General features: G+C 75.0%; 836 protein-coding genes, 7 tRNA genes, 8 pseudogenes and 1 riboswitch (2 of these 852 cut by a window edge). Of the genes and pseudogenes, 373 read left to right on the forward strand and 478 right to left on the reverse strand.

The window, feature by feature from the left end:
• Positions 1-140, reverse strand: the start of a protein-coding gene (gene pgm, locus DMP17_RS31910) for a phosphoglucomutase (alpha-D-glucose-1,6-bisphosphate-dependent) (RefSeq protein ID WP_226357050.1). The gene continues 1516 nt to the left of window position 1, outside the view; the window shows 140 of its 1656 coding nt (coding positions 1-140); the start codon lies at positions 138-140; the stop codon falls past the left edge of the window.
• Positions 141-194: 54 nt separating this feature from the next.
• Here pgm and DMP17_RS31915 point away from each other — a divergent pair, with 54 nt between their 5' ends.
• The gene (locus DMP17_RS31915; RefSeq protein WP_226365201.1) at positions 195-1076 is read left to right on the forward strand and encodes an ABC transporter substrate-binding protein; all 882 of its coding nucleotides are present in this window, start codon (positions 195-197) and stop codon (positions 1074-1076) included.
• A gap of 7 nt (positions 1077-1083) precedes the next feature.
• Here DMP17_RS31915 and DMP17_RS31920 read toward each other — a convergent pair whose 3' ends face one another.
• A complete protein-coding gene (locus DMP17_RS31920) occupies positions 1084-2163 on the reverse strand; it encodes an AbrB family transcriptional regulator (protein ID WP_226357052.1) in 1080 nt (359 codons plus the stop codon).
• A 144-nt stretch (positions 2164-2307) separates the two neighbouring features.
• On the opposite strand from DMP17_RS31920, the gene DMP17_RS31925 reads away from it, so the two are divergent.
• Positions 2308-4005 (forward strand): class I adenylate-forming enzyme family protein, encoded by a 1698-nt coding sequence (locus tag DMP17_RS31925; RefSeq protein WP_337831482.1) that lies wholly within the window; start codon positions 2308-2310, stop codon positions 4003-4005.
• Here DMP17_RS31925 and DMP17_RS31930 read toward each other — a convergent pair.
• From DMP17_RS31930 to DMP17_RS31945, 4 genes are all read right to left on the reverse strand, one after another.
• Complete coding sequence (locus DMP17_RS31930) at positions 3989-4771, reverse strand: LLM class flavin-dependent oxidoreductase (RefSeq protein ID WP_337831483.1); 783 nt, start codon at positions 4769-4771, stop codon at positions 3989-3991. The genes DMP17_RS31925 and DMP17_RS31930 overlap by 17 nt on opposite strands.
• Before the next feature lie 40 nt (positions 4772-4811).
• Positions 4812-5279, reverse strand: a complete 468-nt coding sequence (locus tag DMP17_RS31935) for a nitroreductase/quinone reductase family protein (protein ID WP_226357055.1) — start codon at positions 5277-5279, stop codon at positions 4812-4814.
• Between the two features lie 75 nt (positions 5280-5354).
• Positions 5355-6332, reverse strand: a complete 978-nt coding sequence (locus DMP17_RS31940; RefSeq protein ID WP_226357056.1) for a hypothetical protein — start codon at positions 6330-6332, stop codon at positions 5355-5357.
• Between the two features lie 11 nt (positions 6333-6343).
• Positions 6344-6877 (reverse strand): YbhB/YbcL family Raf kinase inhibitor-like protein, encoded by a 534-nt coding sequence (locus tag DMP17_RS31945; protein WP_226357057.1) that lies wholly within the window; start codon positions 6875-6877, stop codon positions 6344-6346.
• A 105-nt stretch (positions 6878-6982) separates the two neighbouring features.
• Here DMP17_RS31945 and DMP17_RS31950 point away from each other — a divergent pair, with 105 nt between their 5' ends.
• From DMP17_RS31950 to DMP17_RS31965, 4 genes are all read left to right on the forward strand, one after another.
• Positions 6983-8572, forward strand: coding sequence for a Na+/H+ antiporter (locus DMP17_RS31950; RefSeq protein ID WP_337832762.1), 1590 nt, complete (start codon positions 6983-6985; stop codon positions 8570-8572).
• 111 nt (positions 8573-8683) lie between these two features.
• Entirely contained in the window at positions 8684-9718 is a 1035-nt protein-coding gene (locus DMP17_RS31955) for a FecCD family ABC transporter permease (protein WP_337831484.1), read from the forward strand.
• Positions 9715-10482, forward strand: coding sequence for an ABC transporter ATP-binding protein (locus DMP17_RS31960; RefSeq protein ID WP_226365198.1), 768 nt, complete (start codon positions 9715-9717; stop codon positions 10480-10482). Before DMP17_RS31955 ends, DMP17_RS31960 begins: the two co-directional genes overlap by 4 nt.
• Complete coding sequence (locus DMP17_RS31965) at positions 10479-11531, forward strand: ABC transporter substrate-binding protein (RefSeq protein ID WP_337831485.1); 1053 nt, start codon at positions 10479-10481, stop codon at positions 11529-11531. Before DMP17_RS31960 ends, DMP17_RS31965 begins: the two co-directional genes overlap by 4 nt.
• 52 nt (positions 11532-11583) lie before the next feature.
• Here the strand turns inward: DMP17_RS31965 and DMP17_RS31970 are convergent, their stop codons facing one another.
• The 3 genes from DMP17_RS31970 to DMP17_RS31980 form a co-directional block, all read right to left on the reverse strand.
• A complete protein-coding gene (locus DMP17_RS31970; protein ID WP_226357061.1) occupies positions 11584-12345 on the reverse strand; it encodes an SDR family NAD(P)-dependent oxidoreductase in 762 nt (253 codons plus the stop codon).
• 19 nt (positions 12346-12364) lie between these two features.
• The gene (locus DMP17_RS31975) at positions 12365-13174 is read right to left on the reverse strand and encodes an ABC transporter substrate-binding protein (RefSeq protein WP_374203880.1); all 810 of its coding nucleotides are present in this window, start codon (positions 13172-13174) and stop codon (positions 12365-12367) included.
• A gap of 283 nt (positions 13175-13457) precedes the next feature.
• The gene (locus DMP17_RS31980) at positions 13458-14216 is read right to left on the reverse strand and encodes a class I SAM-dependent DNA methyltransferase (RefSeq protein WP_226357063.1); all 759 of its coding nucleotides are present in this window, start codon (positions 14214-14216) and stop codon (positions 13458-13460) included.
• A 166-nt stretch (positions 14217-14382) separates the two neighbouring features.
• On the opposite strand from DMP17_RS31980, the gene fabG (DMP17_RS31985) reads away from it, so the two are divergent.
• Positions 14383-15141 (forward strand): 3-oxoacyl-ACP reductase FabG, encoded by a 759-nt coding sequence (gene fabG / locus DMP17_RS31985; RefSeq protein WP_226357064.1) that lies wholly within the window; start codon positions 14383-14385, stop codon positions 15139-15141.
• A gap of 67 nt (positions 15142-15208) precedes the next feature.
• Here fabG (DMP17_RS31985) and DMP17_RS31990 read toward each other — a convergent pair whose 3' ends face one another.
• From DMP17_RS31990 to DMP17_RS32050, 13 genes and pseudogenes are all read right to left on the reverse strand, one after another.
• A complete protein-coding gene (locus tag DMP17_RS31990) occupies positions 15209-16657 on the reverse strand; it encodes a GH39 family glycosyl hydrolase (RefSeq protein ID WP_337831487.1) in 1449 nt (482 codons plus the stop codon).
• Between the two features lie 188 nt (positions 16658-16845).
• Positions 16846-18549, reverse strand: a complete 1704-nt coding sequence (gene cydC, locus DMP17_RS31995; protein WP_337831488.1) for a thiol reductant ABC exporter subunit CydC — start codon at positions 18547-18549, stop codon at positions 16846-16848.
• Positions 18546-20327: a thiol reductant ABC exporter subunit CydD gene (gene cydD, locus DMP17_RS32000; RefSeq protein ID WP_337831489.1), complete on the reverse strand. Its 1782-nt coding sequence runs from the start codon at positions 20325-20327 to the stop codon at positions 18546-18548. Before cydD ends, cydC begins: the two co-directional genes overlap by 4 nt.
• Positions 20324-21388: a cytochrome d ubiquinol oxidase subunit II gene (gene cydB, locus DMP17_RS32005; RefSeq protein WP_337831490.1), complete on the reverse strand. Its 1065-nt coding sequence runs from the start codon at positions 21386-21388 to the stop codon at positions 20324-20326. The genes cydD and cydB overlap by 4 nt, the downstream gene beginning before the upstream one ends.
• Before the next feature lie 16 nt (positions 21389-21404).
• Entirely contained in the window at positions 21405-22910 is a 1506-nt protein-coding gene (locus tag DMP17_RS32010; protein ID WP_337831491.1) for a cytochrome ubiquinol oxidase subunit I, read from the reverse strand.
• A gap of 109 nt (positions 22911-23019) precedes the next feature.
• Complete coding sequence (locus tag DMP17_RS32015; protein WP_337831492.1) at positions 23020-24471, reverse strand: M1 family aminopeptidase; 1452 nt, start codon at positions 24469-24471, stop codon at positions 23020-23022.
• A gap of 57 nt (positions 24472-24528) precedes the next feature.
• Positions 24529-26271 carry a heparan-alpha-glucosaminide N-acetyltransferase domain-containing protein gene (locus DMP17_RS32020; RefSeq protein ID WP_337831493.1) on the reverse strand — a complete coding sequence of 581 codons (1743 nt, stop codon included), beginning with the start codon at positions 26269-26271 and terminating at the stop codon, positions 24529-24531.
• Positions 26268-26969, reverse strand: coding sequence for a BPL-N domain-containing protein (locus DMP17_RS32025; RefSeq protein ID WP_226365187.1), 702 nt, complete (start codon positions 26967-26969; stop codon positions 26268-26270). Before DMP17_RS32025 ends, DMP17_RS32020 begins: the two co-directional genes overlap by 4 nt.
• Positions 26966-31651 carry a Pls/PosA family non-ribosomal peptide synthetase gene (locus DMP17_RS32030; protein ID WP_337832763.1) on the reverse strand — a complete coding sequence of 1562 codons (4686 nt, stop codon included), beginning with the start codon at positions 31649-31651 and terminating at the stop codon, positions 26966-26968. Before DMP17_RS32030 ends, DMP17_RS32025 begins: the two co-directional genes overlap by 4 nt.
• 242 nt (positions 31652-31893) lie before the next feature.
• Entirely contained in the window at positions 31894-32823 is a 930-nt protein-coding gene (locus tag DMP17_RS32035; protein WP_226357073.1) for an alpha/beta hydrolase, read from the reverse strand.
• A gap of 67 nt (positions 32824-32890) precedes the next feature.
• A complete protein-coding gene (locus DMP17_RS32040) occupies positions 32891-33607 on the reverse strand; it encodes an FAD-binding oxidoreductase (protein ID WP_226357074.1) in 717 nt (238 codons plus the stop codon).
• Positions 33608-33609: 2 nt separating this feature from the next.
• A pseudogene (locus tag DMP17_RS32045) lies at positions 33610-34214 on the reverse strand (sulfite oxidase-like oxidoreductase).
• 43 nt (positions 34215-34257) lie between these two features.
• Entirely contained in the window at positions 34258-34752 is a 495-nt protein-coding gene (locus tag DMP17_RS32050; RefSeq protein WP_337831494.1) for a DUF3237 domain-containing protein, read from the reverse strand.
• Between the two features lie 259 nt (positions 34753-35011).
• Between DMP17_RS32050 and DMP17_RS32055 the strand changes: the two genes are divergently transcribed.
• The 4 genes from DMP17_RS32055 to DMP17_RS32070 all read left to right on the forward strand — a co-directional run bounded on the left by DMP17_RS32055 (position 35012) and on the right by DMP17_RS32070 (position 41447).
• The gene (locus DMP17_RS32055) at positions 35012-36943 is read left to right on the forward strand and encodes a methylmalonyl-CoA mutase family protein (RefSeq protein WP_337831495.1); all 1932 of its coding nucleotides are present in this window, start codon (positions 35012-35014) and stop codon (positions 36941-36943) included.
• Positions 36940-39150, forward strand: coding sequence for a methylmalonyl-CoA mutase (scpA, locus tag DMP17_RS32060; protein ID WP_374203881.1), 2211 nt, complete (start codon positions 36940-36942; stop codon positions 39148-39150). The genes DMP17_RS32055 and scpA overlap by 4 nt, the downstream gene beginning before the upstream one ends.
• Positions 39151-39245: 95 nt before the next feature.
• Positions 39246-40229 carry a methylmalonyl Co-A mutase-associated GTPase MeaB gene (gene meaB / locus DMP17_RS32065; protein WP_226357078.1) on the forward strand — a complete coding sequence of 328 codons (984 nt, stop codon included), beginning with the start codon at positions 39246-39248 and terminating at the stop codon, positions 40227-40229.
• A 54-nt stretch (positions 40230-40283) separates the two neighbouring features.
• Positions 40284-41447: a VanZ family protein gene (locus DMP17_RS32070; protein ID WP_337831496.1), complete on the forward strand. Its 1164-nt coding sequence runs from the start codon at positions 40284-40286 to the stop codon at positions 41445-41447.
• Positions 41448-41451: 4 nt separating this feature from the next.
• On the opposite strand, the gene DMP17_RS32075 is transcribed toward DMP17_RS32070, so the two are convergent.
• A complete protein-coding gene (locus DMP17_RS32075; protein ID WP_337831497.1) occupies positions 41452-42192 on the reverse strand; it encodes an HpcH/HpaI aldolase family protein in 741 nt (246 codons plus the stop codon).
• 89 nt (positions 42193-42281) lie between these two features.
• On the opposite strand from DMP17_RS32075, the gene DMP17_RS32080 reads away from it, so the two are divergent.
• Complete coding sequence (locus DMP17_RS32080; protein WP_337831498.1) at positions 42282-43304, forward strand: iron-siderophore ABC transporter substrate-binding protein; 1023 nt, start codon at positions 42282-42284, stop codon at positions 43302-43304.
• 40 nt (positions 43305-43344) lie between these two features.
• Positions 43345-44187 (forward strand): DUF1932 domain-containing protein, encoded by an 843-nt coding sequence (locus DMP17_RS32085; RefSeq protein ID WP_337831499.1) that lies wholly within the window; start codon positions 43345-43347, stop codon positions 44185-44187.
• 43 nt (positions 44188-44230) lie between these two features.
• Here the strand turns inward: DMP17_RS32085 and fdhA are convergent, their stop codons facing one another.
• Positions 44231-45445 (reverse strand): formaldehyde dehydrogenase, glutathione-independent, encoded by a 1215-nt coding sequence (fdhA, locus tag DMP17_RS32090; protein WP_226357083.1) that lies wholly within the window; start codon positions 45443-45445, stop codon positions 44231-44233.
• Positions 45446-45670: 225 nt separating this feature from the next.
• Here fdhA and DMP17_RS32095 point away from each other — a divergent pair, with 225 nt between their 5' ends.
• A complete protein-coding gene (locus DMP17_RS32095; RefSeq protein WP_226357084.1) occupies positions 45671-46879 on the forward strand; it encodes an acyl-CoA dehydrogenase family protein in 1209 nt (402 codons plus the stop codon).
• Between the two features lie 16 nt (positions 46880-46895).
• On the opposite strand, the gene DMP17_RS32100 is transcribed toward DMP17_RS32095, so the two are convergent.
• Together DMP17_RS32100 and DMP17_RS32105 are read right to left on the reverse strand one after the other, a co-directional pair.
• Positions 46896-47249, reverse strand: a complete 354-nt coding sequence (locus tag DMP17_RS32100; RefSeq protein WP_062394920.1) for a GntR family transcriptional regulator — start codon at positions 47247-47249, stop codon at positions 46896-46898.
• A complete protein-coding gene (locus DMP17_RS32105) occupies positions 47243-48172 on the reverse strand; it encodes a hypothetical protein (protein ID WP_337831500.1) in 930 nt (309 codons plus the stop codon). The genes DMP17_RS32100 and DMP17_RS32105 overlap by 7 nt, the downstream gene beginning before the upstream one ends.
• Positions 48173-48265: 93 nt before the next feature.
• On the opposite strand from DMP17_RS32105, the gene DMP17_RS32110 reads away from it, so the two are divergent.
• The 3 genes from DMP17_RS32110 (at position 48266) to DMP17_RS32120 (ending at position 51122) form a co-directional block, all read left to right on the forward strand.
• Positions 48266-49204 (forward strand): alpha/beta hydrolase, encoded by a 939-nt coding sequence (locus DMP17_RS32110; RefSeq protein ID WP_337831501.1) that lies wholly within the window; start codon positions 48266-48268, stop codon positions 49202-49204.
• 203 nt (positions 49205-49407) lie between these two features.
• Positions 49408-50280: a DUF742 domain-containing protein gene (locus tag DMP17_RS32115; RefSeq protein WP_337831502.1), complete on the forward strand. Its 873-nt coding sequence runs from the start codon at positions 49408-49410 to the stop codon at positions 50278-50280.
• Positions 50281-50336: 56 nt separating this feature from the next.
• Positions 50337-51122, forward strand: a complete 786-nt coding sequence (locus DMP17_RS32120; RefSeq protein ID WP_226357088.1) for an LLM class F420-dependent oxidoreductase — start codon at positions 50337-50339, stop codon at positions 51120-51122.
• A gap of 2 nt (positions 51123-51124) precedes the next feature.
• Here the strand turns inward: DMP17_RS32120 and DMP17_RS32125 are convergent, their stop codons facing one another.
• Complete coding sequence (locus DMP17_RS32125; protein WP_337831503.1) at positions 51125-53269, reverse strand: putative bifunctional diguanylate cyclase/phosphodiesterase; 2145 nt, start codon at positions 53267-53269, stop codon at positions 51125-51127.
• Positions 53270-53401: 132 nt separating this feature from the next.
• Positions 53402-55951, reverse strand: coding sequence for a DEAD/DEAH box helicase (locus DMP17_RS32130; RefSeq protein WP_226357090.1), 2550 nt, complete (start codon positions 55949-55951; stop codon positions 53402-53404).
• On the opposite strand from DMP17_RS32130, the gene DMP17_RS32135 reads away from it, so the two are divergent.
• The 5 genes from DMP17_RS32135 (at position 55950) to DMP17_RS32155 (ending at position 64350) form a co-directional block, all read left to right on the forward strand.
• Positions 55950-57941, forward strand: coding sequence for an ATP-dependent DNA ligase (locus DMP17_RS32135; protein WP_337831504.1), 1992 nt, complete (start codon positions 55950-55952; stop codon positions 57939-57941). The genes DMP17_RS32130 and DMP17_RS32135 overlap by 2 nt on opposite strands.
• Positions 57942-58014: 73 nt before the next feature.
• Positions 58015-58749 carry a beta-phosphoglucomutase family hydrolase gene (locus DMP17_RS32140; RefSeq protein WP_226357092.1) on the forward strand — a complete coding sequence of 245 codons (735 nt, stop codon included), beginning with the start codon at positions 58015-58017 and terminating at the stop codon, positions 58747-58749.
• A complete protein-coding gene (locus DMP17_RS32145; protein WP_226357093.1) occupies positions 58746-61130 on the forward strand; it encodes a glycoside hydrolase family 65 protein in 2385 nt (794 codons plus the stop codon). Before DMP17_RS32140 ends, DMP17_RS32145 begins: the two co-directional genes overlap by 4 nt.
• An 89-nt stretch (positions 61131-61219) precedes the next feature.
• A complete protein-coding gene (locus DMP17_RS32150) occupies positions 61220-61831 on the forward strand; it encodes a hypothetical protein (protein ID WP_337831505.1) in 612 nt (203 codons plus the stop codon).
• A 230-nt stretch (positions 61832-62061) separates the two neighbouring features.
• Entirely contained in the window at positions 62062-64350 is a 2289-nt protein-coding gene (locus DMP17_RS32155) for a HelD family protein (RefSeq protein WP_226366040.1), read from the forward strand.
• Positions 64351-64369: 19 nt separating this feature from the next.
• Here DMP17_RS32155 and DMP17_RS32160 read toward each other — a convergent pair whose 3' ends face one another.
• The 3 genes from DMP17_RS32160 to recQ all read right to left on the reverse strand — a co-directional run bounded on the left by DMP17_RS32160 (position 64370) and on the right by recQ (position 67605).
• Positions 64370-64939, reverse strand: coding sequence for a DinB family protein (locus DMP17_RS32160; protein ID WP_337831506.1), 570 nt, complete (start codon positions 64937-64939; stop codon positions 64370-64372).
• A gap of 70 nt (positions 64940-65009) precedes the next feature.
• Positions 65010-65771: a gamma-glutamyl-gamma-aminobutyrate hydrolase family protein gene (locus DMP17_RS32165; protein WP_226365177.1), complete on the reverse strand. Its 762-nt coding sequence runs from the start codon at positions 65769-65771 to the stop codon at positions 65010-65012.
• 7 nt (positions 65772-65778) lie between these two features.
• Positions 65779-67605, reverse strand: a complete 1827-nt coding sequence (recQ, locus tag DMP17_RS32170; RefSeq protein ID WP_337832764.1) for a DNA helicase RecQ — start codon at positions 67603-67605, stop codon at positions 65779-65781.
• 369 nt (positions 67606-67974) lie between these two features.
• Here recQ and fgd point away from each other — a divergent pair, with 369 nt between their 5' ends.
• Together fgd and DMP17_RS32180 are read left to right on the forward strand one after the other, a co-directional pair.
• Positions 67975-68979 (forward strand): glucose-6-phosphate dehydrogenase (coenzyme-F420), encoded by a 1005-nt coding sequence (gene fgd, locus DMP17_RS32175; RefSeq protein ID WP_226365176.1) that lies wholly within the window; start codon positions 67975-67977, stop codon positions 68977-68979.
• The gene (locus DMP17_RS32180; RefSeq protein ID WP_226357098.1) at positions 68976-69755 is read left to right on the forward strand and encodes an enoyl-CoA hydratase/isomerase family protein; all 780 of its coding nucleotides are present in this window, start codon (positions 68976-68978) and stop codon (positions 69753-69755) included. The genes fgd and DMP17_RS32180 overlap by 4 nt, the downstream gene beginning before the upstream one ends.
• Positions 69756-69817: 62 nt before the next feature.
• On the opposite strand, the gene DMP17_RS32185 is transcribed toward DMP17_RS32180, so the two are convergent.
• From DMP17_RS32185 to DMP17_RS32200, 4 genes are all read right to left on the reverse strand, one after another.
• Positions 69818-70687 (reverse strand): AfsR/SARP family transcriptional regulator, encoded by an 870-nt coding sequence (locus tag DMP17_RS32185; protein WP_226357099.1) that lies wholly within the window; start codon positions 70685-70687, stop codon positions 69818-69820.
• 218 nt (positions 70688-70905) lie between these two features.
• Positions 70906-71856 (reverse strand): ATP-binding protein, encoded by a 951-nt coding sequence (locus DMP17_RS32190; protein WP_337831507.1) that lies wholly within the window; start codon positions 71854-71856, stop codon positions 70906-70908.
• A complete protein-coding gene (locus DMP17_RS32195; RefSeq protein WP_337831508.1) occupies positions 71853-72770 on the reverse strand; it encodes an MEDS domain-containing protein in 918 nt (305 codons plus the stop codon). Before DMP17_RS32195 ends, DMP17_RS32190 begins: the two co-directional genes overlap by 4 nt.
• 295 nt (positions 72771-73065) lie before the next feature.
• Positions 73066-73593: an OsmC family protein gene (locus DMP17_RS32200; protein ID WP_062394956.1), complete on the reverse strand. Its 528-nt coding sequence runs from the start codon at positions 73591-73593 to the stop codon at positions 73066-73068.
• Positions 73594-73782: 189 nt separating this feature from the next.
• Between DMP17_RS32200 and DMP17_RS32205 the strand changes: the two genes are divergently transcribed.
• The 5 genes from DMP17_RS32205 to DMP17_RS32225 all read left to right on the forward strand — a co-directional run bounded on the left by DMP17_RS32205 (position 73783) and on the right by DMP17_RS32225 (position 77169).
• Positions 73783-74421, forward strand: coding sequence for a CDP-alcohol phosphatidyltransferase family protein (locus tag DMP17_RS32205; RefSeq protein WP_337832765.1), 639 nt, complete (start codon positions 73783-73785; stop codon positions 74419-74421).
• Positions 74422-74431: 10 nt separating this feature from the next.
• Positions 74432-74824 carry a glycine cleavage system protein GcvH gene (gcvH, locus tag DMP17_RS32210; protein ID WP_224388041.1) on the forward strand — a complete coding sequence of 131 codons (393 nt, stop codon included), beginning with the start codon at positions 74432-74434 and terminating at the stop codon, positions 74822-74824.
• 183 nt (positions 74825-75007) lie between these two features.
• On the forward strand, positions 75008-75460 hold the full coding sequence (gene garA / locus DMP17_RS32215; protein WP_062394962.1) for a glycogen accumulation regulator GarA: 453 nt from the start codon (positions 75008-75010) through the stop codon (positions 75458-75460).
• A gap of 381 nt (positions 75461-75841) precedes the next feature.
• The gene (locus tag DMP17_RS32220; RefSeq protein ID WP_010224693.1) at positions 75842-76318 is read left to right on the forward strand and encodes a bifunctional nuclease family protein; all 477 of its coding nucleotides are present in this window, start codon (positions 75842-75844) and stop codon (positions 76316-76318) included.
• Positions 76319-76590: 272 nt separating this feature from the next.
• Complete coding sequence (locus DMP17_RS32225) at positions 76591-77169, forward strand: MerR family transcriptional regulator (RefSeq protein WP_208623102.1); 579 nt, start codon at positions 76591-76593, stop codon at positions 77167-77169.
• Between the two features lie 10 nt (positions 77170-77179).
• Here DMP17_RS32225 and DMP17_RS32230 read toward each other — a convergent pair whose 3' ends face one another.
• Positions 77180-77479 (reverse strand): YiaA/YiaB family inner membrane protein, encoded by a 300-nt coding sequence (locus DMP17_RS32230; RefSeq protein ID WP_062394965.1) that lies wholly within the window; start codon positions 77477-77479, stop codon positions 77180-77182.
• A 73-nt stretch (positions 77480-77552) separates the two neighbouring features.
• Positions 77553-77647, forward strand: a riboswitch (glycine riboswitch).
• 168 nt (positions 77648-77815) lie between these two features.
• Here DMP17_RS32230 and gcvP point away from each other — a divergent pair.
• Entirely contained in the window at positions 77816-80707 is a 2892-nt protein-coding gene (gene gcvP / locus DMP17_RS32235; RefSeq protein WP_337831509.1) for an aminomethyl-transferring glycine dehydrogenase, read from the forward strand.
• A 52-nt stretch (positions 80708-80759) separates the two neighbouring features.
• The gene (locus DMP17_RS32240; protein ID WP_337831510.1) at positions 80760-82145 is read left to right on the forward strand and encodes a chloride channel protein; all 1386 of its coding nucleotides are present in this window, start codon (positions 80760-80762) and stop codon (positions 82143-82145) included.
• Between the two features lie 6 nt (positions 82146-82151).
• Here DMP17_RS32240 and DMP17_RS32245 read toward each other — a convergent pair whose 3' ends face one another.
• From DMP17_RS32245 to DMP17_RS32255, 3 genes are read right to left on the reverse strand one after another with little or no spacing between them, the layout of a single operon-like run.
• On the reverse strand, positions 82152-82919 hold the full coding sequence (locus tag DMP17_RS32245; RefSeq protein WP_337831511.1) for a PrsW family glutamic-type intramembrane protease: 768 nt from the start codon (positions 82917-82919) through the stop codon (positions 82152-82154).
• Positions 82920-82965: 46 nt separating this feature from the next.
• On the reverse strand, positions 82966-84858 hold the full coding sequence (locus DMP17_RS32250) for a TIM barrel protein (RefSeq protein WP_443217929.1): 1893 nt from the start codon (positions 84856-84858) through the stop codon (positions 82966-82968).
• Positions 84848-85780 (reverse strand): shikimate dehydrogenase, encoded by a 933-nt coding sequence (locus tag DMP17_RS32255; RefSeq protein WP_337831512.1) that lies wholly within the window; start codon positions 85778-85780, stop codon positions 84848-84850. The genes DMP17_RS32250 and DMP17_RS32255 overlap by 11 nt, the downstream gene beginning before the upstream one ends.
• A gap of 142 nt (positions 85781-85922) precedes the next feature.
• Here DMP17_RS32255 and DMP17_RS32260 point away from each other — a divergent pair, with 142 nt between their 5' ends.
• From DMP17_RS32260 to DMP17_RS32270, 3 genes are all read left to right on the forward strand, one after another.
• Positions 85923-86579, forward strand: coding sequence for a TetR/AcrR family transcriptional regulator (locus DMP17_RS32260; RefSeq protein ID WP_226357107.1), 657 nt, complete (start codon positions 85923-85925; stop codon positions 86577-86579).
• A gap of 152 nt (positions 86580-86731) precedes the next feature.
• Positions 86732-88072, forward strand: a complete 1341-nt coding sequence (locus DMP17_RS32265) for an MFS transporter (RefSeq protein WP_226357108.1) — start codon at positions 86732-86734, stop codon at positions 88070-88072.
• The gene (locus DMP17_RS32270) at positions 88072-88887 is read left to right on the forward strand and encodes an N-acyl homoserine lactonase family protein (protein ID WP_226357109.1); all 816 of its coding nucleotides are present in this window, start codon (positions 88072-88074) and stop codon (positions 88885-88887) included. Before DMP17_RS32265 ends, DMP17_RS32270 begins: the two co-directional genes overlap by 1 nt.
• A gap of 34 nt (positions 88888-88921) precedes the next feature.
• Here the strand turns inward: DMP17_RS32270 and DMP17_RS32275 are convergent, their stop codons facing one another.
• Complete coding sequence (locus DMP17_RS32275; RefSeq protein ID WP_337831513.1) at positions 88922-89827, reverse strand: LysR family transcriptional regulator; 906 nt, start codon at positions 89825-89827, stop codon at positions 88922-88924.
• 81 nt (positions 89828-89908) lie between these two features.
• Between DMP17_RS32275 and DMP17_RS32280 the strand changes: the two genes are divergently transcribed.
• Complete coding sequence (locus DMP17_RS32280) at positions 89909-91657, forward strand: acyclic terpene utilization AtuA family protein (protein ID WP_337831514.1); 1749 nt, start codon at positions 89909-89911, stop codon at positions 91655-91657.
• Entirely contained in the window at positions 91654-93177 is a 1524-nt protein-coding gene (locus tag DMP17_RS32285; protein ID WP_337831515.1) for a CoA transferase, read from the forward strand. Before DMP17_RS32280 ends, DMP17_RS32285 begins: the two co-directional genes overlap by 4 nt.
• Before the next feature lie 37 nt (positions 93178-93214).
• On the opposite strand, the gene DMP17_RS32290 is transcribed toward DMP17_RS32285, so the two are convergent.
• Entirely contained in the window at positions 93215-94273 is a 1059-nt protein-coding gene (locus DMP17_RS32290; RefSeq protein WP_337831516.1) for a DUF368 domain-containing protein, read from the reverse strand.
• A 138-nt stretch (positions 94274-94411) separates the two neighbouring features.
• On the opposite strand from DMP17_RS32290, the gene DMP17_RS32295 reads away from it, so the two are divergent.
• The 4 genes from DMP17_RS32295 to DMP17_RS32310 all read left to right on the forward strand — a co-directional run bounded on the left by DMP17_RS32295 (position 94412) and on the right by DMP17_RS32310 (position 98120).
• A complete protein-coding gene (locus DMP17_RS32295; RefSeq protein WP_337831517.1) occupies positions 94412-95092 on the forward strand; it encodes a DUF4232 domain-containing protein in 681 nt (226 codons plus the stop codon).
• Between the two features lie 85 nt (positions 95093-95177).
• A complete protein-coding gene (locus DMP17_RS32300; RefSeq protein ID WP_226365164.1) occupies positions 95178-96881 on the forward strand; it encodes an ABC-ATPase domain-containing protein in 1704 nt (567 codons plus the stop codon).
• A gap of 54 nt (positions 96882-96935) precedes the next feature.
• The gene (locus tag DMP17_RS32305; protein ID WP_226365163.1) at positions 96936-97796 is read left to right on the forward strand and encodes an SDR family oxidoreductase; all 861 of its coding nucleotides are present in this window, start codon (positions 96936-96938) and stop codon (positions 97794-97796) included.
• Between the two features lie 126 nt (positions 97797-97922).
• Positions 97923-98120 carry a hypothetical protein gene (locus DMP17_RS32310; protein WP_226357117.1) on the forward strand — a complete coding sequence of 66 codons (198 nt, stop codon included), beginning with the start codon at positions 97923-97925 and terminating at the stop codon, positions 98118-98120.
• A 4-nt stretch (positions 98121-98124) separates the two neighbouring features.
• On the opposite strand, the gene DMP17_RS32315 is transcribed toward DMP17_RS32310, so the two are convergent.
• From DMP17_RS32315 to DMP17_RS32325, 3 genes are read right to left on the reverse strand one after another with little or no spacing between them, the layout of a single operon-like run.
• Positions 98125-99078 carry a 3-methyladenine DNA glycosylase gene (locus DMP17_RS32315; RefSeq protein WP_443217930.1) on the reverse strand — a complete coding sequence of 318 codons (954 nt, stop codon included), beginning with the start codon at positions 99076-99078 and terminating at the stop codon, positions 98125-98127.
• A gap of 27 nt (positions 99079-99105) precedes the next feature.
• On the reverse strand, positions 99106-100167 hold the full coding sequence (locus DMP17_RS32320) for a hemolysin family protein (protein WP_337831518.1): 1062 nt from the start codon (positions 100165-100167) through the stop codon (positions 99106-99108).
• Positions 100164-101525 carry a hemolysin family protein gene (locus DMP17_RS32325; protein ID WP_337832768.1) on the reverse strand — a complete coding sequence of 454 codons (1362 nt, stop codon included), beginning with the start codon at positions 101523-101525 and terminating at the stop codon, positions 100164-100166. The genes DMP17_RS32320 and DMP17_RS32325 overlap by 4 nt, the downstream gene beginning before the upstream one ends.
• A gap of 313 nt (positions 101526-101838) precedes the next feature.
• Here DMP17_RS32325 and coaA point away from each other — a divergent pair, with 313 nt between their 5' ends.
• Positions 101839-102768 carry a type I pantothenate kinase gene (coaA, locus tag DMP17_RS32330; RefSeq protein ID WP_226357499.1) on the forward strand — a complete coding sequence of 310 codons (930 nt, stop codon included), beginning with the start codon at positions 101839-101841 and terminating at the stop codon, positions 102766-102768.
• Here coaA and DMP17_RS32335 read toward each other — a convergent pair.
• Positions 102740-103855: a M20/M25/M40 family metallo-hydrolase gene (locus DMP17_RS32335; RefSeq protein ID WP_337831519.1), complete on the reverse strand. Its 1116-nt coding sequence runs from the start codon at positions 103853-103855 to the stop codon at positions 102740-102742. The two genes, coaA and DMP17_RS32335, sit on opposite strands and share 29 nt — an antisense overlap.
• A gap of 77 nt (positions 103856-103932) precedes the next feature.
• On the opposite strand from DMP17_RS32335, the gene DMP17_RS32340 reads away from it, so the two are divergent.
• The gene (locus DMP17_RS32340; protein WP_100877766.1) at positions 103933-104424 is read left to right on the forward strand and encodes a MarR family winged helix-turn-helix transcriptional regulator; all 492 of its coding nucleotides are present in this window, start codon (positions 103933-103935) and stop codon (positions 104422-104424) included.
• Positions 104425-104440: 16 nt separating this feature from the next.
• Here DMP17_RS32340 and DMP17_RS32345 read toward each other — a convergent pair whose 3' ends face one another.
• Positions 104441-105271 carry a DUF427 domain-containing protein gene (locus tag DMP17_RS32345; RefSeq protein ID WP_226365158.1) on the reverse strand — a complete coding sequence of 277 codons (831 nt, stop codon included), beginning with the start codon at positions 105269-105271 and terminating at the stop codon, positions 104441-104443.
• 73 nt (positions 105272-105344) lie between these two features.
• On the reverse strand, positions 105345-107216 hold the full coding sequence (asnB, locus tag DMP17_RS32350) for an asparagine synthase (glutamine-hydrolyzing) (protein ID WP_337831520.1): 1872 nt from the start codon (positions 107214-107216) through the stop codon (positions 105345-105347).
• A 272-nt stretch (positions 107217-107488) separates the two neighbouring features.
• On the opposite strand from asnB (DMP17_RS32350), the gene DMP17_RS32355 reads away from it, so the two are divergent.
• Positions 107489-107998, forward strand: a complete 510-nt coding sequence (locus tag DMP17_RS32355; RefSeq protein ID WP_308819161.1) for a MarR family winged helix-turn-helix transcriptional regulator — start codon at positions 107489-107491, stop codon at positions 107996-107998.
• Between the two features lie 125 nt (positions 107999-108123).
• Positions 108124-110187 carry a serine/threonine protein kinase gene (locus DMP17_RS32360; protein ID WP_337831521.1) on the forward strand — a complete coding sequence of 688 codons (2064 nt, stop codon included), beginning with the start codon at positions 108124-108126 and terminating at the stop codon, positions 110185-110187.
• Between the two features lie 45 nt (positions 110188-110232).
• Here DMP17_RS32360 and DMP17_RS32365 read toward each other — a convergent pair whose 3' ends face one another.
• Positions 110233-110973: a sulfite exporter TauE/SafE family protein gene (locus tag DMP17_RS32365; RefSeq protein ID WP_226365155.1), complete on the reverse strand. Its 741-nt coding sequence runs from the start codon at positions 110971-110973 to the stop codon at positions 110233-110235.
• 70 nt (positions 110974-111043) lie between these two features.
• Between DMP17_RS32365 and DMP17_RS32370 the strand changes: the two genes are divergently transcribed.
• Entirely contained in the window at positions 111044-111694 is a 651-nt protein-coding gene (locus DMP17_RS32370; RefSeq protein ID WP_337831522.1) for a DUF4232 domain-containing protein, read from the forward strand.
• A 7-nt stretch (positions 111695-111701) separates the two neighbouring features.
• On the opposite strand, the gene DMP17_RS32375 is transcribed toward DMP17_RS32370, so the two are convergent.
• Complete coding sequence (locus DMP17_RS32375) at positions 111702-113204, reverse strand: PucR family transcriptional regulator (protein WP_337831523.1); 1503 nt, start codon at positions 113202-113204, stop codon at positions 111702-111704.
• A 176-nt stretch (positions 113205-113380) separates the two neighbouring features.
• Between DMP17_RS32375 and DMP17_RS32380 the strand changes: the two genes are divergently transcribed.
• The 9 genes from DMP17_RS32380 (at position 113381) to DMP17_RS32420 (ending at position 122564) form a co-directional block, all read left to right on the forward strand.
• Positions 113381-115714: a xanthine dehydrogenase family protein molybdopterin-binding subunit gene (locus DMP17_RS32380; protein WP_337831524.1), complete on the forward strand. Its 2334-nt coding sequence runs from the start codon at positions 113381-113383 to the stop codon at positions 115712-115714.
• Positions 115715-115737: 23 nt separating this feature from the next.
• A complete protein-coding gene (gene pxpA / locus DMP17_RS32385; protein ID WP_337831525.1) occupies positions 115738-116463 on the forward strand; it encodes a 5-oxoprolinase subunit PxpA in 726 nt (241 codons plus the stop codon).
• 15 nt (positions 116464-116478) lie between these two features.
• On the forward strand, positions 116479-116724 hold the full coding sequence (locus DMP17_RS32390) for an acetyl-CoA carboxylase (protein ID WP_020625095.1): 246 nt from the start codon (positions 116479-116481) through the stop codon (positions 116722-116724).
• A complete protein-coding gene (locus tag DMP17_RS32395; RefSeq protein ID WP_226357130.1) occupies positions 116721-118073 on the forward strand; it encodes an acetyl-CoA carboxylase biotin carboxylase subunit in 1353 nt (450 codons plus the stop codon). Before DMP17_RS32390 ends, DMP17_RS32395 begins: the two co-directional genes overlap by 4 nt.
• Positions 118070-118942, forward strand: coding sequence for a 5-oxoprolinase subunit B family protein (locus tag DMP17_RS32400; RefSeq protein ID WP_337831526.1), 873 nt, complete (start codon positions 118070-118072; stop codon positions 118940-118942). The genes DMP17_RS32395 and DMP17_RS32400 overlap by 4 nt, the downstream gene beginning before the upstream one ends.
• On the forward strand, positions 118939-119910 hold the full coding sequence (locus DMP17_RS32405) for a biotin-dependent carboxyltransferase family protein (protein ID WP_226365149.1): 972 nt from the start codon (positions 118939-118941) through the stop codon (positions 119908-119910). The genes DMP17_RS32400 and DMP17_RS32405 overlap by 4 nt, the downstream gene beginning before the upstream one ends.
• Before the next feature lie 104 nt (positions 119911-120014).
• The gene (locus tag DMP17_RS32410) at positions 120015-120947 is read left to right on the forward strand and encodes a hypothetical protein (protein WP_337831527.1); all 933 of its coding nucleotides are present in this window, start codon (positions 120015-120017) and stop codon (positions 120945-120947) included.
• A 138-nt stretch (positions 120948-121085) separates the two neighbouring features.
• Positions 121086-121883 (forward strand): hypothetical protein, encoded by a 798-nt coding sequence (locus tag DMP17_RS32415; protein ID WP_337831528.1) that lies wholly within the window; start codon positions 121086-121088, stop codon positions 121881-121883.
• A 69-nt stretch (positions 121884-121952) separates the two neighbouring features.
• Complete coding sequence (locus DMP17_RS32420; RefSeq protein ID WP_337831529.1) at positions 121953-122564, forward strand: hypothetical protein; 612 nt, start codon at positions 121953-121955, stop codon at positions 122562-122564.
• A gap of 6 nt (positions 122565-122570) precedes the next feature.
• Here DMP17_RS32420 and DMP17_RS32425 read toward each other — a convergent pair whose 3' ends face one another.
• The 4 genes from DMP17_RS32425 to DMP17_RS32440 all read right to left on the reverse strand — a co-directional run bounded on the left by DMP17_RS32425 (position 122571) and on the right by DMP17_RS32440 (position 125702).
• A complete protein-coding gene (locus tag DMP17_RS32425) occupies positions 122571-123239 on the reverse strand; it encodes a pentapeptide repeat-containing protein (RefSeq protein ID WP_337831530.1) in 669 nt (222 codons plus the stop codon).
• Between the two features lie 19 nt (positions 123240-123258).
• On the reverse strand, positions 123259-124215 hold the full coding sequence (locus tag DMP17_RS32430; protein WP_337831531.1) for an esterase/lipase family protein: 957 nt from the start codon (positions 124213-124215) through the stop codon (positions 123259-123261).
• A gap of 98 nt (positions 124216-124313) precedes the next feature.
• Entirely contained in the window at positions 124314-124745 is a 432-nt protein-coding gene (locus tag DMP17_RS32435; protein WP_226357137.1) for a hypothetical protein, read from the reverse strand.
• A gap of 501 nt (positions 124746-125246) precedes the next feature.
• On the reverse strand, positions 125247-125702 hold the full coding sequence (locus tag DMP17_RS32440; RefSeq protein ID WP_226357138.1) for a GNAT family N-acetyltransferase: 456 nt from the start codon (positions 125700-125702) through the stop codon (positions 125247-125249).
• 112 nt (positions 125703-125814) lie between these two features.
• On the opposite strand from DMP17_RS32440, the gene DMP17_RS32445 reads away from it, so the two are divergent.
• A complete protein-coding gene (locus DMP17_RS32445) occupies positions 125815-126468 on the forward strand; it encodes an antibiotic biosynthesis monooxygenase (protein ID WP_226357139.1) in 654 nt (217 codons plus the stop codon).
• 53 nt (positions 126469-126521) lie between these two features.
• Positions 126522-129938: an arabinosyltransferase domain-containing protein gene (locus DMP17_RS32450; RefSeq protein WP_226357140.1), complete on the forward strand. Its 3417-nt coding sequence runs from the start codon at positions 126522-126524 to the stop codon at positions 129936-129938.
• A gap of 36 nt (positions 129939-129974) precedes the next feature.
• Here the strand turns inward: DMP17_RS32450 and DMP17_RS32455 are convergent, their stop codons facing one another.
• Both DMP17_RS32455 and DMP17_RS32460 read right to left on the reverse strand, forming a co-directional pair.
• Complete coding sequence (locus DMP17_RS32455; RefSeq protein ID WP_308253115.1) at positions 129975-130502, reverse strand: histone-like nucleoid-structuring protein Lsr2; 528 nt, start codon at positions 130500-130502, stop codon at positions 129975-129977.
• A 69-nt stretch (positions 130503-130571) separates the two neighbouring features.
• Entirely contained in the window at positions 130572-130721 is a 150-nt protein-coding gene (locus tag DMP17_RS32460) for a hypothetical protein (protein ID WP_224402494.1), read from the reverse strand.
• Positions 130722-130859: 138 nt separating this feature from the next.
• Here DMP17_RS32460 and DMP17_RS32465 point away from each other — a divergent pair, with 138 nt between their 5' ends.
• Together DMP17_RS32465 and DMP17_RS32470 are read left to right on the forward strand one after the other, a co-directional pair.
• Positions 130860-131345 (forward strand): GNAT family N-acetyltransferase, encoded by a 486-nt coding sequence (locus DMP17_RS32465; RefSeq protein WP_337831532.1) that lies wholly within the window; start codon positions 130860-130862, stop codon positions 131343-131345.
• Between the two features lie 188 nt (positions 131346-131533).
• Complete coding sequence (locus tag DMP17_RS32470) at positions 131534-132013, forward strand: hypothetical protein (RefSeq protein ID WP_226365142.1); 480 nt, start codon at positions 131534-131536, stop codon at positions 132011-132013.
• Between the two features lie 4 nt (positions 132014-132017).
• Here the strand turns inward: DMP17_RS32470 and serA are convergent, their stop codons facing one another.
• Positions 132018-133217, reverse strand: a complete 1200-nt coding sequence (gene serA / locus DMP17_RS32475) for a phosphoglycerate dehydrogenase (protein WP_226357142.1) — start codon at positions 133215-133217, stop codon at positions 132018-132020.
• A gap of 160 nt (positions 133218-133377) precedes the next feature.
• Between serA and DMP17_RS32480 the strand changes: the two genes are divergently transcribed.
• The gene (locus DMP17_RS32480; protein ID WP_226357143.1) at positions 133378-133770 is read left to right on the forward strand and encodes a VOC family protein; all 393 of its coding nucleotides are present in this window, start codon (positions 133378-133380) and stop codon (positions 133768-133770) included.
• Positions 133771-133780: 10 nt separating this feature from the next.
• Here DMP17_RS32480 and DMP17_RS32485 read toward each other — a convergent pair whose 3' ends face one another.
• The gene (locus DMP17_RS32485) at positions 133781-134008 is read right to left on the reverse strand and encodes a DUF3072 domain-containing protein (protein WP_226357144.1); all 228 of its coding nucleotides are present in this window, start codon (positions 134006-134008) and stop codon (positions 133781-133783) included.
• 113 nt (positions 134009-134121) lie between these two features.
• Here DMP17_RS32485 and ligD point away from each other — a divergent pair, with 113 nt between their 5' ends.
• From ligD to DMP17_RS32510, 5 genes are all read left to right on the forward strand, one after another.
• Positions 134122-136110 carry a non-homologous end-joining DNA ligase gene (ligD, locus tag DMP17_RS32490; protein WP_337831533.1) on the forward strand — a complete coding sequence of 663 codons (1989 nt, stop codon included), beginning with the start codon at positions 134122-134124 and terminating at the stop codon, positions 136108-136110.
• Positions 136111-136115: 5 nt separating this feature from the next.
• Positions 136116-136883, forward strand: a complete 768-nt coding sequence (locus DMP17_RS32495) for a glycerophosphodiester phosphodiesterase family protein (protein ID WP_337831534.1) — start codon at positions 136116-136118, stop codon at positions 136881-136883.
• 63 nt (positions 136884-136946) lie between these two features.
• A complete protein-coding gene (locus DMP17_RS32500) occupies positions 136947-138272 on the forward strand; it encodes an MFS transporter (protein WP_226357146.1) in 1326 nt (441 codons plus the stop codon).
• Between the two features lie 241 nt (positions 138273-138513).
• Complete coding sequence (locus tag DMP17_RS32505; protein WP_020627709.1) at positions 138514-138855, forward strand: RNA polymerase-binding protein RbpA; 342 nt, start codon at positions 138514-138516, stop codon at positions 138853-138855.
• Between the two features lie 105 nt (positions 138856-138960).
• On the forward strand, positions 138961-140730 hold the full coding sequence (locus DMP17_RS32510; RefSeq protein ID WP_337831535.1) for a DUF885 domain-containing protein: 1770 nt from the start codon (positions 138961-138963) through the stop codon (positions 140728-140730).
• Positions 140731-140754: 24 nt separating this feature from the next.
• Here the strand turns inward: DMP17_RS32510 and DMP17_RS32515 are convergent, their stop codons facing one another.
• From DMP17_RS32515 to DMP17_RS32535, 5 genes are all read right to left on the reverse strand, one after another.
• Positions 140755-141531, reverse strand: coding sequence for a polyprenol monophosphomannose synthase (locus DMP17_RS32515; RefSeq protein ID WP_226357148.1), 777 nt, complete (start codon positions 141529-141531; stop codon positions 140755-140757).
• A gap of 201 nt (positions 141532-141732) precedes the next feature.
• On the reverse strand, positions 141733-142539 hold the full coding sequence (locus tag DMP17_RS32520; RefSeq protein ID WP_337831536.1) for a PIG-L deacetylase family protein: 807 nt from the start codon (positions 142537-142539) through the stop codon (positions 141733-141735).
• A gap of 268 nt (positions 142540-142807) precedes the next feature.
• Complete coding sequence (locus DMP17_RS32525) at positions 142808-143002, reverse strand: PspC domain-containing protein (protein ID WP_226357501.1); 195 nt, start codon at positions 143000-143002, stop codon at positions 142808-142810.
• Positions 143003-143117: 115 nt separating this feature from the next.
• Positions 143118-144245, reverse strand: coding sequence for a M24 family metallopeptidase (locus tag DMP17_RS32530; RefSeq protein WP_337831537.1), 1128 nt, complete (start codon positions 144243-144245; stop codon positions 143118-143120).
• A 129-nt stretch (positions 144246-144374) separates the two neighbouring features.
• Positions 144375-145226, reverse strand: coding sequence for a GAF and ANTAR domain-containing protein (locus tag DMP17_RS32535; protein WP_226357151.1), 852 nt, complete (start codon positions 145224-145226; stop codon positions 144375-144377).
• Between the two features lie 71 nt (positions 145227-145297).
• On the opposite strand from DMP17_RS32535, the gene DMP17_RS32540 reads away from it, so the two are divergent.
• Positions 145298-146263: a 5'-3' exonuclease gene (locus DMP17_RS32540; protein ID WP_226357152.1), complete on the forward strand. Its 966-nt coding sequence runs from the start codon at positions 145298-145300 to the stop codon at positions 146261-146263.
• The gene (locus tag DMP17_RS32545) at positions 146260-147597 is read left to right on the forward strand and encodes a M20 family metallopeptidase (protein ID WP_337831538.1); all 1338 of its coding nucleotides are present in this window, start codon (positions 146260-146262) and stop codon (positions 147595-147597) included. The genes DMP17_RS32540 and DMP17_RS32545 overlap by 4 nt, the downstream gene beginning before the upstream one ends.
• Positions 147598-147600: 3 nt before the next feature.
• Here DMP17_RS32545 and DMP17_RS32550 read toward each other — a convergent pair whose 3' ends face one another.
• The gene (locus tag DMP17_RS32550; protein WP_374203897.1) at positions 147601-148191 is read right to left on the reverse strand and encodes a helix-turn-helix domain-containing protein; all 591 of its coding nucleotides are present in this window, start codon (positions 148189-148191) and stop codon (positions 147601-147603) included.
• A 79-nt stretch (positions 148192-148270) separates the two neighbouring features.
• On the opposite strand from DMP17_RS32550, the gene DMP17_RS32555 reads away from it, so the two are divergent.
• A complete protein-coding gene (locus DMP17_RS32555; RefSeq protein WP_337831539.1) occupies positions 148271-149050 on the forward strand; it encodes an SAM-dependent methyltransferase in 780 nt (259 codons plus the stop codon).
• A gap of 25 nt (positions 149051-149075) precedes the next feature.
• Here the strand turns inward: DMP17_RS32555 and DMP17_RS32560 are convergent, their stop codons facing one another.
• From DMP17_RS32560 to DMP17_RS32595, 8 genes are all read right to left on the reverse strand, one after another.
• On the reverse strand, positions 149076-150341 hold the full coding sequence (locus tag DMP17_RS32560; protein ID WP_337831540.1) for a GNAT family N-acetyltransferase: 1266 nt from the start codon (positions 150339-150341) through the stop codon (positions 149076-149078).
• 68 nt (positions 150342-150409) lie between these two features.
• Entirely contained in the window at positions 150410-151282 is an 873-nt protein-coding gene (locus DMP17_RS32565) for a DUF4333 domain-containing protein (RefSeq protein ID WP_226357157.1), read from the reverse strand.
• 63 nt (positions 151283-151345) lie between these two features.
• Positions 151346-154252, reverse strand: a complete 2907-nt coding sequence (locus DMP17_RS32570) for a DEAD/DEAH box helicase (protein WP_337831541.1) — start codon at positions 154250-154252, stop codon at positions 151346-151348.
• 73 nt (positions 154253-154325) lie between these two features.
• Positions 154326-155072 (reverse strand): UMP kinase, encoded by a 747-nt coding sequence (gene pyrH / locus DMP17_RS32575; protein ID WP_062395067.1) that lies wholly within the window; start codon positions 155070-155072, stop codon positions 154326-154328.
• 102 nt (positions 155073-155174) lie between these two features.
• Positions 155175-156185, reverse strand: a complete 1011-nt coding sequence (gene tatC / locus DMP17_RS32580; RefSeq protein ID WP_226357159.1) for a twin-arginine translocase subunit TatC — start codon at positions 156183-156185, stop codon at positions 155175-155177.
• Between the two features lie 61 nt (positions 156186-156246).
• Positions 156247-156540 (reverse strand): Sec-independent protein translocase subunit TatA, encoded by a 294-nt coding sequence (gene tatA / locus DMP17_RS32585; RefSeq protein WP_337831542.1) that lies wholly within the window; start codon positions 156538-156540, stop codon positions 156247-156249.
• Positions 156541-156700: 160 nt separating this feature from the next.
• Positions 156701-157732 carry a helix-turn-helix transcriptional regulator gene (locus DMP17_RS32590; protein ID WP_062395072.1) on the reverse strand — a complete coding sequence of 344 codons (1032 nt, stop codon included), beginning with the start codon at positions 157730-157732 and terminating at the stop codon, positions 156701-156703.
• Positions 157729-158721: a helix-turn-helix transcriptional regulator gene (locus DMP17_RS32595; RefSeq protein WP_337831543.1), complete on the reverse strand. Its 993-nt coding sequence runs from the start codon at positions 158719-158721 to the stop codon at positions 157729-157731. Before DMP17_RS32595 ends, DMP17_RS32590 begins: the two co-directional genes overlap by 4 nt.
• 174 nt (positions 158722-158895) lie before the next feature.
• On the opposite strand from DMP17_RS32595, the gene DMP17_RS32600 reads away from it, so the two are divergent.
• The 4 genes from DMP17_RS32600 (at position 158896) to glsA (DMP17_RS32615) (ending at position 162444) form a co-directional block, all read left to right on the forward strand.
• Entirely contained in the window at positions 158896-159135 is a 240-nt protein-coding gene (locus tag DMP17_RS32600) for a hypothetical protein (protein WP_073574845.1), read from the forward strand.
• Positions 159136-159198: 63 nt separating this feature from the next.
• A complete protein-coding gene (gene glsA, locus DMP17_RS32605) occupies positions 159199-160248 on the forward strand; it encodes a glutaminase A (protein WP_337831544.1) in 1050 nt (349 codons plus the stop codon).
• A 74-nt stretch (positions 160249-160322) separates the two neighbouring features.
• Positions 160323-161411 carry a sugar-transfer associated ATP-grasp domain-containing protein gene (locus DMP17_RS32610; protein WP_337831545.1) on the forward strand — a complete coding sequence of 363 codons (1089 nt, stop codon included), beginning with the start codon at positions 160323-160325 and terminating at the stop codon, positions 161409-161411.
• Positions 161412-161448: 37 nt separating this feature from the next.
• Positions 161449-162444 carry a glutaminase A gene (gene glsA / locus DMP17_RS32615; protein ID WP_337831546.1) on the forward strand — a complete coding sequence of 332 codons (996 nt, stop codon included), beginning with the start codon at positions 161449-161451 and terminating at the stop codon, positions 162442-162444.
• A gap of 42 nt (positions 162445-162486) precedes the next feature.
• Here glsA (DMP17_RS32615) and pafA read toward each other — a convergent pair whose 3' ends face one another.
• Positions 162487-163848, reverse strand: coding sequence for a Pup--protein ligase (pafA, locus tag DMP17_RS32620; RefSeq protein WP_226357165.1), 1362 nt, complete (start codon positions 163846-163848; stop codon positions 162487-162489).
• Positions 163849-163890: 42 nt separating this feature from the next.
• Between pafA and DMP17_RS32625 the strand changes: the two genes are divergently transcribed.
• The 4 genes from DMP17_RS32625 to DMP17_RS32640 all read left to right on the forward strand — a co-directional run bounded on the left by DMP17_RS32625 (position 163891) and on the right by DMP17_RS32640 (position 168912).
• Positions 163891-165468: a phosphatase PAP2 family protein gene (locus tag DMP17_RS32625; protein WP_226365125.1), complete on the forward strand. Its 1578-nt coding sequence runs from the start codon at positions 163891-163893 to the stop codon at positions 165466-165468.
• On the forward strand, positions 165465-166976 hold the full coding sequence (locus tag DMP17_RS32630) for an amidohydrolase (RefSeq protein WP_226357167.1): 1512 nt from the start codon (positions 165465-165467) through the stop codon (positions 166974-166976). The genes DMP17_RS32625 and DMP17_RS32630 overlap by 4 nt, the downstream gene beginning before the upstream one ends.
• A complete protein-coding gene (locus tag DMP17_RS32635; protein ID WP_337831547.1) occupies positions 166969-167604 on the forward strand; it encodes a class I SAM-dependent methyltransferase in 636 nt (211 codons plus the stop codon). The genes DMP17_RS32630 and DMP17_RS32635 overlap by 8 nt, the downstream gene beginning before the upstream one ends.
• A gap of 63 nt (positions 167605-167667) precedes the next feature.
• On the forward strand, positions 167668-168912 hold the full coding sequence (locus DMP17_RS32640; RefSeq protein ID WP_337831548.1) for an MFS transporter: 1245 nt from the start codon (positions 167668-167670) through the stop codon (positions 168910-168912).
• On the opposite strand, the gene DMP17_RS32645 is transcribed toward DMP17_RS32640, so the two are convergent.
• A complete protein-coding gene (locus DMP17_RS32645; protein WP_337831549.1) occupies positions 168903-169814 on the reverse strand; it encodes an SDR family oxidoreductase in 912 nt (303 codons plus the stop codon). The two genes, DMP17_RS32640 and DMP17_RS32645, sit on opposite strands and share 10 nt — an antisense overlap.
• A 49-nt stretch (positions 169815-169863) precedes the next feature.
• Here DMP17_RS32645 and DMP17_RS32650 point away from each other — a divergent pair, with 49 nt between their 5' ends.
• Together DMP17_RS32650 and DMP17_RS32655 are read left to right on the forward strand one after the other, a co-directional pair.
• Positions 169864-170451, forward strand: a complete 588-nt coding sequence (locus tag DMP17_RS32650; RefSeq protein WP_337831550.1) for a pyridoxamine 5'-phosphate oxidase family protein — start codon at positions 169864-169866, stop codon at positions 170449-170451.
• An 11-nt stretch (positions 170452-170462) separates the two neighbouring features.
• Complete coding sequence (locus DMP17_RS32655; RefSeq protein WP_226357171.1) at positions 170463-171065, forward strand: TetR/AcrR family transcriptional regulator; 603 nt, start codon at positions 170463-170465, stop codon at positions 171063-171065.
• Here DMP17_RS32655 and DMP17_RS32660 read toward each other — a convergent pair.
• From DMP17_RS32660 to mobA, 4 genes are all read right to left on the reverse strand, one after another.
• Complete coding sequence (locus DMP17_RS32660) at positions 171016-172209, reverse strand: 2Fe-2S iron-sulfur cluster-binding protein (protein ID WP_226365118.1); 1194 nt, start codon at positions 172207-172209, stop codon at positions 171016-171018. The genes DMP17_RS32655 and DMP17_RS32660 overlap by 50 nt on opposite strands.
• Positions 172206-174092 (reverse strand): NAD(P)H-dependent oxidoreductase subunit E, encoded by a 1887-nt coding sequence (locus tag DMP17_RS32665; protein ID WP_337831551.1) that lies wholly within the window; start codon positions 174090-174092, stop codon positions 172206-172208. Before DMP17_RS32665 ends, DMP17_RS32660 begins: the two co-directional genes overlap by 4 nt.
• Positions 174093-176018: a molybdopterin oxidoreductase family protein gene (locus tag DMP17_RS32670; protein ID WP_337831552.1), complete on the reverse strand. Its 1926-nt coding sequence runs from the start codon at positions 176016-176018 to the stop codon at positions 174093-174095.
• A 61-nt stretch (positions 176019-176079) separates the two neighbouring features.
• The gene (gene mobA, locus DMP17_RS32675) at positions 176080-176868 is read right to left on the reverse strand and encodes a molybdenum cofactor guanylyltransferase (protein ID WP_337831553.1); all 789 of its coding nucleotides are present in this window, start codon (positions 176866-176868) and stop codon (positions 176080-176082) included.
• A gap of 51 nt (positions 176869-176919) precedes the next feature.
• On the opposite strand from mobA, the gene fdhD reads away from it, so the two are divergent.
• Entirely contained in the window at positions 176920-177747 is an 828-nt protein-coding gene (fdhD, locus tag DMP17_RS32680; RefSeq protein WP_337831554.1) for a formate dehydrogenase accessory sulfurtransferase FdhD, read from the forward strand.
• A gap of 12 nt (positions 177748-177759) precedes the next feature.
• Here fdhD and DMP17_RS32685 read toward each other — a convergent pair whose 3' ends face one another.
• Positions 177760-178716, reverse strand: a complete 957-nt coding sequence (locus DMP17_RS32685; protein ID WP_337831555.1) for a DMT family transporter — start codon at positions 178714-178716, stop codon at positions 177760-177762.
• A 73-nt stretch (positions 178717-178789) separates the two neighbouring features.
• Here DMP17_RS32685 and DMP17_RS32690 point away from each other — a divergent pair, with 73 nt between their 5' ends.
• Positions 178790-179737 (forward strand): LysR family transcriptional regulator, encoded by a 948-nt coding sequence (locus tag DMP17_RS32690; RefSeq protein ID WP_226357181.1) that lies wholly within the window; start codon positions 178790-178792, stop codon positions 179735-179737.
• Positions 179738-179753: 16 nt separating this feature from the next.
• Here the strand turns inward: DMP17_RS32690 and DMP17_RS32695 are convergent, their stop codons facing one another.
• The 6 genes from DMP17_RS32695 to dop all read right to left on the reverse strand — a co-directional run bounded on the left by DMP17_RS32695 (position 179754) and on the right by dop (position 185138).
• Positions 179754-180779, reverse strand: a complete 1026-nt coding sequence (locus DMP17_RS32695; protein ID WP_337831556.1) for an LLM class flavin-dependent oxidoreductase — start codon at positions 180777-180779, stop codon at positions 179754-179756.
• Positions 180780-180902: 123 nt separating this feature from the next.
• The gene (locus DMP17_RS32700) at positions 180903-181421 is read right to left on the reverse strand and encodes an SRPBCC family protein (RefSeq protein ID WP_374203898.1); all 519 of its coding nucleotides are present in this window, start codon (positions 181419-181421) and stop codon (positions 180903-180905) included.
• Positions 181418-182233 (reverse strand): proteasome subunit alpha, encoded by an 816-nt coding sequence (gene prcA / locus DMP17_RS32705; RefSeq protein WP_226357186.1) that lies wholly within the window; start codon positions 182231-182233, stop codon positions 181418-181420. Before prcA ends, DMP17_RS32700 begins: the two co-directional genes overlap by 4 nt.
• 40 nt (positions 182234-182273) lie before the next feature.
• On the reverse strand, positions 182274-183161 hold the full coding sequence (prcB, locus tag DMP17_RS32710) for a proteasome subunit beta (RefSeq protein ID WP_226357187.1): 888 nt from the start codon (positions 183159-183161) through the stop codon (positions 182274-182276).
• A gap of 164 nt (positions 183162-183325) precedes the next feature.
• Positions 183326-183523: a ubiquitin-like protein Pup gene (locus tag DMP17_RS32715; protein WP_020626587.1), complete on the reverse strand. Its 198-nt coding sequence runs from the start codon at positions 183521-183523 to the stop codon at positions 183326-183328.
• Positions 183524-183629: 106 nt separating this feature from the next.
• Positions 183630-185138 (reverse strand): depupylase/deamidase Dop, encoded by a 1509-nt coding sequence (dop, locus tag DMP17_RS32720; RefSeq protein ID WP_178373948.1) that lies wholly within the window; start codon positions 185136-185138, stop codon positions 183630-183632.
• Between the two features lie 109 nt (positions 185139-185247).
• On the opposite strand from dop, the gene DMP17_RS32725 reads away from it, so the two are divergent.
• The gene (locus tag DMP17_RS32725; protein WP_226357188.1) at positions 185248-185805 is read left to right on the forward strand and encodes an NUDIX hydrolase; all 558 of its coding nucleotides are present in this window, start codon (positions 185248-185250) and stop codon (positions 185803-185805) included.
• Positions 185806-185972: 167 nt separating this feature from the next.
• The gene (locus DMP17_RS32730; protein WP_226357189.1) at positions 185973-186167 is read left to right on the forward strand and encodes a hypothetical protein; all 195 of its coding nucleotides are present in this window, start codon (positions 185973-185975) and stop codon (positions 186165-186167) included.
• A gap of 58 nt (positions 186168-186225) precedes the next feature.
• Here DMP17_RS32730 and lpdA (DMP17_RS32735) read toward each other — a convergent pair whose 3' ends face one another.
• The gene (gene lpdA / locus DMP17_RS32735) at positions 186226-187629 is read right to left on the reverse strand and encodes a dihydrolipoyl dehydrogenase (protein WP_337831557.1); all 1404 of its coding nucleotides are present in this window, start codon (positions 187627-187629) and stop codon (positions 186226-186228) included.
• 9 nt (positions 187630-187638) lie between these two features.
• A complete protein-coding gene (locus DMP17_RS32740; RefSeq protein ID WP_226365108.1) occupies positions 187639-188157 on the reverse strand; it encodes a MarR family winged helix-turn-helix transcriptional regulator in 519 nt (172 codons plus the stop codon).
• A 90-nt stretch (positions 188158-188247) separates the two neighbouring features.
• Here DMP17_RS32740 and DMP17_RS32745 point away from each other — a divergent pair, with 90 nt between their 5' ends.
• Positions 188248-188805: a YceI family protein gene (locus DMP17_RS32745; RefSeq protein ID WP_226357192.1), complete on the forward strand. Its 558-nt coding sequence runs from the start codon at positions 188248-188250 to the stop codon at positions 188803-188805.
• A gap of 74 nt (positions 188806-188879) precedes the next feature.
• The gene (locus tag DMP17_RS32750) at positions 188880-189728 is read left to right on the forward strand and encodes an AraC family transcriptional regulator (RefSeq protein ID WP_337831558.1); all 849 of its coding nucleotides are present in this window, start codon (positions 188880-188882) and stop codon (positions 189726-189728) included.
• On the opposite strand, the gene DMP17_RS32755 is transcribed toward DMP17_RS32750, so the two are convergent.
• The 4 genes from DMP17_RS32755 to DMP17_RS32770 form a co-directional block, all read right to left on the reverse strand.
• Positions 189671-190069, reverse strand: a complete 399-nt coding sequence (locus DMP17_RS32755) for a VOC family protein (protein WP_337831559.1) — start codon at positions 190067-190069, stop codon at positions 189671-189673. The genes DMP17_RS32750 and DMP17_RS32755 overlap by 58 nt on opposite strands.
• A gap of 55 nt (positions 190070-190124) precedes the next feature.
• Positions 190125-190271 carry a hypothetical protein gene (locus DMP17_RS32760; protein ID WP_337831560.1) on the reverse strand — a complete coding sequence of 49 codons (147 nt, stop codon included), beginning with the start codon at positions 190269-190271 and terminating at the stop codon, positions 190125-190127.
• 156 nt (positions 190272-190427) lie between these two features.
• A complete protein-coding gene (arc, locus tag DMP17_RS32765; protein WP_337831561.1) occupies positions 190428-192248 on the reverse strand; it encodes a proteasome ATPase in 1821 nt (606 codons plus the stop codon).
• A gap of 227 nt (positions 192249-192475) precedes the next feature.
• Entirely contained in the window at positions 192476-193306 is an 831-nt protein-coding gene (locus DMP17_RS32770; protein WP_073575314.1) for a tRNA (adenine-N1)-methyltransferase, read from the reverse strand.
• Between the two features lie 273 nt (positions 193307-193579).
• Here DMP17_RS32770 and DMP17_RS32775 point away from each other — a divergent pair, with 273 nt between their 5' ends.
• On the forward strand, positions 193580-194485 hold the full coding sequence (locus tag DMP17_RS32775; protein ID WP_337831562.1) for a RecB family exonuclease: 906 nt from the start codon (positions 193580-193582) through the stop codon (positions 194483-194485).
• Between the two features lie 7 nt (positions 194486-194492).
• Positions 194493-195338, forward strand: a complete 846-nt coding sequence (locus tag DMP17_RS32780) for a thioesterase family protein (RefSeq protein ID WP_337831563.1) — start codon at positions 194493-194495, stop codon at positions 195336-195338.
• A 99-nt stretch (positions 195339-195437) separates the two neighbouring features.
• Here DMP17_RS32780 and hisG read toward each other — a convergent pair whose 3' ends face one another.
• From hisG to metH, 4 genes are all read right to left on the reverse strand, one after another.
• Complete coding sequence (gene hisG, locus DMP17_RS32785) at positions 195438-196328, reverse strand: ATP phosphoribosyltransferase (protein WP_100877718.1); 891 nt, start codon at positions 196326-196328, stop codon at positions 195438-195440.
• A 53-nt stretch (positions 196329-196381) separates the two neighbouring features.
• On the reverse strand, positions 196382-196645 hold the full coding sequence (locus DMP17_RS32790) for a phosphoribosyl-ATP diphosphatase (protein WP_062395155.1): 264 nt from the start codon (positions 196643-196645) through the stop codon (positions 196382-196384).
• A 165-nt stretch (positions 196646-196810) separates the two neighbouring features.
• Positions 196811-197512 carry an HAD family hydrolase gene (locus DMP17_RS32795; RefSeq protein ID WP_337831564.1) on the reverse strand — a complete coding sequence of 234 codons (702 nt, stop codon included), beginning with the start codon at positions 197510-197512 and terminating at the stop codon, positions 196811-196813.
• Positions 197505-201197 carry a methionine synthase gene (metH, locus tag DMP17_RS32800; RefSeq protein ID WP_337831565.1) on the reverse strand — a complete coding sequence of 1231 codons (3693 nt, stop codon included), beginning with the start codon at positions 201195-201197 and terminating at the stop codon, positions 197505-197507. The genes DMP17_RS32795 and metH overlap by 8 nt, the downstream gene beginning before the upstream one ends.
• A gap of 99 nt (positions 201198-201296) precedes the next feature.
• On the opposite strand from metH, the gene DMP17_RS32805 reads away from it, so the two are divergent.
• The gene (locus DMP17_RS32805) at positions 201297-202187 is read left to right on the forward strand and encodes a PAC2 family protein (protein WP_226357200.1); all 891 of its coding nucleotides are present in this window, start codon (positions 201297-201299) and stop codon (positions 202185-202187) included.
• A 16-nt stretch (positions 202188-202203) separates the two neighbouring features.
• The gene (locus DMP17_RS32810; RefSeq protein ID WP_337831566.1) at positions 202204-203322 is read left to right on the forward strand and encodes an MFS transporter; all 1119 of its coding nucleotides are present in this window, start codon (positions 202204-202206) and stop codon (positions 203320-203322) included.
• A 4-nt stretch (positions 203323-203326) separates the two neighbouring features.
• On the opposite strand, the gene DMP17_RS32815 is transcribed toward DMP17_RS32810, so the two are convergent.
• The 4 genes from DMP17_RS32815 to DMP17_RS32830 form a co-directional block, all read right to left on the reverse strand.
• On the reverse strand, positions 203327-203686 hold the full coding sequence (locus DMP17_RS32815) for a DUF2237 family protein (protein ID WP_337831567.1): 360 nt from the start codon (positions 203684-203686) through the stop codon (positions 203327-203329).
• Positions 203687-203742: 56 nt separating this feature from the next.
• Entirely contained in the window at positions 203743-204981 is a 1239-nt protein-coding gene (gene mshC, locus DMP17_RS32820) for a cysteine--1-D-myo-inosityl 2-amino-2-deoxy-alpha-D-glucopyranoside ligase (RefSeq protein ID WP_337831568.1), read from the reverse strand.
• Positions 204982-205069: 88 nt separating this feature from the next.
• A complete protein-coding gene (locus tag DMP17_RS32825) occupies positions 205070-205249 on the reverse strand; it encodes a hypothetical protein (RefSeq protein WP_226357204.1) in 180 nt (59 codons plus the stop codon).
• Entirely contained in the window at positions 205246-206238 is a 993-nt protein-coding gene (locus DMP17_RS32830; protein WP_337831569.1) for a bile acid:sodium symporter family protein, read from the reverse strand. Before DMP17_RS32830 ends, DMP17_RS32825 begins: the two co-directional genes overlap by 4 nt.
• A 49-nt stretch (positions 206239-206287) precedes the next feature.
• Here DMP17_RS32830 and DMP17_RS32835 point away from each other — a divergent pair, with 49 nt between their 5' ends.
• Positions 206288-207193, forward strand: a complete 906-nt coding sequence (locus DMP17_RS32835) for a LysR family transcriptional regulator (RefSeq protein ID WP_337831570.1) — start codon at positions 206288-206290, stop codon at positions 207191-207193.
• 11 nt (positions 207194-207204) lie between these two features.
• Positions 207205-207984, forward strand: a complete 780-nt coding sequence (locus DMP17_RS32840) for a transporter substrate-binding domain-containing protein (protein WP_374203885.1) — start codon at positions 207205-207207, stop codon at positions 207982-207984.
• Positions 207985-208072: 88 nt separating this feature from the next.
• Here the strand turns inward: DMP17_RS32840 and DMP17_RS32845 are convergent, their stop codons facing one another.
• Complete coding sequence (locus DMP17_RS32845) at positions 208073-210031, reverse strand: vWA domain-containing protein (protein WP_337831571.1); 1959 nt, start codon at positions 210029-210031, stop codon at positions 208073-208075.
• A complete protein-coding gene (locus DMP17_RS32850) occupies positions 210024-211418 on the reverse strand; it encodes a sigma 54-interacting transcriptional regulator (protein ID WP_337831572.1) in 1395 nt (464 codons plus the stop codon). Before DMP17_RS32850 ends, DMP17_RS32845 begins: the two co-directional genes overlap by 8 nt.
• A gap of 104 nt (positions 211419-211522) precedes the next feature.
• Here DMP17_RS32850 and DMP17_RS32855 point away from each other — a divergent pair, with 104 nt between their 5' ends.
• Entirely contained in the window at positions 211523-212173 is a 651-nt protein-coding gene (locus DMP17_RS32855; RefSeq protein ID WP_226357209.1) for a TetR/AcrR family transcriptional regulator, read from the forward strand.
• Entirely contained in the window at positions 212170-213345 is a 1176-nt protein-coding gene (locus DMP17_RS32860) for an oxygenase MpaB family protein (protein ID WP_226357210.1), read from the forward strand. The genes DMP17_RS32855 and DMP17_RS32860 overlap by 4 nt, the downstream gene beginning before the upstream one ends.
• A gap of 2 nt (positions 213346-213347) precedes the next feature.
• Here the strand turns inward: DMP17_RS32860 and DMP17_RS32865 are convergent, their stop codons facing one another.
• From DMP17_RS32865 to DMP17_RS32905, 9 genes are all read right to left on the reverse strand, one after another.
• Positions 213348-214121 (reverse strand): DUF6885 family protein, encoded by a 774-nt coding sequence (locus tag DMP17_RS32865; protein ID WP_337831573.1) that lies wholly within the window; start codon positions 214119-214121, stop codon positions 213348-213350.
• Positions 214118-215023 carry a M56 family metallopeptidase gene (locus DMP17_RS32870; protein ID WP_337831574.1) on the reverse strand — a complete coding sequence of 302 codons (906 nt, stop codon included), beginning with the start codon at positions 215021-215023 and terminating at the stop codon, positions 214118-214120. Before DMP17_RS32870 ends, DMP17_RS32865 begins: the two co-directional genes overlap by 4 nt.
• Before the next feature lie 79 nt (positions 215024-215102).
• Positions 215103-215444 (reverse strand): BlaI/MecI/CopY family transcriptional regulator, encoded by a 342-nt coding sequence (locus tag DMP17_RS32875; protein WP_100880464.1) that lies wholly within the window; start codon positions 215442-215444, stop codon positions 215103-215105.
• A 73-nt stretch (positions 215445-215517) separates the two neighbouring features.
• Positions 215518-216027: a L,D-transpeptidase gene (locus tag DMP17_RS32880; protein WP_226365091.1), complete on the reverse strand. Its 510-nt coding sequence runs from the start codon at positions 216025-216027 to the stop codon at positions 215518-215520.
• 191 nt (positions 216028-216218) lie between these two features.
• Positions 216219-216959: an enoyl-CoA hydratase gene (locus DMP17_RS32885; RefSeq protein WP_226365090.1), complete on the reverse strand. Its 741-nt coding sequence runs from the start codon at positions 216957-216959 to the stop codon at positions 216219-216221.
• Positions 216960-216969: 10 nt separating this feature from the next.
• Entirely contained in the window at positions 216970-219297 is a 2328-nt protein-coding gene (locus tag DMP17_RS32890; protein WP_337831575.1) for an FUSC family protein, read from the reverse strand.
• Positions 219298-219338: 41 nt separating this feature from the next.
• Positions 219339-220322 carry an SGNH/GDSL hydrolase family protein gene (locus DMP17_RS32895; protein WP_226357216.1) on the reverse strand — a complete coding sequence of 328 codons (984 nt, stop codon included), beginning with the start codon at positions 220320-220322 and terminating at the stop codon, positions 219339-219341.
• A gap of 193 nt (positions 220323-220515) precedes the next feature.
• Positions 220516-221832, reverse strand: a complete 1317-nt coding sequence (gene speD / locus DMP17_RS32900; protein WP_226357217.1) for an adenosylmethionine decarboxylase — start codon at positions 221830-221832, stop codon at positions 220516-220518.
• A gap of 11 nt (positions 221833-221843) precedes the next feature.
• Positions 221844-223001 (reverse strand): type III PLP-dependent enzyme, encoded by a 1158-nt coding sequence (locus tag DMP17_RS32905; RefSeq protein WP_443217986.1) that lies wholly within the window; start codon positions 222999-223001, stop codon positions 221844-221846.
• 71 nt (positions 223002-223072) lie between these two features.
• Between DMP17_RS32905 and DMP17_RS32910 the strand changes: the two genes are divergently transcribed.
• On the forward strand, positions 223073-223531 hold the full coding sequence (locus DMP17_RS32910) for a pyridoxamine 5'-phosphate oxidase family protein (protein ID WP_337831577.1): 459 nt from the start codon (positions 223073-223075) through the stop codon (positions 223529-223531).
• Positions 223532-223609: 78 nt separating this feature from the next.
• Here DMP17_RS32910 and DMP17_RS32915 read toward each other — a convergent pair whose 3' ends face one another.
• Positions 223610-224671: an acyl-CoA dehydrogenase family protein gene (locus DMP17_RS32915; protein ID WP_337831578.1), complete on the reverse strand. Its 1062-nt coding sequence runs from the start codon at positions 224669-224671 to the stop codon at positions 223610-223612.
• Positions 224671-225870, reverse strand: coding sequence for an acyl-CoA dehydrogenase family protein (locus tag DMP17_RS32920; RefSeq protein ID WP_337832769.1), 1200 nt, complete (start codon positions 225868-225870; stop codon positions 224671-224673). The genes DMP17_RS32915 and DMP17_RS32920 overlap by 1 nt, the downstream gene beginning before the upstream one ends.
• Positions 225871-225934: 64 nt before the next feature.
• Between DMP17_RS32920 and DMP17_RS32925 the strand changes: the two genes are divergently transcribed.
• Positions 225935-227407 (forward strand): NAD-dependent succinate-semialdehyde dehydrogenase, encoded by a 1473-nt coding sequence (locus DMP17_RS32925; protein WP_226357221.1) that lies wholly within the window; start codon positions 225935-225937, stop codon positions 227405-227407.
• 64 nt (positions 227408-227471) lie between these two features.
• Here DMP17_RS32925 and DMP17_RS32930 read toward each other — a convergent pair whose 3' ends face one another.
• The 5 genes from DMP17_RS32930 to DMP17_RS32950 form a co-directional block, all read right to left on the reverse strand.
• The gene (locus tag DMP17_RS32930; RefSeq protein ID WP_226357222.1) at positions 227472-227795 is read right to left on the reverse strand and encodes a hypothetical protein; all 324 of its coding nucleotides are present in this window, start codon (positions 227793-227795) and stop codon (positions 227472-227474) included.
• On the reverse strand, positions 227792-229861 hold the full coding sequence (locus DMP17_RS32935) for a hypothetical protein (RefSeq protein WP_337831579.1): 2070 nt from the start codon (positions 229859-229861) through the stop codon (positions 227792-227794). The genes DMP17_RS32930 and DMP17_RS32935 overlap by 4 nt, the downstream gene beginning before the upstream one ends.
• The gene (locus DMP17_RS32940) at positions 229858-231414 is read right to left on the reverse strand and encodes a lipopolysaccharide biosynthesis protein (protein WP_226357224.1); all 1557 of its coding nucleotides are present in this window, start codon (positions 231412-231414) and stop codon (positions 229858-229860) included. The genes DMP17_RS32935 and DMP17_RS32940 overlap by 4 nt, the downstream gene beginning before the upstream one ends.
• Before the next feature lie 13 nt (positions 231415-231427).
• Entirely contained in the window at positions 231428-231805 is a 378-nt protein-coding gene (locus DMP17_RS32945) for a hypothetical protein (protein ID WP_062395221.1), read from the reverse strand.
• Positions 231806-231905: 100 nt separating this feature from the next.
• Positions 231906-232994, reverse strand: a complete 1089-nt coding sequence (locus DMP17_RS32950; protein ID WP_337831580.1) for a glycosyltransferase family 2 protein — start codon at positions 232992-232994, stop codon at positions 231906-231908.
• A gap of 558 nt (positions 232995-233552) precedes the next feature.
• On the opposite strand from DMP17_RS32950, the gene DMP17_RS32955 reads away from it, so the two are divergent.
• The 5 genes from DMP17_RS32955 to DMP17_RS32975 all read left to right on the forward strand — a co-directional run bounded on the left by DMP17_RS32955 (position 233553) and on the right by DMP17_RS32975 (position 237190).
• On the forward strand, positions 233553-234434 hold the full coding sequence (locus DMP17_RS32955) for a glycosyltransferase family 2 protein (RefSeq protein ID WP_337831581.1): 882 nt from the start codon (positions 233553-233555) through the stop codon (positions 234432-234434).
• Between the two features lie 188 nt (positions 234435-234622).
• Positions 234623-235336: an energy-coupling factor ABC transporter permease gene (locus DMP17_RS32960; protein ID WP_226357227.1), complete on the forward strand. Its 714-nt coding sequence runs from the start codon at positions 234623-234625 to the stop codon at positions 235334-235336.
• Complete coding sequence (locus tag DMP17_RS32965) at positions 235333-235683, forward strand: PDGLE domain-containing protein (RefSeq protein ID WP_337831582.1); 351 nt, start codon at positions 235333-235335, stop codon at positions 235681-235683. Before DMP17_RS32960 ends, DMP17_RS32965 begins: the two co-directional genes overlap by 4 nt.
• Positions 235683-236447, forward strand: coding sequence for a cobalt ECF transporter T component CbiQ (cbiQ, locus tag DMP17_RS32970; RefSeq protein ID WP_226357229.1), 765 nt, complete (start codon positions 235683-235685; stop codon positions 236445-236447). The genes DMP17_RS32965 and cbiQ overlap by 1 nt, the downstream gene beginning before the upstream one ends.
• Positions 236444-237190 carry an energy-coupling factor ABC transporter ATP-binding protein gene (locus DMP17_RS32975; protein ID WP_337831583.1) on the forward strand — a complete coding sequence of 249 codons (747 nt, stop codon included), beginning with the start codon at positions 236444-236446 and terminating at the stop codon, positions 237188-237190. The genes cbiQ and DMP17_RS32975 overlap by 4 nt, the downstream gene beginning before the upstream one ends.
• On the opposite strand, the gene DMP17_RS32980 is transcribed toward DMP17_RS32975, so the two are convergent.
• The 4 genes from DMP17_RS32980 to DMP17_RS32995 all read right to left on the reverse strand — a co-directional run bounded on the left by DMP17_RS32980 (position 237169) and on the right by DMP17_RS32995 (position 240866).
• Positions 237169-238008: a CPBP family intramembrane glutamic endopeptidase gene (locus tag DMP17_RS32980; RefSeq protein ID WP_337831584.1), complete on the reverse strand. Its 840-nt coding sequence runs from the start codon at positions 238006-238008 to the stop codon at positions 237169-237171. The two genes, DMP17_RS32975 and DMP17_RS32980, sit on opposite strands and share 22 nt — an antisense overlap.
• Before the next feature lie 114 nt (positions 238009-238122).
• Positions 238123-239376, reverse strand: coding sequence for an SPFH domain-containing protein (locus DMP17_RS32985; protein ID WP_226357232.1), 1254 nt, complete (start codon positions 239374-239376; stop codon positions 238123-238125).
• Positions 239377-239464: 88 nt separating this feature from the next.
• Positions 239465-239914: an NfeD family protein gene (locus tag DMP17_RS32990; RefSeq protein WP_226357233.1), complete on the reverse strand. Its 450-nt coding sequence runs from the start codon at positions 239912-239914 to the stop codon at positions 239465-239467.
• A 112-nt stretch (positions 239915-240026) separates the two neighbouring features.
• Positions 240027-240866: a DUF3097 domain-containing protein gene (locus tag DMP17_RS32995; protein ID WP_226365079.1), complete on the reverse strand. Its 840-nt coding sequence runs from the start codon at positions 240864-240866 to the stop codon at positions 240027-240029.
• Between the two features lie 145 nt (positions 240867-241011).
• On the opposite strand from DMP17_RS32995, the gene DMP17_RS33000 reads away from it, so the two are divergent.
• Positions 241012-241806 (forward strand): hypothetical protein, encoded by a 795-nt coding sequence (locus DMP17_RS33000; protein ID WP_073574789.1) that lies wholly within the window; start codon positions 241012-241014, stop codon positions 241804-241806.
• Positions 241807-241821: 15 nt separating this feature from the next.
• Here the strand turns inward: DMP17_RS33000 and DMP17_RS33005 are convergent, their stop codons facing one another.
• Entirely contained in the window at positions 241822-242706 is an 885-nt protein-coding gene (locus DMP17_RS33005; RefSeq protein WP_337831585.1) for a LysR family transcriptional regulator, read from the reverse strand.
• 71 nt (positions 242707-242777) lie between these two features.
• Here DMP17_RS33005 and DMP17_RS33010 point away from each other — a divergent pair, with 71 nt between their 5' ends.
• Positions 242778-243980, forward strand: coding sequence for an FAD-binding oxidoreductase (locus DMP17_RS33010; protein WP_226357236.1), 1203 nt, complete (start codon positions 242778-242780; stop codon positions 243978-243980).
• Between the two features lie 19 nt (positions 243981-243999).
• Here DMP17_RS33010 and DMP17_RS33015 read toward each other — a convergent pair whose 3' ends face one another.
• Entirely contained in the window at positions 244000-244674 is a 675-nt protein-coding gene (locus DMP17_RS33015) for a response regulator (protein WP_226357237.1), read from the reverse strand.
• Positions 244671-245822 carry a sensor histidine kinase gene (locus tag DMP17_RS33020; RefSeq protein ID WP_226357238.1) on the reverse strand — a complete coding sequence of 384 codons (1152 nt, stop codon included), beginning with the start codon at positions 245820-245822 and terminating at the stop codon, positions 244671-244673. The genes DMP17_RS33015 and DMP17_RS33020 overlap by 4 nt, the downstream gene beginning before the upstream one ends.
• Before the next feature lie 143 nt (positions 245823-245965).
• Here DMP17_RS33020 and DMP17_RS33025 point away from each other — a divergent pair, with 143 nt between their 5' ends.
• The gene (locus DMP17_RS33025; protein WP_337831586.1) at positions 245966-247546 is read left to right on the forward strand and encodes an alpha/beta hydrolase; all 1581 of its coding nucleotides are present in this window, start codon (positions 245966-245968) and stop codon (positions 247544-247546) included.
• Positions 247547-247548: 2 nt separating this feature from the next.
• Here DMP17_RS33025 and DMP17_RS33030 read toward each other — a convergent pair whose 3' ends face one another.
• Together DMP17_RS33030 and DMP17_RS33035 are read right to left on the reverse strand one after the other, a co-directional pair.
• Positions 247549-248082, reverse strand: a complete 534-nt coding sequence (locus DMP17_RS33030) for a hypothetical protein (RefSeq protein WP_226357240.1) — start codon at positions 248080-248082, stop codon at positions 247549-247551.
• Between the two features lie 214 nt (positions 248083-248296).
• On the reverse strand, positions 248297-248998 hold the full coding sequence (locus tag DMP17_RS33035) for a type 1 glutamine amidotransferase domain-containing protein (RefSeq protein ID WP_226357241.1): 702 nt from the start codon (positions 248996-248998) through the stop codon (positions 248297-248299).
• A gap of 208 nt (positions 248999-249206) precedes the next feature.
• On the opposite strand from DMP17_RS33035, the gene DMP17_RS33040 reads away from it, so the two are divergent.
• Positions 249207-250076 (forward strand): helix-turn-helix transcriptional regulator, encoded by an 870-nt coding sequence (locus DMP17_RS33040; RefSeq protein ID WP_337831587.1) that lies wholly within the window; start codon positions 249207-249209, stop codon positions 250074-250076.
• A gap of 10 nt (positions 250077-250086) precedes the next feature.
• Here the strand turns inward: DMP17_RS33040 and DMP17_RS33045 are convergent, their stop codons facing one another.
• The 6 genes from DMP17_RS33045 to DMP17_RS33070 all read right to left on the reverse strand — a co-directional run bounded on the left by DMP17_RS33045 (position 250087) and on the right by DMP17_RS33070 (position 256176).
• The gene (locus tag DMP17_RS33045) at positions 250087-251130 is read right to left on the reverse strand and encodes a response regulator receiver protein (RefSeq protein ID WP_337831588.1); all 1044 of its coding nucleotides are present in this window, start codon (positions 251128-251130) and stop codon (positions 250087-250089) included.
• A 211-nt stretch (positions 251131-251341) separates the two neighbouring features.
• On the reverse strand, positions 251342-252280 hold the full coding sequence (locus tag DMP17_RS33050; protein WP_337831589.1) for a hypothetical protein: 939 nt from the start codon (positions 252278-252280) through the stop codon (positions 251342-251344).
• Positions 252281-252347: 67 nt separating this feature from the next.
• Positions 252348-253661 carry an ABC transporter ATP-binding protein gene (locus DMP17_RS33055; RefSeq protein WP_337831590.1) on the reverse strand — a complete coding sequence of 438 codons (1314 nt, stop codon included), beginning with the start codon at positions 253659-253661 and terminating at the stop codon, positions 252348-252350.
• Positions 253662-253684: 23 nt separating this feature from the next.
• Positions 253685-254188 carry an ABC transporter permease subunit gene (locus DMP17_RS33060; protein ID WP_337832770.1) on the reverse strand — a complete coding sequence of 168 codons (504 nt, stop codon included), beginning with the start codon at positions 254186-254188 and terminating at the stop codon, positions 253685-253687.
• Positions 254083-255417 (reverse strand): ABC transporter permease subunit, encoded by a 1335-nt coding sequence (locus DMP17_RS33065; RefSeq protein WP_337831591.1) that lies wholly within the window; start codon positions 255415-255417, stop codon positions 254083-254085. The genes DMP17_RS33060 and DMP17_RS33065 overlap by 106 nt, the downstream gene beginning before the upstream one ends.
• 27 nt (positions 255418-255444) lie before the next feature.
• The gene (locus DMP17_RS33070; RefSeq protein WP_226365072.1) at positions 255445-256176 is read right to left on the reverse strand and encodes an MgtC/SapB family protein; all 732 of its coding nucleotides are present in this window, start codon (positions 256174-256176) and stop codon (positions 255445-255447) included.
• A 430-nt stretch (positions 256177-256606) separates the two neighbouring features.
• On the opposite strand from DMP17_RS33070, the gene DMP17_RS33075 reads away from it, so the two are divergent.
• The 6 genes from DMP17_RS33075 (at position 256607) to DMP17_RS33100 (ending at position 261518) form a co-directional block, all read left to right on the forward strand.
• The gene (locus DMP17_RS33075) at positions 256607-256969 is read left to right on the forward strand and encodes an ArsR/SmtB family transcription factor (protein ID WP_337831592.1); all 363 of its coding nucleotides are present in this window, start codon (positions 256607-256609) and stop codon (positions 256967-256969) included.
• 41 nt (positions 256970-257010) lie between these two features.
• Complete coding sequence (locus DMP17_RS33080) at positions 257011-257139, forward strand: hypothetical protein (protein WP_337831593.1); 129 nt, start codon at positions 257011-257013, stop codon at positions 257137-257139.
• 2 nt (positions 257140-257141) lie between these two features.
• A complete protein-coding gene (locus DMP17_RS33085) occupies positions 257142-257813 on the forward strand; it encodes a class I SAM-dependent DNA methyltransferase (protein WP_337831594.1) in 672 nt (223 codons plus the stop codon).
• A 4-nt stretch (positions 257814-257817) separates the two neighbouring features.
• The gene (locus tag DMP17_RS33090) at positions 257818-258837 is read left to right on the forward strand and encodes a site-specific integrase (protein WP_337831595.1); all 1020 of its coding nucleotides are present in this window, start codon (positions 257818-257820) and stop codon (positions 258835-258837) included.
• Positions 258838-258839: 2 nt separating this feature from the next.
• Positions 258840-259802 (forward strand): prolyl aminopeptidase, encoded by a 963-nt coding sequence (gene pip, locus DMP17_RS33095; protein WP_337831596.1) that lies wholly within the window; start codon positions 258840-258842, stop codon positions 259800-259802.
• 708 nt (positions 259803-260510) lie between these two features.
• Positions 260511-261518 carry an MsnO8 family LLM class oxidoreductase gene (locus DMP17_RS33100; RefSeq protein WP_337832771.1) on the forward strand — a complete coding sequence of 336 codons (1008 nt, stop codon included), beginning with the start codon at positions 260511-260513 and terminating at the stop codon, positions 261516-261518.
• Positions 261519-261536: 18 nt separating this feature from the next.
• Here DMP17_RS33100 and DMP17_RS33105 read toward each other — a convergent pair whose 3' ends face one another.
• The gene (locus DMP17_RS33105; RefSeq protein WP_337831597.1) at positions 261537-263102 is read right to left on the reverse strand and encodes an alanine/glycine:cation symporter family protein; all 1566 of its coding nucleotides are present in this window, start codon (positions 263100-263102) and stop codon (positions 261537-261539) included.
• Between the two features lie 141 nt (positions 263103-263243).
• On the opposite strand from DMP17_RS33105, the gene DMP17_RS33110 reads away from it, so the two are divergent.
• Positions 263244-263882 carry a class I SAM-dependent methyltransferase gene (locus DMP17_RS33110; protein ID WP_337831598.1) on the forward strand — a complete coding sequence of 213 codons (639 nt, stop codon included), beginning with the start codon at positions 263244-263246 and terminating at the stop codon, positions 263880-263882.
• Here the strand turns inward: DMP17_RS33110 and DMP17_RS33115 are convergent, their stop codons facing one another.
• From DMP17_RS33115 to DMP17_RS33150, 8 genes are all read right to left on the reverse strand, one after another.
• The gene (locus tag DMP17_RS33115; RefSeq protein WP_337831599.1) at positions 263883-264941 is read right to left on the reverse strand and encodes a ferrochelatase; all 1059 of its coding nucleotides are present in this window, start codon (positions 264939-264941) and stop codon (positions 263883-263885) included.
• 43 nt (positions 264942-264984) lie between these two features.
• Positions 264985-265761, reverse strand: a complete 777-nt coding sequence (fabI, locus tag DMP17_RS33120; RefSeq protein ID WP_337831600.1) for an enoyl-ACP reductase FabI — start codon at positions 265759-265761, stop codon at positions 264985-264987.
• Between the two features lie 71 nt (positions 265762-265832).
• Entirely contained in the window at positions 265833-266543 is a 711-nt protein-coding gene (gene fabG / locus DMP17_RS33125; RefSeq protein ID WP_208820828.1) for a 3-oxoacyl-ACP reductase FabG, read from the reverse strand.
• Between the two features lie 52 nt (positions 266544-266595).
• Positions 266596-267585, reverse strand: a complete 990-nt coding sequence (locus DMP17_RS33130) for a VWA domain-containing protein (protein ID WP_226357255.1) — start codon at positions 267583-267585, stop codon at positions 266596-266598.
• Positions 267582-268496 carry a DUF58 domain-containing protein gene (locus DMP17_RS33135; RefSeq protein WP_226357256.1) on the reverse strand — a complete coding sequence of 305 codons (915 nt, stop codon included), beginning with the start codon at positions 268494-268496 and terminating at the stop codon, positions 267582-267584. Before DMP17_RS33135 ends, DMP17_RS33130 begins: the two co-directional genes overlap by 4 nt.
• Positions 268493-269569: an AAA family ATPase gene (locus DMP17_RS33140; RefSeq protein ID WP_226357257.1), complete on the reverse strand. Its 1077-nt coding sequence runs from the start codon at positions 269567-269569 to the stop codon at positions 268493-268495. The genes DMP17_RS33135 and DMP17_RS33140 overlap by 4 nt, the downstream gene beginning before the upstream one ends.
• On the reverse strand, positions 269566-269859 hold the full coding sequence (locus tag DMP17_RS33145; RefSeq protein ID WP_226357258.1) for a hypothetical protein: 294 nt from the start codon (positions 269857-269859) through the stop codon (positions 269566-269568). The genes DMP17_RS33140 and DMP17_RS33145 overlap by 4 nt, the downstream gene beginning before the upstream one ends.
• 39 nt (positions 269860-269898) lie before the next feature.
• Positions 269899-270651, reverse strand: a complete 753-nt coding sequence (locus DMP17_RS33150) for a sulfite exporter TauE/SafE family protein (RefSeq protein ID WP_208820818.1) — start codon at positions 270649-270651, stop codon at positions 269899-269901.
• A gap of 95 nt (positions 270652-270746) precedes the next feature.
• On the opposite strand from DMP17_RS33150, the gene DMP17_RS33155 reads away from it, so the two are divergent.
• Positions 270747-271418, forward strand: coding sequence for a TetR/AcrR family transcriptional regulator (locus tag DMP17_RS33155; protein ID WP_337831601.1), 672 nt, complete (start codon positions 270747-270749; stop codon positions 271416-271418).
• Here DMP17_RS33155 and DMP17_RS33160 read toward each other — a convergent pair whose 3' ends face one another.
• Positions 271419-273029: an ABC-F family ATP-binding cassette domain-containing protein gene (locus DMP17_RS33160; RefSeq protein WP_337831602.1), complete on the reverse strand. Its 1611-nt coding sequence runs from the start codon at positions 273027-273029 to the stop codon at positions 271419-271421.
• Positions 273030-273272: 243 nt separating this feature from the next.
• Between DMP17_RS33160 and DMP17_RS33165 the strand changes: the two genes are divergently transcribed.
• Complete coding sequence (locus DMP17_RS33165; RefSeq protein WP_226357261.1) at positions 273273-273671, forward strand: VOC family protein; 399 nt, start codon at positions 273273-273275, stop codon at positions 273669-273671.
• A gap of 7 nt (positions 273672-273678) precedes the next feature.
• Here the strand turns inward: DMP17_RS33165 and DMP17_RS33170 are convergent, their stop codons facing one another.
• Positions 273679-275262, reverse strand: coding sequence for an HNH endonuclease signature motif containing protein (locus DMP17_RS33170; RefSeq protein ID WP_337831603.1), 1584 nt, complete (start codon positions 275260-275262; stop codon positions 273679-273681).
• Positions 275263-275585: 323 nt separating this feature from the next.
• Between DMP17_RS33170 and DMP17_RS33175 the strand changes: the two genes are divergently transcribed.
• A complete protein-coding gene (locus DMP17_RS33175; RefSeq protein ID WP_337831604.1) occupies positions 275586-276119 on the forward strand; it encodes a hypothetical protein in 534 nt (177 codons plus the stop codon).
• Between the two features lies 1 nt (position 276120).
• Here the strand turns inward: DMP17_RS33175 and DMP17_RS33180 are convergent, their stop codons facing one another.
• Positions 276121-276516: a VOC family protein gene (locus DMP17_RS33180; protein ID WP_226357264.1), complete on the reverse strand. Its 396-nt coding sequence runs from the start codon at positions 276514-276516 to the stop codon at positions 276121-276123.
• Positions 276513-277409, reverse strand: a complete 897-nt coding sequence (locus DMP17_RS33185) for an EamA family transporter (RefSeq protein WP_337831605.1) — start codon at positions 277407-277409, stop codon at positions 276513-276515. The genes DMP17_RS33180 and DMP17_RS33185 overlap by 4 nt, the downstream gene beginning before the upstream one ends.
• Before the next feature lie 72 nt (positions 277410-277481).
• Between DMP17_RS33185 and DMP17_RS33190 the strand changes: the two genes are divergently transcribed.
• Entirely contained in the window at positions 277482-278390 is a 909-nt protein-coding gene (locus tag DMP17_RS33190; protein WP_226357266.1) for a LysR family transcriptional regulator, read from the forward strand.
• On the opposite strand, the gene DMP17_RS33195 is transcribed toward DMP17_RS33190, so the two are convergent.
• Positions 278374-279741, reverse strand: coding sequence for a C40 family peptidase (locus DMP17_RS33195; protein WP_226357267.1), 1368 nt, complete (start codon positions 279739-279741; stop codon positions 278374-278376). The genes DMP17_RS33190 and DMP17_RS33195 overlap by 17 nt on opposite strands.
• Before the next feature lie 329 nt (positions 279742-280070).
• Between DMP17_RS33195 and DMP17_RS33200 the strand changes: the two genes are divergently transcribed.
• Positions 280071-282878, forward strand: a complete 2808-nt coding sequence (locus tag DMP17_RS33200; RefSeq protein WP_226365056.1) for an aconitate hydratase — start codon at positions 280071-280073, stop codon at positions 282876-282878.
• Between the two features lie 78 nt (positions 282879-282956).
• Here the strand turns inward: DMP17_RS33200 and DMP17_RS33205 are convergent, their stop codons facing one another.
• Entirely contained in the window at positions 282957-283706 is a 750-nt protein-coding gene (locus DMP17_RS33205) for an IclR family transcriptional regulator (protein WP_337831606.1), read from the reverse strand.
• 119 nt (positions 283707-283825) lie between these two features.
• Here DMP17_RS33205 and DMP17_RS33210 point away from each other — a divergent pair, with 119 nt between their 5' ends.
• The 8 genes from DMP17_RS33210 to DMP17_RS33245 all read left to right on the forward strand — a co-directional run bounded on the left by DMP17_RS33210 (position 283826) and on the right by DMP17_RS33245 (position 292146).
• Positions 283826-285106, forward strand: a complete 1281-nt coding sequence (locus DMP17_RS33210) for an SLC13 family permease (protein ID WP_226357270.1) — start codon at positions 283826-283828, stop codon at positions 285104-285106.
• 25 nt (positions 285107-285131) lie between these two features.
• Positions 285132-286523, forward strand: coding sequence for an acyl-CoA synthetase (locus DMP17_RS33215; protein ID WP_337831607.1), 1392 nt, complete (start codon positions 285132-285134; stop codon positions 286521-286523).
• Between the two features lie 33 nt (positions 286524-286556).
• On the forward strand, positions 286557-287951 hold the full coding sequence (locus tag DMP17_RS33220) for a glutamate decarboxylase (protein WP_337831608.1): 1395 nt from the start codon (positions 286557-286559) through the stop codon (positions 287949-287951).
• Positions 287948-288823, forward strand: coding sequence for a carbohydrate ABC transporter permease (locus DMP17_RS33225; RefSeq protein ID WP_337831609.1), 876 nt, complete (start codon positions 287948-287950; stop codon positions 288821-288823). Before DMP17_RS33220 ends, DMP17_RS33225 begins: the two co-directional genes overlap by 4 nt.
• Entirely contained in the window at positions 288820-289647 is an 828-nt protein-coding gene (locus tag DMP17_RS33230; protein ID WP_337831610.1) for a carbohydrate ABC transporter permease, read from the forward strand. The genes DMP17_RS33225 and DMP17_RS33230 overlap by 4 nt, the downstream gene beginning before the upstream one ends.
• Positions 289644-290954, forward strand: coding sequence for an extracellular solute-binding protein (locus tag DMP17_RS33235; protein WP_337831611.1), 1311 nt, complete (start codon positions 289644-289646; stop codon positions 290952-290954). Before DMP17_RS33230 ends, DMP17_RS33235 begins: the two co-directional genes overlap by 4 nt.
• 126 nt (positions 290955-291080) lie before the next feature.
• The gene (locus DMP17_RS33240; RefSeq protein ID WP_226357276.1) at positions 291081-291467 is read left to right on the forward strand and encodes a VOC family protein; all 387 of its coding nucleotides are present in this window, start codon (positions 291081-291083) and stop codon (positions 291465-291467) included.
• Positions 291460-292146, forward strand: a complete 687-nt coding sequence (locus tag DMP17_RS33245; protein WP_226357277.1) for an NUDIX hydrolase — start codon at positions 291460-291462, stop codon at positions 292144-292146. The genes DMP17_RS33240 and DMP17_RS33245 overlap by 8 nt, the downstream gene beginning before the upstream one ends.
• 22 nt (positions 292147-292168) lie before the next feature.
• Here the strand turns inward: DMP17_RS33245 and DMP17_RS33250 are convergent, their stop codons facing one another.
• Entirely contained in the window at positions 292169-293455 is a 1287-nt protein-coding gene (locus DMP17_RS33250) for an HNH endonuclease signature motif containing protein (RefSeq protein WP_337831612.1), read from the reverse strand.
• Positions 293456-293638: 183 nt separating this feature from the next.
• Between DMP17_RS33250 and add the strand changes: the two genes are divergently transcribed.
• Positions 293639-294640: an adenosine deaminase gene (add, locus tag DMP17_RS33255; RefSeq protein ID WP_337831613.1), complete on the forward strand. Its 1002-nt coding sequence runs from the start codon at positions 293639-293641 to the stop codon at positions 294638-294640.
• A 9-nt stretch (positions 294641-294649) separates the two neighbouring features.
• Here add and DMP17_RS33260 read toward each other — a convergent pair whose 3' ends face one another.
• A complete protein-coding gene (locus tag DMP17_RS33260; protein WP_337831614.1) occupies positions 294650-295828 on the reverse strand; it encodes a Cmx/CmrA family chloramphenicol efflux MFS transporter in 1179 nt (392 codons plus the stop codon).
• A 188-nt stretch (positions 295829-296016) separates the two neighbouring features.
• A complete protein-coding gene (locus tag DMP17_RS33265) occupies positions 296017-297288 on the reverse strand; it encodes a reverse transcriptase family protein (protein ID WP_337831615.1) in 1272 nt (423 codons plus the stop codon).
• 314 nt (positions 297289-297602) lie between these two features.
• Here DMP17_RS33265 and DMP17_RS33270 point away from each other — a divergent pair, with 314 nt between their 5' ends.
• Complete coding sequence (locus DMP17_RS33270) at positions 297603-298106, forward strand: hypothetical protein (RefSeq protein WP_337831616.1); 504 nt, start codon at positions 297603-297605, stop codon at positions 298104-298106.
• Here the strand turns inward: DMP17_RS33270 and DMP17_RS33275 are convergent.
• Both DMP17_RS33275 and DMP17_RS33280 read right to left on the reverse strand, forming a co-directional pair.
• A complete protein-coding gene (locus DMP17_RS33275) occupies positions 298045-298503 on the reverse strand; it encodes a cupin domain-containing protein (protein WP_337831617.1) in 459 nt (152 codons plus the stop codon). The two genes, DMP17_RS33270 and DMP17_RS33275, sit on opposite strands and share 62 nt — an antisense overlap.
• A gap of 9 nt (positions 298504-298512) precedes the next feature.
• On the reverse strand, positions 298513-299085 hold the full coding sequence (locus DMP17_RS33280; protein WP_308253122.1) for a class I SAM-dependent methyltransferase: 573 nt from the start codon (positions 299083-299085) through the stop codon (positions 298513-298515).
• Between the two features lie 55 nt (positions 299086-299140).
• Here DMP17_RS33280 and DMP17_RS33285 point away from each other — a divergent pair, with 55 nt between their 5' ends.
• Entirely contained in the window at positions 299141-299953 is an 813-nt protein-coding gene (locus tag DMP17_RS33285) for an AraC family transcriptional regulator (RefSeq protein ID WP_337831618.1), read from the forward strand.
• Here DMP17_RS33285 and egtD read toward each other — a convergent pair.
• From egtD to egtA, 4 genes are read right to left on the reverse strand one after another with little or no spacing between them, the layout of a single operon-like run.
• Positions 299940-300929, reverse strand: coding sequence for an L-histidine N(alpha)-methyltransferase (gene egtD, locus DMP17_RS33290; protein WP_443217931.1), 990 nt, complete (start codon positions 300927-300929; stop codon positions 299940-299942). The two genes, DMP17_RS33285 and egtD, sit on opposite strands and share 14 nt — an antisense overlap.
• Positions 300926-301675: an ergothioneine biosynthesis protein EgtC gene (gene egtC, locus DMP17_RS33295; RefSeq protein WP_337831619.1), complete on the reverse strand. Its 750-nt coding sequence runs from the start codon at positions 301673-301675 to the stop codon at positions 300926-300928. Before egtC ends, egtD begins: the two co-directional genes overlap by 4 nt.
• Positions 301668-303029: an ergothioneine biosynthesis protein EgtB gene (gene egtB / locus DMP17_RS33300; protein ID WP_337831620.1), complete on the reverse strand. Its 1362-nt coding sequence runs from the start codon at positions 303027-303029 to the stop codon at positions 301668-301670. Before egtB ends, egtC begins: the two co-directional genes overlap by 8 nt.
• Complete coding sequence (gene egtA / locus DMP17_RS33305) at positions 303026-304453, reverse strand: ergothioneine biosynthesis glutamate--cysteine ligase EgtA (RefSeq protein WP_226357287.1); 1428 nt, start codon at positions 304451-304453, stop codon at positions 303026-303028. Before egtA ends, egtB begins: the two co-directional genes overlap by 4 nt.
• A gap of 124 nt (positions 304454-304577) precedes the next feature.
• On the opposite strand from egtA, the gene DMP17_RS33310 reads away from it, so the two are divergent.
• The 4 genes and pseudogenes from DMP17_RS33310 to DMP17_RS33325 all read left to right on the forward strand — a co-directional run bounded on the left by DMP17_RS33310 (position 304578) and on the right by DMP17_RS33325 (position 308222).
• Positions 304578-305150, forward strand: coding sequence for a TetR/AcrR family transcriptional regulator (locus tag DMP17_RS33310; protein ID WP_226357288.1), 573 nt, complete (start codon positions 304578-304580; stop codon positions 305148-305150).
• A 27-nt stretch (positions 305151-305177) separates the two neighbouring features.
• A complete protein-coding gene (locus DMP17_RS33315) occupies positions 305178-306182 on the forward strand; it encodes a dihydroxyacetone kinase subunit DhaK (RefSeq protein ID WP_226365022.1) in 1005 nt (334 codons plus the stop codon).
• Entirely contained in the window at positions 306179-306805 is a 627-nt protein-coding gene (locus tag DMP17_RS33320) for a DAK2 domain-containing protein (protein ID WP_226365021.1), read from the forward strand. The genes DMP17_RS33315 and DMP17_RS33320 overlap by 4 nt, the downstream gene beginning before the upstream one ends.
• Positions 306806-307056: 251 nt before the next feature.
• Positions 307057-308222 (forward strand): annotated as a pseudogene (locus DMP17_RS33325) (PepSY-associated TM helix domain-containing protein).
• Position 308223: 1 nt separating this feature from the next.
• Here DMP17_RS33325 and DMP17_RS33330 read toward each other — a convergent pair.
• The 3 genes from DMP17_RS33330 to DMP17_RS33340 all read right to left on the reverse strand — a co-directional run bounded on the left by DMP17_RS33330 (position 308224) and on the right by DMP17_RS33340 (position 312417).
• Positions 308224-310095 carry an ABC transporter ATP-binding protein gene (locus tag DMP17_RS33330; protein WP_226366030.1) on the reverse strand — a complete coding sequence of 624 codons (1872 nt, stop codon included), beginning with the start codon at positions 310093-310095 and terminating at the stop codon, positions 308224-308226.
• A 186-nt stretch (positions 310096-310281) separates the two neighbouring features.
• The gene (locus tag DMP17_RS33335; RefSeq protein ID WP_010240451.1) at positions 310282-310491 is read right to left on the reverse strand and encodes a helix-turn-helix domain-containing protein; all 210 of its coding nucleotides are present in this window, start codon (positions 310489-310491) and stop codon (positions 310282-310284) included.
• Positions 310492-310794: 303 nt separating this feature from the next.
• Complete coding sequence (locus DMP17_RS33340) at positions 310795-312417, reverse strand: ABC-F family ATP-binding cassette domain-containing protein (protein WP_226357292.1); 1623 nt, start codon at positions 312415-312417, stop codon at positions 310795-310797.
• A 150-nt stretch (positions 312418-312567) separates the two neighbouring features.
• Between DMP17_RS33340 and DMP17_RS33345 the strand changes: the two genes are divergently transcribed.
• The 5 genes from DMP17_RS33345 (at position 312568) to DMP17_RS33365 (ending at position 317137) form a co-directional block, all read left to right on the forward strand.
• The gene (locus DMP17_RS33345) at positions 312568-313359 is read left to right on the forward strand and encodes an SDR family oxidoreductase (protein WP_337831621.1); all 792 of its coding nucleotides are present in this window, start codon (positions 312568-312570) and stop codon (positions 313357-313359) included.
• A complete protein-coding gene (locus tag DMP17_RS33350; protein WP_337831622.1) occupies positions 313356-314663 on the forward strand; it encodes a lycopene cyclase family protein in 1308 nt (435 codons plus the stop codon). The genes DMP17_RS33345 and DMP17_RS33350 overlap by 4 nt, the downstream gene beginning before the upstream one ends.
• 109 nt (positions 314664-314772) lie before the next feature.
• A complete protein-coding gene (locus DMP17_RS33355) occupies positions 314773-315222 on the forward strand; it encodes a universal stress protein (protein WP_062395375.1) in 450 nt (149 codons plus the stop codon).
• 34 nt (positions 315223-315256) lie between these two features.
• Complete coding sequence (locus DMP17_RS33360) at positions 315257-316267, forward strand: adenylate/guanylate cyclase domain-containing protein (RefSeq protein WP_337831623.1); 1011 nt, start codon at positions 315257-315259, stop codon at positions 316265-316267.
• A gap of 42 nt (positions 316268-316309) precedes the next feature.
• Positions 316310-317137: an arylamine N-acetyltransferase family protein gene (locus DMP17_RS33365; protein ID WP_337831624.1), complete on the forward strand. Its 828-nt coding sequence runs from the start codon at positions 316310-316312 to the stop codon at positions 317135-317137.
• A 58-nt stretch (positions 317138-317195) separates the two neighbouring features.
• Here DMP17_RS33365 and DMP17_RS33370 read toward each other — a convergent pair whose 3' ends face one another.
• From DMP17_RS33370 to DMP17_RS33400, 7 genes are read right to left on the reverse strand one after another with little or no spacing between them, the layout of a single operon-like run.
• Positions 317196-317609 (reverse strand): metal-sulfur cluster assembly factor, encoded by a 414-nt coding sequence (locus tag DMP17_RS33370; RefSeq protein ID WP_020624271.1) that lies wholly within the window; start codon positions 317607-317609, stop codon positions 317196-317198.
• Positions 317606-318070 carry a Fe-S cluster assembly sulfur transfer protein SufU gene (gene sufU / locus DMP17_RS33375; RefSeq protein ID WP_062395379.1) on the reverse strand — a complete coding sequence of 155 codons (465 nt, stop codon included), beginning with the start codon at positions 318068-318070 and terminating at the stop codon, positions 317606-317608. Before sufU ends, DMP17_RS33370 begins: the two co-directional genes overlap by 4 nt.
• Position 318071: 1 nt before the next feature.
• On the reverse strand, positions 318072-319376 hold the full coding sequence (locus tag DMP17_RS33380; protein WP_337831625.1) for a cysteine desulfurase: 1305 nt from the start codon (positions 319374-319376) through the stop codon (positions 318072-318074).
• A 2-nt stretch (positions 319377-319378) separates the two neighbouring features.
• Positions 319379-320164, reverse strand: a complete 786-nt coding sequence (gene sufC / locus DMP17_RS33385; RefSeq protein ID WP_226357297.1) for a Fe-S cluster assembly ATPase SufC — start codon at positions 320162-320164, stop codon at positions 319379-319381.
• A 55-nt stretch (positions 320165-320219) separates the two neighbouring features.
• A complete protein-coding gene (gene sufD / locus DMP17_RS33390) occupies positions 320220-321410 on the reverse strand; it encodes a Fe-S cluster assembly protein SufD (protein ID WP_226357298.1) in 1191 nt (396 codons plus the stop codon).
• Complete coding sequence (gene sufB, locus DMP17_RS33395; RefSeq protein ID WP_226365015.1) at positions 321407-322843, reverse strand: Fe-S cluster assembly protein SufB; 1437 nt, start codon at positions 322841-322843, stop codon at positions 321407-321409. The genes sufD and sufB overlap by 4 nt, the downstream gene beginning before the upstream one ends.
• On the reverse strand, positions 322827-323648 hold the full coding sequence (locus tag DMP17_RS33400) for a helix-turn-helix transcriptional regulator (protein WP_337832773.1): 822 nt from the start codon (positions 323646-323648) through the stop codon (positions 322827-322829). Before DMP17_RS33400 ends, sufB begins: the two co-directional genes overlap by 17 nt.
• 201 nt (positions 323649-323849) lie before the next feature.
• Between DMP17_RS33400 and mptB the strand changes: the two genes are divergently transcribed.
• The 9 genes from mptB to DMP17_RS33445 are packed head-to-tail and all read left to right on the forward strand — an operon-like array spanning position 323850 to position 334529.
• Positions 323850-325778 (forward strand): polyprenol phosphomannose-dependent alpha 1,6 mannosyltransferase MptB, encoded by a 1929-nt coding sequence (gene mptB, locus DMP17_RS33405; protein WP_337831626.1) that lies wholly within the window; start codon positions 323850-323852, stop codon positions 325776-325778.
• Complete coding sequence (locus DMP17_RS33410; protein ID WP_226357301.1) at positions 325775-326686, forward strand: ABC transporter ATP-binding protein; 912 nt, start codon at positions 325775-325777, stop codon at positions 326684-326686. The genes mptB and DMP17_RS33410 overlap by 4 nt, the downstream gene beginning before the upstream one ends.
• 35 nt (positions 326687-326721) lie before the next feature.
• A complete protein-coding gene (locus tag DMP17_RS33415) occupies positions 326722-327477 on the forward strand; it encodes an ABC transporter permease (protein ID WP_226357510.1) in 756 nt (251 codons plus the stop codon).
• Between the two features lie 15 nt (positions 327478-327492).
• Entirely contained in the window at positions 327493-328479 is a 987-nt protein-coding gene (locus tag DMP17_RS33420; protein WP_374228596.1) for a COX15/CtaA family protein, read from the forward strand.
• Positions 328480-328532: 53 nt separating this feature from the next.
• Complete coding sequence (locus DMP17_RS33425) at positions 328533-329624, forward strand: LolA family protein (protein WP_337831627.1); 1092 nt, start codon at positions 328533-328535, stop codon at positions 329622-329624.
• Complete coding sequence (locus tag DMP17_RS33430; RefSeq protein ID WP_443217932.1) at positions 329621-330589, forward strand: ABC transporter ATP-binding protein; 969 nt, start codon at positions 329621-329623, stop codon at positions 330587-330589. Before DMP17_RS33425 ends, DMP17_RS33430 begins: the two co-directional genes overlap by 4 nt.
• The gene (locus tag DMP17_RS33435; protein ID WP_337831628.1) at positions 330586-331434 is read left to right on the forward strand and encodes an ABC transporter permease subunit; all 849 of its coding nucleotides are present in this window, start codon (positions 330586-330588) and stop codon (positions 331432-331434) included. The genes DMP17_RS33430 and DMP17_RS33435 overlap by 4 nt, the downstream gene beginning before the upstream one ends.
• 46 nt (positions 331435-331480) lie before the next feature.
• Positions 331481-332452 (forward strand): quinone oxidoreductase family protein, encoded by a 972-nt coding sequence (locus DMP17_RS33440; protein WP_337831629.1) that lies wholly within the window; start codon positions 331481-331483, stop codon positions 332450-332452.
• Positions 332453-332504: 52 nt separating this feature from the next.
• On the forward strand, positions 332505-334529 hold the full coding sequence (locus DMP17_RS33445) for a prolyl oligopeptidase family serine peptidase (RefSeq protein WP_337831630.1): 2025 nt from the start codon (positions 332505-332507) through the stop codon (positions 334527-334529).
• A 10-nt stretch (positions 334530-334539) separates the two neighbouring features.
• On the opposite strand, the gene DMP17_RS33450 is transcribed toward DMP17_RS33445, so the two are convergent.
• Together DMP17_RS33450 and DMP17_RS33455 are read right to left on the reverse strand one after the other, a co-directional pair.
• Positions 334540-335490 (reverse strand): ABC transporter substrate-binding protein, encoded by a 951-nt coding sequence (locus DMP17_RS33450; RefSeq protein ID WP_337831631.1) that lies wholly within the window; start codon positions 335488-335490, stop codon positions 334540-334542.
• On the reverse strand, positions 335487-336389 hold the full coding sequence (locus tag DMP17_RS33455) for a sucrase ferredoxin (protein WP_337831632.1): 903 nt from the start codon (positions 336387-336389) through the stop codon (positions 335487-335489). The genes DMP17_RS33450 and DMP17_RS33455 overlap by 4 nt, the downstream gene beginning before the upstream one ends.
• Before the next feature lie 179 nt (positions 336390-336568).
• Between DMP17_RS33455 and DMP17_RS33460 the strand changes: the two genes are divergently transcribed.
• Entirely contained in the window at positions 336569-337249 is a 681-nt protein-coding gene (locus tag DMP17_RS33460) for a helix-turn-helix transcriptional regulator (RefSeq protein WP_337831633.1), read from the forward strand.
• A 16-nt stretch (positions 337250-337265) separates the two neighbouring features.
• On the opposite strand, the gene DMP17_RS33465 is transcribed toward DMP17_RS33460, so the two are convergent.
• Positions 337266-338186: a heme o synthase gene (locus DMP17_RS33465; protein WP_337832775.1), complete on the reverse strand. Its 921-nt coding sequence runs from the start codon at positions 338184-338186 to the stop codon at positions 337266-337268.
• 511 nt (positions 338187-338697) lie between these two features.
• Between DMP17_RS33465 and tkt the strand changes: the two genes are divergently transcribed.
• The 9 genes from tkt (at position 338698) to DMP17_RS33510 (ending at position 350063) form a co-directional block, all read left to right on the forward strand.
• On the forward strand, positions 338698-340824 hold the full coding sequence (tkt, locus tag DMP17_RS33470) for a transketolase (protein WP_226357310.1): 2127 nt from the start codon (positions 338698-338700) through the stop codon (positions 340822-340824).
• 31 nt (positions 340825-340855) lie between these two features.
• Positions 340856-341965 (forward strand): transaldolase, encoded by a 1110-nt coding sequence (gene tal / locus DMP17_RS33475; protein ID WP_337831634.1) that lies wholly within the window; start codon positions 340856-340858, stop codon positions 341963-341965.
• Positions 341966-343654 (forward strand): hypothetical protein, encoded by a 1689-nt coding sequence (locus DMP17_RS33480; protein ID WP_337831635.1) that lies wholly within the window; start codon positions 341966-341968, stop codon positions 343652-343654. It begins immediately after the preceding gene.
• 43 nt (positions 343655-343697) lie between these two features.
• On the forward strand, positions 343698-345242 hold the full coding sequence (zwf, locus tag DMP17_RS33485; RefSeq protein ID WP_226357313.1) for a glucose-6-phosphate dehydrogenase: 1545 nt from the start codon (positions 343698-343700) through the stop codon (positions 345240-345242).
• Between the two features lie 40 nt (positions 345243-345282).
• Positions 345283-346233: a glucose-6-phosphate dehydrogenase assembly protein OpcA gene (gene opcA, locus DMP17_RS33490; protein ID WP_226357314.1), complete on the forward strand. Its 951-nt coding sequence runs from the start codon at positions 345283-345285 to the stop codon at positions 346231-346233.
• Positions 346230-347021 (forward strand): 6-phosphogluconolactonase, encoded by a 792-nt coding sequence (gene pgl / locus DMP17_RS33495; RefSeq protein WP_337831636.1) that lies wholly within the window; start codon positions 346230-346232, stop codon positions 347019-347021. The genes opcA and pgl overlap by 4 nt, the downstream gene beginning before the upstream one ends.
• A 74-nt stretch (positions 347022-347095) precedes the next feature.
• Positions 347096-348280 (forward strand): formate-dependent phosphoribosylglycinamide formyltransferase, encoded by a 1185-nt coding sequence (gene purT / locus DMP17_RS33500; RefSeq protein ID WP_337831637.1) that lies wholly within the window; start codon positions 347096-347098, stop codon positions 348278-348280.
• A gap of 70 nt (positions 348281-348350) precedes the next feature.
• Positions 348351-348824 (forward strand): VOC family protein, encoded by a 474-nt coding sequence (locus DMP17_RS33505; RefSeq protein WP_337831638.1) that lies wholly within the window; start codon positions 348351-348353, stop codon positions 348822-348824.
• Between the two features lie 9 nt (positions 348825-348833).
• Complete coding sequence (locus tag DMP17_RS33510; RefSeq protein ID WP_226357318.1) at positions 348834-350063, forward strand: patatin-like phospholipase family protein; 1230 nt, start codon at positions 348834-348836, stop codon at positions 350061-350063.
• 4 nt (positions 350064-350067) lie between these two features.
• On the opposite strand, the gene DMP17_RS33515 is transcribed toward DMP17_RS33510, so the two are convergent.
• Together DMP17_RS33515 and DMP17_RS33520 are read right to left on the reverse strand one after the other, a co-directional pair.
• Positions 350068-350406, reverse strand: a complete 339-nt coding sequence (locus DMP17_RS33515) for a P-II family nitrogen regulator (RefSeq protein ID WP_226357319.1) — start codon at positions 350404-350406, stop codon at positions 350068-350070.
• Positions 350403-351722: an ammonium transporter gene (locus DMP17_RS33520; RefSeq protein ID WP_374203899.1), complete on the reverse strand. Its 1320-nt coding sequence runs from the start codon at positions 351720-351722 to the stop codon at positions 350403-350405. Before DMP17_RS33520 ends, DMP17_RS33515 begins: the two co-directional genes overlap by 4 nt.
• Positions 351723-352041: 319 nt before the next feature.
• Here DMP17_RS33520 and DMP17_RS33525 point away from each other — a divergent pair, with 319 nt between their 5' ends.
• On the forward strand, positions 352042-352467 hold the full coding sequence (locus DMP17_RS33525) for a DoxX family protein (protein ID WP_337831639.1): 426 nt from the start codon (positions 352042-352044) through the stop codon (positions 352465-352467).
• 91 nt (positions 352468-352558) lie between these two features.
• Here the strand turns inward: DMP17_RS33525 and DMP17_RS33530 are convergent, their stop codons facing one another.
• The 11 genes from DMP17_RS33530 to uvrC form a co-directional block, all read right to left on the reverse strand.
• Complete coding sequence (locus DMP17_RS33530) at positions 352559-353815, reverse strand: TrpB-like pyridoxal phosphate-dependent enzyme (protein ID WP_226365000.1); 1257 nt, start codon at positions 353813-353815, stop codon at positions 352559-352561.
• Between the two features lie 61 nt (positions 353816-353876).
• Entirely contained in the window at positions 353877-354218 is a 342-nt protein-coding gene (locus DMP17_RS33535) for an RNA polymerase-binding protein RbpA (protein WP_020627702.1), read from the reverse strand.
• A 28-nt stretch (positions 354219-354246) separates the two neighbouring features.
• Entirely contained in the window at positions 354247-354480 is a 234-nt protein-coding gene (gene secG / locus DMP17_RS33540) for a preprotein translocase subunit SecG (protein WP_020627703.1), read from the reverse strand.
• 110 nt (positions 354481-354590) lie between these two features.
• Positions 354591-355379 (reverse strand): triose-phosphate isomerase, encoded by a 789-nt coding sequence (gene tpiA / locus DMP17_RS33545; protein ID WP_062395591.1) that lies wholly within the window; start codon positions 355377-355379, stop codon positions 354591-354593.
• Entirely contained in the window at positions 355379-356560 is a 1182-nt protein-coding gene (locus DMP17_RS33550; RefSeq protein ID WP_226357322.1) for a phosphoglycerate kinase, read from the reverse strand. Before DMP17_RS33550 ends, tpiA begins: the two co-directional genes overlap by 1 nt.
• Positions 356557-357570, reverse strand: coding sequence for a type I glyceraldehyde-3-phosphate dehydrogenase (gene gap / locus DMP17_RS33555; RefSeq protein WP_226357323.1), 1014 nt, complete (start codon positions 357568-357570; stop codon positions 356557-356559). Before gap ends, DMP17_RS33550 begins: the two co-directional genes overlap by 4 nt.
• Before the next feature lie 312 nt (positions 357571-357882).
• Positions 357883-358626, reverse strand: a complete 744-nt coding sequence (locus tag DMP17_RS33560) for a hypothetical protein (RefSeq protein WP_337831640.1) — start codon at positions 358624-358626, stop codon at positions 357883-357885.
• A gap of 105 nt (positions 358627-358731) precedes the next feature.
• Positions 358732-359727 (reverse strand): DNA-binding protein WhiA, encoded by a 996-nt coding sequence (gene whiA, locus DMP17_RS33565; protein WP_062395598.1) that lies wholly within the window; start codon positions 359725-359727, stop codon positions 358732-358734.
• A complete protein-coding gene (locus tag DMP17_RS33570; protein WP_337832776.1) occupies positions 359718-360749 on the reverse strand; it encodes a gluconeogenesis factor YvcK family protein in 1032 nt (343 codons plus the stop codon). Before DMP17_RS33570 ends, whiA begins: the two co-directional genes overlap by 10 nt.
• Positions 360750-360778: 29 nt before the next feature.
• Entirely contained in the window at positions 360779-361678 is a 900-nt protein-coding gene (gene rapZ, locus DMP17_RS33575; RefSeq protein WP_208821208.1) for an RNase adapter RapZ, read from the reverse strand.
• Positions 361675-363654 (reverse strand): excinuclease ABC subunit UvrC, encoded by a 1980-nt coding sequence (gene uvrC / locus DMP17_RS33580; protein WP_226357326.1) that lies wholly within the window; start codon positions 363652-363654, stop codon positions 361675-361677. The genes rapZ and uvrC overlap by 4 nt, the downstream gene beginning before the upstream one ends.
• A gap of 190 nt (positions 363655-363844) precedes the next feature.
• Here uvrC and DMP17_RS33585 point away from each other — a divergent pair, with 190 nt between their 5' ends.
• Positions 363845-364645 carry a DUF2786 domain-containing protein gene (locus DMP17_RS33585; protein WP_308016651.1) on the forward strand — a complete coding sequence of 267 codons (801 nt, stop codon included), beginning with the start codon at positions 363845-363847 and terminating at the stop codon, positions 364643-364645.
• Positions 364646-364652: 7 nt separating this feature from the next.
• Here the strand turns inward: DMP17_RS33585 and DMP17_RS33590 are convergent, their stop codons facing one another.
• The 11 genes from DMP17_RS33590 to metK form a co-directional block, all read right to left on the reverse strand.
• Positions 364653-365165 carry a PH domain-containing protein gene (locus tag DMP17_RS33590; protein ID WP_443217933.1) on the reverse strand — a complete coding sequence of 171 codons (513 nt, stop codon included), beginning with the start codon at positions 365163-365165 and terminating at the stop codon, positions 364653-364655.
• Positions 365166-365196: 31 nt separating this feature from the next.
• Entirely contained in the window at positions 365197-365688 is a 492-nt protein-coding gene (gene ribH, locus DMP17_RS33595) for a 6,7-dimethyl-8-ribityllumazine synthase (RefSeq protein ID WP_337831641.1), read from the reverse strand.
• A gap of 69 nt (positions 365689-365757) precedes the next feature.
• Positions 365758-367026: a bifunctional 3,4-dihydroxy-2-butanone-4-phosphate synthase/GTP cyclohydrolase II gene (locus DMP17_RS33600; protein WP_226357516.1), complete on the reverse strand. Its 1269-nt coding sequence runs from the start codon at positions 367024-367026 to the stop codon at positions 365758-365760.
• A gap of 74 nt (positions 367027-367100) precedes the next feature.
• Complete coding sequence (locus DMP17_RS33605) at positions 367101-367733, reverse strand: riboflavin synthase (RefSeq protein ID WP_226357327.1); 633 nt, start codon at positions 367731-367733, stop codon at positions 367101-367103.
• A gap of 12 nt (positions 367734-367745) precedes the next feature.
• Complete coding sequence (gene ribD / locus DMP17_RS33610; protein ID WP_337832777.1) at positions 367746-368777, reverse strand: bifunctional diaminohydroxyphosphoribosylaminopyrimidine deaminase/5-amino-6-(5-phosphoribosylamino)uracil reductase RibD; 1032 nt, start codon at positions 368775-368777, stop codon at positions 367746-367748.
• Positions 368778-368856: 79 nt separating this feature from the next.
• On the reverse strand, positions 368857-369543 hold the full coding sequence (gene rpe, locus DMP17_RS33615; RefSeq protein ID WP_337832778.1) for a ribulose-phosphate 3-epimerase: 687 nt from the start codon (positions 369541-369543) through the stop codon (positions 368857-368859).
• Positions 369544-369620: 77 nt separating this feature from the next.
• The gene (locus DMP17_RS33620; protein ID WP_434092926.1) at positions 369621-370967 is read right to left on the reverse strand and encodes an RsmB/NOP family class I SAM-dependent RNA methyltransferase; all 1347 of its coding nucleotides are present in this window, start codon (positions 370965-370967) and stop codon (positions 369621-369623) included.
• 1104 nt (positions 370968-372071) lie between these two features.
• Positions 372072-373004 (reverse strand): methionyl-tRNA formyltransferase, encoded by a 933-nt coding sequence (gene fmt / locus DMP17_RS33625; RefSeq protein WP_337831642.1) that lies wholly within the window; start codon positions 373002-373004, stop codon positions 372072-372074.
• Positions 373001-373549 carry a peptide deformylase gene (gene def / locus DMP17_RS33630; RefSeq protein WP_062403164.1) on the reverse strand — a complete coding sequence of 183 codons (549 nt, stop codon included), beginning with the start codon at positions 373547-373549 and terminating at the stop codon, positions 373001-373003. The genes fmt and def overlap by 4 nt, the downstream gene beginning before the upstream one ends.
• A gap of 103 nt (positions 373550-373652) precedes the next feature.
• Positions 373653-375758, reverse strand: a complete 2106-nt coding sequence (locus DMP17_RS33635) for a primosomal protein N' (RefSeq protein ID WP_337831643.1) — start codon at positions 375756-375758, stop codon at positions 373653-373655.
• Between the two features lie 97 nt (positions 375759-375855).
• The gene (gene metK, locus DMP17_RS33640; RefSeq protein ID WP_226357330.1) at positions 375856-377058 is read right to left on the reverse strand and encodes a methionine adenosyltransferase; all 1203 of its coding nucleotides are present in this window, start codon (positions 377056-377058) and stop codon (positions 375856-375858) included.
• A gap of 347 nt (positions 377059-377405) precedes the next feature.
• On the opposite strand from metK, the gene DMP17_RS33645 reads away from it, so the two are divergent.
• Positions 377406-377948 carry an SH3 domain-containing protein gene (locus DMP17_RS33645; protein ID WP_337831644.1) on the forward strand — a complete coding sequence of 181 codons (543 nt, stop codon included), beginning with the start codon at positions 377406-377408 and terminating at the stop codon, positions 377946-377948.
• A 75-nt stretch (positions 377949-378023) separates the two neighbouring features.
• On the opposite strand, the gene coaBC is transcribed toward DMP17_RS33645, so the two are convergent.
• The 10 genes and pseudogenes from coaBC to pyrR form a co-directional block, all read right to left on the reverse strand.
• Positions 378024-379241 carry a bifunctional phosphopantothenoylcysteine decarboxylase/phosphopantothenate--cysteine ligase CoaBC gene (gene coaBC, locus DMP17_RS33650; protein WP_226357332.1) on the reverse strand — a complete coding sequence of 406 codons (1218 nt, stop codon included), beginning with the start codon at positions 379239-379241 and terminating at the stop codon, positions 378024-378026.
• Between the two features lie 9 nt (positions 379242-379250).
• Positions 379251-379520 (reverse strand): DNA-directed RNA polymerase subunit omega, encoded by a 270-nt coding sequence (rpoZ, locus tag DMP17_RS33655; protein ID WP_020627644.1) that lies wholly within the window; start codon positions 379518-379520, stop codon positions 379251-379253.
• Between the two features lie 38 nt (positions 379521-379558).
• A complete protein-coding gene (gmk, locus tag DMP17_RS33660; protein WP_443217934.1) occupies positions 379559-380170 on the reverse strand; it encodes a guanylate kinase in 612 nt (203 codons plus the stop codon).
• A 12-nt stretch (positions 380171-380182) separates the two neighbouring features.
• The gene (gene mihF / locus DMP17_RS33665) at positions 380183-380497 is read right to left on the reverse strand and encodes an integration host factor, actinobacterial type (RefSeq protein WP_226357333.1); all 315 of its coding nucleotides are present in this window, start codon (positions 380495-380497) and stop codon (positions 380183-380185) included.
• Between the two features lie 508 nt (positions 380498-381005).
• Positions 381006-381839, reverse strand: coding sequence for an orotidine-5'-phosphate decarboxylase (gene pyrF, locus DMP17_RS33670; protein ID WP_226357334.1), 834 nt, complete (start codon positions 381837-381839; stop codon positions 381006-381008).
• Positions 381836-385147: a carbamoyl-phosphate synthase large subunit gene (gene carB / locus DMP17_RS33675; RefSeq protein ID WP_226364992.1), complete on the reverse strand. Its 3312-nt coding sequence runs from the start codon at positions 385145-385147 to the stop codon at positions 381836-381838. Before carB ends, pyrF begins: the two co-directional genes overlap by 4 nt.
• Before the next feature lie 698 nt (positions 385148-385845).
• A pseudogene (gene carA, locus DMP17_RS33680) lies at positions 385846-386940 on the reverse strand (glutamine-hydrolyzing carbamoyl-phosphate synthase small subunit); the annotation flags it as partial.
• Positions 386937-388229: a dihydroorotase gene (locus DMP17_RS33685; RefSeq protein WP_226364991.1), complete on the reverse strand. Its 1293-nt coding sequence runs from the start codon at positions 388227-388229 to the stop codon at positions 386937-386939. The pseudogene carA and the gene DMP17_RS33685, both read right to left, overlap by 4 nt.
• Entirely contained in the window at positions 388226-389170 is a 945-nt protein-coding gene (locus DMP17_RS33690; RefSeq protein WP_337831645.1) for an aspartate carbamoyltransferase catalytic subunit, read from the reverse strand. The genes DMP17_RS33685 and DMP17_RS33690 overlap by 4 nt, the downstream gene beginning before the upstream one ends.
• Complete coding sequence (gene pyrR, locus DMP17_RS33695) at positions 389167-389760, reverse strand: bifunctional pyr operon transcriptional regulator/uracil phosphoribosyltransferase PyrR (RefSeq protein ID WP_062395627.1); 594 nt, start codon at positions 389758-389760, stop codon at positions 389167-389169. Before pyrR ends, DMP17_RS33690 begins: the two co-directional genes overlap by 4 nt.
• A 582-nt stretch (positions 389761-390342) precedes the next feature.
• Between pyrR and bldD the strand changes: the two genes are divergently transcribed.
• The gene (bldD, locus tag DMP17_RS33700) at positions 390343-390834 is read left to right on the forward strand and encodes a transcriptional regulator BldD (protein WP_020625790.1); all 492 of its coding nucleotides are present in this window, start codon (positions 390343-390345) and stop codon (positions 390832-390834) included.
• 107 nt (positions 390835-390941) lie between these two features.
• Here bldD and nusB read toward each other — a convergent pair whose 3' ends face one another.
• Positions 390942-391361: a transcription antitermination factor NusB gene (nusB, locus tag DMP17_RS33705; RefSeq protein ID WP_100877619.1), complete on the reverse strand. Its 420-nt coding sequence runs from the start codon at positions 391359-391361 to the stop codon at positions 390942-390944.
• 1 nt (position 391362) lies between these two features.
• Positions 391363-391923: an elongation factor P gene (gene efp / locus DMP17_RS33710; protein WP_073574689.1), complete on the reverse strand. Its 561-nt coding sequence runs from the start codon at positions 391921-391923 to the stop codon at positions 391363-391365.
• A gap of 105 nt (positions 391924-392028) precedes the next feature.
• Here efp and DMP17_RS33715 point away from each other — a divergent pair, with 105 nt between their 5' ends.
• The 4 genes from DMP17_RS33715 to DMP17_RS33730 are packed head-to-tail and all read left to right on the forward strand — an operon-like array spanning position 392029 to position 396950.
• Positions 392029-392694, forward strand: coding sequence for a response regulator (locus tag DMP17_RS33715; protein ID WP_073574688.1), 666 nt, complete (start codon positions 392029-392031; stop codon positions 392692-392694).
• On the forward strand, positions 392681-394783 hold the full coding sequence (locus DMP17_RS33720; protein ID WP_337831646.1) for a histidine kinase: 2103 nt from the start codon (positions 392681-392683) through the stop codon (positions 394781-394783). Before DMP17_RS33715 ends, DMP17_RS33720 begins: the two co-directional genes overlap by 14 nt.
• A 29-nt stretch (positions 394784-394812) precedes the next feature.
• Positions 394813-395751, forward strand: a complete 939-nt coding sequence (locus tag DMP17_RS33725; RefSeq protein WP_226357339.1) for an ABC transporter ATP-binding protein — start codon at positions 394813-394815, stop codon at positions 395749-395751.
• The gene (locus tag DMP17_RS33730) at positions 395748-396950 is read left to right on the forward strand and encodes an ABC transporter permease (RefSeq protein WP_337831647.1); all 1203 of its coding nucleotides are present in this window, start codon (positions 395748-395750) and stop codon (positions 396948-396950) included. The genes DMP17_RS33725 and DMP17_RS33730 overlap by 4 nt, the downstream gene beginning before the upstream one ends.
• Here DMP17_RS33730 and DMP17_RS33735 read toward each other — a convergent pair.
• Positions 396937-398016, reverse strand: coding sequence for a M24 family metallopeptidase (locus DMP17_RS33735; RefSeq protein WP_337831648.1), 1080 nt, complete (start codon positions 398014-398016; stop codon positions 396937-396939). The two genes, DMP17_RS33730 and DMP17_RS33735, sit on opposite strands and share 14 nt — an antisense overlap.
• A 30-nt stretch (positions 398017-398046) precedes the next feature.
• Between DMP17_RS33735 and DMP17_RS33740 the strand changes: the two genes are divergently transcribed.
• Both DMP17_RS33740 and DMP17_RS33745 read left to right on the forward strand, forming a co-directional pair.
• Positions 398047-398763 (forward strand): MBL fold metallo-hydrolase, encoded by a 717-nt coding sequence (locus DMP17_RS33740; protein WP_337831649.1) that lies wholly within the window; start codon positions 398047-398049, stop codon positions 398761-398763.
• A 24-nt stretch (positions 398764-398787) separates the two neighbouring features.
• Positions 398788-399303, forward strand: a complete 516-nt coding sequence (locus DMP17_RS33745; RefSeq protein ID WP_337831650.1) for a hypothetical protein — start codon at positions 398788-398790, stop codon at positions 399301-399303.
• Here DMP17_RS33745 and DMP17_RS33750 read toward each other — a convergent pair.
• The 5 genes from DMP17_RS33750 to DMP17_RS33770 are packed head-to-tail and all read right to left on the reverse strand — an operon-like array spanning position 399259 to position 403785.
• Positions 399259-400143 carry a YihY/virulence factor BrkB family protein gene (locus DMP17_RS33750; RefSeq protein WP_337831651.1) on the reverse strand — a complete coding sequence of 295 codons (885 nt, stop codon included), beginning with the start codon at positions 400141-400143 and terminating at the stop codon, positions 399259-399261. The two genes, DMP17_RS33745 and DMP17_RS33750, sit on opposite strands and share 45 nt — an antisense overlap.
• Before the next feature lies 1 nt (position 400144).
• Complete coding sequence (aroB, locus tag DMP17_RS33755; protein WP_226357344.1) at positions 400145-401254, reverse strand: 3-dehydroquinate synthase; 1110 nt, start codon at positions 401252-401254, stop codon at positions 400145-400147.
• Entirely contained in the window at positions 401251-401937 is a 687-nt protein-coding gene (locus DMP17_RS33760; protein WP_337831652.1) for a shikimate kinase, read from the reverse strand. The genes aroB and DMP17_RS33760 overlap by 4 nt, the downstream gene beginning before the upstream one ends.
• Positions 401934-403136 carry a chorismate synthase gene (aroC, locus tag DMP17_RS33765; RefSeq protein WP_337831653.1) on the reverse strand — a complete coding sequence of 401 codons (1203 nt, stop codon included), beginning with the start codon at positions 403134-403136 and terminating at the stop codon, positions 401934-401936. The genes DMP17_RS33760 and aroC overlap by 4 nt, the downstream gene beginning before the upstream one ends.
• 13 nt (positions 403137-403149) lie before the next feature.
• A complete protein-coding gene (locus DMP17_RS33770) occupies positions 403150-403785 on the reverse strand; it encodes a prepilin peptidase (RefSeq protein ID WP_337831654.1) in 636 nt (211 codons plus the stop codon).
• An 87-nt stretch (positions 403786-403872) separates the two neighbouring features.
• Here DMP17_RS33770 and DMP17_RS33775 point away from each other — a divergent pair, with 87 nt between their 5' ends.
• Complete coding sequence (locus DMP17_RS33775; protein ID WP_337831655.1) at positions 403873-404871, forward strand: spermidine synthase; 999 nt, start codon at positions 403873-403875, stop codon at positions 404869-404871.
• On the opposite strand, the gene DMP17_RS33780 is transcribed toward DMP17_RS33775, so the two are convergent.
• From DMP17_RS33780 to shbA, 5 genes and pseudogenes are all read right to left on the reverse strand, one after another.
• Positions 404754-405806 carry a 2,3-butanediol dehydrogenase gene (locus DMP17_RS33780; RefSeq protein WP_226357347.1) on the reverse strand — a complete coding sequence of 351 codons (1053 nt, stop codon included), beginning with the start codon at positions 405804-405806 and terminating at the stop codon, positions 404754-404756. The genes DMP17_RS33775 and DMP17_RS33780 overlap by 118 nt on opposite strands.
• Positions 405807-405910: 104 nt before the next feature.
• Positions 405911-407047 (reverse strand): endolytic transglycosylase MltG, encoded by a 1137-nt coding sequence (locus tag DMP17_RS33785; protein WP_337831656.1) that lies wholly within the window; start codon positions 407045-407047, stop codon positions 405911-405913.
• 99 nt (positions 407048-407146) lie between these two features.
• Positions 407147-407596 (reverse strand): Holliday junction resolvase RuvX, encoded by a 450-nt coding sequence (gene ruvX, locus DMP17_RS33790; protein ID WP_208826928.1) that lies wholly within the window; start codon positions 407594-407596, stop codon positions 407147-407149.
• Positions 407593-410265 carry an alanine--tRNA ligase gene (gene alaS / locus DMP17_RS33795; protein WP_337831657.1) on the reverse strand — a complete coding sequence of 891 codons (2673 nt, stop codon included), beginning with the start codon at positions 410263-410265 and terminating at the stop codon, positions 407593-407595. The genes ruvX and alaS overlap by 4 nt, the downstream gene beginning before the upstream one ends.
• Positions 410266-410659: 394 nt before the next feature.
• Positions 410660-411181, reverse strand: a pseudogene (gene shbA / locus DMP17_RS33800) (RNA polymerase sigma factor ShbA); the annotation flags it as partial.
• A 468-nt stretch (positions 411182-411649) separates the two neighbouring features.
• Here shbA and DMP17_RS33805 point away from each other — a divergent pair.
• Positions 411650-412702, forward strand: a complete 1053-nt coding sequence (locus tag DMP17_RS33805) for a S1 family peptidase (protein ID WP_226357351.1) — start codon at positions 411650-411652, stop codon at positions 412700-412702.
• 10 nt (positions 412703-412712) lie between these two features.
• Here DMP17_RS33805 and DMP17_RS33810 read toward each other — a convergent pair whose 3' ends face one another.
• Together DMP17_RS33810 and DMP17_RS33815 are read right to left on the reverse strand one after the other, a co-directional pair.
• Positions 412713-414083 carry a replication-associated recombination protein A gene (locus DMP17_RS33810; protein ID WP_226357352.1) on the reverse strand — a complete coding sequence of 457 codons (1371 nt, stop codon included), beginning with the start codon at positions 414081-414083 and terminating at the stop codon, positions 412713-412715.
• Positions 414084-414127: 44 nt separating this feature from the next.
• Positions 414128-415489, reverse strand: coding sequence for a hypothetical protein (locus DMP17_RS33815; RefSeq protein ID WP_337831658.1), 1362 nt, complete (start codon positions 415487-415489; stop codon positions 414128-414130).
• A gap of 179 nt (positions 415490-415668) precedes the next feature.
• Between DMP17_RS33815 and DMP17_RS33820 the strand changes: the two genes are divergently transcribed.
• The 3 genes from DMP17_RS33820 (at position 415669) to DMP17_RS33830 (ending at position 417631) form a co-directional block, all read left to right on the forward strand.
• Entirely contained in the window at positions 415669-415887 is a 219-nt protein-coding gene (locus tag DMP17_RS33820; protein ID WP_226364978.1) for a hypothetical protein, read from the forward strand.
• Between the two features lie 77 nt (positions 415888-415964).
• Positions 415965-416480, forward strand: coding sequence for an Lrp/AsnC family transcriptional regulator (locus DMP17_RS33825; protein ID WP_337831659.1), 516 nt, complete (start codon positions 415965-415967; stop codon positions 416478-416480).
• Positions 416477-417631: an aminotransferase class I/II-fold pyridoxal phosphate-dependent enzyme gene (locus DMP17_RS33830; RefSeq protein WP_100877600.1), complete on the forward strand. Its 1155-nt coding sequence runs from the start codon at positions 416477-416479 to the stop codon at positions 417629-417631. The genes DMP17_RS33825 and DMP17_RS33830 overlap by 4 nt, the downstream gene beginning before the upstream one ends.
• Positions 417632-417724: 93 nt before the next feature.
• On the opposite strand, the gene DMP17_RS33835 is transcribed toward DMP17_RS33830, so the two are convergent.
• The 6 genes from DMP17_RS33835 to DMP17_RS33860 form a co-directional block, all read right to left on the reverse strand.
• The gene (locus tag DMP17_RS33835; RefSeq protein ID WP_337831660.1) at positions 417725-418993 is read right to left on the reverse strand and encodes an HNH endonuclease; all 1269 of its coding nucleotides are present in this window, start codon (positions 418991-418993) and stop codon (positions 417725-417727) included.
• 233 nt (positions 418994-419226) lie between these two features.
• A complete protein-coding gene (locus tag DMP17_RS33840) occupies positions 419227-420102 on the reverse strand; it encodes a GDSL-type esterase/lipase family protein (protein WP_337832779.1) in 876 nt (291 codons plus the stop codon).
• A 95-nt stretch (positions 420103-420197) separates the two neighbouring features.
• A complete protein-coding gene (locus DMP17_RS33845) occupies positions 420198-421394 on the reverse strand; it encodes a hypothetical protein (protein ID WP_337831661.1) in 1197 nt (398 codons plus the stop codon).
• An 11-nt stretch (positions 421395-421405) separates the two neighbouring features.
• Positions 421406-422347, reverse strand: a complete 942-nt coding sequence (locus DMP17_RS33850; protein WP_337831662.1) for a DUF389 domain-containing protein — start codon at positions 422345-422347, stop codon at positions 421406-421408.
• Positions 422348-424141 (reverse strand): aspartate--tRNA ligase, encoded by a 1794-nt coding sequence (gene aspS / locus DMP17_RS33855; RefSeq protein WP_337831663.1) that lies wholly within the window; start codon positions 424139-424141, stop codon positions 422348-422350.
• A 58-nt stretch (positions 424142-424199) separates the two neighbouring features.
• Positions 424200-426200: an intein-containing Rv2578c family radical SAM protein gene (locus DMP17_RS33860; RefSeq protein WP_226364974.1), complete on the reverse strand. Its 2001-nt coding sequence runs from the start codon at positions 426198-426200 to the stop codon at positions 424200-424202.
• Between the two features lie 109 nt (positions 426201-426309).
• Here DMP17_RS33860 and DMP17_RS33865 point away from each other — a divergent pair, with 109 nt between their 5' ends.
• Positions 426310-427857 carry a YibE/F family protein gene (locus DMP17_RS33865; protein WP_337831664.1) on the forward strand — a complete coding sequence of 516 codons (1548 nt, stop codon included), beginning with the start codon at positions 426310-426312 and terminating at the stop codon, positions 427855-427857.
• 15 nt (positions 427858-427872) lie between these two features.
• On the opposite strand, the gene DMP17_RS33870 is transcribed toward DMP17_RS33865, so the two are convergent.
• From DMP17_RS33870 to DMP17_RS33885, 4 genes are all read right to left on the reverse strand, one after another.
• The gene (locus tag DMP17_RS33870; RefSeq protein WP_337831665.1) at positions 427873-428742 is read right to left on the reverse strand and encodes a dioxygenase family protein; all 870 of its coding nucleotides are present in this window, start codon (positions 428740-428742) and stop codon (positions 427873-427875) included.
• Positions 428739-429536 (reverse strand): citryl-CoA lyase, encoded by a 798-nt coding sequence (locus DMP17_RS33875; RefSeq protein WP_226357361.1) that lies wholly within the window; start codon positions 429534-429536, stop codon positions 428739-428741. The genes DMP17_RS33870 and DMP17_RS33875 overlap by 4 nt, the downstream gene beginning before the upstream one ends.
• Positions 429533-430684, reverse strand: a complete 1152-nt coding sequence (locus DMP17_RS33880) for a CaiB/BaiF CoA transferase family protein (RefSeq protein ID WP_337831666.1) — start codon at positions 430682-430684, stop codon at positions 429533-429535. Before DMP17_RS33880 ends, DMP17_RS33875 begins: the two co-directional genes overlap by 4 nt.
• A 74-nt stretch (positions 430685-430758) precedes the next feature.
• Positions 430759-431568, reverse strand: coding sequence for an IclR family transcriptional regulator domain-containing protein (locus DMP17_RS33885; protein ID WP_226364971.1), 810 nt, complete (start codon positions 431566-431568; stop codon positions 430759-430761).
• Positions 431569-431696: 128 nt separating this feature from the next.
• Between DMP17_RS33885 and DMP17_RS33890 the strand changes: the two genes are divergently transcribed.
• Positions 431697-433118 carry an amidohydrolase family protein gene (locus tag DMP17_RS33890; RefSeq protein WP_337831667.1) on the forward strand — a complete coding sequence of 474 codons (1422 nt, stop codon included), beginning with the start codon at positions 431697-431699 and terminating at the stop codon, positions 433116-433118.
• Here the strand turns inward: DMP17_RS33890 and DMP17_RS33895 are convergent, their stop codons facing one another.
• Positions 433119-433658: a class I SAM-dependent methyltransferase gene (locus DMP17_RS33895; RefSeq protein ID WP_337831668.1), complete on the reverse strand. Its 540-nt coding sequence runs from the start codon at positions 433656-433658 to the stop codon at positions 433119-433121. It abuts the gene before it with no gap.
• Between the two features lie 7 nt (positions 433659-433665).
• On the reverse strand, positions 433666-434967 hold the full coding sequence (gene hisS, locus DMP17_RS33900; protein ID WP_337831669.1) for a histidine--tRNA ligase: 1302 nt from the start codon (positions 434965-434967) through the stop codon (positions 433666-433668).
• A gap of 136 nt (positions 434968-435103) precedes the next feature.
• Here hisS and DMP17_RS33905 point away from each other — a divergent pair, with 136 nt between their 5' ends.
• A complete protein-coding gene (locus tag DMP17_RS33905) occupies positions 435104-435955 on the forward strand; it encodes a peptidylprolyl isomerase (RefSeq protein ID WP_226364967.1) in 852 nt (283 codons plus the stop codon).
• Positions 435956-435993: 38 nt separating this feature from the next.
• Here the strand turns inward: DMP17_RS33905 and DMP17_RS33910 are convergent, their stop codons facing one another.
• The 8 genes from DMP17_RS33910 to ruvC all read right to left on the reverse strand — a co-directional run bounded on the left by DMP17_RS33910 (position 435994) and on the right by ruvC (position 445178).
• On the reverse strand, positions 435994-438279 hold the full coding sequence (locus tag DMP17_RS33910; RefSeq protein WP_226357523.1) for a RelA/SpoT family protein: 2286 nt from the start codon (positions 438277-438279) through the stop codon (positions 435994-435996).
• A 122-nt stretch (positions 438280-438401) separates the two neighbouring features.
• Complete coding sequence (locus DMP17_RS33915) at positions 438402-438935, reverse strand: adenine phosphoribosyltransferase (RefSeq protein WP_337832780.1); 534 nt, start codon at positions 438933-438935, stop codon at positions 438402-438404.
• A gap of 38 nt (positions 438936-438973) precedes the next feature.
• Positions 438974-440128 carry a protein translocase subunit SecF gene (secF, locus tag DMP17_RS33920; RefSeq protein WP_226364966.1) on the reverse strand — a complete coding sequence of 385 codons (1155 nt, stop codon included), beginning with the start codon at positions 440126-440128 and terminating at the stop codon, positions 438974-438976.
• Entirely contained in the window at positions 440125-441870 is a 1746-nt protein-coding gene (secD, locus tag DMP17_RS33925; RefSeq protein ID WP_337831670.1) for a protein translocase subunit SecD, read from the reverse strand. Before secD ends, secF begins: the two co-directional genes overlap by 4 nt.
• Before the next feature lie 152 nt (positions 441871-442022).
• Entirely contained in the window at positions 442023-442397 is a 375-nt protein-coding gene (gene yajC / locus DMP17_RS33930; protein ID WP_226357370.1) for a preprotein translocase subunit YajC, read from the reverse strand.
• A 352-nt stretch (positions 442398-442749) separates the two neighbouring features.
• A complete protein-coding gene (gene ruvB / locus DMP17_RS33935) occupies positions 442750-443796 on the reverse strand; it encodes a Holliday junction branch migration DNA helicase RuvB (RefSeq protein ID WP_337832781.1) in 1047 nt (348 codons plus the stop codon).
• Between the two features lie 23 nt (positions 443797-443819).
• Positions 443820-444425: a Holliday junction branch migration protein RuvA gene (gene ruvA, locus DMP17_RS33940; RefSeq protein WP_062395706.1), complete on the reverse strand. Its 606-nt coding sequence runs from the start codon at positions 444423-444425 to the stop codon at positions 443820-443822.
• Positions 444426-444527: 102 nt separating this feature from the next.
• Positions 444528-445178: a crossover junction endodeoxyribonuclease RuvC gene (gene ruvC, locus DMP17_RS33945; RefSeq protein WP_226357526.1), complete on the reverse strand. Its 651-nt coding sequence runs from the start codon at positions 445176-445178 to the stop codon at positions 444528-444530.
• A gap of 130 nt (positions 445179-445308) precedes the next feature.
• Here ruvC and DMP17_RS33950 point away from each other — a divergent pair, with 130 nt between their 5' ends.
• Genes DMP17_RS33950 through DMP17_RS33960 form a run of 3 tightly spaced genes read left to right on the forward strand, consistent with a single transcriptional unit; the run spans position 445309 to position 447712 of the window.
• Complete coding sequence (locus DMP17_RS33950; protein WP_337831671.1) at positions 445309-446457, forward strand: alpha/beta hydrolase; 1149 nt, start codon at positions 445309-445311, stop codon at positions 446455-446457.
• Complete coding sequence (locus DMP17_RS33955; protein ID WP_226364963.1) at positions 446457-447056, forward strand: molybdenum cofactor biosysynthesis protein; 600 nt, start codon at positions 446457-446459, stop codon at positions 447054-447056. Before DMP17_RS33950 ends, DMP17_RS33955 begins: the two co-directional genes overlap by 1 nt.
• A gap of 56 nt (positions 447057-447112) precedes the next feature.
• Positions 447113-447712 (forward strand): hypothetical protein, encoded by a 600-nt coding sequence (locus tag DMP17_RS33960; RefSeq protein ID WP_337831672.1) that lies wholly within the window; start codon positions 447113-447115, stop codon positions 447710-447712.
• A gap of 27 nt (positions 447713-447739) precedes the next feature.
• Here the strand turns inward: DMP17_RS33960 and polA are convergent, their stop codons facing one another.
• The 4 genes from polA to DMP17_RS33980 all read right to left on the reverse strand — a co-directional run bounded on the left by polA (position 447740) and on the right by DMP17_RS33980 (position 453338).
• Positions 447740-450535: a DNA polymerase I gene (gene polA, locus DMP17_RS33965; RefSeq protein ID WP_337831673.1), complete on the reverse strand. Its 2796-nt coding sequence runs from the start codon at positions 450533-450535 to the stop codon at positions 447740-447742.
• A 47-nt stretch (positions 450536-450582) separates the two neighbouring features.
• Complete coding sequence (locus DMP17_RS33970) at positions 450583-451578, reverse strand: ABC transporter substrate-binding protein (protein ID WP_337831674.1); 996 nt, start codon at positions 451576-451578, stop codon at positions 450583-450585.
• A gap of 103 nt (positions 451579-451681) precedes the next feature.
• Positions 451682-452488, reverse strand: coding sequence for a helix-turn-helix domain-containing protein (locus DMP17_RS33975; protein WP_226364960.1), 807 nt, complete (start codon positions 452486-452488; stop codon positions 451682-451684).
• 100 nt (positions 452489-452588) lie between these two features.
• Positions 452589-453338: a YebC/PmpR family DNA-binding transcriptional regulator gene (locus tag DMP17_RS33980; RefSeq protein ID WP_208823674.1), complete on the reverse strand. Its 750-nt coding sequence runs from the start codon at positions 453336-453338 to the stop codon at positions 452589-452591.
• Positions 453339-453626: 288 nt separating this feature from the next.
• On the opposite strand from DMP17_RS33980, the gene DMP17_RS33985 reads away from it, so the two are divergent.
• Both DMP17_RS33985 and DMP17_RS33990 read left to right on the forward strand, forming a co-directional pair.
• On the forward strand, positions 453627-453905 hold the full coding sequence (locus DMP17_RS33985; protein ID WP_226357377.1) for a DUF1490 family protein: 279 nt from the start codon (positions 453627-453629) through the stop codon (positions 453903-453905).
• 40 nt (positions 453906-453945) lie between these two features.
• Positions 453946-456168: a heavy metal translocating P-type ATPase gene (locus DMP17_RS33990; RefSeq protein WP_337831675.1), complete on the forward strand. Its 2223-nt coding sequence runs from the start codon at positions 453946-453948 to the stop codon at positions 456166-456168.
• A gap of 25 nt (positions 456169-456193) precedes the next feature.
• Here DMP17_RS33990 and DMP17_RS33995 read toward each other — a convergent pair whose 3' ends face one another.
• From DMP17_RS33995 to pdxT, 3 genes are all read right to left on the reverse strand, one after another.
• Complete coding sequence (locus tag DMP17_RS33995) at positions 456194-456667, reverse strand: hypothetical protein (RefSeq protein WP_226357379.1); 474 nt, start codon at positions 456665-456667, stop codon at positions 456194-456196.
• Between the two features lie 101 nt (positions 456668-456768).
• Entirely contained in the window at positions 456769-456933 is a 165-nt protein-coding gene (locus tag DMP17_RS34000) for a hypothetical protein (protein ID WP_226357380.1), read from the reverse strand.
• Positions 456934-456992: 59 nt separating this feature from the next.
• Positions 456993-457622, reverse strand: coding sequence for a pyridoxal 5'-phosphate synthase glutaminase subunit PdxT (pdxT, locus tag DMP17_RS34005; RefSeq protein ID WP_337831676.1), 630 nt, complete (start codon positions 457620-457622; stop codon positions 456993-456995).
• A 157-nt stretch (positions 457623-457779) separates the two neighbouring features.
• Between pdxT and DMP17_RS34010 the strand changes: the two genes are divergently transcribed.
• Both DMP17_RS34010 and DMP17_RS34015 read left to right on the forward strand, forming a co-directional pair.
• Entirely contained in the window at positions 457780-457962 is a 183-nt protein-coding gene (locus tag DMP17_RS34010) for a hypothetical protein (protein WP_226357382.1), read from the forward strand.
• Complete coding sequence (locus DMP17_RS34015; RefSeq protein ID WP_337831677.1) at positions 457947-458672, forward strand: hypothetical protein; 726 nt, start codon at positions 457947-457949, stop codon at positions 458670-458672. Before DMP17_RS34010 ends, DMP17_RS34015 begins: the two co-directional genes overlap by 16 nt.
• A gap of 6 nt (positions 458673-458678) precedes the next feature.
• On the opposite strand, the gene DMP17_RS34020 is transcribed toward DMP17_RS34015, so the two are convergent.
• The 3 genes from DMP17_RS34020 to DMP17_RS34030 all read right to left on the reverse strand — a co-directional run bounded on the left by DMP17_RS34020 (position 458679) and on the right by DMP17_RS34030 (position 462447).
• On the reverse strand, positions 458679-460085 hold the full coding sequence (locus DMP17_RS34020) for an NAD-dependent malic enzyme (RefSeq protein WP_226364957.1): 1407 nt from the start codon (positions 460083-460085) through the stop codon (positions 458679-458681).
• Between the two features lie 61 nt (positions 460086-460146).
• The gene (locus DMP17_RS34025; protein ID WP_226357385.1) at positions 460147-461421 is read right to left on the reverse strand and encodes a DUF4032 domain-containing protein; all 1275 of its coding nucleotides are present in this window, start codon (positions 461419-461421) and stop codon (positions 460147-460149) included.
• On the reverse strand, positions 461422-462447 hold the full coding sequence (locus tag DMP17_RS34030; protein ID WP_337831678.1) for a LacI family DNA-binding transcriptional regulator: 1026 nt from the start codon (positions 462445-462447) through the stop codon (positions 461422-461424).
• A gap of 227 nt (positions 462448-462674) precedes the next feature.
• Between DMP17_RS34030 and DMP17_RS34035 the strand changes: the two genes are divergently transcribed.
• From DMP17_RS34035 to DMP17_RS34050, 4 genes are read left to right on the forward strand one after another with little or no spacing between them, the layout of a single operon-like run.
• Entirely contained in the window at positions 462675-463970 is a 1296-nt protein-coding gene (locus tag DMP17_RS34035) for an extracellular solute-binding protein (RefSeq protein WP_226357387.1), read from the forward strand.
• Positions 463967-464926: a carbohydrate ABC transporter permease gene (locus DMP17_RS34040; RefSeq protein ID WP_226357388.1), complete on the forward strand. Its 960-nt coding sequence runs from the start codon at positions 463967-463969 to the stop codon at positions 464924-464926. The genes DMP17_RS34035 and DMP17_RS34040 overlap by 4 nt, the downstream gene beginning before the upstream one ends.
• On the forward strand, positions 464926-465759 hold the full coding sequence (locus DMP17_RS34045; protein WP_226357389.1) for a carbohydrate ABC transporter permease: 834 nt from the start codon (positions 464926-464928) through the stop codon (positions 465757-465759). The genes DMP17_RS34040 and DMP17_RS34045 overlap by 1 nt, the downstream gene beginning before the upstream one ends.
• Before the next feature lie 34 nt (positions 465760-465793).
• A complete protein-coding gene (locus tag DMP17_RS34050) occupies positions 465794-467032 on the forward strand; it encodes an ABC transporter ATP-binding protein (protein ID WP_226357390.1) in 1239 nt (412 codons plus the stop codon).
• An 88-nt stretch (positions 467033-467120) separates the two neighbouring features.
• Here DMP17_RS34050 and DMP17_RS34055 read toward each other — a convergent pair whose 3' ends face one another.
• From DMP17_RS34055 to DMP17_RS34065, 3 genes are read right to left on the reverse strand one after another with little or no spacing between them, the layout of a single operon-like run.
• On the reverse strand, positions 467121-468584 hold the full coding sequence (locus DMP17_RS34055; protein WP_337831679.1) for a DUF2867 domain-containing protein: 1464 nt from the start codon (positions 468582-468584) through the stop codon (positions 467121-467123).
• 53 nt (positions 468585-468637) lie between these two features.
• A complete protein-coding gene (locus DMP17_RS34060) occupies positions 468638-468946 on the reverse strand; it encodes an AzlD domain-containing protein (RefSeq protein ID WP_226357392.1) in 309 nt (102 codons plus the stop codon).
• Positions 468943-469617, reverse strand: coding sequence for an AzlC family ABC transporter permease (locus DMP17_RS34065; RefSeq protein WP_226364952.1), 675 nt, complete (start codon positions 469615-469617; stop codon positions 468943-468945). The genes DMP17_RS34060 and DMP17_RS34065 overlap by 4 nt, the downstream gene beginning before the upstream one ends.
• Before the next feature lie 54 nt (positions 469618-469671).
• Between DMP17_RS34065 and DMP17_RS34070 the strand changes: the two genes are divergently transcribed.
• Complete coding sequence (locus DMP17_RS34070) at positions 469672-470232, forward strand: helix-turn-helix domain-containing protein (RefSeq protein WP_226364951.1); 561 nt, start codon at positions 469672-469674, stop codon at positions 470230-470232.
• On the opposite strand, the gene DMP17_RS34075 is transcribed toward DMP17_RS34070, so the two are convergent.
• The 13 genes from DMP17_RS34075 to DMP17_RS34135 form a co-directional block, all read right to left on the reverse strand.
• Positions 470233-472068, reverse strand: coding sequence for a glycoside hydrolase family 16 protein (locus tag DMP17_RS34075; protein WP_337831680.1), 1836 nt, complete (start codon positions 472066-472068; stop codon positions 470233-470235). It abuts the gene before it with no gap.
• A gap of 254 nt (positions 472069-472322) precedes the next feature.
• Positions 472323-473240, reverse strand: a complete 918-nt coding sequence (gene pdxS / locus DMP17_RS34080) for a pyridoxal 5'-phosphate synthase lyase subunit PdxS (protein WP_226357396.1) — start codon at positions 473238-473240, stop codon at positions 472323-472325.
• 16 nt (positions 473241-473256) lie between these two features.
• Positions 473257-473844 carry an NUDIX hydrolase gene (locus tag DMP17_RS34085; protein ID WP_226364949.1) on the reverse strand — a complete coding sequence of 196 codons (588 nt, stop codon included), beginning with the start codon at positions 473842-473844 and terminating at the stop codon, positions 473257-473259.
• The gene (locus DMP17_RS34090; protein ID WP_337831681.1) at positions 473841-474965 is read right to left on the reverse strand and encodes a glycosyltransferase family 4 protein; all 1125 of its coding nucleotides are present in this window, start codon (positions 474963-474965) and stop codon (positions 473841-473843) included. The genes DMP17_RS34085 and DMP17_RS34090 overlap by 4 nt, the downstream gene beginning before the upstream one ends.
• Positions 474962-475852 carry a phosphatidylinositol mannoside acyltransferase gene (locus DMP17_RS34095; RefSeq protein WP_226364947.1) on the reverse strand — a complete coding sequence of 297 codons (891 nt, stop codon included), beginning with the start codon at positions 475850-475852 and terminating at the stop codon, positions 474962-474964. Before DMP17_RS34095 ends, DMP17_RS34090 begins: the two co-directional genes overlap by 4 nt.
• Positions 475845-476459 carry a phosphatidylinositol phosphate synthase gene (gene pgsA / locus DMP17_RS34100; RefSeq protein WP_226357400.1) on the reverse strand — a complete coding sequence of 205 codons (615 nt, stop codon included), beginning with the start codon at positions 476457-476459 and terminating at the stop codon, positions 475845-475847. The genes DMP17_RS34095 and pgsA overlap by 8 nt, the downstream gene beginning before the upstream one ends.
• A gap of 94 nt (positions 476460-476553) precedes the next feature.
• Entirely contained in the window at positions 476554-477111 is a 558-nt protein-coding gene (locus tag DMP17_RS34105) for an HIT family protein (protein WP_226357401.1), read from the reverse strand.
• 50 nt (positions 477112-477161) lie between these two features.
• On the reverse strand, positions 477162-478904 hold the full coding sequence (locus DMP17_RS34110) for an acetyl/propionyl/methylcrotonyl-CoA carboxylase subunit alpha (RefSeq protein WP_337831682.1): 1743 nt from the start codon (positions 478902-478904) through the stop codon (positions 477162-477164).
• Between the two features lie 28 nt (positions 478905-478932).
• Positions 478933-479745, reverse strand: coding sequence for an HpcH/HpaI aldolase/citrate lyase family protein (locus tag DMP17_RS34115; protein WP_337831683.1), 813 nt, complete (start codon positions 479743-479745; stop codon positions 478933-478935).
• Positions 479742-480251 (reverse strand): MaoC family dehydratase, encoded by a 510-nt coding sequence (locus tag DMP17_RS34120; protein WP_337831684.1) that lies wholly within the window; start codon positions 480249-480251, stop codon positions 479742-479744. Before DMP17_RS34120 ends, DMP17_RS34115 begins: the two co-directional genes overlap by 4 nt.
• The gene (locus DMP17_RS34125; RefSeq protein WP_337831685.1) at positions 480248-482173 is read right to left on the reverse strand and encodes an AMP-binding protein; all 1926 of its coding nucleotides are present in this window, start codon (positions 482171-482173) and stop codon (positions 480248-480250) included. The genes DMP17_RS34120 and DMP17_RS34125 overlap by 4 nt, the downstream gene beginning before the upstream one ends.
• A gap of 18 nt (positions 482174-482191) precedes the next feature.
• Entirely contained in the window at positions 482192-483721 is a 1530-nt protein-coding gene (locus DMP17_RS34130) for an acyl-CoA carboxylase subunit beta (RefSeq protein ID WP_337831686.1), read from the reverse strand.
• Complete coding sequence (locus DMP17_RS34135) at positions 483718-484854, reverse strand: acyl-CoA dehydrogenase family protein (RefSeq protein WP_337831687.1); 1137 nt, start codon at positions 484852-484854, stop codon at positions 483718-483720. The genes DMP17_RS34130 and DMP17_RS34135 overlap by 4 nt, the downstream gene beginning before the upstream one ends.
• A 121-nt stretch (positions 484855-484975) precedes the next feature.
• On the opposite strand from DMP17_RS34135, the gene DMP17_RS34140 reads away from it, so the two are divergent.
• Positions 484976-485584: a TetR/AcrR family transcriptional regulator gene (locus tag DMP17_RS34140; protein WP_337831688.1), complete on the forward strand. Its 609-nt coding sequence runs from the start codon at positions 484976-484978 to the stop codon at positions 485582-485584.
• A gap of 36 nt (positions 485585-485620) precedes the next feature.
• Here DMP17_RS34140 and thrS read toward each other — a convergent pair whose 3' ends face one another.
• Complete coding sequence (gene thrS, locus DMP17_RS34145; protein WP_226364939.1) at positions 485621-487672, reverse strand: threonine--tRNA ligase; 2052 nt, start codon at positions 487670-487672, stop codon at positions 485621-485623.
• A 112-nt stretch (positions 487673-487784) separates the two neighbouring features.
• On the opposite strand from thrS, the gene DMP17_RS34150 reads away from it, so the two are divergent.
• From DMP17_RS34150 to DMP17_RS34165, 4 genes are all read left to right on the forward strand, one after another.
• Entirely contained in the window at positions 487785-488792 is a 1008-nt protein-coding gene (locus tag DMP17_RS34150; RefSeq protein ID WP_337831689.1) for an LLM class flavin-dependent oxidoreductase, read from the forward strand.
• A gap of 17 nt (positions 488793-488809) precedes the next feature.
• On the forward strand, positions 488810-489193 hold the full coding sequence (locus DMP17_RS34155; protein ID WP_226357404.1) for a nuclear transport factor 2 family protein: 384 nt from the start codon (positions 488810-488812) through the stop codon (positions 489191-489193).
• A 383-nt stretch (positions 489194-489576) separates the two neighbouring features.
• A complete protein-coding gene (locus DMP17_RS34160; protein ID WP_337831690.1) occupies positions 489577-493212 on the forward strand; it encodes a transglycosylase domain-containing protein in 3636 nt (1211 codons plus the stop codon).
• Between the two features lie 39 nt (positions 493213-493251).
• A complete protein-coding gene (locus tag DMP17_RS34165; RefSeq protein ID WP_073574628.1) occupies positions 493252-493464 on the forward strand; it encodes a hypothetical protein in 213 nt (70 codons plus the stop codon).
• A 10-nt stretch (positions 493465-493474) separates the two neighbouring features.
• Here the strand turns inward: DMP17_RS34165 and DMP17_RS34170 are convergent, their stop codons facing one another.
• A complete protein-coding gene (locus tag DMP17_RS34170) occupies positions 493475-494368 on the reverse strand; it encodes a LysR family transcriptional regulator ArgP (protein WP_337831691.1) in 894 nt (297 codons plus the stop codon).
• A 75-nt stretch (positions 494369-494443) separates the two neighbouring features.
• Here DMP17_RS34170 and DMP17_RS34175 point away from each other — a divergent pair, with 75 nt between their 5' ends.
• Genes DMP17_RS34175 through DMP17_RS34190 form a run of 4 tightly spaced genes read left to right on the forward strand, consistent with a single transcriptional unit; the run spans position 494444 to position 496666 of the window.
• Positions 494444-495040 carry a LysE/ArgO family amino acid transporter gene (locus DMP17_RS34175; protein ID WP_337831692.1) on the forward strand — a complete coding sequence of 199 codons (597 nt, stop codon included), beginning with the start codon at positions 494444-494446 and terminating at the stop codon, positions 495038-495040.
• A gap of 23 nt (positions 495041-495063) precedes the next feature.
• Positions 495064-495894, forward strand: coding sequence for a helix-turn-helix domain-containing protein (locus DMP17_RS34180; protein ID WP_226364934.1), 831 nt, complete (start codon positions 495064-495066; stop codon positions 495892-495894).
• A complete protein-coding gene (locus tag DMP17_RS34185) occupies positions 495891-496283 on the forward strand; it encodes a VOC family protein (protein ID WP_226357408.1) in 393 nt (130 codons plus the stop codon). Before DMP17_RS34180 ends, DMP17_RS34185 begins: the two co-directional genes overlap by 4 nt.
• Positions 496280-496666, forward strand: a complete 387-nt coding sequence (locus DMP17_RS34190) for an MmcQ/YjbR family DNA-binding protein (RefSeq protein ID WP_226357409.1) — start codon at positions 496280-496282, stop codon at positions 496664-496666. Before DMP17_RS34185 ends, DMP17_RS34190 begins: the two co-directional genes overlap by 4 nt.
• Position 496667: 1 nt before the next feature.
• Here DMP17_RS34190 and DMP17_RS34195 read toward each other — a convergent pair whose 3' ends face one another.
• Positions 496668-497846: a serine hydrolase domain-containing protein gene (locus DMP17_RS34195; RefSeq protein ID WP_337831693.1), complete on the reverse strand. Its 1179-nt coding sequence runs from the start codon at positions 497844-497846 to the stop codon at positions 496668-496670.
• A 99-nt stretch (positions 497847-497945) separates the two neighbouring features.
• Between DMP17_RS34195 and DMP17_RS34200 the strand changes: the two genes are divergently transcribed.
• Positions 497946-498542 (forward strand): TetR/AcrR family transcriptional regulator, encoded by a 597-nt coding sequence (locus DMP17_RS34200; RefSeq protein WP_337831694.1) that lies wholly within the window; start codon positions 497946-497948, stop codon positions 498540-498542.
• Between the two features lie 144 nt (positions 498543-498686).
• On the opposite strand, the gene DMP17_RS34205 is transcribed toward DMP17_RS34200, so the two are convergent.
• From DMP17_RS34205 to DMP17_RS34215, 3 genes are read right to left on the reverse strand one after another with little or no spacing between them, the layout of a single operon-like run.
• Positions 498687-499622, reverse strand: coding sequence for an ABC transporter permease (locus tag DMP17_RS34205; protein WP_337831695.1), 936 nt, complete (start codon positions 499620-499622; stop codon positions 498687-498689).
• Complete coding sequence (locus DMP17_RS34210) at positions 499622-500830, reverse strand: quaternary amine ABC transporter ATP-binding protein (protein ID WP_226357413.1); 1209 nt, start codon at positions 500828-500830, stop codon at positions 499622-499624. The genes DMP17_RS34205 and DMP17_RS34210 overlap by 1 nt, the downstream gene beginning before the upstream one ends.
• Complete coding sequence (locus DMP17_RS34215; protein WP_337831696.1) at positions 500827-501783, reverse strand: glycine betaine ABC transporter substrate-binding protein; 957 nt, start codon at positions 501781-501783, stop codon at positions 500827-500829. Before DMP17_RS34215 ends, DMP17_RS34210 begins: the two co-directional genes overlap by 4 nt.
• A 202-nt stretch (positions 501784-501985) precedes the next feature.
• Here DMP17_RS34215 and DMP17_RS34220 point away from each other — a divergent pair, with 202 nt between their 5' ends.
• Positions 501986-502750 carry an alpha/beta fold hydrolase gene (locus DMP17_RS34220; protein ID WP_337831697.1) on the forward strand — a complete coding sequence of 255 codons (765 nt, stop codon included), beginning with the start codon at positions 501986-501988 and terminating at the stop codon, positions 502748-502750.
• A gap of 78 nt (positions 502751-502828) precedes the next feature.
• Here DMP17_RS34220 and DMP17_RS34225 read toward each other — a convergent pair whose 3' ends face one another.
• Together DMP17_RS34225 and DMP17_RS34230 are read right to left on the reverse strand one after the other, a co-directional pair.
• On the reverse strand, positions 502829-503263 hold the full coding sequence (locus DMP17_RS34225) for a TIGR03668 family PPOX class F420-dependent oxidoreductase (protein WP_337831698.1): 435 nt from the start codon (positions 503261-503263) through the stop codon (positions 502829-502831).
• A gap of 4 nt (positions 503264-503267) precedes the next feature.
• The gene (locus tag DMP17_RS34230; RefSeq protein WP_337831699.1) at positions 503268-504152 is read right to left on the reverse strand and encodes an SMP-30/gluconolactonase/LRE family protein; all 885 of its coding nucleotides are present in this window, start codon (positions 504150-504152) and stop codon (positions 503268-503270) included.
• Positions 504153-504233: 81 nt separating this feature from the next.
• Between DMP17_RS34230 and DMP17_RS34235 the strand changes: the two genes are divergently transcribed.
• From DMP17_RS34235 to DMP17_RS34245, 3 genes are all read left to right on the forward strand, one after another.
• Positions 504234-505220 (forward strand): pirin family protein, encoded by a 987-nt coding sequence (locus DMP17_RS34235; RefSeq protein ID WP_337831700.1) that lies wholly within the window; start codon positions 504234-504236, stop codon positions 505218-505220.
• A gap of 66 nt (positions 505221-505286) precedes the next feature.
• A complete protein-coding gene (locus tag DMP17_RS34240) occupies positions 505287-505628 on the forward strand; it encodes an ArsR/SmtB family transcription factor (RefSeq protein WP_226357419.1) in 342 nt (113 codons plus the stop codon).
• The gene (locus tag DMP17_RS34245) at positions 505625-506122 is read left to right on the forward strand and encodes an SRPBCC family protein (protein WP_226357420.1); all 498 of its coding nucleotides are present in this window, start codon (positions 505625-505627) and stop codon (positions 506120-506122) included. Before DMP17_RS34240 ends, DMP17_RS34245 begins: the two co-directional genes overlap by 4 nt.
• Here DMP17_RS34245 and DMP17_RS34250 read toward each other — a convergent pair.
• Positions 506074-506907, reverse strand: coding sequence for a helix-turn-helix domain-containing protein (locus DMP17_RS34250; protein ID WP_337831701.1), 834 nt, complete (start codon positions 506905-506907; stop codon positions 506074-506076). The two genes, DMP17_RS34245 and DMP17_RS34250, sit on opposite strands and share 49 nt — an antisense overlap.
• Before the next feature lie 146 nt (positions 506908-507053).
• Between DMP17_RS34250 and DMP17_RS34255 the strand changes: the two genes are divergently transcribed.
• Genes DMP17_RS34255 through DMP17_RS34270 form a run of 4 tightly spaced genes read left to right on the forward strand, consistent with a single transcriptional unit; the run spans position 507054 to position 512540 of the window.
• Entirely contained in the window at positions 507054-508007 is a 954-nt protein-coding gene (locus DMP17_RS34255) for a VOC family protein (protein ID WP_226357422.1), read from the forward strand.
• The gene (locus DMP17_RS34260; protein WP_226357423.1) at positions 508007-508627 is read left to right on the forward strand and encodes an alpha/beta hydrolase; all 621 of its coding nucleotides are present in this window, start codon (positions 508007-508009) and stop codon (positions 508625-508627) included. The genes DMP17_RS34255 and DMP17_RS34260 overlap by 1 nt, the downstream gene beginning before the upstream one ends.
• Positions 508628-508636: 9 nt before the next feature.
• Entirely contained in the window at positions 508637-511720 is a 3084-nt protein-coding gene (locus tag DMP17_RS34265; protein ID WP_337831702.1) for a DEAD/DEAH box helicase, read from the forward strand.
• A complete protein-coding gene (locus tag DMP17_RS34270; RefSeq protein ID WP_337831703.1) occupies positions 511713-512540 on the forward strand; it encodes an SWIM zinc finger family protein in 828 nt (275 codons plus the stop codon). The genes DMP17_RS34265 and DMP17_RS34270 overlap by 8 nt, the downstream gene beginning before the upstream one ends.
• A gap of 356 nt (positions 512541-512896) precedes the next feature.
• Here the strand turns inward: DMP17_RS34270 and DMP17_RS34275 are convergent, their stop codons facing one another.
• Complete coding sequence (locus tag DMP17_RS34275) at positions 512897-513229, reverse strand: DUF3817 domain-containing protein (RefSeq protein WP_226357426.1); 333 nt, start codon at positions 513227-513229, stop codon at positions 512897-512899.
• Between the two features lie 174 nt (positions 513230-513403).
• Here DMP17_RS34275 and DMP17_RS34280 point away from each other — a divergent pair, with 174 nt between their 5' ends.
• The 3 genes from DMP17_RS34280 to DMP17_RS34290 are packed head-to-tail and all read left to right on the forward strand — an operon-like array spanning position 513404 to position 515887.
• Complete coding sequence (locus DMP17_RS34280; protein ID WP_337831704.1) at positions 513404-513982, forward strand: TIGR03086 family metal-binding protein; 579 nt, start codon at positions 513404-513406, stop codon at positions 513980-513982.
• A 21-nt stretch (positions 513983-514003) separates the two neighbouring features.
• The gene (locus DMP17_RS34285) at positions 514004-514930 is read left to right on the forward strand and encodes a TIGR03854 family LLM class F420-dependent oxidoreductase (RefSeq protein ID WP_337831705.1); all 927 of its coding nucleotides are present in this window, start codon (positions 514004-514006) and stop codon (positions 514928-514930) included.
• Between the two features lie 39 nt (positions 514931-514969).
• Complete coding sequence (locus DMP17_RS34290) at positions 514970-515887, forward strand: TIGR03854 family LLM class F420-dependent oxidoreductase (RefSeq protein ID WP_337831706.1); 918 nt, start codon at positions 514970-514972, stop codon at positions 515885-515887.
• A gap of 21 nt (positions 515888-515908) precedes the next feature.
• Here the strand turns inward: DMP17_RS34290 and DMP17_RS34295 are convergent, their stop codons facing one another.
• Entirely contained in the window at positions 515909-516670 is a 762-nt protein-coding gene (locus DMP17_RS34295; RefSeq protein ID WP_255655311.1) for an SDR family oxidoreductase, read from the reverse strand.
• Positions 516671-516707: 37 nt separating this feature from the next.
• On the opposite strand from DMP17_RS34295, the gene DMP17_RS46530 reads away from it, so the two are divergent.
• A complete protein-coding gene (locus DMP17_RS46530; protein WP_443217935.1) occupies positions 516708-518867 on the forward strand; it encodes a DUF309 domain-containing protein in 2160 nt (719 codons plus the stop codon).
• A 16-nt stretch (positions 518868-518883) separates the two neighbouring features.
• On the opposite strand, the gene DMP17_RS34310 is transcribed toward DMP17_RS46530, so the two are convergent.
• From DMP17_RS34310 to DMP17_RS34320, 3 genes are all read right to left on the reverse strand, one after another.
• Positions 518884-519963, reverse strand: coding sequence for a dipeptidase (locus DMP17_RS34310; protein ID WP_337831707.1), 1080 nt, complete (start codon positions 519961-519963; stop codon positions 518884-518886).
• 20 nt (positions 519964-519983) lie between these two features.
• On the reverse strand, positions 519984-521108 hold the full coding sequence (locus DMP17_RS34315) for an NDMA-dependent alcohol dehydrogenase (RefSeq protein ID WP_337831708.1): 1125 nt from the start codon (positions 521106-521108) through the stop codon (positions 519984-519986).
• A gap of 120 nt (positions 521109-521228) precedes the next feature.
• Entirely contained in the window at positions 521229-521984 is a 756-nt protein-coding gene (locus DMP17_RS34320; RefSeq protein WP_226357434.1) for an SDR family NAD(P)-dependent oxidoreductase, read from the reverse strand.
• 3 nt (positions 521985-521987) lie between these two features.
• Here DMP17_RS34320 and DMP17_RS34325 point away from each other — a divergent pair, with 3 nt between their 5' ends.
• From DMP17_RS34325 to DMP17_RS34345, 5 genes are all read left to right on the forward strand, one after another.
• Entirely contained in the window at positions 521988-523424 is a 1437-nt protein-coding gene (locus DMP17_RS34325) for a PLP-dependent cysteine synthase family protein (protein WP_337831709.1), read from the forward strand.
• A gap of 108 nt (positions 523425-523532) precedes the next feature.
• Positions 523533-524171: a nicotinamide mononucleotide transporter family protein gene (locus DMP17_RS34330; protein WP_226357436.1), complete on the forward strand. Its 639-nt coding sequence runs from the start codon at positions 523533-523535 to the stop codon at positions 524169-524171.
• A gap of 22 nt (positions 524172-524193) precedes the next feature.
• Positions 524194-525036, forward strand: a complete 843-nt coding sequence (locus DMP17_RS34335; RefSeq protein WP_062395769.1) for a shikimate dehydrogenase — start codon at positions 524194-524196, stop codon at positions 525034-525036.
• 49 nt (positions 525037-525085) lie between these two features.
• A complete protein-coding gene (locus DMP17_RS34340) occupies positions 525086-525499 on the forward strand; it encodes a DUF2256 and DUF3253 domain-containing protein (RefSeq protein ID WP_226364909.1) in 414 nt (137 codons plus the stop codon).
• A gap of 21 nt (positions 525500-525520) precedes the next feature.
• Positions 525521-526330: a methyltransferase domain-containing protein gene (locus tag DMP17_RS34345; protein ID WP_337831710.1), complete on the forward strand. Its 810-nt coding sequence runs from the start codon at positions 525521-525523 to the stop codon at positions 526328-526330.
• Between the two features lie 10 nt (positions 526331-526340).
• On the opposite strand, the gene DMP17_RS34350 is transcribed toward DMP17_RS34345, so the two are convergent.
• From DMP17_RS34350 to ilvD, 4 genes are all read right to left on the reverse strand, one after another.
• Positions 526341-526994 (reverse strand): class I SAM-dependent methyltransferase, encoded by a 654-nt coding sequence (locus DMP17_RS34350; protein WP_337831711.1) that lies wholly within the window; start codon positions 526992-526994, stop codon positions 526341-526343.
• A 9-nt stretch (positions 526995-527003) separates the two neighbouring features.
• Entirely contained in the window at positions 527004-528683 is a 1680-nt protein-coding gene (locus DMP17_RS34355; RefSeq protein ID WP_337831712.1) for a hypothetical protein, read from the reverse strand.
• A 195-nt stretch (positions 528684-528878) separates the two neighbouring features.
• Complete coding sequence (locus DMP17_RS34360; protein WP_226357442.1) at positions 528879-529430, reverse strand: ACT domain-containing protein; 552 nt, start codon at positions 529428-529430, stop codon at positions 528879-528881.
• 101 nt (positions 529431-529531) lie between these two features.
• Positions 529532-531214: a dihydroxy-acid dehydratase gene (gene ilvD / locus DMP17_RS34365; RefSeq protein ID WP_337831713.1), complete on the reverse strand. Its 1683-nt coding sequence runs from the start codon at positions 531212-531214 to the stop codon at positions 529532-529534.
• 218 nt (positions 531215-531432) lie between these two features.
• Between ilvD and DMP17_RS34370 the strand changes: the two genes are divergently transcribed.
• On the forward strand, positions 531433-531897 hold the full coding sequence (locus DMP17_RS34370; RefSeq protein WP_308253127.1) for a L,D-transpeptidase: 465 nt from the start codon (positions 531433-531435) through the stop codon (positions 531895-531897).
• A gap of 67 nt (positions 531898-531964) precedes the next feature.
• Here DMP17_RS34370 and DMP17_RS34375 read toward each other — a convergent pair whose 3' ends face one another.
• A complete protein-coding gene (locus tag DMP17_RS34375) occupies positions 531965-533917 on the reverse strand; it encodes a DEAD/DEAH box helicase (RefSeq protein ID WP_226357445.1) in 1953 nt (650 codons plus the stop codon).
• Between the two features lie 285 nt (positions 533918-534202).
• Between DMP17_RS34375 and DMP17_RS34380 the strand changes: the two genes are divergently transcribed.
• Positions 534203-534952 (forward strand): tyrosine-protein phosphatase, encoded by a 750-nt coding sequence (locus DMP17_RS34380; protein ID WP_337831714.1) that lies wholly within the window; start codon positions 534203-534205, stop codon positions 534950-534952.
• 60 nt (positions 534953-535012) lie between these two features.
• Here DMP17_RS34380 and DMP17_RS34385 read toward each other — a convergent pair whose 3' ends face one another.
• On the reverse strand, positions 535013-537550 hold the full coding sequence (locus DMP17_RS34385) for a Tex family protein (RefSeq protein ID WP_337831715.1): 2538 nt from the start codon (positions 537548-537550) through the stop codon (positions 535013-535015).
• 175 nt (positions 537551-537725) lie between these two features.
• Positions 537726-538328 carry a TetR/AcrR family transcriptional regulator gene (locus DMP17_RS34390; RefSeq protein WP_337831716.1) on the reverse strand — a complete coding sequence of 201 codons (603 nt, stop codon included), beginning with the start codon at positions 538326-538328 and terminating at the stop codon, positions 537726-537728.
• A gap of 91 nt (positions 538329-538419) precedes the next feature.
• Between DMP17_RS34390 and DMP17_RS34395 the strand changes: the two genes are divergently transcribed.
• Together DMP17_RS34395 and DMP17_RS34400 are read left to right on the forward strand one after the other, a co-directional pair.
• Positions 538420-538860, forward strand: coding sequence for a hypothetical protein (locus tag DMP17_RS34395; protein ID WP_337831717.1), 441 nt, complete (start codon positions 538420-538422; stop codon positions 538858-538860).
• 11 nt (positions 538861-538871) lie between these two features.
• Positions 538872-540530: a GMC oxidoreductase gene (locus tag DMP17_RS34400; protein ID WP_337831718.1), complete on the forward strand. Its 1659-nt coding sequence runs from the start codon at positions 538872-538874 to the stop codon at positions 540528-540530.
• Between the two features lie 84 nt (positions 540531-540614).
• Here the strand turns inward: DMP17_RS34400 and DMP17_RS34405 are convergent, their stop codons facing one another.
• A complete protein-coding gene (locus DMP17_RS34405; RefSeq protein WP_226357451.1) occupies positions 540615-541874 on the reverse strand; it encodes a cytochrome P450 in 1260 nt (419 codons plus the stop codon).
• An 80-nt stretch (positions 541875-541954) separates the two neighbouring features.
• On the opposite strand from DMP17_RS34405, the gene DMP17_RS34410 reads away from it, so the two are divergent.
• Positions 541955-543010 (forward strand): YncE family protein, encoded by a 1056-nt coding sequence (locus DMP17_RS34410; RefSeq protein WP_226364896.1) that lies wholly within the window; start codon positions 541955-541957, stop codon positions 543008-543010.
• 13 nt (positions 543011-543023) lie between these two features.
• On the opposite strand, the gene DMP17_RS34415 is transcribed toward DMP17_RS34410, so the two are convergent.
• From DMP17_RS34415 to DMP17_RS34430, 4 genes are all read right to left on the reverse strand, one after another.
• Complete coding sequence (locus DMP17_RS34415) at positions 543024-543599, reverse strand: TetR/AcrR family transcriptional regulator (RefSeq protein WP_226357453.1); 576 nt, start codon at positions 543597-543599, stop codon at positions 543024-543026.
• Complete coding sequence (locus DMP17_RS34420; protein ID WP_226357454.1) at positions 543596-544141, reverse strand: DUF4334 domain-containing protein; 546 nt, start codon at positions 544139-544141, stop codon at positions 543596-543598. Before DMP17_RS34420 ends, DMP17_RS34415 begins: the two co-directional genes overlap by 4 nt.
• Before the next feature lie 47 nt (positions 544142-544188).
• The gene (locus DMP17_RS34425) at positions 544189-545481 is read right to left on the reverse strand and encodes an MFS transporter (protein ID WP_226357455.1); all 1293 of its coding nucleotides are present in this window, start codon (positions 545479-545481) and stop codon (positions 544189-544191) included.
• A gap of 73 nt (positions 545482-545554) precedes the next feature.
• Complete coding sequence (locus tag DMP17_RS34430) at positions 545555-546085, reverse strand: hypothetical protein (RefSeq protein WP_226357456.1); 531 nt, start codon at positions 546083-546085, stop codon at positions 545555-545557.
• Positions 546086-546177: 92 nt separating this feature from the next.
• On the opposite strand from DMP17_RS34430, the gene DMP17_RS34435 reads away from it, so the two are divergent.
• From DMP17_RS34435 to DMP17_RS34455, 5 genes are all read left to right on the forward strand, one after another.
• Entirely contained in the window at positions 546178-547047 is an 870-nt protein-coding gene (locus DMP17_RS34435) for an alpha/beta fold hydrolase (RefSeq protein ID WP_226364894.1), read from the forward strand.
• A 31-nt stretch (positions 547048-547078) separates the two neighbouring features.
• On the forward strand, positions 547079-547612 hold the full coding sequence (locus tag DMP17_RS34440) for a hypothetical protein (protein ID WP_337831719.1): 534 nt from the start codon (positions 547079-547081) through the stop codon (positions 547610-547612).
• Entirely contained in the window at positions 547612-548355 is a 744-nt protein-coding gene (locus tag DMP17_RS34445) for an enoyl-CoA hydratase/isomerase family protein (protein ID WP_337831720.1), read from the forward strand. The genes DMP17_RS34440 and DMP17_RS34445 overlap by 1 nt, the downstream gene beginning before the upstream one ends.
• 10 nt (positions 548356-548365) lie before the next feature.
• Entirely contained in the window at positions 548366-549391 is a 1026-nt protein-coding gene (locus DMP17_RS34450) for a DUF4185 domain-containing protein (protein WP_337831721.1), read from the forward strand.
• Positions 549392-549473: 82 nt separating this feature from the next.
• Complete coding sequence (locus tag DMP17_RS34455; RefSeq protein ID WP_226357461.1) at positions 549474-549815, forward strand: hypothetical protein; 342 nt, start codon at positions 549474-549476, stop codon at positions 549813-549815.
• On the opposite strand, the gene DMP17_RS34460 is transcribed toward DMP17_RS34455, so the two are convergent.
• Complete coding sequence (locus DMP17_RS34460) at positions 549778-550173, reverse strand: hypothetical protein (RefSeq protein WP_226357462.1); 396 nt, start codon at positions 550171-550173, stop codon at positions 549778-549780. The two genes, DMP17_RS34455 and DMP17_RS34460, sit on opposite strands and share 38 nt — an antisense overlap.
• A gap of 130 nt (positions 550174-550303) precedes the next feature.
• Here DMP17_RS34460 and DMP17_RS34465 point away from each other — a divergent pair, with 130 nt between their 5' ends.
• Entirely contained in the window at positions 550304-550969 is a 666-nt protein-coding gene (locus DMP17_RS34465; RefSeq protein WP_337831722.1) for a TVP38/TMEM64 family protein, read from the forward strand.
• Positions 550970-551203: 234 nt separating this feature from the next.
• Here the strand turns inward: DMP17_RS34465 and DMP17_RS34470 are convergent.
• The 7 genes and pseudogenes from DMP17_RS34470 to DMP17_RS34500 all read right to left on the reverse strand — a co-directional run.
• A pseudogene (locus tag DMP17_RS34470) lies at positions 551204-551449 on the reverse strand (epoxide hydrolase N-terminal domain-containing protein); the annotation flags it as partial.
• 45 nt (positions 551450-551494) lie between these two features.
• Positions 551495-552292 (reverse strand): amino acid kinase family protein, encoded by a 798-nt coding sequence (locus DMP17_RS34475; protein WP_337831723.1) that lies wholly within the window; start codon positions 552290-552292, stop codon positions 551495-551497.
• A complete protein-coding gene (locus DMP17_RS34480) occupies positions 552289-553116 on the reverse strand; it encodes an amino acid kinase family protein (protein ID WP_226357465.1) in 828 nt (275 codons plus the stop codon). Before DMP17_RS34480 ends, DMP17_RS34475 begins: the two co-directional genes overlap by 4 nt.
• 469 nt (positions 553117-553585) lie before the next feature.
• A complete protein-coding gene (locus DMP17_RS34485) occupies positions 553586-554383 on the reverse strand; it encodes an ABC transporter ATP-binding protein (RefSeq protein ID WP_337831724.1) in 798 nt (265 codons plus the stop codon).
• Positions 554380-555501, reverse strand: a complete 1122-nt coding sequence (locus tag DMP17_RS34490) for a FecCD family ABC transporter permease (protein ID WP_337831725.1) — start codon at positions 555499-555501, stop codon at positions 554380-554382. Before DMP17_RS34490 ends, DMP17_RS34485 begins: the two co-directional genes overlap by 4 nt.
• A complete protein-coding gene (locus DMP17_RS34495) occupies positions 555498-556694 on the reverse strand; it encodes an ABC transporter substrate-binding protein (protein WP_337831726.1) in 1197 nt (398 codons plus the stop codon). Before DMP17_RS34495 ends, DMP17_RS34490 begins: the two co-directional genes overlap by 4 nt.
• Positions 556695-556717: 23 nt before the next feature.
• The gene (locus DMP17_RS34500) at positions 556718-557917 is read right to left on the reverse strand and encodes a cysteine desulfurase-like protein (RefSeq protein ID WP_337831727.1); all 1200 of its coding nucleotides are present in this window, start codon (positions 557915-557917) and stop codon (positions 556718-556720) included.
• Positions 557918-558025: 108 nt separating this feature from the next.
• Between DMP17_RS34500 and DMP17_RS34505 the strand changes: the two genes are divergently transcribed.
• From DMP17_RS34505 to DMP17_RS34515, 3 genes are all read left to right on the forward strand, one after another.
• A complete protein-coding gene (locus DMP17_RS34505; RefSeq protein ID WP_337831728.1) occupies positions 558026-559342 on the forward strand; it encodes a L,D-transpeptidase in 1317 nt (438 codons plus the stop codon).
• A gap of 97 nt (positions 559343-559439) precedes the next feature.
• Positions 559440-560024 (forward strand): TetR/AcrR family transcriptional regulator, encoded by a 585-nt coding sequence (locus DMP17_RS34510; RefSeq protein ID WP_337831729.1) that lies wholly within the window; start codon positions 559440-559442, stop codon positions 560022-560024.
• Positions 560025-560107: 83 nt separating this feature from the next.
• Positions 560108-561550, forward strand: coding sequence for an MFS transporter (locus DMP17_RS34515; RefSeq protein ID WP_337831730.1), 1443 nt, complete (start codon positions 560108-560110; stop codon positions 561548-561550).
• Positions 561551-561568: 18 nt separating this feature from the next.
• Here DMP17_RS34515 and DMP17_RS34520 read toward each other — a convergent pair whose 3' ends face one another.
• Positions 561569-563173 carry an AMP-binding protein gene (locus DMP17_RS34520; RefSeq protein ID WP_226364882.1) on the reverse strand — a complete coding sequence of 535 codons (1605 nt, stop codon included), beginning with the start codon at positions 563171-563173 and terminating at the stop codon, positions 561569-561571.
• A gap of 636 nt (positions 563174-563809) precedes the next feature.
• On the opposite strand from DMP17_RS34520, the gene DMP17_RS34525 reads away from it, so the two are divergent.
• Positions 563810-565096, forward strand: a complete 1287-nt coding sequence (locus DMP17_RS34525) for an acyl-CoA dehydrogenase family protein (RefSeq protein WP_226350676.1) — start codon at positions 563810-563812, stop codon at positions 565094-565096.
• Between the two features lie 4 nt (positions 565097-565100).
• Here the strand turns inward: DMP17_RS34525 and DMP17_RS34530 are convergent, their stop codons facing one another.
• Positions 565101-565592, reverse strand: a complete 492-nt coding sequence (locus tag DMP17_RS34530; protein ID WP_226350675.1) for a MarR family winged helix-turn-helix transcriptional regulator — start codon at positions 565590-565592, stop codon at positions 565101-565103.
• Positions 565593-565729: 137 nt separating this feature from the next.
• Complete coding sequence (locus DMP17_RS34535) at positions 565730-566500, reverse strand: enoyl-CoA hydratase-related protein (protein WP_226350674.1); 771 nt, start codon at positions 566498-566500, stop codon at positions 565730-565732.
• A gap of 51 nt (positions 566501-566551) precedes the next feature.
• Here DMP17_RS34535 and DMP17_RS34540 point away from each other — a divergent pair, with 51 nt between their 5' ends.
• The 3 genes from DMP17_RS34540 (at position 566552) to DMP17_RS34550 (ending at position 569887) form a co-directional block, all read left to right on the forward strand.
• A complete protein-coding gene (locus DMP17_RS34540; RefSeq protein WP_337831731.1) occupies positions 566552-567691 on the forward strand; it encodes an MBL fold metallo-hydrolase in 1140 nt (379 codons plus the stop codon).
• A 219-nt stretch (positions 567692-567910) separates the two neighbouring features.
• Positions 567911-568255 (forward strand): histone-like nucleoid-structuring protein Lsr2, encoded by a 345-nt coding sequence (locus tag DMP17_RS34545; RefSeq protein WP_337831732.1) that lies wholly within the window; start codon positions 567911-567913, stop codon positions 568253-568255.
• Positions 568256-568351: 96 nt separating this feature from the next.
• A complete protein-coding gene (locus DMP17_RS34550) occupies positions 568352-569887 on the forward strand; it encodes an acyl-CoA synthetase (RefSeq protein ID WP_337831733.1) in 1536 nt (511 codons plus the stop codon).
• A 39-nt stretch (positions 569888-569926) separates the two neighbouring features.
• On the opposite strand, the gene DMP17_RS34555 is transcribed toward DMP17_RS34550, so the two are convergent.
• Positions 569927-571138 carry an MFS transporter gene (locus tag DMP17_RS34555; RefSeq protein ID WP_337831734.1) on the reverse strand — a complete coding sequence of 404 codons (1212 nt, stop codon included), beginning with the start codon at positions 571136-571138 and terminating at the stop codon, positions 569927-569929.
• 115 nt (positions 571139-571253) lie between these two features.
• Between DMP17_RS34555 and DMP17_RS34560 the strand changes: the two genes are divergently transcribed.
• Together DMP17_RS34560 and DMP17_RS34565 are read left to right on the forward strand one after the other, a co-directional pair.
• Entirely contained in the window at positions 571254-572765 is a 1512-nt protein-coding gene (locus DMP17_RS34560) for a long-chain-fatty-acid--CoA ligase (protein ID WP_443217987.1), read from the forward strand.
• A gap of 48 nt (positions 572766-572813) precedes the next feature.
• Complete coding sequence (locus DMP17_RS34565) at positions 572814-573458, forward strand: MOSC domain-containing protein (RefSeq protein ID WP_226350669.1); 645 nt, start codon at positions 572814-572816, stop codon at positions 573456-573458.
• On the opposite strand, the gene trpS is transcribed toward DMP17_RS34565, so the two are convergent.
• Positions 573430-574497, reverse strand: a complete 1068-nt coding sequence (trpS, locus tag DMP17_RS34570) for a tryptophan--tRNA ligase (RefSeq protein WP_226350668.1) — start codon at positions 574495-574497, stop codon at positions 573430-573432. The two genes, DMP17_RS34565 and trpS, sit on opposite strands and share 29 nt — an antisense overlap.
• A gap of 185 nt (positions 574498-574682) precedes the next feature.
• Between trpS and DMP17_RS34575 the strand changes: the two genes are divergently transcribed.
• The 3 genes from DMP17_RS34575 to DMP17_RS34585 all read left to right on the forward strand — a co-directional run bounded on the left by DMP17_RS34575 (position 574683) and on the right by DMP17_RS34585 (position 578384).
• Positions 574683-575840, forward strand: a complete 1158-nt coding sequence (locus DMP17_RS34575) for a GTP-binding protein (protein ID WP_337831736.1) — start codon at positions 574683-574685, stop codon at positions 575838-575840.
• Positions 575841-575851: 11 nt separating this feature from the next.
• The gene (locus tag DMP17_RS34580) at positions 575852-577288 is read left to right on the forward strand and encodes a pyridoxal phosphate-dependent decarboxylase family protein (RefSeq protein ID WP_337831737.1); all 1437 of its coding nucleotides are present in this window, start codon (positions 575852-575854) and stop codon (positions 577286-577288) included.
• A gap of 106 nt (positions 577289-577394) precedes the next feature.
• Positions 577395-578384, forward strand: coding sequence for an ABC transporter substrate-binding protein (locus DMP17_RS34585; protein WP_337831738.1), 990 nt, complete (start codon positions 577395-577397; stop codon positions 578382-578384).
• A gap of 58 nt (positions 578385-578442) precedes the next feature.
• Here the strand turns inward: DMP17_RS34585 and DMP17_RS34590 are convergent, their stop codons facing one another.
• Entirely contained in the window at positions 578443-579381 is a 939-nt protein-coding gene (locus DMP17_RS34590) for a methionyl-tRNA formyltransferase (protein ID WP_226350664.1), read from the reverse strand.
• A gap of 125 nt (positions 579382-579506) precedes the next feature.
• On the opposite strand from DMP17_RS34590, the gene DMP17_RS34595 reads away from it, so the two are divergent.
• The 3 genes from DMP17_RS34595 to DMP17_RS34605 all read left to right on the forward strand — a co-directional run bounded on the left by DMP17_RS34595 (position 579507) and on the right by DMP17_RS34605 (position 584182).
• A complete protein-coding gene (locus DMP17_RS34595; RefSeq protein ID WP_337831739.1) occupies positions 579507-581237 on the forward strand; it encodes an ABC transporter ATP-binding protein in 1731 nt (576 codons plus the stop codon).
• Positions 581234-583030, forward strand: coding sequence for an ABC transporter ATP-binding protein (locus tag DMP17_RS34600; protein ID WP_226357530.1), 1797 nt, complete (start codon positions 581234-581236; stop codon positions 583028-583030). The genes DMP17_RS34595 and DMP17_RS34600 overlap by 4 nt, the downstream gene beginning before the upstream one ends.
• Positions 583031-583138: 108 nt before the next feature.
• Positions 583139-584182, forward strand: a complete 1044-nt coding sequence (locus DMP17_RS34605) for an iron-siderophore ABC transporter substrate-binding protein (RefSeq protein WP_337831740.1) — start codon at positions 583139-583141, stop codon at positions 584180-584182.
• Positions 584183-584261: 79 nt separating this feature from the next.
• On the opposite strand, the gene DMP17_RS34610 is transcribed toward DMP17_RS34605, so the two are convergent.
• From DMP17_RS34610 to DMP17_RS34620, 3 genes are read right to left on the reverse strand one after another with little or no spacing between them, the layout of a single operon-like run.
• Positions 584262-599306, reverse strand: a complete 15045-nt coding sequence (locus tag DMP17_RS34610) for an amino acid adenylation domain-containing protein (protein WP_337831741.1) — start codon at positions 599304-599306, stop codon at positions 584262-584264.
• Between the two features lie 49 nt (positions 599307-599355).
• Positions 599356-599568, reverse strand: coding sequence for an MbtH family protein (locus DMP17_RS34615; RefSeq protein WP_062395825.1), 213 nt, complete (start codon positions 599566-599568; stop codon positions 599356-599358).
• Between the two features lie 38 nt (positions 599569-599606).
• On the reverse strand, positions 599607-600989 hold the full coding sequence (locus DMP17_RS34620) for a lysine N(6)-hydroxylase/L-ornithine N(5)-oxygenase family protein (RefSeq protein WP_337831742.1): 1383 nt from the start codon (positions 600987-600989) through the stop codon (positions 599607-599609).
• A 690-nt stretch (positions 600990-601679) separates the two neighbouring features.
• Here DMP17_RS34620 and DMP17_RS34625 point away from each other — a divergent pair.
• Entirely contained in the window at positions 601680-603014 is a 1335-nt protein-coding gene (locus tag DMP17_RS34625; protein WP_337831743.1) for a GGDEF domain-containing protein, read from the forward strand.
• Positions 603015-603031: 17 nt separating this feature from the next.
• Here the strand turns inward: DMP17_RS34625 and DMP17_RS34630 are convergent, their stop codons facing one another.
• The 7 genes from DMP17_RS34630 to DMP17_RS34660 form a co-directional block, all read right to left on the reverse strand.
• Positions 603032-603661, reverse strand: coding sequence for a TetR/AcrR family transcriptional regulator (locus tag DMP17_RS34630; protein ID WP_337831744.1), 630 nt, complete (start codon positions 603659-603661; stop codon positions 603032-603034).
• A gap of 32 nt (positions 603662-603693) precedes the next feature.
• Positions 603694-604845, reverse strand: coding sequence for an acyl-CoA dehydrogenase family protein (locus DMP17_RS34635; protein ID WP_226357538.1), 1152 nt, complete (start codon positions 604843-604845; stop codon positions 603694-603696).
• Positions 604846-604873: 28 nt separating this feature from the next.
• The gene (locus DMP17_RS34640; RefSeq protein ID WP_226357539.1) at positions 604874-605635 is read right to left on the reverse strand and encodes a 3-hydroxyacyl-CoA dehydrogenase; all 762 of its coding nucleotides are present in this window, start codon (positions 605633-605635) and stop codon (positions 604874-604876) included.
• Between the two features lie 35 nt (positions 605636-605670).
• A complete protein-coding gene (locus tag DMP17_RS34645) occupies positions 605671-606819 on the reverse strand; it encodes a thiolase family protein (RefSeq protein WP_337831745.1) in 1149 nt (382 codons plus the stop codon).
• Positions 606820-607078: 259 nt separating this feature from the next.
• Positions 607079-608407, reverse strand: a complete 1329-nt coding sequence (locus DMP17_RS34650) for a dicarboxylate/amino acid:cation symporter (protein WP_443217988.1) — start codon at positions 608405-608407, stop codon at positions 607079-607081.
• A 250-nt stretch (positions 608408-608657) separates the two neighbouring features.
• Positions 608658-609983, reverse strand: coding sequence for an MFS transporter (locus DMP17_RS34655; RefSeq protein WP_226357542.1), 1326 nt, complete (start codon positions 609981-609983; stop codon positions 608658-608660).
• The gene (locus DMP17_RS34660; protein ID WP_337831746.1) at positions 609980-611200 is read right to left on the reverse strand and encodes a M20 metallopeptidase family protein; all 1221 of its coding nucleotides are present in this window, start codon (positions 611198-611200) and stop codon (positions 609980-609982) included. Before DMP17_RS34660 ends, DMP17_RS34655 begins: the two co-directional genes overlap by 4 nt.
• Positions 611201-611319: 119 nt before the next feature.
• Between DMP17_RS34660 and DMP17_RS34665 the strand changes: the two genes are divergently transcribed.
• Entirely contained in the window at positions 611320-612348 is a 1029-nt protein-coding gene (locus tag DMP17_RS34665) for an Lrp/AsnC family transcriptional regulator (RefSeq protein ID WP_337831747.1), read from the forward strand.
• A 12-nt stretch (positions 612349-612360) separates the two neighbouring features.
• On the opposite strand, the gene DMP17_RS34670 is transcribed toward DMP17_RS34665, so the two are convergent.
• Genes DMP17_RS34670 through DMP17_RS34705 form a run of 8 tightly spaced genes read right to left on the reverse strand, consistent with a single transcriptional unit; the run spans position 612361 to position 626289 of the window.
• On the reverse strand, positions 612361-614142 hold the full coding sequence (locus DMP17_RS34670) for an acyl-CoA dehydrogenase (protein WP_337831748.1): 1782 nt from the start codon (positions 614140-614142) through the stop codon (positions 612361-612363).
• Between the two features lie 46 nt (positions 614143-614188).
• On the reverse strand, positions 614189-615289 hold the full coding sequence (locus tag DMP17_RS34675) for an FAD-dependent oxidoreductase (RefSeq protein ID WP_226364503.1): 1101 nt from the start codon (positions 615287-615289) through the stop codon (positions 614189-614191).
• The gene (locus DMP17_RS34680) at positions 615286-617808 is read right to left on the reverse strand and encodes a hypothetical protein (RefSeq protein ID WP_337831749.1); all 2523 of its coding nucleotides are present in this window, start codon (positions 617806-617808) and stop codon (positions 615286-615288) included. Before DMP17_RS34680 ends, DMP17_RS34675 begins: the two co-directional genes overlap by 4 nt.
• Entirely contained in the window at positions 617808-618863 is a 1056-nt protein-coding gene (gene sbnA / locus DMP17_RS34685; protein WP_226357548.1) for a 2,3-diaminopropionate biosynthesis protein SbnA, read from the reverse strand. The genes DMP17_RS34680 and sbnA overlap by 1 nt, the downstream gene beginning before the upstream one ends.
• Positions 618864-618894: 31 nt before the next feature.
• Positions 618895-619938, reverse strand: a complete 1044-nt coding sequence (gene sbnB / locus DMP17_RS34690; RefSeq protein ID WP_337831750.1) for a 2,3-diaminopropionate biosynthesis protein SbnB — start codon at positions 619936-619938, stop codon at positions 618895-618897.
• A complete protein-coding gene (locus DMP17_RS34695) occupies positions 619935-620912 on the reverse strand; it encodes a TauD/TfdA family dioxygenase (RefSeq protein WP_337831751.1) in 978 nt (325 codons plus the stop codon). Before DMP17_RS34695 ends, sbnB begins: the two co-directional genes overlap by 4 nt.
• A gap of 17 nt (positions 620913-620929) precedes the next feature.
• Positions 620930-623470, reverse strand: coding sequence for a non-ribosomal peptide synthetase (locus tag DMP17_RS34700; protein ID WP_337831752.1), 2541 nt, complete (start codon positions 623468-623470; stop codon positions 620930-620932).
• Complete coding sequence (locus DMP17_RS34705; protein WP_337831753.1) at positions 623467-626289, reverse strand: Pls/PosA family non-ribosomal peptide synthetase; 2823 nt, start codon at positions 626287-626289, stop codon at positions 623467-623469. Before DMP17_RS34705 ends, DMP17_RS34700 begins: the two co-directional genes overlap by 4 nt.
• Before the next feature lie 357 nt (positions 626290-626646).
• On the opposite strand from DMP17_RS34705, the gene DMP17_RS34710 reads away from it, so the two are divergent.
• Positions 626647-628128 (forward strand): alkaline phosphatase D family protein, encoded by a 1482-nt coding sequence (locus DMP17_RS34710; protein ID WP_443217936.1) that lies wholly within the window; start codon positions 626647-626649, stop codon positions 628126-628128.
• Positions 628129-628143: 15 nt separating this feature from the next.
• Here the strand turns inward: DMP17_RS34710 and DMP17_RS34715 are convergent, their stop codons facing one another.
• Together DMP17_RS34715 and DMP17_RS34720 are read right to left on the reverse strand one after the other, a co-directional pair.
• Complete coding sequence (locus tag DMP17_RS34715) at positions 628144-629310, reverse strand: acyl-CoA dehydrogenase family protein (RefSeq protein ID WP_337831755.1); 1167 nt, start codon at positions 629308-629310, stop codon at positions 628144-628146.
• Positions 629303-630514, reverse strand: coding sequence for an acyl-CoA dehydrogenase family protein (locus DMP17_RS34720; RefSeq protein ID WP_337831756.1), 1212 nt, complete (start codon positions 630512-630514; stop codon positions 629303-629305). The genes DMP17_RS34715 and DMP17_RS34720 overlap by 8 nt, the downstream gene beginning before the upstream one ends.
• Positions 630515-630664: 150 nt before the next feature.
• On the opposite strand from DMP17_RS34720, the gene DMP17_RS34725 reads away from it, so the two are divergent.
• The gene (locus DMP17_RS34725) at positions 630665-630823 is read left to right on the forward strand and encodes a hypothetical protein (RefSeq protein WP_337831757.1); all 159 of its coding nucleotides are present in this window, start codon (positions 630665-630667) and stop codon (positions 630821-630823) included.
• 16 nt (positions 630824-630839) lie between these two features.
• Positions 630840-633488 carry an ATP-dependent RNA helicase gene (locus tag DMP17_RS34730; RefSeq protein ID WP_337831758.1) on the forward strand — a complete coding sequence of 883 codons (2649 nt, stop codon included), beginning with the start codon at positions 630840-630842 and terminating at the stop codon, positions 633486-633488.
• 125 nt (positions 633489-633613) lie between these two features.
• Here the strand turns inward: DMP17_RS34730 and DMP17_RS34735 are convergent, their stop codons facing one another.
• The gene (locus DMP17_RS34735; RefSeq protein ID WP_337831759.1) at positions 633614-634468 is read right to left on the reverse strand and encodes a class F sortase; all 855 of its coding nucleotides are present in this window, start codon (positions 634466-634468) and stop codon (positions 633614-633616) included.
• A gap of 10 nt (positions 634469-634478) precedes the next feature.
• Positions 634479-634877 carry an excalibur calcium-binding domain-containing protein gene (locus DMP17_RS34740; RefSeq protein ID WP_226364858.1) on the reverse strand — a complete coding sequence of 133 codons (399 nt, stop codon included), beginning with the start codon at positions 634875-634877 and terminating at the stop codon, positions 634479-634481.
• Between the two features lie 135 nt (positions 634878-635012).
• Here DMP17_RS34740 and DMP17_RS34745 point away from each other — a divergent pair, with 135 nt between their 5' ends.
• Positions 635013-635987 carry a threo-3-hydroxy-L-aspartate ammonia-lyase gene (locus DMP17_RS34745; RefSeq protein WP_226364857.1) on the forward strand — a complete coding sequence of 325 codons (975 nt, stop codon included), beginning with the start codon at positions 635013-635015 and terminating at the stop codon, positions 635985-635987.
• A gap of 78 nt (positions 635988-636065) precedes the next feature.
• Here the strand turns inward: DMP17_RS34745 and DMP17_RS34750 are convergent, their stop codons facing one another.
• Positions 636066-637373, reverse strand: coding sequence for an MFS transporter (locus DMP17_RS34750; protein WP_226357560.1), 1308 nt, complete (start codon positions 637371-637373; stop codon positions 636066-636068).
• 156 nt (positions 637374-637529) lie between these two features.
• Here DMP17_RS34750 and DMP17_RS34755 point away from each other — a divergent pair, with 156 nt between their 5' ends.
• A complete protein-coding gene (locus DMP17_RS34755) occupies positions 637530-637778 on the forward strand; it encodes a hypothetical protein (RefSeq protein WP_226357561.1) in 249 nt (82 codons plus the stop codon).
• Here the strand turns inward: DMP17_RS34755 and DMP17_RS34760 are convergent.
• Positions 637763-638779, reverse strand: coding sequence for an alcohol dehydrogenase catalytic domain-containing protein (locus DMP17_RS34760; RefSeq protein ID WP_337831760.1), 1017 nt, complete (start codon positions 638777-638779; stop codon positions 637763-637765). The genes DMP17_RS34755 and DMP17_RS34760 overlap by 16 nt on opposite strands.
• 70 nt (positions 638780-638849) lie before the next feature.
• Between DMP17_RS34760 and DMP17_RS34765 the strand changes: the two genes are divergently transcribed.
• The gene (locus DMP17_RS34765; RefSeq protein WP_226357563.1) at positions 638850-639497 is read left to right on the forward strand and encodes a TMEM175 family protein; all 648 of its coding nucleotides are present in this window, start codon (positions 638850-638852) and stop codon (positions 639495-639497) included.
• Between the two features lie 3 nt (positions 639498-639500).
• Here DMP17_RS34765 and DMP17_RS34770 read toward each other — a convergent pair whose 3' ends face one another.
• Entirely contained in the window at positions 639501-639881 is a 381-nt protein-coding gene (locus DMP17_RS34770; protein WP_226357564.1) for a VOC family protein, read from the reverse strand.
• On the opposite strand from DMP17_RS34770, the gene DMP17_RS34775 reads away from it, so the two are divergent.
• Both DMP17_RS34775 and DMP17_RS34780 read left to right on the forward strand, forming a co-directional pair.
• Positions 639867-640025: a hypothetical protein gene (locus DMP17_RS34775; RefSeq protein ID WP_337831761.1), complete on the forward strand. Its 159-nt coding sequence runs from the start codon at positions 639867-639869 to the stop codon at positions 640023-640025. The two genes, DMP17_RS34770 and DMP17_RS34775, sit on opposite strands and share 15 nt — an antisense overlap.
• Positions 640026-640076: 51 nt before the next feature.
• Entirely contained in the window at positions 640077-640463 is a 387-nt protein-coding gene (locus DMP17_RS34780; protein WP_308016635.1) for a DUF6319 family protein, read from the forward strand.
• Positions 640464-640490: 27 nt separating this feature from the next.
• Here the strand turns inward: DMP17_RS34780 and DMP17_RS34785 are convergent, their stop codons facing one another.
• Complete coding sequence (locus DMP17_RS34785) at positions 640491-641240, reverse strand: IclR family transcriptional regulator (RefSeq protein ID WP_226357565.1); 750 nt, start codon at positions 641238-641240, stop codon at positions 640491-640493.
• The gene (locus DMP17_RS34790; protein WP_337831762.1) at positions 641237-642640 is read right to left on the reverse strand and encodes an APC family permease; all 1404 of its coding nucleotides are present in this window, start codon (positions 642638-642640) and stop codon (positions 641237-641239) included. Before DMP17_RS34790 ends, DMP17_RS34785 begins: the two co-directional genes overlap by 4 nt.
• A 232-nt stretch (positions 642641-642872) precedes the next feature.
• Between DMP17_RS34790 and DMP17_RS34795 the strand changes: the two genes are divergently transcribed.
• Together DMP17_RS34795 and DMP17_RS34800 are read left to right on the forward strand one after the other, a co-directional pair.
• Positions 642873-644399, forward strand: coding sequence for an APC family permease (locus DMP17_RS34795; RefSeq protein ID WP_337831763.1), 1527 nt, complete (start codon positions 642873-642875; stop codon positions 644397-644399).
• Complete coding sequence (locus DMP17_RS34800; RefSeq protein ID WP_337831764.1) at positions 644396-646297, forward strand: primary-amine oxidase; 1902 nt, start codon at positions 644396-644398, stop codon at positions 646295-646297. The genes DMP17_RS34795 and DMP17_RS34800 overlap by 4 nt, the downstream gene beginning before the upstream one ends.
• Positions 646298-646397: 100 nt before the next feature.
• On the opposite strand, the gene DMP17_RS34805 is transcribed toward DMP17_RS34800, so the two are convergent.
• Positions 646398-647333, reverse strand: a complete 936-nt coding sequence (locus DMP17_RS34805; RefSeq protein ID WP_337831765.1) for a type IV toxin-antitoxin system AbiEi family antitoxin domain-containing protein — start codon at positions 647331-647333, stop codon at positions 646398-646400.
• A gap of 252 nt (positions 647334-647585) precedes the next feature.
• On the opposite strand from DMP17_RS34805, the gene DMP17_RS34810 reads away from it, so the two are divergent.
• From DMP17_RS34810 to DMP17_RS34820, 3 genes are all read left to right on the forward strand, one after another.
• Positions 647586-648071, forward strand: a complete 486-nt coding sequence (locus DMP17_RS34810; protein WP_062395851.1) for a peroxiredoxin — start codon at positions 647586-647588, stop codon at positions 648069-648071.
• 40 nt (positions 648072-648111) lie between these two features.
• Positions 648112-648711 (forward strand): TetR/AcrR family transcriptional regulator, encoded by a 600-nt coding sequence (locus DMP17_RS34815; RefSeq protein WP_226357570.1) that lies wholly within the window; start codon positions 648112-648114, stop codon positions 648709-648711.
• A gap of 100 nt (positions 648712-648811) precedes the next feature.
• Positions 648812-649471, forward strand: coding sequence for a biliverdin-producing heme oxygenase (locus DMP17_RS34820; protein WP_226364853.1), 660 nt, complete (start codon positions 648812-648814; stop codon positions 649469-649471).
• A 9-nt stretch (positions 649472-649480) separates the two neighbouring features.
• Here DMP17_RS34820 and DMP17_RS34825 read toward each other — a convergent pair whose 3' ends face one another.
• Complete coding sequence (locus DMP17_RS34825) at positions 649481-649891, reverse strand: VOC family protein (protein ID WP_226357572.1); 411 nt, start codon at positions 649889-649891, stop codon at positions 649481-649483.
• Positions 649892-649954: 63 nt separating this feature from the next.
• Between DMP17_RS34825 and DMP17_RS34830 the strand changes: the two genes are divergently transcribed.
• From DMP17_RS34830 to recD, 5 genes are read left to right on the forward strand one after another with little or no spacing between them, the layout of a single operon-like run.
• On the forward strand, positions 649955-650692 hold the full coding sequence (locus tag DMP17_RS34830) for an AraC family transcriptional regulator (protein ID WP_337831766.1): 738 nt from the start codon (positions 649955-649957) through the stop codon (positions 650690-650692).
• A 43-nt stretch (positions 650693-650735) separates the two neighbouring features.
• Positions 650736-652157: an SDR family NAD(P)-dependent oxidoreductase gene (locus DMP17_RS34835; RefSeq protein ID WP_226357574.1), complete on the forward strand. Its 1422-nt coding sequence runs from the start codon at positions 650736-650738 to the stop codon at positions 652155-652157.
• 46 nt (positions 652158-652203) lie between these two features.
• Positions 652204-655581, forward strand: a complete 3378-nt coding sequence (gene recC / locus DMP17_RS34840; protein ID WP_226357575.1) for an exodeoxyribonuclease V subunit gamma — start codon at positions 652204-652206, stop codon at positions 655579-655581.
• A complete protein-coding gene (locus DMP17_RS34845; RefSeq protein WP_337831767.1) occupies positions 655578-659063 on the forward strand; it encodes a UvrD-helicase domain-containing protein in 3486 nt (1161 codons plus the stop codon). Before recC ends, DMP17_RS34845 begins: the two co-directional genes overlap by 4 nt.
• Positions 659060-661069, forward strand: coding sequence for an exodeoxyribonuclease V subunit alpha (recD, locus tag DMP17_RS34850; RefSeq protein ID WP_337831768.1), 2010 nt, complete (start codon positions 659060-659062; stop codon positions 661067-661069). Before DMP17_RS34845 ends, recD begins: the two co-directional genes overlap by 4 nt.
• A 24-nt stretch (positions 661070-661093) precedes the next feature.
• On the opposite strand, the gene DMP17_RS34855 is transcribed toward recD, so the two are convergent.
• Positions 661094-661939, reverse strand: a complete 846-nt coding sequence (locus tag DMP17_RS34855) for a DedA family protein (RefSeq protein ID WP_226357578.1) — start codon at positions 661937-661939, stop codon at positions 661094-661096.
• Positions 661940-662105: 166 nt separating this feature from the next.
• Here DMP17_RS34855 and DMP17_RS34860 point away from each other — a divergent pair, with 166 nt between their 5' ends.
• The 6 genes from DMP17_RS34860 to DMP17_RS34885 are packed head-to-tail and all read left to right on the forward strand — an operon-like array spanning position 662106 to position 665265.
• Positions 662106-662696 carry a GNAT family N-acetyltransferase gene (locus DMP17_RS34860; protein ID WP_337831769.1) on the forward strand — a complete coding sequence of 197 codons (591 nt, stop codon included), beginning with the start codon at positions 662106-662108 and terminating at the stop codon, positions 662694-662696.
• 16 nt (positions 662697-662712) lie between these two features.
• A complete protein-coding gene (locus DMP17_RS34865; protein WP_374203913.1) occupies positions 662713-663189 on the forward strand; it encodes an NUDIX domain-containing protein in 477 nt (158 codons plus the stop codon).
• A 9-nt stretch (positions 663190-663198) separates the two neighbouring features.
• Positions 663199-663453, forward strand: coding sequence for a DUF7218 family protein (locus DMP17_RS34870; RefSeq protein WP_226357581.1), 255 nt, complete (start codon positions 663199-663201; stop codon positions 663451-663453).
• A gap of 12 nt (positions 663454-663465) precedes the next feature.
• A complete protein-coding gene (locus DMP17_RS34875; protein ID WP_337831770.1) occupies positions 663466-664239 on the forward strand; it encodes a 5-formyltetrahydrofolate cyclo-ligase in 774 nt (257 codons plus the stop codon).
• Positions 664236-664751, forward strand: a complete 516-nt coding sequence (locus tag DMP17_RS34880; RefSeq protein WP_226357583.1) for an O-acetyl-ADP-ribose deacetylase — start codon at positions 664236-664238, stop codon at positions 664749-664751. Before DMP17_RS34875 ends, DMP17_RS34880 begins: the two co-directional genes overlap by 4 nt.
• Before the next feature lie 4 nt (positions 664752-664755).
• Positions 664756-665265: a gamma carbonic anhydrase family protein gene (locus DMP17_RS34885; RefSeq protein WP_337831771.1), complete on the forward strand. Its 510-nt coding sequence runs from the start codon at positions 664756-664758 to the stop codon at positions 665263-665265.
• A gap of 223 nt (positions 665266-665488) precedes the next feature.
• Here the strand turns inward: DMP17_RS34885 and DMP17_RS34890 are convergent, their stop codons facing one another.
• Positions 665489-666145, reverse strand: a complete 657-nt coding sequence (locus DMP17_RS34890; protein ID WP_337831772.1) for a maleylpyruvate isomerase family mycothiol-dependent enzyme — start codon at positions 666143-666145, stop codon at positions 665489-665491.
• 10 nt (positions 666146-666155) lie between these two features.
• Entirely contained in the window at positions 666156-666851 is a 696-nt protein-coding gene (locus DMP17_RS34895; protein ID WP_337831773.1) for a FadR/GntR family transcriptional regulator, read from the reverse strand.
• A gap of 86 nt (positions 666852-666937) precedes the next feature.
• On the opposite strand from DMP17_RS34895, the gene DMP17_RS34900 reads away from it, so the two are divergent.
• Genes DMP17_RS34900 through DMP17_RS34910 form a run of 3 tightly spaced genes read left to right on the forward strand, consistent with a single transcriptional unit; the run spans position 666938 to position 669932 of the window.
• Entirely contained in the window at positions 666938-667765 is an 828-nt protein-coding gene (locus DMP17_RS34900) for a (Fe-S)-binding protein (RefSeq protein ID WP_337831774.1), read from the forward strand.
• A complete protein-coding gene (locus tag DMP17_RS34905) occupies positions 667762-669288 on the forward strand; it encodes a lactate utilization protein B (protein ID WP_337831775.1) in 1527 nt (508 codons plus the stop codon). The genes DMP17_RS34900 and DMP17_RS34905 overlap by 4 nt, the downstream gene beginning before the upstream one ends.
• Positions 669285-669932 (forward strand): LutC/YkgG family protein, encoded by a 648-nt coding sequence (locus tag DMP17_RS34910; RefSeq protein WP_226364841.1) that lies wholly within the window; start codon positions 669285-669287, stop codon positions 669930-669932. The genes DMP17_RS34905 and DMP17_RS34910 overlap by 4 nt, the downstream gene beginning before the upstream one ends.
• 14 nt (positions 669933-669946) lie before the next feature.
• Here the strand turns inward: DMP17_RS34910 and DMP17_RS34915 are convergent, their stop codons facing one another.
• Positions 669947-670837, reverse strand: coding sequence for a LysR family transcriptional regulator (locus tag DMP17_RS34915; protein WP_337831776.1), 891 nt, complete (start codon positions 670835-670837; stop codon positions 669947-669949).
• Between the two features lie 66 nt (positions 670838-670903).
• On the opposite strand from DMP17_RS34915, the gene DMP17_RS34920 reads away from it, so the two are divergent.
• A complete protein-coding gene (locus DMP17_RS34920) occupies positions 670904-672274 on the forward strand; it encodes an MFS transporter (protein ID WP_226364839.1) in 1371 nt (456 codons plus the stop codon).
• Here DMP17_RS34920 and DMP17_RS34925 read toward each other — a convergent pair.
• Positions 672271-672846: a TetR family transcriptional regulator gene (locus DMP17_RS34925; RefSeq protein ID WP_226357592.1), complete on the reverse strand. Its 576-nt coding sequence runs from the start codon at positions 672844-672846 to the stop codon at positions 672271-672273. The two genes, DMP17_RS34920 and DMP17_RS34925, sit on opposite strands and share 4 nt — an antisense overlap.
• A gap of 100 nt (positions 672847-672946) precedes the next feature.
• On the opposite strand from DMP17_RS34925, the gene DMP17_RS34930 reads away from it, so the two are divergent.
• Complete coding sequence (locus DMP17_RS34930) at positions 672947-674392, forward strand: cytochrome P450 (RefSeq protein ID WP_337831777.1); 1446 nt, start codon at positions 672947-672949, stop codon at positions 674390-674392.
• Here DMP17_RS34930 and DMP17_RS34935 read toward each other — a convergent pair.
• From DMP17_RS34935 to DMP17_RS34945, 3 genes are read right to left on the reverse strand one after another with little or no spacing between them, the layout of a single operon-like run.
• Positions 674379-675443 carry a phosphotransferase family protein gene (locus DMP17_RS34935; RefSeq protein ID WP_337831778.1) on the reverse strand — a complete coding sequence of 355 codons (1065 nt, stop codon included), beginning with the start codon at positions 675441-675443 and terminating at the stop codon, positions 674379-674381. The two genes, DMP17_RS34930 and DMP17_RS34935, sit on opposite strands and share 14 nt — an antisense overlap.
• Complete coding sequence (locus DMP17_RS34940) at positions 675431-676189, reverse strand: SDR family NAD(P)-dependent oxidoreductase (RefSeq protein WP_337831779.1); 759 nt, start codon at positions 676187-676189, stop codon at positions 675431-675433. Before DMP17_RS34940 ends, DMP17_RS34935 begins: the two co-directional genes overlap by 13 nt.
• A gap of 1 nt (position 676190) precedes the next feature.
• Complete coding sequence (locus DMP17_RS34945) at positions 676191-676388, reverse strand: hypothetical protein (RefSeq protein ID WP_073574504.1); 198 nt, start codon at positions 676386-676388, stop codon at positions 676191-676193.
• A 71-nt stretch (positions 676389-676459) separates the two neighbouring features.
• Between DMP17_RS34945 and DMP17_RS34950 the strand changes: the two genes are divergently transcribed.
• Together DMP17_RS34950 and DMP17_RS34955 are read left to right on the forward strand one after the other, a co-directional pair.
• Complete coding sequence (locus DMP17_RS34950; protein WP_337831780.1) at positions 676460-677866, forward strand: xylulokinase; 1407 nt, start codon at positions 676460-676462, stop codon at positions 677864-677866.
• Positions 677863-678630 (forward strand): IclR family transcriptional regulator, encoded by a 768-nt coding sequence (locus tag DMP17_RS34955; RefSeq protein ID WP_226357597.1) that lies wholly within the window; start codon positions 677863-677865, stop codon positions 678628-678630. Before DMP17_RS34950 ends, DMP17_RS34955 begins: the two co-directional genes overlap by 4 nt.
• A 24-nt stretch (positions 678631-678654) precedes the next feature.
• On the opposite strand, the gene DMP17_RS34960 is transcribed toward DMP17_RS34955, so the two are convergent.
• Genes DMP17_RS34960 through DMP17_RS34975 form a run of 4 tightly spaced genes read right to left on the reverse strand, consistent with a single transcriptional unit; the run spans position 678655 to position 682984 of the window.
• Positions 678655-679584 carry a hydroxymethylglutaryl-CoA lyase gene (locus DMP17_RS34960; RefSeq protein ID WP_337831781.1) on the reverse strand — a complete coding sequence of 310 codons (930 nt, stop codon included), beginning with the start codon at positions 679582-679584 and terminating at the stop codon, positions 678655-678657.
• The gene (locus DMP17_RS34965) at positions 679581-680798 is read right to left on the reverse strand and encodes a CaiB/BaiF CoA transferase family protein (RefSeq protein ID WP_337831782.1); all 1218 of its coding nucleotides are present in this window, start codon (positions 680796-680798) and stop codon (positions 679581-679583) included. Before DMP17_RS34965 ends, DMP17_RS34960 begins: the two co-directional genes overlap by 4 nt.
• 8 nt (positions 680799-680806) lie before the next feature.
• Positions 680807-682303 carry a GntP family permease gene (locus DMP17_RS34970; protein WP_337831783.1) on the reverse strand — a complete coding sequence of 499 codons (1497 nt, stop codon included), beginning with the start codon at positions 682301-682303 and terminating at the stop codon, positions 680807-680809.
• Between the two features lie 60 nt (positions 682304-682363).
• Positions 682364-682984, reverse strand: coding sequence for a LysE family translocator (locus tag DMP17_RS34975; protein WP_226357601.1), 621 nt, complete (start codon positions 682982-682984; stop codon positions 682364-682366).
• Positions 682985-683010: 26 nt separating this feature from the next.
• Here DMP17_RS34975 and DMP17_RS34980 point away from each other — a divergent pair, with 26 nt between their 5' ends.
• Positions 683011-683973 (forward strand): pseudouridine synthase, encoded by a 963-nt coding sequence (locus tag DMP17_RS34980; RefSeq protein ID WP_337831784.1) that lies wholly within the window; start codon positions 683011-683013, stop codon positions 683971-683973.
• Here the strand turns inward: DMP17_RS34980 and DMP17_RS34985 are convergent, their stop codons facing one another.
• Together DMP17_RS34985 and DMP17_RS34990 are read right to left on the reverse strand one after the other, a co-directional pair.
• A complete protein-coding gene (locus DMP17_RS34985) occupies positions 683974-685707 on the reverse strand; it encodes a hypothetical protein (RefSeq protein WP_337831785.1) in 1734 nt (577 codons plus the stop codon).
• A gap of 233 nt (positions 685708-685940) precedes the next feature.
• On the reverse strand, positions 685941-686561 hold the full coding sequence (locus DMP17_RS34990) for an L-threonylcarbamoyladenylate synthase (protein WP_226357604.1): 621 nt from the start codon (positions 686559-686561) through the stop codon (positions 685941-685943).
• 111 nt (positions 686562-686672) lie between these two features.
• Between DMP17_RS34990 and DMP17_RS34995 the strand changes: the two genes are divergently transcribed.
• The 5 genes from DMP17_RS34995 to ppk2 all read left to right on the forward strand — a co-directional run bounded on the left by DMP17_RS34995 (position 686673) and on the right by ppk2 (position 691321).
• Positions 686673-687674 (forward strand): acetamidase/formamidase family protein, encoded by a 1002-nt coding sequence (locus DMP17_RS34995; protein ID WP_062395873.1) that lies wholly within the window; start codon positions 686673-686675, stop codon positions 687672-687674.
• Between the two features lie 14 nt (positions 687675-687688).
• Entirely contained in the window at positions 687689-688453 is a 765-nt protein-coding gene (locus tag DMP17_RS35000; protein WP_226357605.1) for an SDR family NAD(P)-dependent oxidoreductase, read from the forward strand.
• A gap of 99 nt (positions 688454-688552) precedes the next feature.
• Positions 688553-689461, forward strand: a complete 909-nt coding sequence (locus tag DMP17_RS35005) for an iron-siderophore ABC transporter substrate-binding protein (RefSeq protein ID WP_337831786.1) — start codon at positions 688553-688555, stop codon at positions 689459-689461.
• Positions 689458-690291 (forward strand): siderophore-interacting protein, encoded by an 834-nt coding sequence (locus tag DMP17_RS35010; RefSeq protein ID WP_337831787.1) that lies wholly within the window; start codon positions 689458-689460, stop codon positions 690289-690291. The genes DMP17_RS35005 and DMP17_RS35010 overlap by 4 nt, the downstream gene beginning before the upstream one ends.
• Before the next feature lie 61 nt (positions 690292-690352).
• Positions 690353-691321 carry a polyphosphate kinase 2 gene (gene ppk2 / locus DMP17_RS35015; RefSeq protein WP_337831788.1) on the forward strand — a complete coding sequence of 323 codons (969 nt, stop codon included), beginning with the start codon at positions 690353-690355 and terminating at the stop codon, positions 691319-691321.
• 16 nt (positions 691322-691337) lie between these two features.
• On the opposite strand, the gene DMP17_RS35020 is transcribed toward ppk2, so the two are convergent.
• The 3 genes from DMP17_RS35020 to DMP17_RS35030 all read right to left on the reverse strand — a co-directional run bounded on the left by DMP17_RS35020 (position 691338) and on the right by DMP17_RS35030 (position 693815).
• Positions 691338-692384, reverse strand: a complete 1047-nt coding sequence (locus DMP17_RS35020; RefSeq protein ID WP_337831789.1) for a class I SAM-dependent methyltransferase — start codon at positions 692382-692384, stop codon at positions 691338-691340.
• A 90-nt stretch (positions 692385-692474) separates the two neighbouring features.
• Positions 692475-692705 carry a DUF397 domain-containing protein gene (locus DMP17_RS35025; protein WP_226357609.1) on the reverse strand — a complete coding sequence of 77 codons (231 nt, stop codon included), beginning with the start codon at positions 692703-692705 and terminating at the stop codon, positions 692475-692477.
• A 216-nt stretch (positions 692706-692921) separates the two neighbouring features.
• Positions 692922-693815 carry a helix-turn-helix domain-containing protein gene (locus DMP17_RS35030; RefSeq protein ID WP_226357610.1) on the reverse strand — a complete coding sequence of 298 codons (894 nt, stop codon included), beginning with the start codon at positions 693813-693815 and terminating at the stop codon, positions 692922-692924.
• A gap of 237 nt (positions 693816-694052) precedes the next feature.
• On the opposite strand from DMP17_RS35030, the gene DMP17_RS35035 reads away from it, so the two are divergent.
• From DMP17_RS35035 to DMP17_RS35060, 6 genes are all read left to right on the forward strand, one after another.
• Positions 694053-694877: an SAM-dependent methyltransferase gene (locus DMP17_RS35035; RefSeq protein ID WP_178373503.1), complete on the forward strand. Its 825-nt coding sequence runs from the start codon at positions 694053-694055 to the stop codon at positions 694875-694877.
• 57 nt (positions 694878-694934) lie between these two features.
• Positions 694935-696062 carry a serine hydrolase domain-containing protein gene (locus tag DMP17_RS35040; RefSeq protein ID WP_337831790.1) on the forward strand — a complete coding sequence of 376 codons (1128 nt, stop codon included), beginning with the start codon at positions 694935-694937 and terminating at the stop codon, positions 696060-696062.
• Between the two features lie 11 nt (positions 696063-696073).
• Entirely contained in the window at positions 696074-696502 is a 429-nt protein-coding gene (locus DMP17_RS35045) for a VOC family protein (RefSeq protein ID WP_337831791.1), read from the forward strand.
• Between the two features lie 86 nt (positions 696503-696588).
• Positions 696589-697851, forward strand: a complete 1263-nt coding sequence (locus tag DMP17_RS35050; protein ID WP_337831792.1) for an FAD-dependent oxidoreductase — start codon at positions 696589-696591, stop codon at positions 697849-697851.
• A gap of 20 nt (positions 697852-697871) precedes the next feature.
• Positions 697872-698372: an Lrp/AsnC family transcriptional regulator gene (locus tag DMP17_RS35055; RefSeq protein ID WP_226357614.1), complete on the forward strand. Its 501-nt coding sequence runs from the start codon at positions 697872-697874 to the stop codon at positions 698370-698372.
• Between the two features lie 55 nt (positions 698373-698427).
• Complete coding sequence (locus tag DMP17_RS35060) at positions 698428-699498, forward strand: hypothetical protein (protein WP_337831793.1); 1071 nt, start codon at positions 698428-698430, stop codon at positions 699496-699498.
• 13 nt (positions 699499-699511) lie between these two features.
• Here DMP17_RS35060 and DMP17_RS35065 read toward each other — a convergent pair whose 3' ends face one another.
• Positions 699512-700666 carry a DUF3500 domain-containing protein gene (locus DMP17_RS35065; RefSeq protein WP_226357616.1) on the reverse strand — a complete coding sequence of 385 codons (1155 nt, stop codon included), beginning with the start codon at positions 700664-700666 and terminating at the stop codon, positions 699512-699514.
• A gap of 87 nt (positions 700667-700753) precedes the next feature.
• Between DMP17_RS35065 and DMP17_RS35070 the strand changes: the two genes are divergently transcribed.
• Entirely contained in the window at positions 700754-701071 is a 318-nt protein-coding gene (locus DMP17_RS35070; RefSeq protein ID WP_073574481.1) for a putative quinol monooxygenase, read from the forward strand.
• 2 nt (positions 701072-701073) lie between these two features.
• Here the strand turns inward: DMP17_RS35070 and acs are convergent, their stop codons facing one another.
• The 4 genes from acs to DMP17_RS35090 are packed head-to-tail and all read right to left on the reverse strand — an operon-like array spanning position 701074 to position 705959.
• Complete coding sequence (gene acs, locus DMP17_RS35075; RefSeq protein WP_226357617.1) at positions 701074-702972, reverse strand: acetate--CoA ligase; 1899 nt, start codon at positions 702970-702972, stop codon at positions 701074-701076.
• 52 nt (positions 702973-703024) lie between these two features.
• Complete coding sequence (locus DMP17_RS35080) at positions 703025-704113, reverse strand: DUF3500 domain-containing protein (protein WP_337831794.1); 1089 nt, start codon at positions 704111-704113, stop codon at positions 703025-703027.
• Positions 704114-704139: 26 nt separating this feature from the next.
• A complete protein-coding gene (locus DMP17_RS35085; protein ID WP_226364822.1) occupies positions 704140-704835 on the reverse strand; it encodes a response regulator in 696 nt (231 codons plus the stop codon).
• Positions 704832-705959: a sensor histidine kinase gene (locus DMP17_RS35090; RefSeq protein WP_337831795.1), complete on the reverse strand. Its 1128-nt coding sequence runs from the start codon at positions 705957-705959 to the stop codon at positions 704832-704834. Before DMP17_RS35090 ends, DMP17_RS35085 begins: the two co-directional genes overlap by 4 nt.
• Positions 705960-706160: 201 nt before the next feature.
• Here DMP17_RS35090 and DMP17_RS35095 point away from each other — a divergent pair, with 201 nt between their 5' ends.
• The 3 genes from DMP17_RS35095 (at position 706161) to DMP17_RS35105 (ending at position 707956) form a co-directional block, all read left to right on the forward strand.
• The gene (locus tag DMP17_RS35095) at positions 706161-706430 is read left to right on the forward strand and encodes a hypothetical protein (protein ID WP_226357621.1); all 270 of its coding nucleotides are present in this window, start codon (positions 706161-706163) and stop codon (positions 706428-706430) included.
• A gap of 111 nt (positions 706431-706541) precedes the next feature.
• Positions 706542-707531 (forward strand): hypothetical protein, encoded by a 990-nt coding sequence (locus DMP17_RS35100; protein WP_337831796.1) that lies wholly within the window; start codon positions 706542-706544, stop codon positions 707529-707531.
• 77 nt (positions 707532-707608) lie between these two features.
• Positions 707609-707956 (forward strand): hypothetical protein, encoded by a 348-nt coding sequence (locus tag DMP17_RS35105; RefSeq protein WP_226366102.1) that lies wholly within the window; start codon positions 707609-707611, stop codon positions 707954-707956.
• Here the strand turns inward: DMP17_RS35105 and DMP17_RS35110 are convergent.
• Genes DMP17_RS35110 through DMP17_RS35130 form a run of 5 tightly spaced genes read right to left on the reverse strand, consistent with a single transcriptional unit; the run spans position 707929 to position 712898 of the window.
• Positions 707929-708909, reverse strand: coding sequence for a GlxA family transcriptional regulator (locus DMP17_RS35110; protein WP_337831797.1), 981 nt, complete (start codon positions 708907-708909; stop codon positions 707929-707931). The genes DMP17_RS35105 and DMP17_RS35110 overlap by 28 nt on opposite strands.
• Positions 708896-711247: an excinuclease ABC subunit UvrA gene (locus DMP17_RS35115; protein WP_337831798.1), complete on the reverse strand. Its 2352-nt coding sequence runs from the start codon at positions 711245-711247 to the stop codon at positions 708896-708898. Before DMP17_RS35115 ends, DMP17_RS35110 begins: the two co-directional genes overlap by 14 nt.
• A 24-nt stretch (positions 711248-711271) precedes the next feature.
• The gene (locus DMP17_RS35120) at positions 711272-711691 is read right to left on the reverse strand and encodes a VOC family protein (RefSeq protein WP_226357626.1); all 420 of its coding nucleotides are present in this window, start codon (positions 711689-711691) and stop codon (positions 711272-711274) included.
• A gap of 5 nt (positions 711692-711696) precedes the next feature.
• Positions 711697-712140, reverse strand: coding sequence for a helix-turn-helix transcriptional regulator (locus DMP17_RS35125; protein WP_226357627.1), 444 nt, complete (start codon positions 712138-712140; stop codon positions 711697-711699).
• Positions 712137-712898 (reverse strand): alpha/beta fold hydrolase, encoded by a 762-nt coding sequence (locus tag DMP17_RS35130; protein WP_226357628.1) that lies wholly within the window; start codon positions 712896-712898, stop codon positions 712137-712139. The genes DMP17_RS35125 and DMP17_RS35130 overlap by 4 nt, the downstream gene beginning before the upstream one ends.
• A 73-nt stretch (positions 712899-712971) precedes the next feature.
• On the opposite strand from DMP17_RS35130, the gene DMP17_RS35135 reads away from it, so the two are divergent.
• The 3 genes from DMP17_RS35135 (at position 712972) to DMP17_RS35145 (ending at position 715545) form a co-directional block, all read left to right on the forward strand.
• The gene (locus DMP17_RS35135; protein WP_337831799.1) at positions 712972-713916 is read left to right on the forward strand and encodes an NAD(P)/FAD-dependent oxidoreductase; all 945 of its coding nucleotides are present in this window, start codon (positions 712972-712974) and stop codon (positions 713914-713916) included.
• A 9-nt stretch (positions 713917-713925) separates the two neighbouring features.
• Positions 713926-714162, forward strand: coding sequence for a zinc ribbon domain-containing protein (locus DMP17_RS35140; RefSeq protein ID WP_226366106.1), 237 nt, complete (start codon positions 713926-713928; stop codon positions 714160-714162).
• Positions 714163-714282: 120 nt separating this feature from the next.
• The gene (locus DMP17_RS35145) at positions 714283-715545 is read left to right on the forward strand and encodes an HNH endonuclease (protein WP_337831800.1); all 1263 of its coding nucleotides are present in this window, start codon (positions 714283-714285) and stop codon (positions 715543-715545) included.
• 73 nt (positions 715546-715618) lie between these two features.
• Here DMP17_RS35145 and DMP17_RS35150 read toward each other — a convergent pair whose 3' ends face one another.
• The 7 genes from DMP17_RS35150 to DMP17_RS35180 form a co-directional block, all read right to left on the reverse strand.
• Positions 715619-716623: an ABC transporter ATP-binding protein gene (locus DMP17_RS35150; RefSeq protein ID WP_226357631.1), complete on the reverse strand. Its 1005-nt coding sequence runs from the start codon at positions 716621-716623 to the stop codon at positions 715619-715621.
• Positions 716620-717594 carry an ABC transporter ATP-binding protein gene (locus DMP17_RS35155; protein ID WP_062395892.1) on the reverse strand — a complete coding sequence of 325 codons (975 nt, stop codon included), beginning with the start codon at positions 717592-717594 and terminating at the stop codon, positions 716620-716622. Before DMP17_RS35155 ends, DMP17_RS35150 begins: the two co-directional genes overlap by 4 nt.
• Positions 717591-718529, reverse strand: a complete 939-nt coding sequence (locus DMP17_RS35160) for an ABC transporter permease (RefSeq protein WP_226357633.1) — start codon at positions 718527-718529, stop codon at positions 717591-717593. The genes DMP17_RS35155 and DMP17_RS35160 overlap by 4 nt, the downstream gene beginning before the upstream one ends.
• Complete coding sequence (locus DMP17_RS35165; protein WP_226357634.1) at positions 718522-719448, reverse strand: ABC transporter permease; 927 nt, start codon at positions 719446-719448, stop codon at positions 718522-718524. The genes DMP17_RS35160 and DMP17_RS35165 overlap by 8 nt, the downstream gene beginning before the upstream one ends.
• Before the next feature lie 99 nt (positions 719449-719547).
• The gene (locus DMP17_RS35170; RefSeq protein WP_226366109.1) at positions 719548-721158 is read right to left on the reverse strand and encodes a peptide ABC transporter substrate-binding protein; all 1611 of its coding nucleotides are present in this window, start codon (positions 721156-721158) and stop codon (positions 719548-719550) included.
• A gap of 774 nt (positions 721159-721932) precedes the next feature.
• A complete protein-coding gene (locus DMP17_RS35175) occupies positions 721933-723243 on the reverse strand; it encodes a dienelactone hydrolase family protein (RefSeq protein ID WP_226366110.1) in 1311 nt (436 codons plus the stop codon).
• A gap of 189 nt (positions 723244-723432) precedes the next feature.
• The gene (locus DMP17_RS35180; protein WP_337831801.1) at positions 723433-724278 is read right to left on the reverse strand and encodes a helix-turn-helix transcriptional regulator; all 846 of its coding nucleotides are present in this window, start codon (positions 724276-724278) and stop codon (positions 723433-723435) included.
• Positions 724279-724385: 107 nt separating this feature from the next.
• Here DMP17_RS35180 and DMP17_RS35185 point away from each other — a divergent pair, with 107 nt between their 5' ends.
• Both DMP17_RS35185 and DMP17_RS35190 read left to right on the forward strand, forming a co-directional pair.
• Entirely contained in the window at positions 724386-725333 is a 948-nt protein-coding gene (locus tag DMP17_RS35185) for an SDR family oxidoreductase (RefSeq protein WP_337831802.1), read from the forward strand.
• A gap of 101 nt (positions 725334-725434) precedes the next feature.
• On the forward strand, positions 725435-726355 hold the full coding sequence (locus DMP17_RS35190; protein WP_337831803.1) for an alpha/beta fold hydrolase: 921 nt from the start codon (positions 725435-725437) through the stop codon (positions 726353-726355).
• 14 nt (positions 726356-726369) lie between these two features.
• On the opposite strand, the gene DMP17_RS35195 is transcribed toward DMP17_RS35190, so the two are convergent.
• Positions 726370-727383: a pyridoxamine 5'-phosphate oxidase family protein gene (locus tag DMP17_RS35195; RefSeq protein WP_337831804.1), complete on the reverse strand. Its 1014-nt coding sequence runs from the start codon at positions 727381-727383 to the stop codon at positions 726370-726372.
• Between the two features lie 74 nt (positions 727384-727457).
• Here DMP17_RS35195 and DMP17_RS35200 point away from each other — a divergent pair, with 74 nt between their 5' ends.
• Positions 727458-728165 (forward strand): helix-turn-helix transcriptional regulator, encoded by a 708-nt coding sequence (locus DMP17_RS35200; protein WP_337831805.1) that lies wholly within the window; start codon positions 727458-727460, stop codon positions 728163-728165.
• A 9-nt stretch (positions 728166-728174) separates the two neighbouring features.
• Here DMP17_RS35200 and DMP17_RS35205 read toward each other — a convergent pair whose 3' ends face one another.
• The 3 genes from DMP17_RS35205 to DMP17_RS35215 all read right to left on the reverse strand — a co-directional run bounded on the left by DMP17_RS35205 (position 728175) and on the right by DMP17_RS35215 (position 730921).
• Complete coding sequence (locus tag DMP17_RS35205; protein ID WP_337831806.1) at positions 728175-728912, reverse strand: dienelactone hydrolase family protein; 738 nt, start codon at positions 728910-728912, stop codon at positions 728175-728177.
• Between the two features lie 182 nt (positions 728913-729094).
• Positions 729095-729835, reverse strand: a complete 741-nt coding sequence (locus DMP17_RS35210; RefSeq protein WP_226357643.1) for a DJ-1/PfpI family protein — start codon at positions 729833-729835, stop codon at positions 729095-729097.
• 105 nt (positions 729836-729940) lie between these two features.
• Positions 729941-730921 carry a GlxA family transcriptional regulator gene (locus DMP17_RS35215; RefSeq protein ID WP_337831807.1) on the reverse strand — a complete coding sequence of 327 codons (981 nt, stop codon included), beginning with the start codon at positions 730919-730921 and terminating at the stop codon, positions 729941-729943.
• Positions 730922-730973: 52 nt separating this feature from the next.
• Between DMP17_RS35215 and DMP17_RS35220 the strand changes: the two genes are divergently transcribed.
• Together DMP17_RS35220 and DMP17_RS35225 are read left to right on the forward strand one after the other, a co-directional pair.
• Positions 730974-731543, forward strand: a complete 570-nt coding sequence (locus tag DMP17_RS35220; protein ID WP_226357645.1) for an AAA family ATPase — start codon at positions 730974-730976, stop codon at positions 731541-731543.
• An 83-nt stretch (positions 731544-731626) separates the two neighbouring features.
• Positions 731627-732352 (forward strand): Ltp family lipoprotein, encoded by a 726-nt coding sequence (locus DMP17_RS35225; RefSeq protein WP_337831808.1) that lies wholly within the window; start codon positions 731627-731629, stop codon positions 732350-732352.
• Between the two features lie 1019 nt (positions 732353-733371).
• Here the strand turns inward: DMP17_RS35225 and DMP17_RS35230 are convergent.
• Entirely contained in the window at positions 733372-734388 is a 1017-nt protein-coding gene (locus DMP17_RS35230; RefSeq protein ID WP_337831809.1) for a hypothetical protein, read from the reverse strand.
• A gap of 442 nt (positions 734389-734830) precedes the next feature.
• On the opposite strand from DMP17_RS35230, the gene DMP17_RS35235 reads away from it, so the two are divergent.
• The gene (locus DMP17_RS35235) at positions 734831-736579 is read left to right on the forward strand and encodes a DUF262 domain-containing protein (RefSeq protein ID WP_337831810.1); all 1749 of its coding nucleotides are present in this window, start codon (positions 734831-734833) and stop codon (positions 736577-736579) included.
• A 362-nt stretch (positions 736580-736941) separates the two neighbouring features.
• On the forward strand, positions 736942-737187 hold the full coding sequence (locus tag DMP17_RS35240; protein WP_337831811.1) for a tyrosine-type recombinase/integrase: 246 nt from the start codon (positions 736942-736944) through the stop codon (positions 737185-737187).
• A gap of 84 nt (positions 737188-737271) precedes the next feature.
• Here DMP17_RS35240 and DMP17_RS35245 read toward each other — a convergent pair.
• The 4 genes from DMP17_RS35245 to DMP17_RS35260 all read right to left on the reverse strand — a co-directional run bounded on the left by DMP17_RS35245 (position 737272) and on the right by DMP17_RS35260 (position 739566).
• Positions 737272-737343 (reverse strand) — tRNA-Val (locus DMP17_RS35245).
• A gap of 62 nt (positions 737344-737405) precedes the next feature.
• Complete coding sequence (locus tag DMP17_RS35250; RefSeq protein WP_226357651.1) at positions 737406-737933, reverse strand: TIGR02611 family protein; 528 nt, start codon at positions 737931-737933, stop codon at positions 737406-737408.
• A gap of 26 nt (positions 737934-737959) precedes the next feature.
• A complete protein-coding gene (locus tag DMP17_RS35255) occupies positions 737960-738862 on the reverse strand; it encodes an anti-sigma factor (RefSeq protein ID WP_226357652.1) in 903 nt (300 codons plus the stop codon).
• Positions 738863-738888: 26 nt separating this feature from the next.
• A complete protein-coding gene (locus tag DMP17_RS35260; protein WP_226357653.1) occupies positions 738889-739566 on the reverse strand; it encodes an RNA polymerase sigma factor in 678 nt (225 codons plus the stop codon).
• A gap of 278 nt (positions 739567-739844) precedes the next feature.
• Between DMP17_RS35260 and DMP17_RS35265 the strand changes: the two genes are divergently transcribed.
• From DMP17_RS35265 to DMP17_RS35295, 7 genes are all read left to right on the forward strand, one after another.
• Positions 739845-740273 carry an SsgA family sporulation/cell division regulator gene (locus DMP17_RS35265; RefSeq protein WP_020624097.1) on the forward strand — a complete coding sequence of 143 codons (429 nt, stop codon included), beginning with the start codon at positions 739845-739847 and terminating at the stop codon, positions 740271-740273.
• 156 nt (positions 740274-740429) lie between these two features.
• Positions 740430-740502, forward strand: a tRNA-Gly gene (locus DMP17_RS35270).
• A 19-nt stretch (positions 740503-740521) separates the two neighbouring features.
• Positions 740522-740596, forward strand: a tRNA-Val gene (locus tag DMP17_RS35275).
• Positions 740597-740852: 256 nt separating this feature from the next.
• Positions 740853-740925, forward strand: a tRNA-Gly gene (locus tag DMP17_RS35280).
• Positions 740926-740955: 30 nt separating this feature from the next.
• Positions 740956-741027: transfer RNA gene (locus tag DMP17_RS35285), tRNA-Cys, on the forward strand.
• 1 nt (position 741028) lies between these two features.
• Positions 741029-741103 (forward strand) — tRNA-Val (locus DMP17_RS35290).
• Positions 741104-741246: 143 nt separating this feature from the next.
• Positions 741247-742101: a hypothetical protein gene (locus DMP17_RS35295; protein WP_226357654.1), complete on the forward strand. Its 855-nt coding sequence runs from the start codon at positions 741247-741249 to the stop codon at positions 742099-742101.
• A 4-nt stretch (positions 742102-742105) separates the two neighbouring features.
• On the opposite strand, the gene DMP17_RS35300 is transcribed toward DMP17_RS35295, so the two are convergent.
• Positions 742106-742852 (reverse strand): SDR family oxidoreductase, encoded by a 747-nt coding sequence (locus DMP17_RS35300; protein WP_226357655.1) that lies wholly within the window; start codon positions 742850-742852, stop codon positions 742106-742108.
• Positions 742853-742966: 114 nt separating this feature from the next.
• Between DMP17_RS35300 and DMP17_RS35305 the strand changes: the two genes are divergently transcribed.
• A tRNA-Gly gene (locus tag DMP17_RS35305) sits at positions 742967-743042 on the forward strand.
• 2 nt (positions 743043-743044) lie between these two features.
• Here the strand turns inward: DMP17_RS35305 and DMP17_RS35310 are convergent.
• Entirely contained in the window at positions 743045-743863 is an 819-nt protein-coding gene (locus DMP17_RS35310; protein ID WP_337831812.1) for an SDR family oxidoreductase, read from the reverse strand.
• 71 nt (positions 743864-743934) lie between these two features.
• On the opposite strand from DMP17_RS35310, the gene DMP17_RS35315 reads away from it, so the two are divergent.
• A complete protein-coding gene (locus DMP17_RS35315) occupies positions 743935-744426 on the forward strand; it encodes a pyridoxamine 5'-phosphate oxidase family protein (RefSeq protein WP_337831813.1) in 492 nt (163 codons plus the stop codon).
• Here the strand turns inward: DMP17_RS35315 and DMP17_RS35320 are convergent.
• Positions 744423-744830, reverse strand: a complete 408-nt coding sequence (locus tag DMP17_RS35320) for a hypothetical protein (protein ID WP_337831814.1) — start codon at positions 744828-744830, stop codon at positions 744423-744425. The genes DMP17_RS35315 and DMP17_RS35320 overlap by 4 nt on opposite strands.
• Before the next feature lie 75 nt (positions 744831-744905).
• Between DMP17_RS35320 and DMP17_RS35325 the strand changes: the two genes are divergently transcribed.
• Both DMP17_RS35325 and DMP17_RS35330 read left to right on the forward strand, forming a co-directional pair.
• A complete protein-coding gene (locus tag DMP17_RS35325) occupies positions 744906-745160 on the forward strand; it encodes a type B 50S ribosomal protein L31 (protein ID WP_226357659.1) in 255 nt (84 codons plus the stop codon).
• 21 nt (positions 745161-745181) lie between these two features.
• Entirely contained in the window at positions 745182-745484 is a 303-nt protein-coding gene (locus DMP17_RS35330) for a hypothetical protein (RefSeq protein WP_337831815.1), read from the forward strand.
• 65 nt (positions 745485-745549) lie between these two features.
• On the opposite strand, the gene DMP17_RS35335 is transcribed toward DMP17_RS35330, so the two are convergent.
• The gene (locus tag DMP17_RS35335; RefSeq protein ID WP_337831816.1) at positions 745550-746893 is read right to left on the reverse strand and encodes an FAD-dependent oxidoreductase; all 1344 of its coding nucleotides are present in this window, start codon (positions 746891-746893) and stop codon (positions 745550-745552) included.
• Positions 746894-746950: 57 nt separating this feature from the next.
• Positions 746951-747826 carry a metallophosphoesterase family protein gene (locus DMP17_RS35340; protein WP_337831817.1) on the reverse strand — a complete coding sequence of 292 codons (876 nt, stop codon included), beginning with the start codon at positions 747824-747826 and terminating at the stop codon, positions 746951-746953.
• Between the two features lie 122 nt (positions 747827-747948).
• On the opposite strand from DMP17_RS35340, the gene DMP17_RS35345 reads away from it, so the two are divergent.
• Positions 747949-749289 carry a cytochrome P450 gene (locus DMP17_RS35345; RefSeq protein WP_337831818.1) on the forward strand — a complete coding sequence of 447 codons (1341 nt, stop codon included), beginning with the start codon at positions 747949-747951 and terminating at the stop codon, positions 749287-749289.
• A 2-nt stretch (positions 749290-749291) separates the two neighbouring features.
• On the opposite strand, the gene DMP17_RS35350 is transcribed toward DMP17_RS35345, so the two are convergent.
• Together DMP17_RS35350 and DMP17_RS35355 are read right to left on the reverse strand one after the other, a co-directional pair.
• Entirely contained in the window at positions 749292-749777 is a 486-nt protein-coding gene (locus DMP17_RS35350; RefSeq protein ID WP_337831819.1) for a DUF6069 family protein, read from the reverse strand.
• 103 nt (positions 749778-749880) lie between these two features.
• Positions 749881-750954 (reverse strand): phosphotransferase family protein, encoded by a 1074-nt coding sequence (locus tag DMP17_RS35355; RefSeq protein WP_226357664.1) that lies wholly within the window; start codon positions 750952-750954, stop codon positions 749881-749883.
• Between the two features lie 141 nt (positions 750955-751095).
• Between DMP17_RS35355 and DMP17_RS35360 the strand changes: the two genes are divergently transcribed.
• Complete coding sequence (locus tag DMP17_RS35360; RefSeq protein ID WP_226357665.1) at positions 751096-751572, forward strand: SRPBCC family protein; 477 nt, start codon at positions 751096-751098, stop codon at positions 751570-751572.
• A 30-nt stretch (positions 751573-751602) separates the two neighbouring features.
• Here DMP17_RS35360 and DMP17_RS35365 read toward each other — a convergent pair whose 3' ends face one another.
• The 3 genes from DMP17_RS35365 to DMP17_RS35375 form a co-directional block, all read right to left on the reverse strand.
• On the reverse strand, positions 751603-752085 hold the full coding sequence (locus DMP17_RS35365) for a DUF3037 domain-containing protein (RefSeq protein ID WP_226357666.1): 483 nt from the start codon (positions 752083-752085) through the stop codon (positions 751603-751605).
• Positions 752082-752963, reverse strand: a complete 882-nt coding sequence (locus DMP17_RS35370) for a HipA family kinase (protein ID WP_226357667.1) — start codon at positions 752961-752963, stop codon at positions 752082-752084. Before DMP17_RS35370 ends, DMP17_RS35365 begins: the two co-directional genes overlap by 4 nt.
• Positions 752964-753107: 144 nt before the next feature.
• The gene (locus tag DMP17_RS35375; RefSeq protein ID WP_073574136.1) at positions 753108-753575 is read right to left on the reverse strand and encodes a DoxX family protein; all 468 of its coding nucleotides are present in this window, start codon (positions 753573-753575) and stop codon (positions 753108-753110) included.
• Between the two features lie 473 nt (positions 753576-754048).
• On the opposite strand from DMP17_RS35375, the gene pgi reads away from it, so the two are divergent.
• Together pgi and DMP17_RS35385 are read left to right on the forward strand one after the other, a co-directional pair.
• Positions 754049-755719 (forward strand): glucose-6-phosphate isomerase, encoded by a 1671-nt coding sequence (gene pgi / locus DMP17_RS35380; protein ID WP_374228675.1) that lies wholly within the window; start codon positions 754049-754051, stop codon positions 755717-755719.
• 47 nt (positions 755720-755766) lie between these two features.
• On the forward strand, positions 755767-756438 hold the full coding sequence (locus DMP17_RS35385) for a phosphatase PAP2 family protein (protein ID WP_226366143.1): 672 nt from the start codon (positions 755767-755769) through the stop codon (positions 756436-756438).
• A 27-nt stretch (positions 756439-756465) separates the two neighbouring features.
• Here DMP17_RS35385 and DMP17_RS35390 read toward each other — a convergent pair whose 3' ends face one another.
• On the reverse strand, positions 756466-757044 hold the full coding sequence (locus tag DMP17_RS35390; protein WP_337831820.1) for a hypothetical protein: 579 nt from the start codon (positions 757042-757044) through the stop codon (positions 756466-756468).
• A gap of 24 nt (positions 757045-757068) precedes the next feature.
• Entirely contained in the window at positions 757069-757875 is an 807-nt protein-coding gene (locus tag DMP17_RS35395) for an Fpg/Nei family DNA glycosylase (RefSeq protein WP_337831821.1), read from the reverse strand.
• Positions 757876-757952: 77 nt separating this feature from the next.
• On the opposite strand from DMP17_RS35395, the gene DMP17_RS35400 reads away from it, so the two are divergent.
• Complete coding sequence (locus DMP17_RS35400) at positions 757953-759728, forward strand: NHL domain-containing thioredoxin family protein (RefSeq protein ID WP_337831822.1); 1776 nt, start codon at positions 757953-757955, stop codon at positions 759726-759728.
• Here the strand turns inward: DMP17_RS35400 and DMP17_RS35405 are convergent.
• Positions 759725-760363 carry a response regulator transcription factor gene (locus DMP17_RS35405; RefSeq protein WP_226358027.1) on the reverse strand — a complete coding sequence of 213 codons (639 nt, stop codon included), beginning with the start codon at positions 760361-760363 and terminating at the stop codon, positions 759725-759727. The two genes, DMP17_RS35400 and DMP17_RS35405, sit on opposite strands and share 4 nt — an antisense overlap.
• Before the next feature lie 20 nt (positions 760364-760383).
• Positions 760384-761838, reverse strand: a complete 1455-nt coding sequence (locus tag DMP17_RS35410) for a sensor histidine kinase (RefSeq protein WP_337831823.1) — start codon at positions 761836-761838, stop codon at positions 760384-760386.
• A 138-nt stretch (positions 761839-761976) separates the two neighbouring features.
• Here DMP17_RS35410 and DMP17_RS35415 point away from each other — a divergent pair, with 138 nt between their 5' ends.
• Positions 761977-763134, forward strand: coding sequence for an acyl-CoA dehydrogenase family protein (locus DMP17_RS35415; RefSeq protein ID WP_226357674.1), 1158 nt, complete (start codon positions 761977-761979; stop codon positions 763132-763134).
• Between the two features lie 36 nt (positions 763135-763170).
• On the opposite strand, the gene DMP17_RS35420 is transcribed toward DMP17_RS35415, so the two are convergent.
• Positions 763171-763743: a TetR family transcriptional regulator gene (locus DMP17_RS35420; protein WP_337831824.1), complete on the reverse strand. Its 573-nt coding sequence runs from the start codon at positions 763741-763743 to the stop codon at positions 763171-763173.
• Positions 763744-763839: 96 nt separating this feature from the next.
• Here DMP17_RS35420 and DMP17_RS35425 point away from each other — a divergent pair, with 96 nt between their 5' ends.
• Positions 763840-764751, forward strand: a complete 912-nt coding sequence (locus DMP17_RS35425; RefSeq protein ID WP_337831825.1) for an SDR family oxidoreductase — start codon at positions 763840-763842, stop codon at positions 764749-764751.
• Between the two features lie 63 nt (positions 764752-764814).
• On the opposite strand, the gene DMP17_RS35430 is transcribed toward DMP17_RS35425, so the two are convergent.
• On the reverse strand, positions 764815-765213 hold the full coding sequence (locus DMP17_RS35430; protein WP_337831826.1) for a cytochrome c oxidase subunit 4: 399 nt from the start codon (positions 765211-765213) through the stop codon (positions 764815-764817).
• Between the two features lie 16 nt (positions 765214-765229).
• The gene (gene ctaC / locus DMP17_RS35435) at positions 765230-766180 is read right to left on the reverse strand and encodes an aa3-type cytochrome oxidase subunit II (RefSeq protein ID WP_226357677.1); all 951 of its coding nucleotides are present in this window, start codon (positions 766178-766180) and stop codon (positions 765230-765232) included.
• A 294-nt stretch (positions 766181-766474) separates the two neighbouring features.
• Here ctaC and asnB (DMP17_RS35440) point away from each other — a divergent pair, with 294 nt between their 5' ends.
• Positions 766475-768421 (forward strand): asparagine synthase (glutamine-hydrolyzing), encoded by a 1947-nt coding sequence (asnB, locus tag DMP17_RS35440; protein ID WP_043282739.1) that lies wholly within the window; start codon positions 766475-766477, stop codon positions 768419-768421.
• 67 nt (positions 768422-768488) lie between these two features.
• Here asnB (DMP17_RS35440) and DMP17_RS35445 read toward each other — a convergent pair whose 3' ends face one another.
• The 3 genes from DMP17_RS35445 to DMP17_RS35455 form a co-directional block, all read right to left on the reverse strand.
• Positions 768489-769424 (reverse strand): carbohydrate kinase family protein, encoded by a 936-nt coding sequence (locus DMP17_RS35445; RefSeq protein ID WP_337832784.1) that lies wholly within the window; start codon positions 769422-769424, stop codon positions 768489-768491.
• A gap of 124 nt (positions 769425-769548) precedes the next feature.
• The gene (locus tag DMP17_RS35450; RefSeq protein ID WP_062395963.1) at positions 769549-769920 is read right to left on the reverse strand and encodes a HesB/IscA family protein; all 372 of its coding nucleotides are present in this window, start codon (positions 769918-769920) and stop codon (positions 769549-769551) included.
• 125 nt (positions 769921-770045) lie between these two features.
• Positions 770046-771161 carry a glycerate kinase family protein gene (locus DMP17_RS35455; RefSeq protein WP_226357678.1) on the reverse strand — a complete coding sequence of 372 codons (1116 nt, stop codon included), beginning with the start codon at positions 771159-771161 and terminating at the stop codon, positions 770046-770048.
• Between the two features lie 38 nt (positions 771162-771199).
• Here DMP17_RS35455 and DMP17_RS35460 point away from each other — a divergent pair.
• A pseudogene (locus DMP17_RS35460) lies at positions 771200-771866 on the forward strand (DUF3043 domain-containing protein).
• A 24-nt stretch (positions 771867-771890) separates the two neighbouring features.
• Here DMP17_RS35460 and DMP17_RS35465 read toward each other — a convergent pair.
• Positions 771891-772505 carry a VOC family protein gene (locus DMP17_RS35465; protein WP_226357679.1) on the reverse strand — a complete coding sequence of 205 codons (615 nt, stop codon included), beginning with the start codon at positions 772503-772505 and terminating at the stop codon, positions 771891-771893.
• Between the two features lie 42 nt (positions 772506-772547).
• On the opposite strand from DMP17_RS35465, the gene DMP17_RS35470 reads away from it, so the two are divergent.
• The 4 genes and pseudogenes from DMP17_RS35470 to DMP17_RS35480 all read left to right on the forward strand — a co-directional run bounded on the left by DMP17_RS35470 (position 772548) and on the right by DMP17_RS35480 (position 776459).
• Positions 772548-774557 (forward strand): bifunctional adenosylcobinamide kinase/adenosylcobinamide-phosphate guanylyltransferase, encoded by a 2010-nt coding sequence (locus DMP17_RS35470; RefSeq protein WP_337831827.1) that lies wholly within the window; start codon positions 772548-772550, stop codon positions 774555-774557.
• Positions 774554-775381 (forward strand): adenosylcobinamide-GDP ribazoletransferase, encoded by an 828-nt coding sequence (locus DMP17_RS35475; RefSeq protein WP_226357681.1) that lies wholly within the window; start codon positions 774554-774556, stop codon positions 775379-775381. The genes DMP17_RS35470 and DMP17_RS35475 overlap by 4 nt, the downstream gene beginning before the upstream one ends.
• A 180-nt stretch (positions 775382-775561) precedes the next feature.
• Positions 775562-775717 (forward strand): annotated as a pseudogene (locus DMP17_RS46535) (type IV toxin-antitoxin system AbiEi family antitoxin domain-containing protein); the annotation flags it as partial.
• Positions 775718-775838: 121 nt separating this feature from the next.
• Positions 775839-776459, forward strand: a complete 621-nt coding sequence (locus DMP17_RS35480) for an endonuclease domain-containing protein (RefSeq protein ID WP_337831828.1) — start codon at positions 775839-775841, stop codon at positions 776457-776459.
• A gap of 112 nt (positions 776460-776571) precedes the next feature.
• Here the strand turns inward: DMP17_RS35480 and DMP17_RS35485 are convergent, their stop codons facing one another.
• From DMP17_RS35485 to DMP17_RS35495, 3 genes are all read right to left on the reverse strand, one after another.
• Positions 776572-777693 (reverse strand): branched-chain amino acid aminotransferase, encoded by a 1122-nt coding sequence (locus DMP17_RS35485; RefSeq protein ID WP_337831829.1) that lies wholly within the window; start codon positions 777691-777693, stop codon positions 776572-776574.
• Between the two features lie 62 nt (positions 777694-777755).
• Complete coding sequence (gene gcvT, locus DMP17_RS35490) at positions 777756-778883, reverse strand: glycine cleavage system aminomethyltransferase GcvT (protein ID WP_337831830.1); 1128 nt, start codon at positions 778881-778883, stop codon at positions 777756-777758.
• A gap of 19 nt (positions 778884-778902) precedes the next feature.
• Positions 778903-780261 (reverse strand): hypothetical protein, encoded by a 1359-nt coding sequence (locus tag DMP17_RS35495; protein WP_226357685.1) that lies wholly within the window; start codon positions 780259-780261, stop codon positions 778903-778905.
• 216 nt (positions 780262-780477) lie between these two features.
• On the opposite strand from DMP17_RS35495, the gene DMP17_RS35500 reads away from it, so the two are divergent.
• A complete protein-coding gene (locus tag DMP17_RS35500) occupies positions 780478-781986 on the forward strand; it encodes a leucyl aminopeptidase (RefSeq protein WP_443217989.1) in 1509 nt (502 codons plus the stop codon).
• Positions 781987-781993: 7 nt separating this feature from the next.
• Here DMP17_RS35500 and DMP17_RS35505 read toward each other — a convergent pair whose 3' ends face one another.
• A complete protein-coding gene (locus DMP17_RS35505) occupies positions 781994-782566 on the reverse strand; it encodes a hypothetical protein (RefSeq protein WP_337831832.1) in 573 nt (190 codons plus the stop codon).
• An 80-nt stretch (positions 782567-782646) separates the two neighbouring features.
• Between DMP17_RS35505 and DMP17_RS35510 the strand changes: the two genes are divergently transcribed.
• Positions 782647-783495 (forward strand): SDR family NAD(P)-dependent oxidoreductase, encoded by an 849-nt coding sequence (locus tag DMP17_RS35510; RefSeq protein ID WP_337831833.1) that lies wholly within the window; start codon positions 782647-782649, stop codon positions 783493-783495.
• 9 nt (positions 783496-783504) lie between these two features.
• Here the strand turns inward: DMP17_RS35510 and DMP17_RS35515 are convergent, their stop codons facing one another.
• Positions 783505-783912: an oxidoreductase gene (locus tag DMP17_RS35515; protein ID WP_073574153.1), complete on the reverse strand. Its 408-nt coding sequence runs from the start codon at positions 783910-783912 to the stop codon at positions 783505-783507.
• Between the two features lie 201 nt (positions 783913-784113).
• Here DMP17_RS35515 and lpdA (DMP17_RS35520) point away from each other — a divergent pair, with 201 nt between their 5' ends.
• From lpdA (DMP17_RS35520) to lipB, 5 genes are all read left to right on the forward strand, one after another.
• Positions 784114-785505, forward strand: coding sequence for a dihydrolipoyl dehydrogenase (gene lpdA, locus DMP17_RS35520; protein WP_337831834.1), 1392 nt, complete (start codon positions 784114-784116; stop codon positions 785503-785505).
• Positions 785506-785558: 53 nt separating this feature from the next.
• The gene (gene sucB / locus DMP17_RS35525; RefSeq protein WP_226357690.1) at positions 785559-787364 is read left to right on the forward strand and encodes a 2-oxoglutarate dehydrogenase, E2 component, dihydrolipoamide succinyltransferase; all 1806 of its coding nucleotides are present in this window, start codon (positions 785559-785561) and stop codon (positions 787362-787364) included.
• A gap of 139 nt (positions 787365-787503) precedes the next feature.
• Complete coding sequence (locus DMP17_RS35530) at positions 787504-788394, forward strand: TIGR01777 family oxidoreductase (RefSeq protein WP_062403285.1); 891 nt, start codon at positions 787504-787506, stop codon at positions 788392-788394.
• The gene (locus tag DMP17_RS35535; protein WP_226357692.1) at positions 788391-789656 is read left to right on the forward strand and encodes an NAD(P)/FAD-dependent oxidoreductase; all 1266 of its coding nucleotides are present in this window, start codon (positions 788391-788393) and stop codon (positions 789654-789656) included. The genes DMP17_RS35530 and DMP17_RS35535 overlap by 4 nt, the downstream gene beginning before the upstream one ends.
• A 10-nt stretch (positions 789657-789666) precedes the next feature.
• The gene (lipB, locus tag DMP17_RS35540; RefSeq protein ID WP_337831835.1) at positions 789667-790389 is read left to right on the forward strand and encodes a lipoyl(octanoyl) transferase LipB; all 723 of its coding nucleotides are present in this window, start codon (positions 789667-789669) and stop codon (positions 790387-790389) included.
• A 19-nt stretch (positions 790390-790408) separates the two neighbouring features.
• Here lipB and DMP17_RS35545 read toward each other — a convergent pair whose 3' ends face one another.
• Complete coding sequence (locus DMP17_RS35545; protein ID WP_226357693.1) at positions 790409-791341, reverse strand: LLM class F420-dependent oxidoreductase; 933 nt, start codon at positions 791339-791341, stop codon at positions 790409-790411.
• Between the two features lie 85 nt (positions 791342-791426).
• Here DMP17_RS35545 and DMP17_RS35550 point away from each other — a divergent pair, with 85 nt between their 5' ends.
• From DMP17_RS35550 to DMP17_RS35560, 3 genes are read left to right on the forward strand one after another with little or no spacing between them, the layout of a single operon-like run.
• A complete protein-coding gene (locus DMP17_RS35550) occupies positions 791427-792347 on the forward strand; it encodes an SDR family NAD(P)-dependent oxidoreductase (protein ID WP_226357694.1) in 921 nt (306 codons plus the stop codon).
• Complete coding sequence (lipA, locus tag DMP17_RS35555) at positions 792344-793348, forward strand: lipoyl synthase (RefSeq protein WP_178373444.1); 1005 nt, start codon at positions 792344-792346, stop codon at positions 793346-793348. Before DMP17_RS35550 ends, lipA begins: the two co-directional genes overlap by 4 nt.
• 45 nt (positions 793349-793393) lie before the next feature.
• Positions 793394-794131 carry a DUF4191 domain-containing protein gene (locus DMP17_RS35560; RefSeq protein WP_062395977.1) on the forward strand — a complete coding sequence of 246 codons (738 nt, stop codon included), beginning with the start codon at positions 793394-793396 and terminating at the stop codon, positions 794129-794131.
• Between the two features lie 64 nt (positions 794132-794195).
• Here DMP17_RS35560 and DMP17_RS35565 read toward each other — a convergent pair whose 3' ends face one another.
• From DMP17_RS35565 to DMP17_RS35610, 10 genes are all read right to left on the reverse strand, one after another.
• On the reverse strand, positions 794196-794984 hold the full coding sequence (locus DMP17_RS35565; protein ID WP_226366161.1) for a (2Fe-2S)-binding protein: 789 nt from the start codon (positions 794982-794984) through the stop codon (positions 794196-794198).
• On the reverse strand, positions 794981-795199 hold the full coding sequence (locus DMP17_RS35570) for a hypothetical protein (RefSeq protein WP_178373442.1): 219 nt from the start codon (positions 795197-795199) through the stop codon (positions 794981-794983). The genes DMP17_RS35565 and DMP17_RS35570 overlap by 4 nt, the downstream gene beginning before the upstream one ends.
• Positions 795196-795624: a glycerol dehydratase reactivase beta/small subunit family protein gene (locus DMP17_RS35575; protein WP_337831836.1), complete on the reverse strand. Its 429-nt coding sequence runs from the start codon at positions 795622-795624 to the stop codon at positions 795196-795198. The genes DMP17_RS35570 and DMP17_RS35575 overlap by 4 nt, the downstream gene beginning before the upstream one ends.
• The gene (locus DMP17_RS35580) at positions 795621-797489 is read right to left on the reverse strand and encodes a diol dehydratase reactivase subunit alpha (RefSeq protein ID WP_337831837.1); all 1869 of its coding nucleotides are present in this window, start codon (positions 797487-797489) and stop codon (positions 795621-795623) included. The genes DMP17_RS35575 and DMP17_RS35580 overlap by 4 nt, the downstream gene beginning before the upstream one ends.
• A gap of 11 nt (positions 797490-797500) precedes the next feature.
• A complete protein-coding gene (locus DMP17_RS35585) occupies positions 797501-798076 on the reverse strand; it encodes a propanediol/glycerol family dehydratase medium subunit (protein WP_226357700.1) in 576 nt (191 codons plus the stop codon).
• Entirely contained in the window at positions 798073-799794 is a 1722-nt protein-coding gene (locus DMP17_RS35590) for a propanediol/glycerol family dehydratase large subunit (RefSeq protein ID WP_226357701.1), read from the reverse strand. Before DMP17_RS35590 ends, DMP17_RS35585 begins: the two co-directional genes overlap by 4 nt.
• Before the next feature lie 3 nt (positions 799795-799797).
• Positions 799798-800223: a diol dehydratase small subunit gene (locus DMP17_RS35595; RefSeq protein WP_178373437.1), complete on the reverse strand. Its 426-nt coding sequence runs from the start codon at positions 800221-800223 to the stop codon at positions 799798-799800.
• On the reverse strand, positions 800220-801080 hold the full coding sequence (locus DMP17_RS35600; protein WP_337831838.1) for an MIP/aquaporin family protein: 861 nt from the start codon (positions 801078-801080) through the stop codon (positions 800220-800222). The genes DMP17_RS35595 and DMP17_RS35600 overlap by 4 nt, the downstream gene beginning before the upstream one ends.
• Positions 801077-801529, reverse strand: a complete 453-nt coding sequence (locus tag DMP17_RS35605; protein ID WP_226357702.1) for a GlcG/HbpS family heme-binding protein — start codon at positions 801527-801529, stop codon at positions 801077-801079. The genes DMP17_RS35600 and DMP17_RS35605 overlap by 4 nt, the downstream gene beginning before the upstream one ends.
• A 219-nt stretch (positions 801530-801748) precedes the next feature.
• A complete protein-coding gene (locus tag DMP17_RS35610) occupies positions 801749-802792 on the reverse strand; it encodes a LuxR C-terminal-related transcriptional regulator (RefSeq protein WP_308253129.1) in 1044 nt (347 codons plus the stop codon).
• 122 nt (positions 802793-802914) lie between these two features.
• On the opposite strand from DMP17_RS35610, the gene DMP17_RS35615 reads away from it, so the two are divergent.
• Positions 802915-803592: a GntR family transcriptional regulator gene (locus tag DMP17_RS35615; protein WP_226357704.1), complete on the forward strand. Its 678-nt coding sequence runs from the start codon at positions 802915-802917 to the stop codon at positions 803590-803592.
• Between the two features lie 11 nt (positions 803593-803603).
• Here DMP17_RS35615 and DMP17_RS35620 read toward each other — a convergent pair whose 3' ends face one another.
• On the reverse strand, positions 803604-804074 hold the full coding sequence (locus DMP17_RS35620) for an RDD family protein (protein ID WP_226357705.1): 471 nt from the start codon (positions 804072-804074) through the stop codon (positions 803604-803606).
• Positions 804075-804257: 183 nt separating this feature from the next.
• Here DMP17_RS35620 and glnA (DMP17_RS35625) point away from each other — a divergent pair, with 183 nt between their 5' ends.
• On the forward strand, positions 804258-805679 hold the full coding sequence (gene glnA, locus DMP17_RS35625) for a type I glutamate--ammonia ligase (RefSeq protein ID WP_062395988.1): 1422 nt from the start codon (positions 804258-804260) through the stop codon (positions 805677-805679).
• Between the two features lie 123 nt (positions 805680-805802).
• On the opposite strand, the gene DMP17_RS46540 is transcribed toward glnA (DMP17_RS35625), so the two are convergent.
• The 6 genes from DMP17_RS46540 to DMP17_RS35665 all read right to left on the reverse strand — a co-directional run bounded on the left by DMP17_RS46540 (position 805803) and on the right by DMP17_RS35665 (position 810591).
• Complete coding sequence (locus DMP17_RS46540) at positions 805803-806744, reverse strand: cold-shock protein (protein WP_443217990.1); 942 nt, start codon at positions 806742-806744, stop codon at positions 805803-805805.
• A 255-nt stretch (positions 806745-806999) separates the two neighbouring features.
• A complete protein-coding gene (locus DMP17_RS35645) occupies positions 807000-807281 on the reverse strand; it encodes a GlsB/YeaQ/YmgE family stress response membrane protein (protein WP_337831839.1) in 282 nt (93 codons plus the stop codon).
• A gap of 737 nt (positions 807282-808018) precedes the next feature.
• The gene (locus DMP17_RS35650) at positions 808019-808453 is read right to left on the reverse strand and encodes a GlcG/HbpS family heme-binding protein (protein WP_073574172.1); all 435 of its coding nucleotides are present in this window, start codon (positions 808451-808453) and stop codon (positions 808019-808021) included.
• 68 nt (positions 808454-808521) lie between these two features.
• Positions 808522-808944 carry a nitroreductase/quinone reductase family protein gene (locus DMP17_RS35655; protein ID WP_226366165.1) on the reverse strand — a complete coding sequence of 141 codons (423 nt, stop codon included), beginning with the start codon at positions 808942-808944 and terminating at the stop codon, positions 808522-808524.
• Between the two features lie 12 nt (positions 808945-808956).
• Entirely contained in the window at positions 808957-809670 is a 714-nt protein-coding gene (locus DMP17_RS35660) for a M50 family metallopeptidase (protein ID WP_226357707.1), read from the reverse strand.
• A 27-nt stretch (positions 809671-809697) separates the two neighbouring features.
• On the reverse strand, positions 809698-810591 hold the full coding sequence (locus DMP17_RS35665) for a TIGR03619 family F420-dependent LLM class oxidoreductase (protein WP_337831840.1): 894 nt from the start codon (positions 810589-810591) through the stop codon (positions 809698-809700).
• Between the two features lie 38 nt (positions 810592-810629).
• Here DMP17_RS35665 and DMP17_RS35670 point away from each other — a divergent pair, with 38 nt between their 5' ends.
• Positions 810630-811595 carry a MerR family transcriptional regulator gene (locus tag DMP17_RS35670; protein WP_337831841.1) on the forward strand — a complete coding sequence of 322 codons (966 nt, stop codon included), beginning with the start codon at positions 810630-810632 and terminating at the stop codon, positions 811593-811595.
• Here DMP17_RS35670 and DMP17_RS35675 read toward each other — a convergent pair.
• Positions 811574-814609, reverse strand: a complete 3036-nt coding sequence (locus DMP17_RS35675; RefSeq protein WP_337831842.1) for a bifunctional [glutamine synthetase] adenylyltransferase/[glutamine synthetase]-adenylyl-L-tyrosine phosphorylase — start codon at positions 814607-814609, stop codon at positions 811574-811576. The two genes, DMP17_RS35670 and DMP17_RS35675, sit on opposite strands and share 22 nt — an antisense overlap.
• 67 nt (positions 814610-814676) lie before the next feature.
• On the opposite strand from DMP17_RS35675, the gene DMP17_RS35680 reads away from it, so the two are divergent.
• Positions 814677-815891, forward strand: coding sequence for an FAD-dependent monooxygenase (locus DMP17_RS35680; protein WP_337831843.1), 1215 nt, complete (start codon positions 814677-814679; stop codon positions 815889-815891).
• Here the strand turns inward: DMP17_RS35680 and DMP17_RS35685 are convergent.
• From DMP17_RS35685 to DMP17_RS35695, 3 genes are all read right to left on the reverse strand, one after another.
• The gene (locus tag DMP17_RS35685; protein WP_226357711.1) at positions 815888-816373 is read right to left on the reverse strand and encodes a cupin domain-containing protein; all 486 of its coding nucleotides are present in this window, start codon (positions 816371-816373) and stop codon (positions 815888-815890) included. The genes DMP17_RS35680 and DMP17_RS35685 overlap by 4 nt on opposite strands.
• Positions 816370-817713, reverse strand: coding sequence for a type I glutamate--ammonia ligase (gene glnA, locus DMP17_RS35690; RefSeq protein WP_226357712.1), 1344 nt, complete (start codon positions 817711-817713; stop codon positions 816370-816372). The genes DMP17_RS35685 and glnA (DMP17_RS35690) overlap by 4 nt, the downstream gene beginning before the upstream one ends.
• A 93-nt stretch (positions 817714-817806) precedes the next feature.
• Positions 817807-819435 (reverse strand): alpha/beta hydrolase, encoded by a 1629-nt coding sequence (locus tag DMP17_RS35695; protein ID WP_226357713.1) that lies wholly within the window; start codon positions 819433-819435, stop codon positions 817807-817809.
• Between the two features lie 178 nt (positions 819436-819613).
• Here DMP17_RS35695 and panB point away from each other — a divergent pair, with 178 nt between their 5' ends.
• Complete coding sequence (gene panB, locus DMP17_RS35700) at positions 819614-820468, forward strand: 3-methyl-2-oxobutanoate hydroxymethyltransferase (RefSeq protein WP_224402110.1); 855 nt, start codon at positions 819614-819616, stop codon at positions 820466-820468.
• A gap of 42 nt (positions 820469-820510) precedes the next feature.
• Here panB and DMP17_RS35705 read toward each other — a convergent pair whose 3' ends face one another.
• A complete protein-coding gene (locus DMP17_RS35705) occupies positions 820511-821668 on the reverse strand; it encodes a glutamate-cysteine ligase family protein (protein ID WP_226366170.1) in 1158 nt (385 codons plus the stop codon).
• A gap of 183 nt (positions 821669-821851) precedes the next feature.
• Between DMP17_RS35705 and DMP17_RS35710 the strand changes: the two genes are divergently transcribed.
• Positions 821852-822019: a hypothetical protein gene (locus DMP17_RS35710; protein ID WP_208822403.1), complete on the forward strand. Its 168-nt coding sequence runs from the start codon at positions 821852-821854 to the stop codon at positions 822017-822019.
• A 4-nt stretch (positions 822020-822023) separates the two neighbouring features.
• Positions 822024-822827, forward strand: coding sequence for a hypothetical protein (locus tag DMP17_RS35715; RefSeq protein WP_337831844.1), 804 nt, complete (start codon positions 822024-822026; stop codon positions 822825-822827).
• On the opposite strand, the gene DMP17_RS35720 is transcribed toward DMP17_RS35715, so the two are convergent.
• The 3 genes from DMP17_RS35720 to DMP17_RS35730 all read right to left on the reverse strand — a co-directional run bounded on the left by DMP17_RS35720 (position 822810) and on the right by DMP17_RS35730 (position 827060).
• On the reverse strand, positions 822810-823595 hold the full coding sequence (locus DMP17_RS35720; RefSeq protein WP_226357717.1) for a maleylpyruvate isomerase family mycothiol-dependent enzyme: 786 nt from the start codon (positions 823593-823595) through the stop codon (positions 822810-822812). The two genes, DMP17_RS35715 and DMP17_RS35720, sit on opposite strands and share 18 nt — an antisense overlap.
• Positions 823592-824431, reverse strand: a complete 840-nt coding sequence (locus DMP17_RS35725) for a fumarylacetoacetate hydrolase family protein (RefSeq protein ID WP_226357718.1) — start codon at positions 824429-824431, stop codon at positions 823592-823594. The genes DMP17_RS35720 and DMP17_RS35725 overlap by 4 nt, the downstream gene beginning before the upstream one ends.
• Before the next feature lie 253 nt (positions 824432-824684).
• Positions 824685-827060 (reverse strand): xanthine dehydrogenase family protein molybdopterin-binding subunit, encoded by a 2376-nt coding sequence (locus tag DMP17_RS35730; protein ID WP_226357719.1) that lies wholly within the window; start codon positions 827058-827060, stop codon positions 824685-824687.
• Positions 827061-827171: 111 nt separating this feature from the next.
• Here DMP17_RS35730 and DMP17_RS35735 point away from each other — a divergent pair, with 111 nt between their 5' ends.
• Positions 827172-828821, forward strand: coding sequence for a fumarate hydratase (locus tag DMP17_RS35735; RefSeq protein ID WP_226357720.1), 1650 nt, complete (start codon positions 827172-827174; stop codon positions 828819-828821).
• Positions 828822-828869: 48 nt separating this feature from the next.
• Here the strand turns inward: DMP17_RS35735 and DMP17_RS35740 are convergent, their stop codons facing one another.
• Genes DMP17_RS35740 through DMP17_RS35750 form a run of 3 tightly spaced genes read right to left on the reverse strand, consistent with a single transcriptional unit; the run spans position 828870 to position 833750 of the window.
• The gene (locus DMP17_RS35740) at positions 828870-831596 is read right to left on the reverse strand and encodes a bifunctional acetate--CoA ligase family protein/GNAT family N-acetyltransferase (protein WP_337831845.1); all 2727 of its coding nucleotides are present in this window, start codon (positions 831594-831596) and stop codon (positions 828870-828872) included.
• Between the two features lie 8 nt (positions 831597-831604).
• Positions 831605-832777, reverse strand: a complete 1173-nt coding sequence (locus tag DMP17_RS35745; RefSeq protein WP_226366173.1) for an acetoin utilization protein AcuC — start codon at positions 832775-832777, stop codon at positions 831605-831607.
• Positions 832778-832811: 34 nt separating this feature from the next.
• Positions 832812-833750: a sulfurtransferase gene (locus DMP17_RS35750; RefSeq protein ID WP_443217937.1), complete on the reverse strand. Its 939-nt coding sequence runs from the start codon at positions 833748-833750 to the stop codon at positions 832812-832814.
• 72 nt (positions 833751-833822) lie between these two features.
• On the opposite strand from DMP17_RS35750, the gene DMP17_RS35755 reads away from it, so the two are divergent.
• From DMP17_RS35755 to DMP17_RS35765, 3 genes are read left to right on the forward strand one after another with little or no spacing between them, the layout of a single operon-like run.
• On the forward strand, positions 833823-834539 hold the full coding sequence (locus DMP17_RS35755) for a metal-dependent transcriptional regulator (protein ID WP_226357723.1): 717 nt from the start codon (positions 833823-833825) through the stop codon (positions 834537-834539).
• A gap of 15 nt (positions 834540-834554) precedes the next feature.
• Positions 834555-835523, forward strand: coding sequence for a UDP-glucose 4-epimerase GalE (gene galE / locus DMP17_RS35760; RefSeq protein WP_226357724.1), 969 nt, complete (start codon positions 834555-834557; stop codon positions 835521-835523).
• Complete coding sequence (locus DMP17_RS35765) at positions 835520-836437, forward strand: glycoside hydrolase family 26 protein (RefSeq protein WP_337831846.1); 918 nt, start codon at positions 835520-835522, stop codon at positions 836435-836437. The genes galE and DMP17_RS35765 overlap by 4 nt, the downstream gene beginning before the upstream one ends.
• A 29-nt stretch (positions 836438-836466) precedes the next feature.
• On the opposite strand, the gene DMP17_RS35770 is transcribed toward DMP17_RS35765, so the two are convergent.
• Together DMP17_RS35770 and DMP17_RS35775 are read right to left on the reverse strand one after the other, a co-directional pair.
• Complete coding sequence (locus tag DMP17_RS35770) at positions 836467-837615, reverse strand: DUF4192 domain-containing protein (RefSeq protein WP_337831847.1); 1149 nt, start codon at positions 837613-837615, stop codon at positions 836467-836469.
• A gap of 69 nt (positions 837616-837684) precedes the next feature.
• The gene (locus DMP17_RS35775; RefSeq protein ID WP_337831848.1) at positions 837685-838944 is read right to left on the reverse strand and encodes an FAD-binding domain-containing protein; all 1260 of its coding nucleotides are present in this window, start codon (positions 838942-838944) and stop codon (positions 837685-837687) included.
• Positions 838945-839047: 103 nt separating this feature from the next.
• Here DMP17_RS35775 and DMP17_RS35780 point away from each other — a divergent pair, with 103 nt between their 5' ends.
• The gene (locus DMP17_RS35780; protein WP_226366178.1) at positions 839048-840541 is read left to right on the forward strand and encodes an FGGY-family carbohydrate kinase; all 1494 of its coding nucleotides are present in this window, start codon (positions 839048-839050) and stop codon (positions 840539-840541) included.
• A 57-nt stretch (positions 840542-840598) separates the two neighbouring features.
• Complete coding sequence (gene sthA, locus DMP17_RS35785) at positions 840599-842029, forward strand: Si-specific NAD(P)(+) transhydrogenase (protein ID WP_226357729.1); 1431 nt, start codon at positions 840599-840601, stop codon at positions 842027-842029.
• Between the two features lies 1 nt (position 842030).
• Here sthA and DMP17_RS35790 read toward each other — a convergent pair whose 3' ends face one another.
• Positions 842031-843014, reverse strand: a complete 984-nt coding sequence (locus DMP17_RS35790) for a M23 family metallopeptidase (RefSeq protein ID WP_337831849.1) — start codon at positions 843012-843014, stop codon at positions 842031-842033.
• A 492-nt stretch (positions 843015-843506) separates the two neighbouring features.
• Between DMP17_RS35790 and DMP17_RS35795 the strand changes: the two genes are divergently transcribed.
• The 4 genes from DMP17_RS35795 (at position 843507) to DMP17_RS35810 (ending at position 846701) form a co-directional block, all read left to right on the forward strand.
• Positions 843507-844325 (forward strand): SGNH/GDSL hydrolase family protein, encoded by an 819-nt coding sequence (locus DMP17_RS35795; RefSeq protein WP_337831850.1) that lies wholly within the window; start codon positions 843507-843509, stop codon positions 844323-844325.
• Between the two features lie 111 nt (positions 844326-844436).
• A complete protein-coding gene (locus DMP17_RS35800; RefSeq protein WP_337831851.1) occupies positions 844437-845264 on the forward strand; it encodes a glycerophosphodiester phosphodiesterase in 828 nt (275 codons plus the stop codon).
• 71 nt (positions 845265-845335) lie between these two features.
• Positions 845336-846178 carry an LAGLIDADG family homing endonuclease gene (locus DMP17_RS35805; RefSeq protein WP_337831852.1) on the forward strand — a complete coding sequence of 281 codons (843 nt, stop codon included), beginning with the start codon at positions 845336-845338 and terminating at the stop codon, positions 846176-846178.
• A 52-nt stretch (positions 846179-846230) separates the two neighbouring features.
• The gene (locus DMP17_RS35810) at positions 846231-846701 is read left to right on the forward strand and encodes a hypothetical protein (protein ID WP_226357734.1); all 471 of its coding nucleotides are present in this window, start codon (positions 846231-846233) and stop codon (positions 846699-846701) included.
• Here DMP17_RS35810 and DMP17_RS35815 read toward each other — a convergent pair.
• Both DMP17_RS35815 and DMP17_RS35820 read right to left on the reverse strand, forming a co-directional pair.
• Positions 846677-847072: a YkvA family protein gene (locus tag DMP17_RS35815; RefSeq protein WP_337831853.1), complete on the reverse strand. Its 396-nt coding sequence runs from the start codon at positions 847070-847072 to the stop codon at positions 846677-846679. The genes DMP17_RS35810 and DMP17_RS35815 overlap by 25 nt on opposite strands.
• A 77-nt stretch (positions 847073-847149) precedes the next feature.
• Entirely contained in the window at positions 847150-847593 is a 444-nt protein-coding gene (locus tag DMP17_RS35820) for a CBS domain-containing protein (protein ID WP_226357735.1), read from the reverse strand.
• 119 nt (positions 847594-847712) lie between these two features.
• On the opposite strand from DMP17_RS35820, the gene DMP17_RS35825 reads away from it, so the two are divergent.
• Both DMP17_RS35825 and DMP17_RS35830 read left to right on the forward strand, forming a co-directional pair.
• Positions 847713-848177 carry a MarR family winged helix-turn-helix transcriptional regulator gene (locus DMP17_RS35825; RefSeq protein ID WP_226366182.1) on the forward strand — a complete coding sequence of 155 codons (465 nt, stop codon included), beginning with the start codon at positions 847713-847715 and terminating at the stop codon, positions 848175-848177.
• An 11-nt stretch (positions 848178-848188) separates the two neighbouring features.
• Positions 848189-848743 (forward strand): NADAR family protein, encoded by a 555-nt coding sequence (locus tag DMP17_RS35830; RefSeq protein ID WP_337831854.1) that lies wholly within the window; start codon positions 848189-848191, stop codon positions 848741-848743.
• 16 nt (positions 848744-848759) lie between these two features.
• Here the strand turns inward: DMP17_RS35830 and DMP17_RS35835 are convergent, their stop codons facing one another.
• Entirely contained in the window at positions 848760-849110 is a 351-nt protein-coding gene (locus DMP17_RS35835; RefSeq protein WP_337831855.1) for a hypothetical protein, read from the reverse strand.
• Positions 849111-849401: 291 nt separating this feature from the next.
• On the opposite strand from DMP17_RS35835, the gene DMP17_RS35840 reads away from it, so the two are divergent.
• Entirely contained in the window at positions 849402-850130 is a 729-nt protein-coding gene (locus DMP17_RS35840) for a PadR family transcriptional regulator (RefSeq protein WP_337831856.1), read from the forward strand.
• A 104-nt stretch (positions 850131-850234) separates the two neighbouring features.
• Here the strand turns inward: DMP17_RS35840 and DMP17_RS35845 are convergent, their stop codons facing one another.
• Positions 850235-851533: an MFS transporter gene (locus DMP17_RS35845; protein ID WP_226357740.1), complete on the reverse strand. Its 1299-nt coding sequence runs from the start codon at positions 851531-851533 to the stop codon at positions 850235-850237.
• Between the two features lie 147 nt (positions 851534-851680).
• Here DMP17_RS35845 and DMP17_RS35850 point away from each other — a divergent pair, with 147 nt between their 5' ends.
• Entirely contained in the window at positions 851681-852655 is a 975-nt protein-coding gene (locus DMP17_RS35850; protein ID WP_226357741.1) for a proteasome assembly chaperone family protein, read from the forward strand.
• Positions 852656-852674: 19 nt separating this feature from the next.
• Here DMP17_RS35850 and DMP17_RS35855 read toward each other — a convergent pair whose 3' ends face one another.
• From DMP17_RS35855 to amiA, 5 genes are all read right to left on the reverse strand, one after another.
• Positions 852675-853742 carry a hypothetical protein gene (locus DMP17_RS35855; protein WP_337831857.1) on the reverse strand — a complete coding sequence of 356 codons (1068 nt, stop codon included), beginning with the start codon at positions 853740-853742 and terminating at the stop codon, positions 852675-852677.
• Between the two features lie 53 nt (positions 853743-853795).
• Complete coding sequence (locus tag DMP17_RS35860) at positions 853796-855157, reverse strand: YcaO-like family protein (protein ID WP_337831858.1); 1362 nt, start codon at positions 855155-855157, stop codon at positions 853796-853798.
• Positions 855154-856734 (reverse strand): CocE/NonD family hydrolase, encoded by a 1581-nt coding sequence (locus tag DMP17_RS35865; protein ID WP_337831859.1) that lies wholly within the window; start codon positions 856732-856734, stop codon positions 855154-855156. The genes DMP17_RS35860 and DMP17_RS35865 overlap by 4 nt, the downstream gene beginning before the upstream one ends.
• Entirely contained in the window at positions 856731-857543 is an 813-nt protein-coding gene (locus DMP17_RS35870; protein ID WP_337831860.1) for a hypothetical protein, read from the reverse strand. Before DMP17_RS35870 ends, DMP17_RS35865 begins: the two co-directional genes overlap by 4 nt.
• Before the next feature lie 79 nt (positions 857544-857622).
• Entirely contained in the window at positions 857623-857742 is a 120-nt protein-coding gene (amiA, locus tag DMP17_RS35875) for a streptamidine family RiPP (RefSeq protein ID WP_020625778.1), read from the reverse strand.
• A 159-nt stretch (positions 857743-857901) separates the two neighbouring features.
• Here amiA and DMP17_RS35880 point away from each other — a divergent pair, with 159 nt between their 5' ends.
• Positions 857902-859143 (forward strand): MFS transporter, encoded by a 1242-nt coding sequence (locus tag DMP17_RS35880; RefSeq protein WP_226366189.1) that lies wholly within the window; start codon positions 857902-857904, stop codon positions 859141-859143.
• 166 nt (positions 859144-859309) lie between these two features.
• Here the strand turns inward: DMP17_RS35880 and DMP17_RS35885 are convergent, their stop codons facing one another.
• The 6 genes from DMP17_RS35885 to DMP17_RS35910 all read right to left on the reverse strand — a co-directional run bounded on the left by DMP17_RS35885 (position 859310) and on the right by DMP17_RS35910 (position 866426).
• A complete protein-coding gene (locus DMP17_RS35885) occupies positions 859310-860107 on the reverse strand; it encodes an ABC transporter ATP-binding protein (RefSeq protein WP_337831861.1) in 798 nt (265 codons plus the stop codon).
• Positions 860104-861168 carry a FecCD family ABC transporter permease gene (locus DMP17_RS35890; RefSeq protein ID WP_226357748.1) on the reverse strand — a complete coding sequence of 355 codons (1065 nt, stop codon included), beginning with the start codon at positions 861166-861168 and terminating at the stop codon, positions 860104-860106. The genes DMP17_RS35885 and DMP17_RS35890 overlap by 4 nt, the downstream gene beginning before the upstream one ends.
• Positions 861165-862196, reverse strand: coding sequence for an iron chelate uptake ABC transporter family permease subunit (locus DMP17_RS35895; RefSeq protein ID WP_337831862.1), 1032 nt, complete (start codon positions 862194-862196; stop codon positions 861165-861167). The genes DMP17_RS35890 and DMP17_RS35895 overlap by 4 nt, the downstream gene beginning before the upstream one ends.
• A complete protein-coding gene (locus tag DMP17_RS35900; RefSeq protein ID WP_337831863.1) occupies positions 862193-863272 on the reverse strand; it encodes an ABC transporter substrate-binding protein in 1080 nt (359 codons plus the stop codon). The genes DMP17_RS35895 and DMP17_RS35900 overlap by 4 nt, the downstream gene beginning before the upstream one ends.
• Entirely contained in the window at positions 863269-864057 is a 789-nt protein-coding gene (locus DMP17_RS35905) for a sugar phosphate isomerase/epimerase family protein (RefSeq protein ID WP_337831864.1), read from the reverse strand. The genes DMP17_RS35900 and DMP17_RS35905 overlap by 4 nt, the downstream gene beginning before the upstream one ends.
• Positions 864058-864125: 68 nt before the next feature.
• Positions 864126-866426, reverse strand: coding sequence for a transketolase-like TK C-terminal-containing protein (locus tag DMP17_RS35910; protein ID WP_337831865.1), 2301 nt, complete (start codon positions 866424-866426; stop codon positions 864126-864128).
• A 172-nt stretch (positions 866427-866598) separates the two neighbouring features.
• Here DMP17_RS35910 and DMP17_RS35915 point away from each other — a divergent pair, with 172 nt between their 5' ends.
• From DMP17_RS35915 to DMP17_RS35935, 5 genes are all read left to right on the forward strand, one after another.
• Positions 866599-867141: an Lrp/AsnC family transcriptional regulator gene (locus DMP17_RS35915; protein WP_226366196.1), complete on the forward strand. Its 543-nt coding sequence runs from the start codon at positions 866599-866601 to the stop codon at positions 867139-867141.
• Positions 867138-867959, forward strand: a complete 822-nt coding sequence (locus DMP17_RS35920; RefSeq protein WP_226352371.1) for a DNA/RNA non-specific endonuclease — start codon at positions 867138-867140, stop codon at positions 867957-867959. The genes DMP17_RS35915 and DMP17_RS35920 overlap by 4 nt, the downstream gene beginning before the upstream one ends.
• Before the next feature lie 10 nt (positions 867960-867969).
• Positions 867970-869319, forward strand: coding sequence for a serine hydrolase domain-containing protein (locus DMP17_RS35925; protein ID WP_226352372.1), 1350 nt, complete (start codon positions 867970-867972; stop codon positions 869317-869319).
• Between the two features lie 134 nt (positions 869320-869453).
• On the forward strand, positions 869454-871262 hold the full coding sequence (locus DMP17_RS35930; RefSeq protein WP_226352373.1) for a BCCT family transporter: 1809 nt from the start codon (positions 869454-869456) through the stop codon (positions 871260-871262).
• A gap of 285 nt (positions 871263-871547) precedes the next feature.
• Positions 871548-873290 carry a hypothetical protein gene (locus DMP17_RS35935; protein ID WP_226352374.1) on the forward strand — a complete coding sequence of 581 codons (1743 nt, stop codon included), beginning with the start codon at positions 871548-871550 and terminating at the stop codon, positions 873288-873290.
• A gap of 6 nt (positions 873291-873296) precedes the next feature.
• Here DMP17_RS35935 and DMP17_RS35940 read toward each other — a convergent pair whose 3' ends face one another.
• The 3 genes from DMP17_RS35940 to DMP17_RS35950 all read right to left on the reverse strand — a co-directional run bounded on the left by DMP17_RS35940 (position 873297) and on the right by DMP17_RS35950 (position 875284).
• Positions 873297-874262, reverse strand: a complete 966-nt coding sequence (locus tag DMP17_RS35940) for an NADPH:quinone oxidoreductase family protein (RefSeq protein ID WP_226352375.1) — start codon at positions 874260-874262, stop codon at positions 873297-873299.
• 86 nt (positions 874263-874348) lie between these two features.
• Complete coding sequence (locus DMP17_RS35945; RefSeq protein ID WP_073574211.1) at positions 874349-874657, reverse strand: hypothetical protein; 309 nt, start codon at positions 874655-874657, stop codon at positions 874349-874351.
• A 201-nt stretch (positions 874658-874858) separates the two neighbouring features.
• Entirely contained in the window at positions 874859-875284 is a 426-nt protein-coding gene (locus DMP17_RS35950; RefSeq protein ID WP_062396034.1) for a hypothetical protein, read from the reverse strand.
• A 285-nt stretch (positions 875285-875569) separates the two neighbouring features.
• On the opposite strand from DMP17_RS35950, the gene DMP17_RS35955 reads away from it, so the two are divergent.
• On the forward strand, positions 875570-876136 hold the full coding sequence (locus DMP17_RS35955) for a hypothetical protein (protein WP_226366199.1): 567 nt from the start codon (positions 875570-875572) through the stop codon (positions 876134-876136).
• 15 nt (positions 876137-876151) lie between these two features.
• Here the strand turns inward: DMP17_RS35955 and DMP17_RS35960 are convergent, their stop codons facing one another.
• Both DMP17_RS35960 and DMP17_RS35965 read right to left on the reverse strand, forming a co-directional pair.
• Complete coding sequence (locus tag DMP17_RS35960) at positions 876152-876670, reverse strand: ester cyclase (protein WP_337831866.1); 519 nt, start codon at positions 876668-876670, stop codon at positions 876152-876154.
• A gap of 71 nt (positions 876671-876741) precedes the next feature.
• Positions 876742-877230 (reverse strand): ester cyclase, encoded by a 489-nt coding sequence (locus DMP17_RS35965; protein ID WP_337831867.1) that lies wholly within the window; start codon positions 877228-877230, stop codon positions 876742-876744.
• Between the two features lie 77 nt (positions 877231-877307).
• Between DMP17_RS35965 and DMP17_RS35970 the strand changes: the two genes are divergently transcribed.
• The 4 genes from DMP17_RS35970 (at position 877308) to DMP17_RS35985 (ending at position 881308) form a co-directional block, all read left to right on the forward strand.
• Entirely contained in the window at positions 877308-878858 is a 1551-nt protein-coding gene (locus tag DMP17_RS35970; RefSeq protein ID WP_337831868.1) for an AMP-binding protein, read from the forward strand.
• A 26-nt stretch (positions 878859-878884) separates the two neighbouring features.
• Positions 878885-879499: a TetR/AcrR family transcriptional regulator gene (locus tag DMP17_RS35975; RefSeq protein ID WP_226357755.1), complete on the forward strand. Its 615-nt coding sequence runs from the start codon at positions 878885-878887 to the stop codon at positions 879497-879499.
• A 70-nt stretch (positions 879500-879569) separates the two neighbouring features.
• Entirely contained in the window at positions 879570-879926 is a 357-nt protein-coding gene (locus tag DMP17_RS35980) for a hypothetical protein (RefSeq protein ID WP_226357756.1), read from the forward strand.
• 26 nt (positions 879927-879952) lie between these two features.
• Positions 879953-881308: an MFS transporter gene (locus DMP17_RS35985; RefSeq protein ID WP_337831869.1), complete on the forward strand. Its 1356-nt coding sequence runs from the start codon at positions 879953-879955 to the stop codon at positions 881306-881308.
• Positions 881309-881328: 20 nt separating this feature from the next.
• On the opposite strand, the gene DMP17_RS35990 is transcribed toward DMP17_RS35985, so the two are convergent.
• The 4 genes from DMP17_RS35990 to DMP17_RS36005 are packed head-to-tail and all read right to left on the reverse strand — an operon-like array spanning position 881329 to position 883661.
• On the reverse strand, positions 881329-881697 hold the full coding sequence (locus tag DMP17_RS35990; RefSeq protein ID WP_337831870.1) for a hypothetical protein: 369 nt from the start codon (positions 881695-881697) through the stop codon (positions 881329-881331).
• 52 nt (positions 881698-881749) lie between these two features.
• A complete protein-coding gene (locus tag DMP17_RS35995) occupies positions 881750-882586 on the reverse strand; it encodes an Fpg/Nei family DNA glycosylase (protein ID WP_226357759.1) in 837 nt (278 codons plus the stop codon).
• A 29-nt stretch (positions 882587-882615) separates the two neighbouring features.
• Positions 882616-883071, reverse strand: coding sequence for a DoxX family protein (locus DMP17_RS36000; RefSeq protein ID WP_337831871.1), 456 nt, complete (start codon positions 883069-883071; stop codon positions 882616-882618).
• A 56-nt stretch (positions 883072-883127) separates the two neighbouring features.
• A complete protein-coding gene (locus DMP17_RS36005; protein WP_337831872.1) occupies positions 883128-883661 on the reverse strand; it encodes a hypothetical protein in 534 nt (177 codons plus the stop codon).
• A 107-nt stretch (positions 883662-883768) separates the two neighbouring features.
• Between DMP17_RS36005 and DMP17_RS36010 the strand changes: the two genes are divergently transcribed.
• The 3 genes from DMP17_RS36010 (at position 883769) to DMP17_RS36020 (ending at position 886378) form a co-directional block, all read left to right on the forward strand.
• Positions 883769-884995 (forward strand): threonine synthase, encoded by a 1227-nt coding sequence (locus DMP17_RS36010; protein WP_337831873.1) that lies wholly within the window; start codon positions 883769-883771, stop codon positions 884993-884995.
• Between the two features lie 40 nt (positions 884996-885035).
• Entirely contained in the window at positions 885036-885518 is a 483-nt protein-coding gene (locus DMP17_RS36015) for a hypothetical protein (protein WP_062396040.1), read from the forward strand.
• A 74-nt stretch (positions 885519-885592) separates the two neighbouring features.
• Positions 885593-886378: a TauD/TfdA dioxygenase family protein gene (locus DMP17_RS36020; RefSeq protein WP_337831874.1), complete on the forward strand. Its 786-nt coding sequence runs from the start codon at positions 885593-885595 to the stop codon at positions 886376-886378.
• Positions 886379-886506: 128 nt separating this feature from the next.
• On the opposite strand, the gene DMP17_RS36025 is transcribed toward DMP17_RS36020, so the two are convergent.
• From DMP17_RS36025 to DMP17_RS36055, 7 genes are all read right to left on the reverse strand, one after another.
• The gene (locus DMP17_RS36025; RefSeq protein WP_226357764.1) at positions 886507-887547 is read right to left on the reverse strand and encodes a D-alanine--D-alanine ligase family protein; all 1041 of its coding nucleotides are present in this window, start codon (positions 887545-887547) and stop codon (positions 886507-886509) included.
• Between the two features lie 3 nt (positions 887548-887550).
• Positions 887551-889023 carry an ATP-grasp enzyme gene (locus DMP17_RS36030; RefSeq protein ID WP_337831875.1) on the reverse strand — a complete coding sequence of 491 codons (1473 nt, stop codon included), beginning with the start codon at positions 889021-889023 and terminating at the stop codon, positions 887551-887553.
• Positions 889020-889796 (reverse strand): O-methyltransferase, encoded by a 777-nt coding sequence (locus DMP17_RS36035; protein ID WP_337831876.1) that lies wholly within the window; start codon positions 889794-889796, stop codon positions 889020-889022. Before DMP17_RS36035 ends, DMP17_RS36030 begins: the two co-directional genes overlap by 4 nt.
• A complete protein-coding gene (locus tag DMP17_RS36040) occupies positions 889793-890998 on the reverse strand; it encodes a sedoheptulose 7-phosphate cyclase (RefSeq protein ID WP_337831877.1) in 1206 nt (401 codons plus the stop codon). Before DMP17_RS36040 ends, DMP17_RS36035 begins: the two co-directional genes overlap by 4 nt.
• 120 nt (positions 890999-891118) lie before the next feature.
• The gene (locus DMP17_RS36045) at positions 891119-891784 is read right to left on the reverse strand and encodes an HAD family hydrolase (protein ID WP_337831878.1); all 666 of its coding nucleotides are present in this window, start codon (positions 891782-891784) and stop codon (positions 891119-891121) included.
• Between the two features lie 220 nt (positions 891785-892004).
• Positions 892005-892937 (reverse strand): TauD/TfdA dioxygenase family protein, encoded by a 933-nt coding sequence (locus DMP17_RS36050; protein WP_337831879.1) that lies wholly within the window; start codon positions 892935-892937, stop codon positions 892005-892007.
• Between the two features lie 68 nt (positions 892938-893005).
• Entirely contained in the window at positions 893006-893644 is a 639-nt protein-coding gene (locus DMP17_RS36055; RefSeq protein ID WP_337831880.1) for a hypothetical protein, read from the reverse strand.
• A gap of 150 nt (positions 893645-893794) precedes the next feature.
• On the opposite strand from DMP17_RS36055, the gene DMP17_RS36060 reads away from it, so the two are divergent.
• Entirely contained in the window at positions 893795-895777 is a 1983-nt protein-coding gene (locus tag DMP17_RS36060) for a M13 family metallopeptidase (RefSeq protein WP_337831881.1), read from the forward strand.
• Between the two features lie 49 nt (positions 895778-895826).
• On the forward strand, positions 895827-896045 hold the full coding sequence (locus DMP17_RS36065) for a DUF2945 domain-containing protein (RefSeq protein WP_062396049.1): 219 nt from the start codon (positions 895827-895829) through the stop codon (positions 896043-896045).
• On the opposite strand, the gene DMP17_RS36070 is transcribed toward DMP17_RS36065, so the two are convergent.
• On the reverse strand, positions 896014-896586 hold the full coding sequence (locus DMP17_RS36070; protein WP_337831882.1) for a GNAT family N-acetyltransferase: 573 nt from the start codon (positions 896584-896586) through the stop codon (positions 896014-896016). The two genes, DMP17_RS36065 and DMP17_RS36070, sit on opposite strands and share 32 nt — an antisense overlap.
• Positions 896587-896639: 53 nt before the next feature.
• On the opposite strand from DMP17_RS36070, the gene DMP17_RS36075 reads away from it, so the two are divergent.
• Both DMP17_RS36075 and DMP17_RS36080 read left to right on the forward strand, forming a co-directional pair.
• On the forward strand, positions 896640-897938 hold the full coding sequence (locus tag DMP17_RS36075) for an MFS transporter (protein ID WP_226357773.1): 1299 nt from the start codon (positions 896640-896642) through the stop codon (positions 897936-897938).
• Positions 897939-898060: 122 nt separating this feature from the next.
• On the forward strand, positions 898061-899428 hold the full coding sequence (locus DMP17_RS36080) for a ParB/Srx family N-terminal domain-containing protein (RefSeq protein WP_337831883.1): 1368 nt from the start codon (positions 898061-898063) through the stop codon (positions 899426-899428).
• A 5-nt stretch (positions 899429-899433) separates the two neighbouring features.
• On the opposite strand, the gene DMP17_RS36085 is transcribed toward DMP17_RS36080, so the two are convergent.
• The 6 genes and pseudogenes from DMP17_RS36085 to DMP17_RS46550 form a co-directional block, all read right to left on the reverse strand.
• Complete coding sequence (locus tag DMP17_RS36085; protein ID WP_337831884.1) at positions 899434-900453, reverse strand: hypothetical protein; 1020 nt, start codon at positions 900451-900453, stop codon at positions 899434-899436.
• 95 nt (positions 900454-900548) lie between these two features.
• A complete protein-coding gene (locus tag DMP17_RS36090; protein WP_226357776.1) occupies positions 900549-900977 on the reverse strand; it encodes a pyridoxamine 5'-phosphate oxidase family protein in 429 nt (142 codons plus the stop codon).
• 17 nt (positions 900978-900994) lie between these two features.
• Positions 900995-901387, reverse strand: a complete 393-nt coding sequence (locus DMP17_RS36095; RefSeq protein ID WP_226357777.1) for a transglycosylase family protein — start codon at positions 901385-901387, stop codon at positions 900995-900997.
• A gap of 200 nt (positions 901388-901587) precedes the next feature.
• Positions 901588-902808 carry an MFS transporter gene (locus DMP17_RS36100; RefSeq protein ID WP_337831885.1) on the reverse strand — a complete coding sequence of 407 codons (1221 nt, stop codon included), beginning with the start codon at positions 902806-902808 and terminating at the stop codon, positions 901588-901590.
• A gap of 104 nt (positions 902809-902912) precedes the next feature.
• The gene (locus tag DMP17_RS46545) at positions 902913-903788 is read right to left on the reverse strand and encodes an alpha/beta hydrolase (RefSeq protein ID WP_443217991.1); all 876 of its coding nucleotides are present in this window, start codon (positions 903786-903788) and stop codon (positions 902913-902915) included.
• 138 nt (positions 903789-903926) lie between these two features.
• Positions 903927-904646, reverse strand: a pseudogene (locus DMP17_RS46550) (DUF1275 family protein); the annotation flags it as partial.
• Here DMP17_RS46550 and DMP17_RS36110 point away from each other — a divergent pair.
• Positions 904536-905015, forward strand: coding sequence for a hypothetical protein (locus DMP17_RS36110; RefSeq protein ID WP_337831887.1), 480 nt, complete (start codon positions 904536-904538; stop codon positions 905013-905015). The pseudogene DMP17_RS46550 and the gene DMP17_RS36110 overlap by 111 nt on opposite strands.
• An 88-nt stretch (positions 905016-905103) precedes the next feature.
• Here the strand turns inward: DMP17_RS36110 and DMP17_RS36115 are convergent, their stop codons facing one another.
• Together DMP17_RS36115 and DMP17_RS36120 are read right to left on the reverse strand one after the other, a co-directional pair.
• Entirely contained in the window at positions 905104-905595 is a 492-nt protein-coding gene (locus DMP17_RS36115) for a Dps family protein (RefSeq protein WP_226357781.1), read from the reverse strand.
• A 127-nt stretch (positions 905596-905722) separates the two neighbouring features.
• Complete coding sequence (locus DMP17_RS36120) at positions 905723-906133, reverse strand: universal stress protein (RefSeq protein ID WP_337831888.1); 411 nt, start codon at positions 906131-906133, stop codon at positions 905723-905725.
• Positions 906134-906293: 160 nt separating this feature from the next.
• Here DMP17_RS36120 and DMP17_RS36125 point away from each other — a divergent pair, with 160 nt between their 5' ends.
• The 3 genes from DMP17_RS36125 to DMP17_RS36135 are packed head-to-tail and all read left to right on the forward strand — an operon-like array spanning position 906294 to position 909339.
• Positions 906294-907292 carry a Bug family tripartite tricarboxylate transporter substrate binding protein gene (locus DMP17_RS36125; protein ID WP_226357783.1) on the forward strand — a complete coding sequence of 333 codons (999 nt, stop codon included), beginning with the start codon at positions 906294-906296 and terminating at the stop codon, positions 907290-907292.
• Entirely contained in the window at positions 907289-907831 is a 543-nt protein-coding gene (locus DMP17_RS36130; protein ID WP_337831889.1) for a tripartite tricarboxylate transporter TctB family protein, read from the forward strand. The genes DMP17_RS36125 and DMP17_RS36130 overlap by 4 nt, the downstream gene beginning before the upstream one ends.
• A gap of 2 nt (positions 907832-907833) precedes the next feature.
• Positions 907834-909339, forward strand: a complete 1506-nt coding sequence (locus DMP17_RS36135; protein ID WP_226357785.1) for a tripartite tricarboxylate transporter permease — start codon at positions 907834-907836, stop codon at positions 909337-909339.
• Here DMP17_RS36135 and DMP17_RS36140 read toward each other — a convergent pair whose 3' ends face one another.
• From DMP17_RS36140 to DMP17_RS36160, 5 genes are all read right to left on the reverse strand, one after another.
• A complete protein-coding gene (locus tag DMP17_RS36140) occupies positions 909340-910383 on the reverse strand; it encodes an LLM class flavin-dependent oxidoreductase (RefSeq protein ID WP_226357786.1) in 1044 nt (347 codons plus the stop codon).
• Positions 910380-911270, reverse strand: coding sequence for an SCO6745 family protein (locus DMP17_RS36145; RefSeq protein ID WP_226357787.1), 891 nt, complete (start codon positions 911268-911270; stop codon positions 910380-910382). Before DMP17_RS36145 ends, DMP17_RS36140 begins: the two co-directional genes overlap by 4 nt.
• A 55-nt stretch (positions 911271-911325) precedes the next feature.
• Positions 911326-913131 carry an NAD(P)/FAD-dependent oxidoreductase gene (locus DMP17_RS36150; RefSeq protein ID WP_337831890.1) on the reverse strand — a complete coding sequence of 602 codons (1806 nt, stop codon included), beginning with the start codon at positions 913129-913131 and terminating at the stop codon, positions 911326-911328.
• A 157-nt stretch (positions 913132-913288) separates the two neighbouring features.
• Positions 913289-914092, reverse strand: coding sequence for a DUF1684 domain-containing protein (locus tag DMP17_RS36155; RefSeq protein ID WP_337831891.1), 804 nt, complete (start codon positions 914090-914092; stop codon positions 913289-913291).
• A 49-nt stretch (positions 914093-914141) separates the two neighbouring features.
• Entirely contained in the window at positions 914142-914969 is an 828-nt protein-coding gene (locus DMP17_RS36160; RefSeq protein ID WP_226357790.1) for a hypothetical protein, read from the reverse strand.
• Here DMP17_RS36160 and DMP17_RS36165 point away from each other — a divergent pair.
• Positions 914968-916754, forward strand: partial view of a hypothetical protein gene (locus tag DMP17_RS36165; RefSeq protein WP_226357791.1) — the 5' portion only. Its footprint extends 187 nt past the window's final position; only the first 1787 of its 1974 coding nucleotides appear in the window; the start codon lies at positions 914968-914970; the stop codon falls past the right edge of the window. The genes DMP17_RS36160 and DMP17_RS36165 overlap by 2 nt on opposite strands.

Raw genomic sequence — 916754 nt, forward strand, 5'->3', positions numbered from 1 at the left:
TGCCCGGACGTGCCGAACGCGACCCGCTGCACGTCGACCGACGGGTCGGGGTGGGTCGCGGCGTACGCGGCCAGCAGCGCGTCGACGTCGACGAGGTCCTCGGGGCGGGCCGGGGTCCCGGCGCGCTCGTGCACGGTCATGCCGCGATCCTTCCCCCTCGTCGCGGCCCACGCCACCGCCTACCGTTCCGCGGTGTGCGGATCGCGTCGTTGCTCCCGGCCGGGACCGAGATCGCCGGGCGGCTCGGCCTGGCCGCCGACCTGGTCGGCGTCACCTTCGAGTGCGACGACCCGGTGGGCGTCCGGGACCGGGTGCCGGTGGTCGTCGACACCGCGCTGCCGCCCGCCGCGTCGCCGGGGGAGATCGACGCCGTCGTCCGCGATCGGGCCGCGGCCGGGCTGCCGCTGTACGAGGTGCACCGCGCCCGGCTCGCCGCCGCCGACCCGGAGCTGATCCTCACCCAGGACCTGTGCGCGGTGTGCGCGCTGCCCGGCTCGACCGTCGCGCAGGTGCAGGACGAGCTGGGGACCCGGGCCCGGGTGCTGTCGCTGGACCCGCACCGGCTGGCCGACGTGCTCGACGCGGTGACCGCGGTCGGCGCCGCGGCCGGGGTGCCGGACCGGGCCGCCGCGCTGGTCGCGGGCCTGTCGGCGCGCCTCGACGCCGTCGCCGCCGCGGTGCGGGGCCGCCGGGCGCCGCGGGTGCTGGTGCTGGAGTGGACCGACCCGCCGTTCCTGCCCGGGCACTGGGTGCCCGACCTGGTCACCGCGGCCGGTGGCGTCCCGGTGGCGGCCGCCCCGGGCGGGCGCAGCACCGCCGTCGACCCGGCCGACCTGCCCCCGTGCGACGCCGTGCTGGTCGCGCCGTGCGGCTTCGGCCTCGACGACGCGCTCGCCCAGGCCCGCGCGGCGCTGCCGTGGCTGCCCGCCGGGGTCCCGGTGCACGCGATCGACTCGGCGTCGTTCGTGGTGCGGGCCGGTCCGCGCCTGGTCGACGGGGTCGAGGCGATCGCCGCCCTGCTGCACCCCGGTGCGGTCCCGGCGCCGCCGCCGGGGCGGGTCGCGCGGGTCCGCTGAGCGGGCCTCAGGCCGCGGGGCCCGGGCCGAGCCGCCGGCCGACCACCCGCGCGATCCACGGCGCGACCAGCAGCATCAGGATCACCCGCAGCACCTGCACCGCGACCACCGAGGTGACGTCCACCCCGGAGGAGATCGCCGTCGCCAGCACCGCGTACACCCCGCCCGGGGTGGTCGCGAGGTAGCCTTCCAGCGGGGTCATGCCGGTGAAGTACGACAGCAGCAGCCCCAGCCCGGCGCAGAGCGCGACGACGCCCAGGATCAGCCCGGTCGCCAGCGGCAGCACCCGCGCGACGGTGCCGAGCGCGGCCCGGGTGAAGCGCAGCCCGGCCTGCCAGCCGATGACGGCGTAGGCGACGTCGACGATCGGCAGCGGCACCGACGCGGCGAAGGAGAACCCGGCCAGGCTGACGACCAGCGCCACCACCATCGGCCCGAGCAGCGACCCGGCGGGGACCCGCGCGAGCTTCCCCAGCGGGACGCCGACGCCCACGCACACCGCGGTCACCGCGAGCCCGACCCACCACGGCGCGCCGGGGCCGGTGACCGCGGCGGCCGGTGCGCCGGGGGAGGCGCCGTAGACGACCGCGGCGACCACCGGCATCGTCGCGGTGACCAGCCCGACCCGCAGGTACTGGATGACGGCGACGGTGCGCTCGTCGCCGCCTAGCTCGCGGCTGATCGCGACCAGCCCGGACGCGCCGCCCGCGGTCTGCGCGAGCATCCCGGTGAGCGGGGTGACCCCGCGCTGCAGACCCATGAGCAGCCCGGACCCCATGCTGACCAGCAGCGTCGCGAGGCTGATCAGCAGCACCGGCAGCCACTCGGAGGCCACCGCGGCCAGGGTGTCCGGGCGGGCGAGCAGGCCGATGACGACGCCGATCACCGCCTGCGCACCCGACGTCGCCGGGCGGGCGACCCGGGCGGGACCGAGCCCGCACAGGGCGAGCACGGTCGCGACCAGCAGCCCGGCGAACAGGGCGGGGGAGGGCACGTCGACCGCGGCGAGCCCGGCGGTCACGACCACGGTCAGCGCGGCGAGCAGCAGCCAGCGCCACCATCCGGACAGCGACGGGCGGGACCTCACCGTGTGATCACGACCCGAGCCTAAATGGGACGGGCGTACTGGTGCGCGGTGAGTCGGGACACGATCGTTGTCGAGAGCGAACGATCACGGCTTCCGCCGGAGCGGCCGCCGGGGTAGGACGGACGGGCACGAGGAGGTGCGCCGATGCGAGACATCCCGGGAGACGACACCGCCGCGAGCACCGGGCTCGGCCCGGTGATCGCCGCACTGACCGCGCCCGGCGGGGAGTTCGAGCTGGTCGACCACGACGTGCGCGGCGTCGCGATGCGGGTCTACCGGCGTGGCCCGCACACCCTGGCCGAGCTGTGGGCGGCGACGGCGGCGTGGCCGGAGCGCACGTTCACCGTCCACCACGGCGGGCGTCGCACCTACGGCGAGCACCGGAGCCTGGTCGCCGACCTGGCCGGCGTGCTCACCGGACGGTTCGGGCTGCGCCCCGGCGACCGGGTCGCGATCGCGATGCGGAACCTGCCGGAGTGGCCGGCGGTCTTCTTCGCCGCACAGGTCGCGGGCCTGGTCGTCGTGCCGCTGAACGCCTGGTGGAGCGCATCCGAGCTGGCGTGGGCGGTGGCCGACTCCGGTGCCGGGGTGGTCGTGGCCGACCCGGAACGGTGCGCCGCCCTGTGCGGTGGGAGCGGCACCGGGGTGCCGGTCGTACGGGTCCGCGGGGGCGGCGCGCCCGCGCCCGGTCCGGTGACCGAGTGGGACGACCTCGGGCTGCGCACCGACGGCCCCGGTGACCCGGTCGGGGGCGCCGCGCCCGGCCCCGACGACGACGCGACGATCCTCTACACCTCCGGCACCACCGGCCGTCCGAAGGGCGCGGTCGGCACCCACCGCAACCACGTGACGAACCTGCTCAACGTCGCGCTGCAGGCCCGCGCCACCGCGCTGCACTCCGGGGTGGGACCGCCGCCGGGGCAGCAGGGGACGCTGCTGATGTACCCGATGTTCCACATCGCCGGGATCAACGGCCTCGTCGGCGCCGTGCTCGGCGGGGCGAAGCTCGCGACCCTGCACCGCTGGGACCCGGCCGCGGCGCGGGCCGTCGTCCGGTCCGAGCGGCTGACCCGCTCCAACGGTGTCCCGTCGACGACGGCGGAGCTGCTCGACGGCGCCGACCCCGCCGACCTCGCGTCGCTGCGGACGGTCGGGATGGGCGGGGCGCCCGTGCCGCCCGAGCTCGTCGCGCGGATCGGGCGCGACCTCGGCGCGGGGGCGGCGAACGGCTACGGCCTGACCGAGACGACCTCGGCGATCTGCGCGAACACCGGGTCCGAGTACCGGGCCCGTCCCGACTCGGTCGGCCGGCCCGCGCCGGGGGCCCGGCTGCGGGTCGCCGGCCCGGACGGGGAGGCACTGCGCGACGGCGAGGTCGGCGAGCTGTGGTTCCGCGGCCCGAACGTGGTCCGCGGCTACTGGAACCGGCCCGACGCCGACGCCGAGGCGTTCGTCGACGGCTGGTTCCGCACCGGCGACCTGGGGCACGTGACCGACGGCTGGGTGTACGTCGTGGACCGGCTGAAGGACGTCGTGCTGCGCGGTGGGGAGAACGTGTACTCCGCGCAGGTGGAGGCGGCGATCCACGAGGTCGACGGGGTGCTGGAGGTGGCGGTGCTCGGTGTGCCGCACCCGCGCCTGGGCGAGGAGGTCGCCGCACTGGTCCGGGCCCGCCCCGGAGCGGCCCGCGACGACGACGCCGTCCGCGCCGCCGTCGCCGCGCGGGTGGGGGAGTTCGCCGTGCCCGCGCACGTGCGGTGGACCGACGAGCCGCTGCCCAGGACGGCGACGGGGAAGGTCCGCAAGCGGGAGCTGCGCTCGGGGTTCACCGCTCCGGCGTGAGCGTCCTGCGGGCCGCGGACACGACGTCCAGCCAGGGACGCGGGTCCGGGGCGCCGGCCGGCGGGACCAGGACGACGGTGTCCAGCCCGGCCGCGGCGTGGGTCCGGACGACCGCCTCCACCTCGGCCCGGTGCTCCGGCAGCGCGACGTAGCCGATGCGCCGGAACCCGTCCGCGGCGCCGCCCGGGCCGCACGCGTCGAGCGAGGACCGGACGTCGGCGGGGGACAGGCCCGAGTCGAGCAGGACCCCGTCGGCGAGGTCCCCGGCCAGCCGCAGGGTGCGCGGCCCGCGCCCGCCGACCAGCACCGGTGGGACGGTCGTCGGCGGGTGGTCGAGCCGGACCCGGTCCAGGGAGACGTAGCGCCCGGAGCGGGTGACCTCGTGGCCGGCGAGCAGGTCCCGCACCGCGGTCGTGTGCTCGGCGAGCAGGGTCAGCGGCGAGGAGACCCGGTTGCCGACCTGGCCCATCCAGTCGAGCACGCCGTGCCCGAGGACCGGCAGGTACCGGCCGGGGAACAGCCGGGCGAGCGAGGCGGTCTCCATGGCGACGACCGCCGGGTTCCGCAGCGGCACCGGGAACAGCCCGACGCCGACGGTCAGGGCGTCGGTGCGGGCCAGCGCGACGGCCGCGGTGGCGGTCCCGCCGTGCAGGAAGCAGTCCTCCCACAGCCAGAGCCGGTCCAGCCCCGCGGCCTCGACGTCACGGGCCACACCCGGCAGCTCCTCGGGGGGCAGCTCGGGCCGGAAGACGATGCCGATGTCCATACCGGTCACCGTGCCACGCGCGGCCGCCGGCGTCGTACGGCTACCGGGCCGGGTCGATGCGGAACACCGGGCAGATGCCGGTCAGGGCGCCCAGCGCCGCGGGCGTCGGCTCGGCGACGACCCCGTTCTCCACCATGATCCCGACGCCCTCCGGGGTGACCTGTGGCCACGCCTCCAGCACCGGGCGCGCCTGCTCCGGCGGCACCTCCACCAGCACCACGGGCTCCGGGTCGGTGTCGGGACCCGTGCTCAGCGTGGCCAGCCCGCCCGCGGCCCGGACGTTGACGATCCAGTCCGCGCCCGGGAACCCGCCGACGACGAACCGCTGCCCGCCGGTCGCGTACACCGTCAGAGGGGTGTGCCGGGGCGTGCCGCTGCGCCGGCCGGGGACGGTCAGGACGGGCAGCTCGAACGGCAGCTCGCCACGGTCGCGCCGGGCGAGCAGGTCGTCGTTCAGGTGCTTGATCTGCTGCGGGGCACGGATGTGACGGCGGGGATCGTCGGACACGGGGACTCCTCGTTCTCGGATCCGGGCCAGGATGCCACGGGCCGGCGGGCGGGTGCGGGGCGTCGGAAAGGGGACTCAGTCCGGCCGCAGCCCGTCCAGCGCCTCCTCGGCCCGGGCCAGGTCCGCCTCGGCCCGCTCGGCCCGGCCCGCGGCGTCCCGGGCGGCGCGGCCGGCCTCGTCGCGGGCACGGTCGGCGTCCTCGGCGGCGGAGCGGGCGCGGTCCAGCTCGGCGGTCAGCTCGTCCACCCGGCGGTGCGCGTCGTCGCGACGCCCGTCGGCCCGGTCGGCGCGGTCGCGGGCGTCGTCGCGTTCCCGGCCGGCGTCGTGGGCGGCCAGCCGAGCGGTCTCGACGGCCTTCTCCGCCTCGGCGAGCGCCCACGCGTGCTGCTCGGTCTCGTGTCGCTCCCGCTCCTCGGCGGCGCGGCGCTCGGCCTCCCGCCGCCGGGCGTCGCGCCGGCGCCCGGCCAGCTCCCCGTCGCCGTCCCGTTCCTCGCCGCCCCCGTCCGGCTGCGGGGACCCGGCGCCACGCGGAGCGTCCGCGTCCGCCGTGGACCCCGCTGCCCCGGAATCCGCCTCCCCGAGCGGCCCGAAGCCGCTGTGCCGCTCGTAGCGCTCCAGCCGCCCCGACCGCACCCGGTCGGCCAGGTCCGGGTCGGCCAGCGCCGACTCCAGCACCCACCGCACGTCGCGCTCCACACCGGAGCCCACCCGGGCCCCCGCGGCGCGACCGAGGGCCGCGGCCCGTCGGGCCAGCGCCCCGACCAGCCGGTTGCGCTGCGCGGACACCTCCCGCAGGGCCGCGCCGTCGAGGGAGCGCTGGGCGTGGGCCAGTACCGGGGCCAGGGCCAGGAGCCCCTCGACCTCGTCGCGGGCGTCGTCGACCAGCAGGTTCGCCAGCCACGCGGCCCGGGTCGGCCGCCGGGCGGCGGCGATCTCCCGGGCCGCGTTCTTGTCCGCATCGGCGCGGGCACGGGCGGCGGCGTCGTCGCGTGCGGCGACGAAGTCCTCCGGCGGGACCCGGTACAGCCGGTCCAGCTCCGCATCCGTGTCCACGCCGGCGGGCCTCAGCTCAGGTTCGCGTGCGTCCCGACCAGGACGGCGCGGCCGACGGTGTGGCTGAACAGGTTGAAGGCCAGGAACGTGGGCGTCGCGGTGGCGGGCACGTCCAGCGTGGGCACGTCGACGGCGTGCACCACGAAGTAGTACCGGTGCGGGCCGTGCCCGGGCGGCGGCGCGGCGCCCAGGTAGCGGGTCAGGCTCGCGTCGTTGGGCAGCTGGACCGCGCCCTCGGGGAGGCCGGACCCGCTGTCGTCACCGGCGCCGGACGGCAGCGACGTCACCGAGGCCGGCACGTCGAACACCGCCCAGTGCCAGAACCCGGCGACGGTCGGTGCGTCCGGGTCGTAGCAGGTGACGGCGTAGGACTGCGTCCCCTCCGGCGCACCGGACCAGGACAGCTGCGGCGAGACGTCCTCGCCGCCCGCGCCGAAGATGCCGGACAGCTGGGGGGTGGCGAGCGCGGCGCCGTCGTTCACGTCGGTGCTGGTCAGGGTGAACGACGGGACCGGGGGCAGCTCGTCGTAGGGGTTGCGGGGCACGGGGCGGACCTCCTCGGATCGGTGGCGGTGGGTCTCGCCGTGATCCTGGCACGGCGCGTCGGCTGCCGTGGGACGGCGAGGAGGGCAGGGTGTCGGTCCGTGGAGATGCTGCTCGTGCTCGTCGGGCTGATGGTGGCCGCGGTCGTCCTGGTCGGGGTGGGGGACCGGCTGCGGCTGCCCTGGCCCGCGCTGATGGTGGTCCTCGGCGTGGTCGTCGCGCTGCTGCCCGGGCTGCCCGACGCGTTCGTCATCGACCCCGAGCTGATCCTGCCGCTGTTCCTGCCGCCGCTGCTGTTCGCCACGGCGCAGCGCACGTCGTGGGCGCTGTTCCGGGCGCGCAGGCGGACGATCGCGCTGCTCGCCGTCGGCCTGGTGCTGGTCACCGCCACCGCGGTCGCCGGGACGGTCTGGCTGCTCGTGCCGGGGCTCGCGCTCACCGCCGCCGTCGCGCTCGGGGCGATGGTCGCCCCACCGGACCCGGTCGCCGTCGAGGCCGTCGCCGGGCAGGTCCCGATCCCGCGCCGCGTGGTGGCGGTGCTGCAGAGCGAGGGCCTGTTCAACGACGCCACCGCGCTGGTCGTGTTCCAGGCCGCGGTGCTGGCGACCGTCTCCGGCGACGAGCTGAGCCCCCTCGGGCTGGGCCTGCGGTTCGTGCTCGGCGCCGCCGGCGCGGTCCTGATCGGACTGGGGGTGGCCTGGCTGGCGCGCCGGGTGCTCGGCAGGCTCACCGACGCCACCGGGCGCAGCGCGCTCACCCTGGTCCTGCCGTTCGCCACCTACCTGGCCGCCGACGAGCTCGGCGCCTCCGGGGTGATCGCCGTCGTCGTGCTCGCGCTGCAGCTGCGCGCCGGGGCCGACGCCGACGAGGCCGCCGAGCGGCTCACCCAGTCCTCGCTGTGGAACGTCGTCGAGCTGCTGGTCACCGGGCTCGCGTTCGGCCTGATCGGGCTCGACCTGCGCCAGGTCGTGCTCGCCGCGGGCGACGAGCTGCCGACGATGCTCGCGCACGCGGCGGTCGTGTGCGTGGTCGTCGTCGCGGTGCGGGTGCTGTGGATGGTCGTCGCCTGGCGGCTGCTGTCCCGCAGCGCCGACGACGCCGCCGCGGCCGGCGCCGCGCCGCTCACCGGACGCGAGGCGGTGCTGCTGTCCTGGTGCGGCATGCGCGGCCTCGCCACGCTCGCCCTCGCGCTGTCGCTGCCGCTGCAGACCGCGTCCGGGGCGCCGTTCCCCGCCCGCGACCAGCTCGTCCTCATCGCGGTGTCGGTGCTGTTCGTGACGCTGCTCGTGCCCGGCTTCACCCTCGGCATGCTGGTCCGCGCCCTCGACATCGACGACGAGGCCGACGCCGAGGAGCGCGCCGAACGCGAGATCGTGCTGCGGGCGCGCCGCGCCGCCGTCGCCACCCTGGAGTTCGAACGCACGGTGCGGGGCCTGCCCGAGGAGGTCGGCACCGCGATGCGCGAGCGGGTCGAGCGGCTGGAGCGGGTGCTGTCGGGGGAGACGCCCTCGGAGGAGGAACGGTCCCGGATCGCGGCGGTGAAGAAGTCCCGGCGCGCGTTCGCCGAGGCCCAGGCCTCGGCGCTGGCCGCGGCCCGGACCGAGGTGCTCGCCGCCCGGCGCGAGCCCGGCGTCGACCCGCACGCCGTCGACCGGGTGCTGCGCCGCCTCGACCTGCGCACGGTGCTGCTCGACTGAGGACCGGAGCCGTCGGTCCGGTCGGGGCGCGGCCCGCCGCGTTACGGGTACGGCTGCGACCCGGTCGGTGATCTTCCCCGCAGCCGTGGCCGTGCCTCCACATGATGAACTGTGCAGGTGTGGGAACGACGGGCGGTGCGGTCCGCGACGGTGACCGCGGCACTCGCCGTGCTGCTGGCGGTCGCGCTGGTGGGCTCGCTCGCGTTCGGCGCCGAGGTCCTCCCCGTCGCGAAGGTCGTCGACGCGGTGCTGCACGACCGTCCCGGCCCGGTCTCGACGATCGTCTGGGACCTGCGGATGCCGCGCTCGCTGCTCGCCGCGATCGTCGGCGCGGGCCTCGCGCTCGCCGGCGCCGGGGTGCAGACCCTCGTGCGCAACCCACTCGCCGACCCCTACCTGCTCGGGGTGTCCTCCGGCGCGAGCGTCGGCGCCACGGCCGTCATCACCACCGGGGTGCTGGGTGCGCTCGGCACCTGGGCGCTGTTCACGGGCGCGCTCCTCGGGGCCCTCGCGGCCGGGGCGCTGGTCGGGGCGATCGCCGTCGCCCAGGGCGGGATCACCCCGATCCGGCTGATCCTCACCGGCACCGTGCTCGGCTCGGCGTTCTCGGCGACGGCGAGCTACCTGGTGTTCCGCTCCGGCGACCCGGCCGCCGCCCAGTCCGTGCTGTTCTGGCTGCTGGGGAGCCTGTCCGGGGCGCAGTGGGACCGGGTCGCGGTGCCCGCGGTGACCGTGGGGCTCCTGCTGGTGCTGCTCGTGGCGTTCAGCGGCTGGCTCGACGCGCTCACCGCGGGCCCCGACACCGCGGCCGCACTCGGCGTGCCGGTGACCGCCGCCCGGACCGCGCTGTTCACCGTGTGCGCGGTCGCGGTCGGCGTGCTCGTCGCGGTGTCCGGGGCGATCGGCTTCGTCGGCCTGGTCGTGCCGCACCTGGCGCGGCTGCTCGTCGGGTCCCGGCACCGGGTGCTGCTGCCGGTGACCGCGCTGGGCGGCGCGCTGTTCCTGCTCGTCGTCGACGTCGCCGCCCGGATCGCGGTGCGGCCCACCGAGATGCCGCTGAGCGTGGTCACCGGGCTGATCGGCGCCCCGGTGTTCCTGATCCTGATGGGACGCCGCCGCTACCGGACCGCCGGGAGCATGGCGTGAGCCTGCGTGTCGAGGGGCTCACCTGCGTGCTCGGCGGCCGCACCGTCCTGACCGGGGTCGACCTCGCCGTCGAGCCGGGGGAGGTGCTCGGCGTCGTCGGGCCCAACGGCAGCGGCAAGTCCACCCTGCTGCGCGCCCTCGCCGGGATCCGCAGGCCCGCCGCGGGGCGCGTGCTGCTCGACGGCACCCCGCTGACCGCGCTGCGGGCCCGGCAGCGGGCCCGGCGGATCGCGTTCGTCGGCCAGGAGGAGGACCTGCCACCCGACCTGTGCGCCGGGGAGGTCGTCGCGCTCGGCCTGGTCCCGCACCGGCCGCCGTGGGCGGGCGGCGACGCGGTCGAGCGGGCCGCGGTCACCGCGGCGCTGGCCGCGGTCGAGCTCGACGGTCTCGCCGACCGCCCGGTCGACCGGCTCTCCGGCGGTGAACGGCGCCGGGTGCTGCTCGCCCGCGGCCTCGCCCAGGACGCCGGTGTCCTGCTGCTCGACGAGCCCACCAACCACCTCGACGTCCGGCACGCACTGGGCCTGCTGGAGCTGGTCCGGTCACTGCGCCGGACCGTCGTGGTGAGCCTGCACGACCTCGACCTGGCCGACCGCTGGTGCGACCGCCTCGTCGTCCTGCACGACGGCCGGGCCCTCCCGGCCGTGTCCGACCTCGACCCCGACACCGTCTCACGGGTCTTCGGGGTCGCCGCCGCCCGTGTCACGCATCCGGTGACCGGGCGGTCCCGCCTCGTGTTCGACTCGCTCAGGGAGAGCTCGTGACCCGTCCGCTACGCCTGTCCGCCGTCCTCGCCGCGGGGGTGGTCGCCCTCGCCGCCTGCTCGGCGCCCGCCCCGGCACCCGCCGCCGCCGGTGACCCCGCCGGCACGGTCACCGTGCAGAACTGCGGTGCTCCCGCGCAGTTCCCGGCGCCCGCGCAGCGCATGTTCGTCAACGACGGCAACATGATCTCGATGGTCCTGGCGCTCGGCGCCCAGGACCGGGTCACCGCGGTGTCGAGCATGCAGCGCGACGCCGACACGCTGCGCCGCCACTACGGCGCCGCCGTCGACGGCCTGGCGCAGGCGGCGCCGGAGTACCCGACCCTGGAGACCGTCCTGGCTCGCGACCCCGACGTGATGGTCGCCGGCTGGAACTACGGCTACAGCGAGGAGAAGAACCTCACCCCGGCCCGGCTGCGCGAGCAGGGCATCGCCCCGTACGTGCTGACCGAGTCCTGCCGCCAGGCCGACGGGCAGAGCGCCCGCGGCATCGTCGACCCCTGGACGGCGCTGCGCGACGACCTGCACAACCTCGGCACCATCACCGGGCACACCGCCGACGCCGACCGCGTCGTCGCCGACATCGACACCCGGCTCGACGCGCTGGGGAAGGCACCGAAGGCCGCGACCCCGCCGACGGTGTTCCTGTTCGACAGCGGCACCGACACGCCCTTCTCCAGCGGACGGTTCGGCGCCCCGCAGGCGATCATGGAGGCGGCCGGGGCGCGCAACGCGCTCTCCGACGTCGACGACACCTGGACCAAGGTCTCGTGGGAGCGGGTCGCGACGGCACAGCCCGCCGCGTTCCTGTTCGTCGACTACCCGCCGCAGACCTTCGCCGAGAAGGTCGCGGTCCTCAAGAGCCGTCCCGACACGCGCGACCTGCCCGCGGTGAAGGAGAACCGGTTCCTGAACCTGCCCTACGCCCTGTGGACCTCGGGCCCGCTCAACGTCGACGCGGCCGAGCAGGTCCGGGCGGCACTGGAGCGCTGGAACCTCGTGCCCGCCTCCGGCCTGACCCCGAAGTCCGACGACGTGCCCCGCAGCTGAGCGCGGAGGTCCCGGGGGCGCCGTACGGCGCCCCCGGGACCGGGCCGGCCGGTCAGGTGATCGTGATGCCGCCGTCGACGGCCCAGGTCTGGCCGGTGACGTAGCCACCGGCGTCGGAGGCGAGGAACAGCACGGCCGCCGTCAGCTCCTCCGGGTCGCCCTTGCGGCCCATCGGGATCCGCTCGGTCATCCGCTCCAGGTAGCCGTCCTGGTACTGGTCGGTCATCTCCGAGGCGAAGAACCCGGGCGCGACCGCGTTGACCCGGATGCCCCGGCGGCCGGTCCACTGCTGGGCCAGGTCCCGGGTGAGGCCGACGATGGCGGCCTTCGACGCCGAGTACGCCGCCTGCGGCAGCGACGCGGTGGTCAGGCCCAGCACCGAGGAGATGTTGACGATGCTGGACCCGGCGCCCATGTGCGCCGCGCAGGCCTGCGCCATCCAGTAGGAGCCGTTGAGGTTGACGTCGACGACCCCGGTGAACTGCTCCGGGCTCTCCTTCAGGGCGGGCACCGCGGTGCCGATCCCGGCGTTGTTGACCAGCACGTCGAGCCGGCCGAACTCGTCGACGGCGGCCTGTGCCAGCGCCCGGCAGTCCTCGGGCTTCGCCACGTCGGTGGCGACGGCGACCGCGCGCCGCCCCGCCGCCTCCACCAGTGCCACCGTCTCGGCCAGCCTGTCGACCCGTCGTGCACCCAGCACGAGGTCCGCGCCGGCCTCGGCGAGGCCCTTCGCGAAGGCCACACCGAGCCCGGACGACGCACCGGTGACGACGGCGACCCGGCCGTCCAGTCGGAACCGCTCCATCACAGTCACGCCGCGACCCTAACCCGGATCAGCCGCCGAGCTTCCCGGCGAGCTGCGGGACGAGCCGCTCCAGGGCGTAGGGGGCGGACAGCACGCTGTTGTAGGTCATACCCGCCCGCACGTCGGCGTCCGGGATGATCATGTCGCCGCGGGCGACGACCGGGACCTGCGCCAGGACCGGGTCGGTGTCGACCTGCCTCCGGGCCGGTCCCTCGTCGGCCAAGACGACCAGCGCGTCGCCGTCGAGCAGCCCCGCCTGCTCGGAGGAGAGCTCGACGTAGAAGCTCGTGCCGTCGTCGAGCGCCGCGATCCGCTCGGGGAGGGCGAACCCGAGCCCGGACATGAACTGGCCGCGCGCGTCGGCCGGGGTGAAGGCGCCGTACTTGCCGTCGTAGGGCAGCACTGCCGGGGCGACCGCGCCGCGGAACTCCGGATGTGCGGCGACGGCCTCGGCGAACGCGGCGTCCGCGGTCCGGACGAGCTCCTCGCCACGCGCCGGCTCACCGAGCGCCGCGGCGACGGTGCGGGTCTGGTCGCTGCGGGGCACGCCGTAGGCGATGGTGCCGGCCGGGCGGGCGACGACCGGGGCGATCGCGGAGAGCCGATCGTAGGTGGCCTGGTCGATACCCGAGGTGACGGCGATGATCACGTCCGGCGCGAGCGCGGCGAGCCGCTCCAGGCTCGGGGTGGCGTCGGGCTCGGCCAGCACCTGGGGCGGGGTGCCGCGCACCAGGTCACGGCCCCACGGTCCGACCCCGTCGGTGTCCCGGAACGCGGGGTAGGACGTCGTGGCCACCGGCGTCACGCCGAGCGCGAGAACCGGGTCGATGTCGGTCACGCCGAGGGTGACGATCCGCTCCGGACGGGCCGGGATCTCGGTGGTGCCGTAGAGGTGGTCGATGCGGACCGGGAACGCGCCGTCGGACCCGGACGGCGCGGCGGCCGGGCCGGGGTCGGAGGCGCAGGCGGTGAGCAGGCCCGCGAGGGCCAGCAGGACGATCAGTCGACGGAGCACGCCGGGACGATAACCGAGCCTTGCCTTACCTGGAATGTCCGGATCGTCTCAGAACGCGCGTTCGCACCGGCGGCCGGCTGTCGCGCACCGGTGCGAACGCGCCGGGTCAGCCGCGCGGGCGGCGCTTGCGGGCCACGACGGCCCGGTAGAGCAGCGGGTCGCGGCTGGTCGCGAGCCGGTGCCGGTAGACGGTCGCGCCGAGCTCCTCGAGCTCGCCGGACGCCAGCAGCGAGGAGATGAGGCCGGCGAACCCGGAGGTGTCGCCGTCGGTCAGGAAGTCGTCCCGCAGGGTGATCGCGACGAAGCCGTCGACCGCGACCATGTCGAACGCGGCACGGAACGCCGCGGGCGGGATGTCGCCGAAACCCAGCGCGGCGACGCAGGTCAGGGCGTCGAAACCGCCCGCGGAGATGTTCTCGGTGGTCTCGTCGTCGAGGTCGGTGAGGTCCACGACGTGGTAGTCGTCGTAGACCCCCGGGCGGTCCCGTTCGGCGGCGTCGCGGGCCTCGGGGAGGATGTCGATCCCCACCACCTTGCCGACGCCGCGGGCACGCAGCTCCTCGGCGACGATGCCGTTGCCGGCGCCGACGTCGAGGACCCGCAGCCCGGACGGGTCGACGCCGACGGCGTCGAGCTGCTCGGCCAGCGCGCCGGCCACCACGGCCGGGGACTGGCACTGCAGGATGTCGTAGAACAGCTTCTCGTAGAGGCCCGGGATCTTGAAGAGCTCGTCGTAGTCGTGGAAGCGGTACTCGGTCCACCCGTGTCCGAGGTCCAGGACGCAGTACTCCGCGTCCTGCTCGAACGAGGTCGTGGGTTCCGGCAGAGCAAGCCGGTAGGTCGGTTCGGAACGCTCGACGGCCATGAAAATCCTTCCTGGTCGGGAACGGACACCTCGACGCTAGTGCACCCGACGCCTCCGATCGGGGGTGAGCGACGTCGCACGGGCCGCGATGTGACTCGGCGGTAGGTGGTGACACGATCGGCTGCGGGAGACACCCGGAGATCACCGTCGATCAGCGAGGAGAGACATGACCCAGCAGCAGAGGACCGCCGTCGTGACCGGTGGGGCGCGCGGCATCGGGGCCGCCACCGCGATCCGGCTCGCCGCCGACGGACATAAGGTCGCGGTGCTGGACCTGGAGGAGTCGGCCGCGAAGGCCACCGTCGAGGCCATCGAGTCCGCCGGCGGGACCGCGGCCGCGTTCGGTGCGAACGTCGCCGACGAGCAGGCCGTCGCCGCGGCCGTCGACGCGGTCACCGAGCGCCTCGGCGCACCGACCGTGCTGATCAACAACGCCGGCATCACCAAGGACAACCTGCTGTTCAAGATGACCGTCGACGACTGGGACGCCGTCATGGGCGTGCACCTGCGCGGTGCGTTCCTGATGACCCGCGCGGTGCAGAAGCACATGGTCGACGCCGCCTGGGGCCGGGTCGTGAACCTCTCCTCGACCTCGGCGCTGGGCAACCGCGGCCAGGCGAACTACTCCGCGGCGAAGGCCGGCATGCAGGGCTTCACCAAGACCCTCGCGATCGAGCTCGGCAAGTTCGGCGTCACCGCGAACTGCATCGCCCCCGGATTCATCGCCTCGGAGATGACCAAGGCGACCGCCGAGCGCATCGGCGTGGACTGGGAGGAGTTCAAGGCCGCCCGGGCCAAGGAGATCCCGGTGCAGCGCCCCGGCTCGCCCGAGGACATCGCCCAGACCGTGTCGTTCTTCGTCGACGAGCGCTCGTCGTTCGTCAGCGGCCAGGTCATCTACGTGGCCGGCGGCCCGAAGGCCTGACCCACCCACGACGAACGGGCCGGCTCCGCTGCTGCGGTGCCGGCCCGTCCGTCGTCGCGGGAGGGTGTCAGGAACTGCTGTTCATCGGCACGATCGCCCAGCCGGGGATGTCGTCCTGGCCGGAGACCGGCACCGCGTTCGCGGAGAAGTTGACGAGCAGCACCGACCCGTCCGCCGCGCGGAAACCACCCAGCGACGAGCCGTCGGTCGCCCGGCCCAGCTCGACGGTGCCCTCACGGAGCCGGGGCACCAGCCAGCGCCACGCCTCGGTCAGCGGGGTCGGCTGGCCGCCGTTCTCGTCGGTCGCGGGGGTCCACAGCGAGGAGTACTCGAGCGAGTTGCTGCCCTCGGGTCCCCACAGCAGCGAGCCCTGGGTGCCCGAGCGGGCCATCGCCTGCAGGGCGGCGATCGTCGAGACCGCGCTGGCGGGGGAGGCGAAACCGGCCTGGGCGTCGGCGGGGACGTTGGCGTAGAACTCGGCCCACCAGATCGGCAGCCTGGTCCGCTCCTGGATCCAGCGGTCGATCACCGAGAACTTCTCGGCGCCGACGTCGACCGGGGAGATCGCGTCCTGCTGGCCGCGGTTGGTGGTGGAGCCGTCGACGACGATGAAGTCCGCCCCGACGTTGTTCTTCAGCCAGTAGTCCAGGACGTCCAGCGGCCGCTGGTCGAGCGCGCCCCAGGGGCCGCGGATGTCCGAGGCGTCGCCCGAGTCGACCGGGACGCTGCTCATCACCACGTACGGGCCGCCGACCTGCACGTCGGGCCGGACCGACTTCACCGCGCGGTACACGTCGTTGTACATCGTGGTGTAGCCCTCGTAGTCCCAGCGGTTCTCGGCCTGGTTGTAGAAGCCCTTGAGCTCGTTCCACACCAGGACGCGGTCGACCTGCGGGTAGCGCTGCACGGCCTCCTTGGCCAGGTTGGCGAAGTCGGCGAAGTGCTCGGGCAGCGGCGCCTTCTCGAGCCGGTCCCAGCGGGTGTCGCCGCTGTCGCGCGGCGCGCCCTTCATCCAGTCCGGGGAGCAGCACAGGGTCAGCATCGCCTTGCCGCCGGTCTCCTCGGTGAGCTGCATCCGGCGGTCCAGCGAGCCCCACTCGAACTCGCCGGGCCGGGGCTCGGGGTTCAGCGTGCCGAAGCCCATGAGGTGGTGGTTCTGGTACTCCTGCCCGAGGCTCGACAGGATGTCGACGCCGCGCTGGCGGGCCTGCGCGGGCTCGGTGTCGTCGAGGCTGTCCTGGGTGTGGGTCACCCCGATCTCCATCGGGCCCGGCTGCTTGTCCCAGCGCCAGCCGTTCAGGTCGACGGCCTTCGCGGAGGCCTCCAGCGCCGACGACGGCACGGTGTCACCGGTGCCGCCACCGCCGGTCCCCGAGGTGCAGGCGGCGAGGGCCAGGACCCCCGCGAGCAGCAGGGCCAGGGCCGGGGTCCGGCGCAGGCCGGGCCGGAACCGGGGGGCCCGCGACGGGGACCTCGGTCCTGACGTCGTCGGGGAGGGACGGCGTGACGCTCGCACGGGGTGGTGACCTCACGTTCTGACCGGACGCGGCGCCGGGCGGATGCCGTGGCGCGCGCGGGCTCGTACTGACTCCTGCACTCCTGCGCGGGACGGTGTCCCGGCGAGGTGCTCCCAGCGTGTCAGGGGCCTCCTGTGACCCGACTGAGAGAACCTCGCGAACGCCCGGAGCCGGCCGGGGCCCGCTCTCAGACGTTCGGAGCAGAGTAGGGCCGCGGTTCGCGAGGACCGCACGCAGCCCCGCTGCGCAGGTGAACCCTCTTGTCGCGCAGCGTGTACACCCGGTCGGCCCGCGGCAGCACCGCCGGGTCGTGGGTGATGACCAGCACGGCCCGGCCCGCCGCGGCGGCGAGCAGGTCGTCGAGGACGGCGTCACGGGTGTCCGGGTCGAGGTGCGCGGTGGGCTCGTCGAGCACCAGCACCGCGGGGTCGACGAGCAGCGCGCGGGCCAGCGCGAGCCGTCGGCGCATCCCGCCCGAGAGCCGGGCGCCGTGCGCGCCGACCTCGTCGTCGAGGGCCAGGCCGGCGAGCCCGACCCGGCGCAGGACGTCGCCGAGGTCGGTGTCGTCGGCGTCGGGGGCGGCCAGGCGCAGGTTCTCCCGGACCGTGGAGTCGAACACGTGCGGGTCGGCCGGCACCCCGGAGACCACCGCACGGACCTCGTCGGGCGGGCGCAGGGCCAGGTCGTGCCCGTCGAGCCGGACCGTCCCCGCGCGCGGGTCGAGGAACCGGAACAGCACCGCGGCCAGCGTCGACTTGCCCGACCCGCTGGCACCGACCAGCGCCACGACCTCCCCGCGGCCGACGTCGAGGTCCACCCCGTGCAGGACGGTGCGGCCGCGCCCGTCCGGTCCCGGCCCGGGCCAGGCGGCGGTGAGCCCGCGGACCCGCAGGTCACCGCGGCGCGGCAGCGGCTCCGGCCCCGGAGCGCGGTGTACGACGGCGGGTGCGGCGTCGAGCACCGGCACCAGCCGGGCCAGCCCGGCGCGGACCGCGGCGAGCCGGGCCGCGGCGGCCGGCACCGGCGCGACGATCTCGAACGCGGCCAGCGCGGTCAGCACCAGCACGGCCAGCGGGACCGCACCCAGCGCACCGGCGTCGACGGCGGCGACGCCCAGCAGCAGCGTCCCGGCCAGGGTGAGCCCGGCGACCAGGGCACCGGACCCGGCGCCGAGGCCGAGCAGCGCGGCGTCGCGGCGGGCGGTGCGGGTCAGCTCGGCGTCGGCGCGGGCGACCGCGTCGACCGCGTGACCGGTCGCGCCGTGGGCCAGCAGCTCCGGGCCGCCGTCGAGCAGGTCGACCAGGGCGGTCGCGAGCCTGTCCCGTGCGACGCCGGCGCGCTCGGCGGGCCGCCGCGACAGCGCCGCGGCCAGCGCGGGCACCGCGACCCCGGCGAGCAGCAGCCCGGCGGCGAGCAGCGCCCCGCCGGGGACGTACAGCGCGGTGGCGAGCAGCACCGCCCCGGACCCGGCGACCGCGGCCGCGACGACCGGCAGCACCCCGCGCACCACCAGGTCCTGCACCGAGTCGGTGTCGCCGACCAGCCGGGCGACCAGCTCGCCGGACCGGAACCGGCGCACCGGCTCGGTGGCGGCGAGCCGGGCGTAGACGCGGCCGCGCATGTCCGACAGCGCGCGCAGCGCGGCGTCGTGCCCGACCAGCCGCTCGGCGTAGCGGGCCACCCCGCGTCCGACGCCGAGGGCACGGGTCAGCACGACGGCGACCGACAGCGCCGTCACCGACGGGTGCTGGGCGGCGGTGGCGAGCAGCCAGGCGGCCAGCGACAGCAGCCCGGCGCCACAGGCAGTGGCGAGCGCGCCGAGCAGCGCGCCGCCGACGACGCCGCGCAGCCGGGGCGCCAGCACGCTGCGGGCGAGCGACCAGGGGCTCATCGCGGACTCCCGGCGGGTGCGGTCGCGACCGGGGTGATCGTGACGGTGCGGTCGGTGTGCTCGGCCCAGCCCGCGTCGTGCGCGACGACGACCGCGGTGCGCCCGCGCAGCAGCTCGGCGGCCGCGGTGCGGACCGCGTCGGCGGAGTCGGGGTCGAGGTGCGCGGTCGGCTCGTCGAGCAGGACCAGCGGGGCGTCGCGCAGGAACGCCCTGGCCAGCGCGACCCGCTGGCGCTCGCCCGACGACAGCTGCGCGCCGCCCTCGCCGAGCACGGTGTCCCAGCCGTGCGGCAGCCGGGCGACGACGGCGTCGAGCCCGGCGCGGCGTGCGGCCGCGCGCACGGCGTCGTCGGTGACGCCCGCGTGGTCGCGTCCGGCGCCGAGCCGGACGTTGGCGGCGACGGTGTCGGCGAACAGGTGCGGCTGCTGCGGCACCCAGGCCACCCCGCGGCGCCAGGCGTCGAGGTCCAGGTCCGCGAGGTCGGCGCCCGTGCGGTCGCGCCCGTGCACGGTGACGGTGCCGCCGGTCGGGGCGACCATGCCGAGCAGCACGCCGAGCAGGGTGGACTTGCCGGCCCCGGACGGGCCCCGTAGCAGCACCGTCTCCCCGGGGGCGAGGCCCAGCGACAGCCCGGCGACGGCGTCGGCGTCCGCGCCGGGGTAGCGCACCCGCAGCCCGTCGACGGTCAGGCCGCGCCCGGCCGGGTCGGCCGTCGGCACCGGCGCGGTCCCGCCGGTCGCCCCGCCGGCCGGGCGGTCCAGCTCGGCGAACACCTGCCGGGCCGCGGCGACGCCCTCCATGCTGGCGTGGAACCGGGCACCGACCTCGCGCAGCGGCAGGTAGGCCTCCGGGGCCAGGACCAGCACGAACAGCGCGGTGGCGTAGTCGAGGTTCCCGTAGAGCAGCCGCAGCCCGACCTCGACCGCGACCAGGGCGACGGCGAGCGTCGCGAGGACCTCCAGCACGAACGCGGACAGGAACGCGACCCGCAGGGTGCCGGTCATGGCGTGTCGGTGCTCGTCGGTGGTCTCCCGGACCTTGCCCGCGACGACCTGCGCGCGGCGGAACAGCGCGAGCGTCGGCAGCCCCTGTACGACGTCGAGGAAGTGCCCGCCTAGACGCGACAGCAGCCGCCACTGGCGGTCGGTGCGGGCCCGGGTGTGCATCCCGACCAGGGCCATGAACAGCGGGATCAGCGGCAGCGTGACCGCGATGACGACCGCGGAGATCCAGTCGGCGCTGCCGACGACGACCAGCACCGCGACCGGGACCAGCACCGCGAGCACCAGCTGGGGCAGGTAGCGGGCGAAGTAGTCGTCGAGGGCGTCGAGGCCGCGGGTGGCCAGGGTGACGATCTCGCCGGAGGACCGCTGCGGGTCCGGTGCGGCGAGCACGAGCCGGCGCACGAGCTGCATCCGCAGCTGGGACTTGGCGCGGGCGGCGCTGCGCAGCGCCGCGGACTCCGCGCCGTAGGACAGCAGCGCCCGCGCCACCGCGACGACGGCGACGCCCCCCACCAGCCAGGCCAGGGTGTCGAGCCCGGCGCCCGGCCCGGTGCGCGCGCCGTCGAGGGTGAACGAGGGCGTCGCCCCGGCCACCACCCGCGACACCAGCCAGGCCTGGGCCAGGATCAGCCCGGTCGCGGCGACCCCGCAGACCGCGGCGACGGCCAGGTGCACCCGGACCGCGCTCGCCGTGCGCAGCAGCCGGGGGTCGACCGGCGGGCCGCCCGCGGGCGGCGCCCCGGCGGTGGTGGACGGGGTGGACACGGTCGTCATCGTGGGGCCGGTACCGCGGTGTCACCAGGGCCGGAGGTCCCGGCCGGGGCGACCCGCGCCCCGCCGAGACGGCGGCGGAACACCCAGTAGCTCCAGGACTGGTAGCCGAGCACCAGCGGCAGGAACACGGCCGCGATCCAGGACATGACGCCGAGCGTGTACGGCGCGGACGCCGCGTTCGCGACGGTCAGGGTGTGCGCGGGGTCGGTCGTCGAGGGCAGCAGCGTCGGGTACAGCTGCCCGAACAGCACGACCGACAGCCCACCGATCGCGAGCGCGGTGGCGGTGAACGCCCACCCCTCGCGGCCGGCCAGCAGCGCCACCCCGGCGGCGGCGATGCCCGCGCCGGAGACCCAGGCGACCGTGGTGGTCCAGGACGGCTCGCGCAGCGCGAGCGTCGCGGCCAGGAACGCGACGGTCACCAGCAGCACCGGGACCACCGCGCGCAGCGCGAACCGCCGCGCCCGGTACCGCACCGGCCCGTCGGTCTTCAATGCCAGGAACACCGCGCCGTGCAGCAGGAACAGCGCCGTGGTGACGACGCCGCCGAGCAGGGCGTAGCCGTTCAGCAGGTCCCCGAGCGACGCGGTGACCACGGTGTTCTGCCCGCTGCCCGGGGCGCTGAGGACGGTGGGCAGGCCACGGACCAGGTTCGCGAGGACCATGCCCCACACGAACGCAGGCACCAGCGACCCGAGACCGATCATCAGGTCCCAGCGGGCCTTCCACGGCGCGTCGGAGCGCTTGTGCCGGTACTCCAGCCCGACCCCGCGCACGATCAGGCCCAGCAGGACCAGCAGCACCGGCAGGTAGAGGCCCGACAGCATGGCGGCGTACCAGGCGGGGAACGCGGCGAACATCGCGCCGACGGCGGCGATCAGCCACACCTCGTTGCCGTCCCACACCGGGCCGATCGCGCCGAGGGCGGCCTCGCGGTCCTCCTCGTCGTCGCGGCCCAGGACGCGGACCAGCATCCCGACGCCGAAGTCGAACCCCTCGAGCACCAGGTAGCCGGTCCACAGCACGGCCACGGCCAGGAACCAGATCGTGGGCAGGTCCATCGTCGTCCCTCCGGGGTCAGTAGCTGAAGGCCGCGGGGCGGCGCTCGTCGGAGCCGGCATCGGCACCGGCGTCGGCACCCTCGGCGGGGTCGTCGGGGTAGGGGAGGGCGGCGCCGGGGCCCGCCTGCACGTAGCGGAACAGCAGCCGCACCTCGACGACGGCGAGCACCCCGTAGAGCGCGGTGAACGCGGCCAGGGAGAACGCCACCTGGCTCAGGCTCACGCCGGGGGACACGCTCTGCGCGGTGAGCAGCTCGCCGTGCACCGTCCAGGGCTGGCGGCCCATCTCGGTCAGCACCCAGCCGGCGATGTTCCCCGCCAGCGCGGCGGGCAGCGCGGCGACCACACCCCGGTAGGCCCACCGCTGGAGCCGCCCGGCCGGAGCCGGTGCGCCGTCGCGGGTGAACCCGGGCAGCCGGCCGCCGCGGGTCAGCCAGAGCCCGGCCGTCGCGACCGCGACCCCGGCCAGGCCGAGGCCCATCATCAGCCGGAACGCCCAGTAGAGGACGGCGATGTTGGGCCGGTAGTCCCCGGGCCCGTAGAGCGCCTCGTACTGCGCCTGCACGTTCTCGATGCCCTGCACCGGGCCCCACGGGCTGCCGGTGGCCAGGAAGCTCAGGACGCCGGGGATCTGCACGTTGATGTGGTTGCGGCTGCCCTGGACGTCGCCGACGGCGAACAGCGAGAACCCGGCCGAGTCCTCGGTCTGCCACAGCGCCTCGGCCGAGGCGAGCTTCATCGGCTCGTAGGTGGCGGCGAGCTTGGCCTGGTGGTCACCGGAGGCGATGACCAGCACCCCGGCGACGAGAGTGACGAGGAACCCGGTGCGCAGGGTCTTCCGGAACAGCGCGTGCTCGCTCGGGTGCGGCGCCGCGTCGCCGGGACGGCCCCAGCGTTCGCGCATCAGCTTCCAGGAGCTCACCGCGGCGACGAACAGCCCCGCGATCAGGAACGCCGCGGCGACGACGTGCAGGTAGGTCGACCAGGCCTGCGGGTTGGTCAGCACGGCGCCGATGTCGGTGAGCCGGGCCCGGCCGGTGGCGCGGTCGACCTCGTAGCCGACCGGGTTCCGCATCCACGCGTTCGCCGCGAGGATGAAGTACGCCGACAGGTTGGACCCGATCGCGGCGGCCCAGATGCAGGCCAGGTGCACGCCCTTCCGCAGCCGGTCCCATCCGAAGATCCACAGCCCGATGAAGGTGGACTCCAGGAAGAACGCGATCAGCGCCTCCATCGCCAGCGGTGCGCCGAACACGTCGCCGACGAAGGTGGAGTAGGCGCTCCAGTTCATCCCGAACTGGAACTCCTGCACGATCCCGGTGACCACGCCCATCGCGAAGTTGATCAGGAACAGCTTCCCGAAGAACTTGGTGGCGCGCAGGTACTCCTCCCGGCCCGTGCGGAACCAGGCGGTCTGCAGCGACGCGACGATCACCGACAGGCCGATGGTCAGCGGCACGAACAGGAAGTGGTAGATCGTGGTGATCCCGAACTGCCAGCGGGCCAGGTCGAGCGCGTCCATCCGGACCTCCCGAGCGAAGTTCTACGTCCAGTAGTAGTTCTACCGGAAGTAGAAGATCGGTGGGGAACCGGGCCCGGTGGCCCTGGACACGCGGGTCGTGGCGGGGTGCTCAGCCGCCGGTGCGGGGGTCGAAGGCGCCGTGGCGACGCAGCACGTCGAGCACCTGCGGCAGGTCGGCGAAGGCCCGTTCGACGTCGGCCGGGGCGGCGACGCGGTGTGCGTTCGCCTCGACGTAGGCGCGGACCGCGGCGTCGAACCGCTGCGCGCCGACGGCGTCGCGGCCCGCGAACAGGGCGGCGGCACCCTGGTCGTAGACGCCGTCGACGAGGTCGGTGAACCCGCCGCGGGAGTCCCAGAACGACATGGGGGCGCCGATCGGGCCCGCGACGTCGCCGGGCCCGAAGCTGCCGATCCGGTACAGGTCGCGCTGGCCGGCGACCAGGGCCTGGGCCCAGGTCGTGAACGCCTCGTCCAGCCACGGGTCGCGCGCCTGGTCGTTGCCGACCAGCGCGTAGAACCAGGAGTGGGCGATCTCGTGCGCGGCCAGCGACGGGCGGGTGGCGTCGTCGACGTCGCCGAACTGCAGGTGGGTCGGGAACTCGACGCCGTCGCTCTGGGTGGGCACGACCGTCAGCCACAGGTCCGGGTACGGGTAGGGCCCCAGCAGCCGTTCCAGGGCGGGCAGGAAGCGGGCGACCTCGCCCTGCCAGTCCTGCGCGGAGCCGCGGAGGTCCCCGCCGCGCCGGGCGCCGGCGCGGCCCGCGGTGGGCAGCGCGACGTGCACCCGGGTGGCGCCGACCGTGGATTCGGTGACCTCGTAGGCGCCGACGGCGACCGCGACGTCGCGGACCGCGTCGGCGGCGAAGGTGCGGGTGAGCCGCCCGCCGCCGGCGTCGCGGGTGCCGGTGGCCTCCCCGACCCCGACGACCTGCTGGTCCGCCGCCGCGGTGACGGCGAGCGAGGCGAGCCGGTAGTCCTCGGCGACGACGGTCTCGCCGGACATCCGCACCGCGGGGGTGCGGACCCAGCCGCGGCCGCGGACCCAGTCCAGCACCGGCAGCGGGCTGCCGAGCCAGGCGGTGCCCGCCGACGGGGAGTGCCCGATGCGTTCGGTGGAGTCCTCGCCGAGGGTGAGGGTGAACCCGAGCTGCGCGGTGACGGTGGTGCCCGCGTCGACGCAGGACGGCAGCGGCAGCTCGACGAGCGTGCCGGGCGCGCCGTCCGGGGCGCCCGCCTGCTCGGTGCGCGGGGTGACCGGGGTGCCGTCGACGCTCGCGTCGGTGACCCGGGACGAGCCGCCGTCGGAGACGACGGTCGGCCGGTTGGTCCAGAGCCGGAAGACCAGCTCGCAGATCCGGGCGTCGGGGGTGAAGCGGACGGTCTGGCGGCCGGTGGCCGAGGACAGGTCCGGCGCGAGGTCCAGCGACGCGTCGACGACCGGGCGCTGCGGCCACGGTGCGGCGCGCTCGACCTGCGGCACGCCGGCCGCGCAGCCCCCCAGCACGGCCAGGACGACGGCGACGCCGACGAGGGCCCGGCGCCGCCGGGTCAGGTCGATCATGACGGCGAGGCTATCCGCGGTGCCCGTGGGCGGCGACCGGCGTGCGGCGCCGCCCGGCTACGCCACCCGATCGCGGACCCGGCCGCGCAGCCGGTCGCGGACGGCGTGTGCGGGCGCCGACACGGCGGTCTCCAGGGGTCCGCGCCCGACGGCGCGCCGCCACGCCAGCCCGATCCCGACCGCGACGGCGATCTGCCACAGGTAGCCCTCCCAGGGGCCCAGGTCGTCGAGCGGGGAGTTCATGAACAGGATCGAGCCGACGTAGAGGGTCAGCGTCATCGACCCGGCGGCGGCGAGCGGGCGCAGCAGGTGCCCCAGCAGCGGGCCGGCGCCGCGGACGGTGACCGAGGCGAGGAGCAGGACCGCGCCGAGCACGGCGAGCGCGGACCCGGTGGTCTGGACGACGTCGAGCGGCGTGCCCGAGTGCGGCGCGACGGTCGCGAGCCACCACCACGTCGAGGTGGGGGTGACGCCGTCGGGGTAGCCGGTGACGACGTCGGCGATCGTCGGGGCGCTGTCGAGGATCTCCGGCGGGCTTACCGCGGCGATCGCGGCGTACCCGCCGCCCGGGCCGAGCAGCCACATCGACAGCCCGGTGGCCGCCGTCGCCGCGACGACGCCGCCGCCCAGCAGCGCCGCCGCCGTGCGCCGGTCCGAGAGCCGCAGGCGTCCGACGACGATCCCGACCGCCATGTAGGCGAGCCAGACCACCGCCGGGTAGGCGCCGGTCAGGGTCAGCTCCGACAGCAGCGCGCCGGGGTCGGTGACGAGGTCGAGCACCGAGGGGTTGCCGAGGTCGGGCACCGGCAGGAACGGGCGCACCAGGTGCGAGAGGACCGGCACCCCGAGACACAGCAGCACCGCGAGCGGCGCGAGGACCCGGGTCGGCAGCGCGACCAGCGGTATCGCGAGCAGGAACGCGATCGCGTAGTAGGGGAGGATGAGCGCCGCGATCGACGGGTCGGTCCAGCTCAGGGCCAGTGCCAGCACCATGAGGACACCGGCGCGGGTGGCGAGCATCGCCGCCGCGGCGCGCAGGTCCGGGCCGGTGCGGACCCGGGCGCGTCCGGTCATGAACGCGAACGAGACCCCGGCGAGGACGGCGAACAGCGCCGCGGAGCGGCCGCCGAACACGAGGTAGCTGGGCGTGGGGGTGCCGTCGTCGGTGGCCTCGACGAGGGCGTGCACGGCGATGATGCCGAGCAGCGCGACGCCGCGGGTGGCGTCGACGCCGAGCAGGCGCGAGCCGCGCTCACGGGGTGGCGCGGGCTCCGGCGCGGCCGGGGGAGCCGCGGGCGGGGCGGGCGTGGCCCGGGTGGTGGCCGGGAGCACGGTGGTGGTCTCCGTGGCGTCCGGTGGCGCGGCCGCGGCGCGCAGGGTCCGCGCGGGTACCGACGGGCCCTGCGGAGGACCCGGTGTGCGGGGGGCCGGGACGGCGACGGTCCTCCCGGGCGCGGCACCGGGCGGACCGGACGGCCGGCGCGGCCGGCTCGCGGTCCGGGTGGCGGCGGCGTCCGGGTGTCCCTCCGGGGCCCGGTGGGTGCCGGTGCCGCTGCGCCGGGGCGCGTCCGTCCGGAGTGCCGCGCTCGACGGGGCCGCGTTCGACGGGGCCGTGTTCGACGGGGCTGCGGTGTGCCGCTCCGCCGACGAGGCCGCGGTGTGCGGCGAGGCGGTGTGCGGCCGCGGTGGGGTGGTCGACGGCGCGCCCGGTGCGGGGACGAGGGCGGGCACCGGCGGGCGGGGCGGCGCGGGGCGGTCGGCGCCGCGGCGGTGGCTGCCGGGCGGCTGCGGTCGGGTCATGTCAGAACCTCGTCGATCAGCTGGTGCCCGAGGTCGCGGGCGTCGGCCGGATGCAGCCCGGCGTCGGCGAACCAGTCGGGTCCGGCCTCGGGATGCGGGCCGACGACGCCGACCCGGCCGTGCCCGAACGGGGTCACGGCGGCGGCGACGAGCCCGTCGGGGTAGCGGGCGAGGACGGTGCCGGAGTCGAGCAGGAAGTGCGGGCCGTCCTGGAAGAACAGGGTGCGGTCGCGGCCGCGCCAGTCGAGTCGGACCAGGGCGTCGCCGTCGTGGCCGACGGTGGCGCCGGGGGAGTCGATCCAGCGGTCGGTGTCGCCGGGCAGCAGGCCGAACCCGGGGGTGGCCCCGGCCAGGTAGCCGCCCAGGCAGAACCCGAGGTAGCGGCCGCCGTCGCCGACCCAGTCGCGCAGCGGGCCGGCCGCGGGCCGCATCGTGCGCCACGCCGCGGACAGGGTGCCGCCGCCGGGCTGGGCGTAGAGCGTGGCGCGGGCGAGGGTGTCCGCGGTGAGCGGGAGCCGTTCGCGCGGGCCGGTGTAGTGCACGTCGAACCCGTGCCGCGACGACCCCAGCAGCGCCGCCACCGACTCCGCGCACCCCGTCGGCTGCGACGCCGGTCCGCGGTAGACCAGCGCCACCGGGCGGTCGCCACCGGAGGGGGCCGGGTCGCGGCGGCCGAGCAGCCGCCCGAACAGGCTCACCGCGGGCCCGGCCCGGAGCGGACGGGGTGGTGGTCGCGCTGCTGCGGCACCGGAGGCGGGGCCGTCCCGGGTCCCGGCCGGGGCGGCACGGCCGGGAGGGCCCGTGCGGTGCGTTCCGCGGAACGCGCCGCGGGAGCCGGGCCGGGTGCGGCGGGACCCGCTCCGGTGGTCGGTCCGCGTTCCGCGGAACGCGCTGCGGGCACCTGGCCGCGTGCGACGGGACCTGCCCCGGTGGTCGGTCCGCGTTCCGCGGAACGCGCCGGGCGGCCCGGCCCGCCGTCGCCCGCACCGACGACCGCGCCCACGCGGTCGCCGTGGCCCGCGGCGGCGTGGCGGTGCCGCGCACGGGGCGTGCCGCCCGGCCGGGCGGGGGCACGGCGGCCGTGCCCGGCGCCGGCGGGCCCGGTCCCGGGGGCACCGGCCGAGCCGGCGGCACCCGCGCGGTGCCGGCCGGTGCTCCCGCGGCGCGGGACCTGGCGCCCGGCCAGGACCGAGCGCATCAGCAGCGTGCGGCCCGGGTCGTCGGCCCCCTGCACCCGGGTGAGGACCATCGTGCGCTCCGGGTCGACGGCCGCGACCCGCACGGTCCCGGCCACGGTCTCCGGTGCCGCGGCAGGCAGCACGGCAGGCGGCACGGCGGGCAGCACGGCAGGCGGCACGGCGGGCAGGACGGCCGGTGCCGCGTCGGCCGGAGCCGCGTAGGGCACCGCGCGGGCGGTGATGCCCCGGTAGCGGGAGCCGGGCGGCAGGTGCTCGCCCTTCATCACCAGCGACAGCGGGTCGAGCCGCGCCCCGGCGCCGACGACGGCGTCGTAGAGCACGATCGCCCGGTCCCCGACCGAGGCGCCGTCCGCGACCGACACCGTCGACATCTTCATGACCCGGTCCTCGAACAGGTGGGTCTGCAGCGACACGTCCCGCCCGACGACGGCGTCGTCCCCGATCTCCACCAGGTCGTACTCGGTGAGGTAGGTCGTCGACACGCAGGTCCGGCGCCCGATCCGGGCGCCGAGCAGCCGCAGCATCGGCGGCAGCAACGGGGTCCCGGACAGCATGCTCAGCAGCCCGGGGACCGCGGAGGCCTCGTAGAGCCCGGTGACGAACTCCGAGCGGCGCACGAACCGGCTCCACAGCGGCTCGGTCCGCGGCCGGTAGGTGCCCACGACCAGCCACTTCACGGCCGCGACCAGCAGGACCAGCGCGAGCGCCGAGGCGAGCGCGAGCACCGGTGCCGCGAGCACGACCTGCCACGCCGCGCCGGTGCGGGCCACGTCGGACAGCCCCTGCAGGAACAGGTAGATCGACACCGAGATCGCGGAGGCGGGCAGCGTGGCCCGCAGGAACTCGATGCCGAGCCGCTCGGCGACGCGGCGCCGGGACGGCGCGAACGTCAGCGACTCCGGGTGGTCCCCGGAGTCCTGGCGCACCGGCAGGTGCATCGCCGGGGACCCCAGCCAGGTGGTGTCGCGCGGCACGCCCGACGCCGGGGGCACCGTCGCGACGCCGATCAGCGACTCGTCGCCGAGCGTCGACCCGGCCGGGACGACGGCGGCGTTCCCGACGAACGCGCGCCGCCCCACCAGCGTCGGACGACGGACCATCCAGCCGTTGTGGAAGGTCGCGCTGCCCACGCTCGCCATGTCCGCGACGAAGCTGCCCTGGGAGATCGTCAGCATCTCCGGGTCGATGTGCGAGGCGGTGGACACCTCCGCGCCGCGCCCGATCCGGGCGCCGAGCAGCCGCAGCCAGCCCACCGTGTAGAGCGTCGAGTACAGCGAGTTGGTGTAGGTCAGGCTCATCTCGAGGAGCTTGTCGCCGAACCACTTGCGCAGCCCCAGCGCGGAGCGCGCCGGGAAGACCCCGGGCCCGGTGCGGGGCGCGACCGCCCACCGGCCGACGGCCACCAGCACGCACACCGTCACCACGAACACCGGCCCGACCAGGGCGGCGACGAGCAGGGCGGGGCCGTCGCCGAACAGCAGCAGCGACGACCACACCAGCAGCACCGCCGGGACCAGCGCCAGCAGCGACACCAGCTCCAGCGCGACGATCCCGGCCAGCGCGGCCGCCCGCTGCGGCCGCGTCCAGGACGGCGCCGGGCCGCGTTCGGTCAGCTCGGCGACCGCGGCGTCGGCGGCGTCGGGCACCGCGGGGGACCCGGCCCAGTGCTCGGCGGGCGGCACCACCTGGTCGGCGGCGAGCGCGGACTGCTCCCCGACGACGGCGTCCGCGCCGACCACCGCACCCGGTTCGACGACCGCGCTGGCGCCGACGTGGGCGCCCTCGCCGACCGCGATCGGGGCGACGGTCACCCAGCCGTCGGCCAGCGTCCAGGGCCGCAGCGCGGCGCCGTAGCCGACGGTGGCGCCGTCGCCGATCCGCAGCAGCGCGGGCATCGACAGCACCGAGGTGCCCAGGTGCACGTCGCGGCCCACGGTGGCGCCCAGCATCCGCAGGTAGGCCGGGGCGAGCGGGCCGCCGGACAGCACCGGCAGCGGCGACATCGACAGCAGCAGGTCCGCGGCCCACAGGCGCAGGTGCACCCGTCCCCACATGGGGTACCGGCCGGGTGCGACCCGGGCGGTGAGCGCGCGCACCGCGAGCGGGGCGAGCAGCCAGCGCTGCAGCAGGAAGATCGCGGTGGCGCCGAGGGCGAGCTGGGCCAGCACGTCCGGGGCGACCCGGCCGCCGTGCCAGGCGTACACCCCGGCCGCGGGCAGGGTCATGACCAGCATCAGCACGAACAGCGCGGCGCCCTGCGCGGTCCCGGCGGCGGAGTAGCGGCGCCGGGAGTGGCGCAGCGGCTCCGGGCGCGGGGGCGGGGGCACGGAGCCGTCGCCGCCGTCGCCCGCCGCGTCGGGGTCCAGCGCCGCGGCCAGGCCGCGGACCGTCGGGTGCTCGTACAGGTCGCGCACCGCGGGGGAACGGCCGACGCCGCGCTCGCGCAGCAGGGTCACCAGCCGGGCGGCGAGCAGCGAGTGCCCGCCGAGCTCGTCGAAGAAGTCGGCGGTGACCGAGACTTGGCCGGCGTCGAGCGCCAGCACCTCGGCGAGCACCGCCCGGACCCCGGTCTCCAGCTCCGTCGACGGCTCGACGTGCGGGCCGTGGGCCACCACGATCCGCGGCCCGGACGGGGCAGGCAGCTTCGGCCGGTCGACCTTGCCGCTGGGCATCATCGGCAGCGCGTCGAGCACCTCGACGTAGCCGGGCACCATGTACTCGGGCAGCCGGGTCCGCAGCAGCTCGTACAGCGCCGCCCGGTCCACCGGCCCGCCCGGTCCGGCAGCCGGGACGACGTAGACGGTCAGCTCCTCACCGGTGCCGTCGTCGGTCTTCGCGACCGCGGCCACGGCGCTCTCCACGTCGGCGTGCTCCAGCGCGACGGTCTCGATCTCGCCCAGGTCGACGCGGTGCCCGCGGATCTTGACCTCGTCGTCGGCGCGGCCCAGGTAGACGATCTCGCCGTGCTCGTCGAACCGGGCGAGGTCACCGGTGCGGTAGAGCCGCCCGTCGCCGTTCGCAGGCGCCGCGGGGTGGCGGACGAACCGGTCCGCGGTCTTCTCCGGCAGGTTGACGTAGCCGATGCCGACCCCGGGGCCACCGATGCAGAGCTCGCCGACCTCACCGCGGGGGACCTCGCGCAGGGTGTCGTCGAGGATCACCGCGGAGTAGGTCGGCACCGGACGCCCGATCGTGACCGGCTTCCCCGGGTGCAGCTCGCCCCAGGTGCAGGTCACGGTGGTCTCGGTGGGGCCGTAGGTGTTGAGCATCCGCCGCCCGGGACGCGCCCAGCGCTCCACCAGGCCGGCCGGGCAGGCCTCGCCGCCGACGAGCAGAGTGCGCAGCGCGGGCAGCTCCCGCGGGATCGTCGCCAGCAGGGTCGGCACGCAGCACAGCACGGTGACGCCGGTGTCGGCGAGGAAGTCGCCCAGCTCCGCGCCGATCCGGCGCGAGTCCGTCGGCCCGACCACCAGCGTCGCCCCGGCCGCGAAGGTCGGCCAGATCTCCTCGATCGAGAAGTCGAAGGAGATCGTCATGCCCTGGTAGACGCGGTCGTGCGGGCGGACGTCGTAGACGCGGGTGATGACGTGCACGAAGTTGCAGATGCTCGGGTGGGCGATCGCGACGCCCTTGGGCCGCCCGCTGGATCCCGAGGTGTAGATGATGTAGGCCAGCGGCGCCGGGTCCGGGTCGACCGCGACCGGGGCGAGCGGGTGACGGGGCAGCGCGGCGACGGCGTCGACGCAGGTGTCGAGCAGCACCAGGCCGGGCGTGGGCAGCTCGCCCGCCAGGTCCGAGGTGGTGACCAGCAGGTCCAGCCCGGCGTCGTCGCGGATGTAGCCGACCCGGTCCGCCGGGGCCGCCGGGTCGATCGGGACGAACGCGGCGCCGGTCTTGCCGATCGCCAGCAGCACCGCGTAGGTCCGCCAGGTCCGGTGCAGCAGGATCCCGACGCGACGGCCCGGGCCCGCGCCGAGCCCGGCCAGGTGGCGGGCGAGCTGGTTCGCGCGCGCGTCCAGCTCGGCGTAGGTCAGCTCCAGGCCGCCGTCCTGCAGCGCGACCGCCCGCGGGGTCCGGGCGACCGTGGCCTCGAAGAACCGGTGCAGGCGGTCCGGGTGTCGCGCGGGCGCACCGGCCGGGGCCGGGCGCGCCACGGCGACCCCCGCGCGGGGCGGGGACATCGTCACGTGCCGTCATCTCCCTACACGGCGACGGAACGCTTCCTCCGGTCGAAGCTGGGGAGCACCCTGTGGGTTCAGGGGTACGGACCGGTGAGGCCGCCGCGGTCCCCCGTGACATCGCCACGGGGGCGGGGGCATGTTACGGCGAGCGAGTAAGCGACAGGTACTCACTTTTACGGAGTGTGGCCGCTCACAGGCCGCGCTGCCCCAGCCGGGGCCTCCGGGTCCTCCGTCCGGCCCAGTCAGACGACGGCGAGCGTGCGGCGCAGGAAGTCCACCTGTGCGGTCACGGACCGCTCGAACATCGCGCCGAGGTAGATGTCGAAGTGCCCGCACGGCAGCTCCAGCACCTCCGAGCCCGCCCCGGCCCGCGCGGCCACCGCGCGCACCGACGCCGGCGGCGCGATCGAGTCCCGCGCCGCGACGACGACGAGGATCGGCGCCCGCAGCCGCGCCGCCGCCGTCACCGGCCGGTTCAGCGGGATCCGCAGCGCGCCCCGGGCCCGCATGGTGTTGCGGAACCCGGGCCCGGTGATCGAGGAGTAGCCGCTCTCGGCGTCGTGCGAGGTGATCGCCGCGGTCGACCCGGGCGGTCCGAACACCGCGATCCGGTGCGGCGGACGTCCGAGCAGCCCGGCGGCGGCGTCGCGCAGCCCGTGCCCGGTGAGGCGGGCCAGCTGCCCGGGCCCGGCGTAGCGCAGGATCTCCAGCAGCGCGGCGGTCCCGTCCATCGCCGCGCCCTGGGAGATCACCGCGGCGACCTGCCCGTCGCGGGCGGCGACCGGGACGACGTGCCCGCCGGAGTACGAGCTGCCCCACAGCACGATCCGCTCGGGGTCGACGCCGGGCAGCGTGCGGGCGTGCGCGATCGCGGCGTGGTAGTCGGCGCGGTGCCTGCCGTGGTGGACGTCCTGGTCCAGGCGGGGGTCGCCGGTGCCGTCGGAGGCGCCGAACCCGCGGTAGTCGAACACGAGCACCGCGCAGCCCGCGGCGGCGAAACGCTGCGCGAAGGGCAGCAGCCCGGAGTCGCGGGTGGCGCCGAAGCCGTGCGCCATGACCACGCAGGGGCGGCCGCGGTCGTTCGCGAGCGCGTCGCCGGCCGGGGCGAGGTGCCAGGCCGCACAGCGCAGCCCGCCGCTCGGGAACGACGTCTCGGCGGGGGTGACGGTCATCGTCGGCTCCTGCGGTGCGCGGGCGGGGCGGCGTCATCCTGCCGCACCCCCGCGGCGGGCCGCAGGGTCAGGCCCCGGTCGGCCCGAACTGCTCGATCCGGATCGCGTGGTCGGGGACCCCGGCGGCGGCGAGCAGGTCGGCCGCGGCGGCGGCGAACGCGGGGGAGCCGCACACGAACGCGGTCTCCCCGCCACGGACCAGCGGGGCGAGGTCGGCGAGGGTGAGCCGGCCCGCCGGGCGGTCCGCGCCGGGCGGGGCGGTCCGGGTGAACACCGTGGTGACCGGGGGACCGGTGAGCTCCTCGCCGTAGAACAGGTCGTCGGGGGTGCGGACCGAGACCAGCATCCGGACCAGGTCGGGACGGCCGGTGGCGCGGGCGTGACGCAGCATCGCGGCCAGCGGGACCTGGCCGGAGCCGCCGCCGACCAGCAGCGCGGGGGAGACCCCGTCCCAGGCGAACCAGCCGCCGACCGGCCCGCGGACCTCCAGCACGTCCCCGACGACGGCGACGTCGTGCAGGAACTCCGACACCTCGCCGTCGTCGAGACGTTCGACGGTCAGCGCGATCTCCGGCCGCCCGTCGGGCGCGGAGGCCACCGAGTAGGAGCGCTGTGCGGTGTAGCCGTCCTCGGCGGTCAGGCGCAGCACGTAGTACTGGCCCGGCAGGTGCGTGGCGGGCTCGGCCAGACCGAGCCGGAACGTCCGCACCCCCGGGGCCTCGTCGTGCACCGACAGCACGGTCGCGGCCTGCCAGCGCAGGGTCCGCCGCGGGGTGGTGTCCACGGTCAGTCGCCCTGGAAGCGCTGCTCGGACCACGGGTCGCCGCGGTCGTGGTAGCCGTTGCGCTCCCAGAAGCCGGGCTCGTCCTCGGCGGTCAGGCGCAGCCCGGCGACCCACTTCGCGCTCTTCCAGAAGTACAGGTGCGGCACCAGCAGCCGCGCCGGGCCGCCGTGCTCGCGGGTCAGCGGCGCGCCCTGCGCCTCGAACGCCAGCCACGCCCGGCCGCCGGTGAGGTCGGACAGCGGCATGTTCGTGGTGTAGCCCGAGTGCGAGTGCGCGACGGCGAACCGCGCCTCCGGCAGCGGCCCCGCGGCCTCCAGCAGCGTGTCGACCGCGACCCCGCTCCAGCGCATCCCGAACTTCGACCAGGTGGTGACGCAGTGGATGTCGCCGTACCAGCGTTCGCGGGGCAGGGCGCGGATCTCGTCCAGGTCCACTCGACCGGGCGCTGCACGAGGCCGTCGATGCGGAAGGTCCAGCGGGCGGTGTCCAGGGTGGGGGCGCGTTCGGCGGTCAGCACCGGCCACTGGTCACCGGCGTCGTACTGGCCGGGTGGCAGCCGCCGGTCCCGCGGCCTGCGCCCGACGAATCCTCGGGTCACGGGGGGCATGCCGACCACAATGCACCCCCACCCCCGGTTGTTCCCGCCCGTCTCAGGTCACGAGGTAGGCGACGTAGGCGACCGCGTCGGCGGTGCGGACCGCGGAGCCGACGAGCACCGCGGTGTTGAGCCAGGCCAGGTCCGGGTCGGCGGTCCGGGCGTCGACGACGACCCGGAAGTAGTAGCGGGCCGGGTCGACCGGCTCCCCGGCGAGCAGCGCGTCGAGGACCGCGGCCGGGCCGGTCCGGTAGCCCGCCGTCGCCAGCTGCAACAGGTGCCCCGACCGCAGCGCCACGGTGTAGCGGGTGTCGATCACGGCGGTGCCGTCGTCGAGCACCCGCTGGCGGTCGGCGCCGCCGCGGAGCACCTCGCCGTGCAGCCCCTCGCCGTCGCGGCCGGGCCCGGAGACCGTGCCGCCGACGATGGGGATCTCCCGCTCCCGGCCGAACGGGGTCCGGCCGACCTCCAGCGGCGGGTCGAGCAGGACGTGGACGCGGGCGACCGGGGTCAGCCCGGGGACGGCGGGTGCGGGTCCGGGAGTCGACACGGCCCCAGACTGGCGTCCGGGGCCGCCCGGGGCTACCCATGAGGACTACCGGCGGGGAACCGCCGGGTGTACGCCGCGAGGCCCCCGGACGGTCCCGCTGCGCCAGTCGGGTGCATCACAGGCCGTGCGCGCCTCGCCACAGCGCATGCCCCCGGCGGCACCGGCTCACTAGACTCCGCTGCACTTCGGTGGCGTCGACGACGGCGCCATCCGGCGGGCAACGAGGCCGCCCCGCGGGCCGGTGAGGAGAACAGAGCGGATGACGGACAGTGACCGCAGCGCGGTCGACCGCGCAGCCGGTCCGGAGGGCTCTGCCGTGGACGGTCCGGTGGAGCCGGAGGAGCTGGTCCTGGCGGGCGCCTTCGACCCGGTCACCCGCGACCAGTGGCTCGCCGCCGCCGACGCGGTGGTGCGCAAGTCGGGCCGGATCGGCGAGGACGCCGAGCTCGGGGCCGGGGTCGAGACCCTGACCCGCACCTCGCCCGACGGCATCCGTGTCGCGCCGCTCTACGCCGACGAGGACACCACCGACCTGCCGCCCACCGGCGTGCCGGGGTCGTGGCCGTTCACCCGCGGCGCCCGCACCGAGGGGCACGTTCCCGACGGCTGGGACATCCGCCAGCGCCACGCCGGCACCGACCCGGCCGCCGTCCGCGAGGCCGTGCTGGCCGACCTGGAGTGCGGCGTCACCTCGGTGTGGCTGCGCGTGGGCGAGGGCGGCGTCGCCGTCGCCGACCTGGCGCGCGCCCTGGAGGGCGTGCACCTGGACCTGGCCGGGGTCGCCCTCGACGCCGGGACCGAGCAGGTCGCCGCCGCGCACGCCTATCTGGACCTGGCCGCGCGCAACGGCGTCGAGGACGCCGAGCTGCTCGGCTCGCTGGGCGTGGACCCGATCGGGCTGCGCGCCCGCGCGGGGTCCGGCCCGGACGTCGACTCGGTCGTCGAGGTCGCCCGCCGCGTCCACGGCACCTTCGGCAAGGTCACCGCGGTCACCGTCGACGCGACCGTGATCCGCGAGGCGGGCGGCTCCGACGCCCAGGAGCTGGGCTGGTCCCTGGCCGCGGGCGTCGCCTACCTGCGGGTGCTCGACGCGGCCGGGATCGCCGTCGCCGACGCGGCCCGGCTGCTCGAGTTCCGCTACGCCGCCACCCCCGAGCAGTTCCCGACGATCGCCGCCCTGCGCGCCGGCCGGCGGCTGTGGGCCCGGGTGCTGGAGGCCTCCGGCGTCACCGACGTGCCGCAGACCCAGCACGCCACCGTCCCCGAGGCGCTGTTCACCCGCCGCGACCCGTGGGTCAACATGCTCCGCGGCACCGTCGCCGGGTTCGCCGCGGGCGTCGGCGGGGCCGACGCGGTCACCGTGCCGCCGTTCGACGCCGCCCTCGGCGTCGCCGAGCCGTTCTCCCGCCGCGTCGCCCGCAACACCCAGAACCTGCTCGTCGAGGAGTCGCACCTGGCGCGGGTCATCGACCCGGGCGGCGGCTCCTGGTACATCGAGCACCTCACCGACGACCTCGCCCGGCTGGCCTGGGAGTTCTTCGTCGAGATCGAGGCCGCGGGCGGCGCCGTCGCCGCGCTCGACTCCGGCCTGGTCGCCGAGCGGGTCGGCGAGGTCCGCCCCCGCCGCGAGGCCGACGTCGCGAGGCGGAGGACGCCGCTCACCGGCGTCTCGGAGTTCCCCGACCTGAACGAGAAGCCGGTCGAGCGCACCCCGCTGCCGCCGGCCGTCGAGCGCGGGGGGCTGCCGCTCTACCGCCCCGCCGAGGCCTACGAGGCCCACCGGGACCGCTCCGACGCGCTGCTGGGCGAGACGGGCTCGCGCCCCACCGCCTTCCTCGCCACCCTCGGCCCGCTCGCGGTCTACACCGCCCGCGCCGGGTTCACCCGCAACCTGCTGGCCGCCGGTGGCGTCGACACCGTCGACGCCGGCCCGACCGACTCCACCGCCGACGTCGTCGAGGCCTACGGCAAGGACGGCACGCCGGTCGTGGTGCTCTGCTCCTCGGACAGGCTCTACGACGAGCGGGCCGCCGAGACCGCCGCCGCGCTGCGCGAGGCCGGTGCCGCGCGCATCCTGCTCGCGGGGAAGCCGAAGGACGAGGTGCCCGGTGTCGACGGCTACCTGTTCGCCGGCTGCGACGCCCTCGCCGTCCTCGACGACGTGTACACCCACCTGGAGGGCTCGAAGTGAGCATTCCCGACTTCACCGGCGTGCCGCTCCTGGGCGACACCACCCCCGCGACCGCCTGGACCGGCTCCGCCGACGTCTGGGAGGCGCCGGAGGGGATCGGCGTCAAGCCGCTCTACACCGCCGACGACCTCGCCGGCGTCGACTTCCTGCACACCTACCCGGGCATCACCCCGTACCTGCGCGGGCCGTACCCGACGATGTACACCAACCAGCCGTGGACGGTGCGCCAGTACGCCGGGTTCTCCACCGCCGCGGAGTCCAACGCGTTCTACCGGCGCAACCTCGCCGCCGGGCAGAAGGGCCTGTCGATCGCGTTCGACCTGGCCACCCACCGCGGCTACGACTCCGACCACCCCCGCGTCTCCGGCGACGTCGGCATGGCCGGTGTCGCGATCGACTCGATCCTCGACATGCGCCAGCTCTTCGACGGCATCCCGCTGGACAAGATGTCGGTGTCGATGACGATGAACGGCGCCGTGCTCCCGGTGCTGGCGCTCTACATCGTCGCCGCCGAGGAACAGGGCGTGAGCCCCGAGAAGCTGACCGGAACCATTCAGAACGACATTCTGAAGGAGTTCATGGTCCGCAACACCTACATCTACCCGCCGCAGCCGTCGATGCAGATCATCTCCGACATCTTCAGCTTCACCAGCCGGAAGATGCCGAAGTTCAACTCGATCTCCATCTCCGGGTACCACATCCAGGAGGCGGGGGCGACCAACGACCTGGAGCTCGCCTACACCCTCGCCGACGGCGTGGAGTACCTGCGGGCCGGGGTCGACGCGGGCCTGGACATCGACAAGTTCGCGCCGCGGCTGAGCTTCTTCTGGGCGATCGGCATGAACTTCTTCATGGAGGTCGCCAAGATGCGGGCCGCGCGCCTGCTCTGGTCGAAGCTCGTGAACCGGTTCGAGCCGCAGAGCGCCAAGTCGCTGTCGCTGCGGACGCACTCGCAGACCTCCGGCTGGTCGCTGACCGCCCAGGACGTCTACAACAACGTCGTCCGCACCTGCATCGAGGCGATGGCCGCGACCCAGGGCCACACCCAGTCGCTGCACACCAACGCCCTCGACGAGGCCCTCGCGCTGCCGACGGACTTCTCCGCCCGGATCGCCCGCAACACCCAGCTGCTGCTGCAGCAGGAGTCGGGCACCACGAACGTCGTCGACCCGTGGGGCGGCTCGTACTACGTCGAGAAGCTCACCTACGACATCGCGAAGCGGGCGTGGGCGCACATCGACGAGGTCGAGAAGGCGGGCGGCATGGCCCAGGCCATCGACGCCGGCATCCCGAAGATGCGCGTCGAGGAGGCCGCGGCCCGCACCCAGGCCCGGATCGACTCCGGCCGCCAGCCGGTCATCGGCATCAACAAGTACGTCGTCGAGGCCGACGAGCAGATCGACGTGCTCAAGGTCGACAACGCGAACGTCCGCCGCGAGCAGCTCGACAAGCTCGCCCGGCTGCGTGCCGACCGCGACGACCGCGCCGTCGACGAGGCGCTGCGCGCGCTCACCGGCGCCGCGGAGAAGATCGCCGAGGGCTCGTCGCGCTCCGACGACGAGAACCTGCTCCAGCTGGCCGTGAACGCGGCCCGCGACCAGGCCACGGTCGGGGAGATCTCCGACGCACTCGAGAAGGTCTTCGGCCGCCACGCCGGACAGATCCGCATCATCTCCGGTGTGTACTCCGCCGAGGCCGGGCAGAACCCGGCGATCGACCGCGCCCGCGAGCTCGTCTCCGAGTTCGCCGGCCACGAGGGCCGCCAGCCCCGCATCCTGGTCGCGAAGATGGGCCAGGACGGCCACGACCGCGGCCAGAAGGTCATCTCGACCGCGTTCGCCGACATCGGCTTCGACGTCGACGTGGGGCCGCTGTTCCAGACCCCGGCCGAGGTCGCGAAGCAGGCCGCCGAGTCCGACGTGCACGTGATCGGCGCCAGCTCGCTGGCCGCCGGGCACCTCACGCTGGTCCCGGAGCTGCGCCGCGAGCTCGCCGAGCTGGGGCGCGACGACATCATGGTCGTCGTCGGCGGGGTCATCCCGCCCGCGGACGTGCCGGAGCTGCTGGAGATGGGCGCGGCCGCGGTGTTCCCGCCCGGCACGGTCATCGCCGAGGCCGCGGTCGACCTGCTCGGCAAGCTGGCCGCCGCGCTCGGCCACGACGAGCCGGACACGTCCGCGCAGGCCGGCACCGTCTACGCCGACTGAGCCACGCCGCCACCGTCATCGTGCCGCCGTCGCCGTGCCCGGTGCGCCCACCCGCGCACCGGGCGCGGTGCCGACCCGCAAGGAGAGTCCCGCCGATGGCCCCTCGCGTCCCCGACCCCGCGGAGCTCGCCCGCGGGGTCCTGGCCGGCGACCGCACCCTGCTCGCCCGGGCGATCACCCTGGTCGAGTCCAGCAGGCCCGACCACCAGCGGGCCGCCCAGGAGCTGCTCCTGGAGCTGACCCCGAAGGCCGGGCACGCGGTGCGGGTCGGCATCTCCGGGGTACCCGGGGTCGGGAAGTCGACCTTCATCGAGGCGATGGGCTCCACGCTCACCGGCCGGGGCCACCGGGTGGCGGTCCTCGCCGTCGACCCGTCGTCCACCCGTACCCGCGGGTCCATCCTGGGTGACAAGACCCGGATGCCGCGCCTGGCCGTCGACCCGGACGCGTTCGTGCGGCCGTCGCCCTCGGCGGGCACGCTCGGCGGGGTCGCCCGCCGCACCCGGGAGACGATGGTCGTCATGGAGGCCGCCGGGTTCGACGTCGTCCTCGTCGAGACCGTCGGGGTCGGTCAGTCCGAGACCGCCGTCGCCGGGATGGTCGACACCTTCCTGTTCCTGACCATCGCCCGCACCGGCGACGCGCTGCAGGGGATCAAGAAGGGCATCCTGGAGCTCGCCGACGTCGTCGCCGTCAACAAGGCCGACGGCCCGCACGAGCGCGACGCCCGCGCCGCGGCCCGCGAGCTCGCCGGCGCGCTGCACATGATGACCCCCACCTCGGCGCACTGGCGCACCCCCGTGCTGTCCTGCTCCGCGCAGACCGGGAAGGGCCTGGACACCGTGTGGGAGAAGGTCACCGCCCACCGGGAGGCCCTCGACAAGGGCGGCGAGCTCGCGACCCGGCGCGCCGACCAGCAGGTCGAGTGGATGTGGCAGATGGTGCGCGACCGGCTCATGGACCGGGTGCTGCACGACCCGGCGACGGCCGAGCGGCTCCCGAAGCTCACCGCCGAGGTCCGCGACGGCGGCCTCACCCCCACCCTCGCCGCTCAGCAGATCCTCGACGTCCTGGGCTGAACCACCCGTTTCGGTCCCCGGGCGCAGCCCGGACGGTCGCTAACGTCGGCGACCGTGAACGACCGGATCATCCCCGGGGTGCTCGCGATCGGGCTCGGGTCGGCGCTGGTGCTGGCCGTGCTCGTCCCCGCCGTCGCGCTGACCTACCGCCGCCGCGGCCGCTTCGGGCCCGGCGAGCTGGCCGTGCTCGTCGCCGTCCCGGTGTACGGGCTGGCCATCCTCGGCTACACCCTGCTCCCGCTGCCCCAGGTCGACGCGGCGTTCTGCGCCGGGCGCACCGCGGCCGACTCGCTGCAGACCCGGCCGTTCGCCTTCGTCGGCGACATCACCCGGATCGCCGCCCGCCAGGACGCGACCGGGGTGCGGGCCTGGCTCGCGAACGCCGCGGTGCAGCAGGTGGTGCTCAACGTGGCGCTGTTCGCGCCGCTGGGCTGGTTCCTGCGCGGGGTGTTCCGCCGCTCGCTGCCGGTCACCGTGGCCGCCGGGTTCGCGGTGTCCCTGCTCGTCGAGGCCACCCAGTACACCGGCAACTGGTTCCTGTTCCCGTGCGCCTACCGGCTCGCCGACGTCGACGACCTCATCGCCAACACCGCGGGCGCCCTGCTCGGCGGGCTCGCCGCGATGCTGCTGCGGCCCCGCTCGTGGGACGCCACGGGCGACCCGGACCGCCCGGCGCCGGTCACCGGCGGACGACGCCTGCTCGGCGCGGTGTGCGACCTGATGGCGGTGTGGGCGACCGGGGCGCTGCTCGGGTCGTTGCTGCTCGGCGGGGCCACCGTCGTCGCCGGGCTGCGGGCACCGTTCCCGGACTGGTACGACACCGCCAACTCCGTCGTCGGCTTCGGGGTGCCGCTGCTGGCGTTCCTGGTCGTGCCGCTGCTCGGCTGCGGCGGCACGGTCGGCCAGCGCGCGGTGCGGCTGCGCCCGGCATTGCCCGGCGGCGGCGTCCCCGGCCGCGGACGCCGCCTCGCCCGGGCACTGCTTGGCACCGGTGGGTTCCTGCTGCTGTCCGGGCCGTCCGGCGCGCTCGGCGTGCTCGGGCTGCTGTGGGGGATCGCGGGCCTGGTCGGGCTCTGGCGCAGCACCGGCCACCGCGGGGTGGCCGGCCGGCTCACCGGGCTCACGATGGTCGACGCCCGGGAGCCCGCCCGCACCGCCCCGGACGACCGTCCCGCAGCGCCCGACCGTCCCGCGGCGCCCGACCGCTCCGCGGGCTGACCGCTCAGGGCCGGGCGTCGGCCAGCTTGTCCGCCAGCGCCGAGCGCAGGATCGCCTGCTCGGCGGCGAGCATCGTGAACGTGCACCCCAGCGCCCGGAAGCGGCGCACGTGCGCGGGGGAGTCGCAGTAGATCCCCACCGGCACCCCGGCCCCCGCGCACACCGCGGCGATCCCGGAGACCAGCTCGGCGTGCCGGTCGGACTCCGGGCCGCCGTCGCCCTGGGCGGCGAGCGGGAGCCCGTGCGCCAGCGCCAGGTCCGACGGCCCGACGAACACCGCAGCGACCCCGTCGACGGCCACGATGTCGGCGAGGTTCGCCACCGCCGCGACCGTCTCCACCATCACCACCGTGCGCGGCGGCGCGAACACGTCCCGGCCCTGCCACGACGGGCGGACCGGCCCGAAGCTGCGCACCCCGTCGGGCGGGTAGCGGCACGCCGCGACCGCCGCCGCGGCCTGCTCGGCGGTGTCGACCAGCGGGACGATCACGCCGTCGGCGCCCCGGTCCAGGGCCCGCCCGATGCCCTCGGCACCGTGGCCGGGGACCCGCACCAGCGACGGCGTCCCCGTCGCGGACAGGGCCTGCAGCATGCCCAGGACGGTGTCGTCGCCGATCAGGCCGTGCTGGGTGTCGACGCAGACCAGGTCGAACCCGACGGAGCCGGCGATCTCGGCGACGGCGGGGGAGGGCAGCTGCAGCCAGCCACCGACCGCGTCGCCGGTGAACAGGGGATCAGGGGTCATGCGACGACCGTGCCGCCCCGCCCACCCGACACGCCAGTCGAGACCGTCGTCTCGTTGTGTGCCGCGCTCCGGTCGGCTGGGATGTGCAGGTGAGGCTCACCTTCCCTGTCCGTGTCGTGGTCCGTGCCGTGGTCGCCGCGCTGTGCCTGGTCCTGCTCGCCGGCTGCGGCGCCGGTGCCACCGAGACCCCCGCGCCCGCGGGCGGGGACGGTGCGGCCCCCACCGCGCTGCCCGCCGGGCAGGGCTCGCCCGAGCCCGACGGCGTCTTCCCGCGCACGGTCACCCACGAGATGGGCACGACGACGATCCCGGCCGAGCCCCGGCGGATCGTGGTCATCTCCACCGGGCAGCTCGACGGGCTGCTGTCCCTCGGCGTCGTCCCCGTCGGGTCCACCCGGGCCGAGGCGGCCACGATGGTCCCGGGCTACCTCACCGCGGCGTTCCCGCAGTACCGGGCCGGGCTCGCGGCGATGGCCGACGTCGGCCTGCGCACCGACCCGGCGATCGAGGCGGTCGCCGCGGCGCGCCCGGACCTGATCCTGGCCAACGTCGCCGGGGCGAAGGACTTCTATCCCCAGCTGTCCGCGATCGCGCCGACCGTGATGACCCGGGGCAACGGTGTGAACTGGAAGACCGACCTGCTGCTGGTCGGGTCCGCGCTGGGCCGGGCCGGTGCCGCGCAGGCGCTCGTCAACGACCTCGCCGGGCGGGCCCGCGCCGTCGGCGCGCGCGCCGGGTCGGTCGAGGTGTCGCTGCTGCGCATCCAGTCCACCCGGGTCCGGGTCTTCGGCGTCGGCTCCTTCCCCGGCTCGCTGCTCGCCGACGCCGGGATCGCCCGGCCGGAGAGCCAGCGCTTCGCCGCGACCTCGCGGGACCTGTCCACCGAGGAGCTCGGCCGGGCCGACGGCGGATGGATCTTCTACGGCGTCCAGGGCGCGGCTCCCGGCGCCGCGCCCCCGGCCCTGCTGACCGAGGGGGTCGGGGCCTCGCTCGGCGCGGTCCGGGACCGGCACACCACCGCCGTCGACGACGACACCTGGTTCCTCAACGCGGGCCCGCAGGCCGCGCGCGTGGTGCTCGACGACCTGGCCGCCGCACTCGGGGCGGGGTGAGCCCGCCGGGACGGGTGGGGCGGGGTGCCATCATCACCCCATGTCGTCGCCGTCCGCGCAGCCGGTGTCCCTGCCCGCCCGGCCGGTGGTCGGGGTCCTGCACCCCGGCGCGATGGGCGCCGCGCTCGGATCGGCGCTCAAGGCCCGCGCGGGCGCGGTGATCTGGGCCGACGCCGGCCGCTCGCACGCCACCGCCAAACGCGCCGAGCTGGCCGACCTGCAGGCGGTGCCGACCGTCGCCGACCTCGCCGCCCGGGCCGACGTGATCGTGTCGATCTGCCCGCCGCACGCCGCGCGCGAGGTCGCGGGCCTGGTGGGCGCCGGGCTGGCCGGGCGTACCGACCGCCCGCTCTACGTCGAGGCCAACGCGGTGTCCCCGGACACCGTGCGCGGCATCGCGACCCTGCTCGGCGACCGCGCGACCGTCTGCGACGGCGCCGTCATCGGCCCGCCCGCCTGGACGGCGGGCACCACCACGCTGTGGCTGTCCGGGCCCGGGGCGGACACCGCCGCCACCCTGTTCGAGCCCGGCCCGTTCGACGCCCGGGTGCTCGGCACCGCCGGGACCGACCTGGGCGCCGCGAGCGGGCTGAAGGCCTGCTTCGCGCTGCAGAGCAAGGCCGCACCGATGCTGTGGCTGGCGCTGGAGGAGGCCGCCGCGGCGTTCGGCGTCACCGAGGCGCTGCACGCCGAGCTGGACCGGGCCGGGGTCGACCACGCCGCCGCGCTGGCCCGCACCCGCGAGCGGATGGCCGGGAAGGCGTGGCGCTGGGCGGGGGAGATGGACGAGGCGGCCGACGCGTTCGCCGCCGCCGGGGTGCCCGACGGCTTCTCCCGCGCCGCCGCCGAGCTCTACCGGCGCGCGGCCGGTGCGGGCGGGTGAGCCGGGCCCGGCACCGCGACGGCGGCACCGGACCCGGCCGGTCTCACGCCGCGACGCTGCCGTGCGGGTCGATCACGAACTTGCGGGCCACGCCGCCGTCGAACTCCTGGTAGCCGCGCGGGGCGTCGTCCAGCGTGATCGTGGTGGCGTTGACCGCCTTCGCGATCTGCGCCCGGTCGGACAGGATCGCCTGCATCAGCTGCCGGTTGTACTTCTTCACCGGGCACTGGCCGGTGGTGAAGCTGTGCGACTTCGCCCAGCCCAGGCCGATCCGCACGCCGAGGGTGCCCTCCTTGGCCTTGTCGTCGGCGGCACCCGGGTCGCCGGTGACGTAGAGCCCCGGGATGCCGAGCGCGCCGCCGACCCGGGTCACCTCCATGACCGAGTTCAGCACGGTCGCGGGCGCCTCCCCGGCATCCTTGCCGTGCCCGCGGGCCTCGAACCCGACGGCGTCGACGGCGGCGTCGACCTCGGGCTCGCCGAGCAGCTGCTCGAGCTGCTCGGCCAGGGTGCCGTCGCCGGACAGGTCGACCGTCTCGCAGCCGAAGCTGCGCGCCTGCGCGAGCCGCTCGGGGATCATGTCCCCGACGACGACCGCCGCCGCCCCCAGCAGCTGCGCGGCGTGGGCCGCGGCCAGCCCGACCGGCCCGGCACCGGCGACGTAGACCGTCGACCCGGTGGTGACCCCGGCGGTCACCGCGCCGTGGTAGCCGGTCGGGAAGATGTCCGACAGCATCGTCAGGTCGAGGATCTTCTCCAGTGCCTGGTCGCGGTCGGGGAAGCGCAGCAGGTTGAAGTCGGCGAAGGGCACCATCACGTACTCGGCCTGGCCGCCGACCCAGCCGCCCATGTCGACGTAACCGTAGGCGGCGCCGGGACGGGCCGGGTTGACGTTCAGGCAGACGCCGGTCCTCCCCTCGTTGCACATCCGGCAGCGCCCGCAGGCGATGTTGAACGGCACCGAGCAGATGTCGCCGACCTTCGCGAACAGCACGTCGTCGCCGACCTCGACGATCTCGCCGGTGATCTCGTGGCCGAGCGACTGCCCGACCGGTGCGGTGGTGCGGCCACGGACCATGTGCTGGTCGGACCCGCAGATGTTGGTGGTGACGATCTTCAGGATCGCCGCGTGCGGAGCCTTCCGCTGGATGCCGAGACCGTCGACGACGTCGGACGGCAGCTCCAGCTTCGGGTAGTCGATCGACTCGACGGCGACCTCGCCGGGCCCCTTGTACACGACGACGCGGTTGTCGGGCATGGTGCGCTCCCCTCCTGCGTGGACGCGCGGACCGCGGTCGCGGCCGCGCGGCGGCGCCGCGGCCACACCGATCCCGCGCCCCCACGGGTCCGGCCGCGTCGCCCGCTGCCGACCCTCCCACCCCGTGCGGACATGCGCACGCGGCGATGCGTGCCGCAGCGGTCCCTGTGCCGACGGCCGGGTCCGGTCCGGGCGGGGGCGGCCGGGACGGGTGATACTGCGCCCATGGCCAGTGACGATCTTCTCGAGCCGCCTGTCCCGGTACTCACCGCGCCGTACCACACCCCCGAGCGCGAGGCGCTGCAGAAGCAGGCCCGCGAGTTCGCCGCGACCCGGGTGCTGCCCGTCGCCGACGAGCTGGACCCGCGCAAGGGCGAGATCCCGCGCGACCTGCTCGACGAGATGGGCGAGCTGGGCTACTTCGGCATCACCGTCGACCGCGGGCACGGCGGGCTGGGCCTCGGGGCGTTCGAGTACTGCATGGTCGCCGAGGAGCTGGCCCGGGCGTGGATGAGCGTTGGGTCGATCATCGCCCGCGCGCAGGGCGCCGGGACCGCCGTCACCGACCCGGAGCGCCGCGCGGAGCTGCTGCGCCGGTCGGCCCGCGGGCAGTGGATCGGCGCGATCGCGCTGTCCGAGCCCGACGCCGGGTCCGACCTGGCCGGGGTGGAGACCCGCGCGGTCCGCGACGGCGACGAGTTCGTGATCACCGGGCACAAGCGCTGGACCGGCAACGCCAAGGCCGCCGACTTCATCCAGGTGCTGGTGCGCACCGACGACCCGGCGCCGGGGGAGAAGCGCTCCGCCGGCCTGGCGACGGTCGTCGTGGAGAAGGAGCGCGACACCTTCCCCGCCGGGATCACCGGCCGCCCGATCGACAAGATCGGCTACCACGGCTTCGTCACCTGGGACCTGGAGTTCGATGGCGTGCGGGTGCCGGTCGGCAATCAGCTCGGCGCCGGCGGCGAGGGCTTCGCCGACGCCCAGTCCTGGCTGAACATCGCCCGGGTGCACACCGCCGCGCGGGCGGTCGGGCTGGCCAGGGCCGCCGTCGAGGACTGCGTGCGCTACCTGCAGCGACGCCACCAGTTCGAGCACCCGATCGGCGACTTCCAGGCCGTCCGGTTCACCCTCGCGACGATGGCCGCCCGGGTCGAGCAGGCCCGCGCCTTCTACCAGAACGTGGCGCACCGGCTCGACCTCGGCGAGCCCTGCGAGCGGGAGGCGGCGATGGTCAAGCTGCTCGCCACCGAGATGGCCGCCGAGGTCACCGCGGACGGCATCCAGCTGCACGGCGGCAACGGCTACACCACCGAGCACCAGGTGGAACGGCACTGGCGCGACGCCCGGCTGACCACGATCTTCGAGGGGACCAGCGAGATCCAGCGCAAGATCATCTCCGACCGGCTGCTGCCGCGCAGCCCGCTCGGCTGACGGCGGCGCCGCGGCGTCAGCGGAAGGCGGCCCGCACCGCGCCGAGGGCGTCGGACTCGTCGAGCCCGAGCCGCCGGGCGAGCTCGGCCAGCTCACCGGCCTTGCGCTCCAGCTCGGCGCGTCCCCCGGTGGCCCGCTCGGTGAGCACGGCCCCCCGGCCGCGCCGCAGGTCGACCAGGCCCTCGTCGCGCAGCTGCTGGTAGCCGCGCAGCACGGTGTGCAGGTTGATCCCCAGCGCGCCCGCGACCTCCCGGGCCGGGGGCAGCCGGTCCCCGGCGGCGGCCCGGCCGTCGGCGACCGCCCGGCGGACCGAGGCCGCGACCTGGTCCCCGAGCGGCACCGGCGACGACGGGTCGACCCGGATCAGCACGACGGTGCGGCGCCGGCCGCGCCGTGCCCGGCGCGCCGGTCGAGCTCGGCGTTGACCAGCCCGGCCGCGGTGGCGGCGTCGGGCACCGTGACGACGAACCGGCGGTCGTCGGTGAGGTCGAGCACCAGCGCCTCCCCGGCCCGCCGGGCGCGGTAGCCGAGCACGGACGGCGACCGGCGCAGGACGCCGTACTCGTTCCAGCCGAACCGCTCCGGGTCGAGCTGCTCCGACCGCGCGCCGCGGACCTCGGCGAGCGGCGCCTCGGCCAGCGGCCGTCCGAGCAGCGCCTGCCGGACGTGCACCCCGTCGCCGTCGACGCGGACCCGGGCGACGGCGGTCAGTGCGGTCGAGACGACAGCGGCGGCGACGAGCACGACGACCAGCACCGCGCTGCCACCGGCCAGCAGCTGGGCGACCGCCGCCAGGAGCAGCACGGCCGCGACGACCAGGGTGGGGCGGGACAGCACGGTGCGGGCCCACAGGTAGCGCTCACCGGGCGCGAGCGGGGTGCGCACCGCGCCGGCCGGGGCGCTGCCGGTCGCCGACGGCCGCGGGGCGTCCGGTCCGGCCAGCAGGTGTCCGACGCCGTAGGCGGCGGCGACCGCCGCCAGGACGCCGACGGTCCAGGCCCAGCCGGGTACCTGCGGGGCCAGCCGGGCGCCGGGCACCCACCACACGATGACGGCGAAGGCCCAGGCGGTGCCGACGGCGCGGCGCTCCACGTCGGGCCGCCCGGAGCGCAGCCGCAGCAGCGGCAGCCCGATCGCGAGCAGGCCCACCACGACCACCGCGAGGGTGCTCGGGAGCGTCCGGCCGGGCGGCTGGGTGGCCACCAGGGTGGCCAGGCCCGCGACGGTCAGCGCGGTGGCCGGTGCGGTGGCGAGGAGCCGGCGACGGCTCGTGTGCGCGACGGGTGTGGTCATGACGTCCCTCTCGTCGAGTGATCCGAACTTGTTCGCAATGTACTAGAATAATCATGTCTGCGCATCCCCCGGGGACCGGCTAGCGTCACGACCATGGCGCTCGACCCCGCGTTCCGGACCGTGCTCGACACCCTCGCCGGGGCGGGGGCCCTGCCGCTGGTCCGCGACGGCGACCCGGTCGCCACTCGGGCCCACTACCGGTCGCTCGCCCTGGCCCGGCGCGGTCCGGGGTTCGTCCCCGAGCAGGTCGGCCGGGTCGACGACGACACCGTCCCCGGCCCGGCGGGCCCGGTGCCGCTGCGCACCTACGTCCCCGAGGGCGACGACGGTGCGGCCGTGGTGCTCTACCTGCACGGCGGCGGCTGGGTCGTCGGGGACCTGGAGACCCACGACCCGGTGTGCCGGCGGGTCGCGAACGCGACCGGGGCGGTCGTCGTGGCCGTGGACTACCGGCTCGCGCCCGAGCACCCGCACCCCGCCCCGCTCGACGACGCCTGGGCCGCGCTGCTCGCCGTCGCCGGCCGGTTCCCGGCCCGGCGGCTCGGGCTGGCCGGCGACAGCGCCGGGGCGAGCATGGTCGCCGGGCTGGCGCTGCGCTGCCGCGACCGCGGCGGCCCGCGCCCGGCCGCCCAGCTGTTGTTCTACCCGGCCCTCGCCCCGGAGGGGGCGACGCCGTCGTACCGGGAGAACGGCGAGGGCTACTTCCTCACCGCCGCGGACATGCGCTGGTTCTGGGACAGCCTGCTGTCCGGCCCCGCCCCGGCCGACCCCGAGGTCGCGCCCCTGGGGGCCGCCGCGCCCGCCGACCCGTCCGGGCTGGCGCCCGCGGTGGTCGCCACCGCCGAGTTCGACCCGCTGCGCGACGAGGGCCGCGACTGGGCCGCGGCGCTGCGCGCGGGCGGGGTGGAGGTCACCGAGGTCGACGGCCCCGGTCTCATCCACGGCTACGTCGCGTTCCTCGGCGTCGTGCCCGCGGCCGAGCGCATCGCCGGGCAGGCCCTCGACGCGTTCACCGCGCTGCTGCGTCACTAGCCGGATCGGGTGAACCGCGGTGGCTGTGACCTGCACCGACGGGGTCGCGTCACACAGATGTGACACGGGCGACACGGTGCGGTAGCCGTCCCGCGCCACCCTGTGGCTCCCCGGACGCGCATCGTGACGACGACCGCACCGCGGGACGGAACGGACGAGCGCGGCGCCCGCGGGCCGCCGCGGCCGCGAGGCGCGGAGGGTGGATGGCACGGTCGGAGATCGGACGCACCGGGGCCCGGTTCGGGGCGCCCCCGTCCCGGCACGCCCCCGACCCGGAGTACCCGCACGGCAGGCCGCCGGAGCCGGACCCGGAGCCCGCCGTCGTGGCGGAGGAGCCGGAGGCCGGGCCGGAGAACCTGGTCGGGGTGACCGGGGCCCGGTTCGGCGGGCACTCCGCGAAGCGCACCCGGCTCAGCCGCCGCGAGCGGGCGGCGCGCCGTGCGGCGGCCCGCGCGGAGACGGACGGGCACCCGGCCGACGACACCGGGCTGGGCGGCACCGCGGCCGGAGACCCCGCGACGGCGGGCACCGGTCGCGGCCCGGACGGCGACACCGGCACGCCCGGGCCCGCCGACACCGCGCCGCTGCCCGTGGTCGCCGGCCGCCCCGCGCCGGGACCGGGTCGTCCGGCCGCGACGGCGGGCCCCGCGTCCTCCCCGTCCGCGCCCCACCACCCGGCGTCCCAGCACACCGCGTCCCGGCAGACCGCGCCGCCGGAGGCCGCGCCGCTCCCGGTCCCGGCGTTCGCCCCGGTCCGGCCCTACGTCATGACCGGCGGCCGTACCCGGGTCCGCGCCGAGCTGCGGCTGGAGACGCTGGTCTCGGTGCGGCCCGCCCCCGGCCCCGTCCCGCGCGCCGACTCGGTCGAGCGCGCCGCGGTGCTGCGGCTGTGCACCCGGCCCCGGTCGGTGTCGGAGGTCGCGGCGCTGGCCGCAGTGCCGCTGGGCGTCGCCCGGGTGCTCATCGACGACCTCGCCTCCGAGGGACGTCTGGTGGTGCACGGTGTGTCCTCGGCGGAGGACGGGCCGAGCGTCGCGCTGATGGACCGGGTGCTGGCCGGGCTGCGCCGGCTCTGACCCGCCGGGCCCGCGGGTGTCCTGCGGGCCCCGGCCGCCGGGGCCAGGATGGGGACATGACCGATCCCCGTCCCGTCCGCATCGGACTGCAGCTGCAGCCCCAGCACGCCGACTACGCCGACATCCGCCGCACCGTGGCCGCCGCCGAGGAGGCCGGCGTCGACGTCGTCTTCAACTGGGACCACTTCTTCCCGCTCTACGGCGAGCCCGACGGCAAGCACTTCGAGTGCTGGACCATGCTCGGCGCCTGGGCCGAGGCGACCTCCCGGGTGGAGATCGGCGCCCTGGTGACCTGCAACAGCTACCGCAACCCCGAGCTGCTCGCCGATATGGCCCGCACCGTCGACCACATCTCCGACGGCCGGCTGATCCTGGGCATCGGCTCCGGCTGGTTCCAGCGCGACTACGACGAGTACGGCTACGAGTTCGGCACCGCGGGCGGCCGGCTGAACGACCTGGCCGCGGCCCTGCCCCGCATCCGGAGCCGGTGGTCGGCGCTCAACCCGGCCCCGACCCGCGACATCCCGATCCTCATCGGCGGCGGGGGCGAGAAGAAGACCCTGCGCTACACCGCCGAGCACGCCGGCATCTGGCACGGCTTCGGCGACGTCGACACCGTCACCCGCAAGAGCGGCATCCTCGACGGGCACTGCCGTGACATCGGCCGCGACCCGGCCGAGATCGAACGCTCGGTCGGCGTCGAGGGCGCCCCGGAGGACAACGGCGCCGCCCTGTACGACGCCGGGGTGCGCCTGTTCACCGTCGGCCAGGACGGCCAGGGCGGCTACGACCTGTCCCGGCTGAAGGACTGGATCGCCTGGCGCGACGAGCGCAACGGCTGAGCTCAGAGGGCGCGCAGGAACGGGTCCCGGATCAGGTCCGGGACCCGTTCCGCGACGACCGCGGGTGCGTAGTACCAGCCCTGGGCGTTGGCGCAGCCGTACTCGCGCAGCCGCGCCGCCTGCTCCCGCGTCTCCACCGCCTCCGCGGTGACCTCCAGGTCCAGCGCGGAGGCCAGCGAGATCAGCGTGCGCAGGATGACGTCGTCGCGCTCGGCGGTCCCGGCCAGGAAGTGCCCGGCCAGCTTGAGCCGGTGCACCGGCAGGTGCCGCAGGTAGGCGAGGTTGGAGTAGCCGGTCCCGAAGTCGTCGATGGCGATCTTCACGCCGAGCCGGTCGAGCTCGCGCAGCGTGGCCAGCGGCCGGCCGGGGGAGCCCATCAGGTCAGACTCGGTCAGCTCGACCTGCAGCAGCTCCGGCGGCCAGTCGTGGCGCTCCAGCGTCGCCGCGACGTCGGCGACCAGGTCCGACTCGGTCACCTGCCGGGCGGCGACGTTCACGCTGATCGTCAGCGGCCTGGCCGGGTACGCGTCGGCCCAGACCCGGCCCTGCCGGCACGCCTCGTCGAGGACCCGGCGGCCCAGCGGCACGACCAGACCGGTCTCCTCGGCGAGCGGGATGAACCGGTCCGGGCCCAGCAGCTGCCCGTCGGGCCGCTGCCAGCGCACCAGCGCCTCGACCCCGATGGTCTGCTCGTCGGCCAGGCGCACCAGGGGCTGGTAGACGACCACGAAGTCGTCGCGGCGCAGCGCCTCGGGCATCTGCGAGGACAGCTCGAAGCGGGCGACGTCGTCGCGGTGCCGGTCGCGGTCGTAGAGCACGTAGCGCCCGCGGCCGGCGCGCTTGGCCGAGTACAGGGTGGTGTCGGCGGCGGCGATCAGCTCGTCGGTGCCCAGCTCGCCGTCGTGGCGCACCACCCCGACGCTCGCCGAGATCACGATGTCGCGGCCGTCGACGCGCACCGGGCGGCGCACGGTCCCCAGCGCGCGGGTCGCGACCTCCTCCAGCTCGGCCCGGTCGGCGGTGCGCGGCACCAGCACGACGAACTCGTCGCCGCCCATCCGCGCGACGAGGTGCCCGCCGGGCTCCAGCGCGCCCCGCAGCCGGTCGGCCAGCACCTGCAGCAGCCGGTCCCCGGCCTGGTGGCCCAGGGTGTCGTTGACGACCTTGAACCCGTCCAGGTCCAGGTAGCAGACCCCCGGGCGGGCACCGGAGGAGCCCGCGTCGATCGCGGCGCCCAGGCGCTCGAAGAACAGCGACCGGTTCGGCAGCCCGGTCAGCGGGTCGTGCGACGCCTGGTGGGCCAGGCTCTCCTGCATCAGCAGCTGGTCGGTCACGTCGGACACCACCGCGACGAGCAGCTGCTCGTCACCGCCGACCGGGCCGAGCAGGGTGACCACGGCGTCGATCCACACGTCGCTGTCGTCGGCGCGCCGGACCGGGCGGACCACCCGGAGCCGGTCCAGGGAGCCGTCGAGCAGCCGCGGCCGCTCCGCCCACACCTCCGGCGCCGACTCCCGGGGCACGAAGTCGGTGACCCGCATCCTCAGCAGCTGGGCGGGCGTGTACCCGGACATGACGGCGGCGGTCTCGTTGACCTCGACGAGCCGCCCGTCCGGCTCGAAGATCACGATCCCGACGGCCGCGGAGTCGACGACGGTCCGCAGCCGCAGGTCCGAGCGACGACGGGCCTCCTCGGCGACGCGGCGGGCCTCCAGCGCGGCCCGGGTGACCTGCTCGTGCTCGGCGAGGACCAGGCTGCGGGTGGCCTCGGTGAACCCGCGGGCGAACGCCGCCAGCACGGCCGCGATCCGCCGGACCCGGGCGGCGGTGTCCGCGGCCGGCTCCAGGTGCGCCCCGAGCAGCTCCATCCCGATCTCCAGGCAGCCCGGCTGGTGGATCCGCGCCCGTACCAGGTCCCCGCCGGCGGCCGCCGGGAGGGCCGGGTCGTACCGCTCCGCCAGTGCGGCCTCCCGCAGCCGGCCGGTCACCCGGTCGAGGACCGGGCGCAGCTCGGTGACCGGCAGCACCGAGCGCCGGGCCAGCTCCGAGGCCCAGGGACCGGTGAGGTCGGCGGGGTCGGGGAGTGCTGCGGGGACGAGCGCCCGTCCGTGGTCGGCGCGAGCAGCGGCGACGTCGGCCTGCTGCATCCACCGCCCCCGTTCGCTCCGGTGGGAGGGACTTCCCTCATGATCGGGATGATCGGTGAACACCGTAACCGATCCGACCCGCCCGGTGGGGCCGACCGGGTTACGTCGGTGGCCCGCGACGGGCCGGTCGGGTCAGGCCGGCGACCCGTCGGTCACCTCCGTCACCCACACGACGGCCTCACCGGCCTCGTCGGAGGCAGCGAGGTCCACCTCGGCGGTGATCGCCCAGTCCCGGTCGCCCGCCGGGTCGTCGAGGACCTGGCGCACCAGCCAGCGGTCGGCCTCCTCGGTGAGGTCGAACAGCTCGGGCCCGCGCGCGTCCGGCCCGAAGCCGATCCGGTCGTGGATCGCGAAGTAGGGGGCCAGGGCGTCCCGCCAGCGGTCGGCGGTCCAGCCGGCGTCGGCGTCGAGGTCGCCCAGCTCGGCGTAGCGGCCCATCGCCGCGAGCTCCACTCGGCGGAACAGCGCGTTGCGCACCATGACCCGGAACGCGCGGGCGTTGCCGGTGACCCCGGTCGGCGTGGCGACGGCGACCTCGGCCCCCGGCGGCAGCACCTCCCCGTCGGCGCCCGCCCCGGCGGCGAGCTTCTCCCACTCGTCGAGCAGCGAGGAGTCGGTCTGGCGGACCAGCTCGCCCAGCCACTCCACGAGGTCGGTGAGCTCCTCGGTGCGGGCGTGCTCGGGCACGGTCTGGCGCAGCGCCCGGTAGGCGTCGGCCAGGTAGCGCAGCACCAGGCCCTCGGAGCGGGCGAGCTGGTAGTGCGAGACGTACTCGGTGAACGTCATCGCCCGCTCGCTCATGTCCCGGACCACCGACTTCGGCGACAGGACGGCGTCGGCGACCCACGGTGCGCCGCGGCGGTAGGTCTCCAGCGCGGCGTGCAGCATCTCGTCGAGGGGCTTGGGGTGGGTGACCTCCTCCAGGCGGGCCATCCGCTCCTCGTACTCGATGCCGTCGGCCTTCATCGCCGCGATCGCCTCGCCGCGGGCCTTGTTCTGCTGGGCGGCGAGGATCTGGCGGGGGTCGTCGAGGGTCGACTCGATCACCGAGAGCACGTCGAGGGCGTAGGTCGGCGACTCCCGGTCGAGGAGCTCGAACACCGCCAGCGCGAACGGCGACAGCGGCTGGTTGAGCGCGAAGTCCAGCTGCAGCTCGTCGACCACCCGCGCCCGTGGCCGGGTCGCACCGTCCACGGTGTACTGCTCGACGACCCCGGAGGTCCGCAGCGCCCGGTAGATCGCGATCGCCCGCAGCATGTGCTTGAGCTGCCGCTTGCGGGGCTCGTGGTTGTCGGTGAGCAGGTGCTCCATCGCGGCGTAGGTGTCCCCGCCGCGCGAGACCACGTTGAGCAGCATCGCGTGGGTGACCTCGAAGTGGCTGGTCAGCGGCTCCGGGCGGGCCTGCTGCAGCTTCTCGAACGAGGTCTCCGACCAGCCGACGAACCCCTCGGGGGGCTGCTTGCGCTGGACCTTGCGGCGCTTCTTCGGGTCGTCGCCCGCCTTGGCCAGCGCCTTGGCGTTCTCGATGTCGTGCTCGGGTGCCTGCGCGACGACGGTGCCGACGGTGTCGTACCCGGCCCGGCCGGCGCGGCCGGCGATCTGGTGGAACTCGCGGGCCTTGAGCGGGCGCACGCGGCGCCCGTCGTACTTGGACAGGGCGGTGAACAGCACCGTGCGGATCGGCACGTTGATGCCGACGCCGAGGGTGTCGGTGCCGCAGATGACCTTGAGCAGGCCGGCCTGGGCGAGGGTCTCCACCAGCCGCCGGTAGCGGGGGAGCATCCCGGCGTGGTGCACGCCGATCCCGTGGCGCACCAGGCGGGACAGGGTGCGGCCGAAGCCGGAGGTGAACCGGAACGCCCCGATCGTCTCGGCGATCGCGGCCTTGTCCTCCTTGGAGGTGACGTTGACGCTCATCAGCGCCTGCGCCCGTTCGACGGCGGCCTGCTGGGTGAAGTGCACGACGTAGACCGGCGCCTCACGCGTCGACAGCAGCTCGGTGATCGTCTCGTGCAGCGGCTCGACGACGTAGCGGAAGTGCAGCGGCACCGGCCGCTCCACCGAGGTGATCTCCGCGGTCTCCCGCCCGGTGCGCCGGGTCAGGTCCTCCGCGAAGAACGACGTGTCGCCCAGCGTGGCGCTCATCAGCAGGAACTGCGCCTGCGGCAGCTCGACGATCGGCACCTGCCAGGCCCAGCCGCGCGACGGGTCGGCGTAGAAGTGGAACTCGTCCATGATCACCGAGCCGACGTCGGTCCCGGGGCCCTCGCGCAGGGCGAGGTTGGCCAGGATCTCCGCGGTGCAGCAGATGATCGGCGCCTTCTCGTTCACCGCGGCGTCGCCGGTGAGCATGCCGACCTTGTCCGCGCCGAACACCTCGCACAGCGCGAAGAACTTCTCGCTGACCAGCGCCTTGATCGGCGCGGTGTAGAAGCTGCGCTCCCCGCGGGCCAGCGCCGCGGCGTGCGCGCCGATCGCGACCAGCGACTTCCCCGAGCCCGTCGGCGTCGAGAGGATCACGTTGGCGCCGGTGACCAGCTCCAGCAGCGCCTCCTCCTGCGCCGGGTACAGCGACAGACCGCGCTCGTCGAACGCCCACTCGGCGAAGGTGTCCACCAGCGCGGCGGGATCCGGGGGGTTCGCGGGGTCGGAGGAGCGCGGCAGCCGGTCGGTGAGCGTCATGATGGGACCGATCGTCGCAGACACCCCCGGCACCGGGCGCCGCAGCGCCGAGGTGGCGCCCGCACTCGCCCGTGCGGGGGATAGCGTGGATGCCGTGGTGGGGGGCGGTGCGACGCACGGCGCCGGGCAGGCGCGCGCCGGCGCGGGTCCTGCTGCGCCCATGCCCGACCTCGTCCCGCCGATGCTGCCCGCCGCGGGCGAGCTGACCGACGCGGGTGACCCGGACCGCTGGGCGGTCGAGTTCGCCTGGGAGGGCCACCGCTGCGTGGCCTACGCCCGGCCCGGCCGCGTCCGGCTGCTGTCCTCCACCGCGCGGAGCGTGACCGGGTCCTTCCCCGAGCTCGCCGTGCTCGGCGACCAGGCCCCGCCGGGCGGCATGGTGCTCGACGGCACCGTCGTCGCCCTCGACGAGGCGGGCCGCCCGTCGCGCGGTCCGCTGCTGCGCCGCACCGCGACGGTGTCCCCGGACGCGGCCCTGCGGACCGAGGTCCCGGTCGGCTACGTCGTCACCGACCTGCTGTTCTGCGACGGCCGCCGCACCCTGGAGCTGCCCTACCGGCGGCGCCGCGCGGAGCTGGAGGCGCTCGACCTGGCCGGGCCGAAGATCCTGGTGCCGCCCTCGTTCGGGCTCGACGAGGCCGACCTCGTGGTCCGCACCGCGGAGCGCTACGGCCTCGACGGGCTGCACCTCAAGCGGCTCGACCTGCCCTACCAGCCCGGGCGGCGCACCCGGAACTGGCTGCGGGTGCCGCTGCGCCGCCACCGGCAGGTGCTCGTCGCGGGCTGGGTGCCCGCCGGGGGCCCCGGCGGGGGCCGGGAGCGGATCGGCGCGGTGCTGCTGGCGCTGCCCGAGCCCGACGGGCTCCGCTACGTGGGCCGCGTCGGGATCGGCGCCGCCGACGTCGACGCCCGTACCGTCCTGCGCGTCCCCGCCACCGGGACCCCGCCGCTCGGGGTGCCCGACGGGATCGGCGTCGACGCCCGCTGGCTGGCCCCCGGCCTGGTCGCGGCGGTCGAGCACCGGGGCCGGACGGCCGCCGGGCGGCTCACCCTGCCGTCGTGGCGCGGTCTGGTGGTGCCCGCCGAGCACGACGACGACCTGGCCACCGCGATCGACGCGGCCCGCCGGGCGGCGTCGGCGGCCCGCCCGACCGTCGCACTGCGCCGCCCGGGCCGCGGGACCGAGCAGGCACCCGGGCACGGCCCGGAGACCGTCGTCCTGCCCCGCGCCCGTGCCGCGGCCGCACCGGCCACCCGGCCCGCGTCCGAGGACGGGGACGCCCCGCCGGGCACCCGCACCCCGGGCCGCGCCGGCACCGCGGACCCCGACCGGCCCGCCCGCGACACGTCACCGGACGAGGGCCGCGCGGCCCGGCCCGGCGCGCACCGCGCCCCGGCCCCCGACGAGACCGTCCGCATCCGGGTCCGCGACGCCGTCCCGCCCGCCCCCGGGGCCCCCGCGCCGCCGGCCGCCGCCCCCGACGGCCCCTGGCACGGGCCGCTGTCGCGGCGGCTGGAGCAGCACTTCGTCTACAACACCCTCAACACCATCGCCTCGCTGGTGCGCACCGACCCGCCACGGGCCCGGGAGCTGCTGCTGGGCTTCGCCGACCTGTCCCGGGCCGCGGACCGGGCCGGGGAGCCGTCGATCCGGCTCGACGAGGAGCTCGCCGCCGTGCGGGCGTACCTGCAGATCGAACGGACCCGCTTCGGCGCCCGGCTGACCACCGAGCTCGACGACCCGTCCGGGGCCGGGGTCGACCCGTCGTCGGCGGTGCCGCCGCTCTCGGTGCTCGCCGCGGTCCGCCGCGGGGTGCAGGAGGAGATCGAGCCGCACAGCGCGGGCGGCGCGGTCCACGTGCGGCTGGACCCGGACGCCCCCGACGGGCCCGCGGCCCGGGTGGAGGTCCATCCGGCGGGCCCGGCGGAACGGTCCGCCCGCGCCCCGCTCGTCCTGCTGGTCCTGCCGCTGGGCGTGCCCGTCGTGTGACACCCGGCGGCGGGGGAGTGGCGTGCACCGCCCGGGGCGACGGAGCTTCATCGATCCGGATAGCGTGCGCGCCATGCTGGGGCTGCCCGAGGGCACACGCGCGTGCCTGTTCGACCTGGACGGCGTACTCACCGACACCGCGAGCGTCCACGCCGCGGCGTGGAAGCAGATGTTCGACGAGTACCTCCGTTCCCGCGACGGTGACGGGTACACCCCGTTCGACGTCAACGCCGACTACGGTCCGTACGTGGACGGGAAGCCCCGTCTCGAGGGGACCCGCAGCTTCCTCGCCTCGCGCGGGATCGAGCTGCCCGAGGGGTCCCCGGACGACTCCGCGGACACCGAGACCCTGTGGGGCCTGTCGACCCGCAAGAACGACCTCGTGCAGGAGCGGATCCGCACCGACGGCGTCGAGGTCTACCCGGGGTCGCGCCGCTACCTGGAGGCGGTGAAGGACGCCGGGCTCACCACCGCCGTCGTGTCCTCCAGCGCGAACGCCGAGCAGATCCTGCGGGTCACCGGGCTCGAGACCTTCATCGACCACCGCGTCGACGGCGTCACCGCCCGCGAGCGCGGCCTGCCCGGCAAGCCCGCTCCCGACACCTTCCTCGCCGCCGCGGCCGACCTCGGGGTCGACCGGTCCGCCGCGGTCGTGTTCGAGGACGCGCTGGCCGGCGTGCAGGCCGGCCACGCGGGGGACTTCGGCGCCGTCGTCGGCGTCGACCGTCTCGACCAGGCCGACGCCCTGCGTGAGCACGGCGCGGACGTCGTCGTCACCGATCTCGCCGACCTGCTGGAGCGTTCGTGAAGCCCGACCACCTGCCCACCTTCACCGTCGAGCCGTGGGTGGTCCGCGAACCGCGCCTCGACCTGGACGCGATGGGCCAGACGGAATCGGTCTTCGCGCTGTCCAACGGCCACATCGGGCTGCGCGGCAACCTCGACGAGGGCGAGCCGCACGTCCTGCCCGGCACCTACCTGAACTCCTTCTACGAGGTCCGGCCGCTGCCGTACGCCGAGGGCGGCTACGGCTACCCCGAGTCCGGGCAGACGATCATCAACACGACCAACGGCAAGCTGATCCGGCTGCTGGTCGACGACGAGCCGTTCGACCTGCGCTACGGCACCCTGCACCGGCACGAGCGGGTGCTGGACATGCAGGCCGGCACGCTGCACCGCGAGGTCGAGTGGGAGTCCCCGGCCGGGCGCCGGGTCCGGGTCCGCTCCACCCGCATGGTCTCGCTGACCCAGCGCGCGGTCGCCGCGATCTCCTACGAGGTCGAGCTGGTCAGCAACGGCAACGACGGCAGCGGCGCCGCCGGTGACGCCGCCCTGCTGGTGCTGCAGTCCGAGCTCGTCGCCAACGAGCAGCTGCCCGGCCGCGACGCCGACGACCCGCGCCTGGACACCGCGCTGGACAACGTGCTCGAGCCCGAGCAGTCCCGCGCCGGCGACGCCGGTGCGACCCTGGTGCACCGCACCCGCAAGTCCGAGCTGCGCTGCGGCGCCGCGATGGAGCACGAGGTGTTCGGCCCGGAGGGCGTCCAGGTGTCCACCGACGCCAACGAGGACCTCGCCCGCACCACCGTCATCGCCCGGGTCAAGCCCGGCCAGTCGCTGCGCGTGGTCAAGTACCTCGCCTACGGCTGGTCCTCGCGACGCAGCCTGCCCGCCGTCTACGACCAGGTGCGCGCCGCCATCGCCGCCGCCCGCTACACCGGCTGGGACGGCCTGGTCGCCGAGCAGCGCGACTACCTCGACGACTTCTGGGCCACCGCCGACGTCGAGATCGACGGCGACGCCGAGCTGCAGCAGGCCGTGCGGCTGGCGACCTTCCACATCCTGCAGGCCGGCGCCCGCGCCGAGCGCCGCTGCATCCCGGCCAAGGGCCTGACCGCCGACGGCTACGACGGCCACACCTTCTGGGACACCGAGACGTTCTGCCTGCAGGTGCTGTCCTTCGTCGCCCCGGAGGCCGCGGCGGACGCGCTGCGCTGGCGCAAGTCGATCCTGCCGCTGGCCTTCGAGCGCGCCGAGACACTCGGCCTCAAGGGCGCGGCGTTCCCGTGGCGCACCATCCGCGGCCACGAGTGCTCCGGCTACTGGCCCGCGGGCACCGCGGCGTTCCACATCAACGCCGACATCGCCGACGCGGTGAAGCGGCACGTGCACGCCACCGGCGACACCAAGTTCGAGCTGGAGGTCGGGCTGGAGCTGCTGGTCGCGACCGCGCGGCTGTGGCGCTCGCTGGGCAGCCACGACTCGGCGGGCAACTTCCGCATCGACGGCGTCACCGGCCCCGACGAGTACTCCTCGATCGCGGACAACAACGTCTACACCAACCTGATGGCCCAGCAGAACCTGCGCTACGCCGCCGAGGTCGCCGCGAAGCACCCGCGGTCCGCGTCGCGGCTCGGGGTGGACTCCGAGGAGATCGCGTCCTGGCGCGACGCCGCCGGCGCCATGTTCATCCCGTTCGACGAGCGCCTGGGCGTGCACCCGCAGTCCGAGGGCTTCACCGACCACCAGCGGTGGAACTTCGAGGAGACCCCGGCCGAGCGGTACCCGCTGCTGCTGAACTACCCGTACTTCGACCTGTACCGCAAGCAGGTCATCAAGCAGGCCGACCTCGTGCTGGCGATGCAGATCTTCCCGGAGGCGTTCACCGAGGAGCAGAAGCGCCGCAACTTCGCCTACTACGAGGCGATCACGGTGCGGGACTCGTCGCTGTCGGCGTGCACCCAGTCGGTGATGGCCGCCCGCACCGGGCACCTGGAGCTGGCCCACCAGTACCTCGCCGAGGCCGCCCTGGTGGACCTGCAGGACCTCGCGGGCAACACCGACCACGGCATGCACATCGCGTCGATGGCGGGGACCTGGACCGCGGTCGTGCTGGGCTTCGGCGGGATGCGCTGCGAGGCCGACGGGCTGTCGTTCGCGCCGGTGCTCCCGGCGTCGCTGTCGCGGATCTCGTTCGGCCTGAAGTGGCAGGGGCGCCGCATCCGGGTCTCGATCACCCCCGAGGAGACCGAGTACCGGCTCACCGACGGCGCCCCGATGCGGCTGCGCCACCACGGCGAGCCCATCGCGCTCGACGACGAGGGCCCGGCCACCGCGCCGACCCCCACCCCGGAGTGGGTGGAGCCGGTGGAGCAGCCATACGGACGGGCCCCGCGGGTCCGCGGCTGACCGCGCCGGGCCGGACTGCGTAGGACGGCGGATCCCGCCGCCGTCCCCGCAGTGGTCCGATGTCCGGTATGTCACCGGTGTGGAGGTCCGTGGCGGTCGCCGCCGGGATCGTCGTCGTGGTCGTCGTCGGGTACGTGCTGTGGGTCTCGCCCGGGTCCCCGCCCGACCGGGCCGAGGTGACCGGGCACGTCGAGCGGGTGCTCGCCCGCCAGGAGGGCGGCCCGGTCACGGCGACCTGCACCGAACCCGTCGGGTCCGACGACGGCACCCTGCGCGCCACCTGCACGCTCACCGCGGGCGTCGACCGCCGCGGCTGGGCGACGGTGACCGCGACGCCCCGCTCCGGGGCGACCGAGCACCGCGGGGCCGGGACACGCACCTCGGCCGGCGCCTGGTGGCTCACCGTCGCCGGGGCCGTGCCGGTCGACACGGCCGGACGGGTCGACCACACCGTCGCCGTCGCCGGCACCGGTGGCTCGGCGTCGGTCGCGGCGACCGGCACCGTCCTGCACGCGCTGCGGGCGCTGGGCCACGACGGTGCGCCGCTGCTCGGCTGCCCGGACGGCGACGTCCCGGTCGGCGCGACCGTGACCTGCACCGCGACCGGCCCCGGTGCGGCGACGGTCTCCGCGGCGGGCGTCACCCGGGTCGACGCCGCCACGTTCCGGGTGCGGGCGCGGGTGCCGGCCGCGGGCGGCTGAATCCCGCCCCGTCGTCCACCGGATGGTCGTGCACCACTGGTAGCCTGGTCAGTCGCTCCGTCGGAGACAGGCTCGTCCTGCCACCGCGCGGACGTGTCGTGTACGTCCCCCCGGTGGAGGATCCCCGCGCCGTGCCCGAACCCACTTCCACTGCCGGCTCCCCGGCTGCCGCGGCCGACCCCGCCGCGCCGGTCGACCCGGAGCTGGCCCACGAACAGTCCTACGTGGCCATGCTCTACGAGCAGCTCGAGGACCGCCGTCGCGACACCGCGCGCCGGCTGGCCGACACGCTGCGCGAGGAGACCGTCGGCACCCCGCAGGCCATCACCCAGCGCGACGCCGCCGCGGAGATGCTCACCGACCGGCTCGCCGGTCTGCGTGCCGCCGAGCACGGGCTGGCCTTCGGCCGGCTCGACGCCGACGACGGCGAGATCCGCTACGTCGGCCGCATCGGCCTGCTCGACGAGGACAACGAGTACGAGCCGCTGCTGATGGACTGGCGGGCACCCGCCGCCCGGCCGTTCTACACCGCCACCGCCGCGAACCCCGAGGGGATGCGGCGGCGCAGGCACCTGCGGACCCGGCTGCGGCAGGTCGTCGCGGTCGACGACGAGCCGCTCAACCTCGCCGAGATGACCGAGGCCGAGCGGGCCCGCTCGGGCTCCGGGCTCACCAGCGAGGCCGCGCTGCTGGCGGCGGTCTCCTCGGCCCGTACCGGGCGGATGGGCGACATCGTCGCCACCATCCAGGGCGAGCAGGACCGGATCATCCGGTCGAAGCCGTCCGGGGTGCTGGTCGTGCAGGGCGGGCCCGGCACCGGGAAGACGGCGGTGGCGCTGCACCGCGCGGCCTACCTGCTCTACACCCACCGCGACCGGCTGGCCCGGCGCGGCGTGCTCGTCGTCGGGCCGAACCCGACGTTCCTGCGCTACATCGGCCAGGTCCTGCCCTCGCTGGGGGAGACCAGCGTCGTGCTCGGCACCGTCGCCCAGCTGTTCCCCGGCCTGGACGCGCGACGCACCGAGTCCCCGGCGACGGCCGAGCTGAAGGGCCGCGCCGACATGGCGCCGGTGATCGCCGCCGCGGTGCGCGACCGGCAGCAGCTGCCGCGCACCCCGGTCGAGCTCGTCGTGGAGCAGCAGCGGGTCGTCCTCGACCGGGACACCGTCGCCCAGGCCCGCACCCGGGCCCGGCGCTCCCGTAAGCCGCACAACGAGGCCCGCCGCATCTTCCGCAAGGAGCTGCTGCGGCTGCTCGCCCAGCAGGTCGCCCGTCGCGTCGGCGGCGGCGAGTCCGGCCTGCTGGACCGGCGCGACGTCGACGACATCCGCGACGAGCTCGCCGAGTCCGCCGCGGTCGCGACGCAGCTCGAGGAGCTCTGGCCGACGCTGTCGCCCGAGCAGCTGCTCACCGACCTGTTCGCCGACCGTCGCCGGCTCAACTCGGTGGCCCGGCGGATCCCGGCGCCCGAGCGGGCCCTGCTGGAGCGCCCGGCGCCCGGCGCCGACGTGCCCCCGGACCTGCGCTGGACCCCGGCCGACGTCGCCCTGCTCGACGAGGCCGCCGAGCTGCTCGGCGACGACGGCGCCGCCCAGGCCGCCGCCGAGGCCGCCGCACTGCGCGAGGAGGTCGAGTACGCCCAGGGCGTGCTCGACGTGCTCGACCTGGAGGAGGACCTCGACCCCGAGCTGCTGCGCGCCACCGACATCATCGACGCCGACCGGCTCGCCGAGCGCATGCAGGTCTCCCGCTACGACTCCACCGCCGAGCGGGCGGCCGCGGACCGGGAGTGGACCTACGGCCACATCATCGTCGACGAGGCGCAGGAGCTGTCGGCGATGGCCTGGCGGATGGTCATGCGTCGCGCCCCCGCCCGGTCGATGACCCTGGTCGGGGACATCGCCCAGACCGGTGACCGCGGCGGCGCGGGCTCCTGGGACGAGGTCCTGTCACCGTTCGTGGCCCGCCGCTGGCGCCTGGAGCAGCTGACGGTGAACTACCGGACGCCCTCGGAGATCGCCGACGTCGCCGACGACGTGCTCGCCGAGATCGACGCGTCGCTGCGGCCGCCGTCGTCGGTGCGCTCGACCGGGGTGCCGCCGTGGGCGGCGGCGCTGCCCGCCGGGGCCGACGGCGACCGGGTGCTGGCCGAGCGGGTGGGCGCCGAGCGCGACGCCGTCGGGGACGGGCGCACCGTCGTCCTCGCCCCCGAGGGCCGCGTCGCCCACGTGCGCGCCGTGCTGGAGACCGCAGGCCTCGTGACGCCGGCCGGGCCCGACACCGAGGAGACCGCAGGCGAGTCCGAGCTCGACGCCCCCGTCGTCGTGCTCCCGGTGGCCGCGTCGAAGGGCCTGGAGTTCGACGCCGTCGTCGTCGTCGAGCCGCAGGAGATGCTGGACGAGTCCCCGCGCGGGCTCAACGACCTCTACGTGGCGATCACCCGGGCCACCCAGCGCCTCGGGGTCCTCCACTCCGGGGACCTGCCCCCGGTGCTCAAGCGGATCGGGCGGGCCGGCTGAGCCCGGCCCGGCGCCCGGCTCAGCCGGCCCGGTAGAGGTCGCGCAGCAGCGCGATCTCCGCGCCGTGGTGGATGGCCTCCCGGTGGATGTGCAGCACCAGGGTGGCCAGCGGCGCGTCGGCGTAGGGGCCCTCGGCCGGTCCGCACGGCCGGGCGAGGCCCTCGGCGCCGAGCGCGGCGACCCCGGCGGTCCAGCGGGCGTACTCGGCGTCGAGTGCGTCGAGCGCCTGTGCCGCGGTGCCGGGGTAGGCGTAGGAGTCGTAGTCGACGGCCGGGCCGCCGAAGTGGGAGTGCGAGCGCATCGCGAACACCCCGACCAGGAGGTGCCCGAACCGCCACGCGATCGTCGTGACAGGCGGCGGCTCCGACGTCGGGAACGTGAAGTCGATCACCCAGTCGCCGGACCCGGCGCCCGGCGGGGTCACCGACTCCCCGCGGCGGCGCACGCCCCAGCAGCCGGGCACCGGCTCCCGGTGGTACTCGTCGTCGGTGAGCCCGGCCAGCCGCGGCCGCAGCAGGGTGTCCCAGTGGAACGTCAGCTGCGCGAGCAGCTCGGCGTTCCAGTCGAGGGTCGTGGTGGGTGTCGTCATGCCCCCGGAGGCTAGGGCCGATCGAGGACGGCCGCGGTCCGCGTCGCGGGGACGGGTGCGCCCGGCGCGCTCAGCCGGCGACGGCGACCGGGCGGAGCCCGGAGGTCCGCGCGCGCCGGGCCGCGGCGACCACCGCCCGCGCCAGGCGCAGGTCGGTGGTGTCGCGTTCGGGGTGGGACTGCACGCCCAGCACCCAGGGCGTGTCGGACCCGGCCGGCTCGGCCCACTCGAGGGCCTCGACCACGTCCCCGGCGCGGGCCGACACCCGCAGCCCGGCCCCGGCCCGGTCGACGCCCTGGTGGTGGTGACAGCGCACCCGCACCGGGCCCGGCCCCAGGATCTGCGCGGCCCGGGTACCGGGCTCGGTGGTGACGTCGACCGGCGCGTAGACCCCCGGCCCGGCCGCGTGCGCCGCCGCGGCCCCGGCGCCGAGCACGTCGGGCAGGTGCTGGTGCAACGTCCCGCCGAGCGCGACGTTGAGCAGCTGGTGGCCCCGGCAGATCCCCAGCACCGGGACGCCGCGGGCCAGCGCCCGGTGCAGCGCGGCGAGGTCGGCGGCGTCGCGCTCGGTGCGCGGCGGGTCGGTGTGCGCACCGGGCGGCTGCCCGTAACGGGCCGGGTCGACGTCGGGCCCACCGGCGACGACCAGCCCGTCGAGGACGTCGACGGCCGCGTCCCCGCCCGCCACCGGGGCCAGCAGCACCGGGGTCCCGCCCGCAGCGAGCACCATGTCGACGTAGGTGCGGGGGAGCAGCACGACGTCGTCGTCGCGCATGATCCAGTAGTCGGCGCGCTCGGCGTAGCAGGAGATCCCGATGAGCGGCCGGGTCATGCCGGCCTCACGGGTCCGCGCCGTGCAGCACGTCGATCACCTGGTCGCCGTAGCGGGCGAGCTTGCCCTCGCCGATCCCGGAGATCGTGCCCAGCGCGGCCCGATCGGCGGGGGCGCGGGTCGCGATCTCGCGCAGCGTCGCGTCGTGGAAGATCACGTAGGCGGGGACGCCCTGCTCCTTCGCCGTCGCCGCCCGCCAGGCCCGCAGCCGCTCGAACACCGGCGCGAGCTCGGCCGGCATCTCCACGGCCGGCTTCGACCCGCCCCGCGACCGCGACGACCGCGCGGCGCGCTCCGGCTCGGTGCGCAGCATGACCGTCTGCTCGCCGCGCATCGCCGCCGGGGACTCGTCGGTGAACCGCAGCGTCGAGTAGTTCCCGCCGACGGTCAGCAGCCCGCGCGCGACGAGCTGGCGCAGCACGTTGCGCCACGCGACGTCGGTCAGCTCGGTCCCGACGCCGAACACCGACAGCTCGTGGTGGCGGTGCTGGTCGACCTTCGGGGTGCGCTTGCCCAGCAGGATGTCGACGACCTGCCCGGAGCCGAACTCCTGGTTGCGCTCCTTCTTCAGCCGCCACACCGTCGACAGCACCTTCTGCGCCGCGACCGTGCCGTCCCACGACGACACCGGCGTCAGACAGGTGTCGCAGTTCCCGCACCGCTGGGCGTCGGGCCTCTGCCCGAAGTAGCGCAGCAGCTGCGCCCGGCGGCACTCGGTGGTCTCGCACAGCGCGAGCATCGCGTCGAGGTGCTGGGCCAGGCGCCGCTTGTGCGCGGCGTCGCCCTCGCCGTCGTCGATCATCTTCCGCTGCTGGACGACGTCGGCGAGCCCGTAGGCCAGCCACGCCGTCGACGGCTCGCCGTCGCGGCCCGCGCGGCCGGTCTCCTGGTAGTAGCCCTCCACGGACTTCGGCAGGTCCAGGTGGGCGACGAAGCGGACGTCGGGCTTGTCGATGCCCATGCCGAACGCGATCGTCGCGCACATGACCAGGCCGTCCTCGCGCAGGAACCGGGACTGGTTCTCCCGGCGCACCGACGCGTCGAGCCCCGCGTGGTACGGCAGTGCCCGGATCCCCTGCGCGGTGAGGAACTCCGCGGTCTGCTCGACCGACTTGCGCGACAGGCAGTAGACGATGCCCGCGTCCCCGGCGTGCTCGGAGCGCAGCAGCTCCAGCAGCTGACGGCGCGGCTCGTTCTTCGCGACGATCCGGTACTGGATGTTGGGCCGGTCGAAGCTCGCGACGAAGTGCCGCGCCCCGGTCAGCTCCAGGCGCTGCGCGATCTCGGTGCGGGTCGCGTCGGTCGCGGTCGCGGTCAGCGCGATCCGCGGGACGTCCGGCCAGCGCTTCGGCAGCTCGGAGAGCAGCAGGTAGTCGGGCCGGAAGTCGTGCCCCCACTGCGCGACGCAGTGCGCCTCGTCGATCGCGAACAGGGCGATCCGGCCGCGCTCCAGCAGCCGCACGGTGGACTCGACCCGCAGCCGCTCCGGGGCGAGGTAGAGCAGGTCCAGCTCGCCCGCGAGGAACTCCTGCTCGGTGAGGCGGCGCTCGTCGGCGTCCTGGGTGGAGTTGAGGAACCCGGCCCGCACCCCGAGCGCGCGCAGCGCGTCGACCTGGTCCTGCATCAGCGCGATCAGCGGCGACACCACGACCCCGGTGCCCGGCCGGGCCAGCGCCGGGACCTGGTAGCACAGCGACTTGCCGCCACCGGTCGGCATGAGCACCAGCGCGTCCCCGCCGCCGGTGACCTGCTCGACGATCGCCTGCTGCTCGCCGCGGAACGTGTCGTAGCCGAAGACGCGGCGCAGGATCTCGTGCGGGTCGCTGCTGTGCACCCGCTCCGGGACCGGCTCCGGCTCCGGCGGCCGCCCCGGCCCGGCGGGCGCGGCGGCCCAGGCGTCCTCCGGTGGGGGTTCGTCGCCGTAGTCGTCCTCGGGCTCGGGCGGGAGCGGGATCTCGTCCGGGTCGGAGGCGTCGAACACGTCGTCGATCGTACGAGTCCCGCCGCGCGCGCCCCGCCCGGCACTCACCTCGCGGCACCGCCGACCGCGCGCGGGCCCCGGCCGGGGCGTGGTCCCGGTCACCGCCCGTGTGTCGCGGGCGCCGCGGTGCTGCGCCGGACGGCCCCGGGGTGTAGCAAGACCTGCAGGACCAACGGCGTTCGCAGACCGGGCGCCGGGCGATCACGCGAGAAGGACGGATCCGTGGATCTGAAGATCGGGTACAAGGCGTCGGCCGAACAGTTCGGCCCCCGCGACCTCGTCGAGTACGCGGTGCTGGCCGAGGAGCTCGGGCTCGACAGCGTCTGGGCGTCGGACCACTTCCTGCCCTGGCGGCACGAGGGCGGGCACGCCCCGGCCGCGCTGCCCTGGATGGCGGCGGTGGGGGAGCGCACGAAGCGGGTGCAGATCGGCACCTCCGTGCTCACCCCCACGTTCCGCTACAACCCGGCGGTGCTGGCCCAGGAGTTCGCCACGATGGCGCTGCTCACCGGCAACCGGGTCGTGCTCGGCGTCGGCACCGGCGAGGCGCTCAACGAGATCGCGGTGTCCGGGCGGGAGTGGCCCGAGTTCAAGGAGCGCTTCGCCCGGCTGCGCGAGGCCGTGAAGATGATGCGCGCGCTGTGGACCGAGGAGTCGGTCAGCACCGAGGGTGAGTACTACACCTTCGTCGACGCCATGATCTACGACCGGCCCGAGCAGCCGGTCCCGATCTACGTCGCCGCGGGGGGCCCGATGGTCGCCCGGTTCGCCGGCCGGTTCGGCGACGGGTTCATCTGCACCTCCGGCAAGGGCATGGACCTCTACACCGACAAGCTCCTCCCGGGCGTCGAGGAGGGCGCGGGCAAGGCCGACCGCGACGCGGGCGCCATCGACAAGATGATCGAGATCAAGATCAGCTACGACCGCGACCCCGACGCCGCGCGGGAGAACACCCGGTTCTGGGCGCCGCTGTCGCTCACCGCGGACCAGAAGAACTCCGTCGACTCCTCGCAGGAGATGGAGCGCCTGGCCGACGAGCTGCCGATCGAGCAGGTGGTGAAGCGCTGGATCGTCGCGTCGGACCCCGACGAGGCCGTCGAGCAGATCAAGCCCTACCTCGACGCGGGCCTGAACCACCTCGTCGTGCACGGACCGGGGCACGACCAGCGCCGGTTCCTGGAACAGTTCACGACCGACGTCGCGCCTAAGCTGCGGGCGCTCGCGTGAGCGCCGCGACGAGCGCCCCCGCCGTCACCCGCGAGGGGCGGGTGCTGCGCTGCCGGGTCTCCACCGGCCGCCACGGCACCCTCGACGGGCCCGCCATGGCCGAGGTCACCGAGGCGCTGCTGGCGCTCGACCCGGCCGAGACCGGCGCGGTGCTGGTGCACGGCGACGGCGAGAACTTCTGCACCGGCGGTGACGTGCGCGCCTTCGCCGGGGCCGACGACCGCTACGCCTACGTGCACGGCCTCGCAGACACCTTCCACTCCATGCTGCGCCCGCTGGCCGCCTCCCCGGTGCCCACGGTCGCGGCGGTCCCGGGCTGGGCCGCCGGTGCGGGCATGAGCATCGCGCTGGCCTGCGACCTCGCCGTCGGCGGGACCTCGACCCGGATGCGCCCGGCCTACCCCGGCATCGGGTTCTCCCCCGACGGCGGGATGACCTGGACGCTGCCGCGGCTGATCGGTGCCGCGCGGGCACGGCGGGTCCTGCTCACCGACGAGGTACTGGAGGCCGAGACGCTGGCCGAGCTGGGGCTGCTCGCCTCCGTCGTCGACGACGACCGGGTCGCCGACGAGGCCGCCGCGGTCGCGCACCGGCTCGCCCAGGGACCGACGGCCGCGCTGGGCCGCATCCGCGGTCTCCTGGCCGTGACCTGGGACCGGGGGCTCGACGAGCAGCTCGAGGCCGAGGCGGACTCCATCGCGACCTGCGCCGCGGGTCCGGAGGGTGCCGAGGGGCTCGCCGCGTTCGGCGAGAAGCGCCGCCCGCAGTTCCACTAGCCGCACACGACGAGGGGGGCGCGACCGTCCGGTCGCGCCCCCCTCGTCGTCGGTGTGGCCGGTCAGCGCCCGCTGGCCGGGCTCCCCGCGACGACCCGGCGCGAGCGCTGCGGGCCGCGGCCGGTGCCGGGCATGCCCACGGCGAAGCGCTGGGCCGGGCGGTGCAGGCCCGGGCCGAGCGGCCAGCCCGCGTCGAGCGGGGCGAGCAGGCGGTCCAGCTCGGAGTCCGGGGTGGCGCCGACGCTGTTGCGCAGCAGCCGCTGGAACTCCTCGTACTCGGCGAGGGCGTCGGCGACGTGCCCGCCGGCGAGCAGGGCCTCGACCAGGGCGCGGCGCGACCGCTCGCGGCTCGGTGCGGTGGCGACGGCCCGGCGCGCGACGGCGACGGCGTCGTCGTGCCGGTCGGCGGCGGTGAGCGTGCCGGCCAGCCCTTCCAGGGCGGACAGGCGCAGCTGGCGGAACCGCTCGCGCTCGACGGCGATCCACGCCGCGGTCCACGACGGGAGGATGTCGGCCTCCAGCAGCGCGGTCTCCGGCGCACCGATCTCGCGCACGGTGCGCAGCATGCTGGGCGCGGACAGCCCGCGGATCAGCAGCATGGCCTCGGTGAGGTCGACGACCACGTCGTCGCCGAGCTGCAGCCGGCCGAGGTGGTCGGCGTCGAGCAGGCCCGGTACGTCGACGCCGGCGACGGCCTCATCGAGCAGCCGGGCCGCGGGGACGGGACCGACCCCGGGCCACAGCGTCGCGGCGAGCGCCGCGGTCGGCTGCGGCCGCCGGTGGACGGCGAGATAGGCGACCAGGCGACGGGAGTCGACCGGCAGCGGGACGGCGCGGTCACCCGCGCGCAGCCCGAACGAGCCCAGCACCCGCACGTGCGGGGCGGAGGTGGGAGTGCTCTGCTCACTGGATCGACAGTGATCGTCGGACATGGCCGTTTCCCCGGATCGGTCGTGGCGTGCGGCCCGCGATCGGGTCCGTGCGGAGCCGGGGCGCGCCGGGCGGGAGGGCCTCGGATCGCGGAGCGGGCACGACGGAACCGCACCGACACGGACGGCGGGCGGCGTCTCCGTGTGGTGTCGTGGGACGAGGATAGCCCAGCAGTGCCCACGGTGTGAGATCCGGGTACGGCCGGATTGTGAGATCTGCGTCAGGCCCGGGAGAGCAGCCGGACGTGGGTCCCGTCCGGGGCCCGCCACACGTGCAGGCTGTCGCAGAGCTGCCGGGCGATCCAGGTCCCGCGCCCCCGGGCCTGCGACGGGTGCGGCGGCGCGAGCCCGATCAGCGGCAGCGCGATCGCCCCGCTGTCCTGGACCTCGCAGACCAGCTCCCCGTCGCGCGCCCACACCGACAGCCCCGCCTCCGGGGACCCGTGCTCGACCGCGTTGGTGGCGACCTCGTTGACCGCCTGCACCATGTCCTCGCCGCGGGCGGTGTCGAACCGGCACACCCGGGCGGCCTCCTCGACGGCGTCGCGCACCCGGGACAGCTCGAAGGTGTTGTAGGACAACGTGACGTCCGGCGGTCCGAGCAGGTGCGGCGGCGCGATCGGCAGGGCCGCGAGCACCTCGGCGGGCGGGCGGTGCCGCGGGTTCTCGGTGAGCCCGGAGACACGCAGCCGCAGCGGGTGGTTGACCACCGCCGACTCGCCGACCGCGCCGTGCAGCGGCAACCGGGGGTAGGCGCACACCTGCAGGACCGGCAGCCCCGCGAGGGAGATGTTGAGCGCGGCCTCCAGCTCGACCCAGAACCCGCCGTCGACGCCGTCGAGGTCCGGGTCGTGCGCGCTCACGACGAACACCGGGCGGCCCGAGGAGGTCAGCGCCCGCAGCTCCCGGGCCCGCCAGGCGGCGACGGTCTGTCCGGACTCCCGGGCGGAGCTGGTCAGCGAGGTGAGCCTGCCGAGCTCGACCTCGTCGCCGAGCTCGTCGTGCAGCGCCTGCTCCAGCGGTGCGGGCAGGTCCAGCGCGACCCGGGCGCCGGTGTCGCGTGCCGCGGCCCGGGCGGCGGGGGCGACGGCGGCGAGCAGCTCCACCGGGTCGTCGGCGTGCACGAGGGCGTGCCGGAAGCCGGGCGGGCGGGGTGCGGCGTTGACCTTCACCGGAGCTGTCCTCCCGGGTGCACGACCTCGGGGGCCGGCGGGTGGTCGTCGAACACGAGCTGGGGGGAGAAGGCCGCGCCGCAGCGTTCGAGCACGCGCAGCACCCGCGGCCGGACCCGGTGCAGCACCAGGCGGTGGGTGGCCGGGAAGCCCTCGGCGGCGTGCACCAGCGCGACCGCGGTGGCGACGTCGACGAACCGCACCGAGGCCAGGTCCAGGCCGATGTCGGTGCAGGCGTCCGCGGAGCGCAGCGCGGCGTCCAGGGCCGACTGCAGCAGCGAGGTGATCTTCGAGCGGTTGCTGTGGTCGACCTCGCCGGCCAGCCGGGCGTGGCCGGTACCGAGGCGCACGATCCGGAGCAGACCGTCGTCGTAGGCGGTGGAGCAGGGGACGTGGTCGCGGTGCAGCGCCCGCATGATGTCGATCTGCTCGGCCGGGAAGTGCTCGGTGTCGTAGGTGCACAGCGCGGTCAGACCGCCCGCGCTCTCGCGGACCAGCCGGGCCAGCAGGCCGTCGTACTCGGGCAGGGTGCCCGCGGCGCCCGCGTCGAGCACCGAGTGCATCTGGCCGGTCATCCGGGTGCCGTTCCAGCCGAGCTCGCGGGAGCGGGCGACCTCGCCGGACATCCCGGCGTGCACGTCGGACAGCGGGGTGCGGAAGGTGCGCCGGGTCCGCTCGGCGGGCAGGATCTCCAGCTGGCCGTGGCGCAGCGGGTCGTCGACCTCGACGCCGTCCTCGACGAGGCGGCGGAGCAGGACGTCGGCGGCGCCGTCGTCGTCGAAGTAGAGGATGCGCTCGCCCCGGTCGAGACCGTGCGCGACGTAGGCGGCGGCGAGCTCCCCGAGGTGCTCCGTGCTGTCCGGGACCGCGCACACGTGATCGCCGGACGTCAGCGCGTCCGCCAGCTTGATCACGTCTCACCTGCCGCGCGTGCCCCGCCACCGCACGTCGCGGCGCCGGGCACACCCCGTCACGAACTCCTGGACGGATCAACCGTACGGAGGCCCTCGGCGGGGACCGGAGACCTCGGAGCGTGTGGGGCGCCGAACCGACGGTGACGCGCGACGAGCGGATCGCCACCGGCGGGCGACCGGAGCGGGCAGACCTGGTCCGACCAGGACCTACGGCCGTTCGGCGCTGCCCGGTGCCCGCCGGACGGCGGTGGCACCCGGTGTCCGGGTGGTCACCGTCCGGCGTGCCGCGGGCGGGTCAGGCGGCCGGGTTGACCGCGACCGAGGTGGTCGCGCTGCCCTGGATGGTCTGCAGGACGACGCAGTACCGCTCGGTCAGCTTCACCAGGGTCGCGACCTTGTCCTCGGCGGCGGGCGCGCCGCCGTCGCGGATGTCGACGTCGAAGGACAGGCGGATCTCCCGGAAACCGACCGGGGCGTCCTTCGCGACGCCGAGGGTGCCGCGGAAGTCGAGGTCGCCCTCGGCGCGCACGGCGCCGAGCACCTCGAGCTCCAGTGCGGTGGCCACCGCGCGCAGGGTCACCCCGGCACAGGCCACCAGCGCCTCCAGCAGCATGTCGCCCGAGCACAGCTGGGTGCCGTCGCCGCCGGTGGCCGGGTGCAGGCCCGCCTCGGCCATCGCCTGGCCGGTCGAGACCTTGCACGCCACCCCGGAGCCGAGCTCCCCGTCCGCCTTCAGGGTGATGACCGCCGACTCCGGGTCGTCGCGGTACTGCTGCTTGAGCGGGGCCTGGATGTCGCGCAGGGAGATGTTGGTGTCGGTCATGTCCCCATCCTCACCCCGACGGGGTGACCCGCACACCCCGACCCGACGACTAGGGTGCCCGGTGTGGGCGGGGAGAGCGATACCGGACGGGCGGCAGCGGTGCGCCGCAGCGCCCGCGAGGCCGCCGACTCGGTCCGCGAGGCCCGCGACACCGTCCGGGACACGGTGCGCGACACCGTCCGGGACTCGGTGCACGACACCGTCGGCCCGCCCACCGACGACGACCGGCTCTGGACCGTCCCGAACGCGCTCAGCATGCTGCGCCTGGCCGGGGTGCCGCTGTTCCTGTGGCTGATGCTCGGCCCGGAGGCCGACGGCTGGGCCGTCGCGGTGCTGGCGATCGGCGGGTTCACCGACTGGCTCGACGGCAAGCTCGCCCGCGTCCTGGACCAGTTCAGCCGGTTCGGCGCCATGCTCGACCCGGCCGTGGACCGCCTCTACATCCTGGCCGCGCTGGTCGGGCTGGCCGCGCGCGACATCGTCCCGTGGTGGGCGGTGGTCGCCCTGGTCGCCCGCGACGTCGTCCTCGCCGTCTGCGTGTTCGTGCTGCGCCACCGCGGCTACGGCCCCTTCGAGGTCGTCTACCTCGGCAAGGCCGCCACCTTCGTCCTGCTCTACGCCTTCCCGCTGCTCCTGCTCGGCGACGGGCCCTCGCCCGCCGAGGCCGTGGTCGGCGTCGTCGCGAACGCCTTCGCCATCTGGGGCGTGGCCCTCTACCTGTGGTCGGGGCTGCTGTACCTGGCCCAGTTCCGGCTGGCGCTGCGGCGTCCGGAGCCGGGCGTCCCGGCCCCGGCGGCCCGGTTCGATCACGGCGGCGCCGCGGGATAGGCTCCACGGCGTGAGCTCGGAGATCCCGTCGGACCTGTCCTACACCGAGGCCCACGAGTGGGTGCGCCGCAGCGGGGACGGGGTGGTCCGCGTCGGCATCACCGACCACGCCCAGTCGCAGCTCGGTGACGTCGTCTTCGTGCAGCTGCCGGCCGTCGGCGACACCCTCGCCGCGGGCGACGCCATGGGCGAGGTCGAGTCGACCAAGTCGGTGTCGGACATCTACGCCCCGGTCGGCGGCGAGGTCGTCGCCGTGAACGACGGGCTGGACGCCGGCCCGGAGCTGGTGAACTCCGCCCCCTACGGTGACGGGTGGATCGTCGAGATCCGCCTGGCCGAGGGGGCCTCGCTCGACGGCCTGCTCGACGCCGACGCCTACCGCCAGCTGGCCGACGGAGCCTGAGCCGGCCCGCCCGCCGCGCCACGCGGCACGGCGCGCCGACCTCCGTATCGCCCCGGCCGCCCCGACCGGTAGGTTCACATCCCCTGGACGTGCCGTCCGGAAGGGACCGGGACACCGGCCCCGCTCAGCCCTGACCGCCCGGACGCCGTCCGGGTACCGCATCCGCGAGGAGGAGTCCCCGAGGTGACCACGAACGACCCGCGCGACGTGCCACCGGAGCGCGCACCGGAGACCACGTCGGTCTTCCGGGCGGACTTCCTCGCCGACGTCGAGCAGCCGGCCGCCGAGCCCGCCGTCTCGGGTGTCGACGGGCTTCCCGCCGGGTCGGCGCTGCTCGTCGTCCGGCGCGGTCCGAACGCCGGCTCGCGCTTCCTTCTGGACGTGCCGACCACCAGCGCCGGCCGGCACCCCGACAGCGACATCTTCCTCGACGACGTCACCGTCTCCCGGCGGCACGCGGAGTTCCGCCGCGACGCCGGTGAGTTCGTCGTGGTCGACGTCGGCAGCCTCAACGGCACCTACGTCAACCGCGAGCCGGTCGACACGGCGGTGCTCGCCAACGGCGACGAGGTGCAGATCGGCAAGTTCCGCCTGGTCTTCCTGACCGGGCCCCGCGAGCCGGGCGCCCAGGGCTGATCCCGGTTCCGTGCGGCGCCGCAGGCGCCGGTCACGGAACCCCGCGTACGACCGGCCCGTCGCGGCCGGGGGTGCTCTCGTACCCCCTGGTGCGACGGGCCTTCGGCGTGCACGGGGACCGACGGGTGTCGAGCCGACACGCCGTGCGCGACGGGCGTGTGACGATCGTCGAACGGACCCCGTCACTCCCCGTCCGGAGGCGCGCGTCGGGGCGGACCGCCGTGTAGCGTCATCAGATGTCGGTGGCAGTGCGGTGGCAACGACACGGAGCCCGTCGGGGTCCGCCGCACGGGTCAGGGCGAGCAAGGCGATCAGGGCGGCCGGGGTGGCGTGTCCACCCGGGTGGCCCGACAGGCCCGACAGGGCCGGGGAGGCGGGCTGATGAGCGAGATGCGCGTCGTGGGCGTCCGGGTCGAACTTCCGGCGAACCAGCCGATCCTGCTGCTGCGGGAGACGAACGGCGACCGATACCTCCCGATCTGGATCGGATCGGTGGAGGCGACGGCGATCGCCCTGGAGCAGCAGGGGGTCAAGCCCGCGCGGCCGCTGACCCACGACCTGCTCAAGGACGTGATCGGGGCACTCGGGCGGCGGCTCGAGCAGGTGCGGGTGACCGACCTGCAGGAGGGCACCTTCTACGCCGAGCTGATCTTCGACGGCGGCGTCACGGTGTCCGCGCGGCCGAGCGACTCGATCGCGCTGGCGCTGCGCACCGGCGTTCCGGTCCACGCCGACGAGAGCGTCCTCGCCGAGGCGGGGCTCGTCATCCCCGACGAGCAGGAGGACGAGGTCGAGAAGTTCCGCGAGTTCCTCGACTCCGTGTCGCCGGAGGACTTCCGCGGGGCCCAGCCGGGCTGATCCGTCCGGGTGACCACCGCCGTCACCCGGTGGTGGGACCGGATGGACCACGGTTCGACCGTTCACCGACGTCACCGACCGTTCGGCGGCTGTACGCCCTCCGTACCCGGCAACCCGGGCGGGTGTCCGGTACGCCCGGGTCGGCGAGCCGCGTTGACCACCTCGGCCACTGGGCCTACCGTCATCACGACTGATGACATCCGTGGAACTCACCACTACCCAGAGTCACATGGTAGGGGAGGGCCACGGTCCCGACCGAGGGAGACCGCGCGGTGCAGACGCCACCACCCGAGGGGCCGGGTCAGGGAGAGCTGTTCCCGGACCCGCTCGTCGGTGAGGGGCTCGACGGGGTGACCGACCGCCTGGTCGGCTTCCGCGGGCCGACCGCGTGCCAGGTCGTCGGCATCACCTACCGGCAGCTGGACTACTGGGCCCGCACCGGGCTGGTCGTGCCGTCGATCCGCGGGGCCGCCGGGTCGGGCAGCCAGCGGCTGTACTCCTTCAAGGACGTCCTCGTCCTCAAGATCGTGAAGCGGCTGCTCGACGCCGGTGTCTCGCTGCAGAACATCCGGATCGCCGTCGAGCACCTGCGCCGGCGCGGGATCCGCGACCTGGCCGGCATCACCCTGTTCTCCGACGGCACCACCGTCTACGAGTGCACCTCCCCGGAGGAGGTCGTCGACCTGCTGCAGGGCGGCCAGGGCGTGTTCGGGATCGCGGTGTCCGGGGCGATGCGCGAGATCTCCGGCGTCATCAAGGACTTCCCGGCCGAGCGGGCCGACGGCGGCACCGTCGACGAGGCCCCCGAGGACGAGCTGGCCCGCCGCCGCGCGCGCCGCGCGATCTCCTGACCGGACCCGGTCAGGCCACGGCCCGGAACGGGTCGTGCTCGGCCAGGAGCTTCTCCATCCGCGCCTGGTCGACCCGGTTGACCACGGTCAGGCTGTCCTGCCGGTCCCGGACGCACTTCGCGAGGGTGAACGCCGAGGTGATCGCGTACAGCACGGCGATCGCGAGGAACGCCTTCACCCACCCGTCGACGGGCAGGTAGACGGTCCCGACGACGACGGCCGCGAGCGACACGCCGAAGGACAGCATCGCCTGCGTGTGGAACGCGGCGGTGGTGGCCGGGGTGGTGTTCGGAGCGCTGGTGTTCGACATGGCAGGAAGTGTGACGAGCCGGCGCAGGCGGCGACGCCGCAGAACTACGCAGGTAGGCTGGCCCGGTAGTCGTCGACGCCGTGCGGGAGAGCCCCGGGGAACGTGCCCGGGCGCCGAAGGAGCAACCCCTTCCCGGAATCTCTCAGGCACACGGACCGCGCGGTCGAGGCGCCTCTGGAAAGCGACGGGTCGCACACGCACGCGAGGCACCCGTCCGCCGACGGGGAAAGCCGGAAGCCTCCGGTGAATCTCTCAGGCGCCCGTTCCGCGGGTACGGACAGAGGGGGAGGGGCGAGTTGCCCTGCCCCGATCCGCCCGACGACCTCCGGAGGCGCCGTGAGCCCGACGTCCGAGCACCGTCCCACCCTCGCCGAGCTGGAGCGGGGGCTCCCGTTCGCCGAGCGCCACATCGGGCCCCGGCCCGGTGACCTGGCCCGGATGCTGGAGGTGCTGGGCGTCGACTCCCTCGAAGCGCTCGCCGCCCGCGCGCTGCCCGACACCATCCGCGACGACGGACCGGTCGGCGCGTCGCTGCCCGCGCCGGTGGGCGAGGCCGAGATGCTCGCCGAGCTCCGCGAGCTGGCCGGGCGCAACACCGTCACCGTCCCGATGATCGGCTACGGCTACCACGGCACCCGCACCCCGTCGGTGATCCGCCGCAACGTGCTGGAGAACCCGGCCTGGTACACCGCGTACACGCCGTACCAGCCCGAGATCAGCCAGGGCAGGCTCGAGGCCCTGCTGACCTTCCAGACGATGGTGTCCGACCTGACCGGGCTGCCGGTCGCCGGTGCCTCGCTGCTCGACGAGGCCACCGCCGCCGCCGAGGCGATGACGCTGCTGCGCCGGGCCAACCGCTCGACCAGCCCGCGGTTCGTCGTCGACGCCGACACCGGGGCCCAGACCGTGGACGTGCTGCGCACCCGCGCCGAGCCGCTCGGCATCGAGCTGGTCGTCGCCGACCTCGGCGACGGCGTGCTGCCCGAGGGCGAGTTCTTCGGGGTGCTGCTGTCCTACCCGGGCGCGTCGGGCCGGGTCGCCGACCCGTCGGCGCTGGTCGAGGCCGCGCACGGGCGCGGGGCGCTCGTCGCCGTCGCGGCGGACCTGCTGGCCCTGACCCTGCTCACCCCGCCCGGGGAGCTCGGCGCGGACGCCGCAATCGGGTCCACCCAGCGCTTCGGGGTGCCGCTCGGCTTCGGCGGCCCGCACGCGGGCTACCTCTCGGTCGGGCAGAAGCATGCCCGTCAGCTGCCGGGACGCCTGGTCGGGGTCTCCCGCGACGCCGACGGCCACTACGCCCTGCGCCTCGCGCTGCAGACCCGTGAGCAGCACATCCGCCGGGAGAAGGCCACCTCCAACATCTGCACCGCGCAGGTCCTGCTCGCGGTCATGGCCGCCTGCTACGGGGTGCACCACGGCCCGGACGGGCTCCGCGAGATCGCCACCCGCACCCACCGGATGGCCGCGGTGCTCGCCGCCGGTCTGCGCTCGGGCGGGGTGGAGATCGTCCACGACGCGTTCTTCGACTCCGTGCTCGCCCGCGTCCCCGGCCGCGCCGACGCCGTCGTCGCCGCCGCGCACGACGCCGGGATCGCGCTGCGCCGCGCCTCGGACGACGAGGTCGGCGTCGCCACCTCGGAGATCACCACCGTGGCGCACCTGCACGCGGTGTGGGCGGCGTTCGGCGTCACCGGGGTGGACGTGGCCGCGCTCGACGGGGACACCGCCGACGCGCTGCCCGCGGGCCTGCGCCGTGCGAGCGAGTACCTCACGCATTCGACGTTCCACGAGTTCCGGTCCGAGACCGCGCTGATGCGCTGGCTGCGCCGCCTCGCCGACGCCGACCTCGCGCTGGACCGCACGATGATCCCGCTGGGCTCGTGCACCATGAAGCTCAACGCCGCCGCCGAGATGGAGGCGGTGACCTGGCCGCAGTTCGCCGACCTGCACCCGCTCGCGCCGGAGTCCGACACCGCCGGCACCCGGGAGATGATCGACCAGCTGGAGACCTGGCTGGCCGACCTCACCGGCTACGCCGCGGTGTCGCTGCAGCCCAACGCGGGCAGCCAGGGCGAGCTCGCCGGGCTGCTCGCCATCGCCGCGTACCACCGCAGCCGCGGTGAGACCGACCGCGACGTCTGCCTGATCCCGGCCTCCGCGCACGGCACCAACGCCGCCTCGGCGATCATGGCCGGGCTGCGGGTGGTCGTCGTCGGGACCGCACCGGGCGGCGACGTCGACCTCGACGACCTGCACGCGAAGATCGCCGAGCACGGCGACCGGCTCGCCGCGTTGATGATCACCTACCCGTCGACGCACGGCGTCTACGAGGCCGGGGTCCGCGACGTGTGCGCCGCGGTGCACGACGCCGGCGGCCAGGTGTACGTCGACGGCGCCAACCTCAACGCGCTGGTCGGGGTCGCCCGTCCGGGGGCCTTCGGCGGCGACGTCAGCCACCTCAACCTGCACAAGACCTTCTGCATCCCGCACGGCGGCGGTGGGCCGGGCGTGGGCCCGGTCGCGGTGGCCGAGCACCTGGCGCCGTTCCTGCCCGGGCGCACGCCCCGGTCCGACGGCGGTGTCGGCCCGGTGTCCGCCGCCCGCTTCGGTTCGCCCGGCGTCCTGCCGATCTCCTGGGCCTACCTGCGGATGATGGGCCTGGACGGGATGCGCCGCGCCACGTTGACCGCGGTGGCGGCCGCCAACTACGTCGCCACCCGGCTGCGGGAGCACTTCCCGGTTCTCTACGCGGGCGCCGACGGCACGGTCGCCCACGAGTGCATCCTCGACCTGCGCACGCTGACCAAGGAGACCGGGGTGACCGTCGACGACGTCGCCAAGCGGCTCATCGACCACGGCATCCACGCCCCGACCATGTCCTTCCCGGTGGCCGGGACGCTGATGGTCGAGCCCACCGAGTCCGAGGACCTCGCCGAGATCGAGCGGTTCGTCGCCGCGATGGTGTCGATCCGCGGCGAGATCGACCGCGTCGCCGCGGGGGAGTGGCCCGCCGAGGACAACCCGCTGCGGAACGCCCCGCACACCGCGGCCTGTCTGGCCGACGACAAGTGGGACCACCCGTACCCGCGGGAGCTGGCCGCGTACCCGACCGGGGTCACCCCGGGCGTGCACGACCGGAAGGTGTGGCCGCCGGTGCGCCGGATCGACGGTGCCCACGGCGACCGGAACCTGGTCTGCTCCTGCCCGCCGCCGGACGCCTTCGCCTGAGCGCGGACCACCCGTCGGGAGGGTGTCCGGACAGGGCGGGGATCATGGCGGGGTGTCACGCCGACCGAGTGAGCGCCTCCGGGTCCCCGCCCCCGTCCTGCGGACGCGCGTCGGGTCGAAGCGGGCCGCGACCGACCAGCCCAACGTCACCGGCGACGGCGCGTCGCCGCTGACCGTCCGGTTCTGGCTGCTGCTCGTCGTGACCGGGGTCGCCGCCGGGCTGTCCGGGATCGTGCTGATGGCGCTGCTGCACGCGGTGTCGGACCGGGCCTGGGGGGCCGGGGCGGCGGAGGGGTTCCAGGCGGCGGTCGAGCGGGCCGACGCCTGGGGGCGGGTGTGGCCGCTGCTGGTGGCCGGGCTCGTCGCCGGGGTCGGCGGGTACCTGCTGCGCCGGTTCGTCCCCGGCCGCACCGACGTCGACGACGCGATCTGGACCGGCGACGCGCGGCTCGGGGTGCGCCGCAGCACCGGCACCGCGGCGCTGTCGGAGGTCGTGGTCGGGCTCGGCGCCTCGCTCGGCCGGGAGGCCGCGCCCAAGCTGATGGGCGGGGTGTGGGGCGCGGTCCTGGCCGGCTGGGGCGGATTGTCGCTCGAGCAGCGACGGCTGCTGGTCGCCTGCGGCGCCGGGGCCGGGCTGGCCTGCGTCTACGACGTGCCGCTGGGCGGGGCGCTGTTCACCGCCGAGGTGCTCGTCGGCACCGTGCGGCTGCCGGTGGTGCTGCCCGCGCTGGCCTGCACCGCGACCGCCACCGTCGTCGCCTGGCTGTACCTGCCCGCCGGGCCGCTCTACCCGGGCCTCCCGGTCCCGGCGACGACGCCGTCGCTGCTGGTGTGGGCGGTGCCCGCGGGCGTGCTGATCGGGGTGCTCGCGACCGGCTGGGTCCGGCTGATCGGGTTCGTGTCGCACCACGGACCCCGGCGGACGTGGTGGCGGATCGCCGCCCCGGTCGTCGCGTTCGGGCTGCTCGGTGTGGCCGGGCTGGCGTTCCCGCAGCTCTACGGCAACGGTGCGGACCTGGCCGAGCAGGCCTTCCTCGGCGGCGGGGCGCTGCTGCTGTTCGCGGCGCTGGCCGTGCTGAAGCCGCTGGTCACGGCGGTGTGCCTGGGCAGCGGCGCGTCCGGAGGGCTGTTCACCCCGACTCTGTGCACCGGCGCGGTGCTCGGGGCCGCGCTCGGCGGGGCCTGGTCGGCGCTGTGGCCGGGCACCCCGGTCGGCACGTTCGCCCTGGTCGGGGCGGCCGCGATGATCGGGGCCGGGATGCAGGCGCCGCTGGCCGGTCTGGTGCTGGTGCTGGAGCTGACCGGCACCGGGTTCGCGATCGCCGTCCCGCTGGTCGCCGCGACGCTGGTGGCGACCGCGGTGGCGCGGTGGCTCGACGGGTACTCGATCTACTCGGCTCGCCTGGCCGCGCAGCCCTCGGCCGACCAGACCACCTGAGGCGGGTCAGGCGGGCAGCGCGGTGCCCGGGGTGCGGTGCGGCAGCCGGTGGGCGAACCCGGTGAGCAGCCCCAGGCTGACCACGGCGAGCACCCCGTAGGCGACGAACCCGCCGACGCTGTCCCAGGTGGTGTGCAGCGCCACGGCCAGGACGAACACCAGCAGCGCACGCCCGGCGGCCCGCCGGGTGCGCCGCCGCGCCGCGTACCAGAGCGCCGCCGCGGTGAGCCCGGTCCACGCCATGTGCGCCGCCGGGCTGAGCACGCCCCGCAGGAGCAGGACGTCGTCGACGGCGCCGAGGTCGCCGTTCGAGCGGACCAGTACGACGAAGCCGTAGCCCATCGTCTCCAGCGCGGCGAAGCCCGCCCCGGACGCGACCCCGACCAGCAGGCCGTCCGCGGGATGCCCGCGGCGCGCGGTCAGCAGCAGCACCAGCAGGGGCGCGACGAGCTTGGCCGACTCCTCGATCAGCGCGACGCCGAGCATCGGCAGCGTGCCGAGCGAGCGCATCGCGTCGAACTCCAGCAGCCCCGCCGCGACGACGCCGACGACCCCGCCGAGGAACGCGACCAGCGCGATCGGCCCGGCGCCGATCGAGTAGTCCAGCCGCCGCCCCAGCACGAAGGTCACGAACGCGGCCGGGGCGACCGCGGCGCCGAGCAGGATCAGCGACGGGACGAGGTTCGGGTTCTGGGTGACCAGCAGGACCCGGCGCACCGCCTCGAACAGCACCAGTCCCACGACCAGGACGACCAGCCAACCCCAGCGACGCACCTGCGACTCCCCTCCTCGACGGACGCCGGGACGGTAGCGGCGCCGCTCAGACCCGGGCGAGTCGGGACCGGCGGTGGGCCGCCATCCGCACCGGGGCGTCGGCCCAGCCGTGCCCGTCGTGGCCGCCGGTGCGCTGCACCAGGGCCAGGAACAGGCGCCCCCCGAGCAGCTCGGTGCACACCTGCAGGTAGTCGCCGTCGGCGTCGTGGTCGTGCAGGACGCCGAGCTCGCGGTAGGCCGCGACGGTCGTGGCCGGCAGGTCGAGGCGGGCGGCGAGGTCGTCGTGGTAGTTCGCCGGCACCGGGAGCAGCGGCACCCCGGCCGCGCGGGCGGCGGCCGCGGTGGCGAGTACGTCGTCGCAGGCCAGGGCCACGTACTGCGGGTCGGCGACGGCCGGGCTCCATCCGCCGCGGCGCAGCACCGACACGGTGAGGGCGAGCCGGACCCGCCGCTCGGGGTCGGCCAGCGCCCGGCTGCGGACCAGCCCGAACGGGGCCGCGTACTCGCCGTCGCCGACGGTGTCGAGGCCGAGCACGGCGCGGTGGAACAGGACCGCCTCGTCGAACGCGTCGTAGGGCTGGGTGAGCCCGATGTGGTCGATGCCGGTGATCCCGGTGCCGGGGGAGCGGGGCTCGTCGACGGCCACGAAGTCGTGCGGCCACGCCCCCGCGGGGTCCCCGGTGGTGCGGCACAGGAACACCGCGGTGCCGTCGGGGGCGGTGATCCCGGCGAGGTCGGCCTCGCCCGGCCCGGTGACGCGCGGGACTGGGGCGGCGCACAGCCGGGCCGCGCGGCGGGCGGCGGCGTCCGGGTCGGCGGACTCGACGGCGAGCGCGGCGACCGCGCCCGTGCCCTCGCCCGCCGCGTTCACCAGCAGCCTCGCGGTGCCCTGCTCGAAGCGTTCGACCTGCTTGGTGCGGTGCACCCCGGTGCGGCTGAACCCGAGCGCACGCAGCACCCGTCCCAGCTCGGGGCCCGCGGTGAGCTCGACGAACGCCGTCCCGCCCAGGGCGGGGGCCGCGGTGCCGACGGGGTCGGTCCCGGCGCCGGCGCGGGCGGTGGCCTCGGCGAGGGCGATCAGCGAGCGGCGGGCGTCGACGGCGGTGCGGACCGGGTCGGACTGGCGGAAGACGTCGTTGAACACCTCCAGGGACAGCGGCCCGGCGTACCCGGCGGCCAGCACGGGGGCGAGGAACGCGGGCAGGTCGAACCCGCCCTGGCCGGGGAACAGCCGGTGGTGGCGGCTCCAGGACAGCACGTCCATCGACAGCTCGCGGGCGTCGGCGAGCTGCAGGAAGAACAGCTTCCCGCCGGGGACCTCCGCGATCGGGGCGGGGTCGGAGCCGCGGGCCAGGATGTGGAAGGAGTCCAGGCAGAGGCCGAGCGCGGGGTGGTCGGCGGCGTGCACGGCGTCCCAGGAGGCGTCCCAGGTGTCGACGTGCCTGCCCCAGGCGAGCGCCTCGTAGGCGATGCGCAGCCCGCGCTCGTGCGCGCGGGCGGCGAGGGTGTGCAGCTGGGCGGCGAGCAGGTCGGCGTCGGCGGCGGGGTCGACGGCGTCGGGGGACACCGAGGAGCACACCAGCACGGTGTCGGCGCCGAGACCCGCCATGACCTCGAAGGTCGCGTCCGCCCGGCGCAGGTTCGCCGCGAACCGGTCGGGGTCGGTCGAGTCGATGTCGCGCAGTGGCTGGTAGAGGTCCACCGACAGGCCCAGGTCGCGGCAGCGGGCGCCGATCGCGGCCGGGGAGCCGGGGTCGGCGAGCAGGTCCGGCGCGAAGATCTCGACGCCGTCGAACCCGGCGGTCGCGGCGGCGGCGAGCTTGTCCTCCAGCGTGCCGGACAGACAGACCGTGGCCAGGGACAGGCGCGCGGTCCCGGTGGCCGGGGTTCCGGTGGGCGCGGTCGCGGTGGGCGCGGTGGGCGCGGTCTCAGGCGACACGGGCGGCCTCCTGCTCGGCGGTGATCAGCTCGGCGAGGTGGGCCAGCATCCGGGCCGGGTCCGGTGCGACGCCGGTGAACAGCCGGAACGCCTCCGCGGCCTGGTGCACGGCCATCGCGCCGCCGTCGACGGTGCGGCAGCCCGCGGCGCGCGCGGCGGCCAGCAGCGCGGTGTCCAGCGGCCGGTAGACGATCTCGGCGACCCACGGGCGGGTCGTGAGCAGTGCGGGGTCGAACGGCAGGCCGGGGTGCTCGGCCATCCCCACCGGGGTGGCGTGCACGAGGCCGTCGGCGCCGGGGAGCAGCGCGGCGAGTGCGGACAGCGGGTGCCCGGTGGCCTGCGCGCCCGGGGCCAGGTGCGGGGTCACCGACGCGGCGAGCGCGGCGGCGCGGTCGCCGTCGACGTCGACGACCTGCAGGGCGCCGACGCCCTCGCGGGCCATGGCGTAGGCGGCCGCGGCACCGGCGCCCCCGGCGCCCAGCAGCACGACGCGGCCGGTCGCGGCGCCGGGCAGCCCGGCCCGCCAGCCGTCGCGGAACCCGGTCCAGTCGGTGTTGTGCCCGGTCAGCGACCCGTCCGCGCCGATGACGACGGTGTTGACCGCGCCGATCGCGGCGGCGTCCGGGGCGAGGGCGTCGAGGTGGCCGATCACGCGCTGCTTGCAGGGGTGGGTGACGTTGAGCCCCGCGTGGCCCTGCGCGCGGGCCCGGCGGAGCAGGTCGCCGACGGCGTCCGGCGACACCCCGAGGACGTCGAGGTCGAAGCGCTCGTAGGTCAGGTCCAGGCCGTGGGCGGCGCCCTCGCGCTCGTGCAGGGCCGGCGACAGCGACGGACCGATGCCGGCGCCGATCAACCCCGTCCGCACCCGCGTGCCGGTTCCGGTGGCGTCGGTGTCGCGCCGGGTCTCGCTGCTGCTCCGCACGGATCCCTCCTCGGATCTATGTACCGTACGGTTAGTTGTACCGGACGGTGGACGTCTCGGCCAGGGGGAGCGGTCGGCGGTCCGTAGAGTCCGGGGGCGCCGCCGGGATCCCGGCGACGCGGAGCGGCGGAGGGGGACCGCGGTGGCAGCGGCACCGGAGGACGGCGTCCGGCAGCGCGACGCCGAGCGCACCCGTACCGAGATCCTGGACGAGGCGACCGCGGAGTTCGCCGACCGGGGGCTGGCCGGGGCGCGGGTCGACGAGATCGCCGCCCGCACCCGGACCACCAAGCGGATGCTCTACTACTACTTCGGCTCCAAGCAGGGCCTCTACCTGGCGGTTCTCGAACGCGCCTACACCGGGATCCGGGCACTGGAACAGCAGCTGTCGGTATCGGACCTCAACCCGGCGCGGGCGGTGCGGGCGGTCGCGGAGCTCACCTTCGACCACCACGAGGCGCACCCGGACTTCATCCGGCTGGTCGCGATCGAGAACATCCACCACGCCGAGCACCTGCGCTCCTCCCCGCTGCGCGAGGGGCTCGCCGGGCCCGCGGTCGGGGTGCTCGAGTCCATCCTCGCCCGCGGCCGGGAGACCGGGTTGTTCCGCGACGACGTCGACGCCTTCGACGTGCACGTGCTGATCAGCTCGTTCTGCGTGTTCCGGGTGGCCAACCGGCATACCGTCTCGGCGATCTTCGGTCGCGACCTGCTGGACCCGGCGCGGCGCGGGCACTACCGCCGCATGGTCGGTGACCTGGTCGTGGAGTACCTGACCGCCCGCGTCGGGCAGGACTGACCGCCGGCGTCCCACCGGGCCCTTGACACGCGTCGCGCTGCAACTCACTATTCGGTACGTAACCAGACGGTACATAAGCGAGCGGCTCGCCGCCCGGGAGCCGTCGACCGTGACCACAAGTGCCTGCAACGTCGCACACGCCGGGAGCCACCGTGAGCCAGCAATCGTCCGCCGCCGCGCCGAGCGCGCCGCAGGCGCAGCCGAAACGGGCCGCCCTGGCCGCCTGGATCGGCAGCGCCCTGGAGTACTACGACTTCTTCATCTACGGCACCGCCGCGGCGCTGGTGTTCAATAAGGTGTTCTTCCCCGACTCGAGCCCGGCCACCGGCACGCTGCTGGCGCTCGCCACCTTCGGCGTCGGCTATCTCGCCCGGCCGCTCGGCGCCTTCGTGCTCGGTCACATCGGTGACCGGTTCGGCCGCAAGCGCGTGCTCGTCGCGACGGTGATGCTCATGGGCGCCGCGACCTTTGTGATCGGCTGCCTGCCGTCCTACGGCTCGATCGGGATCGCAGCGCCGATCATCCTGGTCGCGATGCGGCTGCTGCAGGGCTTCTCCGCAGGAGGTGAGCAGGCCGGCGCGAACTCGATGACCCTGGAGCACGCGCCGGACCACCAGCGCGCCTACTACACGAGCTTCACGCTGTCCGGCACACAGTTCGGGCAGATCCTCGCGACGGCGGTCTTCCTGCCGATCGCGTTGCTGCCCGAGGAGGACCTGCTGTCCTGGGGCTGGCGCGTGCCGTTCTGGCTGAGCTTCGTCGTGGTCCTGGTCGCGTTGTTCATCCGCCGTTCCCTGCACGAGACTCCGGTCTTCGAGCAGCAGCGCCAGGAGCAGGGCGAGAGCGTGAGCCCGCTCGTCGAGCTCGGCCGCAACCACCTCGGCAGCGTCGTCCGTGTGGTCGCTGCCGCCACCATCGCGACCGTCAGCACGATCTTCACCGTCTACGCGCTCTCCTACGCGGTCAACACCGTCGGGCTGTCCCGCTCGGCGATGCTCTGGGTCGGCGTCCTCGCCAACGTGCTGGCCCTGTTCGCGCTGCCGCTGTTCGCCCGGCTCGCCGACCGGATCGGTCGCAAGCCGGTGTTCATCGGGGGCTCGATCGGGTGCGCAGTGCTGATGTTCGCCTACCTCGGCGCCATCTCCACGGGGAACTACGTGCTGATCTTCGTGGTCGGACTGTTGATGTTCGGAATCGTGCACAGCGCCACCGGTGGGGTATGGCCGTCGTTCTACGGCGAGATGTTCCCGGCCCGGGTCCGCCTCTCCGGCACCGCGGTCGGTACCCAGATTGGCTTCGCCGTCGCCGGCTTCGCCCCGTCGATCGCGGCCGCACTGGCGGGCCCGGACGGCGCGGACTGGCTCCCCGTCGCCTGCTTCGTCGCCGCGATCTGCGCGGTGAACGTCATCGCCGTCGCCACCGGGCCGGATCACTACCGGACCCCGACCTCGGAGCTCGGCACCCGCCGCAGCCGGGAGAAGGTCTCGGCCTGATGGCACCGGTGTACGAGGTCACCGCTCTGCGCTACGCCTCGCGCGAGGCCCGGCGGGGCGAGCACTTCCTCGGCTTCTCCGAGGACTGGGCCCAGCCCCACCCCACCGCCTACTTCGTGTGGCTGGTACGCGGTGCCGGACGGACCGTCCTCGTCGACGCCGGGATCGACCCGGAACGCCCGGGCAGTCTCGTCGGGCCGACGGCGGACCTGACCGCCCCGCACGAGCTGCTGGGCGAGGTCGGCGTCGACCCGGCCGAGGTCGACACGGTGGTCCTCACCCATCTGCACTACGACCACACCGGCACGGTCGCCCGCTACCCGAACGCCCGGTTCGTGCTCCAGCGCGACGAGCTGGACTACTGGACCGGGCCGTGGGCGAAGCGGCTCACCCGCGAACAGTGGCTCTGCTCCGCCGTCGATCTGGGGTTCCTCACCGACCCGGCGACGAGCGGACGGGTCGACCTCGTCGACGGTGACGCCGAGCTCGCGGCCGGGCTGTCGGTGCACCGGGTGGGCGGACACACGGCCGGCATGCAGATCGTGCGGGTGGCGACCGCGGCCGGGTCGGTGGTGCTGGCGTCGGACGCCGCGCACTTCACCGAGAACATCGATCTCGACCGGGCCTTTCCGATCGTGAACTCGGTACCCCACGCCCATGCCGCGTTCGACCGGGCGCTCGAGCTGGCCGACTCGCCGGCTCTGGTGGTACCGGGGCACGACCCCGTGGTGCTGGAGCGCTTCCCCCCGGTCTCGCCGCGGCTGGCCGGACGGGCGTGCGTGATCGGCGCGACGCCGAGGGCCACGGCCGGTTGAGTCCGGCCCGGCCGCTCACCCGGGCCCCGTGGCATCACGCCGCGGGGCCCGTCGGCGTCCCGGCCGCGGCCGCCAGCACCCCGACGACGTCGCCGGGGTCGGCGGCCCGGTCGGCGCGCCACACCGCGTCGGTACCCAGCCGCACCTGCGCCCCGGTCACCGGCAGCACGTGCACCGGCTCCCCGACGAACGCCTTGTGCGTGGCGCCGGACCCCAGCCCGACCAGCGTGAACGCCTCCCCGGCCGCGACGACGTGGGTCAGGTCGCCGGGGTTGTGGGTGTCGAGCTCGATCCGCCGGTGCACGCCGTGGCGGGCCAGCAGCTCCCCGGTGGCCCGGTAGACCGCGGGGGCGGCGTCGTAGCGGATGGACACGTAGGGCAGCTCCGCCAGCTCCTCCAGGCGGACCTCGGTGCGGTCGTCGAAGCCCCGCCCGTGCCCGACGGCGACGGCGGCCGGCCGGGTGTCCACCCGCCGTACGGTCAGCCCGGGGTCCTCGCCACCGCCGTGCACGAACGCCAGGTCCAGCTCGCGGCGGGCGACCGCGCGGGCCAGCTCCGCGCTGGTCCCGGGGCGGATCCGCACCGCCAGCTCCGGGCGGGCGGCCCGCAGCCGTTCCAGGAACCCGTCGCGGACCGCCGCGGTCACGTCCGGCGCCATCCCCACCACGACGACCGGGTGGCCGTCCGCGGCGGCCAGCGCGCCGGGCAGCGCCTCCACCCGGGCCACGATGTCGCGGGCCCGCGGCAGCAGCGCCCGCCCGGCCGCGGTGAGCGCCATCCCGCGCGCGGACCGGGTGAACAGCGTCGCGCCGAGCTCCCGCTCCAGGTCGCGGACCCGCCGCGACAGCGGCGACGCGGCCAGGTGCAGCCGGGCCGCCGCCCGGGTCAGGTTCAGCTCGTCGGCGACGGCGAGGAAGTACCGCAGATGGAACAGCTCCACGGAGCATGACCCTAGAGGTCACGCCCGGCTGCACGCATCGGTCCTGGTCGTGGCCCTGATCCGCGGCCTACCGTGACCGGCATGGCCTCCCGTCCCGTGCGCATCGCGAACGTCTCCGGCTACCTCGGCGACCGGTACACCGCCGTCGACGAGGCGATGGCCGGTGACCCGGTCGACGTCCTGATGGGCGACTACCTCGCCGAGATCACCCTCGCCGCGCTCGCCGCCGCCGCCGGGCGCGGCGGCCCCGGCTACGTCGCCTACGCCCTGGACCAGCTCACCCCGCACCTGCCCGAGATCGCCCGGCGCGGGATCCGGGTCGTCACCAACGCGGGCGGGTTCGACCCGGCCGGGATGGCGCAGGAGCTGCGCGGCCGGATCGCGGCGGCCGGGCTGTCGCTGCGGGTCGCGCACGTCGCCGGGGACGGGGTGTTCGACCGGCTCGCCGACTTCCACTCCGACGGCCACGGGCTGGAGCACCTCGACACCGGCGCCCCGCTCAAGGACTGGGGGTTCGCCCCGATCACCGCGAACGCCTACCTCGGCGGCTTCGGGATCGCCGCGGCGCTGGCCGCCGGCGCCGACGTCGTTGTGACCGGGCGGGTCACCGACGCCTCGCTCACCGCCGGACCGGCCGCCTGGTGGCACGGCTGGGGCCCCGACGAGTTCGACGCGCTGGCCGGTGCGGTCACCGCCGGGCACGTCATCGAGTGCGGTGCGCACGCCACCGGCGGGAACTTCTCCGGGTTCCGGTCGGTGCCCGGGATGCTGCGCCCCGGCTTCCCGGTCGCCGAGGTCGCGGCCGACGGCTCCTCGGTGATCACCAAACACGCCCGCGACGGCGGCACGGTCACCGTGGACACCGTCACCGCGCAGCTGCTCTACGAGATCCAGGGACCCCGCTACCTGAACCCCGACGTCACCGTGCACCTCGACACCGTGCGGCTGAGCCAGGAGGGCCCGGACAGGGTCGCGATCGGCCCCGTCACCGGGTCCCCGCCGCCGCCCACGGCGAAGGTCGCGGTGTTCGCCCCGATCGGCTACGAGATCTCCACGATGCTGTTCTGCACCGCCCCCGACGTCGAGGGCAAGGTGGAGCTGTTGCGCAACCAGCTGCGTGCCGCGCTGGAGGGGCACGTCGACTCCCTCGAGGTCACCCCGCTCGGCGTCGCCGCGGTCGACCCGCCGACCCAGTGGGCGGCGACCGTCCCGATCCGGGTGATCGCGACCGCGCGGGAGAAGGAGCCGCTGCTCCGGTTCGCCCCCGCCGTCGGGTCGCTCTACCTGCAGGGGTTCCCCGGTTTCCACCACGACGGGCACGCGCCGCGGGCGTCGCAGCCGTGGCCGCGGATCGAGTACTGGCCCGCGCTGCTGGAGTCTGCGCTGCTCGACCACCACGCCGTTCTCGACGACGGCAGCCGGGTCGAGGTCCCGCGCGCCGGCCGGACCGCCACCCCGGAGGAGACCGCGCAACCGGTGCACCCGGACCCGGACCTGCCCGCACCGACCGGGCCGCGCGCCGAGCTGGGCGAGTACACGTGGGCCCGGGCGGGGGACAAGGGCGGCAACGCCAACGTGGGCGTCTGGTGCCGCGACCCCGCGCACTGGGAGTGGCTGCGTGCCACCCTGACCACCGAGCGGGCGGCCGCGCTGCTCCCCGAGGCGGGGGGCCGCATCGTCCGCCACGAGTTCCCGCACCTGCGCGCGGTGCACCTGGTGCTCGTCGGGCTGCTCGGCTCGGGCGGCTCGGCCAACCTGCGCGTGGACCAGATCGGCAAGTCCGTGGGCGAGTACCTGCGGGCCAAGCACGTGGAAGGACCCGCTGCATGACCAGCTCCGCCGCCACGACCGGCGACGCCACTGCCGAGCGCATCCTCGCGACCGTCGCGTCCCCCGCCGCCGACGACGCCTTCGACCCCGGCGCCGCGCTCGACGGGCTGCTGGGCTGCGTCGGGATGAGCGGCGCCGACGCCGGCGGGCGGGTCGCGTTCGTCGGCGCCGACCCGGTCGTGCCCAGCGCGCTGCGCCTCGGCGGCGGTGCGGCCGTCGCGCTCGCCGCGAAGTCGGTCGGGATGGCCGCGGTGCACCGCGACCGCGGCGGCGACGGCCAGGACGTCACCGTCGACGTGCGCCGCGCCCCGCACCGGCTCTGCCCGTTCTACGACCGCCGCTGGGAGCTCGTGAACGGCTACCCGGCCGCCGCCCCGGCGATCACCTCCCAGGAGCTCGGGTTCCGGTTCCACCGCACCCGCGACGACCGCTGGGTGATGCCGCTCAACCCCTACCCGGCACTGCGGGCCCGGGCCGAGACCTTCCTCGGGGTGCCCGAGAGCGGCGTCGCGGGCGCCGTCGCCCGGTGGGACGCCGCCGATCTGGAGGCGGCCGCGAGCGACGCCGGCATCGTCATGCCGATGGCCCGCACCCCCGCCGAGTGGCTCGCGACCGAGCAGCACGCGGCGCTGGCCGGCACCCCGCCGATCACCCTGCGCCGCATCGGCGACGCCCCGCCCGAACCGTTCCCGCGGCGCCGCCGCGCCGACCTGCCGCTGGACGGGCTGCGCGCGCTCGGGATGGGCCACGTCATCGCCGGCGCCGGGACCGGCCGGGCGCTGGCCCTGCACGGCGCGGACGTGCTCAACATCTGGCGCCCCACGGAGTTCGAGCACGACAGCACCTACGTCACCGCGAACGTCGGCGTCCGGTCCGCCACGGTGGACCCCCACACCGCCGACGGCGCCGCGCTGCTGCGCGGGCTGCTCGCCGACGCCGACGTGTTCTACGCCAACCGCCGCCCCGGCTACCTGGCCCGGCTCGGGTTGTCCGCCGAGGACGCCGCCGCGGTCCGGCCCGGCATCGTGCACGCCTCGAACACCCTGCACGGGCCGGTCGGGCCGTGGGCGCACCGCGTCGGGTTCGACCAGTCCGCGGGCACCCTGGTCGGGATGATGACCCTGGAGGGCGGCTCGGCCACCGACCCGACGGTGCAGCCCCGGCTCTCGCCGATCCTGGTCGTCAACGACTACATCGTGTCCTGGCTGACCGCTGCCGGCGTCGCGGCGGCGCTGCGCCGCCGCGCGGTGGAGGGCGGCTCCTGGGCGGTGGAGGTGTCGTTGGCCCGGGCCGCGCTCTGGATGCTGGAGCTCGGGGTCCTCGACCTCGGCTACGCCCGCGAGGTCGCGGGCACCGGCGAGCGTCACGCCTACCCCGACCCGGAGACGTTCACCGCGCAGACCCCGCTGGGGCACTACCAGGGGGTGACCGACCAGGTCACGATGAGCGCGACGCCGGGGGAGTACCGCACGGTGCTCGTCCCGCGCGGCTCCGGGCGCCCGGAGTGGCCGGCGCGCTGAGCCCGGCGCCCGGCCGTCGGGGCCCGGAGCCCGCCGTTCAGCGGTCGCGGCGCGGCGGCGGCTCCACCCGGGGGATCGGGCGGGTCACGTCGGCCTCCACGGCGCGGTCCACGGCGCGGTTCCCGCCCGGCTCCGCGACGGGGCCCGGGACACGGTCCATGACCTGGGTCGTGGCCTGCTCGGGGGTGTCGTCCGGCGCGGCCGGCGCCGCCGACCCGTCCACCCGCCGCTCGACGGCCATGATCGCCAGGACGACCGCGGCGCCGGCCGCGGCCGGCAGCAGCATCCACCACCAGCCCGGGTCGGGCGCCAGGACACCGCGGGCGTCGTCCTGCCAGGGCCACAGCGCCCGCAGCGCCCCCAGCAGCACCCCGATCATGATCACCATCAGGGTGCGGCGGTGGTGCTCCAGCAGCCAGGTCAGCACCGACACGAAGCTCGCCAGTCCCAGCACGGCGCCGAGCCCGAACACCGCGATGTAGGCCAGGTCGAGGTCGCGCACCGCGCGCAGGGTCGGCTCGTAGAGCCCGAACACCAGCAGCAGGAACGACCCGGAGAAGCCCGGCAGCACCAGGGCGCACACCGCGACCGCCGCGGCCAGCGCGACCAGCGGCATCGGCGGGCGGCCGTCGCCGACGGCCGGGGGGAGCGCGCTGACCGCGAACGTCCCCGCGAACGCGACGACGACCAGCGCCCACTCCCGCAGCCCGCGCAGCCGCCCGGTGATCCGCAGCGGGACCGCCACCGACGCGGCGACCATCCCCAGGAACACCGCCCGGGCGCCGACGGGGTGGTCCTCGATCAGCCCCGGGAGCACCTGCGACGCCGCCAGGACCGCCAGCACCATGCCCAGCGCGACGGGCAGCAGCAGGCCCCAGTCCAGCCGTCGTAGCTCCTCGCGGGGCGCCACGTCACCGCCCGCCGCGCCCGGCAGCAGACCCCGGGCCGCGCCGACGAGGTGGGCCCCCTGGGCGATCAGGCGCTCGTAGATCCCGACGACCAGGGCCATGGTCCCGCCGCTGACCCCCGGGATGGTCTCGACCACGCCGATCGCGGCCCCACGGGCCAGATGGATACCGGACATACGCGACAACACAGGGCAGGACGGTACCGACCGGGCGACGATCGGGAACGGACGGGTGAACCCTCGTTCGCATCACGAAGGATCGGGGCAACCGGTTGCGTTCCGATACGTCCGAGGAGACGTACACACCATGACGATCGGGGGACTGACATGGACGGGTACGTCCTGCACCGCACCGCCCGCTGGGCCGTGACCATCGCCGCCTGCGGCGCCGTGCTGGCCGGCTGCGGGAGCGGCGGCGACTGGCCGGCGGCCGCCGGGTCCGGCGGCGCCTCCGCCACGCCGAGCGCCGCCGCGCCGACGACGAGCGCCCCGGTGTCCGACGCCGGGGGCACCGGGTCGGCCGGGGGAGCCGGGAACGGTGGCACCCACACCGGCACCGGTGGCGCCGAGGCGGGCGGCGACGAGCGCTGCCACGCCTCCGAGCTCGCCGGCTCGGTCGCGGCCGACCCGGGCGGCGGCGCCGCGGGCTCGTCGTACGTGACGCTGACGCTGCGCAACCAGAGCGGCCGCACCTGCTACGTGCGGGGCTTCCCCGGCGTGTCCTACGTCGGCGGCGACGACGGCCACCAGATCGGCCCGGCCGCCGCGATGCAGGGCGGGCACGGCGACCCGGTGCGCCTCGCCCCCGGCGGGACCGCCGGTGCGACACTGCGGGTGGTGAACGTGCGCAACTTCGACGAGGCGGCCTGCCGCCCGACGGCCGTGCGCGGCCTGCGCGTCTACCCGCCCGGCGAGACCGACTCGCTGTTCGTCCCGATGGAGGGCACCGGCTGCGCCGCCACCCCGCCCGGGGACCAGCTGGTGATCCAGGCGTTCACCGCGCGCTGACCCGCGCCCGGGCCCGGTCCGCCGCGGACCGGGCCCGGCGGGGTCCGCGGGTGGCCGCCGCGACGGTGGAGGAGAGAACCCCCGCATGACCCCGCACGACCGCCCGGACGCGCCCCGCCGGCGTGGCGACGTCGCCGCGCTCGGCTACCGGCTGCAGGACCTCGACGGCGCCTCCTACCGCTCCTACAAGGGCCTCACCGGCGTCTGGATGGGTGAGGACGGCTACGACCTCGAGATCCGGACGGTGCAGGCCGACCCGTTCGCGCCGCCGTCGCGGCTGCGGGTGACCGTGCCCGCCCGGACGGCGGGACTGCCGCCCGGCCTGTACTACGGCCCCGTCCGCGCGCGTGCCCTCGGCGGGTTCCTCGCCCGCGCCCTGCGCCGCGCCGTGGAGCACAGCACCCTGCGGGTCGACGCGGGCGGCCAGGAGGTGCTCGACCGCAGCGCGGTCCGCATCCGGCCCGACGGTACGGTCGTCGCCGAGCTGTCGGTCCCGCTGCCCGGCCGCGGTCGCCGGATCGACGGCTGGGCCGCGGCCGCCGCGGTGACGGTCGTGCTGCCCCGCGCCGTGCTCGGCGCGCTGCGCTGGGAGACCGCCGACACCGCCGCGGCCGAGGAGTTCGTGGAGACCGTCGAGGACGCGGGTGCCCTGCGCGACGCGCTCGCCGGTCGTGGCCTGGTCGGGTTCGTCGCCGACGGCGCGGTGCTGCCGCGGGCCTCCGGGGTCGACGACCGTCCGCTGGCCGGCGGGGTCCCGTTCGTCTCCCCGCCGGAGCTGCGGGTGACCCTGGACGTCCCGCACCGCGGCACGGTGACCGGGATGGGCGTCCCCGAGGGGGTCACGCTGATCGTCGGCGGCGGCTACCACGGCAAGTCCACACTGCTGCGCGCGCTGGAGAACGGCGTGTACGACCACGTCCCCGGCGACGGCCGTGAGCTCGTCGTCGCCCGTGCCGACACGGTGTCGGTGCGCGCCGAGGACGAGCGCTCGGTGCAGCGCGTCGACGTGTCGGCCTTCGTCACCGGCCTGCCGTCCGGCAACCCCACCGACGACTTCTCGACGGAGTCGGCGTCCGGGTCGACGTCGCAGGCCGCCGCCACGGTCGAGGCCCTGGAGGCCGGCGCCGGGGTGCTGCTGATCGACGAGGACACCGCCGCCACCAACGCCATGATCCGCGACGACCGGATGCGCGCGCTGATCCCGGCCGAGCCGCTGGTCCCGTTCGTCGAGCGGGTCCGGCCGCTGCACCGCGGGCACGGGGTGTCCACCGTGCTCGTGATGGGCGGGTCGGGGGAGTACCTCGACCGCGCCGACACGGTGGTCCTGCTGCAGGACTACGCCGCCTCCGAGGTCACCGGGCGGGCCCGGGAGATCGCCGGACGGGCGGACGAGGCGGGCGACACCGCGTTCCCGGGGTTCGCGCGCCGCGAGTTCGACCCCCGCAGCGTGGACGCCTCGGTGCGCGGCCGGCGCAAGGTCACCGCCCGTGGCCGCGGCCGGCTCACCTTCGGCGCCGACGACATCGACCTGTCCGCGATCGCCCAGCTCGCCGACCCCGGCCAGACCACCGGCGTCGGGTACGCCCTGGCCGCCCTCGACCTGCGCGGGGTCACCCTCGCCCAGGCCCTGGACCGGCTGGAGGAGGCGGTGCGCCGCGAGGGGCCCGACGCGATCACCCGGGGCGCCCCCGTGGACGTCGCGGTGCCGCGGCGGCACGAGGTCGCGGCCGCCCTGAACCGACTGCGACCCGCTCGTGTGACCCACCTCCACAGAAACGGTCAGATCTGACTGTTACAGTGCGCTCCGAGCACGTGCACCGACGCACCGTCACCGGAGGACCCCATGACCGAGCCTGCCCAGCGGGACCTGAACAGCCGCACCATCGTCATGTCCGGCGGCAGCCGCGGCATCGGCCTCGCGATTCTGCTCGCGGCCGCCCGCCGCGGCGCCAACGCCGTCATCCTGGCCAAGACCGACCAGCCCGACCCGCGGCTGCCCGGCACCGTGCACACCGCGGTCGCCGAGATCGAGCAGGCCGGCGGCAAGGCCGTCGCCGTCGTCGGTGACGTGCGGGTCGAGGAGGACGTGGACCGCGCCGTCGCGACCGCCGTCGAGACCTTCGGCGGCGTCGACATCGTCGTCAACAACGCCAGCGCGCTGAACATGAGCGGCACCGCCGACGTCACGCCCAAGCGCTACGACCTCATGCAGTCGATCAACTCGCGCGGCACCTACCTGCTGACCCGGGCCGCGCTGGACCACCTGAAGGCCTCCGACGACGCGCAGGTCCTCACCCTGTCCCCGCCGATCAACCTCGACCCGAAGTGGCTCGGCGTGTTCCCGCCCTACATGCTCTCCAAGTACGGCATGTCGCTGCTGACCCTGGGCTGGGCGCACGAGCTCGCCGGCGACGGCATCCGGGCCAACTGCTTGTGGCCGCGCACCACCATCGCCACCGCGGCCGTGGTCAACCTGCTCGGCGGCGACGCGGCGGGGCAGCGGGCCCGCACCCCGGAGATCATGGCCGACGCCGCCGTGGCCGTCCTGACCGACCCGGCCCGCCCCACCGGGCAGACCTTCATCGACGACGAGGTGCTCGCCGCGCACGGCGTCACCGACCTCGCCCCGTACGGCGACTCCGAGCACAACGACATCGACTTCTTCATCGAGGGCACCGACCCGGCGGACCTCCCGAAGCACTAGTGCTCCGACGGTGACCGGTTGACCCCATCGGGTGACGCCGGGAACCGGCGGGACCGGGTGCGCGACCCCTCACGACGGCGCGGGCACCCGTCCCGCCACCCCGGACCGACGACGAGGAGCACCCGAGTGCGACACATCGCCACCTTCTGCGGCAGCTGCAACTGCGGATGCCCCGAGCTGTACGTCGACGACGCCGCCGTGCCGGAGAAGCGCATCGTGGTCACCGACGACTTCGGCCAGCGCGTGCAGATGAGCGTGGACCAGTTCGCCGACCTGGTCGCCTCGGCCCGCAACGGCCTGCTGGACGAGCTCGTCGCGAGCTGAGCCGCTACGCGGTCGCGGGGCCGCCGGGGACCTCCCCGGCGGCCCCGTCGTCGTTCCCGGGACGGTCACCGGCCCCGGCGAGGCGCCCCGCGAGGTCGATCAGGTCCGCGCGCAGCGGCGCCGCCCGCTCGGCGAACCCGGCCTGGGCGCGGGCGTACTCGGCGCGCCCGGCGGGTGTCTCGATCGGCACCGGGTCGAACCCGTGACCGGACAGGTCGTAGGGGGAGGCCCGCATGTCCAGCTCGCGGACGTCCGCGGCCAGGGCGAAGCAGTCGGCCACGACCTCCGACGGCACCGCCGGGGCGAGCTTGTAGGCCCACTTGTAGAGGTCCATCGTCGCGTGCAGACAGCCGGGCTGCTCCAGCTCGACCTGCCGCTCCCGGGTCGGGACGAGCTCGTTGCGCGGGGCCGCGGCGTCGGTGAAGAACCGGTAGGCGTCGTAGTGGGTGCAGCTGATCCGCGCCGACTCGACGACGGCGTCGGTGCCCGCCCGCCCGAGGCGCAGCGGCACCGTGTCGCGGTGCCGGGTGTCGTCGGTGCGGTAGACCATCGCCCACTCGTGCAGGCCGAAGCAGCCCAGCCGCGGCGCCCGGGAGCCGGTCGCGGTGAGCAGCCGGTGCACGAACGCCGCCGTCGTCCGCAGCCGCGGCGGCGCCGTCGCGGGGTCGAACAGCACCGTGCCGTCGGGCCGGGTGACGTGACCGGGGCGGTCGGCGAGCTCCGCGGCGTCGGCCAGTGCCACTCCGGGGCCCGGGTCCCAGCGCTCCAGCTGGGCGGGGCGGTGGGAGTAGTAGGTGAACAGGAAGTCCCACACCGGGTGCGGCTCGCCGCGCCGGCGCCGCTCGCGGTGCGGCACGGTCCACACCGCGACCCGCTCCCGGTGTGCCGCCGCCCGCGCCCGCCACGCCGCGCCGTCGAGGACGGGCACGGCGGTGGCGGGGGCGGACGGGGTCGGCACGGTGTCCGACGGTACGACCCGCCCGGGTCAGGCCGGGGTGCCGGGGGCGTGGGTGGCGTCGCGGACGCTGCCGACGAACGCCTCGGTGAGGTCCTCCATGGTGACCACGCCGACGGTGGTGTCGTGCGCGTCGACGGCGCGGGCCAGGTGTGCCCGGGCCGCCCGCAGCGTCGCCAGCGCCTCGTCCAGGCGGGCCGAGGCCGGGACCGAGGGCAGGCTGCGGACCCGCTGCGGCGGGATCGTCGCCGACTCGGAGTCGGCGAGGTCCAGCACGTCCTTGACGTGCAAGTACCCGGTGAGCCTGCCCTGGGCGCCGCGGATCGGGAAGCGGGAGTACCCGGTCCGCTCCACGGCCTCGGTGAGCGCGGAGACCGTCGTCGACCCGCCGGGGCCCGCGTCGAGGCACACCAGGTCCTCCAGCTCGACGACGACGTCGGAGACGGTCGCCTCCGCCGAGGACAGGGTCCGCTCGATCCGGGAGCTCTCGGAGTCGTCGAGCAGGCCCTCCCGGCGCGAGTCGCCCAGCATCTCGGCGAGCTCGCCGGTGGTGAACGCGGTCTCCAGCTCGTCGCGCGGGGTCACCCCGACCAGGCGCAGGGAGCCGTTGGCCATCGCGTTGAACAGGTCGATGAACGGGCGGGTGACCCGGGTCCACACCAGGAACGGCGGGACCAGCAGGATCGCCGCGCGTTCGGGGCCGGCGATCGAGATGTTCTTCGGCACCATCTCGCCGAGCATCATGTGCGCGACGACGACGATCATCAGCGACACCGCGAACGCGACCGGGTAGGCGAACGCCTCCGGCACCCCGACGGCGGCGAGCGGCCCGTCGATGAGGTGCGCGACGGCGGGCTCGCCGAGCCGGCCGAGCAGCAGCGAGGCGATGGTGATGCCCAGCTGGGAGGCCGCGAGCATCCGGGACAGGTCGTGCGAGGCGTCGAGCACGCGGCGCGCCCCGGCGGACCCGCCGTCGGCCATGGCCTCCAGGCGGTCCTTGCGGGCGGAGATCAGTGCGAACTCCGCGGCGACGAAGAACGCGTTCACCGCGAGCAGGGCGACGGCGGCGAGCAGTGCGATCAGGTCGTTCACGCCGACACCGCCCCGGACACGGCCGTGTGCTCGTCGGCGCCGCGGGTGACGCGGACCTCGGCGACCCGGTTGCGGTCGCGGCGCAGGACCTCCAGGGTCCACCCGTCGACCTCGACGGCGTCGCCGACGTCGGGGATGCGGCCCAGCCGGGCCACGACCAGCCCGGCGAGGGTCTCGTACTCCCCGTGCGGCATCCGGAAGCCGGTGGCCTCGTCGACCTCGTCGTCGCGCATCAGCCCGGACAGCGCCCAGACCCCGTCGCCGAGGCGGCGCACCCGGTTCTGCTCTCCGCGGTCGTGCTCGTCGCGGACGTCGCCGACGATCTCCTCCACCAGGTCCTCCATGGTCACCAGGCCCGCGGTGCCGCCGTACTCGTCGACGACGACGGCGGTCTGCAGCCCGGCCGCCCGCAGCCGGGTCATGAGTTCGTCACCGTCGAGCGACGACGGCACGGTCTCGACCGGCCGGGCCAGGTCCCGTACGGCGGTGTCGGCGCGGCGGGCCGGCGGGACCGAGAACGCCTGCTTGACGTGCACCAGCCCCAGCGGGACGTCCGGGTCGCCGTCCACGACCGGGAACCGGGAGAACCCGGAGCGGCGGGCCAGCGCGACCAGGTCGGTGACGGTGTCGGTGGCGTCGATGGTCTCCACCCGCACCCGCGGGGTCATCAGGTCCTCGGCGACGCGGTCGGTGAAGCGCAGCGAGCGCTCCAGCAGCACCGCGGTGCCCGGGTCGATGCTGCCGCTCTCGGCGCTGGCCCGCACCAGCGAGCTCAGCTCGCCGGGGGAGCGGGCCGAGCGCAGCTCCTCGGCCGGCTCGATCCCGAACCGGCGCACGATGGCGTTGGCCGCGGCGTTCAGCCCGGTGATCAGCCAGCGGAACGCCGAGGCGAACCCGGCCTGCAGCCACACCACCGAGCGCGCCACCTCCATCGGGTGGGCGATCGCGAGGTTCTTCGGGACCAGCTCGCCGAACACCATCGACAGCACCGTGACCAGGACCAGCGACAGCACGGTGGCGGTGCCCGAGGCGATCCCGGCGGGCAGCCCGACGGCCTCCAGCACCGGCCGGATCAGCTCGGCGACGGCGGGCTCGGCGATGTAGCCGGTGGCCAGGGTGGTGGCGGTGATGCCGAGCTGGCAGCCCGACAGCTGGAACGACAGCCCGGAGTGCGCCCGCTGCACCGAGCGGGTGCGGCGGTCGTCGCTGCGGGCGACGGCGGCGTCGATGCGGCTGCGTTCGAGCGCGGTGAGGGAGAACTCCGAGGCGACGGAGACGGCGGTTCCCAGGGTGAGCGCGACGACCGCGAGCAGCCCGAGACAGGAGAGCAGGACGGACACGGAGCTCAGGGCCTCCATCAGGGAGAAACGGTGCACGACGATACGGCCGCCGCGCCCGGCCCGCCCGACGGGAGCTGCGAGTGATCTCACGGCGTCCCGACGGTGATCCGGGCCGTGACCGGGGTCTAGGTTGGTCAGCCATGACCACGGCGACGTCGCCCTCCGCACCGCTCCCCGCGCCACCGGGTCCCCCGGACGGCCGCCGGGGGCCGGTGGCCGGGGCCCCGACCGCGGCGCAGCGGTGAGCGCCCCGCAGCCGACGCCCCCGTCGGAGCGCGCGACCCCCGCGGCCGCGGCGCCCCCGCAGTACGGTGGCCGGCGCAGCTCCGGGCTGGCCCGGGGGAGCGCCTCACCGTTCGTGGACTTCGACCGCCGGTCCTGGGCACAGCTCGCGTCCTCGACCACGGTGCCGCTGTCGGCACAGGAGCTCGAGCAGCTGCGCAGCTACGGCGACTTCGTCGACCTCGACGAGGTCCGCGAGGTCTACCTGCCGCTGTCGCGGCTGCTCAACCTGCACGTCGAGGAGGGCGGGCGGCTCTACCGGGCCTACCGGCGCTTCCTCGGCTCGGGCGGGGCCCGCACCCCGTTCGTGATCGGGATCGCCGGCTCGGTCGCGGTCGGCAAGTCGACCACCGCGCGGCTGCTGCGCCTGCTGCTGGCCCGCTCCCCGGAGCACCCCGACGTGCAGCTGGTCACCACCGACGGGTTCCTCTACCCCAACGCCGAGCTGCAGGCCCGCGGGCTGATGGAGCGCAAGGGCTTCCCGGAGTCCTACGACCGCCGCAAGCTGCTGCGGTTCGTCTCCGAGATCAAGGGCGGCCGCCCCGAGGTGACCGCCCCGGTCTACTCGCACCTGGTCTACGACATCGTGCCCGACGAGCAGCTCGTGGTCCGCAGCCCCGACATCCTCATCGTCGAGGGCCTCAACGTGCTCCAGCCCGCGGTCGCGGGCGCGCTGACCGTGTCGGACTTCATCGACTTCTCGGTCTACGTCGACGCCGCCACCGCCGACGTCCGCCGCTGGTACGTGGAGCGGTTCCTGCGGCTGCGCCAGACCGCGTTCCGGGACCCGCAGTCGTTCTTCCGCCGCTACGCCGAGCTCGACCACGACGCGGCCGTCGCCCGGGCCGAGCACATCTGGGCGACGATCAACCAGCCCAACCTGGAGCAGAACGTGCTGCCCACCCGTTCGCGGGCCAGCGCGGTGCTGACCAAGGGGCCGAACCACGACGTCACGCGGGTGCGGCTGCGCAAGCTCTGACCAGCGCCGGGACCAGGGCGTCGGCGGCCTCGCCGACCCGGGCCGCGGAGCAGGTCTCGTCGGTGACGTGCGCCAGCTCGGGGTCGCCGGGCCCGTACACCAGCACCGCCGGGTCCCCGAGCGCCCCGACGAGCACCGACGCGTCGGTGAAGTAGGACGCGAACGCCGCCGGCCCGCCGTACCCGAGCGCCGTCGCGGCCGCGGCCGCCCGCGGGTCGGCCGGGTCGGTCCCGACGGCGGGCAGGTCCAGGCGGACCTCGACGTCCGGGACGCCGCGGTGGGGGGTGCCGGCCAGCGCGGCGCGGGCGATCCCGGCCACCTCGTCGCGGGCGGTCGCGGCGTCGAGGCCCGGGACCAGGCGCAGGTCGACCTCCAGCTCGGCGCGGTCGGGCACCAGGTTGGGCTGCAGCCCGGCGTGCAGCGTCCCGGGGTTGGCCGTGGCGGCGCCGTGCGTCGCGCTGACCGGCCAGGTGTGGTCGTGCAGCGCCGCCGCGACCCGCCCGAGCGCGACGAGTGCGTTGTCGCCCAGCTCGGGGCGCGACCCGTGGGCGCTGACCCCGTGCTGGACCAGCCGCAGCCACAGCACGCCCTTGTGGCCGTGCAGCACCCGGTTGGCGGTCGGTTCGGCCACCACCAGCAGCGGTGACGGCTCCAGGCCGGTGAGCAGGCGGGCGCCGTCGCCGCCGGTCTCCTCGCCGAAGGTGAACACCAGCTGCAGCGGGGTCGCCGGGTCGCTGTGCAGCGCCGCGACGACGAGCGCCGCGACCCCGGCCTTCATGTCGGTGCTGCCGCGCCCGCGCAGCCGCCCGTCGACGACGTCACCGGCGTGCGGGTCGAACGACCAGCCGGCCGGGTCGGCGGGGACGGTGTCGAGGTGCCCGGTGAGGGTCACCGGCGGGCGGCCGTCGCCGCGGCGCGCCACCAGGTTCGCCCGCGCCGGGTCGGCCGGGTCGGGCTCGGTCCGCACGGTGAAGCCGCCGTCGTCGAGCAGGCCGGCGAGCAGGTCCGCGGCCGCGCGCTCGCCGCCGCCCCGGGTGTCGAGGGCGATCAGCGAGCCGGCGAGCGCGACGGGGTCGGGGGTCTCCATCCCCGCGACCCTGCCACGACCCCGCCGCCTCCGAGGGCCGATGCCATTGCTCATCACTTCTTTGGCAGAATGGGGCGATGAGTGAGGGATCGGGCAGCGAGTCCGGCGGCTCCGGCGGCACCGTGGTGTCGAGCCGCTTCGAGACGAGCGACGACGAGGTGGCCTCCCGGCTGCGGCTGGCCGTGGGCCGGCTGAACCGCCGGATCCGCATCGACGGCTCCGAGTCGCTGCCGCCGTTGCAGCTGTCGACCCTGGTCACCGTCGAGCAGCACGGCCCGCTGCGCCTGTCGGAGCTGGCCCGCCGGGAGGGCGTGACCGCACCGACCATGTCCCGGGTGCTGTCCGCGCTGGACGACCAGGGCATGGTCGAGCGCGCCGCCGACCCGGGCGACGCCCGCGGCGTGCTCATCTCGATCTCCGCCGACGGGCTGGACCGGCTGCGCGAGGTCCGCAGCCAGCGCACCGCGCTGGTCGCCCGCCGGCTCGACCGGCTCGACGCCGCCCAGCGCGCCGCGCTGGAGGCCGCGCTGCCCGCGATCGAGGCCCTGATCGTCGCCGACGAGGACTGAGCGCTGCGGGGTCCCCTCAGGCCTCGGCGCCGTCGACGGTGACCACGACCCGGGAGCCGTCGTCCCGGCTGCCGCCCGCGACGGCACGCAGCCCCGCGACCCGCGCCGACTCCGGCAGCGGGTCGGGGTAGTGCCAGAACACGTCGGCCAGCCGGGTCCCGCCGGGCAGGTCGGCGTGCTCGTAGTGCGCCTCGCCCTTGTAGGGGCAGCGGGTGCGCAGCCCGCTCGGCGTGGTCGGGACGGCGACGTCGGCGGCGGGCAGGTACCAGCGGTTCGGCAGCCCGGTCTCCGACAGCACCCACGGGTGCTCCGAGCGGGCCAGGACCGTCTCGACGCCGTCGGTCGCGACGTGGGTGACCACGACCTCGCGGTGGGTCGGGCGCACGTCGACCCGGGTGTAGGGGTCGGTGAGGTGGGCGAAGACCTGCTCGTCCTCGTCGTACCAGGCGTCGGCGGCGTTCCAGTACAGCGCGGCGAGCCCGCGCAGCCAGGGCGCGGCCGCGACGGGCTCGGGGTAGTGCCAGACGGCGTTCTCCGCGGTCCGGTCGCCGAGGACGAGCGAGCGGTAGGACGCGTCGCCCTTGAACGGGCAGTGCGTGGTGTGGTCGGTCGCGACCAGGACGTCCTGGTCGAGGTCGGCCTCGGGGACGTAGAGCACGGGCAGCAGGTTCGACTCGTGGACGAGGAACCCGCCACGGGTGTCGAGCACGGTGCGCCCGGCGAACTCCGCCCGCACCCGCCTCGGGAACGGATGCATGAGCAGCTTGTGCGGCGGGCCGTCGATCGCGTAGTTCACCGTGGTCGGCGCGTACGGCGACAGCGGGCCGTCGGTGCGGGTCAGTCCCATGTGGCCTCACCTCGTGGGTGGTCGTGCGGGTCGGTACCCACACAACCACCCACGGGGCGAACCTGCCACGGGGCTACAGCGAGAGCTGCACGTCGTAGTCGCCGATCCAGGTGTTCAGGTCGATGATGCGCTCCAGCTGCATCCGGCGGCCCATCGAGTTGGCCTCGTGCCCGCCGCCCTCGTCGAGCCGGCGCTGCACCGCCGCCCGGTCCACCAGCGGCGCGACGGGCGCGTCGTCGCCCTGCCCGACGATCTCGGCGACCTGGTCGCGCAGCGACTTCTCGTAGGAGTCGTCCTGGGTGGAGGGGTAGGGGCTCTTGACCCGCTGGACCACCGTCTCGGGCAGCAGGTCCTTGGTGGCGTGGCGCAGCAGCGACTTCTCGCGCCCGTCGAAGTTCTTGTGCGCCCACGGGGTGCCGAAGACGTACTCGACGAGGCGGTGGTCGCAGAACGGGACCCGCACCTCGAGCCCGACGGCCATGCTCATCCGGTCCTTGCGGTCCAGCAGCACCGGCAGCCAGCGGGTCAGGTAGAGGTAGCAGATCTCGCGCATCCGGCGCTCGTGCGGGTCGTCGGCGGCCGGGCCGGTCAGCTCGGGCACCTCGGCGAGCGCGGTCCGGTACTGGTCGTCGAGGTAGCCGGGGACGTCGAGCTTGTCCCACAGGGCCCGGTCGAACAGCCCGGGGTCGGACTGGTCGGCGTTCATCATCCGCCCGGCCAGCCACGGGAAGGTGTCCGCGGCGACGGTCTCCGGGTCGTGGAAGTCGCGGTAGCCGCCGAACACCTCGTCGGCGGACTCCCCGGACAGCGCGACCGTGGACTCCTTGCGGATCGCGGAGAACAGCAGGTACAGCGACGAGTCCATGTCGCCGATGCCGGCGGGCAGGTCGCGGGCGTGCACCGTGGCCCGGCGCACGGCCGGGTCCATCATGTCCTCGGTCCGCAGCACGATGTCGCGGTGCGCGGTCCCGACGTACTCGGCGACCTCGTGCACGTAGGGGGAGTCGGGGGTGCCGCGGGCGTCGTCGGCGACGAAGTTGTCGGCGTAGCCGACGAAGTCCACCGCGAACGACCGCACGGTGCCGTCGACGTGCTTCGCGGCCAGCGCGGTGAGCGCCGAGGAGTCCAGCCCGCCCGAGAGCAGCGTGCACAGCGGGACGTCGGCGTAGAGCTGGCGCAACGCGGTGTCCTCGAGCAGCTCGCGGACGTGGTGCACGGTGGTGTCGACGTCGTCGGTGTGCCCGGTGTCGGTGAGCTCCCAGTAGCGCTCCTCGCGGACGCCGTCGCGGGAGACCCGGACCACGCAGCCCGGGGGGACCTCGCGCATGCCGCGGAACACCGCGTTGGACATGTCGGAGACGAACGCCAGCGCCCGGCGCAGGCCCTCGGCGTCGACGACCCGCTCGGCCTCGGGGTTGGCCAGGATCGCCTTGGGCTCGGAGCCGAACAGCACCCCGTGCGGGGTGGGGTAGTAGTACAGCGGCTTGATGCCCAGGCGGTCACGCACCAGCACCAGCTCGTTCGTGCCGGAGTCCCACAGGGCGTAGGCGAACATGCCGTTGAGCCGGCGGGCGACGTCGCGGGGGTCCTTCGCGCCCCACTCGCGGTGCGCCCGCAGCACGACCTCGGTGTCGCTGGAGGTCCGGAACCGGTGCCCGGCGGCGGCGAGCTGCTCGCGCAGCTCGCGGAAGTTGTAGGTCTCGCCGGAGTAGACCATGTGCAGGGCGGGGGCCCCGCCCTCGTCGAGGGTCATCGGCTGGCGGCCGCCCTCGATGTCGATGACCGCGAGCCTGCGGTGGCACAGCGCCGCGGGCCCCTGGGCCCACACGCCCTGCTGGTCCGGTCCGCGGCAGGACATCGTCTCGTTCATCGCCGCGAGGGTGCGGGCGTGCTCGTCCGCCCCCAGGTCGTGTCGGTAGTCGATCCAGCCGCAGATTCCGCACACGGTTGAGCGCCTCCTCAGATCTCGTGGCCCGGACCGCGCCGCCCGGTAAGATCGATTGCAACGCTAATGATTGCAGGACGCAACACGTAGGTAACACGACGTGAGTGCTCCGTCCGGTAACGGGCGGTTCGTCCAGCACGTTCGACGACGGGCGTCGCTGATCACACCCGTTCGGCGCAGCATCGTTGCGTGAAGGCGCACGAACCTTTCGATCCGCTTACGTGATTGCGATCGTCAATGTTGCGGCCCGCAACGTGTGTAGCATGCGAATCATGACGGAACGTCCGATTGGCCCGATTGACGACGACGCAACCGTGGCGACCGGCGGTCTCGCCACGGCGACCCAGGACCCGCTGCACTCGCTGGAGAAGCAGATCACGCTGCTGGTCCGCCGCACCATGGAGTCGGTGTGGTCGAACGGCTACGGCGCGAACGACGCCGTGGACCGCTACACCTACCCGGTCCTCATGCTGCTCGACGACGAGGGCGCCCTCTCGCTCACCGCGCTGACCGGCAAGCTGGGGGTCTCCAAGCCCACCGCCAGCCGCCAGGTCTCGCGCCTGTCGCGGGCCGGTCTGGTCGACGTGTCGCCGCACGAGCGCGACCCCCGCTCGGTCAGCGTCACCCTGACCCCGGCCGGGCTCGCCGCCCGTGAGCAGGTCCGCGAGGCCCGCCTGGCGCCGCTGCGCGAGGTCATCGCGCACTGGCCGACCCACGACCGCGACTCCTTGGCCGAGCTGCTCGACCGGTTCAACACCGACCTGGACCTCTTCGTGCGCTGACCCCGCTCCACCCGCCCGCGCGCGCCCCCGTGCACCCGCTGCTCCGCCGGGCCCCACCCGGGTGATGCGATAGTGGGCAGTCCGGGTGGCCCGCACCCGGAGCGAGTTCGGGGGTGAGGACGGGCGTGGACGCGCTGGTGGCGCTCGTCGCCGGAGTGCTGGAGGGCATCCGCGGGCTCGGTGTGCCGGACGTGTGCCCGGGGGACTGGGCCTGGTCGGTCACCGCGCTCGGTGTGCTGACGGGGCTGCTGCCCACCGCGGGTGCGGCGCTGGTGGCGCTGCTGCGCCGCGGGATCGGCTCGGGGTCCTCCTCGGGCTACGGCTCGGCCGAGTCCGTGCTGCTGGCCGGGATCGGTGTGCTGTCGGCGGGCCTGCTCCCGCTGGCGGTGTTCGTCGGGGCGGGCGGGGTGTTCAGCCGGGCCACCGCCGGTGTGCCGGCCGTCCCCGGCCTGAGCTCGTCGGCCACGTCGTCGATCCGGGTCGAGACCTGCAGCGTCGTGGGGACTCAGAGCAGCTACCTGGGCCGCGGCACCGTGGCCGGGTCCATCGGCGGGGACGTCGTCACCTCGGTCACCTCCGTCGCCTTGCTCGGCGTCGTGCCGCTGCTCGCGACCGTGCTCGTCGCGGTCCAGGCGCGCACCGCGCTGCGTCGCGGGCCCCGCTGGCCGGCCAAGTTCTTCTGGCTGCCGCTGTTCGCGCTGATCGTGCTGACCGGCGCGGTCCCCGCGGGCACCGCCGAGCACCTGTGGGTCGGCATCCTCGCCGCGAGCCTGGTCGGGGTGCTGGTCGTCCCGCTGTTCCCCGCGCCGTCGCGGGCGACGGTCGAGCGGATCCGCGCCGGGCGCGACGCGCCACCGCGCCGTGCCGAGCCGTCCGTCGCGGGACGCACCGGCACCGGGTCGTCGCGGGCCGGGCGCGGTGGCGGCGACGGGCTCGCCCCGCAGTCCGGCGCGGCCGCGACGCCCAGCGTCGCCGAGCGTCTCGCCCAGCGCTTCTCCGCCCGCGAGACCCCGGGCACCGCCGGGACGAACGGCACCCGCGGGCCGTCCTCGGTCGAGCAGTCCGCGCCCTACGCCGGGTTCGCCGCCGCGCCCCGCCCGCCGTCCGGGTACGGCGCGCTGCCGCCCGCCGGGTACGCCCCCGGCCCGGCCGGACGCCCGTCCGCCGGGCCGCCGCCGTTCACCGGCCCGGCCGCACACCCCGCCGCGGGTCCGCTGCGCGGCCCGGTGTCGGGAGCGGCCCGCGGCCCGGTCTCCGGTGCGGGACGCCCCCCGGCGGGGCCGCCGCGCCGGCCCACGCTCGTCGCACCCGTGGCGGGCGGTCCGCCGCGGGCGCCCCGGTTCCGGCTGATGCGCCGCCTCGGTGCCGGTGGTTTCGGCGGGGTCTGGCTGGCCCACGACGCGAAGCTCGGCCACACCGTCGCGGTCAAGTCCGCGCACGCCGCGGACCCGGAGACCGAGGAGCGCATCCGCCGGGAGGCCGCCGCGCTCGGCGCGATGCGCCACCCCTGCTGCGTGCAGATCTACGACCTGCTGCACGCCTCGTCCGACCCGGGCCTGCAGGGCATGGACGGGCTGGTCATCGTCATGCAGTACGTCGACGGCATGTCCCTGGGCCAGCTCGTCGGCGAGCAGGGCCCGGTGGACGACATCTCCGCGGCCCGCATCTGGACCGGCATCGCCGGCGCCCTGCACACCGCGCACCGCGCCGGGGTGCTGCACCGCGACATCAAGCCGGGCAACATCGTCGTCGACCCGCAGGGGCACCCGCACCTGATCGACTTCGGGATCGCGCGCAAGCAGGGCGACTCCACGCTGACCCAGACCGGCTACGTCCTGGGCACGCCCGACTACCTGGCGCCGGAGGCCGCGGCCGGGAAGCCCGCCTCGCCCGCCTCCGACGCCTGGCAGCTCGCGGCGGCGGTGTCGTTCGCGCTGAGCGGGCACCCGCCGCGCGGGGAGTCCGCCGACGCCGTCGCCGGGCTGCGGGCGGCCGCGGCGGGGGCGAAGCTCACCCACCTGCCGAGCCGCACCGCGCACCTGGCGCTGCTCAAGCAGGCGATGCGCACCGAGCCGCACCGGCGCCCGGACCTGCCCACGGTGCAGGGCAAGCTCGACGGCTGGCTGCGCCGCCACGGGCAACGCACCGACGGCCCGGTCACCGCGATGCTGGAGTACCGCCGGGGCTGAGGGTCCGGTCCACCCACGGCGCACCGCCGGGCCGCGCGGGACCGCTCAGAGCCAGGCCTGGACGAACAGCCGCACGGCCAGGCCGAGGCCCGCGACCGCGATGCCGATCCGGACCAGGCGGGCCGGGAGCCGCCGGGCCACGACCGGGCCGAGCCGGCCGCCGATGAGCAGGCCCAGGGCCAGCGCGGGCACCGCGGCCCACGCGACGTCGCCGAAGACCGCGAAACCGACCGCGGCGACCGCGTTCGCCGCCCAGGTCAGCACGTTCTTCAGCGCGTTGGCCCGCAGCAGGGTCGCGCCCGGCAGCGACAGCGTGAGCGCCAGCATCATCACCCCGGCCGCCGCGCCGAAGTACCCGGCGTAGACGGCGACACCGAACACGGCCACCGCGACGCCCGGCCCGGGCGGCCGCGGTTCGGCCGCGGGCCGGGGCGGGCGCAGGAGCAGCAGTGCCGCGACCGCGACCAGGAACGGCACGATCCGCTCGAAGCCACCGGCCGGGGTGAGCAGCAGCAGCCCGGCCCCGGCCGCGCCGCCGAGCAGCGCCGGGCCGATCCAGCGGCGCAGCTGCGGCCCGGCGCCGCGCAGCTCCGGGCGGGACCCGGCGACCGCGCCCGCCCCCTGGAACAGCATGCAGACGGTGTTGGTGATGTTCGCCGTCGTCGCGGGGAGCCCGACGGCCAGCAGCGCGGGGTAGGAGAACAGCGACGCGAGCCCGGCGACGGCGCCGACCAGACCGGCCGCGACGCCGGCACCGAACAGCGTGAGCAGCTGCCACGGGGTCACGGGCGGAGCATCTCGTTGGCGATGCACAGGACCCTACCCGCCGCCCGGTGAGGGGCACGACCACGTCACAATGACGCCGATCGGCGCAGCGACCTGCGTCGGAACGGGGGTCACGGTGGTGGGTCCGCGCGAGGCCGGGGTGGGTGCCGCCCTGCTGCTCCTGCTCGCGGGCTGCGGCACCGCGGGCCCCGACGTCCCCGCCCCGCGCCCGCCCGCCCCGGCCCCCGCGGCCCCGGCACCCGTCGTCGCGACCCCGCCCCCGTCGAGCACCGCGTCCGCCCCGGCCGACGACGGCGGCCCGGCCGGTCCGTGCACCGGCGACACCCTCGACGTGTCCGCCACCGCACCCCGCACCGACGGCCCGGCCGCCGTCGCCGACCTGGTGTTCCGCAACACCGGCGGCGCCCCCTGTGTGCTCGACGGCTATCCCGGGGTCGCGTTCGTGGCGGGCAACGAGGGGACCCGCGTCGGGCCGCGGGCCGCGATCGACGGGCCCCGGGCGCGGGTGCGGCTGGCCCCGGGCGCCGTGGCGACGGCGCCGCTGCGGGTACGGGCGACCCCGTCGTACCCGGAGGCCGACTGCGTCCCGGAGCAGGCGCGCGGGCTGCGGGTCGCCCCGCCCGGGGGCAGCGGCGGGACGTTCGTGCCGCGCCCCGGCCCGGTGTGCTCCGCGACCACCGAGCCGCCGCAGGCCACGGTGGGGTCGGTCGCCGCCCGGTAGCGCCTCCTCAGGCGGGGTCGGTGGTGTGCAGGGCGAACCACAGCTCGGCGCGGACGCCGGGGGAGTCGAGGTCGCGCTCCAGCAGTGCGGCGGCGCGGGTGATGCGGGCCCGCAGGGTGTGGCGGTGCACCCCGAGCCGGGACGCGGCCGGGTCCCACTGCCCGTGGTGGGCCAGCCACTCCCGCAGTGAGGCGACCAGGTCGCCGCGCCGCTCGGTGTCGTAGCGGACCAGCGGGGCCAGGACGGCGTCGGCGAAGGCGGTGGCGTCCTCGGGGCGCACCAGCGAGGCGAGCCCGCTGCCCGCGAGGTCGGCGAAGCGCAGCACCGCCCGGTCGCGGCGTTCGGCGGCGTCGAGCGCCCGGCCCGCCTCGCGCAGCGCGCGGCCCAGCTCACCGACCGGCGCCGGCGTCGACACCCCGGCCCGCACCCCGCGCACCTGTCCGGCGACCTCCAGCACCGCGGGCACCGACCCGGCACCGACGAGCGCGGCCACCTGCCCGTCGAGCTCGGCGTGGAAGGCGACCCCGGGGGCCCGTTCCAGGGCGTCGAGCAGGACGTCCGGCGGCGCACCGGTGGCCCGCCCGCCGAGCGCGACCGCGACCAGGTCCCCGCCGGGCAGCGGGCCCCAGGTCTCGGCGAGCACGTCCTCGGCGCCGCAGCCCGGCAGCGCGGCCAGCGCCCGCAGCACCGCGGTCCGCACCCGGCGCTCGGCCCGCCCGGCCGCGGCGCTGCGCGCGTGGGCCAGGGTCAGCACCGACACCGCGGACCCGATGAGCTGCCGGTCGACCGGGGTGAAGCGCCGGTCCCGCCCGACGACGAGGACCGCGGGCCCGATCAGGCGCACCGGCTGGAGCACGACCTGCCCGTCCCCGACGGCGACGGTGACGCTGGACGGCCCGGGGTGGTCCCGCACCCGGTCGATCTCGGCGCGGAGCAGGACCGCGCGCCGGGCCGCCCCGGCGGGCGCGGAGCGGCGGACCCGGCCGTCGGTCCCGGAGATCAGCGCCCAGGCGTCGAGACGCTCGGTGAGCCGGTCGAGCACCCGGGCGGTGCCGGTGTCGGGGTCGTCCTCGCCCAGGGCGGCGGCGGTGAGCGCCCGCTGCGCCTCGTCGGTGCGGACGACCTCGGCGTAGCGGTCGGCGGCGCGGGCCTCGGCGACGGCCTTGGTCAGCGCCAGGAACGGGGTGCGCTCGGGGATCTCCAGCAGCGCCAGCCCGGCCCGCGCGCAGGCCTCGCGCAGCGCGGGGAGCAGGTCGTCGTGTCCCAGACCGCAGCCGAACCCGAGCCCGGCGAGGCCGTGCGCGACGAGCCGGTCCACGTAGCCGGCCGGGTCGGGCGCCGGTCCGAGGCCGGTGGTCAGCAGCAGCTCGTCGCCGTCGAGGTAGGGCGTCGGATCGGACAGTTCGCTCGAATGCACCCACGTGAGCGGTCGATCCTGATCCGCGGACGGACACGCGAGACGCAGTCCGAGACTGCGGCTCGCACACAGCGTGCGCAGCGTCAGCGCCATCGAACCCCCTGCCGGATCGGCGTGTACCGGACATCGAACTGGACAGTCCGGACACTACCGCCCCGGCGTGTTCCGGATCACGCTGTCCGGCACGGACCGCAGTCGTCGTCGGAAGGACAGCTTTGACCGCCACGCAGGAGACCGGTACCGCTGCGGCACCGTGGGTGGGAACCCGCATGCAGCGCAAGGAGGACCAGGCGCTGCTCACCGGCCGGGCCACCTGGACCGATGACATCGCCCCGCCCGGCACCCTGCACATGGTCCTCGTGCGCAGCCCGCTGCCGCACGCCCGGATCGTCGCGATCGACACCGCCGCCGCGGCCGCCGTCCCGGGGGTCCGCGCGGTGCTCACCGCCGCCGACGTCGACGACGAGTTCCTCGCCGGCATCCCGTGCGGCTGGCCGGTCACCGAGGACATCCGCATCCCCGACCACCGCCCGCTCGCCCGCGACGAGGTCAACCACGTCGGCGACGGCGTCGCGGTCGTCCTGGCCACCAGCGCCGCGGCCGCCCGCGACGGCGCCGACCTCGTCGACGTCGAGTACGCCGAGCTGCCCGCCGTGGTCGACATGGCCGACGCCCTCGCCGACGGCGCCCCCGTCGTGCACGCCGAGATGGGCACCAACCACTGCTACACCTGGCCGCTGGCCACCGGCGACGTCGACACCGCCTTCGCCGACGCCGACGTCGTCGTCTCCGGGCGCTACCTGCAGCAGCGGGTCGTCCCCTCGCCGATGGAGCCGCGCGCGGTGGTGTGCGTGCCGGACCCGGTCGGCGCCGGGTTCACCGTCTACACCGCCACCCAGGTGCCGCACTTCGTGCGCGACATCCTCGCCGCGGTCACCGGCATCCCGGACACCCGGATCCGGGTCGTCGCCCCGGACGTCGGCGGCGGGTTCGGCGCGAAGCTCAACGTCTACGCCGAGGAGTTCCTCGCCCTCGTCCTCGCCCGCCGGCTGAGGACCCCGGTGAAGTGGACCGAGACCCGCTCGGAGCACCACCAGGCCACCACACACGGCCGCGGCCAGATCCAGGACGTCTCCGTCGCCGCCACCCGCGACGGGAAGATCCTCGGGATGAAGGTGGAGCTGCTCGCCGACATGGGCGCCTACCTGCAGCTGCTCACCCCGGGCATCGCCGTGTTCGGCGCGTTCACCTTCTGCGGGCTCTACGACTTCGGGCACTACTCGTTCACCGCGAAGGGCGTGTTCACCAACCTCACCCCGACCGACGCCTACCGCGGCGCCGGCCGCTCGGAGGCCGCCTACGGCCACGAGCGGATCATGGACGACCTGGCCCGCGAGCTCGGCATGGACGCCGCCGAGGTGCGGCTGCGCAACCTGCACCCCAAGTTCCTCGAGCCGCGCACGGTCCCGTCCGGGGTGCAGTACGACTCCGGGGACTACGAGACCTGCATGCGCCGGGCGATGGAGCTGGTCGGCTACGACGAGCTGCGCGCCGAGCAGGCCCGCCGCCGTTCCTCGTCGGACCCGGTGCAGATCGGGATCGGGTTCGGCAACTTCACCGAGTCCGGCGGGCTGTCGCCGTCGAAGGTCGCGGCCGGGGTCCGGCTGCAGTCCGGCGGCTGGGAGCAGGCCACCGTGCGCATGACGACCAGTGGCAAGGTCGAGGTCGTCACCGGCACCTCCCCGCACGGGCAGGGCCACGAGACCGCCTGGTCGCAGATCGTCGCCGACCGCCTCGGTGTGCACCCCGACGACGTCGAGGTCCTGCACGGCGACACCCTGGTCGCGCCGTTCGGGCGCGACACCTACGGCTCGCGCAGCCTCGCCGTCGGCGGCACCGCGGTGCACCTGGCCGCGGGCAAGGTGCTGGACAAGGCGATGCAGATCGCCGCGCACCTGCTGGAGGCCGACGAGAAGGACCTGGAGTTCACCGGGGGCCGGTTCTCGGTGGCGGGCACGGCCGGGCCATCGGTGACCATCCAGGAGGTGGCGGGCGCGGCGTCGCTGGCGAACGACCTGCCCGAGGGCATGGAGCCCAACCTGACCGCGGACTCGGCGTTCGACCCGCCGAACTTCACCTGGCCGTTCGGGACGCACGTGTGCGTCACCGAGGTCGACACCGAGACCGGGTTCACCCGGATCCGCCGCTACGTCGCCGTCGACGACTGCGGGGTCGTGGTGAACCCGACGATCGTCGAGGGGCAGCTGCACGGCGGCATCGCCCAGGGCATCGGGCAGGCCCTCTACGAGCACGCCACCTTCGACGAGGCCGGCAACCCGACGGCGGGCAACCTGGCGTCCTACGCCGTGCCCGCCGCGACCGACCTGCCGCACTTCGAGCTGGAGCAGCTGGTCACGCCGTCGCCGACGAACCCGATGGGGGTCAAGGGGATCGGCGAGTCCGGCGCGATCGGATCCTCGCCCGCCGTGGTGAACGCGGTGATCGACGCCGTCGCCCACCTCGGGGTGACCCACGTGGACATGCCCGCGACGCCGCAGGCGGTCTGGCGGGCGATCACCGCCGCGTCCGGCCAGACTGCCTGAACCCAGGGGAGGGAGACCGGGACATGGTGGACATCAACTGCGACATGGGCGAGTCGTACTCGATCTACCACTGCGGCGACGACGAGGGCCTCATGCCGTTCGTGACCGTCGCCAACGTGGCGTGCGGCTTCCACGCCTCCGACCCGCGGGTGATGGCCCGCACGGTCGCGCTGGCCGAGCGGCACGGGGTGAAGGTCGGGGCGCACCCGTCGCTGCCCGACCGGGAGGGCTTCGGCCGCCGCGAGATGACGCTGGACCGCGAGGAGCTGACCGCGGGCGTCGTCTACCAGATCGGCGCGCTGGCGGGGTTCCTGCAAGCGCACGACATGGAGCTCAACCACGTCAAGGTGCACGGCTCGCTCTACGGCATGTCGGCCCGGGACCCGGAGGTGGCCGCCGCGATCGCCGACGCCGCGGACGTCTTCGGCGCCCCGCTGGTCGGCATGGTCGGCACCGTGCACGAGCAGGTCTGGGGTGACCGGCCCGCGGGGTTCGTCGCCGAGTACTACGCCGACCTCGACTACCGCGACGACGGCTCGCTGATCATCACCCGTGAGCACGAGGCGTTCGACCCGGTCCGTTCCGCGGAACGCGCCCTGCGCGCGGTCACCGAGGGGAAGGCGACCTCGGAGAACGGCAACGAGCTCACCGTGCGCGCCGACTCGGTCTGCGTGCACTCCGACACCCCGAACGCCGTCGAGCTCGCCCGTGCCGTGCACGACGCGCTGAAGCCCCACCTGAGCAGCTGAGAAGGAGTACCCGCAGTGCCCCGACACGAGGTCGTCTCCCCGATCCCCGGCGTGTTCTACCGCCGTCCCGACCCCGGCAGCCCGCCGTTCGCCGAGGACGGCGCCGCCGTCACCGACGACCAGGCGATCGGCCTGGTCGAGGTCATGAAGTCCTTCCACCAGATCCCGGCGGGCGCCACCGGCACCGTCGTCGAGTTCCTGGTCGGCGACGAGGACGAGGTGGACGCCGGCCAGCCCGTGGCGGTGGTGGAGACGGCATGAGGCTGCTCGTCGCGAACCGCGGCGAGATCGCCGTCCGGATCATCCGGGCCGCACGGGACCTGGGCATCGGCACCGTCGCGGTGCATTCGAAGGCCGACGCCGACGCCCTGCACGTGCGCCTGGCCGACACCGCGGTGGCGATCGGGCCCTCGCCCGCGTCGAAGTCCTACCTGGTCGCCGACGCGATCCTGGCCGCGGCGAAGGAGACCGGCGCCGACGCCGTCCACCCCGGCTACGGGTTCCTGTCCGAGCGGGCGTCGTTCGCCGCCGCCGTCGCCGGCGCGGGCCTGACCTTCGTCGGCCCGGACGCCGCGACGATCGAGCGGATGGGCGACAAGGTCGCCGCCCGGGAGGTCGCCCGCGCCGCCGGGGTCCCGACCGTGCCCGGCACCCCCGGGGGGGTCGCCGACGCCGACGCCGCGGTCGCCGCCGCGGAGGAGGTCGGCTACCCGGTGATGCTCAAGGCCGCCGCGGGCGGCGGGGGCCGGGGCATCCGGGTCGTCGCCGACGCCGACGCGCTGCGCACCGCGTTCGGGCAGGCCTCGACCGAGGCGGAGAAGGCCTTCGGCGACGGCACCATGTACCTGGAGCGGTTCGTCGAGCGCGCCCGGCACGTCGAGGTGCAGGTCCTCGGCGACGGCCGCGACGCCGTCCACCTGTTCGAGCGGGAGTGCTCGCTGCAGCGCCGCAGGCAGAAGGTCGTCGAGGAGGCGGTGTCGCCGGGGATCACCGGGGCGACCCGCGAGGCGATGACGACCGCGGCCGTCGCGCTGTGCCGCGAGGTCGGCTACACCTCGGCCGGCACCGTGGAGTTCCTCGTCGACGACGAGACGGGCGAGTTCTTCTTCATCGAGATGAACACCCGCATCCAGGTCGAGCACCCCACCACCGAGCTCGTCACCGGCATCGACCTGGTCGCCGAGCAGCTGCGCGTCGCCGCGGGGGAGCCGCTGCGGTTCACCCAGGACCGGATCTCCCGGCGCGGGCACGCGATCGAGTTCCGGGTCTGCGCGGAGGACCCGGAGCGGGACTTCCTGCCCCAGCCCGGTGGCGTCGGGCGGGTCACGCTGCCGTCCGGGCCGTGGGTGCGCTGCGACACCTGGCTGGAGCCCGACGGGACGGTCCCGCCGTACTACGACTCGCTGCTGGCGAAGGTCGTGGTGTGGGGTGCCGACCGGACCGAGGCGCTGGCCCGGTCCCGGCGCGCGCTCGACGAGTTCTCCGTCGCCGGGATCCCGACCACCGCCGGGCTGCTCCGCACCCTGGCCGGGGAACCGTGGGTCGCCGACGCCGACTTCCACACCGGGACCCTCGAACACTGGCTGGCCGAAGGGAAGGGGACCGCATGAGCGCCCGCTACAGCTGGGGCGGCGACGAGTTCGTGTTCGTCGAGCTGGCCGAGGAGATGAGCCTGCAGGCCAACTTCAAGGCCGTCGCGATCACCAACCTGCTCCGCTCCGAACGACCGGACGGCATCCTGGAGATCTGCCCGGCGAACGCGTCCTACCAGGTGCGCTACGACCCCGACGTGCTCGACCCGCACGCCCTGATGGCGCAGCTGAAGGAGCTGGAGACCCGGGTCGGCGACGCGCTCGGGGTCACCCTGGACTGCCGGGTCGTCGAGATCCCGGTGCTCTACCAGGACCCGTGGACCACCGAGACCCTGATGCGGTTCCGCGACCGCCACCAGGACCCCGAGGCCACCGACATCGAGTACGCGGCCCGCATCAACGGCTACGGCGGCGTGGACGAGTTCATCGCCGCGCACTCCGGCTCGCCCTGGTTCACCTCGATGGTCGGCTTCGTCGCCGGGCTGCCGTTCAAGTACCAGATGGTGCCCCGCGACCGGCAGATCGTGGTGCCGAAGTACCTGCGCCCGCGCACCGACACCCCCAAGCAGACCGTCGGCTACGGCGGCTGCTTCTCCTGCATCTACTCGGTGCGCGGCGCCGGGGGCTACCAGATGTTCGGCATCACCCCGGCGCCGATCTACGACCCGACCCAGACCAAGCCCGACTTCACCGAGCACATGGTGTTCATGCGGCCCGGGGACATGGTCAAGTTCCGCGGCATCGACCGCGACGAGTACGACCAGCTCCAGGCCGCCGCCGAGGCGGGGGAGTACCGGATCACCGCCCGGCCGGTGGCGTTCGACCTGCAACCGTTCCTCGACGACCCCGACGGCTACAACAAGCGCCTGCTGGAGGTGCTCGCGTGACACGCATCGAGGTCCGCAAGCCCGGGCTGTCCACCACCGTGCAGGACGGTGGCCGCTCCGGCTACTACCACCTGGGCATCCCGCCGTCGGGCGCGCTGGACCAGTACTCGCTGACCTGCGCGAACGCGCTGGTCGGGAACCCGGACGGCGCCGCCGCACTGGAGATCGTCTACATGGGCCCGGAGCTGGTGTTCACCGGCCCGGCGACGGTCGCGGTGGCCGGCGCGACGATCACGCCGACGGTCAACGGCGAGCCCCGCCCGGTGTGGGAGTCCTTCGACGTCGCCGAGGGCGACGTGCTGGCCTTCGACTACCTCAAGGCCGGCGCACGGGCCTACCTCGCGGTGTCCGGCGGGATCGACGTGCCGGAGAAGCTCGGCAGCCGCGCCACCTACGCGCTCGGCGCCCTGGGCGGGCTCGACGGCCGGCCGCTGGCCGAGGGCGACGTCCTGCCCGTCGGGTCCGGCACCGGCCGGGCCGGGCTCGTCGTGCCCGAGGACCTGCGGCCGTCGCTCGCGAAGGACGTCGAGGTCCGGGTCGTGATGGGGCTCTACGACCACCGGCTCACCGACCGCGGCCGCGCCACCTTCCTCGACACCACGTGGACGCTGACCCCGGTCGCGGACCGGATCGGGTTCCGCTACACCGGTGGCGAGCTGGAGACCGTCGACCGGGAGCCGCCGTTCGGGGCGGGCCAGGACCCGTCGAACATTGTCGACTCGCCCTACCCGATCGGCTCCATCCAGGTCCCGGGCGGTGTGGAGCCGATCGTGCTGCACCGGGACGCGGTGTCCGGCGGCGGCTACATGATGGTGGCGACGGTGATCTCCGGGGACCTCGACGTCGTCGCCCAGTCGGCGCCGCGCACCCGGACCCGGTTCGTGGCGGTCGACCTGGAGACGGCGCTGTCGCTGCGGGCCGAGCGGAAGGACCGGCTCGCGCGGATGCACAGCGCACTGGAGCGGTGACGCCGCTCCCGCTCACCCGTTCGGGCTGGCCCCGCAGCGCCGTCTGGTCCAGACTCGACGCTCGGTGACGCGAGGCGGTACCGGACGTGGGGGAGGACCGAGCGATGAGCGGCAGGCACCGGAGGACGGCGGGGGCCGGACTGGTCAGGCGGGTCCTGGCCGTGACGGTCCCCGTGGTCGGGGCGATCGCACTCGCCGCGGCGGTCGTCGTCACCGTGACGCCGGGGGAGCAGCCCGTCGCGGGGCAGGGGGAGCAGCCCGGCCCGGCCGCGCCGCTCGCCGCCGGTCCCGCGGTGCCCGGCGGGGGCTCCCCGGCGCGGATGGCCGACCCGGCACCGCTCGCGCAGGCACCGGTGCGGGCGGCCGCCGACGCCGCGGCCGCCGCGCCCCGGAACCCCACGGCGGGATCGCCCCGGGAGCCGGGGTCGCCGGGTGCGGCCGCCGCCGGGTCCGGCCCGGTCCGGTCCGGCGGGGGCAGCGCGTCGCGCTCCGCCGCAGGGCCGTCGGCGACCGGCGGCGCGGGCGGCCCCGCTCCGGCGGGCCCGGCCGGCGGCACGGCCGGTGACCGCACCGCGCCCGGCCCCCTCGCCGTCGCGCCCGGCACGGGGACCGCGCCGGCACCCGGCCAGGTCACCGCTCCGGACGACACCCCCCCTGCCGACGACACGCCCCCGGCCGACGACACCGCGCCGGGCGACGCCAGCGCACCCGGCGACGACACCGGGCCGGACCGGGACACCGGACGGGGCTGGGACACCGGGTGGTCCGCCCCGTCCCGGCCGACGGTCCCGCGGCCGGTGGTACCCGCCCCGCGCGTGGCCGTCCCGCCACAGGCCGCTCCCCGGTCCGCCGCGCCGCAGGACGACGACCCGGCCGGCAGCGGTTCCTCCGGTGTCTCCCCGGGCACCGTCGCACCGGCCGACCCGGGCACCGGCGCCGCGGACGGGGCGCTGCTCCGGCTGCGCCTGCGGATCGCCGAGACCCCGCCCGTCGACGTCCGGGTGCCCGGACCCGCGCTGTCGCTGCTCGGGGGCTGAGCCCGGCCGCCCGTCCGGGCGGCGCGCAGTTCACCCCACCGGGACGGCCCGCGATGGCAACACACCCGTTCGGTGCATGGCCGTACCGCCGTCCGCCGGTGACGATCACCCCATGCGCACGGCGAGCGGCTCCACCACGTGACCGGCCGGCACCGGACGCCGGGCGAGCCCGGCCCGGACCCGGCCGCGGTCGGGCCCGAGGCGTGGCCGGGCTCGGCGGCCCGCTCCCGGGGCGCGACCGCGACGGCGCCCGTCGGCCCGTGGGACGCGCCACGACCGGTCGAGGGGCGGGCCCGGCCGTCGCGGGGCCGCCGGCGGCTCCGGGTCACCCTGGCCGGGGTCGTCCCGGTGGTGCTGGTCGCCGCGGTCACCGTCGCCGGTCTGCTCGGGACCGGGGTGCTCGGCGGGGTCGCTCCGGCGGACCAGCGGGTCGACGACCACGTCCCGGTACCGACCTTCGCCTCCGGCCCGACCGTCGACGACGCCTCGTCGATCCCGATGCCGTCGCGCTGGTACGGCTCGGGCACCGGGGTCGCGCCCACCACGGTACCGGTCGCGGCCCGCGAGACGCGCGCCGCCGCCGTCGCCGACGGGGCGGTACGGGCGGCCACGGCCCGCATCGCCGAGGACCGCCGGATCGCCGAGGAACGCCGGGCCGCCGAGGCCGCCGCCCGGGAGCGGCGGGCCGCCGAGCAGCGCGCGGAGCAGGACCGCGCCGCGCAGCGGGCCCGGGGTCAGGCCGACGCGCGCCGTCGCGCCGCCATCCCCCCGACCGAGGCACCCACGACCCCGCCCGCCCCGACCACCACCCCGGCCCCGCCGACCGGCACCGCGCCCGACGACGCCCGGACCGCGTCCCCCACCCCGACCGGGGACACCCCGCGCACCGAGGGCGTCGTCTGCCGTGTCGTCCGCTTCGTGATCGTCCCCTGCTGACGCCCGGCCGGGCGATGCAGGTTTGAGCCCCTCCGGCTCCGGCTACCGACAGTGGAGGAGGCGATCACGATGAGCGGACGGCACCGACGTCCACGCACCACGCCCGGCCGCCTGGCCCTGCTCGGCACCGTCCCGCTGGTCGGCGGTGCCGGTCTGGCGGCCGCCCTCGCCGGTGGCGCCGACGGCACGGACCCGGCCCGGAACATCACCCCCACCGCCGCGGCCGCCGACGGCACGGCCGCGGACGCGACCGAACCCGTCGCGGTCCCCGGACGCGGCGAGATCGTGCTGGACGCCGTCGGCGGGGCCCGCGACGCCGCCACCCGGGCGGGCGACGCGCAGACCGCGGGCCGGGTCAGCACCGTGGCCGCCGAGCTGCGCGACCAGGCACGGTCCCGGGCCGACGCGGCCCGCGCCGCCGGGGACGCCGAGCTCGCCGCCTACCACCGCGACGAGGCGGCCCGGCAGGACCGGGTCGCGGACGCCTCGCGTCCCGTCGTCCCCGACGAGCCGACCGGCGACGACGACCTCACCGGCACCTCGCCGCTCTGCCGCGCCGCGGACGTCGTCCGGCTCGGCCCGCTCACCGCGACCGGGCCGCAATGCGACGACGACCCGTGGATCGCCGGCCAGGTCGAGGACGCGATGCGCCGCGGCGGCCTCGACCGCCCCGTCGGCTGACCCGGCCTACGGCTCGAGCACCGTCAGCCCCAGCGCCGCGCAGATCGCGCCCGCCTGGGTGGGGGAGACGATCGCCCCGCGCAGCTCGCGCGGGGTGTCCGGAGTGACCTCGCCGAGGTCGCAGCCCCGCAGGTCGGCGCCCTCGAGCCGGGTGGACCGCAGCACCGTGCCCCGCAGCCGGCACCGCTCGAAACGGATGTCGCGCAGGTCGGCGCCGGACAGGTCGGCCTCGGACAGGTCGCAGTCGGCGATCCGCAGCCCGCGCATCGCGACGTCGCGCAGGTCCGCCAGCTGCAGCGAGCAGTCGTCCAGGACGAACGACGCCGTCAGCCCCCGCAGCCCGCGCAGGATGGTGCCGATCATGCGGCAGCCGGTGAACCGGGTGTCGCCGAGGGTCGCCCCGGCCAGCCGGGCCCCGGACAGGTCGACCCCGCTGAGCACGGCGTCGGTCAGGTCCGCCTCGCGCAGGTCGGCCCCGGCCAGCGACGTCCCGGTGATCCGCGCCCGGTCCAGCCGCACGCCGCGCAGGTCGGCCCCGGCGAGCGAGCCGCCCCGCAGGACCAGCCCGGCCAGGTCGGTCTCCCGCAGGTCGGTCTCGTCGAGGACGGCCGAGCCGACCTCCACGCCGTCCCGGGCCGCCGCGAGCAGGTCCTCCGCCGTCGTCACCGCCGTCACGGGCGACAGCGTGGCACGGTCAGGACGCGGCGGGTGCGTCCGGGCCCACCGGCAGGCAGCGCACCGGGTTCGCGTGGGCCGGGTCGAGTGCGTTGAGCACGTGCTGCAGCGTGACGGGGTCGAACGCGACGGCGACGTGCTCGGCGAGGTCGGTGGGGCAGCCGTTCTGCAGGACGATGTTGTGCGCGCCGTCGAGCAGGCCCGAGGTGTAGGGGACGACCAGCTCGTCGTAGCGGGTGAGGATCATCGTGTAGTCGACGCCCTCGGCGCGGGGGCCGCCGTCGGAGTTCATGCGCTGCAGGAAGTCCGAGCCGTGCAGGAACTGACGGCAGGACGCGCACAGCGGGTCGAGGACGGTGCCGACGGCCGGGCCGAGGCCGAGCTGCTCGCCGGTGCGGTTGAGGAACGCCAGCCCGGCGGTGTTCGTGCCGTCCCAGAGCGGGGTGAGGCCGACGTAGCGCCGGACCTTGTCGGCGCCGCCGAGGAACCGGACGTAGTGGTTCGGCATCAGCGAACCCTCGGAGTGGCCGACGATGTCGACCTTCGCGGCACCGGTGGCCCCGCGCACCCGGTCGACGAACGCGGCGAGCTCGGCGGCGCTGTCCTCCATCGGGGCGAGCCCGCCGACCTGGGTCAGCGGCGGCGGGGCCAGGGGGTTGCGGCCGTAGGTCAGGGAGAACACGCAGTAACCGCGCTGGGCCAGCTGCGGGGCCATGTAGGCCCAGTTGTTCCCCTGGTTGGCCGAGAGGCCGTGGACGAGGACGACCGGCTCCGGGTGCGCCTCCGACGGCCGGCAGCCCCAGTCGTTCGACCCGGGCGGGGAGGGGTCCAGCAGGTCCTGCACCGACGCGACCTGCTCGGGCTCCGGTGCCGCCGCCTGGGCGGGCGGGACCAGCGCGAGGCCGACCGTGCACACCGCGACCGCGATCGAGACGACCGCCGCCCACCTGCGCCGGTCGTTGCCCTGTCCAGCCACCTGCCGCCTCCTCGGATGCCGTCGTCACGAGGATCAACGACGACGGTCACCGGAGGTTGCGCACCGTCACCGGACAGGGCCGTCCGGGGGAGGAGTGACTACTCCGTCCGATCCTGTCCGGTGCTGCCGTCCGGCTCGGTGGACCCGTCGTGCCGGGGGACCTGGTCCTGGCGGGGACGTCCGCCGCGGCGCATGTTCCCGTTGGTGGTCCGCCGGGTCGGGTCGACCAGGCGTTTCCACTTGGCCTGGGCCGCCTGACGGCTCGACAGCTGGGCCTGGACGGCGTCGGCCACCTCCTTCCAGGTCATCCCGCCGGCCCGCAGGGTGCGGATCAGGTCGCGCTCGTAGTAGTCGGCCAGCCGGCGCATCTCCTGCACCAGGGCGTACCAGGCGGCGGCCCCGTCGTGGGTGAGGACGCCGTCGGCCGCCCGCTCCTTCATCCCGTCCAGCTGTTCGGTGATGGACTCCCGCTTCTTCGCGATCGAGGGGTCGGCCCGTTCCAGCCAGCGCTGCGCTTCCTCGTACCTCATGATGTCAATGGTTCATTGACGCGTACGCGCGGTCAACCGTTCCGCGACACCGGCGTGTCGCGGGGGAGCGGGCCACGACGACGGCCGCGGTGCCGGCGAACGGGGTACGCGCCGGCGACACCACGGGTGCTCCGGGGTGCCGGTCGTCGCCGCAGGCTGCCCAGGAGGCGCTGGGAGCGCTCTGTACGGCCCTCTGCGGGCCGCCGCGGCGGGGGCGGACCATGCGGCGGCCACGCACGACCGAGCCGGTCCTGTGCCCGCTGAACCTCCCGGATGCGGCGGACGGTGCCGACCCCACGCCGGTCCGGTGGGCCAGGGGCGGGCCGACGCGAGGCGCACGCCCGGGCTTCGAGACCTGTTCGTGGTGAGGGTCCCGGGTCCCTGACGGAAGTGCGCCCTGTCCTTCTCTGGTCAATGTTTCATTGACGCGTCCTCGTAGTCACCGAAACGGCGACGACGAACCCGCCAGGACGCGGCGAGGCCGGCCCGGGGGAGCGGCCGTCAGGTCAGGGGGAGGCTGAAGCCGTCGTGGGTCCGGAGGAACCCGAGGCGCTCGTAGAACCGGTGGGCGTCGGTACGGGACCGGTCGGAGGTGAGCTGGACGAGCACCGCCCCACGTCGGCGGGCCTCGTCGACGGCGTACCGGACCATGGTCGCCCCGAGCCCGCCGCCGCGCCGGCCCGCGGCCACCCGGACGGCCTCGATCCGGGCCCGCAGGGCGCCGCGCCGGGCCAGGCCCGGCAACAGGGTGAGCTGCAGGGTCCCGACGACCGTGCCGTCGTCGTCGGCGACCAGGAGCAGGTGCCGCGGGTCGGCGTCGAGCTCGGCGAACGCGGCGAGGTAGGGCGCCAGGTCGTCCGGGGTCTCCCGGGTGGCGCCGAGCGGGTCGTCGGCCAGCAGCGCGACGACGGCGGGCACGTCACGGGCCGTGGCCCGGCGCAGGACGGGTTCGGGCACGGCGGGACCTCTCGACGTGGGACGGCGGGGGAGCGGGCTCCCCGAGTGTCCCGGAGTGATGTCGTGCGGCCGGGCTGGGAGTCCGCCGGGGTCAGCGGTCACCATGGCGGGCATGTCCCTCGACACCCGCGACCGGGCCGATGGCACCACCCCCGCCGCCGGCTCCGCTCCCGCACCGACCGGCGGCGACCCCGTCACGGTCTCGTTCACCCGTCGCGCCGACCCCGGCCACGCCGCGGAGATGACCGCCTGGATCCGCTCCGGCCTGCTCATGGCCGAGGGGTTCCCCGGCTTCCTCGGCGGCGGCTGGGTCCGCAGCCGGGACGGCTCCGACGAGTGGCACATGCTGGCCCGCTTCGACTCCCCGGAGTCGCTCGGGCGCTGGGAGGCCAGCCCGGAGCGCCGCTGGTGGCTCGGGTCCGCCCAGGGCCTGGCCGAGATGACCCGCGCCGAGCGCCGCACCGGGATCGAGGGCTGGTTCGACCAGCCGACCGCGGTGGAGACGGCGGGCCCGCCCCAGGTCACCCCGCCCCGCTGGAAGCAGGCGACGACGATCTGGCTCGTCTTCTTCCCGATGAACCTGCTGGCCACGGTGACCCTCGGCGCGCTGCTCGCGGACTGGCACGTCGTGCCGCGGCTGGCGGTCACGACGGTCGTCCTGACCCCGGTCATGGTGTACGTGATGCTGCCCTGGATCACCCGCGTGCTGGGGTGGTGGCTGCAGGGCCGCCGGTTCCGCGACCGGCACCACGTCCCGGTGGGCTGATCACCCCCGGGGGCTCCCCGGATCACGCGGAGCGAGGCCGCTACCGTCGTTCGGTGCTCACCTCCGAAGCGACGGTCGCCGCGCCGGCTCCGGTCGACACGCTCCGCGACCGTCGACGCCTGCGCTGGGCGGGCCGGCTCGGCCTCCTGGCGTTCGTGCTCGCCGTCGCGGTGCCCTTCCTGCCCGTGGTGCAGCACACGACCACGATCGTCTGGCCGTCGGTGACCGACGGCACCGCCGACGTCAACTCGCCGCTGGTCGCGCTGCGCCCGGAGACGATGTCGGTGGTCGTCCCCGCCGACGCGATCCGCAGCCTCGACGACCGCGCCGACGGCTCCGCCACGGTGCTGTCGACCGTCCCGCCGGAGTCGCCGGAGGGTGCCCGCTCCGGGATGGTCCTGACCGTCGCCGACGGCCAGCTGGCGCTGGTCGACCGCGGCCAGCAGCTCGCCACGGCGCCGCTGCGGGCCGGCCCGTCGGAGGTCCGGATCACCTCCGACGGCACGTCCACCACTATCGACCTGGGCTCGGGGGCACAGACCTTCGAGGGGGACCTGCGGCCGCAGGTCGTGGGGATCTACTCCGACCTGGACACCGCGCTCGACCCGACGGCGGGCACCGCGGTCCGGATCACCCCGGACACCCGCTTCGACACCAGCCCGTCGGTGTGGAAGACCGCGGCCACCGTCGTCGCCGCGGTGGCGCTGCTGGGCTCGCTGCTCGCGCTGGCCGGTGTCGACCGGCACCTGGGCCGCAGCCCGCACCGGGCGGGCCGCGACGCCATCGGCGGTCTCGCCGGCCGGTGGCCACCGCGGCTGCGCCGCTGGTGGTCGCGCGCCCGGCCCCGGCCGATCGACCTGATCGTCACCGTGGTGCTCGTCGGGTGGGCCGCGATCGGGGGCCAGACCTCCGACGACGGGTTCACCCTCGGCATCGTCCGCGACGTCCCCACCTCGGGCTACGTCGGCAACTACTACCGCTGGTACGACGCCGCGGAGGCGCCGTTCGGCTGGTTCTACGACCTCTACGCGCTGTGGGTGCGGGTCTCGGACTCGCTGCTGTGGCTGCGGCTGCCCTCGGTGCTGATGGGGATCATGGCCTGGTGGCTGGTCTCCCGCGGCCTGCTCCCGCGCCTGGGCCGTCAGGCCCGCCGCTCCCGCGCGGCCACCTGGGCCGCGGGCATGGTGTTCCTGGCGTTCTGGATGGCCTACAACTCCGGGCTGCGGCCCGAGCCGGTCGTCGTCGTGTGCTCGCTGCTGGCGCTGGTCTGCGTCGAGCGGGCGCTGGCCCTGCAGCGGCTGCTCCCGGTCGCGCTCGGCCTGTTCGCGGCGTCGATGGCGGTCGGGGCGAACCCGGCCGGGCTGATCGCGATCGCGCCGTTCATCGCCGGTGTGCGGCCGCTGTGGCACCTGCTCGCGGCCCGCATCCGGGCCGTCGGCACGGTCCCGGTGCTCGCGCCGCTGCTGGCCTCGGGCACCGCGATCCTGATGATCGCCTGGGCCGACCAGAGCTGGGCCGCGGTGATCGACTCCACCCGGCTGCGGTCCGACATCGGACCGGACTGGCCCTGGTACACCGAGATCGCCCAGCGCTACGCGCCGTTGTTCGAGGGGCTCGCGGACGGCTCCATCGCGCGCCGGTTCCCGATCCTGCTGGTCATCCTCTGCCTGCTGGCGTGCGTGGTCGTGCTGATCCGTCGCAACCGGATCCCGGGCGCCGCGCTCGGGCCGGCCCAGCGCCTCATCGGCAGCACCGTGATCGCGCTGCTGATCTTCGCGCTGACCCCGACGAAGTGGACCCACCACTTCGGCGACCTGGTCGGCCTCGGCTCGGGCATGGTGGCGCTCGCCGCGATCGCCACCGGCTCGGACGTCCTGCGCTCGCTGCGCAACCGGCTCGCGTTCCTGTCCGCGGTGTTCCTGGTGGCGGCGCTGTCCGCGGCCGGGCCGAACCTGTGGTGGTACACGAACAACTGGGGCGTGCCGTGGGCCGGTGAGCAGGTCACCGTCGCCGGCTACGAGCTCTCCACGATCCTGCTGCTCGTCGCTCTGCTGCTCGCCGCGGGCGCCGGGGTCGAGCACCTGCGCGGCATCCGCGAGGAACGCCACCCCGACCAGCTGGCGGGCGTCGAGCGGGCGCTGGGCCGGATCCCGCTGCTGGGCCGCTGGGTCCGGGCCCGGGACTGGCGCCGCGACGCGTCGTCGGCGCTGCGGGCGACGCGGCGGCTGCGGCTGACCTCGGCGCCGCTGGCGGTGCTGTGCGGGCTGCTGGTCACGTTCAACGTGTGGTCGATGGTCTCGGCCATCCAGGACCGCTCCGGGACCTGGACGATGGGCGCCGACGCGCTGTCGCACCCGTTCGGCGGGTCCTGCGGGCTCGCCAGCCAGGTGTTCGCCGAGCGCCGCCCCGTCGACGGCGTGCTGCCCCCCGCCCCGGAACCGACCGGGATGGCCGCTCCGGCCCGCTCCGGGCTGCTCCCGACGGTCGCCCCGCCGCCCCCGCCGGGGGAGCCGACCTCGACCCCGGCACCGCTGCCGCCGGGCGTCGTCCCCGCGAACAGTCCCGACGCCCAGCTGCTCGACCCCAACAGCGGGGGCAGCGGCTTCGTCCGCAACGGCATCCCGCCGACCGGCGGCGGGACCGGGGCGTCCGGGTTCGAGTACGTCCTGTCCGGGGGGCTGGGGAGCGACGCGGCGCCCGCGTTCGGCAGCTACCTGCCCCGCGGCGACCGCAACACCGGCACCCTGCGCACCCCCTGGGTGATGCTGACCGCCGACCAGCGCGCGGGCACCACACCGCTGGTCGTCACCGCGGCCGGGCGCCTGGGCAACGGGAATCGGCTCACCGTCCAGTACGCGACGCGGCTGTCCGACGGGCGGGTCCGCGTGGTCGAGCAGACCACCCTCGACGACGGCCGGGTGGAGGAGATGCCGTGGCGCGAGCTGCGGTTCGACCTGCCCGACACCGCCCGCGCGGCGACCGAGGTCCGGATGGTGGTGCAGGACAACTCGCTCGGTGCCGACGGGTGGCTCGCCGTCGCACCGCTGCGCGCGCCGCAGCTGGCGCCGCTGTCGCAGGTCGTGGGCGACCAGCCGATGTTCCTGGAGTACCCGGTGTCGCTGGCCAGCCCGTGCCTGCACCCGTTCCGCACCTCGGGCGGGATCGCCGAGGTCCCGGCCTACCGGCTGCAGGCCGACGGCAGCCAGATGCGCGGCGACGGCGAGGGCTGGTCGTCCCCGCAGGCCGGCGGCCCGCTGGGCTGGATCACCGTGATCGGCAAGCAGACGGAGCTGCCCACCTACCTCGAGGGCGACCCGGGCCGGGACTGGGGCAAGGTGCAGGCGATCCAGCCGTACCGGCCGAACGCGGTCGCGCCGACCCTGGAGCGTCGCGACGTCGACCGTTCCGGGCTCTACAGCTCCGGTCCGCTGCCGGCGCCGCCGCCGGGCATCCCGTCGCCGAGCCGGTGACGGCGGCCCCGGGCCGGACCGGCCCGGGGTGCGGGGTCAGCCGCTGAACTCGACCGCGGGTGCCGCGGAGGGCTGCCTGCGCTCCGCGGGCGCCTCGTCCCCGGTCTCGCTGTCCGGCACGGCCCGTGCGGCCGGGACGGCCTCGGCGGCGGGCTCGTCGGTGGCCGGTGTCTGCGGCGCGGTGCCCGCCGTGTCGCCGTCCTGGGCGCGGCGGTGGGCCTCGACGACCTCGGACGGGATGCGGCCCCGCTCGGACAGCGTCCAGCCGTTCTCCCGGGCCCAGGCCCGCACCGCGCGGTTGTGCTCGCGGGTCGCGGCGTCCGAGCCGTCCGCACCGCTGCGCCCGCCCGACGGCGCGGACACGCCCGCGTTGCGTCCGGTGCGCGGGGACCCCGCGGCACGCGCGACCCCGACGAACGGGGCGAGCGCGTCCCGCAGCGCCGCGGCGTTGTCCGCGGTCAGGTCGATCTCGAACCGGCGGCCGTCGAGCCCGAAATCGACGGTCTCGTCGGCGTCGCCGCCGGTGATGTCGTCGACCAGCCGGATCGTCTCGACCTTCGCCACTGCAGTTCCTCCCGGTTCGCCGTCCCGGATTCACCCGGGGTCGCCGGAAGCATAACGACGGAGGCCCTCCTAATCGTGGGCGCCCGGCCGGGCGGAACGGCGGAACTCCCGCGCCCGGACCACACTCGGCCTGGTCGGACGCACCTCCCGGAGCGTTCCGATCAGGACGGCGAGGCCGATCAGGACAATGACCAGCAGTACTGCGACGACTGCGCTCACGGTGTTCTCCTCGCCGGTCGGTACGCGGCCACCCGCCGCCGGTGAAAGTGCGATGTACCGACGATAGGAGCGTGCCGAATGGGTCGGCGCGGTATTTGAGCAATTCTTGAGCCGTGCCCGCCGGGGGGAGGGAGCAGGATGGAGCACGTGCAGATCGACACCGACGACCTGTCCGGGGCGCAGATCCGGCGGTTCCTGGCCGGGCACCTCACCGACATGCGCGCCCAGGGGCCACCGGAGAGCACACACGCGCTGGACCTCGACGGACTCCGCGGGCCCGGAGTGACGGTCTGGGCCGCCCGCGACGACGACGGCACCCTCCTCGGCTGCGGTGCGCTGAGCGAGCTGGCGGCCGGCGCGGTGCCCGAGCACCCGGCAGCGGAGATCAAGTCCATGCGGACGGCGGAGCACGCGCGCGGTCGCGGCGTCGGGACCGCGGTGCTGACCCGGCTGCTCGACGCGGCACGCGGGCAGGGGCACCGGGCGGTGTACCTGGAGACGGGCGCGGGGGAGTACTGGGCCCCGGCGCGGCGGCTCTACGAGCGCTTCGGCTTCGCCGTCTGCCCGCCGTTCGCCGACTACCCCGTCGATCCACTGAGCGTGCACTACCGGCTCGTCGTGTGATCCGACGATCATGTGATCCCGCTCTCGCCCGGATGCCGGACGTGATCTAGAATGCTCTACGAGCCGTAGAACACGGTGCCGACGCCGGACCGTTCGAGGGTCCTCCCACCCGGGCGTCGGGCCCCACCGCGCCGCCTCAGCGCCGGAGGTCCGTCCCGGGACGCGGGGACGGAAATGAGGCCACGGGGATGACGGTCGAAGCCGGTCTGGTCAATGCCGACCTGCGCCGCAAGCGGTCGGTGGACCTGGCGCAGCTGATCCACGAGCAGCACGGGGGATCCGTGACCGCGCTGCGCGAGGGGCTGCTGACCTACCCCTACCCGCACCCGGTGGCCGACTGGCACCGCGCGCGGACCGTCGTCCCGGCGATGCGGGGGACCGGCGAGCTGACGCTGGTGGCCTCGACCGCACCGGACCGGAGCTCCCCGGCGACCGGCGTGGGGATCTGGGAGCTCGCCGTCACCGGGTCGGAGCCGCTGGCCCGCGGTGAGGCCGAGGGGTGGGCGCGGGCGCTGTTCGGGTACCGCTGCGCGCCGCTGGTGTACCGGCGCCGGACGGGCGGGTTGTTCCACCGCCCGACCGGCGTCGAGTTCGTCGTCTTCCACGGGGTGCACGGCCCGATGCACCCCTCCGACGTCGAGGAGTACGGCGCGAACGCCTGCGCCTGAGCGCTCAGAGCCGGTAGGACCGCAGCCAGACGGTCTGGGCGGCCCGGCGGAGCGCCGAGAGCACGTCCTCGGGCAGGACCTGGTCGGTGTCGGTCAGCACGTAGCCGAGGTCGCCGCCGGTGGACAGCGACTGCCCGACGACGTTCACGCCGGCGTCGGCCAGCAGCCGGTTGATGTCGGCGAGCACGCCGGGGGTGCTGGTGTGCAGGTAGGCGGTGCGGAACACCCCGGGCGGGTTCGGGGCGCCCACGTTGGGCAGGTTCACCGACAGGGGAGTGGCGCCGAGCTGCACGAAGTCGAGCAGCTTGCGCGAGACGAAGGTGCCGATGCCCTCCTGCGCCTCCTGGGTCGACCCGCCGATGTGCGGGGTCAGGATGACGTTGTCCAGGCCGCGCAGCGGTGAGTCGAACTCGTCGCCCTGGGCCTTGGGCTCGACCGGGAACACGTCGACGGCGGCGCCCGCGAGGTGCCCGGACAGGATGTTCTCCCGCAGGGCGTGCTCGTCGGTGACCATGCCGCGCGAGGCGTTGATGAACATCGAGCGGGGCTTCATCCGGGCGAACTGCTCGGCGCCGAAGAGGCCGGCGTTGCCCGGGCGGCCGTCGACGTGGATGGAGACGACGTCGGACTCGGCCAGCAGTGCGTCCAGGCTGGGCATCCGCCGGGCGTTGCCGTGGGCGAGCCGGTCGGCGGTGTCGTAGAACACGACCTGCAGTCCGATGGCTTCGGCCATGTTGGACAGCTGGGTGCCGATGTTGCCGTAGCCGACGATGCCCAGGGTGCGGCCGCGGAACTCGTGGGCGCCCTTGGCGGACTTGTCCCAGACGCCCTCGTGCATCCGCTGGGTCTTCTCGGTCAGCCGCCGCGCCAGGACGACGATCTCACCGATGACCAGCTCGACGACGCTGCGCGTGTTGGAGTACGGCGCGTTGAACACGGCGATGCCGCGCTCGGCGGCCGCGGTGAGGTCGACCTGGTTGGTGCCGATGCAGAAGCAGCCGACGGCCAGCAGGTCCTTGGCGGCGTCGAGCACCTCGGCGGTGATCGTGGTGTTGGAGCGGATGCCGAGCAGCTGCACACCGGCGAGCGCGTCGTGCAGCTCGTCGCCGCTGAGCGACCCGGGTCGGGTCTCGACCTCGAAGCCGTCGCGTCGGAACGCCTCGGCCGCGCCGGGGTGGATGTTTTCCAGCAACAGGACCTTCACGCGTCCAACCTAGGACGCCGGGAGGTCCCGGAGGCACCGGGGCCGGGTGATCCTTGCGGCATGACGCCGTACGGGGGGTAGGACGGTCACCCCGGTGAGCGGGCCCGCAACGCTCGAACTGTCATAACGTGCATTATCGGCTCAACGCTAGGGTGGGTCGGTGACCGCCGCTATCCATCATGTCGAGCTGTGGACCCGAGACCTCGCCGGGACGGCGCCGTCGTTCCACTGGCTGTTCACCGAGCTCGGCTGGACCCTGCGGGACGACGGCTGGGACCGCGGCCGGATCTGGAGCCACCCGTCGGGTGTGTACGTCGTCCTGGAACAGTCGCCGGCCGTCCACGGCGTGCACGACCGGACGCGTCCGGGCCTGAACCATCTGGCCCTGGCCGTGTCCGGTCGAGCCCGGCTCGACGCGCTGCGGGCGGACTGCGCCGCACACGGGTGGTCCGAGCTGTTCGCCGGGACCTACCCGCACGCCGGCGGGCCGGACCACACCGCGTTGTTCGTGGAGAACGCCGAGGGCTTCGAGGTGGAGCTCGTCGCGCCCTGACCGGACCGGCTCAGTTGCCGCGGCCGGTGGCGTCCTGCAGCTCGTCGATCCGCTTCGAGGCCTCGGCCTTGGTGAGCTTGTCCAGGTCCTCCGGGGCGTCCTGCCCGGCCTGCTGCAGCAGCGTCTCCAGGTACGACCGCTGCGGGCCGGTCATCGGCTCGTCGCCGGTCGTCCAGTCCGCGGGGTCCTTCTCGGCCGTCCCGGGGTCGACGGCGTCGGTGCTGTGGTCGTTGGTCATGGGTCGAACGTATCTTCGACCGGCACTCCCCGCACGTCGAGCCGTCCCGGCTCCACCGCAACTGTCATAACGACGACCCGGTCGGTGTCGGTGCCGGTCACTACGCTGCCGCTGTGCCCCTGGACGAGTACCGCCGCCGGCGCGACGCGCGGCGCACGCCCGAGCCGGTGCCCGAGCACGACGCCGGGCCGCCGGGCGCCGTCGGCGACCGGTTCGTCGTCCAGGAGCACCACGCGACGGCGCTGCACTGGGACCTGCGGCTCGAACGCGACGGCGTCCTGGCGTCGTGGGCGGTCCCCAAGGGACTGCCCGAGGACTCCGAGACCGTCCGGATGGCCGTGCGCACCGAGGACCACCCGCTGGAGTACCTGGAGTTCTCCGGGGAGATCCCGCGCGGCGAGTACGGCGGCGGCGGGATGGCGATCTGGGACCACGGCCGCTACGACACCGAGAAGTGGAACGACCGCGAGATCGCGTTCGTCCTGCACGGCGGGCGCGTCCGCGGCCGGTTCGTGCTGCTGCACCGCAGCTCCGGCGGGCGGAAGGACAACTGGCTGCTGCGCCGCACCCGGGACCAGCCCGACGGCATGGACGCCGGGGGTGACCCGCTCCCCCACGACGTCGTCCTGGCCGTCCCCCGCCCCGCCGACCGGCTGCCCACCGGGGACGGCTGGACGGTCCGCCCGGTCTTCGGTGGCCGCCGGGTGCTGGTGCGGGTGGACGGCGGGCGGCTCTCCCTGCGCCCCGTGGACGACGATGGCCGGGCCGGGGAGCCGTTCGACCCGCCGGGTGCGCTGCGGGGCCTGGGGCCCGCCCTGGGCGCCGGTGGGCACCTGCTCGACGCCGAGCTGACCGGCCGCGGCGAGCTGTGGGTGGCCGACGTCCTGCACACCGGCGGCCGCGACGTCCGGGCGCTGCCCGCCGAACAGCGTCGCGCGCTGCTGGAGGAGCTGCCGCTGGACGGGCCGCACCGGCGGGCGGCGCCGTCGTACCCGAACGCGGGCGCCCGGCTGCTCGACGCGGTGCGCGACCAGGGCCTGCCCGGGGTGGTCGCCGTCCGGGCCGGTTCCGGGTACCCCGAGGGCGCGGGCGACGACTGGCGGGAGGTCCGGGTGGACGGTGCGAGCCGGAAGGCGGCGCAGCGCGGGTCGGCACGGCGTGGGACTGCACAGCGCGGGACGGCACAGCGCGAGGGGTACGGGCGGGCGTCGCTGTCCAACCCGGACAAGGTGCTCTACCCGGCCACCGGCACGACCAAGGCCGACGTGCTGGGGCACTACCTGGCCGTCGCCGAGGTGATGGTGCCGCACCTCGACGCCCGGCCGGCGACGCTCAAGCGCTGGCCGGACGGGGTGGAGGGGCAGTCGTTCTTCGAGAAGAACGTGGCGCGGCACGCGCCGGGCTGGCTGCGCACCGCCCGCGTCGGGACGCCCGGCGGCCGGTCGGAGTCCGCGGACTTCGCGGTGCTCTCCGACGCCGAGGGGCTGGCCTGGGCGGCGAACCTGGCGGCGCTGGAGCTGCACGTGCCGCAGTGGCGCCTGGGCCCGCGCGACGGGCGCCACCCGCCGGACCGTGTGGTGTTCGACCTGGACCCGGGCGAGGGCACGACGATCGTGGACTGCGCCCGGGTGGCGCTGTGGCTGCGGGACCTGCTCGACGGGCACGGGCTGGCGGTGTACCCGTCGACGTCGGGCGGGAAGGGGATGCAGCTCTACCTGCCGGCGCGGGTCACCGACCCGGACCGGACCAGCGGGTTCGCCCGTGAGGTGGCCGAGCGGCTCGCCGAGGAGCACCGGCGCGAGGTGATCGCGGTGATGACCCGGGCCCGTCGGCGCGGGAAGATCTTCGTCGACTGGAGCCAGAACAACACCGCCAAGACCACCATCGCCTCCTACTCGCTGCGCGGCCGCGAGCGCCCCACGGTGGCGACCCCGGTGACCTGGGATGAGGTCGAGGGCTGCCGCGAGCCCGCGGACCTGGTGTTCACCCTCGACGACCTGCCGGCCCGGCTGGACACGCACGGGGACCTGATGCGTCCCCTGATCGACACCGAGGGTTTCCGGCTCCCCCGTGGTGGCGTGATCGGGCAGGTGCCAGGCTGACCGCCGTGCACCACCCGTACCTCGACGGTCCGCACCCCCGCGCCTACGCCCACCGTGGCTGGCACATCGGGGAGCTGGCCGGCTGTGAGAACACCGTCGCCGCGTTCACCGCCGCCGCCGACCACGGTCTGCGCTACGTCGAGATGGACGTGCACGCCAGCGCCGACGGAGTGCCGTTCGTGCACCACGACCCGACGCTGGACCGCACCACCGACGGCACCGGCCGGATCGACACGCGCCCCGCCGCGGAGCTCGACACCGTGCGGGTCACCGGGGCACAGCGCGCCGAGCCGCTGCCGCGGCTGGCCCAGGTGCTCGCCGCGGTCCCCGGGGTGCGGGTGACGATCGAGCTGAAGTCGGCCGAGGTCGTCGCGCCGACGCTGGCGGTGCTCGACGCCGCCGACGCCTGGGACCGGGTGTGTCTGGGCTCGTTCTCCGCACGCTGGCTGGGCGTCGCCCGGACGCTGGCCGGGCCGAGGCTGTGCACGTCGATGGGGCAGACCGAGGTGGTGGCGCTGCGGGCCCGCGCGTGGGGCGTCCCGGGCCGGCTCCTGCCGGCGTCGGCGGGGGTGTTCGCGCAGGTCCCGCCGATGTTCGGGCCGATCCCGGTGGCGTCGGACCGCCGGTTCGTCTCCGCGGCGCACCGGGCCGGGCACGAGGTGCACGTGTGGACTGTGGACGAGCCCGAGCAGATGCGACGGCTGCTGGCCCTCGGGGTGGACGGGCTGCTGTCCGACCGGCCGGACCGGCTGCTCGACGTCGTCGGGAGCTGACCGGGTGGGCGCCTGCGTAGATGATCGGAGGCCGGGTCCCGCGGGCGTCGATACGCTCGCGCCGTGACCGCCTCGACCGCTCCGACCGCAGAGCCGGCCCCGCCCCGCCGATCCCGGCTGTGGGCCTGGGGCCTGTGGGACTGGGGCTCCTCGGGGTTCCAGCACATCGCGCTGACCTTCGTGTTCTCGGTGTACCTGACCGACGCCGTCGGGGCGGACCTGCCGGGCTCGGTCAGTGCGAACAGCTGGCTGGCGTGGTCGACCGCGGCCGCCGGGGTGCTGATCGCGCTGATGGCGCCGGTGGTCGGGCAGAGCGCGGACCGCACGGGGCGGCGGCTGCGGGCGACCGGGGTGTGGACGGCGCTGGTCGTGGTCTGCATGGCCGGGATGTTCTTCGTCCGCGACGACTGGTCCTACCTGTGGCTGGGCCTGCTGCTGCTGGCGCTGGCGTCGATCTTCGCCGAGCTGGCGGCGGTGTCGTACTACGCGCTGATGGCGCAGGTGTCGACGCCGGCGACGGTGGGGCGGGTGTCGGGCTTCGGCTGGGCGCTGGGCTACATCGGCGGGATCGTGCTGCTGCTCGGGGTGTACGTGTTCCTGCTGTCCGGCGACGGCGGGCTGCTCGGTGTCCCGACCGCCGACGGGCTGGACGTGCGGATCGCGGTGCTGGTGGCGGCCGTGTGGTTCGCGGTGTTCGCCGCGCCGATGTTCTTCCTGCTGCCCGAGACGCCGCCGGTGGCGCCGGACGCCCCGAAGCTGGGTGTGGCCGGTTCCTACCGCAGGCTGGTGACCGACCTGCGCGCGCTCTACCGGGCCAGCCCGCACACGGTGTACTTCCTCGGGGCGAGCGCGCTGTACCGGGACGGCCTCAACGCGATCTTCGCCTTCGGCGGGGTCCTGGCGGTGACGGTGTACGGGCTGGAGCCGGGCCAGGTGCTGATCTTCGGCGTGGCGATCAACGTGGTGTCCGCGGCCGGGGCGCTGCTCGGGGGCAGGCTCGACGACCGGTTCGGCCCGAAGGCCGTCGTGGTCGGCTCGCTGGCCGGGCTGGTCGTGGTCGGGGTGGTGCTGCTGCTGGTGTCCGGGCCGACCATGTTCTGGATCTTCGGTCTGGTGCTGGGGCTGTTCGTGGGGCCGGCGCAGGCGTCGTCGCGGTCGTACCTGCTGCGGGTGTGCCCGCCGCAGCAGGAGGGCCAGCTGTTCGGTCTGTACGCGACGACCGGGCGCGCGGTGTCGTTCCTGGCGCCGGCGCTCATCGGCCTGTTCACCTACGTGTTCGGCTCGGACCGGGCCGGGACGATCGGGATCGTGCTGGTCCTGGCGGCGGGACTGGTCGCGCTGCTGCCGGTGCGCTCCCCCGGCCGTGCACCGGTCCGGTCGGCTGTGTGAACACTCGTCGACGCCCGGGTGAGCACCGTCACACATGGCTGACACGTCACATCGGAGTGTGTAACGGGCGGCGATAGGGAACACTGGTCAATCGGGCGCAGAGCGGGTTACCGCGAGGTAACTCGAGCGGGTCCGTTCTGCCCTGCCGCCGGAATACCGTAGCTCCACGCACGTTACACCCGGTGGCGGAGACGTAACCGTCGAGGTGCTCCCTCGACATCGCGCTACAGGAGGGTGACGCATGGCCGACCGCGTTCTGCGTGGCAGCCGGCTCGGGGCTGTCAGCTACGAGACGGACCGCAACCACGACCTGGCGCCGCGGCAGATGGTCCGTTATGTGTCCGAGTCCGGCTACGAGTTCCAGGTGCCGTTCGCGAACGACGCCGAGGCTCCCGCGACGTGGGAGTCCCCGCAGGGCGGTGTCGGTCGCCGGGTGGACGGGACCGAGCCGGAGCAGAAGAAGCAGAAGCCGCCGCGTACGCACTGGGACATGCTGCTCGAGCGCCGGTCGATCGCCGAGCTCGAGGAGCTGCTCGACGAGCGCCTGGAGCTGCTGCGCGAGCGGCGCGCCGAGATCGCCTGATCCCGGCCGCACCGCAGGCACACACCGGACCACCACCCGGTGACCACGGAGCCCGGATCCCTCAGGGGGTCCGGGCTCCGTCGCGTCCGGGCATGATGACCGGTGATGAACGATCAGCAGACCGGCACCGACAGCACCGACAGCACTGCCAGCACCGCACGCCCCGCCCGGGCGGTCCGCGACCTCGCCGACGACCACGTCCGGCGCCTCGCCGAGCTCGACCCGGTCCTCGCCGGTGACCTCGGCTGGACCGAGCGGCAGGACGAGCTGCCCGACCTCTCCCCCGACGGCACCGCCGCGCTCGTCGCCGCCTGCCGGGAGACCCTGGAGCGGCTGGACACCACCACGGGCGCCCGCGAGCCCGCCGACCCCGACGAGCGTCGCTGCGCGCGGCTGCTGCGCGAGCGTCTCGGCGCCCAGCTCGACCACCTGGGCTCCGGGGAGCCGCTGCGCGCGGTGCAGGAGCTGTTCGGGCCGCTGGCGACCCTGCGGACCGCGTTCACCCTCATGCCGGTCGACGGCGACGAGGACTGGGCCACCGTCGCCGCGCGGATGGCGCGGGTCCCCGAGGCCCTTGCCGGGTACCGGGCGTCGCTGGCCGAGGGACGCCGTCGCGGGCTGTTCGCCGCGCCGCGCCAGGTGGTGCGGGTGACCGAGCAGATCGACGCCTGGAACGGCGACGCGGGCGGCCGCGGCTGGTTCGCCGGGTTCGCCGCGGACGCCTCCGTCGGTGACGCCGTGCGCGCCGACCTGGACCGCGGTGCGCGGGAGGCGACGGCGGCGCTGGGCGAGCTGCGGGACTGGCTGGCCGCGGAGTACCTGCCGGCCGCGGAGGGGACCCCGGACGGCGTGGGCCCCGACCGGTACCGGATCGCGAACCGGTTCTGGAACGGCGCCGACATCGACACCGTCGAGGTCTACGAGTGGGGCTGGTCGGAGTTCCGCCGGATCCGCGAGGAGATGGCCGTCGAGGCCGCGCGGATCGTGCCCGGCGGCAGCGTGCGCGAGGCGATGGAGTTCCTGGAGACCGACGGGGGCTCGACCGGGGTCGTCGTCGGCGGGGAGGCCGCCCGGGCGCACCTGCAGAAGATCATGGACGACACGATCGCCGAGCTCGACGGTGTCCACTTCGACCTGTCCGGCCGGCTGCGGGAGGTCGAGTCCCGGCTGGCGCCGGCGGGCAGCGCGGCGGCGCCGTACTACACACCGCCGGCGCTGGACTTCTCGCGGCCGGGCCGGACCTGGCTGCCCGCGAGCGAGGACGACCGCTACCCGCTGTGGGACCTGATCAGCACCTGGTACCACGAGGGCGTCCCGGGCCATCACCTGCAGCTGGCGTCGTGGGCGGTGCGCAGCCGGGAGCTGTCGACGTTCCAGACGTCGCTGGTGGGTGCGGTGAGCGCGGACGTGGAGGGCTGGGCGCTCTACGCGGAACGGCTGATGGACGAGCTGGGCCACCACTCCGACCCGGGCTCTCGGCTGGGCTACCTCAACGCCCAGATGCTGCGCGCGGTGCGCGTGGTGATCGACCTGGGGATGCACCTGTCGCTGCCGGTCCCCGACGACTCCCCGGTCGGGCCCGGGGAGCGCTGGACCCCGGAGCTGGGGCGGGAGTTCTTCGGCCGGCACGTCGGCGGCGGGGACGCGATGGCCGACTCGGAGCTGCTGCGCTATCTCGGCGGACCGGCCCAGGCGATCGGCTACAAGCTGGGCGAGCGGGCCTGGCTGACCGGGCGGGAGCGGGCCCGGGCCGCGCACGCCGCCCGCGGGGAGGAGTTCGACCTCGCCGCGTGGCACGCCGCCGCGCTCGCGCAGGGCACGCTGGGTCTCGACGACCTGGTGCCGGAGCTGGCGGCCCTGCCGGCGCGCGCCTGAGCGCACCCGGGGGCGCCGCGCGGCTCAGCCGTGTGCGGCGCCCTCGGTGACCGGGCCCGCGGGGCGCTGGGGGGTGTCGCGGCCGAGCCGGTGCGACAGGCCCCAGCAGGTGACCCGCCACAGCGCCTCGGCGACGATGCCGCCGCTCATCTTGGAGGCGCCGCGCTCCCGCTCGGTGAAGGTGATCGGGACCTCGCTGACCCGGAACCCGGCCTGCAGGGCCCGCCAGGCCATGTCCACCTGGAAGCAGTAGCCCTGGGAGGCGACCGAGTCCAGCTGCAGCTGCTCGAGCACGGTGCGCCGATAGACGCGGTAGCCGCCGGTGATGTCGCGCAGCGGCACGCCGAGCGCGAGGCGGGAGTAGAGGTTGCCGCCGCGGGAGAGGACCTCGCGGTGCCAGGGCCAGTTCACGACGCGCCCGCCGGGCACGTAGCGGGAGCCGAGGACGACGTCGGCGTCGGACAGGGCGGCGAGCAGCGCGGGGAGGTCCTCGGGGGCGTGCGAGCCGTCGGCGTCCATCTCGACGACGACCTGGTGCTCGCCGGTCAGCGCGTGCCGGAAGCCGTCGAGGTAGGCGGCGCCGAGGCCGTCCTTGCCGGAGCGGTGCAGGACGCGGACCCGCTCGTCGGCGGCGGCGAGGGCGTCGGCGAGCTCTCCGGTGCCGTCGGGGCTGGCGTCGTCGACGACGAGGACGTCGGCGTCGGGCAGCGCGGCGTGCAGCCGCGCGACGGCGGGACCGAGGTTCTCCCGCTCGTCGTAGGTGGGAACCACGACCAGGACCGGGCCCGGCGGTTCGACCATTCTCGTCCTCTCCCCCGCCCGATCGGTGTCGACCGGACGACCCTACCCGTACCGACCGCACCTGCTCGGTCACCGCTCGTCGTAGTGCGGCGGAGCGCGGTCGTGCGGACAGCGTAGTGGAGCGCTGCGACCGTCCGACGCGGCGGCATCGGACGCGGGGCCCGATCCGGGGCCGGAGCGGGTGTGGGACGGGGACGGCGGTCAGCGGGTCCCGGCGAGCAGATGGGCGTTGCCCAGCGCCTCCAGGACACCGCCGCGGGCCCGGCCGCCGGTGTTCTCACCGGGGAGGAACCACTCGTAGCCGTAGGCGGCGGCGAAGCCCGCCTCGTCGACCGCGTCCGGGGCGATCTGGCTGGCGTGGGCGAGCATCGCGGCCCGCTTGACGGCGAGCTCGGCCGGTCCGCCCCCGACGGCGACGGCGATCTCGGCGGTGACCCGGCCGTAGCCGACACCCGCGGCGTGCGCGGCGCCGTGGACGAGGTGCCGGTCGCGCGCGGCCAGCGCGAGGTGCTCGCGGTCGACGGTCATCCGGTAGCCGTGGGCGCCGGTGAGCGAGCAGGCGATGGCGCCCGCGGCGTGCGCGGCGCGGTGGTCGGGGTGGCCGTAGATGCCGGCGTCGTCGTCGTGCAGGACGGTGTCCGCGCCCTCGGCGTCGACGATCTCGGCGACCGCGCGGCCGAGCGCGACGGGGTCGGCGCCGGCGAGGGCGCGCGGGTGGCGCAGGCCGGGGCCGCCGGGCAGGCCGGAGTCGCGGTGCCCGAGCAGCACCAGGCGGTGCACGCCGAGCAGGGCGGCGGCGTCGGTGAGCTCGCGGCGGCGGCGGTCGGGGACGGTCTCGCCGGGTTCCAGGGGGAGGCGGGACTCGCCGAGGTCACCGCCGGTGGCCATGACGAGCACGACGCGGGCGCCGGCGTCGGCGAGGCGGCGCAGGGTCAGGCCGGTGAAGATCGACTCGTCGTCGGGGTGGGCGTGCAGGGCCAGGACGGTCTGGCCGGAGAGGGTGTGCACCTGGTGATCGCTTCGCGTGCGGGGCCGGGGCGGCCGGTACGGACACGGGTCCGGAGCGGGTCGGTACCCGGGCGGCGCGAGCGGTCCATGGACGGTGAGCCGGGACGGCGGTGTCAGCCGCGCGGGGACGGACCCCGACGACAGCGACATGCGGCGGCGCGCACGGGGCGCGCGGCGGCGGTCGTCGGCTCGATCACGCGGGAGATGATGGCAGGGGCGCCGTCGCGGGTCCACACCGGGGCCCCGCGACGGCGCTCACACCGCTCGGTCAGACCGTGCTCCTCGGCATGATCAGCCAGAGGGCGAGGTAGATGACGAACTGCGGGCCGGGCAGCAGGCAGGACAGCACGAACAGGAACCGCACGGTGTTGCGGCCGAGCCCGAAGCGGTCCGCGAGCCCGGCGCACACCCCCGCGATCACCTTCCCGCTGCGGGGCCGGACCAGGCGCTGGGACTGGGGCATGCTCACTGCGTTCTCCTTCGTACTGCGGACTCGACCTACCCCACCCTGGCACCACCGGGGTCCGGCGCGCTCGGGGAACACCCGGAGGGTGACCCCGAACGCGCCTCGGGGGTCGCTACAGGACGACGAGGTCGCGGGCGGTGGTGTTGAGCCGCTCCACGCCGTCGGCGGTGACGACGACGATGTCCTCGATCCGGGCGCCCCACTTGCCGGCCTGGTAGATGCCGGGCTCGACGGAGAAGGTCATGCCCTCGGTGAGCACGAGGTCGTTGCCGCCGACGATGTAGGGCTCCTCGTGCACGTCGAGGCCGATGCCGTGCCCGGTGCGGTGGATGAAGTGCTCACCGTGCCCGGCGGAGGCGATGTGCTCGCGGGCGGCGCGGTCGATGTCGGCGGCGGTCGCACCGGGCCGGACGGCGGCGACGGCGCGCTCCTGGGCCTCCTGCAGCACCGCGTAGGTCTCCTTGACCTCCGGGCCGGGCTCGCCGCCGACGGCGTAGGTGCGGGTGCAGTCGGAGTTGTAGCCGCCGGGCAGCGGCCCGCCGATGTCGATGACGACGACGTCGCCGGCCTCGATCACGCGGTCGGAGACGTCGTGGTGCGGGCTGGCGCCGTTGGGGCCGGAGCCGACGATGACGAACGCGGCCTCGGTGTGGCCCTCGGCGACGATCGCGGCGGTGATGTCGGCGCCGACCTCGGCCTCGGTGCGGCCGGGGCGCAGGAACTCGCCCATCCGCCGGTGCACCCGGTCGATGGCGGCGCCGGCCTCGCGCAGGCGGTCGATCTCGGCGGGGTCCTTGCGCATGCGGAGCTCGCGCAGCACGGTGCCGCCGAGGTACTGCGGGACGTCGGGGAAGGCGTGGCGCAGGCCGAGGACGTGGCGGGCGGGCATGTCGTCGTCGACCGACATCCGGGTGGGGCCGCCGGCGAGGTCGCTGACCAGCAGGTACGGGTCCTCGCCGTCGGTCCAGGTGACCAGGTCGATGCCGAGGGCCTCCAGCGGCACACCGGCGAACCCGGGCGCCTCCAGCGACGGGACGACGAGCGCGGGCGGCGCCCGGTGCCCGGCGGCCGGGACGATCAGACAGGTCAGGCGCTCGTGCGAGGACCCGTCGAACCCGGTCAGGTAGCGCAGGTCGGTTCCCGGGGTCAGGAACAGCACGTCGGTGCCCTGCTCGGCGGCGTGCTCACCGGCACGGCGCAGCCGGTCGGCGAGCAGCTCGGTGGGGACGGCATCGGTCATGACCGTGAGCGTAGGCGGGCACGGGGGGTACACGACCGCCACCCGGAGCACCGCGGCGTGGGCCGGGCGGATGCCGGTGGGCGTCCGGACGCGCTGCGTGACCGGACGCCTGCGGAGCCGGCGGGCGGGTCAGTCGGTGTCGAGCGCGGTGGGGTGCGCGGTGACGGTCCCGGCGAGCTCGACGAGCTTGACGTTGAGGTCCTGGGAGGTGCGGCGGAGCACGTCGAAGGCCTCCTCGGCGGTGAGCCCGCGGCGCGCCATCAGGATGCCCTTGGCCTGGCCGATCACGTCGCGCGAGGCGATCGCCTGGCGCAGCTGGGTCTCCTGGAGCCCGGAGTTGGACACGGCGACGCAGGTGGCCAGGGCCAGCGACGCGTGCGTGGCGAGCAGCATCAGCCGGTCGCGGTCGGCGGAGGTGAACGCCCGGCGGTCGGTGGCGTAGACGTTGAGCGCGCCGGGCAGCCGCGGCGGCTCGGCGTTGGGGATCAGCGAGACCGCCAGCACCGAGTGGAACCCGTGCCCGACGGCGGCGTGGGCGAAGTCGCTCCAGCGGCTCTCGGCGGCGAGGTCGTCGGAGGAGGCCAGCGCGGGGCCGTCGGCGCGGGCGGCCTCGACGCAGGGGCCGCGGCCGCTGGCGTACTGGGCCTCGTCGATCGAGGAGGCGGCGGGGTCGGTCTCGACGGGGGTGTGGAAGCGGCCGTCGTCGTCGCGGAGGGTGACGCTGACCATGTCCGCGCCGGGCACGACCCGGCGGACCGCGGCGACGACCCGGGCGAGGACGTCGGCGACCGAGCCGGAGGCGAGCAGTGCGCCGGTGAGCGCGGCGAACTCGCGGGCGAGCGGGCCGGTGTCGGCCAGGGCGTCCTCGGCGGGGCCGCCGCGCTGCTCGGTGACGACGAACAGGTCCCGCTCGGCGGTCCAGTCGTCGCGCCCGGTGACCGCAGCAGGTCCGCTGTTCGTGGTGGTTCCGCTGTTCTCCACACCGGGCATTCTGCACGGTCCGCGCGGGTGCGGCGCCCACCCGGGTACGGCGGCGGTGCCAGACTCGCGGCATGAGTGAGCGCCCGCTGATGCTGCTGGACTCCGCGAGCATGTACTTCCGTGCCTACTTCGGCGTGCCGGAGAGCGTCACCGCCCCGGACGGGACGCCGGTGAACGCGGTGCGCGGGTTCACCGACATGATCGCGCGGCTGGTCACCGAGCACCGCCCGGTGCGGCTGGTGGCCTGCCTGGACCTGGACTGGCGGCCGGCGTTCCGGGTGGACGCGCTGCCGTCGTACAAGGCGCACCGGGTGGAGGCGGGCCGGGCCGGCGACGAGGTGCCGGCCGGGGTGCCCGAGGAGGTGCCGGACACCCTCGCCCCGCAGGTGCCGCTGATCATGGAGGTGCTGGCGGCGGCGGGGATCGCCACCGGTGGGGCCGTGGGCTGCGAGGCCGACGACGTGATCGGGACCCTGGCCCACCGCGAGGCCGTCGACCCGGTGCTGGGAGTGTCCGGGGACCGGGACCTCATGCAGATCGTGCGCGACGCCCCGCCGGTGCGGCTGCTCTACATCGGCCGCGGGCTGAACAAGGCCGAGAACCTGGGCCCGGACGACGTCGCGGAGAAGTTCGGGGTGCCCCGGGAGCGGGCGGGCGCGGCGTACGCGGAGATGGCGATGCTGCGCGGGGACCCCTCCGACGGGCTGCCCGGCGTGCCCGGGGTCGGTGCGAAGACCGCGGCGACGTTGGTGGGCCGGTTCGGCTCGTGGGCGGAGCTGCTGGCCGCGGTCGGCGACGGCGACACCCGGATCGGGGCGGGGCCGCGGGCGAAGCTGGCGGCGGCGCGGGACTACCTCGACGTCGTCGAGCCGGTGGTGCGGGTGCGGACCGACGCCGAGGTCGACCTGAGCCGCGACGACGTGCTCCCGGCGGCGTTCGCCGACCCGGACCGGCTCGACGAGCTGGCACGGCGGTGGGGTCTGGAGTCCTCGGTGGGGCGACTGCGGAAGGCCCTGGACGCGGCGGCGTCGTCGTGACCTGCCCGGACCACGGGCTGCCGATCCCGCCGTCGTCGGCGTACGACGAGGCCGTGGCCCGGGAGACCGCGGTGCGCGCGGCGGCGGCCGAGCCGATCACCTCCCCCCACGACGGCGCCCCCGCCGCGGTGCGGGAGGCGGTGGCGGACGCGGTCGAGGAGCTGCGGGACGAGCTGCTGGCGTTGTCGCACGACCTGCACGCCCACCCGGAGACCGCGTTCTCCGAGCACCGCTCGGTCGCCGCGGTGGCCGCGCTGCTGGCCGGGCACGGGATCGACGCCGCCGTCGGCGTGCACGGGCTCGACACGGCGCTGCGGGCGACGCTCGGCTCCGGGGACGGCCCGACGGTCGCGGTGCTCGCCGAGTACGACGCGCTGCCCGGCATCGGGCACGCCTGCGGGCACAACGTGATCTGCTCGGCGGCGGTGGGCGCGTTCCTGGCGCTGGCGCGGGTGCTCTCCGCGCACCCGGTCGGCGGCACCGTGGTGCTGCTCGGCACGCCCGCGGAGGAGGGCGGGGGCGGGAAGGAGACGATGGCCCGCGACGGTGCCTTCGACGGCGTCGACGCCGCGGTGATGCTGCACCCGTTCGCCCACGACATCGCCGACCACCCGTTCTTGGGGCGCCGCCAGCTGGAGGTGACCTACCACGGGGTCGCCGCGCACGCCTCGGCCCAACCGCACCGCGGCCGCAACGCCCTGGACGCGGTCGTCCTGGGCTACCAGGGGATCGCGATGCTGCGCCAGCACATCCCCGACGGGGACCGGGTGCACGGCATCGTCGTCGACGGCGGGCAGGCGCCCAACGTCGTGCCGGAGCGGGCGTCGGCGCGCTACTACCTGCGCTCGCAGCACCCGGAGACGTTGCGGGACCTGACCACGCGGGTGGAGGCGATCGCCGTCGCGGCGGCGGCGATGACCGGCTGCGGCCACACCCTGGAGTGGGACCCGCGCCCGCCGTACCTGCCGATCCGCCACAACCGGACCCTCGCCGCGCGCTGGGCGGTGCACCAGGCCGGGCGGGGGCGCACGGTGTACCCGCGCGGGGTGGTGCCGGAGTCCGAGACCGGGTCGACCGACCTGGGCAACGTCTCGCTGCGGGTGCCGTCGATCCATCCGATGATCGCGATCGCGGAGCCGGGCACCGCGCTGCACACCACCGGGTTCGCCGAGGCCGCGGCGGGTGCGGCCGGGGACCGCGCGGTGCTCGACGGCGCCGCCGGGCTGGCGACGGTGGTGGCCGACCTGCTGCACGACGCGGCGCTGCGCGGGGCGGTCGCGGCGGAGTTCGCCGAGGCGGGCGGCCCGGTGGACGTGCCCGCGTTCTTCGACTGAGGCTCAGCCGCCGTGGCCGCCGGTGCGGCGCTCACGCGGCGCGGCGCGGGTGTGGATCTTCTCGCCCTGCGGGCCGAACAGGCTGAGCAGCTCGACGGCGCGGTCGCGGTCGGCGGAGCCGAACCAGTGCGGGACGTGGGTGTCGAACTCGGCGGCCTCCCCGGCGCCGAGCACGACGTCGTGCCCGCCGAGGACCAGGCGCAGCCTGCCGTCGAGGACGTAGAGCCACTCGTAGCCCTCGTGCACCCGCGGGTCGGGCTCGTCGCCGCGGAACGGGATGAGCATCTTGAACGCCTGCAGCCCGCCGGGGCGCTCGGTCAGCGGGACGACGGTCATCCCGTTGGCCCGGCGCGGCCGCAGCCGCACCCGTGGGTCGCCGACCGGTGGGGCCGCGACGAGCTCGTCGAGCGGCACCTGGTGGGCGGCCGCGATCGGGAGCAGCAGCTCCAGGGTCGGGCGGCGCCCGCCGGACTCGAGGCGCGACAGCGTGCTCACCGAGATGCCGGTGGCCTCGGACAGGTCGGCCAGGGTCATGCCGTGCGCGGTGCGCAGCCCGGCCAGCCGGGGGCCGACGCCGGCCAGGGTGTCCGCGATCGCCTCGTTCACACCGGGCAGTTTGCCATCCCGGCAACGATGTTTGCCAGTGTCGCGCCGTGGCGCGCAGGGTGGTCCCATGACCTCCTCTCCCGCAGACCCGTTCGGTGCCGCGTCCGAGCGCCGGGTCGCCGCGCTCGTCGCGGGCGACCGGGTGCACGGACTCACCACCGGCACCAGCACAGCCGCTGCGCCCACCCCGCCCACCCGACCCACCGGAGTAGCCACCGTGACCGAGGACCGCTGGTCCGCGGCGTTCTGGGACGCCCACTACGACACCCGCCCGCAGATCTGGAGCGGCGACGCCAACGCCGCCCTCGTCGCCGAGGCCGCGGACCTGCCGCCCGGGCGGGCCCTCGACGTCGGCTGCGGGGAGGGCGGCGACGCGGTCTGGCTCGCCGCGCGGGGCTGGCGGGTGGACGCCGTCGACGTCTCCCCCGTCGCGGTGGAGCGGGCCCGGGCCGCCGTGCAGCGGGCCGGGTGGGCCGACGCGGTCACCCTCACCGCGACCGACCTGCGCTCCGACCCGCCCGCCGCGGGCGTCTACGACCTGGTCAACACCCAGTTCCTGCACCTGCCCCCGGACGTGCGCCGCTCGCTGTACACCGCGCTCGCCGACGCCGTCGCACCCGGCGGGACGCTGCTACTGGTGCTGCACCACCCGCGCGACCTGGCCGCCGGGATCCCGCGCCCGCCGGAGCCGGAGCTGTTCCCCGACGAGCACGAGCTCGCCGGGGCGCTCGACCCGGACCGGTGGGAGGTGCTGGTCGCCGACGCGCGGCCGCGGCCGGTGACGCTGCCCGACGGCAGCACGGTGACCGGCCACGACGCGGTCGTCCGGGCCCGCCGCCGGGCCTGAGCGTCCGCGTCGCGGCCGGGGACGCTCAGAAGAACGTGCCACACCACGGCGCCGGTCCGGGCACCGCGAACAGCGCGTCCGCCCGGACCCGGGCGCCGGGGGTGAGCTCGCGCCAGCGGCCCGCCGCCACCAGCGACGACGGCGACCGGTCCCCGAGGAACGCCGCCGCCAGCGCGTCGACGGCGCACTCCAGGTCCGGGTCGGCGCCGGCGGCGGGCTCGGCGGCGCCGTCGGCGAGACGCCAGGTGCCGGTGTCGCCCAGGAACGCGTCGTGCACCCGCAGCACGACCGGCCCGCCCGGACCCCAGGCGCGGGCCCGCAGCGCCGCGTCCGGGTCGAGCAGGCGCAGCCACAGGTCGTCGCCGCGGCCGGTGACCCGGTGGGCCCGGGAGTCGGCCAGCACCAGGTCGAGGTCCTCGTCGAGGGGGCGTGCCCAGCTCGTCACCGCGCCGGCCAGGTCGAGGCCGGTCAGGAACCGCCACAGCCCGGCCGTCGCGGCCGGCCCGGCGGCCCAGAGCTGCTGCAGCCGGACCTCGTCCGTGCCGCCGGTGGCCAGGTCGCCCTCCGCGACGCCCCACACCACGAACCCGTCGTCGACGCCGTCGGTGCCGGTGTGCACCGCCACGCCCTTGTACTCGCCGGCGGGCGGGCCCGCGGGGCGCAGCGCCCGCCGCCACCAGCGCGCGGAACGGGTCATCCCGCCCGGGCGGTCCGCGGCGAGGCGTTCCTGCAGGCCGGGCAGCAGCGCGGTCGCCTCGTCGGGGTCGAGCATCCGCACCGTGCCCCCGGCCGGGGCCTCCGGGCGCCACACGGCTCCCGCCGTGACGCGGACCTGGTCGGCGCGGGAGGCGACGCCGTAGCCGAAGCGGCCGTAGATGCCGGCCTCCGACGCGCGGAGCACGGCGGCGACGTCGCCGCGGTCGCGGGCCGCGGTCAGCTGGGCGCGCATGAGCGCGGTCAGGCGCCCGGCGCGGGTCCGGTCGGGTCGCACCCCGACGCCGCTGACCGCGGCGGCGGGGACCCGGGCCCCGCCGGGCAGGGTCAGCCGGGTCGGGAAGGAGTACGCCGACCCGACGAGCGCACCGGAGGGGTCGGCGACGCCGAGCCAGTGCTCGTCGGGGGCCTGCCCGTGGGCCTCCCACGCGTCGTCGGTGATCGGGCCGTGGTGCAGGGTGCCCAGGAACAGGTCGAACGCGCGGCGCCGGTCGGCGGGGTCGGTCAGGGTGCGGACCGTGTGGGGGGCGACGGTCGGCGGGGCGGGGTGCGGGGCGAACGGGTCATCGGGGCTCACATCCGACGAGCCTCGCGTCCGCGCGCCCCGCGCGCCAGCCGATTACCCGGCCCGTCACCGCGGCCCGGTCAGACCCGCCCGACCTGGTAGTCGCCCTGGTCGCTGGTCACGACCACGGGGACCTCGACCTGCTCGCCGTCGACGACGGCCTGGCAGGTGAACTGTGTGCCGGCCGACACCTCGACGTCCTCCGGGCAGGCGATCGCACCGACCTGCAGCCCGTAATCCTGGGTGAGGACCTGGTTGACCCCGGCCTGCAGCGCGGTGCGGTCGAGCCGGTCGCTGCCGAGCACGCCCGCCCAGAACAGCGCACCGACCACGAGTGCGGCCACCACCACGGCGCCGACCCCGGCCAGGACGTACAGCCGCGTCCGCGACGGGGAGCGGACCGCGTCCCGGGAGACCCAGGGCTCGTCCTCACCGGGGCCGGGGTTCTGCTGCCACCCGCCCGGCCCGGACCCGCCGTCGGCCGGGACGGCCGCGGTGGTCTGCGCGTCGGCCCAGGGCGACCCGGGCGACGACGCGGGGACGGCGTCGGTGGGGGCTCCGGCCTCGGCGGCCCGGCGACGGGCGCGGCGCCCGGTCGGGACGGCCCATCCGCCGTCGGTGCCGGTGTCGGCGCCTGCCTCGTCGCCCCACAGCGACTCACCGCGGGCCGGGTCCCCGGCGGACCCGTCGTGGGCGGCCCAGCCGCCGGTGTCGCCGCTGTGGCGTCCGCCCGCGGGCGGGACGGCGTCCCAGCCGCCGGTGCCCTGCGCGGGTGCGCCGCCGGCGTCGTGGGCGGCCCAGCCGTCACGGTCGTCGTGGTCGGGGGACCAGGCTCCGGTGGTCTCGGGGTCGGCGCCCCACCCGCCGGGCGGCGGCGTGCCCCAGGCGGGGATCTCCCCGGTCCGCTCCGCGGCATCCTCGGGATGCCGGTCCGGTCCCTGCGGGTTGTTCATCGCCTACTCGTCCGCCCGTCTCTCTCGTCGTGCCGTCGTGACTGCTGGTGCTGCTCGTGACTGCTACTGCATACCGGCCGCGACCACGCCGCGCCGGACCGCACCGGAGGCCCGGTGGGCCGCCTTCCCGACCGCGCTCGACCGCCCGGCGACCCCGGCGATCTGGTCGAGCAGGTCGAGGACCTGCCGGGTCCAGCGTACGAAGTCGCCCGCGGACAGCTCGTGCCCGTTCCGTTCGGCGGCCTCCAGGACCTGTGCCAGGGACTCGCCGCGCGCCCACCGGTGCATCGGCCAGGCGAAGGCCAGGTCGGGTGCGCGGGTGCGTTCGGCCTTGTGCCGGCGCTGGTCGGCGTCGAGCTCCTCCCACAGCCGCACGGTGCGCTCCAGGGCGTCGGACACCGGGCCGGTGGGCAGCCGCGGCATCGGTGCGTCGTCGCGGCGGGACTCGTAGACCAGCGCCGAGACGACCGCGGCCAGCTCGTCGGGCTCCAGGCCGTCCCAGGCGCCGTGCCGCAGGCACTCGGCGGCCAGCAGGTCCGACTCGCCCCACAGCCGGGCCAGGACCCGTCCGTGCGCGGTGATCTCCTCCTCGCCGGGCTCGGTCTCCCCGGCCGGGACGAGGTAGCCGCGCTCGGCGAGCAGCGCGCGGATCCGGTCGAAGGCCCGGGCCAGCGAGTGCGTCGTGGCCCGCACCTTCTGCCGCAGCGTCTCGGTCTCCCGCTCCAGCCTCGCGTGCCGCTCCGCCCAGCGGGCGTGCGCCTCGCGGTCGTCGCACCCGTGGCAGGGGTGCGCGCGCAGGGCCCGGCGCAGGGTCGACAGCTCCGGGTCGTCCTGCACCCCGGGCCGGCGACGACGCCCGAGGGCGCGCCCCTCCCCCAGCCGGGAGGCACGCAGCGAGGAGGCCAGGTCCCGGCGGACCTGCGGGGAGCGGTGCTCGACCCGCTTCGGCAGCTTGATCCGGCCCAGCACCTCCACCGCGTCCGGGAAGTCCGCCGCCGACAGCCGTCCCGCCCAGCGGTCCTCGGTGCACACCAGCGGCCGGACCTCGGCGTCGCGGCCCGCGGCCGACACCGCCCCGATCCCCGGGTCCAGCACCACGGCGATCCCGGCGCGCTTGCCCGAGGGCACCGCGATCACGTCGCCGGGGCGCAGCTCGCGCAGCGACTCCGAGGCCTCGTCGCGGGCGGCGACGGTGTTCTGGCGGCGCAGCGACTTCTCCCGGTCGGCGATGCGCCTGCGCAGGTCGGCGTACTCGGCGAAGTCGCCGAGGTGGCAGCTCATCGCCTCCCGGTAGCCGTCCAGGGCCTCGGTGTTGCGGTCGATCCGCCGGGCCAGCCCGACCACCGACCGGTCCGCCTGGAACTGTCCGAAGGAGCGTTCCAGCAGCTCGCGGGCGGCGTCGGTGCCCAGGCGCCCGACCAGGTTGACGGACATGTTGTAGACCGGCCGGAACGAGCTGCGCAGCGGGTAGGTGCGGGTGGAGGCCAGCCCGCCGACCTGCTCCGGGTCCATGCCGGGCGCCCACAGCACCACGGCGTGGCCCTCGACGTCGATCCCGCGTCGCCCGGCGCGCCCGGTGAGCTGGGTGTACTCGCCGGGGGTGAGGTCGACGTGGGCCTCGCCGTTGTACTTGACCAGCCGCTCCAGCACGACGGTGCGGGCGGGCATGTTGATGCCCAGTGCCAGGGTCTCGGTGGCGAACACACAGCGCACCAGGCCGGCGACGAAGAGCTCCTCGACGGTCTCCTTGAACGCCGGCAGCAGCCCGGCGTGGTGGGCGGCGACGCCGCGTTCGAGGGCCTCGCGCCACTCCCAGTACCCGAGCACGCCGAGGTCGGCCTGCGGCAGGTCGCCGGTGTGCTTCTCGACGATCCGGCGGATCTCGTCGACCTCCTCGGGCACCGTCAGACGCACCCCGGCCCGCACGCACTGGCCGACCGCGGCGTCGCAGCCGGCGCGGGAGAAGACGAACGTGATCGCGGGCAGCAGCCCCTCGCGGTCGAGCCGGTCGATCACCTGCACCCGCGACGGCGGCCGGAACCCACCGCGCGACGGCCCGCCCCCGCGCGGCCCCCGCCCGACGACGGCCGTGGAGTCGGTCTTCCCGCCCCGGGTGCGGCCGCGCTGCGGACCACCCCGGCCGCGCGGCCCGCGGTCGCCCGCCCGGTCCGAGCCGCGTGAGGTGGTGAAGTCCCGCCGCGCCATCTCGCGGGTGTAGCGGACCAGCTCCGGGTCGACGACGACCTCACCGGGCCCGCCGGGGGTGCTCCGCTCGCCGAACATGTCGAACAGCCGGTTGCCGACCATCATGTGCTGCCACAGCGGCACCGGGCGGTGCTCGTCGACCACCACGCGGGTGTCGCCGCGGACCTCGACCAGCCAGTCGCCGAACTCCTCGGCGTTGCTGACCGTGGCCGAGAGCCCGACGACCGCGACGTGCTCGGGCAACTGGAGGATGACCTCCTCCCAGACCGCGCCGCGGAACCGGTCGGCCAGGTAGTGGATCTCGTCCATCACCACGTAGCCGAGGTGGTCCAGCCGCCGGTTCGCCGCCTTGTCGGAGTCCGCGTAGATCATGTTGCGGAGCACCTCGGTGGTCATCACGACCACCTGGGCGTCGCCGTTCACCGCGGTGTCGCCGGTGAGCAGGCCGACCGCGTCCGCGCCGTAGCGGGCGACCAGGTCGGCGTACTTCTGGTTGGACAGCGCCTTGATCGGCGTGGTGTAGAAGCACTTGCGGCCCTCGGACAGGGCCAGGTGCACGGCGAACTCTCCCGCGACGGTCTTGCCGGCGCCGGTGGGTGCACAGAGCAGGACGCCGTGGCCGTCCTCCAGGGCCTCGCACGCCTCGCGCTGGAACGGGTCCAGGTCGAAGGGCATCAGACCGGTGAACTCGGCCAGCCGCGGGTAGGCGGCGCGGGCCTTCGCCGCCGCGTACGCGGCGGCCGGGTCGGCGGCGGAACCATTCACGGCCCCAGGCTGTCACACGGCACCGACACCCTGCTCCGTCACGGCGTGAGCCGGGCCACGTGGCACCGCCGGGCTACTCCGGGTGGGCGAACTCCGCCTCGACGATGTCGGGGTTGATCTCCGTGCCGTGGTGCTCACCGCGGCAGATGGCGGCCATCAGGCCGTCCTTCTCGATGTCGAACACGTGCAGCGGCAGGCCGTGGTCGCGGGCCAGGATGAACGCGGTCTGGTCCATCACGGCCAGCCGGCGCGACAGCACCTCGTCGTAGGGCAGGCGCTCGTAGCGGCGGGCGTCGGGGTTGGTGCGCGGGTCGGTGTCGTAGACGCCGTCGGTGCCGTGCTTGGCCACCAGCAGCGCGTCCGCGCCGATCTCCAGGGCGCGCTGCACGCTCGGGTAGTCGGTGGTGATGAACGGCTGCCCGTTGCCGCCGGAGAAGATCAGGATGGCGTCCTTCTCCAGGTGCCGCTTGGCGCGCAGCCGCAGGAACGGCTCGGCGACGGCGTTGATCGGGATCGCGGTCATCACGCGGACGTTCTCCTCACCGCCCGCGGAGAGCTTGCCGCGCAGCAGGAGACCGTTGATCACGGTGCCGAGCATGCCGATGTTGTCGGCCTCGACGCGGTCGATCCCCCAGGTCTCGGAGCGGTTGCCGCGGAACACGTTCCCGCCGCCGACGACGACCGCGACCTGCACCCCCAGCGCGCGCATCTGCCGGATCTGGTCGGCGAGGTGGGACAGGGCCTGCGCGGAGAACCCGAAGCCGTCGGCACCGGCCATCGCCTGTCCGCTGAGCTTGATGACCACCCGGTTGTACTTCATCTGTCCCGACCCGCTCCTCAGTGCCGCCCGACCCGATCCGGGGGGCAAGCCTACGGAGCCGTGCCGGACGGGGCCGCGGGGGGATCCGCGGCACCGCCCCGGTCAGGTGATGTCGTCGTAGCGGGGCGGCTCGGGGGCGGTCCCGTTGGTCCCGGCACCCCCGGTGCGGCCGTTCGCCGCACCCGTGGTGCCGCCGTCCGGGGCGACGACGGGGGTCCGGGTGGTCGACACCGGCGCGGGGGCCTCGATCCGGGACGGCTCGATCCGCGACGGCCCCTCGATCGGCGACGGCGTCGTGTCCAGCGGCGAGGGCTCGTCCGGGTCCAGGGAGTCCCAGCCCTCGGCGGCGCGCCGGCGGGCCCGGCGGCGGTCGGTGATCCGGCAGACCTGGATGGCCGCCTCGAACAGCAGGGTCAGCGCGAACGCCAGCGCCAGCATCGAGATCGGGTCCTGGCCGGGCGTGGCGATCGCGGCGAAGCAGAACAGCCCGAAGATCAGCCCGCGCCGGGAGCGGCGGAGCACGTCGTAGGACACGACCCCGGCCGCGTTGAGCGCGACGACCAGCAGCGGGATCAGGAAGCTGACCCCGAAGATGATGATCAGGTTCACGACCAGCGAGAAGTACGACGTGCCGGTCAGCGCCGTCGTCTGGATCTCGCTACCGATGGTCAGCAGGAAGCCGAGCGCCTGCGGGATGATCAGGTAGGCGAGCACCGCGCCGGCGACGAACAGCACCGCGGCCACCGAGACGAAGCCCAGCGCGTAGCGGCGCTCCTTCTTCAGCAGGCCCGGGGTGATGAAGCCCCACAGCTGGTAGAGCCAGATCGGGCAGGCCAGGATCACCCCGGCCGTCGCCCCGACCTTCAGGCGCAGCATGAACTGGTCGAACGGGGTGGTGCCGAGCAGGGTGCAGGCGTTCGGGTCGGCCGTCAGCGACGCGCGCGCCGAGGGCGGCAGCGAGCAGTACGGCTCCTTGAGCAGCTCACCCAGGCTCGGGAAACCGAAGAACGAGACCTCGAACCAGATGTAGCCGAACACCGTCGTCACCACGATCGCGGCGAGCGAGATGCCGAGCCGGTTGCGCAGCTCGTAGAGGTGCTCGATCAGGGTCATGGTCCCGTCGGGGTTGAGCCTGCGCTTCCGACGGAACGGTGCCTTCACGGGAGGAGGTGCCTCAGGCGGTCGGACCGGCGGGCCGGTCGGTGGCCTGCGCCGACGGCGGCTGCGGCGTCTGCTGCGGGGCCGGGGCGGTCTGCTGCGGCGCCGGGGCGGCCGCGGGCAGCTCCTGGGCGGGCTTGGACTCCTCGGCCTGCCGGGTACGGGCGTCGTCGTCCTTGAGGCCCTTCATCTCGCCCTTGAACACGCGGGCGGACTGACCGACCGACCGTGCCATCTCGGGCAGCTTCTTCGCGCCGAACAGCAGGAGCAGAACGGCGATGATGATCAGCCACTCGTAGCCACCGGGCATGGGTCCACCTCGCGTCGATCGGGCCGGGTCGCCACCGAGTGTAGACACGGGCGAATCGGTCGCCCGGTCCCCCCGTCCCGGGACGTGGCTCCGGTCACCCGGTGTTCACTCCGCCGTCGTCATCCTGTCGCATACCCCCTCCCGGGGTAATCGAGGTGACTCAGGGTGATGCGTCGGCGATCCGCAGGGCCTCGCGGGCCCGTTCGCGCACCGCCGTCGCCAGCTCCGGGGGCTCGACGATGCGGGCCGCGCCACCGAGCCCGAGCACGAGGCGGACCAGCCAGTCGTCGTCGGCGAAGCGGAGCAGCACCCGCAGCCGGTCGTCGCCGCCCGCCGCGGCGGGCACCGGGTCCGGCGCGCCGGGCGGCGGGTCGCCCTCGACCAGCTCGCCGGCACCGGTGCGCACCTCGTCGACCGGGTAGTACTCGGCGACCCAGTGCGCGTCCGGGTCGAGCTCCAGGACCGCGTACCGGTGCTCGGCGCGCGGGCTGAACAGCCCGTGCGAGACGTCGACGGGCCGGGCCTCGGGATGGGCGCGGGCCGGTTCGTCGAGCTCCTCGGCCTGCTCCACCCGGTCCAGGCGGAACATCCGCACGTCCTCGGCGCGGCGGCACCACGCCTCCAGGTAGCCGCGCCCGCCGCTGACGACCAGCCGCATCGGGTCGACGTCGCGGCGGGACACCGCGTCACGGCCCGCGGTGAAGTAGACGATGCGCAGCGCGCGCCCGCGGTCCAGCGCCCGGCGCACGACGGCGGTGGTGTCGCGCTCGCCGATCCCGGACTCGACGGTGACCAGCCCGCCCGGACCGGCCGCCTCCCCCACCGCGGCCTCGACCTTCGCGATGGCCCGCCCGACGGCGTCGGAGTCGACCACCCCGGCGGTCTGGTGCAGCATCCGCAGCGCCACGAGCAGCGCGGTCGCCTCGGTCGTGGTCAGGCGCAGCGGCCGGGTCAGCCCGGCGTCGAAGACGACGTCGACGGTGTCCCCGGCGAAGGACAGGTCGACCAGGTCACCCGGCCCGTAACCGGGCAGCCCGCACATCCACAGCAGCTCCAGGTCCTTGCGCAGCTGCCGCTCGTCCACACCGAAGTCCGCGGCGGCCTCGGCGACCGGCACCCCGGGGTGCGCCCGCAGATAGGGCACCAGCGACAGCAGCCGGGGCAGGCGCTGGGCGACGCCCTGGCGGCTCACGTGCGGCTCCCGAGGGCACCGGCGCCCAGCGCGGCCTCCCACAGCTCGCGGACCGCGCGGGCCAGCTCCGGCGGGTCGAGGACGGCGACGTCCGGGCCGTGCCCGGCCAGCCAGCGCGCGACCGTGCCCCGGTCGCGCAGGTCCAGCTCGATCTCCACGCCCGGCCGTCCGGCGTGCTCGCGCGGCCCGCGCTCGCGGCCGGTGCGGCGCAGCCCGGCCGCGCGCCCCGCCGCGACCCAGACCCGTGCGGTGCCCGACACCGGCTGCGGGCCCGCCGAGGCACGCACCAGCGCCCGCAGGTCGACGCCCTCGGGCACGGTGACCGCGCCCTCCGGCCCGACGGCACGCACCGGGCCCTCGACGCGGGAGAGCCGGAAGCAGCGCACGTCGTCGCGGTCGCGGTCGTGGCCCACCAGGTACCAGCGGCCCCGGAACGACACCACGCCCCACGGCTCGACGGTGCGCCGCACCAGCTCCCCGGTGGGGCCGCCGCGGCGGTGGTCGAAGGTGACGACGCGGCCGGTGCGCACCGCGCCCAGCAGCGGCGCGAGGGCCGGCTCGCCCGCGGCGGCCCCGGGGCGGATCGCCGCGGCCGGGGTCTCGGCGACCTCGACGCCCGCGGCCCGCAGCTTCACCAGCGCCCCGTGCGCGGCGCCGGCCAGCTCCGGGGAGTCCCACAGGTTCCCGGCCAGCGCGACGACGGTCGCCTCGTCCGGGTCGAGATGGATCTCGCCGAGCTCGTAGTCGGCCCGGGCGATCCGGTAGCCCTCCACGGTGTCGAACACCGAGTTGTGGCCGGTCTCCAGGGGCACGCCCAGCTCGCGCAGCTCGGCCTTGTCCCGCTCGAACATCCGGAAGAACGCCTCGTCGCCGGTGCCGTCGGCGTAGCCGGGGACGATGGACCGAATCCGCTCCGCGGACAGGTACTGGCGCGTCGACATCAGGCAGAGCACCAGGTTGACCAGTCGCTCGGCGCGGGCGGAGGACACGACGGGCATCGTAGCCAGGCCGGACGGGACGGATCGGGCGCCCCGGGCCGCGGGCACCCGGGACCGCGCCGGGGTGTCTCATCCTGCGACAGGGTCGTTGACGGCGGCGCGCGGACGGCAAAGGCTCGACCCCGGGTGCGGCGCCGCGGCCGTACCGGCACGTGGAGGTGGCGCATGTCCGGTGAGCAGGAGACGTTCAACCCGTGGACCGTGGTGAACCTGGTGTTCCACCACCTGGCCGACCAGGGTCTGCACCCGGTGCTCGGGGAGACCGGGGACCCGGCCGCGGCCGCGACCGGGCTGCTGCGGTCGATGGGCATCGCCCCGGCGCCGGAGAAGGCGGGTCCGGCCGACCCGGAGGTGCAGGACGAGCTGGCCGAGCTGCGCCGCCGGATCATGCCCGGGATCGAGTGACCCGGCACCGGTGATCTAGTTTGCGCTCCGCACCGGACGGACCGGTCCGCGAGAGGGGCGCCGATGGAGCAGCAGACCGAGCGCGCGATCGTGCAGCGGCAGCTCGAGGAGCTGCACGGGGCGGTCGGGAGCCCCGGCGGGGTGCCCGACGGGCGGGTCGTCGCGTACTACCCGCCGTCGATGGCCGGGCAGGCGCAGCTGTTCGGGCTGGCCGCCACCGACATCGAGGGCACCCAGTGGGAGGTCGGCGACGCCGGGGTCCGCTTCCCGCTGCACTCGATCTCCAAGGTGTTCACCTACGGCCTGGCGCTGGAGGACAACGGCCGCGAGGAGGTCCTGCTGCGGGTCGGGGTCGAGCCCTCCGGCGACCCGTTCAACTCGATCAGCTTCGACGAGGTCAACCACCGCCCGTTCAACCCGATGATCAACGCGGGGGCGCTGGTCGCGGTGAACCTGGTGCACGGCGCCACCAGGGAGGAGAAGGTCGAGCGGCTGCTGACCCGGCTGCGGATCTACGCGGGCAACCCCGACCTGGCCGTCGACGAGGACGTCCTCGCCGAGCAGCTGGTCTCCAACGACCGCAACGTCGCGCTGTCCTACCTGATGCGCAGCCTGGGGATGCTGCACGGCAACATCGAGGACAACCTGTACGTCTACCTGGCGGCCTGCTCGGTGACCGTCACCGCCGCGGAGCTGTCGACGATGGCGGCGACCCTGGCCCGGGGCGGGGCGAACCCGTTCACCGGGGTGCCTGCGCTGCCGCGGACCTACACCCGTGACGTGCTCAGCGTGATGAGCATGTGCGGCATGTACGACGCCGCCGGGCAGTGGGCCTACGAGGTCGGCATCCCGGCCAAGTCGAGTGTGTCCGGGGCGATCCTGGCGGCGATCCCGGACGCGATCGGGGTCGGCGTCTACTCCCCCGGGCTGGACCGGCACGGCAACTCGGTGCGCGGGGTCGCGGTGTGCCGGGAGCTGTCGGACCGGTTCGGGCTGCACGTGTTCGCCGACCCGTCGGAGTCGCGGCTGGGCCGGATCGTGCGCCCGGGCCGGCGGGAGGAGGCGACCGAGATGTACCCCTCCGGCGACGGCTGGCTGCCCGACGGGCTCTGACGTCCGGGAAACGTTCCGGCGCGGCGGGCGAGTCCTCTGCGGGACATCGTCGTCGACACCGGGAGCAGGCACGCATGGCCACGTTGGACGTCGTCGCGGACCGGGCGCTGCGCCGGGCCGGGGCCATCCGGTTCCACCGCCGCCACCGCGGGGAGGCGGCGGCGCTCCTCGCCACGATCGAGGCCGAGCGCGGTCCGTCCGACCCGGCGCTGGCCCCGGCGTGCGACGCCTGGGCCGGCGACGTGCTGGGCTGGCGCGGCTACGCCCCCTGGCTGCGGGTCTACGCCGCGGTGGCCGGGGAGTTCCGGGAGGGCTGGATCCCCGACAACTACTACGGCCGGGTCGTGCTCCCCGCCGTGCAGGGGCCCTACGGCGAGGTCTCGAAGCTCAAGCCGTTGTCGCGGCGGCTGCTGCGGTCCGACCTGATCGCCGACGTCGCCTACTGGGTCAACGGCGGCCTCTACGACCGCGACCTGCGCCACCTCGACCGCGCCGGGCTCGCGTCGGTGCTGTTCGCCGGCTCCGACCGGGCAGTGTTCAAGTCCGACGACTCGATCCAGGGCGCCGGGGTGCGGGTGCTGCACCGGTCGGGGTTCGACCCCGCCGAGCTCGACGGGCTGCCGTCGGGGGTGTTCCAGAGCTGGGTCGACCAGCACCCGCTGCTGGCGGGGTTCACCCCGGGCTCGGTGGCGACGATGCGGGTCACCACCGTCGTGACCGACGACGGCGTCGCCTCGGTCCGGGCCGCCTACCTGCGGTTCGGGCGCGCCGCCGACACCCACGTGCGCTCCGACAGCCACGTGCGCGTCGCCGTGGACACCATGACCGGCCGGCTCGCCGACCACGGCCTGACCCCGCGCTGGACGCGCGTCGACGCCCACCCCGACTCCGGTGCGGGGTTCACGGGGACCACCGTGCCGGGCTTCGACGGGTGCGTCGCGGCGGTGCTGGAGCTGCACCGGGGGATGCCGTTCGCGCGCTGCGTCGGGTGGGACCTGGCCGTCGACGCCGACGGGCGGCCCGTCGTACTGGAGTGGAACGCCGGGCACAACGACATCAAGTTCTCCGAGGCCGTCCAGGGGCCCTGCTTCGCGGACATGGGCTGGGAGCGGCTGTGGCGACCCGTGGCCCGGATCCCGGCCCAGCGGCGGCCCGGGCAGTAGGTTCTGCGACCGGACACCCCCGACGAAAGGGACACCGATGGTCGCGCAGGCCGAACGCGAACTGGTCCAGCAGCAGTTCGAGGACCTCCGCATCACCTGTACCGCCGGCAGTGGCAGCCTGCTGCCCGGCGAGGAGGTCGTCAGCTACTACCCGGCGTCGATGGAGGCCCGGGCCGAGGAGTTCGGCCTGGCCGGCACGAACGTCGACGGCACGCAGTGGCAGGTCGGCGACTGCGACGTCCGCTTCCCGCTGCACTCGATCTCGAAGGTCTTCACCTACGGGCTCGCGCTGGAGGACAACGGCCTGGCCGAGACGCTGCGCCGGGTCGGGGTCGAGCCGTCGGGGGACCCGTTCAACTCCATCACCTTCGACGAGACGCACAACCGCCCGTTCAACCCGATGATCAACGCGGGGGCGCTGGTCGCGGCGAACATGGTCAAGGGGGCCACCAGGGAGGAGCGCGCCGAGCGGCTCCTGGAGCGCAACCGGGTCTACACCGGCAACCCGTCGCTGGAGATCGACCGCGCCGTCCTCGACGAGCAGCTGGTCTCCAACGACCGCAACCTCGGGCTCAGCTACCTCATGCGGAGCCTGGGGATGCTGCACGGCGACATCGACGACAGCCTCTACGTCTACCTCGCCGCCTGCTCGATCACGGTGACCGCGCCGGAGCTGTCGGCGATGGGCGCGACGCTGGCCCACGGCGGGGTCAACCCGCTGACCGGTGAACGGGCGCTGCCCCGCGAGCACCTGCGCACTGTGATCAGCGTGATGAGCATGTGCGGGATGTACGACGCCGCGGGCGAGTGGGCGCACGACGTCGGCATCCCGGCCAAGAGCGGGGTGTCCGGCGGGATCATGGGGGTGCTGCCGCGCTGGTTCGGGCTCGGCGTGTACTCCCCCGGCCTGGACCGGCACGGCAACTCGGTGCGCGGCGTCGCGGTCTGCCGGGAGCTGTCGTCGCGGTTCGGGCTGCACGTGTTCGCCGACCCGCAGGAGTCGCGGTTCGGCCGGATCGCCCAGCCCGACTGAGCCGTACCCCGGGGTGGGCGGCCGCCCACCCCGGGGCCGCGGTCAGAGCGAGGCGATCAGGCGGTCCACCCGCTCGTCGACGGCGCGGAACGGGTCCTTGCACAGCACGGTGCGCTGGGCCTGGTCGTTCAGCTTCAGGTGCACCCAGTCGACGGTGAAGTCCCGCCCGGCGGCCTGCGCGGCGGCGATGAAGTCCCCGCGCAGCTTCGCCCGGGTCGACTGCGGCGGGGTGTCCTTGGCCGCCTCGATCTCGCCGTCGTCGGTGACCCGGTCGACCAGCGCCTTGCGCTGCAGCATGTCGAACAGGCCGCGGCCGCGGCGGACGTCGTGGTAGGCCAGGTCGAGCTGGGCGACCCGGGCGCTGGACAGGTCCAGGTCGTGCCGGGCCCGGTAGCGCTCCACCAGCCGGTGCTTGATCGCCCAGTCGATCTCGCGGTCGATCTTCGACAGGTCCTGGGACTCGACGGCGTCGAGGGTGCGGCCCCACAGCTCGACGACGCGCGCCATCGCCGGGTCCGGGTGTCCGGTCGCCTCCAGGTACTCCACGGCGCGGGCGTGGTACTCGCGCTGGATGTCCAGCGCCGAGGCCTCCCGGCCGCCGGCCATCCGCACCGGGCGGCGCCCGGTGAGGTCGTGGCTGATCTCGCGGATCGCGCGGATCGGGTTGTCCAGGGTGAAGTCCCGGAACTGGACGCCGGCCTCGATCATCTCCAGCACCAGGGTGGCCGACCCGACCTTGAGCAGGGTCGTCACCTCGGACATGTTCGAGTCGCCGACGATCACGTGCAGCCGCCGGTAGCGCTCGGCGTCGGCGTGCGGCTCGTCGCGGGTGTTGATGATCGGCCGGGACCGGGTCGTCGCCGAGGAGACGCCCTCCCAGATGTGCTCGGCCCGCTGGGACAGGCAGTACACGGCGCCGCGCGGGGTCTGCAGGACCTTCCCGGCACCGCAGATGAGCTGGCGGGTGACCAGGAACGGCAGGAGCACGTCGGCGATCCGGGAGAACTCGCCCTGCCGCGCGACGAGGTAGTTCTCGTGGCAGCCGTAGGAGTTCCCCGCGGAGTCGGTGTTGTTCTTGAACAGGTAGATGTCCCCGCCGATGCCCTCGTCGACCAGGCGCCGCTCGGCGTCGACGAGGAGGTCCTCGAGGATCCGTTCACCGGCCTTGTCGTGCGACACGAGCTGGGTCAGCGAGTCGCACTCCGCCGTGGCGTACTCGGGGTGCGACCCGACGTCGAGGTAGAGACGGGCACCGTTGCGGAGGAAGACGTTGGAGGACCGGCCCCACGACACCACCCGGCGGAAGAGGTAGCGCGCCACCTCGTCCGGGGACAGTCGGCGCTGTCCGTGGAAGGTGCACGTGACACCGAACTCCGTCTCGACCCCGAAGATCCGACGCTGCATGCCGTTCAGGGTAGGCGCCCGACCCCCTCTACTGTCACGACTGTGAGTGGATGGTTCGAACGCGTCGCCCGCAGGTCCCGTCGTCTGGACCGCGGGGTGGACTCGGTGTCCCGGGCCGACCGGGCGGTCACCGAGTTCATCGCGAGCCGTCCACCGAGCCGGGTGGACACCTCGGTGCGCCGGCTCACCCGCACCGCCGACCACAGCGTGCTGTGGTTCGCGATCGCCGCGGCGCTGTCGGTGCGCCGGGGGGCCGGGCGCAAGGCGGCGATGCGCGGGATCGCGTCCATCGCGCTGACCAGCTTCACCGCGAACGCGCTGCTCAAGCCGTTGCTGCCGCGCCGGCGGCCGGCCGCGGCTGAGCTGCCCGCCTACCGGACGGTGGCCGACCCGCCGTCGTCGTCGTCGTTCCCGTCGGGGCACGCCGCCTCGGCCGCGGCGTTCGCGACCGCGGTGGTGATGGAGAACCGCCGGGCCGCGCCGGTCGTGGTGCCGCTGGCGGCACTGGTCGGCTGGTCTCGGGTGCACGTGGGCGTGCACTGGACCTCCGACGTGATCGTCGGCGCGGCGATCGGCACCGGCGTGGCGAAGCTGACGAACCGCTGGTGGCCGGTGCGTCCCAGCGACGAGGCCCGCGCCCGCCCGATCGACACCGTCCCGGTCCTGCCGCAGGGCGAGGGCCTGGTCATCGTGTCGAACCCGTTCTCCGGGCCGCCCGACCACGACGTGTCCGACGAGGTCCGTGAGCGGCTGCCCGCGGCGCACCACCTCGTCGTCGGGGACGGGGTCAAGGTCGAGGACATGCTGACCGACGCGATCGCACAGCGCGGGCAGTGGGTGCGCGCCGTGGGCGTCGCGGGCGGGGACGGCACCGTCGCCACCGCCGCCGCGGTCGCGGACCGGCACGGCCTGCCGCTGGTCGTCGTGCCGGGCGGGACGCTGAACCACTTCGCCCGCGACGTCGGTGTCTACGACACCCAGGAGGCCGTCGACGCCACCCAGGCCGGCGAGGCCGTCGCGGTCGACCTGGCACTGGTCGAGGCCCACCCGGGCCGCCTCGACGACCCCGAGGACGTCTCGGTCACCCGCACCCGCTACTTCATCAACACCGCGTCGATCGGCTCCTACCCGGAGCTGGTGCGGCTGCGTGAGCAGTGGCAGCCGCGCTACGGCAAGTGGCCGGCGTTCGCCGCGGCGCTGATCACGGTGCTGCAGCGCTCGGAGAAGATCTCGGTCCGGATCGGGGACCGCTGGTACAAGGTCTGGTTCCTGTTCGTCGGCAACGGCCCGTACCACCCGCGCGGCGCGGTGCCCGCCTGGCGGCCGACGCTGGACTCGGGCCTGCTCGACGTCCGCTGGCTGCGCGCCGACGTGCGGTTCTCCCGGCTGCGGGTCGTCCTCGCGCTGATCCTGGGGGCCCTGGGGCACAGCCGGGTCTACCACCAGCGGGAGGTGCCCAGCCTCGACGTCGAGCTGCTGGAGCCGAGCATGCTGGCCACCGACGGCGAGGTCGTCGAGGAGGCCGGGCGCTACACCTTCCGGGTCGCCGAGAAGCCGATCCCGGTCTACCGCCGCGACGAGGACCGCTGGACCGGGCGGGACCGCCCGTTCCAGGGATGAGCGGCGTGCTTCTGCGCTCGGTGCGGCCGCTGCGGCCCGGCTGCGACGGCCTGGGCGACCCCGTCGACGTGCTCCTGGACGGGGGCCGGGTGCGCGCCGTGGGCGCCGGGCTCGACCCGGGCGGCGCCGAGGTCGTCGGGTGCGACGGGCGGGCGCTGCTCCCGGGGCTGTGGGACCACCACGTGCACATGGCGCAGTGGGCGCTGGCCCGCCGCAGGCTCGACGTGTCCGGCGCCCGCTCGGCCGCCGGCGCCGCGGCACTCGTCGCGGCCCGGATGGCGACCGCGCCGCCCGCCCCCGGTGAGGTGCTGGTCGGGTTCGGGTTCCGCGACGCGCTGTGGCCCGACGAGGCGCACCGCTCGCTGCTCGACCCGGTCACCGGTGACACCCCGGTCGTGCTCGTGTCCGGGGACCTGCACCAGGGGTGGCTCAACGGCGCCGCGCTGGCCCGCTTCGGGCACGGCGGGCACCCGACCGGCCGGATCCGGGAGTCGGAGTTCTTCGCCGTCGTCTCCCCCGCGCTGCAGGACGCACCGACCGAGGCCCTCGACGGGTTCGTCGCCGACGCCGTCACCGCGGCCTCGGCGCGCGGGGTGGTCGGCGTCGTCGACTTCGAGGCGCCGTGGTCGCTGCCGGACTGGCGGCGCCGGATCGCCGGCGGCACGACCGGGCTGCGGGTCGAGGCGTCGGTGTGGCCCGACCGCCTCGACGACGCCCTGGCCACCGGGCTGCGCAGCGGCGACGTCGTCGAGGGCACCGGGGGCCTGCTCACCGCGGGCCCGCTGAAGGTGATCACCGACGGGTCGCTCAACACCCGCACCGCCTACTGCTACGACCCCTACCCCGCGCCGCCGGAGAACCCCCTGGAGCACCCGTGCGGGCTGCTGCTGGTCCCGCCGGCACAGCTGCGGCCGCTGCTGGCCCGGGCGCACGCGGGTGGGCTCACCGCGGCCCTGCACGCCATCGGCGACCACGCCAACACCCTGGTCCTCGACGCGTTCGCCGGGACCGGGGCCCGCGGGCGGGTCGAGCACGCCCAGCTGCTCACCGGCGACGACGTGCCCCGCTTCGCCGGGCTCGGCCTGGTCGCGAGCGTGCAGCCCGAGCACGCCCTCGACGACCGCGACGTCGCCGACCGGCTCTGGGCGGGCCGCACCGACCGGGCGTTCGCGTTCGCGTCGCTGCACCGCGCCGGGGCCCGCCTCGCGCTCGGCTCCGACGCCCCGGTGGCGCCGCTGGACCCGTGGATCGCGCTCGCCGCGGCCGTGCACCGCACCGCCGACGACCGGGACCGCTGGCACCCCGAGCAGGAGATCGACCGGGCGACCGCGCTCGGTGCGTCGTTCGGGGTGGTCGACGGCTCGGCCGCCGCGGTCGTCGTGGGCGCGCCCGCCGACCTCGTGCTGACCGACGCCGACCCGACCTCCTGCGACCCGGCGACGCTGCGGGCCATGCCGGTCGCGGCGACACTCGTCGGCGGCCGGTTCACCCACCGCGCCGGTGTCTGACCCGGGGGTGCACGAGCGGGTCGGGCTCCCGGGCGGGCCGCTGGACCTGCTGCGTCCCGCCGATCCGGACGCCGTCGCGTTCGACCCGGTCGCCGTCGACGAGGACGTGGAGGAGCTGCACCCGCCGCACTGGGCGCGGCTGTGGCCGTCCGGGCGGGCGCTGGCGACGGCGCTGGACGACGCCGGTCCCGCCCTGCTGGCCGGGCGCTCGGTGCTGGAGCTGGGCTGCGGGCTGGGTCTGCCGTCGCTGGTGGCCGCCCGGGCCGGGGCGCACCCGGTGCTCGCGACCGACCGCTCGCCCGCCGCACCGGGGTGGGTCGCGGCGACCGCGCGCCGCGCAGGGCTGCGGGTCGCGACCGCGGTCGCCGCGTTCGACGGCACCGGCGACGCCCTCGGCGGCCGCGGCTGGGACCTGGTCCTGGCCGCCGACGTGCTCTACGGCGCGGCCGCCGCCGACGCGCTCACCGCGCTGCTGCCGCGGGTGACCGGCCCGGACGGGCAGGTGTGGCTGGCCGACCCGGGGCGCCCCGAGACGCCGCGCTGGCTCGACGCGGCCCGGGAGACCTGGACGGTCACGACCCGCCGGCTGCCGGGCGGGGTGGACCTGCACGTCCTGCGCCGCCCCTGACCGTGCGGTCGGGGGCGGCGCCACTGCGGATGCCGTCGCACCGACCGGCTGCGATCATGGCCGGTGCACCGCGCAACGTCCTCCGGAAGGGGTTCCGCCATCCTCCGCCTGCCTCGGGCCGCCGCCTTCGCCGGCCTGGCCGTGACGTTCGCCGTGGTGATGCTCGGGGCGACGATGCCGACCCCGATGTACGCGCTCTACCAGCGCGAGCTCGGGTTCTCCCCCACCGTCCAGACCGTGATCTTCGCGCTCTACGCGGTCGGTGTGCTCGCCGCGCTGCTGGTCACCGGCCGGTGGTCGGACCAGCTGGGGCGGCGACCGGTGCTGCTGGCCGGGGTGGCGCTGTCGCTGGCGTCGAGCGTGGTGTTCCTGGTCGCGGGTCCGGTGTGGGTGCTGCTGGTGGGGCGGCTGCTGTCCGGGTTCTCCGCCGGGATCTTCGCGGGGGCGGCGACCGCCGCGGTCATCGAGGCCGCACCGGAGTCCTGGCGCGAACGCGGGGCCGCGGTCGCGACCGTCGCCAACATCGGCGGGCTCGGGCTCGGCGCGGCGCTCGCCGGGGTGGCCGTGGAGTACCTGCCCGCGCCGCTGCACCTGTCCTTCGCGGTGCACGCGGTCGCCGTCGCGCTGTGCGGGCTGCTCGTGCTGGGCGCCCCGGAGACGGTCACCGACCGGTCCGCGCACCCGGAGCTGCGGCCGCAGGTCCCCGAGGTGCCGCCCACGGTGCGCGCGGTGTTCGTGCCGGCGGCGACGGCCGGGTTCGCCGGGTTCGCGGTGCTGGGCCTGTTCACCGCGCTGTCCCCGCGGATCGTGTCGGATCTGATCGGGATCGCGAACCACGCCGTCGCCGGGGCGATGTCGCTGCTGCTGCTGGGCGCCTCGGTGCTCGCGCAGCTCGCGGTCCGCACCGCGCCCACCGAGCGGATCCTCGCCCTGGGCTGTGTGCTGCTGGCGGCCGGTCTCGCGCTCGTCGCGCTGTCGGTGGCGCAGGGCTCGATGGCCGAGCTGGTGGCCGGCGCGGTGGTCGCCGGGGCCGGTCAGGGCATGACGTTCTCCAAGGGCCTGGCCGCGGTGAACGCGCGGGTGGAGGCCCACCAGCGGGCGGGGACGACGTCGTCGTACTTCGTGGTGGTCTACGTGGCGATCTCGCTGCCGGTCGTCGGCCTGGGCGCGGCGAGCCAGGCGTGGGGGCTGCGGACCGCGGGGATCGTGTTCTGCGTCGCGGCCGCGGTGCTCGCGCTGCTGGCGCTGGCGGCGCTGCTGGTCATCCAGCGGCGCGACGCGCGCGGCCGTGTGAGCCGTCACCGGTAGCCCGTCGTGTCGGCGGGCAGTCCCGCGTCCTGGACCTCGGTGACGTAGCGCCAGGCGTCGGGCCGGGACCCATCGACGTCGTCGACCCCGTAGACCCGCCCGAGCTCGCCCGAGGAGGTGGAGCGGCCGTTCCAGCGGTGCCGGTCGGGGTCGGCGGCCAGCGCGGCGATCCCGCGGCCGACGAACCGCGGGCTCTCCGAGATCGCGAAGTGCGGCTCGGCCGCGCACGCGTCGCGCCAGGTGTCGGCGGTGACCCCGAACTGCTCCAGCATGATCTCCGAGCGCAGCCAGCCCGGGGTGACCGCGACCGCGGTCCCGCCGTGCCCGCGCAGCTCGTGCGCCCAGGACCGGGCCAGCCGGATGGGCGCGATCTTGGCCAGGTCGTAGAAGACGTTGAGCCGGTAGTTCTCGGCGTTGTAGGTGTCGGTGCCGTCGGTGACCTCGACGACGAGGCCGCCGGGTGTGCGGGAGAGCAGCCCCAGGGCGTGGTGGGCGGTGACGAGGTGGGTCTCGACCGCCAGGCGCAGCGTGCGCAGCCCGTTGTCCAGGTCGAGTTCCCAGACCGGGACGTCCCACTCGACCATCATCTCGCCGCCCCAGATGTCGTTGACCAGCACGTCGAGCCGGCCGTGGTCGCGCTCGACCCGCGCCACCAGCGCCGCGACCGCTCCGGGGTCGAGGTGGTCGGTGGGCACGGCGATGCCGGTGCCGCCCGCGGCGGTGACGAGATCGGCGGTGTCCTCGATCGTCTCCGGCCGGTAGTACTCCGAGCGGGCCGCGCGGGTGCTGCGGCCGGTGCAGTACACGACCGCGCCGGCCGCGCCCAGCTCGACCGCGATCCCCCGTCCGGCGCCGCGCGTCGCGCCCGCCACCAGCGCCACCCTGTCCCTCAGGTCCGTCATACCGGGCAGCGTGGCAGGGACCGGATTGTTTGTAAACGAGCATTCGGTTATGTTCATCGGAGCCGAGCCGACGAGGGGACCGACCCGCAGCATGTTCGAGACGACCACCGAGATCACCGACCTCCAGCGACTGCTGGACGCCTCCGTCTCCGGAGCCGGGGACCACCTGCGCAGCATCGTCACCCCCGGGGAGCGGACGCTCACCGCCGAGCAGCTCGTCCGGGTCGCCACCGGCATCTGCACCCTGGCGCTGGCCACCACCACGCGGGGCGGCGAGCCCCGCGTCAGCGGCGTGGACGGGCACCTCCTGCACGGTGCGTGGGTCGTGGGCACCGACCCACGCGCGGTCAAGGCCCGCCACCTCGCGGTCCGCCCCGCGGTCAGCGCCTCCCACCTGCGCGGCGACGACCTCGGGATCTTCACACACGGGACGGCGCACCCTTTGAACCCGGCCGGCGGCCCGGAGCACCCGCGGTGGCCCGAGACCCTCGGCTACCTGAAGGACTGCTACGGACCGGACGGGTTCGTCTGGGACGAGGTGGTCTTCTACCGGATCGAGCCCACCTGGATGGTCGCCTACAGCCCCGACCCGGCCGGCCTCGCCGGGTCCGCGGCGTCCGTGGCGCCGCCCGCCTGAGAGGGTGAGCCGTGCCCCGTCGCAAGCAGGTCCCCGACGCGGACGTCCTCGACGCCGCCCTCGACGTGCTGCACGCCCGCGGCCCGCAGGCGCTCACCTTCGCCGCGCTGGCCGAGGCGAGCGGGCTGGCCCCGGCGACCCTCGTGCAGCGCTTCGGCGGCAAGTCCGACCTGCTGCGCCGGACCCTGCTGCACGCGTGGGACCGGCTCGACCGCCAGACCGCCGGGGACGGGGCCCGGGCGGAGCGCACGCCGGAGGGCGCCGTCGCGTTCCTGGTCGGGCTCTCGGGGCAGTACGGCGGGATCGACAGCTACGCCGACGCGCTGCTGGTCCTGCGCGAGGACCTCCTCGACCCCGACGTACGACGACGGGGCGCCGCCTGGCAGCAGGCACTCACCGACGTCCTCGACGCGTGCCTGGCCGGCACCCCGGGCGCCCCGGACGGCGCCGGCGCGCTCCTGGCGACCCACTGGCAGGGCGCCCTGCTGTGGTGGAGCTTCGACCCCCGGGTGCCGGTCGCCGAGCACGTGGAGCGGGAGCTGACCCGGTTCGTGGCCGCGGTGCTCACGCCTCCGGCAGGTTCTGCACGTGCCGGAACCCGAACCGGCCCTTGATGCACAGGTGCCCGTGGGTGACCGAGTGGTCCGCCGGGCTGGTGACGTTGACGATCTCGCCCCGCTGCACGTGCAGCTCCAGGTTGCAGCCGACCCCGCAGAACGAGCAGATCGTCGTCGTGACGGTCTCCTCGTCGGGGTGCCAGTCGCCGGCCTCGCGACGGTCGTGCTCGGCGACCGACTTCAGCGCCCCGGTCGGGCAGACCCCGATGCAGTTGCCGCAGTAGACGCACGCCGAGCCGGGCAGCTCGACGTCGTGCTCGGTGGCGATGCGGGCGTCGAAGCCGCGGCCCGCGGCGGCGATCGCGAAGGTGAACTGGGCGTCGGTCCCGCAGGCGTTGACGCACTTGTAGCACATGATGCAGCGCGAGTAGTCCCGCACGTAGAGCTCGTTGTCGATCTTCACGGGCTGGGCGACGGTCGCCCGGGTCGCGCCGTCGGGGGCCGGGTGGTGCCCGGCGTGGCGGCGGTCGCGCTCCCCCGCCGCGGCCGGCGGCGCGGGCGGTCCGTAGCGCTCGGGGTCGACGCCGTAGTCGGTCATCCAGCGCGCCACGTCGGCGCTCGCCTGGGTCATGTCCACCGAGGACGCCAGCAGCTCCAGCACCATCCGGCGGCTGTGCCGGACCTTGTCGGTGTCGGTCCGCACCTCCATGCCGTCCTCGCAGCGCCGCGCGCAGGAGGGCACCAGCGCGCGGGAGCCCTCGACCTCGACAACGCAGACCCGGCAGGCGTTGACCGGGTCCATGTTCGGCGCCCAGCACAGGGTGGGGGTGTCGGCCTGGGCGGGCGAGCCCTCGCGGTGCAGGGCGTCGAGGATCGTCGCGTCCTCCGGGACCCGGACCTCGGTGCCGTCCAGCGAGACGGTGACGGTGCGCCGGATCGCGCCGAGCATCACCGGGCCGCCGGCGAGCCGTTCGGCCGGTCCGGGGCCGGAGCCCGCCGGGTCGGCCACGGTCACGCCGACCGCGCCGGCCCCGTTCGTGCGGTGCAGGGCGGCGACGCCCTCGCCCGCGCCGGGGCCGTCGCCGGGGGTGCCGTTGCCCGACGACGCGTCCGCCTCGGGCGCGCCGTCGACCTCCCCGGCCCGGGGCGCCCGCGAGCCGCCGCCCGGCCCCATCGGGCCCTTGCCGCCGGTCGTGGTCATCGACGCCCCCCGTGTCCGTTCGACGAGTGCGACGGCGCCGCGATCAGTCCCAGGTCGAGTGCGGAGGCGACGGCCGACGGCGCGGTCTGCCCGAGCCCGCAGATCGACGCGTCGCGCATGACGCGGGCGAGGTCGTCGAGCAGGGCCAGCTCGGTCTCCCGCGACCCGAGCGGGGCACCGCGTTCCAGCCGGGCCAGTGCCTCCTCCTGGCGCACCGTCCCGACCCGGCACGGCACGCACTGCCCGCAGGACTCGTCGCGGAAGAAGGCCGCGATCCGGCGGAGGGTGGCGGTGAGGTCGGCGCGGTCGTCGAACACGAGCACGACGCCGGACCCGAGGGTGGCGCCGATGTCGCGGGCCCCCTCCAGGGTGAGGGTCACGTCGAGGTCCTGCGGGAGCACGAACCCGCCCGCGGCGCCGCCCAGCAGCACGGTGCGCAGCGTGCCGCGGGTGCCGCCGGCGAGGTCGAGCAGCTCGCGCAGGGTGGTGCCGAAGTCGACCTCGTACACCCCGGGGACGCCGACGGCACCGGACACGCAGAACAGCTTCGACCCGGTGGACCGGCCCCCGCCGACCGCGGCGAACGCGCCGCCGCCGATGTTCAGCACCTCCAACACGTTGTAGAGGGTCTCGACGTTGTTGATCGCGGTCGGCTTGCCGAACAGCCCCGAGGTCGCCGGGAAGGGCGGCTTGTTCCGCGGCTCGCCCCGGTAGCCCTCGATCGACTCCAGCAGCGCGGTCTCCTCACCGCAGATGTAGGCGCCCGCCCCGCGGCGCAGGTCGATGTCGAAGGCGAAGCCCTCCCCCATGACGTCGTCGCCGAGGTGGCCGCGCGCCCGGGCCGCGGCGATCGCGTCCTGCAGCCGGCGGGTGGCCAGCGGGTACTCGCCGCGGATGTAGAGGTGCCCGACGGTGGCGCCGGTGACGTAGCCGGCGATCGTCATGGCCTCGACCAGCCCGAACGGGTCGCCCTCCATGAGCACCCGGTCCTTGAAGGTGCCCGGCTCGGACTCGTCGGCGTTGCAGACGAGGTGGTGCGGGCGTTCCGGGGACTGCGCGACGCCCTCCCACTTGACGCCGGTGGGGAACGCGGCGCCGCCGCGCCCGGTGAGCGAGGCGTCCTTCAGCTCGGCGATCACCCGGGTGGCGCCGAGGCGGACCGCGCGGCGCAGGGCCGCGTAGCCGCCGCGGGCGCGGTAGTCGTCGAGCGAGGTGGGGTCGACGACGCCGACCCGGCGCAGCAGCCGCAGGTGCTCACCGGTCCGGGTCTGCGGGGCCGAGACGGTGGTGTCGGCGAAGGCCCGGTCGGCCTCCGACGCCTGCTCCCCGTCCGGGTCGGCGGGCGCGTGCGCCGCGGCGAGGACGGCCTGCGGGGTGGCGGGGGCCTGGGACAGGTCGGGTTCGCCCGCGCGCTGGTGCAGCACCGCGGGTGCCCGCTCGCACAGTCCCAGGCAGGGGCTGCGCACCACGCAGGCGCGCCCGCCGTCGAGGTCGCGCTCCAGCGCCGCGACGATCTCCTCGCCGCCGGACGGGCCGCACGCCACGTCGTCGCAGACGTGCACCACCCGCGGGGCACGCGGCTCGACGGAGAACATCGCGTAGAAGGTGGCGACGCCGTACACCTCGGCCGGCGGGACCTGCAGCGTCCGCGCGACGTGGTTCAGCGACCCCTCCGACAGCCATCCCGCCGCGTCGTGCACCGCGTGCAGCAGCGGCAGCAGCAGGTGGCGCCGCGAGCGGGCGGCGTGCCCGGCGTGCGCCGACCGGGTCGGCCGGTCCCCGGCGGTGGCGTCCGCGGCGGTGGGGGCGAGCAGCGCGAACGCGGCGTCGATCGTGTCCCGTTCGGCCGCGGTCGGTGCGGCGGTGGAGATGTGGAGATCCATTCACAGCCTCTCGATCCGCACCGCGGTCGCCTTGAACTCCGAGGTCCCCGACTTGGGGTCCCAGGCGTCGTTGGTGAGCACGTTGACGTCGACCTGCTCGGTGAAGTGCGGGGTGAACGACGCCAGCCCCGGCCGCAGCGACCGGTCGACCCACACCGGCGCCTCGACACTGCCGCGACGGCTGGTGACCCGCACCCGGTCGCCGTCGGTGACGCCGAGCGCGGCGGCGTCGGCCGCGTCGATGCGCAGCGACTCGCGGCGGCGCAGCGGCGAGGCGTAGCCGCCGGTCTGCACCCCGGAGTTGTAGGCGTCGAGCAACCGCACCGTGGTGAGCCGGATCGGGTACTCCTCGGTGAGCTCGTCGGCCGGCGGGACGTGCTCGACCGGGGTGAACGGCGCCGGCGTCCCGCGCTCGTCCGGGTCGTCGGCCCACAGCCGGGTGTGCATCAGCGGGGTGCCCGGGTGGTCCTCGGCGGGGCAGGGCCACTGGATGCCGCCGAGGGTGTCGAGGCGGTCGTAGCTCATGCCGTGGTGCCAGTTCAGCGACACCGAGCGCAGCTCGTCCCACACCTGCTCGGCGGTCGGCTCGCCCCAGTCGTGCCCGAGGCGCTGCGCGACGCCGCAGATGATGTGGGTGTCGGGGCGGGCCAGGCCCGGCGGGTCGAGGGCCTTGCGGATCCGCTGGACGCGGCGTTCGGAGTTGGTGACGGTGCCCTCGTACTCGCACCAGTCCGCGGCGGCGGGCAGCACGACGTCGGCGAGCTCGGCGGTGGCGGTGCGGAAGATGTCCTGCACGACGAGGTGGTCGAGCGAGGACAGCAGGTGCCGGGCGTGCGTGGCGTCGGCCTCGGACTCGGCCGGGTTCTCCCCGATGCAGTACAGCGCGCTCATCTCCCCGGCCTCCATCGCCTCGAACATCTGCGACAGGTGCCGCCCCGGCCGGTCGGGGAACTCGACGCCGCCGTAGACGGCGTGGAAGCGGGCGTGCGCGTCGGCGTCGGACACGTCGTAGCCGCCGGGCAGCTTGGCCGGGATGGCGCCCATGTCGCCGCCGCCCTGCACGTTGTTCTGCCCGCGCAGCGGAACCAGGCCGGAGCCGTAGCGGCCGACGTGCCCGGTCAGCAGCGCGAGGTTGATCAGGGCGAACACGTAGTCGGCGGCGTTGTGGTGCTCGGTGATGCCCAGCGTCCAGCAGATCTGGGCGCGGTCGGCGCGGCCGTAGGCGTGCGCCAGCTCCCGGATCGACGACGCCGGGACCCCGGTGATCCCCTCGGCACGTTCGAGGGTGTACGGCTCCACCGCGGCCCGGTAGTCCTCGAACCCGGTGGTGGAGCGCTCGACGAACGCGTGGTTGACCAGCCCGGCGTGGATGATCTCGCGGCCGACCGCGTTGGCCAGCGCGATGTCGGTGCCCACGTCGAGCCCGAGCCAGGAGTCCGCCCAGTGCGCGGTGGAGGTGTGGCGCGGGTCGACCGAGAACATCCGGGCGCCCTTGCGGATCCCCTGCAGCACGTGGTGGAAGAAGATCGGGTGCGTCTCGCGGGCGTTGCTGCCCCACAGGACGAGGAGGTCGGCGTTCTCCGCCTCGACGTAGGCGGAGGTGCCGCCGCCGGCACCGAACACTGCCGTCAGACCGACGACGCTGGGAGCGTGTCAAGTGCGGTTGCAGCTGTCGACGTTGTTGCTGCCCATCACCGCCCGGGCGAACTTCTGGGCGACGTAGTTCATCTCGTTGGTCGCCTTGGAGCAGCTGAACATGCCGAAGCGGTCCCCCGGGACACCGGCGAACCCGGCCGCGGCGCGGTCGAGGGCCTCGTCCCAGGACGCCGGGCGCAGCACCCCGTTCTCGCGGACCAGCGGCTCGGTGAGGCGGACGTGGCGGGGCCGGAAGCCCCGGCGCGATCCCTGCGGGCGGGTGGCGGTCATCGTCGGCCTCCGGCGTGGTGGTTCCCTCGGCTCCCGCACCGTAGCAAGGTCGAGACCCGCGTCACACCCCTTCGAGCTCGTCCCCGGTCACCAGTGGGAACCACGGCGGCAGCGGCGCCGTCCCGCCCGCGACGACCACCGGGCGCCCCAGCTCCCCCGCCGTGCGGGCGCGGACGGTGCGGACCCGGCCCCCGTCGTGCAGCCGCACCGCGGGCAGCGGGCGGGCCCGGGCCGCGGCCAGCTCGGCGGGGGTGTTGACGTTGGTCAGCGACGCCAGGTCCGGGTCGAGGCGGGCCAGCACCGGGTCGCTGCGCAGGGTCTGCTCGCCGATCCGGCGGACCGCGACCCGGTCGAACAGCGACGGCGGGCGGCCCTGCCCGGCCGCGGTCAGCCCGTCGATCACCGGGGCGAGCGCGGTGGCGTAGGCGGCGGCGAGCGGCTGGTGGTGCCCGAACGCCTCGGGCAGGGCGACGTCGTGGTCCCCGCGCAGGTCCAGCACGCGGGCGACGAACGCGGGGTGCAGCAGCGGCAGGTCGGTGGAGGCGACGAACGCCGCCCGCGCCCGGCCGGCGACGGCGGCCAGCCCGGCGCCGATCGCGGGCAGCGGGCCGAGGCCGGGCACGGGGTCGTCGACGACCTCGGTGCCCGGCGGCAGCTCCGGCAGCTCCTGCCCGGCGGCACGCACCACGACCAGCGGCCCGTCCACCGCCCGGCCCAGCACGGCGACGGTGCGGGTCAGCAGCGCCGCCCCGTGCCAGTCCAGCGACGCCTTCGCCGTCCCCATCCGCGACGACGCACCGCCCGCCGGCACGATGCCCGCTCCCGGCCGCCGACCCCCGTACCCGCGCACGCGCCCGATCCTCCTCCTACCCTGGGGGGTCGACAGCGGGAGGGGATCGGAATGGGACGGCTCACCGTGCGGCGCCCGGTGCTGCACCTGAACGGGGACGGCAGCACCCGGTCGCGGCCGGACACCCTCGTCGCCGAGGAGCCGCTGGAGCTGCGGGTCGGGGGGAAGGCGCTGTCGGTGACGATGCGCACCCCCGGCCACGACGTGGAGCTCGCGCACGGGTTCCTGCTGACCGAGGGTGTGATCCGCTCCGGGCTGGACCTGGCCGGGGCCCGCTACTGCAACTCCGTCGACGAGCAGGGCCGCAACACCTACAACGTGTTAGACGTCGACCTGGCCGAGGGCGTCGCCCCGCCGGACGCGTCGGTGGAGCGGAACTTCTACACCACCTCGTCGTGCGGGGTGTGCGGGAAGGCCTCGCTGGACGCGGTGAAGCTCAAGACCCGCCACTCCCCGGCGGCGGACCCGCTGCGGATCGGCCGGGAGCTGCTGCTGGAGCTGCCCGACCGGCTGCGCGAGCACCAGAAGGTGTTCGGCTCCACCGGCGGGCTGCACGCCGCCGCCCTGTTCGACGCCGACGGCGGCCTGCTCGCCGCCCGCGAGGACGTGGGCCGGCACAACGCGGTGGACAAGGTGCTGGGCCGGATGGTGATGGACGGCCGCGTGCCCGCCGCCGGCACCGTGCTGATGGTGTCGGGGCGGGCGTCGTTCGAGCTCGTGCAGAAGGCCGTGATGGCCGGGGTGCCGATGCTCGCGGCGGTGTCGGCGCCGTCGTCGCTGGCGGTGGAGCTGGCCGAGGAGTCCGGGATGACCCTGGTCGGGTTCCTGCGCGGACGGACCGGCAACGTCTACACCGGGGCCCAGCGCATCGACCTGTAGGGCAGAGGTGCGTCATGCCCGCGGGGTGAGCGTGGCCCAGGCCCTCTCGTGCCGGTCCACCACCCGGCGCAGCCGCCCCGCGGTCCCGGCCGGACCGACCAGCGCGGCGACGGTAGCGACGACCAGCGCGCAGCCCGCGACCTGCCACCCGGTCAGTGTCTCCCCGAGCACCAGCATGCCGAGCACCACCGACAACACCGGGTGCACCAGCAGCAGCGCACCCGCGGTGCCCGGCGCCAGCCCGGCCGAGCCGCGCCCGATCAGCACCCAGGACACCACCTGACCGGCCAGGGCCAGCACGATCAGCCAGGCCCAGGTCGTCGCGGGCAGCGAGACCGCGATCCCGCCCCCGGCGACGCCGATGATCCCGCAGGTCACCCCGGCTCCGACGGTGGCCAGCGCGACCGGGGTCACCAGGTGACGCGGACGGCCCCGCGACACCGAGCGGTTGAGGTGCAGGAACCCGGCGTAGGCGATCCCGGCGAGGGTGCCGAGCACCGCGCCGCGCACCGGCTCCGGGCCGCCGACCCCGGCGCCGAGCACCCCACCGGCCAGCGCGATGCCGCCCAGCAGCAGCGGCGCCGCGTACACCAGCCGGCGCGTGACCCGCTCGCCCGCGACGACCCAGGCGATCAGCGGCAGCGCCAGCACCTGGATGTTGAGCACGACGTTCGCGATCCCGGCGCCCGCGTCGAGCACCGCGCGGGTCCACAGCAGGAAGTCCGCCCCCAGGAACACCCCCGACAGCAGTGACCAGCCCACCGTCGCGAGCGGGAGGCCGCCGGCGCGGCGGTATTCGGCCAGCGCCCACGGCCCCAGCACGACCAGCGCGAGCACGCACCGCCAGAACGACGCCGTCGCCGGGTCGGCGCCCGCGAGCGCGACGAGGATGCCGGTCCAGGCCAGGACCGAGGCGCCGGCGAGCAGGAGGAGGGCGGAGTGCGGGTCGGGGGCGGTGCGTGCGTTCACGTGATCCACGATCCCCGCCCGCACCGCGAAGCTCCAATGATTGTTCCTATCCGATACCGCTAAGCTGTGCTGTGTGATCTCCTGGGACCGGCTGCGGGTGTTCGACGCCGTCGCCGAGCACGGCTCGGTTGGCGCCGCCGCGGCGGCGCTGCACATCACCGGGCCCGCGGTGACCCAGCAGCTGCGCAAGCTCGAACGCGAGACCGGCACCCGGCTCGTCGAGCCGGACGGGCGGGGCATCCGGCTCACCGCGGCCGGGCACGTACTGGCCGGGCACGCGGCCACCGCGGCGGCGACCGTCGCCGGTGCCGAGCGCGACCTCGCCGCCCTGCACGACGACGCCGCCGGGCCACTGCGGATCGGCTCGGTCGCGAGCGCGCTGCGGACGCTGCTGCCCGAGGTCATCGACGGCCTGGCCGCCGCGCACCCCCGGCTGGTCCCCACCGTCGACGACGGCGAGGTCGTCGACCTGCTGCCCGCCCTGCAGTCGCGCGACCTGGACGCGGTGCTCCTGGAGAGCTGGACCCAGCGCCCGGCCCGGCTGCCCGCCGGGATCCGGGTGACCGCTCTGGCCACCGAGCCCGCGATGCTCGCCGTCCCCGCCGACGACCCGCTCACCGGACCCGACCCGGTGCCGCTGCGCACCCTGGCCGGGCGGGTGTGGACCTCCGGCCCGGTCGGCACCGAGCCCTACGAGGCGCTGCTGCAGCTCCTGCGCGGGGTCGGGACCGAGCCGGACATCCGCTACCGGGTCGGCGACTTCGCCACCCAGCTGGCACTGGTCCGCGCACGGCTCGCGATCGCGCTGGTCCCGGGCATGGCGGTGGCGGGATCCGCGGTCCCCGGCGGCACCGGCCCGGTCCCGGTCACCGCCGACGACGGCGTGCGCCTGCTGCCCTGCCGGCCCGCGGCGGGCCGCTCACTGGTCCTGGCCACCCGCGGGTCCGACGCCGACCTTCCCGCCCTGCGCGCCCTGGTCGACGGCCTGCGTGCCGCGGCGGCCCGCATCATCCCCGCCTGACCCCGGGCGCAGCCGCTCAGGCGAGCATGTCGCGCACCATCGGGATGACCCGGGTGCCGTACAGCTCGACGGCACGCAGCCGGGCCGACACCGGCTGCGGCCCGACGGTGTAGATCAGGTCGAAGCGCTGTGCGCCCAGCGAACGGACCGAGTCGGCGATGCGGCGGGCCACCGTCTCGGGGGACCCGACGTGCAGCGCCCCGCCGGAGACCTCGGCCTCGAACCGCGCGCGGTCCAGCGGCGGCCAGCCGCGCTGGGCGCCGATCCGGTCCATCTGCGCCTTGTACGGGGCGAAGAAGACCTCCTTCGCCTCCTCGTCGGTGTCGGCAACGAAGCCCGGCGAGTGCATGCCCACCGGCTTCGCCGCGTGCTCGAACTGCTCGACGGCGCGGTGGTACAGGTCGACGTAGGGCGCGAACCGTCCGGCCGGGCCGCCGATGATGGCCAGCATCAGGCCCAGGTCGTGGCGGGCGGTGCGCACCACCGACTCCGGCGATCCGCCGACCCCGACCCACACGGGCAGCCGGCGGCCGGTCGTCGGGAAGACCTCGATGCCGTCGATCGCGGCGCGGGTGCCGCCCCGCCAGGTCACCGGCTTCTCGTCGAGGAGCTGCACGAACAGCTCGAGCTTCTCCTCGAACAGCTGCTCGTAGTCGTTCATGGAGTAGCCGAAGAGCGGGAAGGACTCGGTGAACGAGCCGCGGCCGACGATCACCTCGGCTCGGCCGTCGGACAGTGCGTCGAGGGTGGCGAAGCGCTGGTACACCCGCACCGGGTCGTCCGAGCTGAGCACGGTGACGCCGGAGGACAGCCGGATCCGGGAGGTGCGCGTCGCGATCCCGGCGAGCACCGTCTCCGGGGTGGTGATGGCGTACTCGGGGCGGTGGTGCTCCCCCAGCGCGACGACGTCGACGCCCGCCCCGTCGGCCAGCACCACCTCGTCGACGACCTGGCGGATCGCCTGCGGGTGCGACAGCGGCGCGCCGTCGTCACCCACCGGCACGTCGCCGAAGGTGTCCATGCCGAAGACGATGTCGCTCATCCGCTCCCCCGATGTGGTTGACTCTTCAACCATCATGCCACGCGCACAGGAGGCGCGTGGACGGGGCACGGGACGGGGGACCCCGGCGGGGGCAGCCCCGGCCCCGACGGCGGTCGGGCCCGCTCAGCGCTCGCGCGCCCCGAGGCGACGCAGCAGGTTGGCCGCGAACCGGTCCCCGGTCGCGTCCATCGTCGCCTTCATCGTGCGGGTCACCACCGGCGCCGCGAGCCGCGACAGCGGCATGTCGACGTCGACGGTCAGCGAGATCTCCAGATGCGTCGCCGGGGAGCCGTCCGGCTCCGGGTCGGCGTCGCTCAGTGCGTAGTAGCCCTCCGCGCCCGCCCACTCGGTGACCCCGGTGGGCGGTGCGTGGGTGAACTCGATCCGCTTGCCCTCGACGAAGGTCATCCGCTCGGTGAACACCGGTTTGATGCCCACCCCGAGCACCGCGATCCGCACCATGTGCCAGCGCCACAGCTCGTAGCCGTCGACGGCCGCGTCCCGCGCGGAGTCGGCGTCGATCCGGTTGAGCAGCGGTGTCAGCGTCGGCAGCACATCGGGATCGGTCAGGACGCGCCAGACGTCGTCGCGCGAGGCCGTCACGACGGCCTCGGACGCGGTGGTCGCGGAGAAGCGGGTCAGGACGCCCCGTCCCCGCCCAGTGCCCCACCGGCGGCCGGGGTGTCGTCCCCGCCCGCCACGTCGGGCTCGGGCTCCTCGGTGCCGCGGTTCGCGGCGGGCAGCAGGTCGGCCAGCGCCGCACCCTCGAGACGGCGGAAGGTCCGCCGCGGCCGGGTCCGGTCGAGCACCGCGACCTCGAGCGCCTCGGCGCCCAGGACCCGCGGCTGCGCGTTCGCGCCGTTGCCGGGCGACGCCGGGTCCGCACCCGGCACCTGCAGCCCGCCCAGCGCGACCTCGATCGCCGCGCCCAGCTCCAGGCCGTGCTCGTAGGTCTCGGACAGCTTCTGCGAGATCGGCTCGGTCTGACCACCCATGACGACGAACCGCGGCTCGTCGGTGATCGACCCGTCGTAGGTGATCCGGTACAGCTGGTCCCCGGTGGCCTCGACGCCCACCTCGGCGACGCACAGCTCCACCTCGAAGGGCTTCTGCTGCTCGACGAACGCGGTGCCCAGCGCCTGGGCGTAGGCGTTGGCCAGCATCCGGCCGGTCACGTCGCGCCGGTCGTAGGTGAACCCGCGGAAGTCGGCCATCCGGATCCCGCCGGTACGCAGGTTCTCGAACTCGTTGTACCGGCCGACCGCGGCGAAGCCGATCTTGTCGTAGATCTCGGAGACCTTGTGCAGCGCCGTCGACCGGTTCTCCGCGACGAACAGCACGCCACCGGCGTAGGTCAGCACGACCACGCTGCGGCCGCGCGAGATGCCCTTGCGGGCCAGCTCGGAACGGTCGCGCAGCAGCTGGTCGACGGAGGAGTAGAACGGCATCGTCATGGGGAGGCGCTCCAGGCTCGTGCTTCGTGCGGGGAGGGGGTCAGCGGGACGGACCGCCAGGGCGCTCCCGGCGCCCGGCGATCACCTGGTCGACGACGGCGGCGATCTCGGCGTCGTCTCGGCGCGCGGCGCCCTCGGCGGTGATGCCGACGACCACCGGGTAGATGCGCCGCACCGTGTCCGGCCCACCGGTGGCGGTGTCGTCGTCCGCGGCGTCGTAGAGCGCCTCGACCGCGGTGCGCACCGCGCCGTCGAGGTCCGCGGCCGGGTCGTGCAGCTTCTTCAGCGACGACTTCGCGAACACCGAGCCGGAACCGACGGCGTGGAAGCCGAGGTTCTCGTCGTACCGGCCGCCGGTGGGGTCGAAGGTGACGATCCGGCCGGCCTGCGCCGGGTCGGCGGCGTCGGTGTCGTAGCCCGCGAACAGCGGGACGACGACGAAGCCCTGCATCGCCGCGCCCAGGTTCTGGCGGACCATGCCGGCGAGCTTGTTGGCCTTGCCGTCGAGCGAGAGCGGGACGCCCTCGAGCTTCTCGTAGTGCTCGAGGTCGACCGAGAACAGCCGGACCATCTCCAGCGCGATCCCCGCGGAGCCGGCGATGCCGACGGCGGAGTGGGTGTCGGTGACGAACACCTTCTCGATGTCGCGCTGGGCGATCACGTTGCCCGCGGTCGCGCGCCGGTCACCGGCGATCACGACGCCGCCGGAGAACAGCAGCGCGACGATCGTGGTGCCGTGCGGGACGCCCAGGGCGTCGGCGGAGGTGCCGGGACCGGCTGTCCGGTCCAGGCCCGCGCCGGGGAGCAGGTGCGGGGCCGCGCCGCCGACGAAGTCGGAGAACGACTGCGACCCGGTCAGGAAGGTGCCGAGCTGACCCGTGTGGTGCCCGGGCACCAGCCCGGAGGTGACCGACGGCCGGAACTCCATCTCTCGGACGTGCCTTTCGTTCGAGCTTCGTGCGCCGGTGGTCCCGCTCCCCCACGTCGGCGGGGTCTGCGGCCCTTCCGGCACGGCCGGGCCCGCAGGTGCGGACCCGGCCGGGACGGTACTGCTGGTGCCGGGGTGCGGCAGGGTGGGTGGCCCCGTGGGGCTCACTCACCGCCCTTCTGCACGTAGGACCGCACGAAGTCCTCCGCGTTCTCCTCCAGCACGTCGTCGATCTCGTCGAGGATGGTGTCGACGTCCTCACCGAGCTTCTCGCGGCGCTCCTGACCGGATCCGGACGCGTTCTCCCCGGACTCGTCGTCTCCGTCGCCGCCACCCTGGCGCTTGGTCTGCTCCTGGGACATGACGCCTCCTCCTCGCAGAGTTGCCTGCAGGTTCACCCTACCCACCGGGGGCGACAAAATCGCCTGTTGCGCAGCGGCGTGTGATCCGCTCCCCCGGCGGGCGGGCTCAGGAGGCGGTGAGCTTGTCGACCAGCTCCTCGGCCGTCGACACCGCCTCGAACAGCTCCCCCACGTGCTTGCGGGTACCGCGCAGCGGCTCCAGCGTCGGGATCCGGACCAGCGACTCACGGCCCAGGTCGAAGATCACCGAGTCCCACGACGCGGCGGCGACCTCGACCGGGAACCGGCCCATGCAGGTGCCACGGAAGTAGGCGCGGGTGTCCTCGGGCGGCTCGGTCATCGCCGCGGCGACCTGCTCCTCGGTGACTAGCCTGCGCATCGACCCGCGGGTGACGAGCCGGTTGTAGAGGCCCTTGGCCAGCCGCACGTCGGAGTACTGCAGGTCGACCATCCCGAGCCGGCCCGACGCCCAGGTCAGGCCGTCGCGCTCGCGGTAGGCCTCGAGCAGCTTGAGCTTGGCCGTCCAGTCGAGCCGGTCGGCGGTCAGCATCGGGTCGCGCTCCAGGTCGACCAGCACCGACTCCCACTCCTCGACGACCTCGCGGGTGTCGGGGTCCCACTCCTCGCGGCGCGGGGAGACGGTCTGCTCCATGTGCTCGACCGCGCGGGCCAGGTACTCCTGCTGGATCTGCACCGCGGTGAGGTGACGGCCGTCGGCCAGCGGGACGGTCCGCTGCAGCGTCGGGTCGTGGCTGATCCGCGAGACCGACTTCACCGGCTCGGCCAGGCGCAGGTCCTCGAACGAGCGCCCCTTCTCGATCATGTCGAGGACCAGCGCCGTGGTGCCGACCTTGAGCAGCGTCGAGATCTCGGACAGGTTCGCGTCGCCGATGATGACGTGCAGGCGGCGGTACTTGTCGGCGTCGGCGTGCGGCTCGTCGCGGGTGTTGATGATGCCGCGCTTGAGCGTGGTCTCCAGGCCGACCTCGACCTCGACGTAGTCCGAGCGTTGGGCGATCTGGTAGCCGGCCTCGTCGCCCTGCTGGCCGAGGCCGACCCGGCCGGCGCCGCAGACGACCTGGCGGGTCACGAAGAACGGGGTGAGGCCGGTGACGATCGACGGGAACGTCGTCGTGCGGGCCATCAGGTAGTTCTCGTGGGAGCCGTAGCTGGCGCCCTTGCCGTCGACGTTGTTCTTGTAGAGCTGCATCCGCGGCGCGCCCGGCACGGTGGCCGCGCGGTTCGCCGCCTCCAGCATGATCCGCTCGCCGGCCTTGTCCCAGGTCACGATGTCGCGCGGGGACAGGACCTCGGGCGTGGAGTACTCCGGGTGGGCGTGGTCGACGTAGAACCGGGCGCCGTTGGTGAGGATGACGTTCGCCGCGCCGAGGTCGTCGAGGTCGGTGTCGAGCTGCGGCGCCAGCGACGGTGCCGACAGGTCGAACCCCCGGGCGTCGCGCAGCGGCGACTCCACCTCGTAGTCCCAGCGCGCCCGGCGGTTGCGGGGCACGTCCGCCGCGGCGGCGTAGGCCAGCACCACCTGCGTCGAGGTGACGACGGGGTTCGCGGTGGGGTCACCCGGCACGGCGATGCCGTACTCCACCTCGGTGCCCATGATCCGGCGGGCCGTCACGACCGGCCCCCTGCGCGAGAGTGCATTGCACGAGACTAACCGTCCGCGCCCCCACCCGGGGCGCACCGCGGCCCGGCGGGATCATCGTGGCGTGACCGATCCCGCATGTGAGCGCCTGACCGTCTTCGACGCCGGGGGCACGCCCACCGGCGTCGCCGAGCGCGGCGAGGTCTACGCGCGCTCGCTGTGGCACGCCACGACGGCGATCCTGCTCCGCTCCGCCGACGGGACGCGGGCCTACGTGCACCGGCGCACCGACACCAAGCTGGTCATGGCCGGGATGTGGGACTGCCTCGCCGGCGGGGTCCTCGACGAGGGCGAGACCCCCGACGCGTGCGCCGCCCGCGAGCTGGGCGAGGAGCTCGGGGTCACCGGCGTGCCGCTGGAGAAGCTGGCCGTGGTCCCCTTCGACGCCGCCGCGCTGGGTGTCGACACCGGGCCCGGCACCGGCCCGGACGGGCTGCGGGCCCACGTGCACGTCTACCGCGCCTTCTCCGACGGCCCGGTGACCCACCAGCCCTCGGAGGTGGCCGAGGGCGGCTGGTGGACCCTCGACGAGCTGACGGCCCGGATCGGCGCGCCGGACCGGCCCTGGGTCCCCGACGGCCTGTACGTCACCCGCCTGCTGCTGGCCGACCTCGTCCGTTAAGGTCCTCGGGCCAGCGCGTTTACCAGTGGGTAACATACGTCACCCACATCGGTACCTGAATCGGTCAACACCGGGCGGGTCGCGCGACGCCACCCCGGGAAGGGCCCAGCGTGGGGCCTCCCCGACGGACCACCACGCCCACCACGCGACAGTTCCAGGAGTCACCCATGGTCAGCATCTCGGTCTCGGCCCGTTCCCTCGCCGCCGCCAGGCTGATCGATCCCGACGTCAACACCGCCGCCGTGCAGGCCGCGGTGGAGGCGGCACTGGCCGCCGAGCGCCACGAGCAGCGCGCCGCCGCGGGCTCCACCACGCGTCGCGAGCACACCGCCCGCCGCGAGCCGGACTCCCGGAGCTCCTGACCCCGCCACGACGACGGGCCCGCACCCCGGGTGGGATGCGGGCCCGTCGCGGCCGTGATCAGAAGTTGATCATGTGGCCGGCCAGGCCGTGGATCGCCTCCTGCAGGCACTCCGACAGGGTCGGGTGCGCGTGCACGTTGCGCGCCATCTCGTGGACGGTCAGGTCCCACTTCTGGGCCAGGGTCAGCTCGGGCAGCAGCTCGGTCGCCTCGGCGCCGATGATGTGCCCGCCCAGCAGCTCGCCGTAGGTGTCGTCGGCGATCAGCTTGACGAAGCCGGCGGGCTCGGCCATGCCGTGCGCCTTGCCGTTCGCGGTGAACGGGAAGGTCGCGGTGTTGACCTTCCAGCCCTTCTCGTCGGCCAGCTCGCGGGCCTCGGCCTCGGTGTAGCCGAACGACGCGACCTGCGGGTTGCAGAAGGTCGCGCGCGGCATCATCTTGTAGTTCAGCTCCTGGGTCTCGGCGCCCGCCAGGGTCTCGGCGGCGACGATGCCCTGCGCCTCGGCGACGTGGGCGAGCATGAGCTTCGCGGTGACGTCACCGATCGCGTAGACGTGCTCCACGCTGGTGCGCATGTAGTCGTCGATCTCGATGGCGCCGCGCTCGGTGAGGTTCACCCCGAGCTTGTCCAGGCCGTAGCCGTCCACCCGCGGCGCGAAGCCGATGGCCTGCACGACCTTGTCCGCGCGCAGCTCCTCGCTGCCCTTGGACGACGAGACCGAGACGGTGACGCCCTTGCCGTCGTCGGTGATGGACTCGACCTTGGTCGAGGTCCGCACCGTGACGCCGAGCTTCTTGTAGGCCTTCGCCAGCTCCTTGGACACGTCCGCGTCCTCGAGCGGGAGCAGGCGGTCCAGGTACTCGACGATGGTGACGTCGACGCCGTAGTTGGCCAGCACGAACGCGAACTCGACACCGATCGCACCGGCGCCGGCGATGATCACGCTCTCCGGCAGTTCGCGGGTGAGGATCTGCTCCTCGTAGGTCACGACGCGGTCGGACAGCTCCGTGCCCGGCAGCAGCTTGACCGTGGATCCCGCGGCGATGATCACATCGTCGTAGGTGACGGTCTCGTTGCCGCCCTTCGACAGCTCGACCTCGATCTCGCCCGGCTTGGTGAACCGGCCGAACCCCTCGAGCTCGGTGATCTTGTTCTTCTTCATCAGGAAGTGCACGCCCTTGACGCGCCCGTCCGCGACCGAACGGCTGCGGTCGAAGGCGGCGCCGAAGTCGAGCGACACCTCACCGGACAGACCGAAGGTCTTCTGCTCCTTGGTGACGATGTGGGCGATCTCGGCGTTGCGCAGCAGCGCCTTGGAGGGGATGCAGCCCACGTTGAGGCAGACACCGCCCCAGTACTTCTCCTCGATCACCGCCACACTGCGGCCGAGCTGGGCAGCACGGATGGCCGCCACGTATCCACCGGGTCCGGCTCCGAGTACGACGACGTCGAAATGAGGCATGTGCCCAGCCTAGGACGCCTGGGCCGGGTCCGGGCCGTCCGGTCCCGAGTCCCCGGTCACCGGCCACTGCCCGCTCCCGGACAGGTGCGCCACGACCGCCTCGCACGCCTCGCGCAGCCCCGCCTGCTGGGTCGGGGTCAGGCCGTCGAACACCGCCTCGCGCACGCTCTCGACGTGGTCCGGCGCCGCCGCGGCCAGCACCTCGAACCCGCGGTCGGTGAGCCGGGCGAGCTGGCCCCGCCGGTCGGTGGGGCACGACCGCCGCTCGACCCAGCCGGCCTCCTCCATCCGGGCCACCGCGTGCGAGACCCGGCTGCGTGAGGACAGCGCGCAGTCGGCCAGCGCGCTCATCCGCAGCGTGCGCTCCGGCGCCTCGGAGAGCCGGACCAGGATCTCGTAGTACGCCTGGGGCATCCCGGCCCCGGACTGCAGTCGTCGCTCGACCTTGTCCGACACCAGCCGCTGCGCGGCGAGGAACGCCCGCCACGTCCGCTGCTCCTCGTCGTCGAGCCAGCGTGTGTGACCCACAGCACCCTCCGAAACATTTGAGCGTTACCCTTGTTGTCCCTAGTATCGCTCTCAACAAGTGAAAGTTCAACTATCTCCGGAGGAGACATCATGACCACGGCCACCACGATCCCCGGCTACGTCGTCGGCACCTGGGACATCGACGCGGCGCACTCCGACGTCTCGTTCTCCGTCCGTCACATGATGGTCAGCAAGGTGCGCGGGCGCTTCACCGGCGTCTCGGGCGAGCTCGTCACCGCGGAGAAGTTCGAGGACTCCACCGTCACCGCGACCGTCGACGCCACCTCCCTCACCACCGGCCAGGACCAGCGCGACGGCCACATCCGCTCCGCCGACTTCTTCGACGTCGAGAAGTACCCGGAGTGGACCTTCCGATCCACCGGCATCGCCGCGAAGGGTGACGACCACGTCCTCACCGGCGACCTCACGATCAAGGGCGTCACCAGGCCGGTCGAGTTCGACCTCGAGCTCAACGGCTTCGGCCCGGACCCCTACGGCGGCACCCGCTCCGGCTTCACCGCCACGACCACCATCAAGCGCTCGGAGTTCGGTGTCGACATCGAGCTGCCGATGGACGGCGGCGGCGTCGTCGTCAGCGAGAAGGTGAACGTGCAGCTGGAGATCGAGGCGGTCCTGCGCGCCTCCTGACCCTGCGCACGCGGCCACGGCCCCGGACCGGCGACGCCGGCACCGGGGCCGTCCCGCGTCCGTAGGCTGGCGCGGTGCGCAGCTACGCCGAGACGCCCCCCGCCGGGCCGCTGCGCGCGGTCGTCGAGGTGGCCTGGCGGGCGCACACCGGGACCGCGCCGCACACCCAGCGGGTGCTCCCCGACGGCTGCATGGACCTGCTCCTGTCCGGCGGCGAGGCGGTCGTCGCGGGCCCCGACACCACGGCGCACCTCGCCGGCTCGCCCGCGGGCGGCGTGACCACCGGCCTGCGCTTCCGCCCCGGTGCCCTCCCGGCCCTGCTGGGCGTCCCGGCCGACGCGCTGCGCGACCGCCGCGTCCCGCTCTCCGACGTGCTCGACCCCGGCCGGCGCCGGCTCCTCCGGCCCGCCCCGGCCGACGGCGACGACAGCGGAGACACCGGCGACGCCGCGTGGCTCGCCCGACTCGCCCTCGCCCTGCACGCGGCGGCCGGGGACGACCGGACTCCCGCCTCGCTCTCCCAGCCCGCGCTGCGCGCCCTGGCCGGGGGCATGCCCGCCGCGGAGCTGGCCGACCGGCTCGGCGTCACCGGACGCACCCTGCACCGGCGCTGCGTCGCCACCCTCGGGTACGGACCGGCCGTCGCACGGCGGGTGCTGCGCTTCCGGGCCGCGGCCGCGCTGCTCTACGACGGCGTCTCCCCGGCCGCGGTCGCCGCCCGCACCGGCTACGCCGACCAGCCCCACCTGTCCCGCGAGGTCCGCGCCCTCGCCGGTGTGTCGCCTGCGTCGCTCGCACCTCGCACGGGCTCCCCCGACCTCACAGCCACTGCGGGGGCTGCGAGGTCGGGGGAACGTGTGCGGGGTCAGGTCCAGGCGAACAGGTCCAGCGACGAGCCGTCGGGGTCGGCGACCGTGGCGTAGCGCTGCCCCCACGGCGCGTCGAACGGGTCCAGCACCGAGGCGTGGCCGGCCGCGGTGACCCGGCGCCAGGCGTCGTCGACGGCCGCGGCGGTGGGCAGCCGGAACGCCAGCCCGACCCGGCCGTGGCCGTCCGGAGCGACGCCCGGGTGGAAGCCCTCCACCATCGACTGCAGGTCCAGGGCCAGGCGCAGGCCGCCGCGCAGCGTGGTCTCCACGTGCGCCTCGGCCTCGGAGCCCGAGGGGAACTCCAGCCCCAGCAGGCGGTAGAAGGCCAGCGAGCGGGTCATGTCGGTGACCACGATGCCGATCATGTCGAGCTCGGCGCCGATCGAGGTGTCCATGGCGGCGACGCTAGGGGCCCGGTGCGGGCGCCGTCGTGAACGGATCGGACACCGGTCAGCGCTTGCCGCGGAAGCGCCGCAGCATGTCCTGCGCCCGCTGCCGGTTGCGCGGGTCGCTCGCCATGCGCTTGGCCTGGTCGCTGTAGCGACGCCCTCGCGGGCTCTTCAGGAATGCGCTGATGCGCCCGATGATGCCGGCCATGACGACCTCCGTGGTGGCGGGCCGCGACACGGACGTGCACGGCTCCGTGCACAGGATGCCCGTTTCGTCCGGACATCATTCCACCGGGTGACGATCTGCGGACGCACGACGGGCCCCACCGCGGGATGCGGCGGGGCCCGTGCGTGCGGAGCGTGTCTACAGGTACTGGCCGGTGTTCGACGCGGTGTCGATCGCGCGGCCGGTGGCGTCGTTCTTGCCGGTGACCAGGGTGCGGATGTAGACGATCCGCTCCCCCTTCTTGCCCGAGATCCGCGCCCAGTCGTCGGGGTTGGTCGTGTTCGGGAGGTCCTCGTTCTCGGCGAACTCGTCGACGATCGCGTCCAGCAGGTGCTGGACCCGCAGGCCCGGCTGGCCGGACTCGAGCACCGCCTTGATCGCGGACTTCTTCCCGCGGTCGACGATGTTCTGGATCATCGCGCCGGAGTTGAAGTCCTTGAAGTAGAGCGTCTCCTTGTCGCCGTTGGCGTAGGTGACCTCCAGGAACCGGTTCTCCTCGGACTCGTCGTACATCCGCTCGGTGATCCGCTGGATCATCCCGTCCACGCAGGCCTTGCGGCTGCCGCCGAACTCGGCGACGTCGTCGGCGTGGATGGGCAGCGTCTCGGTCAGGTACTTCGAGAAGATGTCCTTCGCGCCCTCGGCGTCCGGACGCTCGATCTTGATCTTCACGTCGAGCCGGCCCGGCCGCAGGATCGCCGGGTCGATCATGTCCTCACGGTTCGAGGCACCGATGACGATGACGTTCTCCAGGCCCTCGACGCCGTCGATCTCGGCGAGGAGCTGGGGGACGATCGTCGTCTCCACGTCGGAGGACACACCCGAGCCACGGGTCCGGAAGATCGAGTCCATCTCGTCGAAGAACACGATCACCGGGGTGCCGGCGCTCGCCTTCTCCCGCGCGCGCTGGAAGATCAGCCGGATGTGCCGCTCGGTCTCGCCGACGAACTTGTTGAGCAGCTCGGGGCCCTTGATGTTGAGGAAGAACGCGCGCCCCTCGTCCGGGTCGTCGCCCCGCTGCTTGGCGATCTTCTTCGCCAGCGAGTTCGCGACGGCCTTCGCGATGAGCGTCTTCCCGCAGCCGGGCGGCCCGTAGAGCAGCACGCCCTTGGGCGGGCGCAGCTCGTACTGGGTGAACAGCTCGGTGTGCAGGAACGGCAGCTCGACCGCGTCCTGGATCTGCTCGATCTGCCGGGACAGGCCGCCGATGTCGGAGTAGGCGATGTCCGGGACCTCCTCGAGCACGAGGTCCTCGACCTCGGCCTTGGCGACCCGTTCGTAGGCGTAGCCCGCCCGCGAGTCGACCATGACCGAGTCGCCGGACTTGAGCGGGCTGGTGCCCTCCTCCTGTCCGAGCTCGAACAGCGGCGCCGCCAGCCAGACGACCCGCTCCTCGTCGGAGTGGCCGACGACCAGGCCACGACCGGCCGAGCCGTCCTCACCCGGACGGGAGATGATCTCCCGCAGCGAGTAGAGGTCACCGATCTGCTCGAAGCCCATGGCCTCGACCACGGTGAGCGCCTCGTTGAGCCGGACGGACTGGCCGCTGCGCAGCGTCTCGCCCTCGACCGCCGGGGACACGGGGACCCGCATCCGGCGGCCGGAGGTGAAGACGTCGACCGTGTCGTCGTCGTACCGGCCGAGGAAGACCCCGTAGCCGGACGGCGGCTGCGCGAGCCGGTCGACCTCCTCGCGGAGCGCGACCAGCTGGCCGCGGGCCTCCTTGAGGGTCTCGGTCAGCTTCTCGTTCCGAGCGTTGAGCGCGGAGAGCCGGCTCGTGGTCTCGGCGAGACGCTGTTCCAGCACTCGGGCGTGCCGGGGCGTCTCGGTCAGCCGTTGACGCAGCGTGGAGATCTCGTGCTCGAGGTGACGGATGTGCTCGGCGGCCTCAGCGGGGCTGAGGTCGCGGTCAGACTGGAAACCCTGGTTGCCGGGACCGTCGTCGTAGGGGTGGTTCACGGCAGCCTCCCTCCGTGTTCCGTCTCACCACGGTACCCGTGACGGGTGACCGCGACGGTGCGTCGAACCGGTGATCCGGGCCTCAGCCGGTCGGCACCATGTGGTCACTCTGCGGCTTCACGGGCGTCACCGCCACGTCCACACGGAGGGTAGTTCGTAACGTTCTCGTTCCGCGCTCGGGCGCGTCGTGGTCGTGATCCGGTCGAAACCGGACAGAACGCCCGAGTTCAGCGGCCGGTCGGCCGGCGCTGCTGCCGGGGCGGCGTGACGCCGTCGGCGAGCCGCCGGGTGGTCAGGAGGAAGGCCGTATGGGCGATCATCCGATGCTCCGGACGGACGGCCAGACCCACCACGTGCCAGGGGCGGACCATCGCCTCCCAGGACTCGGGCTCGGTCCAGCACTGCATCTCGCGCAGCGCCTCGGTGAGCACCGACAGCTGGGTGGTGGTCGCGACGTAGCCGACGAGGATCCCGCCCGGCACCAGGCAGTCGCGGACGGTGTCGAGCACGTCCCACGGCGAGAGCATGTCCAGCACGACCCGGTCGACCTCGCCGCGGTGCTGCCTGACGTCACCGACGGTCAGCTCCCAGTGCGGTGGCCGGTGGCCGAAGAAGGTCTCGACGTTGGTGACCGCGTGCGGGGCGTGGTCGTCGCGGACCTCGTAGGAGATCACCTTGCCGGTCGGCCCGACGGCCTGCAGCAGCGAGCAGGTCAGCGCACCGGACCCGGCGCCGGCCTCCAGCACCCGCGCGCCGGGGAACACGTCGCCCCACATGAGGATCTGCGCGGAGTCCTTGGGGTAGATCACCTGGGCGCCGCGGGGCATCGACAGCACGTAGTCGGCCAGGCGGGGGCGCATGGTCAGGTACGGCGTGTTCGCCGCCGAGTGCACGAGCCCGCCCTCGGGCGAGCCGATGATGTCGTCGTGGTCGATCTGGCCGCGGTGGGTGTGGTACGCCCCGCCGGCCTGCAGGACGACGGTGTAGCGGCGGCCCTTGGGGTCGGTGAGCTGCACCCGGTCGCCCTCGCGGAACGGCCCGCCGCGGCGCGGGGGCACCCAGGTGGCCGGCTCGGGCTCGGCCGGCTCGTCGGCGGAGGGGACGGTGTCGATGATCTGCGTGTCGATGATCTCCGCGTCGACGGGCGCCGCGTCGACGGGCTCCTCGGCCTGCGGGGTGTCGAGGGGCGCGGACTCGGTCGGCGCGTCGGGCGTCGGGGCGTCGTGCACGGGCGACGACGCTATCCGCGCGCACCCCCGGCCCCGACGCCGGGGCACATGGGCTCCCCCGGGGCGCCCGGAACCGTCGGGGGTCGCGGCTAGCCTGCCGCCATGACCGCAGCCCCCGCCGACGAGCCCGGCCCGGACCCGGCCGCACCGGGCCCCGCGGTCACCCCTGCGCCCGTCGCGGCACCGCCGCGGCCGCCCGCGCTGTCGCCGTCGCGGGCGGCGGACTTCCGCCGCTGCCCGCTGCTCTACCGGTTCCGCGCGGTCGACCGGCTGCCGGAGCCGCCGTCGCGGGCGCAGGTCCGCGGCACCCTGGTGCACGCCGTGCTGGAGCAGCTGTTCGCCCGGGACCCGGCCGACCGCACCCCCCGGGCCGCCCGGGAGCTGCTCGGCCCCTGCTGGGACGACCTCGCCGCCGCCGAGCCCGCCGCGGCGGCGCTGTTCACCGGCCCGGAGGACCCGCAGCTCGCGCTCTGGCTGGACTCGGCCTCGGCGCTGCTCGACCGCTACTTCGCGCTGGAGGACCCGGCCGGCGTCACCGCGACGGCGGTGGAGGCCCGCATCGAGGCGACCCTGCCCGGTGCCGGCGGCGCGGCGCCGGTGCCGCTGCGCGGCATCCTGGACCGGCTCGACGACGGCCCCGACGGGCTGCGGGTGGTCGACTACAAGACCGGCGCGACGCCCGGCGAGGGCTACGAGTCCGGCGTGCTGTTCCAGCTCAAGTTCTACGCGCTGGCCGTCCTGCTGACCCACGGCCGCGTCCCCGACGAGCTGCGCCTGCTCTACCTGGCCGACGGCACCGCCCTGATCTACCGGCCCGACGCCGAGGAGCTCACCCGCTTCGGGCGCCTGCTCGAGGCGGTGTGGACCGCCATCCGGCTCGCCGCCCCCACCGGGGACTTCCGGCCCCGCACCGGCCCGGCCTGCCGCACCTGCGACCACAAGGCCCACTGCCCCGCCTGGGGCGGCACTCCCCCGCCCTACCCCGGCTGGCCGGGCGGCGCGGCATGATCGACGGGTGAGCGCACCGCCCCCGATCCCGCCCGGCCCGTTCTACCTGCCCCGCGGCGAGGACACCGCCGACGGCGTCACCCACACCGCGTTCGAGGCGACGCCGTCGACGACCGGCCCCTGGTTCGCCGACGCCCAGCACATGGGCCCGCCCTCGGCGCTACTGGTCCGCGCCCTGGAACGGCTGCCCGAGTCCCGCCCCGGCGGCGCCGAGGCCGGGTGGCGGATCGCCCGCGTCACCGTCGAGGTGCTCGGGGCGGTGCCCGCCGGGCCGGTCACGGTCACCGCGGGCGTCGAGCGGCCCGGGCGGACGATCGAGCTGCTGTCGGCGACGATGCGCGCCGGTGACCGGGACGTGCTCCGGGCCCGGGCCTGGCGGCTCGCCGCGTCCGACACCGCCGTCGTCGCGCAGGGGCAGGCGGCCGCGCTGCCCGGGCGGGACGCCGCCGTCGTGCGCACCGAGCGGCCGGACGGCTGGCTGCCCGGGTTCCTCGACGCCATCGAGTGGGCCTGGCTCGACGGGGGCCGCCTCGGCGACGAAGGCCCGGGGCGCGGCTGGATCCGCATGCGGGTCCCGCTCGTCGAGGGCGAGGAGCCGAGCCCGGCGCAGCGGCTGATGGTCGCCGCGGACTGTGCGAACGGGCTCGCCGCACCGCTGGACGTGACGCGCTGGCTGTTCGTCAACACCGAGCTGACGGTGCACCTGCACCGGGCCCCGGCCGGCGAGTGGATCGGCGTGGACGCCGCGACCGTCGTCGGGCCGGACGGGCTGGGCACCTGCTCGGCCACCCTGTTCGACGACGACGGGCACACCGGCCGGATCGCCCAGTCCCTGACCGTCCGGGCCCGCTAGCCGTACGGCGGCACTGCCCGGGCGACGCGACGGCGGCCCGCCACCGGAGTCACCGGGGGCGGGCCGCCGTGGGGGGAACGGACGTCGGACGGGGTGGGCTCAGTGGCCGTGGCCGTTGACCGTCATCGCGCGGCAGGACCGGATCTCCGAGGTGAGGATCGCGGTGGCGCCGATGTCGGCGAGCTTGTCCATCACGCGGTTCGTGTCCTTGGTGCGCACCATCGTGCGGACCGCGACCCAGCCCTTCTTCGACAGCGGCGAGACCGTCGGCGCCTGCAGGCCCGGCGCGACCTTCTCCACGGCCTCCAGCAGCCCCTCCGGGCAGTCGAAGTCCATCATCAGGTACTCGCGGGCCACGACGACGCCCTGCAGCCGGTCGGCGAAGACCTTCTTCAGGCGGGTGGTCTCGGCGTCCTCGGCGCGGTCGTGCCGCTTCTCCCGCTCGATGAGCGTGGCCTGCGAGGTGGCGATGGCCTCGCCGATGATCTGCAGACCGTGCTGGCGCAGCGTGCGCCCGGAGGACACGACGTCGGCGATCGCGTCGGCCAGACCCAGCTGGATGGAGATCTCCACCGCGCCGTCGAGCTTCACGATCTCCGCGCCGATCCGCTTGCCGGACAGGTACGAGCGGACCAGGCGGGGGTAGGACGTCGCGATCTTGCGGCCGTCGAGGTCCTCGATCTTCCAGTCGGCGTCGGCCGGGGCCGCGAAGTGGAACCGCGACTTGCCGAAGCCGAGCGGGATGATCTCCTGGGTCTGGCTGCCCGACTCCTCCATGAGGTCGAAGCCGGTGACGCCCAGGTGCAGGTCACCCTTGCCGACGTAGGTCGCGATGTCCTTGGGCCGCAGGTAGAAGAACTCGATCTCGTTCTCGTCGTCGACCACGCTGAGGTCGCGTGAGTCGGTCCGCTGGCGGTACCCCGCCTCGCGCATCATCGTCGCGGCGGGCTCGGCCAGGGTGCCCTTGTTCGGCAGTGCCACGCGGAGCATTTCCGCTCTCCTGACGGTCGTCGTCGGTGGTGGTGTCGGTGGGTCGGGTCGACCTACAGATGCTTGTACACGTCCTCGAGGGTGAGCCCCCGCTGGAGCATGATCACCTGCAGCCGGTACAGCAGCTGCGAGATCTCCTCCGCCAGCTCGTCGTCGCCCTGGTACTCGGCGGCGATCCAGACCTCACCGGCCTCCTCGAGCACCTTCTTGCCCTGGGCGTGCACCCCGGCGTCCAGCGCGGCGACGGTTCCCGAACCGGCCGGCCGCTCCTGGGCCTTGGCCTGCAGCTCGGCGAACAAGTCGTCGAATGTCTTCACGGGTACCAGTGTGAACGGTGACCCACGCCGCACGCCGGGCGCATCCGGGGCGGTAAGCCGTGTGGGCAACGGACCGCGCCGGATGGTTCACCCGGAGTGAGCAAGACCAGGTCGAGGTGCCGCTCGTCGCCGCGAACGGCCCGCTCACACCGGCCGTTGGGCCGTTCAGCGGGCCCGGACCTCCGCGAGGACCGCCCCGAGCTCGGCCGGCCCGATCCCGGCGAGGGTCTCGCGCAGCACCCGGCGCGGACCGGCGGGCACGTCGAGCTCGCAGGGCACCACCAGCACCGCGCAGCCGGCCCGCTCGGCCGACAGCGCACCCGTCGGCGAGTCCTCCACCGCGACGCAGTCGCCCGGGTCGACCCCGAGCAGCTCGGCGCCGCGCCGGTAGGGCTCGGGCTGCGGCTTGGGCTCGCGCACCTCGTCGCCGGGCACGACGGCGGTGAAGTGCTCCCGGCCCAGGGTCTCCAGCGCCCGCTCCACCAGCACCCGGATGGTGTTGGTGACGAGCACGGCCGGGATGCCCGCCTCGCGCAGGGCGCCGAGCAGCTCCCGGGCGCCGGGCCGCCACGGCACGCCGTGGGAGAACAGCTCCCCGGCGCGGTCGTAGAGCCACTCGCCGGTCTCCCGGTACTCGTCGGCGGGGGTCGTGTCGGGGTCGCGCCCGGCCTCCCGGAAGCAGATCCGCAGCGACGAGTCGAGCGAGCCGCCGACGGACTCCAGCCGGGCCTCGAGGCTCAGCTCCGGGGCGCCGAGGTGCTTCATGAGGTCGTTGAGGGCGACCTCCCACACCTTCTCCGAGTCGATCAGGGTGCCGTCCATGTCCAGCAGCACACCCGCGGGCCGGGTCGTCGTCGGCTCAGGCATCGGGGGTGTACCCCAGGTTCGGGCGCAGCCACTTCTCGACGACGGCGACGTCCACGCCGAGCCGGCCGGCGTAGTCGGCGACCTGGTCGGGCCCGATCCGGCCGACGGTGAAGTACCGCGACTCCGGGTGGGCGAACATCATGCCGCTGACCGCGGCCGCCGGGGTCATGGCGAAGGACTCGGTGAGCCCCACGCCGGTCTCCTCGGCGCCCAGCAGGTCGAACAGCGGCCGCTTGAGCGTGTGGTCCGGGCAGGCCGGGTAGCCGAACGCGGGCCGGATGCCCCGGAACCGCTCGGCGTGCAGGTCCTCGACGGCCTGGTTCGCGTCGGGCTCGAACCACTCGCGGCGGGCCTGCCGGTGGGCGTACTCGGCGAAGGCCTCGGCGAGCCGGTCGGCCAGCGCCTTCACCATGATCGCCTTGTAGTCGTCGAGCGCGGTCTCGAACTCCTTCGCCATGTCCTCGGCGCCGTGGATGGACACCGCGAACGCGCCGAGGTGGTCCCCGGCGGGCGCCACGTAGTCGGCGAGGCTGCGGTTGGCCCGCCCCTGCGGCTTGACCGTCTGCTGGCGCAGCATCGGCAGCCGCACGTCACCGCCGTCGGGTGAGATCACGATGTCCTCGCCCTCGGCGCGGGCCGGCCAGAAGCCGTAGACGCCGCGGGCGGTGAACCGGTCCTCGGCGATGATCTGGTCGAGCATCGCGTTGGCGTCGTCGTAGAGCTCCTTGGCGACCGGCGAGTTCAGGATCTGCGGGAACTTGCCCTTCAGCTCCCAGGCCAGGAACAGGAACTGCCAGTCGATCAGCTCGCGGAGCTCGGCGATCGTCGGCTCGCACGGCCGGACCCCGGTGAACTCCGGGACGGGCAGCTCGCCGAAGTCGATGCTCTCGCGGTTGGCGACGGCGTCGGCGAAGGGCAGCAGCGGCTTGGCCTGCCGTCCCTCGTGCTGCTCGCGCAGCCGCTGCTGGTCGGCCTCGTTGCGCTGGGACAGGGCCTCGGCGCGGTCGTCGTCGAGCAGGTCGGACACGACCCCGACGACCCGGGAGGCGTCGATGACGTGCAGGACGTCGCCCTGGTACTGCTGGGCGATCTTCACCGCGGTGTGCTGGCGGGAGGTCGTGGCGCCGCCGATGAGCAGCGGCAGCTTCAGGCCGCGCCGCTCCATCTCGGTGGCCACGTTCACCATCTCGTCGAGCGAGGGGGTGATGAGGCCGGACAGCCCGACGACGTCGGCGCCCTCGGCGACGGCGGTGTCGAGGATGGTCTGCGCGGGCACCATCACGCCGAGGTCGATGACCTCGTAGCTGTTGCAGCCCAGCACGACCCCGACGATGTTCTTGCCGATGTCGTGCACGTCGCCCTTGACCGTGGCCATGACGACCTTGCCGTGGCCGCGGGCGTCGATCTCGCCGCGGGCCTTGGCCTCCTCCTTCTCCTTCTCCATGAAGGGCTCGAGGTAGGCGACGGCGCGCTTCATCACGCGGGCGGACTTCACGACCTGGGGCAGGAACATCTTGCCGTCGCCGAACAGGTCGCCGACGACCTTCATGCCGTCCATCAGCGGGCCCTCGATGACGTCGAGCGGCCGCGCGGCCTGCGCGCGGGCCTCCTCGGTGTCGGCCTCGACGAAGTCGACGATGCCGTGCACGAGCGCGTGCGACAGGCGGGCGCGGACGTCGGCCTCCCGCCAGGACAGGTCGACCTTGCGCTGGGTGCCCTCGCCCTTGAACCGGTCGGCGTTCTCCACGAGCCGGTCGGTGGCGTCGGGGCGGCGGTTGAACAGGACGTCCTCGACCATCTCGAGCAGGTCGGCCGGGATGTCCTGGTAGACCGCGAGCTGACCGGCGTTGACGATGCCCATGTCCAGGCCGGCCTTGATGGCGTGGAACAGGAAGGCCGAGTCCATGGCCTCGCGGACGACGTTGTTGCCGCGGAAGGCGAAGGACAGGTTCGAGACACCGCCGGAGATGTGGGCGCCGGGGCAGCGCTCCTTGATCCGGGGGCAGGCCTCGATGAAGTCCTTCGCGTAGTCGTTGTGCTCCTCCATGCCGGTGGCGATGGCGAGGATGTTCGGGTCGAAGATGATGTCGTGCGGGTCGAGCCCGGCCTTCTCGACGAGCAGGTCGTAGGCGCGGCCGCAGATCTCGACCTTGCGGTCGGCGGTGTCGGCCTGGCCGGTCTCGTCGAAGGCCATGACCACGACGCCCGCGCCGTAGGCCTTGACCTTGCGGGCCTGCTCCAGGAAGGGCTCCTCGCCCTCCTTGAGGCTGATCGAGTTCACGACGCCCTTGCCCTGCACGCACTGCAGGCCCGCCTCGATCACCGACCACCGCGAGCTGTCGATCATGATCGGCAGCCGGGCGACCTCGGGCTCGGTGGCCAGCAGGTTGAGGAAGGTGCGCATCTCGTCGGCGGACTCGAGCAGGTCGGCGTCCATGTTGACGTCGAGCATGTTCGCGCCGCCGCGGACCATGTCCAGCGCGACGTCGAGCGCGCCGTTGTAGTCCTGCGACTCGATGAGCCTGCGGAACCGCTTGGACCCGGTGACGTTGGTCCGCTCACCGATCATCACGAACCCGGTGTCGGGGCCGATCTCGAAGCGCTCCAGGCCGGAGAAGCGGGTGCGCCGCGGTGCCTCGGTCGGCACCCGCGGCGGCAGCCCCTTGACCCGGTCGGCGATGTGGCGGATGTGCTCCGGGCCGGTGCCGCAGCAGCCGCCGACGATGTTGACCAGCCCGGACTCGGCGAACTCCTTGAGGAAGTCCGCGGTCTGCTCGGGGGTCTCGTCGTAGCCGCCGAAGGCGTTCGGCAGGCCCGCGTTGGGGTAGGTGGCGACGAACGCGTCGCTGATCTCGGCGAGCGCGACGGCGTGCGGGCGCATCTCGTCGGCGCCCAGCGCGCAGTTCAGCCCGACGACGAGCGGCGCGGCGTGGCGCACCGAGGTCCAGAACGCGTCGACGGTCTGCCCGGACAGGGTGCGCCCGGAGCGGTCGACGATGGTCACCGAGATCCACACCGGAAGGTGCGGGGCGACGTCGTGCGCGGCCTGCAGCGCGGCCTTCGAGTTCAGCGTGTCGAAGATGGTCTCGATCAGCAGGATGTCGACGCCGCCGGAGTCCAGCGCGGCGATCTGCTGGGCGTAGGAGTCGTAGACCTGCTCGTAGGTCACCGCGCGGTAGGCGGGGTCGTCGACCTTCGGCGACAGCGACAGCGTGACGTTCAGCGGACCGATGGAGCCGGCCACCCACTTGGGCTCGCCGGTGGCCTTCTCGGCCTCGTCGGCGGCCTCGCGGGCCAGCCGCGCCGCGGCCACGTTCATCTCGTCGACCTTCGACTCCAGGCCGTAGTCCGCCTGGCCGATCGTGGTCGCGGTGAAGGTGTTGGTCGTCGTCAGGTCGGCGCCCGCGTCGAAGTAGTTGCGGTGCGCCTGGAGGATCAGGTCCGGACGGGTGAGGTTGAGCAGGTCCGGGTCGCCGTTGGTGTCCTTGGGGTGGCCGTGCAGCCAGTCCGCGGAGTAGTCCTCCGGGGTCAGGCCGAGGCCCTGGATGACGGTGCCCCAGGCGCCGTCGATCACACCGATGCGACGACCGAGGAGCTCCGTCAGCTGCTCGGTACGCTGCGCCGCCCGCCGGACCCGTTCGGGGTCGACCGGACGGAGGGTGCTGTCGTGCGCAGAGGTGCCCACCGAGTGATCCGCTCCCGTCGTAGATGACACGATCAGCCACGGTACCTGGTAGAGGGGGAGCAACCCGGCCCCGCGCCCGCGGGGTCGTAGGCTGGGGTGATGACCGACCGAGAGCCGAGCATCACGGGTGGCGACAGCACTCCGCAGCTGGTCGATCCGGTCCTCATCGCCGCGTTCGAGGGATGGAACGACGCCGGTGAGGCCGCGAGCACCGCGCTGGAGCACCTCGAGCTCAGCTGGGACGCGAAGCCTCTGACCTCGATCGATCCCGAGGAGTACTACGACTTCCAGGTCACGCGCCCGCACGTCAAGCTCTCCGACGGCGTCACCCGGCGGATCGAGTGGCAGACCACGCGGCTGTCGTGGGCGACGCTGCCGGGCACCGACCGGCATGTCGTCCTGGTGAACGGGATCGAGCCGAACCTGCGCTGGAAGACGTTCTGCGCGGAGCTGGTGGGCCACGCGGAGCGTCTCGGCGTGACGAAGGTCATCACATTGGGAGCCCTGCTCACCGAGGTCCCGCACACCCGTCCGACGCCGGTGAACGGCACCTCCTGGGACGCGGAGTCGCAGAAGGCGATGGGCACCGAGCCGTCGAACTACGAGGGCCCGACCGGGATCGTCGCGGTCTTCCAGCAGGCCTGCGTACAGGCCGGCATCCCGGCCGTCTCCTACTGGGCCGAGGTGCCGCACTACGTCTCGCAGGCCCAGGTCCCCAAGGCCGCGGTCGCGCTGCTGCACCGGATCGAGGAGTCCCTCGACGTCGAGGTGCCGCTCGGGGTGCTGCCGGAGAAGGCCGAGGAGTGGGAGCGGACCGTCTCGGAGATGGCCGACGCCGACGACGAGGTCCGCGAGTACGTGCGCCAGCTGGAGGAGCAGGCCTCGGAGTCCGACGACGAGGAGGCCCGCACCGAGCTGCGCGAGACCTCCGGGGACTCCATCGCGGCGGACTTCGAGCGCTACCTGCGCCGCCGCGGCCCCAACTCCTGACCGGCCGCGGCTCGTGGTGGCGCTGCGCCGAGCGGCGCTGTTCCTGGGCGCCTTCCTCGGGCCCTTCGGCGGTGGCCTGACCGCGGCGATGCTGCCGGAGCTGGGCGCCGACTTCGGCGTCCCGACGGCGACGGCGTCGGTCTCGATCACCGCCTACCTGCTGCCGTTCGCCGGGGTCATGCTCGTCTCGGGCACCCTCGGCGACCGGTGGGGCCGGGGCCGCACCGTCGTCGCCGGGTACGCGCTCTACGTCGTCGCCTCGCTGGCCTGCGTCCTGGCGGTGGCCTGGCCGGTCTTCCTGGCCGGGCGGGCACTGCAGGGCGTCGCGAACGCGTTCACCACTCCGGTGCTGCTGGCGGCGCTGGCCGCCGCGGTGGAGCCGGACCGGCTGGGCCGGGCGCTGGGCTGGTTCGGGTCGCTGCAGGCGGCCGGGCAGACCTCGGCACCGCTGGTGGGCGGGCTGGCCGCGGAGCTGGACTGGCGCCTGGCCTTCGGCGGGGCCGCCGTGGTCGCGCTCGGGCTGGCGGTGATCGGCACCCCCGGGGGCGCGGGCACCGCGCCCGCCGACGCTCCCCCGCGTCTGCGGGCGGCCTGGACCGGTCCGGTGCTGCGGCTCGGGCTGGTCGCCGGGATCGGCTGGGGCTGCCTGGCGGGCCTGAACTTCCTGCTGGCGCTGCGCCTGGAGGAGACCTTCGGCCTCGGGGCGGGCGGGCGCGGGCTGGTGCTGACCGCGCTGGGCGTGGCCGGCATCCTCACCGCCCGGCTGATCGGGGGCGCGGTGGACCGGTTCGGCGCCCGGCGCTGCGTGGTCGCCGGGACCGTCGTCGGCGGGGTGCTCGTCTCGCTGATCGGGGTGGTGCCGGTGCTGGGCGTCGTCGTCGCGCTGTGGGCGCTGGGCGGGGTGTGCGGCCAGCTGATCCTGGTCGGGGTGAACACCCTGGTCCTGGGCGCGAACGGGGGCGGCGGCGCGGTGTCGGTCGTGCAGGCGGTCCGCTTCGCCGGGACGGCCGCGTCGCCGGTGGCGCTGACGCCGGTCTACCACGCGGACCCGGTGCTCGCGTTCCTCGCGCCCGCCGCGCTGCTGGCGGCGGGCGCGCCCGCCGTGCTCGCGGCCGACCGGCCGCGCCGCGCCTGAGCCCTCACCCGGCGGCGTGCGCCCGCAGGTCGCCGAGGTCGACCCACTCGAGGGTGCGGGCGTGCGTCGCCTCGAGCACCACCGGCGGTGCGACACCCTCGCGCAGCGCCTCGGCCCAGCGGCTCGCGCACAGGCACCACCGGTCCCCCGGCACCAGGCCGGGGAACCCGAACCCCGGGTTCGGGGTCGTCAGGTCGTTGCCCTGCTCGCGGGCGAAGTCGAGGAACTCGGCGGTGACGCGGGCGCAGACGGTGTGCACGCCCGCGTCCTCGCCACCGGTGTCGCAGCATCCGTTGCGGTAGAAGCCGGTGAGCGGATCCGTCCCGCAGGTCTCCTGCTCACCGCCCAGCACGTTGAGGGCCATCCGTGGAGTCTCCCGGCCGGGCGCCCGTCGTGCCGGCCGGGTGGGTACCGGACCGGCTACAGGCGCACGCCGAGCAGGGCGTCCAGCGCGGTGCGCACCTGCTGCGGGGCCGTGGTGTCGGTGCCGCGGCGGGTGAGCGCCTCCTCCGCCCAGGCGTCGACGGCGGCGAGCGCACCGGGGGTGTCGAGGTCGTCGGCGAGGTGGGTCCGCAGCTTCGCGACCAGCTCGGCCGCGTCCGGCCCGGCATCGAGACCGACGGCCTCGCGCCAGCGGGTCACCCGGCGGTCGCCCTTCGCGTGCACCTCGTCGGTCCAGGACCGGTCGGTGCGGTAGTGCCCGTTGAGCAGGGCGACCCGGATGACGTTCGGGTCGACGCGGGCGTTGCGCAGCTTGGAGACGAAGACCAGGTTGCCCTTGGACTTCGACATCTTCTCGCCGTCGAGGCCGATCATGCCGGTGTGCACGTAGTGCCGGGCGAACGGGTGCTCACCGGTGAGTGACTCGGTGTGCAGGGCGCCGCACTCGTGGTGCGGGAAGATCAGGTCCGAGCCGCCGCCGTTGAGGTCGATCTGCGGGCCGAGCCGGTTCAGGCCGATCGCGGCGCACTCCACGTGCCAGCCGGGGCGGCCGCGGCCGAGGCCGGAGTCCCAGGCGGGCTCGCCGGGGCGCGCGGTGCGCCACAGCAGCGGGTCGAGCCGGTTGCGCTTGCCCGGCCGGTCCGGGTCGCCGCCGCGCTCGGCGGAGAACCTCAGCATGGTGTCGAGGTCGTAGTTCGACTCGTAGCCGAAGTGCCCGGTGGCGGTCACGTCGTGGTAGACGTCGGGGTACTCCGGGTCGTCGATCCGGTAGGCCGCACCGGCGGCGACGAGCTTCTCGACCAGCTCGGCGATCTCGGGGATCGCCTCGACCGCGCCGACGAACTGGCGGGGCGGCAGCACCCGCAGCGCCTCCATGTCCTCGCGGAACAGGGCGGTCTCGCGCAGGCCCAGCACGACCCAGTCGTCCTGGTCGCGCTCGGCGCGCTCCAGCAGCGGCTCGTCGATGTCGGTGACGTTCTGGACGTAGTGCACGTCGTGGCCGAGGTCGCGCCAGTAGCGGTTGACCAGGTCGAACGTCAGGTAGGTGGCGGCGTGGCCGAGGTGGGTCGCGTCGTAGGGGGTGATCCCGCAGACGTACATCGTCGCGACCGGGCCCGGCGCCGTGGGCCGGACCCGGCCGGTGGCGGTGTCGTGCAGGCGCAGCGGCGGGCCGCTGCCCTCCAGTGCCGGGACGTCGGTCGGGGCCCAGGTCTCCATGCGGTCAAACCTACCTAGCTCTCGGAAGCGGTCACGCATGCGAACGCGCGGCGTCCGTCGCAGATTCCGGTGCGGGACGGGGTGCCGGTCACCACCACTCGACGTCGAGCTTGGACTCGATGTCGCGGACGTGCCGGCGGGCGCAGGCCGGGCACAGCCGGCCGTCGCGGCCGCGCTCGTCGCGGTCGGACACCCAGCCCGCGACGGCGGCGACCCCGGCGTCGTCGGGACCGGGGGCGCCGCAGAGGCGGCAGACGGGCGGCGTCACGCCCGCGATGGTGCTCCGGCGGCCCGGTCGGTGTCGAGCGCCGCACGTCGCCTGCCGACCCGGTCGGCGATCATCGCGCAGGCCATCAGCTGGATCTGGTGGAACAGCATGAGCGGCAGCACCACCAGCGCCCCGGCGGGGCCGCCGAACAGCACACCGGCGATCGGCAGCCCGCTGGCCAGCGACTTCTTCGACCCGCAGAACACGATCGCGATGCGGTCGGCGTCGTCGAAGCCGAGCGCGCGGGCCCCGAACGAGGTCACCACGAGCACCAGCGCGAGCAGCACCAGGCAGATCCCGAGCAGCACGAGCAGCGAGACCGGGGTGAGCCGTCCCCAGATCCCGGCGACGACGCCCTCGCTGAACGCGGCGTAGACGACGAGCAGGATCGACCCGCGGTCCACCAGCGAGAGCCGCTTCTTGTGCCGGGCCACGAACCGGCCGATCAACGGCCGTGCGGCCTGCCCGGCGAGGAAGGGCACCAGCAGGCGCAGCGCGATGTCACCGAAGCTCGACGCGTCGAACCCGCCGCTGGTGGCCAGCAGCAGCGCGGCCAGCACCGGGGTGAGGACCACCCCGAGCACGTTCGACACCGACGCCGCGACGATCGCGGCGGGCACGTTGCCGCGGGCGATGCCGGTGAAGGCGATCGAGGACTGCACGGTCGACGGCAGACAGCACAGGAACACGACGCCGGCGGCGAGCGGCGCGGGCAGCAGCCACTCCGGCAGCAGCAGTACCGACAGGCCGAGCAGCGGGAACAGCACGAACGTCGCCGCCAGGACGGTGCCGTGCAGCCGCCAGTTCCGCAGCCCGCCCAGCGCCTCGGTGGCGGAGAGGCGGGCGCCGTAGAGGAAGAACAGCAGGGCGATCGCGGCGGTGACGGCGACGTCGACGACCCCGACCGCCGCGCCGCGCGCGGGGAACAGCGACGCGACGCCGACGGTCACGAGGAGCAGCACCAGGAACGGATCGGGACGGACTCGCATGGGTTCCATCCTGCAAGCCGTCCGCCCATCGGGAAACCGACTGATCACCATGACTGTGTCCGCGATCTATGATGACCGGGTGCTCGACCCCGTCCAGCTGCGGTCCTTCGCCGCCGTCGCGCGTGCCCGCAGCTTCACCCGGGCCGCCGCCACGCTCGGCGTCGGCCAGTCCACCGTGAGCCAGCACGTGCGGCGTCTGGAGGCGACGGTCGGCCGCCCGCTGCTCGACCGCGACACCCATTCGGTGTCGCTCACCGTCGACGGCGAGGCGATGCTGGAGTTCGCCGCCACCATCCTCGACGCGGGCGACCGGGCGATGGCGCACTTCCGGGCGTCGCGGGTGCACGGCCGGGTGCGGTTCGGGGTGTCGGAGGACCTGGTCCTGACCCGGCTGCCCGCGGTGCTCGCGGACTTCCGCCGCCGCCACCCCGAGGTCGACCTGGAGCTGACCGTCGGCCTGGCGGGCGGGCTCGAACACCGCCTCGACGCCGGGGAGCTGGACCTGATGTTCGCCAAGCGCCTCCCCGGCCCCGACGACGGCCGGCTGGTCGTCCGCCGCGACCGCTTCGTCTGGGTCGGGGCGCCCGGGCTGCCGCTCGGCCCCGGCGACCCGGTGCCGGTCGTCGCCTATCCCCCGCCGAGCCTGTCGCGCACCGCCGCCGTCGGGGCCCTGGAGACGGCCGGGCGGCCGTGGCGGATGGCCTGCACCAGCGGCAGCCTGTCCGGCCTGCGGGCCGCCGCGCTCGCCGGGCTGGGCGTGCTCGCGCACGCCGCGACGCTGGTCCCCGACGGGCTGGAGGTCGTCGGGGACCGTGCCGGGCTGCCCGCGCTGGGCCCGGTGGATCTGGTGCTCGCGCACGGGCGGCGGCGCAGCGACCCGGCCGAGGCGCTGGTCCGCAGCATCCGCACCGCGGACCTCCGTCCGGAGTCGTGGACACCCCCGAACGGCGGCTAGGGTCCCGGGCCGTGCGCCGCCTGCCGATCGTCCTGCTGCTCGCGATGCTGGTCGCCGGATGCGGTGCGCCCGCCGCACCGGGGTCCCCGACGCTGGACCGGGTCGCGTCGTCGCACGTGCTGCGGGTCTGCTCCACCGGGGACTACCGGCCGCTGACCGCGCTGGCCGCGGACGGCACCTGGTCCGGGATCGACGTCGACATGGCCCGCGACCTCGCCGCCGAGCTCGGCGCCCGCGCCGAGCTGGTCCGCACGACCTGGGCGACGCTGCTCGACGACGTCGTCGCCGGGCGCTGCGACATCGCCGTCGGCGGCGTCTCGGTCACCCCGGACCGCGCGGAGCGGGCCGTGTTCACCGAGCCCTACCTGCGCGACGGCAAGACACCGATCGCGCGCTGCCCCGACGTCGCCCGCTACGGGACGGTCGCCGACATCGACCGGCCCGGCGTCCGGGTCGTGGTGAACCCGGGCGGGACCAACGAGCGCTTCGCCCGGGAGACCTTCACCCGCGCGACGATCGTCGACCACCCGGACAACTCCACGATCTTCGACGAGATCGTGGCCGGCCGCGCGGACCTGATGGTCACCGACGCGATCGAGACCCGCTGGCAGGCAGCACAGCACCCCGGGGTGCTCTGCGCGGTGCACCCCGACGCCCCGTTCACCGACTCGGAGAAGGCCTACCTCACCCCTGCCGGGGACCCGGCGTTCACCGGGCGCGTGAACGACTGGCTGCGCACCGCCCGCACCGACGGCACCTGGGACCGCCTCGCCCGCCCCTGGCTCGGCTGAGTCCACACCCCCTGCCGGGCAGCCACACCCGGTGCGACGGGTGTGGCTGCCGGTCAACGGGTGTGGCTGCCGGGACCCGGCCGCGCGGTCAGCCGGTGCGGCGGCGCAGGTAGTCCGACACCACCTCGGCGCCGAGGCCGTCGAGGTCGGGCTGCACCACCCGCCCCCCGGCGCGGCGGGCGAGCCGGTTCACGAACGACAGCAGCCCCGGGTCGTCGCCGAGCACGAAGAACGTGAACGCCGCGTCCATCCCGATCAGCCGGTCCAGCCCGTCGACGGTCGCCCGCAGCGTGTGCGGGCTGGGCGGGTAGTCGAAGAACGCCTCGCCGTCGCGTTCCAGGTGCGCGGTCGGCTCGCCGTCGGTCACCACCAGGACCACCGGCGTCGCGTCGGGCTGGCGGGCCAGCCGTTCCCGGGCCAGGAGCAGGGCGTGGTGCAGGTTGGTGCCCTGCATGTACACGCCCTCCAGCCCGATCAGCTCGGCCAGGTCCACGGTCTGCGCGTGCCGCCCGAAGGTGATCAGCGACAGGTCGTCGCCGCGGAACCGGGTGGAGATGAGCTGGTGCAGCGCCAGCGCGGTGCGCTTCATCGGCACCCACCGGCCCTCGGCCACCATCGACCACGACGTGTCGACCAGCAGCGTCACCGCGGCCCGGGTGCGCTGCTCGGTCTCGACGATCTCGACGTCGGACACGTCGAGCGCCCGGTCGTCGCCGCCGGCGCGACGCAGCTGGGCGTTGAGCAGGGTCCGCGGCACCGACCAGGCCTGGGTGTCACCGAAGGCCCACGGCCGGGTCGCCCCGGTCGCGTCGCCCGCCGCCCCGGCACGCCGGGTGTCGCGCTGCCCCTGGCGCCCGGAGATCCGGTCGGCGACGTCGCGCAGCACCGACTGCCCGAGCGTCCGCAGCGCCTTGGGCGAGAGCATCAGCGAGCCGTCGGGGGCGCGGCGGAACAGGTCCTGGCGCTGCAGCTCGCGTTCCAGCTCGGCCAGGGTGCGGGCGTCGGCGGCGGCCTCCGGGCCGAGCATCTCGGTGAGCGCGTCGAGGTCGATGTCCTCCATCCGCGCGCCGGGGTAGCTCTGCGCGAGCTGTTCGGCCAGGGCGTCGAGCTGCCCCAGCTCCTCCATCGCGCGGGTCGCCTCGCCCATGCCCATCGGGTTCTCGCCGCGGAAGTTGCCCTCCCCCGACCAGTCCTCGCCCGGGCGCAGGCCCTGCAGCTGGGCGTCGAGCCGGGCCAGCGACTGCGACAGACGCGGGTCGCCGAACGCCTGCTGGGCCAGCTCGGCCAGCTCGGCGCGCTGCTCGGCCGACATCGAGTTCATCATCCGCTGGGCCGCGGCGGCCCGGGCGGCGAGGGCGTCGACCAGCTCCTCGGTGTTCTGCGGGTTCTCCGGGAAGTGCTCGCCGTGCTCGCCCATGAACTCGGCGAACTGCTCGGTGGTGTCCTCGCCGCGGGCGTGGCGGTCGAGCAGGTCGTTGAGGTCGTCGAGCATGGCGTTGATCCGCTCGACGTCCTCGGGGGTGGCGTTCTGCATCGCCTGCTTCATGCCCTCGAAGCGCTGGTCGAGCATCTCCCGGCCGAGCAGGTCGCGGATCTCCTGATAGGCCTCACGGGCGTCGGAGGACCGCCAGTCGTAGGAGTTCAGCTCCCGCACCGAGCCGCCGGTGTCGGGCGGCAGGGCGTCGAGCTGCATCTCGCGGAACCGCGCGTCGTCGGAGTCCTCGTTGCCCAGCGCCTCGCGCTCGGCGTCGAGGGCCCGTTGCAGCAGCTCGCGGACCTCCTGCAGGGTCCCGTCGATGCGGTTGTCGCGCTGCAGGTCCCGGCGCCGCTCCCACACCCGGCGGGTGAGGTCGTCGAGCCCGCGCCGCCCGTCGAGGCCGCGACGGAGCAGCTCCTGCAGCGCCTGGCGCGGCGAGGAGCCCTCCATGACGTCGCGGCCGATCTGGTCCATCGCCGCGCGGATGTCGTACGGCGGCGCCAGCGGGTCGGGCCCGCCGGCGTAGGGGCCGTAGGCGTACCGGCGGCGGCGACGCCTGGGATCAGCCATACGACACCGTGTCACCGTCGTCGGACTCGTCCTTGGCGAGCTTGCGGGTCAGGAACAGGTACTCCAGCGCCAGCTCCGCGGCCGAGGCCATCGGGCCCGGGTCCTCGGTGCCCGCGGCGCCGAGCTTGGCGGCGATCTCGGTGAGGGCGTCGACCTGCGGCAGCGCGGCGACGACGTCCTTCGCCGGGATCCGCTCGCCGGTCCGGACCGGGCGGGTCGAGACCGCGACGGCCAGCTCGTCGAGGTCGACCCCGCGCAGCGCGAACCGGGCGGTGTCGGCGGTCGCGCGGCGCAGCAGGTGCTCGAGCACCTCGTCCTCGCGGCCCTCCTCCCCCGACGCGAACTCGATCTTGCCGCGGAGCACCGCGGGGACCGACTCCAGGTCGACGGGCCGGGCGTAGGGGGTCTCCTCGCCGGTCAGCGCGGCACGGCGCAGCGCCGCGGCGGCGACGGTCTCGGCCGCGGCCACGGCGAACCGGGCCGACACCCCCGAGCCCTGGTCGACCGCGGAGGAGTCGCGCAGGTGCCGGGTGAACCGGGCGACGACCTCGAGCAGGTGCCGCGGCACCTCGGCGACGAGCTCGGCCTCCTGCGCGACGAGCTCGACCTCGGCGGCCAGCTCCAGCGGGTAGTGGGTGCGGACCTCGGCGCCGAACCGGTCCTTGAGCGGGGTGATGATCCGCCCGCGGTTGGTGTAGTCCTCGGGGTTCGCGCTGGCCACGAGCAGCACGTCCAGCGGCAGCCGCAGCGTGTAGCCGCGGACCTGGATGTCGCGCTCCTCCATCACGTTGAGCAGCGCGACCTGGATGCGTTCGGCCAGGTCGGGCAGCTCGTTGATGGCGACGATGCCGCGGTGCGACCGCGGGACGAGCCCGAAGTGGATGGTCTCGGGGTCGCCCAGCGAGCGACCCTCGGCGACCTTGACCGGGTCGACGTCGCCGATCAGGTCGGCGACCGAGGTGTCGGGCGTGGCGAGCTTCTCGGTGTAGCGGTGGTCGCGGTGCACCCAGGCGACCGGCAGGTCGTCGCCGAGCTCGGCGGCGCGCCGGATCGAGGCGGGCACGATCGGCTCGTAGGGGTGTTCGCCGATCTCGGAGCCCTCGATGACGGGGGTCCACTCGTCGAGCAGGCCGGCCAGCGAGCGCAGCAGGCGGGTCTTGCCCTGGCCCCGCTCACCGAGCAGGACGAGGTCGTGACCGGCGATGAGGGCCCGCTCGAGCTGCGGGACGACGGTGTCGTCGAAGCCGACGATGCCGGGCCAGGGGTCGCGGCCCTCGCGCAGGGCCGCCAGGAGGTTGTCGCGGATCTCGTGCTTCACGGGGCGCTGTACGTGACCGGACGCACGCAGCGCACCGACGGTACGGGGAAGGTCAGGTGTGACGGGCACGATCTCCACGCTACGCCCGGTTCCGGGGTGCAGCGCGTCGTCGCGGAACCGCGTTCCGCGCACCGGACTGGAATCTGTCTGGTTGTACAGATAGTTTGTCGGGTATGGCCGACCCCACCCCCGACGGGCGACGACGACGCGGCGCCGACACCCGTCGCGCGCTGGTGCGGGCCGCCGTCGACGTCGTCACCGCGCACGGCTTCGACCGGCTCACCCTGCGCCAGGTCGCCGACCGCGCCGGCGCCTCGGCCGCGTCGGCGACCTACCACTTCGGCACCGTCGACGCGCTGCTGGAGGCGGTCGCCGCCGAGCTGGAGCACGACGCCGTCGCACGGCTGGGCGAGCTGACCCGGCGGGCCCGCTCCGGTGACCTGACCCTGCTCGACGCCTGCACCGCCTACCTGGTCGACCTGCTCGGCCCCCGCCGGCCGGTGTTCCTGACCATGCTGGAGCTGCGCGTCCGCGTCGCCCGGGGCCACGGCGGCACCGCCACCGGCCCGGCCGCCGCGGAGCCCGACGCGGCGCTGGTCGACCTCATCCAGGACCACGTCGGGAACCGGGAACGGGCCCGCGAGCTGTTCGCCGGGGTCTTCGGGCTGTCCGCGCTGGCCGCGTTCGCCCCCGTCCCGCCGGGCGAGCCCGAGCTGCGGGCCCGGATGGCCCGGCTGCTCGCCGGAGCCGGGCTCGCCACCCACGACGACCGCGCCACCCCGCACGAGACCCCGCACGAGACCCAGGAGGACCGGTTCCCGTGACCGCCACCCGACCCCCCGGCGCGCCCGACCGCGACGCCCTCGCCGCTCGCTTCGGCCCTCGGCGGGCCGACCTCGCGCTGCGCGCCCGGACCGCGGGCGACCCGCTCGCCGACGCCGTCGTCGCCGAGATCCGTGCCGCGGGCCGCGAGGGCGGCCGCGCGCTCACCGCGGCGCTGCAGCGCGGCATCCGCGACGGGCTCGCCTCGCTGACCGATCCCTCCCCCGCCCTCGCGGCCCTGCTCACCTCGGCCGAGTCGCTGCCCGCGGGCACCGACCCCGCGATGCTCGACACCGGGGTCCGGCCCATGTTCACCGCGCCCCCCGCGGTGCACACCCTGTCGCTGTCGGCCGGGGCGCTGCTGCGCACCTACGGCTCCCCGTCGATCGCAGTGCTGCTCGGCACCACCGGACGGCTGGTGGAGTCCGCCGAGCGCCGCCTCACCGAGACCGGCACCTGGCTGCTCGCCGCCACCCTGCCCGGCGGCATGCGCCCCGGCAGCCCCGGCTACGTCGGCACCCTGCAGGTCCGCGTGCTGCACGCCCACATGCGCGTGCTCGCCCGCGAGCGCGGCCTCGACGAAGCCGTGCACGGCGTCCCGGTCAACCAGGTCGACCTGGTCCGGACCTGGCTGGACTTCACCCTCGTCTCGATGCGGGCCGAGGCGACCATCGGGTTCGGGCTCACCCCCGCCGAGACCACCGAGGTCTACGCCTGCTGGCAGCTGCTGGCCCACCAGCTCGGCATCGACCCCGAGCTGGTCCGCGACGTCACCTCGCACGCCGACGCCGAGGAGCTCGACGCGCTGGTCACCGCCGTCACCGGACCGCCCGCCCCCGAGTCACGCGCGCTGGCCGGGGCGCTGATCGGGGCCGTCGCCGCGCTGCTCGTCCAGCCGCTGCGGCTGCCCGTGCCGCAGGGGCGCCGCCTGCTGCAGGCGCTGGCCCGGCGCTTCCACGGCGCCGCGGTGACCACCGGGCTGGGTCTGCGGCGCAGCCCCGGCTGGGAGGTGGCCGTCGCCGTCCTGGGGCGGGTGATCGCGGTGCAGCGCCGGTGGGTCCGGCGCAGCCCGGCGTCGCTGGAGGCCGCGCGGGTCCGCAACGTCGCCGCCACCCGGGCGCTGCTCGCCGACGACCGCGGCGGCCCCTCCCTGTTCGAGACGCACGGCGCCTGAGGTCAGGCCGGGTCGTCCCACCAGCGCTCGGACAGCCCGGCGGCCCCGACGGCCGCGGTCAGCGCGTCGCGGCGCCGGTCCGGCCCGACCAGGACCAGGCCGCCGTGGCCCAGCGCGGCCGCGACCCGGTCGGCGGGCTGCAGGTGCCCCGGCCCGAGGTCCGGCGAGCCGAGCTGCGGGTAGGTGTCGGCGACGGCGAGCAGCGGCCCGCCCGGCCCGTCCCGGCGCCCCCACGGCGCGACGACGTGCGCGACCGACCAGTCCGGCCCCGGCCGGGCCCCGGCGTCGAGGTCGGCGACCGGGGTGGCCGCGGCGACAAGCTCCCCGGTCCACAGCGCGGCCAGCACGCCGACCGGGCCGTCGGCGATGACGGCGTCGAGCAGCGCGGTCAGGCGCGAGGCGGTCCAGTCCCCCGCGGCCGGGACCGCGGCGAGCGACTCCCCGGAGAACTCCTCGACCGCACGACCGAGACCGGCCACCGGGGTGCCCGCCCGCCCGTCGTCCGCGGCGACCGGCAGGCCCCGCAGGTAGTCGGCGTCGGCCGGCGCCCCGGGCGGCCGCGACGACGCGTCGTCGCCCGCCCGCACCCGGGTGCCCGCCGCGTGCGCGAAGGCGGCCACGGTCGGTGCCGGCAGCGACGAGAGCGCGGCCACGAGCAGCCGGGCGACGAACGGCCCGGCCAGCTGGTCGGGCTGGGGCAGCGACGCCGCGTGCACCCGCAGCAGCGCCTCCGCCCCGGGGAACGCACGGACCGGACCGGGCGCCGGGGTGCTCACGGGGCCACCAGCAGCCACACCGGAACCGCGACCAGCGCGACGGCGACCAGACGGACCAGCCAGCGCACCAGCACCGGCAGCGGCGCGGGCGGGGAGGTGATCCGGTCGATCCTGGCCTCCAGCGCGTCGGTGAACGACGACAGCGCCGCCGCCGGCGCGGACCCGCCGACGGCCTTGAGCGCGGTCGCCAGCTCGGTCGGGTCGCACAGCCTGCGGGCGACGTCGTCGGCCCGCATCTCGATCAGCCGGGCGACCGCGAGCTGGGCGTGCACCATGCCGCGCACGAACGGCGCCGTCGCACCCCACGCCACGAAGGGCAGCACGACCAGGTCGTGGCGTTCGCGCAGGTGCGCCCGCTCGTGCGCGAGGACGGCGACGACCCCGGCGGTGTCGAGCGCGTCCAGCACCCCCGCCGACACCACCAGCCGGGAGCTGCGCCCGGGCAGGCAGTACGCGACCGGGACGGGGTGGTCCAGGACGCGGGTACCGGAGGCGTAGGGCCAGGGCGTGGCGAGCACGTCGAGCAGGTCGCGGTGGCGGCGGCGGGCCCGCAGGGTCCGCACGGTGGTGATCACCAGGACCGACAGCAGCCGCAGCAGCACCCCGACTGCGATCAGCAGCGCCCCGACGTGCAGCGGGTCCATCCGGTCCGGCCACTGCCCCGCCGACACCGACGCCGACAGCGCCGCGGCGGCCGAGGGCAGGCTGTGGCCCATCGGGGAGAGCCCGTAGGCCAGTCCCGCGCCGAACAGCGAGATCCCGCCGCCGAGCCCGACGGCCTGCCACAGCAACAGGGCGCCGACGGGGTCGCGGCCGGGCCAGCTCGCCCGGGCCAGGGCACGGCTGACCGGCTCGGCGAGCAGTACGCCGAGCAGTCCGAGTCCGAGCGCGGTCAGCTGCATCGCGTCACATCGTCGCGGAGCGCGCGACGCGGCGCCGCATCACCCCCGCGACCGGACAGGGTCCTCGACCGTCCGGCGCTCAGCCGAGCAGGTCACGCAACCGCGACCGCTCCTCCTCCGACATCGAACCGAGGAACCGCGCGAGGGCGGCACCCCGGTCGGACGCGTCGTCGAGCGCGTCGGTCATCAGCTCGGCCACGTGGTCCTCCCGGCTGGCCACCGGGCGGTAGTGGTGGGCGCGGCCGTCGCGGATGCGCCGGACCAGCTGCTTGCGCTCGAGCCGCCCGAGGACGGTGAGCACGGTCGTCGTGGCCAGGTCGCGGTCGGCGAGCTGGTCCTGCACCTCACGGGCGGTCATGTCCCGGTCGGTCTCCCAGAGGACGTTCATGACCGCCCGCTCCAACTCGCCCAGACTCGTCACGAAGGTCATCCTACGCGAACCTTTCTACCTCGCGTAGAACCCCTGCGGGAGATGGCTCACACCGGGCGTGTCGTCAGTGGATCTGCACCTGGTCGCCGACCTGGAGGTAGCCGAACCACTGGCGGGCGTCGGCCTCGGCGAGCTTGACGCAGCCGGCCGAGGGGGTCGAGAGGTCGCCCTGGTGGAAGGCGATCCCGCCCTGGGCGAAGAACACCGACCACGGCATCTGGGTCAGCCGTTCCCGGCTGGTCCACTCCTCGGCCTTCCACTGCACGGCGAAGGTGCCGGTCGGCGTCGGGGCCTCCGGGTCGCCGGGGCGCATCGCGACCGGTCCGGCGACGACCTGACCGGCGTCGACGAGCCAGGTGGAGCGGCTCTCCAGATCCACGCAGGCCCGCGCCGAGGACGTGCACGGTGTGCCCGGGACGAGCTCGCCGGTGGCGACCTGCCGGTCGGTGGGGTCGGGCTGCTCCGACGGCTCGGCCAGGGCGGGGCCCGCCACGAGCCCGGCGGTCAGGGCGCCGGTCAGGGCGACGCCCACCGCGAGGAGCCCGGCGGTCCGGCTCCGTCCCCGTGCCCGCATCCGTCCGCCCCTCCGCCGGGCCCGGCGGGCTCGACGTCCTCGGCCCGCCCGGACCGACCGGACGCGCTGCGCAGCCGGTCGGTTCCGGACGGTAGCCCAACATGATCTTGGGCTGAACGGGTGTATCACATACCGCCGATCGACGGTTGCCGGGGTGCGCCGGACGGTCGTTGCGGCGTCCAGTACTCCGGTCAGCGGCCCCGGAACACCGGGGTGCGCTTCTCGGTGCGGGCGGCGCGGCCCTCGGCGATGTCCTCGGCGGCCCAGCAGCCGCGGAAGTCCGCGGTCAGCCCGTCGACGACGGCCGGGTCGGTGTGCCCGCCGCGGCCGAACGCGTCCACCGAGCGCTTGTTGTAGGCCAGGGTCAGCGGGGCCATGGTGGCGATGTCGCGGGCCAGGGCGAGCGCGGCGTCGCGGTCGCCGAGGGTGTCGGCGAGGCCGCGGGCGTGCGCGGTGGTGGCGTCGACGGTGGCGCAGGCCAGCAGCAGGCTGCGGGCCGTGCCGCCGCCGGCGATCTGCACCAGGCGCTCGATCGTCCACGGGTCCACGGCCAGCCCGAGCCGCGCGGTCGGCAGCCCGAACACCGCCTCCGGGGCGGCGACCCGCAGGTCGCAGGCCAGGGCCAGCTGCAGCCCGCCGCCGATCGCGGGCCCGGTCACCGCGGCGACGGTCGGCATCGGCAGGTCGGCGACCGCGTGCAGCCCGGTGTAGAGCGCGTCGAGGAACTCGTCGGTGTAGACCTCCCCGAAGTCGGCGCCGGAGCAGAACGCCGGCCCGTTCCCGGCGACGACCACCGCCCGTGCGCCGGCCGCGCGGACCTCGGCCGCGGCGTCGACCAGCTGGCGGCAGGTCGCGATGTCCAGGGCGTTGCGACGCTCGGGGCGGTTCAGCTCGATCAGACCGACGTCGTCGTGGGTGCTCACGGAGATCACGGGCCGGACCCTAACCCGCGGCCGCGGCCCCGGACCCGTCCGCGTGACCGGCGCCGCGCCCGGCGGGGGCGGGCTCGCTCCAGGTCTGTCCGCACAGCTCCCGGGCCAGCCCGACGGCGAGCTGGTCGATCCGGCGCAGCAGCCGCGCCGCGGCCAGCCGGCGCGTCCGCTCGGTCCCGGCACCGGCGGCGGTCCGCGACGCCGCGTCCGCCTCGGCGGCGTCGAGCAGCTCCTCCGCGGAGCCGACGCCGTAGTCGGCGGGACCCGCGCCACTCGGGTGCTCGCGCCGGGCGGCGGGGCCCCAGCCGTCGTCGAGGATGCGACGCAGGCCGTCGAGGTCGGCGCGGACCCGCTCGGCCGCGGGCTCCAGGGTCGCGGCCCAGCCGGGGACCGACGCGGTCGCGGCCTGGGCGGCGAGCTGGCGGGTGTAGTGGTCGACGGCGCCGACGACCCGCACGGTGTGGTGCACCCCGCGGCGCAGCGGCCTGCGGGCGACGGGGTGCTGCAGCGGCACCGCGCGGGTCCGCACGGTGGCCACCGCGGTGTCGACGGCGCGGGCCTTCTCCAGCGGGTCACCGGCGCCGGGGCGGCCCAGCGCCGCGTCGACCGAGGTGCGCAGGGAGACGTCGACGGCGGTGAGGGCGTCGTCGAGTGCCTCGGCGAAGGCCGTGCGCGAGCGGGTGGGCAGGATCAGGTAGGCGGCGAGCATGCCCAGCGCGCCGCCGACGACGGTCTCCTCGACCCGCAGCACCAGGGTCTGCACGCTGAACTGGCCGATCACGCCGTAGAGCAGCGCCAGCACCGCGGTGATCCAGAACGCCATCATCGCCTGCGAGATCCGCACCATGTACAGGGCGAGGAACACGCAGACGAACAGCAGCGCGAGGCTGGCGACGACGTTGCCGCCCACCAGCAGCGCCAGGAGCATCCCGGCCACGACCCCACCCGCGGTGCCCACCGCGCGGGCCCAGCCGCGGCTCAGGACGTCGCCGCGGCTGGCGGTGCCGGCGAACACCACGAACGCGGCGATCACCGCCCAGTACCAGCGGGCCGGGGAGATCAGCTCGCCGACGACGATCGCGAGGCTGGTGGCGACGCCGACCTGCACGGCCTGGCGGGTGTGCAGCGCGAGCCCGCCGAACCGGTCCCGGCCCGCCGGCGGCTCCACCTGCTCCGGGACGGGCTCGGGTGCCGGGTCGCCGCCCGCGGTCTCCCGGTCGGTGTCGTGGTGCTCGGCGATCCGCAGGCGGGCCTGCTCGACGGTGGTCTGCATCGCGTCGGCGAGCCGGACCACGGCGAACCCGATGCGCTGCTCGCGCGCGGCGGGCCCGACCCCGGCCGGCCGGTCCACGATGCCGGCGACGGCGGACCGTGCGCCGTCGTAGAGGCGGGCGGCGATCGCGCCGGGCGTCCCGACGGCGGTGGCCGCGGCGAGGGCCCGCAGCCCCTCGGCCAGCTCGGCGCGGTCGTCGTCGGGGATCGGGTCGTGGTGCTCGACCGACCGGCGGACCGACATGGCGACCCGTTCGGCGGCGAGCTCGGAGTCGATGATCCACTGCCGCAGGCCCGCGACGGGACCGGCCGCGGCGTCGGGGCCGTCGTCGGTGTCGTCCAGCCGGTCGGTCACCAGCAGCGCGGTCTCGTTGAGCCGGGCCTGGGCGCGCACCAGCGGGTCGAGGTCGGGCTCACCGGCGGTGGTCTCCACCGCCTCGACCGCGGTGAGCAGCAGCGCGTGCAGCCGCGCCTCGAACGCGCGGAACAGCGCGTCCAGCACGGCCTCGGAGCGGCGGGTGAACACCAGGCAGCGCAGCAGGAAGGTGCTGCCGATGCCGATCACCGCCCCGGCCAGCAGGTACGGCAGCTCGCCGGGACCGGCGTGCAGGAACTGCACGAAGAAGAACGGCATGAACGCCGCCATCCCGAGCGCGACCCCGCGCGGCCCGTACCGCCGGACCGCGACGGCGACCATCATGACCAGGACGAACACGACGTCGGCCGCGACCCGGTTCGTCGCCAGCAGCGCGGACACCGTCGCCGACGCCGCGGCGGGCAGGACCATCAGGGCGGTGGTGACGCGCCGCCGTCGCAGGTCGTTCTCGTTCACCGCCAGGTTGCTGATCATCGCCAGCACCACGGAGAACAGCACGATCGTGATCGGCTGCCCGGTCAGGGCGCGCAGCACGCTCGCGGCGACCGCGGCCAGCAGCATCGCCGCGGTCGCGACCGAGGCCAGGTGCAGCCGGGTGTGGCCCGGGTCGACCGCGGCCGCCCACGTCCGCAGCTCGTCCCACCGGGCCGGCACCGGCAGGCGTCGTCCCCGCTCGACCGTCCCCGTCACGGTGCGAGTCTGACACGCACCGCGGCCCGGAGGTCCCTGCCTCAGTTCGCGGTGCGGGCCTGCGGCGGCAGCGACGCGGTCGGCACCGGGTTGGTCGCCCCCGGGACCGGCTGCGAGGTGGGCCGGGCGACCCGGATGCCGAGCACGTCACCGGCGGCCGCGGCCATCGCGCGCATGCCCTGGGCGTTGGGGTGCACCGGCGCGGCGGGCGAGGTCGGGACCAGGCCCTCGACCCACTTCACGCCGGGCAGCGTGCAGGCGTCGTGGCCGATGGTCGGGGTGTAGGTGTCGACGTAGTCGACACCGGCGTCGCGGGCGGCGTCGGCCAGCATCGCGTTGAGCTTCTTCTCGGTCTCGCGCAGGTAGGCGGTGTCGCCCGGGCTGAACGGGATGACCGGGTAGCAGCCGGGACCGGTGTCCGGGAGGATCGACGGGTACCCGACGACGGCGACCCGCGCGGCCGGCGACCGGTCGCGGATCTTCGCCAGCACGTCGGACACCTTGGACTCGGTGCCGTCGATCCGCTCGGCGAGCTGGTCGGTGCCGCCCGCGGTGTAGAAGTCCTTGCAGGCCGCGCCGAACAGGTTCGCCGAGGAGCGGCGCACGCACTCGGTGATGATCCCGGAGAAGCCGATGTCGTTGCCGCCGATGGTCAGGGTGACCAGCGACTCGGAGCCGTCGAGGGCGTCGAGCTGCGGCGGGTTCGGGCCGGCCTGGACCTGCTGCGGGGCCGTCATGTCCTCGGTCGTCGCGCCGCTGCAGGACACGTCGGTGAAGCGGCCGATGCCGGCCGAGCGGGCGAGCACCGACGGGTAGTTCTGGTTGGAGCGCAGGCACCCGGACGGCGTGCCCTGCTGCACCGGGACCAGCGGGCCCGCGGCGTAGGAGTCGCCCAGGGCGACGAAGCGCCCGACCGGGGCGGTGTCGAGGTTGCGCGCGGACAGCGTGGTCTCGGCGAACGTGGTCGGCGCCTCCGCCTGCGCGGGCGCGAGGGCGCTCATCCCCGCCGAGCTCAGCAGGGTCATGGTCGCCACGGCGAGCCACCGGGACGGACGGGGACGGCGCACGGGCTCTCGGACCTCCGGTCGGACGTCGCCGGCGTGGGCACGCCGGTCCTGTCCGACCAACGATCATCGTCGCCGACCGGTTACGCCCCGTTCGGCGCACGTGACGGGCCGGGTAGGACCCGGCCCGTCACGCACCGTGGGCGGGGCTCGCTCAGTCGGTGAGCCTGCGCAGCGACAGCGGCGCCACCAGGCGGTGCCGCAGCGCGGTCGCGTCCCAGAGCTCCGGCTGCGACGGCATCGACGCGAGCCGCCCGGCGGCGACCGCGCCGGGGTCGTCCATCGGCTCGCGGACACCGGCGAGGAAGGCCCACTCGTGCTCCTCGCAGCCGATGTAGACCCCGCGCCCGCCGGTCTCGCCGAACACCGCGGCGAAGCGCTGCCAGGCCGAGCGCAGCGTCGCGTCCCGCCACACCGCCGGGCTGCCGGCCTGGAACACCAGGACCCCGCCGGGGGTGAGCCGCTGCGCGCAGGCGCGGACGAAGTCCTCCTCGTAGAGCCGGTTGATCTGGGCGTCGGGCTCGTCGGGGCGCTCGTCGGGCAGGTCGACGACCACCAGGTCCCAGTGCTCGTCGGAGTCCAGGACGAACTGCCGCCCGTCGCCGTAGGTCAGGTGCACCGGGCCGTCGCCGCGCTCGGCCGCGGCGAGGGACTCGGGGGTGTAGCCGTAGGGCAGGTGCTCGGCGCAGATCCGGACGGCCTCGGCGTCGATGTCGACGTGGTCGACCCGGCTCGCACCGGCCGCGACCGCCATCTCCGACGCGACACCCTCCGAGGAGCCGACGATCAGCACCCGGTCCAGCTCGCGGGCCAGCAGCGCACCCGGCCACACCAGCGCCTCGTGGTAGGTGAGCTGGGTGTGCTCGGTGGACTGGCGCTCGTCGTCGCAGAACAGGGTGACGCCGTGCGCGGTGTCGGCGACGACGACGTGCTGGAACCCGGTGTGCGCGACGTGGTGGACCCGGCCGAGGTCCCAGCGCCGGGTCAGGCCGGGCGAGATGGGCTCGGTGACCGTGCGCGGGGCGCCGCCGCGGGCGACGACCTGCAGCGCGGTGTCGGTCGCACCGACGCGGTCGGCGAGGCGGCGCACGGCGTCGACCGGGTCGGCGCTCTCGCCGCAGGTGAACACGTCGACGTGCATGCCGCCGTGCTCGGGCCAGGTGTGGATCGAGGCGTGCGACTCGGCCAGGACCGCGACGACGGTCGCCCCCTGCGGCTCGAACCGCTCGACGACCACCTGGCGGACCTGGGCCCCGGCCTCGGTCAGCGCGGCGGTCAGGTCGCTGCGCAGGCGTTCGCAGTCGTCGAGGATCTCGGGGGCGATGCCGCCGAGCTCGGCCAGGACGTGTCTGCCGACCGGTGACGACGTGCTGGGCAGCGCGGGTGCGCCCGTCCCGAGCCCGACGGCCGGATGCAGTTCTCCGGCCGCGGCGGCGGGCACGGACATGATCGGCGAGGTGGAGGATGACACGTCCGGACACGTTAACCGGGATGTGGGAGCGACGCCCCCTCCCCCGCGACGATCACCTCGAGCGGTCCGAACCCGTTGAACCCCACCGAGGCGTAGCTCGAGGTGTAGGCGCCGGCCCCGAGCAGGTCGACGACGTCGCCCGCGGCCAGGTTCAGCGGCAGCGCGACCGGGGTGCGGCGGTAGATCACGTCGTCGCCGTCACAGGTGGGGCCCGCGACGACGACCGGTCCGCACGGCCCGGTGCGCCCGGGCACGCGCAGCGGGTAGGCGATCGCCTCGCCCTCGGTCTCGGCGAGGCCCTGGTAGCGGCCGACGTCGAGGTACACCCAGCGGCGGTGGTCGACGCCCGGGCGGCGGGACACGCGCAGCACCCGGGCGCGCAGCACCCCGGCCGGGGCGGCCAGCGCGCGGCCCGGCTCCAGCAGCAGCGTCGCGCCGTCCACGTGCCCGGCGTCGACGGCCGTGGCCACCGCGGCGCGCACGGCCGCGGCGTAGTCCCGCGCGGGGGCGACGGCGGCGCGGTAGGCCACCGGCCAGCCGCCGCCCAGGTCGAGCTCGGGGCGGCGCAGCCCGGCCCGCCCGGCGGCCTCCAGCGCGAGCGCGACGGCCCCGGCGTAGGTGGCGGGGCGGGTCTGCTGGGAGCCCGCGTGGAAGGTGACCCCGGCCGCGACCAGGCCGCGGTCGGCGACCCGGCGCAGCAGCGCGACGGCGGCGTCGGGCGGCGCCCCGAACTTGCCGTGGAACGGCGTCGCCGAGCCGGTGTCGTCGACCGAGAGCCGGACCTGCACCCGGGCGCCGGGGACCTCGGCGGCGAGGGCGTCGACGTCCTCGGCGCTGTCGGTGACGAACCGGGTGACGCCGTCGCGGGCCGCCCGGGCGGCGGCACCGGGGCCGCGCACCGGGTTCCCGTGCTGCAGCGTCGCCGGGTCCGCACCGGCGGCCAGGCACAGGTCGATCTCGGCCTGGGAGGCGACGTCGAACCCGGCCCCGGCCGCGACGAGGGCGCGCAGCACGGCGGGCTCCGGGCAGGCCTTGACGGCGTAGAGGATGCGGGCGTCGCCGAACGCCGCGGCCAGCGCGCGGTAGCGCTCCCCGGCGACGGCGGGGTCCAGCGCCAGGTACGGCGTGGGACGGTCGGTGGCGAGCAGCTGCTCCAGGCCGGGGCTCAGGTCGTGCACGTGGTGATGCTCTCCCCGGCCGCACCACCCGCACCGGCCGGGGTCTGATCTAGGTTCGGACCATGACCGCACCGAAGCCGCAGCGCCGCGCCCGGAAGATCGCGATGACCCCGGAGGAGATCACCGCCTTCCTCGACGCCGAGCGCACCTGCCGGGTCGCCACCAACGGCGTGAACGGCCCGCACGCCACCCCGCTCTGGTACCTCTGGGACGGCGAGGCGCTCTGGCTGACCTCGCTCTCGCGCTCGCAGCGCTGGGCGGACCTGCAGCGCGACCCGCGGATCGCCGTCGTCGTCGACGCCGGGCACGACTACACCGAGCTGCGCGGGGTCGAGCTGCGCGGCTCCGTCGAGGTCGTCGGCGAGGTGCCCCGCACCGGCGAGCCGAACCCGGAGCTGGAGCGGGTCGAGCAGGCGTTCGCCGCGCGCTACACCGGCGACCAGGTCGTGATCGACGGACGGCACGCGTGGCTGCGGCTGCGCCCGGAGAAGATCACCAGCTGGGACTTCCGGAAGATGTGATCGCCGGGAGTGAGGGGGCCGGTGCCGGATGTGGCACCGATTCCCTCACCCGTGGCGATCACCGGGTTCGGGCCGGGTTCAGGGCCGCCCGGTCACCAGCGGCCAGAGCCCGTCGGCGCCCGCGTCCAGCGCGGCCGCCCCGACCCGGTCGTTCCAGAACGCCTCGTCGCCGTCCTCGTCGCGCCAGGCCCACAGCCGGGTCGTGACCAGCCGCAACGCGTGCTCGCGGGTGAACCCGATCGCCCCGTGCACCTGGTGGGCGATCCGTGCGACGGCCGTCGCCGCCTCCGAGCAGCGGGCCTTCGCCGCGGCGACGGCGAACGCGGTCTCCGGGGCGGCGAACCCCGCGCGCCGCGCGGTCGAGGTCGCGGCGGCGGAGGCGGCGGAGGCGGCCGCGACCTCGGCGCCCGCCTCGGCGAGCATCTGCTGCACGGCCTGGAAGCGGCCGATGGGACGACCGAACTGGGTGCGCTCCCCGGCGTAGGCGACCGAGCGGGCCAGTGCGCCGCGGGCCGCGCCGGCGAGCAGCAGCGACCGCGCCAGCGCCGCCCGCAGGGTCAGCTCCGCGGCCGCCCCGGCGGGGGCGGTGCCGGTGGCCAGGGGCGTGACGCCGTCGAGGGTGAGGCCGTCGCGGGGCTCCTCGGCGAGGTTGGCGCCCTCGGTGACCGCCGCCGCGCCCGTGTCGAGCACGAGCACCCGGTCGCCGTCGAGGACGACGACCGCGGCCAGCGAACGCCCCCACGGCACCCGGGTCAGGGTCGTCGACACCGTCCCGGCCGTGCCGCCGCTGCCGGTCACCGTGCCCCCGGCGGTCCCGGCCGGGCGGTCCCCGCCGGTCGCGTCGGTGACGACGGCGGCCAGCGGCCCGTCCGGCACGGCGAGCCCGGCGGCGCGGGCCAGCCACCCGGCGAGCAGGTCGGTCTCGGCCAGCGGCAGGCGGGCCGCGTCGGCACCGGCGACCTCCAGCAGCACGGCGGCGTCGTCGAGGGTGCCGCCGGTGTCCGGGTCGGTCAGCGAGGTCAGCCCGGCCCCGGCGCACGCCTTCCAGGCCGCGGTGTCCAGGCCGGTCCCGTCGCGGTCGTCGGACCCGGCGGCGAGGATCGAGGTGGCCAGGTCGGCCAGGTCGCTGTTGCGGGCCATCAGCGCAGTCCCATCCCCCGCGCGACGATGCCGCGCAGGACCTCGTTGGTGCCGCCGCGCAGGGTGAACCCGGGCGCGTGCAGCACGGCGTCGGCGAGCAGCCGGGCGAACCCGGACTCCGCGCCGGGGTCCGGCGGGATGTCGACCAGCAGCCGGGCGGCGTCGACGATCTCGTTCTCGTAGCGGGTTCCGAGGTCCTTGACCAGGGCCGCGGCCAGCTCGGGGGCCCGGCCGGACTCCAGTGCCCCGGCGACGGCCAGCGACATGGCCCGCAGCGTCCACAGCCGTGACACCAGCGACCCCACGCGACGACGGGCGCCGGCGTCGGCGCGGCCCGCCCCGGCGAGCTCGCCGACCAGCGACGCCAGCAGCGGGTAGGTCGACAGGAACCGCTCCGGTCCGGACCGCTCGAACGCGAGCTCGCCGGTGACCTGGGCCCAGCCGTTGCCCAGCTCGCCGAAGACCCGCGCGTCGGGGATGAACACGTCGTCGAAGCGGACCTCGTTGAAGTGGTGCGCCCCGGTGAGCAGCGGGATCGGGCGGATCTCCACCCCGGGCGAGTCCAGCTCCACCAGGAACTGGGACAGCCCCGCGTGCCGGTTCGTGTCGTCGCGCGGCTCGGTGCGCACCAGCGCGAAGAACGCGTGCGCGTGGTGCGCCCCGGAGGTCCACACCTTGGTGCCCGACAGCCGCCACCCGCCGTCGACGCGGGTCGCCCGGGTCCGCACCGACGCCAGGTCGGAGCCGGAGTCCGGTTCGGACATGCCGATGCCGAAGTACACCTCGCCGCGGGCTATCCCGGGCAGGAACGCGCGACGCTGCTCCTCGGTGCCGTGGCGCAGCAGCGACGGCCCGATCTGGCGGTCGGCGATCCAGTGCGCGGCCACCGGGGCGCCCGCGGCGAGCAGCTCCTCGGTGACGACGTAGCGCTCCAGCGCGGTCCGGCCGTGCCCGCCGTACTCGGTGGGGATGGTCATCCCGAGCCAGCCGCGCTCCCCCAGCCTGCGGGAGAACGACTCGTCCCAGCCGGAGAGCCACACGTCCGCGCGCGGGGTCCAGCGGGCGGCGCCGCGCTCGTCGTCGAGGAAGGACCGGACCTCGGCCCGCAGGTCCGCCAGCCCGGCGGGGAGCTCGACCGGGTCGGGCACGAGCTCGGGCAGGGCCGCTGCCGGTGTCGATGTCGCTGCCACGGGCCTCATCATGACCCAGCCCCGCCGGCGCCGCCGGTGTCTATGGGCCGACTCACCGGGGTACGTTCCGGGCATGACCACCAATGCTGACGAGCGCAGGGTGCTGGATGCCGTCCCCACCGGCCTGTTCATCGGCGGCCAGTGGCGGCAGGCGGAGAACGGCGCGACCGCGAAGGTGGAGGACCCGGCCACCGGAGAGGTGCTGACCGAGGTCGCCGACGCCTCCCCCGCCGACGGCATGGACGCCCTCGCCGCCGCGCACGCCGCGCAGCCCACGATCGCCGCGATGGCGCCGCGGGAGCGCAGCGAGATCCTGCGCCGCGCCTACGACCTGCTCCACGAGCGGATCGACGACCTGGCCCTGCTCATGACCCTGGAGATGGGCAAGCCCTTCGCCGAGGCCAAGGGCGAGGTCGTCTACGCCTCGGAGTTCCTGCGCTGGTTCTCCGAGGAGGCCGTGCGCATCGACGGCGGCTACCAGGTCGCCCCGAACGGCCAGACCCGCTTCCTCACCATCCGCCAGCCCGTCGGGGTCTGCGTGTTCGTGACCCCGTGGAACTTCCCGCTGGCCATGGGCACCCGCAAGATCGCCCCGGCGGTCGCCGCCGGCTGTGCGTCGGTGATCAAGCCCGCGCCGCAGACGCCGCTGACCATGCTCGCGTTCGCGCAGGTGCTGGCCGACGCCGGCCTGCCCGACGGCGCCCTGAACGTCATCAACGCCACCGACGCCGGCGCGGTGATGGAGCCGATCCTGCGCGACGGCCGCGCCCGCAAGATGTCGTTCACCGGGTCCACCCCGGTCGGGAAGCTGCTGCTGTCCCAGGCCTCGGACAAGGTCATGCGCTCGTCGCTGGAGCTGGGCGGCAACGCCTCGTTCATCGTGCTCGACGACGCCGACGTCGACGCCGCCGTCGAGGGCGCCATGATCGCCAAGATGCGGAACATGGGCGAGGCCTGCACCGCCGCGAACCGGTTCTACGTCCAGCGCGGCGTCGCCGAGGAGTTCACCGCGAAGCTCGCCGAGCGGATGGGCGCGCTCAAGGTCGGCCGCGGCACCGAGGAGGGCGTGAACGTCGGCCCGCTGATCGACGCCAAGGGCCTGGACAAGGTGACCGACCTGGTCGCCGACGCCGTCGCCGCCGGCGCCTCGGTCGCGATCGGCGGGAAGGCCCAGGACGGGCCGGGCTACTTCTACCCGCCGACCGTGCTCACCGACGTGCCGGTGAACTCCCGGCTCAACCACGAGGAGATCTTCGGCCCGGTCGCGCCGATCACCGTCGTCGACAGCGCCGACGACGCGCTGGCCGCGGCCAACGCGACCGAGTTCGGCCTGGTCAACTACGTCTACACACGCGACCTGAACCGGGCGCTGCACATCGCCGAGAACCTCGACAGCGGCATGATCGGGCTCAACACCGGTCTGGTGTCGAACCCGGCCGCCCCGTTCGGCGGCGTCAAGGAGTCCGGGCTGGGCCGCGAGGGCGGCAACGTCGGCATCGACGAGTTCCTCGAGACCAAGTACGTGGCCATCGGCTACAGCGGCTGACCCCACGCACGACCGAGGGCCCCGGTGCCGTACGGCACCGGGGCCCTCGTGTGTCGCGGGTCGGTCAGTTGGCCGGGGCCGCGGGTGCCGCCGGGGCCGGGGCCTGCGGCTGGATCGGCACCGCCGGGTCCTGCCCGGGCAGCGGCTCGGCGGGCTGGGTCACGTCGGCCCGGCCCCCCGAGACGAGCTCGACCAGCTCGACGCCGCCGTTGAGGGTCAGCATCACGACCACCAGCGCCACCGAGGCGACGGCGGCCGCGGTGAGCCCGCGCTGCGCGGACCCGCTGGTGACCAGCCGGCCACGGCTGGTCTCCACCACCCAGGCGCGGGCGGCGAACACGGCCAGCATCAGGCCGAAGGCGAGCCAGGTCAGGAGGAATCCGTTCACGGGTTCGGCACCTCCCCGCCGGCCGCCGGGGCCGGGGCCGTCGCCGGTGCCGGGACGCCCGGCGCCGGGAGCGGCTCGTTGCGCACCAGGATGGCGTCGAAGCCGCTCTCGTAGGTCGCGCGGTACTGGCCCGACGCGATGAGCTGGTTGCGGATCTCGATCGTCCAGCCCGGCTGGCGGTCGTTCAGGACGACGCCCTGCTTCTCGATCGCCGGGTAGAACAGGATCGTCTGCGGCTGGACCTGGTCGATGCAGCGGAACGGGTCTGCGGCGAGGACCGCGCAGCCCTGACCGCCCGAGGCCATGTTGTTGTTCTCGCCGACGCCCTCCAGGGCGTAGGGCCCGACCGTCGACAACGGCTGCACCGTCGCCCCGGGCGGCGCCTCGGCGTAGGCCTTGCGGGTCATCTGGACGTCCTCGGTGGTGACGTCGGTGTAGGCCTCGTTACCGCCGCGGATGAAGATCAGCAGACCGAAGACGACCACCATGCCCACCGCGAGCAGCCGTTCGCGCTTGCGGTCGACGCGGGCGAAGGCCCGCAGCGCGTCGACGGCCAGGATCGACAGGATCGGCAGGCCGTAGAGCAGCACGCGCAGGAGCAGCTCGCCGCCGTAGCTCTGCACGACCGCCATCCCCATCGGGATGATCGCCAGCAGGATCGGCACGAGGTCGCGGCGGCGGCGCCAGTAGACCCAGGCACCGGCGAAGCCGAGGACGTAGGTCAGGCCGGTCATCGCGACCCGGAACCCCTTGCCGACGAGCTGGCCCGTGTCGCCCTGGAAGCGGTCCGCGACACCGGCCTGCAGCGCGCTGCCGTCGTCGCCGCTACCGATGATCATGCTGATCTGGTTCATCCAGAAGTCGCGGGCGCCGATCAGCACGAACACCGTCACCGCGGCGATCGCGACGATCACCAGCCCGCGGCCGCGGAACCGGCCGACGACCGCCAGCACGGCCAGCTGGCCGATGATGGCGAACGGGGTCAGCTGGTGGGCCGGGGCGACGGCGATGACGCACAGCGCCGCGCAGAAGTAGATCAGCAGGAGCTGCCGGGCGGGCAGCGTCGGTGTGTTCGGCGGGGTCAGCGCCGACACCAGCCAGCGCCGCCACCGGGGCAGCGGTGGCGCCCCGCGGTGGGCCCGTGGCCAGCCCGGGACCCCGGCGTTGTCGACGCGGCGGGTCGCCAGCGGGCCGAGCGCGAAGGTCAGCACCGTCAGCAGCAGCACGATCGCGGTCGCCTGCGGCGAGAAGTAGTCCTGCTCGATCCAGTTCAGGCCGATGAACAGCCAGGCCGCGACCCACGGCGCCCGGGTGCCCCCGAGCATCGAGCGGGCCAGGGCGTAGACGCCGATCGCCCACACCGCGGTGACCGCGGGCGGGTACCACCGCAGGATCGTGTCGAGCTGGTCGGCGCCGGCAGCGTCGCGGATCCAGGCCCACTGGGCGAAGAACGCGGGCCAGTAGAACCGCGCGTCCACGCCGGTGGGCGGGACGCCGTTGTTGCGGGCGACCGCGTCGACGAACCCGGAGATCAGCCAGGCGGTGGTGAACCGGGCCTGCGGCTGCACGACCGAGGGCAGGCCGGTGGAGCACAGCAGCAGCACACCCGTCGCGGCACCCAGCATCGGGATGCGCGGGCGGCGCGACCAGAGCTCGAGCAGGCAGGCGCCGATGGCGAGCAGCAGCGCGACCCACGCGAACGGGCTCAGCGCCGGGGCCAGGCCCCAGCCGCCCAGGTCGGACAGGTCGGTCGTCGCGGCGGCGACGGGCAGCAGCAGCACCGCGAGCACGGCCAGGACCGGCGCGCCCCAGACCCACAGCGGGGACAGCGGATCGGCGGTCTCGGGTGCGGGCGGCGGGGGCGGCGGCGGGCCGTCACCGGGCGGGCGCGGGACCGGGCCGCGGACGGCCATGGTCGGCGAGTCCGGGCCGGGCGGCGTGACGAACTGGGTCCGCTCGCTCGCGCTCTCCTCCGCGACGCGGGTCCGCGCGACGGCGGGCTCCTCGCCGCGGTGGCCGCGGGTGGACGGGTCGGGGCCGCCCGTCCGGCGGGTCTCCGACGTCACGACTTCACCTCCGGTGTGCTCCGGCGGTTCCACGCCGGGACGAATCTGAGTGCCAGTGCGCAGAGGATCTGCGCGCCGACGTAGCCGAGGACGACCGGCAGCATGGTCATGCTGACCGATGCGGTTCCGGGGTCCGGCAGCGGGACCAGACCGGCGAAGACCACGACCAGGCCGGTGTTGAGCAGCTGGATCTTCGCGTAGCCCATCCCATCGCCGTCGGCCTGGCGGCGGGCGAGCTCGAACACGACGATCAGCCGGAAGAACAGGCCGCCCATGAGCACGGCCAGCGCCGGGGCGCCGGGCGCGTAGCCCTCACCGAGCAGCGACAGCACCGGGTAGCCGAGTGCCGCGCCGAGCCCGAGCGCCGGGACGAACAACAGGAGCATCCGGCGCCGGGCGACGCGGGCGAACTCCTCGGCGCGGTGCGGCTCCCGGGCGGTCTGCACGGTCAGGGAGTTGGTGAAGAACGTCGCGGCCAGGTCGATGACGGTCACCGCCTGCCAGCAGATGAAGAAGACCGCGCCGATCTCGTTGCCCATCCGGAAGTTCGCGAACAGCGGGACCTGGTTGTAGAGCAGCGCGTTGCCGCACTGCGCCAGCGCGGTCGGCGCCAGGAACGCGATCATCTCCGGGCGCGACGGCAGCGTGCCCGGCCCACCGGAGCGGGCGAAGCGCCGCACCATGAACCAAAGCAGCACGGTGCCCGCGGCGATCCACAGCACGACCGGGATCGCCCAGGACAGCACCAGCGCCTCGGAGGCGAGCGTGGTGCCCAGTGCCAGCAGCAGCACGATCCGGGTCACGGCGAAGGTGCCGTTGCGCCACACCGCCACCCACGGCCGCCCGATGGCGACCATGACGAAGTCGTGGACGACGAACACGCACCAGCCGGCGCAGGTCAGGACCAGGACGACCAGGCCCCAGCCGAACGATCCGCCACCCGCGGCCTCCGCGACCCGGGGCACGAGCGTGCCGTAGATCAGGCCGATCAGCCCGGACAGCGGCATGATCAGCAGCAGCGAGCCGAAGGTGAGCCGGACCGACCTGCGGCCGGCCCCGGGGAGCCAGCGCAGCAGCGCCAGCCCCAGGTTGAGCTGGGCGACGCCGCCGATCAGCTGGAAGGCCGACACGAACTCCGAGGCCCGGCCGACCTCGGCCTGCGGCATGATCCGGGTCGCGATCAGCACGCCGAGCAGCCCGGCGACCGAGCCGAAGCCAGAGCACAGGGTCAGGGCGATGCCGTCGCCGATGCCGCCGTTGCGGTCCGGGACCTGCTCGCCGTCCTCACCGCCGCCGTCTCCGCCGCCCGGTCCGGGCGGTGGGGTGGGCGGCGGGGTCGGCGGGTTCTCGCCGGGCCCGCGCAGCCCGACCAGCGGCGGGAGGTACTCGGTGTGCTGCTCGGCGTTGCGGCGCGAGTGCGCCCGCGCGTGGGCGGTGGCGAGACGCTGGGTCGGGGCGTCCGGGTCGACGCCCGCCGCCTGCGGTCCGGGGACGGGGCCGGGACCGGACGTACCCGCGGCGGGGCGGGGACGCGCCGGCCCGACCGGCCTCACCGGGAGGTCCCGCTCACTGGGCCACCACGGCGTGGCGCAGCAGGAACGGGACCGACAGGAGCGTGACGACGAACAGGGCGACGCTCGGGTACCAGAGCCCCAGGCTGACCATGAGCTGGCCGCCGATCAGGGTGACGGCGGTACCGACCCCGAGGGTCAGCAGCCAGACGTGCGCGGCGGGCGCGCGGCGCAGGAAGCCCGCGGCGGCCCAGCCGGGACCCAGCAGCAGGAAGCCGATGGTGACCAGCAGCCGGAACTCGCCCAGCGCGCCCCCGCTGATCCCGGCGATGCTCAGGCCGCAGGCGATGACGCCGGCGGCGACGAGCAGGATCGCCACGTACCGCCGCGCGGTCCTCGCGCGGGTCAGCTCTGCTGCGGACTGCACGCTCACCGCGGCTCACTCCTCTTCACTGGTGGTTCTCCCGGCGCCACGCCCCTCGTGGGGCGTGGGCCGGTGGGGCACGGACCGGCCCGATCCGGTCCCGGGGCGCTCAGGACGCCTCTTCCCCCCATGCGTACCGCACACCGGTCCGCTCGGGACGGGCGGACCCGTCGCGCTCGGCGCCGACGGGGCGCTGCTCGCGGGCGACCGGCGACGGGGCCGGCTGCTGCGGGGCGGGCTGGCCCGCACCGGGCTGCGGCTGCGGGGCCGGACGCGACGGCTGCTGCTGCGGGCGCTGCGGGGCCGGTGCGTCGGCGTGCGGCCGCGGGGCCGGGCGCTGCGGCTGCGCCGCCGGGACGGCACGGTCCGGCACCGCGGGCGGCACCGGCGCCGTGGCCGGGGTGGCGGGCACCGCCGGGTGCCCGGCGGGCGGGACGACCGCGGCGGGGCCGGGGACGGCCGTGCCGGGTGCGGCGGACCGGTCGTCGCGACCGGCACGACGCCGTTCGGCGGCAAGGGTCCGCAGGACGCGGGTGCCGTCGGCGAAGGTGCGCAGGTTCGTCTCGCCGAACATCCGCTCCTTCTCCACCGAGGGGACCTCGGTGATCGACAGACCGGCTGCGGCGACGCGGCAGTTCAGGACCGTCTCGATCTCGAACCCGTCGCCCCAGTACATCCCGCCGTCCGGGTGCGGCGGCATGTCCACCGCGGGCAGCTCCAGCAGCGGCAGGATGTCGGCCCAGAAGGCGTTGTAGCCGTAGCAGAGGTCGCTGTAGCGGGTCCCGAACAGAGTGTTCGCGATCAGGTTCAGACCGGCGTTGCCACCCTTGCGGAGCAACGTGATGTCGTCGCTGCCGCCCCCCTTGGTGAACCGGCTGCCCTTCGCGAAGTCGGCGCCCTCGACGAGCGCGGCGACGAAGCGCGGGATCTCCTGCGGGTCGGCCGAGCCGTCCGCGTCGAACATGACGATGGCGTCGCCGGTGGCCGCGGCGAAACCGCAGGCCATCGCGTTGCCCTTGCCCTTGCGGGTCTGGCGGACGATCCGGACGCCGGGCAGGACACGGCGTGCGGTCTCGACGGTGCCGTCCTTGGAGTCGCCGTCGACGACGATCACCTCGTACACGGCGGGACGCACGGCCGCGACGGCCGGCAGGACCACCTCGAGGTTCCGTGCCTCGTTGCGGGTCGGCACGATCACCGACACCCTCGGTTGGTTCGGACGACGTGGTCCGTGGTCAGGGCGCTTGTTCACCGGTCTCTCCCCCGAATCGATCGGTCCTGGCGCGCGGTTGGCGAGCAGTGCGTGTCCGGTCGTGACGACGATGCCGACCTCGACCGGATCCGTTACCCCACAACGGGGGTCATCCGGCTTATCTCCGGCGCCGTCGGTCGCGTTACGTGACCCGCACCGCATCGGGTGTCGCCCGGACGGCGCAAGGCCTCCGGACTCCGTCGCCGCGGCGTGGACCGACCACGCGAACACGACGACGGATACTACGGACGTCGCCCGGGCCGCCGCGGCGCGGGACCGGCCCTCCGGGGCCCCGGCCGACGAGCGGTGATCGTCGGGCGGCGAGCGGCGGGACGTCCGGCCGGTGATCACGGTGCGTATCCGTTCCGTCCCGATGGTCCCGGTCGGACGTCGCTCGTCCGCGCCGCCGTCCGGCCCGCCGACCGGGGCGGGTAGCGTGGGTCGCCGCCTGCTCGTCCGATCCGTTCCACCCCTGCGAGGTACCCGATGAGGCCCGGCGGCTTTGTGCCCAGCGTGTCCGTCTGCATCCCGGTCTACAACGGCGAGGCCTATCTCGCCGAGACCATCCGCAGCGTGCTGGAGCAGACCTGGCGGGACTTCGAGCTCGTCGTGCTGGAGAACGGCAGCACCGACGCGAGCTGGGAGATAGCGACCTCGTTCCGCGACCCGCGGATCCGGGTCGAGCGCAACCGGCAGACCCTGCCGCAGGGCGACAACTGGAACCGCGCCGTCGAGCTGTGCCGCGCACCGCTGGTGAAGCTGGTCTGCGCCGACGACCTGCTGCACCCGCGCTGCCTGGAGCTGCAGGTGCCGCCGATGCGCGACGACCCGTCGCTGTCGGTGGTGGCCTCGCGCCGGCACATGATCGACGAGCAGAGCCGGGTCATCGTCCCGCGCCGCGGCCTCGGCGGCGGCCTGGTCGGGCTGCACTCGGGCAGCGAGGTCGCACGGCGGGTCATCCGCAACGGCGCGAACCCGATCGGCGAGCCGGGCAACGTCCTGTTCCGTCGCGAGCAGTTCGTCACCGCGGGCGGGTGGCGCCCGGAGCGGCGCTTCATCATGGACCTCGACCTCTGGATGCGCCTGCTCCAGTACGGCGACTTCCTCGGCGTGCCGGAGACCCTGGCCGCGTTCCGGATCGCCCGCGGCTCGGTCTCCTCGGAGTTCGAGCAGCAGATCTCCGAGGAGCAGCAGCTGCTGTTCGACGAGCTGGGCGACTCCGGGGTGTTCGACGTCCGCCCGGTCGACGTGCGGATCGGCCGGCTCGCCCTGCCGCTGGGCCGGGCCCGGCGCAAGGCGCTGTTCAAGGTCTCGCGCATCGCCGCCCGCAAGGACGACAAGCTGATCGCCGAGCGCGACGAGGCCGCGGCGGCCGACGCCCGCTGACCGCGGGCGCCCGACCGCGCGCCGCCCGGACGGACGGCATCCCGGACTCTCCGATCGGCGGGGCCGATACCGGACATCCGGGACATGCAGTCGCCTATCTACTGCCAGGTCTTTGCGGCAGCACTGCCGTCGCGTTGAATCCCCTCACCCGGCCGGGTGGCGGCCGGTCCGACCGGTGAGGGGGCGCGATGCAGACGCACGCGGTCGCCATGCACATGAGCGACGGGCTGGTGAACGGCCCGACGGCGCTGCTGTTCGCCGTCGTCGCGGTGATCGCGCTGACGGTCGCCGTCCTGCGCGCCCGCGCGGATCTCGACGACCGCACCGCGCCGATGGCCGGGCTGGTCACGGCGTTCGTCTTCGCCGTCCAGATGATCAACTTCCCGATCCTGCCCGGGGCCAGCGGGCACCTGCTGGGCGGTGCGCTCGTCGCGATCCTGGTCGGCCCGTGGGTGGGCATGATCGCGATCTCGATCGTGCTCGTCGTGCAGGCGCTGCTGTTCGCCGACGGCGGCATCACCGCGCTGGGCCTCAACATCACGAACATGGCCGTGATCGGGGTGGTCGTCGGCTGGCTGGTGGCGCGCTCGCTGCGCCGGTTCGCGGTGCGTTCCCGCGGCGGGCTGGTCGCCGTCGCCTTCGTCGCGGCCCTGCTCAACACCGTCGTCGCCGCGATGGGCTTCGTCCTGGAGTACGCGATCGGCGGCGCCGGCGGCGCCACCCTCGGCACGGTGTTCGCGCTGATGGGCGGGCTGCACGTGCTGATCGGCATCGGTGAGGGCGTGATCACCGCGGCCACCGTGGGCGCGGTGGCCGTCGCCCGGCCGGACCTGGTGTACCTGCTGCGCGGCACCGGGCGCCCGCTGGTCCGCCGCTCGACCTCCGAGGAGGGTGCGCGATGAGCGCCACCGCCCGCCGTCGCCCGCTGCTGTTCTTCGCCGGGTTCCTGATCGTGTCCCTGGTCGTGGCCGGGCTGGTCTCCTCCTTCGCCTCCCCCGACCCCGACGGCCTGGACACCGTCGCCCGGGACGGCTGCACCGCGGTCGCGACCCCGGACGGCGGGGAGCGGCTGGAGGGCACCTGCATCGCGGCCCACGAGAGCGACCACGCCATGGCGTCGAGCCCGCTCGCCGGGTACTCGGTCGTGGGCGGCGAGGGCACCACCGGCGTCGCCGGGGTGGCCGGGGTGCTGGTGACGGTCGTCGTCGCGGGCGGGGTGTTCCTGCTGCTGCGCCGCCGGGCCGGCTGATGGGCGCCGGGCACGCGCACCCGCTGTACCTGCACCGCGACTCCCCCGTCCACCGGCTCCCACCCGAGGTGAAGATCGTCTCGGCGCTGCTGGTGGTGGTCTGCGTGGTCGCGACCCCGCGCGAGGCGTTCGCGGTGTTCGGCGGGTTCGCGCTGCTGCTGGCTTCGGTGTGGGCGATGGCCGGGGTGCGCCCCGGCTGGATCCTGCGGCGCTCGGTGATCGAGCTGCCGTTCGTGGTGCTCGCGGTGCTGCTGCCGTTCACCGGCCCGGCCCCGACGCTGGACTGGCTCGGCCTCACGCTGTCCCAGCCGGGGCTGCTCGGGGCGTGGAACATCCTGGTCAAGGGCACCCTGGGCGTCCTGACCTCGCTGACCCTCGCGGCGACGACGCCGATGCGCGACCTGCTCGTCGGCCTGCAGCGCCTGCACGCCCCGGCGATCGTCACCACGATCGCCACCCTGATGCTGCGCTACACCGACGTGATCACCGGCGAGGCCCGCCGGATGCGGCTGTCCCGGATCTCCCGCGGCCACGACCCGCGGTTCCTGTGGCAGGCCGGGGCGACCGCCCGCGGGATCGGCTCGCTGTTCGTGCGGTCCTACGAGCGCGGCGAGCGGGTGCACCTGGCGATGCTGTCGCGCGGCTGGACCGGCACCATGCCGCCGTCGGGCGACGCCCCGACCACGTCGCGGCAGTGGCTGGCCGGGCTGACCGTCGCCGGGGTCGCGGTGCTGCTGGCCGGGTCCGGCTGGGTGGCCGCATGAGCGCGCCGTCGCTGCGGCTGGCCGACCTCGCCTTCGCCTACCCCGACGGCCACCAGGCGCTGTTCGGCGTCGACCTGACGATCGCCCCCGGCGAGCGGGTCGCGCTGCTCGGCCCGAACGGCGCCGGGAAGACCACCCTGGTGCTGCACCTCAACGGGATCCTCGGCGGCGGCGGGGACGGCGCCGCGGGCACCGTCGAGGTCGGCGGGCTCCGGGTGGAGAAGCGGCACCTGCGCGAGATCCGCCGCCGGGTCGGGATCGTCTTCCAGGACCCCGACGACCAGCTGTTCATGCCCACCGTCGCCGAGGACGTGGCGTTCGGCCCGGCGAACTTCGGGCTGCGCGGGCCCGCGCTGCGCGAGCGGGTCGACGAGGCCCTGGCCGCGGTGGGGATGGCCGACGCCGCCGACCGCTCCCCGCTGCACCTGTCCGGCGGGCAGCGCCGCCGGGTCGCGCTGGCCACGGTGCTGGCGTGCGACCCGGAGATCCTGGTGCTCGACGAGCCGTCGTCGAACCTGGACCCGGTGGCCCGCCGCGAGCTGGCCGACGTGCTGCTGGGGCTGGGCCGGACCATGCTCATGGTCACCCACGACCTGCCGTACGCGCTGCAGCTGTGCCCGCGCAGCGTCGTGCTGGACGGGGGCACCGTCGTCGCCGACGGGCCGACCCGCGAGCTGCTGGCCGACGCCGAGCTGCTCGCCCGGCACCGCCTGGAGCTGCCCTACGGCTTCGTGCTCGCTTGATCCCGGCCCACCCGGCGGCGCAGGACGAGCACCGCCAGCAGGATCACGGCCAGCGCGCCGAAGGCGACGAACTCCATCGACGTCGGTCGTGCCGGGTCGACCTGCGTGCTCAGCACGCTGAAGTCCCACCAGCCGTGCGCGAGCATCGCCGCCGTCAGCGCCCCGGTGCTGCGGAACACGAGGTAGAACACGAACCCGGTTCCCGTGGTCAGCACGACCTGCAGGAGTGCGTTGCCGTACTCACCGGTGACGATCCCGTTCGAGCCGTGCGCCACACCGAAGACGACGCTGGTCCACAGACCGACCCGGAACTCGCTGCACCCGCTCCGGCGGAAGACCTGCACCCCGACGCCGCGGAACAGGAGCTCCTCGGAGAACCCGACCATGAGGGTGGCGACCAGCAGCGCCCCGGTGAAGGTGAGGCCCTTGCCGGCGAGGCCGCTGTAGTCGGTCACGACCAGGCCGGTCACCAGCAGCACGACCGGGATCGCCAGGACCCAGGCGCGCAGCCGGCGGGGTTCGACGAAGACCGTCTGCCAGGCGCGCAGGTAGGTCACGATCCCGAGGACGAACGCGGCACCGATCCCGACCGGGACGACGACCTGCGCGACGATCGCGTCCGTGGAGGTCAGGCCGTGCGCGTCGGCGCCCGGCTCCGCGGCCAGCAGGAGCACCGCGCCCTGGACCAGGACCAGGTATCCGACGACCAGGACCAGGAACTGCCACACCTGCAGCCGCGGCCCCCGGGAGCCGGCGTCCTCCGGGCGGTCGCTGCCCGGAGCCGCACCCGCGTGCCCGGGTGTCGAGGCCGTGACCACTGTCGATCTCCTTCTCGTCGGCTGATCGGGAGCCGTTGTACACGACACCGCCCCACCCGGCGAACCGGATGGGGCGGTGTCGTCACCGTTCGGGTGACGTGCGGCCGAGGTGGCTCAGCCGCGCTGCTCCTGGCCGTTCGGGTGGCCCTGCACCGCGCCCGGGGCGCCGATGCCGGGGACCTCGCGGGAGGCCTCCAGCTGGGCCGGGGCCGCACCGCTGCCGCCGTTGCCGGCCTCGGCGCCGGGGACCGGCGGGACGTCCGAGCCGACCGGCGGGACCTCCTGCTGGGCCGCCGCGGTGGCCGCCGCGACCTGCTTGGCGATCTCCGGGTCGGACGAGGTGTCGAACCAGTCCTCGACGCCGTCGTCCTCGGCGGGCCGGGAGACGGTGCCGTCGTCGGGGCTGGGCTCGTAGCGGAAGACGCCGTCCTCGCCGGGCGCACCCAGCATCCGGGTGAAGCCCTCCAGGGCCTTCCCGAAGTCGGACGGGACGACCCACAGCTTGCTGGCCTCGCCCTCGGCCATCTGCGGCAGCGTCTGCAGGTACTCGTAGGCGAGCAGCTCCGGGGTGGGCTTGCCGGCCTTGATCGCGGCGAACTTCTTCTCGATCGCCTTCGACTCACCCTGCGCCTCGAGGTACAGGGCCGCCCGGCGGCCCTGCGCCCGCAGGATCTCCGACTGCCGCTCGGCCTCCGCGGCGAGGATGGCCGCCTGCTTGGCGCCCTCCGCGGTGAGGATCTGGGACTGCTTGTTGCCCTCGGCGCTGCGGATGGCCGACTCCCGCTGGCCCTCCGCGGTGAGGATCATGGCCCGCTTCTCGCGGTCGGCCTTCATCTGCTGTTCCATCGAGTTCTGGATCGAGGGCGGCGGGTCGATCGCCTTGATCTCGACCCGGGCGACCCGGATGCCCCAGCGCTCGGTGGCCTCGTCCAGCTCACCGCGCAGCGCCGTGTTGATCCGGTCCCGCGAGGTCAGCGTCTGCTCCAGCGTCATGCCACCGACCACGTTGCGCAGCGTCGTGGTGGTGATCTGCTCGACACCGGCGATGTAGTTGGCGATCTCGTAGACCGCCGCCTTCGCGTCGTTGACCTTGAAGTACACGACCGTGTCGATGTTGACGGTCAGGTTGTCCTGCGTGATGACCGGCTGCGGCGGGAACGACACGACCTGCTCACGCAGGTCGACCCGCTCGCGGGTACGGTCGACGAACGGCACCAGGATGGCGGGGCCGCCCTCCCGGATGCTGTGGTAGCGGCCCAGCCGTTCGATGATGTAGGCCCACTCCTGCGGGACGATGACGACCGACTTGACGACGATCGTCACGACCAGCACGAGCAGGATGATGCCGATGATGAACTCGGCGCCCATGTGCTCTCCCCTCCTGCGCGCCGGAGAACCGGCGCCCGTGTCGCCCCGGAGTCCCCGGGGCGTCGTGCCGTCCCACCGCGGTGGCGGGTCAGGACGGCGGTAGCTCCCCCCGACCGGTGACGAGCACGGCCGCCCCGGTCACCTGCAGGATCGTGACGGTGGCGCCGGCCTCGAGGACCTCCACCCCGTCCATCGACCGCGCCGACCACACCTCGCGCCCGATCCGCACCTGCCCGCGCTCGCCGTCGACGCGCTGCACGACCTCGGCGGAGGCGCCGACGAAGCGGTCCTGGTGGCGTTCGAGCGTGCCCATGTGCTCCTGCAGCCTGCGTTTGGCCACCGGTCGCACGGCCAGCAGCAGCAGTACCGCGACGGCGCCGCCCACCCCGGCGGCCGGGAGGAGCGTCAACCCGAGTGCGGCCCCGGCCGCCGCGGCGAGTGCGCCGCCGCCGAGCATGACGAGGAACAGCTCTCCGGACACGACCTCGCTGCCGATCAGTACGAGACCGATGAGCAGCCAGATCAGTGCCGGATCCATGGCTCCAGGGTGCCAGAATGTCCGATTCCCTGTCGGCGTTTCGTCGGGATGCTCCGCACCGGTCGACCAGATCGTTACCGGTCGGTGCCGGAGTTCGCCCGCGGTGTCGGGGTCAGGCCCCCTCGGCCGTGACGAAGTCGATGAGACGCTCGACCGCGCCGATCATCGGGGTCTCCAGGTCGCGGTAGCTGCGGACGGCCCCGAGCACCCGGCGGGCACCGTCGGCGGGCTCGCCCCACCGCAGCGCCGCGCAGACCCCGGTCTTCCAGTCGGTGCCGCGCGGGATCACCGGCCACTCGCGGATCCCGACGACCGAGGGCTTCACGGCCTGCCAGACGTCGACGTAGGGGTGGCCGGTGACCAGCACGTTCTGCTGGGCGTCGCGGGTGGCGCGGTAGGCCTCGCGGGCCTGCCGGGTCTCCTTGGTGCCCTCGACCAGGTGGTCGACGAGGATGCCGAGGCGCCGGTGCGGTCCCGGGTCGAAGTCGCGGACGGCCGCGGCCAGGTCGTCGACGCCGTGCAGCGGCTCCACGACGACACCCTCGACCCGCAGGTCGTGGCCCCACACCCGTTCGACGAGCGCGGCGTCGTGCAGGCCCTCGACCCAGATCCGGGCGGCGCGCGCAGTGCGGGCCTTCAGGTTCGCGACGTGCACCGAGCCGGACGCGGACAGCGTGCGGCCCGCGGGGGCGGCCCGGGGCCGGACCAGCGTCGCGGGGCGGCCCTCGTACAGGAACCCGGCGGGGCGCAGCGGGAAGATCCGCCGGCCGCCGAAGCGGTCCTCCAGCGTCACCTCCGAGCCGGTGACGGTCACCACGGCACCGCAGAACCCGCTGGCCGGGTCCTCGACGACCAGGCCCGGCTCGGCGGCGACCTCGGTCACCCGGCTCTCCCGTGGCGCACGGGTCCCCGCGGTGTCGAACATGCCCCGGTAATCGTGGGTCCGGCTCATGGTGAGCCAGTATCGGTCGACGCCGGTCGGTGACCGCGGCACGACACGCCCATACTCCGGTGGTCACGCTGAGCGTGAACCTCGTAGCGCTGCGTCACCCACGTGCCGGGTGTGCGACGCCGGACGGGCCGTTAGCCTGACCGCCGTGTCCTGTGCCTCCACGACCTTCGCCGTGTGGGCCTCGGCCTGGCTGGCCGGGTCCGCCGCACCCGACGACGTCCTCGACGCGCTCGCGCCGTGGTCGGAGGCGCACGACGTGCTCGCCGCCGACGACGTCACCGCCGCCACGACCGGACTGCCCGGCCCCGGGTCGGCGCCGACCTCGACGGCGATGCTGCTCGCCGCCGTCCGCCGCGGCGCCCCGCGCGGGCAGGCCCGGCTGGTGCTGCCGGCCCCCGGGGACGTGCGCGGCCTGCCCGGCCCGGGCCCGTTCTCCGACGCCGCGATCACCGCGGGCGAGGGCGTGCTGTTCGCCGACGCCGGGTTCGGCGTCGTGCCGTCACCGATCGCCGACGGGGTGGTCCGCTGGACCGCGCACGCCGTCGCCGACCCCGGCCCGGTCCCCGAGTACGTGGCACTGAACGAGGCCGAACGGGAGCTGCGCGGCCAGGTGCGGGCCGCCGCCGCGGCGCTGACCGACCTGGGGGTGGCCCGGCACCGGCCCGGCGTGCGCGAGGAGATCGCGGCCTGGCTGCGCCGCCGCCCGCAGGCGCTGTGGCCCGGCGGGATGCCCCCGCAGGCGCTGCGGGTGCTGCAGCAGGCCGACGAGGTCGACGCGATCCTGTCCGCCGCCTCCGGCGACGAGCCCGGCGGCGCGCTGTCGGCGTCGGCGGCCGTCGCCCGCTCCGACGCGCTGCGCCCCATCGCCACCGCGGTGCGGGTCGCGCGGCGCGCCGCCGTCGCCGAGGCCGTCCGGGTCCTGGTGTCGGTCCCCCGCTGAGCCCCGCGCCGGGCGCTACCGGAGCAGGGATTCCAGCAGCGCCCGCGCCGCCGGTCCCCCGGGCCCGCCCGAGCGCCACACCAGGTGCAGCCGGGTCCGGATCTCCGGGGTGATCGGCACCGCGACGGGCGGCCGGGCCAGGGCCGCCACCCCGGCCGCGCTGAGCGCGGGTTCCGGGACCACCGCCACCCCCGCCCCGCGCGCGGCCAGGCGCAGCAGCAGCGTCATCGCGCCGGACTCGAACCCGACCCGCGCGGTGAGCGACCGGGCCGCCAGCGCCGCGTCCAGCGCGGCGCGCAGGCCGTGCCCGCGGGGCAGGCAGATCAGCGGCCGGGCCGCGAGCTCGTCCAGGGTCACCGCGGCCCGCCCGGCGAACGGGTCGTCCGCCGCGACCGCCGCGACCAGCGGGGACTCGACCAGCACCCGTCCGTCGAGACCGTCGGGCGGGGCGTGCGGGAACCCCAGCACGGCGACGTCGAGCCGCCCGGCCCGCAGCTCGTCGACCAGCTCGTCGGTCGTCCCCTCCCGCAGGGTCACCTCCAGCTGCGGGTGCGCGGCGGCGAAGTCCCCGACCGGGTCGGCGAGCACGGTGTCGGGCAGCGACGTGGCCATGCCGACCGCGACCCGGCCGCGCAGCAGCCCGTGCAGCGCGGCGACGGCGTCGCGCGCGTCCTCCACGGCGGCGAGCGCGGCGCGGGCGTGCGGCAGGACCGCCCGCCCGGCCTCGGTCGGGGTGACCGCGCGCGGGCCGCGTTCGACCAGCGGTGCGCCGAGCTCGCGTTCCAGCTGCCGCAGCTGCGCGCTCACCCCGGGCTGCGCGACGTGCAGCGCCGCGGCGGCCGCGGTGACGGTCCCGCAGTCGACGACCGCGACCAGGTAGCGCAGGTGCCGCAGTTCCATAACCGATAATGCTAGCCGGTAGACGATCCATCTCTTCGACTTCTGCCGCGGCCGGGCCCAGGCTCGGTGCCATGACCAGCACACGCAGCTTCCAGACCGGGATCACCCACCGTCCGTCGGCCGTCGTGGCCGCCACCGGCGCGCACGACGTCGTCGCCGCGCTGGCGCGGGCCGGCCGCGACGGCCTCGCCGTCACCGTGCACTCCACCGGGCACGGCCTGCGCCGCCCCTGCGACGGCGGCCTGCTGATCGACACCGCGGCGATGGCCGGGGTCACGGTCGACCCGGGCACCCGCACCGCCCGCGCCGGGGCCGGCGCGACCTGGGGCGACGTCGTCGCCGCGGCCGCGCCGCACGGCCTGCGCCCGCCACACGGCAGCGCACCGTCGGTCGGCGTCGTCGGGTACCTGTCCGGCGGCGGGCTCGGCCTCACCGTCCGCGCCGACGGCTGGGCCGCCGACCACGTCCACGCCGTCGAGCTCGCCCGCGCCGGCGGCACCGTCCGGGTGTCCGCGGCGTCGGACCCGCGCTACTTCGCCCGGCTTCGCGGCACCGGCCCCGACGACGGCGACGTCGTCACCGCGGTCGTCGTCGGGCTGCTCGGCTCCGACGGCCTGGTCGGCGGCGGCCTCGTCCGCGTCCTCGGCGCCGCCGACGCCCCCGGCGACCCGTCCGCGCTGCACGCCTGGGCGGACTGGACCGCGACCCTGCCCGACGACGTCACCTCCGGGGTGTCCGTGGTCCCCTACCCCGACCTGCCGTTCCTGCCCGCCCACCTGCGCGGACGCCGCGTCCTGCGGGTCGGGGTCGTCGGCACCGGCGGGCCCGGCCGCACCGACGCGCTGCTCGCACCGCTGCGCGCCGCCGTCGCCTGGGACGACGACACCGTCGCCCCGCTGGACCCGCGTGCGTCGGCCCGGGTGTACGCCGAGCCGGAGTTCCCGCACGCCTACCTCGGCGACGACCTGCTCGTCGACGGGCTCGACCGCGACGGCCTCGACCGGGTCGTCGCCCGCACCGGGCCGATGGTCGTCACCGGGATCCGGCACCTCGGCGGCGCGGCCGGGCGGGCCCCGGCCGTCGCCGACACCGTCCGCGGCCGCGACGCCGCCCACTGCGTGAACGTCCTGGCCCCGTTCGGCGACGACGCCGTCCCCGCGCCGGTCGCCTGGCGGGAGGTCGACCACGTCCTGGCCGGGTTCGCCCCGCGCGCGACCCGCGAGCGGTCGCACCCGGCGTTCCGGTTCGGGCCGCCCCGCCCGGACGCCGGCTGAGCCCGTGCCCCGCCCCGGGTCAGACCGGCGGGGACAGCCCGGCGTCGTGCACCAGCAGCGCCACCTGGACCCGGTTGTTCAGGTCGAGCTTGGTCAGGATCGCCGAGACGTGGGTCTTCACCGTCGCCACGCTGATGTGGTTCCGGGCGGCGATCTCGGCGTTGGACCGGCCCGCGCCGAGGTCGAGCGCGATGGTGCGCTCCCGTTCGGCGAGGCGCTCCAGCCGTCGCCGGGCCGCGGCCCGGGTGCTGTCCCGGTCGGTCTCGGCGACCCGGTCGATGAGCCGGCGGGTCACCTCCGGCGAGAGCACCGGGCGGCCCGCGGCGGCGTGCCGGACGGCGAGGACGAGCTCGTCGGGCGGGGTGTCCTTCAGCAGGAACCCGGCGGCGCCGGCCCGCAGCGCGCGCAGCACGTGGGCGTCGGCGTCGAAGGTGGTGAGCACGACGACCTGGGGAGCGCCGGGGCGGCGGCGCAGCGTCTCGGTGGCGGTGAGCCCGTCGGTGCCCGGCATCCGGATGTCCATCAGCACGACGTCGGGCCGGTGCCGCTCGGCCAGCGCGACACCCTCGGCGCCGTCCCCGGCCTCGGCGACGACGGTCAGGCCGTCGGCGCCGCGCAGCATCATCGACAGTCCGAAGCGGACGACCGGGTCGTCGTCGACGATGAGCACCGCGACGGGGTCGGAGGCGGTCACGACGGCCACGGTAGCCGCATCCCGGTCCGCCACCCGCCGTCCGGGGTCGGGCCGTGGTCCAGCCTGCCCCCGACGAGCGTCGCCCGCTCGGCCAGCCCCCGCAGCCCCTGCCCGGCCCCCGGCCGGTCGGCGCGGGCGGGCCGGACCGGTGCCGGGTTCGCCACCTCGACGACGAGCCCGTCCCCGGCCCCGCCGGTCACCGTCACCGTGACCGGGGCACCCGGCGCGTAGGTGCGCGCGTTGGTGAGGGCCTCCTGCACCAGCCGGTAGGCGGTGCGCCCCGCGGTCTCGGGCACCGGGTGCTCCCCTGTGGTCACGCCGGGCCCGTCGTGCAGGACGACCGCGGTCCCGGTCCGGCGGGTCTCCTCGAGCAGCTCCCCGACGTCGGTGATCCCGGGCAGCGGCAGCTCCCCCACCGGCGCCCGGAGCACCCCGATGACCTCGCGCAGGTCCTGCAGCGCGCGGTGGGCGTTCTCCCGCACGACCTCGGCGGCCCGCGCGGTCTCCTCCGCCGGCGCGTCGCGGTGGAACGCCAGCGCCCCCGCGTGCACGCTGAGCAGCGACAGCCGGTGCCCGAGCACGTCGTGCATCTCCCGGGCCAGCGCCTCCCGCGCCTCGTGCGCGGTGTGCTCGGCCCGCAGCGCCGCCGCGGACTCGGCCATCGCGGCCCGCTCCCGCAGCGACGCGACCAGCAGCCGGCGGCTGCGCACGAGCAGCCCCCAGCCGAACACCGCCGCGTGCACGGCCACGACCGCCCCGACCAGCAGCCACAGCGGGGCCTCCGGCGCGGGGCGCCAGGAGTAGTACACCGCGAACGAGGCGAAGCTGCCCAGGAACACCGCGGCCGAGACCCGGGCCGGGCAGCGGGCGGCGACCGCGAACAGCGCGACCAGCCCCGGGACCGACGCGACCTCGGAGAACGTGCACAGCACGACGATGCCCACGGCCACCGGCAGCGGGTACCGGCGCCGCCACCAGAGCGCGACGCAGGCGAGCATCCCCGCCACGACGTCGACACCCAGCAGCACCTCGGGCCCACCCGGCGACGCCACCACCCGCAACCGGGCCATGAGCAGCCCGATCAGGGCCGTCACCACGACCACCAGGCCGTCGACGACCCACCGCCGGTACGCCGCGACATCGGTCATGACGCCGAGGCTAGGGCCCGTACCGGCCCGGGCACCTCCGTCCCGGGACCCGGACGCACTCATCCTTCGGACGGACCCCGGACGGGCAGGACACTCCCCCGGACCGATCCGGACGGCCGGGTGGCCGCCGCAGCATCGGCCCCATGCCCGCCCCGCACCGCCGCCTCCGACCGCTCGCCGTACTCGCCGCCGCCGTCGCACTGGCGGTCACCGGCTGCGCCGCGGCCGTACCCGCCGCGCCCGCCGTCCCGCCGCCCGACCCGGTCACCTGGACCGGGTGCGGTCCCGGCCTGGAGTGCGGCACCCTCGAGGTCCCCCAGGAGTACACCGACCCCGGCGGCCCCCGGATCACCCTCGCGGTGATGCGGCACCGTGCCACCGACCCGCAGCGCCGGATCGGCACCCTGTTCTTCAACCCGGGCGGCCCCGGGGTCGCCGCGACCGACACGCTGCGCGCGATGCCCGCCACCGCGGGGTCGCCGGGCACGTTCGGGCCGGAGGTGCTGGCGCGCTTCGACGTCGTCGCGATGGACCCGCGCGGCGTCGGCGCCTCGTCGGGGGTGCGCTGCCGCACCGACGCCGAGCGCGCCACGGCCGCCGCGAGCACCGCCGCCGACCCCGCCGTCCCCGGCGGCGCCCCGCTGCCGGCACTGCTCGCCGAGGCGAGGGCGCTGGCCGAGGGCTGCGCGGCGCACGGGGACCCGGCGTTCCTGGCGAGCCTGTCCACCGACAACGTCGCCCGCGACCTCGACCGGCTCCGCGCCGCGCTCGGCGAGGAGACGATCACCTACTACGGCATCTCCTACGGCACCGTCGTCGGCCCGATGTACGCCACCCTGTTCCCGGACCGGGTCCGGCAGATGGTCCTCGACGCACCCGTCGACACCACGCTGTGGACCGGGGACCCCCTGGAGTTCCTCGACGAGGTCGCCGTCGCGAGCGAGCGGACCCTCGACGCCTGGTTCGACGCCTGCCGTACGGAGGGCACCGCGGTCTGCCCGGTCGGCGACGGCGACCCGGCCGCCGCGTTCGACGCGCTCGTCGCCGGTCTGGAACGTCGCCCCGCCCCGGCCCGGGCGGTGGAGGGTCTCGCCCCGGCCGGCGTCGTCGACGGCGCGATGCTGCTGGAGACCGCCCGCGGCGCGGCGGGCGACCGGACCCTGTGGCCGGTGCTGACGACGGCGCTGGCGACCGCGCAGCGGGGCGACGGCACCCTCGCCCACCTGCTGTACCGCAACCTGACGGTCTCGCCGTTCGGTGTCCCGACCGCGACGCAGGAGCAGCACACCGCGGTGCGCTGCGCGGACTGGACCACCCCGGCCGACGTCGCCGCGCACACCGCGGCCGCCGAGCGGGCGGTCGGGCACGCACCGCGGATCGGCACCCGCGCCGCCTACAGCGCGCTGGCCTGCGCGGTGTGGCCCGCGCCGAACACCGACCGGGTCACCGCGCCGCTGACCGGCGCGGGCGCCCCGCCGACGCTGGTGGTCGGCGGCCGCCTCGACCCGGTCACCCCCCACACCTGGGCGAAGCGCACGGCCGACACCCTGGAGCAGGCGGTCCTGCTGACCCGCGAGGGTGTCGGGCACGGCTCGTACGGCACCGACCCCTGCGTCGACGCCGCGGTGGAGGCCACGCTGCTCGACACCACGCTGCCGGCGGCGGGCACCGTGTGCACACCGCCGCCGGCCACCACCCGTCCCGGGGCGGTCCCGGGCGGCTGAGGTCAGCCGTGCGCGAGCAGCTTGACCACGATGACGAGAGCGCCGAGCCCGACGAGCGCGACGACCAGCAGCACCCGTCGCCACCACGACAGCGGGGTCCGCCGGGCCGCGAGCACGGCGAACAGGGCCAGCACCAGCACCGTCACCCCGGTCGCGAGCTCCAGCGCGGTGGTCAGCTCCAGCAGCCCGGCCGCGGCGGCGGCGAGCAGCACCACCGGCGCGGCGGAGGCCTGGAGGATCTGCCCCGAGCTGCGCAGCGCGGCGACGAGCTCGTGGCCGCGAGGCCCCTGTCCGTGCACGGCGAGGTGGGCGACGACGTCGGAGAGCAGGCTCGCCGCCCACAGGGCGCCCGCGGCCACCACGACGTCGACGATCGCGGACCCGGCCGAGGAGCCCTCGCCGCCGTGGCCGAGCAGGACCAGCAGGGTCGACAGGCAGGACAGGGTGCCGTAGAGCCGCTCCCGCAGCACCGTCACCACGACCGGGGCGGGAGCCTCGCCGTCGGGGCGACGACGCGAGGGGACACGGGAGGTCATGGCGCCGAGCGTGCCAGGCCGCAACGACGGCGGGTCACCACGGCCAGGTGCAGCCCCGGCGACGCCACCGGCCGCGGGCGCGGTGCCGCCCGCGGCGGAGCCTGCCCAGCATCCATCTCATGTGGACCCCGTGACCGTGGTCGGCATCGACGGTGACACCTCCTGCCTCCGGCCAACTTACAGTCACGCGTGACCGTCGGTAGGTCCGAACGGCCTAGCTGCGGGCCCGCAGGGCGGCGACGACCTGCTCGGCCATCGGTGCGCTCGACGCCGGGTTCTGCCCCGTCACCAGGTTGCCGTCGACGACGGTGAACGCCTGGTACGCCGGTCCGCTCTCGTGCGCGGCACCGCGCTCGCGCAGCCGGCTCGCCAGCAGCCACGGAGCACCCTCCGCGGTGCCGAACAGCTGCTCCTCCTCGTCGGTGAAGGCGGCCATCCGACGCCCGGCGAACAGCCAGCCACCGTCCGGGCCGGTGGCGCTCAGCAGCCCGGCGGGGCCGTGGCACACCGCACCGACGATCCGGCCGTCCGCGTCGGCCCGCGTCAGCAGCGCGCCCAGGTCGGGGTCCTCGAACAGGTCGACGACCGGCCCGTGACCACCGGGGAGCACGATCGCGTCGTAGCGGTCCGGGTCGACGTCGGCCAGCCGCAGCGGCGCCCCGAACTCACGCAGTGCGGTCTCCGCGACGCGGACGAAGCGCTCGCAGTCCGGACCGGCGACCGCCGGGTCGGCGCTGTGCCGGTCCAGCGGCTGCAGGACGCCGCCCGGGGACGCGAACTCGACGGTGTGCCCGGCGGCGACGAACGTCTCGAACGGCGCCGCCAGCTCCTCGGCCCAGTAGCCCGTCGGGTAGGCGGTGCCGTCCGTGCGCTCCCAGGTGTCGGCGGCGGACATGACGATCAGGATCCGGCTCACGGTGGTTCTCCTCCGGTGGTCGATCACGGTGCGCCGCGGGTGACCGGGGCGTGCACCCAGCCTGGTGACGGCGCAGGCGCCCCGGGCGCCGATACCGGGCCCTGCCCGACCGCGGACGCCGCCGACCAGGACCGGGCCGACCAGGACCCGCAAACTCAGGACGCGGAGGGCCGGGTCCGCCCGGCCGGAATGGGCGATACTGGCCGGTATGGCCGGGAACAACCGCGAGCTCGCCGACTTCCTGCGCCGCGCCCGCAGCCAGTGCGACCCGGCTCGCGCGGGGCTGCCGGCCGACGGCCGGGTCCGACGGGTGCCGGGACTGCGCCGGGAGGAGGTGGCCCGGCTCGCCGGGGTCTCCTCGGACTACTACGCCCGGCTGGAGCAGGGACGCCGGATCGTGCCGTCGCCCGCGGTGGTCGAGGCGATCGGCCGCGCCCTCGAGCTCGACGCGGCGGGCCGGGAGCACCTTGCCGACCTCATCGGGCTGGGCGCGGCGTCACCGCAGCCGCGGACCCGGGAGCTGCAACGGGTGCGGCCCGGCCTGCGCCAGCTCCTCGACGCCCTCGACGGCGAACCGGCGCTGCTGCTGGGACGCCGGATGGACGTGCTCGCGGCCAACCGGATGGCCACGGCGCTGTTCGTCGACTTCGAACGGTTCCCCGGCCCCCACCGCAACTACGCCCGCTGGATCCTGCTCGACGCCGACGCCCGCGCGCTGTTCGAGGACTGGGAGGTCCAGGCCCGCGCCGCGGTGGAGGCCCTGCGGCTGGAGGCGGGCCGCGACCCCGGGGACCGGGCGACGGTCGCGCTCGTCGCCGAGCTGCGCGAGGAGAGCCCCGAGTTCGGCCGCTGGTGGCAGGAACACCGCGTCCACCAGCGCACCCACGGTTCGAAGCGGTTGCGCCATCCGATCGTCGGGGCCCTCACCGTGGAGTACGAGACCTTCACCCCGCCCGGTGATCCGGACACCACCCTGTTCCTCTACACGACGGCGGCCGGGTCACCCTCCCGGGAGGCGTTGGACGTCCTGACCAGCTGGACGATGTCCGAGCGGGAGCCCGGCCGGCCCGGTCGCTGACCGCCGGGCCTCACCCGCGCACCGCGGCCGCGAGGGCCGCGAGGTCGTCGGGGTGCATCCGGGCCGGGCCCGGCTCCGGTGCCGCGGCGCGCAGCCGGTCCCGTTCCGCGGCGAGCCCGTCCCGCTCCCGGCGGGTGTCGTCGAGCCGGCGGGTCAGCTCCTCGGCCGCGGTGCGGGCGGTCTCGTGCTGCGCGCGCAGCCCCTCGGCGACGGCGCGGGCCTCGGTCAGCAGGTCGCGCTGCGCGGCGAGCCGGCTGCGCTGCTCGACGACGGTCTCGACCAGACCTGCCCGGTCGTCGACCACCGCGGCGTGGTCGGCCCGCAGCGCCGTCAGGTCGGCGTCCAGGCGGTCCCGGTCGTGGGTGGCGGCATCGGCGCGGGCGAGGGCGGCGTCGCGCTCGTGCTCGGCGGTCCGGGCGGCGAGCACCGCGGCCTCCCGGTCCCGGGTGGCGGCCGCGGCGGTGTCTCGGGCCTCGCGGGCGTCGGCGACGGCGGCGTCCCGGGCGGCGACGGCGTCGGCGGCCTGCTGCCGCGCCGCACCGAGGGCCTCGGTCGCCGCGAGCGCGGTGGCGGCGGCCTCCTCGGCCCGGGTCACCGCCTCGGCCCGCTCCTGCCGGGCCTCGGTCGCGGCCCGGTCCGCCTCACGGGCCCGGCGCTCGGCCGTCTCCCGGGCGGTGTCGGCCTGCCGGCGGGCGGCGTCGGACTCGGCGGCGCCCGCGCGGGCGGCCTCGGTGGCGGCCAGGGCGTCGCGCTCGATCTCGTCGAGCCGGTCCAGCACGGAGGTCAGCGCCCCGGACAGCTCGGCCACCGGCCCGGCGAGGGCGCCGACGTGCTCACGGAACCGGTCCGCGTCGAGCGCGAACGCCCCGGTCCCGGTGTCGAGGCCGAGCGCACCGAGGGCCTCCCGCTCGGCGCGGGCCATCTGCGCGCACGTCCGCCCCTGCTCCCACCGGGTGTCCCGGCAGAACGACCGCGGACGGCCGCCCTGCGGCCCGGGCGGGGGCAGCTCCGCCCGGCACCGGCTGTATCCGCACCGCACCACCGTGTCCGTCACGCTGATCATGCTAGCGGTTCATGTTCGCTGAACCAGCAACCGGTTCTAGGTTCGTTCTGCTAGAACATAGGTAACACGTGATAATGCAGAGAATCCCGGGTTGTCCGGGCCACGGGTGCACCGACCGACGCCGGGGGCGCGCCGGGGCGCGCGGGGGCACACAGGGACGCTGTGGTGGAGAGGGACCGCCGGGGCGGTGGAGGGTGTGCGGTCAGGCCGGCACGGAGGCGCCGAGCCACTCCGCGATCATCGCCGCGACCACGTCGCTGTTGGTGTCCATCATCGGCATGTGGCTGTTCCCCGCCCGGCCGGCGGCGGGCAGGCCCAGGTGCCCGACCGGCCCGGCCGCTCCCCCGACGTAGGCCGACCACTGGGCCCGGAGCTGCCGGTACAACGGGGTCCGGTCGAGGAAGTCCCCGGACACGAGCAGCTGCCGGACCCCGGCCGGTCCCCCGTCGTCGGGCAGGCCGTGCGGCTCGACGAGCACGAGCGACTCGACGAGCGCGGGCGTGGCCGCCGCGGCCGCGACGGCGATGCCGCCACCCTGGCTGTGCGCCACGACCCGGCACCGCCCGACCCGCTCGACCAGCGCCGTGACCGCCCCGACCGCGAGCGGGGTCGTGGTCATCCACCGCGGGACCTGCTGACGGGCCAGCGCCTCCAGCGCCTCGACCGGGAACAGGCAGCCGGGATGGCACGCGCGCGCCGGGTAACCCTCCGGCGGCCCGATGCGGAACGCGTCCCAGGCCTCCTGCTCGGTGCGCAGCAGCGCGCCGTCGGTGGGGCCCGCGGGATCCGGGAACCAGCCGGCCCGGCCGCGCTCGACGTTGTCGACGACGTAGCAGGGGTGGCCCCGCCGGAGGAAGTACTGGAGCCAGCCCTCGCGCCCGTCCGGGGTGCCCTCCCAGGTCGTCCCCGCCATGCCGCCGCCGTGGACGAACACCAGCGGCGGGTGCCCGACCGGTTCGGGGACGAAGTACTGCACGTAGGCGTGGTCGACGGCGTACGTGCCGTTCGGGTCGACCGGGTAGGCCGGCAGGTCCCGGGAGAGCTGGACGTGCCGCAGCGGGAGGCCGGTGACCTCGGCCCGGCGCCCGGCGACCGTGAAGCTGCCGAAGGTCGACAGCGCGAACGGTTCCCGTCCCTGCATCAGCGGTCCCCTCCCGGCGGCGGAGCAGCCCGAGCGTAGCCGTCGCCGCGCGGCACGCCGGCCCCGATCACCGGCCCGGGTCGAGGCTGATCCTCCCGGTGTCGGTGTCGGTGTCGAAGTCGAACAGCTCGCCGTAGCGGCCCCAGTCGATCGCGGTGTCGAGCTGCTGCTGGGCGTCCTCCGCCGAGAACCCGCGCCGCAGCAGGTCGAGGAAGAACGTGGCCCGCAGCGACCCGTCGCTGCTCGCCGACAGGGCCCGGTGGATGGTGCGCACCAGCGGCGCCCGCTCCCGGGCCTGCCCGGCGAAGATCCGCTTGCTCTCCTGGATGTCGGCCGTGGTGAACGCCGTACCGGTCGGGGTGAGGTGCAGGTCCGCCCCGGAGACCGCGACCAGGTCGAGCATCGCCGCGGCGTCGACGAGCGGCAGCAGGTCGTCGACCTCGAAGCTCAGCTCGCCGGCGAGGTCGGGCAGGTCCGCCCGGCCGCCCCGGGCGTGCACGATCTCGGCGAGCCCGGCCAGACCACCCACCGAGGCGGCGGGCAGCGGCCGGGCCGTCGGGGTGAGATCGCCCGCCCCGGACGGGAGGTCGTCGGGCTCCCGTCCGGTCAGCAGGTCGTAGAGCCGGTCGACCAGCGCGGTGAACGCCGGTGCGGTGCGGTCCCGCGGCCGGGGCAGGTCCACCTCGACCTCGGCGCGGACCCGGCCCGGGCCCGCCTCCAGCACGACCACCCGGTCGGCGAGCAGCACCGCCTCCTCGATGTTGTGCGTGACGATGCAGATGCCCGTGGTCGGGAACCGCCCGCCGGTCCACAGGCCCATCAGCTCGCTGCGCAGGTTCTCCGCGGTGAGCACGTCGAGCGCGGAGAACGGCTCGTCCATCAGCAGCAGGTCGGGCTCCAGGACCAGTGCCCTGGCGAACCCGACGCGCTGCCGCATCCCGCCGGAGAGCTCCTTCGGGTAGGCGGACTCGAACCCGTCCAGCCCGATCAGGTCGATCGCGGCGAGCGCGCGCTCCCGGCGCTCGGCGGCCGGGACACCGCGGGCGGCCAGACCCAGCTCGACGTTGTCCTGGACGGTCAGCCACGGCATCAGGGCGAAGGACTGGAACACCATCGCGACGCCGGGGTTCGCGCCGTTCAGCTCCCGCCCGCGGTAGCGGACCGAGCCGGAGGTGGGGGCGATGAGCCCGGCGACGGTGCGCAGCAGCGTCGACTTGCCCGAGCCGGACCGGCCGAGCAGCGCGACGACCTCGCCGGCGTGCAGGTCGAGCCGGATGTCCTGCAGGACCCGCAGCTCACCGCCCTCCGCGCCGGGGAAGCTGGTGCTGACCGCGTCGACGGAGATCAGGACGTCGGACCGGGTGGGGGTGAGGGTCGACATGGTTCCTCCTGGCAGCGGGACGGTCACAGGGCGAAGCGGCGCTCGGCCAGCGTCTGCAGGGGACGCCAGAACAGGCGGTTGAGCCCGACGACGTAGACGCTCATGACGAGCACGCCGATCAGGATCCGGGGCCCGTCACCGGCCGCGGTGGCCTGCGCGATGTAGGCACCGAGCCCGGTGGCGGTGAGGGTGACGGGGCCGTAGGACACGATCTCGGCGACGATCGAGGCGTTCCAGGCTCCGCCCGCGGCGGTGATCCCGCCGGTGTCGTAGCTCGGGAAGACCGCGGGCAGGGCGAGCCGGCGCCACCACAGCGCCCGCGGGAGGCGCAGGTTCGTCGCGGCCTCGCGCAGGTCGTGCGGGACCGCCGAGGCCCCGGCGATGACGTTGAACAGGATGTACCACTGCGCGCCCAGGCTCATCAGCAGGATCCCGCCCCAGTCCAGGCTGATCCCCGTGGCCACGAGCACGCCGGTGACCAGCGGGAACAGGAAGTTCGCCGGGAACGAGGCCAGGATCTGCACCACCGGCTGGGCGAGCCGGGACACCCGGGGGTCATCCCGATCCACACCCCGACCGGCACCCACACCACGGTCGCGACGACCACCAGCACGACCACCCGGCCGAAGGTGACCAGCCCCAGCAGCAGGGCGTGCCCGACCTCGCCGAAGCCGGTCGTCGCCGCGATGTAGCCGGCCGTCCGGACCAGCCCGTAGGCCAGCAGCGCCACCACCGCGGCGGTCAGGACGACGTCCCCGGCCCGGCGGCGCGCCACCGACCCGCGCAGCGGGTGCTCGGCACGGCCGAACACGGCCATGACCCGGTCCGTGGGCCCGACCAGCCGGCCCGCGACGACGCCGAGTGCCCGCGGGACCCGCGAGCGGCGCAGCAGGTCGAGCACCACGCTGCGCGGGGCGTCGGCGCCACCGGAGTCCTCGACCCGGAACCGCTCGGCCCAGGCGGTCAGCGGACGCCAGAACAGCACGTTGACCCCGACGACCATCACGACCATCACCCCGATGGCCAGCAGCACCCGGCCGAGATCGGCGTCCTCGGTCGCGGTGGCGACGTAGGCGCCGATGCCGGGCAGGGCGTAGGAGCGCCCGCCGACGGTGAGGGCCTCCGAGGCGACCAGGAAGAACCAGCCGCCGCCGAAGCTCATCATGCCGTTCCAGACGAGCGGGATCATCCCGCTGGGCACGTCCACCCGCCAGAAGCGCTGCCACTTCGACAGCCGCAGCAGCCGGGCCGCCTCGTCCAGCTCCCGGGGCTGGGAGACCAGCGACCGGTGGAAGGCGAAGGTCATGTTCCAGGCCTGGGAGGTGAAGATCGCGAAGATCGACGCGCACTCCAGCCCGAGCTCGGACCCCGGGAACAACGCCAGGAACCCGGTGACGGTCACCGACAGGAACCCGAGGATCGGCACCGACTGCAGGATGTCCAGCACCGGCAGCAGCACCTTCTCCGCCCGCCGCAGCCGGGCGGCCGCGGTCGCGTAGACGAAGGTGAACAGGACCGACAGCGCCAGTGCGACGAACATCCGCAGCAGCGAGCGCGCGGCGTAGTAGGGGAGCTCGGCCGGGTCGGTCGAGATCCGCGACGGGACGGTGGCCTCGTCGAACGGCACGTCCAGCCCGTGCGAGAGCCGCACCAGCGCCCACAGGAGCGCGGCCGCACCCACCAGTACGGCGATGTCGACGGCACCCTGCCGCGGCCGGGACAGGGCCTCGCGGGAGGGGAACACACGCAGCACCACGACGATGTCCTCTCTGCCTCGCGGGGCTCAGCTCGCCGCGCCGGTGTCGCGGGCCGGGGTCCGCACGTCCCAGCGCACGCTGGTCACCGAGGGTTCGAGCGAGAGCCGGCTGACCGCGGACTCCATCTGGGTGTCGTCGCGGTGGTCGGCGGACAGGTCGGCGCGGACCTCGACATAGCCCTCGGTCGGGGTGTTGCTCGACCGCACCGACGCGAGCCGGAAGTCGGTGCGCCCCAGCGCCTGGACGAGCAGGGCCCGCACGTGGGCCTCGGCGTCGTCGCGGGTCACCGCGTGGAAGCTGTAGACGGTCGGGGTCTCGTCACCGGCCTCGGGACGGCGGTCGATCGCCCTCCCGAGCGGGCGCAGCGCCAGGTTGACCACCACCACGACGGCGGTTCCCGCGGCGGCGACCTGGTAGAGCCCGGCCCCGGACAGTGCACCGACCGCGGCCGAGCACCACAGGGTCGCCGCGGTGTTGAGGCCGCGCACGGTCAGGCCGTCGCGCAGGATCACCCCGGCGCCGAGGAACCCGATCCCGGACACGATCTGGGCCGCCACCCGGGTGGGGTCGGCGCTGCCGGCGTCGGACAGTCCGCCGAACCCGTGCGCCGACAGCAGCACGAACAGCGTGGCGCCCACGGCGACCAGTGCGTTGGTGCGCAGCCCGGCCATCCGTGCCCGGTACTGCCGTTCGAACCCGATCACCGTGCCCAGGCCGACACCGGCTCCCAGACGCAGCAGCATCTCGACGGTCGTCATCGTCGTACTCGCTCTCGTTCGTGCGGAGGTGGACGGCCCGGGACCACCTCCTCCGCCGCGCAGCGGGCACCGGCCGCCGGACGGCGGTGGAGCGGGCGCGCGCACGGGGGGGCGCCGGCCGTCAGGGCCGGCGCGCGGGCACCACGGTGTGGGGCGGTCCCGTCGGCGGAGGCGTGGTCGAGGCCTCGGACACCACGTGGACCGCCGGGCTCAGCCCGGTGTCTCCCGGTAGGGCCGGGGACCCACGTGGTCGTACGTACTGTTCCCCTCGTCGGACACCCGGCTCACCTCCCCTGTGGACGTTCCGGACCCGCTGCGTCCCGCGCACCGGCTGCACGACCACTAGACCGTACCGAGCTGCAACGATCAAACGGTTGTGAGAATGTTTGACCGTCGTCACGTGCGACGACACCGCACGGAAGGAGCCCGGTTGCCCGCCGACCCTCCCCCGCCGGGCCCGGCGGACCCACTGCCCGAGGAGCTGCTGCACGAGACCGCCGCCGCCTTCGGCATGCTCTCGGCCACCGTCCGCCTGCACATCATGTGGCTGCTGGCCTCCGGCGAACGCGACGTCGGGACCCTCGCCGAGGAACTGGGGCACTCGGTCGCGACGGTCAGCCACCACCTGGGCAAGCTCAAGCTGGCCGGCTGGGTCCGTGCCCGGCGCGAGGGCAGGCGGCAGATCTACCTCGTCGACGACGACGAGGTCGTCGACATCGTCCGGCGCGCCGTGCACCACCAGCACGAGCTCCGCCACACCGCGCGCGCCCGGCGACGGCGGCGCGGGGCCTGACCGGCGCTAGCCTGGCCGGGAACCGGGCGGGAGGAGCAGCGATGGACAGGACACCGTGGTTCGGGCCGAAGCGGGTCGGGTGGGGACTGCGCCCGCAGACCTGGCAGGGCTGGGCGGTGACGGCGGCGTTCGCCGCGGCACTGCTCGTCGTCGCCGCGGTCGTGCACTGACCGTGCCCCCGGTCCCGCGCCCCGCCGACCTCGACGCCGTCCGCGACTCCTACGACCGCGTCGCCGACAACTACGTCGACATGGTCGTCACCACCGGCCTCGGTGACGTCCGCACCCACCCCTGGCTCCGGGCCGCCATAGACACCTTCGCCGACGCCGTCGCGGGCCGCGGGCCGGTCCTCGACGTCGGCTGCGGGCCGGGGCAGGTCACCGCCCACCTCGTGGAGCGCGGCGTCGACGCGTCCGGGGTGGACCTCTCCCCCGCCATGGTCGCCCACGCCCGGCGGCTGTACCCGCACTGCCGGTTCTCGGTCGGCTCGGCCACCGAGCTCGCGGTCCCCGACGGCTCGCTCGCCGGGATCCTGGGCTGGTGGTCGCTGTTCCACCTGCCCCGCGACGTCCTGCCGCACGTCCTGGCCTCCTTCACCCGTGCCCTCGCCCCCGGTGGGCGGCTGATCCTGGCGACCCACGTCGGCGACGGCGAGCTCGAACGCACCGAGTGCTACGGCGGCGTGCCCGTCCGCTGGACCACCCACCTGTGGCGGCCCGAGCAGCTGCGCGACCTCCTCGGACGGGCCGGGCTGCACCCCGAGGCCGAGCTCCTCCTGCACCCCGACGAGCGGACCGGCCCGGGAGTGGTGATCGTGGCGCGGGCGCCGGGACCGGCAGGATGACCCCGTGACCGACCCCGCCCCCACCGGCGTCCCCGGCGCCGAGCTGCTCGCGCCGCAGGTGGACCTCCCGCTGACCGAACAGGAGGCCGCCTACGTCGCGGCCGCCCGGTCGGCCAACACCCGTCGCGGCTACGCCTCGGACTGGCGGGAGTTCAGCGGCTGGTGCGACCGGCACGGGCACGCGGCGCTGCCCGCCGCCCCCGAGGCGCTGTCCGGCTACATCACCGAGCTCGCCGGGGCCGGGGCGAAGGTCGGGACCATCAGCCGCCGGCTGTCCTCGATCCGGTTCGTGCACGTCATGCGCGACCTGCCCGACCCCACCGACGCCCGTCGCGTCACCGCCGTCTGGGAGGGGATCCGCCGCACCCACGGCGCCCCGCCGGTCCAGGCCCGGCCGCTGATGCCCCCCGACCTCGACGACGTCGTCGACGCCTGCCCCACCACCCGCAGCTACGCGACCCGCGCGGGCGAGGACGACCTCGCCGGCCTGCGCGACCGGGCCCTGCTGCTGGTCGGGTTCTTCTCCGCGCTGCGCCGCTCCGAGCTGGCCGCGCTCACCGTCGCCGACGTCGCCGACCACCCGCGCGGCCGCGTCCTGTCGATCCCCCGGTCCAAGACCAACCCCTACGGCACCGAGCCCGAGCTCGTCGTCCTCCCGCACGCGCACCGGGCCGCGCGCTGCCCGGTCACCGCGCTGCAGACCTGGCTCGACGCCGCCGGGATCACCGAGGGCCCGGTGCTGCGCAAGGTCACCCGCGGCAACCGGGTCACCGACCGGCCGCTGCACCCAGAGTCGGTCAACGAGATCGTCCAGCGCGCGGTCGCCCGTGCCGACATCGGCCCCGGCCCCTGGTCGGCGCACTCCCTGCGCGCGGGCCACGTCACCTACGCCCACCAGCGCGGCGCCTCCGACCGGGCCATCGCCCACCAGACCCGGCACCGCTCCCTGGCCACCGTGGGCGCCTACATCCGCATCGACAACGCCTGGGAGGACAACTCCGCCGCCCTGCTGGCAGGTTTGTAGCCGTGCCCCTCCACCCGCCGATCGAGCCCTACGACGCCGGCACCCTCACCACCGACGACGGCCAGGCCCTGTACTGGGAGACCTGCGGCAACCCCGACGGGCGACCCGCCCTGCACCTGCACGGCGGACCCGGATCGGGCGCCTCGGCCGGGGCCCGCCGGTACTTCGACCCCGAGCGGTACCGGATCGTGCTGCTCGACCAGCGCGGCTGCGGCCGCAGCAGGCCGCTCGCCTCCGACCCCGCCGTCGACCTGGGGCGCACCCAGACCACACAGCTGCTCCTCGACGACATCGAGCGGCTCCGCGAGCTGCTGGCCGTCCCCTCCTGGGTCGTGCAGGGCGGCTCCTGGGGCAGCACTCTCGCCCTCGCCTACGCCCAGGCCCACCCGGAGCGCGTCGACGCGCTCGTCCTCGCCGCGGTCGTGACGACGACCGAGCGGGAGATCCGCTGGGTCACCGAGGACATGCGCCGGATCTTCCCCGCCGCGTGGGACCGCTTCGCCGACGCCGTGCCCGCCCACCTGCGCGGCACCCGTCTCGTCGACGCCTACGCGACCCTGCTCGCCGACCCCGACCCGGCCGTCCGCGAGGACGCCGCCCGCGAGTGGTGCCGCTGGGAGGACACCCACGTCTCCCTCGCACCGGGCCACCGGCCGAGCCGACGCTACGAGGACCCGGCGTTCCGGCTCGTCTTCGCCCGGCTGGTCACGCACTACTGGCGGCACGCCGCGTTCCTCCCCGACGGCGCCCTGCTCCGCGGCATGACCCGGCTCGCCGGGGTCCCCGGGACCCTGGTCCACGGCAGGTACGACGTCAGCGGACCCCCGGACATCGCCTGGCACCTGCACCGGCGCTGGCCGGGCAGCGAGCTGCGGATCATCGACGACGCCGGGCACGGCGGCGCCGGGGCGTTCACCGACGCCGTCGTCGACGCGCTGGACCGGGCCGCCGAGCGACCCCGCTGACCCGGGGCGGGCACCGCCCCGCACACCGGTCCCCCGGCCGGCGTCACCGGACCTCCCCGGCCGGCGCCGGCCCCTCAGGGTCCAGGCAGTTCGGTCGTCGTCGTTTCGTCGACGATTTGCCGGCGTCAATGCTTCATTGACAACGAAGGACCACGACGCGTCGACGAGCCGGGGTGGCCGGCGCCGTCGATCGCACCGGCGGGCCGCTCGTCGGCCGGTGCAGCTCCTGCCGGTGCGGTCGCCCCGGACCTCCCGGCCTGGACCCGATCGGCGCGGGAACCCGTCGACCCCCGGCGGCACGCGACCGTGTCCCGACACCACCGACGTGCGCCGTCGACATCGGACCGGGCCCGGGAGCCGAGGCGCGGCCGGCGCCCCGTCGTCGCACCGGCCCGACCGGACCGCGGAACCGTCCGATGATCCGCACCGGCGGGACCCCACCGGCACCCCGCGCCCGGTGACGGCCGTCCCGGCCCGACCGCGCGAGCCGGCCTCCCCTCCCCCGGCTCCGCGGCCGGTGGGTGTCGCCGCTCGGTTGACCGCGCGTAGGCGTCAATGATTCCTTGACAACGTGAGTCCCGGCGCTCCGGCTCCCGGCGCGTTGACCCCCTGCCCGCGGCGGCTCTAGATTCGGACGAGCCCCGGTGCCGACTCCGTGCACCCCGCCTGTCGCAGGAGTGCACCCTGTCCACGATCCCGCTGTCGTGCCTGGACCTGAACCCGGTCCGGCCCGGCGGAACCGCCACCGACGTCGTCTCCGACGCGATCGTGCTCGCACGCCAGGCCGAGGCGCTCGGCATGCTGCGCTACTGGGTCGGCGAGCACCACCTCAACCCGGCGCTCGGGTCGACCAGCCCGATGGTGCTGCTCTCGCACCTCGCGGCCCGGACCGAGCGCATCCGGCTGGGCGTCGCCGCCACCCTGGTCGCCTACCACCCACCGCTGCGCCTGGCCGAGGACGCGACGCTGCTGTCCGCCCTGTCCGGTGGCCGCACCGACCTCGGGCTGGGCCGGTCGGTCGCCGCCCGCACGCCGCGCACCGTCGGGTTCGACCACGACCGCCCGCACGTCGAGGCCCGGCTGCTCGAACGCGGCCTGGGCACCTTCAGCGGGCGCTGCGACCAGCTCCTGCGCCTGCTCGCAGGCAAGGAGCCGGGACTGCAGGGCACGCCGGTCGACCTGCTCGACGCCGTGACCCCGCAGGTATGGGTGCATGCAGCGGGCGCGGGCGAGAGCGCCGAGTACGCCGCGCGCAACGGGCTGCCGATGGGCGTCGCCTACTTCTCCCGGCCGACCACCGTGCTCGAGGCGGTCGACCTGTACCGCGAGCGGTTCGTACCGGGCCCCTACAGGGACCGCCCGCACGTCGCGATCGCGGTGTCGGCGCTGGCCGCGGACACCGAGGACGAGGCCGCCGCACTGGGCTCCGGCTACGACGTCTGGCTGCGCGGGCTCGCCCTCGACGCCGGCGCGCACCACTACCCCACCGCCGACGAGCGGGCCGGCCTCCCCCCGCTGGACCCGGACGAGCAGGTCGCGCTGGACGACCGCCTGCGGACCCGCGTCGTCGGCCGGGCGGACGCGGTGGCGAGCCGGCTCGCCGCGATCGTCGAGGCCGCGGAGGCCGACGAGCTCGTCGTCGAGACCGTCGCCCCGACCCTCGACGACCGTCTGCGGTCCTACGAGCTGCTCGCCCGGGCGTGGGCCCGGATCTGACCGGGCCCACGCGACGGGTCAGAGCATCGCCCGCTCGGACGGTTCCACCTCGGTGACCTCGCCGGAGGCGAGCTTCGCGCGGAACGCCCGGACCTCCTTCTTGACCACCGGGGCCAGCACGTAGAGGCCCAGGATGTTGAAGAAGGCGAGCAGGAAGAGCACCGCGTCGGCGAAGTCGAGCACGCTGCCCAGGGTCAGCACCGAGCCGACGACCACGAAGAAGCAGAAGACCGTCTGGTAGACGCGCTCGGACACCACGTTCTTGCCGAACAGGTAGGTCCAGGCCTTCTGCCCGTAGTAGCCCCACGTGATGATCGTGGAGACGGCGAACAGGAACACCGCGACCGCGAGCACGTAGGGGAACCACGGCAGCACCGTGGCGAACGCGTCGGAGGTGATGAGCACGCCGTCGGCCACGTCGGAGCCGCCGCTGGCGAAGGCGGTCGCCTGGGCCTGCTGCCAGAAGGGCGTACCGGCGATCACGATGGTCAGCGCGGTCATCGTGCAGATGACCACGGTGTCGACGAACGGCTCGATCAGGGCCACGTACCCCTCGGTGGCCGGGTTCCTCGTCCGCACCGCCGAGTGCGCGATCGGCGAGGAGCCCAGGCCCGCCTCGTTCGAGAAGGCCGCCCGCTGGAAACCGACGATCATGGCGCCGAGCGCACCGCCCACCACGCCCTCGGCGGAGAACGCTCCCGAGAGGATGAGCCCGAACGCCGTCGGGACCTGCGCGATGTTCACGGCGATCACGACGAGGCAGGCGGTCACGTAGACGATCGCCATCGCCGGGACGAGACGACCCGTGACCGCACCGACGGACTTGATGCCCCCGAACACGACCGCCCCGACGAGCGCGGCCAGCAGCAGACCGAAGACGAACGCGGCGCCGCCGCTGCCGAGCAGACCGGTCTCGCCCCCGGTGACGTTGCGGAGCTGGGCGAAGGTCTGGTTGGCCTGGAACATGTTCCCGCCGGCGACGCCGAAGAAGAGGATCATCACCGCCGCACCGGCGGCCAGGACCTTGCCCAGGCCGCGGCCGAACGCGTTGGGGATGCGCTCGGCGACACCGATCCGCAGGTAGTGCATCGGACCGCCGGACACGGTGCCGTCGGGGTGCACTTCGCGGTACTTCACGCCGAGGGTGCACTCGACGAACTTGGTGGCCATGCTGAGCAGCCCGGCGACGATCATCCAGAACGTCGCGCCGGGACCACCGATCGTGACCGCCACACCGACGCCGGCGATGTTGCCCAGACCGACGGTGCCCGACAACGCGGAGGCCAGGGCCTGGAAGTGGGTGATCTCCCCCGGCTCGTCGCGCCGGGTGTAGCGGCCACGGACGATCCGCAGGGCGAGCCCGATGCTGCGGAACTGGACGAACCCGAAGTAGAGGGTGAACAGCACCCCGGCCAGGATCAGCCAGCCCACGATCAGCGGGAAGTCCGCTCCGAGGACGGTCACCTCGTAGAAGACGATGTTCGACAGCCCGGTCGAGATCGGGTCGAACACCGAGTTGATGGACAGCTCGATGCTCTCGAGCACGCCGGGTTGCGGCGGTGCCGTGGTCGGTACGGAGGTCATGGGGCGGAACTTCACCCCATGTGGACACGAACCACAAGAATACGGACAAACGGTTACCGGATCGTCGATATCGGCCGGGACCTTGACCTCGACCGAGGTGGAGGTCGGATGCTCCCGGGACGTCCCCGAGAGGAGCATCCGATGGAGCTGACCCCGCCCGTCTCCCGGTTCGACCAGGCCTACCGCGACGGCGACCCGCCCTGGGTGATCGACGAGCCGCAGCCGGCGGTCGTCGCACTCGTCGGCTCGGGAGCGGTCACCGGCACCGTCCTCGACCCCGGTTGCGGCACCGGCGAGCACACGATCCTGCTCGCCGGGCTGGGGTACGACGTGCTCGGCGCCGACGCCGCCCCGACCGCGGTCCGGCGGGCCCGGGAGTGGGCCGCGGCCGCGGGGGTGGACGCCCGGTTCGTCGTCGCCGACGTGCTCGCCGCGGACGGCCTCGGCCCGTTCGACACGGTGGTGGACAGTGCCCTGTTCCACCTGTTCGACCCCGGTGACCAGGCCCGCTACGCCCGCGCGCTGGCCGGGGTGGTGCGTCCCGGCGGTGTGGTGCACGTGCTCGCCCTGGCCCGGACCGGCGCCGCCGCCGAGTTGGGCCCGGTGATCGACGCGGCCGACATCCGGGCCGCGTTCACCGGGCCGGACTGGACGGTGGAGACCGTCGGACCGGCGTCCTACCGGGGGGTCGTGACCGCCGGCCTGGCCGGGTCCTACGGCGAGCCGGCCGGGACCAGGGTCGAGGTCCCCGCCCATCTGGCCCGGGTGCGGCGCCGCTGATCAGCTCGGCCGGGCGGGCCGCCGCTGCGGCACGCAGCAGTCGACCGCGCAGGGCGCCCCGTTGCGGGTGCACCCGGCGGACGGGCCGGTGCCCAGCCGCCGGGCGGGTACGCCGTCGGAGTGCTCCCGCACGAGCTCGACCACCATGTCGGCGAAGCGTGGGTCGGGTCCGGCGGTGGCGGCGCGGGCGAAGCCCATGTCGTGCTCGGCGGCGCGCTCGGCCGCCTCGTTGTCGAGGTCCCACACGACCTCGACGTGGTCGGACACGAACCCGACCGGCGCGACGACGACCGCGGGCACGCCCTTGGCGTGCAGGTCGTCGATGTGGTCGACGATGTCGGGCTCCAGCCACGGCACCTGCGGCGGACCGGAGCGGGACTGCCAGACGACGTCGAACTCGTCGACGCCCACCTCGGCGGCGACCAGCGCCGCGGCCTCGGCGACCTGGCGGGAGTAGCGGTGCCCGCCGTCGGCCGGGGTCCCGGCGGCCGCGTCGGCCGAGGTCGGGATGGAGTGCGCGGTGAACACCAGCCGCGCCGCCTCGCGACGGTCCTCGGGCAGCTGCACCCACGCGGTCCGCACGGCGTCGGCGTTGGCGCGCACGAAGTCCGGGTGGTCGTAGAAGTGGCGCAGCTTGACCAGCTCGGGGGCCGCGTCACCGACCGCGTCCCGGGCCCGGGAGATGTCCTCGTGGTACTGGCGGCAGGCGGAGTAGCCGCCGTAGGCGCTGGTCGCGAAGACCAGCGCCCGCTCGACGCCGGCCTCGGTCATCTCGCGCACGGTGTCCTCGGCGAAGGGCCGCCAGTTGCGGTTGCCGAAGTACACCGGCAGCTCGGTGCGCGCGGCGATCGCCGCGATCAGCTCGCGGTTGCGGGCGTTGATCGGCGAGACCCCGCCGAAGTGCTGGTAGTGCTCCTCGACGGCGTCGAGGCGCTCCGGCGGGACCCCGCGCCCCCGGGTCACGTTCTCCAGGAACGGGCGGACCTCGTCGGGGGCCTCGGGGCCGCCGAAGCTGAGCACCAGGATGGCATCGGGGTCGGAGCAGGGCTGTTCGGGCACGGTCCCGATTATCGACGCCACCCGGTGCGCGCGCTCCTCGGCCTCACACGCCGACGGCGTGCACCCCGCCGTCGGCCATGATCATCGAACCGGTGGTGGTCGGCATCCAGTCCGACAGCGCGGCGCACACGGTCTTGGCGACCGGCACCGGGTCGTTCATGTCCCAGCCGAGCGGGGCGCGCTTGTCCCACACGTCCTCGAACGCGGAGAAGCCCGGGATCGACTTGGCGGCCATCGTCTTCACCGGGCCGGCGGCGACCAGGTTGACCCGGATGCCGTCGCGGCCCAGGTCGCGGGCCAGGTAGCGGGTGACCGACTCCAGCGCGGACTTCGCGACGCCCATCCAGTCGTAGGCGGGCCACGCCTGCCGGTTGTCGAAGTCCATGCCGACGATCGAGCTGCCCGGGCCGAGCAGCGGCTTGCACGCCATCGCCAGGGACTTCAGCGAGTACGCCGACACCTGGATCGTGGTGGCGACGTCCTCCCACTGCGCGTTGAGGAACGCGCCCTCGCCGAGCGCACCGGCCGGGGCGAACCCGATCGAGTGCAGCACGCCGTCGAGGCGGGGCTCGTCACCCAGGTGCGGGGTGATCCGCTCGACGAGCGAGTCCAGCTGCTCCTCGTCCGAGACGTCCAGCTCGACGACCGGTGCGGGCTTCGGCAGCCGCATCGCGATCCGCTCGACCAGCCGCATCCGGCCGAAACCGGTGAGCACGACCTCCGCGCCCTGCTCCTGGGCGATCTTGGCGGAGTGGAAGGCCAGCGAGGCGTCGGTGATCACACCGGTGATCAGCAGCCGCTTGCCGTCGAGCAGTCCCATGACGTCCTTTCGAGAGTTCTGCGTGGCCGGGCCGGTGGCCACGGTGTCGATGTCCGCTCCGCGGACGTCGCTCAGTGACCCATGCCCAGGCCGCCGTCGACCGGGACGACCGCCCCGGTGACGTAGCCGGCGCCCGGCGAGGCGAGGAAGGCGACGACCGAGGCGATCTCGCCGGTGTCGGCGTAGCGGGAGAGCGGGATGGTCCCGAGGATCTCCTCGCGCCGCTTCTCGGGCAGCGCGCGGGTCATGTCGGTGTCGACGAACCCGGGGGCGACGACGTTCGCGGTGATGCCGCGGCTGCCCAGCTCGCGGGCGACCGAGCGGGCCAGGCCGACGAGCCCGGACTTCGAGGCGGCGTAGTTGACCTGCCCGGCCGAGCCGGAGAGGCCCACGACCGACGAGACGAAGATCATCCGGCCCTTCTTGGCCTTCAGCATCCCGCGCGAGGCCCGCTTCGCGACCCGGTAGGCCGCGGTGAGGTTGGCGTCGACGACCTTGGTGAAGGACTCCTCGGCCATCCGCATGAGCAGGCCGTCGTCGGTGATGCCGGCGTTGGACACCAGCACCTCGACCGGGCCGTGCGCGGCCTCGACCTCGGTGAACGCTGCGTCGACGGACTCGGCGTCGGTGACGTCGCAGTGCACCGGCAACAGCCCGTCGGGGATGTCGTCCTTCCCGGAGCGGTACGTCACCGCCACCTGGTCGCCCTCGGCCGCGAACGCCTGTGCGATCGCCAGGCCGATGCCGCGGTTTCCTCCGGTCACGAGCACGCTACGTCCCACGGGGGGTGAACCTAACGCACTACCGGCCGGTACCCGCGAGCGGAGATCACCCTCACGGCAGTCGCCTGCCGAGCAGGATGCCCGCGCCGAGCCCGCCGATCAGGAGCACGAACCCGCCGATCATCCAGGGCCTGCTCGCGTCGACCTCGCGTTCCTCGTAGCCGAGCTCCTCGGACAGGTCGGAGTAGACCGCGCGCAGCTCGGACTCGGTGGCGGCGGTGAAGAACCGGCCGCCCGACAGCTGCGCGATGCGCTCCATCGAGGCGTCGTCGACGGCGACGGGGGTGCGCCCGCCGTCGAGCTCGATCGTGCCGTAGCTGGTGCCGAAGGAGATCGTGGACACCGGGATGCCGCGGTTCTTCGCCTCGGCGGCCGCGGTGAACGAGCCGCGCGGTTCCGTCTCCCCGTCCGGCCCCGGCACGGTCTGGGTGCCGTCGGAGAGCAGCACGATCCGCGCCGGTGGCGGCACACCCGCCGCGTCCGGGCCGCCCTGCAGCGAGCGCGAGAAGGTGTCGATCGACTGCATCGCCGTGAAGATCGCCTCGCCGGTCGCGGTGGACTCGGCGAGCTGCAGGTTGTCGACGCCGTTCTTGACCGCGCTGCGGTCGGTCGTGGGCGAGACGAGCACCGCCGCCGTCCCGGCGAAGGACACCAGCCCCAGGTTGACGCCCGGGGTCAGCTGGTCGGCGAACTGCTTGGCCGCGGCCTGCGCGGCGGCCAGCCGGGTCGGGGCGACGTCGGTGGCCTTCATCGACAGCGACACGTCGATCACCAGCATCACCGTGGCCCGGTTGCGCGGCACCTTCGCCATCGCCTGCGGCCCGGCGAGCGCCACGGTGAGCACCGCCAGCGCCGCGATCAGCGCGATCGCCGGGAGGTGCCGCCACCGGCCCGGCCGCTTGGGGGCGACCGACTCCAGCAGCTCCAGGTTGGTGAACCGCACGACGTCGCGACGGCGCCGCCGCAGCAGCCACACGTAGGCCACCGCGAGCGCGGCGACGACGAGCAGCCCGAGCAGCCACCAGGGGGCGGTGAACGTCACGCGAGCCTCCGCGGAGCGGCGGCGTGCTTGCGGGCGACGGCGAACCGCACGATGTCGGCCACCCAGTCGGTGTCGGTGCGCAGGGTCAGGTGCCCGGCCCCGCAGCGGCGCAGCGCGGTGGCCACCCGGTCGCGGTGCTCGGAGGCGGCGGCGGCGAACTCGCGGCGCAGCAGCGGCGTGGTGTCGACCTCGCGCTGGCGCCCGGTCTCGGGGTCGGCGAGCACGACGGTCCCGACGTCGGGCAGCTCCAGCTCCCGCGGGTCGACGACCTCGATCGCGAGCAGCTCGTGGCGGGCCGAGAGCGCCCGCAGCGACCGCTCCCAGGTGGGCTCGCCGAGGAAGTCCGACACCACGACGACCAGCCCGCGCCGGCGCGGCGGGCGGCGCAGCTCGTCGAGCGCACCGGACAGGTCGCCGCGGGTGCCCTCGGGCGCCGGCGGCATCGTCGCGACCCGGCGGACCAGGCCGCGGGCGTGCGCCAGTCCGCCGCGGGCGGGCAGCCGCAGCGTCGACTCCCCGTTCGCGACGACGGCGCCGAGACGGTTCCCGCCGCCGGTCGTCAGCTGGGCGACCGCGGTGAGCCCGGCCAGCGCCAGGTGCCGCTTGTCGGTGCGGGCGGTGCCGTAGTCGATGCTGCGCGACAGGTCCACCACCGCCCAGGTCTCCAGCTCGCGGTCGGCGACGGTCTCGCGCACGTGCGGCGCGGTGGTGCGGGCGGTGACCGACCAGTCCATCCGGCGGACGTCGTCGCCGGGCTGGTAGGGCCGCGCGTCACCGGGCTCGGTGCCGGGCCCGGGCAGCAGGCCGATGTGGTTGCCCTGGAGCAGCCCGTCCAGCCGGCGCCGGACGGTGAGCTCCAGGGTCCGCAGGGATGCCTCGAGCCGGACGAGGTCGGCGGACCCCGCCGTCACGCCGGGCCCTGGCCGGCACCCGGTGCGGGCGGCCACGCCGTCGACGCTCCCTCGGGACCTCCCCCGGGACGGGCGCTGACCTGCGGCAACGGCACGGTCTGCAGGACCCGGGTGACGATGTGGTCGACCGGCACCTGGTCGGCGATCGCGTCGTAGGACAGCACCAGGCGGTGGCGCAGCACGTCCGGGGCGACCTCGAGCACGTCCTGCGGGAGCACGTAGTCCCGGCCGCGGACCAGGGCCAGCGCGCGGGCGGCGGACACGATGCCCAGCGACGCGCGCGGCGAGGCGCCGTAGGCGATCCAGGACGCGACGTCGGACAGGCCGTGCTCGGACGGCAGCCGGGTCGCGACGACCAGCCGCACGACGTAGTCGACCAGGGCGTGGTGCACGAACACGTCCGCCGCGGTGCGCTGCAGCCGGACCAGCTCCTCGGGGGTGAGGATCTGGGAGGGCACCGGCGGGGTGGACCCCATCCGGTAGATGATCTCCCGTTCCTCCTCGACGCCCGGGTACTCGATGATCAGCTTGAACAGGAAGCGGTCGCGCTGCGCCTCGGGCAGCGGGTAGACGCCCTCGTTCTCGATCGGGTTCTGGGTGGCGAGCACGAGGAACGGGTCGGGCATCGGGTGGTCGCGACCGGCGAGGGAGAGCTTGCGCTCGGCCATCACCTCGAGCATCGCCGACTGCACCTTGGCCGGGGCGCGGTTGATCTCGTCGGCGAGCACGAAGTTCGCGACGACCGGACCGAGCTCGACGTCGAACTCCTCGCGGCCCTGCCGGTAGATGCGGGTGCCGAGGATGTCGGCGGGCACCAGGTCGGGGGTGAACTGCAGGCGGGAGAAGCTGCCGCCCACGACCGTCGCGAAGGTCTCCACGGCGAGGGTCTTCGCGACGCCGGGGACGCCCTCCAGCAGCAGGTGCCCCTTCGCGAGGAGCCCCACCAGCATCCGCTCGACGAGGCGGTCCTGGCCGACGATCACCCGCTTCACCTCGAGCACCGCACGCTCGAGCCGCTCGGCGTCGCGGGCGGGGGTGATCGGGTCCGGACCGGTCGAGGCAGTCGTGCTCACGGTCCCATCCCACCGTGTCGGCCGTGTGGATCCGGTGAGGCGTGCGGCTCCGGGCCGCCGGGCCCACCCGCGGCGGGGTCCTGCGCGGCGAACCGGATCGTCATCGCCAGGTAGTCGCGCAGCGACACGGTCCGCGGCGCCGCCCGGTGCCGGGTCCAGACCGTGTTCGCCCGGGCCGGGGTCAGGTCGTGGGCGTGCGCGACCACGGCCCGCGCCTCGGCCGGACCGATCTCACGACCGGCCAGCGCGGCGAGGGCCACGGCCAGCTCGGCGGCGCGGTCGTCGTCCACGACCCCAGGAGAGCAGACACCCCCGACAGTTCCGGGCGCTCACTCCACCAGCAGGAACACGATCGCCGCGACCCCGATCACGACGATCACGGTCCGCAGCACCGCGGGCGGCAGCCTGCGGCCGACCTTCGCCCCGAGCAGCCCGCCGACGATCGAGCTGACCGCGATGATCCCGACGACCGTCCAGTCGACCGGTGCGACGACGGCGTAGATCGCCCCGGCGACGATGTTCACGACCGAGGCGAGGGTGTTCTTGAAGGCGTTGAGCCGCTGGAGCGGGTCCGCGACGAGCAGCCCCATCACCCCGACCAGCATGATCCCCTGGGCGGCGGTGAAGTAGCCGCCGTAGACGCCCACCAGGAACACCAGCACGTAGAGCACCGGCGAGCCGGTCCGGTCCGGACGCGGGCGGTCGCGCAGCCGGCGGGCCAGCAGGGGCTGCACGGCGACCAGCAGCACCGAGGTGCCGACCAGGACCGGCACGATCGTCTCGAACGCGTCCGGCGGCAGCGACAGCAGCAGCGCCGCACCGACCACGGCCCCCAGGAACGACGCGACGCCGTACTTCGCGAGGCGGCGGCCGTGCCCGGCCCACTCCTTGCGGTAGCCGACGGCGCCGGTGATCGAGCCGGTGATCAGGCCGATGGCGTTCGACGTCGTCGCCGTCACCGGGGGGAAGCCCAGCGCCACGAGTACCGGGAAGGTCACCAGCGTCCCGGACCCGACGACGGTGTTGATCAACCCCGCCCAGAGCCCGGCCAGCGCGATGACCCCGACCTCCCACAACTCCATCGGGACACCCTACGAACCGCAGACCGCCGCTCCTCCCGGCGCGGTACGCGTAGGGCTTACGCAGCGTGCGTAGGGCTGTCTACGAGGTGCGTGGCATGATCGACGCCGTGACCGCCGCCGACGACCCCCGCTGGGCCGCTCCCCCGGCCCCGGTGCGCCGGACGCTGGACCGCGGGTCGATCGTCGCCACGGCGCTGCACCTCGCCGACGCCGACGGGCTGGCCGCGGTGTCGATGCCGCGACTGGCCCGCGAGCTGGGCTCGGCGCCGATGTCGCTGTACCGGCACGTGCCCGGCAAGGACGCGCTGGTCGACCTCGTCCTGGACGTCGCGCTGGGCGAGCCGCCGGACCTGTCGGACTGCGGGCTGCGGCTGGGCTGCGAGATCTGGGCGACCGCCCTGCGCGACGTGCTCGACGAGCACCCGTGGACCGTCGGGCTGCTCGCCGGTCCCCGCGCCACCGGGCCCGCCGAGTGCGCGTGGTCGGAGGCGCTGCTGGCACACGTCGTCGGGGCGGGGCACCCGCTGCACGCGGCCGTCGAGGTGCTGCACCTGCTGCACGGCTACGTCCGGGGCGCGGCGGCCCTGGCCGGGGACCGCCTGCCCACCCTCGACGACGTCCGCCGCTCCGGCCGGGCGGAGGGGCTGCCGGTGCTGTCCCGGCTGCTCGGCGGCGCCGTCGTGCGCGGGCCCGGCGGCGGCGAGCCGCTGTTCGACTCCGGGCTGCGCCGCACCCTCGACGCCGTCGAGGCCGGGCTCCGGCCCTGATCACCCGGCCGGGCCGAGCTCCAGCCGCGGCCAGTCGGCCAGGTCGCGCAGCAGCTGCCGGTCGTGGGTGGCGACGACGACGGCCGCCGGGGTGTCCCGGACCATCCCGGTGAGCTCGTCCACGAGCCGCGCGGACAGGTGGTTGGTCGGCTCGTCGAGCAGCAGCGTCGTCGGGCGCTCCGCCAGCGCGCGGGCCAGGTCGAGCCGGCGTCGCTGGCCCTCCGACAGCCGGCCCACCGGGGTCCGCAGCGCCGCCGCGTCGAGCAGGCCGTGGGCGCCACCACCGGTGTGCTCCAGCACGGCACGCGCGGGCCGCCGCGGGTCGAGCACCGCGGTCTCCTGCCCCAGCCGGACGACCCGGGCGCCGCGCGCGGTGCGCACCGCCCCGGCGTCCGGAGCGAGCACCCCGGCCAGCACGGCCAGCAGCGTCGACTTCCCGGCCCCGTTCGGCCCGGTCACGAGCAGCCGGTCGCCCGCGTCGAGGACCAGGTCGACCGGACCGGCGAGCCGGCCCCGCACGCCGACCCCGTGCGCACGCAGCTGGGGCGCGCCGGGGCGCACGTCGAGGTCGGGCCACCGCGGCGACGACGGCGGCACCGGTACGTCGACCCGGTGCGCATCGAGCTCGGCGCGGCGCCGGTGCAGTGCCTGCACCACCCCCGGGGCCCGGGACTGGCGGGCGTGCTTGCCGGTCCCCTTGTCCGGGCGCCAGCCGGTCGAGAGCCGGTCCCGCGCGGTGGCGACGGCGTCGGCGAGGCGACGGTGCTCGGCCTGCTGTTCGGCGTGCTCGGCCTCCCAGGCGGCGCGGGCCCGGTCCCGCGCGGTCCGCCAGCCGTCGTAGCCGCCCGCGGTGAGCCGGGGCGTGCCGTCGCGGCTCGGGTCGAGGTCGCAGAACTCCTCGGCGACGTCGCGCAGCAGGGCCCGGTCGTGGCTGACCACGGCGAGCCCGCCCGGGTGCGCGCGCAGGGTGCGGGTCAGGAAGTCGAGCCCGGCGGCGTCGAGGTGGTTGGTGGGCTCGTCGAGGAGCAGGACGTCGTGGCGGGCACCGAGCAGGCACGCCAGCCGCACGCGGTGGCGCTGCCCCACCGACAACGTCTCCAGTGGCCGGGTGCGGTCGGTGCAGGCGCCGAGCGCGCCGAGGGCGACGTCGACGCGGCGTTCGGCGTCCCAGGCGTCGAGCCGGGTCGCGGTGTCCAGGGCGGCGGCGAACCGGTCGTCGGCGCCGGGCGCGCCGTCGGTGAGCGCCGCGGTCGCCGCGTCGAGCTCGCGCAGCGCCGTCCGCGGGGCGGCGAGGGACTCCGCGGTCAGGGTGCCGACGGTCTCGCCGTCGCGGGCGGGCACCTCCTGGCGCGCCAGGGCGACGGTGCCGGCGCGGTGCACGACCCCGGCGTCCGGGACGAGCAGGCCCGCGAGGACGTGCAGGAGCGTGGACTTGCCGCGCCCGTTCTCGCCGACGACGGCGAGCCGCGAGCGGGCGGAGACGGTCAGCGTCACGCCGGTGAGGACGCGGTGCGACCCGCGGGTGACGACGACGTCCTCGGCACGCACGTGGGCGGCCGCGCCGGCGTCGAGGGCGGGCAGGGGTGAGGACGGTTCGGGGGTGGTGTGCACGAGAGAGCTCCGCGGCATCCGAGATCGGAGCCGGGCAGCACGGGATGCGCCGCCCAGCGGGGACCGGGACGGCGGACGCGCGTGCGACGTCGCGAGGACGAAGGGAGGGGCGCCGCCGTCAGCGGGCGGAGCGGACCTTCTGCGACCAGATGCCTCGTGCCATGGTTCGAGCCTATCCATCGGCAGGTGTCCGTGTCGCCCGGTTTCGGACACGCCCACCCGCCCCGTCCCGCCGGAGGACCGATGCCCGCCCGTGCCCTGCCGTTCCTGACCTTCCAGCCGCCGCGTGGCCCGAGCGCGAGCGAGGCGATGGAGTTCTGGACCTCCCTGTTCGACGACGGCGAGATCGTCTCGGTCACCCACCGCCCCGACGACCCGACCGCGGTGGCGCTGGCCGAGTTCGTCGTCGCCGGGCAGCGCCTGCGGTGCAGCGACAGCCCGCCGGTGCACCAGTGGGACTTCTCCCCCGCCGTCTCGCTGTGGGTGGACTGCGAGTCCGGCGACGAGCAGAAGCGGCTGCTGGCGGCCCTCGCGACCGGTGGGCGGGAGTTCATGCCGCTCGACGACTACGGCTTCGGTCCCTTCGCCTGGGTCGAGGACCGCTTCGGCGTGTCCTGGCAGCTCGCCGCCCCGGCGGCCTGAGCAGCGCTCAGAAGGGCGCTACGACAGCGTCGGCGTCGTGGTCGGCCGCGTCCGGCAGCGGATCGGTGAAGACCCGGTGGTCGAACTGCCGCGTCGTCGCCCGGCGGCCGCACGGTGCCACCCAGGTCAGGCTGCCGTCGGCCCCGGCGAGCACCTGCCAGCCCGGCGCGTCCTTCAGCGCGTGGTCGGCCCGGCACAGCCAGAACAGGTTCTCCGCGCTGGTCGGCCCGTCCCCGGCCGCCCAGGGGCGGTGGTGGTCGAGGTCGCGGACCCGGCGGCTGCACGCGGGGCCGCGACAGATGCAGTCCCGCGCCCGGACGTGGTCGGCCATCGCGACCGGCGGGCGGTAGCGGGTGCGTCCGACGTCGAGCACCGTGCCCGACAGCGGGTCGGTCACCAGCCGCTGCCACACACCGCCGGCGGCGAGGGCCCGGGCGAGGTCGGCGGGGATCGGGCCGTGCCCGACCAGCTCGGCCGGTGCCGCACCACCCATCAGCGTGCTGAGCGGGACGACGACCTGGATCAGCGGACGGCGCCCCACCGCCTCCTCCGGGTCCGGCTTCGCGGCGAGCACCCGCGCGACCGCTGCGAGCAGGCCGTCCTCGTCGGCGCCCTTCCCGTCCGCGCCGAGCCCGTCCCGCACCGTGCCGACGTCGGTGAGCGTCAGCGTGCCCTGCAGCAGCTGGTGGGCGAGGTCGACGCGCTTCTGGTCCAGGGTGCGGTCGTCGCACGGGTCGTCCAGGGAGCGCGCCAGCCGGTCGACGCACTGCCACGACGCCTCCACCTGCGCGGCGGTGCCACCCAGCCACAGCGAGCCCATGCCGTCGTCACCCGGGGAGATCGACATCCGCCGTTCCGACCGGGCCCGTTCATGGCGCTCGCGGGCACCGTCCGGGTCGACCCGGGCGATGTGGCGGCGCAGCCGGTCCCGCAGCAACCGGCGGTGCGCCTCCGGAGCGCCCGGGAGGACCGCGGCCTGCACCCGGCGGGCGCGCTCGTCGTCCAGGACGAGGGTCGACGACGAGATCGCCTCGGCGGCGCCCTGGTCGATCGCCCCCGACTCCCACGCGGCCAGGGTCTCCGGCAGCACCTGGGCGAACCGCTGCGCCTGCCCGATCAGCGACCGTGCGTGGTCGCGCGGGACCCGCAGCACGATCGCCACCTGGTCCGGCAACCACCGCGAGACGGGCTGAACCGCACGCGGGTCCGCGCCCGGCGGCGCGGCGCCGCTCCCGGCCGGGTGGCGCTCCGCGATCTGCGCGACCGACCGCATCCGCAGAGCGGTCGAGCGCCGCACCCAGTGCTCGGCGCCCTCCAGGACGTCGAGCACCTGCAGGTCGGTGAGCCGGTCGGTCGGGACTCCGGCGACCAGGCACCGCAGCGCCTCCCAGGCGACGTCGTCGATCCCGCCGGAGCGGTCGGACGGGGGCTCGGGACCGCACATCTCGCCGCACAGGTCGATCGCGAGACCGTGCGGGCACCGGGTCGCCTCCTCCACCGCCTCGCGGCGGCGCCGGTGTTCGAGCCAGGCCGGGTCGTCGGCGGGATCGGTGTGGCTCACCACGTCCAGCACGTCCACCTGATCGATCATACGTTCGATTATAGGTCTCCTGGCTGGGCGTCTCCAGGTCGTTCGGCGCTCGCATCCGGCCGTCCGCCGCAGCCCGGCAGCGGACGATCCCCGCGCACCAGCTCGCGCCGCCATCTCCTCGGCCTCATCACGCCTGGGCCTCGCGCCCCCGCGGCCACTCCCCGAGCCCCCGACCGACGCGCCCGCCGGAGCACGGCGGTCGTGCCTCGACGGCCGGGCCGTCCCACCACGACTCGAGCTCCGCTCCGAAGACGGCGTCCCGGACCCGGCCACTCGGCTGGACGGCGGAGGCGCGCGACCCCCGCACGCGCGAGGATGACCCCGTGCCCCGTCTCGCCGTCCCGTTGCTCGTCGCCCTGGCGCTCCTCGCCCCGACGAGCCCGGCCGGCGCGACGGATGCGGCCGGGGAGACCGCGAGACCGTCGGCCCGCATGTCGTGCGTCCCCGGCCCCCTCCGCTCCGAGCACGCGTTCACCGGCACCGTCGCCTCGACCTCCGCCGACGGCCGCGTCGCGCAGGTCCGCACCGACGACGGCCGCGACGTCCAGGTCGTCGGCTCCTCGAACCCACAGCCGAACACCGCGACCACGGTCGACCGGTCGTACGCCACCGGGACCCGCTACGAGTTCCACCCGTTGAACCCGGCGAGCCCGTACGAGGACAACATCTGCACCGCCACCCACGAGGTCGCGGCCGTACCCGCGGCACCGCCCGAGCCCCCGGCGACCACGGTGTCGACGGGCGCGTTCGTGACCGCCCTCGTCGCGTTCGGGGTCGTCGCCCTGGTCGGGACCGCGGCGGCGTTCCTCGTCCCGAGCCGCCGTCGCCGCAACCGCCGGCGGCGCCGGCGCGCCTGACTCACGGCCCGGACAGCAGGTCCCACCGGTTCCCGGCGACGTCGCGGAACACCGCGACCGTGCCGTAGGCCGCCACCCGCGGCGGTCCCTCGAACTCCACCCCGAGTGCCACGAGCCGCTCGTACTCCGCGGCGGCGTCGTCGACCTCCAGGAAGTGCCCCACCCGCCCGGCGAACTGGTCACCGACGGCGGCCCGCTGCCGGTCGCCGTCGGCGCGGGCCAGGAGCAGGCCGGTGTCGGCGCCGGGCGGACGCACGACGACCCAGCGCTTCGCCGCCCCGGTCGTCGAGGTCGTCGCGGGCGAGTCCTCGACCAGCTCGAAGCCGAGCACGTCGACGAAGAAGGTGATCGCGGCGTCGTAGTCGTCGACCACGAGGGTCGTGTAGCGCAGCCTCATACCGTCACCTCTACCCGACGCCGGGCCGGCGCGGACGCCACCAGCACCCCGCCGACCACCACCGCCCCGGCCACCAGCTCGGTCACCGACGGCCGCTCCCCGAGCAGCACCATCGCCAGGCTCATCCCGACCACCGGCACGAGCAGCGAGTGCGGCGCGACGAGCCCCGCCGGGTAGCGGCGCATCAGCCCGGTCCAGATCCCCGCGGCGAGCACCGTCGCGACCAGCGACAGGTACACGAGCGCGACCAGCCCGGCGACGCCATCGGGGGTCACCATCGCGACGACGTCGCCCCAGGCGCCCGGACCCTCCACCACGGCGGAGGCGGCCAGCATCGGCACCGGCGGCACGACGGTCATCCACAGCGTCAGGTGCAGCGGGTTGACCGCCTCGCCGTCGCGCTGGGCCAGGCGGCTGCACAGGTTCCCGGCCGCCCAGCCGAGCGCGCCGAGCAGGGTCAGCACGACCGGCAGCAGCGCCGCGGACTGGGCGCGGGCGAGGGCGATGCACCCCAGCCCGACGACGGCGACGCCGATCCCCGCCCACTGCCGTGGCGTCACCCTCTCGCGCAGCAGCAGCGCGCCCAGCACGAGCGTGAACGGCCCCGACGCCTGCAGCACCAGCGACGCGAGCCCGGTCGGCATCCCGGCGTACATCCCCAGGAACAGGAAGAGGAACTGCACCGTGCCGAACCCGAGCCCGTAGCCGACGAGCCAGCGCAGCGGCACCCGCGGCCGCGGCACGAGCAGCACCGTCGGGACCGCGAGCACGAGCATCCGCAGCCCGGCCAGGAACAGCGGCTGGAAGTGCTCGAGCCCGACGTGGATGGCGATGAAGTTGGCGCCCCACAACACGGCGACGACGACGGCGAGCAGGCGGTCACGAACGGTCACGGCGTCCACGCTGCCGTCCCGGGACCGTGCAGACCAGCGACTAGAACTGAAACGATGTTGTAGCGTTCCTGCATGGACGTACGGCGGCTCCGGATCCTGCGCGAGCTCGCCGACCGCGGCTCGGTCACCGCCGTCGCCGCGGCGCTGAACTTCACCCCGTCCGCGGTGTCCCAGCAGCTCAAGGCGCTGTCCCGGGAGGCGGGCCTGGAGCTGACCGCGCCGGACGGGCGCGGGCTGCGGCTCACCGCGGCCGGGCGGGCCGTCGTCGACGGGGCGCAGGAGGTGCTCGACGCGCTGGGCCGGCTGGAGGAGACCGCCGCGGGCCTGCGCGAGCAGCCGCTGGGCACGGTGCGGGTGGTGTTCTTCCCGTCGGCGGCCCGGCTGCTGCTGCCCGGGCTGCTGCGCCGGGCGTCGGCCCACCCCGGGCTGGCGCTGTCCTGCCGCGACCTCGACCTGCGCCCGGAGGAGGTACCGGCCGCCGCGGCCGACGCCGACGTCGTCGTCACCCACCACGACGAACGGTTCGATCCGCTGCGCACGGGCCGGCTCACCGTGCACCCGCTCCTGCGCGAGCCCCTCGACGTCGCGCTGCCCCCGGACCACCCGCTGGCCCACCGTGCCGAGGTGCACCTGTCCGACCTCGTCGACGCCGACTGGATCTCGGTCGCCGTCGGGTGGCCGGTCGACGACGTGCTCAACTCGCTCGCGCTGGTCACCGGCACCGTGCCGCGGGTGGTGCAGCGGATCAACGACTTCTCGGTCACCGAGGAGCTCGTCGCACACGGGCACGGCGTCGCGCTGCTCCCCCGCTACTCCACCGACCACCGCGACGGCGCCCGGCTCGCTCTGCGCCCGCTCGCCGGGGTGCGGGCCGCCCGCCTGGTGCGGGCCGTGACCCGCGGTGCGGTGACCCGGCCCGCGGTGCGGCTGGTGCTCGACGAGCTGGCCGGCGAGGCCGCGGCCGTCAGAGCAGCCGGGTGACCTTGTTCAGGCCGTCGTAGCGGACCGGGGTGACCCGCACGCTCGCGCCCGAGTACGGGGCCTCGAGCATCTTCCCGTCGCCGAGGTAGATGGCGATGTGGTGGGTGCGACCGCCCTCGGCCCAGGACAGCATGTCCCCGCGCCGCATGTCCGAGATCGGCACCAGCTGCCCGGCGTTGGCCTGGTTGCCGCTGTAGCGGGGCAGGCTGATGCCGACCCCGGCGAAGGCGAACTGCATCAGCCCGGAGCAGTCGAAGCCGACCTTGCGGAAGTCGCCGTGGGCGTCGGCGACGCCGCCGTCGCGGATCCCCCGGGTCGGTCCGCGCGAGTTGCCGCCGCCCCAGGCGTAGATGGTGCCGAGCTGGGCCATCGCCCGGTCGATCACGGTCTCGATCGCCGCCGACCCGGTGCGCCGCGGCGCGGGGCCGTCCGACGGCGCGGACTCCTGCGCGACCCGCGACGCCGCCTCCTCCCGGGCCCGCCGGTCGGCCTCGGCCTGGAGCCGGGCCTGCTCGGCCCGCCACGCCTCGTAGCGCTGACGCTGGGCGCGCAGCCCGGCGTCGGCGTTCTCGGCGGCGTCGAGCCGCGACTGCACGTCGGTGCGTTCGGTGTGCACCGCGTCGAGCCGGGTCTGCTGGGCGTCGGCGGCCGCGACGGCCTCGTCGACGGCGGAGTCGGCCGCCGCGGACGCCTGCTCGGCGTCGGCGCGGCGCCGGTCGGCCTCCTCCTGCGCCGCGCGGGCGAGGGAGTCGGCGTTGGCCTGGGCGATGCGGGCCTGCTGGAGCTGCTCCAGGACGGCGGCCTGGTCCTCGCTCAGCGCGTCGGTGAGCCGGGCCCGGTCCATCAGGTCCTGCGGGTCGGTCGCCCGCGAGAGCAGGCCGAGCGGGCCCAGGTCGAGACCGTGGGTGTAGACGTCGCCGACGAAGGCGTCGATCCGGGTGCGGGCGTCGTCGACGGCGCGGCCCGCGGCCTCGGTCGCGGCGCGGGCGTCGGCGGCCCGGGCCGCGGCGGTCTCGGCCTCGCGGCCGGCGGCGTCGGCGGTGTCCCGGGCGGCGAGTGCCTCCTCGTTGCGCCCCGCGACCTCCATCTGCAGCTGCTCGGCCTGCGTGTCGAGCTCGGCGAGGCGGGCGGTGAGCCTGCCGACTTCGGCGGCCCGGTCCTGCACCGACTGGCGGCTGCGCTCCAGCTCGTCGTCGCCGGGGTTGGGCGGCGGCGGGGGCGGGGGCTGCGCCGGGAGCACCGCGGCGGCGGGCACGACGGCGGTCGCGGCCGCGCCCACCCCGGGCGAGGCCAGCGCGACCGCGACGAGCGCGGCCACCACGACGAGGGTCGCCGGCGGCTGGCGCGTCACGGGGAGGTCCTTCCGGGGGGCGGGCGGGATCGACGGGGAATCGACTGGGAACAGTGCCACTCGTGTCACCCGAACCCCGTGCGACACACCGGACCCGTCCACCGCACGGGGGACCCCACCCGCCCGACGGCACCGCGACCCCGGCCACACCCGCCTCGCCAGGCTTATAGGACAGGCGTACTATTTGCGGTACGAGGGTCCGCGCTGCTGCCGACACGGCGGTGCGCGAGACTCCGACACCACGCAGGTGAGCACCTCCTCCCCCGCGAGGCGGGGCGGGCTCACCGCACCGGACAAGCGACCGCCCACCACCACGGGAGGACCACCAAGTGGCCAGCACCGACAGCTTCGGCGCCAGAGGACAGCTCGACGTCGGGGGCACCGGTTACGAGATCTTCCGGCTCTCCGCGGTGGAGGGCTCGAAGCGCCTGCCGTTCAGCCTGAAGGTCCTGCTCGAGAACCTGCTCCGCACCGAGGACGGTGCGAACGTCACGGCGGACCACATCAACGCCCTGGCGAACTGGGACCCGCAGGCCGACCCGGACACCGAGATCCAGTTCACCCCCGCCCGGGTGATCATGCAGGACTTCACCGGCGTGCCCTGCGTCGTCGACCTGGCGACCATGCGCGAGGCCGTGACCGAGATGGGCGGCGACCCGTCCAAGGTCAACCCGCTCGCGCCCGCCGAGCTGGTCATCGACCACTCGGTGATGATCGACTTCTTCGGCACCGCCGACGCGTTCGAGAAGAACATCGAGTTCGAGTACGGCCGCAACAAGGAGCGCTACCAGTTCCTGCGCTGGGGCCAGGGTGCCTTCGACGAGTTCAAGGTCGTCCCGCCCGGCACCGGCATCGTGCACCAGGTCAACATCGAGAACCTGGCGCGCGTGGTCATGCCGCGCAACGGCCAGGCCTACCCCGACACCCTGGTCGGCACCGACTCCCACACCACCATGGTCAACGGCCTGGGCGTGCTGGGCTGGGGCGTCGGCGGCATCGAGGCCGAGGCCGCGATGCTCGGCCAGCCGGTCTCGATGCTCATCCCGCAGGTGCTCGGCTTCAAGCTGACCGGGGAGATCCCGACCGGCGTGACCGCCACCGACGTGGTGCTCACGATCACCGAGATGCTGCGTCGCCAGGGCGTCGTCGGCAAGTTCGTCGAGTTCTACGGCGCCGGCGTCGGCGCGGTGCCGCTGGCCAACCGCGCCACCATCGGCAACATGAGCCCGGAGTTCGGCTCGACCGCGGCGATCTTCCCGATCGACGACGAGACCGTCCGCTACCTGAAGCTGACCGGCCGCTCCGCCGAGCAGATCGCGCTGGTCGAGGCCTACGCCAAGGAGCAGGGCCTCTGGCACGACCCGGACCACGAGCCGGTGTACTCCCAGACGATGGAGCTGGACCTGTCGACGGTCGTCCCGTCGATCGCCGGCCCGAAGCGCCCGCAGGACCGCATCGAGCTGACCGACGCCAAGCCGGCGTTCCGCAAGACCGTGCACGACTACACCGACGACGGCGTGGCCCCGAGCCCGCTCGCCGGCGTCGACGAGTCGTCGAACGAGTCCTTCCCGGCCAGCGACGCCCCGGCGCTCTCCTTCGCCGACGACGACGCCGCGCCGGTCATCATGTCGGCCGCGGACGGCTGCGAGGGCCGCCCGTCCAAGCCGGTCACCGTGAAGTCGGACTCGCGCGGTGAGTTCGTGCTCGACCACGGCGCCGTGGTGATCGCCTCGATCACCTCGTGTACCAACACCTCGAACCCGAGCGTCATGCTCGGTGCCGCGCTGCTCGCCAAGAACGCCGTCGACCGGGGCCTGACCACCAAGCCGTGGGTCAAGACCTCGATGGCCCCGGGCAGCCAGGTCGTCACCGACTACTACGAGAAGGCCGGTCTCTGGCCCTACCTCGACAAGCTCGGCTACAACCTGGTCGGCTACGGCTGCACCACCTGCATCGGCAACTCCGGCCCGCTGCCGGAGGAGATCTCGGCCGCGGTCAACGACAACGACCTCACCGTCGTCTCGGTGCTCTCGGGCAACCGGAACTTCGAGGGCCGGATCAACCCCGACGTCAAGATGAACTACCTGGCGTCCCCGCCGCTGGTCATCGCCTACGCGCTGGCCGGGACGATGGACTTCGACTTCGAGAACCAGCCCCTGGGCCAGGACTCGGACGGCGCCGACGTCTTCCTGCGCGACATCTGGCCCTCGACCGAGGACATCAACGCGGTCGTGGACTCCTCGATCACCTCGGAGATGTTCACCAAGAGCTACTCCGACGTGTTCCGCGGCGACGACCGCTGGCGCGCGCTGCCCACCCCGGAGGGCCGGACCTTCGAGTGGGACCAGAAATCCACCTACGTCCGCAAGCCCCCGTACTTCGAGGGCATGAAGGGCGAGCCGGACCCGGTCACCGACATCTCCGGTGCCCGCGTGCTCGCGCTGCTCGGCGACTCGGTCACCACCGACCACATCTCGCCGGCCGGTGCGATCAAGCCGGGCACCCCGGCCGCGGAGTACCTGGACTCCCACGGCGTCGAGAAGAAGGACTACAACTCCTTCGGCTCGCGGCGCGGCAACCACGAGGTGATGATCCGCGGCACGTTCGCGAACATCCGGCTGCGCAACCAGCTCCTCGACGACGTCTCGGGTGGCTACACCCGCGACTTCACCCAGGACGGGGCCCCGCAGTCGTTCATCTACGACGCCGCGCAGAACTACGCCGCGCAGGGCACCCCGCTGGTCGTGCTGGGCGGCAAGGAGTACGGCTCCGGCTCCTCGCGTGACTGGGCGGCCAAGGGCACCGCGCTCCTGGGCGTGCGCGCCGTCATCGTCGAGTCCTTCGAGCGGATCCACCGTTCGAACCTGATCGGCATGGGCGTCGTCCCGCTGCAGTTCCCCGACGGCGAGTCGGCGAAGAGCCTCGGACTCGACGGCACCGAGACCTTCGACATCGCCGGCATCACCGAGCTGAACGACGGGAAGACCCCGAAGTCGGTGCACGTGACCGCCACGAAGTCCTCCGGCGAGACCGTCGAGTTCGACGCGAAGGTGCGCATCGACACCCCCGGTGAGGCGGACTACTACCGCAACGGCGGCATCCTGCAGTACGTCCTGCGGGGCATGCTGAAGAGCTGACGCGCGCAGTACCCACCACCATGCGGAGCCCGTCCCCTCACCGAGGGGGCGGGCTCCGTCATTGCTGCGGGGTCGTTCCTACGGGCGGGCCCCCAGGTCGCGGGAGATGCGCCGGGCGGCGTCGGCGGCAGCGCGGCCGTGGTCGTCGAAGACCTCCTCGGTCATGCGCACCGTGGGGCCGGACACCGACAGCGCCCCGACCGGGCGGCCGTCGGGACCGAGGACGGGGGCGCCGACCGCGGCGATGCCGTCGGAGAGCCCCTCGGGGTTGACCGACCACCCGCGCTCGCGCACCTCGGCGATCCGGGCCCGCAGCCGGTCGGGGTCGACGACGGTGTGCCGGGTGGAGGGGGCCAGCGGGCCGGCGAGGTAGGCGTCGACCTCCGCCGGGGTGCAGGCGGCGAGGTAGGCCTGGCCGGTGGCCGAGGCGTGCAGCGGGATGCGGTGGCCCAGCGGCAGGAACGCGCGCAGCCGGTGCGCGGTGTCGAGCCGTTCGAGCAGGACCAGCTCGCGGCCGTCCGGGGCGGCCAGGTGCACGGTCTCCCCCGTCGCGAGCTGCAGCTCGTGCAGCACCGGGACCGCCACCGCGCGCAGGCCACCGGCGTCGCGGGCCTGGTTGCCGACGGCGAACGCGCGGTAGGTGAGCCGCCAGCGCGCGGTGTCGTCGGCGACGCACCAGCCGACCTCGGCCAGGGTGCGCAGGATCCGCTGCACGGTGGACTTCGGCAGCGCGACGGTGCGGGCGAGGTCGGACAGCCCGACGGGCTGCCGCTCCCCCACCGCCTCCAGCACGCGGACCGCGGAGACGACGCTGTTGGTCGGAGCCATGGCCGGTGTTGACCTCCCCCGTTCGGGCGACCTAGTGTCCGCCACCAAACGGTCCACTGTACGAACCACTGTGCCACCAGGTGGACCGATACGACAAGCGCGTACCAACGGGGGTAGGCATGGCGGTGCAGGTCATCACGCTGGTGGTGTTCGCGGCGGTCTTCGTGATCGCCGAGGTCCGCCGGTCCCACATCGGGATCGTCATGTTCGCGGCCGCCGCCGGCATGGGGCTGCTCGTCGCGGGCCTGCCGCTCGACGACATCGTCGCGGGCTTCCCCGTCGACATCCTGGTCCTGCTGGTCGGGGTGACGTTCTTCTTCGGGATCGCGAAGTCCAACGGCACCATCGGCCGGCTGGTGGACCGGGCGCTGGTCGTCGTCGGCGACCGGACCGCGGCGCTGCCGCTGACGTTCTTCGTGCTCACCGGTGTGGTGTCGGCGATGGGGTCGCCGCTGGGCGGGCTGGTCATGGCGCCGATCGGGATGACGGTGGCGCACCGGCGCGGGATCGACCCGATGCTGATGGCGCTGGCGATCGGGACCGGGCTGTCGGCGGGCGGGTTCGCGCCGACGTCGCTGTTCGGGATCGTCACCTGGGGGACGGCGTCGGCGGCGGGCATCGCGCTCAACCCGCTGACCCTGTTCGCGGTCGCGATCATCGCGAACCTGGTGCTGCTGGGCGCGTCCTACCTGATGTTCTCCGTCCGCAGCCGCGTCCCGGTCACGGCGGGCGGCGGCGGGCCCGAGGTGCCCGGCGACGAGGAGCCCCCGGCCCGCGAGCCGTTCCGCGCGACGCACTGGATCACCGTCGTCGCGATGCTCGGCCTGGTCGCGGCGGTCGTCGTGCTGGCGGTGCTCGGCGCCGAGCCCGACGTCGGGGTGCTCGCCTTCGCCTTCGGCGCGGTGCTCACCCTGATCGACCCGGACAGCGGCCGCGGCGCCCTGAAGGAGATCGACTGGTCCACCGTCCTGCTGGTCGGCGGGATCATCACCTACGTCGGTGTGCTGCAGGAGATCGGCTCGGTCGACCTGCTGGGTGACCTCGCCGCGAGCCTCACCGTCCCGCTGCTCGCCGCCCTGGTGATCTGCGCGGTGTGCGGGCTGGTGTCGGCGTTCGCGTCGACCACCGGCATCCTCGCCGCGCTGGTGCCGCTGGCGATCCCGCTGGTCCAGCAGGGCGGGATCCCGGGCTGGGCGCTGATCTGCGCGCTCGGGGTCTGCTCGTCCATCGTGGACGTGTCACCCTTCTCGACGGTGGGTGCGACGCTGGTCGCCACCACCGTCGACGAGCAGGAACGTCCCCGCATGACCGCGCTGCTGACCCGCTGGGGCCTGTCCATGGTCGTCATCGGCCCGATCGCGCTGGTGGGAGCCCTCGTGCTGCCCGCCATGGCGGTCTGACCCCGTCACCACCAGGAGAACGACGTTGTTCCTCACCTCGCTCACCGGCACCCAGGACCTGGAGCGTGCCGTCACCGTCGGCGACGACGTGCTGTCCCGCGCCGAGCTCCTCGACCGGGCCGGCCGCCTCGCCGCCGGCATCCCCGACCACGGCCCGGTCGCCGTCCACGCGACCGCCTCGATCGACACCGTCGTCGCCATCACCGCCGCCATCCTCGCCGGCGTCCCGGTCGTGCCCGTCCCGCCGGACTCCGGGCCCGCCGAGCGCGGCCACGTGCTCTCCGACTCGGGTGCGACGGCCTGGGCCGGGGAGCTGCCCGAAGGGGTCGACCTGCCGGTCGTCGTACCGGGCTCGCAGCCGATCGGCCCGCGCCCGGTCGACCCCGCGGCCACCGCGATGCTGCTCTACACCTCCGGCACCACCGGACGCCCCAAGGGCGCCCAGCTCTCCGGCGCCGCGATCGCCGCCGGCCTCGACGCCCTCTACGAGGTCTGGGACTGGACCCCCGACGACACCGTCGCCCACGGCCTGCCCCTGTTCCACGTCCACGGCCTGATCCTCGGTGTGCTGGGATCGCTGCGCCGCGGGTCGCGGGTCGTGCACACCGTGAAGCCGCAGCCCGCCCGCTACGCCGCGGTCGGGGCGTCGATGTACTTCGGGGTGCCGACGGTGTGGAACCGGATCGTCGACGAGCCCGACGCCGCCCGCGCCCTGTACCGGGCCCGGCTGCTGGTGTCGGGCAGCGCGCCCCTGCCCGCATCGCTGTTCGACCGGATCGCCGCGCTCACCGGGCAGGCACCCGTCGAGCGCTACGGCATGACCGAGACCATGATCACCCTGTCCGCACACGCCTCCGGGGAGCGCCGCGCCGGCTGGGTCGGCCTGCCCCTCCCGGGCGCCGAGACCCGGCTGCTCCCCGCCACCGACGACGCGACCGACGCCGACACCGTCCCCGACGACGGCGAGACCGTCGGCCGCCTGCAGGTCCGCGGCCCGATGCTGTTCGACGGCTACCTGAACCGCCCGGACGCGAACGACGAGTGCTGGGCCGGCGAGGGCTGGTTCCGCACCGGCGACCTCGCCGTCCGCGACCCGGGCGGGTTCCACCGCATCGTCGGCCGAGAGTCCACCGACCTCATCAAATCCGGCGGCTACCGCATCGGATCCGGCGAGATCGAGGCCGTCCTGCTCGACCACCCCGCCGTGTCCGAGGTCGCCGTCGTCGGCGCCCCCGACCCCGACCTCGGCCAGAGGATCGTCGCCTACGTCGTCGGCGACATCCGCGACGGACAGGCCCTCATCGACCACGTCGCCGGGCAGCTGTCCTGGCACAAGCGGCCGCGCGAGGTCGTGTTCCTGGACGCCCTGCCCCGCAACCCGATGGGCAAGGTCCAGAAGAAGCTGCTCGGAACCTGAGCGGACCGGGCCGATCGGTCCTAGGTTCGGATCATGCCCGGTGCGCACTCACCCTCGGAGGACCGCGGCGAGGACCGCGCGGTCCCGGTCAACCCCGTCTTCGCCGCGGAGCCCGTCGACATCCCCCGCTTCCGCATCCCCGACACCGGGATGCACCCGGAGATCGCCTACCAGGTAGTGCACGACGAGCTGATGCTCGACGGGAACGCCCGGCTGAACCTCGCCACGTTCGTCACGACGTGGGCGGAGCCCCAGGCCGCGCGGCTGATGGCCGAGTCCTTCGACAAGAACATGATCGACAAGGACGAGTACCCGCGGACCGCGGACCTGGAGCAGCGGTGCGTGCGGATGCTCGCCGACCTGTGGCACGCCCCCGACCCGGGGCGGGCCATCGGCTGCTCGACGACGGGGTCGTCGGAGGCGTGCATGCTCGGCGGGCTGGCGCTCAAGCGGCGCTGGCAGCACCGGCGGAAGGCGGCGGGTCTCCCGACGGACCGGCCGAACATCGTGATGGGCGTGAACGTCCAGATCTGCTGGGACAAGTTCGCGAACTACTGGGACGTGGAGCCGCGGCTGGTCCCGATGGAGGGCGACCGGCTGCACCTGGGCGCCGAGGAGGCCGTCGCGCTGTGCGACGAGAACACCATCGGCGTCGTCGCGATCCTGGGATCCACCTTCGACGGCAGCTACGAGCCGGTCGCGCAGCTGTGCGCGGCGCTCGACGACCTGCAGTCCCGCACCGGGCTGGACGTGCCGGTGCACGTCGACGGCGCGTCCGGGGCGATGGTCGCGCCGTTCTGCGACCCGGACCTGGAGTGGGACTTCCGGCTGCCGCGGGTGGCGTCGATCAACACCTCCGGCCACAAGTACGGCCTGGTGCACCCGGGCGTCGGGTGGGCGGTGTGGCGCGACACCGACGCACTGCCCGAGGACCTGGTGTTCCGGGTGAACTACCTCGGCGGTGACATGCCGACGTTCGCGCTGAACTTCTCCCGCCCCGGCGGCCAGGTCATCGCGCAGTACTACAACTTCCTGCGGCTGGGGCACGAGGGCTACGCCCGGGTGCAGGGCACCTGCCGGGAGATCGCGACCGGACTGGCCCGGCGGATCGAGGCGACGGGCGCGTTCCGGCTGCTCACCGACGGCTCGCAGCTGCCGGTGTTCGCGTTCACCGTCGCCGACGGCGAGCCGTTCTCGGTGTTCGACGTGTCGGCGGGTCTGCGCGAGACGGGATGGCTGGTCCCGGCGTACACGTTCCCGGAGAACCGGGAGGACCTGGCGGCGCTGCGGATCGTGGTCCGCAACGGGTTCAGCCACGACCTGGCCGCACTGCTGCTCGACGACCTGGCGCGGGTGCTGGAGCGGCTGCGCCGCCAGGCCGGTCCCGTCCGCGGGAGCGAGGCCGCGGGCTTCGCCCACGGGACGTGAGCCGGTCCCGGCGGGACACCCGCACCGCGTACCTGCTGCTGGCCCCCAGCCTGGTGGGCGTGGTGCTGTTCCTGCTGGTCCCGGTGCTGATCGTGCTGGGTCTGGCGCTGTTCCGGTGGGACCTGGTCGGGCCGCGGACCTTCGTCGGGCTGGACAACGTCGCCGCGGTCGCCGCGGACGGCCGGTTCGCGCGGTCCCTGCTGGTGACGGCGTTCTTCGTGCTCATCGTCATCCCGGTGCAGACCGTGCTCGGGCTGGCGGCCGCGCTGCTCCTGGACCGCGGGCTGCCCGGGACGACGGTGTTCCGGGTGGTCTTCGTGCTGCCGTGGATCTGCGCGCCGCTGGTGCTGGGCGTGGTGTGGCGGTGGATCCTGTCTCCCACCGACGGCGCGCTCAACGCGCTGCTCGGGATCCGCGTCGAGTGGCTGGCCGACCCGGCGCTGGCGCTGCCGTCGGTCGCCGCGGTGACCGCCTGGACCCAGGTCGGCTACGTCGCCCTGTTCTTCCTGGCCGGGCTGCGCGCCATCCCGGACACGATCGTGGAGGCGGCCCGGCTCGACGGGGCCTCGGCGTGGCAGCTGCTGTGGCGGATCCGGTTGCCGCTGCTGCGCCCGACGCTGTTCTTCGTGCTGGTCACCGGGGTGATCTCCAGCTTCCAGGTGTTCGACTCGGTGTACGCCCTCACGCCGAACGGCGGCCCGCAGGGTGTCACCGACGTCGTCGCGGGGCGGATCTACTACGAGGCGTTCGAGAACCGCGCGGTCGGGCAGGCCGCGGTGATGGCGGTGGTGTTGTTCGTGATCCTGGTGGTGGTGACCGTGGCCCAGCAGCGGTGGTTCAGCCCTCGCACGACCTACGAGCTCGACACGTGAGGCGCGGAAGGCTCGTCGACGCGGCCGTGCTGGTCGCGCTGCTGATGGGCGCGGTGGCGACGCTGGCGCCGTTCGTGCTGAGCGTGACGACGGCGCTGAAGACGACCCGGCAGTTCGCGTCGACGCCGGTGCTGTCACCGCCGGCCCCGCCGACGGTGGAGAACATCGTGACCCTGTTCGGCCGGGACTACGACTTCGTGACCCCGATCGCGGTGACCGCCCAGGTGGTGGTCGTCGTGCTGGTGGGGCAGCTGCTGTTCTCGGTGCTGGCGGCGTACGCGTTCGCGCGGCTGGAGTTCCCCGGCCGGGACGCGCTGTTCTGGGTGTACCTGGGGACGCTGATGGTGCCGCAGGCGGTGACGGTGATCCCGCTGTACCTGATGATGACCGAGGTGGGGCTGCGGAACACGTTCTGGGCGCTGGTGCTGCCCTACGTGCTCGGGTCGCCGTTCGCGATCTTCCTGCTGCGTGAGCACTTCCGGACCATCCCGCAGGACCTGATCGACGCCGCCCGGCTCGACGGCGCCGGGACGGTCGGGATCCTGCGGCACGTCGTGGTGCCGGTGAGCCGGCCGATCCTCACGACGCTGGCCGTGATCACCGTGGTGACGCACTGGAACAACTTCCTGTGGCCGCTGGTCATCACCTCCGGCCGGACCTGGCAGGTGATGACGGTGGCGACCGCCGGGCTGCAGACGCAGTACAACGGGAACTGGCCGGTCGTGATGGCGGCGACGACGGTGGCGATCGTCCCGCTGATCGTGCTGTTCCTGGTGTTCCAGCGCAGCGTGGTCCGCTCGATCACGATCACGGGGTTCCGGTGAGACGGCGGCTCGGCGCCGCCCTGGCGCTGGTCGGGGTACTGCTGCTGGCGGCGTGCTCACCGGCGTCCCGTTTCGACGACGACGCCGACGGCGTCACCACGGTGACGCTGCGGCTGTGGGACACCCAGGTCGCGGCGGCCTACGAGCGCTCGTTCGCGGCGTTTTCGCAGGCCAACCCGGACATCCGGGTCGAGCTCGTGCAGGTGCCGTTCAAGGACTACTTCACCTCGCTGCCGCTGGACGTCGCGTCCGGCACCGCGACCGACATCTACTGGGTCAACTCGTCGAACTTCGGGGCGTTCGCCGACGCCGGGAAGCTGATCGACGTCGGTGCCGCACTCGCCGACCAGCGCGCCGGCTGGGTGGACGCCGCCGCCGCGCAGTACACCCGCGGCGGGACCCTGTGGGGCGTCCCGGTGGTGACCGACGGCCGGATCGCCGTGTTCTACAACAAGGACCTCGTCCGCGCGGCGGGCGTCGACCCGGCCGCGTTGCGCTGGGACCCCACCGACCCGGCCCGCGACACCCTGCTCCCCGCGGCCCGGAAGCTGACCCGCGACGCCGCCGGACGCAGCGCCGGCACGCCCGGGTTCGACCCGGGCACCGTGCGCCAGTACGGCTTCAACGCCGCCCGGGACCTGCAGGCGATCTATCTCGACTTCCTCGGCTCGGCCGGTGGCCGGCTCCAGGCGCCCGACGAGACCTTCGACGTCGCGACGCCCGCGGGCGAGCAGGCGTTCGGCTACCTGGTGAACATGATCAACACCGAGCGGGTGGCGCCGTCCGCGGCGGACACGAACCAGAACCCGGACTTCAGCCGCGACCAGTTCCTGCAGGGCCGGATGGCGCTGTTCCAGAGCGGCACCTACAACCTGGCCAACATCGCCGAGGGCGCCACGTTCGACTGGGGCGTCGCCCCCATGGTCGAGGGCCCGCGGGGCCGGGTCAGCGTGGTGTCGAGCATCGTCGCCGCCGGCAACGCCGACAGCCCGAAGCGCCCGGAGATCCTGCGGGTGCTGCGCTGGCTGGGATCGTCCGAGGGCGCCGCCCCGGTCGGCGACAGCGGCGCCGGGCTGCCCGCGGTGACGGCGGCCCAGCGAGGCTGGTTCGACTACTGGGCCCGGCGCGGCGTCGACACCCGGGAGTTCGTCGCGGACGGCCCGACGACCCCGGCCCCGGCCGGCCCGAAGGTGGGCGCGGCGACGACGGCGATGGAGCCCGCGCTCGACGAGCTGTTCGCCGGCCGGGTCCCGGTCGGCCCGGGGCTGCGGGCCGCGCAGGACATCGGCAACGCGGCCCTGCGCTGATAACCTCCGCGGTGCGCCCCCGATGGGCCCAGCCGGAAGGAGTTCTCGCCAGTCCCGCACGGGCCCGCGGGCGCAGCTCCTTCCGCAGGTCGTTCGCGTGGTCCCCGCTGTCGTCAGGAGACCCGTATGACCTGCACGTTCAACCACACGATCATCGCCACCCGCGACCGGGTGGCCTCCGCCGCGTTCTACCGGCACGTCCTGGAGGCGGCCGAGGCGCCGTCCTGGGGGCCGTTCACCAACATCGCCCTCGACGGCGGTGTCCTCGTCCAGTTCGCCGACCTGCCGCTCCACGTGGTGCCCGAGATCCAGCCACAGCACTACGCGTTCCTCGTCGACGACGCACTGTTCGACCGCGCGTACGCCCGCCTCGTCGAGGACGGGACGGAGCACTGGGCCGACCCGCAGCGCACCCGTCCCGGGGAGATCAACCACGGGCACGGCGGGCGCGGGGTGTACTTCCTCGACCCGGCCGGTCACTATCTGGAGATGATCACCCGGCCGTATGTGTGACGTCGCCGCGGCCCGGCGCTGGCTCGACGCCGCCCGGCCCGACCCCGGCCGGGCCCCGGACTGGATGGGGCCGCTGCTGCGCGGGCTGGAGCACGCCGGGCCGCGCGACATCAGCACGAACGACCTGCCCGCCGACCACGTCGGGCCCCGGCAGTCGGCCGTGCTGGTACTGCTCGGCCAGGGCCCGGACGGCCCGGAGGTCGTGCTGCAGCGGCGGGCCCGGCGGCTGCGCCACCACTCCGGGGAGATCTCCTTCCCCGGTGGGCGCGCGGACCCGGGCGACGCCGACCCGGCCGCGACGGCGCTGCGGGAGGCCACCGAGGAGACCGGGCTGGACCCGTCCGGTGTGGACGTCGTCGCGATGCTGCCGCGGCTGATCCTGCTGACCGGGTTCCACGTGACCGCGGTGCTCGGGCACTGGCGGTCGCCGACCCGGCTGCACGCGGTCGACCCGGCCGAGACCGAGGCGGTGCTGCACGTGCCGCTGGCGGTGCTGGCCGACCCGGCGCACCGGTTCCGGCTCCGGGCCGGCGGCGGGGCCTGGCGGGGCCCCGGGTTCCGGGTGGGCGACGACGTGGTGTGGGGGTTCACCGGCGACGTCGTCGACGCGGTGCTGCGCCTGGGCGGGTGGGAGCGGCCGTGGCCGCCCGGCCCGGAGCTGGAGTGGGAGTCGCTGTGACCGCGGCGCGCGCCTAGGTCACTCACGACGAGGCCAGGACGGCGTCGAGCAGCACCGGAGCACTGTGCCGAGGGGTTCGTGGGGCGGGCAGGTCGGGCCGGTGGAGCGGGTTGCGCCGGGGCCCGCCCGGCACCCAGGGCGGTGGATGGAACACCGGGAACCCGCCGTCGATCTCGACCGCCCAGTCCCCGACGTGGATCATGCGATGGTGGTGCGGACACAACAGCACCAGGTTCGTGAGGTCGGTGCAGCCACCGTGGGCCCAGTGCACGACGTGGTGGGCCACGCACCACTGCGGCGGCGCCTCGCACCCCGGGAAGGCGCACCCGCCGTCGCGCTGGGCCAGCGCCCGACGCTGCGCCCGCGTCGCCAGCCGGTGCTCGCGCCCGACGAACAGCGGCTCGCCCGCCGCCCCCAGCACGATCGGCACCACCCGCGCATCACACGCCAGCCGCAACGCATCCTCCGCCGCGATCGCCGCGGACGAACCAGCCGCGCCGAACCCGAGCAACCCGGCCCCGGCACCCGAGGTCAGGGCCTCCAGCGGCACCGTCACGGTCAGCGCCACCGGCTGCCCGTTCTCGACGCCGAGATCCCCCACCGCCAGCAACCGACGGGCCAGCTCGACCAGACCGTCCCCGTTGCGCTCGGCCGTGGAGCGTTCGTCCCGTGCCTGCCCGGCGCCGTCGGGCGGGACCGGGGCGGTCAGCGGCGACAGCGCGCTGCGCAGGACCGCGGCGGACTCGGTGTCCAACCAGCCCCGCGCCTCGAACCCCGACCCCTGCGGACGCAACGCGAACCGGTTGCGGGTCGGCTTTGGTTCCCGCGGACGCGGCCCGTCGGGATCCAGCAGCGCGAGGGCCCGCCTGCCGAGCTTGTCCACCGCGTCGGGATCCAGGGTGCGGGCGTGGGCGACGAGGTCGGCCTCCAGCACCGGCCGGTGCTCCCCGAGATGTGGGGGCAGCGAGGCGAGGACCCGGATGATCACGCGCACGTGCTCTGCGGTGACCGCACCGTCCTCGAAAGCTTCGGCGAGCACCGGCAGCTCGGGGTCGACCTGGTCGCCGGTGATCAGGAACAGCGGGGAGAGCTTCCGGGCGGCGTCGACCCGGGCGCGGGCGGTGGACGATCCGACGTTCTGCACCGTGCGCAGCAGGTCCGCGGTGTCCCGGAACCCCTTCGCCTCGGCCAGACCGCGGGTGGCGACCTCCGCGACGAGGGCGACCAGGGACGCGGACTCGCGGTTGATCCGTTCCTGGACGGCCGCGACGAGGAGGTCCTCGTCGTCGGTCTGCCAGAGCTCGTCCACGCATCTCATTCTACTCGACCATATGTTCGATTCACGGTAGTTGAGCTGGGCGGGAGTCGCGGCGCGACGAGCGGTCCGGGTCGGCCGACGGCGACGTCGGCGTCGATGTCACGTCCTGCCGGGAACCGTGATGGAGTACCGGACACAGGCCCACTCACCAGGCGGGAGAGGAAGTCACCGACCATGGGATTTATCGACGCCCTGCCCAAGGCGGAGCTGCACGTCCACCTCGAGGGCACCCTTGAGCCGGAGGAGGTGTTCCGCCTCGCGGCCCGCAACAGCGTCCCGCTGCGCTGGCCCTCCGCCGCCGCGATGCGCGCCGACTACGACTTCACCGGCCTGCAGCACTTCCTGCAGCTCTACTGGGCCGGCGGCACCGTCCTGTGCCGCCGCGAGGACTTCTACGACCTCACCGCCGCCTACCTGCGCCGAGCTGCCGGGCAGGGTGTCCGGCGCGCCGAGATGTTCTTCAGCCCGGAGACCTTCCTCGACCGCGGCATCCCGGTCGCCGACCAGCTCGGCGGCGTCCTCGACGCCATCGACGACGCCCGCGCCGACAGCGGCATCGACGGCGCGCTCCTGGTCATCGCCCAGCGCCATCGCGACGAGACCTCCGCCCTCGAGATGCTCGACGCGGTCGATCCCCACCGGGACGCGATCCTGGGTGTCGGGCTCGGCAGCGCCGAGGTCGGGAACCCGCCGTCGAAGTTCGCCCGGTTCTTCGCCGCCGCCCGGGACCGGGGCTACCGTCTGACCTGCCACGCCGGGGAGGAGGGGCCGGGCGACTACGTCCGGGACGCCCTCGATCTCGGGGTGGAGCGCATCGACCACGGCTACGCGGCCGCGGCCCACCCCGACCTCGTCGCCCGGCTGGCCGACGAGCGGGTCCCGGTCACCCTGTGCCCACTGTCGAACCTGCGGCTGCGCGTCGTCGACGACCTCGCCGGCTACCCCGTCCGGGAGTTCACCGACGCGGGTGTCCTCGCCACCGTCAACTCCGACGACCCGCCGTTCTTCGGCGGCTACGTCAACGAGAACTACGCGGCGCTCGCCGACGCGGTCGGCCTCGGGTCCGCCGAGATCGCGGCACTCGCGCGCACCAGCTTCCTGGCCTCGTTCGCCGGCCCCGCGGAGGTCGACCGCGGCGTCGCGGCCGTGGACCGTTACGAGCAGGGAAGTTCCTGACCGACCGGCTCACCGGGGTCGGCCGTCGTCGGGCGCCGTGACACCCGATCCGCGGTCTCCCTGCGGGACGCCCAGCACCCGCGGTGTCAGCGCAGCGGCCACCAGCGCCAGCGCCGCCGCCGTCCACACCGGACCGGTGGGCCCGGCGGCGGCGAGTCCCGCACCGCCCAGCAGCGGGCCCACCGTCGCCCCGGCGTTCAGCGACGCGGTGGCGACCGCGCCGCCGAGGGTCGGCGCCTCGCGGGCGAGCGTCAGCGCCCGGGCGATCAGCGTCGCGCCGACCGCGAACCCGAGCGCGCCCAGCAGGCCCACCAGCGCGAGCACCGCCACCGGGTGCCCGGCACCGACGGCGAGCGCCGCCCAGCCCGGCGGCAGCGCGCCGCCCGCGACGAGCAGCAGCGGACGGGTGCGGGTGTCGGCGAACCGACCCGCGACGCCCACCCCGGCGACGGCGCCGACCCCGAACAGCAGCAGCCCGGCGGGCACCGCGGGCGGGCCGCCCGCCGTCGCCAGCAGCGGGGCCAGGTAGGTGTGCGCGGCGAACGTCGAGCCGTTCACCAGCGCGCCGAGCGCGAGTGTCCGGACGACCGGGCCCCGGCGCAGCACCGTCAGCTCGGTCCGCAGGCCGGGCGCGGGTGCCCGGCCGCCGTCGTCGGCCGGGATCCCGGCGACGACCCCCACCAGCGCGACGGCGGCCACCGCCGCGACCGACCAGAACGTCGCCCGCCAGCCGAACGCCTGCCCGACCAGCGCCCCGGCCGGGACGCCGGCGATCAGGGCGAGGGTCGTGCCGGACAGCAGGGTCGCGGTCGCGCGGGCGGTGCGCCTCGGGGGCACGGCGGCGACCGCGACCGACAGGGCGACGGCGAGGAACCCGGCGGTGCACAACGCCGCGAGCACCCGGGTGACCAGCAGGACCCCGAGTCCGGGGGCCAGCGCCCCGGCGACGTGCACGGCGACGAACGCGGCGAGGAACCCCCGCAGCGCGAGCCGCGGTGGCAGCCGGCGGGCGGCGAGCGCCACGAGCGGCGCGCCGGCGACCATCCCGACGGCGAACGCCGAGGTCAGCGACCCGGCGGCGAGTGGGGTGACGCCGAGGTCGGCGGCGATGTCCGGGACGAGCCCGGCGAGCATGAACTCCGAGGTGGCCTGCGCGAAGACGGCGCAGGCGAGGACGACGAGCAGCACGGTGGAACTCCGTGGGTGACGGGGTCGTGGAACGGACGCCGGTCCGCCTCGTCACCGGGAGCGGGCAGGGGAGGTCGCCGCCACCGGTGGGGACCGGTGGCTACCGCCTGTTCGACTCCGGGCTGCTCACGGCCGTCACCGTAGCCGCCGCGCTCCCCCGGCGCCCGCCGTTTCCGCTCCCGGGCCGCTCACCAGACGATGCGGTCGAACAGCTCCCGCAGGCGCGCCGCCCGGGCCGGGCGCCCGTGCCCCACCCAGGCGATCCGTCCCAGCAGATGCTCGCGGAACGCGGGGTGCCCGGCCCGGTTCTGGGCGTCCGGGCCGGTGCGGGCCGCGTTGTGCAGGATCGCGCGGAGCTCGTCGTGGTCGCGGCGCGACGCCGCGGGCTCGCTGCCGTTCACGACGAGCCCGACGATCCGCTGGCGGTGGTGCGCGGGCATGATCCGGGTCTTGTCCGGGCGGACGCGGAAGCCCTCCTCCGCGGCGATCGCGGCCACCCGCTGCGCCAGGCCCTGCACCGGCAGCGTCGCGTCGCCGGAGAACACGAGGTCGTCGGCGTAGCGGCCGTAGGCGGCGCCGACCGCGGCGGCCAGGCCGCTCAGCCGCCGGTCCAGCCCGTAGGCGAGCAGGTTCGCCACCGTCGGCGACGACGGCGCCCCCTGCGGCAGGTGCGGTGCGGCGAGGCGGTCGAGCAGCCGTCGTCGCGGGGCGGGGTCGCCCCGGTGCGGGCAGGCGCGCAGCACCCCGGGCGGGGTGGTGGTGACGAGCAGCCCGGCGACGGCGGTGGCGACGGCGGGCGGGTACCCCGCGACCCGCAGGAGCCCGGCGACCCGGCCGCCGGTCACGTGGGAGTAGAAGCCCTCCAGGTCCAGGCGCAGCACCATCGGCCGGGCCCTGTGCTCCGCGGCGAGGGTGTGCGGGCTGCGGCCGCGGACGTGGCCGTGCGCGGCCGGGTGCACCGGGATCCGGTCGAGCACCCTGCGCACGATCCGGCGCTGCAGCTCGGCGAGCCGCGGGGCGGGTGCCTCGACCAGGCGCGGCGTCCCGGAACGCGACGGTGTCCAGTGCCGCCGGTAGTGGGTCAGCGGGCCGTCCGGGGCGCGCCGCAGCCAGCCGCCGGGGTCGGCGAACCAGGCGAGCTCGCCGTCGTCGAGGTGCAGGGCCGCGGCCAGGGCGGGCAGGTCCGTCCAGCGCGGCACCGGCAGGCGCCACACCGGGTCGGGCTGGACGACCGGCCGGTGCCGGCGCGGCCCCGCCAGCAGCGCCGCGACCTCGGCCTCGACACCGGCCGGGGAGCCACGCGGGGCGCGACGCCGCCGGGCGACGAGGGCGCCCACGACGCCGGCCAGCTCGTCGGGGCCCGACCAGCCGCCGAGCCGGGCGAGCCGCTCGGTCAGCGGGTCCGTGCCCCAGCGCCCGGCGCAGGCGGCCGCGGCGATCGCCGCCGGGTCCGGTGCCATCAGCGGTCCCGTGCCGTGCGGCGGCCCCCGGACGGCGGGGTGATGCGGCGGCGGGGGTCGACCGGTGTTCTCCGTCCGCCGCGCGCCGCCGGCAGCGCTGTCCTGCCACCCGCGCGCGGGACGCCGTGCTGCATCGTGCCGGTGCACCCCGGGGTTGCCCCGGAGTCGCGGGCCCCGGCCGGAGCCGGGGCGGCCGCCTGCTCGTCCGTCCGCCGCCGCATCGGCACCGACGCTACCGGTCGGACCGCCCCGCGGGCGCCCACCCGACGCGGTGACGGCCGGACGGCCGGGACGGCCCCGTATCGTCGGCCACCGTGAGCGCCGTGCCGTCCGAGGAGCCGCCCGGCGGGAACCCGTCCGGAGGGCCGTCCCGGGCGACGCCGGTCGTCGCCGCGGTGGTCGCCGTCCTGGTGGTCCTCCAGCAGGTTCCGGGCCTGGTCTTCCGGCAGGGGACGCCGGTCCCGGTGCTGCCGGTGGGGCTGTGGCGGGCCTGGCTCCCGCTGATCCTGGCGGGGCTCGTGCTGCTCGCGCTCTCGGCGCTGTGGGGGCGCCGACACCCGGGGACGTCGGGCACCGTGGGCCGGGTCGTGGGGCTGCTGCTCGCACTGGGCCCGGCGACGCTGCTCGCCTACCGCGGGCGGCTGGTGGACCCGCTGGCCGTGTTCACCCTGGGGCTGGACCCGTCGGTGCGGGCGTGGCCGGTGATCGACGTCGTGCTGGGGACGCTGCTGGCCCTCGCCCTCGTGGTGACGCTGCTCAGTGCCGTGGGTGCAGGGGGTCGACCCAGGGGACGTGCTCGGGATGGGACACCCCGGTGATGTCGAGGTTGACCACGACCGGCTCCTGACCGGAGCGGGTCAGCACGCACTCCAGCGGCTCGTCGTCGAGGGCGTTGATCTCCTGGTGCGGCACGAACGGCGGCACGAAGATGAACCCGCCCGGCCCGGCCTCGGCGGTGAACTCGAGGTTCTCGCCCCACTTCATCCGGGCCCGGCCGCGGACGACGTAGATGACGCTCTCCAGCTCCCCGTGGTGGTGCGCGCCGGTCCGGGCGCCGGGATGGATGGTCACCGTCCCCGCCCACAACCGCTGCGCGCCGACCCGGTCCCCGGTGACGGCGGCGGCGCGGTGCATGCCGGGCGTCTGTGGGGTGTTGGCGTCGAGCATGTCGCCGGGGATGACCCGGACGCCGTCGTGGCGCCAGTCGGTGCTCATGCACCGACCCTAGCCGCGGCCGGCCCGGAACCGGAACGACCGCGCACCCAGCTCGGTCTCCGGCCGTGCGAGCCCGGCCGCCCCGAGCCGCCGCGGCAGCGTCGCCGGGTCGACCGCGGTCAGGGTGTCCCCGATGTGGATCGTCCGGAACCGCAGCGTCATCCGGGAGTCGATGCCGGCGAACGTCCCGCCGGGACGCAGTACCCGCGCGGCCTCGGCGAAGAGCCGGTCCTGCTCGCCGGGCGTCGGGACGTGGTGGAGCATCGTGAAGCAGACGACGGCGTCGAAGCTGCCGTCCGGGAAGGGCAGGGCGGCGCCGTCGCCGTGCCGGACGTCGACGCCGAGCTCGCCCCCGAGGCCCGCGCGCAGGTCCGCGGCCAGCACCGGGTCGACCTCCAGCGCGGTCAGCGCCCCGGTGCGCGGCGCGAGCCAGCGGGTGGTGACGCCGTAGCCGGGGCCGATCTCCAGGACCTCGCCGGTGAGGTCGACGTCGCGGGTGGCCCAGGGCAGCGTCGTCCCGTGCATCCGGTCGGCCCAGGAGTCGGAGCGGCAGATCCGTCGGTGCAGCGCGTTCATCGCCATGCCCGCGACGCTAGGCGCCGCCCGCGGTGGCCGGGAGCCGTTAGGCTGCCGCATCGTGTCGCGTTCCGGCCTGCCCGCGCACGTCCCGGACGTGCCGGGGGCCGCGGTGCTGGTCTCGCGCATCCCGCTCGACCGCGGGCACGCGTTCGCCGAGCACACCCACCCGGCCCACCAGCTGGCCTGGGCTGCGGCCGGGGTCCTGCGGGTCACCGTCGCCGACACCAGCTGGGTCCTCGGCCCCGGACGGGCACTGTGGCTGCCGGCCGGGGTCCCGCACGTCACGGCCGCCACCGAGACCGCGGCGATGCGCGGGATCTACCTGTGGCCCGGCCGCTGCCCGATCGACTGGCCCGCGCCGTGCGTGCTCGCGGTCGAGCCGCTGGTCGCCGCCCTGCTGGAACACCTGGCCGGGCCGGGACCCGCGACGCCCGAGCGGGCCCGGGCCGAGGCGGTGCTGTTCGACCGGCTCCGCCCGGCCCGCGACGCCGGCGGGCCCGGCGCGGCGGTCCGCCTCGTCCTGCCCACCGACCCGCGGGCCCGCCGGGTCGCCCTGGCCCTGCTCGACGACCCCGCCGACGACCGCGACACCGCCGCCTGGGGCCGGGCCGTCGGGGCGGGGGAACGCACCCTGTCCCGGCTGTTCCGCGCCGAGACCGGGGTGGGTCCGGGCCGGTGGCGGACGCTGCTGCGGATGCGGGTCGCGCTGGAGCAGCTGGCCGCGGGCCGCCCGGTCGGCGTGGTCGCCCGGCACGTCGGCTACGCGACGCCCTCGGCGTTCGTCGCGGCGTTCCGCCGGGAGACCGGGACCACGCCGTCGGCGGTGCTGCGCCCGGCCGGGGCAGCACCGCCGGACCTCAGGCGGCGGTGAGCAGGGTCAGCGCGAACCGCGCGTCGGGGTCGACCCAGCGCCGCGTCGTGGCGAACCCGGCGGCGGCGGCGAACGCGTCGACCGTCGCGGGGGTGAACTTCGCCGAGATCTCGGTGGCGAGCTCCTCCCCCGCGGCGAACGCGACGTCGAGGTCGAGGTCGGCGATGCGGACCTGCATGTCGCGGGTGGCGCGCAGCCGCATCTCGATCCAGGAGTTCTCCGCGTCCCAGACGGCGACGTGGTCGAACGCGTCGACGTCGAAGGTCGCGTCGAGCTCGCGGTTGAGCACGTGCAGCACGTTGCGGTTGAACTCCGCGGTGACCCCGGCGGCGTCGTCGTAGGCGGGGACCATCACGGCCGGGTCGGTGGCCAGGCCGGTGCCGAGCAGGAGCTGCTCACCGGGCCGGAGCACCGAGCGGACGTGGCGGAGGAAGTCGTGGCGCGGGCCGGGCATCAGGTTGCCGATGGTGCCGCCGAGGAAGGCGATCATCCGCTTCCCGCCGGGGTCGGCGCCGGGCAGCCGGTCCAGGTCGCGGGTGAAGTCGCCGACCACGCCGTGCAGCTCCAGCTCCGGGTAGTCGCGGTGCAGCTCGTCGATGGCGCCGCGCAGGGCGGACTCGCTGACGTCCTGGGGCACGTAGCGGCGCAGCGTCCCGGCCCGGGCGAACGCGTCGAGCAGCAGCCGGGTCTTGGTCGAGGACCCGGACCCCAGCTCGACGACGGTGTCGGCGCCCGAGGACCGGGCGATGTCGTCCACGGAGTCGGTGAGCAGCGCCCGCTCGGTGCGGAACGGGTAGTACTCGGGCAGCTCGGTGATCCGCTCGAACAGCTCGGACCCCCGGGCGTCGTAGAACCACTTCGGCGGCAGCTCCTTCGGCGACGCGGCGAGCCCGCGCGTCACGTCGGACCGCAGCGCGGTGCCGGCATCGGTGTCGGAGAGGTGGACGTCCAGCTGGATGGCGCCGGGAGTGCTCACGGAGCTCCTAGGTCATGACTCTCGTGGTGGCCCGGTCGGGCCACCACCAGGTGCCGGTCGGGCACCTGTGTCCAGTCGGGGAACGCATGGGTGGGTTCGGAGGCGACGGTGACGCACGCCGGCCCGACCCGGACGGCGAGTGCGTGCCGCCAGGCCGTGGCCCAGATCGTCGTGCCGTCGGTGAGCAGCAGGTTCAGCCGCGAGCCGGGTGCGCTCCGCTCGGTGTCGGCGCAGACCCGGGCCAGCAGGTCGGCGGGGTCGGCGCCGTCGGCGAGACCGCGCCGGACCACCGCCCACAGCAGCGCGGCGTCGGTGGGGGCGTCGAGGGTCATCAGGTCGGTCACGGGCAGCGCCGCCGCGGCGGCCGCGAGGGAGTCCGGCCAGCCGCGGACGACGCCGTTGTGGCTGAACAACCACCGCCCGTCGGTGAAGGGGGCGGCGGCGGTCGCCGTCACCGGCATCCCGACCGTCGCCGAGCGGACGGCGGCGAGCACGGCGCCCGACGTCGTCGCCCCGGCCAGCGCGGCGTAGGAGGTGTCGGCCCACAGCGGCGACGCCGAGCGGACCCGCACCGGCGTCGTGGCACCGGGCGGGTACCAGCCGGTGCCGTGGCCGTCGGCGTTGATCGTGCCGCCGCCGCGCATGTCGGCCGGGGCGTAGGACTGCGCGAGCAGCCCGTGCTCCGGTTCCAGCACCAGCGACGCCAGCGTGGCCGGCTCCCCCAGGTACGCGAGGTGCCTACACACCGGCGTCGCGGACCAGCCGGAACCCGGCGAAGATCTGCCGGCGGATCGGGTGGTCCCAGTTGCGGAACGTCGCCCGGATCGCGGCCGGGTCGGTGCCGAAGGAGCCGCCGCGCAGGACGGCGTAGTCCCCGCCGAAGAAGACCTCGGAGTACTCGGGGTAGGGGAACACGGTGAACCCCGGGTAGGGGTGCCAGCCGGAGTCGCACCACTCCCAGACGTCGCCGACCATCTGCTGCACCCCCAGCGCGGACGCCCCCGCCGGGTAGGAGCCGATCGGGGCGGGCTGCAGGTGCCGCTGCCCGAGGTTGGCGTGCTCGGCGCGCGGCTCGTCGTCGCCCCAGGGGAAGCGCCGCGAGCGGCCGGTCGCCGGGTCGAAGCGGGCGGCCTTCTCCCACTCCGCCTCGGTGGGCAGCCGCTTGCCGGCCCAGCGGGCGTAGGCCTGCGCCTCGTGGAAGGACACGTGCACGACGGGCTCGTCGTCGGGCACCCGCTCGACGACGCCGAACCGGCGCCGCCACCAGGTGCCGTCGCTGTCGCGGGACCAGAACCGCGGTGCGACCAGCCCCTCCTCGGTGCGGTGCGCCCACCCGGCGTCGGTCCACAGCCGCGGGTCGTCGTAGCCGCCCGCGTCGACGAACGCCGCGAACGCGCCGTTGGTCACCGGGTGGACGTCGATCCGGAACGCGGGCAGGTCCACGACGTGCGCGGGCCGCTCGTTGTCCAGCGCCCACGGCTCGGCCGAGGTGCCCATCTCGAACGGGCCCGCCGGGACGAGCACCTCCGCGGACGGGTCGCCCGCACCGGCCGGGCGGGGCGGCGGGGCGGCGTCGAGCACCGGCCCCCCGGAGCGCAGCTGGTGGGTGGCGAGCATGGTCTCGTCGTGCTGCTGCTCGTGCTGCACGATCATCCCGAACGCGAAGCCCTCGGCCTCCAGCGGGCGACCGCGCAGCGGGCTGCGGTGCAGCGCGTCGAGCGCCTTGTCCCGCACCTCGGCGACGTAGCCGCGGGCCTCGGCCGGGGTGAGCAGCGGCAGCTCGACCCGTGAGGAACGGGAGTGCTGGAACGCGTCGTAGAGGCCGTCGATCTCCGGGCGCAGCGGCTCGCGGCCGCCCACGTCGCGGACGAGCCACAGCTCCTCCATCGACCCGATGTGCGCGAGGTCCCAGACCAGCGGCGACATCAGCGGCGAGTGCTGGGCGGCCAGCTCGCCGTCGTCGAGGGCGGTGAGCGCGGTGCTGCGGTCGCGGGAGCGGCCCAGCAGGGCGGCGACGCGGGTACGCATCGTCTCCGGGCTCTCCCCCGGGGTCGCGGGGCCGGTCAGCGGTCCGGCGGGAACGGCGGGATCGGCGGTCATGCCACGTCCTCCTGAGCAGCCTGGTCGGCGGTGTCGACGGCGGACCGGCCGGGTCCTCGACCGGTCCCCTCACGTGCGGCGGGCGCGCCGGGCACGGCGGAGCCCAGGTGGAGCCCCGGCGGGAACGGGTCGGCGGTCGGGCCCGCCCCCTGCTCGGCGGGGTCGGTGTCGTCGGCGGGGCAGCGCCCGCGCAGCACCCGCTGTCCGGTGACCTCGCGCAGCCGGTCCAGCACCGGCCCCGGCACGGTGGTCAGCGGGTGGTCCGCGGCGGCCAGCACGTCGCAGGCCAGCGGGAACAGCCCGGCGGCCGCGGCGGCGAGACCGGGGTGCTCCAGCCCGTCGCGGGCGGCGGCGACCCACTCGTCGCGGACCGGCTCGCACAGCTCCCGGACCCGGTCGACGACCGCGCCGGAGGAGGTGAGCGCCAGCAGCACCGCGGTCGGCAGCGCCCAGTCGTCGCCGGCCTGGCCGTCGACGTAGCGCACCTCGAGGTGCCCGTGCGGGCGGACCGGCGGGAACAGGGTCGAGACGTGGTAGTCGAGGTCGGCCAGTGTCGGCGGCCGGTCGAGGACCCCGCCGCGGGCGCGGCCGGACACCCAGTCGGCGAAGGTGACCCCGGTCGGCACCGACCAGGTCCCGGTGCCGCGCACGCACAGCAGCGGGGTGTGCAGCACCCGGCGGGCCCAGGCGCCCGCGACGTCCTGCCCCGGCGCCGGGATGGGCGGCGGGGCGGTGCGGGCCGGGTCGAGGCTGAGCCAGCACGCCTGGCGGGAGGACTTCCAGCCGGTGCGCCTGCCGTGCTGGACCGGCGAGTTCGCGAACGCCGCGACGAGCACCGGGCCCAGCTCGTGCAGGGCCGCCCAGCGGTCGGCGATCCCGGCGGCCGGGCCGGCGTCGAGGCAGACCTGCACGGCGGCGGTGGAGCACATGCCGCTGCGTCCGTGCGGGCCGACACCGTCGAACACGCACTCCATGGCCGCGTAGCGCGGCAGGTCCAGCAGCCGCCGGGCGGGCCGGACCGGGTCGGCGGCGCGGGCATGCGGGCGCAGGTCGTGCTCGGCGAGCAGTCCGTGGAGGTGGGCGGAGTCGGCGCCGAGGGCGCCGAGGAGGGCCTCGAGCGAGTCCGCGGGAGCGCTGGAGATCTCGATCTGGCCGCCCGGCTCGACGGTCACGGTGCCGCCCGCGGGGAGCGGGGCCGCGTGCGAGGCGGGGTCCAGGGAGGCCGGGCAGTGCGGGCCGAGAGCGGCACGCACGGCGTCGAGGTCGACCGGGTCGGCCGGTCGACCGGGTCGGTGGAGCATCCATTCGATCTCGACACCGGCCAGGGTCGGGGGGCCGTGTTTGAAGCAGACCGAGGCCACGTAGGCCTCGGCCTCCCCCACGCTGCGGAGCACACCGTCGGTGCTCTGGTCGTCCAGGGTCACCACGTCGACGCTACCCCCGCCGTGTGACACCCGCACGCGATGAAATCGTGGTCGTCGGCACCGCGGGTGACCGGCGACACGACCGTCCACACATGCAGGACAAGCGTACGGAATACTGGGGTGCATGCCCCGCGTCAGCACCGACCAGCTCGCCGCCCGCCGGCAGCAGATCCTCACCGGTGCCCGGACCTGCTTCGCCGACCACGGCTACGAGGGCGCCACCGTCCGGCGGCTCGAGGAGTACACCGGGCTGTCCCGTGGCGCGATCTTCCACTACTTCCGGGACAAGGAGGCGCTGTTCCTGGCCCTGGCCGAGCAGGACGCCACCCGGATGGCCGACGTCGTCGCCGAGCAGGGCCTGGTGCAGGTCATGCGCGACCTGCTGCGCGGCGGCTCGGACCGCAGCTGGCTGGGCACCCGGCTGGAGGTCTCCCGACGGCTGCGCACCGAGCCGGAGTTCCGGGCCCGCTGGCAGGAGCACTCCGGCGCGCTGACCGCCGCGACCCGGGCCCGGCTGGAACGCCAGGCCGCGGCCGGCGCGCTGCGCGACGACGTGCCGGTCCCGGTGCTCGCCCAGTACCTGGAGCTGGTGCTGGAGGGGCTGGTCTCGCACCTGGCGATGGGACTGCCCGCCGACGACCTCGGCCCGGTGCTCGACCTCGTGGAGAACGCCGTCCGCGCGCCGTTGATGCGCTGACCGCCCACGGCCAGCATGATCGGCGCCATGCCGTTCCCCTTCCACCCGGCGGGCGACGACCCCGTCCCGGCCGCCGTCCGCGGGTTCGCCCGGGCCCACGCCGACCTCGTCGCGCTGCACGAGGACCCGATCCACCTGGTCGCGCGTCACCGGGCGCCCGGCAGGCGGGTGGGGCTGGTCTCCGGCGGGGGTTCCGGCCACGAGCCGCTGCACGCCGGGTTCCTCGGCCGCGGGATGCTCGACGCCGTCGCCCCCGGCCCGGTGTTCACCTCCCCGCACAACAAGGCCGTGCTGCACGCGTCCCGGGCCGCCGCGGGCCCGGACGGGGTGGTCCACGTCGTGAAGAACTACACCGGCGACCGGATCAACTTCGGCATCGCCGCCGAGCGGCTGCGGATGGAGGGCGTCGACGTCGCCCGGGTGCTCGTCGACGACGACCTGGCCACCGACGGGCTCGACACCGCGACCGGGCGGCGCGGGACCGGGGCGACCGTCGTCGTCGAGAAGATCCTCGGCGCCGCCGCGGACACCGGCGCCGGGCTGGCCGAGCTCGCGACGCTCGGTGCGGACGTCGCCGCCGCCTCGCGCAGCCTCGCCGTCGCCTCCCGCGCGCAGACCTCGATGCGCACCGGGGAGCCCGCGTTCGCCCTCGACGGGCAGCTCGACTACGGCGTCGGCATCCACGGCGAGCGGGCCCGGCGCTCGGTCGACCGGCCGCCCACCGAGGAGCTCGTCGACCGGATGCTCGACGAGGTCGTCGCGGGCCTGCCCGACGGCCCCGACCAGGTCGTCCTGGTCGTCAACGGCATGGGGGGCACAGCACTGCTGGAGCTCTACGTGCTCGCCGAGCTGGCCGCCGCCGGGCTGGAGGCGCGCGGGCTGGAGCGGGTGGGCCTGCTCGTCGGCACGTTCGTGCCCGCCCTGGACATGGCCGGGTTCTCGCTCACCCTGACCCGGATGCGCCCGGAGTGGACGGGCCTGTGGGCCGCGCCGGCGCAGACGGCCGCCTTCCCCCGGACGGAGACCTCATGACCGGCCACCCCCTCGACCAGGACGCCGTGCTGGCCCGCTTCGCCCGGGCCGTCGAGGACGGCCACGGCGTGCTCACCGACCTCGACCAGCACTCCGGCGACGGCGACTACGGCGACAACCTCCGCGCCGGGGTCCGGTTGGCCGTCGCACTGGCCGACCGCGGACCGCAGCGCGGGTTCGGCGCGCTCGGCGAGGTCTTCCTCGACGAGGTCGGCGGCACCAGCGGCCCGCTGCTGGGCCTGCTGTTCTCCGAGATCGCCCGCGCTCTGTCCTACGGCTCGGCCGACACCGCCGCGTTCGCCGCGGGCGCCCGGGCCGGGCTGACCGCGATCCAGCGGGTCGGCGAGGCCGAGGTGGGCGACCGGACGATGGTCGACGCGCTGGCCCCGGCCGTGACCGCGCTCGACCGTTCGGGGTACGCCGCCGCGGCGGCCGCGGCCCTCGACGGCGCCGAGCGGACCGCGGAGCTCGCGGCCCGGCACGGTCGCGCGTCCTACGTCGGCGAGCGGGCGAAGGGCGCGCCGGACCCCGGCGCGGTCGGCGTCGCGCTGCTGTTCGCCGCGGTCGCCGCGGTGGCCGAGCCCGGCGCCGAGGTGGCGGACCCGCTGGCGGGCCGGGCCTGAGCGCCGTCCCATCCGGTGGGACGGCGGGCGGCGGTTCGTCCCGCGACACCCGCGACGTCCTGATTGAGGTTAGCCTTTCCTCTCATAAGGCTTGCCTGCATACTCTGCGTCGTCTTCTCTCTCGCTCGGACGAGTGAGCGGGAGGAACCGTGGGACGACGGGGCAGGAACAGGCGCGCGGCACGCGCCGGGAGCGCGACGCGCCGCTGGAGTGCCGCGCTGCACCGCTGGCTCGGGCTGCTGGTCGCCGCCGTGCTGGTCTTCCAGCTCGCCTCGGGGACCCTGCTGCTCTACCGGCCCGAGATCTTCGCCCTCACCCACCCGGAGCTGTTCGCCGCCACCGCGGGCACGGTGGCCGCGGGCCCGGCCGAGGCGCTGGCCGCGCTGCACCGCGCGCTCCCGCAGTTCAGCACCTCCTACGCGGCGTCCGTCGAGGGTGTGTGGCAGATCTGGGACGCCGACTACCACCGGGCCGCCTACATCGACCCCGGTACCGGGAACCTGCTGGGCACCGCCGAGCCCGACGGCGGCTTCTGGGGCGTGCTGCTCAACCTGCACGACTGCGGGCTCAGCTGCGAGACCTACCCCGGCTACGTCGCCGCCCTGAACGTGACGGTCCCCGGGGCCGACGAGCTGACCTGGGGCGGGCTGGTGCTGGGTGTGCTCGGACTGGCCCTGCTCCTGCTCACCCTCAGCGGCACGGTCGCGTGGTGGCCGTCGATGGGTCGGTTCCTGCGGGCGCTGCGGACGAAGATGCGGCCGCGCCTCGACCGCGGCGCCTACCGGGCGCACCGGGACCTGCACGACGTCGGCGGGTGCTGGCGCTGCCGCTGATCGTCGTCTGGGCGGTGACCGGTGCCGGGTACGCGCTGCCGTTCGTCGGCGACGCCTGGTACGCCGTCACCGGCGGGGTCGCCCCCGAGCACTCCTTCACCGCCGACGCGGCCCCCGAGGGCGCACCCGACATCGGTCCCGACGCGGCGCTCGCCGCGGCCCGCACGGTCCTGCCCGGCCAGGAACTCGTGTTCGTCATACCACCGGGGCCCGACCAGGACCACTACCTGGTCGGCTTCCAGGACGGGGTCGCTCCCGCCCGCTACGGCGGTGTCCGGACCTTCTCCGAGAGCGACGTGGCCGTCGACCCGCACACCGGCCGCGCCGCCCTCTACGACGGCGGCCCCGGCCAGCCGTGGCCGGAGTGGCTGTGGGAGTCGGGCAACTACGGCGTCCACTTCGGCTACCTCGTCCCGTGGTGGGCACGGGCCCTGTGGTTCGCCGCCGGCAGCGTGTCGGTCTACCTGGTCGGGTCGGGCCTGTGGACCTGGTGGTGGCGACGGCGCCGGATCCGACGCGCCGCCCGTCCCGTCCCGGCGCCGCGCCGTGCCGCCGCGGCGGTGGAGCAGGTGCCCGCGGAGTAGCTCAGCCCGCGGTCGTCGCCGCCGGGAGGAACTGGGTGCGGTAGAGCGTGGCGTAGCGGCCGTCGGCGGCCAGCAGCTCGTCGTGGGTGCCGGACTCGACGACCTGCCCGCCCTCCAGCACCGCGATCCGGTCGGCCGCCCGCACGGTGGACAGCCGGTGCGCGATGACGATCGCGGTCCGCCCGACCAGCGCCTCGGCCAGTGCCTCCTGCACCGCGGCCTCGGACTCGGAGTCGAGGTGGGCGGTGGCCTCGTCGAGGATCACCACCCGCGGGCGGGCCAGCAGCAGCCGGGCGATGGTCAGGCGCTGGCGCTCGCCGCCGGACAGGCGGTAGCCGCGCTCCCCCACCACGGTGTCGAGGCCGTCGGGCAGCGTGTCGAGCAGGTCGCCGAGCCGGGCGCGGCGCAGCGCGTCGACCATCTCGTCGTCGGTGGCGGCGGGCGAGGCGTAGCGCAGGTTCCCGGCGATGGTGTCGTGGAACAGGTGCCCGTCCTGGGTGACCATGCCGACGGCCCCGCGCAGCGTGGCGAACGACAGGTCCCGCACGTCCACCCCGGACAGCTCGACCGAGCCGGCGTCGACGTCGTAGAGACGTGGGACCAGCGACGCGAGCGTGGACTTCCCGGCCCCGGACGACCCGACCAGGGCCAGCAGCCCCCCGCCGTGGACGTGCAGGTCGACGCCGTGCAGCACCTCGGCGTTGACCCGCTGGTCGAGCACCGCGACCTCCTCCAGCGAGGCCAGGGAGACGTCGGTGGCGCTGGGGTAGGTGAACCGGACCCCGCGCAGGGCGACGTCGACGGGGCCGTCGGGCAGCGCGGCCGGGTCGGGCCGCTCGGTCAGCATCGGGCGCAGGTCGAGCACCTCGAAGACCCGCTCGAAGGCGACCAGCGCGGTCATCACGTCGACGCGGGCGTTGGCCAGCGCCGTCATCGGGGTGTAGAGCCGGGTCAGCAGCAGCCCGAGCGCGACGACGGTGCCCGCGGGGATCGCCCCGGTCACCGCGAGGTAGCCGCCGAGGCCGTAGATCATGGCCTGGGCCAGCGCCGACACCAGCTGCAGCGCGGTGACGAACAGCCGCGACACCATCGCCGACCGGACACCGATGTCGCGCACCCGCGACACCTGGCCGCGGAAGACGGCGGCCTCGGAGTCGGGGTCGCCGAACAGCTTCACCAGGGTGGCGCCGGGCGCGGAGAAGCGCTCGGTCATCTGGTTGCCCATGGTGGCGTTGAGCTCGGCGGCCTCGCGGCGCAGCTCGGCGAGCCAGGTCCCCATCCGCCGGGCCGGGAGCACGAACACCGGCAGCAGCAGCATCGCCAGCACGGTGACCTGCCAGGCCAGACCGATCATGACCGCGATGGCCAGCACGAGCTGGATGCTGTTGGACAGCACCGTGGACAGGGTGCCGGTGATGGCGGTCTGGGCGCCGATCACGTCGTTGTTGAGCCTGCTGACCAGCGCCCCGGTCCGGGTGCGGGAGAAGAACGCCAGCGGCATCGACTGGACGTGGCGGAACACCGCGACCCGCAGGTCCTCGATGAGTCCCTCACCGAGCCGCGCGGAGAACCAGCGGCCGGCGAGCCCGACCACCGCCTCCAGGACGGCCATCCCGGCGATCGCCCCGGCGATCACCATCACGACGCGGGCGGCGTCGGGCAGCTCGTTCGCCGCGACGATCGTGTTGACCACGCGCCCGGCCAGCACCGGCGTCGCGACCCCGATCACCGCGGTGACGGTGGTCAGGGCCAGGTAGGACAGCAGCCAGCGGCGGTAGGGCCGGACGAAGCCCCAGATCCTGGGCCAGGTGCCCGGCGCGATGGAGCCACGGCGGATGGACGTCGAGTCCGCCCCCCGGATGACCCCGCGCATCAGGGTGAGCGGGCGATCCAACGGTGTTCCCCTTCGCCGGTGGTGGACGGCGAGGGTTCACGTTACGGCGCGTACGGCGGGCGGGCGCGGTGGTCCCGCGCGCGGCGCCCCACGACGCACCCCGGACACACGACGACGCCGCCCCGGGCTCGCTTCTCGACCCGGTCGGCGGCGCCGACGAGAGGACTACTTCTTCTTGGTACGGGTGGCGCCGCCGCGCCCGCGCAGCGTCACACCCGTCTCGGACAGCACCCGGTGGACGAATCCGTACGACCGCCCGGTCTGCTCGGCCAGCGAACGGATGCTGGCGCCCTTCTCGTACTTCTTCTTCAGGTCGGCAGCGAGTTTGCCCCGCTGCGTCCCGGTGATCCGGGCGCCCTTCTTGAGCTCGGCCATCGGCCCTCCTCATCCCCTCCGCGGATGCCCCCGCGGACCGCCGCATCAGGCGCGACGATCAGGCCATGATGATCCAGTTGACGATTTATGACCAGAACGCGGAAAACGCGATCGGCGAACGGTTACCCCGAACGGCGCAGCACTGCGGGTACCGTTCGGAATCGTCATCCGTCGGGCAGCGCAATGCATTACCCCGTCGGAACGGGTCGTGCACGATTCCGACGGCCGCACGCGGTACGGCCCGGACACGTCCGATGATCTTGGTGGTCCGGTCGGGTGATCACCGCGGCGTGCGGTGACCGGTCACGCGAGCTGGACGAGTTCCAGGTAGTCGGCCGACCAGTGGTCCTCGGTGCCGTCGGGCAGGACGATCACCCGGTCCGGCTCCAGCGCCTCGACCGCACCCGGGTCGTGGGTGACGAGCACGACCGCGCCCTCGAAGCGGCGCAGCGCGTCGAGCACCTGCTCGCGGCTGGCCGGGTCCAGGTTGTTCGTCGGCTCGTCGAGCAGCAGCACGTTCGCCGCCGAGGACACCAGACCGGCCAGGGCGAGCCGGGTCCGCTCACCGCCGGACAGCGTCCCGGCGGGCTGCTCGAGCTGCTCCCCGGAGAACATGAACGACCCGAGCAGGGTCCGCAGCTGCTGCTCGGCGGCGTCCGGGCTGGCGTGGCGGATGTTGTCCCAGACCGAGGCGTCCATGTCGAGCGTGTCGTGCTCCTGGGCGAAGTAGCCCCGTCGCAGCCCGTGGCCGGGCACGACCCCGCCGGAGTCGGACTCCTCGGTGCCGGCCAGGATCCGCAGCAGCGTCGTCTTGCCGGCACCGTTGAAGCCCAGCACCACGACCTTCGACCCGCGGTCCACCGCGAGGTCCACCCCGGTGAACACCTCCAGCGACCCGTAGGCCTTGGACAGGTTCTCCGCCGTGAGCGGGGTGCGCCCGCAGGGCGCCGGGGTCGGGAACCGGATGTGCGCGACGCGGTCGGCCTGACGCTCGTCGTCGAGACCGGCGAGCAGCGCGTCGGCCCGGCGGGCCATGTTCTTGGCGGCGACGGCCTTGGTGGCCTTCGCGCCCATCTTGGCGGCCTGGACGTGCAGTGCGGACGCCTTCTTCTCGGCGTTGGCCCGCTCGCGGCGACGACGCTTCTCGTCGGTGGAGCGCGCCTCCAGGTACCGCTTCCAGTCCATGTTGTACTGGTCGGCCTCGCCGCGGGTCGCGTCGAGGAACCAGACCTTGTTCACCACCGCGGCCAGCAGGTCGGTGTCGTGGCTGATGACGACCAGACCGCCCTCGTGCTGCTGCAGGAACCCGCGCAGCCAGGTGATCGAGTCGGCGTCGAGGTGGTTGGTGGGCTCGTCGAGCAGCAGCGTGGTCGCCGACTGCGACCCGCCGTCGGATGCGGCGAACAGGATCCGGGCCAGCTCCACGCGCCGGCGCTGACCGCCCGAGAGCGTGCGCATCGGCTGGGCCAGCACCCGCTCGGGCAGCCCCAGGTGCGTGCAGATCCGCGCGGCCTCGGACTCCGCGGCGTAGCCGCCGAGGGCGGAGAACCGCTCCTCGAGCCGTCCGTACTCGCGGACCGCCTTGTCGTTCGCGGCCGGGTCGGCCAGCTCGGCCATCGCCGTCTGCGCCTTCTCCATCTTCGCCAGCAGCACGTCCAGGCCGCGGGCCGAGAGCACCCGGTCCTTCGCCGTGACCGACAGGTCGCCCTCACGCGGGTCCTGCGGCAGGTAGCCGACCGGGGAGTTCGCGCTCCGCTGCCCGGAGTACGGCTCGCCCTCGCCGGCCAGCACCCGCATCGAGGTGGTCTTGCCCGCGCCGTTGCGCCCGACCAGACCGATCCGGTCGCCGGGCTGCACCCGCAGGGTGGCACCGGAGAGCAGGATGCGGGATCCGGCGCGCAGTTCGAGGTCGGTCGTGGTGATCACGTGGAAGAGCTCCAGACGGAGGACGAGGAGTGACGCTGAGAGGACCGGATGCGGGCACGGTCGTGCCCGGGGCGCCGGTCTACTCGATCAGGATCACGCGTCCAGACTACCGGCCGGGTCCACCCGATTCCCCACGTAGGGTCGGGCCCCATGACCGATCTCACCTCCCTGGCCGGTCGGGCGGCACTGGTCACCGGCGCCTCGCGGGGCATCGGGTACGGCGTCGCCGCCGCGCTGCTGGCGCGCGGCGCGTCGGTGGCGATCACCGGTCGGCGCGCCCCGGAGCTCGACGCGGCGGCGGCGGAGCTCGCGGCCGGCGCGGGGGCCGGCACCGGCCGGGTGCTCGCCGTCGCCGGCAACGTCGGGGACGCGGCGCACCGGGCCGCCGCGGCGGAGGCGACGGTGGCCGCGTTCGGCTCGCTGGACGTGCTGGTCAACAACGCCGGGATCAACCCCCAGCACGGGCCGCTGGTCGAGGCCGACCTCGACGCCGTCCGCAAGATCCTCGACGTCAACGTGGTCGCCGCCCTCGGGTTCGTCCAGCAGGCGCACCGGGTCTGGATGGGCGCGCACGGCGGCGCCGTCGTCAACGTCGCCTCGGTCGCGGCGCTGCGGCCCACCGGCGTCATCGGGGCCTACGGGGCGTCGAAGGCCGCGCTGCTCACCCTGACCGAGGAGCTGGCCGGCCAGCTCGGCCCCGGCATCCGGGTCAACGCCGTCGCCCCCGCCGTGGTGCGGACGCGGTTCGCCGAGGCGCTCTACGCCCACGACGAGGCGTCCGTCGTCGCGGGCTACCCGCTGGGGCGCCTCGGCGAGCCCGCGGACGTCGCCGAGGCGGTCGCGTTCCTCGTCTCCGACGCCGCGTCCTGGGTCACCGGGGCCACCCTGCGGATCGACGGCGGCAGCCTGTCCGCCGGGCGGCACCGGCCGGGCCCACAGTGACCGGGACGACGAGCGGGACGGCGTCGTCGAGCCGGTCGGGCACCCCCGGCACGACGGTGGCCGACGTGCTGGTCCTCGGCGGCGGTCCGGCCGGCCGGGCGCTCGCGGCGGCGTGCGCGGAGGCCGGGCTGCGCACCACGCTCGCCGACCCCGCCCCGGAGCGGGCGTGGACGGCGACCTACTGCGCGTGGCCCGAGGAGCTGCCCCCGCACCTGCCGGCGGCGATGGTCGCGACCCGGCCGGAGGCGGTGGCCGTGCTGCCCGGCGGTGGCACCCGCGCGCTGGGCCCGTACGCGGTGCTCGACACCGCCGGGCTGCGCGCCCACCTCGACGCCCGGCTCGCCGGGGTCACGGTGCTGGCCGGGCGCGCCGCCGCCGACGACGTCCGGCCCGACGGCCACCGGTACCGGGTGCGGCTGCACCCTCCGGGCGGCCGGGGCGGGAGCGGCGACGCCGGCGACGGCGGGGCCCCGCGGGACGACGCGGCGCGGGTCGTCGACGCGGCCCTGGTCGTCGACGCCACCGGGGCACCGTCGCGGCTGCGCCCCGGCCCGGCGGGCGGGACCGAGCAGACCGCGTGGGGCGTCGTCGTCGACGAGCGGGTGGCCGCGCCGGTGGTGGGGCCCGGCGAGGCCGTCTTCATGGACTGGCGCTCCCCCGGCCCGCACCGCCCGGGGTGGACGGACTGGCCGACGTTCCTCTACGCCGTCCCCTACGGCGACGGCACCGTCCTGCTGGAGGAGACCTCCCTGGCGCGACGGCCGGGCCTGGGGCTGCCCGAGCTGCGCGACCGGCTCGCGGCCCGGCTCGCCGGGGCGGGGGTCACCGTGCCCGACGACGCCCCCGTCGAGCGGGTCCGCTTCCCGGTCGACACCCCGCGCGGCCCACGGCACCCCGTCGGGTTCGGGGCGGCGACCCCGCTGGTGCACCCTGCGACCGGGTTCAGCGTCGCCCCCGCGCTCGGGCTGGCCCCGCAGCTCGCCGCGGAGCTGGCCCGGCACCTGCCGCACGACCCCGCCGCCGCGACGACGGCGGCCCGCCGGCTGCTCTGGCCCCGGTCGGCCCGCGCGGTGCACCGCCTGCGCCGGCACGGGCTGCGCACCGTGCTGGAGATGCCGCCGCGGCTGGTGCCGGACTTCTTCGACGCGTTCTTCGCCGGCCGCAGCGGCCGGGCGTTCCTCACCGGCCGCGACGACCTGACCGGCACCCTCGCCGGGATGGCCGGTGTGTTCCGGGCCGCTCCGCCACCCGTACGAGCGCACATGCTGCGATCGGCCGCCGCATTTCACTCGAAAGGGCGATGACGGGAGGGAGTCGGGACAAGTTGATCGGATACCACGTAGTAACGTCATCGCACGCGGTGACGCCGGCCGCAGGCCCGGCGACGCGCGACCGTTCCCCCGGGAGGCACCTGTGTCCGCATACAAGACCATCGTCGTCGGCACCGACGGCTCGTCGACGTCGTTCGCGGCCGTCGAGCGCGCGGCCGGGGTGGCCGCGGACAGCGGCGCGAAACTGGTCATCGTCTCCGCCTACACCCCGGCCAGCCGCGAGGACACCTCGGCCGCGGAGGACGCGCTGAAGGACGAGGCCTTCCTCGTCACCGGCTGGACCCCCGCCGAGGAGGCGCTGCGCGAGGCCTCCGACCGGGCCGCCGCCGCCGGCGCGAAGGACGTCTCGACCTTCGCCGAGGACGGCGCGCCGGTCGACGTGCTCCGCAAGGCCGTCAAGGAGCACAGCGCCGACCTGCTCGTGATCGGCAACCGCGGTCTGAACACCTTCTCCGGGCGGCTGCTCGGCTCGGTGCCCGCCGACGCGACCCGCCGTGCCGGCGTGGACGTGCTCGTCGTGCACACCACGTGATCGCGTGACGTCCGAACCCGGACCGCCCCGTCCGATGCCCGACCCCGCCTCCATCGACTGGAGCGGGATCGACGACGGGGCGCTGGACGAGTTCATCCTGGGCGCGCCCCGCGAGTTCACCCGCGACGAGCTGGTGGAGGCCGCGGGGCTCGACCCGGAGGAGTCGGGGCGGCTCTGGCGGGCGCTGGGGTTCGCGGACTCGGATCCGGAGGACCGGGTCTACACCCGCGCCGACCTGGAGGCGGCCAGCACCGTCGCCCGGCTGACCCGGGACTGGCTGCCCGACAAGAACGCCCGCGAGGCCGTCGCCCGCGCGGTCGCGCAGTCGCTGTCGCGGCTCGCCGAGTGGCAGATCGGCATGCTCGCCCAGGTCGCCGCCGCGCACATCGGCGAGCTGACCCCGCGCGACGCGGCCCGGCTCGCCGCCGACGTGCTGCCCGAGCTGGAGTCGCTGCAGTCCTACGTGTGGCGGCGCCACCTCGCTGCGACGGCGTCGCGCTGGGTCGCGGGGGCGCAGCGGATGGACGCCGCGGACATCGCGGCCGACACCTGGCCGCTGTCGGTCGGGTTCGCCGACATGGTCGGCTTCACCCGCACCACCCGCCGCAGGTCGATGGACGAGCTCGGCGAGATGATCGAGCGGTTCGGCTCGGTGACGACCGAGGTCATCGCGAACGGCCGGGGCCGGGTGATCAAGACCGTCGGCGACGAGGTCCTCTACGTCACCGAGCACCCCGCCGACGCCGCGGCCATCGCGCTCGGCCTGCGCGACCGGGTCCGGACCGAGCCGGCGCTGCCGCAGCTGCGGATCGGCCTCGCCCACGGCATGGTGCTGGCCCGCTACGGCGACGTCTACGGCGAGGTCGTCAACGTCGCGGCCCGGCTCACCTCCGAGGCCCGCCCGGACACGGTGCTGGTCGACAAGGAGATGTTCGAGTCGCTGCGCGACGACCCGCGCTTCGACCTGCGGCGGATCGCGACACTGCACACCCGCGGCTACTCCCACCTGCGGGCGTGGGCACTGCGCGGCGCCCGCGAACGCTGATCCTTGACCTGAACCCGGGTCGAGGTGACAGCCTCGGGCACCATGACGAGCACGGTGACCACCTCAGCCGCCGCGTACCTCGACCTCCTCGGGGTCGACCGGGCGACACCGGACCGGGCGCTGCTCGACCGGGTCGTGACCGCGCACAACGCGACCATCCCGTTCGAGAACCTCGACCCGTTCACCGGCGTCGAGCCGCCGACCACCTCCGACGGCGTCGCGGCGAAGCTGGTGAACGGCCGGCGCGGCGGCTGGTGCTTCGAGCACAACCGCCTGCTGTACGACGTGCTGGCCGCGGTGGGGTACCAGGTCACCCCGCTCGTCGGCCGGGTCCGCCTGGGCCTGGCCCCGGCGGACCCGCCGACGTCGCGCACCCACCGGCTCACCCTCGTCGACACCACGGAGGGCCGCTTCACCGTCGACGCCGGGTTCGGCTCGACGGTGCCGACCACCGCGCTGCGGCTCGTCGCCGGACTGGAGCAGCCCACCCCGCAGGCGACCTACCGCTACGCCCGCGACGACCACGGCGCCTGGGTCCTGCAGCGGCGCGGCAGCGGTGACTGGGCCGACCAGTACGTCTTCGACCTGGTCCCCGCCCCGGACGTCGACTACGCGATGGGCTCCTGGTACCTGACCCACCACCCGGCGTCGCACTTCCGGACCGGGCTCGTCGCCGCGCGCACCACCCCGGAGCACCGGACCACCCTCGACGGGACCCGGCTCACCGTGCGCACCGCCGACGGCGACCCACAGCGGCACGACCTCACCTCCCCCGCCCACGTCCGGGACGCGCTGGAGGAGCACCTCGGTGTCGACACCGGCGCCGTCGCGGGGCTGGAGGACCGGCTGCGGGAGGTCTACTTCCGGTGAGACGACGACGGGCCGGACCCCGGGTGGGGATCCGGCCCGTCGGGTCGGTGCGGGGTCGTCAGACCCGGAAGCCGAGGGCGCGCAGCTGCTCGCGGCCGTCCTCGGTGATCTTCTCGGGGCCCCACGGCGGCATCCAGACCCAGTTGATCCGGACGTCGTCGACGAGGCCGCCGTCGGGACCGGCGGTGAGCGCGGAGCGGGTCTGCTCCTCGATCACGTCGGTCAGCGGACAGGCCGCCGAGGTCAGCGTCATGTCGATGACCGCGGTCCCGCCGTCCCGGTCGATGCCGTAGACGAGGCCGAGGTCGACGACGTTGATGCCCAGCTCGGGGTCGACGACGTCCTTCATCGCCTCCTCCAGGGCCTCGAGGGTCGCGCCGTCACCGGCGTCGGCCCGGGCGGGCGGCTCGGGCATGCCCGCCGCGCCGCGCACCACGTCCTCGGAGGTGCTCTGTTCGGTGGTCTCGCTCATGCCGGACTCCCCTCGGAGTTCTCGATGCGGGCGTCGGTGCGGCTCACCGCGTCCTTGAATGCCATCCAGCCCAGGAGAGCACACTTGACCCGCGCCGGGTACTTGGCGACGCCGGCGAAGGCCACGCCGTCGCCGATGACGTCCTCGTCGGGCTCGACCCTGCCGCGTCCCTGGGCCATCTCCTGGAACGACGCCATGATCTTCCACGCCTCGCCGACCGGCTTCCCGGCGACGAGGTCGTGCAGCACCGACACCGACGCCTGGCTGATCGAGCAGCCCAGCGTCTCGTAGGACACGTCGGTGACCACGTCCCCGTCGACCTTGACCCGCAGCGTGACCTCGTCCCCGCAGGTGGGGTTCACGTGGTGGGTCTCGGCGTCGTACGGCTCGCGCAGACCGGCGCCGTGCGGGTCACGGTAGTGGTCCAGGATGATCTCCTGGTACATCTGCTGCAGCTGCACGTCACACCGTCCCGAAGAACTTCTGGGCGGCGCGCACCCCGTCGGCCAGCGCGGTGACCTCGTCCAGGGTGTTGTACACCGCGAACGACGCCCGGGCGCTGGCCACGATGCCGAAGCGCCGGTGCAGCGGCCACGCGCAGTGGTGACCCACGCGGATGGCGACGCCGGCGTCGTCGAGCACCTGGGACAGGTCGTGGGCGTGGATGCCGTCCACGACGAACGACACCGCTCCCCCGCGCAGCTCCGCCCCGGGCGGGCCGACGATGCGCAGCCCGTCGATCGCGGACAGCTGCTCGAGCGCCGCCGCGGTCAGCGACGCCTCGTGCGCGGCGACGGTGTCCATCCCGATCGCCCCGAGGTAGTCGACCGCGGCGCCGAGGCCGACGGCCTGCGACGTCATCGGCACCCCGGCCTCGAACTTCTGCGGCGGCGGCGCCCAGGTCGCGCCCTCCATCCGGACGGTCTCGATCATCGAGCCACCGGTGAGGAACGGCGGGAGCGCCTCGAGGAGCTCCCGGCGGCCGTAGAGGACGCCGACCCCGGAGGGCCCGAGCATCTTGTGCCCGGAGAAGACCGCGAAGTCCACCCCGAGCCGGTGCAGGTCGACCGGCATGTGCGGCACCGACTGGCAGGCGTCGAGCACGGTCAGCGCGCCGACCGCGGCGGCCCGCTCCACCAGCTGCGCGACCGGCGCGACGGCGCCGGTGACGTTCGACTGGTGGGTGAAGGCCACGACCCGCGTCCGGTCGGTGAGCTCGAGCGAGTCGAGGTCGATCCGGCCGTCGTCGGTGACGGAGTACCAGCGCAGGGTCGCGCCGGTCCGCCGGCACAGCTCCTGCCACGGGATGAGGTTCGCGTGGTGCTCCAGCTCGGTCACGACGACCTCGTCACCGGGGCCGAGCGCGAACCGCTCGGAGGCGGCGTCGAGCCCGGTCCGGACCGAGGCGTTGCCCAGGCCGTAGGCGACCAGGTTGATGCCCTCGGTCGCGTTCTTGACGAACACGACCTCGTCGTCGTTCGCACCGACGAACGCCGCGATGCGTGACCGGGCGGACTCGTAGGCGTCGGTGGCCTCCTCGGCGAGCTGGTGCGCGCCCCGGTGGACGGCCGCGTTGTGCCGCTCCAGGAACGTGCGCTCGGCGTCGAGCACCTGGCGCGGCCGCTGGGAGGTCGCACCGGAGTCGAGGTAGACCAGCGGCTTCTCCTCGCGCACGGTGCGCGCGAGGATCGGGAAGTCCGCCCGGATCCGGGCCACGGCGTCGGCGTCGAGGCCGGCCGTGGTCCCGGTTCCGTGGGTGAGGGTCATGGTCAGGCCAGTGCCTTCTGGTCCGCCGCCGCCTTGTCGGCCTGGGTGAACCGGACGTAGCCGTTCTTCTCCAGCTCGTCGGCCAGCTCGGGGCCGCCGGACTCGACGACGCGGCCGCCGGAGAACACGTGCACGCGGTCCGGCTTGATGTGGTTCAGGATCCGCGTGTAGTGCGTGATCAGCAGGACGCCGGTCTCGCCGCTCGACCGGTACCGGTTCACGCCCTCGGACACGACGCGCAGGGCGTCGACGTCGAGGCCGGAGTCGGTCTCGTCGAGCACGGCGAACTTCGGGTTCAGCAGCTCGAGCTGGAGCACCTCGTGGCGCTTCTTCTCACCGCCGGAGAAGCCCTCGTTGACCGAGCGGTCGGCGAACTCCGGGGAGATGTCGAGGCCGGCCATGGCCTCCTTGACCTCCTTGACCCAGGTCCGCAGCTTCGGCGCCTCGCCGCGGGTGGCGGTGGCCGCCGAGCGCAGGAAGTTCGCCATCGACACGCCCGGGACCTCGACCGGGTACTGCATGGCCAGGAACAGCCCGGCCCGCGCCCGCTCGTCGACCGACATCTCCAGGACGTTCTCGCCGTCCAGCAGCACCTCGCCACTGGTCACGGTGTACTTGGGGTGCCCGGCGATGGCGTAGGCCAGCGTGGACTTGCCGGAGCCGTTCGGCCCCATGATCGCGTGCGTCTCGCCCGCGCGGACGGTGAGGTTCACACCGCGCAGGATCTCCTTGGGGCCGTCCTCGGTCTCGACCGAGGCGTGCAGGTCCTTGATCTCCAGAGTGGACATCGGTGGTGGTCGCTCCGTATTCGGGAAAGTGTGCGGAATCGGTGCCGAGCTGCGCTCAGACGCCGGTGAGCGCGAGCTCGGCCTCGACGGCCGCCTCGAGGCGCTCCTTGAGCTCCGGCAGCGTGATCTTGTTCAGGACCTCGCCGAAGAACCCGCGGACGACCAGGCGACGGGCCTGGTCCTCGGGGATGCCGCGGCTGCGCAGGTAGAACAGCTGCTCGTCGTCGAACCGCCCGGTGGCGCTGGCGTGGCCCGCGCTCACGATCTCGCCGGTCTCGATCTCCAGGTTGGGCACGGAGTCGGCGCGGCAGTGCTCGGTGAGCACCAGGTTCCGGTTGAACTCGAAGGTCTCGGTGTTCTCGGCGGCGGCCCGGATCAGCACGTCGCCGATCCACACCACGTGCGAGGAGTCCTTCGTGAGGCTCTGCAGCGCGTTCTTGTAAAGCACGTTGGACTTGCAGTTCGGCATCGCGTGGTCCACCAGCAGCCGCTGCTCGAGGTGCTGGCCGGCGTCGGTGAAGCCGAGCCCGATGAGCTCGGCGTCGCCGCCGGGGCCGGCGTAGCGCACGGTCGAGGAGACCCGGACCAGGTCGCCGCCCAGCTGGACCGTGGTGGCCCGCAGGGTGGCGTCGCGCCCGATCGAGTAGTGCTCGGCGCCCACGTGCACGGCGTCGTCGGCCCACTCCTCGGTCACGACCAGCGTGAGCTGCGAGCCGTCGCCCAGGACGACCTCGGTGTTGTCGGCCAGCACGCCCGACCCCCGGTGCACGACGACGACCGTCGCCTGCGTGTGCGGGGTGGTGCGGATGTGCAGGTGGCCGGCCGCCGTGACGCCCTCGCCGGGGCCGTCCACGGTGATCGTCACCGGGTCGAGCTTCTCCCCGTCCAGGGTGACCAGGGTGGCCTCGCCGAACCCGGACCAGGCCGCGGCGGCGACCCGGTCGAACGGGACACCGCCCTCGCCGATCCGGGCGTCGTCGCGGCCGACCTTCTCGACGGTCACCCCGGCGGCCTCGGTGACCGAGACCGGCGCGGTGCCCTCGAACGCGGCACTGCCGTCGTGCAGGCCCTTGAGCCGGCGCAGCGGGGTGAACCGCCAGTTCTCCTCGCGGCCACCGGGGACCTCGAACGCCTCCACGTCGAAGGACTGGAAGCGCTCGCCGGCCGAGGCGATCGGGACCTCGCCCTGCCCCTCCTTGGCGCCCTTCAGCTCGGGCGCGAGGCCGGCAACGTCACTCGTCGTCATCCGACGGAACCCTCCATCTGCAGCTCGATCAGCCGGTTCAGCTCCAGCGCGTACTCCATCGGCAGCTCGCGCGCGATGGGCTCGACGAACCCGCGCACGACCATGGCCATGGCCTCGTCCTCGGTCAGACCGCGGCTCATCAGGTAGAAGAGCTGGTCGTCGGAGACCTTGGAGACGGTGGCCTCGTGCCCCATCGACACGTCGTCGTTGCGAATGTCGACGTAGGGGTAGGTGTCCGAGCGCGAGATCGTGTCGACCAGCAGCGCGTCGCACTTCACCGTCGAACGGGAGTTCTTCGCGCGCGGGTTGACCTGGACCAGGCCGCGGTAGGACGTACGCCCGCCGCCGCGCGCCACCGACTTCGACACGATCGTCGAGGAGGTGTTGGGCGCGAGGTGGACCATCTTGGCGCCGGCGTCCTGGTGCTGGCCCTCGCCCGCGAACGCGATCGAGAGGACCTCGCCCTTGGCGTGCTCGCCCATCAGCCACACGGCCGGGTACTTCATGGTCACCTTGGAGCCGAGGTTGCCGTCGACCCACTCCATGGTCGCGCCCTCCTCTGCCTTGGCGCGCTTGGTGACCAGGTTGTAGACGTTGTTCGACCAGTTCTGGATCGTGGTGTAGCGGCAGCGGCCGCCCTTCTTGACCACGATCTCGACGACGGCCGAGTGCAGCGAGTCGGTCTTGTAGATCGGCGCGGTGCAGCCCTCGACGTAGTGCACGTAGGCACCCTCGTCGACGATGATCAGCGTCCGCTCGAACTGGCCCATGTTCTCGGTGTTGATCCGGAAGTAGGCCTGCAGCGGGATGTCGACGTGCACGCCCGGCGGGACGTAGATGAAGGAGCCACCGGACCAGACCGCGGAGTTCAGGGCGGAGAACTTGTTGTCACCGGACGGGATGACCGAGCCGAAGTACTCCCGGAACAGCTCCGGGTGCTCCTTCAGCGCGGTGTCGGTGTCCAGGAAGATGACGCCCTGCTGCTCGAGGTCCTCGCGGATCGAGTGGTAGACGACCTCGGACTCGTACTGCGCGGCGACACCGGAGACCAGGCGGGCCTTCTCGGCCTCCGGGATCCCCAGCTTGTCGTAGGTGTTCTTGATGTCCTCGGGCAGGTCGTCCCAGGTGGCGGCCTGCTTCTCCGAGGAGCGCACGAAGTACTTGATGTTGTCGAAGTCGATCCCGGACAGGTCGGAGCCCCAGCGCGGCATCGGCTTCTTGCCGAAGATGTCGAGCGCCTTCTGCCGGAACTCCAGCATCCACTCGGGCTCGCTCTTCAGGCGGGAGATGTCGGCGACGACCTCGGAGGACAGGCCACGCTTCGCGATGGAGCCCGCCTCGTCGGAGTCGGCCCAGCCGAAGTCGTACCGGCCGAGCGCCGCGATCGTCTCCTCCTGCGTGAGCTCGGTGCGCACATCAGGAGTGGTCGTCATAAGGACTGCCTCCCTTTCGGGGACCGTGGTGGGAGAAGGTCCCGCCGTCGGCGGGGCCCCCTTCTTCTTGCACCTGCCGCACCTGCGCAGTGGTTCTCCCACTCACGGTGACGGAACGGCCTTGCTTCTTACCTCGTGCCCGCGCGAGGAGTTCGGGATCCTCGAGCGGGACGTGTGTGGTGCACGCGGCGTCGCCGCGGGCGATGGTGGCCAGCCGCTGCACGTGCGTGCCCAGGAGCTCGGCGAAGGCACGCGTCTCGGCCTCGCAGAGCTCCGGGAACTCGGTGGCCACGTGGGCCACCGGGCAGTGGTGCTGGCACAGCTGCACCCCGAACCCGCCGTGGCGGGCCTGCGCAGCGTAGCCGCGGGCACTGAGCACCCGGGCGAGCGCTTCGACCCGTTCCGCGGGTTCCGCCGGGGCGGTCACCGCGTCGAGGTCGGACCCGAGCAGCTCGCGCACCCGGTGCCGGGCGAAGGCGTCGACCGCCTCCTCCCCCGCCGTCTCGGCGAGGAAGCGCAGCGCCTGGGTGGCCAGGTCGTCGTACCCGTGCCCGAACCGGACCCGGCCCGTGTCGGTGAGCAGGTACTCCCGGGCCGGACGGCCCCGGCCGCGCGGACGGGCGGACCGGGCCGGGGCCCGGACCTCCGCCTCGCCGTCGGCGATCAGCGCGTCGAGGTGCCGGCGCACGGCGGCCTCGGTGAGCTCCAGCTCGGCCGCCACGACGGCGGCCGTGACCGGACCCTGCTCCATGAGCACCCGTGCCACGAGGGCGCGGGTACCCGTCCCGGACGCGGCGGGCACCACGGCGTCGCCGCCGACGCCGTGCCCGCAGGCAGGGTCGTCGAGGCGCCGCGGCGCTGTCCGGTCCGTTTTCACAACATCAGTGTTGCGTATATCGGTCGGCACGGCAAAACAGACCCCCCGCCGTGGTGACCGGGCTCACTCCACCCGCAGGTGAGGGCCGGTACCGGACCCCCCGTGGCCGCACCACTAGCCTCTTCTCCCATGGTGACGCCCGAGGTCGCCCCGCCCGGGCGCGACGACCCCCCGACGCGTGCGGCGCCGTCCGATCCCCCCGCCACACCGCCGTCGACCGGCCACCGGGCCCGGCGCGGCCTGCGCGAGCAGGCCCGGATCGCGCGGATCCTCGGCCTGACCGGCGCGCTCCTGATGGGGATCAGCGCGCTGGGGTCCGGGGCCTTCCCGGTGCCGAACCCGCTCAACGGGCTGCGCGTGATCGGGCTGCCGTCGCGCAACGTCACCCTCGCGATCGCCGTCACCTACGCGGGCCTGCTCATGGTGGTCACGGCCTGGCTGTGGATCGCCCGGATGCTCACCACCCGCGGGGCGCACCACCCCGCTCCCGAGCGCCGCGAGCTCGGTCGCACCGCGATCCTGTGGGGGGTGCCGCTGGCGCTGGCGCCGCCGATGTTCTCGAAGGACATCTACAGCTACCTCGCCCAGAGCGCGACGCTCGCCCGCGGGATCGACCCGTACTCGATCGGCCCGGCGCAGGCGCTCGGCATCGACGACCCGCTGGTCCGCGGCATCCCCACGGTCTGGCGCGACACCCCGGCGCCCTACGGCCCGCTGTTCCTCGGCCTCGGTCGCGGGATCACGGCGCTGTCCGGGGAGAACGTGGTGCTCGGCATCCTCGAGCACCGGGTGCTCGCGCTGGTCGGCGTCGCGCTGATGGTGTGGGTGCTGCCCCGGCTGGCCTCCCGGTTCGACCTCGACGCCGGCCTCGTCCTGTGGCTCGGCGCGGCGAACCCGCTGGTGCTGTTCCACATGGTCAGCGGCATCCACAACGAGTCGATCATGCTGCCGCTGCTGCTGCTCGGGCTCTGGGTGATGCTCGGGCGCGACGACACCGTCCAGCCGTGGTGGCGGATCACCGGCGGTGCCGCGCTGATCGTCGCCGCGGCCTCGGTGAAGCTCCCGGCGCTGCTCGCGCTGGGCTTCGTCGGTGTGTACCTGGTCCGCAGGCGCGGCGGCAGGCTCGTCGACTGGGCCGTGATGACGGCCTGGCTGTCCGCGATCGCCGCGGCCGTGCTCACCTTCTTCAGCCTGGCCACCGGGCTGGGCTTCAACTGGGTGCGCGGGCTGTCCGCGCCCAGCGTGCTCATCTCGCCCATGTCGATCAGCACCAACCTGGGGCTGCTCGCCGGGCAGGTCGGCAGACTCGCCGGGCTCGGTGACCACACCGAGACCACGATGGGCCTGATGCGCAGCCTGTTCGTGCTGCCGATCGCGGTGATCGTGGTCGTGCTGCTGCTCGGCTGCCTGCGCGGGCGGGTCGACCCGGTCACCGGCACCGGCCTCGGGCTCGGCGCCGTCGTGCTGCTCGGCCCCGTCGTGCACCCCTGGTACCTGTTCTGGGCGCTGCTGCCGCTGGTCGTGACCCGGGCGATGCCGTTCTACCGCCGCGGCCTGCTGCTGCTGTCGGTCGTGCTCGCGCTGGCCGTGCCGCCCACCGGCGCCGACTTCTTCTTCCGCGGGTTCCAGCTGCCGCTGGCCATCACCGCGGGCGCGGCCATGTACACCCTCGCGCTGTACGTCGTCGCCCGGCTGATCCGCTCCCCCGGCGACGCCGGTGACCCGGCCCGCCCGGACGGGGGCACCGACGGCAGCGGCACCGACGGCAGCGGCACCGACGGCAGCGGCACCGACGGCAGCGGCACCGACGGCAGCGGCACCGACGGCAGCGGCACCGACGGCAGCGGCACCGACGGCAGCGGCACCGACGGCAGCGGCACCGACGGCAGCGGCACCGACGGCAGCGGCACCGACGGCAGCGGCACCGACGGCAGCGGCACCGACGGCAGCGGCACCGACGGCAGCGGCACCGACGGCAGCGGCACCGACGGCAGCGGCACCCCGGGCGACACCGGCGCCGGGACCCGCGCGCCGTCGGACCAGGAGCCCGCCCGGTGAGCGCCGCCCTGGAGATCCGCGGCCTCGTCGTGCGCTACGGCGCCACGACCGCCGTCGACGGGATCGACCTCGACCTCGCCCGCGGCGAGGTGCTCGCCCTGCTCGGCCCGAACGGCGCCGGCAAGTCCTCGACCGTCGAGGTGTGCACCGGGTTCCGGGCGCCCTCGGCCGGACGGGTGCGGGTCCTCGGCCACGACCCGGCCGACGAGGCCGTCCGCCCCCGGGTCGGCGTCATGCCGCAGGGCGGCGGCGCCTACCCGGCCGTGCGGACCGGGGAGATGCTGCACCTGGTCGCCGACTGCGCCGCGCACCCGCTCGACGTCGACATGCTCATCGACGTGCTCGGCCTGCGTCCGCGGGCGGGCACCCCGTACAAGCGGCTGTCCGGCGGGGAGCAGCAGCGCCTGGCGCTGGCGTGCGCCGTCGTCGGGCGCCCGGAGCTGGTGTTCCTCGACGAGCCGACCGCCGGTCTGGACCCGCAGGCCCGCCACCTGGTGTGGGACCTGGTCCGGGCGCTGCGCCGCGACGGCGTGGGGGTGCTGCTGACCACCCACCTGATGGACGAGGCCGAGCAGCTCGCCGACGACGTCGTGATCATCGACCACGGCCGGGTCGTCGCGCACGGCTCGCCCGCCCAGCTCACCGCGGGCGACCAGACCGAGCTGCGCTTCCGGGCCCGGCCCGGGATGGACGTCGCCGGTCTCGACGCCCGGCTGCCCGCCGGCTACGCCAGCTGCGAGACCTCCCCCGGCCGCTACCGGGTCCGCGGCCGGATCGACCCGGGCGCGCTCGCCGCCATCACCTCGTGGTGCGCCGACCAGGGCGTGCTCGCCGACGACGTCCAGGTCGTGCGGCGCAGCCTGGAGGACGTCTTCCTCGACCTCACCGGACGGGAGCTGCGCTCGTGACGACCCCGCGGACGACGCCACCGTTCCCCGACGGCATGTTCACCCCCGCGCCCGGGCGCGGCCGGGTGCTGACGATGCTGCGGGCCCAGGGCGGCCTGGAGACCCGGCTCGCGCTGCGCAACGCCGAGCAGGTGCTGCTGACCCTGCTCATCCCGGCGGCCCTGCTGGCCGGGCTCACGCTCGTGCCCGCGGTGCCCGCCCCGGAGCCGCGGGTGGCGTGGCTGTTCGCCTCCATGCTGGCGCTGGCCGTGATGAGCTCGGCGTTCACCAGCCAGGCCATCGCGCTCGGCTTCGACCGCCGCTACGGCGCGCTGCGCAGGCTGGCCGCGACGGCGCTGCCCCGCTGGCTGCTGGTGTGCGGGCGGCTGGCCGCGGTCGCCGCCGTCGTCGTGATCCAGGTGGTGCTGCTCGGCGTGCTGGCGGCGCTGCTGGGCTGGTCCCCGGCCGGTGCCCGGCTCGACGGCGCCGCGCTGGCGGTGCTGCTGGGCGCGGCCGCGTTCGGGGCGCTGGGCATCCTGCTGGGCGGGACGCTGCGCGCGGAGATCGTGCTCGCCGTCGCCAACCTGGTGTGGTTCGCGCTGCTGCTGGCCGGTGGGATCGTCGTGCCGGTGGCGGACCTGCCGGGGCCGCTGGCGGCGCTCGCGCCGTGGCTGCCCTCCGGGGCGCTGGCCGAGGCGCTGCGCTCGGCCCTCGGCGCGGGCGAGTTCCCCGCGGCCGGGCCGCTGCTGGTGCTGACCGGCTGGGCCGTCGTCGCCGGGGTGGCGGCGTCGCGGCTGGTGCGCTGGACCTGAGCCCCATCTTCTACGATGCGTAGTGTGCTGCTGTCGCGCGTGCCCTCCACCCCGCCGGTGCTGATGCGCCGGCTGGCGATCGCGAACCTCGTCGCCCAGATCGGGATCGGGGTGACCGGCTCGGTGGTCCGGGTCACCGGCTCCGGCCTCGGCTGCTCGACCTGGCCGCAGTGCGAGCCGGGCAGCATGATCCCGGTCGACCACGCCGAGATCGCTCCGCTGCACATGTGGATCGAGTTCTCCAACCGGCTGCTCGGCATCCTGGTGGTGCTCACCGCGGGCGCGGCGCTGCTCGGCGCGCTGTACACCCGGCCGCGGCGCCGCCGCCTCACCGGGCTGGCGCTGGCGATGCCGCTCGGCGTCGTCGCGCAGGCCGTCATCGGCGGGATCACCGTGCTGCTCGGGCTGGCCTGGTGGACGGTGATGCTGCACTTCCTGGCCTCGATGGTGCTGGTCTGGTTCGCGGTGCTGCTCGTCGGCGCCGCCGGCGAGGCCGACGGCCCGGTGACCCGCACCGTGCCCGTCGCCGGGCGTGGGCTGGTGCTGTTCTCCACCGCGGTGCTGGGCGTCCTGCTCGTCGCGGGGACCCTGGTCACCGCGGCCGGTCCGCACGGCGGCGACCCGGAGACCCCGCGCCTGGACGTGCCGATCCCCGCGCTCGCGCAGCTGCACGTCGACACGCTGTTCCTCTACCTCGGCACCCTGGTCGGGCTCGGGTTCCTGCTGCACGCGGTGTCCGCCCCGCGGGCGCTGCTGCGCCGGTTCCGGGTGCTCGTCGTGGTCGTGCTCGCCCAGGGCGCGCTCGGCGGGGTCCAGTACGCCCTCGGGGTCCCGGAGCTGCTGGTGTCGCTGCACGTGCTCGGCGCCGGGCTGACCGCCGCCGCGGCCGCCTGGGTGTGGGCCGGCACCGCGACCCGCCCGGCCGCCGCCGACCCCCGCGCGACCCCGACCGGCGACCCGGCGGACGCCGCCGCGCCGGAGCCCGCCGCCGCGTCGGTCTGAGTCGGTCCGACCGGCCGCTGCACGATCGGGTGACACTCGGGCACTCTGGAGTCATGACCTCCGCATCCCGGTTGCGACGCGGCGGGATCGCCGTGGTCCTCGCGGCCGTCCTGGCCGTCGCCCTCATCGTGTCGCTGTCGGTGGGCCTGCTCACCACGCGGGCCTCCGCCGCCCCCGAGCTGCCGCCCGTCACGCCGGAGCAGCTCGTCGCCTCGGTCGTCGCGGCGGAGCCGGTCGCGCTGGCCGGCACCGTCGCCGTCGACAACCGGCTGGGGCTGCCCGCCGTGCCGGGCCTGCCCTCCGACGGGCTGACCGACGGCACCTCCACCGCGCGGGTCTGGTCCGACGGGAACGGCGACGGCCGCCTCGCCGTCCCGAGCGACGACGGCGAGCGCACCTACGTCCGCGACGGCGCCACGACCTGGGCCTACGACTCCACCGACCGCACCGCGACCCGGTTCCCGAGCCGGGGGCACGCCCCGGACGCCGACGCCGCGAAGGACCCGGCCGAGGTCGCCCGGACCGTCGTCGCGCGGCTGAGCGCCACCAGCGTGCTGCGGGTCGACGGCACCACCGAGGTCGCCGGCCGCCCCGCCTACACCCTGGTCCTGGCGCCGAAGCCCGGTGAGCGCACCGTGCTGCGCGAGGTCCGCTCCGCCGTCGACGCGCAGACCCGGACCCCGCTGGAGCTGACCGTCCTCGGCGCCGGGACCGACCCGGTGCTGCGGATCGGCTTCGACGACGTCACGTTCGGCCCGCAGGACCCGGCCCTGTTCACCTTCACCCCGCCGCCCGGCGCCACCGTCCGCGACGGCACCGCCGGGACGGTGAAGCAGCCCGGCCCCGGCATCCGCCCCGGCCCCGCCAACCCCGGCACCGGCAGCCCCGGCAGCACACCCGCACGGGCCGCCGCGCCGACCGTCGTCGGCGAGGGCTGGGACACCGTGGTCATCGGCCGGGTCCCGCAGCGCTCCGGCGACGGGCAGGGCCCGGACCTGTCCGCGCTCGGCACCCCGGTGTCCGGACCGTGGGGCGCCGGCCGCGAGATCACCACGAACGCGGGCTCGGTGATCCTGGCCGACGACGGCCGCGTCGCCGCCGGTGCCGTCGGCCCGGACGTCCTCGGCGAGGCCCTGGCCCGGTGACGACCACCCGCTCCGCCCCCGCCGGCCACGTGGCGGACGGGACCGCGGACGAGCAGCTCCCGGCCGCCCGCGTCCGGGACCTGCGCAAGGTGTTCGGGCGGGTCACCGCCGTCGACGGGGTGGACCTCGACGTCCCGGCCGGGTCGGTGTTCGGGATGCTCGGCCCCAACGGCTCGGGCAAGACGACACTGATCCGGATGCTGCTCGGGCTGACCACGCCGACCTCGGGCAGCGTCGAGCTGCTCGGGCTCCCGGTGCCGGGCGGGCTCGCCACGACGCTGCCCGACGTCGGCGCGCTGGTCGAGGGGCCGGGGTTCCACCCGTTCCTGTCCGGGCGGGAGAACCTGCGCCGGGTCGCGGCGACCGAGCCGCGGCTCGCGGCCGGTGAGGTGCGGCCCGCGGTGGAGGCGGCACTGGAGCGGGTCGGGCTGGCTGCGGCCGCCGGGCGCCGGTTCCGCGGCTACTCCATCGGGATGAAGCAGCGCCTCGGGCTGGCCGCGGCGCTGCTCGTCCCGCGCCGGCTCGTCGTGCTCGACGAACCCACCAACGGCCTCGACCCGGCCGGCACGCGGGAGATCCGGACGATCGTCGCCGAGCTGCGGGCGGGCGGGGCGACGGTGCTGCTGTCGTCGCACCTGCTGTCGGAGGTCGAGGCGGTGTGCACGCACGTGGCCGTGCTCAAGCAGGGCACGCTGCTCGCGGCGGGACCGCTGGACCGGCTGCTCGGCGCCGCCGACGGCGACTGGGAGATCGCGACCACCGACCCGGCGGCGGCGCTGCGGGAGCTCGGGGCCGCGGGCGCCGATGCCCGGGCCGAGGGCGCGGCCGTCGTCCTGGCCGCCGACGCCGACGGGCCGCGGCTGTTCGCCGGCCTCGTCGGGGCCGGGGTGGCGGTGCACGGGCTGGCCCGGCGCCGCGCCGGCCTGGAGGAGCTGTTCACCCGGATCACCGAGGGCGACGCGTGAGCGCCCCGCCCGCCCCGCCCCGGCCGGTGTCGTGGCGGCGGCTGCTCGGGGCCGAGCTGCGCTGGGTGCTGCGCAGGCCCCGGACCTGGGTGATGGTCGCGCTGCTCGGCGCGGTGCCGGTCGTGATGGCGGTCGGGCTCGTGCTGGCCGACGGGCCGCGCCGCGGCCTGCTCTCCGAGGTCGTCGGGAACGGGCTGACCCTGCCCGTCGCGGCGCTGACCCTGCTGATGGCGCTGCTGCTGCCGCTGGTGGTCACCGTCGCGGCGGCGGACGCGATCGCCGGGGAGGCCCAGCACGGCACCCTGCGCGGGCTGCTGCTGGCCCCGGTGGGGCGGCTGCGGCTGGTCGCGATGAAGGCGTTCGGGGTGCTGGTGGTGGCCGCGGTCGCGGTCGCGGTGGTCTGCGTGGTCGGGCTGGTGGCGGGATGGGCGCTGATCGGGCCCCCCGCCGTCGTCGGCGACGGCGGTGCGCTGCTGACGATGTCCGGCTCGGTGCTGGACCTGACCTCCGCGGCCGGCCGGATCGCCCTGGTCGCGCTGTGGACGCTGGGTCAGCTCGCCGCGGTCGGCGCGGTGGCGCTGGCGGTGTCGTCGTTCACCGAGCACCCGCTGGTGGTGCTGTCCTCGGTGCTCGGCGGGATCATCCTGTCCGGGGTGCTCGGCGCGATCCCCGCCCTGGAGCCGATCCGCCCGTTCCTGCTCACCGACGGCTGGGCCGCCGGGGTCGACGTGCTGCGCGACCCGCTGCCGACCGACGGGCTCGTGTCGAGCACCGGGCTCGCGGCGGGCTGGTTCGCCGTCGCCGCGGTCGTGCTCGTCTCCCGGATGCTCCGCCGCGACGCGTGAGGGCATGATCGGGCCCGTCAGCAGCGGCGAGCGACGAGGAGGACACATGCGTGCGGTACGGGTGACGAGGCCCGGCGGGTCCGAGGTGCTGGAGGTCGTCGACACCGACGCCCCGGTGCCGGGTCCGGGCGAGGTGCTGGTGGAGGTCGCCGCGGCCGGGGTGAACTTCATCGACACCTACCAGCGCGAGGGCATCTACCCGATGGAGACGCCCTACGTCGCCGGGCTGGAGGGTGCGGGCCGGGTCACCGCGCTGGGCGCGGACGTCGACGGCGTCGCGGTCGGGGACCGGATCGCCTGGGCCAACACCCTGGGCAGCTACGCCGAGCAGGTCGCCGTGCCCTGGGCGAAGGCCGTCCCGGTGCCCGAGGGCGTCGCCGACGACGTCGCGGTCGGCGCGGCACTGCAGGGCATGACCGCGCACTTCCTGGTCAACGACTGTGTCGCCCTGCGCGGCGGGGAGACGATCCTGCTGCACGCCGCCGCCGGTGGCGTCGGGCTGCTGCTCACCCAGCTGGCCGTCGCGAAGGGCGCCCGGGTGATCGCGACGACGTCGACGCCGGAGAAGGCCGAGCTGGCCCGCGGCGCCGGCGCCGACGAGGTGATCGACTACACCGCCGTCGACGACCTGGCCGCCGCCGTCCGCGACCTCACCGGCGGCGCGGGCGTGCACGCCGCGTTCGACTCGGTGGGGCGCACCACCTTCGACGCGAGCCTCGCCTCGGTGCGCCCGCGCGGCACGCTGGTGCTCTACGGCGCCGCGTCCGGCCCGGTCGAGCCGTTCGACCCGCAGCGGCTCAACGCGGCCGGGTCGCTGTACCTGACCCGCCCGAAGCTGTTCGACTACATCGCCACCACCGACGAGCTGCGCACCCGCGCCGCCGCCGTCTACGGCGAGGTCGCCGCGGGCCGCCTCGACGTGCGGATCGGGCACCGCTACGACCTGGCGGACGCCCGCACCGCGCACGACGACCTGCAGGGCCGCCGCACCACCGGCAAGGTGCTGCTCGTCCCCTGACCGGTCCGGAACGGGGTCGGTCCGCCGCGCGGCGTGCGGTAGAACCGACGGCGTGACCGACACCCCCTTCCACGACCTCGACGCCTACGTCGCGCTCCCCCGCCTCGGCGGGCTCGCCCTGTCCCCCGACGGCACGCGGCTGGTCACCGGGGTCGCCGAGCTCGACGCCGACGGCACCCGCTACCGGACCGCGCTGTGGGAGGTCGACCCCGCGGGCGAGGCCCCGGCGCGGCGGCTGACCCGGGGCACGGCCGGCGAGTCCGGGCCGGTCTTCACCCCCGACGGCGACCTGCTGTTCCGGTCGGCCCGCCCGGACCCCGACGCCACCGGGGAGACCGAGCCGCCGACCGCGCTGTGGCGGCTGCCCGCGGCCGGCGGTGAGGCCGCGCCCGCCGGGTCGCGGCCCGGCGGGATCTCCGCGGTCGCCGTCGCCGCCGACGCGGGGACCGTCGTCGTGTCCTCCCCCACGCTGCCCGGCGCGGTGACGACCGACGACGACGAGCAGCGCCGCACCGCGCGCACCGAGGGCAAGGTCACCGCGATCCTGCACACCGGCTACCCGGTGCGGCACTGGGACCACGACCTCGGCCCGGCCGAGGAACGGCTGCTCCTGGCCTCCCCCGAGGACACCGACCCGTGGACGGACCTCACGCCGGCACCCGGCCGCGCGCTGGACGAGACCGCCTTCGACGTCTCCCCCGACGGCGGCTCGGTGGTGACCGGCTGGTACCGCGCGCACGGCCACGGCACCTGGCGGCCCGGCCTGGTCGTGGTCGACACCGCGACCGGGGAGCACCGCGACCTGACCGACGACGACGGCCACGAGTACGGCGCGCCCCGGATCAGCCCGGACGGGCGGACCGTCGTCGCGCTGCGCGAACGCGTCTCCACCCCGGAGGTCGCGCCGCGGATCGACCTGGTCCTGGTCCCGCTCGCCGGTGGCGCGCCGCGCCCGGTGGCACCGGGCTGGGACCGCTGGCCCACCGCGGCCCGCTGGACGCGCGACGGGTCGGCCCTGATCGTGACCGCCGACGAGAACGGCCGCGGCCCGCTGTTCCGGATCGACCCGGGCGCGACCCCGCAGGACGACACCGTCACCCGGCTCACCGGTGACCACGGCGCCTACTCCGACCCGTGCCCGTCGCCGGACGGGCGATGGGTCTACGCGCTGCGCCACGCCTACGACGCGCCCCCGGCCCCGGTCCGCGTCCCCGCCGACGGCCGCGACGCCGACCCCGAGCTCCTGCCCGCCCCCGCAGACGCGCCCGCACTGCCCGGCACGCTCACCGAGCTGGAGACCACCGCGGCCGACGGCACCCGGGTCCGCGCCTGGCTGGTCCTGCCCGACGGCGCCGACGCCGAGCACCCGGCGCCGCTGCTGCTGTGGATCCACGGCGGCCCGCTGGCCAGCTGGAACGCCTGGTCGTGGCGGTGGAACCCGTGGCTGATGGCCGCGCGCGGCTGGGCCGTGCTGCTGCCCGACCCGGCACTGTCGACCGGCTACGGCCAGGACTTCGTCCAGCGCGGCTGGGGCGCCTGGGGCGGCGCGCCGTTCACCGACCTGATGGCCGCCACCGACGCCGCCGTCGCCCGGCCGGAGATCGACGGCACCCGGACCGCGGCGATGGGCGGCTCCTTCGGCGGCTACATGGCCAACTGGGTGGCCGGGCACACCGACCGGTTCGCCGCGGTCGTCACCCACGCCAGCCTGTGGGCCCTCGACCAGTTCGGGCCGACGACCGACCACGCCGAGTACTGGCTCACCGAGATGACCCCGGCGATGGCGCAGGCCAACAGCCCGCACCACCACGCCGACGCGATCGTCACCCCGATGCTGGTGATCCACGGCGACCGTGACCATCGGGTCCCGATCGGCGAGGGGCTGCGGCTGTGGTGGGACCTGGTGTCCCGGCAGGCCGACCCGGACGCCAACCCGCACCGGTTCCTGTACTTCCCCGACGAGAACCACTGGGTGCTCGCGCCGAACCACGCGAAGGTCTGGTACCGCACGGTGTGGGCGTTCCTGGACTACCACGTGCTGGGCGCGGAGTGGGAGACGCCGCACCTGCTGCGGTGACCGGCGGCCCTCAGCCGCGCAGGGACCGGGCCGCGTCGTCGAGCACCCGGGCCGCGCTCGCGTAGCCGCGGTGCACCCACGTGCCCCGGTCCACCGTGACGGCGCGCCCGGCCCGGACCGCGGGCAGGGACCGCCACAGCGGGTCCCGGGCGACCTCGGCGTCGTCCTCGCCCTCGGCGACCCGCACCAGCAGGAAGACCGTGTCGCCGGCCACCTCGGCCAGCCGCTCCCGGCTGACCCCGAGGTAGCCGTCGGCGTTCCAGGACACCCCGGGCGGGGTGGGCGCGGTCGTCGCGCCCGCCTCGCGGAGCAGGGAGCCGGCGAAGGAGTCCGGGCCGTAGACGCGGACGCCGTCGCTGTCGACCTGCAGGACCGACACCGTGCCCGGCCGGGAGGCGAGCACGGTGCGCGCCCCGGCGACGTGCCGGGCCAGCTCCTGCTCGGCGGCGGCGGTCGCCGGGGCCCGGTCCATCGCCGCGGCGGCGGCCGCCACGTACTCCCGCCACCGCGCGGCCGGCTGCGGGACCGCGATCTCGGCGGTCGGCGCGATCCGGCGCAGCAGGTCGGCGTGGTTGTCCGGACCGGTCTGGGTGAGGATCAGGTCCGGCCGCTCGCGAGCCACCCGCTCGAGGTCGACGCCGACACCCGCGTTCGTCAGCGGGACGCCGTCCGCGATCCCGGTGAGGTGCGGGGGCAGGGTGCTCCCGACGACGGCCGCCAGCACCGGTCGCACCCCGACCGCGAGCGCGGCGTCGAGCAGCGCGGGCACCAGCGTCACGACCCGTGCCCCGGCCTCCGCGGGATCCGGGCCGGCGGGCGCCGGGCCTCCGGACGCCGGGGTGCCGGGCGCAGGGGTGCCGCAGGCGCCGAGGACCGCCGCCCCGAGCAGCCCGAGCGCGGCGCGCCGGGACACGCGACCGCCCACGCGGCCGGGCACGGGGGCGGGCACCGGGGCACTCACCGGGCCACCGCGGTGACGGTCGCGGACCGCGGGTCGGGGCGTCCCCGCTCCCCCGCCGAGCACGACGTCAGGCGTTCGGGCAGCGGCGCCGGGCTCAGCCGGACCCGGTCCCGGCCGCCCGGCCGGTCCACCACCACCCCGTCCCCGCAGGGGTCCCCGCCGGGGAGCGGGACCACGTCGTCGATCCCGCGCAGACCGTGCCGCTCCCGGACCACGTGCTCGGCGATCTGCAGCTCCGGCGGGTCGCAGCACCGCCCGCGCAGGTGCCGCAGCGACAGCAGCCCCCGGTCGGTGTCGGCGGCCAGCGCCCCGGCGTCGGCCGGGTCGACGTGGCCGAGGTAGTAGCCGTGCGGCAGGACGACCACCGCCGCCGCGAACCGGTCGCCACCCAGGTGCGTGGTCTCCCACACCCGCCCGGTCGACGCCAGCGCCCGCGCCACCGGGCGGCCCAGCACCGCGCAGCAGGCGTCCTTGCGGCCGTGCGTGCACACCAGGAACCACGGCCGGGTCACCGGAGTCCCGAGGCCGGGTGCCGACGCCGACGCCACCACGGCCGGGTCGAGGTCCAGCAGCGCCGAGAGGTCGTCGACCCGCAGCTCCTCGTGCCACGGCCCGCCCCGCCCGGAGTGCACGAGGTGCACCCGGCGCCGGCCACCGGGCCGGGCCCGGCCCGGCTCGCGGACCAGCAGGACCCGTGCCCCCGCCTCCTCGAAGCGCTCCTCGACCAGCGCGCCCCAGCGCTCGTCGGCCCGGTCGAGGGCGCCGTCGCCCCACGGGCCGGAGTGCTCCACGAGCAGCCAGCCCACGGCGGTGGCGGCCGTGCCGCGCAGGGGTTCCCGCAGCGCGCGGGAGATCGCCGCGCACGCCGGTGGTGCGGTCGGCAGGTCCGTGATCGTCACCCGGACACCGTAGGAGTGTGGGCAGCCTAGCCTGTGTTCATGAACGGTCCCATGATGTCGAGTTCCCGACAGCGGCGGCTGACCGTCGGGGTGCACGTCCGCGACGAGCGCCCGGACCGTCGCGCGACCGCGTCTGGACCCGGTGGACCTCACCGCCACCGGCGGACGTGCACGTCCGGGTGCACCAGCACCCGTGCCACGAGCTGGTCTGGGCGGCGTCCGGGCCGCGCACGGTCGAGATCGACCGCCTGTCCTGGATCGTGCCGGTCGGCGCCGGGATCTGGATCCCCGCCGGGACACCGCACCGGGGCGTCGTGACCGGCCGCACCGGGTACCGGTGCACGTTCGTCGAGCCGGGCCGGTGGGCCCCGGAGCTGCCGCCCGGGGTCGTCCGGTTCGGGCCGGCCTGGGCCGGTCTGGTCGAGCACCTGGACCGCGGGGACCTGCCCGAGGAGGCACGGCGGCGCGCGGAGGCCGTCGCGCTGGACTCGGTGGAACCGGTCACCGGTGGCGTCGCCGACCTGCCGATGCCGACCGACCCCCGGCTGGCACTCGTCGCCCGGGGCATCGTCGCCGCGCCGGGTGCGGCGCATCCCGCCGAGGTGTGGAGCCGCCGGGTCGGGTGGAGCGCGCGGACGCTGCTGCGCCGGTTCCGCGAGGAGACCGGGATGACCTTCGCCCAGTGGCGGACGCAGGCCAGGGTGCGGGCCGCGGCCCGGCTGCTCGCCGAGGGGCGCAACGTGATCGAGACCGCGCACGCCGTCGGCTACCGCACGGCGAGCTCGTTCGTCCGGGCCTTCCGCGAGGCGACCGGGCGGACCCCGGGCGCCCTGGGCACGACGGGCCGGCGGTCCCGCTGACCGCGGGCGGGCCGGGTCAGAACAGGACCGGCAGCCCCAGCGCGGCGTCGACGGCGATCGCCGCGAACAGCACGCACAGGTAGATGTTCGACAGGTGGAACAGCGGCATCGGGGAGATCTCGCCGCCGGACTTCACCTGGTGGTGCAGCCGGTGCGCCCGGAACACGAAGTACGCCCCGCCGAGCAGCGCCACCGCGAGGTACACCCACGACGTCGCCGGCAGCAGGAGCAGGCTCCAGGCCACCATCACCCAGCTGTAGACCACGATCCGCACCGACACCGCGGGCGCGGGTGCGACGACCGGGAGCATCGGCACCCCGGCGGCGGCGTAGTCCTCGCGGTAGCGCATCGCCAGCGCCCAGAAGTGCGGCGGCGTCCAGAAGAAGATCACACCGAACATGACCAGCGCGGGCCACTCGACGGTGCCGGTCACCGCGGCCCAGCCGATCACCACCGGCATGCAGCCCGCGGCACCGCCCCACACGATGTTCTGCGAGGTCCGCCGCTTGAGCAGCATCGTGTAGACGAGCACGTAGAACGCGATCGCGGCCAGCGACAGCGCGGCGGCCAGCCAGTTCGTGGTCAGGCCCAGCCACACCGAGCTCAGCGCGGCCAGGATCAGGCCGAACACCAGCGCGTTGCGCGTGGGGACCTGTCCCCTCGCCAGCGGGCGGCGGGCGGTGCGCGCCATCTTCTGGTCGATGTCGGCGTCGACGACGCAGTTCAGCGCGTGCGCCGCGGCCGCGGCCATCGCGCCGCCGACCAGGGTGGCCGCGATCAGCAACAGCGACGGCACACCGCGCTGGGCCAGGAACATGGCGGGCACGGTGACCACGAGCAGCTGCTCGATGATCCGCGTCTTGGTGAGGCCCAGATAGGCCGCCACCGTGGCGCGGACGCGCGCGAGACGCCCGGTCGGTGCCGCCGGCACCACCACGGTCGTGGCGGGGGGCGTCGCCGCCGGCGCGGCGTCCGGTCCGGCCGGGACGTGCTCGGCCGGGACCCCGGCCTCGTCGGCCCGGCTCCGCCCTGACGCGGGTGCGCTCACCTGTCCGTACCTCGCTCGGTTCGACGTAGTGATCCCGTGCCGCGCCGCCCGAGGGGCCGCACCGGCTCGGTGCCGTGGACACGGGGTGGTCGCCGCGGTGGCGACCTCCCTAGTTCTACAGCGCGTCGATGCTAACCGGTGGCATGCGTCGCGGGCCCGCCGGGTACGCGGTCCCCGGCGGGCCGGACCGCCGATCGCCACGAGGCGCAAAGCCGCAGGCCGCGGGCGTGAGCAGTAGGGTATTCCGCGTCGGGGCGGCGACGATGCCGCCAGGTGATCCGGGTCGCACCACACACCCGCCGACGTCGCCGCCTGCGGAACGGCCGCGACCACCGGGCGGGTATCCGGATCCACGACCGGCAGACCGACATTCGTCGACGCGAGTACAGGAGCCATCGCCTTGTCCGACACCGCTACGTCCCCCCACGCCGGGGACGGCGCCGTCGCCGCGCTCACCCGCGCGCACGTCCCCGACGACTGGACCGACCTCGACCGCAGGGCCGTGGACACCGTTCGTGTACTGGCCGCGGACGCGGTCCAGAAGTGCGGCAGCGGACACCCCGGCACCGCGATGAGCCTGGCCCCGCTGGCGTACACGCTGTTCCAGCGCGTCATGCGGCACGACCCGGCCGACCCCGACTGGATGGGCCGCGACCGGTTCGTCCTGTCCGCCGGGCACTCCAGCCTCACCCTCTACATCCAGCTCTTCCTGGCCGGCTACGGCCTCGAGCGCGAGGACCTGGAGCAGCTGCGGAAGTGGGGTTCGCTGACCCCGGGCCACCCGGAGTGGGGCCACACCCGCGGCGTCGAGATGACCACCGGCCCGCTGGGCCAGGGGCTGTCCTCGGCCGTCGGCATGGCGATCGCGGCCCGCCGCGAGCGCGGCCTGTTCGACCCGGACGCCCCCGAGGGTTCCTCGCCGTTCGACCACCAGATCTACGTGATCGCCTCCGACGGCGACATCGAGGAGGGCGTCACCTCCGAGGCGTCGTCGCTGGCCGGTCGCCAGGAGCTGGGCAACCTCACGGTGATCTACGACGCGAACGAGATCTCCATCGAGGACGACACCAACATCGCCCTCAACGAGGACACGGCGAAGCGCTACGAGGCCTACAACTGGCACGTGCAGGTCGTCGAGGGCGGCGAGAACGTCACCGGCATCCTCGCCGCGCTGGAGGCCGCCAAGGCCGAGACCGACCGCCCGTCGATCATCATCCTGCGGACGGTGATCGGCTACCCGTCGCCGAACAAGATGAACACCGGCGCCGCGCACGGTGCCGCGCTGGGCGACGACGAGGTCCGCGAGGTCAAGAAGGTCCTCGGGTTCGACCCGGACCAGGACTTCGAGGTCGACGACGACGTCCTCGCCCACACCCGCGCGGTCGGCGAGCGCTCCCGCGCCACGCACGACTCCTGGCAGGGCACCTTCGACGAGTGGGAGCAGCGCGAGCCCGCGCGCAAGGCGCTCCTGGAGCGGCTGAAGGCCGGCCGGCTGCCCGACGGCTGGGAGGCCTCCCTCCCGCACTGGGACATCGACGAGAAGGGCATGGCCACCCGGAAGGCCTCCGGCGCCGTGCTCGGTGCGCTGGCCGACGTGCTGCCCGAGCTGTGGGGCGGCTCGGCCGACCTGGCCGAGTCGAACAACACCACGATGAAGGGTGCCGACTCGTTCGGCCCCAAGTCGGCCTCGACCGGCATGTGGACCACCTCGCCCTACGGCCGCACGCTGCACTTCGGTGTCCGCGAGCACGCCATGGGCGCGGTGCTGAACGGCATCTCGCTGCACGGCCCGACCCGGGCCTACGGCGGCACGTTCCTCGTCTTCTCCGACTACATGCGCCCGGCCGTGCGGCTCGCGGCGCTGATGAAGACGAACCCGATCTACGTGTGGACGCACGACTCGATCGGCCTCGGCGAGGACGGCCCCACCCACCAGCCGATCGAGCACCTGGCGTCGCTGCGGGCCATCCCCGGCCTGTCGATGGTGCGCCCCGGTGACGCCAACGAGACCGCCTACGCCTGGAAGGCCGCCCTGGAGCGGCCCGACGGCGGCCCGGTCGGCTTCGCGCTGACCCGGCAGAACGTCCCGACCGTCGCCGGGACCTCCGCCGAGGGCGTCGCCCGCGGTGGTTACGTGATCTCCGAGGCGTCCTCGGGCGTCCCGCAGGTGATCATCATCGCCACCGGCTCCGAGCTGCACCTGGCGCTGGCCGCCCGCGAGCAGCTCGAGGGCGAGGGCGTCGGCACCCGGGTCGTCTCGATGCCGTGCGTCGAGTGGTTCGAGGCCCAGGACGAGCAGTACCGCGAGTCGGTCCTGCCGACCGCGGTCAAGGCCCGTGTCTCGGTCGAGGCCGGCATCGCGATGCCCTGGTACCGCTACGTCGGCGAGCTCGGCCGGTCGGTGTCGATCGAGCACTTCGGTGCCAGCGCCGACCAGGCCACCCTGTTCGAGAAGTTCGGCTTCACCGCCGACACCGTCGCCACGGCCGCGCGGGAGACCCTCGCCGCGACCGAGAAGTCCTCCTGAACCGACGGCACCCGATCGCAAGGAGAGAATCATGAGCAACGATCGACTGGCCGCACTGTCCGCGGCCGGGGTGTCCATCTGGCTCGACGACCTGTCCCGGGAGCGCCTGGCCAGCGGCAACCTCGCCGCCCTGATCGAGGACAAGCACGTCGTCGGGGTGACCACCAACCCGACGATCTTCGCCGGTGCGCTGTCCGACGGCGCCGCCTACGACGAGCAGGTCCGCGAGCTGGCCGCCCGCGGTGCCGACGTCGACACCGCGATCCGCGAGATCACCGTCGCCGACGTGCAGCACGCCTGCGACGTGTTCTCCGGCACCTGGGAGCGCACCGGCGGCGTCGACGGCCGGGTCTCCCTGGAGGTGGACCCGCGCCTCGCGCACGACACCGAGGGCACCGTCGCGCAGGCCCAGGACCTGTGGAAGGCCGTCGACCGGCCCAACCTGCTGGTGAAGATCCCGGCGACCGAGGAGGGCCTGCCGGCCATCACCCGGGCGACCGCCGAGGGCATCAGCGTGAACGTGACGCTGATCTTCTCCGTCGAGCGCTACAAGCTCGTCATGGACGCCTACCTGACCGGCCTGGAGCAGGCGAGGGAGAACGGGCAGGACCTGTCCCGCATCCACTCGGTCGGCTCGTTCTTCGTGTCCCGGGTGGACTCCGAGATCGACGGCCGGCTGGAGAAGATCGGTGGCGACGCCGCGCTCGGCCTGCGCGGCAAGGCGGCCGTCGCGAACTCGCGGCTGGCCTACGCCGCCTACCGCGACGCGTTCTCCGGTGCCCGCTGGGACGCCCTCGCGGAGCACGGCGCGCACGCCCAGCGCCCGCTGTGGGCCTCCACCGGGGTGAAGAACCCGGACTACCCGGACACGCTGTACGTGTCCGAGCTGGTCGTGGACAACACCGTCAACACCATGCCGGAGAAGACCCTGACGGCCTTCGCCGACCACGGTGAGGTCGACGGGGACAAGGTCAGCGACACCGCGGGCGCCTCCCAGACGGTGTTCACCGACCTGGAGGACCTCGGCATCGACCTCGACGACGTGTTCCTCACCCTGGAGAACGAGGGCGTCGAGAAGTTCGAGAAGTCCTGGACCGAGCTGCAGGACACCGTCCGCGGCCAGCTCGACTCCGCGAAGTAGTTGAACGAGGCCACTCCCGGTGGCGACGGGGCCGACCTCGGCTCCGCCGCCACCGGCGGCCCGTCCGCACCCGCACCGTCCCCGGTGCGGGTGCGGCTCGCCGGTGAGCCGTTCGCCGGAGCGGCCCGGCGGATCGCCGCCGAGCTGGCCGGCGAGACCGTCGCCTCCCGGCTCGCCGACGCCGACCCCAGCGTCTGGGGGCCCCGCGCCGCGGGGGCCCCGCCCCGGACCGGCTGGACCGGGCTCGCCGCCCGCAGCCGGCCACTCGTCGGGCAGGTCGCCGCGCTGCGCGAACGGTTCGTCGTCGCCGGTGCGCACCGGGTGCTGCTCGTCGGCACGCCCGACGCGGTCGCCGCGGCCCGCGTCGTCGCCGGCACCGACCCGGGCGGGACGCGGCTGACCGCGCTGGACTCCGCGGACCCGGTGCAGGTCGCGGAGGCGCTGTCCGGGGAGCTCGCCGAGACCGTCCTCGTCGTCGCCGACGCGGCGGGCACCGACCCCGTCGTCGCGGCCGTGACCCGGGTGGTCGCCGCCGCGATCGCCGAGGAGGTCGGCGCCGACGCCCTCGCCGCGCGCACCGTGCACCTGACCGAGCCCGGCTCGCCGCTGGACGTCCCCGGCAACCCCGGCCCGGTCGTGGTCACCCTCGACGCCGACGTGCCGGGCCGCTTCGGTGTGCTGGGCCCGCTCGGGCTGGTCCCCGCGGGGCTCGCCGGGGCGGACGTGCCCGCCGTCCTGGGCGACGCCGTCGCCGCCGAGCGCGCGCTGGCCGCCGACGACCCGGACAACCCGGCGCTGCTGCTGGCCGGCGCCCTGGCCGCGGGCCGTGGCTCGCTGCTGGCCCTGCGCGACGCCGAACGCTCCCCCGCCCTCACCGGCTGGCTGGCCCCGCTGCTCACCGCCGCCGGGCTCACCGTCGTGCCGGTGCCGCCCGACGAGCCGGTCGGCGCGGGCCCCGCCCCGCAGGAGCCCACCGCACCCGCGGGCGTCGTGGACGTGCACGCCGACGGCACCGGCCCGCGGCCCGGGCCGGGCCACGGCGCGGTGCGGCTCGACGCGGGCCCGGGTGCCGCGGTCGTGCTGTGGCAGGCCGCCGCGGCGCTGGCCGGGCGGGTCCTCGACACCGACCCGTTCGCGCCCGCGCCGCCCGCGCCGGCCGACGGTCCCGACCCCGAGCCGTCGTTCGTCGACGGCGGGATCGCCGTGCACGCCGGGGACTGGCTGCCGCCCGGCACCCGCACCGTCGCCGGTGCGCTCGACGCGCTGGCCGCCGTCGCCGAGGGGGCCCCCGCGGTGGTCTCGGCCTGGCTGGACCCGGAGTCCGACGCCTCGGTCGCGGTGCTGCGCGGGCCGCTGGTGGCCCGGCTCGGGCTGCCCGTCGCGTTCGGCTGGGCCCCGGCCTGCCGCAGCGGCGACACCGGCGCACCGGACGTCGCGGTGCACTGTCACCTGACCGGGAACGGTCCCGGCGGTGATCTTCCGGGGTCCGTCGGCGCGGACACCGTGCCGCACGGGCCGGGACTGGATAGCCTGCACGCGGCACAGGCCCGGGCGGTCATCGACGACCAGCGACGCCGGGGACGTCCGGTGCTCCGGCTGCACCTGACCGACCGGCTCGCCGGGCTGGTCACCCTGGCCAGGGCGGTGACATCGACACAGACGTCGACAGAGCCCCCGACAGAACCGTGACCCCGGTGCCCCGATCACGAGAACACCAGTACTAGGAGGGGCGATGCCCACCGCGAACGGCGGACGGACCAACCCGCTGCGCGACCCCCGTGACAAGCGGCTCCCCCGGATCGCCGGCCCCTGCGGACTGGTGATCTTCGGAGTGACCGGGGACCTGTCCCGCAAGAAGCTCATGCCCGCGATCTACGACCTCGCCAACCGGGGGCTGCTGCCGCCGGGCTTCGCCCTCACCGGCTTCGCCCGCCGCGACTGGGACCACGAGGACTTCGGCCAGGTCGTCTACGAGGCCGTGCGCGAGCACGCCCGCACCCCGTTCCGGCAGGAGGTGTGGGACCGCCTCGCCGAGGGGCTGCGGTTCGTCCAGGGCTCCTTCGACGACGACGCCGCCTTCGACGAGCTGGAGCGCACCGTCCGCGAGCTGGACGAGAAGCGCGGCACCGGCGGCAACCACGCGTTCTACCTGTCGATCCCGCCCGGCGCGTTCCCGGTGGTCTGCAAGCAGCTCGCCCGCTCGGGGCTGTCCGCGCAGGAGGACCCGGACGTGTGGCGCCGGGTCGTCATCGAGAAGCCGTTCGGGCACGACCTCGCCTCGGCCATCGAGCTGAACGCGATCGTCAACGACGTCTTCCCCGAGGACTCGGTGTTCCGCATCGACCACTACCTCGGCAAGGAGACCGTCCAGAACGTGCTGGCGCTGCGGTTCGCCAACCAGCTGTTCGAGCCGATCTGGAACGCCAACTACGTCGACCACGTCCAGATCACCATGGCCGAGGACATCGGCCTGGGCGGTCGTGCCGGCTACTACGACGGCATCGGCGCCGCCCGCGACGTCATCCAGAACCACCTGCTGCAGCTGCTCGCGTTCACCGCGATGGAGGAGCCGACGTCGTTCTCCTCCGACGAGCTGCGCGCCGAGAAGATCAAGGTCCTCAAGGCGGTCAAGCTCGCGCACCCGCTCGACGCCACCACCGCCCGCGGCCAGTACGAGGGCGGCTGGCAGGGCGGCGAGGAGGTGCCCGGCCTCAAGGAGGAGGAGGGCTTCAACCCGGAGTCGACCACCGAGACCTTCGCCGCGATCACCTGCGAGGTCGAGAACCGCCGCTGGGCCGGGGTGCCGTTCTACCTGCGCACCGGCAAGCGTCTGGGCCGCCGCGTCACCGAGATCGCCGTGGTGTTCAAGCGGGCCCCGCACCTGCCGTTCGACGCGACGATGACCGAGGAGCTGGGGCAGAACGCCCTGGTCATCCGGGTGCAGCCGGACGAGGGCGTCACCATGCGCTTCGGGTCCAAGGTGCCGGGCAGCCAGATGGAGGTCCGCGACGTCACGATGGACTTCGGCTACGGCAACGCCTTCACCGAGGCGTCCCCCGAGGCCTACGAGCGCCTCATCCTCGACGTGCTGCTGGGCGAGCCGTCGCTGTTCCCGGTGAACGAGGAGGTCGAGCGGTCCTGGGAGATCCTCGACCCGGTCCTGGAGCACTGGGCCGCCGACGCGCGCGGCCCGGACTCCTACCCCGCCGGGTCCTGGGGCCCGGTGTCGGCCGAGGAGATGCTGGCCCGCACCGGGCGCCACTGGAGGCGGCCGTGAGCGCACGGACGGCAGTCGCGGAGAAGACGGAGACCCCATCGTGATCATCGATCTCCCGTCGAGCACCACCTCGGCGGTCAACCGCAAGCTCGTCGAGCTCCGCGAGTCCGGCGGGGTGTTCGCGCTGGGCCGGGTGCTGACCCTGGTCGTCGTCACCGACGACGGGCCCGAGCTGGAGCGCGCCGTCGACGCCGCCAACGCGGCCAGCCGCGAGCACCCGTGCCGGGTGATCGTCCTGGCCCGCGGGCAGCGGCGGGCCTCGCCGCGGCTCGACGCCCAGATCCGGGTCGGCGGCGACGCCGGCGCCAGCGAGGTGATCGTGCTGCGCGGCTACGGGCCGCTGGCGGCCGAGGAGGCGGGGGCGGGCATGGTCATGCCGCTGCTGCTGCCGGACGCCCCGGTCGTCGCGTGGTGGCCGAACGAGGCGCCCGCCTCGCCGTCGGAGGACGCGGTGGGCCGCCTCGCGCAGCGCCGCATCACCGACGCGCTGTCGTCGAAGAACCCGGTGAAGGCGTTCGAGGCGCGCCGCAAGGACTACGCGCCCGGCGACACCGACCTGACCTGGACCCGGCTCACGCAGTGGCGGGCGCAGCTGGCGGCCGCGCTGGACGTGCCGCCGTACGAGGACATCAGCTCCGCGGTCGTCGCCGGGGAGGCGGTGTCGCCGTCCACCGAGCTGATCGCGGGCTGGCTCGCCGCGAGCCTGGGGGTGAAGGTGAAGCGCTCGCCGTCGGAGAAGGACAACGGGCTCTCGCTGGTCCGGCTGACGCGCCCGTCCGGTGACGTCGAGCTGGCCCGCCCGGACGGCAAGACCGCCCGGCTGACCCAGCCCGGCCAGCCGGAACGGCTGATCGCGCTGGCCCGGCGGCACGTGTCGGACTGCCTCGCCGAGGAGCTGCGCAGGCTCGACCCGGACGAGGTCTACGCCGAGGCCCTCGCCGGGGTGGCGAAGGTGACCCGCGGCCGCACCCCGGTGAAGGTGCGCGCGTGAGCGCCGCGACGCAGGTCCAGGTCGCGGTGCACCCGGACAAGGACGCACTCGCCGCGGCGACCGCGGCCCGGCTGGTCACCGCACTGGTGGACCTGCAGGCCGCGGGCACCGTCCCGCGGCTGGTGCTCACCGGCGGCGGGGTCGGGATCCAGCTGCTGCGCGACGTCGCCGCCTCCCCGGCGCGCGACGCCGTCGACTGGGCCCGGGTGGACCTGTTCTGGGGCGACGAGCGCTTCGTGCCCGCCGACGACGACGAGCGCAACGACCGCCAGGCCCGCGAGGCCCTGCTCGACGCGCTGCCGCTGGACCCGGCGCGTGTGCACCCGATGCCCGCGGCCCCGGCGGGCGGCGGCACCCGCGACGACGCCCTCGCCGCGGCCGCCGACTACGCCCGGCTGCTCGACGACCTGGCAGGCCCCGACGACGACGGCGTCCCCGCGTTCGACGTGACCCTGGTCGGGATGGGCGAGGAGGGCCACACCCTCTCGGTGTTCCCCGACTCCCCCGCCGTGCACGAGCAGGCGGCGACGGTCGTCGCGGTGTTCGACTGCCCGAAGCCGCCGCCGACCCGGATCTCGCTGACCCTGGCCGCGGCGCGCCGCTCCCGCGAGGTGTGGGTGGTGGCCGCCGGGGCGGGCAAGGCACCGGCCGTCGCGGGTGCGCTGACCGGCACGCCGGAGACCGAGCTGCCGGTCGGTGGGGCCCGCGGCACCGTCACGACCCGCTGGCTGCTCGACACCGAGGCCGCCGCGGACCTGCCCGACGGGTTCGTCGCCCGGGTCTCCTGACGGGCGGCCCCCGGATGTGAGATGCCGCGCCCGGGCGGGGTGTCGCACGTGGACCTGCGGTTAGGGTCCCCGTCATGCGTATCGGCACCCCGCTCGGCCCGGACCCCACCCGCGTGCTGCTGCTCGGCTCGGGTGAGCTGGGCAAGGAGGTCGCGATCGCGTTCCAGCGCCTGGGCGTGGAGGTCGTCGCCGTCGACCGCTACCCGCACGCCCCCGCCCACCAGGTGGCGCACCGCTGGCACGCGATCGACATGACCGATCCGGTGACGCTGGCGACGCTCATCGAGCAGGAGGCGCCCGACCTCGTCATCCCCGAGATCGAGGCCATCGCCACCGGCGCCCTGCTGGAGATCGAGGCGGCCGGCACGACCGTGGTCCCCACCGCGCGGGCCGCGAAGCTGACCATGGACCGCGAGGGCATCCGGCGCCTCGCCGCCGAGGAGCTGGGCCTGCCCACCTCCCCGTACGTCTTCGCCGACACCCTCGACGAGGTCCGCGAGGCCGTCGCGACGGTCGGGCTGCCGTGCGTCCTCAAGCCGGTGATGTCGTCGTCGGGCAAGGGGCAGTCGGTGCTCACGACGGCGGACGACGCCGAGGCGGCCTGGGAGTACGCCCGCACCGGCGCCCGGGTGTCGAACCCGCGGGTGATCGTCGAGGGCTTCGTCGAGTTCGACTACGAGATCACCCAGCTCACCGTCCGGCACGCCGGCGGCACCGCGTTCTGCGAGCCGATCGGGCACCGCCAGGAGAACGGCGACTACGTCGAGTCCTGGCAGCCCCAGCCCATGTCCGACGCCGCGCTGGCCGCCGCCCGCGACGTCTCCGCCCGGATCACCGAGGCGCTCGGCGGGTGGGGCCTGTTCGGGGTGGAGCTGTTCGTCCGCGGTGACGAGGTGCTGTTCTCCGAGGTCAGCCCGCGCCCGCACGACACCGGCCTGGTCACCCTGGCGACCCAGCGGCTCTCGGAGTTCGAGCTGCACGCCCGCGCGGTGCTGGGCCTTCCGGTGGACACCGCGCTGCGCTCCCCCGGTGCGTCGGCGGTGGTCTACGGCGGCAAGGAGATGGACGCCCCCGCCTACGAGGGCGTCGCCGAGGCGCTCGCGGTCGAGGGTGCGGACCTGCGGCTGTTCGGCAAGCCCACCGCGACCGAGCGACGCCGGATGGGCGTCGCGGTCGCCCACGCCGACGACGTCGACACGGCCCGGGAGCGCGCGACCCGCGCCGCCGGGCTGGTGCGACCGGTCCCCCGGGAGCGATGAGCGGGGCGCACCGCGCCGGTCTCCCCTCGTGTGACGCCGAGAGCCGGCGTCGCGGGGAGGGGACGACATCATGAAGCCGATCACGCCGTGCCTGTGGTTCGACGGCGTCGCCGAGGAGGCGGCACGGTTCTACACCGGCATCTTCCCGGACTCCGGCATCGACACCGTCATGCACTACGGCCCGGAGGTCCCCGACCAGGAGGGCCGGGTCCTGACCGTGGGGTTCCGGATCAACGGCCAGCCCTACACCGCGCTGAACGGCGGTCCGGTGTTCACCCTCTCCGAGGCGATCTCGATGGAGGTGCACTGCGAGTCCGTCGAGGAGGTCGACCGCTACTGGGACGCCCTCGCCGACGGCGGTGTCGAGCAGCCCTGCGGGTGGCTCAAGGACCGCTACGGGGTGTCCTGGCAGGTGATCCCGCCCGGCGTGCGGGAGTGGCTGACCTCACCGGACGCCGACGCCCGGTCCCGGGTCGCGCGGGCCGTGTACGCCACCCACGGCAAGCTCGACGCCGTCGCCCTGGAGAGGGCCTACCGCGGGTAGCCTGGCCGGGTGGCTCGGACCGGACTCGTCGTGGCCGGCGCCGGGGCGCGCGGGGCCTATGAGGCGGGCGCGCTGACCGAGCTCCTGCCGCGGATGGCGCGGCGGTGGTCGGCGCCGTCGGTGCTGGTCGGCACGAGTGCCGGCGCGCTGAACGTGGCGGCGCTGGCCGGGCTGTCCGACGTCGCCCCGGACGCCGCGGCCGCCGAGCTCGTCGCCCGCTGGTCCTCGGTGCGCACCGACGAGGTCGTGGCGCTGCCGTCGTCGGCGGTGGAGGCGACCGCGGCCTACCTCGGGGACCTCGCCGGGGTCCCGTCGTGGCTGCGCAGGCTGCTGCTGGTGCCGGACCGGGTGACCCGCCTCCTCGACGCCGACCGGCTGCGCCCGGTCGTGGACCGGGTCGTCGACTGGGACCGGCTGCACGACGCCGTCGCCCGCGGCCGGGTCGACGCCGTCGGGGTGGCGTGCACCGCGGCCGGGACCGGCGGGACCACGGTGTTCGTCGAGCGCGGGCCGGACGTGGCGCTGCCGCCGTACGACCCGGGGCGCGACATCCGCTACGTCGACGCCCGGCTGGGCCCGGACCACCTGCTCGCCTCGGCCGCGGTGCCGGTGCTGTTCGCGCCGCGCCGCATCGAGGGCGAGGCGGCCGGCTGGTACCTCGACGGCGGGGTCCGGCTCAACACCCCGCTCAAGCCCGCGCTGCGCCTGGGCGCGGACCGGGTCGGCGTCGTCGCGACGACACCGGACGTCCCGTTCGGCGAGTCCGCCGCGGCGCTGTCCCCGGCGGACCGGGTGCCCGACGTGTACGCGGTCGCCGCGCTGGCGCTGCGCATCGTGCTGGGCGCCGGGGTGACCGAGGACCTGCGGACCCTGCGTGCGGTCAACGCGCTGGTCGACCGCGGCGAGGACCGGCGGCACCGCCGGATCGCGACCTGGTTCGCCGGGCCGCCCGCCGACCGGGCCACCGAGCTGGCGGAGCTGGCCGACGCGGTGCGCCGCCGCGAGTACGGCGGGCTGCGCGCGCTGCGGAACCCGTCGCTGGCGGTGCTGGAACGGCTGGTGGGCGGCGCGGTGCCGGACGCCGACACCACTCACGGCGCGGAGCTGCTCAGCTTCCTGTTCTTCGACCCGGTGTTCGCCGCCGCGGCGGCGGAGCTGGGTGCGGCGCACGCCGCGGGCGCCGTCGCCCCCGAGGGCGGGGCGGCGCGTCGCCGGACGGCCCGTCCGGCGACGCGCTGAGGGCTCAGACGGCGTCGCTGCCGCGTTCGCCCGTGCGGACCCGCACGATGGTCTCGACCGGCTGCACCCAGATCTTGCCGTCGCCGATCTTGCCGGTGCGGGACGCCTCGACGATAGCGTCGACGACCTTGTCGGCGATCTCGTCGTCGACGACGGTCTCGATGCGCACCTTCGGCACGTAGTCCACCGAGTACTCCGCGCCGCGGTAGATCTCGGTGTGCCCCTTCTGCCTGCCGTGCCCGCGGACCTCCCCGACGGTCAGCCCGAGCACCGCGAGGTGTTCGAGCGCCCCGCGGACGTCCTCCAGCGCGAACGGCTTGACGATGGCGGTGACGAGCTTCATCGGGTCTCCCCCACGGGCTCGCGGGTGGCCGGCGTCGCGGGGCGGGAGGCCCCGGCGAGCGCGCGGGTGCCCAGAGACGAGAAGTCGTAGGCGGTCTCGGCGTGCTCGGTCTCGTCGATGCCGGTGGCCTCGTTCTCCTCGTCGATGCGGAACCCGATGGTCACCTTGATCAGGTAGCCGAGGACCAGCGCGACGACGAAGGAGTACAGCAGCACCGCACCCGCGGCGAGCGCCTGGCGGCCCAGCTGGACCAGCCCGCCGCCGTAGAACAGGCCGTTGTCGCCGACGGCGGCGGAATTGACGCTGTTGTCGCCGAAGAAGCCGATGAGCAGGGTGCCCACGATGCCGCCGACGAGGTGGACGCCGACGACGTCGAGGGAGTCGTCGAGGCCGAAGCGGAACTTCAGCCCGACGGCCAGCGCGCACACCGCACCGGCGATGAGCCCGATGGCCAGCGCCCCGACCGGCTGCACGAACCCGCAGGCCGGGGTGATCGCGACCAGCCCGGCGACGGCACCCGAGGCCGCACCGAGGGTGGTGGGGTGGCCGTCGCGGAACTGCTCCACGAGCAGCCACCCGATCAGCGCGGTGGCGGTGGCGAGCATGGTGTTGGTGAACGCCGTGGCGGCGAGGTCGCCGGCAGCGAGCGCGGAACCGGCGTTGAAGCCGAACCAGCCGAACCACAGCAGCGCCATGCCCAGCAGCACGAAGGGCAGGTTGTGCGGGCGCATCGGCTCGCGCGGCCAGCCGCGCCGCTTGCCGAGCACGATCGCCAGCGCGAGCGCCGCGGCACCGGCGTTGATGTGCACCGCGGTGCCACCGGCGAAGTCCTCGGCCTTGAGGGTGTTGGCGATCCAGCCGCCGACGTTGTCCGGGCCGGTGAAGCCGTCGAAGGCGAACACCCAGTGCGCGACCGGGAAGTACACGATGCTCACCCACAGCACGACGAACGCGGTCCAGCCCCAGAACTTCGTGCGGTCCGCGACGGCGCCGGAGATCAGCGCCGGGGTGATGACCGCGAACATGAGCTGGAACATCACGAACGCCAGCGCGGGCAGGGCGTCGGGGCCCGGCCACGGGGCCGAGTCGCTGCCGACGCCGACCATCGCGCCGACGGTGTTCGCCAGCCCGGCGAACTCCCCGCCGCCGATCAGGCCGCCGCCCACGTCGTTGCCGAAGGCCCAGCTGTAGCCGTACAGCGCCCACAGGACGCTGACCACGGCCAGGCAGATGGTGCTCATCATCAGCATGTTGAGCACGGACTTGCTGCGGGTCATCCCGCCGTAGAAGAACGCCAGTCCCGGCGTCATCAACATCACCAGCGCGGCGCTGACCAGCACCCACGCGGTGTCTCCCGCATTCACGCCCACGCGTGCCCTCCGTTGGTCTCGTCCCGACCCCGGCACAGATGTTTCGCGGGCGGTGTTTCACGGAGAGACGGTGCGCGGTTTCCTGTGGGTGTCGGGTCCGGGCATCCGGCACGCCCCGCGCAGACGCCGCCGACGCGACACACGACGCAGCCGGGACCGACGGTCCGAACCCGGACCGGGCGCACCGATGAGTTCCGGCGACGGCCCCGGTCTCCTCTGCAACGGCGGCCCCGGCCCGGGACCGCGAGCACCGAGGGAGCCCGCCATGACCACCACCACCCGTACCGGGACCGCGTCCACCACCTCCGCCACCCGTCGCCCGCGGGCCGCCACCGTCGGCCTGTGGGTGCTGCAGGTGCTGCTGGCCGGGGTCTTCGTGATGGCGGCGCTGCCGAAGGTGAACGCCGACCCGGTCGCGGTCGCCGGGTTCGACCTGCTGGGCCTGGGGACCGTCGGCATGGTCGTGGTCGGCTGGCTGGAGCTGGCCGGTGCGGTCGCCCTGCTGGTCCCGCGGCTGTGCGGGCTCGCCGCCGTCTGCCAGGTCGCGCTGATGGTCGGGGCCACCGCGGTCACCGTGGTGCTGATGCCCGCGATGGTCGCGTTCCCGGCGCTGACCCTGGTGGCGGTCTGCGTGATCGCGTGGGCCCGCCGCCGCGACACCGCGGCCCTGCTGCGCGGCCTGCGCCGCTGACCGCCCGCACGGCGACGGCCCGTCCCCCTCGTCCGGGGGACGGGCCGTCGTGGTGCGGGTGGGGCTCAGCCGATCCCGTCAGCCGATCCCGTCAGCCCATCTCGTCGAGCCGGCCGTTGGTGTAGTCGTCGTAGGCGGCGAGGTCGAGGAAGCCGTGACCGCAGTAGTTGAACAGGATCACCTTCTCCTCCCCGGTCTCCTTCGCGGCGAGCGCCTCGTCGATGGTGGCGGCGATGGCGTGCCCGCACTCCGGCGCCGGGATCTTGCCCTCGGTGCGCGCGAACTGGATGGCGGCCTCGAACACCTTCCCCTGCGGGTAGGCGACGGCCTCCATCCGCTCGTCCTTGACCAGCGAGGACACCAGCGGCGAGTCACCGTGGTAGCGCAGCCCGCCGGCGTGGATCGACGGCGGCACGAAGTCGTGGCCCAGGGTGTACATCGGCATCAGCGGGGTGAGGCCCGCGGTGTCGCCGAAGTCGTAGTCGTAGCGGCCCTGGGTCAGCGTCGGGCACGACAGCGGCTCGACGGCGAGCAGCCGCACGCCGGAGTCCGGCACGAACGGGAAGGCGATCCCGCCCAGGTTGGAGCCACCACCGCACGGCGCGATGACGACGTCGGGCAGCCGCTCCCCCGCCAGCGCCAGCTGTTCCTTCGCCTCCAGACCGATCATGGTCTGGTGGAGCAGCACGTGGTTGAGCACCGAGCCGAGCGCGTAGTGGGTGTCGGAGCGGCCGACGCAGTCGCGGACCGCGTCGGAGATGGCCGAGCCCAGCGAGCCGGGGTGGTCGGGCTCGTCGACGGGCGACGGCACGACCTCGCCGCCCCAGGTCTCGATCGCGATCCGCCGGTAGGGCTTCTGCCCGTAGGACGCCCGCACCATGTAGACCTTCAGGTCCAGGTCGAACTGGGCCGCGGCGAACGACAGCGCGGTCCCCCACTGGCCGGCGCCGGTCTCGGTGGTGAGCCGGGTGGTGCCCTCGCGGGCGTTGTAGAACGCCTGGGCCACGGCCGTGTTGGTCTTGTGGCTGCCCGAGGGCGAGATGGACTCGTCCTTGAAGTAGATCCGCGCCGGGGTGCCCAGCGCCTTCTCCAGCCGGGTCGCGCGGACCAGCGGCGTGGGCCGCCACAGCCTCAGGATGTCGAGGACCTCACCGGGGACGTCGATCCACGGCTCGGCGCTGACCTCCTGCTCGATCAGGGCGGTCGGGAACAGCGGCGCCAGGTCCTCGGGGACGACCGGCTCGCGGGTCCCGGGGTGCAGGGGCGGCTGCGGCGGCGTCGGCAGGTGCGGCACGACGTTGAACCATGCCGAGGGGATCCGGTCCGGGGGCAGCGTCCAGCGGCTCATGACCACCGAATCTAACCCGGACGTGCGCCCGGTCACGACCCGGGCGCGCCGTGGGACCGGGTCAGAGCTCCCGGGAGGCCCGCAGCCGGCCGAGGGCCTCCTCCAGGATGGCCTCGCCGTCGGCGTCGCTGCGCCGCTCCTTCACGTACGCCAGGTGCGTCTTGTACGGCTCGGTGCGGGGCGCGGCGGGCGGGTTCTCCGCGTCACGTCCGCCCGGCAGCCCGCAGCGCGGGCAGTCCCAGGTCTCGGGGACCTCGGCCTCCGCGGCGAACCAGGTGTTGTTGACGTGCCCGTTCGCGCAGTAGAACGGGATGCGCTCGCGCGGGGCGGTCTCGCCCCGCTCGTTCTCGCCCATCGGTCCCGCACCGACCCGGGTACCGCGGATCGCGTTGCCGCCTGCCATGTCCCGCTCCCTCTCGTCCGTCCGACCGTCAGCCGGTGGCCAGCAGCAGGCCGTTGCCGACCACCGCGATGAGCCAGATGAGGCCGACGAAGACCGTGTAGCGAGCGATGTTGCGGTCCGCCGCCGCCGAGCCGGACAGGCTCGACTGCACGCCGCCACCGAAGAGACTGGTCAGACCACCACCCTTGCTGCGCTGCAGCAGGACCATCGCGATCAGCAGGAGGCTGGTCACGATCAGGATGATCTGGAGGGTCAGGATCACGTGCGCTTCCCCATCAGTGGTCGCTCGCCGGAGTGGCCGAGAATACTCCAGCGGCCCCGGCCCCCTCTGACAGGGGACCGGGGCCGCGGGAACGGTACGGAGCGGGCCGCCTACGGCAGCGGACCACCCGCGGCGATCGCCGACAGCTTGGCGAACTCCTCGGCGTCCAGGCTGGCGCCGCCGACGAGTGCGCCGTCGACGTCGGTCTGGGCCACGATCTCGCCCACGTTCGACGACTTCACCGAGCCGCCGTAGAGGACGCGGACCGTCCCGGCGACCTCGTCGGAGTACAGCTCGGCCAGCGTCGCGCGCAGCGCGGCACAGACCTCCTGCGCGTCGGCCGGGCCCGCCACCTTGCCGGTGCCGATCGCCCAGACCGGCTCGTAGGCGAGCACGAGACCGGCCGCCTGCTCGGCGGTGACGCCCTTCAGCGCCCCGCGCAGCTGGTCGGTGCAGTGCTGCACGTGGGTGCCCGCCTCGCGGACGTCCAGGCCCTCGCCGACGCACAGGATCGGGGTGATCCCGTGCTTGAGCGCGGCGAGCACCTTGGCGTTGACGACCGCGTCGTCCTCGCCGTGGATCTCGCGGCGCTCGGAGTGCCCGACGGCGACGTAGGTGCAGCCCAGCTTGGCCAGCATGACGCCCGACACGTCACCGGTGTAGGCACCGGAGTCGTGCGGGGACAGGTCCTGGGCGCCGTGGACGAGGCGCAGCTTGTCGCCGTCGATCAGCGTCTGCACGCTGCGGATGTCGGTGAACGGCGGCAGGACGGCCACCTCGACCTTGTCGAGGTACCGGTCGGGCAGGGCGAAGGCGAGCTTCTGCACCACCGCGATGGCCTCGAGGTGGTTGAGGTTCATCTTCCAGTTGCCCGCGATGAGGGGCTTGCGGGTGGCCATCAGGCGTCCTCCTCCAGCACGGCGACGCCCGGCAGGGTCGCGCCCTCCAGGAACTCCAGGGACGCGCCGCCCCCGGTGGAGATGTGGGAGAACGCGTCCTCGGCGATGCCGAGCGCCCGGACCGCGGCGGCGGAGTCCCCGCCACCGACGACGGAGAAGGCGTCGCCGTCGGCGATCGCCTGCGCGACACCGCGGGTGCCCTCGGCGAACGGCGCCAGCTCGAACACGCCCATCGGGCCGTTCCAGAAGATCGTCTTCGCGTCGGCGATGCGGGCCGCGAACTCCCGCACCGAGTCGGGCCCGATGTCGAGGCCCATCCAGCCGTCGTCGATCCCGTCCACCGGCACGGTCCTCGTGGTCGCGTCCGCGGAGAACGCGTCGGCGACGACGACGTCGGTCGGGAGGACGATCTTGCCGGACTCCAGGAGTGTCCGGCAGGTGTCGACCTGGTCGGACTCCAGCAGCGAGGAGCCGACGCCGTGGCCCTGCGCGGCGAGGAACGTGAAGCACATCCCGCCGCCGACGAGCAGCGTGTCGACCTTCGGCAGCAGCGCCTCGATCACGGCCAGCTTGTCCGAGACCTTGGAGCCGCCGAGCACGACCGCGTACGGCCGCTCCGGCGAGCCGGTGAGCGTGCGGAGCACCTCGACCTCGGACAGGACGAGCCCGCCGGCGTAGGCGTCGAGCCGCTGCGCGACGTCGTAGACCGACGCCTGCTTGCGGTGCACCACGCCGAACCCGTCGGAGACGAACGCCGCGTCGTCGCCGACCAGGGCGACGAGCTCGTCGGCGAACGCGCCGCGCTCGGCGTCGTCCTTGCTGGTCTCGCGGGCGTCGAACCGGATGTTGTCCAGCATCACAACGTCACCGGCGGCCATCGACGGCAGCGGCTTGCCGAGCTCGACCAGGCGCACCGGGGCGCCGAGCAGCTCGCCGAGCCGCTGTGCGACCGGGGCGAGCGAGAGCTTCTCGTCGGGCCCGTTCTTCGGACGGCCGAGGTGCGCGGTGACGACGACCTGGGCGCCCCCCTCGTAGAGGGCGTTGATCGTCGGCACGGACGCGCGGATGCGGCCGTCGTCGGTGATGTTCCGGTCGTCGTCGAGGGGAACGTTCAGATCGGAGCGGACCAGCACGGTCCGGCCCTGTACGCCCTCGGCGACGAGGTCGTCGAGGGTCCTCACAGCTTCGACGCCACCAGACCGGTGATGTCGACGAGGCGGTTGGAGTAGCCCCACTCGTTGTCGTACCAGCCGACGATCTTGACCTGGTTGCCGATGACCTTGGTCAGGCCCGAGTCGTAGATGCACGAGTGCGGGTCGGTCACGATGTCGGAGGAGACGATCGGGTCCTCGGTGTACTTCAGGACGCCCTTGAGCGGGCCCTCGGCGGCGGCCTTCATCGCGGCGTTGATCTCCGCGGCGGTGACCTCCTTGCGGACCTCGACGGTCAGGTCGGTGGCCGAGCCGGTGGGGATCGGCACCCGCAGCGCGTAGCCGTCGAGCTTGCCCTTGAGGTGCGGCATGACCAGCGAGATCGCCTTCGCCGCACCGGTGGAGGTGGGGACGATGTTCAGGGCGGCGGCGCGGGCGCGGCGCAGGTCCTTGTGCGGGCCGTCCTGCAGGTTCTGGTCCTGGGTGTAGGCGTGGATCGTGGTCATCAGACCCTTCTCGATCCCGGCCAGGTCGTCGAGCACCTTCGCCATCGGCGCGAGGCAGTTGGTGGTGCAGGACGCGTTCGAGACGATGGTCTGCGAACCGTCGTAGTCGCCGTCGTTGACGCCCTTGACGATGGTGATGTCCTCGTCGGTCGCCGGAGCGGAGATGACGACCTTCTTGGCGCCGCCGTCGAGGTGCTTGGCCGCGGCCTCGCGCTTGGTGAAGATGCCGGTCGACTCGACGACGACGTCGACGCCCAGGTCCTTCCAGGGCAGCTCGGCGGGGTCGCGGACGGCCAGGCCCTTGAAGCCCTTGCCGTCGACGACGATCTCGTCGCCGGAGGTGGAGACCTCGTAGGGCAGGCGCCCGAGGATCGAGTCGTACTTCAGCAGGTGCGCGAGCGTCGCGTTGTCGGTGATGTCGTTCACCGCGACGATCTCGATGTCCGTGGTGCCGGCGGCGCGCTGGGCGTCCACCGCCCGCCAGAAGTTCCGGCCGATGCGGCCGAAGCCGTTGACTCCTACGCGGACCGTCACAGATGCCTCCAGGGCTCGTCGTGCCTGTCGTCTTCTCCCCCGGCCCGCCGGGTCCCGGCGGTGGGGTGTGGCAGGTCGATCGCGGGTCGGCACCCGGGTGGGCGCCGGCGCGTGCCGTGCTCGGCAGCCACCCTATCGGCGCATCGGCCGTCGCGACCCCCGTAGGGCCCGTGACCTGCGCCGCGCTCGGGGATCGGGCGCGGTCGGGCCGCTCCGGACGGTCCCCGGTGTGGGGACGGACCGGTACCGGCCGGTATCCGGACACGCGACGGCCCCGTGCCCGGGCGGGTCACGGGGCCGTCGCGGGCGGGCTCAGGCCAGGCGGAGCAGGCGGCGCCAGCCCGGACGGGTGTCGGGGACGTCGGCGGCGGCGCGCTCGTCGTCGGAGAAGCCCTCGACCGGCTCGTGCGGACGCCCGTCGCGGGCGCGGGTCACGAACGCCGAGGCCGCGGACAGCGCGGCGGTCACGCCGGTCGCACCCGGACCCGCGGTGATGGTGGCGGTGACCGGCACGCCGAAGCGCTCGGCCCCGTCGCCCGCGGGCCGCTCGGCGACGGCGACGGCGACGGCGGCGTCCCCGCCCTCGCCCCGGTTCTCCCCGGACGCGGCCGCCCGGGCACCCGCGGCGGCCGGGATCGTGCCGGTGGTCACGTCGACCAGCACGAACTCCCAGGCGTAGGTGCTCTGCTGGTGGACGATGCGCTCGCGGACCGCGGAGGTGTCGCCGACGGCGCCCTCCCCGACGAGCAGGACGACGACCCGCTCGGGGCGGTCGGCCTCGTCGCGGGCGGCGAGCTCGTCGCCGACGGCGCCGAGCAGCCGGGCCGCGCCGCCGCGCAGGTCCGGGCCGCCCAGCGGGCGCAGCTTCGCGGGCAGTGCGGTGCGGGCCTCGGCGGCACCGACCGGGACGGCGGGCGGGTGCGTGCCGTCGGGCAGCGAGCGGGTGAGGTCGTCCCCGGTGGCGACGACGACCTGCAGGTGACCGTCGTGGGCGTCCTGCTCGGCGAGCAGGTCCGCCAGACCGGAGCGTAGTGCGGGCAGGAGCGGCCGCAGCATGCTGGATCGATCGAGATGAACGGCGAGGAGGGTGAAGCCCGGGATCGTCACGGCGGCATCATGCCCGACGCCCCGCACCCCCCTCGTGACGGGGTGTGACCGCGGTCAGCGCCCGCCGCCCTCCTCCTCCAGCATCTCGGCGGTGACGGCGGACTCGGTGTCGGGGATGCCGAGCTCGGCGGCCTTCTTGTCCGCGGTCTGGAGCAGCCGCCGGATCCGGCCGGCCACCGCGTCCTTGGTCATCGGCGGGTCGGCCAGCTGGCCCAGCTCCTCCAGCGACGCCTGGGTGTGCTCGGCCCGCAGCCGCCCGGCGGCCTGCAGGTGCTCGGGCACCTCGTCGCCGAGGATCTCCAGGGCGCGGCTGACCCGGGCCGCCGCGGCGACCGCGGCCCGCGCCGAGCGGCGCAGGTTGGCGTCGTCGAAGTTCGCGAGCCGGTTCGCCGTCGCCCGGACCTCGCGGCGCATCCGCCGCTCCTCCCAGGACAGGACGCTCTGGTGGGCCCCCATCCGGGTCAGCAGCGCGCCGATCGCGTCGCCGTCGCGGACGACGACCCGGTCGGCGCCGCGGACCTCGCGGGCCTTCGCCGCGACGCCCAGCCTGCGTGCCGCGCCGACCAGGGCCAGCGCGGCCTCGGGGCCGGGGCAGGTGACCTCCAGTGCGGAGCTGCGGCCCGGCTCGGTGAGCGACCCGTGCGCGAGGAACGCGCCGCGCCAGGCGGCCTCGGCGTCGGACAGGTCACCGGAGACGACGGGCGGCGGCAGCCCGCGCACCGGGCGGCCGCGGTTGTCGAGCAGCCCGGTCTGGCGGGCGAGTCCCTCGCCGTCGCGGATCACCCGGATCACGTAGCGGGCGCTGCGGCGCAGCCCGCCCGCGGTGATCACGTGCGCGTCGGCGGTGTGGCCGTAGAGCTCGTGGATCTCGCGGCGCAGCCTGCGGGCGACCGAGCCGGTGTCGACCTCGGCCTCGATCACCACCCGGCCGCCCACGATGTGCAGGCCGCCTGCGAAGCGGAGCAACGAGGCGACCTCCGCGCGCCGCGACGACTGCTTGGTGACGGTGAGCCGGCTCAGCTCGTCCTTCACCGTGGCGGTCATGGCCATCGGGAGCTCCTTCCGCGCTGCGGGCTGTCGTGCTGCGGGCTGTCGTGCGTGCCGTTCTCCGTCGGGACCCGGCCGGGGGTCAGAGCGCCGAACACGTCGGCGAGTGCCCCGGCCAGTGCGTCCGGGTCGTGCCGCGGGGTCGCCGCCCGGGCGTCGGCGACGGCGGCCGGCCACACCCGTCCGCCGGGGACCAGCAGGTCGGCGGCGGCCGCGTCCAGCCGGTCCGGCAGGCTCACCGACCCGGCGTCGGCCAGGACGGCGTGCACCCGCAGACCGGGAGCGTGCCCGGACAGTACTTCAAGGTGCTGTTCGGGGGAGAAACCGGCGGTCTCCCCCGGCTCGGGGGCCAGGTTGAGCAGCACGACCCGGGCCGCCGGGGTCTCCAGCAGCGCGTCGCGCAGCCCGGGCACGAGCAGGTGCGGGAGCACGCTGGTGAACCACGAACCGGGTCCGAGGAGCACGACGTCGGCGTCGAGCACCGCGCGGACGGCCTCGTCGCAGGCGGGTGGGTCGGCGGGCCGCAGCCAGACCCGGCGCACCCGGCCCGGGGTGGAGGCGACGGCGACCTGGCCGCGGATCAGGTGGGCGCCGTCGACGCCGTCCAGCGCGACCTCCGCCTCGATGTCCAGCGGCACCCGGGCCATCGGCAGGACCCGTCCGGCGCAGCCCATCAGCTCGCCGACCGTCGCCAGCGCGCGCACGGGGTCGCCGTCGCGTTCCAGCAGCCCGGCGAGCAGCAGGTTGCCCACCGCGTGCCCGGCCAGGGCGCCGGTCCCGCCGAAGCGGTGCTGGACCAGCCCGGACCAGAAGCGGCCCCGCTCGTCGTCGCCGGCCAGCGCCGCGAGGGCCATCCGCAGGTCGCCGGGCGGGAGCAGGCCGAGCTCGCGGCGCAGCCGCCCCGAGGAGCCGCCGTCGTCGGCGACGGTGACCACGGCGGTGATGTCGGTGACCGGCGGGCAGCGGCGCAGTGCGGTCAGCGTGGCGTGCAGGCCGTGCCCACCGCCGAGCGCGACCACCCGCAGTCCCCCGGTGCGCTCGGGTGGGCGTGGGCTCACTCGCGCCCCATGTCGCGGTGCTCGACGTTGACCTGGATGCCCTCGCGGTCGGCGAGCCGGCGCCCGATCTCCTCCGAGATCGCCACCGAGCGGTGCTTGCCGCCGGTGCAGCCGACGGCCACGGTCAGGTACCGCTTGCCCTCGCGCCGGTACCCGGCGCCGACGAGGTCGAGCAGCTCCAGGTAGCGGTCGACGAACTCCTCCGCGCCCTCCTGGGACAGCACGTAGTCGCTGACCTCCCGGTCGCGGCCGGTGAACGGGCGCAGCTCGGGGATCCAGTGCGGGTTGGGCAGGAACCGCACGTCGACGACGAGGTCGGAGTCCAGCGGCAGCCCGTACTTGTAGCCGAACGACAGCACCGTCACCCGGGTCGCGGCGTGCGCGCTCTCCTGGGCGAACGAGCCCTCGATCCGGGTGCGCAGGTCGTGCACCGACAGGTTCGAGGTGTCGACGACGAGGTCGGCGTCCTCGCGCAGCGGCCGCAGCACCTCGCGCTCGGCGTTGAGGCCGTCGGTGATGCGCCCGGCGCCCTGCAGCGGGTGCGAGCGGCGGTTCTGCTCGAAGCGGCGCACCAGCACCGCGTCGGAGGCCTCCAGGAACAGCAGCTTGGGCCGGTAGCCGCGACCGTCGAGGTCCTTGATGACGGCACCGAGGTCGTCGGTGAACGCGCGGGAGCGCACGTCCATCACCACCGCGATCCGGGCCACCTCGCCCCGGGCCCGCGACCCCAGCTCGACCATCGTGGCGATGAGCTCGGGCGGCAGGTTGTCCACCACGAACCAGCCCAGGTCCTCCAGGACCTTCGCCGCGGTGCTGCGCCCGGCCCCGGACAGGCCGCTGACCACCGCGACCTCGATCCCCGGGCCCGCGGTCACCTCGCCGTTGTCGTCGGTCATGCCTTCTCCCCCTCGGTTCCGGCGTGCAGGGCCGCGACCACGGACTCGGCGGTCCGGCGACCGAAGCCGGGCACACCGGCGATCTCGTCGACGTCGGCGGCGCGCAGCTTGCGCACCGACCCGAAGTGCTTGAGCAGCGCCTGCTTGCGGGCCGGGCCGAGCCCGGGCACCCCGTCGAGAGCGGACGCCGTCATGCCCTGCGAACGACGCTGGCGGTGATAGGTGATGGCGAACCGGTGCGCCTCGTCCCGGATCCGCTGCAGCAGGTAGAGCCCCTCGCTGGTCCGGGACAGGATCACCGGGTCGGTGTCGTGGGGCAGCCAGACCTCCTCGAGGCGCTTGGCGAGCCCGCACACCGCGACGTCGGTGATCCCCAGCCCGGCCAGCTCCGCGGCCGCCGCGTCGACCTGCGGCTTCGCACCGTCGACGACGAGCAGGTTCGGGGGGTAGGCGAACTTCTTGGGCCGCCCGGTCTCGGGGTCGATCCCGGTGCGCACGGTGTCGCCCGGCGCGACCTCCCCGGAGCCCTCGGTGGGGGCCGGCTCGTCGGCCGTCTCGGCCAGGTAGCGGCGGAACCGGCGCCGCACCACCTCGGCGATCGAGGCGACGTCGCCCTCCTGTGCCGCGTCGCGGATCTCGAAGCGGCGGTACTCGGACTTGCGGGGCAGCCCGTCCTCGAAGACCACCAGCGACGCGACCACGTTCGTGCCCTGCACGTGGCTGATGTCGATGCACTCGATGCGCAGCGGCGCCTGGTCGAGCTCCAGGTTCTCCTGGATCTCCTGCAGCGCGGCCGACCGGGCGGTGAGGTCCCCGGCGCGGCGCAGCTTGTGCTGGGCGAACGCCTCCTTCGCGTTCCGCGCGACGGTCGCGGCGAGGTCCCGCTTGTCGCCGCGCTGCGGCACCCGGATCCCGACCCTGGAGCCGCGCAGCCCGGTCAACCAGCGCTCCAGCGCGGGCGTGTCGGAGGGCAGCACCGGGACCAGGATCTCCTTCGGCACCGGCTGCGCCGCGTCGTCGGCGGCGCCGGCGAGGGCGTGCTGCTCGCCGTAGAACTGGGAGACGAACCGCTCGACGAGCTGCTCGGTGTCGGTGGGCTCGACCTTGTCGATCACCCAGCCGCGCTGGCCGCGGACCCGGCCGCCGCGGACGTGGAAGACCTGGACCGCGGCCTCCAGCTCGTCCTCGGCGAAGGCGACGACGTCGGCGTCGGTGCCGTCGCCCAGCACGACGGCCTGCTTCTCCAGGGCGCGGCGCAGGGCGCCGAGGTCGTCGCGCATCCGGGCCGCGCGCTCGAACTCCAGGTTCTCCGACGCCTCGGCCATGTCGCGTTCGAGCTGGCGGACCATCCGGTCGGTGCGCCCGGACAGGAAGTCGGAGAAGTTCTCGACGATGTCGCGGTGCTCGTCGGCGCTGACCGTGCCCACGCAGGGGGCGGAGCACTTGTCGATGTAGCCGAGCAGGCAGGGCCGCCCGATCTGGCCGTGCCGCTTGAACACCCCCGTCGAGCAGGTGCGCGCGGGGAAGACCCGCAGCAGCAGGTCGAGGGTCTCGCGGATGGCCCAGGCGTGGGCGTACGGGCCGAAGTAGCGCACGCCCTTGCGGCGCGGACCGCGGTAGACGTGCAGCCGCGGGTACTCCTCGTGCATCGTCACGGCGAGCACGGGATAGCTCTTGTCGTCGCGGTAGCGGACGTTGAACCGCGGGTCGTACTCCTTGATCCAGTTGTACTCGAGCTGGAGGGCCTCGACCTCGGTCCCGACGACCGTCCACTCCACCTTCGCCGCGGTGGTGACCATCTGCCGAGTGCGGGGGTGCAGGCCGGACAGGTCGGCGAAGTAGGAGTTCAGCCGCTGCCGCAGGCTCTTGGCCTTGCCGACGTAGATCACCCGGCCACGGGGGTCGGAGAAGCGGTACACCCCGGGCGACTCCGGAATCGTCCCGGTCGCCGGACGGTAGGTGCTGGGGTCGGCCATGGTGACTCCCAGGGTAGTTGCGGGCACCGACGGTCCCGGTCCGGCCCCGGCCTCGGCGCGGGCCCCGGACGAGGTGTAGGGACGCGTGTCGGCCGGGGACCTCGCGCGGCGCCGCCGGAACTGTCGGTAGGGTCCGGTACACCTCGCCCTCGAACACGAGTTCGACCATACCGAGCCCGAGGAGACCGCCGTGAGCACCGCGCAGGAGACCGGCCCCCGCACCGACATCGGCACCGCGCCGGGTGAGCAGGTGCCCGGGGCCCGGCTGGACCGGATCCGCAAGCTGCTGGCGAAGGCGGAGCGGGCCGGCACCCCGGACGAGGCCGAGATCTACACCGACAAGGCGTTCGCGCTGATGGCGCGGCACGGGATCGACGAGGCGCTGCTGGCGGCGGCGCCCGGCGCCGGGCCGTCGCGGGCCGACCCGATCGGCCGGAGCCGGATCACCGTCGACAACCCCTACAGCGGGGCGAAGGCCCGGCTGCTGGGGTGGACGGCGTCGGCGCTGCGCTGCCGGTGGGTGATGCACGACCAGCGGGGCGGTTCGGTCGCCGCGGTGACCGTGTTCGGGTTCGCCTCGGACCGGGAGCGGGTGGAGCTGCTCTACACCTCGCTGCTGCTGCAGGCCACGGCCGCGCTGGCCGCGGTCCGCCCGCCGGACCCGGGCGAGTCGGTGGCGGCCTACCGGCGGTCCTGGATCTACGGCTTCGCGGGCCGGGTGTACGAGCGGCTGTGCGAGGCCGAGCGCTCCGCGCTGGGCGAGACCGAGGCCGAGACCGGGCGGGCGGCGGCCTCGACCGAGCTGGTGCTGGCCGACCGCGGCGCCGAGGTCGACCGCGCCTACGACGCCGAGTTCGGCCGGCTGCGCCGCGCCCGCCGCCCGCAGGTGTCGGGCAGCGGCTTCCGGCACGGGGCCGCCGCGGCCGACCGGGCCGACCTGGGCGGCCCGCGCCTGGACGGCCGGGCCGGGGCGCCGGGCATCGGCGCCTGAGCCGGGGTCACTCCCCCAGGACGGCGGTGCGGTGCAGGGTGCGCAGGGTGCGGACGTGGCGCACGGCCAGCCCGCGGTCGACGGCCTGCACGGCGAGCACCGACTGGTACTCGTCGTCGGGCAGCTCCAGGCGGGCCGAGGCGGCGCCGTCGGGGAACGAGACGCCGTGCACGTCGGCCCAGTCGTACCACCGGGCGGTGATGACGTTGCGGACCTCGATGCCGTGGCTGTCGGCGCGCACCCGGGGGCGGGCCATGAGCAGCAGCCCGCCGGCGACGAACGCCCCGATGACCATCATCGCGACCTGGTCGGCCGGCTGGAAGATCACCCCGGTGTCCTCGGCGGGCATGAAGTAGGCCGCGATGAGGAAGAACACCATCACGCCGGCGGCGCTGAGCCAGGCGGTCCAGCGGATGACCCGCGGGCGCAGGGTCACCGCGTCCGGTCCGGGCCCGGTCCGGGTCTGCGCCACCGGGGCGGCGGGGGCGGGGGTGGTGGAGTCGGTCGGCTGCTCGGTCACTGGAGTCTCCCTGTGCTGACCCGGGTCGGGGTCACGGGCGGGTCGGGGCGCCGGCGCGCAGGTCGCGCAGCGCCAGCGCCGATTCGAGTGCGGCGATGCAGGCCTCGGCACCCTTGTCCTCGGCCGCGCCCGGCGCGCCGGAGCGGTCGATCGCCTGGTCCACCGTGTCGGTGGTGAGCACGCCGTTGCCGACCGGGGTCGACTCGTCGAGCGCCACGCGGGTGAGGCCCGCGGTGACGGCGTCGCAGACGTACTCGAAGTGCGGGGTGCCGCCGCGGACGACGACACCGAGCGCGACGACGGCGTCGTGGCCGCGGGCGAGCTCCTGGGCGACGACCGGCAGCTCGACGGTGCCGGGCACCCGCACGACGGTGGGCTCGGCACCGGCCTCGCGGGCCGCGGCGACGGCCCGTTCCAGCAGCCGGTCCACGATCTCGGCGTGCCAGCGGGCCGCCACCACCCCGACCCGCAGTCCGCTCGCGTCCAGCTGCGTGGCCCCGGAGGGCCGGCCCTCACCGCTCATGGGCCGATTCTCGCCTCTCGGCCCGCGCGCCGCGCCACGGGGTCTCCGGTGCGCGGCGCACGGCCGGGGTCAGAGCGCCGGGTCGGCGACCTCGCCGAGATCGGGCAGGTCGTGGCCCATCCGGTCGCGCTTGGTCCGCAGGTAGCGCAGGTTCTGCGGGGTGGCGCGCACCGGCATCGGCTCGCGGCCGACGACGCGCAGCCCGTAGCCCTCCAGCCCGGCGCGCTTGTCCGGGTTGTTGGTGAGCAGCCGCATCGACTTCACGCCGAGGTCGGCGAGGATCTGGGCGCCGATGCCGTAGTCCCGGGCGTCGGCGGGCAGCCCCATCGCGAGGTTGGCGTCGACGGTGTCGGCGCCGGCCTCCTGGAGCTGGTAGGCCTGCAGCTTGTGCAGCAGGCCGATCCCCCGGCCCTCGTGCCCGCGCATGTAGAGCACGACGCCGCGGCCCTCCTTGGCGACGGCCTCCAGGGCCGCGTCGAGCTGGGGGCCGCAGTCGCAGCGCAGCGAGCCGAGGACGTCGCCGGTGAGGCACTCGGAGTGCACCCGGACGAGCACGTTCTCGCCGTCGTCGGCGGGGGTGGCGATGTCGCCCATCACCATGGCGATGTGCTCGGTGCCGTCGAGGGTGCAGTCGTAGCCGTGGGCGAGGAAGTCACCGTGGCCGGTGGGGATCCGCGCGGTCGCGACCCGCTCGACGTGCTTCTCGTAGCGGCGCCGGTAGGCGATGAGGTCGGCGATGGTGATCAGGGTGAGGTCGTGGTCGGCGGCGAACACGCCGAGCTCCTCGCCGCGGGCCATCTCGCCGGTGTTCTTCTCCGAGACGATCTCGCACAGCGCGCCCGCGGCGGGCAGGCCCGCCATCCGGGCGAGGTCGACCGCGGCCTCGGTGTGCCCGGGGCGACGCAGCACGCCGCCCTCGCGGGCCTGCAGCGGCACGACGTGGCCGGGCCGGACCAGGTCGTGCCGGTCGGTCTCCGGGTCGGCCAGCGTGCGGATCGTGTGCGCGCGGTCCTGGGCGGAGATGCCGGTGGTGACGCCCTCCTTCGCGTCCACGGTGACCGTGTACGCGGTGCGGAAGGAGTCCCGGTTGGTGTGGTGCATCGGCGGCAGGTCGAGCCGCTCGCAGGCCTCACCGGTGATGGCCACGCAGACGTAGCCGGAGGTGTAGCGGACGGTGAACGCCAGCAGCTCCGCGGTCGCCTTCGACGCCGCGAAGATGAGGTCGCCCTCGTTCTCGCGGTCCTCGTCGTCCATCACGACGACCGGCTTGCCCTCGGCGATGTCGGCGATGGCCTTCTCGATCTGGGCGAAGCGCTCGGCCCGCTCCGAGGGCGACATCGCGGTGTGCGGGGCGTCCGGCAGCTTGCCCGACCCCTGGCCTGCCGGCGTGACCGGCGACTCCCACGGCTCGCTCACCGGGCGACCCCTTCCTGTCCGGACCCGGGCCCCTGCAGGTACCCCGCGGTCATGCGTTCCACGTACTTGGCGATCACGTCGACCTCCAGGTTGACCGGATCACCCGGGGCGCGCGACCCCAGGGTGGTCTCGGCCAGGGTCGTCGGGATCAGCGCCACCCCGAACCCGTCCGGGTACACGGTGGCGACGGTCAGCGAGACCCCGTCGACGGCGACGGAGCCCTTCTCGACGACGTAGCGGGCCAGCTCGGCGGGCAGCGAGAAGCGGACCTCGTCGCTGCGCTCGCCGGGGGTGCGGGACACCACGGTGCCGACGCCGTCGACGTGGCCCTGCACGATGTGGCCGTCGAGCCGGCCACCGGCGGGCACCGCGCGCTCCAGGTTGACCCCCGACCCGGCGCCGACGGCGCCGAGCGAGGTCCGCTTCAGCGTCTCGGGCACCAGCTCGAGGGTCAGGGTGGCCGCTCCCGGCCCGGTGACGACGGCGGTGAGGCAACAGCCGTTCACCGCGACCGACTCCCCGTGCCCGACCTCGGCGGCCAGGGCCGCGCGCACGGTCAGCACGACGACGTCGTCGTCGGTGCGGACGTCGACGACCTCGCCGACCTCCTCCACGATCCCGGTGAACATCGCCCGTCCCTCCTACTGCGGCACGTCCGGCCCGGTCGGGCCGGGTGCCGGTCGTGCGTCGATGACCACGTCGTCGCCGGCGCGGTGGATCTCGTCCACGTGCAACCGCACGATGTCGGCGATCGTTACCACGCCCGCGTCGCCGAGGGCGTGCGGTCCCGCGCCGAGCAGGGCCGGGGCCAGGTGCACGAGCACCCGGTCGACGAGCCCTGCGGCGACGAACGCACCGGCGAGGGTCGGTCCGCCCTCGAGGAGCACGTCCACCACGGTCCGGTGGCTGAGCTCGGCGAGCACCTCCCCCGGATCGCGGGTGCGGAGGTGGAGCACGTCGGCGGTGCCGGCTTCGTCGGTCCGGGCCAGCCGGGCGCCGGGCGGGACGTCGCGGTGTCCCACCACCACCCGCAGGGGCTGGTGGTCGAACAGGGTGCCGTCGGGCCGGCGGGCGGTCAGCGCCGGGTCGTCGGTCAGGACGGTACCCGTGCCCGCGACGATCGCGTCCATCCTGCGGCGCAGGTCATGCACCGTGCCGCGCGCGGCCGGGCCGGTGATCCAGCGGCTGGTGCCGTCGGCGGCGGCCACCCGGCCGTCGAGCGTGGTGGCGACCTTCCAGGTCACGTGGGGGCGTCCGGTGCGCGTGCGGTGCAGCCAGCCGCGCAGCGGACCGAGGGCCACCTCGTCGGCGAGCGTGCCGAGCGTCACATCCACACCGGCGGCACGGAGCCGGTCCAGCCCGCCCGCCGCGACCGGGTTGGGGTCGGCGACGGCGGCGTGCACCCGGGCGATCCCGGCCTCGAGGAGGCCGTCCACGCACGGCGGGGTGCGGCCGGTGTGGTTGCAGGGCTCCAGGGTCACCACGGCGGTCCCGCCCGCGGCGCGGTCCCCCGCCTCCGCGAGCGCGGCGCGTTCGGCGTGCGGACCGCCGGGCGGTGCGGTGGCACCGGTGCCGACGACGACGCCGTCGCGGTCGAGGACCACGCAGCCGACGGCCGGGTTGGGGCTGGTCGTGCCGTGGACGCGGGCGGACGCGGCGAGGGCGCGGCGCATGGCGGCGGCCGTGCGCTCGTCGGTGCCGGTCGGGCGGTCCACTCCGGTGTGCTCCGTCGCTCGGTCGTCCGCGGCGGGCTCAGTCGGCCCAGCGGTGCGGGTTCGCCCGGCGGACGCTGTCCCGCAGCGCGGTGACGGCGCGGCCCGGGTCGTCGGCGCCGTAGACGGCGGACCCGGCGACGAAGCAGTCGACGCCGGCCTCGGCCGCCTGGTCGATGGTGTCGGCGTTGATGCCGCCGTCGATCTCGACGAGCACCGTGAGGTGCCCGGTGTCGACCAGGTTGCGGACGGTGCGGACCTTGTCGAGGACCTCGGGGATGAAGCTCTGCCCGCCGAAGCCGGGCTCGACGCTCATCACCAGCAGCGTGTCGTAGTGGCGGAGCACCTCGACCCACGGGTCGAGCGGGGTGCCGGGCTTGATCGAGAGCCCGGCGAGGGACCCGGCGGCGCGCAGGTTCTTCGCGAGCATCACCGGGTCGTGGGCGGCCTCGGCGTGCACGGTGACGTTGCGGGCGCCCGCCTCGGCGTAGCCCGGGGCCCAGCGGTCCGGGTCCTCGATCATCAGGTGGCAGTCGAGCGGGATGTCGGTGGCGGCGCGCAGGCTCTGCACCACCGGCAGGCCGAGCGTCAGGTTCGGCACGAAGTGCGCGTCCATGACGTCGACGTGCAGCCAGTCCGCGCCGTTCCCGGTCCCGTCGCCGCCCACGGCGGCGGCCTCCTCGCCGAGTCGGGCGAAGTCGGCCGACAGGATGCTGGGCGCGATCATCGGGTGCACGCGGAGGAGGTTACTGGCCGCTCGCCGGCGGCCCCGCACCCGTGGGCGAGGCCGCCGTCACACCGTGGTCAGTCCTCGAGCGGGCGGCGCAGCAGCGCCAGGAACATCGCGTCGGTGCCGTGCACGTGCGGCCACAGCTGGACGGTCGGCCCGTCCCCGAGGCCGGGGACCTCGCCGGGCAGCGAGGCGCGCGCGTCGAGCTGTTCGACGGCACCGGCGGGGCCGGGGCGTCCCTCGCGGCCGACGATCCGGCCGACGACGCCGACGGTCTCCGACACGTGCGGCGAGCAGGTGACGTAGGCGACGACCCCGCCGGGGCGGACGTGCCGCAGCGCGGCGACGAGCAGCTCGCGCTGCAGCCGGGTCAGCGTCGCGATGTCCTCGGGGCGGCGCCGCCAGCGGGCCTCGGGGCGGCGGCGCAGCGCGCCCAGCCCGGTGCAGGGCGCGTCGACGAGCACCCGGTCGTACCCGCCGTCGGGCAGCGGGGCCTCCCGGCCGTCGGCGACGTGCACGGTGACCGGCAGCTCCGCGACGGACCGGCGCACGAGGTCGGCGCGGTGCTCGCTGGACTCGACCGCGTCGAGCGTCCCGCCCCGGGCGGCGACGAGCCCACCCAGCAGCGACGCCTTGCCGCCCGGCCCGGCGCACAGGTCGAGCCAGCGGCCGGTGTCCTCGCCCAGCAGCTCGGCGCGGGCGAGCGCGGCAGCGACGAGCTGGCTGCCCTCGTCCTGGACGATCGCGAGCCCCTCGGCGACGGCGTCGAGCTCGCCGACGTCGCCGCTGCCCGGTTCCAGGTGCACCCCGTAGGGCGAGTACGGCGCCTGCTCGCCGCCGGTGGCCAGGGCCAGCTCCTCGGCGGTGATCTCACCGGGCCGGGCGAGCAGGTGCACGCGGGGCCGGGTGTCGTCGGCGGCGAGGGCGGCGGTCAGCTCCTCGCCGGTGCCGCCGAGCGCGTCGGCGAAGGCCTGCGCGATCCAGCGCGGGTGGGCGTGGCGCAGCGCGGCGTCGCCGACCGGGTCCTCGGCGGGGTCGGGGGCGAGGCGGTCGAGCCACTCGGCCTCGGTGTGCTCGCCGATGCGGCGCAGCACCGCGTTGACGAACCCGGCCGACTGCGAACCATGATCGGACCGGACCAGCTCGACGCAGGTGGTCACGGCCGCGTGGTCGGGCACCCGGGTGCGCAGCAGCTGGTAGGCGCCCAGGCGCAGCGCGTCGAGCAGCGCGTGCTCGATCTTGGCCAGCGGGCGGTCGGTGCAGGCGTCGATGATCGTGTCGAGCAGGCCCTGGGCGCGCAGGGTGCCGTAGCCGAGCTCGGTGGCCAGGCCGGCGTCGCGGTCGCGCAGCCGGTGGCGGCGCAGGATGCCGGGCAGCGCGAGGTTGGCGTAGGCGTCGCGCTCGCGGACGGCGGTCAGCAGCTCGTAGGCCGCCTGCCGGGCGGGGTCGACGGCCGGGGGCCTGCCGGGGCCGCTGCGGCCGCGGGGCGGGCCGGAGTTGCGGGGGCCGGAGGTGCGCTCGCGGCGGGGGCCGCGGTCGCCGCCCCGGTCCCCACGGTCGTCGCGCCCGCCACGGCGGTCGTCGCCGCGGTCGGGGCGGGGACGGTCGCCCTGCGGGCGGTCACCGCCGGGACGGTCGCTGCGGGGACGGTCGCCGCGGGCGCGGTCGCCCTGGGGTCGGTCGCCCTGGGGTCGGTCGCCCCGGGGCCGGTCGTCACGCGGGCGGTCGTCACGGTCGTACCGCGGACGGTCGCCGGCGGGGCGGTCACCGCGGGGGCGGTCGTCGCGCGGGCGGTCGTCACGGCGGTCGGGGCGGGGCCGGTCGCCACGGGCACGGTCGCCGCCGGGGCGGTCGCCGCGCGGGCGGTCGTCACGGGAGCGGTCGTCACGGTCCCGGTACGGCCGGTCCCCACGGGGACGGTCGTCGCGTCCCCGGTCGCCGCCGCGCGGGCGGTCGTCCCGGGAGCGGTCCCCGCCGCGGGCGCGGTCGTCGCCCCGCGGCCGGTCGTCGCGGCCCCGGAACGGGCGGTCGCCGCGGGGACGGTCGTCGCGCGACCGGTCCCCGCCGTCGCGCGGGCGGGCCACGTCGCCGCCGGAGCGGGAGTGGCTGGGCCGGTCGGAGTCGCGCCACCCACCGCCACGGCGCTCCCCGGAGCCACCCGAGCCACCGGAGCCGGACCCGCCGCGCCGGTCGCCGGACCCCGGGCCGCCGCCCCAGCCGGACCCGGTGCGCGGGCCGCGGTCGTCGCGCGACCGGTCCCCGCGGGCCCGGTCACCGCCCGACCGGTCACCGCCCGGCCTGTCGCCACCGCGGTGCCGGTCGTCGCCGGTGCGCCGCTCGGGGCGGTCGGACCGGTCGGGCCGGTCGCGGTCGGGTCGGGGGTCCTGCTCGCTCACGTGGTCTCCTCGGCGGGGTCCGCCGTGGCCGGGGGCCGGCCGTCGTCCGGGATGTCGGAAGGTCCGGGATGTCGGAAGTCGGTGTGGTGTCGGGAGGTCGGTGCGCCGGACCGGGGCGGGTGGCGGCGGTCAGCCCAGGTACTCGACGCCGTCGATCCGGGCGCCGCGGGCCCAGTCCGGCGCGGGCATGAACCGCTTGCCCTTCGGCTTCACCTCGCCCAGCTCGACCGGGACGGTCGCGGTCCCGGCCAGCACCCGGCGGCGCTCGACCCGCAGCTCGCCCGGCGCGAGCTCGACCTCGCCGGTGCGCAGCGGGCGGACCGGGCCGAGGCCGAGGCGGTCGTCGCGGAACCCGCACCACGCGCCGGGCTCGGGGGTGACCGAGCGGATCAGCCGGTCCAGCGCGGCGGCCGGGGTGGTGAAGTCGGCGCGGGCGTCGGCGGTCGTGACCTTCGGCGCGAGCGAGACCCCCTCGGCGGGCTGCGGGACGGCGGCCAGCGTGCCGTCGGCGATGCCGTCCAGGGTCGCGGCGAGCAGCCGGGCACCGGACTCGGCGAGCCTGCCCAGCAGGTCGCCCGCGGTGTCGGTCGCGCCGACGGTCTCGGTGACCAGGCCGTAGGTGGGCCCGGTGTCCATGCCCTCCTCGAGCCGGAACGTGGTGGCACCGGTGACGTCGTCGCCGTGCCGGATCGCGGACTGCACCGGCGCCGCGCCCCGCCAGGCGGGCAGCAGCGAGAAGTGCAGGTTGACCCAGCCGTGGACGGGCACGTCCAGCACCGGGCGGGGCAGCAGCGCCCCGTAGGCGACGACCGGTGCGCAGTCCGGGGCGAGCGCGCGCAGCGTGTCGAGGAACTCCGGGTCCGACGGCTTCGCGGGGGTCAGCACCGGGATCCCCGCAGCGTCGGCGAGCTCGCCGACCGGGGAGCGGGTGAGCCTGCGGCCGCGCCCGGCGGGGGCGTCCGGGCGGGTCAGCACCGCGACGACCTCGTGGCCGGGGTGCTCCAGCAGCGCCCGCAGCGACGGCACCGCCGGGTCGGGGGTGCCGGCGAACAGCAGCCTCATCGAGCCTTGCCGAACATGGGGTGCGGGCTCGCCTTGACCACCGGCTCGGGCTCGCCGAACCAGGCGGCCTCCCGGATCTCGCGCATCGCGAGCTTGCGGGTCTCGGCGTCGAGCCGGTCGACGAACAGCACGCCGTCGAGGTGGTCGGTCTCGTGCTGGATGGCCCGCGCCAGCAGCTCGGAGCCCTCGACCACCTGCGGCTCGCCGTGCATGTCCCAGCCCCGCGCGACGACGTGCAGCTTGCGCCGGCAGTCCCAGCCGAGCCCGGGGATGGACAGGCAGCCCTCCATGCCGAACTGCTCGTCCTCGCCGACGGCCTCCCAGGTCGGGTTGACCAGGTGCCCGGAGAAACCGTCGCAGTCGTAGACGAACACCCGCTTGCCGACGCCGATCTGCGGCGCGGCCAGGCCGGCGCCGCCCTCGTCGTGCATGGTGTCGGTCAGGTCGCTGACGAGCTTGCGCAGCTCCGCGTCGAAGTCGGTGACCTCGGTGGCGCGGGTGCGCAGGACCGGGTCGCCGAACAGCCGGACGGGCTGGATGGGCACGGGCTTCCCCTCACGGCGGACGAGTGCGGTGATCAGCGCTCCATTGTGCCACTGCGGCACCGCCGGTCCCGTCGGGTGTCACGGCGGTGACGCGGCGCACCGCTCAGTCGATCTCGTCGGGGTCGAGCCGGACCCGGACGGTCTCGGGGGCCTTGCGGGCGGTGCGCAGGGCCTGCGCGTCGTGCAGGGCGCGGGCCAGGTCGCGCCCGGCGCGGCGCGGGACCCGCAGCAGCGCGCGCTCGCGGACCTCCTCGGCGGCACCGTGACCGGTCCCGGGCCGGTCCGGCGGGTCGATCTCGACCGGTCCGAGCAGCTCCACCCCCTCGGGCGGGGACGGGTCGACGCGCCCGGTGCCGAGCACCGCGTCGCAGATCTCGGCGACGGCGGCGGGCGGCCCCTCCACCGAGGCCATCCGGATCGCGGGCGGGAACCCCACCTCGGCGCGTTCGGCGAGCTCGGCCTCGGCGTGCCCGGCCGGGTCCCACCGCACCAGCGCCTGCACCGTCGGCACCGACGCCTCGGCGACGACGACGACCCGTCCGCCGTCGGTGTGCGGCACGACCCCGGCGGCCGCGGCGAACCAGCGGCGCAGCGTCTCCTCGGCGACGCGCAGGTCGGGCCGGGCGAGCATCGCCCAGCCGTCGAGCAGCAGCGCGGCGCCGTAGCCCGCCCCGCCGCCGCCGTCGACGACCGGCTCCGCCCCCGGGGTGGCGACGACCAGCGCGGGCCCGGCCGGGACGGTGTCGAGGACCTCGGCGCCCCCGCCGGAGGTCCGCACGGTGACGCCGGGGAACGCGCGGCCGAGCTCCTCGGCGGTGCGACCGGCGCCGACCACCCCGGCCCGCAGCCGTCGCGACCCGCAGTGCCCGCAGCGGAACGCCGGCTCGGCGCGGCCGCACCAGCGGCAGGCGGGCAGCGCACCCTCCGACCCCGCGCCGGAGCGCGGCAGGCCCAGCGGCCCCGCGCAGTGCCGGCAGCGGGCGGCGTCGCGGCAGGACGCGCACGCCAGGAACGGCAGGTATCCCGACCGCGGCACCTGCACCAGCACCGGGCGCCCGGCGGTCAGCGCGGCGCGGGCGGCCTCGAACGCGACGCCCGGGACGCGGGCCGCGCGGGCGGCCGGGTCACGCACGAGCTGGGTGTCGGTCTCCCCGATCGCGGTGACCCGCGGCATCCGGGCGCGCACCCCGGCACGGTCGGCCGCGATGGGACTCGCCCAGCGGGTCTCGACGAGCACCTGCGCCTCGGCGGTCCGGGCGAACCCCGCGAGCAGCAGCGCGGCGCCCTCGCGGTGCGCGCGCAGCAGCAGCACGTCGCGGACCTGCGGGTAGGGGGCGCGGGGCTCGGAGTGGGAGTCGTCGCCGTCGTCCCACACGGCCAGCAGGCCGAGCTCGCCGAGCGGGGCGAACGCCGCGGACCGGGTGCCGACGACGACCCGCACGCTCCCCCGCCGCACCGCCAGCCAGCGCCGGTAGCGCTCGGCGGGCCCGAGCTCCGCGGTCAGGGCCACCACACCGTCCTCGCCGAGCAGCGCCGCACAGGCCGCGTGCAGCCGGGCGACGTCGCGCTGGTCGGGCACGACGAGCAGCGCCGAGCGGCCCGCAGCCCGGGTGGCGACGGCGGCCTCGGCCAGCCGGGCCGCCCACTCCTCCCCCGGCAGCGCCTGCCAGACGGCGTGTGCGGCGCGCCCGCCCGCCAGCGCGTCGAGGAACGCCCCGCCGCGCGGGTAGGCCTCCCAGCCGGCGCGGTCCACCGGGGCCGGGCCGGGCGTGTCGCGCTCGCGGGGGGTCTCGGACTCGACGCGGGCGTGCCGGGCGGGTACCGCGAGCCGCAGGACGTCGGCCATCACCCCGGCGTAGCGGTCGGCGACGGCCCGGGCCAGCCCGGCCACCTCGGCGGTGAGCACCGGTTCGGGCGAGACGACCTTGTCGACCCAGGCGAGCTTCCCGGCGTGGGCGGTGTCGTCGGAGCGTTCCAGCAGGAAGCCGTCGACCAGCCGGCCGGCGAAGCGCACCCGCACCCGCACGCCGGGGACGGCGGCGCCGTCGAGGTGGGTCGGGACGCGGTAGTCGAAGGTCCGGTCCAGGTGCGGCAGCGCGACGTCGACCAGCACCCGCGCGACCGGACGGGCCGGAGCGGGCTGCCACTGCCCCCGGTCGCGCCCCGGGCGGCGGGCGCGGGCCGCCGGGGCCGTACGCGGAGAGCTCACGCCGAGGGTCTACCACGCGGCACCGACGCCCCCCGGAGACGCCCGTGGCCGCCGACCGCACGGGGTGGTCGACGGCCACGGGGCACGTGCTCGGCGCTCAGCCGCCGGCGACCGACTTCAGGGCGTCGGCGCGGGAGGTGTCCTCCCACGGCAGCTCGACGTCGGTGCGGCCGAAGTGGCCGTACGCGGCGGTCGGGCCGTAGATCGGGCGCAGCAGCTTCAGGTCGCGGATGATCGCGGCCGGGCGCAGGTCGAAGACCTCCTCGATGGCGGCCTGGATCCGCGCCGGGTCGACGTTCTCCGTGCCGAAGGTCTCCACGAACAGCCCGACCGGGGCGGCCTTGCCGATCGCGTAGGCGACCTGGACCTCGATCCGCCCGGCGAGCCCGGCGGCGACGGCGTTCTTGGCGACCCACCGCATGGCGTACGCCGCGGAGCGGTCGACCTTCGACGGGTCCTTGCCGGAGAAGGCGCCGCCACCGTGGCGGGCCATGCCGCCGTAGGTGTCGACGATGATCTTGCGGCCGGTGAGGCCCGCGTCACCCATCGGGCCGCCGAGCACGAAGCGGCCGGTCGGGTTGACCAGTAGCCGCGGCTGCGACGGGTCCCAGCCCAGCGCCTCCACCTCGGGGGTGACGACGTGCTTGAGGATGTCGGGGGCCAGCATGCCGTCGAGGTCGACGTCCGCGGCGTGCTGCGAGGACAGGACCACGGTGTCGAGGCGGACCGGCTTGTCGCCGTCGTACTCGATGGTGACCTGGGTCTTCCCGTCCGGGCGCAGGTAGGGCAGCGTGCCGTTCTTGCGGACCTCGGTCAGCCGGCGCGACAGGCGGTGCGCCAGCGCGATCGGCAGCGGCATCAGCTCGGGGGTGTCCTCGCAGGCGTAGCCGAACATCAGGCCCTGGTCGCCGGCGCCCTGCTTGGCGATCTCGTCCTCGGCGGACTCGACGCGCTTCTCGTAGGCGGTGTCGACGCCCTGGGCGATGTCGGGCGACTGCGCACCGATCGCGACGTTGACGCCGCAGGAGGCGCCGTCGAAGCCCTTGGCGGAGGAGTCGTAGCCGATCTCGAGGATCTTGTCCCGGACCAGCTGCGGGATCTCGACGTAGGCGTTGGTGGTGACCTCACCGGCGACGTGCACCTGGCCGGTGGTCACCAGGGTCTCGACGGCCACCCGGCTGCTCGGGTCCTGCGCGAGCATCGCGTCGAGGATGGTGTCGCTGACCGCGTCACAGATCTTGTCGGGGTGGCCCTCGGTGACCGACTCGCTGGTGAACAGGCGACGGCTCGTGGTTGACACGCGCAGTTTCTCCATCCCGTTGGAAACGTTCTCCGCTCCGGCGCGACGACCCCGTCACGCTCGCTCGGACGCACGACCATGATCGCGAGCGCCCCTCGGCATGCAGAGTAGTCCAGACCAGCCGCCCGTACGGGAGTACCCACGACGGAACTCACACACGGAGCGTGACGGCGCGCCGAAATGACGCTACCCAGTGTCGCCGGATGGGGTGATTGACCCTCCGCTCACGAATCGAACGGGCGTCGGCTCGTTGGGCGGGACAACACCTCGCACGCCCCGCGGGGTCGCCCACGAACGGATCCGCACGGTGGCCTCCCCGGCCCCGGCGGCACGGAGGTTGTTCCACCATGAAGCCGAACTCGCGACGCGTCGCAGCCGTCCTCGGCGCACTGGCCGTGGCCGGCGTCACCACCACCGGGATCATCGCCGGCACCGCGTCGGCCGCCGGTACCGGCACCTGCACCCAGAGCGTCAACGTCCGCTCCGAGCCCGAGGCCGACGCGCCGATCGTCGGCGTGTGCGAGCGGGGTGAGTCCACCTCGACCGGGGAGACCCGGGACGGGTTCGTCGAGCTCCCCGAGTACGGCGGCTGGGCGATGACCCGGTACGTCTCGACCTCCGGCGCCGAGCGCTCCGGGTCCTCGGAGGACTCGCTGACCCCGAGCAGCACCGAGCGGTCGGCCCCGTCGACCTCGTCGCCGTCCACGTCGTCGGCGACGCCGTCGACCGCGAGCCCGCGCTCGACCTCCTCGGCGACGCCGTCCTCGTCCGCGCCGCGGTCGACCTCGTCGGCCACGCCGTCCACGTCGGGTGAGGGGTCGGGCGAGGGGTCCGACTCCTCCTCCGACGAGGCGGCGCCGACCCGCAGCTCCTTCTTCGACGAGGACTGAGTCCGGTCGCACACGACGACGGGCCCGCACCGGGAGCTCTCCGGTGCGGGCCCGTCGTCGTGTGTGCGGGGATGCTCAGCGCAGGCGCGGGGTGACCGCGTCCCAGATGCGGGAGGCGAGCAGCGCCTTGGAGCCGAACGGCAGCTCGTCCTCGCCGCCGTCGCGGGCGAGCAGCCAGCCGGCGTTGTCCGTGGTCTCGAAGGCCTTGCCGTCGCCGACCGCGTTCACCACCAGCAGGTCGCAGCCCTTGCGGGCGAGCTTGGCGCGGCCGTGGTGGAGCACGTCGCCGTCGGCGTCGCCGGTCTCGGCGGCGAACCCGACCACGACCTGGTCCGGCCGCGGCGGGTCGGCCACGAGCCCGGCGAGGATGTCGGGGTTCTGGGTCAGCCGCAGCGGCGCCGGCTCCGCGTCGCCGCGCTTGATCTTGTCGGCGGCGGTGTCGACCGGGCGGAAGTCCGCGACGGCGGCGGCCATCACCACGGCGTCCGCGTCGGCGGCGGCACCGCGGACGGCGGCCTCCATGGCGACGGCGGTCCCCGCGGCGACCACGTCCACCCCGGCCGGGGCGCCGAGGTCCGCGGTGTGCCCGGCGACGAGCGTCACCCGCGCGCCGCGCTGGGCGGCGACCCGGGCCAGCGCCCAGCCCTGCCGGCCCGAGGACCGGTTGCCGAGGAACCGGACCGGGTCGAGGTTCTCCCGGGTCCCGCCGGCGCTGACGACCACGTGGCGGCCCTCCAGGTCGCGCGGCAGCGCGTCCGGGCGCTCCAGCAGCAGCCGGGCCAGGTCGACGATCTCGGCCGGGTCGGGCAGCCGGCCCTTGCCGGTGTCCGCGCCGGTCAGCCGGCCCGCGGCGGGCTCGATCACCACGGTGCCGCGGGCGCGGAGCAGGGCGACGTTGTCGACCGTCGCGGGGTGCTCCCACATCTCGGTGTGCATCGCGGGCGCCAGCACCACCGGGCACCGGGCGGTCAGCAGCGCGGCGGTCAGCAGGTCGTCGGAGCGGCCGTGCGCGAGGCGGGCCATGAGGTCCGCGGTCGCCGGGGCGACGACGACGAGGTCCGCGCCCTTGCCCAGGGCGACGTGCGGCACCTCGTGGACGTCGTGGAACACCCCGGTGGCGACAGGCCGGCCGGACAGGGCCTCGAACGTCGCGGCCCCGACGAACCGCAGCGCGGACTCGGTGGGGATCACCCGCACCGCATGGCCGGACTCGGTCAGGCGACGCAGCACCTCGGCGCTCTTGTAGGCGGCGATGCCGCCGGAGACGCCGAGGAGCACCTCGGGAGGAGCCATCGAGAGGTCTTACTCGCCCTCGGTGTGCTCGAGCATCCCCGCCTGGATCTCGCGCATCGCGATCGACAGCGGCTTCTCGCGCGGGCCCGGCTCGACGAGCGGGCCGACGTACTCGAGCAGGCCCTCACCGAGCTGGGAGTAGTAGTCGTTGATCTGCCGGGCGCGCTTGGCCGCGTAGATGACCAGCGCGTACTTCGAGCTGACCTGGCCGAGCAGGTCGTCGATCGGCGGGTAGGTGATGCCCTCGGGGGCGGTGGAGGTGCCGGTGGGCGTGCTCACGTGGTGGACTCCTGAAGAACGAGGGGGACCTGGGGCGCTCAGACGGCGCCGCGGTCGACCGCCAATGCTACCAACCGGCCGATCACGGCCTGCAGGTCGTCGTTGACGACCACCTCGTCGAACTCCCCCTGGGCGTCCATCTCCTCGATGGCGGTCCGCAGCCGGCGCTCGCGCTGCTCGGGGGTGTCGGTGCCGCGGTCGGTGAGCCGGCGGGCCAGCTCCTCCATCGACGGCGGCGCGACGAAGACGGTGACGGCCTCGGGCAGGACCCGTTTGACGGACCGGGCGCCCTGCAGGTCGACCTCGACCAGGACCGGACGGCCCCGGTCGAGGGCCTGCTCGACGGGCACCCGGGGCGTGCCGGAGCGCTGCAGGCCGCCGTGCACCTCGGCCCACTCGAGGAGCTCGCCGCGCTCGATGAGCGCGTCGAACTCCTCGCGGGACACGAAGCGGTAGTCACGGCCGTCCACCTCGCCCGGCCGCGCGGGCCGGGTCGTGGCGGACACGCTGAACAGCAGCTCCGGCAGCGCCTCGCGCAGTCCCGCGACCACGCTGCTCTTGCCCACCCCGGAGGGCCCGGCCAGCACGAGCAGCCGCCCGCGGGCGGGGCCGGTCCGGCCGGAGGACATGACGGAGGAGGTGTCGGTCACGGGACGCCCGGATCAGCTCGGGTAGCGCTCGAGCAGCGCCTTGCGCTGACGGTCGCCCAGGCCACGCAGACGGCGGCTGGTCGCGATCTCCAGCTCCTCCATGATCTGCTGGGCGCGGACCTTGCCGACGTTCGGCAGGGCCTCGAGCAGCGCCGAGACCTTCATCTTGCCGAGGACCTCGTCGGTCTCGGCCTTCTTCAGCACCTCCTCGAGGGTGGTGCCGCCGCGCTTGAGGCGGTCCTTCAGCTCGGCCCGAATCCGGCGCGCGGCCGCGGCCTTCTCCAGCGCTGCGGCGCGCTGTTCCTCGGTCAGCTGGGGAAGGGCCACGGTTGGTTCCTCCGTACTTTCCTGTGTCGTTCTCGTCGTTCTCGCCGCCGTGATCCCGGCTCGCGCCGGGGTGTCGCGTCAGCGATCGGGTGGTGGGTCGCACCGACCCGTCCGGGGGACGTCCCCGGCGTCGTCATTCGAACGTACCCACGACCTCCACGGAAGCGTCAATGGGGGTCCCACCTCCGGTTTCGGCCATCAGGAGGTGATCAACGGCACCCTGTTCGAACCACGACAGGGGTGCCATCCGGCTCCCCCGTACGGCGGGTCGGCGCAGTGCTGCCCGCCGGACGGGGCAGCCGGCCCGCCGCCGGACGCGCCCGATCGACGTCCCGGTGCGCCCGGGGGCGTCCGGCGGGTGGAGCGGACCGCCCGGCGCGCGTCCGGCGCAGCCGGGCCGCCACCGGGCCCGCGTCGCCCGGACTCCATGATCGCGACGCGTGAGGGGTCCGGTGCCGGATCCGGCACCGACCCCTCACGGGAGACGATCACCCGGCCCGGCGGCCGCTCAGTGCGACCCGGCGGCCGTGGCGGCCAGCTCCTCCCCGAGCAGGTGCGCCGCGTCCCGCAGGGCGACGGCGTCGGGGCCGGCCGCCAGCACACCGCGCGCCGACACCGGCAGGACCGGGCCCGCGGTGCCCGCGAACCGCGACACCACGTCGGCCGGGCTCGCGCCCTGGGCACCGAGCCCGGGCACCAGCACCGGGCCGTTCAGCGCGGTCAGGTCCAGGCCGTGCTCGTGGGTGCCGCCGACGACGACCCCCACCGCGCCGCGGGGCCGCGCACCGGCGTTGCGGGCGGCGGCGTCGTCGACCATCCGCTGGGCGACGCTCACCCCGTCCGCCGTCGTGGCGCACTGCACCGCGGCACCGTCCGGGTTGGACGTGCGGGCCAGCACGAACACCCCGCGCCCGGCCTCGTCGGCGGCGGTCAGCGCCGGCTCCAGCGACCCGAACCCCAGGTAGGGCGACAGCGTGAGCGCGTCCGCCCCGAGCGGCGCGCCGACGCGCAGGTAGGCGTCGGCGTAGCCGTCCATGGTGGAGCCGATGTCGCCGCGCTTGGCGTCGAGCAGGGTCAGCGTGCCCGAGCCCGCGAACCCGGCGAGCAGCCGCTCCAGCACCGCGACGCCCGCCGAGCCGTGCCGCTCGAAGAACGCCGCCTGCGGCTTCACCACCGATACCGCCCCGGCGAACGCCGCGTGGCAGCGGTCGGCGAACGCGGCGAGGCCGTCGGCGTCGTCGGTGAGGTCCCAGGCCGCCAGCAGCGCCGGGTGCGGGTCGATCCCGACGCACAGCGGCCCGTGGGCGGCGACGGCCCCGTCGAGCCGGGCGGCGAAGCTCACGCCTTCGCCTTCAGCGCCGCGTGCGCCTGCTGCAGCGACCGCACGCCGAGCCCGCCCGAGGCGAGCGCCTCGATGCCCTGCACCGCGGCCGCGGTCCCCTGCACCGTGGTGATGCACGGCACCCCGCGCGACACCGCGGCGGCGCGGATCTCGTAGCCGTCGACGCGCGGACCGGGGTTCCCGACCGGGGTGTTGACGATCAGGTCGACGTCCCCGGCGAGGATGGTGTCGACGATCGTCGGGGTCTCCGGTCCGGAGCCCTCGCTGTGCTTGCGCACCACGGTGACGTCGATCCCGTTGCGGCGCAGCATCTCCGCGGTGCCCTCGGTGGCGAGGACCTGGAAGCCCATGTCGGCCAGGCGGCGGATCGGGAACACCATCGCCCGCTTGTCGCGGTCGGCGATGGACACGAACACCGTGCCCGAGGTCGGCAGCGACCCGTAGGCGGCGGCCTGCGACTTGGCGAACGCCGGGCCGAAGGCGGAGTCGAAGCCCATGACCTCGCCGGTGGACTTCATCTCCGGGCCGAGCAGCGGGTCGACGCCCTGGCCCGCGGTGTTGCGGAACCGGTTGAACGGCAGCACCGCCTCCTTGACCGCGACCGGGGAGTCGGCGGGCAGCGCGCCGCCGTCGCCGGTGGCCGGGAGCAGGCCCTCGCCGCGCAGGTCGGCGATGGTGGCGCCGAGCATGATCCGGGCGGCGGCCTTGGCCAGCGGCACCGACGTCGCCTTGGACACGAACGGCACCGTCCGCGACGCCCGCGGGTTGGCCTCCAGCACGTAGAGCACGTCGCCGTGCAGGGCGTACTGGACGTTGAGCAGCCCGCGCACGCCGACGCCGTGCGCGATGGCGGCGGTGGCCTCGCGGACCTTCGCCAGCACCGACGAGCCCAGCGTGATCGGAGGCAGGGTGCAGGAGGAGTCCCCGGAGTGGACCCCGGCCTCCTCGATGTGCTCCATCACGCCGCCGAGGTAGATCTCCTCGCCGTCGCACAGGGCGTCGACGTCGATCTCGATGGCGTCGTCGAGGAACTTGTCGACCAGCACCGGGCGGTCCGGGGAGATGGTGGTGGCGCGGGCGATGTAGCCGGCGAGGGTCGCCTCGTCGTAGACGATCTCCATGCCGCGCCCGCCGAGCACGTAGGACGGCCGCACGAGCACCGGGTAGCCGATCCGGGTCGCGATCCCCCGGGCCTGCTCGAAGGAGGTCGCCATGCCGAACTCCGGGGCGGGCAGGCCGGCCTTGCGCAGGACCTCGCCGAACGCGCCGCGGTCCTCGGCCAGGTCGATCGCGGCCGCGGAGGTCCCGACGACGGGCACCCCGGCGTCGGTGAGGCGCTGCGCGAGCCCCAGCGGGGTCTGCCCGCCGAGCTGCACGATGACGCCCGCGACGGTGCCGGAGGCCTGCTCGGCGTGCACGACCTCCAGGACGTCCTCAAAGGTCAGCGGCTCGAAGTAGAGGCGGTCGGCGGTGTCGTAGTCGGTGGACACCGTCTCCGGGTTGCAGTTGACCATGACGGTCTCGAACCCGGCGGCGCGCAGCGCCATGACCGCGTGCACGCAGGAGTAGTCGAACTCGATGCCCTGCCCGATGCGGTTCGGGCCGGAGCCGAGGATCAGGACCTTCGGCTTCTCGGTCTGCGGGGCGATCTCCGACTCGGCCGAGGGGTCGGTCTCGTAGGCCGAGTAGTGGTACGGCGTCCTCGCCGCGAACTCGGCGGCGCAGGTGTCGACGGTCTTGTAGACCGGCCGGATGCCGAGGCGGTGGCGCAGGGTGCGCACGCCGTCCTCGCCGGCGAACTCGGGGCGCACCGCGGCGAGCTGACGGTCGGACAGGCCGTAGCGCTTGGCCCGGCGCAGCAGGTCGGCGTCGAGGACGGGCGCGGCCTCGAGCTCGGCGCGGATCTCCCCCAGCAGCGCGATCTGGTCGACGAACCAGGGGTCGATGCCGGAGGTCTTGGCGACGTCGTCGACCGACTGGCCGCAGCGCAGCGCGCGCTCGACCTCGTAGATGCGGCCGTCGACCGGGACGGTGTACTCCGGCTCGCCCTCGGGGTCCGGGGCGGTCCAGAAGCCGGCCCGGGCCCGCTCCATCGAGCGCAGCGCCTTGCCCAGCGCCTCCGGGAACGAACGGCCCAGCGCCATCGCCTCGCCGACGGACTTCATGGTCGTCGTCAGCTCGGGGTCGGCGCCCGGGAACTTCTCGAACGCGAACCGCGGGATCTTGACCGCGACGTAGTCCAGCGACGGCTCGAACGCGGCGATGGTCTCGCCGGTGATGTCGTTGCGGATCTCGTCGAGGGTGTAGCCGACGGCCAGCTTCGCGGCGATCTTGGCGATCGGGAAGCCGGTGGCCTTCGACGCCAGCGCGGAGGACCGCGAGACGCGCGGGTTCATCTCGATCACGACCAGGCGCCCGGTCTCGGGGTGGATCGCGAACTGGATGTTGCAGCCGCCGGTGTCGACACCGACCGCGCGCAGCACGGCGATGCCGACGTCGCGCATGTGCTGGTACTCGCGGTCGGTCAGGGTCATCGCCGGGGCGACGGTGATCGAGTCACCGGTGTGCACGCCCATCGGGTCGATGTTCTCGATGGAGCAGATGACGACCACGTTGTCGTGGTGGTCGCGCATGAGCTCCAGCTCGTACTCCTTCCAGCCGAGCACCGACTCCTCGATGAGGACCTCGGTGACCGGGGAGGCGGCGAGCCCGGCGCCGGCGAGGCGCTCCAGGTCCTGCGCCGAGTGCGCCATGCCCGAGCCGAGCCCACCCATGGTGAACGACGGCCGGATGACCACGGGCAGGCCCAGCTCGTCGGCGGCGGAGCGGACCTCCTCCATGGAGTGGCAGACCCGGGAGCGGGGGACGTCACCGCCGACCCCGATCACGATGTCCTTGAACTTGAGCCGGTCCTCGCCGCGCTCGATGGCGTCGACGTCGGCGCCGATCAGCTCGACGCCGTGGCGCTCCAGGGCACCGTTCTCGTGCAGCGCGATCGCGGTGTTGAGCGCGGTCTGCCCGCCCAGGGTCGCGAGCATCGCGGTGACCGGGGTGCCGTTGTCGCGCTCGGCGATGATGACCTTCTCGACGAACTCCGGGGTGATCGGCTCGACGTAGGTGGCGTCGGCGAACTCCGGGTCGGTCATGATCGTCGCCGGGTTGGAGTTGACCAGCGAGACCCGGATGCCCTCGGCCTGCAGCACCCGGCACGCCTGGGTGCCGGAGTAGTCGAACTCGCAGGCCTGACCGATGACGATCGGCCCGGAGCCGATCACCATGACGTGGTCGATGTCGTCGCGGCGGGGCATCAGTGGTCCTCCTGCCGGGCCTGGTCGTGCCGGTCCGGGTGCTGCGGGGTGGATGGGGATCCGGTGGGCGGTGGCGGCCACGGGCGGTCGTCGACGGGCCGGGCGCGGCCGGACACCGGGTCGCCGCCCGGTGCCGGCTCCGCCGGGGTGCCCTCGGCGTCCGGGTCGGCGGTGGCGCCCGGGTGGGCGGGCGTACCGCCGTCGCGGCGCAGCGCGTCCTCGATGTCGGAGAACGGCGCCGTCAGCGGGTCCGGGGTGCCGGGGCGGCCCACGGCGGGCATCCGGCTGGTGGGCGGCTCGATCTCGTCGCGGCCGGTGGCCGGGGTCCCGGCCGGCGGGGTGACGGGCAGCCGGGTGGTGTGCTCGTCGGCGGCGTCCGGTCCGGCGTCGGCCCCGGTGTGCGGGCCCTCCGGGCTGCCCGGCTCGAACCCGCCCGCGGCCGGGGCCGGGGTCGGCGAGGGCGCGGTGGGCCGCAGGTCGACCGACGGGGCCGCGGTCGCCGACGGCGGCGTGGCCGGGTCGGGCTGGGCGGTCATCGCCGGCGCGGGCGCCGCCCCGGTCCCGGACCCGGGCCGGGCCTCGGACCCGGGCTCGGGGGCCTCGGAACGGGCCTCGTCCTCGGGCCGCGGGTACGGCGCGGGCGCGGTGCCCCCGGGCCGCTGCCCGGCGACACCGGCGTAGCCGACCGGGTACTCGGTCATGAGCGCCACGAAGCGGTCGAACAGGTCCGACGCGTCGTGCGGGCCCGCGGCGGCCTCCGGGTGGTACTGCACGGAGAATGCCGGGAAGTCGAGCCCGGCCATGCCCTCGACGCAGCCGTCGTTGGGGCAGGTGTGGGTGATCTGCGCGCGGCCGTAGGGGGTGTCGAACTCCTCGCCCGCCTCGCCGGACACCGCGAAGCCGTGGTTCTGCGAGGTGATCGCGATCCGCCCGGTGGCGTGCTCGACGACCGGGATGTTGATGCCCCGATGGCCGTAGCGCAGCTTGTAGGTGGACCGGCCGAGCGCGCGGCCGAGGATCTGGTTGCCGAAGCAGATCCCGAACAGCGGGATGCGCCGCTCCAGGACCTGCCGGGCGAGCGCGACCGGGCCGTCGGCGGTGGCCGGGTCACCCGGGCCGTTGGCCAGGAAGAAGCCGTCCGGGCGCAGCGACTCGACGGTCTCGATGGTGCTCGACGCGGGCAGGACGTGCACCTCGATGCCGCGGGCGGCCATCATCCGCGGGGTGTTGAACTTGATGCCGACGTCCAGGGCGGCGACGACGAAGCGCCGCTCCCCCACCGCGGGCACCACGTAGGTCTCGGCGGTGGTGACGGCGCCGTAGAGGTCGGCGCCCTCCATCTGCGGGGACTGCTTGACCCGCTCGACCAGCTCGTCGTCGGCGGCGAGGGCGGGGCCGGAGAAGATCCCGGCACGCATGGCGCCCTGCTCGCGCAGGTGGCGCACCGCGGCGCGGGTGTCGATCCCGGCGATCCCGACGACCCCCTGGGCCCGCAGCGCGTCCTCCAGCGAGCCGGTGGCCCGCCAGTTCGACGCCCGCCGGGCGGGGTCGCGCACGACGTAGCCGGCGACCTGGATCGCCCGCGACTCGTCGTCCTCGTCGTTCCAGCCCGTGTTGCCGATCTGCGGTGCGGTCTGCAGCACGATCTGGCGGTGGTACGACGGGTCGGTCAGGGTCTCCTGGTAGCCGGTCATGCCGGTGGTGAACACGGCCTCACCGAGCGTCTCCCCGGTGGCGCCGTACGCCTGTCCGCGGAAGATCCGCCCGTCCTCGAGCACCAGTAGCGCGGTCACTGCACAACCTTCCCGTCCTGCGCGGTGATGCGTCCCCGCAGCACCGTCGCGACCACCGTTCCGGGCAGTCGCATTCCCTCGTACGGCGTGTTCGCCGCCTTGCTCGCCAGCTCCGCACCGCGGACCGTCCAGACCCCGTCCGGGTCGACCAGCGCGAACGTCGCCGGCTCCCCCTCCGCGATCGGACGGCCCTGGTCGGGCAGGTTCCCGATCTCCGCGGGGCGCTCCGACAGCACCCGCGCGACGCCGTGCCAGTCCAGCAGGCCCGGCTCCACCATCGTCTCGACCAGCACCGACAGGGCGGTCTGCAGGCCCAGCATGCCCGGCTTCGCGGCCTGCCACTCGGTGTCCTTGTACTGCGCGGCGTGCGGGGCGTGGTCGGTCGCGACGACGTCGATCACGCCCTCGGCCAGCGCCTCGCGCATCGCGCGGGTGTCGTCGGCGGTGCGCAGCGGCGGATTGACCTTGTTCACCGGGTCGTAGCCGGTCAGCCGGGAGTCGGTGAGCAGCAGGTGGTGCGGGGTGACCTCGGCCGACACCCGCACGCCCTGGGCCTTGGCGGCGCGCAGCACGTCGATCGTGCGGGCGGTGGAGATGTGGCAGACGTGCAGCCGCGCGCCGGCCTCGCGGGCCAGCGCGCAGTCGCGGGCGACGATCGTCTCCTCCGCGGTGGCGGGCCACCCGGCGAGCCCGAGGCGCGCGGCGACGGCGCCCTCGTGCGCCTGGGCGCCGCCGGTGAGGCGGTGGTCCTCGGCGTGCTGGGCGATGACGACGTCGAGCGCGGAGGCGTACTCCAGCGCGCGGCGCATGATCAGCGGGTCGTTCACGCAGCGGCCGTCGTCGGAGAACATCCGCACCGCGGCGCGGGAGGCGGCCATCGTGCCGAGCTCGGCGAGCTTCTCGCCGCCGAGGCCGACGGTGACCGCACCGACCGGGTGCACGTCGACCAGCCCGATCTCCTCGCCGCGCCGGCGCACGTGCTCGACGACGACGTCGGAGTCGGCGACCGGGGTGGTGTTCGGCATCGCGAACACGGCGGTGAACCCGCCGAGCGCCGCAGCCCGGCTGCCGGTCTCGATGGTCTCGGACTCCTCGCCGCCGGGCTCGCGCAGGTGCACGTGCAGGTCGACGAAGCCGGGCAGCAGCACGGCGCCGTCGGCGTCGAGGGTCTCGGCGCCCTCGGGCGCGGTCAGGCCGGTGCCGATGGTGGCGACGACGCCGTCGGCGACGAGCACGTCGACCGGGTCCCCGCCGTAGGGCCGGGTGTTGCGGATCAGCAGGTCGGTCATTCGGGAGCTCCGGCGAGAAGGTGGTAGAGGACGGCCATCCGCACGTGCACGCCGTTGCGGACCTGGGCCAGGACGGCGGCGTTGGGGGCGTCGGCGACCGCGGGGGCGATCTCCATGCCGCGGATCATCGGGCCGGGGTGCAGGACGACCGCGTGGTCGGGCAGGAGCCTCGCGCGGTCCTCGGACAGCCCGAAGCGCACCGCGTACTCGCGCGCGGAGGGGAAGAAGCCGCCGTGCATCCGCTCGGACTGCACGCGCAGCATCATGACCGCGTCGAGCGCGGGCAGCTCGGCGTCCAGCTCGTGGGACACCCGGCACGGCCAGGACTCGACGCCGGTGGGCAGCAGCGTCGGCGGCGCGACGAGCACGACCTCGGCGCCGAGGGTCGCGAGCAGCAGCACGTTGGACCGGGCGACCCGGGAGTGCAGGACGTCGCCGACGATCCCGATCCGGCGCCCGGCGATGCCGCCGAGCCGGTCGCGCAGGGTCGCGGCGTCGAGCAGCGCCTGGGTGGGGTGCTCGTGGGTGCCGTCGCCGGCGTTGACGATCGCGGTGGGGGTGCCGGTGACCTCGCGGTCGGCGTCCACCCAGTGCGCGAGCCGGTGCGCCGACCCCGAGGCGGGGTGGCGCACGACCACGCAGTCCGCGCCCATCGAGGACAGGGTCAGCGCGGTGTCGCGCAGCGACTCCCCCTTGGAGACCGATGAGCCGGAGGCGGACACGTTCACGGTGTCGGCGCTCATCCACTTGCCGGCGATCTCGAACGACACCCGGGTGCGGGTGGAGTTCTCGTAGAACATCGTGATGACCGTGCGGCCGCGCAGCGTCGGCAGCTTGCGCACCTCGCGGCCGAGCAGCGCCTCGCGCAGCCGGTCGGAGGTGTCGAGCAGCGCGGTGGCCCCGGCGGCGTCGAGGTCGGCGACCGAGAGCAGGTGTCTCACCTGTCCCCCTCTCCCTGGGTGATCCAGACGCCGTCGCTGCCGTCGATCTCGGTCAGCGAGACCAGGATCTGCTCCGAGCGCGACGTCGGGACGTTCTTGCCGACGTAGTCGGCGCGGATCGGGAGCTCCCGGTGGCCGCGGTCGATCAGCACGGCGAGCTGCACCGCGCGCGGGCGGCCCTCGTCGCGCAGGGCGTCGAGCGCGGCGCGGGTGGTGCGCCCGGACATGAGGACGTCGTCGACGAGCACGACGAGCCGGTCGTCGACCCCGCCCTCGGGCACCGCGGTGGACTCCAGCGCGCGGGCCGGGCCGCGGCGCAGGTCGTCGCGGTAGAGGGTGGCGTCGACCGAGCCGACGGCCGGTGCGGCCCCGGCGAAGTCGGTGATCGCGGCGGCGAGCCGGTGGGCCAGGTGCACGCCGCGGGTGGGGACGCCCAGGAGCACGAGCCCGTCGGGGTTCTCGGCGCTGAAGGCGGTCTTCTCGATGATCTGGTGCGCGATGCGCGCGACGGTGCGGGTGACGTCGGCGGCGGACAGCAGTTCCCGTGCGGGCTGCTGCGCGTCGGCGTCCCCGCGGCGGTTCTGCGCCACGAGGTGGTCTCCTTCCCCGCCTCACCGGACGGGTCTTAAAGGACGGTCGTGCAAGAGCTGTGCGCCAACCTAGCAACCCGGCGGGTGTCCGCGCGGGCCCGCCGCAGCGGGTCACACCGCGAGCCGCGCCACAGCGGCGTCACTCGTTCGAGGTCACGTTCCCGTCACGATGCGCGATGGTCGACCGCGGACCGGTGCGACATCTTGCGATACCCGATTCTGCCCATGCGCACCCACAGGGGCGGGTGGTGGGATCGCCGACCCACACCCTGCGCTACCGCTGACGAGGGACGTGGACTGCCCCGTTCGTGTGGGAAACCGCTCGTCAACCCCCCGAGCAGGGGGTCGAACTTGACGGTGCCGGACCGGACCCGGAGGATTACTCTCCGTATCAATCAGCACGCGTGCAGCAGCGCCGCGACGCGCGGGACGGTCGGGACGCCGGCCACCGCCGGAGCTGCCGCCCCGAACGGGACCACCCACAGGGGCGACGACGCGGCAGGCGCGACAACGGACCGGTGCACCGCCGGTGACCGGCCGGTCCGGCCACACCGGTACGGACCGTCAGGAACGAGGAGATCGATGGGCGACTACGCCAAGGCGCTCGGGGGCAAGCTCCGGGCGATCAGGCAGCAACAGGGGCTCTCCCTGCACGGCGTCGAGCAGAAGTCGGGCGGACGCTGGAAGGCGGTCGTCGTGGGCTCCTACGAGCGCGGGGACCGTGCGGTCACCGTGCAGAAGCTGGCCGAGCTGGCCGACTTCTACGGCGTCCCGGTGGCCGAGCTGCTCCCCGAGGGCCGCATCCCCTCCGGCAGCGAGCCCGCGACGAAGATCGTGATCAACCTGGAGCGGCTGCAGCAGCTCCCCGCGGACAAGGTCGGGCCGCTGGCCCGCTACGCCGCGGCCATCCAGAGCCAGCGCGGCGACTACAACGGCAAGGTGCTCTCGATCCGCGCCGAGGACCTGCGTTCGCTCGCGATCATCTACGACATGTCCCCCGGCGAGCTGACCGACCAGCTCATCGACTGGGGAGTGCTCCCGCCCGAGGCGCGTCCCGGGCAGCACGTGGGATGATCTGTTCCACCGGCCGCGTCCCAGGGGAAGGGTGACGCGACCGGTCGGGCGGTGGCCGGGGTCTGCACAGTCCCCCGGCCACCGCCCTTCGTGCGTTCAGGCCCTGGTCAGAGGGTCGCGCGCAGGTGCTCGGCGATGTCGGAGATCTGCCCGAGCACTCCGTTGACGTAGCGCGGGGAGTCGTCGGTCGACAGCGTCCGGGCCAGCTCGACGGCCTCGGTGATCGCGACCGGGTCGTCGACGTCGTCGACCCACAGCAGCTCGTAGATCCCGAGCCGCAGCAGGCCGCGGTCGACCGCGGGCATCCGGTCGACGTCCCAGCCCTCGGCGTGCTCGGCGATCAGCTGGTCGATCCGGTCCCGGTGGGTGGCGACGCCCTCGACGAGCCGCGCCGCGTAGTCCTGCACGGGCGGCGCGTCGTCGGTCTCGCGGCGCGCGGTGAGCACGGACAGAGCGTCCTCACCGCGTGCCTCGGCCTCGAAGAGGATGTCCAGTGCCCGTTTACGGGCCTTGGTGCGTGCGCGCACCTCAGCTCACGCGGCCGAGGTAACGGCCGTCCCGGGTGTCGACCTTGACCTTGGTGCCGCTCTCCAGGAACAGCGGCACCTGGATCTCGGCGCCGGTCTCCAGGGTCGCGGGCTTGGTGCCGCCGGTGGAGCGGTCACCCTGCAGGCCCGGGTCGGTGTGGGAGATGACCAGCTCGACCGAGGTCGGGAGCTCGATGAACAGCGGCTCCCCCTCGTGCAGCGACACCTGGGCGGAGGCGTTCTCCAGCAGGTAGCGCGCGGCGTCGCCGACGGCCTTCTCCGGGATCGGGATCTGGTCGAAGGTGTCGCCGTCCATGAAGACGAAGTCGGTGCCCTCGCGGTACAGGTAGGTCATGTCGCGGCGGTCCACCGTCGCGGTGTCGACCTTGGTGCCCGCGTTGAAGGTCCGGTCCACGACCTTCCCGGACATCACGTTCTTCAGCGTGGTGCGAACGAACGCACCGCCCTTGCCGGGCTTGACGTGCTGGAACGCCGTCACGGTCCACAGCTGGCCCTCGATGTTCAGGACCAGGCCGTTCTTCAGGTCGTTCGTGGTCGCCACGTGCGCGCTCTCCTGCTCGGATCTCGGATTCGTGCGTCGGTCAGGGTACCGCCACCCGGTTCACCGGCCCGCCCGAGGGGCGGGCGACCTGCCAGGATGGGCGCCATGACGGTGCGGGTGGTGGTGGCCGACGACCAGGCGGTGGTGCGGGCGGGGCTGCGGACGGTGCTGGCGGCGGCGCCGGACATCGACGTCGTCGGGGAGGCCGGGGACGGCGCGGAGGCCGCCGAGCTGGCCGAGACCCTGCGCCCGGACGTCGTGCTGATGGACGTCCGGATGCCCGGCACCGACGGCATCGAGGGGACCCGGCGGATCCGCGCGCTGCGCGACCCCGGCATCCGCGTGCTGGTGGTGACGACCTTCGACCTGGACCGCCACGTCTACGACGCGTTGCGGGCCGGCGCGTCCGGCTTCGTGCTGAAGGACGTCGAGCCGGAGGACCTCCAGGTCGCGGTCCGCACCGTGCACGCCGGGCACGAGCTGTTCGCGCCGTCGGTCACCCGCAGGCTCGTCGGCTCGTTCGTCCCGGCCGACCCGCCCGCCCCGGCCGGGCCCGCGGCCGGGCTGACCGAGCGGGAGCGGGAGGTGCTCGGGCTGGTCGCCGCCGGGCTGTCCAACGCCGAGATCGCCGACCGGCTGGTGCTGGGCGGCACGACGGTCAAGACCCACGTCTCGAACCTGCTCACCAAGCTGGGGCTGCGCGACCGGGTGCAGCTGGTGGTGTTCGCCTACGAGCACGGGCTGGTGGGAGCGGCCGGTGCCGACGGCTGAGCCCGGCCCGGACGGTCCCGCCGCCCCCACGCCGCTGCCCGGCACCCGCGCCGGGGACGTCGCGCTGGCGGTGCTGGCGCTGATCCTGGTCGCCCAGGAGCTGGTCACCGCCCTGGTCCTGGAGATCCCCGGCTACGCCCACCGGCTCGCCCCGCCGCTGTCGGTGGCGCTGGCGGCGGTGCTGAGCCTGGCGATGGCCGCCACCGTACTGCTGCGCCGCCACCGGCCGCGGGTCGCCTACCTGGTCCTGGCCGTGCTCGCCGCCCCGGCGATGGCGTTCCTCGGCGGGTTCGCCGCGCTGCTGTGGCCGCTGCTGGCCTTCTCCGTCGCGCGGGCTCCGCAGCGCGGACCGGTCGGCGCGGCGGCCTGGGTGACGCTGCCCTGGCTCGGTGCGCTCGGCCTGGCCGGGCTGCTGCGCGTCCCGGTGTCGCCGGATCCGGCGACCGAGGCGGGGATGCTCGTCGGCGGCTCGGTGGTGGTGGCGCCGCTGCTGGTCATCGCCGCCCTCGCGGGGCGGTGGAGCCGGTCCGCCGCGCTGCGCGCCGACCGGGAACGGGCCGAGACCGACCGGCTGCGGCACGGCACCGCGCTGGACGCCGAGCGGTCCCGGATCGCCGAGGAGATCGGCGGCGGGGTGCTCAGCGGTCTGCGCGGCCTGGTCGCCCAGGCCGGGGCGCTGGGCCCCGGCGCGACCGAGGCCGACCTGCGGGCCGTGCGGGAGCGGGCCCGGTCGGTGCTGGCCGCGATGCGCCGGGTCCTGGGCGTGCTCCGCGCGCCCGCCGCCGCCGAGCCGGGGCCCGTCGCCGCCGCGGTGCCGGTGCCCGCCGCACCCCCGCGGCGGCGCCGGCTGCCGCTACCCGACCGGGCCGGGCTGTGGGCGCTCGTCGCGTTCGTGGTCCCGGCACTGCTGATGGGGGCGCTGGTCGCCCCGGTGGCCGGCCTGGACACCGGGCAGCCGGTCGTCGACGGGTTCCTGCGCATGCTGGCGCTGCCCTGGCGGAACCCGGCCGCGGCGGCCGTCGTGGTGGCGCAGTTCGCACTCGTCGCCTGGTGGCGGACCGCGCCGGTGCCGGCGCTGCTGCTCGCCGGGGCCGGGTCGCTCGCCGCGGGGCTGCTCGACGGCTCGAACGTGTTCGCCGAGTCGGCCTGGATCCTGCTGGTCTGGGGCGCGGCGACGGCGGCGCCGGTCGTGACGTCCGCGGTGGCCGTGGTGGTGTCGACGCTCGTGGTCGTCGCCGGGGGTGTCCTGACGGGGGTGTGGGACCGGCTCGGCTACCCGGAGTCGGTGGTGGTGCTGAACTTCCTGGCCGTGGTGCCGCTGTGGGCGGCCGGGGTCGCGGTCCGCCACCACCGGCTCGACACCGCGGCCCGGCGGCGCGCGCTCACCGAGGCGGGCGTGCGCGACGCGCTCACCCGCGAACGCCTGCGTGTGGCCCGCGACCTGCACGACGTCGTCGCCCACCACGTCTCCGCGGTGGCGGTGCAGGCCGGGGCCGCGCGGCTCGCCGCCGACCCGGCGGCGCGCGCCGAGGCGCTCGGGCACATCGCCGACTCGGTCCGCCGGGTCGCCGAGGCGCTGCCCGCGCTGGCCGACCTGGGTCCGGACCCGGACGGCGCGGACCTGTCCCCCGCCGCGCTGCAGGCGCTGGTCGCGCCGTCCCGCTCGGCGGGTCTGCCGGTCGCGGTGACGGTCGAGGGCCCGCCGGCGGAGACGCCCGGTGAGGCGGAGCTGTTCGCGCGGCGCATCGTCACCGAGGCCCTGACCAACACCCTGCGCCACGCCGGGCCCACCCCCACCCGGGTGCGGGTCACCCAGGGCGGCGCCGACGAGCCCGTCGTCGTGGAGGTCGGCGACGACGGCCCGGTGCCCGGCCACCGGCCCGACGGCACCGGCTCCGGCCTGGGCCTGCTCGGCATGCGGGAACGGGTCGCGCTGCTCGGCGGCGACCTGTACACCGGCCCCGGCGACGGTCCGGGGTGGACGGTCCGCGCGGTGCTGCCCCGCAGCCCGCTCGTCCGCGAGGACGACCCCGCCGCGTCGCCGATCTCGTCCTGCGCGCCGATCCGCGAGGGGGCACCCGGCTCGTAGCGTCGGCCCCCACGAGCGGGGAGGGACCGATGACAGCACAGCAGCAGCAGCTCCGGGCCGGGCCGGTGACCGGCACCGGCGCGACGCTCGAGATCGACGCGCTGACCAAGCGCTACGGCGGCACCGTCGCCCTGGACGGGGTGAGCTTCGACGTCCGCCCGGGCGAGATCTTCGGCTTCGTCGGCTCCAACGGCGCCGGGAAGACGACGACCATGCGGATCGCCCTCGGGGTGCTGGCGGCGGACTCCGGGCAGGTCCGCGTCGGCGGGCGCCCGGTCGACCTCGACGTGCGCCGCACGATCGGCTACATGCCCGAGGAGCGCGGGCTGTACCCGAAGATGAAGGTCGGCGAGCAGCTCACCTACCTGGCCGAGCTGCACGGCGTCGACCGGGCCGCGGCGCGCCGGGCGGTGCTGCACTGGGCCGAGCAGCTCGGCGTCGACCACCGGCTCGGTGACACCGTCGACGCGCTCAGCCTGGGCAACCAGCAGCGCGTGCAGCTGGCCGCCGCGCTCGTGCACGACCCGGCGGTGCTGGTGCTCGACGAGCCGTTCTCCGGGCTGGACCCGGTCGCCGTCGACGTGATGAGCGAGGTGCTGCGGGAGAAGGCCCGCGCCGGGGTGCCGGTGCTGTTCTCCAGCCACCAGCTCGACCTGGTGCAGCGGCTGTGCGATCGGGTCGGGATCCTCGTCGCCGGCCGGATGCGGACCGTCGGCACCGTCGGCGAGGTGCGCCGCGGTGGCGGCACCCGGCTGGAGGTCCACGCCCCCGCCGCCGCGCCCGGCTGGGCGCAGGGCCTGCCCGGGGTCACCGTGCTCGCCCACGACCGCGGCCGCACCGTCCTGGCGCTCGGCGACGGCGCCGACGACCAGCGGGTCCTCGCCGCGGCGCTCGCCACCGGGCCGGTGCGCGGCTTCACCGTCACCACGCCGTCGCTGACCGATCTGTACCGGGAGGTCGTCGCATGACCGGGTCCGCCACCCTGCCCGCGCACCGCGCGGTCGCGCTCGTCGCGCGTCGCGAGTTCCGGGTGCAGGTGCACAAGCGCAGCTTCTGGATCAGCAACGCGATCATGGTGCTGGTCATCGTCGGCGGCATGGTCGCCTACGCGGTGTTCGGCTCCGGCGGCGACGACCGGCCCACCGTCGGGGTGGCCGGGGACGCCTCGCTCGCCGCGGCGGTCACGACCGCCGGGGAGCGGCTCGGCCTGCCCGTCGAGGTCCGGGAGGTGCCGTCCGCGGCCGCCGGGCGCGACGCCGTCGCCGCCGGGGACCTCGACGTCGCCCTGACCGCGGACGGCCCGGCGGGCGCGGTCGCCGTCGTCGACTCCGAGGTGCCGTCGGCGACCCGCGCGGTGCTCGACGCCGCGCTCGCCGACCGGGCCACCGCGGCCGCGCTGGCGACGGTGGGCCTCACCCCGGCCGAGCTGGCCGCCGCGACCCCGCCCGCCGGGCTCACCGTCGACGCGCTCGACCCCGCCGACCCCGAGGCCGGGCAGCGCACCGCGCTGTCGTTCGTCGTGCTGATCGTGATGTTCATGCAGATCGTGGGCTTCGGCCTCACCGTCGCCATGGGCGTGGTCGAGGAGAAGTCCAGCCGCGTGGTGGAGCTGCTGCTGTCCACCATCCGCCCGCTGCACCTGCTGTGGGGCAAGGTGCTGGGCATCGGCGCGGTCGGGCTGGTGCAGCTGCTGGTCTACGGCGTCGTCGGCATCGGCGCCGGGCTCGCCACCGGGCTGCTGACGATCACCGGCACCGCGCTCGGGGTGTTCGGCGCGGCGCTGGGCTGGTTCGTCCTCGGCTACGCGTTCTTCGCGGTGCTCTACGCCGCCGCCGGGTCGCTGGTCTCGCGCCAGGAGGACGTCAACACCACCACCGGGCCGCTGATGATGGTGCTGTTCGCGATGTACGGCGTCTCGTTCTGGTTCCTGGGCTCGCCGGACTCCGCGGTGCTCGGCGTGCTGTCGTGGATCCCGCCGTTCCCGGCGATGCTGATGCCGCTGATGATCGCCGAAGGGTCGGCGACCGCCTGGCACGTCGCCGGGTCGGCCCTGGTCATGCTGGTGGCGCTGGTCCTGCTGGCGAAGGCGGGCGCCCGGGTCTACGAGCGGTCGGTGCTGCGGATCGGGGCGACCGTGCCGTGGCGGGAGGCGCTCAGATCTCGATGAGCTCGCGGGGCAGCCCGGTCAGCGGCACGGCCGGGCCGCCCGCGACGACGTGCAGGGTGTCCTCGATCCGCACCCCGCCCCGTCCGTCGAGGTAGACGCCCGGCTCGACGGTCACGACGTTGCCGGCGTCGATCCGCCCGGTGGCGGTGATCCCGAGCCACGGCGGCTCGTGCACCGCGAGCCCGACCCCGTGCCCGAGGCCGTGCGGGAACCGTTCGCCGTGCCCGGCGGCGGTGATCACGTCCCGGGCGGCCGCGTCGACGGCGGTCACCGACGCCCCGTCGACGAGCGCGGCCCGCCCGGCCGCGGCGGCGGCGTCGACCAGGGCGTGCAGCTCACGCTGCCAGTCCGCGGCCGGGCCCAGGCAGAACGTGCGCGTGGTGTCGGAGTGGTAGCCGTCCAGCGCCGCCCCGAAGTCGATCTTGACGAGGTCGCCGCGGCGCAGCTCGGTCCCGGTGGGGCGGTGGTGCGGCACCGCGGAGTGCGGGCCCGCGGCGAGGATGGTGTCGAAGGCGGGGCCGTCGGCGCCCAGGCGGCGCATCCGGTCGTCGAGGTCGAGCGCGACGTCGGCCTCGGTGCGGCCCGGGCGCAGGCCGCCGTCGTCGAGCAGGGCGCGCAGCGCGGTGTCGGCCAGCGCGCAGGCCGCGGCGATCCGCTCGACCTCGCCGGCGTCCTTGACCGCGCGCAGCCGCCCGGCCAGCCCGGGGGCGCGGCGCAGCCTGCGGCCGGGGACGGCGTCGCGGACCGCGGCCAGCCCGTCGACGGTCAGCGTCGCCGAGTCGTAGCCGAGGGTCAGCCCGGCGGGGACCCGGGCCGCGGCGGCCGGCGCACTCGGCCGTTCGACGAGGACCTCCAGGTCGGGGCACTGCTCCGCGGCCTGGACGCGGTAGCGCCCGTCGGTGCAGAGCAGGTCGTCGCCCGGGTCGGCGGCGATCACCGCGGCGGCGTTGGAGCCGGTGAATCCGGTGAGGTGCCGGACGTCGAGCAGGTCGGTGACCAGCAGCGCGTCCAGTCCGGCGGCGGGGAGCAGGGCGCGCAGGGTGTCGCGCCGGGCGGGGTGGGACATGGCCCGAACCCTATGTCTAGGGTCGCGGCCATGGGTCTCTACTTCCGCCAGCTGCTGTCGGGCCAGGACTACGCCGTGGGTGACCCGGTGGCCACCCAGATGGTCAACTTCTCGTACCTGATCGGCGACGACGAGACCCGCGAGGCCGTCGTCGTCGACCCGGCCTACTCCCCCGACGAGCTGCTCGCGACCCTCGACGCCGACGGCATGCGCCTGACCGGGGTGCTGGCCACGCACCACCACCCCGACCACGTCGGCGGCACGATGATGGGCTTCGACCTCGTCGGCGTCGCGCAGCTGATCGGGTCGCACCCGGTGCCGATCCACGTGCAGCGCGCCGAGGCCGACTACGTGACGCGGGTGACCGGGCTGTCGGCGACCGACCTGACCCCGCACGACCACGACGACGTCGTCGCGGTGGGGAACGTCGCGATCCGGCTGCTGCACACCCCCGGCCACACCCCGGGCAGCCAGTGCTTCCTGGTGCCCGGCCCGGACGGCGACCGGCTCGTCGCCGGGGACACGCTGTTCCTGCAGGGCTGCGGGCGCACCGACTTCCCGGGCGGCGACACCGCGCAGATGTACCACTCGCTGCAGCAGCTGGCTGCGCTGAAGGGCAACCCGACGGTCTACCCGGGGCACCGGTACTCGCCGGCGTCGAACGCCCCGCTCGACGACGTGCGGGCCACAAACACCGTCTACCGGGCGACCTCGGCCGAGCAGTTCGTGGCCGCGTTCGGGTCATGACGGCCGGATCGTGACGGCCGGGTCGTGACCCCGGCCGCGGTGGTGCTCGTCGAGGGGGCCAGCGACGCCGCGGTGCTCGAGACCCTCGCGCGGCGCCGCGGCACCCCGCCCGGCGACGTGGCGATCGTCGTCCTGCACGGCTACACCAACCTGGGCACCGCGCTGGCGGCCCTCGCCCCGGCCGCCCCGGACCGGGTCGCCGTGCTGTGCGACGCCGGCGCCGCGGCGTACTGCCGCCGGGTCGCCGGGGCGGCGGTGCCGGTCCGGGTGTGCGACGCCGACCTGGAGGACGAGCTGCTGCGCGCGCTCGGCACCGCGCGGGTGCACGCCGTCCTCGACGCCTGCGGTGAGCTCGCCGCGCTGCACGCCCTGGCCCGTCAGCCCGGCCGCCGCGGCCGCGGCGCCGACGAGAACCTGCGCCGGTTCCTCTCGGCGCGCTCCGGGCGCAAGGTCCGCTACGGCGCGCTGTTCGCCGCCGAGCTGGATCTGCGGGCGCTACCGGACCCGCTGCGCCGGGTCCTCGACGACGTCGGTCTCTGACCGGGGTGCGGGGTCGGTCCCGTCGGTCGCGATCCACGCCGCGGAGAACACCAGCAGCCGCGACAGCAGGAACAGGAAGAACAGTGTCGCGAGCACGGTGCCGAACACGGCACCGCCCGCGGTGTCGGACACGACGCCGACGACCAGCGCGACCCCGAGCTTGAGCAGCTCCAGCGCGACCGCGCCGACGGCGGCGGGGCGCACGACCCGGCGCAGCGGGACCGGCCGGCGCGGCAGCCGGGCCAGCACGAAGCAGAACACGGCCCAGTCCAGGACCAGCACCACGACGGCGCCGAGCACCCGCAGCGCGACCCGGCCGCCGAGCGCGTCGCGGACGCCGACCAGCTCCAGGGTGAACCCGGCCAGCCCGGTCACGGCGAACGTCACCACCACCGAGGCGAGGACGGCGGCGCCGAGCACGGCCAGCGCGCCCAGGTCCCACAGGACCCGGCGCGGCGAGACGATCCGCTCGGCGGGCAGCCGGAACTGCGCCGACAGCGCCTCCCGCAGGTACGACGTCCACGTCGACCCGGCCCACAGCACCCCGAGCGCGCCGATCCCGACGAGCGACCCGCTGCGGTCGGCGGCGGCCTCGACGGCGGGGGCGACGGCGTCGGTCAGCCCGGCCGGGAACGCCGCCTCGACGGCGAGGACCAGGTCGTCGCGGGAGGTGGTGCGCCAGAACACGAGCAGCCCGAGGGCGAAGAACAGGACGAGCAGCAGCGGCACCGCCGCGATCACGGTGTAGAACGCGACCGCGGCGGACAGGTGGTTGCCGCGCTGGTGGCGGTAGCGGTCGGCGGCCCGGCGGGCGTGCGCGACCCCCGCCCGGACCGCCACCTCAGCCGCTGATCGCCGCGTACGCGGTCGCGAGCAGGCCTGCGTCCGGGCCCTCCAGACGGCCGGGCTCCGCGAGCCCGTCGAGGACGACGAACCGCAGCGTCCCGGCCCGGGACTTCTTGTCCCCGCGCATGGTCTCGGTCAGCTCGTCGAGCACGCCGGGCTCGTAGCGCGTCGGCAGCCCGACCAGCTCCAGCACCTCGCGGTGCAGGTCGGCGGTGGCGTCGTCGAGCCGCCCCGCGGCGCGGGCCAGCTCGGCGGCGAACACCAGGCCGACGGCGACGGCGTTGCCGTGCCGCCACCGGTAGCGCTCGCGGCGCTCCACGGCGTGGCCGAGGGTGTGGCCGTAGTTGAGGATCTCCCGCAGGTGCGACTCGCGCAGGTCCGCCCCGACGACGTCGGCCTTCACCCGGATCGCGCGGCGCACCAGCTCGGCCAGCACCGGCCCGGCCGGGTCCAGCGCGGCGGCCGGGTCGGCGCGGACGCGGTCGAGGATGACCGGGTCGGCGATGAACCCGGCCTTCCACACCTCCGCGGACCCGGCGACGAGCTCGGGACGTGGCAGCGTGCGCAGCGTGTCGAGGTCGACGAGCACCGCGGACGGCTCGTGGAAGGCGCCCACCAGGTTCTTCCCGGCGGCGGTGTTGATGCCGGTCTTCCCGCCGACGGCGGCGTCGACCATGGCGAGCAGCGTGGTCGGGACGTGCACGACCCGCACCCCGCGCATCCACGTGGCGGCGACGAACCCGGCGAGGTCGGTGACCGCTCCCCCGCCGAACCCGACGACGACGTCGGCCCGGGTCAGTCCGGCCCGGGCGCAGGCGTCCCAGCAGTCGGCCAGCGAGGCCAGGGACTTGCCGTCCTCGGCGTCGGGCACCTCGTGGGTGGCCGCGGCCAGCCCGGCGGCCGCCAGCTCGGCGCGGGCGGCGCCGGCGCGGTCGGCGAGCGTCGGCGGGTGCAGCACGAGGACCCGGCCGGCGCCGGTGCCGGCGACGACCTCGGCCAGCCGCGCGGCCACCCCGGCGCCGACGAACACCGGGTAGGGCGCCTCGGTGCGGACGTCGATGCGGACCGAGCCGTCGGGCTCGGTGGTGCCGGACGTGTCGTTCATCGGGCCTCCGCCCGCTCGGTGCCGGTGCCGTCCTGCGGCGAGCCGAAGCCGGGCACCGGCAACGTCGAGTCCTGGCGCGGGGTGGGCCGGTCGAACGGGTCGGCGGCGTCCGGGGACGCCTCGGGCAGCGCGGACGGGCCGTGCCCGAGCCCGGCCAGCACGGCGGCGACGACCTGGTTGGGGCTGCGGCGCACCGTCGTGACGGCCACGGTGGCGACCTCGGCGTAGAGCGGGGCCCGCTCGGCGAGCAGCGCCCGGAACGTCGCGCGCGGGTTCACCCCGGCCAGCAGCGGGCGCGCGGTGGACATCCCGGTGCGGCGCATCCCGTCGGCGAGGTCCACCTCCAGGGCGACGACGCGGTGCCCGGCGAGCAGCGCGCGGGTCTCGGCGGCCAGCACCGAGCCGCCACCGAGGGCGAGGACGCCGTGCCCGGCGCGCAGCTGCTCGGCGACGACCTCGCGCTCCAGCGCGCGGAACGCGGCCTCGCCCTCCTGCACGAACATCTCCGCGATCGGCTTGCCGATGCGCGCGACGATCGCGGCGTCGGTGTCGGCGAAGGTCAGGCCGAGCCGCTGTGCGAGCAGCGAGCCGACCGTGCTCTTGCCGGACCCGGGCGGGCCGACGAGCACCACCCAGGGGCGGCCCTCGGCGTCGGGGGCCGGGGTGGGGGCCGGCGCGGTCACCGCTGCCCCGCCAGATAGGAGGCGAGGTTGCGGCGGGTCTCGTCGAGCGAGTCGCCGCCGAACTTCTCCAGCGCGGCCTGGGCCAGCACCAGCGCCACCATCGTCTCGACGACGACCCCGGCACGCGGCACGGCGCAGGCGTCCGAGCGCTGGTGGATGGCGGTGGCCTCCTCGCCGGTGGTGGTGTCGATGGTGCGCAGCGCCCGCGGGACGGTGGAGATGGGCTTCATCGCGACCCGGACCCGGACCGGCTCGCCGTTGGTCATGCCGCCCTCGATGCCGCCGGCCCGGTTGGTGAGCCGGGTGACCGGGACGGTGCCCGCCGGGCCCTGCCCGGGCGAGCCGGCGGGGACCATCTCGTCGTGGGCGACGGAGCCGCGGCGGTGTGCGGTGCGGAAGCCGTCGCCGATCTCGACGCCCTTCATCGCCTGGATGCCCATCAGCGCGGCGGCGAGCCGGGCGTCGAGCCGGCGGTCGGCCTGCACGTAGGTGCCGACGCCGACCGGCATCCCGTAGGCGATGACCTCGATGACCCCGCCGAGGGTGTCGCCGGCGTCGTGCGCGGCGTCGATCTCGGCGGCCATCGCGGCACCGGTGGCGTCGGTGAAGGCGCGCACCGGGTTGGCGTCGATGCGGTCGAGGTCGGCGGGGCCGGGCAGCGGCTCGTCGTCCGGGGCGTCGACGGCGCCGATGCCCACGACGTGGGACACGATCGACACGCCGAGGGCCTGCTGCAGGAATGCCTTGGCCACGGTGCCGAGCACGACGCGGGCGGCGGTCTCGCGGGCGCTGGCCCGCTCCAGGACCGGGCGGGCCTCGTCGAAGCCGTACTTGGTCATGCCGGCGAGGTCGGCGTGGCCGGGACGGGGCCGGGTCAGCGGCGCGTTGCGGGCCCGGTTCGCGATCAGCTCCGGGTCCACCGGGTCGGCGGCCATCACCGTCTCCCACTTGGGCCACTCGGTGTTGGCGATGCGGACCGCGACCGGCCCGCCCTGGGTGACGCCGTGCCGCAGGCCGCCGATGACCTCCAGCTCGTCGGCCTCGAACGCCATCCGCGGGCTGCGGCCGTAGCCGAGCTTGCGGCGGGCCAGCTCGGCCTGCAGCTCCTTGGTGGTGACCGAGACCCCGGCGACCATGCCCTCCAGCACGCCCACCAGGGCCGGACCGTGGGACTCCCCGGCGGTGATCCATCGCAGCACGGCGACCATCCTCTCACCCGGGGATCCGGGGCCCTGGTACGGCCACCGCGACGACGGCGAGCGCCACCCCGAGCAGCACCGGCCCGTGCGGGAGCCTGCTCCCCCATCCGGCCCGGCCGGCCAGGACCGCGACGAGCGCCACCGCCACCGAGGCGACCGCGGCGCCCACCGCGACCACCGGGAGCAGCGCCCACCCCGCACCGGCGGCCGCGGCCCCCACCGGGGCGGCCAGCTTCACGTCGCCGCCGCCCATCGCGTGCGGCGAGACCAGGTGCACCACCAGGTAGGCGCCGCCGAGCAGGACCGCCCCGGCCAGGCCGCGCTGCACGGCGCCGCTCCCGGCCGGGACGAGCGCGACCAGCACCAGCCCGAGTGCGGGCACCGTCAGCGCGTTCGGGAGCCGCCGGACCAGCAGGTCGGTCGCCGACCCGGCGACGGCCAGCCAGGTCAGCGCCGCGAGCAGCGCCGCCCACCGCGGGTCGAGCCGCCCGGCCTGCACCGCCAGCGCGACCGCCGTCCAGCACGCCGCGAGCCCCGCCTCGCACCACCCCACCGGGACCGGCGCCCCGCGCGGCAGCCGGACCAGCAGCCACCGGGTGCCCGCCCCGGCGACGAGACCCAGGGCGGCGGCGGGGACGACGAGGCTCATACCCCGATCCTGGGGGCCGCGACGCCGTCCGGACCGACGGGTTGCCCGCCTGTGGACAACCCGCCGGGCGCGGGCAGGATGACCGGAATGGGTTCCAGTGCGCCGCAGGGTGACCGCCGGGCCGGGGCGGTGGTCCGCGCCGAGGTCGACCACGGTGTCGCCGAGCTGGTGCAGGACGCGGCGCGGCCGTCGTCGTGGACGCTGCTGCTCGACGGGACCGCCCAGTCCCACGTCGACCTCGACGACCCCGAGCACCTCGAGTTCGAGTACGTCCGGCGGATCGCCCACCTCGTCGACCTCGCCGCGCCGCCCGCCGTGCCGCTGCGGGTGCTGCACCTGGGCGGCGGGGCGTGGACGCTGGCCCGCTACGTCGCCGCGACCCGCCCCGGGTCGGCCCAGACCGTCGTCGAGCTCGACGGCGAGCTGGCCGCCCTGGTCGCGCACCGGCTGCCGGGCCCGGGGGTCGCCGACGGGCTGGCCGTGGTCACCGGGGAGGCGCGCGCCACCCTGGGCCGGTTCGCACCGGCCTCGTTCGACGTCGTGGTCGTCGACGTGTTCGCCGGGGCCCGCACCCCGGCCCAGGTCACGACGGCGGAGTTCCTCACCGCCGTCCGCCGGGTGCTCGCGCCGACCGGGATGCACGTGGCGAACCTCGGCGACGGCGCCCCCTGGCCGTTCCTGCCCGGCCAGATCGCGACGGCCGGGGCGGCGTTCGCCGAGCTCGCGCTCGTCGCCGCCCCGGACGTGCTGCACGGGCGCCGGTTCGGCAACCTCGTGCTGGCCGCGTCGGACCGGGAGCTGCCGGTGCCCGGGGTGACCCGCCGGGCGGCCGGGGACCCGTTCCCGGCCCGGGTGCTCGACGACGCCGACACCCGCGCCCTCGGGCGCGGCGCGGGCGTCGTCACCGACGCGTGCGCCGCACCCTCGCCCCGGCCGCCGGAGGGCTTCTGGGGGGCAGTGACCCCCGCTCAGGCCAGGGACGGGTCGACCAGGACCTTCATCTTCCGGCCCGCGTGCAGCGCCTCGAAGCCCTCCTCGACGACATCACGCATGGCGATCTTCTCCATCCAGCCGGTGGTGTCGTAGTGGCCGTTCGCCATCAGCTCGATCACCGCCCGGTAGTCCTCGTGGGTGTAGCAGAGCGAGCCCTGGATGCGGGACTCGCCGAGGACCAGGTTGAGCAGCGGGGTCACCAGCGGCGTCTCGTAGATCGCGACGCTGACCATCGGGCGGCCCGCCCCCAGCGAGTCCAGCGCGGTCGCGACGGCCGGGGCCACGCCCGCGGCGTCGTAGCAGGCGTCGGCGCCGCGGCCGTTCGTCGTCTCCGCCACGATCGCCGGCACGTCCTGGGCGGTCGGGTCGAGGGTGTGCGCGCCGAGCCGCTCGATCGCGCCGCGCCGGGTCGCCGACGGCTCGACGACGCGGACGTTCTCCACGCCCATGCCGCGCAGGGCGAACCACAGGCCGATCCCGATCGGCCCGGCGCCGAACACCAGCGCGGTGTCGCCCGGGTTCACCCCGCCGAGCTTCGCCGCGTGGTAGGCCACGGCCATGGGCTCGACGAGCGCGCCCATCTCCAGCGACACGTTCTCCGGCAGCGGGTGCAGCATGTGCGCCGGGACGACGGTCGTCTCGGCCATGCCGCCGTCGGCCATCAGCCCGTGGAAGCCGATCTGCGCGCACACGTTGTAGCGGCCCTCGGAACAGCGTGAGCAGGTCCCGCAGGTGTAGAGCGGCATCACCGCGACCCGGTCGCCCTCGGTGACGCCCTCGACCCCGGACCCGATCTCGACGACGGTCCCGGAGAACTCGTGGCCGAGGGTCAGCGGCAGCTCGCGGCCGGTGAGCGGGTGCTTCTCCCCGTTCGGGATGAAGATCGGGCCCGCGTAGTACTCGTGCAGGTCCGAGCCGCAGATGCCGTTGAACCCGACCTTGAGCCGGACCTCGCCGGGACCCACCTCGCCCTCGGGCACGTCGGTGATGTCGAGGTCCCCGGGTCCCCGGTAGACGACCGCACGCATCGCTGGCTCCTCTCGCCTGACGTCGCTGTCAGGTCCCGGTCTACCGGCGGGGGGTGAGCGCCGTCACGGGTTGGGCCCAGGTTGCATGCGCGCCCGGTGATGGGTCAGAACGCTCCGGCGGCGCGGGCGCGGTCGACGTTGCCGAGGTGCTCGGGGTAGGTCGTGGCGAAGCAGGAGGCGCCTTCGGTGGTGCACCGCACGAAGAACAGCCACGGGCCCGCAGCCGGCTTCTCAGCGGCCGAGAGCGCCGCGGTGGACACCGAGGCGACGGGCGTCGGCGGCAGCCCGGTGTTGAGGTAGGTGTTGTACGGCCCGGGGGTGCCGCGGGCCTCGGCCGTGGTGCGCAGCGCCTGCACGTCGAGCGGGTAGTTGACGGTGGAGTCCATCTCCAGGCGCTGGTTCACCGCGAGCCGGTTCTCGATCACCCGGGCCACCTTCGGCATGTCGGGGACGAGCGCCTCCTTCTCCACGACGGAGGCGAGGACGAGGGTGCGGTAGGCGTTCTCCCCGCCCAGCCCGGCGGCCGCCAGCCTGGTCGCCGACGCGGTGAGCACCTGGCGCAGCACCTGCTCCGGGGTGCCGCGCGGGTCCAGGTCGTACGGCCCGGGGGCGACCAGGCCCTCCATCCGGCGTCCGGGGGCGGCCGCCCGGTAGCCCGCGCGGGCCCACTCGGGGACGGCGATCGCGGCCGGGTCGGCGTCGGCCATCGCGGCGCGCAGCGCGTCGACGTCGGTGCAGCGGGCGTCGCCGTCCGCGGTGCCGAGGCAGGTGGCGCGGGAGATCTGGGACAGCACGCCCGGGGAGACGGTGCCGTCCGGGGCGCGGGTGTCGTCGAGCTGGACGCCGCCCTTGACGTCGAAGAACCCGACACGCCGCTCCGGGTCGAGCAGCCCCTCGACCGCGGAGTCGCCCGACATCTGCGAGCGGAGCTCGTAGTAGCCGGGCTGGACCCGCTGGATGTCGGGCTCCTCGGCGGCGGCCTCGACGAACGCGGCCCGGGACTTCACCACGTCCAGCCCGACCAGGGTCTCCCCGATCGCGCTGGTGGTGTCGCCGGACTCGACGCGCACCACGACCGAACCGCTGCCGGAGCCGGCGTAGTCGTCGGCACCGCGCAGGTACAGGCCGACGGCGACGAGCACCGCGCCGGCCAGCAGCGCCGACCCCAGCAGGGCGAGCCGCCGCCGCCGGAAGTGCACCGGGGTCGGACGGTGCCGTACGGGCCCCGCGGTCACGCTCACATCGGGCCCCGGGACGTCACGTCGTTCTCGCCGGCGCCGGTCACGCGGTCGAGGGTATCCGCCGCGGGCCCGGCCCGTGGTCACCCCCGGTCACGGTGATCAGGTTCCGCGGGTGGTATCCAGCCAGCCCTGCAGGATGGCAACCGCGGCCTGCTGGTCGATGACCGCACGCTGCTTGCGGCCGCGCACGCCGCGCCCGGCCAGCTGCCGGGTCGCGACGACGGTCGTCATCCGCTCGTCGGTGAGCTCGACCGGGACCGCGCAGCCGGCCGCGGCGAGCCCCGCCTCCAGCGCGGCGGCGAACTCCCGTGCGGCGACGGCGGCCGGGCCGTCCTCGCCGCGCAGGTTCCGGGGCAGCCCGAGCACGACGCCGACGACGTCGTGCTCGGCCACCAGCGCGGCGATCCGGCGCACGTCGGCGCCGCCCTCGGCGTCGCGGGGCACGGTCTCGACCGGGGTCGCGAGGATCCCGTCCGGGTCGCACATCGCGACCCCGACGCGGACGGCGCCGACGTCGATGCCCAGGCGCCGCCCGCGGGTGGGGGTCACGGACGCAGCGCGGCGCGCAGCTTCTGCACCGCGGCGTCGATCCCGGCCGGGTCGGTGCCACCGCCCTGGGCGAGGTCGGGCTTGCCGCCGCCGCGCCCGCCGACGGCCGCGGCGAACTCCCCGATCAGCTTCCCGGCGGCGATCCCGTTGTCCCGGGCCGCCTTCGTGGTGGCGACGACGAAGGACACCTTCTCCCCGTCGACGCCGAACAGCACGACCACACCGGGCCGGTCGCCCAGCTTGCCGCGGACGTCGGCGGCGAGGGTCCGCAGGTCGTTGCCACCGACACCGTCCGGCGCGGTGACGGCGACCAGGGCGGTCCCGTCGAGGTCCTCGGCCTGCTGGGCGAGCGCCCCGGCCGAGGCCAGGACGGCGTCGGCGCGGTGCTTCTCCAGGTCGCGCTCGGCGGTCCGCAGCCGCTCGACGATCCCGTTGATCCGCTCCGGCAGCTCCTCCGGACGGGCCTTGAGCTGGTCGGCGAGCTGGTTGACCAGCAGGTGCTCGGTGGTGGCGTGCTTGAAGGCGTCCAGCCCCACCAGCGCCTCGACGCGGCGCACCCCGGAGCCGATGGAGGCCTCGGACAGCACCCGGACCAGGCCGAGCTCGCCGGTGCGCCCGACGTGGGTGCCACCGCACAGCTCGCGCGAGTAGTCGCCCATGTCGACCACGCGCACGCGGTCGCCGTACTTCTCGCCGAACAGCATCATCGCGCCGAGCGTGCGGGCCTCGTCGATGGAGGTCTCGTAGGTCTGGATCTCCCGGTCCTCCTGCAGGACCGAGTTGACCTCCTCCTCGATCTCGACCAGCGCCGCGGGCGGCACGGCCCCGGTCGGGGAGGTGAAATCGAACCGCAGCCGGCCCGGAGCGTTGAGCGACCCGGCCTGGGCGGCGGCGCTGCCGAGCGCGCCGCGGACCCCGGCGTGCACGAGGTGGGTGGCGGTGTGCGCGCGCGAGATCGCGGACCGACGGGTGCGGTCGACCTCGGCGACGACCTCGGCGTCGAGGGTCACGGTGCCGGCGGTGACGACGCCGCGGTGCACCCGCAGCCCGGCCACCGGGGACTGGACGTCGTCCACCCGGACCTCGAAGGACGCGCCGCGCAGCACGCCGGTGTCGGCCTGCTGGCCGCCGGCCTCGGCGTAGAACGGGGTGCGGTCGAGCAGCACCTCGACCTGCTCGCCCTCGTGGGCGGCGGGCACGGTGGCGCCGTCGCGCAGCAGCCCGACGACCCGGGACTCCGACTGCAGCGTCTGGTAGCCGAGGAAGTCGGTGGCGCCGTGGGTGTCGAGGACGGCGCGGTAGACCGAGGCGTCGACGAAGCCGATCTTGCGCCCGGCGGCGTCGGCCTTGGCCCGCGAGCGCTGCTCGTCCATCAGCGCGGTGAAGCGCTCCCGGTCGACGGTGAGCCCGGCCTCGGCGGCCATCTCCAGCGTCAGGTCGATCGGGAAGCCGTAGGTGTCGTGCAGCGCGAACGCCTGGTCGCCGGGCAGGGTGTCGCTGCCGGCGGAACGGGCGCGGGACACCGCGCCCTCGAAGATCCGCTCGCCGGCGGTCAGCGTGGCGCGGAAGGTGTCCTCCTCGGCCCGGATGACCGCGGAGATCCGCTCGAAGTCGGTGGCGAGCTCGGGGTAGGTCGGCGCCATGGTGTCGCGGACGACGGCGGCGAACTCGCCCAGGCACGGCCCGGTGACGCCCAGCAGCCGGGCCGAGCGCACGATGCGGCGCAGCAGCCGGCGCAGCACGTAGCCGCGGCCCTCGTTGCCGGGGGTGACGCCGTCGCCGACGATCATCAGCGACGAGCGGGCGTGGTCGGCGATGACGCGGAAGCGCACGTCGTCGATCTCGCCCTCCGGGCCACCCGCGCCGTAGCGCTTCCCGGACAGCTCCTCGGCCTTGGCGATGACTGGGCGGACGAGGTCGGTCTCGTAGACGTTGTTGACGCCCTGGAGCAGGAACGCGACCCGCTCGACACCCATCCCGGTGTCGATGTTCTTGTGCGGCAGGGTGCCGATCGGCGGGTGCCCCTTCTTCGGGGACAGCGCGCCGCGCTCGTCCTGCATGAAGACGAGGTTCCAGATCTCGAGGTAGCGGTCCTCGTCGGCCTCGGGGCCGCCCTCGGCGCCGAACTCCGGGCCGCGGTCGACGTAGATCTCCGAGCAGGGGCCGCCGGGGCCGGGGACGCCCATGTCCCAGTAGTTGTCGTCGCCGCCGCGGCGCTGGATGCGCTCCTCGGGCAGGCCGGCGATCTCCTTCCAGAGCGCGATGGCCTCGTCGTCGTCGTGGTAGACGGTGACCCAGATGATCTCGGGGTCGAAGCCGTAGCCGCCCTCGTCCTGGCTGCGGGTGATCAGCGACCAGGCGAACTCGATGGCGCCGCGCTTGAAGTAGTCGCCGAAGGAGAAGTTCCCGGCCATCTGGAAGAACGTGGTGTGCCGGGTGGTCTTGCCGACCTCGTCGATGTCCGGGGTGCGGACGCACTTCTGGATCGACGTCGCGCGCGGGTAGGGAGCGGGGACGTCGCCGAGGAAGTACGGCTTGAACTGCACCATGCCCGCGTTGACGAACAGCAGCTGCGGGTCCTCGAGGATCAGCGAGGCGCTGGGGACGGGCGTGTGCCCGTTGCTCTCGAAGTGGGCGGTGAAACGACGGACGATCTCGTGGGTCTGCACCGGTGGGTCTCTCGTGACGGGTACGGCTGGCGACGGGTCGGCGACGGGGCGGGCGCCCTGCGCCCGCGCCACACCGTAGGCCGCGCGGCGTGGGGACGCCGCGGGAGGCCGGTCGTGCCAGGTTACCGGCACCCGGAGGAGGGAACGGCCGGTGCCGGTGCGCGCCCGAGCGCACCGGCACCGGCCGTCTGCGGGTCCCGCCGTGCTCCCGGTCCGGGGGGTCGACCGGAGGGCCGGCGGGTCCGCCGTCACGCCCCGGTCAGACGGCGACCGGTAGCGGGGCGTCGAGGGGGGTCCGCGGCGCGGGGACGAGGACCCGGGGGGTGTGGACGGGGGTCCGCGGGGCGGGGACGGCGACGACCCGGACGCCGGCCCGGCGGGACGCGCGGTCCTCGAGCTCGCGGCGCAGCCGCTGCAGCGCGCGGTGCTGGGCGACGCGGACCGCGCCGGGGGTGGAGCCGAGTGCGTCGGCGGTCTCCTCCGCGGTCAGCCCGACCGCGATGCGCAGCGTGAGGATCTCGACCTGGCGCGGGCCGAGCAGGCCCATGAGCTCGGACAGGCGGTCGTTGCGCTCGGCGTCGAGCACGACCTGCTCCGGGTCCTCCTCGCGGCTGAGCCGCTCGGGGAGCTCCTCGACGGCGTCGCAGCGGTTGCGGGCCATCGCCCGGAACGCGTCGGCGATCTTGTGCCGGGCGATGCCGAACACGAACGCCCGGAACGACATCCCCGAGGGTCGGTAGTCCGGGAGCACGGCCAGCACCGCCATGCAGACGTCCTGCGCGACGTCGTCGGCCGAGCCGAGGATCGTCTCGCGCCGGCCCAGCCGGGCCCGGCAGAAGCGCTCCACCTGCGGGTGCACCTTCGCCAGGAGCAGCGCGACCGCGCGCTCGTCGCCGGCGACGGCCGCGGCCAGCATCTCCGGCGGGAGGAGGTCCGCCGCCTGCCGGGAGTCGGCCTCCTCGGCGGTGTCCTCGGGTGCGGTCGCGATGGCCACGGGTCCGTCGTGCATCTGCCCAGCTCTCCTCAGTCGCGACCCGGGGGCCGCGTCAGGCGCCGGCACCGCCCGTCCGACCCAGGAGAGGTCGGGCGGTGCGACTGTCGCGCTGTCCTCCGCCGGTGGTGGTCGGCGCTGCCGGCAGGTCCGCTCGGCCGCGCCCCGGCCTGCGATCAACCCTTCCGGTGCACCCTTTCGGGGTCAATCAACATGCACAATTTGCGGTATAGGTAGACGGACAGTAGGGGCTTTGGTCCTCATGGGGGCAACCTCGGGCACGGACGGACGTCCACCCCTTTCGGAGGGGTGTCCTCCGCCTGCGGGCCGTGACCCGGGCGGAGCAGCGTCGTTGGGCCGGGTGTCACGCTCCGCTCGCCCGAAGGACCGCTCGTGTCTCTGCGTCGCCCGCACCGCCTCCTGCTCGCCGCTCTCGGCACCGTCGCGATCGGTGTGGGGGTGGCCGTGCCGGCGACCGCGGCCCCGGCGCTCCCCCCGGTCGCGGTCGGCGAGGACGCGGCCGCGGCGCTGGTGCCCGCGGTGACCGAGGCCCTCGGGCCCGCGCTGGCCGGGACGTGGCTGGCCGACGGACGGCTGATGGTGGGCACCTGGGACGCCGCGGCCGCCCCGCTGGTCACCGCGCTCGGCGCGACGCCGGTGGTGCGCGACGAGCCGCGCCGCGACCCCGCCGCGGTGCTGTCGGCGCTGGCCGGGCGCACCGCGACGGGGATGCCCGCCGGTCTGGACTCCTACGGTGTCGACCCCCGCACCGAGCAGGTCGTCGTGAGCGTCGTCGACGGGCCGGGCGCCGACGCGCTGGCCGCGGGCCTGACCGGCGGTCTCGACCCGTCCGCGGTGCGGGTGGAGCGGGTGGCGGCGCCGGCGCACCGGCAGGCCGCGGTCGGCGGGGGCGACACGATCACCGACGGGACCCGCCGCTGCACGGCCGGGTTCGCCGCCTCCGACGGCAGCAGCGACTGGCTGATCACCGCCGGGCACTGCACCCGGGGTTCGTCGTCCTGGTACGCCACCGACGGCTCGACGATCGGCTCCGAGGTCGAGACCGCGGGCCGCGGGGTGGACGTCGGCGCGATCGCGGTCGAGTCGGGCAGCGTGTCGGCGACGGTGTCGGGGATCCGGGTGGCCGGGAGCCGTCCGGCGCCCGTGGGCTCCACGGTCTGCCTGTACGGGTCCACTAGCGGGCGGTCCTGCGGCACGGTCCAGCGCACCGACATGACGGTGAACTTCGAGGGCCAGAGCCAGTCCGGGCTGACCTCGGTGGCGGCGTGCGCCCAGGAGGGCGACTCCGGCGCCCCCTACATCACCTCGTCCGGGCAGGCCCAGGGCGTGCACACCGGCGCGGGCGGCGAGGGCAACTGCACCAGCTACTTCACCCCGATCCGCACCGCGACCGGGGCGCTCGGGCTGACCCTGACCACCGGCTGAGCGCGCGGACTCAGTCCCGGGTGCCGCGCACGACGCGGCGCAGCTTGGGCAGGCGCTCGGCGAGGACGCGTTCGTGCCCGCGCCCGGACGGCGCGTAGTAGTCGACGCCGACGACGTCGTCGGGCGGGTACTGCTGTCGCAGGACGCCGTCGGGGTCGTCGTGCGGGTAGCGGTAGCCGACGGCGTTGCCGAGCTTCTGCGCGCCTGCGTAGTGGCCGTCGCGCAGGTGCGGGGGCACCCCGCCGACCCTGCCGGAGCGGACGTCGGCCATCGCCGCGTCGATCGCGGTGATCACGGCGTTCGACTTGGGTGCGGTCGCCAGGTGCACGGTGACCTGGGCGAGCGCGATCCGTGCCTCCGGCATACCGACGAGCTGCACGACCTGGGCGGCCGCGGTCGCGGCGGGCAGCGCGGTCGGGTCGGCCAGCCCGACGTCCTCCGAGGCGTGGATCATCAGCCGGCGCGCGATGAACCGGGCGTCCTCCCCCGCGACGAGCATCCGGGCCAGGTAGTGCAGGGCGGCGTCGGGGTCGGAGCCGCGGATGGACTTGATGAACGCGCTGATGACGTCGTAGTGCTGGTCGCCCGCGCGGTCGTAGCGCACGGCGACCTCGGTGACGGCGCGCTCGACGGCGGCGAGGTCGATCACCGGGTCACCGCCGGCGCCGAGGACACCGTCGGCGGCCGCCTCCAGCGCGGTGAGCGCGCGACGCCCGTCGCCCGCGGAGAGCCGAACCAGTGCCTGTTCGCCGTCCTCGGCGAGCTCGACGGTCGCGTTCAGGCCCCGCTCGGAGGTCACGGCGCGCCGGAGCAGGGTGCGCACGTCGTCCTCCCCCAGGGACTGGAGCTGCAGCACCAGGGAGCGGGACAGCAGCGGGGACACGACGGAGAACGACGGGTTCTCGGTGGTCGCGGCGACGAGCAGGACGAGCCGGTCCTCGACCGCGCCGAGCAGGGCGTCCTGCTGGGTGCGGGAGAAGCGGTGGACCTCGTCGATGAACAGCACCGTGGTGGTGCCGCTGCGGTCGCGACGCCGGCGGGCCTCCTCGATGACCGCCCGCAGCTCCTTCACCCCGGCCGAGAGCGCCGACAGGGCGACGAAGTGCCGCTCCGCTCCCCCGGCGCCGGCCATCAGCCGGGCGAGGGTGGTCTTGCCGGTGCCGGGCGGGCCGTAGAGCAGCACCGACGCCGCGGCACCGCCGTCGAGCAGGCGGCGCAGCGGCGCGCCGGGGGTGAGCAGGTCGGCCTGGCCGACGACCTCGTCGAGGGTGCGCGGGCGCATCCGCGCGGCGAGCGGCGCGTCGGGGCGGACGGCGTCGCCGTCACCGGTGTCGCGCTCGTCGCCCCCGGGGTCGATGTCGAACAGGCCGTCGGTGCTCATCCGTTCCAGCCTGCCAGGACACCGGCCCCGGGGGGACGGGCGGCTCAGGCGCGGTCGATCTCGTCGGCCAGGACGGGGGTGTGCACCGGGTTGTGCTCGTGGAAGCGGCACTCGGCGTAGGTGACGATCATCGCGGCGACGCCGGCGATCTGCACCGGCAGCTGCAGCAGGGTCCCCACGACCTGCCCCAGGACGGGGCTGAGGTACGTCAGCGGCGCGACGACGACCAGCGAGATCACCAGCGAGTACACGATCGCGATCAGGAAGAAGACCACGAGCCGGCCGAACACGGGGAAGAACCGGGGGTTGACCAGCGTGAACGTGCGGCCGATCCCGGCCCGCTCGATCACGACGACCCCGATCAGCGCGCCGGTGAACACCACGCCCAGGTAGATGGCCGGGATGATCAGCAGGAAGAAGCCGATGACCACCAGCAGCCCGGCCAGCAGTGACCAGCCGATCACCGGGAGCGCGCGGTTCTTCGCGAACGCGATGACCTGGTCCTGGCTCCAGGGGCGCTGGGCCGCGTCGCGCACGACGACGAACACCGACGCCGCGTAGCCGAGCGCGGACAGCACGATCGCGATCACGGTCAGGAGCAGGGTGGTCAGGCCGAGGCTCGCCACGAACCCGGTGCTGAGGTCGAGGTCGACGGGGTCGAACGACGACGTCGTGCTCCCCCCGAGGAGGTAGCTGATGCCGCTGAGGACCGCGGTCGGGATCAGCACGATCAGGTTGATGATCAGCAGCGGCTTCCAGCTGCGCTGCAGCACGCCGACGATCTTCGAGAACCAGTCGCCGAAGGAGAACGGCACCAGCGGGTCCGGGGAGGTGCCGCTGGGCGGGGCGCCGCCGGAGGGGTAGGCGGGCTGGCCGTAGCCGCCCTGCGGGTACTGGCCGCCGTACTGCTGGCCGGTCGGGTACTGGCCGGGGTACTGCTGCCCGGCCCCGGGGTACTGGCCGGGGTACTGGGCCCCGTACTGCTGCTGGCCGCCGTACTGGCCCGCGCCGGGGTACTGGCCGGGGTACTGCTGCTGTCCGTAGGGCTGGCCGGGGTACTGCTGCCCCGGGTCCTGCCCGTACGGGACCTGGCCGTACTGCTGGCCGTACTGCTGGCCGGGGTCCTGCGCGTACGGCCGGCCGTACTGCTGTCCGGGGTCCTGGCCGTACTGCGGCTGCCCGGGGTCCTGGCCGTGCTGGGACGGGGCGGCGGCGCCGTACTGTCCCGGCTCCTGCGCGCCGGTGGCGGCGTCCTCCTGCCCGGCCTGCTGCCCGCCGGGATACGGCGTGCCCGGCTGGCCCCCGCTCCCGGCCGCCTGCCCGGGCTCCTGGGCGCCACCGGGCGTCGCGGCTCCCCCGGGACCGGCCTGCGGGTCCTCGCCCCGCGGCGGTTCGTTGCTGCTCATGCGCGCGGACCCTAGTTGCGGGCGGGGTGCGGCGGTGCCGAATTCACCGGCTCGCCCCCGATTCGTGACCGATGCGTACGCAGCGTGATCGTCACCGACCCCGGATCGTCGCCGGAACGCAACGCCGCGGACGCGCGGTGTCACCGGCCCGCAACAGAGCCCGTGCACGCTCACGGGGCATGGACACGATCCCGAGATGCCCGCTCTGCTCCCGTCCGCGCACCCCCGCGGACGTCCGCGGACTCGTCTGGAGCAGCCACCACGGCCCGACCGGCACGGTGTACGTGTGCGGTCCGTGCACACGCGCCCACCTCGTCGACCTCGAGTGCGGGCTGCTCGACCCGGCCCGCGGCGGTGTCGCGCCGGTCGTCGCGGCCCCGCTGCCGCACGCGGCCTGACCGGTCGGACGGGGCGGGCCGGCACCGACCCGCCCGGCCCGCGGCGCGGCGACGGGCGGTCGTCGTAGGGTCACGCCGTGCGCGAGATCCTCGAGTTGCTCGAACGTGACGCGTCGTTGAGCCACGACACCGTCGCCACCATGCTGGGTCTGCCCCGGGACGAGGTCGACGCCCGGATCGCGGAGTGGGAACGCTCCGGGGTGATCCGCAGGCACAAGGCCGTCGTGGACTGGGCCCGGTACGAGGACGGCGGCAACGGCCGCTCCGGCGCGGGTCGCGCCGGGGCGCAGGTGACGGCGTTCATCGACGTGTCGGTGGCCCCGGCCCGCGGGGTCGGGTTCGACGACGTCGCCGCCCGCATCTCCCGCTTCGACGAGGTCCGCGACTGCTACCTCGTCTCCGGTGGGCACGACCTGCGCTGCACGGTCGTCGGCCCGGACATCCGCGCGGTCAGCGACTTCGTGTCCCAGAAGCTGTCCACGATCGACCGGGTCCGTTCGACCGCCACGCACTTCGTGCTGGCCACGCACAAGCGTGACGGCGACTCCTTCGCCGAGCCGGAGCCCGACCACCGGCTGCCGGTGACCCCGTGAAGGCGCTCAACGCGACGATCTCGGCGATCCCGCCGTCGGGGATCCGGCGGTTCTTCGACATCGCCGCCGAGATGGACGACGTCATCTCCCTCGGTGTCGGTGAGCCCGACTTCGTGACGCCGTGGCGGATCCGCGAGGCCGGGATCTACGCCCTGGAGCGCGGCTACACCACCTACACCGGGAACGCGGGCCTGCCGAAGCTGCGTGAGCTGGTGTGCGCGGACCTGGCGTCGCGCTACGACGCCCACTACGACCCCGCCACCGAGTGCCTGGTGACGACCGGGGTGTCCGAGGGGCTCGACCTGGCGTTCCGGGTGCTGCTGAACCCGGGCGAGGAGGTCATCGTCCCGGAGCCCTGCTACGTCGCCTACCAGCCGTGTGTGGCGTTCGCCGGTGGTGTGCCGGTCGGGGTGCCGACCCGCGCCGAGGACGGGTTCGCCATCGACATCGCCGCGGTCGAGGCCGCGGTGACGCCGCGGACGAAGGCGATCCTGATCGGCTCGCCGGCCAACCCGACCGGCGCGGTGCAGCCGCCCGAGGTGCTTCGCGAGCTCGTCGCGCTGGCCGAGCGGCACGACCTGTACCTGCTCTCCGACGAGATCTACGACCGCCTCACCTACACCGGCGCCCACACCTGTCTGGGCGCGGTCCCGGGCGCCCGGGAGCGGACGGTGGTCCTGGGCGGGTTCTCCAAGGCCCAGGCGATGACGGGGTGGCGGGTCGGCTGGCTCGCCGCGCCGGAGCCGATCGCGGAGCTGTGCCTGCGGGTGCACCAGTACACGATGCTGTGCGCGCCGCACATCTCGCAGATCGCCGCCGTGGAGGCGCTGACCAGCGCGGAGGGCGACGTCGCGGAGATGGTGGCCGACTACGACCGTCGCCGCCGGGTGTTCGTGAAGGGCCTGCGCGAGGCCGGGCTGGACTGCCCGGAGCCTGCGGGCGCGTTCTACGCGTTCCCCTCGATCCGCGCCTCCGGGCTGGACTCGGAGACCTTCGCCGAGCGGCTGCTGCGGGAGGAGTCGGTCGCGGTCGTCCCGGGCAGCGTGTTCGGGCCGTCCGGGGAGGGCCACATCCGCTGCTCGTACGCGACGGCGCTGCCGCAGCTGGAGCAGGCCGTGGAGCGGATCGGGAACTTCCTGCGACGCCTGTAGCCGGGCCGCGCCCGCGGCCGGGCCGCATCAGGGCTCGCCCGGACCCGCCCGGCAGGCAGGCATCCCCCGCGACGACCGGCGAACGGCAGGTGATCAGTCCGGGCCGCGGTAGGTGTGCCCGGTCGGCGTGGTGGTGACCACGGTCCCGTCCGGGGCCCGGGCGATGTGCCATCCGGGTTGCTCGCGGACGTGGTTGTGGAACTCGCAGACTCGACGTCCGTTGTCGAGTTCGGTGCGTCCGCCGTCGGCATCCCGCCGGATGTGGTCGAGGTGGCGGACGGGTGCGTCGCAGTAGGGCTCGGTGCACCGGTTCTGCGCCCGGGCCTTCACCAGGGTGGCGAGCAGCCCGGTGAAGGTACGTCTGCGGGAGTCGCCGCCGATGACCAGGCCCTGGTCGGTAAGCAGGCGACGAAGCGACTTGGTGCCCTCGGGGTTCGCGAGCAGGTCGGCCGGTACCGGACCGAAGCCGGGGATCTCCGCGGGCAGCGGGGAGGTGGGGTCGAGCAGCGCCTGGACCGGCACGGTGACCTGGACTTTCAGGTTCACCGCCGTCGCGGTGGCCTGTCCGGTCACCCGCTCCACCAGGGTGTCGGCCATCACCTGCCCGCGAGTGCGGGTCGGCGGCTCCGGGTCGACCTGGGCCTCGACGAACGCCTTCTGCAGCGCGGCCAGACACGCAGCGCCCTGCTCGACCGGGACATAGGCGGTCAGATAGCTCATCGCATCCGGCGCGGGCCGCAAGGTGACCCGGCGCTCGGCCTTAGCCGCGTGGACCCGTGCGCGGAACCGGTCCGGGGCGATCTCGGCGACCAGACGGCGCGTCATCGCACGCAGCCGGCCGATGCCGTACCGGGTCAGGTCACGCACGGCGGCAAGCCGGGCGTCGACCCGCGCGCGCTGGGTCGTGTTGAGGTCCCGGCACTCGACCGCGATCGCGGTGACCTTGGCGGCGCTGAGCTGCCCGGCCTCGTGGAGACACCGGACGTCGTCGAGCCCGGCGTGCAGGTCGCGGGCGTTGGCCACCCGGGTGCGGGCCTCGGCGGTGGAAACCCGGCAGGCCAGCTGGATCTGGGCGACGACGCTGCGGTGGATCTTGTCGAAGTCGCTCCGGTCATCGACACGCCGGTTCTCGACATGGGCCTGGGCAAAGGTCCGGATGCGGTCGGCCTGGAGTGCGGCGAGGGAGGCCTGGAGCGACTCGATCTCCTGGATCTGGTCGACCAGCTCGGCCTCGGACAGCCCTTCGGTGTCAGTGGCGAGTGCTTGTTCGACATGGAACCGGAGCAGGGTGAGGTCACCGCACGGGAACCCACCTACGTGCACGCCGGTGGCGTGGGCGGGTGGCTCCTCGGTGGCGGTCACACCATCGACGATACTCGAACGTGTGTTCGATCGCTAGTTTCCGTTCGCTATCGCGAATTTGTGAACTGCAACGACGGTGCGCTACCTGAGGTGGTGCAATGTCTCGGGACTGTCGGAAACCAGCGGACGTGCACAGGCTCCGACGTCGGCCGGTGCTCCCCGGACCACGTCGGGCCGACCACGGCGGCCGCGCCACTGCGCCGGAGTGATCGAATGCGACCGGGTCGCCGGGATCAGGCGGGCACCTTCCGTGCCCGCGCCCCCTCCACGAGCCCCCGCACCATCACCGGCCCGAGGTCCCGGGACCGCCGCACGAGCCACGGCACCCCCTGCACCACCAGCCACGCCCCCCGCTGCCAGGCCGTCACCTCCCGCCCACCGGCGGCGTCGAGCCCGATCTCCCCCGGCACCGCGAACCCGGCGGCGCCGAGCAGCGTGGCGAAACCACGCGCGAGCAACCGGTGCCCCAGCTCGGACGGGTGCAACCGGTCCACGCTCCACGCCGCCGGGTCGTAGCTGCCGGCGGTGTCGAGGTCGAGGATCCCGACGGCGGACCGCCCCGTCGCAGCGACGGCGTCGGCCACCGCCCCGTCGACGGCCCCGTTCAGGGCGGCGATCCGGGTGGCGAGCGCCCGCTGCAACAGCCCCGGCAGCGGCCAGACGCGGGTGTGGTCGTGGAAACGGAGCAGCAGCACGGTCGCACCGGCCCGCAGCAGCAGCTCCAGCGACTCGGCGCAGTCCCGCCGGATCGCGGCCGGGTCGAAGTCCGAGCGCAGGGTGTCGTTCATCCCGGCGCACAGCACGACGACGTCGGGCCCCGACGCCGCGGCCGCGGGCACCTGCCCGTGCCGGGCGTCGGCCATCCGCGCCCCGGTCCGGGCGTGGTTGTCCAGCCGGACCGAGCCGGGGTGGGCGGGATCGTCGAGGGCGTCGCGCAGCAACGGGCCGAACCCGCGCCAGCCACCGCCGGGCAGGGGGTCACCCAGCCCGACGGCGGTGGAGTCGCCCAGCAGCACGAGGTGCCGGACGGGCCGCCCGGTCGCGCGCGGTACGGCGACGGGACGGACGGGGCGGAGGACCGGATCGACGACGGACGGACGCGCGGTCATCGGGGACACGCCGACACGATCACCGCCGCAGCCACCGTTTCCGTGTGCAACCGGTGACGGGTCCCGTACCGCCGTGGGAACTCTCGGGGGGGCCCCTACCACTCGCCGCCGCGGAAGGCGGGGAACAGCGGCAGCGTCGACGACGCGTCCGGGAAACGGGTGTCGAGCGCGGTCACCACGGCCTCGGCCAGCGCGGCCGTGCCGGGCCGGGCGGTCGCCTCCGCTGTGACGCCGAGGCCCCGCCAGTAGTGCCGCAGCGCCGTGGAGATCCGCGGGGACCGGCCGGCGTCGGGACCGATCGGGCCGTCGCGCTCGGGCACCCGCGGCAGCAGCTGCCAGGTCGACCACCACACCCACAGCACCTGGGCGTCGGCGAGGCGCGACTCCAGCAGCTTGGGGTCGTCCAGCTCGGGCCACACCGGCGCGACCTCGGCCCGCCAGGCGTCGAGCATGGCGTCGGCGACGGCGTCGGGCAGGGCGAAGCTCGACGAGCAGCCGGGGAACGGCACCCGCACGTAGGCGGCGTCGAGGACGACGTCGCGGAAGCAGCCCCACTCGAAGTCGACGAACCGCACCCCGCGGCTGGTGACCAGGTTGTTGTCCGGGCAGGTGTCGGACGGGCTGAACGCGCGGAACCCGGTGCCGCCGAGCAGGCGCACCCCGCCCTGGGCCTCGAACAACGCCATCTCCGGCACCTCGACGCCGAGGATCCCGGCCAGCAGCTCCGGCAGACCGGCCAGCGCGGCACGGGCCTGGTCGGCGACCGGGTCCCGGCGCGCCTTCTCCCCCAGCCGGCGCAGCAGCGCCCCGAAGTCACCCTCCCGCCCGGCGGTCGCGGCCTGCATCCGGCCCAGGCCGCGGGCCCAGCCGAGCAGGCAGGTCCGGGCGGCCTGGGCGTCCGGGCCGAACAGCTTGTCGGCCAGGGTCAGGCTGCGGCCGAGGTCCTCCAGGACGAGCAGCCGCTGCACCGGGTCGTGCGCGATGATCACCGGGCTGGGCCGGACGTCGCTGGGCAGCGCGGTGAACAGCTGGCAGGACGCGACCTCGTAGCGGAACGGGTCCGACGCCAGGTCCGCGCCGTCCTCGGGCGGCGCGTAGTGCTTCACGACGACGCTGCGCCGGTCGGAGAACGGGTTCTTCGCCATCCGGGCCCGGGCGACGACGGAGCGGCCGCTGCCGCCGAGGTCCTCGGGCTCGAACAGCTCGACCTCCGAGCCCGCCCGCCGCGACAGCAACCGCGCGGCCCCGGCCACCGCCGCGACCGCGCCGGGAGTCGACTGCGGATCGGTCATCGAAGGGGACCCTACCCTTCGGAGAGCGCGCGGTCCGCGCCCCGACGGCGGGATCCGCGACGGGCCAGCACCAGCACCGCGGCCGCCGCACCGATGGCGCCCACCAGGTTGACCCCCAGCTGCAGCACCGACTGTGCCGCCTCGCTCCAGCGTCCCTCGATCACCGCGACCGAGGCGTAGGCGGCGGCCGGGACGGTCGTCACCGAGATGAACACCCCGACCAGCGCCGACGAGCGCGCCGAGGTCAGCGACAGCATCCCGGCCGCCCCGGCGAGCACGGCGACGACCAGCGAGAACGGCCCCACCTCGTAGATGAAGTCCATCTGCTCGAGACCGTCGAGCCCGGCGGAGGACAACCAGCCGAGCAGGTCGAACACCAGGGTCGCGACGGCGGTGACGGCCATCGCCAGCGGGAACCCGGCGGCGAGCGCGAGCGCACCGCGCGAGACCAGGTCGCGGCGGCGCAGCACCAGCCCGATCGCCATCGCCGCCATCGGGCCGAACTCCGGGCCCAGCACCATCGCCCCGACCACCGTGACCGGTGAGTCGGTGACCGCGCCGACGGCGGCGAGCAGGCAGGCGATGGAAAGGAAGGTCAGGAACGTCGCGGACAGCCGCGACTCCTCACCGGTGCGCTGGATCAGCTCGTCCCAGACGACGGCGTCGGCCCCGTCCCCCGGCGCGGCCTCCTCGGCGGCGTCGGCCCGGTCGGACAGCACCGTGTCGAGCTGTTCGAGGGTGATGCCGCCGTCGTGGTCGACGCCGAGGTCGGCGAGCCGGCCCAGCAGGTCGTCGGCGCACTCCCGGGCGACGTCGGCCCCGACCAGGTCACCGGCCGGGTGCACCGCCACCCCGGGGTGGACCACCAGGTGGGCCACCCCGGGTTCGGCGTCGAGGACGCTGCGGACCTCGACCGTCCGCCCGGGTGGGCAGACCACCCGCAGGTGCAGCACCTACGCGGCCGGGCCGGGCTTCTCCGGGGCGCGCTCGGGCTTCGCGTCGACGCCCGCCTCCTTGCGCTGGGCGGCGGTGATCGGCGCGGGGGCCTGGGTCAGCGGGTCGAACCCGCCACCGGTCTTCGGGAACGCGATGACCTCGCGGATCGAGTCGACGCCGGCGAGCAGCGCGGTGATCCGGTCCCAGCCGAACGCGATCCCGCCGTGCGGCGGCGGGCCGAACGAGAAGGCGTCGAGCAGGAAGCCGAACTTCTCCTGCGCCTCCTCCGCGGACAGGCCCATGATCTCGAAGACGCGCTTCTGCACGTCGGCCGAGTGGATACGGATCGAGCCACCGCCGATCTCGTTGCCGTTGCAGACGATGTCGTAGGCGTAGGCCAGGGCGTTGCCCGGGTCCTTCTCGAAGGTGTCGATCCACTCCGGGGTCGGCGAGGTGAACGCGTGGTGCAGCGCGGTCCACGCACCGCCGCCGACGGCGACGTCGTCGGTGTCGGCGGCCGACTCGAACAGCGGCGCGTCGACGATCCAGACGAACGACCAGGCCGACTCGTCGATCACACCGGTCCGCCGCGCGATCTCGCCGCGGGCGGCACCGAGCAGCGCGCGGGCCTCGGCGGGCTTGCCGGCGGCGAAGAAGATGCAGTCGCCGGGGTTCGCGCCGACGGCCTCGGACAGCCCGGACCGCTCGGCCTCGGACAGGTTCTTGACGACGGGGCCGCGCTCGTCGACCTGGCCGTCCTCACCGATCAGCACGTAGGCCAGGCCGCGGGCGCCGCGCTGCTTGGCCCACTCCTGCCAGCCGTCGAGCACCTTGCGGGGCTGCGACGCCCCGCCCGGCATGACGACGGCGCCGACGTAGGGGTTCTGGAAGACCCGGAACCCGGTGCCCGCGAAGTACGACGTGAGCTCGGTGAGCTCGATGTCGAAGCGCAGGTCGGGCTTGTCCGAGCCGTAGCGGGCCATCGCCTCGGCGTAGGGCATCCGGCGGATCGGGGCCTCGATCTCGTACCCGACGAGGCGCCACAGCGCGGTGAGGACCTTCTCGGCGAGTGCGATGACGTCGTCCTGCTCGACGAAGCTCATCTCGATGTCGAGCTGGGTGAACTCCGGCTGGCGGTCGGCGCGGAAGTCCTCGTCCCGGTAGCAGCGCGCGATCTGGTAGTACCGCTCCAGCCCGCCGACCATCAGCAGCTGCTTGAACAGCTGCGGGCTCTGCGGCAGCGCGTACCAGGAGCCGGGGCGCAGCCGGGCCGGGACGACGAAGTCGCGCGCACCCTCCGGGGTGGACCGGGTCAGGGTCGGCGTCTCGACCTCGATGAAGTCCTCGGCGGCGAGCACGTCGCGGGCGGCCTTGTTCACGTCGCTGCGCAGCTTCATCGCCGCGGCGGGCCCGGAACGGCGCAGGTCCAGGTAGCGGTGGGAGAGCCGGATCTCCTCGCCGACGCCGGTGTGCTCGTCGATCGGGAACGGCAGCGGCGCGGACTCCGACAGCACGGTCAGCTCGGTGACCGTGACCTCGATGTCGCCGGTCGGCAGGTCGGAGTTCTCGTTGCCCGCGGGACGGCGGACGACCTCGCCGACGACCTGGATGCAGAACTCGGAGCGCAGCCGGTGGGCCCGCTCGGCCATCTCGCCCTCGCGGAACACGACCTGGGCCGATCCGGAGCGGTCCCGCAGGTCGATGAAGATCACGCCACCGTGATCGCGGCGGCGGGCCACCCATCCGGCGAGGGTCACGGTCTGGCCGGCGTTCTCGGCACGCAGCGTGCCGACGGGGTGGGTTCGCATCACGGCGGTCAAGGCTATCGGCACCCCCCGGGCCGCCTGCCACCAGGTTTCCGGCGGGTTCTCACAGCAGGCTCAGCTGCCCGTCGCCGGGCTCCGCCGCCCGCGGCGCCGCGACCGGCTGCCGGGTCCACCCCGGGTCGCGCGGGTTCGGTTCGGGCCGGTCCAGGCCGTGCCGGGCCAGCAGCGGGGCGACCCGCCGGGCCAGAGCCCCGCGGTAGTCCCGGGTGGCGTAGGCCCCGCCGCGGTAGAGCCGCTCGTAGCGCGGCAACAGCGCGGGGTGGGTCCGCCCCAGCCAGGCCAGGAACCACTCCCGGGTCCCGGGACGCAGGTGCAGCGCGAGCACCGTGGCCCGGCTCGCCCCGGCGGCGGCGATCTCGCCCAGCAGGGCGTCGAGCGCCTCGGTGGAGTCGGTCAGCCACGGCAGCACCGGGGCCACCATGACCCCGCAGGGCAGGCCGGCGTCGGTGATCCGGCGGACCAGGTCGAGGCGGGCCCGCGGGCTCGGGGTGCCCGGCTCCAGGTGCGACTGCAGCTCCCGGTCCAGCAGCGCGATCGACACCCCGGTGCCGACGCGGACGTCGGCGTTCGCGGCCGCGAGCAGCGGAAGGTCCCGGCCCAGCACGGTGCCCTTGGTGAGGATGGAGAACGGCGTGCCGGAGCGGGCCAGCGCGGTGATCACCCCGGGCATCAGCCGGTAGCGGCCCTCCGCCCGCTGGTAGGGGTCGGTGTTGGTGCCCATCGCGACGTGCTCGCGCCGCCACGACGGCCGGGCCAGCTCCCGCTCCAGCACCCGCGCGACGTTCACCTTGACCACGATCTGGGAGTCGAAGTCCGCGCCCGCGTCGAGGTCGAGGTAGGTGTGGGTGTTGCGGGCGAAGCAGTTGTGGCTGACCACCCCGGCGGCGACGAAGTCCCCCGTGCCGGTGGTGATGTCGACCATCGGGCGGAGGGTGCCGGTGTCGCGGACCGCCACCACCCGCGGCGCTCCCCCGGGCGGCTCCTCGACGCGGGCACCGCCGACGTCGCGCACCCGGGCCACGGCCGGGTCGGTCACCGCGACCAGCCGCAGCTGCTCGGCGACCCCGCCCAGCACCCGCAGCGCCCGCACCCCGGGCCGGGCCGACGGCTCCGAGGCCACCCGGAACCCGAGCCGGCGCAGCGCGTCGACGCAGGCGCGGGCGAGCTCCTCGTCGCCGGGCACGATCCGCAGCACCCCGGCGGAGACCTCACCGCAGGCGTCGACGATCCCGCCGACGAACCCGGCCGACCAGCCGCGGGCGGGCCGCTGCGGCCAGGCCGTCGGCGACGGCGCGGGTGCCGCGAGCATCCCGGCGGCCACAGGCACCGGCCGTGCGGTCAGCAGGTGGTGGGCGCGGGCGAGCGCCTCCAGCTCGACCCAGCCGGTCGGGAACGGCTCGGCCCGCACCCGGCCGCGCACCGCGTCGGCCCGGACCAGCCCGCAGAGCCAGCCCTCGGCGTACCCGTCGGGCCGGGGCCCGCCCGGGACCGCGGCCGCACCGGGCCCGACCAGCGCCGTCCCCGGGCTCAGGTGCGGCCGGTCCGCCGAGGACCGGCAACGCCCCGGGCGCACGTGCGCCCAGCCGGAGGTGGTGAGGAAGCGGTGCTCGGCGGAGGTGACGAGCCGCGTGCCGTCGTCGAGGGTCACCTCCTGGGCACGGCGCCGCGTCGACCAGCGCGCGAGCACCGGGGTGCGGACGAAGCGGCGCCGCCCGCCGCCGTCGGTGACGGTGCCGACCACCTCGTCACCCGGGCGCAGCTCCCCGATGGGCCGCGACCGGCCGTCGGCGGTGAGCACCGGGGTGTCCGGGACGAGGCAGTAGGTGCAGGCGTGCGAGCAGCCGCGGTAGGGGTTGACCGTCCAGCCGAACGGCACCGGCGACGACGACGGCACCCGGTTCAGCACCGAGCGAGCCTCGACCTCGTGGAACACCGTGTCCGCGAACCCGGGCGTGCGCACCGAGCGCAGCAACCCCCGCATCCCCGGCAGCGCCGTCGCGTTCCCGACACCGTCCGCCCCGACCTGCTGTCCGTCCCATCGCACCGGCCCAGTCGAACACAAGTTCGAACATCGGACAACCGGTCGTCGCCGGGCGGTCGCGTCCGGGCGAACGGCGCCCCGCCAGGCGAAGATCGTTTGCAAGGATGCGGACGTGCCCCCGCCCCCGCCCGTCCCACGCGACCCGTCCGCCCCCGACGGCGGGCGGCCCGCCGCCCCGCGGACGGGTGGGCGGCGGCGTGCCGAGGACCGGCCCCCGGGCGCCTCGGGCGGGCACCGGCTCCCGGGTGGCGAACCGGCGCGGCACCGGGCACGGCAGGCACCCGCCCCGCGCCGTCCGGCCCCCGTGGAGAACCGCTCCGGGCCCGCACCGGCGGGCGGCGCGGCGACGGACCCCGCCGACGGCGCCGAGACCGGTCCGATCCCCCATCCCGGGCACCCGGGCGGCTGGGGCGACTGCCCCGGCCAGGCCGACCTCGGCGCCACACCCGGCCCGGCGGCCCCGCCCGCCCCCGGCCGGGGACACGGGCAGGGACACGCACAGGGACACGGCCACGGGCACGGGCACGGCGCCGCCTCCCCCGCCGGGCGACGGGTGCGCAGGCTGCTGGTCGCGCTGCTCGTGCCGTGCGCGCTCGCGACGCTCGCCGGGGTGGCCCTGCTGTGGCCGGGCGCGACCCCGGTCCCGGAGATCCCGCCCACCCAGCAGGTGCACGGCACCGTCACCGCGGTGCAGGTCGCGGACTGCTCCCCCGGCGCCGGGGACCGTCGCTGCACCGGGGTGACGGTCGCGCTGTCCGACGGACCGCGCGCCGGACGGGACCTGGTGCAGCTGGTGCCGAACGAGCCGTCGACGCCGCGGTTCGCGGTCAACGACCCGGTCACGCTGTCCTGGTCGGGCGCGAACCCCGACGACGCGGGCTCCTACCAGCTCGTGGACTTCCAGCGCGGTGCCCCGCTGGGGTGGCTGGCGGCGGCGTTCGCACTGGCCGTCGTCGTGCTGGGGCGGCTGCGCGGGTTCGCGGCGCTGGTCAGCCTGGCGCTGAGCTTCGTCATCCTGCTGTGGTTCGTGCTGCCGGCGATCCTGTCCGGCGGCTCCCCGCTCGCGGTCGCCGTCACCGGCGCCTGCCTGATCATGTTCGTGGTGCTGTACCTGACCCACGGGTTCACCGCGCGGACCTCGTGCGCGGTGCTCGGCACGCTGGCCTCGCTCGCCCTGATCGGGGTGCTCGGCTACCTGTTCACCGTCACCTCCCGGCTCACCGGGCTCGACGACACCACCGCCACCCTGATCGGCACGCTCGGCCCCGGCGTGCCGATCGACCCGCGCGGCCTGGTGCTGGCCGGGCTGGTGATCGGCGCGCTCGGGGCGCTCGACGACGTCACCGTCACCCAGGCGTCCGCGGTGTGGGAACTGGGCGCGGCGAACCCCGAGCTGGGGGTGCGCGAGCTGTTCGCGGCCGGGATGCGGATCGGGCGCGACCACGTCGCGTCCGCGGTGAACACCCTGGTGCTGGCCTACGCGGGCGCCGCGCTCCCGCTGCTGCTGCTGTTCACGGTGGCGGCGGGCGGCGTGACCCAGGTGCTCACCAGCCAGGACGTGGCGACCGAGATCGTGCGGACCCTGGTGGGCAGCATCGGGCTGGTCGCCGCCGTCCCGGTGACGACCGGGCTGGCCGCGCTGGTCGTCGGCCGGCGCTGAGTCCGGTCCGGCGACCTACCCGGCGGGCTGGAGCACGAAGTCGTAGCGGGCCTCGTACCAGGGGACCTCGCTGTGCCCGCCGTCCGGCGTGGGGCCGGGCTCGCGGCGGGTGAAGCCGACGACGAGCTCGCGCTTGACCCCGAACACGACGTCGGAGTCGAGGAACTCGGTGCCCTCCCGGAACAGGTGGGTGATCAGCGGCTCGTAGCCGGGCACGGCCAGCAGGAAGTGGATGTGCGCGGGCCGCATCGGGCTGATGTCGGTGCGCGAGACGAGGTCGCCGACGGGGCCGTCCATCGGGATCGCGTAACCGAGCGGGGCGATGGTGCGCAGGCAGTAGCCGCCGTCGTCGCCGGTGGTGTACTTCGCGCGCAGCCGGACCTCGTCGACGTCGAGCTGGGCCTCGTAGGTGCCGTCGGCGTCGGACTGCCAGACGTCGAGGACGGCTCCGGTCACCGGGGTGCCGTCGAGCGCGCGGACGCTGCCGTGCACGAACAGCGGGTCGCCGGGCAGCCCGTCGGACATGTCCTCGCCGGAGGCCTTCTCCGGGGAGCCGTCGATGTGGAACGGGCCGAGCACCGTCGCCGGGGTCGCGGCCGGGTCGAGCCGGTGGTTCTGCTGGACGACGAGCATCGACAGCCCGAGCACGTCGGAGGCCAGGATGAACTCCTCGCGCTTGTCGTCGGAGATCTGCCCGGTGGCGGTCAGCCAGCGCACCGCGGCCATCCACTCGTCCTCGGTGAGGCGGGTCTCGCGGGCGAAGTCGTGCAGGTGCCGCACCAGGGCGGTCATCAGCTCGGCGGTGCGCGGATCGTGCGCGGTCGCCCAGCGCGCGACGGCGGCGTCGGTGATCGTGTCCTCGGTGACGGTGGTGGGCTGCGTCATCGCAGGTCTCCCTCGGGCTCGTACGGGTCGGGGTCGACGGACCGGTTGTGCAGGTCCACCGACAGGAAGATGTCGTTCGCGACGGGGTGGCGCAGCTCCTCGGCGAGCTGGCCGATCAGGCCCGCGGTGCGGGCGAGCAGGGCGAAGCCGCGCAGCAGCTCCAGCGGCAGCCCGAGGTCGGCGAGCGCGGCGCCGCAGACCCCGGCGCCGTTGAGCGGCAGGGTGCGGCCGAGAACCTGCGAATGCACCCGGCCGATCGCGGCGAACAGGCTCAGGTGGTCGCCGAGCAGGCCCTCCTCGGCGGCGATCGCGAACAGCCGCGGGGTGCGGGGGTCGCCGTCCTTGTGGACGTGGTGGCCCAGGCCCGGCACGAACCGCTTCGCCGCCCGCTGGGCGGTGACGATCTCCAGCGCGACGGCGTCCCAGCCGTCGTCGGTGGTCGGGCGCTCGGCGGGCAGGTGGTCGTGCAGGAAGCGGCCGCAGTCCTCGGTGACGCCGAGGAAGCGCGACCCGCCCCCGAGCAGCCCGGCGGCGAGCGCGCCCTGCACCGAGTCCGGCGCGGACAGGTGGGTGAGCCGGGTGACGATCGCGGTCGGGGTGAACCCGTGGTCGGCCAGCGCGGCCAGCACCGCCTCGAACACCCGGGTCTCGCCGGGGGTGGGCCGGCGCTGGGTGGCCAGCCAGAACGCGAGCTCGCCGAACCCGACCGAGCCCATGACGTCGTCGGCGAGGTCGTGGCCGAGCAGGGTGATGGTGTCCTTCGTCGAGGCACCCAGGGCGGTCGGGTAGGTCATGAGTCGAGCCACTTCCTCAGGTCGGCGCCGTGCTCGTCGAGCCGCGGCGGGGGGAGCCGGTAGACGGCCGGGGTGGCGGAGAACCGGACCGGGTGCCGGGTGGTGGGCACCGCGCGGTCGCCCTCCCCGACGGTGACGACGGGGTCGAGCCCGAAGCGCTCGGCCATCGCGAACCCCCCGTCGATGGTCTGGATCGGCCCGGAGGGCACGCCGGCGGCGGTGAGCAGCTCGAACCACTCGACGGCACCCTTCGTCGCGAGCCGCTCGACCAGCAGCGGGCGCAGCTCCTCCCGGTTGACCGTGCGGTCGGCGTTGCGGGCGAAGCGCGGGTCGTCGGCGAGGGCGGGGACCTCGAGCACGCCGCAGAGCTTGCGGAACTGGGCGTCGTTGCCCGCGGCGACGATCAGGTCGTCGTCGGCGGTGGGCATCGGCTCGTAGGGGAACACCGAGGGGTGGGCGTTGCCCATCCGGTAGGGCACCGTCCCGCCGGCGACCCAGGCGGAGCTGTGGTTGACCAGCCCGGTCAGCGCGGAGGACAGCAGGTTGACCTCGACGTGCTGGCCGGCGCCGGTGCGGTCGCGGTGGCGCAGCGCGGCGAGGACGCCGATCGCGGCGTGGTTGCCCGCCATCACGTCGAACACCGAGATGCCCGCGCGGTACGGCGGCCCGTCCGGGTCGCCGGTGAGGCTCATCAGCCCGGACATCGCCTGCACCATGAGGTCGTAGCCGGGGACGTGCGCGCCCGCGCCGGAGCCGAACCCGGAGATCGAGGCGTAGACGACACCGGGGTTGTCGGCGACGACGGCCTCGTAGTCCAGCCCGAAGCGGGCCATCCCGCCGGGCCGCAGGTTCTCGATGACGACGTCGGCGCGGCGGGCGAGCTCGCGGGCCGCGGCGAGGTCGCCGGGGTCGCGCAGGTCGAGCGCGATCGACCGCTTCCCCCGGTTGATGCCGAGGTAGTAGGTGGCCTCGCCGTCGCGCTCGGGCGGGGTCCAGGTGCGGGTGTCGTCGCCCGCCGGTCCCTCGACCTTGATGACGTCGGCGCCCATGTCCGCCAGCAGCATCGTCGCGTACGGCCCGGCCAGGATCCGGGAGAAGTCGGCGACGAGTACGCCGTCGAGCGGCCCGCCGGTTCCGGGTTCCGCCATCGGTGTCCCTCCGAAGTGATCGCTGTGCGGACGAGTGTCCGCCAGACGATCGTGACCCCGGGCGCGGGCGGCGGTCAAGCCGTCGCCGACACCGTCACGTGCGGCGCGGAGGCGAGCCGGGCGAAGTCGGCACTGATGTCGCCCGCGGCCTGCAGCAGCAGCGGCAGGTGGTGTTCGAGCAGGGTCTCCAGCGAGGTCTCCGCGGCGTGACAGTTGACGTTGACCCCGGCGACGACCCGGCCCTCGCCGTCGCGCAGCGGGGCGGCGACCGAGCGGATGCCCGGGGCGAGCTGCTCGTCGGTCAGCGCCCAGCCGCGGGCGCGGACCTCGCGCAGCTCGGCGTCGCGCTCGGCGGACGCCGGGGCGTGCCGCGGGGTCAGCCCGGAGCGCGACGGCTCGGCCAGCACCCGCTCCAGCTCCTCGGGGGCCAGCGCGGCGAGCTGCACCTTCCCCAGCGACGTCGACGCGGCCGGGAACCGCGTTCCGATCTGCACCGACAGCGCGACGATCTTGGGCACCGCGACCCGCGCGACATAGACGATGTCGCTGCCGTCGAGCTGGGCGATCGAGCAGGACTCGTGGGTCCGCGCGACGAGGCGCTCCAGGTGCGGCCGGGCGACGTCCCACAGCCCGGTCGACCGGACGTAGGCCACGCCCAGGTCCAGCACCCGCGGGGTGAGGGCGTAGCCGCGCTCGCCGGAGCGGACGTAGCCGAGCTCGGTGAGGGTGAGCAGCACCCGGCGCACGGTCGGGCGGGCGAGCCCGGTCGCGCCCGCCAGGTCGGCGAGGGTCATCTCCGCCCGGCCGGGCCGGAAGGCGGTGATCACCTCGAGACCGCGGGCGAGCGCCTCGATGAAGTCCGGGCCGGTCCCGTCGCGTGCCATGGGCCCACGGTAGCCGGACACCCCCGCGACCCGGCCGTTGACAGCACAAGAAGGGTGCGCGACAGTGGCCGCCGTTCGTGCTATGTCCGCACAGCGGACGCTTGTCCGCAGGAATGAGGGGTGCGTCGATGAGCGTCGTCTTCCGCAACGGGACCGTCCTGACCGTGGACGCGGGCCGGACGGTCCTGTCCGGCCACGACGTCCTGGTGACCGGTGACCGGATCGCCGCGGTCGGGGTCGGTCTGGAGGTGCCCGAGGGCACCGAAGAGGTCGACGCGACCGGCGGGATCGTGATGCCGGGCATGGTCGACACCCACCGGCACATGTGGCAGACCTCGTTGCGCGGGTACGGCGCCGACTGGACGCTCACCCAGTACTTCGTCTGGAACTACCTGGAGTGGGGCAAGATCTTCCGCCCGGAGGACATCCACGCGGGGAACCTGCTCGCCGCGCTGGAGGCCCTCGACGCGGGCGTCACCACCACCGTCGACTGGTCGCACGGGCTGCAGACCCCGCAGCACGCCGACGCCGCCGTCGACGCTCTGACCTCCACCGCGGGCCGGTTCGTGCTCGCCTACGGCAACATCCACGACGCCCCCGCGAACTGGACCGCCGACCCCGGGTTCCGCGAGTTCGTGTCGCGGCGCATCACCCCCGGCGACGACATGCTCGGCTTCCAGCTCGCCTTCGACGTCACCGGTGACCCGGCGTTCCCCGAGCGCCCCGCGTTCGAGGTGGCCCGCGAGCTCGGCGTCGGCGTCACCACGCACGCCGGGGTGTGGGGCGCGACCAACGACGACGGCGTCCGGCTCATGCACGAGCACGGCTTCGCCGGGCCGGACACCGTCTACGTGCACGCCGCGACCCTGTCCGCGGACTCCTACCACCGGATCGCCGCCACCGGCGGCTCGGTGTCGGTGTCCACCGAGAGCGAGCAGAGCGCCGGGCAGGGCTACCCGCCCACCTGGGCGCTGCGCGAGCACGGGATCCCGGTGTCGCTGTCGATGGACACCTCGATGTGGTGGAGCGCGGACCTGTTCTCGGCGATGCGTACCACGCTGGGCGCCGACCGGTCCCGCGAGCACCTGGAGGCGCACGCGCGCGGGGACACCGTCACCCACTCGTCGCTGCGGGCCGAGCAGGTCGTGGAGTGGGCGACCCGCGGCGGGGCCCGCGCGATCGGGCGCGAGTCCGACCTCGGCTCGGTCGAGGTCGGCAAGAAGGCCGACCTGGTGCTGCTGCGCAACGACCACTCGCCGGTGTCGTTCCCGCTGCTCAACCCGCACGGTCACGTCGCGTTCCAGGCCCAGCGCGGCGACGTGCACACCGTCTTGGTGGACGGGCGCGTGGTGAAGCGCGACGGGCGCCTGGTCGACGTCGACCTCGCCGCCGCGCGGACCGCGGTCACCGCGACCGTCGAGCACCTGCGCGCCACGATGGGCGAGGAGGCCTGGCAGGCCGGGATGAACCCCGAGATCCCCGAGACCAAGGTCCTCGACAACCCCTACACCTACACCGACTACCGCAGCGCGGCCACGCACGGCGGCTGATCAGGCGGGGAGGCGGGCCACCAGGTGCGCCTCGCCGTTGCCCTCGCCGTGGGCGAGGACCTCGAGGCCGGCGAACGCGGCGGTCAGCTCACCGGGCACCGCCCGGAACGGGCCGCCCGCGTCGCCGACCTCGGACAGCACCGTGACCACCAGCAGCCCGCCCGGGGCGAGCGCCGCACGCAGCGCCGGGTAGAGCGCCGGGTCTCGGAACCGCTGACAGACGACGACGTCGTAGCGGTCGTCGTCGCGGGGGAAGCCGGCGTCGAGGTCGGCCTCCACCCAGCGCACCCGTACGTCGTGCGCGGCGGCCAGCCCGGCGCCCGCGGCGAGCCCGGCCGGAGACACGTCGACGGCGACGACGTCGAGCCCCCGCGTCGCCAGCCACACCGCGACCGCGCCGCGCCCGCAGGCCACGTCCAGCGCCCGGCCCGAGGACGGGAGCAGGTCCGTGCGCCCGCGCATCGCGTCCGGCGGGAGCGGCGCCCCGGCCCCCGCGGCGGTGTGCCGGGCGTCCCAGCGTTCGCGGTCCGAGGCCGCCACCGCGGCCTCAGCCCGCCAGGGCGGTCACGACGGCGTCGGTGACCGCGTCCAGCGGGACGTCCTGCTGCTCGCCGGAGACGAGGTCCTTGAGCCCGACGGTGCCGTTCTCCAGGTCCCGGTCCCCCAGGACCAGCGCGAACCGCGCGCCGGACCGGTCGGCGGACTTCATCGCGCCCTTGAGCCCCCGGCCGCCGTAGGCCAGGTCGACCCGCAGGCCCCGGGCCCGCAGCTGCGCGGCGACCACGACCAGGCGGCGCTGCGCGGCGTCGCCGAGAGACACCCCGAACACCTCGACGCGGGCGTCCGACCAGGGCTGCACACCCTCGGCCCGGCAGGCGAGCAGCGTGCGGTCGACGCCGATGCCGAACCCGACGCCGGACAGCTCCGGTCCGCCGAGGGTCGCCATCAGGCCGTCGTAGCGGCCGCCGCCGCCGATGCCGGACTGCGCGCCGAGACCGTCGTGGACGAACTCGAAGGTGGTCTTGGTGTAGTAGTCCAGACCGCGGACCATGCGCGGGTTCGGCGTGTAGGCGACGCCGAGGTCGTCGAGGTGGGCCAGCACCCGGGCGTGGTGGTCGGCGGCGGCGTCGGACAGGTGGTCCATCAGCAGCGGCGCGTCGGCCATCGCGGCACGGACCTCGGGGCGCTTGTCGTCGAGCACCCGCAGCGGGTTGATCTCCGCCCGGGCCCGGGTCGCCCCGTCGAGGTCGAGCCCGGCGAGGAAGTCCTGCAGCAGCGTGCGGTAGGTGGGGCGGCACTCGGCGTCGCCCAGCGAGGTGATCTCCAGCCGGTAGCCGGTCAGGCCGAGGGACTTGAAGCCCTCGTCGGCGATCGCGATGACCTCGGCGTCCAGCGCCGGGTCGTCCACCCCGACCGCCTCGACGCCGACCTGCTGGAGCTGCCGGTAGCGCCCGGCCTGGGGCCGCTCGTAGCGGAAGAAGGGGCCCGCGTAGCGGAGCTTGATCGGCAGGCCCTGCTTGTCGAGGTTGTGCTCGATCACCGAGCGGACCACACCGGCGGTGCCCTCGGGGCGCAGCGTCACCGAGCGGTCGCCGCGGTCGGCGAAGGTGTACATCTCCTTGGAGACGACGTCGGTGGACTCCCCCACCCCGCGGGCGTAGAGGCCGGTGTCCTCGAACACCGGCAGCTCGATGTGGCCGTACCCGGCCCGCTCGGCGGCGGCGGCGAGGGTGTCCCGCACGTGCACGAACCCGGCCGAGGACGGCGGGAGGTACTCGGGGATGCCCTTCGGCGCGGCGAACGGCTCGGGCCTGCGGGCCCGGCTCACCTGCGGCTCGGTGGCGGTCACGGTTGCTGCACGTCCTCTCCGGGGATCAGATCGGGGTCGTCCCAGCCTAGAACCGGTGTCTCTCAGGTTTCTCCCCAGGTCGCCCCGATACCCTCACCGCGCGTACGAGTGATCAAGTCAGGGAGTTGGGCGGGACGTGGCGACGAACGAGCAGCGCCGGGAGGCGGCCAAGCGCAAGCTGGAGGCGCAGCAGGCCCACCGGGCCGAGCGGCAGCAGCAGCGCAAGCGGAACACGACGATCGCGGCCGTCGTGACGGTGCTGGTCGTGGTGCTGGCCGCGGTCGGGGTGTACGCACTGACCTCGGCCTGGGGCGGCTCCGACGACGCCGGGCAGAGCGCCGCGGCGGCGCCGCCCGCCGGGGACGGCCCGGACACCGCCGGTCGGCCGACCGTGCCGCTGCCGACGCGCCCGACGGCGCTGCCGGCATCGGTGGACTGCACCTACCCGAAGTCCCCCGAGCCCGCCTCGAAGCCGGTGAACCCGCCGGCCGCGGGCCCGACCTCGGCGCAGGGCACGGAGACGGCGAACCTGCAGACCAGCGCGGGTCCGATCGACCTCACGCTGGACCGCGGCCTGGCGCCGTGCACGGTCAACAGCTTCGTGAGCCTCGCCCGGCAGGGCTACTTCGACGGCACGTCCTGCCACCGGCTGACCACCAGCCCGGGCCTGCAGGTGCTGCAGTGCGGTGACCCGAGCGGCAGCGGGCGCGGCGGCCCCGGCTACTCCTTCGCCGACGAGGTGTTCCCCGGCCTCACCTACGGTCGCGGGCTGCTCGCGATGGCCAACGCCGGCCCGGACACCAACGGAAGCCAGTTCTTCATGATCTACGGCGACGCCCAGCTGCCGCCGAGCTACACCGTGTTCGGCTCGATCGGCTCCGAGGGCCTCGCGACGCTGGACAAGGTCGCCAAGGGCGGCGAGTCCGTCGGCTCCGGTGACGGCGTGCCGAGCATCCCGGTCGAGATCCAGCGCACCACCCTCGGCTGACCGGCTCCCCGGTCCGCCCCGGGTGGGGCGGGCCGGGGTCAGGCCGCGCTGGTGACCCGGTAGACGTCGTAGACGCCCTCGATGTTGCGCACCGCCTGGAGCAGGTGCCCGAGGTGCTTCGGGTCGCCCATCTCGAAGGAGAACCGGGAGATCGCGACGCGGTCGCGGGAGGTGGTCGTCGTCGCCGAGAGGATGTTGACCTTCTCGTCGGCCAGCACCTTCGTGACGTCGGACAGCAGCCGGTGCCGGTCGAGCGCCTCGACCTGGATGGCGACCAGGAACACCGACTCCGGCGACACCGACCAGGTCACGTCGACCAGCCGCTCCTCGCGCGCGGTGAGGTCCCCGGCGTTGGTGCAGTCGGTGCGGTGCACGCTGATCCCGCCGCCGCGGGTGACGAACCCGAGGATCTCGTCGCCCGGCACCGGGGTGCAGCAGCGGGCGAGCTTGATGTACAGGTCGCCGAGGGCCTGCCCGTCCTCGCCGGTGACGACGACGCCGGCGTTGCCCGACGGGCGCCGGTGGCGGACCGTCGACGGCGTCGCCCGCTCGGCGAGCTCCTCCTCGGCCTCCTCCTCGCCGCCGAACCACGCGACGAGGCGCTGCACGACGTGCTGGGCGCTGGCCTGGTGCTCGCCGACGGCGGCGTAGAGCGCGGAGACGTCGGAGTAGTGCATCTCCCGGGCGAGCGCGGACATCGCGTCGCCGGAGATGAGGCGCTGCAGCGGCATCCCGGTGCGGCGTGCCTCCCGGGTGATCGCCTCCTTGCCCTCCTCGACGGCCTCCTCGCGGCGCTCCTTCGCGAACCACTGCTTGATCTTGGCCTTGGCCCGCGGGGACTTCGCGATCTGCAGCCAGTCCCGCGACGGCCCGCCGTCCTCGGCCTTCGAGGTGAAGATCTCGACGACGTCGCCGGAGGACAGCTGCCGCTCCAGCGCGACGAGCTTGCCGTTGACCCGGGAGCCGATGCAGCGGTGCCCGACCTCGGTGTGCACGGCGTAGGCCAGGTCGATCGGGGTGGAGCCGGTCGGCAGGGTGACGACGTCGCCCTTCGGGGTGAAGACGAAGATCTCCCGCGCGGCCAGGTCGAAGCGCAGCGAATCGAGGAACTCGCCGGGGTCGGCGGCCTCGCGCTGCCAGTCGAGCAGCTGGCGCATCCACGCCATCTCCTCGACCTCGACCTCCTTGTTGCCGCCGCCCTTGACCTCCTTGTACCGCCAGTGCGCGGCGATGCCGTACTCGGCGGTGCGGTGCATGGCGTGGGTGCGGATCTGCACCTCGAGGGGCTTGCCGTCCGGTCCGATCACCGTGGTGTGCAGCGACTGGTAGACGCCGAACCGGGGCTGGGCGATGTAGTCCTTGAACCGGCCGGGCATCGGCTGCCACAGCGCGTGCACCATGCCGATCGCGGCGTAGCAGTCGCGCACCTCGTCGACGAGCACCCGGACCCCGACGAGGTCGTGGATGTCGTCGAAGTCGCGGCCCTTGACGATCATCTTGCGGTAGATCGAGTAGTAGTGCTTCGGCCGGCCCTCGACCTTGGCCGGGATCCGCGCGGAGTCCAGCTGCGCGGACACCTCGTCGATGACCTGGCGCAGGTAGGTGTCGCGCGACGGCGCCCGGTCGGCGACCAGCCGCACGATCTCCTGGTACTTCTTGGGCTGCAGGATCGCGAAGGACAGGTCCTCCAGCTCCAGCTTCACCGTGGCCATGCCGAGGCGGTGCGCGAGCGGGGCGAACACCTCGAGGGTCTCGTTCGCCTTCTTGACCTGCTTCTCCGGGCGCAGGAAGCGCATCGTGCGCATGTTGTGCAGCCGGTCGGACAGCTTGATGACCAGCACCCGCGGGTCCCGGGCCATCGCGACGACCATCTTGCGGATCGTCTCGGCCTCCGCGGCGGTGCCGAACTCGACCTTGTCGAGCTTGGTGACCCCGTCGACGAGGTGCGCGACCTCGTCGCCGAAGTCGGCGCGCAGCCGCTCCAGGGAGTAGTCGGTGTCCTCGACGGTGTCGTGCAGCAGGGCCGCGACCAGCGTCGTGGTGTCCATGCCCAGCTCGGCCAGGATCGTGGAGACGGCGAGCGGGTGGGTGATGTAGGGGTCCCCGGACTTGCGGGTCTGCCCGTCGTGCTTGTCCTCGGCGACGTCGTAGGCGCGCTGGAGCAGCACCAGGTCGGCCTTGGGGTGCAGCGAGCGGTGGACCGCGGCGAGCGGCTCCAGCACCGGGGTCACGATGGCGACGCGCTGCGGCGTCATCCGCCGGGCGATGCGGGCACGGACCCGGCGGGTCGCGGACGGGCGCGGCGGTTCGTCGTCGGGCGTCAGCGGGCGCGTGGCCGGATGGGCGCCGGTCCGGTCGACCTCGGTCACCGCACCTCCTGCTCGTGCTCGGGTGGCGGGAAGGGTCCCGGGGCCGAGGATAGTCCGCGAATCGGGGCCCGTCGTGGTCAGGCGTTCAGCAGCGCGTCGATCCGCAGGTCACCCAGCTTGGCCCGGCCGTTCAGCGCGGCCAGCTCCAGCAGCGTGCCGAACCCGACGACCTCCGCCTCGGCGTCGGCCAGCAGGGCGCAGGCGGCCGCGGCGGTGCCGCCGGTGGCGAGCACGTCGTCGACCACGTAGACCCGCGTCCCCGGCTCGACGACCCCGGCCGGCAGCTCCAGGGTGGCACTGCCGTACTCCAGGTCGTAGCTGCGCGACGCGGCGACCGCGGGCAGCTTGCCCGCCTTGCGGACCGGCACGGTCCCGACCCCGGCGACGAGCGCGACGGCCGCGCCGAGCAGGAACCCGCGCGCCTCCACCCCGACCACCAGGTCCGCCTCGCCCGCGTTGGCGGCCAGCTCGGTGGTGACGGTCGCGAAGGACTCCCCGTGCGCCAGCACCGGGGTGATGTCACGGAACAGCACCCCGGGCTGCGGGTAGTCGGGTACCGAGCGGACCAGCTCGGCGACCCGGAGCAGGTCCTCCGCGGAGTCCCCGGTGATCCCGGGCCCGACCCGGATGCCGTCGACCTGTGCCCCGCTCACCCGCGACGCCGTCCGGTCTTGCCGGTCGGGCGGGCGCCGGGCCGCGGGGCGGCGGGTGCGGAGGAGCTCACGGCGGCGAGGGTATCGGTGGCCGGATCGTCCTCGACGTCCGACTCCGTGTCGCCCCGGCCGGCCGCGCGGGCACGACGGGCCTCGACCCGGGCGGCCTGGTCCCGGACGCGCTTGTCGCGCAGCTTGATGTCGACCAGCGCCGGGGTCGCCAGCAGCAGCGAGGAGATGACACCGGTGATCATGCCGACGAGCTGGACCAGGGCCAGGTCGGCCAGGGTGCCGACGCCGAGCAGCCCGACGCCGATCACGAGCAGGCCGAGCACCGGCAGGATCGCGATCAGCGAGGTGTTCATCGACCGCATCAGCGTCTGGTTCAGCGCAAGGTTCGCAGCCTCGGCGTAGGTGCGCCGGGTCAGCTTCAGCAGCCCGCGGGAGTTCTCCCGGACCTTGTCGAACACCACGACGGTGTCGTAGAGCGAGAACCCGAGGATGGTCAACAGGCCGATCACGGTGGCCGGGGTGACCTCCAGCCCGATGATCGAGTACACCCCGGCGGTCACGACGATGTCGTTGACGAGCGCGATCAGCGCCGCGGCGGCCATCGCCCGCTCGAAGTAGAACGCCAGGAACAGCGTGACCAGCACGATGAACACCGCCAGCGCGATCAGCGCCTGCGTGGTGACCTCACCGCCCCAGGTGCCCGAGACCTGCGAGTCGCTGATCGAGGCGGCGCTGGGGGTGCCGTCCGCGCCGAGCGGCTGCAGCTGGGTGAACAGCGCCTCGCGCAGCGGCACGAGCTGCTCGGGGGTCAGCGGCTCGGACTGCAGCACGATCGACGCGGCGTCGCCGGACCCGACGGACTGGGTGACCTCGGGCGCGAAGCCGATCACGCCCTCGTAGACCCGGTCGACCTGCTGGGTGCTGATCGTGCCGGCGGCGCCGTTCGCGGGCAGCTGGATCTGCGAGCCGCCGGTGAAGTCGATCCCGAGGTTGAAGCCCCGGAAGACCAGCGACAGCACGCAGACGGCGATGAGCACGCCGAAGCCGATGTACCAGGTCTTCCGGCGGCCGATGATGTCGACGTTCGCGGTGCCGGTGGTGAGCCGGGTCCAGCCCGACAGCGACTCGGGGTTCGTCATGCGCCCGCTCCCTTCCCGGTGGTGGCCGCGCGCCTGCCGACGGCCGGCTTCTCACGGCGGTGCCGCGACCCGATCCGGTCGACCGCGGCGAGCCCGGACAGCCCGGGCCTGCCCAGCGACTTGGACCGGGAGATGAGCACGACCAGCGGGAACGTCACGAGGAACACGACGACGAGGTCGAGGACCGTGGACATGCCCAGGGTGAACGCGAAGCCGCGGACCTCGCCGACGGCCAGGATGTAGAGCACCGCGGCGGCGAGGAAGCTGACCGCGTCGGCGGTGAGGATCGTGCGCCGCGCCCGCTCCCAGGAACGCGGGACGGCCGAGCGGAAGGTGCGGCCGTCGCGCATCTCGTCCTTGAGCCGTTCGAAGAAGATGACGAACGAGTCGGCCGTGATGCCGATGGCGATGATGAACCCGGCGACGCCCGCCAGGTCCAGGGTGAACCCGATCCAGCGCCCGAGCAGGATCAGCACCGCGTAGACGACCAGGCCGGACAGGGCCAGCGACAGCATCGTCAGGATGCCGAGCAGGCGGTAGTAGAACAGGCAGTAGGCGAACACCAGCACCAGGCCGACGGCGCCGGCGATGAGCCCGGCCTCCAGCGAGGCGAGCCCGAGGCTGGCGGAGACGGTCTGGGCGTTGCCGGAGTCGAACGACAGCGGCAGCGAGCCGTAGCGCAGCACCTGGGCGAGCTGCTGGGCCCGGTCCTGGTTGAACTGCCCCGAGATCTGGGTCTGCCCGAAGATCGGCTGGTTGATCGTCGGGGCCGAGACGACGTCGCCGTCGAGGACGAACGCGACGTTCTTGCCGACGTTCTCGGTCGTGTACCGGCCCCAGGTGTCGGCGCCCTGCGGCTTGAAGGTCAGCCCGACCACCCAGCCGACGCCCTGCTGGTTCTGCTGGGCCTGGGCCGAGGCGATCTCGGTGCCCTCGAGGAACGACGGGCCGAGCAGGTACTTGGTCTGCCCGTCCTCGCTGCAGGCGACCAGCGGCTTGGTCGGGTCGTCGTAGCCCTGCAGGGGGTCCGGTGCGCCGCAGTTCAGCGACAGCAGCGCCTGCAGCTGGGTGGCCTGGTCGGTGCTCTGCCGGGTCTCGCGGAGCTTCGTGACCTCGGCGGCGACGCGCGGGTCGTCCGGCGCGAGCCCGCTCGGGCTCGGCGTCGGGGACGGCGCGGGTGTCGGCGGCGGGTCCTGCAGCAGCGCGACCTGCGCGACCGGCGCGACGGGACGGCTCTGCTCACCCATGCCCTGCGGCTGCGCCGGGGCGGGGCTCGCGGGGGCCTGGCTCGCGGGGGCCTGGCCGGACTGAGCGTCCTGGCCCGGCGCGGGCTGCTGCCCGGCGGCCTGGTTCGCGGGGACGGGGCCCTGCAGCACCTCGCGGAAGCGCAGCTGCGCGGTCTGGCCCAGGGAACGGGCCTGCTCGCCGGCGTCGCCGGGGACGGTGATGACGATGTTGCTGCCGTCCAGCTGGACCTCGGCGCCGCTGACACCGAGCCCGTTGACGCGCTGCTCGATGATGTCCTGCGCCTGGATCAGCTGGTCACGCGGCGGTGGCTGCCCGTCGGTGGTGCGGGCGGTGAGCGTGACGCGGGTGCCACCCTGCAGGTCGATGCCCAGCTTCGGCGTGAGGTTGCCGCCCCCGGTGAGGAACACCAGTGCGTACAGCACCACGACGATGCCTGCGAAGGCCGTCAGGTAGCGCCAGGGGCGCACGTGCTGCTGCCCCGACGACGTTGCCACGTGATCGTTCTCCTGATCCGACTCGTGCGGCGGCCGCGGCCGGCCTCACGGTCGGTCGCCGTCCCACCGGGCCGGTGCGGCAGAGCCGCGGCCGGGCCCGGTACGGACGCCGAGGCCGCCGGAACGGGCCGCCCGGCCCGTTCCCGACGTGCTCAGTGGATGGTCGGCTTGTTCTCCGACGCGTCCTTGTCGGCCGGCTCGGCGACGGTCTCCTCCGTCGCCTCCTCGGCCGCGACCTTCTCCCGGATCGCCGCACGCAGCCAGGTGGTGACCACGCCGTCGGCGATCTCGAGGTCGATCGTGTCCTCGTACGAGGCGTCGACGATGGTGCCCCGCAGCCCGGACGTGGTGACGACGACGTCGCCGTCCTCCAGCGCCTGCTGCATCGCCTGCGTCTCCGCCATCTGCCTGCGCTGCTTGCGGCCGTTCAGGAACAACGGCACGAACAACAGCAGGATGATGAGGAACGGCAGCAGGGAGAAGATGCTCGAGCCGCCACCGGCCTGCTGGGCGAGGATTGAAGTCATCGTGCGGGGTCTCCGTCTCGTCTCGTAATCGTGAGTGTGCCAGCCGGGACCGACACCGACGGCCGGCCCCCTCCCGGAGGCGGACCGCTCGTCGCAGTGCGACGGGCCGAACGGCGTCACCCGGGGCCCGCCGGCTGCCCGACATGCCCCGGAACGAGCCGGACGCCCGGATCGTTCCGGTACGCCCGCATCAGGACGCCCGCCGGGCACGCGGTGTCCGGAGGACTCCGCGCGGTGTGCGGACACCAGGGTGCCCGTGGTCCCGGCCGGGCGGTGCCCGATCCGTTCGGTCCGTCCGGATCCTCCCATGTGTGACGGGTCGCGCACTCCGGTGCCCAGACGGCACGCCGGGTCAGAACAGCGGGTCGACCCGGTGCCCGGCCGGTGCGTCCGCGGGCGGGGTCAGCCCCAGGTGGGTCCAGGCCAGCGGGGTCGCGACCCGGCCGCGCGGGGTGCGGGCGATCATCCCGGCCCGCACCAGGTAGGGCTCGCAGACCTCCTCGACGGTCCCCGGCTCCTCCCCCACGGCGACGGCGAGGGTCGAGACGCCGACCGGGCCGCCGTGGAAGGAGCGGACCAGCGCGCCGAGCACGGCGCGGTCGAGCCGGTCGAGGCCGAGCTCGTCGACGTCGTAGACAGCCAGCGCGTCGCGGGCGACCTCCCGGGTGACGACGCCGTCCGCGCGGACCTCGGCGTAGTCGCGGACCCGGCGCAGCAGCCGGTTCGCCACCCGCGGGGTGCCGCGGCAGCGCCCGGCGATCTCGGCCGCGCCGTCCGTGCGCAGGTCGATGCCGAGGATCCCGGCGGCACGGCGGAGCACGCGTTCCAGCTCGGGGACTTCGTAGAACTCCATCTGCCCGGTGAACCCGAACCGGTCGCGCAGCGGACCGGTCAGCGACCCGGCCCGCGTCGTGGCCCCGACCAGGGTGAACGGTGCGACGTCGAGCGGGATCGAGGTGGCGCCCGGGCCCTTGCCGACCACCACGTCGACCCGGAAGTCCTCCATCGCGAGGTAGAGCATCTCCTCGGCGGGGCGGGCGGTGCGGTGGATCTCGTCGATGAACAGCACGTCGCCGGGCACGAGGTTGGACAACATCGCGGCGAGGTCCCCCGCCCGCTCCAGCGCGGGGCCGGAGGTGAGCCGGATCGCGGCGCCCATCTCCTGGGCGATGATCATGGCGAGGCTGGTCTTGCCGAGGCCGGGCGGGCCGGACAGCAGGATGTGGTCCGGCGGGTCGCCGCGGCGCCGGGCGCCCTCCAGCACCAGCTGGAGCTGCTCGCGGACCCGTGGCTGCCCCACGAACTCCTCCAGCGAGCGGGGCCGCAGCGACGCCTCGACGTCGGTGTCCCCGGGCTGGGCCGCGGCGTCGACGGCCCGCTCGTCGAGATGTCCGTCGATCCCGGCGTAGGGGTCGGGGTCGGTCACCGCGACCTGCCGAGGCTCGACAGCGCGGTGCGCAGCAGGTCCCGGGCGTCGGTGTCGGGTGCGTGGGCCAGCACCGCGTCCACGGCCTGCTCGGCCGGGCGCTGGGTGAAGCCGAGCCCGAGCAGCGCCTCGACGACCTGCTCGCGCACCCCGAGCACCGGGGCCGGGGCGGCCGCGACGGCACCCGCGGGCACCGCGACGGGCGCGGTCACCTTGTCGCGCAGCTCCACGACCAGGCGCTCGGCGCTCTTGCGCCCGACGCCGGGGATGCGGGTGAGCACGGCGAGGTCGCCGTCGGCGAGGGCACGGCGCAGCGTGTCCGGCTCCAGCACCGCGATCGTGGCGAGCGCGAGCCGCGTCCCGATCCCGGACACCGTCTGCAGCAGCAGGAACAGCTCGCGTTCCTCGGCGTCGGCGAACCCGTAGAGGGTCAGGGAGTCCTCGCGCACCACCAGCGTGGTCGGCAGCCGGGCCTCCTCGCCGCGACGCAGCCCGCCCAGCGTGGCGGGCGTGGCGTACACCGCGAGCCCGACCCCGCCGACCTCGACGACGGCGTGGTCCAGCCCGATCTCCAGCACCGGACCGCGCACCGAGTGGATCACTGACAGGTCCCCCTCCCACGAACGACCGTTCGAGGCACCGACGCTACCGGGCCGCACCGACGGGACCGCACGCGACACCACGCCACCACCGGGCGAGACGGGTCAGCGCGCGCGCCATCCGCCCGCCGAGCGGGCGTCGGCCGCGGCGCGGGCCGCGGCCCACTGCTGGGCGGCACTGGGCCGGGCGCCGCCCTGCTCCCGCTGCGCCTCGGCGAGCCGGGCCCGGTGCACCGCGGCCAGCTCCTCGGCGCGGGCCTGCGCCTGCGCCATCCGGTCGATCATCGGGGAGCGCCAGCAGTGGCAGATGGCCAGCGCGAGCGCGTCGGCGGCGTCGGCGGGCTTCGGGGGTGCGTCGAGGCCGAGCAGCCGGGTGACCATCGCGGTGACCTGCGCCTTGCCCGCGCGGCCCTCCCCGGTGACGGCGGCCTTGACCTCGCTGGGGGTGTGGAAGGCGACCGGCAGCCCGGCCCGTGCGGCGACGAGCGCGACGACCCCGCTGACCTGCGCGGTGCCCATCACGGTGCGGACGTTGTTCTGGCTGAACACCCGCTCGACGGCGATCACGTCGGGGCGGTGCCGGGCCACCCAGCGCTCCACCTCGTCGGCGACGGTGAGCAGCCGCCGTTCCAGCGGCAGGTCCGGCTCGCTGCGGGCGACGCCGACGTCGACGAACCCGACGGTCCGGCCCGCACCGGCCTCGACGACGCCGATCCCGCACCGCGTCAGTCCGGGGTCGACCCCGAGCACCCGCACCGCGTCCCCCTCGCCTCGGATCCGCACGGCCGTTCGAGAACCGTACCGGTGGGGGCGCTCCCACCCGTGCGGCACGCCGGACCGGCGGGTCCGGGCCGGGCCGGGCGGACCGGGATGACAGGGTGCGCGGGTGACGTCGTTCCTCCGGGTCCTCGCGTGGGTGTGGGCCGCGCTGCTGCTGGTCGTGCTGGTGGGGACCTTCCGCCCCGAGACCCCGGCGATCGGGCTCGCGGGGTCGTTCCTGTCCGGCGCGTACCCGCTGCACGTGGCACTGGCCGCGGTGCTGGGGATCCTGTTCGGGCTGGCGGCGCGGGCCGCGGGTGCCCGGTTCACCGGCGTCGCGACGGCGGTGCTCGCCCTGGCGGCGGTCGTCGGGTCGGTCACGGTGCTGGCCGCGCAGGGCCGGGCCGCGTCCGAGCAGGGCGTCCCGCTGGACTGGACGGCGGCGCTGACCGAGCTGGGCCAGCCGGACGGGAGGCCGGACCGGTCGGTGGAGTTCGCCCCCGGCCGCACGCTGGACCTCTACCTGCCGACCGGCGCGGGTCCGCACCCGACGATGGTGTGGGTGCACGGCGGGTCGTGGACGGGCGGGGACCGCGGCGACCGCACCGCGCTGAACCGGTGGCTCGCCGAGCGCGGCTGGGCGGTCGCGGCGGTGGACTACCGGCTGCCGCCGCCCGAGCCCGTCGGCCGCGACCAGCAGCGCGACGTCGCGTGCGCCGTCGACTGGGTGCGCGCGCACGCGGGCGAGGCGGGTCTGGACCCCGCGCGGCTGGTGCTGGCCGGGCAGTCCGCCGGCGCGACGCTGGCGCTGTCGTCCACGTCCGGGCTGCTCGACGGGACGCTGGCGTGCTCCGAGGCACCGGCCGCGTACGGCGGCACCGGCCCGGCCGACGCCCCGCCGCCGACGCCCGGCCCGCCGCCGGTCGGCGTGGTCGCCTACTACCCGCCCGTCGACCTGACGCTGGTCGACCCGGACCTGCAGCGCACCCTGTTCGGCGGCACCGCCGACGAGGCGCCGGGCCTGCTGCGGCTGCTCTCCCCCGCCGAGCAGGTCCGCCCGGGGCTCCCGCCGACCCTGCTGCTGCTCGGCTCCGCGGACCACTACGTCCTGCCCGACCGGGTCGCCGCCTACGACCGGGAGCTCCGCGCCGCGGGGGTCGACGGCAGGCTGGTCACCGTCCCCTACGCCGACCACGTCTTCGACCGGCCCTTCGGCAGCCCGGGCGCGCAGCTGACCCGGGAGGCCGTGATCCGGTTCCTGACCGGGCTGAACTGATGCGGGTCGAGGTCACCGCCCTGCTGGCCGCGTCCCGGCACGCCTACGAGGGCAGGCCCGCGGACGGGCCCCGGCCCGACCCGGAGCCGCCGCTGCGCCGCGAGATCCGGGTCCGCGCCGGCCACGGGATCGTCGGCGACCGCTACGCCGGCCGCCCGGCCCACGCCCGCGCCGCGGTGACCCTGCTGGCCGCGGAGTCGCTGGACCACCTGCGCGCGGTCCTCGGCGACACCGTCGACGCGACCCCGCTCGCGGCGCGGCGCAACGTCGTCCTGCGCGGCGCCCCGGTCGATGCGCTCGCCGCACCGGGCCGCGGCGGCACCGGCGCGCTGTTCGCCCTGGACTCCGGCGACGGGCCGGTCCGCTTCCGCGCGCACCGCGCCGCCGCGCCGTGCCGCTGGATGGACACCGAGATCGGCGACGGCGCGTGGGCGGCGCTGCGCGGCCGGGGCGGTGTCCGCTGCGAGCCCCTCGACGACGGCGTGCTCCGCCTCGGACCGGCCGAGCTGACGATCCTGGAACCGGCGGCAGCCGTACCGCCGGACGCCGGGCACGGACCGTCCGGCGGGGTGTCCACACCGTCCGCCGCGACGACGTAACAGCAGGTGGGAGGTTTGCGACCCTACCGGCGTCGGCCCCGGAGGAGGTGACGCCGATGCCCCTGGTCCCGCATCCCCGCCGCCCCGACGAGCCACCGGCCGTCCCCACGCAGGCGGGCGTCGTCGTCCACCGGGGTCTGCCCGGGGACCGGGCGACCTGGGCGCGCCGGGCCGGCCGGATCGGCGGGCTCCTGGTCGCCCTGGCCGACGCCGAGTCCGCCGGACTGGAGCTGCCCGCGTCGCTGGCCGGGCGCCGCGCGCTGTGGGCGTGGTCGCGTTCCGCGGAACGCGCGGTCGCCGCGGCGGGCGACGCCGACGCGGTCGTCGTGATCCACACCGACGACGCCGACGTCCTCGCCGCCGCCGGACGTGACCTGGCCGCGGTGCTGCGCCACGAACGCGACACCCGCCGCACCGCCACCCCCGGCGACGCCCCGAGCGGCGGCACGAACGGCGGCACGGCCGCGATGGGCCCGGCCGGACGGCTCTGCGCGATCCTGCACGCGGCGGCCCGCCGGCAGGACGTCGCGGTGGAGCAGCTCGTCGCCGAGCTGGGCCGTGCCGCCCGGGTCCTCGCGCCCGGACACCTGCGCCACCCCTCCGGAGCCGGGTACGGCACCGGCGCCGCCCCCGCACCGGGAGCGGTCGCCGGCTGACCCCGGCCCCGGGGGCCGGGGCCCGGGTCAGTGCGCGGCGGCGTCCCAGCTGCGGCCGGACCCGACCGACACCTCCAGCGGCACCGACAGGTCGGCCGCGGCCGCCATCTCCCGGCGCACGAGTGCCTCCAGGGTCTCGCGCTCGCCGTCGGCGACCTCGAGGACGAGCTCGTCGTGCACCTGCAGCAGCATCCGGCTGCGCAGCCCCTCGGCCTGCAGCGCGCGGTACACCCCGAGCATCGCGACCTTGATGATGTCCGCCGCGCTGCCCTGGATCGGGGCGTTGAGCGCCATCCGCTCGGCCATCTCCCGGCGCTGACGGTTGTCGCTGGTCAGGTCGGGCAGGTAGCGGCGCCGCCCCAGGATGGTGGCGGTGTAGCCGTCCTTGCGGGCCTGGTCGACGACACCCGCGAGGTAGTCGCGCACCCCGCCGAACCCGGCGAAGTAGTCGTCCATCAGCCCCTTGGCCTCCTCGGTGGAGATCCGCAGCTGCCCGGACAGGCCGTAGGCCGACAGCCCGTAGGCCAGGCCGTAGTTCATCGCCTTGATCTTGGCGCGCTGCTCGACCGACACCTCGGTCGCCGCGACGCCGAAGACCCGGGCCGCGGTCTCGGCGTGGAAGTCGTGCTGCGAGCGGAACGCCTCGATCAGCGCAGCGTCCTCGGACAGGTGCGCCATGATCCGCATCTCGATCTGGCTGTAGTCCGCGGTGAGCAGATCCGCGTACGGCGCGCCGTCGGGCCCGGACCCGACGACGAACGCGTCCCGGATTCGGCGCCCGGCGGCGGTGCGGATCGGCACGTTCTGCAGGTTCGGGTCGGTCGAGGACAGCCGGCCGGTCGCGGCGATCGTCTGCGAGTACGTGGTGTGGATCCGGCCGTCCTCGGCGACGGACTTCATGAGCCCGTCGACGGTCACCTTGAGCCGGGTCGCGTCGCGGTGCTGCAGCAGGAACTGCAGGAACGGGTGCTCGGTCTGCTCGTAGAGGCTCGCCAAGGCGTCCGCGTCGGTGGTGTAGCCGGTCTTGGTGCGCTTGGTCTTGGGCATCTCCAGCTCGTCGAACAGGACGACCTGCAGCTGCTTGGGCGAGCCGAGGTTGATCTCCTTGCCGATCACCTCGTAGGCCTGCCGCGCGGCCTCGCGGACCTGGCCGCCGAAGTCGGACTCCAGGTCGGACAGGGTCTCGCCGTCGACGGCGATCCCGGCGGCCTCGCAGTCGGCCAGCACGAACGCCAGCGGCAGCTCCAGGTCGGCCAGCAGCTCGCTGCCGCCCCGCTCGGCCAGGTCGGCGTCGAGGGCGTCGGCGAGCTCGGCGATCGCCGAGGCCGCGAGCATCTCCTGCCCCGCGGCCTGGGCGTCGGCCTCCTCCTCGCCGCCGAGCAGCGACAGCTGCCCGTCGGCGGGCTCCTCGGTGCGCAGCTCGCGGCGCAGGTAGCGCAGCGCGAGGTCCGCCAGGTCGAAGGTCCGCTGCCCGGGCTTGGCGAGGTACGCGGCGAGCGCGGTGTCGCTGGTCAGCCCGCCCAGGGTCCAGCCCCGCGCGCGCAACGCGTGCAGCACCGGCTTCACGTCGTGCGCGGCCTTCGGCACGGACGCGTCGGCGAGCCAGTCGCCCAGGGCGGCCTCGTCGTCCGGGGTGAGGCCGGTCAGCGCGAGGTAGCCGGCGGCCGGGACACCGGCGGTGGCGCCGGCGGCCCGTTGCTCGACGGTCGGCTCCCCCGCGGCGAGCGCGATCCCGTCGAGGTCGCGCCCGGCGATCGGGCCGGTGACCCCGGCGAAGCTCACCGCGACGCGACGCCCGTCGCGGGCGTGGGCGTCGAGCCAGGCCCGCACCGCGCCGGGTGCGACGACCTCGCCGGCGACCTCGAAGCCGGACTCGGCCTCGGGCTCGGCGGAGGACAGGGTGGAGAACAGGCGCTCGCGCAGCACCCGGAACTCCAGCTCGTCGAACAGGCGGTGCACCGCGTCGCGGTCCCACGGGCGCAGCTCGAGCTCCTCGGGGGCGGCGCCGAGGTCGACGTCGCGCACCAGCTCGGTGAGCTGGCGGTTGAGCAGCACGTTCGCCAGGTTGGCCCGCAGGTTGTCCCCGGCCTTGCCCTTGACCTCGTCGACCCGGTCGGTGAGCTCGGCGAGCGAGCCGAACTCCCGGACCCACTTGGCCGCGGTCTTCTCCCCCACCCCGGGGATGGAGGGCAGGTTGTCCGAGGGGTCGCCGCGCAGCGCCGCGAAGTCCGGGTACTGGGTCGGGGTGAGCCCGTAGCGCTTGTCGACCTCGGCCGGGTCGATCCGGCCGAGGTCGGACACGCCGCGCTTGGGGTACAGGACGGTGACGTCGTCGGTGACCAGCTGGAACGCGTCACGGTCGCCGGTGGTGATGAGCACCTGGTAGCCGTGCCCCTCGGCCTGGGTGGCGAGGGTGGCGATGAGGTCGTCGGCCTCGTACCCGTCGACGGCGAACACCGGGATGTTCAGCGCGGTCAGGACCTCCTTGATGAGGTCGATCTGGCCGCGGAAGTCGTCCGGCGTCGACGAACGGTTCGCCTTGTACTCGGCGTACCGCTCGGAGCGGAAGGTCTTACGCGACACGTCGAAGGCCACGGCGAGGTGGGTCGGCTCCTCGTCGCGCAGCAGGTTGATCAGCATCGAGGTGAAGCCGTAGACCGCGTTCGTGGTCTGCCCGGTACCGGTGCGGAAGTTCTCCGCGGGCAGCGCGAAGAACGCCCGGTAGGCCAGGGAGTGGCCGTCGAGCAGCAACAGGCGCGGCTTCGCCGGTGCCCTCTTCTTCGCCGAGGCCGACTTCTGGGTGCCCTGCGTCGCTGTGCTCATCGGCGGCGAGTCTAGAACCGACCCCCGACAGTGAACGCGGCCGCCGGTCAGCTCCCGGCCCGGCCCAGCGGCACACCGTCACCCGCGGCGGTGCGCTCCAGCAGCGGCACCAGCGTCCGCAGCGCCCAGTCCACGCTCAGCGGGGACAGGTTCTCGGTCAGCCCCCGGGCGAGCACCGGGCTCAGGACGCTGTAGCGGCCGGCCGCCACGGCGGGCAGCCGTCGCCACAGCTCCGAGGCCTCCGCCGCGGCGGTCCCGGCGGCGTCGGTCGCCGGGCAGAGCAGGACACCCGCCGGCCGCAGGACGTCCACCTGCTCGGGCGAGTACTCGGTGACCGCGTCCGGGCCGGTGGTGTGCACCGTCAGGCCGAGGTCGCGCAGCAGGCCCACCATCGGGCTCGCGTCGCCCTGGACGTAGACCTGCCCGTGGTAGGTCGACCCGACGACTACCGGCAGCCCGCCCAGCCCGCGCAGCCGCACCGCCGCCGTCGCCACCGTGTCCCGGTACCGCTGCGCCAGGCCCTCGACCCGGTCCTCGCGGCCGAGCGCCGCGGCCACCGTCGCGAGGCCGTCGTGCCAGGTGGTCTCCCACCCGAGGCAGACCGTCGGCGCGATCCGGGAGAGCACGTCGTACTGCTCGCCGGCGGGGGGCATCCCGACCAGCAGGTCCGGCCGGGCCGCCACCACCCGCTCGGGCTCGGCCTGCGACGTCGGGATGTCCATCCGGGTCAGCCCGGCCACCCCCGCCTCGGTCTGCCACGGCAGGTTCCCCGAGCCCCAGGCGTCGGTGAACCCGTAGAGCACGGGCCGCACGCCCAGCGCGAGGACCAGGTCCAGGTCGAGGTAGTCCGACAGCGCCACCACCCGCTCCGGGGCCGCGGGCACCGTGGTCTCCCCCGCCTCGTGGCGCACGGTCCGGGGGAACCCGCCGGCGGCCGGCGCCCCGTCGGTGTCGCCGGGGGCGGGGCGCCCGCAGGCGGCGAGCAGGGCCAGGCCGAGGCTGCCGGCGAGCAGCCGGCGACGACTGGTGGCGGGGGCGGGCATGCGGGTCTCCGTCGTGGTCGCGCCGTCCCGTGTGGACGGCTCCCGGGGCAGGAGTCTCGCCCGGTCCCGGCGTGTCAGACGGACACGACGTGTCGGCAGACGGTCAGCCCGTCCCGTCGAGCCGGGCGACCGGCGCCGACCAGCGTCCCGGTGTGGTCCCGGTCTCCCGGCGGAACGCGGCGACGAACGCCGCCTCCGACCGGTAGCCGACCCGGTGGGCGACCGCCCGCACCGGCCGCGCACCGGTCAGCAGCGGGAGCGCGGACAGCACCCGGCAGCGCCGCCGCCAGCTCTCGAAGCCCAGCCCGGTCTCCTCGGTGAACCGCCGGGTCAGCGTGCGGGCGCTCACCCCGACCACGAACCCCCACTGTTCCAGGGTGCGCCGGTCCTGCGGGGTGCCGAGCAGCGTGGTCGCGACCAGGCGCACCGGCGCGGACCGCGGCATCGGCAGGTCCGGGAGCACCGTCGGCCCGCCGACGAACTGGTCGCACAGGACCTCCTCGGCCCGGGCGCGCACCGGCGCGTCGAGGACCGGCGACATCAGGTGCTCGGCGAGCGCGGTCGTCAGCGGCGGGGTCGGGAACCCGGTCAGCCCGACCGGCACCGTCGCGCGCCGGTCGCGGTCGACGTAGCCGACGAGGAAGGTCGTCCCGGCCGGGGCCGACACCGCGTGCCGGACACCGGCGGGGATCCAGACCCCGCTGCCCGGCACCGCCGTCCGCACGAGGTCACCGGCCCGGACCCGGACGCCGCCGGAGACCACGACGAGGAACTCGTGGTCGACGTGGGAGTGGACCGCCCACGCGGTGGGCGCGGTGATGATCCACCGGTACACCTCGATCCGCGGCCCGACCGCCCGGTCGACCACCTCGAGGACCTGCGCCCCCACCGACACGACCACCACCCCCACTCAGGACAGGCTCACCTTACCCAGTGGTGTGCCGACCCCGAGGACGACGATGCGGCCGCCCCCACCAGGGGGACGGCCGCACCGGGACGGGACCTGCCGCTCAGCCGACCTCGGCCATGACCTCGTCGGAGACGTCGAAGTTGGCGTAGACGTTCTGGACCTCGTCGGAGTCCTCGAGCGCCTCGATCAGCTTGAAGACCTTCTTCGCGCCGTCGGCGTCCAGTTCGACCTGCATCGACGGCACGAAGACCGCCTCCGCGGAGTCGTAGTCGATGTCGTTCTGCTGGAGCGCGGTCCGCACCGCGACGACGTCGGTCGGCTCGGAGACGACCTCCCAGCTCTCGCCGAGGTCGTTCACCTCCTCGGCCCCGGCGTCCAGGACGGCCATCAGCACGTCGTCCTCGGACAGCTCGGCCTTCGGCAGCACCACGACGCCCTTGCGCTGGAACAGGTACGCCACCGACCCCGGGTCGGCCATGGTGCCGCCGTTGCGGGTCATCGCCGTCCGGACCTCGGTCGCCGCCCGGTTCCGGTTGTCGGACAGACACTCGACCAGCACCGCGACCCCGTTCGGGCCGTAGCCCTCGTAGGTGATCGTCTGGTAGTCGGCGCCACCGGCGTCGGCACCCGAACCACGCTTGACCGCACGGTCGATGTTGTCGTTCGGGACCGAGCTCTTCTTCGCCTTCTGGATGGCGTCGTAGAGCGTCGGGTTGCCGTCGGGGTCACCGCCGCCGGTCCGGGCCGCGACCTCGATGTTCTTGATCAGCTTGGCGAACATCTTGCCGCGGCGGGCGTCGATCACGGCCTTCTTGTGCTTGGTCGTCGCCCACTTGGAGTGACCGCTCATCGGCTCGTCTGCCCACCTCTCGTGCTCGCACCGCGCACGCGACGCGCGGTGAGGGGCAGGTCCGACGCCCCGCAGCGCGAGCTGCGGTCGGGCCGACCTGCGGGAACCCGTCAATGTTACCGACGACGCGGCTCCGCGCCGGGCCGGGCCCGCGCACACCCCGCGCGTCACCGACATATGCAAGATCGACTATGCTTCGCCACCGCGTCCCGCCGGGGACCCGGCGAGGACTACTCTGACAACCGTTATCGGCACCTGCACCGGGCGCCGGTCGCGAGAGGAGCGCACGTGTTCGGAGCAGTGGCAGGCAAGGCCGTCGGGCTCGTCGTGAGCGGGCTGGCCGGCGCGGTCGCCTACGACGGCGTCAAGAAGGTCGCGCGCTCGGGCGCCGTCCGCGAGGCCGCCGTCTCGGTGACCACCTGGGGCCTCAAGGGCGCCCGCGCCGCCGAGACCGGTGCCGAGAAGGCCCGGCTGGCGACCGCCGACATCGTGGCCGAGGCCCGTGGCCGCATCGGCGAGGAGGCCCCCGCCCCGGGCAACGGCCACGGGCACGGCCACGAGCACTGATCCCGGTCCTCCGGGCACGACGAGCGAGACGAGCGAGACCGTGAGCACCGACACCGCCGGCCCGGACGCCACCGTCCACAGCGACGCCGCGGGCCGCATCCGCTTCGCCGTCCCCGCGCTGCGCGGGCGCACCGCGCTGGCCGTGGCCGTCGAGGACGAGCTGGACCACGTCGGCGGGGTGCGGCAGGTGCACGCCTACCCGCGCACCGGCAACGTCGTCGTCTGGTACCGCCCCGGCTGCGACCGCGTCGAGCTCGTCGAGGCCATCGGCAAGGGCCTGCGTGCCGAGCCGGAGGCCACCGCGGCCCGCACGCCGCGCTCGGCCGACCAGCACAACGGCGAGCTGGCCCGGCTGGTCGTCGGCGGGGTCGCGCTGGCCGCGCTCGGCTTCCGCCGCTACGCGCTGCGCCGCCCGCCGCTGCTCGGCCCGGCCAGCCGCACCGTCGCCACCGGCGTCACGATCTTCACCGGCTACCCGTTCCTGCGTGGCGCGCTGCGCTCGCTGGCCGGCGGCCGGGGCGCGGGCACCGACGCGCTCGTCTCGGCGGCGACCGTCGCCAGCCTCGTGCTGCGCGAGAACGTCGTCGCACTGACCGTGCTGTGGCTGCTCAACATCGGCGAGTACCTCCAGGACCTGACGCTGCGCCGCTCCCGGCGCGCGATCTCGGAGCTGCTCACCGGCGCCACCACCCGTACCTGGACCCGCACCGTCACCCCCGACGGCGGCACCGTCGAGGTCGAGGTCGACATCGCCGACCTGTCGGTGGGCGACGAGGTCGTGGTGCACGAGCGGATCGTGCTGCCCGTCGACGGCGAGGTCGTCGAGGGCGAGGGCGTCGCCGACCAGGCCGCGATCACCGGCGAGCAGCTGCCGGTCTCGGTCGCCCCGGGCGACACCCTGCACGCCGGGTCGGTGCTGCTGCGCGGCCGGATCGTGGTCCGGGCGACGGCCGTCGGCCAGGACACCGCGATCGGCCGGATCATCGACCGGGTCGAGCAGGCCCAGGACGACCGGGCCCCGATCCAGACCGTCGGCGAGAACTTCTCCCGCCGGTTCGTGCCGGCCTCGTTCCTGCTCTCGGCGCTGACCCTGGTCGTCACCCGCGACGTGCGGCGCGCGATGACGATGCTGCTCATCGCCTGCCCGTGCGCGGTCGGCCTGTCCACCCCGACGGCGATCTCCGCGGCGATCGGCAACGGCGCGCGGCGCGGCATCCTCATCAAGGGCGGCGCGCACCTCGAGGCGGCAGGCCGGGTCGACGCGGTGGTGTTCGACAAGACCGGCACGCTCACCCAGGGCCGCCCGGTCGTCACCAACGTCATCTCCTTCCACGACGACTGGTCGCCCGAGCAGGTCCTGGCCTACGCCGCGTCGTCGGAGATCCACTCGCGGCACCCGCTGGCCCAGGCGGTCATCCGCTCCACCGAGGAGCGGCGGATCGAGATCCCGCCGCACGAGGAGTGCGAGGTCCTGCTCGGCCAGGGCATGCGCGTCCAGGCCGACGGCCGGGTGCTGCTCATCGGCTCGCGCGACCTGCTCCGCGCCCAGGGCGTCACGGTGCCGCGCAAGGCCGCGGACTGGGTGCGGCGGCTGCAGAAGGCCTCGGAGACGCCGCTGCTGCTGGCCGTCGACGGGGCACTGGTCGGCCTGGTCTCGCTGCGCGACACCGTGCGGGCCGAGGCCCGTGACGTGCTGGACCGGCTGCGCGCCGACGGCGTCACCCGGATCGTCATGCTCACCGGCGACCACCCGCAGACCGCGAAGGCCGTCGCCGAGGAGCTCGGCATCACCGAGTACCGGGCCGAGGTCATGCCCGAGCAGAAGCAGGACGTGGTGCGGGCGCTGCAGGCGCAGGGCCACACCGTCGCGATGATCGGCGACGGCACGAACGACGCCCCGGCGCTGGCGCTGGCCGACATCGGGATCGCGATGGGCGTGGCCGGGACCGACGTGGCGGTCGAGACCGCGGACGTCGCCCTCGCCGCCGATGACCTCAACGCACTGCTCGACCTGCGCGACCTGGGGCGGCGCTCGATCACCCTGATCCGGCAGAACTACGGCATGTCGATCGCGGTGAACGCGGCCGGGCTGCTGGTCTCCGCCGGCGGGGCGATGTCACCGGTGGTCGCGGCGATCCTGCACAACGCCTCCAGCGTCGCGGTCGTCGCGAACAGCTCCCGGCTGATCCGCTACCGGATCCCCGCGGGGGTGGCGACGACCGTCGTCGAGGGTGAGGTCGTCGCCGGATCCCCGGCCGCCTGAACCCCGCAGCCGGACCGGCGGCGGTTCAGCGCGCGGCCCGTCCGCCGGGACCACCGCGGTAGAAGGCCCGGGCGGCCGGGTGGAACAGCAGCGACATCGCGGCCACCACCTCGACGACGTGCAGGGCACGCAGGGACGCCGCGAGGAGCTCGGCGCTGCTCGCGTCGGCGAGGAAGCCCGCGACGGTGGTGCCGGCCGCCAACGCGCGCAGCGGCTCCGCCACCAGGGACGCCGTCCCGAGCAGCCCGAGCACACCGACCACCGTCCAGCGGTGCACCGCCGACCCGGACCGCAGCTGGACCACCAGCACCACCAGCACGGTGTACACCGCGCTCCGGAACGCGACCTCGGCGCCGCTGGGCGGGAGCGGACCGGCCAGCCGCACGAGCGTCTCGCTCAGTCCCGCCAGTAGCGCGCCCAGCCACAGCACGACGCTCGCCACCACCGCACCGGGCGGCGGGGCCGGGCGCAGCGCGGTCGGGTCGACGAGGAGGGACACCCCATCACTGTCCCCGCGGCGGACGGCCCGGCCCACACGGCACGCCCCCGGGTGGCCCTGGGGAATCCCCCACCCCGGGTCCGGTTCCCCGCGCGCGGGGACTAGCGGGGTCCGGCGCCCGCCCGGCGCTTCGCCGCGCCCCAGACGGCGGTGCCGACGAACAGGACGACCCCGATCACCGTCAGCCAGAACAGCCCCTTGACCACCAGGCCGAGGACGGCGAGCACCAGCCAGACGACGAGCAACACACCGATGAGAACGAGCACTCTTCAACCGTACGCCGGTGCAACGGTGCCGTGCGTGGCCGCGACCGGCCGCGGGCGGGTCAGCCCGCCGCGGCGCGCACCATGTCCACGAACAGCCCGTGCACCCGGCGGTCCCCGGTCAGCTCGGGGTGGAACGAGGTGGCGAGCACCGGGCCCTGCCGGACCGCGACCGCGCGCCCGGCCGCCTCACCGGCGTCGGCACCGGCGCTGGTGACGTCCGGGACGGAGGCGAGCACCTCGACGTCGCCGCCGGTCTTCTCCACCCACGGGGCGCGGATGAACACCGCGTGCACCGGACCACCGGTGAGCCCGGTGAAGTCCAGGTCGGTCTCGAACGAGTCGACCTGGCGGCCGAAGGCGTTGCGCCGCACGACGACGTCGAGCCCGCCGAGCTGGTGCTGGTCGGGGCGGCCGTCGAGGATCTCCTCGGCCAGCAGGATCATGCCGGCGCACGAGCCGTAGGCGGGCAGCCCGTCGCGGAGCCGGGCGCGCAGCGGCTCCAGCAGCTCGAAGGTGTCGAGCAGCTTGGACATGGTCGTCGACTCGCCGCCGGGCAGGACGATGCCGTCCACCGCGGCAAGTTCGGACGCACGGCGGACCGGTACGGCCTCGGCGCCCGCCGCGGTCAGCGCCGCCACGTGCTCGCGGACGTTGCCCTGCAGGGCCAGCACACCGATCCTCACCGCCATGCCCGCCAGCCTAGACCCGTGCGACCTGCGGTAACCGCCCGTCCGGGGGTGAGCCGCGGCACCGTACGGCGGTGCCGCGGCCCGGGGTGCGGGACGGATCCTGGGTTCCCGCGCGGTGCCGGGCACGGTCCGCCCGGGGACACGGGGGTGGGGCGTCATGGACATCGGAGCGACGGTGCGGGTCTTCCGGGCCGAACCCCTGGCCGCGCCGGGCGACCCGGTCCGGGCGCCGGCGCATCCGCCGACCGACGGGGCGGCGCCCCCGGCCGCGCCGGTCCCGGACGGGACGCCGCCGCGGGTCCCCGGCCGGGCCGGTGAACCGGTGTGTGCCCCGCGCTGACCACACCGTCGGACGGCACCGCACCGGACGTCGCGGGCGTCGTCGTCGGCTGGCGGTGCTGGCGCGTCGCGGGCCCGGTCACCGCGCCGCGGCTGCGCTCTCCGGTGCACGTGGCCACCGAGTGGCCGCCCGGCGGGGCCCTCGCCGCGCACTGCGAGCTGCGCGGACACGAGGCACCGGACCCGGCCTGCACCTGCGGGGTGCACGCGGTCCGCGACCCGGCCCGGGTCGGCGGCGTCGGGTTCGGTCCCGGCACCGTGCTGGGCTGCGTCGGGCTGTGGGGCCTCGTCGTCGAGGGCGAGCACGGCTGGCGGGCCGGCGCCGCGGCACCGCTGGTGCTGTTCTGCGGGCCCGCGCTGGGCGACCCCGAGCGCAGCGGGCTGGCGCGGACCTACCGGGTCGGGGTGCACCGGCTGCCGCTCCCGGTCGCGGCCACCGTCGAGCTACCGCTCCCGGTCGCGACGGCGGGCGCGGTCCGGGCCGCCGCCGCCGACGGCCGGGGCCTCGACGACGCCGCGGCCGCGTTCGTGACGGCCGTGCCCGTGCCGGACGCCCCGGCGCGCCCGGTGCGCGTGCCGCGACCCCGCCGGTTCGCGCTCGGGACGACGGCGGTGCTGGCCGTGCTCGCCGCGGCGGCGGCCTCCCCCGTCGAGCACCTCCCCGTGCCCGGGCCGGTGCCCGCGCCGCCCGGGGTGGTCGTCCCCCGGTGAGCCGGGTCAGCCCGCCTCGACCTCGCCGCGCTTCGCCTGCTTCGCCGCGGCACCGCGCAGCGCCTCGGCGACGGCCGGGGCCACGCTCGTGTCGAACACGCTCGGCACGATGAACGACGGGTTCGGCTCGGCGACGACGTCGGCGATCGCCTCGGCCGCGGCGAGCATCATCTCGTCGGTGATGTCGTGCGCCTGGGCGTCGAGCAGCCCGCGGAACACACCGGGGAACGCGAGGACGTTGTTGATCTGGTTCGGGTAGTCCGACCGGCCGGTCGCGACGACGGCGGCGTGCTTCATCGCCAGCGTCGGGTCGACCTCGGGGTCCGGGTTGGCCAGCGCGAACACGATCGAGTCGTCGTTCATCGACCGCAGCTCGTCCTCGCCGAACAGGTTCGGCGCGCTGACCCCGATGAAGACGTCGGCCCCGACGAGTGCGTCGGCCAGGGTGCCCCGCTTGCCGCCGGAGTTGGTCTGCGCGGCGATCGAGACGAGGTTGTCGTCCATCCCCTCGCGTCCGGTGTGGACGATGCCGTCCACGTCGACGGCGACGACGTCGGCGGTCTGCTCCGAGCCGAGCAGCCGGATGATCGCCGAGCCGGCCGCGCCGACCCCGCAGACGACGACGCGGATGTCGGAGAACTTCTTGCCGACCACGCGCAGCGCGTTGCGCAGCGCGCCGAGGACGACGACGGCGGTGCCGTGCTGGTCGTCGTGGAAGACCGGGATGTCGAGCAGCTCGCGCAGCCGGCGCTCGATCTCGAAGCAGCGCGGCGCGGCGATGTCCTCCAGGTTGATGCCGCCGTAGCCGGGGGCGATCAGCTGGACGGTGCGGATGATCTCCTCGGTGTCCTGGGTGTCGAGGCAGACCGGCCAGGCGTCGACGTTGGCGAACTGCTTGAACAGCGCCGCCTTGCCCTCCATCACCGGCATCGCCGCGGCGGCGCCGATGTTGCCCAGGCCGAGCACCGCGGACCCGTCGGTGACGACGGCGACGGTGTTGCGCTTGATCGTCAGGCGCCGGGCGTCGGACGGGTTCTCCGCGATCGCCATCGACACCCGCGCGACGCCCGGGGTGTAGGCGCGCGACAGGTCGTCACGGGTGCGGAGGTTCACCTTGGACCGCACCTCGATCTTGCCGCCGAGGTGGAGCAGGAAGGTCCGGTCCGAGACCTTGCGGACCGAGAAGCCCTCGAGCTGCTCGATGGCGGTCTTGATCTCCTCGACGTGCTCGGTGTTGCGGGCGTTGACCGAGATGTCGACGACGAGACTCTCGGTGCGTGCCTCGACGACGTCGAAGGCGGTGACGACGCCACCGACCTGGCCGACGGCGGCGGTGAGGTCACCGGCCGAGGTGGGGTGGGCGGGGGCGTCGACGCGTGCGGTGATGGCGTAACCGGGACCGGGAATGGACACGGCCCGGAACAGTACCGCCGGGAGTGTGGTTACCGTGGGGTCAACGATGTGACGACGCGCGTCACCGCTCGTCGGCGTCGTCCGCGGGGATCCGCGGCAGCGGCCCGGTGGGGGCGTCGGCGACGGCCATCTTCGCCGCCGAGTCGGTCGGGGCGTGCCCGCCGAGCGCGGCGAGCGCGGCGTCGTTGCCGACGTCGGCCCCGGCCCGCTCGGACAGCAGCCAGCGTACCTCCAGCAGGTCGCAGTAGGCCTGCACGGCGTCGCCCGCGCCGCCGAGCGCTGCGTGCGCCCGCGCGGACCCGGGGTCGAGGCAGTGGTCGATCCAGCTGCGGGCCGCGGCGCGTTCGGTGACCGGGTGGCCGGTGCGGCGCTGCATCCAGTCGCGATGGGCGTTGAGGTCGCCGAGCAGGATCCGGGCCTGGCCCTCCCCCACGCCGACGCCGGTCAGCCTGCGCAGCGTCTCGGAGTGGTAGTTGCGGTCGCCGACGGCGATGTGCAGCCGCGACCGCCCGTCGCCGACCGGGAGCAGGGACACCTCGTCGACGGCGAAGCCCAGGTCGTTGAGCTCGCGGATGGCGCCCTCGACGCGGTAGCGGTCGCCGAAGGCGAAGACCGGCGAGGTGTGCAGCGCCTCCCACAGCTCCCGGTAGCGCTCGGGCAGGGCGGTCGCCTCGTCGATGAGCTGCGGGATCATCTCCGGCGGGCGTTCCAGCGAGGTCGCGAGGTCGATCATCCCGGCGGCGATGTTCTCGACCAGGATCGTCACGTCGTGCTCGCGCTGGCCGTCGGACAGGCCGTCCGGGTGCACCTCGCTGGTCTCGGCGTCGACGAGGAAGGCCTGCAGGGTCTGCCCGTCGCGGGTGAACAGGGTGTTGTTGAGCGAGCAGTCGCCCCAGAACACGCCGTGCCGGTGCAGCTCGACCAGCAGCGAGATCATCGCGTCGAACAGCCGCGCGCGGTGCCGCGGCCGGTTCGGGGGCAGCCGCAGGAACAGCCTGCGGTACTGCCAGGACCCGCTCAGGTACCGGGTCACCAGGATCGCGGTCTCGTGCGCGGGCTGGTTCACCAGCCCGGCCGGGCGGACCGCGGGCAGGCACTGGTGCTCGAGGCGGCGCAGCACGTCGTACTCGCGCCGGGCGATCCGCTCCGGCATGTCCTTGAGTGCCCACAGTGCACCGTCGGCCTCGACGAACCGGACCAGGTGCCGGCTCGGGCCGACCTCCATGTCACGCAACGGGACCCGCGTCTCGTCCCACCGTTCCAGCGGCTCGTTCCAGGGCAGCGCGATCAGCTCGGGGCCGGGGGCCCGCAGCACCAGCTCCGGCGGGGCGTCCATTCAGGACACCCCCCGCACGCCGCGGGCGGGTGGGGCGGTGGAGCCGCGGATGACCAGCCGGGTCGGCAGGGTCGCGAGCGGCTCGACCGGCTCGCCGGCCAGCGTCGCCAGCGCCATCCGGGCCGCGACGGCACCCTGCTCGGCCGCCGGCTGGGCCACGGTGGACAGATCGGTCAGCGCGGCCAGCGGGTGGTCGTCGATGCCGATGACCGACACGTCGCCGGGCACTGCGAGCCCGGCCCGGCGCAGCGTGCCGACGGCGCCGAGGGCGACCTCGTCGGTGTGGGCGTAGACCGCCGTCGGCGGGTCGGACAGCCCGAGCAGCTCCCCCATCGCGCGCGCCCCGCCCTCCGGGCTCCAGGGCACGCTCACCGTCAGGGCGGGGTCGTACTCCACGCCGGCGTCGGCGAGCGCCGCCCGGTAGGCGGCGGCACGCCCCTCGGGCTGGCCAGGGTCGAGCTCCGGGTCGGTGGTGACGATCATCCCGATCCTCCGGTGTCCGAGGTGGAGCAGGTGGTCGACGGCCTGGCGACCGGCGACGCACTCGTCGATCGACACCGAGGGGTGGTTGCCGATCCGGGTCCCCGCCGACACGATGCCGACGCCGATCCGCTCCAGCCGGGCGCGCTCGGCGTCGTCGACCCCGAACCCGAGCAGCACGACGGCGTCGGCACGCCGGCGGGCGGGCAGCTCGGCGAAGAACGCGCGCCGGGCCGCGGCGTCGCCCAGGTGGTAGAGCAGCACGTCGCGCCCGGCCTCGCGCAGCACGTCGGACAGCCCCTCCAGCGCGGCCCCGAACCACCACCGCGACAGGTGCGGGACGACGACGGCGATCCGCCCCGTGGTGCCCCGCGCGAGCCCGGAGGCGTCCGGGCTGACGACGTACTCCAGGGCGCGCGCGGCCTCCCACACGCGGGCGCGGGTGGCCTCGGCGACGTGGGGGTGATCGCTGAGCGCGCGTGACGCGGTGGCCGGTGAGACCTTGGCCAGCCGGGCCACGTCGGCCAGGTTGACCGGTTCGGGCACGACACATGTATGCCCAAAGCTGGAAGCGATTGCAAGAGCGGATGTTATCCGACTGCGCTGGACCATCGCCTGTCGATCAGTAAGGATCGTCGCCGACCAGCCCGACTGCTGTGAGCCTTGACACTCCCGAGTGAAAGGCTCACAGTCTCGGTTGGAAACGCTTCCAACGTCGCCGACGAGCGACGGGACACAGCAGCGGTATCGGACACGGGAGTTCGGAGTTGACCATGCGTCGCACACGGTGGAGGAGGACGCTGGCCGCCGGCGCGGCCACCGTCGCCCTCGCCCTGCTGGCGGGCTGCGGAGGCGCACCCGCGGGCCCGCCGGTCCTCAACTGGTACATCAACCCCGACGACGGGGGGCAGGCGGAGATCGCCCAGCGCTGCTCGGCGGCGTCGAACGGGCAGTACCAGATCGCGGTGTCGGTGCTGCCGCGCCAGTCCGCGGAGCAGCGTCAGCAGCTGATCCGCCGGCTCGCGGCCAACGACAGCTCGATCGACATCATGTCCATCGACCCGCCCTACATCCCCGAGTTCGCCGAGGCGAAGTTCCTGGCCCCGGTGCCCGAGGAGGTCGCGCAGCGGACCACCGCCGGGATCGTGAACTCCGCGAAGGAGGGCGCGAGCTGGAACGGCAAGCTGGTCACGGTGCCGTTCTGGGCCAACACCCAGCTGCTCTGGTACCGCAAGTCGCAGGTCGCCGGCACCGGGCTGGACCTGTCGAAGCCGGTCACCTGGGACCAGGTCGTGCAGACCGCGCAGGCCAAGAACTCGATCATCGCCGCGCAGGGCATCCGCGCGGAGTCGCTGACCGTCTGGCTGAACGCGCTGGTCGAGGGCGGCGGCGGGCAGATCGTCACCAACGCCTCGCCGCAGAACCCGGAGGGCGTCCAGCTCGGCCTGGACTCCCCCGCCGCGACGAAGGCCGCCGAGATCATGAAGGCCGTCTCGGCCGTCGGCGGTCCCGGCTTCTCGACCAACTCCGAGGACGAGAACTCCAACGCCTTCCAGTCCGGTGACGCGATGTTCCAGGTCAACTGGCCGTTCGTCTGGGGCAAGGTCAACAGCGCCGTCGAGGAGGGGACCGTCCCGCAGTCCACGCCGGACGACTTCGGCTGGGCGCTCTACCCGCAGACCGAGGCCGGCAAGCCCTCGGCCCCGCCCTACGGCGGCATCAACCTCGGCGTCGGCGCCTTCAGCAAGCACACCGACCTGGCCTACCAGGCCACCGAGTGCATCACCTCGACCGAGAACCAGAAGCAGTACTTCCTCACCAACGGCAACCCGGCCGCCCGGATCTCGGTCTTCACCGACCCGGACGTGGTGAAGAAGTTCCCGATGGCCAAGGTCATCGCGCAGTCGCTGCAGCAGGCCAAGCCGCGCCCGCAGACGGCGTACTACAGCGAGGTCTCCGAGTCCATCCAGCGCACCTACCACCCGACCGCGGGCATCGACCCGCCGACCGTCGGCCCCGCGACCGCCGCGCTGATCAAGGCGGTCCTCGCCAAGGAGGAGCTGCTGTGACCACGACGACCGAGCGGCCCGGGACCGGGACCGGGGCCTCCCCGGCCCCGCGCGGTGCCAGCGACCGCAGCCGGGCCGAGCAGAAGCTCGGCTGGTACCTCGCGGGCCCGGCGTTCGCCGTGATGCTGCTGGTGACGGCCTACCCGATCATCCAGGCCGTCTACTACTCGCTGTTCGACTACCGGCTGACCGACCCGGACAACATCTCCTTCGTCGGCCTGAAGAACTACGCGGTCATCCTCACCGACTCGATCTGGTGGACCTCCTTCGGCGTCACAGTGTTCATCACCGTGGTCACCGTCGCGGTCGAGCTGGTGCTGGGCTTCCTGCTCGCGCTGGTCATGATGAACGCGCTCAAGGCGATCCGGCCGGTGCTGCGCGCCGCGATCCTGATCCCCTACGCGGTCATCACGGTCGTGTCGGCGTTCGCCTGGCAGTACGCGTTCTCCCTCGACTCGGGCTTCGTGAACTCCTGGTTCGGCTGGCTGCCCGGGATCTCGGCCGACACCGACTGGTTCGGCTCGACCGGCTCGTCGCTGTTCGTGATCTGCCTGGCCGAGATCTGGAAGACCACCCCGTTCATCTCGCTGCTGCTGCTCGCGGGTCTGGCCCAGGTGCCCGACGTGCTGCAGGAGGCCGCCCGCGTCGACGGCGCGACCTGGTGGCAGCGGATGTGGAAGGTCACCCTCCCGAACATGAAGGCGGCGATCATGGTCGCCCTGCTGTTCCGGACCCTGGACGCGTTCCGCGTGTTCGACTCGGTGTTCGTGATGACGGCCGGGGCGAACAACACCGAGACGGTGTCGTTCCTGGCCTACCGCCAGACCATCGCCCGCGTCGAGATCGGGCTCGGCTCCGCGGTGTCGGTGCTGCTGTTCCTGTCCGTCGTGATCATCTGCATCGGGTTCATCAAGGGGTTCAAGGTCGACCTGTCCCAGGCCCGAGGGGAGAAGTGATGTCCACCCGCGAGAGAGTCCTCTGGATCGTCGCCGGCATCGCGATCGTCATCTACGCCCTGTTCCCGGTGGGCTGGATCGTGTCGCTGTCGCTGAAGTCGAGCGACGACATCGCCAACAAGCAGTTCCTGCCGACCTCGGTGTCGTGGAGCAACTACGAGCAGATCCTCGTCGGGGACGCGGCCGGGCTGTTCCTGCCCGCGCTGCGCAACTCCTTCGGCATCTGCATCATCGCGACGTTCCTGGCGTGCGTGCTGTCGATGTTCGCCGCCTACGCGATCGCCCGGCTCGACTTCCGGGGCAAGCGGCTGATCCTGTCGACCGCGCTGGCGGTGGCGATCTTCCCGGTCATCTCGATCGTGACGCCGCTGTTCAACCTGTGGCGCCAGATCGGGCTCTACGACACCTGGCCCGGCCTGATCATCCCCTACCTGTCGCTGACCCTGCCGCTGTCGATCTGGACCATGTCGGCGTTCTTCCGCGAGATCCCGTGGGAGATGGAGCAGGCCGCGCAGGTCGACGGCGCCACCACCTGGCAGGCGTTCCGCAAGGTGATCGTCCCGCTGGCGACGCCCGGGGTGTTCACCACCGCGATCCTGGCGTTCTTCATCGCCTGGAACGACTTCGCCTACGGCATCTCGCTGACCTCGACCGGCGCGTCCCGCCCGGTCCCGGCCGCGCTGGGCCTGTTCTCCGGGGCCTCGCAGTTCGAGTCGCCCAACGGCCCGATCGCCGCCGCCGCGGTGATCGTGACCATCCCCGTCGTCGTGCTCGTCCTGCTGTTCCAGCGGCGCATCGTCGCCGGGCTCACCAACGGCGCCGTCAAGGGCTGACACCCCCGTACACAGAGAGAGGAACCGACCGGCCATGGCGTCGATCGAGATGAAGAACATCGTCAAGAAGTACGGGGACGGCTACCCGGCCGTGAACGACGTGAGCATGGACATCGCCGACGGCGAGTTCATGATCCTCGTCGGCCCGTCCGGCTGCGGGAAGTCGACGCTGCTGCGGATGATCGTCGGCCTGGAGGACATCACCTCCGGCGACATGGTCATCGCCGGCAACCGCGTCAACGACAAGGCCCCGCGGGACCGCAACCTGTCGATGGTGTTCCAGAACTACGCGCTCTACCCGCACCTGTCGGTCTACGAGAACATCGCGTTCCCGCTGCGCCTGGCCAAGGCCCCCGAGGACGAGGTCAAGCAGAAGGTCGACACCGCGGCGAAGGTCCTGGAGCTGCAGGAGCACCTGCAGCGCAAGCCCGCGAACCTGTCCGGCGGTCAGCGCCAGCGGGTCGCGATGGGCCGCGCCATCGTCCGCGACGCCGACGCGTTCCTGTTCGACGAGCCGCTGTCCAACCTGGACGCGAAGCTGCGCGGGCAGATGCGCACCGAGATCGCCCGCCTGCAGCGCAGGCTGGGCATCACCACGGTGTACGTCACGCACGACCAGACCGAGGCGATGACCCTCGGCGACCGGGTCTGCGTGCTGCGCAAGGGCGTCATCCAGCAGGTCGCCTCGCCACGCGAGCTCTACGAGCAGCCGGTCAACCTGTTCGTCGCCGGGTTCATCGGGTCGCCGCCGATGAACTTCCTGCCCGCGACCGTGTCGGGGAACCGGCTGGAGACGCCGTTCGGCCCGATCGAGCTCGACGCCGCGCGCGCCGAGAAGGTCGCCGGTCGCGAGCTGGTGCTGGTCGGCATCCGGCCGGAGTACTTCGAGGACGCGTCGCTGGTCGACGAGGCCAAGAAGCACGTCGGGTCCACCTTCACCGCGAAGGTCGACGTGACCGAGTGGCTGGGCGACTCGCAGTACGCCTACATCCCCTACGAGGCCCCGGCCGAGGTGGAGACCAAGCTCAAGGAGCTGTCGCGCGAGCTCGACGCCGACCAGCTGCGCACGCAGGCGATCGTGTCGATCGACTCCACGAGCCGGATCCGGGAGGGCCGCGACGCCGAGTTCTGGCTGGACGCGCGCAAGATCCACGTGTTCGACCCGGAGTCGGGCGAGAACCTCACCCGCGACCCCGAGGCCGGTGCCGAGCTGACCCGGATCGCGGCCGAGGACCGCGCCGAGCAGGTGGCGCAGGCCCGCGGCGAGGGCTGAGCCTGTCCGACCCCCGGGGGCGCCTCCGTGACGCACGACGTCACGGGGGCGCCCCCGGTGCCGTCCCCGGTGTCGCGGCGGGGACGGGTCAGAGGGCGCGGACGTCGCGCCGGTAGCGGGTCTCGGCGACCCCGGCCAGCGTCCGGGCCATCACCGCGAAGACGAAGCGCTGCGACGGGTAGGCCGCCAGCCATCCCAGCCGACCGGCCATCCCGCGCGGGGTGAACCGCAGGGTCTGGGTGTAGCGGCTGGTCAGCCGGTCGGTCGGGGTGACGGCGAGCTCGAGCCGGGCGTCGCCGGGGAGTCGGTCCGCGGCACGCAGCACCAGCCGCCGCCCCGGCTCGACCGTCTCGACGGTCCAGCGGTCCAGGGGCTCCCCCGGGACGAGGCGGGGAAGGCCGTCGCCGTGCCGGCGCGGGACGACACCGGGACCGCCGGCGAGGACGTCGAGGTGGCCGGTCAGCGTCGCGACGCCCGGGACGGTGTACCAGCCGTGCGGGCCGCCGAGCGTCTCGATCACCGACCAGACGGCGCGGGCGGGGGCGGCCACGTCGTGGGTGTCGGTCGTCGACCACTCGAGCGGACCGCTGCCGGGCGGGTCGGACGGTCCCGGTCCGGCCGCGCCGACGCCGTCGAGGGCACGGCGGACCGCCGTACGGTACGGGGTCCGTCCGCCGGGCGGGGTGCCGATGAGCGCGTCGAGGGCTGCGAGGTCGTCGGGGTCGGCCACCAGCTCGTGGCGCATCGACTCGACCAGCGGCTCGGCCAGGCCCCGGCCGACCGGGGTGAGCGCGGCGACGGCGCGGGCGGTGAGCCGCGGCGCCGACAGGGGGACGGGCACCGGGAACGGCCGCAGCAGCCCCGCCTCGGCGGCGAACTCGCTCATCAGGGACCGGTAGGTGTGCACGTCGGGGCCGCCGACGTCGAACGCCCGGTCCACCCCGGCGGGCAGGTCGAGGCAGCCGATGAGGTCGTACAGCACGTCGTCGACGGCGATCGGCTGGATGCGGTTCCAGGCCCGGTCGGGCAGCGGCAGGACCAGCGGACCGCCCATCGCGGTCTCGGTGAGGTGCCGGATCATCTCGAAGCTGGCCGAGCCGGTGCCGACGACGATCCCGGCCCGCAGCACGGCGGCCGGGACAGGACCGGCGAGCAGGATGTCCCCGACCTCGCGGCGCGACGACAGGTGCTGCGACACCCGCCGGGTGCCGGCCTCGGGCTGCAGCCCGCCCAGGTAGACGATGCGGCGCACGCCGGCCGCGGCGGCGCCGTCGGCCAGCGCGTGCGCGACGGTGCGGTCGCGGTCGGCGTAGCCGGGGCCGTCCATGGCGTGCACCAGGTGGACGACGGCGTCGACGCCCGCACAGGCCCGGCGCACGTCGGCCGGGGTCCGGGCGTCGCCGCGCACGGCGTCGACCGCCTCGCCCCACGGGTGCGCGGCCAGCTTGCCCGGGGTGCGGACGAGCACCCGGACGTCGTGGCCGGCGTCGAGCAGGCGCGGGACGAGCCGGGAGCCGACGTAGCCGGTGGCGCCGAGGACGAGCACGTGCATGGGCTGATCCTCGCGGTCCCCGGCGCCCGGCGCGCGCCGGGGTGACGACCGGCTCAGGCGATCCCGGCCAGCCGCAGCCCGGCCGTCGTCGCCGCGGCGAGGACGACGACCAGCACGAACGGCACCCGGAGGACCAGCGCACCGGCGGCCACGGCGACCCCGGCCGGGCGGGCCCAGCCGGCGAACCCGGCGCCCTCGAACCAGGTGCCGGTGGCGACGAGCGCGACGAGCAGCCCGACCGCGCCCAGCTCGACCAGGCGCACGGTGCGCGGGGACAGGGTGACCCGGTCGTGCAGGACGAGGGGCAGCAGCCGCATGAGGTAGGTGCCGCCGGCGAGGACGAGCAGCGCGGCGACGGTCACGACTCCTCCTCCGTCCGCCCGGCGGCGGTGACGCCGAGCAGCCCGGCCAGCACGGGCAGGCCCGCTGGCAGGAACGGGGCGCAGGCCAGCGAGACCGCGGCGGCGGCCGCACCGACCCGGCGGGCGTCGACCCGGCGCAGCATCGGGACGAGCATCGCCAGCATCGCCGCCGGGAAGGCGGCGTCGAGGCCGAACGCGGCCGGGTCCGGCACGCTCGCGCCGAGCACGAGACCGGCCGCGGTGCCGAGCTGCCAGGACACGTACTTGACGACGCCGAGGATCCGGAACGCGCGCCACCCCCGGCCGGGGACGTCCGTGCGGGCCAGCACGAACGCCGTCGACTCGTCGGTGACGACGTGTGCCGCGGGCACCCGCGCCCAGCCCCCGCCCAGGTGCCGGGCCAGGGCCAGGCCGAACGGCAGGTGCCGCAGGTTGAGCACCAGCCCCGCGGCGACGGCGGCCCACACGCCTCCCCCGGCGGCCAGCACCCCGGTGACGAGCAGCTGGGCGCCGCCCGCGAACACGAGCAGCGACATCGCCATCGTCATGGCCGGGGACAGCCCGGCGGCCGGCGCGAGCGCGCCGAACGACACCCCGACGACGGCGACGGCCACCGAGATGGTGACGGCGTCGCGGACGTCCCCGCGGGTCGTTCGCTGTATCGAACGCATGCCCGATACAGTGAACAACGATGCCTGTGTTCGTCAAGCCGAACGAGGAGACCGATGGACCGAACGCCTGGGCCGCCGCTCGCGACGATCGCGGCGGCGATCCGCCGGGAGCGCGAACGCCTCGGGATCTCCTCGGCCGAGCTGGCCCGCCGGGCCGGGATCGCGAAGTCGACGCTGTCGCAGCTGGAGGCGGGGACCGGGAACCCGAGCGTCGAGACGCTGTGGGCGATCGCCGTCGTCGCGGGGGTGCCGTTCAGCGCGCTGGTGGAGCCGCCGTCGTCGCCGGTGCGGGTGGTGCGCTTCGCCGACCGTCCCGCGATCCGGTCGGAGGAGGCCGCGTACACCGGAGCGCTGCTGTCGCCGTGCCCGCCGGGCGCCCGCCGCGACCTGCACCTCATCACCTGCGAGCCCGGGCCGGCGCGGACGGCGCACGCCCACTCCCCCGGCACCGTCGAGCACATGGTGGTGTCCACGGGCCGGTGGAGCGTCGGACCGGACGACGAGCAGATCGAGCTCGACCCGGGTGACCACGTCACCTTCCCCGCCGACCGGCCGCACAGCTACCGGGCGCTCACGCCGGGTGCCACCGCGGTGCTGGTGATGGAGTACCGCTGATCAGGTGCCGCTGACGCCGCGGGTCGCCGAGCCGGGCTCGCGGTCCGGGCCGCCCTCGGTGATGCGGTGCAGCAGCCCGTCGAGGAGCCCCTCGTCGTTGCCGCCCGCGTCGCCGGAGTCGTCCCCGCCCTTCTCGGACTCGGGCAGGGCGTACTGGCGGACCCAGTCGACCTGCATCTCCGAGGGCTTCACGTCGCCGCCGCCCTTGGGGAACCAGTCGAGCTGGATCGTCAGGTGCATCGGCCCGGGGGGCAGGACCGAGGTGTCGTCGGTGTGCCACCACTGCTTGCCGTCGACGAAGGCGGTCACGCCCTTCGGCGTCCACTCGACCGCCCAGTTGTGCCACTGGGTCGCGTCGATGTCGACCGAGCCCTGGACCTGGGAGTTGTCCTCGCCGTAGTGCAGGAACAGGTTGGTCTTCTGCCGGGTGTGGTCGGTCATCTCCATGAAGTCGATCTCGCCGCCGACCGGGAAGTTCTCGGCGGTCGGCCAGAGCAGCAGCAACGCGTTGTACGACGGGTCCGACGCGGGCGCCCGCACCCGGCCCTCCCAGCGGCCGTACTTCTGGCTGCCGTCGGACCAGGCCATGCCGCCGGTGGTGCCGTCGGCGTCGCCGTCGATGGTGAGCAGGCCGTCCTTCACCGAGATCGCCGACGGGGAACGGGTCCCCTTGCCGGCGTGGCCGGGGCCGTCGTAGGGGCTCCAGCCGGTGAGGGCGTCGCCGTCGAAGTCGTCGACCTTGGTGGGCTCGCCCCAGTCGTGCGCGACGGCGGCGGTGGTCGCCGCGCCCGGGTAGGACGGGACCGCCGGGGTAGCCGGGGCCGCGCCGGCGGCGCAGTCCGCGGGGGCGGGGGCCGCGCCGGGGGCCGGCTCGCCGGCCGGGGTGGCCGCGGCGCCGCCGGGTGCCGTGCCCGGGGTCGCGTCCGCCGAGGTCGTGTCGGCGGGTGAGCCCGGGGCGCCGGCCTGGTCGCCGGCCGAGCCGGCCTGGTCGCCCTGGTCTCCGGCCGAGCCAGCCTTATCACCCTGGTCGCCGGCCGGACCGCGGTCGCCGCTCGACGCGCCGTCCTCGCCCGATGTCGTGTCGTCGCCCGAGCCCGTGTCGGGGCTCGTGTCGCCGCCGGAGCCCTGGTCGCCGCCCGAGCCGTGGTCGTCGCCCGGTTTCCGGTCGCCGCCGGAGCCGTGGTCGTCGCCCGAGCCGTGGTCGTCGCCCGGTTTCCGGTCGCCGCCGGAGCCGTGGTCGTCGCCGGAGTCCTGCCCCTTGTCGCCGGTGCCGGAGTCGCCCGCGCCCGATGTCGTGTTGCCGGAGTCCCCACCGGAACCCGAGCCCTGGTCCGAGCCGGAGCCGGAGCCGCGGTCGCCCCCCGAGCCGGACCCCGCGTCGTTCCCCGAGCCGCCCGATCCCGACGGTCCCCCGTCGCCGCCGGAGCCGTCGCCGTCACCGGAGCCGGAGCCGGAGCCGGAGCCGGAGTCGTCGCCGCTCCCCGAGCCGCCGTCGTGCCCCGACCCGTCGCCGGAGGAGCCGTGGTCGCCAGAGGAGCCGTGGCCGTTCGAAGAGCCGTGGTCGTCGCCCGAGCCGCCCCCGGAGGGGCCGTCCCCCTCGGGCCCGGCCGTCCCGGGAGCGGCGGAGGCGCCGGGCTTCCCCGACCCGGCGCCTCCGTCACCACCGGTGGCCGGACCACCCGAACCGGCTCCCCCACCCGGGGCGGTGCCCGTCGTGGGGCAGTCCGCGGTCGTCGTCGTTCCCGGTCGGCCGTCCCCGGTGTCCGCGAACGCCGCAGCCGGAAAGCTGATCAACATCGCGGCGGCGATCGCCACGACCCTCACAGAGCGTCCCATCAGGCTCCTCCGTAACAGTGGTCTCCTGATCCCCACGGAACGCTAGATGCCACAGAGTCACCATGAGCACCTGTGTCACCACATCGAGTAGGCAACCCCTCCACCGAGCGACCGCGGACCGTGGCCGGAACGGACACCCCACGCGTCCGAGGGACCGATCGGGTCACCGGACCGTGGCCCGCACCCGGGCGGGAACGACGGGAGCCCCGTCCGGCGGTGTGCCGGACGGGGCTCTCGGGGCGGAACGGGGGTGCTTACCAGCCGCGAGCGGCGTAGCGCTGCTCCTCGGGGATGTCGGCGATGTTGATGCCGACCATGGCCTCACCGAGACCGCGGGAGACCTTGGCGATCATCTCGGGGTCGTCGTGGAAGGTCGTGGCCTTCACGATCGCCGACGCGCGCTGCGCCGGGTCGCCGGACTTGAAGATGCCGGAGCCGACGAACACGCCCTCGGCGCCGAGCTGCATCATCATCGCGGCGTCGGCCGGGGTCGCGATGCCACCGGCGGTGAACAGCACGACCGGCAGCTTCCCGGTGCGGGCCACCTCGGCGACCAGCTCGACCGGGGCGCGCAGCTCCTTGGCCGCGATGTAGAGCTCGGCGGCGTCGAGCGAGGCGAGCCGGCCGATCTCGGCGCGGATCGAGCGCATGTGCCGGGTGGCCTCGACGACGTTGCCGGTGCCGGCCTCGCCCTTCGAGCGGATCATCGCCGCGCCCTCGGAGATGCGGCGCAGGGCCTCACCGAGGTTGGTCGCACCGCAGACGAACGGGGCGGTGAAGCTCCACTTGTCGATGTGGTGGGCCTCGTCGGCCGGGGTCAGCACCTCGGACTCGTCGATGTAGTCGACGCCGAGGGACTGCAGGACCTGGGCCTCGACGAAGTGGCCGATGCGGGCCTTCGCCATGACCGGGATGGACACGGCCTCGACGATGCCGGTGATCATGTCCGGGTCCGACATGCGGGCCACGCCGCCGTTGGCACGGATGTCGGCCGGGACGCGCTCGAGGGCCATGACGGCGACGGCCCCGGCGTCCTCGGCGATCTTGGCCTGATCCGGGGTGACGACGTCCATGATCACGCCGCCCTTCAGCATCTCGGCCATCCCGCGCTTCACCCGCGCGGTGCCGTGCTGCGGACCGGCGGTGTCGGGGGTGTTCTCAGCTGCGGACACGGGTGATCGGAGCTCCTCACATGACGGTCGGACTGCGTGGCGATTCTACGTGAGGTCGCGCAGGTGAACGCGGCGGTTCCGGATCGGCGATCTCGAAGTACACCGGCTCCGGTGCGGTGCCGTGCAGCCGCAACATCCGCACCAGCCGCCGGGACCGCAGGGCACGGGTGTCGCGGACGGCGTCGTTGTGCACCCGGCGGGCCAGCACGACCAGCACCTCGGCGTCGGCGAGGTCGCCGCAGGGCCCGGGCTGCCCCGGCCCCCGCCCGACGACGGCGAGCTGCCTGGTCAGGGCGTTCTCCGCGGCCTCGCGGGCGGCGCGGCTCCCGGCCGGGTCCCGGCCGTCCGGGGCAGGAGCGGGCAGTGCCCGCGCGGCGACGGCGGCCCGGCGCAGGTCCGGCGGTGCGGCGGGACCGAGCGCGTCGGCGACGGCGAGCGCGACCCGAGCCCGGGCGTCCAGCGCCGCGGCGAGCCCGGCCCGGGCGGCGTCGACCCGCACGTGCAGCCGGTGCAGGCGCCGGACCCGTGTCACGCACCACAGGGTGAGAGCCGCCACCAGCAGCGCCGCGACGACTACTCCCCCGACGACGACGACCGTGCTCACCGCGCGCCCCCGCGCACCAGCGGCCGCGGTGCGCCGGCGATCGCCGCCCGGTACACGCGCAGCACGTCGGAGGCCACGACCGGCCAGTCGTAGCGCTGCGCCCGGTCCCGCCCCGCGGCGGCGAGCCGGGCGCGGGCGGTCTCGTCGTCGAGCAGGCGGGTGAGCGCCGCGGCCAGGGCGAGGTCGTCGCCGGGTGGGAACAGGGCACCGGCACGGCCGTCGTCGAGGACGGCGCGGAAGGACTCGAGGTCCGCGGCCAGCACCGGGGCGCCCGCGGCCATGGCCTCGGTCAGCACCATCCCGAAGCTCTCCCCGCCGCGATGCGGTGCGCAGAACACCGCGACCGAGCGCAGCGCGGCGGCCTTGGTCGCCTCGTCGACCGGCCCGAGCAGGTCGATCCGGCCCGCCAGCCCCGGCCCCGCGGCGCGCCGCAGCCGGTCGCCGTCGCCGCGGCCGACGACGAGCAGCCGCACGTCCGGGCGGTCGGCCACGACCCGGCGCAGTGCGGCCAGCAGCACCGGCATGCCCTTGCGGGGCTCGTCGAAGCGGCCGACGTAGCCGACCCGCACCGCGGGCGGGAGGTCCAGTGCCGGCCCGTGGGCGAACCGGGCGACGTCGACGCCGTTGGGGATCTCGGTGGCGTCCCCGCCCAGGTGCTCGACCTGGACCCGGCGGGCGGTCGCCGACACCGCGATCCGCGCGGTCACCCGCTCCAGCAGGGGGCGCGCCACGGGCCCGAACGCGGCGAGGACCCGGGACCGCTCGGTGGAGGTGTGGAAGGTCGCGACGACCGGCCCGCGGGCGTCGAGCAGCGCGAGCGCCGACACCGACGGGGTCGTGGGCTCGTGGACGTGCAGCACGTCGAAGTCGTGCGCGGCGAGCCAGCGCCGGGTGCGGTGGCGGGTCAGCGGGCCGAACGCGACGCGGGCGACGGAGCCGTTGTAGGGGACGCCGACGGCCCGCCCGGCCGGGGTGACGAACTCGGGCGCGGTGCCGGTCGTCGGGGCCAGGACCTCGACCGTGTGCCCGAGCGTGCGCAGCGCGGCGGCCAGGTCCAGGACGTGGCGCTGCACTCCCCCGGCGACGTCGAGGGAGTACGGGCAGACGATCCCGATCCTCATCCCGTGCCGACCGGCTGGAGCATGTGCCAGTCCCACGGACGGCGGGCGATCATGTCGCCGAACGCGTCGGCGAGGTGCTGGACGGCACCGGGACCGGGCGGGACCGGCGCGCCGACCTCGACACCCCAGGCGTCGTCGGTGAAGTAGGGGTAGGCCGGGTGCAGCGCGGCGCCGGTGAGCCGGGCGAGCCGCGCCGGGCCGGACGGCAGCCGGGCGGGCCCCCCGAGGAACGTCACGTCGGTCCCGGTGCCGGTCAGGTCGCGGTCGGCGACCAGGCAGACGACGCCGCCGCGGCGCAGCCGCCCGGTCAGCGCGCGGTGCGCGGCGCGGGGGTCGTCGGCGGTCACGACCTCGAACCCGAGCGCGCGCCGGTAGGCGAGGAACCGGCGGAACAGCGGCTCGGGGCGCAGCCGCTGCACGACGGTGGTCAGCGCCGGTTCGAGCCCGAGCCGGTCGAGCTCGCGCAGCAGGTAGAGCCCGGCGAGGTCCCAGTTGCCGGCGTGCGGGAGGGCGAACACGACCCCGTGCCCGGACCGGGTGGCCGCCAGCGCGCCGGCGACGCCGTGGGCGTGCGGGTGCATCGCGGCGTGCACCGCGGCGGGGTCGAGGCCGGGCAGCGCGAACGCCTCGCGCCAGTAGCGGGCGTAGCTGCGCATCCCGGCGGCGACCAGGGCGTCGAGCTCGGCGGGCGTCGCGTCGGGGCGGGCCCGGTGCAGGTTGTGGCGCAGCCGTCGCACCCCGGGGCCGTCGCGGCGGACCGCGAGCGCGGCGCCGGCGTCGAACGCCCGTCCGACGACGCCGGCCGGCAGCCGCCCCGCGACCCGCCAGCCCGCCGCGTACCCGGCGGCGCTCAGCGCGTCGGTGGTGCGCGTCCGCAGGTCAGGCACGCGGGGCCTCGCGGGAGCTGAGCCGCACCGCCAGGATCCGCTGGCCGAGGGTCACCGCCGTCCCGATCGCCAGCACGACGAGGGTGACGGTCAGCGCCCACGGCACCCCGATGCCGGACAGGAACGCCCCGACCAGACCGAGGATGAGCCGTTCGGCGCGTTCGACGAGGCCGCCCTCGGCGGTGAGCCCGACGGACTCGGCGCGGGCCTTGACGTACGACACGATCTGGCCGCCGACCAGGGCCACCAGCGCCGCGGCGCCGGCCAGGGGCTCGGCCCCGCCGGTCAGCGCCCACCAGGCGAGCCCGGCGAACAGGGCGCCGTCGACGATCCGGTCGCAGGTGGAGTCGAGCACCGCCCCGAACGGGGTGCCGTGCCCGCGGGCCCGGGCCATCGCGCCGTCGATCAGGTCGGTCAGCACGAACAGCGTGACCAGCACCGCGCCGAGGGCCAGCCAGCCGGTCGGCAGGAACGCCAGCGAGCAGGCCACGGCCCCGACGGTGCCGAGCACGGTCACGGTGTCCGGGCTGACACCGCGGTCGATCAGGGCCCGCCCGACGGGGTCGGTGAGCCGGTTGACGTGCGCGCGGGCGAACAGGTTCAGCATCGGCGGCTGCGTGCTCCCGTGCAGGACGGCGGCGGTGGGGGACGCTGCCAGCGTAGTCCGACACCGGGTCCGCCCGCCGTCGGCGCGGCCGCAGTCAGCGGCGTGGCGGTTCCCACGCCTGCGCCAGCTGGTCGCGGGTCTCGGCGAGCAGCTGCGGGATCACCTTCGTCTGCCCGACGACGGCGATGAAGTTCGCGTCCCCGCCCCAGCGCGGGACGACGTGCTGGTGCAGGTGCTCGGCCAGCGACCCGCCCGCGACGTGGCCCAGGTTCAGGCCCACGTTGAACGCGTGCGGCGCCGCGACCTTCTTCATGGTCACGACGGCCTGCCGGGTGAACGCCATCAGCTCGCCGGCCTCGGAGTCGGTGAGGTCCTCCAGGTCCGCGACGTGCCGGTAGGGCAGCACCATCAGGTGCCCCGGGTTGTACGGGTGCAGGTTCAGCAGCGCGAACACCTCGTCGCCGCGCGCGACGACGAGGTTGTCCGCGTCCGGGTCCGTCGAGTCGCCCAGGGTGTCCCCCCGGGCGATCCGGCAGAACGGGCAGCCGGTGTCACCGGCGCCCTGGATGTAGGCGAGCCGGTGCGGGGTCCACAGCCGGGCGAAGCCGTCGGGCGTCCCGGTCCCCTCCTGCGGGACCCACTCCTGCTCCATGAGCCGATCCTAGGCGCCGGGCCCCGCGGCGCAGGACCGTGCCCGGGTGCTCACCCGTCGATCTCGCAGAGCACCGAGCGGACGCTCACCGCGTCCCCGGGCGCCACGGCGAGGCCGCGGACGGTCCCGTCGCGGTGGGCCAGGACCCGGTTCTCCATCTTCATCGCCTCCAGCACCGCGACCAGGTCGCCGCGCGCGACCCGGGTGCCGTCGGTGACCGCGACCGCGACGATCGTGCCCTGCATCGGTGCGGTCACCACCGGCCCGGACGCGCCCGCGGTCTCCGCCCGCCGCAGCGCCGCCGACTCCTGCCGGATCCGCGCCGCGGTGTCGCCGAGCACCGCCAGACCGGGCACCGTGACCGGGAGCGACCTGCGGCCGACCCGCACGGTGAGGGTGTCGCCGACCGGCCCGGGCCCGACGGCGACGGGCCGTTCCTCGATCCACCGGTTGTGCACGGCGAAGGTGTGACCGTCGCCGGTGAAGTCGGGGTCGACGACGACCTCGCGGTAGAACGGCAGCGGTGTCGGCACCCCCTCGATCCGTGCCTCGGCCAGGGCGCGCCGGGCGCGGCGCAGCGCCTGCGGCCGGTCCCGGCCGGTGACCACGAGCTTGGCGAACATCGAGTCGAACCGGCCGTCGACGACGTCGCCCTCGACGACGCCGGAGTCCACCCGCACGCCGGGGCCGGACGGCATCCGGAACACCCGCAGCGGCCCGGGTGTGGGCACGAACCCGGCCGCCGGATCCTCCGCGGTGAGCCGGAACTCGATGCTGTGCCCGCGGTCGGGCACCGGCCCGCCGGTGAGCCTCGCGCCGCCCGCGATCCGGAACTGCTCGGCCACCAGGTCGATCCCGGTGGACTCCTCGGTGACCGGGTGCTCCACCTGCAGCCGGGTGTTGACCTCCAGGAAGGACAGGGTCCCGTCCCCGCCGAGCAGGTACTCGACGGTACCCGCACCGACGTAGCCCGCGGCCGCGCAGATGCGCGCGGCCGACCCCCGCAGCTCCTGCTCCTGGGCCGCGGTGAGGAACGGGGCGGGCGCCTCCTCGACGAGCTTCTGGTTGCGGCGCTGCAGCGAGCAGTCCCGCAGCCCGACGACCTGCACCGTGCCGTGCGCGTCGGCCAGCACCTGGGCCTCGACGTGCCGGGCCCGGTCGAGGAACCGTTCGACGAAGCACTCGCCGCGTCCGAACGCCGCGGTGGCCTCGCGGACGGCCCCGGCGAACGCCTCCGGGATGCCGGCGGCGTCGCGCACCACCTTCAGGCCGCGCCCGCCGCCGCCGAAGGCGGCCTTCACCACGATCGGCAGTCCGTGCTCCTCGGCGAACGCCCGGACCTCGCCCTCGTCGTGGACCGGGTCCCGGGTGCCCGCCGCGAGCGGGGCACCGACCTCGCGGGCGATCCGGCGGGCCGCGACCTTGTCCCCCAGCGCCCGGATGGTGTCCGGCGGTGGCCCGATCCACACCAGTCCGGCGGCGACGACGGCGTCGGCGAACCCGGCGTCCTCGGAGAGGAACCCGTAGCCCGGGTGCACCGCGTCGGCGCCCGCGGACAGGGCCGCCGCGACCAGGGCGCGGGCGTCGAGGTAGGTCGACGCGGCGTCGTCGCCGGGCAGCGCGACGGCGGCGTCGGCCGCGTGGACGTGCAGCGCGTCGCGGTCCGGACCACCGTGCACGGCGACGCTGCGCAGGCCGGCGTCGCGGGCGGCGCGGATCACCCGCACGGCGATCTCGCCGCGGTTGGCGACGAGGACGGTGTGCAGCGGGCGGGGTGGTTCGTCGGTCAGCACGGGGGCTCCTCCCGGCGGAGCGCGTTCCTCACGCGTCCCCCGCCCGGGCCAGGACACCCCTGGCCATCGCGATGTGCACGGCGTCGACCATCCCCCCGTCGACGACTCCGACGCCACCACCGGCGGCGTCCAGCACCCGGCGGGCCCGGGCGAGCTCGTCGGCCGACGGGGTGAAGACCTCGTGCGCCGCCCGCACCTGCAGCGGGTGCAGGCAGATCTTGCCGTGGTAGCCGAGGTCGCGGCCGCGGGCGGCGTCGGCGCGGAACCCCTCGGTGTCCCGGACGGCGACGACCGCCTGGTCGACCACCGGGACCCGGGCGAGGTGTGCCGCCAGCCGGACGGCGCTGCGGGCGTGCAGCACCTCGTCGCCGCCGGCGGTCCGCCGTCCGCCCAGGTCGGCGACCAGGTCCTCCGCGCCGAAGTAGGCGGCGTCGGGCCCCTCGGCGAGCAGCGCACGGGCGTCGGCCACCCCGAGCGCGCTCTCCAGCCCGACGACGACGCGGGCCCCGGACGGCAGTGCGTCCCGCACCGCGCGGAGCCGGCCGGGGTCCTCGTACTTGGGCAGGACCACCCCGTCGGCGGCCGCGCCCGCCGCGGCGGCGAGGTCGTCGTCGTGCCAGGGCGTGCCGGGCGGGTTGACCCGGATCAGCACCGTGCCCGCGCCGGGGCGGTCCGCGGCGAGCGCGGTGACCACCGTGTCGCGGGCCCGGGCCTTGTCGGCGGGGGCGACCGCGTCCTCCAGGTCGGCGACGACGACGTCGGGCCGGCTGCGGACGACCTTCGCGAGCAGCTCCGGGGCTCCGCCGGGCACGAACAGGACGCTGCGCACCGCGAGGGTCACGACCGGCCACCGGGGGCGGGGCGGCGGTGCATCAGCCCGGTGCGGCGGGCCCGGCAGACCAGGTCGCCGTGCTGGTTGTGGGCGCGGTGCTCGAACACGACGATCCCCGCGTCCGGCCGGGAGCGGGACTCGCGGGCGGAGACGACCTCGGTCTCCACCCGGACGGTGTCGCCGGGGAAGACCGGGTGCGGGAACGCGACCTCGTCGAGGCCGAGCTGGGCGACGATCGTGCCCAGGGTGAGTTCCGGGACCGAGAGCCCGACGACGAGCGCGACGGTGAACATGCTGTTCACCAGCGGGCGGCCGAACTCGGTGCCCGCGGCGTACTCGGCGTCGAGGTGCAGCGGTGCCGGGTTCATCGTCATCGTCGTGAACAGGACGTTGTCGGTCTCGGTGACGGTGCGCCGGGTGGCGTGCCGGACGACGGTCCCCACCTCGAGCTCCTCGAACCAGCGACCGGACACGGCCCGGTCGGCCCGGTCGGCATCGTCCTCGGCGCCGCTCATCCGCGCACCACCGCGGCGGTGACGTCGAGGGCGGACCGGTCCTCCATAGCGGAGGTGTCGCCGGTGGGCTCGCCGTGCACGACCAGGTCGCGCAGCAGCCTGCGCATGATCTTCCCGGTGCGGGTCTTCGGCAGTGCCGTCGTGACGTGCACCCGGTCCAGCCGGGCGTAGCCACCCAGCTCCGCGACGACCCGGCGGCCGATCTCGGCCGCGACGTCGCCGGACCCGTCGCCCGGACCGAGGGTGACGAACGCGATCGGGACGGTGCCCTTGGTGGGGTCCGGCACCCCGACGACCGCCGCCTCCACTACCGCCGGGTGCGCGGTGACCACGGCCTCGATCTCCATCGTCGAGATCCGGTGCGCCGCCACGTTGATCACGTCGTCGGCCCGGCCGAGCACCCACAGGTGCCCGTCGTGGTCGACCACCGCCTCGTCGTGGGTGGCGTACCGGCCCGGGAACCGCCCGAAGTAGGTGTCCAGGTACCGCTGGTGGTCGCCCCACACCGTCCGGGCCAGGGTCGGGAACGGCGCGGTCAGCACCAGGTTCCCCTTCACCCCCGGTGCCACCTCGACCCCGTCGTCGTCGACGACGACCCAGTCGTGCCCGGGCACCGCCGTCCCCACCGAGCCCGCCTTGAGCGTCTCCACCCCGGCCACCGGATAGGTCCAGGTCGAGCCGGTCTCGGTCTGCCCGTAGGCGTTGACCACCGGCACGTCGAACGTCCGGGTCGTCCACGCGAAGGTGTCCGCGTCCAGCGGCTCGCCCTGCATCGTGATCAACGACAGCGCCACCGGGTGCGCCGCGGCCAGGTCGTCACCGAACTTGCGCAGCATCCGCGCCACCGTCGGCGCCATCAGCACCTTCGTGACCCGGTGCCGGGCACAGATCTCGTAGAACCGCGAGCTCGACGGCGTGTCCAGCGCGCCCTCGAAGCAGGCGATCGTCATCCCGCACGCCAATCCGCCGACCACCGCCTGGATCGGGAAGGTCAGCCAGCCCACGTCCGCCGCCACCCAGTACACGTCCCCGTCCTGGCGGCCCGCCTGCCAGTACGCGTTCGCCCAGGTCCCCACCAGGAACCCGCCCACCGAGTGCACCACCCCCTTCGGGGTCGACTCGGTCCCGCTGGTGAAGATCAGGAACGCCGGCTCGTTCGGGTCCAGCGCCACCGCGTCGCACCCGGCCGCCCCCGAGATGAGCAGGTCGGCGTAGCGGTGCTCGCCCCCGGTCAGTGCGGTGTCGTCACCGGTGCGGTCGACCACCACCGTCGCCCGGACCGACGGGGCCCGCGAGCGTGCCGCCCGCAGCGTGGCGAGCAGCTCCACCCGGTTGCCCCGCCGGTAGCTCGCGTCCGCGACGACCACCACCGACGCGCCCGCCGCGGCCAGCCGCGACGCCACCGCCTGCTCGCCGAACCCGGCGAACAGCACCGTGTACACCGCGCCGATCCGGTTGCACGCCTGGATCGTGGTGAACGCCTCCACCAGGTTCGGCATGTAGACCGCGACGACGTCACCACGGGACACGCCGAGCTCGCGCAGGCCCGCGGCCAGCGCCGACACCTCGACGGCCAGCTCGCCGTAGGTCAGCGTGCGGGTGTCGCCCGGCTCGCCCTCCCACACCACCGCCGCCCGGTCCCGGGTGGCGGGGTCCTCGGCCCACCGGTCCACACAGTTGTCGGCGACGTTGATCAGGCCGCCGTCGAAGTAGGTGAAGTCGGGCAGCCCGCCGGTGCGCAGCCGCTCCCAGGGCCGCATCCAGCGCTGCCGGCCCGCCGCCCACTCCCAGTACTCGTCGGTGGTGCCGAACCCGCGGACGTGGGCCAGCTCGGCCTCCCGCTCCGGTACCCGCCACCGCTGTGGCAGCACCCGCAACGGCTCCGCGATCAACGCGGCCAGCGGGTCCGTGCTCTCGGACATCGTCGTCCTCTCGGAGATCTACACAGGGCTGATCAGGTGGTGCCGACGGCCGGTCGTGCGGGTCCAGCCGTCGGCGTCGTTCATCCGTGCGACGAGCTCGGTGCGCAGCTCCCCCGGTGCGACGACGGCGTCGACGACCAGGTCGCTCCCCATCCGCAGCAGGTTCACGTCCGCCTCCTGCTCGGCGGTGCGGGCCGCGACGTAGGCGGCCCGCTCGCCGTCGTCGCCGATGGCGGCGATCTTGTTGGCGTACACCGCGTTCACCGAGGCCTCGGCCGCCATCGGGCCGATGGTGGCGGTGGGCAGCGCGAGGGTCGCGCGGGGCTCGAAGCCGGGGGCGCACATCGCGTAGTAGCCGGCGGCGTAGGCCTTGCGCAGCACCACGGTGAACTTCGGGACCTCCGCCGAGGACATCGCGGCGATCAGCTTCGCGCCGTGCCGGATGATCCCCTGCCGCTCGACGTCCACCCCGACCATGAACCCGGGGACGTCCTGCAGGAACACCAGCGGGATCCCGTAGGCGTCGCACATCGAGACGAACCGGGCGGCCTTGTCCGCGGAGTCGACGAAGATCGCGCCGCTGCGGACGTCGGGCTGGTTGGCCACCAGGCCCACCACCCGCCCCTCGAGCCGGGCCAGTCCGACGACGATCTCGCGTGCCCAGCGGGCCTTGATCTCGAAGAAGGTTCCCGCGTCGACGACGCCCTCGATCACGTCGCGCACGTCGTAGGCCTGGTTCGGATCGGGCGGCACGACGTCGCCGAGCACCCGTTCCGGCGGGACCGGCTCGGCGCGGGCGGGCGGGGACCGGTAGTCGTCGGGCAGGTAGGACAGCAGCAGGCGGGCGGCCGAGACGGTCTCCCAGTCCGAGCCGAACACCTCGTCGCCGCAGCCGGAGACCGAGGCGTGCATCTGCGCCCCGCCCATCTCCTCCAGGGTGGTGCGCTCACCGGTGACCTTCTCGGCGACCCGCGGGCTCGCCAGGTACATCGAGGCGTGGTGCTCGACCATCCCGACCCAGTCGCAGAAGGCGGGCATGTAGGCCCCGCCGGCGGCCGAGGGGCCGTGCAGGCAGCAGATCTGGGGGACCCGCCCGGAGAGCCGGACCTGCAGGTGGAAGATCGCCGAGGCACCGCGCCTGCCGGGGAAGAAGCCCATCTGGTCGGTCAGCCGGCCACCCGCGGAGTCCACCAGGTAGACCACCGGGAGCAGGTCGCGGTCCGCGCGTTCGAGGATCCGGATCTGCTTCTCGCACGTCAGCTCCCCCCAGGACCCGGCCTTCACGGTGAAGTCGTGGGCGATGACCGCGACCCGGCGGCCGTCCACCCGGCCGACCCCGGTGACGACGCCGTCGGCGGGCAGACCGTCGGCCGCCACCGAGGCGAGCAGACCGTCCTCGACGAACGTGCCGGGGTCGAACAGCACCCGCAGCCGGTCGCGCACCGGCATCTTCCCGGGCCAGCGGGAGGCGTCTCCCCCGGCCAGCGCCCGCTCCCGGGCGGCGGCGACGTCGGCCCGGGTCGGCGCGCCGGTGGTCGAGGCGCTCATCCGGCGGTCCCCTTGGCGAGGATCTCCAGCTGGATCTCGTCGGTTCCGCCCCCGATCCGCAGGATCCGGGCGTCGCGGTAGTGCCGGGCGACCGGGGACTCCTCGACGAACCCGGCTCCGCCGAACAGCTGCACGGCCTCGTCGACGATCCGGTTGGCCGCGATCGCGGCCACGTACTTGGCCCGGGCCACCGAGGTCTCCGCCTCCGGGTGCCCCGAGGAGAGCCGGGCCGCGGCCCGGTGGGTGAGCAGCCGGGCCGAGTCCAGCTCGATCTCCATCACCGCGACGCGGTGCCGGATCGTCTGCAGCCGGGCGAGCGGGGCGCCGAACGCCTCGCGCTCGCGGACGTAGGACCGGACCAGGTCCAGGCACTCCGCCGCGTGGCCCAGCCCCATCCCGGCCAGCGCGATCCGCTCGAGCTGGAACCCCTCCATGATCTGGTGGAAGCCGCGGTTCTCGGTACCCACGACGTCCTCGGGGCCGACGGCGACGCCGTCGAGGACCACCTCGCGGGTGTCCGAGGAGTGCCACCCCATCTTGCGCAGCGGGCGGCCCACGGACAGGCCCGGCGCGTCGGTGGGCACCACGAACAGGGTGATCCCCGAGTGCCGGGGCCCGCCGGTCCGCGCGGCGACGACCAGCACGTCGGCCAGCCCGGCGTTCGTGATGAACATCTTGCGGCCGTCGATCGTCCAGCCCCCGACCGCGGGCCGGGCCGTGCTGGTGATGCCGGCGACGTCGGACCCGGTCCCCGGCTCGGTCACCGCGATCCCGGCCATCGCCTCGCCCGCGGCGAGCGGGCCGAGCCAGCGCCGCTGCTGGTCGGGGCTGCCGTGGCGGACCAGGTGGGGCGCCGCCATGTACCCGCTGACCAGAGCGGTCACCGCGATCCCGCCGGTGGCCCTGCTCAGCTCCTCGGCCAGCAGCGCGACGGCCAGGGCGTCCGCGTCCGAGCCGCCGTGCTCCTCGGGGGTGACCAGCCCGAGCAGGCCGGCCGCGCCGAGACGCTTCCACAGCTGCATCGGGATCGCCCCGGCCTGCTCGGCCTCGTCGACCACCGGCCGGATCTCACGGTCGGTGAAGTCCCGACAGGTCCGCCGGAACGCCTCGTGCTCCTCGTCGAGCTCCCACATCTATGGCGCGCCTCACAAAATCGACCGACCGGACGGTCGAATGCTGGGCCGACCGGGCAGCCCTGTCAACCCGCCCCGGGGCTACCGTGAGCGGGCCCGACCGCACGACGGAAGGAACCCGATGGCCGGCACGGCCCTGACCAAGGCGGACGCCCGTCGGATGCGCGTCCTCGCGCTCTCGGCCGAGATCTTCTCCCGGCGCGGCTTCCGGGCGACGTCGATGAACGAGATCGCGGCCGCGGTCGGGCTGTCGAAGCCGACGCTCTACCACTACTTCCGCAGCAAGGAGGAGCTGCTGATCCGGCTCTACTCCGACGTGCTGGACGAGAGCTTGGTGCTCGCCCGCGAGACCCTCGCCGCCGCGGGCTCACCGCTGGAGGCGATCCGCGACCTGATCGCGTCCCGGGTCGCCTACACCTGCCGGCACCAGTCGCTGCTCAAGGTCTGCTTCGAGGAGGAGCACGAGCTGCCGGTCGAGCTGGCCGGCGAGGTGCTCCGGCGACGGCGCGCGTTCGAGGACGTCTTCCTCACCGCGCTGCGCGACCACCTCGCCGCGCACCCCGGCGCACTCACCGGGATGACCCCGAAGGTCTACATGAACATGTGCCTGGGCGCCGCGAACTGGAGCTACAAGTGGTACCGCCCGGACGGGAGGTCCACTCCGGAGGAGCTCGGCGCCGGGATCGCCCGGTCGCTGACCACGGCGATCGACCCGGACGCCCGCGGGTGACGGGGTGCGCCCGGGCGGCACCCGGGCGCACGACCGTCAGGACGCGGGGAAGGTCTCCGCGGTCGGGGAGACGTTGCTGCGCGACGACACCCACGCGGTGATCGCCGCGACGGCCTCGTCGACCGGCACCGCATTGGTCTGCGAGCCGTCGCGGAAGCGGAAGCTCACCGCGCCGGCCTCGACGTCGCGACCGCCCACGAGCAGCAGGAACGGCACCTTCTGCAGCGTGTGGGTGCGGATCTTCTTCTGCATCCGGTCGTCGCCGGAGTCGACGTCGATCCGGATGCCCGCGGCGCGCAGCCGGGCGGCGACGTCGCGGACGTAGTCGTCCTGGGCCTCGGTGACCGGGATCCCCACCACCTGGACGGGGGCCAGCCACGCCGGGAAGGCGCCGGCGTAGTGCTCGGTGAGCACGCCGAAGAAGCGCTCGATCGAGCCGAACAGCGCGCGGTGGATCATGACCGGGCGCTGCCGGGAGCCGTCGGAGGAGGTGTACTCCAGCTCGAAGCGGTCCGGCAGCATCAGGTCGACCTGGATGGTCGACATCTGCCAGTAGCGGCCGATCGCGTCGCGGGCCTGCACCGAGATCTTGGGGGCGTAGAACGCGGCGCCGCCCGGGTCGTCGTGCAGGGTCAGCCCGAAGCTCTCGGCGGCGTCGCGCAGCGCCTGGGTGGCCTCGGCCCACGACTCGTCGGAGCCGATCGACTTCTCCGGGTTGCGGGTCGACAGCTCCAGGTAGAAGTCGTCGAGGCCGTAGTCGCGCAGCAGGTCCAGCACGAACTGCAGCAGGCTGCGGATCTCACCCTGCATCTGCTCGCGGGTGCAGTAGATGTGCGCGTCGTCCTGGCTGAACCCGCGGGCCCGGGTGAGGCCGTGCACCACACCGGACTTCTCGTAGCGGTAGACGGTGCCGAACTCGAACAGCCGCAGCGGCAGCTCGCGGTAGGACCGTCCGCGCGAGGCGAAGATCAGGTTGTGCATCGGGCAGTTCATCGGCTTGAGGTAGTAGTCGACGGCCGGCCGCTTCAGCTCGCCGTCGGCGGTGTACTCCGCGTCGAGCTGCATGGGCGGGTACATGCCCTCGGCGTACCACTCCAGGTGGCCGGACTTCTCGAACAGCGCGCCCTTGGTGGCGTGCGGGGTGTAGACGAACTCGTACCCGGCCGCGGCGTGCCGCTCGCGGGACAGGTCCTCCAGCTCCTTGCGGACGACGCCGCCCTTGGGGTGGAAGACCGGCAGGCCCGACCCGATCTCGTCCGGGAAGCTGAACAGGTCCAGCTCGCTGCCCAGGCGGCGGTGGTCGCGCCGCTCGGCCTCGGCGATGCGCTCCAGGTAGGCGTCGTGCGCCTCCTGCGACTCCCACGCGGTGCCGTAGATCCGCTGGAGCTGGGCGTTCCGCTGGTCGCCCCGCCAGTACGCGGCGGCCGAGCGGGTCAGCGAGAACGCCGGGATGAACTTGGTGGTCGGCAGGTGCGGGCCGCGGCACAGGTCCGACCAGACGACGGCGCCGGTGTGGGCGTGCACGTTGTCGTAGACGGTGAGCTCGCCGGAGGAGTCGACCTCCATGACCTCGCCGTCGTCGGCGCCGCCCTTGAGGTCGATCAGCTCCAGCTTGTACGGCTGGTCGGCCAGCTCCGCGCGGGCCTCGTCCTGCGAGGCGTAGCGACGGCGCTCGAAGCGCTGCCCCGCCTTCACGATCTTCTTCATCGCCGACTCGATCTTCTTCAGATCCTCGGGGGTGAAGGGGGTGTCGACGTCGAAGTCGTAGTAGAAGCCGTCGGTGACCGGCGGGCCGATGCCCAGCTTGGCCTTCGGGAACAGCTGCTGGACGGCCTGGGCGAGCACGTGCGCCGCCGAGTGCCGGATGACGCTGCGCCCCTCCTCGGTGTTCGCCGGGACCGGCACGACCTCGGCGTCGGCCTCGGGGGCCCAGGCCAGGTCGCGCAGGGCGCCCTCGGCGTCGCGCACGACGACGATCGCCTCGGGACCGCTGGTCGGCAGCCCGCCCTCCCGGACGCGCGCGCCGGCGGTCGTCCCGGCCGGCACCCGGATCGGGGCGGACGCGGGCGGGGCGGACGGTGCGGACACGGGGGTGCCTCCAGGGTGGTGCGAACGGATGGACCTCCGATGCTAGTCGGGGGCCGCGAACCGGTTTCGACCGCCGGGAAGACACCCGGCGGGTGCGGGTGTTGCAGCCGTCGTGGTCCCTCTCTCCGTGCTCGACCTGGTCCCCGTGGCCGACGGCTCGTCGGCCACCGACGCGCTGGCGCACAGCACCCGCCTGGTGCGACGGGCCGAGGAGCTGGGCTTCACCCGCTACTGGGTCGCCGAGCACCACGGCATGCCCGGGATCGCCAGCTCGTCGCCGCCGGTGCTGATCGCGCACCTGGCCGGGGCGACCGAGCGGATCACCGTCGGCTCGGGCGGGGTGATGCTGCCCAACCACCGCCCGCTCGTCGTCGCGGAGCAGTTCGGCACCCTCGAGGCACTGCACCCCGGCCGGATCGACCTCGGCATCGGGCGCGCCCCGGGCACCGACCCCCGGACCGCCGCTGCGCTGTGCGGGACCGGGGCCGACCGGCTGCACGCCCCGGACGACTTCCCCGACCAGCTCGTGGAGCTCGCGGCCTACTTCCGTGGCGACGCCGGGGTGCTCGCCGTCCCGGCCGCGGGGAACGCGCCGACGATGTGGCTGCTCGGCTCGTCGGGCTACTCGGCGAAGGTCGCCGGGATGCTCGGGCTGCCGTTCGCCTTCGCCCACCACTTCTCGGCCGCGAACACGCTGCCCGCGCTGGAGCTCTACCGCGAGCACTTCCGGCCCTCGGCGATGCTGGTGCAGCCGTACTCGATGATCGCCGCCGCCGTGACCTGCGCCGACACCGACGAGCGCGCCCGCGAGCTGGCGCTGCCCTCGGCGCTGCAGTTCCTGCACCTGCGCCTCGGCGACCCACGCCCGCTGCCCGGCCCCGAGGAGGTCGCGGCCTTCGACTGGACCGACGCGGCCCGGGCGTTCGTCGAGCAGCGCCAGGCCGACCAGGTCATCGGGTCGCCGGAGACCGTGCGGGCCGGCGTCGAGGAGCTCGTGGCCCGAACCGGGGTGGACGAGCTGATGGTGACGACCTCGACCTTCCGCGGCGAGGACCGGCTGCGCTCCTACGAGCTGCTGGCCGGCGCCGTCGGCCTGCGCCCGGCGGCCGCGGCCGCCTGACCCGGGGAGTGTGGGGCATGATCGCGGGCGTGAACGACGCCGCCGCCCGCTTCCGGGCCGCGATCGAGGCCGGAGACCTCGACGCGGCCGTCGCCCTCTGCCGCGACGACGTCGAGTTCCGCTCGCCGGTCGTGCACCGCCCCTACCGGGGCCGGGACGCGTTGCGCCCCATCCTGGGCGCGGTGTTCACCGTCTTCGGCGGGTTCCACTACGTCGCCGAGTACTCCGGCGACGACGGGCACGTCCTCGAGTTCGCCGCGACCGTCGGGGAGCGCGAGGTGCAGGGCGTCGACGTCCTGCGCACCGACGACGAGGGCCGGATCCGCGAGCTCACCGTGCTCGTGCGGCCGCTGTCGGCCGCGGTCGCGCTGCGCGACCGCATGGGCCCGCTGCTCTCCTGACCCGTCGCCGCAGGTCGGCGTCGGGGTTGCCGCCGCCCGTCGATCGACGACGGCCGGTCGTCCCGCCGGGTGCGGCCGTCCGGCCGTCCGGCGCTGGGCCGCCCGCGCGTCGTCGCACGCAACCGGCCGTTGCTCGACGCAGTGATCGTGTCGCCTGTGCATCCCTTCGGCCGCGGGCACGATGGTCCGCATGCCGCACCATGATCGGGCGATCCGGTCACGGAGCGCGCCATCACCCCGCTGACGTGCCGACATTCGAGTGACGTCGATCAGGTGGGCACAACGCCGCCCTCCGGTCCCTCGTTGACACAGCGAACTCGTTGACCGGGTGAGACCACGCCACCGTCCGGCTCCGCCGGCCGTCGACCAGAAGGGAGAGCCGGTTGCCCGCAGGCCCGCCCCCACCGCCGCGGTCGCGCCGCTCCCCCGAGTCCGATTCCCACGGATCGTCCGGCTCCGGTCGTGCGGTCGACACCGAGGAGCGCCCGACCGGTCGGCACGGCAGCGACCAGGTCGCCCGCGACGACTCCGGCGCCCCGGCCCGGCACGGCGCCCCCGCCGGTGGACGGCGCGCGCGGTCCGCCGAGCCGGAGGCCCGTTCCTTCGCCGACGTCGTCCGGGCGACCGGGTCGACCGGACGTTCCGGCCCGGACGGGGCACGCGGCACCGGGGAGGACGGCGGCACCGGCCGTCGGCGCTCCCGGCGGGCCGGCGAGGCCGCTCCCGCGACCGCCGCCCCCGGTACCGGGGCCCCGGCGGATGGCGCCCCCGCACACGGCGCCCCTGCGAACGGCGCTCCCGTGAACGGCACCTCTGCGAACGGCTCGAGCAACGGCTCCGGGGGCAGCGGCTCCGGCACCCCCGGCCCCGCGGGCAGCGGCTCGGGCGGCAACGGTTCCGGGGGCAACGGCTCCGGCGTCAACGGCTCTGGCGTCAACGGCTCCGGCGTCAACGGCTCCGGGGGCACCACGAAGGTCGGGCTGCGCGTGCGCGGCGGCACCGTGCCCCGCGAGCCCGGCAGCACCCCGCGGCCCGGCACCACCGGCGCGACCCCCGCGGGCCCGCCCGCCCCGGCCGAGCCCCGGCACACCACCGGCCCGCAGCGGCGCCCCGGCGCCGGCGGGTCCGGCCGACCGGGCCCCGCGCCGTCGTTCCCGGCCGGGCGGCCCACCGCGCCGGCCCCGACCGGGCCGGTCGACCGCCCGGGGATCGGGACACCACGGCCCGGCACCGGCGACGCCCACGGCGCCGCGCCTGCCCCGGGGCACCGGAACACCGGGCCGCAGGCCCGGCCTCGCCCCGCCCCGGCGGCGCCGAGCGCCCCCGGCGCCGGTCCGCAGAGCGCCGCGCCGCGCCCCGGGCAGCACCCGTCGCTGCCGCCGGTCCCCCGCCCCGCCGTGCCCCCGACCGGTGCCACCCGGCCCGGCCCGGCCTCGGCCACCACCTCGGCCACCACGGCCACCACCGGGGCCACCGCTGCGGCCACCACGGCCGTCGCCGCGCCCTCGGCACCGTTCCCGGGCCCGGCGGCCCCGGACGGCGCCGCCGCGGCCACCCGCACCGGCCGCCGTCGTCGTCCCGAGCCGGACGAGGGCGCCGGGTCCACCACCGACGCCCTGCCCGCGCGCACCGGCGGGCGCCGCCGCCGTCCCGGACCCGGCGACGCCGCGACCGCGCTCGCCCCCGCCGCCGAGGCCCCGACCGGGCTCGTGCCCGCCACCGCCCCGCGCGGCGACGGCGGTGCGCCCACCGCCCTGGTCGCCGCCCCCGGCGACGAGGCGGGCACCGAGTACGTCGACGCCGCGGCCCCCGGCCCGCGCCGCCGTCGCCGCGCCGAGCCCGACGGACCGTTCGACCGGGTCATCGCACTCGTCGGGCCCGGCGTGGGTGTCGTGCGCCGCCGCCTCGGCATCCTCGACGCCGACCAGAAGGCCGCCCTCACCCCCGAGGAGCGCCGGACCCGGCGTCGCCGGCAGGTCGTGTACTCGCTGGTCGGGACGGCCGCGTCGATCGTGCTGCTGCCGCTGCTGCTGCTCGGGCTCGGCTGGCTGCTGTTCCCGATCCCCAGCACCGACGACGCGGTGCAGAACCAGATCGCCACCGTCTCCTACGCCGACGGCGGCCAGCTCGCCCGCCTCGTGCCCGAGCAGGGCAACCGGATCAAGGTCGGGATGGACGCCATCCCGGTGCACGTGCGCGAGGCCGTGCTGGCGGCCGAGGACCGGTCGTTCTACTCGAACCCGGGCTTCGACTTCACCGGCATCCTGCGGGCGATGGTCGCCCAGCTGACCGGCGGCGTCGGCGGCGGGTCGACGATCACCCAGCAGTACGTCAAGAACACCCTGGTCGGCAACGACGCGACGTACTGGCGCAAGTACAAGGAACTGATCGTCTCGCTGAAGGTCTCCGGGCAGAAGTCCAAGGACGAGATCCTCAACGACTACCTCAACGCCATCTACTTCGGCCGCGGCGCCTACGGCATCGAGTCCGCCAGCCTCGCCTACTACGGCAAGCCCGCGGCCCAGCTGACCCCCAGCGAGGGCGCGCTGCTCGCCGGGATCATCCAGTCGCCCTCCAACTGGGACCCGGCGAACTCCCCGGACCGGGCGAAGCAGCGCTGGAACTTCGTCCTCGACGGCATGGCCGCCCAGGGCTGGATCTCCAAGGCCGACCGGCAGGCCGCCGTGTTCCCGCAGACCATCGCCCCGGAGAACACCTCGCGCTCGTCGTCGCTGACCGACGCCCGCGGCCACATCCTCAACGCGGTCCGCTCCGAGCTGGGCTCGCTGGGCATCTCCGAGCAGGCGTTCGCCCAGGGCGGCCTCCAGGTGACGACGACGATCGACCCGCAGCGCCAGCAGCAGCTCACCGACTCGGTCGAGCAGAAGCTGCGCGGCGAGCCGGAGCTGCTGCGCACCGGCGCGGTCGCGATCGACCCGCGGACCGGCGGCATCCTCGGCTACTACGGCGGGTCGAACGGCGCCGGCCTGGACTACGCCCAGGTCATGAAGCAGCCCGGGTCGACGTTCAAGCCGTTCGCCGTGCTCGCCGGGCTCCTGAACGACCCGCCGATCGGCCTGGGCACCACCTTCGACGGCTCCGAGCGGCCGGGGCTGCGCAACGCCGAGGGTGCCAACTGCCCGCGCTGCGACCTCAAGCAGGCGATGACGATCTCCAACAACGTCGTCTTCACCAAGCTCGCCGCGCAGGTCGGGCCGCAGAAGGTCGCCGACGCCGCCCGCCTCGCCGGGATCACTGCGCCGCTGGAGAACCCCGACGCGCGGCTCCCGCTGGGCAACAAGGAGGTCACGCCGGTCCAGCTGGCGTCGGCCTACGCCACCATCGCCGCGGGGGGCGTCTGGCACGCCCCGCACATGGTGTCCAAGGTCGTCGACTCCGACGGGCGGGTGCTCTACGAGTACCAGCCCGGCGAGGGCGAGCAGCGCTTCCCCGAGCAGGTGGCGCGCAACGTCGTCGAGGCGATGATGAACGTCGTCGACAACGACGGCCTGCAGCTGCCCGACGGGCAGGAGGCCGCCGGCAAGACCGGCACCGTCCAGTCCCGCTTCGAGGGCCAGAACAACGACGCCTGGTTCGCCGGCTTCACCCCCGGGATCGCGACGGCCGTGTGGGTCGGCACCGACCGCAACGACCCGATCCAGGACTCCGCGGGCCGCCCGATCAACGGCGCCGACCTGCCCGGATCGGTGTGGAAGGCGTTCATGTCCGACACCGTGCGCACCACCGGCACGGCCGAGTTCCCGGCGTTCCGGCCGATCGGCGAGTCGCCCTCCACCCTGGCGCCCAACGAGCCGACCGCCCCGCCGACGCCGACGAGCACGCCGTCGGCCGAGCCCACGCCGGAGCCGAGCACGGACCCGGTCGCCCCCACCGATCCCCCGGCCCCGGTCGAGCCGACCGGCGTCCCGGAGACGACCGGCGACCCGGTGCCCGCCCAGCAGGACGAGACACAGCCGGGTGCCGACGCGGGCCGCGCCGCCGACCCGACCGTCGGCTGATCCGCCCCGTTCGCGCCGCCGCCGGGCTACCGTGGACGGGTGACCGGTGACCATCACTTCGAGGTGGTGGCCTGGCGGGCGGACCGCAGGCTCACCCTCTACGTGCCGGGCATCGAGGCGTCGACCACCGTCGACGACCCCCGGGTGGCCGAGGACGCGGTCCGCGACCTGATCGCGGACCTCACCGGCGTCGACCGCGGGGTCATCACCTGCGACATCCGGCTCGGACGCCCCTGGCGGTCCGGGATCTGAGACCTCCCGGTCAGCGGGCCGGCGGCACCAGGATCGTCGCCGCCGCCGCGCAGACCGACTCGGTGAGCGCGTCGAGCACCGTGGTGCTGAGCTTCCAGTGCTGCCAGTACAGCGGGACGTCGAGGTGCCGCTCGGTGTCGAGCAGCACGAGCCGCCCGGCGGCCGCGGCCTCCCGCGCCGGGCCGTCGGTGAACATCCCCCAGCCCAGACCCGCACGGATCGCCTCGTGGTACCCGTCGGCGGCGGGCACCCGGTGCGCCGGGCCGGTGCACTGCCGGTGGGTGAGCCCGCGGACGAACCGGGTCTGCAACACGTCCTTCGACCCGAAGTCGACCCGCGGGGCGAGCGGGAACGCCTCGGCCGGGTCCCGCCCGGCGAACCACCGGTCGTACACCGGCCGGGCGGCGACGGGCCGGTAGCGGGTCGCGCCCAGCGGCCGGACCGCGCAGCCCTGCACCGGTGCCGACGACGTCGTCACCGCCCCGACCACCGAGCCCTCACGGAGCAGGGCCGCGGTGTACTTCTCGTCGTCGACGTGCAGGTCCAGCCGGACCCCGTGCCGCGCGGCCAGGGGGACCACCGCGGACAGGAACCAGTGGGTCACCGAGTCCGCGTTCACCGCGATCGGCAGGTGCGTGCCCGCGGTGTCGGCGCTGCCGAACCCGGCCTCGACCTCCCCCTCCAGCACCGCGATCTGCCGGGCCAGCCGCAGCAGCGCGGCCCCCTCCTCGGTCGCGACGCACGGACGCGTGCGGCGCACCAGGATCCGGCGCGCCTGCCGTTCCAGGGCCTTGATCCGCTGGGACACCGCGGACGGCGTGATCGACAGCCGCGCGGCGGCGGCGTCGAAACCGCCCTCCTCCACCACGGCGCTCAGGGTGGCCAGCCGCTCCCGGTCGTACATGAAGCAAATCTACAGTTCATGACGTTCTTTCAGTCGCTGACGTCTTCCTGACGCGGTCCGCCTAGCGTCGGTGACGTGAGTGTGCTGGCGGGATTCGGAACGGGACTGTCGCTGATCGCGGCGATCGGGGCGCAGAACGCGTTCGTGCTGCGGCAGGGGCTGCGACGCGAGCACGTGCCGGCGGTAGTGGTGTTCTGCGTGCTGGCCGACCTGGTGCTGGTGACCGCGGCGGTCGCGGGCGTCGGGCTGCTCGTCGACCGCGTACCGGGGCTGGTCGAGGTGGTGCGCTGGGGCGGCGTCGTGTGGCTGACCGGCTACGGCCTGCTGGCGCTGCGGCGCGCCCTCCGGCCCGGTGCGCTCGACGCCGACCCCCACGGCTCGGCCCGGCCCCTCGTGCCCGTCCTGGGGAGCGCGGCGGCCCTGACCTTCCTCAACCCGCACATGATGCTGGACCTGCTGGTGCTCGGGTCGCTGGCCGCCGCGCACGGCGACGACGGCCGGTGGACGTTCGGCGCCGGGGTGGTCGTGGCCAGCCTGACCTGGTTCTCCGGGCTCGGCTTCGGCGCGGCGCGGCTCGCGGGGCTGTTCGCCCGGCCGACGGCGTGGCGGGTGCTCGACGGCGTCGTCGCCACGGTGATGCTCGGCCTGGCGGTCGCGCTGGCCGCCGGATGAGGAGTGGGGGTACAACATCGTCCATGTCCGCCGAGTACGTGCCGGGGCGACCGCCCGCCGCGCTGCGCGGGCACGTGCTGCGCTACCTCGGCTACCGCGAGCACGCCGCCGCTCCCCTGCGTCGTCGCCAGCCGCCGTCCGCCGGGACCGCGCTGATCCTGGGGCTGCACCCGCTGACGCTGTCCGGGCCGGCCGTCGGGACCGGGTCGGCGGCCGCGTTCGTCGGCGGCCTGAGCGACACCTGGGTGCTGACCGAGTTCACCGGCCCGCAGGCCGGGGTGCAGGTGGACCTGACCCCGGCGGCGACCTACACCCTCCTCGGCGGGCGGGCGCTGCCCGGCGGCACGGTGCCCCGCCTCGACGAGCTCGACGACCCCGTGCTCGCCGCGCTGCCCGCCCGGCTGGCCGCCGAGCCGACCTGGGACGGCCGGTTCGCGCTGGTCAGCGCGCTGCTCGCGGACCGGCTCCTGGACGACCGGGCCCGCGTCCCCGCACCCGAGGTGCGTTACGCGTGGGACCGGCTCAGTGCGACCGCGGGCCGGGTCGGCGTCGCGGAGCTGGCCGCCGAGACCGGCTGGAGCCGCCGCCACCTGCAGTCCCGGTTCCGGACCCAGGTCGGTCTCGCGCCCGGGACCGTCCGCCGGGTGCTGCGCTTCGCGCGCGCCGCGGAGCTGGTCGGGGCCGGGCGGGCACCGCTCGCCGTGGTCGCCGCCGGCTGCGGCTACGCCGACCAGGCCCACCTCACCCGCGAGTTCCGGGCGCTCGCGGGGATCACGCCCGCCGCGTTCCGGGCCGAGCAGTTCCCATTGCTTCAAGACGCACCGCCGCGTCCCGGTCAGGATCGGGCGTCATGAGCATCCACCCCACCCTCCGCTACGACGACCCCCGCGCCGCGATCGCGTTCCTCACCACCGCGCTCGGCTTCCGGGAGGTCGCCGTCCACACCGGCGACGACGGCGGGGTCGCCCACGCCGAGCTCGCCTGGGACGACGGCGACGACACCGGCCTGGTCCTGATCGGACCGCGCCGCGCCGGGGGCGACCGCTTCGACACCGGTCGCGCCGTGATCTACCTGACCTGCGACGACCCGGACGCGGTGCACGCCCGCGCGGCCGCCGCCGGCGCGGAGATCACCATGGCGCCGGTCGACCAGGACTACGGTTCGCGCGAGTGCGCCGTCGCCGACCCGGAGGGCAACACGTGGAGCGTGGGGACCTACCGGCCGTCCCCGGGGCGCCCGTGACCGCACGCCACCCGGACCCCGCCGACCCGCTGCCGTGGCTGCGGGAGATCTGCCTGTCCCTGCCCGAGGTGACCGAGAAGGTCAGCCACGGGTCGCCGTCGTGGTTCGTGCGGAAGATGTTCGTCTCCTACGCCGAGCACCACCACGGCCACCCGCACCTGGCGTTCTGGTGCGCCGCGCCGCCGGGCGTGCAGGCCGAGCTGGTCGCCGAGGACCCGGCCCGGTTCTTCCGGCCCGCCTATGTCGGCCACCGCGGCTGGCTCGGGGTGGTGCTCGACGGCACCGGCCCCGACGCCGCCGACCGCGACGAGATCACCGAGATCGTGACCGACGCGTGGCGCTGCGTGGCCCCGGCCCGGCTGGCCGCCCGGCTCGACAGCTGACTCAGGCCGCGGCGCCCGACTCGCGGACGGACCGGAGCAACGCCGTCAGCAGCCGGGCGTGGTCGGCGTCGGCCTGGCTCGGGACGAGGAAGCGGCGGCGCAGGAAGGCATAGGACAGCTCGTTGCGCGGGTCGGCGAGCGCCTGCTGGCCGCCGGCTCCGCTGTGGCCGAACGACCCGGCCGCGAGCATCGGGTAGACCTCCGAGGAGGCGTGGAACCCGACCGCCCACGCCTTGTGCCGGCGCAGGACCAGGTCGAACCCGGCGGTCTGGATCTGGGCGAACGCGGCGAGGGTGTCCGGGCGGAGCAGCGCGGGGCGGCCGTCGACCGGGCCGGTCGCCGCGGCGTAGAGCGTCGCGAGCGCGCGGGCGGTCCCGATCCCGCCGAGCGAGGCCGGCCCGCGGGAACGGACGACCGGGTGGGCGGGCAGCTCCCACACCTCGCAGCCGTCGGGGTGCCTGCGGTTGAACGCGATCCCGGGGAGACCGTCCGGTGCGCCCGCGCCCGCGGCGAGCTCCCGCAGCCGCTCGGGCGTGGCGACCATGGGCTGGGGGGCGAGGAACCGCTGCTCGTCCTCCGCGGGCAGCCCGAGGTGCAGGTCCAGGCCCAGCGGCCCGGTCAGCAGCTCGCGGACGAGCGCGCCGACCTCGGCCGAGGTGGCGCGGCGGACGACCTCGCCGGTGAGGGCCGACTCCACCAGGGCGTGGTAGCCCGACGACGTGCCGGGACGCCAGAACGGGCGCTGTGCGCCGAGCCGCTCGGCGACCAGGTGGTCGTCGGAGAGCTCGTCGACGGAGAAGCCCTCGGGTGTGCCGACCAGGCCCGCCTGGTGGGCGAGCAGCTCGCGCAGCAGCAGGTCCTGCTTCCCACCGGTGGCGAACTCCGGCCAGTAGTGCGCGACCCGCTCGTCCAGGTCGAGGACGCCCTGCTGGACGAGCAGCGCGACCAGGAGGTGGGTCACGCCCTTGGACGCCGAGTAGATGCCCTGCAGCGAGTCGGGCCCGGTCTCCGGCCCGGCCCACAGGTCCACCACCGGGCGCCCCCGGTACCGGGCCGCGACCTGGGCGTCGAGCGGCGCCCCCTCGGCCGCGAGCAGCGCGGCGAACGCGTCCCGCACGGGCTCGAACCCGTCGGCCACCGTGCCCCGGACCGCGTCCGTCGCCGTTCCCGTGATCGTCATACCGCTCCCCGCTCTCCCGCCGACCGCCAGTTAGTAACCGTTGGATACTAACCGATTCGGGAACCCGGCCGAGCCGGCTCACGTCCTAGAGTCCGGGGCATGACCCGGACGCCGGAGGAGCCCGCAGCGAAGCGACCGCCGGGCCGCCCGGCGCGGATCAGCCGCGACGCGATCGTCGAGGCGGTCGCCGCCACCGCGAACCTCGACACGATGACCGTGCGCGAGGTGGCCGCGCGGTTGCAGGTCACCCACGGGGCGCTCTACCGCTGGGTGCGCACCCGCGACGAGCTGGTCGACCTGGTCAGCGGGACCCTGGTCGACCGCGTCGTGCGCAGGATCGACGGCGCCGCCGGGGAACCGCCGACCACCCCGGAGCTCCTGCGACGCCTGGGGTGGGCCATGCACGACGAGTTCCTCGCCCTGCCCGGCTACGCCACCCACCTGTCCCGGCCGCACCGCCACCACGGGCCGTCGGTGGAGCGGATCCGGGACACCGTCGTCACGGCGCTCGTCCGCGACGGCGTCGACGGGGCGATGGCCGAGCAGAGCTGGCAGATCTTCGTCACGTGCACGGTCGGCTGGCTGGCCGCCGTCGAGAACGCCCAGCACCCCGGCGCGGGGACGCCGCACTTCGCGGTCTTCCTGGACGTCCTCGTCCGGGGGCTGCCCGCCCGGGCCCCCGGCACCGGCCGGTAGCGCGGGACCACCGGCTCCCGCGTCCGGATCCCCGCGGGAGGCACGGCGGTGATCACCGGTTGTGGAGGACGGCGCCCGCGTCGCGAACGGATCGCTCCACAACCGGTGATCTTCTGACGCCGGCCGGGCCGAGGCGACGTCCGGTCAGGCGTTCGCGCCGCTCACCGCGGAACCGGCCGGAGCCGGGGAGGTGTGCTCGGCGGCCGGCGCCGCGGCCTTCTGCGGCCGGCGGGCGCGCAGCCGCGCGAGCAGGCTGCCCTCGGGGCGTTCGGCCAGTGCCGAGGTGAACCGGTCCAGGAAGATCGCCACGATGACGACGGCGAGCCCGCCCTCGACGCCGGTCGCGATGTCGAGCTGGGTGACCGCGCTGACCACCGTCGTGCCCAGCCCGTCGGCACCGGCCAGGCCCGCGACGACCACCATCGACAACGCCAGCATGATCACCTGGTTGACGCCGGCCATGATCGACGGCAGCGCCATCGGCAGCTGCACCTCGCGCAGGATCTGACGCGGGTGCGCCCCGAACGCGTGCGCGGCCTCCACGACCTCGCCGTCGACGCCCCGGATGCCCAGCTCGGTGAGCCGGACCGCCGGCGCGATCGAGAACACGATCGTCGCGACGACGCCCGGCACCACGCCGATGCCGAACAGCAGCACCACCGGGATCAGGTAGACGAACGCCGGGACCGTCTGCGCCAGGTCGAGGACCGGGCGCAGCGTCCGGCTCGCCGCGCGGCTGCGGGCGGCCCAGATGCCCAGCGGCACACCGATCGCCACCGCGATCAGCGCCGCGACGAGCACCAGGCCGAAGGTCTCCATCGTCTCGGTCCACAGGTCGAACGAGGACACGAGGAGGAAGCCGATCAGGGTGAACACCGCGAACCCGACCCCGCGCACGAGCAGCGCGAGCGCCACGAGCAGTACCAGCCAGACCCACCACACCGGGGCGGTGAAGACCGAGGTCACGGCCTCGACGACGGCAGTGATCGCGACCCCGATGGCGTCGAACACGACCCCGGCGTTCTGCAGCAGCCAGAGGATGAACGCCTCGACGTAGCTCCCGAACTCGAACCTGGGCATCAGGCGTTCCTCCCGTCGGCGGCGGCCTCGTCGTGGGTCGACAGGGCGGCGAGCACGGCACCCCGCGGGACGACGCCGGTGAGGCGGCCGTCGTCGACCACCGCGAGCGGGACCGGGTTGCGTCCGACCTGGTGCAGCAGGTCGATGAGCGGCCGGTCCGGTTCGGTGGTGCGGTACTCCTCGACCAGCGCGGACCGGTCGATGCCGGTGGCGCCCCGTCCCGCGGCGTGGCCGAGCCAGTCGTCGCGGACGACGCCGAGGATGCGGTGGTCGTCGTCGACGACGTAGGCGCCGGTCGCCTCGGCCCGGCCGAGCCGGACCAGCACGTCGGCGGGGCGCTCGTCGAGGGTCACGGTGATGCGGGCCTCGCGGATCACGTCGGCGGCGGTGAGCACCCGGCTGCGGTCGACGTCGGAGACGAACTCGGCGACGTAGTCGTCGGCCGGGGACTCCAGGATCTGCGGTCCGGTGCCGACCTGGACCAGGCGGCCGTCCTTGAGCAGCAGGATGCGGTCGCCGAGCAGCATGGCCTCGTTGAGGTCGTGGGTGATGAACACGATGGTCTTCTTCAGGTCCCGCTGCAGACGGACGAGCAGTTGCTGCATGTCGCGCCGGATCAGCGGGTCCAGCGCGGAGTAGGGCTCGTCCATCAGGAGCACGTCGGTGTCGCTGGCCAGCGCCCGGGCGAGCCCGACGCGTTGCTGCATGCCGCCCGAGAGCTGGCCGGGCAGCGCGTCGGCGCGCTCGCCGAGGCCGACCTGCTCCAGCGCCCACTCCGCCTTCTCCCGGCGGGTGCGGGCGTCGACGCCGCGGATCTGCAGCCCGTACTCGGCGTTCTGCCGGACGGTGCGGTGCGGCAGCAGCGCGAAGTGCTGGAACACCATCGCGATCCGCTCGTTGCGCAGGGTGCGCAGGTCGGCGTCGCCGAGGGAGCCGAGGTCGCGGCCGTCGACGGTGATGCTGCCCGAGGTCGGTTCGATGAGCCGGTTCAGCAGCCGGACCAGCGTCGACTTGCCCGATCCGGACAGGCCCATGATCACGAACAGCTCGCCGTCGGCGATGTCGAAGGACACGTCGTGCACGGCGAGGGTGGCGCCGGTGCGGCGCTGGATCCCGCTGCGCCCCTCGCCCTCCCCGGCCAGCCGGACGGCCTCGTCGGCGGCCCTGCCGTCGCCGAAGACCTTGGTCAGGTTCCGTACCTCGATCATGCTCCGGCTCCCACCCACTGGCGGACGCGGTCCGGGTGCGCGGCCACGTAGTCCCGCGCCACCACCTCCACGTCCTCGTTGTCCACGTCGACCCGCTGGAGCATCTGCTCGACATCGGCCAGCGGCAGCTCGAACCGGCGCAGCATCGCCGCGAATCCGGGGCTGGTGCGTGCCAGGTCCGGGCTCGCCGCGGTCCAGGCCGAGTACGCCGGCATGGCGCAGGCGCCGTCGCCGGTGGTGTAGCAGTCCTCCCGTGCCGGGGTCGGCTCCGTCAGCTTCGTCAGCCGGAGCTCCTCGAAGATGTAGTGCGGGCGGTACAGGTAGACCAGGATCGGCTGGCGGCGCTCGTAGGCGCGGCGCAGCTCCGCGATCTGCGCGGCCTCGCTGGAGGTCACCTGCTCCAGGTTCAGCCGGTAGCCGGCGAGGCGCTTCGCGTTGTACTCGGTGGTGAGGAAGCTGGGGTCGGAGTCGACGAGCCGGTTGCCGAGGGCGTCGGCGTAGTCGTTCAGCTGGGTCACGCTGGTCAGCCCGGCCAGCGGCTGACCCGGCTCGACCGCGTAGCTGGGGACGTACCAGCCCTGCTCGGCTCCCTGGTACGTCGGGTGCACCAGCCCGATCCGGTCCTGCGCCTTCGCGGCGAGCTCGGACTGGTTGGGCATCGCGACCTCGGTGAGGGCGTCGACGTCGCCGCGCTGGGCGCCGGCCCAGGCGGTCGCGGGTCCGACCTGGATGGTCTTGAGCCGCCCGACGCCGAGCTCCGGGTGGGTCGCGACGACCTCACCGAGGATCGCGTTGGTCAGCTTCGCCGCGCTCCACGGGAACTGGGCGAGCCGGACGGTCGGGCCGTCGGCACCGGCGGACGCACAGCCGGATGCGGCCAGCAGTACCGCGAGCAGGGTGGTGACCAGGCGGACGGTCCTGGTCCGGGGTACGGCAACGGGCGGATCGGCCACGGGGGCACGTCCTCTCGGGGGTCGTCGGCTCTCCGCGTCCCGGTCGGCTTCAGGACACGCGGGCAGGCGTCAACGACAGGCGGACGACCACATCCGGCACAGGTCGACGTGCAGACGCGACGTCAGCCGGAGGTCGGGAATCACGCAAACGAGCCTTCACGACCGTTCCGGACGGCGCAACAGCGAGCACTACGATCGTGATGTGCCTGCGACGTCGCTGCTCGAACTGGACGGTCTGCGCCACGAGTACTCCGACACCGGCGGCCCCGGCGACGGCCGTGCGCCCCTGCTGTTCCTGCACGAGGGGCTCGGCTCGGTCGGTCTGTGGCGCGGGTTCCCCGAGCGGGTCGCGGCCGCGTCCGAGCGCCGGGCCGTCGCGTACTCCCGGCTCGGGCACGGCCGCTCCGACCGGCCCCGCGACCCGCGGACCACGGCGTTCATGGCGACCGAGGCGACGACGACCGTCCCGGCCCTGTGCGCCGCGCTCGGCCTGGACCGCCCGGTCCTCGTCGGACACTCCGACGGCGGCACGATCGCGCTGCTCGCGGCCGCGGCGATGCCGGTGAGCGGGGTGGTGGTCCTCGCCCCGCACGTGCTGACCGAGCCGTTCGCCCTCACCGCGATCCGGGCGGCCCGCACCGCGTTCGACGACGGCGACCTCCGCACCCGGATGGCCCGCCACCACGACGACCCGGACGCCGCGTTCCGCGGGTGGAACGACATGTGGCTGGCCGAGGAGTTCACCTCCTGGGACGTCCGCGACGCGCTGGCCGGCATCACCGCCCCGGTGCTGGGTCTGCAGGGCGATGACGACCCCTACGGCACCGTTGTGCACGTGCGCGCGGTGGCCGAGCGGGCGTCCGGCCCGGTCACGGTCACCGAGCTGCCGTGCGGGCACGCGCCCCACCTGGAGCTCCCCGACGAGACCGCCGAGGCGATCACCGCGTTCCTGCGCACCCTGCCCTGATCGCGGGTTCGCGCGCGGAACCGTGGTGCGCGCGCGACGGGACGCAGGCGGGGTCCGGATCCGCGCGCGGACGCGTGATCATGGGGGCGGGGTGGCGGTCCAGGCGGTCCAGCGGGTGGGGGTCAGGGCCAGGACCGGGCCCTGCGGTGGCTGCGCGGCGTACGGCTCGTACCTCTCCGCGAGCGCCGCGACGGCGCGGGCGTGCAGGTCGCCGTCGTCGTGGATCGCGCAGGTGGCGTCCAGGCGGACCCACCACAGCTGCGACCAGTCGTCGTCGTAGTGGTCGGCGAGCAGGGCCACCCGCGGGTCGGCCTCGATGTCGCGCAGCCGCGCGAGGCGGCGGTGCCGCTTGGGCTTGACGTCGTCGACGGCCGACATCACCAGCCCGTCGACGAGTGCGAAGGTGACCGGCACCAGGCGCGGGGTGCCGTCGGTGGCGCGGATCGTCGCGAGCCGCGCCACCCGCGCGCCGGTCAGCAGCGCGCGGGCGGCGGTCTCGTCGAGGGAGGGCACGGGCTCAGGCCGCCGGGACGTCCACCCGGACGGCGAGCAGCTGCGCCAGGCGGGTGTCGCGGCGCTCGTGCTCGGCGAACCCGGGGGCGGTGCAGAGGAACAGGGTGTGGCCGTCGTCGCCGCCGAGGGCGCAGGCGTAGGTGCCGACCTGGCCGGTGGAGACCTCGCCGTCGACCAGCCCGCCGGGGCGGACCCGGATCGCCCGGTTGCCGATGGCGTCGGCGACCCAGATCGCACCCTCCGCATCGGGGGCGGAGATGCCGTCCGGGGCGACGGTGAGCTCGGCGATGGCGTCGAACGGGTCCTCGGCGGCCGACGGCGGACCGAACAGCGCCCAGTCCCGGCGCGGGCCGAGGGTGCCGTCGTCGCCGACCGCGAAGGCGGACATCCGGTTGCCGAAGGTCTCGGCGACGACGAGGTCCCCACCGGACAGCGCGGGTCCGTTCGCGAAGTGCAGCGGCTCGCTCGCCACCGACACGGAACCGTCCGGCGCGACGCGCAGCAGCGGCGCGGCGGCGCGCGGGGCGCCGTTCATCAGGTCGAAGCCGAAGCTGCCCACCCAGAGGCCACCGCCGTCGTCGACGATCATGTCGTTGAGCACGTGCTCGGCGTGGCCGGACAGGTCGGCGTGGGTGACGAGGGTGCCGTCGGTCTCGCGGCGCAGGATCCGCCGGTCCCGCATGGACACGATCAGCAGCCTGCCGTCGGGCAGCCAGCCCAGACCGGAGGGCTGCTGGGGCACCTCGGCCTCGGTGCGCAGGTCCGACCCGTCGGCGCGGGCCGAGAGGACCCGGTGGGTGTAGAAGTCGCTGACCCAGATCCTCCCGTCGTGCCAGCGTGGCCCCTCGAGGAACGACATGTCCGACAACATCGTCGACAGCTCCGTCATGGCGATCAGTCTGGCCTCCCGGGAATCGGGGCGCCAGCGCGGTCGTTGACCGTGCAACAACCACCGACCGTGGAGGTCCCGATGCCCGCCGTCTCCGTCGCCGACGTCAGCGCCCTGCCTCGCGTGCCCGTCCCGGGCCCGACCGACCTGGACCGGGGCGTCCGCAGCGTCACCACCGCCCCGCGCGGGTACGAGGGCGAGGGCTTCCCGGTCCGCCGTGCCTTCCAGGGGGTGGACCTGCGCGATCTCGACCCGTTCCTGCACATGGACCAGATGGGCGAGGTCGAGTACGCCCCGGGCGAGCCGAAGGGCACCTCCTGGCACCCGCACCGCGGCTTCGAGACCGTCACCTACATCATCGACGGGACCTTCGAGCACGGTGACAGCCACGGCGGCGGCGGGACGATCACCGACGGCGACACCCAGTGGATGACCGCCGGCTCGGGCCTGCTGCACATCGAGCGCCCGCCGGAGTCGCTGGTGCGCAGCGGCGGGCTGTTCCACGGCCTGCAGCTGTGGGTGAACCTCCCGCGCGCGGACAAGTGGCTGCCGCCGAAGTACCAGGACCTGCGCGGCGGTGAGGCCGCCCTGGTCACCACGCCCGACGGCGGCGCGCTGCTGCGGGTGATCGCCGGCGACGTGGCGGGCGCATCCGGACCGGGCTCGACCCACACCCCGATGGCGATGGTGCACGCGACCGTCTCCCCCGGCTCGCAGCTGCGGCTGCCCTGGCCGCGGCCCTACAACGCGCTGGTCTACGTGCTGAACGGGTCCGGCACCGTCGGTGCGGACCGGCGCCCGGTCCGCACCGGCCAGCTCGCCGTGTTCGGCCCCGGGGACCTGATCACCGTCGAGGGCGGCACGGGGCAGGAGTCCCGTCACCCGTCGCTGGACGTGGTGGTGCTGGGCGGGCAGCCGATCCGCGAGCCCGTCGCGTGGGCGGGCCCGTTCGTGATGAACACCCGCGAGGAGGTGCAGCAGGCGTTCGAGGACTACCAGCGCGGCCGCCTCGGCGTGGTGCCGTCGGACTACGTGCCGCACGGCTCCCTCCCCGGCTCGTTCAACTGACGGGTTGAGTACGGGCCCTCCCGGCGCTACGGTGTATTCAATCGAGAGGTTGAACGAGGAGGAGACGTGGAGGACCGGCTGAACCGGGTTTTCGCCGCACTGGCGGACCCGATCCGGCGCGACATGGTGGCCCGGCTGGCGACGGCCGACGCGACCGTGAACGAGCTGGCCGAGCCCTACGACGTCTCCGTGCAGGCCGTCTCCAAGCACATCCGGGTGCTGGAGGACGCGGGGCTGGTCCGGCGCAGCCGGCAGGCCCAGCGCCGTCCGGTGCACCTCGAGGCGGAGGTCTTCGACCTGATGACGGCCTGGATCGAGCGGTACCGGCGGCAGGTGGAGGAGCGCTACGCGCGCCTCGACGACCTGCTCGCCGAGGGCGCACCCACCGAGCACGAGGAGACGGCATGAGCACCACCGGTACCCGCGGCACGGCCATCGACACCGTCGACGACCTGCCCGCCATCCGCATCACCCGCGAGTTCGACGCCCCGCCGGAGCGGGTCTTCGACGCCCACGTCGACGAGGACAAGGTCGTGCGCTGGCTGGGCCCGCGCGGGCTGACGATGACCGTGCACCGCTGGGACGCCGCGACCGGCGGCGGCTACCGCTACACCCACGCCGACGAGGGCGGCGAGTACCGCTTCTTCGGCTCGTTCCACGAGGTCCGGGCCCCCGAGCGGATCGTGCAGACCTTCACCTTCGAGGGCTTCGGCGACAGCGTCTGCCTGGAGACGATGACCCTGACCCCGCTGCCCGGCGGGCGGACCCGGCTGGTCGCGGAGTCGCTCTACGACTCGTTCGCCGCCCGCGACGCGATGCTCGCCTCGGGGATGGACGTCGGGGTGAACGAGGGCTACGAGCAGCTCGACGAGCTGCTCGCCGAGCGGGCGCCCTCCCGGTAGGCCGCGGGGGTCAGGCCCGTCGCGCGTTTGAACACCTGCCCGAAGTGCGACGGCCCGCGGAACCCCCACCGCGACCCGATCGCCGCGGCGGGCACGTCGGCCAGTGCGGGGTCGGCCAGGTCGCGCCGGCACATCTCGACCCGCCGCGCGCGGATCCAGGCCGCGGCGCTCGTGCCGGTCCCCGCGAACAGGTTGTGCAGGTGGCGCGCGGAGACGAAGTGCGCGGCGGCGATCCCGGCGGGGGCGAGGTCCGGGTCGCCGAGGTGCGCCTCGACGTGGGCCTTGATCCGGTCCAGCAGGTCGCAGTGCGGGGCGGGCTCGGCACCGGCGGTGCTCCGCAGCAGCACCCCGACCAGGTCCACGGCGTGCCGCACCGCGACGGCGGCGTGCGGACCCATCGCGAGCCGGTGCGCGTCGAGGTGGCGCAGAGTGTCGCAGACGTAGCCGGCCAGGCCGGGGCCGGCGTCGAAGGCGGTGCCCGCCACCCCGGTGAGGGGCTCGCCGCGGGGCTCGACGCGGTCGCGCGGGAACCGCACGCACAGCGCGCGGAACGCCCGGTCCGCGGTGGGGGTCCCCGGGTGGGCCGGGTCCAGCAGCGCCCACCGCCCGGGGACCAGCGGCTCGCCGTCGCCGAGCAGGGCACTGCCCGCGAGCGCCACGACCAGCACGAGCCGGTCGTCGCCGGGGGCGGGCAGGTCGCCGGTGACGGTGGTGAAGGAGACGCCGTCCGGTCCGGGGACGGAGCCGGGTCCGGAGTCGGTGGGACGGTCGGCGACGGTCGTCATCGGCGGCTCCTGGTCGTGCTGGTGGCCGCACCCAGCCTAGTCACGCCGTAGCCGCCCGCCGGGCCGGTGCGGGCGTGCACGCGGGCGACAGCGGTCTGCGCCCGTCGGCGATGTGCCGCGGCCGCGGTGTTCCTAGCGTCGGGCACGTGGCTCATGTCGAAGGCTCGCACCATGTGACCCTGTCCGTCGCCGGCGCCCAGGAGGACGTCGACTTCCACACGAAGATCCTCGGCATGCGCTTCATCAAGCGCACCGTCCTGTTCGACGGCTCGCTGCCGATCTACCACCTCTACTACTCCAACGCCGACGGCGACCCGTCCAGCGTCGTGACCACGTTCCCGTGGGCGCAGGCGGGCCAGTTCGGCACCCGCGGCACCAACCAGGCCCGCGAGGTGCTGCTGTCGGTGCCCGAGGACTCGCTGGACTACTGGTCGGCGCGGCTGCGCTCGCACGACGTCGAGGCGACCGACCTGGAGCGCTTCGACCGGCGCCGCCTGGCGTTCCGGCACCCGTCGGGCATCGAGTACCAGTTCGTCGGCACCACCGGCGACCCGCGGCGCGGCTACGAGGGCAACGGTGTGCCCGGTGAGCACGCGATCCACGGCATCCACGGCGTCGGGGTGCACATGACCACCCCGGACCGGATGGTCGAGTTCGCCGACACCTCGTTCTTCGCCCAGGGCGCCCCCGTCGAGGACGGCGACGTATTCGGCCTGCGGATCGGCGACGCGAAGGTCGGCAACCACCTGGAGATCACCGTCAACCGCCGCGATGACCAGGGCACCTGGCGCTACGGCGCGGGCACCTACCACCACTTCGCGTGGAACGTGTCCGACCTGGCGAACCAGGACGCGGTGAAGTTCGACATCGAGGGCGCCGGCTACACCGACATCTCCGAGCTCAAGGACCGCAAGTACTTCAAGAGCGTCTACGTCCGGACGCCGAGCGGGGCGCTGTTCGAGCTGGCCGTCACCCACGACGAGGGCGGCTGGACCTGCGACGAGTCCCCGCAGGAGCTCGGGACCCGGTTCCAGCTGCCCGAGCAGTTCGAGCACCGGCGCGAGGAGATCTTCGCCAAGCTGGAACCGATCGAGGACTGATGGCGACCTGGGGGGATCCGGACGCGCCGCTGGTCGTGCTCGCCCTGCACGGGCGGGGCCGCGACCCCGACGACATGCGGGCCACCGCGGCCCGGTTCGGGGACGTGCCCGCCCGGTTCGTCGCGCCGCCGGCGCCGGGCGGCAGCTGGTACCCGAAGCCGTTCCTGGAGCCGTTCGACGAGAACCGCGACGCGCTGCTGCGTGCCCTGGGCATCGTCGACGACGAGCTGGCCCGGCTCGCCGACGCCGGTGTCGGCCGGGACCGGGTGGTGCTGTGGGGGTTCTCCCAGGGCGCCTGCCTGGCCGCGCACCACCTACTGGTGCGCGACCCGCGCCCGTGCGCGGGACTGGTGCTGTTCACCGGCGGGTTCGTCGGTCCGGAGCCGGTCCCGGCGCCACCGGCCGGGGCGCTGGCCCCGACCCCGGCGGTGCTGCGGTCGATCTCGCACGACCCGTGGGTGCCCGCGCACCGGGTCACCGAGACCGCATCGCTGCTGGTCGCCGGCGGTGCGCGGGTGGACCTGCGGATCGACGACGGCGACGAGCACGTGATCACCGACGAGGCGTGCGCGGCCGCGGCCGGGCTCCTGCACGCGGTCGCTGTCGGGGGTCGCCTCTAGCGTGGGGGTGTGTTCGTCGTCCACGCCCTGCACTCCCCCACCCGGGGCGTCCTGCTGTGGGCGGAGGACGGCGAGCGCACCCCCCGCACCGACCGCCGGTCGCTGCGCACGGCGCGGCCGCACCCGTTCGCGGTGCCGTCGGACGAGCTGGCCGCGATCCATCCGGGCAAGCCGGCGTCGGTGACGGTGCTGCTGCCCTCGCACCCGTCGGGCCCGCAGGACTCCCCCGGCCTGGTCCGGTCCCGGCCGCGCACCCGGAGCCGAGGCACGCCGACGCTGGCGCCGTGGACGGTGCCCGCGGTCGTCGTCGACCCCTCCGAGCTGACCGACCCCTCCGACGAGGTCCGCTACGGCGCCGGGTTCGCCCACCTCGCCGACCTCGCCCGGCTGGCCGAGGAGCTCGCGGCCCGCGGCCGGGTGCTGCCGGTGCTGCTCGCCGAGTCCGGCCGGCCCGCGGCGCGCTGGCGCCCGGTCGTCCAGGGTCTCGACGCGGTCGCCCGCGCCGACCTGGTGCGGCGGCTGCCCCCGGTCGCACGGGCCGAGCAGCGCCGCCCCGGCGACGTCGCCGGGCAGGACCCGGACACCCTGGTCGACGCCGCGCTGGCCCGGTTCACCGACGCCGCCGTCCGCGAGCGGCTGGGGCGCAGCGCCGCGATGCCCGTCCCGCTGCCCGCCCGCGCGGACGCCCCGGCGTCGCTGCTGCACGCGCTGACCGGCCCGTCGGCGGACCTGCCCGCGACCGGTGCCGGGCTGCGGGTGCTGCGCGAGGCACTGGCCGTGTGGGACGACGTCGGCCGCGAGCAGCCCGGCGCCGCCACCGCGCTGTTCCGGCTCGCCGAGGTCTCCACCCTGCACGACCCGGCCGACCCCGGCCCGGACCTCGACGACCAGACCGGCGACGGCACCCGGTGGGAGCTCCAGTTCGCGCTGCGCTCCACCGAGGACCCGAGCCTGGTGTTCGACGCGGCCGGCGTGTGGGCCGGGGAGGCCGACGCCCTGGTCTCCGGCGCGCAGGACGTGCTGCTGGCCGAGCTGGGGCGGGCCGCGCAGGTGCTGCCCGGGCTGGTGCCCGCACTGCGCCGGGCCCGCCCGACCGGGCTCGAGCTCGACGTCACCGGCGCCCACCGGTTCCTCACCCGGGACGCACCCGCGCTGCTCTCGGCCGGGTTCGGGGTGGCGCTGCCGCGCGGCTGGGACGGGCGCCGCCCGCTGGGGCTGCGGCTGTCGGCGTCGTCGGCCCCGGCGCCGGGGGTGATCACCCGCGGCGGGCTGGGCCGTGACGAGCTGGCGGAGTTCCGCTGGTCGCTCGCCGTCGGCGACGAGGAGCTGGGCGAGTCCGAGATCGCCGCGCTGGTGGCGGCGAAGGCGCCGCTGGTCCGGCTGCGCGGGCGCTGGGTCGCCGTCGACGCCCAGGCGCTGGCCCAGGGGCTGGACTTCCTGCGCCGCCACCGGGACCGGCCGCCCACCGTCGGCGAGGTGCTGGCCGCGGCCCGTGGTGAGGCGGGCGCCCCGCTTCCGGTGACCGACGTGTCCGCCCGCGGGCACCTCGGGGCGCTGCTGGAGGGCACCGCCGAGGCGACGCTGACGCCGGTGCCGTCGCCGCCGGGGTTCACCGCGACGCTGCGCCCCTACCAGGAGCGCGGGGTGGCGTGGCTGGCGTTCCTGTCGTCGCTGGGGCTGGGGGCGTGCCTGGCCGACGACATGGGGCTGGGCAAGACCGTCCAGCTGCTGGCCCTGGAGGCCCACGACCGGTCCGGCGGGCCGACCGGCGCCCCGACCCTGATCGTGTGCCCGATGTCGATGGTCGGCACCTGGCAGCGGGAGGCCGCGACGTTCGCACCCGGCCTGCGGGTGCACGCCCACCACGGGGCCGCCCGCCCGCGCGGCGATGCCCTGCACGCCCGGCTCGGCGAGGCCGACCTCGTCGTCACCACCTACGCGACCGCGACCCGCGACGCCGAGGACCTGCGGGCGTGGCGGTTCCACCGGCTCGTCCTCGACGAGGCCCAGATGATCAAGAACGCGCACGCGGCGGCGTCGCGCACGATGCGGTCGTTCGACGCCGGCCACCGGGTCGCGCTGACCGGAACCCCGATGGAGAACCGGCTGGCCGAGCTGTGGTCGGTGATGGACTTCCTCAACCCCGGCGTGCTCGGGGTGCCGGAGGTGTTCCGGCAGCGGTTCGCTGTGCCGATCGAGCGCCACCGCGACGCCGGGACGGCCCGCATGCTGCGCCGGATCACCCGGCCCTACCTGCTGCGGCGGGTGAAGACCGACCCCACGGTGATCGACGACCTGCCGGAGAAGATCGAGATCGTGGCCGACCACCGGCTCACCCGGGAGCAGGCGTCGCTGTACCGGACCGTCGTCGACGACATGATGGAGAAGATCGAGGGCAGCGACGGCATCGAGCGCCGCGGCAACGTGCTGGCCGCGATGAGCAAGCTCAAGCAGGTCTGCAACCACCCCGCGCAGCTGCTGCACGACGGGTCCCCGATCCACCGCAGCGGCGGGCGGCACCGCTCGGGCAAGGTCGCCCGGCTGGAGGAGATCCTGGAGCCGGTGCTCGCCGCCGGGGACCGGGCGCTGCTGTTCACCCAGTACACCGAGTTCGCCGCGATGCTGCGCCCGCACCTGTCGGCGCGGTTCGACACCGAGGTGCTCTACCTGCACGGCGGCACCCCGAAGAAGCGGCGCGACGAGATGGTCGCCCGGTTCCAGTCCGGGGAGGGACCGTCGCTGTTCCTGCTCTCGCTGCGCGCGGGCGGCACCGGGCTCACGCTCACCGCGGCGAACCACGTGATCCACCTGGACCGGTGGTGGAACCCGGCGGTGGAGGACCAGGCCACCGACCGGGCGTTCCGGATCGGGCAGCGGCGCGCGGTGCAGGTGCGCCGGTTCGTGTGCCCGGGGACGGTCGAGGAGCGGATCGAGGATCTGGTCACGGCGAAGCGGTCGCTGTCGGACATGGTGGTGACCGGCGGGGAGGACTGGCTGACGTCGCTGTCGACCTCCGAGCTGCGTGCGGTGTTCGCGCTCGGCTCGGACGCGGTGGCCGACCCCGACGAGGAGACGGGCGACGCCGATGAGTGACCGGCCGTTCTGGGCGCAGGAGGACTTCACCGGTGGGCCGCCGCGCCGCGTCGAGGGCGGGATCCGGATCCACGCGTCGAGGGGCGCGGTCGCCCGGACCTGGTGGTCGGCGCGGTTCCTGGCGGTGCTGGAGCGGCTCGGCGTCGGCGGGCGGCTCTCGCGTGGCCGCAGCTACGCCCGGTCGGGGCAGATCGTGTCCCTCGACGTCGACGCGGGCGCCGTGGTCGCGCTGGTGCAGGGCACCCGGCCGCAGCCGTACCGGGTCCGGATCGGGCTGGGGGTCTGGGACAAGACGCAGTGGCGGCGCGTGGAGCAGGCCCTGGCCGCCGACGCCTGGTACACCGCGGCCCTGCTGTCGGGGACCGTGCCCCCGGAGATCGAGGAGCTGCTCGACGGCCTGGAGCTCTCGTTGTTCCCGGCCGCGGGCGCCGACCTGTCGCAGGACTGCTCGTGCCCGGACCACACGGTGCCGTGCAAGCACCTGGCCGCGGTGTTCTACGTGCTGGCCGAGCGCTGCGACACCGACCCGTTCACCCTGCTCACGCTGCGCGGACGCGACCGGGACACGCTGCTGGAGCGGTTGCGGGCCGAGCGCGACAGTGGCGACGGCCCGTCCGGACCGGCCGGGCCGGCGCCGCTGGCGGACCTGCTGGACAGCTTCTGGGAGGGCACGGCGGGGTCCGCTCCCCCGCGGCCGCCGGACACCGAGCCGGGCGCGGTGCTGGACCAGGTGCCCGAGCCGTCGCTGCGGTCCGGCGGCGGGCGGCTGACCGACGCGTTGCGGCCGGTGTACCGGGCGCTGGCCCACCCGGACGCGTGAGGAGCGGGAAACGTGTGAGGGCCCGGTCGCCGTGGTCGAGCGACCGGGCCCTCGTCCCGAACTGACGCGCCGCTCCCACCACGAAGCGACACGTGAAACTTAGCCAAGGCTTACCTACGCTGTCAAGCCGTGGGCGGGAGCGGATGCTCCCGGAGGGCCGGGAACGGCGCCGCCGGGTTCCGCGGGACCGTCGAGACCGACACCGACCCCGGAACGCGGGACGGCCCGGCCGCTGTGGTCGATGCGGCCGGGCCGTGTTTCCCGAACTGACGCGCCGCTCCCACCACGAAGCGACAAGCTGAAGTTAGCCTAGGCTTACCTCAACCGTCAAGAGCGGCACGGGAATCCGGGAGGTCTCAGCCGGCGACGGGCTGGGCGCGGGCCGGGTCGAGGCGGCCGGTGGCGCCGGCGTGGCGCTCGAACCAGATCGTCGTCAGCGGCGGGATGCTCGCGAGCAGGCCGATCACGGTGGTGCGCAGGTCCCAGCGGAACAGCCGCGCGGTCCACAGCGTGACGAGCACGTAGGCGACGAACAGCGCCCCGTGGATCGGCCCCATGACCTGCACCCCGACCTCGGTGGTGGCCAGCACCCACTTGAAGAACATGCCGATCAGCAGGCCGGTCCAGGACAGCGCCTCGGCGATCGCCACGACGCGGAAGGCCTTGGCGACGAGGGACGGGTCGTTCATGACGGTGCTTCCTCCAGGCGGACGGGACGTCGGACTCCACTCTGCCGTATCCCCCGCACCACCTTCTACCGGGTGTCGAAAGACACGCGGTGCGATGAGTCGGCGCGCCGCGACCGGTCGGAACGGGCAGGGCCCCGCGACCGTGGGGCGCCGACCCGACCGGAGGTGGCATCCGTGCTCGATCTCGCCCCGACCGCCCGCGCCGTCGCCGACGTCGTCGCCGGTGTCCGCGACGACCAGCTCCACGACCCGACCCCCTGCGACGACATGACCGTCGCCGCCCTCCTCGACCACCTGCACGGTCTGGCGTGGGCGTTCCGGGTCGCGGCGCAGAAGTCCCCCGAGGCCGCGGGTACAGCGCCGAGCGCCGACGCCGCGCACCTCGTCGCGGACTGGCGCACCGCGGTCCCGGCCCGGCTCACCGCGCTGGCCGAGGCCTGGCGCGAACCTGCCGCCTGGGAGGGCTTCACCGCCGCGGGTGGGCTGGACCTGCCGGCCGAGGTCGCGGGGGTCATCGCGCTCGACGAGCTGGTCCTGCACGGCTGGGACCTCGCCGTCGCGACCGGCAGCCCCTTCACCCCCGACGACGACGCCGTCGCCGCCGTCCTGGAGTTCACCACCGCGATGTCGGAGCCCGGCCAGGAGGCGTCCCGGGCGGGCCTGTTCGGGCCGGTCGTCGCCGTCGGGGGCGACGCACCGGCGTTCCACCGGGCGCTCGGCAACAGCGGCCGCGACCCGCGCCGGGGCCGCTGACGCGGGGTAGCGTCGACCGGCGTGGTGACGTCCCCGCACGGCAAGGTCCGCATCGGCGTCGGCTCGGTGGGGCTGCGCGCCACCGACCCCGGCTCGGAGTTCGACGAGTTCGTCGACGCCCTCGAACGCGCAGGCGTCGACTCGCTGTGGCTGCCCGACCTCGTCTCCGCCCCCGGCGTCGACGCGCTGGTCGGTACCACCTGGGCGGCCGCCCGGACCCGGACGCTCAAGGTCGGCACCGGCGTCACGATCCTGCCCGGCCGCAATCCGATGCTGCTCGCGGCCGAGCTCGCGTCACTGGCGGTGCTGGCGCCGAAGCGGATCCTGCCCGCGTTCGGCATCCGGGCGGCGACGCCGTCGGAGCGCCAGCTGTTCCCCGTCCCCGGCACCCGGGCCGCGGTGTTCGAGGAGTCCCTCGTGGTGCTGCGACGGCTGCTGTCCGAGGAGTCGGTGACCCACCACGGCGAGTTCTTCACCCTCGACGACGCGACCGTCGCACCGCGCCCGGCCCGCCCGCTCGACCTGTGGCTGGGCGGGCGCGCCGAGGTCGGCCTGCGCCGGGTCGGCCGGCTCGCCGACGGCTGGCTGGGCAGCTTCCTCACCCCCGACGAGTCCGCCCGCGCCCGCACCGTCATCGAGGCCGCCGCCCGCGACGCCGGCCGGGAGATCGACGACGACCACTACGGCACCAACGTCACCGTCGTGCTGCCCGGCGAGGGGTCCGGTGCCGCCGCCGACCACGCGCTGCTCCGGGCCGCCCAGCAGCGGCCCGACGCCGACCCCGAGCAGCTGGTCGCCCGCGGCTGGGACGGCGCCGCCGAGCAGATCCGCCGCCACGTCGAGGGCGGGCTGACCAAGTTCGTGGTGCGCCCCGCCGCCCCGGCGCAGGACTGGGCCCGGTTCCTCGACGAGTTCGTCGCCGAGCTGGGGCCGCTCGAGTCGGACTGAATGTTCCCGAACGGGTGACCGATCACCTACGGTGAGTGAGTGGTCGACTCCCCGCACGGCAAGGTCCGCATCGGTCTCGGCCTCGTCGGGGCCCGCGACCTGCCCACCTTCGCCGACGAGTTCGACGAGCTGCTCCACGCCCTCGACGCCTCCGCCGTCGACTCGTTGTGGCTGGCCGACATCGCGTCGAAGTCGGTGGTCGACCCGATGGTCGGCAGCACTTGGACCGCGGCGCGCACCCGCACCCTGAAGGTCGGCACCAGCGTCACGGTGCTGCCCGGGCGCAACCCGATGCTGCTCGCCTCCGAGCTCGCGTCGCTGGCGGTGCTCGCCCCCCGGCGGATCCTGCCGGTGTTCGGGCTGCAGGCCGCCCAGCCCTGCGACCGGCAGCTGCACCCCGTACCGGGCCGGCGCGCCGCGGTGTTCGAGGAGTCCCTCGTGGTGCTGCGCCGGCTGCTCACCGAGGACTCCGTGACCCACCACGGCGAGTTCTTCACCCTCGACGACGCCGCCGTCCTCCCCCGCCCGGCCGCCCCGCTCGACCTGTGGCTGGGCGGACGCGCCGACGCCGGGCTCCGGCGCGCCGGGCGGCTCGCCGACGGCTGGCTCGCCAGCTTCCTCACCCCCGCCGAGACCGCCCGGGCCCGCGGGATCATCGAGACCGCCGCCCGCGACGCCGGCCGCACGATCGACGACGACCACTACGGCACCAACCTGTGGGTCGCCCCGCCCGGCGCGGACCCCGGCCCCGCCCGGGCGCTCGCCGGGGCCCAGCGTCCGGACGTGGACTGGCGCGACATCGTCGGCGACGGCTGGGACGGCGTCGCCGAGCTGGTCCGCCGGCACGCCGACGGCGGCCTCACCAAGTTCGTGGTGCGCCCGACCGGCCCGGTGGCGGACTGGCCGGGGTTCCTCGACCGGTTCACCACCGAGCTCGGGCCGCTGCAGTCCGGCTGAGCGCCGCGATGCGGCGCCGGGTCAGCGCGTCGTCCAGATCCCCCCGTCGACCGGCAGCACCGCGCCGGTCACGTACGACCCGGCGGCCCCGGCCAGGAACAGCGTCGCCCCGACGACGTCCGAGGGCTTGCCCAGGCGTCCGAGCGGGGTGGAGTCGGCGATCTCGTCGCCCGCCGCCTCCAGCGTGGCGCGCATCATCCGCGACGGGAACGGCCCCGGCGCGATCGCGTTCACGGTGATCCCGCGCCCGGCGAGGTCGCGGGCCAGCACCCGGGTCAGCTGGTGCACCCCGGCCTTGCTGGCCGAGTAGCTGTAGTTCGGCAGCTCGGGGACGCGCAGCCCGTCGATGCTGCCGATGTTGATCACCCGGGCCGGGTCCTCGGCCGACCCGGCGGCCTCCAGCAGCGGCAGGAACGCCCGGGTCAGGAAGAACGGCGCCTTCAGGTTGAGGTCGAGCACCTTGTCCCAGGCGTGCGCCGGGAACTCCTCCAGCGGCGCACCCCAGGTCGCGCCCGCGTTGTTGACGAGCAGGTGCACCCGCTCCTCGCGCTCCCCGACCTCGGCGGCCAGCCGGACGCACTCGTCCTCCGACGACAGGTCCGCGGCGATGCCGGTGCCGCCGATCTCCGCGGCGGTGTCGGCGCAGGCGTCGGCCTTGCGGCTGGACACGTAGACCCGCGCCCCGGCCTCGGCGAGACCGCCCGCGATCATGCGGCCGATGCCGCTGGTGCCGCCGGTGACCACGGCCACCCTGCCGCGGACGTCGAACAGTTCGGTGATCATGACGCACGCTAACCGGAGAGCTGGCACGCTCGCAGCCATGACCCGTTCCCGCGACCGCGACGACCGGGGCCGTGCCCGCAACGCCCGCCCCCGCGACGCCGCCGGGCGTCCGCTCCCGCACGGCGCACCCGGCGTCGAGCGGGTGCCCGAGGACCTGGTGCTCTCCCCCGCCGACGCCGTCACCGAGGCCCAGCGGCTGCTCGACTCGGGCCTGCCGTTCAACGCCCACGAGATCCTCGAGGGTGCCTGGAAGGACGCGGGCGACGACACCCGCGACCTGTGGCGGGCGCTGGCGCAGCTCGCGGTCGGGCTGACCCACGCCCAGCGCGGCAACGCCCGCGGCGCCGTCGCGCTGTTGCGCCGCGGCGCGGAGGGCGTCCGGCTGTGGCGGGTGCTCGACGTCGCCGTCCCGGCCGGGCTGGACCTCGACGGCCTGGTCGCGCACACGGACGCCCTCGCCGACGACGTCGAACGCGACGGTGCCGGCACCGTCACGGCGACACGGCTCGCCCCGCGGCTGCGCGGGACCCGGGCGCCGGGGAGCCTGATCGCCGCGCGGCCGCGCGCCGGGAGCCACCCGCCGGGGAGTCCGACGCCACCCCACGACGTCCGTGACTCCGGCCCGTCCCCCGGGCCACCATGGGGCCGTGCCCCTCCACCTCGTGTCCCGCCCCGCACACTGACGGTGGCCGCCCGTCCCACCTCCCGGTCCTGGCCCCGCGCGCTGCTGCGTGAGGCCCGGTCGCTGCCCACACTGGCGCTGCTCGGGCTGATCGCCGTCGTCGGTGTCCCGCTGGTGATCCTGCTGACGCCGGAGAACCACGTCGAGGTGTTCGGCCAGGACGTCGGCGTGGGCGCCCGGGTGCCGCCGCTGACGCTGTCGGGGCCCGCGCAGATCGCCCAGCTCGGCAACGCCGAGTTCGACCTCACGACCGTGCAGGTGTGGGGTCCGATCCGGCCGCGGCTGTCGATCGGGCCGTTGAAGCGGCCCGCCGACAACGGCCCGGTGCTGGGCCCGCACACCGTCGACGGTGCCGGCGACGCGGTCCGCGACCTCGGTGAGGGGTTCGTGACCTGGTACCTGTGGGGCGCCGCGGGCATCGTGCTGGTCGCGCTGCTGGGCAGCGGGCTGATGGCGACCGCGCGGCTGCTGCTGGCGCTGCGCCGCACCCGCACCCGCCGGTACCGGCCGGTGCACTGGGACGACCTGGCCGGGCCGATCGGGCGGATGACCGTCGTCGCGGTGACCGCGTCGGTGCTGCTGTGGGCGGGCGCCGGGGTCGCCGCGCTGCACGGCACCCTCACCGGTCTGGGGCGGGTCACCTCGCTGACCGACCTGGTCGGGGCGGCGACGGTCACCCCGTCGCCGGTCGGGCCCGCGGTCACCGGGGTCGCGGGCGCGGTGATCGGGGACTCCCGCGCGGCCCGGATCGGCGGCCCGCCGCTGCGGCAGGACGACGGCACCGTCACCGACGAGGACCGCGCCTGCGGGCGCAGCACCGACTCCACCGCCGCCGAGCTGGCCCGGCTGCGCGGCGAGGACGTCCTGAACCTGGCCTGCGCCGGGGCGGGCGTCGCGACCGGGCTGCGCGGGCCGCAGCTGCGCGAGGGCGTCACCGTCGACCCGCAGGTCGGGCGGCTCAAGCAGGTCCGGAACCTGCAGTGGGTGGTCGTCGCGGTCGGCCCGAACGACCTGGCCTGGTCGGACTTCCTGCTGTACTGCTACGGCCTCGCCACCTGCGACGACCGGCTCTCCGACGGCGAGTTCGAGTCCCGCCTCGCCGGGTTCGCCCGCGACGTCGGCGCCCTGTTCACCGACCTCGACACGCTGCCGGGGCGCCCGCGGGTGGTGGTCACCCTGTCCTACGACCCGTTCCCGGCCCGGTTCGACCCGACCTGCGCGGACATGCGCGGCCCGGCCGGCACCCCGGGCCTGGACCAGGCCAAGCTCGACCTGCTCGCCGAGCGGAACCGCCGGCTCAACGACGTGCTGGCCGACGGCGCCGCCCGCTTCGGGTTCAGCACCGCCGCGCCGGCCCTGGCGCCGCTGTGCGACCCGGACCGCGACCGGATGCCGCCGGACATCATGGGGCTCGCCACCCCCGACCCGTTCCACCCGACGGCGGTCGGCTCGCTGCGGATCGCGGCGTCCGCGGCGACGGCGCTGGCCGGTCCGCGCCCCACCGGGACGCCGTGACCCGCCGCCGGGCCGCTCAGGCGTCGGCGTCGCGCAGCACCCGCAGCGCGTTGCGGTGGGCCAGCTTCGCCAGGTCCTCCGCGCTCCACCCGCGGTCGGCGAGCGCGTCGAGCAGCCGCGGGTAGGTGGAGACGTCGGAGAGCTCCTCGGGCAACTCGGTGGTGCCGTCGAAGTCGCCGCCGATGCCGACGTGGTCGATCCCGGCTGCCTCGCGCAGGTGCTCGACGTGCGCGACGACCTCGGCGAGGGTCGCGCGGGGCTGCTCCGGACCGTCCCAGCCCGCGATGAAACGGTTCCGGGCGGCGAGGTCGCGGTGGTCGGCCCCGGCCTCGGCCATCGCCTCCCGGACCCGCCCGTCCCACGCGGTCACGGCGGTGGAGACGAAGCGGGGCACGAACGTCGCCATGACCACGCCGCCGTTGCCGGGCAGGGCCTCCAGCACGTCGTCGGGGACGTTGCGCGGGTGGTCGGTGACGGCGCGGGCGCCGGAGTGGGTGAACAGCACCGGGCGGGTGGTGACGGCGAGGGCCTGGTGCATCGTCGCCGGCGCGACGTGCGAGAGGTCGACGATCATGCCGATGCGGTTCATCTCGGCGACGACCCCGCGGCCGAACTCCGACAGCCCGTCGTGACGGGGCGTGTCGGTGGCCGAGTCGGCCCAGTTGTTGTTCAGGTTGTGGGTCAGGGTCAGGTAGCGGACCCCGAGCCCGCGCAGGACCCGCAGCACGGCGAGGGAGTCGGCGATGCAGTGCCCGCCCTCGGCCCCCATCAGGGAGGCGACCCGCCCGGAGCCGACGACGGCGTCGACGTCGTCGGCGGTGTCGGCGAACGCCAGGGCGTCCGGGTGGGCGGCCAGCAGCCGCCGCACCCGGTCCACCTGGTCGAGCACCGCGGTGACGGCCTCGTCGTGGCCCAGCTCGCCGGGCACGTAGACCGACCAGAACTGGGCGCCGACCCCGCCGGCCCGCAGCCGCGGGAGGTCGGTGTGCAGCCGCGGGTCCCCGGCGGCGACGTCCGGCTCGCGGGCCGGGTCGCCGCCGGAGAGCTCGCGCAGCGCCCAGGGCAGGTCGTTGTGTCCGTCGAGTACGTAGACCATGCCCCGGAGCCTGCCAGTGCTCAGTAGCGGATGACGCCCCGGATGTTCTTGCCCGCGTGCATGTCCTCGTAGGCCGTCGCGACCTGGTCCAGGGTGTAGGTGGTGGTGACCAGCTCGTCGAGCTTCAGCGCGCCGGCGCGGTAGAGCTCCAGCTGGCGCAGGATGTCCCAGTTCGGGTTGGACATGCCGAACATCGCGCCCTGGATCCGCTTCTGGAACAGGGTGACGTCGGCCAGCGACACCGGCAGCGGCTCGGTCGAGTTGATGTCGCCGAGCGCGGTGACGACGACGGTGCCCGCCTTGCGGATCGAGGCCATCGCCTGCCCGACGTGGTCGGGCTTCACGACGCCGACGGTCACGATGGTCTGGTCGGCGCCCTGACCGTTGGTGAACTGCTTCGCGATCTCGGTGGCCTCCTCCATCGTCTCCACCGCGTGCGTGGCGCCGAGCTCCTGGGCCTTCTCGCGCTTCAGCGCGACCGGGTCGACGGCGATGATGTTCGCGGCGCCCGCGTGCGAGGCACCCTGGACCGCGTTGATGCCGATGCCGCCGATGCCCATGACGATCGTGGTGTGGCCCGGCTGCACGCCGCCGGCGTTGACCGCGGAGCCCCAGCCGGTGCCGACGCCGCAGCCGACCAGGCAGGCGACCTCGAGCGGGATGTCGTCGGGGACCTTCACGCAGGAGTCCTCGGAGACCACGGTGGTCTCGCAGAAGGTCGAGATGCCGCACATCTGGCCGACCGGGGTGCCGTCGTCGGCGAGCCGCAGGCGGGTCGTGGGCTCCTCCCAGCGGGTGCCCGCGAGCAGGCCCGCGCCGAGGTCGCAGAGGTTCTGCATGCCGCTGGCGCACCAGCGACAGTGCCCGCAGGAGGGCAGGAACGAGAAGACGACGTGGTCGCCCTCCTTGAGGCCCTTCTTGTTCGCCCCGGCGCGGGTGACGATGCCGGAACCCTCGTGTCCACCGGCGAACGGGTAGGTGCCGACCGGGATGTCCCCGGTGGCGATGTGGTCGTCGGAGTGGCACAGCCCCGACGCGACCATCTTGACCTCGATCTCGCCGGGGCGCGGCTCGTCGAGTTCGAGGTCGACGACCTCGTACTTGCCCGGAGCGCTCCGGACGATTGCTCCACGGGTGTGTCCCACGGTGGTTCACCTCAGACGTCGTCGTCCAACAGGATGCGCACGCGACGATATGAGCCCGGTCACTCCAGGGGAAGTGCCACACGCAGATCGCGGGACACCGTTCGCCTGTAGACCGTGTCGCTAACGGGGCATCCGACGCCAGACGGCGCGGGGCAGCAGCCGCAGCCCGAGGAACAGCAGCCGCAGGGTGCCGGGCACCCAGACGTCGGCGTTGCCCCGCCCGCGCCGGACCGCGCGCACCGTCGCGTCGGCGACCTGCGCGGGCGTCGACGACAGCGGCGCCGGGCTCATCCCCTCGGTCATCCGGCCGACGACGAACCCCGGGCGGATCAGCACCAGCCGCACCCCGGTCCCGTGCAGCGCGTCGGCCAGGCCGGAGGCGAACCCGTCGAGCCCGGCCTTGGCGCTGCCGTAGACGTAGTTGGCGCGCCGCACCCGCACGCCGGCCACCGAGGAGTAGACGACCAGCGTCCCGCTCCCCTGCGCGCGCAGCACCTGGGCCAGCTCGGTGAGCAGGTGCACCTGGGCGAGGTAGTCGGTGTGCACGATCGCGGCGGCGTGCGCGGCGTCGGTCTCGGCGCGGGCCTGGTCGCCGAGGATCCCGAACGCGACGACGGCGACGTCGATCCGCCCGTGGCGCGCCGTCACGTCGTCGAGCAGCGGGCGGTGGCCGGCGAGGTCGTCGGCGTCGAAGGCGACGGTGTCCACCGCGGCGCCCGCGGCCCGGACCCGGGCCGCCTCCGCGGTCAGCGCCTCCGGGCGGCGCGCGGCCAGCACGACCGTGTCGGTGTCCCCGGCGGCGAGCCGTTCGGCGACCTCCAGCCCGATCTCGCTGCGACCACCCAGGACCAGGACCGTGCGCTCCGAACCACCCACACGGTGCAGCCTCCCACCCCGTGGCGGACCATCGTCGCCATGGGGTCGGACGGGGAAGCCGGTGCGGTGTACGACTCGGTGCTCGACGCGGTCGGGGCCACCCCGCTGGTCCGGCTGCGCCGCATCGTGCCCGAGGGGTCGGCGCAGGTCTGGGTCAAGACCGAGTGGACCAACCCGGGCGGCTCGGTGAAGGACCGCGCCGCGCTGGCGATGGTGCTCGACGCCGAGGAGTCCGGGGCGCTGCGCCCGGGCGGCACGATCGTCGAGGGCACCTCGGGCAACACCGGCATCGGCCTGGCGATGGTCGCCGCCGCCCGCGGCTACCGGGCGGTGTTCGTGGTGCCGGACCGGACCACCGCCGAGAAGCAGGCGCTGCTGCGTGCCTACGGCGCCGAGGTCGTCCGCACGCCGGGACTGGTGCCCCAGGACGACCCGCGCCACGTGCGACGGCTGGCCGGCCGGATCGCCGCCGAGACCTCCGGCGGCTGGCTCGCCGACCAGTACGACAACCCGGCCAACCCGGCCGTGCACGAGCGGACGACCGGCCCGGAGATCTGGGCGCAGACCGGCGGCCGGGTCACCCACCTCGTCGCGGGGGTGGGGACCGGCGGCACCCTCACCGGCGCCGGCCGGTACCTGCGCCGGCACGGCGTCACCGTCGTCGCGGCCGACCCGTGGACCTCCCGCTACGGCGGCGGCGACGGCAGCCCGTACTACGTCGAGGCCGTCGGCCACTACCTGCACCCGCTGACCGGCACCGACACCTGGCCGCGGGTCTACGACCCGGCGGTGCACGACCGCGTCGAGCGGATCGGCGACGGCGACTCGCTGCGCACGGTGCGCAGCCTCGCCCGGTCCGAGGGTCTGCTGGTCGGCGGCTCGTCGGGGACTGCGGTGGCCGCGGCGCTGCGTGTGGCCGTCGAGGCCGGGCCGGACGCGGTGGTCGTCGCGGTGCTGCCCGACTCCGGGCGGATCTACCTGTCGAAGTACTTCGACGACGACTGGCTGACCCGCCTGGGGTTCCTCGACGCCGTCGCCGGGCCGCGGGTGCGCGACACGGTCGGCCCGTACGCGCCGGGGCTGCTCGTCGCCCCGGCCACGACGACCGTCGCCGCGCTGCTCGCGGCCCTGGACCGGGCGGGCCCCGGCGGCGCGGTCCCGGTGGTGCTGCCGCGCGAGACCGACGCCGTGACCTGGTCGGCACCGGACGTCATCGGCAGCGTGCGGCCCGCCGACCTGGTGGGACTGCGCCCCGACGAGCGGGTCGGGGCGCACGCCGGTCCCCCGCCCGCGACGGTCGGCCACGGCGAGTCCACCGCGGCCGCGACCGCGCGGCTCGACGCCGCCGCCGTCGGCCAGCACGACGCCGTCCTGGTGCTGGTCGACGGCCGTGCGGTCACCCAGGTGCGCCGCGACCGGCTCGGCGGCCACCCCGCCTGAGGCCGGTGTGGGTCCGCTCACACCGGACCGGGCGGGGATGGGCGGGGACGGCGCCGTCGTTGTCTGCTGTCACGGGGCGCGCCCGCCGCGTCCGGGAAGGGGACCGTCGTGGACCTCCTGCTGCACCACGGGCTGACCGCGTTCGGGCAGTTCGTGTCGTGGGCCGAGCTCGTCGGGCAGATCGGCGCCATCGCCGTGGTGTTCCTGGCGCGCCGGCGCAGCCTCGCGACCTGGCCGGTGCAGATGGCGGCCTGCGTGCTGCTGTTCACCGTCTACGCCTCGGCACACCTGGGCGGGCTCGCGTTCCGGCAGGTCATCGTGCTGGCCATCTCGGTGTTCGGGCTCGTCGCGTGGCTGCGCAGGCGCGACCCGGTCTACGGCCTCGCGGTCCGCCAGGCGAGCACCGCGCAGCGGCTCGGGCTGGTCGGGCTGCTCGTCGGCGGAACCGTGGTGATGGCGCTGGTCCTCGAGGCGCTCGACGCCAGCTGGGCGCCCTGGCCGGACGCCGCGATCTTCGTCGGCACCGCGGTCGCGTTCCTCGCCCAGGGTCTGCGGTTCATCGAGTTCTGGGTGATCTGGCTGCTGGTCGACGCCGTCGGCGTGCCGCTGCAGCTGGCCTCGGGGCTGTGGTTCTCCGCCGCGGTCTACGTCGTGTTCGCCGGGCTGGTCGTGCACGGCTGGTGGAGCTGGGCGCGGGCCCGGCGCACCGTGGGGGCCGCGCAGCGGGAGCCGTCGCGGGCGGTCTGAGCCGCCACGGGATACTGCTCGGATGAGCACGTCCCCCGTCCGCCGCGCCGCCGTCCTCGGTTCCCCGATCGCCCACTCGCTCTCGCCCGCGCTGCACAACGCCGCCTACACCGCGCTCGGGCTGACCGGCTGGTACTACGACCGGCACGAGGTCGACGAGGCGGGCCTGGCCGGGTTCGTCGCCGGGCTCGGCCCGGAGTGGGCGGGGCTGTCGCTGACGATGCCGCTCAAGCGGGTGCTGCTCGACGTCGCCGACCACGTCGCGCCGGGGGCGGCCGCGATCGGCGCCGGCAACACCCTGGTCTTCGAGGGCACCGGCGCGACCGCGCACAACACCGATGTCACCGGCATCGCGCGCTCGCTGCGCGCCGCGGGCGCGGGCGGCGGGCGCGCCGTGGTGCTCGGGGCGGGCGGGACCGCGCAGGCCGCCGTCGCAGCGCTGCACGACATGGAGGTCGACGCCGTCGACGTCCTGGTCCGCGACGCGGGCCGGACCTCCGCGCTGCGCGGGACCGCCGAGCGGCTCGGCACCGAGGTGACGGTGCACGCGGTGCTCACCGACCCGCCCGCCGCGGCGCGGCTGCTCGAGGGCGCCGACGCGGTCGTCTCCACCCTCCCGGCGGGGGCGGCCGACGCACTGGCCGGTGCGCGCTGGCGGCCGGGGACCGTGCTGCTCGACGCCGTCTACGCGCCGTGGCCGACGGTGGTCGCGGGCGGCGCGGCGGCGGCCGGGGCGCGGATCGTGTCCGGCCTGGAGATGCTGCTGCAGCAGGCGGTCGCGCAGGTCGAGCTCATGACCGGGCGTCCCGGTCCGGAGGCCGCCATGCGCGAGGCGCTCGACGCGGCCGTGCTCGCCCGCAGCTGAACCCCCGGCCCGGCGGCGCCACGGCCCGGGTGGCGCTGCTCAGGCCCTGATGATTCTCGGCGAGCGGAGCGCCGCGGGCGGGACGACCATGACGGTCGTGGAGGAGAAGAGCTGCGTGGTCTGCGGGCGGCGGATCGAGTGGCGGAGGAAGTGGGCCGACGACTGGGAGCAGGTGCGCTACTGCTCCCAGGGCTGCCGCAGGCGCAAGGTCCGCCCGGTCGACACCGAGCTGGAGTCGGCGATCACCGGGCTGCTCGACCGCAGGAAGGGCGGGGCGACGATCTGCCCGTCCGAGGCGGCCCGCGCCGTCGACCCCGACGGCTGGCGCGACCTCATGGAACCGGCGCGGATGGCCGCGCGCCGGCTCGTCGACGCCGGGCGGGTCGAGATCGTGCAGTCCGGCCGGGTCGTGGACCCGTCGACGGCGAAGGGCCCGATCCGGATCCGCCGGGTGCCCGGCTGAGCGCCGTGCCAGGCTGAGCCCGTGCCCCGCGACACCTACACCCACGGCCATCCGGGCGTCGTCGTCCGGTCGCACGCGGCCCGCACCGCGGAGAACTCGTGCGCCTACCTGCTGGACCGGCTCACGCCCGGCACCAGCCTGCTCGACGTCGGCTGCGGCCCCGGCAGCATCACCGCCGACCTGGCCGAGCGGGTCGCGCCCGGCCGGGTCCGCGGCGTCGAGGTGGTGCCCGGACCGCTGGAGCAGGCCCGCGCCGGTGCCGCCGCCCGCGGCCTGGACGTGGAGTTCGCCGTCGACGACGGCTACGCCCTGTCCGACCCGGACGGCACCTGGGACGTCGTGCACGCCCACCAGGTGCTCCAGCACGTGTCCGACCCGGTCGCGTTGCTGCGCGAGATGGGCCGGGTCGCCCGGCCGGGCGGCCTGGTCGCCGCCCGCGACGCCGACTACGCCGGGTTCCACTGGTGGCCGCACGACCCGCGGCTGGACCGCTGGCTGGAGCTGTACCGGGCCGTCGCCCGCGGGAACGACGCCGAGCCCGACGCCGGACGACGGCTGCTCGGCTGGGCGCACGCGGCCGGGTTCACCGAGGTGACGCCGTCGGCGTCGGTCTGGTGCCACGCGACCCCGGAGGCCCGCGCCGCCTGGGGCGGGATGTGGGCCGACCGCATCCACACCGGCGTCGGGCGGATGGCCGTCGAGCGCGGGCTGGCCGGGGAGTCCGAGCTGGACGGGATCTCCGCGGCGTGGCGGGAGTGGGCGGCGCACCCCGACGGCTGGATCGTCATCCCGCACGGCGAGGTCCTCTGCCGGGTGCCCGACCGGCCCTGAGCCGCCCGGGTCAGGCGCGGCGGTGCAGGGCGACCACGTAGTCGCCGCCGGACCAGGGTGCACGGTCCCAGGTGGACCACCGCGCGACCGGGTCGAGCCCGGCGGTGGCGCACCAGGCGTCGTGGTCGTCGGGGGTGGGCCAGCCCGGCTGTGTGGCGAACCCGGCCAGCAGCAGGCCGCCCGGACGCAGGTGCCGGGCACAGCCCGCGACCACCCCCGCGCGGTCCTCGGCGTAGGGGATCACGTTGCCCGCCAACACGACCAGCCCGAACCGCTCGGGCAGGTCCAGGGTCTCCAGGCCGGTGGTGACCCAGCGCAGCGCGGGCGCCTTGGCCCGCGCCGCGGCGATCATGTCCGGGTCCGGGTCGACGCCGACGACCGCGACGCCGCGCCGGTCCAGCTCGATCGCGACGCGGCCGGTGCCGCAGCCGCCGTCGAGGACGGGGCCGTCCCCGCGCAGCGCGCAGACCAGGTCGGCCTCGCCGTGCGGGTTCTTCCCGGCCGCGGCCATCGCCGCCCACCTGCGGTCGTAGTCGTCGAGGTCGACCCGGCCGCGCCAGGCCTCCCAGTCGTCGGGGAGCCCGCCGGGGCCCGGCTCCGCGGGGTCGGCGCGGGGTCCGCTGTGGTCGTGCGGGGCGTGGTCGTGCGGGGCGTGGTCGGGCACCCCCGCAGGTTAGGCGGCGACCCCGGAGCCCAGCCGACCGCGCAGCCACCGGCCGACGCCCGCCCCGCGCAGGCACGGGTGGAGCACCACGACGGGCTCGGGCACGCCGGCGTCGGTGCCGAGCAGCGCGGCCACGCCGACCAGGTCACCGGCGGCGGTGCGCAGCAGCAGCGCCGGTGCGGCGACGGGCGCCAGCAGCCCCGCGAGGTCGGCGGCCGTCCAGTCCACGGCCGGTTCCCCGGCCAGGCAGGTCCGCAGCAGCACGTCGAGCTCGGCGGTCTCCTCCCCCGACGCGGGTTCCGCGACGAGCTCGGCCCCGCCGGGCAGCAGCACCGTCTCCCGGGGCGGCGGGGTCGCCGCGCCCGCGCGCAGGAACGCCTCCCCGCGGGCCCGCTCGGTGACGGTGAACGGCGCCCAGTCCCGGCAGGCCAGCACCGGCGGGCCGGCCGGGGCGGTGAGCTCCAGGACGTGCGTGCCGGCCGCGACCGGGCCGGTGCCGACCTCGTCGGCGTGCAGGAGCGCGGCGAGACCGTCGAACAGCCCGTCCCGGCCGCGGGCGGCGGCCACGAGGTCGAGCGCCCGGGTGGGCCCGTCGACCAGCTCGTGCGGGTCGGCCGGGGTGACCTGCACGGTGTCCGGGCCGGACCCGCGCAGCCGTCGCCGGATCACCCGCGACAGCCGGTCCGCGGTCACCCCGCCGCCGACGAGCATCTCGTCGACGACGGTGCCCGCGTCGCGGCCGTGCACCGACAACGACAGGATGTTGCCGCCGACCTCGGCGACGGCCGCGGTCAGCCGGGCCAGCGCACCGGACTCGTCGGGCAGCCGGACGCGGACCTTGAGCAGCGGCGCCGGTCCCGGCTCGGCCCCGGTGCCGAGGACCGCCGGGTCGAGGTCCGCCGGGCCGGGCTCCGTCGAGCCGGGGTCCGCGGCGTCCACGACCCGCAGCACCGGCGGGACGGACGGGCCGTCGACGAGGGTCTGCCCGGGGCCGACGGCGGCGTGCCCGGCCGCCCGCAGCGCGGCCCACATCGTCACCTGGTTCGCGGTGAGCACCGGCTTGCCGAGCTCGCGCTCCAGCCCGGCGATCGCGTCGTAGGTGGGCAGGTTGGTGCAGGAGACGAAGACCGCCTGCGCGTCGGGGTGGTCCGCGGCGCGCACGGCCGCGGCGACCTGCTCCGGGGTCGTCGTCCAGATGTGGCCGAGCAGGCCCAGGCCGTGCCGGGCGACGGTGTCGACCCCGGACTCGGCGAGGAAGTCGGCGAGCAGCCCGGTGAGGTCGTCGACGTAGGGGGTGGCGACGGCGAGCCGGGTGACCCCCAGCTCGGCGCACGCCGCGACCAGCGACCCCGCCGTCGTGACCGCCGCCGGCGCGCCCGCGGCCAGCACCGCCTCGCGCAGCGCGGCCTCCCCCGCCACGCCACCGACGAAGCTGCCCGAGGTGCACGAGTACGCGACCACGGCGGGCCCCGGGGTCAGCACGTCGCGGGCGGCCCGCCGGACCATCGCCGGGTCGGAGATCAGCCGGGCCTGCGCGGCGTCGGCCGGGGTCGCGACGAACGGCGTGCGGGTCACGTGCAGGGTGACCCGCTCCGGGACCCACCGCCACATCTCACGGTCGAGGGCGAAGTCGTACGGCACGACCACACCCACCCGGTCCCGATCCCGCGGGGACGACAGCTCACCCATACCGGCCTCCATGACGCAACGATCACCGTCCATCGTTGCCGCCACGGGTCGCGGCGGTTTCGCGATGGTGAGGACGCCCGCCGGAGGCCGTGTGGGTACTGCCCGTTCTCGATCGTCCTGCCCGCAGGATGCCAGCGGTGGCGGCTCCGTGACCTCCGTGCCACGCCGACCGGCGCCTGCGGTGCGCCGAGTGCGCTACGCGCCGGCCCAGCCGCGCGGGTCGGACTCCGGGCGCGTCGCGACCGCGCGCAGGAACGCCTGGGCCCGGGCCACCTCGGTGACGGTGAACGGCGCCGCCCGCCGGGCGACCAGCCGGGTGCCGTCGGGCGCGGTCAGCTCCAGGTCGTGCTCGTCGCGCGCACCCGGCTCGTCCGGGCCCGGCGTCCGGACACCCGACGCGCCGAGCAGCGCGGCGACCCCGTCGGCGGGGCTCTGACCGGCGGCGACGATGTCCAGTGCCCGGGTGGGCGGGTCGACCAGGTCGTGCGGGTCGGCGGTCATGACCAGGACCCCGCCGTCGGGGGCCGCCCCGCAGACCGCCACCGACAGCTCGCCGACGCTGCACGGCCCGGACACCAGCAGCTCGTCGACGACGGAGTGCGCGTCCTGACCGTGCACCGACAGGGCGAGGATGTTGCAGCGCACCTGCGCCAGCGCCGCCGTCAGCCCGGCCAGGGCACCGGGTTCGTCGGGCAGCCGAACCCGCACCCGGTAGAGGCCGTTGGTCGTCCCGGGATCGGTGCTCATCACCACCAGCCTGCGGGACCGATGTTGCGGCCCTGTGTCGGGGCGGTGTCGGGTGCGTCGCGGCCGGCGCGCCCGTCCGCCGGGCGCGCCGGCCACGCGGGTCAGCCGCAGACCGCCCCGTCGGCCGCCGACGACACGAGCTTCGCGTACTTGCCCAGCACCCCGCGCCGGTTCGTCGGCTCCGGGCACGTCCACTCCGCGCGCCGCCGCTCCAGTTCGGCGGGCTCGACGCCGATGTCGATCGTGCGGGCCTTCATGTCCAGGGTGACCGTGTCGCCGTCGTGGACGAGCGCGATCGGTCCGCCGTCGGCGGCCTCGGGCGAGACGTGCCCGACGCACAGCCCCGTCGTCGCACCGGAGAAGCGGCCGTCGGTGACCAGCAGGACGTCCTTGCCGAGGCCCGCGCCCTTGATCCGCCCGGTGACGGCGAGCATCTCCCGCATCCCGGGCCCGCCGCGGGGGCCCTCGTAGCGGATCAGGACGATCGTGCCGGGCCCGATCTCGCCGGCGTCGACGGCGTCGAGCGCGCCCTGCTCGCCGTCGAAGACGCGGGCGGTGCCGGTGAAGGTGGCGGCGTCGAACCCGGCGGACTTGACGACGGCGCCGTCGGGCGCGAGCGAGCCGCGCAGGATCGTGAGGCCGCCGGTGGGGTGGATCGGGTCGGCGAGGTCGTGGATGACCGAGCCGTCGAGGCCCGGCGGGTCGAGCTCGGCGAGGTTCTCCGCGACCGTGCGGCCGGTGACGGTGCGGGCGTCGCCGTGGATGAGGCCCGCGTCGAGCAGTGCCTTCATCACCACCGGTACGCCGCCGACCTGGTCCACGGCGTACATGAGGTGCCGCCCGAACGGCTTGACGTCGGCCAGGTGCGGGATCCGGTCGCCGACGGTGTTGAAGTCGTCCAGGGTCAGCGGCACCTCGGCCTCCCGGGCGATGGCCAGCAGGTGCAGCACCGCGTTGGTGGACCCGCCGAAGGCCATGACGACGGCGATCGCGTTCTCGAAGGCCTCGCGGGTCAGCACCGACCGCGCCGTCAGGCCACGGGCGATCATGCCGACCGCGGCCTCGCCGGAGGCACGGGCGACGCCGTCGCGGCGACGGTCCACCGCGGGCGGGCTGGCCGAGCCGGGCAGCGCCATCCCGAGCGCCTCGGCGGCCGCGGCCATCGTGTTCGCGGTGTAGAAGCCGCCGCAGGCACCCTCCCCCGGGCACATGGCCCGTTCCAGGGTGTCGAGCTCGTCGGGGGTGATCAGGCCGCGCGCGCACGCCCCGATGCCCTCGAACGCGTCGCCGATGTTGACCTCCCGGTCACCGACCCGGCCCGGCATGATCGATCCGGCGTAGACGAACACCCCGGCGAGGTCGAGCCGGGCCGCGGCCATCAGCATCCCGGGCAGCGACTTGTCGCAGCCGGCCAGGAGCACCGTCCCGTCGAGCCGCTCGGCCTCGACGACGGTCTCCACCGAGTCGGCGATGATCTCCCGGCTGACCAGCGAGTAGTGCATGCCCCGGTGCCCCATCGAGATGGCGTCGGAGACCGAGATCGTGCCGAACTCCATCGGGTAGCCGCCCGCGGTGTGCACGCCCTCCTTCGCCGCGGTCGCGAGCCGCTGCAGCGACAGGTTGCACGGGGTGATCTCGTTCCAGGACGAGGCGATGCCGATCTGGGGCTTGGCGAAGTCGTCGTCGCGCATGCCGACCGCGCGCAGCATGCTGCGAGCGGCGGTGGCGCCGATGCCGTCGGTGACCTGGTGACTGCGGGGCTTGCGGGAACTGGTGGTGGCCATGCGCGCTCCTCGGCCGGACTCCGGTGTCGGGACGGGGCCGATCCTCCCGCACATCACCGGCGCAGGCCCGTTTCCGGCTGCAACGCATAGCCCGTCCGGGCGTATCCGTTGCTACGGGTGATCGTTGGACTCTCCGGCAGCACCGTCATTCACCCGAGAGGACCCGAGCGACACTCATGGCGCACACGAACGAACCCACTCCCCGTAGCACTCGCCGGGTGCGTCGCCGCCGCGCACTGGTCCTCGCGGCCACCGGGCTGGCCACCGGGCTGGTCATCGGGCTGGGCGCCGCGGGCACCGCGGTCGCCGCCGGCACCGGCTCCGGTGTCGCCGGCACCCCGTGCTCGGCGACGGCGAAGGCCTGTGTGGACCTGGAGTCCCAGCAGGCGTGGCTGATGAAGGGCGGGAAGGTCACCTACGGCCCCGTCGACGTCGCCACCGGTGGGCACGGCACGGAGACCCCGACCGGGGACTTCGCCGTCTACGACAAGGACCGCGACCACCACTCCGCCGAGTTCGACGGCGCCCCGATGCCGTGGTCGGTCTTCTTCGCCCCCGGCGGCATCGCCTTCCACGAGGGCGACCGCGGCTCCGGGTCCGCGGGCTGCGTGAAGATGCGCAACCAGGACGCGACGGTGTTCTTCGGCAAGCTGGCGCAGGGTGACCGGGTCGAGGTGCGCTGACCCTCCCCCACCGACGACGACAGGGGCCCCGCGCGATCCGCGCGGGGCCCCTGTCGTGTGCCGTGGGTCAGCGGGCGCCGGCGTTGTCCCGGTCGCGGCGCACGTTGGCCTTGCGGCCCTTCAGCGTCGTCGCACCGCGCAGCGAGCGCAGCACGTCGTCCGCGGCGTGCTCGGGCACCTCGACCAGCGAGTGGCGCTCGTGGATTTGGATGGCGCCGATGTCGCGGCCGGACAGCCGGGACTCGTTCGCCAGCGCACCCACGATGTCCTGCGGGCGCACACCGGAGGCACGGCCCGCCGAGACGAACAGTCGGGTCGCCCCGGCCTTCGGCGGGCGGGCGCCCTGGCCGCGGGCACCGCCCGGACGGCCGTCGCGGTCGCGGCGCGGGCCACGGTCGCCGGGGCCGCTGTCACGGCCACCGCGCGAGCGGACCTGCGGGATCTCGATCTCGTCGTCCGGCACCGAGTTGCCGGCGCGGGCGAGCCGGATCGCCGCGGCGGCGATCGAGGCGAGGTCGTGGTCGCGGGCCAGCTCGACGACGAGCTGCTCCACGCCGTCCTGCGGCGGGGTGTCGGCGTCCTGACCGGCCTGCTCGCGCAGGGCCAGCGCGGTGCGGGCGAGCCGCACGGTGCGCAGGTCCTCCGGCGAGGGCACCGGCGCGCTGGGAACCGACGCCCCGATGAGGCGCTCGATGTTGCGCAGGTGACGCACCGACCCCGGGGTGACCAGGGTGATCGCGACGCCCTCGCGTCCCGCCCGGCCGACCCGGCCGATGCGGTGCACGTAGGACTCCGGCGACGACGGCACGTCGTGGTTGACCACGTGGGTCAGCGAGTCGATGTCGAGGCCGCGGGCCGCGACGTCGGTGGCGACCAGCAGCTCGGTGCGGCCGGCGCGCAGGCGCTCGACGACCCGGGTGCGGTGCTCCTGGTCCATGCCGCCGTGCAGCGCCTCGGCGCGCAGGCCGCGCGCGGTGAGGGTCTCGGTGACGGCGTCGACGTCGGCGCGGGTGCGGCAGAACACGATCGCCGCGGTCGGCTGCTCCATCTCGAGCACCCGGCCCAGCGCGACGGTGACGTGGCTGCGGGGCACGTGGTACGCGGTCTGGCGGACCTTGGGGGCCTCGCCCTCGGGCGTGGCCTCCTTCTTGATCCGGATGTCGGTCGGGTCGCTCAGGTGGGTCCGCGCCAGGCTCTGGATGCGGCCCGGCATGGTCGCCGAGAACAGCACGGTCTGGCGGCCCCGCGGCGTCGCGCCGAGGATCGTCTCGATGTCCTCGACGAAGCCCATGTCGAGCATCTCGTCGGCCTCGTCCAGGACGGCGACCTCGATCGCGTCCAGGGCGAGCGCGCCGCGGTTGACCAGGTCGATCGCGCGGCCGGGGGTGGCGACGACGATGTCGACGCCGCGGCGGAGCTGGCCCAGCTGCGGGCCGATGGGCGCGCCGCCGTAGACGCAGGCGACCGAGGCGCCGAGCGCGGCACCGTACTTGGAGACCGCGTCGCCGACCTGCATGGCCAGCTCGCGGGTCGGGGCGAGCACCAGGCCGAAGGGCTTGGTGCCGCGGGAGCGCGAGGTGCGGCCGTCGGCCAGGCGCTGCAGCATCGGCAGCGAGAACGCGGCGGTCTTGCCGGTACCGGTGGCGGCCTGGCCCAGCAGGTCGCGCCCGGCGATCAGCGGGCCGATCGCGGCGGCCTGGATCGGGCTCGGCGAGGCGTAGCCCAGCTTCTCGAGGGTGTCGAGCAGCTGCGGCGCGAGGCCCAGGTCGGCGAAGGTCGGGCCGGCGGGGGTGTCGTCGACGGGCTCGTCGGCGGTGTCCGCGTCCTCGGTGTCCGCGTCCTCGGCCACGTCGGCGGAGGGGGTGCCCTCCCCGGCGTCGGTCGTGTCGGGGGTGGTGGCGGCGTCGGCGATCTCGGTGTCGAGCTCGGCGGCGGCGTCGGTGTCCGTCATGGCGGCGGAAGTGGTGATCTCGTCTCCGGAGTCGTTCAGGTCGGGGTGCTGGTCCAGCAGAATGCTCACTCGGTCCTCAAATGGCGCGCGCAGGGGGGTGCGCTGTGTCGTCGGGCGGCTCTCGCCCGCTCTCCCAGCCCGCCAGGCCCGCGTGCGGCATCTCGATCCAGATGATGTGCCGGTGAACCCAGACCTCCGGGGCTCGCGGCCGTGCGTCGTCGCCGACGGCCGTCGATCGACCAGTGTGCCATGTCCCGGTGCGGTCCGTGCGTCGGGTCCCGCGTGACCGACACCACCGATGCCCCTGGTCACGACCCTCGGCGCGGCCGCGGGGAGATCACCGACCCTGGCCGGGTGACGGCATTCCTCTCCAGCGCCGCGACCCGGCGCCCGGCGAACCTGCGTGATCTCGGCGGTCTCCGCACGACGGACGGCTACCGGGTACGGCACGGGGTGCTCTACCGGTCCGACGCACCCCGCCCCGGCGACCCGCGCGACGCCCGGGCCCTCGACCTGCCCGAGGGATCGCCGTGGCCGCCGCGGACCGTCGTCGACCTGCGCTCGGCGGCGGAGACGCGCGAGCCGCACCCGCTCGCCGACGTCGCCGACGTGCGGCCGGTCCCGCTCGGCGCGTCGCTGACCCCGGAGCGGGTCGCGACGGCCGCCGCCGGGCAGGACGGGCTCGGGTGGGCCTACCGGCTGCTGGCGTCCGAGGCCGGCGCCGAGCTCGCGGGGATCGTGCGGACCGTCGCCGACGCGCCCGCCCCGGTGCTCGTGCACTGCGCCGCGGGCAAGGACCGGACCGGGATCGTGGTCGGGGTGCTGCTGGCCGTGCTGGACGTGCCGCGCGCGACGATCGTCGCGGACTACCTCCGCACCAACGAGGTCCTGCCGACCCTGTGGGACCGGCTGCGCGCCTGGGGCCAGCCCGAGCCCGACGACGAGGCGCTGCTCGGGGTGGACGCCGCCGCCCTGGAGGCCGTGCTCGACGACCTCGACGCGCACCCCGGTGGCCCGGCGGGCCGGCTGCGCGAGTGGGGCGTCGGCGACGACGACCTGCGCCGCCTCGCCGAGCGGCTGCTGGAGCCGGTCCTCCCGCACTGACGCGACCGGGCCCCGCGCACCCGGGGTGCGCGGGGCCCGGTCGTCGTACGGGGCCGGAGCTCAGGACTTGCCGAAGCCCGCCTTGCGCAGCGCCTCGGCCATCGCGTCGTTGGCGGGGCCGCGGTCCTGCCGGCCGCCGCCGGAGCCGCCGCGACCGCCCTGGCCGGCCTGGCCGCCGGAGCCGCCGCGTCCGCCGCCCTGACCGCCGCGTCCGCCGTCGCCGCGGCCACCGTCGCGGCCACCGCGGCCGCGGTCGCCGCCGCCCTGGCCGCGTCCGCCGCCCTGGCCACCGCCCGGACCGCGCCCGCCGCGCTCGCCGCCGTCGCGACCCCGGCCGCCCTGGCCACCGCCCTGGCCCTGGCCGGGCCCGCGGGACCGGCCGCCGCGCTCGCCGGCGCCGGGCTCGTCGTCCAGACGCAGGGTCAGCGAGATCCGCTTGCGGGCCTCGTCGACCTCCAGGACCTTCACCTTGACCACGTCACCGGACTTGGCGACGTCGCGCGGGTCGGACACGAAGTCCTTGCTCATCGCGCTCACGTGCACGAGGCCGTCCTGGTGCACCCCGACGTCGACGAACGCACCGAAGGCCGCCACGTTGGTGACGACCCCCTCCAGCAGCATCCCCGGCCGCAGGTCGGAGATCTTGTGGACGCCCTCGGCGAAGGTCGCGGTCCGGAACGCCGGCCGCGGGTCCCGGCCGGGCTTCTCCAGCTCGGCCAGGATGTCGGTGACGGTCGGGAGCCCGACGCCGTCGTCGACGTAGTCCTTGGGCTTGATCTGGTGCAGCCGTGCGGCGTTGCCCATCAGGGCGGACACGTCGAGCGTGGTGCGCTCCACCATCCGCCGGACGACCGGATAGGACTCCGGGTGCACGCCGGTCACGTCGAGCGGCTCGTCGCCCCCGCGGATGCGCAGGAAGCCCGCGCACTGCTCGAACGCCTTGGGCCCCAGCCGCGCGACGCCGGTCAGCGCGGTCCGGTTCCGGAACGGGCCGTTCTCGTCGCGGTGGGCGACGATCGCGCCGGCGAGGGACTCCGAGATGCCCGAGACCCGGCGCAGCAGCGGCGCGGACGCCGAGTTCACGTCGACGCCGACGGCGTTCACACAGTCCTCGACGACCGCGTCGAGCGAACGCGACAGCGAGGACTCGGGCAGGTCGTGCTGGTACTGCCCGACCCCGATCGACTTCGGGTCGATCTTGACCAGCTCGGCGAGCGGGTCCTGCAGGCGCCGCGCGATGGAGACCGCGCCGCGCAGCGAGACGTCCATGTCGGGCAGCTCGGCCGAGGCGTAGGCCGACGCCGAGTACACCGACGCGCCGGCCTCGGACACCATCACCTTGGTCAGCTTCAGGCCCGGGTTCGCCGCGATGAGCTCACCGGCCAGCGCGTCGGTCTCCCGCGAGGCGGTGCCGTTGCCGATCGCGATCAGCTCGACGGAGTGCTTCGTGCACAGCGCCGCCAGGGTCTTCAGCGACCCGGCGCGGTCCTTGCGGGGCTCGTGCGGGTAGATCACCGCGGTGTCGACGACCTTGCCGGTCGCGTCGACGACGGCGACCTTGACCCCGGTGCGCAGGCCCGGGTCGAGGCCCAGGGTCGCGCGGGTGCCCGCGGGGGCGGCGAGCAGCAGGTCGCGCAGGTTCGCCGCGAACACGCCGATCGCGCCCTCCTCGGCGGCGGTGCGCAGCCGGACCCGGATGTCGATGCCGAGCGCGGTGAGCAGCCGGGTCCGCCACGCCCACCGGACGACGCCGAGCAGCCAGGCGTCGCCGGCGCGGCCGCGGTCCGCGACGCCGTACTCGGCGGCGATCAGGGCCTCGTAGGGGTTCGGCTCGTCGTCGGCGACGCCGGCGTCGAGGGTGACGTCGAGCGCCTCCTCGGACTCGCCGCGGAAGGCCGCGAGGATCCGGTGCGAGGGGAGCGTCGTGAACTTCTCGGCGAAGGAGAAGTAGTCCGAGAACTTGGCCGCGGCCTGGTCGTTCTCCTTGCCCTCGCGGACCGTGGTGACCAGCCGCCCGTGCGCCCACATGCGCTCGCGCAGGCCGCCGACGAGGTCGGCGTTCTCCCCGATCCGCTCGACCAGGATCGAGCGGGCGCCCTCCAGCGCGGCGCCGGCGTCGGCGACCTCGTCGGTCACGTAGGCGGCCGCCGACGAGTGCGGGTCGAGCGTCGGGTCGGCGAGCAGCGCGTCGGCCAGCGGCTCCAGCCCCTGCTCGCGGGCGATCATCGCCTTGGTGCGACGCTTGGGCTTGTAGGGCAGGTAGATGTCCTCGAGTCGGGCCTTGGACTCGGCGGCGAGGATGGTGGCCTCGAGGGCCTCGTCGAGCTTGCCCTGCGACCGGATGGAGTCGAGGACGACGGTGCGCCGCTCCTCCAGCTCCCGCAGGTAGCGCAGCCGCTCCTCCAGGGTGCGGAGCTGGGCGTCGTCGAGGCCGCCGGTCGCCTCCTTGCGGTACCGGGCGACGAAGGGGACCGTCGAGCCCTCGTCCAGCAGGGCCACCGCGGCCCCGACCTGGTCCGGCCGGGCGCCGAGCTCGTCGGCGATGCGCTGGTTGATCGAGCGGTGCTGCTGGATGTCCGGGGGTGCCGTGCCTGTCACCGCCCCATCGTGGCGAACGGTGTCGCGGGCGCCACCGCCGGGTGGGGGGTCGGGCCCGCGCCCGTCCGGACGGCGGTCCCCGCGACCGCCGGCAGGTGTCCGACATCCGATGGAGAACCCGGTGGGTGAGCGCCCGCTCACCCGTGCCAGACTGCCGCCCGTGGCTCGCTGTGGATCATGGCCCGCCGGGCGGCCCGCCGTCCGCGGCCAGCGCGGCGAGCCCGGTCGCGAGCGCGTGCACCATGCGGCTGTACAGGTCGGGCGGCGCCTCGCCGGGCACACCGAGGCGGTACTCCCGGACGAGGCCGTGGAACAGCGCGATCATCGCGGTCGCCACCTCCTCGTCCGGCACGCCGAGGTCCACCCCGTTGGCCGCGCGGCCGCGCGCCACCATCGCGGCGGCCTCGGCACGGACCCGGCGGTGGTGGTCGGACACGGCCGCGCGCAGTGCCGGGCTGCGCATCGCGGCGGCCCAGCTCTCGGCGTCGAGCAGGGTCGCCGGGCGCGAGCGGGCGGTCTCCAGCAGCACCGTCTCCAGCTCGGCCAGCCCCTGCTCGGGGCCCGTGTCCATACCGGACCGCACCCGGTCCAGGTCGCCCTCCAGGTAGCCGGTCATCAGCGCCCGGAACAGGTCCTGCTTGCTGCCGAAGCGGCTGTAGATCGACCCCACCGACACCCCGGCGGCGCGGGCGATCTCGTCCACCGAGGCGCCGTCGTAGCCGCGCTCGGCGAACACGTCGGCCGCCGCGGCCAGCAGGGCCGCCCGCGTGCGCGCCACGCCGTCGTCCCGTGTCTCCCGGCGCCTGCCCCCGGGCGTCGCTCCCGTCACGTCGTCCCCCCGTCCGCTCCCCCAGGTCCCGGAGGTTCCCATGCGGTCGCGCAGTCTGCTGCTGTCCGTGCTCGTCGGAGTGATCGTCGCCGGAGCAGGGGCGGGTGTCGCGTCCGCCTCCACCTGTGACGACGCCTGCCGGGTCGACGGTGCCCGCGCCTACGTCGCCGCGCTCGCCGACCACGACCCGTCGGCGGTGCCGTTCCACCCGCACGCGACCCGGGTCGAGGCGGGGCTGCCGACCGGGTTCTCCGGCGACCAGCTGCGCGCCGACCTGCGGTTCGGCCCGCAGTACCGGATCATCCGCGCCGTCTCCGACGAGACCTACCGGGTGCGCGGGGACGGCGTCGTCGTCGCGGAGTTCACCCTGTCCGTCGGGGCGGGTCCGATCGGCCTCACGACCGCGCGGGTGCACGAGACCTTCCGCTACGAGGACGGTCTGATCCGCGAGATCGTCGCCGACATCCGGATCGGGGGCTGAGCCCGATGCGGGTGACCAGCCGCCGGGGCTTCCTGACCGGGGCCGCGCTCGGCGCCGCCGCGCTGGGTGCCGCCGGGACCGCGACCGCCGCGCCGGCCCTGCTGCGCCGGGAGGTCACCGCGATGTCCGCACCGGCCGTCGTCGTCGGGAGCGGGCTCGGCGGGTCGATCGCCGCGGCCCGGCTCGCCGAGGCGGGCGTGCGCACCCTGGTCCTCGAACGCGGCCGCCGCTGGACCACCCCGGCCGCCGACACGTTCCCGCCGTTCCTGCGCCCGGACCGCCGCTCGTCGTGGCTGACGCCCGCGCCGGTGTTCCCCGGCCAGCCGCCGACGCTGTACAAGCCCTACACCGGACTGTTCGAGAAGGTGTCCGGGCGCGGGATGAGCGTGCTCTGCGGGGCCGGGGTCGGCGGGTCGACCCTGGTCTACGCCGGGGTGTGGATCCGGCCGGACGCGGCGGTGTTCTCCGCGGCGGTCCCCGGCATCGACCACGACGAGCTCGCCGCCGTCCACTACCCGCGCGCCGCCGCCCGGGTCGGGGTCTCGCCGATCCCCGACGACGTCCTGGCCCACCCCGCGCACGTCGGCACCCGGCTGTTCCTGGAGCAGGCCCGCCGCGCCGGGCTGACCGCGCAGCTGCTGCCCAACGCGACCGACTGGGACGTCGTGCGCGCCGAGTTCGCCGGGCGGGCGACGCCGTCGATGTCGGTCGGCGAGTACTTCACCGGCGTCAACTCCGGGGCGCGGCTGTCGGCGGACAAGAACTACCTGCGCGACGCCGAGGCCTCGGGCCTGGTGACCGTCGCCCCGCTGCACCGGGTCACCGACCTGACCGCGGTCGGCGGCGGGCGCTACCGGCTCGACGTCGAGCGGATCGACACCGACGGAGTCGTGCAGGAGCGGATCGCGCTGACCACCGGTGCGGTGTTCCTCGCCGCCGGGTCGACCGGGACCTCCCGGCTGCTCGTGCGGGCCCGCGAGACCGGGACGCTGCCCGACCTCACCGCCGACGCCGGCCGGTTCTGGGGCAACAACGGCGACCGCATCCAGCTGCGCGTCGGCGTCCCCGGACCGGCGGGCGGACCGCAGGCCGGACCGATGGCGGCCGGCATCCGCCCGCCCACCGACGACCGCGCCGAGGCCGTCACGCTCACCTTCGGCCCCGCGCCGCTGCCGTTCGACGTCCGCGCGATGTCGCTGCCCGGGTTCGGGGCCTGCGACCCGGTCGGCGAGTTCCGCTTCGACGGCGCCACCGGCGAGGCCGTGCTGCATTGGCCCACCGACGGCGACGCCGACGCCCAGCGCACCGTCCGCGACCTCACCCAGCGGCTGATCGCCCCGGACGCCCCGGTCGGCGCCGGCCTCGGACGGGTCGTCTCCGACGTCGCCTCCCGGCTGCCCGCAGGGCTCTCCGGCCTGGTCGCGCGCGCCGCGGACGCACCCTCCGGGGTCCTCGACCTGGGGACCCTGGACCCGGTCACCTGGCACCCGCTGGGCGGCGCGGTGCTGGGCCGGGTCACCGACGACCGGGGACGCGTGGCCGGGCACCCGGGGCTGCACGTCGTCGACGGGGCGCTGGTGCCGGGGACGACGGGGAGCACGAACCCGTCGTGGACGATCGCGGCGATCGTGGAGCGGGCGATGGACGGGATCCTGACCGACGGGCTGTGAGCTCGGTCCGCGGCGCCCCTCCCCGGTCCGCGGCACCCCGTGCGCGGGTCGCCGCGCGACGTCACGGGGCGCCGCGGGCCTGGTTCACCAGGTGACCGGCAGCGCCCGCACTCCCCCGGTGACCTGCTCGGCCCGCACGTCCAGGTCCTCCGGGGCGACGGCGAGCCGCAGCCCGGGCAACCGCCGGAACAGCCGCGCGAACACCGTCGCGAGCTCGGTGCGGGCCAGGCTCGCACCGATGCAGAAGTGGCCGCCGTAGCCGAAGGACACGTGCGGGTTGGGCCGGCGGGTCGGGTCGAAGGCGTCGGCGTCGTCGAACACCTCGGTGTCCCGGTTCGCCGACGCCGTCGAGATCATCACCGCGTCACCGCGGCGGATCGTGACGCCCCCGACCTCGATGTCGGCGTGCGCGTAGCGCAGCAGCGCGAGCCCACCGGGGGCCGACATGCGCAGGACCTCCTCGACGGTGCCGTGCAGCCGGCCGTCGACGTCGGCGACGAAGGCGTCCCGGCGGGCGGTGTCGGTGAGCAGCAGGAGCACGCCGAGGTCGATGCGCCCGACGGTCGTCTCGTGCCCGGCGAACAGCAGCCCGGCGGCGAGCCGGGTCAGCTCGGCCTCCCCGAAGCCGGGGTCCTCGGCCTGGGCCCGCACGAGGTCGGTGACGACGTCCTCCCCCGGGGTCTCCCGCTTCGCCGCCGCGAGCCGTCCCATGTAGCCGCGGAACTCGGTCATCGCGGTCTCGGCGTCGCCCCCGGAGCGGATGGTCGCGACCCGCTCGGACAGCCCGCTGAAGTAGCCGCGGTCGGCGAAGGGCACGCCGAGCAGCTCGCAGATGACCAGCACCGGGAGCGGGAACGCGAGGTGGGCGTGCAGGTCCGCGACGCCGTCGGGGGACGTCTCCCTCGCGGCGACGAGGTCGTCCAGACAGCCGTCGACGAGCTCGCCGACGTGGTCACCGAGGCGCCGCATCCGCTTGGCCGAGAACGCGGGGACGAGCAGCCTGCGCATCCGGTCGTGCTCGGCCTTCTCGGTCTCCACGGTGCCGGTGGGGCCGCCCAGGATCGCCGCCTCGGACACCCGGGCGGCCTGCTCGGGAGCGGGGTGCGAGCGACCGAGCCGCGGGTCGGCGAACAGGGAGCGCGCCTCGGCGTGCCGGGTGACCAGCCACGCCGGGTCACCGACCGGGGTGCGCACCGGCACGATCGGTCCCTCGCGGCGGAGCACCGCGTACAGCGGCGCGACGTCGATGACGTTCGGACGGTCGAAGGGCAGCTGCGGGGCCTCGGCGGTCGTCACGGGGACACTCCCTCGTCGTCGTGATCCGGACACCGGAACGGTAGCCATCTATCGTTTCGTGGCGCAACCGGGAGTCCCGTTCGTCCCGCCGGCGCGCGGCCGTCCGGCCGGGCGACGATGCTGTGCCCATGGCGACAGGGAAGCGCATGCTCCGCACGGCCGCCGTGCTCGTCCTGGCGCTCCTCGCCGCGGGCTGCACGTCCCCGCCCGACGGCCCGGCCGCACCGGGACGCGCGGGTACCCCGGTGCGGTTCGCCGAGCCGCTGCCGCCGCCCGCCGAGCCGGGCGTCGCGCCGCCGGTGACCGGCACCCCGCCCGGGCGGACCGTCGCGGTCGGCGCGGTCCCGGAGGGCATCGTCGCCGACGGGCCGACGCGCCGCGTCGCGGTCGGGGTGCGACAGCCCGACCGGCTCGTGCTGCTCGACGCCGACACCGCCGCCGTCGTCGGGCGGGTGCCGCTGCCGGGCGTGCTGCGCCACCTGCAGCTCGCCGGGCCGGGCGGGCCGGTGCTGGTCCCGAGCGAGAGCGCGAACGGCCTGCTGCGCGTCTCGCTGCCCGGCGGCCAGGTGTCGTCGGAGGTGATGACCGGCCCGATGGCGCACGACGCGACCGAGACCGCGGCCGGGACGGTGTTCGTCGCCAACGAGGCGGGTGGCAGCGTGTCCGTGGTCCGCGGGGACCGGGTGGTGCGCCAGCTGACCGACGTCACCCAGCCCGCCGGGCTCGCCCCGGTCGGCGACCGGGTCGGGCTGATCGACGTCCGCGAGAACACCCTCACCGTCTACGACGCCGCGACCGGCGACGGCATCCGCGAGCTCCCGGCCGGCGACGGCCCGACCCACCTGGTCGCCGACCGGCACGGCCGCATGATCGCGACCGACACCCGGGGCGGGCACCTGATCGTCTTCGATCCGGCGGGCACCCCCGCCGAGGTCGGACGGGTGGACCTGCCCGGCGAGCCCTACGGGATCGCCTACGACCCGGTCCGCGACCGCGTGTGGGTCACCGCGACCGGGGCGAACCTGCTCGTCGGCTACGACATGACCGACCCGACGCCGCGGGAGGTGGCCCGGATCCCCACCGTGCGGCAGCCGAACACCGTGGCGGTGGACCCGGACACCGGGCGGCTCTTCGTCACCGGTACCGCCGACGGTGTCGTGCAGGTCGTCGACGGGCCCGCCTAGGAGCGCGCGGAGCTCACCGGCGGGCCCCGAGGGCCGGCAGCAGCACGTCGTCGCAGACCGACCGCAGGTACCCGGCGTCGGCGACGGCCGACGGCCCGTCCAGCAGCGTCGGCGCCACCACCGCGCCCGCCAGCAGGTAGGGCAGGTGCCGGGCGGCGGGCGGGTCGGCGGGCAGCTCCCCGCGGGCGACGGCCCGCACCACCACCGCGCGCAGCGCCTCCACCTGCGGCAGCAGCCGCGAGGACAGCGCGGCCAGCAGGGCGGGGTCGCGCTGCCCGGCCCCGGCCAGCCCCAGCACGATCGGCACGTCGACCCGGGCCCGCGCGGCCAGCTGGTCGACCACCGCCGCGAGGTCCCCGGCCAGCGACCCGGTGTCGATCCGGTCGATCGCGAGCGGGCTGCCCGCCGAGACGGCCTCCACCACCAGCGCGGCCTTGTCTCCCCACTGCCGGTAGAGCGTGGCCTTGCTGGTGCGGGTCGCCGCGGCGACGGCCTCGACGGTGGTCGACTCGTAGCCGCGTTCCGCGACGAGGTCACGGGTCGCGGCGAGCACCTCCCGGCGGCGCTCGTCGGGGAAGCGGCTGGTCACTCGCGACGCAGGAAGAACAGGAACGGGTGGGCCAGGCCGCGCATGTCCATGGCACCGAGGACGGTGTCGTCGTCGACGCGCCGGAAGACGTCGTGGATCGGCAGGTCGTCGTAGCACATGGTGGCGCTGGCGACCCCGCGGTACTCGGTGGTGCGCAGCCGCGCCTTCGGGGCCCGGGTGGCGAGCGCGGGGCCCGCGGTGCGGGCGATCCGCGCGAGGGTCGCGTTGCGCAGCGCGGCCGGGTGACGCAGCAGTGCGGGCAGCGGGACCAGGGCGGGGTTGAGCGAGAACCGGCCGCCGCGGGGGTGGTCCATGACGAGCGGGTGGACGTCGTCGACGCCGTCGAACCGCTTGCCGTGCCACCCGAAGCGCCCCAGCAGCCCGTCCATCGGGTTGCCGGTGGGGATCTCGCCACCGGACCAGTCACCCAGCATCTCCTCGACGCGGACGGCGGGCAGCGCGTCGAAGAACCCGAGGCCCTCCTCGAGCGTGGCGCCGTGCGCGAGGTGGCGCAGCGTGTCGGCCGGTGCGGTGCTGGTCATCGCGAGCTCTCCATCGAAACGGCGGCGTTTCGATGGAGAGTACCCGCTCAGCGCAGGGCGGAGCCCTTCGTCTCCGGCAGGGTCAGCACCGCGACGAAGGAGATCACCGCCCCGACGGCGACGTAGACGAAGAACAGGATCGCCAGGTCCGCCTCCTGCAGCGAGGCGATGACCAGGGGCGCGGTCCCGCCGAACACGGCGACGGTCAGGTTGTACCAGGCACCGATGCCCAGGGCGCGGACCTTCGTCGGAAACAGCTCGCTCATGATCGCCGGCGCGACCGAGGTCATCGCCGTGTAGAGCCCCAGCCCGACGACGAACACGACGAACATGTTCCAGAAGCCGGGCCCGATCAGGAACGACAGCGGCACGACGAGCACCGCGGTGGCCGCCGACCAGACCAGCATCTGCGGTTTGCGGCCGTACCGGTCGGCGGCGGCCCCCATCGGGTACTGCAGGAGCACGAAGATCGCCGTGGCGATCGACAGCGCGAGGAACACCTCCGTCGCGTCGGCGCCGCGGGAGCGGGTGGCGAACGGGGTCAGCGCGGAGAAGAACGTGTAGTAGCAGAGCGTGTGCAGGATCGTGAAGCCGACGAGCTGCGCGACCGCCCTCGGGTGCTCACGCAGGGTCAGCATCAGCGGGTTGCGGATCCGGGCCGCGGACTCCTTGTTCTCCTCGAACTGCTCGGTCTCGCTCATCTGGCGCCGCATCCAGAGCCCGACGATCCCGAGCACCCCGCCGAGCAGGAACGGGATCCGCCAGCCCCAGGAGGCCAGCTGGTCCTCGGTCAGCGTCGCGGCCAGCACGAAGCCGGTGAGCGAGGCGAACAGCACCGCGGTGCCGGTGGAGATGTAGAAGAACGACGAGTAGCGCCCGCGCCGCTCGCGCGGGGCGATCTCGGCGAGGTAGGCCGAGGCGTTGGAGACCTCCCCGCCCAGCGACATGCCCTGGGCGATGCGCGCGAGCAGGAGCAGCACCGGCGCGAACCAGCCGATCATCGCGAACGTCGGCAGCAGGCCGATGACGAACGACCCGCCCGCCATCAGCAGGATCGTCACCAGCATCGCGGTCCGGCGGCCCTTGAGGTCGGCGAAGCGGCCCAGCAGCAGACCGCCCAGCGGCCGGAAGAAGAAGGCGAGCGCGTAGGTCGCGAGCGTCGAGATGAGGGCCAGCGCCGCGTTCTCGGGCGGGAAGATCTGCGTCGCGAAGTAGATCGAGAACGTCGCGTAGATCGTCCAGTCGTACCACTCGACCGCGTTGCCGATGGACGCCGCGACGAGCGTCCGAACCGGGAGACGGTGACGTTCCGTCGTTCCGGTGGTGGGTGCCTGGGACACGGTTCCCCCTGACGTGTCGGCCGAACGGTCGGCGAACGGTAACCGTTACAGCCCGACAATTCGACCGGACGGGTCAGGAGAGGACCAGGCCGACGATCGTCGCGGTCCCGAAGACGAGGGTCACCACGTGCCCGAGGACGGCGAGCCCGCGGCGGCCGCGCCGGGTGCCGAGCACCACCGCCGTCGTCCAGGGCAGGTAGCCGAGCAGGGCGACGCCGAGGAACGGCAGGGTCAGCGCGGCGAGCACCCCGGTCGTCCCGGTGGGCACCGCACGGTCACCGGCGGGGGTCAGCTGCGCCGCCACGACCTCCCCGGCCGACGAGTCCGGCGAGGCGTCGACGGCGATCGGGTCACCGCCGGCGTCGGGCCGGAACAGTCCGTTGCAGTCGTAGCGGCCCTCCCCCAGGTCGGTGCAGTCGGTGACCTCCAGGACCCCGGGCGCGCCGACCGAGCCGGTGGCCAGGCGCAGGTCGTCGACGGCGAACCACCCGCACGCGAGCGCGAGCAGCAGCCACAGCGCCAGCAGGAACCCCATCCAGCCCGGGGTGGGGGTCTCCGGGTCGTCCCAGTCGACCTCGACGTCGGGGTTCCGGCGCTCACTCACACGCGCGAGTATCGCCGTCGCGACCCGGGCACCCCATCATCATTTCTCGGTACACCGAGCCGCCCGTCCCACGAGTCCGGAGGATCCCCGCGATGCCACTGTCCACCGCCACCGACGGCTTCCGACTGGCCTACGACCGCCACGGGGAGCCCGGTGCGCCGCCGGTCCTGCTGCTGCACGGCTGGCCGGGTGACCGGACGGACATGACCGCCGTCGCCGAGCGGCTGGCCCCCGCGCACGACGTCGTCGTCCCGGACCTGCGCGGGTTCGGCGGGTCCGACAAGCACGACCGCGACCCGGCCGAGCAGTACTCGGCGGCCGCGCAGGCGCGCTCGCTGACCGCGCTGCTGGGCGAGCTGGACCTGTCCGATGTGGTCGTCGCCGGCTACGACGTCGGCAGCCGCGTCGGCCAGCAGGTCGCGAAGGACCGGCCCGACCTGCTGCGCGCGCTCGTGGTCACCCCGCCCGCGCCGGGGGTCGGGCAGCGGATCCTCGCGGAGCGGCCCGTGCGCGAGTTCTGGTACCAGTCCTTCCACCAGCTCGACCTGGCCCGCGAGCTCGTCGACGGCGACGCCCGCGCCGCCCGCGCGTACCTGCGCCACTTCTGGTCGCACTGGTCCGGCCCGGGGTTCACCCCCGACGACGAACGCCTCGACCACCTCGCCGCCTCCTACGGGGCGCCGGGCGCGTTCGTCGCGTCGATCAACTGGTACCGCTCCGGCGGCGGCGCGGTGGCCCGCTCGCTCGCCGAGACCACACCCGACCCGGCCGACCGCGTCACCGTCCCGACGACGTTCCTGTGGCCCGAGCACGACCCGCTGTTCCCGCGCGACTGGTCCGACCGGGTCGGGGAGTTCTTCACCGAGGTGACCGTCACCCCCGTCGACGGCGTCGGGCACTTCGTCCCGGTCGAGGCACCGCAGGTGTTCGCCGACGCGGTGGCCGCGGTGGCCGCCCGGTAGGACCTGTCGTCGCGGCCGCCGCTGTGGTCCGATGATCGTCGTGGTCCGGGGATGGCGGTGGATCGGCGGGGCGGCGGTCGCGGTGCTGGCGCTCGTGGCGCTGCTGTCCTGGGTGCGCTGGGCCGGGCTGCCCGCGGACGTCGCCGTCCCCGCGACCACCGGCGGTCCCGTCGCGGTCACCGAGCCCGGGACCCGCTGGGTGTACCTGGAGACCCGCAGCGGCTACGGCTCCGCCGACGCGCTGCCGACGGTGGCCGGCCCGTCCGGCCCGGTGCCGCTGGTCCCGGCGACGATGGACGAGACCTACTCCGTCGGTGCCCGCTCCGGCTTCCTGATCGGGTCGTTCGAGGTCGAGGAGCCGGGCACCTTCACGCTGTCCGCCGCGCCGGGGGCACGCGGGATCGGGGTCGCGCTGGTCGTCGCCGCGGCCGGGATCGCCCCGCTGATCGTGGCGATCCTGACGACGGTCGCGGCCGGCGTCGGCGCGATCGTGCTGCTGGTGCTGGTCCTGGTGCTGCGGCGACGACCCCCGCGCACCGCCCCGCCGCCGTGGACGGTGCACTGATGGGGACCCCGCGGGTGCACGACGACGGCGCGGTCCGGACCGTCACCCTGGACCGTCCCGAGGCCGCCAACGCACTGCACCTCGACGACGTCGACGCGGTCACCCGGGCCGTCACCGACCTCCCGGACCGGGTGCGGGTCGTGGTGGTCACCGGGGCCGGGGACCGCGCGTTCGGCGCCGGGATGCACCTCGACGTGTTCCGCGACGCCGCCCCCGGCGACGGTCGCGCGATCATCACCCGGCTCGCGACCTGCCTGCGCGCGGTGCGCACCGCACCGGTGCCGACGATCGCCCGGCTGAACGGCGCCTGCCTCGGTGCGGCGTTCGAGCTGGCGCTGGCCTGCGACCTGCGCGTCGCCCACGCCGGGGTGCGGGTGGGGCTGCCCGAGGTCCGCCTCGGGATCCCGTCGGTGGTCGACGCGGCGCTGCTGCCCCGCTACGTCGGCGCCGCGCTCGCCCAGGAGATGGTCCTGACCGGCAGCGTGCACCGGGTCGACGAGCCCGGGACGGCGCCGCTGGTGAACCGGCTCGTCGACTCCCCCGCCGGGCTCGACGCCGCCGTCGACGACCTCGTCGCGACACTGCTCGCCCCGACCCGCGAGGTCCTGGCGGCACAGAAGGAGCTGCTCGAGACCTGGCGCGAGCAGGGCATCACCGGCTCGGTGGACGCGAGCGTCGACACCTTCGCGGAGGTGTTCGCGCTGCCCGCGACCCGCGCCGCGATCGCGCGGTACCGGCCGTAGGGTCGCCGCCATGGCCGTCACGACCAAGATCGCCGACCTGACCGGGCCCGGGTACACCGACCGGTTCGGGATCGGCGGCACCGACCTCGGCATCCTCGCCACCGCCCCGGACGGGCGCCTGGTCGCCGTCTTCGGCGACACCTTCGACCGGGCCGGTGTCGGCGGGCCCGGCTGGCGCTCCCCGGTCGTGCTGTTCGCCGACCCCGACGATGTCCGCGGCGGCCTGCGCTGGACCGGCTCCGGCGGCGACGCGGCCGACTACGCCTGCCGGCTCGTCAGCAAGCCGGCGACGAACTGGTTCCGGCTGCACCGCCGCGTCACCACCATCCTGCCCGCCGACGTCATCACCGTCGGCGACACGATGTACCTGCACGTCATGGCCAACAAGGGCCTCGGCAACGTGCTGTGGAGCGAGATCGTCGCCTCCCGCGACAACGGCGTCACCTGGCAGCGGACCGGCTGCGACTGGCCCGGCGACCACCACGACGGCCTGTTCCAGCAGCTGACCTGGTGCGACGGCGGCGACGGGTACGTCTACGCCTACACCACCGGCTTCCAGCGCCGCGACGGTCTGCTGCTGCACCGGGTGCCCGCCGACCGCATCACCGACCGCGACGCGTGGGAGCCGTGGGGCTTCGCCGGGGAGCGCTGGGACTGGGGCAACCCGCCGACGCTGACTCTGCCGGGCGCGTTCGGCGAGCTCAACCTGCGCCGGGTACCCGGCCCGGACGGTCGCGAGCACCTGCTGCTCACCGTCTTCGACGCCGGGAACTACCGGATCGACACGCTGCTGCTCGACCGCCCGGACGCCGACCTGCACCGCGCCCCGCGGACCACCGTGCTGACCGGTTGCGGCTGGGACGACGAGGACCACGCCACCGGCCGCGTCGCGCAGCTCTACGGCGGCTACGTCGTCCCCGGCTCGACGCTCGACGAGCTGCACCTGGTCGTCAGCCAGTGGAACACCACGACCAACTGGCCCTACCGCGCGATGCAGTTCCGGACGGACGTCACGGAGCTGCTGCGGACGGAGTAACCCCAGGTCCCGGCGTCATGAGAAGTGGGTATCTCCCGGCCGGGACCGCATCCGGACGGGGGCTCCGCTCGTAGGGCACTCCATGAGCTCGGAGCACGACGGGACGCGCCCCTTCACCGCGACGGTGGTCGTCGGCGGCTGTCCCCTCACCGCCGACGAGCTGCGCGTGCTGGCGCGGACGCTGCCCGAGCTGTCCCGGGTGCGGACCGCGCACCACGACGGCGAGCTGCTCCTGCAGGCGCGCCTCGACGACGTCGACGGTCCCGCCGCCGTGCGACGGCTGCGCCGCGCGGTGCCGCGGCTGCTGACCGGGTTCCCCGGTGTCGTCGTCGCGGCCGGCCCCGGGCCCGCACCCCGGCCGTGGACGCCGTGGCGGCGCCCGGCCGTCAGCCCGGTTCCCGCTCCCCGGGCGGCAGGAGGCTGAAGTACCAGCGGCCCGCCTCCTCGGTGACCGACAGCGTCACCAGCACCGGGCCCGAGCGCACCTCGACCCGGTCCGGCCCGGTGGGCAGCACGGCCGGCGACCCGGCCGCCTGCAGGCGCTCGACGTAGTCGTCGACGAAACCGCGGTCCGGGGCGTCGAGCAGCAGCTCGTGCAGCCGGGCGCCGCCGCCGTCGGGGGTCCGCAGCGCGGCGCCGCCCCGTTCGTAGAGCGCGGCCCGGTCGTCGGCGCCGCGCTCCCCCGCCGCCGCGATCAGCGTGACCGTCCCGACGATCCACGCCCCGACGAACGCGACGGCGATCCACCCCAGCAGGGTGCGGGTGCGCGCAGGACGTCTCATCAGGCCGAGACTGTGTCATACCGGACACCGTCGTCCGCCGCACACCGGTCGCCGTTCACCGGTCCGTGCCGGTGTCCACCCGAACCCCGCGGGTACCCGCACTCGTAGACCCGGGTGGAGGTGGTCGACGGTGGCCCGATGGTGGCGGCCCGTGCTGCTGGTGACGCTGGTGGCCGCGGGCTCCGCGGTGCTGCTGGTCACCGGCTGGCCGACGGTCGAGGGCGTCCGCGCGACGACGTCGGCCGCGGGCTGGGCGGCACCGGTCCTGTTCACCCTGCTGTTCGTCGGGTTCACCCTGGTCCCCGCGCCCGCGACCGTGATGGGCATCGCCGCCGGGGTCCTGTTCGGCCTGCCCGTCGGCCTGGCGACGACGATGACCGCCGTCGCCGTGGGCTCGCTGATCGGCTTCGTGCTGTCGCGGACACTGGGCCGCGAGGTCGTCGCCGGCATCGGCAGCGCCCGCATCCGCCGTCTCGACGCGCGGCTGCGCCGGGGCGGGCTGTGGGCCGTCGCCGGGGGCAGGCTGCTGCCGGTGATCCCGTTCCCGGTGCTCAGCTACGCCTGCGGGCTGACCGCGATCCGGCTGCGCGACTACCTCGCGGGATCGGTGCTCGGGGTGGCCCCCTCGGCGGTGGCGTTCGTGACGATCGGCGCCTACGGCGGGGACCCGGGCTCGGTGCCGTTCGTCGCCGCCGTCGCCGGGCTGGTGCTGCTGACGGCCGCGGCGCTCGTCGCGGGTCGGCGACGGCGGCGACGCACGGAGCCCGGTGCCGCTCCGCCGGTCCCGGTGGGCTGAGGCCGGCTGCCCGACCCCGCCCCGGCGCCGCCCGGGCTGCGCTCGCCGCCTTCCGGCCGCGCCGACATCGATCAGTACCTCAGCGCTGTCCCCCCGGCACGCGACCGCCCTGAGGTACTGATCGATCGCCGGAGCCGGGTCCGAGGGAGTGGGCGAACGCCCGGAGGTCGGCGAGGTGGACGGCCAGCCGTGCACCAGCAGCAGCGGGACGGCCTCGGTCCGCGTCGAGCGGCGGACCAGCGCGTGCACCCCGGCGTGGTCGGGGGTGTCGACGACGACGGAGTCCGCGGCCAGCCGCTCCTCCACCGCCCGCCAGTCGAAGCGGTGCCGCCAGTGGTCGGAGAGCGCGCGCAGGTGGTCGGGCGGGACGCCGTAGGACCACCCGGCGCCGGCCGGCACGTCGGGCCAGCGGGTGTCGTCGAGACGGGCGTGCAGGCGGTCGATCTCCGCCTGCGGGACGGGGAACGGGTTCGGTGCCACGACACGACCGTGGTACCGGACCCGGACGGATCCCGTCCTCGGAGGTCAGGCCGAGACGACGGTCCCGACGTGCTCCCCGGCGAGGGCCTTCGTCAGGTTCCCGGCGACGGTCCCGTTGACGATCCGCACCGACCGGACGTGGCGGGCGCGCTGCAGCGTGCGCAGCGCCTCCCGGTCGACCGGCAGGGTCCGGGCGGCGTCGGCGAGCAGGTCGGCCGCGGACGCCTCGCGCAGCACGGTGTCCCCGTCGAGCACGCCGTCGACGTCGCGGACGTAGGTCAGCGACGCCGCGCCCCACGCGTCGGCGAGCAGCAGCGCGCCGGTGTCGGTGCGGTGCGCCGGGATCTTCCCGCCCGCCGACGGCAGCTCGTGCACGCCGTAGGGCGGGTAGCCGTTGGTGACGGCGGCGTTCGACGCGGCCAGGTGCACCGGCAGCTGGTGGGCGACGGTGTCGTGCCCGAGGTAGGCGACGCCCTGCTCGGCGAGCAGCGCGGCGACCAGGTGCCCGTTCTGCTCGGCCTCACGGCCGGCGATCTCGGCGAGCGCACCGGTCGGCAGGCCCAGGTCGAGGCCGACGCCGAGCGCGTGCCGGGCGCGGATCCCGGCACCGGTGGCGATCAGCAGCGGGTCCCCGGAGATCGCGGCGCGCAGCTCCTCGACGAGCGGCAGCAGCACGTCGCGGCCGCGGTCGACGATCGAGCGGCCGCCGAGCACGACCACGCGCAGGCGGGGCAGCATCCGGATGACCGGCTGCTGCTGGTCGACGGGGCGGACCTGCTCGCGGTCGAGCAGGGTCTGGCGGGCCAGCGGGGACTCGACGTCCTTGGTGTGGGTGGTGCTCATCGGGCGTCTCCCGCGGTGATGATCGTGCCCACGTGCTCGCCGGCGAGCGCGCGGGTGAGGTTGCCGGGCTTGAGACCGTTGACGATCTGGATCGAGCGGACGTGCGTCGCGTGCCGCATGAGCTCCAGCACCGGGCGCTCGACGATCAGGTCGGGCAGGTCCCGCTCGATGAGCTCGTCGACGGTGATCTCGGGGATCAGGGTCGCCGACGGGTCGTTCTTCGGGTTCGCGGTGTAGAGACCGTCCTCGTCCTTGACGAAGATCATGTTCTTGCAGCCGTAGGTCTCGGCGACCAGGTAGCAGCCGGCGTCGGTGCGGTAGGGCGGGATGACACCCTCGTCGGGCAGCGGCTGCCACATCGCGTACGGCGGCATGCCGGCGAAGATCGCCGCGCGGACCTCGGACAGCGACAGCGGCAGCGCGTCGAACCCGCCCCCGGCGACGACCGGCACCCCGTGCCGGGCCATCAGGTAGCCGAGCATGGTGGCGTTCTGCCCGGCGACGGCGCTGCCGACCGAGCTGAGCACGCCGGTGGGCAGGCCGAGCTCGGCGGCCAGGGAGTACGCGTGCCGGGCCCGGGTGCCGCCGCCGGTGCCGATCAGCAGCCGGTGCTCCGACCGGGCCTCCAGCAGCTCCTCGACGAGCGGGAACACCGCCTCGCGGCCGCGGTCCATGAAGCTCTGACCGCCGACCTTGACCACGGACACGTCGGGCAGGACCCGGGTGTCGGGGGTCCGCTCGGTGGCCGCGGCGAGCTCCGGGTCGTCGAGCGACCGGGTCAGCAGCAGCGACTCGAGCTCGGCCGCGCTCGCGGCGTGCGTCATCGCATCTCCTCGTGTTCCGATGCGCGCGCCCGGACGGGCGGCGCGGTCCAGCGCGAACCTAGCGACTCCGGGTCGCGTCGTGCCCGGCGGCGCCACGGGCACCTCCGGCCGGGCTGCGGCACCGGCTCCGGGCGCCGCGCCGTCGGCGCGGCCGGTCGTGCACGACCGGCCCGCATACGCTGATCGCGACGCCGTCCGGGTGATCCATGCCACTGTCCGGCGCCCGTTCCGCAGCTCCGCCCTCTCCCGCACTCGGCCCCCGCACCCGCGGTGCACCCCACCACGTGCGGCGCCGCACGGGTTTTGGTTCCGCCGCACACCCCCGGACGTGTGCGGTGCGCTCGGAACCTGTGCGGCGCGGGTCCGGTGGGGGCGGCGACCGCCCGGCGTCGAACCGGCCCGGCGCGGGCGGTGCGCCGGACGCGGGCGGGGCGGCCGAACGCGAGCGGGGCAGGGCGGCGCGGGCGCCTCAGGCGCGGAGACGGAAGGTGCCGGTGGGCGCGTCGAAGGCCAGCTCGTCGGTGTCGAACGCCGCCCCGACCGCACCGGAGGCGGCCAGCTCGCCGGGCGTCCCCGTGTGCAGCGCGCCCGCGCCGTCGAGCAGCCAGGCCCGGTCCGCCAGACGCAGTGCCGGCTCAAGGTCGTGGGTGGACAACAGCACCGCGAGGTCCTGCTCCCCCGCCAGCCGGCGCAGCGTCCCCAGCAGCGCGACCCGGGAGGAGACGTCGAGGAACGCGCTCGGCTCGTCGAGCAGCAGCAGCGACGGCTGCTGGGCCAGTGCCCGGGCGACCATCATCCGCTGCCGCTCGCCGTCGGACATCCGGGCCAGCGGGCGTCCGGCCAGCGCCCCGGCGCGGATCGCGTCGATCGCGGCGTCGACGGCGGCCTCGTCGTCGGCGGTGAGCAGGCCGGTGGCGCCGGTGTGCGGCAGCCGCCCCAGCTCGACGACGTCGCGGCCGGTCAGCTGCCCCGGGTCCGGCCGGTCGGTCAGCACCACCCCGACCCGGCGGGCCCGCTCGGGCGGCCGCAGCCCCAGCAGGTCGGTGCCGTCGAGGGTCACCGCCCCGCCGAGCGCGGGCTGCAGCCCGGCGAGGGTCCGCAGCAGCGTGGACTTGCCCGCGCCGTTCGCCCCGAGCAGCACGGTCAGCTCGCCGCGGGCGGCGACGGCGTCCACCCCGGACAGCACCGGGCGCACCCGGCCGCGGCGCAGCGCCCCGCCCTCGGCGTACCCGACGACGAGCCCGGACAGCACCAGCCCGGCGCTCACCAGGCCGCGCCCAGCCGTCGGGAGCGCAGCAGCACCGCGATCACGACCGGCGCCCCGACCAGGGAGGTCACCACGTTCAGCGGGATCACCGTGCCCAGCCCCGGCGGGTTCGCGACGACCGCGCAGGCCAGCCCGACCAGCGCCCCGGTCAGGGCGGTGGCCGGGACGAGCACCCGGTGCCGCGAGGTGCCGACCGCCATCCGCGCCAGGTGCGGCACGGCGATGCCGAGGAACCCGATCGGCCCGCAGAACGCGGTGACCGTCCCGGCGAGCACGGCGGCGACGAGCAGCACGACCACCCGCACCCGGGCGACGTCGACGCCGGCGGTGCGGGCGTAGTCGTCGCCGAGCAGCAGCCCGTCGAGCGGCTTGGCCAGCACGACCACCGCCAGCAGCCCCGCGGCGACGATCCCGCCGAGGACCGGCAGCTCGCCGCGGCCGACGCCGGACACCGAGCCGAGGCCCCACATCAGGTACTGCTGCGCGGTGCGCGGGTCGGTCCAGACCAGCAGCAGGCTGACCACCGAGGTGACCGCCGACCCCAGCATCACGCCGATCACGAGCAGCGCGGTGACCGACCGGGCGAACCGCGACAGGGCCAGCACCAGCGCGAGCACGGCGGCGGCACCGACCGCCGCGGCCGCGACGGTCGTGAGCCGCCCCCCGACGACCGGTGCGGCCCCGAGCCCGCCGGTGGCGAACGCGGCGGTCCCCGCGGCCGCGCCGAGCGTGGTCACCAGCGCGACGCCCAGCCCGGCCCCGGCGCTGACCCCGAGCACGTAGGGCTCGGCCAGCGGGTTGCGGAACAGGGTCTGGGTGAGCAGCCCCGCGGTGCCCAGCCCGACGCCGACGGCCGTCGCGGTCACCGCCCGCGGCACCCGCAGGTCGGTGACGAGCAGGTCGAGCCGGGCGTCGGGGGTGCCGATGCCGAGCAGCGCCGACAGCGTCCGGTCGAGCCCGATCACCACCGACCCGGTCGAGACGGCGAGGGCGAACAGCACGACGACCCCGGCGGCGAGCAGCGCCAGGACCAGCGGCGCCCGGCGTCCCGAGCGCTGCCCGGCCCGGTCCGGGGCCCGGGTCGCCGGAGCGGGCGACGCCGGTGCGGCCGGCCTCATCCGGCGGGCACCTGCCGGTAGTAGGTGAACGCGTGCCCGGGCAGGGCCTGCGGGTGCAGGATCGCGACGAGGTCGGCGAGGATCTCGTCCTGGTGGAGCGCGCCGCGCTCGTAGAGGGCGTTGCCGCCGTCGGCGGTGGTGGCCCGGTCGCGGGTCCACAGCTGCCCGCCGGGGCGGGCCGCGGCGAGCGAGGACAGCCGCGGGTCGAGCGTCGCGACGTCGGCGGTCGTGGCGAACGGGCCGTCGGCGAGCCAGACGCGGGCATCGCCGTCGTCGGCCAGCACCCGCTCCAGCGACTGCGCCTGGGTGCCGGTGCCGGGCATCCCGGCGCCCAGCCAGGTGGCGCCGGCGTCGCGGAACAGGATGCCCGCGGTCGACTCGGCGGCCGGGACGTTCCAGGTGCCCTGGTAGGGCTGCCCGGCGACGATCGGGGTCGGCGGCAGGCCGCGCACGCGACCGGCGAGGTCGGTGTAGCGGCCCGCGATGCCGTCGAAGACCTCCGCGGCGCGGGCGTCCTGCCCGGTCAGCGCACCGACGACCTTGATCCACTCGGCCTGGCCGAGCGGACCGGTCTCCAGGTAGTCCGCCCAGCCGACCACCGGGATGCCGGCGGCGGCCAGCGCCGGGAAGGCCGGGTCGTCGGTCCCCGCCGACAGCACGACCGGCGGCGCGGCGGCGACGACGGCCTCGGCGTCGATCGTGGAGTTCGGCGCGAAGTCGACGGCGGCACCGGAGTCGACGCGCGCCCGCACGGCCGGATCGGTGACCAGCGCGGCCCCGCCGACGCCGGTGATCCGGTCGAGCCCGCCCAGCTCGGTGATCATCGGCAGCTGGGTGGTCGAGCCGGCGAAGATCCCGCTCACCGGGGTGTGCACCACCGGGGCCCCGGCGAGCGCCGCGGGCAGCGCCGGGTCGCCCTGCCCGCAGCCGACGAGCACGACCGACTGCGGCTGCCCACCCGGGAAGGGCGTGCGGACGGTCAGGACCCGGTAGCCGTCGCCGCCGGTGATCGTGACGTTGGTGGCGTGGGTGAAGGCGACCGTGTCGTCCGGGGCGGACGCGGCGCCGGGCACGCAGTCCTGCGCCGCCGCGCCGGTCCCACCGGGGGCCGGCGGTGCCACGGCGGGTGCCGAGCACCCGGCGACGAGGGCCAGTGCGAGCAGGGCCGCGAGGACCCACCGAGGACGCGTCACCTGAACAGTCTCACATATGTGGATCAGGCCCCGACGAAGTCGGAGAGCCCGTCCAGGAGCCGGTCGACGTCGGCGTCGTCGGTGTAGCAGGCCAGCCCGATCCGCAGGGATCCGGTGTCCCCCAAACCGAGCCGCCGCGAGCACTCCAGCGCGTAGAACGACGAGGCTGGCGCCGCGATCCGCCGCTCCGCCAGGTGCCGGTAGGCGTCGGCGGCGTCGCGGTCGTCGAAGGTCACCAGCAGGGTCGGGGTCCGCCGCGCCGCCCGGGAGCGCACCGTGACCCCGGGCAGGGCGGCGAGGTGGGTCTCGATGCGCTCGCGCAGCGGCCGCTCGTGCTCCTCCACCGCGGCCATCGACGCCTGCAGCCGCGCCCGGCGGTCCCCGGTCGCCGACGGGTCCAGGGCGGCGAGGAACTCGACGGCGGCGGTGGTCCCGGCGAGCAGCTCGTAGGGCAGGGTGCCGAGCTCGAAGCGCTCGGGCACCGCGTCGCTCGACGGTGCCAGCTTCGCCGGGTGCAGGGTCTCCAGCAGCGCCGGGTCGGCGGCGAGCACCCCGCAGTGCGGGCCGAGGAACTTGTAGGGCGAGCAGGCGTAGAAGTCGGCGCCGACCGCGGCGACGTCGATCGGCGCGTGCGCGGTCAGGTGCACGCCGTCGACCATGAACAGTGCCCCGGCGGCGTGCACGGCGGCGGCGATCGCGGGCAGGTCGGGGCGGGTCCCGACCAGGTTCGACGCCCCGGTCACCGCGACGAGCCGGGTGCGGTCGGACAGCAGCGGCGTCACGTCGTCGAGCTCGGTGGTGGCGGGGTCGAAGTCGAGCCACCGCACCGTCACGCCGGCCGCCTGCGCCGCGGTCACCCAGGGGCGGATGTTCGCGTCGTGGTCGAGGCGGGTCACGACGATCTCGTCGCCCGGCGACCAGGTCGCGGCCAGCGTGCGGGCGAGGTCGAAGGTCAGCGCGGTCATGCTGCGCCCGAACACGATCCCGCGCGGGTCCGTGCCGAGCAGGTCGGCCGTCGCGGCGCGGGCGCCGAGCACGATCGCGTCGGCGGCGCGCTCGCCGCTGGTGACCGTCCCGCGGTTGGCCAGCGGGGAGGTCATGGCGGCGGCCACCGCCCCGGCGACGGCGTCGGGGACCTGGGAGCCGCCGGGCCCGTCGAAGTGGGCGATCCCGGCGCGCAGGGCGGGGAAACGGCTGCGGACGGCGGCGACGTCGTAGCTCATGGCCGGAACCCTGTCACGACGGCGCCCCGGACGCGCCCGGGCAACGATCACATGTCGTCGGGGTGTCGTACCGCCCGTGTGGGTGACACGCGGGCCATGATCCTCGGCATGTCGAGGTCCTGGGAGCACTCGCGCGGGCGCCACACCCCACGCCGGCGGCGGCGCTCGGTGCACCGTCGCACCTGGGCGGTGCTCGCCATCTCGCTGGTCGCGCTGGTGGCGCTGCTCGCGGGCGGGACCGCCGCGATGGCGGGCGGCCGGATCGGCGACGGCGTCGGCTCGCTGGCCCGCAACCTCGCGGGCGCCGTCGACCGCCTCCGTCCGGCGCCGGCCGTGCCGCCCGCGCCCCCGGTCCCCGAGGTCCTCACCAGCGTCCCGGCCGGCGGTGCCCCGGTCGCCCCGCGCAGCCCGGTCCGCACCGAGGTCAGCACCGGGACCCTCGACGGGGTCGCGCTCACCGCCGACTCCGATGACGGGCCGGTCACCGTCGCGGGCACCCTGTCCCCCGACGGCCGCAGCTGGACCGCCACGGAGCCGCTGGACCTCGCCACCACCTACCACTGGTCGGGCAGCTGGGTGCTGGGCCCGCAGGACCGGCGCCCGGTGCCCGCGGCCCCGTTCACCACCGTCGACCCCGACGACACCGTCGACGCCACCATGAACATCCGCGACGGCGGCGAGGTCGGCATCGGCGCCCCGGTCGTGCTCACCTTCGGCGAGAAGCTCCCCGAGGCCGCGAAGACCACCGTCGAGCGGGCGCTGAGCGTCACCGCGTCGCGGAAGGTCGAGGGCGCCTGGGCGTGGCTGCCCGACACCGCGGAGGGCTCGCGGGTGCACTACCGCCCGAAGGCCTACTGGCCCGCGCACACGCAGGTCCACGTGCGGGGCGCGCTGCGCGGACTCGACCTGGGCGACGGCACCTTCATGACGAAGGACCTGGACCGGACCTTCACCGTGGGGCGCAGCCAGATCGTGAAGGCCGACACCCGCAGCCACGCGATCGTCGTCGTCCGCGACGGCAGGGAGGTCGCCCGCTACGACGCCTCCTACGGCCTGGAGTCCGACCCGCGCCGGGTGACCCGCTCCGGCATCCACGTGGTCATGGCCAAGTCGGAGAAGGTGCTGATGAGCAACCCCGACTACGGCTACGTCGACGAGCCCCAGTTCTGGGCGGTCCGGATCTCCAACAACGGCGAGTTCATCCACGCCAACCCCGCGTCGTCGTGGGCACAGGGCAACCGCAACGTCAGCCACGGCTGCGTCAACCTGTCCACCCGCGACGCGAAGGAGTTCTTCGCGAGCGCCGTGTTCGGCGACCCGGTCGAGGTGACCGGCAGCTCGCAGCCGCTGACCGCCCGCGACGGCGACCTGTACGACTGGACGATCCCCTGGGACGACTGGCGCTCGCTGAGCGCGCTGTCCTGACCGCACCCCGGCCTCCCGGTGGTCCGCCCGCCAGGGACGCCTCCACACCGAACCGGACCGTCTGGTCCGGGACCGATCGGTCCGGTATCGTGGCCCCATGGCTCGCACCCCCGCCCCGGGCACCCGGGAGCGCATCCTCACCACCGCGTCGCGCCTGTTCTACGCACACGGGGTCCGCGCGATCGGGATGAACCAGATCATCGCCGAGGCGGGCACCGGGAAGAACCTGCTCTACCAGCACTTCACCACCAAGGACGACCTGGTCGCCGACTACCTGACCCGGGTCCGCGAGCGCCGCTCGGACGCGGTCCACCGGGCCCTCGACGCCGCGGGCGACGACCCGCGCGCACGGCTGGTGGCCCTCGTCGCCGAGATCGGGGACCTGGTGGCCCGCACGGGCTCCCGGGGCTGCGCCTTCCGGAACTACCTCGTCGAGTTCCCCGACGACGACACCGCCGGGGACACCCCGGCCGCGGTCGCCCGGGGGCACCTGGCCGACGTCCGGGCGATCGTCGAGCGGCTCGTCGGCGAGCTCGGGGCCGACGACCCCGACCGGCTCACCGGGGAGCTCTGCCTGATCACCGACGGGCTGTTCATGCAGGCCGCCCACCGCGATCCGGCCGACGTCCGGCGTGGCGCCGACGCCGCCGTGGCGCTCACCCGCCGCCTCGTCGGCGCCTGACCATCCGCTGAACCACTCGCCGTACCACCCCGCACTGTCCGCACGTCACCCCGGACCGATCGGTCCGCTTCGAGAGGACGACCATGCCCGCCCCCAGACCCGGTGTCGTCCTGCTCATCACGTCGGCGGCGGCGTTCCTGTCCAGCCTCGACCTGTTCATCGTCAACATCGCCTTCCCCGACATCCGTGCCGCGTTCCCGGGCACCGACCTCGGGCAGATGTCGTGGATCCTCAACGGATACACGGTGGTGTTCGCGGCGTTCCTCGCCCTCGCCGGGCGGCTGGCCGACCGCGTCGGCCACAAGCGGATCTTCCTGGTCGGCCTCGCCGTGTTCACGCTCGCGTCGGCCGCCTGCGCGATGGCGCCGAGCGTGTGGTCGCTGGTCGCCGCACGGACGGTCCAGGCCGTGGGCGCGGCCCTCGTCATGCCCACCTCGCTGTCGCTGCTGCTCACCGCCCACCCGCCCGAGCGCCGCAGCCGGGCCGTCGGAGCCTGGGCCTCGATCGGGGCCGTCGCCGCGGCGCTGGGACCTCCCCTGGGCGGGCTGCTCGTGCAGGCGTCGTGGCACTGGGTGTTCCTGGTCAACGTCCCGGTGGGGGTCGTGGCGCTGGTGGCCGGGGCACGGGCGCTGCGCGAGTCCGACCTCGAACGCACCGGGATGCCCGACCTGCTCGGCGCCCTGGCACTGGTCATGGGCATCGGCGCGCTCGCCTGGGCCCTCGTCCGCGTCCCCGACCGGGGCTGGCTCTCCACCGAGGTGCTCGCCGCCGCCGGGGTCGCGGTCCTCGGCCTCGTCGCCGTCGTCGTGCGGTCGCGGCGGCACGCGGTCCCGGCCCTGGACCTCGCGGTCGTCCGGGTGCCGTCCGTGGGGTTCGCCGCGCTGACGATGGTCGCGTTCACCTGTGGTTTCGCCGGCATGCTCGTCGTGAACGTCCTCTACCTGACCGGAACCTGGGGCTGGACGGCGCAGGCCGCGGGCCTGGCGCTCGCGCCGGGGCCGATGGTCGTGGTGGTCGTCTCGCGGCTCGCCGGGCGGCTCGCGGCGCGGATCGGGGTCGGTCCGACGGCGGGGCTCGGCGCCCTGTCCTTCGCGGCCGGGCCCCTCTGGTGGCTGGCCCACCTCGGCCTCACCCCCGACTACGCCGTCGGCATGCTCCCCGGACAGCTGCTGACCGGGCTCGGGGTCGGGCTGATCCTGCCCACGCTCTCCTCCGTCGTCGGCTCCGCCCTGCCCGCCCCGCAGTGGGGCTCGGGGTCGTCGCTGATCAACACCGCCCGCCAGGTCGGGTCGGTGCTGGGGGTCGCCCTGCTCGTCTCGGTGATCGGCGCACACACCACCGGTCTGCCATCGGAGTTCGGCGCGGTCCGGGCCGGGTGGGTGCTCCTGGCCGGGTCGGCCAGCGTCGCCGCGCTGCTGGCGCTCGTACTCGCCGTCGCCGAACGGCGGCCGGCGCCGGTCGTCGACGGCGGGGTCCCCGGCCTGACGCCGGTACGCCCGGGCGCGGAGGGCGCCGGCGCACCCTGACCCGTCACCGCCGCCCGGTCACCGGATCCGGCGCTCCTGCCCGGCCCACGCCTCGTCGCGCAGCACGAACTTCTGGATCTTCCCGGTGGAGGTCTTCGGCAGCTCGGCGAAGGTGACCCGCTTGGGCGCCTTGAACCGCGCCAGCCGCCCGCGCACGTGCTCGACGATCTCGTCCTCGGTGGCGCTCTCGCCCTCGCGCAGGGTCACCCAGGCGGCCGGGACCTCGCCCCACCGCTCGTCGGGGACGGCGATCACCGCGACCTCCAGCACGGCCGGGTGGTCGGCGATGGCCTGCTCCACCTCGACGCTGGCGATGTTCTCCCCACCGGAGATGATCACGTCCTTGGAGCGGTCGCGGAGCTCGACGTAGCCGTCGGGGTGCATGACGCCGATGTCGCCGGTCCGGAACCAGCCGTCCGGCGCGGCGTCGCGGGTGGCCTGCTCGTCGTCGAGGTAGCCGAGCATGACGTTGTTGCCGCGCAACGCGATCTGGCCGGTCGTCTCCCCGTCGGCGGGGACGTCGGCGCCGTCGTCGTCGATCACCCGGACGGCGCAGGCGATCATGTTCCCGACGCCCTGGCGGGCCTTCATCCGGGCCCGGGCGTCGGCGTCGAGGTCGTTCCACTCCGGACGCCAGTCGCAGATCATCGCCGGGCCGAAGGTCTCGGTGAGCCCGTAGAGGTGGGTCACCTCGAACCCGAGCTCGGCCATCCGGCGCAGGATCGCTGGGCTCGGCGGTGCTCCCCCGGTCGCGACGGCCACCGGGGTCTCCACCGGCCCGGCCTCCGGCGCGTAGGCGATCATCGACAGCACGGTGGGGGCGCCGTTGAGGTGGGTGACGCCCTGGTCGCGCACGAGCTCCCAGATCCGGGACGGCTCGACCTTCGGCAGGCAGACGTGGGTCGCGGCGGCCGCGGTGACCGCCCAGGGGAAGCACCAGCCGTTGCAGTGGAACATCGGCAGCGTCCACAGGTGCACCGACGACGCGGTCAGCCCGGTGTGGCCGACCATCGCCAGCGCCTGCAGGTAGGCGCCCCGGTGGTGGTACATCACGCCCTTCGGGTTCCCGGTGGTCCCGGACGTGTAGTTGATCGACAGCAGGCCGCGCTCGTCGGCGGGCCGCACCGCGGTGGGCTCCCCCTCCTCGACGAGGCGCTCGTAGTCCGGGCCGACCCGCACCGTGTGCGGCGGGGTGTCGAGGCGGGCGAGGACCTCGTCGACGAGGTCGTCGAACACCGGGTCGGCCACCAGCACCGAGGCGCGGGAGTGCTCCAGGATGTAGGCGACCTCGCCCGCCGACAGCCGGGTGTTGACCGCGACCAGCGCCGTCCCCGACCACGGGACCGCGTGCGCCGCCTCCAGCCCGACGTGGGTGTTCGGCACGAGGACCGCGACCGGGCGCCCGTCGTGCAGCGCGGCGAGCGATCCCGCCAGGCGCCGGCAGCGGTCGCGGAACTCGGTGTAGGTGAACCGCAGGTCGCCGTCGACGACCGCGACCCGGTCGCCGTGCGCCGCCGCGGCCCGGTCGAGGAACGCCGTGGGGGTCAGCGGCTCGTAGGACAGGTCCACCAGGTCGGCCGGGACACCCGCCGGGTGGACGGGGACGGGAGCCTCGTCGGTCATCCCCCGAGCCTCCCCGGCAGCGCCCGGGCACGCAATCGCCCCGCCCACCCGGAGATCTGCCGCCCGCCCGGGGCCACTGCCTGCCCGGGGGGGCCACCGTCCGCCCGGGGGGCACCGTCGGCCCGGGGGGCACCGTCCGCCCGGGGGGGGGACCGTCGGCGCGGTGACTCGCAGCCCGCGCGCGATGTGCAGCCTGCGCGGTGATCCGCGCCCACACAGTGATCCGCTTCCCGCGCGGTGATCCACCGTCCGCGCGGTGATCCGCTCCGCGCGTGCGTCCGGACACGCGCGGGCCGCGGATCTCCGCGCGCACTGTCGATCACCGGTTCGGCCGACCACCGACCACCGGCCCCGCCGATCACCGCACCGTCGGCTACCGGCACCACCGACTGTCGGCACCGTCGGCTGCCAGCACCGCCCGACCACGGGCACCGTCGACCACCGACCACCGGCACCACCGACTATCGGCACCGTCGGCTACCGGCACCGCCCGACCACGGGCACCACCGACCACCGACACATGGCACCGTCGGCTACCGGCACCGTCGACCACCGGCTCGGCGGCGGCCCTGTCCCCGTCGTGGCGGGCTGGGTTACGTTCGCAGTGGCAACGAGGCTCGTCGGGAGGCGGACGCAATGGCGTGGGACTTCAGCACCGATCCGGAGTTCGAGGAGAAGCTGAAGTGGATGCGCGGCTTCGTCCGCGACGAGATCATCCCGCTGGAGACCCTCGACCTGGACCGGGAGACCTTCGCCCGGATCACCGCCCCGCTCAAGGAGCAGGTCAAGGAGCAGGGTCTGTGGGCGGCGCACCTGCCCCCGGAGCTCGGCGGCGGCGGGTTCGGCCAGGTCTCCCTCGGGCTGATGCACGAGATCCTCGGCCAGTGCCGCTACGCGCCGGGGGTGTTCGGCAACCAGGCCCCCGACTCGGGCAACGCCGAGCTGCTCGCGATCGGCGGGTCGCCGGAGCAGAAGGAACGCTGGATGCACCCGCTGCTGCGCGGTGAGCTGCGGTCCTGCTTCTCGATGACCGAGCCCGGCGCCGGCGCGGACCCGACGATGCTGTCCACCCGGGCCGTGCGCGACGGCGACGACTACGTCATCAACGGTCACAAGTGGTTCTCCTCGAACGCCACCGGCTCGGACTTCCTGATCGCGATGGTGGTGACCGACCCGGACGCGCCGCCGTACCAGCGGGCCTCGATGATCGTCGTCCCGACCGACACCCCGGGCCTCGACGTCGCCCGCGACATCCCGGTGATGGACCACCCCGACGTCGGCGGCGAGATCTACGGCGGCCACGCCGAGGTGTTCTACCGCGACGTCCGGGTACCGGCGACGAACCTCGTCGGCAACCCCGGCGACGGGTTCCGGCTCGCCCAGCAGCGGCTCGGCCCGGGGCGCATCCATCACGCGATGCGCTGGCTGGGCCAGTCCCGGCGGGCGTTCGACATGCTCTGCGAGCGCGCGGTGTCGCGGACGGCGAGCGGGACGCGGCTCGCCGACAAGCAGATGGTGCAGGACATGATCGCGCAGTCGGCGGCGGACATGGCCGCGGCGCGACTGCTGACCCTGCACGCGGCGTGGACGATGGACCAGGTCGGCGCCTCGAACGCCCGGATCGAGATCGGGATGATCAAGTACTGGGGCGCGAAGGTGCTGCACGACGTGATCGACCGTGCGATCCAGGTGCACGGCTCGCTGGGCTTCTCCGGGGACCTGCCGCTGGAGCAGATGTACCGGGCGGCCCGGGCCGCGCGCATCTACGACGGTCCCGACGAGGTGCACAAGGAGTCCGTCGCGCGGCGCATCCTGCGCGGCTACACCCCGGTGGAGGTCCCCACCGAGCACGTCCCGACCCGCACCGAGGCCGCGCGCCGCAAGTTCGCGGAGTACCTGGACACCGCGGCGGCGAACGCCTGATGCCTCAGGCCGGCGTGGACTTCCGCGCCGGCCCGGAGGCGAGGTCGGCGCGGTAGTCCGCGACCAGCGCGTTCATCGCGGTGAGGAAGCGGGCCGCGGCGGCGAGCTCGTCGTCGTCGAAGCCGGCGAGCACGGCGTCCATCCGGGCACCGAGCGGGCCGAAGAACGCCCCGCCGACCTCGGCGGCGTTCTCGGCCTGGCGCAGGGTCACCCGCCGCCGGTCGGTGGACTCGCGGCTGCGGCGCACGTGGCCGGCGCGCTCCAGGCGGTCGACGAGCGCGGTCGTCGCACCGGTGGACAGCCCGAGCCGGGCACCGAGGACGCCCGGGGTGAGCGGTTCGCCCGCGGAGTCCGCGCGCATCACCGCGAGCAGCGCGTGCAGGTCGGTGGGGTGCAGCCGGTGCCGCCCGGCGAACTCCTGGCCGAGCAGCTCGGCCTCGCCCGCGTAGTCCTGCAGCAGCGCGACCAGGTCCTCACGTCGCGTCCGGGCAGGCATACCGACGAGCCTAGTCGCGTGCGGCGACATACCGGGCGCGGGTCAGCGCTCCGGCCGGCGCGGCGGCGTACCGGGCGGGGGTCCGGCGCGGCGGCGTACCGGGCGGGGGTCCGGCGCGGCGGCGTACCGGGGCCGGGTCAGCGCCCCGTCCAGCGCGGCGGGCGCTTCTCCAGGAACGCCGCGATCCCCTCGGTCTTGTCCGCGGACCGGTCGATCGCCGCCGAGGCGATCTCGGTGGCGTTCCAGCCGCGCTCGTCCGGCTCGGACACCACACGTTCCAGCGCGCGCAGCGACACCGACACCGCCAGCGGCGAGTTCTCGCACACCGCGGCCGCGAGCGCCAGCGCCGCCGCCTCCGCCCCGCCCGGCTCGACGAGCTCGGAGACCAGGCCCAGGGTGTACGCGCGCTCGGCGTCCAGCGGGCGCCCGGTGACCAGCAGCTGCTTGGCGATGTTGAGCGGCAGCGGCCGCGGCGCCCGGAACAGCGCCCCGCAGTTCGCGACCAGGCCACGGGCGACCTCGGGCAGCCCGAACCGCGCCGTCGTCGACGCGACGACCATGTCGCAGGCCAGCACGATCTCGAACCCGCCGCCGTAGGCGACGCCCTCGACGGCCGCGATCAGCGGGCGCCGCCGGTCCCGCCGGACGACGCCGTAGTTGCCGCCGCGCGGCGTCGGCCCGCCGGAGCCCGCGGCCAGGTCGGTGCCCGCGCTGAACGCCGTCGCGTCCCCGGCGAGCACGCCGCACCACAGGTCCGGGTCGTCGTCGAGGGTGTTGAGCGCCTCGTCGAGCCCGGCCGTCATCGCCGCGTCGACGGCGTTGCGCTTGTCCGGCCGCGTCATCCGGATCAGGAGCACGTGCCCGTGCCGCTCGGTGGTCACCCGTGTCCCCGTCATGCCGTCCGTCACGATCGTGACTGTAGGTGGGGAGCGGGCCCGGGCGTTCGTACTGTGGTGATCGTGTCCCGCAGCAAGCGCGTCCCGACCGCGTCCGTCCTGTCCGTCCCGCTCGCCCTGACCGGGGCCCTCGCCGCGCTCGGCGTGCACGTGCGCCGCAACATGGGGGCCCGCGCGGGCGAGCTCCACCGGATCGCCTCCGGGTCGCCGAACGCCGTCGACGGCGTGTTCGCCAACACCGAGCCGGGTCTGCCGCGGGCCAAGGCCTCGGCCCGGATGATCCTGAACATGCTGGTGGGCCGCCGGTCCGAGGGCGTCGCGCCGGCCACGGTGCCGCTCGCGCCGCTGCGGACCCCCGACGCGCCCGCCGGGCTGGCGGTGACCTGGCTGGGTCACGCCGGGGTGCTGCTGGAGATCGACGGCCGGCGGGTACTGGTCGACCCGGTCTGGTCGGAGTACGCCTCCCCCGTGCCGCGCTTCGGGCCGCGCCGCCTGCACCCGCCGGTCGGGCCGCTGTCCGCGCTGGGGTCCCCGGACGTCGTCGTGATCAGCCACGATCACTACGACCACCTCGACCGCCCGACGGTCACCGCGCTGGCCCGCGACACGTCCGCGGTGTTCGTCGGCCCGCTCGGGGTGGGCGCGCACCTGCGGGCCTGGGGCGTGCCAGGGCACCGGGTCGTCGAGCGCGACTGGGAGGGCGTGGTGACCGTCGCCGGGCTGGAGCTGACCTGCTTGGAGACCCGGCACTTCTCCGGGCGCGGGCTGCGCCGCAACACGACGCTGTGGGCAGCCTGGAAGGTCGCCGGGCCGCGGCACACCGCCTACCTGGGCGGGGACACCGGCGCCACCCGGGCGCACGCGCGCACCGGGGCCGCGCACGGCCCGTTCGACCTGACGGTGCTGCCGATCGGCGCCTACGCCGACCTGTGGCCCGACATCCACGCCGACCCGGAGCAGGCCGTCGCCGCGCACCGCGAGCTGGGCGGCCGGGTGCTGCTGCCGATCCACTGGGCGACGTTCAACCTGGGCTTCCACCCGTGGGACGAGCCCGCCGAGCGGGCCCGCAAGGCCGCCGCCGACCAGGACGTGGTCCTGGCCCTGCCGCGCCCGGGCGAGCGGATCGACCTGACCGGCGTCACGACCGTCGACGACGCCCGCGCCGCGGTTCCCACCGAACCGTGGTGGCCGACCGCGCGCTGATTCGCGTCACGTTCACCGCTGACCCTTTTCGCCCATTCCCGTCGCCCGGACGCCGTATCCCCCGACCCGAAACGACGGCGCCGGACTATTTCCGGGTAGGGGTTCGACAGGTCGGTTCGGCATCCTTTATCGTTCTGCCCGAAGAATCGGTTCCGGCTCCGACCGGGCGATTCCCGTCTCCGGCCGATCCGGTGATTCCCCCGTGGAAGGAATGACGACGTGGCGCAGCAGACGACCGTCACACTGGTCGACGACCTCGACGGCACCGAGGCCGACGAGCAGGTGGAGTTCTCCGTCGACGGCCGCGCCTACGAGATCGACCTGTCCACCAAGAATGCCGAGAAGCTGCGGGAATCGTTGGCGCCCTACGTCGCGGCCGCCCGTCGCGGGTCCGGTCGGCGCAGTCCCGCTTCCGGCGCCTCGTCGTCGAACGGTTCCAGCGCCTCGGAACGCGCCGCGAACCGCGCCGTGCGGGAATGGGCGGTGGCCCAGGGCATGAAGATCTCCGAGCGCGGGCGTATCCCGTCCTCGGTTCTCGAGGCCTATCAGAACGCGCACTCCTGACCGCTGCCGCCGCCGGGGTCGCCCCGGATGGCAGGATCGGGCCGACGAGAGACGTGCGCCGGGCGATCCGCGGCGCGCCCCGACGGAGAGGCCCCGATGTACCCAGGCACGCATGCCGCGACGACCCCCGACAAGCCGGCCGTGATCATGGGGGGCTCGGGCGCGACCCTGACCTTCCGTGAGCTGGAGGAGGGGTCCGCCCGGCTCGCGAACCACCTGCGTGCGGCCGGTCTGCAGCGGGGCGACGTCGTCGCGCTCGTCGCGGAGAACACCGCGCGGGTCTACGAGGTGTACTGGGCCGCCCAGCGGTCGGGGCTCTACATCACCGCGGTGAACCACCACCTGTCCGCGCCCGAGGCGGCCTACATCGTGCGGGACTGCGGCGCGAAGGCGCTCGTCGTCTCCGCCGGTGTCGCCGGTCTGGCCGCGGCGATCGAGGACCACGTCGACACCCCGGTGCGGCTGGCCTTCGGGGGCGAGATCCCCGGTGCGTCGCGTTACGCCGACTACGACGAGACCCTCGCCGCGGTGTCCGCCGAGCCGCCGGCCGACCAGCCGCGCGGCGCGGACATGCTCTACTCCTCGGGCACCACCGGCCGCCCCAAGGGCATCAAGCCGACGCTGCCCGACCGGCAGGTCGACGAGCCGGGCGACACCTACCAGGCCCTGTTCGGGTCGATGTACGGCTTCGACACCGACACCGTCTACCTGAACCCGGCCCCGCTCTACCACGCCGCGCCGCTGCGGTTCACCGCCACGGTGCAGGCGCTCGGGGGCACCGTCGTGGTGATGGAGCGCTTCGACCCCGAGAAGGCGCTGGCGCTGATCCAGAAGTACTCGGTCACCCACTCGCAGTGGGTGCCGACGATGTTCGTGCGGATGCTCAAGCTCCCGGAGTCCGTCCGCGCCTCCTACGACGTGTCCTCGATGCGGGTCGCGGTCCACGCGGCCGCGCCGTGCCCGGTGGACGTCAAGCAGGCGATGATCGACTGGTGGGGCCCGGTCCTGCACGAGTACTACGCCGCGACCGAGTCCAACGGCATCACCTTCATCGACTCGGCGCAGTGGAGCGAGCGTCCCGGCTCGGTCGGGCGCGCCGGGCTCGGCACCATCCGGATCGCCGACGACACCGGCGCCGTCCTGGCCCCGGGCGAGATCGGGACGGTCTACTTCGAGCGCGACGTCCGGCCGTTCGAGTACCACAACGACCCGGGCAAGACCCTCGCCGCGACCCACCCCGAGCACGAGAACTGGACCACCACCGGGGACCTGGGCTACCTCGACGAGGACGGCTACCTCTTCCTCACCGACCGCAAGGCGTTCATGATCATCTCGGGCGGGGTGAACATCTACCCGCAGGAGGTCGAGGACGCCCTCGCGCTGCACCCGAAGGTGCTCGACGTCGCCGTCATCGGGGTGCCCGACGACGAGATGGGCGAGAAGGTCAAGGCCGTCGTCCAGCCCCCGGAGGGCGTCGACGCCGGCCCGGAGCTGGAGCGCGAGCTGATCGACTTCGTGCGGGAGCGGATCGCGCACTACAAGGCGCCGTCGTCGGTGGACTTCACCGACTTCCTGCCGCGCACCCCCACCGGCAAGCTGGTCAAGCGGGAGCTGCGCGACCGCTACGTGTGACCTCACCCCTCCCCCGCGTCGCCCGCGGCGCGGGGGAGGTCAGGTGGCCCGGCGGGCGTAGCGGGCGCGGGTCCAGGCGGCGACCAGCGCCAGCGGCACCGAGGCCACCAGGGCGGCGGCGAACAGCGGGGCGAAACGCCCGGCGTCGGCCAGCGGGGCACCCAGCGTGGTCCCGGCCGAGCTGCCCAGGAACAGCAGCGTCGCGAACAGCGCGACGGCGGTCGCGCGGGCCTGCGGGACGACCTCGGTCGCCCAGGTCTGCAGGGTCGAGTGCAGGAACGCCCACGCCCCACCCAGGCAGAGCCCGGCCGCGGCGACCGTCACCGGGTGCACGACGACCAGCGGGAACACCCAGGCGACGACGAGGAACCCGCCGCCGGTGCCGGCCAGCGCGGCCGGGCGCAGGCGCCCGACCAGGCGTCGCACGACCCGGGAGAACAGCACCGCGCCGACGCCGTAGCCCCCGGCGGCGAGCCCGGCCAGCGCGGCGGAGCTGCCCCCGGCCTGCAGCGACGGGGCCAGGTAGGTCAGCACCCCGAGCACGACGGCGCCCTCGACGAAGGCGAGCGCCAGCACCAGCCGCGCCCAGCCGTTCCCGGCGACCGCGGCCAGCGGGCGGAGCACCGCGTCGACGATCCCGCGCGAGGTGGTGCGGGCGCCGTCGGGTTCGGGCAGCGCCCGCAGCGCGACGAACAGCACCGCGCAGCCGGCCGCCGTCGTCCCGAGGACGACGCGCCACCCGGCCAGGTCGGCGAGCAGTCCCGCCCCGGCCGTGGCGACGGCGGTGCCGAGCGCGGTCGCGGCGAGCAGGTCCGACAGCGGCCGCTGCCGGACCGCGGCGGGCCAGGTGTCACCGACGTAGACCAGCGCCGCCGGGATCAGCGCCGCCGTGCACGCGCCGGTGACGACCCGGGCGACGACCAGCACCGCCAGCGTCGGGGCCAGCACCGAGGCGACCCCGCCCAGCACCGCGCCGACCAGGGCCAGGCGCATCACCCGGACCCGGCCGATCCGGTCGGACAGCACCCCCCACACGACCTGCATGAGGCCGTAGGCGAGGAAGTAGCCCCCGGCCGCACCGGCCGCCGCGGCCAGCGGCGCCGAGAACGACGCGGCGATCGGCACCAGCAGCGGCGCGATCGCGAACCGGTCGACGGTGCTCGTCAGCGACGCCAGCTGCAGCAGCCGGAGCCGCCGGGTGCCGTCGGGGACGGCACCGCCGGGGTCGGCTCCGTCGGGGGTCGTGCTCACCGGCGTCACCCTGCACGGCGGGCCGTGATCTTGCCCCACCGGGGTGAGCGGGACCACAGTGGCGGGGCAGTCGAGGCTCGGGAGGCCACCGGTGGGCACGATCACGGGACACGGGATGACCGCGGCGGACGTCGTCGCGCGGCACGCACGGACCGCACCGGACGGGCCGGCGCTGGCCGACCCGCGGACGTCGCGGACCTGGGCGCAGCTCGACGACCGGGTGTCCCGGCTGGCGACCGTGCTCGCCGACCGGGGGGTCGACCGCGGGGACCGGGTCGCGGTGCTCGGGCTCAACTCCGTCGAGCTCGTCGAGAGCTACCTGGCGGTGCTGCGTCGCGGCGCGATCTGCGTGCCGCTGAACTTCCGGCTGACCGCGGGCGAGGTCGCGTTCCAGCTGACCGACTGCACCCCGGTGGCGGTGCTGTGCGACGACGCCTTCGCCGCCACGGTGGAGTCGGCGCGGAAGCAGGCCCCGTCGGTGCGGACGGTGCTCACTCTCGGCGACGGGTTCGACGCACTGCTCGCCGGGACCGGTCCCGGCGACTGGGGCGACGACGTCGCCGACGACGAGCCCGCCTACATCATGTACACCTCGGGCACGACCGGCCGCCCGAAGGGCGCGGTGCTGACCCACCGCAACCTGATGCTGCACGCGTTCCTGTCGATCACACACCTGGGCACCACGGGCGACGACCGGGTCTCGATGTCGGGGGCGCCGCTGTTCCACATCGCCGGGCTGTCCGGGATGCTCCCGACCCTGATCGCGGGCGGCCGGGTGATCATCCCGCCGTCGGGCGGCTTCGACCCGGTCGCGACGGTCGACACCCTGGAGCGGGAGCGGGTGTCGTCGTGCTTCTTCGTCCCGGCGCAGTGGCAGGCGATCTGCGCCGTGCCCGGCATCGCGCAGCGGGACCTGTCGGCGCTGCGCCGGATCACCTGGGGTGCCGCTCCCGCGTCGACGACGCTGATCCGCACCATGATCGACACGTTCCCGGAGGCCATGGTGGTCACCGCGTTCGGGCAGACCGAGTGCAGCCCGGTCACCTGCGCGCTGCGCGGCGAGGACTCGGTGCGCAAGATCGGCTCGGTGGGGACGCCGATGGTCGGCGTCGAGGTGCGGGTGGTCGACGCGGAGATGAACGACGTGCCGCGCGGCGAGGTCGGCGAGATCGTCTACCGCGGTCCGACCGTGATGCGGGAGTACTGGGGCCGCCCGGAGGCGACGGCCGAGGCGTTCCGCGGCGGCTGGTTCCACTCCGGTGACCTGGTGCGCGAGGACCCGGACGGCTTCTACTACGTCGTCGACCGCGCCAAGGACATGATCATCTCCGGCGGGGAGAACGTGTACAGCGCCGAGGTCGAGGAGGTGCTGGCCGCGCACCCGGGCGTCGCCGACGTCGCGGTCGTCGGGGTGCCCGACCCGCGCTGGGGCGAGACCCCGCTCGCCGTGGTCGTGCCCGCCGACCCCGCGGCCCCGCCGGACCTGGACACGCTCACCGCGTGGTGCGCCGACCGGCTGGCCCGCTACAAGCAGCCGAGCCGGCTCGCACTGGTGGAGGCGTTGCCGCGCAACCCGTCGGGCAAGGTGCTCAAGACCGAGCTGCGCCGCGTCCACGGGTCCGTGTGAGACGAACCCGCTCGCGTCGGCGGCGGTGGGACGCCTAGCGTCGCGGGGGTGTCCGTCGTGGAGTCCGTGAACACCGGGGTGTCCCGTCCGATCCTCGCCAAGGCGGGGGCCTCGGGTATCGACAAGCGGCCGGTACCCGGTCCGGTCCGGGTGGACGTCCCGGCGCCCGCGGCGAGCGGGCTGGCCGGCGACACGATCTGCGACGCCGACCACCACGGCGGCCCGGACCAGGCCGTCTACGCCTACGCCCGGGAGGACCTGGAGTCCTTCGCCGCCGAGCTGGGCCCGCTGCGGGCGGGGATGTTCGGGGAGAACCTCACCACCCGCGGCGTCGACGTGTGCGGCGCGGAGCTGGGCGAGCGCTGGCGGGTCGGCGGGGTGCTGCTGCAGGTGACCGCGCCGCGCATCCCGTGTCGGACCTTCGCCGCGCACCTGGAGCGGGCGGGCTGGGTGAAGCGGTTCACCGCGGCCGCCCGCCCCGGCGCCTACCTGCGGGTCCTGTCCCCCGGCGAGATCCGCGCCGGCGACGCCGTGACCGTCGAGCACCGGCCCGGGCACGGCGTCACCGTCGCCGACGCGTTCCGGGCGCTGCTCGCCGAGCCGGCCCGGCTCCCGGACCTCCTGGCCGCGGGTGAGCACCTGCTGCCGGAGATCCGGGAGACCGTCACGAAGCGGACCGCGTCCCGGCGCTGACCCGGCCGTAGCGCATCCCCATGGCCGTGCGGACCGCGTCGAGCGTCTCGTCGGCCAGCGCGTTGGCGCGGGCGTTGCCGCGGGCCAGCACGTCGTCGACGAGCCCGGGGTCGCGGGCCAGCTCGGCGCGCCGCGCGCGGTGTCCGGCGAGGTGGTCGTTGACCGCGTCGGTGGTGAGCCGCTTCAGCGCGGCGGCCCCGTCCAGGGTCGCGGCCAGCTCGTGCGGGTCGCGGCCCAGGCACAGGGCCGCGGTCGTGAGCAGCCCGTACACCCCGGGCCTGCCGTCCGGGTCGACGGTGATCCGCCGCTCGGGGTCGGTGCGGGCGCGGCGCACGAGCGCCGCGGTCTCGTCGGCGGTCGCGCCGAGCGGGACGGCGTTGCCGCGGGACTTGGACATCTTGTGCCCGTCGAGCCCGGGCAGCTCCGGGGTCTCGGTCAGCATCGGCTCGGGCGGGGTGAACACCGGGCCGTAGCGCTCGGCGAAGCGCCGGGCCAGCACCCGGGTGAGCTCGATGTGCGGGAGCTGGTCCTTGCCCACCGGCACGAGGTCGGCGCGGCAGGACAGGATGTCCGCGGCCTGGTGCACCGGGTAGGTCAGCAGCAGCCCCGACAACGCGCGCCCGGACGCGGCGTGCTCGGCCTTCACCGTCGGGTTGCGGTGCAGCTCGGCCTCGGTGACCAGCGACAGGAACGGCAGCATGAGCTGGTTCAGCGCGGGCACCGCGGAGTGGGCGAACACCGTCGTGCGGTCCGGGTCGAGCCCGGCGGCGAGCTGGTCGAGCACCGCGCCGCGGACGTGCTCGGCCAGCCGGTCGGCGACGTCGCGGTCGGTGATCACCTGGTAGTCGGCGAGGATCACCAGCACGTCCACCCCGGACCGTTGCAGCCGGACGCGCTCGGAGATCGTGCCCACCAGGTGCCCCAGGTGCAGCGGGCCGGTCGGCCGCTCCCCGGTCAGCACCCGGTGCGACGACGGGTCGGCGGCGACGGCGGCACGCAGCGCGGGCATCCGGGCGACGGTGGCGGCGAGGGAATCCATGATCAGCTCCTGGGAACGGGGAGCTGCACGAGACACACCGGTTGCCGCCGGGCTGCTCGGGCAGCCCGGGGTGACGGTGACGTGCGTCTACGCGGCTGCGGGGAGCAGCCGCCACCAGACGGGACGGGAGGAACGCACGGGGGCACCTTACACCCGGTCAATCGACAATCGTTATCATCACTGGCATGGCCGACCGTCGCGTTCCCGTCACGATCCTGTCCGGCTTCCTCGGCGCGGGGAAGACGACGCTGCTGGAGCACCTGCTCGCGAACCGCGCGGGCAGGCGGATCGCCGTCGTCGTCAACGACATGAGCGAGGTCAACATCGACGGCGCGCTGGTCGACCTGCACCGCAGCCAGGAGAAGCTGGTCGAGCTCACCAACGGCTGCATCTGCTGCACGCTGCGCGAGGACCTGCTGACCACGGTCGGCGAGCTGGCCGCGGAGGGGCGCTACGACCACATCGTCGTCGAGTCGACCGGGATCTCCGAGCCGATGCCGGTCGCGGCGACGTTCGAGTGGACCTTCGACGACGGCACCGCGCTCTCCGACGTCGCGCGGCTGGACACGATGGTCACCCTCGTCGACGCCTCGACCTTCGAGACCCTCCTGACCACCGAGGATTCGCTCGCCGACCGCGAGCTGCAGGCGGCGCAGGGCGACGAGCGGACCCTGTCGGACCTGCTCGCCGACCAGGTCGAGTTCGCGGACCTGCTGGTGCTCAACAAGACCGACCTCGTCACGCCGCACGCGCTGGGCCGGATCGAGGCGCTGCTGTCGCGGATGAACCCGGGCGCCCGCCTCGTGCGCGCCGTGCGCGGGGACGTGCCGGTCGCCGACCTGCTCGACACCCGTCGCCACGACCCGGCGGCGGCCTCGGCGACGCCGGGCTGGGCCCAGGAGCTGAACGGCTCGCACACCCCCGAGACCGAGGAGTACGGGATCGCGAGCGTCACCTGGCGGGCGGCGCGCCCGTTCCACCCGGCGCGGCTGCTCGACGCGCTCGGCGAGTGGCCGGGCCTGCTGCGCAGCAAGGGCTTCTGCTGGCTGGCGACCCGGCCCGACGTCGCCGGGATGTGGTCGCAGGCCGGCCCGAACATGGCGCTGGACCCGGCGGCGCCGTGGTCGTCGTTCGACGGGCCGCGCGGGCAGGAGATCGTGTTCATCGGGCTCGGCCTGACCCGCGACGCCGTCACCGCGCGCCTCGACCCGGCCCTGCTCACCGACGACGAGCTGCTCGCCGGGCCCTGCTCCTGGCGCGACCTGGACGACCCCCTGCCCGCCTGGGACCTCGACGACCTGCACGACCACGGGATCCACGAACACGCGCCCGCGGCCGGGTAGCGTCCGGGCACGTGCCCGACCTCACCCCGGACGAGTTCCGCGCCCTCGGCCACCTGTTCGTCGACGCCGTCGCCGACGCCCGCGCCGGGATCGAACGCCACCCGGTCCGCGACGTCGTCGAGCCCGGCACCGTGCGGGCCCGCTTCCCCCGCGAGGCGAACGAGGACCCCGAGCCGCTCGCGGCGTTCCCGTCGCTGGTCGAGACCGTCACCGGTGACGCCGATACCCGCTGGCAGCACCCCGGGTTCCACGCGTTCTTCCCGGCGAACGCCTCGCTGACCTCGCTGCTCGGCGAGCTGCTCTCCGGCGGCGCCGGGGCGCAGGGGATGCTCTGGTCGACCTCGCCCGCGTGCACCGAGGTGGAGCAGGCGGTCACCGACCAGCTGGCCAGGGCGCTCGGGCTGGACGAGACGTTCACCCACGACGGCGGCGGGGGCGGCTCGATCCAGGACTCGGCGTCCTCGGCGGCGCTGGTCGCGCTGACCGCCGCGCTGCACCGGGCCGCACCGGACCCGGACTCCGGCTGGCGGGTGCGCGGGGTGACCGGCCGGGAGCGCGTCTACGTCACGGCCGAGACGCACTCGTCGCTGGCCAAGGCGGTGCGGGTGGCCGGGCTCGGCTCCGACGGGCTGCGGACCGTCCCGTGCACCCCGGGCTCCCGGGCGATGGACCCGGCCGCGCTGGCCGACACCCTCGCCGCGGACGTCGCCGCCGGGCTGGTCCCGGTGCTGGTGTGCGCGACGGTCGGGACGACCTCGACCGGGTCGAGCGACCCGGTCGCGGCGCTGGTCACGGCGGCGCGGCCGTACCGGGCCTGGGTGCACGTCGACGCCGCGTGGGCGGGCGTCGCGGCGCTCTGCCCGGAGCACCGCTGGGTGCTCGACGGCGTGAACCCGGGCCCGGGGCCCGGCGTCGACTCCTTCTGCACCGACGCCCACAAGTGGCTGCTCACCGCGTTCGACGCCTCGCTGCTCTGGGTGCGCGACGCCCGCGCGCTGCCGGCCGCGTTGTCGATCACCCCGGCCTACCTGCGCGACGCGCACTCCGACTCCGGCGCCGTCGTGGACTTCCGGGACTGGCAGGTCCCGCTCGGGCGGCGGTTCCGGGCGCTGAAGCTGTGGGCGGTGCTCCACGGCCAGGGGCTGTCCGGGCTGCGGTCGCACCTGCGCGGGCACGTGGACCTCGCCGCCGAGCTGGCCGAGCGGGTCCGCGGGCACGACGACCTGGAGCTGGCGTGCGCACCGGTGCTGTCACTGGTCTGCCTGCGCTCGCGCTCCGGCGACGCCGCGACCACCGCGCTGCTGGAGCGGGCCAACGCCGACGGACGGGTGCTGCTCACCGGCACCGAGGTCGACGGGCACCCGGTGGTGCGGGTGGCGTTCGGCGGGGTCACCACGGGCCGCGAGCACCTCGACATCGTGTGGGATGTCCTGTCTGCCCGATCGTGACCGCCATGGGTAAGGTTCGCCTGTCCACCCGGAAGGGTGTACTGACCTGATCCCCCGGCGCCCGGTGCACCCCGCCCGCACGGGTCCCGTCGAAAGGACCGCCCCCATGCCCCGACCCCTGCTCCGCGCGCTCGCCGCGTGCGTGGTCCTGCTGCTGGCACTCGCCGGCTGCTCCTCCGGGGGCTCCGGCGACGCGGCACAGCCCGCCCCCGCCGGCGACGCCCCCACCGGAGCGTTCCCGGTCACCCTCACCCACGCCTTCGGGCAGACGACGATCCCCGCCGCGCCGCAGCGGGTCGTGACCGTGGGCTTCAACGACGCCGACTTCGCCCTCGCCCTCGGCGTGAAGCCGGTCGGGGTCCGCGAGAACATCGGCGACTACGACTACGCGAAGCGCCCCTGGGCGCAGGAGGCACTCGGCGGGACGCAGCCGCAGCTGCTGACCGGGTTCGAGATCCCGGTCGAGCAGGTCGCCGCGCTCAAGCCCGACCTGATCCTCGGCGTCTACTCCTTCATGGACCAGGCGACCTACACCGCGCTGTCGCAGATCGCGCCGACCGTCGCCCAGGGCACCCCCGACGGCACGAACGCCGCGGGCTGGGAGGAGCAGACCCGCATCACCGGGCAGGCCACCGGCCGCACCGAGCAGGCCGAGCAGGTCATCACCGCGACCCGCGCGACGTTCGACGAGGCCAAGGCCGCCCACCCCGACTTCGCGGGCAAGAACCTCAAGATGGACTTCTTCATCGAGGGCGTCCCCTACGACATGGGCACCGACGACCTGCGCGCCCAGATCTTCGCCGGCCTCGGCTTCACCGTCCGGCCGGACTCGCAGACCCTCTCGCTGGAGCGCCAGGGCGACCTCGACAGCGACGTGCTCGTGGTGCTGGGCCGGTCGCGCGCCGAGTCCGAGGCCGACCCGGTGTTCCGCGCGATCCCGGCGGTCCAGCAGGGCCGGGTCGCCTACCTCGGGCCGTTCGAGACCGAGTTCGCCGCCGCGCTCGGCTACTCCAGCCCGCTGTCGCTGCCCTACGCCATCGACACCGTCGCGCCGCAGCTCGACGCGGCGCTCAAGGGCCAGGCCCCCGGCAACTGACGCCGGCCGTGCACCGGTGGACGTGGACGTCACGTCCACCGGTGCCCCGCCGGGACCCTCAGGTCAGGTAGCCCCCCATGCGGCGGAAGTGGTCACCGGCGACGTGCTCGACACCGTCGGCGTCGCGCACCCGCTGCAGGACCAGGCCGTACTGACCGCCGCGCCAGGCGTCCGGCCCGGCGACGACGACCACCCCGCTCCCCTCGCGGGCGAAGATCCGCCCGTTGGTCCCGCCGCAGCGCTCCCGCGACACCGTCGCCTCCAGCACCCGAAGCCGCGCGCCCTCGTGCAGGCACCAGGCGTTCGGGTACGGCCCGGTCTGCGCGCGCACCAGGTTGACCAGGTCGGCGGCCGGACGGTCCCAGGGGATGCGGTTGTCCTCGTCGGCCCGCTTGTGGAAGAACGACGCGTGCGCCGGGTCCTGGGTGAGCCACTCGTGCGGACCGTGCTCGACCCGGTCGAACGCCTCGAGCGCGAGCGGTCCGAACAGGAGCACGGTGCGCTCGAACAGGTCCTCGGTGGTGTCGGTCGGGGTGACCGGCACGGTGCGCTGGCAGATGATCGGGCCGCGGTCGAGCTCGGCGTCCATCCAGTGCGCGGTCACGCCCACCTGGCTCTCGCCGTTGATCAGCGCCCAGTTGAGCGGGGAGAACCCGGCGTAGCGCGGGAGCAGCGAGTCGTGGGTGTTGACCGTGCCGCGCGGCGGGGCGGAGAACACCTCCGGGGAGATCCAGGTGCGCCAGTTGCAGGCCACCCCGATCTCGGCGCCGGAGCCGGTGATCGCGGTGACCAGCTCGGCGTCGACGGCCTTCTCCCGGTAGAGCACCGGGATCCCGTGCTCACGGGCCAGGTCGCCGAGCGACTCCTGGAAGATCACCGGGGACGGCTCGCCCTCCTCCGGGTGGCTGACGACGAGCACCACCTCGTGCCGCGAGTCCAGCAGGTCGGCGAGCAGCCGGGCTCCCCACTTCTGGTAACCGAACAACACGACACGCACGGGATGTCGACCTCCTCCTGGGATGCGGCGCGACGACGGGCGCCGGACGGTGCGCGACCCGGAAAGCGGCGGACCACACACCCACCGTCATGATCGCCGCGCGTCGGTGAGGTTAGCCTCCCTTCATGACCGAGCACAGGGGCACCGGTGACACGCAGGTCACCGCACGGGAGGTGGTCCGCAGCACCATCAGGTCGTTCCGCGGCCGGGTCGCGGCGGCGACCGTCCTGCTGTGCGGGCACCAGGTCGGAGAGGCGCTGGTGCCGGTCCTGGTGGGCGTCGTCATCGACCGCGCGGTCGCGACCGGCGACGTCGGCAGCCTGGTGATCTGGCTGCTCGTGCTGGCCGCGGACTTCGCGATGCTGTCCTACAGCTACCGGTTCGGCGCACGGCAGGCCCTGCACGCCGACCTGCGTGCCGACGCCGGGCTGCGCACCCGGGTGGCGGCCCGGCTGCTGGACCACCGCGGCGGCGCCGAGACCGGCAGGCTGCCCGGCTCGATCACCTCGATCGCCGTGGCCGACGCCAAGCGCGTCGCCGTGATGAACTTCTGGATCCCCACGGCCGCGGCCGCCGCGGCCGCGCTCGTGGTCGCCGCCGTCGCGCTGCTGCGGATCTCGCTCCCCCTGGGCCTGCTCATCCTGCTCGGCACCCCGCCGCTGCTGTGGCTGATCGGCCGGGTCGGGCGGCCGCTGGAGCGGCGCAGCGGCGCCGAGCAGGAGCGGGCCGCGCGCGCCGCCGGCACCGCCGCCGACCTCGTGTCCGGCATCCGCGTCCTCAAGGGACTGGGCGCCGGGCCCGCCGCGGCCGAGCAGTACGCGGCCAGCAGCCGCACCGCGCTGGGCGCCACGCTGCGGGCGACCCGCGCCGAGGCCGGGTTCCTCGGCACCGTCCAGCTCGCGAACGGCCTGTTCCTCGCGGTCATCGCGCTCGTCGGCGGTCTGCTCGCCCTCGACGGGTCCATCACCGTCGGCAACCTGGTCTCCGCGGTCGGGCTCGCCCAGTTCCTCGTCGGGCCGCTGCAGACCCTCGGCATCGCCGGGGCGCGCTTCGCCCAGGCGCGGGCCTCGGCCGGGCGGATCGCCGAGATCCTCTCCGCACCGCCCGCCGTCGGCCCCGGCCGCGACGGCCGGGACGCCGGCCCCACCGACCCCGCCGCCGCGCTGGCGGTCACCGGGCTGCGGCACGGCCCCCTCGACGGCCTCGACCTGGAGGTGCCCGCCGGTCAGCTGCTCGGCGTGGTCGCCCCCGACCCGTCCGCGGCGACCGCGCTCGCCCGCTGCCTGGCCCGCGACGTCGCACCCGACTCCGGGCGGATCCTGCTCGGCGGCACCGGCGTCGACGACCTCGCCCCGGCCGCCACCCGGTCCACGCTGCTGGTCGCGGCGCACGACGCGCACCTGTTCACCGGCACCGTCCTGGACAACGTCACCGCCGCGACCGGCGACGGCGCCCCGGGGTCCGCGACGGTCGCGGCGATGGCCGCGGCCCGCGCCGACCAGGCCGTCGAGGCCCTCCCGCAGGGTGCGGACACCCCGGTGACCTCGCGCGGCAGCTCGCTGTCGGGCGGGCAGCGCCAGCGGGTCGCACTGGCCAGGGCGCTGGCCGCCGACCCCCCGGTCCTGGTGCTGCACGACCCCACGACGGCCGTCGACGCCGTCACCGAGTCCGAGATCGCGGCCCGGCTGCGCGAGCACCGCACCGGCCGCACGACCGTGCTCCTCACGACCAGCCCGGCGCTGCTCGCGGTCACCGACCGCGTGGTGGTGCTGCGCGAGGGCCGCGTCGTCGCGGACGCGACACACACCGAGCTGATGACCGACGACACCGACTACCGCAGGGTGGTGACCGGATGACCACCGGGACCGAGCCGTCCGGACCCCGCCTGCTGCCCGTCGCCGACGGGCGCCGCACCCGCGCCGTCCTCGGCGAGCTGCTGGCCCCGCGCCGTGGGACCGCCGTCGCCGCACTCGTCGCCCTGGTCGCCGGGGCGGCGGTGAGCCTGGTCGCGGCACCGCTGCTGGGCCGGATCGTCGACCTCGCCGCGCGGGGGTCGGAGCCGTCCGCGCTGACCGCGCCGGTCGCCGCCCTGGCCGGGGTCGCGGTCGTCCAGGGTGTGCTCGCCTTCGCCGGGATCGCGCTGATCGCCCGGGTCGGGGAGACGATGCTGGCCCGGCTGCGGGAGCGCTTCGTCGCCCGCGCGCTGGACCTGCCGCTGGAGACCCTGGAGCAGGCCGGGTCCGGTGACCTCACCTCGCGCGTCACCGACGACGTCAAGGTCGTCGGCGAGGCGGTGCGCGAGGCACTGCCCGAGTTCGCCAGGGCCGCGCTGATCATCGGCCTGACCCTGGTCGCGCTCGCCGCCCTGGACTGGCGGTTCCTGCTCGGCGCGCTGCTGGCGGTGCCGATCCAGGTGGTCACCGCCCGCTGGTTCCTGCGCCACTCCGGCCCGCTCTACGACGACGAGCGCATCGCGGGCGGGGCCCAGCAGCAGCAGCTGCTCGACACCGCGGCCGGGGTGAGCACGGTGCGCGCGTTCCGCCTCACCGACGACCACCTGGACCGGGTCCGTGCCCGCGCCGAGGCCGTCGCCGGGATCGGGCAGCGGCTCGTGGTGCTGCAGACCCGCTTCTTCGGCCGGCTCAACGCCGGTGAGGTCCTCGGCCTGAGCGGGGTGCTGGTCGCCGGGTTCGTGCTGGTCGGCAGCGGCAGCACGACGATCGGTACGGCGAGCGCGGCGGCGCTGTACTTCATCAACCTGTTCACGCCGATCAACATCATGCTGTTCCAGCTCGACGCCGCCCAGTCCGCGGTCGCCGGGCTGCGGCGCATCGTCGGCGTCGCCGAGATCGACCCGCCCGCCCCGCCGGCGGACCCGGCCGTGCCCGCCGACGCCCGGGTGCGGGTGCGCGGCCTTACCCACTCCTACGTCGACGGCCACCCGGCGCTGTCCGGGGTGGACCTCGACCTCGCCCCCGGCACCCGGGTCGCGCTGGTCGGCACCAGCGGTGCGGGCAAGTCCACGCTGGCCAAGCTCGTCGCCGGGATGCACACCCCGGACGCCGGGGTCGTCGAGATCGGCGGCGTGCCGCTGGAGCGCATCGACCACCGCGGCGGGCGGGCGCCGGTCGTCCTGGTGACCCAGGAGGTGCACGTGTTCGCCGGGCCGCTCGCCGAGGACCTGCGCCTGGCCCGCCCGGACGCCACCGACGACGACCTGCGCGCCGCCCTGGCCACGGTCGGCGCGGCGCCCTGGGTGGACCGGCTGCCCGACGGGCTGGAGACCGTCGTCGGGGACACCGGGCACGCCCTGACCGTGGTGCAGTCCCAGCAGCTCGCGCTGGCCCGGCTGGTGCTGGCCGACCCGCCGGTGGTGATCCTCGACGAGGCGACCGCCGAGGCCGGCAGCGCCGGCGCGGCGGAGCTGGAGCGCGCCGCCGACGCCGCGCTGGCGGGTCGCACGGCCGTCGTCGTGGCGCACCGGCTCAGTCAGGTCGCCGACGCCGACCTCGTGCTGGTGCTCGAGGCCGGGCGGACCGCGGAGACCGGCACGCACGCCGAGCTGGTCGCCTCCGGCGGCCGGTTCGCCCAGCTGTGGCAGGCCTGGACGGGCCTGCGCGGCGAGCCCGTCCGGCGTACCGGCGCCTGAGGTAAGGGTCTCTTGACCTGGCCCGGGACTTAGGTAAGCCTCAACTGCCACAGCGGATCACCGGGCAACGACGGACCCGTCGTCCCGGGTCGAGAGAACAGGAACGTCATGCCTCACGCCTCACCGTCCAGGGGACGGTTCCGCCCGCTCCTCGTCGCCCTGCTCGGTGTCCTCGTCCTCGCCGGGTGCTCCTCGGCGCCCTCGGGCGGCAGCGGTGACGGAGCCCCGGCCACCCCGGCCGCGTCCGGGACGTTCCCGGTGACGGTCGAGCACAAGTACGGGTCCACCGAGATCACCGCCGAGCCGAAGCGGGTCGTGACCCTGGGCTACACCGACCCGGACGCGCTGCTCGCCGTCGGGATCGCGCCGGTCGGGATCGTCGACTGGTTCACCCAGCCCCCGGCCGGCAACAAGTGGCTGTGGCAGGAGCAGGGCTTCGCCGGGCAGACCCCCGAGGTCGTCGGCGTCCGCGAGGAGTACCAGCTCGAGAAGATCACGGCGCTGAAGCCGGACCTGATCATCGCGTCGTACTCGGGCATGACCCAGGAGCAGTACGACCAGGTCTCCCGGATCGCGCCGACGGTCGCCCAGCCCAAGGGCTTCGAGGACTACACCGCGTCCTGGCAGGTCATGACCCGGGAGATCACCAAGGCCGTCGGCCGCGAGAAGCAGGGCGACGAGCTGGTCGCCGCGACCGAGAAGAAGATCGCCGACGCCAAGGCCGCGCACCCCGACTGGGCGCAGCAGACCGCCGTCGCGGTCTCCTACGACACCCCGAACTACTTCGCGTTCGCCGGTGGCGACATCAAGGCCGACCTGCTGGCCCAGCTCGGCTTCCGTGCCCCCGAGGCGATCACCCGGGCCGCCGCCGGGACGAGCGAGGCGCAGCTGAGCCCGGAGCAGGCCGGCGAGTTCGACGTCGACAAGCTGCTCGTGCTCGCCCCGACCGAGGCCGCGAAGGCCGAGATCGAGGCGCGTCCGGAGTTCAGCAGGCTCAAGGCCGTCCAGCAGGGCCGGGTGCTGTGGATGCTCAGCTCCGAGCGCACCGAGCCGCTGCCCGCCGCGCTGAGCTACGGCAGCGTGCTGAGCCTGCCCTACGCCCTGGACAAGCTGGTGCCGGAGCTCGAGGCGCTGCCCGCCGCCCAGGGCTGAGCCCGGGGCGCTCCCCGCACACAACGACAGGGGGCCGGTCGCACCGCGACCGGCCCCCTGTCCTGTCTCGTGTCGTCGCTCAGTCCCGCCCGGTCAGCTCCCGCAGCGCCGCGGTCCACCGGCGCCCGAGGTCGGCGACGACGTCGTCGTCGAGCACCGCGGCCGGGTGGATCAGGTCGGCGTGCACCCGGGGCCCGTCCGCGCCGTCGACGGTGCGGGCGATGACGGTCAGCGGGAACCGCTGGCGCATGTCCGGCTCGACGGCGATGTCGAGGACGTCGTCCTCGTCGGCGAAGCCCCAGTCGCGCGGGGCGCGCCGGTCGAACCGGCCCAGGTAGTTGAACTCGATCTCGGGCAGCGGGAGCGGCACGAGCTCCGCGGCGGTGTCCGGGTTCAGGTGGCGCAGCAGGCCGAACCCGAGGCCGTGGTCGGGTTCGGCGTCGAGGTCGGCGACCAGCCGGTCGCGCACCTGCCCGGCGGGTCCGCGCGGGTCGACCGCGACCGGCCGGATCGCGGTGAACCAGCCGACGGTGCGGGACAGGTCCGGGCGCGCCGCGACGGCCTCCTCCTCCCGGCCGTGTCCCTCCACCGCGAGCGGCACGACCCCCTCGGCGGGGGCGCCGTGGTGACGCGCGAGGCCGGCGACGGCGATCCCGAGCGCGGCGGCCAGTGCCCGGTCCGCACCGGCGGCGAGGACGGCGGCCGACAGGTCCGCGGGCAGCTCCACCGGGTGCACCCGGTTGGTGCCGTGCCGGTCGCGGTCCGGGTCGAACGGCGTCGCCAGCGGCAGCGCCACCCGCGGTCCGGCCAGGACCGAGCGCCACCGGCCGGTCTCGGCGACCCGCTGCGGGCGGGCGGCCTCGGCGGCGAGCATCGACGCCCAGGCGCGGTAGGACACCGGGACCGGCGGCGGCGCCGGCTCGCGCCCCGCGTCCTGGGCGGCGACGGCAGCGGCGAGGTCGTCGAGCAGGATCCGCCACGACACCCAGTCGACGGCGACGTGCGCGACCACCAGCAGCAGGCGTCCGGGGGCGTCCGGTCCGGCGTCGAACCAGACCGCCGACAGCATCGTGCCGGAGCCGGGGTCGAGCCGGTCGCGCGCGGCGAGCGCCTCCTCCCCCAGCAGCTCGCGCACCTGGTCGGCGGTGTTCGCCGCGCCGACCGGCACCTCCCGCAGCACCGGGCCGGGCACCGCGGGCGGGACCTCCAGGCCGTCGGCGGTGCGCCGGGCGCGGAGCATGCCGTGCGTGGCGAGCAGCGCGCCCAGTGCGCGGCGCAGCACCGGCCCGGTCAGCCCGGCCGGGGTGCGCACCAGCACCGACTGGTTGTAGCCGGGCGCGTGCGGGTCGACCTCGGCGAGCCAGTCCAGGATCGGGGTGGACCCGACCGGACCGACGCCGTCGTCGTGGGTGTGCTCGCGCTCCACCGCCCCGGCGACGGCGGCCAGCCCGGCGACCGTGCGGTGCCGGAACACCTGGCGCGGGGTCAGCGCCAGCCCGGCCGCGCGGGCCGCGGACACCAGCCGGATCGCGATGATCGAGTCCCCGCCGAGGGCGAAGAAGTCGTCGTCGGCGCCGACCCGGTCCACGGCCAGCAGCTCCGCGACCAGCCCGGCCAGCAGGCGTTCGGGTCCCTCGGCGGGCTCCCGGCCGCCGCCGGGCGCCGGGGCGGGCTCGGGCAGCGCCCGCTTGTCGACCTTACCGTTCGGGGTGCGCGGCAGCGGCCCGTCCAGCGCGACGAGGTGCGCCGGGACCATGTGCTCGGGCAGCCGCCCGCGCAGGTGCTCGGCGAGGCCGTCAGGCACCGCCGTGCCGCCGCCGGCCGGGACGACGTAGCCGTCGAGCCGGGTGACCGGGCCCCGCCGTCGTACGACGACCGCGGCCTGCGCGACGTCCGGGTGCGCGGCCAGGACGGCCTCGATCTCGCCGGGCTCGATCCGGTGGCCGCGGATCTTGACCTGGTCGTCGGAGCGGCCGAGGAACTCCAGGACCGGCTCGCGGTCGGGGTGCTCGGCGCCGTCGTCGAAGCGCAGCCGGACGCGGTCGCCGGTGCGGTACATCCGCTCCCCCGGCTCCCCGAACGGGCAGGCCACGAAGCGGTCCGCGGTGAGCGCGGTGCGCCCCAGGTAGCCGCGGGCCAGGCCGGCCCCGGCCACGTACAGCTCGCCGGGGACGCCGGGCGGGACGGGGGTGAGGGCGTCGTCGAGGACGTAGGTCCGCACGCCCGGGTCGGGGCGCCCGATCGGTGACCGGAACGCGGTGCCCGGCCGCGAGTGCCACAGCGTGGAGTTCACGGTGGCCTCGGTGAGCCCGTAGGCGACGTGCAGGTCCAGGTGCGCGCCCCAGCGGTCGATCAGGTCCGGCGGGACGGCCTCGGTCCCGGCGAGCACCGTCGACCCGGCCGGGAGCGACGCCTCCGGCGGCAGCGCGGTGATCAGCGACGGCGGCAGGATCAGGTGCGTGAGCCGCTGCTCGGCGAAGAACCCGGTCAGCTCGGCCGGGTCGGCGTCGCGGCCGCGCAGCCGCTCCGGGGCGACGACGAGCCGGGCCCCGGAGCACAGCGCCATGCACAGCTCGAACACGAGCACGTCGAAGCCGGGCGCGGAGAACTGCAGGACCCGGGAGTCCGGGGTCAGCCGCATCCGGTCGCGGGCCAGCTCCAGCAGCTCGCCGATGCCGGCGTGCGGCAGGACCGCGCCCTTCGGGCGTCCGGTCGAGCCGGAGGTGTAGATGACGTAGGCGGCGCCCGCCGGGTCGGTGGGCGGGTCGGCCGGGGCCGGGCCCGGCTCCGGCGGCGCCGGGACGAGGTGGGTGACGCCGTCGACGGCGGGCAGCAGGTCCGCGGCGTCGCCGGTGGTCACGACCAGCCGGGTGCCGGAGTCGGTGAGCAGGTACTCCAGCCGTTCCGGGGGCAGGTTGAGGTCCAGCGGCAGGAACGCGCCACCGGCGCGCAGCACCGCCAGCACCGCGACGACCATCCCGACCGACCGCGGCACCGCGACCCCGACGACGGTCTCGGGGCCGACGCCGCGGGCGCGCAGCTCGCGGGCCAGCGCGGCGGTCTCGACGTCGAGCCCGGCGTAGTCGAGCTCGCGGTGCTCGTCGGCGACGGCGACGGCGCCGGGCCGGTCGGCGACGGACCCGGCGACCATCTCCCACATCGTGCGGGCGGCCGGGACCGGGCCGCCGTCGAGGGCGCGGCGGGTCCGGCCGGCCTCCCCGTCCGCGGCGACGTCGATCCGGCGGACCGGGCGCCGCGGGTCGGCGACGACGGCGCGCAGCACCGTGGTCAGCCGCTCCCCCAGCGCGTGCACGGTCGCGGCGTCGAACAGCTCGGTGCGGTACAGCAGCCGCACCCCCAGCGGCTCCTCCGGCCCGCCGTCGCGGAACTCGACGACCAGGTCGAACTGGGCGCGGGCGGGCGGCTGCGGCTGCTCGCCGACGGTGACCCCGGGCAGGACCAGGCCGGACTCGCGGGCGGTCCCACCGGCCCGGTGCACCACCATCACCTGGAACAGCGGGGTGGTGTCGGCGCTGCGGTCCGGGTTGACCGCGCGCACCACCGACTCGAAGGGCACGTCGGCGTGCGCGAACGCCTCCAGGTCGGCGGCCCGGACCCGGTCCAGGACCTCGGTGAACCCGGGGTCGCCGGACAGGTCGGTGCGCAGCACCAGGGTGTTGACGAAGAACCCGACGACGTCCTCCAGCGCCTGGTCCGAGCGGCCCGCGACCGGGGCGCCCAGCGGGATGTCGTCGCCGGCGCCGAGGCGGTGCAGCAGGACCGCGACGGCGGCCCGGGCGAGCATGAAGGTGCTCGCCCCGGCGGCGCGCGCCGTGCGGCGCAGCTCGGCGCCGAGCGCGGGGTCGATCGGCACCTCGACCGCGTCGCCCGCCATCGTCGGGGACGCGGGCTCGGGCCGGTCGGTCGGCAGGTCCAGGCGTTCGGGCAGCCCGGCCAGGGTGCGGGTCCAGAACGCGAGCTGGCGGCCCGCGACCGACGACGGGTCGGCCGGGTCGCCGAGCAGCTCCCGCTGCCACAGGGTGTGGTCGGCGTACTGCACCGGCAGCGGGGTGAGGCGGGGCGCGCGGCCCGCGGCCCGGGCCGCGTAGGCGGTCGCGAGGTCGGCCAGGAACGGCCGGTCGGACCACTCGTCGGTGGTGACGTGGTGCAGCACGAGCACCAGCACGTGCTCGCCGGTGTCGGACTCGGTGAGCAGCAGCGCCCGGATCGGCAGGTCGGAGCCCAGGTCGAACGGGCGCCGGATCTCCGCCGCCACCGCCGCCGGGGTGGCGGCGGCGTCGACGGTGCGGCGCACGAACGGCACCCGGGCCGTCGCGGCGTCGACGACCACCTGGACCGGGACGCCGTCGCCGTCGTCGACGAGCAGGGTGCGCAGCGACTCGTGGCGCCCGGTGACGTCGTGCAGCGCCGTGGCCAGCGCGTCGGCGTCCAGGGCGCCGGCCAGCCGGAAGGTGATCGGGAAGTGGTAGGCGCTGTCCCGGCCGGCGTCGGCGTCGAGACGGTCGAGGACCCACAGCCGGTGCTGCGCCGACGAGGCCGGCAGCGGCTCCGGGCGGGGCCGCGGCGCCAGCACGGGGCGGGCGGTGCCGTCGCCGCGGTCCTCGCCGGGGTCTCCCGCGTCGAGGCGGGCCGCGAGCCGGGCCGGGGTCGGCTCGGTGAACAGGTCGCGGATCGACACCTCCGCCCCGATCGCGGTGCGCAGCCGGGCGACGATCCGGGTGGCGAGCAGCGAGTGCCCGCCGAGGTCGAAGAAGTCGTCGTCCACGCCGACCTCGTCGAGGCCGAGGACCTCGGCGAACACCGTGCACAGGGCCTGCTCGGTCGCGGTCTCCGGGGCCCGCGACGGCGCCGCGGCGGCGCGGGCGTCGGGGACGGGCAGCGCGCGGGTGTCGAGCTTGCCGTTGGCGGTCAGCGGCAGCTCGTCGAGCAGCACGAACGCCGACGGCACGAGGTGGTCGGGCAGGCTCGCCCGCAGGTCCTCGCGCAGGACCGGGACCAGCTCGGCGGCGAACCGCGCCGCCGCCGGGTCGGTCGCCTCCGGGGCGGCCGGGTCCCCGGCGCGGTGCAGCCCGACCAGCGGGCGGCCCGCCGGGTCGGCCGCGACCAGCACGACGTCGAGCAGGCCGGGGCCGTCCGGGGACCAGGTCGGCTCGGCGTCGCGGCCGTGCCGGGCGGCGAGCGCACGCAGCGCGTCGGGCTCCGGCCCGTCGCCGGGGCTCCCCTGCTCGGTGGCGAGCCGGACGTCCGGGACGCCGGTGAGGCGCAGCGCGGTGCCCCCGGCGTCGGCGAGGAGCCGGTCCAGCTCGTCGAGGGAGGTCACGTCGGTGCCCCAGCGCAGCGTGCGGGCCGGGTCGGCGCGGCGCACGTCGGCGCCGGGCAGGTGCAGCTCGACGTCGTAGCGGTGCCGGGTCAGCTCGTTGTGGGCGTCGCCGCGCTTGGCGCGCACCGCGACCTCCGCGCCGAGACCGGCCGCGACCCGGTCGAAGAACGCCGGGGCGAGCAGAAGCTCCTTCTCCAGGGCCAGCGACCGCTCCGCCGCGGCGTCGACCGCGGCGGGGTCGGCGCCGTCGCCGAGCCGGGTCCGGGCGATCGCGGTGTGGAACGCGTGCAGCGTGTCCGGGCGGCGCACGTCCCCGACGACGATCCGGCCGCCGGGGGCGAGCAGCTCCGCGGCGCCGGTGAGGACCCGCTCCAGGTAGCCGGCGTCGGGGAAGTACTGCACCACCGAGTTGATCACGACGGTGTCGAAGTGGCCCCGCGGCAGCCCGGACAGGTCGTCGGCGGGCCGGGTGTCGAGCTCGACGTGGCCGTAGCGGTCCGGGTCGGTCGCGAGCGCGGTGCGCAGCGCGGTGATGACCGGCTCGGCGAGGTCGGTGCCGCGGTACTCGGCGCAGCCGGGGGCGAGCGGGCCGAGCAGCAGCCCGGTCCCGACCCCGATCTCCAGCACCCGCACCGGGCGCAGCGCGCGGACCAGGTCGACCGTCGCCGCCCGCCACTGCGCCATCTCCGCGAACGGGATCGGCTCGCCGGTGTAGGAGGAGTCCCAGCCGGCGTAGTCCTCGGTGAACACCGCGACCGGGATCCGGGAGTACTCCTCGGAGTAGATCGCGCGCCACTCGTCGACGGCGCCGGCGGCAGTGGCCGCGCGGTCGGCCTCGTCGGGGGCGGCGGGGACGACGTAGCCGACCAGCCGGAGCGACCCGCCGTCCGGTGCGGGGACCGGCACGACCGCCGAGCGCGACACCAGCGGGTGCCGGTCCAGGCGGGCGGTGACCTCGCCGGGCTCGACGCGGTGCCCGCGGATCTTGACCTGGTCGTCGGTGCGGCCCAGGAAGTCGAGCAGCCCGCCGGTGCCGGGGCGGCGCCGGACCAGGTCACCGGTGCGGTACATCCGCCCGCCCGGGCTCCACGGGTCCGCGACGAACCGCTGCGCGGTCAGCCCGAACCGGTCCAGGTAGCCGCGGGCCAGACCGTCACCGGCGATGTACAGCTCACCGGCGACGCCGTCGGGCACCGGGCGCAGCCACGGGTCCAGCACGTGCGCGACGGTGTTGGTGATCGGCGTCCCGACGGCGGGGGTGTCGGAGTCCGCGGTCCCGGTGCCGAGGGTGTTGATCGTGTACTCGGTGGGGCCGTAGAGGTTGTAGCCGAGCACACCGTCGGCGTCGCGCAGGGCCGACCAGACCGCGTCGGACACGGCCTCGCCGCCGAGCAGCACCAGCGGCATCGGGCGCCGGGCGAGCAGCCCGGTCTCCAGCAGCGCCGCGGCGTAGGTCGGGGTCACGTTGACGACGTCGACGTCGTGGGTGTCGCAGTAGGACACCAGCCGGTGGGCGTCGCGGCGCAGCTCCTCGTCGGCCACGTGCACCTCGTGCCCCTCGACCAGCCAGAGCAGCTCCTCCCAGCTCATGTCGAACGCGAAGGACACGGTGTGCGCGACCCGCAGCCGCGCGTCGGGGCCGCGGCGGGCGCGGACGTCGGCGACCACCGGGTCGAAGATCTCGCGGCGGTGGTTGAGCTGCATGTTCGTCAGCCCCCGGTACGGGGTGACGACGCCCTTGGGCCGCCCGGTGGAACCGGAGGTGTAGATGACGTAGGCGGGCAGGTCGAGCCGCGCCGGGTTCTCGCGGGCGAAGGAGCCCAGCTCGGCGTCGGGGATCGGGCCGGGGTCCAATGCGGCGCGCTCGGCCGCGACGGCCGGGTCGTCCAGCGCGACCGTGGGCACCTGCGCACCGGCGAGCGTCGGGGCGACCGCGGTCGTGGTGAGCACCGCGACCGGGCGGGCGTCGCGCAGGGTCTCGACCAGCCGGGCCGCGGGGTGGTCCAGCTCCAGCGGCAGGTACGCGGCGCCGGTGCGCAGCACCGCGAACAGCGCGACGACGGTCTCGGCCGAGCGCGGCAGCCCCAGCGCGACGACGGTCTCGGGCCCGGCGCCGCGGGCGCGCAGCAGCCGCGCGGTGCGGTTCACCGCGGCGTCCAGCTCGGCGTAGGTGAGCCGGACGTCCCCGGCGACGACGGCGAGGTCGTCGCGGGCGAGGGCGGCCCGCTCGGCGAGCAGGTCGGCGATCGTCGCGGTGCCGAGGTCGACCCGGCGCCCGGTGCGGTGCGCGACGACCTCGGCGCGCTCGTCGTCGCCGAGGGCGTCGATCCGCGCGACCGGGGTGTCGGGGGCGTCGAGCAGGCCGTGCAGCACCCGCCGCACGCGCTCCACCCAGCGGGCCGCGGCCGGCTCGCCGACGGTGTGCGACAGGGTCAGCCGGAACCGCTCGCCGGGGGTGACGGCGAGGGTCAGCGCGTAGTGGGTGGTGTCGGTGCTGGTCAGGTCGGTGATGCCGTGCCGGGCGCCGAGGTCGGCGACCCGCTGCTCGCCGCCCTCGGGCCGGTAGACGAACAGCGTGTCGAACAGGGTCCGGTGCCCGGAGGACTGCTGGATCTCCCCCAGACCGACGGTCTCGTGCGGCAGCAGCGCGAGCCGCTCGGCCTGCACCCGGGCGAGCAGCTGCGTGCCGGTCTCGCCGGGGCGCAGTGCGACCCGGGCGGGCACGGTGTTGAGGAACAGCCCGATGATGTTCTCGACGTCGGGGACGGTCGCGGGCCGGCCGGCGACCGAGGTGCCGAACACGACGTCGTCGCGGCCGGTGCCGGCGGCCAGGGCCAGCGCCCACACCGTGGACAGCACGGTGTTGGGGGTGACCGCGGTGGCGCGGGCCAGCTCACGCAGCCGCGCCGAGGTGTCCGCGTCGAGGTCAAGGTGGGTCTCGACGACCGCCCGCGGGCTCGCGGCGGGGGTGGGCGCGGTGAGGGTGGGCTCGTCGAGCCCGGCGAGCGCGTCCCGCCAGGCCACCCGGCCGGGCTCCGGGTCGCGGGCGGCGATCCAGGCCAGCAGGTCGTCGTAGCCGCCGCCGGGCGGCGGGGGCGGCGACCCGGCGTAGGTGTCGAACAGCCCCTCCAGGAACAGCCAGGCCGACCAGCCGTCCCAGATCAGCAGGTGGCGGTGGATCAGCAGCCGGTCGCGGCCGTCGCCGCGCAGCACGGTGATCCGGAACAGCGGCGGGGCGCTCAGGTCGAACGGCGCGGTCCGGTCGGCGGCGGTGAGCCGGTCCCGCTCGGCCTGCGAGCCGGTGTGCACCAGCCGGACCGGTGGGGCCGGGTCGGCGGCGACGAACTGCACCGGCCCGTCGAGGCCGTCGGCGGTGAACCCGGCACGCAGCGTGGGGTGGCGGCGCAGCATCGCGGTGACGGCGTCGCGCAGCCGGTCGAGGTCGATCTCGTGGTCGAGCTCGACGGTCTCCTGCACGGTGTAGGCGTCACCGGCGGCGGTGACGGTGCCCGCGGTGCCGTCGAGGGTGGCGTGGAAGTAGAGGCCCTCCTGCAGCGGGGACAGCGGCCAGACCCGGTCGACGTCGTCGCCGGCGATCTCCCGCACCCGGGCGAGGACGGGCGGGCCGGGGTCGGGCAGCGGCGGGACCGGCTCGGCGGCCGCTCCGGCCCGACCGGCGACGGCGGCCGGGGTGCGCCCGGCCAGGACGTCACCGGGGCCGACGTCCAGGCCGGCCCGCCGGGCCCGCGAGGACACCGCGATCGAGGTGATGGAGTCCCCGCCGAGGGCGAGAAAGTCGTCGTCGGGGCCGACCCGGTCGCGGCCCAGGACCTCGGCGAACGCCGCGCACAGCACGCGTTCGACCTCGGTGGCGGGCTCCCGGTCCGACCCGCCCGCGGCGACGCCCGGGGCGGGCAGCGCGGCCTGGTCGAGCTTGCCGTTGGGGGTCAGCGGCAGCTGCTCCAGCACGACGACCGCGGCGGGCACCATGGCCTCGGGCAGCACCCGGGCCAGCGCGGCGCGCAGCCCGTCGCCGTCGGGGGCCGCGCCGGCGGCGGGCACGACGTAGCCGACCAGCGCCGGGGACGGCCCGTCCCGGCGGACGACGACCGCCGCGCGGCCGACCCCGTCGGTCGCGGCGAGCGCGGCCTCGACCTCGCCCGGCTCGATGCGCTGCCCGCGGATCTTCACCTGGCCGTCGGAGCGGCCGAGGTAGACCAGCTCGCCGTCGACGCGGCGCACGACGTCGCCGGTGCGGTAGAGCCGCTCCCCCGGCGCGCCGAGCGGGTCGGCGACGAAGCGGTCCGCGGTCAGCCCGGGGCGGGCGTGGTAGCCCCGCGCCAGCTGCACGCCGCCGAGGTACAGCTCGCCGGGGACCCCGTCGGGGACCGGGCGCAGGCAGGCGTCGAGGACGTGGGTGCGGGTGTTCGCGACCGGCACGCCGATCGGGACGACGGTCCCCGGGTCGGGCGCCACCGTGTGCGCGGTGACGTCGACGGCGGCCTCGGTGGGCCCGTAGAGGTTGTGCAGCGCCACCCCGGTCAGCGCGTGCCAGCGCCGGGCCGCGGCGGCGGGCAGCGCCTCGCCGGAGCAGAACACCCGCCGCAGCGTGGCCGCCCACCGCGGGTCGGCGACGACCTGTTCGGCGGCGAGGAAGCCCTCCAGCATCGAGGGCACGAAGTGCAGCGTGGTGATGTGCTCGTCGCGGACCAGCCGCGCCAGGTACTCGGGGTCGCGGTGCCCGCCGGGGGCGGCGAGCACGACGGTCGCGCCGGTCGAGGGGCCCCAGAAGAACTCCCACACCGACACGTCGAACCCGGCGGGGGTCTTCTGCAGCACCCGGTCGTCGGAGGTGAGCGGGTACGCGTCCTGCATCCAGTCGAGCCGGTTGCCGATGGCGCGGTGGCTGACCACGACGCCCTTGGGCCGCCCGGTCGAGCCGGAGGTGTAGATCAGGTAGGCGGCGTCGTCGGGGTCCGGGTCGGGCAGCGCGGCGGGCACCGGGCCGTCGGCGAGCTCGGCGACCGCCAGGCGGCGCACCCCGGGCAGGTCGGGCAGCGGGTCGGTGCCCGCGGGCACCAGCACGGTGTCGACGCCCGCGTCGGCGGCGGTGAACGCGATCCGCTCCGCCGGGTGCTCCGGGTCCAGCGGCAGGTACGCGGCCCCGGCGCGGACGACGCCGAGCAGCGCGACCATCAGCTCGGTCGAGCGCGGCACGGCGACCCCGACGACGCTGCCCGGTCCGGCGCCGCGCTCGCGCAGCGCCCCGGCCAGCGCGGCCGAGCGGCGGTCCAGCTCGGCGGCGGTGAGCGTCCCGTCCGGTGCGACGACCGCGGTGCGGCCGGGGTCGGCGGCCAGCCCGTCGGCGACCCGGCGGGCCAGGGTCCGCGGGTCGGCGGCCCGGGCGGGGCCGTGCACGCCCTGCTCGGGACGGGTGCGCAGCGGCAGCGAGGCGACGGTGCGCTGCGGGCCGGTGGCCAGCGCGGTCAGGGTGCGCTCGAACATCTCGAGCAGCAGGCCCGCGGTGGCGTCGTCGACGCGTGCGGTGTCGTGCTTGAGCACGACGGAGGTCTCCCGGCCCGGCCGCACGACCAGCGCCAGCGGGTAGTGCACCGCGTCGCGCACCTCCACCCCGGTGACCAGGCCGTTCGCGGTCTGCTCCGCGGTGTAGTTCTCGATCACCACGATGGAGTCGAACAGCTCCCCGCGGCCGCGCTGCAGCTCGGCGAGCCGGACCTGCGGGTGGTCGAGGACGGCGGTGCGGCCGTCCTGCATGCGGCGCAGCGGCGCGGACAGGGGCTCGCCGGGCGCCCACCGCATCCGCACCGGGACGGTGTTGACGAACAGCCCGACGGCCTCGCCGATGCCGTCGACGGCGGCGTCGCGGCCGGACACGGTGCTGCCGACGAGCACGTCGCGGCTGCCGGTGAGCGCGCCGACGGTGAGGGCCCACGCGGTGTGCAGCACCGTCGACGGGGTGACCCCGCGGGCGCGGGCGGCGCGGTCCAGCGCGGCGGTCGCGGCGACGTCGAGGGTCAGACCCCGCTGGGCGTGCGGCCGGTCCCCGCCCTCGGCGACGGTCCGCGGGGCGGGGAGGGCGTCGAGCAGCCGGACGGGTTCGGCGCCTGCCAGCTCCGCGTCCCACACCGCGCGGGCGGCGGACCGGGCGTCGTCGGTGTCGAGGGCGGTGAGGTGGGCGAACCAGGCGCGCAGCCGCGCCTCGGCCCGGGCACGCGGCCCAGCGGGGTCCTGCGGGGTGCCCGCGGCCCGGGCGGCGTGGGCCTGCTCCAGCTCGGTGACCAGCAGCGCGACCGACCAGCCGTCGAGGACGGCGTGCTGGAAGGTCAGGGCGAGGCGGGCGCGGTCGTCGTCGTGCAGGAGCGCGGCGCGCAGCAGCGGCGGGCGGGCGAGGTCGAAGGGGCGGGTCCGCTCGGCGTCGAGCACGGCGGCCGGGTCGGTGCCGCGTACGTCGTGCTCGGTCCACGGCAGCGTGACGCGGTCGGCGACGCCCTGGACGACGCGGCCGTCGGCGCGCTGGGCGAACCCGGCACGCAGCTGCGGGTGCCGGTCGAGCAGGTCGGACAGGGCAGCACGCAGGGCGCCCGGGTCGACGTCGGCGGGCAGGTCGAGGACCTCCTGCACGACGTAGGAGGTGTCGGCCGGGTCGAGCGCGGCGTGGAAGAAGAAGCCCTCCTGCAGCGGGGACACCGGCCCGGCGAGGGTGACGGGGCCGAGCACGGCGGCCGCGGCGTCGTCGAGGACGGTCGTGTCGGGCCCGGTGGGCGCGGCGACGGCGTGGTGCTCGGTCACGAGCGGCGCGAGCTCGGCGACGGTGCGGTGGGTGAAGACCTGCCGCGGGGTGACCAGCAGGCCGGACTCGCGGGCCCGCACGACCAGCCGGATCGACAGGACCGAGTCGCCGCCGAGGGCGAAGAAGTCGTCGTCGACGCCGAAGCCGGGCACCCCGAGGACCTCCGACACGAGGTCGCAGAGCAGCGCCTCGCGTGGTGTGCCGGGGCGGGTGCCGCGGACCTGCGCGGACAGGTCGGGGGCGGGCAGCGCGGCCCGGTCGGTCTTGCCGTTGGCCAGTACCGGCACCGACGGCAGCGGGACGACGGCGGCGGGCACCATCCAGTCCGGGAGCCGGTCGCGCAGGTGCTCGCGCAGGGCGCCCACCAGGGCGTCGACGTCCCGGAAGGGGGCCGGGCGGTGGAACGCGGGGCCGGTCGCGTCCGTGGTCGCGCGGTGCAGCGGCCCGGGGTCGACGCCGGGCCGGGAGAACAGCAGCTCGACCGTCGCGCCGGGTCCCCAGGTGCCCTCGGCGTGGTGGCCGAGGGACTCGCCGAGGGCCAGCAGCTCCTCGGGGTCGGCGCCGGCGGGGGGCTCGGGCTCGCCGTCGATGCGGGCGCGGGTGGCGCGGTCGGCGGCCGAGCGCAGGTCGGGGACCCCGACCACGCGCACCACGTCCGCGCCCCCACCGGCGAGCGCGGCGCGCAGGGCGTCGGTGAGCGCGGCCGGGTCGGCCCCGACCCCGTCCCAGTCGATCACGAGCGGGTCGGTCGCGGGGCCGGGCCGCGCGGCGGCGCCGGGCCGGAGCACGACGTCGTAGCGGTAACGCGAGAGCTCGTCGTGCGCGCGGGCCCGCTTGATCCGGATGCTGCTCGCGTCGAACCCGTCCAGCGCGGTGAAGAACTGCGGCGCGCAGAGCAGCTCGCCCTCCCAGGCGACGGCGCCGTCGAGGGCGCGGCGCAGCTCGGCGGGCTCGGCGTCGGGCCGCCGGGCGGCGACGACCCCGGCGCGGAAGGTGCGCAGCAGCCCGGCGTGCCGGACGTCGCCGACGACGATCGCGCCGCCGGGGGCGAGCAGCGCCGCGGCCCGGGTCAGCACGTCGGTCAGGTACTCCGGGCCCGGGAAGTACTGGGCGACGGAGTTGATCACGATGGTGTCGAAGGGGCCGGTGATGCCGTCGAGCTCGTGGGCGGCGGCGGGGGCCAGCTCGACGCGCTCGCGCAGCCCGGGGCGGGTCGCGACCCACCGTGACAGCGCGGCGACGGCCTCGGCGGACACGTCGGTGCCGACGTAGCGGGGACAGTCCGGGGCCAGCTCGGCGAGCAGCAGGCCGTTGCCGACGCCGAGCTCCAGGACCCGGCCGGGGCCGAGCTCGCGGATGCGGGCGACGGTGGCGTCGCGCCAGGCCCGCATGTCCGCGCGCGGGATGGGGGTGCCGTCGTAGGTGGAGTTCCAGCCGGCGAAGCCGCCCTCGTAGCCGGTGGGGTCGCCGTCGTCGGCGGAGGTGGCGGCGTAGAGCAGCTCGTGGACGTCGCGCCAGTCCGCGACGCGCTCGGCATCGTCGTCGGCGGGGGTGTCCCCGGCGGTCGCGGGGACGACCCACGCGGTGAGGCGCCGGTCCCCCGGCGCGGCCTCGTGCACGCCGACGACGGCCTCGGCGACGTGCGGGTGGGCCCGCAGCACCGACTCGATCTCACCGGGCTCGATCCGGTAGCCGCGGACCTTCAGCTGGTCGTCGACGCGGCCCAGGAACTCCAGCTCGCCGCGCTCGTCGACGCGCACGAGGTCGCCGGTGCGGTAGAGCCGCCCGCCCGCGGGCCCGAACGGGTCGGCGACGAACCGCTCCGCGGTCAGGCCCGGCTTGTTCAGGTAGCCCCGGGCCAGGCCGGGGCCGCCGAGGTAGAGCTCGCCCTGCTCGCCGTCGGGGACCGGGGCCAGGTCGGGGCCCAGCACGTACGCGTCGGTCATCGGGTCGGCGACGCCGATCGGCACCACCGGCCCGGTTCGCGCCGGGTCGCACCGGCCCAGCGTGGAGTTGACGGTGACCTCGGTCGGACCGTAGGCGTTGAACATCGCCCGGCCCCGCGCCCAGCGCGCGACCAGCTCCGGGGACACCCGCTCGGTACCGGCGAGCAGGGTCGCCGGGGGCAGCGTGACGTCCGGGCCCAGCGCGGCGAGCAGCGCGGGCGGCAGCACCATCACCGTCACCGCGTGCTCGTGGGCGTAGTCGGCGAGCTCGGGCACCGGCAGCCGCAGCTCCGAGGGCACCACGACCAGCCGCCCGCCGGAGAGCAGTGCCATGCACAGCTCCCAGAACGCGACGTCGAAGCCGGTCGAGGCGAACCCGAGGATCCGGTCGTCCGCGCCGACGCCGAGCCGCTCGGTCTGGGTGGCGACGAGCTGGGTGACACCGCTGTGGGTCAGCACGACGCCCTTGGGCCGCCCGGTGGAGCCGGAGGTGTGGATGACGTAGGCGGCGCCGAGGACGTCGACGTCGGGCACCGGGGCGACCGGGGCGGCGGCGATCGCGGCCCGGTCGGCCTCGTCGTCGAGCAGCACGGTCGGGGTCCCGTCGGGCAGCGGCAGCTCCGCGGCGACACCGGCCGTGCTCAGCACGACGGCCGGGCGGGCGTCGTCGAGCACCAGCGCGGTCCGCGCCGGGGGCTGGTCCGGGTCGACCGGCAGGTACGCCGCGCCCGCCCGCAAGATCGCCACCTGCGCGACGACGAGGTCCACCCCGCGCGGTACGGCGAGCGCGACCAGCCCCTCCGGTCCCGCGCCGCGCCCGCGCAGCACCGACGCGAGCCGCCCCGCCCGCTCGTCGAGCCCGGCGTAGGTCAGCTGCTCGCACTGCTCCCCCGAGCCGCACTGCACCGCCACGGCGTCCGGCGTGGCCGCGACCTGCCGGGCGAACAGCTCCGGCCACGTCGCGAGCGCACCGTCCGGCAGCGGCCCCGGGCGCGGGTCGGACGGGGACGGCAGCGTGCGGGTCACGGGAGGCGCTCCTGGGGTGGTGGTGCGGGACGGGCGGCGCTGGGGCGGGTCAGCCGGCGGCGCGTTCGCGCAGGCTGCGCGGCCGCAGGTCGGTCCAGTGCGTCTCGACGAAGGACAGGCACGACGGCTTGTCGGCCGGCCCGTGCTCGACCGTCCAGCCGGCGGGGACCTCGGCGAACGCGGGCCACAGCGAGTACTGGCCCTCGTCGTTGACCAGCGCGTAGAAGCTGCCCTCGGGGTCGTCGAAGGGGTTCGTGGACATGGCTCTCCCTGGGATCGGCGGAACGGGTGGGGTCGCGCTCAGACGACGACGGGCGTCGGCGCCGTCGACGGCACGGGGGCGCCGGTCAGCGAGGCGACGACCTCGCCGGACCGGACCGCGATGTTGGACAGCAGGGTCGAGGTGATGCCGTGCGTGTGCTCGGTCGGTCCCTGCAGGTAGAAGCCGGCCCGCACCGCGGTGCCGTCGGCCAGCGCGGTGGTGCCGAGCCGGTAGTCGCGGTGCACGTCGAGCCGGCCGCGGGCGTCGCGGGCGCAGGCCTCGTCGAGACCGCCGGACAGCAGCCACAGCGGGTCGGCGGGACGGTAGCCGGTCGCGTAGACGACGGCGTCGGCGGTGATGACCTCGCGCGAGCCGTCGATCAGCGACTCGACGGCCAGCTCCACCCGGTCCCCGACGTCGACGACGTCGGCCACCCGGGACACATTGCGGAAGCGCAGGCGCTCGGTCCCGGCGACCCGCTCGTGGTAGTGGGTCCGGTAGAGGCCCTCGATGAGCTCCGGGTCGACCACGGAGTAGTTGGTGTTCGCGTGGTAGCCGAGGATGCGGTCCTTGACCTCGTCCGGCGCGGTGTAGAAGTCGTCGACGGCGGCCGGGTCGAAGATCCGGTTGGCGAAGGAGGTGTCGTCGGCGGGGCTGTAGCCGTAGCGGGCGAACACCGCGTGCACCTCGGCGGTCGGGAAGGTGCGGTGCAGGTGCTCGACGGTCTCGGCGGCGCTCTGCCCGGCGCCGACGACGGCGAAGCGGGTCGGCTCGGTCCCGGCGAGCTCGCGGGTGCGGAACAGCAGGTCGCGGTTGTGCCAGACGCGGCCGCCCACGGTGATCCCGCGCGGCAGGACGGGGGTGAGCCCGCAGGCGAGGACGACGTTGCGGGCGCGCAGGCGCTCCACCCGGTCCCCGGTGCGGACGACGACGTCGACGAGCTCCACGCCGTTCCCCCCGCGGACCGGCTCGATCTCGACGACCTCGCTGCCGTAGTCGACCGTCACCGCCGACCCGGCGGCCGCGCTGATCTCCCCCACCCGGGCCGCGGCCCACTCCAGGTAGTCGTGGAACTCGCGACGGGTCGGGAACGACGAGCCGTAGTTGATGAAGTCGGCGAGCCGGTCCCGGTCGTGGAGGTAGGACAGGAAGGAGAAGCCGCTGGTCGGGTTCCGCAGCGTGACCAGGTCCTTGAGGTGCGAGACCTGCATGGTCGCGTCCTCGAGCAGCATCCCGCGGTGCCAGCCGAACCGCTCCTGGCGCTCGACGAAGCGGGCGCTCACCCGTGCGTCGGCCGGGACCGTCGCGTTGTGCTCGAGCAGGGCGATGGCGATGCCGAGGTTCGACGGCCCGAACCCGACCCCCACCACGTCGAGTACCTCCGGGGTGGAGTGGGGGTTCGCGTTCGCGGGGTTCGCCATCACGGTCCTTTCGTTGCTTCGGCACGCCTCAGATAAGGCGAGGCTAACTGCAACACGAAGGTGGATGTCCCGCCTAGGGGGTGATCGCCGGGGCCCGGCCGCCAGGGGCCGTCCGCACTGGTCAGCGCCGTGACGTGACGCAGGTGTCACCCATTGGGAGTACAGAGCGCAACGGTGCACGCACCGCCGCACGAGGGTGTCGCATGCCCCGTCCGCGCGTCATCAGATCTGACGAGAGGGCCTCTCCGGCCACTCGGGGCGTGAGCGCGCCGGCCGGTGGCGACCCCGGCCGCGCGACGGCGCGGAACGGCGCGGAACGGCGGCGCCGCGCGGGACGACCGAACGTCCCGCGCGGCGCCGATGACGGTTCACCAGTCCCAGTTGCGCACGAGCGATCCCCCCTCGACCGGAGTGCTTCTCCCCGTCCCGGAACGGACGCCGTTGCGCTCCGCACGTGAGGACGCACGGCGTGCTCCACGATCGAGTGATGACGTGGCCAGAGTAAGCGACGGACAACGCTCCGTCACGATTTAACGTAAACCTGAGGCGTTCGCCGTCGGTTCCGGGCCGTTCGGCGCGGATTCCGGCCACCGGGGCACGAACGGCAAAGGCTTGCCTTACCCGCGGGTAGCCTCGGTCCATCCCCCTGACGCAGCCGACGAACAGGCAGGCGACGTGACCTCTGGCCCGGTGGCACCACGTCCGGCCGGGCGCCGCCGTCGTGCGCCGGACGCCCGGTCGCTGCTCGGCCTGCCGGTGCGCCCGCTGCTGCTGGTCCTGGTCGTGGAGACCGCCGCGGTGGCCGCGGTCGTCGCGGGCCTGCTCACCGGGGACCCGCCGGTGCGGACCGACGTGCTGCTCTGCGGGCTGCTGGTGCTGGTGGCCGCGGTGCACACCGAGCTGTCGGTCAACGCCGAGCGCCTGCGGCGCCGGATCGCCGCGACCCGCTACATCAACATGACCTCGGTGTGGACCTTCGCGGCCGCGCTGCTGCTGCCGCCGGGGCTCGCGACGGTCGTCGTCGCCGTCATCTACCTGCACCTCTACCTGCGGGTGGCCCGCCCGAGCGGCACGCCGCCGCACCGCCAGATCTACAGCGCGGCCACGGTGCTGCTCGCCGTGCACGCCGTCGCGGGGCTGCTCGCGCTGGTCGACGGCCGGGCCGGGGCGCTGGCGACCCCGCAGAACGCGGCGCTGGTGCTGGCCGCGCTGGTCGCCTACACGACGGTGAACACGCTCCTGGTCGTGTCGGTGCTGCGGCTGACCGCGCCGGGCTCGCGGTTCCTCGCGATCCTGCTGGGCGGCGATATCGGCCTGGAGCTGGCGACGCTGTCGATCGGCGGGCTGGTCGCGGTCGTGCTCGCCAACACCTCCCCCTGGTTCGCGTTGCTCGCGGTGCTGCCGCTGCTCGTCGTCGAGCAGACCACCCTGGTGCGCCAGCTGGAGGCGCAGGTCGACACCGACGCCAAGACCGGGCTGCTCAACCCGGCGGCCTGGCGCTGGCGCAGCCGTCAGATGCTGGAGCGCGACACGCGTACCGACCGGGCCGCCGCGGTGCTGATCCTCGACCTCGACCACTTCAAGGCGGTCAACGACCGGCACGGCCACCTGGCGGGCGACGACGTGCTCCAGGCCGTCGCCGACGTCCTCACCGCCGAGGTCCGCGACCACGACCTGGCCGGCCGGTTCGGCGGCGAGGAGTTCGTGGTCGCGCTCGGCGGGATGCGTGCCGACGACAGCCCGGCCGACCGCGCCCGCGAGGTCGCCGAGCGGATCCGGCGGGGCGTGCGCGCGCTGCAGGTCGAGACCGCGACCGCCGGGCCGGTCACCGGGCTGTCGGTGTCGGTCGGGGTCGCGACGACGCCCGACCACGGCACGGACCTCGACGGCCTGCTGGCCGCCGCGGACGCCGCGCTCTACGAGGCCAAGCACGCGGGCCGCGACCGGGTCGCGGTCCGGCGCCCGGCACCGCCGGTCGTCGCCGAGGGCGCGACGCCGCCGTTCGGGCTGAGCTTCGGCACCTGAGGCGCCGGGTCACCGGGTCACGGCCCGAGCAGCACCCGCGCCAGGTCCTTCCACTGGGGCAGCATCGCGTCGCCCGCGGGGTCGCGCGGGTCGAAGGTGTAGGTCAGCGCGGTCCCCCGCATCGAGGTGAGCAGCAGGTCGCGCAGCTGCTTGAACCGCGGGCGGCCCGCCAGCTCGTCGCCGAACATGCGGGCCATCGACGCGCGGATCGCCGCACCGAGCCGCTTCTCCTCGGGACGCAGCGCCTCGGCGATCTCGGAGTTGGACCGGGCCGCGGTCCACAGCTCCACCGCCGCCCAGAAGTGCGGCTCGGAGAAGCTCTCCCACAGCAGCTCGATGACCCGGTCGGCGCGTTCGAACAGGCCGACCTGGTCGGCGTCGAGCACCCGGCGGACGCGTTCCTCGGTGTCGGCGACGCGTTTGACCGCGAGGTGCTGCGCCGCCGCGACCAGCAGCCGGTGCCGGCTGGGGAAGTGGTGCAGCAGCCGACCACGCGAGACGTCGGCGGCCGACTGGATGGTCAGGGTCGTGGATCCGGAGTAGCCGCCGTCGATGAGGCAGGCGACGGCGGCGTCCAGGATCCGGGCGCGGCTGTCCGAGGACCGCTGCGCCCGGCTCCTGACCACCGGGGTGGGTTCGGTGTTCATGATGTGCTCATGATCGCCTGTCGGTCATCGGCTCAGAGTCCCAGACCCCGGCCGATCACCTCCTTCATGATCTCGGTGGTGCCGCCGTAGATCCGGGTGATGCGGGCGTCGGCGTAGGCCTTGGAGACCGGGTACTCGCTCATGTAGCCGTAGCCGCCGTGCAGCTGGAGGCAGCGGTCGGCGACCCGGCCCTGCAGCTCGGTGCACCAGTACTTCGCCTTCGAGGCGTCGACGGCGGTGAGCTCGCCCGCGTTGAGCGCGCGGACGCAGTCGTCGACGTAGTGCTCGGCGAGGTCGATCTCTGTGTCCATCTCGGCGAGGGCGAACTTGGAGTTCTGGAACGACCCCACCGGCGAGCCGAAGGCCTTGCGCTCCTTGACGTAGGCCAGGGTCCCGTTCAGCACCGCCCGGGCCGCCGCGGCACCGGCGATCGCGATCGACAGCCGTTCCTGCGGCAGCTTCTCGACCAGCTGGACGAAGCCCTTCCCCTCCTCGGGCCCGAGGAGGTTCTCCACCGGGACCTTCACGTCGGTGAAGGACAGCTCCGCGGTGTCCTGGGCGTGCATCCCCAGCTTGTCGAGGTTGCGGCCCCGCTCGAAGCCCTCCATCCCGCGCTCGAGCACCAGCAGGCTCATGCCCTTGTGCTTCTGCGACGGGTCGGTCTTCACCGCGACGACGATCAGGTCGGCGTTGATCCCGTTGGTGATGAAGGTCTTCGCGCCGTTGACGACGTAGTGGTCGCCGTCGCGGATCGCGGTCGTCGACATCGACGCCAGGTCCGAGCCGATGCCCGGCTCGGTCATGGCGATGGCGAGGATCGTCTCGCCGCTGACGACGCCCGGCAGCCAGCGCTGCTTCTGCTCCTCGGTGCAGTAGGTGAGCAGGTAGGGCAGCACGATGTCGTTGTGCAGGGTCAGGCCCAGGCCGGACCCGGCGGCGCCGACGCGCAGCAGCTCCTCGCTGATGACGGCGTTGAAGCGGAAGTCCTTGACCCCGCCGCCGCCGAACTCCTCCGGTGCGTCGATGCCCAGGAAGCCGTTCGCACCGGCGGTGGTGAACAGCTCCCGCGCGACGGCGCCGTCGCGTTCCCACTGCGCCTCGTGCGGGACGATCTCCTTCTCGACGAAGGCGCGGAACGCCTCCCGGAAGTCCTCGTGGTCGGACTCGTAGAGCGTGCGCTTCACGGCGCCGCCTCCCCTCGGGTGGTGGTGGTTAGCGCGGCTGCATCCGGATCGCGCCGTCGAGGCGGATCGTCTCGCCGTTGAGCATCGGGTTCTCGACGATGTGGGCGGCGAGCTTGCCGTACTCGGTCGGCTGGCCCAGCCGCGACGGGTGCGGGACCTGCTTGCCCAGCGAGGTCTTGACGTCCTCGGGCAGCCCGGCCAGCAGCGGGGTCTCGAACAGGCCGGGGGCGATGGTGTTCACCCGGATGCCGATGCTCGCCAGGTCACGGGCGATCGGCAGGGTCATGCCGACGATGCCGCCCTTGGACGCCGAGTAGGCGGCCTGCCCGATCTGGCCCTCGAACGCCGCCACCGAGGCGGTGTTGATGATGACGCCGCGGTCGCCGTCGACGTGCTCGGCCTTGGCGATGCGCTCGGCCGCCAGCCGGATCACGTTGAACGTGCCGATCAGGTTCACGTTGACGACCTTGGTGAAGTCGGCCAGCGGGAACGGGCCGGTCTTGCCGTAGGTCTTGATGCCGTTGCCGATGCCGGCGCAGTTGACCGCGACGCGGACGGTGCCGAGCTCCTCGGCGGCGTCGAGGGCGGCCGAGACCTGCTCCTCGTTGGTGACGTCGGCGGCGACGAAGCGGACGTTCTCGCCCAGCTTGTCGGCGACGGCCTCGCCCTGCGACGACGGCAGGTCGATGATCAGGACCTTGGCGCCGAGCTCCACGAACTTCTCCGTGGTGGCGAGGCCCAGGCCGGACGCACCGCCGGTGACGACGGCGACGGAACCGTTGATGTCCATGTTCTGTCTGTTTCCTTCCGGGTGGGGAGCGGGTGTCAGAGGAGCTCGAGGATGGTGGCGTTGGCCTGGCCGCCGCCCTCGCACATGGTCTGCAGGCCGTAGCGGATGCCGTTGTCGCGCATGTGGTGGATCAGGGTGGTCATGATCCGCGCGCCGGAACCGCCCAGCGGGTGACCGAGTGCGATCGCGCCGCCGTTGGGGTTGAGCCGCTCGGCGACCGAGGTGTCCTCACCGGCGATGTCGGCCAGCCAGGCCAGGGGCACCGGGGCGAAGGCCTCGTTGACCTCGAACGCACCGATCTCCTCCAGCGACAGACCCGACCGCGTGAGTGCCTTCTGCGTCGCGGGGATCGGCGCGGTCAGCATGATGACCGGGTCGGCACCGGCCAGCACCGCGGTGTGCACCCGCGCGATCGGGGTCAGACCCAGCTCCGTGGCCTTCTCACTGGTGGTCATCAGCAACGCCGCGGAGCCGTCGGAGATCTGCGAGGAGTTCCCCGCGTGGATCACCCCACCCTGGTCGGCGTCCTTGAACACCGTCTTGAGCTGGGCCAGGCCCTCCAGGGTGCCGCCCCGGCGGATGCCCTCATCGGCCGAAACGCCCGCGATGGGTGCGATCTGGCCCTCGAAGCGGCCGTCGTCCTGCGCCTGCGCGGCACGCTCGTGCGACAGCAGCGCGAACTCGTCGAGCCGGGTCCGGGAGAAGCCCCACTTCTCGGCGATCATCTCCGCGCCGACGCCCTGGTTGGGGGCCACCCCGTAACGCGCGGCGAAGTCCGAGCCCAGCGGGTCCTGCCCCTGGCTGGAGGAGAACATCGGGATGCGCGTCATGGACTCGACACCACCGGCGACGGCGACGTCGTACTGGCCCGCGATCAGCCCGGCCGCGGCGAAGTGCACCGACTGCTGGCTCGACCCGCACTGCCGGTCCACGGTCACACCGGTGACGGTCTCGGGGAACCCGGCGGCCAGTGCCGCGTTGCGGCCGATGTCGAAGGTCTGCTCGCCGACCTGGGACACGCAGCCCCAGATGACGTCCTCGATGTGGGCCGGGTCCACGCCGGACCGCTCCACCAGGCTGCGCAGCACGTGCGCGGAGAGGTCGGTGGGGTGGACGTCCGCCAGGCCGCCCTTGCGCTTGCCGACCGGGCTGCGTACGGCCTCGACGATGACTGCGTCTCGCACGGTGTTCGCTCCTTCGCGACGGTGGACGGCGCCCGGACGGGGCCGTCGACTCGCCACGACGGTAGCAGGAAACAGTCAGTGTTGACTGCCACGGGGCGGTGCGACCCGGGTCACGCCGATCACGGAGCTCCGCGACCGGCGCGCCCCGTCGATCAGTACCTCGGCGCTGCCGGGGCGCGCCGGGGCGGCGCCGAGGTACTGATCGATCCCGGACCGGCGGCGCGCGGCCCGGGCGCGTCGGACCGGTGCGCGACCGGGGTCAGGCGGAGGTGGCCGACACCCGGTCGGCCGTCGCACCCTCGCCGGAGGCGGTGGCCTCGGTGGGGTCGGTGTCCTCGGTGGCGTCGATGGGATCGGCGGCGTCGCGCCCGAGGATCCCCTCCTGCGCCGCGACGAGCGTCGGCACGGTGATCTGCCCGGCGACGTTGGTGGCGGTGCGCATCATGTCGAGGATCGGGTCGATGCCGATCACGATCGCGATCCCGGCCGCGATCACCGCGGGCGGCATCCCGACCGCGGCGAGGGTCAGGGTCAGCATGGTGAACCAGCCGGTCGTCCCGGCGGTGGCCAGCGCCCCGAACACGGCGACGGCGACGATCACCAGGTACTGCCACGCCGCGAGCTGCACCCCGGAGACGTGCGCGATGAAGATCGTCGCGAGCGCCGGGTAGACCGCGGCGCAGCCGTCCATCTTGGTGGTGGTGGCCAGCGGGACGGCGAACCCGGCGTAGTTGCGGTCCACGCCGAGGTCGATCGCGGCCTGCCGGGACATCGGCAGGGCGGCGCCGGACGAGCGGGACACGAAGGCGAACTGCAGCACCGGCCAGGTGGTGCCGAAGAAGCGGCGCGGCCCGATGCCGGCCACGACCTTGAGCAGCAGCGGGTAGACGCCGAACAGGACGATCGCGCAGCCGAGGTAGACGGTGACGATCAGCCCGGCCAGGGACCCGACGACACCGCTGCCATAGGTGGCGAACGCGTTGCCGATCAGGCCGAGCACGCCGATCGGGGCGAGCACGACGATCCAGCGGATGATCGTCAGGACGATCTCGAAGGCGGAACGGGAGAACGCGACGAACGGCTCGGCCTTCTCCCCCAGCGCGTAGGCGGCGGCACCGACCAGCAGCGCCGCGACGACGACCTGCAGCACGTTGTCCGCGGCGAACGCGGCGACCGGGTTGTCCGGGACGAGGTTCGACAGCAGCGCCTCCCACGAGCCCGCGGTCTTCGCGCCCACGGCCTCGACGTCGGCCGGGTCGGCGGCGATCGTGACGCCCTCGCCGGGGCGCCCGATCAGCCCGATCGTGATGCCGATCAGCACCGCGACCAGGGAGGTCCCGGCGAACCACGCGACGGTGCGCCCGCCGAGCCGGGCCGCGGTGCGGCCGCCGCCGAGGTCACGCAGGCTGACGATGCCGACGACGATCGCGAGGAACACCAGCGGCGCGACGGTGAACTGCAGCAGCCCGGTGAACAGGCCGCCGACGGTGTCCAGCGTGGACGCCAGCCCGGTGGAGCCGGTGACCCGGGCGGTCAGCCCGAGCAGGGCGCCGAGCACGAGCCCGGCGACGGTGAGCAGTGCGAACACGCGCGGGCGCTGCCAGGCGCGTGCGGCACGGACGACGAGTGACACGGGGATCCCCCAGGAGGTGTGCGGACGGACGTGGGCCATCGGGAGCCCGGACAGCCCGTCGCGGGGCGGCGGCACAGGTCGATCACCCGCCGGCTCACCAGCCACACACCCGTCCCCCGCACAGGTGGGAGCAACGCACCCGTTCGCCGCGTTCTTCCCGCCGGACGGAGGTACGCAGCGTGACCCGTACCTCCGTCCGGGACCGTCACCGCACCGGTGGGGTGGTCGCGTGCGCGGGTTGCTCGGCCCCGTCGAGGCCGGCGGTCGCGAGGTCGATCCCCCGGGTCTCGGGCAGCAGGTACACCGTCAGCCCGGACACCAGCAGCAGCGCGATCGCGTAGCCGAGGAACAGACCGGGCCTGCCGATCTCGGCGAACAGCGTCTGCAGGTAGGGCGCGGTCCCGCCGAACAGCGCGACGGAGATCGAGTACGGCACGCCGAGCCCGGCGGCCCGCACCCCGGTCGGGAACATCTCGGCGTAGAGGGCGGGTCCGACGGCGCAGCCCGCCCCGATCAGCGCGAGCGCGACGGTCATCGCGACGAACAGCGTCGGCCCGTCGTGGATCATCGCATCGAGCGGGAACAGCGCCAGGACGAGCACCGCGCCGGGCACGAGCAGGGTGCGGCGGCGGCCGAACCGGTCCGAGGCCGCGCCCCACAGCGGCAGCAGCACCATGAACACCGCCAGCGCACCGGCGCCGGCCCACAGCGCCGCCGCCGGGTCCACCCCGCGCGCGGTGATGGCGTACGCCGGGGCCGCGACCGACCAGACGTAGTAGACGACGGTCAGGCCGCTGGTCAGGAACACCACCCGGGCCAGCGCCTTCGGCCGGGCCAGGACCTGGCGCCACAGCGACGGGCGGCCGGGCGTCGCGGTGCGGGCCTCCTCCTCCCGGGAGTAGGTGTCGGACTCACGCATCCGCAGCCGCATGACCAGCGCGTACAGCCCGAACAGCCCGCCCAGGACGAACGGCACCCGCCAGCCGTAGGCGGCCATCTCCTCGCGGGTGAGCACGCTCGACAGGACGGCGCCGAGCACCGTCCCGACCAGGATGCCCGCGGTGCCGGAGAAGTAGATGAGGCTCGACCACAGCCCGCGCCGCGCGGGCGGGGCCATCTCGGCGAGGTAGGTCTGCGCGGCGGGCAGCTCGCCGCCGTGCGCGAGGCCCTGCGCCAGCCGGGCCAGGACCAGCACGACCGGTGCGGCGATGCCGATGACGGCGTGGGTCGGGACGAGCCCGATCACCAGACTGCCCACCGCGGCGGTCGCCACGCACAGCGCCATCGACAGCTTCCGGCCGCGGCGGTCGGCGATCCAGCCGAACAGGAAGCCGCCGAACGGGCGGGCGACGAACCCGACGGCGAACACCGCGAGGGTCTTGAGCAGGGCGGTGCCGGTGTCGTCGCCGGCGAAGAACTGCGGGGCGAAGAACGCCGAGAACGTCGCGTAGACGTTCCAGTCGAACCACTCCATGGCGTTGCCGGCGCCGATCCCGAGGATCGTGCGACGCCGCTCGGTGCGCTCGGTCATGCCGCCACCCCCGCGGCCGGGGCGAGGCGGGTGGTGGCGAGCGCGGCGTACAGCGCGGTCGCGTCGGCGAGGACGCCGTCGTCGAAGCGGGCGAGCGGCGAGTGGTTCATCGGCGCGGTGTCGGGGTCGGTGCCGGGTGGGCAGGCGCCCATCCCGAGGAACGCACCGGGGACGGCGGCGAGCACCCGGGAGAAGTCCTCGGAGCCGCTGACCGGGTTCGGGGCGAGCCGGAACCGGTCCTCGCCGAGCAGCTCGGCGCACACCCCGGCGGCGAACGCGGCCTCGTCGGCGTCGTTGACGGTGCGCGGGTACTCGTCGGTCCAGACGACCTCGGCGCGGACGCCGTGGGCGGCGGCGACACCGTCGCAGACCTCGCGGACCAGCACCGGCAGCGTCGCGGCGTGGACGTCGGAGAAGCTGCGCACGGTGGCCTCGAAGCGGGCCGTGTCGGGGATGACATTGCGCCGGGTGCCGGCGGCGACGACGCCGACGGTCAGCACGACCGGGTCGAACATGTCGAAGCGGCGGGTCACCATCGTCTGCAGTGCGGTGATCATCTCCGCGGCCGCGGCGATCGGGTCCCGGGCGGTGTGCGGGTTGGAGCCGTGGCCACCCGCCCCGTGCACGACGACGTCGAGCGCGTGCGAGGCGGACAGGAACACCCCGGGCCGGGTCGTGACCAGCCCGGCGGGCATCCGGTTGGCGAACACGTGCAGGCCGTAGGCGTGGTCGGCGCGCCGCCCGGCCGCGGTCAGGACACCCTCGGCGAGCATGTGGCCGGCGCCGTCGAAGCCCTCCTCGCCAGGCTGGAACATGAACACGACGTCGCCGGCGAGGTGGTCGCGGTGGGCGCTGAGCAGCCGCGCGGCCCCGGCCAGCGCCGCGGTGTGCAGGTCGTGGCCGCAGGCGTGCATGGTGCCGGTCCGCGCCGCGAAGTCCTCGCCGGAGTTCTCCGTGACCGGGAGGCCGTCCATGTCGCCGCGCAGCAGGACCACCGGGGCGTCCGCGCCGCCGTCCGGGGCGGTGCCGCGCAGGACCGCGGTGACCGACGTCGTCGTGGTCCCCCCGGTGATCTCCAGCGGGAGTCCCGCCAGTGCGTCGAGGACGCGGTCGCGGGTCCGGGGCAGGGTCAGGCCGACCTCGGGGTCGCGGTGCAGCTCCCGGCGCAGGTGCGCCAGGTCCGGCTGCAGCGACCGGGCGTCGTCACGAAGATCCACAAGCGTCCCCTCGGGTCGTACCGGAGGGCCACGCTGCCCGCCGGAGGTCCTGCCCGAGTCTCGGAGCCCGCGCGTTACGGCACGTAACATCGACCGATCCGATCCGGATCGGGGGCCCCGTGGACGGAACCGACCGCCATCCGCTGTCCGAGGACGACTTCGCGCTCGTCCACGCGCTGCAGCTGCACCCGCGCGCGAGCTGGGCCGGGCTCGGCCCGGTGCTCGACGCCGCGCCGGTGACACTCGCCCGGCGCTGGGCCCGCCTGCAGGGGTCCGGGCACGCGTGGATCGGCTGCTACCCGGTGGTCGGCGAGGACGCCATGCAGGTGGCGCTGGTCGAGGTGGACTGCGCCCCGGGGCGGCTCGCGGGGGTCGCCGCGGCGCTGGACTCCGAGCCGTCGGTGATGACCATCGAGTACGCCGCCCGCGGCCGGGACCTGCTGCTGACGGTGAACGCGGCGTCGTTCACGGAGCTGTCCGGGCTGGTGCTGGACCGGATCGGGCGGGTCGCCGGGGTCGCGTCGGTGCGCACGCACCTGGCGTCGCGGGTGCACCGGGAGGGCAGCCGGTGGCGGCTCGACGCGCTCGACGCCCGGCAGGTCGCGGCCGTGCGCGCGCTGCGCCGGGCGGACACCACACCGCAGGCGGGCGGCGTCGACCTGCGGGGTCCGGTGTACGCGCCGCTGGTGCGGGAGCTGTGCGCCGACGGGCGGGCGAGCGCCGCGGAGCTCGCGGCCCGGGTCGGGCGGCCGGCGTCGACGGTGCGCCGGCAGCTGTCGGCGCTGGTGCGCTCGCGGGCGCTGGTGTTCCGCTGCGAGGTCGCACAGCTGCTGACCCGGTGGCCCATCTGCGTGACGTGGTGGATCCGGCTGCCGACCGCCGCGGTCGAGGCCGCGGTGCGCCGGGTCCGGACCGACCCGCGGGTGCGGCTGTGCCTGTCGCTCACCGGGCCGGAGAACCTGCTGCTCACCGCCTGGACGCACTCGCTGGGCGAGCTGGTGGGAATGCAGTCGGCGCTGGAGCGGTCGCTGCCGCAGGCGCAGATCGTGGACACCTCGGTGATCCTGCGGACCCGCAAGCGGATGGGGTGGCTGCTGCACCCCGACGGCCGGGCCACCGGGACGTGCGTCCCGGTGTTCCCCGGCTGAGGCGGCGCCGGGTCAGAGCCAGGCGTCGCGGACGTCGAGGGTGGTCCGGTCCAGCGACGCGAGCAGGTCCAGCTGCGGTCCGGTGCGGGGCAGCTCGTGGCGCACGAAGTAGCGCGCGGCGGCGCGCTTGCCGTCGTACAGGTCGCCGTCGCGGCCCTCGGCGGCGAGCGCCTGCTCCAGCCAGATCCAGGCGAGCACGACGTGCCCGACCGCCTCCAGGTAGACCGAGGAGTGCGCGACGGCGAGCGCCGGGTCGTCCTGGCCGTGCACGGTCCCGGTGACCTCGACGACCCGGTCCGCGGCCGCGGCGACGGCGTCGGCGTGCGCGGCGAGCTCCCCGCCCGCCGCACGGCCCCGCGCCACGGTCTCCCCGATCGTCTCCCGCAGCAGCGTCAGCCCGGCACCCCCCTGCATCACGACCTTGCGCCCCAGCAGGTCCAGGCCCTGGATGCCGTGGGTGCCCTCGTGGATCGGGTTGAGCCGGTTGTCCCGGTAGAGCTGCTCGACGTCGTGGTCGCGGGTGTAGCCGTAGCCGCCGTGGATCTGGATCGCGAGGTCGTTGGCGTGCAGGCACCACTGCGACGGCCAGCTCTTCGCGACCGGGGTCAGCACGTCCAGCAGCAGGTGCGCCCGGCGTCGCTCCTGCTCGGTGCCGGCGGTGCGCTCCTCGTCGAGGAGCCGCCCGCAGTACAGGTTCAGCGCGAGCGCACCCTCCACGTAGGACTTGCTCGCGAGCAGCATCCGGCGCACGTCGGTGTGCGCGACGAGCGGGACCTGCGGGCTCGCCGGGTCCTTCGCGCCGGCCGGGCGGCCCTGGGTGCGGGTGCGGGCGTGCTCGAGGGCCAGCAGGTAGCCGGCGTAGCCGAGTGCGGTGGCTCCCGCGCCGACCCCGACCCGGGCCTCGTTCATCATGTGGAACATCTGGGCGAGGCCGGTGTGCGGCTCCCCCACCAGGTAGCCGACGGCGCCCGCCTCGCCACCCGGCGTGGCGCGGCCCTCGCCGAAGTTCAGCACGGTGTTGACGGTGCCGCGGTAGCCCATCTTGTGGTTCAGCCCGGCGAGGGCGACGTCGTTGCGTTCGCCGTTCTCCAGCACCCGGGGCACGACGAACAGCGAGATGCCCTTCACCCCGGCCGGTCCGCCGGGGATCTTCGCCAGCACCAGGTGGACGATGTTCTCCCCCAGCTCGTGCTCGCCGCCGGAGATCCACATCTTGGTGCCGGTGATCCGGTGCGTGCCGTCGTCGCGGGGCTCGGCCCGGGTGGTGACGTCCGCCAGCGACGACCCGGCCTGCGGCTCGGACAGGCACATCGTGCCGAAGTAGCGGCCCTCCACCATCGGGCGCACCCAGGTCTGCACCTGTTCTGAGCTGCCGTGGGTGAGCAGCAGGTTGGCCGCGGCGACGGTGAGCATCGGGTAGGCGGCGGTGGCGACGTTGCCGGCGTGCAGCCAGACGAAGCAGGCCTGGACGACGACGGCCGGCAGCGCCATGCCGCCCACCCGCGCGTCGAGCCCGGCGCCGACGATCCCGGTGTCGCCCAGCACCTTCAGCGCGGCGCGGACCTCGTCGGGGAGGGTGACGCGCTCGCCGTCGAACTCGGGCTCGCGGGTGTCGGAGATCTTGCGGTGCGGCGCGAAGTGCTCGGTCGCGACCTGCGCGGCGAGGTCGACGACGGCGTCGATGGTGTCGCGGTCGTGCTCGGCGTAGCGCTCGCGGTCGCAGAGCTCGACCACCCGCAGCCAGTCGTGGAGCAGGAAGTCGAGGTCGGCACGGGAGATCAGCTGCGCTCGCACGGCACCCACGATCGCACCCCGGGGCGGGTCCGGGGAAGCGGGCCGCTCAGCCCCCGACCGCGAGCGCCGGGGCGAACGCCGGCGACCCGGACCGGCCGGTCCGCACCAGGTCGGCGACGAGCTCGCCGACGGCCGGGGCGTACTTGAAGCCCTGGCCGGAGAACCCGCCGAGGACGACGGTGCGCGGCTCCCCCGGGGCGAGCGCGACGATGCCGCGGCGGGTCGGGGTGTAGCCCTCGACGTAGGACTCCAGCCGGGCGGGCCGGTCGGACATCCCGGCGAGGCGGGCGGCGACCGCACCGGCCCAGTCCCGGGTGTAGCCGGCCTCGACCAGCGGATGGTGGTCGGCCGGCGAGTGGACGCGGGGCTGCGGCTGCTGGTGGTTGATCTTGACGGTGGCGCCGTCGACGGCGGGGAAGAACGAGTGCACCGGTGCCGCGGTGTGGATCCCGGGAGGGAAGACCGCGGGCGCGAACCGGGCGGGGTCGCGCACCCCGAACCAGCTCAGCACGACGCGGCGCTGCTCGATCCCGGTGGCGCCCGGGACGAGACCGGCGCCGTGGCCGGTGGCGATCACGACGCTGTCGGCGACGGTCTCGCCGTCGACGGTGTGCAGCACGACGCGCCCGCGCCGCCTGCCGATGCCGACGACGGTGACGCCCTCCCGGACGGCCGCCCCGGCCCGGCGGGCCTCCGCGACGAGCCCGCGGGTGGCGGTGCCGGCGTCGAGCAGCCCGCCGCCCGGGTCGAGCACGGCCACCTCGTCCGCGCCGAGCAGGTGCGCGGGCCAGCGCACGGCCGCCGCGGCCGCGTCGAGCACGGTGGTCCGGCCCGGCAGCGCGACCGCCCGGACCCGCGGGTCGTCGCGCGCGCCGAGGGTGAGCGCGCCGCAGGCGGTGAACGGCGCGCCGGGCAGCCCGGTCCAGAGCTCACGGCTGCGGTCGAGCAGGCGGACGTGGTCCGGCCCGGTCGCGACGGCGGTGCGGAAGATCCGCGTCTCGCCGCCGGAGCCGCCGTCGGGGTGGCCGACGCGCCCGGACTCCAGCCCGACGCAGGACACCCCGGCGCGGGCCAGCGCGAGCAGCGACGCCGCGCCGAGCACACCCAGCCCGACGACGGCGCACTCGACCGACCCGGCCCGTCTCACGGGTTCTGCGACCGGATCCGGGCGTCCGCGGGCAGCGGCACGCGGGCCGGGTCCCGGGGCAGGCGTCCCGGCCAGACCAGGCAGAGCAGCGGCGGCGCGCCGACCGCCCGCAGCGCGGCGACGGCCGTCACGACGTCCTCGGTGGTCGTCGCGGCGGTCTCGACGACGAGCACGCTCGGCCCGCCGTCGCGCACGGTGCGCAGGTCCTCGTGGGCGAGCCGCGGGACGCGCAGGGCCCACACCACCGGCGTCCCGGGGGCGACGGTCGTCGCCGGGGCGCCGGGGGTGAGGTCGCGGTAGTCACGCCGGTCCCCCACCAGTGCGGCCGCCTTGACCAGCTCGGACGCGACGTCGCAGGCGGGCTCGCGGGTCAGCTGGACGACGGTGAGGCACTCGACGTCGCGCAGCAGGTCGCGGTAGGCACCGGCCAGGCGCGGCACCGCGTCCGGGGCGGTGCCCGGGGCGAGCACCGGCACGTCGAGCCGGGCCCGGAGCCGGTCCTCGGGGTGGGCCTCGGGCAGCAGCCCGCGGCCGCGGCGGACCGCGGGCACCCCGAGACCGGCCAGCAGCAGCGCCGCACCGGCGCCGATCCCGGCCGCTCCGCCGACCCACCACGCGGTCGGGACCTCCGGTGCGACGACCGGGGCGGGCCCGTCGACGACGACGGTGACCTGCCCGGTCCGGTCGGCCAGCGTCCGGCCGAGCTGCTCGGCGACCGGGTCGGTCCCGGTGGTGCCCGAGTTGCCGGTGGCCTGGGCGTCGGCGGCGCGCCGGTCGATCTCGGCGCGCAGCGGCTGGGTGCCGCCGGTGGTGACGGCGGCGTCGAGGGCGCCGATGCGCTCGCGCAGCGCGGTGACCGCGTCACCGGCCAGCGCGGTGGCGGTCGCGTCGTCGGTGCCGGTGGCGCGGACGGCGACCACACCCGGTTCGGGTGCGGTGAGCACGAGGCGCCCGGCGACGTCGGTGACGGTGGAGCCGGTCAGCTGGGCGACGCGGTCGGTGAAGGCGGCGCTGCCGGCCGCGGCGAGCGCGCGGGTGGTGGCGGGCCCGGGGTCGGCGGTGCCGACCGAGCCGACCTGCACCGACGTCGTCGCGACGGTGGGCGGTGGGAAGAGCACGGCCAGGCCCGCGGCGCCCGCGGCCGCGAGCAGCACGGCGCCGGTGACGGGGACGCGGCGACGGCGCAGGGTCGCGCCGATCTCCGTCAGGGGGCCGTTGCGGTCCGCCCCGGACGAGACGGGTGCCGGTGTCGCGGCCGGGATCGGTGCGGCCGCGGGGGTGGTCGACGGGGCCGGTGCCGCGGTCCGGTCCGGCCGGGGCGCCACGGGCGGGGCCGTCGGCGGGGCCGGACCGTCGAACCCGGCCGGCAGCGCGGGTGCGGATCCCGTCGGGGCCGGGCGCAGGGGTGCGACCGGGGACCGCTGCGGGGCCGGTGCCCGGGTGGGCACGGACGCCGTCGGCGGCACCCGCGGGATCGCCGAGGTGGCCGGGGACGGGCGGGACGGTGCCGTCGGTGCCGGCGCGCCCGACGCTGTGGACCGGGTGGGCAGGGCCGACGGGCCGGTGACCGGCGCCGTCCCCGTGACCGCCGACGGGTCGACGGGCGTCGTGGCCGACGCCGCGCCGTGCGCACCGTTCACGCCGTTCACGCCCTTCGCGCCGTTCACCGGAGCCGGAGGCGGAGCCGTGGACGTGGCCGGGGTGTCGGTGCGGGGTGAGGTCGGCAGCGACGTCGGGGTCGCGGTGCGGTGGGCCCCGGCGCGCGGCTCGGTGCCGTTGCGTGCGTCGGTGCCGTTGCGTGTCTCGGCCCCGGTGCGTGCCCCGGCCGAGGTGCGCGACTCGGTCCCGTGCTGCGCGTCGGTCCCGTTGCGCGGGTCGGTGCCGTTGCGCGGGTCGGCCCCGGTGCGCGGGCGCGTCTGCACGGTGTCCTCCACCCCGGAAGCGCCGGAAGCAGCGGAGACACCGGACGTACCGGAAGCACCGGGAGCGCCGGAACCGTCCGGGGTACCGGCACCCGCCGGCGACGCGGCGGGCTCGGCGCGGGTCACCGCACCCGGCGGCGGCAGCAGCCCCCGCCGCCGCGACCGGGCCCGCTCCGGCGTGCCGGAACGCGACGGCTCAGCGGAACGCGACGGCTCGGCGGAGCGGGACGGCTCGGCGGCACCGGTGCCGGGCGACGCCGGGTCGGCGTCGCGCACCGGGACTCGCTCGTCGCCCCGCGCCGGGGCCGCACCGGAGGACGGCATGGCCGACGCCCCGCCCTGCTGCGGCGGGGCCGCCGTCCCGGCGTTGCGCGCCGGGACCGGCCCCCCACCGGCCGACGACGGGGTGACCGCGGGCAGCGCCGTCGTCGCGGAGGCGTCGTCGACGGCACCCGGGGCACCGCCGGCGGGCTCCTGCGACGCGTTCTCTCGGCGGTAGGGCGTCGGCCGGGACGGCGACGCCCCGGCCGCCGTCTCCGCCGGTGCCTCGCGCCGCGGCGGGACCAGCGGGGCCCGCGGGGTCCTGGTGCGGGCCATCAGCGGGACCCCGCGACCAGGGCCGGGCCGCCGGGCAGGATCTCGGTGACCACACCGGCGGGCGTGACCTCGGTGATCGTGGCGTCGCGCGGCTGCGGCATCCCGGCCGCCACCTCGGGGCCGAAGTGCTCGGCCAGCCACGACGGCCGGTAGACCGTGTCGAGGTAGCGCTCCCCCAGGTCCGGGGCGAGCGCGACGGCCGTGGTCGTCGCGTCACCGTGGCGGCGCAGCCAGTCCGCGGCCCCCGCGACGACGGTGCCCGTCGACCCGCCGAACAGGAACCCGCGGCGGGCCAGGGCGTGGCACGCCTCGAGCGTGTCGGGCTCGGCGACGTGCACGACGTCGTCGATGTAGGACTCGTCGAGCGCCTCCGGGCGGACGCTGGTGCCCAGCCCCGGGATCATCCGGGGCGTCGGCCGGTCGCCGAAGGTGACCGACCCGGCCGCGTCGACCGCGACCACCCGGACCGGCCGCGGCCGGGACCGGAAGTAGCGGGCGCAGCCCATCAGCGTGCCGGTCGTGCCCGCGCCGACGAAGACCACGTCGAGCTGCGGGAACGCCGCCTCGATCTCCGGCCCCGTGGTGACCAGGTGCGAGCCCTGGTTCTCCGGGTTGGCGTACTGGTTGAGCCAGACGTAGCGGTCGTCGCCGGCGACCAGCGAGCGGACCAGCGCGATCCGGGTGGCGAGGAAGCCACCGGCCGCGTCCGGGGTGTCGACGACGCGGACCTCCGCGCCGAGCGCCTCCATCAGCCGGTGCGTCGCCGGGTTGCAGCGCGGGTCGGTGACGCAGACGAACCGGTAGCCCCGGCTCGCCGCGATCATGGCGAGCGCGACGCCGAGGTTGCCCGAGGAGGACTCCACGAGCACCGATCCGCGACGCAGCAGGCCGCGCCGCTCGGCGTCGGTGACCATGCCGAGCGCGGCCTTGAGCTTGACCGATCCTGCGAAGTTGAAGCCCTCGCACTTGAGGTAGAGCGACAGTCCGAGGACCCCGGTCAGGTCGACGTACAGGTCGTCGGTGTTGAAGTCTTCGGGTGCGGAGATGACGGTCATCGTCGACCCCTCGTGTACCAGTGGTGGCGGCTCAGCCGTGCCGGCTCAGCTCGTGGAAGAAGTCGTCGACGGTGTGCAGCTCGCCGGCGCGGGCGACCTCGGCGTGGACGAACCGTCCGACGGCGAGGTCGAGGACCCCGAGGCCGAACGGGGAGAACACGACCGTGCGGTCGGTGGGGACGGCCAGCGTGCCGTCGAGCACCTGGTCGAGGGTCCCGTCGACGAAGTCGCGGTTCCCCGTGGCCTGTTCGGCCAGGTGCGGGGAGGTGTCGGCCTTGAGGCAGTGCTCGACGTCGTCGAGGACGTTGAAGGCGCTGAGCACGATGTCCGCGGACAGGTCGCGCAGCGACACGTTGAGCACCAGCGGGTGGTGGTCGAACCAGGCGGGGTCGTGCACGTGCGGGGTCCCCGCGACGGTCGCGAAGATCACCAGGTCGCTGCCGCGGACCAGCGACTCGGCGGAGTCGTGGATCCGGACCTCGCCCGGCGCGGTGCGCTCGACGTGGCCCCGGAACCCCTCGGCGGAGTCCGCGGAGAGGTCGAACACGCCGACCTCGTCGAAGGTCCAGCCGGTGCCGACCAGGAACTGGTGGATGTAGCGGGCGATCAGCCCGGTCCCGACGAACCCGACGCGACGCGGGCGGGCCCCGTCGCGCGAGAGCCGGTCGGCCGCCGAGGCCGCGGACGCCGCGGTGCGCGTCGCGGAGATGATCGAGCTCTCCAGGCAGGCGTACGGGTAGCCGGTGCGGGGGTCGTTGAGGATCAGCACCGCCGAGGCCCGGGGGACGCCGCGGGCGACGTTCTCCGGGAAGCTGGAGATCCACTTGATGCCGTCGACGCCGGTGTCGTCACCGGTGCCGCCCAGCGACGCGGGCAGCGCGATGATCCGCGACGACGGCCGGTCCGGGAACCGCAGGAAGTACGACGGCGGGTTCACCGTCGCACCGGCACCGTGCACCCGGTAGGTGTCCTCGACGAGCTCGACGAGCTCCTTCTCCCGCCCGCCGAGCGCCCGCGCCACCTGGGCGCCGGAGATCACGGAGAAGGCGGGGACGGACTCGGCCGGGGCGTTCATCGGGCTCCCTCGAAGGCGGGGACGGCGACGCCGTCGGTCATGGCGACGACGACGTGCCGGTCGCCGGTGTAGGGGTCGCGGCCGTGGGCGAATCGCAGGTTGTCCACGACCAGCAGGTCGCCGTCCTGCCAGGGCTCGCGGACGGCGTGCCGGTCGTGCGCGGCGTTGATCTCGTCGACGACCGCCTCGGGCACCGGGGAGCCGTCGCCGAAGCGGGTGCTGAACGGCAGCCCGTCCGGGCCGTGCATCTCCAGCAGGAACTCGCGGACCTCGGGGTCCATCGCGAACTCCGACAGGAACGCGATCTGGTTGAACCAGACCCGCTGCCCGGTGACCGGGTGCATCAGCACGCCGTGCCGGCGCTGGCGGGTGCGGAGCCCGCCGTCGGGCGTCCACTCGGTGGCGATGGCGTTGGCCCGGCAGTAGCGCTCGACGACGTCGCGGTCGGCGGTGCCGAACGCCTGCTCCCAGGAGGCGCCGATGTCGTCACCGTAGGAGCGGGTGAGGATCCAGCCCTCGCGCTCGACGCGGTCGACGAGTGCGGGCGGCAGGTCCGCCGCGACCCGGGTGGTGTCGACCAGCGGTGTCGCGCCGCCGGTCTCGGGTGCACGCAGGCAGGCGAACAGCAGCGTGGCGGGCGTGTCCAGGACGTAGGACAGCTCGTGGTGGGCGCACATCGGCTGGCGCGCGGGCCACGGGGTGGCCGAGTAGACGCCGTCGGACAGCAGGGTCCGGGCGGCGATCGCCTCGCACTCGACGTAGCTGCCGGTCCCCAGCCGGGCGGCCACACCGGCGACGTCGGCGACGGTGCGCAGGCCGAGCCCGCGCACCAGCACGACACCGTGGTCGTCGAGCAGGTCGCGCAGCGCGTCGCCGTGGCGCTCGGTCCAGCCGGCGGCGTCGCCGCCCGGGCCGGCGTCGAGGACGGGCGGTCGTCCGGGGTGCGGGCGCACCCCCAGCAGTGATCCGGTCATGTCTCCCCCTGTGGTGGTCAGAGCTGGTCGGCCGGGAGCAACCCGGCGAGGTCGGTGAGGACGGGATGGTCGAGCACCTGGCGGACCGTGACGGCCCGGCCGAGTGCGATCACGAGCTTCACCGCGGACAGCGAGCTGCCCCCCAGGTCGGCGAAGTCGTCGTCGGGGCCCACCGATCCGGCGGGCAGGTCGAGCACGCGGGTGACGGCGTCGACGACGCGGCGCTGGGCCGCGGTGAGCTCGCCGCCGGTCGGGCCACCCACCGCCGGAGCGACGGCGGCCTGCGCCGCGGCCGCGGTCGCGTGCGCGGTGAGGGTCTTGCGGTCGATCTTGCCGTTGGCGGTGACCGGCAGCGGGTCGAGCCGGTGGACCGTCGGCGGGACCATGTAGGCGGGCAGGCTGCGCGCCAGCCGGGCCCGCACCTCGGGCGCGTCCGGGCCGTCGCCGGCGTGGTAGGCGACCAGCTGCGGCCCGCCCGCGGTCGTCGCGACGACGACGCACGCGTCGCGGACGCCGGGCACCGCCAGCAGCGCGTTCTCGATCTCGCCGATCTCGATCCGGAACCCGCGGATCTTGACCTGGTTGTCGCGGCGGCCGAGGAACTCGAGCTGCCCGTCCGGGCGCCAGCGGCCGTGGTCGCCGCTGCGGTAGAGCCGCTCACCGGGCCGGTGCGGGTCCGAGCCGAACGCGGCGGCGGTGCGGTCGGGGTCGTTGACGTAGCCGCGGCCGACGCACACCCCGGAGAACACGATCTCCCCGGGCGCGCCGAGCGGGACCGGCGCCAGGTCGGCGTCGACGACGTAGACCTTCACCCCGGGCACCGGGGCGCCGAGCGGGACCCGGCCGTCCGCGGGGGCCTCGCGCAGCACGGCGTGGTTCGTGTCGTCGGAGGTCTCGGTGAGGCCGTAGGCGTTGACCAGCGGGACGCCGGGCAGCACCCGGAACCAGCGCTGCACCAGCTCGGTCTTGAGCGCCTCCCCGGTGGCCGAGACCATCCGCAGGTCGGGCAGCGCCGTGGGGTGCTCCTCCAGGTAGGTCAGCACGACCTCGAGGTAGCTGGGCACGAGCTGGGCGACGGTGACCCGGGACCGCACCAGGGTGTCGACGAAGCGGCGGACGTCGAGGATCACGTCCTGCTCGACGAGCAGGGTCCGCCCGCCGGCGAGCGGACCCGCGACGAGCTGCCACAGCGAGATGTCGAAGCACTGCGGCGCGGTCTGGGCGACCACGCAGCCCGGCTCCAGCTCCAGGTCCTCGATCTTGGCGAGCAGGTGGTTGAGCATCCCGGCGTGCTCGCACATCGCGCCCTTGGGCTCGCCGGTGGAGCCGGAGGTGAAGTACAGGTAGGCGAGCCCGTCGGCCGGGACGTCGGCGGTGGGTGCGGGGCCGTCGGCGGCGGCGACCGCGTCGGGCACGGTCAGCACCGTCGTCGCGACGCCGGCCTCGTCGAGGTGGGCGCGGGTGGCGTCGGTGGTCAGCGCGATCCGGCACCCGGCGCGGGTGAGCGTGCGGGCGATCCGCTCGGCCGGGAAGTGCGGCTCGACCGGCAGGTAGGCGCCACCGGCGCGCAGGACGGCGAGCACCGCGACCATCCAGTCGAGGTCGCGGTCGCACACCACGGCGACGACGTCCTCGGGCGCCAGCCCGGCGTCGAGCAGGGTCGAGGCGACGCGGGCGGCGCGGTCCTCCAGCTCGGCGCGGGTGAGGGTGACGCCCGCGTGCTCGGCGACGACCTCGTCGGGGGCCGCGGCGGCGCGGTCGGCGAGCAGCTCGTGCGGGCGGCGGTCGGGCAGGTCCCGGGGCCGGCCGGCGAGGTCGCCGAGCTGGGCGTCGCGCTCGGCCCGCCCGACCAGCGCCGACGGGCGCACGGGCGCGCCGGGGTCGGCGGCGGCGAGAGCCAGGGCCGCGGCGTGGTAGCCGGCGATCCGGGCGGCCGCGCCCACGTCGAGCAGGTCGAGGCGGTAGGTCAGGCGCAGGGTCGCCCCGGACACCGCGACGTGCAGCCCGGCGGCACCCGGCCCGTCGCCGGTGGTGGTGTCCGTGTCGGCACCGCGGTCACCGGTGCGGTCCAGCGCGCCGGGGGCGATCTCGTCGCCGCGCAGGTCGGCGCCCGGGTCGAGCACGGTGCCGAACAAGGGCACCGCCGTCCCGAGCTCGGCGGCGAGGCGTCCCAGGTCGGGGTCGGGGTGGGCGCGCAGCCCGGCCAGGGCGTCGGCGGCGGCGGTGACCAGCGCGGACCAGCTGCGGGCCGTGTCCAGGCACACCGGCAGCGGCGTCGCGCCGGTGCGGGCGGGGACGCCGGCGGTCACCTCGGTGTCGCCGGACAGGGCCGCGAGGACGGCGGCGTGCGCGGCGAGCAGCACCGCGCCGGGCTCCACGCCGGTCACCGCGGCGACGGCGGCGACCGCGTCCCGCGGGATCGGCTCGGTGTGCACGGCGGTCCCGGGCCGGGGTGTCGCCGTCCAGGACGGGGCCGGGGTGGCGCCGCCGGTCAGCAGTACCCGGCTCCAGTGCTCACGGGTGGTCGAGGTGGTGGGGTCGGCGAGCGTGCCGGTCATCGTGCGGACTCTCCGTTCGACAGCGGGGTGGGGGCGGGCCGGGGCGTGGCGCGGGCCGGGTTCCCCTCCCAGAAGGCACCGGCCGGGACGTCCTCGCCCTTCATGAGGAAGGCGTCGCAGCCGATCCGGGCGGCGTCGCCGACGACGGCGCCGTAGTGGACGAAGGCGCCGACGTCGAGGCAGGCGCCGGTGCCGACGGTGATGTGGTCGGACTTGAAGGTGCCGTCCTCCTGCGAGTGGCACTGCAGGACCGCGCCGGCGTTGAGGACGGCGTCGTCGCCGATCCGCACGAGCGTGCGGTCGGTCATGCCGCAGCCGTCGTCGAAGACGCGGCGGCCGATCTGCACGCCGAGCGCGCGGGTGACGAGGTTCTTGAAGGGGGTCCCGGCGAGCATCCGGTCCCAGCCCTGCACGACGAGCTTCCAGTAGCGCTCGTGCCACCAGAAGTACGGGTCGTACACCGAGCAGAAGCGGGGCCGCAGCCGGCGCCGCCCGGCGACGGCGAGCCGCTCGACGGCGATCGAGTACGCCATCGTGAACAGCAGCGACGCGAGCAGCTGCACCCCGACCGCGATCGGGCCGAGCGGCACGATCAGCGCCGCGACGACGAGCGAGAGCAGGGTGATCCCGAACAGGGCGCCCCAGCGGACCGCCAGGGCCAGCGCGATCGACCGGCGGTTGTAGCGGTTCTTGGCGCGCAGCCGGTCGTGCAGGTCGAGTCCGGTGTGCAGGTGCCCGAAGGTCGCGTCCCGGGCGACGGTGCGGGGGATCTCGAACGGCGGCGAGCCGAGCAGGCCGACCCCGGTCCGTACCGGGCCGTCGGTCGGGACGAGCGTCTTGGTGGCGATCAGGCAGTCGTCGCCGACCCGGGAACCCGCGGTGTAGACGATCCTGTTGCCCAGGAACGAGTTCGACCCGATCCGGGTCCGGTTCACGACGAATGCGGTGTCCGAATAGTCGACATTGACGATGGACAGGCCGTCGGCGACCATCGTCCCGGTTCCGATCGAGCTCGCGTACGGCGTCTCCTGCTTCACCGCCGTACCGAAATTCGTGCCCGTCTGCGGCGTACGTCGGAGATCGTGCCCGATGATCCGGAGATAATCGACGATGTAGGAGCTGTCGCCGAACAGATAGGTGAAGAACTTGATGTTGGTGATCCGTAACACGGTGCGCTGCAACGTGTACCGGAGACCGTAGAGGGGATAGGGACGCCCCTCGGTGAGCCCGGCCGACAGCACCCGCGCGACGACGGCGGCGCCGAACAGCCCGACCACCATGCCGCCGACGAGCAGGACGGTCGTGGTGAGGACCGCGTCGATCCACATCTGCCCGGACAGGACGTCCGCGGTCCCGGCGGCCAGCACCGCGGCCAGAGTCGGGATCCGCTCCAGCACCGCGTCGAGCACGCCGGTCCCCAGCGGCAGCCAGACCAGCAGCAGCCAGCCGAGCTGACCCATCGCGTAGCCGGCGCGCCGGCCCGGCCCGACCGGGGCGGACACCGCGGCACCGGGGTCACCGCCGCCCGGGCGGGCGGGCGTGCCCCACCAGGTCTGTCCGGCCGGGACGACCTGGCCGGTGTGCAGCGAGGAGGCGTGGGCGAGCCGGGCGTCGTCGCCGATCGTGGTGCCGATGTCGATCACCGCCGCCTCTCCGACGACGACGCGGGAGCCGATCGTGACCCGCCCGGTCCGGATGATGCCCGGCTCGGCGCGGTAGCAGGACAGGATCGAGTCCTTGCGCAGCACGGTGTTCCCGCCGACGGTGAGCAGGTCCGGGCAGGCCGGGACGGTGCGCGCCAGCATGACCACGCCGGGCCCGATCCGGGCGCCGAGCAGGCGCATGTAGAGCGGCAGCAGCGGAGAGCCCGCGGCGACCAGCAGCAGCGGGTTGGTCCGGACCAGGGTCCTGGCCAGCCAGAACCGGTAGTACGACGCGCTCCACAGCGGGATCTCGCGTTCGGTCCAGCGGCCGACGAGCAGCCACTTCGCGGCGATCGGGAGCACCGCGAACACCGTGAAGGCCACCGACACCGCGGCCAGCGAGCGCAGGTAGAAGCTGAGCAGCCCGGTGCCGAGGGCGATCCACTCGTAGACCGCGCCGAGCAGGGTGCCGTAGGCGAGGGTGAACACGACGAAGGTGAGCAGCTGCGCCGCGCCGCACAGCACGTAGGCGCGGGTGGAGCCGGTCGGGACCGGCTGCGCGGGCGGTGCCTCGTCCACCACGGGGCCGGCGTCCCCGGCGAGCGCGACGGCCAGGCCGGCGGCGGTGGGGTGGGCGTAGACGTCGGTCATCGCGACGTCGGGCAGGTCGTCGCGGCGGCGCACCCGGGCGCAGAACCGGGTCATCGTCATGGAGTCGGCGCCGAGGTCGGCGAACACGTCGGCGTCGACCCCGACGTCGGCGCCGACCAGGTCGGCGAGGATCGCGCGGTAGCCCTCGCGCACGTCGTCGACGGTGCGTCCGGGACGCGCGACGGACGGGGCGAGCGCCGCGGCCAGCCCGGCCACGGTGGGGTGGGCGTAGACGTCGGTCATCGCGACGTGCGGCAGGTCGGGCCGCTGCCGGACCCGCGCACAGAACCGGGCGAGGACCATGGAGTCGGCGCCGGCGTCGACGAAGAAGTGGTCGTCCGGCCGCACGGGTGCGTCGAGCAGCTCCGTGATGATCGCTGTGAACGCAATCACGACAGCGTGTTCCGACTCGGACACCGTGCGCGATTCCTGTTCGCGCACAGGCCCGGCGGTCATCACCCCGTCTTTCGACACCATCGCCATCCCCCGGCAGTACGAGCTTGTACGGGCAGAATCGTCGACCATTTCCAACGCGTTACATAGTCATTTTTTATGATCGGCCGACCCCCGGCTCACACCGTTTCCGGGGCACAGCGGCACGATTCCGACCGCGACGTCGAGGGCGTCGCGGTCGCGGGCCGCGATGCGACGCGATCCCGATGAACTGTTTTCGTGACTCGACGAGCGGAGGTTCGACGTGAGCCAGGATGTGACACAGCTCACTACATATCAGTCGTCGGTGCGGGCGTGCCGCGGGGGACCGGGGGTGCACCCGGCCGGTTCCGGCCGATCGCCCGTGGCCGGGCACGCGCGGTGATTCACTCGTCCGGCGACCCCGGCCCCGGCGCGGGCGCACCGCCGCCGGGGTCGCCGGGGCGGAGAATGGACGGTTCTCCCCGACCACCACGCACAGGAGGACGTGTGACCGCACTGCCACGCCGCAGCGTGCTGCTCGGCACCCTCGGGGCCGCGGTCGCCGGGCTGGTGCCGGCCACGCCCGGCGGTGAGCCCGCCGCCGTGCCCCGCTGGTTCGCCGGTGCCCTGCGCCAGGCGACGACGCCCGACCCGTTCACCCTCGGCGTCGCCTCGGGCGATCCCGCGCCCGACGGGATGGTCCTGTGGACCCGGCTCGCCCCCGAGCCCGACGCCGAGGACGGCCGCGGCGGCATGCCCGACCGGGCCGTCGAGGTCGAGTGGGAGGTCGCCGAGGACGAGCGCTTCGCCCGCGTCGTGTCGCGCGGCACCGAGACCGCCACCCGCGAGCTCGCGCACAGCGTGCACGCCGAGCCCGCGGGACTCGCCCCGGGCCGCGAGTACTTCTACCGGTTCCGTACCGGTGGCCACCTCTCCCCCGTCGCGCGCACCCGGACCGCGCCCGCGGCGGGGGCGTCCGCCGCCGCACTGACCATCGCGACGGCGTCGTGCGCGAAGTTCGGGGCGGGCCACTTCACCGCCTACCGCGGGCTGGCCGCTGACGCCCCCGACCTCGTCCTGCACCTGGGCGACTACTTCTACGAGACCGACCGGGGCGAGGTCCGCGACCCGGGACCACCGGAGCCGAAGACCCTCGCCGGGTACCGCCGTACCCACGCCCACCAGCGCTCCGACGAGGACCTGCGCGCCGCGCACGCCGTCGCACCGTGGGTGGTCGTGTGGGACGACCACGAGGTCGTCAACGACTGGGACGGCGCGACGCCCGACCGGCGCCGTGCCGCGGCCCAGGCGTACTACGAGCACATGCCGCTGCGCCGGACCTCGGTGCCCGACGGCCCGGACATCCGGCTCTACCGGCGGCTCGCGTGGGGCTCGCTCGCCACCTTCCACGTCCTGGACACCCGTCAGTACCGGATGCGCGGCTCGATGCTCGGCGCCGACCAGGAACGCTGGCTGCTGCGCGGGCTGGCCGACTCCGCCGCGGGCTGGGACGTGCTGGCCCAGCAGGTGTTCTTCGCCCCGCGCCGGGGCGGCAAGTCCGGCACCTGGGGGGAGTTCACCGGGTCCCGGGAGCGGGTGGTCCGCGGCTGGACCGAGGCGGGCGTGCGCAACGCCGTCGTCCTCACCGGCGACGAGCACGTCCACCACGCCAACGAGATCCCCGGTGCCGACGACCGGATCGCCGGCACCGAGCTCGTCACCACCTCGGTCACCTCCGGCGGCGACGGCGACGGCGACGCGAAGTCCGGTGGCAGCGGCAGCTCGGTGTGGTCGCTCGACCGGCGCGGCTACGTGCTGGCGACGTTCACCCCCGCGCAGATGCGCGCGGACTTCCGCACCGTGTCCCGGGTCAGCGAGCCCGGTGCCACGGTGCGCACGGCGGCGTCGTTCGTGGTGCCGGACCGGGAGCCGGGCCTGAACAAGGTCTGACCCGGCCCCCGGCGCTCAGCCGGTCGCCACCCGGGGCTCGCGGACGTCGTCGTCGAGGGTGTCCAGCACCAGCGCGGCGATGCGCTCGCGGTGAGCCTCGGCGGACCCGAGCAGCGCCGCGTCGGCGACGGCGCGCTTGTAGTACAGGTGCGCGACGTGCTCCCAGGTGAAGCCGATCCCGCCGTGCAGCTGCACCGCGTCGGCGGCGACCCGGTACGCCGTCTCCGAGCAGGTGGCCTGCGCGATCGACACGGCGAGGTCGGCGTCGTCGACGCGCGGGTCGTCGACCGCCCAGGCCGCGTGCAGCGCCGCGGTCCGGGCCTGTTCGACGGCGACCAGCATGTCCGCGCACCGGTGCTTGACCGCCTGGAACGACCCGATGGGCCTGCCGAACTGCAGCCGCTCCTTCGCGTAGGCGACGGTCAGGTCGAGCAGCCGGCGGGCGATGCCGGCCTGTTCGGCGGCGAGCAGCGCCCCGGCGGTGCGGAAGGCGTGCCGCAGCGCGCCGTCGGCGTCCGCGCCGGTGGCGAGCACGGTGCCGGTCGCCCCGTCGAGGACGACCCGGGCGACCGGGCGGGTCACGTCGAACGAGCCGCACCGCTGCACCCGCACCCCGTCGGCGCCGGGGTCGACCACGGCCAGCACCGGGCCCTCGGGGCCCGCGGCCGCGACGACCAGCACGTCCGCGGCGCCCGCGTCCGGGACGTGCTCCACCGTGCCGGTGAGCCGGTCGCCGTCGGCGGTGACACCGGCCGCGGAGGCGCCGTCGTAGGGCTCGGTGAGCCGGGCGACCAGGGCCGCGGTGCGCGAGCCGTCGGCCAGCGCGGCGAGCAGCGCGTCGCGCCCGTCGCCCGCCGGGGCCGCGACCAGCGCCGGGACCGCGAGCGCGACGGTGCCGAGCAGCGGCCCGGTCACCAGCGCCGCACCCAGCTCCTCCGCCGCGACGGCCTGGTCCACACAGGTCCCGCCGGCGCCGCCGAGGTCCTCGGGCACCGCGAGGGACAGCGCGCCGAGCTCGGTGCCGAGCCGGGCCCACAGTGCCCGGTCGAACCCGTCGGTGGTGTCGACGAGCCGGCGCAGGGTGGCCTCGTCGTGCTGGCGCTCGGCGAAGCGGTGCAGTGCCGCGCGCAGCTCGCGCTGCTCGTCGGTGACGTCGAACTCCCGGAGCTCCTGCTCAGCCACGGGGGACCTCCTTCCAGGGGCGGTCGGAGTCCGACCGGGGCTCGCCGGGCAGACCGAGGACGCGTTCGCCGAGGATGTTGCGCATGACCTCCGAGGTGCCGCCCTCGATGGTGTTCGCGCGTGAGCGGAGGAAGCGCTGCTGCACCGTGGAGTTCGGGTCGGTGTGCACCCGTGCTCGGTCCATCGTCCAGTCGTCGTAGAGCAGCGCGTCCGGGCCGAGCAGGTCCATGCAGAACTCGTAGACGTCCTGGTTCAGCTCGGCGCCGACCAGCTTGGACACCGACCCCTCCGGACCGGGCTGTCCGGCGCTCGCGGTGCGCCGCGCGCGGGCGAGGGTGAGGCGGTGGGTCTCGGCGCGGGTCCACAGTGCCGCGAGCCGGTCGCGCAGCACCGGGGTGTGCCGGTCGGGGTGGGCCCGCCACAGGCCCAGCGCCTCGCCGATGACGCCGCTGCCGCGCCGCCCGGTGACCCCGCCGATGGCGGTGCGCTCGTTCATCAGGGTGGTGATCGCGACCTTCCAGCCGGCGCCGACCTCGCCGAGCCGGTGCGCGTCGAGGACCCGGGCGTCGTGCAGGTGGACCTCGTTGAACTCGGCCTGCCCGGTCATCTGCCGCAGCGGGCGGACGTCGACACCCTGCTGGGTCATGTCGATCACGAAGTAGGTCAGGCCGCGGTGCTTGGGCTGGTCGGGGTCGGTGCGGGCGACGAGCATCCCCCACCGCGCGACGTGGGCCAGGGTCGTCCAGACCTTCTGCCCGTTGACGACCCACTCGTCGCCGTCGCGGACCGCGGAGGTGGCCAGGCCCGCGACGTCGGAGCCGGCGCCGGGCTCGCTGAACAGCTGGCACCAGATCTCCTCGCCGGTGGCCATCGGCCGCAGCCAGGCCGCCACCTGGTCACGGTCCGGGCCGTACTCGACGACGGTCGGCGCGCCCATGCCGTAGCCGATCGGGTTGACCGCGAACATCCGCTCGCCGCCGGCGTCGGTGACGATCTGGTCGATCACCGACTGCAGCCCGCGGGACAGGTCGAGCCCGCCGAGCCCCTCGGGGTGGTGCACCCAGGCGAGCCCGGCGTCGTAGAGAGCGCCGAACAGCTCCTCGCGCGGCACCGACCGCGGGTCGTGGGCCTCGACCACCTCCCGGGCGGCCTGTGCCACGCGGGCCGCGTCGGATGCCGGTCGGGTCGTGGTGGGCGAGCTCATCGCACCTCCGGAAGGTGGGCCTGACGGTCGTCGTCGACGTCGCTCCGAACCTAGCCGTCATCAGTTTCGGGGACCACGGTTAACGGTTCCTGGTCCGTACGCGACATCAGGTTCGTCCGTCTGACGCAGTCCGAACCCGCAGGAGCAACGATGCCCGCCACCACCGCCACCACCGCCGCCACCCACCGCCCCGCGGCCCCCGTCCTCGACGAGACCGCGCTGCCGGGCTGGGTGCTGCTGCTGATCACCGCCGGACTGGCCGCCGCCGTCGTCGTGATCATGGTGCTGTCCTACAGCGGGCTGGCCTGACCCATACTCGGGAGTGATGCCCCCACTCCCCGACCTGCCGGTCCGCGCCGTCCTCGACGAGCTGCGGGCGGCGCTGGACGACCGCGGCGGCGCCGTGCTCGTCGCCCCGCCCGGCACCGGCAAGACCACCCTCGTCCCGCTCGCCCTGGCCGGGCTCGACGGCTCCGGCCCGGCACCCGAGGGCACGGTGCTGGTCGCCGAGCCGCGCCGGGTCGCCGCCCGCGCCGCCGCGGCCCGGATGTCGTCGCTGCTGGGGACCGAGGTCGGTGGGCCGGTCGGCTACCGCGTCCGCGGCGACGCCCGCACCGGGCCCGGCACCCGGGTCGAGGTCGTCACCTCCGGGCTGCTGCTGCGCCGCCTGGCCGGGGACCCGGAGCTGACCGGGGTGTCCACCGTCGTCCTCGACGAGGTGCACGAGCGTCACCTCGACGCCGACCTGCTGTTCACCCTGCTGCTCGACGCCCGCGACGGGCTGCGGCCCGACCTGCGGCTGCTCGCCACCTCCGCGACCCTCGACGCGGCCCGCCCCGCCGTACTGCTGGGCGACGACGACCGGCCCGCGCCGGTGCTGGAGGTCGCCGCCCGCAGCTACGACGTCGCCGTCACCCACGTCCCGCCCGCCCGGGCCGGTCGCGGCGGGACCGAGCGGATCGAGAACACCGTCGCCCGGACGTGCGTGCGGGCGCTCGAGCACGGCAGCGTGCTGGCGTTCCTGCCGGGCGTCGCGGAGATCGGGCGGACCGCGTCCGCGCTGCGCGGGCTGGGACCCGACGCCGACGTCCTCGCGCTGCACGGCAGGCTGCCCGCCGCCGAGCAGGACGCGGCGCTGCGTGACGGGCCGCGGCGGCGGATCGTGCTCGCCACCGCCGTCGCCGAGTCCAGCCTGACCGTGCCCGGTGTGCGGGCCGTCGTCGACTCCGGCCTGGTCCGGGTCCCGCACACCGACCACCGGCGCGGGCTGTCCGGCCTCGTGACGCGGCGGGTCTCGCGCGCGGTCGCGACCCAGCGCGCGGGCCGCGCCGGCCGGGAGGCACCCGGGTTCGCCTACCGCTGCTGGCCCGAGGGCGAGGGCCTCGCCGATGCCCCGGACCCCGAGATCCGCACCGCCGACCTCACCGCGCTCGCGCTGGACCTCGCCGTCTGGGGCACCCCCGACGGCAGCGGTCTGCGCTGGTGGGACGCCCCGCCGCCCGGTCCGCTGGCCGCCGGACGCGCTGTGCTCACCGCACTCGGCGCGATCGACGCGCGAGGCGCGGTCACCGAGCGGGGCCTGCGGATCTCCGCGCTGGGCCTGCAGCCGCGCCTCGCCAGGGCCCTGCTCGACGGCGTCGCCGCCGGTGGGGACCCGCGGGAGGTCGCCGGGATCGTCGCCGTCCTCGACGACGACACCCTCGCCGGTCCCGCCGACGACCTCACCGCCGCGCTGGCCCGGCTGCGCTCCGGCGACGCCCCCGGCGCCGGGCGGTGGCGCGGGGACCGGGACCGCCTGACCGGTGCGCTGCGCCGCGCCCGCGCCTCGTCCCCCGCCTCGTTCTCCGCCTCGTCCCCCGCGGCCGCCGCCTCGCCGACCGGCGCGGTGTCGCCGGGCACCTCGCCGGGAGCCGGGGTCCGCTCCGGCCCGGCCGCCGGGGCCCCGGGCCGTGCGCGCGAACGGGCCGGTCGCGCCGAGGGGACTCCGGGCACCGAGCTCGTCGCGCTGGTCACCGGGCTCGCCTACCCCGAGCGGCTCGCCCGGCGCCGCGACGCCGCGGCCGGGGTGTTCCTCATGACCGGTGGCACCGCCGTCGAGGTCCCGCCCGGCCCGCTGCGCGACGCCGAGTGGCTGGCCGTCGCCGTCGCCGACCGGCGCCCCGGGCAGACCCACGGCCGGGTCCGCCTCGCCGCGACCACCGACGCCGCGACCGCGCTGCGGGCCGCCGCGCCGCTGCGGGTCACCGGCTCGGAGGCCGTCTGGAGCGACGGCGACGTCCGCGCCCGCACCGTCGACCGGCTCGGCGCGATCGTGCTGTCGGAGAAGCCCGACCGCTCCCCCGACCCCGGTGCCGTCCGCGACGCGCTCGTCGCCGGGCTGCGTGCCGAGGGCACCGGGCTGCTGCGCTGGACGGCGGGGGCGGTGTCACTGCGCGAGCGGCTGGGCTTCCTGCACCGGGTGCTGGGCACGCCGTGGCCCGACGTGTCCGAGGAGGCGCTGCTCGACTCCGCCGCCGATCCCGCCGGGTGGCTGGCCGGTCCGCTCGCCACCGCCCGGCGACGCTCCGACCTGGCCCGGGTCGACGCCGGCCCGGCGTTGCGCCGCCACGTCGCCGCGTACGTGGGCGGGCTCGCCGGGCGGATCGACGAGCTGGCCCCGGAGCGGCTCACCGTCCCCACCGGGTCCCGGATCGCGCTGGACTACTCCGGCGCGGCCCCGGCCCTGCCGGTGAAGGTCCAGGAGGTGTTCGGGTGGACCGGCTCCCCGGCCGTCGCCGACGGGCGGGTGCCGGTGGTGCTGCACCTGCTCTCCCCCGCCGGGCGTCCGACGGCGGTCACCGCGGACCTGGACTCGTTCTGGGACAACGCCTACCCGCAGGTCCGGGCCGAGCTCCGCGGGCGCTACCCGAAGCACGCCTGGCCCGAGGACCCGCGGACCGCGACACCGGGACGGGGCACCGGGCGCCGGAGATGAGCCCCGCGCCCCGCCCGGCGACCCGGTCCAGCCGGCCCGGTCGCCGAGATGCAGCTCAGCGGGAATTGTGGATCTCCACGGCCCGCTGAGCTGCATCTCGACGAGCGCGGGGGCGCGCGGACTGCTCAGCGGACCTGGTCGGCGAACACGACGACGTTGTCGACGTAGCTGCGGGCCGACCGGTCGAACACCCCGCCGCAGGTGATCAGCCGCAGGCCCGCGTGGTCGAGGTCGCCGTAGACCTCGGCGGTCGGGAACTCCGCCTTGGGGAAGCGCCCGACCCGTCGCACGGCGAACACCACCGACGTCCCGTCGGCGCGGTCGACGCGGATCTCGTCGCCGGGCTCCAGGGTGTCCAGGTCGGCGAAGGCGCCCGGCAGCCCCTTCCAGTCGACGTGCGCGGTGAGCACGGCGGGCCCGACCTCGCCGGGGGTCGGTGCGCCGGTGTACCAGCCGACCGTGCCCGCATCCGCGGGGACCTCCATCGACCGGTCCGCGGTCAGCCCCATCGGTCGGGGCACGGTGTCGAGCCCGAGCCGGTCGACCCGCAGCCGGACCGGCTCCGACCGCACCAGCGGCGCGGGCCCCGGCGGCAGCAACGCGCCCGGCGCGGGCGCCGGAGCGGGCACCGGGACGGAGGCGACGGCCGTCGCCCCGGGCTCGGGTGCGCCCGCGGGGTCGGCGAGCAGCAGCGCGGCGGTGAGGACACCGACCGGCGCCAGCACCCGCGTCACCCGGCGCAGCGCACCGGCCCGTCGCCGCGCCCGTCGCCCGCGGTCCGGGCTCCCGCGCCGCACCGTCCCGGCCCGGTCCCCGGCCACAGGGCCGCGCCCGGCCCGGTCCCCGGCCACAGAGCCGCGCTCGGCCCGGTCCCCGGCCACGGGGCCGCGCTCGGCCCGGTCCCCGGCCACGGGGCCGCGCCCGGCCCGCGCACCGGACGGTGCGGCGGGTCCGGGCGCCGGGAGGACGGGGCCGGGCACGGTGCCGGGGTCAGCCGCGGCGACCGGCGGCGACGCGCCGCACCGCGACCGCGCCGATGCCACCGGCGACGACGGCACCGAGCGCCAGCGGCAGCACGTCGGCCGGGCCGCCACCGGCCTCGACGCCACCGACCGGCGTCGCGGTGACCTGGGAACCGGCGGCGGCGACGCTGTCGGCCGCGACGTCGTCGGAGGTGGAGGTGGCGGTGCCGTAGTCGTGGTCCTCGCAGGCCTGACCGTCGTTGTCGCGGTCGAGGCCGTAGGGGTCACCCGGGGTCAGGGCCGCCTGTGCGTCGGCCTGGCTGGCGAAGTCCTTGCAGTCGCGGTCCTGGGCGAAGGCCGTACCGGCGAGCGGGAGGGCGGCCGCGGTCGCGAGGAGCACGGCGGCGGACAGGGAGCGGAGGCGCATCGGGGGTGTCCTTCCGGGGAACGTGGGGGGAGCCACGCAGGTAGCAGCGATCCGGACGTGTCGGTCGTTACACCCGATCGTGAATGAATCCGAACGGACTTGAACCGGCTCCGCCGGGCGGCGGAAGGTGGTCCGGTGAACGCTCTCCCCACCCCCGACGACGTCCGTGCCGCCGCAGCGATCCTGCGCGGTCACGCCCACCGCACCCCCGTCCTCACCTCCCGGCTCACCGACGCCGAGCTCGGCGCGCAGGTGTTCGTGAAGGCGGAGAACCTCCAGCGCACCGGGAGCTTCAAGTTCCGCGGGGCGTTCCACACGCTGTCCCGGCTGTCCCACGCACAGCGGCGGGCGGGGGTCGTCGCGTACTCCTCGGGCAACCACGCCCAGGCCGTCGCGCTGGCCGCGCAGCTGCTGGAGGTCCCCGCGACGATCGTGATGCCGCACGACGCCCCGGCCTCGAAACTCGCCGCCACCCGCGGCTACGGCGCCGAGGTCGTCGGCTACGACCGCTACGCCGAGGACCGCGCGGCCATCGCGACCGCGCTGTCGGAGGAGCGCGGGCTCACCCTCGTCCCGCCCTACGACCACCCGCACGTCATCGCCGGGCAGGGCACCGCGGTGCTGGAGCTGCTGGAGGACCACGGCCCGCTCGACGCGCTGTTCGTCTGCCTCGGCGGGGGCGGGCTGCTCTCCGGGTCGCTGCTCGCGGCGCAGGCCCTGTCCCCCGACGCCCGGGTGTACGGCGTCGAGCCCGAGGCCGGCGACGACGGCGTGCAGTCCCTGCGCGCCGGGCACGTCGTGCGCATCCCGCAGCCCCGCACGCTCGCCGACGGCGCCGCCACCACCCACCTCGGCGACCACACGTTCCCGGTGATCGCGCAGCTCGTCACCGACATCGTGACCGTGCCCGACACCGCCCTGGTCGAGTCGATGGCGCTGTTCGCGGCGCGCTACAAGGTGCTCGTCGAGCCGACCGGGGCGCTGGCGTTCGCAGGTGTGCGGGCCGCCGTCGCCGCGGACCCGCAGCGATGGGCGGGGGCGCGGATCGGAGTCACGATCTCCGGCGGCAACGTCGACCTGGACCGCTTCGCCGCCCTCGTCACCGGCTGACCGCGCCGCCGGGCGGCACGACACGGAGCGGCCCCCGTCCGGACGGTCCGGACGGGGGCCGCTCAGGGCGGAGGGGACTCAGCGCCGGTCGTGCTGCAGCGCGTCCTCGGCGATCACGGCCTCGGTCGGCAGCCCGGGCACCTCCCGGACGGCCTCCTCGGCGTCGGCACGCTCGTGCGACGGGCCGGGCTGCTCGGTCTCGGCGTCGGCGGCGTCCAGGTCGCGGCGGATCGTCGACAGCAGCGCCACCCCCACCAGCACGACGACCGCGGCGATCAGGAACGGCACCGAGGCGCCGACGGCCGCCGCCATCAGGCCCGCGGCGAACGGGGCGAGGCCGCCACCGATGAACCGGACGAACCCGTAGGTGGCCGACGCGGTCGGGCGGGGCACCGGCGAGATCGACATGACCGCCGTCGTCACCAGGGTGTTGTTGACACCGACCACGATGCCGGACAGGACCACCGCGACGATCACCACGGCGGGCACGTCGTCGAACAGCCCGATGGCCGCGAGCAGGACCGCGATGCCGACGAGCGCGCCGTAGAGGGTGCGCGCGGTGCCGAAGCGGTCCTTGAGCCAGGGCGCGCCGAACACCGCGAAGGCCGCGACGAGCAGGCCCCAGCCGAAGAACACCGCACCGAGCGAGATCGGGTCGAGCCCGCCCATCAGGAACGGTGCGTAGCCGAGCAGGGTGAAGAAGCCCCAGTTGTAGAGCAGCCCGACCCCGCTGGTCGTCGCGAGCGCGCGGTGGCGCAGGGCGGTCAGCGGTTCGGAGAGCGTCGCCTTGTGGGTCGGGACCGGCGTCGGCTCCAGCAGCACGACGGTCGCGACGAGCGCGATCAGCATCAGCACCGAGACACCGAAGAACGGGCCCCGCCAGGAGACGTTGCCGAGCAGCCCGCCGAGCAGCGGACCGGTGGCGATGCCGACGCCGAGCGCGGTCTCGTAGAGCACGATCGCGCCGGCGAACCCGCCCGACGCCGAGCCGACGATCACCGCGAGCGAGGTCGCGATGAACAGCGCGTTGCCCAGGCCCCAGCCGGCGCGGAAGCCGACGATGCCCCAGATCCCCGACGACGCCCCGGCCAGCGCGGCGAACACCACGATCAGCGCCAGGCCGGTGATGAGGGTCTTCTTCGCGCCGATCCGGGACGACACCCAGCCGGTCACCAGCATCGCGATCGCGGTCACGACGAGGTAGCTGGTGAACAGCAGCTCGACCTCGGCGTGCGTGGCGTGCAGCTGCCCGGACAGCGACGGCAGGATCGGGTCGACCAGCCCGATGCCCATGAACGAGATGACGCAGGCGAAGGCCACCGCCCAGACGGCCTTGGGCTGACGGAACGGGCTGGGGGCGTGCGCTGCACCGGATGTTCGGGACATGTCATCGCCTTTCCCCGGGAACGGACCCTGGAGAGATCATGGACGTATCGGACCTGTTGAACATTGCATCACGCAACCCATGTCATGAGCAATGCGAACGACCGTGATCGTGCCCATGCCCCGCTACGGTCGGGACCCCGACGTCGAGGAGGCCCCGTGCCGCACACCGCCGCCGAGGCCGACCGCCTCGCCCGGCAGGCCGCGTTCCTGGGCGCACTCGCCGCGATCGGCGCCCTGCTCCTGGCCGTGCTCGGCTGGGCCGGTGGCGCGTTCGCGATGTGGATGGGCGTCACGGCCCGCCGCCGCGGCGCGGGGCGCACCGCCGTCGTCGCGATCGCGCTCGGCGCCCTCGGCCTGGTCGCCGGCGTCGGGAACGCCCTGCTGGGCGCCTACCTGTTCCGCTGACCGGTCCGCAGCACCGGCTTGCCCGGGGCCCGGTCCGGTGACTCCAGGTGCGCGTGCGCAGCGGCGACGGACGCGACGCCGTCGTCCAGGTCGAAGACCCGCTCCACCAGCGGGGTGAGCGTGCCTGCGGCGAGCCCGGCGCGGGCGAACGCCTCGGCGCGGGCCAGCACCGCCGCGTCGCCGGTGACCTCGCGGACGTGGAAGCGGCGCAGCCACACCGGCGCGTACCCGGCTGCGGGCAGCGGTGTCGGCTCCCCGGACAGCCCGCCGTGGACGATCACCGCGCCGCCCGGTGCGCAGGCCCGCACCAGCCGGGCGACGCCGGGCCCGCCCTCGGCGTCGAGGACCAGGTCGGCACCGCCGCCGAGCGCGGACCGCAGCGCCTCGGCGTCGGGCGTGCCGGTCAGCACCTCCGCGGCCCCGGCGGAGCGCAGGACCCCGGCGTGCCGGTCGTCGGGCACCACGGCGACGGCGTGCACCCCGAGGTGCCGCGCCACCTGCAGCGCCGCGGCCCCGATGCTGTTCGCCGCAGCCGTGACCACGAGCCGGTCCCCCTCCCGCAGCCGGACGGCGTGGCGGGTCATGCCCCACACGGTCAGCAGCGGCATCCACAGCGCGGCGGCGCCGTCGTCGTCGAGACCGGGCGGACGGGCCAGCAGCGACCGGACCGGCACGACGGCCTCGTCGGCGTAGACCGGGTGCTCGTTCTGCGACGACGCCGGGATCACGCACACCTCGTCGCCGGGCGCCCAGCCCGTCACCCCCGGACCGGTCCCGAGCACGGTGCCCGAGCACTCGCTGCCCAGGCCCGCGGGGAGCACCGGGGCGTCGAGGTAGGTGCCGCGGCGGAAGTTGACCTCGGAGCGGTTGAGCCCGACCGCGTGCACCCGGATCCGCACCTCCCCCGGGCCCGGGTCGCGCAGCGGCAGCCGCTCGATCCGCAGCACCTCCGGGCCGCCCGTGGCGTGGAAGCGGACGGTGCGCACGAGCGGGGTCGTCACGACGGACCAGCCTAGGTCCGCGGCGGCCGGTAGGGCACGATGAGCGCCGTTGCACGGGGAAAGGACAGGGATGCGGCGTCGGGTCGAGGTCGGGCTGGAACGGATCACGTTCTTCAGCGACGGGGTGTTCGCCATCGCGATCACGCTGCTGGTGCTGCCGCTGACCGACGCCGAGATCGGCCCGGGCCCGGTCGCCCCGCAGCTGGTGGAGCTGCTGCCGCGGATGCTCACCTTCGCATTGAGCTTCGCGGTGATCGGGCGGTACTGGACGGTCCACCACCAGCTGTTCGCCCGCTTCGACCGCGCCGACGCCCGGATGATGACGCTCAACCTCGGCTACCTGTTCGGCATCGCGTTCCTGCCGTTCCCGACGTCGCTGCTCGGCGGGCACGGCGACAGCACCGCGGCCGTCGTGCTCTATGCGGCCAACCTGGTCGTCATCGGCTCGTTCTCCGCCGCCATGTGGGCCTACGGCTCCTACCGCGGCCGCCTGACCCGCGCCGACGTGACCCCGGACGAGGCCCGCCACACGCTGGTCAACGGGCTGGCGCCGGTGGTGTCGTTCCTCCCGTCGCTGGTGATCGCACCGCTGAGCCCGACCTGGGCGATGCTGTCCTGGCTGCTGACCGTCCCGGTCTCGGCGGTCGCGGAGCGGCTGTTCCCCGAGCACCGCGCGGCGCGGGCCCGCGCGGGGGCGGGGACGCCGGACACCGCGTGAGGCTCAGACCTCGTTGCTGATCTCGACCAGGTTCCCGTCCGGGTCCCGCAGGTAGACGCTGAGCAACGGGCCCCGGGCCCCGGTCCGCTCGACCGGCCCCACCTCGACGGCGACGCCGGCCTCGGCCAGCTCGCGCCGGACCTGCTCGATCGGGTCGAGGGTGATCAGGCACAGGTCGGCGCTGCCCGGGGTGGGCCGGACGGCCTTCGGCTCGAACTCCCGCCCCGCCTCGTGCAGGTTGATCTTGTTGGGGCCGAAGGCGAGTGCGCGGCGCCCGCCGCCGAACTCGACGGCCTCCATCCCGAGCACCCGCGTGTAGAAGGCGACGGTGGCGTCGATGTCGGCGACGGTCAGCACGAGGTGGTCGAGGTGGTCGATGCGCATGCCCGCGATGCTGGCAGCCGGGCCGCCCGCACGCAGATCCTCCTGTGGGTGACCGCCACCGCCCCGGACCGTGACCGGGCGTCGGACGTCGACACCCACACGGACCAATCGGGCGGGTCGCTACCGGCGAACGGGCGTTCGTGAATCACCCTTGTACCTGGCCGTGCAGCCGAGTGGAGAGGGACGAGGACGCACGTGGACGACGAGCTGACGACCGGCGGGGAGACCCCGCCCGCGGACACCGCGAGCACCGCGGCGCCCGAGCCGCCGAAGCGGAAGCGGGGCAGGCCACCGGGCTCGACGGCCCGCACCACCCGGGTCGTGACCATGACCCTGACCGTCAGCGGTTCCGCCGACGGCGACTGGCAGGCAGAGCTGAAGCAGGGCACCACCTGGGTGGCCCGCGGCCTGCCGGTGACGGCGTCGGCGGTGTCCGCGGCGGCCGCGGCGCTGCACGCCGACCTGTCCGGTCCGGTCGACGAGCTCATCGAGGGCGCCCGGTCGGCGAAGGCCGCGCGGGTCGCGGAGCTGGAGGCCGAGCTGGAGCAGGCCCGCAAGGACCTGGCCGAGCTGGAGCAGTGACCCCGCCGGGGTGACCGGCGCGGTGGCTCAGCCGAGCAGCGGCCCCAGCGTCGTGGCGTGCTCGCGCAGCAGGGTGACCAGCTCGGGATCCGGGTCGGCGACCCGGGTCGCCGGGCCGGACAGCGCGAGCCCGGCGACGAGCGCCCCGTCCGCGGGCGAACGGACCGGTACGGCCAGGCACCCGCGGTCCGGGCGCAGCTGACCGGTCTGGGCGGCCAGGCCGTCGCGGCGGACGGCGTCGAGGACGGCGTCGAGCGCGTCCGGGTCGGTGACGGTGCGGTCGGTGACCGGGCGCAGGTCGCGGACCAGGGCCCGCCAGTCGGGCTGCTCGGCGAGCAGCAGCCTGCCCAGCGCGGAGGCCTGGGGCAGCCGGGCGAGCAGGTCGGCGTCGCTGGGCGGGTGGTCCGGGTCCGGGTCGAGGACCTGCAGCCGGGCGCCGTCGAAGATCGCCAGGTGCACGCCCCAACGGACTCGGCCACGCAGGTGGTCGACGACGGTGCGCGCGGCGGTCGGCAGCCGCGGGACCGCGACCGGGGACAGCCGCGCGGCGCGGCGCCCGAGCGCGAAGCCGCGCAGGTCGGGCAGCCGGACCAGGTACTCCTCGCCGACGAGCAGGTTCAGCACCCGGTAGGTGGTCGCCGGGGGCAGCCGCAGCGCCGTCGAGATCTCCTTGGCGGTGACCCCGGGCCCGGCCGCGACGACCTCCTCGAGCACCGCGAGCGCGGTCCGCACGGCCCGCGGCTGGCGTCCGCTGATCGGCGCCGGGTCGACCGTCACCGGGCCCGCCCCCAGACGTCGGAGGCGACGGTCTCGTCGTAGACGCCCAGGTCGTGCAGCCGCCCGCGGCGGCGCAGCACCACGGCCCACACCGCACCGGCCGCGAGCGCGACGGCGAGCGCGATCCCGGTGGCCGGGGCGACGACGACAAACGCGACCAGGGCCGCGACCAGCGACGGGACGGCCACCACCGCCGTCGCGACCGCGGCCGGGGTGAGCTCGCCGATGCGGCGCAGGAACACCGGCGCGGCCAGGCAGACCAGCGCGTAGCCGACGAGGAACCCGACCGTCGCGACACCGAGCAGCGCGGCGAGCACCGTCCCGACCGGGACGCCCAGCCCGACCGGTACGGCGACCGCGAGCGTCGCCGCGGGTGCCCCGAGCCCGACGGCGACGTGCGGGGTGCGGAACCGGCGGTGGGTGCGCCCCAGCGGGCGGGGCACGACGCCGTCGCGGGCCAGGGCGAACAGCACCCGCGACAGCGCGGTGACCGTCGCGACCGCGCAGGCGAGGAAGGACAGGACGAGCGCGGCGTCGAGCAGCGGGGGGATCCAGGACCAGCCGCGCGCGACGGCGAGGACCTGCACCGGCTGGGTCTGCCCGGCGAGCCCGCCCGGCACGGCGGCGAACCCGGCGACCTGCACCGCGGCCGCGAAGACGTAGAGCACCGCGGTCACCGCCGCGGTCGCCGTGACCGCGCGCGGCACCGACCGGAACGGGCGCCGGGCCTCGGCCCCGAGCGAGGTCGCCACCTCGAACCCGATGAACGCCGCGAGCGCGGGCACCACGCCCGCGGCGACCGCACCCGGGCCGGCGGGCGGGGCGGGCGTGCCGGTGCCGGGCAGCGGGCCGCCCACGAGCAGCACCACGAACACCCCGACCAGCACCGCGACCGCGACCGCCTCCACCAGCAGCACCACCCGCGCCGCGGGGCGTACCCCGCGCACGACCAGCGCGGTCACCACCGCGCCGACCGCGACGGCGAGCAGTGCCGACGCGAGCGGCCCGGTCGCCCACGGCCCGCACAGCGACCCGAGGTAGGCCACGGCACCCGCGATCGCCGCGCCGCACAGCAGCAGGTACCCGGCCAGCGTCGCGATCCCGGCCGCGAACGCCGGTCCGGCGCCGAGGCCCTGCGCGGTCAGCGTGTAGATCCCGCCGGGTGCCGCCATCCGGCGGGTGAACCGGGAGACCGAGGCGGCCACGAGCAGCGCGAGCACGCCGGCGACGACGAACGACCACACCGTTCCCGCCCCGGCCATGCCCGCGACGATCACCGGGGTGGCCGCCATCGCCGCCGAGGGTGCCGATCCGGCGATCGACTGGGCCGCGACGTCGGCCGGGCCCAGCCGTCGCCGGGCCAGACCGTGCACCGGTGACCGGTCACGCAACGACGTCACGACGCCCCCTCCCCGCCCTCACCGGTGATCCTCGCCCGCGGACACTAGCTCCCCATGTCGACGCCATGACCAGCGACGACGGGTCGAACGAGAAAAACTCCGGCGCCGTTCCCGCAGTGCGGGAACACCACGGCCGGTGATTCGCACCACACGGGATCCGGCGTTGTGCACGGTCCGCGACACCGGCCACCGTCCCGGCACCCGACGTCCGCCCCGACCGCCAGGAGGAACCGTGAGCGCACCCGCGCCCCGCCCGTCACCACCGTCGCCGTCCCCGGAGCCCGCGGACCGGCACCGTCTGCGCGGGACGCTGGGCGCCGGGTCGATCGTGTTCATGGTGGTCGCCGCGGCCGCGCCGCTGACCGTCGTCGCCGGGACGGTGCCGCTGGGGCTGGCCGCGGGCAACGGTGCCGCGTTCCCGATGACGTTCGTGCTGTGCGCGGTGGTGCTGCTGCTGTTCGCGGTGGGCTTCTGCGCGATGTCGCGGCACGTGCCGGGCGCCGGCGCGTTCTACGCCTACGTCGCCCGCGGGCTCGGTGCCGCGCCGGGCCTGGGGTCGGCCTTCCTCGCGCTGGTCACCTACACCGCGGTGCAGGCCGCGGTGTACGGCTACCTGGGCGCGACCGTCGACGCGCTGGTGCAGCACTACGGCGGGCCCGCCCTGCCCTGGTACCTCTACGCGGCCGTGGCGCTCGTCGTCGCCGGGGTGCTCGGCTACCGCCACATCGAGCTGTCCGGCAAGGTCCTGGGCACGCTGCTGGTCGCCGAGGTCGCGATCGTGCTGGTGTTCGACGCCGTCGTCGCCGCGACCGGCGGGCTCGGCTCCGGCCGCTCGACGGCGCTGTTCGTGCCGTCGCAGTTCCTGTCCGGCTCGCTCGGCATCGCGATCATGTTCGCGATCGCGTCGTTCATCGGGTTCGAGGCCACCGCGGTGTTCCGCGACGAGGCCCGCGACCCCGAGCGCACCATCCCCCGCGCGACCTACCTGGCCCTCGTGCTGATCGGCGCGTTCTACACGCTGTCGTCGTGGGCGGTCGTCTCCGCCTGGGGCGACGACGGCGCCGTGGCCCGCGCGACCGAGGACCCCGGGAACATGATCGTCACGACGATCACCGCGGTGCTCGGCCCCGTCGGCGGTGACCTGGCCCAGGTCCTGCTGGTCACGAGCCTGTTCGCGGCGCTGCTGTCGTTCCACAACGTGCTCTCGCGCTACCTGTTCGCCCTCGGCAACGCCGGTTCGATGCCCGCCGCGCTGGGCCGCAGCCACGCCCGGCACGCGTCGCCGCACGCCGCGTCGGCGGCCCAGTCGGGCACCGCGCTGGCGCTGATCGCGGTGTTCGCGGTGACCGGGATGGACCCGGTGACCCAGGTGTTCGCCTGGATGGCCGGGACCGCGACCCTCGGGGTGCTCGCGCTGATGGCGCTGACCTGCGCGGCGGTGCTCGTGTACTTCCGCCGCTCGCGCGTCGACACCCGGTTCTGGCACACCGTCCTGGCCCCGGCGCTCGGGTTGGCCGGTTTGCTGGTCTGCCTGTGGCTGACCGTCGCGAACTTCCCGACGCTCATCGGCGGCTCACCCGCGCTGGCCACCGCCATCGGCGGGGTCCTGGTCGCCGCGTTCGTACTCGGAACGGTCCTGACCCGATTCACGGGTGCCCGCCCCGAAACCTTGCCCTCGCTCGACGCGCCCGGAACCGTCACCGGGAACGACACCGGGCACGACACCGCCGGAACCGACCTCCAGGAGGAGACCCGATGACCGCCGTCCAGGAGCCGCGCACCACCGCGAGCCACCCGCTGGCCCCGACCACGGAGGCCGAGGTCACCGTCGTCCGCGAGGTCCTCGCCGCGGCCGGGCTGCTCGAGGAGAACGTCCGCTTCGCGTTCTTCGCCCCCGAGGAGCCGCCGAAGTCCGAGGTCCTCGCCCACTCCGACGGCGCCGACACCGACCGCTGCTTCCGCGCGGTGCTGCTGGACCTGGGCACCGGCCGCTCCCACGACACGGTCGTCTCGGTCGCCCGTCGTGAGCTGGTCTCCTGCCGCGAGCTGGAGCCCGAGCGGGAGGGGCAGCCGCCGATCATCGACTCGGAGTTCGAGTTCATCGAGGACGTCCTGAACGCCTCACCGGACTGGCTCGCCGCGCTGGAGAAGCGCGGGCTGGAACCCGCCTCGGTGCGCGCCGTGCCGCTCTCGGCCGGCGTCTACGACATCCCCGGGGAGAAGGGCCGCCGGCTCGCCCGCGCCTTCGGGTTCCGCCAGGACCACGAGGCCGACCACGCCTGGGCGCACCCCGTCGACGGGCTCGTCGCCTACGTCGACCTCACCGCCCGCACGGTCGACCGGGTGATCGACACCGGTGTCGTGCCGGTGCCCGCGACCAGCGGCAACTTCGACGACCCGGCCGTGCAGGGTGAGCACATGACCTCGCTCAAGCCGATCGAGATCACCCAGCCCGAGGGACGCTCGTTCACCGTCGAGGACGGCCGGGTCCGCTGGGGCAAGTGGGACCTGCGCGTCGGGTTCAACGAGCGCGAGGGCCTGACCCTGCACCAGATCGCCTTCGACGACCGCCCGATCTGCTACCGCGCCTCGGTCGCGGAGATGGTCGTGCCCTACGCCGACCCGGCGCCGGTGCGGTTCTGGCAGAACTACTTCGACTGCGGCGAGTACATGTTCGCCCGCTACGCCGACTCCCTGCAGCTGGGCTGCGACTGCCTCGGCGACATCCACTACCTCGACGCGGTCGTCGCCGATGACCTGGGCAACCCGCGCACGATCAGCAACGCCATCTGCATGCACGAGGAGGACCACGGCGTCCTCTGGAAGCACACCGACATCTTCACCGGCGCCCGTGAGGTGCGCCGCCAGCGTCGCCTGGTGATCTCGTTCTTCACCCCGATCGGCAACTACGACTACGGCTTCTACTGGTACCTCTACCTCGACGGCACCATCGAGCTGGAGTGCAAGGCGACCGGCATCGTGTTCACCTCCGGCACGCCCGGCGAGTACGCCACCGAGGTCGCGCCCGGCCTGGGTGCGCCGTTCCACCAGCACCTGTTCTCCGCGCGGCTGGACATGACCGTCGACGGCACGGCCAACGCCGTCGAGGAGGTCGAGGCGGTCCGCGTGCCGATGGGCGAGGGCAACGCCTACGGCAACGCGTTCGCCCGCTCGGCGACCCGGCTGACCTCGGAGTCGCAGGCCCAGCGGGACGCCGACCCGGGGTCCGGGCGGGTCTGGCACGTGGTGAACACCGAGAAGACCAACGCGCTGGGACGGCCGGTCGGCTACGTCCTGCACCCGCACGGGCAGCCCACCCTGCTGGCGGACCCGGCGTCGTCGATCCACGCGCGGGCGACGTTCGCCTCGAAGGCGCTGTGGGTGACCCGCTACGACCCGGCGCAGCGCTACCCGGCCGGTGACTTCGTCAACCAGAACCCGGGTGGGGACGGGCTGCCGTCCTGGGTGGCCGCGGACCGCGACCTCGACGGCCAGGACGTCGTGCTGTGGCACACGTTCGGACTGACCCACTTCCCGCGGCCGGAGGACTGGCCGGTCATGCCGGTCGACTACACCGGCTTCGTCCTGAAGCCCGCCGGGTTCTTCGACCGCAACCCCACCCTCGACGTCCCGCCGGCGCCGAAGAGCTGCCACTGACCGTCCGCCCCACTCCGAGCCGGCGCCGCACAGGTCGTGTCGCCGCCGCACAGGTTCTGTCCTGTGCGGCGCGTCCATGACGTGTGCGGCGCCGGTGTCGTCAGCGACCGAGTGCCGCGCGCAGGCGGGAGGCGGTCGCGGTGAAGGGGGTCAGGTCGGACCAGGTCCAGCGGACGACGACGAACCCGGCGGCCCGGATGCGGTCCTCGCGCAGCTTCTCCTCCCACAGCACCTGCGCCGGGTCCTGGCCCGGGCCCGCCGATCGGCCGTACTTGATCCGGCCGTCGAACTCCCCGACCACCCGGTGCTCCGGCCACGCGAAGTCGGTCCGGTGCCGCCGGCCGTCCACCTCCACGGGCCACTGGAGGACCGGTGCGGGGAGCCCGGCGACGGCGATCGCGAGCCTGCTGCGCGTCTCCCCGACGCTCTCCGAGCGGCCGTCGGCGAACGCCAGGACGCGCCGGACCAGCGGCATGCCGGTCCGGCCCGCCACACCGGACGCCACCCGGGCGAGCGCCTCCGGCGTCGTCGGCGGCGGTCGGTTCCCGGACCGCTGCGCCAGTGCGCGGTCGGCGACGACCAGCCCGCGCTCGACGCCGCAGCTCCGCGCGATGTCGACGACGGTCCTGGCCGGGCCGGTCACGGGGAGCCCGCCGGCTCGCCCACGGTGCTCCAGCGGCAGCGAGGACGGGTGGACGTGCAGGTCCCGGGTGCGACGACCACCGTGGGAGCGGTCACGCGTGACGTGGACGCGGTCCAGAGGCAGGTCCCAGAAGGGGATGCCGAGCAGGACGAGCGCGGACACGTGGCTGGCGTAGGCGCCGGGGCCGAGGCGTTCGAGCGCCGCACCGGCCGCGGCCCGGTGCCGGACGCGGGCGTCGACGAGTGCCGGGTCGCCGTGGTCGAGGTAGACGCCCCGGCGGATCGGTACGAGCTCTCCGCGACGCAGCGCCCGGCCGATCTCGCCGTCGTCGACGCCGGCCGCCCGCAGGTCCGCACGGAACCGGACACCGTGTGCCGGGAGGGGTCCGTCCATGCCCCCACCGAACCCGTTCCCCGCCCCCACCACGCCCGATCCGGCCCATCCCGTTCACGATCGCGACCGCCGCCCCGGCGCCGCACGGGTTCCGTACGCGCCGCACGGGTCCGAACCTGTGCGGCGGCGCCCGAACCTGTGCGGCGGTGCCGGATGCCAGGGCGGGGTGTGACGACGGCGCGGGGCCGGGCGGGGCGGTGGCGGACTAGGGTCGGTCCCGACCGCTCCACCCCGCAGCACCAGGAGGAACCCGTGGCTCTCGCCGCCGGTGACCAGATCCCCGACGTCACCCTGATGACCCCGTCCGCCGAGGGCCCGAAGCCCGTGCAGAGCGCCTCGGTGCTCGGCACCGGCACGGTCGTGCTGTTCGGTGTGCCCGGCGCGTTCACCCCGGCCTGCTCCGACACCCACCTGCCCGGCTACGTCCTGCGCCGCGACGAGCTCAAGGCCAAGGGCGTCGACACCGTGGCCTGCACCTCGGTCAACGACGCGTTCGTCCTGGAGGCCTGGGCCGAGTCCCGCGGCGCCGGCGACGCGGTGCTCATGCTCGCCGACGGCAACGGCGACTTCGCCAAGGCCGCCGGTCTGGACATGGACGGGTCGAAGTTCGGCCTCGGCACCCGCTCGCAGCGCTACGCCGCGATCATCACCGACGGCGTCGTGCGCTGGATCGGCGTCGAGCCGGTCCCGCCGACCGTCGAGATCTCCGGCGTCGAGTCGGTGCTAGCGCAGCTCTGAGGTTCCGGGCCGACCGGCACGCGGGCCTACACTGGCCCGCGTGCCGAAGGTCCTGGGCTCGCTGGCGACGCACCGCGAGCAGGTGCGCGAGCGGGTGTTCGACGCCCTGCGCGTGCAGCTCTACGAACGCGGCTTCGATACGGTGACCCTGTCCGGGGTCGCCGCGGCCGCCGGCGTGGGGCGCTCGGCGCTCTACAACCACTTCCCCGACCGCCAGGCCCTGCTCGTCGCGTTCGTCGAGCACGAGGCGGAGCGCTACGTCGCCGAGCTCGACGCCGCGCTCGCCGAGGCAGCGGACCCCCGCGAACGGCTCGCCGCCTTCGCCCGGCTGCAGCTGCGCCGCCTCGCCGAGTTCCACCTCCCGCCCGGCCAGGCGCTGGCCGGCGCCCTCGACCCGGCCGCCTACCGCCGGATCGCCGCGCACGCCGACCCCATCGGGGACCGGTTGGTGGCGGTGCTGCGCGAGGGCGCGGCGCAGGGCTGCATGGTCGACGACGACCCCCGGGTGCTCGCCGCCGTCGTGGCGGGGGCGCTGTCGAGCAGGCGGATCGTCGACGTCGACCCGGCGGAGCTCGACGCCTCGATCGGGACGGCGGTCGCGGCCGTGCTGCGAGCGGTCTCGACGGTTGCGCGCGACTGAGGCTAGCCTTACCCGCGTCGGGGCCCTACCATCGTGATCTGACACGGTGTCAGATCCGGCGCCGTGCCGTTGCACCAGACGTCACGTCACGGGAGGGCCGATGGACGCCACGACCCCCATCACGGGCACGCTGTCCGCCGATCTCCGCCAGGCCACCTGGGCGGTGCACGAGCGGGCACATCACTCGTCGTACATGGGCGCGCTGCTCGACGGCGCCCTGCCGCTGGACGCCTACACCCTGCTCGCCGAGCAGTACATCGCGATCTACACCGCGCTGGAGGAGGCCGGGGACGCCCTGGCCGCCGACCCGGTCGCGGCCCCGTTCGTGATCGACGAGCTGCGCCGGGTGCCCGCCCTGCACGCCGACCTCGACGCCCTCGGCGGCGGGGTCCCGCGGGTCCTGCCCTCCACCGCGGCCTACGTGGCGCGGCTGCGCGAGGCCGCGACCGACCCCGCACTGTTCGTGGCCCACCACTACACCCGCTACCTGGGTGACCTGGCCGGCGGCCAGATCGTCGGGAAGATCCTGCAGCGCACCTACGGCATCGACGGCCCCGGACGGCTGTTCTACGACTTCAAGTCCCTCGGCAGCCCGTCGGCGTTCCGGACCCGCTACCGCGCGCTGCTCGACGACGCGGCCTGGACCCCGGCGCAGCGCGACCGGCTGCTCGCCGAGGCGGTGCACGCCTTCGAGCTGAACATCGCCGTCCTCACCGAGATGGCCGAGGAGGTCGGGCTCGCGCAGCCGCTGGCGTCCTAAGCGGGACCGTCACCCGGCGGCGGGGTCGTAGCGCATCAGCCCGACCGGGACCCCGGACGGGTCCGCGACGAACGCCAGCTCACCGACACCGGCGATCGTCGTCGGCTCCATCAGCACCCGGCCGCCCGCCGAGACGGCCGCGGCCAGGCCGGCCGCCACGTCGTCGACGGCGACGGTGATCTCCACGGGGGCGGCCACGCCGCCGTCGAACACCCGCCGGTGCTGCAGGGCCGCGAACGGCCCCGGGTCCCGCCCGCGGTCGGTGTGCACCCGGAAGAACTCCGGCGGGCCCCACGGCTCGAACCGCCAGCCGAGCACGGCCCCGTAGAAGGCGCGGCTCGCGTCGGTGTCGTCGGAGTTGATCGCGATGTGGGCGACCGTGCCGATGGGCGGGGTCGTCGGTGTCGTCGGTGTCGTCATGGAACGGAGTCTGGCCCGGCGGGCACTGGCGCTCCGTCGCCGTCACGACCGATCCTGTCGTGTGTGCGACAGGATCCGCCCGTCCGCAGCTACGCGGTGACCCACCCGGCCGGCACGATCGTTCCCCCGCAGCCGCCGGGCTGGCACCAGGTGCTGCTCACCACCACCGGTGCGATGACCCTCGAGCTGCCCGACGGCTCCTGGTTCGTGCCACCGGGGGCCGCCGTCGAGGTCCCGGCCGGGGTGCCGCACCGGGTCCGGGCGGTGGCGACGGTCCGGCTGCGCACCCTGTACCTGCGCGGGGCCCGGCCCGGTCCGGCGCGGGTGGTCCGGGTGGTCCCCCTGCTGCGCGAGCTGCTGCTGGCCGCGGTCGCCCGCGCGCCGCTGTACCCGGACGACGACCGGGCCGCCGCGGCCCTGCTGGATCTGACCGAGCGTGAGCTCGCCGCGGCCACGACGATGACACCGCTGCTGCTGACACTGCCCACCGACCCGGCCGCGCGCCGGGTCGCGGAGCGCATCCTCGCCGCGCCGGGCGACCCGGCCGGGGTCGACGCGCTGTGCCGGGGCTGCGGAGCCGGCCGGCGGACCGTGGAGCGCCGGTTCCGTGAGGGCACCGGGCTCGGCGTGGCGGCCTGGCGGCGCCGGGCCCGGCTGGTCGCGGCCCTGGCCGAGCTCGCCGACGGCCGTCCGCTCGCCGGTGTGGCGCACGCCGCGGGGTACGCCACACCCAGCGCGTTCGGTGCGATGGTCAAGGCCGAGCTGGGGTCGAGCCCCGGAGCACTCGTACGGGCTCCCTAGACTCGACGCCCGTCCCCCGACCACCGATCCCAGGAGTGTCCCGGTGTCCAGCCCCGGCATCGACCCGGACGAGCTCGCGACCGCGCTGAAGGTACTGGCGCAGGTCGACGAGCTGCCACCCGAACACCCCGACGCCGTGGTCGTCCGGCGGGCGACCGCGGGGATCTGGAAGTCGGTGCGGCTGCGGCGCCGCGCCGAGAAGCGGCAGGCCGAGAGGTCCTCCGACGAGGCCGTCACCGCCGCCACCGCGACCGGCGCGGCCGGGCGCATCGACGACGAGACCGCCGGCATCCCGCTGGTGTCGAACACCCCCGGAGCGACCGCGGGGACGCTGCACCGCGCCCGCGGCTGCTACGTGTGCAAGACGCGCTACACCGTCGTCGACGCCTTCTACCACCAGCTGTGCCAGGACTGCGCCGCCGCGCACCGCGCCCACCGCGACGCCCGCACCGACCTGTCCGGGCGCCGCGCGCTGCTCACCGGCGGCCGCGCCAAGATCGGGATGTACATCGCGCTGCGGCTGCTGCGCGACGGCGCGCACCTCACCATCACCACCCGTTTCCCGCGCGACGCCGCCCGCCGCTTCGCCGCGCTGCCCGACTCGGCCGAGTGGCTGCACCGGCTGCGGGTCATCGGGGTGGACCTGCGTGACCCGGGCCAGGTCGTCGCCGTCGCCGACGAGGTCGCCGCCGCGGGACCGCTGGACATCCTGGTCAACAACGCCGCACAGACGGTGCGCCGCTCCCCCGGCTCGTACTCCGCGCTGGAGGCCGCCGAGCACGAGGAGCTGCCCGCGGGCGAGCTGCCGGAGATCGTGTCGTTCACCAGCGCCTCGCGCGAGCACCCGCTCCTGCTGGCCGGCGCGGTCCCGGGCGGGCGCGACCTGGCCGCGCTGGCGACGACGGCCCGTTCGGCGTCGCCGGAGCGGATGGCCGCCGGCACCGCGGTCGACGCGGGCGGGCTGCTGCCCGACACCGCGGCGGTCAACAGCTGGGTCGACCACGTCCAGCACGTGGACCCGCTCGAGCTGCTCGAGGTGCAGCTGTGCAACCAGACGGCGCCGTTCGTGCTGGTCTCGCGGCTGCGCCCGGCGATGGCGGCGTCGAGCGCCCGCAACAAGTACGTCGTGAACGTCTCGGCGATGGAGGGCGTGTTCGGACGCGGCTACAAGGGGCCCGGGCACCCGCACACGAACATGGCCAAGGCCGCGCTGAACATGCTGACCCGCACCAGCGCGGGCGAGATGTTCGCGACCGACCGGATCCTGATGACCGCGGTGGACACCGGCTGGATCACCGACGAGCGTCCGCACCCGATGAAGCTGCGCCTGGCCGAGGAGGGGTTCCACGCCCCGCTCGACCTCGCCGACGGCGCCGCCCGGGTCTACCACCCGATCGTCGCCGGGGAGGCCGGCGAGGACCTGCACGGAGTGTTCCTGAAGAACTACCGCGTGTCCTCCTGGTAGAGGGGTCCACCCGTCACTGTCGGGGGTCGCCGCTACCGTGCGGTCCGTGCTGGAGATCCATCGGGCCGAACGCGCCGACACCCTCGTCGAGGCGCTCGCCGACGTCCTGGCGGCCGGCTCGGGCGACCCGTTCGCGGCCGAGACCGTCGCGGTCCCCGAGCGCGGGGTGGAGCGCTGGCTGGCCCAGCGGCTCGCGCACCGGCTCGGTGCGGGGACGGGCAGCGGCGGGGTCTGCGCGAACGTCCGGTTCCCGGCGCCGGCCGCGCTGCTCGGCGGGGTCGTCGCGCACGTCACCGGCACCGACCCGGCGACCGACCCGTGGTCGCCCGGCCGGTCGGTGTGGCCGCTGCTGGAGCTGATCGACGAGGCGGTCGCCGCGGGCGGGGACGACCGGTTCACCGCTCTCGCCGCGCACCTGGAGCGGGGTGGGCACGGCCGCCGCTACGCGCTCGCCCGCACGCTGGCCGGGCTGTTCGGCTCCTACGCCACGCACCGCCCCGAGCTGCTGCGCCGCTGGCGTACCGGTGAGGACGCGGTGCCCGCCGACCTGGTGTGGCAGCCGGAGCTGTGGCGCCGCCTGCACGCCGCACTCGGGGTGCCCGGTCCCGCCGAGCGCCTCGACGACGCGGTGGCCCGCCTGCGCGGGGGCGCCGACCCGGGCCCCGAGGTCGGGCCGCGGCTGTCGCTGTTCGGCCCCACCCGGCTGGCCGCCGAGCACCTGACCGTCCTGGAGGCCCTCGCGGCGCACCGGGAGGTCCACCTGTGGCTGCCGCACCCGTCGCCGGCGATGTGGGACGCGGTGCGCGCCGCGCGGACACCGGGGGTGCCCTCGCGCGCCGCCGACACCAGCGCCGAGGCCGTGCGTCATCCGCTGCTGCGCTCGCTCGGCCGGGACACCCGGGAGCTGGCCCTGCGGCTCCCCGCGGCCGGTCCCGGCGTGACCGACACCCACCACCCGGCCCCCGCCGGGACCGGCGCGCCGACCCTGCTGCGCCGCCTGCAGACCGCCCTGCGCGACGACGCCGTGCCCCCCGCCCCGGAGGACCGTCCCCTGCTCGACGCGGACGACCGCAGCGTCGCGCTGCACTCCTGCCACGGCCCGGACCGGCAGGTGGAGGTGCTGCGCGAGGTGCTGCTCGGCCTGCTCGCCGCCGACCCGGACCTGGAGCCGCGCGACATCATCGTCATGTGCCCGGACATCGAGGTGTTCGCGCCGCTGATCACCGCCTCGTTCGGCCTCGCCCCGGACGCGGACTCCCCCGACGGTGCGGGCCCGTCGCGGGAGGAGCTCCACCCCGGGCACCGGCTGCGGGTGCGCCTGGCCGACCGCGCCCTGCGCCAGGCGAACCCGCTGCTGGGCACGGTGTCGTCGCTGCTGGAGCTGGCCGGGTCCCGGGTCAGCGCCTCCCAGGTGCTCGACCTGGTCGCCTCCGCCCCGGTGCGGCGCCGTTTCCGCTTCGACGACGACGCGCTGGAGCGGCTGTCCGAGCTGGTCACCGCGGCCGGGGTCCGGTGGGGGCTCGACGCCGCGCACCGGCGGCCCTACCGGCTCGACGGGGTCGAGCAGAACACCTGGCGGGCCGGACTGGACCGGATGCTCGTCGGCGTCGCGATGGCCGAGACGCCGGGCGCCCCGGCCTGGCTGGGCACCGCGCTGCCGCTGGACGAGGTCGACTCCTCCGACGTGGACCTCGTCGGGCGGCTCGCCGAGTTCGTCGACCGGCTCGCGACGGTGCTCGGTGCGCTGCGCGGCCCGCAGCCGCTGTCGGTCTGGGTGGACGCGCTGGTCGAGGGGCTGTCCGCGCTGACCGACACCACCCCGACCGACGCCTGGCAGGCCGGGCAGGCCCGGGCGGAGCTGGCCGACGTCGTCGCGTCCGCGGGGCCGCAGGCCGCCACGGTCGACCTCGACCTGCCCGACGTGCGCGGCCTGCTCGCCGAGCGGCTGCGCGGGCGGCCCAGCCGGGCCAACTTCCGGACCGGCACGCTGACCGTCGCGACGCTGGTGCCGATGCGGGCCGTCCCGCACAAGGTCGTGTGCCTGCTGGGCTGCGACGACGGGGTGTTCCCCCGCGCCGGCGCCCCCGACGGCGACGACGTGCTGGCCCGCGACCCGGTCGTCGGCGAGCGGGACCCGCGTGGGGAGGACCGCCAGCTGCTGCTCGACGCGATCTGCTCGGCCACCCGGCACCTGGTGGTGGTGTCCTCCGGGGCCGACGAGCGCACCGGTGCCGACCGGCCGCCGTCGGTGCCGGTCGGGGAGCTGTGCGACGCGATCGACGCCTGCGTGCGGACCGGGACCGAGGCGACCGCGTCGCAGGCGCTGCGGGCCCGGCACCCGCTGCAGCCGTTCGACCGGCGCAACTTCACCTCCGGCGCGCTGCTGGCCGCCGGGCCGTTCAGCTTCGACCGGGCCGCGCTGCGCGGTGCCGAGGCCGCGGCCGGGCCGCGCACCGTGACCCCGCTGTTCGGCGCGGACCCGCTGCCTCCGCCGGAGGACCCGCCGGACGGGGTGGTCGAGCTCGACGAGCTGGTCGCGTTCGTCGAGCACCCGGTGCGGGCGTTCCTGCGCCAGCGGGTGCGGGTGCTGCCACCGGAGGAGAACGTCGAGCCCGACGACGCGCTGCCAGTCGAGCTCGACGGCCTGGCCACCTGGAAGATCGGGGACCGGCTGCTGACCGACCGGCTCGCCGGGGCGGCACCGCAGGCCGTCGCCCGGGCCGAGACGCTGCGCGGTGACCTCCCGCCCGGCGGGATCGGACACCGGGTGCTCACCGAGGTCGGCGGGCAGGTCGAGCCCCTGGTCGCCGTCGCCGCGGCGGTCGCGACCGGCGAGGCGGGATCGCAGGACCTCGTCGCGCAGCTCACCGGCACACCGGAGGACGGCCGCGCCGTCGCCGGGACGGTGCCGGGCCTGCACGGCGACGTCGTGGTGCGCGTCGAGTACTCGCGGCTCAAGGCAAAGCACCGGCTGCGGGCGTGGGTGCAGCTGCTCGCGCTCACCGCCGCGCACCCCGGCCGGTCCTGGACGGCGGTGACCGTCGGGCGCGGCCCCGGCGGCGCGGCCCGCTCGGTGCTCGGCCCGGTCGACCCGGGCCTCGCCCGCCGCACCCTGGCCGACCTGGTCGCGCTGCGCCGCGAGGGCCTGCGGGCGCCGCTGCCGCTGCCCACCGACGCCGCCGCCGTCTACGCCCGCAACCGCGCCCGCGGGGTGGTCCCGGCCAACGCGTTCGCCGCCGCGGAGAGCGAGTGGTCGCGCTTCGAGCACGCCGAGGCCCCGCACGTCTTCGTCCGGGGCGCCGCGGGCGGCCCGCTGGTCGTCCGTCCCGAGCCCGGCTCCGGCGGGGAGCCCACCCGCTTCGGGGAGCTCGCCGTCCGGCTGTGGGCACCGCTGCTCGACCACGAGAGGCAGGACGCGCCGTGAGCACCACCAGCGTGTTGTCGGCACCGACCTTCGAGGTCGACGGGCCGCTGCCGACCGGCACCGTCGTGCTGGAGGCGAGCGCGGGGACGGGCAAGACCTACACGATCGCCGCGCTGGCGACCCGCTACGTCGCCGAGGGCGTCGCGGACCTGGACCGGCTGATGCTGGTCACCTTTGGCCGCGACGCCACCCAGGAGCTGCGCGAGCGGGTCCGGGAGCGGCTGGTGGGCACCGAGCGGGCGCTCGCCGCCGTGCAGTCCGGCGCCGCCCCGCCGACGCCGGAGGCCGACCCCGTGGTCGCGCACCTGGCCGCCACCGACCCGGCCGAGCTGGAGCGGCGCCGGGCCCGGCTGGCGACGGCGTCGGCGTCGTTCGACGCGGCGACGATCGCCACCACCCACCAGTTCTGCATGCAGATGCTGGCCGGGCTGGGCGTGGCCGGGGACAACGACCCGGACGCGGAGTTCGTCGACCACGTCGACGACGTCGTTACCGAGGTCGTCGACGACTTCTACGTGCGCAAGTACGCCGCCCCGAACGCGGGCCGCCCGGCGTTCGACCGGGCCGCGGCCCTGGCGCTGGCCCGCCGCGCCGTTGGCGACCCGCAGGCCGAGCTGGAGCCCCGCGACGCCGACCCGGCCACCCCGGCCGCCACCCGGTACGGCTTCGCCTCCGCGGTGCGCCGCGAGGTCGACGCCCGCAAGCGGCGCTCGCGCATCTACAGCTACGACGACATGCTCACCCGCCTCGCCGCGGCGCTGCGCGACCCGGTCCGCGGCCCCGCCGCCCGGGAGCGGCTGCGGTCGCGGTTCTCGGTGGTGCTCGTCGACGAGTTCCAGGACACCGACCCGCTGCAGTGGGAGATCCTGTCCCTGGCGTTCCACTCCGCCCCCGACACCACGTTGGTGCTCATCGGCGACCCGAAGCAGGCGATCTACGCCTTCCGCGGCGCCGACGTGCACAGCTACCTGCGGGCCGCCGACGCGGCGGCGACCCGGCGCACCCTCTCGACCAACCGCCGCAGCGACGCGGCCCTGCTCACCGCGCTGGACGGGGTGTTCGGCGAGGCCGCCCTCGGGGACTCCGGGATCGTCGTGCACCCGGTCCGGGCCCACCACACCGGCCGGCGGCTGACCGCCCGCCACGACGCCCCGCTGCGGCTGCGGCTGGTCGACCGGGACCGGCTCGACCTGACCGGGCGCGGGCTGGCCCGGGCCAAGGGCGCCCGCGCGGTGGTGGCGCGCGACGTCGCCGTCGACCTGTCGCAGCTGCTCGACGGCACCGCCCGCTTCGCGGGGGAACGGCTGCGCCCCGGGCAGGTCGCGGTGCTGGTGCGGACCAACGCCCAGGGCCTGCTGGTGCGCGACGCCTGTGCCGAGGCCGGGGTGCCCGCCGTGCTCACCGGCTCCACCAGCGTGTTCGCCACGCCGGTCGCCGCGGAGTGGCTGACGCTGCTGGAGGCCGTCGAGCAGCCGCAGCGCTCGATGCGGCTGCGCGCCGCCGCGCTGACCCGGTTCGTCGGCCACACCGTCGCCGACCTGTGCGGGCCCGACGCCGAGGGCCTGGTCGACCAGCTCGGCGCGGACCTGCGGGCCTGGCACCAGGTCCTCGCCGAGCGCGGGGTCGCCGCCCTGCAGGAGGCCGTGTTCGCCCGCTACGCCCCCGCCGAGCGCCTGCTGCGCAGCCCCGACGGCGAGCGCGACCTCACCGATGTGCGCCACGTCGGCCAGGTGCTGCACTCCGCGGCGCTGGAACGCCACCTGGGACCGACGGCGCTCACCGAGTGGCTGCGGCACCGGATCGGCGAGGCCGCCCGCGACACCTCCGCCGAGCGGAGCCGGCGGCTGGAGTCCGACGCCGACGCCGTCCAGATCGTGACGGTGCACCGGTCCAAGGGGCTCGAGTTCCCGGTGGTGTACCTGCCGTTCGCGTGGGACCGCTGGGTCGACGACCGGCCCGAGACGCTGCTCTACCACGACACCCCGGCCGGTGCCGGTGGCCAGCGCCGGCTGCTCGACGTCGGCGGGTCCACCGGGCCGGACCGCACCCGGCGCACCGCGCTGCACCAGGCCGAGGAGGCGGGCGAGGACCTGCGGCTGCTGTACGTGGCGCTCACCCGAGCCTGCAGCCAGGTCGTCGCCTGGTGGGTCCCGGGGACGACGACCGCGGCGGCGTCGCTGCACCGGGTGCTGTTCGGGCACGCCGGGCCCGGCGCGGAGCCGGAACCGACCGCGAAGGTCCCCGGCGACGCGAACGCGCTGGCGTTCCTGCGGGAGCGGCTCGCCCCGGCCGGCGCGTCGGTGGAGACCCTGCACGACCGCGACCCCGCCGACCGCACCCCGGTCCCGCCCGACGCCGGGCTGGCCGTCGCGACGTTCACCCGCACGCTGGACACCGCGTGGCGGCGCACGTCCTACACCGCGCTGACCGCGGCCGCGCACGCCGCGCACCACCCGCACCCGGCCGTCGACGCCGAGCCGGAACCGGCCGCGACCGCGCCCGGGGTGCTGACCGAGCCCGAGGACGAGGGCATCGTCGACGAGCCCGACCCCGCCCCGCTGCCCGGTGCGGGCCCCACCGGGGACGCCACGGCGGGCACAGCCGACCCGGCGGCGTTCCCCTCCCCCATGGCCGACCTGCCCTCGGGCACCGGGTTCGGCACCCTGGTGCACGCCGTGCTGGAACACCTCGACACGACCACCGCGGCCGAGGGTGACGCCGCGCTGCGGGCCGAGGTCGTCGCGCACGTCACCGAGGAGCTGCGCCACCAGCCGGCCGACCTCGATCCCGACGAGCTCGCCGACGCGCTCGTCCCGGTGCTGCGGACCCCGCTCGGGCCGATCGCGTCCGGGCTGGCGCTGGCCGACGTCGCCCCGGAGGACCGGCTGTCCGAGCTGGACTTCGAGCTGCCGCTGTGCGGCGGGGACACCCCGACGGGGCGGCTCACCCTGTCCGGGCTGGCCGCCGCCGTCCGCAGGCACCTCGGGCCCGGCGACCCGCTGCACGGCTACGCCGACCTCCTCGACTCCCCCGACCTCGCCGGACAGCCGCTGCGCGGCTACCTGACGGGCAGCATCGACTCGGTGCTCCGGGTCCGTGACGGGGCCGGGGAGCGATTCCTCGTCGTGGACTACAAGACGAACTGGCTGGGCCCGGTCGGCCCGTCCGGGCGCGACCCGCTGACCGCGGCGCACTACACCGCCGACCGGCTGGCCACGGCGATGGCCGACGCGCACTACCCGCTGCAGGCGCTGCTCTACGCCGTCGCGCTGCACCGCTACCTGCGCTGGCGGCTGCCCGGCTACGACCCGGACACCCACCTCGGCGGGGTCGGCTACCTGTTCCTGCGCGGCATGTGCGGGCCGGACACCCCGGTCACCGGGTCCGGGCCGCTGGCCGCGCCGTGCGGTGTCTTCGCCTGGCGGCCACCCGCCGCCCTGGTCGAGGAGCTGTCGGACCTGCTGGACGGAGGCACCCCGTGACGACGACCGCACCCCCCACCCCGGCGCCGACGGCACCCCCGGCCCCCGAGCGGGACCCGTTCGGTCCACGGGCCGCCCGCACCGCGACCGGGGTGCTCGCCGCGTTCAACGAGGCCGAGATCCTCGCGCCGGGCGACGTGCACGTCGCCCGGCGGCTCGCCGCCCTCGGCGGACGCGGCGACCCGACCACCGCCGCCGACCCGGCCGCCGCCGAGCCCGAACCGGTGGTGCTCGCCGCCGCGCTGGCCGTGCGCGCGATCCGCAACGGGTCGGTGTGCGTCGACCTGGTGAAGGCCGCGGCCACGACCGCGGGCGAGGGCGAGGTCGCCGTCGACGTGTCCGGGCTGCCCTGGCCGGAGCCCGCGACGTGGCGCGCGGCCTGCGCGGACAGCCCGCTGGTCGCCGTCGGCGAGGACGGTCCCGCCGGGCGCCCGCTGCGCCTGCTCGGGGACCTGCTCTACCTGGAGCGCTACTGGCAGGAGGAGGAGCTGGTCCGCCGCGAGTTCACCGCGCGCGCCGGGCCGGTCGCGGCCGTCGACCCCGACCGGCTGTGCGCGGCGCTGGACCGGCTGCTCGGCGACCCCGGCGCCGAACGGCAGCGCCTCGCCGCCGCGGTCGCCGCGCTGCGGCCGGTCGCCGTGATCGCCGGCGGTCCCGGCACGGGCAAGACGACGACGGTCGCGGCCCTGCTCGCCGTCCTGCACGACCTGCACCGCGCGGCCGCCCCGCCCGGCGCGCCGGGTCTGCGGGTGGCGCTCGCCGCGCCGACCGGGAAGGCGGCTGCCCGGCTGACCCAGTCCGTCGCCGAGGCCCACGGGCGGCTGCCGGAGACCGACCGGGCCGCCGTCGCGGGGGCGACGGCGTCGACGCTGCACCGGCTACTGGGCTCGCGCGGCGCGTCGGGCCGGTTCCGCCACCACCGGGGCAACCGGCTGCCGCACGACGTCGTGGTCGTCGACGAGACGTCGATGGTGTCGCTGACGATGATGGCGCGGCTGCTGGAGGCCGTCCGCCCGGACGCCCGGCTGGTGCTGGTCGGGGACCCGGACCAGCTCGCGTCGGTGGAGGCCGGTGCGGTCCTCGGCGACCTCGCCGCCGCGGGCGGCCGGGCCGAGCCCGCGCTGCAGGACGCGCTGAGCGCCTGCGGGGCGTTCCGCGTGGACCGGCCCGTCCCGGCGTCCGGCGCCGCGGGCACCCCCGCGCCCGCCGAGCCGGGCCCGCCCGTCGTGATCCCCAACGGGGTGGTGCGGCTGGAGCGCAACTGGCGCTTCGGCGGCACGATCGCGGACTTCGCCGCCGCCGTGCAGGGCAACGACCCGGACGCCGCCGTCGCGCTGCTGCGCCGCGGCACGGCCGACCTGTCCTTCGTCGACGGCGACGCGGCCGAGATCGAGGCACGCCGGCTGGACACGTTCCGCCAGGACGTGACCCGGGCCGCGGTGAACGTGATCGGGGCGGCCGAGGCCGGGGACTCCGAGCAGGCGCTGCGGGTGCTCGACGACCACCGCGTCCTCTGCGCGCACCGCCGCGGCCCGCACGGGGTGACCCGCTGGACCGCGGAGATCGAGCGCTGGGTGGAGACCGAGCGTCCCGGCTTCGCCGCCGAGGCCCCCTGGTACCCGGGCCGTCCGCTGCTGGTCACCACGAACGACTACGACCTGGGCCTGTTCAACGGCGACACCGGCGTCGTGGTCCGGACCGCGTCCGGACGCCGCGCGGTGTTCGCCCGGGACAACTCCTCGGTCGCGTTCGAGCCGGCACGCCTCGGCGGCGTCGGCACCGTCCACGCGATGACGGTGCACCGCAGCCAGGGCAGCCAGTTCCGGCGGATCACCGTGGTGCTGCCGCCCGCGGACTCGCCGCTGATGACCCGCGAGCTGCTCTACACCGCCGTCACCCGGGCCAAGGAGTCCGTGCGGATCATCGGCACCGAGGAGGCGGTACGCGCCGCGATCGGCCGCCCGGCCGGGCGCGCGAGCGGCCTGCAGCAGCGGCTCGGGACCTGAGGTCCCGAGCCGGCGCGGGCACCGTCACGCGGCGGGCGGGGCCTGCTGCTTCTGCCTGCGGCTCGCCTGGAACGACACGAACACGACCAGCGCCAGGCTGATCCACAACGCGTACTTGTCGACGGCGAGCACCACGTCGACGGCGTCCTGCCCGAGGCCGAACCCGAGCCCGGCGACGAGCCCGGTGATCAGCGCGGCGCCGATCGCGTCGAAGAGCAGGAACGTCGCGAGCCGCATCCTCCCCAGTCCGGCGACCGCGAACACCGCGGCGGCCGGGATGCCGGGCAGCGCGGCCGCGACGACGGCGATCGGCATCGCCCAGCGCGGCCAGCTGCGGATCCGGCCGACGAACCGCTTCGCGAGGTCACCGGGCGCCCACAGCGCGACGATCTTCTCGCCCCACCGGCGCCCGGCCAGCCAGAACAGCCAGTCGAACTTGATCATCCCGAACACCCCGGCGGCGATGACGACCCACAGGTCCGCCTCGCCGATCCGGGCGAACGCCGCGCCCGCGCCGACCGCGGAGAGGCTGCCCGTGACCGCGGCGAGCCACACCGGGTGCGACGCCAGCAGGAACGGCCGCAGCGGCATCGTCGCGAGCATGAACACGAGCAGGCCGAGCGTGGAGAAGACGAGCACCTTGTCGCCGCGCGACATCGGGTGGTCCCACGGCATCGCGTCGCGCCACGCCTGCTTGCCCGCCTCGATCTCCTCCGGGCTGTAGTCGCGCCGCCACCACCGGGTCCGTGCGGGGGCGGTCGCGGGCGCGTCCGGTGCCACGGTCGCGACGGCGTCCGCGCCGTCCCCGCGGTCCGCGGCGGACCCGCCGTCTCCCGTCCGTGCGGCCGGCCGGGTGTGGTCGCTCGTCATCGTCGTCCCCCTCGTCCGATGGCGTTCCATCGGAACACGACCCTAGGCGGGCCGGGGTCCGGCCCGGATCCGCAGCGAGGACGAGATGCCCACCGTCCCCGTCCTCGTCCGGGCGGAGGAGGAAACCCCTCGGCGGCGGCCCGCGGCGCCGCTACGCTCCCGCCCCGTGCCGCCGCCCGTCACACCGGCCGACGGGCCGTCCCTCGACGCCCCCGTCACCCTGCGCCCGTTGGTGCGGGCCGACCTGCCCCTGCTGCGGCGCTGGCTGGCCGCGCCGCACGTGCACCGGTGGTGGTTCCACGAGACCACCGACGAGGCGCTCGAACGCGACTTCGGGGCGGGGCTGCGCGGGGAGGAACCGGGCGAGGACCTCGTCGCCGAGCTCGGTGGTGTCCCGGTCGGGCTGGTCCAGCGCGCCCGCTGGCACGACTACCCCGAGGAGGTCGCCGCGATCGCGCCGATCCTGACGCTCCCGGACGGTGCGCTGACCGTCGACTACCTCATCGGGCCGGTGGAGCTGACCGGGCGCGGGCTGGGCCCGCGGATCATCGCCGCCGCCGTCGCCGAGGGCTGGGAGCGCTACCCGGAGTCGACGGCGGTGGTCGTCCCGGTCGCGGCGGGCAACCGGGCGTCGTGCCGGGCGCTGGAGAAGGCCGGGTTCCGCCGGGTCGCGACCGGGGAGCTGCCCCCGGACAACCCGGCCGATCCCCCGCTGGCCCACGTGCACCGGCTCGACCGGCCCGCCCGTCTGGGATGATCCCTGCGTGCCTCCCGTGACCAGCGCCGGACTCCTGCTGCACCGGGCCGGGCCGGGCGGCCCGGAGGTGCTGCTCGGCCACATGGGTGGACCGTTCTGGGCCCGCAAGGACGAGCACGCCTGGTCGCTGCCCAAGGGCGAGCACGGCCCCGACGAGAGCCCGCTCGACGCCGCCCGCCGCGAGTTCACCGAGGAGATCGGCGCCCCGCCGCCCGACGGCGAGCCGGTCGGGCTCGGCACGGTCCGCCAGTCCCACAAGACCGTCACCGCCTTCGCGCTGGACGGGTCCGGCTTCACCGGCGCCGACGCCGTCGCCGACCGTCCCGACGACGGCAGCTGGGTCGAGATGGAGTGGCCGCCCCGCTCCGGGCGCACCCTCCGCTTCCCCGAGCTGGACCGCGCCGCGTGGTTCGACCTCGCCACCGCCCGGGAGAAGATCGTGAAGGGTCAGGTGCCGTTGCTGGACAGGTTGGCCGCGCTGCTCGGCGGGTAGTCGACCGCCATGGCGAGCAGCATCAAGGACGACGAGATGTACGAGCGTCTCCGCGAGGAGGGCAACTCCAAGGAGAAGTCCGCGCGGATCGCGAACGCCGCGGCCGCCGAAGGTCGCGACACCGTCGGCAGGCGCGGCGGCGAGCACGGCGACTACGAGGACCAGACCAAGGACCAGCTCTACGCCCAGGCGCAGAAGGTCGGCATCCCCGGCCGCTCGGACATGACCAAGGACGAGCTGATCCGGGCCCTGCGCGAGCACTGACATCATCGGGGCATGAGCCGCCGTCACGACCACGACGCCGGGGGCGACCCCGGGACCCTCGCCCGCAAGGCGGAGCTGCGCGAGGAGGTCTGGACCGCGCTGACCGAGCAGAAGGCCTCCCGGTTCCCGGGGGCGCGGAACCGGATCTCGAACTTCGTCGGCGCCGAGGCCGCGGCCCGGCGGCTGCGCGAGCTGGACGTGTGGCGCGCCGCCCGCACCGTGAAGTCCAACCCGGACTCCGCCCAGCTCCCGGTGCGCCGGTACGCGCTGGAGGACGGCAAGACCGTGTACATGGCCGTCCCGAGGCTGGCCGAGGACGACCCGTTCTTCCTGCTGGACCCCGACCACCTCGCCGACCCGCCCCACCGCGCCGTGTCGATCAAGAACGCCACGCGGTCGGCCCGCCGGGTCGCCGTCGACGAGCTGGAGCCGGTGGACCTCGTCGTCACAGGCTGTGTGGCCGTCGGCGCGGACGGGGCGCGGCTGGGCAAGGGCGGCGGGTTCGCCGACCTGGAGTTCGCGCTGGCCCGCGCGGCGGGACTGATCTCCGACGACACCCTCGTCGTCACCACCGTGCACGAGCTGCAGCTGCGCGACGCCGGCGTCATCCCGTGGGCGGACCACGACGCGCCGGTCGACCTGATCGTCACCCCGGACCGCGTCGTCGACTGCCGGGAGCACCGCCGGAACCGCCCCGAGGGCGGCATCGTGTGGGAGTCCCTCACCGAGGACAAGATCGCGGCCATCCCGCTGCTGGGACGGCTGCGCGAACAGGCACGCGCATGAGGATCGTCTGCGAGCGCGGGGACATCACCGAGGCCCGGGTCGACGCCGTCGTCAACGCCGCCAACTCCGGCCTGCGCGGCGGGGGCGGCGTCGACGGCGCCATCCACCGGCGTGGCGGGCCCGCGATCCTCGCCGAGTGCGAGCGGCTGCGCGACGGCGACCTGCCCGACGGGCTCCCCACCGGACAGGCCGTCGCGACGACCGCCGGGGACCTGCCCGCCCGCTGGGTGATCCACACCGTCGGACCGGTGTACGCGCGGCGCGAGGACCGGTCGGCGCTGCTGGCGAGTGCCTACCGCGAGTCGCTGCGGGTCGCCGACGAGCTCGGCGCCCGGACCGTCGCGTTCCCCGCCGTCTCGGCCGGGATCTACGGGTGGCCGCTCGACGACGCCGCCCGGATCGCCGTCGCCACCGTCCGGGAGGTCGCCGAGGCGGGCACCGCGGTGACCGAGGTCCGGTTCGTCCTGTTCAGCGACGACGTCCTCGCCGCGTTCGAGACCGCCCTAGGCTGACCCCATGATCACCGTGAACGGCCACACCCCGCAGGTCCACGAGCAGGCCTGGGTGGCGCCCGGCGCCGTGCTCGCCGGCGAGGTGAGCGTCGGTGCGGAGACCGGGATCTGGTACACGTGCGTGATCCGGGCCGACTTCGCCCCGATCACCCTCGGCGCCCGCACCAACGTGCAGGACGGCTCCGTCCTGCACGCCGACCCCGGCTTCCCGGCGACCGTCGGCGACGGCGTCACCATCGGCCACCGCGCGGTCGTGCACGGCTGCACCGTCGAGGACGACGTGCTGATCGGCATGGGCGCGGTGCTCATGAACGGGGTGCACGTCGGCGCCGGGTCGCTGATCGCCGCGGGTGCGGTGCTCACCCAGGGCACGGTGGTGCCGCCCGGGTCGCTGGTCGCCGGGGTCCCGGGGAAGGTGCGTCGCGAGCTCGGCGAGGCCGAACGGAACTCGATCCCGCTGTCGGCCGCCGCCTACGTCCACCTGCTGGGCCTGCACCGCGCCGCCAACGCCTGACCCAGCCGTCGCCGGCGCCCCGGATCCGGTCCCCCGGTCACCGGCCCGCCGGACCACGCGCGGCCCCGCACACCGGCCGCGCGCCGGGTCGGAGAACGCGCGCCCGATCGAGGACGCGTTCTCAGGTCCGGCGCGCGTGAACCGGGCGCGGGACCGACGCGTGAACGGGGCGCGGGAGCAACGCGTCGCCCGGGGCGGGTGCGGGTGGGCCGGAGGGACGGCGTCAGCGGCCGGTCAGCCGGGCGGCGAGCGTCGCGACGCCGTCCCCGGTGAGCCGGTCCAGCACCGCCGGGCGCCCGCAGGCGGCCAGCAGCACGTCGACACCGTGTCCCCGGACCTCCGCGCCCTCGCCCCGCGCGAACCCGGCGTCGTCGGCGACGAACCGCAGGCCCGCCACCCGACGCCGCGTGGTGAACGCGAGCGGGACCGTCCCGACCACGAAGTCGAGCGCGATGCGCACGTCGGCGGGGTCGGGGTCGAACGGCAGCCCGAGCGGGACGGTGACGTCGGCGGTGTGCACGATCGCGTCGGTCATCGGGCCCCGCGCCCCGATGCCGGGCGGGGCGAAGGAGCTGTCGGCCCGGTCGCGCAGGACCGCGACCAGCTCCTCGACCGGGCGGGTCGCGTCCCGCCGCGCGGCCCGGTCGACCGCCCGGTCCACGTTCCCGCGCGCCCGCAGCACCTGGACCAGGAACGACGGCACCGTCGTGGTCAGCGCGGACACCAGGTGCCCGGCGACGGTCCGCACGTCCCACCCGGCGCACAGGCTCGGCGCCGCGAGCTGCGCGGCGTCGAGTGAGGAGACGAGGTCGGCGAACCCGCGCCGGTACCGGGCGGACACCGCGACGACGGCGGCGTCGGGCAGGTCGGAGGTGGTCACGGCGGTGAGCCTAAGCAGGCCGGACCCGGCCGTGGAAGGCGCGGATGTGCGCCTCGATCCGGTCCGCGGCCAGCGCCCCGTCGCCGTCGGCGATGGCCGCGTGGATCTCCCGGTGCTCGGCCCGCAGCCGCTCGCGCAGCGCGGGCCAGTCCCCCTGGGCCTGCATCGCGTCGAGCAGCATCCCGCGCACCGACTCCCGGATCGCCCGGGTCAGCTCCCCCACCAGGCGGTTCCCGGCCGCCGCAGCGATCGCGACGTGGAAGGCGATGTCGGCGTCGCTGAAGGCGGCCGGGTCGAGGTCGTCGTCCATGACGTCCAGCGCGGCCGTCCACTCCAGCAGGTCCGACGCCGAACGCCGGCGCGCGGCCAGCCCGGCGGAGAACCGCTCGAACATGACCCGGGCCTCGGTGACGTCGTCCACCGGGAACGAGTCGACCGCCAGGTGCAGGGCCAGCACCCGGCCGAGTGCCCGCGCCGGGGCCGGCACGACGACCGTCCCGGAGTCCGCGCCGGTGCCCACCTGCGAGCGGATCACGCCCTGGGCCTGCAGCACCCGCAGCGCCTCGCGGACCGCCTGGCGGGACGCACCCAGCGTCGCGGCGAGCTCGCGCTCCGGGGGCAGCCGGTCCCCCGGGCGCCACTCGCCACTCGTCAGGCGCTCCTCGACGTGGGCGAGCACCATCTCGTGGGCGGCGGGAACACGCACGTCGTCCTCCTGCTTGTGTGTGGTCCGACCATACCGATACCTTGGTCGGACCACACCCTCCGTCCCACCACTTCACCGGAGGCGCCATGCCGATCTCCCGGCCCCGCGTCGGCCTCATGGTCACGTGTCTCAACGACGCCCTGTTCCCGGACACCGGCAAGGCCGTCGTGTCCCTGCTGCGCCGCCTCGGCGTCGACGTCGAGTTCCCCGCCGCGCAGACCTGCTGCGGGCAGCCGATGGTCAACACCGGCTACCTCGACGAGGCCGTCCCGCTCGTCCGCAACCACCTCGACGCCTTCGCCGGGTACGACGCGATCCTCGCCCCGTCCGGGTCGTGCGCGGGCTCGGTGCGCCACCAGCACGGCCTGGTCGCGCGCCGCTCCGGCGACCCGGGCCTGGTCCGCGGCGTCGAGTCGGCACCGTCGGTGTACGAGCTGAGCGAGTACCTGGTCGACGTGCTCGGCGTCGTCGACGTCGGGGCCTACTTCCCGCACCGCGTCACCTACCACCCGACCTGCCACTCGCTGCGGATGCTGGGGGTCGGCGACCGGCCGACCCGGCTGCTGCGCGCGGTCCGCGGGCTCACCCTGCTCGACCTGCCGGGCTCGGGAGAGTGCTGCGGCTTCGGCGGGACGTTCGCGGTGAAGAACTCCGAGACCTCGATCGCGATGGGCAACGACAAGGCCCGCCACGTCCGCTCGACCGGCGCGGAGGTGCTCGTCGCCGGGGACAACTCCTGCCTGATGCACGTGGGCGGGCTGCTGTCGCGGCAGCGGTCGGGGATGCGGGTCATGCATCTGGCCGAGGTGCTGGCGCAGACCGAGCCCGTGGTCGAGCGGCGCACCGAGCGGGCCGCGGACCCGACGAGCGTCGGCAGCGCGGTCCCGGACGCGACGACGGAGGCGGCCCGATGAGCGGCACGTTCCTCGGCACACCGGCGTTCCCGGCGGCGGCGCGCGCCGCGCTGGAGGACTCCCAGCTGCGCCGCAACCTGGCCCACGCCACGTCCACCATCCGCACCAAGCGCGGGAACGTCGTCGGCGAGGTCGACGACTGGGAGCAGCTGCGCCTGGCCGGTGAGGCCATCAAGAACCGGGTGCTGCGGCACCTGCCCGACTACCTGGAGCAGCTGGAACGGTCGCTGACGACGGCCGGGGCCACCGTGCACTGGGCACGCGACGCGGCCGAGGCGAACGCGGTCGTCGTCGACATCGCGCGGCGGCACGGCACCGACGAGGTCGTCAAGGTCAAGTCGATGGCCACCCAGGAGATCGACCTGAACTCGGCGCTGGAGGCCGCGGGCATCCACGCCTGGGAGACCGACCTCGCCGAGCTGATCGTGCAGCTCGGCGACGACCTGCCCAGCCACATCCTGGTCCCGGCGATCCACCGCAACCGCGCGGAGATCCGGGAGATCTTCCTGCGCGAGATGGGCCGCGCCGGGCGCGCCGCCCCGGCGGACCTGACCGACGAGCCCAAGCGCCTGGCCGCCGCGGCCCGGGAGCACCTGCGGGAGAAGTTCCTGCGGGCGAAGGTGGCGGTGTCGGGGGCGAACTTCGCCGTCGCCGAGACCGGGACGCTCACCGTCGTCGAGTCCGAGGGCAACGGGCGGATGTGCCTGACCCTGCCCGAGGTGCTGGTGTCGGTGGTCGGGATCGAGAAGGTCCTGCCGACCTTCCAGGACCTGGACGTGATGCTGCAGCTGCTCCCCCGGTCCTCGACCGGGGAGCGGATGAACCCCTACACCTCCACCTGGACCGGGGTCACCCCCGGCGACGGGCCGCAGGAGGTGCACGTGGTGCTGCTGGACAACGGCCGCACCGACGTCCTGGCCGACCCGACCGGGCGGCAGGCGCTGCGCTGCATCCGCTGCTCGGCCTGCCTGAACGTGTGCCCGGTCTACGAGCGCACCGGCGGGCACGCCTACGGCTCGGTCTACCCGGGCCCGATCGGCGCGATCCTCACCCCGCAGCTGCGGGGGGTGGGCACCGACCCGCAGACCGACTCGCTGCCGTACGCCTCCAGCCTGTGCGGGGCGTGTTTCGAGGTCTGCCCGGTCCGCATCGACATCCCCGAGGTGCTGGTGCACCTGCGCGCCGAGGTCGTCGACGCCCACAAGCGGGCGAGCCGGGTGCCGTCGGTGCAGGACGTCGCGATGAGGGCGGCGTCGTGGACGCTGTCCTCGGCCGCGCGCACCGGCGCCGCGGAACGTGTCGCCGGGATCGGCGGGAAGCTGGCCGGACGGCTGGGCCGCACCGCGCCCGGCGGGCGCAGCATCCTCGGCGCGGTGCCCGGCCCGGCGAGCGCCTGGTCGGACTCGCGCGACGTGCCGGTACCGGCTGCCGAGTCCTTCCGGGAGTGGTGGACCAGGACCGACGGCGGGCGGAGCCGGAGCGACGACACCGACGGCGGGCGGAAGAACGGGGACGGGGCATGAGCGCACGCGAGGCGATCCTGGCGAAGGCCCGGCGGGCACTGGCCGACGTGCCCGATGTCGAGCCGGTGCTCGACGTCGAGGTGGTCCGGCCGGTCCCCGACCGGTCGCTGCCGCACGCGCAGGTCGTGGACCTGTTCGACGAGCGGGTCGCGGACTACCGCGCCGTCGTCGAGCGGGCGGACCCGGGCACCGCGGCAGCGCGGGTCGCCGGCGCCCTGGCCGGCCGGTCCCCGCTCGCGGGCTCCGGCCCGCTGCGGATCCTGGTGCCGCCGGGCTTCCCGGCCGGCCTGGTGCCCGGCGACGTCGAGGTCGTCCCGGACGGGCCGGACGTCGCGGTGTCGGAGCTGGACCGCTGCGACGGCGTGCTGTCGACGGCCGCGATCGGCATCGCCGAGACCGGCACGATCATCCTCGACCACGGTCCGGGCCAGGGCCGGCGCGCCGCGACGCTGGTCCCCGACCTGCATGTCTGTGTGATCCGCGCCGACCAGGTCGTGGCCGGGGTGCCGGAGGCGGTGGCGGCGCTGGACCCGGCGCGGCCGCACACCTGGATCAGCGGGCCGAGCGCGACCAGCGACATCGAGCTGGACCGGGTGGAGGGTGTGCACGGGCCGCGGACACTGCACGTGGTGATCGTCGGCTGAGCCCGGGGCCGGGTTCAGCCGGCCATCCGGGCGGCGACCCGGTCGCGCAGCCAGCGGTGCGCGGGGTCGGTGTCCCAGCGGCGGTGCCACAGCATCCCGAGCGCGACCCGTGGCAGGTCGAGCGGGATCGGGTGGACGCGCAGCCCGGCGGGCCCGGCGACGACCGCGGCCGCGTCGGACGGCACGAGCGCCAGGACGTCGGCGCTGGTCGCGAGGAGCATGGCGGTGCCGATGGCGGGCACGGTGGCCAACACGTCACGGCGCAGACCGAGATCGGCGAGTCGCTCGTCGACGATGCTGTGCGCCCGACCCCGCCGGGAGACCGCGACGTGCGGCAGCGCGACGAACTCCGCGAGCGTCAGGCGCTCCCCGACCGGCGCGGCCGGCCGCACGAGTGCGGAGTGACCGTGGTCGGCGACCCGCCGGACCCGCACGTCGGACGGGAGGGCGGGCGGCAGTGTGCCGACGTCGAGGTCGACGTGGTCGCGCAGGTCCGCCGGGTCCTCGTCGCCCTCCGGGACGAACCGGAAGCGGACCCGCGGTGCCTCCCGGGCCGCCGCGGCGGCGAGCGCGGGGGCGAGGACGACGCCGCTCTCGTCGCTGCCGCGCACGACGAACACCCGCTCCAGCGCGGCGAGCTCCGGCGGCGCGGGGCGGGTGAGCACGTCGGCCGCGCCGAGCAGGGCCTGTTCGGCGCGCGGGGCGAGCTCGCGCCCGAGCGCGGTCGGGACGAGGCCCCGCCCCGCCGGGACCAGCAGCGGGTCGCCCAGCACCCGGCGCAGCCGGCCCAGGGTGCGGCTCATCGCCGGCGGCGAGACGTCCAGCTCCGCGGCCGCGCCGGTGACGCTGCCGGTGCGGAGCAGGGCGTCCAGCGCGGGCAGCAGGTTCAGGTCCGGGAGTTGCACGGGACGCAATCCTAGGCTGAGCAATCGGAACTGGTGCTCAACCATTGCACCATGCACGCTTGCGTCGTGCAGACATCCCCGATCCCCCGGCGGCTCGCAGCCCTCGTCGCGGGCTGCTTCGTGATGGAGAACCTCGACGTCACGATCGTGACGACCTCGGCCGAGCCGCTGGCCCGCGCGCTCGGCACCACGCCGTCGTCGGTGGGGCTGGTGGTCGCGGCCTACCTGGTGGCGCTCGCCGTCGCCCTGCCGCCCGGTGGCTGGCTGACCGGCCGGTTCGGGCCGCGGTGGGTGCTCACGGCCGCGATCGCGGTGTTCACACTGGCGTCGGTGGGGTGCGCGAGCAGCGGGACGCTCGCCGAGCTCGTCGGGTGGCGGGTGGTGCAGGGGGTCGGCGCGGCGATGATGGTGCCGGTCGGGCGACTGATGCTGCTCGACGGCGTCGCCAAGCGCGACGTGCCGCGGCTGATGGCGTGGATCGTCTGGCCGGGGCTGGCGGCGCCGGTGGTGGCACCGCTGCTGGGGGCGCTGCTCACCACGTACGCGAGCTGGCACTGGATGTTCCTGATCAACGTGCCGATCGGGGTCCTCGGCCTGGTGCTGGCGCTGCGCTGGGTGCCGGACACCCCCGGTCGCGGGGCGGGGCCGCTGGACGTGCCGGGACTGGTGCTGTGCGCGGCCGGGCTGGGCGGGCTGGTGTCGTCCTCGGCGCTGGTCGACCACGGCCTGCCGGTCGCGGCGGGCGTCGCGGTGGCGGCGGGCGCGGTGGTGCTGGCCGTCGCCGGACGGCACCTGCTGCGGACCGCGCACCCGCTGGTGGACGTGCGGGTGCTGCGGGTCCGGACGTTCCGGGCGTCCTCGGTCGGCGGCGCGCTGTTCTGGGCGGTCGTGACGGCGGTGCCGTTCCTGCTGCCGCTGCTGTTCCAGCAGGTGTTCGGCTGGAGCGCGACGACGGCGGGTGCGGTCGTGGTCGCGGTGTTCGCGGGCAACATCGCGGCCAAGCCGGCGACGACGGCGCTGATCCGCCGGTTCGGGCTGCGGACGATGGCCGCCACCGCGGCGGTCGCGGTCGCCGCGACCCTGGCGGTCGCCGCCACCTGGTCGCCGGACGCCGGGATCGTGGCCGTCGTCGTGGTGTGCGCGCTGAGCGGGGCGGCCCGGTCGGTGGGCCTGACGATGTACTCGATCCTGCCCTTCACCGACGTGACCGGTCCCGAGCTGCGGCACGCGAACACCCTGGCCGCGGTGGTGCAGCAGACGTCGATGGGGCTCGGGGTCGCGCTGGCCTCCGCGGTGCTGGCCGGGGCCGCCGCGCTCACCAGTGACGCGCCGGCCGCGTTCCGGGTGACCTTCGCGGTGTTCGCGGTACTGGCGCTGGTGGTGGCACTGGACGTGCTGCGGCTGCCCCGCGGGGCGGGCGACGCCGTCCGGAGCTAGGCGTCGCCGAGCGTCCGCACCACCACCGTCGCGATGTCCTCGGCCGAGCGCGCGGCCGGGCCCGTGGGGAGCACCATGTGGCTGACGGTGAGCCGGGCGGCGGTCTGGGCGGCGAGCCGGACGTCCTGCTCGCGAGCCTCGGGCCGGACCCGGCGCAGGTAGCCCGCGGACCGCTCGGCCGCGGCCGCGATGATCGGGCCGGAGTCGGTGCCGAACGCGGACGGGACCGCCGCGTCGCCGCTGAGCAGGGCCTTGATCAGCGGGTTCTCCCCCGCCTCGGTGAGGGCGGCGTCGGCCGCGGCGACCCAGGCCGCGTACAGGTCGGGCTCGCCGTCGAGGGCGGCCTCGATCCGGTCGAGGAACCGGTCGGTGGCGCGCAGCACCAGGGCCGCGGCGAGGCCGTCCCGGTCGCCGAACTCGCTGTAGAGGGTCTGCCTGCTGACCCCGACCCGGCGGGCGAGCTCGGGCATCGACGGTCGTTCGCCCGCGACCGCGAGGCGTTCGGCGACGTCGAGGACCTCACCGCGCAGCTCGTCGCGGGCCCGCCGCGCCATCGTCCGCCGCTCGCTCATGGCCGACATCATGACACGGCCCGTCCATTGCCTGGACAGTTCTGCCGAATGTGTCTAACTTCGGCGGGGACACCGACGTCGACGCCCGAGGAGCAGGCCCGTGAAGCTGGTGCAGCAGGCGCGTGAGCGCTGGTCGTCCGTCCTGACCCTGCCCGCGCCCGACCGGCTCGACGACGCGCTGCTGGCCACCGGCGCCCAGGGCCGCCGCCCCGCACCGTTCGGCCCGGCACCGCAAGGCCTGGCCGAGGTCCCCGGCGACGACGGCATGCCGCTGCTCGGCCACGCGCTGGCCTACGTCCGGTTCGGGCACCGCTTCACCCGCGCCCGCACCGAGGCGCTCGGCCCGGTGTGGTGGATGCGGTCCCCGGCAGGCCGGGCGATCGTCGTGACCGGCCCGGCCGCCACCCGGGAGGTGCTCACCAACCGGGACAAGGCGTTCTCCCAGGAGGGGTGGCGTGCGACGGTCGACGCGTTCTTCCACCGCGGCCTGATGCTGCTCGACTTCGACGAGCACCGCGCACACCGGCGCATCATGCAGGAGGCGTTCACCGCGGACCGCATCTCCAGCTACGTCGCCGCGACCACCCCGGTCGTGCGCGAGGTGCTGCCGACCTGGCCGGAGCGGCTGCGGCTCTACCCGGCGCTCAAGCGGCTCACCCTGGACGTGGCGCAGGCGGTGTTCATGGACGCCCGCTCCGGGCCGGAGGCCGAGGCGGTGAACCGGGCGTTCGTCGACTGCGTCCGGGCCGCGAACTCCTTCGTCCGCAAGGACCTGCCCGGCACCCGGTGGCGGCGCGGGCTGCGCGGACGGGTGGTGCTGGAGAACTGGTTCCGGGAGAACCTGGCGGCCAAGCGCGCGGGCGGGGGCACCGACCTGTTCTCCGCGCTGTGCCACGCCCGCACCGACGACGGCGAGACGTTCTCCGACGACGACGTCGTCAACCACATGATCTTCCTGATGATGGCCGCGCACGACACCTCGACCACCACGACGGCGTCGGCGGCGCACCACCTCGCGCGCAACCCCGTCTGGCAGGAGCGCTGCCGCGCCGAGTCCGACGCGCTCGCCGAGCGGATCGGGGACCGCGCCCCGACCGTGGCCGAGCTGCGCGAGCTGACCTCGCTGGACCTGGTGATCCGGGAGGCCCTGCGGCTCGACGCGCCGGTACCACTGGTCATGCGGACGGCGGTGAAGGACACCACGGTCGCCGGGCACCACGTGCCGGCGGCGACGCGGGTCGTCGTCGCACAGGCGGTGAACCACTACGACCGGTCCTGCTGGACCGACCCGGAGCGCTTCGACCCCGAGCGGTTCGGCCCGGACCGGCGCGAGGACCGCTCCGACCGCGACGCGTGGATCCCGTTCGGCGGCGGCGTGCACAAGTGCATCGGGCTGCACTTCGGGACCCTCGAGGTCACCGCGATCCTGCACGAGATGCTGCGCCGCTACCGGTGGAGCGTCGAGCCCTCCTACCGGCTGCGCTGGGACAACACCTCGCTGCCGGTGCCGGTGGGCGGCATCCCGGTGCGGCTCACCCCGCGCTGACGGCCCACTCGTCGCAGGCGATCCGCACGGCCAGCTCCAGCAGCGCGACGGCCGCGCCGTGCAGCCGCTCCCCCACCGCGCGGTCCGCCTCGCCCGCGGCGACCCGCGCCCAGGTGCCCTCCAGCACCACGCCCAGCTTGAACGCGGCCAGCCCCGCGTACCAGGTGATGCCGGTGGTGTCGCGGCCGCCGGCGTCGACGTAGGCGGCGACGAGCTCGGCCCGGGTGGGGAGCCCGCCGTGCCCGGCGAGCTCGGTCCCGGCGCCGAACCCGACGGGGTCGACCGGCCAGGTGACCAGCAGCCAGCCGAGGTCGAGCAGCGGATCGCCGACGGTGCACATCTCCCAGTCGACGAGCGCGGCCACCCGCGGCCGGGTCCGGTCCAGCAGCACGTTGTTCAGGTGCAGGTCCCCGTGCGCGACGCCCGGTTCCGGCTCGGGCGGCCGGTGCCGGGTCAGCCAGTCCGCGGCGACGGCCACGTCGGGCAGGTCGCCCGGGTCGTAGCCGGGCACCTCGGAGTAGGACGCGAGCTGCTCGGTCCAGCGCGGCACCTGCCGTTCCAGGAACGGGCCGGGGCGGCGCAGCCCGTCGAGCCCGACGGCGGCCGGGTCGAGACGTCCCAGCCGGGCCGCGGCCCGGGCCACGTCGAGCACCGCTCCGTGCCGCAGCGCCGGGGTCGCGGCCTGCTCGGGCGAGACCCGCTCGCCGGGGTTGACGCCGTCCACGTCGGACATCAGGTAGAACGGCCTGCCGAGCACCTCGGCGTCGGTGCAGGCGGCGACGAGCTCCGGGTGCGGCACGTCGGTGCCGCGCAGCGCGCCGAGCACGGTGATCTCGCGGGCGAGGGTGCGGGCCGACCCCGGCCGCGGGTGCACCGGCGGGGAGCGCAGGACCAGCGGCCTGCCGTCGACGACGGTGCGCAGCACCACGTTCTGGGTGCCGCCGCCGACCGGTTCCAGCTCGCCGGACCAGTCGCCGAGGCCCTGCTCGCGCAGCCAGGCCCCGAGCGCGGCCCGGTCGACGACGTCGGCCGGGGACCTCACGTCGACCACGCCATCCCGCCGTCGACCTTGATCGTCGCGCCGGTGGTGTAGCTGGCGTCCGGGCCGGTCAGGTAGAGGATCGCGCCGACGACCTCGGCGACCTCCCCCACCCGTCCGGCGGGGACGGTGCCGGCGATCTGCGAGCGGAACTCCTCGGTCCAGTGCTCGGCGATGTCGGTCCGGACCGGACCGGGCATCACCGTGTTGACCCGCACCGACGGCGCGTAGGCGCGGGCGAGCCCGACGGTCAGGGCGTTGAGCCCGGCCTTGGCCAGCGCGTAGGGCAGCTCGCCGGGGCCGGGCATGACCGCCGCGACCGAGGAGACGTTCACGATCGCGCCGCCGCCCGCCGCGGCCATGAGCTCCCCGCAGCGGGCCCCGAGCCGGTAGGCGCCGCGCAGGTTCACCGCGAGGACCTTGTCGAACAGCTCCTCGGTGACCTCGGTGAGCGACCCGTAGAGCGGGGACATGCCGGCGTTGTTGACCAGCACGTCGATCCGGCCGTACTCGGCGAGCACCCGGTCCACCAGCGCGTCGCAGTCCGCCCAGCGGCCCACGTGGCAGCCGACGCCCAGCGCGGGCGTGCCGTGCTCCGCGGTCAGCTGGGCGGCCAGCGCGGTGCACGCCTCGGCCCTGCGGCTGGCGACGACGACCGTGTCGCCGCGGGCCGCGTACGCCGCGCACGCCGCCCGCCCGATCCCCCGGCTCCCGCCGGTGACGACGACGACCCGGCCCCCGTCGCTCGACGCGCTCATCTCAGGACGCCCCGGAGCCCCCGGCGTTCCACTCGCGATCCTTGCGGTCCTCGGACTCGGTGCGCTCCTTGGCGATCTCCAGCGCGCGGGCCGCGGTGGCCTTGTCCGGGTACGGGCCGAGCCGGTCGGCCGACCGGCAGCCGTCGGCGGTCTCCACGGTGCCGTGCTTGAGGCAGTAGAACCATTGCTCGTCGCTCATGGGACCACCCTGGCACCGATCCACCCCGCCTGTCTCCCGCCGCGCCGGTCCGGCGATGGCAGGCTGGGGGCATGGCACTGGTGCTCGGGGTGGACTCCTCCACCCAGTCCTGCAAGGTCGTCGTCCGCGACGCCGACACCGGCGAGCTCGTCCGTTCCGGGCGCGCCGCGCACCCGGACGGCACGGAGATCGCGCCCCGGATCTGGTGGGAGGCGCTGCAGGCCGCGATCGACGACGCGGGCGGCCTCGACGGCGTCGCGGCGCTGTCGGTCGCGGGCCAGCAGCACGGCATGGTCTGCCTCGACGACCGCGGCGAGGTCGTCCGCGACGCGCTGCTGTGGAACGACACCCGCTCGGCCGCCGCCGCCCGTGAGCTCGTCGACGAGTTCGGCGCGCAGCGGTGGGCGGAGACGACCGGCGTCGTGCCGGTGGCCTCGATCACCCTGGCCAAGCTGCGCTGGCTCGCCGGGAACGAGCCCGACCACGCCGCCCGCACCGCGGCGGTGTGCCTGCCGCACGACTGGCTGACCTGGAAGCTCCGCGGTGGCGGGCTCCCCGGCGGCGCGGGTCTCGACGAGCTGGTCACCGACCGGTCCGACGCCTCGGGCACCGGCTGGTTCGACGGCGTCGACTACCGCCCCGAGCTGCTGGAACGCTTCTTCGGGTCGACGCCGGTGCTGCCGCGGCTGCTCGGCCCGGCGGAGTCCGTCGACGGGCCGGGCGGGATCCGGGTCGGCGCCGGGGCGGGCGACAACGCGGCCGCCGGGCTGGGTGTCGACGCCGGCGACGACGTCGTCGTCTCGCTGGGCACCTCCGGCACGGTGTTCGCCCGCTCGGAGCGCCGCGCCCAGGACCCGTCCGGGATCGTCGCCGGGTTCTCCGACGCCACCGGCGCCTACCTCCCGCTGGTGTGCACGCTCAACGCTTCCCGGGTGCTGGACGCGACCCGGCGGCTCCTCGGCGTGGACCACGACGAGCTGGGCCGCCTCGCGCTGGCCGCCGAGCCGGGCGCGGGCGGCCTGGTCGTGGTGCCCTACCTGGAGGGCGAGCGGACCCCGAACCTGCCCGACGCGACCGGCGCGCTGCACGGGTGGACGCTGGCGTCGGGGACCCGGGAGAACCTGGCCCGGGCCGCGGTCGAGGGCATGCTGTCCGCGCAGCGGGTCGGGCTGGAGGCGCTGCGCGAGCAGGGCGTCACCGTGTCCGGGGTGACCCTGGTCGGCGGGGCGGCCCGCTCCGAGGCGGTCTGCCGGATCGCCGCCCAGGTGTTCGAGGTGCCGGTGCGGGTGCCCGAGCCCGGCGAGTACGTGGCCGACGGCGCCGCCCGCCAGGCCGCGTGGGCGCTGCACGGCGGCGCGACGCCGCCGTCGTGGAGCGCCGGTGCCGAACCGGCACGCTACGAGGCCGACCCGGCCCCGGCGGCGTGGGAGCGCTACCGCGAGGCGGCGGGGGCCTTCCTGGACCGGGTCGCGGGATGACCACCGAGGGCCCGAAGCGGCTCCTGGTGCTCGGCAAGATCACCGACATCCTGGACGCGTTCACCCTGCAGCGCCCGGTGCTCGGGCTGGGCGAGATCCAGCAGGCGACCGGCATCCCGACCTCGACGGTGCAGCGGCTGGTGTCCAACATGGTCGCCGAGGGGCTGCTGGACCGGGTCGGGGACCGGGTCCGGATCGGGATCCGGATGGCCTACTGGGCCGGGGCCGCGGCCCGCGGGGTGGACCTGCTGGAGCTGGCCGGGCCGCTGCTGCGCGAGCTGCGCGACACCACCGGGGAGACCGCGTCGCTGTTCCGGGCCGAGGGCAGGCACCGGGTGTGCGTCGCCGTCGCCGAGACGCGGCACGCGCTGCGCCGGGAGATGCACGTCGGGCGGATCGTGCCGCTGCACACCGGCTCGGCCGGCCGGGTGCTGCTGGCCTGGGCACCCGAGCGGGCCGAGCACGTGCTGTCCGGCCCCCTGGAGCCGCTGACCGACCGGACCGTGACCAGCCCGGAGCGGCTGCGGGAGCTGGTGGCCGACACCCGTCGCGACGGGTTCGCGATCACCGTCGCCGAGCGCGACGACGGCGGCTCCGGGCTGTCCGTGCCGGTGTTCGACCATGCCGGGGAGGTGACCGCGGCGCTCACCGTCAGCGGGCCGACCATCCGGTTCGGCCGCTCGGAGTGCGAGAAGTGCGTGGACCTGCTGGTCGGGGCCGCGGAGCGGCTGACCCGCACCCTCGGCGGGCGCCCGCCGGGCTGACCCGGCGGGCGCGGGCCGGGCGGTTCAGCCGCGCGGCCCCGCCGTCCACGGGAAGGCCTCGGCGTTCGAGCGGACGCCGCGCGCGGTCGCCGAGCGCATCGGCTCCCCCAGCTCGGCGAGCAGGTCCTCCGACCAGGTCACGAGCTCGGCCAGCACCGCGGGGGTCAGCCAGTCCGGGCGCAGTGCGAACAGCAGGTCCTCGCTGGCGGTGTTGCCGCTGGCGCCGGGCGCGAACGGGCACCCGCCCAGTCCGCCCAGCGCGCCGTCGAGGACGGTCGCACCGTTCTGCACCGCGGCGAGCGCGTTCGCGACGCCCTGGCCCCAGGTGTCGTGGCCGTGGAAGGCGACGCGACGGCCGTCGGCGACCGCGGCGACGCGCCCGACCAGCGAGGCGACCTCGGCCGGGTTCGCCTGCCCGAGGGTGTCGCAGACGACGACGTCGCAGGAGCCCGCGGTGCGCGGGTCGGCGACGATCTCGACCACCCGGTCCGGGTCGACGGGGCCGTCGAACGGGCAGGTGAACGCCGTCGCGAGGCACAGCTGGATGCGTCCGCCCGCGGCGCGCGCGTACTCGACGGCCTGCGGCATCGCGTCGAGGGAGACCGCGGTGTCACGGCCGATGTTGGCGTTGTTGTGCGCGTCGGACACCGAGAAGCAGTACTGCACGTTGCGGGCCCCGGCGGCCACCGCCTTCTGCACGTGCCGCGGCGTCGCCACCCACACCCAGCAGCGCTCCAGCTCCTCCGGCGTCAGCGCGGCGACGACGTCGAGGGTGTCGGCCAGCGGCGGCACCAGGTCGCCGCGGGCCAGCGACCCGATCTCCAGCTCCGGCACGCCCGCACCGAGCAGCGCGCGGACCAGCCCGACCTTGCGGTCGGTGGGCAGCGGCTTGCCGGTGAGCTGGAGCCCGTCGCGCAGCGTGACGTCCCGCAGGACGACCCCGTCGGTGCTCATGCGTCCTCCCCCGATGCGGCCCGGATCGTGTCCGGGGTGTACCCGAGCAGCCCGCCGAGTACGTCGGCGGTGTCGGCGCCCAGGTCCGGCCCGACCGAGCGGACCGGGACCGAGCGGCCGTCGAGCACCGGCACGATGCCGGGGAACCCGACCCGGGCGGGCTCGTCGCCGCCGGTGTCGACGTCGAAGTACTGGACCATGTCGCGGGCGCGGAACTGCTCGTCGGCGACGATGTCGGCGGCGGAGTGGATCGGCCCGGCCGGGACGCCCGCCTCCTCCAGCTTCGCGAGGACCTCGTCGCGGGGCAGCGAGCGGGTCCAGGTCTCGATGGCGCTGTCGAGCTCGTCGCGGCGCGCCCAGCGGCCCGCGTTGGAGGCCAGGTCCGGGTCGCCGCCCAGGTCCGCGCGGCCGATGACGGTCATGAACCGGCCGTAGATGGAGTCGCCGTTGCCGGCGATGACGACGCTGCCCCCGTCCGCGCAGACGTAGGCGTTGGACGGGGCGATGCCCTCCATCCGCCCGCCGACGCGGCGCCGCTCGACGCCGTAGGCGAGGTGGTCGGGGACGAGCGACTCCATCATCGAGAACACGGCCTCGTTGAGCGCGACGTCCATGCAGCGCCGATCCAGCGCGGGCCGGTCGGTGCGGCTCTCGCGCTGGTAGAGGCCCATCATCGCGGAGAACGCGCCGTAGAGCCCGGCGATCGAGTCCCCGATCGACACCCCGGTCCGCGACGGCGGCCGGTCGGCCTCCCCGACCAGCGCGCGCAGCCCGCCCATCGCCTCGGCGACGGCGGCGAACCCCGGCCGCGACGACAGCGGCCCGGTCTGCCCGAACGCCGAGATCCGCACGAGCACGACGTCGGGGTTGACGGCGTCGAGCTCGGCCGGGCCCAGCCCCCACTTCTCCAGCGTGCCGGGCCGGAAGTTCTCCAGCACCACGTCGGAGCGGGCGGCCAGGTCCAGCACGGCCTGCTTCCCCGCGGCCGAACGCATGTCGAGGGTGATGGAGCGCTTGTTGCGGTTCAGCGTCCGGTACAGCATCGAGGTGTCCCCGGCGTAGAGCCGCCAGTTGCGGATCTCGTCGCCCGTGCCGGGACGCTCGACCTTGATCACCTCGGCGCCGAAGTCGGCGAGCAGGCGTCCCGCGGTGGGGGCGGCGATGTAGTTGCCGAGCTCGAGCACCCGGACCCCGGACAGTGGAAGTTGCGACACGACTCTCCCTAGACGACGAGCGACAGCGGCAGGATCACCAGGATCGCGACGACGGAGGCGATGGAGACCCCGACCGAGCAGGTCTTGAGCGTCCCGCGCACGGACTGTCCGAGCAGCGACTGCAGCAGCCAGAACGTGTTCGAGGTGACGTGGATGGCGAACAGCGCCCCGGCACCGGCGGCAAGCGCGATCAGCACCGGGGCCAGGCCGATCACCGGGGCGACCGGGGCGAGCACGCCGGCCGCGGTGATCGCCGAGATCGTCACCGACCCGATCGCGACGTGCAGCACGGCGGCGATCAGCCACACCATCAGCAGCGGGGCGGCGGTGCTGGCGGAGAAGAAGCGGCCGAGGATCTCGCCCAGCCCGGCGTCGGAGATCGTGGTGGCGAGCGAGCCACCGACGCCGGTGAGGATGAGGATCTGCCCGCTCTCGCGGAACCCGTCGGAGACCGCGGACTCGACCATGCCGCGCCCGTGGGCGACGCCGACGACGGCGGTGGTCCCGATCAGCGCGAGCAGCAGCGCGATCACCGGCTCGCCCAGGAACGCGATGACGGGGTGGGTGATCCCGGCGGCGTCGAGGACGGCGCCCGCGGCGATGAGCAGCAGGCCCACCAGCAGCGGCCCGAACAGCAGGGCCAGCGGCAGCTCGCGACGCGCGGTGCCGGACACCGCGGTGCCGACGGCGGCCGGGACCGCGCCCCCGCCGTCCGGGGAACCGGCACCGGTGGGCCGTCCGCCGGCGCTCCCGGCGTCGGGTGCGGCGTCGGGTGCGGCGTCGGGTGCGGCGCTGTCCGGCGCGTGGGCCTCCGCACCGGCGGGCACGCCCGCGGCGACCGGCTCCTGCTCGTCGCGGTGCGGGTCCCACCAGCCGCGGCGCAGCAGCACGGACATGATCCCGGTCGCGATCAGCACGGTCGGCACCACGACGACCAGGCCCAGGATCAGCATCTGGCCCAGCGGCACCCCGAGCACACCGGCGAGCGCGACCGCGCCGACACCGGGGACCATGAACACGATCCCGCACTCCAGGCCGATCGCGAGCGCCGTCGCCATCCGCGGCAGCCCCTTGTCCCCGATGCGCGGGGCGATCCGGCGGGCCAGCGGCGCGGAGATGACCAGCAGCACGTCGACGAAGATCGACTGGAGTGCGGTGGAGACGGTGACGGCGGTGGCGTAGGGCATCCCGCGCGGGCCGCAGGCCGTCAGCAGCGCGGAGACCAGCCGTTCGATGGCGCCCGCGTGGTGCAGCATCGCGCCGGTCAGGACACCGAAGGCGATGAGCAGCCCGACGTCGGCCAGGATGTCGCCGAACCCGCCGGTGACCGCGTCGACCGTCCCCGTCACCCCCAGGCCGGCGGTCAGGCCCAGGTAGACGGCGCCGATCACGAGGGAGATCACCGGGTTGAGCCGGAACCTCACGATCAGCACGACGACGGCGAGCACGGCGACGGCCGTGTTCACCACGATGACGGTGTCCGACACGATGATCCCCCTGGGCATCGACGACAGTGTCGTACCCACATCATGAACACAGACCCACCATGCGGGCAACCCCGCAGGTCAGGTCGCGGCCAGCGCCCCGCCGAACCCGATCAGCGCGACCCCGGCGACGACGTCACCGGCGCGGCGCACGCGGCGCCGGGTGAAGAAGGCCCGCGCCCGGTGCACGGCGAGGACCAGGCCCACCCCGTAGACGCCGCCGAGCACCGCCACCGACAGCGCCAGCAGCAGCGCGTCGGCGGTGGTCGTCACCCCGGGCACGAGGAACTGCGGCAGCACCGACAGGTACATGACCAGCACCTTCGGGTTGGTGATGTTCGAGCCGAAGCCGACCAGGAACGACCGCCGCACCGGCACCCGCGGACCGCCGTCGGGGACCACGGGGTAGTCCCCGCGGCGCGCGGCCCGCAGCGCCTGCACCCCGAGCACGCAGAGGTAGACCACCCCGGCCCAGCGGATCACGGTGAACGCGGTGTGCGAGCTCGCGACGAGCACACCGAGCCCGAACGCCGCGGCGCTGCCCTGCAGGGCGTTGCCGGTGAACACCCCGGCCAGCGTCGACAGCCCGCCCGCGCGCCCGCCGACCAGCGAGGCGCGCAGCATCACGAAGGTGTCCGGGCCGGGCATCAGCACCAGCCCGACGACGATCAACAGATAGGCACCGTAGGACGTCCAGCTCACGAGGGGCCATCGTAGGCTGCTGCCCCGTGAGATCCCGCCGGCGCCGCACGTCCCGGGAGGCGTCCCCGCTCCCGACGGTCGACGGCCTCGCGCCGGCCCGCGTCCGCACCCCGGCGACCGGCGGGTGGGCGACGATGCGCGACCACCTCGTCGACCGGTTCCCGCACGTCGCGGAGCGGATCGACGCGCGGCTGGCCGCCGGGGAGATCGTGACCGCGGCCGGCCCGGTCACCCCGGCCACGCCGTACACGCCGTCGACGACGCTGTGGCTCTACCGCGACGAGCCCGACGAGGTACCGGTGCCGTTCGGGCTGCCGGTGCTGCACGCCGACGACGACGTGGTCGTCGTCGACAAACCGCACCTGCTGGCGACGATCCCGCGGGGCAGCCACGTCCGCCAGACCGTGCTGGTGCGGCTGCGCCACGAGCTGGGGCTGCCCGCGCTCAGCCCGGCGCACCGGCTCGACCGCGCCACCGCGGGGATCCTGCTGCTGGTGGTGCGACCCGAGCTGCGCGGCGCCTACCAGACGTTGTTCGCCCGCGGCCGGGTCACGAAGACCTACGAGGCGCTCGCCCGGTTCGACCCGGACCTGGAGCTGCCGCGCACCGAGGTGTCGCGGATCGTGAAGCGCCCCGGGGTGTTCGCCGCCGTCACCGAGGACGGCGAGCCGAACGCCGAGACCCGCGTCGAGCTCGCCGGGGTGCGGGGCGAGCGGGCCCGCTACCGGCTGACCCCGCGCACCGGGCGGACCCATCAGCTGCGGGTGCACCTGAACGGGCTGGGCGTGCCGATCCTCGGCGACGACGTCTACCCCGAGCTGCACCGGCGGGCACCGGCGGACTTCACCCGCCCGCTGCAGCTGCTCTCGCGTGCCCTGGAGTTCGACGACCCGGTGACCGGGGCGCGGCGGCGCTTCGTCAGCGGCCGCACCCTGCAGGCGTGGGACGACCCGGACGGCTGGGCCGCCGGGACGCCGCACGAGTGGTGATCAGCCGACGCTGCGGTCGTCGCCGTCGTCGAGGTGGTGGCCGTTGCGGTGCCCGCCGGGCACCGGCGCGCCGTTGACGGCGCCGTTGCGCGCACCACCGGCCGGTCCGTGCGGGCCGTGGTCCTCCGCGGCGCGGTGGCGGCCCTCGCGCAGACCGCGCTGGTAGCTGGCCAGCCGGTTGCGCACCCGGTCGGGTTGGCGCTCCCGCGACCCGGTCGGCGCGACGCCGTTCGGGGTGTCCCGCCACGACGGCGGCACCATCGCCTGCCCGGGCAGGCGCTGCGGCAGGCCCTGCGCGGTGGTCGGCAGGTCGACGACCCGGTCGGCCCGGATCCGGGCGGCGTCGAACTCGGCGTCGCCCGCGGTGCGCCAGTTGTCGTTCGGCGTGACCGGGAGCGCCGTCGTCTCGGTCGATCCCGGCTCACGGAACCAGGCCGAGGCGACCGCCGCGAAGATCGGCGTGTCGTCCGCGTCGTCCACGGGCACCGGCACCTCCGAGTCGAACGGTCCGAACAGCTCCACCGGTGGGGTCGTCCCCGCCGCACCGGTGACGGGAAGTGCCTCGGTGGCCGGGGGGTCCTCCGGCGCGGGCGGCGGTGGCGGGGCGCCGTTGCGCGCCGGGCCCGTGGCCGGCGACGGCGGCCCGTACGGCGGGCGCGGGCCCGAGCCGGGACCGGCCGGGCCGGGGGCGTGCGGACGGGCAGCCGGGGCACCGGAGCCGGCGAAGGGGGCCGCGGCCGCGATCCCGCCGGCCGGGCGGGGGGCACGGCGGGGCAGCCCGGCGGGTGCCGCGGGCTCGTCCCGTTCGGGAGCGACCGGCGGCCAGCTGCGCTCGGGCTCCGCCACCGGGGTCTCCCGGGGCGGCCACGGCACGTCCGCCGACGCGGCCGGTGCGGGGGCGGGGGCGGCGTCCGGTGCCGGGCGGCGCAGCGACGCCGTCGCCCCGGTCCCGGCCTGCTCGACGGACTCGGCCGGCTGCGGCTCCGCGGCGGGCGCCGCAGACTCCGAGCGGCCACCGCCGAGGACCGAGGACGGCAGGTGGAGCACGGCGATCGGGGCGATCGCGGAGTTCCCGGCGGGAGCGCGGACGCCGAGCCGGGCACCGATGGCGCGGGCCAGCCGCGCGGCCACGTGCAGGCCGATCTCCTGCGGGGCGACCGGGCCGCCGGGGGTCGCCGAGCCCAGCGCCCGGTCCAGCTCCTCGACCGGGGTGCGGTGCCGCGGCGGCTGGGTCCCCTGGAGCTCGACGACGATCCCGCCGTCGGGACCCCAGCGGGTCAGCAGCTCGATGCGCTCCCCGGCCGGGGTGGCGCTCGCGGCGTGGGCGAGCAGCTCGGCCAGGATCTGGCCCAGGACGGGCTCGGCGGTCGCGTCGACCGAGACGCTCGGGGTCGGCGGGACGATCGTGCGCGAGGCCGCCTCGCTCGCGGAGACGACGGTGTTGAGCGCCTGCCCGAGCGGGGTCGGCGGGGCGGCGAGCCGGGGCCCGCGGGGGGCGCCGGCGAGGACGAGGATGTGGTCGCCGTCGCGGGCCCCGCGGCGGGCGGCCGCCGCCAGCTCGGCGAGGTCGGCCAGCGCACCCGGGCGCAGCTCACCGGCACGCAGGCGTTCGGTCAGCAGCTGCTGGCGCTCCGAACGGGCCCGCAGCCGGTGCGCGATCGCGGCGAGCACCGCGTCCCCGGCCGAGGCACCCGCCGGGCCGGACGGGTTGGGCGGCGGGTCGTCTCGCGCCACGCGATCGTCCTCCGAACCGTTCGGACGGCGCCCGGGGTCGGACGCCACGTCAGTACCCGCTCGGGTAGCGGGCGGGACGGTTGCGAAGCCTACTCGTCGGTCCGCCCAGCGCTCGCTCTGATGCGGTGGGCGGTGGATCGTGGACGGGCGGGCGGCGCGCCCCCCGCCGGCGGGTCACCAGAGGTGCCCGGACGGGCACGACGGGCGGCCGGGCGGCCGCGCCGGAGGGGTCCTCACTCGAACCGCGACGGGTCCCCCGCACCGTGCCGCACGATCTCCGGCTCGTCGCCGGACAGGTCGACGACGGTGGTCGGCTCGGTGCCGCAGTCCCCGGAGTCGATGACCGCGTCGACCTGGTTCTCCAGCTCCTCCTTGATCTCCCAGCCCTGCGTCATCGGCTCGTCGTGGCCGGGCAGCAGCAGCGTCGAGGACAGCAGCGGCTCCCCCAGCTCGGCCAGCAGCGCCTGGGTGGTGGCGTGGTCGGGGATGCGCACGCCGACGGTCTTCTTCTTCGGGTGCAGCAGCTGCTTGGGCACCTCCTTGGTGGCCGGGAGGATGAAGGTGTAGCTGCCCGGGGTGGACGCCTTCACCGCGCGGAACACGGCGTTGGAGATCTGCACGAACTGCCCGAGCTGCGCGAACTCCGCGCACACGAGGGTGAAGTGGTGCCGGTCGTCGAGCTTGCGGATCTGCCGGATCCGCTCCAGGCCGTCGCGGTTGCCCAGCGAGCAGCCCAGCGCGAAGCACGAGTCGGTCGGGTAGGCGATCAGGCCGCCGGACCGCACGAGGTCCACGACCTGTCCGATGCTGCGCGGCTGCGGGTTCTGCGGGTGCACGTCGAAGTACCGGGCCATCGCGCGAACGTACCGGCTCGGCGGCCCACCCGGGGGGATCGACGACCGGGCGGTCGCGGTGCGGCGGGAAACCGTTGCCCGCGACGCGCGGAGGGGGCCAGGATGCGATCCATGCACGTCGTGGAATACCGGCCGGAACGGCACGAGTTCGCCTGGACCTTCGGTGGCGTGCCCCCGGTGCGCCGGGTCGCGCCCGGGACCTGCCTGCGGCTGTGGACCGAGGACGCGTTCTCCGGGCGGCTCACGTCCACCTCGGACCGGCCGAGCGCGGTGCTCGACATGAGCGAGGTGAACCCGCAGACCGGGCCGTTCCACGTGGAGGGCGCCGAGCCGGGCGACACCCTGGCCATCCACCTCGTGGAGCTGACACCGGCCCGGGACTGGGGTGCCTCCACCCTGATCCCGCTGTTCGGGGCGCTGTCGACGACCGACCGCACCGCGCTGCTGCACGAGCCGCTGCCCGAGCGGACCTGGATCTACCAGCTCGACCGGGCCGCGGGGACGGTGCTGTTCGAGGCGACGAGCGCGGACCTGCGCCTGGAGCTGCCGTGCAACCCGATGCTCGGCACCGTCGGCGTCGCCCCGCCCGGGCGGGAGGTGCGCAGCTCGCTGGTGCCCGACGTGTTCGGCGGGAACATGGACACCCCGGAGATGCGCGCCGGGGCCACCTGCTACCTGCAGGTCAACGTGCCCGGTGCGCTGTTCTCGGTCGGCGACGGCCACTACCGCCAGGGCGAGGGCGAGAGCTGCGGCACGGCCGTCGAGGGCGCGATGGACGTCGTGCTGATCGTCGAGCTGATCAAGAACGCCCCGGTCCCGGCGTGGCCGCGGATCGAGACCGACACCCACTACGTCGTCGTCGGGTCCTCCCGTCCGCTGGAGGACGCGTGGCGGGCAAGCCAGGTCGGGATGATCGCCTGGCTGGGCGAGCTGTACGGGCTGGACCGGCTGGACGCCTATCAGCTGCTCACCCAGGCCGCGGAGTCGCCGCTGGCCAACGTCGTCGACACCAACTACAGCGCCGTCACCAAGATCGCGAAGGCGCTGCTCCCGGCCGCCGCGGCCTACGGCGGCGTCCACCGTCACCTGCGCGAGCAGGCCCGCTCCCTGTAAGAGAGGCCCTTTCCATGGACATGCTGCTGAACGGTCGTGTCGTGCTCGTGACCGGAGGGTCGCGCGGGATCGGGCGTGCGGTCGTCGCCGGGCTGGCGGCGGAGGGCGCGCGGGTCGCGTTCTGCGCCCGCGACGCCGACGGGGTCGCCGCGGCCGAGCAGGAGCTGCGCGCCGCGGGCGCCGGCGAGGTCGCCGGGACCGCGGTCGACGTCGCCGACGGCGACGCGCTGGCCGGCTGGGTCGCCGCCTCCGCCGAGCGCTTCGGCGCCGTCGACGCGGTCGTCGCGAACGTCTCGGCGCTCGCGATCGGCCCGGGCGAGCAGAACTGGCGCTCGAGCTTCGAGGTCGACCTGCTGCACACGGTGCGCCTGGTGGAGGCCGCGCTGCCGCACCTGGAGCGCAGCGACGCCGCCTCGGTCACCGCGGTGTCCAGCGTGTCCGGCCGCGAGATCGACTTCGCCGACGGCTCCTACGGCGTCATGAAGGCCGCGCTGGTGCACTACGTCTCCGGCCTGGCGTTCGACCTCGCGCCGAAGGGCATCCGGGCCAACGCCGTCTCCCCCGGCAACGTCTACTTCCCCGGCGGGGTGTGGGCGAACGTCGAGCAGCACGACCCCGCGCTGTACGCGCACGCGATGGGGCTCAACCCGACCGGCCGGATGGGCACCCCGGAGGAGACCGCCTACGCGGTGGTCTCGCTGGTCAGCCCGCGGGCGAGCCGGATCAGCGGCACCAACCTGGTGGTCGACGGGGCGCTGACCCGCGGGGTGCAGCTCTGAGCGGTCCCGGCGGCGGCCGGACGATCTCCCGGAACCGGACAGTCCATCCCGAACCGGTCTCGGGTTAGGGTCACCTCACCTGACCGAAGGAGATCGTCCGTGACGCCGCCCCGGGCCGCGGTGGCCCTCGCCGCCCTGCTCACCCTGTTCCTCGCCGCGTGCTCCGCGCCCGGCTCGGGCCCCACCGACTCCGGGGAGACCCGCACGGTCGCCACCGCACGCGGCGAGGTCACCGTCCCGGCCGCGCCGCAGCGGGTCGTCGTGCTGGAGCCGGTCCAGCTCGACACCACCGTCGCCCTCGACGCCCCGCCGGTCGGGGCCGGGGTCCTGTCCGAGGGCACCGGGGTGCCCGCCTACCTCGGCGACGCCGGTGCGCAGGTGACGGTCGTCGGGACCGTCGCCGAGCCCGACCTGGAGCGGATCGCGGCCCAGCGGCCCGACCTGATCCTGGGCACCGAGTCCCGGCACGCCGCGCTGTACGACCGGCTGACCGCGATCGCGCCGACGGCGTTCATGGCCTCGCAGGCCGACCCGTGGCAGGACAACGTCCGCTTCGTCGGCCGGGCGCTCGGCCGCGAGGCCGACACCGAGCAGCTGCTCACCCGCTACCGGGACCGCTGCGCCGAGGTGGCCCGGACCCACGACACGGCCGGGCGGACCGCGCAGATGATCCGCCCCCGCGACGGTCTGCTCACCCTGTACGGGCCGACGTCGTTCGCGGGCAGCACCCTGGAGTGCGCCGGGTTCACCATCCCGCCACGGGACTGGGAGAACTCGATCTCGGTGGACCTGTCCCCCGAGCTGGTCCAGCAGGCCCGCGCCGACGAGGTGTTCCTGACCGCGACCGACCCGGCGTCGCCGTCGGCGGTGCCGCCGGCCGTCCAGGCGGTGCGTGCGCAGGTCTTCCCGCGGCTGCACCCGGTCGACCAGTCGGTCTGGATCACCGGGGTCGGGCCGCTCGGCGGGCAGAAGGTGCTCGACGACATCGAGCGGACGCTGGGCCGGTGAGCCCCCTGTCGGCGTCGCCGAACGTCCTGTTCGCCGCCCGGGTGCTCGCCGTCGGCGTGCCCTCCCCCGGGTTCCGGCGGATCGTCCTGGGCGGTCCGCAGCTGGCGCGGTTCGCCCCGCACGGCCGGGACCAGCGGGTCAAGCTGCTGGTCCCGCCGGCCGACGGCTACCCCTCCTCGCTCACCTCGGGCCTGCTGGAACGCGAGTGGCGGGCCCGGCTGCGGGAGCTGCCCGCCGACACGCGGCCGGTGCTGCGCAGCTACACCCCGGCCGCGGTCCGGCCGGGGCGCGGTGAGGTCGACCTCGACGTGTTCCGCCACTCCCGGCCGGGCCCGGCGAGCGCGTGGGCCGCGGCCGCCCGCCCCGGCGACGCCGTCCTGCTCTCCGGGCCGGACGTGCGGCGCGGCAACCCCGGCCACGGTGTGCAGTGGGACCCGGGCCCCGCCACCGAGGTGCTGATCACCGGCGACGAGACCGCGCTGCCCGCCGTGCGCGGCATCCTCGCCGCGCTCCCGCCGCACCACCGGGGCCGGGTGCTGGTCGAGGTCGGCGACCCGGCCGACGCCGTCGGGCTCACCGACGCGCATCCGGGCGTGACGGTGGAGGTCTGCCGTCGGCCCGGGCGCCCGCTGCTCGACGCCGTCGCCGACTGGGCCGGCGCCCACGGTGGGGCGGCCGCCCGCCTCGGCGAGCACTTCTACGCCTGGAACGCCACCGAGAGCACCCGGGTGGCGCGGGTGCGGGCGCTGCTGCACGAGGCGGGCGTCGCCCCGGACCGGGTCCACGCGCAGGGCTACTGGCACGACCGGCCCCGTCCCGCTGCCCGCTGATCACCCGGCCGTCATCCGGGCGTGGCTCTGCGGACATGACCGGCGCGCAGCGTTGCCACACGTGGACGAGACCCCGGTCGAGCCTCAGGCCGACGCCCCCGACACCCTGATCCCGCACCCCGCCGCGGCCGACCCCGGGCACTTCCGGGTCGACGACTCCGACGACGACGACCCGACCCTCGTCGACCCCGAGGGCAGCCCGGTCGACACCTGGCGCCAGGGCTACCCCTACGACGACCGGCTGTCCCGCCTGGAGTACGAGCGCCAGAAGCGGCTGCTGCAGATCGAGCTGCTGAAGCTGCAGAACTGGGTCAAGGACACCGGCAACCGGATCGTCGTGCTGTTCGAGGGCCGCGACGCCGCGGGCAAGGGCGGGACGATCAAGCGGTTCACCGAGCACCTCAACCCCCGCGGCTGCCGGGTGGTGGCGCTGGAGAAGCCGACCGAGCGCGAGTCCGGCCAGTGGTACTTCCAGCGCTACGTGCAGCATCTGCCCTCGGCCGGGGAGATCGTGCTGTTCGACCGGTCCTGGTACAACCGGGCCGGTGTCGAGCGGGTCATGGGCTTCACCGACCCCCGCTCCTACATGGAATTCCTGCGGGCCACCCCGGAGCTGGAGCGGATGCTCGTCCGGTCCGGGGTGCACCTGGTGAAGCTGTGGTTCTCGGTGTCGCGCGACGAGCAGCGCACCCGCTTCCTGATCCGCCAGGTCGACCCGGTGCGCCAGTGGAAGCTGTCCCCGATGGACCTCGCCTCGCTGGACAAGTGGGAGGCCTACACCGAGGCCAAGGAGGCGATGTTCTTCTACACCGACACCAAGGACGCGCCCTGGACGGTGATCAAGAGCAACGACAAGAAGCGCGCACGGCTCGAGGCCATGCGCCACGTCCTGGGCCTGTTCGACTACCCCGGCAAGGACACCGGGGTCGCCTCCCCGCCGGACCGGCTGATCGTCGGTCCCGCCGCGGAGATGTTCGAGCAGGACGAGGGCCCGAACCGCTTCCCGCCGCTGACCGACAAGCACCACTGACCCGCGGGGGCGGTGCTCAGGCGGGCTCGGCCACCAGCGTCATGGTCAGCGAGTGGCCGACGCCCAGGCCGGGGCCCGCGGCCCGTTCGAGTCCGAGCAGGGTCCCGGCGAGCCGGTCGGCGTCAGCCTCGGCGAGCGGCCCCGCCCCCCGGTACGGCTCCAGGGCACCGTTCCAGCGGTCGGCGAACCCGCGCAGCCAGGACAGCACCTCCTCCGGTGCGCCCCCGGTCGCGGGGGTGAACCGGAGGTCGTCGGGGTCGACCCGGGACGGGTCGCGGACCAGGTCGTTCACCAGGGTCCGGAAGCGCGGCACCGCCGGGTGGAAGGTGCCGGTGGCGGTGTGCCGTCCGACCAGGACCGACCGGTCGACGGCGGTGCGCGACACCAGCCGCGCACCGCTGCCGGCCAGCGCGGCGTCGACGGTCGCGTCGAGCTCGGCGCGGCCGTAGAAGGTCATCGGCTCGGCGATCGCCCCGCCGCCGCCGGCGAAGAAGCTCATCGCGTAGTCCCAGCGCTCGGTGCCCCAGCGGGGCTGCCACTCCACCGAGTACCGGCCGAGGACGTCGACGACGACCGCGGCGCGCCGCCCCCGGGCCGCGACGGCCGTCAGCACCGACCCCAGCGCGGCGACGAGCTCGTCGCGGGTGAGGTGGGAGTACGGCACCCCGCAGGACAGGTAGAGGTCGAACGCGCCGTCGGGCAGCACGTCGCGCACGTCGCCGAGCACGAACGACGCCGACGGCGAGCCGACGGTGTCCCGCGCGGTGGCGACCATCTCCGGGTCGACGTCGAGACCGACGTAGCGCAGCCGGTCCTCCGCGACGATCGGCGCGGCGCCCGGTGCCGGGTGCGTGAGGAGGGCGAACCCGTCGGCGGTACCGGACCCGACGTCGAGCACGGCGACCGGGGCTCCGGGCCGCAGGTGCAGCGCGGCCAGCGCACCCGCGATGACCCGCCGGGTGACGGGCTCCTCGGAGCCGACCTTGACGGGGTCCCGTCGCGACGGGGACAGGTAGTGGGCGCTCGCGCCGCGGTAGGACGGGGCCTGCTCGGAACGGCTCACCGTTCCTTCCTACACCGAGAAGATCATTCTCGGCTCACCGCGGGCGGCCGGGGCCGGGCCGGCCGCCCGCGGGAGGTCAGCGGGGACGCCTCAGGCGAGATCGTCCAGCTCGCCGTTCCTGATCGAGGTCAGGAAGGCGGCCATCTCGGTCGCCGGGAAGGCGAGGACGGTGCCGTGCGGGTCCCGCGAGTTGCGGACGGCCACGGTTCCACCGGTCACGACGGCGAGCTCGACGCAGTTGCCCTGGTAGCCGCTGCGCACGCTCTTGCGCCACGCCAGCGAATCGATCGCCGCGGGGCCGCTCAGGTGCATCTGTTCCATGCGAATGCTCACCTCATCTGCACGTGCATTCTCCGTTGCGGAAAAGCTAGCAGGGGGCACGCGGTTCGGTCGTGCAAAACAGGACGGACGCGCCCGGCGGTCGTCCGGCCGCGCCCGGGTGCTCCGCACCGGCCGTGGGCGGTCGGCATCGGACGGTGTCCCCCGCTGCCGGGGACACCGGTGCCGTTCGTCGCCCGGGAGCGACGTCGCCGCAGGTCAGCGCTCGGCGCGCAGCTTGCTCAGGGCCTGTTTGGTCTGCTCCGGGCTGAGCGCGTCGACGGTGAGCCGGTCCATCGACCGGCCGTAGCGCTCGACGTCGGCCCGCTTGTCCAGATAGGAGGACCCGGTCATCTCCTCGAGGTAGACCAGGTCGGGCAGCTCGGGCTCGGCGAAACGCAGCATGGTGAAGGCGTGCTCGGCGCCGTAGCCGGACAGGTCCCAGGGCAGCAGCTGGACGATGACGTTCGGCAGCGACGACAGCTCGACCAGGTGGTCGAGCTGGGCGCGGAAGACCGCCTCCCCGCCGACCGGCCGGTGCAGCACGGCCTCGTCGAGCACGGTCCAGAAGGTCGGGGCGTCCTTGCGGTGCAGCACGCGCTGGCGCCGCAGCCGCACCTCCAGGCGCTTCTCGACGTCGGCCCGCTCGGCGGGCGGCAGGTCGGTGTGACCGCCGCTGACGACCGCGCGGGCGTACTCCTCGGTCTGCAGCAGGCCGGGGACGAACAGGAGCTCGTAGGACGAGATCCGCGACGCCGAGGCCTCCAGACCCACGAAGTCCTCGAACCAGCCGGGGACGACGTCGTTGTAGCGGGCCCACCAGCCGCTGGAGTTGCTCTCCTCCGCCATCGACAGGACCTGGTCGCGCTCGGGGCCCTCGGCGACGCCGTACATCGTCAGCAGGTCGGCCACGTCGCGCTGCTTGAACCCGACCTTGCCGGACTCCAGCCTGCTCATCTTCGAGTCCGAGCCGCGGATCGCGTACGCCGCGTCGGTCCGGGAGATGCCCGCGCGCTCCCGCAGCCGGCGCAGGTGGGAGCCGAGGACGATGCGCCGCGCGGTCGGGCCGCGGTCGGCACCGGGCGGGGTGGGGCTGTTCGGGCTGGGGACCACCGGGACGGGCTCCTGCGGGTTGCGGGGACTGCCGATCGGGTGACCCAGCCTACACAACGGTTCCGCAGGTCGTCAGCGGTCTCGATCACGGGCCACTTCCGGACGGTGACGGTGCGTGCCCGTCGGGCCGGTCCGCTACGGTGACCGCACCGGTGATCGGCGCCACGACGGGCGCCGTCCGGGCACCGACCGACGACCCGGCGCGACGGCGCCGACGACGCAGTGAGGACTCCGCCGATGGCCCAGCCGACCGAGGGTCGCGCTCCCGCGTACATCGACACGACCAAGGCCAGCATCGCCCGGGTCTACGACTACGCGCTCGGCGGGAAGGACAACTACGAGGTCGACCGGGAGACCATCGAACGGGTCCGGCAGGTGGCCCCCGAGGTCAACATGCTCGCGATCGACAACCGGGCGTTCCTGATCCGGGCGGCGCGCTTCGTCGCCACCCAGACCTCCATCACCCAGTACCTGGACTGCGGCTCCGGCCTGCCGACCGCGGAGAACACCCACCAGGTGGTCCAGCGGCTGCAGCCCGAGGCCCGGGTCGCCTACGTCGACAACGACCCGACCGTCATCGCGCACGGCCAGGCGCTGCTGGAGGACAACGAGTTCACCCGCTTCTCCGCCGCGGACATCCGCGAGCCGGAGACGGTGCTGGCCGACCCGACGGTCCAGGGCTTCCTCGACCTCGACCAGCCGCTCGCGCTGTTCCAGATCGGCACCATCCACCACTTCGACGACGCCGTGGACCCGCAGGCGATCATGGCGCGCTACATCGAGCGGCTCGCCCCCGGCAGCGTCGTCGCGATCGCGCACTTCTTCGACCCGGAGAACGCGGACAGCGAGCTGGCCCGGCGGATGGAGCAGGTCTTCGTCCACAGCCCGATGGGCAGCGGCCGGTTCCGCACGCACGCCGAGATCAGCGGCCTGTTCCCCGGCCTCGAGCTGGTCGACCCGGGCATCGTCCCCTGCTACCGGTGGTGGCCCGACGGCCCGCAGCTGCGCACCGAGGACCCGGTGCAGCGCTGCATCGTCGGCGGGGTCGGCATCAAGCGATGAGTCCGCGGGGCCGCCGCGGTCGGAACGGGTGAGACCCGCCGACCCCGGGAGGCCCCCGTGACCGTCACCCTGGACCGCACCGCCGCGCTCCTGCACGACGCCGTCGGCACCGGGCGCGTCCCGGGGCTGGTCGCCGCCGTCGACGACCCCCGGCACGGCACCGGGGTGCACGTCCTCGGCGAGGACGGCGCCGGACACCCGCTGCGCCGCAACACGCTCGTGCGGATCGCCTCGATCACCAAGCCGGTCGTCGCGGTCGCCGCGCTCGCACTGGTCGAGGACGGGATGCTGGAGCTCGACGGGCCGGTCGCGGCCTGGCTCCCGGAGCTGGCCGCGCCGCGGGTGCTGCGTCACGAGGCCGCCGAGCTCGACGACACCGTCCCCGCGCGCCGACCCATCACCCTGCACGACCTGCTGACCTACCGCTGCGGGATCGGGATGCTCCCCCGCTTCGGCGCCGACCTGCCCGTGCAGCGCGCCACCGCCGGGCTCGGCAGCGACGGGCCGCCCGGCAGCTACCCGCTGCCCGACCCCGACACCTGGACCGCGCGGCTCGCCGCGGTGCCGCTCGTCGCACAGCCGGGATCGCGCTGGCTCTACCAGACCAGCGGCGACCTGCTCGGCGTCCTGCTCGCCCGCCGCTGCGGGACCGACCTGCAGACCGTGCTGGCCGAGCGGGTGTTCACCCCGCTCGGCATGCGCGACACCGGCTTCTCGGTGCCCGTCGCCGATCGGGACCGGTTCGTCCCGCTGCTGGCCGCCGCACCCGGCGGTGCCTTCACCGTGACCGACCCGGTCGACGGCGCGTGGGCGGCACCGCCGGTGTTCCCGTCCGGGGGCGGCGGCCTGGTCTCCACCCTGGACGACCTGCTCGCGTTCACCCGGGCCCTGCGCGGGGGCGGCAGCCCGGTCCTGTCCCCCGGCGCCGTCGCCGAGCTGACCACCGACCGGCTGAGCGCCGCGCAGCGGGCCGGCGCCGCCCCGTTCCTCGACGACGGCTGCGGCTGGGGCCTGGGCCTGGCCGTCGAGGACGGCGGCCGCTACGGCTGGGACGGCGGCCTGGGCACCGCCTGGCGGTCCGACCCGGCCACCGGGGTGATCTCGCTGCTACTGACCCAGGTCATGTGGTCCGGGCCCGAGGGGCCCGCGCTCGTGCACTCCTTCCGCGCCGCGGCGCACTCCTGAGAGGACCCACCGTGGACTGGACGCTCGAGGTCGTCGTGCTGCCGGTGTCGGATCTCGACACCGCGGTCGCCTTCTACCGCGACCGGGTCGGTTTCGACCTGGACCACGACACCCGCACCGAGCACATGCACGTCGCCCAGCTGACGCCGCGGGGCTCGGGCTGCTCGATCGTCGTCGGCTCGCTGCCGGCGCAGAACGAGATGGCGCCGGGCTCGATGCGCGGGCTGCAGCTCTGCGTCGCCGACGCCCGGGCCGCGCGCGACGAGCTCGTCGGGCGCGGGCTGGAGTGCAGCGAGGTGATGGTGCTCGACGAGCGCGACGGCGGCACCTTCTTCGGCTTCGCCGATCCCGACGGCAACACCTGGGCGGTGCAGGAGCTGCGGGTCCGCGGTCACCGGCCGCTGATCCCGGAGTCGGCGCGGGGCCGCTTCGGCGGCTGAGTACACCCGGTCACAGCGATTGCGTGACGGTCTCCGGGGGCGCATACTCGTCGTAATTCAACACCAGTTGAAATGAGGTGGGTGTGATGTCGGAGCGGACGACGTGCTGCGTGGTCGGGGGCGGCCCGGCCGGGATGATGCTGGGGCTGCTATTGGCCCGGGCCGGGGTCGAGGTGACCGTGCTGGAGAAGCACGGCGACTTCCTGCGGGACTTCCGCGGGGACACCGTGCACCCCACCACCCTGGACCTGCTCGACGACCTGGGGCTGGGCGAGCGGTTCGCCGCGCTGCCGCAGAGCCGGGTCGACGAGGTCGTGATCCCCGACGAGCGGGGCGGCGCCCAGCGGGTCGGGAACCTGTCGCTGCTGCGCCGGGTCGGGGTCCGCCACCCCTACATCGCGCTCGTCCCGCAGTGGGACCTGCTGAACCTGCTCGCCGAGGTCGCCGCCGACGAGCCCGCCTTCCACCTGCGGCTCGACACCCGGGCCACGTCGCTGGTCCGGGAGAACGGGCGGGTCGTCGGCGTCCGGTACGCGACGACGACCGCGCCCGGTGCGGAGACCACCGGCGAGATCCGGGCCGACCTCACCGTCGCCTGCGACGGCAGGCACTCGGTCCTGCGGGCCGGGTCCGGCCTGCCCGTGACCGAGTACGACGTCCCGTTCGACACCTGGTGGTTCCGGCTGCCGCGCCGCCCCGAGGAGCAGCGGGCCACCCTGCGCCCGCGGATCGGGAAGGGGCGCTTCGCGGTGGTCATCCCGCGCGAGGGCTACTACCAGATCGGCTACCTCGCCCCCAAGGGCGCCGACGCGCGGCTGCGCGCCGCGGGCGTCGAGTCGTTCCGGGCCGACATCGCCGAGCTGATGCCGGAGTACGCCGACCGGGTCGACGAGATCGCGTCGATGGACGAGGTGAAGCACCTCGACGTGAAGCTCAACCGGCTGCGCCGCTGGCACGTCGACGGCCTGCTCTGCATCGGCGACGCCGCGCACGCGATGTCCCCGATCGGCGGCGTCGGGATCAACCTCGCGATCCAGGACGCGGTCGCCGCCGCGACCCTGCTCGCCGCCCCGTTGCAGCGGGGCACCCTCACCGAGCGGGACCTCGGCCGGGTCCGCAACCGCAGGCTGCTCCCGACGGTGCTGGTCCAGGGCCTGCAGCGGATCATGCACCGCAACATCGCCGGCCCGGCGCTGGCGGGACGGCTCGACGGTCCCCCGGCTCCGCTGCTGCGGCTGATGCGCGCGGTCCCGGCCGCCCAGATCGTGCCCGCCTACCTGGTGGGCGTGGGCTTCCGGCCGGAGCGGGCCCCGGACTTCGCCCGTCGCGAGCCCGTCCCGGCCGGCTGAGCCGCGGCTAGGCTCACCGGGTGCTGTCCCTGGACGCCCTCGACGTCGACCTGCTCGCCGCGCTGCGCGACCGGCCGCGGGCCGGGGTGCTGGAGCTCTCGCGCACGCTGCGGGTCGCCCGCGGGACGGTGCAGGCGCGGCTGGACCGGCTGGAACGTGCCGGGGTCGTCACCGGGTACGGCCCGGACGTCGACCTCCCGGCGGCCGGGTACGGCGTGCAGGCGTTCGTGACGCTGGAGATCGCGCAGGGCGAGCTGGGCGACGTCGCCGCCGAGCTCGCCGCGCTGCCCGCGGTCACCGAGGCGTACGCGACGACCGGCTCGTCGGACGTGCTGTGCCGGCTCGCGGCGTCGTCGCACGAGGACCTGCAGGACACCCTGCTCGCGCTCGGCCGCTCACCGCTGGTGGCCCGCTCCACCAGCGTGGTGGTGCTGTCCACCCTGGTCGCGCCGCGCTGGCGGCCGCTGCTGGAGCGCGACCACCGCGAGGGCCCGAGCCGGGCGCCCGCCTACCGGGACTGACCGGCCCCGTAGTTCGACGGTGCCGGCGCCGCGGCGGCCGGGGCACGATCCCCCCGTGTCGAGGACGGTGCTCGTGGTCGTGGTGGTGGCGGCGTTGCTGGTCGGGGCGGCGGGCCTCGTGTGGTGGTACGGTCCGGCCCGCCACGACCGCGTGCGTGAGCTCGCCCGGCAGGCGGCCGAGCGCGAGGCACCGGGAGCGCTGCGCGTGCTGTCGGTGCGGGGGCTCGGCGCCGCCGGTGGGTACGAGGTCACGGCCGCGGTCGTCGGCGACCCCGACGCGGTCGCGTCCTTCGCGACCGGCCCGGGCGGCGCCTGCCCACCCGGGTCGCGGTGCGCGCTCGCCGTCGGGCCCGCGGTGGCGCGGGCCCGGGCCGAGGCGGCGGAGCTGCGCAGCCTCACCACGGCGCTCGACCGGTGCGGCGCCGACGTGGCGGGGATCCGCGAGCTGCGCCGGATCGACCGCCCCGGCGGCCCCGGACCGGGTATCGACGACGCCGCGGGACTGGTCGCCGAGCTGACCGTCGTCGCCGGGCCGTCCACGGCCACCGACGGTGGCGCGGCGCTGCTGGCCCTCCTGGACCGGTGCGCCCTCGACGCCGCCCGGGCGCGCGCCGGCCTGGCGGGGATCGACCCGGACGGACCGGTCACGCTGTCGGTGCGGGTGCTCGACCCGGCCGACGCCGTCCGGCCCGGGCCGCCCGGGCCCGACCGGCCGCGGGCGCTGGTCCTGCGCGAGGCGGCCGAGGCCGCGGCCGCGCGGGTGCGGCACCGCACGACGGTGCGCGCGACCCGGCACGGCGTGCACGAGGGCGCGACGCTCGACTTCGGCCCGGCCGGGGCGACCGGCTACCGGGCGGCCGCCGAACGGGTGGCCGCCGCGTACCTCGCGGCGACGGGCGTCCCGTCCGCGAACACCCCGGCGCTGCACTCGTTCCGCCAGTACCTGCCGGGCTCGACCGACCGGGTCCGCGCCTACGTGTCGTTCCGCTCCCCCGGGCGCACCGCGCCGGGCGACGACCGGGTGGTCGCGGTCGACGTCGGCGCGGACGGCTCCGACCCGGTGGCGCTGCGGGTGCTCGACGCCCCGCAGCCGTGGCGGCTCCCGTTCGAGCCGGGCCTGCGGTGACCCGGCGGCCGGGTCAGCCGAGGTGGTGCGCCGCCCGGTGCGCGCCGAGCACGTCCAGGCCGAAGTCGGCCGACGGGTCGCGCCACACCGAGTGGGCGTGGTTGGCGTCGCGCTGGGTGTTGTCCCACTCGATGAGCAGGCGCGGGCCCTGGACCCGGTAGTAGCTCGGGGCGCCGTCCTCCAGCGGCCCCGCCCAGGCGAGGTGCACGGCGTCGAGCTCGGTGTCGTCGTCGTAGCGGGAGATCGGCTGCAGCGGCTCGGCGACCCGCTTCAGGTAGGTGCCCAGCAACGCGCGCAGCATCTCGCGGCCCCCGGCGTCCAGGTCGGACGCCGGCACGCCGGCCGGGGTGCGCGACAGCGCGACGGTCTCCTTCTGCGCGTCGGTGAACGCGGCCCGCTCCTCGATGGCCGCGCTCATGTCGTCGAGCTTGCGCTGCTGCTCGGGGTCGGCGAAGGACTCGGTGCGCCAGATCCCGGCCAGCGGGATCCAGTTGTCGCCCTCCTGCGGCTCGGTGCGGTTGGCGGCGACGAGGTCCGGTGGGGCCTTGTCCAGCAGCACCGCACGCTCGCGCAGCTCGGCGGGCAGCGAGCGGACGAGGTCGCGGGCGAGGTCCTCGACCCGTCCGAGCGGGCGGAGCACGGCGTCGCCGAGCAGCTCGGAGGTCGCCGGGTCGGCGCCCAGGAAGCACGGGGTCGAGGCGACCACGACGCCGTCGACGACCAGCATGTTGACCGAGACGTGGTGCCCGCCGAAGCGCCAGCCCCAGGTGCCGGTGTCCCCCGGCTCGCCGAAGACGCGCAGGTAATACATCTGCGGGTCCCGGCCGCGGGTCCGGTCGAACAGCGTCACGAAGCCCTCGGTGTGGTCGAGGACGTTCTCCAGCCCCATCACGGTCGCGACGGTGACGTAGGCGGCCCGCGACAGCCCGGACGCGACCAGCTTCATGGCAGCGCGCTGCTGCGGCGGGAGCTGGTCGTGGAAGGTGAGCCCGCCGTGGTCGGTGGGGGTGTAGAACCAGCGGCGGCGCTCGGCGTCGGCGTCGCCGTCACCGGTCGGGGCGTGCCCGACGGCGACCTCCCGCTGCGCCGGGTCGAGGGTGTCCAGCCAGGCCAGCGCGGCCCCGGCCATCGCGTCCGCCGTCTCCCGGGTGTCCGCCGCACCGATCATTCTGCCGACGGTAGCGACTGCGGGCAGACTCCACCGGGCGAGATGCGCCATACTCGTTGTGCACAACCAATCGAGCCGGAGGCAACGATGCCCACTCCCACCGACGACAACCGCGACCTGCTCACCGTGATCGCCCGGATGCGCGCGAAGCCGGGCAAGGAGGAGGAGCTGAAGGCGGAGCTCGAGAAGCTGATCGAGCCGACGTCGAAGGAGGACGGCTACGTCAACTACGACCTCCACCAGGGCTGGGACGACCCCGCGGTGTTCTTCTTCTACGAGAACTGGGAGTCCGAGGCGAAGCTCGACGCGCACCTGCAGACCCCGCACCTGGTGCACTTCGTCGGGATCATGGGCGACCTGCTCGACGGCGAGCTCGTGATCCAGAAGCTGCGCCGCATCGCCTGAGCTCAGCTCCGCCGGTACCCGGCCGCCAGCTCCGCGAAGGCGGCCGGGTCCACCAGCGACGTCGTGTCGCCGGGCTCGCGCCCGGCGGTCACGTCGAGCAGCAGCCGTCGCATGATCTTGCCCGAGCGGGTCTTCGGCAGCTCCGCGACGAGCACGACCTCGCGGGGCCGGGCGACCGGCCCCATCTCGCGCGCCACGTGCGCCCGCAGCTGCGCCGCGAGGCCCTCGGTCGGGCCGTCGGTGACCGTCACGAACGCGACGACGGCCTGCCCGGTCGTCGCGTCCGGTGCCCCGACCACGCCCGCCTCGGCGACCCGCGGGTGCGACACCAGCGCCGACTCCAGCTCGATCGAGCCGAGCCGGTGCCCGGAGACGTTCATGACGTCGTCGATCCGGCCCTGCAGCGTCACGTACCCGTGCTCGTCGACGACGGCGCCGTCGCCCGCCTTGTACCAGCCCTGCTCGGCGTAGTCGGCGAAGTAGGACGCGCGGAACCGCTCCGGGTCGCCCCACACGGTCCGTGCCATCGACGGCCACGGCCGGTCGATCACCAGGATCCCGCCCTCGCCGGGGTCGCAGGTCCGCCCGTCGCGGTCGACCACCCGCACCGAGAGTCCCGGCAGCGGCCGGGTCGCCGAGCCCGGGACCAGCGACGTCACGCCGGGCAGCGGCGCGCAGATCGCCGCACCGGTCTCGGACTGCCACCAGGTGTCGACGATCGGGCACCGGCTCCCGCCGATCACCTCGTGGAACCAGCGCCAGGCCTCGGGGTTGATCGCCTCGCCGACGGTGCCGAGCAGCCGCAGCGACGACAGGTCGTGGCGGCCCGGGACGTCGCGGCCCCACTTCATGTAGGTACGGACCAGGGTGGGCGCGGTGTAGTACACGGTGACGCCGTACCGCTCGATGATCTCGAAGTGCCGGCCGCGCTCCGGGGTGTCCGGGGTGCCCTCGTAGATCACCTGCGTGACGCCGTTGGACAGCGGGCCGTAGACCTCGTAGGTGTGCGCGGTGACCCAGGCGAGGTCGGCGGTGCACCAGTAGACGTCGTCGGGCTTGTGGTCGAAGCAGGCCCACGCCGTCCAGGACGCCTGGGTGAGGTAGCCGCCCATGGTGTGCAGAAGACCCTTGGGCGTGCCGGTGGTGCCGGAGGTGTAGACGAGCATGAGCGGGCTCTCGGCTCCGAAGGCCTCGGCCTCGTGGACCTCCGGCGCGGTGTCGACGACGTCGTGCCACCACACGTCGCGCCCGGGGGTCCAGCCGACCTCCGAGCCGGTCCGGCGGATCACCAGCACGTGCTCCAGCGACTCCACCCCGGCCGCGGCCTCGTCGGCGTTCGCCTTGACCGGGACGGCCTTCCCGCGCCGGTACTGGCCGTCGGTGGTGACGAGCAGCTTCGCCGCCCCGTCGGTGAGCCGGAACCGCAGTGCCGGGGCGGAGAATCCGCCGAAGACCAGCGAGTGGACCGCCCCGATCCGGGCGCAGGCGAGCATCACGACGACGGTCTCGACCAGCACCGGCAGGTACACGACGACGACGTCGCCGCGCCCCACCCCGAGCGCGGTGAGCGCGTGCGCGCAGCGGGCGACCTCGCGCTGCAGGTCGGCGTAGGTGACGGTGCGCCGGTCCCCCGGCTCGCCCTCCCAGTGCAGGGCGACCGTGTCCCCCGCACCGGCCTCGACGTGCCGGTCGACGCAGTTGCGCGCGACGTTCAGCGTGCCGTCGGCGAACCAGGTGACCTCGGGCCAGCGGCTGCCGTCGTAGCCCTGCTCGGGCGCGCGGTCCCACTCCAGGCGCCGGGCCTGCGCGCACCAGAACGCCTCCGGGTCGGCGGCGGCCTCGTCGTAGGCCGCCGCGGTGACGTTGGCGTGTGCGGCGAGCTCGGGCGGGGGCGGGTACATGCCCCGATCCTCGCCGCCGGATCCCGTGAGGCGCAGGCCGTCGTGAGGGGACTCACCGATGGGCGAAGGCCCGGTGGTGGTCGTCGAGCAGGTCCACGCCGAAGTCGTTCTCCGGGTCGCGCCACACCGAGTGGGCGTGGTCCGCGCCGTCCTGGGTGTTGTCCCACTCCAGCAGCAGCCGCGGCCCCTGGAGCCGGTGGTAGTGCGGCTCCCCCGGCTCCAGCGAGCCCGCCCAGGCGATGTGCACCTCGTCGAGGGCGGCGTCGTCGTCGTAGCGGCCGGCGGGTGAGACCCCGGCCGGTGCCCGGTCCAGGTAGGCCGAGAGCAGGCGGCGCAGCAGGCCGCGGCCGCGGTCGTCGAGCGCGCTCGCCGGGACACCGCGCGGCGCGCCGGTGAGCGCGACGGCCTCGGTGCCGTCGACCGGGTCCACCGGCCCGGGCGGGCTCTCCCGCCGGACCGCCGAGGTCGGCAGCGGCCGGTCGCCCGGCGCGACCAGCGGCCGGTTCGCCGTCACCAGGTCCGGTGGGGCCCCGGCGGACAGGACCGCGGCCCCGGCGAGCTCGGGCGGGAGCCCGCGGACGATCTCCCGGGCCAGGTCCTCGGTCGGCCCGAGCGGGCGCGCGACACCCCCGCCGAGCAGCGGCGTCGTCGCGGGGTTCGCGCCGAGGAAGCACGGCGTGGCCGCGGCCACCCGCCCGTCGACGACGAGTGCGTTCACCGACACGTGGTGCCCGCCGAAGCGCCAGCCCCAGGTGCGCGCGCCCGGGTCACCGAAGATCCGCAGGTGGTAGAGCGCCGGGTCCCGGAACCGCTCCCGGTACGGCCGGGTGGGCCAGTCCTGCGCCCGGTCCAGGACGTTCTCCAGCCCCATGACCGTCGCCACGGTGGCGTAGCCGGCCTCGGACAGCCCTGAGGCGACGAGCCGCATCGCGCGCTGCTGCTGCACAGGGGTCTGCGCGTGCAGCGTCAGCCCGCCGTGGTCGGTGGGGGTGTAGAACCAGCGACGACGCTCGGCGTCGGACCCGGCGTCGCCGGACGGGCCGTCGCCGCGGGCGGTCGCGAGCCGGTCGTCGTCCAGGGTGTCCAGCCAGGCCGCGGCCGTGTCCGCCATCGCCGCGGCGACCGTCTCGCTCGTCGTCACACGGCCACGCTAGTCCGCCGGACGGGTCAGTCCGTCGCGTCGCGGACGAGCAGCGCGATCTGCACCCGGTTGTCCAGGCCCAGCTCGCGCAGCAGCCGGGACACGTAGGACTTCACCGTCGCCACCGACATGTGCAGCTCGGCGGCGATGTCGGCGTTGGAGCCGCCGCGGGCGACGGCCTCGGCGACGTCGCGCTCGCGGCCGGCGAGCCGGTCGAGCCGGGCCCGGGCGGCGCGCCTGCGGTCGACCGGCCCGGCGCCGTCGCCGCGGACGATGCCGATCAACCGCCGAGTGATCGCCGGGGACAGCACGGCGTCGCCGTCGGCGGCGGCGCGGACGGCCTCGACGATCCCCTCGGGCGCGGCGTCCTTGAGCAGGAACCCGCTCGCCCCGGCGCGCAGCGCCCGCACGACGTGCTCGTCGGCGTCGAACGTGGTCAGCACGACGACGGTCGGGGCGTCGGGCCGCGAGGTCACCTCCCGGGTCGCGGCGACGCCGTCGACGCGGCGCATCCGCAGGTCCATCAGCACCACGTGCGGCCGCCCCGCGGCGACGGCGGCGGGCACCTCGTCGCCGTCACCGGCGTCGCCGACCACCTGGATGCGCCGTACCGGTCCGGTGCCGTCGCCGGGCAGCGCGTGCCCGTCGAGCATCACCCGCAGCCCGGAGCGGACGAGCGGGTCGTCGTCGACGAGCAGCACCCGGATCGCGCTCGCGGTCATCCCGCCTCCTCCCGCCACGGCAGCACCGCGCGCAGCAGGTGGCCCGACGGCGTCGGGCCGTGGGTCAGCGTCCCGCCGGCGAGGGTCTCGACCCGCTCGCGCAGCCCGACCAGGCCGGTCCCGGCACCCTCGGGCGCCGGACCGGCCGCGGACGGCCCGGAGGTGACGGTGACGGTGAGGTCCCGGCCGGGCCGCCCGTCGAGGGCGACCTCGACCCGGGCCCCGGGTGCGTGCCGGGCGGCGTTGGTCAGGCCCTCGCGGACCACCCGGTGCACGACCCCGGCCAGCGGGCGCCCCGGCGGGGACACCGTCAGCAGCGCCGTCGACCGGAGGCGGACGTCCGCGCCGACCGCGCGGGCCTCGGCGACGAGCTCCTCGACCGCGCCGAGGTCGTCGACCTCGTCGGGGACGTCGCCGGTGGGCTCGTGCAGCACCTGGACGATCGTGCGCAGGTCCTCCATCGCGCGGTGGGTGGTGTCGCTCAGCACCCGCGCGGTCTCGCGGACGGTGCGGGCGGGCAGGTCCCCGCGCAGCGCCAGCGCCCCGGCGTGCACCGACAGCAACGACAACCGGTGCCCGAGCCGGTCGTGCATCTCCCCGGCGATCCGGCGCCGCTCGTCGGCGCGGGCCTGCTCCTCGCGCACCGCACGCTCGGCCTCGGCGCGGGCGAGCCGCTCGCGCAGGTCGTCGACCATCGCGCGACGGATCCCGGTCAGCAGGCCCGCGGTCACCGAGATGGCCTGGAACGCGACGGCGCCGCCGAGCAGCACCAGCACCGTCGGCCCGTCGGGGACGTTGCGGTACAGCGTGACCGCGGCGGTCCCCACCGCCAAGGCCAGCACCGGCAGCGTCTCCACCGCGCGGCGCCGGGTCGCGATCACGAACACCCCGACCAGCGGCAGGTAGGTGGCGACGGGCGAGACGAGCGGGCCGAGCACGGCCAGCACCGCGAACACGCGCGGCGCCCGGTAGCGCACCGTGATCGAGCCGATCATCAGCAGTCCGACGACGAGCAGCGTCCACTGCAGTACCCCGGCGGTGGCCTGCGTCTCGGCGACGGTGAGCCCGGCGGCGAGCACCGCGACCACCAGCCCGGCGGAGATCACGGCGGGGCGGACCGGCACACGTCGACCTTGGGGGCGGACCGGCGCCGTCCAGCAGGTTTCCGCTCGAACGGGACGACCACCGGTCCCCTCCCGTCTCCCGACCCCCGGGATCGACGGTCAGCCTGCCGGGCGGCGCGACGGTGGCGCACCCGCCGAAGGTCGCGCGCACCGCGACCGAAGTCGCCGGGCCGCGTCACCCGGAATGAGTACGATTCGGACATGCCGGAACCGCACAGCCACCGCGAGAGCGGGCAGCACGTCATCGAGCACGCGCTCGACCTCCTCGAGGCGGCCGACAAGGCGCAGGACTACCCCCAGGCGACCGACGGCCACACCGCCGCCACCGCCTACGCGGTGAGCGCGCTCTACCAGGAGATGCGCCACGGCGACGACCAGCTCGCGGTGCTGATCTCCGCGGTGCAGGAGCAGACCGCGGTGCTGCGCGAGATCCGGGACTCGTTGCGGGACGGGGCACGTACCGGAAATTGATGATGTCTCGGGCATCCACCGCGATCCCGGGATGACCGCTCCCCCGTCCTCGGTTGTGCGCGATCGAAGCGGCCGGCCGGACCGTCCGCCGAGCGGCCCCGGAGCGTGCGCATGTCCCAGCCGGTCGACCCCCGTCTGCGGGTCGCGGACCTGTTCGTGTTCCGCGGCCGCCGGGGCACCGTCCTGGCCCTGACCACCGACCGTTCCGCGGTGGGCGGTCTCGCGTCCGGTGCGACCTACGACCTGCGCATCGACGGCGACGGCGACGCGGTCGAGGACCTGACCTACCGGGTCGTCGTCGACGGCGCCGATCCCGCCGACGGCACCCGCCCGGTCGTGCTGCGCAGGCTGAGCCGCGCCGACGCCGAGGACCCGGCGGCGTGCGGGACGGTCGTCGCCGCGGGCCGCACCGGGTCGACCGTGGCGGGCACCGACGGGCTGCGGCTGTGGACCGGCACCGCCGCCGACCCGGCGCCGGTCGACCCCGGGCTGCTCGCCGCGGTCACCACCGCCGTCGAGCACGGGACACCGGTCGACCTGTCCGGCCGGGTGCTGCCCGCGGCCCCGCCGACCGGGAACCGGGTCGCCGCGGTCGTGCTGGAGATCCCCGACGCCGTGCTCGCCCCGGTCGCGATGCGCGCCGCGGGCCGGATCGGGGTGTGGGCCACCGTCGCGCCCGCCGCCGGGCAGGGCGGCCCGCAGACCCACCGGCGCGGCCTGCCCCTGGTCGGGGAGGTCCTCGCCGGGCTCGACGCGCCGCTGCGCGAGCACCTGGGCCGGGGCCGCCCGGCCGCCGACCGCGCCGAGTTCGGCGGGATGTTCGCGAAGAAGGCCGAGCAGGTCGTCGCCGCCGGTGCCGCGGTGGGCGACCCGAGCGCCTACGCCCGCCGGGTCGCCGACCGGCTGCTGCCCGACGTGCTGCCCTACACGATCGGCACCACCGCCTCGTTCGGTTTCGCTGGGTGGAACGGCCGCGACCCCGCCGACGACGCCGCCGGGGTCGTCTGCAGCGTCGTCGCCGGCGTGGCGGTGCCGTTCGGGGCGGGACGGGCCACGGCCCACCGCGCGACGACGACCTGGCCGTACCTACCGCTGCTCTGACCGGCATGGCCCGATCCGTTCGCGAGGTGGCCCGCGGGCCACTCCCGGTCCGGCCGGGTGCGGCCGAGCATCGGGGCATGTCCTCTCCGACCTTCCCCTGTGCCGCCGTCGTCGTCGCGGTCGGCGCGCTGCTCGTCGTCGTGAACGTCCCGCCGACCGCCGCGCTGGTCGTCGGTGCGGTGGCCGTCGCCGTCGCGGCCGGGGCGGCCCGGCTCGTGGGGCCGCTCGCGCTGCCCGTGCCGCCGCGGACGGTCGCGGTGCGGGCCGCCGCGGTCGCCGTCGTGCTCCTCGGCGGGCCGCTCGTCGCGGCCGCCGCCCTGGGGCCCGGCGCGGTGCCGCTGGTCGCCGCGGTCGTCGCCGCGGCGCTGCTCGCCGCTCCCCTGCTCGTCCGGCGGGCTCAGCCGCCCCGGAAGGTCCGCCGGTAGTGCAGCGGGGGCACCCCGAGCTCGCGGCACACGTGGCGGCGCAGCGCCGTCGCCGTGCCGAACCCGACCTCGTCGGCGATCCGGCCGACCGGGAGGTCGGTGGTCTCGAGCAGCTCCCGGGCCCGCTCGACGCGCCGGCGCAGCAGCCACCCGAGCGGGCTCTGCCCGGTCTCCTCCCGGAACCGGCGGGTCAGTGTCCGCACGCCGACGTGCAGCGACGCGGCCAGCTCGGCCAGCGTCCAGGGCCGGGCCAGGTCGGCGAGCATCCGCTCGCGGGCCGCGGCGGTGCCCGTGCCGGGTCCGTCGTCCGCGACCGGCCGGGCGATGTACTGCGCCTGGCCGCCCTCCCGGTAGGGCGGGACCACGGTCCGGCGGGCGACGTCGTTGGCGACGGCGGCGCCGAAGTCGCGCCGGACCAGGTACAGGCACAGGTCGATGCCCGACGCCTCGCCGGCCGCGGTGAGCACCTCGCCCTCGTCGACGTAGAGCACCGCGGGGTCCAGGTCGACCCGCGGGAACCGGCGCCGGAACGCCTCCGCGGACAGCCAGTGCGTGGTGGCGCGACGACCGTCGAGCAGCCCGGCCTCCGCCAGCGGGAACGCGGCCGTGCAGATCGAGGCCAGCCGGGTGCCGGGACGCAGCGACGCCAGGGCCTCCCCGAGACCGGGGTCGGCGACGACCGACGGCTCGTGGTCGTCCCGCGTCGCGAGCACGACCACGGTGTCGGCCCGGGCCAGCAGCTCCGGCCCGTGCCCGACCACGACGTGGAAGTCCGCGTCGGTCGGCACCGTCCCGGGGTGCAGCGCGCAGGTGCGCACCCGGTAGAGCGGCTCCCCGTCGGCCGACCGGGCACCGCCGAGGATCTGGTGCACCAGGCCGAGCTCCATCGGCCGCACCCCGGGGCGGACCAGCACCGCGACCTCGTGCCGCGGGGTGTCCTCAGGCGCCGACATAGGCCGCCAGGTGCTCGCCCGTCAGCGTCGACCGGTCCGCGACGAGCTCGGCGGGCGTCCCCTCGAAGACGACCGCGCCGCCGTCGTGCCCGGCACCGGGGCCCAGGTCGATGATCCGGTCGGCGTGCGCCATCACGGCCTGGTGGTGCTCGATGACGATCACCGAGCGGCCGCCGTCGACGATCCGGTCGAGCAGCGCGAGGAGCTGCTCGACGTCGGCCAGGTGCAGCCCGGTCGTCGGCTCGTCGAGGACGAACGTCCCGCCGGACTCCCCCAGGTGCACCGCCAGCTTGAGCCGCTGGCGCTCGCCGCCGGACAGCGTGGTCAGCGGCTGGCCCAGGGTGAGGTAGCCGAGCCCGACGTCGGCGAGGCGCTCGAGGATCCGGTGCGCGGCCGGGGTGCGGGCCTCGCCCGCCCCGAAGAACTTCTCCGCCTCGGCCACCGGCATGGCGAGGACCTCGCTGATGTCGCGCCCGCCGAAGGTGTACCCGAGCACCGAGGCGTCGAAGCGGCGGCCGTCGCAGACGTCGCAGGTGGTCGCGACGCCGGCCATCATCGCCAGGTCGGTGTAGACGACGCCCGCGCCGTTGCAGTTCGGGCAGGCGCCCTCGCTGTTGGCGCTGAACAGGGCGGGCTTGACGCCGTTGGCCTTGGCGAAGGCCTTGCGGATCGGTTCGAGCAGCCCGGTGTAGGTGGCGGGGTTGCTGCGCCGCGACCCCTTGATCGCCCCCTGGTCGACGACGACCACCCCGTCGCGCCCGGCGATCGAGCCGTGGATCAGCGAGCTCTTGCCCGACCCGGCCACCCCGGTGACGACGGTGAGCACCCCGAGCGGGACGTCGACGTCGACGCCGCGCAGGTTGTGCCGGTCCGCCCCGCGGATCTCCAGGTACCCGCTCGGGGTCCGCACCGACGGCTTCAGCGACGCCCGGTACTCCAGGTGCCGGCCGGTCAGCGTGCCCGAGGCCCGCAGCCCGTCGAGGTCGCCGGTGTAGACGACGTGCCCGCCGTCGGAGCCCGCCCGCGGCCCCAGGTCGACGACGTGGTCGGCGATCACGATCGTCTCCGGCTTGTGCTCGACGACGAGCACGGTGTTGCCCTTGTCGCGCAGGCGCAGCAGCAGGTCGTTCATGCGGGCGATGTCGTGCGGGTGCAGGCCGATGGTCGGCTCGTCGAAGACGTAGGTGACGTCGGTCAGCGACGACCCCAGGTGCTTGATCATCTTGGTGCGCTGGGCCTCGCCGCCGGACAGCGACCCGGACGGCCGGTCCAGCGACAGGTAGCCGAGCCCGATCTCGACGAACGAGTCGAGCGTGTGGCGCAGCGAGCCCAGCAGCGGGGCCACGGACGGCTCGTCGAGGTCACGGACCCAGTCGGCGAGGTCGGAGATCTGCATGGCGCAGGCGTCGGCGATGGAGATGCCCCGGATCTTCGAGGACCGGGCCAGCTCGGACAGGCGCGTCCCGTCGCAGTCCGGGCAGCGCTGGAACACGATGGCCCGGTCGACGAACGCCCGGATGTGCGGCTGCATCGCCTCGCGCTCCTTGGCCAGGAACGACTTCTGGATCCGCGGGATCAGCCCCTCGAAGGTGACGTTGATGCCGTCGACCTTGATCCGGGTGGCCTCCTTGTGGAGCAGTGCGTTCAGCTGGGGCTTCGTGAAGCTGCTGATCGGCTTGTCGCCGGGGAAGAAGCCGGAGTTGGCGAAGATCCGGCCGTACCAGCCGTCGACGGAGTAGTTCGGGATCGTCAGGGCGCCCTCGACGATCGACTTCGACTCGTCGTACAGGGCCGTGAGGTCGAAGTCGGACACCGAGCCGCGGCCCTCGCACCGCGGGCAGGCACCGCCGACGATCTCGAACTCGCGACGCTCCTTGACCTGCTGGCCGTTCTTGCGGACGGTCACGGCGCCGGAGCCGCTGATCGTCGCGACGTTGAACGAGAACGCCTTCGCCGGGCCGGCGTAGGGCTTCCCGAGCCGGCTGAACAGGATCCGCAGCAGCGCCCCGACGTCGGTGGCGGTGCCGACGGTGGAGCGCACGTCCCCGCCCATGCGCTCCTGGTCGACGATGATCGCGGTGGTGAGGCCGTCGAGGACGTCGACGTCGGGGCGGCCGAGGTTCGGCATGAAGCCCTGGACGAAGGCGCTGTAGGTCTCGTTGATCATCCGCTGGGACTCGGCGGCGATCGTCGAGAACACCAGGGAGCTCTTGCCCGAGCCGGACACCCCGGTGAACACCGTGAGCCGCCGTTTGGGCAGCTCGACGGAGATGTCGCGCAGGTTGTTCTCGCGCGCACCGTGCACGCGGATGAGGTCGTGGCTGTCGGCTGCGTGCATGGTGGATCCCCCGTCCGGCCCGTCTCAGGGCCGCTGCTGGATGCGGACCATCGTGCCCGCGGGGTCGCGGAAGGCACAGTCGCGCACCCCGTACGGCTGGTCGACCGGTTCCTGGACGACCTCGGCCCCGCTCGCCTGGAGCCTGTCGAACGCGGCCTCCAGGTCGTTACTGGCGAGCAGCACGGCGGTGTAGGTGCCCTTGGCCATCATCTCGGTGATGGTGCGGCGCTCGTCGTCGGTGACGCCGGGGTCCACCGCGGGCGGGGCGAGGACGATCGAGACGTCGGGCTGCCCGGGCGGGCCGACGGTGAGCCAGCGCATGGTGCCCTGGCCGACGTCGAGGCGGACCTCGAAGCCCAGGCCGTCGCGGTAGAAGGCGAGCGAGGCCTCGGGGTCGGTGTGCGGGAGGAATCCGGCGTGGATGGTGATGGCGGGTTCGGTCATGACGCTCACGCTAGGGAGGTCGCGGGTCCCGGTGCTTCTCGATTCCTGACCGGTCGGGTGACCTGCTTGGCGACGCACGCCGGGAGCCCCTGCGTGCCGTCCCGGGCGGCGCGCTTGTACGCCGACGGCGGCATCCCGACGAGCTCGGTGAAGCGGGTGCTGAAGGTGCCGAGCGAGGAGCAGCCGACGGCGAAGCAGACCTCGGTGACGGTGAGGTCGCCGCGGCGCAGCAGTGCCATGGCGCGTTCGATCCGCCGGGTCATCAGGTAGCTGTAGGGCGACTCGCCGTAGGCCCTGCGGAACGCCCGCGACAGGTGCCCGGCCGAGACGTGCTCGGCGCGGGCGAGCTCGGCGACGTCGAGCGGGCGCGCGTACTCGCGGTCGATCCGGTCCCGGACCCGGCGGAGCCGGACGAGCTCGCGCAGGTGCCCGTCGTCGCGGTCGCTCACCCGAGGAACTCCCGCAGCAGCGCCGCCACCTCGGCCGGGCGTTCCAGGTAGACCATGTGCCCCGCGTCGACGGGGGCGACGGTCAGGTCCGCGCCGAGCGCGGCGCGGCAGGCGTCGAGCCAGTCGTCGGAGACGTAGTCGGCCCGGCCGGCGGGGACGACCAGCGTCGGCAGACCCGCCGGTGGGACGACCGCCGGGCGCGCCATCTCCGCCCACGCGGCTACCAGGGACGCCTGGCTCAGGCGCCAGCGCCAGGCGCCGTCGCGCTGTTCGAGGTGCTCGTCCACCTCGGCGTCGACCAGCGCGCCGGGGACGTCGGCCCAGCTCTCGGCCTTGGCCGCGCGGGCGGCGTCGCGGGTCGGGAACGTGACGTCGGCGCGGGTGTCCTCGGCCGCGTCGAGCATGTCCTGCGGGTCGAGCCCGAGTGCGGGGTCGAGCAGCGCGAGCCGGTCGACGCGGTCGGGCGCGGTCCGCGCGAGGTGCGTGGCGACGGCGCCGCCGAAGGAGTGCCCGACGACGGCGGCGCGCCCCACCCCCTCGGCGTCGAGCACCTCCACCAGGTCCGCGACGTGGCGTTCCAGGTTCCACGGCGGCGCCCACGGCGACCGCCCGTGCCCGCGGACGTCGACGGCGATCCAGCGCAGCCGGGGCAGCGCCGCGAACAGCGGCCGCCAGCGCAGACCGTGGCCGGTCACGCCGTGGACCGCGAGGACCGGCGGCCCGGCGGGGTCGCCGGCGTGGTGCACGTGCAGGGACATGCACCCATTCTGCACGTTGCCATTCCGGCAAGGAAACTTGCCGTTGCGCGCGGCCGCTCGTCAGGCTGGGGACATGGACACAGCACAGCGCCACGACATCGTCGTGATCGGCGGCGGCCCGGCCGGACTCAACGGGGCCATGATGCTCGCACGCTCCCTGCGGTCGGTGGTCGTCGTCGACTCCGGCATGCCCCGCAACGCCCCGGCCGCGGCCGCGCACGGCCTGTTCGCCCGCGACGGCGTCGCCCCGGCCGAGCTGCTCTCGACCGGCCGCGAGGAGGTCCGCCGCTACGGCGGCACGCTCGTCGACGGCGAGGTCGTCGGCGCCCGCCGCACCGGCGACGGCTTCACCGTGACCCTCGCCGACGGCACCACCCTCGACGCCCGGCGGCTGCTCGTCACGACCGGGCTGGTCGACGTGCTGCCCGACGTGCCGGGACTCGCGCAGGGGTGGGGTGCCGACGTCGTCCACTGCCCCTACTGCCACGGCTACGAGGTGCGCGACCGCCCGATCGCGGTGCTCGGGACCGCCCCCGCCTCCGCGCACCACGCGCTGCTGTTCCGGCAGCTCAGCGCGGACGTGATCTACGTGTCGCACTCGGCGGAGCCGACCGCGGAGCAGCGGGAGCGCTTCGACGCGCTCGGCATCGCCGTCGTCGACGGGCCGGTGAGCGAGGTCGTGCGGGAGGACGGCGCGATCACCGGGCTGGTCACGCCGTCCGGTGTGCTGGCGCGCGAGGTCGTCGCGGTGGCGACCCGGATGGAGGCCCGCGCCGGCTTCCTCGCCGAACTGGGCCTGGTCCCGGTCGAGCACCCGAGCGGGATGGGGCAACACCTCGTCGCCGACGCGATGGGCCGCAGCACGGTCGAGGGCGTGTGGGTCGCGGGCAACGTCACCGACCTGAGCGCGCAGGTGGGGGCCGCGGCGGCCGCGGGGGCGTTCGCGGGGGCCGCGATCAACGCCGACCTCGTCGAGGCCGGGGCGCTCGCCGCGCTGCGGGAGGTGGCACGCCTCTAACCTGGGGGCGTGCTGGTCATCTTCGGGCTGTCGGGCAAGGAGCGCCCGCTGGGCCTGGTCGCGCTGGGCTGCGGGAACTGCGGTCACCCGGGTCCGCAGCCCGCGGTGCACCGGAGGACCCGGTTCACGCTGTTCTTCGTGCCGGTGCTGCCGCTGCGCAGTCGCTACGAGATGCGGTGTCCCGTGTGCGGGACGGGGCGGACCCTGTCCCGCGACGACGCCCGCCGGCACGGCGCGCGGGTCTGAGGAGCGCGGGGCCCTGACCGCCTCGGTCGCCGCCCGAGGAGCCTCATCACCCCAGCTCAGGGATTCGCGATAGCGAACAGAAACTAGAGATCGAACACACGTTCGAGTATCCCCGATGGTGTGACCGCCACCCAGGGACCACCCGCCCACGCCACCGGCGTGCCCGGCGGCGGGTTCCCGTCCGGTGACCTCACCCTGCTCCGGTTCCTCGTCGAACAGGCCCTCAGCGCCGGCACCTGCGCGTTGTCCGAGTCGGAGTTGATCGATCAGATCCAGGAGATCGAGTCGCTCCAGGCCTCGCTCGCCGCACTGCAGTCCACCCGTATCCGGGCTTTCGCCCGCAGCCACGTGGACAACGGCCCGACCGACCTGGATCCCGAGAAGCTCCACCGCAGCGTGGTCGCCCAGATCCAGCTCGCCTGCCGGGTCTCCACCACCGAGGCCCGCACCCGGGCGGCGAACGCCCGCGACCTGCACTCCGGGCTCGACCGGATCCGCGGCCTGCACCGAGCCGGCGAGCTCAGCGCCGCGAAGGTGTCTGCGATCGCCGTCGAATGCCGCGACCTCGACACGACCCAGCGCGCGCAGGTCGACGCCCGGCTTGCCACCGTCCGGGATCTGACCCGGTACGGCATCGGGCGGCTGCGGGCGATGACCCGGCGGCTGGTCGCCGAGATCGCCCCCGACCGGTTCCGCGCCCGCGTCCACGCCGCCAAGGCCGAACGCCGGGTCACTCTGCGACGCGCGCCCGACGCGATGAGCTACCTCACCGCCTACGTCCCGGTCGAACAGGGCGCCGCCTGCCTGGCCGCACTACAGAGAGCGTTCGTCGAGGTCCAGGTCGACCCGCAGCCGCTGACCCGCACCCGCGGACAGGTCATGGCCGACACCCTCGTCGAACGCGTCACCGGACAGGCCACCGCGACGGCGGTGAACCTCGAAGTCCAGGTCACCGTGCCCGTGCAGGCCCTGCTCGACCCGCAGTCACCACTGCCCGCCGAGATCCCCGGCCTGGGGCCCGTTCCGGCCGACCTGCTCGCCACCTCCGAGGGGACGAAGTCCCTACGCCGCCTGCTCACCGACCAAGGCATCGTCATCGGCGGGGACTCCCGCAGACGTACCTTCACCGGACTCCTCGCCACCCTCGTGAAAGCCAGAGCGCAGAACCGGTGCACCGAGCCCTACTGCGACGCACCCGTCCGCCACATCGACCACATCCGGCGGGATGCCGACGGTGGACGCACCGAACTCGACAACGGACGTGGAGTCTGCGAGTTCCACAACCACGTCCGCGAACAATCCGGCTGGCACGTGGCCCGCGCCCCCGACGGGGCCGTCGTCACCACCACTCCGACCGGGCACACCTACCGCGGACCGGACTGATCGCGGCGTACCCGGTCGCGCCCGGTGCCGGGGCGGTGTCCGCGGCACCGGGCGGACACCGGGCCGTCCGGTCTCAGGTCGGCAGCAGGTACTCCTCGCTGGCGTGGTGGCACGCGCTCGGATGGTGCCCACCCGGCCGCGTCACCAGCGGCGGCTCCTCGGTCGCGCAGATGTCGGTGGCCTTCCAGCAGCGCGTCCGGAACCGGCAGCCGCTCGGCGGGTCCACCGGGCTCGGGACGTCACCGGTGAGCCGGATCCGCTTGCGCCCCTCCCGGACCGACGGGTCGGGCACCGGCACCGCGGAGAGCAGCGCCTGGGTGTACGGGTGCGACGCCCGGGTGTAGATCTCCTGCTCGGTCCCGAGCTCCACCATCTTGCCCAGGTACATCACGCCGACCCGGTCCGACAGGTGCCGCACGACGGACAGGTCGTGGGCGATGAAGATGTAGGACAGCCCGAACTCGCGCTGCAGGTTCCCGAGCAGGTTCATCACCTGCGCCTGGATGGACACGTCGAGCGCGGACACCGGCTCGTCGCACACGATGATCTCCGGGCGCAGCGCGAGCGCGCGGGCGATCCCGATGCGCTGCCGCTGCCCGCCGGAGAACTGGTGCGGGTAGCGGTTGACGAAGTCGGGGTTGAGCCCGACGACGTCGAGCAGCTCCTGCACCTTCGCCCGCCGCTCCCCCTTCGGCGCGACCTCGGGGTGGATCTCGAACGGCTCCCCGACGATGTCGGCGACCGTCATCCGCGGGTTCAGCGACGTGTACGGGTCCTGCAGCACGATCTGCATCTGCCGGCGCAGCGCCCGCAGCTCCGCCCCGCGGCGGGCGAAGATGTCCTCGCCGTGGAAGCGCACCGAGCCCGACGTCGGCGGCTCCAGCCGCATCAGCACCTGGGCCAGGGTCGACTTCCCGCAGCCGGACTCGCCGACGATGCCCAGCGTCTCGCCCTTGTTCAGCGAGAACGAGACGCCGTCGACGGCGCGCACGTGGCCGACGGTGCGCTTGACGACCGCACCGACCTTCACCGGGAAGTGCTTGACGAGGTCGTCGACCTCGAGAACGGGCTCGCTCATACGAGGTCCTCCGCGAACAGGCACGCCGACGCCCGCGCTCCGGGCAGCGGGATCAGCGGCGGGTCGGTGCCGAGGCAGCGCTCCACCGCGCGCGGGCAGCGCGGGTGGAACGGGCAGCCGTCGGGGATGGCGGTGAGCGTCGGCGGGAGCCCGGTGATCGCCCGCAGCTCGGTGCCCTTGCTGTCCAGCCGCGGGATCGACGCGAGCAGCGCCTCGGTGTACGGGTGGGCCGGGTTCGCGAAGAGCTGGTGCACGTCGCCCTGCTCGACGATGCGGCCCGCGTACATCACCGCGATCCGGTCGGCGACCTCCGCGACGACGCCGAGGTCGTGGGTGATGAGGACCAGCCCCATCTCCCGTTCGCGCTGGATCTCGGCGAGCAGGTCCATGATCTGGGCCTGCACGGTGACGTCGAGCGCGGTCGTGGGCTCGTCGGCGATGAGCACGTCCGGGTCCAGCGCCAGCGACATCGCGATCATGACGCGCTGGCGCATCCCGCCGGAGAACTCGTGCGGGAAGTTCGTGACCCGCTGCGCCGCCCCGGGGATCCCGACGAGGTCGAGCAACTCGACGGCGCGGGCCCGCGCGTCGCGCTTGCTCATCCCCCGCCGCGTCCGCAGCTGCTCCCCGATCTGGAACCCGACGGTGAACACCGGGTTCAGCGCCGACAGCGCGTCCTGGAAGATCATCGCGACGTTCTCGCCGCGCAGCTCGCGGCGCCGTTCCTCGGTCGCGGTGAGCAGCTCCTCGCCGCGGTAGCGGACCGAGCCCGCGGTGACGGTCGCGGGCGGGGTCGGCAGGATGCCCATCACCGTGTTCGCGGTGACCGACTTCCCCGACCCGGACTCCCCCAGGACGGCGAGGGTCTCCCCCGCGTGCACCTGGTAGCCGACGCCGTTCAGCACCCGGGCGACGCCGTCGCGGGTGCGGAACTCGACGTGCAGGTCCTCCACCTCGAGCAGCGGGGTCATGACCGGCCCTTCGGGTCGAACGCGTCGCGCACGGCGTCGCCGAGCAGCACGAAGGCCAGCACGGTGACGACGAGGAACGCGCCGGGGAACAGGAGCAGGTGCGGCGAGGTCCGCAGGTAGCTCTGCGCCTCGCTGATCATCACGCCCCAGGAGACGACGGGGTCGCGCAGGCCGACGCCGAGGAACGACAGCGTGGCCTCGGCCCCGATGAACGCACCGAGCGCGATCGTCGCGTACACCATCACCGGGGCGATGGTGTTGGGCAGCATGTGCCGCCGGATGATCCGCCACGGGCTCGCGCCGAGCGCGCGGGCGGCCTTGACGTAGTCCTGGTTGCGGGCGGCGATCGCGGCGGACCGCATGATCCGCATGACGATCGGCCAGGACAGCAGCCCGATCGTGCCGATCACCAGGCCGCTGATGCCGATCACGCTCTGCCCGACCGACGCGCGGAAGGTGGAGAGCACGACGATCGCGCCGAGGATGAACGGCACACCGAAGAAGACGTCGGCGACGCGGGCGAGCAGCGAGTCGACCCAGCCGCCGGCGAACCCGGCGATCAGGCCCATGACGGCGCCGACGAGCACGACCGCCGTCGTCGCCAGCACCCCGACGACGATCGAGACGCGGGTGCCGTAGACGGTGCGCGCGTAGACGTCGCGGCCGAGGTGGTCGTAGCCGAACCAGGCCTGGGCCGAGGGGTCCTCGCGGGCCCGGGACAGGTCGCCGAGGGTGGGGTCGACCGAGGTGAACAGCTGCGGGAACGCGGCCATGACCAGCAGGAACGTGATGAGGCCCGCCGCGACGAGGAACAGCGGGCGACGGCGCAGGTCGTGCCAGGCGTCGCCGCTGAGGCTGCGGGTGCGGGCCGTCGCCTCGGCGCGACCGGCGGCGGCGACGGGCTTGTCTGCGGTGGCGGTGGTGGGGTCAGTCAAGGCGGATCCTCGGGTCGAGCAGCGCGTAGGTGACGTCCACGACGAGGTTCGCGAGCAGGTAGACGATCACCAGCAGGACGACGACGCCGGTGACGACCACCCCGTCGAGCCGTTGGATGGAGCCGAAGATGAGCCCACCGATCCCGCGGATGTTGAAGATGCCCTCGGTGACGATCGCCCCGCCCATGAGCGTGCCGAAGTCCGCGCCGAGGAAGGTGATCACCGGGATCGCCGAGTTGCGGGTCAGGTGGACCCCGACGACACGACGCCGGGTCAGGCCCTTCGCGGTCGCGGTGCGGACGTAGTCGGCGCGCAGGTTCTCCGCGATCGACGTCCGGGTCAGCCGGGCCACGTAGGCCAGCGACAGGCTGCCGAGCACGTAGCCGGGCACGACCAGGTCCAGGAACCCGGGGTTCGCCGGGACGGTCGGCGGGATCAGGCCCAGCCGCAGCCCGAGGACGGACTGCAGCACGTAGCCGGTGACGAAGACGGGCACGGCGACCAGGAACAGGGTCGCGGTGAGCACGACGTTGTCCAGGAACCCGCCCGGCCGCAGACCGGTGAGCACGCCCGCGGTCAGGCCGATGATCGCCTGGATGACCAGCGCCACGACGGCGAGCTGGATCGTGACCGGGTAGGCGTTCGCGATCAGCGTGGAGACCTCCTGGCCGCGGAAGTTCTCCCCGAAGTCGCCCCGCACCAGGTTGCCGAGGTAGGTGGCGTACTGGACGAAGATCGACCGGTCGAGCCCGTACTCCTCCCGCATGCGCTCGATGAACGCGGGCGGGCACGCCTGGTCGCCGCACTTGCCGGCGAGCGGGTCGCCGGGCAGCGCCCAGACCATGAAGTAGATGAGGAACGTGGTGCCGAGGAACACCGGCACCAGTTGCAGGAGTCGTCGCAGGACATAGCGCCCCACGGGTCACCTCCGGGTTCGGGTGCCCGGCGGTTCGCGCCGGGCACGTGCACCGGCGGCCGGGTGGTCACCCGGCCGCCGGTGTGTGGTGGTGGGGCGGCGTCACTCCTGGACGGTCACGGTCTCCAGGTCCAGCTCACGGCCGTAGGTCAGCTCGACGTTCTGCAGACGCGGCGACCAGCCGAACTGCGCGGACTGGTCGTTGATCGCGACGGCAGGCATGTCCTGGATCAGGACGCGCTCGGCCTCGGCCCACAGCGCGTAGGCCTCCTCGGCGGTGGCGGCGGTCGAACCCTGGTTGACCAGCGCGTCGAAGCGCGGGTTGGTGTAGCCGCTGTTGTTGTTCGCCGCACCCGTCGTGTACTGCGGACGCAGGACGTAGTCCATGGTCGGGGTCGAGGCGACCCAGCCGGAGCGGAAGATGCCGGTCAGGCTCTCGGCCCGGCGCTGGTCCAGGAACTCCGAGAAGGTCGGGACCGGCACGAAGTTGCACGGCACGCCGAGGGTGTTGCTGATGCTGACGCAGGCGGCCTGCATCCACTCGCGGTTGATCGCGGAGTCGACGTTGGAGATCAGCTCGATCGGGCCGGTGAAGCCGGAGGCGTCGAACTGCTGCTTGGCCCGCTCCGGGGAGAAGGTGCACAGCTCGCCGCACTGGTCGTCGACCTTGCCGGGCACGCCCTCGGGGATGAAGCCGGTGGCCGGCTTCACGAGTCCGTTGTAGACGTTGTTGATGATCGCCTCGCGGTCGACGGCCATCGAGATCGCCTGCCGCAGCTGCGGGTCGGTGTAGCGCTGGTCGTAGATCGGGAACGTCATCGTGTTGGTGCCGGCGTAGGGCTGGTTGCCGTTCCGGTCGGCGAGGTCCTGCTGGTACAGGTTGTCGATCAGGAACGAGCCGGGGATGGTCTCGAGGAAGTCCAGGTTGCCGCTGACGACATCCTGGTAGGCGGCCTCGCTGTCGGCGTAGAACCGGAACTCGACACCGCCGACCCCGACCGGCTGCTCGCCCCCCCACTCGGCGAAGCGGGTCACGGTGACGTTCTGGTCGGGCACCCGGGACTCGTAGCGGAACGGGCCGTTGCCGACCGGGTTCGCCTCGAACGCGGCCGGGTCGGCGAAGAACGACTCGGGCATCGGGTAGAACGCGACGTCGCCGAGGGTGTTGACGAACACCGGCGACGGCGAGGTCAGCGCGACGGTGAAGGTGCGGTCGTCGACGACCTGCAGGCCGGACATGGCCTGCGCCGTCGGCTCACCCTCGTCCGGGTTGACCTGGTCGAACCCGGCGACGTTGGAGAAGAACTCCGAGCTGGACTGCGCGTTGGTCTTCAGCGCGACGTAGTTCCACGCGTCGACGAAGCTCTTCGCCGTGACCGGCGTGCCGTCGTGGAAGGTCCAGCCGTCCTTGATGCGGATCGTCCAGTTCTGCGAGTCGGTCGACTCGATGGACTCGGCGACCTTGTTCTCCGGCTCGCCCTGCTGGTTGTAGTCGACCAGCCCGGACCACAGCGCGTCGAGGATCTTGCTGCCGCCGACCTCGCGGGTGTTGCCCGGCAGCAGCGCGTTCTCGGGCTCGGTGCCGTAGACCGAGATCGTGGGGGCGCCCTGGGCGTCGCCCGTGGTGCCGCCTCCCCCGCCGCCACAGGCGCTGAGCACCAGCGCGGAGGTCAGGGAGAGCGCGAGCAGCGCCGCGACTCGAGTTGATCGCATCAGAGTCCTGTCTGTCCGGGACGGCCGCTCCCCGCGTGGTGTGCAGGCGGCCGGTGCGGTTCGGTGGTGGGTCGCACGGTAACCACAGCATCCCGGTTCTCCGGTTACGAATCCATTGCGTCCGCCGCCATTGCGTCGAGCAACACGGAATTGCGCGCGACGGTCGGTGATCGGATCGCGACGTCACGTCCGGCCCGATCCTCACGGAAAACACATCAGCGCAGGTCGGACGCATTCCGGTGCATTCTTCCGCTACGCAACATTGCATTGCGCATCGCAATTACCTGGTCACCGGTGTGACGAGTGCCACATAACTGAGCCACTGCGAGCCCGTGAGCAGCGACGGCACCTCACGGGAGTGCACCGGCGCCGGACGGCGGGGCAGGCGTCGTCCCACGTCGTGGAACCCGTCCGCCACGACGCGGGACCACCCGTCGCGCGAGAAGCCACCGTCCGTGCGCATTTCCTGGCTGCTTTCCCGTGGGATGTCCGTCGTTATCGCAGCGGTGATCCGCCGAGCCCGGGACGCCGACTCCGACGCCGCAGCAACCCATTGTCCGGCAATTCAGGAGAATGGGTCAGAATCGCATCGGAAACGGGGCACGGACACCGCCGGCGTGCGCTCCACCTGCGGGACCGCGGGATCGCGGCCCGACCGGCCCCGCCTCCGGCGACGACGGCGCGCTTCCACGGGACGTCAAACGCTCGACGTATGCATTTCAGGAAGATCGCCTGAAACGGTCATTCGAGTACGGGCGTACCAATCGTGGGCGGTCAGCGCGGCGACGCCTGCGTGAACAGATCGCCCTTCAGGTAGATGTTCCAGTCGGCCGCCTTGAGGCCGTGCCCGCCGGAGCGCAGGTGGTAGCTCATCGCCGGCCCGGAGAAGGCCGTGTCGGTGGTGGGCTTCCAGCCCGTCGTGCCCAGGCCGTTGTCGCCGAGGCCGTACAGGTCGTAGATCTTGCTGGCCGCCTCGTAGGCGAGGAACTCGCCCTCCGGGTCGGCGTTGGAGTCGTCGCTGGCGCTGGCGATCACCAGCTTGCGCGGCGCGACCAGCCCCATCAGCTCGTGCTGGTCGACGGGCAGCTCGTCGACCTTGTTCCCGTAGGCCTGGTAGGTCTTCGGGAACCAGTACGGGAAGGAGCTGTTGACCCGCGACACCGTCTCGGCACCCACTCCCCCGTCGCCGCGGCGGGCGAGCTTCGCGCCGGTCGACCCCGAGTTGTTGGAGATGACCGCGGCGAAGCGCGGGTCCTGGGCACCGGCCCAGAGCGCGGCCTTGCCGCTGCGGGAGTGCCCGATGACCGCGATCTTCGACGGGTCGATGTCCTTGTCGGTCTGCAGGTAGTCCATCGCCCGGCTCGCGCCCCAGGCCCAGGCGGCGATGGCCCGGCCGGCGTCGTCGGGCAGGTCGCTCCCGGACGGGTAGAACAGGTTGATCATCTTGCTGCGGTAGCTGCCGCCGTCGTCCGGGGCGATGTCGTTGGCGTCGATCTGGGCGAAGGCGTACCCGGCCTTCGTGATCGTCGAGACCGGTGCGTAGTCCGAGGACTGCCCCGGGTCGTCGGAGACCGAGCCCCGGTGGTCGATCATGAGGAAGGTGCCGCGCGGGGTCTGACCCTTCGGGACGAACAGCCGCAGCGTGAACTTCCCGGTGCCCTCCGGCCCGGTGATGCCGATCGTGACCTTCTTGAGGGTGACGTCGCCGTCGTCGCTGGTCCGCACGTCGAAGGTCTGCTTGGTCGGCTTTGGCAGCGGCTGGCCGTAGACGTTCTCGCGGAACGCCGCCAGCAGCTCCGCGCGCCGGGTCCCCTCCCACTGGGCGACGTCGGTGACGCCGGTGCCGTCGAGCATGCGCAGCGGGTTCGGGTACTGCGTGCCGTCGATGGTCACCGTCGCCGCGACGGACAGGCCCGCCGCCGGGACCGACGTGTAGGCGGCGGGTGCGACCGGCGTGGCCGTGGCCCCCACCGCGCCCACGCACCCGGCCGCGGCGACCGCGCCGACGACGAACAGCGACGTCGCCGTCCTCGCGACGGGGTGCAGGACGCGACGACGGCTGCGCGGGCTGATCGGAGTGGACACGGTCCGAACGCTACCGAGGCGAGGACCCTCTGCAACCGTCGTTGCCGGTATCACGTCGATCGGGGGACAAGATCACACACCTAACGTGTGACTCCTGCCGTCACAGGTGTTGCCGCAGGTGACGACGGGGTACGGCGGGTCCGCGCGGCGCCCCGGAGGGGGTCTGCCGACGTTCGCGGCTGCGAACGGTCAGGGCCGCAGCGCGGTGTCGCGCGGGTCCCCGGCCACCGACAGCGACCGCAGCTTCGCGTGGCTCTCGCTGCCGGGGACGGCGGTGTAGACGAACAGCAGGTGCGCCTGGTCGGGGTCGACGAGGGTCTGGCAGTTCAGCTCCAGCACCCCGAGCCCGGGATGGACGAGGCGCTTCGTCTCCGGTGGCCGGAGGCCGACCTCGTGCCGGTCCCACAGCGCGCGGAACTCCGCGCTGCGCGCCAGCAGGTCCTCGGCCAACGCGGCCGCCCGCGACCCCGGACCGCGCACGGTCCCGCGCAGCCCCGACACGTAGAGGCGGGACAGGAAGCCGTGGTCCTCGTCGACGTACAGCGCCCGCGCGGCGGGGTCGGTGAACCAGCGGTAGCCGAGGCTGCGGGCCGCTCCGGTGTGGACGGTCGCGTCCCCGGTCAGCGCGACGCCCGCCGGCGTCTGCCGCAGGGTCTCCCCCAGCTCGGTGACGATCTCGGCCGGGGTGTCGGCGAGGCGGTCGAGGATGCGCTGCAGGCCCGGTGCGACGTGTCCGCTCCCGGCGCCGCGCGCGGGTGGACGCTGCCCGGCGAGCAGGAACAGGTGGTCGCGCTCGTCGAGGGTCAGGTGCAGGCCCTGCGCCATCGCCTCCAGCATCTGCTCCGACGGGTGCGGCCCACGCTCCTGCTCCAGGCGCGCGTAGTAGTCGGCCGACATGTGGCACAGCCCCGCGACCTCCTCGCGGCGCAGCCCCTCGGTGCGACGACGGCGCCCGCGCGGGAGCCCGACGTCCTCGGGCTGCAGCACCGAGCGACGGTGCCGCAGGAACTCCGCCAGCCCGGTCCGGTCGACCATGCGCACGCTCCTCGTGTCCTGTCGTCGTTCCTACCGTGTGCGCCGTGCCCGCAACCACGGATCGACGATCCGTGGATACCGCGCCACGACCCGGCCAGGCTGGACCCATGCCACGCACCCCTGACCTCACCCTCCCCGACCTGACCGGGCGCCGCGCCGTCGTCACCGGCGGCAGCGACGGCGTCGGGCTCGGCATCGCCGACCGGCTCGCCGCCGCCGGTGCCGAGGTCGTGCTGCCCGTCCGCAACGCCGCGAAGGGCGCCGCCGCCGACCGGATCCGCGACCGGCACCCCGGTGCCACCGTCTCGCTGCGCGAGCTCGACCTGTCCTCGCTGTCCTCGGTCGCCGCGCTCGGGGAGACCCTGCGCGCGGAGGGACGCCCCGTCCACCTGCTGATCAACAACGCCGGCGTGATGACCCCGCCGGAGCGGCGCACCACCGCCGACGGGTTCGAGCTGCAGTTCGGCACCAACCACCTCGGTCACGTCGCGCTCGTCGCGCACCTGCTGCCGCTGCTGCGCGCGGGCCGCGCCCGGGTGGTCTGCCAGATCAGCGTCGCCGCGGCCCGCGGCACGGTCCTGTGGGACGACCCGGACTCCGAGCGGTCCTACGACGGCATGGCCGCCTACCGGCACTCGAAGATCGCGTTCGGGCTGTTCGGCCTGGAGCTGGACCGGCGCAGCCGCGCCGCGGGCTGGGGCATCACCGCGAACCTGTCGCACCCGGGCGTCGCGCCGACCAACCTGCTGGGCGCCCGCCCCGACCTGGGCCGGGACCGGCAGACCCTCGGACGACGGGTGCTCGGCGTGATGTCCCGGGCCGGCCTGCTGATCGGGACCGCCGACTCGGCGGGGCTGCCCGCGCTGCTCGCCGCGACCGCACCGGACGCCGGGCACTCCGTGTTCTACGGGCCGAAGGGTCCGAGCCGGGTGGGCGGACCCCCCGCCGAGCAGGAGCTCTACCGCCCGCTGCGCGACGCCGACGCCGCCCGCCGGGTGTGGGACCTGTCGCAGCAGCGGGCCGGGGTGTCGTTCGACGGCGCCGCCACCCCCTGACAACCCCCCTCGCCGACGCCTCCAGGACACCGGCGGACCCCACCGCCGCGGGCCCGTCCGGAGGGGATCATGGAGACGTCGACGTACGGAGGTGCCCAGTGGTGGACCAGTCCCCCCAGGAGCGCGAGATCCTGCTGCACGGACAGCGTGTGAGCTACCGCGAGACCGGCCGGGGCGAGGGCCCGACTGTCCTGCTCGTGCACGGTCTCGCCGCGAGCTCACGTACCTGGGCCCCGGTGTTCGACGCGTTGGGCGGCGGGCTGCACGTGATCGCGCCGGACCTGCTCGGCCACGGCGCCAGCGAGGCCCCGCGCAGCGGCGACTACTCCCTCGGCGGGTACGCGACCGGGCTGCGGGACCTGCTGGCCGCGCTCGACGTCGAGCGGGCGACGATCGTGGGGCACTCGTTCGGCGGCGGCATCGCGATGCAGTTCGCGCACCAGTTCCCCGAGTTCACCGAGCGGGTCGTGCTCGTGTCCTCCGGCGGTCTCGGCCACGACCTGACCCTCGCGCTGCGCGCGGCGAGCCTGCCGGGCACCGAGCTGGTGCTCCGCTCGGCGGCGTCGCTGACCCCGCCGTGGATGCGCCGCGCCGCGCACCGGCTGGCCCACCGCGTCGGCGCCGCGCCGCGCTCGGACATCGACGGTGTGCACACCGCGCTGGAGACCTTCGCCGACCGCGGCACCCGCGGCGCGTTCGTCCAGACCGCGCGGGGTGCGCTGGAGCCGTCCGGCCAGCGCCTCGACGGGGCGCAGCGCCTGCACCTGCTCGAGGAGGTGCCCGTGCTCCTGGTCGGGGGGAACCGCGACCGGGTCATCCCGCTCGCCCACACCCTCGCCGCGCACGACCGGCTGCCCGACAGCCGGCTGGAGGTCTTCGACGGCGCGGGACACTTCCCGCACGCCGAGCAGCCGGACCGGTTCGTGGGGCTGCTGCGGGACTTCGTCGACGGGACGGCTCCGGCCGAGGGCGACCGGGACGCGCTGCGCCGCCGGATCCTGGGGCTCCCCCGGGTCGGCTGAGCCGGCCCGCAGTTCTACTCGTAGCCCTCGTCGCGCAGCGCGGAGCGGTAGCTCGCGTCCATGGCGCGGCGGGTGAGCCCGCTCGTGGCGGTGGCCAGGCCGCGGGCGAGCGCCCTCGTCGCGCGTCCGCCCCGGGCTGCCAGGTGGGCGGCGCCGATCGCGGTCAGGTCCGGTGCCGGCCCCACCGGTTCCGCCCAGAGCGCGTCGACGGCCGGGCACCGCACGAGCTCGGCGCTCCCGACCCGCAGCACGACGGCGGCGTCGGGCGCCTTGTCGCGCAGCGCCATCGTCGCGAGCAGCGCCGGGTACACGTCGACCCGGGCGGTGCCGGTGAGCCGGACGACGTCGCCGCGGCCCGGTACGACGGCGAGCACCGACACCTCGGGGCAGCGCATCAGGTTGTGCAGGGTGTCGGCCCGCCGGTTCCCGCGGCGCTCGGCGAACGCGACGGTGTCCCCGTCGAGCACCCGCAGCAGGCCCGGCCGGTCCCCCCGCGGGCTGGTGTCGCCGTGGCCGTCGCCGTCGCGGGAGCTGATCACCGCGAACGGCGAGGTCGCGAGGAACCCGGCCACCCCCGGCGCGGCGAGCGGACCGCCCGCGGGCGGTGTGACGGCGACCGGGTCGGGCACCGCCGTCCACAGCTCGGAGCGCATGACGCAGCGCGCGCAGTGGACGTAGCCCTCGGTCAGCCGGACCTGCACCCGGCCGTCGCGGGTTCCCTCCGCGGTCCCGTTGCACCGGAACGTCTCACCGAGGCCGGGGAGCAGGAACAGCATCGACACGCCCTCGCCGGGCCCGGGTGCCTCGTCCAGCGGCACCGACAGCACGGTGTCGGACTCGGCACGGACGACGCCGGGGCTGCCGCCGGCCAGGACGGTGCCGGTCCGGGTGCCGACGGCGACGACCGGGGCGGCGGCGAAGATCGCGCGACAGCCGTCGTCGAGCACCGGCGTCGACTTGAGCAGCACCGGCCGCGGCGGGGTGCCGATGAGCGCGTCGACCTCGTCGGACGTCGTGAGTGTCTGCATGTGATCGACGCTAGGGTGGCGCTCGTGCGGCAGGTGGCCGACCATGGCCGCGAAACGGCCAGCTGGGGGTGCCCGTGCCGGAGACCGTGCTGGCGACCGCGCGGACGGAGTTCGACCGCGGCTTCACCTTCGACCTGCACGTGCACGACTTCCACCTGCTGAGCTGGTCGGCGACGGCGACGGTCACCCACCGGACGTCCGAACGCGACTGGCTCGTGCCGCCCACCCACGCGCTGTGGATGCCGGCCGGGGTGCCGCACACCCTCGACGTCGTCCGCGGCGGGCTCGGCTACGGGGTGGTCCTGACCGGGACGACGCCGTGGACCGAGCCGACGGGCGTGCTCGTCACCCCGCTGGTCCGGGAGCTGATCGTGCACCTGGGCACGGCCCACTCCCCCGCCCGGAGACAGGCAGAACAGCTGCTCGTCGACCTGCTCGAACCCGTCCCGAGCACCACGTTCACCCTGCCCGTCCCCACCGACCCGCGGCTGCGGACCATCACCGACGCCCTGGTCGCCGACCCCTCGGACGGGCGCGACCTGGCCGCCTGGGCCGACCACGTCGCCGCCGGCGTCCGCACGCTGACCCGGCTGTTCCAGGCGGAGACGGGCATGACCTTCGCGCAGTGGCGCACCCACGCCCGCATCCGCGCCGCGCTGATCCTGCTCACGAACGGCACGTCGGTCGGGGCGACGGCCCGGGCGGTCGGCTACCGCAAGCCCGGCGCGTTCGCCGAGGCGTTCCGGCGGGTGACCGGCCGGTCCCCGAGCGACGTCGGCTGACCGCTCACCTCAGGTGCCGGGTCCCAGGTGCCGGGTGAGGAACCGGGCGGCGTCGTCGCCCTCGAAGGCGGGGACGCCGGTGTGCCCGCCGGTGTTGGCGTGCAGCGTCTTCTCGCGGCTGCCGAGGGCGTCGAACAGGTCCAGGGCGTGCTGCCGGTCGTTGCCCTCGTCGTCCCACTGCAGCAGCACCAGCAGCGGGACGGTGACCGTCCTGGCCTCCGCGACGATCGCGCGGGGCACGTAGCTCCCGGCGAACAGGACCGCGGCCGCGATGCGCGGCTCGACCACGGCCATCCGGACGCCGAGCGAGATGATCCCGCCCGACCAGGCGACCGGCCCGCACAGGTCCGGCCGGGCGAGCAGCGCGTCCAGCGCGGCCCGCCACTCCGGGGCCGCCTGCTCGACCAGCGGGAGGACGAGCCGGTCGACGACGTCGTCGGGCACCGGCTCACCGGCCCGTACCGCACGTCGCAGGTCGGCGCGGGCCCGGTCGGCCTCGGGGTGGCGGGGCCGGTCGCCGGTCCCCGGGAGCTCGAGGGTCGCCGCGGCGAACCCGGCCGCGATGCAGGACCGGGCCCGGGCGAGCAGCCGGGGGTGCATCCGGCCCAGGTCGCCGGGGTGGCCGAGGAGCACCAGCGGGGACGGGGTGGTCGCGACGGCCGGGGTCCAGAGGACGCCGGGGACGTCGTCGAGGGAGAACGCCGTCTCGACCAGGTCGTCGTGGCGCTGTTCGGTGAGGAGTCGCATGGTCGTGCCCTTCGGGAGAGGGCGCTCCCGGGCGACCTACCGCCCGGCCGTGTCCCCGGAGGGGAGCACCCGGCTGTCTGCTGCGGTCACGGGTCCCACCTCCTCGGTTCGGTGCACGGCTGCGGGAACGGTAGTGCGTGCCGCGGCCGGTCGGCCAGCGGGTTTCCGCGACCGCGCGCGGTTCAGCCCCCGGTGCCGGACGGGCCCCCGGCCGCCGGGACGGGCCGGACACCGAGACGCTCCGCGACCCGGCGCGCGGTCCCCTCGCGGCGCGCGGTGAGGTCCCCCTGGGCCTCCCGCGCCCGGGCCAGCACCTCAGGGGGCGCCGTGTCCGGGGTGCCGGCGTCGAACGGGGGCTCCGGGGCGTACTGCATGCCCAGCTGGATGACCTCGGCCGCCTGCCGCCCGCGCAGCTCGGCCGCGAGCCGGAGCGCGCCGTCGATCCCGGCCGTGACCCCGCCGGCGAACACCCACGTGTCGTCGACGACGACCCGGCGGTCGTCGCGGACCGCACCGAAGAACGGGAGCAGGTGCAGGGCCGACCAGTGCGTGGTCGCCCGGCGCCCCTGCAGCAGGCCGGCCGCGCCGAGCAGGAGCGCCCCGGTGCAGACCGACAGGACGGCGCCGGCCCCGGACGCCTGGTCACGGAGCCAGGTCAGGACCTCCTCGTCCTCCATCAAGGCCTCCTGGCCGGGGCCTCCGGGGACGTGCAGGACGTCGAGGCGCGCCGGCTCGGCGATGGTCAGGTCGGGGAGCACCCGGAGCCCGCGCATGTCGCGGACCGGGCCCTCGGCGGCGCCGACGAGCCGGTAGGACGAGTTCGGGATCCGGGACAGGACCTCGAACGGCCCGGTCAGGTCGATCTGGTCGAAGCCGTCGAACACCAGCGAGCCGATCTCGAGGTGCTGGTCGTCGGGGATCACGGGGGCCTCCCTGGGTGGAACGGACGGGACACGACCACGATCGCGTGCCCGGGGCCCGCGGCGTGAGTGGCCGGCGCGCCGGGAACCGGTACTTTCGCGCCGTGCTCAGCCCCGCGACCGGTCCGGCGGCTCGCCGCGGAAGGTGCGCCGGTACTGCGACGGCGACACGTGGACGAGGTCGTGGAACCGGCGCCGGAACGCGACCGTCGAGGTGAAGCCGCAGCGGGCGGCCACCTGCTCGACCGGCAGGTCGGAGGCCTCGAGCAGGTGGCGGGCGCGGAGGATCCGCTGCCGGGTCACCCACTGCCAGGGCGGGATGCCCACCTCGGCGCGGAACAGCCGCCCGAAGGTGCGGACGCTGTAGCCGGTGCGGCCGGCCAGGTCGGCGAGCCTGAGGGGGTCGCCGAGGTGGTCGTCGATCCAGGCCAGCAGGGCGGCGATGTCGACGTCGGAGGGTTCCGGCACCGGGTGCTCGACGAACTGCGCCTGGTCCCCCGACCGGTGCGGCGCCACCAGGCTGCGGCGCGCGACCGCGTTCGCCACCTCGACACCGCAGTCCTCGCGCACGATCCGCAGGCAGAGGTCGATCCCGGCCGCCACCCCGCCGGAGGTCAGGACCGCGTCGTCGACGACGTAGAGCTCGTTGTCGACGACGGTCGCGGCGGGGAACAGCCGCCGCAGCTCGCCGGTGACGTGCCAGTGGGTCGTCGCGCGGCGGCCGTCGAGCAGTCCGCTGTGCCCGAGTGCGAACGCTCCGGTGCAGATCGACACGAGGCGGGCGCCGCGCGCCGACGCCGCCCGCAGCGCGGCCGCCGCCGGTTCCGGCAGCGGGGAGAGGATGTCCTCGTACCCCGGCACGACGACCGTGTCGGCGTCGGCCAGCAGCTCCGGTCCGCCGTCGACACCGATGTCGACACCCGCCGCGGACGGGACCCGCCGGCCGTCCGGGGAGCAGACCGCGAGGTCGTAGTGCACGGGGCCGGAGTCCCGGTGACAGTGGCCGAAGAACTGCGTCACTGCACCGAAGTCCAGGACGACGACGCCGGGGAGCAGCAGCACCACGACGCGGTGCGGGTCGTGCGTCACACGGTCACCTCCCGCGGGCTCGTGGGGAACGCGCCTCTCCTACGGTGGCGTCGTGCTGCGCTGGAACGACCCGCTGCCCGTTCTGCCGCGCCGCACCATCATCGCCGGGGTCTCGGGATCGGGTAAGACGACCCTCGCCGCCCGCCTCGCCCCGGTCCTCGACGCTCCGCACACCGAGATCGACGCGCTGTTCCACGGCCCGGGGTGGGTGCCGCGCCCGTCCTTCCTCGACGACGTCCGACGGCTGGCCGGGTCCGACACCTGGGTCACCGAGTGGCAGTACTCCACGGCGCGACCGGTCCTCGCCGCCCGCGCGGACCTGCTGGTCTGGCTCGACCTGCCGTTCTGGACCGTCACGTTCCCCCGGGTGCTGCGCCGGACCCGGCAGCGCAACCGGGGCCGTGAGGTGCTGTGGAACGGCAACGTCGAACCACCACTGTGGACGGTGCTGGTCGACCGGGAGAACATCCTCCGCTGGGCGGTCTCGACGCGGCACAAGTACCGCGAGTCGGTGCCGATCCTGGCGCGGGAGCGCCCGACGCTGCCGGTGGTGCGGCTGAGGTCCCCGGCCGAGGTCGAGGGGTGGGTCACGGGGGCGCTGCGTGACGCCGCCCGGCGATAGGCCGGGGATCCCGGCTCTCCACAGTTCTGTGGATCCGGCACCGCCATTTGCAACACCCGATCTCAGCGTGCGACGTAGGGGTCATGACAACCTCGCAGACCCCACAGGGCCCCTCCCAGAACATTCCGGCCGGTCGGTACCCGCAGGCGGGCGCCCACCCCCAGCAGGTCCGGTACCCGCAGCCGGGCCAGATCCCGCAGCAGTGGGCCCCGCCCACCGCACCCTGGGCGCAGCAGCCGCCGCAGCAGCCCCCGGCCCCGACTCCGGTCTCGAAGCGACGGCGGAAGTGGCCCTTCATCGTCGGCGGAGCGGCCGCGCTGATCGTCGCCGCCGCCGCAGCGGGTGCCGGCAGTGAATCGACGGAGACCTCGACCGCGGCGGCCCCGACCTCCGCGCCCGCCGTCACCCCGCCCACCGCGGTCGTCGCACCGCCCCCGGTCACGCTGACCGCGCCGAGCACCACGGCGTCCGCCCCCGAGACGTTCGCCGCAGCCCCGGCGGCGCCGGCGACACCGATGCTGTCGGTGAGCCGGCAGAACGCGGTCGACTCGGCCGAGAGCTACCTCGCCTACACCGCGTTCTCCCGCAAGGGTCTGATCGAACAGCTCGAGTTCGAGAAGTTCTCCACCGCGGACGCCACCTACGCCGTCGACCACGTGACCGTCGACTGGAACGAGCAGGCCGCGAAGTCGGCGAAGAGCTACATGGACTACAGCTCGTTCTCCCGCGGGAGTCTCATCGACCAGCTCGAGTTCGAGGGCTTCACGGCCGCGCAGGCCAGGCACGGGGCGGACGCGGTCGGGCTCTGATCCTTCGTACCCACTGCGGGCGCGCATCCCGCGCGCCGTCGTCACGCACCCGCGGGCGTCCATGGGACATGAGCCCCACATCGCCGGTCCTGGACGAAAGGAGCTCGTCCCTTCGGGAGCGAGAGCCCATGCCCCATGTTCCAAGCCTCTTACGAGAGTGTGACCAGGAACCGTCCACAGTCAGTCGAATGTCTGCCGCCAGGACACTCTGATCCGGCTGGCGTTGCTGTCGACCACGAGATACCAGTAGGCGTCGTACGGCACCTCCAAGACAGCGGTGCCGAACTCGACGAAGCCACCGTAGTACTCGTACTCGTGGCTGTCGAGGTAACTTTAGTACTCGTCCGCGTCCATCAGCGCAACCCTGGCCGCAGATCCTCGCAAGGCCACCTCAATGAGCGCACCACCTGCGAACGACCCAAGGTCGAAGTACGAATGCTCCACAACATCAGCTGTAGCGCATGTTCGCGGTGTGCACTGCCAGGAAAGATCAGCTTGGCGGGCGAGGAGCGAATCGGACGCCCGAGCACTTCGGTGTGAAGAAACCGGAACGACGGCTGGACAGGTAAGGTTTCTCAGGTCAATGCGATCGCTCCGTCCGTGGACGTCCACGGGGTTCCGCTCATGTGAGGGGTCGTTGTCAGGCAGTTGGTCAAGCAGGCCGACGCGCTACATAGCTGCGGCTCCCGCCATCTCGTCTACCTGCTCGACGGACGCAGGCACGTTGATCCTTGGCTCTCGGCACTGGCGCGGAGCTCCCAACACGCCGCTTCGAAACATGATGCGGGCAATTCAGCGTTTCACTGGCGTCCGCGGTCACCTGGGCTGTGGTCGATTTGATGTCACCTAGATGGACACTCGTTGACTCCCGGAGATCTACGATCGAGGTTGACGATCCTACCGCAAACCAGACTGGCGTACTGACCGCGCGACTGCCCCACGACACGCGAGCCCCGTCCGCTCCTGCGCTCGATTCAGCGTGATCGGGCCCATACTAGGCGGATACGCCAACAAATCGACTATCTCAGATCTCGCAGTATGCTGGCGGAACTATCCGAGACCTCCATCGACAATGCGAGGTGATCGAGGCGGTCAAAGCGAATGGACCTAAGCTCTTTCTCATTTAAGTCGAGACTAAAATTGGTAGCGCCTAGCGGATCTAGAGTCAGCTCCAGAGGGGCCGCCAGCTTAAAGCGTTCAACTCCTCCGCAGGTGTTTCGAACTAACGATCCAGTTGCCCGGACATCAAACGGTTCACCAATCCGCCCAATAGAGCCATCATGCAAGACGCCAGCCGGCGTGAACGTGACCGGACCTCGTAGCTCAATCCGATATGACTCGCCGGGACTCGCACACATTGCCTCGGTGACCGATCCTTCGATTTCAAACCTAGTTACCGCAATAGATACCTGCCGTTTATTCTGAACCGCTACGCTTATCCGGAAAACACCCCTACCTTCCAGAATCTGTAGGTTGCGCAACGAAAGATCATCTGAGTCTGAGACCATCTCCGAGCGGGGCAGGTCCGTTGGCGGCGAAACGGCGGGCCGATCAAAGGACGGGATTAAAGCTCCAGTATCCTTGCCCAGATGATTCACTTCCGGCTGAGTGTAAGACTTCTCGTCTGAGTCGATCACTTGTAGTGGCCACACCAGCATTGTCGCCGCCCCTACAGTGGCCATGAGACTCAAAACGGTCGCCTTCGCGTTTTCACGGATTGTGTGAACGGTCTCAGATTGCACGAAATCGACAACACAAACAAACGATAGCGTAAGCGCGAGAACGCCAACTACCGAACAGCCGAGGAGCAGGATCGTCTCAACTGCCGAGTTACCGTCACTCTTCTGAATAAAGACGCCGATAAGTACTAGCGTAGTGAATCCAGCGGCGAGCCTAAGGGCCAATCTGAAATCGAAGTCGGTGGTACGCAGATAGTTCACTAAAGCAGCGACAACAGATCTAGTCATTGCCCCCTCGACACTGTGTGAGAGTTGCACGGTGAAGAACAGCTTGGTCAGGTCTGATATCTCGCGCAACGGACGCTATCCGTTACCGACAGCACAGCCCCGGAGACGGCCCAGGAACACCTCTCGCCGGCCCCTCTCCCCCACACGCCCCCGGCTGCGGTTCGAGTGCCATCCCGTCGGCCTGGCGCAGCCCGACCGCGCGGTCGTCCGTGGGCAGCCCCTCGACGCACACCGGCGGCCGACGATGCGGAGCTGCTGCCCACGGACGACCGTGCGGTAGCCCTCGGGGAGGTCGATGGGATGGCACGGCCCACCATCCCGGAGGTCAGCCCGCCCGGCGAGGGTGTTGACTCGTTCGTTGACTTGAGTTCGCCGCAGGCGTTCCGTAGCTCGTTGTAACAGCCCAGCTGCGGCCAGCGACAGAGGTGTCGACCTACTGGCCGGATGGAATGTTGCACTGCAAGATGAGTGTCGCAGCGTCGTCCGGGATCCAACTACCCGACGGTGGCGAATGACCGAGCAGGGATTCTTGCAGTACCAGGCGACTGGAATCGCTGGCCTTCTCCGAACTCAACTATTAGCAGTTCCATTTTATCAGCGTTCCTACTCGTGGAATATCAGCGACTCCAAGCCACCAACTCGTGAAGTTGTCGATGACACCGACAAGTCACAAGTGGATGAGTACTGGGAAGACCTTAACGCCGGCTTTCAAAGCCAGCGTAGCTACTTTCTTGGAACAGTTGTACTCGCAAACGATGGCGACTCGCCGGGGCGTAAGCTGGTAATCGATGGGCAGCAACGACTTGCGACGACTTCACTAATGGTTGCCGCAATTCGAGACGAACTTGAGCGTCGCGGCGCTAGCGACTACGCAAACTCGACCCAGAACGAGTTCATCGGAACTTTTGACAGGCAGGTTGGATCGCTACAGCCACGACTCATCCTAAACAGCGACGATCGCGACTATTATAATCGAGCAATTCTTGATCGCGATTTGTCCGCACAGCCAGCTAATCACAGTCAAGAACTCTTAAGTCGCGCGCACCGCAAACTGAGCGAGTACGTTGCCGAGTTCGCTCGTGACGCTGGCGAGGATTGGAAAACTCGCCTCAACGACTTGCTAACGTATTTAGATCGCGACGTGCAGATCGTTGCTATTGATGTTGCCACACAGGCTGACGCCTTCCTGATCTTCGAAACCCTGAACGATCGTGGCGCAGATCTTACCGTCGCTGACCTACTAAAGAACTACCTATTCAGTCAGGCAGAATCGCGCTTGGACGAGGTCCGCGACTCATGGGTGAAGACCCTCACCAATCTAGACCTCGATAAGGTCGGCAATCAACGCTTCACGAGCTTTGCCCGTCACCTCATGAGTTCGAAGTACGGCCGAACTCGAGAGCGCGAGCTATACGCAAGGATCAGGAACGCAGTGTCGGGCCCGGCAGCGACAGTGCGTTTCTCCCAGGAACTTCGGGACTCTTCGCGAGTCTACTACGCACTATTGACAGTTGACAGTGACTACTGGAGTGACTTCGGAGAGCCAACGCGAGCAGCCGCACAGGTCCTCATCGATCTCAATCTTGAACAGTATCGCCCCCTCCTGCTTGCCGCTCTGACAACTTTTGATTCAGCCGAGGTCGGTCGGTTCATGTCCAGCATGGTTTCGTGGACAGTTCGGGGCATGGCAGGCGGACTACTCGGCGCCGGCTCAGCCGAATCAGCATTCGGGGAGGCTGCCCGCGAAATTCGGGCTGGGCGAGTGACAACGACGGAAGGAATCCTAGAGATCCGACGAGTTTCGGACCTAATTCCCTCCGATGCGACGTTCGAATCCGCGTTTGCGTCATGGCGCGTTACCAGAGGAGCAGTTGCCAGGTACTTGCTGCGAGCCATTGAAACCGAGGAGCGCGGAGAGAAGGAGCCCGAGCTTGTCGTTAACTCCAATGTCGAGCACGTCAATCTTGAACACATCTTGCCGCAATCCGCAAGAATTGCCGACTGGTCGCAATTTCCAAGCGAGGAGCTCAAGTTGTGGGCTCACAGACTGGGGAACATGTGCCTCCTACAGAAAGGCCCCAACGGACGAATTGGCAACAAGTCCTGGAACGTCAAGGCGCCGGTTCTTAGCGCCTCCAAGTTCCTGACTACTAGCCGCCTCGGCGCTACACCGACATGGAACGCCCAGGCGATCGCCGAGAATCAGCAGCGTCTAGCCGCTACGGCCCTACGTGTCTGGCCACGCGAGCCCCGCAAGTAGTTCGGCAGCCCTTTACCGCGACGAGGCTCCCGGGGACCGGCCGAAGGCCGCAGCCCCGGAAGCCGCGGTGCCGCAGGCACCGCCTTGATGCTGCATGGAGAGTTTCGACACCGACGCGCTTCGGCTCCAGGTCCCGACTCGCCGAGCGGCTGAGATCGGCTAAGCCGAACGCACCGGTCTTCGCCAACGAGGTCGGGGCACCGCTGCGGCGGACCCTGTTCCGGTCGCGGATCTGGCGTCCCTCACTGGTCCGGGCGGGTCTGCTCGGCGGCGTCACGCCTGTTGGTGATCGGTACCGGGCACGCTGGACCGATGCCGCGGGCACGGAGCAGACGGAGGACTTCCGGACCGAGTCCCCCGCCGTGCACCACGTCGCACGGCACCAGTCCGGCGGACTGCGGTTCCACGACCTGCGCCACTCGTACGCCACATGGCTCGTCGACGACGGCGTCCCGCCGAACATGGTGCAGCGGGTCCTGGGCCACGAGCGGTCCTCGACGACGCTGGACCTCTACACCCGGCGGACCGACAACAGCGAGCGCATCCTCCAGGCCCTCGACGACGAGGACGATCCGGACGACGGCGGAGCGTCCGGTGCTCCGGAATGAGCGATGCTCCGGGAACGCCCCGGGGAACGACGAAACCCCTGGTCACATCCGGCTCGTCGAGCCTGTGACCAGGGGTTTTGACTGTGGGCGATACTGGGATCGAACCAGTGACCTCTTCGGTGTGAACGAAGCGCTCTCCCCCTGAGCTAATCGCCCTCAGCGGTGAAACCAACTCTACACAGCCCGTCCGACCGCCGTTCACGGGGGTCACCCGTGGATCACTGCGGGCCTGTGACCAGCTCCGATCCCGGAACGGGCACCGGCGGGGGCGGCGGCTGGATCAGCGGCAGCAGCGGCGAGTGCAGCCACTCCCAGTGGATCCCCACCCAGCCGCCGGCCGTCTCGAAGATCCCGAACAGCCACGCGCACACCGCGACCGTGCCGAGGATCAGCGTCATCACCAGCAGCTGCACGACACGGTTCTGGCGGCCCATCCAGGCCACCCAGCCGTCGTAGCGGACACGGACCCAGTGCAGGAGCCGCTGCGCCCAGCCGAACTCGGCGGCGAGCACGCCCAGGCCGAGGAAGATGATCGCCCAGCCGGGGCCCGGCGCGGGCAGCGCGATGATCCCGATGATCACGATCGCGGTGCCGAGGACCCCCATGGTGATGCGGTAGGTCAGGTCCAGCACCGGGTTGCGGGCCACGCGGGCCCGGAACACGCGGTAGCGGACCTTCGCCCGCCGGTACTTCTTGCGGATACCGGTGTACCGGCGCCCGGAGGTGGTCCTCCCGGACGCCGGCACACCGACGTCGTTCTTCTCCGTCGTACTCAGGTCTCCACCTGCCCGGCCGCGACTACCTTGGTCGGCGCGGGGGGAGCCTCCCTTCCGCGCTCGAGCGAGACGGCGTATGTCCCGTAGCTCCCGCTGTCGGGCGATTCTACGGACACCGGTCCCGACTGCCCCGCTCGCACGTCGAACGTGCCGACCGCGCGCGGAGTTCCGTCACCGTTGAGTCCCCACAGGACATAGGTCTGGTCCGCGGTCTCGTTGGGGTCCAGCCCCATCGGCATGACCTCGCGCTGTCCGTCCTTCACGACGACCGCGGCCACCATCGGCGCCCCCGGCTCCGCGGAGAGGAAGGCGTGCGGTGTGCCGGGCTGCGCGATGGCGGAGAGTACGTCGCGCAGCTCCTGGGCCTGCGCGAGGCTCGCGTCCCGCTCAGCCTGCAGCGACTGGATCTGCCCGAACGCCGCTCCCCCGCCCACGATCACCGCGAGTGCGACCGCCGCGACGACCAGGACCCGTCCGGGGCGGCGCAGCCACCCGTTCCGGGCCGGACCTCGTCCGGCGCCTCCCGACGGGCGTGTCGCGGGCCCGGTGGACCGCTCGGACCGCGCAGGGCGGGCGCGCGGCGCGGCGTCGCCGGCCCGCGGCCCCTCGTAGGCGGTGCCGTCGGCGGAGGACGTCTCGTCGCGCAGGGCGTGCCGCGGCACCGCGCGGTCGGACTCGCGTCCGACCTGCGGGGTCTGCCGGGCCTGCTCCAGGATCGACTCCCGCAGCGACGGCGGCGGCTCGACCTGCGGCACCGCGCTACCGAGCACGGTCGTCGTCTCGGCGACGTCCGCGGCGAGCCGTCGGCATTCGTCACAGCCCTCGAGGTGCTGCACCACCTCGATCTCCTCGTCGGGCTCGAGAGCGTGGAGCGCCCACCCGACCGTCTGTTCGTTCATCGGACAGGCCCTCCCCTCGTTGCCGTTCACGACAGCCCTCCTGCCAGGTCTCCCCCGGCCTCCCCGAGCACGGGTCCCAGCAGGTTCCGGAGCTTGGCCACCCCGGTGAACATGCGGGACTTCACGGTGCCCAGCGGCACCCCGGTCATCGCGGCCACCTCGCGTTGGGTGTAGCCGCCGTAGTACGCCAGCGCGAGGACCTTCCGCTGGTCGGCGGGCAGCTGACCGAGCGCGTCGCGCACCTGGCCCGCGACGAGCGCGCCGATGGCCCCCTCGTCGGCGCCCGGGCCGGGCGGGGCGTTCCACTCCGCGCCGTCGTCCGACGCCGGGACGGTGCGGCGCCGGATGGCGCTCTCCCGGCGGACGGCGTCGACGGACTTGTGGTGCACCAGGGTCAGCAGCCAGGTGCCGAAGCGGCCCTTGGCCGGGTCGAAGCGCGACGGGTCGCGCCAGAAGGCCAGGAAGACCTCCTGCACGACGTCCTCGGCCAGCCCCTCGTCGGCACAGATGCGCCGTGCGAGGGAGTAGGCCTGACGCCCGAAGCGGTCGTACAGCTCACCCAGTGCGGTCGAGTCGCCGGACACGATCCGTTGCACGAGTCGCGTGTCCCCGGCGTCGTCACGACGCGACGGGTCACGGCGCGCGGCAGGGCCGGCGGCCCGCCCGTGCTCGGGGCGGTCCGGCGGATCGGCGATGCCTGCCACCAGCGTTGTCCTCACGATTGCTGTATTCGGTGCCCGCACCCGTTCCGGTTCGGACTCCGACGAGAGTAGTCGTCATGGGCTTCCCGGCTCACACGCCAGGACGTCGCCAAGCCCGTTCAGCCCTGTCGTCGCACGCAGCGAGTTACACCGTTGTGACTCGATCGGGGGTCATCCCACGGTGATCCACGTTCTTGCGCATCGAACCCGTCACCCCGAGGCCTTCTCTCTCGTTCCCACACTGACGCCCCACGCAACGCCCCCACGAAAGAGGATCACCGATGCGCGACGAGTCCAAGACGATCCGGGCGACGGCCATGTTCGAGCTCATCGCTCCGGACGCGCCTGTCGTGCCTGTGAAGGTCGAACTGTCCTACACGAGCCGCGACCCCTACGCCGTGCAGGCCTCGTTCAAGACCGGCCACGACACCACGGTCGACTGGGTCTTCGCCCGCGACCTGCTCGGCGACGGCCTGGTCGACTCCGCCGGCACCGGCGACGTCCGGGTGCAGCCGATGAGCGACGACCCGACCCGGATCGAGCTCGAGCTCACCTCCCCCTCGGGCCACGCCCTGTTCACCACCTCCGCGGCGACGCTGTCGGAGTTCCTGCAGGCGACCTACGACGCCGTGCCCGCCGCCGCCGAGTACTCGTGGCTCGACTTCGACGCCGCCCTCGCGGACCTGCTCGACACCACCGCCCGGGACTGACCCGACGTACCCCACCACCGGGCGGAGCCCGTCTCCGCACGTGAGAGGACATCCGGTGGTGGAGAGAGGGGGCGGTCGGACCCCCCTCGGGGCGGGTGCTAGTGTTCTCTCACCGCACCGCGGACGGGCCTCACGGCCCGGGACGCGGTGCACGGTGCGGACGTAGCGCAGCTGGTAGCGCATCACCTTGCCAAGGTGAGGGTCGCGGGTTCGAATCCCGTCGTCCGCTCGGAGACTTCTCTTCCCACGCGCGATTAGCTCAGCGGGAGAGCACTACCTTGACACGGTAGGGGTCACTGGTTCAATCCCAGTATCGCGCACCAATTTCCCGGATCCCCGGGGCCGCACATCGGCCCCGGGGATCTCGCTTTTCCGGATGTGCCCGGGCACGAGCGGATGCGACGACGCGGTCGGCCGAATGCCCGCGGCGCGCTCCCCCGGCCGCCTCCGGCCGTCGTGGCGCCGCTGACCTGGACGGACGATCATCGGGTACCCCCTCGACAGCGGCCACGGACGGTGCGCTACTGTTCTCCCAACGCACCGGGAACTTGCGGAAACGCCTCGGGAACGGTGCGACATGCGGACGTAGCGCAGCTGGTAGCGCATCACCTTGCCAAGGTGAGGGTCGCGGGTTCGAATCCCGTCGTCCGCTCTGCCGGGCCCCGACAGCAGGCCGGTTTCCGGCGGCGTGGCCGAGTGGCTTAGGCAAGGGCCTGCAAAGCCCTGTACGCGGGTTCGATTCCCGCCGCCGCCTCGCGCGATTAGCTCAGCGGGAGAGCACTACCTTGACACGGTAGGGGTCACTGGTTCAATCCCAGTATCGCGCACCATTCCCGGATCCCCGGGGCCGGAAGTCCGGCCCCGGGGATTCTGCTTTCCGGACTCATCAACATTGACGAAGATGCCCAGCCGGGGCTAATGAAGGTCCACACCCCCACGACGACGGAGCAGTTCCGACGTTCGGGGGTACACGATGACCAGTCCGCAGCAGCGCCACGGTGCACGTCCGCACCAGTCGCCCGACTCCTCCCCTGCTCCGCAGTTCGATCCGCCGGCTGGGCAGGCTCCGTGGTGGGCCATTCCGGCCCAGCGCACCACCGAATCCACCCCCGTGGTCCCGCCCCGCGTCCGCGGTCCGCGCTGGACGCTCGCCTTGGCCATCGGAGTGGTGGCGACGATGGCGGTCATCGGCGCGGCGGTCGTGTCCACCGGCCCGCGCGACAGCGCTCAGACCGACACGGCCGCGGCACCTGCGGCTGCCGCACCGACCTACGCCTACAGCGCCCCGACGACGTCAGCACCGCCTCCGGATCCTGCGCCGCAGAGCTTCACGGGGACAGGAGACGAGGTCGTGCGCCTCGACTCTCCCCGTGACACGGCGGTCGTCACGTTCTCCTGCAAGGACTGCTCCAGCAATGTGATCGTCAAGTCGGACGAGGACACCCTCGTCAACGAGATCGGGAGCTATTCCGGGACGACCTTGTACGGCATCCGGGGATCGTCGTCGACTGCTCCCCTCACTCGGCTCCAGATCACTGCGGACGCCGCATGGACGCTGACGATCGGAGGCATCGACACGGCACGCGAGGTCGGCTCCTTCCCGGTGAAGGGCTCCGCGGACGACGTCATCATGGTCGACTCCCCTCGCGACGTCGCCCGCCTCACGCACGATGGCGACAGCAACTTCGTCGTGTACGCCATCAGCGGCTCCGACTCCGACCTGGTCGTGAACGAGATCGGCGCGTACGAGGGGACCGTCATACTTCCCGCCGACGGTGGGCGCCTTTTGCTCGTCATCACCGCCGACGGGAACTGGACAGTCGACTGAGGGCTCAGCGCACCTGTTCCACCGGGCGCACGAGCATCTCGTTGACCGCCGCATGCCGCGGGCGGGTCACGATGTAGACGACGGCGTCGGCGATGTCGGCGGGCTCCAGCACCCCGCGTTCGCCCTTCGAGGTCGCGTCCGGCGCGTACTCCGCACCCGAGGTCGTCATCTCCGAGGCGACCAGGCCGGGCTCCACGAGGCCGACCCGCACGTGGCGTTCGGCGTACTCCTGGCGCAGCGCCTCGCAGAACGCGCCGACCCCGTGCTTGGTGGCCGCGTAGACGTTGCTCTCCGGCGACGGGACCCGGCGCCCGGCCACCGAGCTGATCGTCACCACGTCGGCGACGCCGCGCGGCCCACCGGCCGCCGTCGCCAGGTGCGGCAGGGCCGCGTGCGTCGTCGACAGGACGCCCGTGAGGTTGACGTCGATCATCGTGCGCCAGTCCGCGACGTCGGCCTCGGCCGCCGGGCCCCAGGACCCGGAGCCGGCGTTGTTGACGAGGACGTCCAGCCCGCCGTGCTGCTCGACCACCGCCGCGACGGCGGCGTGCAGCGCGTCGTCGTCGGTGACGTCCACCGGGTGCACCGACGCCCTCGGCAGCTCCGTCGCCAGCTCCTCGAGGCGCTCCCGGCGCCGGGCCAGCAGCGCCACCGTCGCCCCCTCGGCGGCCAGCGCCCGGGCGGTCGCCTCACCGATTCCGCTCGACGCACCCGTCACGATCACCGTCGTCCCGTCCAACCGTCCGCTCATGACAGCGGGGTACCCGCGGACCCGGCCACGTGCTGATCATCGCCGGGGGTGCGGCGCGGCGCCCGGGAGCGAGTGCGTTATCGTGGGCCGGCACGCGCCGGGGACGGTGCGACTGCGGACGTAGCGCAGCTGGTAGCGCATCACCTTGCCAAGGTGAGGGTCGCGGGTTCGAATCCCGTCGTCCGCTCCACATCACCAGGGTCGCCACCCGTTCCGGTGCCGGGCGAACCCACCCTCCGAGTCGATCACCTGTCCGGTGATCCAGGCCGCCTCGTCGGTGCACAGCCACGCGATCAGCCGGGCCGGGTCGTCGGGCTCGCCGAACCGGCCGAACGGGAACATCGGGGCCATCGCCCGGAACGCCTCCGCGCCGAGGTAGCCGGTGTCGACCGGCCCCGGGTTCACCGTGTTGACCCGCAGACGTCGGTCCGCGAGCTGGTCGGCGAGGGTCGGGGTGATGCCCGCGACGGCCGCCTTCGCCGCGGCGTAGGCCACTTCGCCGGGCATCGGCCCGCGTGCCTGCCCCGAGGTGAGCAGGACGGCCGCGCCGCCGGGGCGGGTGTCGTCGTGCGCGTTCGCCCATGCCTGGACCAGCAGGATCGACGCGCGGGCGTCGACCGCCCAGTGCCGGTCCAGCTCCTCGGACAGCTCCCCCAGCGGACCGTCGGAACCCGACAGGGCCTGGTTGGCGACGAGCAGGTCGACCGGCCCGGCGAGCTCCCGGGCGGCGTCGAGCAGGAGCTGCGGCGCGGCCGGGTCGGCGAGGTCGGCGTGCACCCCGGCGACCGGCGCCGTCGCGTGCCCCCGGACCTGCGCGAGAGCGGCGTCGACGTCGTCGGCACCCCACTCCTGCGCCGCGTCGTGCGGGGCGAAGTGGTGCACGACGACGGCCGCGCCGTACGCGGCGAGCCGGCAGGCGGTCGCATGCCCGATCCCGCCGCGCCGGCCGCCTCCGGTCACGAGCGCGGTGCGGCCGCGCAACGGCATCGGGTCCCGGCGCAGGGTGCTCACGCCCCGACCCTGGCCGACCGGCACCCGTTCGCGCGAGCGGAATCGTCGGTGCCCTGCCCTACCGTGCCGCCATGACGACATGGACGGAGTTCGTGACCGCGGCGCCCACGATCTCCGAGGTCTTCGCGCGCCGCCACGCCGCCGCCGGGAGCCTCGCCATGCTGGGCACCCTGCGCGCGGACGGCTTCCCCCGGGTGTCCCCCGTCGAACCGCGGGTGTTCGAGGGCGAGCTGTGGCTGAGCGGCATGCCCGGGACCCGCAAGTTCGACGACCTGCGCCGCGACCCGCGGTTCACCCTGCACACCGCGACCGTCGACTCCCGGGTCACCGAGGGCGACGCCAAGATCTGGGGCACCGTGCACGACGTGCGCGACCCGGAGCTGCACCAGCGCTTCGCCGAGGCGCTGTACGAGGAGATCGGGCTCGACCTGCGCGGCCGGGAGTTCGGCTTCCTCCCGGCCGCCGACATCCTGGGCGGGTCCTCGGTCCGGGTCGGCGGCGGCCACATGGACGTCACCGTGTGGCGGGCCGGTGGGACCGAGGAGGTGGTCCGCAAGCACTAGCCGCGGGCGGTCTCCGGGGTGATCGCGCAGCGCAGCCGCGCGGGCAGTGCCTGCGGGTCGGGGGCGCCGCCGTCCTGGAGCCAGCGGGTCACCGCACGCACGTCGTCGGTGCTGCGGACCGGGCCGACCGCGACCACCGGCGACTCGGGACGCGTGCGGGCGGCGTCGCACGCCTGCACCAGCACCATCAGCCCGGGCCGCCGCACCGCGCAGACCCCCGGCCCGAGCCGGCACCCCGCGGTCACGAGCACCCCCTGGGCGCTGTCCTGCACCACCGCGCGCAGACCCTCGACCAGCACCTCGTCGACGCCGGGCAGGGCCGCGACGGTGCCGTGCGCGTCCTCGTCGAACCCCGACGGCGCGTGGGCGCAGGCCCCGCACCGGACCACCGTGAACCCGTCCACCGGCACCCCTTCCTGCAAATAGTAATCGTTGTCGATTATAGTCGACGGTAACACCCGCGACGCAGGAGGAACACCGTGAAGCCCGGCATCCACCCCCCGTACGGTCCGGTCGTCTACCGCGACACGTCCACCGGCGACGAGTTCCTGACCCGGTCGACCGAGACCTCGCGCGAGACGATCGAGTGGTCGGACGGGAACACCTATCCCCTGATCAAGGTGGACACGACCTCGGCGTCGCACCCGTTCTGGACGGGCAACGCGCGGGTGCTCGACGCCGCGGGCCAGGTCGAGAAGTTCCGCCGCCGCTTCGGGGAGCGCACGCGCGGCTAGGCCCGCGTAGCGTCGGGAGGCATGCGCCGCCGCCGTCGCGAACGGGTCCAGGTCGTCACCGACCTGACCGAGCCGCTGACGGTCGAGCACGGTCGTCGCATCCGGATCCGGCTCGTCGCCATGGTGGTGTGGATCGCGGGCTGGATCGTCGCCGGCGCCCTGTGGCGCGACGGCTGGCTGGCCACCGCGATCCTGCTGACCAGCGGCCCGGGGCTGTGGATCCTGTGGTGGCTGTTCGTCCCGTCCCGGGAGCGGGGACGGCGCGAACCGGTCGGGCGCCGGCCCCCGCGGGCACTGCCCGCGCCGCGGGACCCGCGGGAGTGATCGGGTGGGCGGCCGCGGGGTTCCGCGACCACCCACCCCGGCATCCGGCGTCGTGGGCCGGAGGGTCATCCCGTCCTGCTGATCTCCACCATGTCCTCGCGCGGCACGACCTTCGTCCGCTCGCGGCCGCGTGTCTCACCGAGGCCGCGCTCGTGCTTGTCGAGCGCGAGCCAGCCGGTCCAGGTCGTGTACGCCACGCCCCGGCGCTCCAGCAGCGCGTCGACTTCGGCCGGGTCGCGGCGGGGCGCCCGGGGCAGCTGCGGCGCATCGGCGAGCAGGCTCGCGACGGTCTCCGAGGCGCAGCCCTTGGTGTGCCCGATCAGCCCGACCGGGCCGCGCTTGATCCAGCCGACGGCGTAGACGCCGGGCAGTTCCTGACCGTCGATGTCGTGCACCCGCCCCTTGCGGTGCGGCAGCACTCCGCGCTCGTGGTCGAAGGGCAGCCCGGCCAGGTGCGAGCCGGTGTAGCCGATCGCCCGGTAGACCGCACCGACCGGGATGTCGGTGAACTCGCCGGTGTCGCGGACGTCGCCGTGGCCGGTGTACTCGGTGCGCTCGATCCGGATGCCCTCGACGCGGTCGGTGCCGAGGATCCGCTCGGGGCGCGAGAGGAAGTGCAGGTGCACCCGGCGGGGATCGCCGCGCCGGTCGCGCAGCGCCCACCCCTGCAGGGTCCGCACCACCATCTCGACGTGCTTGGCCGAGCGGACCTCGGCGGCGGCGACGTCGTCGAACTCGACGTCGGCCGGGTCGACGACCACCTCGACGCCCGGCACGTGGTCGAGCTCGCGCAGCTCCATCGGGCTGAACCGGGCGTGCGCGATCCCGCGGCGGGCGAACACGTGCACGTCGGTGGCCGGGTTGACCGCGAGCCCGGCGTGGACCGAGTCCGGGATCTCGGTGCCCGACAGGCCCTCGGCGGTGCTCGCCAGGATCCGGGCGACGTCCAGGGCCACGTTCCCGGCGCCGATCACCGCGACCGACGACGCGTCGAGCGTCCAGTCCCGGGGCACGTCGGGGTGGCCGTCGTACCACTGCACGAAGCGGGCGGCGCCGTGGCTGCCCGGCAGGTCGACGCCGGGGACGTCGAGATCCCGGTCCCGCTCGCAGCCGGTGGCCGCGATGACCGCGTCGTAGTGGTCGCGCAGGTCGGACAGGGTGATGTCGGTCCCGAAGTGGACGTTGCCGAACAGCCGCACGCCGGGGCGGTCCAGCACGCGGTGCAGGGCGTGCACGATCTGCTTGATCCGCGGGTGGTCCGGGGCGACGCCGTAGCGGACCAGCCCGAACGGGGCGGGCAGCTTCTCGAACAGGTCCACGGCGACGTCGGCATCGGACTTCAGCAGGGTGTCGGCGGCGTAGATGGCGGCCGGACCGGCGCCGATCACGGCGACGCGCAGCGCAGTCATCGTTCTCCTCGGGTGTCGACGGACCCCCGAGGCTATAGCAAGGTAAGCCTTACCTAACTATGATGCAGGCAACACCGTGCGCGGCAACAGGTCCGGGAAGTGGCCGCCGACCCGCTCGGAGTGGCGTCGCCACTCCCGCGGGTAGCCCAGCGACACCTCGACGAACGGGACGCCGTCGACGGTGACCGTCCGCGGGATGTGCAGGTGGCCGTGCACGACCACCCGCGCCCGGTAGCGGCGGTGCCAGTCGGCCGTCGCCGTCGTGCCGCACCAGAGCGCGAACTCCGGGTACCAGAGGACGTCGCAGGGCTCGCGGACCAGGGGCCAGTGGTTGACCAGCACCGTCGGCAGGTCCGGGTCGAGCGCGTCGAGGCGGGCCGCCGTCGACGCCACCCGGGCCGCGGACCACTCGGCCCGCGTGGCGTACGGGGCCGGATGGAGCAGGTACTCGTCGGTGCAGACGACACCGGCGGCGTAGGCCGCGGCCAGCCCCTCCTCCGACGTCGTGGTGCCGGCGGGCAGGAACGAGTAGTCGTAGGGCACGAACAGCGACGCCACGACGGCCGGTCCGCCCGGGCCGTCCCACACCGGCCACGCGTCCTCCGGGGTCAGCACCCCGACCTCCCGGCAGCGGCGGACCAGCTCGTCGTAGCGGGCGACGCCGGCGAGCTGCTCGACCGCGTCGGCCCGGGCGTTCTTGGCGCGGGTCCAGAGCTCGTGGTTGCCCGGGGTCCACAGCACCTGCGCGAAACGCTCCCGCAGCACGGCGAGCGTCGCGACGACGCTCTCGATCCGCTCGTCGACGTCACCCGCGACGATCAGCCAGTCCCCGGGGTGTCCCGGGTGCAGCCCCGCGGCGATGTCGGCGTTCTCCGCGTGCCGCACGTGCAGGTCACTGACCGCGAGCAGGCGCGGCTCCCCGACGGCGGTCACCCGCCATTGGTACCCGGTGGGGTCCGGGCCACCGTCCGCCGGGGCCGGAAACGTACCTACCCGCGGTAACTTACTGCTGGTAGCTTCGGAACCGAGCTCGACGACGAGGCGGGGAGGCCGGGATGGCGGCATCGCGGGGCGTACGACGATGGATCCGGTGGGTGCTGCGGCACGGGGCGATGCGGCGGGAGGTGACCCGCCAGGCGGCCAAGGGTGACCTGGGCGCGCACATGATCATCAACCCGGACGCGGTCCGGGACCCGTACCCGGCCTACGAGCAGATCCGTGAGCAGGGCCGGATGGTGCGTTCCGCGCTGACCTGGACCACGGTCGACCACGAGATCACCACCGAGGTGCTGCGCAGTCCCGACTTCTGCGTCGGCCTGCGCATGCCGGAGAACGCGCCCGGCCTGCTGCGCGCGCTGCTCGCCGCGGGCGGGACCTGGCCGCTCGGGCCGGCCGAGCCGCCGTCGCTGCTGTCGATCGACCCGCCGGACCACAACCGGGTCCGCAAGCTGGTCACCCGCTCGTTCAGCGCCAAGGCGATCTCGTCGCTGCGCGGGCGCACCGAGGAGGTCGCCGCACAGCTGCTCGCCGACCTGGAGGCCCGCACCGGCGCCGACCGGCGGGCCGACGTCATCTCCGGCTACGCCTCACTGCTGCCCGCGACCGTCATCGTCGAGATGCTCGGGGCGCCGGTGGAGATGCGGGAGAAGTTCCTCGAGTGGGGCGAGGGCGGCGCCTACTCCCTCGACATGGGCCTGGACTACGCGACGTTCCGCCGCACCGAGCGCGACATCGATGCCCTCACCGACTGGATGACCGGGCACTTCGAGCGGCTGCGCCGCGAGCCCAACGACTCCATCCTGTCCTCGCTGGTCGCCGCCTACGACCAGGAGGAGGGCCGGCTCACCCACGACGAGCTGCTGTCGCTGGCGATGCTGCTGCTCGCCGCCGGGTTCGAGACGACGGTCAACCTCATCGGCAACGGCACCCGACTGCTGCTGACCCACCCCGACGAGCTCGCCCGGCTGCAGGCCGACCCGGCGCTGTGGCCGAACGCCGTCGACGAGGTCCTGCGCTACGACTCCCCCGTCCAGCGCACCGGGCGCGTCGCCGCGCGCGACACCGAGGTGTGCGGGTTCCCGGTCAAGCGGGGCGCGCTGGTGCTCACCCACCTCGGCGGCGCGAACCGCGACCCGGACGTGTTCCCCGACCCCGCCCGGTTCGACGTCGGGCGCGCGGGCGCGGACCGGCACGTGGCGTTCAGCCAGGGGATCCACTACTGCCTGGGTGCGGCGCTGGCGAAGATGGAGGGCGAGGTCGGGCTGCGGGCACTGTTCGACCGCTACCCCGACCTGCGCGCCGACGGCCCGGCCGAGCTGCGCGGGACCCGGGTGCTGCGCGGCTACCGGACGCTGCCGGTCCGCCTGGGCGACGCCCGGGTCCCCGTCGACGCCTGAGCTCAGGCCCGGTTGGTGGCGCTGGTGACCGTCGTCGTCACCAGGCTGATGATCGACATCCCGATCACGAGGTGGATCACCGCGGTGGCGATGCGGACGGTCCAGGGTTGCTCGGTGAGGATCAGCGGGGACACCGCGGCCAGCGCGGTGAGCAGCCCCGCGATCCAGCCGAAGTAGGACATCGGGCTCGGCACCGCGACCAGCAGCAGGTGCGCGAGCCCGGTGGCCGCCAGCCCGGCGGCCGCCGCCCAGATCGCGAGGCTCTGCGCCGCGGCCCAGCCGTCGAGCGGCTCGGAGACGGCCGGGGCCAGGTACGGGATCTGCAGCAGGACCTGCAGGATCAGCAGCCCCACCAGGGCGATCAACGCGGCGATCACCGCCGTCGCCACACCGCCGGCCCACAGCCGACCGGGGTTCACCCCGCTGCGGGGACGCGGCCGGGCGGTCTCCCGGCTCATCTCTCGGGTGCGGTCGTCGGCCTCGGACATCGTCGTACTCCCCCGGTCGCGGACGGGCCGTGCGCGGCGTCGGTGTGGCGCGGCGCGACGGGGACCACCCGGGCCCGGGTGATCACCTGTGGTGGGCAGCAGACTACGCCCCGCGAGGACGCCCCGTCGGCCCGCGCCGCAACGCGGCGAGCGCGGCCTCCGCGTCGGCGACCACGCGCTCACGACGGCGCTCCAGGGCCTCCCCGGACTCGGCGTCCGAGCCCATGTTGCCCTGGGCGTAGCGCGTCCAGACCCCGGTCCCGATGCAGGCACAGCGCCAGTGCGCGAACGCCACCCAGTACGGCAGCTGGTCCAGCGCGCGCCCGGAGCGCTCGGCGTAGCGGGTGGCGACGAGGTCGCGGTCGGGCCAGCCGGGCGCCGCGGTCGGGCCGCTGGTGATCGCGGGCAGCGTGTCGCCCGGACGCTCCCAGGACGCCAGCAGCCACCCCAGGTCGGCCAGCGGCTCTCCCAGGGCCGCGAGCTCCCAGTCGAAGACGCCGGTGATCCGGCCGCCGCGGAACGACAGGTTCCCCGGCCGGAAGTCGCCGTGCGCGATCCGCGGCCCGCCGGCCGGCTCCGGCGGCATCGCCTCGACCAGCGCGGCGTGTGCGGCGTCGAGCGCGGCGAGGTCGGTGAACGCGCCCGCGTGCGCCTGCCGGTGCCAGCGGCGCAGCTGCCGTTCCAGGTAGCGGCCGGGCCGCTGCAGGTCGCCGAGCCCCACCTCGGCCGGGTCGACGGCGTGCAGCGCCGCGAGCACCTCGGCGGTGTCGAGACCACAGGCCCGCCGCTCCGGTTCCGGGACGGCCTCGCCCGCGGCACGGTCCCCCGGTACCACCCCGTCCACCCAGCCCATCAGGTAGAAGCCGGCGCCCAGCACCGCGGTGTCCGCGCACAGGGCGACCGGCTCCGGCACCGGGACCGCGGTGCCGGCCAGCGCGGTCAGGAAGCGCCACTCCCGGCCCATGTCGTGCGCGGTGGCGAGCACACCCCCGGTCGGCGGGCGGCGCAGCGCGTACGGCGTGCCGCGGGCGTCGGTGACCCGGAAGGTCAGGTTGGAGTGCCCGCCGGAGATCCGCTCCACGGCCACCGGGCCGTCGCCGAGCTCGACCTGCGGCACCTCGGCGGCCAGCCAGCGGGTCAGGGCGACCGGGTCCACCCCGTCGTGTGCGTCGGTCATCCCCCGATGCAACATGATCGCCCCCCGCGCCGACCACCCCCGTTTCGGGCGCGACGATTGCGGGCACCTCTCCCCTGATCATGACCGGTCGCGTCCGGCGCACCCCGGCGCCGTCGACGACGACCGGTGGGAGAGGAACCCGTGAGCGACCAGATCACCGTCACCCGCACCGTGTCCGCCACCCCGCAGCAGCTGTTCGCGCTGCTGTCGACCCCCACCCGGCACCAGGAGATAGACGGCGCCGACATGCTGCGGGGCGTCGAGGGCTCGACGGAGATCAGCGGTGTCGGCGACGAGTTCGTGATGAACATGCACAACGGCGACCTCGGCGACTACCAGATGAAGAACACCGTCACGTCCTTCGAGAAGGACCGCGTGATCGGCTGGGCGCCGTCGCTGCACCCGATCGACGCGAAGAAGGACACGATCGGCGACGTCCGCGCCGAGGGCCACACCTACACCTGGCACCTCGCGCCCGAGGGCGACGGCACGACGGTCACCCAGGTCTACGACTGGAGCGGCGTGCAGGACCAGGACTTCCGCGGCTTCTTCCCGATGCTCAGCGAGGACCAGCTCGCGGACTCGATCGAGAAGGCCGGACGGGCCGCCTCCTCCTGAGACCGTCCACACCCGACGGCGCCGCACCGGTCACCGGGCGGCGCCGTCGTGCGTTCCGGGGGCACCGGCCGGAGCCGTGTCCTGCGACAGCGGCAGCACGAGCCGGGCCAGCAGCCGTTCGGCCTCCGCGGCCGGGTCCGCGGTGAGTCCGGTGTGGACCGGGCCGGGGCACACGATGGTGCTGCGCGCGGTGGTGAGACGCCGGAAGCGGCGTCCGATGTCCTCCCCCGCGCCGGGCCCGCGGGCGGCCAGCGCGCCGGTGGCGTGCCGGTCCGAGCGCGGCGGCTCGGGCACCGCGGCCACCGCGGCCACGGTCGCCAGCAGCTCGTCGACGGCGTCGGCGTCGGCGGCCGGGTCGAGCGCGGCCAGCCGGGCGCGGTCGAGGTGGACCCGCACCGCGAGGACGTCGCGGGCCCGGCAGTGCAGCAGCACCCCGGCGTTCATCGACTCCCCGCGCTCCACCCGCGGCACGACCCGCAGCAGCGCATACTCGTAGGCGACGAGGCCGCTCACCGGCCCTCACCGCCGCCGACTCCGCCGATCCGCAGCCAGGGCGGACGGCGTGGGGCACGGTCGACCGGCCGCGGCCTGCCCGCCGCCACCGTCGCGGCGACGCCCGGCAGCCAGTCCCCGCGCGCCGCGACCCGGGCCGCGAGCGCCTGCACGTAGGCGGCGCGCACGGCGTCGGGGGCCCCGACGCCGTCGACGTCGGCGATCCACTCGTCGGGGACCAGCGCCAGCACCCCCTCGAGCAGGTCCGGGGTGACCAGCGGGGCGAGTGCGGTGTCCGCGGCGTCGAGGTCGGGGTGGGCGCCGAGCAGCACGTGGTCACCGGCGTCGAACGGGCGGTGGGCGAACCGCGGCGCGGCCGACCAGTCGTGGGCGAAGGTGAGCGTCGCGCCGTGGTCGATCAGGTAGGGCCTGCGGTGCCAGAGCAGCATGTTCGAGTTGCGCCAGGAACGGTCGACGTTGCCGACGAGCGCGTCGAACCAGAGCACCCGGCCGGCGAACCCGGGCCCGACGTCGAACGCGACCGGGTCCAGGTCGAGCGCGCCGGGCAGGAAGTCGACGGCCAGGTTGAGCCCGTCGGAGTTCCGGAGCAGCTCCTGGACCTCCTCGTCGGGCTCGGTGCGCCCGAGCGTCCCGTCGACGACGATCGTCGCGATCCGCGGGACGGGCAGACCCAGCGCGCGGGCGAGCTCCCCGGAGACGATCTCGTTGACCAGCACCGGGCGGCCCTGCCCGGCGCCGGTGAACTTGACCGCGTAGGTGCCGAGGTCGTCGGCCTCCATCAGCCCGGGAAGCGACCCGCCCTCGCGCAGCGGGGTCACGTACCGGATCGCGGTCAGCCGGGGCAGCGCCCGCCCCTCGGTCGTCCGCTCGTGGCTCACCCGCGGAGGTTAGCGCCGGACACGGATGAGGCCCGCACCCCGTGGCGTCGGGGTGCGGGCCGTGGTCGCGCCCGCGGGCGGGCCGGGAGGAGGGTCACCGGCCCGCCCGGCTTCGGGGCGCGCGGGCGGGCCGGGAGGTACGGGTCAGACCGAGACGGTCTGGCGCGGGATCGCCTGGGTCTGCTCCATGCGGCGGGCCGCCTGGCGGGACAGGAGCTCGTCGACGCTGAACCGGCCCGGGCCGGTGGACATCAGGATCAGCGTGGCGCAGATGATCGTGCCGACGAGCGCCCAGCCGTTGTCGGCCATGAACAGGCCGTTCTTGCCGTGGACGAACCAGATCGCGCCGGCCATCACGAAGGTCATCATCGCGCCGGGCAGGACCATGCGGACGCCGAGGGCGACCGAGAGGGAGAACACGAGCTCGACCACGATCGTGAACGAGGCCGCGCCGATGGCCAGCGGGATGCCGAACTTCGCGAACACGGCGGCGGTGTCGAAGAGACCGGCGTCGATCTTCTTCCACGAGTGCATGACCATGATGTAGGCCAGCAGCAGGCGGGCGACGAGCAGCGCGACGTCGCGCGGGGTTCCGGTCAGGGAGCGGTACACGGTTCCTCCAGGTACGAGATGGTCACCGCGGGTGAGCTCGTCACCACGGAATGCACAAGACCCTAGAGGCACGAACGCGCTACGCCGCCCGGATCAGCCACACTGCGCGACGAGACGGCCGCAGCACGCGACGAGATGTACGCCACCGCGTGTCACCCGACCGGGGGTCGCTGTGGCCGGTGGCCCACACGGCACGACCGGTCGAGCGGTCGCCCCGATCCCGCGTCGTCGCAGGTCGCGGGCACACAGCGTGTCCCTGCCGGAGCGGGCATCACCCGGACGTCGCAGTGACCGGCGACGCACCCGCCACAGGATCACCGACGGTCGGGGCGGGGTGCAGCCCGGCGATCCGGACAGGCCGCTCGTCCCGCACGAACCTGCGCGCGACGGGCGGTACGCCCGAGCGGCCCAGTGACGCGCCGCCGGGTCGCGCCGTCGCGCTCGGACCCCCGCGCTGCGCAATGATGGCCGTCGTGTCCGACACGAACAGCCACGACATCACGGCGACCACGGAATGGACGGCGCTGACCGAGCACGCGGCGGAGGTCGAGCCGCGGCACCTGCGGTCGCTGTTCGACGACGACCCCGATCGCGCCGGCGCGCTCACCGCCACCGGGGCCGACCTGGTGCTCGACTACTCCAAGCACCGCATCACCCGCGAGACCGTCGGGTTGCTGACGGACCTGGCGCGGGCCGCCGGCCTGCCCGCCCGCACCGAGGCGATGTTCACCGGTGAGCACGTGAACACCTCCGAGGACCGGGCCGTCCTGCACACGGCGCTGCGGCTGCCGCGCGACGCGTCGCTCACCGTCGACGGCCAGGACGTCGTCGCCGACGTGCACGCCGTCCTGGATCGGATGGGCGAGTTCACCGACGCCGTGCGCTCCGGGGCGTGGACCGGGTCCACCGGGGAGCGGATCCGCACGGTGGTCAACATCGGAATCGGCGGCTCCGACCTGGGCCCGGTCATGGCCTACGAGGCGCTGCGCGACTATGCCCAGCGCGACCTCGAGTGCCGGTTCGTGTCCAACATCGACCCGACCGACCTGTACGAGAAGACCCGCGACCTCGCCCCGGCGACCACGCTGTTCGTCGTCTCGTCGAAGACGTTCACCACGCAGGAGACGCTGACCAACGCCCGCAACGCGCGGTCCTGGCTGCTGTCCGGGCTCGGGACCGACGACACCGGGGCCGTCGCGAAGCACTTCGCCGCGGTCTCCACGAACGCGGAGAAGGTGTCGGAGTTCGGCATCTCCACCGACAACATGTTCGGGTTCTGGGACTGGGTCGGCGGCCGCTACTCGCTGGACTCGGCGATCGGGCTGTCGCTGATGTGCGCGATCGGCCGCGAGCACTTCGCGGAGTTCCTCGCCGGCATGCACGCCATGGACGAGCACTTCCGGCGCACCCCGCTCGAGCAGAACCTGCCGGTGATCTCCGGGCTGCTCGGCGTCTGGTACGCGAACTTCTTCGGCGCCGACACCCGTGCGGTGCTGCCGTACTCCCAGTACCTGCACCGGCTGCCCGCCTACCTGCAGCAGCTGACCATGGAGTCCAACGGCAAGTCCGTGCGCGGCGACGGCACCCCGGTCACCACGACCACCGGCGAGATCTTCTGGGGCGAGCCGGGCACCAACGGCCAGCACGCGTTCTACCAGCTGCTGCACCAGGGCACCCGCCTCGTGCCGTGCGACTTCATCGGTTTCGCCCGCCCGCACCACGACCTGCCCGGCGAGGACGCGGCCGACTCCCACGACCTGTTCATGGCGAACCTGTTCGCCCAGTCCGCGGCGCTGGCGTTCGGCAAGACCGCCGCGGAGATCGAGGCCGAGGGCACTCCGGCCGACGTCGTGCCGCACAAGGTGATGCCGGGCAACCGGCCGTCGTCGACGATCCTGGCCGAGAAGCTGACCCCGTCGGTGCTCGGGCAGATCATCGCCTTCTACGAGCACGTCACCTTCGTCGAGGGCACGATCTGGGGCATCGACTCCTTCGACCAGTGGGGCGTCGAGCTCGGCAAGGTCATGGCCAAGCAGTTCGGCCCCGCGCTCCACGGCCCGAACCCGCCGGACGCCGCCGAGGCCGGTCTCGACGCGTCCACCGCCGCGCTGATCGGCCGCTACCGCGCCTGGCGCGGCCGCTGACGCACCTCTCCCGGCGGGCCGTCGTCCCGCCGGGAGAGAATCGGCCGGTGAACGATCCACGGTCGGCCCCGCTGCGGGCCCGCGTCACCGGTCCGGTCGCAGCGGTGCTGCTCGTCCTCGCGGCGGCGCTGCTCGCGCTGGCCGCGACCGGGGTGCTGCAGACCGCGGACACCGCGACCGCTGTCGGGCTGGCCGCGGACCGGGTCCCGGGCGTCACCGTGGTGGCGCTGATCGTCACCGAGATCGGCAACACCGTCGGGAGCACCGCGGTCGGGCTCGTCGGGGGCGCGGTGCTCGCGCTCCGGGGCCGGGCCGCCGCCGGTCTGTGCCTGGCCGCGACGCCGCCCGTCGCCAGCGTGGTGTTCACCGTGCTCAAGCAGCTCATCGACCGGCCGCGGCCGCCCGCGGAGCTGCAGGTCACGTTCATCGCGAACGAGTCGCTGCCGTCCGGGCACGCGACGATGGTCGCCGCCGCGTGGACCGCGCTGGTGCTGGCGCTGTGGCCGGTCCTGCGCTCCCGGGGGCGGACGCTGCTCACCGCGTTCGCCGTGCTGTGGGCGGGTGCCGTCGGGTTCAGCCGCCTCTACCTGGGCGTGCACTGGCTCTCCGACGTGCTCGCCGGGTGGACGCTGGGCGCGGCGCTCGCGTTCACCGGGGTGACGGTGCTGTCGCTGGTGCTCGCAAGGCGGACCCGGCGACCCGACACCGCCGCGGCCTGACCCGGCCGGGCCCCGTCCGGGCGCCGGTCAGCCCGCGGGGTCCCCGTCCGGCGTCCCGGCGCCGGTCAGGTCGCCGGTGATGCGCGTGGCCCGCTCCCCCGCCGCGGCGAGGGTGCGGGCGTGGTCGTGCCAGGCACCGATGTCGTCGCGCAGCCACGCCGCGCGCAGTGCCTCGGTCGCCGTCGTCCACTGCCGCAGCAGCGCGACCCCCTCCGCGGCACCGCCTGCCCTCCGGTGGGTGCGCAGCGCACCGGTCATCGCGAGCACGGCACGCATCGCGGTCGCGACCTTCCCGGTGATCTCGATCGGCACCGGGAGCCCCGCCGTGGCGTGCGCGACGGCGGCGGCGCGGGTCAGCAGCAGCACCGCGGCCACGACCCCGACCAGCACGACGACGGCCGCCACCCAGTACGCCGCCCCCGCCACTGGGGTGAACGCGAGCACCAGCACGACGAGCAGCAGCACCGGGACGCCCCACCGGGCACCGCGGGCGGTCCGCACCAGGGTATGGGCGCGGCGCTGGGCCGCGGGGTCGGGTGGGGTGTCGTCGGCGCGCACGAGGCCGCGGTCGAGGTAGAGCAGAGCGGTGTCGGACGCGTCCGGCATGGGGTGATTGTGCACGGCCCCCGGTCAGACCTGCTCCTGTGGGCACCACCAGGTCGACCGCCCGCCGACGGTCCCGTGCACCATCTCCGCGCCGCAGCGCGGGCAGTGCCCGCCCGGGTGCCGGTGCTCGATGACCTCACCGGTGTGCACGCCACCGTTCGCGATGGCCCGCTCCAGCGCGCGGTCGAGGTTGCGGTGCAGCCGGTCCAGGTCGGTGCGGGTCAGGTCACGCACCGGGACCTTCGGCGAGATCCGCGCCTGCCACAGCGTCTCGTCGGCCAGCAGGTTCCCGACGCCGGCCAGCACGGACTGGTCGAGCAGCCGGGCCTTCACCGCCGACGTGCCGCGCAGCAGCCGGTCGCGGAACTCGGCCGGCTTCATGCCCTCCGCGTCGGGGCCGAGACCGGACAGGTCGGGGTCGAGCCGGACCCGGCCGAGACGGCGCTTGTCGAACAGCCGGAACTGCCCGCCGTCGTCGAAGGTCATGGTGAACCGGTCCCACTCGGCCTTGCGCGGCTGCCGGTCGGGGCGGGCGGGGCCGCCGCCGACGCGCTCTCCGTCGGAGTTGGTGACGACGATCCGTCCGCCCATCCCGAGGTGCACGCCGAGCGCGGGCCCGGCCTCGCCGTCGGCGGTCTCGGTGTCGCACCACATGGTCTTGCCGATCCGGTTCGCCCGGGTGAGCCGCCCGCCCTTCAACGCCGAGGCGATGTCACCGGGCCGGTGCGGGCGGCAGACCCAGTCGTCGCGGTCGTCGACGGCGGTGATCGTGCGGCCGACGGCCTCGGCGAGGACCGTGCGTGCGTTCTCCACCTCGGGCAGCTCGGGCATGACGATCAGTGTGGCGTGGTCGGGGAACACCCGCGCGCCGGTCCGTCGTTGGGGCCGGTGTGACTGCTGGTGAACGGATGAAGGTGCGGGCGCCCGAGCTGCGCGGACGGCGGTGGCTCAACACCGGCGGCGAGGACGTGACCCTCGCCGAGCTGCGCGGGCGGATCGTGGTGCTCGACTTCTGGACGTTCTGCTGCGTCAACTGCCTGCACGCGCTCGACGAGCTGCGGCCCCTGGAAGCCGAGTTCGGTGACGTCCTGACGATCATCGGGGTGCACTCGCCGAAGTTCCTGCACGAGGCGGACCCGGCCGCGGTCGAGGCCGCCGTGGAGCGCTACGACGTCACCCACCCCGTCCTCGACGACCCCGAGCTCACCACCTGGGACGCCTACGCCGCCCGCGCCTGGCCGACCCTGGCCGTCATCGACCCGGACGGGTTCGTCGTCGCCCGGATGGCGGGCGAGGGCCACGGCCCCGGGCTGGCCGCGCTGGTCCGGGAGCTGGTCGACACGCACGGAGACCGGCTGCGTCGCGGGGACGACCCGTACGTCCCGCCGCCCGCGCCGGGCACCGCGCTGCGGTTCCCCGGCAAGCTCGTCGCGCTGCCCGGCGGCACGTTCCTGGTGTCCGACACCGCCCACCACCAGCTCGTCGAGCTGGAGCCCGACCTGGAGACCGAGGTGCGCCGGATCGGGTCCGGGGAGCGCGGGCTCACCGACGGCGCGGCGGCGACGGCGCGGTTCTCCGAGCCGCAGGGGCTGCTGGTCCTCCCCTCCCGCGACGCCGTGCTGGTCGCCGACACCGTCAACCACGCGGTCCGGCGGGTCGACCTGGCCGACGGCACCGTGTCCACCCTGGCCGGGACCGGTGAGCAGCTGCGCGAGCGGGTCGCGGTCGGTGCCGCGTCGGCGCTGCTGTCCTCGCCGTGGGACCTGGCGTGGTGGGGCGGGACGGTCGTCGTCGCGATGGCGGGACCGCACCAGCTGTGGACCCTCGACCCCGCCACCGGCGAGGCCCGGGTGCTGGCCGGGACCACCAACGAGGGGCTGCGCGACGGCGCGTTCGACGAGGCGTTCTTCGCCCAGCCGTCCGGGCTGGCGGCCGGCCCCGACGGGACGCTGTGGGTCGCCGACTCCGAGATCTCCGCGCTGCGCCGGGTCGGCGACGGCCCCGGCGCCGCGGTCGCGACGGCCGTCGGGCAGGGGCTGTTCGAGTTCGGGCACCGCGACGGCCCGGCCGCGCAGGCGCTGCTGCAGCACCCGCTCGGGGTAACCGTGCTGCCCGACGGCTCGGTCGCCGTCGCCGACACCTACAACGGCGCCGTGCGCCGGTTCGACCCGGCGACGAACCTGGTCTCGACGCTGGCCGAGGGGCTCGCCGAACCGTCGGACCTGCTCGTCGACGGCGAGACGCTGGTCGTCGTCGAGTCCGCGGCGCACCGGCTGGTGCGGCTGCCCGTCCCGGCGGGGTCGCTGGTGTCCGGCGACGCCCACGTCGTCCGGCGGACCCCGACGGCCCTCGCCCCGGACGTGGCGCTGCGGATCGGGTTCGCCCCGCCCACCGGGCAGCACCTCGACGACCGGTACGGCGACCCGACGTCGCTGACCGTGGCGGCCGACCCGCCGTCGCTGCTGCTCTCCGGCGGGGGCACCGCGACCGGGCTGACCCGCGAGCTGCGCCTGGACCCGGGCGTCGGCGCCGGGGTGCTGCAGGTCGCGGTGACCGCGGCGGCCTGCGACGACCCGTCGGACGGGTTCGCCGCCTGCCACCGCTACCAGCAGGACTGGGGCATCCCGGTGACCGTCGACGACGGCGGCCCCGCCGAGCTGGCGCTGGACCTGCGCTCGGTCTAGCCCAGCCAGGCCAGGACCGCCATCACGCGGCGGTGGTCGTCCGACGACGGCGGCAGCCCGAGCTTGGTGAAGATCGAGGAGATGTGCTTCTCCACCGCGCCCTGGGTGATCACCATGAGCCGCCCGATGGCGATGTTGGTGCGGCCCTGGGCCATGAGCTCCAGCACCTCGCGCTCGCGCGGGGACAGCTCGGCCAGGGGGTCGCGCCGGCGGCGCTTGGTGAGCAGCGCGGAGACGACCTCGGGGTCCAGCACGGTGCCGCCCGCGGCGACCCGGCCGAGCGCGTCGGACAGGTCGGCGAGCTTGGACACGCGGTCCTTGAGCAGGTAACCGACCCCGCCGCCGGCCTCCAGCAGGTCGGTGGCGTAGGACTCCTCGACGTACTGGGACAGCACCAGGATCCCGACCGACGGGAACCGCCTGCGGATCTCCAGCGCGGCACGCAGCCCCTCGTCGGTGAACGAGGGCGGCATCCGGACGTCGACGACGGCCACCTCGGGCTGGTGCTCCTCCACCGCGGCGACGAGCGCGGTGCCGTCCCCGACGGCGGCGAGCACCGTCGCGTCCGCCTCCTCCAGCAGCCGGACCAGGCCCTCGCGCAGCAGCACCGAGTCCTCGGCGAGCACCACCCGCATCGTCATGGACCCATCCTGGGTCACGCGTCCCCCAGGCCGGCGACCGGGACCTCCGCGGTCAGGACGGTCGGGCCACCGGGCGGGCTGTCGACCTCCAGGCGTCCCTCGACGATCTCCAGCCGGTCGGCGAGCCCGGCCAGGCCGTGGCCCTTGCCCGGGTGGGCGCCGCCGCGGCCGTCGTCGCGGACGCAGACCCGCAGCAGGGTCTCGTCGACGGTCACGGTGACCGTCACCGCGGTCGCGCCGGCGTGCTTGGCGATATTGGTGAGCGCCTCGGTCACCACGAAGTACGCGGTGTTCTCGACCAGGGCGGGCAGCCGGGCGCCGTCGGCGAGACCGACGTCGAGGTCGACCGGGACCGGGCAGCGCCCCGCGGCCGCCCGCAGCGCCGGGCCGAGCCCGCGGTCGGCGAGGATCGGCGGCGCGATGCCCCGGGACAGCGCGCGCAGCTCCGAGAGCGCCTCGCGGCTCTGCTCCAGGGCCTCGTGCAGCAGCGGGCGGGCGCGCTCGGGGTCGTCGTCGAGGCGCCGGACGGCGGACTCCAGGTCCATGCCGAGCCGCACCAGGCGCTGCTGCGGCCCGTCGTGGATGTCGCGTTCGAGCCGGCGCAGGGTCTGCGCCTCGGCCGCGACGGCCGCCCGGCGGCCGGCGGCCAGCGCCAGTGCGCGGGCCCGCAGCGCGGCGGTCTGGTTGGTGAGCAGGCCGCGGGCGAGCAGCGCACGCATGTCGGTCAGCCAGCGCACGACCGTCGGCAGGGTCATCAGCAGCAGGACGCCGAGCCCGGTGTTGAGCGCGACGTCGCCGAGGGTGGAGTCGATGCCGGTGATCGAGCCGAACAGCGTCCAGTTGTTCGGCCCGCGCGGCAGCGACCACTGCCAGAACACGTAGAACAGCCCGCCCAGGCCGGTGACCGACCACACCAGCGCGACCGCCGCGGTCACCGTCCGCACCGGCAGCGCGGTGACGGCGTGCGCGACGTCGCGCCAGCTCTGCGGGTCGGCCAGGGCCCGGAACAGCCGCCCCATCAGCGAGCGCCCGCGGTTGGGCCGGTAGTGGTGCGGCGGGAGCGGGCCGCCGGTCGCGGCCTCGGTGGCCCGGCGCTCCAGCTCGGCGAACCCGCGCGCCGCGGCCAGCAGCCCGACGGTGATCGGCAGCCCGATCCAGATCACGAACGTCCCCGCGCCCAGCACCAGCCCGACCAGGACCACGACCCCGCTGACGACCGCCAGCGGCAGCCCGGTCAGCAGGTAGGCCATCTGGGCGCCGAGCCGGGTGCGCCCCGGCCACGACGACGGCCAGCCCGGCGGGTGCGGCAGGTGCAGGCCCCCGTCGCGCAGCAGGTACTCGCGCAGCGCCCCGTTGCCCCAGCCCTCCAGCGCGCGGACCAGGTGCGGGTCCAGCGGGCTGCCGCCCGGCTCGTCGGGGGCGGGGCGGGGGCGGGTGGCGACGTCGCGGTCGGCCGGCTCCTCGGACATGCGGTCCTCCTGCTCGGCGCGGCACGGGTGCACCCCGAGGATAGGCGGTGACGAACACCCCGCCGGGGTCGCGTGGGACGGGGCGACATGGTGAGCTACCCCTCGGTAACAGACGCGACGACGCGAGAAGGTGTGCCCGTGGACCCCGCCGACCTCATCGACGTCCTGGACTCCGTCCGTGACTTCATCCGCACCGAGGTGGTGCCGCAGGAGGAGCGGATCGACGCCGAGGACGCCGTCCCCGAGCGCATCGTCGCCCAGTGCAAGGAGATGGGCCTCTACGGCTTCACCATCCCCGAGCAGTACGGCGGCCTCGGCCTGACCGCCTCGCAGGAGGTCCGGCTCGCGTTCGAGCTGGGCTGGACGACCCCCGCGCTGCGCTCGCTGTTCGGCACCAACAACGGCATCGCCGGGCACGTGCTGCTGGAGGGCGGCACCGAGGAGCAGAAGAAGCAGTGGCTGCCCCGGCTGGCCTCCGGCGAGGTCACCGCCTCGTTCGGACTGACCGAGGCCGACGCGGGCTCCGACCCCTCCTCGCTCACCACCCGGGCCGTCCGCGACGGCGACGGCTGGGTCCTCAACGGCTCGAAGCGCTACATCACCAACTCCCCCGTCGCCGATGTGATCATGGTGTTCGCGCGGACCGACCCGGACGCCCCCGGCAACCGCGGCATCTCGACCTTCCTCGTCCCGAAGGGCACCCCCGGCCTCTCGGTCGGGCCGAAGGACCACAAGATGGGCCAGTTCGGCGCCTGGACCGCCGACGTGTACCTCGACGACGTCCGCGTCCCGTTCGAGAACGTCGTCGGCGGCGAGGAGGGCATCGACAAGGGCTTCCTCGTCGCCGCGAAGTGCCTCGCCCACGGCCGGCTGCACATCGGCGCGGTCTGCGTCGGGATGGCCGACCGGCTGGTCCACGAGACCGTCGAGTTCGCCAGGACCCGCGAACAGGGCGGCAAGCCGATCGCCCGGTTCCAGCTGGTCCAGGGCCTGGTCGCGGACTCGGTGACCGACGCCCGCGCGGGCCGCGGCCTGGTCCTCGACGCCGCCCGCAGCTTCGACGACGGCACCGACATGGTCTCCGGGCCCGCCGCCGCGAAGTACTTCTGCTCGGAGATGGTGGGCAGGGTCGCCGACCGCGCGGTGCAGGTGCACGGCGGGGCGGGCTACATGCGCGGCGTCGCAGTCGAGCGGTTCTACCGCGACGCCCGGCTCTTCCGGATCTACGAGGGCACCAGCCAGATCCAGCAGGTCATCATCGCCCGCGACGCGCTCGGCCGCGCCGCCCGGGGCTGACCGCACCCCGGCGGTCCGGCCCGGCCGTACCGCCGGTCATCCCCCGGCGACCACGCCCCGCAGCGCGGCGGCCACCGTGCGGACCTCGGCCGCGAGGTCCCCCTCCTCCTCGGCGGAGACCCAGCGCGCGAACGCCGTGCGGAACACCGCCGCGCCCGCCTCGGCCGCCACGGTCGCCGCGGGGTCGGCCACACCGCGGGCGCGCAGACCGTCGGTGAGCACGCCCACGACGGACTCCATCTTCACCAGCTCCCGTTCGCGCAGCGACGCGTTCGCCGCGAGCACCCCCCGCCGGCGCCGCGCGAACGCCCACCGCCCCTCGAACGTGGCCGCGACGTGCTCGAGGGCACCGGTCAGCGCCCGTTCCGGCGGCAGGTCCGGGTCCGCCGCGGCCAGTCCCGCGGCGAACAGCGACACGAACGACTCCCCGGAGTCGCCGCCGAACAGCACCTCGCGCTTGTCGGCGAAGTGCCGGAAGAAGGTCCGCTTGGTGACCCCGGCCCGGGACGCGATGTCCTCCACCGTCGTGCCGTCGAAGCCGTGCTCCTCGAACAGGTCCAGCGCCGCTCCGCGCAGCCGCCCGGCGGCGTCCGGCTCCCATCTGCCCATGCCCCGAGCCTACGTGACGACACCTGGTGTCATCGCGGTGTACGGTGATGGCACCAGATGACATCACCGGTCATCACGGTCACACGGAGGCACCTCATGCGCATCCTCGTCACCGGGGCGACGGGCTGGATCGGCTCCGCCCTCGTCCCCGAGCTCCTCGGCGCGGGCCACCGGGTCGTCGGGCTGGCCCGTTCCGACGCCGGCGCGACCGCCCTCGACACTGCAGGGGCCGAGGTCGTCCGCGGCGACCTGGACGACCTCGACCTGCTGTCGACCACGGCGTCGCAGGTCGACGGCGTCGTCCACCTCGCCTTCAAGCACGACCTGGCCTTCGGCGGCGACTTCCCGGCCGCGGTCGCGGCGGACCGCGCGGCCGTCGCGGCGCTGGCCGCGCCGCTGCGGGGCACCGACCGCCCGCTCGTCATCGCCTCCGGGCTCGCCGGGCACGGCTCCGGCGCCCCGGTCGACGAGGACGACCTGCCCGCCACCGACAGCCCCGCGGCGGGCCGGATGCTCACCGAGCGGGAGGTCCTCGACCTGGCGGCGGCGGGCGTGCGCTCGGCGAGCGTCCGGCTGGCCCCGACCGTGCACGGCGCGGGCGACACCGGCTTCGTGTCCGTGCTCGTCGACACCGCCCGGCGGACCGGGGTCAGCGGCCACGTCGGCGACGGGGGCAACCACTGGCCCGCCGTGCACGTCGGCGACGCGGCCCGGCTGTTCCGGCTGGCCTGCGAGTCCGCCCCGGCCGGCACGGTGCTGCACGCCGCGGGCGAGCAGGGCGTCCCGATGCGCGAGATCGCCGGGGCGATCGGCCGCGGGCTGGGCGTGCCGGTGCAGGAGGTCCCGAGCGAGCACTTCGGCTGGCTGGGCGCCTTCGCCGAGCTCGACGTCGTCGCCCGCAGCGACCGGACGCGCGCCCTGCTGGGCTGGCACCCCACCGGGCCCACGCTCGTCGAGGACATCGAGCGGCACTACGTCGGCACCCCCGCCGGGCACGCGAGCGCCTGAGCACCCCGGAACGACGAACGGCCCCACCCCCGGTGACGGGGATGGGGCCGGTTCGCGTGGTGGTCAGTGCGCGGCGGGACCGCGGTGGTACTCGAACACCAGGCCGCCGACGGCGATCAGCACCAGCGTCATGCCGATGACGATCATCCAGGCGTACCAGAAGGCCACACCCAGGGCGGCGAAGGCGGCCGCGGCGGCCAGGCCCAGCGGCCAGTAGCTGCCGGCGGAGAAGAAGCCCACCTCGCCGGCGCCGTCGGACACCTCGGCGTCGGGGTTGTCCTCGGGGCGCTCCTCGAGGCGGCGGGAGACGAACCGGAAGTACGTGCCGACGATCAGCGACAGACCCGCGGTCAGCCACAACGCGGTCACGCCGACGACCTCACCGGCGATGAACATGTACGCCAGCGCGGCCAGGATGAAGAAGCCGGTGACGATCTCGAAGAGCCGGGACTCGATCTTCATGGGTGCGCGTCCTCCCTCAGCCCGTGACCTGCGCGGCCAGCTGGCCGCGGTCGGTCGAGAACGGCTGCGTGCTGATCGCCTCCGGCGCGCACCACTCGCCGCAGTTCAGCGCCTGCAGCGCCTCGCCGGTCGAGTAGGCCTGCCCGGTCTGCGGGTTGGTCTCCTTGCGGAGCTGGATGTACCGGTCGAACAGCGCGGGCTCCAGGGCACGCACCTCGAAGTTCATCTGCGAGTGGTACGTGCCGCACAGCTCGGCGCAGCGACCGACGAACGCACCCTCACGGTCGATCCGGTCGATGATGTAGGTGTTGTCCTGCTCGTTCCGCTCCGGGAACGGGAAGACGTCGCGCTTGAAGAGGAACTCCGGCACGTAGAACGAGTGGATCACGTCGGGCGAGCGCTGCGTGAACTGGATCGACCGGTCGGTCGGGAGGACCATGATCGGGATCGTGTCGCTCGTCCCCAGCGTGCTCACCGGGCGTCCGCCCTGGCCGGCCTCGTCGGGGTAGGAGAACTCCCAGTTCCACTGGAACCCGACGATGTCGACCCGCAGGTCGGCCGGGCCACCCGCGGTCGGGTTCTCCTTGTCGATGTAGTTCTGCACGTTCACCGTGAAGCCGAACAGCACGGCCACGATGACGGTCGGGATCGCCGTGAAGACGAGCTCGACCGGCAGGTTGTACTGCGTCTGGCGCGGCAGCGAGCCGTCGTCGTCCTTGCGCTTCCGGTGCAGGATCATCGCCCAGAACATGGCGCCCCAGGTGATGACACCGACGACCAGCGCCGCGATCGCGGACCAGGTCCACAGGTTGCGCATCGACTCGGCCTCGGGGGTCACCCCCTCGGGCCACCCGAACCGGATGACCTCCTGGACCGAGCAACCGGCCAGAGCCGGAGCCGCCAGCAGGCCGACCACGGCCACCTTCGCCGCCCGGGCGATCCGGGAGCGGCCTTCGGTTCGGGCCACTGCACGCCGCCTTCCTGTCGTCTCCTGCGTACGCCGCACTGCCAGCACGTTCTTCCTTGCTCCGCCGTCACGACACCGCGGTCGAAGGGGATCATGTGCCACCCGTATGGAGCACCGTCTTCGACCTCGCGTAGAGCCTAGACGAACCCCGGTCGGGCCGCGCCCCCCGGGGGTTCCCGGACAGGGCGTGAACGTCGTCACCGCCGCAGGGGAAACAGGCAGTCTCGCAGCGGGAAGACCGTTTCGCACCGGGGCGCGCGAGACCCGTCCGGCTGACTCGGCATACTGACCGGTGTGTGCGGACTGCTGGGATTGCTGACCGCCGGGGCGGACGCCGCGACCCGGGTCGACCCGATCGCCGACGGGCTGCGCTGTGCGCGGCACCGGGGACCCGACGAGAGCGAGACGTGGAACGACCACGACCTCGTCCTCGGGTTCAACCGTTTGTCGATCATCGACGTGGACCATTCCCACCAACCCCTGCACTGGGGGCCGGTGCCGGGCGAGGACACCCGCTACACCATCGTCTTCAACGGCGAGATCTACAACTACCTCGAGCTCCGTGAGGAGCTGATCGAGACCTACGACGCGGCGTTCGCCACCGACGGCGACGGCGAGGTCATCGTCGCGGCGTTCCACTACTGGGGCCCCGACGCCGTGCAGCGCCTGCGCGGCATGTTCGCCTTCGCCATCTGGGACGTCGTGGAGCGCGAGCTGTTCCTGGCCCGCGACCCGTTCGGCATCAAGCCGCTGTTCCTGGCCACCACCCCGGTCGGCACCGCGTTCGCCAGCGAGAAGAAGTCGCTGCTGTCGCTGGCCGGTGAGCTGGAGATCGGGCTGGACCTGGAGCCGGCCGCGCTGCAGCACTACCTGACCCTGCAGTACGTGCCCGAGCCGATGTCGCTGCACCGGATGATCTCGCGCGTCGAGTCCGGCACGCACGTCACCGTGCGCCCCGGCGAGGAGCCGCTGCACCAGCGCTACTTCGCGCCGAAGTTCATCTCGCTGCCCAGCCACGCCCCGGCCAGCGCCGAGGCGGAGGCGATCGTGCACGGCGAGATCGCCGACGTGCTGCGCGACTCGGTCGCCAAGCACATGCGGGCCGACGTGACCGTCGGTGCGTTCCTGTCCGGCGGGATCGACTCCACCGCGATCGCGGCGCTCGCCAAGGAGCACAACCCGAACCTGATCACCTTCACCACCGGGTTCGAGCGCGAGGGCTACTCCGAGGTCGACGTGGCCGCCGAGTCGGCCGCCGCGATCGGCGTGCGGCACGTGGTCCGCACCGTCAAGCCGGACGAGATGATGGAGGCCCTGCCGCTCATCATCTGGTACCTCGACGACCCGGTCGCCGACCCGGCGCTGGTCCCGCTGTGGTTCATCGCCCGCGAGGCCCGTCAGCACGTCAAGGTCGTGCTGTCCGGCGAGGGCGCCGACGAGCTGTTCGGCGGGTACTCGATCTACCGCGAGCCGCTGTCGCTGTCGCCGTTCGAGAAGGTCCCCGGCACGCTCAAGCCGCTCATGCGCCGGGCGTCGCGCAAGATGCCCGAGGGCATGCGGGGCAAGGACCTGTTGCGCCGCGGGTCGCTGTCGATGGAGCAGCGCTACTACGGCAACGCCCGCATCTTCCGCGACGACCAGCTCCACGAGGTCCTGCGCGGCTACGACCCGCGCGTGTCGCACCAGGACGTGACGGCGCCGCACTACTTCGCCAGCCACGACTGGGACCCGGTCGCCCGGATGCAGCACGTGGACCTGTTCACCTGGCTGCGCGGCGACATCCTGGTCAAGGCCGACAAGATGACGATGGCGCACTCGCTGGAGCTGCGGGTGCCGTTCCTCGACCCCGAGGTCTTCGACATCGCCTCGTCGCTGCCGCAGTCGCAGAAGATCACCCACGGCTCGAACGGCACCACGAAGTACGCGCTGCGCCGGGCCTGCGAGGGCATCATCCCGCCGCACGTGCTCAACCGGCCCAAGCTCGGCTTCCCGGTGCCGATCCGGCACTGGCTGCGCGACGAGATGTACGCCTGGGCGCGCGACATCCTGCAGAACTCCGGTGCCGGGCACCTGATCGACCTGCAGGCCGTGCACCGCATGCTCGACGCGCACCGCGAGGGCCCGGTCGACCACTCCCGCCGGATCTGGGCGGTGCTGGTCTTCCTGCTGTGGCACGGGATCTTCGTCGAGAAGCGGATCGTGCCCGAGGTCCCGACCCCGACCTACCCGGTCAAGATCTGAGCGGTCCCCGCACGACGACGGGCCGGCACCCCCGCGGGGGTGCCGGCCCGTTCTCGTACGGCGGGGGTCAGCCGGGCAGGACGGCCCGGATCTCGTCGGCGGCGGTGTCACCGAAGGCGTCGCGCAGCCGGGTGAGGGCGGCGTCGCGGTCCCAGGTCCATTCCTGCGGGCCGTCGGACTCCAGGACGTAGGTCGCGATGAGCGCACCCAGCTGGGCCGAACGCTCCAGCGGCAGCCCCGCGCCGAGCGCGGTGAGGAACCCGGCGCGCCAGGCGTCGCCGACACCGGTCGGGTCGACCAGCTCGGTCGGCGGGACGACGTCGATCCGGGTCTCGGTGCCGTCGGCCTCGACGATCAGCGCGCCCTTCTCGCCGAAGGTGGTGATCCGGGTGCCGACCTTGGCGCCGATCTCCTCGGCGGTCCAGCCGGTCTTCTTGAGCAGCAGCTCGAACTCGTAGTCGTTGGTCACCAGGTAGGTGGCGCCCTCGATGAGGCGGCGGACCTCGGGGCCCTCCATCCGGGCGAGCTGCTGGGAGGGGTCGGCGAGGAAGGGGTAGCCCTGGGTGCGGCACTCGTCGGTGTGGCGCAGCATGGCCTCGGGGTCGCTGGCGCCGATCAGCACCAGGTCGAACCCGCCGACGCGCTCGGCGATCGGGGCGAGCTCGATCTCCTTCGACTTGGCCATGGCGCCCGTGTAGAAGGACGCGATCTGGCGCATGTCGTCGTCGGTGGTGCAGACGAAGCGGGCGGTGTGGACGTCGTCGTGGGTGTGCACCCCGGAGGTGTCGACACCCAGGTCGTCTAGGACCTGCTTGTACTCGGCGAAGTCGGCACCGACGGCGCCGATCAGCACCGGGTTCTGGCCGAGCACACCGAGCGCGAAGGCGATGTTGCCGGCCACGCCGCCCCGGCGGACCGTCAGGTCGTCGACCAGGAAGCTGACCGAGATCCGGTCCAGCTGGTCGGCGAGGATCTGCTCGGAGAACTTCCCCGGGAAATGCATGAGGTTGTCGGAGGCGATCGACCCCGTCACGGCAATAGGCACACAGGGGACCCTACGTCACCCACGGCGAAGGGCCCCGCCGGAGATCACCGGCGGGGCCCTTCGGAGGTGCTGCTGTGCGACGTCAGTTGAAGCTGTCGCCACAGGCGCAGGAGCCGCCCGCGTTCGGGTTGTCGATCGTGAAGCCCTGCTTCTCGATGGTGTCGACGAAGTCGATCGTGGCGCCCTGCAGGTACGGGGCGCTCATCCGGTCGACGCCGACCTTGAGACCGTGGAAGTCACGGAAGAGGTCACCGTCGAGCGACCGGTCGTCGAAGAAGAGCTGGTAACGCAGGCCGGCACAGCCACCGGGCTGCACGGCGATGCGCAGGTGCATGTCGTCGCGGCCCTCCTGCTCGAGCAGGGTGCGCGCCTTGACGGCAGCGGAGTCGGTCAGCTCCACGCCGTGCGTCTGCTCCGTGGTCGCGCCCGCGTCCAAGGTGTTGTCAACGGTCATGACTCTCCCAACAACGTGCGTGGTCCGCCCTGTTCCCACCGGGCGTCGGAATCCATAGTACGACGTCGGGCGGGTCCGCATCCGGGCGGAGACCGTGCGATTCGCCGACGGGCGGGTGACGGGGCTCACCGGCTCCAGCGGGGAGCGACGCGTTCGGCCAGGTCGGCGAGGGTCCCGGCCGGGTCGGCCATCGAGGCCTCCAGGCCGAACTCCTCCGCCACCCCGAACGCCGCGTCGACCCCCGCCGCCGCGGCCTCCCGGCGGCCGACGCTGACCTGCCCGGCCAGCACCACGCACGGCGTCCCGCGGTCGGCCGCACCCCGGGCGACGGCGGTGACGAGCTTGCCGCGCAGCGACTGCCAGTCGAAGCTGCCCTCCCCGGTGACGGCGACGTCGGCGGCGTCCAGCTCGGCGTCGAGCCCGACCAGGCCGCGGACCAGCCCGGCACCGGACTCGACCCGCGCGCCGAGGGCGAGCAGCGCGGCGCCGAGACCGCCCGCGGCGCCGGCCGAGGGCAGGTCGCGCACCTCGCGCCCGGCCAGGTCGGCGAGCACCCCGGCGAACACGGTCAGCGCGCCGTCCAGCTCGGTGACGGCGGCGTCGTCGGCGCCCTTCTGCGGGCCGAACACGGCGGCGGCGCCGTGCGGTCCGAGCAGCGGGTTGTCGACGTCGCTCGCCGCGACCAGGGTCATCCCGCCCAGGTCGGGGGTCCCGTCGAGGCGGGCGCAGCAGTCCAGGGCCGCGCCGCCGGGCGGGAGCGGGAGGCCGTCGTCGTCGACGGGGACGGCGCCGAGCGCGGCCAGCAGACCGGCGCCGCCGTCGGTGGTGGCGGACCCGCCGAGCCCCACGACGGCGGTGGTGACGCCGGCGTCGCGGGCGGCGGCGAGCAGCTCCCCCACCCCGGACGTCGTCGCCGTGCGGGCGACCCCGGGGACCCGGTCCTCGCGCGGGACGTGGTGCAGCCCGCACGCCGAGGCGCACTCCAGGTAGGCGGTGTCGCCGACGCGCAGCCAGGACCCGGTCACCGGGTCACCGAGCGGGCCGGTGACCTCCCGCTCGTGCACGGTCCCGCCGAGCGCGGTGTGCAGCACCTCCGCGAAGCCGGTGCCGCCGTCGGCGAGGGGGACGATCGCGACGTCGGCGCCGGGCACGCCGCGCCGCCAGCCCGCGGCGATCGCCTCGGCCGCCTCCCGTGCGCTGAGGGTTCCACCGAAGGAGTCGGGAGCCACCACGATGCGCATGCGGGGCAGGCTAGCGGCGGCCCGTATTGTGGACACCTGTGAGGTTCCTGCGCCGCTCCGAGAGCTCCGACCAGGCCGGTCAGACGGCCGTCGAGTCCCCGGCGGGCACGGACGCTGCGGAGACGGAGGACGAGGGCGCGACCCGCTCGCGTCCCCACACCACCCCCGGCAAGGGCCGGGCGACACCGAAGCGCCGTGACGCCGAGGGCAGGCGGCGCGGTCCCGCGCCGCCCCCGCCGCGCACCCAGCGGGAGGCCGCGAAGCTGGCCCGCGCCGCCCGGCCGTCGAAGGACGAGCGCCGGGCGAAGGCGCTGGAGCGCCGCAAGCGGATGGACGCCGGCGACGACCGCGTGCTGCTCCCCCGCGACCGCGGCAAGGTGCGGGCCTACGTGCGCGACATCGTGGACTCGCGCCCCGCACGTCATCGGGCTGTTCCTGCCGCTGGCCGCGCTCGTGCTGGTCGCCGCGCTGATCCAGAACCCGGTGATCCAGCAGTACGTCACGCTGTTCACGTTCCTGATGCTGATCGTGATGGTCGTCGAGGGCACGCTGCTGGGCATGCAGGTCCTGAAGAAGGCCCGCGCGAAGTTCCCCGACGAGGAGATCAAGGGCCTCGGCACCGGGTGGTACGCGTTCTCCCGCGCCACCCAGCCGCGCCGCATGCGGGTGCCCAAGCCGCGCGTCAAGCGCGGCGACACGGTCTGACACCGTCCCGGCGGGCCCCGGCTCTCAGAGCACGAGCGGCCCGCCGGGCAGGTCCAGCACGGCCTGCAGCGACGGCGTCTCCCCCGCGACGACCTCGGCCTCCCCACCCGCACCGACGGCGTCGAGCAGTGCGGTCACCCGCTCCGGATCGGGGTGGGTCAGGCGCAGCGTGCGCAGGCTCGCCGGGACCGGCAGGTCGGCCGACGGGTGCCGGGTGGCGCCCCAGTCGATGAGGAACGGCAGCACCCCGCCCGCGTCGTCGGGAGGGAACGCGAGCCGCCACGCGAGCAGCGTGCCGTCCGGGCGCCGACGGGACATGTCCCGGGCGGGTCCCGGGTCGTGCCCGGCGGCGCGGGCCGCGTCGAGCGCGGCGTCGAGGTCGTCGACGCGCACCGCCCAGGTCACCAGCGCGGGTGCGGTCAGGGTGTCGATCCGGAACGGGCGCGGTGCGCCCGGCTCGTCCTGCGCGGGGTCGGGGCCGACGACCTCCAGGTACCGGCCCGGCCCGATCCCGGCCAGCCGGTTGCGGGTGCCGACACCGACGTGCGGCCCGCCCTCGAGCGTGTGGAGATGACGTCCGGCCAGGTCAGCGGCGGTGTCGTCGACGTCGGGGGTGGCCAGGACCAGATGATCGAGCACCTTCGCGACGCTACCGGGGACCGGTAGGACACGATGTGCGGCGTGACTCCTCCCGTCGAACTGCGGACGCTCGTCCTCGGGGGCACGCGCTCCGGCAAGTCGCGGCACGCCGAGGAACTGCTCGGCGACGACGCGGCGGTCCGCTATCTCGCGACCGGCCGGCGGATCCCCGGCGACACCGACTGGGACGCGCGCATCGCCGCGCACACCGCCCGGCGCCCCGCCCACTGGACCACCGAGGAGGTCGGCGGCACCGAGCTGGCCGCCGCGCTCGCCCGGCCCGGCCCGGTGCTGGTCGACGACCTGGCGACCTGGCTGACCGGGGTCCTCGACGACGCCGGTGCCTGGGACGCCCCGGTCGTGCCCGCCGCGGTCGACGCCGCCGTCGACGGGCTGGTCGCCGCGGTCGCCGCCGCGCCGGGTCCGCTGGTGCTGGTGTCCGCCGAGACGGGGCTGGGGGTCGTGCCGGACACCCGCGCCGGGCGGCTGTTCCGCGACCGGCTGGGCGAGCTGAACGCCGCCGTCGCGCGGGTGTGCGACGACGTCGTGCTGGTGGTGGCGGGGCGGGCCCTCGCCCTGCCCGCTCCGGCCACGGACGCCTCCGCCGCTCCGGCCGGCATCGCCGCCGCACCCGGACCTGCGGCGCCGGCCGCGGGAGCACGCGCCGATCTCGCCGCCGCGGGACCCGCTGCCGGGCTCGACGCCACCGGCTCGCCCGGCTCCGCCACCGGGTTGCCCGGCTCCGCCACCGGGTTGCCCGGCTCCGCCACCGGGTCGCCCGGCTCCGCCACCGGGTCCGCGGCTCCCGACGGGAGCGGTGCTCCGGCCGGCGGGGCCGCCGGGGCCGAGGTCGCCGACCCTGACGGTGACGTCGCGGGCACCCCCGCCGGGGTCCCGGGTGCGGTCCTCCCCGCGACCGGGGCGGCCGCGGGCGCCGTCGCCGGGGCCGCGACGACACCCGCCTCGGTCACCGAGTCCGACGTGGAGATCGTCCCGGTCACCGTCGGACGGCCGGACTCCCGCAGCCGCCGAGAGGCCGTCGCCCTGGTCGAGGGGCTCGCGATGCCCACCGGCGGGCTCGGCAGGCTCGGCGAGCTGGGCGTGTGGCTGGCGTCCTGCCAGGGCACCTGTCCCCCGCAGGCGCCCGTGCGCGCCCGGGTGGTGCTGCTCGCCGCCGACCACGGCATCGCCGCGAACGGCGTCTCGGCCTACCCGCCGCAGGTGTCCGCGGTGCGCGCCACCGCCGCCGCGGCCGGACGGCTGCCGGTCACCGTCGCCGCGCGGGCCGCCGGGGCGACCGTGCGGGTCGTCGACGTCGGGCTCGTGTCCAGGGCCGAGGGCGCCGAGCCGGGCTGGCTCGTCGCGCACGGCACCGGCCGGATCGACCGCGAGGACGCCCTGGACGGCGAGCGCGCCACCGCGGCGTGGCTGACCGGGCGGCGGCTGGCCGACGCCGAGATCGACGCCGGCGCGGACCTGCTGATCCCGGCGACGCTCGCCGTCGGCGTGACGACCCCCGCCGCGACGATCGTCGCGGCCGTGACCGGGGCCGAGCCCGTCGCCGTCGTGGGGCGGGCGTCGGGGATCGACGACCGCGCCTGGATGCGCAAGGCCGTCGCGATCCGTGACGCGCTGCGCCGGGCCCGTCCGCACCTGCGCGACCCGCTGGCGCTGCTGCGCACCGTCGGCGGCACGGACCTGATCGTGCTCGCCGGGTTCCTCGCCCGGGCCGCGGAGCGCAAGGTGCCCGCGGTGCTCGACGGCCTGGCCGTCGGCGCGGCGGCCCTGCTCGCCGACGAGCTGGCCCCCGGCGCGAAGGACTGGTGGGTCGCCGCGCAGCCGTCGACCGAACCGGCCGCGACGCTCGTCCTGGAGCACCTGTCGCTGGTGCCGCTGCTGGACCTGGCGGTGCGCACCGAGGACGGCACCGCCGCGGTGACGGCGCTGCCGCTGCTGGTCACCGCGGCGCGCCTGCTCGCCGAGACCGGGACCGCGCACGACACCGGCGTCGTCCCGGGTGACGTGACGGCGCCGGCCGGCCTCGGCCGGTGAGCGGACCCCGGCCCGGTCCCCTCGCCGGGCTCGCGCTGGCGGTCAGCTGGCTGACCGTCGTGCCCGCCCGGGTCCGCACCTCCGACGAGGGCGCGCTGCCCGACGGCGTCGCCGCGGCCGCCCTGCGCTGGGCGCCGCTGGTCGGCGCCGGGCTCGGCGTCGCGGGCGGGGCGCTGCTCACCGGGCTGGTCGCCGCCGGGGTGTCCCCGCTGGTCGCGGGCCTGCTGACGGTCGGGGCGGGAGCGCTCGCGACGCGCGGGATGCACGTCGACGGCATCGCCGACACCGCCGACGGCCTGGGCAGCTACGGCCCGCCGGAGCGGGCGCTGCGGATCATGGCCGACGGCGGGGCCGGACCGTTCGCCGTCGTCACGCTGCTGGTGGTGCTGGGCGCCCGCGCCGCCGCCCTCGCGCAGCTGGCGTCCGCGCCGCCCGCGGTCGTGCTCGTCGTCTGCGCGCTGGCCGCGGCGACCGGGCGGGCCGGGTTCTGCTGGGTTGCGCGCCGCGGGACGCCCGCCGCGCGGCCCGGCGGGCTGGGGGCGACCGTCGCCGGGTCGCAGCCGGTGTGGGTGGCGCCGCTGTGGTGGACCGGTCTGGCGGCGGCCGGGGCGGGGGCACTCGTCGGCGCAGACCGGGCGGGGGCGGCCGCCGGGGCGGTGCTCGCCGTCGCCGGGGCGGTGCTGCTCGCGGCGCTGCTGGTGGTGGGCCTGGCCCGGCACACCCGGCGACGCTTCGGCGGGATGAGCGGCGACGTCCTGGGTGCGGCCTGCGAGCTCGGCGGCACCGCGGTCCTCGTCGTCCTGGCGGCCGCGCTCACCGGATGACCCGGGGCTTGATCGAGCCGGTCCACGCGGCAGGCGGCCCCATGATCACCGGTTGTGGAGCACATCGTTCGCGAGGCGGGCGCAGGACTCCACAACCGGTGATCATGGACGGGATTCGCAGCTGCGACGGGTTCGGCGGGATCGGGGCCGGGCCGTGCGGGGCGCCGCCATCCTGCGCCGGTGCCCCCTGCCCCGCTCCCCGCTCCGTCGACCTCGCTGCGTGACCTGCTGCTCGCCCAGGACGGGGTCCTGTCCGCGGCCCAGGCCCGGGCCACCGGGCTGTCCCGGCAGGCCGTCCGGCGACGGGTGGCCCGCGGCGAGTGGGTCGACCTGCACCCGGGCGTCCTCGCCGAGGCGACCCGCGTCCCGACCGCGGCGATGCGCGTCCGGGCCGCGGCGCTCTGGGCCGGGCCCTCCGGGCTGGTCCACGGGCCGGCCCGCCGCATGCTGGAGCGGGATGACCGACCGGTGCCCCCGCGACGTCGGAGTAACGCTCCCCCGCGGCACCCGGCGGCTCGCGCCCGGCGGCATCGCGCTGCGGCGGCGCGACGTGCCCGGTCCCGACCGGACCTGGATCCGGGGCGTCGCCGTCACCGCCGAGCACCTGACCGTGCTGGAGACCTGCGCCGTGCTGCCCGACGGGGCCGCGTTCCTCGACCGGGTCCTGCAGCGTCGCGTCGTGCACCCGGCGCTGCTGCACGAGGCCTACTGCCGCAACGCGGGCGCGCACGGCATGGCCGCGGCGCACCGGCTGCTGGTGGCCGCGCTCGACCGCGCGGACTCGGAGCTGGAACGGATGCTGCTGCGGCTGCTGTGCGCCGCCGGGATCGGCGGCGTCGTCCGCGGGCTGCCCGTGGGCGGCGGGCGCGAGATCGATCTGGCCTTCCCCGCCGAGCGGGTGGCGATCGAGCTGGACGGCTGGGCCTGGCACATCGACCCCGACCGGTTCCGGGCCGACCGGGCCAAGGGGAACGCCCTGGTCACCCAGGGGTGGACGCTGCTGCGCTTCACCTGGCACGACGTGCACGACGCACCCGAGGGCACCGTCGCCGCGATCAGGCGGGCCCTGCGCCGGTGATCACCGGTTGTGGAGCGTTCCGTCCGCGAGACGGGCGCGGAACTCCACAACCGGTGATCATGCGTCGGGGCCGGACGGCCGGCCCGGAACCGGTGGACGATCCCGGGACGGCTCAGACCGACGCGGAGGCCGGCACCAGGGTGTGCATCCAGCCGTGCGGGTCCGGGGCCGCGCCGCGCTGGATCGCGGTCAGCGCCTCGCGCAGCTGCAGGGTGACCGGGCCGGGCTCACCGTTGCCGACGGTCACCTCGCCGCCGCTGTGCTTGACCGTCCCGATCGGGGTGATCACCGCGGCGGTGCCGCAGCCGAACACCTCGGTCAGCACGCCGCTGGCGGCGCCACCGAGCCACTCCTGGCCGGAGATGCGGCGCTCGACCACGGAGATCCCGAGGTCCTTCGCCACCGTGATCAGCGAGTCCCGGGTGATGCCGGCGAGCACCGAGCCGCGCAGGTCCGGCGTCGCGACCTCGACCGAGCCGTCCTCGGAGCGGAAGACGAAGAACAGGTTGTTCGAGCCCATCTCGTCGATCCACTGGCGCTCCTCGGCGTCGAGGTAGGCGACCTGGGCGCAGCCGTGCTGGGCGCCGACCGCCTGCGGCAGCAGCGACGCCGCGTAGTTCCCGCCGCACTTGGCGGTGCCGGTGCCGCCGAGCGCGGCCCGGGTGTACTCGGTCTCCAGCCACACGTCCATCGGCTTGACCCCACCGGCGAAGTACGGCCCGGCCGGCGAGGCGATGACCGAGTACAGGTACTCCGACGACGGCCGCACCCCCAGCCCGACCTCGGTCGCGATCATGAAGGGCCGCAGGTAGAGCGAGTCCTCGGTGCCGGCCTCGGGCACCCACTCGGAGTCGACCGCGAGGAGCTCGGACAGCGAGGCGAGGAAGAGGTCCTCGGGGAGCTCGGCCATCGCGAGCCGGCGCGCGGAGCCGGCGAACCGGGCGGCGTTGGCGTCGGGCCGGAACGAGGCGATCGAGCCGTCGGGCTGGCGGTAGGCCTTGAGCCCCTCGAAGATCTCCTGCCCGTAGTGCAGGACCATCGACGACGGGTCCAGCGTCATCGGGCCGTAGGGCACGACCGCCGGGTCGTGCCAGCCGGTCCCGGCGGTCCACCGGATCGTCACCATGTGGTCGGTCATGTACCGCCCGAAGCCGGGGGCGGCCAGTGCGTCGGCGCGCCGCTGCGGGGACGCCGGGGCGGGGTTGCGGGTCACGGAGAACTTCGGCGCGCTCATGCCCCGAACGGTATCCCCGCTGTCCACGGGGCAAACAGTCGGATTCCCGAAGAACGGGACCCTCAGCGGACGTGCGAGGGCACCAGCGGCGGCTTCACGACCTCCACCGGCAGCGCACGGCCCCGGACGTCGATCACCAACCCGTCGCCGACGGCCACCCCTCCCGCCGTGTCGACCAGGGCCAGTGCGACGCCGGTGCGCAGCGTCGGGGAGAACGTCCCCGAGGTGACGACGCCGACGGGGCTGCCGCCCTCTCCGTCGAGGACGGTCATGCCCGCCCGCGGGACACCACGCCCGGTCGCCCGCAGCGCGCGCAGGCGCCGCGCCGGGCCCGCCGCGCGCTCGGCGAGCAGGGCGTCGCGGCCCCAGAACGCCGGCTTGTCCCACCCGACCGCCCAGCTGCTCCCGGCCTGGACCGGGCTGATCTCGGTGGACAGCTCGTGGCCGTGCAGCGGGTAGCCCATCTCGGTGCGCAGGGTGTCGCGCGCCGCGAGACCGCAGGGGCCGCCGCCGACGGCGCGGACGGCGTCGAGCAGGGCGTCCCACATCGCCGGTGCGGCCTGGGCGGCGAGGACGACCTCGTAGCCGAGCTCGCCGGTGTAGCCGGTGCGGCAGATCCGCACACCGCCGTCGTTCAGGCCGCCCTCGAGGTCGGTGAACGCCATGTAGTCCAGGTCCGCGACGCCCTCCCCCGCGGCACCGAGCGCCGCGCCCAGGGCCTCGGCGGAGCGGGGCCCCTGGACGGCGAGCACGGCGAGCTCGCGGTGCCGGTCGGTGATCGTGACCCCGGGCGGGGCGTCGGCGGCGAGCGCGGAGACGATCCGGGTGGAGTTCGCGGCGTTCGGGACGAGCAGCAGGTCGTCGTCGGCCGCCAGGTAGACGATCATGTCGTCCTCGACGCCGCCGCGGTCGTCGCAGGCCAGGGTGTACTGGGCGCGGCCCGGGCCGATGCGGCCGAGGTCGTTGGTGAGGCAGGCGTTCAGGTGCGCGGCCGCGCCCGGCCCGGAGATCGGGACGGTGCCGAGGTGGCTGACGTCGAACAGGCCCGCCGTCTCGCGGACCGACGTGTGCTCGGCGACGGTGCCGCCCGGGTAGGAGATCGGCATCGACCACCCCCCGAACTCGCCGAGGGTTGCGTCGAGGGCGACGTGCCGGTCGTGCAGCGGGCTGGGCAGGAGCTCGTCGGTCACGCGCCCGACCCTATCGGCCTCAGGCCGCCTGTTCCTCGGGATCGCTGCGGCGCACGGGTTCCTCGGCCGCGGCGCGGGCGCGGGAGCGCGCCGTGACGGCGCACAGCACCCAGCCCGCGGCGAGCGCCCCGGCCGTCGCGACCAGCGGCCACGGCGGCATCGACGCGGCGACGGCCAGGCACCCCACCCCACCGGCGACGGCGACGACCGCCGCCCGCACCGGACGTCCCGGCAGCCGGAGCACCGCGGCGTGCAGCACCGCGTGGTGGACCAGGGCCGCGACGACGGTGACGACGATCGCGGTCGTCGCGGACAGCAGCAGGGTCATCGCCAGGGTCAGCACCCCCAGCGTCAGGTCGGCCACCCACGGCGTGCCGCGCGACCCGCCCCGGCCCAGGAACGCGGGCAGCTCCCCCTCGCGGGACAGCCGGGCGGCGCCGGCCGCGGCCCGCGACAGCGCCCCGAGCAGTGCGGCGACCGTCGCGGCGGCGGCACCGACCCGCACCAGCACCCCCACCTGGGCGCTGCTGCTGGTGTCCATCAGCGCGGCCAGCGGCGCCGACGCCGAGGCCAGCCCGGACGCGCCGAGCCCGCGCAGCAGGGCCGCCGACAGCAGGAGCAGCAGCACCGTCGTGATCACGACGGCGAGTGCGGGGGCCCGGCGGATCGCCCGCACCGGGTCCCGCAGGCTGCCCCCGAGCTCGGCGACGCGGGACAGCCCGGTGAAGGCGAGGAACACGAACCCGGCGGCGGCGAGCACGCCGAGCGGGCCCGGCTCGATCGCGGCCTGCAGCGTGGCGACGGCCGGGTCGTCGGGCGTCCCGGCGCCGTCGCCGGCGATGCCGGTTCCGGTGGCCGCGGCGGGCATCGCCGAGGACAGCACCGCGTGCGGCCCGTCCGACCGCAGCCCCACCACGATCGCGACGGTCAGGGCGAGCACCGTGCCCACCACCAGCCCGCGCGCCGCACCGGGCGAGATCCGCACCCCGAAGGCGTTCACCGCGACGACGGCGAGCACCGCCACCACCGCGATCGTCACCGGCTGGGTGGGCAGCACGTAGGCGCCGAACACCAGCGCCGCGGCCGACCCGGCGGCGGCCCGCGAGGTCACCCGCGCGACCGCCCCGAGCCGTAGTGCGGGGGCGGGCAGGTCACCGCGGGCCAGCTCCGGACCGGCCGGGCGGGCGAGCGACAGGTGCGCGGTCGAGCCGACCACGCCGAGCGCGAGCAGCGCGGCGAGGAGCACCCCGAGCGGGAACCAGGTGCCCGCCGACGCGGCCGCGGGGCCGAGCGCGGCGTACAGCCCGGTACCGAACGTCGCCGACAGGGCGACGACGACCGCGGTCACGGTCGGGATCCGGTACGGGGGGCGGGGCACCCGTTCACCTTCCCATCCACCCCTGTGCCGCGCGGCGCCGCGGGGGTGTCATTACCATCTCGGTCCGGTCTCGTCGTCCCGCCCGCCACCCGGCTCCCCACCCACCCGGCGCACGGGACGTGTGCACCGGCCACGCAGGGTGAGATCGGGCGACCCGGAGCCACTCGTCCGATACCCACCGTTCCCGTCCGACCCCGAGGAGTGCCACCCGTGCCGATCGACGTCCCGACCCCCCCGCAGACCGCCGCACACAGCGGTGCCGAGACGGAGGCGGTCGTCGACGCCGTCGTGGTCGGTCTGCACGCCCCCGCGGCCGACGCCGCCGACGGCACCGGCCCGGCGCTGGCCGCGGGCGCCGCCGGCGTCGACGCCGCGTTCTCCGGGGAGCTGCTGGAGCTGCTCACCACCGTCGGCGCGACCGGGAAGGCCGAGCAGGTCGTGTCGCTGCCGACCCGCGGCGCGCTGTCCGCGCCGCGGCTGGTCGCGGTCGGTCTGGGCCGCCCGGCCGAGGGGCCGAAGGCGTCCGAGGCGGTCCGCCGCGCGGCCGGTGCCGCCGCCCGCACGCTGGCCGGGACCGGCTCGGTGCTGAGCACGCTGTCCGCCCTCGACGCCGAGGCCGCGGTCGTCGGCGCCGTCCTGGGCGGCTACCGCTTCGACCGGCACCGGACCTCCACCGACGCCGCGGCCGCCCCGGTCGGCAGCTGGTCGTTCACCGGTGCCGACGACGCGGCCGTGCGCCGGGCGACGCTCGTCGCCGAGGCCGTCGTCACCGCCCGGGACCTGGTCAACACCGCGCCGAACGTGCTGGTCCCGGAGACCTTCGCGGCGCACGCGGTGGCGCTGGGAGAGCGCGCCGGGCTGGTCACCGAGGTCCTCGACGACGCCGGGCTGCGGGAGAACGGCTACGGCGGCGTCACCGGCGTCGGGAAGGGGTCGGCGAACCCGCCCCGGCTGGTGCGCCTGACCTGGAACGGCGGCCCGGCCGCGTCGAAGCGGGTCGCGCTCGTCGGGAAGGGCATCACCTTCGACACCGGCGGCATCTCGCTCAAGCCCAACGCCGGCATGGCCGACATGACCTCGGACATGGGCGGGGCGGCCGCGGTCGTCGCGACCGTCGTGCTCGCCGCGAAGCTGGAGCTGCCGGTCACGGTGACCGCGACCGTGCCGATGGCGGAGAACATGCCGTCGTCGACGGCGTACAAGCCCGGCGACGTGCTGACCATGTTCGGCGGGACCACCGTCGAGGTGCTCAACACCGACGCCGAGGGACGGCTGATCCTCGCCGACGCGATCGTCCGCGCCGCCCAGGACGACCCCGACTACCTGGTGGAGACCTCGACGCTGACCGGCGCCCAGCTCGTCGCGCTCGGCATGCGCACCGCCGGGGTGATGGGCTCGGACGAGCTGCGCGACCGGGTCGCCGCGCACGGCACCGCCACCGGCGAGGACGCCTGGGCGATGCCGCTGCCGGAGTACCTGCGCGGCGAGCTGGACTCGCGGGTGGCCGACATCAGCAACGTCAGCGGGCAGCGGTTCGCCGGGATGCTGCTGGCCGGCACGTTCCTCAAGGAGTTCGTGCCCGCCGGGCTGCCGTGGGCGCACATCGACATCGCCGGGCCGTCGTTCAACACCGGCGGGCCGCGCGGCTACACCACTAAGGGCGGCACAGGGGTGCCGGTGCGCACCCTGCTGGCGTTCCTGGAGGACGTGGCCGCGAACGGCTGAGCGCGGCTCAGCGGTCCTGCAACGCGTCCAGCGCGACGGCGAAGGCGGCGGCCAGGCGGAAGTCGATGCGCGGGTCCGGGACGGAGACGTCGTAGGAGTCGCGCAGCGACCACCGCCGGTCGCTGCTCATCAGCAGCGTGCCGCCGGAGTCCTCGGTGACGTCGAAGTGGTACGGCAGCGGCAGGTTCTCGGCCACCCGGCGCAGCAGGGCGACGCCGAGGCTGCGCTCGCGGCCGGTCGCGGCGACGCCCGGCGCGGTCAGCGTCCAGGTCGAGCGCAGCAGGCTCGCCCCGAACCGCTTGCCGAAGGTGCCGATCACCCGGCCGTGCTCGTCGAAGACGTCGTGCTCGGCGCGGACGTCGAGACGCTGGCGGGCGCGGAAGGAGAACACCGCGCGGGAGCGGCTGTCGTCGGACCAGAAGGTCACCTGCTCCTTGAAGGCGAACCGCTTCTGCTGCGCGAACGCCATGAGCGCGCCCGCGCTGCCGTCGGGGTTCGCGGCGTGCACGTCGTAGCGGTTCACGCCGAGGGTGATCCGCTGGCGGACGAGGAAGCGGGGCAGGTGCATCGCGGCCGTCACGGGGCCCGAGTCTGGCCGGACCGGATCCGGGCGGCGACACCGGACCGGGGGTTACCCACGGGTAGGGCATACTGCCGCCCATGAGCCGGCAGCGTCGTCGACACGAGGTCCCCGCGCACACCCCCCGTTCCGCGGTGGTCACCGGCGCGGCCCGCGGCATCGGCGAGCAGATCGCCCGCGAGCTCGTCGGGCGCGGCTACCGGGTGCTGGTCACCGACCTCGACGAGGCCGCGGCACAGGCCACCGCGACCCGGATCGGAGCGGCCGCCGGCACCGCCTGCGACGTCACCGACCCGGCCGCGTCCGTGGCGGCGGTGGCCCGGGCCCGCGAGCTCGCGCCGCTGGGCGCCTGGGTGAGCAACGCCGGCGTCGGGTTCGACGGCACCGTCACCGACATCGCCGAGGCCCGCGCCCGCGCGCTGGTCGAGGTCAACCTGCTGGGCCCGATCTGGGGCGCCCGGGCCGCGGTGACCGCGTTCCGCGAGCAGACGGCGGCGGGGACCGCCCGGGGCGGCGAGATCGGCGTGACCGTGTCGCTGTCCGGCCTCGGCCCGGTTCCGGGCCTGTCGGTGTACGCGGCGTCGAAGGCGGGCGCGCTGTCCATGGTGTCCGCGCTGGCCTCGGAGGTGCGCCGGGAGGGCATCGGGGTGCACGCGGTCTGCCCGGACGGGGTGAACACCGAGCTGCTGCGCTCGATGACGCCCGGCGGCCAGGGCCAGGCGCTCGTGCGGTCCGGGGTGCTGGTCACCCCCGAGCAGGTCGCGACGGCGCTGGTCGGGATGTTCGGCACCGACCGGGTCTACCGGACGCTGCCCGCCTGGCGGGGTGCGCTGCTCCGCCTCACCGCGCTGGCCCCCGGGCCCGCGCTGCGCCTGGAGCCCGCGATGCGCGCGCTCGGCGAGCGGCGCGCCCGCTCGCTGCGCCCCTGACCCGGCGGGTCAGGCGTCGCGGTCCTTGGCCCGCAGCTCGCGCAGCATCCGCTCCTGGCGCTCGCGCTTGCGCAGGGCGCGGTCGCGGGCGTCGTGCTCGCGCATCCGGTTCGGGTACCCGACGAGCTGCACGTCGTAGATCGGCATCTGCAGCGACCGGGCCAGCTTCTTCGCCGCGTTCGGGTTCGCGACCCGCCTGCGGGTCCACTCGCCGTCGTGCGCGACGAAGACCACCGTCGTCTCCGTCACGGTCGTGCGCGGCTCGACGAAGGCCTCGACACCGATCCGGGCGGCCGACCACTCACGCAGGTGGGCCTCCCCCTCCGCGTACGCACCACGCCTCCCGCCGGAGCCGGATCCCCGGCCGGACCTGGGGCCCGACGGTCCACGTGACCGGAACAGGTCGAGCAGACCCATGCGCGTCATCCTCTCGTCGATCCGGTCGCACCCCTACGAACCGGACACGGTAGCTCCGAGTGCCCAACGAACGGGATCACGGATTTGCTCCCGACACCCCAGTGGCGCAGTCGCGGCCGGATGACAAGATGGTCGCCGCGTAGCGGGGTCCCGTCCGGCGGAGCCGGTCCACCGGCGGTGACCCCCGGAGGGAGCTGATCGGTGTCCGACCCGGGCGCTCGTTCCGCCGACCTGGTGATCCTGGGCGGCGGCTCCGGTGGCTACGCCTGCGCGCTGCGGGCCGCGGAGCTGGGCCTGTCGGTGGTCCTGGTCGAGAAGGACAAGCTCGGCGGCACCTGTCTGCACCGCGGCTGCATCCCCACCAAGGCGCTGCTGCACGCGGCCGAGGTGGCCGACCACGCCCGCGACGGCGCGCAGGTCGGCATCCGTTCCACCTTCGACGGCGTCGACATGGCCGGGGTGAACGCCTACAAGGACGGCGTGGTCTCCCGGCTGTACAAGGGCCTGCAGGGCCTGGTCGCCTCGCGCGGGATCACCGTGGTGCCCGGCGCGGGCACCCTGGAGGGTCCCGGCACCGTCCGGGTCGGCGACGAGCGCATCACCGGACGCCACGTCGTGCTCGCCACCGGCTCCTACGCCCGGTCACTGCCCGCCCTGGAGCTGGACGACCGCATCGTCACCTCCGACGCCGCGATCTCCCTCGACGAGGCCCCGCGCCGGGTCGTCGTGCTCGGCGGCGGCGTGATCGGCGTCGAGTTCGCCAGCGTGTGGCGCTCGTTCGGGGCCGCGGTCACGATCGTCGAGGCGCTGCCGCGGCTCGTACCGAACGAGGACGAGTTCTGCTCCACCCAGCTCGCCCGGGCGTTCCGGCGGCGCCGGATCACCGCCCGCACCGGGGTGCGGTTCGCGAAGGCGACCCGCAGCGGCGACACCGTCACCGTGTCGCTGGAGTCCGGTGAGGAGATCGAGGCCGACCTGCTGCTGGTCGCGGTCGGCCGCGGCCCCAACACCACCGGTCACGGCTTCGCCGAGGCCGGCGTCGCGATGGACGGCGGCTTCGTGACCGTCGACGAGCGGCTGCGCACGAACCTCGACGGCGTGTACGCCGTCGGGGACGTCACCCCCGGCCTGCAGCTCGCCCACCGCGGCTTCGCCCACGGGATCTTCGTCGCCGAGGACGTCGCGGGGCTCGCGCCCCGCCCCGTCACCGACGACGGCATCCCGCGCGTCACCTACTGCGACCCCGAGGTCGCCTCGGTCGGGCTGACCGAGCAGGCCGCGCGGGACCTCCACGGCGAGGTGCACACCCTGACCTACGACCTGGCCGGCAACGGGAAGTCGCAGATCCTGCAGACCTCCGGGGCGGTCAAGCTCGTCGCCCAGGGGCCTGCCGGACAGGGCGGACGCGTCCTCGGCGTGCACATGGTGGGCTCCCGGATCGGGGAGCTCGTCGGAGAGGCGCAACTGGTCTACAACTGGGAGGCTCTGCCCACCGACGTCGCCGCCCTGATCCACGCCCACCCCACGCAGAGCGAGGCCCTCGGAGAGGCCCACCTCGCGCTGGCCGGGAGACCGCTGCACACCCACGGCTGATCCCGGCCCCACAACCCGAACACCCACGCGGAACAAGAGGAGCTCCACCCGACATGGCCGTCACCGTTGAGATGCCCGCCCTGGGCGAGAGTGTCACCGAGGGCACCGTCACCCGCTGGCTCAAGGCCGAGGGCGACACCGTCGAGGTCGACGAGCCGTTGCTCGAGGTCTCGACCGACAAGGTCGACACGGAGATCCCGTCGCCCGCCGCGGGCGTCCTGAAGCGCATCATCGCGGGCGAGGACGACACGGTCGAGGTCGGCGGCGAGCTCGCCGTCATCGGCGACGCCGACGAGGCCGACGACGCCGGTTCGTCCGACTCCGGCTCCTCCGAGAAGGCCGAGGAGCCCGCGGAGTCCGAGGCGGAGCCCGAGCCCGAGCCGGAGCAGGCCGAGGAGGAGGCCCCGCAGCCGTCCTCCGGTGGCTCGTCGTCCGGTGGGGGCTCCGGCACCCCGGTCACGATGCCCGAGCTCGGCGAGTCGGTCACCGAGGGCACCGTGACCCGCTGGCTCAAGCAGGTCGGCGACGCCGTCGAGGTCGACGAGCCGCTGCTCGAGGTCTCCACCGACAAGGTCGACACCGAGATCCCCTCGCCGGTCGCGGGCACCGTGCTCGAGCACACCGTCGCCGAGGACGAGACCGTCGAGGTCGGCGCGCAGCTCGCGCTGGTCGGCGACGGCTCCGCCGCCCCGGCGCAGGACGAGGCGCCGAAGCAGGAGAAGGCTCCGGAGAAGAAGGAGGAGCCGAAGAAGGAGGCTCCGAAGGCCGAGCCCAAGCCGGAGCCGAAGGCCGAGCACCCCAAGGCCGAGGAGAAGCAGGAGAAGGCCCCGGCCGGGTCCGAGGACTCCCCCGCCGGGAAGATCGAGCCCTCCTCGAACGGCTCGGGCTCGGGTTCGGGCGAGAAGCCCTACGTGACCCCGCTGGTGCGCAAGCTGGCCCAGGAGCACGGCGTCGACCTCGACTCGGTCACCGGCTCCGGCGTCGGCGGCCGCATCCGCAAGCAGGACGTCCTCGCCGCCGCCGAGCAGGCGAAGGCCCCGGCGCAGGAGAAGCCGTCCGCCCCGGCGGAGCAGCCCGCCTCCGGTGGCGCGCCCAAGGAGCCGAAGGCCGTCCCGACCCGCGCGGACAACGCGCCGGAGCCGGGCACCACGGTCAAGCTCCCGCGGCTGCGCCAGGTCATCGCGCAGCGGATGAACGAGTCGCTCGCCACCTCGGCGCAGCTGACCACCGTCCAGGAGGTCGACCTCACCCGCATCGTCAAGCTGCGGAACCGGGTCAAGGAGGACTTCAAGCGTCGCGAGGGCGCCAACCTCACCTTCCTGGCCTTCATCGCCAAGGCGACCATCGAGGCGCTCAAGGCGTTCCCGTCGCTGAACGCCTCGATCTCCGAGGACAACAAGCAGGTCACCTACCACGGCTCGGTCCACATGGGCATCGCCGTGGACACCCCGCGCGGCCTGCTCGTGCCGGTGATCAAGGACGCCGACGACCTGTCGCTGGCCGGGATCGCCAAGAAGATCGCCGACGTCGCGGCCCGCACCCGCGACTCGAAGATCGGTCCGGACGAGCTGTCGGGCGGCACCTTCACGATCACGAACATCGGGTCCGCGGGCGCGCTGTTCGACACGCCGATCATCAACCAGCCCCAGGTCGCCATCCTGGGCACCGGCGCGATCTCGAAGGAGCCGAAGGTCGTCACCGGCCCCGAGGGCGACGACGTCATCGCCGTCCGCTCGGTCTGCTTCCTGCCGATGACCTACGACCACCGCCTGGTCGACGGCGCCGACGCCGGCCGCTTCCTGTCCGCGGTCAAGGCCCGGCTGGAGGAGGGCGCCTTCGAGGCCGAGCTCGGCCTGTAGGCACTCCCCGCGACACACGGCGGCCCGTCCCGGTTCACCCGGGGCGGGCCGCCGTCGTCACCGGTCCGGGTGAGCGGGTGACGATGGTCGCGGCATGTCCGGCTCGCGCGTCCGCCCGGGACCGGGAAGGATCGCGGCCGTGCGAGTCGTCGTGGCCGGTTCGTCCGGACTGATCGGAACAGCCCTGGTCGCCCACCTGAGGGGCGCGGGGCACGAGGTGCTGCGCCTGGTGCGGCGCACCCCCGCCGCCCCCGACGAGCGCGGCTGGGACCCGCCCGCCGGCACCGTCCAGGACGGCACCCTCGACGGCGCCGACGCGGTCGTGAACCTCAACGGCGCCGGCATCGCCGACCGGCCGTGGACCGGCGCCCGCAAGCAGCTGATCCGCGACTCGCGCAACGTCCCCACCGACGTCCTCGCCGAGGCCGTGGCCCGGCACAGGGTCCCGGTGCTGGTCAGCGGCTCGGCCGTCGGCTACTACGGCGACACCGGCCAGGTCGTCGTCGACGAGTCCGCGCCGTCGGGCTCGGGGTTCCTCGCCGACGTGTGCCGGGACTGGGAGGCCGCCGCCGCCCCCGCCGTGGACGCCGGCGCCCGGGTGGTGCTCGTCCGCACCGGTCTGGTCCTGTCCCCCTCCGGTGGGCTGCTCGCGATGCTGCGCCCGCTGTTCAAGGGGTTCCTCGGCGGGCGGATCGGCAAGGGCACCCAGTTCATGCCGTGGGTCTCCCTCGACGACCAGGTCGCGGCGATCCGGTTCGCCGTCGAGACCGAGGCGCTGTCCGGCCCGGCGAACGTGACCGGCCCGGTGCCGGTCACCAACGCCGAGTTCACCAAGGAGATGGCCGCGGCCGTCGGGCGGCCCGCGCCGTTCCCGGTGCCCGGCCCGGTGGTCTCCACCGTGCTCGGCGAGATGGGCCGCGAGATGCTGCTCGGCGGCCAGCGGGCGGTGCCGGCGGCGCTGCTCGAGGCCGGGTTCCAGTTCCGCCACCACACCGTCGGCGACGCGCTCTCGGCCGCGGTCGGGTCATGACCCCGTCCGACGTCGACGTCCTGGTGGTCGGGGCGGGCCTGTCCGGCCTGCGCGCGGCCACCGTGCTGCACCGGCACGGGCTGACCGTGCGCGTGCTGGAGTCCGCCGACCGGGTCGGCGGGCGGATGGCGACCGACGTCGTCGACGGGTTCCGCTGCGACCGCGGGTTCCAGGTGCTGAACACCGGGTACCCCGCGCTGCACGCCGCGCTCGCCCCGCACGGGCTCGACACCCTCGCCGCGCGGCCCTTCGAGCCCGGTGCCGCCATCCGGGCCGGCGACGGCGAGCTGCACCGCTTCGTCAACCCGCTGCGCCGCCCCGCGTCCGCCCCGGCCACCGCGCTGGACGACCTGTTCGGCCCGATCGAGAAGGCCAAGCTCGTCGCGTGGACGGCGAAGGTGCTGGCGTCGCCGCCGTCGCGGACCGCGACGCTGGTCGACTCCTCCGCCGCCGCGGACCTCGACGCCGCCGGGCTCGGCGGCGCGGTCACCGACCGGTTCCTGCGCCCCTTCCTGTCCGGCGTGCTCGGCGAGACCGCGCTGGAGACCTCGGCCGCGTTCGTGCGGCTGGTGTGGCGCAGCTTCGCCCTCGGCACGATCGTCGTGCCCGACGACGGCATGGAGGCGCTGCCCCGGCGGCTGGCCGCGGCCCTGCCCGAGGGCACCGTGACGCTCGGGACCCGGGTGCACGCCGTGCGCGGCGGGCCCGCCCCCGCCCTGGACACCGACGACGGCACCCTGTCCGCGCGGGCCGTCGTCGTCGCGGCGGACCCGCGGACGGCCGCCGCGCTGCTCCCCGGGGTCGCCGAGCCGCGGATGAACGCGCTGACCACGTTCTTCCACGTCCCGCCGCAGGCCCCGACGGCCTCCCCGCTGCTGCACCTGGACGGCACCGGCGGGCCGGTCGTCAACACGATGGTGATGACCGCGGCCGCGCCGGGCTACTCCGCCGACGGGCGCCCGCTGGTGGCGTCCTCGATCGTCGGGACCCCGGGGTCCACCGGGGTCGACGAGCCCGCGGTGCGCCGCGAGCTGGCCCGGATCTGGGGCGTCGGCACCGACGACTGGGCGCACCTGCACACCGCGCAGGTCGACGAGGCGCTGCCGCTGTTCGAGGCGGGGCGCCCGGTGCGCCGCGACGTCGACCTCGGGGAGAACCTGTTCGTCGCGGGCGACCACCGCGACACCCCGTCCACCCAGGGTGCGCTGGTCAGCGGCCGCCGGGCCGCGCAGGCCGTCCTCGCCCGGCTGGGCGCGGCGTAAGCTCGCCGCCATGCCCGCACCGCACCTGTCCTGCCGCGCCGCAACCGACGACGTCCGGGTCGACCGGCTCGGGCGCGTGGAGTACCAGGCGGCGTGGGACACCCAGAAGGCGCACGCCGAGGCCCGCAAGAACGGCGGGCCGGACGTGCTCATGCTGCTGGAGCACCCGCCCGTCTACACCGCGGGGCGGCGCACCCGGCCGGAGGACCGGCCCACCGACGGCACCCCGGTCGTCGACGTCGACCGCGGCGGGCGCATCACCTGGCACGGGCCGGGACAGCTCGTCGGCTACCCGATCATCGCCCTCGGCGAGCCGATGGACGTCGTGGACTACGTCCGCCGCCTGGAGGAGGCCCTCATCCGGGTCTGCCACGACCTCGGCGTGACGAGCGCGGGCCGGGTCGAGGGCCGCTCGGGCGTCTGGCTGCCCGCGCAGGGCTTCACCCCCGAGCGCAAGGTCGCCGCGATCGGCGTCCGGATCGCCGGCGGGGTCACCCAGCACGGCTTCGCGATCAACTGCGACGCCGACCTGGGCGACTTCGGGAAGATCGTGCCGTGCGGGATCGCCGACGCCGGCGTCACCACCCTGACCGCGGAGCTGGACCGGGAGGTGACCGTCGACGAGGTCGCCGGCCCGGCGGCCGCCGCCGTGCTGGACGCGCTCGACGGCCGGCTGCCGGTGGCCGAGCACCCGGTCGTCCGCCAGGTCGACCTGATGTCCGGCCTGGGCTGATCCCCCCGGCCCCGGTGCCTCAGGCGAGCTGGGGCACCACCGTCGCGGCGAAGTCCTCGATGTGGGCGAGGTCGGACAGGTCGAGGACCTGCAGATAGACCCGGGTCGTGCCGGTGACCTCGGCCCAGCGGCCGAGCCGGTCGACGATCTCGCCGGGGGTGCCGGCGAGGCTGCTCGCGCGGACCTCGGCGGCGTCGCGGCCCACCGCGGCCGCGCGGCGGTCGACCTCGGCGTCGTCCTTGCCCAGGCACAGCATCTGCGCCACCGAGTACGTGAGCGAGCCCGGGTCGCGCCCGGCGGCGGTGCACGCGTCGCGGACCCGGCCGAACTGGGCGGCGACGGCCTCGGGCTGCTGGAACGGCACGTTGAACTCGGTGGCGAACCGGGCGGCCAGCGCCGGGGTCTTCTTCTTGCCCATCCCGCCGACGATCACCGGCGGCGCGTCCTGCACCGGGCGCGGCAGCGCCGGGGAGTCGGTGACGGTGTAGTGCCGTCCCTGGTGGGTGAAGCGCCCGCCGAGCGGGGTCGCCCACAGCCCGGTCAGGATCTCCAGCTGCTCGGTGAGGATCTCGAAGCGCTCGGCCAGCGGCGGGAACGGGATGCCCAGCGCCCGGTGCTCGGCCTCGAACCAGCCCGAGCCGAGCCCGACCTCGACGCGGCCGCCGGACATCTCGTCGGCCTGTGCGACGGCGACGGCGAGCGGCCCGGGCAGCCGGAACGTCGCGCTGGTGACCAGGGTGCCGAGCCGGATGCGCTCGGTCTCGCGGCCGAGCGCGGCGAGGGTCACCCAGGCGTCCGTCGGGCCGGGGAGGCCGCTGCCGTCGCCCATCGCGACCCAGTGGTCGGAACGGAAGAACGCGTCGTAGCCGGCGTCCTGCGTGGTGCGGGCGACCCGCAGGAGGTCGGTGTAGCGGGCGCCCTGCTGGGGCTCGGTGAAGATCCGGAAGTCCACGGGTCGCGACGCTAGCCGCCCCGGCCCGCCCGCGCCGCCCGACCACCGTCGGCGGCCGTGGGGGCCCGCTCGCTACGGTCGCGTCGTGCACCCGATCCCCGACCAGACCGGCCGGACCGTCGTCGTCACCGGCACGACCTCCGGGCTCGGTCTCGCGCTGTCCACCGCGTTGGCCCGGGCCGGGGCCCGGGTGCTGATGACCGCCCGCGACGTGACCCGCGGCCGCGCCGCGGTGCGCGGGGCCGGTGGTGAGCTGGTGCTGCTGGACCTCGCCGACCTCGGCTCGGTGCGGGCCGCGGCGGCGGAGATCCGGGAGCGCACCGGGGACCGGGTGGACGTGCTCGTCAACAACGCGGGCGTCGCGATGGGGCCGCGTGCGGACACCGCGGACGGTTTCGAGCTGCAGATCGGCACCAACCACCTCGGGCCGGCCGCACTGACCTGGCTGCTGATGCCCGCGCTGCGGGCCGCCGGCGACCCGGAGCGGCCGTCGCGGGTCGTCACGACGTCCAGCCTCGGCCACCGCACCGGCCGGCTCGACCCCGACGACCTGGGGTGGCGGCGCCGGCGCTGGTCCCCGAACGCGGCCTACGGCGCGTCGAAGCTGGCGAACCTGCTGTTCGCCGCGGAGCTGGACCGGCGGCTGCGGCTGTCCGGGGACCCGGTGCTCTCGGTCGCCGCGCACCCGGGGATGACCGAGTCGTCGCTGCTCGCGAACTCCTTCCGGCGGGGCGCGACGCTGCAGGCGCGGCTGTTCGCCCCGTGGGAGCGCTGGCTCACGTCCCCGGTGTCCGAGGGCGTCGGGCCGCAGCTCGCCGCGGCGACGGGACCGGTCCACGGCGGCGACTACCTGGGCCCCACCGGGCTCGGCGAGGCCCGCGGCCCGGCCGGTCCGGCGCGGCGCTCGGCGGCCGCGCAGGACCCGGTGCTCGCGGGCAGGTTGTGGCAGGTCACGGCCGCCGCGACCGGCATCACACCGGACCCCGGGCGTAGGCTGGACGTGTGACCATCGCACCCGAAGGCCGCAAGCTCCTCCGCCTCGAGGTCCGCAACAGCGAGACCCCGATCGAGCGCAAGCCGTCCTGGATCCGCACCCGCGCCAAGACCGGTCCGCAGTACACCGAACTGAAGGGTCTCGTCCGGTCGGGCGGCCTGCACACGGTGTGCGAGGAGGCCGGTTGCCCCAACATCTACGAGTGCTGGGAGGACCGGGAGGCGACGTTCCTCATCGGCGGGGAGCAGTGCACCCGTCGCTGCGACTTCTGCCAGATCGACACCGGCAAGCCGGCCGACCTGGACACCGACGAGCCCCGCCGGGTGGCGGAGTCGGTGCAGCAGATGGGGCTGCGCTACTCCACCGTCACCGGTGTCGCGCGCGACGACCTCGACGACGGCGGCTCCTGGCTCTACGCCGAGACCGTCCGCAAGATCCACGAGCTGAACCCGGGCACCGGCGTCGAGCTGCTCGCCCCGGACTTCAACTCGATCGACGCCCAGCTGACCCCGGTCTTCGAGTCCCGCCCCGAGGTGTTCGCGCACAACCTCGAGACCGTCCCGCGGATCTTCAAGCGGATCCGCCCGGCGTTCCGCTACGACCGGTCGCTGGAGGTCATCACCAAGGCCCGCGAGTTCGGTCTGGTCACCAAGTCGAACCTGATCCTCGGCATGGGCGAGACCCCCGACGAGGTCACCTCCGCGCTGCAGGACCTGCACGACGCGGGCTGCGAGATCATCACGATCACCCAGTACCTGCGCCCGACCAAGCGCCACCACCCCGTCGAGCGGTGGGTCAAGCCCGAGGAGTTCGTCGAGCACTCCACGGCCGCCGAGCAGATCGGTTTCGCCGGTGTGATGGCCGGGCCGCTGGTGCGCTCGTCCTACCGGGCCGGCCGGCTCTACGCCCAGACCGTGGCCCACCGCGGCGAGGAGCTCTCCCCCGCCCTGGCGCACCTGGCCGACTCCGGCCCGGCCGCGCAGGAGGCCAGCTCCCTGCTGGCGCGCGGCTGAGACCTCCTCGCACCGTCGATCACCGGTCGGAAGTAGGCTGGTCACATGCCCGGCAAGCCCCGTAAGCCCTCGCCCGAAGAGAAGAAGGCGCTCAAGGCCCAGAAGAAGGCCGCGTCGAAGCAGCGTCGCCAGCAGATCTGGCAGGCGTTCCAGATGCAGCGCAAGGAGGACTCCAAGCTCCTCCCGATCATGATCGGCGTGTTCGTCGGGTCGATCGTGGTCGTCACGCTCATCGGGTGGCTGCTGGGCCTGGTCTGGTTCTTCGTGCCCTTCGGCATCCTGATCGGCGCGCTGGCGGCGTTCAGCATCTTCGGCCGCCGCGTCCAGAAGTCGATCTACGTGAAGGCCGACGGGCAGCCGGGCGCCGCGGGCTGGGCGCTGGACAACATGCGCGGGCAGTGGCGGATCACCCAGGGGATCGCGGGCACCACCCACCTCGACGCGGTGCACCGGGTCATCGGGCGGCCCGGGATCATCTTCGTCGCCGAGGGGGCCCCGCACCGGGTGAAGACCCTGCTCGCGCAGGAGAAGAAGCGCACCGCGCGGGTCGCCGGCAGCACCCCGATCTACGACGTGATCGTGGGCAACGAGGAGGGCCAGGTCCCGCTCAAGGGGCTGCAGCGCCACCTCATGAAGCTGCCCCGCAACATCTCCGCCGCCGAGATGGACTCCCTGGAGGGCAAGCTCAACGCCCTCGGCAGCCGCTCGGCCGCGATGCCCAAGGGGCCGATGCCCCAGGGCGCCAAGATGCGCAGCATCCAGCGCACCGTCCGCCGCCGCTGATCCCGCCGCCGGCCGGGCCGCGGCGGGCCCGGTCGCAGGGCCCGCGGCGGCGACGGCCGCCGGGTCAGTCGGTCGGGTCGCCGGACGCCTGCTCGCCGCGCAGGTCCGCGAGGACGCAGTCGGCGCAGGTGCTGCCGCCGGGCACCCGGTAGTACAGGCAGCAGGACCGGCGCCGGAACGTCCAGGCGTGGTCCGGTGCCACCGGGGCCCGCCGCTCCCCCGTACCGGTCAGCCGGGGGTGCTCCAGCAGGTCCGCGGCGACGGCGGCGACGGCGTCCGCCGCGTCGGGGCGCTGGATGTCGAGCACCCGCTTGGCCCCCGCGACCGACGACGCGACGTTGCCCCACAGCACCGTCCCGGACACGCCGAAGCGCTCGCCCGCGATCTCCACGAGCGGGGTGAGCACGTCGTCGACCAGCGGGGCCAGCGCGTCCGGCGCGGGGAACGGGCAGCGCACCACCCGGGGCGGGTCGAGCGCGACGACGTCGCCCAGCGGCGTCGCCGACCACCACAGCGTCTCCGGCCGCAGGTCGACCAGGACACCGTGCAGGGCCAGCGCCGCGACCGGCCCGGACAGCAGTTTCGCCGCGAGCCCCTGCACCGCGATCGACGCGGCGATCCGCCGGCCCAGCGGCGGCTCGGCCCCGAGCGCCACCCGGGTCCGTTCGACCCGGTCCAGCAGCGCGTCGGGGGCGAGGACGGCGGCGAACGGGCGGACCGACCGTCCGGCGGCCCGCTCCTCGGTGACGTCGAGGAGCTCGAAGAACGGCCCGACCGCCGCGAGCCCGGCCAGCACGTCGCTCACCGGCGGGGTGGTGGCCGGGCGCGCGATGTCGGTGTGGTCGGTGGTCACGGTGGCAGCCTCGCATCCCGGATCGTCCCGGTCGAGGTGTTCGTGAGGGTCCCGGCGAGCGGTCCGACCCACAGCACCACCCCCGCAGCGGCGACGACCGCGACCGCCTGCGCCGCCGTCGACGACGCCACCAGCGCGGCGAGCACCGTCAGCCACAGGAGGCCCCGCGCGGTCGCCCGTCCCGTCGCCGTCGCGGCCACCGGGAGGCGCGTCACGGCCGGGCACCGGCCGGTTCGGGCAGCGGCAGCCCGGTCACGATCCGGGCCGCCGCCGCACCCGCGCGGCGCCCGTGCGGCCGGTCCCCGGCCCGCTGCGGGCCGGCCGGTGCGGCCGGGTCCGGTGCTGGTTCGGTGAAGGCGGGCCGGTCGGCGGGCAGCTTGGTGTGGTGCACGACCACCGAGCCGTCGGCGCCGACCCCGACGCCGACGTCGAGCCGGGACCGCTGCGCCGCCCGGTGGGCCAGCGCGACGACCCCGGCGGTGCCCCCGACGGCGTCCGGGTCCGGCCAGGTCGTGACCGGGACGCCCTCCTCCTCGGCGCCGGCGAGCACCTCGCGCAGCACCGGGTCCGGGGTGTCCGGGTGGTGCCCGACGACGACCGACGGCGGCTCCGGGGCCGACGCCGGGCCCGGGCGGCTCATGCCGCCGGCTCCCCGCTGCTGACCAGCGAGCTCGCGTGTGCGTCGACCAGACCGGAGGCGACGGCGTTGCGCGGGCCCTCGGTGCCGTGCACGTTGCCGGTACCGCAGACCACGCCCGACCCGGCGAGCGCGTCGGCGATCATCTGCGGGATCTCGAAGTCCAGCGCGGACCCGCCGAGCAGCACGACGAAGTCGAGCATGCGCAGCGACCCGCTCGGGGCGACCTGGCGCAGCGCCCGCAGGGCGTTCACCACGAACACCCGGCGCTTCGCCTCCCGGCGCACCCGCACGACGTGGTCGATGGAGTGCCGCGTCTTGATCGGGACGGGCCCGTCCGGGGTCATGACGACGACCCGGGCGAACACGTGCGAGGGCAGCGGCTCGGTGAAGAACTGCACCGAGCCGTCCTCGTGGCGGATGTGGAAGAAGCTCTCCACCTTCGCCAGCGGGAACCACTTGACCTGCTCGGCGGTCTCGCGGTCGTCGAGCGCCAGCTCGGAGTCGATCAGCTTGGTGACCAGCTCCCCCGCGCCGGCGACGTGCACCGCGGTGCACGTGCCGTCCCGCAGCAGCAGCGCCGCGTCGGTGGACCCGCCGCCCATGTCGAGGATCGCGATCGGCGTGTCGGTCCCCGGGGTGGTCAGGGCCCCGCGGACCGCCATCTCGCCCTCGACGCCGCCGATCCGGGCCGAGCAGCCGAGCGTCTCGGCGACCTGGTCGGCGACGACCTGCATTCGGCTGCGGCTGGTACGCACCATCGCGGCGAGCGCGACGGCGTTCTCCAGCGACACCTCACCAGCCAGCCCGCCCCGCACCTCGCGCGGGACGAACGTGTCGATGGCCAGCACGTCGCGGATCCGGATCTCCCCGGCCGGCTGCCCGGTCACGTCGGTCATCGTGTCCCGGACCTGGGCGAGCATCCCGCCGACGTGCGTGCCGGGCTGGCCGGTCGCGTCGTCGAGGGGCTGCACCCGGGCCAGGGTCTCCATGATGTCGTCGGCGCCGGCGTCGACGTCGATCCGCAGGGTCTTGCCGGCCCCGGTCAGGACCAGCTCCCCCACTGGGACGCGCCGGTCGGTCACGTCCCCGGCCGGGGTCCGGACGACGACGGCCGACCGGTTCCCGGTCAGCGCCCGCGCCACCGGCGCGACCTGCCGGGTCTGGTCGGGGTCGAGCTCGAACACCGTGGCCAGGCCGTAGGAGTCCGACAGGGTCCGGATGGTGCGACCCGGCAGGGCCACCTCCACCGCCGCGGACATGCCGAGCGGCACCCGCTCGACGGCGCCGACCTCGTCGACGATCGGGATCGAGACGTCGATCCGGTTCGCAACGAGCACCGCGTCGTCCTGCGCCAGCACGGCCGCGACCAGCTCCAGGCCGCGTCCGAGCGCGTCGTTCAGCACCCGCGCGACGCGGTCGAAGTCCCACCCGCGCCCGACGACGGCGATCACCGGTCCCTCGGGCACCGGGCCGGGGCCGGTGAGGTCCTCCACCGCGACGGTGACGCCGACCCCGATCCCGCTGCCGCCCGGCGTCGCCGGGTTGTGCCCGATCATCGTGGACTCGGTGATGATCGTCTCGGTGATCGTCTCCATGGCGAGACCGCTGATCACCGGTGTCGCCTCGTTGAGCAGCACCTCGTCCAGCTCGTCGGCGGAGCGCCGGGCCCCTTCCAGGGCCCGGCGGACCGCCTTCACCGCGCCGTCGGTGTTGTCCGGGGTCCCCTTGACCCCGGTGGTGCGGGTCAGGGCGGTCCCGAGGTAGGTGACCCGGCCGCCGGCGTCGATCGAGGCCACGCAGGCCTCGGTCGTCGAGTTGCCGATGTCCACGCCCACGACCAGCCGCGAGCCGTCCGTCCCGTGCACCTGTGTCTCCTTCAGCCTGCGACCGGTGCGCCGAGGGCGACCTCGACCGGACGCACCCCGTTGCGGATCTGCTCGAACTCCTTCAGGTGCAGCAGCGCCGCCTTGGCCTGCCAGCGGGGGCGGGCCATCTGGTCGTTGCGGGTCGGCACCGGCTGCGGCGACTCGCCCTTGGCGTACTGCGCGGCGTTGGAGCCGATGCCGCGGAACACCTCGGCGTCGAGCAGCGGGGACTGCGGGAACAGCTCCAGGTTCGACAGCCGGGCGAGGTCCTTCTGGTGGATCATCGTGGTGCCCCGCGACAGCAGGCCCACGCAGATCCCGGAGCCGGACAGCTTCGCGCCGGTGTGGGCGATGGCCGCCAGGTCGGCGGTGTCCCACACCCGGATCAGCCGCGACGTCACGCCCTGCTCCTCGATGCCCGCCATGAGCTGGCGCAGCACCTCGGCGTGCGGGACGTTGACGATCGTGCGGGTGAAGAACCCGGCGAACGCCGGGGACACCGCGATGACGACCTCGTCGGGCCGGGTGCCGCGCTCGGCGGGCCCGATCTCGGTGAGCGACAACGGGTTCTCGGTAGCGATGCTCACGAGACCTCCTCCTCGGGGTTCTCGGCGCTGGTGACGTGGCGCAGCTTCTTCAGGGCGTTCCACCGGTCGCCGGTCAGGCGGTAGCCGGTGCCGGGACCGGCGTAGTCGTTGGCGTCGTTGATGGCGGCCTGCGGGACGAAGTTCTCGTCGAGGATCGCCGAGGTCTGGAGCAGGTCGCCGGACACGCGCTGGCGCAGGACCTGCAGCAGGTTCTCCGCGACGTCGTGGAAGCCGGTGCGCTCCAGGATCTTGACCAGGTCGAGGCCGGTGATGCCGCGGTCCATGACCGACTGGGCGCCCTTGAGGTCCTCGAGGACCTCGCGCAGCGGGTAGTCGGCGCTGGAGTTGGCGTAGGTGGCCGCCTCGATCTCCTCGTCGGTGATCCGCGGCAGGTCCAGCTCGGCGAACACGGCCTGCATCGCGCGGGCCGCCTTCTCGCGCACCGCGAGGATCTCCGGCTCGCGGACGTGGCGCAGGCCGCCGTCGATCTGGAGGTCGCGCTGGATGGTGTTCCAGTCGTCGTAGTCCTCGACGTCGAGGTTCGACCCGGCGAACATGTTGTCCGAGTTCGGCACGCCGGAGAAGCCGGAGCACACCAGGTCCTGGCCGGACAGCAGCTGCGGCATGAGCCGGCTGGTGCGGCGCATCGCCGAGTGCGAGAACGACTGGTCGTTGCCGGCCGCGCACTCGAGGTCGACCATGTTGCAGACCAGGTTCTCGGCGGCGACGGCACGGATGCCGCCGGGGACCGCGCCCGGGACGCCGATGCAGCTGATCGAGCCGTTCTGCAGGCCCTGGACGCCGGCGCCCTTGGCCATCAGGATGCAGCGGATCTCGAGGAACAGCATGGAGCGGCCCTCGGCGTTGCCCATCTGCACCTCCGACCCGGTGCCCGAGGTGAAGCGCATCTTGATGCCGCGGGAGGCGTAGGCGCTGGCCAGGAACGACTTCGACCACGGGGTGTCGTCGCCGTCGACGAAGACCGACTCGGTGCCGTAGACCGAGATCGTCTCGGCGTAGCCGGTGATGCCGCGCATGCCCAGGTCGAGCTCGGTGGCCTCCTCCAGCGCGCACTGGGTGATGACACCGCCGCGCCCGGACTGGGCACCGACCTGCAGGCCGATGGCGACGAGCGGGGCGTAGCGCAGGACGCCGAGGGTCGTCTCCATCTCGGCGAAGCCGCGCAGCGCGGCCTCGGCGGCGTCGGCCGCGACCTGGATGGGGTTGTCCCGGGCGCTGGTGGAGTGCGCCTGGTTGGCGGGGCTGCGACGGGCCCGCATCTTCTGCATCGACATCATGATCTCGACGACGTTGAGCAGCTTGACGACGTCGAGCAGCTTGGCCGGGGTGAGACCACGGGTGATGTCGAGCAGGTCGGCCCGGGTCACGCCCGGGTCGACGAGCATCCGCGCGATGTCCTTCGAGGGGATCGCGGTGGCCCGCTCGGCGACCTCGACGTCGATAGCGTGGTCGGCGATGAAGGTGTCCATGAAGTCGAACGCGGCGCGCTCGCGCCCGTCCATCTCCACGATCACGCCGTTCTCGACGCGGACGCTCGGCTGCGGGTCGAAGTCGCTCTCCATCGCGACGAGACCCTTCTCCGGCCACTCCTCGACGAAACCGTCGAGGTTGACCGGGCGGGACTCGAGCATGTCGGTGCGCTTCGAGGTCCGGGCCCCGGTCGCCGGGGTGCCCACCTCGGGGAGGGTGCTGGTCATCGGTCAGTCTCCTTCGCGGGCGAGCAGGTCGCGGGCGGCGTAGACCTGCGCGGCCTCGCGGACGAGCGCGGCACAGGTGGCGGCGGCGTAGTCGTTCTCCAGCCGGTCGGCGATCTCCGCGAGCCGGGCGGCCGACGAGGCGCGGGGCCGCAGCGCGTTGTAGATCGCGAGGACCTCGTCGTCGGGGACGGCGGTGAGCTCGGCGGCGCGCCGCATGTTCTCGGCGAGCTGGCGGCGGCCGACCGCGTCGGAGATCTGGCCCTGCAGCTGCAGCGTCTCGGCCGAGATGCGGAGGTCCTCGTTGCGGATCTCCCCGGACACGACGGCGGCCATGGTGACCTCCGCCAGCGGCCGGCCGGTCGGGGTGCGGAGCAGGTCGGGCCGCTGCACGGACAGCGGGTAGTCGGTGGGGCCGAGGGTGGTGGTCATCGGGTCTCCTCCAGGCGGGACGGCAGGGGCTGCTCGACCGGGGCGTCCGGCTGCGGGACGCGGCCGACGGGGACCTCGCCGGTCGCGGCGGCCTCCAGCTCGGCCGGGGCGAGGAAGCGCTCGACCAGCAGGACGAACGCGCCGCCACCGATCAGACCGCCGAGCAGCGGGGCGACGATCGGCAGCCACCAGTACGGGACGCCTGCGCTCGTGACGAACGCGGTGTCGTAGCCGGTGACGAACGAGGCCAGGCGCGGGCCCAGGTCACGGGCCGGGTTGATGGCGTACCCGGCGTTGGCACCGAAGGCGATGCCGATGCCGACGACCAGGAACCCGATCATGAAGGGCGCCATGTTGGCGCCGGGCGGGTTGTTGAGCGCGTTGGTCAGCGCGAAGATCACGAAGACCAGCAGGGCGGTGCCGACGATCTGGTCACCGAACGCGGCGAAGATCGTGACGTGCTCACCGGGCAGGGTCGAGAAGATGGTCTGGGTGGCGACGGTGTGACCGGGGTCGACCGCGGCGATCGGGCCGGCGTAGACGGCCCGCACGACGAGGGCGGCGAGGAAGGCGCCGGCCGTCTGCGCCAGCGAGTAGGGCAGGACCTTGCGCCAGGAGAAGCCCTTGAACACGGCCAGGGCCAGGGTGACGGCCGGGTTGAGGTGGGCACCGCTCACACGGCCGGCGATGTAGACGCCCATCGTGACCGCGACGCCCCAGCCCCAGACCAGGGTGCCCCAGTCGCCCGCCTTGCCGTCGGAGGTGACGACCTGGGCGACGGTGCCGCAGCCGATGAGGATCAGGACGAAGGTCCCGGCGAACTCGGCTGCGAGCTCGCCCGCGTCCCCGCGGCTCACGCGAGTGCCGCGACGGCGGCCTCGGCCACCGTCACGTCCTGCTCCACCGAGCCGGCGCTGACCCCGACCGCGCCGACGAGCTCGCCGTCGCGGTGGATCGGGATGCCGCCACCGAAGATGACCATGCCGCCCGCGGTGTGCTCGAGGCCGTAGAGCTCGGCACCGGGCTGCACCAGCGGGGTCAGCGCGGCGGTCGGCAGGTTCATCAGGATCGACGTGCGCGCCTTGCGCTGGGCGATGTCGATGCTCGCGCGGATCGCGCCGTCCTGGCGGGCGAAGGCGAGCAGGTGACCGCCGTCGTCCACGATCGCGACGTTCATCGGCTGGCCGATCTCGGTCGCCTTCGCCAGTCCGGCGGCCAGCGCCTTCTCGGCGTCCTGGAGGGTCAGTCGCTGCATCCGGGCCTCACTCCTCGTCGAGTCGAGCTGCCCGGTTCCGTACCGGGCCACGACGAGGACGCTATGAGCGCGGTCACCGGTGAGATATGAGGACTCTCCCTACCTCACCCCCACCCCCACACCCTCCGGGGAGGGCCGTATGGCCCAGTCGGCGCCGGTGCGGAGGGGTCGACGGATCGGTCGCCGCAGCGGCGTCGACCGGGTGGCCCGGCCGGCCGGCTGCGGCGACGGCGGCCACGCCGTCAAGCGTGCGGGCCGGAGTGCCGTCGCTCAGTTGCCCGCGCCGAAGCGGGCGAGCATGGTCCGGTTGCGGGCGCCGGTCTTCCGCAGCACCGCACCGACGTGCTTCTCCACCGTCTTGACCGAGATGGCCAGCCGGGTGGCGATCTGCTTGTCCGCCAGCCCCTGCTCGACGAGTGCGCGGACCTCCCGCTCCCGCAGGGTGAGCGTGTGCTGGCCGCGGGCCGGCTGCAGGCCGGTGGGCGGCAGCACGAGCGAACCCGCCGTGTACGGGGTGGGCGGGTCGGGCCAGCAGGCCCGCACACGTGTCCCCCACCCGGGGACGCTGTCGATCTCCAGCCGGCCGCCCGCCGCGCGCACGGTGGACTCGACCCGGTCCAGCCCGGACCGGGGCGCGGTGACGGGGTCGAAACCGCGGCCGTCGTCCTCGACGAGCAGGCGGACCGTGCCCGCCTCGAACGCCAGCCCCACCCGCAGCGTGCACGCACCGGAGTGCAGCACCGCGTTGTCGAGCAGCAGCCGCGCGACCTCGTGCACCCCGGTCGCGACGACCGGGTCCGGCACCCGCTCGGTACCCAGGGTGACCACGCCGCCGCGGGCACCGAGAGCGCGCAGCGCACGGTCCAGCTCGGCCCGCAGCTCCGGCAGCAGCTGCGGCGCGGCGGGGGCGGTCGCGACCGCCGGGACGTCGGCGAGCAGCCGGGCCGCCATCACCGCGACGGCAGCCTGCTCGGCGAATCCCTCGACCGCGGCGACGTCGGAATCACGGAAGGATCCACCCCCGCCGAAAGCACAGGCTCCGAGGAGTTCGTCGTCCCACCAGAGGGGGGTTCCGAGCACGTCCGGTGCGCCAGGACCGTCCCCCTCCACAAGGAGGGTGCGGGGCTCCCGGACCAGACGGGCCAGGACGTCCTCGACCGGGGGCAGCGGATCCCGGTGCACGACCGGCGCCGGGTCGCCCAGCAACGCGACGGTGCCGCCACCACCGCCCAGCCTGCTGGTCGTGCGCCGGACGAGGTCGTCGAGCAGCGTCGTCACACCCCGGTCCTGCACCGCACCGTGAGTGAGGATCACCCGGTCCTCCCGGTATCCATCTTGCATCTATGTCGCGTTCCTGGAGGGGAACGGTAGGGATGTCGGCCGGGGTGGGCAAGCCTCGCGAACCCGGGCCGGACGTGATCAGGCATCATTCGGACGTGGACGACGGGTCACGGGCGAGCGGTAGCGCCACCGAACGGGCGTACCGGTTCGCCAAGGCCGGGATCCTCGACGGCTCCCTGCCCGCGGGCGAGCTGATCAGCGAGGGTCAGGTCGCGCGGCCGCTGGCGCTGAGCCGCACACCGGTCCGCGAGGCGTTCCTGCAGCTGCAGGCCGAGGGACTGCTGAAGCTCTATCCCAAGCGCGGCGCGCTCGTGGTGCCGGTCTCCCCCGGTGAGGTGGACGCCGTCGTCGAGGCGCGCGACGTCATCGAGTCGCACGCGATCGCCACCGTCGTGGGGGTCGACGACGAGACCCTGGAGCACATCGCCGCCGCGATGGACGCCGCGATCGACGACCAGCTCGCCGCCGTGGCCGCGCGCGACGAGCTCGCCTTCGTCGAGGCCGACCGCCAGTTCCACACCGTGCTGGTACGGGCCGGGTGCCGCAGCATCCTGCTGGAGGTCTACGGGACGCTGCGCGACCGGCAGCTGCGGATGAACATGGGCGCCCTCGGTGGCCGCTTCCCCGGCCGGGCCGAGCGCCTGGTCTCCGAGCACCGGCAGCTGCTCGCCGGGCTGCGCGCCCGGGACCGCCAGGGCGCCGTGGCCGTGCTGCGGGTGCACCTGGCCGGCACCCGGGCGTCGGTCCTGGGCGCCCCGCCGGCGAGCGCCTGAGCCGCCGGGCCTCAGCCCCGCAGCACCCGCACCACGACCGTGCGGCTCGCGCGGTCGTGCCAGCCGCGGCCGTCGGTGTCGCGCAGGAACGGCGGCAGCACCACCGCGATCATCGCGGTGCGCAGCAGCGCCCGCGGCACGCCGACGTGGGTCGCCATGTCGGTGCGCGCGACCCGCATCCCCAGCGCGAGGTGCCCCGGCGCCGTGCCGAGCACCGACACGGACAGCGCGGTGATCACGAACCAGGTCCCGAGGACCCACCAGCTGAACTCCGGGGTGCCGAGCGCGTCGACCCCGGCGACCAGCAGCACCAGCAGGTAGGACAGGAACCAGTCGAGGCAGACGCCGGCGACCCGGCGGCCGAACCCGGCGACGGAGTAGTGGCCGGTCGCCGGCAGCCCGAGACGCTCGCCGGGGTGTCCGGCCGGGGCGGAGCCTCCGGCGGATGAACCGGGGAGCCAGGACTCGATCCAACGGGCCATGCTCTCTAGCGTAGGCGCCGTAGCCGCACCACCGAGCGGGACCGGACCGGACACCGATGACGAACGTGATCGATGTCGCGGTCGGGTCAGTTAACGTCGGTGAAACAGGTGAGTGATGGGTGAGCAACACGCCACTCCTACCGTCACCCACGATCTCCACCAGCGAATGAAGGAGCCCAGAGAGTGTTCAGCAACGCCGAAGAGGTACTCAAGTACATCTCGGACGAGAAGGTCGAGTACGTCGACATCAGGTTCTGCGACCTGCCCGGCGTCATGCAGCACCTCACCGTCCCCGCCAAGACGGCCGGCGACCTCCTGGAGAACGGTGCCGCCTTCGACGGCTCCTCCGTCCGCGGTTTCCAGGCGATCAACGAGTCCGACATGGCGCTGCACCCGGACACGACGACCGCCCGTCTCGACCCGTTCCGCAAGCACAAGACGCTGAACATCAACTTCTTCGTGCACGACCCGATCACCGGTGAGCCCTACTCCCGGGACCCGCGGAACGTCGCACGCAAGGCCCAGGAGTACCTGGCCGCGTCCGGCATCGCCGACACCGCGTACATGGCGCCCGAGGCCGAGTTCTACGTCTTCGACTCGATCCGGTTCGGCACCGACCCGCACCAGGCCTACCACCACATCGACTCCGCGGAGGGCTGGTGGAACACCGGCCGCGAGGAGGTCGGTGGCAACCTGGGCTACAAGGTCAACTACAAGGGCGGCTACTTCCCCGTCCCGCCGGTCGACCACTACGCCGACCTGCGCGCCGACATCGTCACCGCGATGCAGGCGTCGGGCTTCGAGGTGGAGCGCGAGCACCACGAGGTCGGCACCGCGGGCCAGGCCGAGATCAACTACAAGTTCGACACGCTGCTGCGTGCGGCCGACGACGTCATGCTCTTCAAGTACCTGGTGAAGAACGTCGCGTGGCAGAACGGCAAGACCGCGACCTTCATGCCGAAGCCGCTGTTCGGCGACAACGGCTCGGGCATGCACGTGCACTCGTCGCTGTGGAAGGACGGGCAGCCGCTCTTCCACGACGAGTCCGGCTACGGCGGCCTGTCCGACACCGCCCGCTACTACATCGGCGGCCTGCTGCACCACGCGCCGTCGCTGCTGGCGTTCACCAACCCGACGGTGAACTCCTACCACCGCCTGGTCCCGGGCTTCGAGGCGCCGGTCAACCTGGTCTACTCCGCGCGCAACCGCTCGGCCTGCATCCGCATCCCGCTGACCGGTGACAGCCCGAAGGCCAAGCGCGTCGAGTTCCGCTGCCCCGACTCGTCCGGCAACCCGTACCTCGCCTTCTCGGCGATCCTGATGGCCGGCCTCGACGGCATCAAGAACAAGATCGAGCCGCCGGCGCCGATCGACAAGGACCTCTACGAGCTCCCGCCGGAGGAGGCCAAGGACATCGCGCAGGTCCCGGCCTCGCTCGGTGCGGTCATCGACAAGCTGGAGCAGGACCACGACTACCTGCTCGAGGGTGGCGTGTTCACCCCGGACCTGATCGAGACCTGGATCTCCTACAAGCGGGAGAACGAGATCGACCCGCTGCGGCTGCGCCCGCACCCGTACGAGTTCGCCCTGTACTACGACGTCTGATCGAGACGTGCCGCTGACCGTCGGGTCGGCGGGATGACGGCGGTCGACCCGGCAGGATGCCTGTCGGGTCGGCCGCCGTTCGTCGTTCTCCCACGGGGCCCGGCCGGGGACCCCGGGCTCGCGTCAGAGGCGTTCGACGCGGTCGGCCTGCGGGCCCCGGTCGCTCTGACGCACCGCGTAGCGGACGCGGTCGCCCTTCTGCAGCGGCTCCGACCCCGCGATCACCGACACGTGGACGAAGAGGTCGTCGCCGCCGGCGTCCGGGGCGATGAAGCCGAAGCCGCGGTCCTCGTCGTAGCGCACGACGACGCCCTCGCCACCGCGTGCGGGCACCTCGCGCGACGCCGGCCCCGAGGCCGCGGCGGGTGCCGGCCGCTTCGGCGCCGGGGGCTCACCGCTGCGGACCAGGTGCACGTCACGGGCCTGCGGGCCCCGGTCCCCGTCGGTCACCTCGTAGGCGATGCGGTCGCCCTCCGCGAGCCACGTCAGCCCCTCGGCCAGGGCCCGGGCGTGGACGAAGACGTCCTCGCCGCCGGAGTCGGGGGTGACGAAGCCGAAGCCCTTGTCCTCGTCGTACCAGGCCACCGTGCCGTCGGCGTCGTCCGCGGTGTCGTCGGTGGCGGGCAGGCCTGCCCCCGCTCCCAGCGGGATCACGTGCCCGGCCTGCGGACCGCGCTCGCCCTCGACGACCAGGAAGGCCACCCGCTGTCCCTCGGTGACCACGCCGCCGGTCACGATGGCGGAGCTGTGCACGAAGATGTCGGCGCCGCCGCCGTCCGGGGACGCGAAGCCGTACCCCTTCCCCGGCTCGTACCAGTTGACGGTGCCGAGCAGGCCCAGGGCGCTCTCGGCAGCCTCCGCCGTGACGCGCACCCGCAGCGCCTGGGGTCCGCGGTCGTTCTCGCCGACCTCGAACTCGACGACCTGGCCCTCGCGGAGCACCGGCGCGCCGCCGCCCCCGACGATCTCCGACGCGTGCACGAACACGTCCGGCGAGCCGTCCTCGGGTGCGAGGAAGCCGAAACCCCGTTCGGCGTCGAACCAGCGGACGGTCCCTTGCGGCATCGAGAACTCCAGATCGGGAAGGCGGGTCACTGGCCCCAGTCTCCCCGACGGACCCCGCGCTCCCTCGGGCCGGGCCCACAGGCCGGCGGTGCGGGGGCGTGGAGCGGCCGTCCGGGCGACAGGCAGGCACCGCGTTGCTGTTGGGGCTGTCGGGCAGCGCTGTTTCGTCGTAGATCCGAGAGGGGCGCGCACGACAGCGCCGCCCCGTCCGAAGGGACGGGGCGGCGCTATGGTCTCGCTGAGACTACCGCTGCGTCAGCGGCCGACCTTCTTGCGACCGGTGATGGCGTTGTAGATGACCAGAACGATGATCGCACCGATCACCGAACCGATGATGCCGCCGAACGAGAAGCTCATGAACTGCGCGGTACCACCACCGGAGATCAGCGACCAGAGCAGGCCACCGACGAGCGAACCGACGATACCGAGAACGATGGTGGGAAGAATACCCATCTTGTCGTTACCCGGAACGATGGCGCGGGCGAGGAAGCCGGCGATGAGACCGACGACGATCGCGATGAGAATGGTCCAGAGCATGGGGATGTCTCCTCTGTGCGGCGTATGGACGAGCAGCAGCCCGGGGTACCGGACCAGGCTGACACCGAGTGACCCGTGGGACTCACAACGAAACGTCCCGAATGGTCACCGTTCGGACGCGATCGAAAGACGGGAGAACATCGACCCGGCCCGACTGCGCCGACCGGCACCTAAAGGACCGCCCGACCGGCAGCCGACGTACGGCCGACCGGACCACACGGAACCCGGTGTCGAGTACAACGCCGACGACGCTAACCACTGCCGGTCACGGAAACATCGCAGAACACCCCTGCCCCACCATCAGGTGCCGGAGTTCGCACGGTCGGGGTCTTCCCGGATGCGCGCGCGTCACGAGGCGGTCACGGCGGACGGATGCGACCCCCGCTCAGGGTCAGGTCCGCTCGGAGCATCCCGGACGCGGAATCGGTGCAGACATCATCTCACCGACCGCGTCCGCGGATTCGTTGACAGGGGTGGGACGCGAATGCTTGACTCAGAGCTACCGTGTTCCAGGTCACACGGAGTGAGGGCCACACCGGCCCGGCCACTCCGCTCGGTGACACCGCCCGGGTGTCCAAGGAACGGCACCGGCCACGCGCGACCCTCTGCGTCACCCTGCGCCCTGCGGCGCGACCACGAACGTGCACGGTCCTTCCTCGGCGGCAGGATCGTGTCCCCTCCGCGCCCCCGGGCTGACCTCGTCGCCCGGGGGTGCGGCACATTCCGGGGCGTCGGGACTACTCGGCGCCGGTGACCGCGACCAGACCGGCGGCCTCGATCCCCGCGAGGGCGGCGGCCTCGTCGTTGAGCGACGCGTCGCCGGTCACCCCGACGGCGCCGAGCAGCGCGCCGGCCGCGTCCTTGACGAAGACCCCGCCGGGCACGGAGAGGATCTTGCCGCCGGCGAGGTTCGCCACCGAGGTGAAGAACTCCGGGGAGTCCGCGGCCCGGGCGGCGATCGCGCGGTTGGTCATGCCGAGGGCGAGCACACCGCTGGCCTTGGCGACGGCGAGGTCGGGGCGCAGGAAGCCCGAGCCGTCCTGGCGGGCCAGGGCGACGATCGCACCGCCCGGGTCGAGCACCGCGACCGTGAGCGGGTTGAAGCCCTGCTCGGTGCCGTGGGCCAGGGCAGCGGCGGCGATGGTCTGGGCCTGCTCGAGGGAGATCGTCATGGCCCGAACCCTGCCATCACCGCGGCGCCCATGCCCACCCCGGCCTCACGCAGCGGGCAGGACGGCGGTCAGCGCCGGGTGAGGCCCACCAGCGGGATCCTACGGTCGGTCTTGCGCTCGTAGTCGGCGAAGCCGCCGTTGTTCTCCTTGATCCAGGTCCAGATGCGGTCGCGGTCGGCGTCGTCGAGCTCGCTCGCGTGCACCGGGACGGTCTCGACCCCGCCCTCGCCGTCGGCGATCTCGGCGGTGACGTCCGGGTTCGCCATCAGGTTGTGGAACCAGGCGGGGTGACGCGGGGCGCCCGCCGCGGAGGCGACGACGACCCAGCGGTCACCGTCGGCGAACCAGCGCAGCGGCGCGATCCGCTCGGCGCCGCTCTTCGCGCCGACGTGGTGGACGAGGATCATCGGCAGGCCGGTGAACGGCTCGCCGACCCGGCCGTCGTTCTCCCGGAACTCGCGGATCACCCTGGTGTTGAAGTCCTCTGCCATGACCCCATGCTGTCAGGCCGGTGCCCCACCGGGGGCGAACACGACCCAGCAGGCGGCGAGCGTCGCCGCGAACGCGACGAGGACGAACAGTGCCGCCCACGCCCCGCCGCCGAGCGGGGTGAGCTCGGCGAGCCGGTCGGCGTCGGAGTGGCGCAGCCTGCCCCCGCGACGACCCCGGCGCAGCTCCAGGCAGGCCTTCACCCCGCCGAACAGCAGGAACCAGGTCAGCGCGGCGGCGAACCCGGTCCGCAGGTCGGCCGGGGCGCGCAGCGCGACGAGAACGAGCACCGCCCCGGTCGCGACGACGGCCAGGCCGCCGTAGAGGTTGCGGATCTGCAGCAGCGTCGCGGCGAGCAGGACCACCGCGATCCACAGCATCACCTGCGCCTCGTCCGCCGCGACCAGCACCGCACCGCCGAGGCCGAGCAGCGGCGGGAAGACGTAGCCGGCGAAGAACATCGCGACCACGCCGGGCCCGCGCCCGGCGCCGGTGGAGTGCGTGACGCCGGAGGAGTCGGCGTGCAGCCGGATCCCGGCCAGGCCCCGCCCGACCAGCACCGCGACGAGTGCGTGCCCGCCCTCGTGGGCGATCGTGACCGCGGTGCGCGTCAGCCGCCAGGTCGGCCGCCACGCCACGACCGCCAAAGCCAGCAGCGCGGCCAGCAGCGACGCCGGCCGGGCCGCGACGAGCTCGTACCCGCGGGTGATCACGTCGAGGTCTGCCACGGACCCCAGTGAACCAGCGGGGTCCGGTCACCCCGCGCCGAGGATCTCCTCGACCGCCTCCAGCGCCGAGTCGGTGTCGTCGGCCAGGTACATGAGGTCGACGAAGGTGTGGTCGACGTCGGTGTCGGCGGCGGCCCGGCGCACCAGCGCGGCCGCGTCGGCGGCGGTCTCCCCCGGCTTCGGGTTGACCCGCAGCACCGCGCCGATCGCGTCGGCGGGGCGGCCCGCCTCGGCCGCGGCGGCACGCAGGTCCGCCCAGGGCGCGGAGACCGCGGCGTCGAGGTCGGTGACGTCGGAGGTGACGACCGGCAGGAACCCGTCGGCCCGTTCCGCGATCCGCCGGCGCGCCCGGGGGCTGAACCCGCCCAGGTAGACCGGCACGTGGTGCGGCCGGGCGTGCACGTACGACGGTGCGACACTCGCGAACCGGCCGGTGAACTCCACCGGGTCGTCGTGCCACCAGGCGTCGAACAGGTCGAGGGTCTCGTCGAGCCGGGCGCCGCGCTCGCCCATCGGGACGCCCACGGCGTCGTACTCCTCGGGCGACCAGCCGATGCCGAGGCCGAGCAGCAGCCGCCCACCGGACAGGTTGTCGATCGTCGCCGCCTGCCGGGCCAGCAGCGCCGCCGGGTACCAGGGCGCGTTGAGCGTGCTGGTGCCGAGCTGCACCCGCGCGGTGACGGCGGCCGCCGCGGTCAGCAGCGCCAGCGGGTCGTGCGCGGCGGTGAACTGCTCGGGCACGCTGCCCGGGCCGCCGGGCCCGCCGCCGTAGCCGACCGTCGGGTCGACGGCCACCAGCAGCCGGTCGCCGGTCCACAGGCTCGCCGCGCCGCGCTCCTCGGCGCCCGCCGCGAAGCACATCGTCCCGTCCACGTGGGCCGCGGCCGCACCGAACTGCGGGATCCCGAAACCGATTCGCACTTGACCTCCAGCCGCTGGAACACCCGACGCTGTACCCCGTGACCGCACCGCGTACCGATGATCACCCTGTCACGCTGACGATCGGGCAGCTCGCCCGGCGCAGCGAGGTCGCCGTGCGCACGCTCCGCTTCTGGTCGGACGAGGGGCTCGTCCCCGCCGACCGCAACGGCGCGGGCCACCGGGTCTACGGACCGGCCGCGGTCGCCCGGCTCGACCTCGTGCGCACCCTGCGCGAGCTCGGCCTGGGTCTGGACGACGTGCGCGCCGTGCTGTCCCGCCGACGGGGGGTCGGCGAGATCGCGGCGGCACACGTCCGGGCCCTGGACGACCGGATCCGGGAGCTGCGGGCGCAGCGCGCGGTGTGCGCGTTGCTGGCCCGCACCGGGGCCGGTGACACCCTGCCCGACGAGCGGAGCGTGACCCTGATGAACGACCTGGCCCGGCTGTCCGCGGCCCAGCGGCAGCACCTGATCGACGACTTCGTGACCGAGACCTTCGCCGGCATCGACGACGACGCGCCGGGCGCGGGCATCGCCACCGGCATGCGGTCGATGCCCGCCGAGCTCCCCGACGACCCGACCCCCGAGCAGGTGGGGGCCTGGGTGGAGCTGGCCGAGCTCGTCGCCGACCCGGGGTTCCGGGCCCGGTGCCGGGAGATGGCCGTCGCCGGCGCCACCGCTCCTGAGCACCGGGAGCAGCAGGCCGACCCGGCCGCGGTGGCCGAGCACGCCGGGGCCGCGCTCGCCGCGGGCGTCGACCCGGCGAGCCCGGAGGCGGCCCGGGTCCTCGCCCGCATCCCCGGCGTCGAGGGGCAGGACGCGGCGGCCCGCGCCCGGACCGCGGACAGCGTCGAGCTGTTCGCCGACCGTCGCGTCGAGCGCTACTGGACGCTGCTCGGGGTGCTCAACGGCTGGCCGGCCCGGGAGCCCGCGGTCCCGGCGTTCGAGTGGTTCGCCGCGGCGCTCCGGTCGGCACCGGCCGGTCAGTCCTCGGACCAGCCGTAGAACACCCGCTCGACGACCGCGCGGGCCCGCCGCGTGACGCGCTTGTAGTCGTCGAGGAACTCCCCCGGGTCGCCGCCCGCCGGGTACCCGAGCGCGACGGCGACGGCGGCCAGTTCCCGCCCCGAACGCGGGAGCTGGTCGCCGGGCTTGCCCTTGACCAGCATGATCGCGTTGCGGGCCGCGGTCGCGGTGCGCCAGCCCTCCTCCAGCTCGGCGGCGTCCCCGGCGCTGATCAGCCCGGCCTCCGCGGCCTCGTGCAGCCCGTGCAGCGTCGACGGGGTGCGCAGCTCGGGGATGTCGCCCGCATGCTGGAGCTGCAGCAGCTGCACCGTCCACTCGACGTCGGCCAGCCCGCCCAGGCCGAGCTTGGTGTGGGTGGTGCGGTCCGCGCCGCGGGGCAGGCGCTCGGCGTCGACCCGGGCCTTGATCCGGCGGATCTCCGACACCGAGGCCGCCGACACGCCGTCGGCCGGGTAGCGGATCGGGTCGATCAGCGCGGTGAACTCGCGGCCCAGCGTCCGGTCCCCCGCGATCGGGCGGGCCCGCAGCAGCGCCTGGGCCTCCCACACCTCGCCCCAGCGGGCGTAGTACTCGCGGTAGGAGGCCAGGGTGCGCACCATCGGCCCGGACCGGCCCTCCGGGCGCAGGTCCGCGTCGACCGGCAGCTCCGGATCCGGGCTGGGTGAGCCGAGCAGCCGCCGCACCCGTTCCACGACCCGCGTCGCCCACCGCACCGCGGTGTGGTCGTCGACGCCCTCGGCGGGCCTGCAGACGAACATGACGTCGGCGTCGCTGCCGTAGCTGGACTCGCCGCCGCCGAGGCGGCCCATCCCGATCACCGACAGGACGGCCGGGCGCTCGGACTCCGCGCGCAGCACCGCGTCCAGGGTCGCGGCCAGCACCGCCTCGTTCACCGAGTTCAGCGCCGTGCACACCGCGTCGACGGGCAGCAGGCCGAGCAGGTCGGCGCAGGCGATCCGCAGCATCTCGTGCCGGCGGTAGGACCGCGCCGACGCCACCGCGGCCTCCGGCGTGCTCTGCCGGGCGACGGTGGTGCGCAGCGCCATCGACACCTCGGCCGGGTCCCGGGTCAGCTCCGGGCTCTGCACCCCCGAGGAGGTGGCGAGCATCCGCAGCACCTCCGGCGCGCGGGCCAGCAGGTCCGGGACCAGCGCCGACGTGCCGAGCAGCGTCATCAGCCGCTGCGCGACCGCGCCCTCGTCGCGCAGCAGCCGCAGGTACCAGGGGGTGTCGGCGAGCGCCTCGGACACCCGCCGGTAGGCGAGCAGGCCGCGGTCGGGGTCGGGGCTGCGCGACAGCGAGTCCAGCAGCACCGGCAGCAGCGCCCGCTGGATCGACGCGGCCCGCGACACCCCGCCGGTGAGCGCCCGCAGGTGCCCGAGCGCCCCCTCCGGCGACGCCCAGCCCAGCGCCTTCATCCGGGCCTTCGCCGCCTCCGGGGACAGCACGGCGTCGGCGCCGTCGGCGGCCAGCCGGGACACCGCCGACAGCAGCGGCCGGTAGAACAGCTTCTCGTGCAGCCGGGTGACGCGGCGCGCGTTGCGCTGCCACTCGTCGACCAGCACCCCGACGACGTCGCGGCGCCCGTCCGGGCGGATCCGCGCGGCCCGGGCGAGCCAGCGCAGCCCGTCGGTGTCGTCGGCGGCCGGGAGCAGGTGGGTGCGGCGCAGCTTCTGCAGCTGCAGCCGGTGCTCCAGCAGGCGCAGGAACCGGTAGGACGCGGCGAGGTTGGCGCCGTCGTCGCGGCCGACGTAGCCGCTCTCCGACAGCGCGGCCAGCGCGACCAGGGTGTTGCCCGAGTGCAGGGTGTCGTCGCCCCGGCCGTGCACCAGCTGCAGCAGCTGGACGGCGAACTCGACGTCGCGCAGCCCGCCGCGGCCGAGCTTCAGCTCGCGTTCGCGCTGCTCGGAGGGGATGTTCTCGATGACCCGGGCGCGCATGGCCTGCACGTCGCTGACGAAGTCGTCGCGGGTGCAGGCCTGCCACACCATCGGGTCGAGTGCGTCGATGTAGAAGCGGCCCAGCACCGGGTCCCCGGCGATCGGACGGGCCTTGAGCAGCGCCTGGAACTCCCAGGTCTTCGCCCACCGCTTGTAGTAGGACACGTGCCCGTCCAGGGTCCGCACCAGCGCACCCTGACGGCCCTCGGGGCGCAGGTTCGCGTCGACCTCGAAGCAGGCCTCCCCCGCGATGCGCATGACCCGTGACGCGAGCTTCGTCGCGGCCTGGGTGAGCTCCCCGCCGGGCTCGGCGACGAACACGACGTCGACGTCGGAGACGTAGTTGAGCTCCCGGCCGCCGCACTTGCCCAGACCGATGATCGCGAGCCGCAGCTCCTCGGGCGGGTCCTGCTCGGCCGCGGCCACCGCCAGCGAGGCCGACAGCGCGGCCTCGGCGAGGTCGGCGAGCTGGGCGGCGACGTCGTCGACCTCCATCACCGGCAGCCCCGGGTCCCCGACGGCGGCCAGGTCGGCCGAGGCGAGGCCGAGCAGCTCGTCGCGGTAGGCCGTGCGCAGCGCGGCGACGGCCTCGGCGCCGGTCAGCGTCGCCCGCGCTCCCCCGGCCGTCCCCGGCGGCGGCGCGGCCGGGTCGGCCCCGACCGCGCGCAGCAGGTTCGCGGTGCGCCGGGCCAGGTCCGGCGGCGGGTCACCGCGCTCGGCGGTGTCGGCCAGCAGCGGCCAGCGGTCCGGGTGGCCGACGAGGTGGTCGCCCAGCGCCGTCGACGACCCCAGGGTCGCGAACAGGCGCCCCCGCAGCCCGCGGTCGGTGCGCAGCGCCCGGTCGATCGCGGGCCACGGGGCGGTCTGCGCCAGCCGCTCGACCGCCCGCAGGGCGAGGGACTGGTCGGGGCTGCGGGCCAGCGCCCACATGATCTCCTCGCAGCCGGGCGCCGGCCCGTCGGCCGCCCACCAGCCCAGACCGCGCAGGGTCGTGGCCGCGTCCTCACCGGTGAGGCCGAGCCGGGCGAGCGAGGTCCCCGTGCGACGGTCCATGACCGGTGATCCTGCCCCATCGCGGGCCGCCCTTCCCTCAGGGGCGTTCAGCGGTCAGGCTCGGGGCATGCACGTCGTGATCGTCGGTGGAGGTATCGGAGGACTGACCACGGCCCTGGCCCTGGAGCGGGCCGGGATCGGGTCCACGGTCTACGAGCAGGGGTCCGGCGCGGGTGAGCTCGGTGTCGGGTTCAACCTGCTCCCGCACGCCGTGCGGGTGCTCGACGGGCTCGGCCTGTCCGCGGAGCTGGCCGACGTCGGCATCGCGACCACCGACCTCACCTACGCCCACCGGCTCGGGCAGCCGATCCTGCGCAGGCCCTGCGGGGTGGCGGCCGGCTTCGCGTTCCCGCAGGTCGCCGGGCGCCGCGGCCGGGTGCACCGGACGCTCACCGACGCCGTGCGCGCACGGCTGGGGCCCGAGGCGATCCGCACCCGGCACCGGGTCGCCGCCGTCGAGCACTCCGACGGGGGTGTCCGGGTCCGCTTCGCCGACGACGCCCTGCCGGAGGCGACCGGCGACGTGCTGGTCGGCGCGGACGGCATCCACTCCGCCGTGCGGGCCGGTCTGTTCCCCGGCGAGGGACCGCCGCACTGGAACGGGGTGTCGATGTGGCGCGGCGCGACGGACTGGCCGGCGTTCCGCGGGGGCCGCTCGATGGTCGTCGCGGGCGGGAACGCGGCCAAGCTGGTGGTCTACCCGGTCGGCGCCGGCAGCGCGCCGGGGACGGTCCTCACCAACTGGGCGGTGTGCATCGCGACCGGCGCCGACGGCGACCCCGCCCCGCAGCGCCAGGACTGGTCACGGCCCGCCGACCGCGACGAGACCCTCGCCCACGCCCGTCGCTTCCACCTGGACGACGTCGACCACCTCGCGCTGGTCGCCGCGACACCGGAGATCTTCGAGTTCCCGATGTGCGACCGGGACCCGCTGCCGCGCTGGTCGCACGGGCGGGTCACCCTGCTCGGCGACGCCGCGCACCCGATGGTCCCGATGGGCTCCAACGGCGCCGGGCAGGCGATCCTCGACGCCGAGTCGCTCGCCCGACACCTGGCCGCGGGCGGCGACCCGGCGGCGGCGCTGGCCGCCTACGAGGCCGAGCGGCTGCCGATGACCGCCGACGTCGTGCTCCGCAACCGCGTGGGCGGCCCGGAACGGGTCATCGACGAGGTCGAGCGCCGCGCGCCCGACGGCTTCGACGACCTCGACGCGGTGATCACCGGCGAGGAGCTCGAGGAGATCTTCGCCGGTTACCACCGCGCGTCGGGCAACACCCGCTAGTCGGCGCCGGGGACGCTGCCCGGCGGCAGGAAGTCGACGTCGTGCAGCGCCGACTGCCGCACGACCTCGGCCGGGTCGGTCAGGTCGTGCAGCCGGTCGAACAGCGACGCCAGCCGGCCGGCCGGGCTGACCCAGAACAGCGCGCGGGCGTTGCCCTGCTCCTTGTTGTAGTAGGCGTGCGGCAGGCCCTTGGGCATGAGGACGGTGTCGCCCGGCCCGGCCTTCTCCCACTGCCCGTCCAGGTAGAGCGTGAACACGCCGTCGAGGACGTGGATGTGCTCGTCCTGGGTCGGGTGCACGTGCGGCGGGACGCCCGTGCCGGGCGGGTCGAGGGTCTCGAAGGCGAAGCTGGTCTCGCTGACGGCCTTCGCCCAGTAGGTGTGGCCCAGCACGTTCCACACCCGCTTGTACTGGCCCTCGCCGGCCCGCGTGATGCCCTTCGGCAGCGGGCCCAGGATGATCTCGTCCGAGAAGTCGGTCACAGCACGGGAAGATACGTCGCGAGCTCGTGCGGCGTCACGTTCCGGCGGTAGGCGTCCCACTCGGCCCGCTTGTTCCGCAGGAAGAAGTCGAACACGTGCTCGCCGAGGTACTCGGCGACGAGCTCGCTCTTCTCCATGACGTCGAGGGCCTCGGTGAGGTTCTGCGGGAGCAGCTCGTAGCCCAGCGCCCGGCGCTCGGTGTCGGTCAGGGCCCACACGTCGTCCTCGGTGGGCGGGGGCAGCTCGTAGCCCTTCTGGATGCCGGTGAGGCCGGCGCCCAGGATGACCGCGTAGGCGAGGTAGGGGTTGCACGAGGAGTCCAGCGTGCGGACCTCCACCCGCCGCGACGACGACTTGCCCGGCGAGTACATCGGGACCCGGACCAGCGCGGAGCGGTTCGCGTGGCCCCAGGACACCGCCGTCGGGGCCTCGCCGCCGGTGATGAGGCGCTTGTAGGAGTTGACCCACTGGTTGGTGACGGCGGTGATCTCCCGGGCGTGCTTGAGCACGCCGGCGACGAACGCCTTGCCGGTCGCGGACAGCTCGTAGGGGTCGTCCGGGTCGTGGAAGGCGTTGTGGTCGCCCTCGAACAGCGAGAAGTGCGTGTGCATGGCCGAGCCGGGGTGCTCGGAGAACGGCTTGGGCATGAACGAGGCCCGCACGCCCTGGGTGAGCGCGACCTCCTTCACGACGTAGCGGAACGTCATGAGGTTGTCGGCCATGGTCAGGGCGTCGGCGTAGCGCAGGTCGATCTCCTGCTGGCCGGGGCCGCCCTCGTGGTGGGAGAACTCCACCGAGATGCCCATCGACTCCAGCGTCTCGATGGTGTTGCGCCGGAAGTGCGGGGCGACGTCGTGGCTGGCCTGGTCGAAGTAGCCGCCGGAGTCCGCCGGGATGGGCCGGGTGCCGTCGCCGGGCAGGTCGCGCAGCAGGTAGAACTCGATCTCCGGGTGCACGTAGCAGGTGAACCCGGCCTCGCCCGCCTTGTTCAGCGCGCGGGTCAGCACGTGCCGCGGGTCGGCCCAGGACGGCGACCCGTCGGGCATGGCGATGTCGCAGAACATCCGCGCCGAGTAGTGCTCGCCCGAGGCGGTCTCCCAGGGCAGCACCTGGAACGTCGACGGGTCGGGCTTGGCGACCATGTCGGACTCGTAGACGCGGGCGAAGCCCTCGATGGCCGAGCCGTCGAAGCCGATGCCCTCGGCGAAGGCGCCCTCCAGCTCGGCCGGGGCCACCGCCACCGACTTGAGGTATCCGAGCACGTCCGTGAACCAGAGACGGACGAAACGGATGTCGCGTTCCTCGAGCGTGCGGAGCACGAACTCCTGCTGGCGGTCCATGCGGCGGAGCCTAGGAACCCCGTGTTACGCGGAAGTTACCGGGGTGTGCGGGCGACCCGGTCGTGGTCGCCCGCACAGCCCCGGCGACGGCCCTCAGCTCGGCGAGAGCGTGCACTCCGCGCCCTGCGGCGGGAGCGTGAGGTTCACCAGATAGTCGATCGCGAGCTTGTCGGTGCACGCGTCACCCTGCAGCGACGCGGTGTGCTGGTTGCCGTTGACCTTGATCAGGCTGCCGTTCAGCTGCTGGGCCAGGTCGACCCCGGCCTGGTACGGCGTGGCCGGGTCACCGGTGACCGACACCACGACGACCGGCGGGAGCCCGTCGACCTTCGGCGTGTGCGGCTCGCTGGTGGGCGGGACCGGCCAGAACGCGCACGCGTCGCGGGCACCGACCGGGCCGCGGCCGGTGGAGCGGAACGGGGCGGCCTCGTCGGCCCGCGTCGCCAGCTCCAGGGCCTCCGACGGCTCCTTGAGCGCCGGCTGGTTCACGCAGCTGATCGACTGGAAGGCCTGCAGCATGTTCGAGTAGCGGCCCTGGTCGTCACGCTCGTAGTAGAGGTCGGCCAGGCGCATCAGCAGGTCGCCGTTGCCGTTCGCGACCTGCGAGATCCCGCGCTGCAGGGCGGGCCACAGCTGGGAGACGTAGAGCGCCTGGCTGACGCCGGTCTGGGCGTCGGAGAAGCTCAGGACGCGCCCGTCGCCGACCTTCGCGGGCGTGTCGATCAGTGGCCGCATGACCGCCTGGAACGCCTGGGTCGCCTTCGCCGGGTCGGTGCCCAGCGGGCAGCCGGGGCGGCTGGTGCAGTCCTTGGCGAAGTTGTCGAACGCGAGCTGGAACCCGGCGTTCTGCTTGACCGTGGAGTCGATGGTCGACTGCGTCGGGTCGATCGCGCCGTCGAGCAGCAGCGCGCGGACGTTCTGCGGGAACGCCTCGGCGTAGGCGGTGCCGAGCTCGGTGCCGTAGGAGAAGCCGGCGTAGGTCATCTTCTGGTCGCCGACGGCGGCCCTCATGACGTCCATGTCCTTCGCGACGTCACGGGTGCCGACGTTCGCCAGCACGTCGGCCCCGGTGCGCTGGGTGCAGCGCTCGGCGAACTGGCGGCTGTCGGCCTCGGCGGCGGCGACCCCGGCGGGCGAGGGGTCGGCGAAGACCTTCGTGCGCTCCTCGTCGTTCTCCTTGTCGGTGAGGCACTGGATCCGCGGCATGCTGGCGCCGGTGCCGCGCGGGTCGAACCCGACCAGGTCGAACCGGTCCCCCAGGCCGTTGGTGGCCCAGGTGGCGGCCTGGCGCGCGACGAACGAGGTGCCCGAGGCGCCGGGGCCGCCCGGGTCGGCGAACAGCGAGCCGATCTTCGCGCCGGTCGCCTTCTTGCGCAGCAGCGCAATCTGCATGGTCTTGCCGTCGCCGGGCTGGGCGTAGTCCTGCGGGACGGTCACCCGGGTGCAGTCGAACTGCGGGTCGGCGTAGGTCTGCGCGTCGTCCGCGGTGGGGGCGTAGTCCGCGCAGGCGCCCCACTGCAGCTGCTGGTCGTAGAACTGCGCGAGCTCCGGCGGGTTCTGCGCGGCCTGCGGCTGGTCACCGGTGCCCGCGTCGGCGCACGCGCCGACCAGGACGAGGGTCGCCGCGCCGAGCACGGCGAGCGCGGCCGGACGCGTCCGCCGGCGGGCCGCCCCCGGTGTCTCTCGTCGGTGGGCACGTGGTCGCAACAGCCGAGGGAGCATGACCGTGAGCATGCCACCGACCCCCGACGGTGACCGGTCGCGGGTCACGGCCCGGGTGAGGGTGCCCACACCACGGGGCGGTCCGGGCCCGTGCGCTGCCACCCTGGCGTCCGCCATCGACGGCGAACCCGGGGACCCACGACCAGCGTGGGCCTCGAGGCACGGAAGGAGCTCACCGGTGAGCACACAGGAGAGCGGAGAGGTGGCGGCCCCGTACCGGGCGCCCGCGACCCCGCCGAAGCGGACCCGCGTCCACCACCTGCTGCAGTGGAAGCAGGAGGGCCGGCGCTGGCCCATGCTGACCGCCTACGACGTCTACTCCGCCGAGATCTTCGACGACGCCGGCATCCCGGTGCTGCTCGTCGGCGACTCCGCGGGCAACAACGTGTTCGGCCACGACAACACCATCCCGGTCACGGTCGACGACCTGGTCCCGCTGACCCGGGCCGTGGTGCGCGGCGCCCGCAGCGCGCTCGTCGTCGCCGACCTGCCGTTCGGCAGCTACCAGATCTCCCCCGCGCAGGCGCAGGAGACGGCGTTCCGGTTCATGAAGGAGGGCGGGGCGCACGCGGTCAAGCTCGAGGGCGGTGCGCGGTTCGCGCCGCAGGTCGAGGCGCTCACCGCGTCCGGCGTGCCGGTGATGGGCCACCTCGGGTTCACCCCGCAGAGCGAGCACGCGCTGGGCGGGTTCCGCATCCAGGGTCGCGGCGACGCCGCCGACCGGCTCGTCGAGGACGCGCTGGCCGTGCAGGAGGCGGGCGCGTTCGCCGTCGTGCTGGAGATGGTGCCCGCCGACGTCGCCAAGCGGGTGACCGGGGAGCTGCGCATCCCGACCGTCGGCATCGGCGCCGGGCCCGACTGCGACGCCCAGGTCCTCGTCTGGTCGGACATGGCCGGGATGAACCGCGGGAAGGTGCCGCGCTTCGTCAAGAAGTACGCGGAGCTCGGCTCGGCCCTGCACGACGCGGCGGCCGCGTTCGCCGCCGACGTGGCGCACGGCGAGTACCCCGCCGAGGAGCACAGCTACCGCTGAGCCGGACCGGGGCCCCGGCGCGCGTCGCCGGGGCCCCGCCGGTCAGTCGGTGGCGCGCGTCGCCGGGTGCCCGAGCCCCGGGATGCCGCCGCCCGCGCGGTGGCGGGCCAGCATCCGGTCCGCGGGGGTCTCGCGGCGCGCCAGCCGCCGGGCCAGCGACGCCAGCCGCGCGCCGTGGGCGTCGTCGCCGGCCAGCGCGGCGGTCGCGGCGTCGAGGACGGCCTGCGACCCCGCCCGCACCGCCGGGTCCGCCCAGCCCCGCAGCGCCGAGCGGCGGTGCGCCGCCGCGTCCGGGGTCCGACGCCGGCCGGGCAGCGTGTCGTCGCGCAGCAGGCCGGTCAGCAGGCTCAGCAGCGCCGCGGGCAGGTCGGTGCCCACACCGTCGGCGGGTTCCTCCCCCGCGACCACCGGGACGGCGTCGAACGCCTTGAACTCGATCCGCCCCACCTCCCCGGGGATGCCCGCGTGCCGCACCAGGCTGGGGTCGGTCGCCATCAGCGGGGCGTCGGGCGGCAGGTAGGCCAGCGCCGCCGGGCGCGCCCCGGTGCGACGCGCGGTGCGTGCCGACAGCCCGCCCCAGACACCGCCGTCGCGGAACGGCGAGGAGAACGACCACGGCACCAGGTAGGGGCTGTAGAAGGTCAGCTTCGCCGCCGCGTCGGCCAGCACGGCGGGGTCGGTGCCCGACTCGGGGAACGACAGGTTCAGGTCCGGCCCCCAGGTCACCATGTGCAGGTGCGAGGTCCGCTCCTCCGGCGAGGCCGCCATCAGCGCCCGCTCGTGGGCGTTCGGCGGCGGGTCCAGCCGGTAGGCCGACAGCTGCGGGTGGTGGGCGAACGCGACGGGGCGCAGCCCGTGCCGGGCGGCCACCGCGGCCAGGGTGACCGCGTCGGCGGCCAGCGCGTCGACGGCGGCCTGGACCGAGTCGTGCACGCGGGTCCGGATCTCGATGCCCTTGGGCTCGAACCGGAGCAGCCCGCCGTCATCGTCGAGACGCTCGTAGCCCTCGGCGTACCAGCGCTTGCGGCGGATGCCGGCGTCGCCGATCCGCAGGTCCGACTGGTCCCCGGGCAGCTCCGGGAGCTCGTCGACGACCGCCGCGACCTGGGCGTGGGTCAGCGACCGGTGGTCGGCCACCGTCCCGTCGTCCCGCAGCAGCGCGAGCTCGTGCTCGAGCCCGTAGCGCGCCTCGCCCCGCATCGACCACCCCCGGTCCCCGTCCTGGCACAGGACGTTACCGAGGCCGGGCCGGGCGCCGGCTGTGATCCGTCCCCGGCCCCTCCTCACCCGTTCCGCCCTGGACAACCCCGCGACGAACGGTCAGCCTGGTGACGGCGGCCACGTCCACCAGGTGGCCGGGACCCGGAGCACACGGGAGGCGTCATGAGGCTGGGCCGCAAGATCTCCGAGGGATTCGCCGTGGACCACGAGGCCGACCGGGTGGCCGACGCCCAGGAGCGCCCGCGCCCGGCGCGCACCGTCGAGCCCGAGTTCACCGAGTGGACGCCGGCCGTCGAGCAGCCGGCGCACTCGGGGTCCCGCGAGGACTGACCGGGTGCGCGGGCTGTTCCGCCGGACCCCGCTGGAGTACCCGACCGGCCCGTTGGAGGGCCACAAGCTGGCGTTCCCGATGCTGTCCGCGGACGGCACGACGGCGGGCTTCAGCGGTGTGACGCTCGGGCGGGCGCACGTCTACCGCACCGTCGACGACGCGGTGTGCGCGCACGGTTGCCGGCACGCCTGCCCGTCGCGGTGGTGCGACTGCGGGTTCTACTGCTTCCACACCGCCGACGACGCCCGCGAGCTGGCGTGCGCGCCCGAGCACCAGGGCGCGATCCTGCTCGAGGTGGCCGTCTCCGGCCGGTTCCGCCGCTACGAGCTGGGCCTGCGCTACGCCCGGCAGCGGGTGCGCACGATCCGGATGCGGCCCTGCCGCTGCGGGGCGCGGGTCGCGGTGCTGGCCGACACCGGCTCCGGGCAGCACGGCTGGCGCCGGCTGGAACCGGTGTGCCTGCGGTGCGCCGGGGCGCGCCCGGTGCTGTCGGCGCAGCGCTTCGCCGAGCTGGCCGAGCTCACCCTGCTGCCCGACGACGTCGCGGCGGGCCCGCTGACCACGCCCGACGACGCGGCGAGGTTCGCCGAGCACCCCGACCCGCACGGCACCGAGGCGGCCGACGGCCTGATCGGCGACCCGGTCGCCGCGGCGGGCGCGGTCGCCGTGCTCACCGCGGAGATGGCGCTGCTGCAGGCCCGGCTCGACGAGATGGCCCGCCAGCTCGGCCGGGCCACCGCCCGCCTGGACGCGCTCGAGGGCCGCGACCGGCCCGCGGCGGAGCCGGGGTCAGAGCCAGACCGGTAGCGGCGGCGGGAGCTTCCCGTCGGCGTCGCGCAGGCCCTTGTCGAACGGGCGGCCGAGCAGCCAGGCGATGATGTCGTGCGCCTTGCCGCGGACCGTGCCGAGGTCGCGCGGCTCGGCGCCGTCCGGCCCGGCGGGCCCCGGCCCGAACTCCAGCGTCGCGCCGGTGCGGACCTCCTCCAGGCGCACGTGCGGGCAGCCTGGCTTGCGCTCCAGCCGCGCGACCACGTCGGCGACCAGAACCTCCCGCATCGGGATCGGCAGGTCCTTGAACGAGGCGCCGACGTCGAGGTCGACGGCGTGGATCCACACCTCGCGGGCCCGGTTCCAGGGCACCGCCGTCACCGGCATCTCGACGCCCTGCGGGTTGCGCACGGTCGCCGACCAGGCCTTCTCCGGCATCGCCCGGACCGCGTCGGCGAGCCGGTCGGAGGCGGCGACGACGTCGGCGCGGATCTCGTCGGAGCTGCGCCCGGCACCGGCCTCGATGTCGGCGTCGCGGGACGCGGGATCGGGGTAGGCCGGGGTCTCGACGCCGGTCCGCGCCCAGGTCAGCAGGTTCACCATGGCATCGGCGTTGCGGGCCAGGTGGGTGAGCACGTGCGCGCGGGTCCAGCCCGGCAGCGCCGACGGGGCGCGGAACGCCTCACCGGCCATCCGGGTCATCAGCCCGCGCAGGTGGGCCTGGCCGTCACCGGCCCAGGCCAGCGCGTCGCCCACCGGCGGCGGGACGACGGCGCGGCCGTCACCGGGGGTGCGTGCGAGGCTCACCGCACCGCCCGGCACACGTTGCGGCACTCGCCGATCCCCTCCACCGCGGTGACGATCTCGGCGCCGTCGGTGAGGTAGCGCGGGGGCGTGCGCGCGTCGCCGACGCCGCCCGGGGTGCCGGTGGCGATGACGTCGCCCGGGTTGAGCGTGAGGATCTCCGACAGGTAGACGACCAGGTCCACCGCGCCGAACACGAGCTGGTCGGTCGTGGAGTCCTGCATGGTCTCCCCGGACAGCTCCGAGGAGATCCGCAGCGCGCCACCGGCGGCCGGGTCGGCGGGCAGCTCGTCGGGGGTGACCAGCACCGGCCCGAGCGGCGTGGAGTGCTCCCAGGTCTTGCCCTGCAGGAACTGCTTGGTGCGCCGCTGGTAGTCGCGCATCGACACGTCGTTGAGCACGGTGTACCCGGCGATGGCGGCCGTCGCCGCCTCGCGGTCGGCGCGCCGGACCGAACGCCCGATCACGATGGCCAGCTCCGCCTCGTAGTCCACGCGGTCGGACTGCTCGGGCAGCTCGATCTCGTCGTGGGCGCCGATCAGGGCGGGCGCGAACTTGCCGAAGACCGTGGGGTACTCGGGCAGCTCGTTGCCCATCTCGAGCACGTGGTCGCGGTAGTTCAGCCCGATGCAGATGATCTTCTCGGGCGACGGCACCAGCGGCGCGTAGTCCAGGCCCGCGGTCTCGTGCACCGGGCCCGCCGCGCCCGCGGCGTGCTCGGCCCAGTCGGGGCGCTCCAGCAGCGCCCGCACGTCGGCCTCCCCCGTCTCGACGGCGGTGTCGCCGTCGACGCGCACCGCCCGGTGCCCGGTCGCGGTCCGGATCGTCGCGAGCCTCATCGTGCGGGTGCCTCCCGGTATCGGTTGCGGTCCGGCGCAGAGTCTGCGCCACCGGGGACGCGCGGAACAGTCAGGGGGTGGGTTACCGCGCGTCCCGGCCGGTCGACAGGCGGAAGTCACCCGTACGGGCGACACCCGTGGACGGGGCGCGATCCCCGCTCCGCCGCCCCGGGGACGGCGGGGCACCCGTCGGGGAACCGCACCCGCCGCGCCGGCACGGTCCGTCCGCGCCCCGCCGCGACCGGCCCCGGGGTCAGATCGCCGCGTCGTCCTCGGCGCCACCGCCCCGCACCGGCAGGTCGTCGAAGACCGCGGGCGGCTCACGCCACGCCTGCTCCGGCGCCCCGGCGCGGGCCGCGGCGACCGCCCGCCAGACCCGCTCGGGGGTGCAGGGCAGGTCGATGTGCCGCACACCCAGGTCGGACAGCGCGTCGACCACGGCGTTCTGCACCGCCGGGGTCGACCCGATCGTCGCGGACTCGCCGATGCCCTTGGCGCCGAGCGAGTTCAGCGGGGTCGGGGTCTCGGTCGTCGCGGTCTCGAAGGAGAACAGGTCGGCCGCGGTCGGGATCGTGTACGCGGCGAGGCTGGAGGTCAGGGGCTGGCCCTCGTCGTCGAACAGGACCTCCTCGTGCAGCGCCTGCGCGACGCCCTGGGCGAGCCCGCCGTGCTGCTGGCCCTCGACGAGCAGCGGGTTCAGGATCCGCCCGCAGTCGTCGACGGCGACGTGCCGGCGCGGCGTGACCCGGCCGGTGTCGGTGTCGACCTCGACGACCGACAGGTGCGCCCCGAACGGGAAGGTCGCGCCGTCCTGCGCGGAGTCGAGCCCGACGTGCAGCTCCTCCCCCGTCGCGGCGGCCTGGCGGTGCACGTCGCTCCAGGTCGCGGTCGGGCCGCCCGGCACACCGGCGACGCCGAAGGTGCCGTCGTCGGTGATCTCGACGTCCTCCGCGGCGGCCTCCAGCAGGTGTGCGGCGAGCTTGCGGGCCCGCTCGTACAGCTCGTGCGCGGCCTCGGACACCGCGGTCCCGCCGAGCTGCAGCGACCGCGAGCCGCCGGTCCCGGCGCCGCGCGGGACGAGCGCGGTGTCGGACTGGACGTAGCGGATCCGGTCCATCGGGATCCCGAGCCGGTCCGACACCAGCATCGCGAACGACGTCGCGTGCCCCTGCCCGTGGGCCGAGGTGCCGGCCGACACCGTCGCCGAGCCGTCGTCGTGCACGGTCACCGAGCCGTACTCGCCGCCCCCGCCCCCGGCGGTGACCTCGACGTAGACCGCGATGCCGATGCCCAGGCGCACCGGGTCGCCCGCCTCGCGGCGGCGGGCCTGCTCGGCGCGCAGCTCGTCGTAGCCGGCGATGCGCAGGGCCTCGCGCAGCGGCAGGTCGTAGTCGCCGACGTCGTAGCGGGCGCCGGTCGGGGTCGTGTACGGGAAGACGTCGGGCGCGAGCAGGTTGCGCCGGCGCAGCTCGACCGGGTCGATGCCCAGCTCGGCGGCGGCGACGTCGACCAGGCGCTCCAGGTGGGCGGCGGCCTCGGGGCGTCCCGCGCCGCGGAAGGCGCCCATCGGGGTGGTGTTGGTCAGCGCGGAGACGGCGTCGTAGCGCAGGTTCGTGATGTCGTAGACGCCGGTCGCCATGAGGTAGGTGGTGCGCAGCGGCAGCGCGCCGCCGAAGCCCGCGTAGGCCCCGGAGTCCCCGACGACCCGCACGCGCAGGCCGGTCATCCGGCCGTCGCGGGTGAGGCCGAGCTCGTAGTAGCCGACCTGGCCGCGGCCGTGCGGCATCGAGACGAGGTTCTCCGAGCGGGTCTCGACCCAGGCCAGCGGCCGCCCCAGCGCCCGGGCGGCGACGACGGTCGCGGTGTGCTCGGCGAGCACACCGGCCTTCGCTCCGAACCCGCCGCCGACGTGCGGGGCGATCACCCGGACCTGGTCGGTCTCCAGTCCGGTCAGTCCGGCGAGCTGGGTGCGGAAGCCGTGCGGCATCTGGGTGGAGACGTGCACGGTGAGCGGGAAGTCGGTGGTGGTGGGGTCGGCGACGATCGCGTTGCCCTCCATCGGGACGGCCGCGACGCGCTGGTTCACCATCCGCGCGCGGACGACGACCTCGGCGCCGTCGAGCGGGTCGCCGGTCCCCCGCTCGCCCGCGGCCAGGTTGCTGCCCTGGTCGGGGAACTGCAGCGGGGCGTCGTCGGCGAGCGCGGCCTCGATGTCGGTGACCGCGGGCAGCGGGTCGTAGTCGACCTCGACGAGCTCGGTGGCGTCGACGGCGGCGGCGCGGCTCTCGGCGACGACCAGCGCCACCGCCTCGCCGACGAACCGCACCCGGTCGGTCGCCAGCGGCGGGCGCGGCAGCGCGGGGTTGAGGACCATCAGGCCGTGATGGGCGGGCAGGTCGAGGTCGGCCGCGGTGTACACGGCGAGGACGCCGGGCGCGGCCGCGGCCTCGGTGGTGTCGATGCCGGTGAGCAGCGCGTGCGCCACCGGCGAGCGGACGAACGCCACGTGGGCCAGGCCCGCCGGTGCGTCGGCACCGTGGACCAGGTTGCCGACGAAGGTGCTCGCACCGGTGATCAGGTCGGCGTCCTCGACGCGGCGGACGGAGGTTCCCAGGATCGAGCCAGGCATGTGGCCCACACTACAGCACTAACCGGAGGGTCGTCCGGTTAGTGCGCCTCACACGTCGTCTGCGTCTCCACCTGCGGTGCCCGCCCGGCGACGGCCGGTAGCGTCCCCGCCATGCCCGAGTTCCACCACACCGACGTGCTCCCGCTCGGCCCGGACGACACCGAGTACCGCGAGCTCGACCTGCCCGCGGGAACCGTGACCGAGGCCGCGGGCCGCACCTTCCTCGAGGTCCCTCCGGAGACGATCACCGGACTGGTCCGCGCGGCCGTCACCGACATCCAGCACCTGCTGCGACCCTCGCACCTGAAGCAGCTGCGCGCCATCATCGACGACCCCGAGGCCTCCGGCAACGACCGGTTCGTCGCCACCGACCTGCTGCGCAACGCCTGCGTGTCCGCGGGCGGGGTGCTGCCGATGTGCCAGGACACCGGCACCGCGATCATCGTCGGCAAGAAGACCGAGACCGTGCTGACCGGCGGCGACGACGAGGCCGCGGTGTCGCGCGGGGTCTTCGAGGCCTACCAGGAGCTGAACCTGCGCTACAGCCAGATGGCGCCGATCAGCTTCTGGGACGAGAAGAACACCGGCACCAACCTGCCCGCGCAGGTCGAGCTGTACGCCAAGCCGGGCCGGGACCCGTACTACGAGTTCCTGGTCATGGCCAAGGGCGGCGGCTCGGCCAACAAGACCTTCCTCTACCAGGAGACGAAGGCGCTGCTGAACCCGAAGCGGCTCGCGGCGTTCCTGGACGAGAAGCTGCGCAGCCTCGGTACCGCGGCCTGCCCGCCGTACCACCTGGCGATCGTCGTCGGCGGCATGTCGGCGGAGTTCAACCTGAAGGTCGCGAAGCTGGCCTCGGCCCGCTACCTGGACAACCTGCCGACCGAGGGCTCGCCGCTCGGGCACGCCATCCGCGACACCGACCTGGAGCAGCAGGTCCTGGAGCTGACCCGCAACTTCGGGATCGGCGCCCAGTTCGGCGGCAAGTACTTCTGCCACGACGTCCGCGTCATCCGGCTGCCCCGCCACGGCGCCTCGCTGCCGGTCGGCGTCGCGGTGTCCTGCTCCGCGGACCGCCAGGCCAAGGCGAAGATCACCCCGTCCGGGGTCTACCTGGAGCAGCTGGAGCGCGACCCGGCCCAGTACCTGCCCGAGGCCACCGACGCCGACCTGTCCGACGAGGTCGTGCGGGTCGACCTGAACCGGCCGATGGACGAGATCCGCGCGCAGCTGTCGCAGCTGCCGGTGAAGACCCGGCTGTCGCTGACCGGGCCGCTGGTCGTCGCCCGCGACATCGCGCACGCCAAGATCGCCGAGCGGCTCGACGCCGGCGAGCCGATGCCGCAGTACCTCAAGGACCACGCCGTCTACTACGCCGGACCGGCCAAGACCCCCGAGGGTTACGCCTCGGGCTCCTTCGGTCCGACGACGGCCGGCCGGATGGACTCCTACGTCCAGCAGTTCCAGGAGGCCGGCGGGTCCCTGGTGATGCTGGCGAAGGGGAACCGGTCGAAGCAGGTCGTGGACTCCTGCGCCGCGAACGGCGGCTTCTACCTGGGCTCCATCGGTGGCCCGGCCGCCCGCCTGGCGCAGGACTGCATCCGCAAGGTCGACGTGCTCGAGTACCCCGAGCTCGGCATGGAGGCGGTCTGGAAGATCGAGGTCGAGGACTTCCCGGCGTTCGTCGTGATGGACGACAAGGGCAACGACTTCTTCGCCGACACCAGCGCCCCGACCCTCCAGGTCACCTTCCGCACCTGACCCGACCGCCCCGCGGGCCGCCGGCTCCCCGGCGGCGCGCGGGGCGGGTCAGCGCAGGCGGCGGGGGCCCGCGTCGCGGCGGTCGGGCACCGGGCCGATCGTCACCCGGGCCCCGGCCACGAACGCGCCCTGCGGCGAGGCCAGCACCGGGTCGAGGGCGAGCGAGCGGACCTGCGGCAGGTCCTCCACGAGCCGCCCGATCCGCAGCACGACGTCCTCCAGCGCGGCGAGGTCGACCGGGTCGGTGCCGCGGTAGCCGGTGAGCAGCGGCGCCGCCCGCGGGGCCCGCACCAGCCGGGCCGCGTCCTCGGTCGACACCGGCAGGACCCGGTAGGCGCGGTCGTCGAGCAGCTCGGTCGCCATCCCGGACAGCCCGAACGCCACCAGCGACCCGAACGACGGGTCGTCGACGACCTCCACCGTGCACGACGTGCCCTTCGGGGCCATCCGCTGCACGTAGACCTCGTCGGACCCGGTCACCCGCGACAGCTCCGCGTGCGCGACGCGCAGGGCCTCCTCCGAGACCAGGTCCAGGCGCACCCCGACGAAGTCGCCGCGGTGCCGCCACTGGTCCGCGGTCGCCTTGATGACCACCGGGTAGCCGACCTGCTCGGCGGCGGCGACGGCGTCGTCGGCGCCCGTCGCCCGGCGGAAGGTGATCACCTCCAGGCCGTAGCAGGCGAGCAGGTCGACGGCCTCGTCGTCGGTGAGGGTGTGCCGGGTGTCCGGCCCGAACGACGCGACGAGCTCCCGCGCGCGGTCGGCGTCGATGCCCTCGGGCACGACGAACTCCCCCACCGGGGTGTCGCGCCACTGCGCGTAGCGGCTGACCCGGCCCAGCGCCGACGTCGCCCGCTCGGGGCTGGCGAAGCTCGGCACCGACCCGCGGCCGGGGGTGCCGTCCGCGCCGGGGACCGACAGCTCCGCCGGGATGCCCTCGGCGGCGAGGAACACCGCGATGACCGGGACCCCGGCACCGCCCGCGGCGTCGCGCAGGGCGTGCGCGTGGTCCCGGCCGGCCACCGCGACCGGCGGGACGAACACCGCGATGAGTGCGTCCGGGCGGGCGTCGCCGTCCAGGGTCGCGCGGACCGCGCCGGCGAACGCCTCCGGGGAGGCCTGGGTGCCGACGTCGACCGGGTCCCCCGCCAGCTCCAGGCCCTCGTCGAGCAGCCCGTCGAGGACCAGCAGGTTCACCGCGGTGGAGTTGCCGACGACCGCGACCCGGCGGCCCTTCGGCAGCGGCTGGTGGGCGATGAGCAGGGCGGTGTCGAACATCTGCGGCAGCGTCTGCACGCGGATGACCCCGGACTGCTCGAACAGCGCCTGCACGCTGGACTCGTCGATCGGTGCCCCGACCGAGGCCAGCGACGGCAGCGTCCCGGTGTGCCGGCCGGACTTCACCGCGATCACCGGCTTGGTGCGGGCCAGCCTGCGGGCGACCCGGGCGAACTTGCGCGGGTTGCCGAAGGTCTCCAGGTAGAGCAGCACCTGCTCGGTGCTCGGGTCGGTCTGCCAGTACTGCATCAGGTCGTTGCCGGACACGTCGGCGCGGTTGCCCGCCGACACGAACGACGACAGGCCCAGCCCGCGGGTGCGGGCGTTCGCGAGGATGGCGCTGCCGAGCGCGCCGGACTGGCAGAAGAACCCGGTGCGCCCGTGCCCGGGCATCCGCGGGGCGAGGGTCGCGTTGAGCCGCACCGACGGGTCGGGGTTGGCGACGCCGAGTGCGTTCGGCCCGACCACCCGCATCCCGTGCGCCCGAGCCTCGGCGACCAGCCTGCGCTCGGCGACGGTGCCGCCGTCGTCACCGGCGTCGGCGAAGCCGGAGCTGATCACGACCAGCACCTTCACGCCCTTGGCCAGGCAGGAGTCCATGACCTCGTCGATGTTCGCGGCCGGGACGGCGACGACCGCGAGGTCCACCTCGTCCGGGATGTCGATCACCGACGGGTAGGCGCGCACGCCCCGCACCGAGCGGGCGTCGGGGTTGACCGGGTAGACCGGGCCGGTGAACCCGGCGCGCAGCAGGTTCAGCAGGACGGCGTGACCGATCTTGGTCTCGTCCGCGGACGCGCCGATCACCGCCACCGAGGTCGGGTGCAGCAGGTTCGCGACGCTGCGGGCCTCGGCGGCCTGCTCGCGCGAGTAGCGGACCGCGATCGACTTCTCGGTGGGGTCGATGTCGAACTCGAGGTGCAGGACGCCCTCGGCGAAGGCCCGCGTGACGCCGTAGCCGGCCTCGCGGAACACCCGCACCATGGCGTGGTTCTCCACCAGCACCTCGGCCTCGAACCGGGACAGCCCGTTCTCCCGGGCCGCGGCGGCGAGGTGCTCGAGCAGGATCGAGCCGAGGCCGCGGGACTGGTGGTCGTCGCGGACGACGAACGCGACCTCCGCGGAGGTGACCGGCTTGTCGGTGCCCGCCCCCTCCTGGGCGGCCGCCCCGCCGCCGGGAGTCAGCCCCTCGTAGCGGCCGACCGCGATGATCTCGTCGCCGAGCAGCGCCAGGAACGCGACCCGGGTCCGGTGGTCGACGACGGTGAACCGCTCCAGGTCCCGCGCCGAGATCCGCGGGTACGGGCCGAAGTAGCGCAGGTAGCGGGTGCGGTCGGACAGCTTGGCGTGGAAGGCCAGCAGCGCGTCGGCGTCGCCGGGCAGGATCGGGCGCAGGTGCACGATCCCGCCGTCGGAGGCGACGACGTCGGCCTCCCAGTGCCGCGGGTAGGGGTGCCCGGGGGCGACGGCCGGGGTCTCGTCGGTCTTCTCGGTCATGGTCGGTCTCAGTCCCGCGGGTCGTCGGGGTCGAGGCCGTGCAGCGGGAACACCGCACGACGGGTCTCCAGGATCGCGGAGTCGACGCGCTCGCCGAACGAGCCGCCCCACCGCTCGAAGGCCGGGTCGGCCCCGTCGGACATCGAGACCGGCAGCGGCGAGCGGGTCCGGGTCGCAGCGAGCGCGGTCCAGTCCGCGGGGATGGAGGTGTCCGGGTCCAGGTCGCGGTCCAGGGCGACGGCCATCAGGTGCGTCCACGAGCGCGGGACCACCCGGTAGAGCGCGTACCCGCCGCCGCCGAGCACCAGCCACTTGCCGCCCGCGGTGGTCTCGGCCATCTCGCGCAACGCGTGGTAGATCGCCCGGTGGCCGTCGACCGACAGCTCCAGGTTCGCCAGCGGGTCCTCGGAGTGGGTGTCCGCGCCGCACTCGGTGACCAGCACCTGCGGGCGGAACGACTCCAGCAGCGACGGCACGACGCCGTGGAAGGCGCGCAGCCAGCCCGCATCGCCGGTGCCGGGGGGCAGCGAGACGTTGACGGCGTAGCCCTCGCCGGCACCGCGGCCGATCTCCCCCGCCCAGCCGGTGCCCGGCCACAGGGTGAGCGGGTGCTGGTGCAGCGAGATCGTCAGCACCCGGGGGTCGTCGTAGAAGCAGTCCTGCACGCCGTCGCCGTGGTGGACGTCGACGTCGACGTAGGCGATGCGCTCGTAGCCCTGCTCCAGCAGCCAGGCGATCGCGACCGAGCAGTCGTTGTAGACGCAGAAGCCCGCGGCGCGGTCGCGCATCGCGTGGTGCAGCCCGCCCGCCATGTTCACCGCGCGGTCCGCGCGGCCCTCGGCGATCTCCCGGGCGGCGGCGACCGAGCCGCCCGCGATCAGCGCGGACGCCTCGTGCATGCCGAAGAAGATCGGGTTGTCGGCGGTGCCCAGCCCGTGGCCGACGCCGAACGGCGCCTCGGGGGCGGACTTGACCGCCGTCTGGAAGCCGGGGGTGTGCACCCGGGTCAGGTCCACCTCGCCCGCTGGCTCCGGGACGACGAGGTCGACGCCGTCGAGCACCCCCAGCCCGCGGGAGAGCTCCATCATCAGCTCCAGCCGCACCGGGTTGAGGGGGTGGTCGTCGGACAGCTGGTAGGTCAGGAACTCCGGAGTCCACACCACCGACGTGCGAGCGCTCATGGGCCGGAACCGTATGCCAGGCCGGCGGGCGCGGTCACTCCCGCGCGGCCCACGGCCGGTCCCCGGTCTCCGCCGTGCGGTCCGGGTCGGCGCTCCACTCCGACCACGACCCGGGGTACAGCGCGGCCGGGGCGTCCGGCGTGGTGAGGCCGGACTCCTCCAGCGCGAGCACCAGTGCGCAGGCGTTGACGCCGGACCCGCAGTAGGCGCCGGTCGCGACACCCGGTGCGACGCCGGCGGCGCGGAAGCGCTCGGCCAGCGTGCCGGCGGGCTGCCAGCGCCCGTCCGGGCCGGTGTTCGCCGCGGCCGGTGTGCTGCGGGCACCGGGGACGTGCCCGGCGCGCGGGTCGACCGGCTCGGTCTCACCGCGGAAGCGGGCGGCGGCGCGGGCGTCGAGGAGCACGCCGTCGCGGGCCAGTGCGGCGGCCCCGTCGGCGTCGACGACGGGCATCCCGCCCGGCCGGACCACCAGATCGCCGGGCGGCAGGGGCTCCGGTTCCGGCGCCCCGGCACCCGGGCCGGTGCCGGCCACGGGCAGCCGCGCGGCCTGCCAGCCGGCGAACCCGCCGTCGAGCACCCGGACCCGGCCGGGCGCGACGCCGGCCCAGCGCAGCAGCCACCAGGCGCGCGCGGCGACCGAGCCGTCGAGGTCGTCGTAGGGGACGACGAGCTGGTCGCCGGCGTCGTCGCGGATCCCGGCCCGGCGCAGGACCTCCTGCAGCGCAGCGGGTTCCGGCAGCGGGTGGCGCCCGCCGGGGCCGGGGCGCGCGGGGCCCGCGGACAGCTCGGTGTCGAGGTCGACGAACACCGCACCGGGGATCCGGTGGGCCCCGTGGTCCTCGCGGCCGGGCGGGCCGACCAGACGCCACCGGACGTCGAGCACCACCGGCCGTACGGTGCCGGCGGCCGGGGCGGGCCCCAGCAGGCCGGCGAGTTCCGAAGGGGGGATCATGGATCCGGACACGCGGCCCATCCTGCCCCGGACGGGCTCGCCGTGCGCGGGAGCCGCGCTGGGTAGACTGGACGTCGAACGAAGGGGCCCCACGTGAACGACCTCATCGACACCACGGAGATGTACCTCCGCACCATCTACGAACTCGAGGAGGAAGGCGTCGTCCCGCTGCGCGCGCGGATCGCCGAACGCCTCGGACAGAGCGGGCCGACCGTCAGCCAGACGGTGGCCCGTATGGAACGCGACGGACTCGTCGTCGTGGCCGGGGACCGCCACCTCGAGCTGACCGACGAGGGCCGCGGCCGCGCCGTCGCCGTCATGCGCAAGCACCGCCTCGCCGAGCGGCTACTGATCGACGTGATCGGGCTCGAGTGGGAGCTCGTCCACGCCGAGGCGTGCCGCTGGGAGCACGTGATGAGCGAGGACGTCGAGCGCAAGCTGCTCCGCCTGCTCGACAAGCCGACCGTCTCGCCCTACGGCAACCCGATCCCGGGTCTGGAAGAGCTGGAGCGCGGGGACGACGCGTCGACGTCGTCGTCGGTGCCGCCCACGCTCGAGGTCGGCCTGCAGCGGCTCGACGAGCTGGCCCGCCGCGGTGGCGGTCGCGTCGAGATCCGGCGGATCGCCGAGCACGTGCAGCTGGACTCCGACCTCATGGGCGAGCTGAAGCTCGCGGGGATCGTGCCCGGCAACGCGGTCGACGTCGGCCCGATCTCCCGCTTCGGCGACCCGGTGCCGGTGAGCTCGGAGGACGAGAAGTCGACCGTCGCTCCGCCGGTCGCGCACGCCGTGCTCGTCCGCGCCGTCTGAGGAGGATCCACACACGTGAAGCTGCTCGTCACCGGCGGCGCGGGCTACGTGGGCAGCGTGTGCGCCGCACACCTGCTCGACGCCGGCCACGAGGTCGTCGTGCTCGACGACCTTTCCACCGGCCACCGCGACGCCGTGCCCGCGGGCGCGGAGTTCGTCGAGGGTGAGCTCGGTGCCCGCGCCGGGGAGGTCCTGGGCCGCGGCGGGTTCGACGGCGTGCTGCACTACGCCGCCCGCTCGCTGGTCGGGGAGTCCGTCGAGAAGCCCGAGAAGTACTGGGACGGCAACGTCGTGGCCTCGTTCCGGCTGCTCGAGGCGGTCCGGGAGCACGCGGTCCCGCGGCTGGTGTTCTCCTCCACCGCCGCCACCTACGGCGAGCCGGAGCAGGTCCCGATCCCGGAGACCGCGCCGACCCGGCCGACCAACCCCTACGGGGCGAGCAAGCTCGCGATCGACCACATGATCACCTCCTACGCGACGGCGCACGGCCTGGCCGCGACGAGCCTGCGGTACTTCAACGTGGCCGGGGCGCACCTGTCCGGTGCCACCCCGCTCGGGGAGCGGCACGCGGTCGAGACCCACCTGATCCCCCTGGTCCTGCAGGTCGCCGCGGGCACCCGTGAGTCGATCTCGGTCTACGGCGACGACTGGCCCACCCCCGACGGCTCCTGCGTGCGCGACTACATCCACGTCGACGACCTCGCCGAGGCCCACCTGCTCGCGCTGACCCACGCCGTCGCGGGGCGGCACGACATCTACAACCTCGGCAGCGGTCACGGGTTCTCCGTGCTCGAGGTGGTCGAGGCCTGCCGCGCGGTGACCGGGCACCCGATCCCGGCCGTCGTCGCGCCGCGCCGCGCCGGTGACCCCGCGGTGCTGGTGGCCTCGAGCGAGCAGGCCGCGCAGCAGCTGGGCTGGAAGCCGTCGCGGACCGCGATCGCCGAGATCGTCGGCGACGCCTGGGAGTTCGCCCGGTCCCGATGACCCGGACCTCCACCGTGCGGCGGGCGCTCATCGGTGCGGTCCTCGTCGGCTGCACCGCCGCCGCCCCGGAGCCGGCCGACGACGCGGTCCCGCTGGTCCCCGGGCACGGCATCCACCTCGGCCTGTACTACGGCTCCGGCAGCATCGCCGACACCACCGCCGCGATCGGCCGGACCCCGCGGATCCACCTGACCTACGTCGACTGGCCGTCGGAGTGGGCGACCTCGCCGGTCGTCGCCGAGGACCTCGCGGCCGGCCGGATCCCGCTGGTGAACTGGGAGCCCTTCGACGTCGCGTTCCCCGACATCGTCGCCGGCCGGTACGACGCGATGCTGCGCACCCGCGCGCAGCAGGCGGCGGCCCTGCGCGCACCGTTCTTCCTCGACCTCGCCGCGGAGATGAACGAGGAGGAGGGCTGGGGCGGACACGACCCCGCGCTCTACGTCGCCGCGTGGCGGCACGTGCACGACGTGTTCACCGAGGCTGGCGCCGACAACGTGGTGTGGGTGTGGGCGCCGAACAACACCGACTCGGCCGGAGCGCCACCCGCGACCGCCTACTACCCGGGCGACGACTACGTCGACTGGATCGGGATGGACGGCTATAACTGGGGCACCTCCGACCCGGCGTTCACCTGGCAGTCCTTCGGCGAGGTGTTCGGCCCGCTCTACGACGCCGTCGCAGGCCACGGCAAGCCGATGCTGGTCGGCGAGACCGCCTCGGACGACCGCGGGGGCGACAAGGCCGCGTGGATCGACGACGTCGTGCCGACGCTGCGGGACCGGTTCCCGCTGATCCGGGCCGTGGTGTGGTTCGACGTCGACAAGGAACGCCACTGGCAGGTCGGCTCCTCCCCCGAGGCGGCGGCGGCGTTCGCGCGGCTCGCGGCCGACCCCTACGTGTCCACCGGCTGAGCAGCGGCACATCCCCTCGACCGGCGGGCTCACCGGACGGCCGGGCCGTCGGGCGCGTGCGGGTCGAGCATCGCGGTGAGCAGCCGCCGAAGCCCGCCCGGGCCCGCCCACCGTGCGGCGGGTGAGCGCGGGTCGCGGGTGCCGTGCAGGCTCGCCGCCACCACCCCGGCGAGGACGTGGTCGGGCCGCTCGGCCAGCGCCCGCTCCACCGCCCCGGTCGCGAGCGCCCCGTCGCCGCGCAGCAGGGCGCACACCGCGAGCAGGGCCAGCGGGTGCGCCCGCTGCGGTGACGGCAGGGCCGCGACCAGCACCGCCCACAGCTGCTCGGCGTCCGCCGCGCGACCGCCCAGGCAGCGGCGCAAGGCCTCGTCGCGCACGTCGCCGACGTCGAGGGCGCCGCACAGGGCCAGCGCGAGCCGGTCGTCGACGACGAGCCGGCTCGCCGCGGCCTCGTCCAGGCAGGCGTCGAGCAGGGCGGTGCCGGTCGCGGCACCGACCCGGGCCGGTGCGGCGCCGGTGTCGCGCAGCCGGGCCCTGCGGCGGCGGGTGCCGGCGTCGGAGTCGAGAGGGGCGAGCACCGCGGCGCGGTCGGGCAGGACGGCGCGGCCGTCGCGGACCGCGGCCGTGACCCCGAGCGTGGTCGACGCGGCGTCGGGCAGCAGCCCGCCGCAGGTGCAGGGCAGGTCGAAGCAGCCCCACCGGTCCCCCGCCCGGGTACCGGTCGCCCAGAGTGCCGCGATCGGCTCGATCCCGGCATCGAGCAGCTCCCGCCGCGCGGCGGCCCCCACGTCCCGGCGGCTCCGGCGCGGACCCGGCCCGGCGGGGCCCGGGTCGCGCACGACGAGCGCCAGTGCCCGGGCGGGCCGTTCCCCGGTGAGCACCCCGACCGCCTCCCGGCACACCCGGCGGGCCGACGCCGACGAGCGCGGCAGGTCGACCCGCACGGTGAGCCCGAGCCGGTCGTCGAGGTGCGGCCCGGTGACCGAGACGAGCACCAGCGAGTCCCGGGGGTGGAAGCCGAGCAGCACCGGGACCGCGGCGATGAGCTCGGCGGGCCGGTCGAGCCGCAGACCGGGACCGGGCGCGGTGTCGGGGGGCCACCCGGTGGCGGGCGGGTCCCCCGGCGCCGACGACGGGTCGGGGCCGGGGAGGGGGTCGGGCTGGGGGCAGGCGGTCATGCCGCCACGGTCGTCGCGGGCCGGGACGTGCGGAACGCCGTCACCCGACCGGCTGTGGACGGTCCCGCCTCACGCCCCTTGCTGAGGGGGTGTCGTGGATGGTTTCCCCCCACGCCGGGGCAGCCGCCTGCGCCAGGCGGTGAACGAGGTGACCGGTCCGGCGTGCGGGCGGTACAGCCACGGCCAGGGGTGCACCACGACCGGGCGGACGGCGGCGGAGCGGGTGGTGAACCCGGGGACCGGGGCGTGGGTGACCGCGACGGGCGTGCCGTCGAGCTCGTCGGCGACGGTGCCGCGGTGCACCAGCACTGCGCGGCGTCCGCCCAGGTCGGCGAGGGTCTGCGCGAGGAACACCAGCCGTTTGCCGGACAGCCGCAGCCGGCGCAGCAGCGGCTCGTCGAACACGAACACCGCGGGCAGGTCCGGGTGGGCGTCGAGGGCGGGGTCGGCGTCGCCGAGCGACTCCGCCGTCAGCCACACCGCCTCCGGCTCGGCGCCGGTGGCGACCGGGGCGGCCGGTCCCCCGGTCGTCTCCGGGTCGGGGTCCGAGCGCAGCCGCGGGTCGTGCTCGGGGGCCGGGCGCGACGGCGGGTCGGCGGGCCAGTGCTCGATCGGGCAGGCGTCGGACAGCGCGCAGCTCCCGCACAGCTGCGGGGCGCGCTTGCGGACCTGCCAGCGGGAGAAGCCGTAGGGCTTGCCGGTCCCGGCGCCGACGGTCCACTGCCAGCCGAGCCGGTTCGCCGCGCGGGAGCCGTCGAGCAGGTGCGCGAAGAACTCGCTCTCCCCGCCCGCCCACTCGTGCCCGGCGCGCACGGTCCACTGCGAGGACAGCCACATGCGGGTCTGGTTCACCAGCCAGCCGTCGGTGTGCAGCTCGGTGAGGCAGGCGTCCACGCAGGCCATCTCGGCGGGCCACGGCTCGTCCCACCCCTGTTCGGCGCGGGCGGGGGCCGCGCGCAGCGCGGAGCGGGTGCGGGTGCCGAGCCGGGCGTAGAGGTGGCGGGCGTACTCCTGCCAGCACAGCTCGTCGCGGAACTTGGCGCGGTCGCGCGGCGGGGCGTCGGCGGCGGCGTCCCAGGCGGTCGGCAGGTCGACCAGCCCGTGCCGGATCCACGGCGACAGCGCCGTCGCGCCGCGCCGCGACACCGGCAGCACCTCGTTGCGCCGCTTCGCGTAGCCGGTCAGGTCCAGTGCCGCGACGGCGGCGTCGGCCGCGGTCTGCCCGCCACGGAACGCACCGGAGGCGACGGGCTCGTCGCGGCAGAGGTCACCGAGGTGCTCGCGGACCCAGTCGGTCGCGGTGTCCGGGTCGGGTGTGGGCAGCTGCACCGGAGAAGTCTGCGGCGCCCCGGCCCACCGCGCGCGTCGACCTGCACGAATGTTCTGCGCCCGTTCTGTGTGCACCACGGGCGGGGGACGGTAGGAACGTCCCATGCGCGTGTATCTGGGCGTCGACATCGGTACGTCGGGTTCGAAGGGCGTCCTCGTCGACGCCGGCGGCCGGGTGCTGGCCCGGGCCGACCGGGCGCACGAGACCGCACAGCCGCTGCCCGGCCACGTGGAGCACGACGCCGAAGCCGTCTGGTGGGGTGACTTCGTCGCGGTCGTGCGGGAGCTGCTGCCCGCCCTCGACGACGGCGCCGAGCTCGCCGGGCTGGGGGTGTCGGGGATCGGGCCGACCCTGCTCCCCACCGACGGAGACGGCCGCCCGCTGCGCCCGGCGATCCTCTACGGCGTCGACACCCGGGCCGGCACCGAGATCGACGAGCTGAACGCGGAGCTGGGCGAGGACGCGATCCTGGCCCGGGCCGGGACACCGCTGTCCTCGCAGGCGGTGGGGCCGAAGTGGCGGTGGCTGGCCCGGCACGAGCCGGAGGTGTTCGCCCGCACCGAGATGTTCCTGATGTGCTCGTCGTACCTGGTGCACCGGCTCACCGGCGAGTACGTGCTCGACCACCACTCGGCCAGCCAGTGCGACCCGATGTACGACCTGACCGCCGCGGACTGGGCGCCCGACTGGGCCGAGCGCACCGCCCCGGGCATCACGCTGCCCCGGCTGCTGTGGCCGACCGAGGTCGCCGGGCGGGTGAGCGCGGCGGCGGCCGCCGCGACCGGCCTACCGGAGGGGCTGCCGGTCACCGCGGGCACCGTCGACGCCTGGGCCGAGGCCACCAGCGCCGGCGTCACCGGCGCCGGGGAGGTCATGGTCATGTACGGGACGACGATGTTCCTCATCGAGGTCATCGACCGCCCGCACCCGCACCCGGCGATGTGGACGACCCGTGGCGTCGTACCGGGGTCGTTCACCCTGGCCGCCGGGATGGCGACCTCCGGGGCGATCACGAACTGGCTGCGCGACCTCACCGGGGAGGGCTTCACCGAGCTCGTCGCCGAGGCCGCGGAGGTACCGCCGGGCAGCGGCGGGCTGCTGCTGCTCCCCTACTTCGCCGGGGAGCGGACCCCGCTGTTCGACCCGGACGCCCGCGGCGTGCTCGCCGGGCTGACCACCGGGCACACCCGCGGCGAGGTCTACCGGGCCGCGCTGGAGGGCATCGCGCACGGCGTACGGCACAACCTGGAGGTCATGCGGTCCGCGGGCGGCGGCACGAAGCGCCTGGTCGCCGTCGGCGGCGGGGTGCAGGGCGGGCTGTGGACCCGGATCGTCACCGACGTGACCGGGGTCCCGCAGGACGTGCCGGAGCAGACCGTCGGCGCCGCGCTCGGCGACGCGTGGCTGGCCGCCGTCGCGACCGGGGCCGAGCCGCGGCTGCGCGACTGGAACCCGGTCGCCCGCACGATCGAGCCGGACCCGGCGGCCCGCGAGGTCTACGACCGCTTCCACCCGCACTACCGCTCGCTCTACACCGCCACCCGGGAGACCGCGCACTTCCTCGCCGACGAACGGAGACGCTCCTACCGCGCGTGACACGCTGTTCACACCGGTGTGGTTGCCGCGCGGCGCGGCGACCACCACGCTGTGCGGGTGAGTGCCGACGAGTCACCCGCCCACGACTACGACCTGCTGGTGATCGGCTCCGGTCCCGGTGGGCAGAAGGCCGCGATCGCCGCGGCGAAGCTCGGGAAGCGGGTGGCGATCGCCGACCGCGGCAACATGATGGGCGGGGTCTGCGTCAACACCGGCACCATCCCGTCGAAGACGCTGCGCGAGGCGGTGCTGTACCTGTCCGGGTTCAGCCAGCGCGAGATGTACGGCGCCAGCTACCGGGTCAAGTCCGAGATCACCATCGACGACCTGCTGGCCCGCACCCGGCACGTGATCGGCCGCGAGACCGAGATCGTGCGCAGCCAGCTGCTGCGCAACCACGTCGACATCCTGACCGGGACGGCGCGCTTCACCGACCCGCACACCGTCGTCGTCGAGGGGACGGGACGGGGTGACCACAACCAGGTCACCGCCTCGCACTTCGTCGTCGCGACCGGGACCCGCCCGGCCCGGCCGGACACCGTCGCGTTCGACGGCGAGCGGGTCGTCGACTCCGACCAGGTGCTGCAGCTGGGCCGCGTGCCGGGCTCGATGGTCGTCGTCGGGGCGGGGGTCATCGGCATCGAGTACGCCTCGATGTTCGCCGCGCTCGGCACCCGGGTCACCGTGGTGGAGAAGCGGGACTCGATGCTCGGCTTCTGCGACCCGGAGGTCGTGGAGTCGCTGAAGTTCCACCTGCGGGACTCGGCGGTCACGTTCCGGTTCGGCGAGGAGGTGTCCTCGGTCGAGGTGAACGGCCGCGGCACGGTGACCAGCCTGGCCAGCGGCAAGAAGATCCCGGCCGACATGGTCATGTACTCGGCGGGCCGGCAGGGCATGACCGAGGAGCTGGGCCTGGACGCGGCCGGCATCCGGGCCGACGACCGGGGGCGCATCGAGGTCGACAAGCAGTACCGGACCTCGGTCGAGCACATCGCGGCGGTCGGCGACGTGATCGGGTTCCCGGCGCTGGCGTCGACGAGCATGGACCAGGGGCGGCTCGCCGCCTGCCACCTGTTCGGCGAGCCCGTCCGCGAGCTGCACGAGCTGCAGCCGATCGGCATCTACACGATCCCGGAGATCTCGTTCTGCGGGCGGACCGAGGCCGAGCTGACCGCGGCGTCGATCCCGTACGAGACCGGGCTGTCACGCTACCGCGAGCTCGCGCGCGGCGCGATCGTCGGCGACTCCTACGGCATGCTCAAGCTGCTGGTGTCGCCCGAGGACCACCGGCTGCTCGGGGTGCACGTGTTCGGCACGAACGCCACCGACCTCGTGCACATCGGGCAGGCCATCATGGGCTGCGGCGGGACGGTGGACTACCTCGTCGACACCGTCCTGAACTACCCGACGCTGTCGGAGGCCTACAAGGTCGCCGCGCTGGACGCGACGAACAAGATCCGCGCGCTGGAGTCGGTCCAGAACTCCTGACTCAGGTGTAGCGGAACCCGTTCGCGTCGAGCCACGGCTTCGGGTTGATCTTGGTGCCGCTCGGGTCGACGACCTCGATGTGCAGGTGCGGGCCGGTGGACTGGCCGCGGTTGCCGACCTCGGCGATCTGCTGGCCCGCCGCCACCTTCTGGCCGACCGAGACCAGCGAGCGGTTGATGTGGCCGTAGACGGTGACCGTGCCGTCGGCGTGCCGCACCCGGACCCACATCCCGAACCCGCTGGCGGGGCCGGAGCTGATGACGGTGCCGGCGATCGGCACGTGGATCGGGGTGCCGATCGGGGCGGCGATGTCGAGACCCATGTGCTTGGTGCCCCAGCGGGAACCGAAGCCCGAGGTGACCCGGCCGGTCACGATCGACACCGCACCACCCGCGGAGGCCGACTGCAGCGCGCCGGTGGCACCCGCGGCGCGGGCGGCCTCGACCGCCTTGGCGCGCTCCTCGGCGGCCCTGCGGACCTGGTCGACCGAGGCGGTGGCGGCCTGGACCGCGGAGGCGGCCCTGGCGCGGCCGGTGTCGGCGACGGCGACGGTGCGCGCGGCCGCCGAGGGGGCGGCGGCCGGGGCGGCCAGCGAGGCGATGGTGGCCGGGTCCGCGATCGGCGAGGCGGCGTCGTCCGCGGCGGCCCGCGGGGCGGGCACGGCGGCGGGGAGCGCGGCGTCCTGGTTCGACACGGACGACGATCCCGCCGTGTCGAACCAGGACGTCACGGTCGCGGACAGGTCGCCGGAGCCGACACCCGCATGGGCGGTGGCGGCGATACCGCCCACCGCGACGACGGCGGCGGCGATCCGGGTCGAGGCCGGGAAACGCGAGCCGTCCTCGGTCCGGGTGTCACGGGCGCGCCGGACGTGCGGACCTGCGGGGAACGAGCCGACCGGGACCCCGATCCCGGCCACCGCGAACTGCGGGGCCAGGAGCGCGAGGCTCGCCTGACGGCTCCGGGGGGAGCGATGCCGTGCCACGACCCTTCCTTCCGGATCCCGGAACGGCGGACAACCCGTGGGGAGCGGGCGGCCCCCTGGGGAGGAGCCGCGTCCGGTTCGTGACCGTTCCGTGATCTGACACGGACGCTAGCCGGACGCAACGGACGGAAGAACCCGATCGGGTGATCACGAGACCGACGGGACGTTGCGGGCGGTGAGCGGACGACACCGGCCACTCGCCCCGGCCACCTGCCGTTCACCGTGGCGTCGGTCCGGCCGGTCCACCTCGGACAGGGCCCTGAGCTGGGCTTTCCGTCGACCGCGCGCCGCGGCCGAGTGGTCGTGGCCGGGAGCGTCGCGGTCCACGCTCTCACCCACAGTGATGATGCGTGCGCGGCGGCTCCGCGACGCGCGCTCCGCGGACGCGGCCGGCCCGGGACACGTTCGGCGCACCTCGTCGTCCACGGCGCGTGCACCCCCTCACCCGGTGCCCGGATTGCCGCCACGGTGCCGCGGGGGTTGTCTGGACGGGTGCGCCGCCTCCTGGTCCCCCTGCTGACGTGCGCGTTGCTGGTCGTCCTGGCGCCGGCGGCCCTCGCCGACCCGGCACCGGCCGGCGCGGCCGCCGCCCCCGTCCGGTACGTCGCGCTCGGTGACTCCTACGCCGCGGGCGTCGGGGCCCGGCCGGACCCGGCCACCGGCGACTGTCTGCGCAGCGGCGCCTCCTACCCGGCGCTGTGGGCGGCCCGGCACGACCCGGCGTCGTTCGTCAGCGTCGCGTGCAGCGGCGCCACCAGTGGCGAGGTGATCGCCCGGCAGGTGCGCACCGTCTCCGCCGACACCACCCTGGTGACGATCACCGTCGGCGGCAACGACACCGGGTTCGGTCCGGTCCTGGCCGCCTGCAGCACCGCCCGCGACGACGAGACCTGCCTGCGCGCCGTCCGGGGCGGGGAGCGCGCCGCCCGCTGGGTCGCGCCCGGCGGGCTGATCTCGACCATCGTCGGGGTCCGGCTGCAGGCCCCCGGCGCGACGATCCTGGTCCTGGGCTACCCGCGGCTGTTCGAGCCGGGCGCCGACTGCGACGTCCCCGGCGTCCCGAACGCCGTCCGCCGGGAGGCGCTGAACCGGGCCGCCGACACCCTCGACGCCGCCCTCGCCGACGCGGCCGGGCGGTTCCGGGGCCGGTTCGTCGACGTCCGCGCCGCGTTCGCCGGGCACGGGGTCTGCTCCGCCGACCCGTGGATCACTCCCCCGCCCGCGTCGGCCCCGGCGGTCTACCACCCGACCGCCCAGGGCTACCGCGACGGCTACCTGCCCGCGTTCGAGGCGGCCGTCACCCGCCCCTGACCACCAGGTCCTCGCCCGCTCGTCCCCCGGCGGCCACCCGCCCGACACCGGCCGGACCGGCCACGCCACCATGGTTCCCAGGCACCGCCCCCGATCCTGAGGACTCACCTCGTGCGACGCCTGCTCGGCACCCTCCTCGTGCCCGCCGCCCTCCTCGCGACGGCCACGCTCGCCCTCGCCGACACCGACCGTCCCCGGTCCGGTCCGGAGGTCGTCGCGCACCGCGGCGCCTCCGCCGACGCCCCGGAGAACACCCTCGCCGCCGCCGACGAGGCGCTGGCCCAGCGGGCCGACGCCGTCGAGGTCGACGTCCAGCGCACCGCGGACGGCCACCTCGTGCTCGTCCACGACGCCACGCTGGCCCGCACCACCGACGTCGGACGGGTCTTCCCCACCCGCGCACTGGCGCCGGTCGGCTCGTTCACCCTCGCCGAGCTGCGCCGGCTCGACGCCGGGTCGTGGTTCTCCCCCGCCTTCGCCGGCGAGCGCATCCCGACCCTCGGGGAGTTCGCCGACCGGCTCCGCGGCCGCGCGGACCTGCTGGTCGAGCTGAAGGACCCGGCGCGCTACCCGGGGGTGGAGAAGGAGGTCGCCTACGAGCTCGACGGCCCGCGTCCCGGGGTCGTCGTGCAGTCCTTCGACCACGACGTGATGCGCAGCTTCGCCGAGGCCGCCCCGGGCGTCCCGGCCGGCTGGCTGTTCGGCGGGCGCCCGACCGCGGCGCAGCTCGACGACGCCGCCGCGCACGGGGTCACCCAGATCAACCCGTCGTTCCGGATCGTCGACGCCGCACTGGTCGCCGAGGTCCGGGCACGCGGGATGCAGACCGGGGTCTACACGGTCAACGACCCCGACGACATGCGCCGGATCGCGGCCACCGGGGTGGACCGGATCATCACCGACCGGCCCGCGGTGCTGCGGACGGTCCTCGCCGGCTGACCCGATCCGGGTCGCCGGCGGCACGGGGTGGAGCGGTCGGAACTGTCGGGGCACCGCGCGACAGTGGCGGCATGGTGCACCTGGACCCCACCGATGAGGACCATGCGTACTTCCTCGGCCTCTTCCAGACCGACGGTCACCTCCGCGCCGCTGACCGGAACCGGGGAGCGGCGACCATCGAGCTGGGTGTGCGGGACATCGCGGTGCTCGACGCCTTCGTCGGCCTGTTCGCCCCCGGTCTCCGCAGCACCGTGACGACCCGCGTCCGGCGCACCAACTTCGCCGAACGCCACGAGAGCGCCACCTGGAAGACCCATGCGTGGAGCTTCCGGACGGAGCTGCAGGCGCTCGGTCTTCCAGCAGGACGCAAGTCCGGGTCGGTCGCGCCTCCGGCGGGACCCGTGCATGTCCGGGGCTATCTGAGAGGTCTGGTGGACGGAGACGGCAGCGTCGGCTTCACGGCCAGGGGCTACCCGTTCGTCGGATTCACCACGGCGAGTCCCGCGCTGCACGCGTACTTCTGCGCGCAGGTGCTCGACGTGACCGGAGTCGTCCGGCGGTCGCTCGCCAACGCGCGGGACGGCGTGTTCAACACCATCGTCATGAACGAGCCCGCCGCCGCGCTCGCGGAGTTCCTGTACCCGCCGGGCTGCCTGGCCCTGCCCCGCAAACTCGCGGCGGCGGGGACCGTCGCGCGATGGCGCCGCCCCGAGGGGATGCGCGCGCGGAGTTCGCCTCGTCGCTGGACCGCTGCGGAGGACCGGCTCGTCGCGCGTCTTCCGCCTGCCGAAGCCGCCGCCGAACTGGGCCGGACCGTCGCGTCGGTGTCGATGCGACGGTGGCGGCTGTCCAGGACCGGCCTCGGGGACGCGGCCGACCCACCGCCGACATCCACCTCACACCCCTCGCCCTAGACTTCTCCTCGCGGCGCGGGCACCTTTCCGGCCGGTGAGCGGAGGATCGGGGATGACGGCTGTACGGCGGCCAGGACTGCTCGTCCCGGCGGCACTGGCCTTGCTCCTGGTGGCGGGCTGCGGCAGCTCGCTGGCGACCCAGCCGGGTTCGTCGTCCGGCACGGTCACGACGACCCAGAACCGCCCCTCCAGCCCCTTCTGCGACGCCGTCGAGGCGAGCCGCACCGCCACCCAGCCGTTCAGCGGGGTGGGCATCGGCCGCTCGATCTCCGACGTCGGCGAGGTCACCGCGAACGTCCGGCAGGCGAACCAGCAGGTCACCTCACTCGCACCGCAGGAGATCCGCGCGGACTTCGAGCGGGTCGACCAGCTCGTCGAACGTCAACTCGCCCTGCTGGAGGCCAACGGCGGGGACACCCTCGCCGTCGCCCGTGACCCGGGCATCGCGCAGGACCGGGCGGACCCGGAGTACCAGGCCGCGTCGCAGCGGATCCGGGACTACGTCCGGTCGACCTGCACCTGACCGTCGACGACGACCGGTGCGGTCCGCCGCCACCCCAGGTAGCGGTCGGCCTCGACCAGCAGGGCCCCGCCCAGCCACATCGCGACGACCGCGTCGTCGCCGAGGCCGAACACGGTCAGGAACGCCTCGGGCACCAGGTCGACCGGCGACACCAGGTAGGCCAGGGCCGCCAGGAACAGCGCAACCCTGCCCTTGCCGAGGTGCGGGTAGGTGCCGCGCCAGGCGTCACCGGCCATGGCGGGCAGCGCCCGGAACCGCTCGACGGGTCCGGGCTCGCCGGGGCGGCCGCGACGGGTGAGGGCACGGAAGAGCGTCGCGAACGCGGCCGTGCGGCCGACGCGGCGACCTGCGGTGGCACTCGCTGCAGTCATGTCCGGTCCAACGCACGGCGCACCCCGGTCGTTCCCGGCGAAACGGTCACGTCACACCGGGGACGCCGGGGGCGGGGTCAGTGCGAGGCGAGGTAGATGTCGCGCAGCACCCCGGCCTCGGTGCTCATCTCGGCCAGCCGCTGCTTGACGACGTCACCGATGCTGATCATCCCGACGAGCCGTCCGTCGTCGACGACGGGCAGGTGGCGGTGACGCCAGCGGTTCATCAGACCCATGGCCTCGGCGAGCGAGTCCTCCGGCGAGCAGGTCACGACGTGGCGGGTCATGACGTCGGCGACGGTGAGGTCCAGCAGGGCCGCGCCGTCTGTGGCGAGCCGGCGCACGATGTCGCGTTCGGAGACGATGCCGTCGACGCGCTCGCGGCGGCCGTCGTCGGAGACGACGAGCGCGCCGATCGCCGGCGGGCCGGCGAGCCGGGTCGCGGCCTCGGCGATGGTGTTCCACGACAACACGGTGTGCACCGTGTCGCCCTTGATCCGCAGGATGTCCGACACCTTCATGGAACTCTCCCTTCGACGTGCCTATTGTTGCGCTTGCGCAGTAGTTGTGCAATGGCAAAGATTGATCGACGCAACGGTCAGCGCGGAGTAAAGATCGCTGGTGAGGGAGGTGGACGGGGATGACCGACGCACACGGCCGAGATCGGGATCACCCGGACGGCGCGACGGTGGAGGCCGGTCTGGCGCTCGCGCGCGCGTTCACCGGCATCAGCGTGCGCGCGGTGGCGGCGGCCGGGGACGCCGTGACCGTGCCCCAGCTGCGGGTCCTCATGCTGATCGCGGACGCGGGGCGCACCAACGTCACCGCGGTCGGGCGTGAGCTCGACGTCCATCCGTCGAACGCCACCCGGGTGCTCGTGCGTCTCGGGCGGGCCGGCCTGGTCGAGCGCCGGCCCGACCCGGACGACCGGCGGCACCTGCTCGTCGAGCTCACCCCGGCCGGACGGGAGCTGATCCGCGAGGTCGACGCCCACCGTCGCGCCGCGGTCGCCGACCTGCTGGGCCGGGTGCCGCCCGAGCGACGGGTGGGCGCGGCCGAGCTGCTGTCCGCGCTGGCCGACGCGGCGACCCCGCCGACGTCCTAGGATCGGAGGGTGTGAGCGAGGACGCCCCGACCGACGTCGCATCCCTGCGGGCCGCCGTCGCGGCGGGGGCGCGCCCGCGGTTCGTCCCGTTCTGGGGCTCCGAGCCCGCGCCGGGCGACGTGCACGTACTGAGCCAGTGGCATCCGTCGCCGTTCGTCGTCGACGGGGTCCGCTACGCCACCGCCGAGCACTGGATGATGGCGGCCAAGGCCCGCACCTTCGGCGACGACGACGCGCTCGCCCGCGTCCTGTCCGACGACGACCCGGACACCGCCAAGCGGGCCGGGCGCGAGGTCCGGGGCTTCGACTCGCAGGTGTGGGCCGCGCGCCGGGTCGAGGTCGTCGTCGAGGGCAACCGGGCCAAGTTCCGCTCGGCCGAGCGGCTCACCGCGGCCCTGCTGGGCACCGGCGACGCGGTGCTCGTCGAGGCCTCCCCCGTCGACCGGATCTGGGGCATCGGCCTGGCCGCCGACGACCCCGACCTCGGCGCGCCGGACCGCTGGCCCGGGCAGAACCTGCTGGGCTTCGCCCTGATGCGGGTGCGCGCCGGGCTCGGGAGCCGCTGACCCGGACCGGCCTGGGTCAGACCGCCCCGGGGTACCGGGAGCGGCGCGGACGGCGGGCCCGTCGCACCACCAGCACCGCCCCCACCCCGGTCGCGACGGCGCCGCCGACGTAGGGCACGGCGGCCCGGGCGATCTCCCCCGCCCGTCCGACGAGCGCCGCGCGCCGTGCCGCGAGGCCCGCGCCGAGCCGGTCCAGGCTCGCCCGCAGCTCACGCGCGGCGTCGACGACCTGGTCGTCGCGGCCGTCGGACCGCGCGGAGAGCCGGTCCCGCAGCTGCGCCGCGGAGACCTCGCTGAGGTCGACCTCCTCGGCCGTGTCCTCCGGTGCCTCGCCGGCCGGGCCGGCCCCTGCGTCGTGACGCCCCACGACTCCCCCTCACATCCGGCGGACCGCCCGCCGGCCCGCCGGGACAGTGAACCCGCCACGGGCCGCCCCGCGCACCCTCAGGACATTCTCAGAATATCGCCGTTGCAACGCGTAGTAGTCGCGATATATCGTGATAGCACACGAGCCGATCGAAGAGGGAGGCTCACGACGAGAGGACCACGCGTCATGACCACGCGCGACATGTTCCGGAGCCCGTTCGGGCCCCGCACCCACCGACACCCCCGGGGCCACCGCGGCGCCGGGTTCCCCTGCGGCCCGGAGGAGGCAGCCATGCACGACACCCCTGACTTCCACGGCGACGACCGTGACGACCCCCGTGACGACGCCCGCGACGAGGGCGGACCCGGCCACCGCCGCGGTCGCGCCCACCGCCGCGGACACGGGCCCGGCGGGCGGGGCTTCGGTCCCGGCCGCGGCTTCGGCCCCGGCGGACCGTTCGGTCCCGGCGGCTTCGGCCCCGGTGGGTTCGGCCCCGGTGGCTTCGGCCCGGGCGGCGCCTTCGGCCCCGGCGGCTTCGGTCCCGGTGGGCCCCGCGGCCGGCGCGGCAAGCGTGCCCGCGGCGACGTGCGCACCGCGGTGCTCGCGGTCGTCGCCGACGGCCCGCGGCACGGCTACGAGATCATCCAGGAGATCACCGGCCGCTCCGGCGGGCAGTGGAAGCCGAGCCCCGGCTCGGTGTACCCGATGCTGTCCCAGCTGGAGGACGAGGGCCTGGTCCGGTCCGAGCAGACCGAGGGCCGCCGGGTCGTCCACCTGACCGAGGAGGGCACCCGGCACGTCGAGGAGCACCGCGCCGAGCTCGACGCGGTGTGGGCGCCCTTCGCCGAGGACGCCGAGGCCGCCGAGTCGGACCCGGCGACCGGCCTGGTCACCGAGCTCGGCCGGCTCGCCGCCGCCGCGCGGCAGGTCGCCGAGGCCGGCTCCGAGGCGCAGGTGGCGTCGGCGACCGAGGCGCTGACCGAGGCCCGGAAGGCGCTGTACCGGCTGCTCGCCGAGTGAGGCCCGCCGAACGAGCAGACGACACCGGGTGAGGCCCGCCGAACGAGCAGGCCGCACCGACTGAGACGGGGGCGGGACCGCGATGGTCCCGCCCCCGTCGTCGTCTACCGGGCCTGTCTCCGGCGCCGGTTGCGGCGCAGCGCCTCCCGCAGCGGTGGGACGACGGTGCCCTCGGCGGCCATCACCCGGCGGGCCTTGCGGCGCGCGAGGACGACCGCGACGGCGGTCAGCGCCCAGATCGGGAACTGCACGAGCCAGGCCAGCCGGAACGCCTCGGGGGTGTAGCCGCCGGACACGCTGAGCACGAGCCCGACCAGCAGTGTGGTGGTGAGCGAGGCGGTGAACCCGCCGACGTTGACGATCCCGACGGCGGTGCCGCGCCGGTGCGCGGGGTTGAAGGTGCGGGCGTAGTCGAAGCCGACGGCGGAGCAGGGCCCGTTCGCGGCGAGCACCACCACGAGCAGGACGAGCAGCCACAGCGGCGCGGGCGGCGGGACGAGCAGCACGACCGTCCACACGAGCGCGGTCGCGCCGATGACCGACAGCACGAGCCAGGAGCGGCGCAGCGGGTGGCGGGCGGTGAACTCGCCGAACACCGGGCCGACGACGGCGCCGGCGAGGACGAGCACGGTCAGCATCACCGAGGCGCCGGTGGGGGTCATCCCCTGCCCGGCGACGAGGTAGGGCACGCCCCACAGCAGCGCGAACACCAGGCCGGAGAACTGGGTGCCGGCGTGCGACCAGAGCCCGAGGCGGGTGCCCGGGTGCGCCCAGGCGCCCTTGAGGCCGTCGACGACCTCGCGGGGGCTGCTCGCCGGGGCCGGGGCGAGGCTACCGGGCGGGCGGTCGCGGAACACGGCGAGCACCGCGACCGCGGCGACGACGCCGATCCCGGCGGCGGACAGGAACGCGGTCGTCCAGCCGTAGGCGTGCAGGACGGTGGCGAGCGGGATCGCGGAGAGCACCTGGCCGAACTGGCCCAGCAGCGCCGTGATCTGTGTCATCAGCGGCACCCGGCGCGGCGCGAACCAGGTGGACAGCACCGACAGCACCGAGATGAAGGTCAGGGCGTCGCCGACGCCGACGAGCACGCGGGCGGCGATGGCCAGCGGCAGCGAGGTGGCGAGTGCGACGAGCACCTGCGCCGCGGTCATGGTGACGGCGCCGGCGAGCACCATGGTGCGGGCGCCGAACCGGTCGAGCAGCAGCCCGACCGGCACCTGGAGGGCGGCGTAGACGAGCAGCTGCAGGACGAGGAACCCGGCGAGCACGGTCGGGGACGCACCGAACCGGTCCGCCGCCTCCAGCCCGGAGACGCCGAACGAGCTGCGTTGCAGCACCGCCACGACGTAGGCGAACAGACCGGCGGACCAGACGAGGTAAGCGCGACGTGACGTGTGCATGACGAACGACCATTCTGGTCCATCCCGGACGGGCGGGGTGTCCCGGCGGGGCCGCGTCACACGGGGTCGGTGGTCACACCGCGACCGGGCAGGCCGTGGGGGGCTCCGGATAGGGTCGCGGTGCACGCCACGACTCGGAGGACGCCGGTGCTCGATCCCGCTCAGCTGTACCAGGTCGACCCGGCCGCGCCGGCGCTCGACGAGCCGGTCCTGATCGTCGTGCTGGACGGTTTCGTCGACGCCGGCAACGCGGGTGCGCTCGCGGTCGGCGCGCTGACCGACGAACGCGAGGCGGTCCGGGTGGCCCGGTTCGACGTCGACCAGCTCGTGGACTACCGGTCGCGGCGCCCGCCGCTGCGGTTCGAGACCGACCGCTGGGCCGACTACGACCCGCCGGAGCTCGACGTCGTCGCGCTGACCGACACCGGGGACACGCAGTACCTGCTGCTCGCCGGCCCGGAGCCGGACATGCAGTGGGAGCGGTTCGTCGCCGCGGTCGGGCTGCTGGTCGAGCAGCTCGGGGTCCGGCTGGTGATCACGTTGCAGGGCATCCCGATGGCCGTGCCGCACACCCGTCCGATCGGGGTGACCGCGCACGGCACCCGCCCGGAGCTGGTGGAGGGCCACACCCCGTGGTTCGCGACCGCCGACGTCCCGGGCAGTGCCGCGGCGTTGCTGGAGTACCGCCTCGGGCAGGCCGGGCAGGACGTCGTGGGCTACGCCGTGCACGTGCCGCACTACCTGTCGCGCTCGGCGTACCCGCAGGCCGCGCGGGTGCTGCTGGACCACGCGGGGCTGTCGGCGGGGCTCTACCTACCGACCGAGACGCTGACCCGCGCCGCCGAACAGGCCGAGTCCGAGATCGCCGAGCAGATGGCGGCGTCGGACGAGGTCGGGCAGGTCGTCTCGGCGCTGGAGGAGCAGTACGACCAGGTCGTCGCGGCCCGGGAGTCCGGTGACCTGCGGGACGGCCTGGAGGGCGGCGAGCTGCCCAGCGGCGACGAGCTGGCCGCGGAGTTCGAGCGGTTCCTCGCCGGCGGTGGCGACGACAAGCCGGGCGGGAAGTCCGGCGACGAGCCGCCGCACGAGCCGCCCGCGCCGCCGCTGCCGCCCGCGACCTGACCGGTCCTCCCCCGGCGGGTCAGCCGCCGAGGGCGAGGGCGTGCTGGACCCGGCCCCGGCCGCCGGGTCCGTGCAGCACCGCCTCGACCCAGCAGCCGACCGGCCGGGCCGTGAGTCCGGCCGCGGTGGCGGCCAGCCAGGCGTCGTGGACGGCGAGGCCGGACCGGACGTGCTGGGCGACGGTGTCCGGGCCGGGGTCGACGTCCCCGGTGACGACGAGCAGCCCGCCGACGCCGGTGAGGTCGGGCAGGCCGCAGGCCCGCCGGGTCAGCGCGGCCGCGAGCGGGTGGCCCGCGTCGAGCAGGGCCGCGTGCTGTCCCACGCCGAGCCGGGCCCGGGCGACCCGGTCGAGTCCGGGGTCGGCGACGGGAGGTTGCAGGCTCGCGAACGGCGCCGAGTGGCGTGCGCGGAGCACGGCCGACGGGTGCGGGGCCGCGCTCGCACCGAGCGGGACGGCGCCGTCGGGGCCGGGTCCGGTCGTGAGCACGACGCGGGAGTGGTCGCCGTCGGAGACGAGGTGGGCCGTCCGGGGTCGTCGCAGGGTGGCCGCGGCGGCGAGGACGGCGGCGGCCGCGTGGCCGAGGTCGAGCAGCAGCACCGGCAGCGAGCGGGGGCCGTAGCGCCACGCGGTCCGCTCCGGCGTGAGGTGGAGGACGACGTCCTCGTGATCGTCGTGGTCCGGGTCGGGAAGGGCCGGGGCGACGGCGCCGGGCCGGTCGCGGCTGCCGGGTCCGGTTGCGCCGGGCCGGGCGGGCCCGCCGTCGAGGGCGTGGGCGAGCGGGTCGTAGACGCGACCGCCGTCGTCGCCGCCCGTGGTCGGGTCATGGACACGGCCGCCGACCCGGGCGTCGACCGGGTAGCGGCCGCCCGCCGAGGGCACCCGGCGCAGCCGCACGCCGCCGACCGCCCGGTCCGGGTCGGCGGCCAGCGACAGCGCCAGCAGCGCACCGGTCCCCGTGCCGTCGCGGGTCAGGGGCACCGGCCGGGTCGCCGTGGTCGCCTCGGCGGGGCGCGCGGTGTGGTCGGTGGGGCCCGGGTCGGCACCGGACCAGGCGAGCCGGAACGCCGCGGCGGTCCGGGGATCCACGGCGCCGCCGTCCCGCTGCGGGTCCGGCGCGGCCCGGCCCGGGGGCTGCACCGTCACAGGAACGGCGGCGGGCAGTGCACCAGCCCGTCGGGCCCGGAGGCCGGGTCGAGGTCGAGCCCGTGGGCGCGGGCGGTGTCGCGCCAGCGGGGCAGCCCCCAGTACCGGAACGCGGCGGGCGCGTTCGGCACGAGCCCGGTGGCGCAGGTGCGGACCACCCGCCACCCGGTCTCGGCGACGTCGGGCGTGGTGAGGTCGACACGGGCGATGCGGTGCCCGTCGGCGAGCAGCGCGGCGGTCAGCGACCCGAGGTCCCCGGCCGGCCCGGTGCGCAGCGGGCCGCGGGTCGCGGGCGCGGTGAACCGGGGCAGGTGCTCCTCCCGGACGCGCGGGTCGAGCCACACCTGCACCTGGGCGCCGAGGTCGCGCACGGCGGCGTAGCGCTCTCCGGCGTCGTCGCGGTAGCGGCGGTCGGCGCGGTGGTCGAGGTAGAGACCGTGGGCGAGGACACCGGCGTCGATCGAGGCGTACACCCAGCCGTCGGGGTCGAGCAGGCCGCGGGTGAACACCCAGGTGTGGACGGCCTCCAGCACCGCCTTGGTGGCGGCCTCGGCGGCGTCGAAGCGGGCGGCGCCGCCCCCGGCGACGATCCCGGTCTCCGGGTCGACGACGACAGCCCCGACCACGGCCGCAGGGTACTCGGTGGGCAGCTCGACGAGGTGGACGTCGAACGCGGCGCCGGCCAGCGCGGCGTCGAGCCCGGGGACCGAGGCCCGGTCGATGCCGTGGGAGGGCAGGCCGAGGTGCCACCAGCGTTCCAGCGCGTCGCGTTCGACGAGCTCGAGCAGGCCGCGCCGGTGGGCGTCGGTGGCGCCGTCGCCGGTGGCGATGCCGGCGTAGTTGAGGTGGTGGAAGCGGGGTTCGTCGCGACGGGCCCCGCTGTGGTGGTTGAGCAGCGCCCAGGAGGCGGGCAGCCAGGCCGGCTCCCCGTCGGCCTCGACGCCGGCGATCCAGCGGATCGGCAGGTCCTCGGTGAAGCGCTGGTAGGGGCGGCCGTCCTGCCAGGGCGCGAGCAGCGGCAGCTCCTCGGGCCCCCAGCACCGGTGTCCCGCGGCGCGCAGCTCCGCGGCCGTGGTCAGCGGCAGGTCGCGCGGGACGCGGTTGCCGCAGTAGCGCTCGACCGCCTCGCCGAGCGCGGCGGTGCGGGCGCCGTCGCGGTCGCCGAAGGTGGTGCCGAGGCTGACCCGGTCCGCGGGCCAGGCGCCGAGCCGGCGCGCGTCGGACACCTCCGCGGTGACGGCGGTGTAGGCGGCGGGCAGCCCCGGTACGGGGGCGACGTCGACGAGCCGGCGGACGATCCCGCTCAGCGGGTCGACCAGCGCCTCCACCGGCAGTGCGGGAACGGTCGGTGCCGTCACAGGGTGACCTCCTCGGGGATGGCGGCCGCGGCGACCTCGTCGCGGCCGGGTCGGACGTGCGGCAGGTCCAGGCGCAGCGCGTGCACGGTGCGGTGGTCGGCGCGCAGGTCGGTCGCGTGCGCCGGGTCCTGTCCGGTGTGCGGGTTGCGGGCGTGGGCGGGCCAGTGGTGCCCGGCGATCTCGACGCGCAGCCGGTCGCCCTCGTGCACGGCGGCGCCGACCGGCGGGGTGGTGACGACGACCTGCCGCGACGCCGGGCCGCGGTGCCGGTGCACGGCGGTGACGAGGTCGTGGCCGCGGAGTCCGACCCGGACGACCCAGTCTGCGTCCAGGGCGTCGGTGTCGCCGGTGACGGTGACGACCAGGGGCCCGGCGAGCGCCCCCGCCGGCAGCGGCGGGGTGTGGGCGACGACCCGGTCGGCGGGGTGTCCCGCGGCGGCCGTCTCGGTGGTCGCGGCGGTGGTCGCGCTGGTGGTCGCGGCTGTCATCCCGGTGCTGGTGTCGGTGCTCGCCGCAGTGCTCGCCGCAGTGCTCGCCGCAGTGGTCGCCGCGGGGGGCGTAGCGGCGGGAGCGGCGCCGTCGGTCGGCGCGGGAGCCGGCGTGGGTGCGCCGGGTGGGCGGGACCGGACGGGCCGCCCGGGGTCGGCGACGAACCCAGCGGGGAACCCGTCCGGCGGCGTCGCGTCGACCGTGAGCGTCGGCCCGTCCCCGGCCCGCACCCAGCGCCCCGTCTCCCCCACCGCGACGAGTGCCCCGCGCCCCCGCGGCCGGCCCTGCACCGCGGCACGGGCCCAGGCGGCGTAGACCGTGCCGATCCGCCGTCCGGCCAGGACCGCGCCGGGCGCCGGGGCGTCGAGATCGTGCCCCCACGGCCCCAGGACCAGCCGTGACGGCCCGCCCCAGCGCCGGGCGAGCTCACCGGTGCGGGCGGCGAACGGGTCCGCGGTGCCCCCGACGGCGAGCAGCGGCATCGCGGCCCGCGCGATCCCGTCCCACAGCCACGGCGTCTCCGCGGGGGCGTCCCACAGCTCGGCCCACCCGTCGGGGGCCGGGGCCAGCGCCGCGGTGACCGGCAGCGTCGCGGCTGCCGACGGGGCGGCGGGACGCGCGTCCGCACCGTGCTCGGACCACCAGCCGATCCGGCAGGCCAGCCGGGCGGCGCCGCCGGGTTCGCGGGCGGTCTCGCCGGGCCCGAGCGCGGGGACCGCGGCGAGCACCCCGCACACCTCGGGGTCGGCGAGGGCACCGGCGAGGGCGCAGTGCGCCCCGTAGCTGGCGCCGGCGAGCACGACCCGCCCGTCACAGCCGGGGATCGCGCGCAGCGCGGCGAGTGCGGCGACGCCGTCGTCGGTCTCGTGGGCGTAGGGCCGGAACTCCCCCGTCGAGCCGCCTCGCCCCCGGACGTCGACGACCAGCGCGCCGAACCCGTGCGCGGCCCAGCCGCGGGCCTCGGGCAGCAGCCGCTCGCGGCCGTAGGGCGTGCGGATCAGCACCGCGGGCCAGGTCGCGGCGGCGGGGCGGACGAGGGTGGCGGCGAGCCGGACCCCGTCCGCGCCGGGCAGGTCGAGGTCGGTCACGGCGCGCTGTCGGGCACCGGCAGCAGCGCGTGGTCGGCGATCGCGGCGGTGTCGAGGTCGACCACCCGCAGACGTCGCCGGGCCGGCAGGGCGGCCGGGACCAGGTCACCGGTCGCCGGGGTGTCGTGGCCGGCGGCCCAGGCGCGCACGTCGGCGGCGAGCAGCGCGGCCAGCAGGGCGTGGTCGCCGGGACCGGTCGGGGCGACGGGCGCGGCGTCCCAGTAGGCGAGTAGGTGCGGGTGCCCGGACCCGGCCGCGGCGAGGCGGCGGGCGCGGACGTCGGTGTGCCCGGCGTCGCCGGGGTGCACGGCGGGCGGTTCGAGGATGCCGTGCCGTCCTTCGACGGCGAGCCGGAACCAGGCGGTCCCGCGCTCGGGCAACGAGTCGAGCGCGGTCCAGGCGGCCGGGGCGGGCCCGTCCGCGACGGCGCACACCGCATCCGTGTCCGTGTCGGCGGTGTCGGTGTCGGTGTCGGCGGTGATGGAGTCGAGGTCCCCGCGCCGGACCCGCAGCCCCGGCCCGGTGAGCGCGGCGGCGACGGCGTCGGCCAACGCCCCCCGCCCGGCGACGGTCACGGTGGCGGTCCGCGGCGGCGGGGCCTCGTCCAGGTAGCCGGCCGCGGCGAACGCGCCCCGCTCCGGGTCGAGCCCCGGCGGGGGCACCGGGTCGGCGCCGTCGAACCAGCGGGTGAGCGCCTCGACAGTGCCGCGGGGCAGGTCGACCCCGCGCAACCGGCCGGAGGCCTCCCGCAGCGCCGAGCCCCGCCCGGGGACCTCGAACACGCTCACGCCCGGTCGCAGTCGTTCCACTCGCACTCCCTGGTCCGTCGGTCGGTCACGGCAGACCGCGGGCCCGGCACCGTCGCCGGTGCCGGGCCCGCGGCGGGTGTCACTCCTGCTCGGCGGCCTGCTCGGTCGCGAACGGGTTCTCGACCAGGGCGTTGGAGTGGCTCGCGGAGTTGTGCGGCAGGGCGCGCTCGGCCTCGAGCTCGGTGAAGATGTCCTTCATCGTTTTCTCCTCCAGTGGGTGACATCGTCCGGTTCCGGACCACTCCATCGTGGCCATAAACGACATCGATTTTCAACAGTGGTGGATGTCTCGTTACCTGCTATTGGTGATGACTGTCGTTTCACACTATGGTTCGCGCAACCCCGACGGAAGGACCCCGTGAGCGAGACGGCCCCGACCGCCCCCGAGCACGAACGCACCGACCTGCGCCGCTATCTCGCCGCCCGGGTCGTCTCGGTCGCCGGTTCCCTGGTCGCCGCGGTCGCTCTGCCCGTGCTCGTCTACCGGCTGACCGGATCGCCCGCGTGGACGGCGGCGATCGCGACCGCGGAGGCACTGCCCTACCTGCTGTTCGGGCTGGTCGCGGGCGCGCTGGCCGACCGGGTCGACCGCAGGCGGCTGATGGTCGGCGTCGACCTGGCGTGCGGCGCGGTGCTGGCGGGGATCCCGCTCGCCTGGTGGGCGGGGGTGCTCACGCCGTGGCAGGTGCTCGGCACGGCGGTCGCGGTGCAGACCGGCTTCGTCTTCTTCGACGCCGCGAACTTCGGCGCCCTGCCCACGCTGGTCGGGCCGGACCGGATCACCGCGGCGTTCTCCACCCTCTACGGCGCGACGACCGTCGTCGAGCTGGTCGTGCCGCCGCTCGCCGGGCTGGCCGTCGCGACCCTGGCCCCGGCCGGGCTGCTGTCGGTCACCGCGCTCACCGCGGTCGCGTCGGCGCTGCTGATCCGGTCGGTCGCCGGGCGCCTGTCCCCCGGGCCCGGCACCCGCGCGCCGACCCGGATCCTCGCCGACGTGCGCGAGGGCCTGGCGCTGCTCCTGGGCAACCCGGTGGTCCGCACGCTGACGCTGGTCGGCACCACCCAGGCCGTCGCGGGCGGCGCCTGGCTCGCGATGACCGTGCCGTGGGCGGACCGGGTGCTCGGCATCCGCGCCGACGGCGACGCCCGGCTCGGTCTCCTGTTCGCCTGTTGGGGTGTGGGCGGGCTGGCCGCGGCCCGGCTGGTCCCGCGGCTGTCGGCGCGCTGGGGCGGGGCCCGGCTCGCACTGGCCGGGCTCCCGGTCTCGCTGGCCTGCGCGGTCGCGGTGGTGTCGGCGACGCACTGGGTCCCCGCACTCCTCGCCGCGACGGCGTTCGGGGCGGCGTACTCGACGGTCGTGCTCAACGCCGTCACCTACCGGCTGCAGGTCACCCCCGAGCACGCCCGCGCCCGGGTCTCGACGACCGCGCGGATGCTGTCCTGGGGCCTCGGCACCCCCGCCGGGGCGGCCCTGGCCGGCGTCGTGGCGACGACACCGGCGGGCCCACGCGGCGGTCTGGCGGCCGGGGCCGCGGTGCTGGCCGTCGGGGTCGCGCTGGCGTGGCTCACCCCGCCCCTGCGCCGGGCCGCCCGCGGGTAGGGCCCGTCGCGGGTCCCGCGCGATCGTCGGCCGGCCGCCGGCGGTGACGACACGGTGGCCGGAACCACGACAACGCGACGCCCGGCGACGCGGGCGCCGCGGCCGGGGTCGGACGCAGTTGCCGGGGTCGGCGCGCCGACCCCGGACCAGGGCGCCGACGCCGGGCTCAGGCGCTGACGCTGCGGGCCGGGTCGGCGTCGAGGTAGCTGCAGGTCAGCCGTCCCTCGTGGGTCGAGACGACCCCACGCACCCCGAACACCTCGGCCAGCAGCCGCTCGTCGACGACGTCGCCGGGGGCCCCGTCGGCGTGCACCCGCCCGTCGCGCAGCGCGACGATCCGGTCCGCGCACCGCGCGGCCTGGGCGAGGTCGTGCAGCACCGCGACGACGGTCAGGCCGCGCTGCTCCTGCAGCTCCCGGACCAGGTCGAGCACCTCCAGCTGGTGGCGGACGTCGAGGTAGGTGGTGGGCTCGTCGAGCAGCAGCACCGGGGCGTCCTGGGCCAGGGCGAGCGCGATCCGCACCCGCTGGCGTTCCCCGCCCGACAGCAGCTCGACCGGGGTGTCGGCCCACGCCTCGGTGCCGGTGGCCGCCAGTGCGTCGGAGACCGCCGCGTCGGCGCCGCCGCCGAGCATGCCCAGCGGGCCGCGGACGGCGTAGCGGCCCTGCGCGACGAGCGCCCGCACCGTCACCCCGCCCAGCGGCGGCAGGGCCTGCGGCAGCACCGCGACCCGCTTCGCGACCTCCCGGCGCGGGGTCCCGGCCAGCGGCCGGTCGGCCAGGTGCACGGCGCCCGCGTCGGGCCGGTGCAGCCCGGCGAGCACCCGCAGCAGCGTGGTCTTCCCGCAGCCGTTGCGCCCCACCAGCGACAGCCACTGCCCGCGGGCGACCGCCAGGTCGACGCCGTCGAGCACGGTGCGCCCGTCGAAGCACACCGTCACCCCCTCGGCCCTGAGCACCGTCACAGCGCACCTCCCACCGTCGTGCGGGACCGTCGGCGGACGATCCCGATGAGCACCACCGCGCCGGCGACCGCCGTCACCGCTCCCGCGGGCACCCCGATCGGCCGGTCACCGGCCGGGGCGAGCGCCGTCAGCAGCTGGGCGACGACGTCGGCGGCGACGACCGTCCCCGCACCGGCCGCCGCCGCCGCGGGCACGAGCAGCCGTGGGTCGGCCGCGCCCCGCACCCCGAGCACCGCACGGGCCAGGTGCGGGGCGAGCAGCCCGACGAACGCGAGCGCCCCGACCGCCGCGACCGCCCCGCCGGTGGCGAGCACGGCCAGCAGCACCGCGGCCGAGCGCCATCCGGACACGGCGAGGCCGACGCCGCGGGCGTGGTCGTCGTCGACGCCGAGGACGGCGAGCACCGGGCCGAGCAGCACCGCGAGGACCACCGCGGTGAGCGCGACCGGCCAGAGCGCGGCCCAGTGCTCCCAGCCACGCCCGTTGAGCGAGCCGACCAGCCACCGGACCATCGACCCGGCCAGCTGCGGGCGGGCGGTGAGCAGCAGCAACGTCGTCCCACCGAGCACCGCCGACACCAGCACCCCGACGACGGCGAGCCGCAGCGGGTCCGCGGTGCCCGGCCCCGCGGCCCGGCCGGCGAGCAGCCACAGCACCCCGCCGCCGAGCGTCCCGCCGAGCAGGGCCACGGCGAGCACGCCGAGCGGGGTGCCGACGGGCCCGCCGAGCACGGTCCCCAGCACCGCGCCGAGCACCGCACCGGAGCCGACGCCGGTCACCTCCGGGGAGGCGAGCGGGTTGCGCAGCACCGCCTGCAGCACCGTCCCGGCGACGCCGAGGCAGGCACCGGCCGCGAGCCCGACCAGCACCCGCGGCGCCCGCAGCTCCCGGACGAGGTCGGTGGACAGCGGGTCCGCGACCCCGGCGAGCGCCGCGAGCGCGGTGCCGGGCCCGACGGCGGTGCCGACCAGGAGCCCGGCCAGGGCGGCGACCGCCACGCACAGTCCGAGCAGCCCGAACCGGGCCGCGAGCGTCGCGCCCCGGCCCACCGAGCGGTTCACCGGTCCACCGCCGCGGCGGTACGGTCGGTGCGGGCGGGACCGGCCGTGCGGGCGGCCCGCGGGCGTCGCCACACCAGCAGCAGCCCGCCCGCGACGATCGCGACCCCGGCGGTGAAGCCGCCGACCGGCAGCTCCACCGGGTACAGCACGGTGCGGGCCAGCAGGTCCGCGACGACGACCACGGCCGCGCCCGCCCCGGCGCAGGCCGCGGCGCGGGGCAGCGGCCGGGCCGCGGGGAGCAGCACCCGCACCAGCTGCGGGGCGAGGAAACCGACCCAGGCGACCGGCCCGGCCGGACCGACGACGGCGGCGACGAGCAGGCAGGCCACGCCCAGCACCGCCGCCCGGGCCGCGCCGGTGCGCAGGCCCAGCGCGGAGGCGGCGTCGTCGCCGAGACGCAGCGGCCCCAGCAGCGGCAGCACCGCGACCCCAGCGACGAACGCGACCGCCAGCGCGGGCAGCACCGGCGTCACCGTCGCCCACGTCGTGCCGGTCAGCGAGCCCAGCAGATAGCGCACCAGCACCCCCTGCTCCGACGACCCGGTCATCGCGACCGCCGCGAGCAGCAGCGCCTGCAGCGCCGCGCCCACCCCGGCCCCGATCAGCAGGACCGCGGCCGGTCCGACGGCGCCGCGGACGGCGAGCAGGGTGAGCGCTCCCCCGGTCACCGCACCGACCACGGCGGGCAGTAGCGGCGCGAACGGGACCGCGGCCCCGGTGACGATCGTGACCGCCACCGCGGCCGCCGCGCCGGAGGACACCCCGAGCAGCTCGGGGACGGCGAGCGGGTTGCGCAGGCCGTCCTGCAGCAGCAGCCCGGCCAGCCCGAGCGCGGCACCGGTGAGCACGCCGAGCAGCAGCCGCGGCACCCGCAGCTCGGTGACGACGACGTGCTCGATCCCGCCCGCCGCGCCCAGCACGGCGGGCAGCCGGTGCGGGGCGACGGCCGGGGTGCCGGTCCCGAGGACCAGCGCGGCGAGCAGCACCGCCCCGAGCGCGACGGCGAGCAGCAGCAGGGCCCGTCTCACCGGCCGGGGACCGCCGCGAGCGACTGGGTGACGATCGCGCCCAGGCTGCGCGTGCCGCGGCCGCTGCCCCACAGCCGGGGGTCCATCTCGTGCACCTGCCGCGCCGCCACGGCCGGGACCTGCTGCCAGACCGGGTTGTCGGCGAGCTGGTCGGTGAGGGTGCGGTCGGCGGAGGAGAACAGCAGCGAGTAGGCGAACACCACGTCCGGCGCCCGGGCGAGGATCTCCTCGACGCTGTAGGTGCTGGCGGTCTCGACGTCGGCGCCGCGCGGGACGAACGGGTAGTCGTAGAGCGTCGCGAGCAGGTCGCCGTTGACGGTGTCGGTGGTGTCGACGCCGATGGTGTCGGCGCTGCCGTACATCAGCAGCACCTTCCGGTCGGCCCGGCCGGTGGCGCGGGCCTGCTCGACGCCGTCGGCGAGGGTGGTGCGGAAGCGCTGCTCCGCGGCGGTGGCCTCGCCGGTGCGTCCGGTCAGCGACCCGAGCGCACGCAGGTACCCGACGGACTCCTCCCAGGTGGTGGGCTGGACCAGCCAGAGCGGGGCGAAGCGTTCGACGGCCGCACGCAGCGGCTCGTGCACCCCGCCGAGGCCGATCACGAGGTCGGGGCGCAGCGCGGCGATGGACTCGACGTCCTCGCTGCCGAAGCTGCCGGCGACGGTCGGGACCTGCGCGGCGCGGTCGCCGAGCAGCACGGGGTTCTTCAGCAGGGCCGGGGTGGAGGTGCCGGCCGGGGTGAGCCCCAGCTCGACGACCATGTCGTCGCACAGGCCGGTCAGGCAGACGATCCGCGTCGGCGGGGCCGGCACGGTGACGGCGGTGCCGCGCGGGTCGGTGACCGAGAGCGCCGGCTCCAGCGGCGCGACGTCGCGGCTGACGGCGGGCCGCTCGGCGGCCGCCTCCGGCGCGGCCGTCCCGCCGCACCCGGCGAGCAGCAGCGCGACCACCGCGACCGGCAGCAGCGCGGCGATCCGGGAGGCACGGGCCGGCCGGGCGGTGGACCGGGCGGCAGCAACGGCGCGAGCAGGTGCGGCGGACCGGGCGGCGGCACCGGCGGACAGGGGACCGGCGCTCATCGCGCACCGGCCAGGTCGCGTCCGGCCCGCAGGTCGCGCAGCGCGGCGGCGTCGCGGCGCAGCGAGGCGGCGGTGTCGCCGGGGACGAACTCCAGCAGCACCTCGGTGTCGGTGCCGTCGTCGCGGGACTGCGCGGTGAGCTCGGCGAGCACCGGGGCCCACAGATCGGCGCGGTCGGCGAGCGGCAGCCGCTCGGTCCAGCCGTCGGCCCCCCAGGAGAACGCGTGCACGGTGGCCGGGCGCAGCGCACGGACCTCGACCAGGCAGGCGTCGGTGTCGGGCAGCTCGCGGGGCTGCCAGTGGGTGACCAGGGCCGGGTGGCCGACCTCGGCGCGCAGCCTCAGCGCGGTGTCGAGGCCGTCGGTGAGGGACTCGACGTGGTGCTCGACGAGCAGCCCCATCCCCCGCTCGGCGACGGCGTCGGCGCAGCGCCGCAGCGCGTCCACGGTGGCGGCGCGCGCGGCGGGCGACACGTCGGCCGAGGCCGACGTCCCCGCCCAGACCCGCACCCGCGGGGCGCCGAGCTCGGCCGCCGTCGCGACGACGGCGTCGAACTCGCCGGGGTCGGACGCGCCGGCCTTGTGGTAGCTGCCGTAGGTCCCGATCCGCAGCCCGGCACCCGCGCACGCACCGCGGGCCGCCGACGCCGCCGCCCGGTCACCGGGGCGGACGTGCCGGTCCCCGGCCCACTCGACGACCTCGGAGCCGGCGTCGACCGCCAGGCGCACGACGTCCGGAACGGATCTCTCACGGAAGGTGACCGACGCCAACCCCAGAAGCAGCATGGTCTGTAACCGTAGTCATTATCGTTTGTGTGATCCAGCGACGTACGTCACCCGGTGTCCGGTTCCGCCTAGAGCAGGTCGAGCCCGGCCGCCACGACCGTGTCCGCGTCGAGCCCGTGGTGGGCGTAGACCGAGGCGAGGTCGCCGGACTGCCCGAAGCGGTGCACGCCCAGGTGCGTCGCCGGGACCCGGTTGACCCCGGCGAGGAACGCGAGGGTGTGCGGGTGCCCGTCGAGCAGGGTGACCAGCGGCGCGGCCCGGCGCGCGGGGAACGCCGACTCCAGGATCCACGGCTCGGCCTGCGGACGGGCGGGGCGTCCGGCGCGGGCCTGCAGGGCGTCGAACAGCAGCCCCGGGCTGGTCACCACGACGACGTCGACATCGTGGCCGAGCTCGGCGAGCCGGTCCGCCGCGGCGAGTGCCTCGGTCGTCGGCGCCCCGGCGACCGCGATGGTCAGCGCGGGCGTGCCCGCGGCGCGACGCAGCGGGTAGGCCCCGGCGACCACCTGGCGCCGGCGCCGCTCGCGCGCGGCCGGGTCGGCCGGGACCGCCGCGAGGGTCTGGTCCACCGGCCTCGTCGACAGGCGCAGGTAGGCGCTGGTGCCGTCCGGGCGGCCGAGCCGGGCGAGCGAGGCGAGCAGCGTCCACTCGGTGTCGATGGCGAACGCCGGCTCGTAGGTGACGCAGCCGGGCTGCTCCAGCCCGACCGACGGCGTCGTCACCGACTGGTGGGCACCGCCCTCGGGGGCCAGCGACACCCCGGAGGGCGTGCCGACGAGGATCGACTGGCCGCCCGCGTAGATGCCGAACGACCACGGCTCCAGCGCGCGCTCGACGAACGGGTCGTAGAGCACCCCGATCGGCAGCACCGGACGGCCCCAGCGCGACCAGGTCGCCCCCAGCTCCCCCAGCGCCCCGACCAGGTTCCCCTCGGCGATGCCCAGCTCCAGGTGCTGGCCGGTGGGCCGCTCGCGCCAGTGCAGGATCGTCTCGGGGTCGTCGTCGAACCAGTCCTTGCGCTCCGCGGTGGACCAGACGCCGACCTTGTTCACCCAGCCGCCCAGGTTCGTCGACGACGACACGTCCGGGCAGAGCGTGACCACCCGGCCGGCCGCCTCGGGGGCCTCGCGGGTGAGGTCGAGCAGGGCCCGGCCGAGCGCGGCCTGGGTGGTGGCGCGCCCGGTCGGGGTGCGCCCGATGTCGGTCGGCAGCGGCGGGACCGGCTGGTCGTCGACCGGGTCGCGGTGCAGCCGCCGCGCCGCGCCGGCCACCACCTCGCCCGCCGGGGACTCCGGGTCGAAGCGCCGCCAGGGGTCGTCGGGGTCGGCGCCGACGGCGTCGGCCAGCTCGCGGACCTGGTCGGCGCTCAGGATCGAGCCGTGGTTCTGCGGGTGGCCCGCGGTCGCGAGGCCGTGGCCCTTGACGGTGTAGGCGAGGATCACCGTGGGCCGGGTGTCGTCGATCGCGGAGAACGCGTCGCGCAGCGCGGCGGTGTCGTGCCCGCCGAGGTTGCGCACCGCGGCGAGCAGGGTGTCGTCGTCGAGGCCGGCGACGAGCTCCTCCAGGTCGGCGTGCCCGTCGGGGAGCCGGGTGCGGACCTCGTCGGCGTCGCAGCGCAGCAGCCGCTGGTACTCCGCGTTCTGCATGGTGTCGATCCGGGCGCGCAGCGCGTCGCCGCCGGGGCGGTCGAACAGCTCGTGCAGCAGCCTGCCGTACTTGACGGTGAGGACCTGCCAGCCGGCCGCGGAGAACATGCCCTCGATCCGCGGCGCGCCGATCGCGGGGACGACCCGGTCCAGGGACTGCCGGTTCAGGTCGACGATCCACACGACCTCGCCCAGCTCACCGACCATCGGGTCGAGGATGGCCTCCCAGACGGCGCCCTCGTCGAGCTCGGCGTCGCCGACCAGGGAGTACTGCCTGCCCTGTCCGGCGCCCCCGAAGTGGGTGTCGACGTAGCGGCGGGCCAGCGCACCCCAGATCGGGGCGGTCGCGCCGATCCCCACCGAGCCGGTCGAGTAGTCGACCGGGTCGGGGTCCTTGGACCGCGACGGGTAGGACTGCAGCCCGCCGAAGGCGCGCAACGTGCCCAGGTAGCGCTCGTCGAGCTCGCCGAGCAGGTAGTTGATCGCGTGCAGCACCGGCGAGGCGTGCGGCTTGACCGAGACCCGGTCCCCGGCCCGCAGGTGCTCGAACCACAGCGAGGTCATGATCGTGGTCATCGACGCCGACGACGCCTGGTGCCCACCCACCTTCAGCCCGCTGGGGTCACCGCGCCGGTTGGCCGCGTCGACGATCGCGGTGGACAGCCACAGCACCCGCTTCTCGATCTCGACGAGCGTGTCCGTCGTCACCGTCTGCGTGCCCATCGCCCACCACTCCAGCCTCGTCGCTCATGCAGCCTGCCCAGCCAGCCCACCACCACACCGACGAGTGCACAACCACAGCCCACACGACTGAGCAGAGTGCACGCGACGGGCCGGGCGGGACGCGCGCCGGGGCGGCATAATGCGCACCCGCGGACACGAGGAGGGGCACCACGTGACGGGAACGACCGGCGACGGGCGGGCCGCGCTCGACGGCCACGACGCCCGGCTGCTGCTGGCCCTGGCGCAGGACCCGCGCGCGACGGTGCTCGCCCTCGCCGAACGGGTCGGCCTGTCCCGCAACACCGTGCAGGCCCGGCTGGCCAAGCTGGACCGGCTCGGCGCGCTGGACACCTTCGAGCGCCGGGTCGACCCGGCGGCGCTCGGCTACCCGCTGACCGCGTTCGTGACGGTGCGGGTGGTGCAGCGCGAGCTCGCCGCCGTCGCCGACGCACTGGACCGGGTACCGGAGGTGCTGGAGGTGCACGGCGTCTCCGGCCCCGAGGACCTGCTGGTGCACCTGGTCGCCCGCGACGCCGACGACCTCTACCGGATCGCCGGGCACCTGCTCGCGATCGACGGGGTGGAGCGCACGTCCACATCGCTGGTCATGCGCTCGCTGGTCGGGTTCCGCACCGCCCCGCTGCTGCGCCGCCTGACCGACGGCGGCGCAGGCGCACCCGTCGTTCACCCGGCACCGCTAGCGTCACGCCGATGAGCGCCCCCGCCGCCCCCGGCTTCGACCCGGACTTCCTCGGCGTCGCGACGCCGATGCCGACGCTGCCCGGGACCGACACCGTGCTGCTCCCCTACACCCACTTCACGACGCTGCACCGGCCCGACCGGCGCCTGGCCGCGGCCACCGCCGTCGCGATCGACGGGGCGACCCTGCGGCAGCTCGAACGTTCCGACGACTGGCGCCTCGACGACCGGCTGCCCGCCGGGCAGCAGGCCGGCGCCGAGCTCTACGCCGACAACGACCTCGACCGCGGCCACCTGGTCCGCCGCCAGGACCCGGTGTGGGGCGGGGCCGCCGAGGCTGCGACGGCGGAGTCCGACACGTTCCACTACACCAACGCCGCCCCGCAGGCCGCCGCGTTCAACCAGGACAAGGAGACCTGGGGCGGGCTGGAGGACTACCTGCTCGACAACGCGGGCGACAACGACCGGCGGCTCGTGGTGTTCACCGGCCCGGTGCTGGCCGACGACGACCCGGAGTACCGCGGCGTACGCATCCCGCGGCTGTTCTGGAAGATCGGCGCCTTCGTCACCGGCGGCGCGCTCGGCACCACCGCCTACCTGCTGGACCAGACCCCCCAGCTCGGCGACCTCGCCGAGCCGCCGGCCGGGGACCCGCCGCCGCTGGGCCCGTACCGCACCTTCCAGGTGCCGGTGGCCCGGATCGGCGAGCTGACCGGGCTCGACCTGGGCCCGCTGACCGCCGCGGACCGGATGCCGGTACCCGAGCCGGTGCCCGCCGCGCTGTCCGAGCGGGCGGTCCGGCTGCGGTCGTTCGCCGACATCCGGGGGATCTAGTCTCGCCCCCGTGACCGAGCTGCTCCCCAGCACCCAGCGCACCCTGCTCGCCCGCGTCGCCCGCGCCCAGCGCGACGGCCGCGTCCCCTCGCTCGTCGCCGGCGTGGTCCGCGACGGCGCCCTGGCCTGGCACGCCGGCCGCGGGGACCTGCCCGACGGCGCCGGCCCGGACGACGTCCAGTACCGGATCGGCTCCATCTCCAAGACCGTCTGCGCGGTCACCGTCCTGCGGCTGCGCGACGAGGGACTGCTCGACCTCGACGACCCGCTGGACCGGCACCTCCCCGGCACCCCGCTCGGCGACCGCACCCTGGGCCAGCTGCTGTCCCACCTCGCGGGGGCCGGCTCCGAGAGCCCCGGCCAGTGGTGGGAGCGCACCCCCGGCGGCACGCTGGAGGAGCTGGGCCTCGGCGACGCCGACCGGGTGCTGCCCGCCGCGCGCCGCTTCCACTACTCCAACCTCGGGTTCGGGCTGCTCGGCGAGGTCGTCGCCCGCCTCCGCGGCCGCGCCTGGACCGACGTCGCCCGCGACGAGGTGCTGCTCCCGCTGGGCATGACCCGCACCTCCACCCGTCCGCAGCAGCCCGCCGCGGCGGGACGGGCGGTGCACCCGTGGGCCGACCTCGTGCTGGCCGAGCCCGAGCACGACGCCGGGGTGATGGCCGCCGCCGGGCAGCTGTGGTGCACCGCGGCGGACCTGGCCCGGCTCGGCGCGCTGCTGCTCGGCGACACCGGCGGGGTGCTCTCCCCGGCCACGGTCGAGGAGATGACCCTGCCCGCGGGCGTCGACCCGACCTCGCCGGTCTGGGCCGGCTACGGCCTGGGCGTGCAGGTCCTGCGGTTCGAGCGGCCCGAGGGCGGCGGCACCACGACGCTGGTCGGGCACGGCGGCTCCATGCCCGGCTTCCTCGCCGGGCTCTGGGTGGACCGCGAGGAGGGCGCCGGCGCGCTGGCGATGGGCAACACCACCTCCGGGATGGACAGCGGGCTGGCCGCCGGGCTGCTGAACGACCTGCGCGTCGCCGAGCCCCGCATCGTCGCGCCGTGGACCCCGCAGCCCTGCCCGGTCGACCCCGAGCTGCTCGGACCGTGGTTCTGGGGCCCCTCCCCCTACGCGCTGCGCTCGGTCGGCGGCGGGCTGCTGCATCTCGGCGGTCTCGGGCGCCCCGGACGCGCGTCGCGGTTCCGGCCCGGCCCGGACAGCACCTGGGTCGGCCTGGACGGCTACTTCGCCGGGGAGACCCTGCGGATCGCCCGCGACCACCTGTGGCTGGCCACGTTCGTCTTCACCCGCACCCCCTACGACCCGGCCGCACCGGTCCCCGGCGGCGTCTCCGACGAGGGCTGGACCACCGCCTGACATCACGGTTCGGCTTGCACAGCGACACGGGACGGTCCAGTACCTACACTTTCGGCACACAAACGACTTGTGCACCATTTCTGCACGAACGAGAGCGGAGGGGGGATACGCCCGGCATGCGGGCGTGACCACGTATGACACAGGCCCAATCACCACCGGACGGCCGTCCGGACACGACCGGGGACGACCGGCCCCGCACCGACTGGATCGTGTTCGGCGTCGGCGCCGCGCTCGCGCTGCTGTTCGTGCTGTGGGGGCTGCTCAGCGCCGACACCCTCGGCGCCACCGCCGAGGCGATGCTCGGCGGGCTGATGCGCGGCGGCGGCTGGGGCTTCATCCTCGCCGCGACCGCCTTCGTCGCCTTCGCGCTGTTCCTGGCCTTCAGCCGGTTCGGGCGCATCAAGCTCGGTGCCGACGACGAGGAGCCCGAGTTCCGCACGGTCTCCTGGATCGCGATGATGTTCTCCGCCGGTATGGGCATCGGGCTGATGTTCTTCGGCGTGAACGAGCCGCTGACCTTCTTCCAGTCGCCGCCGCCCGGCGCGGCCGAGCCCGGCACCATCGACGCGCTGCAGACCTCGATGGCGACCTCGCTGTTCCACTGGACGCTGCACCCGTGGGCGATCTACGCCGTCGTCGGCCTCGCCATCGCCTACTCCACGTTCCGCAAGGGCCGCCGCCAGCTCATCAGCCAGGCCTTCATCCCGCTGATCGGGCGCAAGGCCGCCGAGGGCTCCATCGGCCGGGGCATCGACATCCTCGCGATCTTCGCGACGCTGTTCGGCTCCGCGGCCTCGCTGGGGCTGGGCGCGTTCCAGATCGGCGGCGGCATGCAGACCGTCGGCTGGGTCGACGGCCAGGTGAGCCCCTGGGTGCTCGCCGCGATCATCATCGTGCTGACCGCCGCGTTCATCCTCTCCGCCGTCTCCGGTGTCGAGAAGGGCATCCAGTGGCTGTCCAACACCAACATGGTGCTGGCGGCGGTGCTGGCGTTCTTCGTGTTCGTCGTCGGCCCGACGGTGATCATCCTCGACCTGATCCCGACGTCGATCGGCGCGTACTTCTCCCAGTTCTTCGAGATGGTCGGGCGCACCGAGGCCGTCGGCGGCGAGCCGATGCTCGAGTGGCTCTCCGGCTGGACGATCTTCTACTGGGCGTGGTGGATCTCCTGGACGCCGTTCGTCGGCATGTTCCTGGCGCGGATCTCGCGCGGGCGCACCATCCGTGAGTTCGTCGGCGGCGTCATCCTCGCGCCGAGCCTGGTCTCGCTGGTCTGGTTCTGCATCTTCGGCGGCACCGCCATCACCCAGGCCCAGCAGGGCACGCAGTTCTCCGACGACTCCAACGTCCAGCTGTTCCAGATGCTGGCCGCCTACCCGTGGGCGACCTTCACCGGCCTGCTGGTCATGCTCCTGGTCGCGATCTTCTTCGTGTCCGGCGCGGACGCCGCGTCGATCGTCATGGGCACGCTGTCCCAGCGCGGCACCATCGAGCCCAGCAAGTGGGTCGTGGTCTTCTGGGGCTCGGTCATGGGTGCGGTCGCCGTGCTGATGCTCGTCACCGGCGGGGAGAACGCCCTGGACGGCATCCAGAACCTGACCATCCTGGTCGCGGCGCCGTTCGTCGTGATCATGGTGCTGCTGTGCTTCGCGCTGTTCAAGGACCTGCGTCGCGACAAGGTCGTGCTGCGGGACGAGAAGGGCGCGCAGGTGCTGGAGCAGGCGGTCGACTGGGCCACCGACAACCACGGCGAGAACTTCTACGTCAAGGTCGGCGCGTTCGACCCGGACGACGAGAACGCGCCCGCCGACGGCAACGGCAGCTCCGGCAACGGCCACGGTTCCGTCGCGGCCGGCGGGGCCGACGGACCGGACGGGCGGACCGGCGACGAGTCGACGCGGGCGACCGCCGAACGGCGCGACAGCCCGGTCGGCGGCGACTGACCACCTCTCGTCGCACACGACGGCGGCCGGACACCCTCCCGGGGTGTCCGGCCGTCGTCGTCCGTGGCAGGGTCGAGGGCTCACGGTCGCGGGGACGGCCGGACGATCGGACGGCCCGTGACCGACCGCCCACCGACGGTGAGCGGTCGGGAGTGACCCGGGCCGCCCGCGCTCGTTGGACCTCCTGCGACCACCCGGTGCACGGCCCCCGCGCGCACCGACGATCATCGGAAAGTGCTGCGCCGCAGCCGGAGCGGATGGGAGGGACCTGACACAGTGGGCCGGATGCGTCTCGTCTTCACCCCGGGGGACGACCAGGGGTACGCCGAGGCCCGCAGCCGCCTGCTGGAGCAGTTCTCCCTCTGGGCCCGCCGCCGTCGCGTCGAGGTCGACACCGCGCTCGTCGCCGCCGTGCTGGACTACAAGTACGCGCGCGACCGCAGGCTGGGCCGCTGGACGCGCTCGCACATCGCCGACGCGCTGGGCATGTGGTTCCCGCGCAAGGTGACCGTGCTCGAGCCCGACGACGTCGCCCCCGCCTTCCACGCACTCGTCGACTTCGTCGACGAGCACGACTGGTTCGACCCGCAGTCGCACCCGGCGGACGCGCTGCACCGTCAGGTCCTCGACTCCACCCCCGCCCTGCACGACGGCCTCGCCGACGAGCGCAACTACGACCTCGGCAAGTTCTGGGGCGTGCAGCTGCACCGCCACGGCGTCGACCCGGCCGACCCGGCCGCCGTGCAGCGGTTCCTCGACCGCGCCGGTGCCGGGCAGACCGACGTCGACCGGCACGCGCTCGCCGAGATCATGCGGCGCGAGGCGCAGCGGCCCACCCGCACCGAGTGGAACCCGGAGCTGCCGCCGGTGCCGATGCCCGGCGCCGCGGCGCTCGTCGACGCCGCGGAGCGCTCCGAGGCCCTCGAGCTGCTCCGCAAGCTGACCCTGTGGGTGCGGGCCGGGCGCCGGCTCACCTCCGACGGCCGCCTCGACCGCACCGACGCGCTCGACCTCGCCGCGCACCTGCAGCTCGACCACATCTACCGCGAGACCGCCCGCACCAGCGACGACCTGCCCGAGGTGTCGCTGCTGCTGCGCTGGGCCCGCTCGGCGCGCCTGGTCCGTGTGGTGCGCGGGCGGCTGCTGCCGGTCAAGAGCGCGGGACCGCTGCTGAACCGGCCGATCGAGCTGTGGCGCCGCGTGTTCGAGTCGGTCGGGCGCCTCGGCGACAGCCTGGGTGGGACCGACGTGTTCGGGGCGCCGTCGCTGTTCGGGATGTCGATGTCGCAGGCGTTCCCGATGCTGTGGGTCGGGCTCTACGCCACCGGCGGCGGGCAGGTCCCGCTCGAGCACTTCCACCGCCAGGTCCGCGACGCCGTCAACGACGAGGCCGGCTGCGTGGTCGACGACCTCGCCGGCGACGTCGAGCAGCGGCTGTGGCGCCGCGACGTCACCGCCCTGCTGGACGCCTGCGAGCTGCTCGGCGCGATCGAGCTGACCGAGACCCTCGACGCCGACGAGCTCGACGAGCTGTCCCGGGTCGCGCACCGCGACGACCCGGACCCCACGGTCGTCGCGCTGACCCCGATGGGGCTGTGGGCGGTGCACGAGTACCTGACCGAGCAGGGCATGCACCTGCCCGCGCCGGGCGAGCTGGCCGACGAGGACGTCGAGTACGTGTGCGTGCGGATGAGCGGGGTGCGGGCCGACGTCGCCGAGGCCGAGCTCGCCGCGTGGGCGCTGGCCCGCCACCCCGGCGACGCCGTGCGCGAGCTGGACCGCTTCCTGCGCCGCTGCGAGGTCCCGGTGCACCGGGCCCTGGCGCTGCACGCGCTGACCGCGACCGGCCCGGCCGGGCGGGCGGTGGCCGCCCGCCACCGGTTGCACGTCGCCGAGCCCGTGGTGGTGCCGGCGCCGCACCGCCACGTCGGCCCCACCCCGGCGCCGCGCGCCGCGGCGGCGGCCGCCGAGACCACGGCGCCACTGCCGCGCACCGCGGTCCGGCACAACCTCGAGCCGGCCGGCTGACCCGGCTCAGGTCAGCAGCACGACCTTGCCGGTGACGGTGCGGTCGTCGATGCGGGACAGGGCGGTCGCGGCGTCGTCGAGGCCGAAGCTCTCGCTGATCAGCGGGTCGAGCGCGCCCGAGCGCAGGTGCGGGAGCAGCGCGTCCCACTCGGAGCGGATGAAGTCCGGGCGGCCCAGCGCGTAGGCACCCCAGCCGACCCCGCGGACGTCGACGTTGTTCAGCAGCAGCCGGTTCACCTTCACCGTCGGGATGTCACCCGCGGTGAACCCGACGACCATGAGCCGGCCGAGCGGGCCGAGGCAGCGCACCGAGTCGGTGAAGCGGTCACCGCCGACCGGGTCGACGACCATGTCGACGCCCGCACCGCCGGTGAGCTCCTTGACCGCGTCCTTGAACCCGTCGACGCCGACGGTGTGCGTCGCGCCCGCGCGCCGCGCGACCTCGGCCTTGGCCTCGGTGGAGGTGACGCCGATGACGGTGGCCCCCATCGCGGCGGCCAGCTGGATCACCGCGGTCCCGACGCCCCCGGCCGCGCCCTGGACGAGCACCGTCTCCCCCGCCCGCAGGCCACCACGGGTGTCGAGGGTGAAGTGCGCGGTCAGGTAGTTCATCGGCAGGCAGGCGCCCGCGGCGAACTCCACCTCGTCGGGCAGCGGGAAGACGTGCTGCTCGGGTGCGGAGACGGTCTCGGCGAACACCCCGGACATGGTGAACGCGACGACCCGGTCACCGGCGGCGAACCGGCTGTCCGGGCCCGCCTCGCGCACCGTGCCGGCGCACTCGGAGCCCAGGGTGAACGGCGGGTCCGGCTTGTACTGGTACATCCCCTTGGTCAGCAGGACGTCCGGGAAGTTTACCCCGGCCGCGGCGACGTCGATCAGGACCTCGCCGTCACCGCGGACCGGTGGCTCGACCTCCGCGACGCGGACCGCGGACGGCCCGTCCAGCTCGCTGACCTGCACTGCACGCACGTGTGCTCTCCCTCGTGGTCCGACGGCGGTGTCCGCCGGTCATCGAACCACGGGCGCGGATGGTCCACACGGGCCGCGGGGCGCGGCTACACGGGCTGGGCGTCGCCGTAGCGCGGGGTGCGCGGCTCGGTGAGCGCGTCGCACAGCTCGGAGAGCCGGTTGTCGATGCGGTCCTGCACCCGCTCGAGCGCGTCGAGCTCCAGCATGAGGTCCAGGGCGTCGCCGGTGGTGCCCCCGGAGAGGACGCGCTCCAGCTCGGCGCGGCGCTCGGCGGCGCGACGACGGCAGGCGTCGGCGGTGGCCTTGTGGGCGCGCAGCCGGGCACGGGCGGGGTCGGCGAGATCGCGGCCGCCGTTGACGGTGGCGACGCGCTCCTCCAGCAGGTGCGGGTTCACGGGGCCCTCCGATGCGTGGTGGTGGGAACGTCGGCTCGGCGGTGGCGTGACCGCCGCCACATCCCACGCTAGACGATCAGCGTGTGCCGCGCATCACATCGGTGTGACATCCGTGGGGAACCGGCCCCGGACGCGCGACGACCCCCGGTGCCGCGGGCACCGGGGGTCGTCGGGTGTCGGGTCGGGTCGGGTCGGGTCGGGTCAGTCGCCGCGGCGCGGCTGCGGGATGAGCTCCGCCGGGCCGCGACGGCGCTGGGCGACGGCGTCGGTGGTCAGGTGGTAGTGCCCGCGGCGCGACCGCCGGCACAGGTAGGCCCGCTGCGGGCGTCCGCCGAGGGCCTCCAGCTCACGGGCGGCGCACTCGGCCGCGTCCCGGTCCGGGTAGATGACCTTGCCGTCGCTGCCGGTCGCGGAGGCGCCGAACCGCTCGCGGTCCTCGATCTCGCGCCGCCCGGGGAGGCAGACCTCCGGCCGGCCGGACCGCATCAGCCGCGCGTAGCGGGCCAGCACGCGGCCCCGCTCGCCGTCGACCACACCTCGTCCGGACGGCAGGTTCTCCACCGACCGCCGTGCCGCGGGGATCATCCCCGGGTGCACCGCCGGAACCCTGTCGAACTGCCCGTCCATGTCGCCTCCACGTCGCCGTCACTTGTGGATCGCTCGACTCATCCTGCCTCGTTACCGCCTGCGGCGGACTCGCTCGATCGTGTCATCTGTCACGCAGACACCGGCACATTCGCTCACTCAGTGTGACATCGCCTGCTGATCGGCGTGCCGGCGACGCCGTTCACCGCCGCGTCGGTCGTGTCATCACACCTGTGGGTACGGCCGTGTGCACCAGCCTGTGCGCCCGTCCGGACCGTCCTATCCTGGTTCCCCGGGAACGCGCGTGCCCCGGGTCGGGGGACGAAGATGGCGATCCAGCCCGAGACGGGTGTCGGGAACGGGGCGTCCGGCGGCCCGCGGTGGGACGAGGTGTTCACCCCGTCCGACCTGGCCGAGGGCGTGTTCGACGTGCGCTGGGACCTGCGTCCGCGGCTGCGCCGCTGGCTGGCCGACCAGGGGCTGGCCACCGCGTCGGGGCGCGAGACGCACCGTCCCGCGATCGACGCCTGGGCCCTGCTCGACGGCGGCGTGATCGCCGTGTCCGCGGTGAGCCTGCCCGGCATCCCGCCCGGCGCGGTGCCGCTGCCCGGACAGGAGCCCGCCGCCGGCACCACTCCCCCACGGAACTCCGCGCTGCTGTCCCCGGGCATGCGGCTGATCGGGCACCGCACGCTGCGCCTGGTCGTCGCCCGCCTCGGGCTGCCCGGTGGCGACGAGCCGCTGCCCGGGGAGCACCGCGACGTGCCCGGCCTGGTCGAGGACCTGTTCGACGCCCGGCGCCGCGACGCCGAGAGCGCCGAGCAGGCCGAGCTGCTCGCCACCTGCACCGACCGGACGTCGCTGCGCTGGGTGGTCACCGCACTGCGGCCCTGAGGCGACCGCCCGGGGTCAGGACGCCGCTCCCCTCCCGGTCGGGCTGCGGTACACCCCGATCTGCTTCATCAGACCGAGCAGGTCGTAGGTCGCGTTGAGGTAGCACGCCCGGCCGTCGCGGAAGTCGAACGTCTCCAGCCCGGCGAACGCGAACGGCCTGCCGGTTCCCGGGATCCCGGGCGGGGTGAGCGTGCCGCTGAAGTGGCCGGTCCCCCGCCAGCTGAACGACACCCGGGCGTCCTCCGTGGCGAACATCGGCGGCGCGGTGACCTCCCAGACCAGGTCCGGGTAGGCGCCGAGGACGTACCGGACGTAGTCGACCGCGCACTGCTGCCCGCGCACGTCCCAACCGGTGTGGCGGGTCGTCGGGCTGTCGAGCCAGAAGTCCTGGGTGACGATGTCGCGGACCTGTTCGGGGTCGTGGCTGTTCCAGCCGTCGATCCAGCTGCGGTACCAGCGCACCGCGAAGTCGACCCCGACCGGGCCCGTGTCGGCGACGGGACGCCCCGCGGGCGTGGTGATGTCGTGCGGCATGGTCGTCTCCTGGTCTCGGTGGTGGGGGCCGTGCGGCGCGGACGGCCCTCCCGGCGTCGGGCGGCCGGGGGTCATCGGCGCCCCGTACCGCTCCGCAGTACGCCGGTCCGGCGCAGCAGCCCCATCAGGTCGTAGCTGGCGTGGAGCCGGTGGGCGCGACCGTCGCGGAAGTCGAAGACCTCCAGGCCGACGAAGTCGAACGGGAGCCCGGTGCCGGGGATCCCGGGCGGGGTGAGCGTTCCGGTGAAGTGCCCGGTCCCGCGCCAGGTGAACGCCGCACGCGGGGTGTCGGGGGCGAGCAGGGGCGGCCCGGTGCGCTCCCAGGTCAGGTCCGGGTAGGCCGTGAGCACGTACCGCATGTAGTCGGCGGCCGCGTCGGGACCCCGGACGTCCCAGCCGGAGTTGCGCGTCGTCGGCGTCTCCAGCAGGAAGTCGTCGGTCACGAGCGGGCGGACCCGGTCCGGGTCGTGGCTGTTCCAGGCGTCGATCCAGGCCTGGTACCAGCGCAGCGCGGCGTCCGGATCCAGCCGGGTGGCGCCCGGGGACGGGGTGGTCGTCATCGCGTCTCCTCAAAAATCTAATGGTCGTCAGATTTTAAGCTAACATAGGAAACCTGCCCGGCAGACAGGAGCGGACGATGGTGTTCACCTTGCGCGGACTGGTCGAGGAACGACGGCGCGAGCGACCCGACGACGTCGTGGTCACCGAGGACGGGACCGACACGACCTGGCGCGAGCTCCACGACCGGTCGGTCCGGATCGCCGCCGCCCTGGTGCGCGACGGCGTCCCACCCGGCGGCCGGGTCGCCCACCTGGGGAAGAACTCGTCGGCGTGGTTCCCGTACCTGTTCGGCTGCGCGCTGGCCGGGGCCGTGGCGGCGCCGCTGAACTGGCGGCTCGCACCCCGTGAGCTGGCGGAGATCATCGACGACAGCGGCGCGGAGGTCGTGTTCGTCGCCCCCGGGATGCACCGGACCGCCGACCTCGTCGAGGAGGCGCTCGGTCGCGGACTGACCGTCGTGCTCCTCGGCGGGGACCACGACGGACGGCCGGGCCTGACGAGCTGGTGGGGCCCCGCGGAGGATCCCGCGGTCGAGCCGCCCGACGACGTCGCGCTCGAGCTCTGTACGAGCGGCACCACGGGACGCCCGAAGGGGGTCCTGTTCGCCGGCCGCACCAACCTCCGGGTCCTCATCCGGGACATCGCGCCACGCTGGGGACTCACCGACGGCGAGGTGAGCCTGCTGGCCATGCCGCTGTTCCACATGGGTGGCGTGGCCTGGGCACTGGCCGGCCTCGCCGCGGGGGCACGCGGCGTGGTCGTCCGGGACTTCGATGCGGCCGCGGTGCTCGACACGATGGAGCGCGAACGGGTCACGACCGCCTTCTGCGTCCCCACCATGCTCGCCTCCCTGGTCACCGAGGCCCGGTCCACCCCCCGGGACCTCGCGCTGCGGCGGATGACCTACTCCGGCGCCCCGATCAGCACGACGGCGCTGGTCGCGGGCATGCGGACCTTCGGATGCGACTTCGTCGGGATCTACGGCCTCACCGAGGCGACCGGCGCGTTCGCCCAGCTGCCACCGGAGGACCACGACCCGGAGGGCAGCCGCTCCCACCTGCTGCGGTCGGCGGGGAAGCCCTACCCGTGGGTCGAGGTCGCCGTGGTGTCCCCGACCGACGGGCACACCTGCACGGTCGGGGAGATCGGCGAGATCCTGACCCGGTCGGAGCAGAACACCGTCGGCTACCGCACGCGCGCCGGCGTCACCTCCGCGCTCGACGCGGACGGCTGGCTGCACACCGGGGACCTCGGCCACCTCGACGCCGACGGCCGGATCTTCCTGGTCGACCGGGCCAAGGACCTCGTCATCAGCGGCGGGGAGAACGTCTACCCCGCCGAGGTCGAGAACGAGCTCGCCGCACACCCCGACGTCGCCGAGGTCGCGGTCATCGGCGTCCCCGACCCGAGATGGGGCGAGACGGTGAAGGCGATCGTGGTCCCGCGGCCGGGGACCCGTCCCGATCCGGCCGCGCTGATCACCTTCGCCCGCACGAGGCTGGCCGCGTTCAAGTGCCCGACCAGCGTCGACGTGGTGGACCGGCTCCCGCGGACCGCGACCGGCAAGGTGATCAAGGGCGAGCTGCGGGAGCCGTACTGGCGTGGTCACGACCGGCTCGTCCACTGATCACGGGCCGGGGTGAGAATGGGGTCGTGCAGGCCGAGCTCCGTCGTCCGTCCAAGGGGGACCGGACCCGTCGCCGGCTGCTCGACGCGGCGGCGGCGCTGCTGGCCCGCGACGGACCGGCCGGGGTCAGCCTCAGCGGGATCGCCGAGGCCGCGGGCCTGCAGACCGGGAGCATCTACTTCCACTTCGGCTCGAAGGACGAGCTCATCGCGACGGTGCTCGAGGAGGGTCTGCGCGAGTCGCTCCGGCATCTCGACGACGCCCTGCAACCCCACCCGGCCGGCGACGCCGGGGCCCGGCTGTGGGCGGCCGTCCGCGCGCACCTCGACGCCCTGGTGGAGCTGAGCGACTACGCCGCCGTCGTGCTGACGATGCCCGAGCCCGACTCCGACGCGTCGGTCGCGACCTACCGCTCGCTGATGCAGCGCTACCGGAACCGGTGGACCGAGCTGGTCGAGGACGCACAACGGTCGGGCGCGGTCGCCGCCGGACCGGAGGCCCGGCTCGTGCGCGACCTGCTGTTCGGGGCGATGAACGCGGTCGCCGGCACCCGTCGGCGACCCGGGCGGACCCCGGCCGACTGCGCCGCCGCGGTCCGGGAGCTGCTGGCGGGCCCGCTCGGTCCGCCTCCGGGGGGATGACCGCGACGCCGGGACCGCCGCCGACCGGCCGCCGTGGGACCCGGCGGGCAGGCCGTGGCACCCTCCTGTCGTGACGACCTGGACCAGCGACGAGTGCGCCGCCCACTGGGGCGTGCAGGTGGGCACCTGGAACTCCTACGTCTCCCGCGGCCAGGCCCCGGCCCCGCTGCCCGACCCCGGCCCGGGCGGCCGCAAGGTCTGGGACGCCGACGCCGTCCGCGCGTTCTCCCGGCCCGGGGTGGGCCGCCGCCGGGGATCCGCCGAGTCCGCGGCCGTGCTGGAGGAGCTGCGGGCGGCGGCGGACGCCCCGCGCGAGCGTCGCCGCGAGCTGCTGCGCGCCGGGCGCGAGGCCGGCTGCGAGGTCAGCGCGATGGCGGCGGCGCTCGGTGTCTCCCGGCACACCGCCTACGCCTGGTTGAAGGACTGACCCTCCGGCGGAGAGACTGCGCGGGCGTGCGCACCGCAACGGAGGGGGAAGGCGTGCTGGTCTCGACGGCCGTACGGACGGCGACGAAGCGGCTCATCCCGCTGCTCGCCCTGGCCTATCTGCTGAACTACATCGACCGGGTCAACGTCGGGTTCGCGTCGCTGACGATGAACGCCGACCTGGGCCTGTCCGCGGCCGCCTACGGCCTGGGCGCCGGGCTGTTCTTCATCGGGTACTTCTTCTTCGAGGTCCCGTCCAACGTGATCCTGCACCGGGTCGGCGCCCGGATCTGGATCGCCCGGATCATGGTGACCTGGGGCATCGTCGCGTCGTCGACGGCGTTCATCCAGGGCGAGGTCGGCTTCTACGTCGTGCGGGTGCTGCTCGGCATCGCCGAGGCCGGCTTCTTCCCCGGCATCATCCTGTACCTGACCTACTGGTTCCCGAGGGTCGAGCGGGCGCGGATCGTCGCGCTGTTCTTCCTGGCCGTGCCGCTGTCCTCGGTGGTCGGCGGACCGCTGTCGACGTGGCTGATCTCGGTCGGCGACGGCGCCCTGGGCTTCGACGCCGGCTGGCGCTTCATGTTCTTCGTCGAGGGCATCCCGGCGGTGCTGCTGGGGATCGCGGTGCTGTGGCTGCTGCCGGACCGCCCGACCCGGGCCCGGTGGCTGCCCGCCGACCAGGCGGTCGCGCTGGAGGAGCGGATCGCCGCCGAGGACGCGGCGGCGGCCGGGCAGGACCGCGGCGTCGCCGCCGCCCTGCGCGACGGCCGGGTGGTGGCCCTGTCGGTCGTCTACTTCGGGATCGTGTTCGGGCTCTACGTGCTGGCGTTCTTCCTGCCGCAGATCGTCGCCGGGTTCGAGCAGCAGTTCGGCGCCGACTACTCGCTGGTCGAGGTCGGCCTGATCACCGCGGTGCCGTACGCGATCGCGTCGGTGACGATGGTGCTGTGGGCCCGGCACTCCGACCGCAGCGGCGAGCGGCCGCTGCACGTGGCCGTCCCCGCCGTCGTCGGGGCGGTCGCGATCGCGGGCGCACTGTACATGGACTCGCCGCTGCTGGTCATGGCGTGCGTGACCGTCTGCGCGATCGGGGTCTTCGCCGCCATCCCACCGTTCTGGTCGCTGCCGAACGCGTTCCTCACCGGTGCCGGGGCGGCCGCCGGGATCGGGCTGATCAACTCCTTCGGCAACCTGTCCGGGTTCGCCGGGCCGTTCGTCGCGGGGTGGTTGAAGGACCTGACCGGTGACTCCCGCGCCGGGATGTGGGTGGTCGCGGTGATGATGCTGATGTCGGCGGCGATCGCGGTCGGTTTCCGCCGGACGGTGCAGCGGGCTGCGGCGGCCGACGGAGCCGACCGGACGGCCGATCGTCGAGAGTGATCGACCGGTCCCTGACTGCGTCAGTACCCGATCGCACTCGCGTAGTGGACCGCGCCGAAGGCGACGGCGGAACCGGTCACGGCGAGGGTGACCAGCGCGAACGGCCAGGCCGGACGCCGTTCGACGACCCGCAGCACGGTCATGGCGAGACCCGCCACGCCGGCGGCCGCCGCGACCACCAGCGACCCGCCGACCGAGACCAGCACGGCCGAGGAGCTGCAGGTCCGCGGCGGGCAGTAGTCGAGGAACGCGATGAGGAAGACGGCACCGAACACACCCAGCGCGACCAGCATCCCGGTCACGGCCAGCGCGACCCCGGACAACGCGGCGTCCCAGCGGACGATCGGCCGACGTCCCGTTTCCGGACGAGCGGGACCGGTCGACAGCATGACGTCAACGGTACCGCTACCGCCCGGTACAGGACAGATCGGACATCCGTCATCACCGTTCGGTGAGCGGCCGGGCGCTGTGTCCCGCCTGGCACCCGGGGCACCAGAACAGGTTCCGCGTGCGGACCTCGGCGTGCGCGATCGGGGCGCCGCAGACCAGGCAGGGCTGCCCGGTGCGGCGGTAGGCGTAGACGACGCTGGCGCAGACCGCGCCGCGGTCGGGGGGCGCCAGCAGGGCCGGGTCGTGCTCGGGGCGCAGCGTCTCGATCCGGCCGCGCCGCTCGCCGTCGTGGAGCATCTCGGTCAGGTCGTCCCAGAGCAGCGCGAAGGACCGGTCGTCGAGGTCGCGGGCCGGGGTCATCGGGTCCAGCCCGGTGCGGAACAGCGTCTCGGCGCGGAAGACGTTGCCGATGCCCGCGATCACCGACTGGTCCATGAGCAGGGCGGCCAGCGGGACCCGGGAGCGGGCGAACCGCTCCCGGACGCGGGCCGGGTCGGCGTCGTCGCGCAGCGGGTCCTCGCCGAGCCGGGCCCGCAGCTCCGCGACCCCGACGTCGTCGAGGAGCTCGCACGCGGCCGGGCCGCGCAGGTCGGCGTAGTGGGTCTCGCCGACGATCCGCATCCGGACCTGGCCGCGGGGCGGCTCCTGCGGGAGCGTCCGGTTCGGGAACCGGCCCCACAGTCCGAGGTGGACGTGCACGGTGGTGTCCGGGCCGTAGTGCTGGAACAGGTGCTTGCCGTGGGCCTGCACGTCGACCAGCACCCGCCCGTCGACGATCTCGGCGCCGGTGGTGAACCGGCGCTGCGGACTGGAGACGGCCACCGGCCGTCCGGCGTAGCGGCGGCGCTGCAGCCGCGCGAGCCGGTGCACGGTGTGTCCCTCGGGCATGTCCCGGGGATCCCCCGCCGGGGTGGGTCCTACTCCCCCGCGGAGACACCCACCGCGTGCCGGGCGGGCGTGCGACCGCGGCCGGCGACGAGCGCGTCGACCGAGAACCGGCCCGGTCCGACCGCGGCCAGCGCGAGCCCGCCGGCGGCGATCACGCCGACCAGCTCCCAGCCGCCCGAGTCGACGAACGGGTTCAGGCCCGCGTGCGCGAAGAGGAACGCCCCCGCCATCGCGACGACGACGGTGAGCCCCGCCACGGTCGTCGCGGCACCGGCGAGCAGCAGCAGACCGCCCCCGAGCTCGGCCGCGATCACGAACAGCGCGGAGACCGTGGGCAGCGGGATGCCCATGCCGGCGAAGCTCGACGCGACCCCGCCGACACCACCCGAGAGCTTCTGCAGGCCGTGGGCGACGAGGACGACGCCGACGAGCAGCCGGACGAGCAGGAGGGCGATGTCGGAGAGCGGCGCGGGGAGCGGTCGCATGAGTTCCTCTCGATTGTTGAACTTTCACGCTTGCGCTCCCGAGGCTAACAGGATCGTCAGAACGGCGTAGTCGTGTCCGAGGTCACCGCCCCCGAGGCGTCGGTGTCGGTGACCTGCTCCTGCCCGTGACCGTCGGCGCCGGTCGTCCGGGTGACCAGCTGGGTGGAGCCGTCGGCGTAGGTGGTGCGGTCGGTGTAGGAGCGGCTGCCGTCGGCGTTCTCGGAGCCGTAGGTCTCGGACACCACGCGGCCGAACACCTCGTCGACGATCGACCAGTCCACCGTCCCCGCCTGCGGGTCGGTGGTGCGGGTGTTGTGCCGGACGCCGATCTGACGGTCCTGCTCGTCGGTGATCGGCTCGTCGTAGTTCTCGGTCCACGGCTCGTCGCTGTCGATCGGCCCGTACCCCGAGCCCTCCGGCGGGCGCAGCTCACCGCCGGTCGCCCCACCGGCGGGCGGGGTGGTCCCGCCGTCCGAGGACGACGCGCCGAACCCCGCGGAGGTGCCGTAGACCCGGTACCCGTCCTCCCGCTGCTCGTAGATCACGGTGGTCTCCTCGGGGAAGGCCTCGGCGTAGCGGCGGTCGGTCATCGTTCCTCCTGGTCGGGGGTCGTACCGGGTCCCCCGTCCTCGCCCCGGCCCGCGCCGCCGTTACCCCTCCGGTTGCGCCGCGGCACGACGGGAGATCAGGTGGACCCGTGCCCGACTTCTCGACGCTGTCCCACCTGGAGTGCTCCCGTACCGGCGAGGTCCTCGACGCCGACACCGTGCAGGGCACCTCGGCCTCCGGCGCCCCGCTGCTCGCCCGCTACGACCTGGACCGCGCCCGTGCCCTGGTGACCCCGGCGGACATCGCCACCCGCCCGCCGGACCTGTGGCGCTACCACGAGGTCCTGCCCGTGCGGGACCCCGCGCACGTGGTGACGATGGGCGAGGGCATGACCCCGCTGCTGCCGCTCCCCCGCGCCGGCGCCCGCCTCGGGCTGCCCGGCCTGCTGATGAAGGACGAGGGGCTGGTCCCGACCGGGGCGTTCAAGGCCCGCGGCGCCGCGGTGGGCGTCTCCCGCGCGGCCGAGCTCGGCGTCCGGGCGGTCGCGATGCCCACCAACGGCAACGCCGGCGCCGCCTGGGCCTGCTACGCCGCACGCGCCGGGCTCGGTGCGCTGATCGCGATGCCGGTCGACGCCCCGGAGATCACCCGCCGCGAGGTCGTCGTCTCCGGCGGGGAGCTGTACCTGGTCGACGGCCTGATCGGCGACGCCGGGAGGCTCGTCGCCGACGCCGTCGCCCGTCGCAACTCCGGCGGGGCGGGCTACCAGGACACCTCGACGCTGCGCGAGCCCTACCGCATCGAGGGCAAGAAGACGATGGGCTACGAGATCGTCGAGCAGCTCGGCTGGCGCTGCCCGGACGTCATCCTCTACCCCACCGGCGGCGGCGTCGGGATCATCGCGATCCACAAGGCACTGGCCGAGATGCGGGAGCTCGGCTGGATCTCCGGTCCGCTGCCCCGGCTCGTCGCGGTGCAGGCCACCGGGTGCGCGCCGATCGTCGACGCGTTCGAGGCCGGCCTGCGCGAGTCGACGGCCCCGGCCGACCCGCACACGGTGGCGTTCGGGATCACCGTGCCCAAGGCGCTGGGCGACTTCCTCGTCCTCGACGCCGTGTACGACACCGGCGGGACCGCCGTCGCGGTCTCCGACGACGAGCTGCTCGCCGCCGAGCACGCCCTCGCCCGCGACGAGGGCACCTGGATCTGCCCGGAGGGCGCGGCCTGCGTCGCCGCGGCGGGCCGGCTGCGGGAGTCGGGCTGGCTCGACGGGTCGGAGACGGTCGTCGTACTGAACACCGGCAGCGGGCTGATCTACCCCGACACCGTGACCGCCGACGCGCCGGTGCTGGCGAAGGACGGGCGCATCCCGTGACCCACGGCGACCTCGTCGTGATCACCGGTAGCCTGCGCACGTGTCACTCCTGCGACCCGGATCCGAGCCGTCCCCCGCGCCGCTCTCGCGGTACTGGCGGACCTACGTGGCCGAGTGCACCGAGCAGGTGCAGCGCTTCCACCGGATCACCACGGTGATCTCGGCGATGCAGGTGCGGACGTGGCTCACCGAGATCGGCAAGCGGCTGGACTCCGAGCTGGAGGCGGTGCAGCGCCTGGCCGCCGTCGGCGACTCGATCGAGCCGGCCCGGTTCCGGCTCACCGAGCCGCCGGCGAAGCGGATCGCCGCCCGGCTGAACAAGGCCAAGGCGTCGCTGAAGCAGTCGGTCGACCAGGCCGCGGAGATCGCCGAGCAGGCGGTGCTGGACCCGACCCACGACGACGTCCGGGTGCACCTCAAGGTCCTCAACGAGCAGGTCGGGCGGCTCGCGATCGCCGCCCCGATGGAGGACGAGCCCGCCGACCGCCCGCGTCGCCGCCGGTGGGGCCGCACGGCGTCCTAGACCTCCGTGTCCGGCCCCGTGTCCCGGCCCTGCGTCGGCGCGCGGGTGTCCGCGGGCGCCCGCACACTCGGGTGATGGACATCGAGGCCCTGCACCCGGTCGGCGCCCGCGTCACCGGGGCGTCCCTGCCCGACCTCGACCCGGACGCGCTCGGGGCGCTGCTCGCCGAGCACGGCGTCCTCGTCCTGCCCGGCCAGGACGACGTCGGCGACGACGACTTCCTCGCCTTCCTGCGCGGCCTCGGCCCGCTGGCGTTCACCACCGGTGAGACGCCGCTGGAGACCCACCCGGACCTCAACGTGATCTCCAACGTCGGCCGCGACACCCCGCCACGCAGCTCGTTCCACGTCGACACCAGCTACGTCGCGGCCCCGCCCGCCTACACCGCGCTGCGGGCGGTGACCGTCCCCGCCCGGGGCGGCGCGACCCAGTTCTCCAACCAGTACCGCGCCTACGAGACGCTCCCGGAGCCGCTGCGGACCCGGCTCGACGGCCGCAGCATCCGCCACGTCGTCACCGGGCTGTCCCCCGACGACGCCGGTACCGAGACCGAGGCCTGGCACCCGGTGTTCCGCCCGCACCCGCGCACCGGCCGGACCGCGCTCTACCTGTCGACCGCGGCCCGCTGCGCCGAGGTCGGCGGGATGGACGCCGAGGAGTCCGCGGCGACCGTGCGGGAGCTGCTCGGACACTCGACCCGGCCGGACAACGTGCTGGACCACCGGTGGGCACCGGGCGACGTCGTGATCTGGGACAACGCCTGCGTGCTGCACCGCGCCGACCACGCGGGCGTCGTCGGGGACCGGGTCATGCACCGCGGCATGGTGCGCGAGCACGTCCGCCCCCGCGCCGCCCTCTGAGCCTCCGTCGCACCCCGGACGCGGTCGCCGCACCCGCCGCGGAGGGTGCGCGGGCCACCTCCGGGGTGCGACGGCGCGCCCGACCGGCGGGGGCCCCGGCGGCGGGAGCCCCGGCGGCGGGAGCCGGATCAGCGGTCGGGGCCGGGCGGGGCGGTGGTGCGGGCGGCGGCCCGGGTGACGGCCTCGGCGAACAGGTCGGCGACGCCGATCCCCGCGGCCTCGGCCATCGTGACGACCACCGAGGTGCGGGCGAACGAGCAGTACAGCCCGGCCTCCAGGAACCAGGGCCGGCCGTCCGGGTCGATGCGGAAGTCGAACAGCCCGTAGTCGCGGCAGCCCAGGGCGCGGAACGCCGCGCGGGCGGCGTCCTGCACCGGCCCGGTGACCGGGTCGCCGGCGTCGACGATCCAGGACCGGGCGTCCTTCGCGACCAGGCGCAGGTCGCCGTCGCCGGTGCGGGCGAGCTTGTCGTCGGCGAGGCGGACCGGCTTGTCGACCGCGTCCATCCGGTACTCCTCCAGCGGCAGGCCTACCAGCTCGCCGTCGCGCTCCACCACCGCGCACCGGACCTCGCGGCCCAGCGGCACGAACTCCTCGACCAGGGCGCGGTCGCCGTGGACCAGGGCGTCCTTCAGCGCGACCTCGAACCCGTCCGGGTCGTGGACGAGGGTGACGCCGACCGAGTTGTCGGTGTCCACCGGCTTGACGACGGCGGGTGGCCGGACCGTCGGCACCTGCCCGGCGCGCACCGTCTCCCCCGCCGGGACGGCGACCCCACCCTCGGCGACGACGGCGCGGGCCAGGGCCTTGTCCGCGCCCAGCGCCATGACCTCCGGGGTGTTGCCGACGTAGCCGATCCCGAGCAGCTCGAACAACGCCCGGTGGTGGGTCATCCCGGGCCGGCAGAACATCTGCGGCACCATCACGTCCACCTCCGCCCGGGCGATCTCGGCGACCGCCTCGGGGAGGGTCCGCAGCGGCGCGGCGGCGATCTGCTCCGGGTCGAGCCCGGCCGGGAACCGCCAGCCGTCGGGCGTCACGTACGCGACGACGAACTCGTAGCGCGCCGGGTCGGCGGTCGCGGCGAGGCAGTCCGCGGCGTAGAGCCGGGACAGGTCGCAGAAGAACGCGTCGACGCCCGAGCCGACGAGGTGCAGGACACGCAGCACGGTTCAGTCCCCCGCCGGTTCGACGAGCTTGCCGATGTTGACGTCGACGGTCACCCACGGCCGTCCGCGCAGCAGGTTGCCCAGCAGCAGCGAGGCGATCTGCAGGTGCGGGACCAGCAGGAACGGCAACGGGTCGTGCACGTCGAGCAGCGCCTCCCGCCCGTCGCGCACGATCCGCAGCCGCTCCCGCCACGACCCGGGGTCGCCGAGGAGCCGGCCCAGCTCGTGGTGCAGCCAGTAGGTCGGCCGGGTCCCCGGTGCCGGCACGAGCGTGTCGGCACCGGGGTCGAGGTAGGCCGCGGCGACGCCCGGGTCGTCGTGGAACAGCGTGATCGCGGAGTGGGTGCGCGGGTTGCACTCGATGGCCAGCACCCGGCCGTCGGACGCCTCGATGACGTCGAACGACAGCTGCCCGGTCACCCCCAGCTCGCCGCAGAACCGCCGCACCCAGTCCTCGATCGCCGGGTGGTCGACGTGGTCGTAGTTGAGCAGGAAGCTCGACGACGGGCAGCAGCAGTACAGGCGCACCTCGCCGTCGCGGACGGTGGCGTGGGTGCAGTACTCGGTGCCCTCGACGAACTCCTGCAGGATCCACGGGTTGTCCGGTGAGATCGGCAGGGTCGCGACGAACGCCGCGGTCTCGGCGCGGGTCGGGCGCGGCAGCCGGGTCAGGTCGCGGCGGCGCACCGGGTCGTAGCGCAGCGACTTCAGGATCCACGTCCGTCCGGGCGTGGCGGCGAAGTCGTGGTCGAGGACCTGCGCCGGGTCGGTGATGCGCCGCGCCGCGGGCACCGGCAGGCCGAACCCGGCGGCGGTCGCGGTGAACCGGTGCTTGTCGTCGAGCATCGCGACGACGTCGGCGTCGGGGTGCAGGACCGAGCAGAACGGTTCGAGCAGCCGTTTGGCGTCGGCGTCGTACCAGCTCGCGACGGGGCTGCACACCGGCACGTACACGTCGGCGCCCTCCCGCCGGGCGATGTCGGCGAGCGCGTGGGCGTAGCCCGGCGCGTCCGGGGCGGGGACGACGTGGAACGCGTCGACCGCCCGGGAGAACCGGTGCCCGGTGAAGCGGTAGCGGGCCTGCTCGACGAGCACGACCCGGTGCCCGGCCCGGTGGAAGGCCCGTGCCAGCTCCAGCGCCTTGGTCATCTTCCCGCCGCTGAGCAGCACGGTCAGCGGCCGGTGCGGCCGGGCCCGCTCACGGCGGCGCAGGAGCCCGGCCAGCGCGGCGACGCCGGTGATCGCCAGGTCGGCGGGCAGGGCGGCGGTGAGCAGGGCGAGGGTGCCCGCGGTGCGGACCCGGGTCGCCGCCGTGCCCTGGCGCGGGGTGCCGTCGCGGCCGGTGCCCAGCGCACGTCCGGCGAGCCCGGCGGCGGCGAGCGCGACGACGCCCGTGCCGAGCCGGGCCGGGGCGAGCCGCGCCGGGGCCGGGCCCGACGAACGGGCCCGGCCCCTCATGGCGGTGGTGCGGCTCATGCGGACCGTCGGATCAGGGTCAGCCCGTCGCGCAGCGGCACCAGCACCTGCTCCACGCGGGGGTCGTCGGTGATCCGGCGGTTGAACGCGGCGATGGCGTCGCCGTTGGGCGTGCGCTCCCCGGTCCAGGGCTGCCCCTGCATCAGGGTGTTGTCGACGCACACCACCCCACCCGGGGCGAGCAGGCCGCCGTCGAGGACGGTGTCGAGGTACCCGGCGTAGCCGGCCTTGTCGGCGTCGACGAACACCAGGTCGAACGCGGTGCCGCGCAGCCGTTCCAGGGTGTCCGCGGCCGGGCCGACCTCGACCCGGATCCGGCGTCCCGCCGGGGACGCGGCGAAGCAGTCCCGCGCGAACGCCGCCACGTCGGCGTCGAGCTCGCAGGCGACCAGCTCGCCGTCGTCGGGCAGGGCCTCGGCCATCGCGAGCGCCGAGTAGCCGGTGAACATGCCGACCTCGAGGACCCGCCGGGCGCCGGTCATGGCGACGAGGAACGCGAGGAACCGGCCCTCGACGTGCCCGGACAGCATCTCCTGCTCCAGGGTCCCGGTCCACGCCGCGGACCGGGTGCGCGCCTCCAGCTCGACCAGCGCCGACGACGCCGGCGAGGTGTGCTCGTCGAGGTAGGGGTCCAGGCCCGCGGCCAGGTCCCGGGCCCGGACGAGGTCGGCGTCGGCGCCCGCCCCGGCGCGGGTGACGAGGTCGTCGAGCAGCTCGGCGAGGATCGTCGTCGGTGTGACCGGGCGGGCGGGCCGGGTCGGTGCGCCGGTCACTTCAGCGACCACATGTCCACCCCGCCCGCCGCCGTCGGCAGGTCGGCGACGACCTCCTTGTGCGCGGCCAGGGCCGCGGTCAGCTCCGCGGGGGTGGCGTCGTTGACGAAGTGGCAGGTGCCGATGGGCTTCGGCACCGCCGCGCGCAGCAGCCCGGCCCGGGTCTGGGTGATCGACTCGGTGGCCTCGGTCAGCAGCTCCGGGGTGAGGTACGGGCTGTCGACGGTGAGCCCGAGCCCGCTGAACAGCCGGTGGACGCGGTCCCGCTCGCCGGTGGAGATGTAGCCGCGCCGCTCGGCGAGGGTCGCGGAGAACGCCATGTCGACGCTGATCGCGTGCCCGTGCAGCATCGGTGTCTCCGGGGCCAGCTCCAGGGTCGGGCTCCAGGTGTGGCCGAAGGCGATGACCCGGTCGAGGTCGAGCTCGTGCAGGTTGCGGTGCTCCAGCTCGAGCATGGTGCGCACGGCGTCGTAGGTGGCGCGGTGGGAGATCTCCCGCAGCTCCGGTGTGCCGTCCCGGTGGCCGAACCCGGTGGCGAGCAGGTCCTCGCCGTACTTCTCCAGCAGGTCGAACAGGTCCGCGTTCGCCACCGTCGCGATCTTGATCATCTCGGCGACGCCGTTGCGGACCTGCGCCTCGGGCAGCGTCGCGAGGAACGAGAAGTCCAGCAGCACGTCGTGCGAGGCGTGGAAGGCTCCGAGCCGGTTCTTGTGCTTCCCGTGGTTGACCGCGACCTTCATCGCGACGCTGGCGTCGATCAGGCCGATCAGCGTGGTGGGGATGCGGATGTAGGGCGTGCCGCGCTTGTAGGACGCGCAGGCGAACCCGGCGACGTCGGTGGTCAGCCCACCCCCGACGACGAGTGGCGGCTCGGTGCGGTTCAGCCCGAACTCGGCGAACGCGTCGACGATCCTCTCCAGCGTCCGCAGGCTCTTCGCGGTCTCGGCGATCGTCAGCGGGACCGTGGTCAGCGCGATGCCGTGGTGGTCGAAGTAGGCGCGGATGCGGTCGCCGTAGAGCTCGTGCACCGCCTCGTCGACGACCATCAGGCAGCGGCCCTTGTCCCGGTACAGGTCCGCGACGTGCGGGTTCTCCGGTGCGAAGGCGCCGTCGACGTAGGAGAGGGTGAACTCGATCCGTTCCCAGCTCTCCACACGGAACGCGGTGTCGGTCGTGGTCAGCACGGCCTGGGGATTGCTCATGTCCTCTGGTCTCCGATCAGGTCGATCCGGGGCGGGGCATGGGGTTCGTGGGCACGCCCGTGCCGGGCCCGGTCGGTGCGACCGGGCCCGTCGGGGCCGTGCGAGGGGTGCGGCCGGGCGTCAGCGGGTGACGTCGGCGAGCAGCGCGCCGTCGTCGAGCGACTCGACGCGCTCGGTGGCCTGCGAGAAGTCGTGACCCGCGGTGTTGGCGTTCGGGAAGGCGACGACGCGCACACCCGCACCGGTCGCCGAGGCGACGCCACCGACGTTGTCCTCGATGGCGACCACGCTGTCGGCGGTCTCGCCGAGCGCGGCGATCGCGTGCGTGTACGCCGCCGGGTCGGGCTTGGGTGCGGACACGATCGCGCGGTCGATGAGCAGCGCGAAGTCCGTGCGCGTCACGTCCGGTCCGAGCGCGTCGAGGACGGCGTCGACGTTGTCGCGGGAGGTCGTCGTGACCAGCCCGACGGTGACCCCGCGGCCGTGCGCGGCCTTGATCGTCTCGCGGACGCCGGGGCGCGGGGTCGCGCCGGACTCCCGCAGCTTCTTCCGGAAGACCTCGGACTTGGTGGCGTGCACGGCGTCGACGTCGACGGTCTCGCCGGTGGACGCGGCGTGCTCGGCGATGCGCTGGGCGCCGCCGTTGGACTCCAGCATGGCGAGGTAGTCGTCGCGGTCCCAGTGCCAGTCGAGGCCGTGCTGGGAGAAGGCCTCGTTGAACGCCTCGCGCTGCAGCTCGGAGGTGTCGACGAGGGTGGAGATGGAGCCGAACAGGATCGCGGGCACGGGGGTGCTCCTTCGCGGTCGGGGCATGCCGGCGCACGCCCCGCCGCGGGTGGTGGCGGCGGGGCGGGATGCGCGTACGGACGGTCGTGGGAGGCGCCGATCCTGCTGCGTGTGGACACGCGGGACCGACCGGTTCGCGGTGGCGGCCGCTCTCTGGACCGCCTCCTCCCAGTATCGAGGGGCCCCCGTGTTCGGCAACTCGAACTCGGGTGGCCGACCCTCAGAAGGGTCGGTCACCCGCGATCGCGACACGCTCGGCGACCCGGGTGTGCGGGTGGTAGTCGCCGACGGCGTAGTGCTGGGTCGCCCGGTTGTCCCAGAACGCGAGCGTCCCCTCGGACCAGCGGTAGCGGATCTGGAACTCGGGCACGTGGGCCTGGGCGAACAGGTGCCGCAGCAGCACGTCGGACTCCTCGCGCGGCAGCCCGACGATCGCCGTCGTGAACGAGGCGTTCACGAACAGCGTGCGCCGCCCGGTCTCCGGGTGGGTCCGGACGACCGGGTGGGTCACCGGCGGGAACAGCTCGTGGCCGCGGGCCAGCCGCTCCGGGTCCAGGAACCGGGCGAAGCCGGGCACCATGTCGTGCACCGCGACGGCGTCGTCGATGCGCGCCTTCACCTCGTCGGTGAGGTTGTCGTAGGCGACGGCCATGTCGGCCCACATCGTGTCCCCGCCGAACGGCGGCGTCTGCACCATCCGCAGCATGGCGCCCATCGCCGGAGCGGTGCGGAACGTGGTGTCGGCGTGCCAGATGTTCTCGTAGGTGCGCTTCCCGGTGCCGAAGCGGACGACGTCGGCGGAGTCGCCGGTGTCGAGCATCGGGTTGGTCTCCAGGTCGCCCCAGAGCAGCGCGAGCTCACGCTGCCGCTCGCTCGTCAGGTGCTGGTCGGGGAAGAACAGCACCTTCCACTCCAGCAGTGCCCGGTGCAGCTCGGCGCGGAGGGGCTCGCCGACGCGTCCGCGCAGGTCGATGCCGGTGATCTCGGCACCGAGGGTGCGTCCGAGCGGGGTGAGCGTGAACGCCTCGAAGTGCCCGCCACATCGGTCCGCCCCGTCCCCCGGCAGGCGGGCGAGCAGGCGCTCGCCCTCCAGGAGGTCGATGGCGGGCGTGCTGCGGGGCCGGGAGACCGGCGCGTCGAGGGGGATCGTCACGTCCGCGATGGTGCGTGCGCCGTTCGGCGGTCGACAACCAGGTGTCCACTGCGCGGTGACCTGTCCGGTCAACTCCGGCGCGCGCCGCCCCGGACCCACTCCAGCGCGGCGTGCCCGGCGGGGGTGAGGGCGGAGGTCAGCTCGCGGACCTCGGTGCCGGACAGCGGGAACCGCACCTCCTCCCGGACCGACGCCCACACCGACGCCGCCAGGTCCGCCGGGCCGACCGCCGTCACCAGCAGCGGCACCACCCGCCGGTACTCCGAGCGCACCAGCGCGTCCAGCGCGGTCGCGGCGACCGAGACGTCGAAGTCCAGGTCCCCGGCGTCGGTGGAGTCGGCGAGGTCCAGGCTGCGCCGCTCCGCGATGATCCCGAGCAGCACCGGGTGCAGGCGCGGGTGGTCGCCCAGCACGCGGTCGGGGTCGACGTCCCACTCCCCCGGCACGCCCAGGTCGAGGGCGCGGGCGCAGAACTCGCGGTGGAACATGTTCAGCGCGAGCAGCCGCAGCACCAGCTCGCCGCGCTCGTACTCGGAGCCGGCGGCGGCCAGTCCGGCCCGGGTGAGGATCGACCAGGCCCACGCCGCCCACTCGGGCTCGGAGCCGTCGTAGCAGAGGTCGAAGACGCCCGTCGCGACCTCGTGGAGGTCGCCGAGGACCTCGGCGGCGTCGGGGGCTTCGAGGAGGTCGTCCCACATGTCGGTCATCACCGACGGTTCTACACGCGTGCCGCGGTTGGCCCGGCGGGCACGGGGTACCACCGGCGCAGCTCTCCCACTTCCGCGACGGACCGGGCGGCGCGGGCGTGCCGGCGCCGGCTGCTCGAAACCGTCGGTCCCGACAGGCAGGATGGACCCATGACGACCACCGAGTCCGCCCCGAACTCGCGACCGTCCGGTCTCGACCTCAGCTGGGTCGACCCGGACGTCCGCCCCCAGGACGACCTGTTCGCCCACGTGAACGGCCGGTGGCTGGCGACCCACGAGATCCCCGACGACCGCTCGCAGGACGGTGCCTTCCGCGTCCTGCGCGACCGGGCCGAGGACCAGGTCCACGAGATCGTCGAGGAGTGCGCCTCGTCGTCGGAGACCGGCACCGAGGCACGCAAGATCGGGGACCTGTACCGGTCCTTCATGGACGTCGAGCGGGCCGAGGAGCTCGGCATCGCGCCGCTGCGCCCGCTGCTCGACGAGGTGTACGCCGCCACCGACCGGGCCGCGCTCGCGACCGTGCTCGGCCGGCGCCAGCGCGAGGGCCGCGCCGCGCTGTTCGGCGAGTTCATCGCGACCGACCTCAAGGACTCCTCCCGCTACCTGGTGAACCTCAACCAGGCCGGGCTGGGTCTGCCCGACGAGTCGTACTACGGCTCCGAGGGCGACCCGGAGATCCGTTCCAAGTACGTCGAGCACCTGCGGCGCCTCGCCGAGCTGGTCGGCCTCGCCGAGCCGGAGCGCGTCGCCGAGCAGGTCATGGACCTGGAGACCGCGCTCGCCGACGCGTCCTGGGACCGGGTCCTCAACCGCGACGCCGAGAAGACCTACACCCTGATGACCCGCGAGGAGCTGCGCACCGCGGCCCCGGGCTTCGACTGGGCCGAGTGGGAGTCCGCGCTGGGGGTGCCCGCGCACGCCTACGACGAGGTGATCGTCCGCCAGCCGAGCTTCGTCACCGCGGCCGGTGAGCTGTGGGCCGGGCGCCCGCTGGAGCAGTGGCAGGCGTGGCTGGCGCTGACCGTCGCCGGGTCGTGCGCGGAGTTCCTGTCCGCCGACCTGGTCGAGGCCGACTTCGACTTCTTCGGCCGCACCCTGTCCGGCACCCCGGAGCTGCGCGAGCGCTGGAAGCGCGGGGTGTCGCTGGTGGAGGGCGCGCTCGGCGAGGCCGTCGCGAAGATCTACGTCGAGCGGCACTTCCCGCCGCGGGCCAAGGAGCGCATCACCGAGCTGGTCGACAACATCGTCGAGGCCTACCGCCGGTCGATATCCACCCTGGACTGGATGAGCCCGGCCACCCGGGAGCGGGCGCTGGACAAGCTCGGCAAGTTCACCCCGAAGGTCGGCTACCCGGACGCCTGGAAGGACTACTCCGACCTGCAGATCGACCCGGCCGACCTGCTCGGCAACGCGGGCCGGGCCGCCCAGTGGCGTCACGACTTCGAGTACGCCAAGCTCGGCGGCCCCGTCGACCACGGCGAGTGGCTGATGACCCCGCAGACGGTCAACGCCTACTACCACCCGCGGCTCAACGAGATCGTGTTCCCGGCCGCGATCCTGCAGCCGCCGTTCTTCGACGCCGACGCCGACGACGCCGCGAACTACGGCGGCATCGGCGCGGTCATCGGGCACGAGATCGGGCACGGCTTCGACGACCAGGGCTCCCGCTACGACGGCGACGGCAACCTCACCGACTGGTGGGAGTCCGCCGACCGGACCGAGTTCGAGTCCCGCGCGCAGATGCTGATCGACCAGTACGACGGCCTGTCCCCCGCCGGCCTGCCCGACCACAAGGTCAACGGCTCGCTGACGGTCGGCGAGAACATCGGTGACCTGGGCGGCCTGACGATCTCGCTGAAGGCCTACGGGATCGCGCACGAGGGCTTCGAGCCGCCGGTGATCGACGACCTGACCGGCGAGCAGCGGGTGCTGTTCGGCTGGGCGCAGGTGTGGCGGGCGGTGACCCGCGACGCCGAGGCGATCCGGCGGCTCACCACCGACCCGCACTCGCCGCCGGACCTGCGGTGCAACGCGGTCGTGACGAACCTCGACACGTTCCACGAGGCGTTCGGGGTGACCGAGGACGACGGGCTCTACACCGACCCGGACCGACGCGTCCGGATCTGGTGAGGTGTCCCCCGCGCCGGGTTGACCGGCCGGCGCGGGGGTATCCGCTCCCATGACGCAGAAGTTCGCCAAGGGCACGTGGGTCGCATGGAACTGGGGCAACGGCACCCCGACCGGCAAGGTCGTGGACCACTCCACCGACCGCATCGAGAAGACCATCGACGGGTCGAAGCAGTCCCGCAACGGGACCGAGGACAACCCGGCCTACGTGCTGGAGCAGGAGGACGGCCAGACCGTCCTCAAGCTCCACTCGGAGCTGAAGAAGGCGTGACCGGCGGGGTCGGTCCCCGGGGGCCGTCCGCCGGTGCCTCGACCAGCGCCCGCCGGAACCAGGTCACGTCGCGCCACGCGCCGTGCTTCCAGCCGACCCCGCGGAACGTCCCGACCTCGCTGAACCCCAGGGCGCGGTGCAGCGCCGCGCTCGCCTCGTTCGGCACGGTCATCCCGGCCACGGCGACGACCATGCCGCGCGCGACGAGCTCGGCGAACAGGGCCTCGTACAGCGCCCGGCCCAGCCCCCGCCCGCGCGCCGACGCGGCCAGGTAGACCGAGACCACGCACGTCCACGCGTAGGCCTCGCGGGACTTCCACGGGCCGCCGTAGGCGTAGCCGAGCACCTCGCCGCCGGGGCCGACGGCGACCAGCCAGGCGTGCCGTTCCCGGGCGGCGGCGATCCGCTCGGCCATCTCCACCGGGCCCGGCGGCTCGGCCTCGAAGCTGATCGCGGTGTCCCGGACGTAGGGGGCGTAGACGGCGGCGCAGGCGTCGGCGTCCTCGGCGGTCGCCGGGCGGATGACGGGTCGGTTCGGCACGGTTCACAGCGAATCACGGTGCACCGGTCGCGTCGGAGGGTGAGGATCGACGCGTGCTCCTGTCGATCGTGCTCGGACTGCTCTTCGGCCTCGCCGGCACGTCGACGTCGGGGGTGACGGTCGCGTTGCCGCTGCTCGCCGACGGGCTCGGCGTCGACACCGCGGTCGCGACCTGGATGGTGAGCGGGTACGCGGTCGCGCTGGCCGTCGCGACGCCGGTGCACGGACGGCTCGCCGACGCCGTCGGCATCCGGGTGCCGCTGTGCGTCGGGGTGGGCCTGCTCGGGCTGGGGGCGCTCGCCGCGGCGACCGCGCCGAGCTTCGGCGTGCTGATGGCCGCCCGGATCGTGCAGGGGCTCGGCGCGGCGTCGGTCCCGGTGCTCGCCTCGGCGCTGCTGTCCGCCAGGACCCCGCCGGAACGACGCGGCGGCGTGCTCGGGCGGCTGGCCGGGATCTCGGCCGCACTGTCCGCGCTCGGCCCGCTGATCGGCGGGGCGCTGACGACCGTGGGCGGCTGGCGGGCCGCGGTCGCGCTGCCCGTGCTGGCGCTGCTCGCGGTCCCCTACCTGTGGCGGCACTCGGTGGTCCGCGGCGACGGCGCCCGGGTGGACCTGGTGGGTGCGGTGATCGTCGCGACGGCGGTGACCGGGCTGGTGCTGCTGGTGCAGTCGCCCAGCGCGGGTGCGGTCGCGGCCGTCGCCGGTGGGGTGCTGCTCGCGGTCGGCGTCCCGCTGACGGCGCTGTGGGTGCGGGCCCGGCCCGACGGGTTCCTGCCGCGCGGGGTGGTCGGCAACGCGACGGTGGTGCGCAGCTCGCTGTGCGCCTCCGCGGTGCCCGCCAGCTGGTTCGCCCTGCTGCTGGGCATCCCGCTGGAGCTCGCCGAGCGCGGCTGGAGCCCGCTGGCCACCGGGCTGGTGCTGGTGCCGTCGGCGGTGGTGGCGCTGGCGTGCCCGGCGGCGTCCGCGTTCCTGCAGGCCCGGATCGGGCCGCGGCAGACCCTGACGTGCGCGTGCGCGACGACCGTCGTCGGGCTGGTCGTGGCCGTGGCCGGGGTGGCGAGCCACCTGCCGTGGGTGCTGGCGCTCGCGCCGATGCTGGTGACGCTGGCGTTCGGCACCGGCCAGCCCGCGATGATCGCCGCCGTCGGCACCGCGGTGCCGCAGGACCGGCGCAGCGGCGCGATCGGGGTGGCGACGCTGTGCTTCCTCACCGGCGCCGGGGTCGGGGCGGCGGTGATCGGCGGGTTCGCCGCCGTCGTCGGGCTGAGCGCGGCACTCGCGCTGCTGCTGGTGCTGCCCGTCGCCGGGACCGCGGTGCAGCTGCTCGCGGGGCGCCGGCCCGGGACGGCGTGATCGTTCACCCGCGCGCCACCCCGGCGACGCCCGGGGGTCGCCGGGGCGCCCGGTCCGGCCGCGATCGTCCCCGTCCGGGTGATCACCGTGCCGGACCGGCCGGGCCCGAACGAGGAGTGTCCGTGTCCCGAACCACCGTCCGTACCGCCCTCGTCGCGACCGTCGCGGCACTCGTCGTGGGGGCGACGACCGGTGCCGCCACCCCCGCCGCGGCGGCGCCGTCCGCCGTGCCGGCTGCAGCGCCGTCCGCGGTCCCGCCGACCGCCCCGTCCGCCGCGCAGGCGCGTGAGGGCGACCTGCTCCAGGTGCGGCTGGGCGACCTGCGGCCCACCCAGCCGAACATCGGCCACGACCAGATCCACTACAAGCTGGGCCGCTACGCGGGCACCAAGGACACCGACCGCGGCAAGCCGAACAAGCGGTTCGACGACTGGTGCGAGGCCGACGGCCGGGGCGAGGCCGCCGAGGCCGGACCGGGCGCCACGCTGCGCGACCCGTCGTCGTTCCGGTGCACGGTCGCGACCGGCGCGGAGACGCCGGCGTCGCTCGCGGCGATGAAGACCGTCGTCGTCGGCCCCGGGAACGCGCTCTACCTGACCGACGGCCACCACACGACGACGTCGCTGCTGGAGACCCCCGACGGCGGACCCGACGTCCGCGTCCGGATGCGGGTGCAGGCGAACCTGTCGCAGCTGACCCCGGCCGCGTTCTGGGCGCAGATGCAGGCCCGGTCCTGGGTGTGGCTGCGCACCGCCGACGGCGCCGCCATCACCCCGCAGCAGCTCCCCGACCGGATCGGGCTGGCGCTGCTGCCCGACGACCCCTACCGCGGCCTCGTGTACTTCACCCGCGACGTCGGCTACGCCCCGCCCGCCGACGCCCCGGAGTACCTGGAGTTCTTCTGGGCCTCCTGGCTGCGGACCCGGATCGACCTGGGCCGCTACGACCTGCACGACCCGGCCTCGTACCTGCGCGCGGTGGAGGACGCCTCCCGGCTCGTGTCGTCGACGCCGGGCGGCACGGAGATCGCGCCCGGCCGGACCGCCGACCAGCTCGGCCGGATGGCCCGCTGGAACAACGGCAAGGCCGCCGACAAGGGCGAGTTCGGCGACCTGTCCCGCCCGATCACCGACCCGAAGCCCGGCAAGGTCGCCTACGCCGTCGACTCCCGCAACCGGGTCCCGGCCACGCCGGCGTGCACCCGCACCGTCACCGGGCCGTACACCGGCCCGCTCACCGTCGGCGCGGGCGTGCTCTGCCTGGACCGGGCTCAGGTCCGCGGACCGGTCACGGTGACCGGCGGAGCGAGCCTGGTGCTGCGCGGGTCCGACGTGACCGGTCCGGTGACCGCCACCCGGGCCCGCGTCGTCGAGGTGTGCGGGGCCCGGGTGACCGGTCCTGTCGTCGTGCGGGGCAGCACCGAGCGGTCGCGGGTCGGCGGCTGGGCCTGCACCCCGAACGAGGTGCGCGGGCCGGTCGTCGTCGGCTGAGCCGCTCAGCGGCCCGCCCGGACCGAGCGCCGCACCTCGTCGGTGTAGCGCAGGCGCAGCGCCGCGGTCCGGGCGGTCCCGACCAGCCGCGGGTCGGTGCCGGGGGTCTCCCGGGCCACGACGTCGTCGAGCCACACCCGGAAACAGCCGTGCAGCCCGCGGACCAGGCCGTCGAGCAGGCACGACGCCGGGTCCAGCGGGTCCAGCACCGTCGAGACCGCCCGGTGGCCCCGCTCGGGGTCCGGCGCCGGCTCCGGGCACACGACGAACCAGCCCTGCCGGGCCAGGACGGCCTCCTGGAGCAGGTCGAGGACCACCTCGTCCTCGGCGGTCCCGGCGAGGGTGCAGAGCACGTGCCGGGTCACCGCGAGGTCCTCGTGCCCGATCGCCTCGGCGAGCGCGACGACGTCGGGCACCGTGTGCCCGACCCGCTCCGCGACGAGCGCGGCCGAGGCCCGCAGCCAGCGCAGGGTCGCGACGGCGGCCGCGTTCGGCTCGACCGACGTCGCGATCGCGGGCGGGCCGAGCGGGTCGTCGTGCAGCAGCGCGTGGGCGACGAGGAGCTGCTCGGCCGGGGCGTCGCACCGGGGATGGACGACGGCCTGGGCGGAACGTCCGGTGAGGACGCCGTCGTCGGCGTCGAGCACCGCGTCGGTCTCGGCGCGGACGTCGGCGGCGACGGCGTCACGGAACGCCCACCCCGGTGCCCGCGCCACGATCCGGCCCAGCAGGTGCGCGGTCTCGGCGCAGCCGTCCTCCATGACGCGCAGCAGGTCCCCGACCGGCTGGTTCGGGTGCCGCACCGCCGCGGCCAGCGCCGCCGGGTCGAGCTCGTGCGCGGCCTGGTCGGCGTAGGTGGCCCACAGGTGCGTCGACAGGGCGCTCAGCGCCTTCGCGGTGCGGCGGGCCAGGGAGTGGTCGAGGGTCTTCGGGACGCGGGCGGCCCGGTGGGCGACGGCGCCGTCGCCGGTGGGCCAGCAGGCGACGATCGTCGAGGCGATCGGGTCGTGGGCGTAGGTGGTCATGCGGCTTGGACGACGCCCGGACGGCGGCGGTTCCGCCGGACCCGCGGCCGGGCACCGGTGACCGCGCCCGACCGCCGGGTCATCGTCCCGGCCGGTCAGTAGTTCCCGACCACCCGGTCCGGCGCGACGAGCACCGCGGCGCGCCGCTGCTCGGCCATCACCCGGTCGTACTCGGCCCAGTCGTCGTGGGTCCCGCCGCAGGCGACGAACACCGCCCGCAGCAGCGCCGGGACGTCGACCCCGTCCCGCGGGTCGTCCGGCCCGATGATCTCCGAGCCGCCCTCGACGGCCGCCCAGCGCCACCCGGCCCGCCAGTGCAGCGACGTCGCGGGTCGCGCACGCAACGCCGTCAGCTTGACGGGGCCGTAGGTGACGTAGGCGGCCACCGGGGCGCCGGTGACGGGGTGGTCGAGCACACCCGCGTTGACCAGCGAGGTGTGCGGGCGGCCGTCGGCGCGGACGACCGCGACGGTGCACAGCCCGGAGTCCTCGGCGACGATCCGCCGTACCGCGTCCAGATCCATGCCGCCAGTGTGGCGGGTCAGCGCCAGCCGAGCTTCTTGGTGCAGGCGGGCCAGGCCTTCCAGCCCTGCTCGTCCTGCACCTTCTTCGCGATCTCGATCTGCTGGGCCTTGGTGGCCTGCTCGGCGCTCGGGGCGTACTGCCTGCCGCCGAACTCCTTCCAGGTCGACGGCGTGAACTGCAGCCCGCCCTTGAACCCGTTGCCGGTGTCGGCGTCCCAGTTGCCGGTGCTCTCGCAGTGCGCGAGCTTCTCCCAGGTGGCCGAGCGCTCGACCGACGGGGCCGACGAGGTCGACTCGGCCGCCGAGGCGGTCCCGACGACGCCCAGCGGGGCGGCCGCCATCGCGGCGAACGCGCTGATCCGGGCGACCTGACGGCCGGTCTCGGTGGGTTTGCGGTGTCGTCCAGCCATGGTCGTTCCTCTACCTCGGGGAGCAGGTGCCGCCCGGGCCGGAAGAGCGGGGAGGACCCGGAGCGGCCGACACCGTAACCACGCCGAGACCATCGGTCACAACCCGTGACACCCGCCCACCGCGGAGTACGCGACGAGTGGTCGCCTGCCCGCGTTCACCGACGGACGGACTAACGCATACCGCGCGCGCCGTCCGCCGATCAGCCGCCGCGGGTCGGCGCGGGGACCGGGTCACCGGTCGCGGGAACCGGCACACGGCGGCCCAGCACGGCCGCGACGACGGCCAGCAGCGCGACGACGCCGCCGTACACCAGCGCCGTGGGGCGCAGCTCCCCCAGCGTCGCGGCGACGCCCGCGACCATCGCCGGCACCGAGAACGCCAGGTAGGCCAGTGTGTAGACGGCCGCGAACAGCTCACCGCGCTCGTGCGGCGCGGCGAGCGCGGACAGCGTCCCGAAGGTGGCGTAGGCCGCCGCGCCGAACCCGACCCCGGCGACGACCGCGCCGAGGGCGGCGAGCGCGAGCAGCCCGGTCAGCACCCCGGCCAGGGTGACGACGGTGCCCGCCGCCAGCAGCCCGGCCGCAGGGACGAGCAGCGTCGACGGGACGCGCCCGCGCAGCGCGAACGCCGTCACCGCGCCGGTCCCGACGAGCGCGACGACGGTGAGCCCGCCGACCAGGTGGTCGCGCACCCCGAAGACCTGCGCGACGACCGAGCCCCCGAGCGACAGGTACAGCCCGCCCAGGGCCCAGCTCGCGAGCAGGATCGGCACGATCGCGACGAAGCCCGGCCGGACGCGGGCGGGCACCCCGACCCGCGGGCGCAGCGACGCGAGCGCCCCCGGCCGACGGTCGATCGTCTCCGGGATCAGTGCGACCAGAACGGCGGCCAGGACCAGGCCGGCGAGCAGCAGCGCCCAGACCAGGCGGGTCGGGGCGGGCGCGTACTCGACGAGCAGGCCGCAGCCGAGCGCACCGAGCGCCAGCCCGGCGAGCGGTGCGGTCCCGTTGACCGCACCCGCCCGGTCCGGCCGGTCACCGCGGGCGGCGAGGTCGACCAGCGTCGCGGGCAGCGTCGCCGTCGCCGCGCCGGTCGCGACGCCCTGGACGACGCGTGCGACGAGCAGCCAGCCGACGCCGTCGGCCAGCAGGAACAGCACCAGGGACACGACCTCCAGCGCGATCGCACCGAGCAGCACCGGCTTGCGTCCGATGTGGTCGGACAGCGACCCGGCGACGAGCAGGGCGGCGATCAGCGCGAGGACGTAGACCGCGAACACCGTGGTCAGCGTGAACTCGGTGAACGCGAAACGCTCCTGGTAGACGACGTAGAGCGGGGACGGCGCGGACGACGCGGCGAGGAACCAGACGAACGTCGCTGCGACGACGGCGAACGCCACCGGCGGGGACAGACGGGGCACGGTGCTCCTCGGGTCGGACGGCCTTCTGAGCATCGGCAACGACCGGTCCGGGGCGGGCATTCCCCGACGCCGGCCCACCCGCGGGGGTGGGCCGGGCGGGGCGCTCAGGCCAGAGCGGCGCGCAGGGCGGCGCCCGCCTCGTCGAGCAGGGCGCGGCTGTCGTCGACCGCGGCACCGAACTGCAGGAACCCGTGGATCATGCCCGGCGACTCGCGCAGCTCCGCCTTCACGCCCGCGGCGTTCAGCGCCGCGGCGTAGGCGGCGCCCTGGTCGCGGAGCGGGTCGAACTCCGCGGTGACGACCAGCGCGGGCGGCAGCCCGGACAGGTCGGTGGCGCGGGCCGGGGACATCCGCGGGTCGCGCAGGTCCTCCTCGCCGCTGAGGTAGTGGCCCATGAACCACTCCATCCAGGCCCGGGTCAGCAGCGGGCCCTGGGCGTTCTCCGACATCGACGGGCTCTCGTCGGCGCCGTCGACGGCCGGGTAGACCAGCAGCTGGAACCGCAGGGCGGGGCCGTGGTCGCGGGCGTGCTGGGCGACGACCGCCGACAGGTTCCCGCCCGCGGAGTCGCCGCCGACGGCGATGCGGGACGGGTCGCCGTCGAACTCCGCGGCGTGGGCGTGCACCCACTCCAGGGCGGCGACGGCGTCGTCGACGGCCGCGGGGAACCGGTGCTCGGGCGCGAGCCGGTAGTCGACCGCGACGACGACGGCGCCGGACCGGTTCGCCAGCGACCGGCACACCGGGTCGTGGCTGTCGAGGTCGCCGATCACCCAGCCGCCGCCGTGGTAGAAGACCAGGACCGGGAACGGACCCGTGCCCTCGGGCGTGTAGATGCGCACCGGTACGTCGCCGGCGCGGTCGTCGCGGACCGCCGCGACCGGCTCGGGCGGACCGGACACCGCGGCCATCTCCCGGATCATGGCCCGGTTCTGCGCGACGGTCATGGTCTCCGGCGGGTCCCCGCCCTGCTCGGCCATGAGCTTCAGGAGGGCTTCCACCTGGGGGTGCAGCGGCACGGTCGGTGCTCCTTCGACGTCGTCGTCCTGCGGGGCGGCGGGCCCCACCGGATCATCCTGCACCCGCCGGGCGCCGACGGCACGGACGACGACCGCGGCCGCGGCGAGCAGCGCCGCCAGCGCCGGCACGACGGCCGGCAGGTGCTCCAGCGCCAGCCCGCCGGCGACGGCGCCGAGCACGATCGCCGCGAGCTGGCGCAGCGCCGGCCACCGCCGCCCGTCGCCGGTGGCCAGGTCGGACACGGCGCCGGTCAACGTGCCGGTCATGTAGGTCGTGGACTGCCCGAGCAGCTGCGCGACGCTGCTCTGGCCGCCCATCGCCAGCGCGGCGCCGGCGAGCAGCGGGAGCGTCGCTCCCGGGGCGAGCGGCCAGGCCACCGCGAGCGCGACGAGCACCACCAGCTCGGCGACGAGCGGGGCCGACACCGCCGTCGGCCACCGGCGCCGCAGCAGCGACCACAGCGCGACGCCGACGACGAACCCGGCCACGGCGACCGCCGGTGGCAGCAGCCGGGCCGGCTCGGCGACGGCGAGGGCGTGCCCGGCCGTCACGAGGTTTCCGGTGACGACGCCCGCGAACGCGCCGCCCAGCGCGACCACGGCCCAGACGTCCACCACCCCGGCGCACGCGGCCAGCAACGCGAGGACCACCGCACGGTTCACCGACCGATCCTCCCCCGGCGACCCGCGGGATGGGAGGCTGGTCCGGTGCAGCTGCGCGCCGGGTCGACGTCGTCGGGGTTGTTGCGTGCCCGCTACGAGGTCATCGCGGACGGCCGCGTCGTGACCGGCTGGACCGCGCGGACGCCGCAGGCGCACCGGGAGCTGGTCGTCGACGGGGCCACGTACGTGCTCGACGCGCACGGCGTCGCCCGGTTCTCCCTGGAGGGCGGGGTGCGCGCGCACCTGCGGCGCACGGTCGACCCGCGGCCGCGGACGAGCTGGACGCTGGAGGCGGGCGCGCTCGCCTACCGGATGACCGGCTCGGGACTGGGCCGCCGGTTCACCCTGGCCGACGTCGACGGCGGGACCGAGGTCGGCGCGGTGTGGCGGACGACGGGGTTGCGCCCGTCCTACGGTGCGGAGCTCCCGGACGAGGTCCCGGTGCCGGTCGGGGTGTTCGTGCTCTGGGCGGCGATGGCGATCTGGCGGGCGACGGTCACCGCGGCCGCGACGGCGGTGCGCTGACCCGGGTCCGGACGCACCGTCCCGCACACACCACGGCCCCGGGCGTCGTGGTGGGGACGCCCGGGGCCGGTGGCCGTGCGGGTGGTGCTCAGACCTCGCCGCGGTAGCCGGCGGCCTGCGCCTGCCACATCCAGCGGGCCTCCTCCAGCGCGCGGCCCAGCTCGATGAGCAGGTCCTCGGTGAGCGGGTCGGCCTTGCCGGCCTGCTCGATGCGCGGACGCAGCCGGTCGACGGCGGCGTCGACGGTCGCCGAGATGGTGAGCACGGTGTCCTGGTCGGACACGTAGCCCGCCGGGTACTCCGGCAGCCCGGTGTCGCGGCCGACGGTCCGCGCGCGGCCGTCGGGGGCGACACCGATCGCGGCGGCCCGCTCGGCGACGGTGTCACCGTGCTCGCGGGCCAGGTCGACGAGCTCGTCGAGGTGCAGGTGGACGTCGCGGAACTGCCTGCCGACGAGGTTCCAGTGCGCCTGCTTCGCGACCAGGGACAGATCGACGAGGTCGACGAGGGTCTCCTGCAGCACGCGGCCGGTGATGTCGGTGGCGCCGCTGTCGAGCGGGCTGGTGATGGGGGTGGCCATGGTGCTCACCGCTCCTTCCGATGTCGGTTCGGGACGTACCGGGAGTGCCCCGACCGTGCGGCGCCCACACCCGTACGTGATCCGTCCGACACCCGGTGAGGCGTGCCTGACCTGGGGAAAGTCCAGGCTACGAGCGCGCCGCGTGGGTCACGAGGACCGGGATCGGCGAGTCCAGGATGATCCGCTGCGCGGTGCTGCCGGTGAGCAGCTTGCCGACCGGGCTGCGCCGCTTCACCCCGACGACGAGCAGCTGCGCGTCCTCCTGCGCGGCCAGGTCGAGGATCGCCTCGGCGGGGTCGCCGCCGTCGTCGACGACCCGCACCGCGGTGGCCGGGTCGCCGTCGGCGCGCAGCCCGGCGAGCCGGGAGCCGATGGCCGAGTCCAGCGCCGCGTGGTCGTGGGTCCCGGCGCCGTCGGCGTCGAACAGCTCCTGACGCCCGGTCGCCAGCACCGTCAGCGGGGTGCCCCGCAGGCGGGACTCGCGGACCGCCAGGTCCAGGGCGGCGTCGCCCTCGGGGCGTCGGGCCGTAGGCCACACAGATCGTCATGTCGCTCCCCATCAGGCGTTCGCGGACGGGACGGAGACTAACCACGCCGAACGGACATACCGGAGAAAAGTTCGTTGTGGTCACAGAGGTCGTAGAGTTTCCGATCCGGACAGTGGAGGACGGAGCGGACGTGTGCCAACGTCTGCGCTCATGCCACGACGGCAGGTCATCGCAGCCCTGGGAATCCTCCTCGTCGCCGCACTCGCGGTGACCGCCTTCGCCGACGCCGCCCGGTCCGGGGAGGGACAGGCGGCGCGCTCCAACCTCACCCTCATCGCCCCCGCGGCCGCCGGTGGCGGCTGGGACCTGGTCGCCCGCGAGGCGCAGCAGGCCATGCGCACCGGGAACATCGTCAACACCGTGCAGGTGGTCAACATCCCGGGTGCCGCCGGGACCATCGGGCTCAACCAGCTCGCCGGGCTCGCCGGTGAGGAGACCACCATGATGGTCACCGGCACCGTCATGCTCGGCGGGATCAGCCAGTCCGGCAGCGCGATCAGCCTGCAGGACACGACGCCGATCGCCCGGCTCGCGGAGGACTTCGAGGTCGTCGCGGTCCCGGCGGAGTCGCCGTTCCGGACGCTCGACGACATGCTCACCGCCTGGGCCGCGAACCCGGCCGCGCTGCCGGTCGGCGGCGGCTCGGCGGGCGGCATCGACCACATGGTCGCCGCCCAGCTCGCGCAGGCCCGCGACATCCCCGTCGAGCGGATGGTCTACACCCCGCACCCCGGCGGCGGCGAGCTCACGCTGAGCCTGCTGTCGACCGCGGCCGGCACCGTCGGCGTCGGGATCTCCGGCTACAACGACTTCCGCGACCTGGTGGAGTCCGGGCAGCTGCGGGTGCTGGCCGTCGTCGCGCCCGAACGCCTGCAGGGTGTCGACGCCCCGACCATGGACGAGCTCGGCATGCCCGAGGTCGACCTCGTCAACTGGCGCGGGCTCGTCGCCCCCGCCGGGATCACCCCCGAGGCCCGCGCGGAGCTGGAGCAGATCGCCCGCGAGATGGTCGGGACCGAGTCCTGGGGCGAGGCCGTGACCCGCAACCGCTGGGTGCGCAGCGAGATCTACGGCGAGGACTACGACCGCTACCTGGTCACCGAGCAGGCCCGCATCGACGACCTTCTGAAGGAGCTGGGGCTGGCATGAGCGGCCGTCCTGCACACCTGTCCCGGGGCGCGCTCGTCGTGCCCGCGATCCTCGCCGCGCTGGGGGTCTTCCTCACCTACGGCACGCTGATCATGCAGGTCGTCGGCGACGGCGGCCTGTTCGGCCCGACGACCATGCCCTGGATCGTCGCGGTCCTGTGCTACGTGGTCGCGGCGCTGCTGGCGTTCGACATCCTGCGGCCGCGGCCGGAGTTCGACGCCCCGGCTCCCGCCGCGGCGGGCACCGGTGACGGCGACGGCGAGGGCACCGCCGCCGGGGACGCGCCGGCCGACACCGGGGTGAACGCCCCGGCCGTGCTGACCGCGGTCGGCGGCGTGGCCGCGTTCATCGTCGTCCTGCCCTACCTGGGCTGGATCCTGTCCGCGACCGGGCTGTTCGTCGCCGTCGCCGCCGCCCTGGGCAACCGGCGCTGGCCGGCGATGGCGCTGGGCGGGCTCGCCGTGTCCTCGGCGGTCCAGGTCGTGTTCAGCATGCTGCTCGGGATCTCGCTGCCCGCCGGCTTCGTCGGGGGGTTCTGATCGTGGAACAGCTGACCAACCTGCTCGGCGGCTTCGCCGACATCCTCAGCCCGTCCGCGCTGCTGTTCGTGTTCCTCGGTGCGCTGATGGGCACCGCGGTCGGGGTCCTGCCGGGGCTGGGCTCGGCGATGGCCGTGGCGCTGCTGCTGCCGCTGACCTTCGTCCTCGAACCGACCAGCGCGCTGATCATGTTCACCGGCATCTACTTCGGTGGCCTGTTCGGCGACTCCATCGCCGGGTTCCTCATGAACACCCCCGGCAACTCGACCGCCATCGCCAGCACCTTCGAGGGCCACCGGATGGCGCTGCGCGGCAAGGCCGCCCAGGCTCTGGCCACCGGCGCGATCGGCGCGTTCATCGGCGGCATGGTCGCCTCGGCGCTCGTCGTGTTCTTCGCCCCGACCCTCGCCCGGCTCGCCACCGGCTTCGGCCCCGCCGAGTTCCTCGCGCTGGCCGTGTTCGCCTTCGTCGCGATCTCCGCGGTGGTCGCCGACTCCGCGATCCGCGGCGTCGCCGCGCTCGCGATCGGCCTGACCCTCGCCCTGGTCGGGATCGACCAGCCGACCGGCACGCCCCGGTTCTCCTTCGGCTTCTCCCCGCTGCTCGACGGCGTCTCGATCGTCGTGATCACGGTGTCGCTGCTGGCGCTGGGCGAGGTGTTCAGCCAGGCCGCGAAGGTCGGCCGGGCCGAGGAGACCAGGGCCGTCATGCCGACCGGCCGGTGGTGGCTGTCGAAGGCCGAGTTCCGCCAGGCGCTGCCCGCGTGGCTGCGCGGCACCGCGATCGGTGTCCCGTTCGGCGTCATCCCGGCCGGTGGCGCCGAGGTGCCGACGTTCCTGGCCTACGGGACCGAGCGCAGGCTCGACCGGCGCAAGGCCGAGCCGACCTTCGGGAAGGGCGCCATCGAGGGCGTCGCGGCACCGGAGGCCGCGGGCAACGCCACCGCGGGCACCGCGATGGGCGCACTGCTCGCGCTGGGCCTGCCCACCTCCGCGACGGCGGCGATCCTGCTCGCCGCGTTCCAGCAGTACGGCCTGCAGCCGGGCCCGCTGCTGCTGGAGCGCTCCGGGGACATCGTGTGGGCGCTGCTCGCCGGGTTCTTCCTGGCGATGATCGTGCTGCTGATCCTCAACCTGCCGTTCGCGCCGCTGTGGGCGCAGCTGCTGCGGGTCCCGAAGTCCTACCTGTACGCGGGCATCGCGGTGTTCGCCGCATTCGGCGTGTACGCCTCCGGGGCGAGCCAGGTCGACCTGGTGATCATGCTGGTGGTGGGGGTGCTCGGGCTGGCGATGCGGCTCTACGACATCCCCGTCGCGCCGGTGCTGATCGCGGTGATCCTCGGGCCGCTGGCGGAGTACTCGCTGCGCGACGCGATGGGCAACTCCGACAACGACCCGGCGGTGCTGGTGTCGAGCCCGATCACCGTGGTGCTGTACCTGCTGCTCCTCGCCGGCCTGGGGTGGACGGCGTGGCGCCGGTTCGCCGAGAAGCGCGCCGCCGACGTGTGATCACCCCGCGGCGCGGGCCAGCTCGACGGCCCGCGCCAGGGTGGTGAGGCGCTCGTCGAGCGTCTCCCCCGCGGGGTAGAGCCGTACGGTGCCGACGCCGGCGGCGGCCCAGTCCCGCAGCCGCGCGGCGACCCGTTCCTCGGTGCCGATCAGCGTCGTCCCCAGCACCATCTCGTCGGTGACCAGGGCCGCGGCGCCGGCCCGGTCCCCGCCCTGCCAGGCGGCGCGGACGGCGTCGGCGCGCTCGCCCCAGCCCTGGCGGCGGTAGGCGTCGAAGTAGAAGTTCCGCCGGGCGGTGCCCATCCCGCCGAGGCTGAACGCGATGCCGGGGCGGCGGGCGTCGACCATCGCCGCCTGGTCGGCCTCGTCGGCGGCGAAGGCGACCTCGGCGCCCTGGCAGACCTCGATCGCGGACCGGTCCCGCCCGGCGGCGCGCAGACCGGTGTCGAGGTGGGCGAGGTAGGCGTCGGCGCCCTCGGGGACGAAGCTCGTGCCCAGCCAGCCGTCGGCGACCCGCCCGGTGAGCTCCAGCATCCGCGGGGACAGCGCCGCGACGAACACCGGCAGGTCCGGCACCGGCGTGGTCGACAGCCGCATCGGGCGGCCCTCACCGCCGGGCAGCGGGATCGCGACGGTCTCGCCGTCGTAGGCGATGCGCTCCCCCGCGCAGGCGGCCCGGATGACCTCGATCGTCTCGCGCAGCCGGGTGAGCGGGCGGGCGAACGGCACCCCGTGCAGGCCTTCGATCACCTGCGGGCCGGACGGGCCGAGCCCGAGCAGGAACCGGCCCTGCGACATGTCGTGCAGGGTCAGCGCGGCCTGGGCGATCGCGACCGGCGAGCGGGTGCCGACCTGGATCACCCCGGAGCCGAGCCGGATCCGCTCGGTGCGGGCGGCGAGGTAGCCCAGCGCCGACGGCGCGTCCGAGCCCCACGCCTCGGCGACCCAGCAGTCGTCGAGGCCCAGGCGTTCGGCCTCGACGACGAACTCGACGGTCTCGCGCCAGTCGCCGCCGGAGGCCTCGACCGTCGTGGCGGTCCTCATCGGCCGTCCCGGACGAGCCCGACCGGGCCGTACGCGGGCACGTCCCCCGCGGCGAGCACCGCCGCGGCCATCGGCGCCAGCAGCGCGGCGAGCTCGGCGGTCCGTTCCGGGCCGAGAGCGCCCCACGGGCGGGCGGCGGCCCGGTCGGTGAGCCGTTCGATCTCGTCGTGCTCGTCGGCGCCGGCGGCGGTGAGCGCGCCGGTGGCGTCGACCCAGCCGCGGGCCCGCAGGTCCTCCGCGCCGGCCGCCCAGGCCTCCGGGTCGAAGCCGCGGGCGGTGCGCAGCCACTCGCCGTCGGTCTCCCCGGCGGCGATCTTGAGGTGGTGCGCGGCGACCGGGCCGACGCCCCGCGCGACCAGGACCGCGACGTGACCGTCCCCGCGGTGCTCGCGCAGCGTCGTCGTCGCCTGCCAGAGGGTCTCGAGGTCGCCGTCGGGGCGGGGCAGCGCGGCGTTCGCGGCGGCGAGGACGCGGCCGTCGACGTCGACCTCCCCGGCGGCGGCCCAGGCGAGCTCCGCGGCCCGGTGCAGCGCGGCCGGGTCGGCGGCCGGGCCGGTGCCGTCGAGCCCGGACCGGCGCAGCGCGGCGGCGGAACCGGCGAGCCGGGCCGCGAGCGCCCCGTCGGGGGTCGCGAGCGACCAGACCCCGGGCAGCGCACGGGCGGCCATCGACGGGTGGAAGCCGTGGAACGCGGCCGTCACGGGTGCCGCTCCCACCGGCCCCAGCGGGGCGGCGCGCATCGCGAAGTAGCCGCGCCAGAACCCGCGGAACCCGGCCGCCTCGGCGGCGGCCCGCGCCTCGGGGGCGAAGTACACGACGTCGTGGACCGGTTCGAGCTCGGTCCACAGTGTCCGCGCGGTCTGCACCGCGATGTCGGGGACGGTCACCACCGCACCGTAGTGCGGCGGTGACCGTCCCGGACAGGTCTCTCCCGCTCGGCGGTCAGGAGAGGTGGTGGCGCTCCTGCAGCGCGTAGACGGGGGTGTCGATGCCCGCCTCACGCGCCTTGAGCTGCAACGCGAGGTACAGCGAGTAGAACCGGCTCTGGTGCAGGTTGCCGCCGTGGAACCACAGGTTCTGCTGCTGGGTGGGCTTCCACATGTTGCGCTGCTCGCCCTCCCAGGGACCGGGGTCCTTGGTCGTGTCCGAGCCCAGGCCCCACACCTTGCCCACCTTGTCCGCGACGTCCTGGCCGACGATGTCGGCGGCGAGGCCGTTCATCGACCGGTAGCCGGTCGCGAACACGACGAGGTCGGCGTCGAGCTCGGTGCCGTCGGCGAGCCGCACCCCCTTCTCGGTGAACTCCTGCATCTGGCCGCGGACCAGCTTCACCTTGCCGTCCGCGACGAGCTCGGCGGCACCGACGTCGATGTAGTAGCCCGAGCCACGGCGGAGGTACTTCATGAACAGGCCGGAGTCGTCGTCGCCGAAGTCCAGCTCGAACCCGGCCTCCTCCAGCCGCCGGTAGTAGTCCGCGTCGACCTCGCGGGCCTTGTCGTAGGCCGGCTTCTGGAAGGTGTGCATGATCCGGTACGGCAGCGACGCGAAGATCATGTCGGCGGTGTGGGTGTCGACGCCCGCCTTGACCGCGCGCTCGGAGTAGAGGTCCCCGAGGCCGTACTCCATCAGCGTGTCGGACTTGATGATGTGGGTGGACGAGCGCTGCACCATGGTGACGTCGGCGCCGACCTCCCACAGCGAACCGCAGATGTCGAACGCGGAGTTGTTCGACCCGATGACCACGACCTTCTTGCCCCGGTAGGCGTCCGGGCCGGGGTGCTGCGACGAGTGCTGGACCTCGCCCCGGAACTGCTCCCGGCCCGGGAAGTCGGGGATGTTCGGCTTGCCGGAGACGCCGAGCGCGATCACGAGCTGGCGCGGGCGCAGGGTGATCTGCTCGCCCGCCCTGTCGACGACGACGCTCCAGCGGCCGGCCGCCTCGTCGAACCCGGCGCTGCGCGCGGTGGTGGAGCCCCAGTAGTTCAGCTCCATGATCCGCGTGTAGAACTCCAGCCAGTCGCCGATCTTGTCCTTCGGCGCGAACACCGGCCAGTTGTCCGGGAACTTCAGGTACGGCAGGTGGTCGTACCAGACCGGGTCGTGCAGGGCGAGGCTCTTGTAGCGCTTGCGCCAGGAGTCGCCGGGCCGCTCGTTGCGCTCGACGATGATCGTGTCGACGCCGAGCTGGCGCAGCCGCGCGCCCAGCGCGATACCGCCCTGGCCGCCGCCGATGATCACGACCTCGGGGTCGCGGGTGCGCCCCAGCTCGGCCAGCTCGGCCTCGCGGCGCTCCTTCCAGGTGACCCGGTCCGGGTTGGCGCCGTGCTCGGTGCCGAACGGCCGGTTCTCCCCGCGGGGCTCCTCGTGCCCCTTGAGCTCGTCGAGGGTGGTGAGGAAGGTCCACGCCTTCCCGTCGACGATGCGGACGTGCCCGGAGCCCCGCCCGACGGCGGTCTCGAAGGTGAACCACCCGTCGGTGACGCCACCGGCCTCGGTCGGCTCGGCGGACAGCGTCCAGTGCGACGGGTCGGTCGCGTCGAGGGTGTGGTTCAGCAGGTCACGGACGCCGTCGTGGTGCTCGACGGTCTTCATGTTCCAGGTGAACGCGACCAGGTCGCGCCAGTAGCTCTCGTCGGCGAACAGCGCGACGGCGCGGTCGATGTCACGGGCGGACAGGGCGTCGGCGAAGGCGGTGAGCCAGCCCTCCGCGGTCGTGCGTGCCGCCGTCTTCTCCTGCGTGGTGGTCACGGGCACCTCCTGCGAGCGGTTCGCCACGACCGGGGCGGCGCTCGCCGTCCTGCCGCGGTCGTCGGGGCAACGGAGGTGAGTGAACACCACGCGCGTGATCCACGACACCGGTTGCGGGGAGGTTGCAACTCCCCCTCACCGCGGCAGGACGGGGGCCTCAGGCGAGGTCGGGCCGCAGCGGGCTCTTCTCCCCCGCCTCGACGGCCACCTCCAGGGTGTTCCCGGCGGGCGGCAGCGGGCAGGTGGCGTGGGCGGTGAACGCGCACGGCAGGTTCACCACCCGGTTCAGGTCCACCTCCAGCGTCCCGTCCGGCGCCGGGTCGTCGGTGCGCAGGATGCGGCCGCCGCCGTAGGTGGTGTCCCCGGAGGTGGCGTCGCGGAAGTGCAGCGACAGGCCGCCGTCCTTCCCGGCCAGCGCCACGAGCCGCTGCGGGGCACCGGCCCAGGTGAACGCGACCTCGCCGACCGCGGTCGGGAAGTGCTGCAACCCGGCGACGACGGCGTCGACCGTCACCGTCCGCGGCGCGTCGTAGGGGGTGAACACGGCGTCGACGACGGCGGCCGGGTCGTAGGGCCAGGCGGGCACCCCGGTGAACGCGGTCCGGGTGCGGGCCTGCGGGTCGCGCACGCGCAGCGCCCACGAGTCGGTGCGCCGCGCGATCTCGACGACCCGCTCCCCCACCGCGATCATCACGCCGGGGGCGCCGTCGACGGGCCGGACGTGCGCGGTGCCGTCGAGCGGTCCGGTCGCGCCGGGCAGCACGACCCCGTCGGCCGCGACGGCGGTGACCGCGACCTCGTCGGGTCCCGCGGCGCGCCAGGTCCCGGGCAGCCCGGGTACGGCACCGGCACCGTCGTCGAGCCAGTGCAGGGCGGTCAGGGACAGCCAGCCGTGCGGCTCGCGGAGGGTCTGCTCGCGCGCGGCACGCCACGCGTCGTGGGCGGTGAGGGTGCTCGTCATGTGGGGGCAACACCCCACCCGGGCGGAGGTGTTCCCCCGGCGCCGCGGCTCAGTGCACGCGGCGGCGGACCGACTCCGGGTCCGGGCGGGTCAGCGCGATCACCCCGCCGAGCGCGACGAGGACACCGGCCAGCGCCGCCCCCTCCCAGCCGGGCCGGATCCGGTCGCCGAGCAGCGCGATCCCGACGAGACCGGGGACGACCACCTCGGTCACCGACAGCACCGCCGTCGCCGGGCCGACGGCGCCGTCCTGCAGGGCGCGGGCGAAGGCCAGCACCCCGAGCACCCCCATCGCGACGACGCCGTACACCAGCGGGTCGAGCAGCAGGCTGCCCGCGGTCTCCCACCGGAGCGGGCCGGGGTGGATCGCGCGGACGGCCAGCGCCGTGCCGCCGAAGCCCAGCCCGGCCAGCAGCGCCAGCAGCATCGGCCGCCCGGCCCGCCACACGAACGGGGCGGCGGCGAGGATCACCACGAACGACACCAGCAGGACCGGGGTGGCCACGGGGGGCAGCGCGTCCGGGCGGTCCGGCTCGGCGCTCGCGGCGACCACGACCAGCCCCGCCAGCACCGCGGCGACCGCCCACCGGTCGCGCCGGATGAGGTTCCACGGGTTCCAGCCGTGGTCGGCCAGCGTGGTCAGCGCGATCGCGCCCGCCAGGATCGACTGCACCGCGAAGACCGGCAGGTACCGCAGCGCGACGACGGTGAGCACCCAGGCCACGACGTCGGCGAGCAGCCCGGCCAGGAACCACGGCTGCAGCCACACCGGGCGCCCGTACTTCGCCAGCCTGCTGCCGCGGGCCTCCCAGAGGGCGGCGACGGTGTTGCCGACCATCGCGGTCGCGGCGATCAGCAGGGCGAACAGTGTGGTCATGTCCGGGCCCATCCTGCCCGCCCGCGGCACGACCTGCTCCGGACACGCCGATCGGCGCCCGTGGGTGTGGTGGCCGGTGCCGGGCGTGCACACTCGGCGCATGCGCATGCGGTTCGGCCCGGACTCCGACGACGAGTTCCACGCGGCCGCCCAGGAACTGCTCGACGGGTTCGCGGCGTGGCTGACCGAGAACGAGGTGGTCGCCGAACCGATGTCGGCGGAGCTGCTGCTGCAGTACAAGTGGCTCGCCGGCGACGGCGACCTCGCCGACTGGCCGCTGGAGCACATCGAGACCTTCCTCGACGGCTGGTGCCCGCACATCGTGCTGGAGCACCGGCTGCCGGTGCGGCTGGTGCCCGCCAGCGTCGCCGCGTTCGTGGAGTTCCTCGACGAGCGCGGACTGCTGGCCCCGGGCTCGCCGCGGCCGTCGCAGGTGCGGCGGCTGTGCGGCGAGTACGTCGAGGAGTACGACGAGCTGGAGGCCGGGGCCGGGTCGCCGCTGCTCACCGAGCTGGGCGACGACCCGGACCCGGTGCGGATCCCCTCGCCCGCCGACCGGGCGGCGTCCGCGGCGCAGGCCCGGATCCTGCACGACGCGCGGGCGCTGGCCGGCTGGTGCGGCCCGCGCGGCCGGGCCCTGACTGCGACGGGCAACCTGCGCCTGGCCGACGCCCGCGAGCTGGTCGGCCTGCTCGGCACCGGCGACGAGCCGGACCGCGTCGCCCGCCTCGACCGCTCGACCCGGCTGCGAACCCTGACCTGGGTGCTGGAGACGAGCGTGCGCGCCGGCGCCGTCCGGCGGGAGTCGGGGCGGCTGGTGGCGGTGCCGCGCTTCGCCGGGCTGGACGACACCTCCGCCCACGAGGACCTCGTGCTCGCCGCCCGCGAGGTGGGCGCGCTGTCGACCGGCTGGCCGCACGTCGCCGCCGAGGACACCGCGGACCCGGACCTGCCCGTCCGGGAGGCCGCGCCGATCGCGGTCGACGACACCGCACCCGACGCGGACGTGGTGTTCACCGGCGAGATCGACGACGAGGCGATCGAGGCACTGCTGCGCGCCGAGGAGGGGCCGCCGTCGGAGGACGCGACCCCGGCCCTGCTGTTCCTGCTGCGCCACGTCGACGACGGCGTCGACCACGACGACCTGCGCCACGCCCTGGACGTGCTCCTCGACTGGACCGAGGACGCCGACGGGGACGCCGACGTCGCCTCGCTCCGGACCGCGACGCTGCTCGAGCAGCTGGAGCGGCTCGGGTTGGTCGAATGGGCCGGGTCGCGCCGCGAGGCCGACGGGGCGGACGAGGTCCGGGTCGGCGGGATCGTGCAGCTCACCCCGGGCGGGGTCGCGTGCGCGCTGCTGCTGCTCGCCGCGGAGGACCTGCACTACCCGACCCGGCCGGACCCGGCGGTCGCCTCGGCCGCGGAGATCGTCGAGCTGGCCGGGGAGGTCCCGCCCGACGAGTGGCGCCGCGACATCGACGCCTGGCACGCCGCGCAGCCCGATCCGGCGCGGGCGGTGGCCGAGTTCGTGGCGGCGGCGCTCGCACCGGGGCAGACCCTGCTCGTCGCCCTCACCGCGACCGGCGTGGCCGCGGACCGCTTCGGCGCCGAGGCCGTCGACACCCTGCTGCACGACCACCTCGACGGCCCGCACCGCGGCATGGTGGCGCGCCGGCTGGTCGCGCGCGGCGAGATCGACGCCGACGCCGTCGAGCCGGAGCTGCTGCTCACCGCCTCGATCGACGTGCTGGCCGTCGCGCTGGACACCGTCGACGCCGAGGACTG

The sequence above is a fragment of the Pseudonocardia sp. TMWB2A genome (assembly GCF_017312135.1).

Excerpts from the sequence above, each read along its gene's own strand:
- DMP17_RS35910 (WP_337831865.1), bottom strand. The coding sequence starts at position 866,426 with ATGGGCACGCAGACGGTGACGACGGACACGCTCGTCGAGATCGAGAAG.
- DMP17_RS34695 (WP_337831751.1), bottom strand. The coding sequence starts at position 620,912 with ATGACCGGATCACTGCTGGGGGTGCGCCCGCACCCCGGACGACCGCCC.
- DMP17_RS35845 (WP_226357740.1), bottom strand. The coding sequence starts at position 851,533 with ATGCACACGTCACGTCGCGCTTACCTCGTCTGGTCCGCCGGTCTGTTC.
- DMP17_RS34950 (WP_337831780.1), top strand. The coding sequence starts at position 676,460 with ATGGCACTGGTGCTCGGGGTGGACTCCTCCACCCAGTCCTGCAAGGTC.
- DMP17_RS34710 (WP_443217936.1), top strand. The coding sequence starts at position 626,647 with ATGGACGGTTCTCCCCGACCACCACGCACAGGAGGACGTGTGACCGCA.
- DMP17_RS34825 (WP_226357572.1), bottom strand. The coding sequence starts at position 649,891 with ATGACGACACCGACGACACCGACGACCCCGCCCATCGGCACGGTCGCC.
- DMP17_RS34045 (WP_226357389.1), top strand. The coding sequence starts at position 464,926 with ATGTCCACCCGCGAGAGAGTCCTCTGGATCGTCGCCGGCATCGCGATC.
- DMP17_RS32015 (WP_337831492.1), bottom strand. The coding sequence starts at position 24,471 with ATGATCGACCTGACCCGGCGGCGCCGGGCCCTCGTCGGCGTCGCCGTC.
- DMP17_RS32805 (WP_226357200.1), top strand. The coding sequence starts at position 201,297 with ATGACCGACCGAGAGCCGAGCATCACGGGTGGCGACAGCACTCCGCAG.
- DMP17_RS46545 (WP_443217991.1), bottom strand. The coding sequence starts at position 903,788 with ATGGCCGAGCAGGGCGGGGACCCGCCGGAGACCATGACCGTCGCGCAG.
- DMP17_RS32895 (WP_226357216.1), bottom strand. The coding sequence starts at position 220,322 with ATGACCCTGCTGAGCTCGGCGGGGATGAGCGCCCTCGCGCCCGCGCAG.
- DMP17_RS32745 (WP_226357192.1), top strand. The coding sequence starts at position 188,248 with ATGACCACGGCCACCACGATCCCCGGCTACGTCGTCGGCACCTGGGAC.
- DMP17_RS34405 (WP_226357451.1), bottom strand. The coding sequence starts at position 541,874 with ATGGCTACCGTTCCGGTGTCCGGATCACGACGACGAGGGAGTGTCCCC.
- DMP17_RS34435 (WP_226364894.1), top strand. The coding sequence starts at position 546,178 with ATGCCACTGTCCACCGCCACCGACGGCTTCCGACTGGCCTACGACCGC.
- DMP17_RS35065 (WP_226357616.1), bottom strand. The coding sequence starts at position 700,666 with ATGATCGGTGCGGCGGACACCCGGGAGACGGCGGACGCGATGGCCGGG.
- DMP17_RS32345 (WP_226365158.1), bottom strand. The coding sequence starts at position 105,271 with ATGGGACTGACCCGCACCGACGGCCCGCTGTCGCCGTACGCGCCGACC.
- DMP17_RS35620 (WP_226357705.1), bottom strand. The coding sequence starts at position 804,074 with ATGGCCCGTTGGATCGAGTCCTGGCTCCCCGGTTCATCCGCCGGAGGC.
- DMP17_RS33605 (WP_226357327.1), bottom strand. The coding sequence starts at position 367,733 with ATGTTCACCGGGATCGTGGAGGAGGTCGGCGAGGTCGTCGACGTCCGC.
- DMP17_RS33245 (WP_226357277.1), top strand. The coding sequence starts at position 291,460 with ATGTGTGACGTCGCCGCGGCCCGGCGCTGGCTCGACGCCGCCCGGCCC.
- DMP17_RS32555 (WP_337831539.1), top strand. The coding sequence starts at position 148,271 with ATGACCTCCTCTCCCGCAGACCCGTTCGGTGCCGCGTCCGAGCGCCGG.
- DMP17_RS34340 (WP_226364909.1), top strand. The coding sequence starts at position 525,086 with ATGATTCTCGGCGAGCGGAGCGCCGCGGGCGGGACGACCATGACGGTC.
- DMP17_RS35420 (WP_337831824.1), bottom strand. The coding sequence starts at position 763,743 with ATGGGCAGATGGGAGCCGGACGCCGCCGGGCGGCTGCGCGGAGCGGCG.
- DMP17_RS35820 (WP_226357735.1), bottom strand. The coding sequence starts at position 847,593 with ATGAAGGTGTCGGACATCCTGCGGATCAAGGGCGACACGGTGCACACC.
- DMP17_RS32760 (WP_337831560.1), bottom strand. The coding sequence starts at position 190,271 with ATGGCCGGCATCATCGGGCGCATCAGCGCATTCCTGAAGAGCCCGCGA.
- DMP17_RS34640 (WP_226357539.1), bottom strand. The coding sequence starts at position 605,635 with ATGGACATCAACGGTTCCGTCGCCGTCGTCACCGGCGGTGCGTCCGGC.
- DMP17_RS34990 (WP_226357604.1), bottom strand. The coding sequence starts at position 686,561 with ATGGCCCGGTACTTCGACGTGCACCCGCAGAACCCGCAGCCGCGCAGC.
- DMP17_RS33265 (WP_337831615.1), bottom strand. The coding sequence starts at position 297,288 with ATGGCACCGGACCCGGCGGCGATCGCCGCGGCCGCCTGCGCCGGGCGC.
- DMP17_RS33275 (WP_337831617.1), bottom strand. The coding sequence starts at position 298,503 with ATGAGCACCGACTGGCGCCACGACGGCGTCCGGGTCATCCCCGGCGAC.
- DMP17_RS32075 (WP_337831497.1), bottom strand. The coding sequence starts at position 42,192 with ATGACCCCTGATCCCCTGTTCACCGGCGACGCGGTCGGTGGCTGGCTG.
- DMP17_RS35410 (WP_337831823.1), bottom strand. The coding sequence starts at position 761,838 with ATGTCCGAGGAGCCGGCCGACCGCGACGTCGCCACCCGCCCCCGCCCC.
- DMP17_RS35990 (WP_337831870.1), bottom strand. The coding sequence starts at position 881,697 with ATGCTGTCGACCGGTCCCGCTCGTCCGGAAACGGGACGTCGGCCGATC.
- DMP17_RS33420 (WP_374228596.1), top strand. The coding sequence starts at position 327,493 with ATGCGTAGTGTGCTGCTGTCGCGCGTGCCCTCCACCCCGCCGGTGCTG.
- DMP17_RS33165 (WP_226357261.1), top strand. The coding sequence starts at position 273,273 with ATGCCCGCCCGTGCCCTGCCGTTCCTGACCTTCCAGCCGCCGCGTGGC.
- DMP17_RS35130 (WP_226357628.1), bottom strand. The coding sequence starts at position 712,898 with ATGTCCCTGCACGTGCACCACGCCGGCGACCCCGCCGGGCCGCCGGTC.
- fabI (WP_337831600.1), bottom strand. The coding sequence starts at position 265,761 with ATGGGACTGCTCGACGGCAAGCGGCTGCTGATCACCGGTGTGATCACC.
- DMP17_RS35725 (WP_226357718.1), bottom strand. The coding sequence starts at position 824,431 with ATGAGGCTCGCGACGATCCGGACCGCGACCGGGCACCGGGCGGTGCGC.
- DMP17_RS34125 (WP_337831685.1), bottom strand. The coding sequence starts at position 482,173 with ATGTCCGAGAGCACGGACCCGCTGGCCGCGTTGATCGCGGAGCCGTTG.
- DMP17_RS34945 (WP_073574504.1), bottom strand. The coding sequence starts at position 676,388 with ATGAGCGACGAGCAATGGTTCTACTGCCTCAAGCACGGCACCGTGGAG.
- DMP17_RS35235 (WP_337831810.1), top strand. The coding sequence starts at position 734,831 with ATGACCGAGCAGGGATTCTTGCAGTACCAGGCGACTGGAATCGCTGGC.
- DMP17_RS33210 (WP_226357270.1), top strand. The coding sequence starts at position 283,826 with ATGGCGGTGCAGGTCATCACGCTGGTGGTGTTCGCGGCGGTCTTCGTG.
- amiA (WP_020625778.1), bottom strand. The coding sequence starts at position 857,742 with ATGAAGGACATCTTCACCGAGCTCGAGGCCGAGCGCGCCCTGCCGCAC.
- DMP17_RS33815 (WP_337831658.1), bottom strand. The coding sequence starts at position 415,489 with ATGAGCAGCAACGAACCGCCGCGGGGCGAGGACCCGCAGGCCGGTCCC.
- DMP17_RS33770 (WP_337831654.1), bottom strand. The coding sequence starts at position 403,785 with ATGAGCCTCGTCGTCCCCGCCGCCGCCCTGGGTCTCGTCGCCGGGGCG.
- DMP17_RS32775 (WP_337831562.1), top strand. The coding sequence starts at position 193,580 with ATGACCGCAGCCCCCGCCGACGAGCCCGGCCCGGACCCGGCCGCACCG.
- DMP17_RS34355 (WP_337831712.1), bottom strand. The coding sequence starts at position 528,683 with ATGGGTGAGCTGTCGTCCCCGCGGGATCGGGACCGGGTGGGTGTGGTC.
- DMP17_RS31980 (WP_226357063.1), bottom strand. The coding sequence starts at position 14,216 with ATGGCCGTCGAGCGTTCCGAACCGACCTACCGGCTTGCTCTGCCGGAA.
- DMP17_RS35920 (WP_226352371.1), top strand. The coding sequence starts at position 867,138 with ATGAGCGCCCCCGCCGCCCCCGGCTTCGACCCGGACTTCCTCGGCGTC.
- sbnB (WP_337831750.1), bottom strand. The coding sequence starts at position 619,938 with ATGAACGCCCCGGCCGAGTCCGTCCCCGCCTTCTCCGTGATCTCCGGC.
- DMP17_RS34875 (WP_337831770.1), top strand. The coding sequence starts at position 663,466 with ATGAGCCGCCGTCACGACCACGACGCCGGGGGCGACCCCGGGACCCTC.
- DMP17_RS32135 (WP_337831504.1), top strand. The coding sequence starts at position 55,950 with ATGATGGGACCGATCGTCGCAGACACCCCCGGCACCGGGCGCCGCAGC.
- DMP17_RS32870 (WP_337831574.1), bottom strand. The coding sequence starts at position 215,023 with ATGCAGCTGACCGCGCTCGGACTCGGACTGCTCGGCGTACTGCTCGCC.
- DMP17_RS35395 (WP_337831821.1), bottom strand. The coding sequence starts at position 757,875 with ATGCCCGAGCTGCCCGAGGTGGAGAACGCACGCACGGTCCTCGCCGAG.
- DMP17_RS34870 (WP_226357581.1), top strand. The coding sequence starts at position 663,199 with ATGGCGAGCAGCATCAAGGACGACGAGATGTACGAGCGTCTCCGCGAG.
- DMP17_RS32695 (WP_337831556.1), bottom strand. The coding sequence starts at position 180,779 with ATGAGCGACATCGTCTTCGGCATGGACACCTTCGGCGACGTGCCGGTG.
- DMP17_RS35050 (WP_337831792.1), top strand. The coding sequence starts at position 696,589 with ATGTCGGAGCGGACGACGTGCTGCGTGGTCGGGGGCGGCCCGGCCGGG.
- DMP17_RS34560 (WP_443217987.1), top strand. The coding sequence starts at position 571,254 with ATGACCGCGGCGGACGTCGTCGCGCGGCACGCACGGACCGCACCGGAC.
- DMP17_RS33315 (WP_226365022.1), top strand. The coding sequence starts at position 305,178 with ATGCCGTTCCCCTTCCACCCGGCGGGCGACGACCCCGTCCCGGCCGCC.
- DMP17_RS33600 (WP_226357516.1), bottom strand. The coding sequence starts at position 367,026 with ATGTCGCCCTCGGAGCGGGCCGAGCGCTTCGCCCAGATCGAGAAGGCC.
- DMP17_RS32630 (WP_226357167.1), top strand. The coding sequence starts at position 165,465 with ATGAGCGGCGTGCTTCTGCGCTCGGTGCGGCCGCTGCGGCCCGGCTGC.
- DMP17_RS36060 (WP_337831881.1), top strand. The coding sequence starts at position 893,795 with ATGACGACCACCGAGTCCGCCCCGAACTCGCGACCGTCCGGTCTCGAC.
- DMP17_RS34805 (WP_337831765.1), bottom strand. The coding sequence starts at position 647,333 with ATGGACGGACCCCTCCCGGCACACGGTGTCCGGTTCCGTGCGGACCTG.
- DMP17_RS35675 (WP_337831842.1), bottom strand. The coding sequence starts at position 814,609 with ATGGACCGTCGCACGGGGACCTCGCTCGCCCGGCTCGGCCTCACCGGT.
- DMP17_RS33155 (WP_337831601.1), top strand. The coding sequence starts at position 270,747 with ATGATCGACGCCGTGACCGCCGCCGACGACCCCCGCTGGGCCGCTCCC.
- DMP17_RS32990 (WP_226357233.1), bottom strand. The coding sequence starts at position 239,914 with ATGGATCCGGCACTGATCTGGCTGCTCATCGGTCTCGTACTGATCGGC.
- aroB (WP_226357344.1), bottom strand. The coding sequence starts at position 401,254 with ATGAACGACACGTCCGGCACCACCGAGCCCGACGGCTCGGTCCGCATC.
- DMP17_RS35825 (WP_226366182.1), top strand. The coding sequence starts at position 847,713 with ATGACCGACGCACACGGCCGAGATCGGGATCACCCGGACGGCGCGACG.
- DMP17_RS33645 (WP_337831644.1), top strand. The coding sequence starts at position 377,406 with ATGAAGCCGAACTCGCGACGCGTCGCAGCCGTCCTCGGCGCACTGGCC.
- prcB (WP_226357187.1), bottom strand. The coding sequence starts at position 183,161 with ATGGAGTTCCGGCCGTCGGTCACCTCCGGGCTGGTGCCCGGGCACCAC.
- DMP17_RS35960 (WP_337831866.1), bottom strand. The coding sequence starts at position 876,670 with ATGCCGCACGACATCACCACGCCCGCGGGGCGTCCCGTCGCCGACACG.
- DMP17_RS32095 (WP_226357084.1), top strand. The coding sequence starts at position 45,671 with ATGGCCAGTGACGATCTTCTCGAGCCGCCTGTCCCGGTACTCACCGCG.
- DMP17_RS35150 (WP_226357631.1), bottom strand. The coding sequence starts at position 716,623 with ATGAGCGAGCCCGTTCTCGAGGTCGACGACCTCGTCAAGCACTTCCCG.
- DMP17_RS34505 (WP_337831728.1), top strand. The coding sequence starts at position 558,026 with ATGTCGAGGTCCTGGGAGCACTCGCGCGGGCGCCACACCCCACGCCGG.
- DMP17_RS35955 (WP_226366199.1), top strand. The coding sequence starts at position 875,570 with ATGGCGATCCAGCCCGAGACGGGTGTCGGGAACGGGGCGTCCGGCGGC.
- DMP17_RS33320 (WP_226365021.1), top strand. The coding sequence starts at position 306,179 with ATGACCGGCCACCCCCTCGACCAGGACGCCGTGCTGGCCCGCTTCGCC.
- DMP17_RS33005 (WP_337831585.1), bottom strand. The coding sequence starts at position 242,706 with ATGGAACTGCGGCACCTGCGCTACCTGGTCGCGGTCGTCGACTGCGGG.
- DMP17_RS34460 (WP_226357462.1), bottom strand. The coding sequence starts at position 550,173 with ATGAGACGTCCTGCGCGCACCCGCACCCTGCTGGGGTGGATCGCCGTC.
- DMP17_RS35485 (WP_337831829.1), bottom strand. The coding sequence starts at position 777,693 with ATGAGCGCGCCGAAGTTCTCCGTGACCCGCAACCCCGCCCCGGCGTCC.
- DMP17_RS35390 (WP_337831820.1), bottom strand. The coding sequence starts at position 757,044 with ATGCCGGACGCGTCCGACACCGCTCTGCTCTACCTCGACCGCGGCCTC.
- DMP17_RS36160 (WP_226357790.1), bottom strand. The coding sequence starts at position 914,969 with ATGACCACACTGTTCGCCCTGCTGATCGCCGCGACCGCGATGGTCGGC.
- DMP17_RS32105 (WP_337831500.1), bottom strand. The coding sequence starts at position 48,172 with ATGACCACACCCGTCGCGCACACGAGCCGTCGCCGGCTCCTCGCCACC.
- DMP17_RS33205 (WP_337831606.1), bottom strand. The coding sequence starts at position 283,706 with ATGGCTCCGACCAACAGCGTCGTCTCCGCGGTCCGCGTGCTGGAGGCG.
- DMP17_RS35155 (WP_062395892.1), bottom strand. The coding sequence starts at position 717,594 with ATGACCCCGCTGCTCGAGGTGGAGGACCTGCACGTCGAGTTCCGCACC.
- DMP17_RS35710 (WP_208822403.1), top strand. The coding sequence starts at position 821,852 with ATGAGGCTGGGCCGCAAGATCTCCGAGGGATTCGCCGTGGACCACGAG.
- glsA (WP_337831544.1), top strand. The coding sequence starts at position 159,199 with ATGGAGCAGCAGACCGAGCGCGCGATCGTGCAGCGGCAGCTCGAGGAG.
- DMP17_RS34910 (WP_226364841.1), top strand. The coding sequence starts at position 669,285 with ATGAGCGCACGCGAGGCGATCCTGGCGAAGGCCCGGCGGGCACTGGCC.
- DMP17_RS34800 (WP_337831764.1), top strand. The coding sequence starts at position 644,396 with ATGACCGCCGTCCAGGAGCCGCGCACCACCGCGAGCCACCCGCTGGCC.
- prcA (WP_226357186.1), bottom strand. The coding sequence starts at position 182,233 with ATGACGATGCCGTTCTACTCCTCCGTCGACCAGCTGCTGCGCGACCGT.
- DMP17_RS33440 (WP_337831629.1), top strand. The coding sequence starts at position 331,481 with ATGCGTGCGGTACGGGTGACGAGGCCCGGCGGGTCCGAGGTGCTGGAG.
- DMP17_RS35745 (WP_226366173.1), bottom strand. The coding sequence starts at position 832,777 with ATGAGCGCTCGCACGTCGGTGGTGTGGACTCCGGAGTTCCTGACCTAC.
- DMP17_RS34195 (WP_337831693.1), bottom strand. The coding sequence starts at position 497,846 with ATGACGATCACGGGAACGGCGACGGACGCGGTCCGGGGCACGGTGGCC.
- DMP17_RS32470 (WP_226365142.1), top strand. The coding sequence starts at position 131,534 with ATGACGGTCGAAGCCGGTCTGGTCAATGCCGACCTGCGCCGCAAGCGG.
- DMP17_RS32305 (WP_226365163.1), top strand. The coding sequence starts at position 96,936 with ATGACCGAGCCTGCCCAGCGGGACCTGAACAGCCGCACCATCGTCATG.
- DMP17_RS34880 (WP_226357583.1), top strand. The coding sequence starts at position 664,236 with ATGAGGATCGTCTGCGAGCGCGGGGACATCACCGAGGCCCGGGTCGAC.
- DMP17_RS32465 (WP_337831532.1), top strand. The coding sequence starts at position 130,860 with ATGGAGCACGTGCAGATCGACACCGACGACCTGTCCGGGGCGCAGATC.
- DMP17_RS36000 (WP_337831871.1), bottom strand. The coding sequence starts at position 883,071 with ATGCGACCGCTCCCCGCGCCGCTCTCCGACATCGCCCTCCTGCTCGTC.
- DMP17_RS34070 (WP_226364951.1), top strand. The coding sequence starts at position 469,672 with ATGGACCGAACGCCTGGGCCGCCGCTCGCGACGATCGCGGCGGCGATC.
- cbiQ (WP_226357229.1), top strand. The coding sequence starts at position 235,683 with ATGGGCGCCGGGCACGCGCACCCGCTGTACCTGCACCGCGACTCCCCC.
- DMP17_RS36065 (WP_062396049.1), top strand. The coding sequence starts at position 895,827 with ATGACGCAGAAGTTCGCCAAGGGCACGTGGGTCGCATGGAACTGGGGC.
- DMP17_RS32335 (WP_337831519.1), bottom strand. The coding sequence starts at position 103,855 with ATGGAGACCCCCGACCCCGTCGCGCTCGCCGGCTCGCTGATCGCCCTC.
- add (WP_337831613.1), top strand. The coding sequence starts at position 293,639 with ATGGGATTTATCGACGCCCTGCCCAAGGCGGAGCTGCACGTCCACCTC.
- DMP17_RS36140 (WP_226357786.1), bottom strand. The coding sequence starts at position 910,383 with ATGAGGACCGCCACGACGGTCGAGGCCTCCGGCGGCGACTGGCGCGAG.
- DMP17_RS32325 (WP_337832768.1), bottom strand. The coding sequence starts at position 101,525 with ATGGAGGCCCTGAGCTCCGTGTCCGTCCTGCTCTCCTGTCTCGGGCTG.
- coaBC (WP_226357332.1), bottom strand. The coding sequence starts at position 379,241 with ATGGCTCCTCCCGAGGTGCTCCTCGGCGTCTCCGGCGGCATCGCCGCC.
- DMP17_RS35105 (WP_226366102.1), top strand. The coding sequence starts at position 707,609 with ATGTCCTCTCCGACCTTCCCCTGTGCCGCCGTCGTCGTCGCGGTCGGC.
- DMP17_RS32650 (WP_337831550.1), top strand. The coding sequence starts at position 169,864 with ATGTTCATCGGAGCCGAGCCGACGAGGGGACCGACCCGCAGCATGTTC.
- DMP17_RS32880 (WP_226365091.1), bottom strand. The coding sequence starts at position 216,027 with ATGCGGGCACGGGGACGGAGCCGGACCGCCGGGCTCCTCGCGGTGGGC.
- polA (WP_337831673.1), bottom strand. The coding sequence starts at position 450,535 with ATGAGCACAGCGACGCAGGGCACCCAGAAGTCGGCCTCGGCGAAGAAG.
- DMP17_RS32915 (WP_337831578.1), bottom strand. The coding sequence starts at position 224,671 with ATGGCCCGCAACAGCGACCTGGCCGACCTGGCCACCTCGATCCTCGCC.
- DMP17_RS33780 (WP_226357347.1), bottom strand. The coding sequence starts at position 405,806 with ATGCGTGCGGTCGTCTACCGGGGACCCGGGGACCTCGACATCACCGAC.
- DMP17_RS34905 (WP_337831775.1), top strand. The coding sequence starts at position 667,762 with ATGAGCGGCACGTTCCTCGGCACACCGGCGTTCCCGGCGGCGGCGCGC.
- DMP17_RS32540 (WP_226357152.1), top strand. The coding sequence starts at position 145,298 with ATGAGTGAGCGCCCGCTGATGCTGCTGGACTCCGCGAGCATGTACTTC.
- DMP17_RS32610 (WP_337831545.1), top strand. The coding sequence starts at position 160,323 with ATGGCCACGTTGGACGTCGTCGCGGACCGGGCGCTGCGCCGGGCCGGG.
- DMP17_RS34750 (WP_226357560.1), bottom strand. The coding sequence starts at position 637,373 with ATGTCCCGAACATCCGGTGCAGCGCACGCCCCCAGCCCGTTCCGTCAG.
- DMP17_RS34680 (WP_337831749.1), bottom strand. The coding sequence starts at position 617,808 with ATGGCCCGCACCAGGACCCCGCGGGCCCCGCTGGTCCCGCCGCGGCGC.
- DMP17_RS33310 (WP_226357288.1), top strand. The coding sequence starts at position 304,578 with ATGCCCCGCGTCAGCACCGACCAGCTCGCCGCCCGCCGGCAGCAGATC.
- DMP17_RS33535 (WP_020627702.1), bottom strand. The coding sequence starts at position 354,218 with ATGGCAGGCGGCAACGCGATCCGCGGTACCCGGGTCGGTGCGGGACCG.
- DMP17_RS34700 (WP_337831752.1), bottom strand. The coding sequence starts at position 623,470 with ATGACCGGCACGCTCGCCGACCCCACCACCTCGACCACCCGTGAGCAC.
- DMP17_RS36155 (WP_337831891.1), bottom strand. The coding sequence starts at position 914,092 with ATGACGAGCACCCTCACCGCCCACGACGCGTGGCGTGCCGCGCGCGAG.
- DMP17_RS35000 (WP_226357605.1), top strand. The coding sequence starts at position 687,689 with ATGGACATGCTGCTGAACGGTCGTGTCGTGCTCGTGACCGGAGGGTCG.
- DMP17_RS33380 (WP_337831625.1), bottom strand. The coding sequence starts at position 319,376 with ATGACCCTCACCCACGGAACCGGGACCACGGCCGGCCTCGACGCCGAC.
- sufC (WP_226357297.1), bottom strand. The coding sequence starts at position 320,164 with ATGTCCACTCTGGAGATCAAGGACCTGCACGCCTCGGTCGAGACCGAG.
- DMP17_RS32410 (WP_337831527.1), top strand. The coding sequence starts at position 120,015 with ATGAGCGGCAGGCACCGGAGGACGGCGGGGGCCGGACTGGTCAGGCGG.
- DMP17_RS36130 (WP_337831889.1), top strand. The coding sequence starts at position 907,289 with ATGAGCGGCCGTCCTGCACACCTGTCCCGGGGCGCGCTCGTCGTGCCC.
- DMP17_RS33030 (WP_226357240.1), bottom strand. The coding sequence starts at position 248,082 with ATGACCTCCCGTGTCCCCTCGCGTCGTCGCCCCGACGGCGAGGCTCCC.
- DMP17_RS35025 (WP_226357609.1), bottom strand. The coding sequence starts at position 692,705 with ATGGAACAGATGCACCTGAGCGGCCCCGCGGCGATCGATTCGCTGGCG.
- DMP17_RS36030 (WP_337831875.1), bottom strand. The coding sequence starts at position 889,023 with ATGAGCCGCACCACCGCCATGAGGGGCCGGGCCCGTTCGTCGGGCCCG.
- DMP17_RS32510 (WP_337831535.1), top strand. The coding sequence starts at position 138,961 with ATGAACGATCAGCAGACCGGCACCGACAGCACCGACAGCACTGCCAGC.
- DMP17_RS34455 (WP_226357461.1), top strand. The coding sequence starts at position 549,474 with ATGAGCTCGGAGCACGACGGGACGCGCCCCTTCACCGCGACGGTGGTC.
- DMP17_RS35705 (WP_226366170.1), bottom strand. The coding sequence starts at position 821,668 with ATGCGGGGCGAGGCGCGCTACGGGCTCGAGCACGAGCTCGCGCTGCTG.
- DMP17_RS35180 (WP_337831801.1), bottom strand. The coding sequence starts at position 724,278 with ATGGTCGACCGGACCGGGCTGGCGGAGTTCCTGCGGCACCGTCGCTCG.
- DMP17_RS34185 (WP_226357408.1), top strand. The coding sequence starts at position 495,891 with ATGAGCATCCACCCCACCCTCCGCTACGACGACCCCCGCGCCGCGATC.
- DMP17_RS34960 (WP_337831781.1), bottom strand. The coding sequence starts at position 679,584 with ATGAGCACCGACGGGGTCGTCCTGCGGGACGTCACGCTGCGCGACGGG.
- DMP17_RS33530 (WP_226365000.1), bottom strand. The coding sequence starts at position 353,815 with ATGAGCCGCTGGACGCTGCCCCCGGACCGGATCCCCTCGGCATGGTTC.
- DMP17_RS33845 (WP_337831661.1), bottom strand. The coding sequence starts at position 421,394 with ATGACCGATCCGCAGTCGACTCCCGGCGCGGTCGCGGCGGTGGCCGGG.
- DMP17_RS34230 (WP_337831699.1), bottom strand. The coding sequence starts at position 504,152 with ATGACGGAGCTGTCGACGATGTTGTCGGACATGTCGTTCCTCGAGGGG.
- DMP17_RS33885 (WP_226364971.1), bottom strand. The coding sequence starts at position 431,568 with ATGGCACGCGACGGGACCGGCCCGGACTTCATCGAGGCGCTCGCCCGC.
- DMP17_RS35965 (WP_337831867.1), bottom strand. The coding sequence starts at position 877,230 with ATGACGACCACCCCGTCCCCGGGCGCCACCCGGCTGGATCCGGACGCC.
- DMP17_RS32815 (WP_337831567.1), bottom strand. The coding sequence starts at position 203,686 with ATGGCCCTCAACGTGCTGGGCGGTGAGCAGGAGACCTGCGGGACGGAT.
- DMP17_RS35840 (WP_337831856.1), top strand. The coding sequence starts at position 849,402 with ATGCACGACACCCCTGACTTCCACGGCGACGACCGTGACGACCCCCGT.
- DMP17_RS34260 (WP_226357423.1), top strand. The coding sequence starts at position 508,007 with ATGGCGACCTGGGGGGATCCGGACGCGCCGCTGGTCGTGCTCGCCCTG.
- DMP17_RS32975 (WP_337831583.1), top strand. The coding sequence starts at position 236,444 with ATGAGCGCGCCGTCGCTGCGGCTGGCCGACCTCGCCTTCGCCTACCCC.
- DMP17_RS33050 (WP_337831589.1), bottom strand. The coding sequence starts at position 252,280 with ATGCAGGGACGGGAACCGTTCGCGCTGTCGACCTTCGGCAGCTTCACG.
- DMP17_RS33220 (WP_337831608.1), top strand. The coding sequence starts at position 286,557 with ATGCCCGGTGCGCACTCACCCTCGGAGGACCGCGGCGAGGACCGCGCG.
- DMP17_RS32515 (WP_226357148.1), bottom strand. The coding sequence starts at position 141,531 with ATGGTCGAACCGCCGGGCCCGGTCCTGGTCGTGGTTCCCACCTACGAC.
- carB (WP_226364992.1), bottom strand. The coding sequence starts at position 385,147 with ATGCCCCGCCGCGACGACATCGACCACGTCATGGTGATCGGCTCCGGG.
- DMP17_RS31950 (WP_337832762.1), top strand. The coding sequence starts at position 6,983 with ATGCTGCTCGTGCTCGTCGGGCTGATGGTGGCCGCGGTCGTCCTGGTC.
- tatA (WP_337831542.1), bottom strand. The coding sequence starts at position 156,540 with ATGCCCGGTGGCTACGAGTGGCTGATCATCATCGCCGTTCTGCTCCTG.
- DMP17_RS33970 (WP_337831674.1), bottom strand. The coding sequence starts at position 451,578 with ATGCCCGCCCCCGCCACCAGTCGTCGCCGGCTGCTCGCCGGCAGCCTC.
- pxpA (WP_337831525.1), top strand. The coding sequence starts at position 115,738 with ATGGTGGACATCAACTGCGACATGGGCGAGTCGTACTCGATCTACCAC.
- DMP17_RS33010 (WP_226357236.1), top strand. The coding sequence starts at position 242,778 with ATGACCAGCACACGCAGCTTCCAGACCGGGATCACCCACCGTCCGTCG.
- meaB (WP_226357078.1), top strand. The coding sequence starts at position 39,246 with ATGGCCCCTCGCGTCCCCGACCCCGCGGAGCTCGCCCGCGGGGTCCTG.
- DMP17_RS34155 (WP_226357404.1), top strand. The coding sequence starts at position 488,810 with ATGATCGCGGGCGTGAACGACGCCGCCGCCCGCTTCCGGGCCGCGATC.
- DMP17_RS32730 (WP_226357189.1), top strand. The coding sequence starts at position 185,973 with ATGGTCAGCATCTCGGTCTCGGCCCGTTCCCTCGCCGCCGCCAGGCTG.
- DMP17_RS35085 (WP_226364822.1), bottom strand. The coding sequence starts at position 704,835 with ATGACCGCGAGCGCGATCCGGGTGCTGCTCGTCGACGACGACCCGCTC.
- mshC (WP_337831568.1), bottom strand. The coding sequence starts at position 204,981 with ATGGAGACCTGGGCCCCGACCGACGTCCCGGCACTGGAGGGCAGCGGC.
- DMP17_RS34615 (WP_062395825.1), bottom strand. The coding sequence starts at position 599,568 with ATGTCCACGAACCCCTTCGACGACCCCGAGGGCAGCTTCTACGCGCTG.
- lpdA (WP_337831557.1), bottom strand. The coding sequence starts at position 187,629 with ATGCCTCATTTCGACGTCGTCGTACTCGGAGCCGGACCCGGTGGATAC.
- DMP17_RS32295 (WP_337831517.1), top strand. The coding sequence starts at position 94,412 with ATGGACGGGTACGTCCTGCACCGCACCGCCCGCTGGGCCGTGACCATC.
- DMP17_RS32140 (WP_226357092.1), top strand. The coding sequence starts at position 58,015 with ATGCTGGGGCTGCCCGAGGGCACACGCGCGTGCCTGTTCGACCTGGAC.
- DMP17_RS35575 (WP_337831836.1), bottom strand. The coding sequence starts at position 795,624 with ATGAGCCGCCCGGGCCCGGCGTCGGCCCCGGAGCCGCCGTCGGTCGTC.
- uvrC (WP_226357326.1), bottom strand. The coding sequence starts at position 363,654 with ATGGCCGACCCCAGCACCTACCGTCCGGCGACCGGGACGATTCCGGAG.
- DMP17_RS35225 (WP_337831808.1), top strand. The coding sequence starts at position 731,627 with ATGACAACCTCGCAGACCCCACAGGGCCCCTCCCAGAACATTCCGGCC.
- DMP17_RS34135 (WP_337831687.1), bottom strand. The coding sequence starts at position 484,854 with ATGTGGGAGCTCGACGAGGAGCACGAGGCGTTCCGGCGGACCTGTCGG.
- DMP17_RS34310 (WP_337831707.1), bottom strand. The coding sequence starts at position 519,963 with ATGGTCTACGTACTCGACGGACACAACGACCTGCCCTGGGCGCTGCGC.
- DMP17_RS32020 (WP_337831493.1), bottom strand. The coding sequence starts at position 26,271 with ATGACCCGACCGCAGCCGCCCGGCAGCCACCGCCGCGGCGCCGACCGC.
- DMP17_RS32600 (WP_073574845.1), top strand. The coding sequence starts at position 158,896 with ATGTCCGGTGAGCAGGAGACGTTCAACCCGTGGACCGTGGTGAACCTG.
- DMP17_RS34105 (WP_226357401.1), bottom strand. The coding sequence starts at position 477,111 with ATGGAGCAGGAGTGGGTCCCGCAGGAGGGGACCGGGACGCCCGACGGC.
- DMP17_RS35265 (WP_020624097.1), top strand. The coding sequence starts at position 739,845 with ATGCGCGACGAGTCCAAGACGATCCGGGCGACGGCCATGTTCGAGCTC.
- DMP17_RS36115 (WP_226357781.1), bottom strand. The coding sequence starts at position 905,595 with ATGGCCACCCCCATCACCAGCCCGCTCGACAGCGGCGCCACCGACATC.
- bldD (WP_020625790.1), top strand. The coding sequence starts at position 390,343 with ATGGGCGACTACGCCAAGGCGCTCGGGGGCAAGCTCCGGGCGATCAGG.
- DMP17_RS34515 (WP_337831730.1), top strand. The coding sequence starts at position 560,108 with ATGCCCGCCCCCAGACCCGGTGTCGTCCTGCTCATCACGTCGGCGGCG.
- DMP17_RS35765 (WP_337831846.1), top strand. The coding sequence starts at position 835,520 with ATGACCCGGACCTCCACCGTGCGGCGGGCGCTCATCGGTGCGGTCCTC.
- DMP17_RS35810 (WP_226357734.1), top strand. The coding sequence starts at position 846,231 with ATGACGGCTGTACGGCGGCCAGGACTGCTCGTCCCGGCGGCACTGGCC.
- DMP17_RS33560 (WP_337831640.1), bottom strand. The coding sequence starts at position 358,626 with ATGCTGCGGCCGCTCCTGCCCGCACTACGCTCCGGTCTGGCGGACCTG.
- DMP17_RS32375 (WP_337831523.1), bottom strand. The coding sequence starts at position 113,204 with ATGGCGCTGACGCTGCGCACGCTGTGTGCGAGCCGCAGTCTCGGACTG.
- DMP17_RS36020 (WP_337831874.1), top strand. The coding sequence starts at position 885,593 with ATGGACATCGAGGCCCTGCACCCGGTCGGCGCCCGCGTCACCGGGGCG.
- DMP17_RS32395 (WP_226357130.1), top strand. The coding sequence starts at position 116,721 with ATGAGGCTGCTCGTCGCGAACCGCGGCGAGATCGCCGTCCGGATCATC.
- DMP17_RS32530 (WP_337831537.1), bottom strand. The coding sequence starts at position 144,245 with ATGACCGATGCCGTCCCCACCGAGCTGCTCGCCGACCGGCTGCGCCGT.
- DMP17_RS35680 (WP_337831843.1), top strand. The coding sequence starts at position 814,677 with ATGCACGTCGTGATCGTCGGTGGAGGTATCGGAGGACTGACCACGGCC.
- DMP17_RS33370 (WP_020624271.1), bottom strand. The coding sequence starts at position 317,609 with ATGAGCGAGACCACCGAACAGAGCACCTCCGAGGACGTGGTGCGCGGC.
- DMP17_RS32505 (WP_020627709.1), top strand. The coding sequence starts at position 138,514 with ATGGCCGACCGCGTTCTGCGTGGCAGCCGGCTCGGGGCTGTCAGCTAC.
- DMP17_RS32300 (WP_226365164.1), top strand. The coding sequence starts at position 95,178 with ATGACCCCGCACGACCGCCCGGACGCGCCCCGCCGGCGTGGCGACGTC.
- DMP17_RS34955 (WP_226357597.1), top strand. The coding sequence starts at position 677,863 with ATGACCACCGAGGGCCCGAAGCGGCTCCTGGTGCTCGGCAAGATCACC.
- DMP17_RS32280 (WP_337831514.1), top strand. The coding sequence starts at position 89,909 with ATGGCCTCCCGTCCCGTGCGCATCGCGAACGTCTCCGGCTACCTCGGC.
- DMP17_RS34720 (WP_337831756.1), bottom strand. The coding sequence starts at position 630,514 with ATGAGCTCGCCCACCACGACCCGACCGGCATCCGACGCGGCCCGCGTG.
- DMP17_RS33360 (WP_337831623.1), top strand. The coding sequence starts at position 315,257 with ATGCCCGACCCCGCCTCCATCGACTGGAGCGGGATCGACGACGGGGCG.
- DMP17_RS36090 (WP_226357776.1), bottom strand. The coding sequence starts at position 900,977 with ATGGATCTGGACGCGGTACGGCGGATCGTCGCCGAGGACTCCGGGCTG.
- DMP17_RS34295 (WP_255655311.1), bottom strand. The coding sequence starts at position 516,670 with ATGATCACCGAACTGTTCGACGTCCGCGGCAGGGTGGCCGTGGTCACC.
- DMP17_RS36055 (WP_337831880.1), bottom strand. The coding sequence starts at position 893,644 with ATGACCGACATGTGGGACGACCTCCTCGAAGCCCCCGACGCCGCCGAG.
- DMP17_RS32270 (WP_226357109.1), top strand. The coding sequence starts at position 88,072 with ATGGCACCGGTGTACGAGGTCACCGCTCTGCGCTACGCCTCGCGCGAG.
- DMP17_RS33080 (WP_337831593.1), top strand. The coding sequence starts at position 257,011 with ATGGACAGGACACCGTGGTTCGGGCCGAAGCGGGTCGGGTGGGGACTG.
- hisG (WP_100877718.1), bottom strand. The coding sequence starts at position 196,328 with ATGCTCCGCGTGGCACTGCCGAACAAGGGCACCCTGGCCGAGCCCGCC.
- DMP17_RS32855 (WP_226357209.1), top strand. The coding sequence starts at position 211,523 with ATGGCCGACCCCACCCCCGACGGGCGACGACGACGCGGCGCCGACACC.
- DMP17_RS32185 (WP_226357099.1), bottom strand. The coding sequence starts at position 70,687 with ATGTCCGACGATCACTGTCGATCCAGTGAGCAGAGCACTCCCACCTCC.
- DMP17_RS32435 (WP_226357137.1), bottom strand. The coding sequence starts at position 124,745 with ATGAGGTACGAGGAAGCGCAGCGCTGGCTGGAACGGGCCGACCCCTCG.
- DMP17_RS33020 (WP_226357238.1), bottom strand. The coding sequence starts at position 245,822 with ATGACCGATGTCGCGGCGTACCGGCGGTGGGTCGTCGACGGCCTGGTG.
- DMP17_RS32055 (WP_337831495.1), top strand. The coding sequence starts at position 35,012 with ATGACGGACAGTGACCGCAGCGCGGTCGACCGCGCAGCCGGTCCGGAG.
- DMP17_RS33025 (WP_337831586.1), top strand. The coding sequence starts at position 245,966 with ATGCCCGCCCCGCACCGCCGCCTCCGACCGCTCGCCGTACTCGCCGCC.
- DMP17_RS35135 (WP_337831799.1), top strand. The coding sequence starts at position 712,972 with ATGGACACAGCACAGCGCCACGACATCGTCGTGATCGGCGGCGGCCCG.
- sufD (WP_226357298.1), bottom strand. The coding sequence starts at position 321,410 with ATGACGACGAGTGACGTTGCCGGCCTCGCGCCCGAGCTGAAGGGCGCC.
- DMP17_RS33875 (WP_226357361.1), bottom strand. The coding sequence starts at position 429,536 with ATGACCTACCCGACCGCCCTGGGTGCCTCGACGAAGGACACCATCACC.
- mptB (WP_337831626.1), top strand. The coding sequence starts at position 323,850 with ATGGTGACGCCCGAGGTCGCCCCGCCCGGGCGCGACGACCCCCCGACG.
- DMP17_RS34490 (WP_337831725.1), bottom strand. The coding sequence starts at position 555,501 with ATGAGGCCGGCCGCACCGGCGTCGCCCGCTCCGGCGACCCGGGCCCCG.
- DMP17_RS35035 (WP_178373503.1), top strand. The coding sequence starts at position 694,053 with ATGGCCCAGCCGACCGAGGGTCGCGCTCCCGCGTACATCGACACGACC.
- DMP17_RS34420 (WP_226357454.1), bottom strand. The coding sequence starts at position 544,141 with ATGACCAGCACCGCACCGGCCGACACGCTGCGCCACCTCGCGCACGGC.
- DMP17_RS34270 (WP_337831703.1), top strand. The coding sequence starts at position 511,713 with ATGAGTGACCGGCCGTTCTGGGCGCAGGAGGACTTCACCGGTGGGCCG.
- DMP17_RS35535 (WP_226357692.1), top strand. The coding sequence starts at position 788,391 with ATGACCCCGTCCGACGTCGACGTCCTGGTGGTCGGGGCGGGCCTGTCC.
- DMP17_RS34210 (WP_226357413.1), bottom strand. The coding sequence starts at position 500,830 with ATGATCGAGGTACGGAACCTGACCAAGGTCTTCGGCGACGGCAGGGCC.
- DMP17_RS32795 (WP_337831564.1), bottom strand. The coding sequence starts at position 197,512 with ATGCCTGAGCCGACGACGACCCGGCCCGCGGGTGTGCTGCTGGACATG.
- DMP17_RS32160 (WP_337831506.1), bottom strand. The coding sequence starts at position 64,939 with ATGACGACACCCACCACGACCCTCGACTGGAACGCCGAGCTGCTCGCG.
- DMP17_RS34525 (WP_226350676.1), top strand. The coding sequence starts at position 563,810 with ATGGCGTGGGACTTCAGCACCGATCCGGAGTTCGAGGAGAAGCTGAAG.
- DMP17_RS35905 (WP_337831864.1), bottom strand. The coding sequence starts at position 864,057 with ATGCTGCTTCTGGGGTTGGCGTCGGTCACCTTCCGTGAGAGATCCGTT.
- DMP17_RS35445 (WP_337832784.1), bottom strand. The coding sequence starts at position 769,424 with ATGCATTTCCCGGGGAAGTTCTCCGAGCAGATCCTCGCCGACCAGCTG.
- DMP17_RS34475 (WP_337831723.1), bottom strand. The coding sequence starts at position 552,292 with ATGAGCACCACCCACACCAAGGACGTCGAGTCCCCGCTGGCCCGCCAG.
- DMP17_RS34820 (WP_226364853.1), top strand. The coding sequence starts at position 648,812 with ATGGACGCCACGACCCCCATCACGGGCACGCTGTCCGCCGATCTCCGC.
- dop (WP_178373948.1), bottom strand. The coding sequence starts at position 185,138 with ATGGGCACCGAGGTGGAGTACGGCATCGCCGTGCCGGGTGACCCCACC.
- DMP17_RS33715 (WP_073574688.1), top strand. The coding sequence starts at position 392,029 with ATGACGGTGCGGGTGGTGGTGGCCGACGACCAGGCGGTGGTGCGGGCG.
- DMP17_RS35780 (WP_226366178.1), top strand. The coding sequence starts at position 839,048 with ATGCGCGTGTATCTGGGCGTCGACATCGGTACGTCGGGTTCGAAGGGC.
- DMP17_RS32920 (WP_337832769.1), bottom strand. The coding sequence starts at position 225,870 with ATGAGGCCCGTGGCAGCGACATCGACACCGGCAGCGGCCCTGCCCGAG.
- DMP17_RS32715 (WP_020626587.1), bottom strand. The coding sequence starts at position 183,523 with ATGTCCCAGGAGCAGACCAAGCGCCAGGGTGGCGGCGACGGAGACGAC.
- DMP17_RS35650 (WP_073574172.1), bottom strand. The coding sequence starts at position 808,453 with ATGACGATCTCCCTCGAGCAGGCCCAGACCATCGCCGCCGCTGCCCTG.
- DMP17_RS33190 (WP_226357266.1), top strand. The coding sequence starts at position 277,482 with ATGGACGTACGGCGGCTCCGGATCCTGCGCGAGCTCGCCGACCGCGGC.
- secF (WP_226364966.1), bottom strand. The coding sequence starts at position 440,128 with ATGACGAACCCCGAGTCGCTGTCGGGCTGGACCCGGCTCACCACCGGC.
- rapZ (WP_208821208.1), bottom strand. The coding sequence starts at position 361,678 with ATGACCGACGACAACGGCGAGGTGACCGCGGGCCCGGGGATCGAGGTC.
- DMP17_RS34205 (WP_337831695.1), bottom strand. The coding sequence starts at position 499,622 with ATGCCCAGGTTCGAGTTCGGGAGCTACGTCGAGGCGTTCATCCTCTGG.
- DMP17_RS32660 (WP_226365118.1), bottom strand. The coding sequence starts at position 172,209 with ATGACCACGACCGGCGGCAAGGGCCCGATGGGGCCGGGCGGCGGCTCG.
- glnA (WP_226357712.1), bottom strand. The coding sequence starts at position 817,713 with ATGGACCGCCAGCAGGAGTTCGTGCTCCGCACGCTCGAGGAACGCGAC.
- DMP17_RS35740 (WP_337831845.1), bottom strand. The coding sequence starts at position 831,596 with ATGACCGAGAAGACCGACGAGACCCCGGCCGTCGCCCCCGGGCACCCC.
- DMP17_RS32355 (WP_308819161.1), top strand. The coding sequence starts at position 107,489 with ATGACGGAACGTCCGATTGGCCCGATTGACGACGACGCAACCGTGGCG.
- DMP17_RS35645 (WP_337831839.1), bottom strand. The coding sequence starts at position 807,281 with ATGCTCTGGACCATTCTCATCGCGATCGTCGTCGGTCTCATCGCCGGC.
- DMP17_RS33505 (WP_337831638.1), top strand. The coding sequence starts at position 348,351 with ATGAAGCCGATCACGCCGTGCCTGTGGTTCGACGGCGTCGCCGAGGAG.
- DMP17_RS34075 (WP_337831680.1), bottom strand. The coding sequence starts at position 472,068 with ATGGGACGCTCTGTGAGGGTCGTGGCGATCGCCGCCGCGATGTTGATC.
- DMP17_RS35115 (WP_337831798.1), bottom strand. The coding sequence starts at position 711,247 with ATGCACGCAGCCGACAGCCACGACCTCATCCGCGTGCACGGTGCGCGC.
- DMP17_RS35770 (WP_337831847.1), bottom strand. The coding sequence starts at position 837,615 with ATGACCGCCTGCCCCCAGCCCGACCCCCTCCCCGGCCCCGACCCGTCG.
- DMP17_RS33820 (WP_226364978.1), top strand. The coding sequence starts at position 415,669 with ATGGACACGATCCCGAGATGCCCGCTCTGCTCCCGTCCGCGCACCCCC.
- DMP17_RS33055 (WP_337831590.1), bottom strand. The coding sequence starts at position 253,661 with ATGTCGACCCTCACCCCCACCCGGTCCGACGTCCTGATCTCCGTCGAC.
- DMP17_RS33685 (WP_226364991.1), bottom strand. The coding sequence starts at position 388,229 with ATGACCGACCTGCTGATCCGCAACACCCGGCCCTACGGCGGGGACCCG.
- DMP17_RS32525 (WP_226357501.1), bottom strand. The coding sequence starts at position 143,002 with ATGCCCCAGTCCCAGCGCCTGGTCCGGCCCCGCAGCGGGAAGGTGATC.
- DMP17_RS35110 (WP_337831797.1), bottom strand. The coding sequence starts at position 708,909 with ATGTCGGCGCCTGAGGACACCCCGCGGCACGAGGTCGCGGTGCTGGTC.
- ribH (WP_337831641.1), bottom strand. The coding sequence starts at position 365,688 with ATGAGCGGTGAGGGCCGGCCCTCCGGGGCCACGCAGCTGGACGCGAGC.
- cydC (WP_337831488.1), bottom strand. The coding sequence starts at position 18,549 with ATGAGCCCCTGGTCGCTCGCCCGCAGCGTGCTGGCGCCCCGGCTGCGC.
- DMP17_RS32835 (WP_337831570.1), top strand. The coding sequence starts at position 206,288 with ATGACTGTGTCCGCGATCTATGATGACCGGGTGCTCGACCCCGTCCAG.
- DMP17_RS34480 (WP_226357465.1), bottom strand. The coding sequence starts at position 553,116 with ATGACGCACGCCGCGAGCGCGGCCGAGCTCGAGTCGCTGCTGCTGACC.
- DMP17_RS34585 (WP_337831738.1), top strand. The coding sequence starts at position 577,395 with ATGCCCCGACCCCTGCTCCGCGCGCTCGCCGCGTGCGTGGTCCTGCTG.
- ribD (WP_337832777.1), bottom strand. The coding sequence starts at position 368,777 with ATGCGCCGCGCCCTCGCCGCGTCCGCCCGCGTCCACGGCACGACCAGC.
- DMP17_RS31930 (WP_337831483.1), bottom strand. The coding sequence starts at position 4,771 with ATGGACATCGGCATCGTCTTCCGGCCCGAGCTGCCCCCCGAGGAGCTG.
- fdhD (WP_337831554.1), top strand. The coding sequence starts at position 176,920 with ATGGGACGGCTCACCGTGCGGCGCCCGGTGCTGCACCTGAACGGGGAC.
- DMP17_RS32400 (WP_337831526.1), top strand. The coding sequence starts at position 118,070 with ATGAGCGCCCGCTACAGCTGGGGCGGCGACGAGTTCGTGTTCGTCGAG.
- DMP17_RS35300 (WP_226357655.1), bottom strand. The coding sequence starts at position 742,852 with ATGAGCGGACGGTTGGACGGGACGACGGTGATCGTGACGGGTGCGTCG.
- DMP17_RS32200 (WP_062394956.1), bottom strand. The coding sequence starts at position 73,593 with ATGACCGACACCAACATCTCCCTGCGCGACATCCAGGCCCCGCTCAAG.
- glsA (WP_337831546.1), top strand. The coding sequence starts at position 161,449 with ATGGTCGCGCAGGCCGAACGCGAACTGGTCCAGCAGCAGTTCGAGGAC.
- DMP17_RS34725 (WP_337831757.1), top strand. The coding sequence starts at position 630,665 with ATGCCCGCCACCACCGCCACCACCGCCGCCACCCACCGCCCCGCGGCC.
- DMP17_RS34170 (WP_337831691.1), bottom strand. The coding sequence starts at position 494,368 with ATGTACGACCGGGAGCGGCTGGCCACCCTGAGCGCCGTGGTGGAGGAG.
- DMP17_RS34065 (WP_226364952.1), bottom strand. The coding sequence starts at position 469,617 with ATGCGTTCGATACAGCGAACGACCCGCGGGGACGTCCGCGACGCCGTC.
- yajC (WP_226357370.1), bottom strand. The coding sequence starts at position 442,397 with ATGACTTCAATCCTCGCCCAGCAGGCCGGTGGCGGCTCGAGCATCTTC.
- DMP17_RS34410 (WP_226364896.1), top strand. The coding sequence starts at position 541,955 with ATGGCGACAGGGAAGCGCATGCTCCGCACGGCCGCCGTGCTCGTCCTG.
- DMP17_RS34995 (WP_062395873.1), top strand. The coding sequence starts at position 686,673 with ATGCACGTCGTGGAATACCGGCCGGAACGGCACGAGTTCGCCTGGACC.
- DMP17_RS34180 (WP_226364934.1), top strand. The coding sequence starts at position 495,064 with ATGTCCGCCGAGTACGTGCCGGGGCGACCGCCCGCCGCGCTGCGCGGG.
- DMP17_RS35730 (WP_226357719.1), bottom strand. The coding sequence starts at position 827,060 with ATGCCTGGCTCGATCCTGGGAACCTCCGTCCGCCGCGTCGAGGACGCC.
- DMP17_RS33725 (WP_226357339.1), top strand. The coding sequence starts at position 394,813 with ATGACAGCACAGCAGCAGCAGCTCCGGGCCGGGCCGGTGACCGGCACC.
- DMP17_RS34235 (WP_337831700.1), top strand. The coding sequence starts at position 504,234 with ATGCCCGCCGTCTCCGTCGCCGACGTCAGCGCCCTGCCTCGCGTGCCC.
- DMP17_RS32910 (WP_337831577.1), top strand. The coding sequence starts at position 223,073 with ATGACCGCACCGAAGCCGCAGCGCCGCGCCCGGAAGATCGCGATGACC.
- DMP17_RS34530 (WP_226350675.1), bottom strand. The coding sequence starts at position 565,592 with ATGCCTGCCCGGACGCGACGTGAGGACCTGGTCGCGCTGCTGCAGGAC.
- DMP17_RS33335 (WP_010240451.1), bottom strand. The coding sequence starts at position 310,491 with ATGGCCGAGCTCAAGAAGGGCGCCCGGATCACCGGGACGCAGCGGGGC.
- DMP17_RS33980 (WP_208823674.1), bottom strand. The coding sequence starts at position 453,338 with ATGAGCGGTCACTCCAAGTGGGCGACGACCAAGCACAAGAAGGCCGTG.
- DMP17_RS35950 (WP_062396034.1), bottom strand. The coding sequence starts at position 875,284 with ATGGACGGGCAGTTCGACAGGGTTCCGGCGGTGCACCCGGGGATGATC.
- DMP17_RS34510 (WP_337831729.1), top strand. The coding sequence starts at position 559,440 with ATGGCTCGCACCCCCGCCCCGGGCACCCGGGAGCGCATCCTCACCACC.
- DMP17_RS35510 (WP_337831833.1), top strand. The coding sequence starts at position 782,647 with ATGAGCCGGCAGCGTCGTCGACACGAGGTCCCCGCGCACACCCCCCGT.
- cydD (WP_337831489.1), bottom strand. The coding sequence starts at position 20,327 with ATGACGACCGTGTCCACCCCGTCCACCACCGCCGGGGCGCCGCCCGCG.
- DMP17_RS35995 (WP_226357759.1), bottom strand. The coding sequence starts at position 882,586 with ATGCCCGAGGGACACACCGTGCACCGGCTCGCGCGGCTGCAGCGCCGC.
- DMP17_RS33070 (WP_226365072.1), bottom strand. The coding sequence starts at position 256,176 with ATGACGACCGTCGAGATGCTGCTGCGTCTGGGAGCCGGTGTCGGCCTG.
- DMP17_RS34010 (WP_226357382.1), top strand. The coding sequence starts at position 457,780 with ATGGACATCGGAGCGACGGTGCGGGTCTTCCGGGCCGAACCCCTGGCC.
- fmt (WP_337831642.1), bottom strand. The coding sequence starts at position 373,004 with ATGAGGCTGCTGTTCGCCGGCACCCCCGACCCGGCGGTGCCGTCGCTG.
- DMP17_RS32125 (WP_337831503.1), bottom strand. The coding sequence starts at position 53,269 with ATGCAGCAGGCCGACGTCGCCGCTGCTCGCGCCGACCACGGACGGGCG.
- DMP17_RS35595 (WP_178373437.1), bottom strand. The coding sequence starts at position 800,223 with ATGACCACCACCCTCGGCCCCACCGACTACCCGCTGTCCGTGCAGCGG.
- DMP17_RS32035 (WP_226357073.1), bottom strand. The coding sequence starts at position 32,823 with ATGACCGTCACCCCCGCCGAGACGTCGTTCCCGAGCGGCGGGCTGCGC.
- DMP17_RS34630 (WP_337831744.1), bottom strand. The coding sequence starts at position 603,661 with ATGAACACCGAACCCACCCCGGTGGTCAGGAGCCGGGCGCAGCGGTCC.
- DMP17_RS35095 (WP_226357621.1), top strand. The coding sequence starts at position 706,161 with ATGCCGGAACCGCACAGCCACCGCGAGAGCGGGCAGCACGTCATCGAG.
- DMP17_RS35655 (WP_226366165.1), bottom strand. The coding sequence starts at position 808,944 with ATGGCAGAGGACTTCAACACCAGGGTGATCCGCGAGTTCCGGGAGAAC.
- DMP17_RS35750 (WP_443217937.1), bottom strand. The coding sequence starts at position 833,750 with ATGGGCCGCGTGTCCGGATCCATGATCCCCCCTTCGGAACTCGCCGGC.
- DMP17_RS31925 (WP_337831482.1), top strand. The coding sequence starts at position 2,308 with ATGCGAGACATCCCGGGAGACGACACCGCCGCGAGCACCGGGCTCGGC.
- DMP17_RS32960 (WP_226357227.1), top strand. The coding sequence starts at position 234,623 with ATGCAGACGCACGCGGTCGCCATGCACATGAGCGACGGGCTGGTGAAC.
- DMP17_RS34740 (WP_226364858.1), bottom strand. The coding sequence starts at position 634,877 with ATGCGCCTCCGCTCCCTGTCCGCCGCCGTGCTCCTCGCGACCGCGGCC.
- DMP17_RS32995 (WP_226365079.1), bottom strand. The coding sequence starts at position 240,866 with ATGAGCCGGACCCACGATTACCGGGGCATGTTCGACACCGCGGGGACC.
- fdhA (WP_226357083.1), bottom strand. The coding sequence starts at position 45,445 with ATGCCCGACAACCGCGTCGTCGTGTACAAGGGGCCCGGCGAGGTCGCC.
- DMP17_RS35425 (WP_337831825.1), top strand. The coding sequence starts at position 763,840 with ATGCGCATCCTCGTCACCGGGGCGACGGGCTGGATCGGCTCCGCCCTC.
- DMP17_RS35355 (WP_226357664.1), bottom strand. The coding sequence starts at position 750,954 with ATGACCGACGCACACGACGGGGTGGACCCGGTCGCCCTGACCCGCTGG.
- DMP17_RS32220 (WP_010224693.1), top strand. The coding sequence starts at position 75,842 with ATGAGCGAGATGCGCGTCGTGGGCGTCCGGGTCGAACTTCCGGCGAAC.
- DMP17_RS34250 (WP_337831701.1), bottom strand. The coding sequence starts at position 506,907 with ATGACGACCGTCGCCGACCGTCCCACCGACTCCGGACCCGGCTCCGTC.
- DMP17_RS33735 (WP_337831648.1), bottom strand. The coding sequence starts at position 398,016 with ATGTCCCACCCCGCCCGGCGCGACACCCTGCGCGCCCTGCTCCCCGCC.
- DMP17_RS32340 (WP_100877766.1), top strand. The coding sequence starts at position 103,933 with ATGAGTGAGGGATCGGGCAGCGAGTCCGGCGGCTCCGGCGGCACCGTG.
- DMP17_RS32845 (WP_337831571.1), bottom strand. The coding sequence starts at position 210,031 with ATGGCTGATCCCAGGCGTCGCCGCCGCCGGTACGCCTACGGCCCCTAC.
- DMP17_RS33345 (WP_337831621.1), top strand. The coding sequence starts at position 312,568 with ATGACCGATCTCACCTCCCTGGCCGGTCGGGCGGCACTGGTCACCGGC.
- DMP17_RS32030 (WP_337832763.1), bottom strand. The coding sequence starts at position 31,651 with ATGTCCCCGCCCCGCGCGGGGGTCGCCGTGGCGCGCCCGGCCCCGGCC.
- DMP17_RS34440 (WP_337831719.1), top strand. The coding sequence starts at position 547,079 with ATGATCGTCGTGGTCCGGGGATGGCGGTGGATCGGCGGGGCGGCGGTC.
- DMP17_RS34885 (WP_337831771.1), top strand. The coding sequence starts at position 664,756 with ATGATCACCGTGAACGGCCACACCCCGCAGGTCCACGAGCAGGCCTGG.
- DMP17_RS34055 (WP_337831679.1), bottom strand. The coding sequence starts at position 468,584 with ATGCACGTGCTCGTCCTCGGCGCCACCGGCTACGTCGGCTCCCGGCTC.
- DMP17_RS33740 (WP_337831649.1), top strand. The coding sequence starts at position 398,047 with ATGGGTCTCTACTTCCGCCAGCTGCTGTCGGGCCAGGACTACGCCGTG.
- tatC (WP_226357159.1), bottom strand. The coding sequence starts at position 156,185 with ATGACCCTGATCGAGCACCTCTACGAGCTGCGCAACCGGCTCGGCATC.
- DMP17_RS34395 (WP_337831717.1), top strand. The coding sequence starts at position 538,420 with ATGCGGTCGCGCAGTCTGCTGCTGTCCGTGCTCGTCGGAGTGATCGTC.
- DMP17_RS35345 (WP_337831818.1), top strand. The coding sequence starts at position 747,949 with ATGGCGGCATCGCGGGGCGTACGACGATGGATCCGGTGGGTGCTGCGG.
- DMP17_RS34655 (WP_226357542.1), bottom strand. The coding sequence starts at position 609,983 with ATGACCGAGCGCACCGAGCGGCGTCGCACGATCCTCGGGATCGGCGCC.
- DMP17_RS34600 (WP_226357530.1), top strand. The coding sequence starts at position 581,234 with ATGACCACCGGGACCGAGCCGTCCGGACCCCGCCTGCTGCCCGTCGCC.
- DMP17_RS32755 (WP_337831559.1), bottom strand. The coding sequence starts at position 190,069 with ATGGACACCTCGATCGGCGCCGAGCTCGACATGATCGGCATCGTGGTC.
- DMP17_RS33840 (WP_337832779.1), bottom strand. The coding sequence starts at position 420,102 with ATGACCGCGCGTCCGTCCGTCGTCGATCCGGTCCTCCGCCCCGTCCGT.
- DMP17_RS32110 (WP_337831501.1), top strand. The coding sequence starts at position 48,266 with ATGGCGCTCGACCCCGCGTTCCGGACCGTGCTCGACACCCTCGCCGGG.
- DMP17_RS33365 (WP_337831624.1), top strand. The coding sequence starts at position 316,310 with ATGACGAGCACGGTGACCACCTCAGCCGCCGCGTACCTCGACCTCCTC.
- DMP17_RS32645 (WP_337831549.1), bottom strand. The coding sequence starts at position 169,814 with ATGACGGACCTGAGGGACAGGGTGGCGCTGGTGGCGGGCGCGACGCGC.
- DMP17_RS34730 (WP_337831758.1), top strand. The coding sequence starts at position 630,840 with ATGCCCCCACTCCCCGACCTGCCGGTCCGCGCCGTCCTCGACGAGCTG.
- DMP17_RS33330 (WP_226366030.1), bottom strand. The coding sequence starts at position 310,095 with ATGCGCGGGGTCATCCGGGGGGCGGACTCGACGTCCATCCGCCGTGGC.
- DMP17_RS35480 (WP_337831828.1), top strand. The coding sequence starts at position 775,839 with ATGACCGACCGGTGCCCCCGCGACGTCGGAGTAACGCTCCCCCGCGGC.
- DMP17_RS32130 (WP_226357090.1), bottom strand. The coding sequence starts at position 55,951 with ATGACGCTCACCGACCGGCTGCCGCGCTCCTCCGACCCCGCGAACCCC.
- trpS (WP_226350668.1), bottom strand. The coding sequence starts at position 574,497 with ATGGATTCCCTCGCCGCCACCGTCGCCCGGATGCCCGCGCTGCGTGCC.
- DMP17_RS35935 (WP_226352374.1), top strand. The coding sequence starts at position 871,548 with ATGCGTCTCGTCTTCACCCCGGGGGACGACCAGGGGTACGCCGAGGCC.
- acs (WP_226357617.1), bottom strand. The coding sequence starts at position 702,972 with ATGTACCCGCCCCCGCCCGAGCTCGCCGCACACGCCAACGTCACCGCG.
- cydB (WP_337831490.1), bottom strand. The coding sequence starts at position 21,388 with ATGGACCTGCCCACGATCTGGTTCCTGGCCGTGGCCGTGCTGTGGACC.
- DMP17_RS34620 (WP_337831742.1), bottom strand. The coding sequence starts at position 600,989 with ATGGCGAACCCCGCGAACGCGAACCCCCACTCCACCCCGGAGGTACTC.
- DMP17_RS32445 (WP_226357139.1), top strand. The coding sequence starts at position 125,815 with ATGTCCCTCGACACCCGCGACCGGGCCGATGGCACCACCCCCGCCGCC.
- DMP17_RS35815 (WP_337831853.1), bottom strand. The coding sequence starts at position 847,072 with ATGACTGCAGCGAGTGCCACCGCAGGTCGCCGCGTCGGCCGCACGGCC.
- DMP17_RS35295 (WP_226357654.1), top strand. The coding sequence starts at position 741,247 with ATGACCAGTCCGCAGCAGCGCCACGGTGCACGTCCGCACCAGTCGCCC.
- DMP17_RS33960 (WP_337831672.1), top strand. The coding sequence starts at position 447,113 with ATGCCCCTGGTCCCGCATCCCCGCCGCCCCGACGAGCCACCGGCCGTC.
- DMP17_RS35450 (WP_062395963.1), bottom strand. The coding sequence starts at position 769,920 with ATGACCGTTGACAACACCTTGGACGCGGGCGCGACCACGGAGCAGACG.
- DMP17_RS35315 (WP_337831813.1), top strand. The coding sequence starts at position 743,935 with ATGACGACATGGACGGAGTTCGTGACCGCGGCGCCCACGATCTCCGAG.
- DMP17_RS34445 (WP_337831720.1), top strand. The coding sequence starts at position 547,612 with ATGGGGACCCCGCGGGTGCACGACGACGGCGCGGTCCGGACCGTCACC.
- DMP17_RS35900 (WP_337831863.1), bottom strand. The coding sequence starts at position 863,272 with ATGAGCGCCGGTCCCCTGTCCGCCGGTGCCGCCGCCCGGTCCGCCGCA.
- DMP17_RS33520 (WP_374203899.1), bottom strand. The coding sequence starts at position 351,722 with ATGTTGATGACGCCGGGACTGGCGTTCTTCTACGGCGGGATGACCCGC.
- DMP17_RS33870 (WP_337831665.1), bottom strand. The coding sequence starts at position 428,742 with ATGACGCAGCCCACCACCGTCACCGAGGACACGATCACCGACGCCGCC.
- DMP17_RS33040 (WP_337831587.1), top strand. The coding sequence starts at position 249,207 with ATGGCCGGGAACAACCGCGAGCTCGCCGACTTCCTGCGCCGCGCCCGC.
- DMP17_RS35100 (WP_337831796.1), top strand. The coding sequence starts at position 706,542 with ATGTCCCAGCCGGTCGACCCCCGTCTGCGGGTCGCGGACCTGTTCGTG.
- DMP17_RS32565 (WP_226357157.1), bottom strand. The coding sequence starts at position 151,282 with ATGAACAACCCGCAGGGACCGGACCGGCATCCCGAGGATGCCGCGGAG.
- sbnA (WP_226357548.1), bottom strand. The coding sequence starts at position 618,863 with ATGACCGTCATCTCCGCACCCGAAGACTTCAACACCGACGACCTGTAC.
- DMP17_RS32380 (WP_337831524.1), top strand. The coding sequence starts at position 113,381 with ATGCAGCGCAAGGAGGACCAGGCGCTGCTCACCGGCCGGGCCACCTGG.
- DMP17_RS34970 (WP_337831783.1), bottom strand. The coding sequence starts at position 682,303 with ATGCCCAGGGGGATCATCGTGTCGGACACCGTCATCGTGGTGAACACG.
- DMP17_RS35255 (WP_226357652.1), bottom strand. The coding sequence starts at position 738,862 with ATGAACGAACAGACGGTCGGGTGGGCGCTCCACGCTCTCGAGCCCGAC.
- DMP17_RS34050 (WP_226357390.1), top strand. The coding sequence starts at position 465,794 with ATGGCGTCGATCGAGATGAAGAACATCGTCAAGAAGTACGGGGACGGC.
- DMP17_RS35335 (WP_337831816.1), bottom strand. The coding sequence starts at position 746,893 with ATGACTGCGCTGCGCGTCGCCGTGATCGGCGCCGGTCCGGCCGCCATC.
- DMP17_RS34855 (WP_226357578.1), bottom strand. The coding sequence starts at position 661,939 with ATGACGAGCGACCACACCCGGCCGGCCGCACGGACGGGAGACGGCGGG.
- DMP17_RS35195 (WP_337831804.1), bottom strand. The coding sequence starts at position 727,383 with ATGCAGACACTCACGACGTCCGACGAGGTCGACGCGCTCATCGGCACC.
- DMP17_RS32120 (WP_226357088.1), top strand. The coding sequence starts at position 50,337 with ATGACCGATCCCCGTCCCGTCCGCATCGGACTGCAGCTGCAGCCCCAG.
- DMP17_RS34770 (WP_226357564.1), bottom strand. The coding sequence starts at position 639,881 with ATGCGCATCGACCACCTCGACCACCTCGTGCTGACCGTCGCCGACATC.
- tal (WP_337831634.1), top strand. The coding sequence starts at position 340,856 with ATGAGCAACGATCGACTGGCCGCACTGTCCGCGGCCGGGGTGTCCATC.
- DMP17_RS32285 (WP_337831515.1), top strand. The coding sequence starts at position 91,654 with ATGACCAGCTCCGCCGCCACGACCGGCGACGCCACTGCCGAGCGCATC.
- DMP17_RS34335 (WP_062395769.1), top strand. The coding sequence starts at position 524,194 with ATGAGCACGTCCCCCGTCCGCCGCGCCGCCGTCCTCGGTTCCCCGATC.
- egtB (WP_337831620.1), bottom strand. The coding sequence starts at position 303,029 with ATGACCGCCGATCCCGCCGTTCCCGCCGGACCGCTGACCGGCCCCGCG.
- DMP17_RS34575 (WP_337831736.1), top strand. The coding sequence starts at position 574,683 with ATGGCCGACCGTCGCGTTCCCGTCACGATCCTGTCCGGCTTCCTCGGC.
- ilvD (WP_337831713.1), bottom strand. The coding sequence starts at position 531,214 with ATGGCCACCACCAGTTCCCGCAAGCCCCGCAGTCACCAGGTCACCGAC.
- lipB (WP_337831835.1), top strand. The coding sequence starts at position 789,667 with ATGCCCGCACCGCACCTGTCCTGCCGCGCCGCAACCGACGACGTCCGG.
- DMP17_RS34550 (WP_337831733.1), top strand. The coding sequence starts at position 568,352 with ATGTACCCAGGCACGCATGCCGCGACGACCCCCGACAAGCCGGCCGTG.
- DMP17_RS34245 (WP_226357420.1), top strand. The coding sequence starts at position 505,625 with ATGAGCACCACCGGTACCCGCGGCACGGCCATCGACACCGTCGACGAC.
- DMP17_RS33105 (WP_337831597.1), bottom strand. The coding sequence starts at position 263,102 with ATGACCTCCGTACCGACCACGGCACCGCCGCAACCCGGCGTGCTCGAG.
- sufB (WP_226365015.1), bottom strand. The coding sequence starts at position 322,843 with ATGACGACCACTCCTGATGTGCGCACCGAGCTCACGCAGGAGGAGACG.
- DMP17_RS33890 (WP_337831667.1), top strand. The coding sequence starts at position 431,697 with ATGAGCGTCGTCTTCCGCAACGGGACCGTCCTGACCGTGGACGCGGGC.
- DMP17_RS32985 (WP_226357232.1), bottom strand. The coding sequence starts at position 239,376 with ATGGGCGCCGAGTTCATCATCGGCATCATCCTGCTCGTGCTGGTCGTG.
- DMP17_RS35970 (WP_337831868.1), top strand. The coding sequence starts at position 877,308 with ATGGTGTTCACCTTGCGCGGACTGGTCGAGGAACGACGGCGCGAGCGA.
- pafA (WP_226357165.1), bottom strand. The coding sequence starts at position 163,848 with ATGCAGCGTCGGATCTTCGGGGTCGAGACGGAGTTCGGTGTCACGTGC.
- DMP17_RS32665 (WP_337831551.1), bottom strand. The coding sequence starts at position 174,092 with ATGGATCTCCACATCTCCACCGCCGCACCGACCGCGGCCGAACGGGAC.
- DMP17_RS33110 (WP_337831598.1), top strand. The coding sequence starts at position 263,244 with ATGGAGCTGACCCCGCCCGTCTCCCGGTTCGACCAGGCCTACCGCGAC.
- DMP17_RS33180 (WP_226357264.1), bottom strand. The coding sequence starts at position 276,516 with ATGAGGCTGCGCTACACGACCCTCGTGGTCGACGACTACGACGCCGCG.
- DMP17_RS36125 (WP_226357783.1), top strand. The coding sequence starts at position 906,294 with ATGCCACGACGGCAGGTCATCGCAGCCCTGGGAATCCTCCTCGTCGCC.
- DMP17_RS34925 (WP_226357592.1), bottom strand. The coding sequence starts at position 672,846 with ATGAGCGAGCGGCGGACGATGGCGCGGCGGGCCCGCGACGAGCTGCGC.
- DMP17_RS33280 (WP_308253122.1), bottom strand. The coding sequence starts at position 299,085 with ATGGCGATGAACGCGCTGCACCGACGGATCTGCCGCTCCGACTCCTGG.
- DMP17_RS35735 (WP_226357720.1), top strand. The coding sequence starts at position 827,172 with ATGCCCGAGTTCCACCACACCGACGTGCTCCCGCTCGGCCCGGACGAC.
- DMP17_RS33525 (WP_337831639.1), top strand. The coding sequence starts at position 352,042 with ATGACCACCACCACCCGTACCGGGACCGCGTCCACCACCTCCGCCACC.
- DMP17_RS32230 (WP_062394965.1), bottom strand. The coding sequence starts at position 77,479 with ATGTCGAACACCAGCGCTCCGAACACCACCCCGGCCACCACCGCCGCG.
- DMP17_RS34090 (WP_337831681.1), bottom strand. The coding sequence starts at position 474,965 with ATGAGGATCGGGATCGTCTGCCCGTACTCCCTCGACGTCGCCGGGGGA.
- DMP17_RS34360 (WP_226357442.1), bottom strand. The coding sequence starts at position 529,430 with ATGAGCACCGATCCCGGGACGACCAACGGCCTCTACCGGGTGCGGGTT.
- DMP17_RS34765 (WP_226357563.1), top strand. The coding sequence starts at position 638,850 with ATGCGGCGTCGGGTCGAGGTCGGGCTGGAACGGATCACGTTCTTCAGC.
- DMP17_RS34705 (WP_337831753.1), bottom strand. The coding sequence starts at position 626,289 with ATGGTCGACGATTCTGCCCGTACAAGCTCGTACTGCCGGGGGATGGCG.
- DMP17_RS36040 (WP_337831877.1), bottom strand. The coding sequence starts at position 890,998 with ATGAGCAATCCCCAGGCCGTGCTGACCACGACCGACACCGCGTTCCGT.
- DMP17_RS33515 (WP_226357319.1), bottom strand. The coding sequence starts at position 350,406 with ATGAAGCTCGTCACCGCCATCGTCAAGCCGTTCGCGCTGGAGGACGTC.
- DMP17_RS33810 (WP_226357352.1), bottom strand. The coding sequence starts at position 414,083 with ATGAGCACCGACGGCCTGTTCGACATCGACCCCGGGGGCGACGAGCGC.
- zwf (WP_226357313.1), top strand. The coding sequence starts at position 343,698 with ATGCCCACCGCGAACGGCGGACGGACCAACCCGCTGCGCGACCCCCGT.
- DMP17_RS32485 (WP_226357144.1), bottom strand. The coding sequence starts at position 134,008 with ATGACCAACGACCACAGCACCGACGCCGTCGACCCCGGGACGGCCGAG.
- DMP17_RS34500 (WP_337831727.1), bottom strand. The coding sequence starts at position 557,917 with ATGAGCTACGACGTCGCCGCCGTCCGCAGCCGTTTCCCCGCCCTGCGC.
- DMP17_RS34200 (WP_337831694.1), top strand. The coding sequence starts at position 497,946 with ATGACCCGGACGCCGGAGGAGCCCGCAGCGAAGCGACCGCCGGGCCGC.
- DMP17_RS33775 (WP_337831655.1), top strand. The coding sequence starts at position 403,873 with ATGGGTTCCAGTGCGCCGCAGGGTGACCGCCGGGCCGGGGCGGTGGTC.
- DMP17_RS35405 (WP_226358027.1), bottom strand. The coding sequence starts at position 760,363 with ATGCGGGTGGTGCTCGCCGAGGACTCGGTGCTGCTGCGCGAGGGCCTG.
- DMP17_RS34605 (WP_337831740.1), top strand. The coding sequence starts at position 583,139 with ATGCCTCACGCCTCACCGTCCAGGGGACGGTTCCGCCCGCTCCTCGTC.
- pgsA (WP_226357400.1), bottom strand. The coding sequence starts at position 476,459 with ATGCTGAACCTGTTCGCCCGCGCGCACGTCAACCGGCTCACCGACCCC.
- DMP17_RS32420 (WP_337831529.1), top strand. The coding sequence starts at position 121,953 with ATGAGCGGACGGCACCGACGTCCACGCACCACGCCCGGCCGCCTGGCC.
- DMP17_RS32925 (WP_226357221.1), top strand. The coding sequence starts at position 225,935 with ATGACCACCAATGCTGACGAGCGCAGGGTGCTGGATGCCGTCCCCACC.
- DMP17_RS34900 (WP_337831774.1), top strand. The coding sequence starts at position 666,938 with ATGCCGATCTCCCGGCCCCGCGTCGGCCTCATGGTCACGTGTCTCAAC.
- pyrH (WP_062395067.1), bottom strand. The coding sequence starts at position 155,072 with ATGAAGTACAACCGGGTGGTCATCAAGCTCAGCGGACAGGCGATGGCC.
- DMP17_RS35695 (WP_226357713.1), bottom strand. The coding sequence starts at position 819,435 with ATGCTCCCTCGGCTGTTGCGACCACGTGCCCACCGACGAGAGACACCG.
- DMP17_RS35120 (WP_226357626.1), bottom strand. The coding sequence starts at position 711,691 with ATGACCGAACCCGCCATCACCATCCACGCCGGATTCCTCCCGCACACC.
- pdxT (WP_337831676.1), bottom strand. The coding sequence starts at position 457,622 with ATGGCGGTGAGGATCGGTGTGCTGGCCCTGCAGGGCAACGTCCGCGAG.
- DMP17_RS35205 (WP_337831806.1), bottom strand. The coding sequence starts at position 728,912 with ATGCGACTCCTCACCGAACAGCGCCACGACGACCTGGTCGAGACGGCG.
- DMP17_RS34940 (WP_337831779.1), bottom strand. The coding sequence starts at position 676,189 with ATGAGCGCGTCGAGCGACGGGGGCCGGGTCGTCGTCGTCACCGGCGGG.
- DMP17_RS35350 (WP_337831819.1), bottom strand. The coding sequence starts at position 749,777 with ATGTCCGAGGCCGACGACCGCACCCGAGAGATGAGCCGGGAGACCGCC.
- DMP17_RS32830 (WP_337831569.1), bottom strand. The coding sequence starts at position 206,238 with ATGCGAGTCCGTCCCGATCCGTTCCTGGTGCTGCTCCTCGTGACCGTC.
- DMP17_RS35930 (WP_226352373.1), top strand. The coding sequence starts at position 869,454 with ATGACACAGGCCCAATCACCACCGGACGGCCGTCCGGACACGACCGGG.
- DMP17_RS33150 (WP_208820818.1), bottom strand. The coding sequence starts at position 270,651 with ATGGAGTTGTGGGAGGTCGGGGTCATCGCGCTGGCCGGGCTCTGGGCG.
- DMP17_RS32165 (WP_226365177.1), bottom strand. The coding sequence starts at position 65,771 with ATGACCCGGCCGCTCATCGGGATCTCCTGCTACGCCGAGCGCGCCGAC.
- DMP17_RS34140 (WP_337831688.1), top strand. The coding sequence starts at position 484,976 with ATGGCCGGCACGGCCCTGACCAAGGCGGACGCCCGTCGGATGCGCGTC.
- rpe (WP_337832778.1), bottom strand. The coding sequence starts at position 369,543 with ATGATCGCGCCCAGCATCCTGTCGGCCGACTTCGCCCGACTCGGCGAG.
- DMP17_RS35185 (WP_337831802.1), top strand. The coding sequence starts at position 724,386 with ATGCCACGCACCCCTGACCTCACCCTCCCCGACCTGACCGGGCGCCGC.
- fabG (WP_226357064.1), top strand. The coding sequence starts at position 14,383 with ATGACCCAGCAGCAGAGGACCGCCGTCGTGACCGGTGGGGCGCGCGGC.
- DMP17_RS35170 (WP_226366109.1), bottom strand. The coding sequence starts at position 721,158 with ATGCGATCAACTCGAGTCGCGGCGCTGCTCGCGCTCTCCCTGACCTCC.
- DMP17_RS35400 (WP_337831822.1), top strand. The coding sequence starts at position 757,953 with ATGAAGGTGCGGGCGCCCGAGCTGCGCGGACGGCGGTGGCTCAACACC.
- DMP17_RS33955 (WP_226364963.1), top strand. The coding sequence starts at position 446,457 with ATGCGGGTCGAGGTCACCGCCCTGCTGGCCGCGTCCCGGCACGCCTAC.
- DMP17_RS33170 (WP_337831603.1), bottom strand. The coding sequence starts at position 275,262 with ATGATCGATCAGGTGGACGTGCTGGACGTGGTGAGCCACACCGATCCC.
- DMP17_RS35805 (WP_337831852.1), top strand. The coding sequence starts at position 845,336 with ATGGTGCACCTGGACCCCACCGATGAGGACCATGCGTACTTCCTCGGC.
- tpiA (WP_062395591.1), bottom strand. The coding sequence starts at position 355,379 with ATGGCCACCCGCAAGCCCCTCATCGCGGGCAACTGGAAGATGAACCTC.
- whiA (WP_062395598.1), bottom strand. The coding sequence starts at position 359,727 with ATGGCCATGACCGCCACGGTGAAGGACGAGCTGAGCCGGCTCACCGTC.
- DMP17_RS34025 (WP_226357385.1), bottom strand. The coding sequence starts at position 461,421 with ATGGACGCCCCGCCGGAGCTGGTGCTGCGGGCCCCCGGCCCCGAGCTG.
- DMP17_RS32010 (WP_337831491.1), bottom strand. The coding sequence starts at position 22,910 with ATGGACGCGCTCGACCTGGCCCGCTGGCAGTTCGGGATCACCACGATC.
- DMP17_RS36085 (WP_337831884.1), bottom strand. The coding sequence starts at position 900,453 with ATGACCACCTACGCCCACGACCCGATCGCCTCGACGATCGTCGCCTGC.
- DMP17_RS36095 (WP_226357777.1), bottom strand. The coding sequence starts at position 901,387 with ATGGCTGGACGACACCGCAAACCCACCGAGACCGGCCGTCAGGTCGCC.
- DMP17_RS35590 (WP_226357701.1), bottom strand. The coding sequence starts at position 799,794 with ATGACCAGCACCCTCCCCGAGGTGGGCACCCCGGCGACCGGGGCCCGG.
- DMP17_RS34035 (WP_226357387.1), top strand. The coding sequence starts at position 462,675 with ATGCGTCGCACACGGTGGAGGAGGACGCTGGCCGCCGGCGCGGCCACC.
- DMP17_RS46530 (WP_443217935.1), top strand. The coding sequence starts at position 516,708 with ATGACCCGTTCCCGCGACCGCGACGACCGGGGCCGTGCCCGCAACGCC.
- DMP17_RS35515 (WP_073574153.1), bottom strand. The coding sequence starts at position 783,912 with ATGGGTCTGCTCGACCTGTTCCGGTCACGTGGACCGTCGGGCCCCAGG.
- purT (WP_337831637.1), top strand. The coding sequence starts at position 347,096 with ATGCGTATCGGCACCCCGCTCGGCCCGGACCCCACCCGCGTGCTGCTG.
- DMP17_RS33880 (WP_337831666.1), bottom strand. The coding sequence starts at position 430,684 with ATGGCGGAACCCGGAACCGGCGGGCCGCTCGACGGCGTACTCGTCGCC.
- DMP17_RS32965 (WP_337831582.1), top strand. The coding sequence starts at position 235,333 with ATGAGCGCCACCGCCCGCCGTCGCCCGCTGCTGTTCTTCGCCGGGTTC.
- DMP17_RS35070 (WP_073574481.1), top strand. The coding sequence starts at position 700,754 with ATGCCCACTCCCACCGACGACAACCGCGACCTGCTCACCGTGATCGCC.
- DMP17_RS33425 (WP_337831627.1), top strand. The coding sequence starts at position 328,533 with ATGACCTCCGCATCCCGGTTGCGACGCGGCGGGATCGCCGTGGTCCTC.
- DMP17_RS32155 (WP_226366040.1), top strand. The coding sequence starts at position 62,062 with ATGCTCTACGAGCAGCTCGAGGACCGCCGTCGCGACACCGCGCGCCGG.
- sucB (WP_226357690.1), top strand. The coding sequence starts at position 785,559 with ATGGCCGTCACCGTTGAGATGCCCGCCCTGGGCGAGAGTGTCACCGAG.
- DMP17_RS36005 (WP_337831872.1), bottom strand. The coding sequence starts at position 883,661 with ATGACCGACCGCCGCTACGCCGAGGCCTTCCCCGAGGAGACCACCGTG.
- DMP17_RS35430 (WP_337831826.1), bottom strand. The coding sequence starts at position 765,213 with ATGAAGATCGAGTCCCGGCTCTTCGAGATCGTCACCGGCTTCTTCATC.
- DMP17_RS33730 (WP_337831647.1), top strand. The coding sequence starts at position 395,748 with ATGACCGGGTCCGCCACCCTGCCCGCGCACCGCGCGGTCGCGCTCGTC.
- DMP17_RS35560 (WP_062395977.1), top strand. The coding sequence starts at position 793,394 with ATGCCCGGCAAGCCCCGTAAGCCCTCGCCCGAAGAGAAGAAGGCGCTC.
- DMP17_RS35455 (WP_226357678.1), bottom strand. The coding sequence starts at position 771,161 with ATGCGCATCGTGGTGGCTCCCGACTCCTTCGGTGGAACCCTCAGCGCA.
- DMP17_RS34520 (WP_226364882.1), bottom strand. The coding sequence starts at position 563,173 with ATGACCGACGAGGCTCCCGTCCCCGTCCACCCGGCGGGTGTCCCGGCC.
- DMP17_RS35330 (WP_337831815.1), top strand. The coding sequence starts at position 745,182 with ATGCGCCGCCGCCGTCGCGAACGGGTCCAGGTCGTCACCGACCTGACC.
- DMP17_RS34275 (WP_226357426.1), bottom strand. The coding sequence starts at position 513,229 with ATGAACGACCCGTCCCTCGTCGCCAAGGCCTTCCGCGTCGTGGCGATC.
- DMP17_RS32085 (WP_337831499.1), top strand. The coding sequence starts at position 43,345 with ATGTCGTCGCCGTCCGCGCAGCCGGTGTCCCTGCCCGCCCGGCCGGTG.
- DMP17_RS33240 (WP_226357276.1), top strand. The coding sequence starts at position 291,081 with ATGACCTGCACGTTCAACCACACGATCATCGCCACCCGCGACCGGGTG.
- DMP17_RS33415 (WP_226357510.1), top strand. The coding sequence starts at position 326,722 with ATGTTCACCCCCGCGCCCGGGCGCGGCCGGGTGCTGACGATGCTGCGG.
- DMP17_RS34450 (WP_337831721.1), top strand. The coding sequence starts at position 548,366 with ATGGCCGTCACGACCAAGATCGCCGACCTGACCGGGCCCGGGTACACC.
- DMP17_RS32115 (WP_337831502.1), top strand. The coding sequence starts at position 49,408 with ATGGCACGGTCGGAGATCGGACGCACCGGGGCCCGGTTCGGGGCGCCC.
- DMP17_RS34120 (WP_337831684.1), bottom strand. The coding sequence starts at position 480,251 with ATGAGCGGCGCCGAGGACGATGCCGACCGGGCCGACCGGGCCGTGTCC.
- DMP17_RS34130 (WP_337831686.1), bottom strand. The coding sequence starts at position 483,721 with ATGAGCGCCTCGACCACCGGCGCGCCGACCCGGGCCGACGTCGCCGCC.
- DMP17_RS46540 (WP_443217990.1), bottom strand. The coding sequence starts at position 806,744 with ATGCCGCAAGGGACCGTCCGCTGGTTCGACGCCGAACGGGGTTTCGGC.
- DMP17_RS34595 (WP_337831739.1), top strand. The coding sequence starts at position 579,507 with ATGACCGAGCACAGGGGCACCGGTGACACGCAGGTCACCGCACGGGAG.
- DMP17_RS32370 (WP_337831522.1), top strand. The coding sequence starts at position 111,044 with ATGACGCCGATCGGCGCAGCGACCTGCGTCGGAACGGGGGTCACGGTG.